Here is a 922746-nt window from a genome sequence, read left to right as displayed (position 1 = left end):
TGAACTGGCCGCTGAGGTCGAGGCCGTACGAATGTCGCTCGCCGGGCACGGGATCGGCGTCGGCGATCGGGTGGGCGTCCGGGTCTCGTCCGGTACGGCCGAGCTGTACCTGGCGATCCTCGGTGTGCTCGCGGCGGGCGCGGCCTACGTGCCGGTCGACGCGGACGATCCCGAGGAACGCGCCGAGCTCGTCTTCGCCGAGGCGGATGTCGCCGCGGTGCTCGGTGACGGGCTGACGGTGTCGCTCCGCCGTACCCCGGCGGGCCGGACGGGCCGGCCCGGCCCGGACGACGACGCATGGATCATCTTCACCTCCGGTTCGACGGGCACCCCGAAGGGTGTCGCGGTCAGCCACGGCGCGGCGGCGGCTTTCGTGGACGCCGAGGCGCAACTGTTTCTCGCCGGCGAGTCCAATGAGGCGATCGGCCCGCAGGACCGGGTCCTGGCCGGGTTGTCGGTGGCATTCGACGCGTCGTGCGAGGAGATGTGGCTGGCGTGGCGGCACGGCGCCTGTCTGGTGCCGGCCGCGCGGTCGCTCGTCCGCAGCGGCGTCGACCTCGGTCCGTGGCTGGCCGAGCAGCGCATCACCGTGGTGTCGACGGTGCCGACGCTCGCTGCGCTGTGGCCGGTCGAGGCGCTGGAGGAGGTCCGGCTCCTGATCTTCGGCGGGGAGGCCTGCCCGCCGGAGCTCGCGCAGCGCCTGGCCGTCGAGGGCCGCGAGGTCTGGAACACCTACGGGCCGACCGAGGCGACCGTGGTCGCCTGCGCCGCGCGGATGACCGGCGAGGGGCCGGTACGCATCGGGCTGCCGCTGGCCGGCTGGGAGCTCGCGGTGGTCGACGGGTCCGGCGCTCCGGTCGCCATGGGCGAGACCGGCGAACTGGTGATCGGCGGGGTGGGGCTCGCCCGCTACCTAGACCCGGGCAAGGACGCCGAGAAGTTCGCGATGCTGCCCGCTCTGGGCTGGCAGCGGGCGTACCGCAGCTGGGACATCGTCCGGGCGGAGCCCGAGGGACTTCTGTTCGTCGGCCGCGGCGACGAACAGGTCAAGCTGGGCGGGCGCCGGATCGAGCTGGGTGAGGTCGACGCCGCACTGCAGGCGCTGCCGGGAGTCGCCGGTGCTGCCGCCGCAGTGCGGCGGACCGCGGCGGGCAACCAACTGCTGGTGGGGTACGTGGTCCCGCACGACGGCGTCGCATTCGACGGCGCGACGGCGGCGCTGCGGATCCGTGAGCAACTGCCGGCCGCGCTCGTTCCGCTGCTGGCCGTGGTGGATGCGCTGCCGACCCGGACGTCCGGCAAGGTGGACCGGGCCGCGCTGCCCTGGCCGCTGGCCACCGAGGAGGACGCGGCGGGTGAGCTGACCGCGACCGAGGAGTGGCTCGCTGGCGGATGGGCGGAGGTTTTGGGCCTGCGCCCCACCGAGCCGGAAGCGGACTTCTTCAACCACGGCGGCAGCAGCCTGAACGCGGCGCAACTGGTGGCGTGGATCCGGCGCCGGCACCCGCAGGTGTCGGTGGCCGACCTCTACCTGCACCCGAGGCTGTCGCGGCTCGCGGCGGTACTCGACGCGCTCGAAACCACGGCGGCGACGCGCCGGGAGGTCCGGCCGACGCCGCGGCGTGCGGGGCTGGTCCAGGCGGTGCTGATGGTGCCGATGCTCGCGCTGGTCGGGCTTCGCTGGCTGACCGTCCTGGCCGCACTCGGCAACGTCCTCGCCTTGCTCGCTCCGGCGCCCTGGGCACCGGTCGCGTCGTGGTGGTGGGTGGCGCTGGGCTGGGCGCTGCTGTTCAGCCCGCTCGGCCGGATCGCCGTGGCCGCCGGAGGAGCGCGACTGCTGCTCCGCGGGGTGCGCCCGGGCAGCTACCCGCGCGGAGGCAGCGTGCACCTGCGGCTGTGGGCCGCCGAACGGCTCGCCGAGCTGACCGGCGCCACCAGCGTCGCCGGAGCATCCTGGATGATCACGTACGCGAGGGCGCTCGGCGCGCAGATCGGCCCCGACGTCGACCTGCACTCCGCGCCGCCGGTCACCGGCCTGCTGAAGCTCGGCCGAGGCGCGGCGATCGAGCCGGAGGTCGATCTGTCCGGCCACTGGGTCGACGGCGATGTCGTCCGCATCGGCAAGGTACGCGTCGGCGCGGGCGCCCGGGTCGGGTCCCGCACAACCCTGATGCCCGGCGCCCGGGTCGGCAAGGGCGCGCGCATCGCCGCCGGCTCGACCGTGGCCGGCGTCGTACCGGCGAACCAGCGCTGGGCCGGCTCACCGGCCGCTCCCGCTGGCAAGGATCCGGCCGACTGGCCCGGGCCGCGTCCCCGACGATCGCGGATCGGGTCACACCTCTGGGCGGTCGCGTATGGGATGACCGCCCAGTTGCTGGGGCTGGTGCCGGCCGTCGCCGCGCTGCCGGCGCTCGCCCTGCTCGGCTGGGCGCTCGCCGTCCGACCGGCACTCGGCTCTGTGCTGGCCGCCGTCGCGGTGGCGACCGTCGCCTATGTCGTGGGCTATGCGCTGCTGGTGCTCGGGGCCGTCCGGGCGCTCAGCATCGGCCTGCACGCCGGGTACCACCCCGTGCAGGGGCGGGTGGCGTGGCAGGTGTGGACGACCGAGCGGCTGATGGGGATGGCCCGCGTCGGGCTGTTCCCGCTCTACGCCAGCCTCTTCACGCCGGTGTGGCTGCGGCTGCTGGGTGCCCGGGTGGGGCGCGGGGTGGAGGCCTCCACGGTGCTCGCGGTGCCCGCGATGACCACGGTTGCCGACGGGGCCTTCCTGGCCGACGACACCATGGTCGCCACCTACGAGCTGAGCCACGGGTGGCTGCGTGTCGCCCCGGCCCGCGTGGGCAAACAGGCGTTCCTCGGCAACTCCGGGATGGCGGCACCCGGCCGTTCCGTGCCCAAGCGTGGGCTCGTCGGCGTGCTGTCGTCGGCGCCGCGCAAGGCGAAGAAGGGCTCGTCGTGGCTCGGCGCGCCGCCGATGCCCTTGCGCCGTACCGTGGAAGCGGTAGACACCAGCCGCACCTCCGACCCGCCGGTCCGGCTGAAGCTGGCCCGGGCGGCGATCGAGCTGTGCCGGATCGTCCCGGTGATGTTCGCCGCCGCCCTGGCGGTCGGCGTCCTGGCCGTGCTCGCGTTCGTGTGGCGGACGGCCGGGTGGTGGGCGGCCGCACTCGCCTCCGGGCCGGTGCTGCTGGGTGCGGCGATCGCCGCCGCCGCCATCGCGACGGCTGCGAAGTGGCTGCTGGTCGGGCGGTTCCGGGTCGCCGAGCGTGCGCTGTGGACCTCCTTCGTGTGGCGCAACGAGCTCGCCGACACGTTCGTCGAGGTCCTCGCCGCGCCGTGGCTGGTCCGCTTCGCGACCGGCACGCCGCTGCTCACGGCGTGGTTGCGCACGCTCGGTGCGAAGATCGGCCGGGGCGTCTGGCTGGAGACCTACTGGCTGCCCGAGTACGACCTGGTGCGGCTCGGCGACGGGGCCACGGTGAACCGCGGTTGTGTGGTGCAGACCCACCTGTTCCATGATCGTGTGATGCGGATGGATGAGGTGGCACTGGGCGCGGGAGCCGCGCTGGGCCCGCACGGCATCGTCCTGCCGGGCGCGAGCATCGGCGCGCGGACCACGGTCGGGCCCGGTTCGCTGGTGACCCGCGGCGATGCCGTGCCGTGCGACAGCCGGTGGCTGGGCAACCCGATCGCGACCTGGCCGCCGCCGGTCGCGCCGCCAGCATGACCGCCGACAACGGGCCGCACACGCCGGAGCACGCCTACGGCGCCTCGGGCGAGGGCCGGAAGGGGTCGCCTGAAGGTGGCCCGGCATGACTCCGAAGGCGTCGGCGTCGGGCGGTGCCACGCCCGGTGCGGACCGCTCGGGCGACTCGTACCTTCCCGAGCACGGCAACGGCGGCTACCGGGTGCTGCACTACGATCTCGACCTCGACTACCGGGTCGTGTCGAACCGGCTCGCCGGCCGGGCCGAGATCACCGCGGTGGCCGTCCAGCCGTTGTCGCGGTTCACTCTCGACCTCGGGCGGCTCCGCGTGCAGGACGTCCGGGTGGACGGGCGCCCGGCGAAGTACATCCACCGGACGGACAAGCTGCAGATCAAGCCTGAGCAACCGATCGGCGCCCAGGACACCTTTCGAGTGGACATCCGGTACGCGGGGAAGCCGGTGCCCATCTCCGGTCGTTGGGGCGACCTCGGGTGGGAGGAGCTCACCGACGGGGTGCTCGTGGCCAGCCAACCGAACGGTTCACCGTCGTGGTTCCCGTGCGACGACCAGCCCGGCGCCAAGGCCACCTTCCGGGTGGCGGTCACGGCCGCCTCTCCGTATGCGGTCCTGGTGACCGGTGATCCCGTTCTCCAACGGCGTGGCGCGGGCAGCACGACCTGGGTGTACGAACGTCACGAACCCACCTCGCCGTACCTGATGAGCGTCCAGATCGGACGCTACGAGGTGGTGGACCTGTCCGTCGGCGGAGTGGTGCAGCGCGCCGCGGTCCCGCCCGCGCTGCGCCGGGCCGTCGCCCACGACTTCGGCCGGCACGGCGAGATCATGTCGGCGCTGGAGCGGCTCTTCGGGCCGTACCCGTTCCGGGAGTACGTCGTCGTGGTCGCCGACGACGACCTCGACGACCCGGTCGAGGCGCAGGGCATGGCGGTCTTCGGGAGGAACCACGTCGACGGGCGGCGCACGCACGAGCGGCTCGTCGTGCACGAACTGGCCCACCAGTGGTTCGGCAACAGCCTCACGGTCGCGGACTGGCGGCACATCTGGCTCAACGAGGGCTTCGCCACGTACGCCGAGTGGTTGTGGTCCGGTGTCTGCGGCGATCTGCCGGCGAACGCGCTGGCGGCCCAGTGGTACGCGCGGATCGCGGCCAGCCCGCAGGGCGTCGTCGTCGCGGATCCCGGTGTCGACCGGATGTTCGACCCGCAGGTCTACAAGCGTGGCGCGCTCACCGTGCATGCCGTACGGAAGAAGATCGGCGAGGAGTCGTTCTTCGCGCTCCTACGGGCTTGGGTTGCCGAGCACCGGCACGCGACCGTGACGACCGAGCAGTTCCGGTCGTACGCCCAGCGCTTCGCCCGCGAACCCCTGGACGGCCTGTTCGCCGCCTGGCTCGACAGCCCGGAGCTGCCCCCGTTACCTCATTGACCACGCGGCGTGGGTCCGCCGATTCGATCCGCGCCGCTGCCCGCACGGCAACCGTGTCGTCGCCCACCCCGGCACGGGCGAGGGCGGTGAGGTCTCCATCGCCAGTTGATCAGGGCAGACGCGGTCAGGTACGCGCGGGCGACCACCCGTCGGCGACGAGTCGGGCGGCGTCCGCGCCACCCTCGCCGTGGAAGAGCAGCCCGTCCCGGTCCACCGCCATGATCCGGTCCACGTAGACCCCACGGCCCTGGCCCGAGCCGTCGGTGGTGCTGATGAAGCGCAGATGACCCGCCTGGTCGGGCAGCGCCAGCGAGACCTGCCACCAGTCTCGCCCGCCGTAGCCGGTCACCGCGCCGTCGGCGGTCCACCGTCGGTCTCCGTTGCGCAGCAGCATCCGTGCCGGGGCCCAGGTCTGTCCCCCGTCGGTGGAGACCTCGAACCGCGCGCTGTCGTAACGCGGTTCGGTGTCGTACCAGAGGAGGAAGGTGGCCGTGCCGCCCCGCGCCACCCGGCGCAGGGGGGCGGTGAGTGTCGCGGTCGCGCGGTCGCGTGGGTCCGCCCGCCATGCGCTGCCCGAGCGGGGCCGCACCGGCATCGCCTCGGCGAGATCGCGTGCGACCGCGCTCCGGGCGACGTTGTTGCTGCCCCAGCCGCGATCGGGGTGCACTCGATTGCTGAGCAGGATGACGAACGAGTGGGAGAGCGGATCGACGACGAGGGAGGTGCCGGTGAAGCCGGTGTGCCCGAACGTCACCGGGGAGGAGAGCCCCATCATGTACCAGTGCTTGTTGAGCTCGAAGCCAAGTCCCCGGTCGCTCTCGGGGTAGGCCGCTTCCAGCGGCGCGTTGTAGTTGACCAGCATCTCCCGCACCGTCTCGGCCCGCAGGATTCGTCGCCCGCGATACTCGCCGCCGTTGAGCAGTGACTGGCAGAGGCGGGCCAGGTCAGCGGCGGTGGAGAACACTCCGGCGTGGCCGGCCACTCCCCCGAGCGACCAGGCGTTCTCGTCGTGCACCTCGCCCCAGACCATGCCGCGCCCGGCATACGGCTGGTACTCGGTCGCGGCGATCCGGGACCGACGCTCCGGCCCCGGGTTGTAGCCGGTGTCGACCATGTTGAGCGGCGCCGTGACCCCGTCGCGGACCAGTTCGGCGAGCGGCCGGCCGGTCACCCGTTCCACCAGCACGCCCAGCGAGATGAGCCCGAGGTCGGAGTAGACGTACCGACTGCCGGGCGTCGCACCGGCCGCGAGCGGCGTGGCGAGTGCCGCGGCGAAGCGGGCTTCCGGCGTCGGGTAGCGGCTCCACAGCGGCGTGAAGGCGGGCAGACCCGAGGTGTGGGTGAGCAGCATCCGTACGGTGACCGACTCCTTGCCGCCGGCCGCGAACTCCGGCACGTACCGGGCGACCGGCGCGTCCAGGGCCACTCGCCCCCGCTCGACCTGCTGCAGGAGGACGATCGTGGTGAACAGCTTCGACACCGATGCCAGGTCGAAGATGGTGTCGGGCCGCATCGGCAGTTGCTGGTCGGCGGGGAGTTCCACGCCGACCAGCTCGGGCGGCGGCCCGACGGAGGCGTACCGCACCGCCGTGCCCACCGCGGTGTGCTGGACGATCACGCCGTCCTTGGCGGCCAGCGCCACCGCGCCGGCGTACGTGGGATGCCCGGGATGGTCCGGCGTCGGCTCGAGGTAGGCCGCCAGGTCGGCGGGGATGCGATCGACCTGCGCCGGGAGCAGTCCGACCTCGCGGGCATCGCCGGGACGCAGCGTGTCATGCCGGAAGCGGATGTCGGCGGGCGTGACGGCCGGTGGTCCGGACCCGGCCGGCGACGGCGCGGCGGCGGCCGGCCCGGCGGGCGCCGACGTGGCCAGGACCAGCACGGCCAGGCCGAGCGCGAACGGGCGGGGTGCGACGGAGCGGAGCAGGCGACGCGACGACGTGGTCAAGGCGCACTCCTCAGTGAGTTCCTGTGCGGCATTGGTCGCCGCCTACCAGGTCAGGCCGTGGCCGTAGGGGTAAAGCACGGAGCCCGCGCCCTCGGCCGTGGGAATCGTGACGGGCAGCCGTCCGGTCGGGGACAGCTCGCCGTGCAGTGCGCGGACGAGGGCGTCCATCGCCGCCCGGGTGTACGAGTAGGTCGCCAGGTAGGTGGTCACGCCCGGCAGGTAGGCGATGTCGTAGGGATCGCGGACCGCCACGACGATCACCGGCTTCCCGGTTGCGAGCAGCGCCGCGACGAGGCGCCGCTGCGTGCCGCGCGGGTCGGTGACGAGCGTGTCCCACGCCTTGTTCACCAGTACGACGGTGAGATCGTGCCCGGCGGCCTCGGTGGCGGTCGCGGCGATCACCGCATCGCTGGGTAGCGTCGCCGGCCGGGCCGTGGCGCGGGAGCCGCGGGCGGTGAACCCCTCGGCAATCGTCGCGACCGGGGCGAAGGCGGCGCTGTCCCAGCCGGTAACCAGCACCGAGCGGTCGGCACGGTGCAGCGGCAGGAGCCCGGCGTCGTTGCGCACGGCGGTGAGCGTCGGATCGGTGACCCGGGCGACGGCGGCGAGGTGCCCGGCCGCGCCGACGGTGCGTACCGCCTCGTCAACGTCGACCAGCGGTGAGCGGGCCAGCCCCTGGCGGTACTTCAGGCCGAGGATGCGCCGGACCGACTCGTCGATCCGCCGCTCGGGCAGCTCGCCGGTGGCGACGGCGCGCAGCACCGCGTCCCGCGCGAGTGCGAGGTCCGGCGGCATCAGGAGCTGGTCGGCGCCGGCCTTCAGCGCCAGCACCGGCACCCGCTCGTCGCCGTACTTCGCGCGGACACCGGCCATGTTCAGCGCGTCGGTGACGATGACGCCCCGGAAGCCGAGTTCGCCGCGCAGCACGCCGGTGAGGATCCGCGGCGACAGCGTCGCGGGATCGCCGGAGGTGTCGAGCGCGGGGACCACGATGTGCGCGGTCATGATCGATTCGACGCCGGCGCGGATCGCCTGCCGGAACGGCGGCGCGTCGATCCGGTTCCACTCCGCCCGGCTGTGGTCGATAACCGGCAGACCCGTGTGGCTGTCGGTGGCCGTGTCGCCGTGGCCGGGGAAGTGCTTCGCCACCGCGCTCGCGCCGGCACCCTCCTGGAAGCCGGTGACCTGCGCGGCGGTGAGGCGCGCCACCAGCGCGGGGTCGGCGCCGAAGGATCGTACGCCGATCACCGGGTTGCCGGCATCGACGTTGACGTCGGCGATGGGCGCGTACGGCTGGTGGATGCCGACGGCGCGCAGCTCGCGGCCGGTTATCGTCGCCGCCACGCGGGCGGCGTGGGGTGACCGCCCGGCGCCCAACGCCATCGCACCGGGGAACTGCGCGGCGGGGGCGGGCATCCGCAGCACCACGCCCTGCTCCTGGTCGGTGGAGATGAGCAGCGGCACCCGGCCCTTTGCGCCGTCGCCGAGAGCGGCGCGCTGAAGGCCGTTGGAGAGGGTGGCGATCTGGCGAGGATCGTCCAGGTTGTGCGACCAGGAGAAGTAGCAGACGGCCCCGAGGTGGAACCGGTCGACCACCTCGGCCGGCGTCTCGACGCCGAATGCCGCCCGATTCGCGGCGCGGTCGGCGGCCGTGGGCTCGGCGGCGTCACCGCCGTAGACGTAGGCGGCGAAGAGCTGGCCGACCTTCTGTTCCAGGCTCATGTGCCGCAGGGTCGACGTGACCCAGCCATGTTCGGCGGCCGGGCTCGCCGGCGCGGCGGAACCGCGGGCGGGAAGCGGCGCGAGGCTGGCCATCGACGTGGCTGCCAGCGCGGTCGCGGCAACGAGACGGGTACGCATAGACGGCCACCTCTCAGTCCGATGACCGAAACTTAGCTACACGTCTATGGATCGTCAAGAAGGTTAGCTACACACGTTCGCCGGCCCGGCGTGGGAAGAGGGTGGCGACGCGCCTGGCGGGTGGGCCGCCGAGTACGGTGTGGTGCCGGCCAGCACATGTCGGCCGCGGCAAGCTCACAGGTGGATATTCACCTGTTCCGGCTGCTTGGTCGATGGTGTCGCGGTTTGCGTGACTCCTTCCTGCCGCAGTTCCAGGAGGTAACGCTGGTCGTCGGTCTGCCGGAACCGGACTTCCAGATCGAGTCCTGGGTGTAGGTAGCGACCGTCCGGGTCCGCCAGGAGTACAACCGGTTGCTGGGCGGCGGCGGAGAAGCTCAGTTGGCCGTTGGTGACCGCGATGTCGATCGGGTAGTCGTCGTGGAGGACATAGCGGCCCGTCACGTCACCACGCGGCGCGGCGGTGATTCTGGTGGTGTGCCGACGGTCCGCGGCGGCGCGGATGCTGGCCAGCAGCTCCCAGCCATCCTCAGAGTTGGTCGTCGCAGCGACCGCGGTGCCGCTGTCGGGCCACACGTAGGAAAAGCAGGTATAGCCGACGTTCAACCCGGTGTGCCCGAAACGCCGACGCCCGGCGCGGTCGTCGACCTCAGTGCCGAGCCCGTAGCTCCCGCCAGGAATCTGCGGTGTCCACATCTCGGTGGCCAGGTCGCGGTCCAGCAGCTTCGATTCTCCCGAGGCCGCCCGGGCGATCTCGAGGTCGAGCCGGACCAGGTCGGCCGGGGTGCTCCACAGTCCAGCGGCGGCCGTCTCCGGTTGCGCTCGCCAGCCGCCGGAAATCGTGGTGCCACCAGCGTGATGGCCACGAGCAACCAGATGCGGTCGCTGGTGCGGAAACTGCTGATCGAAACTGCTGCCAGCCATGGCCACCGGTTCCAGCACCAGAGTTCGCATGAGATCCTCGAACGGGGTTCCGGTCGCGTCCACCATCAGCTGCTGGAGCACGGAGTAGTGGCTGCCCGAATACCGGAAACGGCTCCCCGGCAACAGGGTCGATCGAACCGGTGGAGTAGTCGTCGGGCCGCTGCCTTCCAGGACCTGGAACAGTGACGGGGCGCGATCTGCGGCATAGCCGCGGTACCAGGTGTCGGACAAACCCGCCGTGTGCGCCAGCAATTGTCGTAACGTAACTCCCGGTTGCTGACCCCCGCGGTCGAGTAGTTGCCACGAGGTGAGGTATTCGCCGATGTCGGTGTCCAGATCCAGGACACCGTCCTGGACCAGGAGCAATGCACCGAACGCGGCGACATGCTTGCTGATCGAACAGGCCGCGAAAGCGGTGCCCGGGGTCACCGGCGTCGACGTCTCGCCACCCGTGACGCCGTAACCCGCCTCCCACACCCGCCCGCTCACGTGCCCGACGGCGATGCTACCCCCGGCACCTGATAGGTGCTCATCAGATCGGGCAACCTCGCCGTGTCCGGCGAAAGCCGCCCGGAGGACACATGGCGGTCAAGTTGGCCCAGCAATGGAAGCCAGGCCTGAGAGAGATCCGCGTATTCCACGGCGTCGATTCTCGACCACCCGTACCCGGTGGATCAAATGCCCGGGACTTCCACCCGCCGCAAACCTTTGCACCAGGCGACGCTCGACGTCCTCGGCGCGGCCGGGCAGGTCGACTGGCCGAGGCGAGTATCGACAGCATGCACGTACGCGGGCGAATCGCGGTCAGAGGTCTTTGGCCATGTTGCGGCCGGTCTCGGTGAAGCCCAGCTGCTCGTAGAGGGCCCGGGCGCCGGCGTTGTGGGCGAAGACGTGCAGACCGATTCTGGAAAGCGCGTTGTCGTGGCACCAGCGCTCGGCGGCCAGCATGATTGCGCGGCCGTAGCCCTGGCGGCGTACGTCGGGTTCGACGGCGACGTTGTAGACGAACGCGCTGCCGTGGGCGACTTTGATCCAGAGGAAGCCGACGCGGCGATCGCCGTCGTAGGCGTACCAGAAATGGTGGTCAGGGGTGGCGGACTCGTCGGGAAGCAGCTGCGCGTAGGTGTCGGCGGCGTTGCGGGCCGCATCCTGCGCCGACTGGCCCGACGCGGCGACGCTCTGCGCGTAGTGCGCCTCGGCCTCGGCCCGCCACGGCTTGTACTGATCCTCGGTCATCGGCTCCAGCCGTACGTCCGTCATGACCGACAAGCTACCGAGTCAGAAGCACCTGCACGCACTCGCAGTTCGGACCGCCGGTCCACGGCGGGCCTAGCGTTGTGGAGTCGCCACCCTCGCAGATCCGGTGTCGAGATGATCGAGGTCGAACAGCTTTGCGTCGACCCTTTACCCCATGCCGAGGCGGTACCGGCTGGCCCGGGCGGGCTGTCGCCCGGGCCAGACTCGGTCGGGTCAGCCCGTCTCCTCCGGCCGATCGACGATCTCGACGTTGGTCACCACGAGTCGCTGGACGGTGCCGCTTTTCACTCGTACGGTGCCGTCGAGTCCGTGGGCGGTGTAGTCCTTGATCGCGACAGCCCGCTCGCCGATCAGCCGATGGGTGTCCGGGTCGAGCAAGACCTCCTCGCGCAGCCACCCGCCCTGAACCCGGCCGAGCGCGATGGCGGGTCGCCCATCGACGTTGACGGCGTCCGGCACCAGCGTCACGTTGGGAATCTTCGCCATCGCGCGGTAGATCGCGGCTTCCACGCCGGGCGGAAGCACGTTGTTGCGGAGGATGGCGTTCAGCTGCCCGAACGAAAAGCTGTTGCGGTCCTCTTCGGTGCTGTCGGTGAGCCCTCCCATCTCCTGGTGCAGCCACTGCAACAGGGCGTCCGGGTCGGTGGGCAGAGCGGCCAACGTCGGATAGTCCGATGGCGGCGTCGTGCGTGCCGGCTGGCCCTGGAACTGGAACTTGCCGTCTACGAACCAGGCGACCTGCCTGCCGTCCGCGCGCATCCAATGTTGCAGAACCCGGGTCCGGTATGGCCCGCCGGTGACCAGACCGCCGGGCCCTGCCCCGCTGGTCATCCGCTCCTCGACGTGGATCCACTGATCCGGACGCGGCGCGGTGAAGGACTGCGCCCCCGCAGCCGAGGCGGCACGCTCCAGAGCTTCCGCGGCGCTGGCCGGGCGCGCGGCCGGAAGGCCAGGGATCGCCGTCCCCGCGGGCCCCCGGTCCACCGGTCCGTTGACGCTCTCCACCACGGTCAGACCTCCGACCACCGCGGCGACCGCCGCCGTGATGACGCCCACCCGCCAGCCGAGCCGGGGCAGGCGCCAGGGGGTGGACGCGCGTGCCCGCGGGGACGGCGCCCGTTGCGGGGCCGGGTTGTCGACATGTGCGGCCCGGGCCAGCAGCGCCGCCCGTGCCTGCGCCCGGGTCGCCGGCGACGGGGGCGGCACGTCACTCCAGGCGTCGCGCAGCATCGTCATGTCATTCATCAGTCGTTGTCCTTTCCGATTACGGTCGGGTCCGCGCCGCCCAGGGCCGCCCGCACTTTCTTTCGTGCCCGGTGCAACCGGGAGCGTGCCGTGCCCGCCGGGATCCCCAGCGCCCCGGCCGCTTCCTCGCAGCTGAGCCCCGCCCAGGCGACGAGCAGCAGGACGTCCCGGTCACGCGCCGCGACCTTGGCCAATGCCGCCGCCAACTGCCCCCGGACGGCCTCGACGTCGATCCGTACGGCGACCCGGTCGGCGTGCCCTTCGGCAACGTCGAACCGGTCGACGCGGGCGAGTGCCCGGTACTGACGCACCTCCGTGCGCTGATGACGCGCGATGAGATTGGAGGCGATCCCGTACAGCCACGGTCGGGCGTCCGCGCGCGCCGTGTCGTACCGCTCCCGCAGGTCGAACGCGATCAGGAACGTCTCCGCGGCGATGTCGTCGGCCAGGCTGCCACCCAACCTCCGGGCCGCATATCCGTGGATCTGCAGGTAGTAGCGGTCGAACACGGTCGCGAACCGTTCAGGCTCTTGCCGGGCCTGTCTGATGACGACGGCGTCGGTGTCGTCCGTGGCGGCGTCCGCCGCCCGGGTCAACACAGCCATGTCCAGCTCCTTCACGTCAGGTCTGCCCACTGTCGCCTGGGCTCGCACGTTCTTCGTCGATGCGCCGGGAAGTGTTCGCGGGCACGCGTGCCAGCTGATCCCGCGCGGTCATCGCCAGTCGGTGTGTCGGCCCGCCGGACGGTTGCCGCGGGGAACGCCGCAACCGTCCGGCGATGTCGGTCGGGACTACCCGCCGATCTGGTAGGCGCGCAGCACGGTCTGCTCCACGGTGTTGCCGTCGGTGTCGGTGGCCTTCGCCCGTATCGAGGCATAGCCGGTGGCCGGGGAGGCGACGCCGACGGTCCAGTGGTTACCGGCCGGGGTGACGGTGGCCGGTTGCCAGCTGCCGCCGTCGTCGTACGACACGTCGACGGTGAGGGAGGTGAGCTTCACCCGGTCGTCGCCCTGCCGCTCGACGTACATCGGGAAGGTGAACGGTCCGGCTGGAGCTCGGTTCCGAAGGTCCACCGCGGGATCGAACCGGGTGGTCAACAGCGGCAGCGCCTTCGCCTCGTCTTCGGTCGACGAGCGGAAACTCCAGGTCGCTGACACCTTCGTCGACAGTGGCCACCACTCGGCCGCGCGGTTGGTCTCGGCAACCAGTCGGTAGGTCGCCGGCTCGTCCGGTATGTCGAATCGGGCCGTGTCGGGCGTCGGCTCGGTTCGCACGAGTGCCCCGTTCCGGTAGAGGCTGATCGAGCCGGTGTCGGTGCCGTCGTAGGGGAAGGGAACTCGTGGTCGTCCGGCGGCGTCGCCGTACATCGGCAGGATCACGTCGATCGCGCCGTCCTTGCGCCAGGCCCATGGTCTCTCGCCGTCCAGGGTCTGCGTCGTACCGGGGAATGTCGGCCCTGCCACGGCCTTGTTCCAGGCGATCCGGTTGCCGCGCCCGGCCTCGAAGTGTCGCTTGTCGTGCAGCATGTCTCCGCCCCGCCAGCCGAGGTGCAGCTCCCAGGAGCCGGGGGTGAAGTATTCGGTGCGTTCCGTCGGGACCCGTACCGGCAGCGTCCAACCAGCAGACAGGGACGTGCCGAAGAACGGAGTCGCTGCGCCGAAGTGGCGCATGGAATCGGCCCCGTTGTCGTGGTAGGTGGTCCGTACCGCGGCGAGGTCCTGGGTGCGCGGCCGGTGGACCTGGGCTGCGGTGATCTGGCGCTGCACACCATAGGTCAGTTCGTACCGTGACTCGGTCCACGGTCGGCTGACGTAGGACGCCGTGGTGTCACCCGCCTTGACCATGTCGGTGAATCGCTGCGCGGTCTGGCCGTAACCGAGCAGGGTGGGCAGGGCCGCCGCGGGATCGTCGGGCGCCTGCCCAGCGGCGCGGACCAGGCCTGAAGCATCGGCCGGAGCGTTGAGCATGGCCAGCATTCCACCCGCCTCTTTGATGGCGGCGGTCCGCTCGAGCACCTCCTCGTCGGTGGTGTCGCCGGGAACCTCGATGAGGACCAGTTTGCCCTCGGCATCGATTCGTGCCAGCTCAGCCGGCGTGCCGCCCCCGCCGTAGACGGCCGGCAGGGTGGCGCGCTGCGCCGATGCCGGCGCCCCGGACAGCCAGCCGACTGCGACCTCGAAGCGGTTCCTGCCTCCGGTGAACAGCTCCAGCTCGGGCTCGGTCGCCCGCCGTGCCTGCCCGAAGGCGAAGCTCGGCGAGCTGGTGCCGGGCACCGTTGCCGCGTACGCCTCCTGGAAACGGGGGTCCAGCAGGGACAGGACGGTGGAGGGACAGGCGCAGTCGGAGACCTTGGTGTGCGTCGTGATGGCGTAACCGCCGCCGCGGGCTTCGGGGTTGTCGGGGTTGACCGACACCCGCTTGCCGTCTCGGGCGTCGAGCGTCTGCACCCTGTCCCGATCGACCTTCAGCTCCGGGTGAGAGATGAAGCTGTACGTGGGCTCCTGTCCGGCCCGGGGGGTCTGGATCGTGGCGTGCACGGCATACCGACCGGCCGGTAGCCGCACGGTGCCCGGCGTCCCCCAGAAGAAGAAGTCGCTGTGGTCGAGATCGAAGATCGACACGCTGGGCAATTCACCCGACGGCGGGGAGGTTCCGGCCCGGTCGACCAGGTTGACCGTCAGGTCGTACATCTCGGCTTCCTGGCGCACCGTCAGCACGGTTCGGGTGGTGATCGTCCCGTCGGCGCTGCGGGCGGTGAGCACGCCACCGTACGTGCCGGCGGCGCCGTCCTGGCCGGTTACCGTCAACTCCACCGGCACGCTCCCACCCGCCGGGACGGTCACTGTCTCGGCGGACAACGCGAGCAGCCCGGCGGGTGCGGGCTGCCCGTCACCGCGGCTGAGCGCTGCTGAGAACGCCAGCGTACCGGAACGGACCCGTGGTTGTACCAGCTGACGGTGCGCTTCTGCGGCTGACCCACGTTGGGCCACTTGAGGAAGGTCGAGACGCTGCCGGTCGCGGTCACCGGCTGGCTGGTCGCTCGGGCGACGTCCACCCGACCGCTGCCCACCGCCGACGTTCCGGCGGAAGCCTCGACCGCTGTGCTCATCAACGCCGACTTCAGCCGGTCAGCCGTCCAGTCCGGGTGCTGTTGGACGAGTAGCGCCGCGGCCCCGGCGACGTGCGGGGCCGCCATCGAGGTGCCGTCCAACTGCTGGTACGCATCGCCCACCGGTGTGCCGAGCGGCGGCACGCCGCCCGGTCGGGCGGCCACAATGCCCCCGCCCGGCGCCGCGATTTCCGGCTTTGCCGCGCCGTCACCCAATCGCGGGCCGCGGCTGGAGAAGGGGCTCAGCTCGTCGCTCTTGTCCACACTGGCCACTGCTAGCGCCGCATCAGCGGCTGCCGGCGTGGACACCGCCTCATCGGCTCCCTCGTTGCCGGCGGCGACGACGAACAACGTCCCGTGCTCCCGGGTCAAAGTGTTGACGGCATCGGACAAGGGATCAGTGCCGTCCGTAATCGGGCCGCCGAGGCTCATGTTCACCACCCGGGCCTGGGCGTCGACCGCCGCCCACTGCATTCCCGCGATGATCGCGTCAAATGACCCGGAGCCGAAGTCGTCCAGCACCTTGCCGACCGCGAGCGTGGCGCTCTGGGCAACTCCCTGGTGCCTGCCCTCCGAGCCCGCGCCCGAGCCGGCGATAGTCGACGCCACATGGGTGCCATGCCCGTGGCCGTCCGCCACGCTGCCCTTGCCGGAGAAGTCCTTCGAGTGGACAACTCGTCCGGCCAGGTCTGGATGATTCGCGTCGATGCCGGTGTCCAGGACGGCCACCGTCGTGCCCGTGCCGGTCAGGCCCTTCGCCCAGGCAGCCGGAGCGCCAACCTGCGGCACGCTCTGCTCGAGACTGGCGCGGACCTTGCCGTTCAGCCACATCTTCTCGATGCTGTCGGCCAATCTGGTCGTGCGGGCGCCCGACGGCTGGCGGCCATCCGGCAGCAGTCCGCGCCAGAACTCTGCCGCGCTGGACTTCTTTTCGTCGATCGCCGTCATGCGCAGTCGCGGCAGTGCCCGGCGCACGGTCGCCCCCGCCGCGGGGGCCGACCGGGCCGCCAGTCCGGTGTCCGCGTACCGCACCAGCAGTGGAACGTTCGGTGTGCGTGCGTCGTCGTACCCCTGTCGCACGAGGCCGGTGACGTTGAACAGCTCCCGATCCAGCACGCCCGCCTGCACGAGCGCGGCAGCGTCCGCGGGCACTAGATACCGATCGCCGCGCCGCGTCAGCTCCTGGAAACTCACCGGCGCCGCCCGTCGCGCCGGATGCACTGCCAGGTCGGTGCGCCCGGCCACGGTTCGTACGAGCACCCGGTCACCGGTTACCAGGGTGACCCAACTCCCCTGACCCGGAGCCGCGGCCGAGGTATCCGATGGTGGCGACGCGGCTCCCGGGGCGGCCTGGACCGGTGTCACCGCCGCCGCGACGATGACCGCCAGTGCCAGCGCCGTTGTCAGACCGTTACGTCTGCTCATCTCACTCCTTGTGTCGCGGGTACCTGCCCTCCTTGTTGCCCGACCCCGTCCCGGCCGTTCTCGGCGGCGATCGGCTTGCCGCGATGTCGGGGATGAAGGGATGGCGAGTCCCCACTTGCACGTGGTGACGTGCGGCACGTCGTTCCGGTTCACCACCCACCTGGTCGCTGCCGGCATCTATCGGCGCCGTGGGCAACCGCCCTGACGGAGTCCACCATCGGGACCGCGGAGCTGAGCCTGGCCCGCGTACTGGGAAGGTCGGCGATTGATCGGTGCCCAGATCGTGCTCGATCAGCCGCCTGAGCCTCCGGTAGCCCGGCCCCCGCTTGGCTGTCACGCCGGGAGGGCTTCGCCGATCGGATCGCGCAGTGAGGTCGGGGAGATCAACGGCTGGAGTGGGCCGTCGTCGACGATCCCCGGCAGCCGCCGGGCCAGCCCGGCGAGCAGGTCGGCGACCTGGACGCGTGGATCATCCCGGGAGTCGACCATCACCAGCCCGGCCAGCGGCGACCCGGACGGCGAAAGTCCGGCGCCGTCGGCCAGTATCTGCTGGAGGCGCCGCAACCGGTCGGCCGTGAGGGCGCTCTGCTCGTCGTGGATCACCAGCACCCGCCGCCTCCGGCCGCTCCAGAACAGAACGGTCTCGGCCAGCGCCGGCAGCAACGGCTCCAGCGGTGGCGGGATCGCGCGGTCGTCGTCGTTCAGCCTGGCCAGGATGATGCGCACGCGGGTCCGGCTGAGGCCGTGGAGGATGGCCTCGGCCCGCACGCCCAGCCCGTGTCGTATCAGCGCATCCCGTGCCTGGAGGAACCGGTCCACGGTTCAGTGATCCGGCTGGTGTCGCCGGTTGATCCGGAGCATCTCGACGAAGGCCGCGAGGAACGTCCCCCAGTCTGAACCGGCTGAGTGTCTGGCCCGATACAAGGCGAGGGCGGCCGACCGGTGTTCCTGGGTCAGGCGGGTACCGGCCGCGTACGACGGCTCGGTCAGCAGCAGGTCGACGATGCGGGTGACGAGGAAGTACTGCTTGTCGATCAGATGGACGTGTGCCCGGCCGCGCAGCGCCGCCAGGAACCACCGCAGCATCTCAGCCGCTTCGGGTCGGCGGAGGAACTGCCGGGACTTGAACTCGTTCGGCGAAAAGCGGAATCCGGACCGCAGTGTCGTGATCAGCGCAGCCGCCTCCTCGGCGCGCAGGTCGGCACTCGCGTGCGTGATCACCGGCGTGGCTGGATCGAGCAGGTTGGTGCCGGAGAACCCTGATTCGTCGCAAGCGATCTCCACGACTGCGCCGGCCACCTCATCCACCGGCGGCAGCCCGCCCTGAGGGGGCAACCTCATGACAGGTCCCATGCCATGTCGACTATGGTCGCCGATCGTCGCCGCCGTCGGCCAACATCCTCCCGTCGGCATGCGAGAGCACCCGGCCTCCACGAGCAGGCACCGTCGGACCCGGCGAATGGGAGTCAGCGGGAGCGGACACGGAATTTGATCTGCCGTCGTCGGCGAGAGGTTGCCGGCCCGGGCGTCGCCAACGCCTGGTCAGGAGACCGTGCCGTGGGGCGAACAGCCAGGCGGCGAGGAAGACGGCGGTGGCGACCAAGACGATGGTGCCTCCGACCGGTGTGTCATAACTCCAGGAGAGGTACAGCCCGACCAGGGCTGACGTGCCACCGATCACCGGGGCGAGCAGCATCATGACGCCTAGCCGGTCGGTGAGCAGCCGGGCCGCCGCGGCGGGGGTGATCAGCAGTGCCAGGACGAGGATGTTGCCGATGGTCTGCAGGGAGATCACGACGGCCAGGGTCACGAGGACGTAGAGCACGATGTCGAGCCAGAAGACCGGCAGCCCCATCGCGCGGGACATCTCCCGGTCGAGGCAGACCGCCACGAACTCCTTGTGCAGGGCGAGCACCAGGCCGAGGATGACCAGGCCGGTGCCGGCGACCAGGTAGAGGTCGCGGTCGGGGATGCCGGTGATCGAGCCGAACAGGAACTGTTGCAGCGATCCGGCGTAGCCGGGAGCCTGCGAGATGACGACGATGCCGAGGGCGAACGCGGCGACCAGGAACACGCCGATGAGGGAGTCCTCCTTGACGCGTCGGTTCTGCGAGAAAATCGCGATCAGCAGTGCGGTGGCGACGCCGGCCACTGCACCGCCGAGCACGAGGCTGCCCTGGAGGACGAAGGCGACGGCGATTCCGGGAAAGACCGCGTGGGCTACGGCGTCTCCGATGAAGGCCATACCCCGGAGGACGACGTAGCAGCCCACGACGCCGCAGACGATGCTGGACATGACGGCGATCGCGAGTGCCTTGGGGAGAAACGCGAGGTCGGGGTTGAGCAGGTCGGTGACGAAATCAATGATCGACACTAGGCCACCTTCACCAGCTTCATGAGTGGAGACGTCGCGCTCACTCCGAAGGTTCTCGTCCACAACCGGGCGTCCTGCAGGTCGGCGGGGGGCCCGTCGGCGATGACCCGACCGTTGAGCAGGACCAGCCGGCTGCAGGCGTCGACCGCGGCGAGAAGGTCGTGGGTGGTCATCAACACGGCGTTGCCCTCCTGCGCGAGGCTGCTGAACAGGTTGCCCAGCAGCTCCTGGGTGGGCATGTCGAGCCCGGTGAACGGCTCGTCGAGGAGCAGGATGCTCGGTGCGAGCGCGAGGGCCCGTGCGACCAGAACCCGTTGCCGTTGTCCACCCGACAGCTCGCCGACCGGTCGGCGACGCAGGCCGCTGAGCTGTACGCGGTCGAGCGCGTCGCCGACGGCTCGCCAGTCGGCGACGGCGGGACGACGCAGCAGGCCGATCCGGCCGGTGCGGCCGCTCAGCACGGCCTGCTCGACGGAGATCGGGAAGTCCCAGGTGAATTCGTGGCGTTGTGGGACGTAGCCGATCCCGGACCGGCCGGGGCGGGCCGGCCTGCCCTCGACCAGCACTCGGCCATGGCGGGTGCGGATCAGTGCCAGGATGGCGCGCAGCAGGGTGGTCTTCCCGGCGCCGTTGGGGCCGAGCAAACCCACCAGTTCGCCCCGATCGAGGTGTAGCTGTACCTCTCGCAGTACCGGCCGGCCGCCCAGGTCCACGTCCAGCTTCTCGATGTCCAGAGCTCTCACGGTTGGTCTCCTGACGGCGACGGACGGCGTTCCTGCTCGGCCCGGCGTCTCGCGCCGTGTCCTCGGAGCAGGAGAAAGACCAGGCCGGCGGCGAGCAGGATGGCCGCGCCGCTGAGCACGACGAGCAGCTGGCTGTTGGCTCCGTCGGTCGACGCTCCGGGCTCGGTTCGGTCGCCGTCGGGTGGTGCCTGGCCATGGGCTGTGGGGAGGTCCGCCGTGGCGGCGAGAGCCTCGTCGGTGCTGGTCGCGTCCCCCACCGCGAAGCGCAGGGTGCCGGTCGCCGAGGCCTTCTCACCGCTGATCAGGTCGGCCGACACCTGCACCGCGATCAGGTAGACGCCGGGCTCGGTGAAGACCCAGTTGGCGTGGGTGTGGGTGTTGACCTCGGCCCAGAAGGGCTGAGCCGCAGGATCGGCGGATCGCCACAGCGGTTGGGGTGCGGCGAAGTTGCCGGACTGGAGGTACGTCGTCAGGGTTCCCGGTCCTTGTACGCCGAGCAGGGTCAGGGTGACGCCGCGGTCGATGGTCTGCATGACGCGGGGGTCCTGGGTGTTCCAGCCGAGCCAGACGACGTCCTGGTTCTGCGTCTGCGGCACCACGTACACCCGCTTCCCGGCGTCGACACCCAGGAACGCGTACGCCGGATCGTCCGGCACGGTCTGCAGCGCGGCGTCGGACACGCGGAGCAGGGTCTCGTCGGGGTCTCGCCACACGGGCTTCGCCTGCGTGCCGTCGTGGATCAGCAGGGCCCACCGGTCGTCGACGTAGCGGGGGCCGATGTCGACGTGCCCGGCGGCGAGCATCGCCCGGCCGGTGGCGAGCGGTTGGTCCGCCGCGATCGACTGGCTGAGGCCCGGTGTCGGCTCCTTGGCCGCCGCGGGGTTCGGTGCCACCGAGAACACGATCAGTGTCGCGAGCGCCCATCGCATGACAGTTGTGGTGGTGCGGGTGAGCCGTCGCGCCTGTCCTGCCGTCACTGTTTCTCCCTTACTTCGCCGTGGTCAGGCAGTCGCGCAGCGATTCGGCGTTGAGCCGCATCATGTCGAGGTAGTTGGTGACGTCACGGTCGAACGTGTCGCCGTAGATCGGGCACACCCGCAGCCCCTTCTCGCGCGCCACCTCGGTCAGGGTGGTGGCGCGGGCCGCCAAATTCGGTTCCAGGAACACGGCGGGGATGTGCAGGTTGCGGATCGTTTCGGTGAGCCGGCGACGGTCGGCGAGGCTCGGCTCGGTCGCGGGGTTCGGGGTGACGAAGCCGGAGATCTGGATGCCGTACGCCTGGCCCAGGTAGCCGAACGCGTCGTGGGTGGTGACCAGGTGGCGTCGTGACGGTGGGATCTGGGCGATCGTGTCGCGGACGTAGGTGTCGAGCGCTTCGAGTTGCCTGATGTAGGTCGAGGCGTTCGTGCGGTAGGTGGCGGCGCCTGGGGGGTCGACCCCGATCAGGGTGTCGCGGATCAGTTCGACGTAGGAGATGGCATTGCGGACGTTCTGCCACAGGTGTGGGTCGATCTCGCCGTGCACGTGCTTGCCCAGGACTGCCTGTGGCAGCTGGTAGACCTGCGTGCCGGGGCGGCCGAGGAACCGGAACGTCCGGTCGCCTGGCACTTCGAGCAGCGCCTTGTTCGGCACATCGATCACGGTGTGGGCGGGGTCGTACACCCGTTGGTTCGCCTCGCCACTGCCCTCCGGGTCGGCGAACAGGTAGAGCCTGCGTTCGTCGAGGTCGACGGTGAGATCGGCGTGTCCGGAGTTCAGCACCTCTGCGCCGGCCATCCCCGGCACCGAGTGTGGATCCACTCCGACGGCGAAGGTGAAGACCTGGTCGCCCATGGGGATGGGGGCCGCCCCCGAGTCGACGGCCAGCCGTGCGCGCATGGCCAGCCGGTAGACCCCGGGCTCGGTGAACGCCCAGCTCATGTGCGTGTGTGCGTCCGGCGGCAGTGTGGCGGTGTCGTCACGGTAGCCGCCGGCGGGGTCGAACCCGTCGGCGGTGTCGACGTAGAACGACGGGTTGCCGAAGGACTCGGTCAGGTACGCGATCATTCGGCCTGGGCCGTCCGCCGCGGTCGCGCTGAGCAGCACGTCGGAGGACCGGTTGGCTCCGTGCGCCGCGCCGGTGCCGCGCACTCGCATGCCCAGCCAGATGGTGTCCAGCGACACGTCCTCGACCAGCGGGATGATTTCCGCGGCGTACTTCACCGCCCCTTCGGCCAGCGAGATGTTCGGTACGCCGCCGCGGAGGTTGGCGTCCAGGGCCTTGATGACGGCCTGCTCCTCCAGGAGCAGGTAGTTGCTGAACGCGACGTCGGCGTAGACGACGTCGCGGATGTTCCGCAGCGATGGCTCGTAGCTGTGCGGATCGGCGCCGTCGGGCACCAACGAGGTGACGGCCACCCGGCCACCGCCCACGTGCGCCGCCAGGTCGCGCAGGATTCCGGTGGTGGTGACGATCTGGACGCGCTCGTCGTGCGCGCTCAACGACGGCTCTGCCCGGCAGCCGGTGGTCAGCAACGTGATCAGGAGCGGAAACAGCAGCAGCCGTGGGACGCGGTGTGCGGGCGTGCGCGTCCCGCCGGCACCGAAAATCCGCACCTTTCCCTCCGAAGTCTCGGCCCGCGCGCGCGGCTGGAGCCGCCGTCGAGCCGCGCGGGACAACAACATGAAAATGAGAACTGCTTTCTGACAGCTGTCAGCCTGGGACGACCTCGGCGACGAGGCCGCCCCCCGGTCCGCCGGGCCCACCCGGAGGGCCGATCAGGGCCGCGCGTCGGCGAGGCCCGCGCGGCGACGTCGGGTGACAAGCAGCAGCAGAGCGCCGATGGCCACGAGGACGAATCCAGTCGCTCCGGCCGTCAGCACCCAGCCCGCACCGGTACGCGGCAGGGGTCCGCCACCGCCCCGATCCGCGCCGCCGTCGCCACCACCGTCGGTGGGGCCGCCACCGCCGGGGCCGAAGCCGCTGTTCGGGTCCGTGCTGTCGCCGACGGCGATGGTGAGCGTCCTCGTATCGGTGACCGCCTTGCCGGCGGTGGTGGTGCCGCTCATCTGCACCGCGAGGCGGTACAGGCCGGGCTTGCCGAACGCCCAGTTGCCGTGAGCGTGGGTGTTCAGCGGGATGCTCATCTGCTGGGGGAAAGCCTTGGCGGAGTCGAACAACACGTCGGCCTTGCCGAATGAGCCGGTCAGGAACAGGGCGAACCGGCCGGGCCCGTTGACGCCCTTCAGCGCCCACGTGACGTTGCCCTTGACACCCGACACGACGGACTCGTGCTGGGTGTTCCAGCCGGGCCAGACGATGCCTGCCTGCTGCGACTGGGGCAGCAGCCACACGGTGTCGCCCTGTTTGCCGAGGAAGTCGGCGCCGGCGGGCACCGTGATCTTCGCGTTGTCCTTGACGTGGAGGACCACGTCAGCGGTCTCCCGCCAGACCGGAGGGCTGGTCCGGTCGTCCTTGATCCGGATCCTCCACTTGTCCCCGGTCAGCTGCGGGCCCATGTCGAGGTGCCCGTCGGCGATCACCTGGTGTGCGCTCGTCGGGGCCGCCGCCGCCTTCCCCACGGGTGGTGCCACGGCAGGTTTGCCGGCGGCGGGCGGCGGCGCGACGGCGGGCGCGGCGAGTGCCCGCGCCGCTGGCTGCCCGGCGGGCCGCGGCGCCTGCTTGGCCGGGGCCGGTGGCGGCGCCTGCTCGACCGGGCTGATCGTGGGCACGCGCACCCGGTACGTCGCGTCGGCGCTGACCTCCTGCCCGGAGCGCAGGGTGGCCGAGGCGGTCAGGGTGAGCCGGTAGTCGCCGGCCGCGTCGAAGGCCCAGACCGCGCCGCCGGTACGAGTCCCCGCCGGCAGCTGCACCGACCGCGCCGAGCCCGGACCGTTGCCGAAGAGCACGGTCGCCGTGCCGAGACCGGTCAGGGTGTAGGCGGTGAATGTTCCCGGCCCCTCGACCGAGCGCAGCGTGAGGGCCACCTCGTCCTCGGCCACGACGCCCGGACGTACGCCGGTGGCGTCCAGGGCTGGGAACCCGCTGTCGCCGGCGGACAGGGACCACACGGCATGTCCCGGCGCCCCGAGGAACGCGAAGCCCTCCCCGGGCGGCACCCGGCCGGCCAGGCCGCCGTCCGGGCCAAGCACCACCTCGGCCGGATCCTGTCCGGCCGCATCCCGGGCCGCCTGCGCGGCATCCCGGATACGCAGCGACATCGAGTCACCGTCCAGCGCGACGGAGACCAGGTCCGCGCCGGCCACGGTGACCGCGGCGGGTTCCGCTGCCGCCGGCGCACCCCCTGCGGTCAGCGCCAGTACGGCGACCGCGAGACCGGCCGCGCCGGCGCGCATGGTTCTCATCTTCATTGCTCGCTCCCCAGGCGGCTTCGTAGTGGTTCGTCGGCGTGGCACCGCCCCGCGGCGATGTGCCGGGTGGCGTCGGCACCACCCGACGCGATCGGGAGGGCCGGCGCGGCTCCTGCCGTACGGCGTAGCCGTGTCATTCCTCGTCCTTTCCGGTGCGGTCGATGTCCGGTTGTCGGTGGTTACGGCCCCGGTCGGGACGTCCGCGATCCGGCGCCGGGCGGTTGGCCGCGGTGTCGCCGTCGCTGGCGGCTCGGGACTCCGCACCGATTCCTGCGGCGACCGCCGCGGGCTGACCGTCAATGGTCCGTCCGGTCTCCTGGCTGGCCTGGGCGCGCCCCTCTTCTCTGGCGGCGGCCACCGCCAGAGCCATCCGTCGGGCGCGCCGCCGTTGGGCCGCGACCAGCGCCCAGCCGACGAGGGCCAGCAAGGCCAGCAGGACCAGCTGCGGCCAGGGCACCGCCCAGATGGCGGCTTGCGCCGTGTCGGCCGTCGGCGGCGGGTCGAGGACCAGGCCGTCCACTGCGGCCGGGGTGACGGTGGCGGTCGCGGCGAGCCGGAACAGCGGTGGCACACCCGTCATGCGTACGGTGGTCGTCAGCGCGGCGCCGGGCAGGATCTCCGGCAGCCCCGCCGCGTCCACGGAGCGCCGGCCGAGGCCGAACGGGCCGGTCGTACCGAGCGTGAGCCGCCCGGTGAGCCGCACATTGCCGGTGTTGCGGACGGTGAAGGTGGCGGTGAGCGTGCCACCGGCAAGGGGGTTGAGGGAACCGGTGTGCCGCACGCGTAGGTCCTCCACGGTCAGCGTCGGTTGCAGCTCACCGGTCACCCGCAGGTAGATCCGCGCGCCGACCCGGTGGTCGACCGAGACCTGGTTGCCCTGCGCGTCCGCCGTCGTGGCGGCGAGCGCGGCGACGATCCCCCCCGCGTGGTCCCCCGGCGTGGCGTTGCGGGGCACCGTGAGCGTGAAGGGGACGTCCAGGCGAGAGGCCGACGGAACGGTCAGGGTTCCGCGGGTGAAGCGGACCCAGGCGCCGACATCGGTGGGCTGTTGGCCGCCGGCCAGCAGGTCGAATCCGCCCTGTGTGGTGGTGGACGCGTCGCTGGCGTAGAGATTCAGGGTGAGCGGGCGCGTCGAATGGTTGGTGACCGCGACGTAGTCGGTCAAGGTGGCGCCAGGGTCGAGCTTGTAGGTGAACGCCGGGCGGCCGTTCGGGCCCTTCGCGCTCGATGGTGCCACCCCCCAGGTCAGGGCGGGTGGGGCCGCCAGTGCGGAGGACGGCGACCCTGACGACCCCGGTGCGGTCGCGGTGGTGGACGGGGTGGGTGCGGCCAGCGCCCGGACGGCCGTACCCGCGGCAATGGCGTTGTGGGGCCGCGCGGTCGGCGTGGCGGCCGCGGGTGGGGGCACGCTCGGCGCGGACGCGGTCGAGGCGGACGTCGCCGGAGTCGGGGCGGGCGGGGGCGGACCGAGCAGTGCGATACCGGTGGCGATGGCGGCGAGCAGGCGCATGGCGGGGACGGTGTCCGTTCCTGAGGGTGCGAGGAGTGCGGGGTGGGCGGGTCGCGGCAACGGCCCGCCCACCCCGCCACGTCCGGTGGCCGGATCAGATCCGGGCCGTCGGACGGGTTCGGGCGATCAGATCGCGGTGAGGGTCAGAGTGGCGGTGTAGGTTCCCGCGGCCGTCTCGGTGGGCAGGCTCAGTCGCAGGCCCGCACCCAGCTGTGCGGTGCCCCGTCCGGCGCCGCCCGGTGCCGAGCCCAGCACCGCGCTGTTGCCGATACCGCCGCCGGTCCCGACCGTGTACGGCGCGACCTCCGGGCCGGCGACCACGCCCTGAGCGGGCCCCTGGGCGATCACCCGAGGGCTCCAGCCGAGGTAGCCGGCGCTGAAGGTCGCACCGTCCGGGCCGGTGAAGTCCGCCGGGACCTGCCCGGAAGCACTCCAGCCTGGCCGACCGGCGCGAGTGTCCGTCACCGTGACAGGTCGGAGCTCGCCGGTGCTCTCCCACCGGTCACCGGCGGGGTTAAGCTGCGCGGGCGGCAGCACCACGGCCCGGTCGTCCGGGTTGACGCTGATCACGAGCGAGCCCTGCGACTCGTCAATCGACGCGGTGATCGTCTGTGCGGCGCCTGGCTGCTCCGGCGGGAACGCTACCCACAGGGTTGCCGGTTCGCTGGTCGCGGCCACGGCGTGGTCGTCGTCGTAGAGCTTGACCACGTACTCGCAGGCGTTGAGTTGTCTGGTCGCGGTGAAGGAGTAGCTCGCGCCCGCTTCACCCGGGATGATCGTCCAGTCGTCCGCCCCCGGGCACCTGCTGAACCAGTGGTAGTGGTCCAGCTCGGTCTGCGGCGTCTGTACCGCGTTGAGCGTCACCGTGTCGTTGGGTTGGTACTCGTCGGCCATGCCGCTGATCGACACGCCGACTTCCGGTCCACCGCCGGCCAGTTCACCGACGACGAAGGAGTAGTCGACCGGTCCGGTGCTGACCGTCGTGCCATCGGTCAGTGTCGCGTCGGCCTGGAACTTCAGGGTGTACGTGCCCAGCGCGCTGAACGCCCAGTTCGAGTGCGCGTGGGTGTGCACCGGAACATCGATCGCGTCCGGCAGGCCGTCGTCGCTTCGGAACTTGATGATCGGGCCGCCGAAGGAGTCCTGGGTGAACAGCGTGACGTTGCCCGGCCCCTGCACGTCGACCAGGCTCAGCCGCACCTTGTCACCGGCGAACACGCCCGAGTCGAGCGTGGTGGTGTTCCAGCCCGGCCAGAGCAGATCCGGGTCCTGCGTCATCGGCAGCAGCCAGACCTGGCTTCCCGCCGGCCCGAGAAACGCGAAGCGGGCATCGTCCGGAACGGCCATCGCCGCCTCGGGCAGGACCTGGAACGTCACGTCCGCCGGATCCCGCGTCACGGACGGACTGACGGTGTCGTCGTGCACCTTCAACGACAGCGCACCACCCTCGTAGTGCACGTCGACCGCGTCGGTGTGCCCCTTGGACAACACCACCCGATCGGCCGCCGACGCGGCGACGGGCGCCAGCACCGCGCCGGCGACCACCACCACCCCGGCCGTCAGGGCCGCGAAGCCGCGAGCCCTCAACGTCGCATTCATACCTCCCCTTTCACACCGCGCGCCCCTGCGCGCGGTGGTACATGTGGCCGTCCTTGCACGGGTCCTGTCCCGCGAGGCACGGTGATCGCCGAGGTCACCAGGAGGCCTTGCGGATCCCGGGTAGCTCGCCCCGCAGGGCCAGCTCCCGAAACCGCACCCTGGACAACCCGAACCGGGTCAACACGCCACGTGGGCGGCCGTCGATCTGGTCGCGGGAACGCAGTCGGACTGGGCTCGAGTCGCGCGGCAGCCGGCTGAGCCGGCGGACCGCCTCGGCGCGGACCTCGGGATCGGTATCGGGATGCCTGATCAGCCGCTTCAGCTCGGCTCTCGTCCCCGCGTGTCGGGCGACTAACTTTTCGCGACACGCCTGCCGGTTGCCGAGGCTCGTGCGCGCCATCAGCGCGCCTCGCGGAACTCGACGTGCCGGCGAACGATCGGGTCGTACTTGCGCAGGACAAGGCGGTCGGGATCGTTGCGCCGGTTCTTGCGGGTCACGTAGGTGTAGCCGGTTCCCGCAGTGCTGCGCAGCCGCACGATCGGGCGTACGTCGGTCTGGCGGGCCATCAGAGCTTCACTCCCCGTCCGCGTAGTTCGGCGACCACCTTCTCGATGCCCTTGCGGTCCACGGTCTTCAGTGCCTTTGCGGTCAGGGTGAGACTGACCCACCGCCGCTCGGACGGCAGCCAGTAGCGGTGGTTCTGCAGGTTCGGGTTCCACCGGCGCCGGGTGCGTCGGTGGGAATGGGACACGGCGTTGCCGAAACTCGGCTGCGCGCCGGTGACGTCACAACGTCTGGACACAGTGGCCGTTCCTCCTCACGGTCTAACGATAACGACAACGGTTTTCAGTTTTACATCACCCGTTTGGTCAGACCCACGCCGGGGTCGCGAACGATCTGCACGGAGCAGTCGGGGGCGAGGCGGTAGCCGGCACCGCGAATCGTCGCCATCACCGGAACATCCGCGCCGGCCTTGACGCGCAGATCGGCGGATACGGACGTCACGCTGCGCGGTCTGGTGTAGGGCGGCGCGACGACCGACCTGGTCTCGACCGGGGACCGCCGCTCGCTTCGACAGCTTCCATCTGCTTAGAATGACAATCGTTTTCAGTTACGTCGAGAGGAACACCATGTCGTCGTCACCACAGGCCCCGGCCCACACCGTGACAGCCGACGCCGATACCCGCCCGTCACTGACCGTGCTGTCCGGCTTCTGGCCTGCCGCGACCTTCGCCGTCGCCCGTACGCTGCTCGCCGCCGATCCGTCGTTGCTGCTGGTGCGCCACGACCTCACCGGAATCCGGGACGGTGTAATCCGCCGGGTGATCCGTACCGGCACTGGCATCGTCGAGGACGAACAGGTCGACCTGAGGCACGGCTGCATCTCCTGCACCTTGCGCGAGGATGTACTGCCCACCCTCGTCCGACTCGCCCGCAGCAACCCCGGCCAGGACCTCCTGCTCATGCTGCCGGAGGTGGTGGAACCGGAAGCGGTCGCCGCGGCCTGCGCCTACTGCCTCGTCGACGGCGCCCCGGTCACCGACCTGATCCGCGTCGACTCCTACGTCACCGTCCTCGACGCCGAGCACCTGCTCGACGCCCTCGCCAGCACCGACGACCTGCACACGCTCGGCATCCTCGCAGCCGAGGAAGACCACCGGGCGTTGGCAGACGTGGTGGTGCGCCAGATCGAGTACGCGGACACCCTGGTCCTCTGGGGGCAATCCCGCGAGGGGGCGTTCGACACCAGCAGGTTGACGGTGCTGCTGGAGCGCATGGCCCCGTGGGCGGCACACTTCCGCGTCGACGACGACCTCGTCGATGCCGCCGCACTCACCCGCCAACTGCGCCACACCCACCGGCATCGACCGGAGACCCCCGGGGTCCTCGCCCGAGGCCTGCAGGGCTACGCCCTGGGCGCGCACGAGCCGGAGGCCGACTGTGGGGTGGTCTCCACCGTCTTCCGCGCCCGCCGTCCCTTCCACCCCCGGCGGCTGCACAACGTCCTGGAGGACCTCAACGCCGAGATGATCCGTTCGCGCGGCCATCTCTGGCTCGCCAGCCAGCCGGACACCGTGGTCGCGTGGGAGTTCGCCGGTGGTGGCCTGGCGATGGGCTCCCTCGGGCACTGGCTGGTCAGCCTTCCCCAGGACCGGTGGGAGCACGTCTGTGACCAGCGCCGGCTCGCCGCAGCCCTGGAGTGGGACCCCTACTACGGCGACCGGCACCAGCACCTGGTCTTCATCGGCCTCGACGTCGACCCCGTCGCGCTGCACCGCACGCTCACCGACTGCCTGCTCACCGACGCCGAGCTCGCCGACGGCGAGGAGACCTGGCGCGCCTACCCCGACCCGTTCGCCGGCTGCTTTCCCCTCGGGACCGAGGAACTGGCGAACACCGACGACACCGACACCGACACCGACACCGACACCGACACCGAAGGAGCCCAGCCCGTATGAAGCCCGGGATCCACCCCGAGTACCGGCCCGTCGTCTACCGCGACAAGGGCGCCGACTTCGCCTTCCTCACCCGCTCCACCGCCGCGAGCGACCAAACGATCGAGTGGACCGACGGCAACACCTACCCCGTCATCGATGTCCAGATCTCCTCTGCCAGTCACCCGTTCTGGACGGGCAAGCAGCGCCTGCTCGACACCGCCGGCCGGGTCGAGAAGTTCCGCAACAAGTACTCCCGCCGCGCACCCAGGAGCAACGGGTGAGCCCAGGAGTTACCGTCGTCCGAACCCGGCGGGCGGCGCAGCCGCACGACACCGCCGGCGCGAGTGGGCCTGGTACCTGACGGTCGACCGTGGGCTGGTCGGCTCGGCCGCCCGGCCCACGGTCGGGGCCGGGCGCCGCGCCGCCGCGGGTGTGCCGCCAAGAGCGTGGTCCCGGCGGCGCGGTGGCCCCTTCCGACTGCCCGGACGGCCGCCGGGATGGTGGCCTCGACGCCTGGGTCGCTCGGTCAACGCCCGTCGGCAGCGCCACCCGCAGGAGACGGGCCGACGACACGGCGCTCGTGCTCGTGCGCGTCACCGAGATCCCAGTCGGGGAACGGATCCGGCAGCTGCCGCCAGACATGGTGGCCGGCGGCGAGTTCCGCGTCGGTGAGCAGGCACCGGTGCAGCACCGCACGGAGCCCGTCGGCGGCGAGATCGACCCCGATGAGAACGAGCTCCTGCTGCCGGTCGCCGAAGTCCGGATGCCAACGGGCGCGAAGCTCGTCGCGATCCTGCGGGTCGTCCGGCCACTCGCCGGACGCCGCCACCGGAACGCCCACCGGGTCGCACCGGCCCGACGGGCCGGCCTGCGACCACAGCGCCTGGACGTCCGGGCGGCTCGCGAGCCAGAGGAAGCCCTTGGAGCGGACGACGCCGAACTCCTCCAGCCGACCGGTGAGCAGATCCCACAGTCGTTGGGGATGGAACGGCCGGTGGTCGCGGAAGACGATGCTGGAGATGCCGTACTCGACCGTTTCCGGAACGTGTTCGCCGTTGAGTTCCGCGACCCAGCCCGGCGCGGTTTCCGCACGGTGGAGGTCGAAGCGGCCGGTGTGCATGATGTCCGCGGGCGACACCTGGCCGTATGTTGCCCGTATCTGACGGGCGCCCGGGTTCAGCCGACTGATCAGCGCCTCGACCCTCTGCAGGTCCTCGGCGTCGACCAGGTCGGTCTTGTTGACCACGATGACGTCGGCGAACTCAATCTGGTCGATCACCAGGTCGGCGATGGTGCGATCGTCGCCGTCGTAGGCCGACAGTCCCCGGTCTTCGAGGGACTGCCCTGCCTTGATCTGCGCCAGTGCACCGGCGGCGTCCACGACGGTGACGGTGGTGTCGAGTCGGGCGAGGTCGTCGAGCACCTGCCCGTCGTCCAAGCCGAAGGCGAAGGTGGCGGCCACCGGCATCGGCTCGGAGATGCCGCTGGACTCGATCAGCAGGTAGTCGAAGCGACCCAGACGGGCCAGCCTGATGACTTCGTCGAGCAGGTCGTCGCGCAGGGTGCAGCAAATGCAGCCGTTGGTCAGCTCGACCAGCCGTTCCTCCGTTCGTGACAGCGCGCCGCCGTCGCGGACCAGCGAGCCGTCGATGTTGACCTCGCTCATGTCGTTGACGATCACCGCGACGCGCAGCCCGTCGCGGTTGGCGAGGACGTGGTTGAGCAGGCTGGTCTTGCCGGCGCCGAGGAAACCGGAGAGCACCGTGACCGGCAGGCGGTCGGTCACGGTGCGGCCACCACCTGTCGGCCGTTGTACAGGCCGCAGTGGGCGCAGACGCGGTGCGGAACCACCCGTTCCTTGCGGGGGCAGGGGCAGGGGACGGTAGGTGGGACGGTCGCCTTCCACTGGGCCCGACGGTGGCGGGTGTTGGATCGGGACGTTCGGCGCTTGGGTACGGCCATGAGGAGTCTCCTTATCCGAGATTATCCAAATGATAATGGTTCTCGTTTTCATACTCGGCCAGGGGCCCCGATGGCGAACCGGGCAGCTCAACGGAGCCGCGAGCGGAGGCGCGCGGTCGAGCACGCCACGCGGCGGATCGGGGACAACCGCCCACCGGGCGCGACAACCCCAGCACGACCCCTCGCCATCCCTGTCGTACGTTATCCGAAACGGGTATCGTTTTCATAAGGCGTCGATCCACTGGGGATCGTTGCGAGAGAGGAGCCCCTTCGTGCGTAGAACCCTGCGCCACCTGCTGGCATCGGGCGCTCTGGGCGTGGCACTGGCCGCAACCGCCCTGCCCGCGCAAGCCGCCACCACGTCCCCCGTGGTGTTCCGCTCCGGCCACCTCGACGTCGTCGACGTGGCCTACGAGGCCGGCATGCTGGAGATCGGCGTCCACGACGAGGACGACGACGTCGAGTACGGCAGTGACGAAGTGAAGCTGGTCGTCACCCGTCAGGCCAAGGTCTCCGTCCCCGCGGACCCTGCCTTCGCGTTCCTCGGCACCCCAGGCGTCTCCAAGGTGTGGATCCTGCCGGAGATTCAGAACCCCAATCTGATCTGGCCGGGCATCGCCGCCGAGGAGATCGAATCCGGCGTCTTCGCCGGCGACTCGCTGACGCTGTCCGTCCGCTCAGTCGCCGGCCCCGGCCAACTCGCCATCTACACCGAGAACGCGGTCGGCCAACCGAGCGTCCTGGCCGACAGCGGTGACGGCCTGCCCGACTCCGTCAGCCTGACGGCCGGTGACCACACACATGCCAACTGGGCGTTCGACGAGGCCGGAAAGTACCGGGTGACCGTCCGGGCCACCGGCGTTCTGGCGGCCACGGGCCAGCAGGTCACCTCCGCGCCGGCCACCCTCCACTTCACGGTGAAGGCATGAGCATGGTGCGTGCCCGCAACCAGCTTCTCGCCGGCGTCGCCCTGACCGCCGCGCTGCTCCTCGGCACCACGGCGCCCGTCACCGCCGCTCCGGTGGTGCTCTCCAGCGGCCACGTCGACGTCATCGATGTCGACCATGGCGCTGGTGCGCTCACCGTCAATGTCCTCGACGGCACCGGCGGCACCGACGTCGAACGCAATCCAGCCGACGTGATCTTCCGGGTACCCGCCATCGCAAAGACCACCGTGCCGTCCGGAGCTGCCTGGTCGTTCCTCGGCACCGGGGGCCAGGCCTGGGTTCTGCCGCAGTCCAGCAGCGCCGGCCTGCTCTGGGCCGGCTGGAACACCACCGAGGTGCCCATCGGGGTCTTCCAGAACAATCGGGTCACGTTCAAGCTCACCAGCGTGTCCGGCCCGGCCGGCTTCAGCATCTACACCGTCTCCGGCGGCACTCCGAGCGTGCTGTTCGACAGCGGAAACGGCCTGCCTGACACCCTCACCGTCAATCGCAACACCCACGCCCATGTCAATTGGGGCTTCGACGCCGCCGGCACCTACGCCATCACCTTCGAAGTCACCGGCAAACTCGCCGCTGACGGCACCACTGTCAGCTCCGGCGCCAAGACCTTCACCTTCGACGTCCTTGACTGATCCGCCCCGGCGCACCCTGAGCACCTGCCTCCCGGCCACTGCTGCGAGGACGGTGCCTACGGTGCGATGAATCCGGTCGGCGCGGCGGCCCATACCCCTGCGCCGCGCCGACCGGCCCCGCACGTCCGTCACCGCTCCGGCGACCGCCGACGGCGAACCCCGCATCGCGACTCGCCATGAAACTGGTTATCATTACCTACTTCCGCCGATGAACATGGCCCTCTGGCTGGCGGACCGGGAGGCGTGGTGGCCGCCACGCCTCCGGAAAGGGCCCACGTGTGCCCGAGGGGCGTGGCGATGACGGAGATGCCACCCGGTGCCGGCCGCAACACCCGGCAGCGAGCCGAGGTGAGGGCGCTGCTGGAGGAGTCCGACGAGTTCCGCAGTGCCCAGCGCCTGCACGCAGACCTCCGCTCCCGCAGCGTGCCGATCGGCCTGACCACTGTCTACCGAACGCTGCAGGCACTGGTCGAAGCCGGTGAGATCGACAGCATGCGACTGCCCAACGGTGAACAGCTGTTCCGCCGGTGCAGCCGCACCCGCCATCACCACCTGATCTGCCGCCTCTGTGCGCGCACTGTGGAGGTCACCGGCCCGACGGTCGAGGTTTGGGCGGACCGGACGGCCGCCCGACATGGCTTCACGGACATCAACCACACCCTGGAGATCTTCGGCATCTGCGCAGTCTGCGCCGGCAGCAATCGTTGACTGCTGCCGCCGGCGCAGAACCTGAGCCGTCCCGACGTGCTGCAGGGCTCGGCTGCCCCCTGTCGGCCAGGCCCACCGCCGCGTCGCCGGCTCGCTGGCGGTTACCCGCCTGCCCCTTCGGCCTCACCGTCCGGCGACATGTGTCCGGGTCCCCCACCGTTGTCGAGATGCACGTGTTGGTGGCCCTGTCCGGCGTCGATGTTGATCTGGTCGAGCTGGGTTGCCGCCACCGACCACGTCGTCGTGGCGAGAGCCGCCTGCCGGGCCGCCAGCGCCAAGTGGTCCTTTCGGCTGGTGGCGGGGCTGACTGCGGCCAGCGCGACGGAGTCGACCGCAATGGCCGCCTGTTCGACGGCACTCCGGAGGCCACCCCGCGCGACGTTGGTCGCAGTCATCCCGGACGGCGGGTTTGCGTACTGCTCGGTCAACTGGCTCATCGTCTGCTGCCAGTCACGAACCCGGGAGGCCTCGGGGGCGCGTCCCGCTTCCGACTCCTGCGTGATGGCCAGCAGAATCGGCGCGAGCTGGTCTCCCGTCCGCCGCGCGGCCTCGGTCAGTTCGATGATCTGCTGAACGTCGCGCTTGGCCTCGGACTCGCGCATGTCGGCGACGCTCGCCTCGACGGGTGTCGGCTGTCCCGCCGAAAAGCCGATCAGACCGCCGATCACGCCCGACATGATCACCGCGGTGGCGGCGCCGATCAGGAGTCGGATCCGATGGCGTTGCTGTCGCCCCGGTCGGTCGAGCAGGTAGGAGGGCTTACCGGTGCGACGTGACATGACCTGCTCTCCCGTCGATGGCGCTGGCTCGGAGAGTAACCCTTTCTGTCATCTCCGTCGATAGTTCCGATCGAGGCGCCCAAACTTTCGTTCCCCGCGACCAAAGCTGCCCACAGGGGGCAGCGGCCGGCCCTCGAGTGACCGGACACCGCCGCGGCGACCCCGCGGGGCGCTATTGACGGGCTCTGCGTGACGTGATGTGCTCGGTCAGTAACGGGAACGACAATCGTGATCGTTAATGTGCGTGAGGAGGAGCATGTCTCTCACCGTGCCGCCAGCCCTGCTCGAGGCCGCCGAAGCCGGTCCCATCGACGACGAGGCTTTCGTCGCCTGCGTGCGCGACTCGCTGCCGTACGCCTGGCAGACCATCAGCCGCGTCGCCGCCGACCTGAAGTCGTCCGACGCCGACTTCGCCGACAACGTGATCCCGCCGCCGACCGAGGCGGAGCGGGGCCAGTTGCTGCGCGCGCTGGCCAGCGACGCGATCCGGTCCAGCCTGGAGCGCCACTTCGGCGTGAAGTTGGCCTTCCAGAACTGTCACCGCGTCGCGGCGTTTCGGCTCGCCGCCGTCGACAGCGACACCTACCGGCGATTCGTCTCGACCCGGGGGCAACTGCTCAACCAGTCCCCCGAGCTGCGTGACTGCTGAGCCCTCTGCGGCCCGGCGAGCGGAGCAGGGCGCGTCGACGCATCTGTTCCTGCTCGCCGGGCAACGCCCCGGCTCCACACACGCCGAGGCTCTCGCCGACGCGCACCACTACGGCCGGACGGCGGAAGAGGCCGGCTATGCCGGGGTGTGGATCGCCGAACACCACTTCATCTCCTACGGCGTGTGCCCCTCCGCCGTGGCCTTCGCCGCACATCTGCTCGGGGCCACCCGCCGAATCACCGTCGGGACCGCGGCCTGCATCCTCTCCAACCGCAACCCGGTCGCCTTGGCCGAGGAGTCGGTCCTGCTCGACGAACTCTCCGGCGGCCGGTTCCGTCTCGGCGTCGGCCGGGGCGGCCCGTGGGTGGACCTGGAGGTCTTCGGGACCGGCCTGGAGCGCTTCGAGGCCGGACTCGGCGAATCGCTGGAGGTCATGGCGAGGTGGTTGTCGGGGGCCGCGGCGGTGGCCGGAAACGGTCGTTTTCCCTTCCGGACGGTAGCGGTAGTGCCGCGGCCTCGGCGCCGGATCCCGATCTGGATCGCTGCCACCTCGCCGACCACTGTCGAGCTCGCCGCCCGCGCCGGCATGCCGCTCCTGCTCGGTCTGCACGCGGGGCCCGACGAGAAGGCGGACCTGCTCCACCGGTACGCCCAGGTGGCTATGCTGCACGACCACGATCCCGGATTGATCCCGCACGCCAGCGCGCACGTGGCGCAGGTCGAGGACAGCGACGAGGAGGCCGCCCGCGTCGTGCACGCCGGCCTGCCCCCGCTCCTCGCGGGTACCCGCGAGTACGTCCGCCTGGACGGCACCCGGGTCGGTTCCCGCGACCTCGACGCGTACGTGGGGCGGCTGGTCGGCATCCATCCGATCGGGTCACCTGACCGCTGCCGGCGGGCACTCGCCCGGGCCGCGGCGCTGCCGGGCGTGCGGCACCTGCTGTTGATGGTGGAAGCGGCCGGCGGCCGCAACGCCACGGTGCGGACGATCCGCCGGCTCGCCTCGGAGGTGCTCGACTTCCCCGTGGACCAGCCGCTTGCAGCCACCACCCCGCAGTGACCGGTTACGGAACCGTTCGGACGACACGTACCGCTTTCCCGCGGGACCGGCCGGAACGCCCGCTACAGTATCGCTCATGAAAACGGTTGCCGTTAACATGGTTCCGGAGGATGAGCGGTGAAGGTCGCGTTCGTCGGCAAGGGTGGTAGCGGGAAGACCACTCTCGCGGCCCTGTTCGCCCGCCACCTCGCCGAGGTCGGCCGGCCTGTGCTCGCCATCGACGCCGACATCAACCAGCACCTCGCGGTCGCCCTCGGTGGGTCCGCCTCGAGCGCGGCGGAGATGACGCCGCTGGGCGAGCATCTGCCCGCGATCAAGGAGTACCTGCGCGGCAGCAATCCGCGCATCGCCTCCGCCGCGGAGATGGTGAAGACCACGCCGCCAGGGGCTGGTTCGCGACTGCTGCGTGTCATTGACGAAAACCCCATCTACACGGCCTGCGTTCGCGCGGTCGGGTCGGTGCGAATCGCCGTCACCGGCGAGTTCGCCCCCGAGGACCTCGGTGTTGCCTGCTACCACTCGAAGGTCGGGGCGGTGGAGCTCATGCTCAACCACATGCTCGACGGGCCGGGTGAGTACGTGGTGGTGGACATGACCGCGGGCGCGGACTCGTTCGCGTCCGGACTGTTCACCCGGTTCGACCGCACCTTCCTCGTGTGCGAGCCCACGCTGCGCAGCGTCGGCGTCTACCGGCAGTACGCGGGCTACGCCCGCGACTACGGGGTGGCCCTGTCCGTGGTCGGGAACAAGGTCGAGGACGCCACCGACGTCGAGTTCCTCCGCGAGCACGTGGGGGCGGACCTGCTGACCTGGGTGTCCCGGTCGGGCTACGTACGCCGCGCCGAGCGGGGCGGGGTCGGCCCACTCCACGAGCTGGAGCCGGCCAACCGTGCGGTGCTGAGCCAGTTGGTCGACAGCGTCGACGCTACCCCGCAGGACTGGGACCGATTCGCGCGCTGGGCACACGAGTTCCACCGCCGCAACGCAGTCACCTGGGGCAACGACCGCGCGGGGGTGGACCTGACCACGCAGATCGACCCCGACTTCCGCGTCAGCGCACCGGTGCTCACGCCGGCCTCCGTCACCGCCTGACCGACCCGGGGGACCCTGAATGAGGAGCCCCCAAAGGCGAGGTTGGCCGCAAGGGCGTGCCCGCGGCCCACGAGGCGCTGCGCGGCGGACCGGTTCCGCGATGGTCCCATCGTGGCGGCCTCGACACCGAGGCCGCCACGATGTCCCGAATTCGCCCACCGGAGGTACCACGCTCCACGGCGAATCTCCGCAACGATAACCGGTTTCATATCCGTCATCAACGTCGCCGGGACGTCCGAAGCTGGCTCGATGCGTGACAGGCAGCGTCGCGACGCGCCGCCACCACCCGCCTGCCGGAACAGTGAACGATCGGTCAGCGCACCGGCGGCGTGAGTGGGCGGGTCAACGCGAGCACTGAGCGCAGATACCGAAGATCTCCAACGTGTGGCCGACGTCGGTGAAACCGTGCTCGGCGGCCACACGATCCGCCCACCGCTCCACCGCCGGCCCGGCGACCTCGACGGTGCGTCCGCAGTTGCGGCAGACGAGGTGATGGTGGTGCTTGCTCTGGCTGCAGCGGCGATACAGCTGCTCGCCTCCAGGCAGCCGGGTGGAGTCGATGCCCCCGGCTTCCACCAGCAACTGCAGCGTCCGGTAGACGGTGGTCAGGCCGACCCGCGCGTTGCGGGCGAGCAGCATCTGGTGCAGTTGCTGCGCCGTGTGGAAGCCCTCGACCTCTCGCAGCAGCGCCAACACCTCGCCGCGCTGCCGGGTGTTTCGGGTCACATTCGGCATCGCCTGATTCACCGTCGCGCCACCCTCCCGTGATCTCTGCCGCCGTCGTCCGAACTGCGTGCAACGCCGGCACCGTGCCGGTCGGACCATTATGCGTCGTCGGTCGCGACGTTGGTCGCACCATCGACGCCGCTTCGCTCCCCCACGGTCGAGCAGGGTCGCCGAGCACCCGCGACCCGGACACGAGCGTTCACTGCCGGTCCGGCTCGGGCTGCGAGGTTGAGGACACGGAGCATCGACAGACGCCAATAGGCGCCGAGCGCGACCGGCTCTCCTCGTGACAGTGGCGACGGCGTCGCCGGTCGGGCGCCGGAGCTGGCGACGCGGTTCGCCGACCGTGACGTCACGGAGAGATTACAACGTCGAGACATGTATCGACATCGACTACCAACACCATCAAGGATTTCGCTCACGCGTCCCTGCATCGACAGGGCCCTGTTCTCTGGAGGAAAGAGAACGTGAGTGAACCCCGCAGCCTGAGCAGGCGTACATTCGCCGCGCTCTTCGGATCGGTCCTGGCCGCCGGCGCCCTGACCGTGACGGGCGGCGCCGCGACCGCGACCGCCGCCCCCTCTGCACCCGATTCTCCGCAGGTGACCCCCGCCGAGGCGTTGGGCCCGCACGACGCCAGGCTCCTCGCCGAGGCCACCGCCAAGCACGAACCGACGGTGACGCTGATCGTGGCCGCCGACAAGGGCGACGCCGACGTCGTCGCCAACGGGGTGAAGGCCCTTGGTGGGACGGTCAACCGGCGCTTCGACCAGATCGGTTACGTCCTGGCCACGGTCCCCACCGCCAAGGTCCTCAAGGCCGCCGCGCTGCCCGGCGTCGCCGCCGTCGACCTGGACGAGACCATCCCGCTGCCAGACCCGACCCCCGACGTCGCGCCGCACGGCGCGAAGGCGGCGAAGCAGGGGACGACGCTCGGCGGACCGGGCAAGGGCACCGGCGCGGTGAACCCGTACATGCCGACCAACGAGACGGGCGCGGAGGCGTTCAAGGCCGCCCACCCGAAGTGGGACGGCCGCGGGGTCACCATCGGCATCATGGACTCCGGTGTCGACCTGGACCAGCCGGCGCTGCAGAAGACCACCACCGGCGAGCGGAAGATCGTCGACTGGGTCACCGCGACAGACCCGGTCACCGAGAACGACGGTACATGGCGGCGGATGAACACCGAGGTGAGCGGACCCTCGTTCACCGCCGCCGGCGCCACCTGGACGGCCCCCGCCGGCACCTACCGCTTCAACGTCTTCCGCGAGTCCATCACCGGCGCGAGCGATCCGGCGGGTGACGTCAACCGCGACGGTGACACCACCGACGTGTGGGGCGTCCTGTACGACCCGCAGACCCACGACATCTGGGTCGACGTCGACCAGGACAACAGCTTCACCGACGAAACGCTGATGCGCCCGTACCGGGAGCGGTTCGACGTCGGGCACTTCGGCACCGACAACCCGGCCACCGCCGTACGCGACCAGATGCCCTTCGTGGTCGAGTACCGCGAGGACGTCGACACCAGTCCACTCGGCGTTCCGGGCACCTCCGACTACGTCAACATCGGCATCATCGAGTCGACCCACGGCACGCACGTCGCGGGCATCACCGCCGCCAACGACATGCTCGGCAACGCCGCGTTCGACGGTGCCGCGCCCGGCGCGAAGATCGTCTCCGCCCGTGCGTGCTCCTGGGGTGGTGGCTGCACCGCCGCGGCGCTGACGACCGGCATGGCGGATCTCGTCATCAACCGCCACGTGGACGTGGTCAACATGTCCATCGGCGGCCTGCCGACGCTCAACGACGGCTCCAACGCCCGCGCCCAGCTGTACAACGACCTGATCAGCACCTACGGGGTGCAGATGTTCATCTCCGCCGGCAACTCCGGCCCCGGCGTCAACACCGTCGGCGACCCGTCCGTCGCCGACAACGTGGTCAGCGTCGCGGCGAACATCAGCAAGGACACCTGGCTGGCCAACTACGGCTCGGTGGTCCGCAAGAACAACGCTTTGTTCAACTTCTCCTCCCGCGGTCCCCGCGAGGACGGCGGCTTCAAGCCGAACATCGCCGCCCCCGGATCGGCGATCTCCACCGCGCCGACCTGGCAGCCGGGCAACCCGGTCCCGGAGGCCGGCTACCCGCTACCGCCGGGCTACCAGATGCTCAACGGCACCTCGATGGCCTCCCCCCAGGCCACCGGCGCCGCGGCGCTACTGCTCTCGGCCGCCAAGGCCACCGACAAGGGGGTCACCCCGGCCGCGCTGCGCCGGGCCATCTACACCTCCGCGAAGCCGATCGCGGACGTGGCGACCTACGCGCAGGGCTACGGCATGTTCAACGTGCCGGGCGCGTGGAAGCTGCTCGCCAAGAACGTCGAGACCCGGTCGTACACCTCCGACGCCCCGGTGTGCTCCGAACTGTCGGAGAACCTCACCCGCTACGACCGCGAACTCAACCGGTTCGTCCCGAACCCCCACCGCGGCGCCGGCGTTTACAACCGCTGCGCATCCGGTGAGGGCGGGCAGAAGGTCGGCCAGAGCCGGACCTACCAGGTCAAGGTCACCCGAACCAGTGGTCCGTCCGGTTCCGTCAACCACACGCTGGCCCTGCGCGGCAACGACGGGACCTTCTCCGCGCCGAGGTCCGTCGCCCTGCCGCTGAACAAGACCGTCACGATCAGCATCACCGCCAAGCCGAAGTCCACCGGCGCGCACGGCACGATCGTGACCATCGACGACCCGAAGACGTCCGTGATCGACTTCGAGGTCTCCGCCGTCGTCGTCGCGTCCAACGACGTCTCCAAGCCGAGCTTCTCGTCCTCCGCGGAAGGCTCGGTGCAGCGCAACAGCTTCACCTCGTACTTCGTCACCGTCCCGGCGGGGGCGGGTGCGCTGCAGGTGAACCTGTCCGGCATCGCCACCGGGTCGCAGACCCGCTTCATCGCCATCAACCCGTACGGCGTTCCGGTGGATCCCACGGCGAGCACCGCCTGCTACACCAACTTCTCCGACGCCGCCGCCTGCAAGCCGCAGGAGCGGGACTACCAGAACCCGATTGCCGGGGTCTGGGAGATCGAGGTGGAGTCGCGGCGGACCTCGCCGGCGCTGAACAACCCGTTCCAGCTGCAGATGCGGGTGCAGGGGGTCACGGTCGAGCCGTCCGTGATCGAGTTGCCGACCGTTGTCGCAGGTCAACCGACCTCGGCGAACTGGACGTTGACCAACGCCTACGGTCCGGTCGCGGTGACCGGTCAGGGCGGCGCCCTGTCCAGCGTGCACGCCGAACGGCCGACCATCGCCGAGGGCGCGCAGCAGGAGTACCTGGTTGACGTGCCGGCGGGCGCCACGACCTTCACCGCGCGCATCGGCAACACGGCCAACCTCGGCGCCGACCTGGACCTGACGGTGTTCCGCGGCGACACGCAGGTCGGCCAGGCGGCCGACGGAGACTCGGAGGAGGCCGTCACGATCGCCAACCCGCCGGCGGGCACCTACCGGGTGGTCGTCGACGGGTACGCCGTCGACGGTCCGGGCACCAGCACCGCCTACGACTACCGGGACTCGTTCTCGGCTCCGTCGCTCGGTGCGCTCACCGCCCCGGTCACCGCGCTCGCCCTGCCCCACGGCGCCACCGCCACCCTCACCGGGACGGTGACCGCCGAGTCCACTCCGGGTGCCGGCCGCGAGCTGTTCGGTGAGCTCGCCGTCGTCACTGCCGACGGCGCAGTCGTCGGCCGCGGCGCGGTCCACATCGGCACCGTCAACTAACCGCGTCCAGCCGATGGTGGAGCCCGTTCCCGATCAGGGAACGGGCTCCAGCGTCTTCACCTGGCAGCTCCGGCCCCTCGCGAGCTGCAGTCTCCACTCTGGCCAACCGCGCCTGTTCGAAGCCGCCCGAACCTACATAAATAGGCATCGAGCGGCCGATACAATTGGCCGGCGCGCAGCCGGCTCTTCCCCGGCGAGGCACCTTCGCATCGACCGGCGGGCGGCCGCCCTCGGCCTGCCCCGCGCCGAGGTCGAGAAGTTGGCCTGCCAGGAACGATGAGGGACAGGAACGGAGTCAGCGTGACCGCACCCGAGCGAATGGCCTCAGCCGGTGACGGCCGATCAGGGCCGTCCCCGGCGATCGGCGAGCGGCGTGGTCCCGCGGGGGACGATCCGCGCAACGAAACCGCGTCACCGGCCTACCGGATCGGCTCGGTCGAGGTTCTCGCCGCGCTGCTGATCCTCCTGCTCGTCATGAGCAGCCAACTGACCGATCTGCTCTCCGCGCCAGCCCTCGCGACCTGGACGACGGTCTTCGTCTCCGTGATGGTGCAGGCCGTCCCGTTCCTCGTCTTCGGCGTCCTGCTCTCCGCGGTCATCGCGGTCTTCGTGCCCCGGTCCTTCTGGGCCCGCGCCCTCCCCCGGCACCCTGCCCTCGCCGTTCCCGTGGCCAGCGCCGCCGGCGTCGTCCTGCCCGGCTGCGAATGCGGCGCCGTTCCGATTGCCGGATCCCTCATCCGACGCGGCGTGACCCCCGCCGCCGCACTGGCCTTCCTGCTCGCCGCCCCGGCGATCAACCCCATCGTGCTCGCCGCCACCGCGGTCGCGTTCCCCAACAACCCCGAGATGGTGGTCGGCCGCGCCGTCGCCAGTCTCATCGTCGCCATGGCGATGGGCTGGCTCTGGCTGCGCCTGGGCCGTGCCGACTGGATTCGGCTACCCCACCGGCCCGACCTCGACAGCCTCCCCCGCGGCCAGGCGTTCTGGTCAGCCGTACGTCACGACGTCGTCCACGCCGGCGGGTTCCTCGTAATCGGCGCGGCCGCCGCAGCGAGCATCAACGTCCTGGTGCCCGAGCGATGGCTGCAGATCCTCGCCGACCAGCCGGTTCTCTCGGTCCTCGCCCTGGCGGCACTCGCCGTGCTGCTGTCCATCTGCTCCGAAGCCGACGCCTTCGTCGCCGCGTCGCTGTCCCAGTTCTCGCTCACCTCCCGGCTCGCCTTCCTGGTGGTCGGTCCCATGGTCGACCTCAAACTGATCGCCATGCAGGCCGGCATCTTCGGCCGACGCTTCACCGCCCGCTTCGCACCCGCGACCTTCGCCGTCGCGGTCGGCGTGGCCGCCCTCACCGGGATGGTGCTGTTGTGAACCGCCAAGCCCAGGCCTGCGTCATGATCCTCTTCGGCGGTGCCGTCCTGCGCGCCACCATGACCGACCTGTACCTGCGCTACGTCAAGGAAGGACTGCGCCCCTTCCTCATCGCCGCGAGCCTCGTGCTCATCGCCGCCGCCGTGATGACCCTCTGGTACGAACTCCGACCCGTCTTCGCCCCCACAGAGGCGGACGAAGCCACCGCCGAGCCGGCGGACCGACCAGACACTGGCCACGCGCACTCTCACCACGAACCACGAGTGGCCTGGCTTCTACTGCTGCCCGTCGTCGGGCTCCTCATGGTCGTCCCGCCCGCCCTCGGCTCGTACGCCGCTGGTCAGGCCGGCACCGCACTGACCGCTACCGAGGACTACGAGTACCCGCCGCTGCCCGCCGGCGACCCGGCGAAGACCAGCCTCTTCGACTACGCCGCCCGCGCCATGTTCGACAACGGCCAGTCGATCGGCGACCGCCGCATCCAACTCACCGGCTTCATCACACCCGGCCCCGACAAGCAACCGATTCTCGCCCGGATCATCCTCTCCTGCTGCGCCGCTGACGGCCGCCCCGTCAAACTCGGCATGACCGGAGACACCCCTACCAGCCTCGCCAACGACACCTGGATCCAGGTCGTCGGCCGCTACACGGACCGACGCGGACGTGACCCCATCAACGACGAGGAAATCCCCTACATCCAGGTCGAGTCTTGGCAGGTGGTCACCGCACCCGCTGACCCGTACGAATAGCGGACTCTACGGCCAATGGCCGACCCCTTCGGGGGCGCCGGGACAGGCGCGTGATCCGCAATTGGCGGCTTGCTGATGGTTGACGCCCGCCCGGACGGGTGTGGCGGTAGCGTCTCGCGCATCGAGCGGCTGGTCCGTGAGCAGACCCGCCGCATCGTGGTCACCGGCGACCTGAACGACCTACCAGACCCGCACCCAGATCAGCGGCGACGGCTCCGACCACGACCCCGCCTACCTCGACCTCGACCTCGACCTCGACCTCGACCTCGACCTCGACCTCGACTGACAGTGGCGGGACTGCCCCGCGTGCTCGGCAGCGCAGCCGCCACCACGGACTTCTTCCTCGATGACACGTCGTCGGGACATCAGCCCCGCCTGGCGGCCTGGCGGAGCATCGCGTCCTGTTCGGGGTCGGGCAGGAGCTCCCGGACCTCTTGCGCGCAGCGGCACGAGGCGGCGATCCTTGCAGCCCACGCCAGCGCCTCCTCGCGTGTGGCCACGTCGACGACCGAGAACCCGCCAATGACCTCCTTGGTCTCTGGGTAGGGGCCGTCGGTGACCACCCCGTCCGTGGCTACGACGCTCGCCCGCTGGCGTTCGAGCCCGCCGCCGTACACCCACACGCCGGCGTTCACGGCCTCCTGGACCACCGCGTGCGAGGCCTTGGCCACGTCGGCTATCTCCTCGGCGGGGATGTGGTCCATCGCGCCGTCATTGAACGAGATCAAGTACCGCGGCATCCCATGACTCCCTCGGTCCGGCGGCCTCCTCCGGCCGCCTCTCACCTGTTCTACGAACGACTCGTCCCAGATCCGACGCTAGGCCAGAAGAATTCTGTCGGGATCTCCGCCTTCCGGCGCTCGGCATGTCCCCTGTTCGCGGAGACATCGCTGCCGCCACCGGTCACCGCTCGTGGACCTTGCGCGGGCTGTCCCGCAAAGGCGGGCGGGGAGGGGGCCTCCGGTGGGCGGCTGGCGGCGCGTCGAGCGTCCGCGACGGCGAGCAGCACGACAGAAGGATTATCTGGTGGGTTCCCCAAGGTCCGCCGGTCCACGGCTGCGGGGACGAAGGTCACCTCCCCAGCGTGCGCACCGCAGTCGAAGAGACCGCGGCCAGTTCGGGCTGCGCAGGCAAAAATACCGTGGGGACGCCCAGCGACTGATTCATCGCGGCGAGCTGGTATTCGGCACGGAGGTCGGTGGTGTTACGCACGCCGCGGACGATCACTCCTACTTCATGGCGACGGCAGTAGGTGGAGGTCAACCCACGCCAGGCCGCAACGGTGACGGAGGTCCACTCGATCGGCAGAATGGCCCGAACAGCGGCCGCTCGCTCCTCTTCGTCGGTGCCCGGATGCTTGATGCTGTTGACCGCGACGAGCACGACCACGTCGTCGAAGAGGTCGCGGGCCCGCTTCAAGACATTCAGATGCCCGGCCGTGAAGGGATCAAAGCTGCCGGGGTAGACGGCTCGCACCCGTACGCGACCGGGGATACGTGGTATCGAACGTGGCCCTGCCACTGGTTCGCGCGTCACGGCCGCAAGACCCGCTGCGCATCGTGGATGACCTGCTCAGAGGCCAGTGGAGCCCAAGAGGCGAACAGTTCCCGGAGGTAGGCGCCGTGCCGGTCCGCCACCGCAGGATCGTGCTCGATGACGTCCAGTTCGTTGACGATGCTCAGGTCCGTGAGCGACCGAAGTTGAGCCGCAGTCGGTGTTCTCACCTGACGTACGAAGCGGTCGAACACCTGGCCGGTCTCTGCCAGCTCCCGCCAGCTGCGCCTACGGTCGCAGGCGCCATACAGATAGACAAGCTCCTCGGCGTCGGCACCGACGAGATCCCGGAGCACAGCACGATCGGCCCGATCAAGCAGGGCGAGGTCGAACCCGTCGGTGCCGTAGACGGCGTGGGTAAGGCCCGCGGCTCGCACTTCACTGCCGCAGCCAAGCACGGCGAGTCGTTCGCTGACTCGACATAGGTGGGCGTACAGGTTGCCCCCGGGATGCGCGATCCGCTCAGCTCCGTGCCGGCGGAGCCAGACCCGCACACCTTGGTCGGCGCTCATGGCCCGACTGTAGGTATCGGCTGTCGGATTCGGTGGCCCTGGGTGTGGGCAATATGTCACAGCGCCGTGGATACGTCTGGCACCCGCTGGCTGAGGGTCGGCATACCCCAGGCGAGGCGCTGATCGGCCGCGGGCTCCACCTACCCGAGGCGACCCGGCACGAACGCCCGGACCGCCGCCGGCGTCCCCGACCAGGTCGAGTTCGCCACGAAACCGGCCCGGGCCCGCCAGATGATCGCGGCCGCACTCGACGCCGCAGTCCCGTCGGTTGGTTGGGTGTCCGGCGACAAGGTCTACGGCGCCGGCCCCGGCCTCACGGCACCTCGGTGTCGAACGTCGGGAGCAGAGGGGTCTCCGGTAGATCCACACTCCCAGCTACGACGGCCGATCGGCTCGCTGTCGGCTCACATCATCGTGGTGTTCGATGGTTTCCCGCGTTGGCTCGCAGGTCCCGGAACACTCGGCACGCGTGCGATGTCGAGAATGGGGCGCTGGCTGCGTCCCCGGAACACAGCGGCCATGACCTGCCATGTGACAAGGAAGGAGTACGACCATGATCGTGCGGATGGACAACGTCCTCATCGTTGTCGACGACGTTGCGGCTGCTATCGCGTTCTTCGTCGAACTCGGCATGGAACTGGAGGGCGAGACGACAGTCGAGGGTGAATCGGTGGACCGGCTCGTCGGGCTGGACGGCGTCCGAGCGGACATCGCCGTCGTGCGGACCCCGGACGGCCACGGCCGGGTCGAGCTGACGAAGTTCCACACGCCGAAGGCGATCAGCGCCGAGCCGAAGAACGCACCGGCCAACACGCTGGGCATGGGTCGCATCATGTTCGCCGTCGACGACATCGAGGACGTCGTCGCCCGCCTGCGCACCCACGGCGCCGAACTCGTCGGCGAGCTGGTCCAGTACGGCGACAGCCATCGGCTCTGTTACGTCCGTGGCCCGGAGGGCATCATCGTCGGCCTGGCCGAGCAGGTCAGCTGACGGGTCCGTCCGGACAACACACGACAGGAGGGATGACCGTGCAACCGAACGAGATCACCGAGGTTCTGACCCGACCGATCAGTCAGGAACTGTTGGCCCGCGACGTGACCCGCTTGGCCTACGTCGCCAAGGACGGCACACCGCGGAACGTCCCGATCGGCTTCACCTGGACCGGTTCGGAGATCGTCATGTGCACTACGACGAACGCTCCGAAGCTTCGGGCCTTGGGCGAGAACCCGATGGTCGCCCTGACGATCGACACCGAGGTGCACCCGCCCAAGATCTTGCTCATCCGGGGTCGAGCCGAGCTGGACTTCGTCGATGGCATCCCGGACGAGTATCTGAAGACGAACAGCACCTACGAGATGACGCCCGAGCAGCGGGTCGAGTGGGAGGCAGAGGTGCGTTCGCTCTACCACGGCGGCATGGTCCGGATCGTCGTGACCCCGACGTGGGCGAAGCTGATCGACTTCGAGACGACCCTGCCCAGTGCAGTCGAGGAACTCGTCCGGCAGCGCGACGAGCGTCAACGCGCCTGAGCGCAGCCCGGCCGTCCGCACCGGGTGAATCGCCCACACCTCAACCCCACCGCGCTGCCACATACCGTCTTCGGCGACGTGACAGCCCGCCCGGCGGCAGCTGAATTGGACGGCGTCAGGTCATCCGCCACGCCGACCTGAACTTCGCCACCCTCACGTGGACGGGACACCAACAAGGCTGTGTTCTGCCGTCAGGCGAACTGGAGGCGATGGCCGTCTGCGAGACGTTACGTGGCTGCGCGGTCGACATCGGCATGCTGGCCGAGGCGTACGCCGAGATGCAGTGTTTTCTGGATCTTCGACGCGCTACTTGGTGCTACCGCATAGCGGTACTCGGTGCTACTGTATAGCAGTACCCGGTGGTACGAGGTACCAGGGGGATCGAAGAGGAGCCGCGATGGACGACCTGACGGAGATGCTGAAGGGCACGCTCGAGGGCTGCGTGCTCGACATCATCGGCCGCGAGGAGACCTACGGGTACGCCATCACGCGCCGGCTGAACGAGTTCGGCTTCGCCGACGTCGTCGAGGGGACGGTGTACACCATCTTGCTGCGACTGGAGAGGAACGGACTCGTCCAGGTGACGAAACGACCGTCCGAGGTGGGTCCGCCGCGCAAGTTCTACGCGCTCAACGACGCCGGGCGCAAGGAACTCGCGACGTTCTGGGCGAAATGGCAGTACGTCTCATCACGCATCGACAGTCTCAAGGAGGGCGGCAGATGAGCTTCTGGGAGACCATCACCGGCAGCGATCTCACCAGGGAATGGAAGGTGTTCGAGGCCCGGGCGGAGGCATTGCCGGCCGAATACCAGGCGGCGTGGGAACAGATCAACGGCCACCTCTTCCCCTACGCGGGCTTCACCGGTCGCAACCTGATGCCGATCCTCGACGCCGCCCTGGGGCTGCTCGAAGAGGCATCGGCGGACGGACAGAGCATCCACGAGGTGCTCGGCGACGACATCCCCGGCTTCTGTACGGCGCTGGCCGGCGGAGAGGGCGCCCGCACCTATCGCGACCGGTGGCGCGAGCAGTTGAACAGGAACGTCGCACGAAAATTGGGCCGGCTAGGAGACTGACGTGGGCATCCAGGACATCATCGAGGGCAAGAAGCAGTGGCGGGCGCACGTGGCTCGGGTCAAGGCGCTCCCGCCGGACTACCAGATCGTCTACAAGGAGATGCAGAGGTACCTGTTCAAGGTCGGACCGATCGACCTGCCTGATGGGCCCCTGCTCCCCGGGATCGTCGACTTCTTCGAGGAGGGCGCCGCGGCCGGCAAGGGGGTTTTGGAACTCGTCGGCAACGACGTCGCCGCCTTCTGCGACGACCTGGTCAAGGACTCGCGCACCTACGCCGACGTCTATCAGGAGTCAATCAGCGGGAACTCCGGCACGGACGAGAAGTAACACCCGTCGTCGTCGCGCCAGAGAGGCGTAAGCCCGCACGACGCGCTTGGTGAGCCGGGTAGCTCGCCAGCGCGTCGACGGAGCGCGAGGAGTTGATCTACTTGCCGACGCGAGCGCAGCCGGCAAGGCGTGCCGTGAAGCCCTTGAGCGGGGAACCTCCTTCGGCATCTGGGATGGCTCGGTTGGATTGGCCCGCAAGCAACCTCGCGTCCACGTACCGGGACGCGGGAGGTGGTACCAGGGATCGGGGCATCCCGACTCTCGGTTTCGGGCAGCTGCAAGGCGACCGTGGTTTTCCAGGATGCTGGCGAGTGTGGCGTCGTCGACAACTTGCCCTTCCTTGATGTCAACGGTCTTGCGTTCGCCGGCCGGCGCGGATTCGTCGGTGCTGGCCGCTGTGCACGGCCGCGCGGGTCACGCCTCGGGGTCGCGATTGCCGGATGAAGCCCGCCCGATCGGCGAGGCGGAAACGTCCTGCGGCCGTCGCCGGCTCCGCAGCGCGTCGAGCAGCGCGACCAGGGCCAGCACTCCGGCCACCACGCTCAGCCCGACCATCGGCGCCCAGCGGGCCAACGCCGGGGTGAACAGCAGCAGCGCCACCGAGCCGATCATCTGGGATGGCGAGACCCGGCCGAAGATCAGGTACTCCAACCGCATGCGGGCGATGAGGAAGAGCACTGGACCGAATACCACGAACAGAAGCCAACTGGGCCGCGGTGGCCCGTACGGATCATCGATCACCAGCTCGTAGCCGACCGACGTGACGAGCACGCTGAGCACGATCAGCAGATGCGTCCGTTCCGACGCCGTGCCCAGCCGGCCGGGCATACCCGCCCGCCCCAGCGCCTCGGTCAGCAGCAGACCGGCGCGGTGGAAGTAGATCCGCCAGAGCAGCGCGCTGGTGGCGAAGGCGACCCCGAAGGCGGCTGCCCGCTCCGCGGAGTAATCGGTGCCGCTGAACACTATTCCGATGACCAGAATCGACTCACCGAGTGCGATGAGAAACATCTGCTGGTAACGGTCGGCAAGATGCGTCCCAGCGATCCGCCAGCGGTTCACGGCTGAGGCCCCGAGCCGCGGCAGCGGCCATCCCAGGGCCCAGGCGAGGTAGTCGACTGCGAGGGCGGCGGCCCACAGCGGCAGGCGAAGTCGGTCCGGGCCCAGCGCGCCGGCCAGCCAGAGCGGCGCGCTCGCGGCAGCCCATGCGGCAAGCCGGAACGGCACCAGCCGTCGCGGATGGCCACGCAGCGCGGCGGCGACCACCAGCGGCCGTACCACCATCACCATCAGGTATGCCGCCGCGAACGGCAGCGCTCGCTCTTCCATGGCGCGTGGCAGCGTCACCGCCATCACCAGGCCGGCGAACATGGTGCCGACCACGACGCCCTGGATGATCGATCGCTCTGGTTCGTAGCGACTGGTGATCCAGGTGGTGTGCGACCAGATCAGCCAAAGCGCCAAGAAGAGCAGCAGGGTACGACCGAACCCTGTGACAAGCGCCCAGCCAGTGTCATTGCTCAAGTCGGCGAATCGTTGCGAGACCCGGGTGAGGGCCACAACGAAGGCCAGATCGAAGAAGAGTTCCAGGAACGTGGCGCGGCCCGAACTCGCGGGAGGGCGCAGCAGTTCGGCACCGCGTCCCCCCGCCATCGTTCGCCTCCGCCCGCTCCTTGTCACACCAACGAGTCGGCCGCCGAGCGGGTTGTGTGGGCCCCTCCCGGCGTGCCCCTCGCCTCCATCCGCCCGCGGGCTTCGGGGACGCGACCGTAGCGGCCGACGCCCTCCTACGATAGCCAGGCGGTGGTCCGCTCCGCGCGCCGCCGAACGGTCACCACCAGGGACGCGCGGACCGGACGGCAGGCCTCGTCTCGGCGCGAGCCACGACGGACGAGCGCGCTCGGTTCACCGTCAGCGGCCGTATGTTTCCAGCAGCCGCAGCCAAACCTCGTTGACGGTCGGATATGCGGGGATCGCGTGCCACAGTCGGTCCAGCGGGACCTCGCCGACGATGGCGATCGTCGCAGCGTGGATAAGTTCCGCGACGTCCGGGCCGGCGATGGTGAAGCCGACGATCACCTTCCGCTCCTCGTCGACGACCATGCGGGCGTGGCCCCTGTAGCCGTCGGCGTGCAGGGAAGATCCGGCAACGGCGCCCAGGTCGTAGTCCACGACCCGGATCCGCAGTCCGGCCGCCGCGGCCGCGGCCGCGGTCAGCCCCACCGACGCGATCTCCGGGTCGGTGAAGACCACCTGCGGTACCGCACGCTCATCCGCCGTGGCCGCGTGCCGGCCCCACTCGCCGTCCTCGACCTTCTCTCCCTTGGCCCGGGCCACAATCACGTCGCCGATCGCGCGCGCCTGATACTTGCCCTGATGAGTCAGCAGCACCCGCCGGTTCACGTCACCGGCGGCGTACAGCCACTCCCCGCCGCCGACGACGCGCAAGGTGTCGTCGACCGCCAGCCAGGCACCCGGCGCCAGCCCGATGCGGTCGAGGCCGATGTCCTGAGTGTTCGGCGTACGGCCGATCGCCACCAGCACCTCGTCGGCCTCGATCCGCTCGCCGTCGGCGGTCTCGAGGTGGACGTTTCCGCTGTCGTCGCGGTTGACCGAAACAGCCTCCGCGCCGAGCTGTACCGACACACCGGTTTTCCGCAACGACTCCGTGACCAGTTCGGCGGCGAACGGCTCCGCCAGCGGCAGCACACCGTCGCGGGCGAGCACCGTCACCGCGGACCCCAGGGCGGAGTACGCGGTTGCCATCTCGGTCGCCACCACTCCACCACCGAGGATGGCGAGCCGGCGCGGAACGGACCCGGCCGAGGCGGCCTCGCGGCTGGTCCACGGCGCCGCCTCACGCAGACCCGGGATATCCGGCAGCAGTGCGCTGCTCCCTGTCGCGACGACCACCGCGTGCCGCGCGGTCAACCTCGTCATGACACCGTCGTCACCGGTCACCTCGACGACCTGGGCGGAACCGATCCGCCCCTGACCCCGGTACAAGGCGATCCCGGCCGACTCGAGCCACGACACCTGCCCGTCGTCCTTCCAATGCGACGCGAAGGAGTCCCGGCGACCCAGCACCGCCGCCACGTCCAGGTCACCTGCCACCGCCTCGCGGGCACCCGGCACCTGTCGCGCCGCCCGCAACGCGGACGCACTACGCAGCAACGCCTTGGTCGGCATACACGCCCAATACGAGCACTCCCCGCCGACCAACTCCCGCTCGACGATCGCGGCCGTCAGACCGCCCCGCACCACTCGGTCGGCGACGTTCTCCCCGACCGGGCCCGCGCCGATCACGACGACGTCGTACTCGGTGACGGTCATGTCAGTTGCCCTTCGCGCTGCGGCCGAGGCGGAAGGCGGCGACGAGGAAGAAGATGGCGCCGGGAATGGCGTAGCCGGCCGCGTTGGTCAGCGACGGGTGGTCCGCGGAAGCAGCGGCGATGAAGGACCCGCCGGCCAGCACCGAGATGCCTCCGCTGATGATCATCGGCCACTGCCCGCCCATCTTGCGACGAGTGACGCCCACGATCAGCTGAACCAGCCCGGCCACGATCGCCCAGGCGCCCCACACCCGCAGCACCGCCGGAATGCCGGACGCGCAGGCGACACCGACGCCGACGGCGGTGATCAGGCTGACCGCGATGTTCACGTACAGCAGGCCCGGCGAGCCGGTGGCGCGCGACGAGCGAAGGTCGTAGACGGCGGCGCCCGCGTCGAACAGCGGGTAGAGCACGAAGAGCACCACCGCGAGTGGGCTGATCTCCTTGGCGGTCGCGATCGTCACGATTGCCCACACGATGGCGAACGCGAAGCGGGTGAAGTACAGCCGCCGCAGTGCGGAAGCAGTCTGGGAGATGCCGGGCGAAGCAGCAATGGTGGTCACGGTGACCCTTCCAGTGGAGGCGTAGGGGAGATCGAACGCTTCGTCCCGTTTGGCCTGGGATTGCCAGCTCCAGGCAACGAGACCGAACGTTCTATCTCTCCCAACCCTCTCAGCCTCTCACCGCGATGTCAAGACGGAACGTTCTACCTCTGGGTGGGAAGGTCCTCGCGCCTGCCTGCTCAGCCGCAGTCCGTGAACCTCACGGTGGCCGGCGACAAGGACGGCCGGTCGACGAGCCCGCCGAGACCAGCACGACACTCCGCCGCATCGAAACGGACCTCGGCGACCGCCACCACCCTTTCTGCGGCGGACATCCACCGCAGGGAAAGGTGGGGCTGCTGAACTGAGGCCGCTCGAGCGTCAGACCGAACGTTCTATCCGCTAGGATGGGTGTATGGCGCGCACCGAACCGGGCACCCGGCCCTCTGAGGCACGACTCCGGCTTCTCCGCACGGCAACCAGGATCTTCTACGCCGAGGGCATCCACTCCGTCGGCGTTGACCGGATCATCTCCGAGGCGAAAGTGACCCGGGCGACCTTCTACCGGCAGTTCCCCAGCAAGGAAGACCTCATACTCGCCTACCTGCGGGAAGTCCATCAGATGGAGCGCGGCACCGTCGATGCGGCCATCGCCACCAGCCCATCACCGGTCGACCGCCTCCTGGCCATTGCCGACTCCATCGCTCAGGGCATCCAGTCCCCTGGATTCCGCGGATGCGCCTTTCTCAACGCCGCGGCGGAGTATCCCGACACCGACCATCCCGTGCACCAGGAGATCATCGCCCACCGGCAATGGTTCCTGGACACGCTCACCATGCTGATGACGCAGGTCCACCAGGAAACGGCGGATCGCGCCGCGCGCCACTTCGTCCTGCTCCGCGACGGCGCCATGGCAGCCGGATGCCTCTTCGACCCCGCGTTGGTGTCCGAGACCTTCCTCCACGGGATCGAAGGACTCCTCCGGATCAATGCCGAGCGCCAGTCGACCGAATCCGCCCGCTAAATCGGTGGCCCGCTCCCTGACCGGGGTGCCACGCGGTGCAAGTCGATGCGACACGGGTCGCCCTGATACGACGAAGCGCCCCGTCCGGCGCGGAAGGGGCGCTTCGTCGTGCCCGTCGAATTATGGGCCGGGAACCGGTCGGCTTGCGCCGGCCGATGAGGCCGGGCTGGTGGCGACCTCGATTCGGGGTGACCGGTCCGGCGGCAGGTGGGCGAGGTCGGCGATCACGACCACGTCCACCTCCCCGTCGACCATCGCCTGCTCGACGGTCTCCCACGGTGCCCGGATGATTCCCTTCAACCGGTAGGCATGTCGGCGAAGGTGCACAAGACACACCGCAACGGCGGGCTCCGACGGCTCGATGTCGGCGGGGATCCAGATAACGGCTATCTCCATGACTTCTCCTGATCAACGTCGGGGACGCGGGTGGGTGATCAGGAGTTGTCGTGGCGGTGGAGGGCCCCGCTCCACGGGCCGGCCGGCAGCACTCTTGTCGACGGCATCGACTGTGAACCCTCGGCACGGCGGCGAGATGGACGGTGGACCTTCAGCTGCGGACGTCGGTGCGTCGACTCCGCCGGTACCGGTGCCGACAGGCCCGGACGCGAGTGCCAGCGCGAGCGTCGGTAGTCCCGAGGTGGGACGGGCGGGAGGGCCGGACGTCGGCGTTGTGACAGCAGCAATGGTCGTCTGCGCTCGGTCCGCTGCCTTACCCTCGGCAGTGCCGTGTGGGCCACCACGGGACACTGCCGCTGTCACGAAGGTCGACGGTGACCGCGGTGGCGGCGAGGTGGCGCGTGCGGTCGGGGAAGCGGACGCCAATGGTGCGGTGAGCGGCGATGACGACGGCCGTGTGCGGGGCGACCGAGTTGGTACGGCGATGGAGGGCTTGGCCGACGGCGGGGGCACAGGAATCGCCGACGGCAGAGGCGGGGCGATGGCAAGCGGCGCCTCGACCACGTCAGGCAACGAAGGCTCTTCGACTTTCGTCGACGTAGTGGCCTCCGCCGGCCGGAGGCTGGTCGGCAACGGCAACGGGGGATCGGCGAAGGCGGGGTGAGCGTCCAGGACTGCGCCGAGCGCCACCGCCCCGAGCGCCACCGCGAGCAGGCGATATCCCAGCCGCATCACGCGCAGCCAGCCGACACTGGTGCCACCAGCCGCGCCCCGTCCGACCCGCCGGCTCGATACCGCCGGCCGAGCAGTCCGTCCCCGCCCGCTGCCGTTTCCTCCATGTGCGGATTCTTGCCCCCGGCAAACCCTGGCTACACCCTCATCGATATCTCCTCGGGCGCCGAACGTCTCCGGCGACGTTCCCCCACGTGCGGACATCGGGTGCGGGTGCCTGGTGGAGGTGTGCTGCGCGGTGCTCGGTCTCATACCGGGCTGCGAGATCCGGGCGAGCTGCTGCGTCACCGACCTGCTGGGTGGGCTGGAGCTGCCACAGGATCATCCAGTTGTGACCTTCAGTGCGGCGGGCCTAGCGGCAGATCCGCGCACCCCGCCCTTGGCTGACCGGTGCCGCGTAACGCCCGACCAGGGTCTGCGCATGCGCAATGGCATCGTCTTCTGACTGAACCGCCCAGGTGGGGAACCGCCTTGCGTCGGCGCCGCGTTGTGGGCCATAGTCGTTCCATGATCTCGTACCGGAAGGGCGGCGACGCCCTGGCGCTGTGAGCGCCCCCGCGCGGCGCAACGACGCCGCGAAACCTCCACAGGCCGTTCGCAGCGGCAGCCCTCACGACCTGTGGCAGCAGGCCATCCGAATCCGCCAGGAATGGCTCGACCACGCCCTGTCCACACAGCCGGCTGACAAGTCGACCGCCGAGCGGTGCCTGACCGCGATCTACGCCAGGGCATCCCGGCCCCGGCCTCGGCTCGAATGGGTCGACTCGCCGGACAAGGCACGCCCGCTGATCACCGGCTGGCCCACCCTCGACCAACTCTACGAGCGCATCCGGGACCCTCGGCCCCGTGGGACACCACCACTGGCAGGCAGCATCGCCATGATCGCCTCCCAGTTGCGCGGCGCGCTGAGTGCGGGCGTCACTCACACCGACCCCGAACTGTCACCCGTGCGCATGAGCAAGACCAAGGAACCCTGGCCCGAACTGGCACCGCTGCACGCGCTCGACAGCGGAGTTCCGCTCGCTGTCGTGCTACACCAAGGCGTACGCACGGCATTGCACCGGAGCCTCGCGCACGGGTACTACCTACCCGTGCGTGCGGCCCTCGCGGGCGACGCTCCGGTACCCGTGTGCTGGTACGGGCAGCAGGACGCGTCATGGATCGCCTACTACGACGTGCTGCATCGACTCGGCCTTGCCAGCTACGGGCCAGACGAAGCCGAACACCTCGACGCCTGGGCCGGCCTGGCCCGCTCCTGCGGCTGGTGGTGGCCCGGCGAGGACGTCTGCGTCGTGGTGGAACGGCCCCAAGCGGTACGAACCGAGCCGGTCTCGGGAACAGCGCACGACCAGATCCGGCTCCAGCCTCGCGGCCTGCGCTACCGCGACGGCTGGCAACCACTCCTGACCAGGTGACCTGAATCGATAGCCGGCCGGGACGGGCACTCTCCAGTTCCGGCCGGCCCGTCCCACACCCGGCAAACTCGGAACAAGCTCTTCAACACGCCAGCCATACCCCGGTGGCCGGCAGCCGCCGGTCCGTCACGGGACATTGCTGTGACAACCAAAGCCGCAAAGTCGGTAGTCGCGGTCAGAGCCTCCACGGCAATCCCTTTTCCGAGGAGGCTCTGACCACTGCTGGCGGACCCGTTCGGCTATCTCATAGGCGCGGGTCCTCCTGGACCCTCAGGGCATTGAGGATCGGGGCGTCCTCGCCCTTCTCACGGAGAAGCTCGATCTTCAGATCGACACCGGCGTGCTCGACGGTGACCGTGTTCATGTCCGCGGTCAGCGCGCCCACCGTCGCCTGCACGTCGTGGTCGTGGAGCACGGGCTTGCCGTCGACCAGAACATCGAAGGCACGCTTGCCGGCCTTGACCTTCTCGATCTCCGCGAAGTCGAGGCCGATCCGGTACGTCCCGGCGGGGGCGTTCCTGGACACGTAGCTGAACGTGTCGCCGGTCCGCTGGGTGCGGAACAGCGCGTCTTCCTTGGTGCCGGCGATGTCGGCCTTGGTGGCACGCGCCTTGCCGCCGACGTAGCCCCACGGCCGCCTGCCGAGCTCCTGGTCGGGCGACCAGACGAAGCCGTCGGCACCGACGTGCCCGGATCCGCCCACGTCGACGCCCTTCCAGTAGGCCGAGGTCGCCAGGCGGACCGGCTTGAGCTGGGTCTCGCCCTTGCCGGCGTTCGACGCCACGAGTACGTCCCCGACGAGCACACCGGGCTCGACGCCGGCGTTGTCGGCCGTCGCCGTGACCGTGGTGGACTTGCCGGCCGCGAGCGTGACCGTGCCGGTTGCGGCCGCGCCCGTGAGGGTCAGCCACGGAAGGTCGGCGGTCTCGTGCCCGCCGTCGCTGGTGCGCTTCTGCTCGCTGATCCGCACCTCGAGCGGGGCGGAGCCGGTGTTGGTGACGGTCACGTCGGCCGTCGCCTTCTGGCCCTAGTCGAGGAGCCAGGCGGAGCCACCTCCGGTGACAGTGGCGACGCCCATGGTCAACGCCGTGTCGACCACCTCGGCCTGATCCTTCTTGCCGATGGTCACGGAGTGGTTGGCGGTGACGTAGTTCGGCGCCCCGACCTGCACGGTGTTCTCGCCGACCAGCGCCTGGGCCTTCCACCGGCCCTTCGCGTCGGTCGTGATGACCCGCTCACCGCTCGGCCCCGTGAGCGTGACGATCGCGCCCTCGATCGGCTTGCCGTCGTTCTTGTCGGTGACCGTGCCCTCGATCGTGCCCGCGGCCGGAAGGGTGAACTCCAGGCCCAGGCCGGCCTTCAGGATGGGCTGGTCGAAGGAGTACTGGCTCGCGGGGTTGCGCGTCAGGCTCTCCACGCCGACCGTTGCCGACGACCCGCGGGTGAGGGGGTTGTCGCCGCCGACGCCGTCGCCGTACCCGATCTGGATGCGGCCGTCCGCGATCAGGGTGACCGAGAAGCTCACCCGGGCCGCGTTGTCGCTGTAGAAGGTGGCGTTGCGCCACTCGATGACCTCAGCGGCCAGGCCGTCCACCTCGGTGGTGCCGAAGTAGATGTCCGCCTGGTCGTCGACGACGAGGTCGTCCCAGAGCGGATAGATCGCGTCGAACGTGTATGGCGAGGGCAGCTCCGTGTTGTTCCCCACGGCGCTGGCCTGGTCGAAGATCAGCTGGCCGTTCGTCGTCACACACACGCCGTCCCAGGCCGTGTCGTAGAACGGGAACAGGAAGCTGGAATCGAACCACAGCACGCCGCAGACGTCATCGCCGTGCCACCCGGACTCTTCCGTGCCCTGGCGGTAGAGCCCGTCGGTCACCTTCATCGAGTACGAGCGACCGGCGGGGGCCACCGGCACGGGGCCCGGCTCCGGTTGCTCGGGCTCGGGCTCCGGCTCCGCCGCGTCTGCGCGCGGGTCGAGCGTCACACGCAGCGCGGCAATGGTCGGGGCCTTCAGGCCCTTCGAACCCCGCAGCTCCACCGTCAGCGGACCGCCCTCGTGCTTCACGACGGCGGTGCGCCAGTCGGCGGTGTTCGGCCCCACGGCCGCGGCCGGGTCGTACGCGTACTCCGTCAGCGTTCCGTCCACGAGAACGTCGAACACCCGCTTGCCCTTGGCCACCTTCTCGATCTCGGCGAACCCGAGATCGATCGCGTAGGTGCCCTTGGGCGCGTCGGGGAAGCGGTAGAACAACTGCTTGTCGTGCGTGGTGCGCTGCGACTGGAACAGGGTGTCGTCCGTCGTACCGTCGATCCGAGCCTTCGTGGAGGTGACCTTCGTCTTCCCCTCATAGCCCCACGCCCCGTTGCGGGACGCCTGGTCGCCGGACCAGGTGTAGCCGTAACCGTCGGTGAACGATGGGCCGCCGGCGTTGCCGCCGACCTGGTACTTCGTGGTCGTGAGCGTCACCGGGACGTAGGTCTTGGACTGGCGTCCGGAGTCGGACCTGACCACGATGTTCGCGCCGAGGACTCCGGGCTTGACGCCCTTCGAGGAGATCGACACCTTGACGGTCGTCGACTGACCCGGGGCGAGGGTGCCGCCGGTCGAGGAGAGCGACAGCCACGGCAGGTCGGTGAGCAGGTCGTCCTCGACGTCGACCAGCACGATGTCGTCGGCGACCTGGTCCGCCGCCCACAGCGCCCCGGTCGAGTCGGTCTCGAGGCCGCCGCCCTGGCCCGCCTTCTGGCCCGGGAACCACCACGCGTTCACCAGCGAGCAGTCGTCGGGGTCGACCTGCAGCAGGCGGGTGGGCCTGTTCGAGGTGAGGTCGGTGTACCAGATGGTGTCGGACGCCTGGTTGTAGGCCAGGCCCATCACCTCGGGCAGCGGCGGGGCGCAGAAGGACAGCAGCGCACCCAGGTTGTCGTGCGACGTCCCGGCCACGGTTCCGATCATGCCGTTCGCCCGGCCGCCGACGTAGAACACGTCCTCCGCCGGGTCGTAGGCGAGTCCGGTCAGCTGCAGCGTGGACCAGTCGCCCTTGATCTGCCGGGTCTCCTTCCCGGTCTCCCGGTCGAAGCAGTGGATGTAGCTGGCCGGGCTGTCCTCCATCTGGCACATGTCACCGGTCTTGGTGTCGAGCGCCATGTCGAACGCCCGGTACGCGGGGTTCCACGACGCGTCGAAGACCTTCCCGGTCGGCTTGCCCGTCACCGTGTAGGCGGTGTTGGTCCGCGCGTTGTAGTCGTGGACCCAGACGTCGCCGTCGTACCCGATGCCGGTGGGCTCCTTCTTGTCGATCTGACCCGGGATGGCGATCCGGGCGATGACGACTCCGCCGGAGGTCGTGCCGACCTTGCCAGCCGCCTGTGCTTCCGCGGCCTTCGCCGTCGCAGCCTTGCCGTCGACGCTCGACGGCTTCATGCCGCTCGCGCCGGTCTTCCAGGCGGTGAGGTCGATCGTGCTGGCCGCACCCGTCCCGGTGCGCCCGGTGGCGCCGGCGGCGTCAAGCTCGGGGTGGCGTGCGGCCTCGCCCAGGTCGTAGGTGAGGGGGGCGGAACCGTTGTTGGTCAGCGTCAGCGAGCCCACACCGTTCTGGTCGGTGCCCAACAGCGCGTCGAGGCCGTCGGCCTTCAGGCCGGCGACACCCGTGGTCAGACGCGCGTCGATCTTGGCCTCGGCGTAGAGCTTGTCGAGGGAGAAGGGGTATGCCGCGGTCGTGTAGTCCGGCGCGTCGACGGTCATGGTGTAGTCGCCGACCGGAAGCTGGCGATGCACGATGCCGGTGCCGTTGGTCGTGACGGCCTCGACGAGCCCAGACTTGTTCGTGAAGGAGACCTTGGCCCCGGCCACCGGTAGCCCGTCGTTCTTGTCGACGACGGTCGCGTCGAGGTACCCGAAGTCAGGCATGTCGTAGGTGACGACCATCCCGTCGCGCAACAGCGGGGCGCTGTCGGAGAACCGGATGCCGTCGACGCCGGCCCAGCCCTGGATGCCGGTGACGGCGTGGGCGCCGGCGGTCACCGGGTCGTCGGTCCCGGTGCCGTCGCCGTACCCGAGGATCACGGTGCCGGAGCGGGTGAGTGTGGCCGAATAGCTGACCGGCTCCGTGTACTCCGACCGGGTCGGATAGGCCCAGAGCTTGGCGTTGCGGAACTCGACGACGAACGCGTCCTCACCGCTGACCTTGGTGGCTGCCGTGAAGACTCCCCCGCCGGGGGCGAACTCGACGGGGGTCTGGACGTAGAACGGGAACACGCCCGCACCGCCGCTGCCGGGTCCGGTCGTGGTGTCCGGGGAGATCACGCCACGCAGGCTGATACCGAGGGTGTCGTGGCTGCCGTTGTAGAGCGCGACCGGGAACGGCAGCTTCACCGTCGCCCACACGCCGCTGGTGAACGCGACCGGGTCGGTGCCGCGCAGGTACTCGCCTTCGGAGACGGCGCAGCTGTAGCCGCCCTTGCCGACGACGAGCCCGACGGGGATCTCGGGCGACTCGTTCTGCGCGCCGACGGTCAGCGGGACGGTCGCGGGCGAGAAGCAGGCGTTGGGCTTGATGGTCAGTGTGTACCCGCCCTCGGGGACACCGCTGATCGTGAACGCGCCGTTGGCATCGGTGCGTACCGGCTTCAGCGGCGTGTCCTTGACGGACACGTCGGCGTTCTGGACGGGCTGTTTCTTGTCGTCGACGACCCGGCCGCTGATGTCGTGCTTCGCGGCGGCCGTGAGCGGCAGCTTGACGGAGGTGTCCTGGCCGAAGGAGATCGTGACGTTGGCGGTCGCGGTCAGGTAGCCGAAGACCTTGGTGCTGAGCTGGTAGTCGCCGACCGGGAGGATCGTCGTGAACCGGCCGTCCTTGTCGGTTCCGATCGACCGGCTGAACGGCCCACTGATCGTCACCTCGGCGGCGGGGACCGGGGCGCCGTTGGCGGTGACGACACCGGTGAGGGTGCCGCCCTGCCGAGGCGCGAGCTCGAGCAGGCGGACGAGGTCGAGTCGGCCTTCGCCGTACTTGTTGTTGGCCTCGGCGGTGCCGCCGCACTCGGTGTCGTCGACGTCGACGGCCGACTCGGCGAGCAGGCGGCGGGTCTGCTCGACCTGCCCGATGAGGGTCGGGTCATAGCTCCACAGGTCGGCGACGGCGCCGGCGACGTGGGGTGCCGCCATCGAGGTGCCGGACATCTCGGTGTAACTGTTGTTCGGGTAGGAGGACCGGACGGTCACGCCGGGAGCGGAGATCTCGGGCTTGATCCGGCCACCTTCACCCTCGCCCTTGCGGGAGAACGACGCGAGCGTGCCGTCCGCCGCGTAGGCGCCGACGGAGTAGGCGCTCTCGGCGGAGCCGGGCGAGGAGACGGTGTCGCAGGCGGCGTACGGCGTGGTGTTGCCCGATGACCAGACGCTGAAGATGCCCGCGGCGCTCCAGGCTCGTCGATGGCCTGGAAGAAGTCGTCGAAGCTGTGCTCGACGGTTTGGCCCCACGAGTTGTTGATGACGTGGGGGCGCTTGGACGGGTCGGGGTTGCTCCCGTGGACGTCGGTCGGGGCGAGCAGCCACCAGCCCGACCGGAGCAGCGACTCGACGCCGGTGCTGTCGCAGCAGCCGTTTGTCGCGATCCACTGCGCGTCCGGGGCGACGCCGACGTGGTTGGTGCCGTCGTCGCCGACCATGGTGCCCATGGTGTGCGTGCCGTGTCCGTTGTCGTCGCACGGCGCGCCCGTGCACGTGCCCCGGGTGGCCATCCAGTTGTAGTTGTGGTTGACGGTGCCGTCGGGCTTCGTGCCGCGGTACTGGTGCATCAGGGCGGGGTGGTCGAATTGGACGCCCGAAGTCGAGGTTGGACACGGTGATGCCCGCGCCGGTAGCGCCCATGGCCCAGGCCTGGGGAGCGTGGATGGCGTCCAGACCCCACGTGGCGGCGGCGGCCTCGGCGGCGGCCTTCGGGGCGGTGGGGCGGGCCGCGTGGTCAGCGGGGATCTTCTCGTCCACGGGCTCGACCAGCGCGACCTGCGGCGTCGCGTGGATCTCGGCGACCTGCACCCTCGAGGCCACGTTGAGGGCAAGCTTCTCGGTGCCCCCCTTGACGAGCACGGTGTTGGCGATCGGGTAGGAGGTGTACTTGACGCCTGCCCGGTCGAGCTCGGTGGAGACGGATGCCAGGGAGTCCTTTGCCGCCGCGGTCAGCGCGTCGTAGACGAACTGACCACGAGCGGTCCAGTCGGCGATTCTCTTCGCCGGCCCGAGGTCGGCTGTGGTGCCGAACGTGATCCAGAAGTCGGACGCCGGCTGCGTGCGGAAGCGGTCCTTCAGGTTGGACGCGATCTTGTTGGCGGCCGCGCCGGGATCCGGCTCAGCGGCGGACGCCGGTGATGGCTGGATCATGCTCAGGCCGACCGCTACGGCCAGCGAAGCCGCGAGGGCTTTGAGTCTCATGTGGGGTCCTTCGGCCTACAGGGGCTGGTAGGGGTCGTGGCTCTCGTGGTCGTCGACACCGTCGGCACCGTCGGCGTCGCGGGCGTCGCGGGCGCCGCGGGCGTCGGAGGCGTCGGAGGCGTCGGAGGCGCTGAAGCGTGGCTCGCGCGACAGCTCGAGTGCTGGCTGGTCCTCGGTGACGGAGTCGTCACGCGCGACAGGTCGCTCAGGCATGCATCGCCCTGGGGCTATGAATCATGGAGTCATGCTCTGGGCGACGAGTGACCTTAGCTGTCCAGCGGATACGTCATTTTCATGACGAGACATCGAGGGAGTCCTCTTCTGCGAACACTCCGGCCTCCACTGCCTTGCCGCGAGCGCGGTCCGGGAGGACACCTTCAGCTTGCGCATCGCCGCACGCAGCTGTTGATCCACCGTGGTCGGCGACTTGGCCAGGATCCGGCTGATCTCGCGGTTCGTCTTGCCGGCGACGACCAGCTGGACCACGTCGAGCTCGCGAGGTGAGAGCTGGTCGCCGTACCCTCGTCGGCCGCCGCGCCACAATCGCGGGACCTCGGCGCCGTGTTCGCGAAGCCGCTGTGCGACACGGTCCGCATCGCCGCGGGCGCCGAGCCGGAACAGGTGCTCGTACTGCGCGGCCAGCAGCTCTCGGCCTTGTTCGATCTGGCCCTGATGAGCGCCTCGGCTTGACGCTCGCGGGCGAGCATGGCGTCGTAGGGGCGCGGCAGCGCGCTCCAGGCGCGCGCCGCCCGCTCGTATGCCGTCGCCGCGCGCGCGTGGTCTCCGGCTTTGGCGAGCAGCAGGGCGCGGCATACGGTGAGGGCGGCGCGAGGCGCAGGCGCCGTGCGGCCACGCAGTCCTCTGGCGAACTGGTCGCCCAGGCGTGTCGCCGCGGCGCATAGCCACGGCGAGGTGTTCCTCCGCGTCGGCGTACCGACCCCAGATCAGTGCGCCGGTCCCGACATTCGCGTGGATGCGGGCCACGTCGAGACGCTCCGCCGAGGTCGCGCCGTCGATGGGCAGGCCGGCGACGACGTCCCAGGCCTCCTCTTCGCCGAGCATGAGCAACGCCGCGGCTCGGTTGCCGGCCAGGTTCAACCGCTCAGCGGGAGAATCGAACTCGGCGGTCAGCTCGCCGGCGCGATCCAGCCAACGCCGATGAGTCGACGCCGGCCACGGTCCCGCATAGGCCCATCCCAGATAGGTCATGGCCCGAGCCGCCTCGACCGGGTCATGGTCGAGGTTGGCCACCGCCTGCTCCAGCTCGCTGAGTGCGGCCTGCGCCTCACCCCCGGTGATGAGGAGCCGACCCAGGGGGTTGCGGATCTCGGCCTGCTGGCGGGCGGAGAGACCGGGGGTCTCCAGCACCGAGCGCAAGGTACGGATCACGCGGTGGTAGACCTCGTCGACCGGTTCACGACGGCCCAGTGCGGCTACTCCGGCGATGCGCGCGACTCGGGCCCGATCCGCCGGCGGCAACACAGCCCACGACAACAGATCGACCAGCAAATCGACCGCCTTGGTGTGGTCACCCGAGGCCATGGCCAGCTCGGCACCCTGCTCGGCGTACCGCGCCCAGGACTGCGTCTCGCCCGCCTCACGGAAGTGGCGGGCGAGGCGTGCGACAGGCGGCGGATGGATGTCCTCCAGCGCCCGGCCGGCCAGCAGGTGCAAGTGCCTGCGCTAGGTCAACGGGATCGCTTCGTAGACAGCCGTGGCGGCCAGCACATGCCGGAACCGCCACCGGTCGCGGTCGTCTCCGTCCAGGACGCCGGCATCGGCCGCCTCCGCGACAGCGCCTCGACACGCAGCTGGTGACAGACCGGCGGTCATCGCGATCGTGGCCGCCGATGACCGCTCAGCCAACGTGGCCGCGGCTCGCAACCCCTGCTGCGACAGACGGCCCACCCGCTCCCGGGTGGAGTCGCGCACCGTCGGCGGCACCTGCAGCTCGCGCAACTTCAGCCGGACCCACTGCCCGTCGCGGAAGACGAGGTCGGCGCGGTCGCACATGAGGCGAACCGACTCCTCCAACGCCAGCGGAACGCCGCCGGTCCGCTCGTGCATGAACGCCGTGAACTCCTGCGAAATCGGGTTGCCGTCCAGCATCGAGGACACCAGCGCTGCCGTGTCGCTGGGCCGCATCGGCGCCAGGGCGATCCTCAGCTGGGTCACGCCAGCGGGCAACCGGGACGTCAGCCGCAGCAACAGCGACCCGACGTCCACCTCCTCCGGCCGATAGGAGATCACGAGGCTTGGCCCGTCCGATTGCTGCCGGGAGGTGACGAACAGCAGGAACTCCAAGGTCACCTCGTCGGCCCAGTGAGCGTCCTCGAGCACGAGAACGTCGACACGCAGAGCCCGGAGCAGCTCGTCCAGCGCGCGGAACAGGCGATGCCGCGCCGCCTTCGCATCGTCCAAAGGCGGCAATGCGGGCGGCAGGTCCGAGGACCACTCAGGGAACAGGGGCCCGTAACGCACCGGCGAGCTCGGTGAGCCGCAAGCGCGACACCGGCCGATCGATCCCACGGAACGCGTCGACGATCGGCCCCAACGTCAGCGACTCGCGAAGCGGTGGGCACACCGAGACCAAGGCGGTGCGCTGGTCCGGCGCGGCCAACCACTCTCGCAGCAGTCGGCTCTTGCCGATCCCTGCCTCACCCTCCACCAGCACGATCGCCGGTGGCCGGGCCAAGGCGCCCCGGAGCGCCGCCATCTCCCGATCACGACCCACGAAATGCGGCGTAGAAACCGTCGGTGAAGTCCGGTCGTCCTCGGCGAGGGGTCGAGCATGCGTGATGATCTCGCTTTTCGCTGCTCGGGCGCAAGTACATCGCGGCGACTCGCGTTGCGGGATCATCGAGGCGCCGTGCCAAGAGGTGACCGTCTTCAAGCTCAATCATCCCGCCGCTGCCCTCCCCTGTTAGGCGGACGGGGACGGGGCCTCCGGTGGCTGGCCGGCGGCGCGTCGAGCGTCCGCAACGGCGACCCCGAGCAGCACGACCGCAGCGACAATGGCCGCGAGTAGCGGTGGGCCGAACAACAGCGGCGGCGCCAGCAGGACCAGAACGCCGATACCGACGAGCCGGCGCACGGCGAGCCGGTTGAAGACGACCCGTTCCAGCCGACTACGACCGAACAGGAAGAGCGCCGGCCCGCCGAGGATGACCACGAGCCAGGCCGGTTTGGAGGGCCCGGACGGATGCGCCAACACGATCTCTGAGCCAGCCGCGGCCACGGTGATGCCAAGCACCATGAGCAGATGGGCCACGCCGACGATCCCGCCGGCAGCCGCCCGGTTCGACGACAGCTCGACCGCCTCGGCCAGCACCTGGCCCGCGCGATAGAAGTAGATCCGCCACATCAGCACGGACGTCATGAATGTGACCACCAGGGCCGCCTTCGCGGCGAGCGTGGCGGGGTTGTTGGCGTAGGCGAGGCCGATGGACAGCACCGTCTCGCCGAGCGCGATCAACAAAAGTTGCTGGTAGCGCTCGGGGAGGTATCGGCTGCTCGCCATCGCCCACGCGCTGGTCGGTGGTCGGCCCATGCCGGGTACCGGCCATCTGATCCGCGCCACGACCATGTCCACGGTGATGGCGATCGACCAAAGGGCCAACCGGTGGTTTCCGCCCATCGCCGCCCCGGCCAGCCAGATGACGCCCGAGATGCTGGCCCAGATGGCCAGGCGGGTGTAGAGCGCCCGTACCTTCTCGTGCTCCCGTAACAACGGCCGCAGCACCAAGGGACGTCCGATGTGCAGCACCACGTACACCACGGCGAAGTCGGCGCCGCGTTGCTCGAACTGGTACAGGGACGTCGCCATGATCAGCAGGCCGAACGCGCTGACCAGGACCAGCAGCTGAATCCAGCGGTTGCGGTAGTCGAACCGGCTGGTGACGTACGCCGTGGTCGTCCACAGCCACAGCAACGGCAGGGCCAGAACGACCGTGTACAGCAGCGACAGCCAGCGCGCGCCCACGTTGTCGGAGAGAAGGTCCGGAACCATCCGGCTGACGACCCCGACCAGGGCGAAGACCAACACCAGGTCGAAGAACAGCTCCAGGAAGCTGGCCTGCTGGGCGTCCTCCTCGCCGCGCATGATCCCCCCGGTCTGCGCCGGCTCCGATGCACGCCCCATCCGCCCATGGTCGCCGGAGGATTGTCGCGCGCGCACCGATTTCGCCCGTTTCATCGACCGGCGGCGACGGGTCAGTGGTGGCGCGAGCCAGGCACGGATGGCACCTGCGCCGATCCGCCGACATTTGTCGGCGCCCAGACGAGTAGCGAGCGGATCTCCTCGTCGGGCAGTCGGCAGGCCGTCCAGCCTTCCGGGACGGGGACCCGGGGCGGCGGCCGGGGTCTGGTGGTGACGGGCGACGACCAGGCGGTTGCCGAGGTCCGGTGCAGGGCCGTGACCGTCCCGACGATCCGCAAGCCAGCCGTCAGCACGGCAGCGGCTCACGCACATCCCATGTCGTTGGCTGTCGGCTTGACGACATCACGCTGGACGCCCGTGCCCGCCAGGCGCACGTTGCTCAGTGCACGATCCGTACACGCGGGCGCGCTCCCTGCGGTCGAGGGGCATCGAGATGTCCGACGTTGAGGTGAAATCCTACCGCTACCTGCGAACGACGATGGTCGCTCTGCTGCTGGGTCTAGGAGCAGCGGTCGTGTACCACAGCCTGCAAGCGGGCGCTTTCCTCGCGTCCGTTAGCGCCTACTACTACACCCCTGCGCAGGCAATGTTCGTCGGCGCCCTCATCGCCCTCGGCGCCTGCATGATCGCTCTGAAGGGTACGAACGAGGTAGAAGACGTATTCCTCAACCTCGGGGGCATGCTTGCGGCCGTCGTCGCGATCGTCCCCACGTCACGCGGCGCGGACCATAGGACGGCGGTTCGTGCCTGCGAGCAGGCAGACAGTCCGGTGCTCGACAAGCTGGACTGCCCCACGGTCCGGGCGTTGGCCGAGGCGACCAGGGCAAACGTCGAGAACAGCACGGTGGCTCTGCTGTTCGTGGGCGCGCTAGCTCTCCTCGCCGCCGTACTCTTCTACTCGTTCAAGGACCGGCGGACGCCTGGGGCGAAGTTCCCTCGGTGGGCATTCGTCGCGACGGTGGTCGTGTACGGGGGCTGGGCCGGTGCTTTCGCGGCGTCTAAGGCCTGGTTCATTGATAACGCCCACTTCATTGCCGCCGTCGGTCTGCTGGCGTGCATCATCGTCGTGGCAGTGGCCAACGCACTTCGGCGCGACCCGGGACGGCAGGAAACTCTCAACGCCGTTCCCGGCGCGCTAGCCCGATCCAGGGACTTCTACGCATGGTTCGCGCGGGTCCTGCTAGGGGCTGCCGGCGTAGGCATTCTGCTTTGGCTTGTCGACTGGATCAGCCTGTTCCTGCTCGAGATCGTCGTCGCCGCGTTCTTTGCCGTGTTCTGGATGGTGCAGACCATCGAACGGTGGCGCGACGAGCCCGGGCCCGATGGCGGTGCTCCTCGAGAGCTGCCGCCCAGTAACGCGCAACGGTCCGGCCCAGGGCAGCCGCGATCTGACCACGACCAAACTGACCGGACAGTTGGCCGCGCTTAGCCTCGATCATTCACGGTTGACGCCGGTACCGTCCGCCCGGCAGATCTGACCGCTGCTGATATGCGGCGCTGGTGCTGGCATCGTGGAGGTGTAGCGCGGCGGTCATGAAGCGATGCGGTTCAGCTCGGTCAGCGCCTCTGGGGCAGGGCCAGGGCACCGGCGGAGAAGTCTTCGCGCTTGTGCGTAACGGATGAGGCACCGGGGAGGTGCAGGATGTTCGGGGAGCGCTGGAGCAGCCACGCCAGCGCGACGGCCATCCGTGTGGTGTCGACGCGGGTGGCGAAGGCGTTCAGTTCCCGGGCTGCAGCGGGGAGAACCACCGCAACCGCGTGATCGACGGTGGCTGCCTTCGTTCTCGCGGCGCATCACCCTGCAGTTCAGCACGGTCAACGTCCCCGGCCGGCGTATTGGAGGCCGTGCGACACCTGGTATCACCGGTGCTGCCCGGCGCCGGACGGTCAGCGTTTTGGACGCAGCGAATCGACCCGGTCGACGGACTGGTCGATGCGAGCCTCGGTGAGCTGGCCTCGACGGATCAGTGAAACCACCGTGTCCAACGTCTTGTCGACGACGTTCGGGTCATACACCTGCTGGTTGGCGAAGACGAGGAGGTCGACACCCGCTTGCAGCGCCAGGTGGACCGCCTCTGCGGAGCCGAAGCGGCGGGTGATGGCTACGGCCTGCATGTCGTCGGTGACCACTGGCCCCTGCCAGCCAAGATCACCGCGGAGCAGGTTCGTCACCACCGCCTGCGACAGAGACGCCGGCCGGTCCGGGTCCAGCTGCTTGTTCAGCACGTGCGCGGCCATCACCGAGTCCGCGAGGCCAGTCTCGATCAGTCGTCGAAACGGCTCCAGCTCGATCGGCCGCCACGTGTCGCCGACATCGACGACCTCGAAGTCGGTGTTGCCGGCGGCGCTGCCGGAACCCGGAAAGTGCTTCAGCACGGTCTTCACCCCGGCAGCCCGATGGACCCGGATCTCCTCGGTGGCGTTGCTGACCACCACGTCGGGATTGGCCGAGAAGCTACGGTCCAGTTTCCCGATCGCCCGGCTCTCGGGGTTGACGTTCAGGTCCACAACTGGCGTGTAGTTGAGGTTGACACCGATCCGGGTGAGGCTCGCGACAAGCCCTCGCGCCCAATCACGTGTCGCCGTAAGAGAGTTCTCCGCGCCGATCTCGGCCTGCGACTTCGTTGCCGGGAAGCCGTTGCTGGGGTTGAGCCGGGTCGTTCGGCCCCCTTCCTGATCGATCGACACGATGAGCCGGCCCGGCGAGGCGCCCTTGAGGTCATTGATCAGAGCGGTGACCTGTTGCGGAGAGCGGATGTTGCGCTCGGACTTGGTCTCCAGGTCGCGGTCGAACAGAATTACCCCACCGAGACCCGCTCGGATGGCCCTGACAATCCAGTCGTTGTGATTCACGCGGTCTCCGCGGAAGCCCACGACCAACAGGCTGGCGATCTTCCGCCGGAGCGCCGTCTCATCCGCCCGCCCGGCGGGGGGCCGAACGGCGCCGCTGGTCGGCGCCGACGTGGGCACGGCCGCTTGGCCGGTGCAGGCAGTGAGCGCGGCCACAGCGGCCGAACCAGCTCCGGTGAGCAGCAGCCGGCGAGGCAGGCGCACCCTGTTCACACCCCGCACGCTATGGGCCAGCACTCGTCGGGGAGATGCGAACGCGTAGGCCTCACTCGTTCGATGCCGCGGGGCGCCATCGCACTCAGTCGGTTCGCGCGACAGGAAGTCGCACATTGGAATTCAGGTTTACGAGTAGGCCTCCAGCTCGTAGATGCGGGCCGCGGGATCGCTGGTCTGCGTCGGCGTCGTGACGTTGAGCCGGACGTAGCGGCCGACCGCGGTCACATCGTGGGTAGTAACGTTCGCCGTGTTCGCGGCCACGGTCACGGCCCTTGTCCACGTAGTGCCGTCACCGCTCACCTCGATGGTGAACGCGCGCGTGTTGAACCTCGTGGACTCGCCACCGGCGCCAGCATGACGCACCACGAACCGACTGATGTTCGCCGTGGACCCGAGATCAACGCGCAGCCACTTACCGGCGCCCGTGGAACACCACTTGTCCGACAAGCCGCCGGTCCAGCCACCGTTGACAGCCTTCCCCGGCCCCTCGGCCGGCGCGCACTGGCTGTCCCCGGACGCGGGCTTGTTCAACGCCAGATTGACGTCCGGCTGCGGCGACCCGACCCCGCCGTACGCCTCCAGCTCGTAGATGCGGGCCGCGGGATCGCTGGTCTGCGTCGGCGTCGTGACGTTGAGCCGGACGTAGCGGCCGACCGCGGTCACATCGTGGGTAGTAACGTTCGCCGTGTTCGCGGCCACGGTCACGGCCCTTGTCCACGTAGTGCCGTCACCGCTCACCTCGATGGTGAACGCGCGCGTGTTGAACCTCGTGGACTCGCCACCGGCGCCAGCATGACGCACCACGAACCGACTGATGTTCGCCGTGGACCCGAGATCAACGCGCAGCCACTTACCGGCGCCCGTGGAACACCACTTGTCCGACAAGCCGCCGGTCCAGCCACCGTTGACAGCCTTCCCCGGCCCCTCGGCCGGCGCGCACTGGCTGTCCCCGGACGCGGGCTTGTTCAACGCCAGATTGACGTCCGGCTGCGGCGACCCGACCCCGCCGTACGCCTCCAGCTCGTAGATGCGGGCCGCGGGATCGCTGGTCTGCGTCGGCGTCGTGACGTTGAGCCGGACGTAGCGGCCGACCGCGGTCACATCGTGGGTAGTAACGTTCGCCGTGTTCGCGGCCACGGTCACGGCCCTTGTCCACGTAGTGCCGTCACCGCTCACCTCGATGGTGAACGCGCGCGTGTTGAACCTCGTGGACTCGCCACCGGCGCCAGCATGACGCACCACGAACCGACTGATGTTCGCCGTGGACCCGAGATCAACGCGCAGCCACTTACCGGCGCCCGTGGAACACCACTTGTCCGACAAGCCGCCGGTCCAGCCACCGTTGACAGCCTTCCCCGGCCCCTCGGCCGGCGCGCACTGGCTGTCCCCGGACGCGGGCTTGTTCAACGCCAGATTGACGTCCGGCTGCGGCGACCCGACCCCGCCGTACGCCTCCAGCTCGTAGATGCGGGCCGCGGGATCGCTGGTCTGCGTCGGCGTCGTGACGTTGAGCCGGACGTAGCGGCCGACCGCGGTCACATCGTGGGTAGTAACGTTCGCCGTGTTCGCGGCCACGGTCACGGCCCTTGTCCACGTAGTGCCGTCACCGCTCACCTCGATGGTGAACGCGCGCGTGTTGAACCTCGTGGACTCGCCACCGGCGCCAGCATGACGCACCACGAACCGACTGATGTTCGCCGTGGACCCGAGATCAACGCGCAGCCACTTACCGGCGCCCGTGGAACACCACTTGTCCGACAAGCCGCCGGTCCAGCCACCGTTGACAGCCTTCCCCGGCCCCTCGGCCGGCGCGCACTGGCTGTCCCCGGACGCGGGCTTGTTCAACGCCAGATTGGCGTCTGGCTGCCCGGTGTAGGTCGCCGTGTAGGTGGTCGCCGACGTGGGCGCGGTAATAACCTGCGACGGGTCTCCACCGTCGTCCCATCTGGCGAACGTGTACGTGCTACCACCTAGGCGCTGTGGCGACGGCGCCGACACGCTGTTCGTCGAACCCTCGATGACCGTGCGCGCGAACGGCGTCGCCTGCGACGACGACCCGACGGTCAGCTGCAGTCCGAGCGGGCGGCTCGTGAAGGTGAGCTGCACCGTTCGCGGATCGAGCCGGCGGACGACGCTGTGCGTCACGTTGTCCGCGTCCGTCGCGACGAGCTCGAGTTCCAGGTAGGACGGGTACTCGTGGTCCGGTGCGACGAAAGATCCGCTCGCGACGCCCGTCCAGTCCTGTAGGAAGTGGGCATGGCAGTTGCCCGGCGCGGAGCAGTGCTGCATGCGCAGGTGCCACGTCAGGGCCGACGTCGGCAGCGTGCCCTGCTGCGCGTCGGTGGCGTGCCCGGAGAAATTGATCGTCTGGCCGACCCGCCAGGTCGTCCCCATGGTCGGAGTATCGATAACCGCCATCGGCGCGTCGTTGCCCGGGGTTATGGTGACCGTGGCCGTATCGATGGCTCCGAGCGTGTCGGTGACGGTCAGCCTGGCCGTGTGTGTTCCGGCGGCAGTGTAGGTGAACGTCGGGCTCGGCGCGGTTGAGTCGGTCGTTCCGTCGTTGGTGAAGTCCCATTGGTAGGTCAGGTGCCCGTCGTCGGCCGGGTCAGGGTCGGTCGAGCCGGTCGCGTGGAAGGCGACCGTCAACGGTGCCGGACCACGGGTAGGCGCCGCGTTGATCACGGCGGTCGGGGGCTGGTTGCCCGGGAAGTACCGGATCCGCCGGATCGTCCCGCCGGGGTCAATGTAGTAGAGCTCGCCGCCCGGTCCGACCTCAAGGTCGACGGGGCTGGCGACGCCCGATCCGAACGTGATGATGTTGGACGGGCTCGGCAGGCCGCCCGGCGTCGACGGCAGCATCGCCCAGATACATTTTCGCGAGTAGTCGGCGAAGAAAGCCGCACCACGGTACGCGGCGGGGTAGGGCCCACCGCCGGTCGGGTAGAACGCGACCCCGGTCGAGGATGAGACGCCGGTGGGGCAGGCCTCTCCCGGCACCAGTTGGCTGCTGTGATTCCACGCGACGTAGGGGGCGGCGACCGCCCCGGCGCCTGCGGCGTACAGGTCCTCGCACACGGCGAGATTCGCGCTGTCGTACCCGGGCTGCCGCGGCGTGCCCTCATAACAGGGCCAGCCGAAGTTGGTCACCCCCGCGGTGGGGTTGACCAGGCGGTTGATCTCCTCCCACGCGGTCCAGCCGGTCTCCGAGATCCACACCTCGTTGGTGCCCGGGCGCATCGTCAGCCGGAACGGGTTGCGTAGACCGTGCGCGACGATCCGGCGTGCGTTGGGGTCCGCCGAGCCGATCAGCGGGTTGTCGGCAGCAGCGGCGCCGGTTGTCGGGTCCAGCCGCAGCACCGCGCCGTCGAGCGTAGTCGGGTCGGACGTGGTGCGCAGGTCCTGCGTACGCAACGCGCCGCCCTGCGCATTCGGCGGGCTCATCGCACCGCCGGGCGGATCGTTGCACGGGTTGAGCGACCCGACCTGCTGCCCGTAGTCGACCGCGCCGAAGCTGGCCCCGTCTCCCCCCGTGACGTAGAGCATGCCGTCCGCGCCGAACCCGACGTCGCCAACGGAGTGGCTGGGAAACTGTTGGCACCAGTCGTGGATGAGCACCTGCTCGCTGCCGGTCATCACGTTGCCCGCGGCCTGCAGCTTGGACAGGCGCCCGGTGACGACGCAGCGTCCGCCGTTGGCGCCACCGCTGACCCCTGAGCAGTCGTCGCGGTAGACCGGTGCGGTCTGCCCCGGCGGCGCGTCGTAGGTGTAGAGGACGTACACCCACGGGCTGGTGGGAAAGTTCGGCGGCAGCGCGAGCCCGAGCAGGCCGCGATCCCACATGTTGTGCACGTTGGTCGACAGATCGGCGAACACGGCCGGTGTGGTGTCGGCGAGGTCGTCGAAGACCTTGATTCGGCCACCCTTTTCGGCGACGAAAACCCGGCCGTCGGGAGAGAACTCCAGGTCGGTCGGCTCGGAGAGCCCGCTGAACACGATCTGCTCCTGGAACCCCGACGGCAGCGCGGCTGCGGCGGCCGGAGCCTCGGTCACCGGTCCGAGCGCACCGGTGACCATCGCACCAATGAGAACGGACCTCGTGATCCACCGTCGCGACATGGAGCCTCCTCAAGCCGCACGGAAACCGCCGCAGAAAAGGTATCTATGAATCAAGTTCGGTGTCGAGGCTCTGTTGTACGCCTGGGTGGGCACTTCGCTACGTTGACAACTTTGCCGGCCTGCGCCCACTCCGCTCCCAATGCAAGGCTCAACACCACACCGGTTCTTATCGCCCTGAGCTGCTCAGACTCCCCCACCAGGCGATATAGGAAGCGGTCGACGTCGGTTCAGAGTCATCGAGCACTGCTTGGGAACAGGACGCCGCGCCCTCTCCAATCCAGGCAGACGTGGAGCTGCAGCGCGGGGTGCAGACGCATACGCCCGATGTGGATGAACCCCGGGCAACCGCGCTGCGATGGTCCTGCTTCGGCATTGCCGCTCCGGCGAGTATCCGCCTGCGCAGGCCTCGCCGCCGCCAGCACGCAGTTCGTTCGCCAACGGGCGGAATGCGGAGGTCGAGGAAACCATCGGTCGCCGTGCCGGCGATCAGTACACCGGCGGCGATCCGCACACTGATCACATACTTACTGTTCGTCGGCGACCTGAATGATCGTCTTGCCGGGCATGCGGCGGCGGCGGGCGAACGCGGAGACCGTTTCGGAAAGCGGCCGTACGGCGCCGACGATGGGGTTGAGCCGTCCGGCCCGCACGCGCTCGGCGAGGTCGGTCAGCCGGGCGCGATCAGGTTCGACGACGAAGAAGATGGCTCGTCCGTCCTTGGGCTGCACGGTAGGTGGCACGGCGATGGTGACGACGGTGCCGCCCGGGCGTACCAGTTCGGTCGATCGCGCGAGGATGTCGCCGCCGATGACGTCGAACACCACGTCCACCTCGCCGACGTTCTGCAGACCGTCGGCGTCCAGGTCGAGGAACGCGTGCGCGCCGAGGCCGAGCGCGACATCACGGTCGTCAGCTCGGCCGGTGCCGATCACGCGGGCGCCCACCTCCCGCGCGAGTTGAACGGCGATCGAGCCGACGCCGCCCGCGGCGCCGTGAATGAGGACGGTCTGGCCGGTCCTGAGGTGGGCGTGGTCGAACAGCCCCTGCCATGCGGTCAGTCCGGAAATGGGCAGCGCGGCGGCCACGGTGTGGTCGATGTCGGCCGCGAGGGGGGCGAGGTTACGAGCCTCCACCGCGGTGTACTCGGCCAGGGACCCGTTGCGCGCCCAGTCGGTCAGCCCGAACACGCGCTGGCCCACGGTGAGACCGGTGGTTCCATAGCCGAGCTCAACGACGGTGCCGGACAGCTCGTGCCCGGGGATGGTCGGTGTACGGTCGCGGCCGGCGCGATCGGTCCAGGTAGCCGGCCAGTCGAGCTCGCCGGGTGTGAAGCCCGCGGCGTGGACACGCACGATGACGTCGTTTTCCGCGGCGTGGGGGTAGGGCATGTCGGTCAGGGTGAGGCCGTCGACACCTGCGTCACGGTCCTGGGCGGTGATCGCTCGCATGCTCTGATCCTTTCAAGATTTTTCGTCGGTATGGGGTGGTTGTGGGCCACCGCGTAGGGTCCGCCGCGCTCATGGTGCCGGCTTCCGGCCGGGCATGTTCCGGCATCACCGTCGGCGCGCTGTCAGCTTGTGGGCGTCCGGCCCGCCGCGGCGCGCTCGCGCCAGCGGCAAACCAACAAGACACATCAACGGGCAGCCAAAGTGGCAGGCGCTAGCCCTCTACGCCCACGGACGCAGCTTCTCCGGGTTGCGGACCGCCCAGATCCGGGTGACGCGCCCGCCGGAGACGTCGAACGAGGCTACGGTCATGACGACGCCGGCACGCTGGGCCACCAGGCCCGGCACGCCGTTGACCGACCGCTCCAGGAGTTCGAGCCCCGGGGCCTTCTCGGCAATGGCGACCATGTACCGGGCGATGCGCGCGCCGCCCTCGACCGGGCGCAGGACGGCACCGACCATGCCCCCGCCGTCGGCGGTCATCACGGCGTCCGGGTTGAGAAGACCGACGAGGGCGGTGATGTCCTTGGTCTCCCATGCCTCTTTGACGCGCCTCACCACGTCGGCCTGTCCGGTCGCGGTCACCGAAGCGCGCGCGACGCGCACCCGCCGCCGGGCGGACGCCGCCAGCTGCTTGCAGGCCGCAGGGGTCCGACCGAGAATGTCGGCGATCTCGGCGAACGGGTACCGAAAAACGTCGTGCAGGACGAACGCCACCCGCTCGGCGGGCGTCATCGACTCCAGAACGACAAGGAAGGCCATGCCCACCGACTCGTCCAGGACGATCTGGTCGGCGGGGTCCGCAAGGCCGGTGGGGTCGGCGCCGCCCGCGTGGTCCCAGTCGGTGCGGTCGGGCAGCGGCTCGGGCAGCCACGCGCCGACATAGCGTTCACGGCGGACCCGCGCCGAGCCGAGCAGGTCCAGGCAGATGCGGCTGGTCACCGTCGTCAACCATGCGCCCGGGGACAGAATCTCGTCCTGCCGGCTTCGTGGCAGCCCATACCAGCGTGCGTAGGCATCCTGCACGGCGTCCTCGGCCTCGGTCAGCGAACCGAGCAACCGGTAAGCGACGTTGATCAGTTGGCGTCGCTCGCCGGCGATCTCGTCTGCGCTGGTCCCGACAGTTCCCATGCTTCCGGCCGCCCCTCGCCTTACCTTTCTCGGGCCCACGTCGTCGGGCTGGTGAGACCTTAACGATCTACTGCCCGAGGGCGGAAAAGGGGACTGTGACATGGCCACTCAGGTGACGGCGGCGGTGAACGCGCAACGCGGCTCCTCGTTCCTGCAGATCGCGATCGTCCTGCAGACCCTGACCATCTTCCTACAGGCGGTCTCCGCCGGACTGCTGCTGACCTCGTCCTACGGCGAGACGCTGCACAGCGTCGGAGCCCGCGTGATGTACGGGGCGTCGATGCTGTACCTGCTCGTGGCGGTGCTGGCGTGGAAGCCGGGCGGCGGCTCGGCCCGGCCTGTCTGGCACGCGTCAGGTTTCCTCGTACTCGCCTCCATCCAGGTCGTGCTCGGCATCGCGCATGTCCCGTCGGTCCATCTTCCCCTGGGTGTCCTGATGTTCGGTCTGAGTGTGTTGGCGCTGGCCCGGCGCTGAGGTCCGATACGGGCCCGCCGGTACCAACCACCGGTCCTCAACGCCTTTGGTTCCCGCCGCGGCGGCCGGCAGATCTCCTGTTGCCCCGCCGGCGGCCACCACGTGTACGGAGCAGTGGGCGATCGCCAATGGCACCGTCGCCTGCGAACGCAGGTGAGGAAGGCGTGCGCACACCTGCCGCTGTCGTCGACTGTGTGTGCTACGAGCCGGGGTGCCGCCCGCCACCGGCACCCACCGGTTCGATCACCTGCCAGAACTCCTTTGGAAGCTGAGCAGCCGCGTTGTCGAACTCGTCACGAGTGACAGCCTCACGTAGCGTGCTCAGCACCGCGCCGACCCCGGCACCGGCGATCGCACGGTCGACGTTCGGGCGGTCCGCGACCCGCCGCACGAACTCTTCGAGCCCGAACGACGTAGCCTGTTCCCGTCCAGGCGGCCTGCGCAGGTGATCGGCCAACACGTCCGGAAGCTGGTAGGCAAGGTCCTCTGCCTGGCCGACGCTGATCCGATGTGCCAACGTCTCCAGCGTCGTGGCGGTGAGTGTCGCCGCCTGATCGGTCGACACCTTTGCCCGCGTCGCCACCGCGTTGATGAAATCCTGGTATTCCACCTGATTCTCCTCCTCCGGCCGGATCGCCCTCGAATCGCCAGTCACGAGCCCCTGACCGCGATGCGCGGCGGTTGGGTGCCGTTGCGCCGTGTCTACGCGTACGACGACACCCCGCCGGAAAGGCTCGCGTCGAAGCTGTTCGGGTCGACGTGCTCGGCAGCGTCACGAGGTGTCGGAACTGGTCGGCCCGCACAGGAGAGGCACCTGCACACCTCACCTCTCGGCCGCCGAGCGAACTGGTACCTTGACAGCCTCCTGGGACTGGGGGTGACCCTGCCTCATCCCCATCGTGCGAATACGAAGCGACCCGGGAAAGACCAAACGCTCAACCTGCATGAACGCGTGAGCTAGCTGCCGCATCGACGCACCGCCGACGGACCGACGATCTGGCTGCCGAAGCAGACGCTCCCGGCGAGACACAACCCGCGCCGCTCCCCTACTGCTCGCGCGGGCCGGAGGGTTCGAGTCCATGAGCCGCCGGTCGGCGGCCACCAGGTCGTAGGTGGGCCGGTCGATCTAGGGCTTCTCGTCGACGGCCAGTAGGTCGCTGTAGAGCGGGTAGAGGTCGTGCTCGCTCGTCTTCCGCAGGCCGCCGACGGTGACCGCCCGCATACCTCCCTGCTGCGCTGGGTGTGCGGGTGAGCGACACGCACCCAGAGGGAGAGCGGCGGGAAGGTGTCCCCCCGGGGTGGCCCGGGTGGGATAGCGTGTCGCCGATCTATGGGGAGATCCCCAAAATCCTTCGGGGGAAAGAAGCTGTCACGTGTCACTTTGGAAGAAGGCCGCGGTTGTCGCGGTCTCCGCGCTCACGGCACTCGCGGTGACCGCCTGCGGCGCGAAGCCCGGCTCGAACACGCCGGAGCAACCCAGCGTGCTGGAGCTGCTCGCGAGTGATCTCAAGGGTTCGTTGCAGAAGACGATCGACGCCACCGACAAGAGCGACTCGGTGACCGTGACGATGCAGGGCACGGCGGGCGGCCAGAAGATCTCGGTGCAGGGCGTCATCGACCTGGGCGACCCGGTCAAGGCCGAGATGACGACGGCGGGCCCGGACGGCGCCCCGACCACCGTCCGGATGATCGGCGCCGTGATCTACGTCGAGATCCCGGCGGAGGAGCGCGCGAGCACGGGCGGGAAGCGCTGGATGAAGATGGACCTGACCGCCATGGCCGGTCAGTCGGGGATGGACTTCACCAAGCAGTTCGAGGATGTCGACCCGACCAAGCAGGTCAAGACGCTGCTCGCCACGGAGGGTGTGACGGTCGTCGGCGAGGAGACGGTGAACGGGGCGCGCACGGTCCATTACACCGTCACCGCACCCGTCGCGACCTACCTCGGACAGGTCGACGCCGCACTGCGGGCGGGCATCGAGCAGCAGTACGCCAAGCAGGGCGTCAAGGAGATCAAGATCGACCTCTGGGTCGACGAGCAGTACCGGCCGCGCCGGGCGGCCATGGTCATGGGCACGATGGGCGACATGACGGTCGACTACACCGACTACGGCAAGGCGGTGACCATCGAGACGCCGCCGCCGGCGGAGACGGCCGACTTCGCCGAGATGCTGCAGGGCCTGAAGGACCTGGGCACCGACAGCTGACCTGAGCCGCAATGCTGCCCGGCCGGCGAGGAGACCCGCCGGCCGGGCAGTGCCGATTTGAGCCCCCGCTGGCGCAGCTGCGCGCCGATGCGACGGGCGCTCGGCGACTCGAACACGCTGACGTCCGGTGACCTGTCGCCAGCGAGGGGGTCGCGGCTCATCCGCGTCTCCCCCGCCGACGCCCCCATGATCACCCCCGGAACCGGCTGATCTTCGGCGCCAGCCGAGCCGATCAGCGCTACCCACTTCGGTGACACGCAGATCGCGCACCTGGCCGTCGAGATGGGCGTGACCGCGCCGGTCTGCGCCTGCGTCGGCGCCGCGCCGAAGGCGTCGTGGGCGCCGCCGTCCTTCGAGGCGACCTCTCCGGCCCGATCCGCCCGCAGGTCAGCATGCCCTGGCGCGAGAAGCCGATGACCAGCCGACGGCTGGCGCGAGCGGACGGTGGCGCGAGCGCGCGTCGATGCAAGCCGTCGATCGGGGCGGCACGCGCCGCAAAATGGTTGGACGGTGTGACGGGTGGGCTGGTAGCTTCCGTCGCGCCGTGACACTGCCTGAGGAGGTGAGACCCGTGAACGTTTGTATCGATGTGGGTGCTCCCCTCGTCGTCACGGACCGGCCACTGACGTAGGTGCCGCCGGGAGCGCCCTCAACAATGGCGATCCCGAAAGGCACCAACTTATGAATCCTGTGGAGTTCAGCCACGCCGTGCTGATTTCGCGCGTCGGAGCCGGCCAGTGGCATGCGCTGGAGGACGACCTCGTGGTCGGCCGCGGCGAGGCATCGCACCGGCCCGACGGGCGGATGTTCGTCAGCATCGACGCCTGGCACGACTTGGCCTTCGACCGGCTGGCCGAGGCCATGCTGACGGCCCTGCGGAGGCCGCTGCACACAGTGGTCGACGAGGCCGACCTCGACCTGACCGCCCTGTGGCAGCGAACCGGCTTCACGACACGGCGCCGCGAGTGGGAGTACTCGGTGCCCACTGACCCACGCGCCACGGGCCTCGACTCGGCCCTGCCGCCGCCCGGTGTGACGATCAGGGCCTTCGGCAGTGCGGAGGAGGCTCCGCTACACGCACTGGACCGCACGATCCGCGACGAGGTCGAGGCCGGCCCTGGATGGCAGGACATGCCGGCCGAAGTATTGGCCCGCCCCGCGCTCGACCCTTCGAAATACGCCGTGGCGGCACAGTCCGGCCAGTACGTGGGTCTGCTGCGGGTCGCGACGGTGACCCGGCTGCCGCGCATCGGGCTGGTCGCCGTCCGGGCCGACCGTCAACGCCGCGGAATCGCCCGGGCGCTGCTGGCCCACACGCTGGGCGCGCTGCACCGCGTCGGCAAGGAAACGGCATCGGCCGAGGTGACCGAATCCAACATTGCCGCGACGGCGCTGTTCGAGGGCATCGGTGCCTGGCGCGCCGGCAGCACCCTCGAACTGGTCCTCCGCTGACTGCGAACGACAGGAGGCACTGACTATGGCAAGAACATCAAACGGCATCGAACTTGAGGGCACCGTCCTCGAATGCCTGCGCAACGCCACCTTCAAGGTGGAACTCCAGAACGGCCACAAGGTGCTGGCCCACATCAGCGGAAAAATCCGCAAGAACTACATCAAGATCCTTCCGTACGACCGGGTGCTCGTAGAGCTGAGCCCCTACGACCTGACCCGCGGCCGAATCGTCTTCCGCTACCGCAGCTAGCGCCGTTCCCGGCGGTGCGGGCAACCTGCCTCGGGGCCGGTCGCCCGCACCGCTGGATCCGCGCCAAGCTGGTCGGCGTTGGTCGCCCGGCCGGATATCGCCTTCAGGCGTCGCCGAGAGAGCTGAACTGTATGCCGGCCAGCCGCCAGCCCTCGGGCAGCTCAACCCAGGTTTGGCTGACCCGGACGGTCAACGTCATCTCCTGCCCACGCCAGGTCGAGTGGCTCCGCTGGACGCACCGCACGATGGCCGCGTGACGGTAGCAGCACACCTCGACGTCACTGCTCTCCAAGCTGGTGTACGAAAACTCGGCGAACTTGCCGACCCACCGTGCTTTGTCAAGCACGTAACCCTGCTCGCCGATGGACCTGAAGTCTTCGGTCAGCAACGCGTTCAACGCGTCGGTGTCGCCGCGTAGCTCGGCCTCGTCGAAGGCACGCTGGAGCCGGTGAACGTCGGAGATCATGAGCAGATCCTGCTCGACCGTGCGTCCGGCCGGAAGCCGGCCCCGAAGAAAGCGCGGCTCGCACGATCCATCCAGGCTTGGAGCATCCGCACATCGGCAGGACTGTGCACCGAGCGGCGACACCGCAAGCGGTCCTGCGGCATGGGGACGTCCGCGCACTACTCGTTGACGAGCTGCTCCCGAAGAATGTCTGCGTGCCCACAGTGCTGGGCAAGCTCGCGCAGCACGTGGAGATACACCCACCGCAGCGGAAGCGGACCCCGCCGGTGCCCGTGAAGGATGTCGTCCAGCCCCAGGGACGACGTCGCACGGCGTGATGCTTCGCAGGCTTCGCGGTGTGCGTGCTGAACGGTGGCGATCGTGTCGTCGTCATCGAGGATGAACGACTCCTCCGACGTGGCAGGGATGCCGATCTCAGCGCGCGACCGGCACGTGACGGCTTCGTCGAACCAGACCTTCTCGACGAAGGTCGCGTGCTTCACAAGACCCAGCAACGTGGTCCGGGAAGCCACCAACGATCGGCGCACCTGTTCCTCGGTCAGCCCGTCCAAGCAGCCATTGAGCGCGCCGCGGTGCTCGTCGAGGAACGCCTCGAACTGGGCACGGGCTGGCAGCGCGACCACCTGGTCGGCGAAGGTAGGCGGGTAGGAAGGCATGGGCGAAGCATTCCAGACCGTCGCCGGGAGCAACCAGCGGACATCGGCACGAGCGGTCGGCTGACTCGTCGGTCTCGTAGGTGCGGACCCTGACGCCCGCTCCTCGCTCGGCACCAGCGGGCTCGCCGATCCTGCTCGAGGACCAGGACCGGCGGCGGTGGGACATCGCAGCGATCCGCCGTGGGCTGGCCGCGCTGGCCAGGGCATCGACTCGCGGCCTCGGCCCCTGCGGCCTGCAGGCCGCGTGGACGAGCTGATCGCCTCGGACCGGCTCCCCGGTTCGCGTCTGGTCCCGACCGTACGCGGTGAGCTGCTGGCCCGGCTCGGACGGCGACCGGAAGCGCGCGCCGAGCTGGAGCTGGCGGCCCGGCTGTGCGCAACCAACGCGAACGCTCAGTGCTGCTGCGCAAAACGGCCGCGCTGAGCTGACTCGACGATGCCGATCACGGCGAGCTGGGAGGCTTGGCCTTCTGCGGGTAGATCGTCTCGTGACGGGCCAGCATGGCAACGAACTCGCCGATCTTCCGCTCGCGGGTCTGCGCCCGTTTTACGGCATTGACGCGGTAGATGAGAGCGAACCGGTTGGTCTTGGTGAGTACGTCGAACATGGCCTGGGCGGCGGGGTCGGCGGCGATGGCGGCGAGTAGGTCGGCCGGCACCTCGGCTTCCGAGGGCGGAGCGTAGGCGGCCGCCCACCGCCCGTCCGCCTTCGCGGCTTCTACCGCGACGCGGCCCGGGGGCAGCATTCGTCCCTGCGCGTCCAGCCGGGCCACGTTGGCAACGTTGCGTTGCGACCAGGAACTGCGGGGTGTGCGAGGGGTGAACCGGATCCAGGAGGTTTCCTGGTCCCGTTTACGGGCCTGCCCGTCGATCCAGCCGAAGCACAGGGCCTCGTCGACCGCCTGCTGCCAGGTCAGCGTCGTGACTGTGCCGCCCTTCCTGGTCAGGGCGAGCCAGACGCCGGGCGACGTGGCGTGGTTGGCCGACAACCACGCGCGCAGGGCGTCGGCGTCCGCGACGATCAACTCGTCCAGTTCGGCGCTCGCCATGACGGCAGGCTATCGCGGCTCTGATGCCGCAGCCCCGTCGCCGTCCACGGGACGCCGTGCGGGCCGGCGACGCCCGGCGATCCGGCCGCGCACCTCAACCGCTCGGTCTGCGGCATGCGCGGATGCGTCGGGCCGTCCAGTAGCGTCAGGGTTGTGGCAGCCACAGCGGCCGGAGCGTTTCGTCGGACGGCGATCGAGCGATCAAACCAGCGCGTCGCCTGGGAACGGACGGACCAGGCCTTCTTCGCGGCCGGGGCGTGTCACATCCTGGCCTGGATCTGCCAGGAGTCCTACCCAGACCGATCGATCGAAGTCGCGGCGGTGCGCCTCGCCGGCGAGCGGCAGGTCTTCCACACGTACGCGCTCTGGGACGGCTGGGCGTTTGATCACTCGGGCTGGCATCCCGAGCCGCAACTGCTGATGGTGAACAGGGATTTCGAAGGCCACCCGCTAGAGCGCATCAGGATCACGGTCGGTCTCGCCGAGTTCTGCGAGGAGCACCATCACCGGATGCCGCACCAGTATTGGCATGACCCGCTCCCCCGGGCTCGCGACTACGTGGGCCGATACACGCCACCGTGGCCGAGCGCCGCCGGCGCACCATCGTCGACCGGAGCACAGGCGTTCACTCACTGACTGCTGGGGACGCACCATTACGCACGTCAGCGGCCTGCGCGGACGTCTCGTTCGATGGTGCCGCTACCTGTCGAGCTCGCACCCAGCTTCTATCAGGGACACTGCTCGGCAATGGGCCGCCGCGCCGATCACTGTTGGCCGCGGCTACGAGGGGAACAGCTTCCAGTGCCCCTCGGAGACGACCTCGACGGTGCCGTCGGTCACCTTGATGGCCGTCTGGTCGTCGATTGCGTACGCCGGACCCGCGATCTCGGCCGCCCATCTCTCGGCACCACCCATGGTGTTGTCCGGCTCGAGACCTAGGTGCGGGAAGATCGAGAAGTCGACGACCCCCAGTGTGCGGTCGTCGGGCGCGGACTGCCACTCGACGAAGTCCGCACCGACCCGGGGGGTCAGCACCATGCTCCCCGCACTCAACCCCACCCAGACGGTGTCCCGCAGCGACGGCAGGAGGTCCGCCAGCCCGGACTGCCGCATCCAGAGGCACAGGTACGTCGCATCGCCGCCGGCCACGAGCATGACGTCAGCCTCCCGGACCCAGGGGACCCACCGCTCCTCGCCGATGCTGGGCAGCGCTGTCAGCTCGAGGACGCCCAGCGACTTCCAGCCCAGGTCGCACATGGGTAGCGACGTCTGACCGGTGATGAAGCGCCAGGCCGAGGCTGGCTCGCACATGGGGTGGCCGTACTGGGCCGTAGGGATGCAGAGGGCACTGGATTCGGCGATCGGCTTGCCCAGCAGGTCGACCAGCGCATCGCGGATGCTCGGGTTGCTGACGCCCGCGGACGTGAGAAGAAGCTTCACGCTTGCCTCCTGTACGTAGCGGTCATGACGCTCTCCCCGAGAGTCGGGAGATCGGGTGCCTGGGAATACAGACTGGACACCATAACGAAACTCATCGCCGTCGCGACCCGTCAACCCTCCGCACGCACACCGGCCATGTCAGTGCGCCCGCAGGCACTCAGATGTCACCGAGTGACCGTCGGCCGCCTCTCTCCGGGCTCGGCTGTCACAGTGCGTAACTGGCGGACCGCCTGTCGCTGGGCGTGCCATCCTCGATGCCGGTCAAGACGCCCGGTCAGCGGCCATGAGAGTGCCCGGTGCCGGCCCCTCGGCGAAGCGAAGCGAAGCACCCGGATGCCGGGCGAGGTCGCGCGAGGGAGAAAGGACTCAGCGGGCGGGCATCGACTCGGACGACGGCCGCCACTCTCGCCTGATCAGCCCGTAGACCCACGAGTCGGAGACCTCGCCGTTCACGACGCAGTCTTCCCGCAACGTCCCTTCACGCACGAAGCCGAGCTTCTCCAGCACGCGGGCAGATGCCACGTTGCGCGTATCGGTCTCAGCCTGGACGCGATTCAGGTCCAGCGTGTCGAATGCCCACCGCAGCAAAGCGCGCGCCGCCTCCGTCGCGTAGCCGTGGCCCCACGCTGCATCGTCGAAGCAGTAGCCCAGCGACGCGCTGCGGTAGTCCGGGTTCCACCGGGTCAGGCTGCACCAGCCGATGAAGGCCCCGTCGGAGACACGATCCACGGCCAGCCGTGCCCCGGCGCCTCCCTCTGCCATCTGCCGGCAAGCCGCGATGAACCGCTCGGCGCGCCCGCGTTCGCTCCACGGCGGCGCGTCCCAGTAGCGCAGCACGAAGGCGTTGCTGTGCAGCGCGAAGAGGTCGTTCGCATCCGCGTCGTCGAAGGGACGCAGTCGAAGGCGAGTGGTGTGCAGCGTGGGGGTGGGCAGCAACACGCGCGTCATGTTCTCTCCCGTCATCGGTGGCCGACCAACCAGACGTCCGATGCCGGTCACTTGCAATGGGTTTCTCGGTGGGGCGGGCGGAACGACGAGCCCGCTCATCGGCTACTTGTTTCATTGACCTGCGACGTGACCCGGCCAGGCTTCGGTCGAGGCGCTCGGGCTGTCGCTCTCATCTCGGCGGGCGCTGCCAGCGACTATTTCGAGGTCGGCGCCGTGTGTCGCCTACGAGTCCATTCCTCGAAGTCGTCAGGGGTGCGCACGCCGTCGTCAAGCACGGCGGCGTAGATGTCCCAGCTGGATACGCCTATTCCGTACTCCGGTCGCCCAGCCCAGGCATCCTTCACCAGCAGAATCGCTGCACGAGTCTCCTCGGTCAGCCTCGTGGGAAGGTCCCTTACATGGGCAAGATCGGGTTGGCGGTCGGGCTCGTCTACGAACCAGATGTCGATCTTCCATCGTTGGCCGGTGCGGCTACGGACCCGCAAACCCAGGTACAGACCGTCGGGATACCGGGGATCGGCGTTCCAGTCGCCGGTGTCGTTCCTGAAGCACACCTCACGCATCTGTCCATGGACAGCCAGTAGAGCACCCGTTTGGGCGACCCCTCGCGTGTCCAGGGTTGGGCAGACCACCGTCAGGTCCAAGTCACGCCACACCATCAGGCCCAGCGCGGCGCTACCGACTCCCGTGACGCGGCCATGCCGAGCCAGGACGCCATCGAGTGCGAGGTCCGCCCGCAGGTCGGCTGCCTCGGACTGGAGCTCGTGCTGCCGGCGGACGAGGTCATCGATCTTCACGGATGGATTGTTGCAGACCTCGGCGGCGAAACGACGCTGGTCTCGCGACCACAGCAACACATCACGCTCATCGGCTTCTTATCTACTGGTGCTACGACCGCAGCCCGGCCAGGCTGGGTCGAGGTGACCGGCGGGTCGCTCTCTCATCGGCTGCCCACCGTGGTTCTGGTGTGGCTCTCATTTGGCGTGCGTCCGCCGGTCACCGTGGCGGGGAGAGGCTCAAGAGGGGTCTGCCCAGCTCTAAGAAGCGTTGCCCTCCTCGCTGACATCGACTCGGTCTGGTGCAGGGGAGGACGGCGTGGGAGCAGTCATCATCGGGATGGATCCGCACAAGCGCTCGGCGACCATCGAGGTCATCGACCAGGCGGAGAACGTGCTGGCGCAGGGCCGGTTCGGGACCGACACCGAGGGCTACCGCACGATGCTGGCGTTGGGCCGGCGGTTCGGACAGCGGGTCTGGGCGGTGGAGGGCAGCAATGGCATCGGCCGGCACATCGCTCAACGGCTGGTCGCCGACGGTGAAACGGTGCTGGACGTGCCAGCGAAACTGTCCGCCCGGGCGAGAGTGTTCGCCACCGGCCAGGGCCGCAAGAGCGATCCCGTCGACGCGCACAGCGTCGCCGTGGCCGCCCTGCGGACCACGGGACTGCGGCAGGTGTCCGCCGACGACGCCACGGTGGCGCTGCGGCTGCTGGCCGACCGCCGGGACACGTTGGGTCGGGCCCGCACCGAGACGGTCAGCCGCCTGCACACCCTGCTGCTGGAACTGGTACCCGGCGGAGCGAAGAAGCACCTGTCCGCCCCGCAGGCCCGCGCCCTGCTCAACACGGTCCGCCCCCGCGACATCGTCGGACGCACCCGACGTCAGCTGGCCTCCGAACTGATCACCGAACTCGCGGTCATCGACAAGAAGATCAAAGACGCCGACCGGCAGCTGAGCGACCTGGTCAAGGCCACCGGCAGCAGCCTGCAACAGCTGCACGGCATCGGCCCCTCCGGCGCCGCCCGGCTCATCGGCGACATCACCGACATCGCCCGCTTCGCCAGCCGCGGGCACTTCGCCTCGTGGAATGGCACCGCCCCGCTGGACGCCTCATCCGGCGACCACACCCGCCACCGGCTCTCCCGCGCCGGCAACCGGCGCATCAACCGGGTCCTGCACATCATGGCCGTGGTGCAGCTGCGCCACGACACCGAGGGACGGCGCTACTACCGGCGCAAGCTGGCCGCCGGCAAGAGCTCGATGGAAGCCATGCGCTGCCTGAAACGACGGCTGTCCGACCTGGTCTACCGACAGATGGTCAACGACGCCACGCGGGGCGGGACGGGTCCGGGAGGACAACGGGGAGCGTCTATGCAATCCAGCGCGGCTGACCCAATCCCCACGGTCAACTCTTCGGAGAAGTCACTTCCCGGACCCGCCAGAACCCAGCGTAGGACACGCGCCGGCGTCCCCTCTTGACATAGAGGGGAGCCCGATGCGTACACGTGACCGTGGTCGACGCCGGGATGTCGACCAACCAGGGCGAACCCGATCTGCCGCGACAGTGGATCATCTTTCGGACTGCCTCTGGCGGGGATCCGCCGGCCCTCCGTGGCCGGAGGTGCCGTTTCAGTACTTGTCTGTGGAGGCTGGGACATGCACGCCCGCGACGAGATGGCGGACGACTTCGGGATCGCCGATGATGACGGCGCCGGCCGCTACTTGCCCGGCCAGGTCGTCGCTGCCGAATGCGCCGAGGAGGGCATCCGTCGTGGTGACCAGGACGGCGTCCGGCTCGTCGGGCGGCTCGTGGGTGACCTCGGCGCCGGCCGACGTGAGGCGCACGCCGAACACCCCGCCGGGACCGTGGTCGCGTAGTTCGATCCGGAGCGTCGCCTCGGGCTGCTCCGGCGTCGGCACGAAGAAGGTACGGATGCTCAGCATGGCGCTGTCCGCGCTCACGAAGAGCTGTTCCGCGGTCGGCGGGGCGGCGAGCGCCCAGGTGCCAAGCGCGACCACGATCGGCTCGAGGCCGCGACCCCAGGCGGTCAGCTCGTAGACCCGCACGTTGCCTGGCGGAGGCAGCTGCCGACGGCGCAGGACGCCCGCGTCGGCCAGCTCGCGCAGCCGGTCGGACAGTGCGTTCGGGCTGGCGGTCGGGAGAGCCTGCTGGAGGTCGGTGAACCGTTTCGGCCCGAGCAGCAACTCGCGCACCACGAGCAGCGACCACCGCTCCCCCACGATGTCGAGGCCGCGCGCGACACCGCAGGCCTGCCGATAGCCCCGCTGGGCTGGCATGGGACACCCCCTTCCGCTTGCTCGATCATACCAGCTGCTATTAGCCTCATAGTTGCCGAGCCGAGGAGGAACGCATGACCACGCCAGCAACACCCCCTCTCACCGACCGCGAGACCTGGCAGAAGCAGCTCGACGAGCTCCGGCTCCGCGAGAAGGCGCACACCTGTGAGGGCGACGCCATCGCCGCAGCCCGCCGGCGGCTGCCGATGGTCGAGGTCGACCCGACCACCCATCTGATCGGTGCCGACGGCCCGGTGCCCCTGCTTGACGTCTTCGAGGGGAGGACCCAGCTGTTCGCGTCGTACCACATGTGGCACACCGGCAGGCCAGCCGCCGACCAGTGCGAGGGCTGCACGTTCTTCACCGGCCAGGTGCTCGAGCTGTCGTACCTGCACTCGCGCGACGTCACGTTCGCGGTCTTCTGCCAGGGGCCGTTCGAGGAGACGTCGCGCTACCGCGACTTCATGGGCTGGCAGGCGCCCTGGTACTCGGTGCCCGCGGAGTCGCTCGTCTCCCTCGTCGCCGGGCGCGCGTTCGGGATGAAGGCGTGCTACCTGCGCCAGGGCGACCGGGTGTTCGAGACCTACTGGACCACCGGGCGGGGCGTCGAGACGATGGCGCCGTCGTACGGCCTGCTCGACATGACCGTCTACGGCCGGCAGGAGCAGTGGGAGGACTCGCCGGAAGGCTGGCCGCGGCGCTTCCGGACCGACGGCGACCAGTTCCGGCTCGACGGCCGACCCACATCACAGTGGTCGCGTCTCGCCACCGGCCGCGACGACGACCTGGGCGCCACCGGGCCCGCCGGCGGCGAGCACCAGTGCTGCCACTGAGGCTCGGCGCCCGCCAACGGATGAGCTAGGCCGCCAAGGACATGGACCGTCCGAGTTGACGGCCCACGCACCGGCGCCGCATCGCTATTGGCCTCTGCCGGTCCGTAAGGGCGCGCGGATGCTCCGCCGCTTATCGTGCGGGCATGCTGGCCCCCGCCTATTCGCGGGAGGTCCCCAACGCTGGGGAGTCAAGCCGGCGGGAGCAGACCACGTTTGGCCATAAAGGCTTGCAACGTCTCGGTGTCCTCGGCGGACATCAAGCGGCGTGGGATCACGGTCGCCGGCATCCGGCCGACGTACACGATCCAGAACTCCGGGGTGTCTTTAACCTGGGCTACCCCGTCCCAGGCGATGCCGCCGGATTCCGAGCCGCTGCGCATCATGATGTTGTCGTCGGTGATGTCGTAGGCGCCCGCGACGGCGTAGCGGCTGGAGCGGCGCCGGGCGCGCCACCGCACCCAGGGCGAGTACAGCATCGACAGCAGGCCCGCCACGACCAGCGCCAGGTACAGCGGCGAGATCTGGTCGCCCCACCCGAACCCCCACGAGACGGCGAGACCGATCGCCCCGACCGCCGCGAGCACCGCGCCGATGTAGCCGTACTTGCGCAGTCGAACACTGCTGAGCGCCGCCGCCACGCGGCCTGGATAGGCGGGGTCGGCTGGGACGTCGAAACGGATGTGCACGCCAGAACGATAGTGCCCCCACCCGCCCCGGGGCGGCGCCTGACTCGCGCCGGGCTGGCCGGATCGTCGGGGGCCGCCCGTTGTCAGCGGCACGAGCGCGCGTGTCGGGGGCGGTGATCCAGTGCGGCAGATGACGAAACGATCACTATGCCGCGGCAGATCCGGGCAATTCCGCACTGCGGAGCCGGCGACTCGAACGCCTCGTCGGGGCGCGATCCGATCAGGATTCGAGAAGCGCCAGGGTGTCGTCGGGCCTAGCCTTCTCCCAGGTGATCGGCATATGCCGAGCCTGGAACGGCGACAGGGAGCCCGAGAATGTCCGCGAAGAACTCCAAGACCGGGTCCGACGGCTTCAGCCCCGAGGAGCGTGCCGCGATGAAGGAGCGCGCCGCCGAGCTGCGCGCCGAGGGCAAGAAGGGCACCAAGAAGGCCGACGATCTGCAGGCGGTCCTCGACAGGATCGCGCAGATGGCGCCCGACGATCGGGCGCTCGCCGAGCGCATTCATGCGACGGTGACGGCTACCGCCCCACAGCTGTCGCCGAAGACCTGGTATGGGATGCCCGCCTACACGAACGCGGACGGCAAGGTTGTCATCTTCTTCCAGGACGCGGGCAAGTTCAACTACCGGTACTCGACGCTGGGTTTCCAGGACACGGCCAACCTGGACGAGGGAGACCTGTGGCCGGTGTCGTACGCGCTCCAGAAATGGAGCCCCGCGGTCGAGAAGAAGCTCGTCGAGCTGGTGAAGGCCGCGGTCTCCTGACCGTTGGCACTACCGGCGCAGAGCACGAGCGGCTCCCGGGTACCGGTTCGGGCGGCCGCCTCAGCACTCGCCGTCACCACCCACCCGTCCACCTCTCCAGGCGCCTTCGCGCCGGGGTGAACGACAACACCGACCGGATCCGGATACCCGCCGCGACACGGTTCATCTTCGGGCTGCCTCTGGCGGCGATCCGCCGGCCCTCCTCGGACGGTCCGGCCCGCCTGATCGGAGCCAGGCGGGCCGGAGCTGTCAGTTGGTGGTCAGTTGTCAGCAGCGGATCGGGGACAGTGCGAAGTTCTCCACGGTGGGCGTGCGGGTGTTGATTTTCGTCCGACGGGTCTGCGGCTTCCAGCCGTCCTTGGCGACGATCATCGTCATCGGGTTGTTCCGGCGGTCCATCCAGTAGGCGTACTTGCCCTCGGCGTCGGTGGCGTAGGTCCACGAGTTCGCCCACGAGTCGACCTGGACGACCGCACCAGGGATCGGTGCGCTCGCGCCCTGGCAGCTCGTGCCGGTGACCGTACCCATCAGCTTGCCCCAGGTCGTCGGCGGCTGCGCGTTCATCGTCACCGTGACCGGCTGCACCTTGTACGGCGTGTTCTCCTTGATGGTGACCAAACCGGAGTAGGTGCCCGGCTGGTCGACGTTCGCCGTCATCTCGACGGTGACCGTGACCTTCTGACCCGGCGCCAGCGTGGCCGACGTCTTGTTGATCGTCATCCAGCTGGCGTCCTCGGCGCACTCCTCGAACCCGGGTAGCGCCTCGCTGTCCGGCATGGCGTTGAAGTTGCCGGACGAGCCGCCGACCTTGTAGAAGCCGCAGGCCGCGCCCCCGCGGTACCGCGCGGTGTTGGCGTTCGGCAGGTCGGACCACCTGCTGGTGGCGGGGTCGTAGGCGAAGCCGGCGTTCGTGACGGCGCCACCCTGCACGCCGCCGACCACCAATAGCTTGCCGTTCGCCACGGCGAACGAGCTGGCCCAGCTGTCGGCCGGTGCGTCGGCGATGGCGGTCCAGGTGTTGGCGCCCGGGTCGAAGGCGTAGCTGGTCTTGTGCGCGGTGGACCCGTCGTGACCACCGGTGCAGTAGACGGCCCCGTCGATCCCGCCGCAGGAGGCGAAGGCCGCCGACTTCGGGTAGTCCGCCAGGGTCTCCCAGGTGTCACTGCCCGGGTCGTACCGGAGGACATCGTTCGACATCGGGGTGCAGGACGAGGTCGTGCAGCCGCCGACGGCGTACAGCTTGCCGTCGACGACCGCTTGCCCGGCCGCGGCGCGCGGCACGGGGTTGTCGGCCTTCTCCGTCCAGGAGTTGGCCGCCGGGTCGTACGACCAGGTGGTGCCCTCGGGGCCGGACGTTCCCCAGCCGCCGGTCGCGATGATCTCCCCGTCCACGACGCCCGCCGTCATGGCGACGCGCGCGGCGGGAAGATCGGCGATCGGTGCCCAGTTCTGCGCGATCGGGTCGTAGACGAAGTTCTTCGTCGTGGGTGCCGATCCGTTGGTGCCGGCGATCGAGTAGACCTTGCCGTCCAGGTTCACCACCCGGTTGTCCATCACGTTGGCTGGGAAGTCGGCGATGTCGGTCCAGGGCTCGGCCTGCGGGCCGACCGCGGCGGAGGCCGCCGTCGCCGACTTGCCGGGCGCCGGCGCGGCGAACGACGTCGGGACGGTGAGCCGCTGCTCGGGTGCGCCGGTGGAGCCGAGTACCTGCTGCTTGGTCATCCGGGATCCGTCGGCCCGGAGAAGCTCGAACCCGTCGTTGCGCTCACCGAACTTGACCTCGACGGGCGCCCCGCCGGTGTTGGTCACGGTAAAGGTCCTGTTGACCGTGCCGGTGGGCATCCGGACCGTGCCGGTCACGCCGGCGGGCTGCACGGCCAGCCGGCCGGCCGCGAGCTGGAAGCTCGCCGCCGTCGCCCGGTCGGCCCGGACGTCGACCTGCTTGCTCTGGCTGACGTAGTTGCCCGCCTTCGCGGTGAACGTGTGCGTGTCCGTCAGCGAGGAGAACAGCCAGTAGAAGCCGTCCGGCAGGTTGGTGTCGTCGGGCGTCGCCGCGGTGGTGGCCTTCTCCGCCGGCCGGTCGTCGCTGGTGACCGTGGCGCCGTTGACGTAGCCGTTGTCGTTCTTGTCACGGACGTGGCCGAGTACCAGGCCCCCGTCGATCGGCTGGCAGGTGACCTGGCTGCCGATCAGCACGTTGTCGACTTGCCACCACCATGCGAAGTGGGCGTCGTAGTAGTGGAATCGGACCCGGACCTCCGCCTTGCCCGCGGCCTGCGGGATCGGGACCTCGGTGACCCGCGGCCCGCTGGCGTCGGTCACCTGCCGGAGCACGTTGGTCCAGGTGGTGCCGCCGTCGAGGCTCAGGTCGACATCGGCCCGGTCGGAGGTCGCCCAGTTGAAGTCCTGATTGAACCGGATCACCGGTGCCGTCACGGTGGTCAGGTTGACCACGGGGCTGACGAGTGAGGTGTCCTGTTGCCCACCGGCTCCGTAGTGGTCGCTGTCGACCACGGCGAAGTTGCCGGTGCCGCCGGTCAGGTTGCCCCAGTTGCCGTCGTCGGTGAACTTCCAGACGTCCCCGTCGCCCAGGTGGTCCACCACGGACCAGTCGGCCGGCACGGTGGTGCCGTCGAAGGGCTCGTACTCACCGTCCGAGACGTACCGATATCCGGGTGCCGCCGTACAGGCGTTGACCTGCACCGGCACGGCGACGTTGGCGGTGACGTTGCCCGAGCCGACCACGACCTGCTTGGTCACGGTCTCGTAGCCCGGGTACTGCGGATCAACCTTCAGGCTGTACGTCGCCCCGGCCGGCAGCTGAAAGCTGTAGCGGCCGTTGGCGGGGGTGGTGTAGTCGGACACGCCCGAGGGGCCCTCGACGCTGACCTTCGCGTAGAGCGGCCAGCCGTGCCCGGAGCCGTCGGTGACCGATCCGCTGACGGTAACGGTCGGCAGCGCCGTCAGCGCGACGTTGATCGTCGTCGTCGCGCCCTTGGTGACCGTCGCCGTCACCGTCTTGTTCTCGAAGCCGTACGCCGCCGCGGCGACCTGGTAGTCGCCGACCCGCAGCAGCGCCGAGTACGTCCCGTTGGTGCCGGTCGTGAGCTGGCGGCTCAGCGGGCCGGTCAGGGTGACCGTGGCGCCGGGGACGGGGGTGCCGGTGGCGCCGTCCGTGACCGTGCCGGCCAGGGTGCCGGTGTCGCCGATCGGGGCGGAGTTGAGCAACGCCAGCGCGTCCAGCCGGCCTTCGCCGTACACGTTGTTGTCGTCCGCGGTGCCACCGCACTGGAGGTCTTCCTTGTCGACCGCCGAGTTTTCCAGCAGCGCTCGGGTCGCGTTGACGTCACCGACCAGCGCCGGTGCCGCCGACCACAGCAGCGCGACCGCGCCCGCGAGGTGCGGGGCCGCCATCGAGGTGCCGTTGAAGCTGGCGTAGCCACTGCCCGGAACACTCGACCGCACGTTCACACCGGGAGCCGACAGGTTGGGCTTGATCTCGCCGTCCTGACCGGCGCCCCGGGAGGAGAAGCTGGCGATGTTGTTGTTGATGTCGTAGGCGCCGGTCGAGTAGTTGCTGGTCCGGCTGCCCGGGGAGCCGCTGGTCTCGCAGGCTGGGCCGTTGTTGCCGTTGGACCAGGCGCCGAAGATGCCCGACGCGGCCCAGGCCAGGGTGATGTCCTCCATGAGCGGGTCGTTGGAGGGGCCCGTGGTTCCCCACGAGTTGTTGATGATGTTGGGCCGCCTGCTGGCGTCCGGGTTCTGGCCGTTGACGTCCGTCGGCTCGAGCATCCATTGGCCGGAGGAGATCAGCGCGGCCTCGCTGGGGCAGCAGCCGTTCGCCGCGATCCACTTGACGTCCGGTGCGACGCCGATCTGGTTCGCCCCGTCGGCGCCGGCCATGGTGCCCATCGTGTGCGTGCCGTGGCCGTCGCTGTCGCACGGCATCGCGGCGCAGAGGCCCGCGGCGTCGAACCAGTTGTAGTTGTGGTCGAAGGTGCCGTCGCCGTTGTTGCCACGGTACGAGTTCACCAGCGCCGGGTGGTCGAACTGAACGCCGGTGTCGATGTTCGCCACCGTGATGCCTGCGCCCTTGACGCCGTACTGGGACCAGACGTCGTCGGCGTTGATGTTGGCGATGCCCCACTCGAGGGCGTTCACCGTCTTCTCATTGGTGCCCTCGGTCACCTCGGGCGCCTTGTACTCCATCGGGGCGTACAGGCCCTCGACCTCGGCGTGGGCGGCGAACTTCTGGGCCATTGCCAGGGAGCCGCTGCTGACCTTGATGGCGTTGGTCGCCCAGTAGGTCTGGTACCTCGTGCCCGTGCCATCGAGCTCGGCTCGGATCTTGGCCTGGCTCGCGGCGGCGGTCTTCTTCAACGCGTCCGCGACCGCGGTGCCCCGCTTGGCCCAGTCCTTGATCTCACTGGCCGCGCGCAGGTCCGCCCTGTCCTTGAAGTGGATCCAGAAGTCGCCCTCGCTCTTCGCCTGGAACCGCTTCGCCAGATCCGGGCGGATCTTGTCCGCCGGGGACGCAACACCCGCTCCTGCCCCGGCCGCCGCCTGTGCGCCGGAGCCGGTGGTGGCCAATCCTGTCGCGACGATCGCTATCGCCGTGCCGGCGCTGACCAGACATCTGGCCAGCCGCCGCGTATACGCACGCCTTAACATCGGTGCTGCCTCCCTCAAGACGACCCGCCGTTGACCGAGCTGGACGAAGGGGCAGGAGGCTCATCTCCCGTGTGGATCACACCGGAACGAACGGTCCGCCGTGCCCCTTCAACGTGCCGCGCGGGTCACGCCAGCGGCCCGTTGGCCGCTCTCCAGAGATCGACCGGTCGAAGTCTGTGACGGGGCTCACGGAAAGATCACTAGCTGCGGCCTGCCGCATCGGCGACATGTCGCCAGGTGGACAACGGGCGACGGTGCCTGCTGACGGCAGCGAGCGCGGCTGGCATCTGCCCGCCCCAGGCGCGCCGGACCGAGCGCGACCGCGCCCAGCCGTGGATCCGCTTCTGACGCCGGCCTGACGCGGCGACGTCGGCCGCTGGCCGGTCGTGTCAGGCCATGACAGGTGGGTGGCCAGTTCGATCGGCCTGACAGCAGAGTTCTGGGCGGTGCATGTCATCCACGGCATGCCCGCCCGGCGGGGACCGTCATTCCGGCGGCGCCGGCGGTCCGGCATGGTCGGCGCAGCGTACTGGCGCTGCGAACCCTTCGTGACAGTGCTCAACCGCGGATGCCGCCCGACGGGCCGAGCTCAAACGCCGGTGACCTCGAGGCCGAGCCACGCGGCGAGTTCGTCGATCTCGGCACGGACCGCGGCGGTCATGGCCTCGGTGAAGTGGACGTCCTCGTGGATGGCGTTGATCACGAGCGTGCCGGCCTTGCGGTCGGCGGTCGCGTCGAGCTTGCCGACGAGTCGATCGCCGTGGAGGACGGGGAGGGCGAAGTAGCCCCAGCGGCGCTTGTCCTTGGGCTTGTACATCTCGAGGAGGTACTCGAAGTCGAAAAGCTGCGCGGCGCGGACGCGATCGTGGATGAGCCGGTCGAATGGCGAGAGTAGCGCCGTGCGCCCCTCGAACGGCAGACCGACGTACGCCGGGTGGACGCGCCAGGAGCCCGGAATGCCCGTGACGTACGCCTCCTCACCGGCGTCGCCCACATACGGCGGCTCGCCCGGCATCTGGGGACCGCTGGAGCGGGCGATGCCGAGCGCCGCGAGCCGGCGTTCGTTGCGGTGTTGCACGGCGGCGTCGAGGTCGAGGATGGGCAGGCCGGCGGGGTATACACGCTCGGGGAGGTCCCAGTAGCGCTGACGGCCCTTGCGTCCTGAGATCGCGACGTGCCCGCGAAGGGCGAGGGACTCGAGCATCTTCGTGACGTTGCGGTTGTTGGTCCAGCCCGACGACGGCCACGGCGCGACGCTCGTGTCGGGGATGTCGCGCGAGAGCAGCGGACCCTCCTTGCCGAGCAGGGCGAGGATGTCGCGGCGGAAGGGCTCGTTCGTCTCGAGCCACGATGCGGTGAAGGCGTACGTCGACGCGTCGCGGACCTCGGCGATCACGGCCGGTACGTCTCGCGGGGACCGGATGTAGGCGACGGTCTCGACGAGGGTACGGTCGCACTCGATGGCTTTGGTCAGGTCGGCGGGGTCGTAGGTCGAGCCGAGCCGGCTCCACAGGACGAGGTCGGCGCTCGGTGCGATGATCGCGGTGGGGTCGATCTGCAGGAGCGTGAGGCGGTCGACGATGTCGACGAGGTCGGTCGGGCGCGGCGCGTCGAGCAGCTGCGCGTGGACCGCGATCCGGCGGGCCTCGTCCTTGGTGAGACGGTGGACGACCATGCCGCCGACCTTAGCGCCGAGGTTGACCGGTGGCGGGGGCACATGACGTCCGGGCAGTGTCCGAGCCCAGGCTCTGTCTCACGTACCCGGACAGTCCCCTCCGACCTCGGTCGGCAACACCCGGGTGGGCGCGGGGGCGCCGGCGCGGTCGCCGTCCGGTCAGCAACGGGAGCCTGCACCATCCGCGGACGGGTGCTCCGTGGCGCGACCTGCCCGACCTTGTATGGGCCGTGGAAGATCCGCCACGAACGCCCGCGCCGACGGACGGCGGACAGGACGTGTCACTCACGTTGACAAGGAGGACGCCCGGCCCGCGTGCCAGCTCGGCGGCTTGGGCGGCTGCCCGGTTGAGGGTGTGCCGGGCCGGACGCGCGCCGCCGCGACCGGCCCGGTGGTCACCGGCGGTAGATCGTCAGCTCGGACATGTTGGTGTAGCTGAGCGCTGCGAAGTCCAGCGACTGGGCAGGGTTGGTGGTGCCGCCCGGGGCGTTGTCCTGTTCCCAGTTGGCGTGGCGGAAGTCCGCGTCGCCGATGGTCTGGAAGAACTGCTGGAAGTTGATGTCGCCCTCGCCGAAGGGCACCATCTCGTGGCCGTTGGTCAGGGCGCTGTTGCGGTTGCCGTCCTTGGCGTGGAAGAGCGGGAACCGCTTGCTCTGCGAGACGACGGTGAGAATCGGATCGAAGAGGTCGGTGCGCTCGCGGCCGTGCTGGTCGACGTACCTCTGGTGCTTGAACCGGGCCACGTACGCCCAGTAGATGTCCAGTTCGAAGAAGACGTAGCGCGGGTCGGTCTTCCGGAAGAAGTACTCCAGTCGGCGGGTGCCGGACGAGCGGGTGGGGCGGCCGTTGGCGTCCAGCGGACCCGAGTCCAGGAGGAAGGAGTAGGCGGCGTCGTGGTTGTGGGTGTACAGCCGCAGTCCACGCTTGCGTGCCTGACGGCCGAGGTCGTTCCAGACGTCGGCGGCGGCGTCCCAGTCGGAGGTGTAGCTGGAGTTGGTGGGGTCACTGCCGGTGCCGATGTTCTTCATGCCGAGCGTTTCGGCGATGTCCATCTGCTCCTCGAACGTGGCCGGGTTGATCCCGACGTGACAGCCGTTGGCGACCAGTCCGTTGTCGTCGAGGATCTTGCGGATCTCGGCGGGGGTGATCTGCCGGCCGAGGATGGAGGTGTGCTGGCTGTAACCGGCGAACTCGACCTCCTTGTAGCCGAGCTCGGCGACGCGGGCGAGGACCCGCTCGAAGCCGTACGGGACGCCGCTGTCGTCCGGGGCGGCGGTGATGCGGTCGCGGACGCTGTAGAGGATGATGCCGCGGTTGCGGGCCGGGATCAGGGGTTCGGCCCGCAGTTGGCCGTGGGCGATCGCGGGCTGGTCGGTCTGGAGCACGTTCATGCCGACGGCGCCGAGTGCAGCCGCTGCGCCTGCCGAGGCGGCGAGGATGCCACGACGGGTGAGTTGCCGGCGCAGCGCGGGATCCTTCGGTGTGACCGGTTCGGTGGTGGACATGTTCGTCCTCTCCAGCGGCGGGAGCCGCTCGGTTGTATCGTTTCAATTCCATCCGGTGGGCCGACCGTCCGGTTCGGAGCCCGGTCTGGGTGTTGTCTGGATCGGCCGGTTTGCCCAGTGGACACGGGACGCCGTGGCGGGGGCCTCGGCGTCGGCTGCGCGCGCAGCGCACGAGCTGGGGCGCGCAGTGCGTGACCCGCGGTCGCCGGTCCGCGGCTCGATTCACGTTAACCGCTGATCCAGCGGAAAGAAATAGACTCCGATGCCTAACTTCTGTCACGCCGCGCAAAACTTGACGTCGACAGATGAAAAGTCAGCGGTTGATGTCTCCACACCTCGTCGCCGCCGCCGTGGGATCGACCCCTTAGCCGACGTATGCCTGCAAGAGGTCGAGGTGGGTGCGGTCGAACGCCCAGAGCGTCTGCCCACCGCAGCACTGGGCTCTCAGCCACGAGGACAGGCGGAAGAACGGATCGACTGGACCAACCCAACACGAGCCCTGAGATCCTTCTGGGGACCAGGACGCCGAATACGCGCACCACGTGCACGTGAGCCGACGGGGCCATGAGGGCACCCGGCTGTCGCTCGTTGGCCGCGGAGCATTGACCGCCAGATGCCCGCAGCGCGGACAGACGACGTAGATGTCCTCGGCCGCGAGCTCATACAAACTGACCAACGGATCGCGGAACCGATCCTGCCCGTCGCGCGCATGCTCGCGCCCGCGCTCACCCAGCACGGCGGCTCACTGGCCAGCCTCGGCGTTCCAACTCGTCCAACACCCTGCCAGCGCGGACCGCCCAGAAGATCACAGCCTCATCCTGACCATCTCGAACGAACTTGACGCCGTCGGCCAGCACAGGGATACGGCCGAACCGAGAGATCCGCACGCCGTTCGTCCGAGTCACGCGGAACTCGCCGAACAGCGACGAGACCGTGACATGGATCGCGCCCACGCGAAGCCGCGCGAAGGGCCACGTGACGCTCCGGTGAACCTTGAAACCCGACCCCCACGACCGCACTCCAGCATCGACGTAGGCGACGCCCCCGCGAGCGATGAACTCCATGTCAACCACCCGCTGATCATCCCCGAGCCCGGCAACAGGTGAGGGACTGCCGGCTCGTCACCATCGCCCGGCGCAAGTTCTTCGGTACGACGTGATGGATGACGGCAGACCTCTTGCTGACACAGTGACCGAGGGGTCTGGCCACGACCGGCTTAGGCAATGCTGCTGCCAGACGCTGGCACCCCGGTGGGGAACCAGTTGCCCGGCAGATCACCGTGGCACAACACAGGCTTGTCGCGTGGTTTTCACCCAACGACCGCCAAGAAATCCGAGTAGAACAGGCCCAGGCCGACCGCCACGCAGACGCCGGCCACGATCCAGAACCGGACCACGATATTGACCTCGCTCCAGCCGGCCAACTCGAAGTGGTGGTGCAACGGCACCATCCGGAAGACACGTCTACCGGTGGTCCGGAACGAGACGATCTGGATCACCCAGGTCGTCGTGATGATGACGAAGAGCCCGCCGATCATGACCGAAAGCAGCGTCGTGTGGGTTGCTACCGCGAGCCCGCCGATCAGGGCGCCGAGCCCGAGCGAGCCCACGTCACCCATGAAGATCCGCGCCGGGGACGTGTTCCACCACAGGAAGCCCACGCAGGCGGCGGCCGCCGCCGCCGCGATCATGGCGATCTCCAGGGGATCCCGGACCTGGTAGCAGTAGTCGTTCACGCGGGCGTACGCGTCGTCGGCGCACCAATGCCGGTACTGCCAGAAGCCGATCAGCGCGTACGCGCCGAGCACCAGGATCGACGCGCCGGTGGCCAGGCCGTCGAGGCCGTCGGTGAGGTTCACGCCGTTCGACATCGCCATGATCACGAAGACGATCACGATCACCGCGCCGACCTTGCCGACGTTCAGCCAACTGATGTCGCGGATGAGCGAGATGTGCTCGCTGGCCACGGTCTGGCCGTTGGTGCTCGGCCCGTAGAGCGCGGCGACGCCGAACCCGCCGCCGACGATCGCCTGGCCGAGCAGCTTGCCCTTGGCGGACAGTCCGTCGGAGTTGCGCCGGCGCACCTTGAGGAAGTCGTCGAAGAAGCCGACCGCGCCGCAGAAGACGAACAGCCCGAGCAGCACCAGGGCCGTCATGGTCGGCCCCTCCTGCGCGATCTGCCGCTCGGGCAGGGTGGTCAGGGCGATATGCCCGGCGACGTAGGCGAAGACGGTCGCCACGATGAAGACGACGCCGCCCATCGTGGGCGTGCCCTTCTTGCCCTGGTTGCTGGCGAGCCCGATGGATCGGATCGGCTGGCCGGCCTTGAGCGCGGTGAAGACGCGAATCGCCACCGGCGTGCCGAACAGGGAGATGATGAACGCGACCGCGGCCGCGACGATGACCGCCCTCACGAGCGAACCTTCACGAGATCCGGATTTCTCACGGCGTCCCCACCGAGCGTCCAGATCAGCACCTGACGTATCGACCTGAGCCCGCCGCGCGGATAGTCCTTAGCGAAACCATCGATCACGAGACACGAGCTTGCCATCCGACGGCGAGCGGAGCAGCCCTGGACCTCACAGCGCCGTGGTTCGTAACTCGCCGACACGAATCCGACGACGATCTTGCAGCGCCAGGCCCGAGGTCCAACTCGGGTCCGAAGCGGGCCTCCTGTGGTTAGGCACAGTACGGGAAAGCTCGACCGTCGAGGGCATACGCGCAGGTAGGGCTACCAGCGCCGACTCGCTGAGGCACACCGGCTGCCGCTGAAGGAGACCACCCTCGAGTTGGTAGCCGAAGATCGCCAAGCGATTCGCGTCGTGACCAGTCCGGGCTTAGGCTGGCCGGTCCCGGACGCTCCCGAACTGCCCCCGGGGTCGGATGACCGCCGCCTCACGCAGCGGGCCCTGGGGTCATAGGACGCGGGTCAGTTCGTGCATCGTGGCGAACTGCGTGTGCGGGTGTGGTGGCGGCAGCCGCAGGAGGTCTTCGGCGTCCCGGTTGCGTCGTTGGCTGCCCAGCCAGATTCCGGCGCGTTCGAGTGTCGGATGATCAACGAAGGCGACGATCGCGTCGACTGGCAGATGCGACCCTGCTCCGGTTTCGGCGAAGTCCGAGGCGTCAGCCACCGGTGCCGTCCAAGTGACCCAGCGGCTGCTGCTGTCGGCTCCCGGACAGCGGCTCCGTAACCGGTCATCGGTGGTTGGGTCTGTCGGTGCTCCGCCAGACGCAGCGACGTGTTGCGCTCGTGCCCACGACCCAGCAGCAAGGGACGACGGCGGGCCGCGCCAACAGCCGGCGCTAACTTCACCACGACCGTCCGCACCTGCGTGATCCGGCCGCTGTTCTCCCGGCCGGATCCGCACCGGCGGGCCCGCACCCGGGAAGGAGCGGACGCGCGCTACGGTCGGGCTGCGTCGTGGATGCTGGTCAGGGTCGGTACGCGCGACAGGGCCACCCACAGCGTGGCGAGTGAGACGCCGACCGCGCCGAACGCCATCGCGGCGAATGCGCCGGCCTGCGTGGCGATGATGCCGCCGAGGGCGGCACCTACCGGTACGGCGCCCCAGGAGATCAGCCGGTAGGCGGCGTTGACGCGACCCCGCTGGTCTTCGGGTGTGGCGGCTTGCCGCAGGCTGACCGCGTGGACGTTGGCCATGCCGATGCCGATGCCCATGACGATGAAGACCGCGCAGAGCAGCGGCAGCAGTCCGGGGCCGGCCTGGTTGGCGAGCAGGACGCCGAGCGGTGCGCTGTTGCCGAGGACGAGCGTGACGAGCAGGACGCGGCCGTAGCCGAAGCGGGCGGTGAACCGGGCGCCGAACCAGGCGCCGGCGAACGAGCCGATGCCGCCGGCGGTGAAGACGGCGCCGATCGCCAGCGGGTTCAGGTGTGCGTCGCGGACCGTGTAGAGCAGGAGGCCGAGGATGAACGCCTCGTTGAAGAGGTTGAACGTGGCCGCTTCGCCGAGCAGCGGTCGCACGTACCGGTGGCGGACCGTGACGCCGATGCCGTGTACCGCGTCGCGCCACGTCGGGTCGTGGGCGACCGGCTGCCCGTTGGCCGGTTGTTCGGCGGCCGGCTGGCTGTCGGAGTCGGTCAGGCGGATCCGGCTCAGTGAGATCGCTGACACGAGGTAGCCGACCGCGTTGAGTAGTAGCGCGACTGGCGCGGAGAGCGCTTGGACCAGCACGCCGCCGACGCCACGGCCACCGATTTCGGCCGCGGATTGTGTGGCGGAGAGTTTGCCGTTGGCGTCGACGAGTTGGTCTTCGGCGAGGATCGTCGGCAGGACGGCGAAGTCGGCTACTTGGAAGACGACGGTCAGCACCGCGGCGGCGAACACGATGACGTAGACGCCGGGCATGCTGGCCGTTCCCGTCCAGGCGGCGATGGGGATGAGTGCGATGAGGAGCGCGCGGCCCAGGTCGGCGCCGATCATCAGGCGTAGCCGGCCGCGCCGGAACCGGTCCACCAGCAGTCCGACCGGCAGGGTGGCCAGGAGGAACGGCAGGAACTGGGCCACCCGGAGGGTGCTTGCCTGCGCCGCGGTGGCGGAGAGCGTGACCAGGGCGAACAGCGGCAGCGCGAGTTCGGCGATCTCGGTTCCGAGGGTGGAGGCGGCGGACCCGCGCCAGAGCCGGCGGAAGTTCGGGTTGGACCAGGCAGGCGTCGGCTGGCTGGCGCCGGGGAGTTGGTTCGGCGCGCCCGGCGTAACCGGTGTCATGGTTACGGAGGTTACGGATAACCGGTTAATCCCGCAAGCCGGTTATGATGGCTGCATGTCTACCGGGACCTCGATGGCAGCACCGGACCGACTCGAGCCGGTCCGGCGATTCGTCAACACCCTCGACATCGAGGCGGGCACTGACGCGATCGAGAATGTCGCCGGGCTGCGGACGTGGCTGACCGAAGCCGGCTTGTGGCGCGGCGACGGGCAGGTCGGTGACGCCGAACTCCGTCGGGCGCGCGGTCTGCGCGAGGCGTTGCGTACGGCGGCCGCCGCGAACCACGACAAGGTCGCGCTGTCCCCGGCCGTGCTGGCAGTCCTGGACGACGCCGCCGAGCGCGCCGGCATCCTGGTGTCCTTCACGCCGGAGCGAAATTGGCGCCAGGTGGCCGGCGCGTCCGGCGCCGACGGCGCGATGGGCGACCTCCTCCTGCGCGTGACCGAGTCGATGACCACCGGCACCTGGCCCAGGCTCAAGGTCTGCGCGAGCGACGCCTGCCGCTGGGCGTTCTACGACAACTCCCGCGCCGGCACCGGCAAATGGTGCTCAATGCGCCTGTGCGGCAACCGCGCCAAGCAGGAAGCCTGGCGCGACCGCCGCCGCACGAGCGGGTGATCGCGGACGCGCTAGCGACCGCGACTGCTCACAAGCCTGCACCGACAGTACGTCGAGGCGTGGAACGCGCTCGAGGCCACGTCGACAAGGCCAAGGGTTACGACCGAGGCGGGACGGAGGTGGATCTGGTTGGTAGCTCCTGGCGGCGCAGGAGCAGGATGACCAGCGCGATCGCTGCGAAGACGAGGGCGCAGAACGGGCTGGTGTGAAGCACCGCGAGGTTGGTGACGGTAGCGCCGAGGAGCAATGCCAGCAGGCAGAGCGCGGCCAGGGCACGCACACGTGGGATGAGCAGGCCCACCCCGCCCGCGATCTCCAAGGCGCCGACCACGAGGCGTAGCCACTGGCCGGCGGCGACGTCGGCGAACAGAGTGACCATCGCGGGGTCGCCGGTGAGCTTGAGCAATCCGCTGCCCGCGATGGCGAAGCCGAGCAGGATCTGCAGTGTCCAAGCCGTGATCATGGCGGCTCGGTGAGCTCTCGGAGATGCTTCATGCCTTGGCATGGTCGTCCTCTCTCCAGGCGGTAGTGCCTGTCACGAGAGACGTCGCCGCCGCCGCGGCGATCCGGACATCTGCCCGCGATCAGTTTGCGATGGATGATCGCGAAGGCGGCGACCCGTTCGTGGCAAGCCTTTAGGGCCCAACGAAGTACCGCAGCACCACCGCGGTGGCCATCGGCGCTGATGACGACGCCTTGGGAGGTGTCCCTGCGGCTAAATCGACCCATCCGTGGTGCTCGTCCTGGCCGACATTCGCACGTGGTCGAGTGCTGCCCGCGAGCAGTGCCACCGTCGACCGTCAGATCGAATAAGGACCGAACTGTCAATAAGCGAATCAAGATTGAGGGAGGCCACAAGCGACCCGGATCTGCAAGGCATTGAGATTCCCATCTCGGCAGGCGGAGTTCCTGGCCGACGAGGAGAAACCGACTCTATGCTTGCCGCCGGCATACGCTGCGGCTCGTTTGGGCCGAGGGACCCCAGTGCAAGGATTTGCGAATGCGCCGGAATTCTGCTCTGAACAACGGCACTGCTGGCATCAGCCAAGTAACACCAAACGGCGAACCGCCGCCCGCTACCGCAGAGGGCGTCGCACGCCGATCCGCGGTTGCCGTGGAACAGGAGTTTCTCGACTTGGCCACGGCCCGGCGCGACCGGCTGGCCGACCAGCTACAGGCCGAGCTTTCGTCAGACGCCCTGGACCCGTTGGAGCGGGCCCGGCAGCGCATGCTCCGCCAGCAGTACGAGGAGCTACGGCGAGCACGGGAAGGGCTGGTCTTCGGCCGCCTCGACGGCCTTGATGGCAGCGTGCGACACGTGGGCCGTGTCGGTCTCCGCAACGACGGGGAGGAGAGTGAGCCACTGCTGGTGGACTGGCGCGCTCCCGCAGCTCGGCCGTTCTACACGGCAACGGCTGTCGACCCACAAGGTCAGGCACGGCGCCGTCACATACGCACCAGGGGATCGGCTGTCGTCGGCGTGGACGACGAACCACTGGACGGGACCATAACGGCAGGACTCGTCGGTGAAGGCGCTCTACTGGCCGCCCTCGATCAGCGGCGCACCGGCCGCATGTCGACGGCGATCTCCACGCTGCAACGCGAACAGGACGACATCATCCGGGCCGAGGCGACCGGCCCGCTGATCGTTCAGGGCGGTCCCGGCACCGGCAAGACCGTGGTTGCTCTGCACCGCGTCGCCTACCTGCTGTTCGCCCACCCAAAGATGGCCGACCAAGCGGTCCTGGTCCTCGGCCCCTCGCCGCGGTTCCTCCAGTACATCGCCCAGGTGCTGCCCGCGCTCGGTGAGACCGCCGTCGTCTCGGCGACCTGCGACACTCTGCTGCCCGAGATCCGCGTGGGCCGCGACGAGAGCCGGCTTCTCGCCGAAATCAAGGGCCGCGCCCTCTGGCAACCCGCGCTCGAAAACTACGTCACGTCGCTGCTCCCCCGGCCCCGCGAGCTGAAGCTGCGCTGGGAGGGCGAGTTCTACGTCATCACAGCCGCAACAGTGGCGCAGGCACTCGCCTCGGCGGTGCAGGGACGCCCGTACCACCGCGCCCGCGCGGTGTTCGCCGAGCAGCTGCACCACCTCCTTGCCGAAGCCGTCGTCGAGCAGCGCGAGGCGCTGATGAACGAGATGGAGGAGGGGTTCGAGGACATCCTCGCCCGCGTCGACAGGGAAATGCGGCAAGACCACCACCCTGGCAGGGCGCCCACTGGCGTCGACATCGACGGATTACTATCCGACGAGGAGATCGAACATCTCCGTGATCGTATCGCCGAGAACGCCACCGTCGCCCGGTTCGTCGAGACATGGTGGCCCACCCTCGACGCCGAAACCCTGCTGGGTGATTTCCTGACCGATCGCACCCTGCTGACCCGGTTCGCCCCACAGTTGTCCCCGCAGGAGATCACCGCTGTCTCGGCTGAGCCCGCCCAGTGGGCATCGAGCGACATACCCCTACTCGACGCCCTCGCCGACCTACTCGGTGAGGTCGACGCCCCGCAACCACAGGGCGAGTTCATCGCCGACCGCGCTCGCCGGCAGCGCGACTGGGTGTACGGCCACGTCGTCATCGACGAAGCGCAAGAGCTGTCCGAGATGCAGTGGCGAATGGTCCTACGTCGCTGTCCCAGTCGCTCCATCACCGCCGTCGGCGACATCGACCAGGCGGAGGCAGCACACCGGCACATCAGCTGGGCACAGGCGGTGCAGGCTGCTTTCGGAGACCGCTGGACCGCCGCGGAACTCACCATCTGCTACCGGACCCCGCGTGAGGTTATGGACCTCACCGAACCGGTCTTGAAAAAAGCTGGCAGCCGCAACGCACCGCCACGGGCGGTACGCTCCTCCAGCGTCGCCCCCTGGGAACTCAGGATCACACCCGCCGAGCTTGCCGATGCCGCCGCCCAAACTGTGCGACAGCTGCAGCAACGGTGGCATGGCGGTACGGTCGGCGTCATCGCCCCCGCCGACCGCGTCACCGAACTCCTAGCCGTGCTGGACGATGTGTCGGTGCTCAGCGCGACCCAGTCCAAGGGATTGGAATGGGACGCGACGCTACTCATCGACCCTCAGGGCATCGCCGCTGAACCGCGCGGCTGGAATGGTCTCTACGTCGCGCTCACCCGCTGCACCCAGGAACTCGGACAGCTGGTGCTCAGGTAGCAATCGCCGCACCCAGGGACAGAATCCCCGGATGTTGGGCGTGCCCTCGGGGCGTGAGAATATTTACTCGGGTCGTCTGCGCCGGATTAGCGCCACGCGGAGTACGGGCGCCACCACCGCGGACGTCACGAAACGGGCTCATCTCGCCGCACGGCCGATCACTGTAGTTGGTCGTCCATGAAGGACGGACCCACACGTCCGCCTAGATCATTTTGTTGGGAGTCCTCAGGGCACGCCCCTGATTTGCACAACCACGTGTGCCCGGCCGGCGCAGACGAATGCGGCGCGCCGGCCGGCGACAGCGCGACACCGGCGCTGGGCACCCAGGGCAAGCAGGTTCGGCAGCCGGTTTGGATCACGCGACGGCGGGAAACTCGCGGCAGCGGACGGTTCGGGTAAGCGGGTCGTGCACGCCGAAGCGGTCAGATGGCGCATCGGAGGTGCAGTCCGGGGCGCGGCAGGCGGGTCGGGGCACCTTACGGATGACGTCGTGGGTGGCCGTGGCCGCGAGACCTGACCGTCTGATCTAACCGTTGGGGGAAGGCTCATGCGCTGGTACCGCGCGGTCCGCGGCACCTCCACGAGAGACGCAACCAGATCCAGCAACCCGATCGGCGCGGAACGGGACCCGAAGCGGGTTGTCACCTTCAGCGACGCGGTCATTGCGATCGCCGTCACCCTGCTCGTCCTGGAGATCCGGCCGCCGGAGGACACCCACCACCTGCTCCGCGGCCTTCTTGAACTGTGGCCCTCATACGTGGCCTACGGCATCACCTTCCTGCTGATCGGACAGATGTGGGTGAATCACCACGTCATGTTCGACCACATCCGGTCCGCCGACCGCATGGTGCTCCTGCTCAACACCCTGCTGCTGCTGGTAATCGCGTTCCTACCGTTCGCCTCATCCGTCCTGGCCGAAGCATTCGAATCCGGTCACGGCAAGCGAACCGCGCTCATCTTCTACGGAGTCACCTACGAGCTGGCAGCCGTACTCTTCAACGTGATCTGGGAATACGCCAGACGTGGTCGCCGCCTGCTGACATCCACCACCGACGACGACACCGCAGGAGCGATCAGCAGACGTTTTCATCCCGCACCCGTCTGGATCGCCGCCGGGACCGCACTGGGCGCCCTGCATCCGGTCGTGGGCCTCATAGTGGTCGCCGCCTTCATCCCCTTCTACTGGCTGCCCATCAAAGGCGAGATTGCCAGCCTGCAGCGCACCCGCGAGCAGAGTCGCGGCGATACCTAGCCTAGATCTCTATGTGGGAGCCCATGATCACGGTGCGGTCGCGTGGCAGGCAGAAGTGCTCGGCGGCGTCGGCGGTGATGTGCGAGGTAGCGATGAACAGACGCTTGCGCCACGGCGCCATGGTCGGCTGGTCTCCCGCCCGAAGCTCGATCTTCGACAGGAAGTACGACGCCTGATCCAGGTGCCGCAGGCCCTCCGTCGCGGCCGGGTCGAGCATCCGCAGCAACTCCGGCACGTTCGGGCTCTCCACGTAGCCGAAGCGGGCGGTGACATGGGTGATTCCGTCGTCGGCGTAACCGAGGTCGTCGATAGTGATCCGCTGGCCGGCGGGCACGCGGGGCACCGGCGCGGTCTCGATCGACAGGATCAGGACGTGTTCGTGGCGCACATGGTTGTGCTCGGCATTGGCCCGCATCGCCAGCGGCGCGGTTTCCTTGCCGCGGTTGAGGAAGACGGCGCTGCCGGGGACGCACACCGTCTTCGACCCGTCGTTGCGAAGCTCGTCGACGAACTGGCGTAGGGGGCCCTCGCGCCGTTGCCGCTGCGCGGTGACGATCTCGCGGCCCCGCTCCCAGGTGGTCATGATGGTGAACGCGGTGAGGCCGATAAGCAGCGGCAGCCACGCGCCGTGGGCCAGCTTGGTCACGTTGGCGCCGACGAACAGCAGGTCGACCACCAGCAGCGGGACCGCGCCGAGGGCGAGCAGCCACAGAGGTACGTTCCAGCGCCAGCGACCGACGTAGAAGAAGATCAGCGTGGTGATGGTGATGGTGCCGGTCACCGCCATGCCGAAGGCGAACGCCAACGCGGTCGAACTGCGGAAGGCGAACACCAGGGTGAGGACGGAGACCATCAGCAACCAGTTGATCCACGGGACGTAGATCTGGCCGAAGGTGGACTCCGAGGTGTGCGTGATCCGCAGCCGGGGCAGGTAGCCGAGTTCGGCCGCCTGTGACGCGACGGAGTAGGCGCCGGTGATCACCGCTTGAGAGGCGATCACCGTCGCCGCCGTGGCCAGTAGGACCAGCGGGAGGCGCCCCCATCCGGGCACGAGCAGGAAGAACGGGCTGCTGATGTTGGCCGGATCCTTCAGGATCAGCGCCCCTTGACCCAGGTAGCTCAGCACGCAGGCGGGGAACACCAGGATGAGCCAGGCTCGCGTGATCGCTCGTCGACCGAAGTGGCCCATGTCGGCGTACAACGCCTCGGCGCCGGTGACCGCGAGCACGATCGCGGCCAGGGCGAAGAACGCGACGTCGAAACGGCCGGCCAGGAAGCCCACCGCGTACGTCGGCGACAGCGCCTCCAGGATCGCCGGGTGGTGGGCGATGCCGGCCACGCCGCACGCGCCGATGGTCACGAACCAGACGATCATGATTGGTCCGAACAGCCGGCCGACAGCTGCGGTACCGCGGCGCTGCACCAGGAAGAGCACGATGATGATCACCGCGGTGACCGGCACGACGAGTTCCTGCAGCGAGGGCTGGACCACCCGGATGCCCTCGACCGCGGACAGCACGGAGATCGCCGGGGTGATCATGCTGTCGCCGAAGAACAGCGCGGCGCCGAAGATGCCCAGCGCGGCCAGCCCGGTGGCGGCTCGCTGACCACGCTCGGCGGTCATTCGCCGCAGCAGCGTGATGAGCGCCATGACGCCGCCTTCGCCCTGGTTGTCCGCGCGCATGGCGAGCAGCACGTACGTGACGGTGACGATGACCATCACCGACCAGAACACCAGGGACACCACCCCGAACACATTCTCGGCGCTGACCGGCACGGGGTGCGGGTCGCCCGGGTTGAACACGGTCTGGAGGGTGTAAATCGGACTGGTGCCGATGTCACCGAAGACCACCCCGAACGCGGCGACGACCACCGCGAGTCTCACCGTCTCGGCGGGAAGTGGACGACGGGGCCGCAACGAGCGTGAAGCCGCTCGCGATCCCGGCGTACCCGGCTGCTGTGGTTCGCCCACGGCCCTTCCCCTCTGCGTGACCCGCCACCGCGCCCTGTTCAAAGGTGCACTTCCGGCTGATGTCCGGACATTACCGATGATGTCGATTCACCCGTGGCCGCTCGCCGCGATCCGAGGAATCGCCGGCAACCTCCCGCGCCGCCGCACCGGTCTAGGACGGGTGACAGTGGCAGCCAACGAGGGGTGTTGCCCATGAAGCCTGACATCGAAGCCGACCTGCACAGGTTCGTCGAGTCCCGGTATCTGCACCTGCGTCGCACCGCGTACCTGCTGTGCGGTGACTGGCATCGGGCCGAGGACCTGGTCCAAACGGCCCTCGCTCGGATGGTCGTGGCGGCGCGTCGTCGGCGGATCGACAGCCTGGATGCCTACTCCCGCCGTGTGCTGCTGCGGGTGTATCTCGACGACAACCAACGGGGTTCGCGACGACGCGAACGGTTGGGGTCTGACCTGGCGGACCTGCCTGCTCCGGCAGGCGACCGCGTGGAGGCGCTCACCGTGCTCGCCGCGCTCCGAACCCTGCCACCCCGCCAACGCGCCGCAGTCGTCCTGCGGTACTGGGAGGACCGCAGCGTAGAGGAGACCGCCGAAGCGCTCGGCGTGAGTGAGGGCACCGTGAAGAGCCAGTGCGCCAAGGCTCTTGCCGCTCTGCGTCCCGTGCTGGCAGAAGTCCCGCAAGAACTGATGCTCAGCGAGGAGGTTTTGAGTGATGCAGCTCAATGACATGCGCGAGGCGCTCCGCTCCGCGATCGAGACGGACGAACCGCCGGTCGCTAACGGCCCAGCCAGGGTGTTCGCCACGGCAAAGCGCATCCGGACCCGGCAGCGGTTCGTGATGTTCGCCGCCGGGGTTGCCACGCTCGGACTGCTCGCCGGCGCCGTGAACGGCGTCAGCCTGGCGCGGGCCGGCGGCGACCAGTCCGGCGTACCGACGCCGCGAGTGGCAATCCCGTCGGCCAGCCCGACGCCCCGCGCATCGGCGGGGACCAGTTGCCCGGACTGCCCCGACCCCGCGGCGGACAAGGTCCTCGCGGCGCTGAAGGAACTGCTGCCTCCCGGTTCGGCCATCTCCGCGCCGTACGCGCAAGCGGGGTACGCCGAGGTGGTGATCACCGACCGCTCGGGCAAGACAAAGGTGATGGTGAACGTCCAGCCGCACTTCGCCGACAGGGCGAAGCCCGGGGCTGAGAACAGCGCCCCGCTCGACATCTTCAACTGCCAGAGTCGCAGCAGCCCGAGGGGCAGCACGTGCACCGCGAAGACCTTGCCGGACGGGACCCGCCTCGTGACCACCGTCGGACCCGAACGAACGGGTCACGACCGGATCATCCAACGGACCGTCGACATCTTCCGGCCGGACGGAGTGAGGATCGCCATCACCGCGTGGAACGCGGTGGAGCCGAAGACCAACACGGCCACCCGTGACGAGCCGCTGCTGACTCTCACGCAACTGCAGGGGATGGCCACCAGCCCCGCCTGGCCGACTTGACCACGACGTAGAAAGTCCGGCTCGGCAGGAGATCTCCCGGCTGGCGGCACACCGACACGACCGATGCCACGTGGACCGGCCCGGACGGCGGGCAGGTCCGTGTGCGCCGGCACAGCCTCATCGACGAACCGCCGCTCGGCGACATGGGCGGGAAGTGACTACTCCGAAGCGCCGGCATTCGGGTGCGAGCTGGTCACGCCACTACGCGTCACGGGACGAGCAACTCTGTACGGTAATCCGCGGCGAGCATCGCCGCACGCTTCTGGCGTTCGGTTCGCTCCTGGTCGGTGAGGGCCGGTGGAGACGCCGTAGGACCGTCGACCGCGTCCCCGACGCGCCCGAAGTACTCGTCCTGTCCGGCTGGGGTGCACATGCACAGCATGCGCGCGGGCTGGTCAGACGAGTTGCGGAAGAAGTGCGGCGCGTTCGCCGGGATGTTGATCGTCTCGCCGGCCCGCACCGTGGTGCTCTCTCCCCGAAACGTGAACTCCACCGCCCCGTCGAGCAGGGTGAACATCTCCTCGAAGTCGTGCCGATGAGGAGGCGGGCCACCACCCGGCGGTACCCGCATGTCGATCAGGCAGTACCGTCCTGCCGTCTGCTCGCCGGTAACCAGGATGGTGTAGATGCCGCCAGCTATGGCAATGTGCTTCAGCTTGTGATCGTCAGGGCGGACGTGGACGAGAGTACGAGTCCGGTCGTCGGGTGGGATCGCACCATTGGCCACCGTGTTCTCCTCGGTCATCGGGGCTGCGACTCGATGGTCGATGCCCCTCTCATTGCCGGCTGGGCAGCGGCTAAACCGCTGCGCTCTCGGCCACCGCGCACCACCTGGATCTGCGCGGTTGTCGGCGCTCGTTGGCTGGGCGCTCTGCCTGGTAGTCGGCGCGAGCGACCGCACGCCTACTGTTTCACCAGGTCTCGCATCTTCTTGGCGATCAGGGGGATCGCCCGTGCGGGCATGAGGCGAGACATGCGGTCGAGCATCCGAGCGTCCTTGCCGATCGTGACTCGGGGCGCCCCCGTAACGACGGCGTCGACGATCTGCCGCGCGGCCTCCTCGGGAGACGTGAGCTTGGCCGCCGCTTCCGCTTGATCGGCACCGACACCCCTCGCGTCGACCCCGGAGTTGCCCAGGATGTTGGTCGCGATGCCACCCGGGAAGACGACAGTCACCGTGAGCGGGCCGCTCTGGTGCTCGGCGATGAGTCCCTCGGTGAAGAGCTTCACCGCCGCCTTGCTCGCGCCGTAGGCGCCCTGCCCCGGGAACGGCACGAGCGAACCCATCGAGGCGACGTTGACCAGCGACGACGCCGGCCGCGCCTCGAGCAGCGGCAGGAAGGCCTTCGTGGTGTTGACGATGCCCCAGAAGTTGACCGCCATGACGCGCTCGATGTCCTCGAAACCGAGGTCGGCGATCGGCTTGAAGGCGTGCACGATGCCGGCGAGGTTGATCAGGCCGTCGACCTGTCCCTGGGCGGCGACGACCGTCGAGGGCAGCGCCAGCACCGCCGCACGGTCGGTGAGGTCGACGGGGATGATGGTCAGGCGATCACCGGCGCGGGCACGATCGGCTGTCTCCGTGAGGCCGGCTTCGCTCAGGTCCACCGCGGCGACCCGGGCACCACGGGCGAGCAACGTCAGGGTGACCTCCCGGCCGATCCCGTTTCCCGCGCCGGCGACGACGAAGACGCGGCCCCTGATCTGCACGGTGGTCCCCTTACTTCCCGTGCGCCATGTGGCGGGCGGCGCGGAGCCCGAACACCACGGCCGGGCCGATCGTCGAGCCGGGGCCGGGGTAGGTCCGGCCCATCACCGAGGCCGAGTTGTTGCCGGCCGAGTAGAGTCCCTCGATCACCGATCCGTCCTCGCGCAATGCCCGGCCGTCGGCGTCGGTGACCACGCCGCCCTTGGTGCCGAGGTCGCCGATGACGACCTTGACCGCGGTGAACGGTCCGCGCTCCAACGGGCCCAGATTGGGGTTCGGCTGGACCAGCGGGTCACTGTAGTAGCGGTCGTACGCCGAGTTGCCGCGGCCGAAGTCGCCGTCGACGCCGGCGCGGGCGAAGCCGTTGAAGCGTTCGACGGTGGCGGTCAGGCGAGCCGGGTCGACGTCGATCAGCTTCGCCAACTCCTCCACCGTGTTGGCCTTGAACAGCACCCCTTCGCGCCGCATCGCCCGCTTCGCCCTCGGATCCAGCAGGTAGTTGCGTAGGTAACGACGACCGTGCCGGCGATCGGCGATCATCCAGTAGGGACCGGCCTTGTCGTGCTCGAGCATGTGGTGACCGAGGTCGACGTACGACTCCGACTCGTTGGCGAACCGGTCACCGCGCGCGTCGACGATGATCGAGAACGGGAACGACCGTTCACCGACCATGAACGACGGCTCGGACACGCTTGTCGCCGCGACGGACGCTCCCCACCACGCGTCGTCGAGGAGTTCGGTGGCCGCACCGTGGGACATCGCGATGTCGATCGGCTTGCCGAGATTGCCCGGTGCGCCAGACGGGGAGCCGTCGATGCCGTGGTATTTCCGCCGCCACTCGCGGTTGAAGTCGAATCCGCCGGCCGCGAGCATCACGCCACGGCGCGCGCCGATCGTGAGCTGTCTGCCCTCTAGGGTGACGCGTACGCCGACGACCCGGTCGTCCGCGACGACAAGGTCCTCCAGCGGCGACTCCAGCCACAGCTCGGCTTTGTGCTTGACCACCACGATATGGAGGAACGATGCCGTCAGGCCGGCGCCGATGCCCCCGAGCTTCGCGCCGCGCAGCAGGCCGCCGGCCGTGCGGGCGGCGAGCTGCGCACCACGCAGGAAGCCGCTGGGCGTCGACCAGGCCCGGCCGAGCAGCCACACGTCGTCGGTGAGGATCGGCAGCGCCGCGGGCGCCTGCGACGCCTGCCACCACTTGCCGATCTTGCGTAGGTTGAACGGCTTGTGCTCGATCGAGCGGCCGATCTTGCCGCCCGGCCGCTCCGGGTAGTAGTCGGCGTACTCGGCGGCGCGGACGAACTCCATGCCGTACTTCTGCGCGGTATCGACGAAGTCGGCGACGCCGTCGACGAACGCCTCCTTGCGCTCCCGGCTGGTCGCGCGCCCCTCCTCGCCCACGGTGGCCTCGAGATAGGTCAGCGCCTCGGCGCGCGAGTCGCCCACACCGTCACGTCGCATGAGCGGGTTGTCGGGGAGCCACATGCCGCCGCCGGACTTCGCGCTGTTGCCGCCCCACTTCGCCGTGCTCTCCACCATCAGCACCGAGAGGCCCTCGTCGATCGCGCCCAGGGCGGTGGCGAAGCCGGCCGCGCCGGAGCCCACAACGACCACGTCGTAGGTCTTGTCGAAGGTCATCGGAAGCCTCCCCAACCGGACAATGTTGTCCGGTTACACTGCCAGTGTGCTCGGAAACCCTCGGAAGGTCAACCGCGGCCCGGCCGCTTCCGCTGACAATCGCCAGGCGATCCTGGCGGCCGCACGCGCGGTCTTCGCCCAGCGCGGGTACCACGCACCGCTCTCGGCCGTGGCGAAGGCGGCGGGTGTCAGCCAGGGGGTCTTCTACCGGCACTTCCCGACGCGGCTCGAACTCGCCTTCGCGGTCTTCGACCAACATTGGGCGGACTATGAAGCGATCTCCGCCGACCCGGATCCCCAGGCCTTCGCCCGCCTCTGGTCACTCATCATGGACAAGACCATCGACGAGGCGGCATTCGTGGAGATGGTCGTCGACGCGCGGCGCCAGGCCGTCGGCTACGACGGAGCGGACCGGATGCGGGCGCTGCTCGGCCCGCCGCTGGCCCGGGCGCAGGACGCCGGCCTGGTGGATCCCCGGCTCACCGTGGACGACGTGATGCTCGCCCAGCGCATGGTGTTCGGCATCGTCGTCACCGCGATCGATCCGACCGACGTGCGCAACCAGGTGTCGCGCGCCCTCTCCGCGCTGGAACTGCTGCCCCCAGCCTGAGACCGCGCCGGGGTTGACGGGACGACCGCCGTCGGTGGCGGCGCTCGCCGGTCCTGGACCTTGATCATCCCCGGTGCGGGACGGCCGGTGGGTGAGCCGCGGCATGGTCACCGACCAGCAAGGCCGATGATCAGACCGGACGGCACCGGCACGCCGTGACGTCCCGATGCCACCCCACGACAGGGTGGCGACCGTCACCGGCGGCACGAAACGTGCCGGCAACACGGCCTCGACAGCATGGCGGCATGCTCCTGACCATCGAGCGTGCGAACTTCGCCGATCCCGAACTCGGTGTGTTCCTTCGCGCGCACCTCGACGACCTCGCACCCACCGCTCCCCCGGAGAGCCGGCACGCGCTGGATCTCGGCGAACTGCAGCGACCAGGCGTCCGCGTGTGGGTCGCCTCCGTCGGTGAGACGATCGTCGGGACCGGCGCCCTCGCGGCGCTGGAGCCGGGGCACGAGGAACTCAAGAGCATGCGGACAGATCCCGAGCGACGAGGTCAGGGTATCGCCTCCCGGATCCTCGATCATCTCTTGCGTGATGCCCGGGGACGCCGCATCCGCCGGATCTCCCTGGAGACCGGCAGGATGGAGTTCTTCGCGCCGGCGAGAGCGCTGTACGCCAAGGCGGGATTCGTTCTCTGCGCCCCGTTCGGTTCGTACCTCGAAGATCCCCACAGCGTCTTCATGACGAAGGCCCTGTGAGAGGGACCGGCATCAGCGGCGCGTCGCAACGACCACGCCGGTGAGGCAGAGCGCGCCGCCCAGCAGGGCGAGGGGCGCCGGCGTCTCGCCCAGCAGCGTCCAGGACAGCAGGACGGTCACCGGTGGAGCCAGGTAGGTCGTGGCGGTGGTGCGACCCGCAGTCCAGCGGGACAGCACGTAGCCCCAGGTGAGGAAGCCGATCGCGGTCGGGAACACGCCCAGGTACAGCATGCCCAGTGTGGCCGGTGGTGGGGCAGCAGCGAGCTCCTCGACGAGGGTGGGGGCGAACGGCAGCAGGGCCAGGGTGCCGGCCAGCGCGCCGAGCCAGGTCATCGTCACGGCGCCCACGCGTGCCAGCAGGCGTTTCTGGAGGAGTACGCCGAAGGCGTACAGCACGGCGGAGAGCACCGCCAGCGCGACGCCGATCCCGTCGGCCTGCCCGGTGAAACCACCGGCGGCGATCAGGGCCACACCCCCGAAGGCCACCGCCACCCCGACACCGAGTCGGCCGGTGAGCCGCTCACCCAGGACGAGGACCGCGGCCACCGCGACCAGGATGGGCGCGACCGACACCAGCAATGCCGCCGTCCCGGCGTCGACCAGACGCTCCGCGGCGTTGAGCGCCACGTTGTACCCGCCGAACCAGGCCACGCCCCACAGCGCGACGAGCCCCAGCGTCCGGCCGCGGGGCTGGCCGGACCGGCGGGACGCGGCCGGCTCCGGCGCGGTGTCCCGCGGTCGCCTGCTGCGGCGGGCACCGCTGGTGAGTGCCACGAACGCGCTCAGCGCGACGGACGCCGTCGCCATCCGACCCAGCGCCATGGCGCCGGGCGAGTAGTCGTGCCCGGCGAATCTGATGCCGACGAAGGCCGACGCCCACAGCAGCACGGTTGTCCCGGCGGCAGCGACGATCGGCCCGGACCGGAGCCGCCCGCCGGGCCGGGCGGGCGCCCGCGTGAGGGTGCGGGTGTCCTCGGCGGTGACCCTGGTCGGGATGGTTGTCTCCGGACGCGTCATGCGGTGATTCTCATCCGCTCGACTGTTCAGTACCAGCGACTATTTCTTTACTACGATTCAGTCGGGCTTTACAGTTGCCACGTGCTCGACGTCCACCGTCTCCGGGTCTTCCGTTCCGTCGTGGCGTCCGGATCCGTCCAGGCCGCCGCCGCCAACCTGGGCTACACCCCGTCCGCCGTCAGCCAGCACCTCACCGCACTACAGCGCGAAACGGGCCTCACCCTGCTCGCCCGAGCCGGGCGAGGCCTGCGGCCCACCGCCGCCGGGCATGCCCTCGCCGCCGAGGCGGACCGGGTGCTCGCCCGCGTCGGCGAGGCCGAGTCGCTGATCGCGGACCTGCGATCAGGTCGCACCGGCGCACTGTCCGTCGCGTACTTCGCATCGGTCGGCGCGGCGTGGATGCCGCTTGTGGTGCGACGCGTCACCACCGACCTCCCCGGCGTTCGGCTCGATCTGGAACTGCGCGAACATATCCCGGACAGCCGAGAGGAACGCGCGGACGTCCAGGTGGTGGTGGGGCCCACCGGCTTCGACCCCGGTTCGGGCTTCACCGCCCACCACCTCCTCGACGACCCCTACGTCGCCGCGCTGCCCGCCGGGCACCGTCTCGCCGGCCAGGACGAGGTGGACCTGGCCGACCTCGCCGACGAGCGCTGGATCGACAACGACTTCGCCCGCGGCTGGTGTCGCGCCAACCTCATCGAGGCCTGCAGCGCCGCGGGCTTCAGCCCGACCTTCCGGGTCGAGGCGCACGACTACCCGACGGCGCTCGCCTTCGTCGGAGCCGGCATCGGCCTCACCGTGCTCCCCGCCCTCGGCGCGGCGAAGCTGCCCGACGGTGTGACCCGCGTCCGGCTGGTCCGCCCCACGCCGATCCGGTCGATCTACGTGGTGGTGCACGACGCGGTCGCGCACACACCGGCGGTGCGGACCGCGGTCACCGCGCTCCAGGAGGCCGCCGGCACGCGGTAGAACAGCAGGCACGATCCACGTCACTGCGGGCGGGCGCCGCTCCTGGGCGGGAGACCTACGACGACGGTGCGGGGTTCAGCAGGCGATCGAAGACCAGCCCCACGGCCTGAGCCTGGACGTCCGAGACTCGTCGCCTCGGTCTGGGTACGGAAGGCCATGGAGTTCCCGTCCAAGACCAGGACGGTTGTCGCCGTCGCGACCAGTCAGGGCTCGGCCAGCCGCACATATCCGGTGGAGCCCACTGCCTCGATGTCCCAGTGCCGACCGAACGCCCGCGCCCCGCTGATCATGATGCGGCGGATCTCCTCGGGGACCTGCGGGTCGACCACCAACTTGCCGCCTACCGCGCCGAGGCCAAGCATGCTCCGGAGGAAGTTCAGCGGCGCGCCCGCCGCCCAGGCCTGCGGGCTGCACGCGGTGGGGTACTGCACCGGCCAGGTCGAGCGCCCCCGTTGATAGCCGGCGATCGCCTCCGGCAGTCGGAAACTGAATGCCTTCGCCGCCTCCAACAGCGCCAGGGAGACCCGGTTCGCCTCCTCGCGGTAGCCGTAGCGTGCCATTCCGAGTACCGCGATGGAGTTGTCGTGCGGCCACACCGTGCCGAGGTGGTATCCGATGGGGTTGTACGCCGCCTCGTCCATCGAGAGGGTGCGGATTCCCCAGCCGGAGAACATGGCGTCCGCCATCAACTGTTGCACCACCTGCCCGGCGCGCTCCTCCGGCACGATCCCACTCCACAGCAGGTGTCCCATGTTGGAGGTGATGGAGTCGATCCGGTTCTTGTCACCGTCGATCCCGACGGCGTAGTAACCACCCCGCTCCTCGATCCAGAAATCCCGGTTGAACGCGGCCCGGAGCCGCTCGGCGTCCGCCCGCAGGCGTCGCGCCAGGTCAGGATCGTCGAAGGGTCCGTCGGCCAGCTCAGCCAGGCGCAGTTTCGCATCGTACGTGTAGCCCTGGATCTCGCATGTGGCGATCGGTAGGACCGGCAACCGGCCGTCGGAGAACCGTACCCCGTCCCACGAGTCACGCCAGCACTGGTTGCCCAGCCCCTCCGGGGATCGTGTCAGGTACTCGACGTAGCCGTCGCCGTCGCGGTCGCCGTACCGGTCGATCCACTCGAGCGCGGCCAGGGCATTGGGGCGGAGCGACCGGACAAGTTCGTCGTCGCGGGTGAACCGCCAGTACTCGGAGAGCAGGATGAGCCAGAGCTGGGTCGCGTCCGCGGTGCCGTAGTACGGGCTGTAGGGCCTCTGGCCGGTCCGGGTCAACTCGCCGTTGCGTACCTCGTGCAGGATCTTGCCCGGCTCCTCGTCGGTGAAGTCGTCGACTTTGCGGCCCTGCAACCCGGCGAGTGCCAGCAGGGCCCCCTTGGCCAGGCGCGGGCCGCCGATGAGCGTCTGGTAGGCCGTGATCAGCGTGTCCCGTCCGAAGAAGGTGAGAAACCACGGCAGTCCGGCTGCCGGCAGGGCGACCCGTTGTCCGTTCATTTCGGCTTCCAGGCGCAGCGCGACCAGGTCCGTGAGGGTCTGCTCGATGACCTGCTCGAACAGGTCGCTGTCGCTGCTGAACCGCGCGACTACCGAGCGCCACTGGGCGGCAGGGTCGATGGCGCTGTGCCGGAAGACGTCCTCGAAGTCCCCCCGCACCGGCTCCACCACCCCCATGCCCGGCGGGAGGGAGACCTTCAGATCGACTCCCCAGTCAGCACCGGGCGGGAGGTCGAGCACCCAGACGAAGTCGTCACCGTCCACCCGGTCCGGTATCGGCGACGCGTGCACCTCGGTCTGGGCGACGAAGTCGCCGTTCTCGTAGTGGAACAGCAGTCGACCGCTGTCCGCTCGGTGCCGTCGGGCGATGGCCTCGGCGCGTTCCCGCACGCCCGATTTGATCTCCAAGAGGTCCGCGAAGTCGCTGCCAACCCCGAGCCGCAGCTCGACGCGGACGGGTTCGGTGGCTGAGTAGTGCAGTTCGATCCGTTCATGCAGGCCCTCCCCGAGGTAGCGGCGTCGGCGGACGGTGAGCGCGTCCGCCGGCAGGTCCGGCAGTTCCGGGTTGGCCAGGTAGAACTCCGCCGAGTAGTGGTCGACCGTTCCAGAGCGGAGAACCAGCAGCGGTGCTCCGTTCACGGTGAGCATCCATCGGTTCAGCAGCCGGGTGTCGAGATGTACGAGTCCACCGATCGAGCCCACCGGGATGTCACCAATGGAGTCGGAGTACATGAAGGTGGCGCCGCTAAGCACGGCGATCGAACCCGGGTCGAGTTCGGGCGGAAGATCCCGCTGCCGCGCGCCGTTCCGCTTCGCCGCAGCGAGGTGCGGCGTCGGATGGGCAGGCGTCGGACGCTGGTCGGCCATGTGGTGACCGTAGGAACACCAGTCGTGGCCGGTCATCACCCGCTCCGGGTGATTTCCAGCCGACCCCGCAGGGGTCTACCGACAATTCGGACTACGGCTGACCTGCCACCGCGACAAACAGAAGTCCGCGCCCAGGCACAGCCTGTCGCGGACTTCCATAGGGAAACTGATCGTGTCCGAGGGGGGACTTGAACCCCCACGCCCTATACGGGCACTAGCACCTCAAGCTAGCGCGTCTGCCATTCCGCCACCCGGACCTGGGTGTGCCCAGCCTACCCCGCCGGCCCCGGTGATCTCGACACCCCGCAGGCCGGCCCGGCGGGCCGCACGGGGAGTTACTGTACACGTCCCGGGTGGATCATGCACATCGCGTTCCCCGCCGCCGGAGGCCGCCGGGACCTCCCTGGTCAGACCGGACGTACCGCCCATGCGGGTGGGTCCGGGTAGCGTTCGCCGCGGTCTACCGGCAGCATGGCCACGTGTCCCATCCCTCCCCCCTGGCCGCGACGGCGCACCGGGCCCTCGCCCTGCGCGCGGCGGGCGATCTGAGTGCTGCCCGTCAGCTGCTGGCCGAGGCCGTCGGATCCGCCCGTCCGACGTATGGCGAGGATCATCCGGACGTTCTCAACACCGCGCACCTGCTCGCGCGGCTGCACCGGGAGGCCGACGACCCACTCGCGGCACGGCGGGTGCTGGAGGAGGCGTACGCGGCCGGTGAGCGCAGCTGGGACCAGTCCGACCCGCTGATGCTGGCGCTCTCCTACGACCTGGCCGGGGTCTCCGAGGAACTCGGCAACCGGCACGAGGCCCGCCGCAACTACGCCCGCGTCGCCAGCGCCGGTCCCGCCGCGCTCGGGGCGGACCATCCGGCGGTACGGACCGCACGCCGCTACCTGGGTCAGCCGGACGCCGGCGCGGTGCCGGCCGCGCCCGGCTCCGGCTTGACCGCACCGGACCAGGGCGCGATGGCCGCACTGTCCGGGCCGACGATGGCGTTCGCGACGCTGCCGCCGGTGCGGCGACCGCCCCAGCCCGCGCCGGCCAGCCCCGCCGCGCGGCAGCCCGCCGCACCGCGGGTGACGCCGCCAACGCAGCCGCCCGCTCCCCCGGTTCCGCCGGCGCCCGGCGGGAACGTCCCGGCACCGCCCAGCCCGTCCGCTCCTTCGACGTCGTGGGCCCCGCCGCCCGGCACAGCTCCCGTGCCGCCCCCGCCGTCAGTGGCCTGGGCCCCGCCGCCCCCCGCACCCCGGCCGGCCGCGTCGCCGGCTCCCAGCCCGCCGGCGCGCCCGCCCGCTCCCCCGGCGTCGCGGACGCCCTCCGCACCCCCGCTCGCCCCTTCCGCACCCCCGCCCGCTCCCTCGGCGCCACCCGCATCCGCATCGGAGCCGGCAGTGGGCACCGGCGATCCGGCGCCGACGCCGGGTGACCGGGCCCCGGGCTGGGACAAGCCGACCATCCAGGTGCAGCAGATCGGGCCGTTGTGGGAGGAGGAACTCGCACGGGCCCGGGCCGATCAACAGGACCGGGCGGGCGCGGAGGCCGGGGCACGACCGGAGCAGGTCGGCCCACCGCCCGGCCCGGCCCCGGTGAGCGCGCCGTCCGGACACTCCGCGCCGGCGTCGGCGCCGCCGCACGAGGTCCAGCCGGCCAGCGGACCACCCGGCTACACCACGCCCGTGTCGGCGCCGCCGCACGAGGTCCACCCGGCCAGCGGACCACCCGGCCACGCCGCGCCCGTGTCGACGCCGCCGCACGACGTCCACCAGGTCAGCGCGCCGCCCGGCTATCCCGCACCCGTGTCGGCGCCGCCCGGTCAGCCGGGCCATGGCCCCGGTCACCCCCAGCCCGTCTCGGCGCCACCGATCAGCGCGCCGCCCGGGTACTACCCACCGGTCAGCGGACCACCGGGGCATCCGGTAAGCAGCCCGCCCGGGTATCCGGTCAGTGGTCCACCCGGGTATCCCCAGCCGGTGAGCGCGCCGCCGGTGAGCGCCCCGCCGTGGGGAATGACCGCCCCGGCGTGGGCGGCGACCGCGCCGCCGCAGGCGCTGCCCACCTCGGAGGAGGCCGAACCCGAGACGGCGACGGAGGACACCGCCGCCGACCCGCTCGACCCGGCCCCCGGGGAACATGGGCTCGACGTCTGGCCGGAGATTCCCCCGGTGACCGCGCCGGACCCGCACCCGACTCCCCCGGCACCGCCGCGGGTGTCTCCGGCGGTCGAGCCGGTCGCCGCCACGACCCCGCCGTACTGGCCGCCGACGGTCGCGCCGGTCGCCGCCACGACACCGCCATACGCGCCCCCGGCGGTGGAACCGGTCGCCACCTCGGCGCCGCCGGCCGCGCCCACCCCGCCGGCGGTGACGCCGGCGCCGGACGCCTATCCGGTGCCGCCGCCCTGGCCGGCGCCCGCGCCCGCGTACCCCGCGCCGGCGCAGGTGATCGCGCCGCCGCTGGCGTACCCGATGGTCGAGGAGCCGGAGTCGCGCGGCCGGAGCCGGACGGCGGTGGCCCTGGCGGTGACCGCGGTCGGCGTCGCGGTCGCGGCGGTGGCCGGGGTGGGTGTGCTGGTGCTGGGCCGGGACTCCCCGCCGCCGTCAGGCCCGGGATCGGCGGCGTCGGCCGGGCCGACGGCGAGCGGGCCGCCCCCGGGCGACCTGCGGCTGCGCGACGACTCGACCACGATCACGCTGACCTGGACGGACCCGTCCGGCGGGGCGGTGCCGTTCATGGTGGCCGGTGGCCGGGCGGGTCAGGCGCTGGGTGTGATGGCCACCGTGGACCCGGGCCGCACCACTTACACGGTCAACGGGCTGAACTCCCGGGTGGACTACTGCTTCACCGTGCTCGCGGTCTGGTCCACGGATACGTTCGCCACCTCCGGTCAGGTGTGCACGGACCGCGAGCGCCGGACACCGTCGGGCTGACCTGCGAGTCCATCGCGGACACGCTCGGTGTCCACAGGCGGACGGTACGGGTTCCCCCGGCCCCGACCGGGCCCCTATGATGGCACCCGGCTCAGGGGAGGGGTCGCCGGTAGGGCGCGCCACCTGGCACGACGACACGGGAGGCAGCCGGTTGTGGCCACCATCGACGAGGCCGTGAGCACCGGGCCCGACACCTCCCGTCCCCGGTCACGGCGGCTGCGGGGCGGGCTGGTCACGATCGGAACCGTGGCCGCGCTGCTGGCCGCGATGGGGTTGACCGTCCTCGGGCTGGGCGCCGCCGACAACGCCGTCGCCAACTACGACGCGAGTTCGTGGCTGTGGAGCGCGGCGCGTAGCGAGCTGGCCCGGGTCAACGGGGTCACCGCGCGGGTCGACACCCGCACCGAGGTGCCGGGCGCGCGGCGGCACCCGATGCAGGTGATCCAGACCGACCGGCTGCTGATCCTGCGGGACCTCAACACCGGCCAGGTCAGCTCGCTCGACCTGGCCACCCTGCAGATCACCGCCACCACGCGGACCACCCCGGGGCTGGGCGTCAACGTGGCGCTGCACGAGGACGCCGCGTTCGTGGTGGACGCCGTGCAGGGCGTCGTCCGGCAGCTCGACCCGCGCTCGCTGTCGCCGGTCGGTGAACCGGTCCGCTATCCGCCGGGCATCACCGGCGGGTCGTTCGACGGCCAGGGTCGACTCTGGATCGCGGTGCCGAGCGAGGGCACCGTCTCGGCGATCACCGCGGCGGCGCTGCCGGCCACCCCGGCGTCGGCCCCCGCCGGGAGCGGGCTGAGCCCGAAGCAGGTGGAGACGTACGACGTGGCCGAGCCGAGCCACGAGCTGGTGGTCTCCACCCTGGACGACGGCGTTGCCGTGCTCGACCGCACCGCGAGCGCCCTGGTCACGGTGCAGCGCGGCACGGTCCGGCCGACGAAGCTGACGTTGGCCTCGCCGGGCGCGTTGCCGGCGCGTACCACCGGGCCGAAGGTGCCGGTCACGGTGCCCGGCGAGCGTCGGGTGCTGGTGGTCGCCGAGGGCGGCGGCGAGGAGCGCGCGTTCACCGTGCCGGGCACCGGCGAGCGGCTCACCCCGGCGGTCGCCTGGGCGAACCGGTTCTACTGCGCCGACGAGGCGACCGGCACGGTCTACTCCTTCGACGCCGAGGGCAAGCTCGTCGACACCATCCGCGGCAAGGCCACCGGGCCGCTGGAGCTGGAGGTGCGCGAGAACCACCTGTTCATCAACGCGCCCGACTCGGCCACCGCACGGGTGGTGGACGACAAGCACCAGGTGCGCGTTGTCGACAAGTACGCCAACGACGTGCTCGGTGGTGACCCGCCGCCGGTTCCCCCGCCGCCGCCCCCGCCGAAGAAGCCGAAGGTGGGCAAGCCGAGCGCGCCGCGCAGCGTCACCGCCGCCGCCGGCAACGCGCAGGCCCGGGTGAGCTGGCGGCCGGCCGCCGCGAACGGCGCGGAGATCATCCGGTACGTGGTGGAGGGCGCCGGCCAGAAGCACGAGGTGGGCGCCAACCAGCGGGCCGTGGAGATCAAGGGCCTGACCAACGGCGAGACGTACCGCTTCTCGGTGCACGCGGTCAACGCCAAGGGCGCCGGGCCGTCGCGCAGCAGCAACCCGGTGACGCCGACCGCGGCCGTGCCGGACCCGCCGGCTAGCGTCACCGCGCAGGAGCGGCCGGACGGCACGGTGCTGGTCCGCTGGCCGGCGGCGAACGGGCAGGGCAACACCATCGCGAAGTACGCGGTCACCGCCACCTCGGCCGGCGCCAACGCCCCGGTGGGTGAGTCGGCGAAGACCGAGCTGGTGGTGCCGGCGGGTGAGCTGGAGTACGGCACGCAGTACGCGTTCACGGTGGTGTCCGTCAACGACAAGGGCGCCGGCTCCGCGGCCTCGCCGGTGAGCAACACGGTGGTGCCGTACGCGGCGCCGGGGCGGCCGGCCGAGCTGCGGGCGAGCACGGTGCCGAATCAGCCGGGCACGGTGGCGGTGCAGTGGGTGCCGGCCGAGCCGAACGGGCGGCCCGTGACGAAGTACCTGGTCGACGTGGGCGGACGCACCAGCGAGGTGACCGACACCCGGACGACGGTCACCGGCCTGGGCAACGGGCAGAACGTCACGGTGAAGGTGAAGGCGGTCAACGAGGCCGGGCCGGGCCCGGAGGCCACCGCCACCGCCCGCACGGTGGCCGAGCCGCGGGTGACCGTGACCGGATCGTCGGCGACCGCCACCGGGGCGACGGTGACGTTCACCGTGGACGCCGGCGGTGGGCAGGCGACCTGCTCGTTGAGCACGCCGGGCGAGCCGGCGAAGGCCGGCGCGTGCTCCAGCATCACGATGAGCGGCCTGACCCCGGGCACGGCGTACACGTTCACGGTCACCGCGAAGAACGCGGCCGGCGACGGCACCGCGACCCGCGCCCAGACCACCGACGCGCTCTACGGCATCGCGACCTGCCGCAACGGGGCCTCGGGAGAAACCGCCAACTACTGCACCCGGGAGATCCCGGACGAGCGGAACGGCAACGAGATCTTCAAGGTTACCCAGCAGGACAACGACCGGCAGGCCGGCTGGGTGCCCAACGGCGAGCGGATGAAGACGTACTGCAAGAAGTCGGGTGAAGAGGTCTACGCCTACATCTACAACAACCACAAGCGCAGCACCTGGTGGGTGCAGGTCGACTACAAGGGGAAGAACTACATCCCCTGGGCGTGGCTGAACCTGGAGGGCGGCGACAACATCAACGTCCTGCCCACCTGCTGATCCGCACCAGGCAAGGAGCACCACCACGTGAACACCCAGGAGCCGCTGACCCGGCCGGAGGTGCAGGGCTTCGCCGCCCTCGCCGCCCGGCTGGCCGAGAACGTCAACTCGGTCGTGCTGGGCAAGCCGGAGGTGGTCCGGCTGGCGCTGACGGCGCTGTTCGCCCAGGGTCATGTGCTCCTGGAGGACGTGCCGGGCGTCGGCAAGACCACGCTCGCGCGGGCGATCGCCGCGACGGTCAAGGGGCAGTGGCGGCGGATCCAGTTCACGCCGGACCTGCTGCCCTCGGACGTCTCCGGGGTGACCATCTTCAACCAGGCCACCCGGGGATTCGAGTTCCACCCGGGCCCGGTCTTCGCCAACATCGTCATCGCCGACGAGATCAACCGGGCCTCGCCGAAGACCCAGTCGGCGCTGCTGGAGGTGATGGAGGAGCGCACCGTCACCGTGGACGGGGTCCGGCACCCGGTGCCGCAGCCGTTCCTCGTGGTGGCCACGCAGAACCCGGTGGAGATGGACGGCACCTACCGGCTGCCGGAAGCCCAGCTCGACCGGTTCCTGGTGAAGCTCTCGGTCGGCTATCCGGACGAGGCGGTCGAGGTGGAGGTGCTGCGCGGCGCGACGGTCCGCTCCCCCGAGGCGCTGACCGCGGTCACCGACACCGCCACCGTCGGGGAGATGGTGAAGATGGCCCGCCGGGTGCACATCGCCGAGCCGCTCTACGCGTACGCGGTGCGGCTGGCCGCGGCCACCCGGACCCATCCGCAGGTCCGGGTCGGGGTCAGTCCCCGCGGGGTGATCGCGCTGACCAGGGCGGCGTGCGCGTACGCGCTCATCGACGGGCGGGGCTGGATCATGCCGGAGGACCTCAAGGCGCTGGCCGACCCGGTCTTCGCGCACCGGCTGCTGCTCACACCGGACGCGCAGGTACGCGGGGTGACCGCCGCCGAGGTGCTCCGCCAGGCCATCGCGTCGGTGCCGGTGCCGCTCCCCTCGGGCCAGCCGGCTCCGGTGCAGGCCTGACCGGCAGCATCGGCATGGGAATCACCATCCGCGGTGTCGGGCTGCTGGTCGCCGCCGTGGTGCTGCTCGGCACCGGCTTCCGCTTCGCGTACCCGGAACTCACGCTGCTCGGCGCGGCGGCCGGCAGCGCGGTCTGCTACGCCGCGCTGGTCGCGGCCTGGCGTCCCCGGCTGGCCGTCGACCGGCACGCCGACCCGGACCGGGTGGGCCGCGGCGAACCGGCCAGCATGACGTTGACCGTGCGCAACACCGCCCGGCTGCGGGCGGCGAATCTGCTCGCCGAGGACCGCTGCGGCGACCAGGCGGTGCCCGTCCCGCTGCTGCGGCTGCGGCCGGGCACCGACACCACCGTCCGCTACGACGTGCCGACCCGCCGCCGCGGCGTGGTGCGGGTCGGGCCGCTGCGGGTGACCCGCCGCGACCCGCTGGGCCTGGTGGCCCTGTCCCGCCCGTACGGCGCGACGGTGCCGGTCTGGGTGCACCCGCGGATCCACCCGCTGAGCGCGGTGCCGACGGGGGCCGGGCGCAGCCTCGACGGCCGGGTCGACGCGGTGGCGCACGGGTCGATCACCTTCGACTCGCTGCGCGAGTACGTGGTCGGCGACGAGCTGCGCCGGGTCCACTGGCGCACCAGCGCCCGGGTCGGCGAGCTGATGGTGCGCGAGAACGTCGACACCAGCCTGCCCCGGATCGTGGTGCTGCTGGACAACCGCGCGGCCGCGCATCCGGACCAGCGCGACGGCGTCGCCGGGTCGTTCGAGTCGAGCTGCGAGGCCGCGGCTTCGATCGTGACCGCGGCGCACCGCGCGGACCTGCCGGCGACCCTGCTGCTGGTCGTCCCGGCGGCCGCCGAACCGGCCACCCGGCCGGGCGACGGCGCCGCGCGGGCGGGTCGCAGCGCCGTGACGCGAGCGTGGGCGGCCGTGCGTGGCCGGTGGCGGGCCGGCGCGGGCGACGCGGGCGACGCGGGCGTCGGCTCCGCCGGCGGGCCCCTGGACCGGCTGGCCGCGGTGGCGCTGGTCGAGGAGGACGACGCGCTGCGGGCGACCGCGGCCCGGCTGCGGCGCGACCCGCTCGGCGACACGCTGGTCTACCTCACCGGGCCGGGCGGCCGCGGGGACCTCGGGCACGTGGGCGCGCTGCGCGGCGCGTACCCGTCGGTGGTGGTCGGCGTCTTCGGGGCGGCGGAGCCGGCACCGCCCGGTGCGGCCGGCCTGGTCGTCATCGATGCGGCCGACGGTGCGGAGTTCGCCGCCGAGTGGGACGGGGTCCGCCGGTGGTGACCGTGCGCGAGGGACGGCCACCGGCCGCCGACACCGCCGGCGCGGGCCGGGATAGCGGCGGCGGCCGCCGACGGGTCGCGGCCCTGCTGCGGGCGGTGCCCGTGCCACTAGCGCTGATCACGATGACCGCGCTGGCCGGCGTGGTGCTCGGCCGGGTGTACGCGGGACCGCTGCTGCCGCGGTTGGTGGCCGGCGCGGCGGTGGGCTCGGTGGTGGTCAGCCTGGCCGCGCGGCGGCTGCCGTCGTGGCTGGTCGCGCCGGTGTCGGTGCTGGCGATGGCCGGCTGGACGCTGTGGTCGCTGCGGCTGGCCGCGACGCACGCCGACCTGCCGGGCAGCCTGGCCGAGGTGACCGCGGACGCGGCGCGCAACGGCATCCCCCGGCTGCTCACCGCGATGATCCCGGTGGAACCGACCCCGGACACGGTACTGGTGCCGCTGGTGGCCACCTGGCTGGCCGGGCTGGCCGGCGCGGAGGTGGCGGTGCGGTCCGGTCGGGTGCTGGCCGGCTACCTGCCGGCCGCGCTGCTGTACGCGGGCGCGCTCTACGTGGTCGGTCCGAACGCCGGGCCGGCGGTCTGGCCGACGGTGGTGTTCGTGGCGGTCGCGGCGCTGGGGCTGGCGGCCTCGGCCCGGCCCGGCCCGGACTCCGGTGACCCTGTCGCCGGGCTGGCCCCCGGGGTACGGGCCGCCGTGCGGCTGCGGCTCGCCGGCGGCGCGGCCGTCGGGGTCGCGGTGGTGGTCGGGCTGGTCGCGCTGCTCGGCCCGGCGATCGTGGGACGCGTCGACGGCCGGCCGGTGGACCCGCGGCGCTACGTCGAGCCGCCGCAGGTGGAGACGCTGGACGAGAACCCGCTCATTCGGATCTCCGGCTGGGCGTTGCACCCGGAGCAGAAGCTGCTGGACGTGCGCACCCAACGGCCGGACGGCGGCGCCCCGGCGCCATCCGCGCTCAGCGGCGGCGACCCGTCGGCGGCACCGTCCGGTGACCCGGGGAACGATCCGGCGGACGCCGGGCCGGCCGACGGCAGCCCGCCGGACGGCGGATCCGGCGCGCCGTCCGGGGGCCCGGTCCGGATCCGGCTGGCGGTGCTCAGCGACTACGACGGGGTCACCTGGCGGGTCGGCGCGACGTACCGCAACGCGGGGCGGATCCTGCCGGCCGCCGCGCCGGCGCCGGACAGCACCGTGGAGACGGTTCGGCAGGACCTCACCGTCGCCGAGTTGACCGGGCGGCTGCTGCCCGCGATGGCCACGCCGCGCGAGGTCAGCGGCGCCCGGGTGGCGTACGACCCGGCCACCGGGACGCTGATCCGGCCCGAAGGGCTCACGCCGGGGCTGCGGTACACCGTCACCTCGGCGCGGGAGAAGCCGGACTCGAACCTGCTCGCCACCGCGAACGTGCCGGCCGGCGAGTCGGTGGCCCGGGTGCTACGGGTCGCCGACGGGGTGCCCGAGCCGCTGAGCCGCCTCGCCAGTCAGCTTGCCGAGGAGAACGGCGCGCCATACGCACGTGCGGCGGCGATCGAGCAGTTCCTCGCCGAGCACTACCGGGTGGTGGCCGACGCGCCGAGCGGCCACGCGTACCCGAACCTGAACTTCTTCCTGTTCGGCCCGCGCAACGGCGGCGGGCAGCGCGGCACCTCCGAGCAGTTCGCGGCGGCGTTCGCGGTGCTCGGGCGGCTGACCGGGCTGCCGACCCGGGTGGTGGTCGGCTTCGAGTCCACCGGGGACGGACCGGTCCGGGCCGGTGACGCGTACGCCTGGCCGGAGGTGCTCTTCGACGGACTGGGCTGGGTGCCGTTCGACCCGCTGCCCCGCCCCGACCAGGAGCCCCGGCCGGTGGAGGAGGATTACCGTCCGACGCCGGAGGACCCGCCGCCGTCGGAGGCGCCGGAGCCGACGCTGGAGCCGACCGCGTCACCGGAGCCGGCGGCCGCGCCGGGCGGGCCGGCCGACTCCGGCGGCGTGCCGACGCCGGTGCTGGTCGGCGGCGGGACGGGCGGCCTGCTGCTGCTCGTCGGGGCGTTGCTGCTCACCCTGGTGGCGATGCGCCGGTCACTGACCCGGGCCCGGCTCGGGCGGGGCGACCCCGGCCAGCGCATCGCCGGCGCCTGGCGGGAGGTCACCGACGCGCTGCGCCTGGCCGGTCGGCCGGTCGGCGAGGACCTGGCCGCCACGGAGGTGGCACGGCACGCCCGCCGCGCCGTCGAGCCGCCCGGCGCGGCCGAGGCGGACCGCGCGGCGTCAGCCCCGGCGACGGGAGCGGGGGCCGGGGTGGACGAGCTGGCCGACCTGCTCAACCAGGTCGCGTTCGCGCCCCGCTCCGCGACCCCCGACCAGGCCGCGCGCGCCGCCGCCCTCACCGGGACCTACGTGGCCGCCCTGCGGGCCACCCGCCCCCGCTGGCGCCGCCTGCTCTGGTCGATCCATCCCGGCCCGCTGCGCTGGCGACGCTGACCGACCGGCCCGCCCCGCTGACGACGCCGACCGACCGGCGACAGCCCCGGCCGCGAGGTGTGGGCCGCACCCCACCGGGTAGTCGCCGCAGTCGGTGAGGCGAGGGGAGGTCTCGTGGACAGGTACCCCGCGGTCGAGGGTCACGGCCTGATCGGCGACCTGCAGACCGCGGCGTTGATCAGCAAGGACGGCACGCTGGACTGGTTCTGCGCCCCCCGCTTCGACTCGCCGAGCATCTTCGGCGGTCTGCTCGACCGTCGCATCGGCGGACACTTCCAGGTCTGCCCCGAGGACGTGGACTACGTCAGCAAGCAGTTGTACGTGCCGGGCACCCCGATCCTGATCACCCGGTTCCTCAGCAAGGACGGTGTCGGCGAGGTCACCGACTTCATGCCCGTCGCCGGCGAGCAGGCCAGCGATCGCCACCGCCTGATCCGCCTGATCCGCGTCGTTCGCGGCACGATGCGGTTCCGCGTCGACTGCCAGCCCCGCTTCGACTACGGGCGCGGTCCGCAGGACCTCGACGCACATGCCGACGGCAACGTCTTCCGCGGCCCCACCCTCAACCTCACGCTGAACCCCATCGGCCGCATCGAGCGGGTACGCGGCACATACCGCGAGCGCACCGCGGAGAGCGTCTGCGTGGTCGGCACCTTCCAGGAGGGCGACGAGGGCGGCGTCCTGTTGGACACCGCGTCCCCCGACCCACCACGCGTGGTCGGTCTCGAGGAGGCGCGGGAGCTGCTCGAGCAGACCCGTGACTTCTGGCGGCGCTGGCTCGACCGGTCGCGCTACACCGGGCGGTGGCGGGAGATGGTCGAGCGCTCCGCGATGACCCTGAAGCTGATGACGTACGCCCCGACCGGCGCGCTGATCGCCGCCCCCACCGCCGGGCTGCCGGAGCGGATCGGCGGTGAACGCAACTGGGACTACCGCTACACCTGGATCCGGGACGCGTCGTTCTCGGTGCACGCGCTGCTCGGGCTGGGCTTCGTCGACGAAGCCCGGCAGTACCTGCGCTGGCTCAGCGATCGCGTGCGGGATGCCCACGACGGCGGGGTGCCGCTGCAGGTCATGTACCGCGTCGACGGCTCGCCCGACCTCACCGAGGAAGTGCTGGGCCACCTGGAGGGGTACCGCGGGTCAGGGCCGGTCCGGGTGGGCAACGCCGCGGCCGGGCAGCTGCAACTCGACATCTTCGGCGAGACGCTGAACTCGATCCACCTCGCCGATGCACACGGCCTGCAGAGCTCGTACCACGATTGGCTGCGCCTGACCCGACTGGTGGACTGGGTCTGCGCGCACTGGGATCAGCCGGAGGACGGCATCTGGGAGACCCGCGCCGGCCGGCAGGATTTCACCTACGGGCGCCTGATGAGCTGGGTGGCGCTGGATCGCGCCATCCGCCTCGCCCAACGCCGGGGGCGGCCCGCCGACACCGCCCGGTGGACGCGCACGCGCGACGCCATCTACGAGCAGATCATGATGCGCGGCTTCCATGCCGGCCGCCGAGCGTTCGTGCGGCACTACGGGGGCAACGTCCTCGACGCGGCACTGCTCACCATGCCCACGGTCGGTTTCATCTCGCCGACCGACCCGATGTGGCAGTCCACCCTGCGCGCCATCGACGCCGAACTCGTCTCCGACAGCCTCGTCTACCGGTACGACCCGGTCGCCTCGCCCGACGGTCTGCCCGGCGACGAGGGCACCTTCAGCATGTGCACGTTCTGGTACGTCCAGGCCCTCGCGGAGTCCGGCCGGCTCGACGACGCGCGCCTGACCTTCGAGAAGATGCTCACGTACAGCAGCGACGTCGGCCTCTACGCCGAGGAGATCGCACCGACCGGCGAGCAGATCGGCAACTTCCCGCAGGCGTTCAGCCACCTCTCACTGATCAGCACCGCCGTCAACCTCGACCGGCTCCTCGACAGCCGCTGACCGGGTCAGGTCGTCAAGCGGCGGACCAGCTTGCGCAGGCCGGCCTGCCAGCCGTCCGGATCCTCGGCGCGGCGGCGGGCGTACCCGGCGACCTCGGGATGCGGCAGGATGAGGAAGCGCTCCTCGGCCAACCCCGCCACCGTCGCGTCGGCGACCTGGTCCGGCGTCAGCACCGCGCCGGAGGCCGCGATCACCTTCGCGCCCAGGTGGCCGGCGGTCAGCCCGTCGGCGAGCATCGGAGTGTCCACGCCCTGCGGGCAGAGCGCGCTCACCCGGATCCCCCGGTCCCGGTAGGTGATCGACAGCCACTCGGCGAAACCCACCGCGGCGTGCTTCGTCGCTGTGTACGGGGCGTCGCCGACCGCGGTCAGCACACCCGCCGCCGAGCAGGTGTGCAGCAGGTGGCCACCGCCCCGGGCCAGCATCCCCGGCAGCACCGCCCGGGCGGAGTAGACGTGGGCCAGCACGTTCACCCGCCAGGCGCGGTCCCAGCCCGCGTCGTCGACGTCGAGGCCGCCGCCGGTCGCCACGCCCGCGTTCGCGCAGAACAGGTCGATCCGGCCGTACCGCCGCTCGGCGTCGTCGACCAGGGCCCGGACCTGCTCCTCGTCGGTGACGTCCACGGTGGTCGGGTGGACGACCGGGCCGATGCCCTCGGCGACCACGCGGGCCGCCCCGCCGTCCAGGTCGGCCAGCACGATGGCGGCGGCGCCCTCCGCGGCGAACCGGCGGGCGAGCGCCGCGCCGATGCCGCCGGCGCCTCCGGTGACGACCACCACCCGGTCGGTGACGTTCACGTCAGCGCTCCTCGCTCGCCGGGCCCAGCCGGGCGATCAGGGCCGCGAGGGTCTCCGGCCCGCCGGCGGTCAGTTCGGGGGTGGGCAGCAGCGCCAGCACGGGCACCTCGACGCCGGCGTCGGCGTAGCGGCGGACCTGCGCCCGGCACTGCTCGGGCGAGCCGTGCAGGATCAACTGGTCGACGACCTCGTCCGGCACGGCGGCGAGGGCGCTCCGCCGGTCGCCGGCCGCCCACGCCTTCCACATCGGCCCCAACACCTCGTCACGGCCGAGCCAGCGGTGGAACGCGGCGTACGCCGGGACGGTGAGATAGCTGGTGATCATCCGACGGCCCAGCGTCCGCGCGTAGCCGGCGTCCTCGGTCGGGCAGACGAAGATCCGCGCGGTCACCTCGAAGCCGGGGCGGCGCTCGCTCACCTCGGCGAGGGCGCGCGGCACGTCGGTGGCGGCCAGCCAGTTGAGGAGGACCCCGTCGGCCTCCGCCCCGGCCAGCCGCAGCATGCCGGGGCGCAGCGCGGCGAGTTGGATCGGCGGCGGCACGGCGGGCGGACGCTCCAGGGTGAACCGACGGACCGTGAACGTGTCGTACGCCTGATCCACCGTCTCCCCGGCCAGCGCGGCGCGCAGGAAGCGCAGCACGTCGCGGGTGCGCTGGAACGGGTCGGTGAACGGCACGGCGTTCCAGTCGCCCACCACGACCGGCGAGGAGGCGCCGATGCCGAGGGCGAATCGGCCCGGTGCGGTCTCGGCCAGCGCCGCCGCGCTCATCGCCAGCAGGCCGGGCCCTCGGGTGAAGACCGGCGCCACCGCGGTGCCGAGCCGCAGCTCGGGCTGCCACGCGGCGGCGAGGGCCAACGGGGTGAACGCGTCGGTCCCGGCGACCTCGGAGGACCAGACATCGGTGAAGCCGGCCCGGTGAAGAGCCGCGTAGACCGCGGCGTGGCCGGCGAGCGGGATGCCGCCGAGCGGCACCGTCATACCCCATCGCGTCGTCACCCGTCGATACTGCCCGGTAACGTCGCCCCGGAGCAAGATCCTCCCACCACAAGCGGAGCGGTCGTCGGCGGCTGCACACCACGAGCTCTGCCCGTCCCTGACGTCGATCGCGTGCCCCGCCACCGGGCGGTTTCCGCTTTGGCCGCCACGCGCAGCCCTCGCGGTGTTACGAATGCCAGGTGAGCTGGCCAGACGGCGGAGCGAGCTGACGTGGCCGGCGGGCGCAAGATCCGCCTCGAGCCGGCCAAAGGCGACCCAGGTCGGGCAACGTTCCTCGAACTCTTCTTCGACCTGGTCTACGTCTTCGCCCTGACCCGGATCTCGGCCCGCGCCTTCGAGGACCTCGTCGAGGAGGGCGCCGGAGCGAAATGGCTGCCCGCCCTGACCGGCGGCGGCAAGACCCTCCTGCTGCTCCTCGCGCTGTGGGCGGTCTGGCAGGGCACCGCCTGGACCACCAGCCGGTACGACCCGCGGCACAGCTGGCTGCAGGGCATCGTGATCACCGCGCTGGTGGCGAGCATGGTGATGGGCGTCGCGATCCCTCGGGCGTTCAGCACCACCGGGCTGACGTTCGCCCTGGCGTACGTGGTCGCGCAGGTGTCCCGGCCGCTGGTGCTGATGATCGCCCTCGGCCCGCACAAGTACCGTCGGCTCAAGCTGCGGATGACCCTCACCTTCGCCGCCACCGGGGTGCTCTGGATCGCCGGCGCGCTGCTGCCCACCAACCCGCGGGTGGTGCTCTGGACGGCCGCGCTGTTCGCCGAGTACCTCGCCGGCCGCTTCGGCTGGCCGGTGCCCGGGCTCGGCCGGTCCACCCTCTCCCGCTGGGACATCGCCGGCGAGCACCTGGCGGACCGCTACCAGCAGTTCTTCCTCGTCGCGCTCGGCGAGACGATCCTGGTCGCCGGCTTCGCGTACAGCAAGGGCCCGTACGGCGGCGGGCACCTGACCGCGTTCGCGCTGGCGCTGGCCACCTCGATCGTGCTGTGGCGGATCTACGTCCAACGCGCCGGCCAGATCCTCGCCCAGGCCGTGGTCAAGGCCCGCCATCCGGCCACCATCGGCCGGTCCGCCGCCGACACCCATCTGGTGATGGTGATCGGCCTCACCGCCGTGGCGATCGGCTACGAACTGGTCATCGACCACCCGATGGAGCCACCACCCGGGCTCTGGCTGGCCATGGTCCTCGGCGGGCCGATGCTCTTCCTGGCCGGCCGGGCCCGACTCGAGTACGAGGTCTTCGCGCGGGTCTCGCCCTCCCGCTGGATCGCCATCCTGGTGCTGCTGGCACTGTGGCCGCTGCTGCTGCGCACTCCGGCGCTGGTCGCCGCCGGCGCCGCCGTCGTGGTGCTGGCCGCGGTCGCGGTGGCCGACGCGCGCCGGGCCGCCGGCCGGCCGCCCGAGGCGGCCGCCCCGCCGTTCTGACCGCCGTCCGGGGTACGGCGATCGCACCCACCGACGGCTACGCTCTGCCGGTGACCTTCTCGATCGTCGCCCGCTCCGACGACGGCCGCCTGCACGGCGTCGCCGTGGCCAGCAAGTTCCTCGCCGCCGGCGCGCTGGTCCCGGCCGCCGAGGCCGAGGTCGGCGCGCTCGCCACACAGGCCAACGCCAACCTCGCCTACCGCCCGCAGGGGCTCACCATGCTGCGCACCGGGGTGGCCGCCGCCGACGTCGTGGCCGGCCTGGTCGCCGCGGACGGCGAACGGGACCACCGCCAGCTCGGCGTGGTCGCCACCACCGGCCGGGGCGCGACCTACACCGGCGCGAAGTGCCACGACTGGGCCGGCGGGCAGGCCGGGGACGGCTGGGCGGCCCAGGGCAACATCCTCGCCGGCCCGCAGGTGATCGACGCGCTGCGGGACGCGTGGCTGGCCGGTACGGCGCTGCCGTTCGCCGAGCGGCTGCTCGCCGCGCTGCGCGCGGGCGACGAGGCCGGCGGTGACCGGCGCGGCCGGCAGAGCGCCGGCCTGCTGGTGGTGGAGCACGGCGGCGGATACGGCGGCAACGGCGACGTCGTGGTCGACCTGCGGGTCGACGACCACCCCGACCCGGTCACCGAGCTCGGTCGGCTGCTCGCCGTACACACGATGCTGTTCAGCCGCCCCGACCCGGCCACCCTGCTCGACCTCACCGGCGCGGTGGCCGCCGAGGTGGGCGCGCTGCTGGCCGCCCTCGGCCACCCGAGCGACCCGGGCGGACCCGAGGAGGCGCTGGTCTCCTGGGCCGGGATGGAGAACCTGGAGGAGCGGCTGGTGCCGGGCCGGATCGACCCGGTCGTGCTGGAGCACCTGCGCCGGGCCGCTCCGCACGTCCCCGCCCCCCGCACCGCGAGCTGACCCACCCTCCCCGCGATCTTGCACTTTGCGCCCCTGGTACGCGGCTTTCGCACCCTTCTCCCGGGCAGAAAGTGCAAGATCGCGGGCGAGCCGGTCAGGCGAACGCGAGCCAGCGGAACGCGGCCGCGTCGACCACGGCACGTTCCTGGGTGGTCAGCGGCGCGCGTCCGGTGGTCTTGCGGATCAGCGTCAACCGGTCCCAGCCCAGCTCGGCCGGGACCGGTCGCCCGCCGGTGAGCAGGTCGGCGACGACCCGCGCGGCGGTCGGCGTGAGCCAGGGGTCCCGGCCCAGCGCCGCGGCCAGGTCCAGGCCGTGCACGCCGACCTCCACCACCCGGGTACGCAGGAACTCGGTGACGGTCATCGCGTCGCCGTGCCGGGTGCGCACCACCCGGTCCGGCGGCGCGGCGGCGACCGCGGCGTCGGTGGCCCGCCAGGCCCGGTCGAAGTCGGCGACCAGCGCGGGGCCGTCGACCTCGCGCGCCTCCCGCCGGCCGCTGTCGATCCGGGCCGCGTCGACCTGCGGGGTGAACTTCGGCGCGCCGAAGTAGCCGGCCGCGTCCAGCTCCGCCGCCGCCGGGGCCGGCGCGGCGAGCATGTCGGCGAGCCGGCCCGCGCCGCTACGGACGTGGGCGAGCAGCTCACGCACGGTCCAGGGCGGGCAGTCGGTGGGCCCGTCCAGCTCCATCTCGCCGAGGCCCCGCAGCTCCTCGCCCAGTCGTGCGCACTCGTCCCGGAACGCCGCCCGTACCGTATCCACCGTTTCTCCCTTGTCCGGCTGCCGTCGGCACCCTCTCACGACGCCGCGCCCGGGCGACCCGGGCGGTCCCGGCCGTTTCGGCGCCGACCCCGCGGGTACGCGCGTCCGGGTTCGAGTGAGGGGGTGCCACCGATGGCCGGGATCATGATGCGCAGCGTGGCGTTCAACGACCACGACCTGCTGCCGGATCGCTTCGCCCGCGACGGCGGCAACATCTCGCCGCCGCTGGAGTGGGGTGAGGTGCCCGACGGGGCCAGAGAACTGCTCCTGCTGGTAGAGGATCCGGACGCCGGTCGCACACCCTTCCTGCACTGGCTGGTCACCGGAATCCAGCCGGTCTCCGGCGGGATGCCGGAGGGCGCCGTGCCGCCAGGCGGCCGGGAGTGGCCCAACGGCTTCGGCGAGCTGGGCTGGGGCGGCCCGCAGCCGCCGCGCGGGGACGACCCGCACCGCTACTTCTTCCGGCTCTACGCCATCAACCGGCCGCTGGAGCTGCCGGACGCGCCGCAGGCGACCGACGTGCACGAGGCGATCACGGCGCACGAGTTCGCCAGCGGCAACATGGTCGGCAGGTACGCCCGCTGAGGCCGGATCAGCCCTGGTGCCGGGGCACCAGCCGGTGCACCACGGCGAGGACCAGCGCCATCACGACGGCCATCGTCCCGGCGATGCCGGCGGCGCTGCCCGCGTAACCGGCGAACAGCGCCCGCCGGCTCAGGTCGTCCGGATCGACGCCGCGCAGGTCCACCAACCAGGCCAGGGCGAGGCCACTGGCGGCCACGGCGAGCAGACCGCCCACGCCGAGCATCGCCGCCGCCACGCGGTGCGCGTCGGCGGTGGAGAACTTGGCCCGCTCCCGCTGGGTGAACAGCAGCACCAGCCCGGCCAGCGCCGCCCAGACACCCACCACCAGGAAGGCGGCCACCGCGTCGCTCGGCCGGTGCCAGCCGGCGGACAGCGTCGCCACCCCGGCGATCGCCGCGTAGCCGGCGCCGACGAAGGCGCCGAGCACCCGGACCCGGGCCGGCAGGACGAGCACCAGCGCGACCGCCACCGACGCCGCCACCGCGGTGTGCCCGCTGGGCAGGCTGTTACCGGCGTACAGGCGCTCCTGGTCGATGCCGAAGTCGGGCCGGGACAGGCCGTACTTGAGCAGTTGGGTGGTGACGTTGGCGCCGGCGATCAACAGGGTGGCGGTGATCGCCAACGCGATCCGCCCGCGCATCAGGGCGATGAAACCGATCACCGCGGTCGCCGCCAGCAGGGAGACGACCGACATGGCATTGAGGATCCGGTCGACCGGGCCGTCGATGCGATCCTGGCCGATCCGGTTGCCGGTCAGCGCGACGGTGTCGACCCACTGCCCGACCTCGGTGTGCACGGCGACCCGCCAGACGGCCAGGAAGGCGGCCGCCTGCACGAGCGCGAACACGACCAACCAGACCGCCGTCCAACCCCTCGCCGTCTCGCGCACGCGGACACCGTAGCGAGCGGGCCGGCCCGGTCGGCGAGTGGCCCGCCGATGCCCGCCGGTTAGGTTGGGAGCCGACGTGAGGAGGTGGCGGTGACCGGCACACCGGAGCACGAGGTCCACACCCCGGTGCCCGCCGCCGGCGTTCCCGACCCGGACCGGACCCGGCCGCCGTCGGACTCCGGACAGCCCCGCGCGGACGCGCAACGCCCGCAGCCGGACGCGGGACGACCGGAGTCGCTCGCCGACCTGCTCGGGGGGCGGCGGGGCGCGATCGACGCGACCCTGCCCCCGGTCGCCTTCGCCGCCGGCTGGCTGATCGGCGGCGAGTCCCTCTGGGCCGGAGTCGGCGCCGCGCTGGTCACCGGGGCGGCCGTGGCCGGCTGGCGGCTGCGCCGCGGCGACCGGCCACGATCGGTACTGATCGGGCTGCTGGCGGTCTGTGTGGCCGCCCTGATCACGCTGCGGACCGGCCGGGCCGCCGACTTCTTCCTGCTCCAATTGCTCTCCAACGCGGCGAGCGCCCTGGCCTGGGCGGTGAGCATCGTGCTGCGCTGGCCGCTGCTCGGTGTGGTGGTCGGCGCCGCGCTCGGGCAACGCAGCCGGTGGCGGCGGGACCCGGCGCTGCTGCGCGCGTACGGGCGGGGCAGCTGGGTCTGGACCGCCACGTACGTGCTGCGGGTGGCGGTGTTCGTGCCGCTCTACCTCAGCGGCCAGGTGGTCGCGCTGGTCGTGGCCCGGGTCGCGCTGACCTGGCCGCTGGTGGCCGCGGCGCTGGCGGTGAGCTGGGTCGTGGTGCGCCGGTCGCTGCCGCCCGGCCATCCCGGGCTGCGGCACCCGGTCGACCCGGCCGGCGCCGCCGACGGGGCCGACGATCCGCACCGGTCGCGGGAATGAAAAGGGAGAGGCCGCCACGGGGGGAGCGGCCTCTCCGGTGACGTACGTTACTCCGTCGCGGTCCGCCGCGTGATCCCGGGACGGCCTCTTTTCCGGGCTTTTTTGCACCAGCCTCCTGACCGGACAGTGGGGTGGGCCGGCCGACCCGCTTAGCCGGTCGGAAGAGAGGCCGACGGGACAGGCGCGCGGCGCCGCCCGACCGGCCGCACGCGCTGTCCGCTCGCCGCGACCACGCACCGGACGACCACCCCGGGCAGCCCTGGGTCCCACCCGCGACCCCGACGGCCGGCGACGAGCCGCCGACCGGATGACCGGCCAGCGGGGCCTACCCCTATGCTGGGAGCGCTCCCGGCCACCGGGCGGTGGCGCCGTATCCACGAGGAGAACAGATGTCGATGCTCACCTTCCCGCCCGGCTTCGGATGGGGCGCCGCCACCTCGGCGTACCAGATCGAGGGGGCGGCCAAGGAGGACGGCCGGGGCGAGTCCGTGTGGGACGTCTTCAGCCGCACGCCGGGGCGCACCCGCAACGGGGACACCGGCGACGTGGCCGCCGACCACTACCACCGGTACCCCGAGGACCTCGACCTGATGCGCGACCTCGGGCTGCGCAGCTACCGGTTCTCCATCTCGTGGCCCCGCATCCAGCCCGACGGCACCGGCGCTCCCAACCAGCGTGGCCTGGACTTCTATCGCCGGCTCGTCGACGGCCTGCACGAGCGGGGCATCGCCCCGATGGCCACGCTGTTCCACTGGGACCTGCCCCAGGCACTCCAGGACACCGGCGGTTGGGAGGCGCGGGACACCGCGTACCGCTTCGCCGACTACGCCGACGCCGTCTTCCGCGCGCTCGGCGACCGGCTCCCCACCTGGCTGACGATCAACGAGCCGAAGACGGTCGTCCAGAACGGCTACCTGTCCGGGCACCACGCCCCGGGCCGGCAGGACCCGGACGCGGCCTACCTGGTCGCCCACCACCTCCAGCTCGCCCACGGGCTGGCGGTACGCGCGCTGCGGGCCACCGGCGGCAACGGCCGGATCGGGCCCGCGCTGAACCTGCACCCCTGCTACCCGGCCGACGACTCCCCCGAGGCGGCCACGGCGACCCGGCTCCACGACGGCTACGAGAACCGGCTCTACCTCGACCCCGTCTTCACCGGCCGCTACCCGCAGGACGTGCTGGCCGACCTCGGGCCGGGCAGCCGGATGGTGCGCGGCATCGCCGACGGTGACCTGGCGATCATCGCCGCCCCGGTCGACCTGCTCGCCGTGCAGTACTACACCCCGATCTACGTGACCGCCGAGGGCGGCACCGTAGGCCGCTGGCCGACCTCGGAGGCCGAGTGGCAGCAGATCCACCCCGACGGTATGTACGACATCCTCACCCGGGTCACCCGCGACTACGGGCCGGTCCCGCTCACGGTGACCGAGAACGGGCTGCCCACCCCGGACACCCTCGGCGCGGACGGCACGGTCGACGACGCCGGACGGATCAGCTTCCTCCGCGACCACCTGGCCGCCGCGCACCGGGCCCTGACCGAGGGCGTGCCGCTGGAGAGCTTCCACGTCTGGTCGCTGCTGGACAACTTCGAGTGGGCCGAGGGGTACGACCAGCGCTGGGGCCTGGTGTACGTGGACTACCCGGCCCAGCGGCGGATCCCCAAGCGCAGCGCGCACTGGTACCGCGCGGTGATCGCCGACAACGGCTTCTGACCCGCCGTCCGGTCGTGGGCCGCGCTCCCACCCGACGGCGCCCCGGGCCCCGGGTCGGACGACCCGGGGCCGGTGGCGGGCGACGCGGTCAGCGCGGCAGCGCCTGCTGCAACTCCGCGCGCAACGCCGGGGTGAGCATCTCCCCCGCCTGCTTGGCCAGCCGGGCCATCTCGTAACCCACCACGCCGATGTCGGCGTCCGCCGCGGCGAGGGTGGCCAGGATCGAGCCGTCGCGCACCTGCATGACCAGGAAGTAGCCCCGGCCCATCTCGACCACCGTCTGCTTGACCACGTCCCCGTCGAACATCTGCGCGGCGCCCGAGGTGATGCTCATCAGCCCGGAGGTCACCGCGGCCAGCTTGTCCGCGTTGTCCCGGGGCAGGTGGTCGGAGATCGCCACCAGCAGCCCGTCCGAGGAGACCACCACCGCGTGCGCCACCCCTGGCACCCGCTCGGCGAAGGCGCTGACCAACCAGCTCAGGTCCCGCGCCTCCTGACTCAACGTCGTCAATCTCGTCGTCCTCCTTCGATGTGCCCGCCGGACGGCGGCACGGGTATCTCGGTAGTGTCCTCGGCCTCGGCGCGCCGCACCCCGCCGTAGAGACGGGAGAGCATGCCGCCGACCGCCTCCGGGTCCGGCTCGTGCCGCGGCGGCACCGGCTCCGGCCGGGCCGACCGGGTCACCGCGGCGAGCTGGGCCATCGGCACCCGCACCGGAAGCCCCCGCGGGTTGGTGCCGCCGGTGACCGGTGTCGCCGGCGGTGTGGCCGGTCCGGGCTGCGCCGGGGCGGCGGGCCCGCGCCGGGACCACCAGCCGCTGGCCGTGGACCCGGCGCCGGCCGGGGCGAGGACGTCCTCGGCGCGTACCGGCGCCGGCCGGGTCTGACGGGGCACGGTCACCGGTGGCCGCCCGGGCGCCGGCAGCTCGACGGGGCTCGCCGCGGCGGGCGTCCCGACGGTCACCATCCGCGCCGGCGCCGCCTGCTCCGGCGGGCCGGGCGGGGCCGGCGCCAGCAGCTCCGCCGGCAGCCGGAGCACGGCGACCAGGCCGTCCGGCCCGCCGTCCAACCGCACCCGCACGCCGAGCCGCGCCGCCAGGTGACTGACCACGAACAGGCCCATCCGCTCGACCGCCGCGACGTCGGCCGCCGGCGGGGTGGCCAGGACCGCGTTGGCCGCGGTCAGCGCGGCGGGGCTCATGCCCAGACCCTGGTCGACGATCTCGATCACCGCGCCCGACGGCTCGGAGCGGGCGGTCACCGACACCGTCGTGTCCGGGCGGGAGAAGGAGGTCGCGTTCTCCAGCAGCTCGGCGAGCATGTGCACCAACTCACCCACGGCGTGCCCGACGACGTGCAGGTCGGCCACCGACACGTGCCGGACCCGCTGGTACTGCTCGATCTCCGCGGCGGCGGCCAGCAGCATCGTGGCGAGGCCGACCGGCCGCTGCCAGCGACGGGTCGACTCGCTGCCGGCCAGCACCAGAAGGCTCTCGTCGTTGCGGCGCATGCGCGCGGCCAGGTGGTCCAGCTTGAACAGGTTGTTCAGCTGGTCCGGGTTGTTCTCCTCGCGTTCGAGGTCGTCCAGCAGCTCGAGCTGCCGCTCCACGAGGACCTGGCTGCGCCGGGCCAGGTTCACGAACATGGCGTTGACGTTGCGCCGCATCATCGCCTGGTCGACGGCGACGCTGACCGCGCTGCGGTGCACGGCGACGAACGCCTCGGCCAGCTCGCCGAGCTCGTCGAGCGAGCGGACCACCGCCGGCGCGACGTCGATGTCCGGCACCCCGCCGGTGACGGTCCGCAGCCGGTCCAGGGCGTCCGGCAGCTCGACCTGCGCGATCCGCAGCGCCTGGCTGCGCAGCAGGCGCATCGACCGGGCGACCGACCGGCCGATGAGGACGGAGATGAGCACGGCGACGAGCAGCACCGCGAGGATCCCGCCGACCACCAGCAGGGTGGCGCGCAGCTGCCCCGCACTGGCCTCGTCGGCCTGCCGGACGGCGTCGTCGAGCACCCCCGCCTCGGCCCCCCGGAGCAGCTCCTGCCGCTCCTCGCTGGCCGCCCACCACTGCGGCGCAGGCAACACCGCCGGCGCCGCGTCACCGACCGGCAGGCTCTGCTCCTCGAGACGGGCGGCGCCGACGAACGCGGGGTCCACCGAGGTCTGGTCGTAGCGGCGGACCTGGTCGCTGGTGGCGGCGACCCGGAACGCGCCGAGCGCGGTGAGCTGCTGGGCACGCAGGTCGGACAGGACGACCTGGTCCTCCGGACCGTACCCGCCGCCCCGGGCGGCCGCGTAGAGCTCGGCGCGGATCCGGGAGGAGAGCTCCTTGACCCGGGCCAGCTGCACGTACCGCAGCACCGCGTCGCTGAGCGCCGGGTGGTCAGGCCCGGGCGTCGCCTCGGCGAGCAGGTTGAGCAGCGAGTCGACCGCCCGGTGGTAGTTGCTCAGGATGGTGTCGCTGCTCAGCACCGCGGGCGGCACCGTCGCCCGGATGTAGACGATCTGGTCGTACGCCTCGAGCACCTCGGAGTACGCGACCCGCCAGGACGCGTCCGCGTCGGCCAGCGGCTCGGCCGCCCGGCGCAGGTCCAGGATGGTCTGATCGGTGGCGTCCTGCAGCGGCTTCAACGCGGCGATCGCGGCGTCCCGGTCGGGGGCCCCGGCCGTCTTGCGCAGCTCGGCCAGCTCGCCGGCCGACCGGTCCCGTTCCTGCTGGATCCGGTGCACCGCCGCCGTAATCTGGCGACCGATGCCGACCTGTTCGGCGAAGTCGCTGAGCGCCGTGGTCTGCCCGACCAGCGCGCGGGTCTGCACCCCGGCCAGCACCAGGAACGCCACGGTGGGGATGACCAGCACGGTGGCGAGCTTCGTGCGCATCCGCCAGTCGCGCAGCCGGAACGGTGAGCGGCGTCGGTGGGGCACGACCCGGACGTCGAAGCGGCGGCGGCGATGGCTGGACACCGCGCCGTGCGCCGCGTCCGCACCTACGCCCACACCTGCCTCCTCCGTCCCCTCGCGTCCACCGCGCCTGGGGAGCGGAGTCCATCCAACCAGGCCCGGAAGCCGTGTCAACGGCCCGAGCGAGGCAGGCGTTCAGGAAGGATACTGCGGGCGGGAGCCTCCTGTCGTGGTCGGCGAGGCGACCTCATCCGTCCGGCCGATGTCGGCCAACTCGACGGCCTGTCCGAACCGGCCGAGTGCCACCAACGCCGCGCCGGTCGCGCCGATCTCCGGGTTCCGTTGATGTGACACCGCACGGGGGGCCAGCGCCGACGCGAACGCCTGACGCCACCAGACCGAAGCGGTCACCGCGCCGCCGCCCAGCACCACGGCGACCTGTCGGTCGATCGTGGACTCCAGGACCACGAGATCGTCCGCCACCATCTCGCACAGCCCCTGCATGAGCCCGGCCAGGATGTCCACCGCGGTGGTGCCGAAGCTCAGGCCGCGCAGCTCGCCGGTGCCGGCCGGGGCCAGGCCGGGCGCGCGGTCACCGCCGAACCGGGGATCGGCCGGCAGGCCACCGCCGGCCGGCACCAGCGCCAGCGCGGCGTCCAGCTCGGCGCCCGTCGGCAGCCGCAGCTCGCGGTTCGCCCAGGCGAACAGGTTGCCGCCGCAGGAGTACGCGGCGCCGGTCACCACATGGTCGTGGTCGACCCGGTAGCGCCACAGCCGCTCGGGCAGTCGGGGCAGCTCCTGACCGGCCGGCACCCGCTGCATGAGCCGCACCGCCGCCGAGGTGCCCACGGTCACCGCCGCCCGGCTCGGGTCGACGCACCCCGAGCCGACGTTCGACGCGCCGCCGTCGCCCACCGGCGCGGACCACCGCGCGCCGGCCAGCGCGGGCCAGCGCCGCGCGTGCTCCGGTCGCAGCCGGCCGTGCCAGTCGAGCGGGGCCAGCGCCGGCAGCTCGCCCGTGCCGGCCCCGGCCAGCGACAGCGCCTCGTCGTCCCAGTCGAGGGTGCGCAGGTCGAGCAGGCCGGTCCCGGAGGCCTGCGAGATGGACATCGGCGCGGCCTCGAGCAGCTGACCCAGGACGTACTCGACCAGACCGGCGAAGCGCGCGATCCGGCTGCCGGCGCGCTCGCGGACCCAGGGCAGCCGGATCGACCAGTACGAGCGGTGCCACCAGGTGCCGGTGCGCTGGTGGTAGTCGTCGGGATCGGTCGGGCCGCTGGCCGACGGCAGCGGCGCCGGGCGGGTGTCGAGCCAGGTCAGCACCGGCCCGAGCGGCTCGCCGGCGGCGTCCAGCGGGACCACCGAGTGCCACTGCCCGGAGACCGCGACCAGGGCGACGTCGCGCAGGTGCCCGGCGTCGGCCAGCTCGTCCAGGCACTCGGCCAGGCACGCGACGTAGGCCGGACCGTTCAGGGTGCCCGTGCCGTCGTCGCCGATGGCCAGGTCCACCTTCCGCCGGGCCAGGGCCCCCGGCAGCGGCTGGGTGTCCGCGTCCAGCACCAGTCCGCGTACCGAGGAGGTGCCCAGGTCCAGCGCGAGAATGTTCATCGCCGGTCAAGTTACCCGCTGCGCGCCTGGGGCAAGCGCTGGTCGGCTCGGGCGTACCCCGGATCGGCTTCCCCGCCGACCGCCCGCCGCGTAGGGTGGTCGCATGCTCGCGCATCCGACCTGCTGGTGGCCCGCCGACCCGGCGGCCACCCTCCGCGCGTAGCTTCCCACGCGGCCGCCTGTCGAGGCGGTCGCCGGATCTCCCGGCCCCGGGGCCGCCCCGCCGGCGGCTCCCGGCCTCCAGGAGAATCCGATGACCCACCTGCACGACCTGCTCGCCGCGGTGTCCGGCGGCGTCGACCCGGGCCCGTTCGCTCTGGTCCGACGCGCCGACGCGGACCAGCTGGAGCTGTTCACCGGCCCGGTGCGCACCGTCGACCGGCTGGGCGACATCCCGCTGCCGGACGACCGGCCCGGCCCCCGGACGCTGGCCCTGGTGCCGTACCGGCAGATCACCGAACGGGGCTTCGCCTGCGTCGACGACGGCGTGCCACTGGAGTGCCTGCTGGTGACGCGGCACGAGCGGATCGGTCTGGCCGAGGCGCTGGCCGCGCTGCCGGACCGGCCGGTACGCACGGCCGACGCGGCGTTCGACGTCACCGACGACGACTACGCGGCCACCGTGGGCCGGGTGCTGGCCGAGGAGATCGGCCGGGGCGAGGGCGCCAACTTCGTCATCCACCGCACGTTGACCGCCACGGTGCAGGATCCGCCGCTGGTGGCCGCGCTCGCCGCGCTGCGCCGGCTGCTGCTGCGCGAGCGCGGCGCGTACTGGACCTTCGTGGTCCACACAGGGGCGCGGGTGCTGGTCGGGGCCAGCCCGGAGCGGCACGTCAGCGTCGACGACGGCCTGATCATGATGAGCCCGATCAGCGGCACCTTCCGGCACGCCGGCGCGACGGCGGACCGCGCCGCGCTGCTGCGCTTCCTCGCCGACCCGAAGGAGGTCGAGGAGCTGTACATGGTGCTCGACGAGGAGCTGAAGATGATGGCCACGGTCGCCGAGCACGGCGGCCAGGTGGTCGGCCCGTACCTGAAGGAGATGTCCCACCTGGCGCACACCGAGTACCTGCTCGCCGGGCGGGGCTCGCGGGACGTCCGGGACGTGCTGCGGGAGACGATGTTCGCGCCCACCGTCACCGGCAGCCCGATGGAGAACGCCTGCCGGGTGATCGCCCGGCACGAGCGCACCGGGCGGCGCTACTACGCCGGGGTGCTCGCCCTGCTCGGGCACGACGACGCCGGCCGGCAGACCCTGGACGCGCCGATCCTGATCCGCACCGCGGAGATCTCCCCCACCGGCGCGCTCCGGGTGCCGGTGGGCGCCACGCTGGTGCGGCACTCGACCGCCGCCGGGGAGGTCGCGGAGACGCATGCCAAGGCCGCCGGGGTGCTGGCCGCGCTCGGGTTGGGCCCGGAGGCGCCCGGCGGCGGCCGAGGGCCGGCGGCCCGGCTGGCCGACGATCCGGACGTACGCGCCGCGCTCGCCGCTCGCAACGCGCCACTCGCCCGGTTCTGGCTGGACCAGCGGGCACCGGGCGCGGCCGTCCTGCCGCAGCTGGCCGGCCGCAGCGCGCTGATCGTGGACGGCGAGGACACCTTCACCGGCATGCTGGCCCACCAGCTGCGGGCGCTCGGCCTGGTTGTGACGCTGATGCCGTGGCACGCGCCCGGCCCCTGCGACGGGTACGACCTGGTCGTGGTCGGCCCCGGCCCGGGCGATCCGGGCAGCGCGACCGAGCCGAAGATGACGGCGCTGCGCGGACTGCTCACCGACCTGCTGGCGGGCGGCCGCCCGACCCTGGCGGTCTGCCTCGGGCACCAGTTGCTCGCCGGGCTGCTCGGCCTGCCGCCGCACCGCCGCAACGCGCCCTACCAGGGCCTGCAACGCGAGGTGACGCTCTTCGGCACGCCCCGCCGGGTGGGCTTCTACGCCACGTTCACCGCCCGCGCCGACACCGACCGGTTGGACACCGCGTACGGGCAGGTGGAGTTGGCCCGCGACGCGGCCGACGGCGCGGTGCACGCGTTACGCGGCCGTGGCTTCGCCGGGGTGCAGTTCCACCCGGAGTCGGTGCTCAGCCCGGACGGGATGGCCGTGCTGGCCGACCTGCTGACCCGGTTGCTTCCGCCCGACCGCGGCGACCCGGCGCCGTCGGGCGCGGCCGTTCCCCAGCCGTCGACGGCGGGGCGGGCATAGGTCGCCCGTACCGCGGGTAGAGCGGACACCACCGGTGGCCGGTCGGGCCGAGAGCCCCCGGCCGGTCACCGGGTCACCCGCTCAGCCGGCCAGACCCTTCTTCACGGCCTGACCGATCTGCACGGCCCGTCGGGCGGTCAGCGCGGTGGCGGTCAGCGCGATGTCGTCCGGCGCGACCTCCCCGTTGTTGCTGGTGTGCGACGCGCCGTACGGGTTACCGGCGATGAACTGGCTCGTGTCGGTGTAGCCGGGGGTGACCACGATCCCGCCCCAGTGGTAGAAGATGTTGAACATCGACAGCAGGGTCGCCTCCTGGCCGCCGTGCCGGGTGGCCGTCGAGCAGAACCCGGAATAGATCTTGTTCGCCAGGGCGCCCTGCGCCCACAGCGGCCCGCTGGTGTCGATGAACTGCTTGAGCTGGGCGGCCATCACCCCGTACCGGGTGGGCGTCCCGAAGATCACCACATCGGCCCAGGAGAGGTCGTCCAGCTGCGCCTCGGGCACGTCCTGCGTCTCCAGGTGGTGCGCCTGCCAGCCGGAATTGGAGCGGATCGCCTCGTCCGGCGCCAGCTCGCGCACCTTGCGCAGACGTACGTCCGCGCCCGCGTCACCGGCGGCCTCGCAGGCCGCCTGCGCCATCTGGTACGTGATGCCGGTGGCGCTGTAGTAGATCACCGCTACCTTGATCTGGGCCATCAGATGGGTCCCCTTCCCGACTCGAATCGGCTCCCGCGACTACCCGTTGCCCACGCCGGAAAACGCCCACGGCCCGCGTACGCGACCCCTCGCGGCCGAAGTCGGCCCCGGGCGAAAGTGCCCGTCGACCGCGCGTGCCGCACCGCCGGTTCGACTCGCGTGAAACTTTTCGCCGGATTGCTTGCCGCAACTCAAGATTTCCGCAAGTTCCGATGTCTGCCGTCCCGCTGAAGTCGGCGGACGAGGATCCTGGTCGCACCGGCACCGGCGGGAGACCGCCGCCCCGCGCCGGTGAACCTGAACGGGGGATCGCGCTCCGCCGGCAACGGGGCTGGCGCAGCGCGATCAGGGGCCGCCGGGGCCGTGGCGCCGGGCCGGTTCCGGCCCCGCGCCCCGCCCCACGCCGCCTCAGCTCACCCGCGACCGCAGATCGTCGACCTGCTGCTGGAGCCGGTCCACCGCCCCCTCGTTGTTGAGGAACGTGGTGACGCCGGCGATGAAGACCAGCCCGAGTATCAGCGCGATGATGCTGAGCGTGAGGCCGCCGATGGTCACTCCCCGACCGGTGACGCCCGGCCGGGCGGCCATCCGAAGCCCGAAGATGCCGACGATGATCCCGATGATGCCGAGGATGATCCCGGCCCACGCCAGGATCGCGGTCAGCACGCAGATCAGGGCGGACACGCCGAACACCAGTGCGAAGGTCGCGGCGGCGCTGGTCTTGGCCGGGGTGCGATCGGCCCGGGACCGGGCCTGCGCCCCGCCCCGCATCGGCTCGCTGGACGCAGTCATGACTCTCCCTCCCGCACGCGCGGCGCGCGCACTTGCCCCGTCGCATCCCCCCTGAACTGGCCCTTATGCCTGAGCAGCGGCGCGGATCAAACGCCGGCGGACGGGCGCGCGGGGGGCGGGGATGTCAGTGCGCTCGCCTAGGCTGGCGCCACGACTGGCGAAAGGCGGCCGATGCCCGTGCGGCTGACGGCGAGCGAAGCGCTCGCCCTGCGGATGACCAGCCTGCTGCTGCGCCCACACCCCGACGCCCGGCCGGGCACCGTGGCCGAGGTGGTCGAGTGGTTCGGTGCCATGCAGGCGCAGGACCTGGCGAGCGGGCTCTGGTCGCTCGGCGCCCGCCTGCCCACTCTCACCCAGGTCGACGTGCAGGCCGCGCTGGAACGGCGGGAGGCGCTGCGCACCTGGCCGATGCGGGGCACGATCCACCTCGTCCCGCCGCGTGACGCGCGCTGGATGCTGGAGCTCACCGGCGTACGCTCGCTGGCCGGCGCGGCGACCCGCCGGGCGGCGCTCGGTCTCGCGGCGACCGACGCGGACCGGGCGGTCGAGACGCTCGGCGGCGCGCTGGCCGGTGGCGGGCGGCTGACCCGTGCGGAGTGCCTGGCCCTGCTGGAGAAGGCCGGCATCGGCACCGGCGGCCAGCGCGGTTACCACCTGCTCTGGTATGCGAGCGTGCGCGGGGTGACCTGCCTCGCGCCGACCATCGGCACCGAGCAGACCTTCGCGCTGCTCGACGAGTGGGCGCCCGCGCCGCACCGGCCCGACCGCAACGAGGCGCTGGCCCTGCTCGCGCGCCGCTACGCGCGGTCCCACGGCCCGATCACCGCCCGCGAGTTCGCCGGCTGGACCGGGTTGACGCTCACCGACGCCCGCCGTGGCCTGGTCGCGGCCGGCGACGCCCTCGCCACCGTCCTGGTCGACGGGGCGGAGATGCTCGTCGACGCCGCCCTGCTCGACGCGCCCCGGGCCCCCGTCGACGACCTCCTGGTGCTGCCCGGCTTCGACGAATACCTGCTCGGCTACAAGGACCGCGCGTTGATGCTCGACGCGGCGCACAAGGCCGCGATCGTGCCGGGCGGCAACGGCGTCTTCCAGGCCACCGTCGTGCACGGCGGGCGGGTGGTGGGCGTGTGGAAACGGGCCGTCGGCAAGACCCGGGTGACGGTCACCGTGTCTCCGCTGGCGCCCCTCGACCAGCGGACCCGGGCGGGCGTCGAGCGTGCCCTGGACCGGTACGCCGACTTCCTGGGCCGCCCGTCGCGGGTCGACTGGAACGGCTGAGCGCCGAGCCGGGCCGACAGGGCCAGCGCCGACCGGACGGTGCCGGCAGCCGCTTTCCTCAGGTCAGGCGGGTCCGGGCCAGCACCGCGTCGATTCCGGCGTCGACGGATTCCTGCGGAGCCGGCACGCGCAACCGCTCACGCAGCCCGACCGGGGCGTTCAGCCGGGCGTCGGACAGGTAGCCGTACTCGTCGATGACCTCCCCGCCGCCGCACTCGGCCAGCGCGATCGTCGCGGCGATCGCCAGCACCTGCGACGCCGGTGTGCGTGCGGCGGCCACCGACGCGAACAGACCGGTCTCCGGATCCTCCGACCGTGGGTCGACCTGGCCGACACTCACCAGCGCCGCGGCCTTCCAGTCGAGGACCTCGACGAACGCGTCGGCGACGACCGTGAGGTACGCGCCGGGTGGCGGCGGTTCCACCCGTTCGGGGTCGATGCGCAGCCGGAGAACCGACTCCGGAACCGGGCCGCTGGTCCCGCCCCGGCGCCGAGCGGCGCTCGCCTCGCGCGCCTCGACCCGCCCGCGGGCGTCCGGCCGGCCGACCAACTCGGCCAACCGGACGCCCGTCAGGTCGAGCGCGTCACGCAGGAGGAAAGCCCGGTTCACCCTGCTGGTCCACTCGATCGCCACGGCCCCGACCCTAGCCACCTTGGGTGGACACGTCAGGACGTGAAGGGGAAACGCAGCTCGAGGATGGTGGCGTCGCCGCGCGACTGCCCGATGCCCACGGGCTGCCACTCGCCCGGGTCGACCTGCTCGACCTCGACGACCGTCGGATCGTCCGCGACCTCGACCTTCGCCGCGACCGTGTTGGTGCTGTCTCCGCGGACGAAGTAGACCATCGGGATCTCCATCGTCAGGTAGCCCGACGTCCCCTTCGGACGAAAGCAGAAGTTGCTGCCCGCCGGGAGGCTGAGGTCGTTGCTCTGGACCAGGATCAGATCCGCCGGGGGGTTGTTCGGATTGGCGCCGCAGTCGGCGAGCACGATGTGGCCGTCACCCTTGACGAGCGTGATGCCCTTGTCGGCCAGCACCTTCGCGGCACCCGGGTAGCTGTAGTCCTCCTCGATGCCGGGCGGCGTGTCCTCGGCGGCCGAGGGGAGTTGACCCACCACCGCCGCCGCCGCGCTGGCGAGCAGAAGCGCTCCGCCGCCGGCGACAGCAGCCCTCCACGAAGGAATCTTCACTGACGTTGCACCCCGTTCTACGTCGTCCTGACCCGGATCCGCCGCGGCTGGCAGCGACGGAGAGGCGGCGCCGCCACACGTGGCGTCACCGCATGCATCGGCGGTCATCGTGTCATAGACGTCCGTCGCTTGGGGGGCACCGAGACGGCGGGGCCGGCCGGGCACCCGCCCCGCCGGCCCCGTGTGCCGTGCGTCCTCAGTCGACCAGCGCCCCCGCGGCGCGGCCCTCGTGCAGCGTCAGGTTGCGGCCGTTCGACGGGTCGAACAGGTGGATCTTCTCCAGGTTGAACCAGACTCGCCGGCTCTGCCCCTCGGCCACGGGCGACTCCGCCGACAGCCGGGTGACCAGGCTGGCCCCGGCTCCGGTGAAGTCGGCCGCGCCCGCGTCGGCGGCCAACTCCTCCAGCTCGGCGGCGCTGGCCCGCTCGCCCTCGACGGTGAAGTAGACGTACTTGTCCGAGCCCATCGACTCGACGATCTCGACCGGGGCCTCGAACTCCATGCCCCGCCGGCGGGTCTCCTCGTCGACCAGCTCGGCGTCCTCGAAGTGCTCGGGCCGGACGCCGAGGATCAGTTCCCGGGGCGCGTCCGCGCCCTCCAGCTGCCGCCGGAGCCGGTCGCCGACCGGCACGTCACCGAGAGCCGTCCGCAGCCTGCCCTCCTCCACGGCGGCGTGCAGGAAGTTCATCGACGGCGAGCCGATGAAACCGGCCACGAACAGGTTGCGCGGGTGGTCGTACAGCTCCTGCGGCGGGCCGACCTGCTGCACCGCCCCGCCGCGCATGATGACCACCCGGTCGCCGAGAGTCATCGCCTCGGTCTGGTCGTGGGTGACGTAGACGGTGGTGGTGCTGAGCTGCTTCTGCAGGCGGGACACCACCGTACGCATCTGCACCCGCAGCTTGGCGTCCAGATTGGACAGCGGCTCGTCCATCAGGAAGGCCTTGGGCTGCCGGACGATCGCCCGGCCCATCGCGACCCGCTGCCGCTGGCCACCGGAGAGGTTGGCCGGCCTGCGGTCCAGCAGCGGGGTCAGCTCCAGGACCTTCGCCGCCTCCGCCACCTTGTCGTTGATCGTCTCCTTGTCCAGCTTCGCCAGCCGCAGCGGGAAGGCCATGTTCTCCCGGACGGTCATGTTCGGGTAGAGGGCGTAGGACTGGAAGACCATGGCGATGTCCCGCTCCCGCGGCGCCCGGTCGTTGACCCGCTCGCCACCGATCCGCAGCTCGCCGGAGCTGATGTCCTCCAACCCGGCGATCATGTTGAGTGTGGTGGACTTCCCGCAGCCGGAGGGTCCGACCAGGATCACGAACTCGCCGTCGGCGATCTCCAGGTCGACGTCCTGCACCGCCACGGTCCCGTCCGGGAACCTCTTGCTCACTTTGTCGAGCACGATGTCAGCCACGACTACCACCTATCCCTTGACTGCGCCGGAGGTCAGGCCGGAGACGATGCGGCGCTGGAAGAAGAGCACGAACAGGATGATCGGAACGGTGATCACCACGGCCGCGGCGCAGATAGCCCCGGTGGGGTCCTCGAACTGCGACGCTCCGGTGAAGAACGACAGCGCCGCCGGCACCGTGCGCGAACGCTCGGTGGAGGTCAGCGAGATGGCGAACAGGAAGTCGTTCCAACAGAAGATGAAGACCAGGATCGCCGTGGTGAACAGCCCGGGCGCGGCCAGTGGCGCGATCACCCGCCGGAACGCCTGGCCCTGGGTGGCGCCGTCCATCTTCGCCGCCTTCTCCAGGTCCCACGGGATCTGCTTGAAGAACGCCGACAGCGTGTAGATAGCCAGCGGCAGGGCGAAGGTGATGTACGGCAGGATCAACCCCGGCCAGGTGTCGAAGAGGCCGAGCTGCCGTTCGATCTCGAACAGCGGGGACACCAGCGACACCTGAGGGAACATCGCGATCAGCAGCGAGACGCCGACCAGCAGCTTCTTGCCGGGGAAGTCCAACCGGGAGATCGCGTACGCGGCCATCGCGCCGAGCACCACCGCGACCAGGGTGGCGATCAGCGCGATGCCGATCGAGTTGATCAGGGCTCGGACGAACTGGTCGGTGTCGAAGATCGTCCGGTAGTTGTCCAGCGTCCACTCCCGGGGGATGAACTTCCCGTCGGTGAGCGTGGCCGGGGTCTTGAACGACAGCGACGCGATCCAGAGCACCGGGATCAGCGCGAAGACGACGACGATGACGTCCAGCAGTCCCCACCGCAGTCTGGCTCGCGTGGTTTCGGTAGCCATCTCAACGCCTCTCGTCGTCCGAGCTGCCCGGGGCAGCGGTGCCGAAGAGCTTCACGAAGACGAACGCGATGATCGCCACGGTGATGAAGATCAAGACCGACATCGTCGACCCGATGCCGAGGTTCAGACCCCGGATCAGGTTGTTGTAGGCGAGCATCGACACCGACGACGTCTCGTTGCCGCCCGCGGTCAGCACGAAGATGTTGTCGAAGACCCGGAACGCGTCCAGCGTGCGGAACAGCAGCGCGACCAGGATCGCCGGCTTCATCACCGGCAGCATCACCTTGGTGAACCGCTGCCAGGCGGTCGCCCCGTCGGTCGAGGCCGCCTTCAGCAGGTCCTCCGGCACCAGCGCCAGCCCGGCCATCAGCAGCAGCGCCATGAACGGGGTGGTCTTCCAGATCTCGGCCAGCATGATGATCGCCAGCGAGCTGGCCCGCTCGGTGAGCGGCGCGCCGTCGCTGAACAGGTCGGCCAGGTACCCGGTGCCGGGCGTCCAGGCGTACCGCCAGGAGAACGCGGCGACCACCGTGACGATCCCGTACGGGATCAGGGCCGCGGTCCGGACGATGCCCCGGCCGACCAGCGTCCGGTGCATGATCAGCGCCAACCCCATGCCGAGGACTAGCTCGATCGCGACGGTGACCACGGTGATCAGCGCCGTCACCCCGAACGCGGTCCACCAGAACTCGTTGCTCAGCACGGTGACGTAGTTCTCCAGCCCGATGAACTCGCGCTGGTCAGGGAAGCGCAGGTCGAAGCGCTGCAGCGACAACCAGACCGAGTAGATGATCGGGTACGCCGTCACCGCGAGCATGACCAGCGCGGCGGGCGCGCAGAGCAGCCAGCCGAGCCGCCGCTCGGCCTTCTTGTTCTCGCTCAGCGGCGGGCGGCCCCGGCGGGACCGCTGGGCGGGCACCGTGGCGTGCCGGCCGGTGCGGGTGGCGGTCTCGTCGGCGCTCGCCTGCGCACTCACGGCAGCACCCCCTTCGACTCGAGCGCGTCGGCGATGGCCGCGCGCAGTTCGTCCGCGGTCTGCTGCGGGCGGATCGCCGACGGCGGGGAGAGCACCGCCGACATCACGGTGGAGATGCTCTGGTACGCCGGCGTCAGCGGACGCACCGCCGGCTCCTTCAGCTCCTCGAGGATCGTCTCCTTCATCGGGTACGCCTCGGTCATCTCCGGGTCGTCGTAGACCTTCTCGATCGTCGGCGGCACGCCGTCATTGATCGCGGAGAACTTCTGGTTCTGCTCGTTACGGAGGCACTTGGCGACCTCGAACGACAGCTCCGGGTGCTTCGAGTAGGCGCTGACCGCCATGTTGACCCCGCCGATGGTGACCTTGCTCGGCGTGTTCTCGTCGATGCCGGGGATCCGGGCCCAGGCGACCTGCTCGGCCAGCTCCGGGTTGGCCTCCTGCATCGCCGGGTAGACGAACGGCCAGTTCACCTGGAACGCGCCGGCGCCGGACTGGAACTCCAGCCGGACCGGGTCCTCGGTGGCGTTGGTGAACGACGGTGAGGTCACGCCGGACGCGGCGAACTTCTGCAACTGCTCCAGCGCCCGCACGGTGCCCTGGTCCATCACCGCCTTGCGGCCGTCCTCGCTGAGGATCCGGCCGCCCGCGCTCTCCGCGAGGGTGTTGTAGAGGACCACCAGTCCCTCGTACTGCGCGCCCATGGTGAGCACCTGGTAAGGCTTGCCCTGCTGCTTCAGGTCCTGCGCGACCGAGATCATCTGATCCCAGGTCTTCGGCGGCTCCGGCACCAGGTCCTTGCGGTACCAGAGCAACTGGACGTTGGTGTTCTTCGGCGCCGCGTAGAGCTTGTCCTGGTAACGCGCGGTCTCCAGCGGGCCGGCGAGGGTGCCCTGCTCCACCTCGGCCCGGTCCGGTCCGGTCCACTCCCGGATCCAGTTCGCGCTGGCGAACTCCTGCGTCCAGGTCACGTCGAGGCCGAGCACGTCCATGCCGCTGTCCTCGGCGGCGAGCCGGCGGACCATCTGCACCCGCTGGTCGTCGGCCTGCCGCGGCAGCACCCGGTAGACGATCTCGTAGCGACCGCCGGCCTGCGCGTTGCAGGTGTCCACGACCTTCTGAAGGTTCTGCTCCGGCGGGTAGTACAGGTTGATCGTGGGTGTGCCGCCGTCCCCACCGGAACCGCAGCCCGCCAAGGGCGCCGCCAGCGCCACCGCGGCGGCCGCCGCCACCACGCGCGCCCGTGGTCGGCGTCGACGTCCGGCCTCGTCAGGGTCGCTCATCACCCCTCCCCTCTGATCGGCCAACAGCCGGGGAGGGTCACCGTGCCCCGGCGCACGGCGAGACGGTCGGGACGGTGACCAGCCACTGACCGATCCCGGACGTTTCGTGGCCCCAACACTGCCCGACCTGCCAACTCGCGAAACATGGCGGCGCCGCGACGCGGACCACCGCGCGCCGCTGTGGCCGGGGTCACCCCGCCGTGCCGGCGCCGCGCAGAATGGGCAGATGCGCGCACGCTTCAAGGACCTCTGTCTGGACGCCGCAGACCCCCAGGTGTCTGGGACCTTCTGGGCCCGGGTGCTCGGCGGCGATTTGGTGGACCTCGGTGACGGCGACACCCGGGTCGACGATCCGGGCGGCCCCGGCCCCGCGTCGATCTGGGTCAACCGGGTGCCCGAGCCGCGCACCGTCAAGACCCGCGTCCACCTGGAGCTGCGCATGGCCGGCGCCGATCCCGCGGAGCTGGTCGCCGCGGGCGCCCGCGTCGTCCGAGCGCCGGACCGGGAGATCGAGTGGTGGGTGTTGGCCGACCCGGACGGCAACGAGTTCTGCGTCTTCGCCGCCGGCCCGGACACCTCACCCGGGCCGATGGAACTGGTCGTCGACGCCGCGCAGCCGGAGCGGTTGGCTCGCTGGTGGGCCGGCGTGCTCGGCGGAGACGTGGAGATCACCGGCTGGGACGCCGCGTCGCTGATCGGCGCCGCCGGCTTCCCGTTCGACGAGTGGATCTTCAATCCGGTGCCCGAGGGCAAGACCGTCAAGAACCGGATGCACTGGGACGTCGACCTCGACGAGCCGGAGCCGTCCGCGCTGGTCCGGGCCGGCGCGACGCTGCTGCGCGAGCCGGACGACGCGGTGCGCTGGTGGGTGCTGGCCGACCCCGAGGGCAACGAGTTCTGCGTCTTCACGCCCGGTCCCACCCAGTGAGCGGCGAGGCTACCCAGGGTGCGCACGGTGCATTAGCTTTTTCCTAGCTCCGCTGCCAGCGCGTACGCCGCCGACGTCGATACGCCTCCGGCCGACCCCGACCTGGTCCGATCGGTTGGTTCTCACCGGAACTCCCTCCGCCACCCGACCGGTTGGGCAGGATCGTCCGCAACGAGGAGGTGCCGTCGTGCAGGACACCCGCGCTCTCGCCCTGACGTTCGAGGTGAGCGGCCTGCCACCGGTCAAGACCGAGGCGCTGTCCATCTTCGCCGCCGGCCATCGGCAGGCGACGAGGGTGCGCGCCCTGCTCGAGGCGGCCTGCGCGGCGGCACAGCGCACCGGCTGGACGCCGCTGTCCGGGCCCGTCGAGGTGGACGTGGTCCTCCGCTGCCCGCCGGGGCACCGCACCTCCGACGCGAGCACCCTGCTCGGCGGGGTGTGCGCGGTGCTCCAGGACAAGAAGCGGGTGACGAACATCGGCCTGGCCCACCTCGGGGTCCTCGTGGACGTCGCCCTCTACGACGACGACCGGCAGATCCGCCGGCTGTCGTACGTCGAGGAGCCGGCCGAGGACTTCTCGTACCAGGTGCGGGTGGCCGCCGTACCGAAGGTGGTTTGACCGACGACCGCGGTGGGGTACCGCGGACGCCGACGAAGGGAGCGCCGATGTCCGAGCCACATGTCACGCTCGACCCGCGCGGGCTCGATGCGGTGCAGCAGAAGCTGCGTGGCCCGCTGGAGGATCAGCTGACCTCGGCGCTGCAGGCGGCCACCGACCGGGTCCGCGCCGGCTACGCGGGCGAGCCGGTCGAGCAGGTCTGCCAGCGGTTGCTCGACGAGACCCGGGCGGGGCTGCATCCCGACATCGCGGCCGGCTTCAACCCTGACATGGACGAGTTCTGCCGGGTCGCCGTCGCGATCGTCCGCGGTAGGTGACCTGAGACGCCCGTCGTTACCGATGGGCGACCGCGCGGTGCGCGGTGGCCGGACCTGGACCGCGGACACCCTCGGCTGACAGGGGAAAATGGGTCAGGACCGGGTCCGCAACTCCCCGGTCCTGACCCCAGCCGTCCGGCGTGGTAGCGGACATCGCCTTGTCGAACGCGCGGGCGGGGCACGCCGCCCACGCCGGGCTCGACACGACGAGCCGGCCCGCCCGCACTCAGCTCCACGGTGCCCACGACCGGACGTCGGCGCGCCCCCGTCCCACCCCGAAAGGGGCGCGGGCGCCGGCTCAATCTAGGTGCGTCCGCGCAGGCCGGACAAGCAGCGCCGGAGCCGGAGGACGGTGATTGATCTCAAGGTCGAAAAGCGGCATGTCGGCGTAACGACACCGATGTCACCAGCGCTGTTCGTGGTCGAGGTGGTGGCGCTGCCGCAGGGTGGGCCGGGTCAGAAGTGCCGGAGCAGGTCGGGGAAGGCGGCCAGGCGCAGCACGCCCCGATCGGTCGGGTCCAGCTCCTCGTCCTCCAGCACCCAGGTGTTCTCGTTCGGGATGAAGACGGCGTTCAGGCCGGCCGCCCGCGCCGGGAGGATGTCGGAGCGCGGGGAGTTGCCGACCATCCAGGCGCCGGCCGGGTCGATGCCGTGTTCACGGACCAGCCACCGGTAGGTTTCCGCGTCCTTCTCCCGGACGATGTGCGCGGCCCGGAAGTGGTGCAGCAGCCCGGACGTGTCCAGCTTGCGCTGCTGTTCCTCGTGCTCGCCCTTGGTCAGCAGCAGCAGCTCGTGCCGGCCGGCCAGCTCGTCCAGCGCCTCGGCCACCCCCGGCATCAGCTCGATCCGGTGCTCGACCAGCGCCACGGCCAGCCGGTCGATCTCATGCCGCTCGGTGTCGGTCGCCGGCCGCTCGCGCAGCCGTTCCAGGCACTCTCCCAGGCTGCGCAGGAACACCTTGCTGCCGTAGCCGTGCGCCACCGCGTTGGCCCGCTCGATGTCGTCGAGGATCGCGCGGATCTCGCCCCGGTCGAGGGTCGGGTGGTCGAGCCACGCCAGGAAGTCGTCGATCACCCGCTCGAACACGACGTTGTTCTCCCAGAGCGTGTCGTCCGCGTCGAAGACCAGCACCTGTCCGCGGCGGCGGCCCTCCCCGTCGAGCGTCATCCCGTCCCGTCCCTTCACCCGACTGGCTGTCCCGGGCCGGCACTCTATGGCACGCCGGCCGGCCGGCCCACCGACTTTGGCCGCACACCGTCCCGACTCGCCCCGATGCCGTCACGACCGGTCGAACAGGGATTCGGCGATCATCGCCTCCCGCTCCTCCTGCCCCGCCGGCCGCAGCCGCCCGCCGCGGGTCAGCATGACCACGCCGTGCAGCACGCTCCAGCCGACCTCGGCGAGGACGTCCACGTCCCGCCCGCCGGCCAGCGGCGCGAGGGTCGCCCGCAGCTCGGCGAACGCGGCCTGCGGCGCGGCCGGCACCGGGACGGCGCCGAGGGTCAGGTCCGGCGTGTGGGCGAGCATCGCGTCGTACACCTCGGGATTGGCGTACGCGAAGTCGAGGTAGGCGGTCACCACGCCCGGCCAGGCACCACGCGCCCGGTCGGCGCCCGGCGTGCGGGCGGCGGCGATCGTCGCGGCGAGTTCGGCGAAGCCGCGCACCGCGACCGCCGCCGCGATCGCCTCCCGGTCGGCGAAGTGCCGGTAGACCTCGGCGACGGTCAGGTCGGCGCGCTCGGCCAGCCGGCGCGGGCTGACCGCCGCCCACCCCTCGGCCTCGGCGAGGCGGCGGGCGACCGCGACGATGAGGTCGCGCTCGGCCCCCGCGTCGGCAGGTTCGGACACCTGCCCGATCGTAGTGTCGGTGACCACCCATGGCCGGGTCGTGACGGGCTGTCGACTGTTCGGCCCGCGTGCGTGGCGGTCAGCGGCGCAGGGTGAGGATCAGGTCGGCGACCAGCGCGGTCCACCCGGTCTGGTGCCAGGCGCCCAGCCCCGCCCCGTTGTCGCCGTGGAAATACTCGGGGAAGGCGATCAGGTCCCGCCAGTCCGGGTGGGTCTGGAAGATCTGGCAGGCGCCGTAGATCGGCCGCCGGCCCCAGCCGTCCCGGGTGAACAGCGCGATCAGCCGGGCGGAGAGGTCGTCGGCGATCTCGTTCAACGTCCGCTTCACCCCGGAGCGGGTCGGGTACTCGACCTGGAGATCGTCGCCGTAGAACGCCGCGTAGTCGCGCAGCGCGCTGATCAGCAGGAAGTTGGTGGGCATCCAGATCGGGCCACGCCAGTTCGAGTTGCCGCCGAACAGACCACTGGTGGACTCGGCCGGTTCATAGCCGACGGCGAACTCCTGCCCGCCGAGGGTGACCGCGAACGGCTTGTCCAGATGCGCCCGCGACAGCGTGCGCAGCCCGTACTCGGAGAGGAACTCGTCGGCGTCGAGCATCCGGGCCAGCAGCCGGACCATCTGCTCCGGGCCGACCATCGACAGCAACCGCTGCTGCCGGCCGTCCGGGCCGAGCCGTCGGGTGCCGACCACCTCGGCGTACTCCGGCCGGTTGGTGAGGAACCAGCGCAGCCGGGCGCCCAGCTCGGGCAGGTGGTGCAGGGTCCGGGCGGTGACCCGGGTGACGGCGGCCAACGGCAGCAGGCCGACCACCGAGCGCACCTTCAGCGGCACCTTCGTGCCGTCGGCCAGCCGCAGCACGTCGTAGAAGAACGCGTCCTCGTCGTCCCACAACCCCTGCGAGTACGCGGCGGCGGCGATGTACGTGAAGTGTTCGAAGAACTTCGTGGCGGTGTCGACCCAGGTGTGGTCGTGCTCGGCCAGCACTATGGCGATGTCGAGCATGTTGAGCGCGTACATGGCCATCCAGCCGGTGCCGTCGGACTGCTCCAGCACACCGGCCACCGGCAGCGCCGCGGACCGGTCGAACGGCCCGACGTTGTCCAGCCCGAGAAAGCCACCCTCGAACACGTTGTTGCCGCCGGTGTCCTTGCGGTTGACCCACCAGGTGAAGTTGAGCAGCAGCTTGTGCATCACCCGGGCCAGGAACTCGTGGTCCCGGCCGCCGTCGATCTCGAACACCTTCAGCGCCGCCCAGGCGTGCACCGGCGGGTTCACGTCGCCGAACGCCCACTCGTACGCGGGGATCTGCCCGTTGGGGTGCAGATACCACTCGCGGAGCAGGAGCAGCAGCTGCGCCTTGGCGAACGCCGGGTCGACCCGGGCGATGCTCACGCAGTGGAAGGCGAGGTCCCAGGCCGCGTACCACGGGTACTCCCACGGGTCCGGCATGGAGATGACGTCGAAGCTGGTCATGTGCCACCAGTGGCTGTTGCGACCGTGCCGGCGCCCGGCCGGCGGCGGCGACGAGCCCGGATCTCCCTCCAGCCACCGCTTGACGTCGAAGTGGTAGAACTGCTTGCCCCACATCAGCCCGGCGATGGCCTGCCGCGCCACCAGCGCCTCGTCCGCCGTCGCCGTGGCCGGGACGACCCCGGCGAAGAACCGGTTCGCCTCGGCCCGTCGGGCCCAGACCACCGCGTCGAAACCGTCGCCCAGATCGGCGGCCGGCACCGGGCCGTCGGCGGGCGGTGTCGCGGTACGGGTCAGCCGCAGCCGGATCTGCCGCTGCCCGCCGGCCGGCACGTCCAGCACGTAGTGCAGGGCGCCCTTGGTGCCCTCCCGGTCCGGGTTGACCGTGGCCGCCCCGTTGACGACGTGGTCGTTGATGCCGTCCTTCGGGTAGGGCGACCGGCCGGGCAGCCCCCAGAGCCGCTCGGCGTTGGTGTCGTTGTCACAGAGCAGCGGCGTCGGCGTCCCGTCCCCCTCCAGCAGCACCTGGCCGAGCACCCAGTGCTCCCCGACCAGCCGCGAGCCCTCACCCACCAGCCGGGGCAGCCGGTCGGCGCCGGGCAGCCCCCAGGCCCAGGTGTTGCGGAACCACAGGGTGGGCAGCACGTGCAGGGTGGCCGCCCGGTCACCCCGGTTGGCCACGGTGACCACGATGCACAGGTCCGTCGGCGACGCCTTCGCGTAGTCGACGCTCACCGCCCAGTACCGGTCGTCGTCGAAGATCCCGGTGTCCACCAGCTCGTACTCGGTGTCGTCCCGGCCGCGCAGCGCGTTCACCGCGACCAGCTCGTCGTACGGGAAGGCGGCCTGGGGGTAGTGGTAGCGCCAGCGCATCCACGAGTGCGTCGGGGTGGAGTCCTCGTACCACCAGTACTCCTTGACGTCCTCCCCATGGTTGCCTCCGTCGCCGCCGAGGCCGAACATCCGTTCCTTGAGGATCGGGTCGGTGCCGTTCCAGAGCGCGAGCGCGAAGCAGAACGTCTGCCGGTCGTCGCAGACGCCGGCCATGCCGTCCTCGTTCCATCGGTACGCTCGGGACCGCGCGTGGTCGTGCGGGAAGTAGTCCCAGGCCGTACCGTGCTCGCTGTAGTCCTCCCGTACCGTTCCCCACGCCCGTTCGGACAGATAGGGACCCCATGCGCGCCAGTCCTGCTCCCCGGAGTCGGCCTGGGCCAGCCGGATCCGCTCGGCGTCGGGCGCCGGCGCGTCGGAGGACGAACGATCAGTGATCATCTGCACATCTTCGACGCCCGTCGGGTACTTGACCACAGCAGCCATTCTCGTCGTGGCGTGCGGCACGCCGCCGGTGGTGGAGGAAAGTTGATCAATATTCGCTTCGGCCCCCAGGTCTGCACGCGGCTCAGCGGCGGCGCGACCCGGGAGTGGCTGGTCACCGACGGCCTCGGCGGCTACGCCATGGGCACGGTCAGCGGCCTGCGGACCCGGCGCTACCACGGCCTGCTGGTGGTCGCCGGTGACACGCCCGCGTCCCGATGGGTGGGACTGGTCAGCCTCGACCCGGCCGTGCGGCTCCCCTCCGGCGCGCAGGTGCGCCTCGGCGCGCACGAGTGGTCCTCCGGTGACGTCGACCCGCGCGGATTCGAGCTGCTGGAGCAGTTCGCGCTCGTCGACGGGGTGCCCCGGTGGCGGTGGCGGATCGGTGACGTGGTGATCGAGCGGGAAGTGGCCATGCTCCACGGCCGGTCCTGCGTGGCGGTGGTGCACCGACTGGTCTCCGGCGGCCCGGTGCGGCTCGACCTCTCGGCGGCCTGCACCTGGCGGGACGCGCACGGCGAGCGCCGGGCCGACGGCCCGACCCCCCGGGTGGAGCCGGTCGACGGCGGCGCCGTCGTGGAGGGCGCGTTCCGGCTCGCCGGCCCGGACTGGACCCCGACCGGCCAGTGGTGGCTCGGCGTGCACCACCGCGAGGAGGCGGCCCGCGGGCTGCACCCGAACGAGGACCTCTGGTACGCGGGCCGGTTCTCCGGCGCGCTGGAGCGGCCCGGCGACACCCTCTCGGTGCTGGCCTGGAAGCACGACCCGGCACCGGAGCCGCCGCCGGCAACCGAGATCGTGGCCCTGGCCCGGCGGCGCAACCGGGAGGTCGTGGCCGCGGCGAAGCCCGCCGACGACGTAGAGGCGACCCTCGCCCTGGCCGCCGACGCGTTCGTGGTCCGCACCGACGACGCGCCCGCCGAGGTGGTCGCCGGCTACCCGTGGTTCGGCGCCTGGTCGCGGGACACGATGACCTCGTACGAGGGGCTCTTCCTCTGCACCAACCGCGCCGAGCTGGGGCGGGCGCTGCTGCGCTCGTACGCGGCGACGCTGTCGCAGGGGATGCTCGCGAACACCGCCGACACCGGCCGGGTGGAGTACAACACCGTCGACGGCACCCTGTGGTTCCTGCACGCGGTGAGCCGGCACGTCACCGTCACCGGGGACACCGACCTCGGCGACGAGCTGCTGCCGGCGCTGCGCGCGGTGGTCGACGCGCACGTGGCCGGCACCCGGTACGGCATCGGGGTCGACCCGGCCGACGGGCTGCTCACCCAGGGCGCGCCGGAGACCGCGCTGACCTGGATGGACGCCCGGGTGTACGGGGTGCCGGTCACCCCGCGCACCGGCAAGCCGGTGGAGGTCAACGCGCTCTGGGTCAACGGGCTGGCCGCCGTGGCCGAGCTGACCGAGCTGACCGGACAGGACGCCGCCGGGCTGTGGCGGCGGCACGAACAGGCCAGCGCCTCGTTCCGGCAGCGCTTTCCCGCCCCGGTCGGCTGGCTGCACGACGTGGTGGACGCGCCGGCGCCCGCGTACCCGCTGGGCGGGTCCGCCCACCACGACGACGACTCGCTGCGGCCGAACCAGCTGCTCGCCTGGTCCCTGCCGTACGCACCGCTGGAGCCGGACGAGCCGACCCTGCGCCGGATCTCCGCGGCGCTGCTCACCCCGCTCGGCCCGCGCAGCCTCGCCCCGGACGCCCCGGAGTTCGTCGGCCGCCACCGGGGCGGTCCGGCCGAGCGGGACGGCGGGTACCACCAGGGCACCGTCTGGCCGTGGCTGTTCGGGCCGTACGTGGACGCCTGCCGGCGCGCCAAGGTCCCGGTCGACGAGGCGTTCGTCGGCCTCGAGGCCCATCTGGCCGAGTACGGGTTGGGTTCGGTCAGCGAGACGGCCGACGGCCTGCCGCCGCACGGTGCGACCGGCTGCCCGTTCCAGGCGTGGTCGGTCGCCGAGGTGCTGCGGGCGCACCGGGCCCGCCGGTAGCGCTTTACACGACCGCAACGGCGGTGTCTCCGCTGGTTATCCAGGTCGCGGCAGGATAGGCCCCGTTCCAGCCGCGACGACGGACACCAGCGAGGGTGTCGGTCGACGCGCGCCCGGAGACAACTCCAAGGGGGCCGCATGTCACCTGACGCCGACGTGATCGACATCCTCCCCGCCCGGCATCAGCGGGTGCTCATCCTCTCGTGGGAGTACCCGCCGGTGCTCGTCGGCGGCCTCGGGCGCCACGTCCACGCCCTGTCGGTCGCCCTGGCAACCGCCGGCCACGAGGTCACCGTGGTCACCCGCCACGCCGACGGCGCACCCCTCGAGGAGTACGCCGACGGCGTCCGCATCATCCGCGCCGCCGAAGACCCCGTCACCTTCCCCCTGGCCACCAACAGCCTCCTGGCCTGGACCATGGCCTTCAACCACACCCTCACCCGCGCCGCCCTCCGCGCCACCGAAACCGCCGACTACGACGTCATCCACGCCCACGACTGGCTCGTCGCCCACACCGCGGTCACCCTGCGCGAGCACCTCGACCTGCCCCTGGTCACCACCATCCACGCCACCGAAGCCGGCCGACACCAGGGCTGGCTGCCCGAGGAGATGAACCGCACCATCCACGGCGTCGAACACTGGCTCAGCAACTCCTCGGCCCGGGTCATCACCTGCTCCGGGTACATGCGCGAGCAGGTCACCACGCTCTTCGACCTGCCGGCCGGGCTGGTCGACGTGGTGCCGAACGGGGTCGACGACCGGGCGTGGCGAGCCCGCCCGCGCGCGGTCGCCGCCGCCCGCGCCCGGTTCGCCGGGGACGGCCCGCTGGTCGGGTACGCCGGCCGGCTCGTCTACGAGAAGGGCGTCCAGCACCTCGTGCACGCCGTGCCGTACCTGCGGCAGCGGCACCCGCGGCTGCGCGTGGTGATCGCCGGGGACGGCCCGTACCGGGGCGAGTTGGAGGAGGAGGCCCGCCGGCTCGCCCTCGAATCGACCGTACGGTTCACCGGATTCCTGGACACCACCCACCTGCCCGCGATGCTCGGCGCCACCGACGCGACCGTGGTGCCCAGCCTCTACGAGCCGTTCGGCATGGTCGCGCTGGAGGCGGCGGCCGCCGGCGCGCCGCTGGCGGTGGCTCGCACCGGCGGCCTGGCCGAGATCGTCGAGCCCGGCGTGACCGGCGTGACCTTCCCGCACAGCGACCCCGGAGCCCTCGGCGAGGCGGTCGACCACCTCCTGGGCGACGAGGTCTTCGCCCGGCGGGTCGCCCGCCGCGCGCGGACCATGGTCGGCCAGCGGTACGGCTGGGCCACCATCGCGGCCCGCACCGCCGCGTGCTACGCCGCCGCCCGCCGCGAGCACGGGCCGCTGCAGGCCCGCCGCGCCGCCGACCGGATGGCCGGTGGCCGTTCGGCCATCACCATTCCGGAGGGAAACCTGCTCGCCACTGGCGGTGCGGCCTGCTGAGCGAGGCGTACGACCGATAGGTCGCTCCCGATCCGCTGGCCTAAGGTGTATGTCGGACAGAGGCCGAGGAGGGTGCGGCAGGTGCTGATCGCCAGCCGTTACCGGCTGCTCGACCTGGTGGGCCGCGGGGGCATGGGCCGGGTGTGGCGAGCCCGCGACGAGATGCTGCACCGCGAGGTCGCCGTCAAGCAGATCGTGCCGCCCACCTGGCTGGCCGACGACGAGCGGGCCGAGCTGCGCTCGCGCACCCTGCGGGAGGCGCGCACCGCCGCCCGGCTCAACCACCCCAACGTGGTCCGGCTCTACGACGTGGTCCAGGTCGACGACGAGCCGTGGATCGTCATGGAGTACGTCCCGTCCCACACGTTGCAGGACGTGCTGGACCGCGAGGGGCCGCTCGCGCCGCGCCGGGCGGCCCGGGTCGGGCTGGCCCTGCTCGCCGCGCTGCGCGCCGCGCACGCCGCGGGGGTGCTGCACCGCGACGTCAAGCCGCAGAACGTGCTCGTGGCGCACGACGGGCGGGTGATGCTCACCGACTTCGGGCTGGCCGTCTTCGACGGCGGCGACGGGGCGATGACCCGGCCCGGCATGGTGCTCGGCTCCCCGCAGTACGTCGCCCCGGAACGCGCCGCGGAGGGCGTGTCCAGTGTCGAGGCCGACCTCTGGTCGCTCGGCGCCACCCTGCACGCCGCGGTCGAGGGCCGCTCCCCGTACGCCCGCAGCACCGCGATGGCCACGCTCACCGCGCTGGCCACCGCTCCACCAGATCCGGCCCCGCACGCCGGGCCGCTGGCGCCGGTGCTGGTCGGGCTGCTGCGCCGCGACCCGGGCGACCGGATCGACCACGAGGAGGCCGGACGCCGGTTGACCGCCGCCGCGGCCCACGACCCGGGCGACGGCCCGGCGCCGGTCCGTCCCGACCACGACGCGCCGACCACGGACGCGGCCGGTTCCGTGTCCGGCAGCGGCGCCGTCGACGGCGACCCGACCGATCCTCTCGACACCTCCGGCCCCCGGGCGGCGACCGGGTCGACCGGAGACCCGGCGGCCACCCCCGACGCGCTCGGCCCAGCGGCGGCCGGCGTCACGGCGCGGGTGGGGAACCCCGCGTCGGGCCGGCGTCGTCCCGGCGAGCCGGCGGGCCCTCCCGAGACGCCCGGACGGCCGGCGGCGCCCGGACCGGCCGAGAACGCGGCGCCGGGTCCGGTCGACGAGCCGGCACCCCCGCCGGCCGGCGGTCTCCGACCGGTGTCCCGCCGGCCGCGCGACCGCCGGGTGCTGCGTCGCGCGGCGCTGGTCGCCACCGCGTTGCTGGTCGCCGCCGCGGCCGGGGTGGGCACCGCGCTGGCGGTGACCGACGACGGCCGGAAGGGACCGGACACGGCGGGACGGAGCACGGACCGACCTCCCGACGACCGGACCTGGGGGCATCCGCCCAACGGACCCGGCGGACCCGGTGGCCCCGGACCGGACGGGCCGCCGCCACCCGGCGGTCACGGCGTCCCCCCACCGCCGTTCCCGTGCGTCCGCCCGGACGCCGTGGGCCAGCCGGTGCCGTCCGGCACCCCGGCGCCCGGGGAGCGGTTCCGCCCGCCCGGCGGCTGGGCCTGGCACACCGACGCCGGCGGATTCCGGCTGGCCCTGCCGGCGGGGTGGCGCTACTCCCGGGAGGGCGGCGTCGCCTGTTTCCAGGACCCGGCGACCGGCCGGGCGCTCAGCGTCGCCGGGCCCGACTCCGGCGACCCGCTCGGCCGGCTGCGGGGGGTGTACGACCGGGCGGCCGACGCGGCCGCGCTGCCGGGCTACCACGAGGTCCGGCTCGGGCCGGCCGACGGCGACACCGTGTGGGAACTCCAGTGGGACGCCCCGTACGGCGCCCGGATCCGCGCCGAACTCCGCGTGCCGGGCTCACCGTCCGGCGCCGGCCGGTGGACGCTCGGATGGATCACCACCGATCCGGACTGGACGGCCGCCGCGGCGGACTGGTCGACGGTGCGCGCCAGCTTCCGCCCACACTGACCGTCCACGGCGGATGAGAAAACCGAGCGTGGTGGCTATCGTGTAACCGGGGGTGACCGAGGGGGAACGCGTTTGTGCGGCAGCTGCTGATCGCAGGCCGGTACCGGCTGCTCGACCTGGTCGGCACCGGCGGCATGGGCCGGGTGTGGCTGGCCCGCGACGAGATGCTCCACCGCGACGTCGCGGTCAAGGAGGTCGTGCTTCCCGGCTGGCTCGCCGAGGCCGAGCGCGACGACCTGCGGCTGCGCACCCTGCGCGAGGCGCGGACGGCCGCTCGGCTCAACCACCCGAACGTGGTCCGCATCTACGACGTCGTGCACGACCGGGACAGCCCATGGATCGTGATGGAGTACGTCGAGTCCCGCTCGGTGCAGCAGATCCTGGCCACCGAGGGCCCGCTGAGTCCATGCCGGACCGCCCGGATCGGGCTGGCCGTGCTCGCCGCACTGCGCGCCGCGCACACCGCCGGTGTGCTGCACCGCGACGTCAAACCGCACAACGTGCTGATCTCCCCCGACGGGCGGGTGGTGCTGACCGACTTCGGGCTGGCCACCTTCGCCGGCGGGGACGGCGCGATGACCGGGCCGGGAATGGTGCTCGGGTCACCGCAGTTCGTCGCGCCGGAGCGCGCCCGCGACGGCGTCTCCGACGTGCGTACCGACCTCTGGTCGCTCGGCGCCACCCTCTACGCGGCGGTGGAGGGGCAGGCCCCGTACGCCCGGTCCAACGCGATGGCGACGCTGACCGCGCTGGCCACCGAACTACCGGACCCGATGCGCCGGGCCGGCGCGCTCCGCCCGGTGCTCACCGGCCTGCTGCAGCGCGACCCGTGGCGGCGGCTCACCGCCGCCGAGGCCGAGCCGCTGCTGAGCGCCGCGACCGGCCCCCCAACATCCGACCCGCCGCGCCACGCCGGGGCTCCGCACCCCGCACCCGCGGCGCAGCCCGCACGGGCTCCGGAGCCCGGCACGGCACACGGCGCGGGCACACCACCCGAGCCGGCGCGCACCGCGGACGCCGCGCGGTCGGTGGACACCCCGGGGACCGCCGTGGCCGGCGGAGCGGACGATCCGGCGACCGGCCCGGTCCGGCCCCGGCACTCGGCCGGCCCGCGACGCCACGGGCGGCGCCAACGGCTCGCGATCGCCGGCATGGCGCTCGCGGTGACGCTGCTCGCCGCCGCGGGCACGGTCGCGGCGGTAGCCGCCCGGAGCCGGGCGGAGTCGCCGCAGGCGGGCTCGGGTGGCGCGGACACCTCCACCCGGCCGGCGGCCTTCGCCTGCGCGACTCCGCCGCCACCCGCGGCGAGCCCGGTGGCGTCGGTGCCGCCCCCGCCCGGCGCCCGGTTCCGCCTGGTGTCCGGCTGGACCTGGTACACCCATCCCACCGGCTTCCGCATCGCCGCGCCGGTCGCCTGGCTGCACTGGACGGAGGACGCGGTCACCTGCTTCCGCGAGCCCGGCGGCGCCCGGGTGCTGAGCGTCGAGGCGACCGGCCGCCGCAACGACCCGCTGGCCTGGTGGCGGGCGGAGGAACGGCGGCTCACCAACGACGGGGCCCTGCCCGGCTACCACAAGGTGGACATCTCCCCGATGGACATCTTCGACGGCGGCGCCGTGTGGGAGTGCGGGTGGGTCAACGCCGCCGGCGAACGTGTGCACACCGCACGGCTGCTGGCGAACACCTCCGCCGACCGCGCGTACACCGTCTCATGGTTGACAAAGGAGTTCGACTGGCAGGTCAACGCGACATACTTCGCAATGATCCGGCAGAGCTTCACACCCGAATCCTGAGACGCTCCCCAGTGGACCGTCCGGCTGATTGCCCCACCGGCCCCGGCTCTGACTAAAGTGATCTCGCTCTGGCGCTCAAGATCCTGGGGAAGGTGAGCCGAACATGATGGGACCCTCGCACGCGCTGTCCGGCGCGGCGGTGTGGTTGGCCGGATCCTGGGCGCTGGACCAGTTCGCGGACTACCACCAGTCACCGCTCGCGCTCGCGGTCGGCACCGCCGTCTGCGCGGGCGGCGCGCTCTTTCCGGACCTCGACCTCTCCGGCAAGGTGACCCGCAACCAGGGTGGCGCCACGGTCGCCCGCACGTTCGGCGTGTTCAGCCTGTTCATCGCCGAGGTGATGGAGAAGATCTCGCTCGGCGTCTACTACACCACCAAGCTCAGCAAGGATCCGCGTCGCAACAACGGCCACCGGACGCTGACCCACACCATCCCCTTCACCGTGCTCGTCGGCTGGGGCACGACCGCACTGTGCACGGCGTACGGCAAGTGGGCCGTCATCGGCATCCTGTTCTTCATGATCGGTCTGGCCCTGCGCGGCCTCTTCGACGAGTGGGCCGAGCGGGCCGGCTGGGTGGTCGTCACGCTGCTCTCGGCCGGGGCCGCCTGGTTCACGTTCGCGAATCTCCCTGGCGGCCGGGGCTATCCGATGATCGGGCTCGCCGTGGGCGTGGGCTGCTTCGTGCACATCCTCGGCGACATGATCACCCGAGCCGGGGTGCCGATCCTCTGGCCGATCCCGATCAAGCGCCGCATGTGGTTGATGATCGGGTTGCCGAACAGCATCGCGCTGCGCACCGGCAGCAAGACCGAGGTGGTCGTGCTGCGGGCCGCGCTGACGATCGTAGCGCTGCTCGCCGCGGCCGGCCTGGTGGCCCGCCCGGTGCTGCAGAAGTTCGACATCGAGATTTGACACCCGGTCCCGGTTCCGACCCCGCGGCGGTCACGTCCGACCCGGACGTGACCGCCGGGGCGGCCTTCCCCGGCCCGGACAGGCTCACCGACGGCGACGCCGGTGTTCGCGCCTTCTGGCGCGGGTTGGGGTTGCCCGGCCTGGCCGACGTCCACGTGCACTTCCTGCCCCCGCGGCTGCTGCGCCGGGTCTGGGCGTACTTCGACGCGGCCGGGCCGCTGGTCGGCACCGAGTGGCCGATCCGGTACCGGTGGGGCGACGCCGAGCGGGTCGCGTACCTGGGGCGGCTCGGGGTGCGGGCGTTCAGTGCGCTGGCGTATCCGCACCGGCCGGGGATGGCCGCCGCACTGAACCGGTGGACGCTCGACCTCGCTCACCGCACGCCGGGCTGCCTGCCCTCGGCCACGTTCTTTCCCGAGCCGGAGGCCGCCGGGTACGTCGCCGAGGCGCTGGCGGCCGGCGCACGGGTGTTCAAGGTCCACGTCCAGGTCGGCGGGTTCCCGCCCACGGATCCGACCCTGGACGCCGTCTGGGGGCTGCTCGCCGACGCCGGGGTGCCGGCGGTGGTGCACGCCGGGCACGCGCCGGTGGGCACCGCGCACACCGGGCCGGAGCCGTTCGCCGCCCTGCTCGCCCGGCATCCGGCGCTGCGTGCGGTGGTGGCCCACCTCGGCGCTCCGGACTACCGGGCGTTCCTCGACCTCGCCGAGGCGTACGACGGGGTGCGGCTGGACACCACGATGGCGTTCACTCCATTCTTCGACCGGTTCGTCCCGTTTCCGGCCGACCAGCGGCCCCGACTGCGGGATCTCGGGCTGGCCGGCAAGGTGCTGCTCGGCAGCGACTTCCCGAACATCCCCTACCCGTACGCGGACCAGCTGACCGGGCTGGCGCGGCTCGACCTGGGCGACGACTGGCTGCGCGCGGTCTGCTGGCACAACGCCGCCGGCCTGTTCAACCTGGGCTGACCGCGCGACTTCTTCCTGACATCGGCTATTGACGGCCTCGTAACACGTGGCCTACGGTTCGTCGAAACGGTTAGTCGAAACGCTTCGACGGCCGCCCTGGGAGCGTGACCACAGGAGGTGCGCGATGGCCACGATGCATGACGTCGCCCGCCTCGCCCGGGTCTCGGTCAGCACCGTGTCGTACGTGCTCACCGGCACCCGGCCCATCTCGCAGGCGACCCGGGACAAGGTGCTCGCCGCGATGTCCGAGCTCGACTACCAGCCGAACGCGATGGCCCGCGGGCTGGCCAGCCGGCGCAGCCGGATCGTCGGCCTGGTCATGCCGATGGACGAGCGCGGCCTGGGCGCCACCGAGACCGCGTTCGTCACCGGGGCGGCCGCCGCGGCCGGCGCCGCCGGCTACCACCTGGTGCTCTCCCCCGTCGGCGTCGGCGACCTCGACGACCTCCGCCGGCTGGCGAGCCAGCGGATGCTCGACGGGGCCGTGCTGATGGAAGTGCAGGTGGAGGACGGCCGGGTGGCCGCCCTCCAGGAGGCCGGCGTACCCCTCGTGCTGATCGGCCGCACCGGCGACACCACCGGCCTCTCGTACGTGGACATCGACTTCGAACAGACCGTCCGGGAGGCCGTCGACCACCTCGTCGGCCTCGGCCACCGCCGGATCGTGTACGTGAACCACTCGGCCGCCACCATCGCGGCCGGCTACGGCCCGGCCGTGCGGACCCGCGACGCCTTCGTCGCGGCGATGTCCGGCCACAGCCTGGCCCCCCTGATGATCCCCGCCGAGGACAGCGCGGCCGGTGGGCGGGCCGCCCTGACCACCGCCCTCGGCCAGGCGCCGGACCTGACCGCCGTGCTGGCGATGAACGAGAACGCGATCTTCGGGATCCTCGGCGAACTCGCGACCCGGGGTCTGCGGGTGCCCGACGACGTCTCGGTGGTCTCGATGGTCACCTCGCCGCAGGTGGCCGAGCTGGCCACCCCCGCCCTGACCGCGATGACCTCGCCCGGCTCGGCGCTGGGCCGGATGGCGGTCGAGGCGCTGCTGCGCCACCTGGAGGGGGTCGGCGGCGACAACGACCACCAGCAACTGCTGCCGTGCGCGCTGGAGATCCGGGGCTCGACCGGCCCGGCCAGTCGCCCGACCACCCGGACCGCCACCGCTGCGCGCGGCGGCGACGACACCGCCGCCGTTACCGGCGGCGACCACGACGACCCGACCGGCTCCGGCCCGCCGGGCAGATGAGACGCAACGGCCCGCCGCCGCGCTGCCACGCGACGACGGGCCAGGTAAGTACCGGCTCGATACTCACCAGGAGGATAGCAATGAGGCGATTCCGCAAGCTGGTAGCCGCGGTCGCGCTCGCCGTGACCGCGACCGCGACGGTCGCCGCGTGCGGCGGCGACGAAGGCGGCGACGGCAGCGACGCCAAGACCCTCAAACTCTGGCACTACGAGAGCGCGAACAGCGCGATGGGCGTCGCCTGGGACCGGGCGATCCAGATCTTCAAGGACGAGCACCCGGGCGTCGAGGTGCAGTTCGAGCGCAAGGCGTTCGAGCAGATCCAGCAGAACGCCGGCATGATCATCAACTCGTCCGAGGGCCCGGACGTGATGGAGTACAACAAGGGCAACGCGACCGCCGGCCTGCTCTCCTCCCAGGGGCTGCTGACCGACCTGAGCGACGAGGCCGGCAAGCGCGGCTGGGACAAGGCGCTCAGCCCCAGCCTCCAGACCACCGCCCGCTACAGCGACAAGGGCGTGATGGGCTCGGGCAACTGGTACGGGGTGCCGAACTACGGCGAATACGTGATGGTCTACTTCAACAAGGACCTCTTCGACAAGTACGGCGTGACCGTGCCGACGACGCTGGCCGAGATGACCACCGCGATGGACACCTTCGTCAGCAAGGGCGTCACCCCGCTGGCGGAGGCGGGCGCCGAGTACCCGGCCGGCCAGCTCTACTACCAGCTCGCGCTGGCCAAGGCCGACCGGAAGTTCGTCGACGACTACCAGCTCTACAAGAACCCGGTCGACTTCACGGCCGACCCGCTGAAGTACGGCGCGGAGACCTTCGCCGACTGGGTGCGCAAGGGTTACGTCGCCAAGGACTCGGCGAGCCTGAAGGCCGAGGACATGGGCACCGCCTTCATCTCGGGCAAGGCGCCGATGATCGTCTCCGGCAGCTGGTGGTACGGCCGGTTCAAGAGCGAGATCAAGTTCAACTGGGACACCTTCCTGTTCCCCGGAAACAAGCTCCAGGCCGGCTCCTCGGGCAACCTCTGGGTCGTCCCCGCCACCAGCAAGGCCAAGGGCCTCGCGTACGACTTCATCGACATCACGCTGCGCCCGGAGATCCAGGCGCTGATCGGCAACAACGGCGGCGTGCCCGTCGCGGCCGACCCGTCGAAGATCAGCGACCCGAAGGACCGGAAGCTGATCGAGAACTTCAACACCATCAGCCAGCAGGACGGCCTGGCCTTCTACCCGGACTGGCCGGTGCCCGGCTACTACGACGTGCTGGTCTCCGGGTTCCAGGGGCTGATCAACGGGTCCAAGTCGCCCGACCAGGTGCTCGACGCGATCGCCAAGCCGTACGCGGACGGCGTCAAGGAGATCACCGGCAAGTGACACGGCGAGGGGTGGGCGTGTCCGGCCACGGCCGGCGCGCCCGCCCCGCCGGGAAGGATCTCCCATGGCACTCACCGAGACCGTGGCCGCCCCGGAACGGGCCGCCACGCCACCCGAGCCCACGGCCGCCCGCCGCAAGCGGCGCACCGGCGGCGCCGGATACTGGCTCTACCTGCTGCCCGGCGCGGTGCTCTTCCTCCTCGTCATCGGCGCGCCGCTGGTCGGCACCGTCTACTTCTCGCTGACCAAGTGGTCCGGCATCGGCGACCCGACGTTCGTCGGCCTGGACAACTACCGCAACCTCCTGCAGGACGAGGTGTTCTGGACCTCGTTCCGCAACACCCTCGCGATGATCGTCGCGATGGTGGTGGTGCCGACCCTGGTCGGGCTGGTGCTCGCCGCCGTGCTCTTCGACGTCATCGGGCGCCGGTTCCGGCCGCGGACCGCCGCCGCGCTGCGCGCCGCCTTCTACCTGCCGCAGGTGCTGCCGGTCGTGGTGGCGGGCATCGTCTGGGGCTGGATCCTGCGCCCCGACGGCGCGTTCAACAGCCTGCTCGACGCGATCGGTCTCGGCGCGCTGCGCCACGACTGGCTCGGCGACCCGGACACCGCCCTGCCCAGCGTGATGGCGGTGATGATCTGGGTGCAGATCGGCTACCCGGTGGTCGTCTTCATGGCGGCGCTGCAACGCGTCGACCCCGAGTTGTACGAGGCCGCCGAGGTCGACGGCGCCAACTGGTTCCACCGGTTCCGGGCCATCACCCTGGCGCAGATCCGGCCGGAGACCTTCGTGGTCGCCCTGACCTGCACCATCGCCGCATTGAAGGTGTTCGGCCCGGTGTTCGCGCTGACCCGCGGCGGGCCGGAGAACGCCACCAACGTGCCGTCGTACTTCGCCTACTACACGTTCTTCAAGAAGCTGCAGGTCGGCTACGGCTCCGCGATCTCCACCGTACTCACCCTGATCATCGTCCTGGTGGCCGTGGCGTTCATCTGGGTGCAGTACCGCAGCGAGCGCCAGGACCGGGGGAACTGACATGGCCGTCACGCTCACGCCGGTGGAGGGCGCGGTGACTCCGCGCCGACCGCGGCCCGTCCGCGACCGGCACCACCGGGGCGTCAGCCGCTGGGTCGTCCTCACCCTGGTCACCCTCGGCGCGCTGGTCATGCTCGTGCCGTTCGCGTTCATGCTGCTCAACGCGTTCAAGTCGCCCGGCGACTACTCGTCCGGCGGCCCGCTGAGCTGGCCGTCCGAGTTCTACACCAAGGGCCTGCGGACGTACTGGACTGAGGTCGACTTCCCGCTGAAGCTCTGGAACTCGGCGCTCATCGCCGGCTCGGTCGCGGTGCTCGGCGTCGTCGTGTCGCTGCTCAACGCGTACGCCCTGGGCATCGGGCGGGTCCGCGGCCGGCTCTGGATCGTCGGGCTGTTCCTGCTGGCCAACATGCTGCCGCAGGAGTCGCTGATCTACCCGCTCTACTACATGGCGAAGCAGATCGGCCTCTACAACACCCGCCTCTCGGTGATCATCATCTTCACCGTCATCCAGAGCGCGTTCGGCACCTACCTGCTCGCCTCGGTGCTCAGCACCTTCCCCCGCTCGCTGCTGGAGGCGGCGGCGCTGGACGGCGCCGGCAGGTGGACGATCCTCTGGCGGGTGGTCTTCCCCAACCTGCGGCCGACCCTCGCGGTGCTGCTCATCTTCTTCTTCATCTGGACCTGGAACGAGTTCCTCATCCCGCTGGTCATGCTGATCGACAACTCCACGCAGACCATCCCGGTCGCGCTCGCGTCGCTGCAGGGCGACCGGCTGATGGACGCGCCGACGACCAACGCGGGCGCGCTGATCAGCCTGGTCCCGGCCATCCTCTTCTTCCTCATCTTTCAGCGCACCCTGGCGCGCGGCATCACGGCAGGAGCCGAGAAGTGAAGTTCACCGACGGGTACTGGCAACTGCGACCCGGGGTCAGCGTGCTGCGCCCCGGCGTGGTCGAGTCGGTGGAGCCGGACGAGCGCGGATTCACCGTCTTCGCCCCCACCGGCCGGATCACCGGCCGCGGAGACACCCTCAACCGGCCGGTCGTCACCGCCCGGTTCTTCTCCCCCGCCGACGGCGTCATCGGCGTCACCATCGCCCACCACCTCGGCGGGACGCCGAAGCAGCCCGCGTTCGCGCTGGCCGCCGGCGACGACCACCCGGTCGACGTCGACCTCACCGGGCTCAGCGCGACGCTGACCAGCGGCGAGCTGACCGCCCGGGTGGCGCTGGTCGACGGCTGGCGGGTCGACTTCCGGCACGGGGACCGGCTGCTCACCTCGTCCACCGAGCGCAGCGTCGGCGTCGTCACCGACGCCGAGGGCCGCCAGCACGTGCACGAGCGGCTGGGCCTCGACGTCGGCGAGACGGTCTACGGGCTGGGTGAGCGGTTCGGCGCGTACGTCAAGAACGGCCAGACCGTCGACATCTGGAACGCCGACGGCGGCACCGCCAGCGAGCAGGCGTACAAGAACGTGCCGTTCTACCTCAGCAGCGCCGGCTACGGCGTCTTCGTCGACCATCCCGAACACGTGTCGTTCGAGGTCGGCTCCGAGGTGGTGTCGCAGACCCAGTTCAGCGTCGAGGGGCAGACCCTCACCTACTACGTCATCGACGGGCCCACCCCCAAGGACGTGCTGCGCCGCTACACCGCGCTGACCGGCCGGCCGGCCCGCGTGCCGGCCTGGTCGTACGGGCTGTGGCTGTCGACGTCGTTCACCACCTCGTACGACGAGAAGACCGTCACCGAGTTCATCGACGGGATGGCCGAGCGTGACCTGCCGCTGTCGGTGTTCCACTTCGACTGCTTCTGGATGCGGCAGTTCCACTGGGTCGACTTCGTCTGGGACCCGGCGACCTTCCCCGACCCGGAGGGCATGCTGCGCCGGCTGCACGAACGCGGCCTGAAGGTGTGCGTCTGGATCAACCCGTACATCGCCCAGCGCTCGCAGCTGTTCGAGGAGGGGCGTCGCGCCGGCTACCTGGTCCGCCGCGCGGACGGATCGGTCTGGCAGTGGGACAAGTGGCAGGCCGGCATGGCGCTGGTCGACTTCACCAACCCGGACGCGGTCGCCTGGTTCACCGGGAAGCTCAAGGCGCTGCTGGACACGGGCGTGGACTGCTTCAAGACCGACTTCGGCGAGCGCATCCCGACCGACGTGGTCTGGCACGACGGCTCGGACCCGCAGCGGATGCACAACTACTACACCCACCTCTACAACCAGGCGGTCTTCGAGCTGCTGGAGGCCGAGCGCGGAGAGGGCGAGGCCGTCCTGTTCGCCCGCTCGGCCACCGCCGGCGGCCAGCAGTTCCCGGTGCACTGGGGCGGCGACTGCGAGTCGACCTTCGTGGCGATGGCCGAGTCGCTGCGCGGCGGGTTGTCGCTGGCCGCGTCCGGCTTCGGCTACTGGAGCCACGACATCGGCGGCTTCGAGGGCACCCCGGACCCGGCGGTGTTCAAGCGGTGGATCGCGTTCGGTCTGCTCTCGTCGCACTCCCGGCTGCACGGCTCCGGCTCCTACCGGGTGCCGTGGGCGTTCGACGACGAGGCGGTCGACGTCCTGCGGCACTTCACCCGGCTCAAGATGAGCCTCATGCCGTATCTGGCGACGGTCGCCGAGGAGGCGCACCGCGACGGCGTGCCGGTGATGCGCCCGATGCTGCTGGAGTTCCCGGACGACCCGGCGGCGGCGTACCTGGACCGGCAGTACATGCTCGGCCCCGACGTGCTGGTGGCCCCGGTGATGAGCGCCGACGGCCAGGTCACCTTCTACGTGCCGGCGGGCACCTGGACGCACCTGGTGACCGGCGCGCAGCTCAACGGGCCCGCGTGGGTCACCGAGAAGCACGAGTTCGACAGCCTGCCGGTACTGGCCCGTCCCGGCGCGGTGATACCGTTCGGCGCCCGCACCGACCGGCCCGACTACGAGTGGGCCGACGGTGTGACGCTGCGGCTCTTCGCTCCGGCGGAGGGGCAGCGGACCCGGGTGCGGGTGCCGTCGCCCGGTGACGGGTCCGGCGCCGAGTTCGAGGTGCGGTACCGCGGGGGCACGGCCGGCGTCGAGCTGGTCGGCGGCGCCTCGACGGGCTACGACTGTGAGGTACAGGGGGTGCGACGATGACGGGACACGTCTTTCCGGAGGGCTTCGTCTGGGGCTCGGCCACGGCCGCGTACCAGATCGAGGGCGCGGCCACCGAGGGCGGCCGGGGACCGTCCATCTGGGACACCTACAGCCACACCCCGGGGCGGACGCTGAACGGCGACACCGGTGACGTGGCCGCCGACCACTACCACCGCTGGACCGAGGACCTCGGGCACATCGCCGACCTCGGCCTCGGCGCGTACCGGTTCTCGATCTCCTGGCCCCGGGTGCAGCCGGGCGGCTCCGGCGCCTTCAACCAGGCCGGGCTCGACTTCTACTCCCGGCTCGTGGACGGGCTGCTGGAGCGCGGCGTACGCCCGGTGGCCACCATGTACCACTGGGACCTTCCCCAGGAGCTGGAGGACGCCGGCGGTTGGCCGGCCCGGGACACCGCGCTGCGGTTCCAGGAGTACGCGGCCGGCATCGTCGAGGCGCTGGGCGACCGGGTGCACACCTGGACCACGCTCAACGAGCCGTGGTGCTCGGCGTACCTGGGATACGCCTCCGGGGTGCACGCCCCGGGCCGTACCGAACCGGCGGCGGCGCTGGCCGCCGTGCACCACCTCAACCTCGCCCACGGCCTGGCCGGGCGCGTGGTGCGGGAGCTGGCGCCGGCGGCCGAGTTGTCGGTGACGCTGAACCTGCACGTCATCCGGGCCGCGTCCGACTCGGCGGCGGACCGGGACGCGGTCCGGCGCATCGACGCGCTCGCCAACCGGGCGTTCCTCGGCCCGATGCTGGACGGGGCGTACCCGGCCGACCTGCTGGCCGACACCGCCACCGTCACCGACTGGTCGTTCGTGCACGACGGCGACGAGAAGCAGATCGCGGTGCCGCTGGACGTGCTCGGGGTCAACTACTACTCCAGCACCCTCGTCCGGGCCTGGGACGGGGTGTCCGCCCGGTCGAACGCGGACGGGCACGGCAAGTCCACCGCCTCGCCCTGGGTGGCCGCCGACACCGTCGACTTCCTGCCGCAGCCCGGCCCGTACACCGCGATGGGTTGGAACATCGACCCGGGGGCGTTCACCGAACTGCTGCTGCGGCTGCGCGAGGAGTACCCTGGCCAGCCGCTGATGATCACCGAGAACGGCGCCGCCTTCGACGACGTCGTGTCGCCCGACGGCACGATCCAGGACGACCGGCGCATCGACTACCTGCACCGGCACCTCGCCGCGGTGGCCGAGGCGCGGGCGCAGGGCGCGGACGTCCGCGGCTACTTCGTCTGGTCGCTGCTGGACAACTTCGAGTGGGGCTACGGCTACGACCGCCGCTTCGGGATCATCCGCGTCGACTACGACACCCAGGTCCGCACCTGGAAGCAGAGCGCGCACTGGTACCGGCGGCTCGCTGCCACCGGCCGCCTGGAGCAGCCGGAGGACTGATCACCCGCGCCCGACGCGACCGGTTGCCGGCCGGACCTACCTTGTGAACTCTCGGGGCTCGAGACGCCAGGTAGGCAGACATGCAGATCATCGAGCACAGCATCATCGGCACCCGGTCCGCGGTCGTGCGCCTCCGGCGCCCTGGCAGCGAGTTGCAGTTCCTCCTCTTCCCCATGCTGCACGTCGCGAGCCCGCGGTTCTACACGGCGGTGGCCGAACGGCTCCGGCGGTGTGACGTGCTCGTCGTCGAGGGCGTCAGCGGGCGCTCGGTGCTCGCGTGGGCCATCACGCTCACCTACCGGGTCATGCCCGCCAACAGGCGATCCGGGCTGGTGGTGGACAACATCGCGTACCGGTCGCTCGGCGTGGACCTGATCAACCCGGACGTGACGGCGGCGGAGTTAGCCCGGGGCTGGCGGGCGATGCCGCTGCGGCACCGGGCGCTGATGTGGTGCGTCATCCCGTTCGTGGCCGTGGCGCAGTTCTTCGGTGGCACGAGGCGCCTGCTCTCGCCGGAGGTCGAGGTGAACGACCTACCCAGCGCGACCGACGAGCTGTACGCGGACAGCGAGCTCAGCGAGCATTTCGAGCGCACGTTCGGCGGCGATCGGGACGAGCGGTTGCTCGCCGCACTGTCCGAGCTGATCCGCACGCGCGCGTCGGAGCAGATCGACGTGGCGATCGTCTACGGCGCCGGTCACGCGCCGGCGATCGTGCGTGGGCTCATGGACCGGCACGGTTACCGCCCCAGAACAGCCGAGTGGATCACCGTGCTGGAGGCATGAGTGCCGCCAGTCGGCACCTCGGCGGGCATCCCGGCGGGCATCATCGACCCCTACCGCCGCCCGGCGGACAAGCGGAGCCCCTCGAACCCGGGCCACCACAGCGCCCGCCCCTGACCGACCGCGCTGGCTTGTGCTACGAACTACGCTAAAGCCAGTTATAACGGCAGAAACGGGCGAGAAGATGACCAGTGGGGCGGCCGGGCTCCTACGACGACCCGAGGAACCCCGAGCGACGTACCTGGAACTCTTCTTCGACCTGGTGTTCGTCTTCGTGCTCGCCCGGCTCTCGCAGGAGCTGCTCGAGCATCTGGACTGGAGCGGCGCCTTCCAGACGCTGGTGTTGCTGCTCGCGCTGTGGGCGATCTGGACCAACACGGCGAGGTTGACGGACAGGTTCAACCCGCGGCAGCCGCTGATCCAGCTGCTGGTGATCGCGACCATGCTGAGCACGCTGCTGATGGCCGCCGCGGCACCGGAGGCATTCGGTGCGGACGGCTTGGTCTTCGCTGTCCTGTACGTGGCCACCCAGATCGGTCGCAACGCCGGCGCCGTGCTCCTGCTGCGGGGCCACAAGTGGCGGCGCCCCTTCGCGCGGCAACTCTTCTGGTTCGGCGTGTCGGCAGTGCCGTGGATCGCGGGTGCCTTCGCGCACGACACGGCCCGGGCGGTCCTGTGGGCGCTGGCGGTGGCCGTGGAGTACGGGTCATTCTCTATCGGCTTGCCCACGCCACGCCTGGGTCGCGTGTCCCCACCTCGATCCGAGTTCGCGGCCTACAGCATGCACGAAGCCGAACGTTTCCGGCAGTTCTTCATCATCGCGCTCGGCGAACTCATCCTGGTCACCGGGCTGACGTTCAGCCGCGGCGGCTTCGAGCCCGACCGGATCGTCGCGGTCGTGGTCGCGTTCGCCACCACGGCGCTGCTGTGGCGCGTCTACATGCACCGCGCCGGGAACCTGCTGGAGGAGACCATCGCGGCCACCGCCGACCCACTCCGTGCGACCATCGCCGCGCTGTACGCCCACCTGCTCATGGTCGCCGGCATCGTCGCCATCGCGGTCGGCGACGAACTCGTCATCGAGCACCCGCTCGGACACACACCGCCGGCCTGGATCACCGTCATCCTCGGCGGACCCGCACTGTTCCTCGCCGGACGGGCCATCCTCGAGTACGAGACGTTCGGTCGGGTCTCCCGCTCCCGGCCGATCGGGGTCCTCGTACTCGCCGCCACATCGCCGGCGGCGTTCCTCCTCCCGCCGATGCTGGTCGCCTTGGCACCTGCCCTCGTCCTCACCGGAATCGCCGTTTCCGACGCGGCCCGCACCCGGGGACGCCCACCCGAGCCGCCCTCACCGCCCGGCTAGCCGCTATCGCAGTCCCTCGCGACGGCGGGGTGCGGCGCTCGACCGGAGGCCTCGCGAGGTCTCAGGCCGACGCCGCGGTTGCGGCCGGCGGGACGGCGAGGCCGGCGCCGAAGACGTTCCCGCCGTCGTAGGTCGCCTTGATCCGGCGCAACGCCGACCAGTTCCGGGCGGTGAAGGCCGACGCGGTCCGGGACGGGTCGTACAGGAAGTTGAGGAAGCTGCTGCCGCGCCCGCAGCGGGACAGCGCCTCCGTGGTCCGCGGCGACGGGATCGTGTCGAGGATGATCGAGAGCGGCGCGTCGCGGTGGGCGGCGGCCCCGTCGTCGCGGGCGATGCGACCGCCCCAGTGGCGGATCTCGACGGTGGCGTCCGGCTCGGCCAACAACGCGGCCACGAGGTCGTCGTCGAGCGTGCGCACCTGGTCGAACGTCCGGGCGTACGTGCCACCCATCGCGGCCTGCGCGTAGTCCACGACGCCCATGGTGTCCGCGACGGCCGGCCCCGCGACCGTCCACAGCGGCGCCAGCAGAGCCCGTCCCCGGTCGGGGTCACCGGCGTACATGGCCTTGATCACCAGCGAGCCGTCGCGGGTGAGGAGCAACGCGGTGCTGAGCGCGTCCGGCACCCGTTCGATCCACTGCCGGTAGAAGGCGATCGTCTCGGCCGCCCGCTCCCGCCCGAAGGTGACCGCGCCGGCGTACACCCGCGTGACCGGGTAGAGGCGGAACTCCAGGGCGGTGACCACACCGAACGATCCGCCGCCGCCGCGCAGCGCCCAGAACAGGTCGGGGTTCCGGTCGGCGCTGGCCGTCGTCAGCTCGCCGTCGGCGGTGACGACCTGCGCGCGCAGCACGCTCTCGGCGGCGAGGCCGTGGCTGCGGGCCAGCCAGCCCAGGCCGCCGCCCAGCGTGTAGCCGACCACACCCACGTCCGGTGAGGAGCCGGACAGGGCCGCGAGCCCGAACGGTGCGGCCGCCGCCAGCACGTCGCCCCACCGGGCGCCGGGGCCCACGCGGGCGACGCGGCGGTCCGGGTCGACCAGGACCGACGCCATCGCGCCGGTGCGGAGCAGCAGCGCGCCGTCGTGCGCGACGTGGGTGCCGTGACCGGTGGCCTGGACGGCGAAGGGCAGCGCGTGCCGACGGGCGGCCAGCACCGCCCGGCGTACGTCGGCGGTGCCGGCGGCCCGGACCACGACGGCGGGCCGAGGGTCGAGCGCGGGGTTGAGGGGCTTGCGGTGATCGTCGTAGCCCTCGTCTCCGGGCAGGAGGACCGGGCCGTCGGTACGCAGCGTCTGTCGGATCGTCATGTCCGTTCAGACCCGGGGGCCGCCCGCAACTCATCGGTCCGGGGCGCGATGAGTTTTCCGGGTGCGGCCGGTCCTACCCAGATGGCGGCCCCCGCGATCTCCTTCGCTGTCGGCGCGGTGACCCGCGCGGACATCCCCGATCTGTGCGCCGACCTCGCCGAGCTGCTGCGCGGCCGTGGCCCCGGCGTCGTCACCTGCGACGTCACCGGGGTCACCTGGCCCGACGTGGTGACGGTCGAGGCGCTGGCCCGGCTGGGCCTGACCGCGCGGCGACACGGCTGGCGCCTGGTCGTCAGCGGCGCCGGCGCGGAGCTGCGACGGCTCGTCGGCCTGCTCGGGCTGACCGGCGCGCTAGCCGAGCCGGGCCGGCAGCCCGAACACCGGGAACAGGCGGGCGGTGTCGAGGAAGTTGGTGACCGCCGCGATCCGCCCGGCTGACAGTTCCAGCACGATCAGCGCCCACGGGTCGTGTCCCGAGCCGGTGAGACTCGGTCGGTACTGGCCGAACGCCGGCATGCCGTTGGCCACCACCGGCACCAGCCGCGACCCACGGCACCCGCTGCCTGTGCCGGACATCCAGGCGACGATGTCGTCGTGGCCGCGCAGCCACAGCGGCAGCGGCGGCATCGACAGGGTCACGTCCTCGTGCAGCAGCGTCGTCAGCGCCTGCAGGTCGTACGCCTCGAAGGCCTTCACGTAGCGCGCGAGCAGCGCCTTCTGCTCGTCGTCCATCGGCTTGTAGACGTCGCCGGTGGTGTCGGCGGCCGCGAGGGTGGCCCGGGCCCGCTGCAGGGCGCTGTTGACGCTCGGCACCGAGGTGTCCAGCAGGTCGGCGACCTCCTGGGCCGACCAGGCCAGCACCTCGCGCAGGATCAGCACGGCCCGCTGCCGCGGCGGCAGGTGCTGCAGCGCCGCGACGAACGCCAGCCGGACCGACTCGCGCTCGGCGACCAGGTCGGCCGGGTCGCTGCGCTCCGGCAGCAGCCGGCTGTCCGGCGCGGGGCCCACCCAGAACTCGTCCGGGCGCGGCTCGCCCGGCCCGGTGGCGCGGCCGGAGCCGGCCGGGCCGAGGTCCATCGGCGTCACCCGCCGCTGCGCGCTGGAGAGCATGGTGAGGCACACGTTCGTCGCGATCCGGTACAGCCAGGATCGCAGCGCCGATCGCCCCTCGAACTGATCGAAGCCGCGCCAGGCCCGCACGAAGGTGTCCTGCACGGCGTCCTCGGCTTCGAACACCGAGCCCAGCATCCGGTAGCAGTAGCCGGTCAGCTCCGACCGGTAGGCCTCAAGCTGCGACTCGATGGGTGCGTCTGTCGCCAGGTCGCTCACCCGGACCAAGGTAGCCGAGCCGACCCGCCGAGGCGACGGTGACATGGCGGGCGCGGCCCTTCCGTTCAGGGCATCGCGAGCACCGCGGAGGAATTTCCGCCGCCGGTGCGATGAGTTTCCCGGGCCCGGCCGGTCAGTACCGGTGCCAGTTCGACGGAGAGCAGAAGGAGCAGGCCATGACCACCACCGGGATCTTCGGCAAGGGACGGTACGCGGACGTCAACGGCATCAACCTGTACTACGAGACGCACGGCACGGGCCGTCCGATGGTCCTGCTGCACGGCGGTCTCGGCTCGGGTGAGATGTTCGCGCCGATCCTCCCCACGCTGGCCGCGCGCCACCAGGTCATCCTGGTCGACCTGCAGGGCCACGGCCGGACGGCCGACATCGACCGGCCGCTCGACGTGACCCTGATGGCCGACGACGTCGCCGCGCTGATCGAGTACCTCGGGCTGCGCAAGCCCGACGTGGTCGGGTTCTCCCTCGGCGGCGGGGTCGCGCTGCAGGTGGCGATCCGGCACCCGCACCTGGTGGGCCGCGTCGTCTCGGCGTCGGCGCACATCCGCCGCGACGCCGTCTACCCGGAGATGCTCCAGCAGCAGGGCCAGGTCAGCGGGGCCGCCGCGGAGTTCATGAAGGACACCCCGATGTACGAGCTCTACCAGCGGGTGGCGCCGCGTCCCGAGGACTTCCCCCGGCTGCTGGACAAGATCGGGGCGGCGATGGCGAAGGACTTCGACTACACCGAGGAGGTCCGCGGTCTGCAGGTGCCGACGCTGATCGTCGCGGCCGACGCCGACATGGCGCCGCCGAGCCACTTCATCGAGGTCTTCAAGCTGCTCGACGGTGGGCTGCGCGACGGCGGCTGGGCGGGCGAGAGCCGGCCGAAGGGCGGGCACGCGCTGGCGATCCTGCCCGGGCTCACGCACTACGACCTCGCGGATTCCCCGCTGTTCGCCGCCGTCACGCTCGCCTTCCTCGACAAGCAGGGCTGACTCGGTGACCCCGGTGTGCCACCCGCTACACCCGGCGGCCCTCCGGGCCGCCGGGTGGCTGGTGCCGCCACCGAGGACCGCGCCGGCTCAGACCCCCACCCGCTGCGGCGGGACGGTCAGCCCGTAGAGCGCCATCAGCTCCGGCGAATCGATCCGGCTGCCGTCGGCCACCCGGTCGCAGGCGATGTCGACGATCTGGTCCTTGTGCGCCAGCAGGTAGGGCCGCGCGCCGACGTCGGCGCTGGCCAGCGTGGCGATGCCGGACCAGTGCCGGCGGCCGAAGAGCATCGGGTATCCGCGCAGCCCGTCGTACGTGGCGCAGACCAGCACGTCCGGGTACGGCAGTGCGGCGACGCGGCGCACGGCGGTGGCGGTCAGTCCGGGCATGTCCACCGGGACCACCACCACCGCCTCGATCCCCTCGTCGTCGAGGGCGGCCAGGCCGGCCCGGATGGACGAGCCGACCCCGGTCCCCCACGCCCGGTTGACCACCACCGTGGCCTTGGTCAGGTCGGCCGTCTCCCGTACCTGGTCGGCGGCGGCGCCCAGCACGAGCACGATCCGCGCGCAGCCCGCCTCGGTCATCGTGTCGATCATCTGGCTGACCAGGGGCTTCTCCCCCTGGTGCAGCAGCGCCTCCGGACCACCGATCCGACGGCCGCCGCCAGCGGCGATGATCATTCCTGCGATCCGGTTCAGCTGTGCCCCCTCCACCGTGGCACGGCCCGGTTGGGTCCGTACCGACCTACGGACACTGCAACGAGCACGCCCAACGGGGGGTAGCGGGGCGAAAAGGAGAAATAGCACAACCGTTATGCATCGGGCGGAGCTGCCGTCGACTGTGCCGGCGATCAGGGACGGAGCCCCCGCCGGCGGAGGTCAGCCGGCCGGGGTGGGACCGGAGTCGGCCCGCCACCGCCAGTTCTGCCGGACGTACCGGACCGACAGGCCGGCGCGCTCCAGGTTGACCAGAGACTGGTTCGTCGCGCCCTCCGCCGGCTGCCCCGTCTCCGCGACCAGCCACCGGCAGCCGGCGGCCCGCGCCGCCTCGGCACGGGCCGCGATCAGCGCCGACTGGGCCCCGAGGTTGCGGTGGCTCGGCAGCGTCGCACCGGCGTTGAGCGCGCCGACCGGCCCCCGCACGAAGAGGTTGGCACCGGCGACCAGATCCGCGCCGTCCCAGACCCCGTACGGATGGAACTGGGGGTGGTCGACGCTCGTCGCCAGCATCTCGGCGAGCCCGTCGGTCGGCATGCCGAAGCCACGCAGGACCACCGCCGCCCACTCCGCGGCGTCGCTCCCGCCGACCGGGCCGACCCGCAGCCGGGTGCCGGCGCCGGGCCGGACCTGCGCGATCGGGGCCGCCACCTTCACCCAGGACGTCGTGGGCTCGATCCCGTGCGCGGCGCGGATGTCGTCCCACTCCGGGGGCAGGACCGACGGCGCGATCTGGATCACCGCCTCCGGGGTGCCCTGGGCCCGGTAGAACGCGACGACCCGGTCCACCAGCTCGCGGGTGACCGGCTCGGTGAAGCCGAACCCGAGCGCCTTGCTCCAGTAGGAGACCGGGTCGTCGCGCATCGACAGCACCACGCCGCCACCGATCCGCTCGGCGGCGATCCCCAGCCGCTCCCGGGCGGCCGGCGGCGCACCCGCCTCGTACGCGTGCATGAAGTCCGCCTCGGCCGCCTCGGCCATCGCGGTGGTCAACTCCGCATTCGTCATGTTCACTCCGACAGGATGCCGTGCTCGATCGGAGAGTTCGGCGACTGCGATGTGGCCTCGGTCACACCGCATCCGCATAGCAGTCGACAATGGACAGATCCAGAGGAAACCGCACCGGGGTGTCACCGAAGAGCAGGGAAGCAGCCCGCTCGCCGGAGCGGGTGACGGCCGCGGCGACGGCCTCGGCCTGCGCGGCGGGCGCGTGCACGATCACCTCGTCGTGCTGGAAGAAGACCAGCTCGGCGGCAGTGCCGGCCAGCTCGCCGCGCAGCGTCGCCAGCAGGGTGGAGGCCCACTCGGCGGCGGTGGCCTGGATGACGAAGTTGCGAGTGAAGCGGCCACGGGAGCGGGCGGCGCGGGCTCGCGGGCCCTGCGGGTCGGCCGGGCCGTCGAGCTCGGACGTCCCGTCGCCCGGATCGCCGAAACCGACCGTGCCCGGCGGGCACGTCCGCCCGAGCCAGGAGCGGACCAGGCCGCCGGCCTCCCCGGTGCGCGCCGCCGCCTCGACGTAGCCGAACGCGGTCGGGTAGCTGCGCTTCAGCACCGCCAGCGCGGGCACCGCCGCCCCACCGGTCTGCCCGTACATCGCGCCGAGCAGGGCCACCTTGGCCCGCGCCCGGTCGCCGCCGAACGCGTCCTGGGCCAGCGCGGCGTAGAGGTCACCGGCCCCCCCGGCCGCGGCGAGCCGGGCGTCGCCCGACACCGCGGCGAGCACCCGGGGCTCCAGCTGGCCGGCGTCGGCGACCACCAGCCGCCAGCCCGGGTCGGCCACCACCGCCCGCCGGATCACCTTGGGGATCTGCAACGCCCCGCCGCCGCGAGTGGCCCACCGGCCGGAGACCACCCCGCCCGGCACGTACTCCGGCTGGAAGCGGCCGTCGCGGACCCACTGCTCGCGCCAGGCCCAGCCGTGCGCCGTCCAGATCCGGTAGAGCTCTTTGTATTCCAGCACCAGCGGCACCGCCGGATGATCCACCCCGCGCAGCACCCAGGCCCGGGTGTTGGGCACCTCCACCCCGGCCCGGGCGAACGCGCGCAGCAGCTCCGCCGGGGAGTCGGCGTGCAGCTGCCGCACCCCGAACGCGTCGGCGATCCGGGCGGCCAGCTCGGCCAGCCGACGTGGCGGCCCGCCCACCGGGGACGCCTCGCCGAGCAGCTCGGCGAGGAGGGCGTCGTGTACGTCGGCCCGCCAGGGCAGGCCGGCAGCGCCCATCTCGACCGCGATGAGCGCGCCGGCCGACTCGGCGGCCACCAGCAGCCGGAACCGGCCGGGGTGGGCGGTGGCGGAGATCCGGGCGAGCTGGTCGGCGTACACCCGGACCAGGGCTTCGATACCCGGGCCCGCCGGGCCGGACGGGGCCTCGAAGAGCGCGCCCTGGCCGACGCCGGGCGGCGCGGGCTGGCGCGGCGGCGGATCAGGGGGCACCGGAGCGCCGGTCAGCCGGGCCCAGGCGGCGGCCAGCGAGCGCGGCTCGCCCCAGCGGCCGACGTGGCCGAGCAGCAGCGCCTCGGTCAGCTCCACGTCGTGGCAGCGGTCGACGCGGACCCCCGCCCGCAGCAGGCCCGGGTAGGTGGTGGCCCCGGACGCCCAGACCCAGCGCGGCCGCTCGGCGCGCTCGCGTGCGGCGATCGCGGCGGCCAGGTCGTCCACCGGCTCCGGCGGTCCGACGGGGTGGCCGGCGGCGTCGAGCGGTTGCAGCACGCCACCGCCGCCGCCCTCGCTCGCCACCACTGCCACCAGCACGGATGCGATTCTGCCTCGCCCCTGCGACACCGCCCCAGCCAGCCGCGCGGCCCCGGCGGCACCCGGGGGCGGCCCACCCCCCGCCGCGGGGCCGCCCGCCACGCGGCCGGCCGCCACGCGCCGCCCGGGCACGGGGCGACCCACCGCCCGACCAGGGCGCTCGTTCACGGAAAGAGTGGCCATCCCCCGTGGAATGGCCACTCTTTCCGTGAACGAGTCCGCACCTCGGCCGCACCCGGGTGCGGCCTCGTTACTTCACGGCGCCGGACGTCAGGCCGGACTGGATCTGCCGCTGGAAGATCGCGTACACGATGATCATCGGCAGGATGGAGAGCGTCAGCGCCGCGAACAGCGCGGCCCAGTCCGCCTCGTAGCCGGCGGAGGTGGAGATGCTGGCGATGCCCTGGGTCAGCACCCACTTGGCGTCGGCGCCCTCGCCCTGCATGAGGGCCACCGGCAGCAGGTACTGGTTCCACTGGCCGATGATGTTGAAGATCGCGATGCTCACGAGGCCCGGACGGGCCATCGGCATCATGATCCGGAAAAACAGCCGGGTGTGCGACGCGCCGTCGATCATCGCCGCCTCGGCCACCGAGTGCGGCAGCGTCTTGAAGAAGGCGGCCAGGAAGAAGACGGTGAACGGCAGCGAGTACGCGATGTAGACCAGGATCAGCCCGGTGTACGTGTTGAGCAGCCCCAGGTTGTTGACCACCAGGAAGAGCGGCACCAGGGCGAGGAACACCGGGAACGCGAGCCCCGAGACGAACAGGTAGTAGATCGCCCGGTTGCCCGGGAACGGGTAGCGGGCCAGCACGTACGCGGCCATCGAACCGAACAGCATGGTGCCGGCGGTGCTCAGCGACACCACGAAGACGCTGTTGAGGAAGTACCGCCCGACGTGCGCCTCGCTCCACGCCCGGGCGTAGCTGCTGAAGCTGAACGAGTCCGGCATTGCGAACGGGTTGCCGAGGAAGATCTCGGTGTTCGTCTTGAACGAGGCCAGGATGGTCCAGAGCAGCGGGGCGATCACGAGCACCGCCCAGACCAGCAGGGCGATGTGCCCGAGACCGCTGAGCAGCCCGACCTCACGGCGCCGGTCGAGAGCCGACTTGGCTTTCCTGCCGCCGGCCGGGGCGGTGCCGGCCGGGGCCGCCGGTGCGCTCGGTGCGATTTCTGTCGACATGGGTGACCCCGCCTTACAGCTCGATCGTGTCACGCCGGCTGACGCGCAGGGTGAGCGCCGCGAACGTGATCGTCAGGAAGAACAGCGCCACACCCATCGCCGAGGCGTAGCCGAACTGGGAGTAGCTGAACGCGTTGCGGTAGATCTCCATGCCGAGCACGGTGGTGGCGCCGTCCGGGCCGCCCTGGTCGACCGAGAGCACCTGCACGATGGCGAACGCGTCGAAGGCCGCGATGCCGAGGTAGACCCAGGCCACCTGGAGGGTGTCCCAGAGCAGCGGCAGGGTCACCCGGAAGAACATCGCGGCCCGGCCGGCCCCGTCGATGGTGGCCGCCTCGTAGATGTCCTTCGGCACCGACGCCATGCCGGCGGAGAAGAGCACCACGTAGAAGCCGACCGCCTGCCAGACCAGCACCCCGACGATCGACCAGAGCGCGATGTTGGGGTTGGCCATGAAGAGCACGGGATCGAGCCCGACCAGCCCCAGCGCGCCGTTGAGCAGGCCGCTGTCGTCCGGGGCGTACACCCGGCTGAAGATCACGCCGACGATGACGACGGCCAGGACCTGGGGGAAGAAGAACACCACCCGGTAGAACTTCGACCCCCAGACCCCGGACATCACCCCACCGCGGCTCCCTCCGCCCACATTCAGCATGAAGGCGAAGAAGAGCGCGATGATGATGGTGAGCAGCGGCATGGCAAGCAGCAGGACACCGTGGTGCCGGACCGCCTTCCAGAAGACGTCGTCGTTCAGCAGCCGCTCGAAGTTCTCCAGGCCGATGAACTTCGGGTTGGCGCTCACCCCCCGCCAGTTGGTCATGGCGAGATAGAACGCCTGGGCGTACGGCCCGATGACGAAGGTCACGTAGATCGCGACCGGCACCGTCAGGAAGCCGATGATGAACGGGTACCTGCCATGCCGCATGCTTGCCGCCTCCGCTCGATTCCTACCGGCGACTCAGCGCGTGAACTTCTCGATGGACGAGTCGCTCTTGACCGCGTCGGCCACCTTCTGCATCCGCTGGCAGAACTTGTCCGCCGTGCCACCGTTGAACATCAGCTCGTTGGTGGCGGCGCGGGCCTCGTCGTCGAGCTTCTTGTACCAGGTGTCGAAGCGGTACGAGAAGTAGTCGCTGCCGGCCGCGCTCAGCATCGCGTTGCCGCTGGTGAGGCCGGGCGAGATCTCCAGGCCGTCGACCGCGCCCTTGACCACGGTGAGCACCTTGGTCAGCTCGGTGAAGCCCTTGGCGCCCTCCTTGGACAGCATGTGCCGCAGGTACTCCATGCCGCCGCGCGGGTTCTTGCCCTTCGAGGCGACGAAGTACATCTCGCCGGCCGCCGCGAAGATGGCGGTCTGCGGCAGCTTGTCCGAGGTGGACACGCTGGGCACCGGCATGACGGCGTACTTGAACGTGGGCGGGGTGTCCTTGGCCTGCTCGTTCTCCAGCCAGGAACCGCTGGGGTAGAAGGCCACCTTGCCCTGGTTCTGCTGGAGCTGGACCTCGGTGTGCTTGAGGCCCAGGTGCGCCTTGTTGCCGTACTTCGCGCCGATCTCGGCCCAGGCCGCGGCGGCCTGCTTGACCGGCTCGGCCGTCCAGGCGCCGGGCTCCAGGTTGTCGATGTTCTTCAGCACGTCCGGCCCGCCGATCTTGGCGGCGCTGGTCAGGATGACCAGGTACTGGTAGTACGCGGCGTTCGCCCCGGCGTACGAGTAGGGCGTGATGCCGGCCGCCTTGATCTTGTCGCAGAGCGCGGTGAACTCGGCCCAGGTCTTCGGGGCCGCCCAGCCGTTCTTCTGGAACAGCGCGCTGTCGTACCAGAGGCCGAAGACGGTGAAGGCGTAGTTGAGCACGTACGGCTTGCCGTTGAACGTGCCCTGCTCGACGGTGCCGGGGATGAGCGTGTCCCGGACCTTCGTGCCCGCGTTGTCCAGCGACGCGGCGTCGAACAGCTCGGTCAGGTCCTGGACCTGCCCGGCCTGCACCAGCGCGCCCTGGTCCATCAGCTTCGAGCCGGCGTTGTTGACCATGTCCGGCGGGGTGTTGCTGGTGAACCGGGGCTGCAGGACGGTGGCGACCTCCTCCGTCTGGGAGAACTTCACCTCCGCCTTCGGGAACTTCTTCTTGTACGACGGGATGTGCACGTCGGTGGCGTACTTGGTGCCCAGGCCACCGTTGAAGATGACCACCTCCAGCGGCGCGTCCTCCTTGACGCCCAGCGGGTTCTCCGCGGTCTTCTCACCGGCGGCCTGCTCGGTCGGCTCCTCGTCGCCACCGGCGACGCAGCCGCTGAGCAGACCCGCGGCCGGGGTGGCCAGCAGACCCGCGGCGGCGGCCCGACGCAGAACGGTCCGACGGCTCAGCTCGACCGGGTTCTCGGGGGTAACGGACATCGTCGTCTCTCCTTGTGAGATTCGGGTCAGGCGGTCCGCCGGAGGCGCCCGGCGTACCGCGACTCGAGGGCGAGGTTGTGCTCGTCCCCGCCGGGGACGTTGGCGGAGAGGTAGATAGGGGGTACCTCTCCGGCCTGGTGGAACCGTCGTACGACCTCCGCGGTCAACAGCTGCGCCAGCAGCGCGGTGGTGACCGAGGAGACCGCACAGACCGCGCCGCCGCCCTCGAGCGGCAGCAGTGCGTCACCGTACGGCGCGCCGTTGTCCAGCACGACGTCGGCGAGGTCGGCGAGCCGCCGCCCGGACGGATGCCGGGGGGCGACCCGCGCGGTGTGCTCGACCGAGGTGACCGCGATCAACGGGTGACCGCGCCCGGTGACCAGCGTCGCCAGCTCGACGACCGAGCCGTTGATGCCGGACTGGGACGCCACCACGAACACGTCCTGCGGCTGCGGGGCCGCGAGCTCGTAGATCTGGTGGGCGATGGTGGGGTCGCGTTCCAGCTTCGGGTCGGCGAGCACGTCGCGCGGGGCATCGCCGTGCAGCACCAGGTCGTGCACCGACAGCCGGTTGGTGGGGACCAGTCCACCGGCCCGGGCGACCAGCTCGGCGGCGAACGCCTCGGAGTGACCGGCGCCGAAGGCCTGGAGCACCCCGCCGGCGCGCAGGCTGGACGCGATCAGGTCGGCGGCCCGGGTGATCCCGTCCGTCTGGGTGTCGACCACCCGGTCGAGCACTGGGCGGACCGCGTCGGCGTACCCCTGGGCGCTGATCATGAAAGGGCCCCCTTCGCGGCCTTGTGCCCGTCGACGGCCTGCGCGGTGCGCCGGAAGGCCGCGTGGGCACGGTCGTGGGTGCGCTGCGCGACGGCGATGTAGAGCAGGTCGAGAACGACCAGCTGCGGGTGGCGGGCGCTGAGCGCATCCGGTCGGAAGGTGGTCGCCTGACTGGCGGTGACCAGCACGATGTCGGCCAGTTCGGCGAGCGGCGAACGGGGGAACCCGGTCAGCGCCACCGTCGTGGCGCCCCGGCTGCCCGCCTCGGCGAGCATCTCGATGGTCTCCCGGGTCTGGCCGGTGTGCGAGATGCCGAGAGCCACGTCCCCGGCGCGCAGCAGCGCCGCGCTGGCCAGCCCCTCGTGCACGTCGTTCCAGGCCCACGCGGCGACGCCGATGCGGTGCAGGCTGAACTGCATCTCCTCGCCGACCAGCGCGCTCCCGCTGGCGCCGAAGATGTTCACCCGGTCCGCCCCGGCGATGGCGACCGCGGCCCGCTCCACCTCGGCGAGATCGAGCAGCGCGGCGGTGTCGTGCATGGCCCGCGTGTCGGCGGCCATGATCTGGTCGAGCACCCGGCCGAGCGGGTCACCGGGCTGGATCTCCCGGCCGATGTCCACCGTCCAGCCGGCGGAACGGGCCCGGCCGGTCTCGGCGGCGATGGCCAGTCGGAGATCGGCGTACCCCTCGAACCCCATGGCGCGGCAGAAACGGGTTACGGTGGCCGGCGAGGTCCCGCTCCGCTCGGCCAGCTCCACGATGGTGGAACGGGAAGCGGCCTCCGGGTCGGTCAGCACATGCTCGGCCACCCGGCGCAATGCCCCGGTCAGCTCGTCCAGCCCGGTGCGCACCCGGGCGAGCACGCCCTCGGAGGGGGCGCCGAGCGCGCCCCGACGGTCGAACGCGTCGGCGTCGACCACCGCGGTCCCCGCGGAGGTGTCCACCTCGTGATCAACCATGGGACGCCTTTCGGAAAAGACTGTTAACTGTTAGTGGTAAAAGTTCTTACTGCGGGGCCCTCCCTGTCAAGACTGTGGGCGAAGTTTTCAAACTGTTACCTGGCGCACAGCCGTCCCGACCGCGCCGACCTTGCCTGCCGGCGGCCGGCCGACCAGCATGAACGCACCGTCGCACACGCAGCGCAGGGAGGCCCGAGCGGATGTCCGGCACCGTCGTGGTTGGTCTCGACGTCGGGGGTACGTCCACCAGGGCCACGGCCCTCACCCTCGACGGGGAACGGCTCGGCACCGGCCGCGCCGGCGGCGGAAACCCCACCAGCCACGGCGCCGAACGGGCCGCCGCGGAACTGCTGACCGCGCTGCGCGAGGCGCTCGCCGGCGTCGACCCGGCCCGCGTACGGGCCGGCACGATCGGACTCGCCGGGGCGGCCCGCCTGCTCGCCGACCCGGCCGGGCGGGACGCCTTCGACCGGGCCTGGCACGACGCCGGACTCCGCTGCCCGTACGCGGTGCACGGTGACGCCCTCGTCGCGTACGCCTCCGGCACCGCCTCCCCCGACGGCACGGTGCTCATCGCGGGCACCGGGGCGATCGCCGCCGCCGTACGCGACCTGCGGCTCGACCGGGTCGCCGACGGACACGGCTGGCTGCTCGGCGACGCCGGATCAGGCTTCTGGCTCGGCCGGGAGGCGGTCCGCCGACTGCTGGCCGACCTGGACGCCGGCCACCCGCCCACGACACTCGGCCGGCAGGTGCTCGACGACCTGCTCGGCACCACCGAGGTGGCGGCCCGACCGCGGGAAACCGTCGACGCGCTCGTCCAGGCGGTCACCCGCCGCCCGCCGGTGGAGTTGGCGCGGCTGGCGCCACTCGTGGTCGCCGCGGCGGCGGTCGGCGAGCCGGTGGCCACCGGGCTGATCGCCGAGGCCGCCGGTCACCTGGCCGAGAGCGTGAGCCGGATCCGACCGCCCGCCACGACCACGCCGCTGGTGCTCGGCGGCGGCCTGCTGACCGGCGACACCCCGCTCGCCGCCGCCGTCCGGGCCGAGGCCGGCCGCCGCTGGCCGGAGGCGCCGCTGCGCTCCGCCGGCGACGGCGCCGCCGCCGCGGCCTGGCTCGCCGCCCGGGAACTGCCCGAGGTGCGTGACCCAGCCGCCCTGCACGCCCTCCTGGTCCCCACCACCCCCTGACGCACCCGCCCCACCCCGCCCCGCCGCGCCCCCCGCCCCGCCGCGCCAAGATCACGCAACTACATGCAGGTAGTGCCCTCACCGACCCACCGAGGCCACTACAACCACGTTCGAGCGCGATCTTGCCCCGTTATGGCACTCCACCGCGGTGATCAAGAGGTTTGCGTCAGGCCCAGGCCGGATTCTGACGCAAACCTCTTGATCAACCGGCGGAGGCCTGGGCGGGGCCGGGGCGGGGCGGGCGGGTCAGGGGGTGGTGGTCAGGATCTGGTCGAGGCGGCTCAGGACGTGGGAGCGCCAGCCTCCGCCGAGCAGGTCCCGCGTACGCCGCTGCAGCGGGTCGTCGGGGTCGAAGCCGGCGTGTTCCAGGAAGAGCCGCGTGCCCCGCCCCTCGGCGGCGAGCGTCCAGGTCACCACGGTGTCCAGCCGGCCGCCCCGCCACGCCCAGCTCAGCCGGCGCGGCGGGTCGAGGTCGAGCACCTCGCAGTGCACGATCCCGTCGAAGTCCTGGGCCGGGCGGGGATCCGTGCGGAAGGTGAACCGGTGCCCGACCGCCGGCACGAAGTCGTTCGGCATGAGCCAGCGGGCAAGCAGATCAGAATCGGTCAACGCTCGCCAGACCTTGGCCGGTGGGTGCGGCAGGAACTGGTCCACCGCGACGGTGCTCGGGTCACTCATCCGGCAGCTCCGCCAGCACGTCGCGCAGCGCGGTCAGGCGGCCGCGCCAGAACCGTTCGTACGGCCCGAGCCAGTCGGCGACCTCGCGCAGCGGCTCCGGTCGCAGCGAGTAGAGCCGTTGCCGCCCGGCGGGCTGCTCGACCACCAGGCCGGCGTCCTTGAGCACCCGCAGGTGCTCGGACAGGCTGGGCCGGCGCATGTCGAAGTGGTCGGCCAGCCGCTGCACCGGCTGCTCGCCCTGGTCCAGCAGCAGCCGGAGCAGCTCACGCCGGGTCGGGTTGGCCAGCGCCGCGAAGACGTCCGGCTCAGCCACGGGCGGTGGCCTGGAGCACGATGCCGTTGCCGTCCGGGTCGTCGAAGGTGGCGTACCGACCCCAGGGCGCGTCCTGGATGCCGCCGTCGGCGAAGACGACGCCCCGGGCGCCGAGCGCCGCCACGTCGGCCTCCAGGTCGTCGGTCTCCAGCACGAGACCCTTGAGCGAGCCCGGCAGCATCGTCGGGAACCAGGTCACCAGGGTGAGCGCGGTGGCCGCCCCCTTCGGGCCGACCTGCACCCAGCGCTGGTCGGGGCCCATCGGGTTGTCCGCCTGAAGATCGAAGCCGAGCACGTCGACGTAGAAGTCGCGGGCCCGGTCCTGGTCACGCACCGGAACGGAGATCAGTTGCAGATGGGTCACGGTCATGCCGACCACAATAGGTAGGAGATTTCCTACCGGTCAACGGGCGCACCTCACTTGAGCTGGCCCGCCGTGAGCCCGGACTGCACCTGACGCTGGAAGGCGACGTAGACCGCCAGCACCGGCAGGACCGCGATGGTGAGCCCGGCGAAGAGCCGAGCGTAGTCGCCCGCGTAGCCCTGGCTGACCGACAGCGCGAACAGCCCCTGGGCCAGCACCCACTTGGACTCGTCGCCCTGCATGAGCACCTGGGGCAGCAGGAACTGGTTCCAGTGGCTGAGGAAGTTGAAGATCCCGACACTGATCAGTCCCGGACGCGCCATCGGCAGCATCACCCGGAAGAAGAGCCGGAAGTGACCGCAGCCGTCGACCAGTGCGGCCTCCGCCACCGAGGTCGGCAGGGTGCGGAAGAACGCGGTCAGGAAGAAGACGGTGAACGGCAGCGAGTACGCCGAGTACACCAGGATGAGCCCGGCCCACGTGTTGAACAGCCCGGCGTTGCGCACCACGAAGAACAGCGGCACCAGCGCGAGGAAGACGGGGAACATCAGCCCGCCGACGAACAGGTAGTAGACGAACTGCTTGCCGCGGAACTCGTACCGGGCGAAGACGTACGCGGCGGTCGCGCCCATCAGCATGGTGAGGCTGACCGAGCCGGCGACCACCACGATGCTGTTCAGGAAGTACCGGCCGATGTGCGCCTCGGTCCAGGCCCGGGCCCAGTTGTCGAAGCGCAGCGCCGACGGCAGGCCCCACGGGTCGCCGAGGATCTCGCCGTTGGTCTTGAACGAGCTGACGAACATCCACAACAGCGGCAGCACGGTCAGCGCGCCCCAGAGCAGCAGGAAGCCGTGCGAGAACACGTTCGCCACGCCGAGCTCGCGGCGTACCGGCCGATCCTTGGCCGCCGTCTGCCCTGCGACCGTGGCCGGAGCGGGCTTGTCCAGTGTGGTCACGAGAGTTCGATCCGATCACGCCGGCTGGCGCGCAGCGCCAGCACCGCCACCGACAGGGTCAGGAAGAACATCACCACGCCGATCGCGGAGGCGTAGCCGAACTTGGTCTCGCTGCCGAACGCGGTGTCGTACATCCGTACCCCGATCACGTCGGTGGAGAAGTTCGGCCCCCCGTTGGTCATCAGCTGCACCAGGATGAAACCGTCGAGGGCGAAGATGGCCAGGTAGACCCAGGCCACCTGGACGGTGTCCCAGAGCAGCGGCAGGGTGACCCGGCGCAGCGTGGTGAACCGGCTGGCGCCGTCGAGCATGACCGCCTCGTAGATCTCCTTGGGCACGGCGGCCATCGCCGCGCCGAAGAGCACCACGTAGAAGCCGACGTTGCTCCAGACCATCACCGCGAGCACGCACCAGAAGGCGGTCCGCGGGTCGCCGAGCCAGGTCGGCGAGGAGAGGCCGAGCGCGTGCAGCGCGCTGGTGAGCAGGCCCTTGTTCGGGTGGTAGACCTCCTTCCACAGCAGCGCGATGATCACCACGGAGAGCACCTGCGGGAAGAAGTAGACTGTGCGGTAGATCGAGGTGCCGCGTACCCCCGTCACCCCGGCGCGGCCCTTGCGCCCGCCCATGTTGAGCATGGTGGCGAAGAACAGCCCGAGCACGATGGTCAGCACCGGTACGAGCGCGAGCAGGATCGCGTTGTTCTTCAACGCGTTCCAGACGTAGTCGTCGCGCCAGAGCGTCTTGAAGTTCGCCAGCCCCACCGAGTTGGCGTCGGCCGAGTAGCCGAGCCAGTCGGTGGTGGAGATCTGGAACGCCTGCAGGTACGGCGACACGACGAAGACGATGTAGAGCAGGACCGGCGGCACCAGGAAGGTGACGATCAGCGGGTACTTGCCATGTCTCACGGTGAGGTCCTCTTCCGGTGCGACGTCCGGTGCGGGCGCGGACCGCGCCCGCACCGGACGGGTGTCACGCGGCCCGCTTGTACTTCTTGATCGAGGTGTCCTGGGCGATCGAGTCGGCGCCCTTCTGACACTGGTCGAGGAAGTCCGCCGGGCCGATCCGACCACTGAAGAACTCGCCGCACGCCGCGTCGACGAGGTTGCGCTCCAGCTTGCGGTAGTAGTTGTTGTACACCCAGTTGAAGCCGTTGGCGCCGGATGCGTCCAGCGCCTTGACCACGGTGGAGAGCCCGAACGGCAGGTCCACGCCCTCGGTGGAGCCGGCGACCACGGTCAGGCTGGCCACCTTGCGGGTGAAGTCCTGGGCGCCGGCCTTGGAGAGCATCACCCGGAAGTACTCCAGGCCGCCCGCGAGGTTCTTGGCCTTGGCCGGCACCATGAACGGCTCGCCGGCGGTGCCCCGGATCGCCTCGAACGGCAGCTTGTCGCCGCTGCCCAGGCTCGGGGTCGGCGCCACGGTCATGTTGAACCCGGCCGGGGTGACGTCCTTCTGCTCGCTCTCCAACCAGGAGCCGCAGGAGATGAAGGCGGCCTTGCCCTGGCACCAGGCGGTCTGCGACTGCTTGTGGTCCAGACCCGGCGAACCCTCCAGGATGTACTTGTCCTTGACGATCTGGTGCCAGGCGTCGGCCGCCGTCTTCATGGCGTCGGACTTCCAGGCGTTCGGCTCCAGGTTGTCGATCGCCAGCGCCACCGACGGCCCGCCGAGCTTGATCGCCGTGGAGATCACCGGCCAGCTCATGTAGCGCGGGTGCAGGCCGGCGTACGTCCAGGGGGCGATGCCGGCGGCCTTGATCTGCTTGCAGAGCGCGATGTGCTCGTCCCAGGTCTTCGCGTACTGCCAGCCGCGGTCGGCGAAGAGCTTGGTGGAGTGCCAGATGCCGTAGGCGGTGTAGGTGTAGTTGAGCACCAGGAACTTGCCGTCGTACGAGCCGACGTCGACCGCGCCGGGCAGCAGGGTGTCCTTGACCGTCTTGCCGGGGATGTCGAGGCTCGGGGCGGCGAGCAGCTCGCCGAGGTCGGCCAGGGCGTTCTGGGAGACCAGGCCGTTGAAGTCGATCTGGCCGGCGCCGGAGTTGTTCACCACGTCCGGCGGGGTGCCGTCGACGAAGCGCGGCTGCAGGGTCTTGCTGATCTCCTGCGTCGCCGAGTGGTTGATCTTCGCCTTCGGGTACTTCTGGGTGTACATGGCCTCGTGGGACTTGGCGTACTCCTCGCCGAACCCGCCGTTGAAGATCACCACCTCGAGCGGGGCGTCCTCCTTGACCCCCAGCGGGTTCTGTTCGCTCTTGGTGCCCTTGTAGACGCCGGCGTCGCCGTCGTCGTCACCGCCGCCGGTGGCGCAGCCGGCCAGCAGGCCGGCGGCGGGAGTGGCCAGCAGGCCGGCGGCGGCGCTCCGCCGCAGGATGTCACGCCTGTTCATGCTCTCTCCTCGGTTCGGGCCGGGCAGCCGCCGTGGATGGGGGTGACGACCGCCGTACGAGGCGCTGGGGGATCTGTTGCTTGTCTTCAATTCGCAGATTGTTGCTGAAGAATTTCTACGGCAGCTGCGCCGGGACTTCAACCCCCGTGAACCGAACCGTTATTCAGGCCGGCCCGGCCGGGCTGGCATACCCTCGGCCCATGCGCCGTCTGGCCCAGCTCGCCGCGGCGACGCCGGCCGGCCGGGAGCGCTACGTCGACCTGCTCCGCGCGCTCGCCATCGTCCTGGTCGTGCTCGGCCACTGGGCGGTCGCCGCCGTCGGCGAGGACCCCGCCGGCCGGCCCACCGCCCGCTCGGCGCTGCCCGACCTGCCCTGGGCGTATCCGGTGACCTGGGCGTTCCAGGTGATGCCGGTCTTCTTCCTGGTCGGGGGGTACGCCAACGCCGCCTCGCTGGCCGCGCACCGGTCCCGCGGCGGGGACGCCGGCGGCTGGCTGCTGGCACGCAGCGCCCGGCTGCTGCGTCCCACCACCACGCTGGTGCTGGTGCTCACCGGGGCGGCCCTGGTGGCCTGGGCGGCCGGCGTGTCGGACACCCGCATCCGCACCGTGGTCTGGTTCGCGACGATCCCGCTGTGGTTCCTCGCCGCGTACCTGCTGGTGGTGCCGCTGACCCCGGTGATGGTGGCGCTGCACCGGCGCTTCGGCCTCGTCGTGCCGCCGGTGCTGGCGGCGCTGGTCGTCGCGGGCGACCTGGGCCGGGCGCTCGGCCCCGCCCAGCTGGCGCTCGGCAACTACCTCTTCGGCTGGCTGGCGGTGCATCAGCTGGGCATCGCCTGGCGGGAGGCCGGCAGGCCAGGGCGGGAGGCCGGCAGGCCAGGGCGGGAGGCCGGCAGGCCAGGGCGGGAGGCCGGCAGGCCAGGGCGGGAGGCCGGCAGGCCAGGGCGGGAGGCCGGCAGGCCAGGGCGGGAGGCCGGCAGGCCAGGGCGGGAGGCCGGCAGGCCAGGGCGGGAGGGCGGTAGCCCCGGGCGGGAGGGCGCCGGCCGCCGGCTGCCGACGTCGCGGCGGGCCGGCTCGGCGGCGCTGCTCGGCGGCCTGGCCGCCACCGTGCTGCTCACGGCCGGCCCGTACCCGGTCAGCATGCTCAACGTGCCCGGCGAGCGGCTGGACAACGCCGCGCCGCCGAGCCTCGCGCTGCTGACGCTGACCACGGCCCAGCTCGGGCTGATCCTGCTGCTCCGCGGTCCCGCCGACCGCTGGCTGCACCGGGACCGGCCGTGGCGACTGGTGATCGCGGTCAACGCCGTCGTCCTGACCGTCTTCCTGTGGCACCTGACCGCCGCGATCCTGCTGGTCGGCGCCCTGGACGCGGCGCACCTGCTGCCCACCCCGCCGGTCGGCTCGGCCGCCTGGCTGGCCTGGCGGCTGCCCTGGGTGTTGCTGCTGGCCGTGGTGCTGGCCGGCCTGGTCGCCGTCTTCGGCCCGGTCGAGGCGCGCAGCGGCCGCCGCCGGCGACCGGTTGGCGCCGGCCGGCCGCACGGCGACCCGCCGCCCGGCCACCGTGCGCCGGCCACAACGTCGGCGGCCAGCCGCGCCGAACGGAAGCCGGCGGCCAGCCGCGCCGGACGGGGGCCCGCGGCGGGCGGGCGCCGCAGGACCGTCCGAGCCGCGCTCACCGTGGGCGGCTACCTCGCCGTCGTGTGCGGTCTGGTGATCAACAGTCAGACGCCGAAGGAGGCCGCCGAGCCGCTGGGCGTGCCGGTCCCGGCCCTGGTGGCGTACGTGGCCGGGGCCGGCGCGCTGCGGCTGCTCAGGTCTGGGTCGGGAAGCCGAGGTTGACCCCGCCGTGCCGGGGGTCCAGCCAGCGGCTGGTGACGACCTTGCCGCGGGTGAAGATCCGCACGCCGTCCTCGCCGTGCGCGTGCAGGTCGCCGAAGAGCGAGGACTTCCAGCCGCCGAACGAGTGGTACGCCATCGGCACCGGGATCGGCACGTTGATCCCGACCATGCCGACCTCCACCTCGTGCTGGTAACGGCGGGCCGCGCCGCCGTCGTTGGTGAAGATCGCCGTGCCGTTGCCGTACGGGCTGGCGTTGACCAGGTCCAACGCCTCGTCGTACGAGCCGACGCGGAGCACGCTCAGCACCGGGCCGAAGATCTCGTCGGTGTAGATCGACATGTTCGGGGTGACATGGTCGAAGAGGGTCGGCCCCAGCCAGAACCCGTTCGGGTCACCGTCCGGCTCGACGGTCCGGCCGTCCACCACCGGCACCGCGCCGGCCGCCACTCCCGACTCGACGTACGAGCGCACCCGGGCCGCGTGCGCGGCGGTGACCAGCGGACCCATGTCGCAGCCGCGCCGGCCGTCCCCGGTCCGCAGCCCGGCCATCCGCTCGGCGATCTTCGCGACCAGCGCGTCGGCCACCGGGCCGACCGCGACCAGCGCGGAGATGGCCATGCACCGCTCCCCCGCCGAGCCGAACCCGGCGTTGACCGCGGCGTCGGCGGCCAGGTCGAGGTCGGCGTCCGGGAGCACCACCATGTGGTTCTTCGCTCCGCCCAGCGCCTGCACCCGCTTGCCGGCGGCGGTGCCGCGCTGGTAGACGTAGCGGGCGATCGGGGTGGAGCCGACGAACGACACCGCCTGAACGTCCGGGTGGTCCAGCAGCGCGTCCACCGCCTCCTTGTCGCCGTTGACGACGTTGAGCACGCCCTCCGGTAGCCCGGCCTCGACGAACCACTCGGCGAGCAGCAGCGCCGCGCTCGGGTCCTTCTCGCTCGGCTTGAGGACCACGGCGTTGCCGCAGGCCACCGCGACGGGGACGAACCACAGCGGCACCATCACCGGGAAGTTGAACGGCGAGATCACCGCGACCACCCCGAGCGGCTGGCGCAGCGTGTACGAGTCCACCTCGGTGGAGACGTTCTCGCTGAACGCGCCGCGCAGCGCGGACGGGATGCCGCAGGCGTACTCGATCACCTCGAGCCCGCGCTGCACCTCGCCGGCCGCGTCGGCGAGCACCTTGCCGTGCTCGGCGGTGATCACCTCGGCCAGCCGGTCCCGCCGGGCGTGCACCATTTCGCGGAACGCGAAGAGCACCGACGTGCGCTTCGCCAGCGAGGCGTCGCGCCAGGCCCGGGCCGCGCGGGCGGCGGCCTCCACGGCCACCGCGACGTCCGCGGCCGAGGCCAGCGCCACCTCACCGGTACGCCGGCCGGTAGCCGGGTCGAACACGTCCCCGCGCCGCTCGGAGGCCCCGGCGAACCGCTTGCCCTCGACGAAGTGGGTGATGACGGCGCTCATGCCGGCACCCCCGCCGCGGCGGCGGTGCGGATCGCGTCGACCAGGATGGCCAGCCCTTTTCGGGCCTCCTCCTCGGTGAGCGTCAGCGGCGGTCCCATCCGCAGCACGTTGCCGTGCAGGCCGCCCTTGCCGACCAGGAGCCCGCCGGCCCGGCACGCCTCGAACGCGCGCACGGCGCACGCCGGATCCGGTTCGGTGGTGCCCGGGTGGACGAATTCGACGGCGAGCATCAGCCCCTTGCCGCGTACCTCGGCGACGCAGTCGAGGTCGGCCACAGCGGCGCGCAGGCCGTCGGCGAGGATCGCGCCGGTGCGGGCCGCGTTGGCCTGGAGGTCGTGGTCGAGCAGGTAGTCGAGGACCGCGTTGCCGGCGGCCGTGGAGACCGGGTTGCCGCCGAAGGTGGAGAAGCTGATCGCCGGCACCGACTCGAGCACCTCGGCGCGGCCGACCACGCCGGCGAGGGCGAAGCCGTTGCCGATGCCCTTGGCGAAGGTGAGCAGGTCGGGCGTGACGTCGTGCGCCTGGTAGCCCCAGAAGTGCTCGCCGGTACGCCCCCAGCCGGTCTGCACCTCGTCGGCGATGAACAGGATCCCGGTCTCGTCGAGCACCTTCTTCCAGGCGGCGAAGAGGCCGTCCGGCGGGTGGACGAAGCCGCCGACGCCCTGGATCGGCTCGGCGATCAGTGCGGCCACGTCACCGGCGGTCTGGGTGGCGAGCACCTCGCGCAGGTCCTCCACCGCCGCGTCCACCTGCTCGTCGGCGTCCAGCCGGGAGAGCAGCCCGCGCAGCCGCTCGCCGGAGTGCAGCCAGGCCACCTGCAGCGGGTTGAGCGGGCTCGCCGACCAGCCGCGGTTGCCGGTGACGCCCATCGCCGCGTACGACCGGCCGTGGTAGCTGTTGCGGACGGCGAGGATCTGGTGCGAGCGGCGGTGGTTGGTGGCGACCAGCAGCGCCGCCTCGTTCGCCTCGGTGCCGGAGTTGGTGAAGAACACCCGGGCGTCCGGGATGCCGGAGAGCCGCGCGATCTTCTCGGCGAGCTCGACCTGCTGGCGGATCAAGTAGAGCGTCGAGGTGTGCACCACCCCGGTGCGCAGCTGCCGCTCGACGGCCTCGCGGACCTCGGGGATGTCGTAGCCGAGCATCGTCGTCAGCACGCCGCCGAAGAAGTCCAGGTAGGTGCGGCCCTGGGCGTCGGTCACCCGGCGGCCCGAGCCGGAGACCAGCTCGATCGGTTCGTCGTAGTACAGCGGCATCCAGGTCGGGAGCACGGCCCGGTGCCGGGCCAACAGATCGTCGGTGGTCATCGTCGCACCCTTCGCTTCGCGGTTACCGCACGCTTTCACCACCCCGAGGGCGCGACAAGAGTCAGCGTGTAGCGCGAGCCTCCGCCGGGCCTGACAGACCGTCAACGGACTGGCCCACGTTTTCCGTTGTGACAGCTCGTTCAGGGCGCGCTTCCGGTGGCTGCACCGGCGTTCGACCGTCGTTTTCCGCGCCGGCACGGCGGCCGGCGCGCCGCCGCCGCGACCGGCCCGAACCCGGCCCAGCCGACGGCCGGCCCGGCTGAGCGGCCGGTACGATCCGGACGTGCCCGAGCGTCCCGCCCCACCCACGCCGGGTGCCACCGATTCCGCGCCAATCACCGGCGTACCCGTGCCGGTGCCGCTGGCCGGCGCCCTGCTGGTCGGGGACGGCGAGCCGATCATCGACGGGATCGCCAGGTGGATCGGCGCCCCGCCGCTGCGCGGTCTGGTCGCCCGCTTCGGCGGGCGGTGGCCGGCCGGCGACCTCGCCACGCTGCTGGCCGGCCTGGACGACTTCACCGGACGGCACTGGGACTTCCGGGGCGGTCGGGAGCGGCCCGAGGCGCGGGAACCGGCCCTCGACGCGGCCACCGCCGGGCAGGTCCACGACGCCGCCACCGCGCTCGGCCTGGTCCGCCCGGAGCCGCCGGCCCGCCCCGGGTACACCCACCTGGTGGTGCTCGGCGGGCTGGCGCACGCCTGCCTTCGCCGGGTCGCGTACGCGGCGCACCTGCTGCGGCGGGGCCTGCCGGTGGCCGGCGAGGTGGCGGTGCTGGGCAGCTTCCGTCCGCTGTCCGAGATGGAGCTGCGGGCCCTGGCCGGCGCCGGCGTGACCGGCTGCGCGACCGAGGTCGACGCGCTCGACGTGGCCGTGCGGCTCGCGTTCGGCGTGACCGCGCCGGCCGAGCAGGACGGCCTGGACGCCGGCCATCCGCACCACTCCTGGTCGTCACGCACCTACCGACCCGCCGGCACGCCGCCGGTGCGGGTGCTCGCCGCGCCGTCCAGCGAGCCCGAGCGGCGCCGCGCGCACACCGCCGACACCCAGCGGTTCTGGGCCGAGCACGCCCGGCTCGCCGGCGGCGACCCGGTCCTGCTGGTCACCGCCCCGATCTACGTGCCGTTCCAGCACTGCGACGCGCTGCGCACCCTCGCCGTGCTCTACGGGTGCGGGATCGACACGGTCGGCGTCGACCCGGCCCTGCCCGACCTGGCCCGGCTGCCCGAGCAGACGCTGACCCCCGGCCGCTACCTCCAGGAGATCCGCTCCGCGATCCGCTCGATGCGCGCCCTGCACGCCGCTCTGGCCGCCCGCGAGGGATGAGCCGGGAGGCTCCTGCCACCGCCCGACCGGTTCGTCGCGGGTGCGGCTCAGGCGAAGACCAGCAGCGGATCGGTCTCCGCGCGAACGCCGACGAAGCAGGCGGCCGAGGTGCGACACCCCTCACGCACCTCGCGGACGCCGTGCATCCGTCCTGCCTCGAACATCACCAGGTCGCCCTTGCCCGGCAGCACCGTGTCCAGCGGTGGGCCGACCCGCTCCGGCTCGATCCCGTAGTCGAACGGGTCGGTCTTGAGCGCCACGAACTCCTCTTCGGACAGGTGGCCCCAGAAGTCGATCTCACCGCCCGCGCCGGGCTCCGGCACCTCCAGGTAGATGTTCACCCCCAGCCGGCGGTGCAGCCGGTAGGTGTCGAGCAGCGGGATCTGCCGGCGGTCGATGTGTGGGCGGCCCCGACCGCCCGGCGTCATCCGGCGCAGCACCCCCGGCAGCATCATCCGGCCGTCGTGCCGCCCGACCGTTGCCCCGTACGGCCACATCTCGTCCAGGTCGAGCCGGATCAGGTCGGTCGGTGACTGCTGCCCGGCGAACACGTCGTGGCGGATCAGCCGGGTGGTGTCGGCGGAGGTGTCCAGGTAGCGCTGGACGCTGTCGCCGCCGTTCGCCACCTCGCCCATCGACGTGCCGACGCTGGTGAACTCCTTGGTGAGCAGGAAGTTGGCCTCGTCGACGGCGCGGACCACCCGGGGCAGTGCGGCGTCGCACTGCTCCGGCGGGTAGTACTCACGGTGCCAGATCACGTCGATCTCACCAGTCGCCAACTCCCGCAGCGACTCGGTGGTCAGTCGGTCCCGGCGGCGTAGTTGATCACTCACATAAGCTCCTCGTCAGGCTGGCTGCGGATCCGGAGCGGAACCCCGACGTCCCGTCCCTCATTCGCCACGTAGCTTCCGGAGGTCGGCCTCGGCCCGGACCGTGTCGGCGTGGTCGTCGCCGAGGATCCGCCGCCGGTCCTCGACCACCCCCACCAGCACCTTCTCCGCCTCGCCGGTAGCACCGGTGGCGACCAGACATTCCGCCAGGGTGTGCCGAGCGGCGATCATGGCCACATGCTGGACCTGCCGCTTGGCGGCGTCCGTCGCGAGGATCTCGCGAAGGTCCGCGAGCGCCTCCTCGATCTCGCCCTCGCGCAGCCGGCACATGTCCAGCGTGTGCCGCACCGTCAGGGTCTCGAAGTGGTCCGGCGCCCAGTGCCGCAGCCGGATCTCCAGGATCTCGGCCAGTTCGGCGCGCGCGTCGGCGTACCGGCCCTGGTAGACGATCGCGCGGGCCAGACTGTGCCGTGCGGTCATGGTGTCCCGGTCCTCGGGGCCGCGCACCCGGTACTCGGCCCGGACGATGTCACGCAACTCGTCCTCGGCGTCCCGCCACCGGCCCTGTTCCAGGATGGTCCGGGCCAGCTTGTGCCGGCTCGCGAGGGTGTTGCGGTGCTCGCGACCGAGCAGCGCCTCCCGGGCCGGGATGATCGTGCGAAGCTCGTTCTCGGCCCAGCTGAGGTGCCCCTGCTCCAGCGCCGCCCGGGAACGCTCGTGGCGGAGGCTGAGCGCGGGCCGGTCGTTCAGGTCGACGCCTATCCGGCGGCATCCGGCCAGGCAGCGTTCCAGGAAGATCTCCGCCTGGCCGGGCAGGCCGACGGCCAGGATGTAGCGGGCGATCAGCCGGGCCAGGTCGAGCGCGACGTCCAGCAGGTCGGGCCGGAGCCGCGGCAGGTCTCCGCCGTCGAGGAAATCCAGCACCGCGCCCATCGTGGGTGGCGCCAGCACGTGCCAGCTCGCCCACTTGTCCGGCTCGTCGGGGTCGAACTCCTCCTCGCGGGGGCGGTCCGGGTCGCGCAGCCGCAGGGCGTCCAACAGATGGAGCACCAGCTCGTGGTAGGCCGCCCGATCGGACACCACGTCGGGCAGGTCGCGGATCAGCTCACGGACCAGTGGGTGCAGGGTGACGACGTGAGCGACCGGGGACTGGGCGGGCAGCGACTCGATCACCCCGAGGTCGACCAGCGCGAAGTCCGCCAACGAGCGCAGCACCTCGCGCAGCCGGTCCTCGCCGATCTCGCCGACGAGCGGGGAAGCCGACAGCCGGACCGGGTCGAGCAGGACGGCGTAGGGAATCGGCGCGTCGCCGAGACAGGCCAGCAGGCGCAGCACCGGCCGCGCCTGGTCGAGCCCACGCCCGGCGAGCAGGTCCAGCGACATTTCCCAGGACTGCACCACAGGACGGACCGCTCTCTTGAAGCCGCTGGAGCCGTTCGGCCGGGTGGTGGTGCCGGCCCGGTGGTCCAACGCCGCCCGGTAGTCGTCATAGGTGCGGATGGAGGACCGCGCGGTGCCGACGGGGATGCGGTTGGCCTCCGCCAGATAGGTGCCGGCGCCGCGCAGCGCCAACGGGTGCCCCTTGAGTCGGGCGGCGAGCCGGGCGGCCTGGGCCAGCGTGCCGGGCGCCGCGCCGGCGAGGTCGACGAGCACCTGCGCGCCGTCGGCCGGCGACAGCTCGTTCACCAGGTGCATGGTGGACCACTCACCCCAGGTGTCCCGCCGCCCGTCGCGGGTGGTGACCAGGACCAGCCCGTTGGCCGTACGCGGCTGGCGGAGCCAGCCCGTGCCGTCGGCGACCCGCCCGTCGGCCGGAGCCAGCAGGGTCGGCTCGTCGGCGTTGTCGAAGATCAGCAACCAGGGGCGGGGTGAGTTGTTCAACAGGTCCCACACCAGCTCGACCGGGCTGCGGGCCTTGCCGGCCCAGGCAAGGTCGAGCTGGTTCTCCGGCGCCTGGAGCTGCCCCGCGACCTCGCGCATCCCGGCGCTGACCCGAGCCGAGTCCTTCGCCGAGATCCACCAGACCAGCCGGCCACGTTCCTCGAGCTGACGGGCCAGCTCCTGCGCGGTGAGGCTCTTGCCGCAGCCGCCCAGCCCCCAGAGGATCTGCGTGGCCTCCTCCGGATCACGCGTGGTGCCGGCGGGCGGCTCGGCGGCCCGCAGGATCGTCTCGACCAGTTCGTCCCGACCCCGCAGCGGCAGCCGGTTGCGGCGGGGCGGGATGATCGAGAAGCCGGTGTCCTGTGCCGGGGCGGTCATCGGCCGGTCTCCCCGCGGCCCGTCTCCTGGCCGGCCGGGCCGGTGCGGGCCGTGGCCCCGCGGCCCGGCACCGTCTCCCTGCGGCCCGTCTCCCGGCAGCGCTCCCGACGACCCGCGGGCAGTCGCGCGGGGCTGAGTAGGTGAGGGGTGGGTTGACCGTGACTCAACGTGCCTCCCGGAGGGGCGAGACGGCAGGCTCCACGATGGTCGGTCCGCGGTGGCGGGTGACGGCCGATCGCGTGATCCGTGACCAACACTACCGGCTCGGGCCTGTGCTACGACTCCGCGCAGCCGCATGAACATGAACGGCAGAGTCCCGCGGGCGGGACGGCCGATGGAGCGCGCTGAACGGTGGACCCGAGGGCGGACTGGCGTACCGCGGCTACCGTGGCCACATGTCGATTGTGGAGGCTCTGACCGTCGTACCGACCGGTTGGAGAGTCGACTGGGGATCGGTTCCCGACTGGTTCGGCGGGCTCGGCACCGTCGGCACGCTGCTCTTCGGCGTGCTCAGCCTGCGCCGTGAACTGCGGGCCCGGCGCCGTGAGGACCGGGCCGCGCTGGCCCGGCAGGCACGGCTCGTCTCCACCACCACCCGCACGGAGGGTGGTGGGGTGCTGCGCGTCCGGGTCGCCAACGACAGCGACGGGCCGATCTTCGACCTGGCCGCCACGCCCGTGGCGCACGCCGGCGAACCGGGTCCGGGCGGCCGGCCGGTGCCGGTGACCACGGTGACCGGCCCGGTCGACCGGCTCGAGGGCGGGACCGCCGCTGATCTGTTCGTCGCCGTCGACCGCAGCGTCGACCTCACCCGGTACGCGTCGACCACCGCGCGACTGTGCTTCACCGACCAGCAGGGCAACCGGTGGCGACGGGAGGGGGCCGGCCAACCCGAGCCCGACCTCGGAGAGGAGAGCGCGCCGGCCCGCCGCTCCTGGCTCCGCCGGCGCATGTCGGGATCCCGCTGAGCCTGGTCCCCGTCCAGCCCGCGCGCGGCCGGCGCCTTCCCGGCTTCGGTGCCGCCCACCGCGGCGAGGGCGTTCGCCCGGCCGCTCCACCCTTCAGCGGGCGGTGTCGCGTACCGCCTCGGCGAAGACCTCGGAGCGGTGCTCGAAGTTGCGGAACCGGCCGTAGCTCGGCGCGGCCGGCGACAGCAGCACCACCCCGCCGGCGGGGGTGAGCTTGCGGGACAGCCCCACCGCGGCGACCAGATCCTCGGCGATCTCGGTACGCACCGCCGGCAGCCCGGCGAGCGACTCGACGATCCGGGGGCCGCTGTCCGGGATGCCGATGACGGTGATCTCCCGCTCGGCCAGGTGCTCCCGCAGCGGGGTGTAGTCCAGTCCCCGGTCGTTGCCGCCGACGATCACCGTGAGCGGCCGTCCCTCGTACGCGTCGATGGCGTGCATGGCCGCGTACGGGCTGGTGGCGAGGGTGTCGTCGACGAAGGTCAGCCCGGACGGGTCGGCGATCTCGGTGAGCCGGTGGGCCAGCCCCTGGAACTCTGCGACCGCCACGGCCAGGGTGTCCCGGCGGGCCACCACGTCCACGCCGAGCGCGTCGAGCACGGCGAGCGCGACGCAGAGGTTGCCCTCGTTGTGCCGGCCGACCAGCGGCAGCACCGCCCGCGGGAAGAGCGGCTGGTCGCGCAGGTGGAACCACGGGGCGCCGTCCGGACCGGAGGCGACGTGGGTGGTGTCCGGCGAGCCGGCGCGCACCGCGGCCCGGTCGCCCAGCTCGGCGGCGAGCCGCGGGTCGGCGCCGTTGACGACCACGGTCGCCGGGTCGTGCGCCAGCAGGTTGAGCTTGTCGCGGTAGTACTCGCGCTCGCCGCCGTGCGCGTCCAGGTGCTCGGGGAAGAGAGCGGTGACGACCGCCACCCGGGGCGAGTCGGTCAGGTCGCTGCACTGGTAGCTGGACAGCTCCAGCACGTACAGGTCCGCCTCCGGCAGGTCCAGCGTCGGCACGCCGATGTTGCCACCGAAGACGTTGGGCCGGTCCACCGCGGTGAGCAGGTGGCTGATCAGGCTGGAGGTGGTGCTCTTGCCCTTGCTGCCGGTCACCCCGACGGTCCGGGCGGCGTGGTCGGCCATCCAGAGCGCGGTGCCCTGGGTGATCGGCACGCCGCGGCGGCGCAGCTCCACCAGCCACGGGTGGGTCTGCGGTACCCCCGGCGAGCGGACCACGACGTCGGCGGCGGCCAGCCGCTCGAACCCCGCCTCGCCGGTGACCAGCGGCGCCGCCTCGGCCAACGGGCCGTCCCACGGCAGCGAGAGGAAGTTGGCGCTGTCGTCGACGGCGACCAGGGCGGCCGGGCCGTGCGCGGCGATCGCGGTCACCGCCGCCCGGCCCTCCCGGCCGGTCCCCCAGACGGCAACAGAACGTCCGCGCATGTCAGACAGGCGCACAGGTGATCTCCTCCGAGGCGGGACGGCGGCCGGCGGGCCGCCGCGGGGGCGGGTCCGACACAGCCGGGCACGGCAGGACGAACCAGGGCCTAGTATGGCGTGTGCGCTACGAGCAGCTGCGGCGGATGGACGCCTTCACCTTCCCGTCCTACTCGATCGACCTCTCCACCGGCGAGGCCCTGTTCGACTACGCCCTGACCGGCCCCGCCGGCGAGCAACGGTTCACCGAGGTGATCACACTGCCGCTGCCGGAGGGGCCACCGTCCGACGAGGCGGTCGCCGCTCTCGGGCGGGTCCTGGAACTGCTGCACGTCGTCGCCGGGGTCAGCTACTACAAGGCGGCTGCGCCCGGCCGGCTGGTGCTGCCCGCGCCGCTCGGCCCGGCCGCCACCGCGCTGGTCACCGCGATCTACCGCAAGGGCCTCGCGGAGTACGCGTACCGCAACCAGCTGCCGTCGGTGCTGAGGCTGACGCCGGAGGTCCCGGACGGTTCGGTGAAGCCGCCGACGCCGGTGGACAACTCCGACCGCCGTCCGCTGTCGGCCGTCGGCGGCGGCAAGGACTCGATCGTCACCCTGGAGGCGCTGCGCCGGGCCGGCTCCGACCCGGTGCCGTTCTCGGTCAACCCGAACCACGTGATCGTCTCGGTGAACGAGGCGTCCGGGCTCACCCCGCTCGCCGCCCGCCGGCGGATCGACCCGGTGCTGTTCGAGCTGAACGCCGCCGGCGCCCGCAACGGGCACATTCCGGTCACCGCGATCAACTCGCTGATCGCCGTCGCCACCTCGGTGCTGCACGGACTGGGCCCGGTGGTGATGTCGAACGAGCGCTCCGCGTCCGACCCGAACCTGATCTGGAACGGTCACGAGATCAACCACCAGTGGTCCAAGGGGGTCGAGGCGGAGGGCCTGCTGCGGGCGGCGCTGACCGAGCACGCAGGGCTCACCGAGCCGTACTTCTCGCTGCTGCGCCCCCTGTCGGAGCTGCACATCGCCCGGCTGTTCGCCGAGATCGACCGCTACGACGACGTGGTGACCAGCTGCAACGCCGCCTTCAAGCTGCGTGACGCGAGCGAGCGCTGGTGCCGCGACTGCCCGAAGTGCCGGTTCGTCTTCCTGGCCCTGGCACCGTTCATGTCCCGGGAGCGGATCACCCACATCTTCGGCGGCGACCTGCTCGCCGACCCCGCCCAGATCCCCGGCTACCGGGAGCTGCTCGGCGTCGACGGGCACAAGCCCTTCGAGTGCGTGGGCGAGGTGGAGGAGTCGGTGGTGGCGCTCAGCCTGCTCGCCGAGCAGGAGCAGTGGCGCGACGCTCCGGTGGTCCGTGCCCTGGTCGACGCCGTCCCGGACACGGCGTGGTCGGCGATCGCCACCTCCGACGTGTTCACCCCCGGCGGCGGCCCGAACCACATCCCGCCCACCTACGCCAAGATCCTGACCGCCCTGACCTGACCAGGCCTCCCCCGGGTCAGGGGGTGCGGATGGCGTCCAGGGCCAGCAGGGCCACGTGCAGGGAGAGGCAGGCGTCCACCGAGTCGAGATCGACGTCGAGGACCCGGCCGATCCGGGCGAGCCGCTCGTAGAAGGCCGGCCGGGACAGGTGCGCCGCGGCGGCCGCCGCCGACTTGTTCCGGCCCTGCTCGAGGTACGCCCGCAGCGTGCCGAGCAACTGCTCCCGGGGGTGCTGCGCGTCGTACGCCAGCAGCGCGCCGAGTTCCCGCTCGACGAACGTCTGCATCCGCGGCTCCTCGCGGAGCAGGTGCAGCAGCCCGGCCAGCCCGACGTGCGGCAACCGGAAGATGGGCAGGTCGCGGCGGTCACGGCGGGCTGCGTCGGCGATCTGCCGCGCCTCGATCAGCGACCGGCGGGCCTCGCGCGGGCTGCCCACCCCCGAACCCGCGGCGACGATCACGTCACTCGGGCGGCCGGGGCCGGCCCGCCCGTCCAGGCGCCGTGCGGCGTCCTGCCGGGGCACCAGATCGTGCCGGGCGGCGCCCTCGCCGCGGGACCCGGCATCGGGGCGGGTCGCCGGGGCGTCCAGGCGGGCCCGGCGCAGCGCCGTGGCGAACGCGGCGAGCGCCCGCTCCTCGGCGGCCGCGTCGGGCAGGGCCAGCAGCGCGCCGACCACATGGTCGTCGACCGCGCTGATCAACGCGGTCAGCTTCGCGTCGTGCAGCGCCTGCCCGACCGCCTCGGCGAGGTCCCGCAGCCGGGCCGGGCCGGTCGCCGGGCCGGACTCGCCGAGGTCACCGGTCGGGCCGCTCTCCCCCGCCGGGTCGTCGGCGCGCAGCCGCACCATCACGCCGACCAGGTGCCGCCGCTCCAGCACCACGCCGAGCGCCTTGGCCCGCAGCGCCACCTCGTCGACCGGCCGGGAATGGTCGAGCAGCGCGGTGAGCAGGGTGCGGTGGATCTGCCGCTCCAGCCCCTCCGCGTCCCGACGGATCAGCCGGCCCAGGGCGAGCGTCGAGGCGGCCCGCTCGATCAGGATCGTCAGCCGGGTCGGCGGGGCGGCGCCGGGCCGCGCGGCCGGCTCCCCGTCCACGGCCAGTTCGGGCTCGGCGACGGGACGGCGGGGCGGGGTGGTGGCCAGGTCGCCTCCGGCCGGCCAGCGCAGCAGCAGCCGCCCCCAGTCCTGCCCGCGCGCGCCGACGGCGGTGACCAGCCACCCGTTGTCCACGTCGTACGCCGTCCGGCCGGCCGGCCGGATCCGCCGTGAGTGCTGCTCCCAGGCGTCCAGCAGCAGCTCCGCGCTCTCCCCCGCCGGGTCGTACGCGAGCACCTGACGCGAGAGGTTCTCCAGCACCACCGGACACCCGGACAACTCGGCGGCCTGCCGCACCACCTCGCCCGGCCCGGCCCCCTCGACCGACAGCTCGGTGAACCGCTGGTGGATCTCCTCGGTGGCCCGCAGCTCGGTGAGCTGGGCGTCCACGATCAGCGCGTGCACCGCCTCGGTGATCCGGACGAACGGGGTCGCCCGCCGCAGCTCGACCAGGGGCAGTCCCCGTCGCTCGGCCGCCGCCGTCATCACCCGCGGCACCCCGCTGACGTACCGGCGGCCCAGCTCCACCACCAGACCGGAGACGCCCACGTCGGCCAGGTCGCCGATGAACGCACGCAACCCCGCGTCGTCGCCCGGCAGGCCGATCCCCGTGGTGAGGACCAGCTCGCCGCCGTTGAGCAGGGTCGCGATGTCCGGCACCTCGGCCACGTGCACCCAGCGCACCGGCCGGTCCAGGCCAGCGTCCCCGGCGACCAGGCGCGGGGCGCCGTGGCGGACCGGGTCCAGGGCGAGGACCTCACGCACGGTAGGGAACACGGGCGACACGCTACCCTGCGTGACCCCTGGAACTCGACCGTCACGCCCGGCCGCGTGGCGACCGAACCCCCAGGCCGGCGGCCCGTCGACGGCCCGGAGGCCCGACGGCCGGCCGCCCCACGGACCGTAGCGGACCCCACCGAACCGATGATCTGCAGTAGCGTGCCCGTGTTCGTGATGAAATCGGAAGGACGGGCATGGACAGGACGACTGTCAGCCGCCGGACGTTCGGCAAGTTGGTGGGTGCCGCGGGCGCCGGGGCGCTGGTCGCCGGCGCGGGCACGGCTGTTCCCGCCGCCGCGGCGGGCACCTGGACGGCGACCGGCACCGCGGTCACCGCGCTGCGCTCATTCGACGACACGATGAAGAGCTACATGCAGGCGCGGGGGATCTGCGGCGGGCAGCTCGCGGTCACCTACCAGGGCCGGCTCGTACTGGCCCGCGGCTACGGCAACGGCTCGCCGGAGACGATCCAGCCGACGTCGCTGTTCCGGGTGGCCAGCCTGTCGAAGTCGCTGACGGCGGCGGCGCTCGTCCGGCTGGCGCAGGACGGCAAGCTGAACCTGGGCGACCCGGTCACGAAGTTCCTCGACCTCACGCCGCCCGCCGGGCAGGCAGTCGACCCGCGGCTGGCCAAGGTCAGCCTCTGGCGCCTGCTCCAGCACACCGGTGGCTGGGACCGGGACCAGACCGCGTTCGACCCGCTGTTCAAGGACCGGGTCATCGCGCAGGCGCTCGGCGTGCCGATGGAGCTGCACCACGCCGACGTCATCCGGTTCATGTCCGGGCAGCCGTTGATGCACGACCCCGGGTCGACGGTCTCCTACAGCAACTACGGCTACCTGCTGGCCGGCCGGGTCGTCGAGGCGGTCAGCGGCCTGCCCTACGAGACGTACGTGAAGCAGAAGCTCCTCGCCCCGCTGAAGATCACCCGGATGGCGAGCGGGTGGACCATCGCCCGGCACAGCGGCGAGGTGGGCTACCGCTCCCAGTACAGCGGCACGACCGTGCTGGACAACTCGGGCGCGGTCGTGCCGGCGCCGTACGGCACCTTCAGCATGCGCCTGCACGACGCCAACGGCGGCTGGATCGCCTCCGCGGTCGACATGGTCCGGTGGGCCTCGGCCTTCGACACCGGCAGCACCCTGCTGAACGCCACCTCGCTCGGCCGGGTGTTCGCGGTGCCCAACCCGACCGGCGTCAACGCGAACGGCTGGTACTACGGCCTGGGCTGGCAGGTCCGCCCGGTCACCGGCGGCACGGGCCGCAACACCTGGCACACCGGCAGCCTGCCCGGCAACTACAGCCTGCTGGTCCGCACCTACCACGGGATGAGCTGGGCCGCCCTGTTCAACCAGCGCGACGACGCGTCCGGGCTCAGCTACGGCGACATCGACGCGGCGCTCTGGACCGCCTCCCGGGCGGCGCCCAGCTGGCCGACCCACAACCTCTGGTCGACGTACTTCGCCTGACCGGCTTCGTGCCGAGGGCGCCCGCCGCCCTCGGAACGGGCCGCAGGCTATCCGTCGCCGTACGGCGGGTCGTCGCGCCCGAGTTCCCAGAACGCGACCGCCGCGGCGGCGGCGACGTTCAGCGAGTCGACTCCGCGCCGCATCGGAATGGCCACCCGCACGTCGCTGGCGCTCTGCGCCGCCGCGGTCAGCCCGGCGCCCTCGGCGCCGAAGAGCAGTGCCGCGCGGGCCCGCTGCGCCGGGTCGAGCCGCTGGATCGGCAGCGCGTCGGCCGCCGGGGTCAGCGCCAGCACCGTGAAGCCGGCCGCCCGGACCTGGGCCAGGCCGCCCGGCCAGGGCTCCAGCTTGGCGTACGGGATGGCGAAGACCTCACCCATGCTGACCCGGACGCTGCGCCGGTAGAGCGGGTCGGCGCAGGTCGGCGAGAGCAGCACGGCGTCGACGCCGAGCGCGGCCGCGCCCCGGAAGATCGCGCCGAGGTTGGTGTGGTTGTTGACGTCCTCCAAAATCACCACGCGACTGGCCGCGGCGAGCACCTCGGCGGCCGTGGGCAGCGGCCGGCGGTGGAACGACGCCAGGACGCCCCGGTGGACGTGGAAACCGGTGGCCTGTTGCAGCACCTCCGGCGACGCCGCGTAGACGGGCGTGTCGCCGGTGTCCAGGTCGGCGAGCTGGTCGACCCGCTTGGCGTCCACCAGGTACGACCGCGCCGGGTAGCCGGCCCGCAGCGCGCGGCGCAGCACCAGCTCCCCCTCGGCGATGAACAGCCCGTGCGGCGGCTCCCAGCGGGTCCGCAGCTCGACGTCGGTCAGCGCCCGGTAGTCGGCGATCCGCTCGTCGTCCGGGTCGGTGATCTGGTGGACGGGCACCCGACGATTCTGCCGGACGCCCGCCGGGGTGACGGACGGCCCCGGAACCCGCGTGGCAGGCGGCACGTCCGTCGCACCGGCGCTCCGCGCCGGTGATACGCCGACGGCGTGGCCGGCCCGCCCTGCGACGAGCCGAGCCGGGCGCCGGCGGGGTCAGCCGCGGCGGTCGAGCCAGCGGTCGAGCAGCGAGCGCGGGTCGTCGGAGGAGTCCCGCCGCTCGTCCCGCGGCGTCGCCGGCGGTCGCTCCACCGGTCGGCGCGGGTCGCCCGCCAGCTCACGGCTGGGCGCGGTGAACGCCTTCTCCGGCTGACCCTTGACCGCGGTCGCGATCACCCGGGCCACCGCGTCGATCACCTTGGCCTGCACGGCGGAGCCCACCGAGTCGGTCGGGTCGTCCGGGTTGGCGGCGATCCCGGCGACTGCGACCTGCGGGGTGAAGCCGACGAACGTCTCGGTGGCGTTCTCCTCGGAGCTACCGGTCTTGCCGGCGACCGGGCGGCCGTCCAGGATCCGGTCCACCGACGTCGCCGTCCCGCCGTTGCACTGCCCGTACGGCGACTGCTGGCCGACCGGGCAGCGCGCCGCGTCCGTGGCGGCCCGGGCGACGTCGGCGTCGAGCACCCGCTTGCAGGACGGGTCGCCGACCGGCACCCGCTCGCCCTTGGCCGTCTTCACCGAGACGACCGGCAGCGGCGAGCAGTACGTCCCCTCGGCCGCCACCGTGGCGTAGGCGTTGGCCAGGTCGAGCGGGGTGGTGGCGGCCACGCCGAGGGTGAAGGACCCCCAGTCGGCCGCGTCGTTCTTGGCGAAGGCGGCGTCGGCGTCGGCCCGGAAGGTGATGCCCAGCCGCTGCGCCATCTCGACCACCTTGTCCTGGCCGACCTGCTCGGCGAGCCAGACGAAGTAGGTGTTGACCGACCGGCCGAAGCCGTCCCACATCATCCGGTAGCCGTCCATCCACTCCGGGTTGGCGTTGGCCGGGCACCAGTGGCCGTCACAGGTCCCCTCGCCCTCGGCGGGGTACCGGGTGGGCAGCTTGCTGGGCGCGTCGAAGCCGGTGGAGAGGGTCCGGCCGGACTCCAGGGCGGCGAGCATGGTGAAGAGCTTGAAGGTCGACCCCGCCTGGTAGCCGTCGACGCTGTTCCCGCCGGAGATCAGCGGGTTCACGGTGTTGGGGTGGTTCTCCTGCCCGGCCGGGTTCGCGGCGAGGCTGTAGTGCCGGTTGACCGCCATCGCGAGCACCCGGCCGGTGCCCGGCTCGACCGCGGCGATCGGCAGCGCGCGCTTGTTGTCGTACCCGTACACGCCGGTGGCCTGCTGCTGGGCGGTGGCCTGGACCTGCGGATCCAGCGAGGTGACCACGGTGTAGCCGCCGCGGCGCAGCGCCTGCTCCCGCTCCTCGGCGGTGGCGCCGAACGCGGGCTGGGTCAGCCACCAGCGGCGCAGGTAGTCGCAGAAGTAACCCCAGTCGTCGTGCCCCTGGGCGACCGCGGTGCAGCCGTTCGGCTGCGCGGTGGGGTGCAGGGTCAGCTTCTCGGCCTTCGCCTGCGCCGCCTGCTCGGCGGTGATCGCCTTGGTCGCGACCATCGCGTCCAGCACGTACGTCCGGCGCTCCAGCGCCGCGTCCCGGTCGCCGTCGATCGGGTTGTACGCCTCCGGCGACTGCACCAGGCCGGCGAGCAGGGCCGCCTCCGCCATGGTCAGCTGGGCCGGCGACTTGGCGAAGTAGCGCTGGCTGGCCGCCGCGACGCCGTACGCGCCAGAGCCGAAGTAGGCGATGTTCAGGTACCGGTTGAGGATCTCGTCCTTGCCGAGGCTCTGTTCCAGCGCGGAGGCGTACCGGATCTCCTGGATCTTGCGCCCCACGGTCTGGTCGGTGGCGGCCTGCCGCTCCTCGGCGGTGCGGCTCGGGTCGGTCTTCAGCACGTTCCGGACGTACTGCATGGTCAGCGTCGAGCCGCCCTGCTCGGTGCCGCCGCCCTTGACGTTCGCGACCAGCGCGCGGAACAGCCCGCGCACGTCGGCGCCGCCGTGCGAGTAGAACCGCCGGTCCTCGGCCGCCACGATCGCCTGCCGCATCACCGGGGCGATCTCCGACAGCGGGACGTCCGTCCGGTTCACGTCGTAGAACGTGGTGATCAGCGTCTTGCCGTCATTGGCGTAGAGGTAGGAGCGCTGCGGGGTGGCCGGGGTGCGCAGCGCGTCCGGGAGCGCGGCGTACGCCCCGAGGGCCGACCTGGTGGCGAACCCGAGCAGCAGGTTGCCGGGCAGCGCGGCCACCGCGAGGGCGAGGCCGGCGAGCACGCCGGCGAGCAGCACGGTGAACAGCCGCGTCAGCGGCGAGCGGGGTCGGGCCATGGTCCCCAGGATTGCCACGAAAGCCGCCAACCGACCACCCTGCGCCCCGGTTTGTCAGCAACTTCACCGCCGCCCACCAGCACCCTCCCAGCCCGGCCCCCCACCCCGTCCCCGCCCTCGACTCGATGATCATGAGCTGTGCGGCACTTCTGGAGATCGACTCCGCCGCCAACCTCATGATCAACCGGCCGACGCAGGGCCCCGGGGAGAGCGGCAGCGCAGGGTCAGACATCCCAGGAGCTTGGATGTCAAGCGGCGATGGGTTGGGCTCGGTGTGACCAGGCTGTTGTCGGGTCGTAGAGGGTGGCCGTCTTGAGGCAGCCGTGGAGGATGCCGACGAGGCGGTTACCGACCTGTCGGAGCGCGGCGTTGTGGCCGATCTCGCGGGCGCGGAGTTCGTCGTAGTAGGCGCGGACGGCGGGATCGTGCAGGATCGCGGCGCCGGCTTGTGTGTGCAGGGCGTCGACGAGTCGGTCGTTGTGCACGATGCGGGCGTGGACGGTTCTGGATTTTCCGGACTGGCGGGTGATGGGTGCTGTGCCGGCGTAGTTCTTGCGGGCTTTGGCGTCGGCGTAGCGGGCGGGTGCGTCGCCGAACTCTGCGAGCACCCGGGCGCCGAGGATCACGCCGATGCCGGGTTGGCTGAGGTAGACCTCAGCGTCCGGCTGCTGGCCAAAATGCGCCTCGACCTGGTTTTCCATGGTCCGGATCTGGGCGTTGAGGGTTTGCAGGATCGCGACCGTGGCGGCGATGGTGGCCGCGTAGGCGGCGGTGACGACCTCGGCCTGGCGCAGGTGCGCGGTGCGCAGTGCCCGCTGAATCGTGGCGACCTTTCGGCGATCGCGCGGCGGCGGGCGCGTTTGAGAGCCGCGCTGATCTGGGCGAGGGTGAGCTTGGCCGCCTGGTCCGGGGTGGGTGCCTTGGCCAGCAGTTCGAGGGTGTCGGTGCCGGTCAGTGTCAGCGGCTGGTAGGCATCCAGCGCTGCCGGGAAGTACTCCCGCAGCGCCGTGCGTAGCCGCAGCATGTGCCGGGTGCGTTCCCAGATCAGCGTCTGGTGCGCCCGAGCCACCACCTTGACCGCCTCGGCGAGGTCGGAATCGGCGGCCACCGGACGCAGCTGATGACGGCGGGTCCGGACCATGTCAGCCAAGGCGTGCGCATCGCCCTTGTCACTTTTGGCCCCCGACAGCGACACCAACTCCCGATGCCGCGCGGCCTGCTTCGGATTCACCCCGAACACCTGGTAGCCGGCCGCGACCAGCGCCCGCACCCACGGCCCACGATCAGTCTCGATGCACACCAGCACCTGACCAGGGTCGGCGTCATCAGCCAGGAACCCGGCGACCAGCTCATGGAAGCGGGCCATCCCGTCCACGCCCTCGGGCAGCCGCGTGATGCGCATCACCCGCCCGTGCTGGTCCTGCACCTCCACATCGTGATGATCTTCCGCCCAGTCGTCACCGACGAACAGCACACCCGCCTCCGTTTCCACCGCACCTCCGTCAGCAGCCCGCGGGAGAACCCAGCGCCCTAATGGACCAGTACTCACGCCGACCCCGGCAGGCACGACATCCCATCAGCCGTCCATCTCCCGACCACGGACAAGGGCACGGTCTGACCCTAGGACTCACCGGTCCAAGGGGTGGGAGTGCTCACTCGTCCGCGGCTACCGGACATCGAGTCTGCCTCCCGGCTGACTCGACGCCTCCCATTAGGGGGTGGCTAGGGGGCCTTCTGGGGTGGCTGGGGGTGGGGTGGCGGTCGCGACGCTCGCGGAGGCCGCGTCGCGGGCGATGTCGTGCGGCACCAGGCGCCCGGAGCGGTAGCCGATGCCGATGCCGGCGATCAGCACGAAGATCGCCCCGAACGTCTGCAACGAGCCGACCAGCGCACCCCCGAGGCCGAGCAGCGGCGCGGCGATCACCAGCATCACCCCGTCGCCCATGCTGAACATGCCGGACCGGGCCACCGACCAGCCGGTGAGGAACCAGCCGATGCTGTAGCAGGTGGCGCCGACCAGCACCAGCGTGCGGGCGGTGGTGCCGAAGACCGGGGTCTGCTCCTCCAGACCGGCGAAGGGCAGCATGAGCACCGTCCCGGCGATGCTGACCAGCAGTCCGGTCGCGGCCACCCGGCGGCTGCGGGTCGCGGCGAGCAGCCCGGTGAGGGCCAGCAGGGCGAGCAGCCCGAGCCAGACCGCGGCCACCCAGCCGAGCAGGTAGAGCGGCCGACCGTCGGCCGGGTAGGGGTCGTTGCCCACTCCGCCGTCGCTGGCCATCGCCACCACGCCGTAGAGGACGGCATACGCGGGAAGCAGCCACACCGCGGCCCGGGCGAACCGGCGCACCGACCAAGCCCAACTGGCGTTGGTGGCCGGTCCGGCGGGCCCGGGCTCACCGACGAACGGCAGCACTCCGAACCCTCCGCCGGTACGCCGGGTGCCGAGCGGGCCGGTCGGGTCGTGCGCGCCGGGGACCGGGGCGGAGGACCAGATCCGATTCACCGGATCCTTCATGCGTCACCTCGCTCTTCTCGGGGAGCGGTGCGGGACGCGCCGGGGCGCCCCGATACCTGGTCACCGCCCGTCCTAGGACCGATGGTGGCAGGCACCGGAGCGCCCCATGAGTCTTTCTCGCATTTGCCCTCGGGTAGGCCGGAGGTCCGCCCTACCCCGGGAAATCAGCCGCGCTCGCGCTGGTCGGCCGGGTCCTCCACCAGGCTCGCCGGGGAGACCGGCTCCGGCGCGGGCAACCCCTGCTGCTGCCCGCCGGTCACCTGCGCCTCGGCGACGCGTACCTCGTCGTGGATCTGCTGGGCCGCGGCGGCCGCGGCCTGCGCGGCCTCGGCCGCCTCACGCTCGACGGCGCTCGCCCCGTCGGAGGCCTCCGGGCTCGGCGCGTCGCCGACCATCTGGCTGAGCCCGCCGAGCGCGCCGCCCATGCCCTCCAGGGCCTTGGTCAGCTCGGCCGGCACGATCCAGACCTTGTTGGCGGTGCCGTTGGCGATCTGCGGCAGGGCCTGGAGGTACTGGTAGGCGAGCACCTTCTGGCTCGGGTTGGCCTGGTGGATCGCGTCGAAGACGGTCCGGATCGCCTTCGCCTGGCCCTCCGCCTGGAGGATCCGGGCCTGCCGGTCACCGTCGGCGCGGAGCACCGCCGCCTGCTTCTCACCCTCGGCGGTGAGGATCTGCGACTGCTTGTGCCCCTCGGCGTTGAGGATCGCGGCCCGGCGGTCGCGCTCGGCGCGCATCTGCTTCTCCATCGAGTCGCGGATGCTCGGCGGCGGCTCGATCGCCTTGATCTCCACCCGGGTCACCTTGATGCCCCACCGGCCGGTGGTCTCGTCCAGCACCCCGGAGAGGTGCCGGTTGATCTCCTCACGGCTGGTGAGGGCCCGCTCCAGGTCCAGCGAGCCGATGACGTTGCGCAGCGTCGTGACGGTCAGCTGCTCGATGGCCTGGAGGAAGTTCGAGATCTCGTACGTGGCCCGGACCGAGTCGACGACCTTGAAGTAGAGGACGGTGTCGATCGACACCACCAGGTTGTCCGAGGTGATGACCGGCTGCGGCGGGAAGCTGACCACCTGCTCCCGCATGTCGACCTTGGTGCGTACCGCGTCGATGAACGGCACCAGCAGGTTCAGGCCCGGGTTGAGGGTCCGCTTGTACTTACCCAGCCGCTCGACCACGTCCTGGCGCTGCTGCGGCACGATCCGCACGGCCTTCGCCAGCGTCACCACGGCGATCAACGCCACGGCGATCACCAGCACCGTTATCGCTGTCATCCCGTTCACCCTCTCGCTTCCGGCAAACCGCCGGCGGAAGAAACGTCGTCCTGCCAGACCAGGGCGGTCGCGCCCCGGACCTTTATCACCCGCACCCGTACACCCGGGTCGAACGACTGCGTCGAGTCGTACGGCCGCGCGGTCCACAGCTCACCATCGATCTTGACCAGGCCGTGCTCGGCGTCGACCCGCTCGAGCACCAACGCGGTGGCGCCCTCGAGCGCCTCCACCCCGAACGGCTGCTCCCCGGCCTCCAGCGCCGAGCGACGGTGCCGCTGGATGACCGGCCGCACCACCAACACGGTCAGCGCGGAGACCGCCGCGAAGACCAGCGCCTGCACCTCCGTCGGCGCGCCGAGCGCCGCCGCACCGGCAGCGGCGAAGGCGCCCGTCGCGAACATGATCAGGAACAGCGTCGTCGTGAAGATCTCGGCGACCGCCAGCACCACACCCAACACGATCCACACCACGGCGTCCACCCCACGATCGTGACACGGGAATGCACGCGCGGCCGCCCCGCGATGATCGATAAGCTCGGCGGCACCCGCGCTCTCCGGACACCGCCCGGGACCGCGCCGACCCGATCGAGGAGAGCCCGTGTCCCTGCTGCCCGACACCGCCCGTCAGGTCGACGTCCTGGTCGCGCAGGCGCAGTCCGCCGGACGGACGCCGTCGCTGGTGATGGGCGTGGTCCGGGACGGCGAGCTGGCCCACCTCGCCACGGCCGGCGAGCACCCCCGCCCCGACGCCGGCCTCCAGTACCGCATCGGGTCGATCAGCAAGACGATGACCGCGACGCTGGTGATGCAGCAGCGCGACGAGGGTCGGCTGACCCTGGACGACCCGCTGGAGCGGCACCTGCCCGGCACCGGCGTCGGCACGCTCACCCTGCGCCAACTGCTCGGGCACGCCAGCGGCCTGCAACGCGAGCCGGAGGGCGAGTGGTGGGAGCGGGCCGAGGGCGCCGACCTGGCCACCCTGCTGGTCGGGGTGAGCGCGGCGAAGATCGCGTACCCGGCGCACCGGACGTACCACTACTCGAACCTGGCGTACGGGCTGCTCGGCGGGGTGCTGGAGCGGATCACCGGAACGCCCTGGGCGGAGCTGCTGCGGGAGCGGGTGCTCGAGCCGCTGGGCATGCACGCCACCACGTACGCGGCCACCGAGCCGTTCGCCCGCGGGTACGTGGTGCACCCGTGGCACGGCACGCTGCGCGAGGAGCCGCGCACCGACACCGGCGCGATGGCGCCCGCCGGCCAGCTCTGGTCGACCGTCGAGGATCTGGCCCGGTGGGCCGCGTTCCTCGCCGACCCGACGCCGCGGGTGCTCGACGCCGGGACGCTGGCCGAGATGTGCGCGCCCGTGGTCGTCAGCGACCTCGACTCGTGGACCGGCGGGCACGGCCTCGGCCTGGAGCTCTACCGCAGCGGCGAGCGGGTGTACGTCGGGCACGGCGGCTCGATGCCCGGCTACGTGGCCGCCCTGGCGGTGCACCGCCCCTCCCACACCGCCGTGGTCGGCTTCGCCAACTCGTACGGCTTCGCCATCGGGCGGCTCGGCCAGCGGATCCTCACCACCGTGCTCGACGCCGAGCCGGCGCGCCCGGCGCCGTGGCGCCCGGCCACCGCCGCCCCGGACGCCGGGGCCATCGAGGTCTCCGGCCGCTGGTGGTGGATGGGCGTACCGCTCGACGTGACCTGGGACGCGGCCACGGGCGAGCTGATCGCCCTGCTGCGCGGCGAGCGGGAGAGCCGGTTCACCCCCGAGGGCCCGGACCGCTGGCGCGGCCGCTCCGGCCCGGAGAACGGCGAGATCCTCTCGGTGCTGCGCGACGAGACCGGACAGGCGGTGACGCTGGACATCGCCACCTTCGTCTTCACCCGCAGCCCCGACGAAGCCCCCTGACCCGCCGTCCCGTACCGCCGCACCGATCTTGCACTTCCGGCCCCAAGGATGTCCCAGTTCACGGTATTTGCCGGGGCAGAAAGCGCAAGATCGCGGGTGAGGCCGGGTCAGGCTGGTTCGGTGACGAAGTCGATCAGGCGTTCCATCGCGTTGATCAGCGGGGTCTCGACGTCGGCGAAGCTGTCCACCCGGGACAGGATGTGCCGCCACATGTCGGCGGGCTCGGCCACCCCGAGCGCCGCGCAGACCCCCTCCTTCCACGGCCGCCCCGGCGGCACCACCGGCCACGCCGCGATGCCGAGCGCCGCCGGCTTGACCGCCTGCCACACGTCCACGTAGGGATGCCCGGTCACCAGCACGTGCGGGGAGGTCACCCCGGCCACGATCCGGCTCTCCTTGCTGCCCGGCACCAGGTGGTCGACCAGCACGCCCAGCCGTCGCCCGGGGCCCGGCGCGAACGCGCGCACCTCGTCCGCCAGCGCGTCGATGCCGTCCAGCGGTTCCACCACGACGCCCTCGATCCGCAGGTCGTCGCCCCAGATCCGCTCGACCAGCGCGGCGTCGTGCACGCCCTCGACCCAGATCCGGCTGGCCTTGGCGACCTGGGCGCGTACCCCGTCCACGGCGATCGAACCGGAGGCGGTGCGCCGGCGCGGCGCCGGCGCCGGGGTGCGGACCGGGCGGCGCAGGGTCACCGGCTGCCCGTCCAGCAGGAACGCCGCCGGCAGCAGCGGAAAGTTGCGCCGCCGGCCGCGCCGGTCCTCCAGCACCACGGCGCCGGACTCGAAGCCCACCACCGCGCCGCAGAAGCCGGAGTCCGCGTCCTCGACGACCAGGTCCGGCTCGGCGTCGACCTCCGGTACGGCCTTGCGCCGCCGCCAGTCCCCCGCCAACACGTCGCTCTCGTACCGCCGCGCCATGTCGATCACGCTAACCGCCGGCCCGCCGCCCGACACGCCGACGCGCCGCCCGCCCTGGCGAGTCGGGGCACGGGACGGCCGGGGACGGGTCGAAGCGGGCATTGGGGGCAGGCGTCGCCGCCGGGGCGGCAGTCGAGACACAGCCGGTGATGACCACGTACCCTTTCGGCATGTCCACCCCCACAGCGGGCGCGGCGACGCTGGCGCCCCGCCGGTCGAGCCGGTTCGTTGCCTGGGTACGCGCGTGGCGCGCCGGGTTGGTGCCCTTCGACGAGGTCGCCGACGCGATCGCCGGTGACGAGGAGCACCTGGTCGCCGACGCCCCCGGCACGTGGACCGACGTGCCGCTGGGCCAGGCGCTGCCCACGCTGGCCAAGCTCTCGCCCGACGAGATCCGGCTGGTGCTGCCCGCACCGGGTGACCCGCGCGGGCTGCCCGGCCCGGGCGACTTCGCCGGCGCGGCGCTGCTCGCCGGCGAGGCGGTGGTGGCCGGCGGGCTGGGCCTGATCCCGCAGGTCCGCTCGCACACCTCCGGGTCCGGGGACATGTTCGAGACGGTGCTCTGGCGGGTCTATCCGCTGCCCCCGGACGCGCCGTCGGCCTCGCTCGTCCTGCCCGGCGCCGCCGAGGCGGAGGCGGAACTGGCCGCCGCGCTCGCCGAGACCACCGCCGCGCTGACCCGCCTCGACGTCGCCCAGTGGCGGCCCGAGCTGGCCGGCGCGCTGGAAGCGCTGCGCCGCCCCGACGGCGCCACCGACCTGCCGCCCGGTTTCGACCCGCGGGCCCGCCGGCTCTTCGCCCGGGCCGCCGTGCTGGACCGGGTGCTCGCGCTGGCCGGCCACGCCGCGCCAGGCGGCGCGATCAACAACTACGAGGCCCAGCAGCGTGACGCGGCGCTGCGCCCGCTCACCACGGCGTGCCGGCAGGCGCTCGTCGCGGCCTGCAACGCCCCGCTGCGCCCCTGAGGCTCCGCGAGGCGACCACTCCCGCCCGGGTGTTGTCTCGCACCGGCCCTTGGTGTGCTGGCGACCCGCTCGTCCCGGCCACCCGATCAGGGCCCCGTATCGGTCCCCGCCGCCCGGAAGAGGCAGCTCAGGTCACCCGACCGGGTTCCGCGACAAGATCTCACAACCCGGACAAAACACCCCGTATTACCTTCGGTTAGCGCGCCAGTTCGGACCGCAACGGTCCTCTTTGGTCGAACCCTGGCCTAACCGATCGAGAGGATACGGACCATGCGCGACCTTTCTCGCCGCGACCTGCTCAAGGCGACCGCAGCCGTTGGCGCCGGGGCGGTCGTCGTCCCGGGCATTATGGCCGGCACCCCGGGCCTTGCGGCCGACAGCTCTGGTTCGTCGTCCGGCGCGAAGTGTCCACCGGCGGAGCTGACCGGCCGTATCGTCCGCCCCCAAGACCCCGGGTACGCGAACGCGAGCCTCGGCTGGGACGAGCTGTTCGTCCGCTATCCGCTGGTCATCGTCTTCGCCTAGGAGACGCAGGACGTGGTCAACGCCCTGACGTGGGCGCGGCAGAACGACGTCGCGCTGCGGGTGCGCAGCGGCCGCCACAGCCTTGAGGGCTGATCGAACGTGGACAACGGCATCGTGATCGACGTCAGCGAGCTGAAGTCGGCCCACGTCGACGCCGACGCTCGCACCGCGACCGTCGGCGCCGGGCTCAATCAGTTGGAGGCGGTGACCACGCTCGGGAAGCAGGACCTCGCGGTGACGACCGGAACGGAGGGAAGCGTGGGCCTGTCGGGCGCGACGCTCGGCGGCGGCTTCGGCTTCCTCACCCGGTACCTCGGCATGGCCTGCGACAACCTGATCGGAGCGGAGATCGTCGTCGCGTCGGGCGCCGACGGCGCGAAGGCGATCGAGGTGGACCTGCACCACCATTCGGACCTGCTCTGGGCGCTCCGCGGCGCGGGAAACGGCAACTTCGGGATCGTCACCTCACTGACCTACCGGGTGACTCCACTGAAGACGGTCGCCTACGTCCAAGCGACCTGGGCCGGCCTCGGCGACCTGCACGAGGTGTTCGACACCTGGCAGCGCATCGCACCGTTCACCGACCGCCGCCTCGGCACCCAGCTAGAGATCCACAAATCCCAGATCCTGCTGTTCGGGGTCCTCGCGGACGGCGGGGAGGCAGCGGCGAAGGAACTGCTGGAACCGATCCTCTCGATCGGCGACCCCGAGGTCACGGTGCAGACCGGGGGCTGGCGCGAGATCTACGCCGGGTTCCAGATCCCGACGGAGGACGAGCCCGCGAACTGGAAGTTCTTCTCGCAGTTCGCCACCGAGCCGTTCCCGAAGAAGGCGATCAGCCTGATCCGCGCGTTCATGGAAGACGCTCCCTCGGAGGACAGCAACTTCTTCACCCAGGCCTTCGGCCGGGGAGCCCAGACGAAGGAACCCCGCGGCGGCGCGGCGTTCCCGCACCGCGACGCGCTCTTCTACTCCGAGCCCGGCGCCGGCTGGAGCACTCGTGGAGAGCCGAACAGCGGTGACGCCGTCACCCCGATCGCCCAGGCCTGGATCGCCGAGTTCAGCCAGGCGTTGCGGCCCTACGTCAACGGCGCCTACGTCAACGTGCCGAACATCGGGATGGCCGAATGGGAGAGCGCCTACTGGGGACCCCACTTCGACCGGCTGCGCCGGATCAAGGCGAAGTACGACCCGCACAACGTCTTCCAGTACGAGCAGAGCATCCCACCGGCATCCTGCTGACCGGCAGCTCGCCGCCGCTGACGCGGCGGGTCAGAGCTCGTCGTGGGCACCGAGGAGGCGAGTGAGTCAGAGCTCGTCGATCAGGTCCGCCACCGAGTCGACGATGCGGGACGGGCGGTACGGGTAGCGCTCCGCCTCGGTCCGGGTGCTGATCCCGGTGAGCACCAGGATGGTCTCCAGGCCGGCCTCCAGGCCACAGAGGATGTCGGTGTCCATCCGGTCACCGATCATCGCGGTGCTCTCCGAGTGCGCGTTGATCGTGTTCAGGGCGGAACGCATCATCATCGGATTGGGCTTGCCGACAAAGTACGGCTCGACCCCGGTCGCCTTGGAGATCATGGCCGCGACCGAGCCGGCCGCGGGCAGCGCGCCCTCGACCGACGGCCCGGTCACGTCCGGGTTGGTGCAGATGAACCGGGCGCCGTCGTTGATCAGCCGGATCGCCTTGGTGATCGCCTCGAAGCTGTAGGTGCGGGTCTCGCCCAGCACCACGTAGTCGGGCGCGAAGTCGGTCAGCACGTAGCCGACCGCGTGCAGCGCCGTGGTGAGCCCCGCCTCGCCGATGACGTACGCGGTGCCGCCCGGCCGCTGGTCGCCGAGGAACTGCGCGGTGGCCAGCGCCGACGACCAGATCGCCTCCTCCGGCACGTCCAGCCCCATGCGGCTCAGCCGCGCCTGGAGGTCGCGGGGGGTGTAGATCGAGTTGTTGGTGAGCACCAGGAACGGCTTGCCGGAGGCGCGCAGCCGCTTGACGAACTCCGGTGCGCCGGGCACGGGTTGTCCCTCGTGCACGAGCACGCCGTCCATGTCGGTGAGCCAGCTCTCGACGGGCTTGCGGTCATTCATCGGTGGTCCCAAGGGGGTGTCGGGGTCGGGTCGGTGTCACGGGCGGCGCGCCGGTACGCAGCACACCGCCGGGCAGGTGTCCCAGAGCGGCAGCTCGCCGAGTCGCCGGCGCAACCGTGTCCCGTCCGGGTCGGTCCGCTCGGTCACCAACTCGCGGACCATCGCCACGAATCGCGGGTCGGTGCCGGGGGTCGCCGCACGGGCGAAGTCCAGACCGAGCTGCTTGGCCGTCTCCAGCGCCTCGGTGTCCAGGTCCCAGACCACCTCGAGGTGGTCGGAGACGAACCCGATGGGGCTCACCACCACGCCGGTGGTGCCCTGCTCGGCGAGCGCGGCGAGGTGGTCGTTGACGTCCGGCTCCAGCCACGGCACCTGGGGCGGGCCCGAGCGACTCTGCCACACCAGGTCGTACGGCAGGTCGGGGGCGGCCGCGGCCGCCACCAGCCGGGCCGTCTCCCGCAGCTGCGCCTCGTACCGGCCGCCGTGCGGGCCGGCGCTGGCGGCCATCGACGCGGGCACCGAGTGGGCGGTGAACACCAGGCGTGTCGTGTCCCGCCGGGCCGGGTCGAGCTGCCCGAGCGCCGCCCGCACCGCGTCGACGTGCGGTTCGACGAAGCCCGGGTGGTCCCAGAACTGGCGGAGCTTCTCGATCATCGGGGCGTCCGGGCCGACGGCGGCCCGGGCCGCGGTGATGTCCTCCTGGTACTGCCGGCACGAGGAGTAGCCCCCGTAGGCGCTGGTGACGAACGCGAGCGCGTTCGTCACCCCGTCGTCGCGCATCTGCGCCACCGTGTCGGCGAGCATCGGGTGCCAGTTCCGGTTGCCCCAGTAGACCGGCAGGTCGAGGCCGTGCGCGGCGAAGTCGGCGCGGATCGCGGCCAGCAGCTCCCGGCTCTGCTGGTTGATCGGGGAGACGCCACCGAAGTGCTGGTAGTGCTCGGCGACCTCGGCCAGCCGCTCGGGCGGCACGCCGCGGCCCCGGGTGACGTTCTGCAGGAACGGCATCACGTCCTCGGGCCGCTCCGGACCACCGAAGCTGACCAGCACCACCGCGTCGTACGCCATGGCCCCATTCTTCCCCGATGCCCGGGACGGTCCGGCGACCACCCCGGGCCGGCGGCGTTTCGGGCCCGGCTCAGGCCCCGAGCGCGTGGTAGCCCCCGTCGACGTGCACGATCTCGCCCGTGGTGGCCGGGAACCAGTCGGAGAGCAGGGCCAGGCAGGCCCGGGCGGCCGGCTCCTGGTCGGTGAGGCTCCAGCCCAGCGGGGCACGCTCGGTCCAGGCCTCCTCGAACTGCTCGAAGCCGGGAATCGACTTCGCGGCCATGGTGCGCAGCGGGCCGGCGGAGACCAGGTTGCTGCGGATGCCCTGCTTGCCCAGGTGCAGCGCCAGGTAGCGGGAGGCCGACTCCAGCCCGGCCTTGGCCACGCCCATCCAGTCGTAGACCGGCCACGCCTTGGTGGCGTCGAAGGTGAGCCCGACCACCGCGCCGCCGGCGGACATCAGCGGCAGCGCCGCGACCGCGAGGGACTTGTACGAGTAGGTCGAGACGTGCAGGGCGGTGGCCACGTCCTCCCACGGGGCGTCGAGGAAACCGCCGCCGAGGCAGCTCTGCGGCGCGAAGCCGATCGAGTGGACCACCCCGTCCAGCCCGTCCACGTGCTCGCGGACCTTGTCGGCCAGCCCGGCCAGGTGCTCCGGGTTGGTGACGTCGAGCTCGATCACCGGGGCGGGCTCGGGCAGCCGCTTGGCGATGCGCTCCACCAGGGAGAGCCGCCCGAAACCGGTCAGGACGACCTGCGCGCCGTTCTCCTGGGCGAGCTTCGCCACCGAGAAGGCGATCGAGGCGTCGGTGATGACGCCGGTGACCAGCAGCCGCTTACCGGCCAGGAGTCCGGACATGCAGGGGTTCCTCCGTCTGAGTCGTGGTGATCTGCGTCAGTGGCCCATGCCGAGGCCGCCGTCGACCGGGATGACGGCGCCGGAGATGTAGCCCGCGGTGTCGCCGGCCAGCCAGGTGACCACGCCGGCGACCTCGTCCGGGGTCGCCATCCGGCCCGCCGGGATCGACTTGCGGATCTCCGCCTTGCGCTCGTCGGTCAGCACCGCGGTCATGTCCGTGTCGATGAAGCCCGGCGCGACGACGTTGGCGGTGATGTTGCGGCTGCCCAGCTCCCGGGTGATCGAGCGGGCCACACCGACCAGGCCGGCCTTGCTGGCCGCGTAGTTGACCTGACCGGCGCCGCCGGACAGGGCGACCACCGAGGAGACGAAGATCATGCGGCCCCACCGGGCCCGGAGCATCTTGGCCGAGGCGCGCTTGGCGCAGCGGAACGCGCCGGTCAGGTTGGTGTCCAGCACCCGGGTGAACTGCTCCTCCGACATCCGCAGCAGCAGCGTGTCGTCGGTGACACCGGCGTTGGAGACGAGGACCTCGACCGGCCCCAGCTCGCCCTCGATCGCGGTGAAGGCCGCGTCCAGCGACTCGGCGTCGGTCACGTCACACCGGACGCCGAAGAAGCCCTCGGGCGCCTCGCCGCTGCGGTACGTCACCGCCACCCGGTCGCCCTGCTTGGCGAATGCCTGCGCGATGGCCAGGCCGATCCCGCGGTTACCTCCGGTAACCAGGACTGTACGAGCCACGGTGGTTCCTCTCCAAAGATCGCTGCGGCTTGGAGACTAGGCGTTACCGCAGGGTAATCACTAACCGCCCCGACCTCATACCGTGGTACGCCCCGGTAGATCACCCTGCGGGGGCACGACCCGACCGCCCCGCCGAACTACCCTGCGGAGGGTGGACCGCCGTCACCTGCTTGGCGCCCTGGCCGCCCTGCGCCGCACCGTCGCCGGGCCGGACTACCCGGCGGTCCGGCTATCGCTGCGGCGCTGGACCCGGGCGGCCGCGGTCGCCCGGACGGTCGGGCTGCTCGCGCTGGTCGCGCTGACCCTGATCACCGCGCAGTTCCTGCTCGACTCGCGGAAGCTGCCCGTCGCCACCGCATGGCTGCTCGCGGTCCTCACCGTCGCACCGCTGCCGCTCCTGCTGGCCCGGCCGCTGTGGGCCTGGCGGATCATGTTCCTCGGGCAGTTGTTCGGCACGTTCAACCGGCGCCCGACGGACGACTGGCCATGGAGCCCCACCCAGATCCTGATCATTTTCGTGGTGCTGACCGTCGTGGCCGCGCGGGTCGACCGGGCCGTGCTGGCCTGGGTCGGGCTGTTCAGCCTCGTCCCGGTCTGGATCTTCGTCTCGCCGAACATCCAGGTCGGCATCTGCCTGCTGTTCCTGGTGCTCCTCCTCCTCGGTGACCTGGTGGGGCGCACCGTCAGCACCCGTCGCGCCCTGGCCGAGCAGGCCGAGCTGAGCGAGCTGGAGAAGGCCCGCCGGGCGGTGCTGGAGGAGCGCACCCGGATCGCCCGGGAGTTGCACGACGTGGTCGCCCACCACATGTCGATGCTCGCGGTACGGGCGGAGACCGCGCCGTACCGGCTGGACGCGGTGCCCGAGCCGGCGCGCGCCGAGTTCAGCGCCATCGCCGACTCCGCCCGCGCGGCGCTGACCGACATGCGCCGGCTGCTCGGCGTGCTGCGCAGCGAGTCGGAGGACGCGCGGACCGCACCGCAGCCCGGCCTCGCGGAGCTGCCCGCGCTGGTCGAGTCCGCCGAACGGGCGGGCATGGCGGTGACCCTGGACAGCGACGTTCCCACCGAGCCGCCGGCGCCGGTGGGCCTGGCCGCCTACCGGATCGTCCAGGAGGGGCTGGCCAACGCGGCCCGCCACGCCGCCGGCGCCGCGGTGCGCGTCACGCTACGCGCCCGCGACGGCGAGCTGGCCGTACGCGTGGTCAACGGCGGCGGCACGCCGGGACCGGCCGGGCGGGGCGGCGGGCACGGGCTGACCGGCATGCGGGAGCGGGCCGTCTCCCTCGGCGGTACGTTCACCGCCGGACCGACCGACGACGGCGGCTACGCGGTGGACGCGCTGCTGCCCTGGGACCGGAAGGACGGGGAGCGATGATCCGGGTGCTGATCGCCGACGACCAGGCGATGGTGCGGGAGGGCTTCGGCGCGCTGCTGGCCGCCCAGCCGGACCTGGTGGTGGTGGGCGACGCCGCGGACGGCGCGCAGGCGGTCGCCGCGGCCCGCCGGCTCGACCCGGACGTGGTGCTGATGGACGTGCGGATGCCGGTCCTGGACGGGCTTGCCGCCACCCGGCAGCTCCTCGGCGACCGGCCGGCGGACCGGCCACGGGTGCTCATCCTCACCACCTTCGACCTGGACGACTACGTCTACGAGGCGCTGCGCGCCGGCGCCAGCGGGTTCCTGCTCAAGGACGCGCCGGCAGCCGAGCTGGTGCACGCGGTCCGGGTGGTCGCCTCCGGCGACGCGCTGCTCGCCCCGGCGGTGACGCGCCGGCTGATCGCGGAGTTCGCGGCGCGGCCGGAGCGGCGTCGGGCCCGCCCGACCGAGCTGGCCGGGCTGACCCCACGGGAGACCGAGGTGCTGCGGCTGATCGCCCGGGGTCGCTCCAACCAGGAGATCGCCGCCGACCTGGTCGTCGCCGAGCAGACCGTGAAGACCCACGTCGGGCGGATCCTCGCCAAGCTGCACCTGCGCGACCGGGCCCAGGCGGTGGTGCTCGCCTACGAGACGGGTCTGGTCGCCGCCGGCGGGTAGCCCCGCGGTAGCGGGTCCGGAACCGCTCCCCGGGGTGACGCCGCCGGCCCGGCTCCCACCGCACTCTCCTTCCCGGATCATCCGGAAGGGAGCACGCGATGCACTGGAGAGCCCCCGCGCGGGCCACACTCGCCGCCCTGCTCGGCGTCGGGCTGGTCCTGCCCGCCCGGCCGGAGCCGGTCACGGCGGCCGGCTTCGTCGAGGCATACCCGGCCACCGCGGCGGCGATGCGGGCGGCCGGCCCGCCGTACGCCGACTGGGCCGCCGACGGCCGGCGGTTCCTGCTGTTCGACCCGCACGGCGACGGCCGGGCCGTGGAGGTCCGGGGCGACCTCGCCACCGCGGACCGAATCGTGGTGCTGGTGCCCGGCGTGGGCAGCACGTTGCGCGACTTCGACCGGGGGCTCGGCGGGGTCGCCCGACGCGCCCCGGCGGTGCAGGCCGGCGAGCTGTACCGCGCGCTGCGGGCGGCCGCCCCGCACGCGCGGGTGGCGGTGCTGGCCTGGCTCGGCTACGACCCGCCGGACGGGGTGCTCGCGGCGGCCGGGCCGGCGGACGCGCGCTGCGGCGCCGTCGCGCTGCGCGCACTGCTGCGCGGGTTGGCCGCGCACCGCCCGGCCGCCAGCGTGACGCTGGCCGGGCACAGCTACGGTGCGCTGGTGGTGGGGCTCGCCGCGGCCGGCGCGCCGGCGCAGGTCACCGACGTGGTGACGCTCGGCGGAGTGGGCGTCGGGGTGGACCGGGCGGCGGCCCTCGGCGGGCGGCGGGTCTGGGCGGCGGAGGCGCCGGACGACTGGATCCGCCGGGTACCACCGGTGCGCCTGCCCGGCCTGGGACACGGCCGGCGGCCCGCCGACCCGGCCTTCGGCGCCCGCACCCTGCCGGTGGACGGCGTCCACGGACACGACGGCTACCTCGTCCCGGGCAGCGCGACCCTGACCGCGCTCGCGTCGGTGGTGCTCATCGGCACGACCGACGGGACACGCACCGGCGCGGTCGACGCGGGGGTGACCCGGTGAGGCGGGACCGGGCGGTCGACGCGCTGCGCGGGTACGCCATCGGCGGGGTGGTGCTCGGGCACTGGCTGGTGACGGGCCTGGTGCTCGCCCCCGACGGGTCACTGCACCAGGCCAGCCCGCTCGCCGCGATGCCCGCCCTGGCACCGGCGACCTGGCTCCTGCAGACCCTCGGTCTGTTCTACTTCACCGCCGGGTACGCCTCGGCCCGCTCCGCCGCCCGGCACCGGGCCGGCGCGGGTCGCTGGCTCACCCACCGGCTGCGCCGGCTGGTGCTGCCCACCGTCGCGCTGCTCGGCACCGGCGCCGCGGTGCTGCTGGTCGCCACCGTCGCCGGCACGCCGGACGACACCCTCGCGGTCGCTCTGACGCTGGCGGTGAGCCCGCTGTGGTTCCTGCTGCCGCTCTGCGCCCTGATGGCGCTGACCGGCCCGCTGCGCGCCGCCGTACGCCGGTGGGGTCCGTGGTGGTGCGCCGCGCCGGCGGTCGCGGCGGTGGCCGGGACGGACCTGGCGGCCCGGCTGCTGCCGCCGGCGGGCGGCCTGCTGCCGGTCAGCCTGCTGGCCGCGTGGGGGGTGCCCTACCTGCTCGGATTGGCGCACGCCGACGGCCGGCTGACCGGGCGGCGGGCGGCGGCCGGACTCGCGCTGGGCGGGGCGGCCGGGCTCGCCGCCCTGATCGCCGCCGGCTACCCGGCCAGCGCCGTCGGGGTGCCCGGCGCGGCGATGTCCAACCTGAACCCGCCCACGCTCGTCGCGGTGGCCCTGGCCGTCGCCCAGGTCGGGCTGGGGATGCTCGCCCGCCCGGCCCTGCTCCGGCTGACCGCCCGCCCGGGCCCGGCCAGGGCGGTGGAGGCGGTCAACCGGCACGCCATGCGGATCTACCTGTGGCACCAGCCGGTGCTGGTCGGGGTCACCGCGCTCGCCGCCCGCACCGGCGCGACGCTGCCCGGGCTGCACACCGCGCCGGACGGCCCGGGCTGGCTGGTCGCGCGCCTCTGCTGGCTGCCGATCCTCGCGCTCGTGCTGGCGGGGCTGGTCGCCCGGCGACGGCCCGGACGGCTCCCTGACGGGGCACGCCGGCCGGGCGTTCCCGGCCGCCCGGATCGGGTCGGGTCCACCCCCCGGGAGGGGGTGCGGTGACCGGTCGGCCGAGTGCGCGGTTGCCCTCCTCCGGGTGTACGATGATCGACGTTCCGGCCCCGCCCGACCGCAGGAGGTGATCGCTGTGCGAGATAGCGATCCTCCCAGTCGTGGCCGGGCCGATCGTCAGCCCCGCTGAGCCACGGCTGCAGCAGGTGAGCTGACCCAGCTCCGCTCCCGCACGTCCCCGTCTCCGGTCGTCCGCCGGGGGTCGCGGCGTGCGCCGTCCGATGCCCGGGCGGCCCCGGGAGCCGCCCGGTCACGACTTCGTGTGCGCGTCCTGATCCACCCCCAGTCGCCACTCGGAGCCGTCCATGAGCCGCTACATCGCCCCGTTGGGCTTCACCCTCGCCGCCGTCTGGGTGGCCGTCATCTTCGTGCTCGCTGGCCACTGACCCCGGTCACCGACCACCCCGTCACCGACCCGCCGCGCTCGCGGCCGGCCGACCATCCGCCGGCCGGCCGCGAGGGCGGCCGGCCGTCACAGCATCCGGGACGACCAGAGCAGGCTGAGCGCCCCGGCGAAGAGCGCGAGCAGCAGCGCCACCCCGGCGTACCACTGGGTCACCTCACGCGGCTCGGTGCGGAACCCGATCGAGCTGCCCATGTCCTGGTAGACCTGCTTCAGCTCGCTCACCGAGGCCGCCTCGTAGAAGTAGCCCTCGGTCGTCTCGGCCAGCTCCGCCAGGGCCAGCCGGTCGACCGGCACCCGTTGCAACTGGCCGCCGATGTCCACCTGACCGCCGTCGGTGCCGAACGCGATCGTGGAGACCGGCACGTTCGCCGCCTGTGCGGCGGCCGCCGCCTCCTCCACCGATCGGCCCGAGGTCCGGTAGCCGTCGGAGAGCAGCACGATCCGCGCCGGCGGCATCCCGGCGGCGCCGTCGGCGGGCACCGACCGGATCGCCTCCAGGCAGGTGAAGACGGCCTCACCGGTCGCGGTCGCCTCGGCCAGCACCAGCCCGTCGATCGCGCTGGTCACCGCCTCCCGGTCCTTGCTCGGCGGCACCAGCACGTTCGCCGACTTGGCGAACGAGACCAGCCCCAGGTTGTACGTCTCCGGCAGCTCGGCGACGAACTGCTTGGCCGCCTCCTGCGCGGCCTCCAGCCGGTTCGGCGCCACGTCGTCGGCCTGCATCGACAGGGACACGTCGATGGCGAGCATGACGGTGGCCCGTTCCAGTGGTTCCCTGGTGTCCATCGCCGGACGGGCCAGGGCGGTGGACAGCACCAGCAGGCAGAGCAGGAACGCGGTCGCCGGGACGTGTCGCCGCCAGCCCAGCCCCTTCGGCGCCAGGGTGCGCAGCAGGTCCACGTTGGTGAAGCGCACCGCGTACGCCCGACGGTGCAGCTGCCGCCAGACGTAGAGCGCGGCGAGGGCGAGCACCGGCAGCACGGCCAGCAGCCACCACGGTTGCAGAAAACGGATCATCGTGTCGTCCCCCGGGTGCGGGCGTGCCGCTGCGCGGCCACGAAGCGCACCATGTCCAGCAGCCAGTCTCGGTCGGTACGCAGGCGCAGGTGGGCGGTGCCGGCGGCGCGCAGCGCGGCGGAGATCTCCGCGCGCTGGGCGGCGGCCGCCTCGGCGTAGCGGCGCCGCAGCCCAGGATCGGCGGTCTGCACCTCGTGCAGCTCACCCGTCTCCGGGTCGACGACCGGCAGCACCCCGACGTCGGGCAGTTCCAGCTCGCGCGGGTCGACCACCTCGACGGCCAGCACGTCGTGGCGTACCCGCAGCTTGCGCAGCGGCCGGGCCCACTGGGTGGGCGGGGCGAGGAAGTCGGAGACGACCACCGCCACGCCGCGTCGCCGGGGCGGACGGTTGAGCATGTCGACCAGGGCGCCGAGGTCGCTGCGGCCGGGCCGCACCTCGGTGCCGGCGATCGCCCGGAGCAGGCCCTGCGCCTCCTTGCGGCCGGAACGGGCGGGCAGCCGAGTCAGCACCCCCGGCCCGGCGACCGGCGGCATCCGGCGGCGCCCGGCCGGTGGCGTCGAGCCGCCGCCGGTGCCGACGACCGCGCCGATCCGGTTCCCGCCGCGGACGGTCAGGTGGGTGATCGCGGCCGCCGCGGCCACGACCACGTCCCGCTTGAGCCACTGGCCGGTGCCGAAGTCCAGGCTCGCGGAGAGGTCCACCGCCAGCCACGTCTCCAACTCCCGGTCGGCGATGGTCCGCCGGACGTGCGGCATGGTGGTGCGCGCGGTGACCGGCCAGTCCATCCGGCGCACGTCGTCCCCGGGCCGGTACTCGCGCGACTCCCCCGCTTCGCTGCCCGGGCCGGGCAGCAGGCCGGCGTAGTCCCCTTGGAGCAGGCCGTCGAGCTTGCGGGTGACCAGCAGCTGCAGCCGGGACAGCACTGCCTCCGAGCGGTCGCCGGTGGCCGGGCGAGGGGTGGCTGAGGTCACGGGCGCGGCCCGGGCCACCCGGCGCCCGGCGGCGGAGCGGTCGGCGTCGGCGAGGCCTGCTGCCGGGGCGCGACCGAGGGCAGCGGGATCGTGGCCATCACCCGGTGCACGATGTGGTCGGCGGGCACGTCGTCGGCGAGCGCGTCGTAGCTGAGCACCAGACGGTGGCGCAGGATGTCCGGGGCGATGTCCTGGACGTCCTGCGGCAGCGCGTAGTCCCGGCCGCGCAGCAGCGCGAGCGCCCGGGTGGCCCGCACCAGCCCGAGCGAGGCCCGCGGGCTGGCGCCGTACTGGATCAGCTGCGCGACGTCCGGCATGCCGTGCTCGGCCGGGGCGCGGGTCGCGAGCACCAGCCGGACCGCGTAGTCCACCAGCGCGTTGTGCACGAAGACCTGGTCCGCCTTGCGTTGTAGCGCGAGCAGGTCGGCGCTGGTGAACACCGCGGCGGGCTCCGGCGCGGCCACTCCCATCCGGTAGACGATCTCGCGTTCCTCGGCATCGGTCGGATAGCCCACGACGATCTTCATGAGGAAGCGGTCCCGCTGCGCCTCCGGCAGCGGGTAGACGCCCTCCTGCTCGATCGGGTTCTGGGTGGCCATCACCAGGAACGGATCCGGCACCTTGTGGCTCTCCCCGCCGATGGACACCTGTTTCTCGCTCATCACCTCCAGCAGGGCCGACTGCACCTTGGCCGGGGCCCGGTTGATCTCGTCGGCGAGCAGGAAGTTGACGAACACCGGACCGAGTTCGACGTCGAACTTCTCGCTCGACTGCCGGTAGATGCGGGTGCCCATGATGTCGGCCGGCACCAGGTCCGGAGTGAACTGCACCCGGGCGAACGAGCCGCCGACGACCTTGGCGAGGGTCTCCACCGCGAGGGTCTTGGCCACCCCGGGCACCCCCTCCAGCAGGCAGTGGCCGCGGGCGAGCAACGCGACGACCATCCGCTCGACCATCCGGTCCTGACCGACGATCACCTTCTTGATCTCGAACAGCGCCCGCTCCAGCAGGGTCGCGTCCTCGGCGGGTGTGGTCGCCGGCGCGGGCGTCTGCGGGGCCGCCCCGTTCGGGGTCGGAGCGTCGGGCGTGGTCGGCTGGGCCACCGGTCCTCCACAGCATCATCGGTTGTCGCGGCGTGGTGCCTAACAAGACTCGCATGCCCGGCTGAGTACGGAGGTGGGGAGAACCCGATTTTCGCCACGCCGTCCTGCTCGGCCGAATCGCCACAGACGGGGTGGACAGGGACCGGTCCGCCGCGTGTACGATTCACCCCGTCGCCGGGCGGCTCCCCCCGTGGCCGCCCGGCGCTCAACCTCTGCGTCCCGCCGCCCTAGACTGGCCGGGATGAGCAGTCCCTCTTCCGCTGACGAGCCGCTGATCTGCTCGGCCAAGGGATGCCGCGCGCCGGCGCTCTGGGCGCTGCGGTGGAACAATCCACGCCTGCACGACGCCGATCGCCGCAAGACCTGGCTGGCGTGCGACGCGCACCGTGAGTCGCTCGGCGACTTTCTCGACACCCGGGGCTTCCTTCGTGCGGTCGCGCCGCTGTCCGGATCGCCTACGCTCGAAGCGTGAGCGCGCAGATCGGGTCCCCGCGGTGAGCGGAGCGGAATTCACCGGGCCACCGCCGGCCGCCGCCGGGCCGCTGGAGCCGTGGCCGGAGACCGTACGCTGGCAGCCGATCTCCCGGGACCTGATCTGGGTGGAGCTGGTCCGGCTGGCCGTGCTGGTGGCCGTCGTCGTGGTCGCGGTGACGATCGGTTGGGCGCTCAGCGGGCACTGGCTGTTCGGGCTGGGTCTCGCTGTCATCCTGCTGCTGACCGCCGCCCGGGCCGTCTCCATCGTCCGGGCGGTCCGCGCCTGGGGCTACGCCGAGCGGGAGAACGACCTGCTGGTCCGGCACGGGCTGCTGGTCCGGCGGCTCTCCATCGTCCCGTACGCCCGGATGCAGTTCGTCGACGTCAGCGCCGGGCCGCTGGAACGCGCCTTCGACCTGGCGACCGTCCAGTTGCACACCGCCGCGGCGGCCAGCGACGCCCGGGTGCCCGGGCTGCGGCCCGCCGAGGCGTCCCGGCTGCGCGACCGGCTGACCGCCCTCGGCGAGGACCGGGCGGAGGGCCTGTGACCGGCCGCTCCGACTCGTCGCCGGCGCCGGCGGGACGGCCCCGATGAGCGAGGGCCCCGCCGAGCCGGGCACCCGACCGCCCGCGCCGGATCCCGGCCCACCACCCGCCGGTGCGCCGCCGCACTCCGGCCCGGTGCCCCACCCCGGACCGCCGCCGCACCCCGGCCCGCCGCCGCACCCCGGCCCGGTGCCCCACCCCGGACCGCCGCCGCACCCCGGCCCGGTGCCCTACCCCGGACCGCCGCCGAACGGCGGGTGGCCGGCGTACCCGGGTCCGTACCCCGGCGCGTCGCCGGCGCCCCACCCACCGGGAGGGGCACCGCCGTATCCGGGCGGCGCGCCGCCCGGCCCGCCGTGGGGCGAGCAGGGGGAACCCCGCCAGCGACTGCACCCGCTCAGCCCGGCGCTGCACGGCGCCAAGTCGCTGGTCGTGGTGATCGCCGGGCTCTCCTGGTCGACGCTGTCCCGCGTGGGTTTCGGTTGGTTCGCCGCGATGGTCGTCGTGCTGGCGCTGGGCGCGACCGTGCTGTCGGTGATCAGTTGGTACAACACCGGCTACCACGTGGTCGGCCGCGAGCTGCGGGTGTACGAGGGGCTGCTCTGGCGACGGACCCGGGCCATCCCGCTGGAGCGGCTGCAGGCCGTCGAGGTGGTCCGGCCGCTGCTCGCCCAGCTCACCGGCCTCGCCGAGCTGCGCCTCGAGGTGGTGGGCGGCGGCAAGACCGAGGCGCCGTTGGCGTATCTCAGCGTGGCTGACGCGACCGCGTTGCGAGCGCGGCTGCTGGTCCTGGCCGGCCGGGCCGGGCAGCCGGTCGCCGCGCCCGAACCCGCCGGACCGGCCGGTCCCACGACCACGCCGGCGGGCCCGCCGCCCGCGCCGGCCGACGTGCCACCCGGCCGGCCGCTGCACACCGTACGCAACCAGGACCTGCTGATCAGCCAGTTGCTCACGCCGCAGGCGTTCCTGCTGCCGTTCGGCGTGGCCTTCGTGGTGGTCCAGTTTCTCTCCGAGGGCTCGTGGTCGTTCGTCGCGGTGGCCAGCACCCTCACCGCCATGGCCGGCGTGGTGTTGCAGCCGGTGCGCCGGGTCCTCGACGACTGGAACTTCCGGCTGGCCCGCGACGACGGGACGCTGCGGGTCCGCAACGGCCTGCTGGAGACGCGGGCGCAGACGGTGCCGCTGGACCGGGTGCAGACCGTCCGCGCCACCTGGCCGCTGCTGTGGCGGGCGAAGGGCTGGCTCCGGCTGCGGCTGGAGGTGGCCGGCTACTCGGTCGGCGAGGCGGACGAACGCAACCGCCCGGACCGGCTGCTGCCGGTCGGCGACCAGCCGACCGCCGAACGGATCGTCAGCGAGGTGCTGCCCGGGGTGGGGCTGACCGGGTTGCCGCTGCACCCGCCGCCGCCACGGGCCCGCTGGCTGCACCCGCTGGGGCGCGGCGCGCTCGGCGCGGGGCTGCACGAGCGGGTCTTCGCGGTCCGGTCCGGGCTGCTGACCCGGCAGCTCACGCTCGTACCGTACGCCCGGATCCAGAGCGTCCGGGTGGTGCAGGGGCCGCTGCAGCGGCGTCTCGGCCTGGCCACCGTGCACGCGGACACCGCGGGCGGGGCGGGCGCGGTGGCCGAGGAGCGCGACCTCGCCGAGGCCTGGGCGCTGGCCGCCGAGCTGGTCACGCGCACGCATGCCGCCCGCCGGGCCGGCTGAGCGGGGCCGGCTGAGCGGGCCGGTTGGCTTCCCCGGAGACCCGCGGGGGTCAGCGGGTGGCGGGCAGCGCGGACGGGTCGGCGGTGGGGGCCTGGTCCGTCGCCGTGTCCCCGACTTCGCCGCCGGTGGTCGGCGCCGCCTCGTCGGGCGGCCCGCGGCGGGCCTTGCGGGCGGCCCACCAGCGCTCGGCCAGGCCGACCACCAGGAAGGTCATCCCGACGTACGCCCAGCCGACCAGCACGTCGATCACGTAGTGCTCGCCCGCGTAGACCAGGGTGAAGGTCATCGCCAGGGGGTACGCGAGCAGCAGCGGCCACCAGCGCCGGCGGGTCGCGTTGAGGAAGAACAGCACCACGAAGAGCGCCCAGGCGGTGTGCAGCGAGGGCATCGCGGCCACCGGGTTCGACGCGATCTGGCCGGCGTTGAGCAGGTTGCCGGCCCCGTGCATGCCGAACTCCTTCCAGCCCCGGGTGGAGATCCGGGCGACGTCCTCGATCAGGCCGTTCTGCGCGGCCCACCACGGCGGCGCGGCCGGGTAGAGGAAGTAGGTGACCAGGCCGGCGGCGCAGAGGAAGGCCCACCGCCGCATGTACGCGCCCCAGCGCGCCCGGTTGCGCAGCCAGAGCACGGCGGCGGCGGCGAGCGCGACCACGAAGTGCGAGAAGTAGACCCAGCTCACCAGCACGTCCCACCACTGCACCTGCGGCCGGTAGAGGTGCTGCTGCAACCACACCGTCGGCACCTGGCCGCCGGTCGCCCAGCCGAACATGAAGCGGTCGGCGACGACCAGCTCGTAGGCGTGCGGGACGGCGCCGTTGTCGGCGAACCCCCGGGAGAGGTTGTACACGGCGAAGAGCACCACCACCGGCACCCAGTCCCGGGCGAAGCGCAGGTGGCTGCGCCACGGCCGGGACGAGTTCCAGGCGATGGTGGCGGCCCAGATCCAGAGGAACGCGTACGTCGGGTCGGTGGGCAGCCCGATACCGAGCCAGCCGACGACGAAGGCGGCACCCCAGATCGCCATGGCGACCAGGCGGCGACGCCCGCCGTCGGGCGACGCGGGCGGGTCGGTCCGGGCGGGGGGCTGGGGGTCAGTCACGACGGCCATCGCGGTCAAGGTTAACGGCGGTCGACCCATCGACCGACGCCGACCACCAGGGCGGCGAGGGTCGTCGGGCCGGTCGCGGCGTGTCCGCGGGCCCCGCGCGCGTGGCCGGCGGGTCGGGCAGCACCTAGGCTGTGGGCCATGCAGGAGCAGTCGGAGCCCGCGTTCGTCCCGGGGCTGAGCGCCCGGGTGGAGTTGACTGTGACCGACGCCGACACCGCGCAGGCGGTCGGCTCCGGCGACGTGCCGGTGCTGGGCACGCCCCGGGTCCTGGCGCTCGCCGAGGCCGCGACGGTCGCCGCGACCGCCGCCCGGATGCCGGCCGGGATGACCACGGTCGGGCTGCGGGTCGAGCTGGACCACCGGGCGCCGACCCCGATCGGGCGGACGGTCCGGGCACAGGCCCGGCTGGCCAAGGTCGACGGGCGGCGGCTGCTGTTCGAGGTGATCGTCACCGACGGGGACGACACGGTGGCCGACGGGCGGGTGGAGCGGGTGCTCGTCGACCGCCAGCGTTTCGTGGAGCGCGCGTCGCGGCCCGCATGACCCTCCGGTTCGTCGAGGTCGCCGACCGGGTGCACGTGCTGCGCGAGCCGCTGCTCGACGTGAACGTCACGCTGGTGGTCGGCGACGGCGCCGCGCTGCTGGTGGACACTCTCTCGACCGCCGGGCAGGCCGCCGAGCTGGCCGCCGCCGCCCGGGTGGTCACCGCCGCGCCCTGGTCGGTGGTGAACACGCACCACCACTTCGACCACTGCTTCGGCAACGCGACGCTCGCCGCCGATCCGCCCCGCCCGGTGTACGCGCACGAACGCGTCGCGGCCGCTCTGCGGGACCACCCGGACCGGCTGCGCCGCGAGGCGTACGCAGAGGTGAGCGCGGAGTGGCCGGTCCTCGCCCCCGGGGTGGCCGGCACCGAGTTGCTCGCGCCGACGCACCCGGTGCGCGGCGAGACCGTGCTCGACGTGGGCGGGCGGCCGGTGCTGCTGCGCCACCCCGGTCTCGGGCACACCGACGGCGATCTGGTGGTGCACGTGCCGGACGCGGACGTGCTCGTCGCCGGCGACCTGGTCGAGCAGGGCGCGCCGCCCGCCTTCGAGGACTCGTACCCGCTGCGGTGGCCGGACGCCGTCGCGGACCTGCTCCGGCTGACCACGCCCGCCACGGTGGTGGTGCCGGGACACGGCACGCCGGTGGACGCGGAGTTCGTCCGCGCCCAGCACCGGCAGCTGGTCGACCTGGCCGCGCTGATCCGGGCCGGCCACCGCGACGGCACACCCCCGGAGGACGTAGCCGCCCACGCCCCGTTCGCGGCCCCGACGGCCCGCACGGCCGCCCGCCGCGGCTACCGCGAACTCACCCCCTGACCCCGCCCTCATCCCCCGCGATCTTGCGGTTTCCGCCCCGGCGAAAAACGCGAATCGGGACAGATTAGGGGCCGAAAGTGCAAGATCGCGGAAGCTGGGTCAGCGGGTGAAGCGCTGGAGGACGTCGGCGCGGGTGGGCATGGAGGTGGCGCCGCCGGGCGACTCGCAGACCAGCCCGGCGACGCGCAGCGCGAACGCCACCCGCTCGACCCAGCCCGCCGGGTCGGTCGGCTCGCCGTCGGCGAGCAGGTCGGCGACGAGCGCCGCCATCACCGAGTCCCCCGCGCCGGTGGCGTCCACCGGGTTGACCTTGGGTGCCGGCACCCGGACCGGGTCGGCGTCGGCGGCGGCGAGCACCGCGCCGTCCGCGCCGAGGGTCACCACCACCGTCGCGGCGCCCAGTTCGCGCAGGTACGCCGCGACCCCCTCGACCGGCTCCCGGGGGTAGAGCAGCTCCGCGTCCGCGCTGCTGAGCTTGACCAGGTGCGCCCCGGCGGCGAACTCGGCCACCACCTCGCGCAGGCCGGCCAGCGCGGCCGGGCCGTCCAGCAGCCGGGGCCGCACGTTCGGGTCGAACACGCGCAGGCCACCGGCGGCGAGCGACCAGGCCCGCCGCGCGGCGGCGAGCACCGTTGGCCGCAGCAGCACGATCGACCCGCAGTAGAGCACGTCGGCCCCCTCGACGAGCGCGATGTCCACGTCGTCGGCGCCGAGCAGGCCGTACGAGGGCGGCTCGCCGTAGAAGCGGAAGTCGGGTTCCGCCCCGGCGTGGCTGACCACCGCGAGCGCGGTCGGCACCGGCGCGGTGATCGCGCCGTCCAGCCCGACACCGACGGTGGTGAGGAAGTCGCGGATCCGGCCGGCGAGCGCGTCGTCGCCGAACGAACCGACGAACTGCGCCGCGCCGCCGAGCCGGGACACCCCGACGGCGACGTTCAGCGGCCCGCCGCCGATCGCCTGCCGGTAGACCGGCTCCCCGCCGCGCTCGGTCTCGAGCAGGTCCATCAGTGCCTCGCCGAGCACCACCGCGTATCCCATTCCGGTCCTTCCGTCGTCGCCGGCCGCCACGCCGCCCGGCCGGAGCGGGCCACCCCACCCGCCGTCGTGCCTGGGGAGATCTCGTCGCACCAGGCTGGCACAGCGCGCGTCGTGACGAGCGCCGAAGATACGGTATTGGCCCGCCGGGATGCGTGCGGGGCACGGGACACGCCACGGGTCGGCACGGTGCTCGTCGACGACCTGGTCCACCACCTGCCGCGGACCCCGGGAGCGGATCCGGGGCCGGGCCCAGCCCGAACGATGGATCGGCGCCGGACCGCCTGGCCCAGGTGATGGATGGGCCTGCGCCTGGCCCGGGTGATGGATCGGCCCGGCGCCTGGCCCGGGTGACAAATCGGCCTTGCGCCTGGCCCGGGTGGCGGATCGGCCCGGCGCCTAGCCCGGGTGGTGGATCGGCCCGGCCAGGTCGGCCAGCGGTCGGCCGGTGCCGCCCCAGCGGCCGGCGACGATCTGCGCGGCGACGCTCACCGCGGTCTCCTCCGGCGTGCGCCCGCCCAGGTCCAGCCCGATCGGCGAGGCGAGCCGGGCGAGTTGCTCCTCGCCGACCCCCGCCTCGCGCAGGCGCTTACGCCGCTCGTCGTGGGTACGCCGGGACCCCATCGCCCCGACGTACGCCAGCGGGTGGCGCAGCGCCAGCGCGAGCACCGGCACGTCGAACTTCGGGTCGTGGGTCAGCACGCAGACCACGGTCCGCGGGTCGACCCGGCCGGCGTCCAGCTCCGTCCGCAGGTAGCGGTGCGGCCAGTCGGCGACCACCTCCTGCGCCTCCGGGAATCGCCGGGCGGTGGCGAACACCGGGCGGGCGTCGCAGACGGTCACCCGGTAGCCGAGGAAGGCGCCGATCCGGGCCACCGCGGCGGCGAAGTCGATGGCGCCGAAGACGAGCATCCGGGGCCGCGTGGCGTACGCCGCGACGAAGAGGCTCACGCCACTGCCCCGGCGCTGTCCGTGGTAGCCGTACCGGAGCACTCCGCTGCGTCCGGCCGCGAGCAGCCCGAGCGCGTCGGCGGCCGCCGCGGCGTCCAGCCGGTCGCCGCCGAGCGACCCGACCACCCGGTCGCCGGCCAGCACCAGCCGCCGGCCGAGCCGCCGGTCCGGGTCGGCCGGCACCGCGGTCCCGGGCGGGTCGCCGACGTCGGCGGCGACGCAGGTGACCACCGCGGCCGGGCGGCCGGCCTCGCGGGCGGCGGCGACCGCGTCGAGTTCGGGGAAGCCGGCGGGCGTCACCCGCTCCACGTACACGTCGAGCACCCCGCCGCAGGTCAGCCCGACCGCGTACGCGTCGTCGTCGCTGACGCCGTAGCGGACCAGTTCCGGGCTGCCGGTGTCGAGCACGGCACGCGCCCGTTCGTACAGGTCGGCCTCGACACAGCCGCCGGAGACGCTGCCGGTGACCGTGCCGTCGGCCGTGACCAGCATCGCGGCGCCGGGCGGCTGCGGCGCCGAGCGCCAGGTAGCCACGACGGTCGCCAGCGCGACCGGCTCACCGGCCCGCCAGTGGCGGTGCACCTCGTCGAACACGTCCCGCACGCGCCCGCCTCCCGTCCCGGTGCGTCGACCACCCCACCGCGGGGGCAAGTCGGACGATCTCTCGCAATAGATGCCGATCCGGAATATATGGTCAGACAGAACACAAGGGGGTGCGAGTTGGTGAAGTCGTACCAGACGACCAGGACGGCGCCGACCCCGGACAGCGCGGTGGTCCGGGGTCCGGGTGAGGTCGAGGTCCGCCTGCGGGTCAACGGCGAGAGTCGGACGATCATGGTGGAGCCACGGGTGAGCCTGCTCGACGCGCTCCGGGACCGTCTCGATCTGACCGGGACGAAGAAGGGCTGCAACCAGGGCGCCTGCGGGGCGTGCACGGTCTGGGTCGACCGAAGGCGGGTGCTGGGCTGCCTGACCCTCGCGATCACCTGCGAGAACCGCGAGGTGACCACGATCGAGGGGCTGGCCGACGGCGACACGCTGCACCCGATGCAGCAGGCGTTCCTGGACGCCGACGCCTTCCAGTGCGGCTACTGCACTCCCGGGCAGATCATGTCGGCGGTGGCGCTGCTCGACGAGGGACACGCCGGCGACGACGCCGAGATCCGGGACTGGATGAGCGGCAACATCTGCCGCTGCGCCGCCTATCCGCACATCCGTGCCGCGATCCGCCGGGTGCGGGACGAGCAGGGGGGCAGCCGTGCGGCCGATTAGCTACTCCCGGGTCTCCGACGTCGGCACCGCGATCGGCACGGTCGCCGCCGACCCGGAGAGCGCCTTCCTGGCCGGTGGGACCACCCAGGTCGACCTGCTCCGCATCTACGTCGAGCAGCCCCGCCGCCTGGTCGACATCAACGACCTGCCGTTGAACCAGGTCGAGGAACTGCCGGACGGCGGGCTGCGGCTCGGCGGGCTCGCCCGCATGAGCGACGTGGCCGAGCAGCCGGCGGTGGCCCGGCGCTACCCGACGGTGGCCGAGGCGCTGGTGCTCGGCGCCTCGCCCCAGCTGCGGCACATGGCCACCATCGGCGGCAACCTCCTGCAACGGGTGCGCTGCAGTTACTTCCGGGACACCGAGGTCCCCTGCAACAAGCGCGCCCCAGGCACGGGGTGCAGCGCGCTGGACGGGGTCAACCGCGGGCACGCGGTGCTCGGCACCAGCGACTGCTGCATCGCCACCCACCCGTCCGACCTGGCCGTCGCGCTGGTGGCGTTGGACGCGGTGGTGCGGACCGAGGGCCCGGCCGGTTCCCGCAGCATCCCGATCGACGACTTCTACCTGCTGCCCGGGCAGACCCCGGAGCGTGAGCACCCGCTGAGCCACGGCGAGCTGATCACCGGCGTCGACCTCCCGCCGCTCCCGGTCGCGGCCACCTCCCGCTACATCAAGATCCGCGACCGCGAGTCGTACGAGTTCGCGCTCGCCTCCGTCGCGGTGGCCATGGCGGTGGCCGGCGGCCGGATCGCGGAGATCCGGCTGGCGCTGGGCGGGGTGGCCACCAAGCCGTGGCGTGCCCGCGCGGCCGAGCGGGTGCTCGACGGCGCCCCGGCGACCGTCGACTCCTTCACCCGCGCCGCCGAGGCGGAGATGGCGGCTGCGGTGCCGCACGGGATGAACGCCTTCAAGATCGAACTTGGCCGGCGGACCATCGTCCGGGCCCTCATGGAGATGGCGAAACGGGAGGCAACGGCATGAGCCCCGCGATCGGCGCCACCCTGAACCGGGTGGACGGCCGCTTCAAGGTACGCGGCGAGTCGCGCTACTCGGCCGAGGTGGCGTTGACCGGGCTGACCCACGCGGTGCTGCTGAACGCGACGGTGGCCAGCGGCCGGATCACGGCGATCAACACCGACGAGGCCGAGCGGGCCGAGGGGGTGCTGGCCGTGCTCACCCATCGCAACCTGGACCGGGTCGCCACCGTGCCGCCGCTCCTGCCCGCCCTGGCCGGGCTGGCCGCACACGGGCAGACGTTCTTCCCGCTGCAGGACGAGACCATCCACTACGGCGGCCAGCCGGTCGCGATCGTGGTCGCCGACACCATCGAACGCGCCGAGCACGCCGCCACGCTGATCCGGGTCGAGTACGACACCACCCCCGCCACCACCCTGCTCGACCAGGCGCGCGACCGGGCGTACGTGCCGGACCGGATCTTCGGCGGCCTGCTGCCGGGGCATTCGTCCCGCGGCGACGTGGCCAAGGCTCTGGCCGAGGCGGAGGTGCGGGTCGAGGCGACCTACCGGTTCGCGCCCAACCACCACAACCCCATCGAGCCCTCGGCCAGCACGGCCGTCTGGGACGACGTCGACCGGCTCACCATCTACGACGCGACCCAGGGGCCGAGCGCCACCCAGTTCACCGTCGCCGCGCTGCTCGGCCTCCCGCCGATCTCGATCCGGGTGGTCAGCCACGCCGTGGGCGGCAGCTTCGGGTCCAAGGCGATGATCTGGCACCACCCCGCGCTCGCCGCGATGGCCGCCCGGCAGGTGCGGCGGCCGGTCCGGCTGGCGCTCACCCGGGAGCAGATGTTCACCTCCTGCGGGCACCGGGAGGAGCAGGAGCAGCAGATCAGCATCGGCGCCGACGCCGACGGGCGGATCAGCGCGCTCCGCCACCACAAGACCTCCCTCACCTCGCCGTTCGACGACTGGGCGGAGCCGTCGCTGCAGAGCGCGGCGGTGGCGTACACCAGCCCGAACTACGAGGGCGTCTACCACCTGGTCCGGGGCAACACCATCACTCCCACCTTCATGCGCGCCCCCGGCGAGGCCAGCGGGATGTTCGCCCTGGAGTGCGCGATGGACGAGCTGGCCGAGCGGGTCGGCGTCGACCCGCTGGAGCTGCGGCTACGCAACTACGCGGACACCGACCCGGAGAACGGGCACCCGTGGTCCAGCAACGGGCTCCGGGAGTGCTACCAGCGAGCGGCCGAGCTGTTCGGCTGGCACGACCGGGATCCGCGGCCCGGGTCCCGGCGAGAGGGGCGGTGGCTGATCGGCACCGGCATGGCTGGTGCGCTGTACCCGATCGCCCAGCCGGTGAACCCGCAGCGCGCCAAGGCCCGGCTCTACAGCGACGGCACGGCCGTGGTCGAGGCGGGCGTCTCGGAGTTCGGCACCGGCGTCTACACCGCGATGACCCAGGTCGCCGCGGACGCACTGGGCCTGCCGGTGGACCGGGTCCGGTTCGTCGGCGGCAGCAGCGACCTGCCGAACATCACCGCCGCGGTGGGCTCGACCGGCACCAGCGCGGTCGGTTCGGCCGTGCACATCGCGGCGACACAGCTGCGCGACCAGCTCATCCAGCGCGCGGTGGCCGACGGGCGATCGCCCCTGCACGGGGCCGACCCGGCCGGCGTGGAGGTCCGCGACGGACGGATGGTGCGGCGCGACCGGCCCGACGTCGGCGAGACGTACGCCGACCTGCTGCAACGGACCATGGCCCCGGACATGGAGGTGCTCGGCATCTGGAACCCGCCGCCGCAGGACGCCGGGTACGGCCTGCACACCTTCGGCACGCAGATGGCCGAGGTGGCGGTGGACGCCGACCTCGGTGTGGTCCGGGTACGCCGGATGGTCGGCGTCTTCGCCCCGGGTCGGGTGCTCAACCGCAAGACGGCGCACAGCCAACTCATGGGCGGGATGCTCTGGGGACTGGGCCAGGCGCTGCTGGAGGCCACCCGGATGGACCCGCGGATCGGCCGCTGGGCCAACGCCAGCCTCGCCGACTACCTGGTGCCGGTCAACGCGGACGTCCCGGACGTGGTGGTGGACACCATCGAGGTGCGCGACGACGTGGTGAACCCGATCGGGATCAAGGGGGTCGGCGAGATCGGCGTGGTGGGGGCGGCGGCGGCGATCGCCAACGCAGTCCACCACGCGACCGGCCGGCGCCAGTACGAGCTGCCGATCACGCTGGAGAAGCTCCTCTGAGGGCCACCTGATGATCAAGAGGTTGCGTCACCGGAACGTCTCCGGATGACGCAAACCTCTTGATCAACAGGGTCGGCCCGGCGTGGGGCCGCGCCGGTCAGCGGACCATGGAGCCGACCACCGGCTTGGTGAGCAGGGCGGACTGGTTGCGCTGGATGCCCGGGTCGATGGTCTTCGCCACGAAGATGGCGTGCCACACGCAGAAGATCAGCACGGTCCACACCTTGCGCGAGTGGTCCGCCTCCTCCCGCTTGTGCTCCTCGAGCAGCCGCAGCGCGTACGACAGGTCAAGCAGGTCGCCGGCGCCGGAGGTGGCCAGGACGTGCCGGGCCCACTCGTACATCTCGCCGCGCAGCCAGACCCGGGTCGGGGTCGGGAAGCCCAGCTTCTTCCGGTTGACGATGGCCGGCGGCACCACGCCCTGCAACGCCTGGCGCATCGCGTACTTGGTGGCGTCGGAGCGCGGGGGCAGCTTCAGGTCCACCGGGATCTTCGCCGCGACGTCGAAGACCTCGCGGTCGAGGAACGGCACCCGCACCTCGAGCGAGTGGGCCATCGAGATCCGGTCGGCCTTGACGAGGATGTCACCCCGGAGCCAGGTGTAGAGGTCGACGTACTGCATCTTGGTGACGTCGTCCAGCTCGGTGGCCTCGGCGTAGATCGGCGCGGTGACGTCGGTGTAGCGCACCGACGGGTCGTACCGGCGGAGCAGGTGCTGCTTCTCCTCCTCGGTGAACATCCGGGCGTTGCCGTAGTAGCGCTCCTCGATCGGGGTCGTGCCCCGCTCCAGGAAGCTCTTGCCCTTGACGCCCTGCGGGATGGCCTTGGAGACCGCCCGCAGCCCCTTCTGCACACCGCCGGGCAGGCCGTTGACCGAGCTGAGCGAGAGCGGCTCGCGGTAGATGGTGTAGCCGCCGAAGAACTCGTCCGCGCCCTCGCCTGAGAGCACAACGGTGACGTGCTCGGCCGCCTTCTTCGCCACGAAGTAGAGCGGCACCAGGGCCGGGTCGGCGACCGGGTCGTCCAGGTGCCAGACGATCTTCGGCAGCGCCTCGATCATGTCCTGCGGCCCGATCTTCGTCGGGATCGTGGTCACGTCGAGGTGGCGGGCCGAGTCCTGGGCGACGTCGATCTCCGAGTAGCCGGGCACGTCGTAGCCGACCGTGAAGGTGAGGATGTTCGGGTTGAACTCCCGCGCCAGCGCCACCACCGCGGTCGAGTCGATGCCGCTGGAGAGGAACGAACCGACCGGCACGTCCGAACGCATGTGCATCCGGACGCTCTCCCGCAGCGTCTCCCGGATCTCGTGGTAGAGCTTCTGCTCGTCGTCGACGGGGGCGGGCCGGAACACCGGCCGGTACCAGCGGCGTACGTCGATCCGGCCGCCCGGGGTCCAGGTCAGGTACTCGCCCGACCCGATCCGGTTGATCCCCTTGTGCAGCGTGCCGGGCTCCGGGACGTACTGCAGGGTCAGGTAGTGGCTCAGGTTGGCGTTGTCGATGCCGGCGTCACCCTGGTAGTTGGCGTGCGCGAACGGCAGCAGCGCCTTCTTCTCCGAGGCGAGGTAGAGCCCGTCCGCAGTCTCCAGGTAGTGCAGCGGCTTGATGCCGAAGTAGTCGCGGGCGCCGAACGCCCGGCGCTCCTGGCGGTCCCAGATGACGAAGGCGAACATCCCCCGCAGCCGGGTGAGCACCTGCTCGCCCCAGTAGTGGTAGCCGGCGACGATCACCTCGCCGTCACCGGCGGTGGCGAACCGGGCGCCGAAGTCACGGACCAGCTCGTCGCGCAGCTCGATGTAGTTGTAGATCTCGCCGTTGAAGGTCAGCAGGTAGCGGCCGTCGGCGTAGGGCAGCGGCTCGTGGCTGGAGGCCACGTCGATGATCGCCAGGCGCTTGTGGGCGAAGACCCCGTCCGCGTACCGGCCGGAGGCGTCCCCCACCAGCTCGACCCCTGTCTCGTCGGGGCCGCGGTGGTGCAGGCATTCCAGGGCGCCGGCGATGTGGTCGCGGTGCGCGCCGGCGTCGCCGCGCGCGCTGAAGAAGGCCAGGAGTCCGCACATGGTGGTCATCTTCCCACGGGCGCCGGACGGCGGTCGCGGCCGTCCGGCGATCCGGGTCGTGCTCCCCCACCGGCTCCACCGCTTCCGGCCCGGAGGGTACCGTCGGGGCCAGCATCGACGCGGAGGGAGCGGAGCATGACCGAGGAGCGCACCGACGCTACGCCGGCAGACGGCACCGAATCGCACGATCCGGACTTCCCGGAGGCGTTCCTGTCGTTCATGCGGCAGGGCTGGCGGGACACCGAACTGCCGGTCGGCCCTCGGCCGGAGGTGCCCAACTACGCCAAGCGCCGGGCGGCCCTCTCGGCGGCCTTCCCCGGCGAGACGCTGGTGATCCCCACCGGCAACGAGAAGGTACGCGCCAACGACACCGCCTACCCGTTCCGGCCGGGCAGCGACTTCGCCTACCTGACGGGCGATCACGATCCGGACAGCGTGCTCGTGCTGCGGCCGAACGGCTCGGGGCACGACGCGACGCTGTACATGCGCCCCCGCTCGTCGCGGGAGACCGACGAGTTCTTCCGCAGCCGGCACGGCGAGCTCTGGGTCGGCCGCCGGCACACGCTGACCGAGAAGTCCGCCGAGCTGGGCCTGCCGACCGCGGACCTCAGCGGGCTGGACGCGGCGCTGGCCGACCTGGCGCCGGGGCGTACCCGGGTGCTGCGCGGCTTCGACCCGGTGGTGGACGCGGCCGTGCGCCCGTACGACGGCGCCCGCGCCGAGAGCCAGCCGCCCCGGGACCGGGAGCTGGCCATCGCCATCTCGGAGCTGAAGCTGGTCAAGGACGAGTGGGAGATTGCCCAGCTCCAGGACGCCATCGACGCGACCGTCCGCGGCTTCGAGGACGTGGCCCGGGCGATCCCCGCCGACCGGGGCGTCTCCGAGCGGCTGCTGGAGGGGATCTTCGGGCTGCGCGCCCGGCACGAGGGCAACGACGTCGGCTACAGCTCGATCGTCGGCGCGGGCGAGCACGCCACGATCCTGCACTGGGTGCACAACCATGGCACCACCCGTCCCGGCCAGTTGCTGCTGATGGACATGGGCGTGGAGAACCGCAACCTCTACACCGCCGACGTGACGCGGGTGCTGCCGGTCAACGGCCGGTTCACCCCGCTCCAGCGCCAGGTCTACGACATCGTGCACGCCTCGCAGCAGGCCGGCATCGACGTGATCAAGCCCGGGGTGAAGTTCCGCGACGTCCACCTGACCTGCATGCGGGTGCTGGCCGAGGGCCTGGCCGACCTGGGCCTGCTGCCGGTGAGCGTGGACGAGGCGATGGACGAGAAGTCGACCGTCTACCGGCGCTGGACGCTGCACGGCTTCGGGCACATGCTCGGCATCGACGTGCACGACTGCGCCAATGCGCGCAAGGAGAAGTACCGCGACGGCACCCTCGGCGAGGGCTACGTGCTCACCGTCGAGCCCGGGCTCTACTTCCAGCCGGAGGACGAGCTGGTCCCCGAGGAGCTGCGCGGCATCGGCATCCGGATCGAGGACGACGTGCTGGTCACCGCGACCGGCGCGGTGAACCTCTCGGCCGGGCTGCCGCGCGCCGCCGACGAGGTGGAGACCTGGCTGGCCGCGCAGCGCGAGGCGGGCCCGCGCCTGCCGGGCTGACCCGCGCACGACCGACAACGGCGGGCCCCACCGCCGGCTTCTGCGACATTTCTCGTCGTCAGGACGCCATTGGTGGGGCCCGCCGCCGTTTGCGCTGCTCTCACCCCTGCCGGCCCCATCTGCCCCGACCACGGCGGCTCGCCCCAGACTCGTCCGGAATATGGGGTTTTTTCAGATAACCGCGCTCTCGTGAGGATCCTTCTCATACGGTGTGGATCAGAGGCTGCAACCGATTTGTAGCTGGTCGCGCCGCCTCAGCTGGTGTGACCCAGTCTGATAGCAGGGAAGGACGGAAGCTCGGATGTACAAGGACGTAACCACTTCCGACGGCGGGCCTCCCGTGAGCCCGCAGACGAACAGACGGCGGGCCCTCTGGGTCGTCACCGGCGTGGCCGGGCTGACCGGTGTCGTCGGTCTGGCGGCGCTGGGTGGCATCGCCGCCCGTGACGACAAGTCCGACGACGCGCAGCGCGCTTCGGAGAACCGCGCGGCGGCTCCGCTGAACGCCAGCGATCAGGGCCGGGAGCAGGACCACGACGACAAGGGCCGGGACGACAAGGACCGGGACGACAAGGACGACAAGGTGCGGGAGGTGGACTGCGACGACGATGAGTTGATCGAGGCCCTCGACCTCGCCAACCGGGACGACGGTGGCACGCTGAAGCTGGCCCGGGACTGCACCTACGAACTCGACGAGTTCGACAAGAAGGACGAGGCGGGTCTGCCCACGATCAAGCAGGAGATCAAGATCGAGGGCAACGGCGCGACGATCAAGCGTGAGTCGAAGGACGGCTTCCGGATCTTCCGGGTCGCTGACGGTGGTGACCTGACCCTGAAGGACGTGGAGGTCAAGAACGGCGCGGCCTCCGACGACGACAAGCGCAAGGACCACGGGAACGACAAGGGCCACGAGAACGACAAGGGCCACGAGAACGGCAAGTACGAGCCGAACGGCAACCAGTCCGGGCACGGCGGTGGCGCTCCGGCTCCGGCGCCCGTCCCGGCGAAGCCGGCCGCGGCTCCGGCGCCCGTCCCGGCCCAGCCGGCGGCTGCCGCGAAGCCGGCGACCGCCGCGAAGGTGGCCCAGCCGGCGACCGCCGCGAAGCCGGCGGCTGCCGCGAAGGTGGCCCAGCCCGCGACCGCCGCGCAGGTCGCTGCCGCGCTGGCGGCGGCGATGCCCGTGCTCGCCCCAGCCGAGAACGGCTCGCACGGCGAGGAGTCCAAGGACTGGAACGGCAAGGACGGCAAGGACTGGGACGACAAGGACGACAAGGAGCACGAGGGCGACGGCGGTGGTCTGCTGGTCGAGCGGGGCGGCGAGGCCCACCTCGTGAACACCAAGTTCTTCCTCAACAGCGCCGAGAACAACGGCGGCGCGGTCGCCAACTTCGGCCGGCTCGACGTCGAGAGCAGCACCTTCGACAACAACCACGCCGACGAAGACGGCGGTGCCATCTTCAACGCCGGTGTCCTCAAGGTGTCCGGCTCCCACGACGGCAAGGGCGGCGAGTCCCGCATCACCAACAACACCGCCGGCAAGAACGGCGGCGGCGTGGCCAACGGCCACAGCGACAAGGACAAGAAGAAGAAGTACGAGTCGAGCTACAACGGCCACGACCGCAAGGACGACGACCGCAAGGACGACGACCGCAAGGACGACGACAAGGCCGGCACCGTCGAGATCGAGAAGACCCTCATCGAGGGCAACACCGCCAAGAAGAACGGCGGCGGCCTGTCCAGCACCGACGGCTTCGTCGAGGTCAGCTGGAGCTTCGTCAAGAACAACGTCGCCGGCGAGAACGGCGGCGGCATCTACGCCGTCGACACCGTCCTGACGGTCAAGAACAGCACCGTCGAGAAGAACAAGGCCCACAAGGACGGCGGTGGTATCTACAACGTCAACAGCGACGACAAGAACCACTCCTACAAGGGCAAGGACGAGGAGAAGCGCGGCACGGCCACCATCACCGACAGCGAAATCCTCGAGAACAGCGCCAACCGCTTCGGTGGCGGCATCTTCAACGGCGAACCCATCGAAGAGCACAACGGCTCGCCCGCCTCGAGCAACTGGTCCAAGGACAACAAGGACCGCGACGACTTCGAGGCCTCCCTGGTCCTGCGCGACAGCAAGGTCAAGGAGAACTTCGCCGGCAAGAACGGCGGCGGCATCTACAACAACAAGGGCAAGGTCACCCTGACCGACACCAAGGTCACGAAGAACAAGGCCGACAACGGCGACAAGCACAACAAGATCGCCGGTGGCGTCTTCAACAACGATGGCAAGGTCAAGCTCGACGACGACTCCACCATCACCGACAACGACCCCACCAACTGCGCCAAGACCGTCGACGACTGCTTCAACTGAGCACCACCACATAACGCCGGAGGTCTCTCCCCGCCACACCTGGGGTGAGACCTCCGGCCATTCCGCGGAGCGCCGCGGGTGGAGCGTGCCCGACCATCACCCTTGACCCGCGGCGGCCACGCTCGCGAGCTTCCCGCCATCGGCCACGTCCTCGGCTCCGCCCGCGAGCTTTCCCCCGCCGGCCACGTCCTGGCGGCTGCCGTCGGCTTTCCGCCACCGGCCACGCTCCCGTGCCGGTCATGCCGAGCCCGCCCGGGCCGTCCGGCCTCCCGCTCTCCACACCCCCTCACACCGAATGTGGAGTTTCTTCGGATACACCCGCATAGTGAGGATCCTTCTCATACGGTGTTGTTCAGCAGCTACAACCGATTTGTAGCGAAGGCCGCCTCGCCACGGCGAAGCGACCTTGTCGGTACAAGGAGAGGGCAGAGAACTCCGATGTCCAAAAACCTTCGCAAGAACGATGACCTGGCCCGCGACAAGAACTCCCCGTTCCGCCGTCGCCGGCTCTGGCTCGTCACCGGCGCCGCCAGCCTCGCGGGGGCGGTCAGCCTGGCGGGCGTCGCGTACGCCACCACGGGCGTGACCGGCGCGCACCGGGTCACCGACGTCAAGTGGTCGACCTCCCAGCTGGTCAGCGACGACGGCAAGGACAAGGCCAACGACGACAAGGCCAAGGACGACAAGAACCACGACGACAAGAACCGGGACGACAAGGGCCGGGACGACAAGGGCCGGGACGACAAGGACCGGGACGACAAGGACGACAAGGTGCGGGAGGTGGACTGCGACGACGATGAGTTGATCGAGGCCCTCGACCTCGCCAACCGGGACGACGGTGGCACGCTGAAGCTGGCCCGGGACTGCACCTACGAACTCGACGAGTTCGACAAGAAGGACGAGGCGGGTCTGCCCACGATCAAGCAGGAGATCAAGATCGAGGGCAACGGCGCGACGATCAAGCGTGAGTCGAAGGACGGCTTCCGGATCTTCCGGGTCGCTGACGGTGGTGACCTGACCCTGAAGGACGTGGAGGTCAAGAACGGCGCGGCCTCCGACGACGACAAGCGCAAGGACCACGGGAACGACAAGGGCCACGAGAACGACAAGGGCCACGAGAACGGCAAGTACGAGCCGAACGGCAACCAGTCCGGGCACGGCGGTGGCGCTCCGGCTCCGGCGCCCGTCCCGGCGAAGCCGGCCGCGGCTCCGGCGCCCGTCCCGGCCCAGCCGGCGGCTGCCGCGAAGCCGGCGACCGCCGCGAAGGTGGCCCAGCCGGCGACCGCCGCGAAGCCGGCGGCTGCCGCGAAGGTGGCCCAGCCCGCGACCGCCGCGCAGGTCGCTGCCGCGCTGGCGGCGGCGATGCCCGTGCTCGCCCCAGCCGAGAACGGCTCGCACGGCGAGGAGTCCAAGGACTGGAACGGCAAGGACGGCAAGGACTGGGACGACAAGGACGACAAGGAGCACGAGGGCGACGGCGGTGGTCTGCTGGTCGAGCGGGGCGGCGAGGCCCACCTCGTGAACACCAAGTTCTTCCTCAACAGCGCCGAGAACAACGGCGGCGCGGTCGCCAACTTCGGCCGGCTCGACGTCGAGAGCAGCACCTTCGACAACAACCACGCCGACGAAGACGGCGGTGCCATCTTCAACGCCGGTGTCCTCAAGGTGTCCGGCTCCCACGACGGCAAGGGCGGCGAGTCCCGCATCACCAACAACACCGCCGGCAAGAACGGCGGCGGCGTGGCCAACGGCCACAGCGACAAGGACAAGAAGAAGAAGTACGAGTCGAGCTACAACGGCCACGACCGCAAGGACGACGACCGCAAGGACGACGACCGCAAGGACGACGACAAGGCCGGCACCGTCGAGATCGAGAAGACCCTCATCGAGGGCAACACCGCCAAGAAGAACGGCGGCGGCCTGTCCAGCACCGACGGCTTCGTCGAGGTCAGCTGGAGCTTCGTCAAGAACAACGTCGCCGGCGAGAACGGCGGCGGCATCTACGCCGTCGACACCGTCCTGACGGTCAAGAACAGCACCGTCGAGAAGAACAAGGCCCACAAGGACGGCGGTGGTATCTACAACGTCAACAGCGACGACAAGAACCACTCCTACAAGGGCAAGGACGAGGAGAAGCGCGGCACGGCCACCATCACCGACAGCGAAATCCTCGAGAACAGCGCCAACCGCTTCGGTGGCGGCATCTTCAACGGCGAACCCATCGAAGAGCACAACGGCTCGCCCGCCTCGAGCAACTGGTCCAAGGACAACAAGGACCGCGACGACTTCGAGGCCTCCCTGGTCCTGCGCGACAGCAAGGTCAAGGAGAACTTCGCCGGCAAGAACGGCGGCGGCATCTACAACAACAAGGGCAAGGTCACCCTGACCGACACCAAGGTCACGAAGAACAAGGCCGACAACGGCGACAAGCACAACAAGATCGCCGGTGGCGTCTTCAACAACGATGGCAAGGTCAAGCTCGACGACGACTCCACCATCACCGACAACGACCCCACCAACTGCGCCAAGACCGTCGACGACTGCTTCAACTGAGCACCACAAACGCTCAGGGGTACAGCCAGACGGAAGGTCGGCCCCCTGCCACCGGAGGTGGCAGGGGGCCGCACCCTGTGAACTAACTCTGGACGAAGACCGCCACGCTGCGAGGGGGCACGGTGAACGTGCCGCTCGCCCGGTCGAACGAGGCGGTCCGCAGCACCGGGTCGGCGGAGGTCTTCAGCACCGGGTGCGGTGACACGTCCGCGCCCCGCAGGCCGGGCAGCCGCTGGGTCGCGGAATCCGGGGTGCCGTTGAAGACCACCGTGACGGACTTCCACCGCCGGTCCAGGCCGCGACCGTCCAGCGTCATGGTGAGCACGCCTGGCGTCTCCGCCTCCCAGGACAGCGGGAACGCCACCCGCCGCTGCACCTGGTCGGCCGTGGTCAGCCCGAAGACCGGCGACGAGGCCCGGATCCTCAGCAGCTCGGCGTACCGCGCGTCGGTCGTGTCGATCGCCGCGCAGTCCGGCACCAGCGCCGGATCGGCGAGCAGCGGCCGCGCGTACGACCACTTGTCCTCGTTGTCCGCCGCCGGCGGCAGGCCGGCCCCGAACCCGTTGCCCTGCGCGCAGTCCCAGCGGATCTGGTTGAACCAGTCCCCCGAGTTGTACGAGTTGCGGTCCAGGGACTTCGAGCGCAGCCGCTCGGTGCCGGCGGTCACGAACCCGGTGCCCTGCCCCAGCACCACCGTGCTCAGGGCGAGCACCTGCATCCGGGACCGGTCCGCCGCCGAGGTGTCCTGCGGCAGCTTGTACGCCAGCGCGTCGTACAGGATCTCGTTGTCGTGCGCGTCGACGTAGGTGACCGCCTCCCCGGGCGCCGCCGTGTAGCCGGCCGGCGAGCCGTTGTAGTCCACCTGCGCCCCGGTGACCTCGTCACCGGCCGAGTTGGTGAACCGGTAGTCCCGCAGGTTGCCGGTCAGGCCCACCTTCACCAGATCGTGCTGGTGCAGCAGTCGGGCGCGCTGCGCGGCGGCGCTGCCGTTGACCGGGTCGCCGTTCGGGTCGGTAAAGAGCCCGGACGCGAAGCCCTGGCTCCGCGGGTTGGCGTCGAACGGACCACCGCCGCGCACCGCGTCCCGGAGCCGGTCGTTGAAGGTGCCGATTCCGGTGCCGGCCATGTTCGCCTGGGTGGCCTGGACGAACCGGGCGCCGTCGGCGACCTCGCCGAAGTTCCAGCCCTCGCCGTAGAGCAGGATCGACCTGCCGTCCACGCCGTCGCGGGCGACGGTCAGCTCGTCGAGGGCCTTGCGGACGGCCAGGACGTTGGCCTTCGGGTGGTGGCCCATCAGGTCGAACCGAAAGCCGTCGACCTTGTACGCCTTCGCCCAGGTGACCAGCGAGTCGACCACCAGCTTGCCCATCATCGCGTGTTCCGGCGCGGTGTTGGCGCAGCAGGTGGAGTTCGCCACCGCGCCGTCGTCCAGGAGGCGGTGGTAGTAGCCGGGCACGATCTGGTCGAGGACCGACTTCGGGTCGGTGCCGGCGGCCGAGGTGTGGTTGTAGACCACGTCCATGACGACCCGCAGGCCGGCGCCGTTGACCCCGGCGACCATCCGGCGGAACTCGGTGGTCCGCTTCGCGCCGGCCGGGTCGACGGCGTAGCCGCCCTCCGGCACCGTGTAGTGCAGCGGGTCGTACCCCCAGTTGTAGCCGTCGGTCTCGTCCACCGCCGCGACGCACCTCTGCTGCTCCTCCGAGTCCGGTGGCAGCGCCGCCAGGTCGCAGGCGGGCTGCCGCTGGTCGGCCCGGCGTTCGGGGATGGTGGCGAAGTCGAAGGCGGGTAGCAGGTGCAGGTGGGTCACCCCGGCGTCGCCGAGTGCCTTGAGGTGCGTCATCCCCGCTGTGGACGGGTCGGTGAAGGCGAGGTAGGTCCCGCGCCGCTCGGCCGGCACGGACACGTCGGCGATCGAGAAGTCCCGCACCGACAGCTCGGAGATCTGCGCCCGGCTCGACGGCACGGCCGCCGGCTTGCGCAGCGCCGACCACCCCGGCGGGGCGAGCGCCGGGTCGGTGAGGTCGACGAGCTGGCTGTGGGTGGAGTCCGGGGCGAGCGCCACCGAGTAGGGGTCGGTCACCGACGCGGTGACCACCTTCTGGGCCGCCGGCTGCCAGGCCTGGACCTGGTAACGGTAGAACCGGCCGGTCCAGTCCCGGCTGCCCCGCACCGACCAGACGCCGGTGCGGTCGTCCCGGCGCATCGCCACCGTCCGGGGCTCGGCCGTGGGCGAGTCGAAGAGCTGGAGCGAGACGGCCCGCGCGGTGGGCGCCCAGACCGACAGCGTGGGCACCCGGCCGGCGAAGGTCGGCCCGAGGCGCGCCTCGGTGGCCCGGGCGTAGACGTCGTCGAGCACCCCGGGGATCTGCACGCCGGTGGCGGCGAGCAGCCCGCCCTCGGCGTCCCGCTCGGTCACCAGCAGTTGCCCGCGCAGCGCGGCCGGCACCTTGGCGAGGTCACCCTGGTCGAGGGTGAAGGAGCGGTGCGCCCACAGGTGCGGGAAGGCCGCGCGCTGGGCCTCGGTCAGCCCGTTGCGCTGCGCGCTGAGCGGCAGCGTGGTGTACGTGCCGGACAGTTCGCCGTCGATCACGGTCACGCCGCCGGCCGGGGCGGCCACCAGGGCGTACCGCCGGCCGTCGGTGGGCCCGGTCTGCCAGGCGACGGTGGACCGGTCGAGCCAGTGCGCCTTCTGCTTGGCGATGTCCAGGTCCTTGCCGGTGCCGGTGGCGGTCGGCGGGAGCAGCCGGCCCGGGGTGGCCGCGAGCAGCCAGACCTCACGCCCGGCGGCGGCGAAGTCGAGGCGCTGGTCCGTCGGCAGGTCCTTCTCATCCCCCCGGTGGACGATGTAGCTCAGCCCAGTCGCGCCGGCCGCCAGCGGCACCCGGAAGACCGCGCCGAACGCGTCGATGCTGGCCGGCGCCAGCGGGTCGGACCACTGGGTCGGGTTGGCCGCGCCGTCCCACAGGTGCAGGCCCCATCCGTCGTAGTTGCCGTCGGCCCGCCGGTAGTGGATGACGGCCGTGCCCTCCTCCACCGGCGGGTCGGGCTCACCCGTGGCGGCCTGCCGGGTCGGGTAGATCGCCGGATCGCCCTGCTTGACCCAGATCTCGCCGGTCTGGGTCACGTCGATGGTCCGGTCCTGGCCGACGTCCTTGTTCCCGTCCTTGTCGACCACGAGGAAACCCACCGACTTCGCACCTGGCTTGAGCTTCACCCAGGCGAACCGCCCGTAGGAGTCGACACCGGCGAACGGCTGAGCGTTCGGCCACTCGGTGACGTACGCCGGATCGATGTCGCCCCACGCGAACAGGCGCCAGTCGTCGTACCCGCCGGACGGGCGCTGGTAGTGCACCACCGCCCAGTCCCGCGACCCACCCTGGGCCGGGGTGCCCACCGTGGCGGTCGACCGGGCGGTGGCGGTCCGCCCGCGGCCGTCGCGGACCACCGCCTTGTACTCGATTCTCGTGCCGCCGGCCAGCCCGGTCAGGTCGTGGTGCACCGTGTACGGCGCGTGGTGCGCGCTGCCGAGCAGCGTCCACGCCCCGCCGCCGACCCGGGCGGCGACCGTGACGGTGGCCAGCGGGTCGCCGGTGACCTGGGCGGTGACCGCGGCCCGGGTGACCACCGGGGCGTCCGGCGCCGGCGCGGTGAGGCGGATCGACGGGGCGGCGTTCGGCTTCGGGATCGACGTGCCGGCGCGGTGCACCACCGCGGCGAGCGGCGGCACGGTCAGGGTCAGCTTGCCGTCGGCCCCGGCCGCCGCCGTGCCCGTGGCGCCGTAGATGCCGGTGAAGGTGGCGCCGGCCGACCACGTGTCCACGGTGACAGTCTGCGGGGTGTCGGCGTTGTTCACCGCGACCACGTACTCGGTCCGCTCGCTCGGGGCGACCCGGGAGAAGGCGAACACGCCCGGGCCCTCGGCGGCGTGCCGGGTGACCTGCACGCCGTCGCGCAGCGCCGGGTGCGCCTGACGCAGCGCGCCCAGCTCGGCGATGGCGCGGTAGAGGGGGTGCGCACGGTCGAACTGGTCCGCGGCGTGGGTCCGGTCGGTGCCGAGCAGGTCGTCGTCGAGGTAGTCGGGCACCCGCGAGGCGAACATGTCCTGCCGGGCGTCCTTGTCCCCGCCCGCGCCGGTGAAGCCCTGCTCGTCGCCGGAGTAGACGACCGGCTGGCCGCGGGTGAGGAACATCAGCTGGTGTGCGAGCTGGTCGCGGCGGAGGTGGCTGGCCGGGTCGGTGCCGCCACCGGCGATGAAGGAGCCGATCCGGCCCATGTCGTGGTTGCCGAGGAAGGTGGTGAGCCGGTTCGCGTCGGTGTCCCGGGCCGCGTAGAGGTCGTCGCGGGCGTACACGTCGGCCAGCGCCTTCGCGGAGCCGGCGCCAGCCGTGTAGCCGCGCGCCGCCTCCTGGAAGGCGAAGTCGATGGTGGCCGGAAGCCCGCCCTGCCGCACGTACGTGGAGGTGATCTCCGGGTCGGCGCTGTAGACCTCGCCGAACATGAAGAAGTCCTTCTTGCCGGAGCGCCCGGCGGCCCGCTCGATGCCCTGGCTGAACTGCGGCCAGAAGTCGAGGTTGGCGTGCTTCACGGTGTCCAGCCGGAAGCCGTCGACGCCGGTGGACTCCACCCAGTCGGCGTAGATCTTCGTCATGCCGCGTACGACCTCCGGACGCTCCGTCCAGAGGTCGTCGAGGCGGGAGAAGTCGCCGTACTCGCTGTTCTCGCCGGCGAAGGTCGAGTCGCCGCGGTTGTGGTACATGGTGGGATCGTTCAGCCACGAGGGGACCTTGACGGTGGCGTCCGCCGGGTTCGCGAAGGTCGGCGTGTACGGGAAGGACTTCGTGTTCACCGCGGGAAACCCCCGGGTGCCGTCGGCGTAGTTGCGGTCCTCGAAGGGTCGTCCCTGCGCGTCCCGGTACGGCGACGTCGCCTTGTCCACGTAGGAGTACCGGTCCTCGGCGTACGTGATCACGTCGGCGGTGTGGTTGACGATGACGTCGAGGTAGACCTTGATGCCCCGCTTGTGGGCGAGCCCGACCAGCTTCTTCAGGTCGTCGTTCGTGCCGAAGTGCGGGTCGACCTGTGTGAAGTCGGTGATCCAGTAGCCGTGGTAGCCGGCGGAGACGTCGTCGCCCTGACCCTGCACGGGGCGGTTCTTGAACACCGGGGCGAGCCAGATGGCCGTGGTGCCCAGCCCCTGGACGTAGTCGAGCCGGTCCATCAGGCCCTTGAGGTCGCCGCCGTGGTAGAAGCCCTTGTCCTTCGGGTCGAGCCCGGTGCGCAGCCGGTCACCGGAGAGCCCGCCGCGGTCGTTGCGCGGGTCGCCGTTCGCGAACCGGTCCGGCAGGACGAAGTAGAACTGCTCCGCCCGGCCCTCGTCGTCGCCGGCGGCGAGGAGGGCCTCGGTGGAGGGCTCGGTCCGCCACTGCGCGGCTCCGGCGGCGGTGACCGTGGCGCCGGTCGAGCCCTCGGTGTCTCCCGCGCCGAGTTGGCGGACGGCGACCGGGGTGCCGACGAGGGCGACGGCGAGCAGGCAGACGAGGGCGAGCAGGAGCTTGCGCGGCATCGGCGGGGGATTCATCGACGGCCTTCCTCTGGTCGCTGATTGGCCCGCACGCTAGCTGTTGCCGAAACATTCTGCAATACCTTGCAAACACCGCCGCAACACGGCAGCGCGCTTGCGTAAGAAGCGCCCTTCGGCGGGCACGTCGGACCGTGGACCGTGCCGGTTACCGACGTGGAAGCCCCCGGACGGAGGACCGTGCCCAGCGACGGCCCGCCGGAGTGCGCAGCCAGGACGGTGGATCAGAGCCCGGTGCAGCCGGTGCCGTTGACGGTGCAGTCGACCGGGCTGGTGCTCGCCCGCTCCACATGGAACTGCAACCGCACCGACGCGCCGGCCGCCAGGTCCGCGCCGCTGGTGTAGGTGTAGCCGCCGTCGTCGGTCTCGCGCAGCGTCCCCTGCGGCCCCAGCACCCACGCGGTGACCAGCCGCCCACCGGAGAAGGCCAGCCGCACCGTCCAGCCCTGCCTGGTCTTGGCGGTGTTGGTGATCTTCACCTCGCCGATGAAGCCGCCGGAGAACTTCTGCTCCACGTCGTACCGCCCGGTCATCCCCGACTGCCCCGGCGGCGGGGCCGACACCAGCAGGCTCGGGGTCGCCGGTGCGACGCCGGTCGGCGACGGAGTCGAGGCCCGGTTGCTGGCGGGCGCTCCGGCCGAACGCGTCGGGCGGCCCGGGGTGGTCGGCCGGGCCGTCGGGGTCGGGCTCGTGGCGGCCGCGCCGGTCGGGGTCGCGGTCGCCGACGGCGGGAGAAGCGGCAGGAGCGGCTGCGGGCCGGTCTGCACGTCCGCCGCCGGGGTACGGCCCCGGTACGTGCTCAGCGCGACGACCATCAGGACGACCATCACGAGCGCGCCGGCGAACACGACGATCCAGGGTGACGACGTGATGGCCCGACTGTGCGGCGGTCGCTCCGTGCTACCCGTCCCGGACATGTGCCCCCTCCTCGCGCGGCGCCCGGTGGAGCGTAACGGGTCAGTCGACGATGCAGTCGTTGCCGTTCACCGCGCACCGCGCGAGGGTGTCGTCACGGTCGTGGCGGCTGAAGTACAGGCCCAGCTCCACACTCGCGCCCGAGGCGAGCGGACTCGTGCCGGCCAGCACGTACCGGCCGTCGCCGCGGCTGGTCAGCGAGACTCCGCTACCGCCGCTGACCACCTTGACGCGTCGGACTCCGCCGCTGAACTCCAGCGTCACCGTCCACTCCTCGGCGCGGCCGGTGTCGTTCTCGACCAGCAACTCTGCCTCGACGTCGTCGCGGTCCGCGTCCCGCACCCGGTAGGTGACGCTGACCGCACCACCGTCGAGCAATGCCGCCTGCGGCGACGACCGCTGTGTCGCCGGAGCGCGGGACGAGGCCCGGGCGCTGGGCGAGGTCCGCGTCGCTGTCCGGGACGGACGCGCCTCGGCGGCCGGCCGGCTCGTCGACGGGCTGGACGACGGGGACGCGGCCGGCGGGGTGGGCAGGACGAGCGGCGGCACCGAGGCGGCGACGGGCTCCGGCTCGCGGCCCCGGAAGGACAGCGACGCGACGAGCAGGATGGTCACCAGTGTCACCACGCCGAGCAGGACGAGGATCCACGGCACCGACGCCAACACCCTCGGCGCGGTCGCCCGTTCCGGTGGCCCGGCAGGCCGCACAGACATGAAATCCCTCTCGTCCGAGCCGATCCGAAAGCCTAGTCAGCGCCGGCCAGCACAGGAACGGTGGCGACCCGGAACGGACCGACCGACCGGTGCCGCACGGAAAACGGCTGGCCGCGGACCGGCGCTCCGGTCAGCCGGTGCGGACGACGGTGCAGATGACCGGACCGCTGTCGCCGGTCCGCAGCAGGTAGCGGTAGCGCTCACCCGGCACCCGCTGGCCCTGGCTGTCCAGGAACTCCCACTCCACCGCGACCATCGTGAGCAGCGCGGAGACCGGCTGCACGTCCTCGATCAGCGCGTGCGCGGCAACCAGTTCGCGGTCCTGGTAGTCGGGCGCGGCGCCGACGAAGGAGAGCGCCACCGCGGTGACCGAGGTGAACGAGAAGCTGTAGGTGTCGGCGACCACCAGCCCGGGCAGGGCGTAGCAGCCGGTGAGGACGGGCAGGTCGCCGCACGTCAGCGCCGCACCGTACCGGTCGAAGAAGTCGGTCAGCGTGTCGAGATCGGCGGAGGCTCTCACGGCGGAGGACATTGCCGGTCGGTGAGCTGGCCAAACCTCAACGCGACGGAATGCGCACCTCGATCTCGGCGCCGAGCCGGGCGCCGGTGGCCAGGCCCAGGTCGTCCCCGCTCCAGAACCGGCCCGGGTCGTACCAGTTCGGACGCCGGCCGGCCGGGAGCAGCCCCATCGCCTCGTACGTCACGGCGACGACCTCGGCGCAGTACGCCGTCTCCAGGCCCGGGTCGGGCGTCGCCGTCTCGGGCCGGCCCGCGCGGGGCAGCCGCGGCGTGCGTCCGCGCAGCCAGCGCCAGGCGAGCTGGGCGGTGGACGGGAACGGCGTGCCGTCCAGCCGGGCGACGGTGCGCAGCACGGCCTTCTCCATCTCGGCGTCCGCCGGCGGATCGAGCTGTCGCAGCCAGGCCCGTTGTCCGTAGCGGTTGGCCCAGACGCAGACCGCGTCGCGCAGGTTGTGCAGCTGTACGCCGCGCTGGTGGGTGCCGGTCCACAGGTCGGGCAGGGACCGGCCCAGCTCGGCGTGCCACATCAGCGGCGGCATGTCGTCGAGCACCAGGGCCATGCCGACGTGGTTGACCGGGCTGTTGGTGGTGAGCTGGATGGCGCGGTCCGGCACGCTGCGCCCGCGGAACACCCAGAGGTCCCCGGTACGGGTCAGCTCGACGGCCTCGTCCAGGCTGATGCTCATAGACGTCCACCATAGATCGACCGGACGTCGCGCGACATGTCGGACGCTCGTGGCGCACCGGAGCACGCCCGGCGAGTGTCGCGCCCGGCTCCCGGTGACCGGCCATCTACGCTGGGCCGATGCGGCGACCGATTCGGTGGTGGAAGGTGCTCGGGCTGGCGGGCCTGGCCGGCGTGGCGGCGACCGGGGTGGTGATCGCCCGCGCCGAACGGCGGCGTCGGGCGTACACGCCGGAGGAGATCCGCGCGCGGCTGCGGACGCGGCACGCGGAGGCGACGACGCACGCCGACGACGCCGGCTGAGCGGCGCGCCCGCCGCCGGCGTCAGTCCTCGTCGTGGTGGTTGCGGTCCCACCGCCCGCCGACCAACGGGGTGTCCAGCCGGACCGGTCCCGCGGCGTTGCCGGCGAAGTCGTTGTCCTGGATCCGGCAGGCCACGCAGCTGCCCTGCGGGGTGATCCACAGCCCGTAGGTCTGGGTCTGCTCGTCGCGGTGGTCCCAGATCCGGTTGCCGCGCACGCTGGCCGAGTCGAACGCGGCGTTGATCGTGATGCCGGCGCGGATCGGCGGCGGCTCCGGCAGCTGGTACGGCGTACCAGGGGCGGGAGTGTCCTCGTTCCACGCGATGTAGGAGTCCGGCCGGATCGCGGCGAGGTCCAGTTCGGTGTCGGTGTTGCTGGCGACCACCGCCGTCCGCGACCCGACCCGCACGACCTTGCCGCGGTGCCCGTCGACTGGCCAGTGGGCCGCCCGGTCCGTCAGCGCCCGGGGGCCGTACCGCACGGAGTCGCCGCGGCCGGTCCCCGCCGGTGCGCATCGCCCCCCGTTGTTCCGGATGCGGTTGTTCACCACGGTGGCGTCGGCCATCGGCCGGTCGATCCGGATCCCGTCGAGCCCGTTGCCCCAGAGCTCGTTGCTGTCGATGACCACATCCGAGGTGACGCCCCGAAATCCCCTGCCGAGGTCGTGCTCGTGGTAGCCGTGCCCGCCGTTGCCGCTGATCCGGTTGCCCCGGACGGTGTAGGGGCCGGGTGTGTTGCCGACGCTGACCCCGTCGCCGACGTTGCGGTCGATGACGCAGTCGGTCAGCAGGCCACCCCGGCCGGCGATGCCGGCGGTGCCGTTCGCGGAGACGTCGAAGCCGGCCTCCAGGTTGCCGGTGAGGGTGCAGGCCGACACGATCAGCCCGTCGGCACCCCAGTCCGAGATGCCGAACCGGTTGGCCTGGCTGTGACAGCCGATGATGCGGTAGCCGCGCGGCGGCGTCCAGTAGTCCTTCTGCAGCTCCAGGAAGATCCCGTTGGTGCCGTTGCCGACCGTGGTGCAGTTGGCGATGGTGAGCCGCTCCACGTCGCCCCAGCCGCCGATGCCGATGCCGATGCCGGCGCCGCCGATCTCCTGGCCGTTGTCCAGTCGGCCGCAGCCGACCACCACGCACCCGTCGATCAGGCTGTCCTGCAGGAAGTCGCAGCCCAGTCCGGTCGCACCCGTGTGGTGGATGTAGAGGTTGCGGAACACGCCCCGCACGACGTATTGGAGGCCGAGTCCCTTGGCGAGGTAGCTGTACTCGGCCATCGCCACGCCTGATCCGTCGATCTCGAAGTCGGCGAAGGTGCAGTCGGCGATGTGCCGGTCCCGGTTCGCGCCGTGCTGCACCGTCGTCCAGAACGCCAGCGGGGTCGGGTCCGCCCGGTTGCCCTCGTTGCTCAGCAGGAACCGGGTAGCCCGCGAGCCCGCTCCGACCAACGACACGCCGCTGCGCCAGATCGTGCCCGCGTCGCGGATCGAGTAGATGCCCGGTGGGCAGTAGATGACCCGGGCCCGTCCGTCCGCCGCGTACCCCTCACCGAGGCGGTCCACCAACGCCGACAGCGCCGGCTGGTCGTTGGTCACCCCGTCGCCTTGAAGCCCGAACTCGCGGGCGTCGCAGTACAACGGCGCGCCGGTGACCGGCGTGGGTCGCTGCGCCACGGTCGGCAGGCCGTACTGCGACACCCGGCACCCCTCTCGCGGTCGCGTAACCAGGTCGCCGAGCGCATTCCCCCTCCCCCTGCCGGGAAACGCCGGCCGCCGCCGGCCCCGCCTCAGCGGTCGCGCTCGGCCGCCGACCGGTCGACCGCCGCGCGCAGCGCCTCCGGGGTCCGGCCGACCAGCGCGCCGCCGTCGTCCAGCAGCAGGATCGGACGCTGGATCAGCTCGGGATGGGCGACCATCGCCTCGACCCAGCGGGGCTCGCTCGCCTCGTCCCGGGGCCAGGCGGCCAGGCCCAGGTCACGCGCGACCGGCTCCTGCGTCCGGCAGATGTCCCACGGTCGCGCGCCCAGCCGGCGCAGCACCTCGGTGAACTCCGCGGCGCTGGGGCTCTCCTCCAGGTACGCCCGCAGCCGGTACGGCACCCGGGCCTCGTCGAGGGTGGCCCGGGCGGTGGCACATTTCGAACAGGCCGGGTTGTTCCAGATCTCCATGCCCGCCATGGTGGCAGGATCCGCCAGCCGGCGCGTGCGTCGACAATCGGCCCCGGCGGCCAACGGGGTAAGCCCGAGTGATCGACCCCGTATCGCCGACCTGGCAGCTGGCCTGGATGCCCCTTCACCCCCGGAGTCGACCATCCGGGCCGGCGAACCCTCTCTGGTTGATCAAGAGGTTTGCGTCAGCAGGCGCGGCTCGGGCGACGCAAACCTCTTGATCACCGGCGAGGTGCTGGCGTGGCCGATAGTGCGCTGTCCACGGAAATGTCGGGTTTGGGGGCCTCATGGAGTCGATCATGTGTCGAACCCCGAACTGACAGCAGATCTTGGAGACTTACGGCCCCTCCAGGGGCCCTCACGTTCCACGATCCGGGTGGTCCATCCGCGCCGTCCACGGAGGCTGGGCGGTTTGTCCGGTCCGGGTGGGTGCGGTGTCCGGGTTTGGGGTCGGGTGTGGCGTGGCCGGGGCCACCCCGGTGGCGGAATCATGCCCGGGCCCGGGACGTTGAACATGACATGCCGCGCGGCCCCCCGGCCGCCGGCCCCCGGGAGAAGCACCCCGGCCGGAATGATCGGCCCGCCCCGGGTCGTTGACATCCCCCGGCGCCGCAGCCCCGAGGCACCACCCCCAAGGCCGCGACCGCCACCGGCCACCGCGCCGGAATGACCGGGCCGCCCCGGTCGTTGACCTCCCCCGGAGACGCCCGAGCAGGCCCCGCCGCCAGGCGCACCTCCACCCCCCAATCTTTGGCACACACCCGCCCCCCGGCGGTATGTGCCGGGCACCCCCGAACAGAGAGGCACACATCATGCGTACCGATCTGATCCGCAAGACCGCCCTGACCGCCGTCGGGTTCGCCGCCGCCACCGGCGGCATCGCCGGCCCCGCCATCGCCGCCCACGCCGCCGACGCCAAGCCCGCCGCGGCCCAGGTCCAGACCGACCGCAAGAACCACAACGGCGAGCGTGAACTCAACGTCCGCTACGAGGCCCAGCCGAACTTCTACTACTGCGGCCCCGCCGCCACCCGCAACGCCCTGTCCGTCCAGGGCAAGAACATCGACGTCGACGCCATGGCCAAGGAAATGGGCACCACCGAAGCCGGCACCAACAGCATCAACGACATCACCCCGGTCCTGAACAAGGAAACCGGTAACAACGCCTACCACAGCGTCGAGATCAGCAGCACCAAGGCCGACGACAAGCAGACCGACAAGCTGCGCGACGACATCGTCCGCACCGTCGACGACGGCCGCGCCGTGGTCGCCAACATCGCCGGCACCACCACCGACACCGACGGCAACACCCACTCCTTCGAGGGCGGCCACTACATCAGCGTCATCGGCTACCGCGACGGCGGCAACACCGTCACCATCGCCGACAGCGCCGACCCGAACATGGCCTCCTACCGCATCAGCGTCGACCACCTCGCCGACTGGATCGCCACCCGCGGCTACTCCACCAGCTGACCGGAGCAGCCACACGGACCGAAGGGCCGGCCCCCACAAGGGGCCGGCCCTTCAGCGTCCATCCACACACCACCAAGGGCCGACCCCACCCAGGGCCGGCCCTTCAGCGTCTCAGGGGGTCCTGGCGGGCGTCGGCTCGTCGCGCGCGGGCTCCGCGTGCGCCCGGTGGGCTCGTCGACGCAGCCACCAGGTGCTGGCGATGCCGGCGAGCACCGCCAGGGCGAGACCGGCCCAGGAGAGGTCCTTGAGCCAGTGTTCGGCCACCCGGCCGAGGTGGAAGAGCAGGTAGGTGGTGGCGAAGGCCCAGACGAGCCCGCCGGCCGCGTTGGCGACCAGGAACCGGCGGTACGGCACGTGCAGGGCCCCGGCCAGCGGCCCGGCGAGGATGCGCAGCAGCGCGACGAACCGGCCGAAGAAGACCGCCCAGACTCCGTGCCGGGCGAAGCTCAGCTCGGCCCGGGCGAGCTGCGCCGGCCCCAGGTGCTTGGGGAAGCGCCGGCCGAGCCGTACGAGCAGCGGCCGACCGCCCCGGCGGCCGATGGCGTAGCCCACCGAGTCGCCGACGATGGCGCCGAACGCGGCGCCGGCGGCGACCCACTCCGGCTCGACGACCCCCGTCGCGGCCAGCAGAGCCGCGCTCACGAGGGTGATCTCGCCGGGCAGCGGGACGCCCATGCTCTCCACCCCGATCACCCCGGCGACGATCAGGTAGACGGCCAGCGGTGGCAGCGCCACGAGCCAGTGTTGTACGTCGAGCACGCCCACCCTCCCCGGTCCGGCCTCGGGAACCCTACCCGCGGCGGACCGGTCCGGCGGGGCGCGTGCCGTGGCCAGCACACGGGACGCGAGGCGCACGGCCGGCCGGCTCAGGCGATGGGGGCGAGGAACTCCAGGCGGTTGCCGTGCGCGTCCTCGGTGTGGAATCGGCGCATGCCGGGCAGCTCGTCGTCACCCCAGGTGACCGGCACGCCGGCGGCGGCGAGTCGGGCGGCGAGTTCGTCGAGGTCGGGGCGGAACAGCGCGGGGTGGGCCTTGCGGGCGGGCCGGAAGTCGTCCTCGACGCCGAGGTGCAGCTCGGCGCCGTACCCGGTGAACCAGCAACCGCCGCGGGCCGCGAGGACCGGCGGCTTGGCCTTCTCGGTCATGCCGAGCAGGCCGACGTAGAAGGCCCGGGACGCGGGTTCGGAGCCGCGGGGGCAGGCGAGCTGGACGTGGTGGATCATGATGGCACCTCCTCGTACCGGACGATGGCACGAGGTTGCGCGAATAGCAAGACGGACGTACGGTTTTGTTGAGCGCGGGACGCGGGTAAGTGTTGCCTAACCTCGGCAGCACCCGGACCGGTGCGACAGACTGCTCAGGACTACTCACGGTCGCTGGTGTGAAGGAGTACGACGTGGCGAGCCTCGACACCTTCGGTGCGAAGACCCAGCTGCGCGTCGGAGACGCGAGCTACGAGATTTTCAAGATCGACAAGGTGGACGGCCACGACCGGCTGCCGTACAGCTTGAAGATCCTGCTGGAGAACCTGCTGCGGACCGAGGACGGCGCGAACATCACCGCCGACCACATCCAGCAGCTCGGCGCGTGGGACCCCACCGCCGACCCGAGCGTGGAGATCCAGTTCACCCCGGCGCGGGTGCTCATGCAGGACTTCACGGGCGTGCCGTGCGTGGTCGACCTGGCCACCATGCGTGAGGCCGTGCGGGACCTGGGCGGCGACGCCACCAAGGTGAACCCGCTCGCCCCGGCCGAGCTGGTCATCGACCACTCGGTGATCGCCGACCTGTTCGGCCGCGAGGACGCGTTCCAGCGCAACGTCGAGCTGGAGTACGAGCGCAACAAGGAGCGCTACCAGTTCCTGCGCTGGGGCCAGACCGCGTTCAACGAGTTCAAGGTGGTCCCGCCGGGCACCGGCATCGTGCACCAGGTCAACATCGAGTACCTGGCCCGCACGATCATGGAGCGCAACGGCCAGGCGTACCCGGACACCGTGGTCGGCACCGACTCGCACACCACGATGGTCAACGGCCTCGGTGTGCTGGGCTGGGGCGTCGGCGGCATCGAGGCCGAGGCCGCGATGCTCGGCCAGCCGGTCAGCATGCTGATCCCGCGGGTCGTCGGCTTCAAGCTCTCCGGCGAGATGCCGGCCGGCACCACCGCCACCGACCTGGTGCTCACCATCACCGAGATGCTGCGCAAGCACGGCGTGGTCGGCAAGTTCGTCGAGTTCTACGGGCCGGGCGTGAGCGCCGTGCCGCTGGCCAACCGGGCCACCATCGGCAACATGTCGCCGGAGTACGGCTCCACCGTCGCGATCTTCCCGATCGACGCCGAGACCGTCCGCTACCTGGAGCTGACCGGCCGCGACCCGCAGCAGGTCGCGCTCGTCGAGGCGTACGCCAAGGAGCAGGGCCTCTGGCACGACCCGGACGCGGAGCCGCAGTACTCGGAGCGCCTGGAGCTCGACCTGAGCACCATCGAGCCGTCCCTGGCCGGGCCGAAGCGCCCGCAGGACCGGGTGCCGCTGGGCAGCGCCAAGACGCTGTTCCGCTCGGCGCTGAAGGACTACGTGGCCGACGACCAGACCGGCACCGACGCGGACGCGCGCGGCGGCGTCCGCACCAACCCGCCGTACGGGGTGCTCGGTCCGGCCGACGAGGCCAGCGCCGAGTCGTTCCCGGCCAGCGACTCGCCGGCCAACGACCACAGCGACCCGGCCGACGAGCCGCGCGACCTGGAGACGGCCGCGGTCGGCGCCGGCGGGCGGGCCACCAACCCGATCCGGGTCACCGGTGCCGACGGCACCGAGTTCGAGCTGGACCACGGCGCCGTGGTGATCGCCGCGATCACCTCCTGCACCAACACCTCCAACCCGCAGGTGATGATCGGCGCGGCCCTGCTGGCCCGCAACGCGGTGGAGCGGGGCCTGTCCCGCAAGCCGTGGGTGAAGACCACGCTCGCCCCCGGGTCCAAGGTCGTCATGGACTACTACGAGCGCGCCGGCCTGACCCCGTACCTGGAGAAGCTCGGCTTCCACCTGGTCGGTTACGGCTGCACCACGTGCATCGGCAACTCCGGCCCGCTGCCCGAGGAGATCTCCGCCGGCGTGAACGAGGCCGACCTCGCGGTCGTCTCGGTGCTCTCCGGCAACCGGAACTTCGAGGGCCGGATCAACCCGGACGTCAAGATGAACTACCTGGCGTCCCCGCCGCTCGTGGTCGCGTACGCGCTCGCCGGCACGATGGACATCGACCTGGCCAACGAGCCGATCGGCGAGGACAGCTCCGGCCAGCCGGTCTTCCTGCGCGACCTCTGGCCGAGCACCGCCGAGATCCAGGATGTCATCGCCTCGGCGATCGGCGCCACCGGGTTCAGCTCCGCGTACGCCGACGTCTTCGCCGGTGACGAGCGCTGGCAGTCGCTGCCGACACCGACCGGCGACACCTTCGCCTGGGCCGGCGACTCGACCTACGTGCGCAAGCCCCCGTACTTCGAGGGCATGCAGCGGGAGCCGAAGGCCGTCGACGACATCACCGGCGCGCGCGTCCTGGCCAAGCTGGGCGACTCGGTGACCACCGACCACATCTCCCCGGCCGGCTCGATCAAGGCCGACTCCCCCGCCGGCAAGTACCTGGCCGAGCACGGCGTGGCGCGGCACGAGTTCAACTCGTACGGCTCCCGCCGCGGCAACCACGAGGTGATGATCCGGGGCACCTTCGCCAACATCCGGCTGCGCAACCAGCTGGTCCCGGGTGTGGAGGGCGGCTTCACGGTCAACCACCTGACCGGCGAGCAGACCTCGATCTACGACGCCTCCGTGGCCTACCAGGAGGCGGGCCTGCCGCTGGTGGTGCTGGCCGGCAAGGAGTACGGCTCCGGCTCGTCGCGGGACTGGGCGGCCAAGGGCACCATGCTGCTCGGTGTCCGGGCGGTCATCGCCGAGTCGTACGAGCGGATCCACCGCTCGAACCTGATCGGCATGGGCGTCCTGCCGCTGCAGTTCCCCGTCGACACGAACGCCGAGTCGCTGGGGCTCACCGGCACGGAGACCTTCTCCATCACCGGGGTGACCGCGCTGAACGACGGCGACACCCCGCGCACGGTGAAGGTCACCACCGACACCGGCGTCGAGTTCGACGCGGTGGTCCGGATCGACACTCCCGGTGAGGCGGACTACTACCGGCACGGCGGCATCCTGCAGTACGTGCTGCGCCGGATGATCGCCAGCTGACGTACCGACGAGAAGGCCCCTCCCGGGAAACCGGGAGGGGCCTTCTCGTGTCTGGCGCGGGGACCGGGCCGGCCGCTGGTCGCGCCGACCCGGACGGTGTGGTCACTCGCCGCGGCGGCGGGCGTCCCGGGTCTTCATCGCGTGCTCCATCAGGGTGATGAGCACCTCCTTGCTCGACTCCCGCTGGCGGGCGTCGCAGAGCAGCACCGGCACGCCGGGGTCCAGGTTCAGGGCAGCCTGCACCTCGTCCAGTCGGTACTGCCGTGCCCCCTCGAAGCAGTTCACCGCCACCACGAAGGGCGTCCCCCGCCCCTCGAAGTAGTCGATGGAGGGGAAGCAGTCGGCCAGCCGCCGCGTGTCCGCGAGCACCACCGCACCGATCGCCCCGAGCGACAGCTCGTCCCAGACGAACCAGAACCGGTCCTGGCCGGGCGTACCGAAGAGGTAGAGCACCAGGTCGTCGCTGATGGTGATCCGGCCGAAGTCCATCGCGACCGTGGTGGTGGTCTTGCTCTCCACCCCGGAGAGGTCGTCGATGCCGACGCCGGATTCGGTCAGCACCTCCTCCGTGCGCAACGGGCGTGTCTCGCTGACCGCGCCGACCATGGTCGTCTTGCCCACGCCGAAGCCGCCAGCGACCAGAATCTTGATCGCGGTGGGCAGTGGGGTCGCTCCCGCCGGCCGCTCAGAGTGCCCGTAGTCCATTGATAACCGCCTCGAAAACACTGTTGTCGGGAAGGCCGGCCGAGGTGCGCGGCTCGCGGACCTGGACCAGGTTGCGAGCCGCCAGATCACCCAGCAGGACCCGGATGGTGCCCACCGGCAGGTCCAGGTGGGCGGCGATCTCGGCGACGGACTGCATGCGCTGGCACAGCCCGACGATCGCCACGTGCTCCGGCCCGAGGCCGATTTCCGCGCCCACGTCTGCACGGGTCGCCGTGACCAGCGAGATCAGATCGAACGTGCCGGTGACCGGGCGGGCCCGGCCGCGCGTGACCGCGTACGGACGCACCACCGGCCCGGCATGGTCGTCCACCCACTGATGCTCCGCGGACTCCCCCTGCACCGTCATCGCGGCTACTTCTCGCCGGTCGGCTGCTCGGCGGTGCGGGTCGGCGACGCGACGTGCTTGCCGACCCGGGTGACCAGCATCGCCATCTCGTAGGCGATCAGCCCGACGTCGGCGTCCTCACTGGCCAGTACCGCGAGGCAGGCGTTGCGCCCGGCCGCTGTGACGAAGAGGAACGAGGACTGCATCTCGATGATGGTCTGCTGCACCTGGCCACCACCGAACCGCTTGCCCGCTCCCCGGGCCAGGCTCTGGATCCCGGCCGCCATCGCGGCCAGGTGCTCGCCGTCGTCCCGGCTGAGCCCCTGCGAGGAGGCCATCAACAGGCCGTCCGTCGACAGCGCGACCGCGTGCTCGGCCTGCTTCACCCGGCCGACCAGATCGTCCAGCAACCACGTCAGGTCGGCACTCGATGCCGTCTTCTGGGCCACTCGTCGTCCTCTTCTCCCCCGGCGGATGTCGCCGATTTCGTGTGGGGCTGACCGTTCCGTCGCGAGCGGGTGTCCCGCACCGCCGGCACAGGTCAGGTCGCCTGCTGCTCGTCGGGCTCCGCGCCGGGGCCGGGTTCCGGCCCCGCATCGGCGCCGCCCAGCAGCCGGGCGGCGTCCGTCCGACCCCGCCGTGTCCCGGTCTGGTACGAGCTCATCATTCGCCGGACCTGCTCCGGCGGCCGGACGGTGTCCTCGTCGTCATCAGCGACCGTCGCGGCGGGATCATCACGCAGTTCGGGCACAATGTTCGCCTGCCGGACCCGGACCGGCAGGCCCGAGTCGGTCTGGGCCGAATCGGTCCGCGCCGGAAGCGGGCGGCGCTCGGCCCCCGCGTCCGGTGTGCCGTCCGCGCCGGGACGGGGCAGGGCCGTCGGCAGGCCGGTCGGGAACGTCGGCCCGTCGAGCGCCGCCTGCTGCTCCGGCAGGCGCCGGGCTCGGGTCGGCAGGCCCTGCTCGCCGTCCGGTCCGGACCGGGCGCGGGTGGGCAGGGCGTCTCCGACGGCGCTCTCGTCGGCCTGCGCGACCGGTGACTCCGGCCCGCGCAGGGCGGGCGGCTCGGCCAGCGCGACCGGCGCCGCCGGGAGCGCCGGCGGCTGCTCCACGGACGGAACGGGGGTCGCCGGCGCGGCCGGGGTGCCCGCCGCCGGGGTCCCGGCGCCCTGGGTGGCCGGGGCACCGGCCGCCGGGCTCGCCGGCGTGCCGGCGGCGAACCCGCCGGAGACCTCCGGGTCGTCCCCGGCGTCGGTGACCAGCTCGATCGGGATCAGCACGACCGCGGTGGTGCCGCCGTACGCGGACTCCTTCAGCTGCACCTTGACGCCGTGCCGCTCGGTCAGCCGGCTCACCACGTAGAGGCCGAGCCGGGAGGCGTTGGCGAGGTTCAGCTCGGACTGGTCGACGATGCGGTGGTTGGCGGCGGCCAGGTCGTCGGCGGTCATGCCGAGACCCCGGTCCTCGATCTCGATGGCGAAGCCGTTGGCCACCATCTGGCCGCGCACCTCGACCGTGGTGTTCGGCGGGGAGAACGACAGACCGTTCTCGATCAGCTCGGCGAGCAGGTGGATGATGTCACCGACGGCGCGGCCGGCCAGCGACACCCGGCCCAGCGGCAGCACGTTGACCCGGGTGTAGTCCTCGACCTCGGCGACCGCGCCCCGGATCACGTCGACCATCGGCACGTTGCGCCGCCAGGCCCGGCCGGGCGTCGAGCCGGAGAGCACGATCAGGTTCTCGGCGTTACGCCGCATGCGGGTGGCGAGGTGGTCGACCCGGAACAGGTCCTCCAGCTCCTCGGCGTCCTGCTCGCGCCGCTCCATCGCGTCCAGCAGGGTGAGCTGGCGGTGGACCAGCGCCTGGGTGCGCCGGGCCAGGCTGAGGAAGACCTCGCGGACGTTGCGGCGCAGGTCGGCCTGCTCGACGGCGGTGCGGATGGCGGTCTCCTGGACCGCGTTGAACGCCTTACCCACCTGGCCGATCTCGTCGGTGCCGAACTCCAGCGGTGGGGCCTCCTTGGCGACGTCGACCTCCTCGCCGTGGCCGAGGCGCTCGACGACGCTGGGCAGCCGCTCGTTGGCCAGCCGGAACGCGGCCTGACGCAGCCGCTCCAGCTGCTGGACCAGCGCCCGGGCGGTGGTGATCGACACGATGATGGAGGCGATGACGGCGATCAGGCCGAGACCGGCGGCGAGCACCAGCCGGACGATGACGCCCACGGCCACCGGGGCGGCCCGGTCGACGACGTCGTCACCGCCGGCGAGCACCGTGTCGGCGATCTGGGTGAGCGCGGGACCGCTGACCTCGTCCCAGGCCTCCGCGTTGATCGGCGGGCGGGTGCCGTCGCTCTGCATGACCCGGGTCTCCAGGTCGGTGAGCTGACGGAAGGTCGGGCCGCCGGACATCTCGGCGTACCGCTGCTGGTCGGCGACGGGTAGCCGGACCAGCGCCTGGTCGGCGGTGAACTGCCGCGCACCCACGATCCGGGTGAACTGCGCCTGCTCGGCGGGCGTCAGCCGGCCGGCCGCGAGCACACCCGCGAGCAGTGCGTCCTCCTGGGACAGCAGCTCGCGGGCCCGGTTGAGGCCGATCAGCGCGGACGTGTCCTCGGCGACCTGGTCGTCGTCGAGGTTGCCGAGCGCGTCGTAGACCCGGTAGATCGACTCGATCAGCGCGGTGAACGCCGCGCCGGCCTCGGCCCGGTCGATGGTCTTGGCGTCGACGGCCGCACGGGTCTCCGCGAGCCGGTCCAGACCGCCGATCAGGTCGGAGATCCGCCGGTCGAGGGTGCCGCTGCCCAGCGCGTCCACCTGCCAGCTGTCCACGGACTCCTTGAAGTCCACGGCCAGCTCGTCGGTGCGCGGCCGGATCTCGGCCAGCGCGGCACGCTGCTCGTCATCGGGGCGACCGAGCAGGGCCAGCGACGTCCGGCGTTCCAACTGCAACTGCAGGAGCAGCGGCTCGGTGGGGTTGAAGACCTTGGTGTCCAAGGCCTGAACGCCGAGCAGGTTCACTCCGTCCCGGATGGTGACCCAGGCGGTGAACCCCCAGAGCGCCACCAGGGACACGAGCAGGGCAACGACCTTGGTACGCAGATTCGAGCTGCGGGAACCCATTACACCGTCCCTGGCATGGCCTGTGTGATCCGTCAGTCAGTACGCCGTGCGGAAGCGCACGTATTGACCCCGGCGCACGCTAGCAGCGTCCGCAGCATCACTCAAGCGCTCCTGATCATGGGCCCGTCGGTCGCCGCCGCCGATGCGTCCTCGCCCACCGCCGCGGCCAGGTCGGACCTCGTGACCGCCAGCTGCCACACGGCGATGACGGCCGCCCGCACGATCAGCACCGGCGTGTAGAGATCCTTGTCGTGCCACAGTGGTGGGTGCACCGACCGCCCGTCCGCGGCCGCCAGGTGCGCCAATCCCCGGGCCACCGCGTCACGCACACCGGGACGCGGCCGGCGGGCGGCGCCGAGCAGCACGTGCAGGGCGTACGCGGTCTCCTCGACGGTGCCCGTCCACCGTCCCCACGACCCGTCCGGGCGCTGGGAGGCGACGATCCAGTCGACGGCCCGGTCCACCGCGGACGTGGCCGTCCCGGCCGGCGCGTGACCGTCCAGCGCCAGCACGGCGCAGGAGGTGGCGTAGAAGGGCGAGGCGTGCCAGCGGTCGGTCCAGCTGCCGTCGGGCTGCTGCTGCTCGCGCAGCCAGTCCGCCAGGGCGGCGACCCGCTCGCCGTACCGGGCCGCACCTCCCGGGGCGTGGTGGGCGTGCCAGCCCAACGCCTCCAGCACGTGCGCGTTGGTGGTGACCGAACGCCCGTCCTCGCCCTGCCAGGTGCAGAAATGACTGCCGACGTCGTAGCGGAGCAGGCTGGCCGGGTCGACCGGATGGCCGAGCAGCGCGAGCCCGTACAGCGCGGCGGAGGTGGTGTCGGCGTCGGCCGGCAGCCCGGGCCCGGTCGCGGCGCCCTCCGGTCCGAGCGCGTCGACGAGCTCGGCGACCAGCCGGGGTGCCGGCCGAACCGGCACGCCGGCCCGGGCCAGGCTGCTCAACGTCCAGCCGCGCTCGAAGACGGTGACGGGGGTGCAGCAGGGCACCGCCCCGTCGTGCTGCCGTACCGCCGCCTCCAGATAGGACAGCACGGCCGGGTCGGCTTCGGCGGGGTCGGTGGTCCAGGCGGCGGTCGCCGCCGGTGAGGCACCGACCGCGCCGGCCACCGGCGTCACGTCCCGCCGACCGCGTGCGGCCGGCCCCAGCACCTCGAAGGCGTGCAGCAGCTTCTGGGGCACCGGCCGGCCGCTCTCCAGCAGGGCGCCCAGCGCGGCGAACCGCCGACGATCCACCGCGGTCGGCAGGGCGCCGGCGAGACGACCGCCGGCCGGCTCGCCACCGAGGCGCTCGAGATGGGCGTTGATCCGGTCGGTCAGCGCCGGCACGATCAGGTCGGCGGCCGGGGTGTCCGGAAGCTCCGGCAGCCCGTCGACCAGCCAGCCCCGCAGGGCGGTGAGCCCGCGCATGGCCGCGGTCAGCAGCTCGACGCGCGACGGCACGGCGTCCCGCTCGTCGCCGCCGGGATCCAACGCGCTGGCGAGCAGCGCCTCCACGGCGCTCAGGGTGGGCACGAAGGCGTATCCGTCGGCCGCTCCCCAGCCGCCGTCGGTCCGCTGGGTGCCGAGCAGGTACGACAGCCGCCGCCCGTGCCCGGTCAGCCAGGGTGCGTCGCTGACCACCCGCCCGGTCTCGTACACCGACGGCGTGACCCGGCCGGAAGGATCGAGTGCCATGGCGGCGAACAGCTCGCGGGCAGCACCGGCCACCTCGGGCTGTCCCCAACCGCCCGGGACGGGTTCGGTCACAATGCTCCCCAGAAGTCGGTCGACTTGTAGAAGCCGCTGCTGAAGCCGATCTGCCGGGCCAGGTAGTCCGCCTGCACGGGGCAGGTCTCGCGCAGCGGCGCGAGCAGCTCCCGCGCCTGCGCGACCAGCTCCGCGATCCGCCGCGGCACCTCGTCCCGGTCGGGGACGAGCAGCAGGGCGTTGAGGTCTCCCCAGCGGAGGTCCCGTTCGTAGGTGCCCAGGTCGTTGACCAACCGCAGGATCCGCTGGACCACCCCGCTCGCCTCGATCAGCCGGTCCAGGTGGGCGAGGGTCGCCGGGTCGCCGGCGTGGATCCAGTGCACGACGTTGACGACCGTGCACGCCAGGTTGTCCGCGTTGTCGAGGTACGTGTCGAGGTCGGGCAGCGCTCCGGTCGCGCCGTCGGCCGCCTGCTTCCAGCCCCACTCCCGCGCCATGGCGTCGAGGACCTTGCCCAGCTCGCCGCGCCAGACCGCCCGGTGCGCCGCGAAGGCCGGCGCGGTGGCCAGCTCGTCGCGCAGCTCGGCCAGGAAGCGGCCGAGGGAGTCGTCCGGCTCGGGGACGCCGCCGTCCGCGACCGCGAGACAGCGTGCGGCGAGACGGTCGATCTCGTCCGAGGACTTCGCCACGTAATCGACCTGCCAGTCGACCGCGAAGCCCCACAGCACCGCCCGGTTCGTGACGCGCAGCTGATCCTCGTCGCACCAGGGCGCGCCGAAGGCGATGGCCATCGCCACGTTGCCGAACAGCGCCGGGTCGAACGGGCGGGCCGGGAAGAGGTCGGGGTACGCCGCCGCGCACTGCTGCAGATCCCGCTGGCCCTTGGCGGCCAGGGCGCAGATGCGGCCCTGTTCCGCGGCGGCCAGCAGCTGCTCCTCGACCGGGTCCGGCGCGGAGCGCTGGCCCGGGGTCATGCCGCGACGCTCCGCACCGGCCGGAGGGTCAGCTCCACGCGTTCCCGGGGCCGGAGCGCCGCCGCCACCTTGATGCCGGGCACCGAGGGCCGCTGGAGGCGGAACCGGAACCGGCTGAGCACGGTGGCCACGATCAGCATCGCCTCCAGGTAGAACAGGTGCATGCCGAGGCACTGGTGCGGGCCCCCGCCGAAGGGGAAGTGGGCGTAACGGTGGCGGCCTCGGGCCCGCTCCGGGGCGAACCGGTCCGGGTCGAACTCGTCGGGCCGGTCCCAGAACACCGACATCCGGTGCGTGATGAGAGGGCTGACCACGAGGGTCGCGCCGGCCTCGATCCGCACCCCACCGACGACGTCCTCCTCCACCGCCAGGCGCGGGAAGAGCCAGCCGATCGGATAGAGCCGCAGCAGCTCGTCGAGGACCTGACGGGTGTAGCGCAGCTCCTTCAGGTGCTCCCGGCGCACGGGCGCGTCGCCGACCACTCGGTCGATCTCCGCGTAGAGCCGCTCGGCGACCTTCGGGTCGCGTTCGATGTGCGGCCAGAGCCAGGTCAGCACGCTGATCGTGGTCTCGGTGGTGGTCGCGACCATGGCGACCGTGTCGTTGCGGACCTGGGTCTCGTCCAGCTTTCCGCCGTCCTCGGTACGACCGCGCCACAGCGTGGCGATGATGTCGTCGCCGTCGGTCTCCGCGGTCTCCCGCGACCGGCGGACGATCGGCAGCAGCAGGTCGTCGATGAGCTGCACCGCGTTGCGGAAAGCCCGGTCGCCCGGCATCGGCACGGCGAGCGGCGCCCATGGCACGGCGATGCGCGGCATCACCGACGAGGCGATGGCATCCTGCGCCTCCATGATGCGCATCGCGTCCGGCACGGAGATCTTGTCCGCGAAGAAGACCCGCATGATCGCGGAGCAGACGATCCTGGCCTGCTCGGTGCCCATGTCCACCGGCTGACCGGCCCGGGCCGGCCCGTCCAACTCGTCGACCGCGTCCTCGATCGCCTCGGCCAGCCGGTCGACCAGCCCGTCGATCCGGCGGGCCGTGAACAGCGGCTGGAGGATGTGCCGGCTGTTCGACCAGTGCTCGCCGTCGCTGAGGATGCCCTCGCCGAAGAGCCGCTTCAGCGGCCGCCACTGCAGTCCGTCGCCCGCCCGGACGAAGTTGCTGGCCCGCTCGCGCAGGACGCGTTGCAGGTGCTCGGGGTGGGTGATGAGGTAGGGGCGGAAGGAGCCGAGGTTCAGCTTCACCACCTCGCCGCCCGAGCGCTCGCCGAACTCGACCAGAGCACGGGACGGTTCACGGAGAAGGCCGGGCACCACGTGGCGCAGGGGTATCGCGCCTGCTTGTCGAGTGGGGACCGGCGTGGTGTCTGACGCTGCCACCTGCGGGGGTTTCCTTTCGGCAACGGAACGTGTCTGAACGGCTGTCCGGAGTGACCGTTCCGCCGAGCATGCCATTGCCGCGTCAACTTTCTCTAGACGTGCAACGAGAAATTCTCACACCGCACATCTCACACTCTCCACAAGGGATCCCCCTGGACCCGCGCGCCAATGGAAATCCCGCAGGTGGCACCGCGAGCGGCCGGTGACCAGCCATCGGTAAGGCCCGCTGCGGCCAAAGCACCGGACAGCGTCCCGTCAACGGGACTGGTGGCCGATCTCCGTCACAACCACCCGGGGGGATTGCCGGCGTGCCGGAGGTCCCTGTGCCAGGCTCTGGGTCATGGACGACAAGACAATCCTGAACCGCATCTCGGACCTGGTCGACGAGGAGCACCGGCTGCGCGCCGCCGCGCAGGCCAACGAGCAGGGCACCGACGAGGAAGCCCAGGGCCGGCTGCGCGAGCTGGAGGATTCCCTCGACCAGTGCTGGGACCTGCTGCGCCGGCGGCGGGCCGCCCGGTCGACCCACGGTGACCCCGACGCCCAGGGCGTACGCCCCAAGCCGGAGGTCGAGCGCTACCTCCAGTGACCGGCCCGGCGGGCCGGGCGGTCGGCCTGGCCGTTCCGCCCGCCGCCCGCCCAGCCCGCCCGGCTCACCGGAGGCCCGCCTCGCGCAGCAGCTCCTCGGTCAGCGGCGCCGGGTCCACCACCGTCGCGGGCAGCCCACGCGCGGCGAACCAAGCACTGACCACCCGGACGTCCCGGGCCAGGAACTCCGGGCCCTGCGGGTTGGCCACCACGTCGACCACCTGCGGCAGGTCGATCATGACCAGCCGGTCCCGGTGCACCAGCAGGTTGTACGGCGACAGGTCGCCGTGCGCGTACCCGGCCCGGGCCAGCACGACCAGCGCGTCGACCAGCTGGGTCCAGAGGTCCCGCAGGCCGGCCGCGTCGGGCCGCACCTGCGCCAGCCGGGGCGCGGCCAGCCCCTCCTCGGGATCGCCGAGGAACTCCAGCATCAGCTCGGTGCCCCGCAGCTGCGCCGGGTACGGAACCGCGATGGTGCCGTGCTCCGCGCCGATCTCCCAGAGCCGGGCCAGCGCGGCGAACTCGGCCGCCGCCCACTGCCCCGCGATCATCTGCCGGCCGAAGGCGGTCCGGCCGGCCATCGCCCGGTTCTCCCGGGACCGGCGGACCCGCCGCCCCTCCAGGTAGCCGGCGTCGCGGTGGAAGAGCCGGTGGCTGGCGTCCCGGTACCGCTTGGCCGCGAGCAGGCAGGAGCGGTCGGTGCCCGGCACCGCCCGGCGGACCAGGTGGACGTCCGCCTCCTTGCCGGTCTTGAGCACGCCGAGGTCGGTGTCCTTGGCGGCCAGTTCGGTGACGAGCCAGGCCGGATACGGCTGCGGCCCGTGGACGGCGTCGTCCCAGGACGACCAGCGATCGCCGGTGTCCGGGTCCGGATCGTCGTCCGCGTCGGTGGCGACCGGCTCGGAATGCCGGCCGCGCCTCAGGAACTGCGGTTCGTCGTCGTCGAAGCGGCCCTTGCCGCGCGTCCGGCGCCCAGGCGCCGGGAAGTCGTGTTCGCGCACTGCGGTGGTGATCCCTTGATCGAGGCTGATGGAGGCAGGTGGAAGCGACCTGCGAAGACGGCCATGACCGACCCCCTCTCCTCGACCGGGCCCACGCCCGGGTGCACGATGCGCGGACCATGCTCACCGCCGCCGCGCCGCCGGTCAACCGAATTAACCCGGCTCAGGCCATGCCGGAGCGCCCGGGTCAACCGGCGAGGACGGTGGCCACCGCGGCGATCAGCCCGTCCGCGACCCGCGTCGGCGAGAACCGGCTGTCCGACCAGGCCCGCCCCCGGTGCAGCCAGACGCTGGGCAGCCCGACCGCCGCCGCGCCGCCGATGTCGGCCTCCGGGCCGTCGCCGACCACCCACGCGCCGCGCAGCGGCATCCGGACCCGCTGGGCGGCGAGCGCGAAGATCCGGGGGTTGGGCTTGCTGACGCCCGCCTCCTCGGAGATCACCCAGTCGGCCACGTACCGGTCCAGGCCGGTCCGCCGGATCTTGGTCTCCTGCTGCCGGACCACTCCGTTGGTGACGATCACCGGGACCCAGCCGGCGCTGTCGGCGATCCGCAACGCACAGGCGATCAGCGGATCGAGCCGGGTGTACTCCACCACCCCGTCGTGCAGCTCCTCCACCAGGTCGATCGACGGTACGCGCAGGTCGTACCGCTCCCGGATGGCGTCGGCCACGTCCCACCGGTCGGTCAGCCCGTCCGCGTCGATGGAGAGCAGCCAGTCGATGTCCGCGGCAGGCGCGCCGATCCCCTCGAGGAAGCGCTGCCCCCAGGCGCGGAACGGCCCCGCCCGGTCGAGCAGGGTGTTTTCCAGATCCAGCAGGAGCAGTGGCACTCGGGCACCCTACGGGACGTCGGGGCCGCCCGACAGGGCTGCAACGTTAACTCTCATCCGACCCACGAGAGCCGGGTCGGGCCCTGGTCCGGCAGCCGATCCACGAGCATCGAGTGCGCCGCCCGGGTTGCCGCCAGCACGGCCGGGTCCAGCGTCGCGACCAGCACCGCCTCGCCGGTGTCCGCACCGCGGGCGAGCGTCCGCCCCTCCGGGTCGTGCACGGCCGCGCCGCCGTTAAACCGCCACGGGTCCGCCCCGCCGACCGAGTTGGCGAAGACCACGTACATGGTGTTGTCCAGCGCCCGGGCCCGGTAGTAGAGGTCCCGGCGGTGTTCCGAGCCGGCGAGGTAGCCGCTCGGGCAGAGGTAGCCGTGCGCGCCGTCGGCCGCGGCGGCCCGGCCGTGCTCCGGGAAACAGCCGTCGTAGCAGATCCCGAGCCCGAGCCGCCAGCCGTCGACGAGCAGGGTCGCCCCCCGCGTGCCCGGGTCGAACAGCTCCCGCTCGTCACCCCAGAGCTGCTGCTTGTCGTAGCCCACCCGGACCTCGCCGACCCGGTCGACGACCAGCGACGAGATCGTCCGCTGCCCGCCCGGGTGACGTACGGCCGCGCCGACCACCACCGTGATGCCGCCGGCGACCGCCGCGGCGCGCAGCGGCGCCAGGCGCGGGTCGGCGACCGTCCGGTCCGCGGCGGCCACGACGTCGGTGCCGGCCGGGTCGGCGGCCAGCGTCGGCGGGTGGTACGCGGGCAGGAACAGCTCCGGCAGGACGGCCACCCGGGCGCCCCGCTCGGCGGCCCCGGTGACCAGGCGAGCGGCGGTCGCCGTGTTGACCGCGACGTCGCCGGGCACCGGGTCGGACTGGACTGCGGCGACGGTCAGCGGAGCCTGCGGGAGCGCGGGGGGTGGGGTCACCGGGCGATGGTAGACCGGACCCGGCCGGCGGCAGAGTCCCCGATACGCCGCCAACTCCCAAGCCGTACGTACGGTTTGCGTGACGCGGGGTGACCTGGAACGATCGACGCGTGCCCAGAGTAAGCCAGGACCAGCTCGACGCGCGGCGCCAGGAGATCCTCGCCGCCTCGCGGGCGTGTTTCGCCCGGCACGGCTACGAGGGCGCCACCGTGCGCCGGCTCGAGGAGGCCACCGGGCTGTCCCGGGGCGCCATCTTCCACCACTTCCGCGACAAGGACTCGCTCTTCCTCGCCGTCGCCGAGGACGACGCCGCGGCCATGGTGGAGACCGTGGCCCGCAACGGGCTGGTCCAGGTGATGCGCGACCTGCTGGCCCGGGCTGTCTCCCCGGACACCACCGGCTGGCTCGGCACCCAGTTGGAGGTCTCCCGCCGGCTGCGCACCGACCCGGCGTTCGCGAAGCGGTGGGCCGAACGGTCCGCCGCGATCGCCGAGGCGACCCGCGACCGGCTGGCCCGGCAGCGGGAGGCCGGCGTGCTGCGCGAGGACGTCCCGATCGACGTGCTGGCGCAGTTCCTCGAACTCGCCTACGACGGCCTGGTGCTGCACCTGGCGATGGGCCGGCCCGCCGGTGACCTCGGCCCGGTGCTCGACCTGGTCGAGGAGGCGGTCCGCCGCCGCTGAGCGCGCCCCGGCCGCCTGCGGTCTCCGGCCCCGGGCGGGCCCCCGCGGCGATGGCGCGTCTGCCCCACAATGGGGCCGCCGTTCCCTCCGGCGACAGGAGCATCCGATGAGCGTTCTCGCCGCCCCGGACGACACCTGGGGCATCCCCGGTCCGACCTTCCTGCGGATCTACCTCGCCGTGGCCGTCGTGGTGGTGGTCGCCGCCCTGGTCCACCGGTTCCGACTCTTCGCCGGGCCGCCGGACGCCGGCCGGGATCCGCTCGGCCCGCAGCAGGCCGCCTACCTCAACGGCGGCGCGCCGCTCGCGGTGCATGCCTCGGTCGGTGGGCTCCGTGGCAACGGCGCCATCGGCGTCGGGCCGGACCACCGGCTGACCGCCACCGGGCCCCTGCCGGCCGGGGTGACCCCGCTGGACCAGGCGGTCCACCACGCGGCCGGGCAGCGGGCCCGGGTCCGCGAGCTGCGCGAGGACCAGTGGGTGGCCGCCGCCCTGCACCAACTCGGCGAGGGTCTCGAGCAACGCGGGCTGATCCTGCCGGCGCAGCAGCGGGCCGCCGCCCGGCTCGGCGCGGCTGCCGTGATCGCGCTGTTGATCCTCGGCGGGCTCCGGGCCTTCGTCGGGCTCTCCAACGGCCGGCCGGTCGGCTACCTGTTCCTCAGCCTGGTGGCGCTCTTCGTGGCGTTGCTGTTCCTGGGCCGGGTGCCCCGGGTGACCCGCGCCGGCCGGCGGGCGATGCGCGACCTGCGCCGCCAGCACACCCACCTCGCGCCCGCCTCCAGTCCGGCGTACGCGACGTACGGAGCGGCCGGCGCCGCGATGGGGGTCGCGCTCTTCGGGACCGCGTCGCTCTGGGCCCTCGACCCGGCCTTCGCCGCGGAGGCCGAGATCCAGCGGCAGAACCTCTCCGGCGGCGGGGGCGGCGGCTCGGACGGCGGGGGCAGCTCCTGCGGCGGGGGTGGCGGTGGCGGTGGCTGTGGCGGAGGCGGGTGCGGCGGATGACCGGTCCGGCGGGCGTCGGCATCGGGTGGCGTCCGGAGATCGCCGGGTTCGTCGCCGACCTGCCCGGCCTGCGCTTCGTCGAGGTGGTGGCGGAGTCGCTGGCCACCTCCGGCCCGCTGCCGCCCGGCCTCGCCGAGCTGCGCCGCCGGGACGTGACCGTCGTACCGCACGGGGTGCGGCTCTCCCTCGGCGGCGCGGAACCGGTCGACCCGGACCGGGTCGCGCACCTGGCCGCGGTGGCCGAACTGGTGGCCGCTCCGCTGGTCAGCGAACACATCGCGTTCGTGCGGGCCGGCGGGCTGGAGGCCGGGCACCTGCTGCCGCTGCCACGCAGCCGAGCGGCGGTCGACGCGGTCTGCGCCAACGTCGCCCGGGTCCAGGCCGAGCTGCCGGTGCCGATGGCGCTGGAACCGATCGCCACGCTCTTCGACTGGCCCGACGACGAGTTGGACGAGGCGGCTTTCCTGACCGAGATCCTCGACCGCACCGGGGCGCTGCTCCTGTTCGACGTCGCCAACGTCTACGCCAACGCGCGCAACCGGGGCGCGGACCCGCTCGCCCTGCTGGACCGGCTGCCGCTGGACCGGGTCGCGTACGCGCACGTCGCCGGCGGCGCCGAGCACGGCGGCTTCTACCACGACACGCACACCGACCCCGTGCCGGCCGCGGTCCTGGACCTGGTCGGCGAGCTGTGCGCCCGGCGGCGACCCCCGGCGCTGTTGCTGGAGCGGGACGGGGACTACCCACCGGCCCCGACGCTCCGCGCCGAACTGGACGCGCTCGCCGCGACGTCGGGCTTCCCGGTGGTCACGTGACCGGCGCCGGCCGGCGCGCCGGGGATCCCGCCGCGGCGTCCGGCGTCCCCGATGGGCACACGACCGGGACCGACCCGCGCGGGGGCGAGCACGCCGGACCGGACCGCGGCGGGCTGGCGGCCCGGCAGGCGGAGCTGGTCGCCGCCCTCGTCGCCGGCGGGCCGGTCCCGCCCGGGTTCGCGCCCGCACCGCTCGCCGCCGCGCGGACCGCGCTGCTGCGCAAGCGCGCCGGCGTCGTCGCCCGGCACTGGCCGCTCCTCGCCGCCGGCCTCGGCGCCGGCTGGCCGGCGACCTTCGCGACCTGGGCGGCCGGCCGGCCGACGGCTGGCTCGCTGCGAGACGGCTGGGACCTGGCCCGCGCACTACGCGACCGGGGTGAGCTGCCGCCGCTCGGCGCCGAGGAGCTGGCCATTCGCGAGGCGGGCGCCCGGTACGACGGCCGGCGGTCGCCACGCCCGCGCCGGTTGCCGGCGATCGGGCGGGCCGGCGGCGCCGTCGCCGTCCAGGTCGGCGGCCGGGTACGCCTGCTACGACCGGCCCGCCGTCCGGACGGCGGATCCGCCGCTGGCACCGCCTGAGCGGGTACGGCAGGATCGGCGGCATGGATCTCGGACTGACCGATCGGGTGTACGTGCTGACCGGCGCCTCCCGTGGCCTCGGCTACGCGACCGCGGAGTGCCTGGTGGCCGACGGAGCACGGGTGGTGATCTCGGCCCGCGACGCCGACGCCGTCGCCGCCGCCGCGAAGAGCCTCGGCGGCCCGGAGCGGGCAGTCGGGGTGACCGCCGACCTGGCCGACCCGGCGACACCGGACCTGCTCCTCACCATCGCGCGGGAGCACTTCGGACGCCTCGACGGCGCGCTGGTCTCGGTCGGCGGCCCGCCGCAGGGCAGCGCCGCGACGATCAGCGACGAGCAGTGGCGGCTCTCCTTCGAGACGGTCTTCCTCGGCACCGTCCGGACGGTGCGCACCGTCGCCGCCGCCCTGCCCGACGGGGGCGCGGTCGGGCTGGTCCTCTCCACCTCCGCCCGAGGGCCGGTGCCCGGGCTCGGCATCTCCAACGGGCTGCGGCCCGGTCTGGTCGGGGTGGCCAAGGACATCGCCGACGAGTACGGCCCGCGCGGCGTACGGGTCGTCGGCCTGCTGCCGGGGCGGATCCTCACCGACCGCAACCGGCAACTCTTCGCGGCGACCGGTGACCCGGACCGGGCCCGCGCCGAGGCCGAGGCGGCCATCCCGCTGCGCCGCGTCGGCGACCCCGCCGAGTTCGGCCGGGTGGCCGCGTTCGTCCTCTCCCCCGCCGCGAGCTACCTCACCGGGCTCACCGTCCCGGTCGACGGCGGCGCGCTGCGCGGCCTGTGACCGCCGATCCACCCGGCGGCCGTCGGTCCGGCCGCGGACGGCCCGGGCCGCCGACCTCGCCCGGCGTCCGGCGCCCCGGCGCCCCGCCACCCGGTGACCGCCGCCCCGGCGCCGCCCCACCTCCCGGTGACCGCGAACCGGGTCCGGCTGCCCTGCTCGGCGAACGCCGACCGGGCGGGGCGGGGCGGTCGGTGCGGCCGACCCGGGAGGAGCTCGCCGCGGCGGCGGACCGCCTCCTGCCCGACGTCATCGCGCCGGGCCTGGACGTGCTGTTCGTCGGGATCAATCCCGGCCTCTGGTCGGCCGCCACCGGCTGGCACTTCGCGCGGCCGGGCAACCGGTTCTGGCCGGCGCTGCACCGGGGCGGCTTCACGCCCCGACTGATGCACCCCAGCGAGCAGGACGAGCTGCCCGGCTACGGAATCGGCATCACCAACATCGTGGACCGGGCCAGCGCCCGGGCCGACGAGTTGAGCGCGGCGGAGCTGGTCGCCGGGGCGGAGCTGCTGCGGCAGAAGGTCGCGCGGTACCGGCCCCGCTGGGTGGCGGTGGTCGGGGTGACGGCGTACCGGATCGGGTTCGCCCGGCCGAAGGCCACCTTCGGCGAGCAGCCGGAGCCGCTGGCCGGGGCGCGGCTCTGGGTGCTGCCCAACCCGAGTGGGTTGAACGCGCACTTCACGCCGGAGAGCCTCGGCGCCGCGTTCGCGGAGCTGCGCCGGGCGTCGACCACACGCTGACCGCCGGGCGTCGGCGGGTCAGTCCGCCCCCGCCGGGCGCCGCGCGGCTCAGTTCGCCGCGGCGGGCGGCATCGCCTCGTCGGCCACGTAGCTGCCGAGCGGCATGACCACCGGCTCGGGCCCGGTCGCGTCGACGTACGGAGTCGGCGAGTCGGCCACCGCGAACTGGGTGCGGTACAGCTCGGCGTAGAGCCCGCCGACCGCGACGAGCTCCTCGTGCCGCCCTCGTTCGACGATCCGCCCACCGTCGAGCACCAGGATCTGGTCGGCGTCGCGGACCGTGGACAGCCGGTGCGCGATCACCAGCGCCGTACGCCCGGCCAGAGCCACCGAGAGCGCCCGCTGCACCGCGGCCTCGCTCTCGGAGTCGAGGTGGGCGGTCGCCTCGTCGAGGATGACGATGGACGGGGCCTTGAGCAGCAGCCGGGCGATGGCGATTCGCTGCTTCTCGCCACCGGAGAAGCGGTAGCCGCGCTCGCCGACGGTGGTGTCCAGCCCGTCGGGCAGGGAGCGGACCAGGTCCGCCACCTGGGCACCGGCCAGCGCCACCCAGATCTCGTCGTCGGTGGCGTCCGGCTTGGCGTAGCGCAGGTTCTCCCGGATCGACTCGTGGAACAGGTGCGAATCCTGGGTGACCACGCCGATCTCGTCGCGCAGTGAGGCGAGGGTGGCGTCACGGACGTCGACGCCGCCGACCAGCACCTGGCCGCCGGTGACGTCGTAGATCCGGGAGATCAGCATGGACAGCGTGGACTTCCCGGCGCCGGAGGGGCCGACCAGCGCGACCATCTGCCCCGGCTCGACGCGGAACGAGACACCGCGCAGCACGGGTTCGTTGACCGTTCGGTCGAGCGTGGTGACCTCTTCCAGCGAGGCCAACGAGATCTCGGCGGCGCTCGGGTAGCGGAACCGCACGTCGCGGAACTCGACCCGGCCACTGCCCCGGGGCACCTGCACCGCGCCGCGCTTCTCCTCGATGCCGGGCCGCAGGTCGAGCACCTCGAAGACCCGGTCGAACGAGACCAGTGCGCTCATCACGTCCACCCGGACGTTGGAGAGCGCGGTCAGCGGCCCGTAGAGGCGGGTGAGCAGCAGCGCGAGCGTCACGACCGTGCCGGCGCTGACGTTGCCGCTCACCGCCAGCCAGCCGCCGAGGCCGTAGGTGAGCGCCTGGGCCAGCGAGGCGACCAGCAGCATCGCCACGAAGAACGTCCGCGAGTACATGGCGGACTGGATGCCGATGTCACGGACCCGCTCGGCTCGCCCGGCGAACCGGCGGGCCTCGGCGTCGGGCTGGCCGAAGAGCTTCACCAGCAGCGCGCCGGCGACGCCGAACCGTTCGGTCATCGTGGCGTTCATCTTGGCGTCGAGGTTGTACGCCTCGCGGGTGATCTCGGCGAGCCGCCGGCCGACCCGGCGGGCCGGGATGATGAAGATCGGCAGCAGCACCAACGAGAGCGCGGTGATCTGCCAGGAGAGGGTGAACATCACGGCGGCGGTGAGCACCAGCTGGATGACGTTGCTGACCACGCCGGAGAGCGTCGAGGTGAACGCCCGCTGGGCGCCGAGCACGTCGTTGTTGAGGCGGCTCACCAGGGCGCCGGTCTGGGTCCGGGTGAAGAACTGCAGGGGCATCCGCTGCACGTGGTCGTAGACCCGGGTGCGCAGGTCGAGGATGATGCCCTCGCCGATCCGCGCGGAGTACCAGCGTTGGGCGAGCGAGAGCAGCGCGTCGGCGACCGCCAGGGCGGCGATCACCAGCGCCAGGCGGACCACCAGCCCGCCGGCCTCGGAGCCGCCCCGGTTGATCGCGTTGATCACGTCGCCGGCCAGCACCGGGGTGGCCACCCCGATGATCGCGGCCAGCACCACGGTGACCAGGAAGACGACGATGTCGCGCCGATAGGGCCGGGCGAACGCCACGATGCGCTGGGCGACGCCGCGCTGGAGCCGGTGGGTGGAGATCTCGTCCCGGTTGCGCATCGACCGGAGCATGCTCCACCCGGCCATCCCACCGCCGGACATCGGGTTGGACAACGCTCACCTCCGGGTCGTCGGGCTGACCGCCTCGTCAGGTCAATTCTCCCGACGACTGTGACAACCTCGGTCGTAACCCGGATCTTCCCGAACGGTCCTTACCTATTCTCCTCGCCCGGCGAGGTCGCGCAGCCGGCGGGTCTGCGCCTCCCGCTCGGCCCGCTGCTGCTCGGCGGGCGAGCGACCGGTGGCACCGGCGATCAGCGCCTTGATCTCGACGACCGCGTCGCGGTTGTTGGCCAACAGCCCCGCGGTCAGGTCGCGCACCGCCCCGTCCAGCTCGGTCGGGGGCACGACCAGGGTGGCCAGCCCGATCCGGTCCGCCTCGGCGGCGTCCATCCGGCGGCCGGTCGCGCAGATCTCCAGGGCCCGGGCGTAGCCGACCATGTCGACCAGCCGCTTCGTGCCGGCGAGGTCGGGGACCAGGCCGAGGGTCACCTCGGCCATGGAGAGCCTGGCGTCCTCGGCGAGCACGCGCAGGTCGCACGCGAGGGCGAGCTGGAAACCGGCCCCGATGGCGTGCCCCTGCACGGCCGCGACGGAGATGAGGTCCGGGCGGTGCAGCCAGGTGAACCCGGCCTGGAACTCCGCGATCCGGTCGGCGCACTCCTGCTCGGGCAGGGTGGCCAGCTCGGCGAACGATCCCGGCCCGCTGGCGCCGGCGACCGACAGGTCGAGACCGGCCGAGAACGCGCGCCCCTCCCCGCGGACGACCACCACGCGCACGTCACCGGGAAGGTCCCGGGAGAAGTCGCTCATCGCGCGCCACATCGCCGGGGTCTGGGCGTTGAGCACGTCGGGCCGGCACAACGTGACCGTCGCGACCGGCCCGTCGCATTCCAGCCGTACCCCGGTCGCCTCGGCGGTCACCGGGCGGCCCGGGGGCCGGCGCTGATGGACGACGTTGCGGGGCGGATCACGCCTTCTTGCGGCGCCGGGCACCGCCGCGCTGGCGCAGCTGCACCCCGGACTCGGTGAGCACCCGGTGGATGAACCCGTAGGAACGGCCGGTCGAGGCTGCGAGCGCGCGAATGCTCTCCCCCGAGGTGTACCGCTTGACCAGGTCCTTGGCGAGCGTCTGACGCTCGGCTCCGACGATCCGGCGACCCTTCTCAGTGCTGGTGGCTGTGCCGGTGGCTGCCATGCTGTGTCCTCACGTCCCAGACTGTGCGGTTCGGATACGGTCCCACCTATTAGACCGTCTCGAACGATCATGCGCCAGATATCAACTCTTCGCCAACCGACACGCTATGCAATGTCAGCTAACCGATAGGGTGACGTCGGTGAGCCGTTCCGGCCGGCCGGTCGCGCGCGGGGCCCGCACCGTCCGTGCGGGCGGAGGATGCGGCCCGTGGCCTGCCCGGGTGATCGACCTGTTCGGCGCCGCCGCCGGGTCCGCGGCCACCGACATCGACGGCATCGTCGTCCTGACCCGGTCGAGCCGGCGGCAACCCCGGCGCACCCGGGGTCAGGCCAGCTCGACCAGCTCGAGCAGGTCGTCGCTCCACGCGTCCTCGTCGCCGTCGGGGAGCAGGATGGCCCGGTCAGGCTTCAACGCGGTGACCGCCCCCGGGTCGTGGGTGACCAGGACGATCGCGCCGGGGTAGCGGGCGATCGCGTCGAGCACCTGCTCCCGGCTGACCGGGTCGAGGTTGTTGGTCGGCTCGTCCAGCAGCAGCACGTTGGCCCCGGAGCAGACCAGGGTGGCCAGGGCCAGCCGGGTCTTCTCGCCGCCGGAGAGCACCCCGGCCGGCTTCTCCACGTCCTCACCGGAGAAGAGGAACGCGCCGAGGATCTTGCGCAGGTCCGTGTCGGTCTGCTCGAGGGCGGCGGCCCGCATGTTCTCCAGCACGGTCCGCTCGACGTCGAGCGTCTCGTGCTCCTGGGCGTAGTAGCCCAACCGCAGCCCGTGACCCGCCCGCACCTCGCCGGTGTCCGGTTCCAGCAGGCCGCCGAGCATCCGCAGCAGGGTGGTCTTGCCGGCGCCGTTGAGGCCGAGGATCGCCACCCGTGAGCCCCGGTCCACCGCCACGTCGACGTCGGTGAAGATCTCCAGCGAGCCGTACGACTTGGAGAGCCCGCTCGCGGTAAGCGGGGTCTTGCCGCACGGCGCCGGGGTGGGGAAGCGCACCTTGGCCACCTTGTCGGCGACCCGCACCTCCTCCAGCCCGGACATCAGCTTCTCGGCCCGGCGGGCCATGTTCTGCGCGGCCACCGTCTTGGTGGCCTTGGCCCGCATCTTGTCCGCCTGCGCCATCAGCGCGCCGGCCTTCTTCTCGGCGTTGGCCCGCTCCCGGCGGCGGCGCCGCTCGTCGGTCTCCCGCGCCTCCAGGTACGCCTTCCAGCCCAGGTTGTAGGCGTCGACCTCGGAGCGGGTGGCGTCCAGGAACCAGACCTTGTTGACCACGGCCTCCAGCAGCGAGGCGTCGTGGCTGATCACGATCAGCCCGCCCTTGTGGTTGGCGAGGAAGCCGCGGAGCCAGGTGATCGAGTCCGCGTCGAGGTGGTTGGTCGGCTCGTCGAGCAGCAGGATGCCGCCGCCGTTCTCGCCGGCGTCGCGGAACAGGATCCGGGCCAGTTCGACGCGGCGGCGCTGACCGCCGGAGAGGGTGCCGATGGTCTGGGCGAGCGCCCGGTCCGGCAGGCCGAGGTTGGCGCAGATCCGGGCCGCCTCCGCCTCGGCGGCGTACCCGCCGAGCGAGGCGAACTGGTCCTCCAGCGCGCCGTAGCGGCGGACCAGCTTCTCGTCGGCGCCGTCGGCGAGCTTCGCCTCGATCTCCTTCATCTGCGCCATCAGCACGTCCAGCCCGCGGGCGGACAGCACCCGGTCCCGGCCGGTGACCCCCAGGTCGCCGGTGCGCGGGTCCTGCGGCAGGTAGCCGATGGCGCTGCGCCGGTCGATCTGCCCGGCGTACGGCTGCCCCTCCCCCGCGAGCACCTTCAGCGTGGTGGTCTTGCCGGCGCCGTTGCGCCCGACCAGGCCGATCCGGTCACCGGGCTGCACGCGCAGCGTGGTGTCGGACAGCAGGATCCGGGCGCCGGCGCGCAGCTCCAGGCCGGTGGCAGTGATCATCTCGTGGGACTCGCTCTCGGGGTCTGGAAGGCTGACTCAGGGCACGCCAAAGCGCCAACGGGCGTCAGGGCCCGTCGGCGCGGGGCGGTTCAGCCTTCGCAGCGCGGCACGCGACAAGTGTACCGGCAGCCGCTGGGACCCCCTCCGGATTACCGCGCAAGATCATCGGGTACCGAATCTGCCGTCCGGACCCGGTCCGGTACCGCAACCACCCAACACGGACTAATCGGTGATCGGGGACAACATGGAGCTGAACGAGAACGCGCAGATCGACACCAGCCAGGTGGACGACCGACGTGGGTCCGGCGGCGGCGGTGTGGGCGGGATACCGATCCCGATCGGCGGCGGTCGTGGCGGCATCGTCGGCCTCGTCATCGCCGTGCTCGTCGCGCTGGTCGGCGGCGGCTTCGGCCTCAACGCGGCCGTCAACGGCGGCGGGGACTCCGCGGGCGACAACACCTCGCTGGAGCAGAAGTGCTCGGCCGACGACGCGCTGCAGCAGCTCGACTGCCGCAACACCCTCTACGTGAACTCCATCCAGGCGTACTGGCGCACGGCGCTGCCGGAGCGGTTCGGCGAACAGTACGCGCCGTCGAAGACGGTCTTCTTCAGCCAGGGCGTCTCCACCGCGTGCGGCCAGGCGGACTCCGGCGTCGGTCCGTTCTACTGCCCCGCCGACGACCTCGTCTACATCGACCTCACCTTCTACCGGGTGCTCGCCGACCAGCTCGGCGCGGAGGGCGAGTTCGCTCAGCCGTACGTGCTGGCCCACGAGTACGGCCACCACGTACAGGACCTGCTCGGCACCGAGGCGCAGATGCGCCGCCAGCAGCAGCGGGACCCGGAGAACGCCAACGCGCTGTCGGTCAAGCTGGAACTCCAGGCCGACTGCTACGCCGGCGCGTGGGCGAAGAACGCCACCGGCACGGCCGACGAGAGCGGTCAGAAGATCTTCACCAGCATCAGCGAGCAGGACATCCAGCAGGCGATCGACACCGCCGAGAAGATCGGCGACGATGCGATCTCCGAGCGGGCGAACCGCCCGGTGAACCCGGACGAGTTCACCCACGGCTCGTCGGCCCAGCGCAAGGAGTGGTTCACCAAGGGCTACTCCAGCGGCGACCCGAAGTCCTGCGACACCTTCGGTAACGGCTGACTCCCCGCCGCATCGATTCCCACGGGCTCCCGGTCACCCGGCCGGGGGCCCGCTGCCGTCCGCGGCGCCGGCAGGAGTGGGCTCGCCCGCCTGTCACGTCTGCGGGTCGCGGACCAGGATGCGTACCGCGCGGGCCGCGTCGACCGCGGCCACCAGCACCGCGTGCCGGGGCTCGGGGACGTCGAGCAGGCGGTCGGCGCGCAGCGCGGCGAGCGGGGCGAGCCGCCGGTCGGCCAGCACCGTGTCCACCGCGCGCCGGTCACCGCCACCGACCAGTGCGCTGAGCGTCCCGGCCTCGGGCAGCAGCAGCCGCACGGCCAGCTCCACCGCGTCGCCCAGCGCGGCCTTCGCCTGGTTGTCCCGCCGGCGGGCGAACCGCTGCTGGGACCAGCCGCCGGCGGCGGTCCGCCCCTGCACGTACCGGGTGTCCACCTTGGAGACCAGCAGCTCCGCTCCCGCCGCGACGCCCACCGCGACGGCGCCCTTGCGGGCCAGCAACAGGCCGATCCGACGCGGCGCGCTGGCCGCGACCACGAACCCGGGCAGATCCCCGGCGGGCCGCGCCCCCGGCGGGCGGTGCAGCTCGGCCGTCGCGCCGTCCGGGGCGGCCAGCAGCAGGCCGTACGCCTGGGTGGTGATGGCCGGCGTGCCGTGCCGCTCGGTGAAACCGTCCACCCAGCGGCCGATCCGGTCCGGGGCCACCTCGACCCACCGCCCACCACCGGCTGCGGGTCGACTGGACATGGCCCCGACCGTACCCCGCCCGCCGCCCGCCCGTGTTGATCATGAGGTTTGCGGCGCCCGGGACGGCGTGTCGCTGCCGCAACTTCATGATCAACAGAGTTCGGCGGCGGCCCGGACCGGTCAGGTTTTCAGCAATGTGGTGATGGCCAGGGCGGCGATGATCGCGCTGGAGGTGAGCGCGGTGACCAGCCGGCCGCGCGGACCGGCGAGCGCCCGCCCGACCAGTGTGCCGCCCCCGGCGATCAGCAGTTGCCAGCTCGCCGACGCGAGGAACGCGCCGAGCACGAAGGACGCGCCGGTCGCCGGGTCCGGATCCGCGGCGTCGCCGCGGCCCAGCACCAGCGCGGCGAAGTAGACCACGGTCGCCGGATTCAGCAGCGTCAGCGCCAGCACGCCGGTGAACGCCCGGAGCGGACTGTCCAGGCCACGACCGGCAGGGGCCGGACCCGCCGAAGGCCGGGGCCGCAGCGCCCGCCACGCGGTATACCCGGCGAGGGCGAGCAGCACCACCGCGGCGACGGCCCGCAGCGGCGCGGCGACCGGGGCGATCAGGGCGGCCAGCGCCGCCCCGCCGAGCGTGGCGACCGCCGCGTAGAGACCGTCGGCGGTGGCCACCCCGAGGGCCGCGCACGCGCCGACCCGGAACGAGGTGCGCGCGCTGAGCCCGAGGATCAGCACGGCGATCGCGCCGACCGGGATGGCGACGCCGTAGCCGGCGACCAGCCCGGCCAGGAACGCCGCGGTCACGAGGACGGGAGGCGGATCTCGGCGCGGCCGGGAGCCGACCGCTGTCGCCCGGCGGCGGCGGCCGCGGCGACAGGGGCGGGCTTCATCCGGTACGTCTCGATCACGCGGCCATCCTGCGCCGACGCGCCCGGGCCGCGCCACTCATATTCGGGTCCGCGCCGCACCGTGCCACACCGCGCCGCCCGCACCCTCGCGCGCCCTCGCCTCGCGTCGCGCACCCCGCACACGCCCTCCCGCACCCGCACCCGCACCCGCACCCGCACCCGCACCGACCGTGTACGGCGCACCGGCCGCGGCTCGGGGCCGGCTCGGCAGCAGGGGATCGTGCTCGATCCCGTAAGTAGTGGCATCCGCCACCTGGCCAGGCCACTACATCACCGATCGAGCACGATCATGGAAGGGGCATGCCCTGCCTACGCGCGGTCCAGTTCGGCGTTGCTCCCAGCCATGATCATCTCGACGGCTGGTGCGCCGGAGCCTGCTGTCGCCCACGGCACAGACGCGTCGAGCGCGACACCCGGGCGGGTGTCGCGCTCGACGGACGAGCCGGCGAGGACCGGCTCAGACGTTGAAGCCGAGCGAGCGGAGCTGGTCGCGGCCCTCGTCAGTGATCTTGTCCGGCCCCCACGGCGGCAGCCAGACCCAGTTGATCCGGATGTCGTTGACCAACCCGCCACCCGGGCCGGTGGTCAGTGCCTGCCGCGCCTGGTCCTCGATGACGTCGGTCAGCGGGCAGGCCGCCGAGGTGAGCGTCATGTCCAGGGTGACCACGTTCTCGTCGTCGACGTGCACGCCGTACACCAGGCCGAGGTCGACCACGTTGATGCCCAGCTCCGGGTCGACGACGTCCTTCATCGCCTCTTCGATGTCGGCGACGGCGGCCTTCCCGCCGGTCGCCGGCGTCGCCGCCGTGGCGGTCTCTTCGCTGCTCATGCCGTCACCTCGCTTCGCTCGGCGCCGGCATGAGGCACCTGCGCACTGTCCTGACGATTCGCTCGCTGACGCTCGCTCATGCCTTCACCTCCGGGCTCACGCCCACCCCGGCGCGTGCCGCGGCGTCCTTGAACGCCATCCACGGCAACAGCGCGCACTTGACCCGGGCGGGGTAGCGGGCCACGCCCGCGAACGCCACCCCGTCACCGAGCACGTCCTCGTCCGGCGTGACCTGGCCACGGCCGGACATCAACTCCACGAACGCCTCGTGCGCCTCGAACGCGTCCCCCGCGCCCCGACCGCGCAGCAGCTCGTGCAGCACGCTCGCCGAGGCCTGGCTGATCGAGCAGCCCATGCCCTCGTACGAGATGTCGGTGAGCACCGCGCCGTCGGTGGCGACCCGCACGGTGACCTCGTCCCCGCAGGTCGGGTTCACGTGGTGCGCCTCGGCGGTGCGGTCCGACGGGTCGTCGGCGTCGCGCAGCCCGCGCCCGTGCGGGTGCTTGTAGTGGTCCAGGATGATCTCCTGGTAGAGCTGGTCGAGTTGCATCAGCTGAACACCTTCCGCACCTGCTCCAGACCCGCCACCAGAGCGTCGATCTCCTCGGTGGTGGTGTAGAGGTAGAACGAGGCCCGCGTCGTGGCCGGCACACCGAACCGGGTGCAGACCGGGCGGGCGCAGTGGTGGCCGACCCGCACCTGCACGCCCAGCGAGTCGAGCACCTGACCCACGTCGTGCGGGTGCACGTCGCCGAGGGCGAACGAGATCGTGCCGCCCCGGCCGACCGGCACGGTCGGACCGAAGATCCGCAGGCCGGGCACCGTCGCGAGAGCGTCCAGCGCGTACGCCGTCAGCTCCTTCTCGTGCCACTGGATGGCCTTCATGCCGATGCCGGACAGGTAGTCCACCGCGGCGCCGAGCGCCACCGCCTCGGCGATCGGCGGGGTGCCCGCCTCGAACCGGGCCGGCGGCGGAGCGTAGGTGGAGCCGGCCATCTGCACCGTCTCGATCATCGAGCCGCCGCCGAACACCGGCGGCATGGCCGCCAGCAGCTCGGCCCGGCCCCAGAGGACCCCGATGCCGGTCGGGCCGCACATCTTGTGGCCGGTGAAGACGATGAAGTCCGCGTCGTAGTCGACCACGTCCATCGGCAGGTGCGGCACCGACTGCGAGCAGTCCAGCAGCAGCAGCGCCCCCACCTCGCGGACCCGCGCGGTGATCCGGGCCGTGGCGTTGACCGTGCCCAGGATGTTCGACATGTGCACCAGCGAGACGATCTTCGTCCGCTCGGTGATCAGGTCGTCCAGGCCGGACTCGTCCAGCCGCCCCGAGTCGGTGACCGGGAACCAGCGGAGGGTCGCGCCGGTGCGCTCGCACAGCAGCTGCCACGGGACGATGTTCGAGTGGTGCTCCATCTCGGAGATCACCACCTCGTCGCCGGGGCCGAGCCGGAACCGGGGATCGGCGTCCGGTCGCAGCGAGGCGTTGGAGAACGCGTACGCCACGATGTTGATCGCCTCGGTGGAGTTCTTGGTGAACACCACCTCGTCCGGGCTCGGCGCGTTGATGAACGCGGCCACCTTGGCCCGCGCGCCCTCGTACGCCTCGGTCGCCTCGGTGCCCAGCGTGTGCACCGAGCGGGACACGTTCGCGTTGTGCCGCGCGTAGTGCTCGGCGAGCACGTCGAGCACCTGCCGCGGTTTGTGCGACGTGTTGGCGCTGTCGAGATAGACCAGCCGGTGCCCGTTGATCTCCCGGTCCAGGATCGGGAAGTCGGCGCGCACCTTCGCCACGTCGTATCGCGGCACGTCGTCGTACTGCGGCATCCCCGGCGGGATCGCGATGGTGGTCATCTCAACAGGTCCTTTGCGTGTGTCAGGCCCGTGCCGAACCGGCCCCGGCGACGTACCGCTCGTAGCCCTCGTCCTCGAGCTTGTCGGCCAGCTCCGGCCCGCCCTGCTCGACGATCCGGCCGGCGACGAAGACGTGCACGAAGTCCGGCTTGATGTAGCGCAGGATCCGGGTGTAGTGGGTGATCAGCAGCAGGCCGGTGTCGCCGGTGTCGCGGACCCGGTTGACCCCCTCGCTGACGACGCGGAGCGCGTCGACGTCGAGGCCGGAGTCGGTCTCGTCGAGGATGGCCATCTTCGGCTTCAGCAGCTCCAGCTGCACGATCTCATGCCGCTTCTTCTCGCCGCCGGAGAAGCCCTCGTTGACGTTGCGCTGGGCGAACGCCGGGTCCATCTGGAGTCGCTCCATGGCGCCGCGCAGCTCGCCGCCCCACGTGCGCAGCTTCGGCGCCTCGCCGTCGATGGCGGTCTTGGCGGTACGCAGGAAGTTGGCCACCGACACGCCGGGCACCTCGACCGGGTACTGCATCGCCAGGAACAGGCCGGCGCGGGCCCGCTCGTCGACGGACATGGCCAGCACGTCCTCGCCGTCGAGGGTCACCGAGCCACCGGTGATCTCGTACTTGGGGTGACCGGCGATCGAGTACGCCAGGGTCGACTTGCCGGAACCGTTGGGGCCCATGATCGCGTGGGTCTCACCGGAGCGGACGGTCAGGTCGACACCGGCCAGGATCGGCTTGAGCTCACCCTCGGGCAGCTTGACCGACACCTTCAGGTCGCGGATCTCCAGGGTGCTCATTATCGGGTCACTCCATTGCTCGGCGTCAGGCTGACGTAGATGTCGCCGTCGCGGACTTCGACGGGGTAGACGGGTACGGGTTCGGTGGCGGGCAGCCCGGTCGGCTCGCCGGTACGCAGGTCGAAACGGGAGCCGTGCAGCCAGCACTCCAGCGTGCAGCCGTCGACCTCGCCCTCGGAGAGGGCGACCGCGGCGTGCGAACACTCGTCGTACACGGCGTAGAACCCGTCGTCCTCGCCGTGTACGACGGCGATCTGCGTGCCGTCGACATCCGCGCTGATCGCGGTGCCCTTCGGGACGTCCTCGGTGGAGCAGATCTTGATCATCAGGCGCCAGCCTTGGCCAGCCGGTCCTCGATCGCCGCGCCGAGCCGCTCGCGCAGGTCCTCCACCGGGATCTTGTTGATCAGCTCGGCGAAGAAGCCGCGGACCACCAGCCGACGGGCCTCGCCCTCCGGGATGCCCCGGGCCATCAGGTAGAACAGCTGCTCGTCGTCGAAGCGGCCGGTCGCGCTCGCGTGGCCGGCGCCGGCGATCTCGCCGGTCTCGATCTCGAGGTTCGGCACGGAGTCGGCCCGGGCGCCGTCGCTGAGCAGCAGGTTCCGGTTGATCTCGTACGTGTCGGTGCCGGTCGCCTCGGCCCGGATCAGCACGTCGCCCACCCAGACGGTGTGCGCGCTCTCGCCCTGCAGGGCACCCCGGTAGCCGACGTAGCTGCGGCAGTCCGGCACCGAGTGGTCGACCAGCTGCCGGTGCTCCAGATGCTGGCCCGAGTCGGCGAAGTAGACGCCGTACAGCTCGGCCTCGCCACCCCGGTCGGTGTACTCCACCGAGGTGTACTGCCGGACCAGGTCGCCGCCGAGGCTCACCTGGATGTGTACCACCTTGGCGTCCCGGCCCAGCTTCACCTTGAGGTGCTGCGCCTGCACCGCGTCCTCGGCCCAGTCGGCGACCGTGACCAGCGTGAGCTTCGCCCCGTCGGCGACCGCCACCTCGACGTTGTCGGCCAGCGTGCCGGTGCCGACCTGCTGAAGCACGAGCACCGACTCGGAGAGCGCCCCCACCTCGACGAACGTGTGGGCGAAGGCCACCACGTCCGACGGGCCGCCGTGCACGGTGACGACCACGGGCTCGGTGACGACCGCCTCGCGGGCGATCTCCACCAGCATGCCGAGGTCCGACTCGCCGTAGGCACGTGCGCTGATCCGGTCGACCGGGGTCAGCACGCTACCTCGGCGCGGGTCGTCCTTCGCCAGGCTGCCGATCCGCACGCCCTCGGGCAGCGGCCCGAACTCGTGGGCGGGCCAGTGGGCCGACGCGTCCGACACGGCGCCGTCGAGCAGGCCGCGCAAGCGCTTGAGCGGCGTGAAACGCCACTCCTCCTCCAGGCCCGTGAGGGCCGGGAAGTCGGCGACATCGTACGAGCGGAGCGCCTGCGACTTGGTGCTGGGCGGCGCGGAAGCCTGGGTAGTCATCTCTTCCTTGGTCTGTTCAGCGACTAATCGGAGGGTCGGTCGGGGTTCGCGAACCCCGGCCCGACGGGTCGGGGTTCGCGGGAGCGCCGGGCGGCGTCAGCCGACCGCGCCCTCCATCTGGAGCTCGATCAGGCGGTTGAGCTCCAGGGCGTACTCCATCGGGAGTTCCTTGGCGATCGGCTCGATGAAGCCGCGCACGATCATCGCCATCGCCTCGTCCTCGCTCAGGCCCCGGCTCATCAGGTAGAAGAGCTGGTCCTCGCTGACCTTGGAGACGGTCGCCTCGTGCCCCATCGCCACGTCGTCCTCGCGGATGTCGACGTACGGGTAGGTGTCCGAGCGGGAGATGGTGTCGACCAGCAGCGCGTCGCACTTGACCGTGCTCTTGCTGTGGTGCGAACCCTCCAGCACCTGCACCAGGCCGCGGTACGAGGTGCGGCCGCCGCCCCGGGCGATCGACTTGGAGACGATGGTGCTGCTGGTGTGCGGCGCGCCGTGCACCATCTTGGCGCCGGCGTCCTGGTGCTGACCCTCGCCGGCCATGGCCACCGAGAGCACCTCACCCTTGGCGTGCTCACCGAGCATGTAGACCGCCGGGTACTTCATGGTGACCTTGGAGCCGATGTTGCCGTCGACCCACTCCATGGTCGCGCCCTCCTGGCAGACGGCGCGCTTGGTCACCAGGTTGTAGACGTTGTTCGACCAGTTCTGGATGGTCGTGTAACGGCACCGGGCGTTCTTCTTGACGATGATCTCGACGACCGCGCTGTGCAGCGAGTCGGACGAGTAGAGCGGCGCGGTGCAGCCCTCGACGTAGTGCACGTACGCGCCCTCGTCGACGATGATCAGCGTCCGCTCGAACTGGCCCATGTTCTCCGTGTTGATCCGGAAGTAGGCCTGCAGCGGGATTTCCACGTGCACGCCCTTCGGCACGTAGATGAACGAGCCACCGGACCACACGGAGGTGTTCAGCGCGGCGAACTTGTTGTCGCCGACCGGGATCACCGTGCCGAAGTACTCCTTGAAGATGTCCTCGTGCTCGCGCAGCGCCGTGTCGGTGTCCAGGAAGATGACACCCTGCTCCTCGAGGTCCTCACGGATCTTGTGGTAGACGACCTCGGACTCGTACTGCGCCGCGACACCGGCGACCAGGCGCTGCTTCTCCGCCTCGGGGATGCCCAGCCGGTCGTAGGTGTTCTTGATGTCCTCGGGCAGGTCCTCCCAGCTGGCGGCCTGCTTCTCCGTCGACCGGACGAAGTACTTGATGTTGTCGAAGTCGATCCCGGTGAGGTCGGCGCCCCAGGCCGGCATCGGCTTGCGGTCGAAGAGCCGCAGGCCCTTCAGGCGCAGGTCGAGCATCCAGGCCGGCTCATTCTTCTTCGCCGAGATGTCCCGCACCACCGCCTCGTTGAGGCCGCGCTGGGCGGCGGCCCCGGCGACGTCCGGGTCGGCCCAGCCGTACTCGTAGCGGCCCAGGGCGGCGAGCTGCTCCTCCTGGGTCAGGGGCTGGACGATCTGCTCGGTCATCTATCTGTCCTCACAGTGGTGACGGTCTTTCCGGACTGGGCACGCCCCGGCTGGGTCGGGATGTGCGTGGTGCACACCCCGTCGCCGTGCGCGATGGTGGCCAGGCGCTGCACGTGGGTGCCGACCAGACGGGAGATCACCGCGGTCTCGGCCTCGCACAGCTGAGGAAACTCGGCGGCGACGTGCGCCACCGGGCAGTGGTGTTGGCAGAGCTGGCCGCCGGTGGCGATCGTGGACGCGTTGGCAGCGTAGCCCTCGGCGGTCAGCGCCCCGGCGAGTGCCTCGGCCCGCGCGAGCGGGTCGTCGCCGGCGTCCTCCATGGCGGCCCGGCAGCGGGTCTCCAGCGCGGAGACCTGCTCGGCGGCGAACACCTCCACCGCCTCGGGCCCCCCGGTGCGGGCGATCCAGCGCAGGGCGGCGGTGGCCATGTTGTCGTAGTGGTGGTCGCCGCAGCGGCCCCGGCCGGCGTCGGTCAACACGAACACCTTGGCCGGGCGGCCCCGGCCGCGGTGGCCGCGGACCGCCTGCTCTCGCGCCACCACGTCACCGTCGGCGAGCATCGCGTCGAGGTGCCGACGGATCGCGGCCGGGCTGAGCCCGAGCGCCGAGCCGAGCTGCGCCGCGGTGGTCGCGCCCCGCTCGAGCAGCAACTGGGTGACCCGGCCCCGGGTCGACACGTCGGCGGCGGCGGACGCCGGCAGACCGGCGGCCGCACCGGCCGTCGGTCCGTGCCCGGAGAGCCCCGCCGCCTTTTTCACAACGCCAACGTTACGTAAATCCCGGAAGGCCCGCAAACCCACCCCCCGGTGATCCCCGACACCGGGGGCGGAGTCACCCGTTAGGGGATCCACTACGGTGCGTAGGATTCGCTCCGTGAAGCCTTCCGTCCGGTTCCCGGCTCTCGCCGGGTCGCAGCGCCTGCTCGCCCGGTTCCCGGTCTCCGTCAGGCTGCTGCGCGGGTTGGCGCTCGCCTCGATCATCGCGAACGTCGGCATCGTGGTCACCGGCGGGGCCGTCCGGCTGACGGCCTCCGGCCTCGGCTGCCCGACCTGGCCCCGGTGCACCGACGCGTCGTACGTGGCGACGTCGGAGATGGGCGTGCACGGGGCGATCGAGTTCGGCAACCGGCTGCTCACGTTCGCGGTCGGCATCATCGCGTTCGCCACCGTGCTGGCGGTGCTGGCGCACCGGCCCCGTCGGCGGGGGCTGCTGCCCCTGGCGGTCGCGGTCTTCTTCGGCATCCCGGCCCAGGCGGTGGTCGGCGGCATCACCGTGCTCACCAACCTCAACCCGTGGGTGGTCGGGCTGCACTTCCTGGCCTCGATGGCGGTGATCGCCGCCGCGTACGCCCTCTGGCGCCGGACGACGGACCCGGACGGGCCGGCGGTGCCCGTGGTGCCGGCGCCGCTGCGCGCCCTCACCCAGCTCACGACGGCGGTCGGCGTCGCGGTGCTGGTGGTCGGCACCTGGGTCACCGGCAGCGGCCCACACGCCGGCGACGCGGGCGCGGCCCGCAACGGCCTCGACCCGGAGGCGATCTCCCAGGTGCACGCCGACGGCGTCTTCCTGCTGATCGGCCTCTCGGTGGCGCTGGTGTTCGCGTTCCGCGCGGTCGGCGCGACGCGGGCCGCCCGGGCGGCCGTGCTGCTGCTCGCGGTCGAGCTCGGCCAGGGCGTGGTGGGCTTCGTGCAGTACTTCACGCACCTGCCCGCCGTGCTGGTCGGGGCGCACATGTTCGGCTCCTGCCTGGTCCTGCTGGCCACCCTGCACGTGCAGTGGGCCACCCGGGAGCGCCAGCCGGTCGCACCCGCTCCGCTCGCCACCCCGGCCCCCGAGGCCGTCCCCGCCCCCGCCTGACCCACCCGCCCCGCGCCCGCGCTCGCGCCCGCCAAGATCACACAACAACACGGATGTAGTGGCCTCACCGACACACCGACGCCACTACATCCGGGATCGAGCGCGATCAAGGCCACCGCCCCGGCGTCCCGGGGACCGCACGGGCAGGGGTCAGGCGGGGCGGGGCAGGTGGCTGGTGATCGCGTCGGCCAGGCGCTCGGGGGCGCCGGCGGCGTGGGCCAGGAAGAGCGAGGGCTCGGTGAGCTCCAGCTCGACGAGGACCGGGCTGCCGTCCGGGCCGGGGATCAGGTCGACGCGGGCGTAGAGCAGCCGCTCCGACCCGCCCGGGACGGCCGCGAGGGTCTTCTCGGCAACCGCCAGCTGCGCCTCCGTGGCCAGTCGGGCGGTGATCTCCTCGGGCCGGTAGAGGCCCTCGACGCCGAAGTCCGGACCGGTCAGCATGGGACCCTTGCGGATGGCGTGACTGAACGCCAGGCCGTCCGGGCCGGCGAGGAAGAGCAGCGCCGTCTCGCCCGCGGTGTCCACCGCGGTCAGGTAGGGCTGGATCATGGTGACCCGCCCGGCGTCGGACAGCCGCCGGACATGCGCCACCGCGAGCTTCCGGTGCTCCGGGTCGGCCAGGTCGTACCGGCCGGTGTCCTGGCTGCCGGCGCTGACCGCGGGCTTGATGACGTACTCGCCGGACTCCGCGGGTGGCTGCCAGGACTCGCCGGGCACGACCCACGAGGTCGGTACAGTCGGCACCCCGGCGGCGGACAGCTCGCCCACGTAGCGCTTGTCGGTGTTCCAGCGCACCACGTCGGCCGGGTTGGCCAGGGTGGGCACGCGCTCCGCCCAGGCGACGAACTCGTCGCGGCGCAGCATGTAGTCCCACGGCGAGCGCAGCACCACGAGGTCGTACGCGGTCCAGTCGCTGGCCGGGTCGTCCCAGACGGCGGGCTCGGCGGTGATGCCGCGCGCCGCGAGCGGGGCGAGCACGAGCCGGTCGTCCGGGTCCAGGTCGGCGAGTTCGGTGCAGGTCACAAGGGCGACCCGGGGTTCCCCCCGGGTCGCCTGGTGGTGGTGGTTGGTCAACTTTCCCAGCTATCTCAACGGGCCATCGTGCGTCGGGCCATCGACCGCCAGAGGTCGTTGCTCGGCCGCATCTGGTCCATCAGTTCCCGCTCCCAGGCGTTCTCCACGGAGACCCCCGCCTTGGCGCAGGCCTCCCGCGCGACGACGGTGTCGTCCGCGAACTGGTCACCCCACGCACCGTCCTCGCCGACGAGGACGATGCGCGCACCGCGCTTGCCGACGTACTCGATGACCGCCTTGGCACCGCCGTGTCCGGCGGCGAACGACTTGATGCCCGCGACCAGGCCCATGGGGGTCTGCTCGGTGTGCTCAGCCGTCAGCGTCGTATCGGAACCATCTGCCATGACGCGAAGCCTAAGCAGACTCCCACCCAGGCGGGCGAGAACCGTGAAGCTTTTGTGATGCCTGTTACCCGAGGGTTTAAGGAAGACCACAGGTAAAACGTCCGTAATTATCCGGACTTAAGGGTGCAAAGTTTCGGGCGGTTCCGGTGCAGGGTTGAGCCGGTCCGACTCATGCTGACAGGTGCGATGATGTGACGTGAAACTCGGACAACTCATCCATGATGATGATTTGTCGGAGGAACACCCCGTACCCCGGCGGCCAGGCCGGCCGTCGCTCCCCCGGACCAGGGTCGCCGGGCGCCCCCTGGTCGACGTCAGATCAGGGCGTCGAGCGCGACCGCGGCGAAGACGATGGTCAGGTACGTCGTCGACCAGTGGAACAGCCGCATGGGCTTGACCGCCTCGCCGCGGGCGGCACGGCCGCAGAGCCGGTGCGCCTCGACCAGGAAGATGCTCCCCACGACCAGCGTCGGGACGCCGTAGACGGCGCTCATCCCCAGCGGCCAGATCGCCAGCGAGGTCAGCACGGTCAGCCACGCGAAGATCAGGATCTCGGCGTTGACCCGGCGGGTGGACGCCACCACCGGCAGCATCGGGATCCCGGCCCGGGCGTAGTCGTCCTTGTACTTCATGGCGAGCGGGTAGAAGTGCGGCATCTGCCAGAAGAAGACCACCGCGAACAGCCCCCACGCGGCCGGCGCGAGCGAGCCGGTGACCGCGGCCCAGCCGATCAGCACCGGCGCGGCGCCGCAGGCGCCGCCCCAGAACGTGTTCGCCGGCGTGGTCCGCTTCAACCAGAGCGTGTAGACCAGGTCGTAGTAGGCGATCGCGGCCAGCGTGAGCCCCGCCGCCAGCAGGTTGGTGAACGCGGCCATCAGGGCGACCGAGATCACCGCCAGCACCAGCCCGAAGATCAGGGCGCTGCGCGGCGACACGGTGTGCGCGGGCAGCGGCCGGCGCTTGGTGCGCCGCATCAACTGGTCGATGTCCCGGTCGATGTAGCAGTTGAGCACGCTGGCCGCCCCGGCGGCGAGCGATCCGCCGACCAGCACCACGGCTACCAGCCACAGCGACGGGAGCCCGCCGGCGGCGAGCATCATCGCCGGCACCGTGGTGACCAGCAACAGCTCGACGATCCGCGGCTTGGTCAACGCCACGTACGCCGACACGATCGCCCGCACGTCCCGCCGCGGCGTGACCGAGCCGTCCGCCACCGTCCGCACGGGCTGCGGCCCGGCGGAGTCGCTGACGGGGCGCTCGGTGATCATGCTCACGGATTGCCACCTTCCGGCGTCGGCGCGGGAGATCGAGGAGGGCGGGACCCAGGTCGGGCCACACACCGCCCCACACACTACGCGCTGTCGTTTTGGCTGCCCGGCCGACCCGGCAACGGTGCCTGCCGTCACACCCTCGGCGCTTTCGCCGGATCCCGGCGTAGGAGTACAGAGGACCATGCAGTGATCCCCGGGCGGACGTTTAGGACGGCTCGATAGGGTCACCAGTGAGGGTTCCGCCCATCTGCCGAGGAGCACAACCAACGTGGCTGCCAACCGACCCGAGTCCGCACTCAACTGGTCCGACCTCGACCGCCGGGCCGTCGACACCGTCCGCGTGCTGGCCATGGACGCCGTGGAGAAATCCGGCAACGGCCACCCGGGCACCGCGATGAGCCTCGCGCCCGCGGCGTACCTGCTCTTCAACAAGGTGATGCGGCACAACCCGGCCGACCCGAACTGGCCCGGCCGGGACCGCTTCGTGCTCTCCGCCGGGCACTCCAGCCTCACGCTCTACATCCAGCTCTTCCTCTCCGGCTACCCGCTGAGCCTCGAGGACCTGAAGTCGCTGCGGCAGTGGGGCTCCCTCACCCCGGGCCACCCCGAGCACGGGCACACCCCGGGCGTGGAGACCACCACCGGCCCGCTCGGCCAGGGCCTCGGCAACGCGGTCGGCATGGCGATGGCGGCCCGCCGCGAGCGCGGCCTGTTCGACCCGGAGACCGAGCCGGGCGCCTCCGTCTTCGACCACGACATCTGGTGCATCGCCTCCGACGGCGACATCGAGGAGGGCATCAGCCACGAGGCGAGCGCGCTCGCCGGCCACCAGCAGCTCGGCAACCTCACGGTGATCTACGACGACAACGAGATCTCGATCGAGGACGACACCCGGATCGCCAAGAGCGAGGACGTGGCGGCCCGCTACGAGGCGTACGGCTGGCACGTGCAGACCGTCGACTGGCGCCGCGGCGACGCCGACCAGGGCGACTACCACGAGGACGTGGAGGCGCTGTACCGGGCGCTGGTGGCGGCCCGGGCGGAGGCCGGTCGCCCGTCCTTCATCGCGCTGCGCACCATCATCGGCTGGCCCGCGCCCAACAAGCAGAACACCGGCAAGATCCACGGCTCGGCGCTCGGCGCCGACGAGGTGGCGGCCACCAAGCAGATCCTCGGCCTCGACCCGGCGCAGACCTTCCAGGTCGACGAGGATGTGCTGACGCGCGCCCGCGAGGTGCTCGCCCGGGGTGAGCAGGCGCAGCAGGAGTGGACCGGGGCGTTCGAGAGCTGGGCGCAGGCCAACCCGGAGCGCAAGGCGCTGTACGACCGCCTGGCCGGCCGCATCCTGCCGAACGGCTGGACGGACGCGCTGCCCGAGTTCCCGGCGGACGCCAAGGGCATCGCCACCCGGGCCGCCTCGGGCAAGGTGCTGGAGGCGCTGGCGCCGGTGCTCCCCGAGCTGTGGGGCGGCTCGGCCGACCTCGCGGAGAGCAACAACACCACGATGAAGGGCGAGCCGTCGTTCATCCCGGCCACCCACGCCACCAAGGACTTCCCGGGCCACGAGTACGGCCGCACGCTGCACTTCGGCATCCGGGAGCACGCCATGGGCGCGATCCTCAACGGCATCGCCCTGCACGGCGGCACCCGCCCGTACGGCGGCACCTTCCTGGTGTTCAGCGACTACATGCGCCCCTCGGTGCGGCTCGCCGCGCTGATGAAGCTGCCGGTGGTCTACGTCTGGACGCACGACTCGATCGGTCTCGGCGAGGACGGCCCGACCCACCAGCCGGTGGAGCACTTGACCGCCCTGCGGGCCATCCCGGGCCTGGACGTGGTCCGCCCGGCCGACGCCAACGAGACCGCCTGGGCGTGGCGGGTCGCCCTGGAGCACACCGACCGGCCGACCGCGATGGCGCTCAGCCGCCAGCCGCTGCCCACCGTCGACCGGAGCGCCCTCGCCGGCGCCGAGGGCGTGGCCCGCGGGGGGTACGTGCTGGCCGAGGCGTCCACCGGCAAGCCGCAGGTCATCCTCGTCGGCACCGGCTCCGAGGTGCAGCTCTGCCTGACCGCCCGGGAGCGGCTGGAGGCGGACGGCACCCCCACCCGCGTCGTCTCGATGCCCTGCCAGGAGTGGTTCGCCGAGCAGGACGAGGCCTATCGGGAGTCGGTGCTCCCGCGCGGGGTAAAGGCACGGGTGAGCGTGGAGGCGGGCATCGCCATGTCCTGGCGCGCCGTCGTCGGCGACTGCGGCGAGAGCGTCAGCCTGGAGCACTACGGGGCGAGCGCGCCGCATTCCGTGCTGTTCGAGCAGTTCGGGTTCACCCCCGACCGGATCGTGGCCGCCGCGCACGCGGCGCTGACCCGGGTGGGCGACATCACCGGTTCTACGACCGGCAACTGAGGGGAGCGTGGACGGCATGACGGATCGGCTGGGTGAGCTGAGCGCCGCGGGTGTGGCGATCTGGCTCGACGATCTTTCCCGGGTACGACTGAGCTCCGGCGGGCTGGACCAGCTCCGCCGGGAGAAGCACCTGGTCGGGGTGACCTCGAACCCGACCATCTTCGCGAAGGCGCTGAGCGACGCGAACGAGTACAACTGGCAGCTGCGTGACCTGGCCGTCCGCGGGGTGGACGTCGAGGAGTCCGTCCGCATGCTCACCACGTACGACGTGCGGTGGGCGTGTGACGTGATGCGCCCGGCGTACGACGCGAGCGCCGGCATCGACGGCCGGGTCTCCATCGAGGTGGACCCGCGGCTGGCCCACGAGACGGAGAAGACCGTCGCCGAGGCCGGCGCGCTGTGGTGGCTGATCGACCGACCGAACCTCTTCATCAAGATCCCCGCCACCGAGGCGGGCCTGCCGGCGATCACCGCCACCCTGGCCCAGGGCATCAGCGTCAACGTGACGCTGATCTTCGGCCTGGACCGCTACTCCCAGGTGATGGACGCCTTCCTCGACGGCATGGAGCAGGCGAAGGCGAACGGGCACGACCTGTCCAAGATCGGATCGGTTGCCTCCTTCTTCGTCTCCCGGGTCGACACCGAGGTCGACAAGAGGCTGGAGAAGGTCGGCTCGGACGAGGCGAAGGCGCTGCGCGGCAAGGCCGCGGTGGCCAACGCCCGGCTCGCGTACGAGCGCTACGGCAAGGTCTTCTCCTCCGACCGGTGGCAGGCGCTCGCCGACGCCGGCGCGCACCCGCAGCGGCCGCTGTGGGCCTCCACCTCGACCAAGAACCCGGACTACCGGGACGTCATCTACGTCGAGGAGCTGATCGCCCCCGGCACCGTCAACACCATGCCGGAGTCGGTCATCAACGCCTTCGCCGACCACGGCGAGACCCGCCCGGACACCATCACCGGCTCGTACGACGACGCCCGCAAGGTCTTCACCGACCTCACGGCGGCCGGTGTCGACATGGACGACGTGGTGCTCGTGCTGGAGCGCGAGGGCGTGGAGAAGTTCGAGGCCAGCTGGCTGGAGCTGCTCGACGGCGTACGCAAGTCGCTGGAGTCGGCCGCGCAGGGCGCGGGAACCCCCGGCAAGGCCGCGCGCGGCAACGCCAAGGCGGCCCAGCAGGCGGGAGGGAACGCGTGAGCGAGCGGAGCGAGCGAACCATCAAGCACAGCAGCGTGGCGCCTCGCGCCACCACGCAGCGGAGCGGAGTGGTGGCGTGAGTGACCTTTTCAGCGGGCCGGCCGAGTCGGCCGCCGGGCTGACCGTGTACGGGGCGGACGCCGTCGACAAGTCCGCCCCGGCCTCGACCCGGGACGCGCTGGTCACCGCCGGCGTCCCGGGCAAGCTGGCCGCGAAGGACCCGGGCCTCTGGGGCCCGGACGCCGAGGCCGAGGCGAAGATCCGCCTCGGCTGGGTGGACACCCACGAGCGCAGCCGGGAACTGCTCCCCCAGCTCGCCGAGTTGAAGGCGGAGCTGGGCGACCTCGACCACGTGGTGCTCGCCGGCATGGGCGGCTCCTCGCTGGCCCCCGAGGTGATCACCCGGACCCTGGGCCGGCCGCTGACCGTGCTCGACACCACCGATCCCGGCCAGGTCCGGGCGGCGCTGGGTGACCGGCTCGAGCGCACCGTCGTGGTGGTGGCGAGCAAGTCCGGTTCGACGGTGGAGACCGACAGCCACCGCCGGGCCTACTGGCAGGCGTTCCTGGACGCCGGGATGACCGAGGCGGAGGCCGGCCGGCACTTCGTCATCGTCACCGACCCGGGTTCGCCGCTGGAGCAGACCGCCGCCGAGATGGGGGCGTTCACGGTGCTCGCCGACCCGAACGTGGGCGGCCGCTACTCGGCGCTGACCGCGTTCGGGCTGGTCCCGTCGGCCCTGGCCGGCGTCGAGGTGGCGGAGCTGCTGGACCAGGCCGACGCGTTCGCCGCGTCGCTCGGCGCCGACCGGGACAACCCGGCCCTGGCGCTGGGCGCCGCGCTCGGCGCCGCCGCCACCCTCGCCCGGGACAAGGTCGCCCTGGTCTCCGACGGCACCGGGATCGACGGCCTCGGCGACTGGGCCGAGCAGCTGATCGCGGAGTCCACCGGCAAGGCCGGGGTGGGCATCCTGCCGGTGGTCGTGGAGTCGCCGCAGAGTCCCGGCGCAAAGGGCCCGGACGTGCTGACGGTGAGCTACGGCGGCGCGCTGAACGCGGGCGACGTGCCCGGTGGCGGCACCGACCCGGACGTGGCCGTCAACGGCCCCCTCGGCGCGCAGTTCCTGGCCTGGGAGTACGCCACCGCGGTGGCCGGCGTGGTGCTCGGCATCGATCCGTTCAACCAGCCGAACGTCACCGAGTCCAAGGAGAACACCAACAAGATCCTGGCCTCGGGCCTGCCGGCGGAGACCCCGTCGTTCACCGAGGGCGCGATCGAGGTGTACGCCCCCGCGGGCGCGCCCGGTGACCTGGCCGGTGTGCTGCGCTGGCTGCTCGACGGGCTCGGCGACGACGGCTACCTCGCGGTGATGGCGTACCTGGACCGGTTCGCCGACGCGGACGCGGCCCGGCTGCGGCCGGTGCTGGCCGCCGCCGGCCGCCCGGTGACCTTCGGTTGGGGGCCCCGCTTCCTGCACTCCACCGGCCAGTACCACAAGGGCGGCCCCCAGGTCGGCAGCTACCTGCAGATCACCGGAGCGGTCGCCGATGATCTGCAGGTGCCCGGAAAGCCGTACTCCTTCGGGGAACTCCAGGCGGCGCAGGCCGCCGGCGACCGGCAGGCGCTCGCCGGGCGGGACCGCCCGGTGCTGCGGCTGCACCTGACCGACCGGTCCGCAGGCGTGGCCCAGCTGCTCGATGCGGCCGGTGAGCTGCGGGCGTGAGGATGGACGACGTGGAACAGGCGGAGCCAAGAACCGGCGCTAACCCACTGCGCGACCCGCAGGACCGGCGGCTGCCGCGGATTCCCGAGCCGTGCGCTCTGGTGATCTTCGGGGTCACCGGTGACCTGGCCCGGAAGAAGCTGCTGCCGGCGGTCTACGACCTGGCCAACCGGGGGCTGCTGCCTCCGGGCTTCGTGGTGCTCGGCTTCGCCCGCCGCGACTGGGGCGACGGTGACTTCGAGACCCTCGCCTGCGAGGCGGCCCGCAAGCACGCCCGTACGCCCTGGCGGGACGAGGTCTGGGCACGGCTGGCCGGCAACATCAAGTTCGTCGGCGGATCGTTCGACGACGACGCCGCCTTCGACCACCTGGCCGAGACGCTCGAGGAGCTGCGCCAGACCCACGGGATCGCGAGCAACGCCGCCTTCTACTTCTCCATCCCCCCGGCGGCGTTCCCGGTGGTGCTCAAGCAGCTCGCGCGCACCGGCATGGCGGACAACGCGAAGTCCGGCGGCTGGCGCCGCGTGGTGGTGGAGAAGCCGTTCGGGCACGACCTCCCGTCGGCGAAGGCGCTCAACGACCTGGTCGACGACGTCTTCACCCGGCAGGACGTGTTCCGGATCGACCACTACCTGGGCAAGGAGACGGTCCAGAACATCCTCGCGCTGCGGTTCGCCAACAACCTGTTCGAGCCGCTGTGGAACTCCAAGTACGTCGACTCGGTGCAGATCACCATGGCCGAGGACGTCGGCATCGGCACGCGGGCCGCGTTCTACGACTCGGTCGGCACCGCCCGGGACGTGCTCCAGAACCACCTGCTCCAGCTCCTCGCCCTCGTGGCCATGGAGGAGCCGACGAGCTTCGACGCCGACGAGATCCGGACCGAGAAGCTGAAGGTGCTCAAGGCCATCACGGTGCCGGGAGACGTCGACCGGGACACCGTCCGGGGCCAGTACCTGCCCGGCTGGGTCGGGGGCGAGCGCGCCCGGGGCTACCTCGAGGAGGACGGCGTCCCGGCGGACTCCACCACCGAGACGTACGTGGCGGTCAAGCTGGGCATCCAGAACCGGCGGTGGGCCGGCGTGCCGTTCTACATCCGGGCCGGCAAGCGGCTGCCCCGGCGGGTCACCGAGGTGGCCATCATGTTCAAGAAGGCGCCGCACCTGCCGTTCAACTCGGCGGACGTCGAGTCGCTCGGCAACAACCAGCTGGTCATCCGCGTGCAGCCGGACGAGGGCGTGGTCCTCAAGTTCGGCTCCAAGGTGCCGGGCACCGCCATGGAGGTGCGCGACATCGCGATGGACTTCCAGTACGGCGAGGCGTTCACCGAGTCCAGCCCGGAGGCGTACGAGCGTCTGGTGCTGGATGTGCTGATCGGGGACCGGACGCTGTTCCCGGACGCGGCCGAGGTCGAGCAGAGCTGGCAGGTGGTGGACCCGCTGGAGCGGGCCTGGGCGGGCACCAAGCCGGAGCCGTACCGGGCCGGCGAGTGGGGCCCCCGGGCCGCCGACGAGATGCTGGTCCGCGAGGACCGGGCTTGGAGACGAGCATGATCGGCCTGTGGGACACCACCGGCAACGAGGTGGTCAAGGCGCTCGCCGCCGAGCGGCGCAGCGCGGGCGGGGTGGCCAGCGGGATGGCGCTCACCCTGATCGTGGTCGTGGACGAGAAGCGGGTACGCGAGGCGGAGGCGGCGGCGACCATCGCCGCCGCCGCCCACCCGTGCCGGCTGGTGGTGGTGGTCCGCTCGGACATCGAGCGGGAGCGCAACCGGCTGGACGCCGAGATCGTGGTGGGCGGCCGCCTCGGGCCCTGCGAGGCGGTGGTTACCCGGATGTACGGGCGGCTGGCGCTGCACGCCGAGTCGGTGGTGATGCCGCTGCTGGTGCCGGACGTGCCGGTGGTCACCTGGTGGCACGGCGAGCCGCCCGCGGAGATCGCCACCGACTTCCTCGGTGTGGTGGCCGACCGCCGGATCACCGACGCCGCGCAGGCCGCGGACCCGATCGAGGCGCTGCGGCAGCGGGCCCGCGACTACGCGCCGGGCGACACCGACCTGGCGTGGACCCGGATCACCCCGTGGCGCACGCTGGTCGCCGGGGCGTTCGACACCACCGAGGCGAAGGTCACCGAGGCCACCGTGGTGGCGCCGCGCACCGACCCGACCGCCGCCCTGATGGCCGGCTGGCTGAGCAGCCGGCTCGGCATCGAGCCGCGCCGGGAACACACCGACGAGTTCCCGCGGATGCGGGAGGTGCAGCTGCTCTGCGCCAACGGGGACGCGCTGACGCTGACCCGCGAGGACAGCGTGGCCACGTTCCGTCGGAGCGGCCAGGAGGACCGCAACCTGCCGCTGGTCCGTCGGCCGCTCGGCGACGAGCTGGCCGAGGAGCTGCGCCGGCTGGACGCCGACCAGGTATACGCGGAGGCGCTGGGCGCCGCCGCCGGCCTGTCCGGCCTGGACCAGCACCCGGCGACCCGGGTGCACGTCTGGAAGGACCCGGCCACCGCGCGACGCGCCGAGGCGGGCGTCACCGCCCACACCGGCACCAGTGGCGAGGGCTGAGGGGCGCGGCACCCCGCGCACAGATCAACGACAACCGGCCCGCCCGAGCGGTCCGCGACGAACGAAAAAGGCACGAGATGAGTGAGGCGAGTGTCGCCGTCCACGCCGACGCCCACCTGCTGGCGCAGGCGGTGGCGGCCCGGTTGGTGGTGAAGCTGCTCGACGCCCAGGCCGACCGCGGCCAGGCGTCGGTGGTGCTGACCGGCGGGCGGATCGCCGCAGCCGTGTACCGGGCGGTGGCGGAGCTGCCGGCCCGGGACGCGGTCGACTGGTCCCGGGTGGACTTCTGGTGGGGCGACGAGCGGTTCCTGCCCGCCGGTGACCCGGAACGCAACGAGACCCAGGCCCGGGCGGCGCTGCTGGACTCGCTGCCGCTGGACCCGGCCCGGGTGCACGCGATGCCCGCCTCCGACGGGCCGGCCGGGGCCGACCCGGAGGAGGCGGCCGCCCGGTACGGCGCCGAGCTGGCCGCGGCGGCCCGGCCGGGCACCGCTTCGCTGCCTCACTTCGACGTGCTGATGCTCGGCGTCGGCGAGGACGGGCATGTCGCCTCGGTCTTCCCGGAGCACCCGGTGCACTACGAGAGTCGACCGGTCAGCGCGGTCCGGGGCAGCCCGAAGCCGCCGCCGATGCGCGTCACGCTCACCCTCCCGGCGATCAACACCGCCGAGGAGGTCTGGCTGGTGGCCAGCGGCGCGGACAAGTCCCGGGCGGTGGGCATGGCGCTGGCCGGGGCGGGGCCGGTGCAGCTGCCCGCGGCCGGGGTGCACGGCGTCAGCCGTACCCTCTGGCTGCTGGACCGGGCCGCGGCGGCCGACGTGCCGGCCCGGCTGCGCAGCCTGCGCTGAGCCCGCCGGCGGGCAACGCGCTCAGGAAGGAGCGGTCATGCCTTCGGGAGCGGCCGCTCTTTTCCGTGAACGCGCGAGGGGCGGCGGCGCGCTCAGCGCCCGCGGCGGCGGCGCAGGTCGGCGAGGGCCTCCGCGAGGATCGCGGCGCCCTCCTCGTCCGTGCGCCGCTCCTTCACGTACGCCAGGTGGCTCTTGTAGGGCTCGCTGCGGGACCGGCCCGGCGGGTTCTGCGCGTCCCGGCCCGCCGGGAAGCCGCAGCGCGGGCAGTCCCACAACGGCGGCGCGATGGCCTCCGCGGCGATGAGGATGTCGACCCGGTGGTCGTTGCGGCACCAGTAGGTGACCGTCTGGCGCGGGGCGGGCTCGTAACGCTCGGGCGGGCGCTCGGGGGCGGACCCGACCCGGGAGCCCCGGATCACGTTGCCGTTCGGCACAGCTGCTCGCTCCTGTCGTCGGAGGGGGTACCGCCGCAGGGGGGTGGGCGGCGGGCGACGCGGTGAAGCGGTAAAAGACCTGCGCGCGGCCCGTCGGGTGACGGACCGCGCGCAGATTGTACGACTCGAACGGCTGCTCAGGCGCCGCCGCTGACCTGGAGGCGGAGCCAGAGGCCGAGCCCGACGATGCAGGCGAACCAGACGATGCCCACCAGAACGGTGTATCGGTCCAGGTTCTTCTCCGCCACGGACGAGCCGGCGAGGCTGGAGCTGACCCCGCCGCCGAACATGCTCGACAGCCCGCCGCCCTTACCTCGGTGCAGCAGGATGAGCATGGTGAGCAGGACGCTCGTGATGATCAGCAACACGATCAACGTGTATGCGAACCAGATCGGCAGCATGGCTGGGGTCAGTCCTCTCGTAGCGATCCTCGCCCGGACAGGTCGGGCACGGTGGCACCGACCGGCGGACGGGCGGAGTCAAGGATAGCGAGCGATCAGCGGGCGATGTGCTCCGGGAACCGGCAGATCTGAGCGAACTCCTCGGCGTCCAGGCTCGCCCCGCCGACCAGTCCCCCGTCCACGTCAAGCTGGGCCATGATCGAGGCGATGTTCGACGCCTTGACCGAGCCGCCGTAGAGGACTCGGACCTGGTCCGCGGTGTCCTGGTCGAAGCGTTGCGCGAGCCGCTGGCGGACCGCCCCGCAGACCTCCTGGGCGTCCTCGGGCGTCGCGGTCTTGCCGGTGCCGATCGCCCAGATCGGCTCGTACGCGATCACCACCTGCCGCACCTGCTCGGCGCTGAGCCCGGCGAGGCCCCCGTCGAGTTGGTCGGAACAGTGCGCCACGTGGGTGCCCTGCTCGCGGACGTCCAGCCCCTCCCCCACGCAGAGGATCGGCGTCAGACCGTGCGTCAGCGCCGCCTTGACCTTGGCGTTGATCAGGGCGTCGTCCTCGTGGTGGTAGGCCCGCCGCTCGGAGTGCCCGACCACCACGTACGTGCAGCCCAGCTTGGCCAGCATCGGACCGCCGATGTCGCCGGTGTAGGCGCCGGAGGCGTGCGGGGAGAGGTCCTGCGCGCCGTAGCCGATCAGCAGCTTGTCGCCGTCCACCGCGGTCTGCACGGTACGCAGGTCGGTGAAGGGCGGCAGCACCACCGTCTCGACGTCGGTGAGCTGCTTCTCGGTGAGGCTCGCCGCCAGCTTCTGCACCAGCAGGTTCGCCTCGAGGTGGTTGAGGTTCATCTTCCAGTTGCCGGCCATCAGCGGCCGGCGGGTGACGCTCGCCATCACTTCTCCAGAGCAGCGATGCCGGGGAGGGTCTTGCCCTCCAGGTACTCCAGCGACGCGCCGCCGCCGGTGGAGATGTGGCTGAACGAAGACTCGTCCAGGCCCAGCGCCCGCACCGCGGCCGCCGAGTCACCGCCGCCGACGACGGTGAACGCGTCGGACGCGGCGATCGCCTCGGCCACACCCCGGGTGCCGTTGGCGAAGGCCGCCATCTCGAACACGCCCATCGGCCCGTTCCAGAAGATCGTCCGCGCGCCGCCCGGCTCGCCCGACGGGGAGGTCTTCAGCGCGGCCGTGAACCCGGCGACCGTCTCCGGCCCGATGTCGAGCCCGACCCGCTTGTTCGGCATGCCGTCGGCCCGGACCACGTCGTGCGGGGAGTCGGGGGCGAACGCGTCCGCGACCACCACGTCGACCGGAAGCATGATCTTGCCCTCGGACCGTTCGAGGAGGTTGCGGCAGGTCTCCACCATCTCCTCCTCCAGCAGCGAGCTGCCCACCTCGTAGCCCTGGGCCTTGAGGAAGGTGAAGCACATGCCGCCGCCGATGAGCAACCGGTCGACCTTCGGCAGCAGGGCCTCGATCACCGCCAGCTTGTCGGAGACCTTGGAGCCGCCGAGCACCACCACGTAGGGCCGCGCCGGCTCGCCGGCGAGCGTGGAGAGCACCTCCACCTCGCGCAGCACCAGCCGGCCGGCGAAGTGCGGCAGCCGGGCCGGCACGTCGTAGACGCTGGCATGCTTGCGGTGCACGGCGCCAAACGCGTCGTCCACGTACGCGGCACCGAACGCGGCCAACTGGTCGGCGAAGGCGCCCCGCTCGGCCTCCTCCTTGCTGGTCTCCCCCGCGTTGAAGCGCAGGTTCTCCAGCAGCGCGACCTCGCCGTCGGCGAGCCCGTCCACCGTGGTGCGGGCCGAGTCGCCGACGGTGTCGGTGGCGAAGTGCACGGTGGCGCCGAGCAGCTCACCCAGCCGGTCGCCGACCGGCCGGAGGCTGAACTGCGGGTCCGGCATGCCCTTCGGACGGCCCAGGTGCGAGCAGACGACCACCTGCGCGCCGGCGCCGGTGAGGGCGCTCAGGGTCGGCAGGACGGCTCGGATCCGCCCGTCGTCGGTGATGGCGCCGGTCTGCTTGTCCAGGGGGACGTTCAGGTCGGCGCGCACCAGCACGCGCCGACCCGACACCCCCTCGGCGAGCAGGTCGTCGAGGGTCCGGATGCTCACAGAGCAACCCCTTCGTTCGAGACAGTGGGCCTCGCACTCACAGCGAGGAACCCACCAGCTTGACCAGGTCGACGAGGCGGTTGGAGTAGCCCCACTCGTTGTCGTACCAGCCGACGACCTTGACCTGCTTGCCGACCACCTTCGTCAGCGGGGCGTCGAAGATGCAGGACGCCGGGTCGGTCACGATGTCGGTGGAGACGATCGGGTCCTCGTTGTAGACCAGGATGCCCTTGAGCGGGCCGTCGGCGGCGGCCTTCATCGCGGCGTTGACCTCGTCGATCGTGGCTTCCCGCTTGAGGTCGACCGTCAGGTCGGTGGCCGAGCCGGTCGGGATCGGCACCCGCAGCGCGTACCCGTCGAGCTTGCCCTTCAGCTCCGGCAGCACCAGGCCGATGGCCTTCGCGGCGCCGGTGGAGGTCGGGACGATGTTCAGCGCGGCGGCCCGGGCCCGGCGGAGGTCCTTGTGCGGGGCGTCCTGGAGGTTCTGGTCCTGGGTGTACGCGTGGATGGTCGTCATCAGGCCGTGCTCGATGCCGAACGTGTCCTGCAGGACCTTCGCCATCGGGGCGAGGCAGTTGGTGGTGCAGGAGGCGTTCGAGATGATGGTGTGCTTGGCCGGGTCGTACTGGTCCTGGTTGACGCCCATGACGAGCGTGACGTCCTCGTTCTTCGCCGGAGCGGAGATGATGACCTTCTTGGCCCCGCCGTCGATGTGCGCCTTGGCCTTGGTGGCGTCGGTGAAGAAGCCGGTCGACTCGATGACGACGTCCGCGCCGACCTCGCCCCACGGCAGCGCCGCCGGGTCCTTCTCGGCGTACGCCTTGATGGTCTTGCCGCCGACGGTGATCTCGTCGGCGGTGGCCTTGACCTCGTGCGGGAGGCGACCCAGGATGCTGTCGTACTTGACAAGGTGGGCGAGCGTCCCGTTGTCGGTCAGGTCGTTGACAGCCACGACCTCGATGTCAGCACCGGACGCCAGCACAGCCCGGAAGAAGTTACGGCCGATCCGGCCGAAGCCGTTGATGCCAACCCGGATGGTCACAGGTCCCATCTCCTCGCGTTCTGGTCCGCCGGTCGCAGACCGTGGCGCCGGCGGAGTGATGTGCGCCGACCGTTGGAGCCGGCCGTTGACAGTTCATCTCGGCCACCCCGCCGCGGTCCGGAAGGACCTGACCGCCCGAGGCGGTGAGTACGGCGAGGCGTGCCTGTGCCGGCCCCCTTGCCGTACGCAGCGACCCTATCCGAGCGCCGGGCGACGCGCTGCGGCGGGTGGCGACCTGCGCAGCCGGCCGGGGCGCCGTGCTCCCCGCGCACGCGAAGCGGGACGGCGTCGTGCCTGCTGGCTCGCACGCCGTCGCTGACCGTCACCGTCCTATCAGACCACGAGCATGTCGGGCGTGACGGCCGCTTCGGTATCCGGGATGCCCAGGTCCCGGGCCCGCTTGTCGGCCAGCGCCAGCAGCCGACGGATCCGCCCGGCGATGGCGTCCTTGGTCAGCGGCGGGTCGGCGAGCGCGCCCAGCTCCTCCAACGAGGCCTGGCGGTGCTCCAGCCGGAGCTGACCGGCGGAGGTGAGGTGGTTCGGGGCGTCCTCGGAGAGGATCTCCAGCGCCCGGGTCACCCGGGCCGCGGCGGCCACCGCCGCGCGCGCCGAACGCCGCAGGTTGGCGTCGTCGAAGTTCGCCAGCCGGTTGGCGGTCGCCCGCACCTCGCGGCGCACCCGACGCTCCTCCCAGGCCAGCACGCTGGAGTGCGCGCCGATCCGGGTGAGCAGGGCGGCGATCGCGTCGCCGTCCTTGACCACCACCCGGTCCACCCCGCGCACCTCGCGGTTCTTGGCGGTGATCCCGATCCGGCGGGCGGCGCCGACCAGCGCCAGCGCCGACTCCGGACCGGGACAGGTGATCTCCAGCGCGCTCGAGCGACCCGGCTCGGTCAGCGAGCCGTGCGCCATGAACGCCCCCCGCCACGCGGAGACGGCGCAGCAGACGTTCGCGGCCACCACGTGCGGCGGCAGCCCACGCACCGGCCGGCCCCGGACGTCCAGCAGGCCGGTCTGCCGGGCCAGCGCCTCCCCGTCCTTGACCACCCGGACGATGAAGTGGCTGCCCTTGCGCAGCCCGCCCGAGGCGAGCACGTGGATCTCGCTGGGGTAGCCGTAGACCTCGGCGATCTCCCGCCGCAGCCGGCGGGCCACCGCCCCGGTGTCCAGCTCCGCCTCTACGACCACGCGGCCGGAGACGATGTGCAGCCCGCCGGCGAAGCGCAGCAGAGCCGCCATCTCCGCCCGCCGGCAGCAGGGCTTGGGCACGTCGACCCGACTCAGCTCGTCCTTGACCGCAGCCGTCATCGCCATTGTGCGTCCCCTCACGGACCGGTTCCGGCGTGTCGCCGGAGATTACGTACGTGTCTAACGATCGGCGCCCAGGACAGGCACCAGTGCGGCGCCCAGGGCGGCCGGATCATGGCGAGGAGTGCCGTCGGAGACGGCGAGGGGGGCGAGGACCAGCCGGGCACCCAGCGATTCTGCCGCACGTTCGACCGGTTCGGGGTCACCCACGGCCTTGGCGTCGGCCAGGACGTGATCCACCTTCAGCTCCGGCAGGTACCAGCGCAGGGCGGCCAGGTGGTCGGCGACGGAGAGGCCGAGGGTCTCCTTCTCCGCGGCGAGGTTGAGCGTGACCAGCCGGCGGGCCGGGCTGGACACGATCGCGTCGGCCAGCCGCGGCACCAGCAGGTGCGGCAGCACGCTGGTGTACCAACTGCCCGGGCCGAAGATCAGCCAGTCGGCCTCGCCGATCGCCTCGACCGCCTGGGGGCAGGCCTCCGGGGCGTCGGGGGTCAGCCGCAGCGACTCCACCCGGCCGGTGGTCACCGCGACCTGGTGCTGGCCGGTGACCGTGCGCACCTCTTCGGGGCGGTCCGGGTCGGCGCCGCGTACCCGGGCCTCGATCCCCACCGGCTGGCAGGACATCGGCAGGACGCGGCCCACCGCGCCGAGCATCGCCCCGGCGTGGTCGAGCGCGGCAACCGGGTCGCCGAGCAACTCCATCAGCCCGCAGAGCACCAGGTTGCCGACCGCGTGCCCGGCCAGCCCGTCACCCCGGCCGTTCAGGTCGGACGGCCGCGCGCCCCGGCCGTTGAGGTCGGACGGGCGGCCGCCCCGGCCGTTCAGGCTGGTCGGCCGGTCGCCCCGGTCGGTCGTCCCGGCGCCGTCGAGGTCGCCGCCGTCGATGAGCCGGACGGGCACCCCGGCCCCGGGCATCCCGGCCCCGGACGCCGCGGTCGACCCGGAGGCCGGCGCGTCGGTGCCGGACGCCACGGCCGGAACCGGGACGGGCGCCTCGGCGAAGCGGTGCTGGAACAGCCCGGCGCTGCGCCGGGTGGCCGGGTGGTCGCCGGCCAGCGCGACCAGGGCCTGCCGCAGGTCGCCCGGGGGAAGCCCGCCCCGCTCGGCCCGCAGCCGGCCGCTGGAGCCGCCGTCGTCACCGACGGTGACCACCGCGGTGATGTCCAGGTTGAGTTCGGGCGCGCACCGGCGCAGCGCCCGCAACGAGGCGGAGAGGCCGTGGCCGCCGCCGAACGCCACCACCCTCGTCGCCGTCATTCCCGCCCCAGGTCGCGGTGCTGGGCGTTGGCGGAGATCCCGGACTGGCGCAGCCGAGTGGCCAACTCCTCGGCGATCGCCACGCTGCGGTGCTTGCCACCGGTGCAGCCGACCGCCACGGTCAGGTAGCGCTTGCCCTCCCGCTCGAAGCCGGCGGTGGTGGCGTTGACCAGGTCGGCGTACGAGGCGACGAACGTGTCCGCGCCCTCCTGGCCGAGCACGTACGCGCTGACCGCCTCCTCCCGCCCGGTGTGCTCCCGCAGCTCCGGCACCCAGTACGGGTTGGGCAGGAAACGGGCGTCCAGCACGAAGTCCGCGTCCGGCGGCAGGCCGTACTTGAACCCGAAGGAGAGCACGGTGACCCGCAGCCGGCGGGCGTCCTCACCGCCGAAGAGCTCCTCGATCCGCCGCCGCAGCTGGTTGACGTTGAGGTGGCTGGTGTCGATGATCACGTCGGCCTGGTCGCGGGCCTCCTCCAGCAGGCCGCGCTCGACCGCGATGCCGTCGGCCAGCCGGCCGTCACCCTGCAACGGGTGGGAGCGTCGCACGCTCTCGAACCGGCGGATCAGCACCTCGTCGTCGGCGTCCACGAAGACCACCCGGGGCGAGAAGCCGCGCTCCTTGAGCTCGCGGATCGCGCCGGCCAGGTCCGTGGAGAAGGCGCGCGAGCGGACGTCCAGCACCATCGCCGTACGCCGGGCCGCGCCGCCGGCCTTGACCGCCAGCTCCGCCATGTCCAGCATCAGCGCCTGGGGGAGGTTGTCCACCACGTAGTAGCCGACGTTCTCCAACGCCCGGGCGACCGTGCTGCGTCCGCCGCCGGACAGGCCGGTGACCACCACGAGCGTGGTGTCCGACTCCGCCGACGCCGGCTGCCCGGCGATGCTCTCCACCGAGGTGTCGTGCCGCCCCTCGGCCGTGCGCGCCTCGCTCACCAACTACCCCCAAGCCGTGGCGCCGCGGCCGTCCCCTCGGCCGCGAACGGTCAAACAGCGACTCTATCCCGCACGGACCGCCCACCGCCCCCACGCCCCACCCGCCCGGGGCGCGCGCCGCCGCACCGAACGAGCACCTCGATCATGCAGAAGTGGTGGCCCGACAAAGGCACGAACGCGGACCCGATGCCCACCGCGACTGCGCGATTGGATTGATCAGAGCGCGCGGGAGAGCAGATCGAACACGCCGCGCGCGATCCCCAGGAGGAAGGCGAGCAGCACCAGCCCGGCGAACACCCTGGCGACGGTGCGCTGGCGGTCCGTCTGAACCCTGATCGACACCAGGTCGGCGACATGGCGGTATCCGGCCGGCCGGGACACCGCCATATCGGCGACACGGAGTCGATCAACCTGGGGGACGCGGCGCGGCGCGGCGGCCCACGGTCGCGGCGCGGCGGCCCACGGTCGCGGCGCGGCGGCCCACGGTCGCGGCGCGGCGGCCCACGGTCGCGGCGCGGCGGCCCACGGTCGCGGCGCGGCGGCCCACGGTCGCCGCTCGCGTCGGGGGCGGCTCGTACACTTCGCGGATGGCCTCCCCCACCGACCTGCGCACCTCCGAGGCGCTCCAGGTGCTGAGCCGGGTGTTCGGCTACGACGCCTTCCGGGGCTTCCAGCAGGACGTGATCGACCACGTCGTGGCCGGTGGCGACGCGCTGGTGCTGATGCCCACCGGCGGCGGCAAGTCCCTCTGCTACCAGATCCCGGCGCTGGTCCGCCCCGGGGTGGCGGTGGTGGTCTCCCCGCTGATCGCGCTGATGCAGGACCAGGTCGACGCGCTGACCGCGGTGGGTGTCCGGGCCGGTTTCCTCAACTCGACCCTGGACCTCGATGCCCGCCGCCGGGTCGAGGCGGCCTTCCTCGCCGGCGAGCTGGACCTGCTCTATCTCGCTCCGGAGGCGCTGGGCGGCCGGTCCACCGTCCAGCTGCTCGAGCGGGGCAAGATCGCCCTGTTCGCGATCGACGAGGCGCACTGCGTCTCCCAGTGGGGGCACGACTTCCGGCCCGACTACCTGGCCCTGTCGATGTTGCACGAGCGCTGGCCGGACGTCCCGCGGATCGCGCTGACCGCCACCGCGACCAGCGCGACCCGCGCCGAGATCGCCACCCGCCTCGACCTGACCGGCGCCCGGCACTTCGTGGCCAGCTTCGACCGGCCCAACATCCAGTACCGCATCGTGCCGAAGCACGAGCCGCGCAAGCAGCTGCTGAGCCTGCTGCGCGACGAGCACCCGGGCGACGCGGGCATCGTCTACTGCCTGTCGCGCGCCTCGGTGGAGAAGACCGCCGAGTTCCTGACCGCCAACGGGATCGCCGCGCTGCCGTACCACGCGGGCCTGGACGCGGCGACCCGCGCGAGGCACCAGCAGCGGTTCCTCCGCGAGGACGGCCTCGTGATGGTCGCGACGATCGCGTTCGGGATGGGGATCGACAAGCCGGACGTCCGCTTCGTCGCCCACCTCGACCTGCCGAAGTCGGTCGAGGGCTACTACCAGGAGACCGGTCGCGCCGGGCGGGACGGCCTGCCGTCGACGGCCTGGTTGGCGTACGGGCTCCAGGACGTCGTCCAGCAGCGAAAGATGATCGAGACGTCCGAGGGCGACCTGGCCCACCGGCGCGGGCTGGCCCGGCATCTGGACGCGATGCTCGCGCTCTGCGAGACGGTCCGGTGCCGCCGGGCACAGCTGCTGGAGTATTTCGGCGAGCCGGCGGCAGGCCTGTGCGGCAACTGCGACACCTGCCTCAACCCGCCGGAGTCCTGGGACGGCACCATCGCCGCGCAGAAGCTGCTGTCCACCGTGTTCCGGCTCGACCGGGAACGCAACCAGCGCTTCGGCGCCGGGCACTGCATCGACATCCTGTTGGGTCGGAGCACCGAGAAGGTGACCCAGTTCGGCCACGACTCGCTCACCGTCTTCGGCATCGGCGAGGAGTTGCGCGAGGCCGAGTGGCGTGGGGTGATCCGGCAACTGCTCGCCGAGGGGCTGCTCGCGGTCGAGGGTGACTACGGCACGCTGGTGCTCACCGAGGCCAGCGCCGAGGTGCTGGGCCGCCGACGCACGGTGATGATGCGCCGTGAGCCGGAGCGGCCGGCCTCCGCCCGCGCCGGCCGGTCTCGCGCCGCCGCCGCGGAGCTGCCGGCGGGCGCCGCGCCCGTCTTCGAGCGACTCCGCGCCTGGCGGGCGGCGGCGGCGAAGGAGCAGGGCGTCCCGGCGTACGTGATCTTCCACGACGCCACCCTGCGGCAGATCGCCACCGACGCACCTGCCTCGCTGGCCGAGCTGTCCCGGGTCAGCGGCGTCGGCGAGAACAAGCTCGCGAAGTACGGCGACCAGATCCTGACCGTGCTGACCGAGGGCGACAGCGTCGGATAGCCCGCCGGTCAGTCGGTCGTGGCGGCGGATGTGCCGTCGGTGGGAACGGCCGTCGGTTCGTCGGTCGCGGCGGCCCTCTCGCCAGTGCCCAGGGCGGCCAGCACCGCCTCGGCCGTCCGCCGGCCGACGCCCGGCACCTCGGTGATCTCCTCGACGGTGGCGGCGGAGAGCCGCTTGAGCGAGCCGAAGTGCCGCAGCAGCGCCTTGCGCCGCACCTCGCCCAGCCCGGGAACCGTGTCCAGGGCGGAGGTCGTCATCCGCTTCGACCGCCGCTGCCGGTGGAAGGTGATGGCGAACCGGTGCGCCTCGTCGCGGACCCGCTGCAACAGGTAGAGGCCCTCGGAGGTGCGGGGCAGGATGACCGGGAACTCGTCGTCGGGCAGCCACACCTCCTCCAGCCGCTTGGCCAGCCCGCAGAGCGCCACATCGTCGATACCCAGCTCGGAGAGGGCCTGCGCCGCCGCCGCGACCTGCGGTGCGCCGCCGTCGACCACCACCAGCTGCGGCGGGTACGCGAACTTGCGGGGCCGACCGGTGGTCGGATCCACCAGGGCGCCGACCCGCGGCTCGTCGGCGTCGACCTGCCCGGCCGGGGCTTCGGGATCGTCGGCCGACTCCACACCCACCTCGCCGGTCTCGGCGCGGGCGTCGAGATAGCGGGCGAACCGGCGGCGCAGCACCTCGGACATGGCGGAGAGGTCGTCGGTGGCGCCTCGGATGATGAACCGCCGGTACTCGCTCTTGCGCGGCAGCCCGTCCTCGAAGACGACCATGCTGGCCACCACGTCGGTGCCCTGGATCTGGGAGATGTCGAAGCACTCGATGCGCAGCGGCGACGTGCGCATGCCGAGCGCGTCGCTGATCTCGTCGAGCGCCTTGCCCCGGGTAGTCAGGTCACCGGCGCGCTTGAGCTTGTGCCGGGCGAGCGCGTCCTTGGCGTTGCGTTCCACCGTCTCCATCAGGGCCCGCTTGTCGCCGCGCTGGGGCACCCGCAGCGTGACCCGGCTGCCCCGGTGGCTGGACAGCCAGTCGGCCAGCGCGTCGGCGTCGGCCGGCAGGGCGGGGACCAGCAGCTCCCGGGGGACGTCGGCCTCGCCGTGCTCGCCGCCGTAGACCTGGGTGCAGAAGTGGTGCACCAGGTCGCCGGTGGTCAGGTCCTCGGTCTTCTCCACCACCCAGCCGCGCTGGCCCCGGACCCGGCCGTCGCGGACGTGGAAGACCTGCACCGCCGCCTCGAGCGGGTCGTCGGCGAACGCGACCACGTCGGCGTCGGTGCCGTCGCCGAGCACCACGGTCTGCTTCTCCATGGCCCGGCGCAGCGCGGCCAGGTCGTCACGCAGCCGGGCGGCCCGCTCGAACTCCAGCTGCTCGCTCGCCTCGGTCATCTCGCGTTCGAGACGGCGCACCATGGTGTCGGTGCGGCCGGCCATGAAGTCGCAGAACGCGTCGACGATCTCCCGGTGCTGGTCGGCGGAGACGCTGCCGACGCACGGCGCCGAGCACTTGCCGATGTAGCCGAGCAGGCAGGGGCGGCCGACCTGGCCGGCCCGCTTGAAGACCCCGCCGGAGCAGGTGCGGGCCGGGAAGACGCGCAGCAGCAGGTCGAGCGTCTCGCGGATGGCCCAGGCGTGCGAGTAGGGCCCGAAGTAACGCACCCCCTTGCGCTTGGCGCCGCGCATCACCTGCAGCCGCGGGTATTCCTCGTCGAGGGTCACGGCCAGGTAGGGGTAGGACTTGTCGTCCCGGTAGCGGACGTTGAACCTCGGGTCGTACTGCTTGATCCAGGTGAACTCCTGTTGGAGCGCCTCGACCTCGGTGCCCACGGTGATCCAGTCGACCGACTCGGCGGTGGTCACCATCTGCCGGGTGCGCTCGTGCAGGTTCCAGACGTCACCGAAGTAGGAGTTGAGCCGGCTGCGCAGGTTCTTCGCCTTGCCGACGTAGATCACCCGGCCGGTGCCGTCACGGAAGCGGTAGACCCCGGGCGACTCCGGAATGGTGCCGGGCGCGGGACGGTAGGTCGAGGGGTCAGCCACGGCTGCAAGCCTAGTCCGCGCCACCGACAGCTCCCTGCTGCGGCGCTGCCGCCGCCAGGGTGGCGCGGTGAGCCGACCGCGACCTCCGCACGACGTGGCCGGGGCCCGGGGCGCGGTGGGCACCCCTCCGGGAGCACGGGGGACGCGGATCACCGCCCGGCCGGGCGGGTGTGACCTCACGGGCATCCCGGGGCGCGGTCGGCCCCGGGATGCCACGTGGAGACGGGCGGGCGTCACGGGATCGTGCCGGCGCAACGCCCGCCGCGCGGATCGATCAGGCGAACGAGATCTGGTCGCCGACGACCTTGACGTTCTTGGCGGGCAGCGGCCGGGTGGCCGGGCCGGCCTTGACCGAGCCGTCCTCGATCGAGAACTTGCTGCCGTGGCAGGTGCAGTTGATGGTGCCGCCGTCGACGTTCGACACCGGGCAGCGCTGGTGGGTGCAGATCGCGTCGAAGCCCTTGAACTCGCCGGGGCTGGGCTGGGTGATCACGACACCCGCGGTGTTGAGGACCTTGCCGCCGCCGACCGGGATGTCGGTGGTGGTCGCCAGCGACTGCGACCCCTGACGGTCACCGCCACCGGCGTCACCGGTGCTGGGCACCGCCGGGCCGCCGCTGGTGGCGGGCGCGCCGCCGTCGCCCGCGTCGTCCCCGCCGCAGGCGGCCAGCACGACGGCCGCACCGACCGCGCCGGCGCCGGCGAGCAGGGCGCGCCGCGTCTGCGTACCCGGACCGGTCAGCACCTGATCGTCACTCATACCTCGCCCTTCTGTCGGCTGCCCCGGCCGGACCTGACCGTGGCCATACTTCTGCACACGAGTCACTGTGCCGGACGGTTCACGCGTACCACGAGGCGGCACCCGACGGAGGCGGACGCACTGCCCGCCCTCCGTCGGGGGCGGTCAGCGCGCCCCGGCGGGCACCTTGCGAGCGCCGCGGGATTTGACCCCGTTCGCCTTGGCCGCCCGGGAGGTGGCCGCGGCGGCGCCCTTGGCCTCGCCGTCGAGCTTCAGCACGTGGCGCAGGAACTGCCCGGTGTGGCTCTCGGCGACCTCGGCGACCTCCTCCGGCGTGCCGGTGGCCAGCACCGTGCCGCCCCGGTGCCCGCCCTCCGGGCCCATGTCGATCAGCCAGTCGGCCGTCTTGATCACGTCGAGGTTGTGCTCGATGGTGATCACCGTGTTGCCCTTGTCGACGAGGCCCTCGAGCACCATCAGCAGCTTGCGGATGTCCTCGAAGTGCAGACCGGTGGTCGGCTCGTCGAGCACGTAGACCGTGCGGCCGGTGGAGCGCTTCTGCAACTCGGAGGCCAGCTTCACCCGCTGCGCCTCGCCGCCGGACAGGGTCGGCGCCGGCTGGCCGAGCCGGACGTAGCCCAGCCCGACGTCGACCAGCGTCTTGAGGTGCCGGTGGATGGCCGGGATGGCGGAGAAGAACTCGGCCGCCTCCTCGATCGGCATCTCCAGGACGTCGGAGACGGTCTTGCCCTTGTAGTGGACCTCCAGGGTCTCCCGGTTGTAGCGGGCGCCCTTGCAGACCTCGCAGGGGACGTAGACGTCGGGCAGGAAGTTCATCTCGATCTTGATCGTGCCGTCACCGGAGCACGCCTCGCAGCGCCCGCCCTTGACGTTGAAGGAGAACCGGCCGGGGCCGTAGCCGCGCACCTTGGCCTCGGTGGTCTCGGCGAAGAGCTTGCGGATGTGGTCCCAGACGCCGGTGTAGGTGGCCGGGTTCGACCGGGGCGTACGCCCGATCGGCGACTGGTCGACGCCGACCACCTTGTCCACGTGCTCGAGCCCGGTGACCCGGGTGTGCCGGCCGGGCACCAGCCGGGCGCCGTTGATCTGGTTGGCCAGCACGGCGTGCAGGATGTCGTTGACCAGGGTCGACTTGCCCGAGCCGCTGACCCCGGTGACCGCGATGAGCTGGCCGAGCGGGAACGACACGGTCAGGTTGCGCAGGTTGTGCTCGCGCGCCCCCTGCACCACCAGCTCGCGGCCGGGCGTCTGCGGACGGCGCTGGTGCGGCGTCGGGATCGACTTGCGCCCCGACAGGTACGCCCCGGTCATCGACTCCGGGTTCTCCAGCAGGGCCGGGACCGAGCCGCTGTGCACGATCTTGCCGCCGTGCTCACCGGCGCCCGGGCCGATGTCGACGATCCAGTCGGCGGTGCGGATGGTGTCCTCGTCGTGCTCGACCACGATCAGCGTGTTGCCCAGCCCGCGCAGCCGCACCAGGGTCTCGATCAGGCGGTGGTTGTCGCGCTGGTGCAGCCCGATCGACGGCTCGTCGAGCACGTAGAGGACGCCGACCAGGCCCGACCCGATCTGGGTGGCCAGCCGGATGCGCTGCGCCTCGCCGCCGGAGAGGGTGCCGGCCGGCCGGTCCAGGGAGAGGTAGTCCAGGCCGACGTCGAGCAGGAACCGCAGCCGGGCGTTGATCTCCTTGAGCACCCGCTCGGCGATCATCTTCTGCCGGTCGGTGAGCTCGATGCCGCCGAGCAGCTCGGCGCACTCCCCCACGGACAGGTTGCAGACCTCGGCGATGCTCTTGCCGGCCAGGGTGACCGCGAGCACCTCCGGCTTCAGCCGGGCGCCGCCGCAGGCCGCGCAGGGCACATCGCGCATGTAGCCCTCGTACTTCTCGCGCGACCACTCCGACTCGGTGTCGGTGTGGCGACGTTCGATCCACTGCACCACGCCCTCGAAGCCGGTGTAGTAGGAACGCTCGCGGCCGTACTTGTTGCGGTAGCGGACGTGCACCTGGTCGCCGGAGCCGTGCAGGATCGTCTTCTGCGCGCGGGACGGCAGCGCCCGCCACGGCGTGTCCAGGTCGAAGTGCTCGGCCTCGCCGAGGGCCTCCAGCAGCCGCAGGAAGTATTCCAGGGTGTGCCCGCCGGCCCAGGGCTGGATGGCGCCCTCGCGCAGGGTGCGCTCGGGGTCGGGGACGACCAGCTCGGGGTCGACCTCCTTCTTGGTGCCGAGGCCGGTGCACTCCGGGCACGCGCCGTAGGGCGCGTTGAACGAGAAGACCCGGGGTTCCAGGTCCTCGATGGCGAGCGGGTGGTCGTTGGGGCAGGCCAGGTGCTCGGAGTAGCGGCGCTCCCGCTCGGGGTCGTCCTCGGCCAGGTCGACGAAGTCGAGCAGGACCAGCCCGCCGGAGAGGCCGAGCGCGGCCTCGACGGAGTCGGTCAGCCGCTGCTTGGCGCTGGCCTTGACGGTGAGCCGGTCGATCACCACCTCGATGGTGTGCTTCTCCTGCTTCTTGAGCTTGGGCGGCTCGGTCAGCGGGTGCACCACGCCGTCGATCCGGGCCCGGGCGTAGCCCTTGGCCTGCAGCTCGGCGAAGAGGTCGACGTATTCGCCCTTGCGGCCCCGCACCACGGGCGCGAGCACCATGAAGCGGGTGCCCTCGGTCATGGTCAGGACGCGGTCGACGATCTGCTGCGGGCTCTGCTTGGAGATCCGCTCGCCGCAGACCGGGCAGTGCGGCTCGCCGACGCGGGCGAAGAGCAGGCGGAGGTAGTCGTAGACCTCGGTGATCGTGCCGACCGTCGACCGCGGGTTGCGGGAGGTCGACTTCTGGTCGATCGAGACGGCCGGGCTGAGGCCCTCGATGAAGTCGACGTCGGGCTTGTCCATCTGGCCGAGGAACTGCCGGGCGTACGAGGAGAGCGACTCCACGTAGCGCCGCTGCCCCTCGGCGAAGATCGTGTCGAAGGCCAGGCTCGACTTGCCCGACCCGGAGAGCCCGGTGAACACGATCAGGGCGTCCCGGGGCAGGTCGAGACTGACGTCACGCAGGTTGTGCTCGCGCGCGCCACGGATGATCAGTCGGTCGGCCACGGTGCGTGTGCTCCCGGAAGAAGATGAGGCGGATCTGTCCGCTCGGAGGCGGGTCTGAGCGGTTGTGCGGGCGCAGGAATGACGCCTCGGTAACTCTAGCCCCGAGGTACGACAGTTTTCCGCGCCCGCACATTCCCCCAGCTCAGACCGGTTGGCCGTGGATCAGAACCCGCCTGGCGACGGTGGCCGGGCCGGGCGGGCCGACCGCCGGCGCGCGCCGCGCCAGCCGCCGCGCCGCTCCGCGGCCAGCCGGGTCTCCCGACGCCGCGACTCGAAGGCCAGTTCCCGCTGCAACCGGCGCCAGCTCTCCCAGCGCCGGGCGGTCAGCTCGCCGCTCTCCAGCGCCTCGCGCACCGCGCAGGCCGGCTCGCCGTCGTGCGCGCAGTCGGCGTACCGGCAGCCGGTGGCCAGCTCGGCGATGTCGGCGAAGGCCCGGTCCAGCCCGGTCGAGCCGTCCAGGAGGCCGACCGCCCGCACGCCGGGCGTGTCGACCACCGCCCCGCCGCCGGGCACCGACACCAGCGCCCGCCAGGTGGTGGTGTGCCGGCCCTTGCCGTCCACCCGCCGGATCGCCTGCGTCGGCATCACCACCGCTCCGGCCAGCGCGTTGACCAGGCTCGACTTGCCGGCGCCGGACGGCCCGAGCAGGCCGAGCGTCCGTCCGGGCAGCACCTGCGCCCGCAGCGGGTCGAGCCCGGCGTCGCGCTCGGCGCTGACCGGAAGCACCGGCACGCCCGGCGCGACCGCGGCGAGCTGGCGGGCGACCGCGTCCGGGTCGGCGGCCAGGTCCGCCTTGGTGAGCACGACCAGCGGCCGGGCGCCGGACTCGTGGACGAGGGAGAGCAGCCGCTCGATCCGGGCGACGTCGGGTTCGGGGTGCACCGGCTCGACGACCGCGGCGGCGTCCAGGTTGGCGGCGAGCACCTGGCCGCTGGCGTCCTTGCCGGCGGTCCGGCGCACCAGCGCGGTGCGCCGGGGCAGCACCGTCTCGACGGTGGTCCGCCGGTCCGGCCAGGTGGCGACCAGCACCCAGTCGCCCGCGCAGGGCAGCCGGGTCAGGTCGGTGGCGGCGGCGGCGAGCACCGTGCCGCCGAGGCTGGCGCGGACCGGGCCGTCCGCGCAGAGGACGGTGCAGACGCCCCGGTCGACCCGGGCCACCCGGCCCGGTCGGTGGTCGGTGCGTCGGTTCACGTGGGCCGCCCACCCGGCGTCCCAGCCGAGGGCGGTCAGATCGATGGTCATGGCATCCTCATCGGAGTCGGAGCTGACGGTGGTGGAACACGCGTGCTGCGACCGGCATGGACCCCACCTCCTCCCGACGTCCCGGTGCCGCGTATCGAGCCGACGGTAGGGCGCGCGGCGACGCGCCGAAAGCGATTTCCCCGGCGACGCCGGGACGCCGGACCGTTAGGGTCGGAGCGTGACCACGGATCCGCTGCTGCTGATCGGCGAGGTGGACGACGCGACGTCGCGGCTGCTGCGTACCGCGGCCGCGTTCGACGAGGCGGACCTGGCCGCCGCGTCGCTGCTGCCCGGCTGGAGCCGCGGCCACGTCCTGGCCCATCTGGCCCGCAACGCGGACGGCTTCGTGAACCTGCTCACCGCCGCCCGCACCGGCGAGGCCCGACCGATGTACGCCTCACCGGCCGCCCGGTCCGCCGACATCGAGACCGGCGCGGCCCGGCCGCCCGACGCGCACCTGGACGACCTGCGCCGCTCGGCCGACCGGTTCGCCGACGCGGTCGGCGAGATGCCCGCCGAGGCGTGGACCGCGACCGTCGAGACGCCGCGGGGTCCGAAGGTCGCGGCGCTGCTGATGTGGGGGCGGCTGCGCGAGGTGGAGGTGCACCACCTCGACCTGGCCACCGGCTACGGGCCGGCGGACTGGCCGGAGGCGTTCGCCCACCGGCTGCTGCACGAGGCGGCGACCGACCTGGCCGGCCGACCCGACGTGCCGCCGATGGTGCTGCGCTTCGACGGCAGCCGGCACGAGCTGGTGATCGGCGGGCGCGACGGCGCGCCGGTCATCGCCGGCACCGCCCCCGACCTGGCCGCCTGGCTGATCGGCCGTGCCGGCGGCGACCCGCTCACCGTCACCCCCACCGGCGCCCTGCCGAACCCACCCGAATGGATGTAGACGACCACCATGACCTACAGCGGAGACGTCACCCCCGGCGGCGCGCCGGCGGTACGCGAGCTCGACGGGCTCACCATCAGCAAGCTGTCGGTGGGCCCGATGGACAACAACGCCTACCTGTTGACCTGCCGCGCCACCGGTGACCAGGTGCTGATCGACGCGGCGAACGAGGCGCCTCGGCTGCTGGAGCTGGTCGGCGACGGCGGCCTGCGCGCCGTGGTCACCACCCACCAGCACATGGACCACTGGGTGGCGCTGGAGGAGGTGGTGGCCAAGACCGGCGCGCGGGCCCTGGTGCACGCCGACGACGCGGAGGGCCTGCCGATCGAGGCGGAGACGCTCACCGACGGCGGCACGGTGGCGGTGGGCGACTGCGCGCTGGAGGTCATCCACCTGCGCGGGCACACCCCGGGTTCGATCGCGCTGCTCTACCGCGACCCGGCCGGGACGCCGCACCTGTTCACCGGCGACAGCCTCTTCCCGGGCGGTGTGGGAAACACGGACAAGGACCCGGAGCGGTTCGCCGTGCTGATCGACGACGTCGAACGGAAGCTGTTCGACCGGCTGCCCGACGAGACCTGGTTCTACCCGGGTCACGGAAAGGACAGCACGCTCGGCGCGGAGCGGCCGGCGCTGCCGCAGTGGCGGGCCCGGGGCTGGTGAGCCTCGACGCCGAGGGCGAGCGCGACCGCGGAAGCCTGGTCCTCAGGCGGCCGGGTCGACCCCGGCGAGGGCGCGCAGCCGGCGCCGGGTGCCCAGCAGCACCACGCCGGCCAGCAGCAGGCCGACCGCCATGGTGACCAGCATCGGGCTGCTGGACCCGCCCGGCAGCAGGCCGGCCAGCGACCGGGACGCGGTGCCGAGGATCAGGTAGAGCCCGGCCCAGGCGGCCGCGCCGAGCGCCGCGCAGCCGAGGAACCGCCGGTAGGACATCCGCAGCCCGCCGGCGGCCAGCGGCAGCAGCGCGTTGAACACCGGCAGGAAGGGCGCGACCAGCACCATCCGGCCGCCGCCCCGGCGCAGGATGCCCTCGGCGGCCGCCCACCGGGACTCGCCGATCCAGCCGCCGATCCGGCTGTGCCGCAGCCGATCGCCGTACCGGCGGCCGACGGCGAAGCTCAGCGACCAGCCGGCCAGGCAGCCGCCGACCACGGAGGCGAAGGTGGCCAGCCCGGTCGCGGGCCGGCCCACCCCCACCGCGGCGAGGATGGCCACGTCGCCGGGGACCAGCACCCCGAGCAGCGGTACGGCGTCGAAGAGCATGACCACCCCGAGCACCCCCATCAGCAGGGTGATGGGTAGCTCTCCGACCTGGGCCAGCCAATCCGCCATGTCCCGTACGCTATTGCCGCCGCGCCACCGTCCACATCAGGCCGGATCCCCCAGCCGCCCCTGATGTCGGCTCGGGGTGGTCCCTGAGCCGGGCTCTCAGGCGGGGCGCAGCACCTGCACGCGCCGGACCTGGGAGTCGACCGACGGTTCGGTGGTGGGGACGGGGTAGCTGGCGACCGAGGCCAGCCATCCCGGCGGCAGGTGTCCTCGGTCGGGGTCACCGACCAGCACCTGCGCGCCGCCTTCGGCCGCGCGGGTGAGGAAGGGCAGCACGCGGTCGACCATCGTCCGGTCGTAGAGCACGTCCCCGGCGACCAGCAGGTCGGTGCCCACCTCGGTCGAGTCGAGCAGATCGTCGCCGGTGGCCGTGACGGTCACCTGGTTGGCCCGGGCGTTGACCGTCACGGCGGCGACCGCGTACGGGTCGATGTCGTTGGCGGTCACCTGTGCGGCCCCGGCGAGCGCGGCGGCGATCGCGACCACGCCGGAGCCGGCGGCCAGATCCAGCACGCGGCGTCCGGCGGCCAGCTCGGGGTGGTCGAGCAGGTGGCGGGCCAGCGCCTGCCCGCCCGCCCAGACGGACGCCCAGTACGGCGGTGGAAGGGCGCGGCCCGCGGACGCCTCCATCCGGGCCCACCACACGATCGCGTCCTCGGCCAGGTGCAGCCGCACCTCGGGCACGAAGGGGGTGCGCACCAGCCGCAGCCGGTCCAGGCCGCCGCCCGGAGCGCCGATCTCGCGCTCCAGCTCGCTCAGCGCGGCTGCCGTGGCATCGTCCACCGGGGCAAGCATGCCGTAGCGGGGCCACCACCGCGCGGCTTTCCCGGTGCCGAACGGAGAGTTCACCCGGTCGCCTGCGGCACTTCGCCCGGCAGATGAAGGTTTGGCCGGTTACTGTCGGGGAGGTACAGGGCGATCATCGGTCGACGGCCGCTGGTCACCCGCATTGAACAGGGAGAGACGCATGGCAACCGGCACGGTTAAGTGGTTCAACTCGGAAAAGGGCTTCGGCTTCATCGAGCAGGACGGCGGCGGCCCGGACGTGTTCGTCCACTACTCGGCCATCCAGAGCGGTGGATACCGGGAGCTGAACGAGGGTCAGAAGGTCGAGTTCGAGGTGACCCAGGGTCAGAAGGGCCCGCAGGCGGACAACGTCCGCCCGATGTAGATCCGCGCCGGTGGTGGCGGCCGGCAACCGGCCGCCACTGCACCGCGCCTCACCACCGGGCGGCTTCCGGGCCGGGCGGCGGGCCTCCTCGTTGACCGCGGCGGCCATCGGATCCCGCCCGCTGTCCGGTCCGGACCGTCTGGTCGGTGATCTCGCCGTGCGACGTGACGGTTCAGGCCGGCGGCGCAGCGGCCGGTGGCGCAGTGGGCAGGTCGCGCCGGCGCCGCAGCGGCCCGATCAGCAGGATCAGCGGCGTCGCCGCCAGCCAACCGGTCATCGCCAGCACCGCCGTCCGGTCGCTGTACGCCGCGGCCAGCGCGCCGGCCAGCAGCGCGGCCAGCGGGATGGTGCCGTAGTTGAGCAGCTGCATGCTCACCGTGACCCGGCCCAGCAGGTGGTGCGGCGGGTACGTCTGCCGGAAGCTGCCCTTGAGCACGTTGCCGACGGCCACCCCGAGGCTGATCAGCACGCCGCCGAGGGCCGGCCAGAACAGGGCCGCGCCGGGCCCGGCGAGCGGGATCAGCAGGGCGGGGGGCCCGGTGAACACCGCGGCCAGCAGCATCGCGCGGGCGGTGCCCAGCCGCCGGCCGACGGTGGTGGCGAGCAGCGCGCCCGCGACGCCACCGAGGCTCATGGCCGCGACCAGCAGGCCGACGATTCCGGGCGCGAGCCCGACCTCGCGGACCAGGAAGACCACCAGCACCGCCTGGTAGCCGACGAGACCGATGTTGCTCGCGGCTCCGAAGACCGTCATCACCCGCAGGTACGGGTCGCGGGCGACGAACCGTACGCCGTCGGCGATCTCCCGGCGCAGCGACCGCGCCCGCTCGGCGCGCGCCGGCGGGGGCTCGACGGTGCGGATCCGGGCCAGGCAGGCGGCGGAGACCAGGAACGTCAGCGCGTCCAGCACCAGCGCGGTCACCGCCCCGACGGCCTGCGCGATGAGCCCGGCGAGGCCTGGGCCGAGGACGTAGCTGGCGGTCTGGGTGGCCTGGAGCTTCGCGTTGCCCTCGGGCACCTCGGCCGGGCGGAGCAGGACGGGCAGGTAGACCTGGTCGGCGGTCTCGAAGAAGACCCGGGACAGGCCGGCGCAGAGCGCCACGACCAGCAACTGGCCGACGGTGAGCACCCCGGCCGCGGCGGCGGCCGGCACGCTGAGGAACAGCAGGGCCGACACCAGGTCACAGATGATCATGACGGGTCGGCGGGGCAGCCGGTCCACCCAGGCGCCGACGGGCAGGCCGAGCAGCAGCCAGGGCAGCCACGCGGCGGCGGTGAGGACGGCCACCTGGAAGGTGCTCGCGTCGAGCACGGCCACCGCCACCAGCGGCAGGGCCAGCGCGGTGACGTTGCTGCCGATGCTGCTGACCGTCTGGCCGGCCCAGAGCAGCCGGAAGTCGCGGTGCCGTAGCAGCCCACCGCCGCGTCGGGCCGCGCCGGCCGGGGCGAGCGCGGTCACGGCTGCGCCGGGACGCCGTACGCGAACAGGAAGACCGGCCGCCGTTCCCGCCCGTCGTCGGGGACCTCCCGGTCGGCCCAGCGGGCCAGCAGGTCGACCACCTCGCGTCCCAGCTCGGCGAGCTCGTCGGGGGTCAGGTGCAGCCAGCGGTCGGTGGAGAACGGCCCGTCGCGCCACGCGGCCTGCGTCTCCTCGTCGGTGGCATGCCAGGCCCGGGCGAGCGCGACGTGCCGGTCCAGGTTGAGCGAGGTGGCGGCATCGGCCACCGCGCGGGCGGCGGGATCGCCGTCGAAGTCCGAGTTGGACCAGCGCAGCCCACGGCTGACCAGCCGCCACCACCGCTCGCGGCGGTCCCGGGCCAGCTCCGCCGCTTCGGTCACCAGTTCGGCGCCGGCGAGCACCTTGAGGTGGTGGCTGACGTTGGCCGGCGCCTGGCCGGTGCGCTCGGCGAGCAGGCCGACGGTCGACGGGCCGTGCACCTTGAGCACGTCCATCAGGCGGCGGCGCAGGGGGTGGGCCATCGCGGCCAGCACGCGCGAGTCGGTGATCTCACGGACGTCGTGGTTCTCCATGCCGACCAGCCTGCCATCCGCAACGACAGTTGCGCAACAGTCATTGCGTAACCGTCGTTGCGGATAGGGTGGGCGGGTCGCCCCCGGGCCGGGGCGGCCCGCCCACGAATCAGGCGGCCAGGCGGCGGGCGAGTTCCTCGGCGACCTGTTTGGCCAGCGTCGGCGGGATGGCCGCGGCGATCTTCTCGGGCGTGAGCCCGGCCAGCACGGCCTGGATGATCGCCGGCTCGTCGGTGAAGTCCCTGCCCGCGAGGGCGGTCAGCGCCTGCTGCAGGGCGGTGATCTGTGCGGCGAGACTGGTCAGGGTCGGGTGGCTGACCGGCTTCGAGCCGACCACGTCATCCTTGCCGACCGCCAGACGCAGGTACGCCTGCCCGATCGGCTCCCGCCCGTCGAGGCGGGTCAGGTACTTCTCGATGCGGTTGACCTGATCTTTCTCAGCGGCGGTCCACGCCATGTCGTCCTCCAGGAGACCGATGGTGGTCAGGTAGCGGCGGAACAGCGGGGTCTGGTCCCGGCCCGCCTTGATCGAGTCACGGAAGAAGCTGAAGTGCGTGTGCCACAGGTGCGAGTCGTCGCCGCTGCTGCGCCGGGCGAGCCGGTCCCACCGTCGGACCGTCCGGCCGTCCGGGCTGTAGATGATCTCCCGAATGTCCCGGGTGTCCGCGGCGTTCGCGGCGCACTGGCCCACGCACCAGGTGGAGAAGCTGCGTAGGGTGTGGGTACCGCCGCCGGCGCGCACCGAGAACTGGCCGACGTCGAGGGCGGCCGCGTCCAGGGTCAGGCCGGCCCGGTCCCGGGGCGACTCCACGACCGAGTAGTCGTTGGTCACCACCCGGTCCGATCCGCAGTGGTAACCGCCGCGGTGGGCGGAGTCGCCGACGATGCCGACCTCGGCGGGCTCCAGGTCGGAGTCGCGGACGGTGTTCTTGTCGACGTTGAGATGGGTGAGCAGCAGGCTTCGCGCGGCCAGAAGGTTCGCCGGGGCCCGGGTCATGACTCCCCCTTTCCGATGGGATGGGGGCCGGGCGCACGTCGTTACACCCCGTATCGGGGACGAGGCTCGCGAGCAGGCCCAGCCAGGTAATGCACGGCGCCGGGCGTTGAGCCAACCATAGCCCGCTTCCAGGCAAACGCCCAGGTCAGCGGGTTTCATGTTCACGTTAGACGGACGCTGTGACCACCGTGGAGGATCGGCAGCAGCAGCGCCGAGGGATGCTCCGGATCGTGCAGGATCTCCCGCCGACCGGCACGCAGCGTGATCGCGGTGCCGAGCGGCTCCCCGGTGCCGGGGTTGCGCGCGTACCGGGGGTGGGCGCCGCCGGAGACCTGGACCCGCAGCCGGTGACCGGGCGCGAAGCGGTGGGCGGTCGGCCAGAGCGTCACCGGTACGCGCACCACGCCGTCGGGTCCGGTCGGAAACCGCCCGGGCGCCACCCGGACCAGCCCGTCGCAGACGTTCCACGACCGGCCCCGGCGATCCACGTCGCACAGTCGCACGAACACGTCCAGGTACGACAGTTCGCTGCGCACGTGGATCTCGGCCGACACCGGCCCGACCACCTCGACCGGCCCGGCGAGCGGGGCGCTGGAGAAGGTCAGCACGTCCGGGCGGGCCTCTATCCGCCGGTTGTCGACCGGGCCCGCCCGCTGGGCGACCAGCAACGGCCCGCCGAGGGAGGGCGTCGGATCCGCCGGGTCGTACCAGATGGCGTCCGGCGGGGACGGCACCGGCGGTCGGGGCGTCAGCCCGCCCCCCGGATGCAGGTGCCAGGCGGTGGCGACCGCCGGGGGCGGCCAGTCCGGCAGGTCGCGCCAGCCGCCTCCGGCGCCGCCGACGTGCACGCGCACCGCCGCCGGGTCCGACGCGGTCGCCGGGCCAGCGGTCGCCGGGCCAGCGGTCGCCGGGCTAGCGGTCGCCGCGCCCGCGCGGAACGCGGGCGTCGCGGCGGGCGCGGCCGGCGGGTGTCCGGCCAGGTGTCGGTCCAGCCAGGACAGCCCCTCCCGGAGCGCCGCCACGAAGAGACCCGGGCTGCCGTGCGTCCACGGGCCGATGACTAGGCGCGGGATCCCACCGGCCGCGCGCAGTGCGGCGTAGTCGGCGAGTTGCGCGGGCAGGAAGATGTCGTGCCATCCGCTGACCATGGCCACCGGCGCCCGAACCCGGGCGACCCCGTCGTCGAAGATCCGGGCCCGCCAGTAGTCGGCCTGTGGCGTGTGGTGGGTCAGCCACTCCTGGAAGAACGGCACCGTCACCCCGGTCGCGATCCGGTCAGCCTCGGCGAGGGGCAGGTGGGCCAGCGCCGCGGCGAGCCGGGGCTGGCCGCGTTTGAGCTCCCACTGCCGGGCCAGCCACGGCACGGTCTGCGCCTGGAGCAGCTCGGCCCAGGTGAGCACGGTGTCCAGGGCGAACGACTCCCCCGCGTACGTCGAGTCGCGGGTGGTCGAGGCGGTCACCACCGCGACCATCGCGCGCAGTTCGTCGCCGGCGTCGGCGGCCACCGCCCACTGCACGAACCCCTGATAGCTGGCGCCGAAGCTGCCGAAGCCGCCGGAGTACCAGGGCTGGCGGCAGAGCCAGTCCAGGGTGTCCAGGCCGTCGTCGCGCTCGTGCACCAGCGGGGCGAAGGTGCCGCCGGAGCCGTACGTGCCACGGCAGGACTGGACCACCACGTGGTAGCCGCGCTCGGCGAGCAGGCGGCCGAGCAGCCGCATAGGCCCACCCCGCCCGTACGGGGTGCGGATCAGCACGGTCGGCGCGTCGGGCAGGTCGGGGGCGTAGTGGTCGGTGCGCAGCGGGATCCCGTCGCGGACCCGCACCGGGATGCCCCGGCGGACCGCCACCCGGCGGGTGCGCGGGCCGGGCAACCGAAGCACGGCGGCGGCGAGCCGGGTGGCCAGCGGGTCCAGCACGGCGGTCAGTCGCCCGGGCGCCGGGTCGACTCGGGCCGGGCGGTGCGCATCTCGTCGCGGTGCTCACGCATCGACTCGACCATGGCCCGCAGGAACCGGTGCACGACCCGTAGTTCGTCCTCGTCGAACGCCGACATTACCTCGTCGGTACGCCGCCCGAGCGGCCGGAAGAACTCCATGGCGAGCGCGGCGCCCGGGTCGGCGTAGCGCAGGAACACCTTGCGCCGGTCGGCGGTGTCCCGGTCCCGGCGGATGTGGCCGGACCGTTCCAGCCGGTCGATCAGCGCGGTCACCGAGCCGGACGACAGGTTCAGGTGCGCACCGAGGCGGCCTGGGGTGATCGGTTCGCCGACGAGCTCGGCCTCCATCACCGCGATCAACGCCTGCAGGTCGGTGGCGTTGAGCCCGTGCAGGCCGGCGAACGCGTGCCCGATGTGCTGAGCGTCGACCGAGTAGCGCCGGAGGTCGGTGGTGATGTCGGCGACCAGCCGCTCGCGCAGGGTGTCGCGCCGCCGGTACATGTCGCGCGCGGTCACCTGCCGTCACCCCCGTCCCCTCGTCGGTTGCAGCATAGATCAGTCACCGATAATCTCGATTGTCAAGATACTTGGCAGACGGGAGATTTCGATGACGGTGCTGCGCGCGGTGGGCCGGTGGATCGCCGGCACGGTCAGCGGCAGGTGGAGCGCCTGGCTGGTGCTGCTGGTGGCCGCGGCGCTGTCCGGCACGCTGGTGGCGCTCGCCGGGCCGGCCCGAACCAGCGACGATCCGACCGGCGCCCTGCCGGACAGCGCCGAGTCCGTCCAGGTCGCCGCCCTGCAACGCCAACTGCCCGGCGGGCAGCTCAACCCCGCCCTGGTGGTCTACTCCCGCGACGGCGCCGCGCTCGGCGCACCGGACGAGGCCGCGATGGCCGCCGACGCCGCCGCGTTCGCCACGGTCGCCACCGGCCCGGTCTCCCCGCCGGTGTTCTCCCCCGACCGCCGCGCGGCGCTGCTCGCCGTGCCCCTGCCCGCCGACGCCGGCGCCGAGGCCACCGGCGAGGTGGTGGACCGGCTGCGCGCGACCGCCGCGGAGGGCCTGCCGGCCGGGCTGACCGCGCAGGTCACCGGGGGCGCCGGCTTCCGCGCCGACGTCGCGTCCGCGTTCGACGGCGCGAACCTCACGCTGCTGCTGGTCACCGTGGCGGTGGTCGCGGGGCTGTTGATCGTCACCTACCGCAGCCCGTGGCTGTGGCTGGTGCCGCTGGCCGTGGTGGGCACCGCGGACGTCGTCGCCAACGCGCTGATCGCCGTCGTGAGCCGGGCCGTCGACCTGCCCATCGACCCCTCCACCACCGGCATCGTCGACGTCCTCGTCTTCGGGGCCGGCACCAACTACGCGCTGCTGCTCATCGCCCGCTACCGGGAGGAACTGCGCCGCCGCCCCGACCGGCGCGACGCGCTGCGCCGGGCGCTCACCTCGGCCGGCCCGGCCGTCGCGGCGAGCGCCACGACCGTGGTGCTGAGCCTGCTCACCCTGACCACCGCGGTGCTGCGCAACGACCGCGCGATCGGGGTCGCCGGTGCGGTCGGCATCACCACCGCCGCGCTCTTCGGCCTGATCGTGCTGCCCGCCGCGCTGGCGGTCTGCGGGCGCGGGCTGTTCTGGCCGTTCGTCCCCCGGCCCGGTCAGCCCGACCCGACCCGCACCGGCGGCTGGGCCCGGGTCGGCGCCGTGGTCGCACGCCGGCCCCGGGCGGTGCTCGCCGGCGCGCTGGTCCTGCTGCTGCTGTTCGCCGCCGGTCTCTCCGGCGCCCGGCTCGGCCTGTCCAAGACCGAACAGTTCCGGGTGCGCGCCGAGTCGATCGACGGGCTCGCCACGCTCAGCCGGCACTTCCCCGCCGGCGCCGCCGACCCGACCGTGGTCGTCGCCCGGGCCGGCGCCGAGGCGCCACTGCTCACCGCGATCACCGACACGCCCGGGGTGGCCAGCGCCCGGCCCACCGGGCGCACCGCCGACCTGGTCGCCGTGGACGTGGTGCTCACCGCCGAGCCGGACAGCACCGCCAGCTACGACACCATCCGGGCCGTACGCGACCGGGTGGACGCGGTGCCCGACGCGCAGGCCAGGGTCGGCGGCCCGGTGGCAGCCAACCTGGACACCCGGGACGCCGCCGTACGGGACCTGACCGTGGTCGTCCCGCTCATCCTCGCCGTGGTGCTGCTCGTGCTGCTCGTGCTGCTGCGCTCGCTGGTGGCGCCGCTGGTGCTGGTCGCCACCGTGGTCGGCACCTTCTTCGCCGCGCTCGGCGCGAGCACCTTCCTGTTCACCCAGGTGCTGGGCTACGCGGCGCTGGACACCAGCGTGCCGCTGCTGTCGTTCCTGTTCCTGGTGGCGCTCGGGGTGGACTACAACATCTTCCTGGCCACCCGCGCGCGGGAGGAGGCCGCCACGGAGGGCACCCGGCGGGGGGTGCTCACCGCGCTCGCGGTCACCGGTGGGGTGATCACCAGCGCGGGGATCCTGCTGGCCGCGGTCTTCGCGGTGCTCGGGGTGCTGCCGCTGGTCACGCTCACCGAGATCGGCGACATCGTCGGCCTCGGCGTCCTGCTGGACACCCTGCTGGTCCGCACGCTGCTGGTGCCGTCGATCGTGCTGCTACTCGGTCGGCGCTTCTGGTGGCCGGGCCGACTGTCCCGGTCGGACCCGCCCGGTGACCCCTCCCTGGGAACACTGCCGACGCCGGCGCCGGCGGTGGCCCGCGACTGACCCGGGACAGGCAGACGACGGGGGGCAGCGGCGCCGCCGCTGCCCCCCGTCCCGTCAGGATCCGGACGTCAGTAGTCCAGGCAGACGCACTCGGTCATCAGGGCCCGCACGTTGCGCACGTACTGCGGGTTGGGGATGGCCAGCGGCTCGCCCTCCTGAGCGACCGCGCCGTGCCCGTAGTTGTACGCGGATATCACGGCGTTGAGCAGGCAGGAGTTCAGCTCGCTGGTGCACAGCGAGGCGTCCAGCCGGTAGTCGGCGTCGAAGTACATGTCGCCGATGTACTTGGTGAGCCACGCCAGGTAGGTGCCGCCCAGGTAGGCGTTGTCCTGGTAGGCATCGATGTCGTAGCTCTGCCCGAACCGCTGGTTCATCCACTGCGCGGTCGCCGGCATCACCTGCATCAGCCCGACACCGCCGTCGCAGGCGATGATGTGGGACTGCCACCCGCTCTCCTGCCAGGCCGTCGCCTTCATCAGGTTGAGCGGGATCTTGATGTCGGGGGCGGAGGTCGGCCAGTACGTCCGCCCGGCCGCGCTGGTCAGCGCCGTCTTGACCTGCGCGCGGCTGGCCTGGGTGCCCCGATAGGTGGGCTTGCAGCCGGTGGGGGCCTGCGGCGGCGGGGGCGGCGGGACCTTCGTCTCGGTGGGCGGCTTGGGCACCGGCCGCGGGCCCGCGGTGCGGGTCGTCTTGGTCTTCGGGGTCGGCTTCGCCGACGGCGACGCGCTCCATTTCGGCGCGCCGCCCAATCCCTGCACCGCGGAGGGGGTCGGCGCCGCGATCTCGGCCGGGTCGGCGCTGGCCTCGACCGCCAGCTCGGTGGCGACCGGGGCCGGTGCGGCCAGGTCCTGCGGACGGGCCCCCTCCCCGGCGCAGCCGGCGGCGGCGACCACCAGCATCCCGGCGAGCACCGCGGCACCCACTCCCGCGATCCGTCGGCGCATCCCTCGTCCCCTCCCCGTCGACGTCGCCGCACCCTAACAGGGTTCGACGGGCCGTCGTTGCCCCTCGGGCCGCGGCGGCACCGGGTCGGTGGGCTGCTCCGGCCCGCCGAGCGCCCGGTGCCGGGTGGCCCAGGCGACCATGAACACCGCCGTCCAGAGCACCCCCAGCAGGACCGCGGCGACCGTCCCGCTGCCCGAGCTGAGTCCCAGGTAGAGACGGGCGGCGGCCAGGTAGACCACCCCGGCCGCGGCGGTCGTCCACGCGGCCACCGCCAGCGGCCAGCGGGCCCCCCGGGACAGCAGCCAGGCCAGGGTGCAGAGGCTGGCCGTCACCACCGCGTTCTGCGTCGGGAACAGCGCGTCGTCCGGGCCGGGCCCGGCCGAGCCGGCGAGGTAGGCGACCACGGCCAGCACCAGCAACGGGACGAACGCCCCCACGGTGCCCACCAGGCCGAGCAGGTCGGCCCGCCAGGTCCGGTTCCGCCAGGCCAGAGCGGCCGCCACCACCGCCACCACGGCGATCAGCCCCGACCCGCGCAGCGCCGACACGGTGGCCTGCACGGCGTCGACCGCGTCCGGGGTACGCCGGTCGGCGAACCAGCCGGCGATCGCGCCGTCGACGGCGGCCAGGCCGCTGTGACGTACGACAACCTCCAGCAGCGCGGCGAACGCCAACCCGGCGACGAACAGCAGCAGCAGCCCGGCGACGAGGTTGAGCAGCAGCGTCCAGCCGGGCCCGATGCGCATGGCGACCAGGAAGAACAGCACCCCGTAGCGGCCGGCCAGCCAGCGCACCGGCGGCAGCGCGGCGGCCCGGGACAGCAGCGCCCGGACCGGGTCGGGGTTGCGCCCCAGCCAGCGGCCGGCGAGCACCACGGCGACCAGCGCGGCCAGCAGCACCAGCAGCGCGCCGGTGGCCCGCCCCAGCAGCCGGGAGACCGTCTCGTACGACTCACCCGCCAGGTAGCCGAGCAGCACCGAACCGCCCACCCAGGTGACCACGCCGGCCAGGTTCCACGGCGCGAACCGCCGGTACGGCATCCCGGCGGCGCCGGCCAGCCGGGGCACCAGCGTCCGGGCGAAGGCCACCCACCGGGCGGTGAACACCCCCCGGCCGCCGAGCCGGTTCAGCAGCGCGTCCGCCCGCTGCCAGCGGTGCGGCCCGACCCGCGTGCCGAGCCCGCTTCCGCGCAGTTTGGGCCCATACCGGCGGCCCGCCCGGAACGCCAGTGTGTCTCCGATCACGGCCGCGACCATCATCACGAGCAGCGTCGGGGCGAGCCGTAGCGTCCCCGCGTACGCTAGAAAACCGACCAGCAGCAGGGTCGCCTCGCCCGGCACCACCAGCCCGAAGATCACGGCGGTTTCACCCGCGACGATCAGCGCGGCGACCAGGTAGATCAGCAGGGGCGGCAGACCCTGCAACAAGGTCAGCAGATCATGCATCCGGCCCCCACCAGCACGAGGGCCAGCATGCCAGCCGCCGGCGCGGCTGGGACAGGAGTTTCACCAGAGATCCGGGCCATCTCCGGGGATGACCCCGAGTCGGGACCGGCAACCGCGGACAGGAGAGTATGGAGGGTATGCAGCTACGCACCGACCTCCGCAACGTCGCCATCATCGCCCACGTCGACCACGGCAAGACGACCCTGGTCGACGCCATGTTGCGGCAGGCCGGCGCGTTCAGCGCCCGGGCCGAGGTGGCCGATCGGGTCATGGACTCCATGGACCTGGAGCGGGAAAAGGGCATCACCATCCTGGCCAAGAACACCGGCGTGCACTACCTGCCGGCCGACGGCTCGGACCCGGTGACGATCAACATCATCGACACCCCCGGCCACGCCGACTTCGGCGGCGAGGTGGAGCGCGGCCTCACCATGGTCGACGGCGTCGTCCTGCTCGTGGACGCCAGCGAGGGTCCGCTGCCGCAGACCCGCTTCGTGCTGCGCAAGGCGCTCAAGGCCCGCCTGCCGATCATCCTGGTGATCAACAAGGTGGACCGGCCGGACGCCCGGATCAAGGAGGTCGTGGACGACACCTACGAGCTCTTCCTCGACCTGGACGCCGACGAGGAGCAGATCGACTTCCCGATCGTCTACGCCTGCGCCCGCGACGGCATCGCCTCGCTGACCCAGCCCGCCGACGGGGCCGTGCCGGACGACAGCCACAACCTCGAGCCGCTCTTCCGCACCCTCCTGGACACCATCCCGGCGCCCGCCTTCGAGGAGGACGCCCCGCTCCAGGCGCACGTCACCAACCTCGACGCGTCGCCGTTCCTCGGCCGACTGGCGCTGTGCCGGGTCCGGCAGGGCACCATCAGCAAGGGCCAGACCGTGGCCTGGTGCCGCACCGACGGCAGCACCCAGCGGGTCCGCATCTCCGAGCTGCTCATGACCGAGGGCCTGGAGCGCAAGCCGGCCGAGTCGGCCGGCCCGGGCGACATCATCGCCGTCGCCGGCATCCCGGAGATCATGATCGGCGAGACCCTCGCGGACGCCGAGAACCCGGTCCCGCTGCCGCTGATCACCGTCGACGAGCCGGCCATCTCGATGACCATCGGCACCAACACCTCGCCGCTGGTCGGCCGGGTCAAGGGCGCCAAGGTCACCGCCCGCATGGTCAAGGACCGGCTCGACAAGGAGCTGATCGGCAACGTGTCGCTGCGGGTGCTGCCCACCGAGCGCCCCGACGCCTGGGAGGTGCAGGGCCGCGGTGAGCTGGCGCTGGCCATCCTGGTCGAGCAGATGCGCCGCGAGTCGTACGAGCTGACCGTCGGCAAGCCGCAGGTCGTCACCCGGGAGATCGACGGGAAGACCTGCGAGCCGGTGGAGCGGCTGACCATCGACGCCCCCGAGGAGTACCTGGGCGCGATCACCCAGCTGCTGGCCAGCCGCAAGGGTCGGATGGAGCAGCTGGTCAACCACGGCACCGGCTGGATCCGGATGGAGTGGCTGGTCCCGGCCCGCGGCCTGATCGGCTTCCGCACCGAGTTCCTCACCGAGACCCGGGGCACGGGCATCCTGCACCACGTCTTCGAGTCGTACGAGCCGTGGTTCGGCGAGCTGCGGACCCGCAACAACGGCTCGCTGGTCGCCGACCGCTCCGGCGTGGTCACCGCCTTCGCGATGACCAACCTCCAGGAGCGCGGCCAGCTCTTCGTCGAGCCCACCACCGAGGTGTACGAGGGCATGATCGTCGGGGAGAACTCCCGCTCCGACGACATGGACGTCAACATCACCAAGGAGAAGAAGCTCACGAACATGCGCTCGTCCACCGCGGACGAGACCGAGAAGCTGATCCCGCCGCGCAAGCTCTCGCTGGAGCAGGCGCTGGAGTTCTGCCGCGAGGACGAGTGCGTCGAGGTGACCCCGGCCGCGGTGCGGATCCGCAAGGTGGTGCTCGACCAGACGCAGCGGGGCCGGATGGCCGCCCGCCGCAAGCACGCCGGCTGACCCACCCAGCCCCACCCGGAGCCCGGCCCGCCGACCCACGGCGGCCGGGCTCCGCCCGTTGCGCACCCGCTGGGGCCACTTCCCCTCGTTGACCATGAAGTTGTTGTGCGCCAGGTCGGCGTGTCGTGGCAACAACGCCATGATCAACCGGCGTGTGGCCGCCGGGGATGCGCAGTGAGCTAGGCGGGTTTGGTGGCCTGGAGGGCGAGGAGATCGGGGATGGGGGTGGATCCGGACTCCTGAACGCGGGTCAGGGTCAGGCCGGCGTCGGTCACTGCGTTGAGCAGGTCGGCGAGCGCGACGTGCCAGGCGCCGACCCGGGCCCGCACCCCGTCCGCCGACCAGGCGCGAAAGCTGCGCTCGCATTCGGCGTACCCGCCGTCGATGACGATCCGCGCCCGATCCGAACGGTCCGCGAACGGCCCGACGAAACACGGGTGCACGCCGACGTGGACGAACCGGCCACCGGGAGCCAGGACCCGCGCGACCTCCGCGATCACCGCCGGATAGTCGGGCAGGTCGGTGTGTCCGAGTACGCAGGTGACGGCGGGCATGCCGGCGTCGGCGACCGGCAGGCGCGCCGCGTCGGCCCGCGCCACCGACAGTCGTGGGCGGGCGTGCCGCAGCTGCCCGGCCGACAGGTCCACGCCCAGCGGGTCCCAACCCAGCCGGCGCAGCTCGGCGGCGTGCACGCCGGTGCCGCAGCAGAGGTCAAGGCAACGGCCCGGTCCGGGGCCGAGCAGGTCGGCGAGCTGACCGCGGACCCGGTCCATGTAGCCGGCCGAGGTGTCGGAGGCGAACTGTTCGTACCAGTCGGCGATGGCGTCGTACGCGGCGGTCGTCATCTCCGCACGCTAGACCCGACGCCGGCGGTGCCGCAGCCCGCCGACAGCCATCCGCTACGGTCACCGGCATGACCTGGGAGGATCTCGACGCGCGCCTCGACGAGGTGCCCGGCACCGTCTCCGCGTACGTGGGGCGGCCGGGCGCCGGGCCCACCTGGACCCGCCGAGCGGACGCCACCCACTACGCGGCCAGCACCATGAAGGCGGCGGTGCTCGCCGCGCTGCACCGGGCCGCCGAGGCCGGCGCCCTGGCCCTGGACGCCCCGGTCCCGGTGGTCAACGCGTTCGACTCGGCGCTGCCCGGAGCACCCCGGTTCGCCTGCGCCCGCGACTACGACAACGACGACGTGGTCTGGGACCGGGTGGGCGGCAGCGCGTCGCTGCGCTGGCTCGCCCACCGCATGATCGTGCGCTCCAGCAACCTCGCCACCAACCTGGTCCTCGGCCACGTCGGCCTTCCCGCCGTCGCCGAGGTCTGGGCACTCGCCGGCGCCCGGCACAGCGTCACCGGCCGCGGCATCGAGGACTTCGCCGCCCGCGACGCCGGCATCACCAACCTGGTCACCGCCGCCGACCTGGCCGCGCTGCTCGGCCTGCTGGCCACCGGGGCCACCCACCCCGGCCCGCTCGCCTCGCCGGCCGGCTGCGCCGACATGCTGGACGTGCTCGTCGCCCAGGAGCACCGCGAGGACCTCGCCGCCGGCCTGCCGGCGGGCACCCGGATCGCGCACAAGAACGGTTGGGTACGTGGCGTCCGGCACGGCGCCGGCGTGGTCTTCCCCGACGACGCGCCCCCGTACACGGTGGTCGTCTGCACCACCACCGACCTCGCCCACGGCGGACCGAGCGGTGAGGCCGACGACGACGCGTGCCGGTTGATCGCCGACATCTCCGCCCGGGTCTGGGCCGCACGACACGACCTGTGACCCGCCGGGCGCGACCGGGCGACGACGCTTCCGCACCGTCGCCAGCGCCAGCTCCCGCGGCGGTACTCGCCATGCCCGGCGGGCGCCCCGCGACCCGCGCGGCGGCCCGAGCAGCGCCGCGCACCGCCCGTTCGGCGCGGCTCAGGCCCGCCCGGCGCGGCTCAGACCCGTCCGGCGCGGCTCAGGCCCGCCCGGCGCGGCTCAGGCCCGCCCGGCGCGGCTCAGGCCCGCCCGGCGAGCGCCGCGCGGAACCAGTCGACGGTCGCCGACACCGCGTCCGCGAGGGGCGTCGGTCGCACCCCGAACCGCGTCTCGAACGCCGTGGAGTCCATCACCTGCGGCTCCTCGTACTGGTAGAACAGCTCCGCGTACTCGCGCATGAAGGAATCGTCGAACGGTCCCCAGGGGCGCGGCGCGTCGAGCGCCTCCACGGTGAACGGACCTCCGACCGCCCGCTCGATGAGCCGGTGCACCTCCCGGGTGCTGCGGGCGGGGGCGGTGGGCAGGTGCCAGACCCGGCCGGCCGCCTCCGGTGCGGCGCCGAGGCGGGCCAGGCCGGCGGCGACATCGGGCAGGTAGCTGTAGCTGTGCGGCAGGTCGATGTCGCCCAGGGCGAGAACCGGCCCGCCGGCGAACGCGGCGGGGAAGACGGTGCCGCCGAGGCTGGAGTTGAACACCCGCGGGCCGAAGAAGTCCGCCGAGCGGCCCAGCACCACCGACAGCGCCCCGTCCCGGTGCGCGGCCAGGTACGCCTCGTCCAGCTCGGCACGCATCCGCCCCTTGCGGCTGACCGCCCGCCACGGCGTCTGCTCGGTCATCACCGCTCCCCCGGTCGGCCCGTAGGGGTAGAGCGTGTCCAGCACGACCAGCCGCGCGCCCGTCGCGGCGACACCGGCCAGCACCGCGGTCTGCATCCGCGGCATCACCTCGACCTGGAGCTCGTACGCGACGTTGGCGCAGTGGTAGACCACCGCCGCACCCGCCACCGCCGCCGCGGCCTGGCCCGCGTCGGTGAGGTCGGCGGCGACCGCCTCCGCGCCCGGCACGGCCGGCACGCCGCCCCGGCTCACGGTCCGGACCCGGTGACCGAGGCCGAGCAGGTGCTCGGCCAGTGTGGTGCCGGCCGGGCCGGCGCCGAGGACCACGTGCAGTTCCTGGTTCATGACGACCTCCACGGTTATTGGCTCATTCTTCGGTTATAGACTCTAACCAGAGTTAGGCTGTGCGTCCAGGTGCCGCACGTCACGCGGCCCGATCCAGGAGGTGAACGGTGGCGAGCAGGTCGGGCGGTCCACGCGAGCGGTACCGCGCCCAGGTGCGGGCCGAGATCAAGCAGGCGGCGCTCGACCAGGTGGCCACCGGCGGCGCCGGGGCGGTGGCGCTGACCGGCATCGCCAAACGCCTCGGCGTCTCCGGCCCGGCGCTCTACAAGTACTTCGCCAGCCGCGACGACCTGCTGACCGAGCTGATCCTCGACGCGTACGCCGACGTCGCCGCCGCGGTGAGCGCGGCCGCCGAGGCCTCCGCCAGCGCCCCGGCGCGGGCCCGGCTGCACGCCCTCGCCGCCGCCTACCGCGACTGGGCCCTCGCCCACCCGCACAGCTACCTGCTGCTCACCGGCCCGCCCAGCCCCACCTACCAGGCGCCCCCGGAGACCGTCGACCGTGCCCGCGCGGTCCTCGGCCCGTTCCTGACCGTCCTCGCCGAAGGACGGCCCGGTCCCGCCGCCACGACCCTGCGGGGCCAACTGGACCGGTGGGCCGAGGCGACGCCGGCGGTCACCGCCTGGGTACGCGCCTTCGCCCCGGACGCCGACCCCGGCGACGCCCTCGCCGGCGCGGTGACCGCCTGGGCCCGCCTGCACGGCGTCGTCGGGCTGGCCACGGTCGGCCTCTTCAACGGCATGGGCTTCGACCCGGCCGCGCTGCTCGACACCGAGATCGACACCCTCGCCGACGGCTACGGCCTGCCCTGACCGGCACCCACCGGCCGGCCGTCGGGACCTGCCGGTTCGGACGGCCCGCACGAACGCGGTCGCGGCTACGCTGCCCGTACCCCCGCACCCCCGGAGCCGCCGATGCCCCGCAGCCGCCTCCTGCTGGCCGCCTTCGTCGCGGTGACCGCCGCGAACCTGGCCGCCAACGCCGCCGACCACACCCTCGCCGAGGTGGTCACCAAGCCGCTGCTCATGCCGCTGCTCGCCGGCTACCTGTGGCAGGCCGCCACCGAACACGGCCGCCGCCCGCACCGGCTGATCCTCGCCGCGCTGGCCTGCTCCACGGGCGGCGACGTGGCCCTGCTGGGCACCGGCACCGCCTGGTTCCTCACCGGGATGGCGCTCTTCCTCGGCGCGCACCTCTGCTACATCGCGGCGTTCACCCGGCACCACGCCGCCGCCGCGCTGCGCCGGCCGCCGCTGCTCGCGGTCCCGCTCGGGTACGCCGTACTCACCGCCGCCGCACTGGCCTGGATGTGGCCGGGCCTGACCGACGCCGGGCTCGCCGTCCCGGTGGCCGGCTACGCGGCCGCGCTCGCCACCATGGCCACCACCGCCGCCACCCACGGCTGGCGGGTCGGCCTCGGCGGCGCGCTCTTCCTCGCCTCCGACCTGCTCATCGCCACCGGAGTGGCCGGTGTCCTCGATCCACCCGGCGCGGCGGTGCTGGTGATGGCGACCTACACCGCCGGGCAGGCGCTGATCGTCACCGGCTGGGCCGCGCGACCCGCCATCCCGCCGACGGCGCCCATCACTCCAGCAGCTGCGCCCGCAGCGCCCCGATGACCTCGTCGGTCAACCCGAGCCCCGCACGCAGGTACGCCTCGAACGTGCCGTGCACCCGACGCACCTCGTCGTAGGCGGCGTCGAGATACTCCGGACGCACCTCCAGCACCGGCAGCACCACCTCGGCGTCCAGCTCCGGCTGCCGCCGCCGCATCGCCTCGACGATCACGGCGCGCAGGCTCTCCGTCAGCGGGTTGTTGCGCAGGTACTCGGCCCGGATCGCCGCCTCGTCTACCCCGAGCGCGGTCAACAGGATCACGGTCAACCAACCGGTGCGGTCCTTGCCCGCCGAGCAGTGGTACACCAACGGCAGGTTCTCCGCCCGGGCCGCCAGCCGCACCGCCTCGGCGAAACCCGCCCGGGCCGACTCCCCGGTGACGAACCAGCGGTAGATCGACTCCATCGCCGCCGGCGTGCCCTGCCGCGCCAACGGCGCGTACGCGCTCAGGTCGTGGCCGAGCAGCACCGCCGAGACGTACGTGAAGACCGGATGCTCCGGGTCGTGCACCGGCAGGTGCACCAGTCGAGGGTCGCCGACCAGCCGGTCCGCCGGGGCGACCCCGATCTCCGAGTGGTCCCGCAGGTCGACCACGCAGGCCAGCCCGAGCTTCCCGAGCACCGGCAGGTCCTCGTCGGTCAACCGGCCCAGCGCCGGCGTCCGGATCAGCCGCCCGTACCGCACCCGGCGACCGTCCACCCCGACCAGTCCGCCCAGGTCACGCGCGTTCGGCGCACCCACCAGCTCCCAGTCCCACTCGCTCATGCCGCCGCCTCCCTCCGGTCGGCGACGGCACGAGGCTCCACCGCACCGCGCCCGCTCATCCGGCCATCCCTTCGCCCGCCCGCCTGCGTATAGGGTGCCGCACATGACGATCGCCGCGGTACGCGCCCACCGGCTCACCGCCCCCCTGCACACCCCGTTCGTCACCGCGCTGCGCCGCACGACGACCGTGGACACGCTGGTCGTCGAGGTGGTCGACGCCGACGGTCGGTCCGGGTTCGGCGAAGCGCCGCAGGTGTGGCAGGTCACCGGGGCGTCGATCGGCGGGTCCGAGGCGTGCGTCCGGGACCTGCTCGGGCCGATGCTCACCGGCCGGGACCCGGACGAGCTGGTGGCCCGCTGCGCCGAGGTGCAGCGGGCGGTGGTCGGCAACGAGGCCGCCAAGGCCGCGGTCGACGTCGCGCTGCACGACCTCGCCGCCCGCCGGCTCGGCGTACCGCTGGTGCGACTGCTCGGCGGCACCGCGCTCGCCGTGCCCACCGATGTGACGCTGGCCGCCGGCGAGGCCGCCGACCTCGCCGACGTCGCCGGCAAGCGCCACGCCGAGGGCTTCGGCGTGCTCAAGCTCAAGGTCGGCACCGACGCCGCCGGCGACCTCGACCGGGTCCGGGCGGTGCGCGCCGCGGTCGGCCCGGGCGTGCGGATCCGCCTCGACGCCAACCAGGGCTGGACGCCCCGCGAGGCGGTCCGGGTGATCCGCGGCATCGAGGACGCCGGGCTCGACGTCGAGCTGGTCGAACAGCCGGTCGCCCGGTGGGACCTCGACGGCCTGACCTGGGTCAGCGACCGGGTGGACGTGCCGATCCTCGCCGACGAGGCGGTGTTCGGCGTCCGCGACCTGGTCGAGGTGATCCGCCGCCGCGCGGCCGACATGGTCAACGTCAAACTCGCCAAGTGCGGCGGCCTGCAGCCCGCCCGCACCCTGCTCGAGCTGGCCGCCGCGCACGGCCTCGGCACCGTGGTCGGCTCGATGATGGAGAGCGAGATCGGCATCGGAGCCGCGGCCAGCCTGGTCGCCGCGTACGGCACCACGGCCGTGTCGGACCTGGACGCCGCGTGGTGGCTGGCCTCGTCGCCGGTGCGCGGCGGGATCCGGTACGACAACGCGAGGGTGCTGCTGCCGGACGCTCCGGGGCTGGGCATCACCTCGATCGGCTGAAGCAAAGATTCAGCCCACCGGTTGAGGACCGTTGGTTTCTTTCATAGGGTCGCGGGAGCACAGGGCACCAGGTGGGGGTGAACGTGGAACTGCAAGCGGGCCGCGAGGCCGTCGTCCGCGTCGCGGTCGCGACGCTCTGGACCTCCCCCGAGGCGGTACGGGCGGTCGACCGCCCCGCCCTCGCCGCGCACACCGACATCCCGGCCTGGATCTCCGGCATGGACACCGACCAGCAGGTCGGCGACTGCGTGCTGAGCCAACTGCTGCTCGGCGAGCGGGTCCTCGTCACCGACCTGCGCCCGGACGGCTGGGCGCACGTGGTCGCCGTCGAGCAGCCCGCCGCGAAGCTCGACCCGCGCGGCTACCCCGGCTGGCTGCCCGCCGACCAGCTCGTCCCGGCCGAGACCGTCACTCCCTCCACGGGCGCGGCTCCCCTGGTCGTGGACGCCACGGTGAGCGCGCTGCGGGCCGCGCCCGACGGGCCGGTGGTGCTTCCCGGGGTGATCCTCGGCACCCGGCTGGCCACCGCCGGCCCGGCGCGCGACGGCTGGCAGCCGGTGTGCGTGCCCGGGCATCCCGATCCGCTCTGGCTGCCCGCCGAGCACCTGTCGGAGCTGCCGACGGCGCCCCCGTCGGCCGAGCAGGTGCTCGCGGTGGCTCAGCGGCTGCTGCACGTGGTCTACATCTGGGGCGGGGTGTCCGCGTACGGGATCGACTGCTCCGGGCTGGTCCACCTGGCCTGGCGGCGGTTCGGCGTGCAGCTGCCCCGCGACGCCGACGACCAGGCGGCCGCGACCACGCCGGTGCCGCTGGGCGCCGAGCGCCCCGGCGACCTGTACTTCTTCGCCCGGCCCGGCCGGAAGATCCACCACATCGGCATCGTCACCGCCGAGGCCTGCGACAGCGGTGACCGGCGGATGCTGCACGCCTGCTACCGGCAGCGCCGTGTGCTGGAGGAGCCGCTGCCCGCCGAGCGGACGGCCACCCTGGTCGGCGCCCACCGGGTCTGACCCCGTACGCGTCGAGGGGCGCTCCCGGCTACCCGAAAGCGCCCCTCGCCCACGCGTACGCTCAGCCGCGCGCCTCGGCCAGTTCCCGGCGCCGGTCCCGGGCGGACTTCACCAGGCTTGCCGCGGTCGCCACCAGCAGCGTCCCGAGGATCACCAGCAGGGACAGCCAGATCGGGATGTGCGGGGCCCAGGCCACGTGCTCGCCGCCGTTGACGAACGGCAGGTTGTTGTCGGCGAGCGCCTCCAGCACCAGCTTGACCCCGATGAAGCCGAGCACCACGGCCAGGCCGTAGCTGAGGTAGATCAGCCGGTCCAGCAGACCGCCGAGCAGGAAGTAGAGCTGCCGCAGACCCATCAGGGCGAACACGTTCGCGGTGAAGACCAGGTACGGCTCCTGGGTGATCCCGAAGATCGCCGGGATCGAGTCCAGCGCGAAGATCAGGTCGGTGGTGCCGATCGAGATCATCACGATGAGCAGCGGGGTGAAGAGCCGTCGAGCGCCCTCGTGCGTGACCAGCTTCGCGCCGTCGTACGACTTCGAGATCGGCAGCGCCTTGCGGCTCCACCGGATCAGCACGTTCTCGGAGAACTCGTCCTCGTCCGGCTCACCCTGCCGCGCCAGGTTGATCGCGGTGTAGATGAGGAACGCGCCGAAGATGTAGAAGACCCAGGAGAACTGGGAGATCAGCGCCGCACCGGCCGCGATGAAGGCACCGCGCATCACCAGCGCCAGCACGATGCCGACGAGCAGCACCTTCTGCTGGTACTGCCGGGGCACCGCGAACCGGGCCATGATGATCACGAAGACGAAGAGGTTGTCCACCGAGAGGCTGTACTCGGTCAACCACCCGGTGTAGAACTGGCCGGCCGCGCTCGCGCCGGACGTCAGCCACACTCCCGCCCCGAAGAGCAGGGCCAGGCCGACGTAGAAGCCGACCCAGAGGCTCGACTCGCGCACGCTCGGCTCATGCGGTCGTCGACCGATGATGAGCAGATCGACGGCCAGGACCGCGATCAGCACGACGAGCGTTACCGCCCACACCAGTGCGGACACGTCCAACGTTCATTCCTCCGGCAGACACGCGGCGACGGGCACACCGTACGCCCCTGTGCGGGCCGGTGTGCCGCTGTCGCTCACTCTGGTGACTGTCGGAGGTCTCTTCCGTCGCCGCGAGAGCGACGACCGACGGGGCCGGGTCGCGCCACCGGGTGTGGTCGACCGTGCTGACGACTCCGTCGCGGGGGAATACTCCCCTCCTCGATCACCATTGTCGCGCACCGCCTCCCGTGATCGCACGCCGGGCACCGGTGGCGCCAGCCACGTCCCGGGGCGGGAATACCGCGCCGTCCTCAGCGCCGGTCCCCGACAGTCTGCGGGCCCGCGGGCGGCCGCACATCCGCTACGGCATCCTAGGAGGCTGGGTTGTCGACCGGCGGCAGCAGGGGGTCGGCCAGCCCCCAGCCGGCGGCGAGCAGCGCGTCGCAGGCCGCCACCGCACGGTTCAAGCGCTCGTCGTACGACCCGGTCAGCTCCACCACCGGCACACCGCAGCCGGCCAGTTCGGCCCGGAACCGCTCGGTCATCCAGGCCCGCAGGTGCGCGCCGTCGCGCAGGCCGTCGTCGGTGAACGGCACGTCCCGATGGTCGGTGAGCAGATACAGCGCGGGCCACCGGGCGGCCGCCCGGACCGCCGCGGAGGCGGAGCCGAGGTAGCGCTCCTCCCAGACGGCGGTGGCCCGGGCGTCGGTGTCGCAGATCAACAGTGGGCCGGAGGACCGGGCCGCGGCGTCCTCGGCCGCCTGCTGCTCGCGGACCACCTCCCGGAAGTCGTCCCGGTCCCAGGTGACGTCGAACACGGTCGCCGTCGGCCGCTCCTCGCGCAGGCGGGCGAGCTTGCGGGCGGTCAGCTCCCGGCCGTACTCCGGCACCCACGTCGTGCGGTAGTGGGCGGCGAGCGCGGCGGCCATGGTCGTGGTTCCGGTGGACTCCGCGCCGACCACCACCACCCGCCTCACGAACCAGGCCCGCACCGGCGGGGCCAACCACCGCCAGTGCGCCACCGGGTCCGCGCGGACCGCGGTGCCGGAGACCGGCACGGTCCGCCGGTCCGGATCCACCGCCACGGGTACGGCGTGGAAGCGCCGGGCCAACTCCTCGCCGTACGCCTCGGAGGTGAACACGGCGTCCACCGGGCGGTCGCCGACGGCCTCGCGGAACACCGCGCAGTGCGCGTCCCAGACTGCCGGGGCGGCGTAGTCCACCGGGTGGTCGTCGTAGCGGCCGACGAACCGGACCCAGGGCGTGCCGGCGTGCGCCTCCCGCAGCCAGCCGAGCCGGGTGTCGAGCGGGATGGACTCCCGCCGCGACGGCGCCACCACCACCGTGACGGCCGCGCAGCGGGCGGCCGCGGCCGCGATCAACGCGTGGTGCCCGGCGTGCGGCGGGTAGAACTTGCCCACCACCATGCCGTGCCGGAACTCGGGCGGTGCCGGAGTGCCGCCGGCCGGCAGTTGGCCGGCTCCCCGGTCATCGGCCCGATCCCGCGGTGCCGGAGCCGGGCCGGTCACGCGGTCACCGGGGCCGGCCCGGGCGGTACGGCGGTCGGCAGAGCGCGGCGGCGCATCGGCCCGCCATGCGCGCAGCCCGGCCACGCAGAGGGCGAGGAAGACGAGGTAGAGGGCGGCGGTCAGGTGCAGTCCCTTGTACGCGTAGAGCGGGATGTAGACCAGGTCGGCCGCGATCCACAGCCACCAGCTCTCCACCCGCTTGCGGGTCTGCCCGTACGTGGCGAGCAGGGAGAGCGCCGTGGTCAGCGCGTCCGGCAGCGGGACCGTGGAGTCGGTCGCCCGGTCCAGCAGCGCCCACAGCCCGCCGGTGAGCAGCACGCCGGCGACGACCAACCCGACCCACTCCCGCCGGCCGGTCCGGCTCACCGTGAGCCGGGTCCTCCGCTCGCCGCCGAAGAGCCAGTGCCACCAGCCGTACAGGCCGAGTCCGACGTAGACGACCTGGAGCCCGGCGTCGGCGTACAGGCCGGCGGTCCAGAACAGCAGCATGAGCAGCAGCACGTTGGCGATGCCGACCGGCCAGTTCGCGATCCGCTGCCGGGCCACCAGCCAGACGTTGACCACGCCGGTGGCGAAGCCGAGCAGCTCCGCCCAGGTGGTGCCGATGCCGGCCACGGTGAACGCCGTTCCGGTGAGCCAGTCGATCATCCCCACTCCCTCCGCGCGCCCACCCTAGGGCCGACGGGGGCAGGGCGATAGACCCCACCCGACCGCCGCGCACGGGCGGCGTGGGAGGCTTCCGGCATGGTGCTCGAGGTCGCGCTGATCGACGTACTGCCCGGACACGAGGACGCGTTCGCCGCCGCGTACGCCGAGGGGCATCCGGTGCTGGCCGGCACACCCGGCTGCCGGTCGGTGCGGATGACCCGTGGCATCGAGTCGCCCAGCCGGTTCGTGCTGCTGGTCGAGTGGGACTCGGTCGAGGCGCACACCGCCAACTTCCGGGCCACCGAGCGGTTCGACCGGTGGCGGGCGCTGATCGGGCCGCACTTCGCCAACCCGCCGGTGGTCGAACACTTCCTGGACGTACCGGCCTGACCGGACGCTGTCGTACCCGTCCCCTATGGTCCGGAAGCACGCGCGGACCACCGGTCCCGGCGGGCTCGGGGGCGCCGGGCCTGGTGGCCGCGCGGGCGGCGTCAGTCGCCGATGCGGCCGGCCAGCGCCGTCACCGTCTCCTCCGCCGACAGCGCGGCGCTGAGCAGGGCCTCGGTGACGCGCTCATACCGCTCCACGTCGAGCACGGTGGCCAGCCGCACGTCGGTGGTGAGCGCCTCCAACATCACCGTGCGCGGGTCCGCCGGGTCGGGAAAGGCGTAGCAGGAGTACGGGGTGAGCGGCTGAAGGCCGCCGTGCGCCCCCGCCCCGGGCAGCAGTCGCAGGGTCACGTTCCGGAGCCCGGTCATCGTGATCAGGTGCCGCACCTGCTCCCGCCAGACCTCGGCCGGGGTCTCCCCCGGGTCGCAGGCGGTCGCGGTCAGCAGCGCCGTGTACCGGGGCGGGTCGGCCCGCCGCAACACCTCCTGCCGCACGGTCCGGGCACGCACCTCGGCGTCCACGTCGATCTCCGGATCGAACAGCGCGGCGGCGGTGACCCGCAGCCGGGCGTACGCCGGGGTCTGCAACAACCCCGGCACCAGGAACGGTTGGTACTCGACGATGCGCGCCGCGCCGGCCTCCAACTCGGCGTAGGTGCGTTGCCGCTCCCCCATCTCGCCCAGCGCCTTCCACCAGCCCCGACTGGTGGCGGCGTCGCGGGCGATGACGATGAGCGCGTCCCGCGTCGGCCCCGGCACCTGGTAGACGTCCAGCAGGTCGAGCACGTCGGCCAGGTCCGGACGGCTCTGGCCCAGCTCGATACGGGACAGCTTGGACGTGGAGGCCCACCCCAGCCGGTCGCAGACCTGCTCCAGGGTCAACCCCTCGCGTCGGCGCAGCTGGCGCAGCTCGGCGCCGAGCCGCACGCGGCGAATGACAGGACTCGTTGGCAACGGCATTCCCGGCCTCCCCATCGAGGGAGCGTACGCAGGACCGTCACGCACGGCAATACCTCGCTCGCTCAACGCAACCGAGACGGCTTGTCGCGTTGCCGACCGAACCCGGCCGTCGCGGTCGGACGCGCAGGTCGCGGGGCGCTCGTGCCGGGAGTGCGGCGCGACGCCCGTGAGTGCGGCGCGGCGCCCGTGAGTGCGGCGCGACGCCGGGAGCGCGGCGCGACGCCGGGAGCGCGGCGCGACGCCGGGAGCGCGGCGCGACGCCGGGAGCGTGGCGTAGGCCGACAGCGCGGCGCCCGGAAGTGCGGTGCTACGCCGGGAGCGCGGCGCGGCGTGGCGGAGGTCCGGCCGATCGCCGACGTGGAGGTCCTGCGGTCAGGGCCGGTAGGTGCCGAAGGTCCACACGTTTCCGGCCAGGTCACGGGCGGCGTAGTCGCGGGAGCCGTAGTCGGTGTCGAACGGCTCCCGGGTGACCTCGGCGCCGGCGGCCCGGGCCCGGGCGCAGTGCGCGTCGACGTCGTCGACCGTGACGTAGACCGCCCAGTCGTCCTCGGCGGGCCTCGGTTTCGGGTCCGACCGCCCGCCGAGCATGATCATGCCGGTCTCCAGGACGAGCTCGGCGTGGGCCACGGCGCCGTCCGGCGTTTCGTGGAGGGCGTGGACCCGGAAGCCGAAGGCGTCGCAGAGCCAGTCGACGGCGGCGCGCGGGTCGGGATAACGGAAGACGGGATACACGGTTCGCATGCGCCGAGTATCCCGCCGGGCCGGCTGCTCGGGATTGGACGAATGTGACCTCAGCCCGGCGCGACGGCCGGTGACCTCGCGGCGAGCAGGGCGGCCGGGGTGTCGCCGGCGAACTCCCGGAAGTCCCGGATCAGGTGCGACTGGTCGTAGTAGCCGCAGCGCGCCGCCACCTCCGCCCAGCCGCCGGCCGGCGCGAGGAGGCCGCCCTGCCGCTCCGCGGGGCCAGCGGGCGCGGTCAGGCCGCCCTCCCCTTCCGCGGGGCCGGCCGGCGCGGGGAGGCCGACCTCCCGCTCGGCGATGTGGGCCGGCGCCCCGCCGGTCGGGCGGGTCAGCGCCGCGCAGGCGCGCTGGAAGCGCAGCAGCCGCGCGGCGGTCTTCGGGGTCAGCCCGACCTCGTGCCGGAACCGGGCCGCCAGGTGCCGCCGGCTCCACCCCAGCTCGCCGGCGAGCAGCCCGATCCCGGCCCGGCCCCCGGTCTCCACCAGCCGCCGCCACGCCCACCCGATCCGCGGGTCCACCGGCGCCGAGCCGGCCAGCCGGGCGGCGAGCGCCGCGTCCAGCAGGGCGAACCGCTCCGGCCAGCCCGACGCCTCGGCGAGCCGCCGCCGCAGCCGGTCGAGCCATCCGCCGGGCAGCGACGCCACGTCCACCGCCCGGTTGGTCAGTTCACCCATCGGCAGGCCGAGGACCCGGCGGGCGGCCAGCGGCGCCAGCAGCAGCTCGACCCCCTCGCCGACCCCGACCGTCCGGGTGCGGCACCACCGGTCGAAGGTGCCGGCCACGAAGGAGTCCACCCGGTACGCGCTCCGCTCCGCGCTGCGAGGGTCGACCACGTCGAGCGGAGCGCCCCAGCCGAGGATGAGCACCACGAAGGCGCCGGCCGCCTCGCGGCGCACCCAGGGGTATGTCGGCGCGCTCGCGGTAGCCGATGTACCGGTCGACGTACGGACGCAACCCGGCCGAGGGCAGCCCGAGGATTACCCCGTCGACCGGCCCGTCCGCCGTCGCGGTCACTTCACGCCGGCCGCGTCCATGCCGCGCAGCTCCTTCTTGAGATCGGCGACCTCGTCCCGGATCCGGGCGGCCAGCTCGAACTGCAGCTCCCGCGCGGCCGCCAGCATCTGCTCGTTGAGCTCCTGGATGAGCTGCGCCAGGTCGGCGCGGGCCATCCCCTCGCGGGAGGTGCCGCCGGTGGCGGCCCGCCCCCGGCTGCGGGTCTCCTTGACCGGCGCCTTGCCCCGGGACAGCTGGCGCACCGCGCCACCGACCCGGGTGTCGGTGTCCTCCGCCTCCCGGTAGATGTCGTCCAGGATGTCGTGGATCTTCTTCCGCAGCGGCTCGGGGCTGATCCCGTGCGCCTCGTTGTGCGCGATCTGCTTGGCCCGCCGCCGGTTGGTCTCCTCGATCGCGTCCGCCATCGACGGCGTGATCTTGTCGGCGTACATGTGCACCTGGCCGGAGACGTTCCGGGCGGCCCGACCGATGGTCTGGATCAGCGAGCGGCCGCTGCGGAGGAAGCCCTCCTTGTCGGCGTCGAGGATCGCCACCAGCGACACCTCGGGCAGGTCGAGGCCCTCCCGCAGCAGGTTGATGCCGACCAGCACGTCGTACTCGCCCTTGCGCAGCTCGCGCAGCAGCTCGACCCGGCGCAGCGTGTCGACCTCGGAGTGCAGGTAGCGCACCCGGATGCCGTTCTCGAGCAGGTAGTCCGACAGGTCCTCGGCCATCTTCTTGGTCAGCGTGGTGACCAGCACCCGCTCGTCCCGCTCGGTGCGAAGCTTGATCTCGTGCATCAGGTCGTCGATCTGGCCCTTGGTCGGCTTGACGATGACCTCGGGATCGATCAGGCCCGTCGGGCGGATTACCTGCTCGACGAACTCGCCCTGCGCCTGCTCCTGCTCCCACGGGCCGGGGGTGGCGGACAGGAAGACCATCTGGCCGACTCGCTCGAGGAACTCGTCGAACCGCAGCGGCCGGTTGTCGGCTGCGCTGGGCAGCCGGAACCCGTGGTCGATGAGCATCCGCTTGCGCGACGCGTCGCCCTCGTACATGCCGCCGATCTGCGGGATGGTCACGTGCGACTCGTCGACCACCGTGAGGAAGTCGTCGGGGAAGTAGTCCAGCAGGCAGTGCGGCGGGCTGCCGGGCAGCCGCCCGTCGATGTGCATCGAGTAGTTCTCGATGCCGGAGCAGAAGCCCACCTGGCGCATCATCTCGATGTCGTAGGTGGTGCGCATCCGCAGCCGCTGCGCCTCCAGCAGCTTGCCCTGCTGCTCCAGCTCGGCCAGCCGCTCGCCCAGCTCGGTCTCGATGTCGCGGATCGCCCGCTCCATCCGCTGCGGGCCGGCCGCGTAGTGCGTGGCCGGGAAGATCAGCAAGTGGTCCACCTCGCGGACCACATCACCGGTGAGCGGGTTGAGGTAGTAGAGCTTCTCCACCTCGTCGCCGAACAGCTCGATCCGGACCGCGAGCTCCTCGTACGCCGGGATGATCTCCAGCGTGTCGCCGCGGACCCGGAACGTCCCGCGGTTGAACGCCATGTCGTTACGGGTGTACTGGATGTCGACCAGCCGGCGCAGCAGCTGGTCGCGGTCGACCTCCTGCCCGACGGCGACCCGGACCGCGCGGTCGAGGTATTCCTCCGGGGTGCCCAGCCCGTAGATGGCCGACACGGTGGCCACCACGATCACGTCGCGCCGGGTGAGCAGCGACATGGTCGCCGAGTGCCGCAACCGCTCCACCTCCTCGTTGATCGAGGAGTCCTTCTCGATGTAGGTGTCGGTCTGCGGGATGTAGGCCTCGGGCTGGTAGTAGTCGTAGTAGGAGACGAAGTATTCGACGGCGTTGTGCGGCAGCAGCTCGCTGAACTCCTTCGCCAGCTGCGCGCAGAGCGTCTTGTTGGGTGCCAGCACCAGCGTCGGCCGCTGCAACCGCTCGATGAGCCACGCCGTGGTGGCGCTCTTGCCGGTGCCGGTCGCGCCGAGCAGCACGGTGTTGCGGTCGCCGCGCCGGACCCGCCGCTCCAGGTCGTCGATGGCCGCCGGCTGGTCACCGGCGGGCTGGAACTCACTGACGACCTCAAAGCGGCCGTCGAGCCGGGGAATGTCGAGCGCCATGACCTCAACGGTACGCCGGAGGTCCGACACGATCGGCCGTCACGGCAGGTACGTGACCGGCTTCGATATTTTCATTGTGTGGCACATGTCACCGGACTACGCTCTCCGTGTAGGCCGCTCGCGGCGGCCGACCGGGCCGGTGGCCAGGCCGTCATCACGGCCGGCCCGCCCCCGGCACCAGTGGTCGCAGCACCCGGCGTGCCCGGCGTGCGCACCGAGGTGGTCGCGCCCACGGCGCAGACCGGCCGCCGCGAGCGCCCCTACTCGTCACCCCGGCGCTTCCCGCCCGTTCAACAACTCGTGGACACCTCCTCCGCCCGGGCCGCCCGCCCGGGTCCCGCGGCCACATCCCCGACCACCCGCACCGGCGACGCCGCCCCGCCGCCCAGCGGCGACACGGCACCGCCCACCGGCGCCAACCCGCCCGGCACCGCCGGCCCGGACGACACCGGTCTCCTGCCGAAGGTCGTGTCCCGCCGCCGGCGGGGCCTCCTGGCGCTGCTCGGCCTGGTCGCGGCCCTCGCCGCCGGCGGGCTGGTGCTCGGGCTGCTCAGCTGGTCGCCCGACCCGCCCGACCGACCGCGCCCGCTGACAGTGGCGGAGAGCGAACGGCTGGCCGCGATGCGGGTCACCAACTACCGCGACCTCCGCGCCGGGCTGCACGTGACGGTCGGCACCGACGGGGCCCGCACCGAGTTGGTGGGCTGGGTCGACTGGTCACGTCCGCTGCTCTACCTCGACGTCGGCGGCCCCGGCGCGGGCGCCGAGCGCGGTCTGCTTCAGGCCACCCCCACGGTGCTGCTGATCCGCCCCGACCCGACGGCGGTGCCCACCGCCGCGCCGCCTCCGCTCGTGCCCCCGGCAGACCGTTGGCGGCTGCACGACCTGCCCGCCGGCAGCACCCTCCGGCCCGTTCTCGACCTGCTCTTCCGCCTCGCCGCCGACCGCCCGGAACCCGCCGCGGCGCTGCGCGAAGGTGCCCGCTGGGTGGCCCGGGAGACCGTGACCGCCGGTCCGGTGGACGTCCTGGCGGCTCCCCTGCCCACGTCGACCATCGCCGGCGCGCCGACGACCGGCGGCCCGGACGAGCAGCCGCGGTACTGGGTCGACCAGGACGCCCGGCTGCACCGGCTGACCGCCCGGCTGCCCGGCGCGGGGCCGGTGACCGTGACGCTGAACCGGACCGACCGGCCGACCCTGCGCCCGGTCGACGCCCTGGGCGGCCGGCAGCCGCTGCCCCGCGGGCTGACCGCGGCCGAGCGGGCCCGGCTGGACGGCCTCCGCGCGCGGCTCGTCGCCCGCGGCGGGGCCACGGTGACCCTCACCGCGCCGGCCGGCCGGGAGACGAACCTGCGCGGCGCGGGCTGGTTGAGCTGGACCGGCCGCAGCGCGTACCTGGCGGTGGCGGACCTCGGCGTACCGGAGCGCCGGACGCTGCTGCGCCGGGACGCCGGCGGGTGGTCCCGGGCGGAGGTCGCGGCCACCGGTGACCCGGAGAAGCCGGAGCGGCCACCGTTGCCGCCACCGGCGGGCGCCGCCTGGCGCGCCGGCCGGGCCGGGCCGGGCGAGCTGACCGCGCTGGTCGACGCGGCGCTCACCGCCGCCCGCACGGCGCCGACCGGCGCCGTGCAACGGCTGCGGGAGGACACGCTGGGCGGCCGTACGGTGGACGTCGTCGAGCTGCGCTCCGCCGGGAACCGCGTGCGCTACTGGGTGGACCGCGCCGGCCTGCTCCGCCGGGTCGAGCTGCAGACCCGGGCCGGCGCCTGGGCCCAGCTGGAGGTCAGCCCCGGCCCGACGCCCCGGCTGCCCGCGCCGAAGCGGCCCGCCACCGCGCCGGCCCGCTAGACCGGCGGCAGCGCGGCCGGACGGGCGTTCACGCAGCGCGGCCGGACGGGCGTTCACGCACCCGCGGCCGGCCGGGCGCTCGCGGGCCGGTGGCGCCGGGCGGGCGCTCGCGGGCGGACGACCCGGCGGCGGGGCGGACGACCCGGTGGGCGGCCGGTGGCCGGGCGGGCGGGCGAGCGGGTCGTCAGGGCCGCCAGCCGGTCTGCGCCGCCCACTCCTCGGCCCGCAAGTGCTCCTCGTCGAACCACGGGTCCCTGGCGGTGGAGTAGGTGGCGCTGTCCGGCGCCGCCGCCGCCAACTCCCGCTTGAGCAGCAGGTACGCGGCCCGCTGGTCAGGGTCGGCGCGCAGGTGGTCGCGCATCAGCAGGGCGTACCGCCAACCCGGCGAGTCCGCCGCGCGGACGTGCAGGTGGACCGGGCGGCCCGGGTCCGCGCTGCCGTGCAGCCGCTTCTCCCAACGCCCGCCGCGGGCCGGCCGAGGGCTGTCCCACCACTCCCCCGGCACCCGTGGAAAGCCCGCGCCGGCCAGCCGCTCGGCGAGCGGTCCGTCCGCCTCGGCGAGTGTCGGCACCGTGAGCTGGATGTCGATGACGTCCTTGCCGGCCAGACCGGGAACCGCGGTGGAGCCGATGTGGTCGATCCGTGGGTCCGCCGGGGCGAGCGCGTGCCGGATCCGTGCGGCCAGCCGCACGTACTGCTGCGGCCAGCTCGCGTCCGGATCGGCGAGCACCACACGCTGCGGCCGGGCCACCCGCCGTTCGCGCACGTTTCGTTCATAGGGCAGCAGCCGGTCGTGCCAGAGCGCGTCGACCGCCGCGTGCAACTCCGGCAGACTGCCGTCGTTGGTCAGCAGCACGTCGGCCGCCGCGCGTCGGCGCGCGTCGTCGGCCTGCGCCGCGATCCGCCGCTCGGCCTCCGCCCGGTCCATCCCGCGGGCCCGGGCCAGCCGCTCCAGGCGGATCGGCACGGCCGTCTGCACCACGACCACCAGGTGGTACGTGGACGCGAGTCCCACCTCGACCAGGAGCGGCACGTCGTTGACCACGACCGCGTCGGGCGCCGCCGCGGCGGCCAACTCGGCGGCTCGGGCTCGGACCCGGGGGTGGGTGATCGCCTCCAGCCGGCGCCGGGCCGCCTCGTCGCCGAAGACGATCGCGCCGAGCGCCGCCCGGTCGAGGCTGCCGTCGGCGGCCAGCACCCGCGGTGAGAACGCCTCGACGATCTCGGCGAGGCCGGGTGTGCCCGGCGCGACGACCTCGCGGGCGGCCTGGTCTGAGTCGATCAGCACCGCGCCACGTTCGACGAGCCGGGCCGCCACCGCGCTCTTGCCCGACCCGATCCCGCCGGTCAGTCCCACCATCAGCACGGCACCAGTCAACCGGATCGCGGGCGGCGTGCCCACACCCGCCCCCTGCCCGTCTCGGACGCCGACAGGCCGCCGCCGAAGGCGGCCGCCGTGAGCACGCACCCCGCACGGCAAGATCCCCGCCAGCGCCCGGCCCGCAACCACCCACCTCCGCAACCACCCCACTCCGGAGCCGGCGCACACCGCGCGGCCGTCCACGCGAAGATCACGCATTCCCCGAGATCGCGCTACATCGCGGAAGTAGTCGCCTCCGACGCGCGCGGAGGCCACTAGATCAAGGATCGAGCACGATCGTGTCCGTCGAGCGGCAACCGCGCGGCAGCGCGGGTGGAGACGCAGACGTGCGGGCGCGCAGGGGCGCGGGGGCCCGGCGGCGCGGGGGCCCGGCGGCGCGGGGGCCCGGTGGCGCGGGGGGCTCGGGGACACGGGCGGGCGGGCGCGGGCGTGCCGGCGCGGGCGTGCCGGCGCGGGCGTGCGGGCGGCGGGTCACCGGTGGCATCAGTGGTGACCGCGGGATGCGCGGCGGAAGGGTGGATCGAAGCCGGTGCGGTCCGGTCGCCGACAACGGCGAAGGCCCCGCCCCCGGCGATCCTGGGATCGCGGGGACGGGGCCCGTCGTCGTCAGCGACGGCTCCAGGTCCCGGCGCGGCGTCAGACGCGCCGGGTTGGAGCTACCGTGCGGGTCACTTACCGCCGGCGAGCTTCTCCCGCAGAGCGGCGAGCGCCTCGTCGGTGGCCAGCGTGCCGGCCGGCTCCTCGGCCTGCCGGCTCGGGGCCGGGGTGGTCGAGGTGGTGCCGCCAGCAGCGGCTGCGGCCGGAGCCGGGTTGGCAGCGGCCTCGGCGTCGGCGGCCCGGGAGTTCTGCACCTGCTTGGTGTGGGCCTCCCAGCGCTGACGCGCCTCGGCGTACTGGTTCTCCCAGGTCTCGCGCTGCTTGTCGTAGCCCTCGAGCCACTCGCCCGTCTCCGGGTCGAAGCCCTCGGGGTAGATGTAGTTGCCCTCGGCGTCGTAGGTCGCGGCCATGCCGTAGAGGGTCGGGTCGAAGTGCTCCTCGCCCTCGACGAAGCCCTCGTTGGCCTGCTTGAGCGACAGCGAGATCCGGCGGCGCTCCAGGTCGATGTCGATGACCTTGACCATGACCTCGGAGCCGACCTGGACGACCTGCTCCGGGATCTCCACGTGACGCTCGGCCAGCTCGGAGATGTGGACCAGGCCCTCGATGCCGTCGTCGACCCGGACGAACGCACCGAACGGCACCAGCTTGGTGACCTTACCCGGCACGATCTGCTGGATCGCGTGGGTGCGGGCGAACTGACGCCACGGGTCCTCCTGGGTCGCCTTCAGCGACAGCGAGACCCGCTCGCGGTCCAGGTCGACGTCCAGGACCTCGACCTCGACCTCCTGGCCCACCTCGACGACCTCGGACGGGTGGTCGATGTGCTTCCAGGACAGCTCGGAGACGTGCACCAGACCGTCCACGCCGCCGAGGTCGACGAACGCGCCGAAGTTGACGATCGAGGACACGACGCCCTTGCGGACCTGGCCCTTCTGGAGCTTGTTGAGGAACTCGGTGCGCACCTCGGACTGAGTCTGCTCGAGCCAGGCCCGGCGGGACAGAACCACGTTGTTGCGGTTCTTGTCCAGCTCGATGATCTTGGCCTCGAGCTCCCGCCCGACGTACGGCTGGAGGTCCCGCACACGCCGCATCTCGACCAGGGAGGCGGGCAGGAAGCCGCGCAGACCGATGTCGAGGATGAGGCCGCCCTTGACAACCTCGATGACCGAACCGCGGACGACGCCGTCCTCGTCCTTGATCTTCTCGATCGTGCCCCAGGCCCGCTCGTACTGCGCGCGCTTCTTCGAGAGGATCAGACGCCCCTCCTTGTCCTCCTTCTGGAGGACAAGGGCCTCGATGTGGTCGCCAACCGAGACAACCTCGGCCGGGTCCACGTCGTGCTTGATCGACAGCTCCCGAGAGGGGATGACACCCTCGGTCTTGTAGCCGATGTCGAGCAGGACCTCGTCCCGGTCGACCTTGACGACGGTGCCTTCGACAATGTCGCCGTCGTTGAAGTACTTGATGGTCTCGTCGATCGCGGCGAGGAAAGCTTCCTCGGAGCCGAGGTCGTCGACGGTGACCTTGGTGGCGCTCGAGGGGGCCTCGATGCTGCTCGTCATGTGGGCGGTTGCTCCGGTCGGATGGGTTGTCACAGCAGGCTGGTGTGTCGCGGTGACCCGGTCGCGCCAGCGGATCCGTCGCCGGGCACACCGAACGATTGCCAAGTGAGATGATGTGGCGCCGTCAGGTGGCTTCGTCGACCGCGCACCTGCTCCCTGCCGAGGCACACGATCCGCGAGCGCATCGTCAAGCCTACCTTGCGCATTACCACAGCGTGCAAGCCCTCCCATCTAGCTCATCGGCTCGTGACCTGCGAAAGCCGAGAAATCACCCCGAAACCGTCCCGCCTGTCTCGTGGGTCACACCCGTCACAAGCGCAACACGGCCGTCCGGCGGTGGCCCCAGGCGTGTGGCCGCCGGCGAGGGGCCCTAGCGTGAGCGGGTGGACGACGACAGCCGGGTGACCCGGCGCCGGGTCAGCGACGCGGAGGCCCGCCAGGCCAACCGCGGATGGTGGGACACCGACGCCGACGACTACCAGGCCGAACACGGGACGTTCCTCGGCGACGTGGACTTCGTCTGGTGCCCGGAGGGCGTGCGCGAGGCCGACGCGCGGCTGCTCGGCGAGGTGGCCGGTCGCCGGATCCTGGAGGTCGGCTGCGGCGCCGCGTCCGCCGCCCGGTGGCTCGCCACCCAGGGCGCCCGGCCGGTCGCCATGGACCTGTCCGCCGGCATGCTGCGGCACGCCGCGCTCGCCGCCGACCGCACCGGCGTACGCGTGCCGCTGGCGCAGGCCGACGCGCTCGCCCTGCCGTTCGCCGACGCGGCGTTCGACACGGCCTGCACGGCGTTCGGGGCGATCCCGTTCGTGGCCGACTCCGCGGCGCTGATGCGCGAGGTGTTCCGGGTGCTGCGCCCGGGTGCCCGCTGGGTCTTCTCGGTCACCCATCCGATGCGGTGGATCTTCCTCGACGACCCCGGTGAGGGCGGCCTGCGGGCGGTGCACTCGTACTTCGACCGCTCCCCCTACGTCGAGCAGGACGACGCCGGCGTCGCCACCTACGTCGAGCAGCACCGGACCCTGGGCGACCGGGTCCGGGAACTGGTCGCCGCCGGGTTCCGCCTCGTGGACCTGGTGGAGCCGGAGTGGCCGGCGGGGCACGAGGGGATCTGGGGGCAGTGGAGCCCGCTGCGCGGCCGGCTCTTCCCCGGCACCGCCATCTTCGTCGCCGAGAAGCCGGCCACCTGACCGAGCGCCGACCCGCCGGACGCGGCCGCCCGGCCCGGCCCGCCTGGCCCGGGCGCCCCGGCGTTGACGCCTGGGCGTGGCGTCCGGCGTGGGCGCCCGTTTCGTCCGGGCGGGCCCGGGTAGCCAGAGCGCATGGCCGAGAAGAGGGAATTCCGCGAGGGCGACCACGTCTCCTGGGCCAGCCACAGCGGCCGGGCGCACGGCGTGGTCAAGGAGAAGCTGGTCGACCGGACGCATGTGCGCGGGCACGCCGTGAACGCGTCGGACGACGAACCGCAGTACCGGATCCGCAACGACGATTCGGGCCGCGACGTCGCCCACCGGCCGGAGGTGCTGCGGCATGAGCCCGAGTGACGACGGCCGGGACACCTATCGGGAGTTCACCGAGGCGGTGAACATGAGGCCCGGTGAGCTGTCGAAGTGGCTGGAGAGCGACGAGTCCAAACACGTCGGCTGGCGCCGGAAGGGCAGCCGGAGCGGCGAGTCGGTAGGCCACGAGTCCGGTCGGAAGATCATCGACCTGCTGCGCCGCAAGCGCGGCGACCTGTCCGAGGCGGACTTCCGGCACATGCGCAAGGTCGTCGGCTACGTCCGGCGGCACATGGCGCAGCGGCCGAGCGGCGACGTCCGCGAGACCCGGTGGCGGTACTCCCTGATGAACTGGGGTCACGACCCGCTCAAGGCACCGCTGCCGCCGCCCGGCGGGCCGTCCCGTCGGGCGTTGGAGAGGCGCGGCGCCCCGCCGAAGGCGCGCCGGGGCCCCGGACGCTAGATCCTCGACTCAGTGGTCGGCGCTGTTCCAGTCCCGCCCCTCGCCGACCGAGACCTCCAGCGGAACCGAGAGCGGATAGGCCGCGCCCATCTCCTGGCGGACCAGTTCCTCCAGCGCCCGCCGCTCACCCGGCGCCACCTCGAAGACCAGCTCGTCGTGCACCTGGAGCAGCATCCGGGAGCGCAGCCCGGCCTCGCGCAGCCCGCCGTCGACCCGCAGCATGGCGACCTTGATGATGTCGGCGGCGGAGCCCTGGATCGGGGCGTTGAGCGCCATTCGCTCGGCGATCTCCCGCCGCTGCCGGTTGTCGCTGACCAGGTCGGGCAGGTAGCGGCGGCGACCCAGGATGGTCGAGGTGTAGCCGTCGCGCCGGGCCCGGGCGACGACCTCCTGCAGGTAGTCGCGCACCCCGCCGAACCCGGCGAAGTAGTTCTCCATCAGCCCGCGCGCCTCCTCGGCGCTGATCCCGAGCTGCTGGGAGAGCCCGAACGCGCTCAGCCCGTACGCCAGGCCGTAGTTCATCGCCTTGATCTTGCGCCGCTGGTCCGGCGTGACCTCGGTGAGCGGCACGCCGAACACCGACGACGCGGTCGCGGCGTGGAAGTCGGCGCCGGAGTTGAAGGCGTCGATCAGCGCGTCGTCCGACGACAGGTGCGCCATGATCCGCATCTCGATCTGGCTGTAGTCGGCGGTGAGCAGGCAGTCGTAGCCCTCACCCACCACGAAGGAGCGGCGGATCCGCCGCCCCTCCTCGGTGCGGATGGGGATGTTCTGCAGGTTGGGCTCGGTCGAGGAGAGTCGCCCGGTGGCCGCCACGGTCTGGTTGAACGTGGTGTGGATCCGGCCGTCGTCGGAGACCGACTTGAGCAGCCCGTCCACGGTGGACTTCAGCTTGGCCACGTCGCGGTGGCGCAGCAGGAACTCCAGCACCGGGTGCGGGTTCTGCGCGTAGAGCCACTGGAGGGCGTCGGCGTCCGTGGTGTAGCCGGTCTTGATCTTCTTGGTCTTCGGCAGGCCCAACTCGGTGAAGAGGATCTCCTGCAACTGCTTGGGCGAGCCCAGGTTGAACTCGCGTCCGACCGCCTCGTAGGCGCCCTGGGCGGCGGCCTTCACCTCGGCGGCGAAGTGCGCCTCCAACTCGGACAGGTAGTGCGTGTCGGCGGCGATGCCGGTGCGCTCCATGTCGGCGAGCACCCGCATCAGCGGCAGCTCGACGCCGGCCATCAGCCGGGCCGACTGCTCGCCGTCGCGGGACAACTCGGCGTCGATCGCGTCGGCGAGATCGAGGGTCGCCCGGGCCTGGAGCATCAGGTTCTGCTCGGCCTCGCTGTCGTCGCCCAACCCCTCCAGGGTCAGCTGGCCGGTCTCCGGCGCGTCGACCCGCAGCTCCCGGTGCAGGTAGCGCAGGGCGAGGTCGGTCAGGTCGTAGGAGCGCTGGTCGGGGCGGGCCAGGTAGGCGGCGATCTGCGTGTCGCGGGCGATCCCCTCCAGGGACCAGCCGTGCGCGGCGAACGCGAGCACGGCGGGCTTGCTGTCGTGCAACACCTTGGGGCGCTCGGCGTCGGCCACCCAACCGGCCAGGGCCGCCTCGTCGGCCGGGTCGAGCCGGCTCGGGTCGCACCAGGCCGCGGCCCCGCCAGCGGTGGCCAGGGCCAGCCCGAGGACCGACGCGGTGTGCCGCCGGTTGGGGCCGGTGTCGAGCTTGACCGCCACGCCGACCGGTGTGCCGGCCGGCGCGTGCGTGCCGAGCCACCGGGTCAGCGCGCCGGGCTCCGTGAGGACCTCGCCGGCCAGGTCGAACCCGGACTCGGCCTCGGGCTCCACGGCCTCGAGGTACTGGTAGAGCCGGTCGCGCAGGATGCGGAACTCGAGGGTGTCGAAGACCTGGTGGACCGCTTCCCGGTCCCAGCCGGCCCAGCGGGCGTCCGCCGGCCGCAGCGGCAGCGCCAGGTCGGAGACCAGACAGTTGATCTCGTAGTTGCGGATCACGTCGGCGAGCCGCTCGCGCAGGCTGTCGCCGGCCTTGCCCTTGATCTCGTCGGCCCGGGCCACGACCCCGTCGACCCCGCCGTAGGTGGTGATCCACTTCGCCGCGGTTTTCGGGCCGACGCCGGGCACGCCCGGCAGGTTGTCACTGGTCTCACCGACCAGCGCCGCCAGATCGCGGTAGCGCTCGGGCGGCACCCCGTATTTCGCCTCGACCGCCGCCGGGTCCATCCGGGCCAGGTCGGACACGCCCTTGCGTGGGTAGAGCACGGTGACCTGGTCGCCGACGAGCTGGAAGGCGTCGCGGTCGCCGGTGGTGATCAGCACCGACATGCCCTCATCGCGGGCCTGGCAGGCGAGGGTGGCGATGACGTCGTCGGCCTCGTAGCCCTCCATCTCGACCACCGGGATGCGCAGCGCGGCGAGGACCTCCTTGACCAGGCTGACCTGGCCCTTGAAGTCGGTCGGGGTCTCGCTGCGGCCGGCCTTGTACTCCGCGTACTTCTCGGTGCGGAAGGAGCGGCGGGACACGTCGAAGGCGACGACGATGTGCGTCGGCTGCTCGTCGCGGAGCACGTTGATCAGCATCGAGGTGAAGCCGTAGACCGCGTTGGTCGGCTGCCCCGTGGTGGTCGAGAAGTTTTCCACCGGCAGGGCGAAGAACGCCCGGTATGCCAGGGAGTGTCCGTCGACGAGGAGCAGGCGCGGCGTCGTAGCTGTCACGTGGCGACTCTAGCCCGTACCACCGACATCGACGCTGACCGGCACCACGGGCGAAAACACCGGACGGCCGCCACCGGAGCAGAACCCCGGGGACGGCCGTCCGGTGCGCGACGTCAGGCGACGCCGAGGTACGCCTCCTTGACCGCCGGGTCGTGCAGCAGGTCCTGGCCGGACCCCTCCTTCACGATCCGACCGGTCTCCAGCACGTATCCCCGGTGGGCCCGGGACAGCGCCTGCTGGGCGTTCTGCTCCACCAGCAGGATGGTGGTGCCCTGCTGGTTGATCTCCGTGATGATGTCGAAGATCTGCCGGATCACCAGCGGGGCCAGACCCATCGACGGCTCGTCGAGCAGCAGCAGCTTCGGCCGGCTCATCAGCGCCCGACCGACCGCGAGCATCTGCTGCTCACCGCCGGAGAGCGTGCCACCGGCCTGCTTGCGCCGCTCGGCCAGCCGCGGGAAGAGGGTCAGCACTCGGTCCAGGTCGGCGGCGATGCCGGCGGAGTCCCGCCGGGTGTACGCCCCCATGTCCAGGTTCTCCATCACCGTCATGCCGGGGAAGATCTGCCGACCCTCCGGCGACTGGCACAGCCCCCGGACGACCCGCAGGTCGGCCCGGAGCCGGCTGATGTCCTCGCCGTTGAAGGTGATCTTCCCGGCGGAGAGCCCCCGGGTGCCGGAGATGGCCCGCATGGTGGTGGTCTTGCCGGCGCCGTTCGCGCCGATCAGCGCCACCACCTCACCCTCGTTCACGGTGAGGCTGATGCCGTGCAACGCCTCGATCCGGCCATAGGCGACGGCGACGTTCTCGAGCTCAAGCAGCGTCATCGGCGGACTCTCCCAGGTACGCGGCGATCACCTTCGGATCGCGGCTGACCTCCGCGGGCGCACCCTCGGCGATCTTACGGCCGAACTCCAGCACCACGATCCGGTCGGTGACCCCCATGACCAGCCGCATGTCGTGCTCGATGAGCAGGACGGTCAGGCCCATGTCACGGATCTTGCGGATCAGGGTGAGCAGCTCCTCCTTCTCCGCCGGGTTGAAGCCGGCGGCCGGCTCGTCCAGGCAGATCAGCTTCGGCTCCGTGGCCAACGCCCGCGCGATCTCCAGGCGACGCTGATAGCCGTACGGCAGGTTGCGCGCCTCGTCGTTGGCCCGGTCGGCGATCCCGACGAAGCGCAGCAGCTCCAGCGCCTTGGCCTCGGCGGCCCGCTCCTCGAGGATGTGCCGGGACAGACCGAAGATCTTCGCCGCCGACAGGCGCACCTGCTGCCAGGTCCGGACGATCCCGGACTCGGCGGTGACCTGCGGCAGCTCCTCCGGCTTCGGCCGCACGCGGTAGAGGCGGAACAGCGCACCCGGCACGCTGGTCTTGTGCCGGGAGTCCGTGCCGACCATGACGTTCTCCAGCGCGGTCATCTCCGGGAAGAGACGGATGTTCTGGAACGTCCGGGAAATGCCCAGCTGACTGATCTGGTGCGGCTTACGACCGGTCACCTTCTGGCCCCGGAACCGGACCGCGCCGGACGTCGGCTTGTAGACGCCCGTCATCACGTTGAAGCAGGTCGTCTTCCCGGCCCCGTTCGGCCCGATCAGTCCGAGGATCTCACCCTCGTGGATCTGGAAGTTGACCCCGTCGAGGGCAACCACACCGCCGAAGCGGAGCGTGACGTCGTCGATCTCGAGCAGCAGCGGCCGCGGTCCCGGCTGGGCCGGGATCTTCGGCGCCGGCGTGCTGGTGGTCTCGTCAGACATGAGCGGGCGCCTCCTCTGCCTCCGCCGCGCGGTCCTTCAACTCCCGGGCCCGCCGCCGGCTGGGGATCAGACCCTGCGGACGGAGGATCATCACCAGCACCATGGCCAGACCGAAGACCAGCCAACGGTAGTCGGCGAAGTCACGGAACCGCTCCGGCAGGTACGCCAGCAGCACCGCGCCGAGCGAGACGCCGAGCATGTTGCCGGATCCGCCGACCACGACCATGGCGACGAAGAGAATCGAGAGGTTCGCGTTGAACTGGGTCGGGTCGATGAACGCGTTCCGGCTACCGAACAGGAAGCCCGACAGGCCACCGAGCGCCGCACCGATGGCGAACGCCCAGAGCTTGAACTTGAACGGGTACACGCCCATCACCGCGGCGGCGTCCTCGTCCTCGCGGACCGCCAGCCAGGCCCGGCCGACCCGGCTCTGCTCCAGCCGACGGACCAGGAACACCATGATCAGCACGAAGGTGATCGCCAACCAGTACCAGGGCTTCGCGTCGATCAGGCCGAAGACCTTGTTGTCCGCCGACGGCGCACCCTCCGGACCCGGGATGGCCGAGATGCCCACCGGCCCGTTGGTCAGTCCGGTGGCGTTGCGGGCCACGATTCGGATGATCTCACCGAAGCCGAGCGTCACGATGGCCAGGTAGTCACCGCGCAGCCGCAGCGTCGGCCAGCCCAGCAGCACCCCGGAGATCATCGTCAGCACGATCGCGATGAACAAGCAGATCGCCCAGGTCACCGCCCAGGTCGGCGGCAGATCGAACTCCTGCTGGATCCACTTCACCACCGGCGAGTTCACCGAACCGAACAGCGCCACGCTGTACGCCCCGATGGCGAAGAAGCCGATGTAGCCCAGGTCGAGCAGGCCGGCGAGGCCGACCACCACGTTCAGGCCGATCGCGACCAGCACGTAGATGGCGCAGACGAAGAGCACGCCCGCCCAGTTGTTACCGCCCTCGATCGAGTCGGTGCGCAGCCAGGTCAGGCCCGGAATGCCGAGCAGCGGCAGGTAGTAGAGGATCGCCACGAAGGCAGCCAGCCCGATGGCCTGCTGCCACTTCGGCAGCGCCCGCCAGCGGTCGCCGACCGTGGTCAGCAGGCTCACCCGGCGGCGATCAGCGGTGCGAATCTTGTCGATCATGCGCGGGCCCTCCCGAGCGACTCGCCCAACAGACCGGTCGGCCGGAACATCAGCACCACGATCAACACCACGAAGGCGATGACGTCCTCCCAGTTGGAGGCGAACAGCGTGGCGCCGTAGACCTCGACGATGCCGAGGAAGAGGCCACCCAGCAGCGCGCCGCGCAGGTTACCGATGCCGCCCAGGACCGCGGCGGTGAACGCCTTGAGGCCGAGCACGAAGCCGATGCTGTTCTGGGTGAAGCCGAACCGCATGCTCCACAGCAGCGCGGCGGCGCCGGCCATGATGCCACCGAGCACGAAGATCAGCATGATCACGCGCTCCTGGTTGACGCCCATCAGCGCGGCGGTCTCCGGGTTCTGGGCCACCGCCCGCACGCCCCGCCCGTAGCGGGTGCGGTTGATGAACCAGTCCAGCAGCGCCATCATCGCCACGGCGGCGACGAGCACGATCACCTGGATGTTCGTGATCGCCGTGTTGCCGATGGTGAACAGGGTCTCCTGCTGGATGATCGTCGGCATACCGACGATCTGCCGGGGCCGGCCGAACGCCGCCGGCAGGACGCCACCGAGCAGCTTGGGCAGCACCTGCCCGAAGAGTTCCACGAAGACCAGCGACAGACCGATCGCGGTGATCAGGAAGATCAGCGGCGGCGCGTTCTTACGCCGCAGCGGCCGGTAGGCGATCCGTTCGAGCGCCAAGGCCGTGCCGCCCGAGGCGGCCGCCGCGACGAGCAGACCGAGCACCAGGAACAGGATCGCCTGGCCGATCGGAGGGTTATTTTCCACCCCGAGCTGGTTCCAGAGGATCAGCACCGCGAAGGTACCGACCATGAACACCTCGGAGTGCGCAAAGTTGATCAGGCGAAGAACGCCGTAGACGAGGGTGTAGCCGAGAGCGATCAGGGCGTAGATCGCGCCCTTCGACAGCCCGTCGACGGTGTGCTGGCCGAGATGGCCGATCAATTCATCGAAATGCACCGGGGGTCTCCTTGAATCGAGTGCGGCCGGGGTGGAACACCCCGGCCGCACTCCATCGCGTAGGCGTCAGCTGAGCTTGAGCTCCTGCAGCGGCTCGATCGCCGTGCCCTTGATCTGGTAGGCCCAGATGACGACCTTCGTCGGGTCGACGTCACCCTTCGAGTCGAACTTGATGTACTTCGACACGCCCTGCTTGTCGTACGCCTTCACGTACGCCAGGATGTCCGCCCGGCTCTTCTTGCCGTCCTTGAAGGCGTCCAGGTAGATCTTCGCGGCGTCGAAGCCCTCGGCACCGTAGGAGCCCGGCGCGATGCCGAACTCCTTCTGGTAGTCGGCGGAGAAGGTACCGCCGGCCTTGTCGGCCGGGAGGCACGGGCAGGTGATGATCGAACCCTCGGCGCCGCCGGAGGCACCCTCCGGGAACGCCGGGTCGTAGAGACCGTCCGGGCCGACGAACTTGGCCTGCACACCGGCGGCACGCATCTGCTTCACCAGCGGAGCGGCCTCACGGGTGTAACCGCCGTAGAACACGTAGTCGGCCTGCGCCGCCTTGATCTTGGAGATGGTGGCGTCGAACTGCGCCTGCCGCTCCTGGATCTTGTCCTTGTTCACCACCAGCGGGCCGAGCTGCTTGCCCAGCTCGTCGGTGATACCCGCGCCGTACGCGCTGGCGTCATCGATCATGAAGACCTTCTGCGCGTTCTGCGACTTCAGGTACGTCGCCACGGCGCCGGCCTGGGTGCCGTCGTTGCCGACCACCCGGAAGAAGGAGGTGTTCCCCTTCTGGGTCAGGTCGGTACGGGTCGCCGACGGGGCCACCATCGCCAGGCCCGCGGCCTGGTAGATCGGCATCGTCGCGTCCGACTCACCGGAGAAGTGACCACCGATGACACCGAGGAACGAGTTGTCCCCCGCGATCTGGTTCGCGAACGGGGTCGCCACCGCGGGGTCACCCTGAGTGTCGAACTCCTGCATGGTGACCTTGCAGTCCGGGTTTGCCTCATTGAACTGCTTGACGGCGAGCTTCGCGCCGTTCAGGGACGGGATGACGAGACCGGCATTGTCACCGGTGAACGCGCCGAAGATCGCGATCTTCCCACCGCAGTCACCCGACGCGGTGCCACCGTCGCCACCGCCGGAGTCCTGACAACCAGCCGCGACCACCAGGGTCGCAGCGAGCGCGGCGGTGCTCAGCGCCCGTACATAGCTTCGCCTCACGGCTTCCTGACCTCCTCCAGATGCGGGCACGACTGACCCGACAACACGGGGACAGCAGCAACCCGCAGTTCCACCCACCCCGCAGGGACGCCCCCTGCGTTACGGCTCGTGATGGCGGAGCGTACCGACACGACACACCGTCCCGAAAGGCCTTGAAGCGGGGTCTGCGAAACCGTTACGAAGACGCGCGCGAACCACCCGATGGTTGTCACAGGTCAATCCGACTTACGGTCCTTAAGCGCGCGCGATGCGGGTCGCCACCCACTGCCGACCAGGCCGGCAGCCCGACGACCGGCACCGACGCCCGATCCCCGAGCCGTCACCATGCCCGCTACGCAGAGTCATCAGACGACCACAGAATCACGAGCCCGCCGGCACCGACGCCCACCAGAGCCCCCCACGCTCCCCGTCGTCCGCCGCCAGCCACCACCGGTCACCCACCGCCACCGACGCCACATCCCGGTCCGCCCCCGCCGCCACCGCCACCGGGAGCACCACCGGACGCCACGAACCACCCCGGTCCGCCGACTCCCAGACCGCGTACCGCTCCCCGTCCGTCACCGCGGCGACCAACCGACCGCCCGCCGCCACCAGCGCGGTCACCGCCGGCACCCCGCTCGCGGCCCGCCGCCCGAAGTCGCCCGCCGCCACCCAGCCGGACGACTCCCGCCGCCACGCGCCGAAGACACCGCCGCGCAACCCGACCGCCACCGGCACCCCGTTGACGACCGCGACCCGCTGCAACTCCTCGTACTCCCGGCTGCCGGGCACCACCGTCCGCCGCCAGGAACGCCCGTCCGACGACGCCCACACCGCCGCATCCCGGTCGATCCGCCCCGGCGGCAGCACACCACCGACCGCCAGCCAGCCCTCCGGCCCGGCCACCGCGTCGAACGCCCAGCTCACTCCGGCCCCGTCGCTGGCCAACTCCGGCGCGCCCTCGATCAGCGTGAACTCGGCGGCGTCGGACGACACCCAGGCCGCCGCCCCGCTCGACCGGTTGCCCACGATCAACCAGCCCGCCGAGCCGCCGGCCAACCGGGACACGTTGACCGCCTTCGGCCCGCCGTACGTCTCGAACGGCGCCTGCACCTCGACCAGCCCGCCATCCGGCAACGGGCCCCAGGTGCTCACCCGCGGATAACCGTGCGCACCGCCCACCTTCGCGCCGATCACCGCCGCCACACCGTCCCGACAACCCACCGAAAAGAGCACGTTCTGCCGGCCGTAGAACGAATCCGCCCGGATCGGCACACCCCGCCAGGACAGGCCGTCCGCGCTGGTCCAGGCCGCCGGCCGGGTGTCACCGGCGGCATCTTCGACACCACCCACCACGTACCACCGGCCGCCGCAGGCGACCGCGTCCCGCACCAGCAACCGACCCGGAGCGCCCGGCGGCGCCGGCAGGGTGAGCGACTGCCAGGCCGGGCCGAGCGGCTGCGGATCGTCGCCGTCGTGCACCGTCGCCCGCTCACAACCGGACAGCAGCACGGCGACCAGGCCGAGCACCGCGATCACACGCCGAACAGACACGGATCCGATGCTATCGATCAGGAGCCGCCGCGCGCGCCCCCGAAATCCGCCGTCAGGACGCGGGGCGGGTGACCTCTCCGCCGGCGGTCTCGGCGATGATCCGCTCGGCGACCTCCTTCATGGTCATCCGGTGGTCCATCGCAGTGCGCTGGATCCACTTGAACGCCTGCGGCTCGGTCATCCCGTACGTCGTCATCAGCGCGCCCTTCGCGCGCTCCACCGTCTTGCGGATCTCCAGCCGGTCGGTCAGGCCGGCGACCTCCGACTCCAGGGCGGCGATCTCCGAGTAGCGGGAGAGCGCGATCTCCACCGCCGGCACCAGGTCGCTCTTCTGGAAGGGCTTCACCAGGTACGCCATCGCGCCGGCCGCCCGCGCCCGCTCGACCAGGTCACGCTGGCTGAACGCGGTCAGAATGATCACCGGCGCGATCCGGGCGCCGGCGATCCGCTCGGCGGCGGCCAGCCCGTCCATGATCGGCATCTTGATGTCGAGAATGACCAGGTCAGGCTTCAGCTCCTCGGCGAGCCGGACGGCCGTCTCGCCGTCACCGGCCTCCCCGACCACCTCGTAGCCCTCTTCGACCAGCATCTCGGCGAGGTCCAGCCGGATGAGCGCCTCGTCCTCGGCGATCAGTACCCGCCTGCGCTCGGCATCCGTCTGCGTCTCGGCCACGAGCCCTACCCCCACCAGTCAGAACCCGACACCCGCCGTGCCGGGTGTCGCCGCCCTTAGCGTAGTGGGTAACCTGTGCAGGCCGAGAAACTGAAGGCCCCTGTAGTCCAATGGCAGAGACGATGGATTCAAAATCCATAAAGTGTGGGTTCGAATCCCACCGGGGGCACCAACTGTGTCGTACGTCCGTTCGACGATGACGTCGTGCATCCCCCTGAAATCCGCGCCCACGCACGCCGGCTCTACCTGTCTGGAGCCAACGTGGCGAGCGTCGCCCGAAGTGTCCGGCTCCCCTACCGCACCGTGTGGCACTGGTGCCGCGACCGACCAGAGCCAGTGGCCCAAGGGACGGCGCTACGCTGCTTCCGCTGCCGTGACGACAATCCGACAGACCCGTCGGCCTATGCCTACCTGCTCGGCCTCTACCTGGGCGACGGTCATCTGGTCACCGCCGCACGCGTGCCGGTGCTGAGGATCAGCTGCAGCAACAGTTGGCCGGGGTTGATAGAGGCATGCGACGCCGCGATGCGGGCTGTGCTCGCCGCGCGTGTGCAACGTGTGCAGCACCAGGGCTGCGTCAATGTGCAGAGCTATGGCAAGCACTGGCCCTGCCTGTTGCCCCAGCACGGACCGGGCAAGAAGCATGAGCGACCGATCGTCCTCGCCGATTGGCAACGCGAGATCGTGACCGCCCACCCCGGGGACTTCCTGCGGGGACTGTTCCATTCCGACGGTGCCCGGTTCGCCAATCGGGTGCGGGTGCGCGGCAAGGAGTACGTCTATCCGCGCTACATGTTCGTCAACGAGTCGGCCGACATCATGGGTTTGTGCCAGTGGGCGTTGGACCTGCTCGGCGTCGCCTGGCGGATGAACCGGCGCAACTCGCTCTCGGTCGCCCGCCGGGACGCGGTGGCAACACTCGACCAACACGTCGGCCCGAAGTCCTGACGGGCGGGCGTGCGCCCCCGACCCGGGCGCCCGTCACCCCCGCCGCCCCCCGCACCCGCACCCGCACCCGCACCCGCACCCGCACCCGCACCCGCAGGATCGCGCCCGCAGGATCGCGCCCCGACCACGCCACGCCTGGCAAGATCGCGCTGCATCGGGGATGTAGTGGCATCCGTGACGCTGCGAGGCCACTACATTCGTGTTCGAGCACGATCTTGTGGGAGCCGACTTCCGGAAGCCGGCGGCCGACGGCGCCTAGCGGGCGGCGAGCGGCAGGGGCGAGCGGGGGTAGCTCACTCCGGTGAGCCGCTCGGACTCCCGCCACAGCCGTTCGCCGACGGCCGTGTCCCGCGCGCGGCGCGACTTGCGCGCGACGGCCGGGTGGCCAGTGAGGCCGAACACGTTGTCCGGGCCGTAGTACTCGCCGCCCGTCGCGTCGGGGCTGGTGGCGGCGTAGAGGGTGGGCAGCGCACCCTGGTCGACGTCCTGCCAGAACCCGGGGATGCGCATGGTGAGGCGGATTGAGAAGGGGGTCTCGGTGCGCCCGCGGCCGAGGCTGGGGCCGGCGGACTGCAGGTTGGTGCGGGCGGCGCCGGGGTGGGCGGAGTTGCTGAGCAGCCCCCAGCCGTGCCGGTCGCTGCGCCGCTGGAGCTCGTCGGCGAACAGCAGGGTGGCGAGCTTCGACTGGGCGTACGCGCGTTGGGCGCGGTAGCGCCGCTCGCTCTGCAGGTCGTCGAAGTCGATGCGGCCGAAGTGGTGGGTGCCGCTGCTGAGCGTGACCACCCGGGGGTGGTCGCCGGCCGCCAGCAACGGCAGCAGGTGGCCGGTGAGCGCGAAGTGACCCAGGTGGTTGGTGCCGAACTGGAGCTCGAAGCCGTCGGCGGTGGTGTGGCGGGTCGGCACGGCCATCACGCCCGCGTTGTTGACCAACAGGTCCAGCGGTCGGCCGGCGGTGGTGAGCCGGCGGGCGAAGTCGGCCACCGAGGCGAGCCGGGAGAGGTCGAGTTCCTCGACCCGGAGGCGGGCGGTGGGGACGGTGGCGCGGATGTCGGCCGCCGCCGTGTCGCCCTTGCCGGTGTTGCGGACGGCGAGGATCAGCTCGGCGCCGGCCGCGGCGAGCCGGCGGGCGGTCTCCAGCCCGATGCCGCTGTTCGCTCCGGTCACCACCGCGAGCCGTCCGGACTGGTCGGGGACCGGGTATCCGCTCATCGTCACTCCCTGGATAGCAACTGACTGGTTGGTTGGCTCTGCCAGTGAAGCACGGCGTGGCACCGCGATGCAACTGACTGGTTAGTGGGCTACGCTCTCCGCATGGCACGGGACGCGGAGGACACCCGGCGCCGGCTGCTGGCCGCCGCCGCCGCCGAGTTCGCCGAACGGGGCATCGCCGGAGCACGAGTGGACCGGATCGCCGCGGCGGCGGGCGCGAACAAGGCGATGATCTACGCCTACTTCGGCAACAAGGACCAGCTCTTCGACGCGGTCTTCGACGCGCTGGTGGTGAGCACCGTCGCGGAGGTGCCGATCGACACGGACGACCTGCCGGGGTACGCCGGGCGGCTCTTCGACCGTAACCAGACCCATCCGCAGGCGCTGCGGCTGATGCTCTGGCACTCGCTCGAGCGCGGCGGGGTGGCGGCACTGCCGCCGGCGGTGGCGTCGTCGAACGCGGACAAGGCGTCGGCGATCGCGGCGGCGCAGCGCGCCGGCCGCCTGCCCGACCGCTATCCGGCGGAGGAGTTGCTGCTGCTGGTGGTCGGCCTGTCGCTGCTCGGTTCGGCCGAGCTGGCACCGACTGACGGTGCGGAAGGGCTGCGCCGGCGGCGTCACACGGTGACCGACGCGGTCGCCCGGCTCGTCGAGGCGGACGCCAGGGCGACCGGGCGTCAGTAGAAGGGGGCAGCCCGGTGAGGGTGGTGGTCTTCGGCGCGACCGGCATGGTCGGGCAGGGTGTGCTCCGCGAGTGCCTGCTCGCCGAGGACGTGACGGAGGTGCTGGTGGTCGGGCGGACGCCGACCGGCCGGAAGCACCCGAAGTTGCGCGAGATCACGCTGCCCGACGTCGGTGACCTGGGCGGGGTGCGCGAGGAGGTGACCGGGGTGGACGCGTGCTTCTACTGCCTCGGCGTCTCGTCGTGGGGGCTGGACGAGGCCGCGTACACCCGGATCAGCTACGACTATCCACTCGCGGCGGCCCGGCTGCTGGCCGAGGTGAGCCCGGCGGCGACGTTCGTCTACGTGTCCGGTGTCGGCACCGACTCCTCCGGTGCGGGCCGGGTGATGTGGGCGCGGGTCAAGGGGCGTGCCGAGAACGCCGTGCTGGAGCTGCTGCCCAACGGCTACGCGGCCCGGCCCGGGTTCATCCAGCCGACGTACGGGGTGGTGTCGAAGACGCGCTGGTACCGGCTGGGGTACGCGGTGACCCGCCCGCTGTTTCCGTTGCTGCGTCGGCTCTTCCCGAACCAGGTGACCACGACCGATCGGCTCGGTCGGGCGATGCTGCGGGTGGCGCGGGAGGGCTCGCCCCGGCGGGTGCTGGCGAACCGCGACCTGAGCTGACGCCGGGCCACGGACGACGCCGGGCGACGAGCCGCGGGGCGGCGGTCAGCCGATCCGGTCAAGCGCCTGGGCCAGGTCGGCGCGCAGGTCCTCCGGGTCCTCCAGGCCGACCGAGATGCGCAGCAGGCCGCCGACCGGCTTCGCGTCGCCCTCGACGGGGCGGTGGGTGAGCGAGGCAGGGTGCTGGATGAGGGTGTCCACGCCGCCGAGCGACACGGCGTGGGTGATGAGGCGGCAGGCGCCGGCCACGGTGGCGGCGGCCGGCGCGCCGCCGCGTACCTCGATGGCGAGCAGGCTGCCGGTGCCGGACATCTGGCGGCCGACCAGGCCGGCGGGGTCGTGCCGGGAGGGGTGGTGGACCCGGGCGACGGCGTGGTGGTCGGCGAGCCAGGCGGCGAGCTTCTCCGCGCCGGCCTGCTGCGCGCGGACCCGGACCGGCAGGGTCTGGAGGCCGCGGTGCAGGAGGTACGCGCCGAGCGGGTGCAGGATCGCGCCGGTGACCGCGCGGACCTGGCGGAGCCGGGTGGCCCAGTCGGCGTCGCAGGCGACGGCGCCGGCGAGGACGTCGCCGTGGCCGCCGATGCTCTTGGTGGCGCTGTGCAGGACGAGCGTGGCGCCGTGTTGGGCCGGTTGCTGGAGGACCGGGGTGGCGACGGTGTTGTCGACCAACAGGGGCACCTCGCCGGCGGCGCGGGCGATGGCGGCGATGTCGACGAGGTCGAGGGTGGGGTTGGCCGGGGTCTCGACGATGACCAGGGCGGTGTCGGGGCGGACGGCGGCGGCGACCTCGTCGGGGTGGGCCCAGGTGACGGTGGTGCAGAGCAGCCCGGTGGCGAGCACGTGGTCGGTGCCGCCGTAGAGGGGGCGGACGGCGACGACGTGGCGGCGGCCGTCGCGGGTGGCGGCGAGGAGGGTGGCGGTGAGGGCGGCCATGCCGCTGGCGAAGGCGACGGCCGCGGCGGTGCCTTCGAGGTCGGCGAGCGCGGTTTCGAAGCGCGCCACGGTGGGGTTCCAGAGCCGTTGGTAGACCGCGCTGTCGCCGGGAGTGAGCGTGCCGCCGGTGGCGAGGTTCTCGTAGGCGTCGCCGCCGTCGGACACCGACGGCAGGGGGTTGGTGGTGGAGAGGTCGATGGGCGGCACGTGGACCCCGAGGGCATTCAGGTCGTCGCGGCCGGCGTGTACGGCTCGGGTGTCCACGGTCGTCGTCATGGCCGGAAGCGTCGAACAACCGGCTGCCATTGCGCAATACATCCGAACATCATTCTGTGAATCCCGCTGGATCAGCGGGCGGATTCGGTGAAGGATGTCCGCATGCCCCCTGTGTCGAATGATGTGCGGCCGTTGCCGGCGCTCGACGATGTCGACCGCGCGATCCTCACCGAGTTGGCCGCGGACGGCCGGCTGCCGAACAACGCCCTCGCCGAGCGGGTCGGGGTGGCGCCGTCGACCTGTCTGGCCCGCACCCGGGTGCTGCGGGAGTGCGGGGCGATTCGGGGCTTCCACGCCGACGTCGACCCGGGTGCGCTGGGGTTGCCGTTGCAGGCGCTGGTCTCGGTGCGGTTGCGGGAGCACGAGCGGCCGGCGGTGGACGCGTTCCGGGCCCGCTCGGTGCGGCTGCCCGGGGTGGTGTCGGTGTTCCACGTGGCGGGCGCGGAGGACTACGTGCTGCACGTGCGGGCGGCGTCGGCGGACGCGCTGCGCGACTTCGTGCTCGACCATCTGGCGGTGGATCCGGCGGTGCAGCACACCCAGACCAGCCTGATCTTCGAGCAGGCTCGCGGCGTGGGGTGAATCGCGTGCGGGAAGAAATCCGGCGCGGGCGGTGTTGGCGTGGCGTGTGATCGACGTACCGCTCTCTGTTCTTGATCTTGCTCCGGTCGCCACCGGCGCCACCGCCGGCGAGGCGCTGCGGCACACCACCGAGCTGGCCCGGCGCACCGAGGAGCTGGGCTACCACCGGTTCTGGGTCGCCGAGCACCACAACATGCCGGGCATCGCCAGCTCCGCCCCGGCGGTGCTGATCGCGCACCTCGCGGCGGCGACCTCGACGATCCGGCTCGGGTCGGGTGGCGTGATGCTGCCGAACCACGCGCCGCTGGTGGTGGCCGAGCAGTTCGGCACCCTGGAGGCGCTGCATCCGGGCCGCATCGACCTGGGCATCGGGCGCGCGCCCGGCACCGACCAGGTGACGGCGCTGGCGCTGCGCCGGACGATGGAGGGGTTGTCGGCTGAGGGCTTCCCGCGCGAGCTGACCGACCTGATGAACTACTTCAGCGGCGAGGAGCCCGGCCCGATCACGGCCACCCCCGGGCTCGGCCAGCAGCCGGCGGTCTGGCTGCTCGGCTCCAGCGGCTTCAGCGCCCAGTTGGCCGGCCTGCTCGGCCTGCCGTTCTCCTTCGCGCACCACTTCAGCGCGCAGAACACGCTGCCCGCCCTCACCCTCTACCGGCAGAGCTTCCGGCCGTCGCGCTGGCTGGACAAGCCGTACGCGATGGTGGCGGTCAACGCCGTCTGCGCGGACACCGACGAGCGGGCGGAGTGGCTGGCCGGGCCGGCCGGGCTCTCCTTCCTCAAGCTGCGGTCGGGGCGGCCGGGGCCCCTCGCCACACCCGAGGAGGCGGCGGCCTACCCGTACACGGAGGTCGAGCGGGAGTTCGTGGCGCAGCGCCGGGAGGGCCAGGCGATGGGCTCCCCGGACACGGTACGGCGGCAGCTCACCGACCTGCTGGCGCGCACCGGCGCGGACGAGCTGATGGTCACCACCCTGGTCTACGACGTGGCGGACCGGGTGCGGTCGTACCAGCTGATCGCCGAGCAGGTCGCGGGTGGCCTGCGCCGCAGCGCCTGAAACACGATCTTCACGCGGGCGTCACCCCCGCGACCCGGACGCTGCCTACCGTTGATTCCGGTGGTGGTACGGCATTCCCGGTCGGGACGGGTCGGGAATGCCGCGGTGTGGCGCACCGGGCCGGAGCTGAGCGGATTCCGCGGCTGCGGCCCGGTGCCTGCCGCCGGCCCCGGCACGAGCGCTCCCCTTGCCACCCGGCCGGTTTGTTGATCGACTCCACGGGTGGCTGAGCACATGGATCCCGAGGAGTTCCGGCGGGCCGGGTACGCCGTGGTGGACTGGATCGCCGACTACTGGTCGACGCTCGGGCAGCGGCCCGTGGTGTCGTCCGACCCGCCCGCCGCGCTGGCCGCGGCCCTGCCGGCCGGCCCCACCGCAGCCGGTGAGCCGGTCGAGGCGGTCCTCGCCGACCTGGACGCGCTGGTCGCGCCGCGGCTGACCCACTGGCAGCACCCCGGCTTCTTCGGCTACTTCCCGGCCAACACCTCGGGCCCGAGCGTGCTGGGCGACCTGGTCAGTTCCGGGCTGGGGGTGCAGGGCATGCTGTGGGCGACCGGCCCGGCGTGCACCGAGCTGGAGACGGCGATGCTGGACTGGCTCGCCGGGCTGCTCGACCTGCCGCAGCGGTTCCGGTCGGACACCCGCGGTGGCGGGGTCATCCAGGACTCGGCCTCCTCGGCGACCCTGGTCGCCACCCTCGCCGCGTTGCACCGGGCCAGCGGCGGCCGGTGGCGCGAGGCCGGCGTCGACCGGCGTTACCGGGCGTACACCTCCACGCACGGGCACTCCTCGATCGAGAAGGCGGCCCGGATCGCCGGGCTGGGCACCGACGGGGTCCGAGCCGTCGAGGTCGACCCGCACGCCCAGGCGATGCGTCCGGACGCGCTGCGCGCGGCCATCGAGGCGGACCGTGCGGCCGGCGACGTGCCGGCGATCGTGGTCGCCACCATCGGCACCACCTCCACCACCGCCGTCGACCCGCTGCCGGAGATCGGGGCGATCTGCGCCGAGTTCGGGATCTGGCTGCACGTGGACGCCGCGTACGCCGGCGCGGCGGCGGTCTGCCCGGAGCTGCGCTGGTCGCACGTGGGGCTGGAGTTCGCCGACTCGTACTGCTTCGACCCGCACAAGTGGCTGCTCACCGGCTTCGACTGCGACGCGTTCTGGGTCGCCGACCGGGGCGAGTTGATCGAGGCGCTGACCGTGATGCCGGAGTTCCTGCGCAACGCGGCGACCGAGTCCGGCGCGGTGATCGACTACCGGGACTGGCAGGTGCCGCTCGGACGCCGGTTCCGGGCGCTGAAGCTGTGGTTCGTGCTGCGTTGGTACGGCGTCGAGGGGCTGCGGGCGCACGTCCGGCGGGGCGTGGCTCTGGCCGCCCGGTTCGCCGACCGGGTCCGCGCCGACGAGCGGTTCGAGCTGGCCGCGCCGCACCCGTTCTCCCTGGTCTGCTTCCGGCTGCGCGCCGGTGACGAGGTCAACGCCGAGCTGTTGGCGCGGGTCAACGGCACCGGTCGGGTGCACCTGACGCACACCCGGGTGGGTGGCCGGCACACGCTGCGGCTGGCGGTCGGCTCACCGCACACCGGCGAGGCACACGTGGACGAGGCCTGGGAGCTGCTCCGCGCCGCCGCCGACGATCTCCTCGCGGCCGGCTGACCACCGCACGCGGTTTCGCAGCCCGCCCGATCGGCGCCGGGCACCGCCCGGTTGGCGGTATCCCGGCGACGCCGGTCGGTTGGTCCACTCGGGTTCCTTGAGGTCGGGGTGTCCCAGCCGAAGCGATACCGCGATTTCAAGGGAACCGAGCGGATCTTTTGCCGCCGCCGTGTCAGGCGTCCACCGCGAGCGGCAGCCGGCGTGGCCGCGCCGCGGCGTCGGCGGCGAGCGCCGCCTCGGTGGCCCGGGCCCGGCGGGTACGGCGCAGCGTCCGCACCGCGAGCGCCAGGGCGAGCAGCCACCCGGCGGCGAGCAGCCCGTAGACGACGCCGCGGCCCGCCCCGCCGACCTCACCGGCGCGCAGCAGGGTCCGGGCGTTGGTCAACACGATCACTCCGCCGACGGCGGCGCCGAGCAGTTGAGCCGGGACGATCCGCACCAGCCAGGCGGCCACCGGGGCGGCGATCAGCCCACCGGCGAGCAGCGCGGCGACGGTGGGCAGCAGGAACCCCTCGGTGCCGAGGCCGATCAGGAAGCCCACGCTGGCGGCGGCGGCCACCACGAACTCGGCGGTGTCCACCGAGCCGACCACCCGACGCGGCTCCATCCGGCCGGAGACCAGCAGGGCCGGGGTGGCGACCGGTCCCCAGCCCCCGCCGCCGGTGGCGTCCACGAACCCGGCGACCAGCCCGAGCGGGCCGAGGAACCGGCCGCGCAGGCGACCCGCGCCGGCGGCGGCCCGCAGCGGCCGGGAGAAGCGGACCAGCAGGTAGGCGCCGAGGGCGAAGAGGATTCCGGCCATCCACGGTGCGGCGGAATCGGTCGAGATGGAGCTGAGGAACGTGGCGCCGGCGAACGCGCCGAGCGCGCCGGGGACGGCGATCCGGGCGACCACCCGCCAGTCGACATTGCCGAATCGCCAGTGCGCCACTCCGGCGGCGAGCGTGGTGCCGATCTCGGCGAGGTGCACCGAGGCCGACGCGGCGGCCGGGGCGATCCCGGCGACGAGCAGCAGGCTGGACGACGTCAACCCGTACGCCATGCCGAGGGAGCCGTCGACCAGCTGCGCGGCGAGTCCGACCAGGGCGAGGACCAGCAGCTTCCGCACGAGCACCCCCGACTTTTCGGCATCTCCTATCGACTTGGTCGACAATGCGATACGCGGAGGCTCCGGTCAAGTGCCCGATCGATGGGTGGGACGGTTCCGGGTGCGGGCGCGCGGTTCAACTCCGCGGCGGCGCTGGCCTCAGATCCAGGCGCGTGCGGCTCAGACCCGGGCGCGTGCGGCTCAGGTCCAGGCGCGCGGGTCGGCGGCCAGCTCGGTGACCCGACGGGGCAGGGTGCCGGCGGCCACGTCGGCCACGGTCACCAGTTCCAGGACCTCCCGCTCGCTGGCCCGCAACGCGATCCAGACCTCCTGCAGGGCGCGGGCCGCCCCGTGGTAGCCGAGGTCCTCCGGCCGCTGCCCCCGCACGTGCGCCAGCGGCCCGTCGATCACGCGGATCACCTCCGCGAGGGAGATCTCCTCGGCCGGGCGGGCCAACCAGTAGCCGCCCTCCGGGCCGCGCTGGGCGTGCACGACGCCGCCGCGGCGCAGCTGCAGCAGGATGCTCTCGAGGAACTTCGGCGGGATCTCCTGAGCCCGGGCGATCTGGTCGGCGGTGACCGGCCGGCCCCGCCCCGGGCCGCTGGCGGTCGCGGCCAGCTCGGCGACGGCGCGGAGGGCGTAGTCGACCCGCGCGGAGAGACGCATGCCGGCAAGGTTATCCGGCTGGTCGGGGGCTCGACCCGCCGCCCCTCGCCCGATCGATCACGCCCCCGCCCCGGCCGGGCGGCGCGGGGGCGGTCGGGCTCAGGCGCCGACGCGGCGCAGCAGACCCTCCTGAACGGCGCTGGCGATCTGCCGGCCGTCGGTGGTGAACATCCGGCCGGTGGCCAGCCCCCGGGCGTCGGACGCGGACGGGCTCCAGCAGTCGTAGAGGAACCACTCGTCGGCGCGGAACGGGCGGTGGAACCACAGGGCGTGGTCGAGGCTGGCGCCGACGACGCCGCCCGGCCCCCACACCTCGCCGTGCACCGAGAGCACCGAGTCGAGCAGGGTCAGGTCGGAGGCGTACGTCAGCGCGCAGGCGTGCAGCAGCGGGTCGTCCGGCAGCTTGCCGTCGATGCGCATCCACACCCGCTGGTGGGGGTCGGCGGGCCGGTCGCCGGGGCGTACCCAGCCGGGCTCCCCGACGTAGCGGACGTCGATCGGTCGAGGGATCTGGCCCCAGATGCCCAGCCGCTCCGGGTAGCGGGCGAGCCGCTCGGACATGGTCGGCACGTCCTCCGGCCCCGGGACGTCCGGCGGCGCCGGCGCCTGGTGGTCCAGCCCTTCCTCGGCCCGGTGGAACGAGGCCGACATGAAGAAGATCGGCTTGTCGTGCTGGAGGGCCACCGACCGGCGGACCGAGAAGGACCGGCCGTCGCGGACGTTCTCCACCTGGTAGTCGATCGGCTCGGCCGGGTCGCCGGGGCGGACGAAGTAGCCGTGCAGCGAGTGCACGAACCGGTCCGGGTCGACGGTGCGGCCGGCGGCGACCAGCGCCTGGCCGGCGACCTGGCCGCCGTAGACCCGCTGCGGGCCGACCGGGGGGCTCACCCCCCGGAAGGCCATCTCGCCGGTCGACGAGAGGTCGAGCACCTCGAGCAGCTGGTCGACCGCGGCCTGGCCGACGACGACCTTCGGGGTGTCGCTCACTGCAGCGCTCGCGCCGACGCCGCGTCGACCAGGGAACCTAGCTGGTGCACCCGCAGCGTGTTGGTCGAGCCGGGAGTGCCGGGCGGGCTGCCGGCGACGATCACCACGTAGTCGCCGGGGTTGGCCCGGTTCAGGCCGAGTAGCGCCTGGTCGACCTGGCGGAACATGTCGTCGGTGTGCTCGACGAACGGCATCAGGAACGTCTCCACGCCCCAGCAGAGGGCGAGCTGGTTGCGCACCTCCGGGACCGGGGTGAAGGCGAGCAGCGGCAGGTCGCAGTGCAGCCGGCTGAGCCGCTTCACGGTGTCGCCGGTCTGCGAGAACGCGACCAGCGCCTTGGCCCCGATGGCGCGGGCGATCGAGGAGGCGGCGACGGTGAGCGCGCCGCCGTGCGTACGCGGGTCGTGCTGGAGCCGTGGCACCGCGATCGAGCCGGCCTCGGTCGTCGTGACGATCTTGGCCATGGTGCTGACGGTGAGCACCGGGTACTTGCCCACGCTGGTCTCGCCGGAGAGCATCACCGCGTCCGCGCCGTCGAGCACGGCGTTCGCCACGTCCGAGGCCTCGGCGCGGGTCGGGCGGGAATTCTCGATCATGGAGTCGAGCATCTGGGTGGCCACGATGACCGGCTTGGCGTTCTCCCGGCACAGCTGCACGGCCCGCTTCTGCACGAGCGGAACCTGGTCCAGCGGCAGCTCGACGCCCAGGTCGCCGCGGGCGACCATGACGCCGTCGAAGGCCAGCACGATGGCCTCCAGGTGGTCCACCGCCTCCGGCTTCTCGACCTTGGCCAGCACCGGGCGGTGCACCCCGACCTCGCTCATGACGTTGTGCACGAGCTTGATGTCGTCGGCGGAGCGGACGAACGACAGCGCGATCATGTCGACACCGAGCCCCAGGGCGAAGCGCAGGTCCTCGGCGTCCTTCTCCGACATCGCGGGGACGCTCACCGCGACGTTGGGCAGCGACACGCCCTTGTTGTTGGAGACGGGGCCGCCCTCGGTGACCAGGCAGCGGATGTCGTTGCCCTGTACGTCGGTGACCTCGACGGCGACCCGGCCGTCGTCGATCAGCAGCCGGTCGCCGGGCTTCACCTCCTGCGGCAGCTTCCGGTAGGTGCAGGAGACCCGGTCCTTGGTGCCGAGGACGTCGTCGCCGGTGATCACCACGGAGTCGCCGGTGCGCCACTCGTGCGGGCCGTCGGCGAACTTGCCCAGCCGGATCTTGGGCCCCTGCAGGTCGGCGAGGACCGCCACCGGTCGGCCGGCCGCGTCGGCCGCCTCGCGGACCAGCCGGTAGACCGCCTCGTGGTCGGCGTGGCTGCCGTGGCTGAAGTTGAGTCTCGCCACGTTCATCCCGGCCTCGACGAGCCCTCGGATGCGCTCCGGGGACGAGGTGGCGGGACCAAGAGTGCAGACGATCTTCGCGCGGCGTGTCACGCCCATCAGGCTAGTCTCTCTTCCGGGTCGGACTGCGGGCCGACCCCTTGCGGGCTGCGGAACAATTGTCCAACGTCGCGCGGCGCCCGCGCGGCTCGGCGGGGGGAACCGCACCGAGGAACGTTGTGGCTGGCGGGCAACGGCGACCGCGCGCCGGGAATCGTACGCCTCCTGCGGCGCAGGCCGGCCGGGTGCTCCCGGTGGCCGGCCCCGGTCGCGCTCCCCGCCACCGCGCCGGCGGGCCGACGCGAGGCCGGGCCGCGGGCGCCCCGGCGGCGGGCTCCGCTGCCGCGACGCCAACGCCGCCCGGCGCCCGGCGCCCGGCGCCGTCGCCCTGACGACGACGATCGATGCCTCCGGCGGCCTCAGCTCTGGGTCTTGGCCAGCGGGAACTCCAGCGACCCGGCGGGGCAGAGGAACGTCATCACGTCCACCCGGTAGAGCCCGGCCTGCACCGCCGGGTCGGCCTCCATCACGCTGCGCACGTCGTCCACCGAGCCGGTCCGGGCCAGCCCGAACCCGATCGGCGGCTCCGGGTTGCGCGCCGGGCCGTCCACCGAGCCGGCGACGAGGATGATGCCGCGTCGCTGCAACGCCTGCATGTGCTCGGTGTGCTCGGCCTGCAGCCGCTGGACCGTCTCCGCGGGCAGGGCCCGCCCGGACGCGCCGGGATAGAGCACGATGCACTCGTACGTGTCGAGCGCGAAGTCGAGCTGCGGCACTCCCGTCATTGGCTGCCCCCTCCCGCCGTGGCGCCGGACGGGGTGACCACCCACCGCCGGCACGCGCCCAGCGTCGCACGGGCCGCGACGACGCACCGGATGCTCGGCCAATCCCGTCGCGGCGGCCCGCCCGGTTGCCCCCGGCCTGGGCGGTTCCGGCCCCGCTGCCGGGTTGACCGGCCCGCCCCCACGCCGCCGGTGGGCGGCCCGCCTCACGCCGCCGGTGGACGGCCCGCCCCGACGCGCGCCGCGCCGGCCCGTCCCGGCGCCGGGTGACCGGAGGGCGGCCGGCGACTACCGTGGACGGTCCGTACCGGCCGGGATCGGGGGGCGCAGGGGTGCAGGATCGCGAGCCGACGGCGGGTGCGGGCCCGCTGCCGTACGCCGAGGTGACCGACGACGGGTACGCCGCCCGGGCGGCGCAGACCTTCACCGTGCGGGAGTTCGGGCCCGCGGTGCTGCTCAGCGGGGACTGTCCGCGCTGCCGGCACCCGATCACCTGCCCGATCGTCGACGAGGTCTACAAGCACGACGGGCCTCCGGCGCCCGCCGGCGGCGACTACCGGACCGTGTTATGCACCTGCGACGCCGCGCATCCGGGCCAGCCGGCGGCGTTGAGCGGCTGCGGCGCGTACTGGACGCTGCTGCTGGAGGTGGAGCGGTGATCCGGCTGCGTCCCGGGCCGCCGGCGACCGTCGCCGACCTGCGCCGGGCCCAGCAGCTGGCCGGGCTGCTCCGCGACGAGCTGGCCCGGGTCCGCGCCGCCGCGCTGGCCTGGCGCAACGGGCTCGGCGGCCTGCTGGTCGCGCTGGTCGGGTTCAGCCTGATCCGGGGCCGCTCCGACGTCGGCACGCTCGCCCGGGGCTGGGGCGCCCTGGTCGGTGTGCTGCTGCTGGCCGCCGTCGCGGCCGGGGTCGCCGGGGCGTTGGCGCTGCTGCGGGCGGCGCACGGGCCGCTGTCGGTGACGGCGGTGGCCGCGCTGCCCCCGGCGCCGCTCGGCGACCATCGGGAGGCCCTCGCCGCGGCCCGGTCGCTGCGTGCCGGAGTGCGGCTGGTGCTGCTCTGCACCGCCCTGCTGGTCGCGGCCGTCGGAGTGACCTGGTACGCGCCGGGTCGCCCCGGCCCGGCCGCCCACGGCGCGGTCACCCCGGCGGGCGCCACCGGTGCCCCGGCGGGCGGGGCGAGCGTCCCGGCCGCTCACCGCGCGGTCGGCCCGACCTGCGTGTCGGGTGTCCCGGCCGCCGCGACGTGCGGGCCGGTGCTGCTGGCCGGCAGAGCATGAGCGCCTCGTCGAGCCGGTTGCCGCGCCCGGGCGCCGGTCACGTCGACCTGCCGGCCGGCGACGGTCACGGGCCGATGTGGACGTAGCCGGCCCAGAGGTCCGGTAGCCCGGGCAGCGCGGCGCGCAGCTGACGTACCGCGCGGTGCAGGGCCGGCGCGGCGCGCTCCGGGTCGATGCCGCCGGGCACGGCCAGCCCGGCGTAGAACTCCGCGCAGAGCTGCACGGTCAGTGCGTCCGAGATGGACCAGAGAGCGCCGATCACGTGCCGGAAGCCGGCGAGCTGGAACGCGGTGCCCAGGGTGAGCGCCTCGTCCCGCAGGGTCGCGCCGCCCCGTACCGTGTCGCAGGCGGAGAGGACGGCGAGCGCGGCCGACGCGCCGGCCGGGCGCCACAGGTCCCGGACGTGCAGCGGCCCGCCGGCCAGCGTCAGTCGGCCCCGGGCCGGCGCCGCGAGGTCCTGGGTGCCGTGGCAGGACAGGTGGGCCACCGGCCGCTCGGGCAGCGCGGCGAGCACCGCCGCGGGGGTCGCCGCCGGGCCGGTCAGCGCCGTCACGTGCGCGACGTGCCGGCGCACGATCGCCTCCTCGCGCGCCACCCCGGGCAGATCGGCCAGCCCGGGCGTCTGGGGCATCCCGACGACCAGCGCGGAGGTGACCGGCGTCGGGTCGGCCGGGATCCCGCGCCGGGCGCGGCGCAGCGCGCGCAGCGACGCGGTGTACGAGGGCACGACCCGGTCGAGAACCCCGTCCCCGCCGTCGAGCGGGGCGGCGGCGTGCAGCGGCAGCAGGGTGAGCACGCCGGTCGGGCACCACCACCACCGGGGCTGGCCGGTCCCACCGGCAGCGGATGGCGTGGCGGCCGGTCCGCGCGCGTCGAGCACCGGGGCGGCGACCACCCGCCACAGCCAGTCCAGCGTCTCGGCGATCCGGCGGCGGGCCGCCGCGCGACGCCGCTCGGTGTCCGCCGGACCGACCGGCGCGTTCTCGCCGGCCGCCGCACCGCCGCCGGCCGCCGCGCCGCCCGCCGGCCCGCCGGTCAGCTCGGCCAGGGCCGTCAGGCAGGTGACGGCGCGGGCGACCAGCTCCGGGTCGGTCAGGTCCGGCAGCGGCACCGTCTCGACCCGCCCGGGGCTGACCACCAGCGCGTCGCAGCGCCGGGCGGCCACGTTGACCAGCACGACCGGGCCGGCGACGGCCGCGTCGGCCAGCTCGGCGAAGCGCGGCGGACGCAGGAAGCCGGCGAAGCCCGGCAGTTCGCGGATCTCGGCGAGCACCTCGCGCCGGCGGGTGGCCAGGTCGTGGCGGCGCTCCGAGCCCTCCACCGCCCCGGCGAACACACCGGGCGCACCACCGGGAGCCGCCGGCACGCCGGCCGGGCCGAAGCCGTCCAGCTCGGCCTGGAGACCGGCGAGCCGGTCGGCCAGCCGGGGCGCCCGCTCGCGCAGGGCCGCCAGGTCGGCGCCGGCGTCGTGGGCGCGGGTCAGCAGCACCCCGCGGCCGTACTCGAGCAGCTCCACGGCCCGCTCCGGCCGGTCGAGCGCGATCGCGACCGCCGCGGCGTCGCTGGCCATGCCGGGGAACCGCCCGAGCAGGCGACCCTGGTCGTCGGGGTCCATGCCGTGCCAGGCGACCAGGTCGATCAGCCCGATCGCGGTGTCGTAGCCGTCGAGGGCCCCCGCCAGGTCACCGGCCTCCTCGGCGCGCGACGCGTACGCCGCCGCGGCGGTCGCCCGCAGCAGTGACGGTGCGGCCTCGACCGCGGCCGCCTCCCGCAGCGCGGCGATCGCCTCGGCGCGGTCCACCCCGGGGACGGCGGCGGTGTCGGTCGGGCGAGCCGGCTCCGGGGCGTCGTCGGGTGGGCGGGCGACCGTCTCGATCGCGTGCGCGAGGTTGATCAGGCACATCGTCCGGTCCGGGTGGTCGGCGGGCAGGACCGCGACCGCCGCGCGGTGCGCGGCCAGCAGGTCCACCGCGTCCCGACCGGACCGGGTCGCCCGGAAACGCAGCGCCAGCGCGTTGCCCAGGTTGGTGAGCAGGCGGTACCGGTCCGCCACCGACCCTGGCAGCGCCTCCATGGACCGCGCGACGGTGATCGCCTCGTCGAGCGCGGCGGCATCGCCGGTGAGCTGGTGCCGGAGCAGGTGGGCGACGGTCAGCGTGCCGACCACGGTCAGGTGCTCCTCGGGTGTCGCCTCCCGCCGCGCCAGCTCGGCCGCCTCGCGCAGCATGGTGACCGCGGTCCGCGCGTCCCGCTCGGCGTCGGCGGCGACCCGTACGGCGTCGGGTCCGCCCCGACCCGCGTCCGGCAGCGCGCCGTCGACGGCCAACTCGACCCGCCGGTTCAGGACGGAGCCGTAGTTGGTCAGCGCGGCCAGCCGGTCCGGGTGCCCGGGTGGGGTCGACTCCACCGCCCGGCGCAGCACCGCGACCGCCTCGGCGAGCGTCGCCAGGTCCTGGGTGCGGGCGAACAGCGCCTGCAACGCCCGCCCCAGGTTGGCCAGGTACCGGGGCAGCATCGGCGCGTCCGCCGGGCTGCCGGCGACGGCGGAGCGGTGCGCCGCCACGGCCGGTTCCAGCAGCTCGGGCTCGCCCGCCCGGTCGGCCAGCTCGTACAGCTGATGGCCCAGGTTGTTCCACAGGCCCGGGCGCTTCGGATGCCCGGGCGGGAGCAGGCGTTCCGCCTCGACCAACGCGGCCCGGGCCTCCCGCATCGTGGGCAGCCCCTCCAGGTCGGCGTGCCAGCGGCCGAGGGTGTAGCCGAGGTCGCCGAGACGCACCGCCCGCTCGACCGGGTCGCCGGCGGCGGCCGCCACCCCCTCCCGGAGCAGCCGGAGCGCCTCGGCGAGGTCGGCGGCGCGCCGGCGCAGCGCGTAGCGCGACTCCAGCAGCTTACCGACGACGTGCCGCAGCTCGGCCGCGTCCGGCCCGGCGAGCCGGGGCGCGTCGGCCGCCGCCGCCCGGTACGCCTCGATCGCCGCGTCCAGGTCGGCCGGGTCGCCGCGCCGGTCATGCCGCTCCCCCAACAGCGACGCCAGGCTGGCCCGGGCGACGGCGGCCAGCTCGCCGGCGAGATCCCCGTCGGCCAGCGCGGCCCGGTTGGCCGCGATCGCCGCGTCTAGGTCGCTGTCCTCGCCGCTCTGCAGGAACCGCTCCGCGGCCACCGCGCCGTAGACCGCGGCGACCCGCGGGTCCACCCCGGACCGCGCCGCGAGCGCGAGTGCCTCCGCCGCCCGGTCGAGGTCGGCCCGGTCGCCCCGCCGCCGCCACCGCTCCCGCAGTCGCTGCCCCAGGTTGACCCGGGCCATCGCGACGATCGGCGAACCCGCCGGCGCCAGCCGGACGGCATCGCCGAGCAGCTGGATCGCCTCGTCCAGCGCGGCCGCATCGCCCGCCAGCTCGTACCGGTCGCCCAACACGTTGCCGAGGTGGAACAGCCGGGTCGGCCGCTCCGGGTCACCGGCCGGGGTCGACTCCAGACTCTCCCGGTGCGCGTCGATCGCCGCCTCGAGGGACCGGCGCCGGTTGTGGTGGAGGAACTGGTCGCGGTGCACCCGGCCGAGCGCGGAGAGGAAGTGCAGGCGCTCGGGCGTACCGGCCGGGGTGACGGCCAGCGCCCGCCGCAGCAGCCCTTCGGCGCGGTCGGCCGCCCGGTAGTCGCCGGACCGCTCGGCGCCGCCCATCAGCGCGACGGCCTCCAGGAACAGTTCCGCCGCCTCGCCGGCGCCGGCACGCCCGTCGGCGCCCACGCGCGCGGTGGAGGTCCGCCCCGCGCCGTCGCCGGCGCGCGGGGTCGGGATCCGCGTGCCGGTGGCCGGCAGCTGGTGCGCGTGCAGCATGGCCAGCAGCGACGGTGGCACCCGCTCCGGCGCGAACCGCAGCAGGACCTCGGTGAACCGGACGGCGTGCCGGAGGTCGTCGGCGTCCTCACCCGACGGCAGGATCTGGTACCGGTACCAGAACAGGCAGGCGAGGAGGAAGATCCCCTCGGCGACGTGCTCCGGCATCGGCTGCTCGGGGGGCGTACGGGTCACCAGGTCGATGACCGCCTCCGCGTCCTGGATCGCGTCGGCGTCGAGGACCCGCCGGGCGTCCATCGTGGCGCCGAAGCCGTCCAACCGCTCGCGGAGCCGCCGCACCGGGTCCGACCGGAACCGTCGCCACATCCCGCCTCCCCCGTCGAACGCATCGACCTCGATCAGAGGTAGCAGAACGGGCGGGCCGGGCGCTAGCGCGTAGCCGACCCGGACCGGCGGTGCGGTGCCCGAGCTGCCGGTCGCCTCCGCCGGGCCGGGGCCCGTCGTCCCGGCCGTTCGCCGGCACGCCGCGCCGACGGTGACTAGATTTGGCCGCTGAGGACGACGTTTGGGGGATTCACCGATGGCAGACACCACCAGCACCCAGCCCGCGAAGGCGTCCGGCACCTACCGGATCGGGGGCGACGTCCAGGTCGACCGGCTCGGCTACGGGGCGATGCAGATCACCGGCCCGGGCGTGTGGGGTGACCCGAAGGACCCGGCCGAGGCGGTGCGGGTGCTGCGCCGGGCGGTGGAGCTGGGGGTGACGTTCATCGACACCGCCGACTCGTACGGGCCCTTCGTCTCCGAACTGCTGATCCGCGAGGCGCTGCACCCGTACGCCGACGACCTGGTCATCGCGACCAAGGCCGGCTTCACCCGGGCCGGGCCCGGTGACTGGCGCCCGCTGGCCCGCCCGGAGTACCTGCGCCAGCAGTGCGAGCTGAGCCTGCGCCACCTCGGTCTGGACTGCATCCCGCTCTACCAGCTGCACCGGATCGACCCGACGGTGCCGCTCGCCGACCAGCTCGGCGAGCTGGCGCTGCTCAAGCAGGAGGGCAAGATCCGGCACATCGGCCTGTCCGAGGTGACCGTCGACCAGGTCGACGCGGCCCGGCAGATCACGCCCATCGTCTCGGTGCAGAACCTTTACAACCTGGCGGACCGCAGCGCCGAGCCGGTGCTGGAGCACTGCGAGCGCAACGACCTGGCGTTCATCCCGTGGTTCCCGATCGCCACCGGCAACCTGGCCCGTCCCGGCGGGCCGCTGGACGCCATCGCCGCCGAACACCGCGCGAGCGCCGCGCAGCTCGCGCTCGCCTGGCTGTTGCGCCGGTCGCCGGTGATGCTCCCGATTCCCGGTACGTCCTCGGTGGGGCACCTGGAGGAGAACGTCGCGGCGGCCGAGGTGCGGCTCACCGACGAGGAGTTCGAGGCGCTGGCGAAGGCGGCCTGACCGGTCACGACGCCGGCGTCCGCCGCCGACAGCCGTGACCCGACCCCCGGCGTGCCGTGGCCGGGAGTCGGATCAGCCCCCGGTGCCCGCCTCGCGGGCGGCGCGCAGCGCCTCGGTCGCCTGCGCCAACAGGCGGGCCGAGTCGGTCCGCCCGTTGACCTGCAACTCGACCTCGGTGTCGCCGCTTTGGATCCGGATGCTCGCCTCGGTGCGCTGCTGGTCGACCCAGCTCTGCACGAGGTTGAACAGCCCGGGCAGCAGCCCCTGCGCGAGCACCGCGATGATCACGGCGTCGCTGAAGCCGGGCCGGCCGCCGCCACCGCCGGAGCGGCGCACGACGGGCCGGTACTCGGCCCGGCGGTGGATCCAGTCCAGCAGGGCGACCTGGGGCGGCCGGGGGTGCCGGGGGTTGATGGTCAGCCGCACCGGCTCCCGGGCGGCACCGGTCACGTCGGTCACGTCGTACCTCCGGTTTCAGTCGTCGAGGCCGGCGGGCCGGAAGGTGAGGGTGTCGCCCTCGGCGGTGATCACGCCCGCCACGGTGATCTCCTGCTCGTCGGTGAACGGCGCGCTGCTGCCGAAGTAGGAGGTGCTGCTGCCGGTGGCGCGTACCTTTCCGCGGGACTCGTACGGGGTGCTGACCTGCGCGGTGGCGGGACCGGTCAGCTCGACGGCGACGCGCGGGTACTCGAGGATCGTCCAGGTGATCTTCTGGATCGTGCCACCGGTGTAGTAGCGGAACGGGCAGCCCGGCGGCGCGGCGACCGTCTGCTTCGCGCACTCGTCGAGGTGCGCGCGGACGCGCTCCTCCGCCGCCGTGCCCGCGGTCGGCTTCATGACCGGAGCCAGGCCGAGCGTGCTTCCCGTGCTCTCGCCCGGCGCCACCTGCACCGTCTCCGGCGGCACCTCGCCGAGCGCACTGCCCTCCCCGGTGGCGGTGTACGTGCCGGGCAGCAGGGCGAGCCTCGCGCCGCTCTCGGTGGTGGGCGGAATCGCCACCCCGTTGAGGGCCAGCCCGGCGCGCCCCGGCGGGACGTCCAGCGGGAAGAGGCCCTCGACCACGTGCCAGCCGTGGAAGAGCCCGGCGGTCGCCGCGTCGTCCCGGCGCAGCGCCAGCTCGGCCGTCTGCTCGGCACCGCCCAACCGGTAGGAGACCGTGGCCGTGGCCTCGTCGCCGTCGCGCTCGATGGCGGTCACGTCGACGTCGGTCGGCGGCTGGTAGCCCTCGGCCCGCAGCATGGCGGCGAGTTGTTCGCGGTTGGCCACCGCCGCGCGCGCCTCGGGTGTCAGCCGGTCGAGGGCGGCGTCGCTGTCGCGGTCGGCCAGTGCCGAGAAGAACCCTTCGACCGCCGACTGCGGCCGGAAGAAGGCCCACTGCACCGCGCCGAGCCCGCTGGCGCCCACGCAGAGGGCGAGCACCACGAGGCCGACCACGAGCCAGCTCCGCGGGGTGCCGATCGCCCCGGGCCGGCCGAAGAGCGCTTCCGCGGTGACCGGGGCGGGCACCGGCCCGGCGACGGCCGGCGCGGAGGCACGGTCGAGCCGGTCCAGCCGCAGCTCGTGCGGCGGGTGGGTGGCGCAGACCGCCTCGTCCCAGCCGCTGCGGCCGGTCTCGAACGACCTGCGCCGCTCCAGGACGCTGCGCATGCCCTCGACGTGGCCGGCGAGCACCGCGCCGAGGTCGGCCCGGTACTCGGCCGCCCGCACGTCCCTCGCGTGCAGCGGCAACACGACGTAGCGCATGGTCAGCAGCACCGGCCAGAACAGCAGGAAGACCACGAAGTTGGTGGCGGGGTGCGGGAACGTGCGCGTCAGCCACGCCGGTACGGCGTGCACGAGGGTCAGCGGCAGCGCGACCCCCCGGACGAACGCGCTGGTGACCTCGTCCCCGGTGCGCCAGTGGACCAGCTCGTGGCTGAGCAGCGCGGCGATCTCCTCGTCCGGCTCGGTGAGCACCGCGGTGGTCACCACGATGTGCCGGGCGTAGGTCCGGGCGTTGGTGAGCACCGGGTCGTCCTCCATGAGCAGCCGCGGCAGGGAGGGCAGGCCGAGCCGGCGGGCACAGTCCGCCAGGAGGGGCCGGAGCCGGTCCTCCTCCCGCCGGCTGAGCTCCCGCGCGCCGGAGACGACCAGCAGCCGGGGTTCCAGTAGCACCCGGTAGAGCGTGTAGAGCACCCCGATCAGGGCGGCCGCGACCACCATGCCCAGGAGGCCGGTGAGGAGGGCGAGGGGTTCGTCGAGGGTGGACCGCCAGGGCAGCAGCAGCACGCCGAGGAACCCGGCGAGGAAGCCGACCGCGAAGCCGACGAAGCCGCCGAGCACGCCGCCCGAGCGGCTGAGGAACGCCTCGAGCAGGCTGCCGACCAGCGGGGTGTCGCGGACCACCGCGGGCAGTTGGTCGTCGGCGCCGAGGCCACCGGTGAACAGGCCCACTGCCGCGAGGGTGAGACCGGATGACACCGCGGCCAGCAGCGCGAGGGGCAGGTAGAACCAGGTGGCGACGAAGGCGCCGAGCACGCCGCGCCAGTCGCGCAGGATCCCGGCGCGCAGCCAGACCAGCGCGCTCGGGTAGCCAGGTGGGCGGTTCGAGATGCCACCGCCGGCCGGGTTCCCGTCAGCCGGCGGTTCGACGGCCGGCGCCGCCGCGGGAGATTCGCTCATGTCGGGGCTCCTCGGCGGGTCCGCGCGTACCCGCGCAGTCGAGAATGGACAGCCGGAGCAGATTATCGAGCGCGTCCGATGTCTGTCAGACCCGATCCCGTGCGGAGTCGGCCACCCGACGGTCGGCCGTGCTCCCGTGGGCCGGCGGACGCGGGCCGGGCGGGAGTCCCCGCCCCGCCCGCGGGCCGGTCAGAGCGCGAAGCAGTTGGGGTTGACGCCGGCGTCGGCCAGCGCGCCACGGATGACGGTGTACGTGGTGCCGTCGAGCACCAGCCCGAGGTGCCCCACCAACCGCAGCGGGCAGTACGCCTGGATCAGCACGTTGGTGGCGCCGTCGGCGAGCGTGGCGTTCTGCGTCGGCCGGACGAGTTCGTCCTGCACGGTTCGGACGGTGGTGTAGCGCACCGCGCCGGGGGTGTCGTCGCCGGCGTTCAGGTCGGCGAGGAAGGCGGACCCGATCGTCATCTGCTGGCAGGCGACGACGCCGGCGCAGCTGCCCAGGCCGAGGAACTGCAGGATGTTCGCCACGTACGTGCCGTACTGCGGGGTGCCCAGGCTGACGTAGCGTCCGACGGCGGCGGCGCCGCCGAGACGCTTGAGGTAGTAGCGGGAGACCAGACCGCCCTCGGAGTGGGCGACCAGGTCGACGGTGGTCGCGCCGGTGGCGGCCCGGACCTGGGCGACGTAGCCGGCGAAGGAGCGGGCGGAGGTCGGGATGTCGCCGAGCCCGAGCCCCGGCAACTGGTAGACGAAGACCCGGAGACCGTCGCCACGCAGCCGCGCGGCGAGCGGCTCGTACGCGGCGGCGATGCCGCTGAGTCCACCGACCACGATGACCGGGCTGGCGGCCGCGGCGGTGGCCACGACGGGCGGCGGGGCGGTGGCGTCGTGCGGCGCGGCGGAGGCGGTGGCGTCGTGCGGCGCGGCGGAGGCGGTGGCGTCGCGCGGCGCGGCGGCGGCGGTGGCGGCCGGCGCGAGCAGGACGGCGGCGGTGGTCAGGGCGAGGGTCAGGGCGGTCTTTCGGAGCAGCATGGCTGCACCTCCGACGGGAGGCACCCGGCGAACCGGGGGGACGGGTGGGGTGTCCGATCGACCGTGAGACGATGATGCGGTTAACAATTTAGAAACGTCAATGACAAGTTACGCAGCAGTAACCTGATGTCCCGGCGGACGCACGATCCGGCATATCGGGCCGGACCCGCGCCGAGGGTTGGCCCGCTGTTCACCCGTCGACCCGCGCCGTGGCAACCGCCGTTCCCCCGATGTCACTTGCCTTTGCTCCGCGGCACCCGATCACCGCGAACAGGAAGGCGACATCGTGACCACCTCTCCCCTCTCGCGCCGCGGACTGTTGCGCGGCGGCGCGCCCGGCGGCCTCGGCATCGCGGTGGCCGGCAGCCTGGAGGCGATCGCGGGACCGACTGCGGTCCGGGCAGCGGCCCGCCCGGCGGTCGGCTACGGCGAGCTGGTGCCGGACCCCGCCGGCCTGCTGGCGCTGCCGCCCGGCTTCTCGTACACGATCGTGGCCCAGGCCGGCGTGACCAGGCTGGAGTCCGGGCAGCCGACCCCGAGCGACGCCGACGGCACCGGCTGTTTCCTCGGCCGGAAAGGCTCGGTGCTGGTCAACAACCACAAGATCGGCGGTAGCGAGCCGTTCCCGGTGCCGGCGCTGGCCGGGCTCACCTACGACCCGGGCGCGCGCGGCGGCACCACCACCATCGAGGTGGACGCGAAGGGCCGCCGGGTGCGGGAGTACGTCAGCGTGGCCGGCACGCACCACAACCGCGCCGGCGGCAGCACGCCGTGGGGCACCTGGTTCACCTGCGAGGAGACCGACCAGCGCGCCGGCGGCATGTACCTCAAGGACCACGGCTACGTGTTCGAGGTGGACCCGCACGACCCGTCCCACAACCTGGACCCGATCCCACTGAGGTTCCTCGGCCGCTACGCGCACGAGGCGGTGGCCGTCGACCCGTACACCCACTCGATCTACCTGACCGAGGACGCGGGCGGGCCGAGCGGGCTCTACTACCGGTGGACCCCGCCGGCCGGATTCCGGGGCGGCAAGGGGGCGCTGCGTGCCCTCGCCCAGCGCCCGGACGGTGACACCGTCGGCAGCCTCGAGGCGATGAGCTGCTGGCACGGCGGCCGGCACGTCGCCGACCTGGCCGAGGCCACCGAGCCGGGCACCCGGTACGCGGTGACCTGGGCGGACGTGCCGGACCGGGACGCGACGACCGTCTCGGTGCGCGAGCAGTTCACCGCCGAGCAGGTGACCCGCAGCCACCAGGTCGAGGGCGCCTGGTGGGCCGACGGCGGCACGTACCTCGTGGCCGGCTACGCCCGCCACGACGACGGCGGCGTCCGCGAGCACGACGGCCAGGTCTGGTTCTACGACCCGAGGAGCGAGACCGTCACCCTGACGACGGTCTTCGGCGGGATCGTCGACCCGGGCGCCGACGGGCACCACGGTCCGGACCGCGTCACCGTCTCGCCCCACGGCGGGGTGATCCTGGCCGAGGACGGCCAGCGTGTCTCCCAGCTGGTCGGTGTGACCACGCAGGGCACGGCGTACCCGCTGGCGCGCAACGAGCTGAACCACAGCGGCTTCACCGGCCCGACGTTCAGCGCGGACGGCACGATCCTGTTCGCCAACATCCAGTCGCCCGGCTACGTCTTCGCCATCACCGGTCCGTGGGGCCGGCCGGGCAACGCCCACATCGCCGAGGCCTGACCGCGACCCGGCGGCCGCCGGCACGACGCCAGCGCGGTCCGGGTCGTGGGCGCGGCCGCGTCAGCGCGATCCGGCCTGCGCCAGCGCGGCCCGGGTCCTCAGCGCGACCCGGTCCCGTACCGCAGCCCGTCGAGGGCCATCGCCAGCACCCGGTCCCGCTGGGCCGGCTCCATGAACTGGTACGCCGTGATGCCGCTGATCAGCCGCACGACGTCCTCGAAGCTGGCGTCCGGCCGGGCCGCGCCGGCCTCCTGGGCCCGCCGCAACAGCGGCTCACCCGCGGCGTAGATCTCGATCCGGCAGCTGCGGAACACCTCGGAGTCGTGCACCAGCTCCTCGGCGAGCGCCCGCTTGGTGGCGACGTACGCGACGAAGCGGTGCAACCAGGCGACGAGCGCGTCCCACGGGGGCAGGTCGGCCAGGTCGGCGGCGGAGCGGCTGAGCGCCTGGACCTCCTCGACGTAGACCGCCTCGAACAGGTCCCGCCGGCTGGGGAAGTTCCGGTAGAGGGTGCCGATGCCGACCCCGGCCCGCCGGGCGACCTCCTCCAGCGACGCGCCCGACCCGGATTCGGCGAACACCTCCCGGGCCGCGGCGATCAGGGAGTCGTAGTTCCGCCGGGCATCGGCCCGCTTGGGACGCCGCAGGAAGACCTCACCCAGCTGCTCGGCGCCGGTCATGACGCGCGTCACCTCGCTTCGGTTGCAACCGGAGGCACCCCTCCGCTAGCTTAGTGGAGGCACTCCTCCGAAACTGACCGGAGCCGTGCCTCCGGATAGCTTACGCCGGGATTCGCGCGCCGGCCCACCCAGACGGACCGGCGAAACGGACACACCGACCAAGGAGGCCGCCATGCCCGAAAACTGGCTCGACACCGGCAGCTCCCGCCGCCACCGCCGCCAGGTCCCCCCGGCCGCGCCCCCACGGGCCGCCGCCGGACCCGCGCGAGCGGCCATGCCCGCCTTCCCCACCCCGGGCCGGCCGGGTGCCTGAGGCACTCGCGACCGCCGTCCCACCCGTACCCATTGGAGTTCCCTCCGTGACAGAGACCACCCGACGCGGCTCGCGTCGGCTGACCTTCCTCGTGCTCGCGGCCGGCGCCGGCTTCTTCGCGATGCTCCAGTCGCTGATCACCCCGGTGCTGCCCACGATCCAGCACGACCTGCACACCTCCCAGAACACCGTGACCTGGGTGCTGACCGCGTACCTGCTCTCCGCGTCGATCTTCACGCCGATCCTCGGCCGGGTCGGCGACATGGTCGGCAAGGAACGGATGCTGGTCGTCTCCCTCGCCGCGCTCGCGCTCGGCTGCCTGTTGGCGGCGATCGCGCCCAACATCGGCGTGCTGATCATCGCCCGGGTCATCCAGGGCATCGGCGGCGCCGTCTTCCCGCTGTCGTTCGGCATCATCCGCGACGAGTTCCCCGTCGCGCGGGTCAGCTCGGCCGTCGCGGCGATCTCGGCGATCGTCGCCGCCGGCGGCGGCCTGGGCGTCGTGCTCGCCGGCCCGATCGTCACCGTCCTCGGCTACCGCTGGCTGTTCTGGATCCCGATGGCCGTCGTCGGGCTGACCGCCCTCGCGGCGCACCTGTTCGTGCCCGAGTCGCCGGTGCGTACGCCCGGCCGGATCAACTGGCTGGCCACCCTGCTGCTCTCCGGCTGGCTGGTCGCGCTGCTGCTGCCGATCAGCAAGGGTGCGGCCTGGGGCTGGACCTCCGGCCGGGTGCTCGGACTGCTGGCTCTCGCGGTGGTGCTGCTGATCGGCTGGCTGGTCGCGGAGATCCGCTCCGCGAACCCGCTCATCGACATGCGGATGATGCGCCTGCCCGGCGTCTGGACGACCAACCTGGTCGCCCTGCTCTACGGCGCGTCGATGTTCTCGGTGTACGCCTTCCTGCCGCAGTTCGTGCAGACGCCGACCGCCGCCGGCTACGGCTTCGGCGCGAGCATCAGCCAGGCCGGTCTGCTGATGCTGCCCATGCTGGTGGCCATGTTCGTCGCCGGCCTCGTCGCCGGCCGGCTGGAGTCCCGGTTCAGCGCCAAGGCGCAGCTCGCCACCGGCGCGGTGTTCAACGTGCTCGCCGCGGCGATGCTCACCGTCGCCCACGACACCCGTCTGGAGATCGCCATCGCCGGTGGTCTGGTCGGCCTCGGCATCGGGCTGGCCTTCGCGTCGATGGCCAACCTGATCGTGGCGAACGTGCCGCCCTCCCAGACCGGCGTGGCGACCGGCATGAACGCCAACATCCGCACCATCGGCGGCGCGATCGGCGCCGCGGTGGTCAGTGGGGTGATCACCGCCCACCCGCAGGCGAGCGGGCTGCCCCGCGAGGCCGGCTTCACCATGGGCTTCCTGCTGCTCACCGCGATCTCCATCGCCGCAGCGGTGGCGGCCCTCGCGGTCCCCTCCGGCCGCCGGGCACGGCGCCGGAACACGACGCCCGCAACGGTCACCGCGACCGCGGACGACCTGGTCCCGGTTCCGTCGAACTGACCAGCGTTCTCGCCTGACCGGCCACCGGACGCCCCGGACCCGCATCGCGGCCCGGGGCGTCCGGCGTTCCGTCCTACCAGCTGAAGATCCGCACAACTTGAGGGATGTCGCCGCCTTCCGGCGGCCGGAGGCAGCAAACCCCTGAGGTTGTGCGCGATCAGCGCAGCGCACGGAAGATCAGCAGGTAGCCGCAGTAGGCGACCGGGACCAGCAGGAAGCAGATCAGGAATCCGAGCGGCAGGTAGCGCGGCGGGGCGCCGGCGACCATGGCGGGCCGCCCCCACCGGCCGAGCACCAGGTAGCCGGCGAAGAACGCCAGCGCGGGAAGCCCGGCGCAGATCCACGCGCCGAGGGTGAATCCGTCGACCAGACCGACCCCGGAGGCGAGCACCAGGGCCAGCATGAGCACGCCGGCGGCCGCCCCGCAGCCGGCGTAGACGGCGACCGCGCGGGCCAGCGGCGACCAGGTGGGCAGCAGCACCGGCCGCTGGGCCAACACCTCGGCCTGCTGCCCGTGCCGGTCCGCCTCGTCGGCCAGTCGCCGGGCCCGCTCCAGCTCCACCGCCGGATCGACCGCCGCCGCGCGCGGCGCCGGCACCGTGGGGCCCGCCGGGCTCGCCGCCGTCGGCAGCGCCAGCCGCGCCGCCCCCACCGGCAGCTCGGAGTACGCCCCGACTCCCGGCCGCCCCGGCACGGCGGCTGCGCCGCCGGCATCCACCGTCCCCGGTCCGGCCACCGTCGACGACCCGCCGGCCGACGGCGAGAGGCCGGCGGCGGAGGTCGGACCAGGAGGCGGGGCCGGCGACCCGGGCGCCACGGTCGAGGGCGGGCCGGCGGCCGGTCCCGGGGGTGGTGGCGGCACACCGATCGCCCGACCGAGCTGGTCGAGGCGCTGCCACTGGGCGGTGAGCCGCTGGTGCAGGTAGTCGGCGCCCGCGTGCAGGTTGCGCCGGCGCTCGGTCTCCGCCGCGGCGTCCCGCTCGCCGACCCGGCGGTGCTCGGCGAGCTGGCGGGCCAGCGCCGCGTACTCCTCGAAGGTCACGCCTCAGCCCTCCCCGGCCAGCTCGTGGGCGTCCCGGGCGAAGGGCACGATCAGCCGGGTGCGCTGGTCGTGGCGGTCCACCAGCAGCGCCCGGTCCGGCCGGGGCGTGTAGGCGAGGTCGTGCACGCCGAGGTGCAACCCCAGCTCGCCGCCGGGCACGTTCAGCGCGACCAGGCAGGCGATGTCGTCGCGGTTCTGCGTGCCGCCGAGGTCGTCGGCGAGCCGGCGCAGCCCGCGCCACCAGCCGAGCAGATGCACCCCGTGGCCGGGCCCCTGCCGGAGCAGGGCACGCAGGTCGTCCAGGCCGGAGCGGAAGGTCTGCGGGTCGGGCGTGCCGAGCACGGCCGACGCGGCGTCCATTCCGAACCCGACGAGGAACGTGCGGCCGGCCGGCGCCGGCCCGGTGGCGCCCTGGCCGACCCGGTCGGCCAGCTCGGCGACCCGACCGCGCAGGCCTGTCGCGTCCAGCCGTTCGACGACGTGACCGGCGGCGGTGAGCGCCTCCACCGTCTCGTCGGCCACCACGTCGGCGGCGGCGACCAGCGGGGCGAGCAGGAACCGGCACTCCCCGGGGGCGTGCTGCCGGGCCAGGCTCAGCGTCGCGGCGCGGAGCACGTCCGCGCCGGCCGGCGAGGTTCCCACCACGGCCAGGTGCCGGCCGGGCGTGGTGTCCATGATGAACAGGGCGGTGCTGCCGTGCACGTCGACCGTCCGGCCGACCAGCGCCAGTGGCCGCCGGCCGCCGGGGCGCAGTCCGGTGAAGGTGGGATCGTCCTCGAGCCGCGCCGTCTCGTACCCCTTGAAGACCGCGGGCGGGCGCGCGCCCGCCGGGCGGGCCTGCCACAGCCGGTGCCGCAGGCGACCGAGCTCATCGGCGGCGGCGTGCGCGTCGGGGAAGCGGACGACGGTGTCGGCGCCCGCCGCGCCGGCGGCGGTGTTGACCACGGCCGAGCCGACCGGCAGCGCCGCGGCCACGTCGCCCCGCTGGCCGAGCACCCCACCGCCACCGGGCAACGCGACCCGCAGGGCGAACTGCCCGAAGACCGCCTCGGCGCGGCCGTAGAGGGCCTCGATGCCCGTCATGCTCTGGCTGGCCAGCACCAGGTGTACGCCGTACGAGCGGCCCTTGCGGGCCAGCTCCTCCAGCAGGTCGACCGACTCGCGGGCCGGCGCGTCGTTGCCGGCGAGCAGCACGTGGAACTCGTCGATCACCGCGACGACGCGCGGCACCGGGGTGTCCCGGGGCAGGTCGGCGAGCTTGGTGACGCCGTGCCGCTTGAGCAGGGTGGCGCGCCGGTGCAACTCGCGGCGCAGCTCGCGGAGGACCGCGACGCCGTACTCGCGGTCGGACTCGATGCCGACCGCCCGGGCGTGCGGCAGCCACGACGGGTCGCGGCCGGTCGGCACGAACTCGGTGAAGCTGACCCCCTCCTTGAAGTCGAGCAGGTAGAGCTGGAGCTCGGCCGGGGAGTAGCGGGCGGCCAACCCGTAGAGCACGTCGAGCAGGAATACGGTCTTGCCGGCGCCGGTGCGCCCGCCGACCAGCCAGTGTGGCGTGGCGTCGTCGAAGGCGACCGTCACCGGCGCGCGGCCGGCCCGGCCGACCACGGTGCGCAGGCCGTTGCCCGCCGACTCGGCCCACCGCCGCTCGGGCAGCAGCTCGGCGAAGCCCACCGCGTCACCGTGCCGCACGGCCGCGCCGAGGTGCTCGGCGAGGGCCCGGACCGAGGCGGCCGGCGGATCGCCGTCGAGCAACACCGGGGCGGCGAGCCCGCTGCCGTCGTCGCTGAACGGGACGCCGGGCGGGTCGCCGACGTACGCGTACCGCTCGGTCAGCCGCACGGCGGTGGTGGCGCCCAGCGGCGGCGGGGCGTCGCCGGGCCGCCGGGACGGGTGGCCGGCGACCAGGACGCAGACCGCGGCGGCCGGGCCGGCGTGGGTGAGCGCGGCGAGCCGGGCCAGCTCCCGCGGCGGCGGAGCGGCCGCGGCGACCACCAGCAGCAGCGGCGTGTCGCCGGGAGCCCCGTGCTGGGCCTCCCGGGCATGCCGCTCGGCGGCGTCGAGCAGCGCGGCCACCTCGGCTTCGGTGGTCGCCGGCGGATCGACCACGCCGGCGTCGAGCAGCGGGCGCAGCGGCCCGAAGGTGGCGCCGAGGGCGACCGTGTCGATGCCGGCGACCCGGACCTCGCCGGCCGGGGCGGTGGCGGTCAGCCGGAGCACCAGCGCCCGCAGCAACCCCGCGACCCGGGGGTCGCGGGCGTCGGTGTCCACGGCCAGGTGGTGGCCGCCGCCGAGCGGCACGAGCACCGGGAACCCACCCTCCGAGGTGGACGCCTCCCCGATCCGCACCGGGACGGCCGCGGCAGCGGCCGGAGTGACGCCGGGCGTGGGGGTGGCGAGCGCGTCGCCGACCTCGGCGAGCCGCGCGACCAGCTCGTCGGCGCCGAGCGGGGCGGCCGGCGCGGGCGCCGCGCCGAGCGCGTCGCGGGCGGCGTCGAGGTGCGCCCGGGCGGCCCGGTGCGCCGCGACGGCCTGCCGGTACGCCGACGCGAGCCTGCCCACTGTCCGCCTCCCCCGCCGCGAGCGTCCGGTCCGCGGAAACCCTAACGGACTCCGGCGACCCCGGGACAGCATCGGGTGCCCGGCGCGGCGGCTCACGGCCGACGGTCCACCGGGGACCCGCCGGTCGGGCCCGCGCGCCGGGGCGGACACGCTCACCGATGTCGATTAAGTTGACGAGGCGAACACCCCGATGGAGGGAGTCCACCTCGTGCGACGAGTTCTCCGGGCGGCGATCGCCGTCCTGACCCTCACCGGCGCCGGCACCGTGGCCACCGGCGCTCCCGGCCACGCCGCCCCACCCAGCGGTTGGGGCCGGCCCACCGCCACCACCGCCGCACCGCAACCCGGCGGCCCGGGACTGGGCGACACCTACTTCCCCGACTACGGCAACGGCGGCTACGACGTCGAGCACTACGACGTCCGGCTGCGCTACGACCCGGCCAGCGACCGGCTCACCGGCACCACCACCATCCTGGCCCGCGCCACCGAGGACCTCTCCCGGTTCAACCTGGACTTCCTGCTCGACGTCGAGTCGGTCCGGATCAACGGCTGGGCCGCCACCGCCACGACCGAGGGCGTCCACGAGTTGGTGGTCACGCCCTCCCGCCCCATCACCCGCGGCCAGCAGCTCACCATCGTCGTGCGCTACGCGGGCGTGCCGTCGGAGACCCTGGTCGGTGACTACACCGGCTGGACGCGCACCGACGACGGGGCGATGGCGGTCAACGAGCCGGAGTCGGCGTGGTGGTGGTTCCCCAGCAACGACCACCCGCTGGACAAGGCGACCTTCGACATCTCCGTGTCCGTGCCGACGGGCGTCGAGGTGATCAGCAACGGGGTGCAGCCCCGGCCGCCGCTGGCCGAGGCGGGCAACCGCACCCGGTGGATCTGGCGGACCACCTCCCCCACCGCCACCTACCTGGCCTTCCTGGCGATCGGCGAGTACGACATCGTCACCGACACCGCGCCGAACGGCCAGCCGGTGGTGAACGCGTACAGCACCACGCTGGGCGAGTTGGGGCCGGCCGCCCGGGCCAGCATCGAGCGGACCGCCGAGATCGTCGAGTGGGGCAGCGGGATCTTCGGCCCGTACCCGTTCGAGGCGCAGGGCGGCGTCGCCGGACCGGTCGACGGCATCGGCTTCGCGCTCGAGACGCAGACCCGTCCGGTGTACGGCCCGGGCTTCTGGCGCCGTGGCTCCAACACCTCGGTGGTCGTGCACGAGCTGGCCCACCAGTGGTTCGGCGACTCCGTCTCGGTGGCTCGCTGGCAGGACATCTGGCTCAACGAGGGCTTCGCCTCGTACGCGGAGTGGCTCTGGTCGGAGGAGCAGGGCGAGGGCACCGCGCAGGAGCTGTTCGACTTCACCTACGCCAGCTACCCGGAGGACTCCGAGTTCTGGCAGGTGCCGCCGGGTGACCCGGGTCCGGGTCGGATCTTCGACGACGCCGTCTACGACCGGGGCGCGATGGCCGTACATCAGCTCCGGCTGGCCGTCGGCGACGACGCGTTCTTCGAGATCCTGCCCGCCTGGACCGCCGAGCACCGCTACGGCAACGGCACGATCGCGCAGTTCCAGGCCCTCGCCGAGCGGATCTCCGGGCTGGACCTGACGGACCTGTTCACCACCTGGCTGTTCACCGCCGGCCGGCCGGAGGTGCCCGGCTTGGCGGCCCGCAAGGCCGCGCCGCCGGTGGAGCCGAAGTCCTGGGCCAAGATCCGCGACGCCCACCGCCTCCTCACCCGCTGAGCACCGGGTGCCCGCCGCCGCGCGGCGGCGGGCACCCCGCCAGTCCGCCGACGCTCAGCGCCCGCTCGGCCGCCGCCACCGCGGTCTCGGCCGGCCCGTCCGACCTCCAGGCCACGAGCGCCTCCTCGCGCTCCCGGCGCGGCCCCCGCGGGGCTCGTCGGCACCCGGGCAGTCGCCCACAGCCGGGCTGTTCCGCCCGAGCCCGGCCCGGGTGCACAACGCCCCCCTTGCCCTCGGACTCCGGGCTCGCCGAAGGCCACGGACGGCCATCCGAATTTGCCGGCAGCCGGGCGATCAGGAGCCGAGGAGGGCAGCCCACCATCACGAGAAGCGCTGCCCCGGGGTGCTCGCGCCCTCGTCGGCGCGGGCGAGCGGCACCAGCCAGAGGGCCCGGTGCCACGACTATGACGGAGAGGCACAAATATGCCTCTCCGTCATAACGCTCATCACTTCCGACGCCGCCGGGCGCCTCCGCCGCCGGCCTCGTCGGCTCCGGTCTGAATGATCGACTCCATGTCGCCCACAACGCGGCATCCGGATCGGCGGGACACCGCCATGTCGGCGACATGGCGTCGATAAAGGACGACGGTGTCCCGGCCTCCGCTCAGCTGGCGTCGGCGGCGGCCTCGGCGATTGGCCGGCCGGCGCGCCAGCCTCCCCCGGCCGCCTCGATCCGGCGGATGTGCCGGTAGGCGAACCAGAGTGGCGGGAAGGCGCCGACGGCGAAGGACAGGTCGACCAGCGTCCAGAACCAGGGAATGTCCCGGATCGGCCCGCAGATCAGCGCCAGCGGCACGATGCCGGCACACGCGATGAGCCCGAGCTGGACCACCCACACGTTGCGCACCGGGTCGCGCAGTGGTCCCCAGAAGGCGACGGCGAGCACCAGGTGCGCGAAGGCCAGCCAGTCGGTGCCGTAGAGCATGAACGGCTGACGGTCGCCGGTTTCGACCAGTCCGGTGTGGACCCGCTCGATCCAGGCGACCAGGGCGGGCATCTGGTCGGCGAACGGCTCGACCGCTCGGAGCAGCCAGCGGACCTCGATCTCCAGCGGGAACGCGGTCACGCCACTGAGAAAGAGCCCGACCACCACGACCCACAGCCACCGACGGACCCGCCGGAGGCGCTCCTCGATCTCCATGGCCGCAGCGTAACGATGATCTTCGTCCGGTCCGGTCCCGAACGTGCCCTCGGCCCCGACCAAGACCATGGCCTCGCTCACACGGCCAACGACGGGACCATGCCCCGGCCGCGCGCAGGGCCCGGGGCGCTGCCGCCGCGGGCTCTGGCCCGCGGGCGCCGCCGGTGCGTGCCGAACCGCCGCGTCCGCAGGTGGCGCGCTGGTCGGGCGCCGGGCGCGCGAGTCGAAGCTGGCGCCGGCACCCCGGCGGCCGATTGCGCGGGCGGCGCGCTGGTCAGGCGCCGGGCGCTTGAGTCGAGGCCGGCGCCGGCACGCCGGTGCCCGATTCGGACGAGGCCGGCCGGTGGGCGAGACGGACGGGCGGCGGCACGGGCCGACCGGCAGCCGGCCGGGGCGGCCCCGGGCGGGCCGCGGGGATGGGCGTCCGGGTCGGCCGGACGCCCGGTGCGGCGGCGACTGTTGCGCGCCGCGCCGGGACGGTGGCGGGTCCGACGACGCGGGCGGCGGTGGTGGCGACCCGGCGTACCGGGCGGCGGACCACCGGCACGGCCTTGGCCACCCGCTGCCGCACTCGGCAGCCGTGCAGCCGGTCCAGGGCCACGCCCGCCGCCGCGGTGGCGACGGCCGCGATCGCCCCGGCGAGCACCAGGGTCTGCCGGGGGCCGGCGTGCTCGGAGAGCCAGCCGAGCAGCGGCGCGCCGACCGCGGCGGAGACCGAGCCGGTGACCGCCAGCGCGGCCAGCACCCGGCCGCGCATCAGGTAGTCGGTGTCGAGCTGGGCCCGGGCTCCGACGGTGGTGTCGATGACCACGGCCGCGGCGGCGATCGGCAGGATCACCGCGGCGAAGCTCATCGTGCCCGGCGCCAGGCCGGCGACGATCTGCAGTGCGCTGGCCACCAGCCCCGCGCCGACCAGGACGCCGTAGCCGAGGTCCCGTCGCCGCGCGGCGAGGAGCGCGCCGAGCACGGTACCCAGGGCGAAGACGGTGGAGAGGAGTCCGTAGCCGGAGGCGCCGCCGCGCAGCGGCCCGTCGCTCATCGCCGCCATGGTCACCTGGTAGTTGCGGCCGAGGCTGCCGAGCACGAACGAGAGGGCCAACGCGACGAGCACCACCGGTTGGCGCCGCAGGTAGCGGAACCCGGCCCGGATGCTGCTGTCCGCCGGCGTGGGTGCGGCCACGGGCTCCCCGATGTGCCGCTCCCGCTCGCGGACCAGGAACAGGGCGGCGACCACCGCGACGAAGCTGGCCGAGTTGATGACGAAGAGCAGCGCGGGGCCGACGACGGCGACCACGACGGCGCCGGCGCTCATGCCGAGGATGCGGCCGGCGGAGTTGGTGAGCGAGCCTAGCGCCAGGGCGTTGCCGAGGGTCTCCCGGTCCACGAGGGTGGAGGCCCACCGGCCCATCACCGGGCCTTCGATCGCCGAGACCGCGCCGGTCGCGAGAGAGATCGCGTAGATGGCGGGCAGGCCGCCCGCTCCGGTGACGGCGACCACCGCCAGACCCGCCGCCAGCGCCGCGTGGGCCGCCTGCGCGGCGATCAGCAGCGGACGGGCCCTCAGCCGGTCGGCCAGCGCGCCGCCCCAGACGCTGAGCAGCAGCGTCGGGAGGGCCTGCAGGAGCACGGCGAAGCCCATCGAGGTCGCCGAGCCCGTCCGGGAGAGGACGTACCAGTTGACGCCGAGCACCTGCATCCAGGTGCCGACGACGGACACGAACCCGGCGATGGCCCAGATCCGGTAGTTCCGGTGGCGCAACGCGGCGAACGTGGCACCTGCGGCCACGGCACAACCTCCCCGACCCGACGGTCATGACGACAGGGCCGGTCCCACGTCGGTTCGGCCGCCGACAAGTGTGGCGGCAGTTGCCCCGATTTGCCCGTCTTCGTGAGGCGGCTCACGCGACGCCACCCTGCCCCCGTGCGGGCCACACGACGCCCTGCCCCCGGTGCGGGCCACACGCCGCCCGCCCCCGTCAGGCCGCACGACGCCGGCCCGGCCCGTCAGGGCCCCACGCGACACCGCCCCGGCCGGTGGCGGGCCGGGGCGACATCCGGGTCGGGAGGGGACGAGCCGGCGGATCAGCGGGCGGCGAGCGGCTCGGTGCCCGGCTCGACCGGTGCCGGCAGCCGCGTGCCACCGCCGAGGTACGCGTGGATGGCGGCGGCCGCCGCACGCCCCTCGGCGATCGCCCAGACGATCAGGGAGGCTCCCCGGTGCATGTCACCGGCGACGAAGACCCCGTCGACGTCGGTCTGCCAGTCCGGGCGGGCGTCCACGGCGCCGCGGGCGTTGCGGGTCACCCCGAACTGGGCCAGCAGCGGCTGCTCCTCGGTGCCCTCGAAGCCGATCGCCAGCAGCACCAGGTCGGCCGGCAGCTCCCGCTCCGTGCCCGGGACCACGGTGACGACTCGGCGGCCGTCCCGCTTCTCCACGGTCACCTCGGCGATCCGCACCGCCCGCACCTGTCCGGTGCCGTCGTCGACGAACTCCTGCACCGCGACCGCGAAGACCCGTTCGCCGCCCTCCTCGTGCGCGGGGTAGCTGCGCAGGATCCACGGCCAGGTCGGCCAGGGGTCGCGGGTCTCCTCGCGGGCCCGCGGAGGCTGCGGGTAGAGGTCGAGCTGGTGCACGCCGGCCGCGCCCTGCCGGTGCGCGACCCCGAGGCAGTCCGCCGCTGTGTCGCCGCCACCGATGATCACCACGTGCCGGCCGGCGGCGTCGATCGGCGTACCATCGGCCAGCACCGCCGGCGCCGGCCGCCGGCCGTCCGCCGCCGCGACCACGCGGTTCGCCGCGACCAGGTGCGCCATCGCCTGGTGTACGCCGCGCAGCCGGCGGCCCGGGGTCTCCGGGGTGTCCCGGCCGGCGAGCGCGCCGCACGCCAGCAGTACGGCGTCGTGCCGCGCCCGCAACTGCTCGGCGGTGACGTCGACACCGACGTTCACACCCGTGCGGAACTCGACGCCCTCGGCCGAGAGCTGCGCGAGCCGCCGGTCGATGTGCTGCTTCTCCAGCTTGAAGTCGGGAATGCCGTAGCGGAGCAGGCCGCCGATCGCGTCGTCCCGCTCGTACACCGTCACCGCGTGCCCGGCGCGGGCCAGTTGCTGGGCGGCGGCGAGACCGGCGGGCCCGGAGCCGACCACGGCGACCGAGCGACCGGTCGGCGCCGGCACCGGCTGCGGCCGCAGCCCACCCCGGGCGACCGCCGCGTCCGCGATCTCCACCTCGACCTGCTTGATGGTCACCGGCTCGCCGCCGGCGATGCCGAGCACACAGGCCGCCTCACACGGCGCCGGGCAGAGCCGGCCGGTGAACTCGGGGAAGTTGTTGGTGGCGTGCAGCGACGCCACCGCCGCGTCCCAGTTGCCGGTGCGGACCAGGTCGTTCCAGTCCGGGATGCGGTTGCCCAGCGGGCACCCGTCATGGCAGAACGGGATGCCGCAGTCCATGCACCTTGTGGCCTGCTCACGGATCAGCTCCTCGCCGGCCGGCGGGTAGACCTCCCGCCAGTCGCTGATCCGCACCGGGACCGGCCGGCGGGCCGGCATCCGCCGTGGATAGCGCAGGAAACCGTTCGGGTCAGGCACGAGCCACCTCCTGGGTGGCCGCCCGCGGAGCGGGCGGCACCGACGCGGGCGCGGCGAGCGCGCTCATCACCGCGTCGTCGACGTCACGGCCGGCGGCTTCGGCGGCCCGCATGATCTCCAGCACCCGGCGATAGTCCCGGGGCACCACGGCGGTGAACTCCTCCACCGCCTCCGGCCAGCGCTTGAGCAGCTCCTCGGCGACCGCCGAGTCGGTCTCGGCGAAGTGCCGCTGCACCAGCTCGTGCAGGACGGCCCGCTCCTCCTCGCGCAGCGGCGCCAGGTCGACCAGCTCGGCGTTGACCCGGCCCCGGTCGAGCCGGTGGACGAACGCGGTGCCGCCGGACATGCCGGCGGCGAAGTTGCGCCCGGTCGACCCGAGCACGACCACCGTCCCGCCCGTCATGTACTCGCAGCCGTGGTCGCCGACCCCCTCGACGACGGCCGCCGCGCCGGAGTTGCGCACCGCGAACCGCTCCCCCACCCGGCCGCGCAGGAACACCTCACCGGCGGTTGCGCCGTACAGGATGGTGTTGCCGGCGACGATCTGGTCCTCGGCGCGCTCGCCGGGCGCGGCGTCCGGGTCGACGAAGGGCGCGGCCGGGTCCGGCCGGACGATGATCCGGCCGCCGGAGAGCCCCTTGCCGACGTAGTCGTTGGCGTCGCCGTGCAGGCGCAGGGTGACCCCGCGCGGCAGGAACGCGCCGAAGGACTGCCCGGCGGTGCCGCGCAGCGCGAACTCGACGGTGTCGGCGGGCAGCCCCGCCCCGCCGTAGCGGCGGGTCACCTCGCCGCCGAGCATCGCGCCGACACTGCGGTGCTCGTTGCGGATCGCCAGCTCGGCCCGGACCGGCGTGACCGGTGCGGAGGTGGCCGGCGCCGAGGCGGGGGACCCGGCAGGGCGCAGCGCCGGCTCGGCGAGCGCGATCAGCTCGTTGTCCAGCGCCCGGTCCAGCCCGTGGTCCTGCGCCCGTACGCCGCGGCGGGCCGCGTCCGGCGGCAGCTCCGGCAGGTGCAGCACCGGCGCCAGGTCGAGCCCGTGCGCCTTCCAGTGCGCGACGGCGGGGGCGACGTCGAGCAGCTCGCTGTGGCCGATGGCCTCCTCGATCGACCGGAAGCCCAGCTCGGCCAGGTAGCCGCGGACCTCCTCGGCGAGGAAGAGGAAGAAGTTCTCCACGAACTCGGGCGTGCCGGTGAACCGTTCCCGCAGCACCGGGTTCTGCGTGGCGATGCCGACCGGGCAGGTGTCCAGGTGGCAGACCCGCATCATCACGCAGCCGGCGACGATCAGCGGCGCCGTGGCGAACCCGAACTCCTCGGCGCCCAGCAGGGCCGCGACGAGCACGTCCCGGCCCGTCTTGAGCTGGCCGTCGACTTGCACGGTGACCCGGTCGCGGAGCTTGTTGAGCAGCAGCGTCTGCTGCGCCTCGGCCAGCCCCAGCTCCCACGGGGTGCCGGCGTGCTTGAGCGAGTTAAGCGGGGACGCGCCGGTGCCGCCGTCGTGGCCGGAGATCAGGATGACGTCCGCCTTGAGCTTCGCGACTCCCGCCGCGACGGTGCCCACACCGACCTCGCTGACCAGCTTGACGTGCACCCGGGCGGCGGGGTTGACGCACTTCAGGTCGTGCACCAGCTGGGCGAGGTCCTCGATCGAGTAGATGTCGTGGTGCGGCGGCGGGGAGATCAGGCCGACGCCGGGGGTGGCGTGCCGGGTCCGGGCGATCCACGGCCAGACCTTGTTGCCCGGCAGTTGGCCGCCCTCGCCGGGCTTCGCGCCCTGCGCCATCTTGATCTGGAGGTCGTCGGCGTTGACCAGGTACTCGCTGGTGACGCCGAACCGCCCGCTGGCGATCTGCTTGACCGCCGAGCGGCGGGCCGGGTCGTGCAGCCGTTCGACGTCCTCGCCGCCCTCGCCGGTGTTGGACTTGCCGCCGAGCCGGTTCATGGCGATCGCCAGGGTCTCGTGCGCCTCCGCCGAGATCGACCCGTACGACATGGCGCCGGTGGCGAACCGCTTGACGATCTCGGTGGCCGGCTCGACCTCGTCCAGGGGCACCGGCGGACGGACGCCGTCGCGCAGGGTGAACAGGCCGCGCAGCGACCCGGTCTCGGCGGCGAGCGCGTCCACCGTGGCGGTGTACCGCTTGAAGATGTCGTACTCGCGGCTGCGGGTGGCGTGCTGGAGCAGGAAGACCGTCTCCGGGTTGAACAGGTGCACCTCGCCCTCGCGGCGCCACTGGTATTCGCCGCCGACCTCCAGCCGGTCGGAGGCCGGGGTGCCGGCGGGCGGCCAGGCCAGGGCGTGCCGGGCGGCGACCTCGGCGTGGATGCCGGCCAGGCCGATGCCGCCGATCTTGCTCGGGGTGCCCCGGAAGTAGCGCTCGACCAGGCGGGCGTCCAGCCCGACCGCCTCGAAGACCTGTGCGCCGCAGTACGACGACACGGTCGAGATGCCCATCTTGGACATGATCTTCAGGACGCCCTTGCCGAGCGCCTTGACGTAGTTGCGCACCGCCCTGGCCGGATCCGCGCCGACCAGCGCCCCGGTGGAGATCATGTCCTCCACCGACTCGAAGGCCAGGTACGGGTTGACGGCCGCGGCGCCGTAGCCGATCAGCACCGCCGCGTGGTGCACCTCGCGGCAGTCACCGGACTCGACGATCAGCGCCACCTGGGTCCGGGTCTGCTCGCGGACCAGGTGCTGGTGCACCGCCGCGGTGAGCAGCAGCGACGGGATCGGGGCCAGGTCGGCGTTGGAGTCGCGGTCGGAGAGGACGAGGATGCGCACGCCGTCCTCGATCGCCTCGGAGACGTGCCGGCAGATCTCGGTGAGCCGGGCCTTGATGCCGGCCGCGCCCTCGCGGATCCGGTAGAGCCCGGAGACCCGGACCGCCTTGAAGCCGGGCAGGTCGCCGTCCTCGTCGATGGAGAGGATCTTGGCGAGCTCGTCGTTGTCGATCACCGGGTACGGCAGCACGATCTGCCGGCAGCTCGCCGGTCCCGGGTCGAGCAGGTTGCCCTCGGGGCCGATCGTGGAGCTGAGGCTGGTCACCAGCTCCTCCCGGATGGCGTCCAGCGGCGGGTTGGTGACCTGCGCGAACAGCTGGTGGAAGTAGTCGTAGAGCAGCCGCGGCCGGGTGGAGAGCGGGGCGATCGGGGTGTCCGTGCCCATCGAACCGATCGGCTCGGCGCCGGCGCGGGCCATCGGCGCGAGCAGGATCTTCAGCTCCTCCTCGGTGTAGCCGAAGGTCTGCTGGCGGCGGCGCACCGAGTCGTGGGTGTAGACGATGTGCTCGCGGGCGGGCAGGTCGGTCAGCTCGATCAGCCCGGCGTGCAGCCACTCCCCGTACGGCTGCGCGGCGGCCAACTCGGCCTTGATCTCGTCGTCCTGCACGATCCGGCCGGCCACCGTGTCGACCAGGAACATCCGCCCCGGCTGGAGCCGCCCCTTGGCGACCACCCGGGCCGGGTCGAGGTCGAGCACACCCGCCTCGCTGCCGAGCACGACGAGCCCGTCCTCGGTGCGCCACCAGCGCCCGGGGCGCAGCCCGTTGCGGTCCAGCACCGCACCGACGATCTCGCCGTCGGTGAAGGCGACCGAGGCCGGGCCGTCCCACGGCTCCATGAGGCTCGCGTGGAAGCGGTAGAAGGCCCGCTTGTCCGGGCGCATCCCCGGGTCGTTCTCCCACGCCTCGGGGATCATCATGAGCACCGCGTGCGGCAGGCTCCGCCCGGCCAGGTGCAGCAGCTCCAGGACCTCGTCGAAGTTGGCCGAGTCGGAGGCGCCCGGGGTGCAGACCGGGAAGATCCGCCGGATGTTGCCGGGTAGGTCCGGCGTCCGCAGCAACGCCTCACGCGCCTGCATCCAGTTCCGGTTGCCGCGGATCGTGTTGATCTCGCCGTTGTGCGCGATGAACCGGTACGGGTGGGCCAGCGGCCAGGACGGGAAGGTGTTGGTGGAGAACCGGGAGTGCACCAGCGCGATCGCGCTCTCCACCCGCTCGTCGGTCAGCTCCGGGTAGAACTCCGGCAGCTGGTCGGGGGTCAGCATGCCCTTCCACACCATGGTCCGCGCCGACAGCGACGGGAAGTACGCGGGCGCGCCCCGCTCGGCGCTCTCCCGCTCGGCCTGCTTGCGCACGCAGAACGCGACCCGGTCCAGCTCGATGCCGCGCAGCGCCGAGCCGGCCGGCCCGGCCGGCGACCCGGTCAGCCGGCGTGCGGCGAGGAACAGCTGCCGGATCCGCGGCATGGCGGCCACGGCCGTCTCACCGAGCCCGCTCGGGTCGACCGGCACGTCCCGCCAGCCGAGCACCTCGGCCCCCTCGACCAGCGCGTACTTCTCGACCACCCGGCGGGCGAGGGCCTCCGCGGCGTCGCCGTCCGGGAGGAAGACCAGGCCGGTGGCGTACTCGCCGGCGGGCGGCAGCTGGAAGTCCACCACCGTGCGCAGGAAGGCGTCCGGCACCTGGATCATGATGCCGGCGCCGTCACCGGTGTTCGGCTCCGCGCCCCGGGCGCCCCGATGGTCCAGCCGGCAGAGCGCGCCGAGACCGTTCTCGACGACCGCGTGCGAGCGGCGGCCGTGCAGGTCGGCCACGAAGGCCACGCCGCAGGCGTCGTGCTCCTGGGCGGGGTCGTAGAGCCCGGCCGCGGGCGCTCCCGGGCCGAGCGTGGGGGCCGGCTGCGGCTGGTGCGGGTACGGAAAGGCCACCGGGCCTCCTGTCGTCACTCAGGGTTGGATCATGATGGGGACGACGTCGGCCCGCGTGGGTCTATTGAGTCTACGTTAGGGCGGGGGCCGCAAGGCCAGTCCAGATTGATCACACCGTCCAGAGTCTGGGACGTGTAGTCTCGCGCGGTGGATCCCCTGCACAAAGACCTGTTTGACCGGTTGGAACGCTTCTACGACGCGGTGCCCCGGGACGGGGCTGGGGCGGAGGAGTACGGCGGCCTGGTGCTGTTTGTCCGGGACGGCGCCGGTTTCCCGTTCTACGCCCGGCCCCGGCGGGACGCGACCGAGCCGCCCTCGCTGGCCGACGTCAACGCGGCCCGGGAGCGCCAGCGGGAGCTGGGGCTGCCCGAGGCCTTCGAGTGGGTGCACGAGACGACCCCCGCGCTGCTGCCGGTCGCCCGCTCGGCCGGCCTCTCGGTGCTGGAGGCGCCGCTGATGGTGCTCGACCCGGCGGCGCTGCCCGACCCGGCGACGCTCAGCGACGTACCGGTGCGGGTGCTCGACCCGGAGTCGCCGGACTTCGCCGCCGAGGTGGCCGCCCGGCGGGCCGTCGCGGCCGTGGCGTTCGCCGCGGCCGGCACCGCCCGGGGCGACGCGGGTCCGGCCGAACGGGACGCCGCGATCATGGAACTGGACGTCGCCGCGCTGGACGAGGAGCGGGTGCGGATCGCCGACGGCCGGCGGATCTCCGTGCTGGCGGCCACGCCGGCGGACGGGGCGCTGGCCAGCGGGATGGCGATGCGGGTCGGCGACGTGGCCGAGATCGCCGGGGTGGCCGCGCTGCCCGCCGCCCGTCGCCGGGGGCTGGGCGCGGCGGTCACCGCGACGCTGGCCCAGGAGCTGCGCGCCGCCGGGACCGAGCTGATCTTCCTGTCCGCCGGCAGCGAGGAGATCGCCCGCGTCTACCTGCGGGTCGGCTTCCGCCGGATCGGCACCGCCTGCATCGCCGAACCCGCCGCCGTCATCGCCTGACCTCGTGCCCGGCCCGAGCCTCGCCGATCAGGCGGTGCCCGGGCCGAGGGGCGCCCTTCGCCCCCACCGCAAGCGCAGGATCGACGCTCAGGCCGGGGGACGCCACTGGGCGGCCGAGGTCGCCGCGGTGTTCAGCAGGCGTGGGGTCAGCGTGCCGAGCGCCGCGTCACGGGCGCGCAGCGCCAGCCGGCCACGGGTCTGCAGCACGGCCGACATCCGGCGGGTCTGCCGCACGACGGTGGCCGCGCGGGGACGACGCACCCGGTCGTACGCCTGCACGGCGTCGGGCAGGCGGGATTCGCGCAGCAGCGCGGCGAGGGTGGCCGCGTCCTCGAAGGCGAGGCAGGCGCCCTGGCCGAGGTGCGGCGGCATGGCGTGCGCCGCGTCGCCGAGCAGCACCACCCCGCCCGGGCCGGCCGGGAAGCCGTACGCGCGGGGCAGCGGCCGCAGCTCACGAACCTCCTGCTGGACCAGGTCGGCCGGGTCGGTGGCGTCGAGCAGCTCGCCGATCGGGCTCGGCCAGCCGGCGTACCAGCGGCGGAGCAGGGCGAGCTGGGTCTCCGGGGGCTCGGGGCGGGGCGCGCCGGCCGCCGTGGCCACCCAGTAGATGCCGCCCCGGCTGGAACCGCCCGACGACCCGCGCTCGCCCAGCGACGCCGAGACGAAGCGGTAGCCGGCGCCGAGCACCTCGCCGCCGACCGGCCGGTCGGCGGGCAGCCGCGGTGCCCGGTACCAGGGGATCACCGCCCGCCAGGCGGCGCAGCCGGAGCTGACCACGGCGGATTCCGGGGCGAGTCGCCGCCGGATCTCGCTGTCGGTGCCGTCCGCGGCGACGAGCAGGTCGGCCTCGATCATGTGCCGGCCGTCGCCGACCGCGGGTCGCTCACCCGGGTCGGCGCGCACGGTGCGGACCGTCACGCCGGTCCGCAGCTCGACCCGGTCGCCGAGACCGGCGATCAGCGCGTCGTGCAGGTCCTCCCGATGCACCACCACCGGCATCCGGTCGGCCGGGGTGGGGCGGGGCTGCACCAGCCAGTGCCCGTCGGGGCGGCGGACCCCGCCGTCGGGCAGCGGGGTGGCGATCGCCTCCAGGCCCGCCCCCAGGCCGAGCGCGCGCAACGCGCGCACCCCATTGGGCCAGAGCACCACCGCGGTCGGGTCGGGGCGGACCCGGTCGGCCCGTTCGAGGAGGGTGACCTGCCAGCCGGAGCGGGCCAGCGCGCCGGCGACCGACAGGCCGCCGATCCCGGCGCCGACCACCACCGCGCTACGCATGGTGCCGCTCCCCCGTCAGCTGTCGCGGTCGGCCGGGCCCGAGCCGGTCGCGCCGGCCCGGTCGTCCCGCGCCGGTCCGTCGCCGGCGGCCGGCCGGTCGTCGTCGCCCTCGGACGCCCGCTCCGGGTCACCGTCGGTGCGGCCGGCGGGGATCGACGTCTCCGCGCCCCGCTCGGCCTCGGTCGACTCGGATGCCTCGGCAGCCGGGTCGGCGGGGACCACACCCGTCTCCCGGTACGCCCGGAACTGCTCCTCGTCGACCACCCGGTAGCCCTCGGGGGCGGCCGCACGCGAACCGGCCTCGCGGGCGGAGAGGTCGACCTGGGACACGTCGGACTCGGCCGGCGCGGCGGGCGTCGCCACCGCGCCGAGCGGGACCAGGTACTCCCGCGGGCCACGGACCCGTACGAAGTAGATCAGCGCGCCGAGGAAGACCAGGCCGGCGGTCCACACGTTGAGCCGGACGCCGAGGATGGTGTTCGCCTCGTCGGTGCGCATCAGCTCGATCCAGAACCGGCCGGCGGTGTAGCCCATGACGTAGAGCGCGAACGCCCGGCCGCGCCCCAGCCGCAGCTTGCGGTCGAGCACGAAGACCAGTGCCGCGACGCCGACGTTCCAGAGCGCCTCGTAGGCGAAGGTCGGGTGGTAGAGACCGGGTTCGAGGATGGGTTGGCCGGCGTCGTCGCGCAGCGCGTGACCCGGATTGTCCGGGTCCATCCGGTGGATCTCCAGGCCCCAGGGCAGGGTGGTCCGGCCACCGAAGAGTTCGTTGTTGAACCAGTTGCCCAGCCGGCCGATCGCCTGGGCGAGCGGAAGGCCCGGGGCCAGCGCGTCGGCCACCACCGCGAACGGGATGCCCAACTGCCGTGCGGCGAGCCAGGCGCCGACCGCGCCGCCGGCGACCGCACCCCAGATGCCGAGACCACCCTCCCAGATGGCGAACGCCTTCATGGGGTCGCCGCCGGTCCCGAAGTACTTCTCCGGCGAGGTGATCACGTGGTAGATCCGGGCGCCGATGATGCCGGCCGGCACGGCCCAGACCGCGATGTCCAGCACCGCGCCGGGCGCGACGCCACGCTGGCGCAACCGGTACTCGGTGACCAGGCAGGCCACCACGATGCCGACGATGATGCACAGCGCGTAGGCCCGGATCGGCAGCGGTCCGAGCTGCCAGACGGCGGTGCTGGGGCTGGGCAGGGCCGCCTGGGGGGACAGCGAGGCGAAGGTCACGGATGCACACGCTACCGCTGCGGAGCCGTTCGGTGGCACCCCGGTCCACCGGTCGGGCCGTCACGGTGACTTCTGGTTTGCACCGCCGTAGGCTCTTTGTCCATGAGCACGCTCACCTGGGCGGTCGCCGCGGTCGTCACCGACGAGGCCGGCCGGGTGCTGCTCTGCCGGCACGGCCCGGGCGAGCGGCGCTACGCGCTGCCCGGCGGGCGGCTGCGCCGTCCGGAGAGTCCGGTCGACGCGGCGCTGCGCGACATCCGCGCCGAGACCGGGTACGAGATCGAGGTGGTCGACCTGGTGGGGCTCTACCACCTGGCCGACGGGATGCCCTGCGCGGCGCCGTCGCCGCCCGGTCGCGCCGCCCCACTGCCGGACGTCCTGGTGCACGTGTTCCGGGCGAAGGCCCACGGCGACCGTCCGGTCGCCGATCCGCCCGGCGACTGCCGGCTCTCCTGGCACGACCCGTCCGACCTGCCGGCGGCGGTCACCCCGACCACCCGTGCGGCCATCGTCGACGCCACCGCCGGCCGCTCCGGCGTGCTCCGCGACTGCCCCACGGCGCCCCCCTCGGCCGCCCCGAGCCAGCGCGCCCAGAACACCCCCGCCCGCCCCTGAGCCCGCCGCCACCCGCGATCATGCAGTTGGCGCCCCGGCAAAAGCCACATCCACCGCATTCCACGGGCGGAAAGTGCAAGATCGGTGGGAAGGACGGGGCGGGTCAGCGCTGGGGGTGCCGGACGCCCTCGGCCAGTTCGGCGCTCAGGGCGCGCAGGGCGGTCAGGCCGGCGGCCTCGTCCGGCGCGTCGAGCAGGCACCGGATCAGGGCGCTGCCCACGATCACACCGTCGGCGTACCCGCCGACCGCGCCGGCCTGCGCCCCGGTGCCGACGCCCAGCCCGACACCCACCGGTAGGTCGGTGACCTCCCGGACGCGGGAGACCAGGATCGGCGCCGCCGTGGAGGTCTGCGCGCGGGCGCCGGTGACCCCCATGATCGCGGTGGCGTAGACGAAGCCCCGGCAGTGCCCGACGGTCATCGCCAGCCGGGCGTCGGTGGAGGACGGCGCGACCAGGAAGGTCCGGTCCAGCCCGTACGCGTCCGAGGCGGCGAGCCACTCGTCGGCCTCGTCGGGGATGAGGTCCGGGGTGATCAGGCCGGTGCCGCCGGCGGAGTCGAGGTCCCGGGCGAACGCGTCGACGCCGTACCGCTCGATCGGGTTCCAGTAGGTCATGATGACCACCGGCGCGCCGGTGGCCGCGACCGCCTCGACGATGCGCAGCGTGTCCGCGGTCCGGACGCCGCCCGCGAGCGCGATGTCGCTGGCCTTCTGGATCACCGGGCCGTCCATCACGGGGTCGGAGTACGGGATCTCCACCTCGATCACGTCGACCCCGGCCTCGACCATCGCGGTCATCGCCGCGATGCTGCCCTCGACGCTCGGGAAGCCGGCCGGCATGCAGCCGACCAGTAGCGCCCGCCCGTCCGCGCGGGCCTTGTCGAACGCGACCCCGATCCGGCTCGTGCCGGCAGCTCCGTCCGGTCGACCCGCGACGCTCATCGCACTCACTCCCTGTCGAGGATGCCGAAGTAGTTGCCGGCGGTGTGGACGTCCTTGTCGCCGCGGCCGGACAGGTTGACCACGATCGTCGGCTCCCGGCCCAGCTCGGCGGCGAGCTTCGGGGCGATCGCGACGGTGCCGGCCAGCGCGTGGGCGCTCTCGATGGCCGGGATGATGCCCTCGGTGCGGCAGAGCAACTCGAAGGCGGCCATCGCCTCGTCGTCCGTGACCGGCAGGTACGTCGCCCGGCCGGCGTCGTGCAGCCAGGCGTGCTCCGGCCCGACCCCCGGGTAGTCCAGACCGGCGGAGATCGAGTGCGACTCCATCGTCTGGCCGTCGGCGTCCTGGAGCACGTACGTCCGGGTGCCGTGCAGCACGCCGGTGGAGCCGCCGGTGATGCTGGACGCGTGCCGGCCGGTCGTCACCCCGTCGCCGCCCGCCTCGAAGCCGTACAGCCGCGGGCCCGGGTCATCGACGAAGGCGTGGAAGATGCCGAGCGCGTTCGAGCCGCCGCCGACGCAGGCGGTCACCGCGTCGGGCAGCGCGCCGGTCAGGTCGAGGCACTGCTGGCGGGCCTCGTCACCGATGCCGCGGACGAAGTCGCGGACCATGGCCGGGAACGGGTGCGGCCCCGCGGCGGTGCCGATCAGGTAGTGGGTGTCGTCGACGTTGGCGACCCAGTCCCGCATCGCCTCGTTCATGGCGTCCTTGAGCGTCCGGGAGCCGGTGGTCACCGGGACGACGGTGGCGCCGAGCATCCGCATCCGCGCCACGTTCAGCGCCTGCCGCTCGGTGTCGACCTCGCCCATGTAGACCACGCACTCGAGGTCGAACAGCGCGGCGGCGGTCGCGGCGGCCACCCCGTGCTGCCCGGCGCCGGTCTCCGCGATCACCCGCGTCTTGCCCATCCGCCTGGTGAGCAGCGCCTGGCCCAGCACGTTGCGCACCTTGTGCGCACCGGTGTGGTTGAGGTCCTCCCGCTTGAGCAGCACCCGGGCGCCGACCTTGGCGGAGAACCGCCGGGCGGCGTACAGCATCGACGGGGTGCCGGCGTAGTCGCGCAGCAGGGCGCCGAACTCCGCCTGGAACGCCTCGTCACCCATCGCCGTACGCCACGCCCCGTCGAGCTCGTCCAGGGCGGCGACCAGCGCCTCCGGGACGAATCGCCCGCCGAACCGGCCGTAGTGGCCGGCGGCGTCGGGGAACGGACCGGCCGGGGCGGCCAGGGCGTCGGCGCTCATCGGGATCCTCTCGCTACGGGTGGTGCCGGCGCGGGATCAGCGCACCGGACGTGGTGTGGCCGGATGGTTTCCGGCGTTGACCAGCTCGGCCACCGCCTCGCGGGGGCTCTTCTGGGTGACCAGGCCCTCACCGACCAGGACCGCGTCGGCGCCCGCCGAGGCGTACCGGATGAGGTCGTGCGGGCCGCGCACGCCGGACTCGGCGATCTTCACGACGCTGCTGGGCAGGCCGGGCGCGATCCGCTCGAACACCGAGCGGTCGACCTCCAGGGTACGCAAGTCGCGTGCGTTGACCCCGATGACCTGGGCGCCGGCCTCCAGCGCCCGGTCGGCCTCCTCCTCGTCGTGCACCTCGACCAGCGCGGTCATGCCGAGGGACTCGATGCGCTCCAGCAGACCCATCAGCACGTTCTGCTCCAGCGCGGCGACGATCAGCAGCACCAGGTCGGCGCCGTGGGCACGGGCCTCGTGCACCTGATAGCTGGAGACCACGAAGTCCTTGCGCAGGACCGGGATCTGCACGGCGGCGCGGACCGCGGCCAGGTCGTCCAGCGAGCCGCCGAACCAGCGCCCCTCGGTCAGCACGCTGATCGCCCGGGCCCCGCCGGCGGCGTAGTCGCCGGCCAGGTCGGCCGGGTCGGCGATCTCCGCCAGCTGGCCCTTCGACGGCGACGAGCGCTTCACCTCGGCGATCACCGCGACGCCGGGCTTCCGCAGGGCCGCGTACGCGTCCAGCGGCGGCGGGGCGGCGGCGGCCAACTCCCGGATCCGCTCCAGCGGAACCTGCTCCTGGCGCCGGGCCACGTCCTCGCGCACGCCGGCCAGGATCTCGTCGAGCACGCTTACGGACGCCGCCGGACCGGCCTCGTCCCCCTCCGCGTGCGCATGCTCAGCAGTCACCAACGGACTCCCCTCTCCGGGTGTCATGGGCCGATGCTAGGGGGCGCCAGCTGGCGCCAGGTGGTGGGGGTATGGCGCTCCTCACCAATGGGCCTGGGGCATAATGGCCGACCTGCCGTGAAGAGGGTGTCACTCAGCGCCACCTCCGCCATCGACCGGCGCCACTGAGGGCGACCCGGGCCGCGCATCGACATCGACCCATCGATCATGCCACCGCCGCGGCCCCCCGCGCCCAGCCGTCGACATCCGTCGATGCTGTGACGAAGCTCAAGGACGAACGGCTTCGTACCTGGTACCGGCCCTGCACGGACAGTTGACGTGTCGGTCACCACGGCGAAACGTGAGCCGGCCAGTCTGTCCCTCGGGCAGACTCGATGGGGCGTCTGCCTGACCGTCCCCAACCATCCTGCAACGGGGTGACCATGAGCACTGCCGACCCGACCCCGGCCGTCGGACTGACCACCATCTCGCGGACCGTCGCCTCCCTCGCCGTCGGCGTGGTACACACGCTGGAACGCGCGGTGGTCGGCGAGGGGCGGATGCGGACCGCGCGGGGCAACGCATGGGAGGCGGTCTGCGCCGACCGGGCCCGCGCCGACCGGCGCGCCGAGCTGGACCGGCTGGTCGCCGAACTCGCCGCCGCCCGGGCCGCCGCCCGCCGGCAGCGCGAGGAGCAGCCGGTCAGCTGACCGTCGGGTCCTCGCCCCGGTCCAGCGCGTCCCACGCCTCGGTGGTGCGCCGCCCGGCCACCGGTCCGGGCGCGGCACCGCCGGCCACGTCCCCGCCGGTCGCTGCCCCGCCACCCGCGGCTCCGCCACCGACGGCCCCGGCCGCCGGCGCGACCCGGGCCGGCCGCTCGTAGCGGGCGCCCATCCCCGGCCAGCCCCGCCCGCGCAGCGCGGTCAGCAGCCCGCCCCCGGCGGCCACCAGCCCGCCGACGAGGCAGAGGGCCGGCCACTGCCGGCTCACCGCCCCGGCGAAGTCGGCCATCAGGCCGTACAGGCCCCCGGCGGCCACCGCCACCCCGAGGAGCGCGAGCAGGCCACCCACCAGCTGACGCAGCCACCCCCGGGTGGCGAGCACCGCGCCCGCGCCGGCCAGCCCGACCACGGCCAGCGCGGGCAACCACGGCAGCAGGCCGCCCCCGGTGTGGTCCGCCCGTTCCGGCGCCAGCGGCGTCGGGCGCACAGTCAGCTCGACCGACCAGGTGCGGGTCGCCGCCCAGAACGCGAGGCCCGCGCCGGCCAGGGAGAGCAGCACGGCGTACGTCAGCTCACGCCGACCCGTGCCGGCCCGCGCGCTCACCGGGCTTGCCTTTCGTCCGCGACCGCGGGGCTCCGCTGCGCTGCACTCCTCGCGCTCACCGGGCCCGCCTTTCGTCCGCGACCGCGGGGCTCCGCTGCGCTGCACTCCTCGTGCTCACCGGGCCGCCCTCAGCGTCTCCGCCGCGGCGATGGCCGCCAGCACCGCGGCGGCCTTGTTCCGGGTCTCCTGACCCTCGGCGGCCGGGTCGGAGTCGGCCACCACGCCGGCGCCGGCCTGCACGTACGCCCGGCCCTCGCGCATCAGCGCTGTGCGGATGGCGATGGCCATGTCCAGGTCGCCACCGAAGCCGAAGTAACCGACGGTGCCGCCGTAGACGCCGCGCCGGACCGGCTCCAGCTCCTCGATGATCTCCATGGCCCGCACCTTCGGCGCGCCGGAGAGGGTGCCGGCCGGGAAGGTCGCGGCCAGCGCGTCGAACGCGGTGCGGTCCTCACGCAGCGTGCCGACCACCGTGGAGACGATGTGCATGACGTGGCTGTACCGCTCGATGGTGGCGAACTCGGGCACCTCGACCGTGCCCGGCCGGCAGACCCGGCCGAGGTCGTTGCGGCCCAGGTCGACCAGCATGACGTGCTCGGCCCGCTCCTTCGGGTCGCCGAGCAGCTCGGCGGCGAGCCGGGCGTCGGCGGCCGGGGTGCCGCCGCGCGGCCGGGTGCCGGCGATCGGGTGCAGCAGCGCCCGCCGCTGCCCGTCGGCGTCGGTGGTCACCTTGAGGTGCGCCTCCGGCGAGGAGCCGACGATGTCGTAGCCGTCGAAGCGCAGCAGGTACATGTACGGGCTCGGGTTGGTGGTGCGCAGCACCCGGTACACGTCCAGCGGGTCGGCGTGGGTGGCCCGCTCGAACCGCTGGGACAACACGATCTGGAAGCACTCGCCGGCCCGGATCGCCTCCTTGGCCGCCTCCACCGCCTTGGGGTAGCCGCCGTCCGGCGTCCGGCTGACCACGTCGCCGGCCGGCGGCCGGTCGACCGTCGAGATCATCGGCGGGATCGGCCGGGACAACGCGCTCGTCATCGCGTCCAGCCGGCCTACCGCGTGGTGGTACGCCGCCGCGACCCGCGCGTCCCGGTCCGGCTCGTCCAGCGGCGGCAGGACGGCGTTGGCGACCAGGATCGCCGAGCCGTCGTAGTGGTCGAGCACCACCAGGTCGGTGGCGAGCATCATGCCCAGCTCGGGCACGCCCAGGTCGTCCTCGGTCAGCTCCGGCAGCCGCTCGAAGCGGCGGACCAGGTCGTAGCCGAGGTAGCCGACCATGCCGCCGGTCAGCGGCGGCGTGCCGCCGGCCGGATCACCCGCCGGCCCGGCGAGCGCCGCCACGGTCTCCCGCAGCACCTGGACCGGGTCGCCTCCGGTGGGCAGCCCGGCCGGCGGCTGGCCGAGCCAGGCGACCGCGCCGTCCCGCTCGACCAGGGTCGCGCTACTGCGTACGCCGATGAACGAGTATCGGGACCAGGCCATGCCGGCGGAGCCGACGCCCTGCTCGGCGGACTCCAGCAGGAAGGTGCCCGGGCCGCCGGCCAGCTTGCGGTAGACCCCGACCGGGGTCTCCGCGTCGGCGAGCAGCCGCCGGGTCACCGGCACCACCCGCCAGCGGGCGGCGAGCCCGCTGAAGGTCGCCTCGTCGGGGCTCACCACGCCGTCGGTCATGACCGCCTCTCCTCCGCCGCACGCCCGGTGTCGACGCCCGCGCTCACGGCGCGTCCGCCCCGGTGACCGGCAGCTCCTCGAAGAAGCATGTCCGGTGCCCGGTGTGGCAGGCCGCCCCGACCTGGTCCACGCTCACCAGCACCGCGTCGCCGTCGCAGTCCAGCGCGACCGAGCGGACGTGCTGGTGGTGGCCCGAGGTGGCGCCCTTGACCCAGTACTCGCGGCGGCTGCGCGACCAGTAGGTGGCCCGGCCCGTGGTGAGGGTCCGGTGCAGCGCCTCGTCGTCCATCCAGGCGACCATCAGCACCTCGCCGGAGTCGTGCTGGCGGACCACGGCGGCGACCAGGCCGTCGGCGGTGCGGCGCAGCCGGGCGGCGACGGCCGGGTCGAGCCGGGACGGGCGGGCGGGACCGCCGGGCGCCGGCGGCTCGCTCGGGTCGGTGGGAACGCCGGTCACCGGCGCGTCAGGTACGGGCACAGTCACCCATTCTCCCGCACGCGGCGAGGGCACCGGCGACGCCTCCCGCCGGGACCGGGTGGCACGATCCGCCGGGCCGGCGAGCTGGGCGACGTAGCGGTCCAGCCGGCCGTCGAGCAGGGCGTCCGCGAGGTCCGACCCGGCCGACTCGGCGATCTGGCCCGCATACGGGCGGATCAGCGGCAGCGAGCCGGCGACCAGCCGGACCGCCGCCGCCCAGAGGTGGCCGGGGGCGCCGGGGCGCAGGCCGAGGCAGAGCAGCATGTCCTCCCGGTATCCCGCCGGGGCCACCGGGAGGTTCAGCGCGGCGGCGAACGCGGCCCGGCGGGAGGCCACCCGCACCGAGGGGTTGGCCAGCCGCAGCACCGACGGGCAGAGCCGGGCGAGGTCGGCGACGGCGAGCCGGACGCCGAGGTGGTCCCCGGCCGCCCGCGCCCCGGCGGCCTTACCGAGAGTGGCGATCAGCTCCTCGAGCTGCGGCTCCCCGGCCGGCTGGCACAGCACCGGCAGGTCGATCCGGCGTCGCCAGTGCGCGTCCGCCCAGAGCAGCCGGGCCGGCGCGAAGACCGGCAGGCCGAAGGCCCACTCGGCCGGCTCGCCGAGCCGGGCCACCCAGGACCGCACGTCCCGCGCCGCCACCGAGACGTGGGTCAGCCGGCCGGGGGTCTCCGCGAGGTACGCCCGTTGCGCGGCGTACGGGGCGCCACCGAGCAGGACGTCGAGGTCGACGTCGCTGTGCGCGGTGGCGGCCCGCCGGGCGTGGCTGCCGCGCAGCATGATGCCGACGACGGGTCGCTCGGCGAACTGCCGCAGCCGGGCGGCCCAGTCGTCGAGGAAACCGGCATCCGGTAACGGAGCGTGACCCACGGCGCCATCGTGCCGTACGCCCGATCGAGGCGCAATGTCCGATGCCGGACCTACTGTCCGGTCCGGCGGCTAGTGCCCGACGAATCGCATTGCTGCCTCGGGGTACCTTTCGCCGGCGGCGGCCCCGGGCGGCATCGCCGCGCTCAGCCGGGCGAGCTGCGCGGGGGCGAGCCGGACGTCGGCCGCCGCGACGTTCTCCGTCAACCAGCGCACCCGCTTGGTGCCGGGGATCGGCAGCACGTCCTCACCCTGCGCGAGCAGCCAGGCGAGCGCCGTCTGGGCCGCGGTGGCCCCGACCTCCGCGGCCACCGCGCGGACCTCGTCGACCAGCCTCAGGTTGGCCTCCAGGTTGCCCTCGGCGAAGCGTGGCGCGCCGGCCCGCCAGTCGTCGCCGGCGAGCTGGTCCCGGCTGGTGATCGCCCCGGTCAGCAGCCCCCGGCCGACGGGCGAGTACGCCACCAGGGCCACCCCCAGCTCCCGGCAGGTGGCCAGCATCTCGCTCTCGACGTCGCGGCTGAACAGCGAGTACTCCAGCTGCACCGCCGCGATCGGATGCACCGCGTACGCCGCCCGCAGCGTCGCCGGGCTGACCTCGGAGAGGCCGATCAGCCGGACCTTGCCGGCCGCGACCAGCTCGGCCATCGCCCCGACGGTCTCCTCGATGGGGGTGGCCGGGTCCCGCCGGTGCAGGTAGTACAGGTCGATCCTGTCGACACCGAGCCGCGCCAGCGAGGCGTCGCACGCCTCCCGGGCCCACGCGGCGCTGCTGTCCACGTACGCGCCGGGGGTGCCGGTGCCGCCGAAGCCCCCGCCGCCGGCGCGGTTGCCGAACTTGGTGGCCAGGAACACCTCGTCGCGGCGCGCCCGGACGACCGGGCCGAGCAGCCGCTCGTTGGCGCCGGCACCGTAGATGTCGGCGGTGTCCAGGTGGTTGACGCCGAGGTCCAGCGCGCGGTGCAGGGTCCGGACCGACTCGGCGTCGTCCCGGCCCGCGTAGGCGAAGCTCATGCCCATGCAGCCCAGGCCGATCGCGGAGACCTCCGGGCCGCCGGCGCCCATCCGACGGGGCGTCATCGGCCCTCCTCCTCCGCCCGGCGGTAAGCGTCGATCTTGTAGTCGAGCACCTTCAGGTCCTCCTCGAGCTCGGCCATCCGGCGCAGCACCCGGTCGCGGTGCGCCTCGAAGAGGGCTCGCCGGGCGCCGAGGGTGCGGTCGCCCAGCCGGGCCAGTTCGGCGTAGCGGCGCATGTCCCGGACCGGCATGCCGGTCCGGCGCAGCCGGGTGAGCAGGAAGAGCCAGTCGACGTCGCCGGGGGTGTAGCGGCGCCGCCCGGCGGAGTCCCGCCCGACCGGCGCGACCAGTCCCTCCTGCTCGTACCAACGCAGCGTGTAGGTGGTGAGGCCGACCCGCTCGGCCGCCTCGCCGACGGTGAGGGTGATCTCCCGGGTGCTGGTGTCCACGGCATCCAGGCTTCCAGTTCGAGTGCACACGAAGTCAACTGTTGCGCATCCACCGATATCTCATCTAGCGTTGAGTTCAACAGATGATGAGTTTCTCGGGAGGCGGGCGATGGACGAGGCGATCGTGGTCCGTGACCTGGTCGTCAACCGGGGCCGGCGACGGGTGCTGGACAGCATCAGTTGCGTGGTCCCGCGCGGCGCGGTCACCGGGCTGCTCGGGCCCAGCGGCAGTGGCAAGACCACGCTCATGCGCGCGGTGGTCGGGGTGCAGGTGGTCGCCGGCGGCACGGTCACCGTGCTGGGCCAGCCCGCCGGGGCCGCCGCGCTGCGGCGGCGGGTCGGCTATCTCACCCAGGCGCCCAGCGTCTACGCCGACCTGACCGTACGCGAGAACACGCGCTACTTCGCCACCCTCTACGGGCGTGGGCAGGCCGACGCCGACCGGGCGATCAGCGACGTCGGGCTCGGCTCGGCCGCCGGCCAGCTGGTCGGCAACCTCTCCGGCGGCCAGCGCAGCCGCGCCTCGCTGGCGTGCGTGCTGGTCGGCCGGCCGGAGCTGGTCATCCTGGACGAGCCGACCGTCGGCCAGGATCCGGTGCTGCGGGCCGACCTGTGGGCGCAGTTCCACGCGATGGCGGCGACCGGCACCACCCTGCTGGTGTCCAGCCACGTGATGGACGAGGCCGCCCGCTGCGACCGGCTGCTGCTGATCCGCGAGGGGCGCCTGGTCGCCGACGACACCCCGGCCGCGGTCCGCGCCGCCGCCGGCGTCGACGACCTCGACGAGGCGTTCCTGCGGCTGATCAAGGCGGCCGAGACGGGCGCCGGTCGCGCGACCGGCACCACCGTCCTGACCGGCGAGAGCGGAGGGGAGACGTCGTGAACCCGCGGATCCTGGCGGCCACCACCGGCCGCATCCTGCGTCAGCTGCGCCACGACCGGCGCACCGTGGCCCTGCTGGTGGTGGTGCCCGCCGTGCTGCTCACCCTCGTCTACTACATGTACGCCGACCAGCCCACCCCGCCCGGCCGACCGAGCACCTTCGACCGGATCGCGCTGGTGATGCTCGGCTTCTTCCCGTTCATCATCATGTTCCTGGTGACCAGCATCGCCATGCTCCGCGAGCGCACGACCGGCACGCTGGAACGGCTGCTCACCACGCCGCTGGCCAAGGCCGACCTGCTCTTCGGCTACGGCATCGCCTTCGGGCTGGCCGGCGCGGTCCAGGCCACCGTCGCCTCCGCCGTGGCGTACTGGGTCTTCGGCCTGGACACCGCGGGCAGCATCGGGCTGGTCATCATGGTCGCCGCGCTGAACGCGGTGCTCGCGGTGGCGCTCGGGCTGTTCTGCAGTGCCTTCGCCCGCACCGAGTTCCAGGCCGTACAGTTCATGCCGGTCGTGGTCGCTCCCCAGCTGCTGCTCTGCGGGCTCTTCGTGCCCCGCGGCGAGATGGCGGGCTGGCTGCAGGCGATCAGCGACGCGCTGCCGCTGTCGTACGCCGTCGAGGCGCTCCAGGAGGTCGGCGCGCACGCCGAGCCCACCGGCACCATGTGGCGGGACGTGGCGATCGTCGCCGGCGCCACGGTGCTGGCGCTGGTGCTGGCCTCGGCCACCCTGCGGCGGCGCAGCGGCTGACCCGGTCCGGGCCCGTCGCGGCGCGGCGGCGGGCCCGGGGTGCCGACCCGGGACGCCGGGCAGCCCGGACTCCCGGGCCGACCGGGACCGGCGCCGCGCGGGCAGCGGGACGGCCCGTCGTCGGACGGCGGCGGGTGGACGAGCGAAGGGCGGCGATGACGCGGCGGACCGGCCGGCGACCCGGCAATCCCGACACCCGGGAGGCGATCCTCGGCGCGGCCCGCGCCGCGTTCGCCGAGCGCGGCTTCGACGCCGCGTCGATCCGGGCGATCGCGGCCGCGGCCGGAGTGGACCCGGCCCTGGTGCACCACTACTTCGGGAGCAAGGACCAGCTCTTCCTGGCCGCGATGCGGGCCCCGGTCGACCCCCGGGAGCTCCTGCCGACGGTTCTCGCGGGTGACCGCGACGGCCTCGGCGAGCGGCTGGTCCGGATGTTCCTCGGGGTGTGGGACTCCCCCGCCGGCTCGGCCGGGGTGGCCCTGCTGCGGTCGGCGGTCAGCAACGAGTGGACCGCCCGGCTGCTGCGGGAGTTCCTGACCACCCAGGTCCTGCGCCGGGTGCTCGACCACCTCGACGTCGACCCGGCCGAGCTGCCGCTGCGCGGGTCGCTGGTGGCCTCGCAGCTGATCGGGCTCGCCATGATGCGGCACGTGATCCGGCTGGAGCCGGTCGCCTCCGCGGCCCCGGAGACGCTGGTCGCCACCGTCGGCCCGACCGTCCAGCGCTACCTCACCGGCGAGCTGCCCGGCTGAGCGCACCGCGCCACCAGACCGGGTCGCCGGCAACGCATCCGGAGGCGGGCGTCCTACCCGGCGGCGGCGCGGGGACAGACCATCGGGTGCAGCAGATGGGCCAGCTCGTCGTGGTCGGCGACCGGGTGCGGGAACTCCAGCCGGACCCGCCGCCGGGCGCCCGGCCGGCCGAGGGCGACCACCAGGCCGTACCGGTCGATCCGGACCACCCGGGGCGGCCCGTCCCCGCCGTCGTCGGTCAGCCCGAGCTGCCGGCGGAGGTAGCCGGTCACCTCGGCGCTGTGGTGGTCGGCGAGGTCGGCCAGCAACTCCGCCTCGAGGTGGTGCAGCGGATCCGGCTGGGCCGCGGCGTACGCCTCAGGGTCGATCCGATGGCCGGCGCCGGCGCGCTCCCAGCGGGCCTCGACCACCTCGAACCGGAACAGCCGGAACCGGGTGCCCAAATCGAGCAGGTCGCCGGTCGGCTCGACGGCGGCGAAGTCGACCGCCGCGGCGCGCGCCTCCTCCCCCCGCAGCTCGGTCGCCCAGCCGGAGACCCAGGCGCGGCCGAGCGTCGGCGCGCCGGCCGCGGGCGGCAGGTCGAGCACGTCGAGGACGAGCGCGACGTCGTCCTCGCCCTCGGCGGGCCGCAGCGCGGCGGCCAGGTCGCTGACCACCGGGACCAGCAGCAGCACCTGCCCGTCCGGGTCGGTGACGTGCCGAACGTGGTGCGGGCCCGGCCGGTGCGCCAGGTGGACGAGGCCGGGCAGCCGGCCCGCGACGAGGGTGCGGACGATCTCCGCGGGGCTGGGCCGCATGGCACTCACTCCTTCATAGGTTAGCCTTACCTAACTAGCACCCTAGAGCACCCGATCGGAGAGGTCCACCGTGAACCAGTCCCGGCCCAAGGTCCGGCTCTCCCGCGCCCTCGGAATCCCGTTGACCACGAAGTGCGTCAAGTACTTCGAGCGCCGCCCCTTCCCCCCGGGCGTGCACGGCCGGCAGCGCCGCAAGACGTCCGACTACCAGGTGCGGCTGCTGGAGAAGCAGCGCCTGCGCCACCAGTACAACGTCAGCGAGACGCAGCTCCGCCGCACCTTCGACGAGGCGGTCCGCGGCGCCGGCAAGACCGGTGAGAGCCTGGTGGCGCTCCTGGAGCGGCGGCTCGACGCGGTGGTGCACCGCGCCGGCCTCGCCCGCAGCATCTACCAGGCGCGTCAGCTGGTCGCCCACGGCCACATCACCGTCGACCGACGCAAGGTCGACCGGCCCTCGTACCGGCTGCGCCCCGGGCAGGTGGTCGGCGTCCGTGAGCGCAGCCGCGAGTCGCTGCCGTTCCAGCTCGCCGCCACCGGCGCCAACCGCGGCGACGGGCCGGGCCAGCCCTACCTCTCCGTGGACCTGACCGCGCTGCGGGCCACACTGCTGCGGGAGCCGGCCCGGCACGAGGTGCCGGTGATCTGCGACGAGCAGCTGGTGGTGGAGTTCTACTCCCGCTGACCCGGCACGGCGGGCCGCCGCCGCGGCGCGGCCCGCCGCCGGGCACCGGGACGGCTCAGCGGGTCTGCTCCAGCCAGGAGGCGTACAGCAGGCCGTAGGTCGACTCGGGGTCGCGGACCAACTCGTCGTGCGGGCCGCGCTGCACGATCCGACCCCGGTCCACCACGATCACCTCGTCGGCGGCCTGGGCGGTGGAGAGCCGATGCGCGATGGCGAGCGTGGTCCGCCCCCGGGTGACCGCGTCCAGAGTGCGCTGGAGACGCACCTCGGTGGCCGGGTCGACCGCGCTGGTCGCCTCGTCCAGCACCAGCAGGTCCGGGTCGGCCACGTACGCGCGGGCCAGCGCGACCAGCTGCCGCTCCCCCACGCTCAGCGCCTCGCCGCGCTCACCGACCGGGGTGTCCAGCCCGGCGGGCAGCCCGTCCAGCCAGTCGGCCAGGCCCAGCTCGCCGAACGCCGTGGTGAGCTGGTCGTCGGTCAGGTCCGACCTCGCGAAGCGGACGTTCTCGCCGACCGTGGCGTCGAAGAGGAAGCCGTCCTGGGGCACCATCACCACCCGCGAACGCAGCGAGGCGAACCGCACCCGGTCCAGCGGCACCCCGGAGAGGAGCACCGCGCCCTCGGTCGGGTCCATCAGCCGGGTGAGCAGCTTCGCGAACGTCGTCTTTCCGCTGCCCGTCTCGCCGACCACCGCCACCCGGCTCTTCGCCGGGATCTCCACGTCGATCTCGTGCAGCACGGGCGGCCCGCCCGGATAGGCGAAGCCCACCTCGGCGAAGCGGATGTCCAGCGGCCCGGACGGCAGGTCCCGCCCCTGCTCGCCCGGGTCGGCCACGTCCGGCTTCACGTCCAGCACGTCCAGCACCCGGCGCCAGCCGGCGATCGCGTTCTGCGCCTCGTTGAGCACCTCGGTGGCGATCTGCACCGGCTGGATGAAGAGCGTGACCAGGAAGAGGAACGCGGTCAACTGACCGATCGAGAGCGTGCCGTCCACGCCGAGCGTGACCCCCAGCACCACCACGCCGGCCAGCGCCAGCCCGGCCGCCAGCTCACCGACGGAACTGCCGAGGATGCTGATCCGGATGGCACGCTGCTGTGCCCGGCGCTGCCCGTCGATCGCCTCGTCCAACCGCCGGGCGGTACGGCCGGCGATGCCGTACGCCCGGATCACCGGCGCGCCCACCACGCTCTCCCCGATCGCGCCGAGCAACGTGCCGGTGCGTTGCCGGACCGTCCCGTACGCCACGCCGAGCCGGCGCTGGAGCTGCCGGATCACGAGCACCGCGGGCAGGAACGCGGCGAACACCACCAGGGTCAGCTGCCAGGAGTAGGCGAGCATCACGATCGTGGTGACCACCAGCTGACCGAGGTTGACCAGCAGGATCACGCCGCCCCACTGGAGGAACTGGGTGATCTGGTCGACGTCGCTGGTGACCCGGGAGACCAGGGAGCCGCGCCGCTCGGACTGCTGGTGCAGCATCGACAGGTCGTGCACGTGCCGGAACGCGCGGGTCCGCACGCCGGCCAGCGCGGTCTCGCTCACCGTGAACAGCCGGCGCATCATCAGGTAGCCGCAGAGCGTGGTCACCACCAGGATGGCCGCCGTCACGGCCACGACGGCCCAGACCACGTCGAGGTCCAGCCCGCCGACGATGCCGTGGTCGATGCCCTGCTGCACGGCGACCGGCACGGCCACCCGGCCGATCATGTAGACCAGGGCCAGCGCGAGGGTGCCGATCAGCCCGGTCCGCAGCTCCGGGGAGAGCGCGAGGCCCCGGCGCAGCGTCCGCCAGGTCGACTCGACCTCCTCCGGCCGTTCCGTCCCGTCGCTCACCGGGTCCGCCTTTCGTTCGCGACTGCGGGGCTCCGCTGCGCTGCACTCCTCGCGCTCACCGGTCCACCTCCATCTCGAGGCCGGACGTCAGTGGGGCGACCTCCTCGTCGTACGGCTGTTCCTGGGCCGACCGCTCCACCTCGGCCTGTTCGTACGCGGTGACCAGGTCGGTGTACCCGGGCACGGTGGCGAGCAGCGCGGTGTGCGTGCCGCGCGCCACCACCCGGCCCTGCTCGATGTAGATGACCTCGTCGGCCAGCGCGATGGTGGCCCGCCGGTACGCCACCACCAGGATCGACGTGGCGGTCGCTCCGGACCGGTCGGCCGCGCGCAGCCCGGCCAGGATGGCCGCCTCGACCCTCGGGTCGACGGCGCTGGTCGCGTCGTCGAGCACCAGCAGCCGCGGCCGGCCGGCGAGGGCCCGGGCCAGGGTGAGCCGCTGCCGCTGCCCACCGGAGAGCGACGTGCCGCGTTCGCCGACCATCGTGTCCAGCCCGTCGGGGAGGGCGGCGACGAAGCCGTCCGCCTCGGCCAGCCGCAGCGCCGCCCAGACGTCCTCGTCGTCGATGCCGGGCCGGTCCAGGGTGATGTTGGCGCGGACGGTGTCGTCGAAGACGAACGGCACCTGGGCGACGAGCGCCGCGGTGCGGGCCAGCGACCCCGCGGTGAGCTGCCGGACGTCCACCCCGTCGAGGGTGACGGTGCCCGACCGCGGGTCGACCAGGCGCACGGCCAGCGACGCGATGGTGGACTTGCCGGCTCCGGTCGGCCCGACCAGCGCGACCGTGCGGCCGGCCGGCACGGTGAAGGAGACCTCGCCGAGCACCTCGGCGCCGGGCAGGTGCGCCTCGGCCGGCTCGTAGGCGAAGCTCACGTCGGCGAAGCCGAGGGTGGCCCCGCCCGGAGTGGCGGGGTCGAGTTCGCGGTCGCCGTACGGCATCTCCCCGGTGGCGTCGAGGACCCGGCGTACGCGGTCCCAGCCGGCGACGCTGCGCGGCAGCTCGGCCAGCACCCACCCGATCGCCCGCACCGGGAACGCCAGCACGGTGAACAGGAACGCCACGCTGACCAGCTCGGCAACGCTGATGGCGCCCTGCCGCAGCCGGAACGCGCCGACCACCAGCACGGCGAGGGTGCCGAGGCTGGGCAGGGTCTCGAGCATCGGGTCGAAGACGCCCCGCAGCCGGCCGACCGAGATCAGCGCGTCCCGCAGCTCGCCGGCCCGGCCGGCGAACCGGGCGGTCTCCTGCGCCTCCCGTCCCATGGTCTTGACGACCAGCGCGCCGTCGAAGCTCTCGTGGGCGATCCCGCTGACCTCGGCGCGGAGCCGCTGGGCCCGCGCCTGCCGGGGCGCCATCCGGCGGGAGTAGACCACGTTGAGCGCGAACAGCGCCGGGAAGACCGCCAGCCCGACCAGGGCCAACGCCCAGTCGGTGACGAACAGCGAGACGACCGCGCCGACGAGCATGACCAGGGTGCCGACCGCGAAGGGCAGCGGCGCGATCGGGTACCAGGTCGCCTCCACGTCCGAGTTGGCGTTGGAGAGCAGCGTGCCGGTGGCGTTGCGGTGGTGCCAGGAGAGGGGCAGGTCCAGGTAGCGCCGGGTGACCCGCCGCCGGTACGCGGCCTGGAGGCGGTACTGCATGTAGCCGGCCCCGAGCCGGCGACCGAAGATGCCGACCACCCGCAACACGCTGATGCCGAACAGCGCCGTGGCGGCCAGCACGAGCGCGGCCACCCCGACCGAGCCGCGGGCGATCGCGGGGACCACCACGTCCCCGACCACCGCGCCCACGACGTACGCGCTGACGACGACCAGGCCCCCGAAGAGCACGCTGCCGGTGACCGCGACCGTGAAGATCCGTGGCTGTTCCCGGATCGCCCGCCCGAGGACCGCGAACCCCCGACCGAGCACGTCCCGACTTGTCCCGCTCGCCACGCTCTCCCCCGCCGTAAGCCGCAATTATCTCCCCCATCCTTACCGGTCGGGGCCCGGCCCCGCCGTCCGAGCGGATATGTCGGCGGTCACGTACACCGGGCGGCGGGTCTCCGGCGCCGCGCCGGCGAGCCGCCGGCGGCGTCCGGGCCTACCATCGGGGCCATGCCGCGGTACGCCCGAGCCGAGCGCGAGGCGCTGGCCGATCTCCTGCTGACCGTTGGACCGGACGCGCCGACCGTGGCCGAGGGGTGGTTGACCCGCGACCTCGCCGCGCACCTGGTCCTCCGGGAGCGCCGCCCGGACGCCGCGGGCGGCATCGTGCTCCCGCCGCTGCGCGGGTACGCCGAGCGCGTCCGCCGGCGGTTCGCCGCCCGGCCGTTCGCCGAGTTGGTGGCCCAGGTGCGTCGGCCGCCGCTCTGGAGCCCGGTGAGCAACCCGCTCGTCGACGAGCTGACCAACACGATGGAGTTCTTCATCCATCACGAGGACGTGCGCCGGGCCCGGCCCGGCTGGCTCCCCCGCGACCTGCCCGCCGGCCTGCAGTCCGCGCTCTGGCGGCGGGCCGCGCCGCTGGCCCGGCTGGCGCTGCGCCGGTTCCCCGCCGACCTCTACGTGCAGGCGCCCGGACACGGCGACCTCTCCGTCGGTCGGGGTGGCGAGCCGCTGCGTGTGGTCGGGGCGCCCGCCGAACTCACGCTGTTCCTCTCCGGCCGGCAGCGGGTGGCCCGGGTCCAGTTGGACGGACCGGCGGCGTCCGCACATCGGTTGCGCACCGCCAGCCTGGGAATGTAACCGACTGTACGTAAACGGTCACTAACCGTTCGTCATGCATTTTGCACCCAGCGACCCGCACCGATCCGTACTCCCGTACGCTTTCCCGCGCGGTATCACTCCGGGACGGCGCGACTGGGGGAACATGCGGACCTTCGCGGTCTCGGCGCTGCGGGAACCCCCCTTCCCCGCACGGCGCCACGAGGGCAGCGACGTGGTGGCCGGGGAGACCACCGCGTGGGCGGAGAGTTTTGGGCTGATCGGTTCCGGACATCGGCTGAGCCGGCTGCGCCGCGCCGATGCCGCCGGCCTGGCCGGGCGGGCCTACCCGGACGGACCGCTCGACCGGCTCCGTCTCCTGACCGACCTGATCTCCTGGCTGTTCGTGATGGACGACGCCTGCGACGAGGACGGCCTCGGTGACGCGCCGACCCGGTTGGCACCGGTCGTGGCGGCGCTGCTCGACGTGCTGGACCGGCACGGCGAGGCGACGGCCGCGCCGGCCGACGCCGGTCCGCTCGGCGCCGCCCTGCACGACCTCTGCCGACGGGTCCGGGCCCGCGGGCACTCGCCCCTCCTGCTGCGATTCGTCGCCCGGCTGCGGGACTATCTGCTGGCGCTGCTGTGGGAGGCGGCCAACCGGGAGCACCGGCGGGCGCCGGGCGTGGCGGAGTACGTCCAGATGCGGCGGCACACCGGCGGCGTCCATCCCAGCTTCGCCCTGACCGACCTCGCCCTGGACGGGCTGCCCGGCGCCGCGCTGCGCAGCGACCCGGCGCTGCTCGCCGTCGACACCCTCGCCGCCGACCTGGTCTGCTGGTGCAACGACGTCTTCTCCTACGGCAAGGAGCGGGCCGCCCCGGACGGGCACAACCTGGTCACGGTCATCGCCCGGGAGTCCGGCCGGGACGAGGCCGGGGCGCTGCGGGCGGCGGCGGACCGGTTCAACGACGCGCTGGCGGCGTACCTGGTGGCGGAGACCGACCTGCTGGCGACCGGGGAGGCGGCGCTGCGCCCGGTGCTCGCCGCCCGGCGCAACTGGATCCGGGCCACCTACGACTGGTCACTGGTCGCCGCCCGGTACGCGTGACCGTTCCGCCCGCTGGGACGGAACCCTTGGACGATCACCCGGGCTAGCCGTGACGGGGCGTGACGCAATACCCTTCGGTAACCACCATGACGTGACGACCGTCACGCCACACCCCCGAAGGCGGCACAGCGATGGCTCTCGATGTACCGTACCGTTCCATCCCCGACATGTTCCTCAAGCGCGTGGCGGCGACCCCCGACCGCCACGCTTTTGCCCACCCGGCGGCCGACGACTCCGGGCCGGTCTGGCTGACGTGGGAGCAGGTCGGACACCGGGCCAAGGCGATCGCCGCCGGGCTGCACGGCCTGGGCGTGGGCCTGGAGGACCCGGTCGCGATCCTGGCCAACACCCGGTTGGAGTGGGTGCTCGCGGATTTCGGCATCATGTGTGCCGGCGGAGCGACCACCACCGTCTACCCGACCACCGAGCCGGAGGACGCGACCTACATCATCGCCGACTCGGCCTCCCGGGTGCTCTTCGCGGAGAACCCGGCCCAGGCGGCCAAGGTCTCCGGCGCCGACCTGCCCGCGTTGACGCACGTGGTGCTCTTCGACGGCACCCCCGACCCGGCCGCCGCCGTCCCCCAGCTCACCCTCGCCGAGCTTGAGGAGCGGGGCGAGCGGGCGCTCACCGCCGAGCCGGATCTGATCGACATGATCGTCGCCGGGATCGGCCCCGACCACCTCGCCACACTGATCTACACCTCGGGCACGACCGGCCGGCCCAAGGGCGTCGAGCTGCTGCACGGCGGCTGGTGCTGGGAGGGCGTGGCGCAGGCCGAGCTGGGGTTGCTCCGCGAGGACGACCTGCAGTACCTCTGGCTCCCGCTGTCCCACTCCTTCGGCAAGACCCTGCTCTGCGGTGCGACCCACGTCGGCCTGCCCACGTACGTCGACGGCCGGGTCGACCGGCTCGTCGACCTGCTCGGCGTCGTCAAGCCGACGCTGATGTGCGGTGCGCCGCGCGTGTTCGAGAAGGTCTACAACAAGTCCGTCACCACGGCGCAAGACGCCGGCGGCGCCAAGGCGAAGATCTTCGCCTGGGCGGTGCGGGTCGGCAAGGAGAAGGTCGGCCTGGAGCAGGCGGGCAAGCCGGTGCCGGCCGGGCTGGGCCTGCGCTACCGGCTGGCCGAGAAGCTGGTGTTCAGCAAGCTCCAGGCCCGACTCGGCGGCCGGATCCGGGTGCTCGTCTCCGGCGCGGCGCCGCTCAGCCCGGAGATCGCCACGTTCTTCGCCGCCGCCAACCTGCCGATCTCCGAGGGCTACGGGCTGACCGAGACCAGCGCCGGTAACTTCGTCAACCCGCCGGAGGGGCTGCGGATCGGCACCGTCGGCACCGCGATGGGCGACCTGGAGTGCCGCATCGACACCGACGGCGAGATCCTGGTCCGCGGCCGGCCGGTGATGCGGGGCTACCACAACCTGCCGGAGGAGACCGCCGCCGCGTTCACCGAGGACGGCTTCTTCCGCACCGGTGACATCGGCAGCCTCGACGAGCAGGGCTACCTGCGGATCACCGACCGGAAGAAGGACCTGGTCAAGACGTCCGGCGGCAAGTACATCGCGCCGTCGCACATCGAGGGCATGTTCAAGGCCATCTGCCCGTACACCTCGCAGGCGATCGTGATCGGTCAGGCCCGCAACTTCTGCACCATGCTGGTCACCCTCGACCCGGACGCGATCAAGGGTTGGGCCGCCGGCACCCCGCTGGAGGGGCGCGACTACGCCGCGATCGTGGCCTCGCCCGAGGCGCAGGCCATGGTCGACGGGTACGTCGCCCAGCTCAACGCGAAACTCAACCGCTGGGAGACGATCAAGAAGGTCACCATCCTGCCGCGCGACCTGACGATCGAGCACGGCGAGATCACCCCGTCGCTGAAGATCAAGCGGCGCGGTGTGGAGAGCAACTTCGCCGCCGAGATCGACAAGATGTACGAGGGCACGCTCGCCGAGCTGTGACCCACCCGCGGCCCGTCCGGCCCCGTCCCGCCCGGGACGGGGCCGGTCACGTCGGTCCGTCGGGGCAGCTGGCCACCGCGTCCGGCCGGGCCCTCGCCCGGCCGGCGCGAGCACAGCGCCCTCAGGCGATGACCGCGGGCTCCCGCCACTGGGGCCGGGCGGCCCGGTCCAGGTCGTAGCGGACCGCGGCGATCCGGCCCACCGCCTCGACGAGGTCGGCCGCCGGCAGCGTGAACGGCAGCCGCAGGAACCGTTCCAGCGTGCCGTCGAGCCCGAACCGGGGACCGGGGGCCAGGCGTACGCCGACCTCCTCGGCGGCTCGGGCCAGCGCGCTGGAGATCGGCCCGTCCAGCTCCGCCCAGAGCGTCACCCCGCCGTACGGCACGGTGACCCGCCAGTCCGGCAGCCGCGCGGCGAGCGCGTCGAGCAGGGCGTCCCGCTGGGCGGCGAGCTGCGCCCGCCGGGCCGCCACGATGACCGGCGCGTCGGCCAGCAGGTGCACCGCGACCAACTGGTCCAGCACCGGACTGGCCATGTCCACCCCGACCCGGGCCGCGGCCAGGCGCTGCACCTGCGGCGCGGAGGCGCGTACCCAGCCGATCCGCAGGCCGCCCCAGTAGGGCTTGCTCATCCCGCCGATGGAGATCACCCGGGAGTGCCGGTCGAAGGTCGCGACCGGCGGGGGTAGCTCGGCGCCGTCCAGCGGCAGGTCCACGAAGGACTCGTCGACCACCAGGTCCGTCCCGGCGGCGTGGGCCGCGGCGACCACCCGCTCGCGCAGGTCGGTGGGCATCAGGTGGCCGGTGGGGTTGTGGAACTCCGGGATCAGGTACGCCAGCTTCGGCCGGGACTGCCGGATGCTGCCGAGCAGCAGGTCCGCGTCCCAACCGGCGCCGTCCGCGGCCAGGCCGTGGGTGGTGATCCGGGCGCGGCGGGCCGCCAGCGCGGCGAGCGCGTTCGGGTAGGTCGGCGACTCCACCAGCACGCTGGCCCCGGGTGCCAGCGCCAGCCGCAGCACCAGGTCGAGCGCGTGCTGGGTCCCGTTGGTCACCATGATCTGGTCGGCCGAGGTGGGCAAGCCCCGCCGGGTGTACCCGCAGGCCACCGCCTCGCGCAGCTCGACGATCCCGGTCGGGTGGTAGCCGGCGCCCCCGAGGTAGCGGGGCAGGTCCTCGGCGGCTGCCCGGGCGGCCGGCACCAGCTGCGGCGGCGCGGACAGCGCGGCGCAGCCGAGGTCGATCATGTCGAGGTCGTCCTGCGGGGTCCACAGCCCGGAACTCGCCACCCGGTGGTTGCCGGGCAGCATCGTCCAGCTGCCCGCCCCCCGGCGGCTGGCCAGGTGGCCGGTCTCCCGCAGCTGCCGGTACGCGGCCGTGACCGTGGTCCGGCTGATCCGCAGCGCCTCGGCCAGCTCCCGCTCGGCGGGCAGCCGTACGCCCAGTGGCAGGCGGCCGTCGGCGAGCAGCCCGCGGACGGCGCCGGCGAGCGCGGCGTAGTCGGGGCTGCGCCGACGGCCGGGGAGGGCGTGCCACTGCCCGAGCAGCCGGGCCAATTGGACACCCCGCACCTGACTCGTCATGGCCACTCCTCGGAGATTGGCTCTATGCTCGGCGGATTGGCCCCTAGGGTGGCATGCATGGCAGCGATTGGCAATCTGCGGCACCGGCCGGCGCGGCGGTTGACCCAGCTCTATCTCGGGCTGGCCCTCTACGGGGTCTCCATGGCCCTGATGATCCGGTCCGGCCTCGGCCTCGACCCGTGGGACGTGTTCCACCAGGGACTGTCCCGGATCACCGGGCTGTCCTTCGGCACGGTGACCATCGCGGTCGGCGCGGTCGTCCTGCTGCTCTGGATCCCGCTGCGGCAGCGCCCCGGCCTCGGCACGGTCAGCAACGTGGTGGTGATCGGGCTGGTGGTGGACGCGACGCTGGCCCTGCTGCCGACGGGTGGGCCGCTCTGGGCCCGGATCGGGCTGCTGGTCGTCGGGATCGTGGCCAACGGCGCGGCCACCGGGCTGTACCTGGGCGCCCGGCTCGGCCCCGGCCCCCGGGACGGGCTGATGACCGGCTACGTCGCCCGCCGACCCGGCCGTTCGATCCGGCTGGTGCGGACCGTGATCGAGGTCACCGTGCTCGCGCTGGGTTGGCTGCTCGGCGGCACGGTCGGCCTCGGCACCGTCGCGTACGCGCTGAGCATCGGCCCGCTGGCCCAGCTGTTCATCCCCCTGTGCGCCGTGGCGGACCCGGACGTCGACCCGTCCGGACGGGTCGCGGCGCAGCCGGCCGGCTGACCGTCACGCACCGTCCGGCGCACACCACCGCGTGGTGGCGACGCCGGGACGGGTGTTCCCTTCCGCGATCCGTGGCGGCATCATCACTGCATGGGGGAGAGCGGATGGCGCCGGAGCGACGCCTGGATCTTCGTGTCGTTGGTCATCGCGAGCGGTGCCGGCCGGCACCGCCGGGCCGCGTCCAGCCGCCGGCCCGAGGGCGTACGCCTGGCCGACGTGCTCTCCACCGCCGACCACCTCAACCAGTCCATTCCGGAGCGGCACGAGGTCGAGGCGGCGGTACGCCGGCTGGTCGGCGCCGGGCTGGTCAGCGTCGCCGACGGCTGGTTCCGGATCACCGCCGAGGGTGAGCAGCTCTGGCGCAGCCGGCCGAGCGCCGGGCTGGCGACCACGGTGGACACCGTGCAGGGGGTGCTGAGCCGGCGGCACGCGCCGGTCAGCGCCGACTGGACGCTCGACGAGGCCGACCACGCGGCGGCGGTGCAGGAATACGTGGTCCGCTCGATCCCCACCCCGCGGCGCTCGCCGGAGGGGTGATCCGACCGCTTCAGCGGACGGGGTGACCGTCTCGGCGCAGCGCGTCCTTTACGTCGGCGACGGTCAGCTCGCCGAAGTGGAAGACGCTGGCGGCGAGCACCGCGTCCGCGCCGGCGCTGATCGCCGGTGGGAAGTGCGCCACCTCGCCCGCGCCGCCGCTGGCCACCACCGGCACGTCGACCACCCGGCGGACCGCGCCGATGAGCTCCAGGTCGAAGCCGGCCTTGGTGCCGTCGGCGTCCATCGAGTTGAGCAGCAGCTCGCCGGCGCCCAGTTCGGCGCCGCGCCGGGCCCACTCGACGGCGTCCAGCCCGGTCCCCCGCCGGCCGCCGTGCGTGGTCACCTCGAAACCGCTCGGCGTGGTGCCGGCGGGCGCGCGGCGTACGTCCAGCGAGAGCACCAGCACCTGGCGGCCGAACCGGTCGGCGATCTCGGCGATCAGCTCCGGCCGGGCGATGGCGGCGGTGTTCACCCCGACCTTGTCCGCCCCGGCGCGCAGCAGGGTGTCGACGTCGGCGACCCGGCGCACCCCGCCGCCCACGGTCAGCGGGATGAAGACCGACTCCGCGGTGCGCCGCACCACGTCGAGCATGGTGCCGCGGTCGCTGCTGGAGGCGGTGACGTCGAGGAAGGTCAGCTCGTCCGCGCCGGCCCGGTCGTACGCCGCGGCCAGCTCCACCGGGTCGCCGGCGTCGCGCAGGTCGAGGAAGTTGACGCCCTTGACCACCCGCCCGGCGTCCACGTCCAGGCAGGGGATAACCCGTACCGCCACCGTCATGTCGCCGAGCCTATCCCGCCCGCCGGTGGCCAACCCGGAGCCGGTGACCGCGCCCACCGGCCGGGACGGCCCGGGGCTCCGCGGTCGGCAACCGCGGGCCCCGGGCGCGTGGGGTCAGAGGCGGACCAGCATCTTGCCCAGGTTCTCGCCGCGGAGCAGGCCGAGGAAGGCCGCCGGGGCGTTCTCGATGCCGTCGACGATCGTCTCGTCGTACGAGACGCGGCCCTCGCGGAGCCAGCCGGACATCTCCCGGACGAACTCGTCGCGCAGGTGGCCGTGGTCGCCGACCAGGAACCCGCGCAGGGTGAGCCGCTTGCCGATGAGCAGCGCCAGGTTGCGTGGCGCGGCCGGCGGCTCGGCGGCGTTGTAGTGGGCGATCATGCCGCAGATCGCCACCCGGCCGTGCGGGCGCAGCGCCGAGATCGCCGCCTCCAGATGGTCGCCGCCCACATTGTCGAAGTAGACGTCGATGCCGTCCGGCGCGGCGGCCTTCAACGCGTGGCGGACGGGGCCGTCGTGGTAGTCGAACGCCGCGTCGAAGCCGAGCGCGGTCAGCCGCTCGACCTTCGCCGCCGAGCCCGCGCTGCCGACCACCCGCGCGGCTCCCTTGAGCGTGGCGATCTGCCCCACGAGGCTGCCCACCGCACCGGCCGCGGCGGAGACGAAGACGGTCTCCCCCGGCCGCATCCCGGCCACCTCCAGCAGCCCGGCGTACGCGGTCAGCCCGGTCATGCCGAGCACGCTCAGGTACGCGGTGACCGGCGCCAGCCCCGGGTCGACGATGCGGGCGGACCCGGCGTCGACCAGCGCGTACTCCCGCCAGCCCAGCCCGTGCAGCACCACGTCGCCGGGGGCGAACCCGTCGGCCTCGCTGGCCACCACCTCGCCGACCACGCCACCGTCCAGCGGCGCGTCTAGCCGGAAGGGCGGCACGTAGGACTTGACGTCGTTCATCCGCCCGCGCATGTACGGGTCGACCGACATGTACTGGTTACGGACCAGCAGCTGGCCCGGCCCCGGCTTGGGCATCTCGGTCTCGACCAGCCGGAAGTTCTCCCCGGTCGGCCAGCCGTCGGGGCGGGACGCGAGGTGGATCTCCCGGTTCACGCCGGTCACGCCGTCCGCCGCACGGTAAGCGCGACCTCGATGTTGCCGCGGGTGGCGTTGGAGTAGGGGCAGACCTGGTGCGCCTGAGCTACCACCTGCTCGGCGGCGGCCCGCTCGACGGCGGGCAGGTCGACCACGAGCGTGACGGTCAGCCCGAAGCCGCCGCCGCCGTTCGGGCCGATGCCCACCTCCGCCTCGACGACCGAGTCGGTCACGTCGGCCTTCGCCCGGCGGCCGGCCAGCCGCAGCGCGGAGTGGAAGCAGGCCGCGTAGCCGGCCGCGAAGAGCTGCTCGGGGTTGGCGGCTCCGCCGGCCCCGCCCATCTCCTTCGGCACGGCGAGGTCGAGGTCGAGGGTGCCGTCCGAGGTGGTGACGTGGCCGTCGCGGCCGTCGCCGGTGGCTCGGGCGGACGCGGTGTAGAGGACCTGCATGGCGGTCACTGCTCCTTCTGTTGGTGGATGGTCTCGGTGACCCGGGTGAGGGTGTCGCGGAGGGCGACCAGCTCCGCCGCGGTGAGCCCGGTGGCCCGCGCGATGCGTGCCGGGACGTCGTCCACCCGCTGCCGCAGGGCCCGGCCGGCGTCGGTCAGCGCCACCTCGACCCGCCGCTCGTCGTCGGCCGCGCGCCGACGGACGACGAGCCCCGCCCCCTCCAGCCGCTTGAGCAGCGGGGAGAGCGTGCCGGAGTCGAGCCGGAGTTCGGCGCCGAGCGCGGAGACGGTGGTGGCGTCGTCGTCGCGTTCCCAGAGCACCAGCAGCACCAGGTACTGCGGGTAGGTCAGCCCGACGGCGTCGAGGACGGTCCGGTAGACGTCGGTCAGGGCACGCGACGCCGCGTAGAGCGCGAAGCACACCTGCCGGCGCAGCACCAGGTCATCGATCACCCCGGAACGGTAGCGCGCAATTAGGTTGTGCACAACTCAGCTCTGGGCGCGGAACGGATCCGGCGGATGGCCGGAACGCCGACGGGCGGCGTACGCCGACGTGGTGTCGGGGTACGCCGCCCTCGGGCAGGACGAGTCGCGGGAGGCGGCCCGTGCTGTCGTGGCGGTTACTTCGGGTCGCGGTTGAACGTCGAGGTCGACCAGACGTAGCCGAGCACCGCGAGACCCACGCACCAGGCGACCGCGAGCCACCCGTTGTGGCCGATCTCGCTGCCGAGCAGCAGGCCCCGGAGGGTCTCGATGGCCGGCGTGAACGGCTGGTACTCGGCGATCGGCTGAAACCAGCCGGGCATGGCGTCGACCGGGACGAAGGCGCTGGAGAGCAGCGGCAGCAGGATCAGCGGCATCGCGTTGTTGCTGGCGGCCTCGGCGTTCGGGCTGACCATGCCCATGCCGACCGCGATCCAGGTGAGCGCCAGGGCGAAGAGCACGAGCAGCCCGAACGCCGCCAGCCACTCCACGACGCTGGCGTCCGTGGACCGGAAGCCGATGGCGACGGCGACGGCGCCCACGAGGACCACGCTCATGACCGACTGCAACACGCTGCCGACGACGTGCCCGACGAGCACCGAACCGCGGTGGATCGCCATCGTGCGGAAGCGGGCGATGATGCCCTCGGTCATGTCGTTGGAGACGGACACCGCGGTCCCGATCACGGTGCTGCCGATGGTCATCAGCAGGAGGCCCGGGACGAGGTACGCGAGGTACTCGGAGCGGTCCGATCCACCGCCGCCGATGCCCGCGCCCAGCGCGTCGCCGAAGATGTAGACGAAGAGCAGCAGCAGCATGATCGGGGTGAGCAGCAGGTTCAGGGTGAGGGACGGATAGCGCCGGGCGTGCAGGAGGTTGCGGCGCAGCATCGTGGACGAGTCGCGCGCGGCGAGGGAGAGGGAACTCATCGGACGGTCTCCTTGGGCTGGTGGGGAACGCGGGCTCCGCCGGTGAGCGCGAAGAACACGTCGTCGAGGTCGGGGGTGTGCACGGTCAACTCGTCGGCCTCGATGGCGGCCGAGTCCAGCGAGTCGAGGATGGAGCGAAGCGCGCGCTGGCTGCCGTCGCTGGGGATCTGCAGCGCGAGGGACTCGTCGTCGCGGGTGGCGTCACGAAGCGCCAGGGCCGCGGACCGGTACGAGGCCGGGTCGGTGAAGCGGAGCCGGACATGCCCGCCGGGGATGAGCCGCTTCAGCTCCTCGGCGGTGCCCTCGGCGGCGATCTTCCCGTCGTTGAGCACGGCGATGCGGTCGGCGAGTTCGTCGGCCTCCTCGAGGTACTGGGTGGTGAGGAAGACGGTGGCGCCGTCGGCGACGAGCTCGCGGATGATCTGCCACATGTTGTGGCGGCTGCGCGGGTCGAGGCCGGTCGTGGGCTCGTCGAGGAAGATGATCCGCGGGTTGCCGACCAGGGTCATGGCGAGGTCGAGGCGGCGCTTCATACCGCCGGAGTAGGTGGAGGCGGGCTTCTTCGCGGCGTCGGTGAGGTCGAAGCGCTCCAGCAGCTCGGCGGCGGCGCGGTGGCCCTCACGCTTGGACAGGTGGTGCAGGTCGGCCATGAGGAGCATGTTCTCCTCGCCGGTGATCAGGCCGTCGACGGCCGAGAACTGGCCGGTGACGCCGATCGCGGCGCGGATCGCCTGCGGGGCGGCGGCGAGGTCGTGGCCACCGACGCGGACGGCGCCGGAGGCGGGGTCGGGGGAGATGAGGGTGGAGAGGATCTTGACGGCGGTGGTCTTGCCGGCGCCGTTCGGGCCGAGCAGGGAGAAGATCGTTCCTTCGGGGACGGCCAGGTCGACGCCGTCGAGCACGACCTTGTCGCCGTAGGACTTGCGCAGCCCGTTCGCCGCGATGGCCAGGTTGTTCATGATGGGTGCTCCTCGATGCCGTGGGTCAGAGGCTGCGGGCGTCGATGTCGCCGTAGGCGGTGGTCGCGTGGATGTTCAGGTCGGCGGCGCCGTCGGTGTTCCTGAGCGCGTTGTGGATCCGCCCGTAGCCGGTGCCGGCGTCCAGGGCGGCGGAAACCCCGTGGGCGGCGCCGACCGTCACGTCGCCGGCCTGGGTGCGCAGCACGACCATGCCGCGCACGGCCTCGGCGACCCGGATGTCGCCCTTCGTGGTGCTGATCTCCGCGGGACCGGCCAGGCGGCCGACCGAGACGTCGCCGGCGAGGGCGGTGAGGCGGACGCTCGCGGCCTCGTCGAGCTTGATCTCGCCGTGGGCGCCCTCGAAGACCACGTCGCCGAACCGCCCGACGGCCCGGAATTCCGCGGCCGCCGCCTTCACGGTGACCTGGGAACCGGCGGGCAGCTGGATGGTCACCTCGATGGCTCCGGAGGGGCCGAGGTACTGGTTCTTCGCGAGGGCCTCGATCCGCAGGACGCCCTCGTCGTACTCGACCGTGGTCTGCTCCGCCACCTTCACGTCGCGGCCCTTCGAGGCGTTCGCGGGCCGGACCTCGACCGTGGTGTCGGCCCGGTCGGCAGCGATGAACTGGATGCGCCCGGCGGGGATGTCGAGGACGGCGGAGATCGGGGCGGGGGTGTCGAACTTCTGCATCATGCTCTCCTGCGCTCGTTGTTTCTGATGCCGGAAACGCTACGTTGCGTTTGCAAGCCAGGCAACGGATTCGTTGCGCGCTAGAGGCATTTCCACAGGTAGAAGCTCTGATTTTGTTGCAACGATTCTGAATCTAATGCAACGCCTCCGATCCTCGCCCGTTGCATTGGAAGGAGAATGAACGCTATGCTCGGGGCGTCCGGGAAGAGCGTGGAGGGAGATCGCGATGCCGGGAGGCAGGCTCACCCAGCAGGAACGCCAGCAGATCGCGCTGGGGCTGGCCGACGGGCTCGCCTACGCGGAGATCGCCCGGCGCCTCGACCGCCCCACCTCGACGATCACGCGCGAGGTGACGCGCAACGGCGGCTTCACCGCCTACCGCGCCGACCTCGCCCACCGCGCCACCGAACGTCGTGCCCACCGACGCAGGCAGGCCGCTCCCCGAGCGCGGCAGGCGCCCGCGCCGGCCCAGGGACCCGACGCCGAGGGCGTGCGCGACTACGAGGAGAGCTTCACGACCCTCCTCATGCAACAGGGCCTGCCCAAGATGATGTCCCGGGTGCTGACCTGCCTCTACACCACAGACGCGGGCAGCCTCACCGCGTCGGAGCTCGTCCAGCGCCTCCAGGTCAGCCCGGCGTCCATCTCCAAGGCGACCACGTTCCTCGAGCGCCAGGGCCTCATCCGCCGGGAGCGCGACGAACGCCGCCGCGAGCGCTACCTCGTCGACAACGACGTCTGGTACCAGGGGATGATCGCCGCCGCCCGATCCAACACCCAGCTCGCCGAGACCGCACGGGAGGGCGTCAGGATCCTCGGCCCCGACACCCCCGCCGCCGCCCGCCTCGAGAACATCGCCCGCTTCGTCGACTTCGTCACCGAGAGCCTCACCCGCGCCGCGGAGCAGGCCCGCGACATCCTCTACACGAATCCCGAAGCGACCTCGGGCGGCACCGCAACGCCAAGCTCCGACCGCGGCTAGACCGGAGTCCGGGCCCGACCCGGGAGGGGCGAGCGGCGTCCCTATCCGTCGGCGTCCGCGCCGCGAGCCATCGCGGCGCCCAGTTCGGCGCGGCTGGTCACGCCGAGCTTGCGGTAGACCCGGGCCAGGTTCGCCTCGACGGTCTTCGGGCTGATGAAGAGCGCGTCGGCGATCACCCGGTTGGTCCGCCCGGCGGCGGCGAGCCGGGCCACCTCCAGCTCGGTGCCGGTCAGTTGGCGGGACGCGGCGGGGCGCCCGCCGGTGCGTTCCGCCTCGGCGCGGGCCCGAGCCGCCAACGCCGCCGCGCCGAGCGCGTCGAACTCGGCGGCGGCCGCGGTCAGCGCGTCACGGGCCTCGCGCCGCCGGCGGACCCGACGGTGGGCGACGCCGGCCACCAGCAGGCAGCGGGCCCGGTCCAGGGGCAGCACGTCGGGCGAGACGGCCGCCCGGGCGGCGGCCAACTCGGCCAGCGCGTCGGACGGATCCCGGCCGAGGGCCCCGGCGAGCAGCACCCGGCTGCGGGCCAGACCCAGCATGGTCCACGGGCGCGGCCACCGACGGTGCCGCACGGCGAGCCGGTCCAGCACGACCTCCGCGGTGGCCAGGTCCCCCGCACCGACGCACGCCTCCAGCCAGTCCGGCTCGAAGCGCTGCCCGAGTGGCTCGACCAGGCCCATCTCGTCCACGACGGCCGCCACGTCGCCGTAGTGCCGGGCTGCCTCCGGCGGCCGCCCCGCGGTCAGCGCGACGTACCCGGCCAGTTGGGCGTTGGTCCGCCGCCGCCAGGGATCGTCCAGCTCCGCCGCCCGGCGCAGACCGTCCTCGGCGATCCGGGTCGCCTCCTCCAACCGCCCCCGGTGCGCCAACAACAGCCCCTCCAGCCACACGACGCCGGCCGAGTCGGCGCCGTACTGCTCGCCCAGCTCGCGGGCCTCGGCGAGGTGCGCGGCGGCGTCGGTCAGGCGTCCGGCGAGCAGCTCCGTCTCCCCCAGATGGCACAGCAACTCGTGCTGTGACGGCTCGTCGCCCCGGGCGGCCGCCCGCTCCAGCAGCCCGCGCAGCCGCTCCCGGGCCCGTCCGTGCTCGTCGAGCGCCTTCCACCAGATCGCGGGGACGTTCCCGGCCAGCCAGGACGGCTCCTCCCCCTCCTCGGCCAGCGCCCGGTCCAGCAGCTCGGTCCGGGCCGGCAGCCCCGCGCGCACCTCGTTGAGGAGCAGCAGCAGCAACGCGGCGGCGTGCACCGGGCGGTCGTCCGGGCTCTCCCCCAGCAGCGCCGCCGCCCGCTCCGCGTGCCGCCGCGCCGGGTCCGGGGCGTCGCAGAAGACCCCCAGGTGGGCGTGGACCCGCCCGGCCAACGTGGACCCCGGCGGCGCGACGCTCAGCGCCCGCTCGGCCGCCGCCACCGCGGTCTCGGCCGGCTCGTCCGAACTCCAGGCCACGACCGCCCGCAACAGCAGGGCATCGGCACGTGCCGCACCGGTCAGCTCCTCGGCCGCCCGCTCGGCGGCCGCCCTCGCGGCCGGGAAGTCCCCGCTGTCGAACCGGCACTGCGCGGCGGCCAGCCGCCACCGCGCGTGCTCGTCGGCCGCCTCCGGCGGCGTGAGCCGCGCCGCGCTGTCGTACAGCCCCGCGGCCGTCTCCGGCGCTCCCCGGGCCCGCTGCCGGGCGGCGGCCGTCGCGATCTCGGTCGCCGCCGCGGGGTCGGGCGCGGTGGCGCAGCGGGCCAGCTGCCGGGCCCGCTCGTCCGGGTCGAGGGCGGTCTCGGCGAGCAGCCGGTGCAGGCGGTGCCGCACCCCCGGCGGCACCTCGGCGCGGACCGCGGCGGCGTAGACCGGGTGGGCGAAGCAGACGACCGCCCCGTCCACCGCGACCAGGCCGGCCTCCTCCGCCGCGTCCAGGTCGGCGGCCGCCACCCCGGCCCGAGCCAGCCCGGCCAGGGTGGGCAGCCCGGAGAGCGCGGCGAGGCGGATCACGTGCCGGGTCGCCGGCGGCAGCGTGGTCAGCCGGTCGGCGACCAACTGGCGCAGCGACGGCGCGGCCGGCAGGTCGGCGCCCGGCGCGGGCAGGTGCGGCAACCGCAGCACCGCCCGGGCCAGTTCGACGGCGAGCAGGGGATTGCCCCCGGACTCCTCGGCGATCCGGACCAGCAACGGTCGGGGCAGCGCCGCGCCGGTCTCCGTACGCAGCACGTGGTGCAGCGCGCCCACGCCGAGCGGGCCGAGCGCAATCCGCTCCAGGCCACCGCCGGTGGCTCCCGGGTCCAGCCCGAGCGGCGCGGGCGCGGCACCGGGGTGGTCGGCGCGCACGGTCACCAGCACGACGACCCGCGGCACCACCCGGCGCAGCGCGAACCGCAGCGCGCGTTCGCTCGGCGGATCCAGCCACGGCGCGTCGTCCACCGTCACCAGCACCCGCGGCCTGGTGGGGTCGGCGGTGGCCGCGTCGAGCAGCGCCCGGGTGGCCACCCCGACGGCCCGTTCGTCGACCGGGCCGTTCACCTCACCGCTGAGCAGCACCCCGGCGAGCGCCGCGCGTTGCGGGGGCGACAGCTCCGGCACCCGGTCGGCGAGGGGTGCCAGCACGTCGGCGAGCCCCGCGAACGGCAGCGCCCGCTCGGTCTCCGTGGGGGCGCAGCCCAGGGTGAGCCAGCCGTCCCGGCCGTTGGCGTCGACCAGCGACCGGAGCACGACCGTCTTGCCGATCCCCGCCGGGCCCTCCAGGAGCACCGACCGACCCTCGGCCAGGGACCGTCGGGCGCGTTCGACCACGCCGTCCCGACCGACGGCCGTCCCGTTCACCGGACCAGTCTCGCAGCATCCGACCGGCGGGTCGAGGACCGTACGGCGGGTCGGGCGCGCCCGTCCGGCCACGCCGCGACCGCCCGCCGGGCGGTCGACGCCCGGCCCGCCGGCGCGGCTCCGCGGTGCTCAGCGGTCGCCGGAGCCGAGACCGGTGGCCGTCACACGGCAGCCAGCGCGTCGAGCGCCTGCCGCACGGTGAAGGCGCCCGCGTACAGTGCCTTGCCGGTGATCACACCCTCCACCCCGATCGGCTCCAGGGTGGCCAGCGCGCGCAGGTCGTCCAGGGTGGAGACCCCGCCGGACGCGATCACCGGCGCGTCGGTGCGGGCGCAGACCTCGCGCAGCAGGTCCAGGTTCGGCCCACGCATGGTGCCGTCCTTGGTGATGTCGGTGACGACATAACGGGCGGCACCCGCCTTGTCCAGCCGCTCCAGCACCTCGAACAGGTCGCCGCCGTCGCGGGTCCAGCCGCGGGCGGAGAGGGTACGACCCCGCACGTCCAGCCCGATCGCCACCCGGTCGGCGTACTCGCCGACCACCCGGTCGCACCAGACCGGGTCCTCCAGGGCGGCGGTGCCGATGTTCACCCGGGCCGCGCCGGTGCCGAGGGCCGCGGCCAGCGACTCGTCGTCCCGGATCCCGCCGGAGAGCTCCACCTTGACGTCGAGCTGCCGTACCACCTCCGCGAGCAGGTGGGCGTTGGTGCCCCGGCCGAACGCGGCGTCCAGGTCGACCAGGTGGATCCACTCCGCACCGTCGCGCTGGAAGGCCAGCGCCGCCTCGATCGGGTCGCCGTAGGTGGTTTCGCTGCCGGCGGCGCCCTGCACGAGCCGGACGGCCTGGCCGTCGGCGACGTCCACGGCGGGCAACAGGATGAGGCTCACGTCTTCTCCTAGGTACGACGGTCCAGGGCGATCACGACGATCGCCGGCAACACGAGCAGCAGCAGCACGACCAGCGCGACCCGCAGCGCCAGATCGTCCACGAACGACCAGATCAGGAACAGCGCCGCCACCGTCAGCAGCACGATCGCGGCCCGCTCGGTGCGGCTATGCCGGGCCAGCCGGCCGGCGCTGCGCCGGCGCCAGCGGGGCGTGAGCCGGCGGACCAGCGCCCGCCGGCGCTCGCGCCGGGCCACCCGCCGCCGGCGGACGGCGCGTTCCCGGGTCAGCTCGGCCTCGCGCGCCTCCCGGCGCCGGGCCCGTTCCTTGCTCACGGCGCACCCCGCCCGGCCGCGGGGACGGACGTCTCAGCCACCGGCGGTCACAGTGTGGCCAGCCAGTTGCGCAGCAGTGCGGCACCGGTGTCGGCCGACTTCTCCGGGTGGAACTGCGCGGCGGAGAGCGGGCCCCGCTCGACCGCGGCCACGAAGTCGGTCCCGTGGTGGGCGGTGGTGACCGTGGCGCCCGCCGCGGCCAGCGCGCCGGGGTCGCCCACCGCGTACGAGTGGACGAAGTAGAACCGGCTGCCGTCGGCCAGGCCGGCGAAGAGCACCGAGGACTCCGGCGCGCGCACCGTGTTCCAGCCCATGTGCGGCAGCCGGCTCGCGGCCAGCTTCGTGACGCCACCGGGCAGCAGGCCGAGCCCCTTCGTCACCACGCCGTGCTCCTCCCCGTGCTCGAAGAGCACCTGCATGCCGACGCAGATGCCGAGCACCGGCCGGCCGGCGGCCACCCGGTCCGCGATCACCGGGCCGGCGCCGAGGGCCTCGATCCCGGCCATGCACGCCGCGTACGCGCCGACGCCCGGCACCACCAGGCCGTCGGCGGCGGCCGCCGCCGACAGGTCGTCGGTCACCCGCACGGTGGCGCCGGCCGCGGCCAGCGCACGCTCGGCCGACCGCAGGTTGCCCGACCCGTAGTCGAGCACCACCACGTCGCTCACTGGCCCTCCCCCGGCAGCAGCCAGAGCACCCCGCCGACGGTGGCCAGCACGGCGAGCAGCGCGGTGAGCAGCACCGCGCTCTTCGGCGCCCCCTGCCGGTACAGCGACCACACGCCGCCCACCAGCACCCCGGCCAGCACCAGCAGCAGGATCGGCAACGCCCCGCTCATCGGAGCTCCCCGTCGTTCGCGACCGCGGTCATCAGAGCGCTCCCTTCGTGCTGGGCACCGCGCCGGCCGCCCGCGGGTCGATGGCGGTGGCCTCGCGCAGCGCCCGGGCGACCGCCTTGAACTGTGCCTCGACCACGTGGTGGGCGTCCGGGTGACCGCCCGGCCGGGCCGCCCGCAGCACGTCCACGTGCAGCGTGATCCGGGCCGCCTGGCCGAACGACTCGAAGATGTGCCGGGTCATGCTGGTCGGGTAGACCGGCCCGATGTACGGGGGCAGCGCCGGCTCGTCGTGCAGCACGTACGCCCGACCGGAGAGGTCGACCGCGGCCCGGACCAGCACCTCGTCCATGGGGACCGTGGCCGAGCCGTACCGCCGGATGCCGGCCTTGTCCCCCAGCGCCTGGTCGAACGCGGCGCCGAGGGCGAGTGCCGTGTCCTCCATGGTGTGGTGCGCGTCGACCTCCAGGTCACCGACGGTGCGCACGGTCAGGTCGAACCCGCCGTGCCGGGCGATCTGGTGCAGCATGTGGTCGTAGAAGCCGACGCCCGTGCCGATCTCAGCGGCGCCGGTGCCGTCGAGGTCCAGCTCCACGAGGACCTTGGTCTCCTTGGTGACCCGCTCCACCCGGGCGGTACGACTCATTGCCTGCCTCTCGATCGTGACTGCGGGGCTCGCGACCGCGCTCCCCGCGCTCCCATCAAAGCTTGTCCACCGCCGACAGGAAGGCGTCGGTCTCGGTGGGGGTGCCGGCGGTGACCCGCAGCCAGCCCGGCAGGCCGACGTCGCGGACCAGCACGCCCTCGTCCAACAGGGCACGCCAGGCGACGGCCTGGTCACCACCGACCTCGAACAGCACGAAGTTGGCGTCGCTGTCGGCGACCCGCAGGCCGCGATCGCGCAGCTCGTCGACGATCCGGTCGCGCTGCGCCATGATCGCCGCGACCGTGCCGAGCAGGGCGTCGCGGTGGGCCAGCGCCGCCCGGGCGGCCGCCTGGGTGAGCGCCGACAGGTGGTACGGCAGCCGGACCAGCCGCGCCGCCTGCACGACCGCGGGGTCGGCGGCGAGGTAGCCCAACCGCCCGCCGGCGAACCCGAACGCCTTGCTCATCGTCCGCGTCACCACCAGCCGGGGATGCCCGGGCAGCACGGCGAGGGCGCTCACCGTGCCGGGCCGGGCGAATTCGGCGTACGCCTCGTCCACCACGACCATGCCGGGCGCGGCGTCGAGCACCGCGGCCACCACGGCCGGGTCCAGCGCGGTGCCGGTCGGATTGTTCGGCGAGCACAGGAAGACCACGTCCGGCCGGTGCTCGCGCACCTGGCCCACCGCCTCCTCGGCGGTCAGTCCGAAGTCGACGCCGCGCCGGGCGGGCACCCACCGGGTGCCGGTGCCGAGCGCCAGCAGCGGGTGCATGGAGTACGCCGGGGTGAAGCCGAGCGCGCTGCGGCCGGGCCCGCCGAACGCCTGGAGCAGCTGCTGCTGGATCTCGTTGGAGCCGTTCGCCGCCCAGACCTGGTCGACGGTGAGCCCGTGGCCGAGGTAGCCGGCCAGGTCGGCGCGGAGCGCGACGGCGTCCCGGTCCGGGTAGCGGTTGAGGTCGCGCAGCTCGGCCGCGAGCGCCTTGCCGATCGCCTCGACCACCGGCTCCGGTACCGGGTAGGAGTTCTCGTTGGTGTTCAGCCGCACCGGCACGTCCAGCTGCGGCGCCCCGTACGGCGTCCGGCCGCGCAGGTCGTCGCGGAGCGGCAGGTCGTCGAGGGTGGTCACGATCCCACCCCCAGGAACCGGGCCCGGACGGCCTGGCCGTGCGCGGGCAGGTCCTCGACGTTCGCCAGGGTCACCAGGTGCGGGGCCACCTCGCGCAGCGCCTCCGCGGAGTACTCGACCAGGTGGATGCCGCGCAGGAAGGACTGCACCGACAGGCCGGAGGAGTGCCGCGCGCAGCCGCCGGTGGGCAGCACGTGGTTGGAGCCGGCGCAGTAGTCGCCGAGCGACACCGGCGACCAGGCGCCGACGAAGATCGCGCCGGCGTTGCGCACCCGCAGCGCCCACTCCCGGGCGTCCCGGGTCTGGATCTCCAGGTGCTCGGCGGCGTACGCGTCGACCACCCGCAGCCCGGCGTCGAGGTCGTCGACCAGCACCACGCCGCTCTGCTCGCCGGTCAGCGCGGTGCTCACCCGCTCGGCGTGCTTGGTCGCCGGCACCTGCCGCGCCAGCTCCCGCTCCACCGCCTCGACCAGCTCGACCGAGGGGGTGACCAGGACGCTGGCGGCGAGGGGGTCGTGCTCGGCCTGGCTGATCAGGTCGGCCGCCACGTGCGTCGGGTCGGCGGTGTCGTCGGCGAGGATGGCGATCTCGGTCGGGCCGGCCTCGGCGTCGATGCCGACCACGCCCCGCAGCAGCCGCTTGGCCGCGGTGACCCAGATATTGCCCGGGCCGGTGATCATGTCGACCGGGTCACAGTGGGCGCTGCCCTCGGCGTCGACCGCCGCCCCGTACGCGAGCATCGCCACCGCCTGGGCGCCACCGACGGCGTAGACCTCGTCCACCCCGAGCAGCGCGCACGCGGCGAGCACCCGCGCATCGGGCAGACCGCCGTTGTCCTTCTGCGGCGGGCTCACCACCACGAGCGAGCGGACCCCGGCCGCCTGCGCCGGAACGACGTTCATCACCACGGTCGACGGGTACATCGCGAGGCCGCCGGGGACGTAGAGCCCGACGCGGTCGACCGGCACCCAACGCTCGGTCACCGTGCCGCCCGGCACCACCTGGGTGGTGTGGTCGGTACGCCGCTGGTCGGCGTGCACCCGCCGGGCCCGGCTGATCGACTCCAGCAGCGCGGCCCGGACGTCCGGGTCGAGAGTCCCCTCCGCCGCCGCGATCGTCTCGGCGGGCACCCGCAGCACCTCCGGGGAGACCCCGTCGAACCGCTCGCTCGCCGCCCGGATCGCCGGGTAGCCATGCTCCCGCACCGCCTCCACCACAGGCCGGATCCGCTCGACGGCCACGGAGACGTCGAGCTGGGCACGGGGCAGCAGGCGGCGCGGGTCACGGAGGCCACCGCGCAGGTCGATCCGGTTCAACACCCCTGCGAGTCTAGGCGGCCGGTCCGGAGCCGGCCGGGACCGCCCGCAGGCCGGGACGGTGAGCCGAGCCACGCCCACCGGATCGGCGGAGCCGCCCGGCCCGCTCGGACCACCGGACCGCACCAGCGCCGGGCGGGCGGGCGGGTGAGCCGGGACACGTCGCCGGATCCGGATCGGGCTAGGCTCGACGGCGTGACTGCGCGGCTGCCGGTGTTCCCGCTCGGAACGGTGCTCTTCCCCGGTCTGGTGCTGCCGCTGCACATATTCGAGGAGCGCTACCGGGCCCTGATCCGCCACCTGGTCGACCTGCCGGCGGGCGCCCCGCGCGAGTTCGGCGTGGTCGCCATCCAGGCGGGCTGGGAGGTGGCCCCGACCGCTCCCGGTGGCCGGCCGACGGCGCCCGGCGGCGAGGTGACCCTGCACGACGTGGGCTGCACCGCCGAGCTGCGGCAGGTGACGGAGCTGGCCGACGGCGGCTTCGACATCGTGACCGTGGGCCGGCGACGGTTCCGCATCGCCGACGTCGACGAGCGGTCCGCCCCGTACCTGACCGCCGAGGTGGAGTGGCTGCCCGAGCCGGGCGGCCCGGACGAGGTCGCCGACCTGCTGGCCGCCCGCGTGATCGCGGTGTTCCGGCAGTACCTGGGGCTGATCCGGGCGGATCCGGAGGAGATCTCCGAGCAGCTGCCGGAGGATCCCACCGTGCTGTCCCACCTCGTCGCCGCGACCGCGGCGCTGACCGTCGACGACCGACAGCGGCTGCTCGCGATCGACGACACCGCGGCCCGGCTCCGCGCCGAGCTGCGGCTGCTCAATCGCGAGGCGGCTCTGCTGCGCCAGGTGCGGGCGGTTCCGGTGCCGCTGACGGAGCTGGCGTCGCCGCCGACGCCCAACTGACCCCGGCGACGTCGGGCAGGGGCTCGGGGCGCAGCGACGGCCAGCGGGACCACCCAGCCAGCAGGGTGTACATCACGGCCGCGCCGAACGCGGGCAGCAGCAGTTGCGGCACCGGCACGACGTGGAGGAACCCGTCCAGCTCGCCGGTCCGCAGGTCGGCCGGCTTCGTGAAGGGCTGCCCGTCCGGGGCGGTCGCCAGCAGCCGGTCGAAGGTGGACAGCCCGATCCGCCGGCCCACCTGCCAGGCCACGGCGGCGGCGGCGAGGGCGCCGAACACGGCGGTGACGAGCCCGACCGGTCCCCGGCGGCGGCGCAGCACGAACCAGAGCGCGAGCGCGACGAGCACGCCGAAGGCGAGCCCGAGCAGGCTGAACCAGCCGTCCGCCGCGACCGGCTGCTCCGGCTGCGGCTGGGCGTAGAGCGCGCCGTCGGGGGCCTTGATCACCGGAGTGTCCGGGGCGACGGCCGCCCAGAGCAGGCCGAGCGGCACACCGAGGAGGGCCACGGCCAGCCCGGCAGCGAGCGCGGCCACCGCGGCGCGCGACCGCGACCCAGGCACCGGTACGGCGCCCATCCGCGTCGCGTCCACCCCGGCCGCCGGCGGTGCCCCCCACGGGCCCAGCCGCGGGTCCGCCAGCCCGCCCTCCGGCACCGCCGGCCCCGGTCCCGGCACCGCCGGCCCCGGTCCCGGCACCGTCGGCTCGGTCTCGGGTGACGCGGGGGTGGGCTGCGACGCCGGCAGCGCGCCGGCCGGAGGCGCGGGCTCCCCGGCCCCGGACGCGGGCGCGCCGCCTTCCGTGGCGGACGTGCCGGTCTCCGGCCGAGGACCGGCCGGCGTGGCCTCGGGCCGGGTCGGGGCGGAGCGGTCGGGCTCGCCGGGCTGGGCGGCGGGCCGTTCGGGATCGGGGGTGTCCGGGCTCACCCGATGATCCTCTCAGGCCGTCGGACGGGCCGGGGCGCCGGTGGCGGCACACCCCCTCACCGGGCGAACGGCTCCAGCATCACGGCGGCGGCGCGCAGCCAGGCCTGCCGCGTCTCCGGCTGAAGCTGGTGGTACTCGATCGACGACCCGGTCTCCAGCGCCGGGTCGTACGGCACCACGGCCACCGCGCGGGTGCGGGTGGCGAAGTGCCGCTCCAGGTCGTCCTGCAGCGTCGACCGGCCGGGGGTGGGGCACGAGATCAGTGTGACGGCGTTGTCGGCCAACTCCCCCATGCCCACCTCGTGCAGCAGGTCGAGCATCCAGTCGGCGCTGAACGCCGCGTCCTCGCGCGGCACGGTGGTGACCACCAGTTGGTCGGCGGCCTGCATCACCGTGCGCCAGTTGGCGCTCTCCACGTTGTTGCCGGTGTCGACGCAGACCACCTCGTGGGTGCGCCGGAGCAGCTCCAGCACCCGCTTGACGGTGAACTGGTCGAGCCGCTGGGCGAACCGGGGGCTCTCCTCCCCGGCCAGCACGTCGTACGAGTTGTCGGAGGCGTGCCGCAGGTAGTCGTCCAGGTGGTCGGTCAGCGTGGCGCCTTCGAGGATCTCGATCTGGGCCAGGTCGGTGATCAGGTGCCGGATCGTCCGGGCGTGCCGGGCGCTGCCGGCGCGCAGCCCGAGGGTGCCGCGCAGCTCGTTGTCGTCCCAGGCCAGCACGCCCCGCCCGCGGACGCTGCCGACGGAAGCCGCGGCGAGCACCGTGGCGGTGGTCTTGTGCACCCCGCCCTTGGGGTTGGCGAACGCGAGCACCCGCGGGCTGCCGAATTCGCGACGCAGCACCGCGGTGGCCCGTTCCAGCTCGGGGTCGGGCGCCTGGGGGCGCCACTCGACGCGGGCCGCGTAGCCGCCCCGGTCGGGGACGGGTGGGGCCGCCGGCGGGAGGGCCGGTGGGCCAGCAGGCGGCGGCGCGGGAGCGGGATAGCCGGTCTCCGGGCGGTAGCCGTTCTCCAGCAGCGCGTAGCGGGATTCGACGGGCGGCGGGTCGGGGCGGTAGCCGTTCTCCAGCAGGGCGTAGCGCGACTCGACCGGCTCCGGCCGGCGCGGCTCCGGCACCCGGTAGGCCGGCTCGGCCGAATAGCCCGGATCGGGACGGTAGCCCGGATCAGGACGGTAACCCGGATCGGGACGGTAGCCCGGCTCGGCCGGATAGCCCGCATCCGGCCGGTAGCCCGGCTCGGGACGGTAGGTCGGCTCCGCCCGGTAGGCCGGGTCGACCCGGTAGGTCGCCTCGGCCCGGTAGCCGGGGTCCGCGCCGTACGGCGGCTCGGCCGGCTGGCTGACGGCCGGTGCCCGCCCGGCGTAGCCGTCGCGCCCGGAGCGCCGGGGCAACGGCTCGGGCGGGGGCAGCGGGTCCTCGACGCGCCGGTCGGGTTCGGGCTGCTCGGCGCCCCGGCCGGCATGCCGCGCCCGGTCGAGCAGCGCCCGCCACCGCGGTGCTGGTTCGGCCGGCCGGCCCCAGCCGGTCTCGCTGCCCTCCACGGCTCGCCCTCCCCAGCGCGATCGATCTCCTGACAGGCTACGAAGGAAACCCTATTCGGACCACACCGCCCCGCCCACATCCTCGGACGGGATCACGACGTGGTCGGCGCCACCCGATTCTCGCCACTCGCGTCGGGCGAGGTCACGGCCGGCGACGGCGGCGGCGCGGAGGGTGTCGGAGGCTCCGGGGCGGGTGCCGGATCCGTCACGACCGGTGCGGGTTCCGACGATTCGCCCACCGTCGGGGTGGGCGACGGCGTCGCCGGGGTCCCGCCGGGCCGGCTCGCGGTCGGCTCGGGCAGCGCGGTGTCGGCCGGCGGCCGGACCACGTCCCGCTGCTCGGGCAGCGGCGGGGTGAACACCGTCCGGTCCAGCCGACGCACCTCGGGCGCCGGATCCACGGCCCGGACGGCCCGACGCGCGGCCACCGCGCGCAGCGTGGCCGGCTCGGCGCGCACCACCGCGGCGTATACGCAGGCGCACCCGGAGCGGTAGGCGGCCGCCTCCGCGGCGGCGACCTCGGCGCCGCTGGCGTACACCTGGCGCAGGTCGGCGTCGCCGGTCGACGCGGCGGCGCGTGCCCGGTAGTCGGCGGCCTCCCGGTCCTTGCGAGCGGCCAGCTCCGCCATCCCGGCCACCACGTCGTCGGGGACGCGCAGCGCCGGAATCCGGACGATCTCGGTCTGCCGGCCGGGCAGGGGCACCCGCCCGAAGACCGCCGAGACCGACACGTCGCCGAGCACCGCCGCCAGCCGCTGCGGGGCCAGGTAGGTGTCGAGCGACACCAGCGCGTACGTGCCGTCGGCGCCGGTCGGCGCGGCCGACGGCAGCGCGGCGAGGTCGTCGGCCGCCGCCCGCAGGTAGCCCGGGACGGAGTCCCCGTCGACCACGCCGACGCGGGTCACCTCACCGACCGTCGGGTCCCCCACCGGGCGGCCGCCGGTGGCCCAGACGGCGGTGAGCAGGACCGCCGCCGCCGACAGCAGCGCCGTGGAGGTGAGCACCCGGGGCCGGGCCGAGGTGACGGCGAGGCGCGCCACCGCCCGGGTCAGGGGCGGCAGCAGCCGCTGGTCCAACTGGCGCAGCAGGTCGCCGGCGCGCACGGGCGGGATCCCCTCGTCTGTCGGTGTCGGACGGGCCGCCGCTCAGTCGCGGAGGATCCGGAGCGCGCGTTCCAGGTCGTCAGGGTAGTCGCTGACGAAGCGGACCTCGTCCCCCGTTCGGGGGTGTGTGAAGCTCAACTCGCGGGCGTGCAGCCACTGTCGGTCCAGCTTGAGCCGGGCCGACAGGGTGGGGTCCGCGCCGTACGTGAGGTCGCCCACGCACGGGTGGCGCAACGTGGAGAAGTGCACCCGGATCTGGTGGGTCCGACCGGTCTCCAGCCGGACGTCGACCAGGCTGGCGGCCGGAAACGCCTCCAGGGTGTCGTAGTGGGTGATGCTCGGCTTGCCGCCGGAGACCACGGCCCAGCGGTAGTCGTGGGTGGGGTGCCGGTCGATCGGGGCGTCGATGGTGCCGCTCAGCGGGTCCAGGTGACCCTGCACCACAGCGTGGTAGCGCTTCTCCACCTCGCGGTACTTGAACGCCCGCTTCAGCGCGCTGTACGCCTGCTCGCTCTTGGCCACCACCATGATCCCCGTGGTGCCGACGTCGAGCCGGTGCACCACGCCCTGCCGCTCCGCGGCGCCGCTGGTCGAGATCCGGTGACCGATCGCGGCCAGCGCGCCGATCACGGTCGGGCCGGTCCAGCCGGGACTGGGATGGGCGGCGACGCCCACCGGCTTGTCCACCACCACGATGTCGTCGTCGGCGTGGACCACCCGCAGGCCGGGCACCGCCTGCGGCACCACGACCGGGGCCGCGGCCGGTGCCGGCAGGGTCACCTCGAGCCAGGAACCCGCCTTGACCTTGTGCGAGTTGGCCCGGACAGTGCCGTCGACCAGGGCGTCACCGGCGTCCACCAGCGCCGCGGCGGCGGTGCGGGACAGCCCGAAGAGCCGGGCGACGGCCTGGTCGAGCCGCATGCCGTCGAGGCCGTCCGGCACCGGCAGCGACCGCTGGTCGCCCCCCGCGGCGAACGCCGACGTCACGCCCGCTCCCGCTGCTCGGCCTCGGCCCCGGCCGACGGGTCGTCGACCGGCCGGCCGTCACGGCCGACCCGACCGCCGTCGCGCTGACGGCCGGTGAGCTCCAGCAGCAGGGCGAGCACCACACCGCAGACCAGCGAGCTGTCGGCCAGGTTGAACACCGGGAAGTACTCGCCGTACGGCCCGAAGACGCTGATCATGTCGACCACGTGGCCGTGGAACGGCGCGGGCGCCCGGAAGATCCGGTCCATCAGGTTGCCGAGCGCCCCGCCCAGCACCAGGCCCAGCGAGACCGCCCAGGGCACCGACCGCAGCCGCAGCGCCATCCAGATGATCCAGCCGACCACGCCGATGGTGATCAGCGGGAAGACCCAGGTGTAGTCGGAGCCGATGCTCCAGGCCGCACCGCTGTTGCGGACGAGGCTGAGGTAGACGGCCCCGCCGAGCAGCCGCACCGGCTCGCGGCCGGTGAGCGCGTCCAGAGCGAGGTGCTTGGTGAGCGCGTCGGCCGCGAGGGCCACCAGCGCGGCGACGACGAGGATCGCGACGGCCCGGGGCCGGGGTCGACGGTCGCCCTGCTCGGTGCGGCCGGATCCGGCGGACGGTGCTGCGGTCATCTGCTCCCCATCGACACTCGCGGTGATCGCTCACCGTCTCTCTCGCCGCCGGGGAGCGGACCTCAGCGCCGCTCCTCCAGCTGCTTGCAGGTCACGCAGAGGGTGGCCGACGGGAAGGCGGCGAGTCGCTCCACGGGGATCGGGTTCCCGCACCGCTCGCACCAGCCGTAGCCACCCTCGTCGAGCCGCTCCAGCGCGCGCTCGACCTGCGTGATCCGTTCCAGGATGCTGTTGGCGAGGGAGATCTCCTGCTCCCGCTCGAACGTCTTGGTCCCGGTGTCGGCCTGGTCGTCCCCGGCCGAGTCGGTCAGCCGATCGCGCTGCAGCTCGGTGATCTCGCTCAGCGTCTGATCGTACTCGGCGCGCAGCTCGTCACGTCGTGCCGCCAGGGCTGCCCGGATCTTCTCGGTCTCCGCCGCGCTGCGGGTGGCCTTGGCCACCGGCTTGCGGCCGGCGGTCCTGGTCTCGGCTGGCTTCGCCATCGTCGCTCCCTCGGCCGCGGAACCGCGGCGGGCCGCGGCGCCTGGACAGGGGACACCGAAACGGGCATCCCCCACGTACGAAAAGGGGCGCGCGGCGACATCGGCCGCGCACTCCGGAGGTTGGCAAGAATACGGAACGTACAGGCGTCCGACAACGTGCCGCACCGACGTACCGCTATTCAGCCTCGAGTCCCACCTAACTGGGACAAAAGGAACGCTAGCAGATCAAGCGTCCCGATCATCGCCGTACTCGCCAAACCACCGGGCCAGCCGACCCCGCCGGCTCACCGCCCGCAACCGGCGCTCCGCCTCGTCCCGAACCCCGCCGGTTGCCACGATCAACAGGCTGTCGCCGGTCTTCAACCGGGTGTCCGGGCTCGGCACGAAGCCGACGCCGTCGCGCAGGACCAGGGTCACCGAGGCGCCCAACGGCAGCCGCAGTTCGTCGACGTGCACCCCGGCCAGCCGAGAACCCGGCGGCACCTCGAGCTGGAGCAGGTCGGCTCGCATCCGCTCCAGCGGCGCCGTCTCGACGTGGATCTCCGTGGCCTCGGCCGGCGCGGTGACCCCGAGCCGGCGGGCGACCGGCGCCAGGGTGCCGGCCTGCAGCAGCGTGAAGATCACGACCAGGACGAAGACGACGTCGAAGAGCCGTTCCGCGCCGGGCACCCGCTCGGACAGCGGGATGGTGGCCAGCACGATCGGCACCGCGCCCCGCAGTCCGGCCCAGGACAGGAACGCCTGGTCACGCAGGCCGATCCGGAACGGCAGCGCGGAGGCCGCCACCGACAGCGGCCGGGCGGCCAGCACCAGGGCGAGCCCGGCGACCACCGCCGGGAGGACCGCCGCGTCCAGCCGGCCCGGCGAGACGAGCAGCCCGAGCAGCACGAAGAGACCGATCTGGGCGAGCCAGGCCAGCCCGTCGGCGAACCCGAGGATCGCCTGGCGGTGCGGCAGGCGGGCGTTGCCGAGCAGCACCCCGGCCACGTAGACGGCGAGGAAGCCCGAGGCGTGCAGCACCGCGCCGGCGGCGTACGCCAGCACGGTCAGGCCCACCGCCGCGATCGGGTAGAGCCCCGACGAGGGCAGCGCCGCCCGGCGCAGCGCCCACCGACCGGCGACTCCCGCGCCCACCCCGACCGCGGCGCCCACCCCCAGCTCGTACGCGACCAGGCCGGTCTCGTACCACCAGGGGTGCCCGGCGCCCTCCCGGGAGAGCAGCACCACGAGCAGCACCACCGGGGCGTCGTTCATCCCCGACTCGGCTTCGAGGGTGGCCACCAGCCGGGGCGGCAGGCGGAGCCGGCGCAGCGTGGCGAAGACGGCGGCCGCGTCGGTCGAGGAGAGCACCGCGCCATAGAGCAGCGCCAGCCGCCAGTCCAGCCCCAGCAACAGGTGGACGGCGACCCCGACCACCAGGATGCTCACCACCACGCCGACGGTGGACAGGGCCGCGGAGAGCCCGAGGACCGGGCGCAGCAGGCTCCACCGGGCCGTCAGCCCGCCCTCGGCGATGATCACGATCAGCGCGCAGAAGCCGAGCGCGCGGGTCAACTCGACGTCGTCGAAGCGGATGCCGAGCCCGGCCTCGCCGATCGCCACGCCGAGGGCCAGGTAGACCAGGAGGCTGGGCAGCCCCAGCCGGGTGGAGAGCCGGACCGCGCCGACCGCCACCAGCAGCACGGCCGCGCCGAGCAGCAGTGCGAGGTCGAGCTCGGGCGTCACGGTCGCCTGGCCAGGGCGTTCCTCACTCGCCGGATCCGTCGCGCAGCCGGCGCAGCAACCCGGACAGCTCCGGGCCGGGTCGCTCCACGAGGAAGAGCTTGTCCCGACTGGCCGCACCGGCGCGCAGCGCCACCGCGGCCGGCCGGACGCCGAGCGCGCCCGCCAGGGCCCGGCGGGCGGCCTCGGTGGCGCGACCGTCGACGGCCGGCGCGTTCACCGCGATGATCAGGGCCGGGCCGTGCGGCCCGTCAAAGCAGCCGCCGACCCGCGCCCGAGCCACGCCGGGCTTCACCCGCACCGCCACGGTGAGCGCGTCGTCCGCGGGCACGATGACGCCCGCTCAGCTCGGCCGGGCGTCGGCGAGCAGGACGGTGGCCGGCGCGCAGTGCGCGCACGGCGTGAAGCCGAGCTCGGCCGCCTCGGCCACCGGCAGCGCCTCATGCGCCCGCCCGACCAGGTGGGCGCAGTCGGCGAGGTGGTAGCGGGGCCGCCCGTCGACCACCCGAACCTCGGCCGGCAGCTGGGCGACCAGCGCCGCCTCGGCGGGTGTGATCGGCTGCGCGTCCGGCTCGTCGTCGTACGCCGCGCCGGTCTCGGCCGCGGGCGAGGACTCGTCGTCGGCCGGAGCTTCGGGCGGTTGCCGCCACCCGGAGCCACCGGTACCGACCGTCGGGGGAACGTGCTGGACCGGGATCTCCGGCTCGACCAGCGGTGGACCGTACGCGACACCGGGCTCGGCGAAGCCGGCCGGCCGGGTCGCACCCGGTTCCCGCTGCCCGGGCCGCGCCGCGCCCGCCGTCGCCCGGCTGGCGGCCGCCTGGCGGGCGCCCACCACCAACGCGACGGCGGCCAGCAGACTGGCCGCGATCGAGATGATCAACATGAGGCTGGAGCCACCGGCCAGGCCGAGCACCAGCAGCACCACCGCGACGAGGATGAGCAGGAGACTCGCGACTATCACGATTCACCCCCGCCGCGTCGAACCATCCAGACGCGGTCGGCGACCGTCATCACTGGCGACGGCTGCCGACCGGAGATCAGCGACCGGCCTCGAGAGCGCCGGAGCGACCGCCACCGTACGAGCCGGCGAGACCGGCGGTGGCCAGCCCGTTGCCGCCGGCGACCCGGCCGCTCTCGGAGCGGGTCATCTCGGCCTCCAGGCCCTGCCCGCGACCGTCCAGGTCACGCAGCTGGCTCTCCAGGTAGGCCTTGAGCCGGGTGCGGTACTCCCGCTCAAACTGCTTGAGCTCCTCGATGTGCTTCTGCAGCGCGGTGCGCTTGGCGTCCAGGCCGCCCATGGCCTCCTGGTGCCGCTGGCGGGCGTCCCGCTCCAGCGCGTCGGCCTTGGCCCGCGCCTCGCGGGTGACCTCCTCGGCCTTCGACCGGGCCTCGGACAGCAGCTGGTCGGCCTCGCGGCGGGCGTCGGAGACGTGGTCGTCCGCCGTCCGCTGGGCCATCATCAGCACCCGCAGCGCCTGCTGCTCGCCGTCGGCGCCGGCGGCGACGGCGCCACCGGCGGCACGGACCTGCTCCAGCTCGGCCTGCATCGCGCGGGCGGCCTGCTCGGCCGCGGCCTTGTCGCGCTGCACCCGGTCGAGCTGGGCCTTGACGTCGTTGAGCTCCGCCGCCAGGCGGGCGTCGCCGCCGGGGCCGGCGGGGGCGCCACCACGGCCGCCGCGCTCCACCTGGGCGCGCAGCTCGTTGTTCTCCTCGATCAGACGGGCGAGCTCGCGCTCGACCTCGTCCAGGAAGGCGTCGACCTCCTCCTCGTCATACCCCCGCTTACCGATCGGCGGCTTTTTGAAGGCGACGTTGTGGACGTCGGCCGGGGTCAGCGGCATCGAAACTCCTCGGGTCAGTTGCGGCCGCGATAGCGCGTCCGTCATCAGGCGGTCCTGATGATCGACGGCTCTAACACGAACTCCATCAGCACGAACAGGATAACCAGGAGCACAAGGGAGGCCAGGTCGATGCTCACGGTACCAATTCGCAGCGGAGGGATCACACGCCTCAACGCGCTGAGAGGGGGATCAGTGACGCTCCACACGGATTCCAGTCCCGCCGATGCCCCGCGCCCCGGTTGCCAGCGCCGGCCGTACTGCAGCACCGCGCTCAGGACAAATCGGGACAGAAGAAGGAGCAGGAAGACATAGAGAATGAGGTACAGGACTTGCAGCAGGATCGACAACACGGCAGGCGACGTCCCTCGGGTCGGGCGGGGTCAACTCAGACTGAAAAAGCCGCCCTCAGCGATCTTGGCCTTGTCCTCCGCGGTGACCTGGACGTTGGCCGGTGAGAGCAGGAACACCCGATTGGTCACGCGCTCGATCGTACCGCGCAGCCCGAACGCCAGCCCGGCGGCGAAATCCACCAGACGGCGGGCGTCCGCCTCGTCCATCTCGGTGAGGTTGATGATCACCGGCACACCGTCTCGGAAGTGCTCGCCGATGGTGCGCGCCTCCCGGTAGGTGGTCGGGTGCAGCGTGGTGATCTGGTAGCGCTGCTCCTCGTCGGCGACCACCGCCCGCTCACGGGGCGACGCCTGCGGCGCCAGGGCCAGGTTGTCCCGGGTGTGGTAGGTCAGCGCACCGGAGGTCTCGCCCGTCGAGCGCGTGATCGACCGGACGCTGGACCGCTCGACCCGCTCCGGACGCTCCGCCTCGGCCCGGTCGGCCTCGGCCGCCCGGACGCTCGACCGCTCGGTCAGCCGGCCACGCTCACCCGCCCGGGGACGCGGCGGCGGCGGCTCCTCGGCGTCGTCCTCCTCGTCGTCGGCGAACTCCTCGGCGTACCGGCTCTGCCGGTAGCGCGAATCGCGGTAGCCACCCTTGTCGTAGCCACCGTCGTCGTAGGCCCGCTCGTCGTCCTCCTCGACGAGACCGAGCCAGACCCCCGCCTTGCGCAGTGCACCCATCCCGCGCCCTTCCGTCCGCCGTGCGGCACACGCCCCCGTGCCATGTCGCCTGTCGCGAGTGGACCTTCTCTGCCCACCGGACCGGAACGCCAATCCCCTGGCGCGCGATTCGCGTCCCGCGCCACGACCCCCGACAACGGGACGTCGTTCCTGAAACAACACCGATGTAATTTGCTTCTTTCGCGGTCAGGCTACCGCAGCGTGGGGCGCATTCCGAGTAACGCGCTACCGACGCGGACATGTGTCGCGCCATACCTGATCGCGATTTCCAGGTCGCCGCTCATACCGGCCGAGAGCGTGGTCGCTCCGGGATGGACCGTGCGAAACCCCTCGGCCACCTCGGCCAGCCGGGCGAAGGCCCGCTCCGGCTCCCAGCCCAGCGGCGCGACCGCCATCAGCCCGGCCAGCCGCAACGCCGGCGCCGCCGCCACCGCCTCGGCCACCGCGCCCAACCCGGAGTCCGGATCGGACGAGTCGGGCACGGCCCCGCCCCGGACCGGGTCGCCGTCGATGCTCACCTGGACCAGCGCCGTGAGCGGCCGGTCCCGGCCGGCCGCCGCGGTGTCCAGCGCCCGGGCCAGCCGGACGCTGTCCACCGACTGGACCACGTCGGCGTACCGGACCACCGACCGGGCCTTGTTGCGCTGCAACCGCCCGATGAAGTGCCAGCGCGGCGTCGCCCCGGCCGCCGCCACCTCGGCGGCCTTGCCGGCCGCCTCCTGGTCCCGGTTCTCCCCCACGTCGGTCACCCCGAGATCGGCCAGCGCCAGCACGTCCCCGGCCGGGTACGTCTTGGTCACCGCGATCATGGTGACCTCGGCACGGTCCCGGCCGGCGGCGACGCAGGCGTCCGCGATGCGGGACCGGACCCGCGCCAGGCCGGCCGCGAGTTCGGCCCGACGGTCCGGCCGCACCGTGGTTGAGCTGTCGGTCATCGGCGGTGCTCAGGACCCGTTCTTGAGGAAGTCGGGCACGTCGACGTCGTCGAAGAGCACCCGCCGGGGCGACTGCTGCGGCGCCGGCATGGCGGCCGGCGGCGCGACCGGGGGGGTCTGCGGCGCCGGCTGGTTCTGGTTCGTCTTCCGCCCCGGCTCGGCCGCCTTGTACGCCGGCGCGCCACCGTCGAAGCCCGCCGCGATCACGGTGACCCGCACCTCGTCGCCGAGCGCGTCGTCGATGACCGCGCCGAAGATGATGTTCGCGTCCGGGTGGGCCGCGTCGGTGACCAGCTGCGCCGCGTCGTTGATCTCGAACAGGCCGAGGTCGGAGCCACCGGCGATGGAGAGCAGCACGCCGCGCGCGCCGTCCATGCTCTGCTCGAGCAGCGGGCTGGAGATGGCCGCCTCGGCCGCCTCCACCGCGCGGTTCTCGCCGCGGGCGCTGCCGATCCCCATCAGGGCGCTGCCGGCGCCGCTCATCACGCTCTTCACGTCGGCGAAGTCCAGGTTGATCAGACCCGGCGTGGTGATCAGGTCGGTGATGCCCTGCACACCCGAGAGGAGCACCTGGTCGGCGGTGCGGAACGCGTCCATCATGCTGATGTTCCGGTCGCCCAGCGCCAGCAGCCGGTCGTTGGGGATGACGATCAGCGTGTCGCACTGGTTGCGCAGCTCGTCGATCCCGGACTCGGCCTGCACCTGGCGGCGCTTGCCCTCGAACGAGAACGGCCGGGTCACCACACCGATGGTCAGCGCGCCCAGCTTGCGGGCGATGTTCGCCACCACGGGCGCGCCGCCGGTGCCGGTGCCGCCGCCCTCGCCACAGGTCACGAAGACCATGTCGGCGCCCTTGAGCACCTCTTCGATCTCGTCCCGGTGATCCTCGGCGGCGTTCTTGCCGACGTCCGGGTTGGCGCCCGCGCCGAGCCCACGGGTCAGCTCCCGGCCGACGTCGAGCTTGACGTCGGCGTCACTCATCAGCAGTGCCTGCGCATCGGTGTTGATCGCGATGAACTCGACGCCCTTGAGCCCAACCTCGATCATTCGGTTGACGGCGTTCACGCCGCCGCCACCGATGCCGACGACCTTGATGACCGCCAGGTAGTTGTGCGGAGGTGTCATCTGAAGGTCCCTTCCCCCTCGAGATTGGCATGGGCCGGCCCCACACGGCTTGCCAGGTCAGCAGTCGGCGCCGGCAGTCCTCACGAGAATCAGGGACGAACCCTCACCCTCTACTAGAGGCTTACAGTTATGTCAACCACTGACCTCTTCGGGGCAACGTAAGCGCCCCCGACCGATGAGCCAAGGACCCGACCGGCGTGTCGCCGCCGGAGCGGGCCGGCTCACGTCCCGACGGCCCCGTCGACGACCGGGATCACCGGAAGGTCACCACGTCCGGCGCGCTGACGTCGATCGTCTCCGCCCGCTGGTCCAGCAGCGCGGTGGCGACCCGAGCCTTGTCCGGCCCCCGGGAGGCGTCCCCCCAGACCACCGTCCGGTCGCCACCCAGCCGCAGCTTGATCCGAGCCAGTCCCTCGACGGTCACGTCGACCAGCACGGCCCGTAGCTCCGGGGTGAGCGCGGCGAGCACGTCCACCGCCGCCCGGGTGCCGGCGTCGTCCGCCCCCGGCCGGGCCACCCGCACCACCGGCAGGCCGTCCGGGCGCTCGTCCAGCGTGCGGAAGACCGTGCCGGTGCGGTCGATCACCGCGAACCGCTCGCCCTGCGGGACCACCGCCACCGGGCTGCGCTCCACCACCCGCACCACCAGGGTGTCCGGCCAGTCCCGGGTCACCGTCGCCCGCTCCACGGGGGCCAGCGCAGCGACCCGCTCGGCGGTGGCCGCGAGGTCCACCCGGGCCAGCGGAACTCCGTCCGGCACCCCGACGGCGTCTCGCACCTGCACCGGCGTGACCAGCCCGGCATCCTCGACCCGCACCTCCCGCACCCCGAACAGTCCGGTGCCCAGGACGGTCCAGGCGGCCAGCCCGGCCAGCGCGAGGACCCCCGCCGCGACCGCCCAGGGCAGCGCCGCGCGCATCCGGCGCTGCCGGGCCCGACGCATGAACCGCCGGGTCGAGGCCGGCACCGCGTCGCTGCCGGCCCGGACCAGCTGCCAGCGGCGGACCGGGCCACGCCGGCCGGCCGCCTCGGCGCCCGAGGTCCGCCCGCGCGCCGGCCCCGGACTCATCCGGCCGCGGGCGACGCGCCGTCCGGGGCCACGGCGCCACCGACGGCCGACGACCCGGCGCCGCCGGCCGGGGCACCCGGAACGGTGCCGCCGATGGCCGCACTGCCGCCGGAGACCCCGCCCGGGCTGGTCGTCTCGCCGGTGGGCGTCCCGTCGGTGCGGGCCAGCAACGCGTCGAGCAGCTGGTCGCCCATCAGCGAGATCGGCGGGGCGCCCATCGTCACCACCACGTCGCCGGGGCGGGCCCGACGGGCCACCTCCGCCGGCGCCGCCTCCCACGAGTCGACGAAGACCTTGTGCTCGGCGGGCAGCGCCACCGCCTCGATCAGCGCCGCCGACCCCTCGCCGGGCTGGCGCAGCTCGCCGGGGCCGAACACCTCCAGCAGCACCAGCTCGTCGGCGATGGCCAGCGCCTCGGCGATCTCACTCTGGAGGTCGCGCGTGCGGTAGAGCCGGTAGGGCTGGAAGACCACGATCAGGCGGCCGTCACCGGCCACCTCGCGCAGCGTCCGCAGGGCCAGCGTCATCGAGGTGGGGTGGTAGGCGTACTCGTCGTAGACCAGCACGTCGTCGACGACGCCCTTGCGTTCGAAGCGCCGGCGCACGCCGGGGAACGCGGCGAGCGCGGCCTCCGCCGCCTCCAGCGGCAACCCCAGCAGGTACGTGGTGAGCACGGCCGACGCGCTGTTGAGCCCCATGTGCCGGCCGGGCACCGGCAGCCGGAACTCGCCCAGCGACCGGCCGTCGATCGCGGCCAGGTAACGCACGCCCTGTGCCGACGAGACCATCTCGGTCAGCCGGAGGTCGGCGTCGGCCGCCTCGCCGTACGTGTACACCCGGCGGCCCTCGGCGCGCAGCGTCTCGGCCAGCCGCCGCCCGCCGGCGTCGTCGGCGCAGGTGATGATGAACCCGTCCGGGTCGGTGAGCCGGGCGAACTCGGCGAAGGTCGCCTCGAGGTTGGCCAGGTCGCCGTAGGTGTTCAGGTGGTCGGCCTCGATGTTGGTGATGATCGAGACGTACGGGCGGTAGATGAGGAAGGACCGGTCGCTCTCGTCCGCCTCCACCACGAAGTACTCGCCGGTGCCGTGGTGCGCGCCGGAGCCGACCTCGGAGATCTCCCCGCCGATCACGAAGGACGGGTCCGTCCCGGCCTGCTGGAGCACCATCGTGACCATCGAGGTGGTGGTGGTCTTGCCGTGGGTGCCGGCCACCGCCACCGTCCGGCGCCCGGTCATCGCGGCGGCGAGCGCCTCGGAGCGGTGCAGCACCCGCAGCCCGCGCCGGCGCGCCTCCACCATCTCCAGGTGGTCCTGCGGGATGGCCGAGGAGTAGACCACCGTGTCCACCCCGTCGAGGTTGGTCGCCTCGTGGCTCATGTGGATCGTGCCGCCGAGGGCGCGCAGCCCGGCCAGCGAGGGCCACTCGCGCAGCTCGCTGCCGGAGACCGGGATGCCCCGGGTGAGGAAGAGCCGGGCCAGCCCGCTCATGCCCACCCCACCGACCCCGATCAGGTGGATGGTGCCGAGGTCCTCGGCGGTGAGCGTGCCGGCCGGGGTGAACTGCGCGGTCATCGGGCCACCGCCTCGTAGACGTAGTTCAGCAGCGCCACGTCGCCGTCGCGCCGCCCGTACGCCGCCGCGGCCGCGCCCATCGCGCCGAGCCGATGCGGGTCGCGGATCAGCGGGATCACCGTCCGCTCCAGCCAGTCGGGGGTCAGCTCGGCGTCGTCGACCAGAAGCCCGCCACCCGCCTCGACCACGGGCAGGGCGTTGCGCTTCTGCTCCTGGTTGCTGTGCGGGTACGGCACGTAGATGGTGGGCAGCCCGATCGCCGCGACCTCCGCGCAGGTCATCGCCCCGCCCCGGCCAAGCATGAGATCCGCGGCGGCGTAGCCCAGCTCCATCTCGGACAGGTACGGCAGGGTCACGTACGGGACCGGCAGGTCGGTGGGGACCGGCACCGGCTCGTTGCGGGCGCCCATCACGTGCAGCACCTGCACCCCGTTGCGGGCCAGCTCCTTGGCCGCGCCGGAGACGGCGAGGTTGATGGAGCGGGCGCCCTGGGAGCCACCGGCGACGAAGAGCACCGGCAGGTCGGGACGGAGTCCGAAGTGGGCCCGGGCGGCGGCGCGCAGCCCGGCCCGGTCCAGCCCGGCGATGTTGCGCCGCAGCGGCACGCCGACCACCCGGGCGTCGCGCAGCGACTCGGCCTGCGCCGGCTGGTGCGGGAAACCGACGGCGACGTTCTTGGTGAACTTCATGCCGAGCCGGTTCGCCACGCCCGGCGGCACGTTCACCTCGTGGATCACGATGGGCAGCTCACGGCGCCAGGCGGCGAGGTAGGCCGGCACCGAGACGTACCCGCCGAAGCCGACCACCACGTCGGCCTGGACCTCGTCGATCACCTTGCCCGCCGCGCGGGCCGCCGTCCACATCCGGCCCGGGGTACGCACCAGGTTCATGTTGATCGAGCGGGGCAGCTGGTACGCGGGAATCGTCCGCAGGTCGTAGCCCTGCGGCGGGATCAGCTCGTTCTCCAGACCCCTCGGTGTGCCCAGGCAGGTGATCCGGACGCCCGGGTCGTGTCGGCGCAGGCAGTCGGCGAAGGCGAGCAACGGGTAGATGTGCCCCCCGGTGCCACCTCCCGCGAGCACCACCGAACGCAGCGGACCCATCAGCGTCTCCTCTCGTTCGCCGTCCCACCTCGGGCCCGGGTCTGCCGGACGCCGCGGGGTACGGCCTGCTCGTCCTTCCGCCGCTCCCGCGACCGGGGCAGGGGCCCTCGGGGCGCCGGCGGCGACGCCGGTCGGCGACGTCGCCCGGGAAGCGGCGGCAACGGGGCCCAGAGTAGTCGGACCCACCGGGCCGGCGGACGGGCATGCAGGGCTCTGGCCGCATCAGGTTCGGCCCGGGCGAAGGAGGCGAGCATCCCGACCGCCGCCAGCGTGACGACCAGGGCGGATCCGCCGTCGGAGATGAACGGCAGCGGCAGGCCGGTGATCGGCAGCAGCCCGACCACGCCGCCGATGTTGATCACGGCCTGGCTCACCAGCCAGGTGGTCACCGCGGCGGCGGCGAGCCGGCGGAACGGGTCCTCGACCCGCCGGGCGATCCGCAGCCCCGTGTAGGCGAGCACCGCGAAGAGGGTGAGCACCACCGCGCAGCCGACCACGCCCAACTCCTCGGCGATGATCGCGAAGATGAAGTCGTTGTGCGCCTCGGGCAGCCAGTCCCACTTCAGGCTGCTCTTGCCCAGGCCGACGCCGAACCAGCCGCCGTGCTCGATCGCCAGCCGCCCCTGGAAGAGCTGGTAGCAGCCCTCCAACTTGCAGTCCTCCGGCGCGGGCGGGTTGAAGAAGGAGACCAGCCGCGCGAGGCGGTAGTTCTCCTCGCCCTGCTCGCCCGAGCCGGCGCCGAGCGAGGCGACCGCGATCAGCAGGCCGATCCCGACCAGCCCGGCCACCGAGAGCGCGCCGAACACCCGCATCCGCACCCCGGCCGCGAAGAGGAGCCCCACCACCAGCGCCAGCAGGCAGATCATCGTGCCGAGGTCGTTGTAGCCGACCAGCACGAAGAGCAGGCCGACCACCGGGAAGAGCGGCGTGGCAAGCTCCCGCCACCAGCCCAGCGCGGCGCCCTTGCGGGCCACCACGTGCGCGCCCCAGAGCACCAGCGCGAACTTGGCCAGCTCGGAGGGCTGCACCTGGATGCCGCCGATGAACAGCCAGAGCAGCCTCGCCTCGATCGGACCGATCCGGGCGGACTCCTGGTTCGTCAGCCGGGCGTAGGCGAGCAGCAGGTTGAGCAGCAGCAGCAGCCCGATCGCGGTGAGCAGCAGCGGCCGGCCCAGCGACCGGTAGGTGGTCGCCGGCAGCCGCTGGCACGCCCAGAACGCGACCAGGCCGATCACCGCGAAGATCGCCTGCTTGACCACCGAGGCGGTCGCGTTCCCACCCGCGGCGTAGTCCCGCACGCTGGTCGCGGAGAAGACCATGGTGAGGCCGATCAGCAGCAGCAGGCCGGCACTGGAGATCAGCAGGTAGTACGAGGCCAGCGGGCGGTCCAGCAGGCCACGCAGCGCGGCCAGCCCGCCCGCCGGGTCCAGCCCGCGCAGCGCCGTGATCGCCGGGCCGCCCGGATCGTCCGGGCCGCGTGGCGGTGCGGTGGCCTCGGCCGTACGCCCGCCGCCCGTTGTGCGCCGCGGCCGGTCCTGGGTCGTGCCGTCAGTTCCGGTTCCCTCCCCCACCCGGACATCATCGCCGCTGGGCCCGCCGCCCACCCCCGCAACGGCTCCCTCGGCGTGTCGAGCCCCGATCCCCAGCGATCGTGCACTTTCCGCCCCGACGAAGGCCACGATAGGGGTGTCTCGGGGGCCGAAAGTGCACGATCGCGGGACGGGGCCGGGCGGGGTGGATCAGGTCACGTTCGCGAGGAACTCGCTGTAGAAGAGGCCGAGCGCGATCGCCACCCCGATGCCGGCGATGATCCAGAACCGCACCACGATGTTGACCTCGCTCCATCCGGCGAGCTCGAAGTGGTGCTGCAACGGCGACATGCGGAAGACCCGCTTGCCGGTGGTCCGGAACGAGATGATCTGGATCACCACGGACATCGTGATGATCACGAACAGGCCGCCGATGATCGGCAGGAGCAGGATGGTCCGGGTGGACATCGCCATGCCGGCGATCAGGCCGCCGAGCCCGAGCGCACCGGTGTCGCCCATGAAGATCCGCGCCGGCGAGGTGTTCCACCAGAGGAAGCCGACGCAGGCGCCGGCGCCCGCCCCGGCGATCAGGGCGATCTCCAACGGATCCCGGACGGTGTAGCAGTACGCCTGGGTGTAGTCCGGGTCGGCGCACCAGTGCCGATACTGCCAGAACGCGATCAGCGCGTACGCGGCGAGGACCATCACCGAGGCGCCGGTGGCCAGGCCGTCCAGGCCGTCGGTGAGGTTCACGCCGTTGGTCGCGGCCATCACCACGAAGATGAAGATGATCACCGCGCCGATCTTGCTGACGTCCAGCGCCGGGATGTCCCGGATGAAGCTCAGCGTGGTGCTGCCCACCGTCTCGGTATTGGTCACCGCGCCCGCGGCGTCGGTCATGGTGCTCGGGAAGTAGAGCGCGACCACGCCGAAGACCGCGCCGACCAGGATCTGGCCGATCAGCTTGCCGCGCTTGTTGAGCCCGGCGCTGTTGCGCTTGCGCACCTTGAGGAAGTCGTCGAGGAAGCCGACCGCGCCGGAGAACACCATCAGCCCCAGCAGCACGAGCGCCGTGATGGTCGGCTCGACCTGCGCGATCTGCTGGTCCGGCAGGGTGGTCAGGGCCAGGTGGCCGGCGACGTACGCGATGACCGTGGCGAGGATGAACACCACGCCGCCCATCGTCGGCGTGCCCTTCTTGCCCTGGTGCATCGCCGGGCCCTCGGCCCGGATCGGCTGGCCCGCCTTGAGCCGGGTGAACACCTTGATCGCGATCGGGGTGCAGAACAGGGAGATCAGGAACGCCACCCCGACGGCGACGATGACCGCCCTCATGCGGCGCCACCCTCGGTCGCGGCCGCGGGGCTCGCGAGTTCGCTCCCGGCGGCCGGGCGCAGGGCGTCGGCCACCTCCCAGGTGCGGTACCGGGAGCCCTTGACCAGGACGACGTCGCCCGGCCGTAGTTCGCCCCGCAGCACCTCGACGGCCGCCGCCTGATCGGTGAGCAGCACCGACTCTCCTCCCCAGTTTCCTACCGCTGTCGCGCCTTCGTGGATCGGCGCGGCCGGCTCGCCCACCACGAGCAGCCGGTCGACGCCCAGCTCGGCCGCCAGTCGGCCGACCTCGGCGTGCCCGTCGCGCTCGAACGGACCCAGCTCGGCCATGTAGCCGAGCACGGCGACGGTACGCCGGCCCCGACCGAGGCTGGCCAGCGCCTTCAGCGCGACCGCCATCGAGGCCGGGTTGGCGTTGTACGAGTCGTCGACCACGGTCACCCCGTCGGGACGCTCGAAGACGTCCATCCGGCGGGTGGAGACCAGCCCCAGCTCGCCCAGCGCGGTCGCCAGGTCGGCCAGCGGCATGCCCAGCTCCCGGGCCACCGCCGCGGCGGCGAGCGTGTTGGAGACCTGGTGCCGCCCGGTCAGCCCGAGCCGCACCGGCACCCGCCCCTCCGGCACGACCAGCGTGTACGACGCGCAGCCCCGGTCGTCCAGGGTGACGTCCTCGGCCCGCACCTCCGCGTCGGCGGCCTCGCCGTAGAAGACCACCCGGGCGTCGGTGCGGGACGCCATCGCGGCCACGAGCGGGTCGTCGGCGTTGAGCACCGCGAGGCCCTCGGCCGGCAGCGCCTCGACCAGTTCCCCCTTGGCCAGGGCGATGTTCTCCCGCGAGCCGAACTCGCCGATGTGCGAGGTCCCCACGTTGAGCACCACGGAGATCCGGGGCGGCACCAGCTCGCAGAGGTAGCGGACGTGCCCGATCCCGCGGGCGCCCTTCTCCATCACCAGGTAGCGGGTGTCCGGGCCGGCCTTCAACGCCGTGTACGGGTGCCCCAGCTCGTTGTTGAACGACCCGGGCGGTGCCACCGTGGCGCCGAGCCGCGCGGTGAGCTGGGCGATCAGGTCCTTGGTGGTGGTCTTGCCGGAGGAGCCGGTCAGCCCGATCACGGTCAGCTCGGGCAGCCGGTCGACCACCGACCGGGCCAGCCGGCCCATCGCGGCCCGCGCGTCGTCGACCAGCACCATCGGCACCCCGGGGACCTCCCGGGTGCCGAGCACGGCCACCGCGCCGGCCTCGACGGTCCCCGCCGCGTAGTCGTGCCCGTCGACCTTCTCGCCCGGAAAGGCGACGAACAGCCCTCCGGCGGTCACCTTGCGCGAGTCGAACTCGACCGAGCCGGTGACCCGGGCGTCCGGGTCGGCGCCGGCCAGACGGCCGTCGACGGCGGTGGCCACCTCGGCCAGCGTCAGCGGGATCACCGGTGACCCGCCAGGTCGCCGAAGCGGGCGCGCAGCGCGTCCGCCAGCTCGGTGTGGTCGTCGAACGGCAGCACCTCGCCCGCCACCTCCTGCCCGCGCTCGTGGCCCTTGCCGAGCAGCGCGATCACGTCACCCGGCTCGGCCAGCCGCACCGCCTCGTCGATGGCGGCCCGACGGCCGGCCACCTCCACGACCCGGGCCGTCGTGCCGGCCCGCTGCGCCCCGGCCAGCACCTCGGCGCGGATCGCCGCCGGGTCCTCGGTACGCGGGTTGTCGTCGGTCACCAGCACCACGTCGGCCCCCTCCGCGGCGGCGGCGCCCATCACCGGCCGCTTGCCCCGGTCCCGGTCGCCGCCGGCGCCGATCACGCAGATCAGGCGGCCGGCGCTCAGCTCGCGCAACGCGGTCAGCGCGGCCACGATCGCGTCCGGCTTGTGCGCGTAGTCGACCACGCCGCGCACCGGTGCGTCCGCGGGCGTGACCAGCTCCAGCCGGCCGGGGACGCCGCCGCAGTCGGCCACCCCGGCGACCGCGGTGGCCGGGTCCACCCCGACCGCCACCAGCGCGGCGATGGCCAGCAGCGCGTTGGCCACGTTGTGCCGGCCGGGCAGCGCCACGCCGGCCGGCAGGGTGAGGCCGTCCGGGCCGTGCGCGGTGAACCGCTGGGCGTAGCCCTCCCCGCCGACCCCGTCCGCCCACCAGGTGGCGGTCGGGTCGCCGGCCGCGGAGTAGCTGACCGTGGCCGGCTTGAACAGCGGGCGCAGCGCCGGGTCGTCCTGGTTGAGCACCTCCACGGCGCAGCGCCCGTCGAAGAGCTGTGCCTTCGCCGCGAAGTAGTCCGCCGAGTCGGCGTGGAAGTCCAGGTGGTCGGAGCCGAAGTTGGTGTAGCCGCCGACGGTGAACCGCACTCCGCCGACCCGGCCCATCGCCAGCGCGTGGCTGGACACCTCCATCACCACCGCGGTGACCCCGCGCTCGCGGGCGGCGGCGAGCATGGCGTGCAGGTCGGTCGCCTCGGGCGTGGTGCGGACGCTGTCGATCACCAGGTCGCCCAGCCGGGTCTCCACCGTGCCGATCAGCCCGGTGGTGTGTCCGGCGGCGCGCAGCCCGGATTCGATCAGGTAGGCCGTCGAGGTCTTGCCGGCGGTGCCGGTCACCCCGATGACGGTCAGCGCGGCGGTCGGGTCGCCGTAGACCGCCGAGGCCAGCGTGCCGAGCACCGCGCGCGGGTCGTCCACCACGATCGCGGGAAGGCCGGCGGCGGCCACCGCGGGCGCCCCGGCCGGGTCGGTCAGCGCGGCCACCGCGCCCGCGTCGGCGGCGCCAGCGGCGAACTCCGCGCCGTGCCGGCGGGCGCCGGGCAGGGCCGCGTACAGGTCGCCGGGGCGGACCTCCTGGCTGGCGTGCGTGACGCCGGTCACCAGCACCTCGGCGGCGTCGGCCGGGGGCTCGACGGCGAGCCGGGCGGCGAGATCGCCGAGCCGGGTGCCGATCTCGGTACGGGGGCGAGGATTGCCGGGCACGGCGTCAGACCCTACCCGGTCGTCCGGCGACAGCCGCACAGCCGCCCCGGTGGTTCGTCCGCACTCACCGATGATGTCCCGCCGTGGCTGCTCAGCGTGGATAGACCACGAACTTGGGCGGTTTGGCCGTGGTCGACGGCGGCACCTTGTAGTGACGGAGAGTGAACTGCATCATCTCCTTGAACCCCTCCGTCGCGATGGCCGCGCCACCGCCACCCGGCGCGTACGCGAAGACCGCGATCACGTAGCGGGGCTTCTCGGCGGGGGCCATCCCGATGAACGAGGAGACCTCGCCGGGCTGCTTCTGCCCGTCCACCAGCCGCCAGCCGGTGCCGGTCTTTCCGGCGACCCGGAAGCCCGGGACCGCCGCGGGCACGCCGGTGGCCCCGTCGACGGTGGTGACCGCCTCCAGCATGGTCCGCAGCGCGGCCGCGTTCTGCGGGCTGAGCACCGAGCGGGTGACCGGAGCCTTGCCCGGCTTCCGCGTGCCGTCCGGCCCGATCACCTCCTTGATCAGGTGTGGCTGGACATAGGTGCCGTTGTTGGCGATGGCGGCGTACGCGGCGGCCATCTGCAACGGGGTGGCGTCGACGCTGTGCCCGATCGGCACCGACCCGTACGACGACCCGCTCCACTCGTCCGCGGGCAGCAGCCGGCCGCTCGCCTCGCCCGGCATCCCCTCGCCGGTCGGCTGGCCGAGGCCGAACCGCCGCTGGTAGTCGATCAGGCGGTCCCGGCCGAGCTCGTCGGCGATGGTGATCGTGCCGACGTTCGAGGAGTACGCGAGCATTCCGGGCAGGCTCATCCGCCGGCCGTTCGCCGGGTGCGTGTCGGAGAACCAGGTGTCGCCCATCTTGATGCTGTTCGGGATCGGCAGGGTGGTGTCCGGGGTGATCACCCCCTCCTGGAGCGCCGCGCCGAAGGTGATCGCCTTGTGCACCGAGCCGGGGTCGACCACGAAGCTGGTCGCCGCGTCCTCGCGGGCCGCCGGCTGGCTGCCCTCGGGCTGGGCGGCGTTGTAGGTGGGGTGGCTGGCCTGCGCCAGCACCTCGCCGGTGGCGACGTCGAGCACCACCGCGGCGCCCACGCCGTTGCGGGCCTGCGCCATGTGCCGGCTGAGGATCACCTGCGTCATGTACTGCAGGTCCCGGTCGACGGTGAGCGTCAGCGAGCTGCCCGGCTTGGGCGGGGTGGTCCGGCTGTAGCCGCCCGGGATCGGCGCCGCGAGGTCGCCCAGGCCGGCCTCGTAGACCCGCTTGCCGTCCTGCCCGCGGAGCAGGTCGTCGTAGCGGGCCTCCAGCCCCTCGAGGCCGTTCATGTCCTGGCTCGTGAAGCCGATCAGGTTGGCGGCCAGGTCGTCGCCGGGCACCTCGCGGCGCTCGTCCCGGTGCACGCCGATGCCCTGCAGCTCCAGCGCCAGCACCTGCTTGGCGGTCGCGATCTCCACCCCCCGCGCCAGGTACTGGAACCGGGACGGATTGCCGTTCTCCAGCTTCCGTGGGCGCATCAGCTCGGTCAGCTTCGAGACCGAGATGCCCAGCAGCGGCGAGAGCGCCCGGGCCGTCGCCGGGATGTCCTCGATCAGCGTCGGGTCGGCGAAGACGTACCGGGCCTCCACGCTGTGCGCCAGTTGCGCGCCGAAGCGGTCGTAGATCGCCCCGCGCGGCGCCGGCAGGTCGACCGTCCGGGTCCGGTCGGCCACCCCGCCTCCGGCGTACGCCGGGGTGTCCACCGCCTGCAGGAAGACCAGCCGGATGCCGATGGTGGCGAAGATCGCCAGGGTGAGCGCGGTGCCCAGGCGCAACCGCAGCCGCGGGTCGGCCAGCTTGGGCGGCCGGGGCGGCTTGCGCGCCGGCCGCCGGCCGGCCGGGCGCTCCGGCCGGCGCGGAGTGGTCCGACGCCGCGGCGCGGGCGGCTCGTCCGACGGGGTACGCGGAGTGCGCGGCTGCACGGTGCGCACCACGCCGGACCGGCCGGCGGCCGGCGCGGACCGCCGGGCAGCCCGGGCGGCGCCGGCGCGACCGCCGTCGAGCACCTGCAGGGCGGGGCGGAACGGGTCACCGGACCGGGTGCTGCGCGGGCTGCGCCGCTGCTCGGCGCCCCCGGCGGCGCCGCCGGTCCGGGGCAGCCCGCCGTGCTCCTCACGGATGGTGCGCCCGCGCGGGGTGTACGCCCGGGCGCCGGAGATCCCGCCGACGCCCGGCTCACCGGTACGCGGGTCGGCGCCGCGGCCCCCGCCGTCCCGGGAGGACGAACCGCGCCGGGAGCCTGTGGCGTCCCGGCGCGGATCCTCCGACCTCGGCGGCACGGATCAGCCTCCCGTGCCCTGCTGGCTGGCCACCGACGGCTGGCCGGTGGCCGGCTGCGGCACGCCGATCGAGCGGCCGTCCGGCAGCCGGACGTACCCCGGCTCGCCCGACTCGACCAGCCCGAGCTTGCGGGCCGCGGCGGCCAGGTTGCCCGGCGCCTCGAAGTCGGCGATCTGCTTGTTCAGCGCCTCCTCCTCCAGGTCGAGCTTGGCCTGCTGCTGCTGGAGCTTCTCCAGCCGGATCGCGTTCTCGTTGATCTTGGTGTTGACCAGCAGGACGCCGAGCACCCCACCGACCACCAGCACCACGATCAGCGCCGCGAACGGCGCCCGCGGCACGGAGACCGGCGGCGGCGGCGCCACCCGCAGCCGCGGCGCACGGGTGCCGGTGCCGGCGGTCCGCTCGGCCGGGCGCAGCGCCGCGTTGCCCTGCGTCGGGAACTCGCGCGCCCCCCGCGCGCGGGTCTCCCCCTGCCGATTACCGCCATCCATGCGTGCCGTACCGTTCCCGACGCGGGTGGCTCGCTCCGCCGCGGTCCGGCCCCCCGACCGCGGTGCGCGCTGCCCGACGCCGGTGATGTCCCGGCGCTCGCGCCTGTCAACGCTCATGTCCCCTCCCCCTCTTCGTCCGTCCCTCTGCCGTCCCCCGGCGTCCGCCGATCCCCCACGGATCGCGCGGACCCCGTCCCCGGTTGGTGCATCGCCTTGACTCGCCGGCGGTACCGTTCGCGGTCGGTCCGCCCCTGCTGCTCGGCATCCGGGTCGATACGCTCCGCGGCCCGCAACCGCACCGAGGCGGCGCGCGGGTTCGCGGCGACCTCCCGTTCCCCGGGCAGCTCCGCGCCCCGGCTGAGCAGCCGGAACGTCGGACCGGTACCGGGTAGCTCGACCGGGAGGTCGACCGGGCCCTTACTGCGAACCCGATCGGCGAGCGCCGCCTTGGTGAGCCGGTCCTCCAGCGAGTGGTAGGACAGGACCACCATGCGACCGCCCACGTGGAGCGCGTCGAGCGCGGCCGGCAGCGCCGTCTCCAGCGCGGCCAGCTCTCTGTTTACCTCGATCCTCAACGCCTGAAACGTTCTCTTTGCCGGGTGTCCACCGGTTCGTCGGGCTGGTGCCGGAATGGCCTCCCTGACCAGCTCGGCCAACCGTGCGGACGAGGTGATCCGGGCGCGTTCCCGTTCCCGGATGATCGCCGAGGCGATCCGCCCGGCGAACTTCTCCTCGCCGTAGACCCGCAGCACCCGGGCCAGCTCCGGGTGGCCGTAGGCGTTGACCACCTCCTCGGCGGTCACCCCCCGGGTCTGGTCCATCCGCATGTCCAGCGGGGCGTCCTGCGCGTAGGCGAACCCGCGGTCGGGCGCGTCCAGTTGCAGCGACGAGACCCCCAGGTCGAACAGGATCCCGTCGACCTCCGGGTAGCCCAGCCGGCCGAGCACGTCGGGCAACTCGTCGTAGACGGCGTGCTCCAGATGGATCCGGTCGGCGAACCGGGCCAGCCGGACGCGCGCGTGGGCGAGCGCCTCGGTGTCCCGGTCGAGCCCGACCAGCACCGTCTCCGGGTGCGCCTCGAGCACCGCCTCGGCGTGGCCGCCCAAGCCCAGCGTCGCGTCGACGTGGATCGTCCGGCCGCCCCGGCCCAGCGCGGGGGCGAGCAGCTCGAGACACCGCTCGAGCAGCACCGGCACGTGCGTGCCGCGTAGCTCCCCCATGTCGACCCCCACCGCTGGTTACCGTTCTTCCGTCTCGCGCCCCGGCGTCGGTCGGCGCCGGTCGCCGTACCGCCAGATCCCCATCCGCTCCCGCCCGTCGCGAGGCCGTGGCCCCCCGAGAGATCGTGCGCCTGGCACCGGGGAAGGGGTGCCAGGAACTCGAAAGCGGCTGGAGATCTCGCAGTACGCCGGGCGCCGTTCCGCCCTACAGACCGCCGGGCAGCACCCCCTCCTCGATGTCGGCGAACTCGTCTTCGCTCTCGGCGAGGTAGGTCTCCCAGGCGACCTTGTCCCAGATCTCCACCCGCGTGCTCGCGCCGATGACCACCAGTTCACGGTCGAGGGCGGCGTATTCCCGCAGGTGCGCCGGGATGGTCACCCGGCCCTGCCTGTCCGGCACCTCGTCGTGCGCGCTGGCGAAGAAGACCCGGCTGTAGGCCCGGGCCGCCTTGCTCGTCATCGGTTGGGCACGCAGTTGCTCCGCGATCCGCTGGAACTCGGGCATCGGGAAGGCGTAGAGGCAGCGCTCCTGCCCTTTGGTGATCACGACACCCCCCGCCAACTCGTCCCGGAACTTCGCCGGAAGGATCAACCGGCCCTTGTCGTCCAGGCGCGGAGTGTGGGTGCCGAGAAACACGGCCCTACCCCCTCGCCCTTGAGCGGCGTTCGCGGCGCCGCTGACCCCCCGGGCCGGTGGGGCCCTCCCGGCCTCACCATTGGGCCCCACTCTACTCCACTTCCCTCCACCTGCAACCAGAATCGCCCGCGTGGCGCGCCCGGCCTCCGACCAAAACCGCACGTCACAGGGGGTGGAGCGGAGTGGAGGGTGAGAGCGCGCCCGGCGGGGCGTCCGCTTTCCGACATCGACCGACTCTGTCCGGCCGAGCCGTTATCGGCCGCCCGCGCGCGCTCCCCGGCCGAACGGTTCGCCGTCGGCGGCGATCTGGTGGGGCCGGTGGTCCGGTAACCTCGCTCGCGTGACGGACGCGAAGATGCCCCTGCGGGCGAAGGTGGCCAGCTCCGTGTCCCGGACCGCCGCGGCCCTGTCACGGGCCGCCGGCCGGGGCGACGGCTCGGTGATCGGCGGGTGGATCGGCCTCAAGATCGACCCAGACCTGCTCGCGCACCTCTCCTCCGGGCGCGCCATCGCGCTCGTCTCGGGCACCAACGGCAAGACCACCACCACCCGGCTCGCCGCGGCGGCGGTCGGCGTGCTGGGCCGGGTGGCCACGAACTCCTTCGGCGCCAACATGCCCACCGGCCACACCTCGGCTCTGGCCAAGGCCGGCAGCACCCCGTACGCGGTGCTCGAGGTGGACGAGCACTACCTCGCCCAGGTGCTGGAGGCCACCGAGCCGCACGTCGTGGCGCTGCTCAACCTGTCCCGCGACCAGCTCGACCGCGCCAAGGAGGTCGCCATGATGGCGCAGCTCTGGCGCGCGGCGCTGGTCCGGCACCCGGACGTGCGGGTGGTGGCCAACGCCGACGACCCCATGGTCGTCTGGGCCGCCTCGCCCCCGGCCAACCACGACCACCGGGTCACCCCGCCACACGTCACCTGGTTCAGCGCGGGCCAGCGGTGGCACGACGACTCCTGGGTCTGCCCCGAGTGCGGCTCGACCATCCAGCGCTCCGGTGAACAGTGGTGGTGCACCGGCTGCCCGCTGCGCCGACCGGAGCCGCAGTGGACGGTGGAGGACGAGGGTGTGCTGGACCCGACGGGCGCCTGGCACAAGGTCGCGCTCCAACTGCCCGGCAAGGTCAACCTCGGCAACGCGGCGACCGCGCTCGCGGTGGCCGCCGAGTTCGGCGTACGGCCGGTCGACGCCGTGTCCCGGCTGGCCAGCGTCACCTCGGTCGCCGGGCGCTACGCCCAGGTGGAGCGCGACGGGCGCAACATCCGGCTGCTGCTGGCCAAGAACCCGGCCAGCTGGCTCGAGGCGTTCGACATGGCCGACCTGGCGCCGACGCTACTGTCGATCAACGCGCGGGACCCCGACGGGCTGGACACCTCGTGGCTGTTCGACGTGGACTTCGCCCCGCTGCGCGGCCGGCAGGTGCTGATCACCGGCGATCGGGCGTACGACCTGGCGGTCCGCCTGGACGTCAACGACGTGCCGTTCCAGCACGTACGGTCGTTCACCGAGGCGATCCACGCGGTGCCCGCCGGGCGCCTGGAGGTCATCGCCAACTACACCGCGTTCCAGGACATCCGAGCGGAGTTGGACCGTGTCAACTGAGAGCTTGCGCATCGTCTGGATCTATCCCGACCTGCTCTCCACCTACGGCGACCGGGGCAACGCCCTGATCCTGGAGCGGCGGGCGCGCCAGCGCGGCATGCCGGTGGAGGTGCTGGAGGTCCGCTCGGACCAGCGGCTGCCCGCCACCGCGGACATCTACCTGCTCGGCGGCGGCGAGGACGGCCCGCAGGCGCTGGGCGCGCAGCGGCTGATCGCCGACGGCGGCCTGCACCGGGCGGTGGCCCAGGGCTCGGTGGTGTTCGGCGTGTGCGCCGGTTACCAGCTGCTCGGCACCTCCTTCTTCGCCAAGGGCACCAAGTGCGCCGGCCTGGAGCTGCTCGACCTCAGCTCCGACCGGGCGGACACCCGGGCCGTCGGCGAGCTGGCCGGCGACATCGACCCGCGGCTGGGCATCCCGCCGCTGAGCGGCTTCGAGAACCACGGCGGCCGCACCCACCTCGGCCCGGGCGTCTCGCCGCTGGCCCGGGTGACCACCGGGATCGGCAACGACGGCGCCACCGAGGGGGCCTGGCGGGGCAAGCTGCTCGGCACGTACTCGCACGGGCCGGCGCTGGCCCGCAACCCGGCCCTGGCCGACCTGCTGCTGCGCTGGGCCACCGGCGTGCACCAGCTTCCGCCGGTGGACGACACCTGGTCCGACCGGCTCCGGTCCGAGCGCCGCGCCGCGGTGTCCGCCGCCGCCCGACCGTGACCTCAGCCGTCCGGCGGGTGCTCGGGCAACCGTCGGTCGTGCGGTTCGCGGTGCTGCTGCTCGTGATCGCCGCCTGCGGCCTCCTCCTGCTCGTGGCGCCCCGGCCGGATCCGTCCGACCTGCCGGGGCTGGCCGACCGGCTCGGCGGCCTCGCCCCGGTCGTGGCGGTCGTCGGCGGCGCGCTGCTGCTGGTCGCCCTGATCCCCCGGACCTTCCTCACGCTCGCGTCCGGCGCCATCTTCGGCCCGCTCGAGGGCGCCGCGTACGCCCTGCTCGCGGCGCTGCTGGCGGCGGCGATCGGCTTCGTGGTCGGCCGCCTGCTGGGCCGGGCGTTCGTCGCCGAGCGGGTCCGCGGGCGGCTGGCCCGCCTGGACGGCTGGTTCACCCGGCAGAACGTGCTCGGCGTGGTCACCGTGCGGCTGCTGCCGGTCGGCGGCTTCGGGCTGGTCAGCTACGGCTACGGCACCACCGGGGCGCGGATGCTGCCGTTCCTCGCCGGCACCGTGATCGCCTCCACCCCGAGCGCGTTCGGTTACGCCGCGGTCGGCGCGGCGGTCACCTCGCCGGGAGATTTCCACTGGTACGCCGCGGCGCCGGCCGGGCTCGGCCTGATCGCCAGCGTGGTGCTGCTCCGCGGCTGGTGGCGGGCCGAGCGTGCCCGGCGACTGGCGGCGGTACCGGCACGATGACGGGCCGGCCCGGCCCGGACGGCCGGCCGCCGGCGCCGGCGGTCGCGGCCGGCGAGGAGCGGGTGTCGCCTCCGGTCACGGCCGCGACGGAGCAGCCGGTGGCGGTCCCGGCCGACACGGAACAACGGTTGCGCGGCGGCTTCATCGCCGAGGTGGTCCGGATCGGGGACACCGTGCGGCGCACCCCACCGGCCAACGCCGACTTCGTGGCGGCGCTGCTCGGGCACCTCGCGCGGGTCGGCGCGGACCTCGCGCCCCGCCACCTCGGCACGGACGAGCAGGGCCGGCAGGTGCTCAGCCACGTCGCCGGCGAGGTGCCCTGGCGGGACGAGGAGGATCCGGCGTACGCCGCCGATCCGGCGCTGATCCGGCTGGCCGGACTGATCCGGCGGCTGCACGACGCGTGTGCCGGCACCCCGCTGGCCGGCGACGCCGAGACCGTCTGCCACCGCGATCTGTCGCCGAAGAACACGGTCTACCGAGACTTCCCGGAGGGCCCCCTTCCGGTGGCGTTCCTGGACTGGGACCTCGCGTCCCCGGGTCGCCGAATCGAGGACGTGGCATTCGCCTGCTGGCACTGGGCAAGCCTGGGTCCGGGAGCGGACCCAGGCGAGCTGGCCCGCCGCGCCCGGCTCATCCGCGATTGGTACAGCGGGGACGACGGCCCGCCGCTCTCCCCTGTCGAGCTGGTGGACACGATGCTCGACCAGATCGGCGGCACCTGGCGCGGCATCGCCGTCGGCGCCGAACGGAACGAGCCCGGCATGCGCCGGCTCCGGGCGGCGGGCGTGGTCGAGCTGGTACGCGGCTGGCACGACTGGCTGCTGGCCAACCGCGACGCCGTCACCGCCGCCCTGCGCGACTGACCCGCGCTCCAGGCGGGGGCCACGTTCGACCGACGACGCGGATGGGGTGGTCAGGTTCGCAAGCCGTGGGGCGTTTTCCGGAAGGGTCCCGTCCGCCCGGCGCTGCCGGCCTGCCGGACCGGTCCGGGTCACCGCGGCGGCGAGACCAGCCCCGCCTCGTAGGCCGCGATCACGAGGTGCACCCGGTCCCGGGCGCCGAGCTTGGTGAAGAGCCGGGCCACGTGCGCCTTGGCGGTGGCCACGCTGATCATCAGGTGGGCGGCGATCTCCGCGTTCGACATGCCACGGCCGACCAGGGTCAGCACCTCGCGCTCCCGGTCGGTGACACCCTCGAGGGAGCGCCGGCCGGCGACGGGTCCGGGCCGGCGGACGAACTCGGCGATGAGGCGGCGGGTGACGCCGGGCGCGATCAGCGCATCACCCGCGGCGACCACCCGGATCGCGCCGAGGATGTCGTCCAGCGCCATGTCCTTGACGAGGAAGCCGCTCGCGCCGGCACGCAGCGCCCCGTGCACGTGCTCGTCGTCGTCGAACGTGGTGAGCACCAGCACCCGGGTCGGCCCACCGTGCGCGGTGATCGCCCGGGTCGCCTGGATGCCGTCCGTGCCGGGCATCCGGAGGTCCATCAACACCACGTCCGGCGCCAGGTCACGGGCCAGCCGGATCGCCTCGGCGCCACTGCCGGCCTCGCCGACGACGTCCAGGTCGGGCGCGTCGGTGATGAGCACCCGCAGGCCGGCGCGGACCAGCGGCTGGTCGTCGGCGAGCAGCACCCGCACGTTCACCGGCCCCCCTCCTCCGCGAGCGGCAGCCGGGCGGCCACCCGGAAGCCGCCGTCCGGCCGGGGCCCGGCGTGGAACCGGCCGTCCAGCAGGGCGACGCGCTCCCGCATGCCGACGATGCCGTGCCCCTCGCCCCCGACCGGGCCGCCCCGGCCGTCGTCGACGACCTCCACGGTCAGCTCGTCGGGTCGCTGCTCCACGGTGATCCGGCAGCCGGGCACACCGGCGTGCCGGATCACGTTGGTGAGCGCCTCCTGGACGATTCGGTACGCGGCGAGGTCCACCTCGGACGGCAGGGGCCCCGACTCACCCCGCCGGCGCACTGTCACGGTCAGGCCGGCATCCGCGGCGGCCGCGACCAGCCGGTCGAGGTCGGCGAGGCCGGGCGTCGGGTCCAGCGACGCCGACTCCGCCTGCGGGCGACGCAGCGCGCCGAGCGTACGGCGGAGCCCGGCGAGCGTCTCCCGGCTCGTCGCCTCGATGGTGGCCAGCGCGGACCGTGCCTCCGCCGGCTGGCTGTCGATGACCCGGGCGCCCACGCCCGCCTGGATGGCGATCACGCCGATGCTGTGCGCCACCATGTCGTGCAGCTCCCGCGCGATCCGCAGCCGTTCGGCGGTGACCGCCTCGGCGGCCGCGTGTGCGCGCAGGGCTTCGGCGTACCCGCGCCGGGCGCGGACCGAGTTGCCGACCGTCCACGCGGTGACGACGGCCAGGAGGGAGAGGACGGCCCGGTTGAGCGGGTCCGCGCTGACGTTCACGAAGGCCGCGGCAACCTGCACGACGAGCACGCCGGCGGCGACGGGCAGCGAGACGCGGCGCCGGCGCTGTGCCGCGACCAGCCCCACGACGAGGTCGATGGTCAGGAACTGCGCGTACCAGATGTCGCGGAGATAGCCGTCCTCCCCGGCGTTGACCGAGACGGTGACCAGGCAGGCCGCGGCGAGCATCAGCCCGAGCGCCACCACCGGGCGACGCCGCAGCAGCCCGGCGGCCGGCGCCAGGGCCAGCACCGGCACCAGGTAACGCTCCGGGATCCACCACTCGCCGAACCCGTAGGCGTCGGGGCTGTCCGCGAGCACCGAGGCGAGCACGAGGGCGGGCGGCAGCAGGGCGACGCCGGTCCAGGCCAGCACCGCGCGCACCGCTCGCGGGACGCGCTGCGGCGGAAGGGCGAGGGCGGCCATGCGCTTACGGTAGCCAGCCGGGGTGCGCACCGGCATCGGCCCACGGGCGTACGCCCCGGGGCGCATCGACGGACGGCGGTTGTGGCCCGCGGCGCGATGCCCGGCCGGGTCGCCGCCCGGCACCGTACAGGCATGATCGAACTACACGCGCTAACCAAACGGTACGGCCGTACGACGGCCGTCGACGAGCTGACCCTCGGCGTGCCGCCCGGCCAGGTCACCGGGTTCCTCGGCCCCAACGGCGCGGGCAAGTCCACGACGCTGCGGATGATCCTGGGCCTCACCCGGCCGACCAGCGGAACGGTCACGGTCGCCGGGGTCCGGTTCGCCGACCACCCCCGGGGGCTGCGCCACGCCGGCGCGCTGCTCGACGCCGGGGACGTACACGGTGGACGCACCGGGGTGGCGCACCTGTCCGCGCTGGCCCGCAGCAACGGCATCCCCCGTCGGCGGGTGGACGAGGTGCTCGCCGAGGTCGGGCTGGCCGCGGCCGCCCGGCGGCGGATCGTCGGCTACTCGCTGGGCATGCGGCAGCGGCTCGGGATCGCCGCCGCGTTGCTGGGTGACCCCCCGGTGCTGCTGTTCGACGAGCCGTTCAACGGCCTGGACCCGGAGGGCGTGCGCTGGGTACGGGACTTGTTCCGGCGGCTGGCGGCCGAGGGGCGGACCGTCTTCGTCTCCAGCCACCTCATGAGCGAGATGGAGAACTGCGCCGACCGGCTCGTGGTCATCGGCCGGGGGCGGCTGGTGGCCGAGCAGAGCCTGGCCGAGCTCTCCGCCCGGAGCACCCGGACCAGCGTCCTGGTGCGTACGCCCGACCCGGCGGCGCTGACCGTCGCGCTGACCGCCGAGGGTGCGACCGCTCGCCCGGACGGCGCCGGGGTGCTCACCGTGACCGGCCTGACCGCCACCCGCGTCGGCGAGCTCGCGTTCGCCCACCGGATCCCGCTGCACGAGCTGACCACCCGTACCGCCTCGCTGGAGGAGGCCTTCATGGAACTCACCGCCGACAGCGTCGAATACTCCGCCGGGGAGGCCCGATGAGCACCGCCACCACCACCGAGCGGCCCACCCGTACGGCCGCGACCCACCCCCCGGCCCGGTTCGCCGACCTGCTGGCCGCGGAGTGGATCAAACTGTGGTCACTGCGCTCGACCCGGTGGACGCTGCCGCTGGTCTTCCTGTTCGTCATCGCCGTCAGCGTCAACGCCAGCCTGGCCGACTACCGGAACTGGCCGACATACCCGGACGGGCGGCGGGAGATGTTCCACCTCTACGGACCGGTGCGGGACGCCTTTCCGGAGGCCGGCTACCTGCTGCTGATGCTCGCCGCGACCACCGTCGGCGCGCTGACCGTCGTCGGCGAGTGCCAGAGCGGGCTCATCCGCACCACGTTCGCCGCCGTCCCCGCCCGTCGGTCGGTGGTGGCGGCGAAGGCCGCCGTGCTGACCGCGGTCATGCTCGTGTTCGGCCTGGTCACCTCGGCGGGTTCCTTCGGGGTGTCCCAGGCGATCCTCGCCGGACGCGACGCCGAGTGGTCGATCGGCGAGCCGGGGGTGGCGCGCGCCGTGCTCGCCAGCGCGCTGCTCGTGCCGGTGTGCGCACTGCTCGGGACGGGGCTCGGCGCGGTGATCCGGCACGCCGCCGGGGCTGTCGTCGCGGCCACGTCGGTGCTCGTGCTGCTACCGCTGGTCGTCGACAGCGAGAAGCACCGGTGGATCGCCGAACTCCGCCACGTGCTCCCCGTCGCGGCCTGGCAGCGGCTGATCGAGGTGCATCCCGACATCCTGCACCCGGATCCGTTCCCGGCCAGCGTCGCGGGCTCCTGGCTGGCCTTCGCCGGCTGGTCGCTGGCGTCCGTCGTGGCCGCCGGCGTCGTCGTCCACCGCCGCGACCCGTAACCGCCCCACCTCGCCGATCATGGAGTCGTGGCGGGGGATCGATCCCCGGGTCCCCGGGTCAACCGGGCACCACAACTCCATGATCGACGCGTGGGTCAGGCGACGATGCTGACCATCCGGCCCTTCACGACGATGACCTTGCGGGGTTCCTTGCCGCCCAGGCTCGCCGCGACGGCCTCCAGGGCGGCCGCGCGGACGGTCTCCTCCGCCGCGTCGGCCGGCACCTCGACCCGGCCCCGGACCTTGCCGTTGACCTGCACCGGGTAGGTCACCGACTCGGCGACCAGCAGCGCGGGGTCGGCCACCGGGAAGTCCGCGTACGTCAGCGAGGCGTCGTGCCCCATCCGCCGCCACAGCTCCTCGGCCACGTGCGGGGCGAACGGCGCCAGCATCAGCACCAGCGGCTCGGCCACCTCACGGGGCGTGGTCGACAGTCGGGTCAGCCCGTTGGTCAGCTCGATCAGCTTGGCGATCGCGGTGTTGAACCGGATCCCGTCCATGTCGGCGCGGACCCCGTCGATCACCCGGTGCAGCAGCCGCCGGGTCGCCTCGTCGGCCGGGTACTCGGTGATCCGCAGCTCGCCGGTCTGCTCGTCCACGACGGCGCGCCAGACCCGCTGCAGGAACCGGTAGGAGCCCACGACCGCCCGGGTCTCCCACGGGCGGGACACCTCCAGCGGGCCCATCGACATCTCGTAGACCCGGAACGTGTCCGCCCCGTACGCGGCACACATCTCGTCCGGCGTGACCACGTTCCTCAGGGACTTGCCCATCTTGCCGTACTCGCGGTTGACCTCGACGTCGCCCAGGTAGTAGCCGCCCTCGCGCTCGACCACCTCCTCGGCCTGCACGTAGCTGCCCCGGGCGTCGGTGTACGCGTACGCCTGGATCATGCCCTGGTTGAACAGCCGCCGGAACGGCTCGAAGCTCGACACGTGGCCCAGGTCGTACAGCACCTTGTGCCAGAACCGGGCGTACAGCAGGTGCAGCACGGCGTGCTCGGCGCCACCGACGTACAGGTCGGTGCCACCGCAGTCGCCCTCGCCGCGCGGACCCATCCAGTACCGCTCGTTCTCGGCGTCCACGAACCGGTCGGCGTTGGTCGGGTCCAGGTAGCGCAGCTCGTACCAGCAGGAGCCGGCCCACTGCGGCATCACGTTGGTCTCCCGGGTGTACCGCTTCGGGCCGTCACCCAGGTCCAGCTCGACCTCGACCCAGTCCCGGCGCCGGGACAGCGGCGTCTCCGGGTTGGAGTCGGCGTCCTCCGGGTCGAACGTCTTCGGCGAGAAGTCGTCCACCTCGGGCAGCTCGACCGGCAGCATCTCCTCGGGCAGCGCGATCGCCGCGCCGGTCTCGTCGTACACGATCGGGAACGGCTCGCCCCAGTAGCGCTGCCGGCTGAACAGCCAGTCGCGCAGCCGGTAGGTGACCGCGCCGCGGCCGTGCCCGTCGGCCTCCAGCCACTCGATGATCCGCGCCTTGGCGTCGGCGACCCCCAGGCCGTTCAGGTCCAGGCCGCGGTCGGGCGCCGCGCTGTTGATCGCCGGGCCGTCACCGGTGTACGCCTTGCCGTCGAAGCCCGCGGCCGGCTGCACCGTGCGCACGATCGGCAGGTCGAAGACCTCGGCGAACGCCCAGTCCCGCTCGTCTTGGGCGGGCACCGCCATGATCGCGCCGGTGCCGTAGCCGGCCAGCACGTAGTCCGCGATGAAGATCGGGATCTGCGCGCCGGTGACCGGGTTGGTCGCGTACGCGCCGACGAAGACGCCGGTCTTCTCCTTCGTGTCGGCCTGCCGCTCGACGTCGGTCTTGGCCGCCGCCGCCTTGCGGTACGCCTCCACGGCCGCCCGGGGGCTGGCGTGCCCGCCGGTCCAGGCGTCCCTGGTCCCGTCCGGCCAGGCCGCCGGCACCAGCGCGTCGACCAGCTCGTGCTCCGGCGCCAGCACCATGTAGGTGGCCCCGAAGACGGTGTCCGGCCGGGTCGTGAACACCCGGATCGGCTCCAGGCCGGTCGGGAAGTCGATGTGCGCGCCGGTGGACCGACCGATCCAGTTGCGCTGCATCAGCTTGATGGCCTCGGGCCAGTCCAGCGTGTCCAGGTCGTCCAGCAGCCGGTCGCCGTACGCGGTGATCCGCATCATCCACTGCTTCAGGTTCCGCTTGAAGACCGGGAAGTTGCCCCGCTCCGAGCGGCCGTCGGCGGTGACCTCCTCGTTGGCCAGCACGGTGCCCAGCCCCGGGCACCAGTTCACCGGCGCCTCCGAGACGTAGGCCAGCCGGTGGTCGTCGACGATCCGCCGGCGCTCGGCCACCGACAGCTCGGCCCACGGGCGGCCGTCCGGGGTCGGCCGGTTACCGCCCTCGAACTGCGCGATCAGCTCGGCGATCGGCCGGGCCTTCCTCGCGTCCCGGTCGTACCAGGAGTTGAAGATCTGCAGGAAGATCCACTGGGTCCAGCGGTAGAAGTCGACGTCGATGGTGGCGACCGACCGGCGCTCGTCGTGGGCCAGGCCCAGCCGGCGCAGCTGGGCCTTGTACCGCTCGATGTTCTGCTCGGTGGTGGTCCTGGGGTGGGTCCCGGTCTGCACGGCGTACTGCTCGGCGGGCAGGCCGAACGCGTCGAAGCCCATCGCGTGCAGCACGTTGCGGCCGGCCATCCGCTGGTAGCGGGCGAAGCAGTCGGTGCCGATGTAGCCCAGCGGGTGCCCGACGTGCAGGCCGGCGCCGGACGGGTAGGGGAACATGTCCAGCACGTAGAGCTTCTCCGCGCCGGCCCGCGGGTGGCCGGGGTCGGCCAGCGGCCCGCTCGGGTTGGGGGCGTGGAAGGTGCCCTCCCGCTCCCAGATGTCCTGCCAACGGTTCTCGATCTCGTCGGCCAGGGCCGCGGTGTACCGGAACGGGGGGATGTCGCCCGCCGGTGCGGCTGCCTCACTCATCGCTTCTCCTCGCGTCGCTCGGCGCGGTCGTCTCGTGCTGTCTGCTGATGCTCACCGCCCGTGGCCGGCCGGCTGGCGACGGGCACAAAAAAGCCCCTCACGCAGGAGGGGCCGCCGTGCTGTCGCGCGCTCAGCGCATCAGCACGGCTCGGTAAGAAGCAGGAAGACTCCGGCCATGACGGCAGTGTACCCCCCGGGCAGGCGGCGACGTCGGCCCGCTACCACGGGTCGGGACGGCGTGGCCGGCCAAAACCGGTGGGGTACCCGTCGCGGGTCGGGTCATGGTCCCCCGACCTGACGAATATTCGGGGCGTAACCGACGGTCTGCCTGCGGGGGTCGGCGATCACGAGAAACATGGTTAGCCTGAGAGACCAGTGAGATTTCTGCGGCAGACGAGGCTCGGCGTCGCGAACCCAACGGCGGGTCCAGGTGCTCTTATTCAGAGCTGCCGTATCCGGCGACGAGGAGGAGGCCCGTGACACAACAGACCTGGGACGAGGTGGGCGGCCTGCTGCCCCACGACGAGTTCCGCGCCGCCAGCGAGGCCATCGTGGCCAACATCGAGCAGGTCATCGAGGGCAAGACGGCCACGGTGCGGCTCGCCCTGGCCGTCCTTCTCGCCGAGGGTCACCTCCTCATCGAGGACGTCCCCGGGGTCGGCAAGACGAAGCTCGCCAAGGCCCTGGCCCGTTCCATCGACTGTTCCGTGCGCCGGATCCAGTTCACCCCCGACCTGCTGCCCAGCGACGTGACCGGCGTCAGCGTCTACAACCAGGAGACGCACGACTTCGAGTTCCGGCCGGGCGCCGTCTTCGCCAACCTGGTGGTCGGCGACGAGATCAACCGGGCCTCGCCGAAGACGCAGTCGGCGCTGCTGGAGTGCATGGAGGAGCGGCAGGTCACCGTCGACGGCGTGACCTACCAGCTCCAGACCCCGTTCATGGTGATCGCCACCCAGAACCCGATCGAGATGGAGGGCACCTACCCGCTGCCCGAGGCGCAGCGCGACCGGTTCACCGCCCGGATCGCGATGGGCTACCCGGACGCCGGCGCGGAGCTGGCCATGCTGGACGGGCACGGCGGCACGGACCCCCTCAACGAGCTGCGCCCGGTCTCCGACGCGGCCATCGTTCGCCAGCTGATCGCCACGGTCCGCCAGGTGCACGTGGCGGACGCGGTCAAGCAGTACGCGGTCGACCTGGTCACCGCCACCCGTGAGGCTCCCGACCTGCGCCTCGGCGCGTCCCCCCGGGCCACCCTCCAGCTGCTGCGCACCGCCCGCGCGGTGGCCGCCCTCGAGGGGCGCGACTACGTCCTCCCCGACGACCTGCAGGCCCTCGCGGTGCCGGTGCTGGCGCACCGCATCATCCCGACCGCCGACGCGCAGCTCGCCCGGCGCACCACCGACGCGATCGTCGCCGAGCTGGTGCACCGGCTGCCGTTGCCGCACGACCGCAAGCGCTCCCCCTACGACACCCGGCCGACGCCGAACAACGGCCGCGGCCCGTACGAGCCGCGGAGGCCGTGACGTGCGCGAAGGGCTCCGCGGACTGACCACCCGTGGCCGCTCGTTCCTGGCGGCGGCGGTGGCCGCGGCCATCTCCGCCGGGATCCTCGGCGAGAAGGACCTGCTCCGGGTGGCCGTGCTGCTCGCCGTCCTGCCGCTGCTCGCGGCCGCCTACGTCGGTCGCAGCCGCTACAAGCTGGCCTGCAACCGGTCGCTGGACCCGCACCGGGTCCCGGTCGGGGCCAGCTCCCGGGTGGTGCTGCGGCTGCAGAACATGTCCCGCCTGCCCACCGGCACCCTGCTGCTGGAGGACCGGCTGCCCTACGCGCTGGGCAGCCGGCCCCGGGTGGTGCTGGAGCGGCTCGGCGCGCACCAGGCCAGCTCGGTGGCGTACACCGTCCGGGCCGACGTCCGCGGCCGCTACGAGGTGGGCCCGCTGGTGGTCCGGCTGACCGACCCGTTCGGTCTCTGCGAGCTCAGCCGCTCCTTCCCCAGCACCGACCACCTCACGGTGATCCCGCAGGTCACCCCGCTGCCCTCGGTCCGGCTGCCCGGGGAGTACGCGGGCAGTGGCGACAGCCGGGCCCGGTCCGTCGCCGTGCACGGCGAGGACGACGCGGCGACCCGCGAGTACCGGATGGGCGACGACCTGCGCCGGGTGCACTGGAAGTCCACCGCGCGCACCGGTGAGCTGATGGTGCGCCGGGAGGAGCAGCCCTGGGAGAGCCGGGCGACCGTGGTGCTGGACACCCGCGCGTACGGCCACCGGGGCGACGGCCCGACGGCCAGCTTCGAGTGGGCGGTCTCGGCCGCCGCGAGCGTGGCGGTGCACCTGCGTCAGGCCGGTTACAAGCTGCGCCTGGTCACCGGCGCCGGGGCGGACGTGGACGCGTCCGAGGCGGGCGGTGACGGCCTGCTCCTCGACCAGCTCGCCGAGGTCCGCCTCGACCAGCGCGTCGAGATCACCGAGCTGGTGCAGCGGGTCCGGCAGCGCTCCGACGGCGGCCTGATCATCGGTGTCTTCGGCACGCTCAGCACCGCCGAGGCCGAGCTGCTGGCCGGCCTGCGGGCCAACGGCGCGACCTGCGTCGGCTTCCTGATGGACAGCTCCAGCTGGCTCAACCTGCCGGAGAAGGCGCGTGCCGAGGCCGAGCACGCGCACGCCGCGGCGGCGCTGACGCTGCTGCAGAGCGGCTGGCGGGTGATCGGCGTCGACCACGGCAGCCGGCTGCCGGTCATGTGGCCACAGGCGGGGCGGGGCTCGCAGGGCTTCGCCCTGCGCGCCGCGCTGGCCGAGACGGTGGCCGGGGGCGTGCGATGAGCGAGCGGACCGGCGGGCTCGGCACGCCGGTGCCCCGGGCCGCCGCGGAGCGTGGCGGAGCAGTGGCGTGAGCGGAGGGATGCCGTCATGATCGGCCAACGGAACCTCGGCCTGGTGGCCGCCGCCGCGACGCTGCTCGCCGCCGCGCCGCTGTCGGCCATCTTCGAGCGCTGGACGTGGCTGATCCAGTCGGCCGTCGCGGTCGCGGTGGTGGCCGGGGTGGCCGCGCTGACCCGGGTGCTCCGGGCCCCGCTGTGGGGCCAGGTGCTGGGCATGCTGGCCGGCCTGGCCCTGGCGCTGACCTGGCTCTTCCCGGGCGGCACCGAGCTGCTCGCCTTCCTGCCCACGCCGAGCACCGTCACGCACTTCGGCGACCTGCTCAGCGGCTCCGTACGGGACATGCGCTCCTACGGCGTCGAGGTGCCCGACACCGACCCGCTGCTGTTCATCACGGTGCTCGGCGTCGGCGGGGTGGCCGTCGTGGTCGACGTGCTGGCGGTCGGCCTGCGTCGCCCGGCGCTGGCCGGTCTACCGATGCTCGCCATCTACTCGGTGCCGGTCGCGGTCTACGTGGACAGCGTCCCCCCGGCGCCGTTCGTGGTGGGCGCCGCCGGCTACCTGTGGCTGCTGGTGGCCGACAACGTCGACCGGGTACGCCGGTTCGGCCGACGGTTCACCGGCGACGGGCGTGACGTGGACGTCTGGGAGGCGTCCCCGCTGGCCGCCGCCGGCCGGCGGCTGGCCGTGCTCGGCGTCGCGGTGGCGGTGCTGCTGCCGCTGCTGCCGGTGCCGGGGATGACCAGCGGGCTACTCGACAACCTCGGCAACTCCTCCGGCAACGGCACCGGCATCGGCCGTCCGGGTCAGGGCGGCTCGCCGGGGCGGATCGACCTGTTCGCCGCGCTCAGCGGTCAGCTCAACCAGTCCGAGGTGGCCGACCTGGTCAAGGTCACGACCGACGAGCCCGACCCGTTCTACCTGCGTTTCGGGGTGGCCGACGACCTCCGGCCGGACGGCTTCCGGGTGCGCAACCCCACGGGCCGGCCGGTCAACCGGGACCTGCCCGACCCGTCCGAACGGGCCGCCCGGGGCGTCCAGCAGCAGCGCCACCAGGCGACCGTCGAGGTGACCCGGAACCTGACCATGCCGCTGCTGCCGGTCTACGCCGAGCCGACGCGGGTCGAGGACCTGAACGGCAACTGGCTCTACGACTCCAGCCTCCAGGTCGTCTTCTCCAACCGGGAGAACTCCCGCAGCAAGCGCTACTCCTTCGAGTACGTCCGCTCGACGTACACCCCGGCGGCGCTGCGGTCCGCGCAGCCGCTGCCGGCCGACCACCCGGTGCGGCGGCAGCAGACCGCCACACCGGCGGTGCCCGAGGTGGAGGAGCTGGTGAAGCGGCTCATCCAGGGCAAGGGCACCGACTACGACAAGGTCCGGGCGATCTACGACTACTTCTCCTCGGACAACGGCTTCAGCTACCGGCTGAGCACCGAGGGCGGCACCAGCGGCCAGGACATCGTCGACTTCCTCACCAACAAGGTCGGCTTCTGCCAGCAGTACGCGGCGGCGATGGCCTGGCTGGTGCGGGCGGCCGGCATCCCGGCCCGGGTGGCGTTCGGCTTCACCAACGGCAGCAACCGCTCCGGTGACACGTACACGCTGACCAACCGCAACCTGCACGCCTGGACCGAGGTCTACTTCGACGGGATGGGCTGGGTACCGTTCGACGCCACCCCGGCGTACGGCGTCACCGGCTCCACCCGGTCGGCCTGGGCGCCGGACACCGACGCCCCCGAACCGACCGCCCCGGACGCCGGCACGCCGAACACCCCCGAGGACACCGGGGCGTCGGCTGGGCCGGCGGGCCCCGACGCGGCCGACCGGGACGCCGACTCGGGGCTCGCGCTGGACTCGCAGACGCCGGCCGAGCAGGCGCCGGTCTGGCCGTGGTGGGCGGCCGGCGCGCTGGCCGTGCTGCTGCTGCTGGCGGTGCCCGCGCTGCGCCGGATGGCGCTGCGCCGACGTCGGGGACGCACGGCACCGGCGGTCGCCGCGACCGCCGCCCCGGAAGTCGGGGTGGGCCCGTCCGGCGGGTCGCGGATGGTCGTGGTGAGTGCGGACGCGGACCGGGCCCGTGCCGACGCGCACGCCGCCTGGGACGAACTGCTCGACACGCTGGTGGACTACCGGGTCCTGGTCGACCGGACGGAGACCCCCCGGGCGACCGCCGAGCGGCTGGTTCGCGACACGCTCACCGACCACGCCGACGCCTCCGACGGCGCCCGGCTGCTCGGCCGGGCGGAGGAACGAGCCCGGTACGCCCGCGACCCGCTCACCGGTGAGCCGCTGACGACGGCGCTGCGCTCGGTACGCGGCGCGCTCGCCGCGTCCGCCGACCGGCGCACCCGGCTGCTCGCGGCGATCCTGCCGCCGTCGGTGCTGCTGCGCTGGCGGACCGCCGTAGCGGACGCCTCGGCCCGCATGGTGACGCTGGCCGGGCGGGTCCGGTACCGACTGTTCCGCTGGAACCCGCGCCGCCTGCTCGCCGACCGGGCGGCCCGCTGACCGGTCCCGTCCGGCCGGGCAGTGCCCCGGCCGGACGGTGACCCGGCCCGGCACCCGGTGCGAAATCGCCAGGTAGATCCACTCCGGATCCGCGACATGGCGGTATCCGGCTCGATCGGATACCGCCATGGCGCGGACAAGTCGTCGATCATGTGCCGCCGGTCCGCCGTCCCGGCGACGTGGTGCGCGGCCGGACCGGGCGGCGGCGCGTCGCGGGCGGGCCGACAGGCGCGGGCCCGGTGAACGCCCGACGCGCGGGGACGCCGCGGCACCCGAGAGGGGTTCGGGGCACGGTGAGTGGGGAGGCAGACGCCCGAGGCGTGGGCGTGGCGCGTGGTCAACCTGGCGGGCGACGTGGGCTGGGGGCGACGCGTCGAAACGCGGGTCGGGCGATGGTGCCTGCGCGCCGGCGGTTGCGGGGCGGATCGAGGCGCGCGGGAACGACGAAGGTCGCCGGCGATCCGGCGACCCGCTCGTCGCGGCGGTGGCGCCCGCCTCAGCGGCGGGCCGGACTCAGCGGTGCCCCTCCGGGCGCTGCCGCCACCGGTCCTCCATCCGGTCCAGGAACGAGGGCCGTCGGCCGGACCGACCACGGGGGCGGCGACGGCTGGTCGTGCCGCCCACCACGTGCAGGTCGGGTGACTGCGCCCGACGGTGCGACTGCACCGCGTACGCGGCCGAGGCCAACATGACGACGAAACCCGCCACGGCCAGCGGCGGAGTCTTGATCACCGCGCCATAGACCAGCAGGGCCAGGCCAGCGATGATGACGCCGGCAGCGACGAGCAGGCGACGCCGCGCGTGGAAACGCGGATCGCTGGCGCGCACGGCCGAGGCGAATTTGGGGTCCTCGGCAAGCGACCGCTCGATCTGCTCGAACAGCCGCTGCTCGTGCTCCGAGAGCGGCACGGCACTCCTCCCCGGTCTCACGTTGGTCGGCCCGTTCGGACCGACAGACCGTGGCAGCCAACCGGCTGCTTACCCGCAAGTCTACGAGGGGGGTCGCGCGTCGGAAAGCGGGACGACCTATGGCCGGGGTGGATTTTCATTTCGGCGGGGATCACGGTTGTGGAGCAGACTGGCCGGACCTATGACGGACCGCCCGAATCGGGCAGCGGCGGCGTCGGCGGCGGCTTCCGCCTCGCGCCAACCATGCTCGGGCGCGCCCAGTGCGAGCTGGCGTGGTGTCTCGTCCGCCGCCGCCAACCCCTCCACGCGCACGCCCACCAGCCGGATCCGCTCACCCGGGTCGAGCACCGTGTAGAGCGCCCAGACCGTGTCGAACATCTCCCGGGCGGTGTCGGTGGGCACGGCGAGGGTGCGCGACCGGTTGACGGTGCGGAAGTCGGCCAGCCGCACCTTCAGCGACACCGTCCGGCCCACCTGCCCCGCCCGGCGAAGCCGCGCGCCGACCTTCTCGGCCAGGGCGAGCAGGGCCCGGCGGATCTCCAGCGGGTCGGCCACGTCGGCGTCGAAGGTCACCTCGGCGCCGATCGACTTCTCCACATGCTCCGGGCTCACGCCGCGTGGGTCGCGCCCCCAGGCCAGCTCGTGCAGGTGGCCGGCGGACGCCTCGCCGAGGGCCTTGCGCAGCATGCCGTAGGGCGCCTCGGCGAGGTCGCCGATGGTGGCCAGGCCGAGCCGGTGCAGGGTCTGTGCGGACCGCTCCCCCACCCCCCACAGCGCGTCGACCGGCAGCGGATGGAGGAAGTCGAGCACCCGGGTCGCCGGCACGACGAGCAGCCCGTCCGGCTTGGCCCGCGTCGAGCCGAGCTTGGCCACGAACTTGCTCGGCGCCACCCCGACCGAGCAGGTCAGCCCCTGTTCGTCGGCCACCCGGGCGCGGATCCGGCGGGCGATCGCGGCCGGCGCGCCGAACAGCCGCCGGGCGCCGGCCACGTCGAGGAACGCCTCGTCGAGGGAGAGCGGCTCGACCAGCGGGGTCACGTCCCGGAAGATCTGCATCACCGCCCGCGAGGCGGCGGTGTAGGCGGCGAAGTCGGGCGGGAGGTAGACCGCCAGCGGGCAGAGCGCCCGCGCGCGCATCATCGGCATGGCGCTGCGGACGCCGTAGCGCCGGGCCTCATAGCTCGCGGAACTGACCACGCCGCGGGGCCCGAGGCCGCCGACCACCACCGGCCGGCCCCGCAGCTCGGGTCGGCCGCGCACCTCGACCGAGGCGAAGAACGCGTCCATGTCGACGTGCAGGATCGGGCTGCCGGAGTCGTCGGCGTCCGGCCCGAAGCGCGGATCACCGCCCCGGGGCAACGACTGGCTGCGGCCCATTCCGGCAGGCTAGCCCGGCAGTACGACGGAACGGCGCGGGCCGTCCAGCGGTGCCGCCCCGCGCCCGGGCCGGTCAGTCCCGGACGACGAGCAGCGGGATGGTCATCTCGGCCGCGGTGTCCGATCCGTGGTATGCCACCAGCCGCGAGGCGAGCGGACTCTCCGACCGGGTGGCCAGGACCGCGTACGTGTCGTTGCAGGTCACCACGACGTCGCCGATGCGGGCGAGGTGCTCCTCGGGCACCGGCCCGAACCACCCGGAGGCGACCGCCTCGTCGCGCGTACGGACGCGGGCCGTGTCGCCCAGCACGGCCGACCACGCGGCCACCACGTCGTCGACCGCTCCCGGCGCGACGTGCAGGTACCGCACCCGCGGTTCGCCGGCGACGACCCGGATCCCGGCCCGCAGCCGCGGGTCGGTGTCCAGGTCGAACCGGTGCCCTGCCGGCACGTCGAGCTGGCCGTGGTCGGCGGTGACCAGCAGCGCGGCGTCGGACGGCAGGCCGTCGACCAGGCGGGCGAGCAGCGTGTCCACCTCCCCGGCGGCGACCCGCCAGGGCGGCGAGTCGACCCCGGTGAGGTGGCCGTGCCGGTCCAGGTCGGGGTGGTACCCGGAGACCAGCGTGGGCCCCGTCCCGGCGGTCAACGCGGCCAGCATGGTCGCGGCGAGCGCGTCGACACCGGCGGCGCCCCGGTAGTCCCCGCCCCGGTTGGCGGCGACCGTCAGCCCGCTGCCGCCGAACTCGGGGCGGCTCACGACGGTCACCGCGACCCCGGCCGCGCGGGCCCGTTCCAGCTGGGTCGGGACCGGCTGCCACCGCTGGGGATCCGGATCGGCGGCCCACTCGATGTGGCTGAGCACGCGGTCGGTGTCCGGGACCCGGACGGTGAAACCGAGCACCCCGTGCGCCCCGGGCGCGGCGCCGGTGCCGAGGGTCACCAGGCTGGTCGGGGTGGTGGACGGGAAGCCGGAGGTGAGCGGCCGGCCCACCGACGCGGCCAGGCCGGCCAGCGTCGGGGCGTAGGGCGCGGCGGTGGGGATCTGGTACCAGCCGAGCCCGTCGACCAGCAGCACCGCGACCCGGCGCACGCCGGCCAGCCGTGCGGTCAGCCCGAGCCGGTCGGTGGCGCCGGGCACGCCGAGCACGGCGAGCGCGCTGGGCAGCACGTCGGCGAGGCTTCCGTCGCCGTACCGGGGCGCGACGATCGCCAGCGGGGCCGGGCCGGGCGCCGGTGGGCCGGTCATGCCGGGCGGCGGGCGAACAGGTGCAGCTGGGCGGCGATGTCCCGGTACGGCGACCGGCCGGCGAGCGCCCGCTCCAGCTCGACCAGTGCGCCCGGCTGACCGTCGGCGACCGCGGCCGGCAGCAGGTCCGCGAGGACGCGTACGCCGTGGATCTCCTCCACCAGGAGCCCGGCGGCGCCGAGCAGCGCGGCGGCCCCGTCGGCGTCGTAGCGCCGGCGCAGAGTGTCGCGGGAGCCGGCGGTGCCTGCCGGATCGGTGGCCAGGGTTGCCGCGACGTCGAGGTGGCCGTTCATCGCCCGGCCGAACACCGCGGCGGCCCGACCGGCGACCAGGACGCTCGCCGCGCCGCCCGGGCGCAGTGCGGTGGCCAGCGCGGACACCACCGGCGCCGGGTCGTCGACCACCTCCAGCACGGCGTGGCAGAGCACCAGGTCGGCGGCGGCCGGCTCGACCAGCCCGGCGAGGGCGTCGCCGTCGCCCTGCACCGCCCGCACCCGGTCGGCCACTCCGGCTTCGGCGGCCCGCCGGGTGAGCGCGGCGAGCGCGTCGGGGCTGGCGTCGACCACAGTGACCCGGTGCCCGGCCTGGGCGAGCGGGACGGCGAAGCCGCCGGTGCCGCCGCCGACGTCGAGCACGGCCAACTCGGCCGCACCCCGCCGGTTCAGCTCGTCGCGCAGCACCGACCAGATCACGGCGGTACGGGGGGTCAGCGGCGGCCCGGCGAACCGGCCTGGGGTCTGCTCCACCCGGTCGAGCCTAGTCACCCGGTCCAGGCCCGCTCAGGACCCGTCCGACCGCGTCAGGAGTCTGCGGCGGCCCCGCCGTCCTCCGGGGCGCGGGACCGCAGAACGTTCGCCACCGGACCGTCGGTGACCTCGTACTCGCGCGGTTCGGTGTGATGGGTCGGAGTCCATCCGGCGCTCAGCCGGGTGCGCCGGGAGTTGGCCACTCCGCCGCTGTGCACGTCATTGCCTGTCATCGGTACGCCCCTCGTGCCGCGCGGGCCACACTGCCCGCACGACCACAAGTGTCCCGCTGCGCCGGGCGGAAAACCGTAATGTGGATCACTGCGGTCAGCGGAAGTCACGGGAGGCCGGGCTGACCGGCGGCTCGACCGCGTCCAGCCGGTCGGCGACCAGGTTGACCACCCCCTCGTTCCGCTCCAACCGGCCGCGGACCACCAGCCCGGTGCTGGTCCGGGCCACCCGCCGGTAGCGCTGCCACAGCCCCGGCGAGCAGGTCACGTTGAGCATGCCGGTCTCGTCCTCGAGATTGAGGAAGGTGACCCCGCCAGCGGTCGCCGGCCGCTGCCGGTGAGTCACGATGCCGCCGACCCGGATCCGCTGGCCGGGCTCCACCCGGCCGAGTCGAGCGATCGGCAACGCCCCCACCAGGTCGAGCTGGGGGCGGATGAACCGGGCCGGGTGGCTCTCCGGCGACAGCCCGGTGGCCCACACGTCGGCGACCAGCCGGTCGACGGCCTCCATGCCGGGCAGGGTCGGTGGGGCCGCGCCGGTCACCGTGCCGGGCAGCCGGCCCGGCCGGTCCTGGGCCGCCGCGCCGGCCGCCCAGAGCGCCTGCCGCCGGGTCAGCCCGAAACACGCGAAGGCGTCCGCGGTGGCCAGCGCCTCCAGCTGCGCGGCGGTGAGGCCGACGCGCCGGGCCAGGTCCGGCATGTCACGGTACGGCCCGTGCGCGTCGCGCTCGGCCTCGATCCGCTCGGCCAGGTCGTCGCCGAGCGTACGCACGCTGGACAGCCCGAGCCGGACCGCGGGCCCACCCAGCCCCCAGGCGTGCGGCGGCTCGCCCGGGGCGCTGCCCCACCGGGTGTCCGGGGTGGACTCCAGCACCGCCTTCGCCCCGCTGGCGTTGATGTCCGGCCGGCGCACCTCCACCCCGTGCCGGCGGGCGTCGTCGACCAGGGTCTGCGGTGAGTAGAAGCCCATCGGTTGGGCGTTGAGCAGCGCGGCCAGGAACGGCGCCGGGTGGTAGCGCTTGAGCCAGGAGCTGGCGTAGACCAGGTAGGCGAAGCTCATCGCGTGGCTCTCCGGGAAGCCGTAGCTGGCGAACGCGGTGAGCTTGCGGTAGACGTCGTCGGCCAGCTCGCCGGTGATGCCCCGCTCGGCCATGCCGGCGTAGAGCCGGTCGGCGATCTGGGCCATCCGCTCGACCGACCGCTTGGCGCCCATCGCCCGGCGCAGCTGGTCGGCCCCGGCCGCGTCGAACCCGGCCAGGTCGATGGCGAGCTGCATCAGCTGCTCCTGGAACAGCGGCACGCCGAGGGTCTTCTCCAGTGCGTTACGCATCAGCGGGTGCGCGAAGGTCACCGGCTCCTGGCCGTTCTTGCGCCGGATGTACGGGTGCACCGAGCCGCCCTGGATCGGGCCGGGCCGGATCAGCGCCACCTCGACCACCAGGTCGTAGAACTCGCGGGGCTTGAGCCGGGGCAGGGTGGCCATCTGCGCGCGACTCTCCACCTGGAACACCCCGACCGAGTCGGCCCGGCAGAGCATGTCGTAGACCTCCGGGTCGTCCAGCGTCATGTCGCCGAGGTCCAGGCTCATCCCGATCATGTCGTACCCGTAGTGCAGCGCGGACAGCATGCCAAGGCCGAGCAGGTCGAACTTGACCAGGCCGACGGCGGCGCAGTCGTCCTTGTCCCACTGGAGCACGCTGCGGCCGGGCATCCGCCCCCACTCCACCGGGCAGACCTCGATCACCGGACGGTCGCAGATCACCATCCCGCCGGAATGGATGCCCAGGTGCCGGGGGAACGTCTGCAGCTCGTTGGCGTACTCGACGACCTGCTCGGGGATGTCCGCCACGTCGACCGTGGCCACCGAGCCCCACCGGTCGATCTGCTTGCTCCAGGCGTCCTGCTGCCCCGGCGAGAAGCCGAACGCCTTGGCCACGTCCCGCACCGCCGAGCGCGGCCGGTAGGAGATGACGTTGGCCACCTGCGCGGTGTGCTCCCGGCCGTAGCGGGTGTAGACGTGCTGGATCACCTCCTCCCGGCGGTCGGACTCGATGTCCACGTCGATGTCCGGCGGGCCGTCCCGCTCCGGGGCGAGGAAGCGCTCGAAGAGCAGCCGGTGCCGGACCGCGTCGACGTTGGTGATCCGCAGCGCGTAGCAGACCGCCGAGTTCGCCGCCGAGCCGCGGCCCTGGCAGTAGATGTCCTGCTCCCGGCAGAACGCGACGATGTCGTAGACCACCAGGAAGTAGCCGGGGAAGCCCAGCTCCTCGATCATGTCCAGCTCGTGGTCGAGCTGCGCGTACGCCGTCGGGTGCGCCTCCCGGGGGCCGTAGCGCTCCCGCGCGCCCTGCGCGGTCAGGTGGCGCAGCCAGCTCATCTCGGTGTGTCCCGGCGGCACCGGGTACGCCGGCAGCTCCGGCGCGACCAGTTGCAGGTCGAAGGCGAGCTCGGCGCCGAACTCGGCGGCCCGGGCCACCGCCCCCGGGTACGCGGCGAACCGGGCCGCCATCTCGGCGCCGCTGCGCAGGTGGGCGGTGGCGGCCGCGGGCAGCCAGCCGTCGATCTCGTCCAGGCTGCGCCGGGCCCGGACGGCGGCGACCGTGCTGGCCAGGCGGCGCCGACCCGGGCTCGCGTAGTGCACGTTGTTGGTGGCCACCGTGGGCAGCCCGGCGGCGGCGGCCAGCTCGGCGAGCGCGTCGTTGCGGTCCGCGTCGATCGGGTGCCCGTGGTCGGTGAGCTCCACCGCGACCGTCTCCGCGCCGAAGAGCGCGGTCAGCCGGTCCAGCTCGCGGGCCGCCGCGTCGACGCCCTCGGTGAGCAGCGCCCCCGGCACGTGCCCCTTGCGGCAGCCGGTGAGCACCAGCACGTGGTCGCGCAGCTCGGCGGCGACCTCCTCCAGCTCGCCGTAGACCGGGCGGCCCTTCTCGCCGCCGCGCAGTTGGGCCCGGGCGATGGTGCTGGCCAGCCGGGCGTACCCCTCGTGACCATGGGCGAGCACCAGCAGGTGCGCGCCGAGCGGGTCCGGTGCGCCGTTCTGCGGACCGGGCAGCCCGAGGGAGAGTTCGGCGCCGAAGATGGTCGGCAGCTGCAACGCCCGGGCCGCCTCGGCGAAGCGCACCACGCCGTAGAAGCCGTCGTGGTCGGTGACGGCGAGCGCGGTGAGCCCCAGCCGGGCCGCCTCCTCGGCCAACTCCTCCGGGTGGCTGGCCCCGTCGAGGAAGCTGAAGTTGGTGTGCGCGTGCAGCTCCGCGTACGGGACCGCGCCCTCGGGGCGAGCCACCTCGGGCGGTTGGTACTGCTCGCGCCTGCGGCTCCAGGCAGGACTGTCCCCGCCGTCGGCGTCCACCGCGAGCGGATCGACCACGTGCAGGTGCCGCTCCGCGGGGGACCGACCCCGGCCGGACGCGCCGTCGCCGGGGCGGCCGGAGAGCACCCGCTCCAGCTCCGACCACGGCATCTTCGGGTTGTGGAAGCTCATCCCGCCACTCCCGCCACTCCCGCCACTCCCGCCGCTCCCGCCGCTCGGGTGGCGCGCGGCGGCGGTGACCAGGCGGTGACGGCCGCCGAGTGGGGCACGACGAGCCGCGCCAGCGGCGAGCGACCCAGCGAGCAGCCCAACGAGGGACCCGGAGAGCGGTATGACTCAGAGGCATATTTATGCCTCTGAGTCATACCGCTCTCCGGGTGGTGTCTTCCCGCCGCGTCCATCGCCGCGAGCGGCACCGGACCGATCGGGCCAGCGGCCCCGGCGCGCCGACCGCCGCGACAGCACCGGGCGGACCCCAGCGCGTCCACCGCCGCGAGCGGCACCGGACCGACCGAGCCGGCCGCGACGTGGCGTCGGCCTGACCGGGCGACGCGGACCGGCTCAGTCATAGATCGCCTCCACCAGCCACTGGCCGGCCTCGACGCCGAGCAGCAGCGCCGCGCCGTCGGCGAGGCTGACCTGGAACCGGGCCCGCCGTCGCGCCTCGGCCGGCGCCCACCAGCGCTCGTCCACCGGCCACGGGCCGGCCCAGCCGACGATCTCGACCGGCCGGGCCGTGCCCACGGTGAGCCGGGCCGGCGCGGCGCTCACCGCCAGACGTGCGCTGACCACGACCGGCTCGCCGGCGGCGTCGTGCACGGTGGCGGCCAGCGGACTGGGCAGCACCACGGCCGGCGCGGGCGGCGGAAGCCGACCGGGCCAGGGCGGGACGCCACCGCCGTCGGCGCCGGCGGCCCGGGCGTGTGAGGCACCAGCGCCACCACCACCACGGGCGGCACCCCGAGCGGCACCAGCCGGCCCACCAGCACTTCGACCCGCCCCAGCCGGCCCACCAGCACTCCGATCCGCCCCAGCCGACCCACCAACACTCCGACCGGCGCCAGCCGACGTGCCGGCTCCACCGGCCGCCTGGCCCGCGCCAGCCGAGGCACCGACGCCACCCGCGGCCCGGCCGGCACCGGACACGCCACCGGCGGCCCGGCCGGCACCAGGCACGGCACCAGCGGCCCGGCCGGCACCAGGCACCGCGCCGGCGGCTGGCTCGCCCGGCAGCGGCGGCGGGCCGGGACGGGCGGGAAGCCGTTCGTCGCCCCACGGCACCAGGTGTACCTGGTCTCCCGGGGACCGGCCGCCGCCGAGCACCGCCGTGAGCACCGCCTCCGGGCCGAGGATGCCCTGCACCCGGCTCAACGCCCGGTGCGCCCGCTCCCGCTCCTCCCCGGTCTCCCCCCACAGGCCGGCCTGCAGGCCGGCCTGGGCGATCACCCCGTCGGGGACCAGCCGCAACCGGATGATGCCGGCCGTCGGCCGGGCCGGGCCGGCCCCGCCGCGCCGGCTGCTCCCGGTGAGCCAGCCGTCGAGCTGCCACCGGACCCGGTCGGCGATGGCCGCGGCGGTGAGCAGGCCGTCGTGCCGCCAGACCCGGTGCAGCTCCTGGCCGTGCGCGGTGACCGCCTCGATGCCGAGCCGGGTGCAGGCCAGCCCGTGCCCGGTGAGCCGGTCGTGCAGCTGCTCGGCCAGCGCCCGGGCGGCGAACGCCGCCGCGTCGACGCGGTCGATCGGCTCGTCGTGCTCGGCGGTCACCGTCAGGTCGGTCGGGGGCTGGCGGACGGCGAGCGGGCGGTGGTCCCGCCCGGCGGCCAGCCGGTGGGCCAGCGCGCCGTCGAACCCGAAGCGGGCCAGCACGTCGCCGGCGGGCAACGCGGCGAAGTCACCGAGGGTGCGCACCCCGAGGCGGCGCAGCAGGTCGGCCAGGGCCGGCCGGTTGAGTGCCTCGACCGGCAGCCCGGCGAGGAACGTCGGAGTCTCGCCGGGCGGGACGATCCGACCGGTGCGGGCGGCCAGCCCGGCGGCGAAGACCCCGTCGGCGATCCCGACCTGGCTCTCCACCGCGCAGGTCTGGGCGACGTGCTCGATGATCCGCTCGGCCGCCGCCTCCTCACCGCCGAGGTAGCGGCTCGGCCCCCGGGCGGTCAGCGCGCACGCGCCGGGGCGGATCACCTCCACGCCGGCGACCAGGTCCTCCACGGCGGCGACCACCGGCTCGAACGCCCGGGCGTCCCGCCCGGGGTCGTAGTCGACGACGGTCAGCTGGGGGCAGCGGCCCTGCGCCTCCCGTTTGCGCAGGCCCCGCCGCACCCCCTCGGCCCGGGCCCGCTCGGAGCAGGCCACCACCCGGTTGGCGTGCAGCACGGCGACCGGGCCGGTGGCGGGCAACCCGTCGACGATCTCGGCAGCGAGCACCGGCCAGTCCGGACACCAGAGCAGCAGGGTGCGTACCGGCGCGTCGGTCATGCCGAGCCGACCACGGTGAACGCGCCCCGGCGGGAGGCGCCGGCGAGGGTGCGGCCGGACGAGGCCACCGGGTGGAGCCGACCGGCGGAGGGACGCCCGCCGACGGGCACCACGGTGCGGGGGATGACCCGGGTCAGCTCGTCGCCGGGCAGCCAGACCTTGATCTCCTTGGGCCGGGCGGCCGCTCCCCGCCCGCGCGCCGAGACGGTGACCTCCCGGCGGCGCAGCCGGCCCCGGCCCGGCCCGAGCCCTTCCCAGACCCCCCGGACCACCTGCAACGTCACGTCCGCGCCGTCCCACCGGCCGTACGGGACGAGCACGCTGCCGCGCTGCCGGGCCCGGGCGGCCAGCCGGTTGGCGACCGAGGCGGAGACCGCGGCCGGCACGGCGGCGACCACGACGTCCACCCCGTCGATCAGCGCGGCGACCACGGTGGCCCACTCGGGTCCGGGATTCGGCACCAGGGCGAGCCGGTCCAGGGCGATCCCGAGCTCGGCGGCCGCGCCGGCGCCGAACGTCGGCACTCCCACCACGGCGCACCACGAGCCGGCCCGGGACGCCTCGGCGAGCAGCGCCAGCACCAGCGAGGTGCCGCCACTGCGCCGTGGTTGCCCGGTGGCGACCGCGATCGTGCTGCCGCGCCGCAGCCCCCGGTTGGGCAGCAGCCCGGTCAGCTCGGGGGCCACCGGCAGCACCCGGTGGCCGCCCGCCGGATCCGGCGCGCTCGCCGGACGGACCAGACCCGCCAGCGCGGCGGAACCGACCACCATCCGGCCCGCCATCGGACCAACCCCCCGTCGTGTTGCTGCTGGATCAGGTGTTGCCGCCGGATCACCGGGTCGGCAGGCATCGGTCACGAGGTGGGCCGTGGATCGGTCTCCACGACCCGCGTCACCCTCATGACCGGCGCTGGCCCCGGCTCCCGGCCGGCCGCTCGTGCCGGGTCAGGCGGCGAGACCGTCGAGTGCCGGCTGGTGGACCACACCGAGTGCGGCCTCCACCACCGAGACGAACTGTTCGGCCGCGCGGAGCAGGTCGTCGGCCTCCCGGGCGCTGACCACCCGGGGTATGCCGGCCTCGGCGGCGGCCCGTTTGCCGGCCCCGGCGGCGAAGAAGCGCGCCCACTCGTCGAGCTCGGGGGCGACGGCGGAGAGCAGGACCCAGACGCTGGTGATCCGGTTGCGGCTGGTGGGCGCGGGGCGGGCCCGGGCGGCGAGCAGGGCCGCGGCCGCACGGAGCGCGGCCAGGTGGGCGGCCGCGTAGCGGAGGCCGTCGGGGCGGGTCTGGCCGGCCTCGGTCAGCCCCTGCCGGGCCACCGCGAGCAACTGGGCGGGGGTGCGGTGCGGCAGCACGTGCGCCGGCACCGTCGGTGGCTGAGCCGGGTTGGTCGGCATGGGACTGTCTCCTCCACGTGGCCGAGACGGCCGGCGGCGGACGGATCCGCCGACGGACGCCGGGGTCGGGTGGTGCGGAGGAAGACGCACCGGTGTGGGGGCCGGCCGGGTGTGGATGCTTCCCCACACCACACCCGGCCGGCGTACCGGCGGGTTCGTCGCCCGCCGCCCGGGGGTCGTGGGCGGCGGACGACGCTCCTGCCTGACGGGCCCGGGCTCGCGACTGCCCGGAACCCAGGTGCGGCCCGCGGTGCCGCACCTGCCCGGAGCCGCGCCGCGAAACACCGCTCCTGGGCTGGGTTGGAACGAACGTTCGAGGCAATCGAACACTCGTTCTAACTACTGCTGACAGTACACCTCCCCTCCGACGAAAATGCAACGTGTGACGCGCTGCCCCATCACGAGCGCCCCGGGTGGGCGTACCGGCGTGGCCGGGCCGACCCGTCGGGGGCGGACCGGGGACAATGGCGGGATGCAGCCACACCCGAACGTACGGGCGGTGCAGGACGCGCTGGCGGGCGCCGGCGCGCGGGACGGCTCCGGCGCGCCCTGCGCCGTCCGCCTGCTGCCCGACGCGGTCCACACCGCCGCCGCGGCCGCCGAGGCGCTCGGCGTCCAGGTCGGTCAGATCGCCAACTCGCTCGTCTTCGAGGCCGACGGCACCCCGCTGCTCGTGCTCACCTCCGGCGCGCACCGGGTCGACGTCGCCGAGCTGGCCGCCTCGATCGGGGTCACCCGGTTGCGCCGCGCCACCCCGGAGTTCGTCCGGGAGCACACCGGGCAGCCCATCGGCGGTGTCGCCCCGCTCGGGCACCCACGGCCGCTGCGCACCCTGGTGGACACCACGCTGGCCGCGTACCACGAGATCTGGGCCGCCGGCGGCGTTCCCCGCGCGGTCTTCCCCACCACCTACACCGAGCTGCTCCGGGTCACCGCCGGCACCCCGGCCGAGGTGGCGTGACCGAGGTCCCCGAGCTGGTCACGCTGCACGTCTGGCGAACCGCGCCGGCCGCGCTGCCCCGGGCGCTGACCCGGATGGCGCTCGACCCGCGCCGGCTTCGGGCCACCCCGGGCGTCCGGTTCGGCAAGCTGCTCGGCACCGGGACCGGGACCGGCTTCGGGCCGGGCGACGCCGACCCGACCCGGTGGGCCGCCCTGACCGTCTGGGACTCCCCCGCCGCGGCGGCCGGCTTCGACGACGCGCCGGTGGGCCGGGCCTGGGCCCGGATCGCCCGCGCCTCCGCCCGGGTCGACCTGCGTCCGCTGACCAGCCGGGGCGAGTGGTCGCGCCGCCGCCCGTTCGGCACGCCGTCGGGCGGCCGGGTCGCCGGTCCGGTGCTCGCACTGACCCGGGCCCGGCTGCGGGCCCGGCGGGCGGCCACCTTCTGGCGGGCGGTCCCGCCGGTGGCCGCCGCCCTGCGCACCGCGCCCGGGCTGCTGGCCCGGTTCGGCGTCGGCGAGGCGCCGCTGGGCTGGCAGGGCACGGTGAGCGTGTGGCGGGACCCGACGGACCTGGTGGCGTTCGCGTACCGTCACCCGGAGCATCGCGCGGCGATCACCAGGACCCCCACCGAGGGCTGGTACGCCGAGGAGCTCTTCGCGCGGTTCGAGGTGCGCGACGTGGTCGGTGACCGCACGGTGCTGGGCTGGGTCGACGAGAACGACAGAGGTTGGTGGGCATGAGGTTGGTGCGGTGGACCCCGGAGGATCTCGTCCGACGGCTGGACGACGTGGTGGCCGTCTACGGCGAGGCGATGGGCTACCGGACCGACCTTCTGGAGGCCCGGCGCGGCTACATCGCCACCCACGTACGCCGGTCCGGGTTCCGCGCCGTCGCCAGCCTGAGCAGCGAGGGTCACCTGGCCGGGTTCGGGTACGGCTACCTCGGCGCGGCCGGGCAGTGGTGGCACGACCAGGTGCTGCGGGCGCTGGACCCGGCCGCCCGGCAGCGTTGGCTGACCGACTGCTTCGAGGTGGTCGAGCTGCACGTCCGGCCGGCCGCGCAGGGGCACGGCCTGGGCACCGGGCAGCTGCGGGCGCTGCTCACCCTGGCCGAGGGGACCACCACCCTGCTCTCCACCCCGGAGGCCGACGAGCAGACGTCGCGGGCCTGGCGGCTGTACCGCCGGTTCGGCTTCACCGACGTGCTGCGCGACTTCCACTTCCCCGGCGACGAGCGGCCGTTCGGCGTGCTCGGCCGGGACCTGCCGCTCGACCATCCCGCCACATGACCCGGCGGCTGCCCTGGGCGCTGCTGGCCGTCCTGGTGGCCGCGCAGATCTGCTACCCGCTGACCGCCGGGACGACCAGGGCGCGGCTGACCGTGGCCACGGTCGTCCTCGGCTACCTGCTCTCGGTCGGCCACGCCCTGCTCAGCCGGGGCCCACGGGCCGCGGCGGCGCTGGTCGCGGTGGCCACCGGCGGCGGGTTCGCCGTCGAGGCGGTCGGGGTGGGCACCGGTGTGCCGTTCGGCACCTACGACTACTCGGGCGAGCTGGGCCCGAAGCTGGCCGGCGTACCGCTGATCATCCCGCTGGCCTGGACCTGGATGGCCTGGCCGGCCTGGCTGGCGGCGGTGCGGCTCACCGCGCCGGCCCCGGCCGCCGGGCGGGCGGCCCCGTCCGCCGGATCACCGGCCGCCGGCCTGCTCCGGGTCCGGCGGGTCGCGCTGGCCGCGACGGGCCTGGCCACCTGGGACCTCTTCCTCGACCCGCAGATGGTGGCCGAGGGCTACTGGCGCTGGCGGGACGCCGTCCCCGCCCTGCCCGGGCTGCCCGGCGTCCCGGTCAGCAACTACCTGGGCTGGCTGCTCTTCGCGGTGCTGCTGATGAGCGCGTTGCGGCCGCTGGCCGGGCCGGCCGTGGCGGCCACCGACGGCCGGGACGCGCCGATGGTCGCGCTCTACCTCTGGACGTACGCCTCCAGCGTGCTGGCCCACGCGGTCTTCCTCGGCCTGCCCGCCTCGGCGCTCTGGGGCGCGGCCGGCATGGGGGCGACGGCGGTCCCGCTGGCGGTGGCCCTGCTGCGTGCCCGGCGTCGCCACGACGACCGGCGGGAGCCGCCGGTGGCCTCGCGGCCCGGCGTCGACGCGACCGCATGAGCGCCCTGCTCGCGCTGCTGCTCGGCGTCGCCGCGCTGACCGGGCACACCCTGGTCAACGCCACCCGCTGGCTGCGCCGGCCGGCCGGACCGCCGGCCGAGGTGACCGAGCCGGTGGCGGTGCTGTTGCCGCTGCGGGACGAGGCCGCCCGGATTGGCCCGTGCCTGCGGGCGCTGCTCGACCAGCGGGGCGTGCCCGGGCTGCGGATCGTGGTGCTCGACGACGGCTCCACCGACGGCACCGCCGACGCGGTGCGCGCGATCGCCGGCGACGACCCGCGGGTCACCCTGCTCACCGGAGTCGCCCCGCCGCCGGGCTGGCTGGGCAAGCCGTACGCCTGCTGGCAGCTCGCCACCCGGGCCGATCCGGCGGCGACCGCGCTGGTCTTCGTGGACGCCGACGTGGTGCTCGCCCCGCACGCCGTGGCGGCGGCGGTCGCCGAACTGCGCGCGGCGGACGTGACGCTGCTGTCGCCGTACCCCCGGATCGTGGTGGCGACGGCGGCCGACCGGCTGGTCCAGCCGCTGCTGCAGTGGCTGTGGCTGACGTTCCTGCCGCTGCGGGCGATGGAGCGCTCACGCCGGCCGGCGCTGGCCGCGGCCGGCGGGCAGTTCCTGGTGCTGGACCGGGCCGGCTACCTGCGGGCGGGCGGGCACGCCGCGGTCGCCGACCGGATCCTGGAGGACATCGAGCTGGCCCGCGCGGTGAAGCGTTCCGGCGGCCGGATCGCCCTCGCCGACGGCTCCCGGCTGGCCGCCTGCCGGATGTACGAGGACTGGCCGCAGCTGCGCGACGGCTACTCGAAGTCGCTCTGGGCGACGTTCGGGCATCCGGCCGCGGCGGCCGCCGTGGTGGCGCTGCTGCTCCTGCTCTACACCGCGCCGCCGCTGCTGGCGGTGGGTGCGCTCGCGGCCGGTGCGCCGGCGGCGGCGCTGGTGGCCGCCGGCGCCTACCTGCTCGGGGTGGCCGGGCGGGTCACCACCGCGCGGGCCACCGGCGGCCGGTGGTGGCCCGACGCGCTGACACACCCCGTGTCGGTCGTGGTCCTCGGTTGGCTGACCCTGCGGTCGTACCATCTGCGCAAGCGGCGGCGGCTGTCCTGGCGGGGCCGCCCGGTCGGCTAGGAGGCGCGGGATGGCACGGATCGTGGTCGTCGGCGCCGGGGTGGGCGGGCTGGCCACCGCCGCCCGACTGGCCGCCACGGGGCACGAGGTGACCGTCTTCGAACGGGCCGAGACGGTCGGCGGCAAGCTGGGCCGGCACGTGCACGACACGCCGGCCGGCGCGTTCCACTTCGACACCGGGCCGAGCCTGCTCACCATCCCCGATGTCTTCACCGACCTGTTCGAGGCGACCGGGGCGAAACTCGACGAGTATCTGGACCTGGCGCCACTGGACCCGATCGTCCGGCACGTCTTCCCGGACGGGTCGACCCTGGACTCCTGCGCCGACCCGGCCGAATTCACCGCCCGGATCGGCGCCGCCCTCGGCGACCGGGCGGCGACGGAGTGGCAGCGGTTGTGGCGCCGCGCCGCCCGGGTGTGGGCGGCCTCGTCGCGGGACGTGCTGCGCCGCCCGGTCGACTCCCCCCGCGACCTCGCCGCCCTGGCCTGGCGGCTGGGTGACCTGGCCGCCATCGGGCCGGGCCGGTCACTGCGCGACCTGGGCCGTCGGCACCTCGCCGACCCGCGGCTGCGGATGCTGCTGGACCGGTACGCCACCTACACCGGCGCCGATCCGCGCCGGGCGCCGGCCGCACTCGTCGCCGTCCCGTACGCCGAGCTCTCGTTCGGCGGCTGGTACCTGCGCGGCGGGCTGGGCACGCTCGCCGACGCGCTGCTGTCACGGTGCCTGGACCTCGGGGTGGTCGTGCAGACCGGCACCGCGGTGACCCGGATCGACGCCGCGGGCGGTCGGGTGCACGGCGTACGCCTCGACGGCGTCGCCGCGCCGGTCCCCGCCGACGTGGTGGTGGCGAACTGCGACGCGCTCACCCTCTACCGCAACCTGCTGCCCCACCCGCGCCGGCTGGCCGGGCTCACCGACCGCAGCCTGGCCGGGTTCGTGCTGCTGCTCGGCGTGACCGGCACCTCCGGGCTGGCCCACCACACCGCCTTCTTCCCGGCCGACTACGACGCCGAGTTCGACGCGGTCTTCGGCGACCCCGGCCGGGGCGTCCGGGCCCGCCCGGCGGCCGACCCGACGGTCTTCGTCACCGTCGCCGACGACCCGCTGGTCCGGCCGGAGGGGCACGAGGCGTGGTTCGTGCTGGTCAACGCCGCCCGGCACGGCAGCGCGGCGGGCGCGGTCGACTGGCGCCGGCCCGGGCTCGCCGAGGCGTACGCCGACCGGATCCTGGACGTGCTCGCCGCGCGCGGCGTGGACGTGCGCGACCGGCTGCTGTTCCGCGAGATCCGCACCCCGGCGGACCTGGACGCCTCGACCGGGGCGCCGGGCGGGACGATCTACGGCACCGCGGGCGGCCTGCTCCGGCCGGCCAACCGTGGCCCGGTGCACGGGCTGTGGCTGGTCGGCGGCTCCGGGCACCCGGGCGGCGGCCTGCCGATGGTCACCCTCTCCGCCCAGATAGTCGCCACCGACATCGGCCCCGCCTGACCCACGCCCCCACCCCACCCCGCGCCCCCGCCCCGCGCGCCCCCGCCCCGCCCCGCCCCGCCCCGCGATCTTGCACTTTCGGCCCGCGGATCGCGGCATTTGTCCGTGATGCCGGGGCGCAAGGTACAAGATCGCGGTGGGGCCGGGTCCGGGCGGCGCGGGCCCGTTCAGCCGGCTTCGAGCAGGGCACGGCGGACGGCGGCCAGGAGCTGGCCCAGGCCGAAGCCGGCGAGCAGCACCCAGACCGCGGTCGCCATGGTGATGGTGCCGGCCGCGAGGTCGGGCTCGATCAGCCCGGCCAACCCGGCCACCAGCAGCCCGCCCAGGGCCACCGAGACCCGGGTCGGCCGCTCCCCCACGGTCACCGCGCCGATCTCCCGCATGCCCGCGGAGACCGCCCGGGCCCGCACGTACTCGTGCAGCCAGGAGAGCGCACCGGCGGCGGCCACCAGCGCGCCCGGCGCGCCCACCAGCCAGAACGCGACGAGCCACGCGGCCTCACCGAGCCGGTCGGCCACCGAGTCGTAGACGTAGCCGAGCCGGGTGGTGCGAGCGGTGACCACCGCCACCGCCCCGTCGACGCTGTCCGCCACACCCGCCAGCAGCACGAACAGCGCCCCGAGGAACGGCCCGTCCCCCGGCTGCACGGCGAACACCGGCACGCAGACGCAGAGCAGCACACCGACCACCGTCACCGGATTCGGGCCGACCCGCAGCCGGCCCAGGACGTACCCGATGTGGTAGGCGAACCGCAGCCAGGCGCGGACGACCGGGGCGGCGGCCCGGGGATCGAAGCCCCCGTGCAGCCGTGCCCACGCCGTGGCGTACTCGTCCCACTTCAGCTGTGTGCCCACCACTGATCAACCGTCGCGGCGCGGATCAGGTGTCGCCTCGCGCGCGTTCACGCCCGCGCGTCCACCCGCAGGTTCTGCCAGACCTCGCGGGTGGCGGTGGAGCGGTTGAGGGTGATGAAGTGGATCCCGGGTACGCCCTCGTCGAGCAGCCGGCCGCACATCTCGCTGGCCTGCTCGATGCCGAGCCGGCGTACCGCGTCCGGGTCGTCGGCGACCTTTGCGAACCGCTCGGCGAGCGCGGCCGGGAAGGGCGCCCCGGAGAGCTGGACCGACCGCTCGATGGTGCCCAGCTGGGTCACTGGCATCACGCCGGCGAGGATCGGCGTGTCGCAGCCGGCCGCCGCCACCCGGTCCCGCAGCCGCAGGTAGTCGTCGGCGTCGAAGAACATCTGGGTGATCGCGAACTCCGCGCCGGCCCGGCACTTGCGGACGAAGTACTCGGTGTCGCTGGCCACGTCCGGCGAGCGGGGGTGCTTGTACGGGAAGGCGGCCACGCCGACGCTGAAGTCGCCGGCGTCGCGCACCAGCCGGACCAGCTCCTCGGCGTAGAGCACGCCCTCGGGGTGCCGGACCCACTCGCCACCGGGGTTGCCCGGCGGGTCGCCGCGCACGACCAGCACGTTGCGCACCCCGACCCCGGCCAGCCGGCCGATCACGTGCCGCAGCTCGGCGACGGAGTGGTCGACCGCGGTGAGGTGCGCCATCGGCAGCAGCGTCGTCTCGGTGGCGATCCGCTCGGTCACCGCGACGGTGGTGTCCCGGGTCGACCCGCCGGCCCCGTACGTGATCGACACGAAGGACGGCCGCAGCGACTCCAGCTCCCGGATCGCCTGCCAGAGCAGCCGCTCGCCCTGCGGTGTCTTCGGCGGGAAGAACTCGAAGGAGAAGGTCGGCTGCCGCTCACGGATCAGCTCCCCGATGGCCGGTTGCGGGTTGGGGAGGACCGAGGGGAGACCGAGCGCCACGTCCCGACTCTAGCGGGCGACGCCCGCCGGACCCACGACCTTTCCACCTGTCGGCGGCTCGGGCGGACGGCCCCGAAAGCCGGCAGGCTCGGCTCGGCCCGCGCGGGAAAGCGTCGTACCCCCGGGATAGACAGGTGGCAGCGCGGGTGGAGCCGGCCGGGGACCGGTCTCCCGGGGGGCGTGCGCGGGGGTCGCCGACCAGCGGTGGCATGGTCGGTCCGGTGGGCGGGCCGTCGCCGCCGTGCCGCATCCGTCGGGAGGGACCGATGACGCCGACCCCGCCACCCGGCCCACCGCTGCTCGGGCCACTGCTCACCCAACTCCGGCTGGCCCGCGGGTGGAGCCAGCAACGCAGCGCCGCCGAGCTCTGCGCCGCCGCCGGCGTCCCGACCCTGAGCCGGCACGAGATCTCCCGGTGGGAGCGCCAGGTGCGGGTCCCCGGCGACTTCTGGCTGCGCTGGCTCGCGGTCGTCCTCGCCGCGCCGGCCGAGCTGCTGGCCGGCGCCGCGGCGCGCACCCGGGTCCCCGCGCCGACGCCGGTGCGGCCCGCCGGGGGCACGCGGTCCCGGGCGGCGCTGCTCGCGTTGGCGCAGCGCTGGCTGGCCGACCCGCGAGCCGGCCTGCTGGTCGCCGCGCCGGGCCGGTGCGCCCCGCCGGCACCGCCGACTGCCGGGCCCGATCCCGACCCGCGCGCGAGGCCATCGCCGGGCTCCGGATCGCCGCTGTCCGGCGGTACGCCCCCGGCTTCCCGCCGACCCGGCCCGGTGGACGCCGTGGACCTGGCCGAGCTGCGCCGGCTGGACGACCTGGCCGGCGGGGTCGACCTCGCCCCGCTCGGCGCGGACCGGCTCCGCCGGCTGGTCCGGGCCCTGCCCCGGTCCGGCCCGGCCGGCCGGCGTCGGTTGCTGCCGGTGCTCGCCGAGTCGGCCCAGATCGCCGGCTGGCTCGCCGCGGACGCCGGTGACCTGTCCGGCGGTCTGGACGCCTACCGGCTCGGGCTGCGCGCGGCGGCCTCCGCCGGCGACCCGGCGCTCGCCGGGCACGTGCTCGGCTCGGCCAGCCACATGCTCGCCGGCGTCGGCGACGCGCCGGGCGCCCTCCTGCTCGCCCGCACCGCGTACGCGGGCAGCCGGCGGTGGGCCGGCCCGGGGCTGCGCGCCCTGCTGCTGCACCGGGTGGCGCTGGCCGCCGCGCTCGGTGGGCAGCCGGGCGCCGCCGCCGAGGCCCTCGGTGCGGCCGAGCGGGCCGCCGAGAAGATCGATCCGGATCACGAGCCGCCCTGGCTCTACTGGCTCGACGGGCCGGAGCTGGCGGCGATGGCCGGGCGGGCCCTGGTCGCTCTCGGGCGGCCCCGCCGGGCGGAGGCGCTGCTGGGCGCGGCCCGGGAGCCGGGACGGCCCCGCCGCGCGGCGGTCTACGGCGGCTGGTTGGCCCGGGGCTACCTCCAGCTCGGCGAGGTGGAGTTGGCCTGCGACGTGGCCGGCGGTGCCCTGCTCGACGCGGTACGTGCCGGTTCTCCCCGGGCGGTGACGCAGCTGGCCGAGGTGCGCCGCCGACTGGCCGATCATCGGCGGGCACCGGCGGTCCGCCGCCACGCGGCGCTGGTCGCGGCGGCCCGCCCGTACCTGCCCCGGCCGCTGCCCGCGCCAGGAGCGGGGCGGAGCCCGCCGGTGCGGGTCGCGCAAGCCGATACCGGCGGGTACCGAAGGCACGACCCGACCGGCTAGCGTTCTGGCGTGACCGACGCTGCTCCCGTCTCCCCCGTCGACCGTGCCGGCCTCCGCCAGCGGATCGACAAGGCTCTCACCGAGTTCCTCGCCAACCAGCGGATGTGGATGGCCGGTGTCGACGACGCGCTGACACCGGTGGCGGAAGCCATCGAGGCGTTCGTGCTGGGCGGCGGCAAGCGGCTGCGCCCGGCCTTCGCCTACTGGGGCTACCGCGGCGCCGGCGGGGTGGACAGCGACCCGGTGCTGGCCGCCCTGGCCGCGCTGGAGTTCGTACAGGCCAGCGCGCTGATCCACGACGACCTGATGGACCGCTCCGACACCCGGCGGGGCGAACCGGCGGTGCACCGGCGGTTCGCCGCCCGGCACCGCCGGTCCGGCTGGGGTGGTGACCCGGACGGGTTCGGCGACGCCGCGGCGATCCTGCTCGGCGATCTCTGCCTGGTCTGGTCCGACGAGCTGCTGCACTCCGCCGGGCTGGACCCTCGCACGGTGGCCCGGGCCCGCCCGGTCTTCGACGAGATGCGCACCGAGGTCACCGTCGGCCAGTACCTCGACGTCCTCACCCAGGTGACCCGGGACACCTCGGTCGAGCGGGCCGGCAAGGTCGCCCGCTACAAGTCGGCGAAGTACACGGTCGAGCGGCCGCTGCTGCTCGGCGCCGCGCTGGCCGACGCGCCGACGGAGGTCCGGGCGGCCTACTCGGCGTACGGGCTGCCGCTGGGCGAGGCGTTCCAGCTCCGCGACGACGTCCTGGGCGTCTTCGGCGACCCGACGCAGACCGGTAAGCCCGCCGGTGACGACCTGCGTGAGGGCAAGCGGACCTACCTGGTGGCGGCGGCCCTGGAGGTGGCCGACGACACCGGCCGCGAGCTGCTGCTGGCCGGGCTCGGCGATCCCGAGCTGGACGAGCAGGGAGTCGCCCGGTTGCGGGAGCTGATCACCACGACCGGCGCGCTGTCCCGCACCGAGCAGCGGATCGTCACGCTCACCGAGGGCGCGCTGGCCGCGCTGACCACCGTCGACCTCGACACCGAGGCCCGCCAGGCCCTGGTCGACCTCGCGATCGCCGCCACCCGCCGCACCGACTGACCCTCCACCCGGCCACCCCGCCGGCCGGCGGCCGCCCATCGCCACCCGCCGACCCCGCCCGCACTGTATTGATCATGAAGTTATCGCGCCGACACGCCGGTGCCGTGGGCAATAACTTCATGATCAACCGGCTGGGCCTCGGCTGGGCCTCGGATGGGGCGGGGTGGGGCGGTCGGGGGTCAGAAGCCGAGGGCTTGGGCGCGGCGCTTGACCTCGCGGGCCTGGTCGCCGCCGAGGGCGGTCGCCGGGGTGCCGGGCAGGGTGTCGTCCGGCTCGTACAGCCAACGCAGCGCGGCTTCGTCGTCGTAGCCGGCGTCGGTCAGCAGGTTGAGCACGCCGGGCAGGTGCTTGAGCACCGTACGGTTGGCCACCAGATCGGCCGGCACCCGGCGGACGCCGTCCCGGCGGACCGCCAACAGCTCGCGGTCGCGGATCATCTGGTGCACCTTGCTGATCGACACGTCGAGACGCTCGGCGACGTCCGGCAGGGTGAGCCAGCCGGCGGCGTCGGCGGGTCCGGCGAGGTCGGGGCCGGTGTCGGCCCGGTCGGCGGGTACGGATTCGGTCACTCGGACACCCTGCCACGCCGCGGCCGGACCGGGCCAACGGCACCCCGAGGAGGATCCGGATACCGATCCTGCCCCGTCCCGACGCGGGCCAGCCACCCGATCCCCGCCCCGCGTTCCGGACCGCAGTCACCAGGCGTGGCCGCCCGCTCACCCCACCCACGGTGGGGTCGGGCGGCGGACGGCTCCCGGAGCCGGCGGAGACCGGGGCGTCAGCGCAGCTCACGGACGGTGCGGGCGGCCGGCGAGCGCGGCGGGACGCGGTCCGTCGCACTCCGGCTGTAGCATCCAGTTCTACCTTCACCCTCCCGACACATAGACTCCCTGCCGATGGACACACAGGTCGCCGACACGTTGCTGGGCTCGCTGATCGACGGGCGCTACCGCATACGCGGTCGCGTGGCCCGTGGCGGCATGGCGACCGTGTACACCGCCACCGACGAGCGCCTCGAGCGCACCGTCGCGGTCAAGATCATTCATCCGACCCAGGCGTCCGAGGCGCGCACCCGGATCGCCGGGTTCGTGGAGCGGTTCACCGACGAGGCGAAGACGATCGCCCGGCTGACCCACCCCAACGTGGTCGCCGTCTATGACCAGGGCACCCATGGGGGTCTGCCCTACCTGGTGATGGAGTACGTCCGCGGCCGGACCCTGCGCGAGGTGCTCGCCGAGCGTCGACGGCTCAACCCGGACGAGGCGCTGGCCATCTTCGAGCAGATGCTCGCGGCGATCGCCGCCGCGCACCGGTCCGGGGTGGTGCACCGCGACGTCAAGCCGGAGAACGTGCTGGTCGCCGAGGCGCCCACCGGCGGCGTGGCCAACCTGGTCGACGGCGTGGTCAAGGTCGCCGACTTCGGGCTGGCCCGGGCGGTCGAGGCCAGCGCCGAGGAGAGCGGCAACCAGCTGATGGCCACGGTGGCGTACGTCGCCCCCGAGCTGGTCACCGAGGGCCGCGCCGACCCACGCACCGACGTCTACTCGGCCGGCATCGTGCTGTTCGAGATGCTCACCGGCCGGGTGCCCTACGACGGCGACCGCCCGGTCGACATCGCCTGGCAGCACGTCGACCGGGACGTGCCGGCCCCGTCCACCCTGGTGCCCGGCCTGCCCCCGGTCCTCGACGAGCTCGTGGCCCGGGCCACCCGGCGCGACCCGGCCGCCCGGCCGGCCGACGCCGGCGCGCTCCTCTCCGAGGTGCAGGTGGCCCGGGACGACCTCGGCAACCCGAACAGCCGCACCGCCGTGCTGCGCCGGGTGGCCGACGAGCCGCCGCTGGCCCAGCCCACCATGGTGGTCGCGGCGGTCCGCCCCGCCCAGCGGCCGGCCTGGGCCCGGCTGCCCGAGGGCGGCCAGCGGACCGGCCGGCGCCGGGCCACGGCGCCCGAGGGCGACGACCTCTGGTCGCGGCTCGGCCAGCTTCGCACCCGCGTGATGGGCGATCGGCGCGGCCGGCTCGCGGTGGCCGCGGTCGTGGTCGTGCTCGGCCTGGTCGCCGCCATCGGCGGTTGGTGGTTCGGTGCGGGCCGCTACACGTCCGCCCCGCAGCTGGTCAGCCTGAGCAAGGCCGACGCGGAGGCGCAGGCCACCCGCGCCGGCCTGACCCTGAAGTACGCCGAGCCGCGCTACGACGAGAAGGCACCGAAGGACAGCGTGCTGCTCCAGGATCCGGCCTCGGCCGCCCGGGTCGTCAAGGGCAGCACGATCACCCTGACCCTCTCCCTCGGCCCGGAGCGCTTCCCGGTGCCCGACGTGGTGGGCAAGGAGTTCGAGCTGGCCGAGGCGGACCTGGTCGGGGCGAAGCTGGTGGTGGCCAAGGGCGCGGCCCGCTACGACGACAACCTGCCGGCCGGCGTGGTGGTGGACACCAACCCGAAGGTGGGCGCCGAGGTCAAGCCCGGCGCCAAGGTGACCGTCATCCTGAGCAAGGGCCGGGCCCCGGTGAGCGTGCCGAACCTGGTCGGCAAGACCCTCGCGGAGGCCCGGGACACGCTCGCCAAGCTCGGCCTGACTCCGGTGGAGACCTACAAGGACTCGGACAAGCCGAAGGACGAGGTCCTCGGGCAGAGCCCGGCCGACGGCACCGGCGTGGAGAAGGGCACCCAGGTCAAGCTGGACGTCAGCAAGGGCCCCCCGCTGGTGGTCGTACCCCGGGTGGTGGACCTGCCGTGCCCGCAGGCCAAGCAGTTGCTGGAGAGCCAGGGTTTCCCGGTGGCGATCCAGTTCAACCCGAACGGGATCGTCCGGTTCCAGAACCCGGGCGAGAACTCGCAGGTGCCGCCGGCCACCCCGGTGACGCTCGGGTGCCTCTGAGATGGCGGTGACCACGACCCGTCCGGTCGGCGCCCACACGCCGACCTCGGGTGGCCTGGCCAAGGCGGCCCTGCCCTACCTCGACGCGACCGGCGCCGAGGTGGTCCAGGTCTACGTCTCCAACTCGCGCGGCTGGGCGCTGCCGCCCGGCGACCCGGGGCAGGACGCGCTGTTCCGCGCCGGCTGCGCCGAGCGGGGCGTACCGGTCTTCATCCACGCGTCGCTGCTGGTGAACCTCGGCTCGCCCACCCCCGCCACCGTCGAGCGGTCGGTCCAGACGTTGGCCCACGCGCTCGCCCGGGGCGCCGCGATCGGGGCGCGGGGCGTGGTGTTCCACGCCGGCAGCGCGGTCGATTCCGGGCACGCGGAGGCGGCGATGCGGCAGGTCCGCGAGGCGCTGCTGCCGCTGCTGGACTCGGCCGCCGCGACCGACGGGCCGATGCTGCTGGTCGAGCCGAGCGCCGGCGGCGGCCGGTCGCTCGCCTCCCGGGTGGAGCAGCTCGGGCCCTACCTGGACGCCGTCGACCGGCACCCGCGGCTCGGCGTCTGCTTCGACACCTGCCACGCCTGGGCCGCCGGGCACGACCTGGCCGCCGAGGGCGGCATGACCGCGACGCTGGACACCCTGGTGGCCACCGTGGGGGCCGACCGGCTCCGGCTGGTGCACGCGAACGACTCGAAGGACCTGTGCGGCTCCACCCGGGACCGGCACGAGAACATCGGCAAGGGCATGATCGGCGAGCCGGCGTTCGCGGAGCTGATGGCGCACCCGGCCACCGCCGGCGTTCCGGTGGTGGTGGAGACCCCCAGCGAGAAGCAGGTCGGCCACGCCGCCGACATCGCCACCCTCAAGCGCCTCCACCCCTGACCAACCCAACCCAACCCGCCCCGCACCAACCCGGCCCACCCCGCCCGAGGCCCGGCGCGGTGATCACGAGGTTCGCGTCAGGAACCGGCCCGCGGATGACGCGAACCTCGTGATCACCGGGAGACCGGCGGTGGGCGGTCGGGGGGTGGGGCGGGGGTCAGGCGCGGAGGATCTGCGTGAGGACGTCTACCGCGCGGTCGATGCCGGCGTCGTCGACGTCCATGTGGGTGACCAGGCGGGCGGTCCGCGGGCCGAGCACCGAGATCAGCACCCCCTCGGCTCGCGCGGCGGCGGCCAGCGCGTGCGCGTCGAGGGCGGACTTGGTCAGGTCCAGCGGCACCAGGTTGGTCCGCGCCGCGGTGGCCAGCACACCGAACGGGGCGACCGCCTCGGCCAGCCGGGCGGCCTTGGCGTGGTCCTCGGCCAGCCGGCCGACGTGGTGGGCCAAAGCGTACCGGCCGGCCGCGGCCAGGACTCCGGCCTGCCGCATCCCGCCGCCCATCCGCTTGCGGATGAGCCGGGCCCGCTCGATCTTCTCGGCGCTGCCCACCACCAGCGAGCCGACCGGCGCGCCGAGCCCCTTGGAGAGGCAGACCGACAGGGTGTCGAAGAGCCGGCCGTACTCGGCCAGCGGCACCCCGTCGGCGATATGGGCGTGCCAGATCCGGGCGCCGTCGCAGTGCAGCGCGAGCCGGGCGTCGTCGGCGATCCGGCGCAGTTCGCGCAGCGTCGCCAGCGGGATCACCCCGCCGCCACCCCGGTTGTGGGTCTGCTCCACGGCGATCGCGCGGGTCGGGACCGCGAAGTAGCCATCCGGACGGATCATGGCGGCGACCACGTCCGGGTCGATGTCCGCGCCGACCGCCGGCCAGGTCCGCGACGAGATCCCGCCGTACGCGGCCGCGGCACCGATCTCGTACGTGACCACGTGCGCGTCGGCGTCGCAGAGCAGTTCCTCGCCGGGCGGCACCACCAGTTGCAGGGCGATCTGGTTGGCCATCGACCCGCTCGGGGCGAACAGCGCCGCCTCGTGCCCGAAGAGCGCGGCGACCTCGGCTTCGAGGGCGTTGACGGTCGGGTCCTCGCCGTACACGTCGTCGCCGACGTCGGCGGTCGCCATCGCGTCCCGCATGCCGGCGGTGGGCCGGGTCACGGTGTCGGAGCGAAGGTCGATCAGGTTCTCAGCCACGGTGATCCTCTCGGCTGTCGACTGCGGGGCTCGCAAGCTCACTCCTCGCGTCAGCCACGCAGCATCTCCGCTACCAGGAAGGCCAGCTCCAACGACTGCTGGGTGTTCAGCCGCGGGTCACAGGCGGTTTCGTACCGGTCGGGCAGGTCGAGGTCCTCGATGCCCTGGGCGCCGCCGAGGCACTCGGTGACGTCCTCGCCGGTCAGCTCCACGTGCAGGCCACCGGGGTGGGTCTCCAGGCCCCGGTGCACCTCGAAGTAGCCCAGCACCTCGTCCACGATCCGGTCGAAGTGCCGGGTCTTGTAGCCGTTGGACGACTCGTGCGTGTTGCCGTGCATCGGGTCGCACTGCCAGACCACCTTGGCGCCGGCGGCGGTGACCTTCGCCACGATCGGCGGCAGCGCGTCCCGGACCCGGTGGTTGCCCATCCGGCTGATCAGCGTGAGCCGGCCGGGGACGTTGTCCGGGTTGAGCTTCTCGCAGAGCTCGATCGCCTCGTCCGGGGTGGTGGTCGGGCCGAGCTTGACGCCGATCGGGTTGGCGATGCGGGAGATGAAGTCGATGTGCGCCCCGTCGATCTGCCGGGTACGCTCCCCGATCCACAGGAAGTGCCCGGACAGCCCGTACGCGCGGTTGCCGGAGACCCGGGTCAGCGCCCGGTCGTACTCCAGCGCCAGCGCCTCGTGCGAGCAGTGGAGGGTGACCGTACGCAGCGCCTCGTCGTCGGTCATCCCGCACGCCCGGATGAAGGCCAGCGCCCGGTCGATCTCGCGGGCGATCGCCTCGTAGCGCTCCCCGGCCGGGGAGTTCTTCACGAACCCCTTGTTCCAGTCGTGCACCGCGTGCAGGTCGGCCAGCCCGCCGGCCAGGTACGCCCGGAGCATGTTCATGGCGGCGGCCGAGTTCGCGTACGCCCGGATCATGCGCTGCGGGTCGGCGACCCGCGCCTCCGGCGTCGCCTCCAGCGAGTTGATCATGTCGCCGCGGTACGCGGGCAGGCCGCGCGCGTCGGTCGGCAGCGACCGGGGCTTGGTGTACTGCCCGGCGACCCGGGCCACCTTGACCACCGGCAGGGAGGCGCCGTAGGTCAGCACGATCGCCATCTGCAGCAGGGTCCGGGCGTTCGCCAGCAGGTGGCTCTCGGTGTTGTCGGCGAAGGTCTCCGCGCAGTCGCCGCCCTGGAGCAGGAACGCCTTGCCCTCGCAGACCAGCGCCAGCCGCTGCCGGAGCTGGTCGACCTCGTAGGGCGCGACCACCGAGGGCACGGTGTCCAGCACCTTGCACACCTCGGCCACCTTCGCCTGGTCCGGCCAGGGCGGAACCTGCTCACGGGGCAGGTCCCGCCAGCGGTCCAGGCCGAGGGCGGCGTCCTCGGCGGAGTCGGCTGTCGGACGACTGGTCTGGAGCCCCGGGCTGCCCACCGCGGGATGGCTCAGCTGGTGCCACTCATGGCGCATGACAGAAAGCGTACGGCGACGGCCGGGGCGGGCGACCGCCGAGGGGGACCGTTCCGCCACCTGGGAGATCGCCGGGCGCCGAGGCGCATCGGCGCAGGTCAGGTCGCGGGCGTCGCCGTCGGGGCGGCCGTGGCGCCGGCGGTGGCGGCCGCCTCGCCGGCGATGCACCAGTCGGCGCCGTCCCGCGTGACGGTGAACACCAACGGGCGGGTGGCCTTCCGCGATCCGACGGCGACCGAGACCGAGACGCTCACCTCCTGCCCGCGGGGGCCGGACCGGATGTCGGTGATCGCCGCCTGCGGCACCTCGAAGTGGTCGGCGAAGTCGCCGTTCGGCCCCGTGGCCGCCGCGTCGAAGCTGTCGTGCAGCGCCGCGCAGAGCTGGCTGCGCCCGGCCGCCGCGTCCTTGGCGGTCATCGCGTCGAGGTAGGCCTGCACCCGCTCACGGGACTTCGTGGCGGCCTCTTCCGCGGGCGCGCGGTCGGGCTTCGCCGCCGGCTCGTCCTTCGTGCCGAAGGCGCACCCGGCCAGGGCGAGCGGCAGGGTCGCGAGGACGCCGGCGAACCCCGCCAGCCTCCGGTGCGTCACGCCCATCAACCCCTCCCCTCGGCCAGCGGAGACAGATGTACCGAGCGGCGAGTCTGTCACATCGGGCTGAGCGGTGCGGAGGGTCCCCCGGCGCGTCGCGGTGTCGGCGGGTCCGGGGCAGGCCGCCCGTACCGGCCGGGCGGGCCGGGGCAGGCCGTGCGCCCCCCGCCGGGCGGGCAGAGGCGCACGGGGCATACGGGACGCACGGGACGCACGCGGGCGGGGAGGGACGGTGCGTGTCCCTCCCCGCCGTGTGGGTGATGCGTCGGCCTACGGCTCAGCCGAGACCGCCCTTGATGGCGCCGATCAGCTCGCCGTTGGAGGTGTCACCGGAGAGCTCCCAGAAGAAGGCGCCACCGAGGCCCTGGGTGTTCGCGTACGTCATCTTGCCGTTGATGGTGGACGGGGTGTCGTAGCTCCACCAGTTGCTGCCGCACTTGGCGTACGCCGTGCCGCCGACCGTGCCCGTCGCCGGGCAGGTGTTCTTGAGGACCTTGTAGTCCTCGATGCCCGCCTCGTAGGTGCCCGGGGCGGCGCCGGTCGCGCTGCCACCCGGGGCGCTCTGGGTGACGCCGGTCCAGCCCCGGCCGTAGAAGCCGATGCCGAGCAGCAGCTTGTTGGCCGGAATGCCCTTGCTCTTGAGTTTCTGGATCGCCGCGTCCGACCAGAAGCCCTGCTGCGGGATACCGGTGTACGAGTACAGCGGCGAGTGCGGGGCGGTCGGGCCCTGCGCGGCGAAGGCGCCGAAGTAGTCGTACGTCATCGGCATGATCCAGTTGAGGCTGTTCGCGGCCCCGGCGTAGTCGGTGGCGTCGATCTTGCCGCCGTTGCTGCCGTCCGCGGTGATCGCGGCGGTGACCAGGGCGTTGGAGCCGAACTTGGTCCGCAGCGCGGCGGCCACGTTCTTGAACGCGTTCGGGCCGCTGGAGTCGCAGCTCAGGCCGCAGGCGTTGGGATACTCCCAGTCGATGTCGATGCCGTCGAAGACGTCGGCCCAGCGCGGGTCCTCGACGAGGTTGTAGCAGCTGTCGGCGAACGCGGCCGGGTTCTGCGCGGCCTGCGTGAACCCGCCGGACCAGGTCCAGCCGCCGAAGGACCAGATCACCTTGAGGTGCGGGTACATCTGCTTGAGCTTGCGCAGCTGGTTGAAGCTGCCACGCAGGGGCTGGTCCCAGGTGTCGGCGACGCCGTCGACGCTGTCCGCGGCCGTGTAGGCCTTCTCGTAGTCGGCGTAGCTGTCGCCGATCGAGCAGCGGCCGCCGGTGGTGTTGCCGAAGGCGTAGAGGATGTGGGTCAGCTTCGCCGCCGAGCCGCTGGTGTGGATGTTCTTGACGTGGTAGTTGCGGGCGTACACGCCCCACTCGGCGAAGTAGCCGACGATCTTCTTCCCGCCCGGCGGTGGCGTGGTCGGGGGCGGGGTGGTCGGGGGCGGCGTGGTGGGCGGCGTCGTGGTGGGTGGGGTGGTGGTCGGCGGCGTCGTGGTCGGCGGGGCGCCGCCGCCGCAGGACGCGCCGTTGATGGTGCAGTTCAGCGGCGCCTTGTACGCGCCGGTGCCGTTGTAGCCCCAGCTGAACGAGGCGCCCGGCGCGATGCCGCCGGCCCAGCTCTTCTTGACCGCGACGTAGTGGTCGCCGGTGCGCGTCACGTCGGCGTCCCAGGAGCTGCCGATGCTGGTGCCCGAGGGCAGGTCGAACTCGATGCGCCAGGTGCTGACCGTGGCGTCCGAGCCGTTGGTGATCGTCACCCTGGTCTCGTGACCGGTCCCCCAGTCCTGCACCTTCGTGAACGTGGTCGTCACGCTTCCGGCGCCGAACGCGGTGGCGACCGGCGCCATCGCCGCGGTCACCACGACCACGGCGCCGGCCCAGAGGGCCCGGCGGAGCGATCTCTTCATGCGGCGTCTCCTCAAACAGTTAGGAAACTTTCCAGAATGATTGCTGAGACGCTACTCACGGCGTCATCACTTAGTCAAGATGTGCATGTTTCGATTTCTCGCACCCGGCGAAACAGCCGCCCACCACCCCACCCGGCCCGCCCCACCCCCGCCCCCACCAGGTCGATCATGAGTTTGCGGCGACTTCGATCTCCCCCGGCGCCGCAAACCTCATGATCAACCGGGTCGAGGGGTGGACGGCGGCGGGTCGTGGGCGCGGGGCGGGTCGTGGGGGTGGCGGTAGCCTCGCCGGATGACCGTCTTCGACATCCCGATCGGCGCCCTGAACGGCGGGCCCGCCGACCTCGCCCAGTACCGCGGTCGCGCGTTGCTCGTGGTCAACGTCGCCTCCCGCTGTGGCCTCACCCCGCAGTACGCCGGCCTTCAGGCCCTCGCCGACGAGTACGCCGACCGCGGCCTCGTGGTGCTCGGCGTGCCGTGCAACCAGTTCGCCGGCCAGGAGCCGGGCACCGCCGCCGAGATCAGCGACTTCTGCCAGGTGAACTACGGCGTGACCTTCCCGCTCACCGAGAAGGTCGAGGTCAACGGGCCCGACCGGCACCCGCTCTACGCGTCGCTCGTGGACACCCCGGACGCCGACGGGCACACCGGCGACGTCCGGTGGAACTTCGAGAAGTTCCTGGTCGCGCCGGACGGCACGGTGGCCGCCCGGTTCGCCCCGCCGGTGGAGCCCGGCGCCACCGAGCTGCGCGCCGCCGTCGAGAAGGTGCTTCCCGCGGCCTGAGCCGCGCTCCCTCGACCAGGCCTCTGCCGCCACCCGGACCGCTCCAGGCGGTTCCGGCCGTCGGGGCACGTGTCGCCGCTCGGGCAGAGTGCGCGCCGCGACGAGTCCGCCGACGGGCGAACGGGCCGGCAGCTCCGGCCGGTCCGCGTCCACCACCACGCGGGACCGGTCCGCCGGGAGGGTGGCAGGCGACCGAGACGCCACCTCCCAGCCGGTGCCGGCAGTACGGTGACCGGGTCGGAGCGCCCGGGCGGCACCGGCCGGACCTCGGTGTCACCGGATCGGCGGTGCGGTCGGCGCGCGGTGCTCCCGGCCCGGCCGGGCGGCGGGCGCGAGCCGGGTCACCCACCACGCCGGTAGGGAACAGCCCCCACGCTGGACGGAGTTGGCACGGGACATGACGACGCTGGGACTGATCGGCAGCGGCAACATCGGCGGCACCCTGGCCCGGCTGGCGGTGGCCGCCGGCTACGACGTGGTGCTCAGCAACTCGCGCGGCCCGGAGACGCTCCGCGACCTGGTCGAGGAGCTGGGCCCCCGGGCCCGCGCCGGGACCGTCCGGGAGGCGGCCGAGGCGGGTGACCTGGTGGTCGTGAGCGTGCCGCTCAAGGCGTACCGGGACCTGCCCGCGGAGCCCCTGGCCGGCAAGGTCGTGCTGGACACCAACAACTACTACCCGCAGCGCGACGGGACCATCGCCGAGCTGGACTCGGGCGCCGCCACCAGCAGCGAACTGCTCCAGCGGCACCTCTCGGCGGCGCGGGTGGTGAAGGTCTTCAACAACATCAACTTCCGGCACCTGGCGACCCTTCCCCGACCGGTCGGCGAGGCCGACCGGAGCGCCCTGCCGATCGCCGGCGACGACCCGGACGCCAGGGCGACCGCCGAGGACTTCCTGGACCGGATCGGCTTCGACGCGGTGGACGCCGGCCGGCTCGCCGAGGGCTGGCGGTACCAGCCCGGCACACCGGCGTACGGGGTCATCTACCGGGCCGTTCCGGACGACTGGGAGCGGGCGGCGCCCGCGGGCAGCGACCGGGTGCGGGCGGCGCTCGACGCCGCCGGCTCGCCGACCTGACCGGCGGCGGACCCGCGGGGCGCACCGGGACCGGGAACGCCCCGCGGGACGTCGGTCAGCCGGCCGCGTTGCGGAACACCGGGTAGTAGCCACCGGACTGGCCGGCGGCGGTGTGGAAAGATCCTTCATGGAAATCCGGGTGGCCGACAATCGCCGCCGGAGCGACGGACGCTCCCCCTCTCGACACGGACCGTGGCACGGTGAGTCCTCGGCGTGTCAGGTCGGTGACAGTTGCATCCGAGTCCTGTTCACGGGACGCTCTGCCGTGGACGGACCCCGAAGACCGGATCCCGGAGGCGACATGCACCTGTTCCGCACCGCGCCGCGCCGTCTGCTCGCCGGAGCCGCCGCGCTCCTGCTCGGCGCCGGGCTGGTGACCACCACGGCCGCGCCGGCCGCCGCGGCGACCGTCGGCTACGTCCGGCTCGCCCACCTCTCCCCCGACACGCCGAGCGTCGACGTCTACCTGGCCGCCCCCGACGCGGCCGAGCCGCAGGTCTTCCCGGGCGTCGGCTACGGGGTGGTCTCCGACTACCTTCCGCTGCCCCCCGGCCGCTACGCGGTGGCGATGCGCGAGGCGGGCGCCGCGGCCAGCGGCCCGCCGGTGCTCACCACCGAGGTCGCGGTGACCAGCGGCGAGGCGTACACGGTGGCCGGGGTGGGGCGGTACGCCGACCTGGGGCTGCGGGTGCTCCGCGACGATCTGAGCACTCCCCGGGGCGGACAGGCCAAGGTCCGCGTCGTGCAGGCGTCGGTGCGCGCGCCGGTGCTCGACGTGGCCGCCGCCGACGGGCCGACCATCGCCAACGGCGTCCACTTCGCCACCACCACCGACTACCAGCTCGTCGAGCCCGGCCAGTGGCGGCTACGGCTGTCCGGCAGCGGCGGCCCGACCACCCAGACCGAGGTGCGGCTGACCGGCGGAGCCGTCTACTCGCTGCTCGTGCTGGACGCGAAGCAGGGTGGCCTCACCACCGAGCTGCGGCGGGACGCCGAGGGCGGCACGGTGGTGCCGGCCGGCGGCGTGGACACCGGCGCCGGTGGCAGCGCCGGGAGCGGGCGCGGCGCGTACCCGCTGATCGCCGGCGGGCTGGCCGTGCTCGCCCTGGCCTCCGGGCTGGCGCTGCTGCTGCGCCGGCGGCGTACCGCCTGGTGACCCCGCCGCGCGGCCCGGCGATCCGGCGGCACCGGAACCGCCGGCCGCCGGCCGCCGCGCTGGTCGCGTTCGGCGCGGCGCTCTGCCTGACGGCCGGGACCGGGGTCGGGCTGGCCACCACGGCCCCGGCCCCGCCGGCCGCCACCTGGCGGCCCGGGTGCGCCGACGGCTGCCCGTCGACCACGGCGTCGCCACCGGCACGCTCCGCACCGCGGGGAGCGCCCACCCGGGTACGCGTCCCGCGGATCGACGTCGACACCCGGCTGACCGTCCTCGGGCTGGATCGCGACGGCGCCCTGGTGCCGCCGGCCGACTTCGGCGTCGTCGGCTGGTACGGCGGCGGTCCGGCCCCCGGCGACACCGGTCCGGCCGTGCTCGCCGGGCACCTCGACTCCCGGCGCGGGCCGGCCGTCTTCGCCCGGCTCGGCGAGCTGCGTCCGGGCGACGCGGTCGAGGTGTGGCGTGGCGGTCAGCGGGTGCCGTTCCGGGTGACCGGCTCCCTGCGCACCCGCAAGGACGCGTTCCCGACCGCCGCCGTGTACGGCCCGACGCCCGGCCCGGAGCTGCGCCTCGTCACCTGCGGCGGTGACTTCGACCGACGTCGCGGGCACTACACGGACAACGTGGTGGTCTTCGCCGTCGCCGATCCCGCCGGTTGACGCCCGGTCGTCAACCGCCCTGGTCGGCCCCGCGCCCGGCCGTCGGGCGCGGCGGGCCCGGCTGTCCGTGCCGGCGCCCGGCGTACGCGGCGTGCGCGGCGACCAGCAGGCCCGGCAGCACGCCGAGCAGCCAGCCCACCGGGCGGGGCGCCTCCACCAGCCGGCCGACCAGCCCCTCGACCCGGGGCGGGCCGGCCACCAGGTACTCCCCCTGCTCGCCGACGCAGGTGACCGTCCACCGGCCCGGCGCGGGCAGCCGGAGGTTGCCGATCCACCGGTAGCTGACGCCGTCGCCGTAGCGCACGGTGCCGAGCACCGGGGAGAGGCCCACCCGCGTGCCGTCCGCCGACCGGGCGTGGCAGTCGCGGACCTCGACCAGCCCGACGGCGAAGACGGCCAGCCGACCGGGCAGCGCCACCGGCACCTCCGCCGGCGACCCGATCGGGGCGCCGCTCCCGATCCCCGTGGCGACGTCGCTGGTCGCGTGCCGCGCGCCGGTCCCGACCAGCGTCGGGGTCAGCACGAAGCCGGCCACGACGAGCGCGGCCGCGAGGGCGTACCGGGTCCGACCCGGCGCGGCCCGCGGCCTCGGCCCCTCCGGCCGACGGGTGTCGGCGAGGGGGCCGATGTCGTCCGCCGGCGCGCGGCTGGCCAGCACCGTGGCCACCAGCACCGCCACGAGCGCCGTGCCGACCAGGGCGAGGCCCGACGGCCAGTGCCGGTAGGTCCACGTCACGCACTCCGACGGGAACGGGCTCACGCAGCCGGGCACGTCGTGCGGCTGTCCCACGCCGAGGAGCCAGAACCGGACGGCCGACAGCGGCCCGATGCCGGACGGCACCGCCAGCTCCACCCCGACCAGCAGCACACCCAGCGTCACCAGGGCCACCGGGCGCCGCCACAGCGCGCCGACGGCGACCCCGACCGCCGCGGCCAGCACCGCCAGCACCAGGCCCCGCACCGGCAGGCCGCGCAGCGGACTCTCGACCTCCACCGGCACGACCAGCCGGAACAGCAGCTGTGCCGCGGCCAGGTAGGCGGCAGCGAGCAGCGCGGCGCCGACCAGCGCCACCGCGAGCCGGACCGGAAAGCGCGGCGGCGCGGCCGCCGGACGGGCGGCGTAGCGGGCCGCGAGCAGGAGCGCGCCGACCGACGCGACCACCACCGACGCGAGGGTCATCGTCCGCAGGTCCGCCCGCCAGCCCTCGTACCGGTTCGCGTCCAGGGCCGGCAGGGTGAGCAGCAGCGCGGCGCCCGCGACGCCGAGGACCCGACCGGGGTACGGCAGCAGGTCCCGGGTCAGGGCGCGGAGCCGCCGGCTCGTCACACCGGCCGGCGGCCGGCGAAGCCGCAGTCCACCCGGTGGTACCACCGCACGTCCGAGTCCCCCTCCAGCCAGCACCAGAGCACCGGCCGGCCGTCCCGGTCGCCGGGGAAGTCGAGCAGCACCGGGGCGACGCCCTTGATCTGGATGTCGTGCTGATGCAGCTCGTCGACGACGGCGTGCAGCCGAGCCTCCAGCCCCTTGACCTCGGCCCGGCCGCCGAGCGGGCTCGCGCCGTGCTCGGCCAGGTCGGCGCGCAGCTCGGCGAGGTCGGCGCGCAGTCGGATCAGCTCGTCGACGCGCGGGCGCAGCGTGACCACCAGGTGCCGGGCCTGGGCGAGTGTGAACACCGGGCCAGTATGGCCGTCCCGCCGCCCGGCGGGGTACCCCGACCGATGTAGCTAACCTTCCTTGACCGAACATCGAGCTGTAGCTAAGTTTCAGGTCAACCGAAGCGACGGGAGGTCGACCGTGGAGCGCAGACGATTCCTGGCCGGTGCGGGTGCGGTGACGGCGGGCACGCTCGCGGCCGCGGCACCCGGAACGCCCGGCGCGGCGCAGCCCGGGATCCGCCGGGTGGAGACCGGCCTCGACGTGCTCGTGCGCTCCGGGTTCGCGGAGCTCGCCGGGCAGCGGGTCGGGGTCATCTCCAATCCCACCGGCGTGGATCCGGCGTACCGGCACCTGGTCGACCTCATGCACGCCTCCGGCGCGGTGCGGCTCGTCGCGGCGTTCGGCCCCGAGCACGGTTTCCGCGGCTCCGCCCAGGCCGGCGGCAGCGAGGGCACCGGCGTGGACGCGCGAACCGGGATCACCGTCTACGACGCGTACGGCGCCTCGCAGGCCAAGTGGGAGAGCATGTTCGCCCAGGCGGGCGTGGACACGGTGGTCTTCGACATCCAGGACGTGGGCGCCCGGTTCTACACCTACATCTGGACCATGTACACCTCGATGGCCGCCGCCGCCCGGACCGGCAAGCGGTACGTCGTGCTGGACCGGCCGAACCCGATCGGCGGGCGGGCCCGCGGGCCGATGATGACCGCCGCCTACACCTCCGGCGTGGGGCTCAAGGAGATCGTCCAGCAGCACGGCATGACCGTGGGTGAGCTGGCCCGGTACTTCAACGCCGAGTTCCTCCCCGCCGAGGTCGGCGGCCCGGTCGACCTGCACGTCGTGAAGTGTCGACACTGGAGGCGCGACCTGCTGGCCGCCGACACCGACCTGCCCTGGGTGATGCCCAGCCCGAACATGCCCACGCCGGACACCGCGCTGGTCTATCCCGGCACCGGCCTGTTCGAAGGTGTCGCCTCGATGACCGAGGGCCGGGGCACGTGCCGGCCGTTCGAGCTGATCGGCGGCCTGGCCGAGGACTTCGACTACCACTGGTCCGACCGGCTCAACGCCCGTGACCTGCCGGGCGTCGAGTTCCGGGAGGCGTACTTCACGCCCACCTCCGCCGGGCAGAAACCGGCGCTGCTCAACAAGCTCTGCGCCGGGGTCGAGGTGAAGGTGGTGGACCGGGCGGCGTACGACCCGATCCGCACGGCGGTCGCGATGCTGGTCGAGGCGCACCGCTACCCGGCCTTCGCGTGGCGCCAGGACTCCTGGGACGCCGTTCGACCGTACTGGGTGGACAAGCTGACCGGCTCGACCCGGCTGCGCACGATGATCGACGCGGGCGCCGAGGTGGACGACGTGGTCGGCGCCTGGGCCGGGGAGTTGGCGGCGTTCGAGCGGCGCCGCCGGCCGCACCTGCTCTACTAGGGACGGACGTTCGGCTGAGTCGCCACTCAGCCGACGGGTGGCGGGTCGCCGCTGTCCGGCCGGTTGCCCGGAAAACGGCTCGCGTCCCGGCCGGCGTCGATACCCTCGGCTGCGGGACCTGCGATAGGAGCCGCCATGCCCGGGAAGTCACGATCTCCTGTCCTGCACCTCGTCGTCTGCGGCACCGAACCGGCCGCCGAGCTCACACCCTTCATCGCGGCCTGCCAGGAGTTGAGCTGGGAGGTCCACGTCGTCACCACCCCGGACGCGGTCGAGGTGATCGACCGGGACGCCCTGACCGCCCTCACCGACCATCCGATCCGCGAGGACGAGCAGGCCGAAACGCTGCACCCGCTGCCGCCGGCCGAGGCCTACGCCGTCGCGCCGGCGAGCTTCGACCTGGTCAACAAGTGGGCGTACGGGCTCAACGACAACCTGGCCCTGCGGCTGCTCAACGAGGCGACCGCCGTCGGCCTGCCGGTGGTCGCCGTGCCGGCGCCGGACCCGACGCTCGCCCGGCACCCCGCCTTCCTGGAGAACCTGGAGCGGCTGCGGCACTGGGGCGTGACGGTCACCCGACCCACCGACCCGGCCGTCGACGACCCGGCGCCGTGGCACGCCGCCGCGCAGGTCATCTCCGCCTGGACGCGGTTCGCCCGGGTGCCCGCGCAACCGACCGTCGATCGCCCTCCGCTCGCCGAGCCCCTGCGGCGCCGGGTCGACGACCTGGCGATGCAGCCGGGCTGACCGACGTCAGCCGCTCTGGGCGGCCAACTCCCGAGCCCGGTCCCGGGCCGCCTCGAGCGCGGCGAGCAGCGCCGCCCGTACGCCGTGCTTCTCCAGCTCGCGGACGGCGGAGATGGTGGTGCCGGCGGGCGAGGTGACCGCCTCGCGCAGCTTCACCGGGTGCTCGCCGGAGTCGCGCAGCATCACCGCCGAGCCGATCGCGGTCTGCACGATCAGCTCGTGCGCCACCTGCCGGGGCAGCCCGAGCAGGATGCCGGCGTCGATCATCGCCTCGACCAGGAGATAGAAGTACGCCGGCCCGGAGCCGGAGAGCGCGGTCACCGCGTCCTGCTGCGACTCGGGCACCCGAATGGTCACCCCGAGCGGCTTGAACATCTCCTCCGCGAGGGCCAGGTGCGCCCCGGTGGCGTGGGCGCCGGCCGAGATGGCGGTCATCGCCTCGTCGACCAGCGCCGGGGTGTTGGTCATCACCCGGACCACCGGGGTGCCCTCGGGCAGCCGGCGGTTGAAGAAGCTGGTGGGCAGGCCGGCGCAGAGCGAGATCACCAGCTTGTCGGCGGGCACCTTGGGGCCGATCTCGTCGAGCAGCACGGCCGCGTCCTGCGGCTTCACCGCGACGGCCAGCACCTCGGCCTCGTCGACCGCGGCCAGGTTGTCCACCACCCGGACGCCGTAGCGGGTGGCCAGCTCCTCGGCCCGGGCCTGCCGGCGGGCGGTGGCCAGCAGCCGGTCCGCCGGCCAGCCGGAGCGCAGCAGGCCGGAGAGCATCAGCTCACCGATCTTGCCGGCGCCGATCACCGCGACGGTGTGCACCCCGGACGACATCCCCGCCGTACCCCCTCCTCGCCGTGCCCGGCGTCGCGGCGGGCTCTGCGGCCGGCCGCGACGCCGTGGCGGTCGATCAGCTACCGAAGAAGACCTCGGCCTCGGCGTACCGCTCCAGCGGCACGGTCTTCAGCTCGCGGGTGGCCTCGGCCAGCGGCACCCGGACGATGTCCGTGCTCTGCATCGCGACCATCTTGCCCCAGTCGCCCTCGTGCGCCGCGTCGATCGCGTGCAGGCCGAGCCGCGTGGCGAGCACCCGGTCGAACGCGGTCGGGGTGCCGCCGCGCTGGATGTGGCCGAGCACGACCGTGCGGGCCTCCTTGCCGGTCTTGGCCTCCAGCTGCTCGGCCAGCCACTGGCCGATGCCGCCCAGCCGGACGTGACCGAACGCGTCCAGCTCCTGGTTCTGCAGGACCATCTGGCCCGCCAGCGGCTGCGCGCCCTCGGCGACGACCACGATCGGGGCGTACTGGTGCTGGAAGCGCTTCTCGACGTAACCGGCGACCTGCTCGACGTCGAACGCCCGCTCGGGCAGCAGGATCACGTTGGCGCCACCGGCGAGGCCGGCGTGCAGGGCGATCCAGCCGGCGTGCCGGCCCATGACCTCGACGACCAGGGTGCGGTGGTGGCTCTCCGCGGTGGTGTGCAGCCGGTCGATCGCCTCCATGGCGATGTTGACGGCGGTGTCGAAGCCGAAGGTGTAGTCGGTGGCGCCGAGGTCGTTGTCGATTGTCTTCGGCACGCCGATGACGTGGACGCCCAGCTCGTAGAGCTTGGTGGCGACGCCGAGGGTGTCCTCGCCGCCGATCGCGATCAACGCGTCCACGCCCTGCTCGCCGAGGTTGTCCTTGATCCGCTCGACGCCATTCTCGATCTTGAACGGGTTGGTCCGGGACGAGCCGAGGATGGTGCCGCCGCGCGGCAGGATGCCGCGGACCTCGGCGATGCCCAGCGGCTTGGACAGGCCCTCCAGCGGGCCCTTCCAGCCGTCCCGGAAGCCCACGAACTCGTGACCGTAAGTGGCGACGCCCTTGCGGACGACCGCCCGGATGACCGCGTTGAGACCTGGGCAGTCGCCGCCGCCGGTGAGCACGCCGATACGCATGATCTGCTCATCCTCCTGGAGCATCAGGGTGAAGCCCGATATGCCCCAGGATATGTGTCGGATCAGACCATCGGCGCCGTTGCCGGCCCGGGGCGGGCCGTCACTGCGCACTGTAGTCGCCCCGCCTGGGCAGCGACAGCGCGCCCCGGTGCCGTTCACCCGGCGGACACCCTCAGTACGGGACCTCGCGGTTCTCGCCCGGCTCCGGCGGCCGGCCGCTGGCCGCCGCCCGGGCGAAGCCGAGCAGGTTCACCATCGTGCCGCCGGGCGAGTCCCAGTACTCGGCCGAGCTGGCGTGCACCTTGATCAGGGTCAGCCCCCGGGTGTCGGGCCCGTCCGGGAACCAGGTCCGCAGCAGGGGGCGCCACAGCCGCTCGGCCCGCGCCCGGTCGTACGCCTCGGTGGCGGTGCCGGAGACCGAGACCCAGGCGTGGCGACGCTGGTCGGAGAATGCGACGTTGATGTCCGGATTGACCCGGATCTGGCGGACCTTCGCCGAGTCGGCGTACGCGAAGAACCACAGATCACCGTCGAACTCCGCCTCCTGGAGGCCCATCGGCCGGCTCACCTGGCGGCCGTCCAGGGCGATGGTGGTCAGCATGCAGATCCCCGCCTCCCGGATCAGCTCGGTGACCCGGCGGCGGGCCTCGGCGACGCTGGACGGCTCATGGCTCACGGCGGTCTCCCTCGCTCGGCTCCGCGCGGCTCGTCGGAGGCGGTGCCCGGGACAGAACCGGTCAAACCTACGGGACGACGTCTTTCCCGACGTCGCCCGTCGCGCCGGGAACCGCGCCTTGGCCGGCGCCGCTCAGCGGGCGGTCATCGCCCGCCAGCGGGCCAGGTTGTGCCGCGCGTCGACCAGCGCGTCGTGCCGTGCCGCCTCGGCGTCGGGCAGCGGCGGGCGGCCCCGGTCGTCCCAGAGCTGACGCAGCTCCTTGGTGAACCGCGGGATCTCCCGGGGCAGCGCCGGCATCGCCCCCCACAGCTGCGCCAACACCACGTGGTCGTACGCGGCGTACCACGCCCAGAGCTCGATCTGCTCGCCCGGGCGGTCCCGGACCGGCTCGACCAGGAAGTCGTACAGCTCGTCCCGGATGCGCGCGCGGGAGCGCCAGGCCCGGTCGGCCGGCGAGGGGAGCCGGTCCAGCACGTTGCGGCGTACCCAGGGGATCGCGCGGGAGTCGTCGAACTCGGTGGAGACCGCGTAGAACTCGCGGCCGTTCTCGTCGACCACGCCGATCGAGACGAGGTCGACGATCTGGCCGTCCTCGATGAACTCGCAGTCGTAGAAGTAGCGGTAGACCATCACCCGCCATCCTCGCCCACCGCCGGGCCGCCCCGGTCGCCGGGGCCCCGGGCGGCGCCCCGCGACCGGGTGCAGGCGGTGGTCCTGGCCTGCGCGAGCGGGCTGGTCGTTCCCGCCCCGGCCCCGCGGGTGGCGCCTTTCACAGGTGGCCCCCGCCGGCCGGCCCCCCGCCGTGGCCGGCCGGCGACACGGGATGGTCCGATCCCGCCCCGGGCCGGCCACGGCCGGACCCACCCGTCCCGTCCCCAGGCCCCTTCGGATGGATCCGCACCTCACGGTGCCGTTCCCCGCGGCTCGGGAGTGTCACGGAAGTGATTTGAGGGGTGTACAGCAAGCGACAAGCCCGTCATGATCTGATGTGTACCGCTACCGGACGCCTAACCGGTGTCAATTCACCCAGTCAGGGGCCGTCAGGTTCACCCGGTGTGCGAGTTGTGGTCCTTGACCGGGGAGGGGTTGGGCCGTGGAGGTTCGCCTGCCGGAGCCGGGTGACGCGCTCACGGGCGTGGAGATGTTCGCCGGGCTCGAGCCGGAGGTGCGGCAGCGCGTGATCGCCGCCGCCGTGCCGCGCACGTACCGCAAGGGCCAACTGCTGTTCGTGGAGAACGACCCGGGCGAGTCGTTGATCGTGCTGCGCCGGGGCGCGGTCGCGGTCTTCCGCACCGCCCCGACCGGCGAGCGGGCCGTGCTCTCGGTGATCCGCCCGCCCGACGTGCTGGGCGAGGTCTCCCTGCTGGACGCCTCCACCCGGTCCGCGTCCGCCGAGGCAATCGAGGACTGCACCGCCCTGGCGCTGTCCCGGGGCGCCTTCATGGAGCTGGTGCACTCCAACCCGCGCATCCTCGACGCGGTGATGCGCTCGCTCGGCGGGCTGATCCGCCGGCTCACCGAGCAGAACGCCGACCACGTCTTCCTCGACCTGCCCGGCCGGGTGGCCAAGACCCTGGTCCGGCTGGCCGGCGAAAGCCAGGCGCCGATGATCACCATCGAGCTGAACCAGAGCCAGCTGGCGGAGATGGCCGGCGGCTCCCGGCAGAGCGTCAACCAGGCGATCGGCTCGTTCGCCAGCCGCGGCTGGCTGCGCACCGAGGGGCGCCGGATCGTGGTGACCGACGTGGCCGCGCTGCGCCGCCGCGCCGGGATGAACGACCGCTGACCCCGGCCCACGGGCTCGGCACATGCGAACGGCCGGGGCCTCGTGCCGGCCCCGGCCGCCTCGTCACGGCGTCACCGCCGGCGGGTCACCTGCCCGCGCTGCCCGGCCCGGCCCACTTCTCCGGGCTGCCCGGCCCGGCCCACTTGTCGGGGCCGTCCGCGCCACCGACCACCGGCTCGCTGACGATCCCGTCGGCCTGGAGGGCGGCGAGCGTGGCCGCGTCGACGTCGACCGACTCCCCCGCGGAGTGGCTGACCCCGTTGCCGTCGGTCCAGTCGCTCTCCAGCTTGACGTACACCATTGACCTGACCCCCTTCGGTCCCTGATCGACATTCGGCTGCCTGACTGTAGCCCCGCGGGCCGCTCGGACGACTGTCCACAAGCCAACAGCCCGGTACCTGACAGGCGCACCGGCGGCGATACTCGCTTCCGACGGCGTCGCCCCGGCGCCGGCGGCCGGCCGAGCAGTGGAGGGTGTCATCGCCGCGCAGTGTGACCGCTGTGGACGCACCGCCTCCGGCGGCGACCGCTTCTGCGGTGGCTGCGGGGCCGAGCTCGGTGCGGTCTGCCCGCACTGCCTGCGCCCGCTCGCCGCCGACGTGGCCTTCTGCACCTCGTGCGGCGCGCCCCGCCCGGGCACCGACCGTCCGCGGGTCACCCCCCAGGAGGACCGGCGGCGGGTCAGTGTGCTCTTCGTCGACCTCATCGACTTCACCCCGTACGTCGAACGGGCCGACCCGGAGCTGGTCCGCGGAATGCAGACGGGCTTCTTCTCGGCCGCCCGCCGGGTCGTCGGCCAGTACGGCGGGGTGGTCGAGAAGTACATCGGCGACGCGGTGATGGCGCTGTTCGGAGCGCCGGTGGCCACCGAGACCGACGCGCTGCGGTGCGTACGGGCCGGGCTGGAGCTGCAACGGGTGCTCACCCGCTACACCCCCACCGGCGCGACCGAGCTGCGTTTCCGGGTCGGAGTGGCGACCGGCGAGGCGCTCGTCGACGTGGCCGCCGCCCGTGACGGCGGGCAGGCGATCGTGGCTGGCGACGTGGTCAACACCGCCTCCCGGATGCAGTCGGTGGCGCCGCCGGGCGGCGTGCTGGTCTGCGGCACCACCCACACGCTGACCCGGGACGCCATCCGCTACCAGGAGCAGCCGGCGGTCACCCTGCGGGGGCGCTCCACGCCGACCGAGGTCTGGCTCGCCCTGTCCCCGCTGCGCCGGCAGCCCACCGACCGCGAACCGGACACCACCCCGCTGATCGACCGCGAACACGAGCTGGGCCTGCTGGTCAACGCGCTGCACCGCTCGCTGCGCGACCGGCGGCCGCAGGTGGTGACCGTCTTCGGCCGGGCCGGCATCGGCAAGAGCCGGCTGGTCCGCGAGCTCTACCGGCACGCCGGGCGGCTGGTCGACGAGCCGCTGACCTGGCGTACCGGGCGCTGCCCGCCGTTCGGCGAGAACGTCACGTTCGCCGCGCTCGCCGACATCGTCAAGGCCGAGGCCGGCATCCTGGACACCGATCCGGCGTCCGGCGCGGCGCAGCGCCTCACCGGGGCGGTGGCCGAGCTGGTGGGCCCCGGCGAGCGGGACCGGGTGGTGGACGCGCTGCGCCCGCTGGTGGGCCTGCCCGGCACGCCGATGCCGGCCGAGGAGGCGGAGTCGGCCTGGCGGCGCTTCCTGCTGGCGCTGGCCGCGCGCCGGCCCACCGTGCTGGTCTTCGAGGACCTGCACTGGGCCGACGACGAGATGCTGCGCTTCGTGGAGCTGCTCGGCGCCTCGGCCCGGGACGTGCCGCTGCTGCTGCTCTGCACCGCCCGCCCGGAACTGGTCGACCGCGACCCGAGCTGGGCCGGCACCATCACCGGTTCGGTCACCATCACCCTGCCGCCGCTGCGGGACACCGGCATCGCCTCGCTCTACGCCCACATGTTCGGCCAGGCGGCGTTCTCCGCCGACCTGCTCAACCCCCTCATCGAGGTGGCCGGCGGCAATCCGCTCTACGCCCACGAGTACGTGCGGATGCTCATCGAGCAGGGCGCGCTGCGCCAGTCCGGCCGGGGCTGGTCCCTGGAACGGCACCTGGACCTGCCGATGCCGGAGAGCGTCCACGCGGTCATCGCCAACCGGGTCGACCTGCTCGACGCCCCGGACCGGGCGGTGCTGCTGGCCGCCTCGGTGGTCGGCGTGCAGTTCTGGCCCGGCGCGGTGGCCGCCGCGCTCGGGCAGCCCGTCGAGGCGGTGGAGCGCTCGCTGCGCCGGCTGGAGCAGCGCGACTTCGTCCACGAGCAGGCCGCCTCGACCATGGCCGGGCAGCCGGAGTTCCGGTTCCGTCACGTCCTGGTCCGCGACGTCTGCTACCAGCGGCTGCCGCGTACCGAGCGGGTGGCCCGGCACGAGCGGACGGCGGACTGGCTGGACGCGCTGTCCCGCAGCCGGGACACCGACCTGGCCGAGGTGCTGGCCCACCACCGGTGGGCGGCGCACGAGATCGCCCGCACCCTGGGGCTGGAGACCCGCCGCTACGCGGCCGCCGCCCGGCACGCGCTGCACCGGGCCGCCCGCCGGGCGTACGCCCTGCACGGGCTGGACGCGGCGGCCAGCCACGCCGGCCGCGCCCTCGGCCTGGCCGACGACTCCGACCCCGTGGACCGGCTCCAGCTGGAGCTGTTGAGCACGGAGATCTCGTTCTACCGGGACGGCAACGCCTTCCTCTCCAGCGGTGGCCCGGAGCAGGTGCAGGCGCTGGCCGACCGGCTGGCCGCGCTCGGCGACGACGCCTGCGCGGCCCGGGCCTGGACGCTGCTCGGCCAGGCCGCCTGGCTGCGCGCCGATCGGGGCGCGGCGCTGGTCTGCCTCGACCGCGCGGTGGGGCTGTTCGAGCCGCTGCCGGACAGCGCCCAGAAGGCCGACGCCTACGCCGAGCTGGGCCGGCTGCACATGCTCAACTACGAGCGGGACCCGGCGATCTCCGCGGCGGACACCGCCGCGGAGATCGGCGAACGGCTGGGACTGACCGAGACCCGCACCAACGCCCGGATCACCGCGGCCACCGCCCGCTACCAGGCCGGCGACCGGGCGGGGCTGGACGAGCTGCACGCGATCGTCGAGTTCAGCCGGGCCGGTCAACTGCTCGCCCTGCCCCGGGCGACGCAGAACCTCGCCTTCGCGATCCGCGAGGAGGGCGACTGGCTCCGCTCGGACGCCCTGCTCTCCGCGGCACCGGCCCGTACGGCCAGCGGGCAGACACTGACCACCAGTTACTCCGCCGAGGCGATGCGGGCCTGGTTCGAGGGGGACTTCGACCGGCTGCTCACCGCCGCCGAGGCGTTCGTGGACACGCCGACCGGCAGCTGGGACATGCAGGTCCGCGGCCTGCGCTCGTGCCTGCTGGTGCTGCGCGGCCACCCGGTGCCGGCGGTCGGCGAGCCGGCCCGGCCGTCGGTCGGATCCGGCGGGCCGCTCCGCGACGCCGCCGCCGGCCCGGTGCTGCCGCACGAGACCGCCGGGCCGCGGGACGACGTCTCCGCCGCGCTGGACACGGCGCGCGGCAGCGGGTTCCACCGGCTGCACTGGACGATGCTCGGCATGGCCGCGCTCTGCCGGGCCTTGCAGGGCCGCGGGGCCGAGGCTGCCGAGCTGATCGGCGAGCTGGACCTGTCCTGGTCGGCGGTGCCGGCACTGGCCAGCGGGGAGTGGATCGCGGCGGCGGCGCACGCGGCCAGCCTCGCCGGCCGGGAGCCGGCGGTGCGTGTGCGCGCCATGCTCGACCGGGTCAGTCACCGTACGCCCTGGTCGGAGGCGGCGCTGCGGACGGTGACGGCGGCGATCGCCGCCGCGGACGGCGACCATCGGCGGGCCGCGGCCCTGCACCTGGCCGGTGGCGAGGTCTACGGCCGGATCCCGGACGTCTCCGACCGGGTCCTGGCGCTCGCGTTCGCCGCGGCCGAGTTCGAGCGGGCCGGCGACCGGATCGCGGCGCAGGCCTCGCGGACCGAGGTCCAGGAGTTCGCCGCCCGCAACGAGGCGCCCGGCCTGCTCGTCCTCGCCGGCCTACCCACCGCCCCCGCCGACCCAGCCCTGGCCTCCTGACCCTTCCCTCCCCCACGCTCGCGTGCCCCGCGATCTTGCACTTTCTGCCCCGGCAAAAGCCGTGAATGCCGCACAACAGGGGCCGAAACTGCAAGATCGCGGATCTGGGGCGGGGGGTGCCCGGGGGGGTGGGTCAGGCGGGGATGGGGGTCGGGGTGGCGGGTTGGTTCTTGAGCTTCTGGGCGTAGACGTCGACGTACTCGCGACCGGAGAGCTCCATCAGCTCGTACATGATCTCGTCGGTGACCGCACGCTCGACGAACCGGTCGCCGGCCAGGCCGCGGTAGCGGGCGAAGTCCAGCGGCGCCCCGAACCGGATCCGGAACCGGGCGATCTTCGGGATCAGCTTGCCGGGAGGCTGGATCTCGTCGGCGTTGAGCATCACCACCGGGACCACCGGCGCGCCGCTCTCCAGGGCCAGCCGGGCCACGCCGGTCTTGCCGCGGTAGAGCCGGCCGTCCGGGGAGCGCGTGCCCTCCGGATAGATGCCGGCGATGCCGCCGGCCCGCAGCACCTGCAACTGGGTGTCCAGCGCGGCGCGGGCGGCCCTGCCGCCGGACCGGTCCACCGGGATGGTGCCGCTGCCGACGAAGAACATCTTGGTCAGCCAGCCCTTGATCCCCTTGCCGGTGAAGTACTCGGCCTTCGCGACGAAGGTGACCCTCCGCCGGACCATCAACGGCGTGAAGATCGAGTCGGAGAAGGACAGGTGGTTGCTGGCCAGGATGACCGGACCGGACTCCGGTACATGGTGCAGCCCCTCGACCTGCGGTCGGAAGATCAGCCTCAGCAGCGGGCCGAGCAGGACGTACTTCATCAGCCAGTAGAACACCGGCGTCCTTTCCCAGTGGCGGTCGCGACAGCACCAGTCGACCCGCGCCGCGAACGGCGCCGTCGTCGCGGACGAGCCTACGAATTGGGAGGCGCCCGCCACAACGGACGGCCGGCTCCACCACGGATCATCCGCTCGACCCGGCGCCCGCGCTCCGTCCCGTACGCCGGGCAGTCAGCGCGCCTGCCTCCACAGCGCCGCGCGGTCGTACCGTGCCGACCGGTCGCCCGGCGAAGCCGGCGTGGATCAGCTCGGGCAGCACCCCCACCTGCCGAGATGTGTCAGTTACCGGTCGCCTGACGCTCTCCGCACAAACGGACATACGACACCCGCCGCGACCAGCGGCACGGCCGCTGACTTTGGAAGACGCGACACAACGCACTCCCGGAACCAGGCCCTGACGTGTCACGATTCAGAGCACGGCGTGCGTGTCACGCCACGGGGGACGGGGTGGCCGCGCCACAGGCGCGTGGAGGAGGGTGTCCGGTGTCAGCGGGTGGGGCCCGCCGGGGGCGGCGGGACAACGGGCTCGACGCGAGCGAGTACGCCGTCGCCGGCGACGTGGATCCGCGCGTCGGCGAACACCTGCTCGACGTGCTGGCCGCCGGGGGCATCGCCGCGTACCTCCAGCCGTCGGCCGATCTGAACCCGGTCACCCGCACCACCACCGTGCCGGCCCGACCGGTCGACCGGCTCTACGTCGACCGCTCCCACCTGACCACCGCCCGCGACTACCTCACGCAGCTCGCCGACGAGGGCGCCCCGGAGCAGTCGCGCGCCGACGAGCCGGACATCGAGGCCGAGTGGGCCAAGATCGTGGCCGGCTTCCACGCCACCCCGACCGCGGGCGACAACCCCTGGCCCGCGGCGGAGGACGTCGACGACCCGGCCGAGCCGACCGGCGGCCCGCTGGCCCGGGCCGGCACCGACGACGCCGCGCCGACCGCCACCGACGTGCGCCGCCTCCCCTACGCGGCCGATCTCTCCGGCATCTCCGTGGGGCGCACGGACCGGCCCGACGAGCCGTCGCTGCTCGACGGGCTGGACACCTTCGGCGCCGAGCTGCCCGACGACGAGGACGACGACGAGCGCTACACCCCGCCCCCGCCGCCACCGCTGCCCCGGGTGTCCAAGTACGCGGCGGTGGGCGTGCTCGCCGTGGTGGTCGGCTTCGTGCTCTTCCTCTTCCCGTCGCTGCTGCCGGTGGACCGCTCGGTGGTCACCCTGCTCGGCTTCACCGGCATCCTCGCCGGCTTCGTCACGCTGATCTGGCGGCTGCGCCCCGGCGACGAGGACGACCGCGACCCGGACGACGGCGCCGTCGTCTGAGCCCGTCGCGCCCCGCCACCGGTGGGTCACCGACCGCATACCGGGACGGCGGACGGCACGCCGCGGACGTGACAGTGGTGTAACTTACGGTCAGTAGGAATACCGCCGTACGTCACTTCCCCCGCTGACTGACCGGTTGTTCCTGGCTCGTGGCGGTCAGTCTCTGCTGATCGGAATGCCCGAGATGCGACAGAGTTCTCTCGTGGTGGTCGCCAACCGCCTCCCCATCGACGACAGCGTGGCGCTGGACGGCGCCTGCGAATGGCGGCGCAGCCCCGGCGGCCTGGTGAGCGCCCTGCACCCGCTGCTGCGGCACACCCCGGCGACCTGGGTCGGCTGGGCCGGCGGCACCGGCCGAGCCCCCGCCCTGCCCGACGTGGACGGCGTCCGCATGCGCGCCGTGCCGCTCAGCCAGGACGACCTGCGCGACCACTACGAGGGGTTCGCCAACGCGACCCTCTGGCCGCTCTACCACGACGCGGTCGAGCAACCGCAGCACCACCGGCGCTGGTGGGAGGGGTACCAGCGGGTCAACCAGCGGTTCGCCGAGGCGACGGCGGAGGTCGCCGAGCCCAGCGCGGTCGTCTGGGTGCAGGACTACCACCTGCACCTCGTGCCGGGCATGCTCCGCGCGCTCCGTCCGGACCTGCGGATCGGCTTCTTCCTGCACGTGCCGTTCCCGCCGCCGGAGCTGTTCATGCAGCTGCCCCGCCGGGCCGAGCTGCTGCGCGGCATGCTCGGCGCCGACCTGGTCGGGTTCCAGCGCGCGCAGGCCGCGCACAACTTCGCGCAGCTGGTGACGAAGGTGCTGAACCTGCCGGCGACCGACCGGCGGATCGGCATCGACGACCGGGTCGTGCGCATCGGCGCGTTCCCGGTCTCCATCGACACCGCCGAGATGGCCGCGCTGGCCGCCCGGCCCGACGTGGCCGCCCGCGCCCGCCGGCTGCGGCAGGACCTCGGAAGTCCCGAGCACGTCCTGCTCAGCGTCGACCGGATGGACTACACCAAGGGCATCGAGCAGCGGCTCAAGGCGTACAGCGAGCTGCTGGTCAGCGGGCACGTCAAGGTACGCGACACGGTGCTGGTGCAGGTCGCCGTGCCGAGCCGCGAACGGGTGGGCCAGTACCAGATCCTGCGGGAGCGGGTGGAGCGTGAGGTGGGCCGGATCAACGGCGAGTTCGGCCGGGTCGGCGAGCCGGCCATCCACTACCTGACCCAGCCGTTCGACCGGGCCGAGCTGGCCGCCCTCTACCGGGTCGCCGACGTGATGGCGGTGACCCCGCTGCGAGACGGGATGAACCTGGTGGCCAAGGAGTACGTGGCCGCCCGGGTCGACGACGCCGGCGCGTTGCTCCTCAGCGAGTTCGCCGGCGCGGCCGCCGAGCTGTCCGACGCGTACCTGGTGAACCCGCACGACCTGGAGGGGTTGAAGCAGGGCCTGCTGGCCGCGTTGCACGCCGCCCCGGCCGACGTCACCGCGCGGATGCGGGCCATGCGGGCACACCTGCACCAGCACGACATCCGGGCCTGGGCCCGCTCGTACCTCAGCGCGCTCGACGAGAGCGGCGCGCTGGTCGACCGCCTGACCAGCGCCGGCGACGGCGGGCCCGCCCTGCCCTCCCAGCCGGGCCGCGCCGGCGCGCCGGCCGACCGCACCCGGAACCCCTGACCGGCGCTCAGCGCGGGGTCGACTCTTTCTCCAGCCAGTCGAGCAGGGCGTCGATCGGCTCCCGCCAGCGCGCGTCGAGCATCAGGTCGTGCCCCATCCCCGGAAAGAGCAGCGGCGCCGAGCCGTACCGGCGGGCCACCCGGTTCAAGGCACCGGCCGGCACCACCCGGTCGTCCGGGCTGCCCAGCACCAGGACCGGCGGCTGGCCGACCGCCGGCTCCGGGTCGGTCCGGGTCATCAGCTGCCACTGGGCCCGCCGGGCCGCCCGCCCCAGCCGGGCGGCGTGCCGCCGGGCGTCGGCGTCGGGCAGCTCACGGCTGAACAGCTGGCCGCGGCTGAGCCGCAGCCGCCCGCCGACCAGCGCCGGCAGGGTGCCGGCCGGATTGCGGCGCAGCGCCGCGCCCAGCGTCCCCCAGCCGCCGAAGACGGGCGCGACCAGCGCCGCCGCCCGGGCCGGGTAGCGGGCCAGCGCGTGCGCCACCACCAGGGCCCCGGCGCCGTGCCCCACCAGCACCGCCTGGCGCGGCAGACCCGCGGCCACCTGCACCACGTCATGGACGTACGCCCGTAGCGACGCCTCCGGCGCCGGCTCGCTGCCGCCGTGCCCACGCAGGCTCACCGCGTGCGCCGCGAACCCCCGGGACGCGGCGTGCCCGAGCCAGTGCTCGGCGAAAGCCCACGCGCCGTGACCGAAGCCCGGCACGAAGAGCAGCGGCGGGCGCCCCTCCTCAAGCTCCGGCGTGGCGCTGAGCACCTCACGCCGGACCGGCCGGACCGGCCGCGCCCACTCCTGCCCCCGCATGATCCGCACGTTGCTCACCTGACTCGTCCTTCGTTCGCGACTGCGGGGCTCGCAAGCTCACTCCTCGCGCTCACTTGCCCTCCAGGGAGTCGAGGGCGCGCTGGACGGCGCGCAGGTAGTCGGCGTGGCCCACCTCGAACCAGTGCCGGCTGCTGTCCTTCACCTGACCCGAGTAGCGCTCCCCCGCCCGGGCCTGCGTCGCCGCGGCGAACGCGGCCGCCCGCTCCGGCCGGGTCCGGCGCGCCTGGAGCAGTCGGGCGAAGAGCACCGACTGCCAGTGCGACAGGGTGAACACGCCGGAGTCCGGCTGGAGGAGGCCGACCACGGCCAGCGTCGGGTGGCCCGCCGCGAACGCGTTGAGCCAGAGCGTCGGTCGGCCGGTGCCGCCGTCGTCGCCGAGCACCTTCGGGTCGAGGAACTCGAACCGCGGCAGGTAGCCGGTGGCGAAGACGACCAGCTCCGGCTCGATCTGCCGGCCGTCGGTCAGCTCCACCCCGTACGGGCCGAAGCGGGCGACGTCCGGCACCGGGGTGATCGCCCCGTGCCCGACGTGGTAGACGAGCTGGCTGTTCGCGATCGGGTGCGTCTCGTAGACCCGGTGGTCCGGCTTCGGCAGCCCGAACCGGGTCAGGTCGCCGACGGTGAGCCGCAACGTCCAGTGGTAGAGCCACTGCCGCACCCGTAGCGGTACGCGCAGGTCGAGCAGGGCGTCGTTGACCTGGTCGGCCGGACGGCCGAGGACGTACTTCGGGGCGTACCAGTAGCCGCGCCGGGTGGAGTGCCAGCAGTGCGACGCCTGCTGGGCGGCCTCCACCGCGATGTCGCAGCCGGTGTTGCCCGCACCCACCACCAGCACCCGCTTGCCGCGCAGCTGGGCCGGGTCCTTGTAGGACGAGGCGTGCATGATCTCGCCGCGGTACTCCGCCAGCCCCTCGTAACGAGGCAGCTTCGGCGACCAGTTGTGCCCGTTGGCGACGACCACCGCCGCGTAGCGCGAGGTGCGCTCCGGCCCGTAGCCGCCGGTGCTGCGGGTGGTGACGTCCCAGCGGTCTCCCTCGACCGGCTCGACCCGGATGACCTCGGTGCCGAACCAGATGTGCGAGCGCAGGTCGAAGTGTTCGGCGTACCGCTCGAAGTAGGCCAGCAGCTGGCTGTGGTGCGGGTAGTCGGGCCAGGAGTCGGGCATCGGGAAGTCGGGGAACTGGGTGAACGGCCGCGACGAGATCAGGTGCGTGCTGGCGTAGACCGGGCTGCGGTCGTGCCGCCAGTTCCACGCACCGCCCACGCCGGTCTCCCGCTCGTAGCAGTCGACGCCGAAGCCGTGCTCCTTGAGATTCTTCACGGCGCTCAGGCCACTGGCCCCGGCGCCGATGACGCAGACCGTGTCGCCCCGGTCGGAGACCGGGCGGCCGTCGCCGCTCCGGGCCATCGTGGCCGCCTGGGGGTCGGGCCGGTCGGTGGAGGTGGACACCGGGATATCTCCTTTTGTGCGGCACGGATGCCGGGTCGCCGCGAAATCCTCTCCACATCAGAGCCGGTTGTCCAGCCCTCCGGGTCCGCGGCGTGGGGGTCAGTCGGTGACCGGCAGCAGCAGGTCGACCAGGACCGGAAAGTGGTCGCTGGCCCGGCGGGTCTGCGGCGTGTCGACCACGTCGTAGTCGACGACCGTGACCCGCGGGTCGACGAAGAGCGTGTCGATCCGGCGCCGGGGGTCGGCGCACGAGTAGGTGAGCCGGTCGGCCCGGTCCGCCGCGACCGCCGTGTCGGTCAGCCCCCGGGCCACGGTTGCCCAGGCCGGGCCGTCCGGCCCCTCGTTGAGGTCGGCCCCGGCCACCACCGGGGTGGTGACGGCGTCCAGCTCCCGCTTGAACAGGGCGGCTTGCGCGGGGCGCTCGACGGGGTCGGTGGACAGGTGCGACCCGGCGACCGTGAACCGGGCGCCGCCGGCGACCGCGCACTCGGCGTACGCGGCGCCCCGCAGGTGCCGGCCGGGGGTGAGCGGGAAGCGCTGGCACCGGGTGCCCAGCACCCGGACCCGCAGGCTGGTGAGCAGCAGGTTGCCCAGCGCGGGCAACCCCCCGGCGGCCACCACCAGCCCGAACGACTCGGCCAGCGCGGCTGACTTCTGCCGCCAGCGCCACCGGCGCGGCCCCTCCTGCACGATCACCACGTCCGGTGCCGCGCCCCGGACCACCGCGGCGAGCGCCGCCGTGTCGTCCCGCTGGCTGTGGATGTTGTACGAGACCACGCGCAGCGGTACGCCCGAACTCCGCGTCACGGGCGCCGGCCTCAGATCCGGCGGGCCAGGTCGGCGGCGCCGATCACGCCGGCACGGTTGCCCAGCTCGGCCGGGCGGATCTCGGCGACCGGGAGCCGGCTGCGCTGGGCGAGCGACTCGGTGAACGACCGGCGGGCCGGGCCCATGAGCAGGTCGCCGGCGTCGATCACGCCGCCGCCGACGACCAGCACCTGCGGGTCGAGGATCTGCGCCATGTCCGCGAGGCTGGTGCCGAGCCACCGCCCGACCTGGGCGAACGCCTCGGCGGAGACCAGGTCGCCGCCCTTGGCCGCGGCGGTCACCATCGGGCCGGTGATCGCCTCGGCCTCCCCGCCGGCGAGCTCCAGCAGGGCGGCGGCCCGCCGCGGTTCCTGGCGGGCCGCGGCGCGGGCGAACCGGACCAGCGCGCTGCCGCTGGCGTACTGCTCGATGCAGCCCAGCCGGCCGCAGCCGCACTGGTGGCCGTCCGGGACGGTCAGCATGTGGCCCAGCTCGGCGGCGATGCCGTGCGCGCCGCGGACCAGCTGGCCGCCGAGCACGATGCCACCGCCGACCCCCGTGCCGATGGTGAACATGATCATCGAATCGTCGGCGTGCCGGGCGGCCCCGTAGCGGAACTCGGCCCAGGCGGCGACGTTGCCGTCGTTCTCCACGATCACCGGCAGGCCGACGGCCTTGCTGACGTAATCCCGCAGCGGCTCGTCGCGCCAGGCGAGGTTGGGGGCGAAGAGCACGGTGGAGCGGCTCGCGTCGATCCAGCCGGCCGCGCCGATGCCGACCGCCTCGATCGCCCGTCCGGCGGCCAGTTCGACGACCAGGTCGGTGATGACGTCCCGGGTCTTGGCGACGTCGTCGGCGGGAGTGTCCCGTCGGGCCTGCACGAGCACCGTGCCGGTGTCGTCGACGACACCGGCGGCCACCTTCGTGCCTCCGACGTCCACTCCGATGGTCAGCGTCACCGCCGCCGCTCCCCTCTGCTGTACTGCCCGGCACGCACCGCCGGGTGGCGGATGCTGCGGGATGTCACTGGTCAGGCCCCGTCGCCTGGTGCGCCCGCGCCCGCGTCGCCGGGCACCCGCGAGGCGGGCACCACGGGTCGGTCGGCGGTCGCCCGGGCGGTCGCCGGCGCGGCCGTCCCGGCCTCCTCGACGGGCGCTCCGGCGGCGGCCGGGGCGCTGGTCTCCTCCGCCCGGGTCGCGGCGGACCAGACGTCCCGCTCCGGCGCCAGCTGAGAATCATGCCCGCTGCGGGTGGCATCGCGCCACACGTGATCGTCGCCGGGGCCGGCGGCAGGGCCGCCCGGGCCCTCCGGAACGTCCTCGGCGGGCGGCGCGGGAGGGTTCGCGGACGCGAACGCGCGCAGCAGACTGGCCACCCCGGCGGCCAGATCCCCGGCTCCGGTGGCGAGTCGCTCGGCGAACTCCGGACTCGGGTCGCGCAACGCGGCGATTCCCCGGCACACCGGGCAGACGCAGCATTCCGGGGTACCGGTGGCGAAAGCGCCACCTCCTCGGGGGGCTGACCCGCCGGAGCCGGCACTGTGACCGAGGACACTGGACGCGATCCCACCGATCGGGCCCCACGGCCCCGCCGCCCGACCGGCGCTCGCCATCCGCGCCGTCGCCAGCAGCGTCGCGACCAGCCGCTCCGCCTCTTCCCGGGCCGAGCCCGGATCCGTTGCCACCATGGTCGACTCCTCTACCGTGGCGGCCGGGCCGCCGGACGCGTCACTGCGTCGCACCGGGTGCTTCTACCCGGCGCTTGAGCTGCTTCAACGCGGTATCCATGATCATTTTCTCGGCCTTGCGGCGGAACATGCCGAGCATCCCCACGGAGAGCTCCACCTCGAGGGTGTAGGTCACCGTGGTCGTGCCGTCCGGGTTGCCGACCAGGTCGTACGACCCGCGCTGCGCCTTCTGCATCTTCGACGGCGCCACCAGGTCCCACTCGATCCGGGACAGGTCCTCCGCGTACGCGTAGGCGAGCACGTACTCGTCGGCCATCACAGCGGCGTCGATGGTGAACCGGACCTGGCTGGCGTACCCGTCCTCGTACTCCTCGACCACCTCGACCCGCCGCATCGCGTCGGTCCACTCCGGGTAGCTCGCGAAATCGCAGATGACCGCCGCCACCCGCTCCGGTGGGGCGCCGATGGTGATCGACTGGGTGGAGGTGTCCGCCATGGGGGGAGGCTACCCGGCGCGCCGCCCGCCGGGCCCGTCCCGCCCCCCGCCACGCCCCGCCGGGCAACCTGCCTACCCGCCCCCGACGGCCGGCCGGGTAGGTTTCGACAGAGCCGACCCGTGGTGGCGGCCGGCCCGGCCAGTGCGAGCACGAGGGAGTGCAGGTGCGCGAGTTCTCCGTCCCGCCGATCGTCACCGTCGGCGACGCGGCCAACCTCACCGATCCGGTCTGGGACAATGCCGAGGTCGCCCCGGAGGCGGTGCAGTTCGTCCGGCCCACCGGGGCCGCCGACGGCCCGGCCTGGGCTGACGTCACCTGCCGGCAGTTCCGCGACGAGGTCGTCGCGGTGGCCCGCGGCCTGGTGGCGGCCGGCGTGCAGCCGGGCGACCGGATCGCGCTGATGAGCCGCACCCGCTACGAGTGGACCCTGGTCGACTACGCCATCTGGGCTGCCGGCGGGATCACCGTGCCGATCTACGAGACCTCAAGCGCCGAGCAGGCCGCCTGGATCCTCGCCGACTCCGGGGCCGTCGCCTGCATGGTGGAGACCAACGCGCACGCCACCCTGCTGGCCGGCGTCCGGGACCGGCTGCCCGAGCTGGGGCAGGTCTGGCAGATCGACCTCGGCGGCGTGGACGACCTGGTCGCGGCGGGTGCGTCGGTCGACCCGACGGAGATCGAGCGGCGCCGGGCGGCACTGCGGTCCGCCGACGTGGCCACGATCATCTACACCAGCGGCACCACCGGCCGGCCCAAGGGCTGCGTGGTCACCCACCGGAACATGTACGCCGACATCGCCAACGCGGTGCCGGTGCTGCCGAACCTGTTCAACCCGGGCGCCTCCACCCTGCTCTTCCTCCCGTTGGCGCACGCCTTCGCCCGGCTCATCCAGATCGGCGTGGTGCACGCGCGGGCGACCATGCGGCACTGCTCGGACACCAAGAACCTGGTCGCCGAGCTGCAGGAGTTCCGCCCCACCTTCGTGCTCTCGGTGCCGCGGGTCTTCGAGAAGGTCTACAACGCGGCCAAGCAGAAGGCCGAAGCCGACGGCAAGGCGGGCATCTTCGCCCGGGCCGAGCAGGTGGCGATCGCGTACAGCGAGGCGCTGGAGACCCCGCGCGGGCCGGGCCTGGCGTTGCGGGCCCAGCACGCGGTCTTCGACAAGCTGGTCTACGGCAAGCTGCGCGCGGCGCTCGGTGGCCGGTGCCGGGACGCGATCTCCGGCGGCGCCCCGCTCGGCGCCCGGCTCGGGCACTTCTTCCGCGGCATCGGAGTGACCGTTCTGGAGGGGTACGGGCTGACCGAGACGGCGCCGGCCGCCGCGGCGAACCTGCCCAGCGGCACCCGGATCGGCACCGTCGGCCGGCCGCTGCCCGGCGTGACCATCCGGATCGACGACGACGGCGAGATCCTCATCGCCGGCGACCTGGTCTTCCAGGGCTACTGGCGCAACGAGGCGGCCACCGCCGAGGTGATCACCGGGGACGGCTGGTTCCGCACCGGCGACCTCGGGCAGCTCGACGACGACGGCTTCCTCAGCATCACCGGCCGGAAGAAGGAGATCATCGTGACGGCCGGCGGCAAGAACGTCGCCCCCGCCGTGCTCGAGGACCAGGTCCGGGCGCATCCGCTGATCAGCCAGTGCGTGGTGGTCGGCGACCGGCAGCCGTTCGTCGCCGCGCTGGTCACGCTCGACGAGGAGGCGCTGCCGCGGTGGCTGGAGTCGGCCGGGCTGCCCGCCGGCAGCCGCGTCGAGGAGCTGCGCGGGCACGAGGGGCTGCGTGCCGAGATCCAGAAGGCCGTCGACCTGGCCAACCAGGCCGTCTCGAAGGCCGAGGCGATCAAGGTGTTCCGGATCCTGCCCCGCGACTTCACCGAGGCGACCGGTGAGCTGACCCCGTCGCTCAAGGTCAAGAGGCAGGTCGTGCACAAGACGTACGCGGCGGAGATCGCCGAGATCTACCGAGGCTGACTACGATCCGTCACGTGCCCGCCTCGACACCCGCCCGACCTCAACCGCATCCCCTCGCCACGGCCGCGCGAGTGGTGATGCTGGCGCTGGTCGCCGTGCTCACCCTGTTCGCGACCCGTGACGCGGCCCAGCTCTGGTGGATCGCGTTGCTGGCGATCGCCGGGCTGCCCGCCCTGCTGGCGACGCAGCACCGGCTGATCGGCCCGCTCAGCCGGGTCGCCGAGGTGGTCGTGCTGGGGCTGGCCGCGAGCCAGGTCGCGGCCGTGTCGCTGGTCGGCGGCTCGATCGACGGCCTCGGCGCGTCGGCGGTGCTGCCGTACCTGGCGGTGCCGGTGACGGTCACGGCACTGCGCCGGCGGTTCCGGGAGGGCGCCGCCCTGCTCGGGGTCGCCGCGGCCACCCTGCTGCTCAGCGGCGCGCTGACCGAGGTCGACGGCGGGCGGCAGCTCGCCCAGCCGGGCTACCTGGCGGTCTGCGCGCAGTGGCTGATCCTGGCCGCCCTCGGCCTGTACGCGGCGCGCACCCTGCACCGGGTGATGGCGGCGCGGGGGGAGGGCAAGCCCCAGCCGTACGCCGAGGCGACGCGGCTGCTGACCCAGCTGCGCACGGTCGCCCGGCAGCTGCCCGGGGCGACCCTGGACCCGGGCGGCATCTCCGAGCATCTGCTAGAGGAGCTGCGTACCGTCGCACCGAGCGGCCGGGCCGCCGTGCTCTCGGCCAGCGGCGGGGGCCGGCTCGTCGTGCTCGCCCAGGTCGGGGTCGACCGGGTGGACTGGGAGACCACGCTCGACGCGGACTCGGCGATCGCCGACGCGTGGGCCAGCCAGCAGCCGCAGACCGCCGCCCGCTCGCAGGCCCGCTCGCACCGCGGCGGCGACGTGTCCGCGCTGATCGTGCCGCTGGTCGCCGGGGTCCGTACGGTCGGCCTCGTGGTGCTGGAGGCCGACGCGGCGCACGCCTACCCGCCGCCGGTGGTGTCCCGGGTGACCGCGCTGACCGGCCCGGCCACGCTGCGGCTGGAGGCCGCGCTCCTGTTCGACGAGGTGCGCTCGCTGGCGACCAACGAGGAGCGGCAGCGGCTGGCCCGGGAGATCCACGACGGGGTGGCCCAGGAGCTGGTGATGGTGGGCTACGGCATCGACAACGCCATGGCCACCGTCTTCGACGACGCCGAGGAGACCGCGGAGGCGCTGCGCACCCTGCGCGGCGAGGTGACCCGGGTGATCACCGAGCTGCGGCTGAGCCTGTTCGAGCTGCGCAGCGAGGTCGACCGGCACGGCGGCCTGGCCGCCGCGATCGCCGAGTACGCCCGCACCGTCGGCGCGTCCGGCGGGCTGCGGGTGCACCTGTCGCTGGACGAGTCCACCGCCCGGCTCCCCGCGGCCACCGAGGCCGAGTTGCTGCGCATCGCCCAGGAGGCGGTGACGAACGCGCGCAAGCACGCCGGGGCGTCCAATCTGTGGGTCACGTGTGAGGTCGACCCGCCGTACGCGCAAATAGAAGTGTCGGATGACGGTCAGGGGATCGCTGACCAGCGCCCCGATGGGCGGTACGGTCTTGCGATCATGGCCGAGAGGGCGGAACGTATCCGGGGCCGGTTGGAGATCCGACCCCGGCAACCGAGCGGCACGACCGTGGCGGTGGTTCTCGGCACCTCGCCCCGGCGCGATAACGTGCGCGGTAGCGCAGCAGCAGAAGGGGAGTAACCCGAGGATGACCACAAGTCCGACACCGGCCACCCGTACCAAGGTCCTCCTTGTCGACGATCACGACCTGATCCGGAAGGGCCTGCGGCACGCGTTCGAGCGCGACCGGCAGTTCGAGGTCGTCGGTGAGGCCGCCACGGCCGCGGAGGGGGTACGCCAGGCGGGTGCGCTGCAGCCGGACGTGGTGATCATGGATCTGCGGCTCCCCGACGGCAGCGGCCTCGAGGCCACTCGCGCGCTGCGCAAGTCCAGCGCGTCGATGGGCATCGTGGTGCTCACCATGTACGCCGGCGACGATCAGCTCTTCGGCGCTCTGGAGGCCGGGGCCAGTGCCTTCGTGCCGAAGACCGCGCCGGCCGACGAGGTGGTCGCCGCCGCCCGGCACGCCGCCTCCTCCCCCAGCGCGTTCACGGCGGCCGACCTGGCCGAGGCGATGAAGCGGCGGCTGGCCCCGTCCGGCCCGCAGCTCTCCCCGCGCGAGGGTCAGGTGCTGCGGCTGCTCGCCGACGGCATGAGCGTTGCCGGGATCGCCAAGCAGCTCTTCGTCAGCGAGTCCACCGCCAAGACCCACATCTCGAAGCTCTACGAGAAGCTGGGTGCGGCCAACCGGGCCCAGGCGCTGATGACCGCGCTGCGGCTCGGCCTGCTCGAGGCCCCGGACGCCCCGAAGTTCTGATCCGTCCCGTCCCGGGACGAGACCCATGACGCGAGATCCGCGCCGGCCGGCGGCCGGCGCGGATCTCGCGCATCGACCGACGTTCGCGCCGTCACGCTGACGCGCTATGGTCACCCGGGCCCTCGGAGGGGCAGAATACCGCGGTGGTCCGTGGGCGACGGCGCCCGCGCGTCGGCACGAGGGGTGAGGCATGCAGCGGCCGGACTGGGCACCCGAGACCATCGACATCGAACGCCCGAGCGTCGCCCGCATGTACGACTACTACCTCGGCGGCTCGCACAACTTCGCCGCCGACCGGGCCGCCGCCCAGGCGATGGTCGCCGCGGTGCCGGAGGCGCCGCTGATGGCCCAGGCCAACCGGGCGTTCCTCCGCCGGGCCGTGCAGTTCCTCGTCGAGGCGGGCGTCCGCCAGTTCCTCGACATCGGCTCGGGCATCCCGACCGTCGGCAACGTGCACGAGATCGCCCAGCTCGCCGCCCCGGAGTCGCGGGTGGTCTACGTGGACGTCGACCCGGTGGCGGTGGAGCACAGCCGGGAGATCCTGGCCGGCACCGACCGGGCCGCCGTGGTGCAGGAGGACCTGCGCAACCCGGAGCGGATCCTCGCCCACCCGGACGTACGCCGGCTGCTCGACTTCGACCAGCCGGTCGCGGTGATGGTCGTGGCGGTGCTGCACTTCGTCTCCGACGACGACCGGCCGGCCGAGATCCTGCGTACCCTGCGCGAGGCGTTGGCGCCCGGGAGCTTCCTGGTGCTGTCCCAGGCCAGCGACGACGGCCGCAGCGAGGACGAGCGCGCCGAGGCGGAGCGGGTGTACCGGCGCACGGACAATCCACTGTGGGTGCGCGGCCGCGCCGAGCTGACCGCCCTCTTCGACGGGTTCGAGCTGGTGGAGCCGGGCGTCGTCTGGGTGCCGCAGTGGCGCCCGGAGTCGCCGGACAGCGCGGAGGACGCCGAGCGGGCCGTCTTCATGGGCGGCGTCGGGCGGCTCGGTGGATGAGTCGCCCGCGGCGACGCGGGTGGCGTCCCCGCCCGGGACGTTCGCCCGCGCCTGGGCCAAGGCGGTCTCCGGCACGAGCTACCTGCCGATGCCCCAGGCCCAGTTGGAGGCGCTGCTGCAACGGCTCACCGAGCAGCTGGCCGGCGCGCTGCTGACCGAGCCGTTCGACCTGCGGCCCGGTTACCGGGTCGGCGCCGAGCTGGTCGCCAACCACATCGCCTCGGCCGAGGGGCTCGGCCGCACCGTCGAGGTCGTCCAGCTCCGGCTGGTTCGGGACCTGGGCCTCGTCGCCGACGACGTCGAGGACCGGATGGCCCGGCTGCTGGCCGCGGTGGCCACCGGGTACGCCCGGGCGCTGCGCGACCGCACCCTCGACGAGCAGGAGTCGATCCGCCGGGCCGCGATGACGGCCCGCACCCAGGCGGAGCGCGCGTTGCGGGCCAGCGAGGCGCGCTTCCGCCACCAGGCCACCCACGACCCGCTCACCGACCTGCCCAATCGGACCCTCTTCACCGAGCGGCTCGCCGCCGCGCTCAACGAGCCGGGCCGGGGAGCGGAGCGGATCGGGCTCTGCTTTCTCGACCTGGACCGGTTCAAGGTGGTCAACGACTCGCTCGGGCACCAGGTCGGCGACCGGCTGCTCACCATGGTGGCCAGCCGGCTCCGCCACGCCCTCGACGGGCATCTGGTGGCCCGGCTCGGCGGCGACGAGTTCGTCGTCCTGGTCGAGCGGACGGGTGGCACCGACGACATGGTCGCGGTGGCCGACACTGCCCTGGCGGCGGTCCGCGAACCGGCCGTCGTGGACGGTCACGAGCTGAGCGTCACGGCGAGCATCGGGATCGTGGACCGGACGGTCGCCGGCACCACCCCGGGGGACCTGATGCGGGCCGCCGACAGCACCCTGCACTGGGCGAAGGCCGCCGGCGGGGCGCGCTGGGAGGTCTACGACGCCGACCGCAACCGGCGGGAGCTGGCCCGGTACGCGCTCTCCGCGGCCATCCCGGCCGCCCTGGAGCGGGGCGAGTTCTACCTGGAGTACCAACCACTGACCTCGCTGCGCGACGGCGCCCTGCTCGGCGTGGAGGCGCTGGTCCGGTGGCGCCACCCGGAGCTGGGGGTGCTGCGGCCGGACAGCTTCATCGGGCTGGCCGAGGAGACCGGGCTGATCGTGCCGCTGGGTGGGTGGGTGCTGGCCGAGGCGTGCCGGGAGGCGGAGCGCTGGTCGGCGGGGGTCGTGCCGGCGCCCTTCGTCAGCGTCAACCTGGCCGTGCGCCAGGTGCACCGGCCCGGCCTGGTGCAGGAGGTGCGCGGCCTGTTGCAGCGCACCGGGCTCCCGCCGGACCGGCTCCAGCTGGAGATCACCGAGAGCACCATGATGAGCACCACCGAGGAGCCGGCGCGGGCCCTGCGGGTCCTCGCCGACCTGGGCGTACGGATCGCCATCGACGACTTCGGCACCGGCTACAGCAACCTCGCCTACCTGCGGGACCTCCCGGTCACCGAGCTGAAGGTGGCCGGTGAGTTCGTGGCCGGGTTGCGCGCCCCGGCGGCGGAGCCGGCCAGCCGCACCGACGAGCGGATCCTCGCGTCGCTGGTGTCCCTCGCGCACGCGCTGGACCTCACGGTGACCGCCGAGGGGGTGGAGACCGCCGGGCAGGCCGAACGGCTGCGGGCGATCGGCTGCGACGCCGGCCAGGGCTGGCACTTCGGTCGGCCGGCCTCCGCGGAGCGGATCCTGGAGCGCATCGGCTGAGCCGTAGACAGTGTCTACGAATTCCTGGTAGACAGTGTCTATGAGCGAGCGCGAGGCGGACGTCCGGTCGCGGCTGGTCGCCGCCGGGGTGGACCTGGTGCTCCACGAAGGACTGTCCGCGGTCTCCCTGCGGGAGATCGCCCGCCGCGCCGGCGTCTCCCACGGCGCGCCGCGCCGGTACTTCCCCACCCACCTCGACCTGCTCTCCGCGATCGCCCGCCAGGGCTACGCCGATCTCGCCGCCCGGGTCGCCGACACGGTGCGCGACGCCGCGCCGGACCCGCGCGCCCAACTCGTCGCGCTCGGCCGCGCCTACCTCGACTACGCCGCCGCGCACCGCGGCATGTTCGAGCTGATGTTCCGGCACGACCTGCTCAACAGCGGCCGGCTCGGGCTGCGGGACAGCAGCCTGCCCCTGTTCACCCTGCTGGTCGACCTGGTCGCGCGGGTACGCCGGCCGGCCGACGCCGCCGCCCCGGTGCTCGCCGGCGCGCTCTGGGCCAACCTGCACGGCATCGCCCAGCTGTGGGCCTGGGGCAGCCTCCAACTGGCGACCGGCGCCGACGACGAGGCGCTGCTGCGGGCCGCGCTGGAAGCCCACCTCGGCCCATCCCCGTCCCCCTGGGAGGAACCGTGCCCCTGCTGTACGACCTCAGCAAGCTGACCGTCGGCACCGCCCTGCGGCTGGGCTGGCGCCCCCGCGTGGAAGGGCTGGAGCACGTGCCCCGGCACGGCGGCGCGATCCTCGCCGGCAACCACCTCTCGGTGGCCGACGAGCTGTTCCTTGCCACCGCCACCCCCCGGCACGTCGCCTTCTGGGCCAAGTCCGAGTACTTCTCCGGCCGGGGCCCGCGCGGCTGGCTCAGCCGGCGCATCGTCAGCGGCATGGGCGCCATCCGGGTGGAGCGCGCCGGCGGCCGGGCCGTGCTCGCCGCGTTCGACGCCGCGGTGCCGGTGCTGCGCGCCGGCGGCCTGGTCGCCGTCTACCCGGAGGGCACCCGCTCGCCCGACGGGCGGCTGCACCGGGGCCGCACCGGGGTGGTCCGGCTGGCCCGGGACGCGGAGGTCCCGATCATCCCGGTCGGCGTGCTCGGCACCGCCGAGGTGCTCCCCATCGACGCCCGCCTGCCCCGCCGGCACCCGGTGACGCTGCGGTTCGGCCCGCCGATCCTGGTCGCCGGTCGCGTTCAGGGACCGCGGGACATCCGGGAGATCACCGACGAGGTGATGGCGGCGATCCAGCGGCTGACCGGCCAGGAGTACGTCCCCCGGTACGCCCCGCAGCGCGCGACCCTGGCCGCCTGACCCGGGCCGCGCTCCGGTCGGCCCGTCGCGCCGGGGGCACGGCGCCGCCGCAGGGCCGGCGGCGGGCGGATGCTCAGCCGGCGAGCAGGGCCGCCATCCGCTGCGCCTGGGTCTCCCAGCGCCACTCCCGCTCCACCCAGGCCCGCCCGGTGGCACCGAACTGGCGGGCGAGGTCCCGGTCGGCGAGCAGCCGGGACACCCGGTCGGCGAGCTGGGCGACGTCCCGGCCGCGGACCACGTAGCCGGTCTCCCCCTCGCGGACCGCGTCGGGAGCGCCCCCGGAGTCTCCGGCGACCACCGGCAGGCCGGTCGCGGACGCCTCCAGGTAGACGATGCCGAGCCCTTCCACGTCGAGGCCCCGGTTGCGGGTGCGGCACGGCATCGCATAGACGTCACCCGCCGCGTAGTGCGCGGGCAGCTCGGCCGACGGCACCGACCCGGTGAAGACCACGTCCCGTTCCACGCCGGTCTGCCGGGCCAGCTTCTCCAGCGCCGTCCGGTACGGCCCGCCGCCGACGACGAGCAGCGCGGCGTCGGGCACCCGGCGGCGGATCTCCGGCATCGCCCGGATCAGCATGTCCTGACCCTTGCGCGGCACCAGTCGGGACACGCAGACCACGACCGGCCGGTCGGCCAGCCCGAGCCGCACCCGCACCGGCTCGCCGTCGACGGACGGGTGGTAGGTGTCCACGTCGACCCCGGGCGCCAGCCGGTGCAGCTCGGTCAGCCCGTGCAGCGCCCGGTCCAGCCGGGTCCGCGTGTACTCGCCCAGGTAGGTGGTCACGTCGACGCCGCGACCGATCCGGCGCAGCGCGGCCCGGGCACCCGGCAGCGCCGCCCAGCCGATCTCGTGCCCGTGCGTCTGCGCCACCACCCGCCGGATCCCGGCCCGACGACGCAGCCCGGCGGCGAGCAACCCGAGCGGGGCGGCCGCGCCGAACCAGACGGTGTCGCAGTCGTACGCCCGGGCCAGCCGGGCGGCCCGCCGGGCCACCAGCGGGGTGGGCAGGAGGATCCGGGTGCGCTCCCGGACCACCTCGAACGGCTGGTCGGCGTCGAACTTGTCCGCGCCTCGCCAGCTCGACGCGTAGACCACCATGGAGCCGGAGGGCTGGCGCGCCGCGAGGTTGTGCACGAAGGACTGGATCCCGCCCGGACGAGGCGGAAAGTCGTTCGTGATCAGTAGCGTCCGGCTCATCTGCCGGCCTCCCTGGCGTAGGCGCGGGCGGCGGCCATCCGCTCGACCGTGGACGGGTGGCTGGCGGAGTAGAGGTACTCCCAGCGGGGTGGGTCGGGGTCGGAGAGGTTGACCGAGGACAGCCGTCGCTGCATCGACTCGAACGCGGCCGGGTCGCCGGTCAGGGTCAGCGCGTGCGCGTCGGCGCGCGCCTCCACCCGGCGGGAGATCAGGGCCTGGACCGGCGCGGCGACCAGCCCGACCACCGTGACCAGCGCGACGAGCAGCGGGAACGCGCGCGGTTGGGCCACCGAGTCGACGCCGGCCAGCCGCAGCAGCGGGGCCCACGAGCCGATCAGGTAGAGCGCGACCACCGCCGCGGCGGCGCCCAGCGCGCCGGTCAGCGTGCCGACCGTGACGTCCCGGTCCCGGGCGTGCCCCAACTCGTGCGCCACCACCGCGGTCACCTCGGCCGGGGGCGCCTGACGCAGCAGCGTGTCGTAGACCACCACCCGCCGGGTCGGCCCGATCCCCGAGACGTACGCGTTGACCGCCCGGGTGCGCCGGGACGCGTCGGCGACCAGCACGTCCCGCACCGGCACGCCGTCGCGGGCCGCCATCGCCATCAGCTCGGTGCGCAGCGGCCCGGGCTCCATCGGGGTGAACCGGTTGAACACCGGCTCCACCAGCACCGGCAGGATGAAGGAGAGCAGCACCACCAGCCCGGCCGCCCCGGCCGCGCCGAACGCCCACCACCAGCGGGGCGCGAGCCGGATGACGGCGTAGAAGCCGAACAACGCCACCGCGCCGATCACCGCGCTCACCGCGTACGACTTGAGCAGGTCGACGGCCCAGCCGGTCCAGCCGTTGGTGCTCAGCCCGTAGCGGGTGAGCACGGCGTGGCGCCAGGCGGCGAACGGGAGGGTGACCAGGTCGGCGACGAGCACCACGGCCAGCCCGCCGAGCACCGCCTGGGCGGCCCAGTGCCCGCCGAACGGCCGGCCGGCCAGCTCGACCAGCCGGCTGCCGAGCGGCGTCAGCCCCAGCACCAGGGCGACCAGCAGGCCGACGGCGAGCGCGGCGTAGCCGCCCGGGCGCAGCGCGGCGCGGAACTCCCGGCCCCGGGCCACCTGGTCGGCGGGGAGGTCGCGCAGCGCGGCGAGCTGGTCGGCGCGAGGCGCCGGCGGACGGTGCCAGGGAATCAACAGCGCCGCGGTGACGACCAGCGCGACGGCCAACCCGGCCAGGGTCACCAGCGCCCAGCCGCGCGGGGTCATCCGGACACCCCGTCGCGCGGGCGCCCGCTCCCGCGCCGCCGTACCCGCGTCATGCCGCCGCTCCTCCCGCTGTGAGCGCCCATCCTATGGCCCGCCGCCCCGACCGCGGCGGCGGTGCCCGACGCCCGCGCCGGGCGGTACGCGTGGCGCGGTGGGCGCGCCGCGCCCGTCGCTCGGCGTTGATCGCCGTGAGCGGCGGCGGAACCGGTCACCGGGCGGGGATGCTCAGGCCACTCGCGGGCGGCGGGCCGGTCGGGGCCGGTCTGCGGGTCGCCGGGGCGTGGACAGCACCTCCACCTCGAAGCCCGCCCGGGCGAACACCTCGATCGCCCGGTGCTCGGCGGCGCCGAGGTCGGCGGCCGGGGACCGGTCGTCGAGCAGCGCGGTCACCAGGCAGCCGGAACAGCCGGCACCCCGGTTGCCGCACCGGTCGCAGTCGATGAGCATGTCGCCTCCCGGGAAGCGTGGGCGGCGACCGGGGCGCGACCAGAGTCGCGCCCCGACCACCGTCGGTCATCCCGACGCTAGCCCCGACGTACGACAAAACGGCCCACGGGTGACCAACAGCGGTCTTGGGGCGAAGACGTCCTCGGAGGGATCATTTCCCACCAGGAGCCGCCCGGCGGACGGCCCCGGGACGGGAGATCAGGAGCGCGCCAGCCGGCGCAGCAGCGAGTCGGCACCGAGCGGGTACGCGCCGTGCCGGCGTACCCCGTCGGCGACCTCCCGGTCGGAGGAGACCACCACCACCGGCCGGCCCGGCGGCTCGGCGCGGACCAGGCGACGGATCAGCTCGTCGGCGGTCTCGCCCTTGCGGGAGAAGAGCACCCGCACGCCGCGCGGCGCGGGCGGCAGCCCGTGGATCCGCTCCGCCCCGTCGAAGACCACGGTGACCTCGTCGCCGGTCTGCGCGGCGATCCCGCCCAGCCCGGTGATCAGGCGCTTGCGCTGCTGCTCCAGCGACATCTCGCCGAAGCCCCGCTTGGTGACGTTGTAGCCGTCCACCACCAGGTGCGCGCGGGGCAGCGCGAGCAGCTGGTCCAGCCGGGCCGGGTCGTCGGTGTCCCGGGCCTGGGTGGCGGCGCCGGCACCGGTGGCCACGGACTGGTCGGTGAACGCGTCGGCCACGAAGTCGGCCGGCAGCTTCTCCACCGGGTCGAGGGCCAACTCCCGGCGCAGCCCGACGGCGGCCTGGCCGATCGTCTCCAGCAGCAGCCACAGCCGGGCGTCGTCGACCGAGCGCGCCTCCTTGGCGCTGGCCCGGGCCACGCCCGCCGCCGCCTCCGCCTCGGCCAGTCGGGCCCGGGCCCGCCGCAGCTCGGCGTCGGTGTCGGCGGCCGACCGGGCCGCCCGGCCGCGCTCGGTGGCGAGCAGCTCGTTGGCCCGGCGCTCCCGGGCCTGGGTCTCCCGCAGCGACCGGGCCAGCTGCCGGGACTCCTCGCGCAGCTGGCCGAGCTCCTCACGGACCCGGGCCAGCTCGTCGCGGAGCTTCTCCGCCTCGACCCGGGCCACCGCCCGGTCGTGCTCGGCCCGGGTGGCGCGCTGCTCGGCCTCGCGGACCAGCTCGGCGACGACCGCGCTGTCCGCCTCGGCGCGGACCGCGGCGCCGCTCGCCTCGATCAGCTCCCGCCAGCCGCGCGGCCGGGCCAGGTAGGCCAGCGCGGCCACCTCGACCGGGTCGGCGACGGCCGGCGCCGTGCCCTCCACCACGGCCGCGCCGAGGTCGCCGGCGTCGGCCAGCACCCGGGCGGTGACCCGCTGCCGGAAGAGCGGATCGGCGGTGAGCTGCGCGGCGATCGCCGGGGCGCCCAGCCGGGCGCGGCGGTTGGGGGCGAACTTGGCCACCCGGCGCAGCGGCACCGGGACCTCGTCGGCGGGGAGGCCGGGCAGCACCGTGGCGGTGAGCGCCACGATCCGCTGCCGCACCGGCTCGGGCAGGACGGGCTCCGCCTCGGCCGCGGTGCCATCGTCCGGGTCACGGGCCACGTCGTCCGCGTCGGGACCGACGGCGGGGGCGGCGGCCGGGACCCTGGACTCCGGATCACCCACGGCGGCCCCGCCGAGCTCACCGGCGTCGCGCGCGGCGGCGACCTGGTCCTCCGACGGGAGGTGGTCGTCGTACGGCTCGGTGAGGGGCATGTGGCAAGTCTCCCACCGCGACCGGGCTCACCGCCCGGTGAGTGAGCCGATCTCTCATCCTAGCCCCGTGACAACCAGTGGGGCGGCTGGGACGGGAGTGTCGGACCGGGACGCTAGCGTGCCGCGGATGGCACAGGCGGAGTACGTCCAGCAGGCGCTGGCCGGTCTCGACCCCACCGTGGGCGGCGGGATCGACCCGGCCCTGCCGCTCTACGCGACCACGTTCGTCGTCGTCGACCTGGAGACCACCGGCGGCGCTCCGGACGGTGGCGGGATCACCGAGATCGGCGCGGTCAAGGTGCGCGGCGGCGAGCAGCTGGGCGTGCTCGCCACCCTGGTCAACCCGGGGCAGCCGATCCCGCCGTTCATCACCGTGCTGACCGGCATCACCCAGGCCATGCTGGTCCCGGCGCCACCGATCGAGCAGGTGCTGCCGAGCTTCCTGGAGTTCATCGCCGACGCCGTGCTGGTGGCGCACAACGCGCCCTACGACGTGGGTTTCCTCAAGGCGGCCTGCGCCCGGCACGGCTACCGCTGGCCCAACCCGCGGGTGCTGGACACGGCCGCGCTGGCCCGCCGGGTGCTGACCCGCGACGAGGTGCCCAACCGCAAGCTCGGCACCCTGGCGGCCTACTTCCGCACCGCCACCCAGCCGACCCACCGCGCGCTGGACGACGCCAAGGCCACCGTGGACGTGCTGCACGGGCTGATCGCCCGCCTCGGCGGGCACCGGGTGGAGAGCATCGGCGACGCCATCGAGTTCGCCCGGGCGGTGACGCCCACCCAGCGCCGCAAGCGGCACCTGGCCGAGGGGCTGCCGAAGTCCCCGGGGGTCTACATCTTCCGGGCCGCCGACGACCGTCCGCTCTACGTGGGCACCTCCGGCGACATCGCCACCCGGGTGCGCAGCTACTTCACCGCGGCCGAGAAGCGCGCCAGGATCTCCGAGATGCTCGCCGCGGCCGAGCGGGTCGAGGCGGTGGAGTGCGCGCACTCGTTGGAGGCCGAGGTCCGCGAGCTGCGCCTGATCGCGGCGCACGCCCCGCCGTACAACCGGCGGTCGAAGTACCCGGAGCGGATGGTCTGGCTCAAGCTCACCGACGAGCACTACCCCCGGCTGTCCGTGGTCCGCGGCATCTCCCCCGCCGACCGGTCCTACCTCGGCCCGTTCACATCCCGCCGGGCGGCCGAGCTGGCCGCGGCGGGCTTCCACGACGCGGTGCCGCTGCGACAGTGCACCCACCGGCTCTCCCTGCGCACCGTCACGCCGGCCTGCGCGCTGGCCGAGCTGGGTCGCTGCGCGGCACCCTGCGAGCACCGGATCACCCCCGAGGAGTACGACGACCGCGCGAGCGCGCCGTTCCGCACCGCGACCTCGCACGACCCGCAGGTGGTGGTGGACGCGCTGTTGGCCCGGATCGAGGTGCTCTCCCGTGACCAGCGCTACGAGGAGGCGGCGGTGGTCCGCTCCCGGCTGGCCGCGGTGCTGCGGGCCTCGGTGCGGATGCAGCGGCTGGCCGCGCTCGCCGGGATCGCCGAGCTGGCCGCGGCCCGGCCCGCCGCCCGGGGCGGCTGGGAGCTGGCGCTGGTCCGGCACGGCCGGCTGGCCGGCGCCGGGGTGTCCCCGCCCGGTGTCCATCCGCGACCGACGCTGGCCGCCATCCGGGCGACCGCCGAGACGGTCCCACCCGGGCACGGCCCGGTCCCCCGCGCCTCGGCAGAGGAATCCGAACGGATCCTGTCCTGGTTGGAGCGACCCGAGACCCGGCTGGTCGAGATGTCCTCCGGATGGTCGTCCCCGGTGCGTGGCGCGGCCCGCTTCCGCGACCTCCTGGCCAAGGCCGACGGCGCCGCGTCCCACCAACTCTCGACCGAACGCTCATGACCAACTGACCGATCGGACTACGTCGACTCCCTTAGGCTGTTAGAGAAGTGCAGTCCTGCCCGATTCGTGGGCCTGCTCCCGGTTGCCGGGCCACCGGCGCCGCGGGGCCGGGGTGAGGAGGTGTCCCTCGTGGACGTCGACGCCGGACACGGCGCCGCCCTGGGGGGCGCCCTTCCGAGCCAGCCGGGCGAGCTGCCCCTGACCCGCCGGCTACGGTCGCTGCTCACCTGGCCCACCACCGAGAGCGAGCCGGTCAGCCAGCTGATCCGGGTCCACCGCGGCATCCACTCCGGCGCCGACCCGGCGGTGTTGCGCCGGGCGTACACCATCGCGGAGAACATGCACCGCGGCCAGTTCCGCAAGAGCGGCGAGCCGTACATCACCCACCCGCTGGCGGTCGCCCAGATCTGCGCCAACCTGGGCATGGACACCATGACCCTGGTCGCGGCGCTGCTGCACGACACGGTGGAGGACACCCGCTACACGCTCCAGGCCCTGGCGGAGGACTTCGGGCGCGAGGTGGCCCACCTGGTCGACGGGGTCACCAAGTTCGACAAGGCGTTCTACGGCAAGGCGGCCGAGGCCGAGACGATCCGGAAGATGATCGTGGCGGCCGGCAAGGACGTCCGGGTCCTGATCATCAAGCTGGCCGACCGGCTGCACAACATGCGCACCCTGGGCGTCCGGTCGGCCGCGTCCCGGGAACGGATCGCCCGCAAGACCCAGGAGGTGCTGGTCCCGCTCTGCGACCGGTTGGGCATCCAGACGCTCAAGCGCGAGCTGGACGACGTGGTGCTGCTGCACCTGGAGCCGGAGGAGCACGCCCGGATCGCCCGGCACGTGCACGACCGGCCCGGCTGGGACGCCTACCTGGAGGACGTGGTCGCCCGGGCCAAGGTGGCGCTGCGGCGCAGCCGGGTCGACGCCGAGGTGACCCCGCGCCCCCGGCACCTCTACTCGATTTGGAAGGACACGGTGTCCGGCGGTCACGCGGCCCCGTACGACCTGCCGCGCATCGCCGTGGTGGTCGACGGTCCGGCCACCGACTGTTACGCCGCGCTCGGCGCGATCCACGGCATCTGGCGCCCGGTGCCGGGCCGGTTCAAGGACTACATCGCCTCGCCGAAGAACAACCTCTACCGGTCCCTGCACACCAGCGTCCTCGGTCCGAAGGACCGCACGGTGGAGGTGCTGATCCGCACGGAGGAGATGCACCGCTCGGCCGAGTACGGCATCGCCGCCGACTACCGCTTTCCGCGGACCGGCGGCGGAGCGGCGGCCCACGCCGAGCAGCTGGCCTGGCTGCACCGGGTGCTCGACTGGGAGCAGGACGCCGCCGACCCGGCCGAGTTCCTCCAGTCGCTGCGCTGCGACCTGTCCGAGACGCAGGTCCAGGTCTTCGCCGACGGGCGGCAGGTCGTGCTCCCGGCCGGCGCGACCCCCGTCGATCTCGCCTACGAGCTGGACACCGACCGCGGCGACCACTGCCTCGCGGCGCGCATCAACGGCCGGCTGGCGCCGCTCTCCTCCGAACTGGAGGAGGGCGACGTGGTGGAGATCTTCACCGAGAACGACGTCGACAACGGCCTCGAGGCCGAGGCGGCGGCGCGCGGCCCGCGCCGGGAGTGGCTGGGCTTCGTGAAGTCGCCGCACGCGCAGATGCAGATCAATCGTTGGTTCGCCGAGCACACCGAGCCGGGCATCACGATCAGTGACAAGGTCCGCCTCGGCCGGGCCACGATCGGGCTCGCGCTGCGACAGCACAACCGCGGGCTCGCCAGCGATCTCCCCTTGCTGCGGCTCGCCGAGGAGCTGGGCTACCCCGACCTGGAGACCCTGCTGGTCGCGGTCTTCGACCGGGTCGTCGAACCGGACGACGTGGTCCGGCAGCTCATCGACCTCGTCGACCACCGACAGTGACGGCCGGCCCCCGGCGGGCGCGAGCGGCACTCGGGACCACTAGCCTGGACTCATGATCCCCCGCTCCCGCGCCACCGGTCGGGCCGTCGCGTACCAGGTCTTCTACCGGCTGCCGCTGCCGGTACGACGCCGGCTGGTCCGGCTGGCCGTGCCGAAGTACATCGTCGGTGCGGTGACCCTGGTCCGAGACACGGAAGCGGAGGGTGCGGGCCGGCTGCTGCTGCTCCGGCAGCCGCCCGGGCACAGCTGGACGCTCCCCGCCGGCCTGCTGCAACGGGGGGAGGCGCCGGTGGTGGGCGCGGCCCGCGAACTGCACGAGGAGTCGGGCATCCGGCTCGCCCCCGCCCGGCTGCGGCCGGCCGTGCCGAACGCGATCGTGCACGCCAAGGGCTGGGTGGACATGGTCTTCGAGACCGAGGTGCCGGCGTCCACCACGGAGCTGACGGTCGACGGCGCGGAGGTGTTCGAGGCCGCCTGGCATCCGCTGGACGACCTGCCCCGGCTCAGTTGGCCGACGGCGCGGCTGCTCGCGTACTACGGAATCGGCCCGTTGGTCGGGCAGTTCCCGCCGCCGGTGCTCGGCGCGGAGGAGTGACCGTGGCCGCGGCCGGCACGGACGGCGTCTGCGCCGTGGTGCTCGCCGCCGGCGAGGGCACCCGCCTGCGGCCGCTCACCGAGCGGCTGCCCAAGGCGCTCTGCCCGGTCGGCAACCTGCCGTTGCTCGACCGCGCGCTCGCCCGGCTGGCCGGGCTCGGCCTGGCCGGGCCCGACCGGGTCGCCGTGAACGCCTGCTACCTCGCCGACCAGGTGGTCGCCCACGTCGGAGGGCGCGCGCACCTGTCGGTCGAGCCGGGTGACCCGCTCGGCACCGCCGGAGGCGTGGCCAACCTGCGGGACTGGATCGACGGCCGGCCCGTGCTTGTCGGCAACGCGGACGCGTATCTGGCGGACCCGGCCGCCCCACCGGGCCCGGACATCGCCGCGCTGCTCGACGGCTGGGACGGCCAGGAGGTACGCCTGCTGGGCCAGCCGGCCCCCGACCCGGCGGCGCCCGGGACGTTCGACGGGCACGTCTTCACCGGCTTCTCGCTGCTGCCCTGGCGGCTGGTCCGCGACCTGCCGGCGGGCTTCGGCGACCTGGTGCGCGCGGTGTGGCGGCCGGCCGAGGCGGCGGACGCGCTGACCGTGGTGCCGTACCGGGGGACGTTCTACGACACCGGCACCCCGGCCGACTACCTGGCGGCCAACCTGCATGCCGCCGGCGACGGCCTGGTCGACCCGGCCGCCACGGTCACCGGCACGTGCCGTGAGTCGGTGGTCGGCGCCGGCGCGGCGGTGCACGGGGAGGTCGACCGGTCGGTGGTGTGGCCCGGCGCGGTCGTCCGGGTCGGCGAGCGGCTGCGCGAGGTGATCCGGGCCGGCGACGACCTGACCGTGCCGGCCGCCCGCCCCACCGCGAGGACTTAGCATGGGCGACGACGCCGACGAACGGAGAAACGTCCCGTGATCACCGCGATCGTGCTGATCGACTGCGCCACCGACTCGATCCCCGAGGTGGCCGAGACCCTGGCCAACCTGCCCGGCGTCAGCGAGGTCTACTCGGTGGCCGGGCACGTCGACCTGATCGCCGTGGTCCGGGTACGGGAGTTCGAGCAGATCGCCCAGGTGATCGCGGGCAGCATCTCGAAGGTCCCGGGCGTGCTCAACACCGAGTCGCACATCGCCTTCCGGGCGTACTCGCAGCACGACCTGGAGGAGGCGTTCGCGATCGGCCTGGCGAACGCCGACTGACGACCGGCGGTTTCGCGCCGGCACCGACCAGGGGCGGGCCGTTCCCGCCCCGTACGCACGGAGGCCGGCCCACCCCGAGGGTGGACCGGCCGCCGATGCCGTCCGACGTCAGCTCACGCCCGGAGCCGGCGTCTCGGTGGTGCCGCCACCCGGGGCCGGCGACTCGGTGCCGCCACCCGGAGCCTCGGTGCCCGGCGACTCGGTGCCCGGCGATTCGGTGCCCGGCGATTCGGTGCCCGGGGACTCGGTGGTGGCGCCGGGGCTCGGCGTACCGCTGGCGCTGGCCTGCGGAACCGGGATGCCCAGCTGCTGGGCCAGCTGGACCAGCTCGTCATAGTGCGCCTGGAGGACCGGCAGCGAGGTCTGCGCCAACTGGACCACCGACTGCTCGGAGCCCTGCGAGATCTCGGTCTGGGTGGCCTGGATGGCCTGGACGTGGCCGGCCAGCTGCGCGGTCACCCACTGCCGGTCGAACTCGGCACCGCTCGCGTTGTTCAGCTGGTCGATCACGGCCTGCTGATCCGCGGTGGGCGCGTTGGGCAGCTGCACGTTGAGCTGGGAGGCGGTCTGCTGCACCGTCTGGTCCAGCTGGGTGTGGTCGGTCACGAACATCTTGCCCAGGTCCTTGACCCGCTGGTTCTGACCCTTCTGCTGGGCCAGCTCACCCGTGGTGATCTCGAACAGGTTGACCTGGTGGATCGCCTGCAGGTACTGGGTGTCCTGCGACGACGGCTGTGCCGCGGCCTGCGCGGCCGCGGCGGGCGCGACGCCGACCACCACCAGCGCGGCCAGCAGGCCGAAGCGTTTGATACCCAACATGCTTCCTCCCCTTGAGACGTTGGACCGCACGGATACCCGGCTCACCGGGGTTATTCCTGCGATCGCCCGACGCGAGGGACGGTGGGAGTCGGGCGGGCCGTCCGGCTCCGGACCGGACCGCCGCCGCTCGGGGGTACGGCCCGGTCCCTACGGGGGTGTCCGGATCGGCAACTCGCGGCGGGCACGGCCGGGCCGTCCCGGGGCGGAAACGGACGTGGCGCCCGCCGGAGGATCCGGCGGGCGCCACGTCGAGGTGGGTCAGGGTCAGCGACGGCTCTCGCCGCTGCCGATCTCCGCGTGCTCCGGTCGGGGCTCGACCGGCGGGTGTCCCGGCGAGACCGGCGCCTCGGCCGGCTTCTCGATGGGGTAGAAGAAGCCCCGGATCGCCGGGCCGAGGGCACCGAGCCGGTTCATCTTCTTCGGCACGACCCAGCCGGCGTACTCCAGGGCGCCGTGGCCGTCGGCGTGCCCGTCCGCCGCGCTGAGCGGCTGGTGCACCTCGACGAACCGGCCGTCCGGCAGCCGCCGGATGATGCCGGTCTCGACACCGTGCGCCAGCACCTCCCGGTCGTGCTGCTGGAGGCCCAGGCACAGCCGGTAGGTGAAGTAGTAGGCCAACGGCGGCACCACCAGCAGGCCGATCCGGCCCGCCCAGGTCATCGCGTTCAGGCTGATCTGGAACTTGTCCGCGATGACGTCGTTCGCCCCGGAGAGGGTCAGCACGACGTAGAAGGAGACGGCCATCGCGCCCACCGCGGTCCGGGCCGGAACGTCCCGGGGCCGCTGGAGCAGGTTGTGGCTCTTGCGGTCCTTGAGGTGCCGCGCCTCCAGGAACGGGTACATCGTGGAGAGGCCCACCAGGATGCCGGGCAGCACGACCGTCGGCCAGAACAGCGGCGGAATGACGTACCCGTCGCCGATCGGAATGTTGATCTGCCAGGCCGGCATCAGTCGGGTCGAGCCGTCCAGGAACATGACGTACCAGTCGGGCTGGCTGGCGGCGGAGACGACCCACGCCTCGTACGGGCCGAAGAGCCAGATCGGGTTGATCTGGAACAGACCGCCCATCAGCGCGATCACGCCGAAGACGACCATGAAGAAGCCGCCCTGCTTGATCGCGTACCGCGGGAAGAAGCGCTCGCCGACCACGTTCTGGTTGGTCCGGCCGGGGCCGGGCCACTGGGTGTGCTTCTGCTTGAAGACCAGGCCCAGGTGGACCGTGATCAGCGCCAGCAGCAGGCCCGGGATGAGCAGCACGTGGGCGATGAAGAACCGGCTGATGATGATGGTGCCGGGGAACTCCCCGCCGAAGACCGACGAGGTGACCCAGGAGCCGATCACCGGGATGGACAGCATGATCGCCGAGGCGATCCGCAGGCCGGTGCCGGAGAGCCCGTCGTCCGGCAGCGAGTAGCCGGTGAAGCCGGCCAGGAAGCCGACCCAGAACAGCAGCGAACCGATGATCCAGTTCGTCTCGCGCGGCTTGCGGAACGCGCCGGTGAAGAAGACGCGCAGCATGTGCACGACGATCGCGGCCATGAACAGCAGCGCCGCCCAGTGGTGCATCTGCCGCATGATCAGACCGCCCCGGACCTCGAAGGACAGGTCCAGGCTGGAGGCGTACGCGGCGGACATCGGCGTGCCACGCAGCGGGGCGTAGCTGCCGTTGTAGACGACCTCGGTCATCGACGGCTCGAAGAAGAAGGTCAGGAAGACCCCGGTGAGCAGCAGGACGATGAACGAGAACAGGGCGATCTCGCCGAGCAGGAAGGACCAGTGGTCCGGGAAGACCTTGTTCAACAGCCGGCGCAGCGGGGTCGCCACCTGGAAGCGGTCGTCGACCGCCGCCGCGGCCTTGCCCGGCTCCGCCGCCAGAGTTAACTTACGACGCTTCATGGCCGCTCCCAGAAGTCTGGCCCGACGGTCTCGGTGAAGTCGGACTTCGCCACGAAGAAGCCCTCGGCATCCACCTCGATCGGCAGCTGCGGCAGCCGCCGGCTGGCGGGGCCGAAGACCGGCCGGGCGTTGTCGGTGATCAGGAACTGCGACTGGTGGCACGGGCAGAGCAGCCGGTTGGTCTGCTGCTCGTAGAGGCTGGCCGGGCAGCCCGCGTGCGTGCAGATCTTGGAGAACGCCGCGTAGTTGCCCCACATGTAGTCGCCGTGGCCGACCCGCTCGTTCGCCTGGCGCGACTCGCGCGCGTCGGAGTCCCGCAGGTGGATCAGCAGGGTCGGCGAGTCCGCGTGCCGGTTGCTGACGCCGTGGTCGACACCGGGGAAGACGGTGAGCTGCCCGCCCGCGCTGATGTCCGCCGGGCGGATCGGGCGGCCGTCCTCGCGGACCAGGCGGATCCGCTGGCCGCCCTCGGCCGGGGCGAACCCGGTGGTGAACATCTGGTTGTTCTTGTGCGGGTCGGAGATCAGACCGCCGACCAGCGGCGCGGCGACGACCGCGCCGACCGGCGCGAGGCCGGCCAGCAGCGAGATGCCGAGCAGCGGCCGCCGCTTCAGGCCCATCTCGTCGGCCACGTAGAGCATGGTCTGGCCGGTGATGGTGCGGCCTTCTTCGTCGACCGTGCCCTCGTGCCGATCCTGGATCGACACCTCCTTTGGCATCAGCTTCTTGCCCCAGGTCAGGATGCCGAAGCCGATACCGAGCAGGGCGAGGCCCAGGGTGACGCCGAGCAGCGGGGTGAAGAGCTTGTCACCGCCGCGGCCGGGAGCGTACTCCCACGGCCACCAGATGTAGACGACGAGGAAGATGGTCGCCACCAGGCCGGTCAGCAGGAACATCCCGGCGACCAGACGGACCAGTCGGCGCTCGGCCTTCGAACCGGAGACGACCTGCGGCTCGTAGTGGACGATCTCGATGTCGTCCCGCCGGGCGCCCTCGCGGACGATGTCGAAGCGGGTCAGCCCGGGGGCGTTCACGTCGAGCGGTTCCCGGCCCTGCTGGGCCTGGTGCTCGGTGTGCGTGCTCATGCCGTCACCTCGTTACCGGCGGTGCCGAGCCGCGGCACCGCAGCACTGAATCGAAAGATCCGCTCGGTCACGACTTGCCCGCAATCCACAGGCTAGCGAAGACCAGCGCGACGATGCCAACCAGGAAGATGGCCAGACCCTCGGTCGAGGGACCGTAGCGGCCGAGGTTGAAGCCGCCCGGGTCCTGGTCGTGCTTCAGGGTCTCCTGGATGTAGGCGATGATGTCGGCCTTCTGCTCCGGGGTGATCTGGTTGTCACCGAAGACCGGCATGTTCTGCGGGCCGCTCAGCATGGCGGCGTAGATCTGCCGGTCGCTCGCCGGGTGCAGGCTCGGGGCGAACTTGCCCGAGGAGAGCGCGCCACCGCCACCGCCGAAGGCGTGGCACTGCGAGCAGTTGATCCGGAACAGCTCGCCGCCGGCCGCCACGTCGCCTTCCGAGCGCAGGTCGTCGCCGTTCGGCACGACCGGGCCGCCGCCGAGCTCCTGGATGTACTCGCCCAGCTGGCGGGTCTGCTCGTCGGTGAAGAGCGGGGGCTTGCGGTGCGCCTGGGCCTCCTGCCGGGCCAGCGGCATCCGGCCGCTGCTGACCTGGAACTCGACCGAGGCCGCGCCGACGCCGATCAGGCTCGGCCCGCGGCCCTCGACACCCTGCGCGTTGCGACCGTGACAGGTCACACAGCTCACGTCGAACAGCGCCTTGCCCTCGGCGGCGGCGCCGGTCAGCGTGGGGTCGTCCTGCGCCTGCGCGCCGGGGGCGAAGACGGTGTATGCGCCGCCGGCCAGCATCAGCGCGGCGAGCAGCCGGACCGCGGCACCCAGCCGGCGGCGGCCCCTGCTGCGCGCTGCGGGCCGCTCGCGCAACCGCGCGAGCAGACCGCGTCGGCGGTCGTTGTCAGAAGTCATGACCTGTGTCCTTAACCGGTTGGACCTTGTCTCAGGGGACGGAGCAGCGGCGCTGTTCGTGACGCGCCAAGATCACTGAAGCCAGTAGATCATGGCGTAGAGCCCGATCCACACGACGTCGACGAAGTGCCAGTAGTACGACACGACGATCGCCGAGGTGGCCTGCGCCGGGGTGAACCGGCCCATGGTGGTGCGGATCATGAAGATGATGAAGGCGATCAGACCGCCGGTCACGTGCAGACCGTGGAAGCCCGTGGTCAGGTAGAACATCGACCCGTAGCCGTCGTGGTTGATCTTGACGCCCTCGTGCACCAGCGTGCGGTACTCGTTCAGCTGGCCGAGCACGAAGATCAGGCCCATCACGAAGGTGATCGTGAACCAGCGCCGCAGCGCATGCACGTCGCCCCGCTCCGCGGCGAAGACACCGAGCTGGCAGGTCACCGAGGACAACACCAGGATCACCGTGAAGGTGGTCGCGTACGGGATGTTGAGGACCTCGGTGTGCTCCGCCCACTGCTCCGGCGCCGCCGCGCGGATGGAGAAGTACATCGCGAACAGCGCCGCGAAGAACATGAGTTCGCTGGAGAGCCACACGATCGTCCCGACGCTGACCATGTTGGGTCGGGTCAGGGAGTGGATCCGGCTCTTGTCAATGGCTGGGGCCGCAGTCACGCGGTCATTATTGCCCCTGACCGGCGGTCACGATCAGCGGGGGGCCAAACCGGTGGTCAGGGTGGCCCGATAGTGGAGGTCCGGTTCGCCTGGCCTAGCCTGAAAAGCGTGCAGCACGTCGATTCGATCTTCGCCGCGACCTCGGCGGTCTCACCGGCCGCGAGCAGCGCCAACCTGCCGCCGTTCTCCGTCACCTCGGTGTTCACCGAGACGCGGCTGAACAGCTGGCTCACCCTGCTGCTGGTGGTCGCCGCCGGGCTTTACCTCTACGGGGTGCACCGACTGCGGATCCGCGGCGACCGGTGGCCGATCGCCCGGACGGTCTTCTTCCTCGGCCCCGGCCTCGGCGGCATCGCGCTGGTCACCGCCACCGGCCTGGAGGCGTACGACACGGCGCTGCTGAGTGTGCACATGGTCCAGCACATGGTGCTGTCGATGATGTCGCCGATCTTCCTGGCGCTGGGCGCGCCGATGACGCTGGCCCTGCGTACGCTGCCGCAGCGCCCCCGCAAGCGACTGCTCGCGATCGTGCACAGCCGGGTCGCCCGGGTCTACAGCTTCCCGCTTGTGGCGTTCACCATCTTCGTGGTCAACCCGTTCGCGCTCTACTTCACCGACCTGTACCGGTACACGCTGGAGCACGCCTGGGCGCACGAGCTGGTGCACGCGCACTTCATCATGACCGGCTGCGTGTTCTTCTGGCCGCTGCTCGGCCTCGACCCGCTGCCCGGCCGGTGGCCGTACCCGGCCCGGGCGCTGCTGATGCTGCTCTCCGTGCCGTTCCACACGGTGCTCGGGCTGACCATCATGCAGAGCAGCACCCTCTTCGGCGGCGACTGGTATCCCTCGCTGAACCTGTCCTGGTCGAACCCGTGGGACGACCAGGTGCTCGCCGGCGGCATCCTGTGGGCCGGCGGCGAGTTCGTCAGCGTGACGATGCTCGGGGTGCTGGTCGTGCAGTGGGTCAAGCAGTCCGAGCGCGAGGCCCGGCGGGTCGACCGCGAGCTGGACCGGCAGGAGGCCCGCGAGCGCGCGGCGGAATCCGCCGCCTGAGCAGCGGCGACGGTACGCCCCGGGCGGGACGTCACGTACGTCACGTCGACCGGTACGATCAGCGGGCAGCTACGAGGTGGGAGCCGGTCGAGCCATGAGCGAACGAATCTTCAGGCTCGGCGCGGTGGCGCCTCCGGACGGTACGGAGCGAAGCGGAGTGTCGGCATGAGTGATCGTCAGTGCACCGTCCTGCTCTACAGCGACGACCCGGACGTCCGTGACCGGATGCGGCTCGCCGTCGGCACCCGGCCCGCGCCCGGCCTCGAGATCGAGTTCGTCGAGTCGTCGACGTACGCGGAGGTCGTCCGCCTGGTCGACGACTACGAGATCGACCTGCTGCTGCTCGACGGCGAGGCGACCCCCGGCGGCGGTCTCGGCATCGCCCGCCAGATCAAGGACGACCGCGAGGACGCGCCGCCGACCTGCGTGGTGATCGCCCGCGCCGCCGACCGATGGCTCGCGGCCTACGCCGAGGTCGACGCCACCCTGGTCCACCCGCTCGACCCGGTGACCACCGGAACGACGGTGGCCGAGCTGCTGCGGACGCACGCACCCGCCTGACGTCCCCGCTCCGGCACCGCCAACGGCGCCGGACCGACCGGCGCCGGTTCATCCCACCCGCATTCGCACGCTCGGGAGGCCCGCGATGGGCGATCGGACCTGGCCGCACCTGCTCAACGCGCTGCTGCGCGGCGAGGAGCTCTCCACCGCCGACACCGCCTGGGCGATGGGCGAGATCATGGCCGGCTCGGCCACCGCCGCGCAGGTCGCCGGGTTCGCAGTCGGGCTGCGGGCCAAGGGCGAGACGTCCGCCGAGCTGGCCGGCCTGGTCGAGGCGATGCTCGGCCGGGCGGTCCCGGTCACCCTCTCCGAGGAGCTGCGTTCCACCGCCCTGGACGTGGTGGGCACCGGCGGTGACCTCGCCCACACGGTCAACATCTCCACCATGGCCGCGCTGGTGGTCGCCGGCGCCGGCGTACGCGTCGTCAAGCACGGCAACCGCGCCGCCTCCTCCTCCTGCGGCACCGCCGACCTGCTGGAGTTCCTCGGCGTACCGCTGGATCTCGATCCGGACGGGGTCGCCCGCTGCGTCACCGAGGCCGGCATCGGGTTCTGCTTCGCGGCCCGGTTCCACCCGGGCATGCGACACACCGGCCCGGTCCGGCGCGAGCTGGGCGTGCCCACGGTGTTCAACTTCCTCGGCCCGCTGACCAACCCGGCCCGACCCCGGGCCGGCGCGGTCGGCTGCTTCGACCCGCGGATGGCCCCGGTGATGGCCGGCGTGTTCGCCGCCCGGGGCGACTCGGTGCTGGTGATGCGCGGCGAGGACGGGCTCGACGAGTTCACGACCGCCGCACCGACCCGCGTCTGGGTGGCGCAGGGCGGCACCGTCCGGGAGGCGGTGCTCGACGCGACCGACCTCGGGGTGGCCCGGTCCACCCTCGCCGACCTGCGCGGCGGCGACGCGGCCTTCAACGCCGGCGTGGCGCGCCGGTTCCTGGCCGGCGAGCCCGGCCCGGTCCGGGACGCGGTGCTGGTCAACGCCGCCGCGGCGCTGGCTACCCAGGGCCCGCTGGACGGCGACCTGACCGACGCGCTGCGCGCCGGCCTGGCCCGCGCCGCCGAGGCGGTCGACTCCGGCGCGGCGGCGGCCGCGCTCGACCGCTGGATCGAGGTCGCCCGCACCTCCTGACCGCTCCCCCACCAACGCACGTTCCCCACGGACGGCCCGACGGCCGGCCCTGGTCGCGCCGACCCGAGCGCGTAGGCCGGTCGGCGGTCGGCCCGGTGCCCCCGGACACGCGGGCCTGCGGCCGGCCCCGAGCCCGGAGGCCGGGGCCGGGGGCCGGGGCCGGGGGCCGGGGCCGGGGGCCGGGGCCGGGGGCCGGGGCCGGGGGCCGGGGCCGGGGGCCGGGGCCGGGGGCCGGGGCCGGGGGCCGGGGCCGGGAGGCCGGGGGCCGGGGCCGGGGGGCCGGGGGCCGGGGCCGGGGGGCCGGGGGCCGGGGTGATCGACTCGACATCAAGAAGGTCGGGGTGTCCCACCGGGCACGACACCTCGGTTTCCTGGAACCCGAGTGGATCGCCGGCTCCGGTCACCGACTCTCGACACGCCAGGCTCCGGTTTCCGCAGGTGGGCGGCCGCAGAGGCGGGCAGGGCCGCCCGGCGGCCCGGTCCTGTCGGACCAGCATGCGAAACTACATCGGAGTGATTCACCTCCGTCGTGTGCGGCACCTGCCGGCGGACCGGAGCGAGAGGAGACGCCCGTGTCGGACCGCGAATTCCACTGTGACACCTGCGAGGGCGTTCAGCCGTTCGAGGCGCCACCGTGCGCCGACGGGCACGGCGCCGACTGCCCCGAGCTGGTCTGCACCGGCTGCGGCGCTGCCGTGCTGATCGCGACGTTCACCTTCCGCACACCGCGGCTCGACGCCCGCCGTCGCCGGCCTCCGGCCCACCGCCACGCCGCCTGAGGGCCCCGCTAACGCCCGACCGCCGCACCGCCCGGCCCCTCCCACTCCCGCAGCTCACCAGGCGCTCGCCGCCCGCGGAATCCCTCGCGATTCGTAGCCCCGTGTGGTGCGGCTCTGCATGCTGCGGCTCGGCATGGTGCGCGGTCCCTCGCCGCCGCCAGATCGCCGAAATGGCGGTGTCCGTCACGCCGGAACACCGCCATATCGCCGACAAGGAGTCGATCAACGCCGCGCATTGGGCGCGCGACGCGAGGGGCGCGCCATGCGAGGGCCGCGCCACGCAAGGGCGCGCCACCCAAGGATCGCGCCACCCACGGACCGCGCCACGCAAGGGCGCCCACGCCAGGACCGCGCCACCCGAGGACCGCGCCACCCACGGACCGCGCCACGCAAGGGCGCCCACGCCAGGACCGCGCCACCCGAGGACCGCGCCACCCACGGACCGCGCCACGCAAGGGCGCCCACGCCAGGACCGCGCCACCCGAGGACCGCGCAACCCGAGGGTGCGCGTGTGCGGGGCCGGCCGGCCCGGCGAGGGACGTGCGAAGGCCCGCCTCCCGGGGGAGGCGGGCCTTCGTCGTGATCGGGTGGTGCCGCCGGGCTCAGTGCTCGGCGGTGCGCCGGGTGCCGGTGTAGTACTCGAAGAGCAGCCCGCAGGCGGCGAAGATGACCGCCACCAGGCCGGCGCCGAGCAGCCAGAACTGCCAGAACACCAGGCCGAGACCCGCGATGGCGGCGGCGAGCGCCAGGCCGAACGGCCAGTAGCTGCCCGGGCTGAAGAAGCCGATCTCACCGGCGCCGTCGGCGATCTCCGCGTCCGGACGGTCCTCGGGGCGGAGGTCGATCCGGCGGGAGACGAACCAGAAGAAGCCCCCGCACATCGAGCACAGCAGGAAGGACAGCAGCAGGGCCACCGTGCCGACCCATTCGACGTTGCCGGACTCGCCGTGCGTCCACGCGCCGTAGAGGACGGTCGCGCCGGCGAGGAACCCGGCGATGATCAGGAAGATACGCCACTCGGTCTTCATGCCCGCTCCCTCAGCTTCCGGCCGGCAGGTCGTCCGGGTTGAAGTTGTTCTTCGTACGCCGGGTGTCGAACGGACTGGTCGTCTGCGCGTACGGGTCCTCGCCGATCGCGCTCAGCGCTTCCTGCGTGGTCCGGCCGGCCTGCTTGGCCGCGAGGAACTGGTCGTACTGCTCGGGCGAGACGACGCGCAGCTCGAAGTTCATGAACGCGTGGTAGGTGCCGCACAGCTCGGCGCAGCGGCCGACGTAGGCGCCCTCGGTGTCCAGGCGCTCGACCTCGAACACGTTGCGGATCTTGCCGGGCATGACGTCCCGCTTGAACAGCATCTCCGGCACCCAGAACGAGTGGATGACATCCCGGCTGGTCTCCTCGAACCGGATGGACCGGTCGGTCGGCAGGACCAGGATCGGGATGACCTCGCTGGTGCCGAGCGTCGAGGCGACGGTGTTGGCGTCCACGCCCTGGCCGTCGCGGTAGTTGAACTGCCAGTTCCACTTGAACGCGACGATCTCGACGGTGACGTCGGGGTTCCGCGACGTCTTGTTGACGTCGGTCTGCACGATCGCCGTGTAGTAGAAGAGCACGGAGACGATCAGGATCGGCGCGATGGTGTAGAGGAACTCCATCGGCATGTTGTAGCGGGTCTGCACCGGCAGGTCGTTGCCCCGCTTCCGGTAGCGCACGACGCACCAGAAGATCAGGCCCCAGACGAACACGCCGACCGCGAGCGCCGCGATGCAGGACGCGATCCACAGGTCGTACATCCGGTGCGACTCCGGGGAGATGCCGCCCTGCGGCCAGCCGAAGCCGTCGAACGTCGCGCCGACGTCACAGCCCGTGAGCAGGACCAGCAGCGCCACACCGCCGAGACCGAGCCCGGCGAGACGACCGGCACCACGCCCCCGGCGCCCACCGGCTCCTGGGGAAGCGCTGTGCCGTACGGCCGACGGCCGTACCTCCGAACTCCTTGCGACCACCTGGTCCTGCCTCCCTAGCGCGCCGCGGTGTCTCTTCTGTTCTGTCGACCTCCGACGGGCGGAGCGACAACACCGGCGGCAAAGGCGTCACCGACGGTCGCAGATTACTCGACCATGACCGGCTGGACCGTGTTGGGGTCACTGTCCGGCCCCCATCGGGGGATCTTGACCTGTTCGGCGCGATAACGTAGGGAGTCGTGAGCGCTTCCCCGGTCTACCTGGACGCGGCCACCGCCGCGCCGCTGCATCCGGTCGCCCGGCAGGCGCTGCTGGCCGCCCTCGACGACGGCTGGGCCGACCCGGGCAAGCTCTACACGCAGGCCCGCCGGGCCCGCCAACTCCTCGACGCGGCGCGAGGCGCGACCGCGGAGACCCTGGGCGTACGCCCCGACGAGCTCTCCTTCACCGCCAGCGGCACGGCCGCCGCGCACGCGGCGGTGCTCGGTGGCCTGGCCGGGCGCCGCCGGGTGGGGCGGACCTTCGTGCACTCGACGATCGAACATTCGGCCGTGCTGCACGCCGCCGAACGGCACGTGGCGGGCGGGGGCACCGCGACCTCGGTGCCGGTCGACCGGCTCGGCGGACTGGACGTGGACGGGTGGGCGGCCGCGGTCCGCGCGCCGGGGGTGGCGCTCGCCGCGCTGATCGCCGCGAGTCACGAGGTGGGCACGCTCCAGCCGGTGGCCGAGGCCGCCGCCGCGTGCGCCGACGTCGATGTGCCGCTGTACGTGGACGGCGCCCAGGCGGTGGGTCGGGTGCCGGTGCCGGCGGGCTGGTCCGTGCTGACCGCCAGCGCGCACAAGTGGGGTGGTCCGGCCGGTGTGGGTCTGCTCGTGGTGCGCAAGGGCACCCGCTGGGAGTCGCCGTATCCGGCCGACGACCGGGAGGCCGGCCGTACGCCCGGGGCGTTGAACCTGCCGGCGGTGGTCGCGGCGGCGGCGAGCCTGCGCGCGGTGGCGGCCGACGCCGTGGCCGAGGCGGCCCGGTTGGCGCCGCTGGTGGACCTGATCCGCGCCCGGGTGGCGGCGGAGGTCCCGGACGTGGAGGTGGTCGGCGACCCGCAGCGCCGCCTGCCGCACCTGGTCACGTTCTCCTGTCTGTACGTCGACGGCGAGGCGCTGCTGCACGCGCTGGACCGACGCGGCTTCGCGGTCTCCTCCGGCTCGTCCTGCACCTCCTCGACGCTGCGACCGTCGCACGTGCTGGAGGCGATGGGCGTGCTCTCGCACGGCAACGTGCGGGTGTCGCTGCACCGGGAGACGTCGGCGGCGGATGTCGAGCGGTTCCTCGCCGAGCTGCCCGGGATCGTCGCCGACCTGCGGGCCGAGGCGGGGGTGGTGGGGCTGTGACGGTGCCGGACGAGGTGCTCGACTGCCGCGGGCAGCGCTGCCCGCTGCCGGTGATCGCGGTGGCCCGGCGGCTGCCGGAGCTGCCGGTCGGCACGGTGGTCCGGGTGCTGGCCGACGATCCGGCGGCGGCGGTGGACATCCCCGCCTGGTGCCGGATGCGCGGCCAGGAGTTCGTCGGCCGGGTCGCCGGCCCGGACGGCCCCGCCTACGACGTCCGCCGCCAGCACTGACCCGCGCGACCCGCCTCCCCGGCGCAGGGCGCGCCGGGGACCCGCGATCTTGCACTTCGTGCCCGGTCGAACCGGGACGACTGCCGCGAACCAGGGGCAGGAACCGCAAGATCGCGGGGAACTGACGGCGGGGGTCAGGGCAGCAGGTGCGGGCGGACCTCGTCGGCGGCCACGTCGCCGTACGACTCGGCGAGCCGCTTGACGAACAGGTCGCGGCGCACCTGGTACTCCTGCGTGCCGACCGTCTCGAGCACCAGCGTGGCGAGCAGGGAACCCACCTGGGCGGCCCGCTCCAGACCGAGGCCCCAGGAGAGGGCGGTGAAGAAGCCGGCGCGGAAGCCGTCACCGACGCCGGTCGGGTCGACCGCCCGGATCTCCCGCGCGATCGGCACGTGGATCGGGTCGAAGTCGCGGCCGGCGATCTCCACGCCGTGCTTGCCGAGCGTCGTGACCCGGATCTTGACCCGGTCCAGCAGCTGCTCGTCGCTGAGGCCCGCCTTGCTCTGCAGCAGGGACTTCTCGTAGTCGTTGGTCATCAGGTAGTCAGCGCCGTCGATCAGCGCGACCACGTCCTCGCCGGGCATCCGGGCCAGCTGCTGGGAGGGGTCCGCCGCGAAGGGGTAGCCGCGCTCCCGGCACTCGGCCGAGTGCCGCAGCATCGCCTCGGGGTCGTTCGCGCCCACCAGGACCAGGTCGAGCCCGTCGAGCCGCTGGGCCACCGGGGCGAGCTCGATGTTGCGCGCCTCGCTCATGGCGCCGGCGTAGAACGAGGCGATCTGGCACATGTCGGTGTCGGTGGTGCAGACGAAGCGGGCGGTGTGCGCCACCTCGCTGACGTGCACCGACGCGCAGTCCACGCCGTGCCGTTCGAGCCAGGAGCGGTAGTCGGCGAAGTCGGCGCCGACCGCGCCGACCAGGACCGGGCGCAGGCCGAGCTGCCCCATGCCGAACGCGATGTTCGCCGCCACGCCGCCGCGCCGCAGCACCAGGTCGTCCACCAGGAAGGAGAGCGACACGTTGTGCAGCTGATCGGCGATGAGCTGGTCGGCGAAGCGGCCGGGGAAGCTCATCAAATGATCGGTGGCGATGGAACCGGTCACCGCGATCTTCATGTCAACCCTCGGGGTCGGGAGCAGGGCGCGGTCAGCCTACCGGTCCGTCAATCCACCCGTGTCCGGTCGGTCGGACAACGGCCATCTGCGCGACACCGGGGCGCAGACGACGACGGGGCCGCCCCCGAAGGGACGGCCCCGCCGTGCTGACGCGGAGGTCGACTCAGCTGAACGAGTCACCACAGGCGCAGGAGCTGCCCGCGTTGGGGTTGTCGATGGTGAAGCCCTGGGCGTCGATCCGGTCGGCGAAGTCGATCGTGGCACCGGCCAGGTAGGGGTTGCTCATCCGGTCGACGACGACCTCGACACCGTCGTAGTCGGTGACGATGTCACCGTCGAGCGAACGCTCGTCGAAGAAGAGCTGGTACCGCAGGCCGGAGCAGCCGCCGGGCTGCACCGCGACGCGGAGCCGCAGGTCGTCGCGGCCTTCCTGCTCGATCAGGGCCTTGACCTTCTGCGCCGCGACGTCGGTGAGGACGACGGACGTGGCGGCCTTGGCCTCGGTCGACTCGGTCTGCGCTGGCGTGGTCACGTGGAATTCTCCCTGCGCGCGTTGGTTGTGGTCGTCCCGACCAACGTCACCCGCCGGCCAGCGATTCCCACTGTGGTCCAGTTTTTGATTGTAGGCCGCTTCCGGGCCGGTGACCCGGCGACGTGACCTCGGGGCTTCCCCGCGCGGCGTGGGTCACACCTCCCGCGCGCGGCTCCACTGCCGGGCCAGCCGCGAGCCCACCTCGCGCAGGCCCTCGGCGGGCCGGTCGAGCGCGGCCGCGAGGCCGCCGCGCTCCTCGCCCCCGAAGTGCTCCACCAGGCTGTACGCGTCGGTCACGCCCGCCGCGGCGGCCTCGCGCCGCCCGGTGCTCACCTGGCCGGCGACGACCACGCACGGCACCCCCCGGTCCCGGGCGGCCCCGGCCACCCCGGCCACCACCTTGCCGCGCAGCGACTGGTGGTCGAAGGAACCCTCTCCGGTGATCACGAGGTCGACGTCGTCCAGCGCGGCGTCGAGGTCGATGGCGCGGGTGACCAGGCCGATGCCGGACTCGCAGCGGCCCCCGAGGGCGAGGATCGCCGCGCCGAGGCCGCCGGCCGCCCCGCCGCCGGGCAGCGCGCCGAGGCCGGCCGGGCAGCCGGGCAGATCCCGCTCCAGCACCGCCGCGAAGCGTTCCAGCGCGGCGTCGAGCAGCAGCACGTCGGCCCGGTCCGCGCCCTTCTGCGGGCCGAACACGTTGCTCGCGCCGTGCAGGCCGAGCAGCGGGTTGTCCACGTCGGTGGCGGCGACCAGCGTGGTGTCACGCAGCCGGGGCGCGCCGTCGATCCTGGCGACCGCGGCCAGCGCGGCGCCGCCGTACGGCAGGGCGAGGCCGGCCTCGTCGAGCGGGGTGACGCCGAGCGCGGTGAGCATGCCCGCGCCGCCGTCGTTGGTGCCCGAGCCGCCCAGCCCGATCACCACGGTCCGGGCGCCGTGTTCCACCGCGGCGGCGACCAGCAGCCCCAGCCCGTACGAGGTGGTCGCCTTCGGGTCCCGCTCGTCGGGCCCGAGCAGGTGCAGGCCGCAGGCCTGAGCGCTCTCCAGGTACGCGGTGCCGTCGACGGTGAGCAGGATCTCACCGCCCGCCGGCCGCCCGAGCGGGTCGACGGTGCGTACCGGCACCCGGCTGGCCTCCAGCGCGTCGGCGAGGACGTCGAGGAAGCCCGGGCCGCCGTCGGCGAGCGGCCGGATCAGCAGGTCGTCACCGGCGGCGACGGCCCGCCAGCCGTCGGCCACCGCGGCGGCCACCTCCGGGGCGGGCAGGGTGCCGGCGAACTTGTCCGGACAGAGCAGCACGCGCATGCCGAGCAGTGTGGCAGCACACATCGCGGGAAGCTGCGCCGCGCCCGCGCTGTGGGACCATGGAGGACGTGACTTCGACCTGGGTAGAGCCCTCAAACACCGCCACGGCACTGCTGTTGCTCGGCCGGGGCGGCGACCCGTCCACCGAGCGCGGCGTGGAGTGTCCGGGCGACCTGCCGGCGCCGAGCGACCCGGATCTGGTGGCCCGGGCGGCGGCGGCGAAGGCGGCGTTGGGCACCAAGGTGTTCGTGCTGGGCCACCACTACCAGCGCGACGAGGTGATCCAGTTCGCCGACGTCACCGGCGACTCGTTCAAGCTGGCCCGGGAGGCGGCGGCCCGGCCGGACGCGGAGTACATCGTCTTCTGCGGCGTGCACTTCATGGCCGAGAGCGCCGACATCCTCACCTCCGACGCCCAGAAGGTGATCCTGCCCGACCTAGCCGCCGGCTGCTCGATGGCGGACATGGCGGTGCTGGGGCAGGTCGAGGCGGCCTGGGACGCGCTGGCCGAGCTGGGGATCGCGGAGCAGACCGTCCCGGTCACCTACATGAACTCCTCGGCGGACATCAAGGGCTTCGTGGGGCGCCACGGCGGGCTGGTCTGCACCTCGTCCAACGCGAAGCGGGCCCTGGACTGGGCGTTCGAGCAGGGGTCGAAGGTGCTCTTCCTGCCCGACCAGCACCTGGGCCGCAACACGGCCGTGCTGGAGATGGGCTACTCGCTGGACGACTGCGTGCTCTACGACCCGCACAAGCCGAACGGTGGGCTGACCCCGCAGCAGCTGCGCGACGCGAAGATGATCCTCTGGCGCGGGCACTGCTCGGTGCACGGCCGGTTCACCCTCGACAGCGTCGACGACGTCCGCGAGCGGGTGCCCGGGGTGAACGTGCTGGTCCACCCGGAGTGCCGGCACGAGGTGGTCACCGCGGCGGATCACGTTGGCTCCACCGAGTACATCATCAAGACCATCGAGGCGGCGCCGGCCGGCTCGGCCTGGGCGGTGGGCACGGAGCTCAACCTGGTGCGCCGGCTCGCGCTGGCCCACCCGGACAAGCAGATCATGTTCCTCGACCGGGCGGTCTGCTACTGCTCGACGATGAACCGGATCGACCTGCCGCACCTGGTCTGGGCGCTCGAGGAGCTGGTGGCCGGCCGCGTGGTGAACCAGATCACCGTCGACCCGGACACCGCCCACCACGCCCGGGTGGCACTGGACCAGATGCTCGCGCTGCCCGGCGCCGACACTCCGCCGCCGACCGCCAGCTGATCACTCTGCGTAGCGCCCTTGGTACGCATTAGTGCGGGATGGCCCGATTAACACGCTGCGGGCGGTGTGACCGGTTCCATGTTCGCGTCCGAGGACTATGCTGCCGGAGCGACGACGCAGGCGGACGTGTTTCACCACAGCCGCATCCGGGGTAGCGGTGACCATCGTGGGCCCCACCATCAACACAGCAGCACCGACGCGCTGGAGGTTGCGTTGACCGACGACGTCCTGGTCGTGCACGGAGGCACTCCGCTGGAAGGGCGGATCCGCGTGCGCGGCGCGAAGAACCTGGTCTCCAAGGCGATGGTCGCCGCGCTGCTCGGCGACAGCCCGAGCCGGCTGTTCGACGTGCCGAACATCCGCGACGTCGAGGTGGTCCGAGGCCTGCTCGGGCTGCACGGCGTCAAGGTGACCGACGGCGACGAGGACGGCGAGCTCGTCTTCGACCCGGCGAACGTCGAGAGCGCCAGCACCGACCAGATCAACGTGCACGCGGGATCCAGCCGGATCCCGATCCTGTTCTGCGGGCCGCTGCTGCACCGGCTGGGGCACGCCTTCATCCCCGACCTCGGCGGCTGCCACATCGGGCCCCGGCCGATCGACTTCCACCTCCAGGCGCTGCGCGAGTTCGGCGCCACCGTCGACAAGCGCCCCGAGGGCCTGCACCTGTCGGCGCCGAACGGGCTGCACGGCACCAAGTTCGCGCTGCCGTACCCGAGCGTCGGGGCGACCGAGCAGGTGCTGCTCACCGCGGTGATGGCCGAGGGCGTCACCGAGCTGCGCAACGCCGCGGTGGAGCCGGAGATCATCGACCTGATCTGCGTGCTGCAGAAGATGGGCGCGATCATCAAGGTGCACACCGACCGGGTGATCGAGATCCAGGGTGTGCCCAAGCTGCACGGCTACACGCACCGGCCGATCCCGGACCGGATCGAGGCGGCGAGTTGGGCCGCGGCCGCGCTGGCCACCCGCGGCCACGTCGAGGTGCTCGGCGCGCAGCAGGCGGACATGATGACCTTCCTGAACATCTTCCGCTCGGTCGGCGGCGAGTACGAGGTCACCGACACCCGGCCGCCGAAGCTGGGCGACCCGGGCCAGGAGGGCGGCATCCGGTTCTGGCACCCGGGCGGCGAGCTGAAGTCCGTCGCGCTCGAGACCGACGTGCACCCCGGTTTCATGACCGACTGGCAGCAGCCCCTCGTCGTGGCGCTCACCCAGGCCCGGGGCCTGTCGATCGTCCACGAGACGGTCTACGAGCAGCGGCTGGGCTACACCGAGGCGCTGAACTCGATGGGCGCCAACATCCAGGTCTACCGGGACTGCCTGGGCGGCACCCCGTGCCGCTTCGGCCGGCGCAACTTCAAGCACTCGGCGGTGATCGCCGGCCCGAGCAAGCTGCACGCGGCCGACCTGGTCATCCCGGACCTGCGGGCCGGGTTCAGCCACCTGATCGCGGCGCTGGCCGCCGAGGGCACCTCCCGGGTGTACGGCGTCGACCTGATCAACCGGGGCTACGAGGACTTCGAGGCGAAGCTCGCCGACCTGGGCGCGCACGCCGAACGTCCGTAATCTCACTCACTCCGTTCGCGCCCGGTGCACCGCGATGTGCACCGGGCGCCAACGTTTGGCTACCCTTTCCGCGTGCCGTCGTTGTTTCGCCGCAAGTCCGCCGACCTCGTCGACGAGGCCGTCACCTCCGTGACGCCCGACGAGGCGTCCGAGTCCGCCCGTTCGCGCGGCTACACACCGGCCAAGGGGCGCGAGACCCCCAAGCGGCCGACGGTGGGCCGGCGTCCCGGCGGCACGTCCAGCAAGCCGCTGAGCAAGGAGGAGGCGCGGGAGCGCCGCCGGGAGCTGCGGGCCGAGGCGGCCGCCGAGTTCCGCCGCGAGGGTGGCCCACGCGACCGCGGCCCTGAGCGCCTGCTGGCCCGCAACGTGGTCGACTCCCGGCGCACGATCGGCACCTGGTTCTTCGGCGGTGCGCTGATCGTGCTGATCGGGTCGAACGCGGCGATGCCCCCGGTGGTCCGGCTGGTCTCCAACGTGCTCTGGGGCGCGCTCGCCCTGGGCGTGGTGGTCGACTCGATCCTGATCTCCCGCAAGATCGGCAAGCTGGTCCGCGAGCGGTTCCCCAAGACCGAGCAGCGGATGGGCTCGCTCTACCTCTACGCGATCATGCGCTCGATCACCTTCCGCCGGATGCGGGCCCCGGGCCCCCGCGTCAAGATCGGCGACCCGGTCTGACCCCGTTCGGCCCGGCGCCACAGCCCGCGGCCGACGCCCCCACCGACCCGAGCGGCGGCCTGACGCCCGTCCGAACCGCCCGAAGGCCTGACCGCAGGGTCCGACGCCGTCCGGTGGCCGGACGCAGGATCCGACCGCCCGGCGGCCCGACGCCGGGTCGACCCCGCCCGGTGGCCCGCGTCGGTCAGGGCAGGCCGGCCAGGCGCAACAGCGCCGTGGTGGCCGCCGCCGCGACCACGACCAGCACGAACGGCGCCCGCCGCCAGGCCAGCAGCACGCCGACCAGCACCCCGGCCGGCCGCGCCCAGCCGGCGAACGAGCCGGCCTCGGTGAGCGCGGCGGTGGCGGCCAGCGCGGCCAGCAGCGCGGCGGCGCCGACCGGCAGCAGATGGCGGGCCCATTCCGGCAGGTCGAGCCGGTCCCGCAGCAGCACCCCGGCGACCCGGAAGCCGTAGGTGCCGGCGGCCAGCGCGAGGATCACCGCGATCAGCACGCCGCCTCCCCCGCCCGCAGGTCCGGCACGGCGGTGGTCGGCAGACCGGCCGCCCCGGCGAGCGCACGGCGGGCACGCCCGGCCACGTCGCCGCGCCTTCCCCGGCCGGGCCGCCTGGGTCTCCCGCAGCGCCCGGCCCGGCCGGCTCGTCGGCCGTCGGCCCACCACCCTCGTGACGGCCTGGTCCGGACGGCCGGCGGCGCAACGCGAGCACGGCCGGGCCGTCCAGGGCGAGCAGCACCGGCAGCCCGGCCGGCAGCAGCGGGGTGGCGAGCACCGCGAGCACCGCGCCGGCCACCGCGGCCCGCCGGGTGTCCCGGTCCCGCATGCTCGGCAGCAGCAGCGCGATCAGCCCGGCCGGAAACGCGGCGTCCAGGCCCAGCGCGGCCGGGTCGCCGACCACTCCGCCCGCCAGCACGCCGAGCAGGGTGCCCAGGTTCCAGGCCAGGAAGAGCAGCGTCCCGGCCCACCAGAAGGCCTGCCGTCGGGCCGGACCGGGCGGGTGGGCCAGCGCGAACGCGGTGGTCTCGTCGGTCATCAGGTGGCTGCCCAGCAGCCGGTGCCGCAGCCGCGGCCCGATGCTGTCGCCGAGGGTCAGCCCGAACGGCAGGTGCCGCGCGTTGAGCAGCAGGCCGGCGAGCACCGCGGCGAGCGGGCTGCCGGCCGCCACCAGCCCGACCGCCATGAACTGCGCGCCGCCCGCGTACAGCAGCACGGACATCGTGACCGTGGCCCAGACGGGCAGCCCGGCGGCGACCGCCACCGCGCCGAACGAGGCGCCCACCGCGACCATCGCCGCACCGATCGCGGCGATGTCGCGGAGCATCCGCCGCGGATCCGTTCGTTGTACCGTACGCATGGTCCGTCATGATGAACACGACTGGACCGGTTCGTCAAACCGAACAAACAGACCGATGGAGTGAACAATGCCCGCCGAACCGGCTCCCCCGCTGGCCACCATCGCCGCCGCGCTGCGCCGCGAACGGGACCGGGTCGGCATCTCGCTCACCGAACTGGCCCGCCGGGCCGGCATCGCGAAGTCCACCCTCTCCCAGCTCGAGGCCGGCACCGGCAACCCCAGCGTCGAGACGCTCTGGGCGCTCGGTGTCGCGCTCGGCGTGCCGTTCAGCCGGCTGGTCGAGCCGCCGCAGGCATCCGTACGGGTGATCCGGGCCGGCGACGGCCCCCGGGTCCGCTCCGAACACGCCGACTTCACCGGCACCCTCCTCAGCGCCGGCTCGGCCCACGCCCGCCGGGACGTCTACCTCATCGACCTGGAGCCCGGCGCGGTACGCACCGCGGAGGCGCACACCCCGCGCAGCGTCGAGCACGTCGTGGTCGCCGCCGGCCGGCTCCGGGTCGGCCCCGAGGAGGACCTGGTCGAGCTGGGACCGGGCGACTACGCCACATTCCCCGGGGACGCGCCGCACCGGTACGAGGCCCTCCTGCCCGGCACCTTCGCAGTGCTGGTGATGGAACACCCCTGACCGGCGCTCACCCGTTCGCCGCGGCCGGATCCGGTCCAGCCGGCGGGCCACCGGTGGAGCCACCGGCCACCGGCACCGGGTCGGCCGGCGACACCGCGGCAGCCGCGTCGACGTCACCGGCCGGCGACCGGTAGAGGCGGGCCACCACCTCCTCGATGTCCGGCTCGACGACCGCGATGTCCCGCAGGCTGCCGAGCCCGGCCAACGCGGAGACCACCTCAGGCACCCCGGCGGACTCCAGCGCGTACACCAGCCGGCGGCCGTCCGCCGCCACGCGGTGCAGCGGCGCCCCGGGCAGCACCGGCGGCTCCGGCAGCGGGGCGTCCAGGTCGGCGACGACCAGCCGGCGCGAGCCGTACCGGCGGTGCAGCTGCGCGATCGAGCCGTCGTGCACGACCCGCCCGTGGTCGACCACCACCAGCCGCCGGCAGAGCCGCTCGATGTCGGCGAGGTCGTGGGTCGTCAGCACCAGAGTCGTGTCGCCCGCCCGGCCCAGCTCGTCGAGGAAGCCCCGAACCGCCTGCCGGCTGACCACGTCCAGACCGATGGTCGGCTCGTCGAGGAAGAGCACCTCCGGGCCGTGCAGCAGCGCGGCGGTCAGCTCGCCGCGCATCCGCTGCCCCAGCGAGAGTTGCCGGACCGGGACGTCCAGGAAGCCGTCCAGGTCGAGCAGGGCGCGGCAGCGGCGCAGCCGGGCCGCATGGTCGGCGGCCGGCACCCGGTAGATGTGCCGGAGCAGGTCGAAGGACTCCCCGAGCGGCAGGTCCCACCACAGCTGCGACCGCTGCCCGAAGACCACGCCGATGCGTCTCGCGAGGCGGGTGCGCTGGGCCACCGGACGCAGCCCGCAGACGCGTACCTCGCCGGCGGTCGGCATCAGCACCCCGGTGAGCATCTTCAGGGTGGTGGACTTGCCGGCGCCGTTCGGGCCGATGTAGCCGAGCGTCTCGCCCCGCTCCACCACGAGGTCGATCCCGTCGACCGCGGCGCGGACCCGCTTCTCCCGGCGCAGCCGGCCGGTCTTCACCCGTACCGTGAACTCCCTGCGCAGCCCGCGCGCGTGGATGACAGCTGTCATGACCCCGTACTCCGGTAGTGGCGGATTCCCACGCGCCAGGCCGCGGCGGCGGTCGCGGCGGCGACCACCGCGACGCCGGGCGCGGCCCAGCCCACCCAGGCCGGCAGGCCGACCGGGTCGGCACGGCCGAGCAGGGCCAGCGCCGGGTGGTAGCTGACGAAGGCGAACCCCAGGCCGTACGCGAAGAGCGAGCGGAACCAGCCGCCGTAGACGGTGACCGGGTACGACGTGAAGTCACGCCCGCCGTACGTCACGGAGTTGGCCAGCTCGCCCGACTCGACCCAGAAGAACGACACGGTCGCGGTGGCCACGAAGATTGAACCGAAAAAGACCACCCCGGCGACCGGGGCGAGCACCACCAGCACGGCCCGGCCGAGGGTCCAGTCGATGCCGGCCGAGGCGACCGCGCCGACCCAGACGGCGAGCCCGAACAGCGCCCGCGAGACCTTGCGCAGCGGCAGGTCCATGAGCAGCAGCTGGGGCAGGGCCCCGAGCGGTCGGAGCAGCACCGCGTCCAGAAGGCCGGTGCGTACATACCGGGGAATGCGCTCGATATTGCCGACCAGGAGGTCGGCGGTGGCGAACGCGCAGGCGGAGAGGCCCACCATGACGAGCGTCTCGCGCAATGTGAACCCGCCCAGCTCCCGGGTCACCCCGAAGAGGACCAGCACGGTCACCACGTCGAAGACGGTGGCCCCGACGTTGCCCACGAGATCGACCGCGAACGAGGCGCGGTAGGCGGTCTGCGACCGGGCCTGCGCGCCGAGCAACGCCCGGTACGCGGTCAGCGTTCCGCCCGGCCGCTCAGCCACCCTGCACCACCAGTCGACGCTCGGCGCGGCGCTGCACCAGCCGGCAGGCGGCCAGCAGCAGCGCGGCCCAGCCGACCTGGAGGGCGACCAGCCCCACCTGCACACCGGCGGAGTCCCGTTCGACCAGCACGTCGAGCGGGGTCTGGAGGAGGCTCGGGAACGGCGTGGCGATCCACAGTGGCAGGTGCAGCCACTCCGGCAGGAAGCGCAGCGGGAAGTAGAGGCCGGCCAGCACGCCAGAGCCGAGCGTCCACAGCATCAGGGGGCCCCTCACGTCCTCCAGCCAGTACGCGGTGGCGTTGACCAGGAACCGGCAGGCGAAGCAGAGCACCACCGCGACGGCGGCCGAGACCACGAAGAGCGGTGCCGTCGACCAGCGGGTCGGCAGGCGCAGGTCGAAGAAGAGCGGACCGACCAGCACCGGCGGCAGCAGTCGCGCCAGCGCGGCGTACCCGGCGCGACCCAGGTCGGCGGCGAGGTAGGCGGTCACCGGGTGGACCGGCCGGAGCAGGTCCGCGGTGACGTCGCCGGTACGGATCCGTTCGGCCAGCTCCGTCCAGCCCCAGAGCAGCACCACGGCGAGCAGGCCCTGTCCGACCCAGACGAAGGTGGCCAGCTGCTCCCGGTCGTACCCGGCCGCGGAACCGGCAGCGCCGGCCACGGCGAGCAGCACGTAGCAGCGGAGAAAGCCGAACACCACGTTCGTGACGACGCCGGCCACCGCGGCCTGCCGGTAGGTGGAGTATCGTCGAAAGCCGGATACGGCTATAGCCACAAATGTCCGAAACGATCGGATAACGTTTGTCAGGGTGGCCGGTGCCACAGTGGCGGTGACCGAGCCCACGCCGCTACCCTCCATCCGCAGCCACGCCCTGCCGGAACGGGCGACTCTACCGGCAGGTCGGGTGCCCAGCGCGACAATTGGCAACGAGGTGACAACGCCGTGAGCGAGCGGACGCGAGCCGGCCACCGGACCGCGGTCCGCGGCGACCGGAGGGCCGGCGGTCACCGGTACGCGGCCGAGTTCCGACGGCGTCGCAGGGAAACCGCCACCGGCCCGGCGCGCGGCGACAGGCACACCGGATGAGCAGTCGGTACCCCGACCGGTGGGGCCCGGCCGAACCGTCCTGGGTGGTCGAACCGACCGACGAGTGGCATCCCCAGTTCCCCGGCCAGCGCTACCCCGGCGACATCGGCGTCCAGCACGCGCCGCCGCCCCGCGGCCGGGCGAGCGTCGTCGGCCGCGCCGACGTCCCGCCGCTCGCCCCGACCCGACCCGACGGGACGTACGTGGGCCGGTCCTGGGACGACGAGCCGTCGCCCGACGAGGACTGGGACGGGCGCTACGACAGCCGCGCCGGGCGGCGGGACGACGAGCTGTACCGCCGCCCGCACGCCGAGCCGACCCGCCCCGAGGAGCGGCCGCCGGCCCGACGGTCCGCCCCGGACGGCCGCACCCAGTGGGCCGACCGCCGCTCCCGCGGCGAGGAGCGGGTCACCCGGGAGGACGACTGGCACCGCGAGCCGCCGGCCCACGACCGCCACGAGCCCCGCCCCGCCCGGTCCGAGCCGGTCGGCCGGAGCCGGCCGCCCTCTCCCGGGCCCCGCCCGGACTCGGGCTGGATGCCGGAGCCCGACGAGGAGACACCACCCCGCCGGCGGGACAGCGTGGAGCGGCCGGCCGCCGGCTACGACCGGGGCACCGACCGGACCCGCTATCCGTGGGGCCACGCCGGCGAGCGGAGCCGCCACCCGGACGACGTCCGGCACTCCGACGACCTCCACGACGGCGGTCGCGACCGGTCCGGGCCGCGCCCCGGCGGCGGCCAGCCACGGTACGACGACCGGCCCCACCGCCCCGACCACGACCCCGCCGGCCGGCCTCGCTACGGGGAGGACCGGGCACCCCGGCCAGAGCCGGACCGCGCCGGTCACGTCTGGTACGACGACGACCGGCCTCGCCACCCGGACCACAACGGACACCCACGGCACGAGCCCGACCCGCGCTACCGCCCGGAGGGGCACGGCGCCGACCCGCGCCGGCAGCCACGCGAGGCGACCGGCCGGGCCGAGCCGTACGCCGACCGCCGCCCGCACGCCGAGCCGCCGGAGGGGTACCGCGAACCGCAGCCGCATCGGGACTCCGACGGGGTACTGCCCTGGCCGCCACCCGGCCCGGTGCGTCCGGACCGTGGCCGCGACGCGGCGCGTCCCGTCGAGCCGCGCCCGGAGCGCCGCCCGGTCGAACCCGGCGTGCCGCCGCGCGGCGCCCGACCCGAGCCACCGACCCGGTACGACGAGCCGCAGCGCGGCGCCCGACCCGAGCGACCGACGCGGTACGACGAACCCCAGCGCACGCCGGCCCGCCCCGCCGGTCCCGGCGTGCCGCCCGGCCCGCCGGCCCGCGACGTTCCCGTCTCCGGCCCGCCGGTGTCCCCGGCCGCCGGCCACGCTCCCGTCTCCGGCCCGCCAGTCTCCCCGGCCGCCGGCCGGGCCCGTCCGGCGGATCCGGCCCCGCGGGTGTCGGACGGCCGGCCGCAGCACCCGGGACACCCGTCCCGGCCGGGGCCGGGCGAACCGCCCCACGGCCGCCCGGTCTCCTCCGCCCCGGTCTCCCCGGCATCGGCTACCCCGGTCTCGCCAGGTGCCCGGCCGGTCTCCCCGCCGCCGGTCCCCCCGCCTTCCCGGCCGGTCTCCCCACCATCGGCCTCCCCGGTCTCCCCGCCGCCGGCGTCCCCGACCTCGCCGGCTCCGGCGTCCCCGGTCTCCCCGGCCGCGGCCGCCCCGACGTCGGCGGCGCCGGTGTCCCCGACGGCCGGCGCGCCCGTGCCTGGTACGGCCGGGCCGGCGCACCGGCCGCCCACACCACCCGACGACCTGGCCCCCGGCTCCGGCCCGCCAGCCGCCCGGCTCCGCATGGAGTTCCTGCCGGCCCCGGCCGAACCCCCGATCGGGGCGTCCCCGAGCGCGCCGGTACGCCCCGAACCGGCCCCGCCGCCCCGGCCGGAGGGCCCGCCACCGCGCTACCCCGGAGCGGCGGCCGCCGACGCGCCGCCACCGGCAGGGCGGTACCGGCCCGGCCCGCAGGCCGACGACCCCGCGCCCGTCTCGCCGAGCGGTCGCCGCCCGACCCCGCCGGAGGACTTCCGTCGCGCGCCGGCCCCGCCCGACCACCGCCGGCCCACATCCGACCCGGCGGGCCAGCGCCCGACGCCGACCCCGGACGGCCAGCGCCGCGCGTCGGGAGCGCCCGGCGACCCGGCCGTGCCCGCGTCGGCCGGTCACCCGGCCTCCGCGCCGCCGGTCGACCGCCCGACGTCGGCCCCGCCGAGCTACCGGCCCCCGGTCGCCGCGCCGCCGGCGGGCCAGCCCGAGGTCGTCGCCGACCCCACCGGAGAGGCACCGCCGATCGCGCCCGGCCGGCCACGGGTCTATGTACCGCCGCCGCCGTCGGATCCGCCCGCACCGCCGTTCCCTTCCGAGGCGGACCGGCCGAGCCGCGGCGGTCCGGACGCCTGGTTCGGCGCCAAGGGCCCGGACGAGGCGGAGTCCGGCCGGGCCGGCACGGCCACCACCCCGCCGGAGCAGGCCGACCCGGCACCCGTGTCGGCGCCGCCGACCGCCTGGACCGGTGGCCCGGTCGGCGCCGCCGAGGACACCACGGCGGGTGGCCGGGCGGCCTCCGCGCCGCAGGCCGACGCGGCCGGCGTGCCGTCCGCCCGACCGACCTCCGCGCCACCGGCCGAGCCGTCCGCCCGCCCGGTCTCGGCACTGCCGCCCGAGCCGACGGCGCCGCCCCGCCCGGTCTCGGCACCTCCCACGGACGCGACGGCGGCCACCCGTCCCGACCCGGCGCTGACCGTCGACGAGGACCCGACCGCCCTCGACCGCCCGGTATCCGCGCCGCCGGCCCCGCGAGACTCCGCACCGTCGGACGCGGCGGGGGCCACGGCGCCCGCCTATCCGGTCTCGGCGCCGCCGGCCTACCCGGTCTCCGCACCGCCGGCCCACCCGGTCTCGGGACCGCCCGACCACCCGGTCTCGGGACCCCCGGCCTACCCGGTCTCGGGACCCCCGGCCTCCGCACCGCCCGCCTACCCGGTCTCCACACCGCCGGCCCACCCGGTCTCCGCACCGCCGGCCCACCCGGTCTCGGGACCGCCCGCCCACCCGGCCTCCGCACCGCCCGCCCACCCGGTCTCGGGACCGCCGGCCTACCCCGTCTCCGCACCGCCCGACGGGGCGAGCGCGTCCGCCCACACCGCGCCGCCGGCCTCCCCGGTCTCCGCGCCGCCCGTCGCGCCGCCGCCGGCCGCCGGTGCCGTCCGGTCCGGCGACGAGGCCGATCCGGTCGGCCGCCCGGTGTCGGCGTCGCCGCCGGGGCCGTTCTCCACGCACGCCGAGGCCGGGTCCACCGCACCGCCCCCGGCGGACCGCGTTCCTCCGGCCACGGACGCCGCCGCGGCTCCGGCACGGCCCATGTCGGCGCCGCCGGCCGCGCCCGTGTCCGGCATTCCGTCCGGTCCGGTCTCCGCGCCACCCGCCGGCCCGGAATCGGTGCCACCGGTCCGATCCGTGTTCGCAGAGCCCGACGCCGGCCGGCCAGCACCCTCGTCCGGCTCAGGCTCGGTGACGGACGCATCCGGTGCGGATTCGCCGCGGACGCCCGTCACCGGAGCACCCGGCCCGGTGCCCGGACCGGACGGAGCGGTTCCGCGCACGGACTCCCACGCGGAGGCGGCAACGCCCAACGGGGCGGCACTGTCCGACGTGGACCAGCTGTCGGAGACCGGGCCGGCCGAGTCGGGGCCGATCTTCGCCCCGCCGGCGGCAGCCGCGTCCGGGCCACCCGCGCCGGCGTCGGCGCCCGTCTCCGGACCACCCGCCCGGCCCGTCTCCGGGGCACCGATCTCGGCCGTGCCCGCGTCCGGGTCGGTGCACCCGACGCCCGATTCCGGGTCGGAGCACCCGGCGCCCGATCCCGGGTCGGAGTCCGTGGCGCCCGTCTCGGCAGCACCCGTGTCCGGTCCCGGCGAGCAGTCGCCCACGTCCGCGCCGGCGAGCGAGGCGCCGGTGTCGGCTCCGCCCGCCGGACCGGTGTCGGCGCCGCCGGCGACCACCCCGGCGGACGAGCGTCCGGACGAACGCGGCGCCGCCGCGCAGGGTGATCCCGAGCAGGTGCTGGCGAGCTACCGCTGGCGGCTGGACCCCGGGACGCTCCGCGAGGTGCCGGACGACCCGGACGAGCTGCGGACGGTCCGGCGACGACTGACCGAGAAGCTCGGCACCGCCATGGACAACCGGGCTCGGGCCCGGCTGCTGAGCCTGCGTGCGGTGGTTTCCCGGATCGTCGGCGACCTGGACGACGCGCTCGCGGACGGCCGGCTGGCCCTGACGTACGCGGAGGCGACCGGGGAGCTGCGCCGGGTCGCGCTGGCCCAGGCACGGCTCGCTCAGGTGCTGCGCTGGCGCGGCGACTTCACGGAGGCCGACCAGCTCTTCGCGCGGGCCACCTCCGCCGAACTGCCCGACCGGCTGCGCGCGGCGCTGCACGAGCACGCCGGCCGCTCCTGCTACGACCAGGGCCGGTTCATGGAGGCCTGCCAGCACTTCGAGCAGGCGCTGGACCTGCGTGGCGAGGGGGACCCCGAGCTGCTGGCGCGGGTCCGGATCAGCCTGGACGCGGTCGCCGAGCGGGTGGCGGAGCGGGGCTTCGGGCCGTACTCCCGGAGCCGGGACGAGGTGCTGGAGCCGGTCCGGCCCCCGGTGCCGGCACACGACGGCGCCCTCTGGGGTTACGCCGACCCGGACGGCGACCTGGTGATCCCGGCCCGGTACGCCGAGGCCCAGCCGTTCCGCGAAGGGCTGGCCTGGGTGCGCCGGCCGGACACCGACCGGTGGTCGCTGATCGCCCTGACCGGCACCACCGTCATCGCACCGTCGTACCTGGCGGTCCGGGCCTTCTCCGACGGCCTGGCCTGGGTCGTCCAGGACGGCGCCGCGGGCTGGCAGGCCATCGACCCCACCGGCGACGTGGCGGTCCCGCCCGGCTTCGCCGACGTACGCCCGTTCCGCCGGGGCGTGGCCGCGGTACGCCGGGAAGGCTGGGGCGCCGTCGACCGCACCGGCCGGATCGTGGTGCCGACCCGCTACCACTCGCTCCGCACCGAGCTGGCCGACGGCCGGCACGTCGACGGCTTCACCGACGAGGGCCTGGCGGTCGTCGAGGCCGGCGGTCGCCGTGGCGTGGTGGACCGCTCCGGCGCGCTGATCGTGCCGCCGGCGCACCCCGCGCTGGTCATCCACCCGGTCGCGTTCCTGGTCGGCACCGGCAACGGACGCTGGGGCGCGCTCGACCGGCGGGGCGCGCCCCTGATCGACCCGGTGCACCGCTCCCGCGACGAGCTGATCGGGGAGATCGACCTCCTGCTGACCGACGCCACACCGGTGCTCTAGGCGGACGATCACACCGGCGGCCGGCCCGACGGGGCCGCCGAGGCGTCGGGGATAGGGTCGGGTCATGGAATTCCGTCACCTGGGCCGTTCCGGCCTGATGGTCAGCGAGATCTCGTACGGCAACTGGATCACCCACGGCTCGCAGGTCGAGGAGGAGGCCGCGTTCGACTGCGTGCGGGCCGCCCTCGACGCCGGCATCACCACCTTCGACACGGCCGACGTCTACGCCGGCACCCGCGCCGAGGACGTGCTCGGCCGCGCGCTCCAGAGCGAGCGGCGCGAGGGGCTGGAGATCTTCACCAAGGTGTACTGGCCCACCGGGCCCGGCCGCAACGACCGGGGCCTGTCCCGCAAGCACATCATGGAGTCGATCAACGGCTCACTGCGTCGGCTGCGCACCGACTACGTGGACCTCTACCAGGCCCACCGGTACGACTACAGCACCCCGCTGGAGGAGACGATGGAGGCGTTCGCCGACGTCGTGCACTCCGGCAAGGCGCACTACATCGGCGTCTCGGAGTGGAAGGCGTCGCAGATCCGCGAGGCCCACCAGCTGGCCCGCGAGCTGCGCATCCCGCTGGTCTCCAACCAGCCGCAGTACTCGATGCTCTGGCGGGTCATCGAGTCCGAGGTCGTCCCCACCAGCGAGGAGCTGGGCGTCGGGCAGATCGTCTGGTCACCGATGGCCCAGGGCGTGCTGTCCGGCAAGTACCTGCCGGGCCAGCCGCCGCCGGCCGGCTCCCGCGCCACGGACGAGAAGTCCGGGGCGGGCTTCATCGCCAGGTTCCTGGGCGACGAGGTGCTGACCCGGGTGCAGCGGCTCCGGCCGCTGGCCGAGCAGGCCGGGCTGAACATGGCCCAGCTGGCCATCGCCTGGGTGCTGCAGAACCCGAACGTCTCCTCGGCGATCATCGGCGCGTCCCGCCCCGAGCAGGTGCAGGACAACGTCAAGGCGGCCGGGGTGAGGCTCGACGCCGACCTGCTCAAGGCGATCGACGAGATCGTCGACCCGATCACCGAGCGCAACCCGGCCAAGACCGAGAGCCCGGCGCAGCGCCCGTGACACCCGTCCGGTCCGGCCGGCGCGCCACCGCGCCCGGCCGGACCGGCCCGGTCGACGCCGCCGGCCGGACCGGCCCCGGCCGTCAGCCGCGCCAGAAGCGGATCAGGTCGAACCCGGCGGCGTAGAGCCACGACGGGAGGCCCAGCGCGTCGCCCACGGCGAAGACCACACCGAAGAACCAGCCGCTGATCCGCGGGTTCCACAGCAGCGCGAAGAGCAGGATGAAGCCGTACGGGGCGAACAGGTCGTACATCCTGCGCCACTGCTGGTTCAGCCACGGCTGGATCATGTTGCCGCCGTCCAGTCCCGGCACCGGCAGCAGGTTGAGCGCGCTCGCGGTGAGCTGGAGGAACGCCAGCAACGCCACCCCGGCCCAGAACTCGATCGACCCGCCGGTCCCGGTGCCGGCCCGCAGGGCCAGCACGAGCAGCAGGGTGAAGAGCACGTTGGTGGCCGGGCCGGCGAGGCTGACCAGGGTGTGCCGCAGCCGCCCCGGGATGGCGTGCCGGTCCACCCAGACCGCGCCGCCGGGCAGGCCGATGCCGCCGAGCAGCACCACCAGCACCGGCAGCGCGATGGACAGCAGCGGATGGCTGTATTTCAGCGGGTTGAGCGTCAGGTAGCCGCGGTGCGCGACGCTGCGGTCGCCGGCGCGGAACGCCACCACCGCGTGCGCGTACTCGTGCAGGCAGAGCGACACCAGCCAGCCGGAGACCACGAATCCGAAGACGTCCAGCCGGACGTTGCCGACCTGGTTCCAGGCCAGCACCCCGGTCGTCACGAACAGCGCGACCAGGGCCAGGAAGACGGGGCTGGGCCGGAACGCCGCCCGCGGCACACCGAGCACGAGCGGTTCCCCGCCCGGACGGTCGTACGCCATCACTCGGCCGTGGGCAGCAGGCTCATCCGGTACTCGACGCGGTCGTCCTCCAGAAGCGCGACCGAGGTGACGCCGGACGCCGCGAGCTCGCGCCAGGTCTGACCGATCCAGGATTCGGCATCGGCCTGGCTGCCGAACGACTCCGTCGGCCCCTGCACCGACTGGCCGTCCGTGCCCTCGTACCGCCAGCTCCACGCCATGCCGCGTCTCCCCTCGCCGCCGTAGTCCCGTGGGACGAACCCCCGCAAGCGTAGTCGGCCCGGCGCGCGACGGCCGCTCGCTCGCCTCCTGTGGACGCGAGGAGTGACCTTGCGAGTCCCGCGGCCCGACGAGGCGCACGGCGGACCCGGGTGCCCCGGGGTGCATCGACGCGTCGGCATCGACCGGTACGGTGGCCCGGTGCTGACTCGGGGAGTGGTCCTCAGCGACCGGTACCGGCTGGGCGAGCGTGTGGCGACGGGCGGGATGGGTGCGGTGTGGCGATGCACGGACATCCTGCTCGAACGCGAGGTGGCGGTGAAGGTGCTGCTGCCGTCGCTGGTCGCCGACCCCGAGTTCACCGCCCGGTTCCGGGCCGAGGCGCGGATGCTGGCCGCCCTGCGGCACCCCGGCGTCGTCGCGGTGCACGACGTCGGCCAGGCCGCCCTCCCCGACGGCAGCCGGGTCGACTACCTGGTGATGGAGTACGTCGAGGGTGAGCCGCTGGTCGGCTGGGTCGGCCGGGCCGGCCGGCTGGACGCCGCGTCCACCATGTCCGTGGTGGCGCAGGCCGCCGAGGCCCTGCACACCGCGCACCTCGCCGGCATCGTGCACCGGGACGTGAAGCCGGGCAACCTGCTGGTCAAGCCCGACGGCCGGGTGGTGCTGGTCGACTTCGGCATCGCCCGCTCCAGCACCCTGGCCGGCATCACCGCGGCCAACATGGTCCTCGGCACCGCCTCGTACATGTCCCCCGAGCAGGCCGCCGGCCAGCCGGTCTCGGGCGCCACCGACGTCTACGCGCTCGGCGCCGTCGCCTACTACTGCCTGGCCGGGCAGCCCCCGTTCGTCGGGGAGAACCCCCTCGAGGTGGCGCTGCGGCACCTCCAGGACGAACCGGCGCCCCTGCCGCCGGGCACCCCGCCGGCGGTCGTCGATCTGGTCGCCCGCGCGCTGGCGAAGCGCCCGGCGGACCGGTTCGGCAGCGCCGCCGACCTGGCCCGGGCCGCCGCCGAGACACGCGACGCGACGCTGGCCACCATCCCGCTCTCCGCCCGCCCGCCGTGGGCGCTGGCCGGCCCGACCCCGGCCGGCCCGGCGGCCGCCGCCGGCCCGTCCGCCCCGGCCACCGGGCTGCCGCCGGTCCAGGCCCCGCCGACCCCGACCCCGCCGGCCGCGATTCCGCCGGCCGTTCCCGGGGGTACGCACCCCGCCCCGCCCGGTGACCCGGTCCCCTCGTCCTTCCCGACCACACCTCCACCCGGCACCCCGGCCCACCTGGCCGCTACGCCGCTGGCCGGCACCCCGGCTCTCCCGGCCACGCCGCCCACCGGCAGCCCGGCCCACCCGGCCCTTCCGACCACGCCGCCGACCGGCGCTCCGGCTCTCCCGACCACGCCGCCCACCGGCGCCCCGGCCCATCCGACCACGCCGCCGCCCGGCGTCCGGCCCGGCCACGGCCCCGGGCAGCCGACCTACTCCGCCGGGATCGCGCCGGTCTCCGCCGCGGGTGCGGGCGGCACCGGAGCGCCGGCCGCACCGCCGGCCGCGACGGGCTCTGCCGGCCCGGCCGGACACCCGGTCGGGGCGGCGCCGTGGCCACCCGCGGGGGCGGTGGACACCCGGGAGGACCCCCGCCCGGCAGGGTCGGGCGGCCGCCGTCGGGCCCTGCTGGTCGGGGCCGCCGCGGTCGTGCTGGTGGCGGTCGCCGCCACGGTGGCCGTGATCACGTTGCGGCCCGGCGGCGGGCCCGAGGGCGGCGGGCGGCCGCCCGCGTTGGCCGGCGAGTCGGGGCAGGCACCGCAGTCGCCGGCGCCGCAGCCGGCCGCGACCACGCCCGGGCGGGCGGCCACCAGCACGCCGAGCGGCACCCGGCCGGCGACCCCCACGCCGGGTGGCGCACCGGGCCGGCCGAGCGAACCGGCCGGCGGCGCGCCGAGCACCGGGCCGACCGGAGGCACCAGCGCCCGGCCCACGCCCACGACCAGCAGCCCGAAACCGAGCAGACCCAACCCGTATACGGCGACCCAGGTGTGCGGCAGCGGCTATCAGGTGATCGACTCCGCGACGCTGACCGGCGGCGACGGCACGCGCAAGGGCCGCGTCTACCTGCTCTACCACCCGGGCACCGGCGCCAACTGCACGGTCACGTTGAAGGACACCGCGGTCGGCACGCGAACGGCGGTGTCGGCGTACCTGGAGGTGAAGGGGAAGGCCCGGAGCACCGACAGCGGCTCGTTCGACTACTACGCCGGCCCGGTGCGGGCGGGCGCGGCCGGGGCGTGCGTCAAGTGGGGCGGGTCGACCGGTGGGGTCAGCTACGCGAGCGGGTTCGAGCACTGCGGCTGACCGCCCGGGCCGGCAGGCAGCCCCACCCCCGGCGGCTTTAAGGTACGGGCATGTCGGTTGACGGGTGGAACACGGTCCTGGTGCTCGGCGGCATCCGGTCCGGCAAGTCCGAGTTCGCCGAGTCCCTGGTCAGCGACGCGCCGGTGGTCCGTTACGTGGCCACCGCGCCCGAGGGGGACCCGGACGACACCGAGTGGGCCGCCCGGCTGGCGGCGCACCGGGAACGGCGGCCGGGCAGCTGGACCACGGAGGAGACCGCCGGCGACCCGCGCCGGCTGGCCGACGTGATCGCCGCCGCCGAACCGAACGAGACCCTGCTCGTCGACGACCTCGGCGGTTGGGTGACCGTGCTGCTGGACCCGGCGCACCAGCCGGCGGACGACACGGCGACGATCGCCGAGCTGGCCGCCTCCGTCCGCGGCTGCCCGGCCCGGCTGGTGCTGGTCAGCCCGGAGGTGGGCCTCTCCCTGGTACCGACCACCCCGCTCGGCCGGGCCTTCACCGACGCGCTGGGCGCGGCCAACCGGGCGGTCGCCGACGCCTGCGACGCGGTGGTCCTGGTGGTCGCCGGCCAGCCCGCCTGGCTCAAGCCGGGCACGACCGCCGCGCCGGGTGCCCCGGCCGCCGTGGCGCCGGCCGCCGCCGAACCCGCCCTGGCCGCCCCGCCGGCCGCCGCCGTGAACGGCGCCGCCCTGGAGCCGATGCCGGAGCTGGTCGCCCTGCCGGACGTGCGGACCCCCGCCCCGCCGGCCGCCCCCACCGGAGGCGTCACCCCCTGGGCCGCGCCGACCATGGCGTTGCCGATGGTCGCCACCGGGCTCGTCATCCAGCCGGGCATGGAGTTGCCGATGCCCGACGAGTACGCCGGTCCGCAGGCGATCGAGCGGCTCGCCACCCTCGACGTGCCCGGCGCCGGGCTGGGCGTGCTGGACCGGGTGGTCGGCTTCGCCGCCGCCACCCAGGGCACCCCGACCCCGGCCGCCTGGGCGTCGGCACGCGTGCTGCTGGTGCACGGCGACCACGCCGGCGGGGCCGCCGCCGGCACCGTGCCCGGGGAGTCGATGCGCCGGGCCGAGCAGGCCCGCGCCGGGCGGGGCGCGCTCGCCCGGCTGGCCGCCGAGTGCGGCGCGAGCCTCCAGGTGGTCACCGCGCCGACGGCGGGCCCGATCGAGGCCGAGCCGGCGCTCACCGGCGACCAGGTCGAGTCCGCCCTGCGCTACGGCTGGCGGCTGGCCGAGGAGGCCGCCGAGGCGGGCGTACAGCTGCTGGTGCTGGCGGCCTGCGGAGCCGGCACCGAGGCCGCGGCCGCGGCGGTGCTCGCCGCGACCGCGGGCGCGGAACCGCCGGCGGTGCTCGGCCGGGTGGTCACCGACTCCGGCGAGATCGACGACGCGGCCTGGATGCGCCGCTGCGCCACCGTCCGCGACGCGCTGCACCGCACCCGCCGCTCGCCCCGCGGGGCGAAGGACGTGCTGGCCGAGCTGGGCGGCGGGGACATCGCGATCGCCACCGGCGTGCTGCTCGGCGCGACGGCCCGCCGGATCCCGGTGATGGTGGACGGGCCGGTCGGGCTGGCCGCCGGCATGGTCAGCCGCGACCTGGCCGGGCAGGCCCGGCACTGGTGCCTGATCGCCGACCACGGCGGGCACCCCGCGGCGCGGCTGGCCGCCGACGTGCTCGGCCTGACCCCGGTGCTCGACCTCAAACTGGATCTCGGCGAGGGCGCGAACGCGCTGGTCGCGTTGCCGATGCTGAACTCGGTGCTGGCGCTGGCCGCCGCGCTGCCGACCCACCCGTCGCTGGGGGGCGGCGAGCCGGGCCACGACGGGACCGGCGCCGACACGGCGGCCGAGGAGCCGGAGTACGCCGAGCCGGAGCCGGCCGGGCCGGGCCCGACCAGCACCGAGCCGGAGTTCGCCGAGCCGGAGCCCGCCGGGCCGGGCCCGACCAGCACCGAGCCGGTGGATCCGTCGGGCTGGCGTGCCGACTGAGCCCCGGCTCGTCGCGGGGGCGCGGCTGGCGCTCACCACGTTCACCACGCTGCCGGTGCGTGCCGGCCGGATCGACCGGGCGGTGGCGGGCACCGCGATGACGCTCGCCCCGGCGGTCGGGGCGCTGCTCGGGGTGGTGCTGGCCGGGGTGCTGCTGCTCCTGGCCGCGTTCGCGCCCCCGCTGGTCGCCGCGGGGGTGACGGTCGGCGCCGCCGCGCTGCTCACCCGGGGCCTGCACCTCGACGGGCTGGCCGACACCGTGGACGCGCTGGGCTCGTACCGGCGGGGGTCGGCCGCGCTGGAGATCATGAAGAAGCCGGACGTCGGCCCGTTCGGGGTGGCCGCGCTGGTGGTCGTCCTCCTGGTGCAGGCCGCGGCGCTCGCGGAGCTCGCGGGGCGGTCCCGGCCGGCGGCCCTCGCGGCGGTGGTCGTCGCCACGGCGGCCGGCCGGCTCGGCGTCACGCTGGCCTGCCGGCGGGGCGTGCCGGCGGCCCGGCCCGAAGGGCTCGGCGCGCTGGTCGCGGGCACCGTGGGTCGGCTCGCGCCGGTGATCGGCGCGGCGGCCGTCGCGCTGGTGGCCGTCGCCGCGGTGCCGGGCCGGCCGTGGCAGGGGCCGCTCGTCGTCGGTGCCGCGCTCGCCGTCGCGATGCCGCTGCTGGCACACGTGGTACGCCGGTTCGGCGGGATCACCGGGGACGTGCTCGGCGCGACCGTCGAGGTGGTCACCACGCTGGTCTACCTGGGACTGGTGCTGTCCGCCTGAAGGTGGCCACGCCTGCCGGGTAGCGTTCGGCTCGACAGCACCAGCAAGGCCAACCGGGGGACGAGAATGCTCATCACGGACGACTTCCTGCCCGTACCGGTCCCGGAGTCGCTCAACGCGACCTACCTGGTGCCCGTCGCGGGTCTGCCGCGGATCAGCACGAAGAACGCGGTGGCGGCGCTCGCCGGGCGGCTCGCCGAGCCGGTCTACGGGCTCGCCCGGCAGATGCTGGACAGTCCGCTGATGAGCGTGGACACCCGGCCGATCGGCGAGTTCCCCGAGCTGCCGCCGGACCTGCTCACCGCGTTCGGCGCCACCGAGGCGCAGCTGGACCGGCTCGCCGCGGCCAGTCACCTGGTGGTGGTGCAGGCCGAGTACCGGCCCGGCTGGCCGCCGGCGCACGAGTGGGCGGCGCGGGCGGTGGCGGCGGCGGTCGCCGAGTCGGTCGGCGGCGACGTGGTCGACGTGTTCGGCTTGCAGTTCCTGGACCCGGCGACGGCGCTGCGCTCGCTCCCCGACGAGCATGGTCGGATCCGGCTGGTCGACTGGGTGCTGGTGCCCTACTCGTCGGACGCGGACGGGCTGTGGTTCACCACGAAGGGGCTGCGCCGGTTCGGTCTGCTGGAGCTGCAGACCCAGGGCGTGCCCGACCACCTGACCCGGGCCTGGGGCGCGGTGATGACCGGCGCCGCACGGCGGCTGCTGCGGGACTGGACCGACGGGCTGGCCGGCGAGGAGGTGCCCGCGTTCGTGCAGCTGCCGGTGCTGGCCACGGTCACCGGGCACGACATCGCGGTGGCGTACGGCAACCCGGAGCAGCACGGCGCGACCGCCCCGGTGCTGCTCCGGCTGGAGTTGGACCCGGCGACCGACCCGGACGCCGACTCGTTCCTGAGCCTGCGGCCGCCCGAGGGCCACCCCGGCCCGGACGGCCGGTACTACGCGGCCGCCTGCGCCACCCTCTTCGCCGGGATCCAGCCCGACGTGCGCTACGCCCGGTCCGGTGACGCGATGAGCAAGGCGATCGCCACCGCCCGGGCGGGACTCGACGACGTGCGGACCCGGTTCGTCGGCGGCCGGCTGCCACGCGAGTCGCAGCTGGTGGTCAAGTACGGCCTACCCGGCGAGGACGGTCCCGAGTACGTCTGGGCCGGGGTCACGACGTGGGACGACGCGGAGCGGATCGTCGGGGTCAGCGCCAGCGACGCCAACTCCGACCCGACCGTACGGATCGGCTCCCCGGTCGTGGTCGAGGCCGCCGACGTCGTCGACTGGGCGCTGCTGGACGGCACCGGCGTCGTCGAGGGCGGCTGGACCCAGGCCGTCCTCGACGCCGGCGAACGCCCGCACGCCGACAACTGACCCCGTCCGGGGTTACTTCACCGAGGGCTGGACGAACGGGGGGCGGGTGACGCGCATCTGGGCGCGGCGGCCGCGGATGTCGACCTCGACCAGGTCGCCGTCGACGAGGTTCGCGGCGGTGTCCAGCAGGGCGAGCGCGATGCCCTGCTTGCGGGTCGGCGAGAAGGTGCCGCTGGTGATCGTGCCCACCCTGGCGTCGCCGACGTGCACGGTCATGCCGGGGCGCGGAATGGCACGGTCGACGGCCTCCAGGCCGCGCAGCGTACGCCGGGGGCCGGCCGCCTTCTCCGCCCGCAGCGCGTCCCGGCCCCAGAAGGCCGGCTTGTCCCAGCCGACCGCCCAGCCGGAGCGGGCCTGCACCGGGGTGATCTCCAGCGACAGGTCCTGCCCGTGCAGCGGGTAGCCCATCTCGGTGCGCAGCGTGTCCCGGGCGGCGAGCCCGCACGGCCGCAGCCCGTACGCCTCGTCGGCGGAGAAGAGCGCGTCCCAGACCGCCACGGCGTGCTCCGCCGACACCACCAGCTCGTAGCCGTGCTCGCCCGTGTAGCCGGTGCGGCAGACGGTCAGCTCCACCGGGCCGGTGGGGCCGTCCAGGGTGGCGGCGGAGAAGCTCATGTACTCGTGCGCGGTCGGCAGGCCCAGCGAGGCGAGCAGCTCGGCCGAGCGCGGGCCCTGCACGGCGAGGACCGCGTACGCCTCGTGCTCGTCGGTGACCGTGACCGACGGCGGCGCGGCGGCGCGCAGCCGGCGGACGACCTCGGCGGTGTTCGCGGCGTTCGGGATCAGGAAGATGTGGTCGTCGGCGTGCAGGTAGGCGATGATGTCGTCCACCACCCCGCCGGTGGCGTCGTCGCAGCAGAGCGTGTACTGCGCCCGGCCGGGGCCGATCCGGCCCAGGTCGTTGCTGAGGCAGGCGTTGACGAACTCCGCCGCGCCCGGCCCGGTCACCCGCGCCTTGCCCAGGTGCGACACGTCGAACACACCCACCCCGGTCCGCACCGCCGTGTGCTCGCGGAGCACGCCGCCACCGGCGTACTCGAGCGGCATCTCCCAACCCCCGAAGGGGGCGAACTTGGCGCCGGCGGCGGTGTGCCGCTCGTGCAGCGCGGAACGGCGCAGCCGGGTCGCGGCGGCGTCGGTGGTCACGTCGGTCATGGGTGGCAACTTACCGGGGGCGGGGCTGCTGGTTAGCATCGGCGGGACCCGCCGGAGCCATCGGCGGGACAGCCCTGACGTCCGGCGGGTAGGTTGCCGCCGAGACCTTCACCGCCGGCACGCGTCCCCGCGGCCGGCCCGGCCCGCCCGGAGTAGCTTCAGTGACATCGCCCCGCACCACCCTCAGCCTGGTCGACACCGACCCCGCCGAGCTCGCCGTCGACGCCATCGTGATCGGCGTGCACAGCCAGACCGGAGAGCAGGACGCCACAAGCGGCCTCGCCGGCACCCTGCTGCTGTCCACCGGCGCCGAGAGCATCGCGGCCGCCTTCGACGGCAAGCTCACCGAGACGCTGGCGCTGCTCGGTGCGACCGGCGGGCCGGGTGAGGTGATCAAGCTGGCCACGCTGGGCACCGTCACCGCTCCGGTGGTCGCGGCCGTCGGCCTCGGCCCCGAGCCGTCCGGCGCCGCGCCGACCCCGGAGACGCTGCGCCGGGCCGCCGGCGCGGTCGTCCGGGCGCTCGCCGGCGCGGGGCGGGTGGCGCTGGCCCTGCCGCTGCCGGACGACGCCGACGCCCCGGCGGCGCTGCGCGCGGTGGCCGAGGGCGCTCTGCTCGGCGGGTACCGCTTCGCCGGCTACAAGACCCGGCCGCAGCCGACCCGGCGCGAGCCGGTGGCCGAGGTGCTGATCGCCGTGCCGGACGCGAGCGACCGCACCGCGCAGGCCGAGGTCGCCCGCGCCCAGGCGGTGGTGGCGGCGGTCCGGGCCAGCCGCGACTGGGTGAACACCGCGCCGAACGAGCTGCGCCCGCCGGCCTTCGCGGAGGCCGTGTCGGCCGCGGCACGGGAGGCCGGGCTCGGCGTCGAGGTGCTGGACGAGGCCGCGCTCGCCGCCGGCGGGTACGGCGGAATCATCGCGGTCGGGCAGGGCTCGGAGGCCCCGCCGCGGTTGGTGAAGCTGACCTACACCCCGGAGGGTGGCGGCACCGGCAAGCGGGTGGCGCTGGTGGGCAAGGGCATCACCTTCGACACCGGCGGCATCTCGATCAAGCCGGCTCAGGGCATGTGGGAGATGAAGTCCGACATGGCCGGCGCCGCCGCGGTGGGTGCCGCGATGCTGGCCGTGGCCGCGCTCAAGCCGTCCGTCGCGGTGACCGGCTACCTGCCGATGGCGGAGAACATGCCGTCGGGCACCTCGTACCGGCCGGGTGACGTGATCAGCATGTACAGCGGCAAGAAGGTGGAGGTGCTCAACACCGACGCCGAGGGCCGGATGATCCTGGCCGACGCGATCGCCCGCGCCTGCGAGGACGGCTGCGACTACCTCTTCGAGACCTCCACGCTGACCGGTGGGCAGGTGATCGCGCTGGGCAAGCGGATCGCCGGCGTGATGGGCACCCCGGAGCTGTGCGAGCGGGTGAAGGCCGCCGGCGACGCGACCGGCGAGCCGGCCTGGCCGATGCCGCTGCCGGACGACGTGCGCAAGGGCATGGACTCCGACGTCGCCGACATCTCGCAGGTCAACGCCGGGATGGACCGGGCCGGGCACATGCTGCAGGGCGGCGTGTTCCTGCGTGAGTTCGTCACCGAGGACGTGGCCTGGGCGCACATCGACATCGCCGGCCCGGGCTACCACTCCGGCGAGCCGACCGGCTACTGGGCCAAGGGCGGCACCGGCGTCCCGGTCCGCACCCTGCTGCACCTGATCGACGACGTGGCCGCCAACGGCTGACTGCCGCGCGGATCAGCGCACGTTCGCGAAAAGAGTGGCCGACCCGCGCGGGTCGGCCACTCTTTTCGCGAGTACGCCCTTCCGGGCGCGCGGCACGGCACGGGCGCCGCGGCAGGGTCAGTAGAGGTCGGGGCGACGCTTGCGGCGCTCGTTGAAGTCACGCATCCGCTTCGGGTAGCCCATCAGGCGCACGTCGTAGACCGGGATCGCCATCCGGTGCGCGAACCGTCGCGCGCCGTCCGGCCCGTCGATCCGCCGGCGGGTCCACTCGCCGTCGTCGGCGATGAGCATCACGGTCGTCTCGGTGACGGTGGTCCGGGGCTCGATGTAGACCTCCACCCCGCGCCGGGTCCGGACGAAGTTCTCAAGATGCTCCAGATCGGCACGGTCAGCCGCCCGGTCGTGGCTCACCACCCGCGCCTGTTTGCGCCGCCGGAACAACCCCACGGACCTCTCCCCCACAATCCGTCATCGACAACGGTGCCAAGAGTACGTGTCGCGGACGTGTCGTTGGGCACCTCGGTACGCGCCCTGCGTCCGGTGGTGACAAGATGACCGAGGTGGGGAGTGCCCCGTTTCCCCGCTGGGCCCCCGATGCAGCGACGCGACCTGGGAGTTGGACGTGAGCGAGCCGAACGACACAACCTTCGACATCGTGATCCTCGGAGGTGGGAGCGGCGGCTACGCGACCGCGCTGCGCGCCGCCCAACTGGACCTCTCCGTCGCCCTCGTCGAGAAGGGCAAGCTCGGCGGCACCTGCCTGCACAACGGGTGCATCCCGACCAAGGCCCTGCTGCACGCGGCGGAGATCGCCGATCAGACCCGCGAGTCGGAGCAGTTCGGCATCAAGGCCGAGCTGGTCGGCATCGACATGGCCGGCGTCAACTCGTACAAGGACGGCGTGATCGCCCGGCTCTACAAGGGCCTCCAGGGGATGCTCAAGAGCAACAAGGCGATCACCATCATCGAGGGGCACGGCAAGCTGGTCGCCCCGAACACCGTCGAGGTGGACGGCCGGCGCTACACCGGCCGCAACGTCGTGCTGGCCTCCGGCTCGTACGCGAAGAGCCTGCCCGGCCTGGAGATCGACGGCGAGCGGATCGTCACCAGCGACCACGCGCTGGTGATGGACCGCGTCCCGTCCTCGGCGATCGTGCTGGGCGGCGGTGTGATCGGCGTCGAGTTCGCCAGCGTGTGGAAGTCCTTCGGCGTGGACGTGACGATCATCGAGGCGCTGCCCCGGCTGGTCGCCGCCGAGGACGAGGAGTCCTCGAAGGCGCTGGAGCGGGCGTTCCGGAAGCGGAAGATCAACTTCAAGGTCGGCAAGCCGTTCGAGAAGGTCGAGAAGACCGACAGCGGCGTGAAGGTGACCATCGCCGGCGGCGAGACCGTCGAGGCCGAACTGCTCCTGGTGGCGGTCGGCCGGGGCCCGACCACGGCCAACCTCGGCTACGAGGAGCAGGGCGTGAAGATGGACCGTGGCTACGTCCTGACCGACGAGCGGCTGCGCACCAACGTGCCGAACGTGTTCGCGGTCGGCGACATCGTGCCGGGCCTCCAGCTCGCGCACCGCGGTTTCCAGCAGGGCATCTTCGTCGCCGAGGAGATCGCCGGCCTGAACCCGGCCGTGATCGACGAGGCGGGCATCCCGCGGGTCACCTACTGCGACCCGGAGCTGGCGTCGGTCGGCCTGACCGAGGCGAAGGCCAAGGAGCAGTACGGCGCGGACAAGGTCAAGACCTACAACTACAACCTGGGCGGCAACGGCAAGAGCCAGATCCTCAAGACGGCCGGCTTCGTGAAGCTGGTCCGGGTGGAGGACGGCCCGGTGGTCGGCGTGCACATGGTCGGCGCCCGGGTCGGTGAGCTGATCGGTGAGGCGCAGCTCATCTACAACTGGGAGGCCTACCCGGCCGAGGTGGCGCAGCTCGTGCACGCCCACCCGACGCAGAACGAGGCCCTGGGTGAGGCGCACCTGGCCCTCGCCGGCAAGCCGCTGCACGCGCACGCCTGATCGAGAACTGATTCCGCGGCGTCCGGCGGCAGACGGGCGAGATCGCACCAGGGGAATGAAGGAGTCTTAGAAGATGCCGGTATCGGTCACCATGCCCCGGCTCGGCGAGAGCGTCACCGAGGGCACCGTCACGCGCTGGCTCAAGCAGGAGGGCGAGACCGTCGAGGTCGACGAGCCCCTGCTCGAGGTGTCGACCGACAAGGTCGACACCGAGATCCCGTCGCCCGCGGCGGGCGTGCTGACCCGGATCGTGGTGGGCGAGGACGAGACCGCGGAGGTCGGCAGCGAGCTGGCCGTGATCTCCGGTGAGGGCGAGCAGGCCGGCGGCGCCGCGCCGCAGCAGCAGGCCCCGGCCGAGCAGCCGGTCGCCGCCCCGGCGCCGCAGCCGACGGCTGCCGCCGAGGGCACCGGTCCCGAGCCGGAGCAGGAGCGGCCGGCCGCTCCTGCTCCGGCGGCCCAGGCCGCGCCGGCGCCGTCCGGCGCGGGCACCCCGGTCACCATGCCGGCGCTGGGCGAGAGCGTCACCGAGGGCACGGTCACCCGGTGGCTGAAGCAGGTCGGCGACACCATCGAGGTGGACGAGCCGCTGCTCGAGGTGTCCACCGACAAGGTCGACACCGAGATCCCGTCGCCGGTCGCCGGCACCGTCCTGGAGATCAAGGTCGCCGAGGACGAGACCGCCGAGGTCGGCGCCGAACTGGCCGTGATCGGCGCCGCCGGCGCGGCCCCGGCCGAGGTGAAGCCGGCTCCCGCGCCGCAGCCCGAGGCGAAGCCGGCCCCCGCGCCGCAGCCCGAGGCGAAGCCGGCCCCCGCGCCGCAGCCCGAGGCGAAGCCGGCCCCGGTGGCCGAGCCCACCCCGGGCGCCTCCTACAACGAGCCGGCCCCCGAGGCGGAGACCTCGGCGCAGCCGGTGCAGGCGGAGCAGCGGGCGGTGCCGCCGGCGCCGGCCCCGACCCCGCAGCGCCCGTCGGCTCCCGTGCAGGGTGGCGGGGAGGAGGCGGCCGGCTACGTGACCCCGCTGGTCCGCAAGCTGGCCAGCGAGCACGGCGTCGACCTCTCCTCGGTCAACGGCACCGGCGTGGGTGGTCGGATCCGCAAGCAGGACGTGCTGGAGGCGGCGGAGAAGGCGAAGGCGGCCAAGGCCGCCCCGGCCCCGGCGGCGCAGCCCGCCGCCGCCGCGCCGAGCAAGCCGGCCGCCGCCAAGCCGCAGCCGAGCGCGAAGCGGGGCAGCACCGAGAAGCTGACCCGGATCCGCGCGGCCATCGCCAAGCGGATGCAGGAGTCGCTGCACGAGATGGCGCAGCTCACCACGGTGATCGAGGTGGACGTCACCAAGGTCGCCAAGCTGCGGGCGCAGGCGAAGGACGCCTTCCAGCAGCGGCACGGCGTGAAGCTCTCGTTCCTGCCGTTCTTCGCCCTCGCGGCGATCGAGGCGCTCCAGACCTACCCGATCGTCAACGCGCGGATGGACCTGGCCGCCGGGACGATCACCTACCCGGACGCGGAGCACCTGGGCATCGCCGTCGACACCGAGCGCGGGCTGCTGGTGCCGGTGATCCACAACGCGGGTGACCTGAACCTGGGCGGCATCGCCAAGCGGATCGCCGACCTGGCCGAGCGCACCCGGACCAACAAGATCAGCCCGGACGAGATCGCCGGGGCGACCTTCACGCTGACCAACACCGGCAGCCGGGGGGCCCTCTTCGACACCCCGATCGTGCCGTCGCCGCAGTCGGCGATGCTCGGCACGGGTGCCGTGGTGAAGCGCCCGGTCGTGGTCAACGACCCGGAGCTGGGCGAGGTGGTCGCCGTCCGGTCGATGGTGTACCTGGCGCTCTCCTACGACCACCGGCTGATCGACGGCGCCGACGCGGCCCGCTTCCTGGTCGCGGTCAAGGAGCGGCTGGAGGCCGGCAACTTCGAGGCGGAGCTGGGCCTGGCCTGATCCGACAAGCAACGACGAAGGGGCGCCCCGGTCACCCGGGGCGCCCCTTCGTCGTGTCTCCCGCCCCCGTTCGCCGGTCCGGCGGTCAGGCCCGGAGCATGTCCTCGGAGACCCGCCAGAGCCGCTCGGCAGCCTCCGGGTCCAGCGCGTACGGCGCGTAGCCGGTGCGGGTGCCCGGCTGGTTGGGCCCGGCCTCCTGGCAGTCCTCGAAGTAGCGCCCGCCGACGCCCTCCAGCAGTGGCGACGCGGCGAGCAGCACCGAGGTCGCGGCGCCCTGCTCGGTGGTCTTCCAGTAACCGGCCCCGCCGCCGCTCTGCGACCGCATCCGGTCCAGCTCCTCCTCGCTGATGTAGCGCTGGAGGTTGGTCCGGATCGCGCCCGGCATCAGCGAGTTGGTGAGGATGCCGTCGTCGGCCCAGCGCCGGGTCGCCTCCACGGCGAAGAGCACGTTGGCGGTCTTCGACTGCCCGTACGCCGACCACGGCTCGTACTCCCGCTCGGCGAAGTGGATGTCGTCGAAGACCACGGGCGAGCGCAGGTGCGCGGCCGAGCTGACCGAGACGACCCGGGCGCCACCGGCCGCAGCCAGGGCCCGGTGCAGCCCGGTGGTCAGCGCGAAGTGGCCCAGGTGGTTGGTGGCGAACTGCATCTCCCAGCCCTGCGGGGTGCGCATCTCGGGCGAGGCCATGATGCCGGCGTTGTTGACCAGGATGTGCAGCGGGCCGTCCCAGTTCGCCACGAACGTGCCCACGGAGGCCTGGTCGGCCAGGTCCAGCGCGGCGACCAGGATCCGGTCGTTGCCGGTGGTGGCGGTGATGTCGGCCGCGGCCTCCTGGCCCGCGTCCGGGTTGCGGACGGCGAGGGTGACGTCGGCGCCGGCCTCGGCGAGCGCCCGGGCGGTCTCCACGCCGATGCCGGAGGCGCCGCCGGTGACGACCGCCCGGCGGCCGGCGAGGTCGACGCCGCGTACCACCTCCCGGGCCGTGGTGTCGCGGGAGAAGGGTGTGTTCACGCGTGTGCTCGTCATGATCCATCCTTGTCGGTGGCGACGGGCAGGGGCGCCCGGCCGCTACGATGAGAAGCGGAGGATCCTCCGTTACGGTCGAGCCTAACCGGAGGTTCCTCCGTTTGCCAACCGGCCACTGGCCGACCCTGCCGGGAAGAGGAGGCGACGTGCCGGACACCGGCCCCCGCCCACTGCGCGCGGACGCCCAGCGCAACCGCCAGCGGCTGCTGGACGCCGCGGTACGCGCGTTTTCCCAGCGCGGGCCGGACGTAACGCTGGAGTCCGTGGCCCGGGACGCCGGGGTCGGCATCGGCACCCTCTACCGCCACTTCCCCACCCGGGAGGCGCTGGTCGAGGCGGCCTACCGCAACGAGTTGGCCAAGCTCTGCGACGCGGCGCCCGACCTGCTCGAGGAGCTGCCGCCGGACGAGGCGATCCGGACCTGGATGGACCGGTTCGTCGACTACCTCGCCACCAAGCGCGGCATGGCCGACGCGCTGCGCCTCGTCATCGCCGCCGGTAGCAACCCGTACGCGCAGAGCCGGGACCTGCTGCTCGGCGCGCTCGGTCTGCTGCTCGAGGCGGCCGCCCAGGCGGGAACCGTCCGCGGCGACGTGGCGGCCGCCGACGTGCTGGCCAGCCTGAGCGGGGTTTCGCTCGCGGCCGGCGAGCCGGCCCAGCGGGACCAGGCCGGCCGGCTGCTCGACCTGTTGATGGACGGCCTGCGCTTCCGCGCCGGAGGCTGACCCGACTCCCCGTCCGGGCTCGCCCCGCGTCGCAGGACGAGACCAGAAGGCGTCCAGGTCGACGCCCGGCCAGCGCAACAGCGCGTCGTAGCCGGGCGACGTCCAGGCCCCGACCGCCTGGCCGGGCGCCTGACCGGGCTTCCGAACCGGCGACACCTGCGTCGGCCGGGTCCCGCCCCGCCGCACCTGAGCTGGGCGGATTCCGGCCCGGCGCCCCCCGACCCGCTGACAGACTCGATCAATGGGGAGTCACCGGTGGCGCGACCGGCTGGGACCGGCCGTGGCGATCGCGCCGGGGGCCCGGGTCGACAAGTTCGAGGTCTTCTTCGACCTGGTCTTCGTCTTCTCGTTCTTCATCATCACCCGCGCGACCGCGATGAACATCACCGGCGCCAGCCTGCTGCACGCCCTGCTCGTGCTCGCCGTGCTCTGGTGGTGCTGGGTGGTGCACAGCGTGGTCGCCGCCCGCGTCCGGCTCGGCGAGGGCTTCGTCCCGGTGCTGATGGTGATCGGGATGGCGGCGCTGTTCTGCTTCGCGCTCTCGCTGCCCCAGGCGTTCGCCGATCCCCGTCAGAACGCCGCCGGGCCGATGGTGGTGGCGGTCAGCTACCTGGTGATCCGCGGCGTGCACCTGCTGCTCTACTGGCACGTCGCGCAGGAGAAGCCGGGCGAGCGCCGCCTGCTGTTGAGGTACTCCCCCGAGGTCGTCCTCAGCACCGCCCTGCTGCTCGCCGCCGCGCTGGTCCCGCCCCAGATCGAGGACCTGGGCCGGGCGATGCTGGTGCGCGACCTGCTCTGGCTGAGCGTCGTGGTGCTCCAGTACGGCAGCGGCCTGGTCGCCGGCGCCTGGGGCTGGACGATCACGTCGGCCGAGCACTGGACGGAGCGGTACGACCTGATCCTCATCATCGCGCTCGGCGAATCGATCATCTCGGTCGGTGTCGGTGGCAACCTGCTCGGCCAGCCGGTCACCTGGCCGGCGGTCGCCGCGGCGGTGTGCGGGATCGTCTTCACGGCGGCGCTCTGGTGGGCGCACTACGACGTGGTCGGCCCGGCCGCCCGTATCGCGCAGCACGCGGCGCTGGGCCGCCCCCGGGTGGCCATGGCCCGAGACGCCTACGCCTATGTCTACCTGGTCATGATCGCCGGGATCATCGTCTTCGCCCTCGGCGCCGAGGAGATGGTCCGCCAGATCGCCGACCCGCACGTCAGCCTGCTCGAACCCACCCACGGCCCCGGCGTGCCACTGCTGTTCGGCGGGGTGATCTGCTACTTCTGCGGCACCATGCTGTTCCAGCTGCGCACCCTGCGGACGCTGTCGTGGAGCCGGGTGGGCGTCGTGGCGGTGCTCGGCGCGGCCATCCCGGCGGGCGTCCTGCTGCCCGCTCTCGCCGCCCTCGGCCTGCTGACCCTCATCTGCGTCGGCCTGGTGGCCGTCGAGGTGGTGGTGATGGCCGACTCGCGGGGGGCCCTGCGCACCGCGGTCTTCCAGGAGAAGACGACTCACGAGGCACACGAGGTGGCCTTCCGCGCCGCCTGGCACGAGCCCGAGGAGAAGGACGGTCCCGGGCACGGCGGCGGCACCCCGCCCGCCTGAACGCCGCCGCCGCACCGCCACCGACTCCCGCCGCGGCCGACTCGCGCCGCCACCGCCGCTCCGCCACCGCGGACTCGCGGCGCTGCCGCCCCACCACCGCGCTGCCACCGCCGACTCGCGGCGCTGCCGCCCGGTCTGCCGGTAGCAGAATCGGCCCAGACCTGGTGGCCGCGTGCGCCGAAGCCCGGCAGGCTGGGCCGCATGGTCACCTTCAGCCTCCAGGCCAGCCCGGCCGACGCCGCCGGCTGGGCCGCGCTGGCCCGCCGTGCCGAGTCCGTCGGCTTCGACGCCCTGTTCACCGCCGACCACCCCGGGGTGGTCACCAGCCCGTTCGTGGCCCTGGCCGCCGCCGCGGCGGTGACCAGCACCATCGGCCTCGGCTCGTACGTCTCGAACGCCGGCGTCCGGGAGCCGATGCTGCTCGCCGCCGACGTGGCCACCCTCGACCTGGTCTCGAACGGGCGGGCCCGGCTCGGCATCGGCGCCGGCCACACCCCGGCCGAGTGGCGGGCCGTCGGTCGGGAACGGCCGGACGTGGCGGGCCGGGTACGCCGCTGCATCGCCGTCGCCCAGGCGACCCGGGCGCTGCTCGACGGCGAGGAGGTCACCGTCGACACCTCGGACCTGGTCGTCCACGGCGCCCGGCTGGAGAAGCCCCGTCCGGTGCAGCGGCGGATCCCGCTCACCGTCGGCACCGCGAACTCGCGGCTGCTGCGCTGGGCCGGGGCGTACGCGGACGTCGTCGGACTGGCCGGCCTGGGCCGTACCCTGCCCGACGGTTACGCCCACGAGGTGCGCTGGCGGGCGGCGGACATCGAGGCGCAGCTCGCCGAGGTCGCGGCCGGCGCCGAGGGCCGCGACGCACCGCCGGAGCTGGAGGCGCTGGTGCAGAAGGTCGTGGTGACCGACGACGCCGAGGCCGCGGCCGCGGAGACGGCCGAGGACACCGGCCTGACCGTCGCGGAACTGCTCGCCACCCCGTTCGTGCTGATCGGCACGGAGGACGAGATCGTCGCGGCGGTCGCCGCGCACCGCCGCCGCTGGGGCGTCACCCGCTACGTCGTCCGGAGGGACGCCCTCGATTCCCTGGGCACGTTCCTGCCCCGCCTGACGGCCGCGGCGTGACGGCCCACCGGCCGGCCAGGCACGTCGCGGGGTCTCCGCGGCCGCGACCGCGTGCCTGTCGACGGGCCTCGACAGGCACGCGCACAACGGTCAGGCGACCGCGGTCGACCTGCTGATCTCTTCCCACCGGGCGACCTCGGCCAGCAGCGCCGCGTGGTGCTCGCGCAGCCCGTCCACCGCGTCACCGCCGAGCAGGAGCCGCAGCGGCGGTCGGTCGCTGTCCAGCACCTTCAGGATGGCCGCCGCGCCCTTCACCGGGTCGTTCGGCTCCGCGCCCAGCAACTCGTCGGTGTACCTCCGGGTCGCCCCGGCCGTGTCCCGGTAGGCCGCCATCGCCCCGGTGACGTACTTGTTGGAGTTGAACTCGGTCCGGAACGCGCCCGGTTCCACGATCAACACCCGTACCCCCAGCGGAGCCAACTCGGAGGCCAGCGTCTCGGACAGCCCCTCGAACGCCCACTTCGCGGCGTGGTACGCCCCGAATCCGGGGTACGTCTTCTGCCCGCCCAGTGAACTCATCTGCACGATGGTCCCGCTGCCCTGCTCGCGCATCAGCGGTACGACCGCCTTGGTAACCTCGGCCGCACCGAAGAAGACCACCTCCATCTGCTGGCGCAGCTCCGCCATGCTGACCTCCTCAATCGCACCGAGGACCAGCGAACCGGCGTTGTTGACCAGGACGTCGATCCGGCCGTGCAGCGCCAGCGTGGCCTGCACCGCGGCGTCGATCGAAGCCCGGTCGGTGACGTCCAGCGCCACCGTGGCCACCCGGCCCCGGCCCTGCTCCGCCAGGTCCGCCAGGGTCTCCGGCCGACGGGCGGTGGCCATCACCCGATCGCCGGCGGCCACCGCCGCCAGCGCGAGTTCCCGGCCGAAGCCGGAGGAACAACCGGTGATCAACCAGACCCGGCCCTGCGTGTTGTCCTGCATCTTCTCGCTCCTGCCACGTGTGGTCGTGAACAGCAACGATGCTGCTGCGGACGGTTGGGCACGACCAACACTGGCTGCCTGGCACGGCGGTAGGCTCGGCCTGTGACCCCTGATCTTCGGCAGCTCAGGTACTTCGTCGCCGTCGCCGAGGAGTCCAGCTTCACCCGGGCCGCCACCCGGTTGATGATCGCGCAGCAGTCACTCTCGCAGCAGATCAACGCGCTGGAACGGATCCTCGGCGCGAAACTGTTCGACCGGGACAGCCGGGGCACCAGACTGACCGACACCGGGGCGCTGTTCCTGCCCGAGGCGCGGGCGGTGCTCGACCGCGCCGACGAAGCCGTCGCCGTGGTCCGCCGGGCCGTACGCGGCGAGATCGGCCGGCTCCGCCTCGCCTTCCTGTCCACCACCGCGAACCATCTGCTGCCGCCGGTGGTCCGGGTGGTCCGGGAACAGCTTCCCGGCCTGGAGCTGGCCACCGAGGAGACGGCCATCGGGCCGCTGGTCGAGGGCCTGTTCAACGGCCGTTACGATCTCGCGTTCACCCGCCCACCACAGGTCCCCGGCCTGGCCGCCCGGACGCTCGCCACCGAACAGGTGTGCATCGTCCTGCCCGAGGAACACCCACTCGCCGGGCGCGACGAACTGACCCTGCCCGAGCTCGCCGACGAACGTTGGGTGATGACGCCGCGCAGCTCCTGGGAACCCTGGCACCGGGTGTTCGACGAGAAGTTCCACGCCGCCGGATTCATCCCCGAGATCGTCGCCCGGGACACCAGCGTGCAGGGGCTGCTCGGCCTCGTCGCGGCCGGCGTCGGGATCACCCGACTCGGCTGGTCGGCACACAACCTCCGCCGTACCGGTGTGGTGTTCGTCCCGCTGACCGGGGAGTTCACCGCGACCGAGATGGTCTGGCTGCCCGACAACAGCTCGCCCACGCTGCGCCGGGTCCTGGACGCGGTGACCGAGTTGGCCGCCACCACGGATCTCACCACCACCGGTTGAGGCCCGGTGCGGCAGGGCGATCGCCGGCTCTTCGCCGAGTGCCAGCCCAGCACCGCTCGGGTTGATCGCCGGCCCTCGACGCCCGGAGGCAGCACCGCGCCCCCGACGGCGGCAGCACTCCTCAGCCGCGAGCCTCCGCGGCAACCGCTAACGCATTCCCGACACAGCCGATCGGTTCCTTGACGCCACCGCACGCCACGCCCACATTGGAGGTGTCGTGGAAAGGTGACGCACCGTGAACATCGAGATCGCCGACCGAGCCGATCTCGATCGGGCTGAGGCGCTGGTCTCGTGGCTGCAGCGCCCCCATCTCGACCGGGTCACCGTCATGATGCCCGGGCTCGATGACACCGAGCGTGACCGCGCGGCCAGGGCGATCCGGCGGCTGTTCAACGACTGCGGCTGCACCTGGGCGGCGGTGGCGTTCGTCGCCGCCGGGGCCGCCGCCGTCCTGATCGGTCCGAGTGGCAGCCGGGCCGTCGCCGTGGCGGCGGCCGGCTGCCTCCTCACGGCGGTAACCGCCAAGCTCCTCGGCCTGGCCTGGAGCCGATGGCGCCTGCTCGCGCGACTGCGCTCCCTGCATCCAGCCTCCTGACTCGAAGGGGGGATCTCTCATGGCACTCGTCTGCACCGAAATCACCGAATGGATCGAGGAGGAGGTCTCCAAGCCTGTCGAGGAGTGGGAGGAACGGCAGGAGAAGAAGTGCAAGGACTACCCCTGGTACGACCCGCGCGGCTGGGTCTGCTGGTTCGTCACGTACTTCGTGAAGGTCATCCGGTGGGTGGTCGTCATCGTCGGCAAGTGGGTGACCCGCACGGTCTGCAAGCTGGTCGGGGTCGTCGTCGAGGCGATCGTCGACATCGTGGCCGGACTCTGGGACGTCGTCGTCGGCATCGTCACGCTGGACTGGCGGCGGATCCTCGACGGCCTGCTCCGGATCGGGATCGGCGCCGTCCTCGGGGCCATCCGGCTGGGCCGCATCGTGCTCCTGGGCGACACGATCGACTACATCATCGAGGAAATCAACAAGGAGCGGCTGCGCCGCTACGTGCGCGGCCTGCTGGAGGCGAAGTACTCCGGCGACGCGCTGGCCCAGATCAAGGAGGCGATCCGGCTGGACCACGGCGCGTTCGGGCTGCGCCTGCACGGGACGGCGTACCGGACGGTGCTCGACTCGGAGACGCCGTCGCCGCGCGAGCCGGGCGTACCCCACCTGGTCGTGCTGCACGAACAGGGCGCGATCAACCTGCGGGCGCTCTGCGGTTTCGAGTTCGACGAGGGTTTCTGGAACCGCAAGCGCTACAAGACGGTGAAGAAGGGGCCGGTGCTGGGCGGCGGTGGCGGCGGCGGCGAGTTCGACAACCCGATCTCCGCCGAGGAGCTGGACACCTACCTCACCTCCCGGGGCGCCGAGGGCCCGCCGTTCATCGTGCTGCCGATGCGCGACGGCGCGCTGGACACGAAGCTCTCCATCGCCAGCGAGAAGGGCCGCGAGCTGGCGCTGATGCTGGACTTCGACCAGGATCGGCGCGAGGTCACCGCGGCGGGCCACATCGTGCACACCGGATCCAGCGCCGCCCAGACCCGGTTCCTGATCGACGTGTTCGGCCGGCGTGACAAGACCGTCGACTCGGCGGGTGCCACCGCCGACCTCTGCCACCCGGTCGTCGTCGGGGTGTTCCGCTACACGAACACGCTTCGCGGGCTGGCGAGCAACCTGCACGGCACCCGGTGCGGGCTGAGCGCCGACAACGCCTCCGGCGCCACCTTCGTCGACAACCTTCCCGACGACATCTGGAAGTACGTGCCGATCCACGAGCTGGGCCACTACTTCGGGCTCTGCCACACCGACGGCGTGGACCGCATCATGTACTCCCCGAAAACCAACAGCTGGTGGCGCGGCTGGTCGATCCCTCGCGGGGTGCTGAACATCTACCTGCAGGGCGAGCCGACGTTCACTTACGGCGAGGCGAAGGCGACCTGGGACTACATCGTCGCGCACTTCGCCCCGGAGTGCCTGGGCGCGAAGCCGATCGTCATCACGGTCCGGCCGACCGCCGCCGACTCGGCGGACGCCGGGCACGCGGCGGACGCCGTCGCCTGATCGGCGGACTGAGCGACGCCGGCTCAGCCGCTCAGTCCTGGTCGGACAGCCCCTCGTAGTAGCGGATCTTCCCGCGCAGGTGGTCGTACTGGCGTTGGAGCAGGCGCATCTGCTCCTCCACCTGTGCGGCGTGCCGCTCCAGCAACGCCTTTCGCTCGCTGACGGTGTGCTCACCTTCTCGGGCCAGCTCGGCGTAGCGGCACATCTGCGCGATCGGCATGCCGGTGTCGCGCAGGCAGCGGAACAGCACCAGCCAGCCCAGGTCGTCGTCGGTGAAGACGCGCCGGCCGCCGGACGTGCGGCCCACGTCGCTGAGCAGGCCGATCTTCTCGTAGTACCGGAGGGTGTCGAGGCTGAAGCCGCTGCGGCGGGCCGCCTCCGAGGGCGCGTACATGTCCGCATCATAGGGCTTGACCTGGAGCGCGCTCCAGGTTGAAGGCTGTACGCATGACGACAACACGGAAACTGGGCCGCAGCGGCATCGAGGTCAGCGCGATCGGCATGGGTTGCTGGGCCATTGGCGGGCCACTGTGGGGTGACGGCGGGCAGCCGTTCGGCTGGGGCGAGGTCGACGACGACGAGTCGGTCCGCACCATCCACGCCGCCCTCGACGCCGGCGTGACCCTCTTCGACACGGCCAGCAACTACGGCGCCGGGCACAGCGAGCGGGTCCTCGGCCGGGCGCTCGCCGGCCGCCGCGACCGCGCGGTGATCGCCACCAAGTTCGGCAACCGCGCCGACGAGGCCACCCGACGGTGGACCGGCACCGACGCCACCCCGGCGTACGCGGTGCGGAGCCTGGAGGAGTCGCTGCGCCGGCTCGGCACCGACCACGTCGACCTCTACCAGCTGCACATCAACGACCTGCCGGTGCCCGAGGCGCTCGACCTGGTCGGCACACTGGAGGATCTGGTCGCCCAGGGCAGGATCCGGGCGTACGGCTGGAGCACCGACCACCCCGACTCGGCGGAGGCGTTCGCGGCGTCCGGCGCGCACTGCACCTCGATCCAGCACGACCAGTCCGTGCTGCTGGACAACGCCGCGATGCTGGCGGTCTGCGACACGTACGACCTGGCCAGCCTCAACCGTGGTCCGCTCGCGATGGGCCTGCTCACCGGCGCGAAGCGGGCGGTCGGCCGCGACGACGTACGCGGGATGGCGCCGGACTGGCTGGTCTGGTTCACCGACGGCCGGCCGACACCGCAGTGGTCGGCCCGGGTCGAGCAGATCCGCGCGGCGCTCACGGCCGACGGCCGTACCCTCGCGCAGGGCGCGCTGGGCTGGCTGCTGGCCCGCAGCCCGCGGACCGTGCCGATCCCCGGCGCCCGGACGGTGGCGCAGGCGCGGGAGAACTTCGCCACCCTCGCGCGCGGGCCGCTCACGGCCGACGCGTTCGCCGAAGTCGAGCGCCTGCTGGCCGACCTGCGGCCGACGCCGGCGAGGTGAGAGAAGGACAACCGGCTTCAACGCGGCCGGGTCGGCGTTCGTACCCGAAGATATGAGCATGCGGATCCTGATGGCCGGCGCGTCCGGCTTCCTCGGCACCCGGCTGGTGGAGCGGTTCATGGCCGACGGGCACGAGGTCACCCGGCTGGTGCGGCGCACGCCGCGCAGCGCCGACGAGCGACAGTGGAACCCGGCCGCCGCGCAGCTCGACCCGGCGGTGGTGGCGCAGGCCGACGCGGTGGTCAACCTGGCCGGTGCGGGCGTGGGCGACCGGCGGTGGACCGACGAGTACCGGAAGCTCCTCCGGTCGAGCCGGGTGGACAGCACCACCACGCTGGCCATCACGATCGCCGGCCTGCCGGCGGCGGACCGGCCGGCGGTGCTGATCAACTCGTCGGCCGTCGGCTGGTACGGCGACACCGGCGACCGGGCGGTCGAGGAGGACGCGCCGGCCGGGGAGGGTTTCCTGGCCGACGTGTGTCGGGTGTGGGAGGCGGCCACCCGGCCGGCCGAGGACGCCGACGTGCGGGTGGTGCGGCTGCGCACCGGCCTGCCGCTGCACCGCGACGGGGGAATGCTCAAGCCGCAGCTGCTGCCGATGCGGCTGGGCATCTCGGGAAAGCTGGGCGGCGGTCGGCAGTGGTGGCCGTGGATGTCGATGGCCGACTTCCTGGCCGCGACGGCGTTCCTGCTGGAGTGGGACGACGTGGCCGGCCCGGTCAACATGGTCGGGCCGGCCCCGGCGACCAACGCCGAGTTCACCCGGGAGTTGGCCCGGCAGCTGCACCGGCCCGCGTTCATGCCGATCCCGGCGCTGGCGCTGAAGATCGTGCTGGGCGGCTTCTCCCACGAGGCGCTGTCCAGTTCCCGGGTCCTACCCGGCGTCCTGACCCGCGCCGGCTACCAGTACCACCACCCGGACCTCCCCAGCGCCCTGAACGCCGCCCTGACGGACTGACCGCCTCCCCCTCCCCTCTCCCCGACTCCTCCCCGGTTGATCATGAAGTTATTGCCGCCGGCACCGGCGTGTCGGGGGCAACAACTTCATGATCAACGCGGTCGGGGCGCGGAGCCGGTGGGTCAGCGGGGGTCGGCGGGGCTCGGCGGGGGTCAGCAGCCGATGACCCAGTAGTTGGGGCCGGTCTGCTTCAGGGCGGTGGTGTAGAAGGTGTTGTAGAGGCCCATCCGCTGGTTCGAGCCGTTCGCGTAGGCGTAGCCGCCGGACTGGTACGCCCGGCCCGCGCTGACGTGGGCGTAGTTGCTGGCGGTCACGCAGGTCGGCGGCACCGTCGGCGTCGGGGTCGGGGTGGGGGTGGCCGTCGGGGTCGGGGTCGGGTTGGTGCCGCCGCCGCCCAGTCCGAAGAAGACCGCGTCGCGGTACGTCGAGCAGATGGTGTCCAGGAAGTACGCGCCGGCGGTGCCGCACTGCTCGGCGCCGCTGCCCGGGTCGACCGGGGTGCCGTGCCCCATCCCGGAGACGCGGTACACCCGCACGTCGTCGTTGCCGTAGACCTCCAGGCTGGTGCCGCCGGGCAGCGACGACGTGCTGGTCGGGGTCTGGGAGACGCCACGGACGTTGGTCCACTGGTCCCGCGACTCGGTGGCGTTGAGCGGCGCGACGGTGTAGTCCGAGGTGCCGTGCCAGATGGCCACCCGCGGCCGCCGCCCGGTGTAGCCGGAGTACGCGCCGCGGACCAGGTCGCCCCAGGCGGCCGGGGTCTTGTCGGTGCCGGGGCTCATGCAGCTGAACGCGTTGACCATGCTGGTGGCGCAGCGGTACGGGATGCCCGCGATGATCGACCCGGCGGCGAAGACGTCCGGGTAGGTGGCGAGCATGACGGAACTCATCGCCGCCCCGGCGGAGAGCCCGCTGACGAAGACGCGGTTGCCGTCCACGCCGAAGTTCGCCTTGGCGTGGTCGACCATCTGCTTGATCGACAGCGCCTCGCCCTGGCCCCGCGCGGTGTCGCCGGTCTCGAACCAGTTGAAGCAGGCGTTGGCGTTGTTGCCGGACTTCTGCTCCGCCACGATGAGCGCGAACTTCCACTGGTCGGCGTACTTCTGCCAGCCGGAGTTGGCGAAGTAGCCGGAGGCGTTCTGGGTGCAGCCGTGCAGCAGCACCACGGCCGGCGAGTTGGCCGGCAGGTTGTCCGGCCGGTAGGCGTACATGGCGAGGTTGCCCGGGTTGGAGCCGAAGCTGCTGACCTGGGTCAGGCTGGCGGCCTGGGCGGGCGCGGCGAGGGTGAGCGCGCCGGCGGCGGCGAGGAGCATTCCGGCGACCACACCGGTCAGCCGGGTGAGCAGGGACGAGGAGCGGCGCACGGCGGCCTCCCGGGGACGAATTGTGAACTGGGTCACCTGCGAATTGCCGCGACGTTACGTCGGCGTGTCGACGATGTGACATGGGCCACGGTCACACATTCACGGACGCCGCTATGTTCGTCGCGGGAGCGGCGGCGACCCGAGGCTCGGGCTCGGCGTCCGTCGACAAGACTGGCCCCCTCCTCGCATGTATGACCGGCACGTCCAGATCCGGTTGGTAACGTCCGCTGCGTGCCGACCTCCCCGTCCCTGGCCACCGGGCCCGCGCCCGCCTCGCCGCCGCGCGCCGTCCGGGACCGCCGCGCCGACCTGATCGTGGTGCTGGCCGCGCTCGCGTTGGCCCTCTGGGTCACCAGCGGGCTGTGGCGGGACCCGAACGTCCGGACGGTCACGGTCAACTCCAGCGACCAGGCGCTCTTCGAGTGGCTGCTGGCCTTCGGCGGGAACGCGCTCACGCACGGGGAGAACCCGTTCTTCACCCACCTCATCAACGTCCCGGACGGGGTGAACCTCGCGGTCAACACCTCGATCACCGTGTACGCGGTGGTGTTCGCGCCACTGACGTACCTGGTCGGGCCGCCGGTGACGTTCCTGGTGATCCTCACCCTCAACCTGGCCGCCACCGCGGTCGCCTGGTACTGGCTGTTCTCCCGGCAACTGGTGCGCAGCCGGCTCGCCGCCGCGGTTGGCGGCCTGTTCATCGCGTACTCACCCGGCATGGTGTCGCACGCCAACGCCCACCTGAACTGGACCGCCGGCTGGCTGGTGCCGCTGCTGGTCTGGCGGCTGTTCGCCCTGCGCCGGCCGGGGCACTGGCTGCGCGACGGCATCGTGCTCGGCGTGCTCGTCGCGGTCGCGTTCTCCATCGCCGCCGAAGGGCTCTTCTTCACCGCGCTCGCGCTCGGCGTCTTCGTCGCCGTGTGGGCGCTGCACCCGGCCCGGCGAGCCGAGGCGCGGGCCGCCCTGCCCAATTTCCTGCGCGGGCTCGGCGTGACCGCGGTGGTCGCCGGAGCGCTGCTGTCGTACCCGCTGTGGCTGCACTTCGCCGGCCCGCAACGGTTCCACGGCACCGGGTTCGACCCGGTGATCCACTCGGAGGACATCGTCGCGTTCGGGGCGTACCCGCGTCGCTCGCTGGCGGGCGAGGCCGGCCTGGGCACCTCGCTGGCCCCCAACCCGACCGAGGAGAACTCGTTCTTCGGGCTGCCGCTGCTGATCTTCACCGTGGTCTGCTTCGTGGCGCTGTGGCGGCGTGCCGACCCCGGACGGCGCGCCACGCTCTGGGCGCTGGGCGTCGTCGCGGTCGTCTTCACCGTGCTCTCCTGGGGCCCGGTGGCCAAGGTCGACGGCGACCGCACCGACGTGCCCATGCCGTTCGACCTGCTCGGTCACCTGCCGGTGGTGAACGCCGCGCTGCCCGCCCGGCTGGCCCTGGTGGTCGCGCCGGTGATCGGGCTGCTGCTGGCGTACGCCATCGACCAGCTCCGGGCCGCCCCGCCCCGGCACCGCTCGACCGAGCTGGCCTGGTCGCTCGGCTTCGCGGTCGCCCTGCTGCCGCTGCTGCCCGCCCCGCTGCTCACGAACGAACGGGAGCCGATCCCGCGGTTCATCACCGCCGGCACCTGGCGGGAGTACGTCTCTTCGAACGGGGTGCTCACCCCCGTGCCGGTGACCGTGGACGTCTACCCGGACGGCCAGCGCTGGCAGGCGCACGCCCTCGCGCACCGGCAGGGCGAGTTCCGCATCCCGGCCGGGTTCTTCCTCGGACCCGGCGGCCCGGACGGGCGGGGCCGGATCGGCCCGGTGCCGCGCACCTTCAGCGCGTTGATGGATCAGGCTGGCAAGACCGGCCTGGTACCGATCATCACCGACGGGACGATCCGCGAGATCCGCGCCGACCTCGCCTACTGGCGGGTCGAGGCGGTGGTGCTCCCCGACCGGGTGCACGGGGCGAAGTTCGACGTCGCCGAGGAGGCGGTCCGGCGCACGGCGACGGCCCTGCTGGGCGAGCCGCAGCGGGTGGACGACGTCTGGCTCTGGCGGGTGCCGCCGGCCTGACCGGAAACCCCTCCGGCCGCGCCCTCGCCGCCACCCGGCCGCGCCGCGCCCTCGCCGCCACCCGGCCGCGCCGCGCCCTCGCCGCCACCCGGCCGCGCCGCGCCCTCGCCGCCACCCGGCCGCGCCGCGCCGTCGCCGCCCCCCACCCGGCCGCGGCATGCCGTCTAATGAGGCGATGCCGACGAGCCGGGGCCGCGTCACCAGGGCCATGGGCGCCATCGCCGTGGTCGCCGCCGTCGCCGCACCGGGGGCGCTCGCCGCACCGGCCGTCGCCGGGCCCGCCGACCAGGTGCCGACCGAGGTGTACGACCCGTGGCTCTGGCAGGCCACCGTCGAGCAGCGGCCGACCGGGCCGGCCACGATGCTCTTCTTCACCGCGCGCACCCGCTACCTGGAGTCGACCGGGGTGCTGGTCGGCCGGGACGGTGGCTACCGGCTGCTGCCCCTGCACATCGGCGAGGACCCGGGCCGGCTCTCCCCCGACGGCCGGCACTACCTCCACGCAGGCACCGGCGTGCTGCTGGACGTGACCAGCGGCGACGTGCGCCGCGACGTGCGGCCGGGCGTCCGACCGTTGGCGTGGTCGCCCGGCGGCCTGCTCGGCACCCGTAACAACGACGACGCGGTGATCACGTACGGCCCGGACAACCAGCCGCTCAACGACCCGTCGAAGCCGGACGACCTGCTCGTCGTCGACCCGTACACGGGCGCGGAACGCATCGTCCCGGCCGGCACCTTCGCCTCGTACACCGCAGCGGCCTGGTCTGCCGACGGCACGCTGATCGCGGCGGCCGGCCCACCGACGCCGGCCGACCAGTTGGCCCAGCGGGAGCGGCTGGTGGTCACAGATTCGGCCGGCGCACCGCGCTGGCAGGTCGACCTGGGTGACCGTCGGGTGCTGGCCGGGCGCGCCGCGTGGAGCCCGGACGGCCGCCGGATCGCCCTGCTCGGCCATGACGGCTGCGCCGCCGACTGCCGGGACGACGCGCAGCTGGCCGCCCGCTCGTGGCGGATCGAGTATCTGGACGCCGCCACCGGTCGCCCGACCGGCGCCCCCGTCCCGCTCGACGGCTGGCCGGCGGAGGTGGTCGGCTGGCGCGGCGCCGATCCGGTGCTGTCGTGGCAGCACGCCGCAAACGGGTCCGGCGAAGCCCGCCGGGACGTGCTGGCCGTCGTCTCGCCCGACGGCGGTCGGCAGGTGCTGCTGACCGCGCCGCAGGGGACCAGCGGCGTCGAGCTACCGCACGACCTCCTGGCGCGGGCGGCGTTCGGCGGCCCGGCCCCGCACCCGTCCCCGTTCGCCGCGCCGCTCTGGATCTACGCGCTGCTCGCGCTTCCGCCGCTGCTGCTCGCCGCCCTGCTCCGGCGACGACGGCGCCGGTCCCGGGCAGCCGCTCCACCGGCGTCGACGCCGCCCGCCTGAGCGCACCCGCGCCGCCGCGAGGTGCCGGCGCCGCGCACCACGCAGCCCCACCCCGGTGAGGCGGCTCACCAGCGCCGCCGCCCCCGTCCGGGATTACGCTGGACGGTGTGAGCACGATGATCTCCGGCCTCACGGCCGTCCGCGCCGGTCTCCTCGACTACCAGGCCGCCTGGGACGAGCAGCGCCGGCTGCACGAGTCGGTGGTGGCCGGCGAGCAGGGCGACACCGTCCTGCTGCTGGAGCACCCGAGCGTCTACACGGCCGGCAAGCGCACCGAACCGTGGGACCGGCCGACGGACGGCACGCCGGTCGTCGACGTGGACCGCGGCGGCAAGATCACCTGGCACGGCCCGGGGCAGCTGGTCGGCTACCCGATCGTGCGGCTGCCCGACCCGGTGGACGTGGTCGCGTACGTGCGGCGCACCGAGCAGATGCTGATCGACGTGTGCGCCGAGTTCGGGCTGGCCGCCGGGCGGATCGACGGCCGCAGCGGCGTCTGGGTGCCGGAGGACGACCGCGGCCCGGCCCGTAAGGTCGCCGCGATCGGCATCCGGGTGGCCCGTGGGGTGACCCTGCACGGCTTCTCCATCAACTGCGACTGCGACCTGGGCTACTTCGACCGGATCGTGCCGTGCGGCATCCGCGACGCCGGGGTGACCTCCCTCACCGCCGAGCTGGGCCGCCCGGTCACCGTGGCCGACGTGCTGCCGGTGGTGGAGCGCCACCTGGCCACCCTCGTCACCGTCGCCGAGTGACCGGGGTGCGGATCGACCTCGTCACCGTCGTGGTCGCCGACTACGACCCGGCGATCGCCTTCTTCACCGAGGTGCTCGGCTTCGACCTGGTCGAGGACAAGCCGTCGCTGACCACCGACGGCCGGCCGAAGCGCTGGGTGGTGGTCCGCCCGCCGGGCGCGCAGACCGGGTTGCTGCTCGCCCGCGCGGACGGCGACGACCAGGCCGCCGCGATCGGCAACCAGGTCGCCGGCCGGGTCGGCTTCTTCCTTCAGGTGGACGACTTCGAGGCGACCTACCGCCGGATGCGGGACGCGGACGTCGAGTTCGTCCGGCCGCCTCGCACCGAGCCGTACGGCCAGGTGGCGGTCTTCCGCGACATCGCCGGCAACCGCTGGGACCTGCTCGGCCCCGCCTGACCCCGCCCCGCCCCGCGCCCTCGGCGCCGGGCCGCCGGTCGCTCCACCACCCCCGCCCCCTCACCGCCGCGGCGGCCTCCTCACGACGGCGCCAGCTCGGGGCGGCGCCAGCTCGCCGTCACGCCGTCGCCGCACCCCATCGGGCACGCTGTCGAGCTGCCTCAGATCTGGGGCAGGTCGCAGGATCCGCCGCCGCCCGCTGGCCCGACAGGCCCCACCACCGCCCCCCCCGCCGGCCCGACAGACCCCGCCGTCGCAGCCGGCGGCTCTCCACCGCCCCCGGTCTTGAGCGATCGCTCAAACAGCGCTATCGTCGTTTTGAGCGATCGCTCAAGAACGGGGGCGCCGGATGCGGACGATCTATGTCGAGACGCTGATCGACGCGCCGGTGGATCGGGTGTGGCGGGCGACGCAGGATCCGGGGGCACACCCCCGCTGGGACGCCCGCTTCACCCGCATCGACCCGGTGCCGGACACCGAGCCGGCACGCTTCCGCTACTCGACCACGCTGCTGCCCGGCGTCCGGATCGACGGGTACGGCGTGCACGCCGGTGAGCGGACGCGCCCGGACGGCACCCGCACGTCGGCCCTGCGCTTCGGTTCGGCCGACCCGCGCTCGCTGATCGCGTCCGGCTCGGGCTACTGGCGCTACGTGCCCGGGCCGCGGGGGGTGCGCTTCCTGACCGGCTACACGTACGTCACCCGGTGGGGGCAGCTGGGTCGCCTCGCCGATCTCGCCTTCCGCCCGCTCTTCGGCTGGGCGACCGCCTGGTCCTTCGACCGGCTGCGGCTGTGGCTGGAGCACGGCGTACCCCCCGAACGGGCCCGCGGCAACGCCGGGTGGGAGGTCGCGCTGCGCGTGCTCGCGGTGACCGCCGTCGGCGTGCTGACCCCACCCGCCGTCGGGCCCGCGGGCCGGGCCGTCGCGGTGCTCGCCGCGACGGTGCTCGCCCTGGCGGTGCCGCCCCGTCCGCACACCCCGGCCGCCCGCCGCTGCCGCCGCCGACCGCCGGACCGGCTCGCCGCCCGTCCCCCGTCCCTGCTGGAGAAGCTGTGACCTCCGTGTTCCAGCGCGCCCTGGGCGCCGACTTCGACCGACTGCACCCGCAGCTCCAGCGCCGCTTCGGCGTCGACGGCGGCGCCGACGTGGGGTGCGTGGGCCACGGCGTGATGGAACGGGTGTGGCGGGGGTGCGCCGTCACCGCGCCGATGTTGCGGCTGGGCACCCTGCGGCACGTCCTGTTCCCGGAGACCGGCGTCGACGTGCCCTTCACCATCGAGAACTACGCCTATACCGACTCGTACCGCCGGCCCACCCTGACCTTCGTGCGGACCTTCCAGGTCACGACGCACCGGCGGCGGCGCTTCGACGCCACGATGGTCTGGAGCGAGCGGCGGGGGACGCTCGTGGACTATTTGGGCACGCACCAGCACCTAGCGGTCGACCTGCACCTCGGCGTCGACCGGACCGGCGCGCTGACGATCCGCAGCGGCGGCCAGCGGTTCCGCGGCGGGGTGCCGTGCCCGGCCGCGCTGACCGGCCACGCGCGCCTGCGCGAGTGGTACGACGACCGCCGCGACCGGTTCGGCATCGAGGTGGAGGTCAGCAACCCGCTCGTCGGCCCGGTGTTCGGCTACACCGGCAGCTTCACCGTCAGCTACCTGCGGCCCGACCGGGCACCGGTGCCCGCCGCGGTGCGGCCACTGCGGGAGAATCCCCGGGACTGACGGAAGGGAACCCGATGGCCGGCACCCGCGAGAAGCTGATCGACGGCGCGCTCGTGGCGATCCGCACCCACGGCATCGCCGGCACCTCGGCGCGCTCCATCGCGGCCGCCGCCGGGGTGAACCAGGCCCTCGTCTTCTACCACTTCGGCAGCGTCGACGACCTGCTCGCCGAGGCCTGCCGCAGCGCGACCACGGCCCGCGTCGCCGTCTACCGCGAACGCTTCGCGCGGGTCGGGTCGCTGCGCGAGCTGCTCGACCTGGGCCGCGCCCTGCACGACCAGGAGCGGGCCGAGGGCAACGTGGCGGTCCTGGCCCAACTGCTCGCCGGCGCGCAGACGGACCAGCGGCTCGCCGAGGCGACGGCGGGCGCGCTGCGGCTGTGGACCGCCGAGATCGAGGCGGTGCTCCACCGGCTGTTGCGCGACTCGCCGGTCGCCCCGGTCGCCGACCCGGCCGGGCTCGCCCGCGCGATCTCGGCCGCCTTCGTCGGCCTGGAACTCTTCGAGGGGGTTGACGCGGCCGGCGCAGGCGACGCCTTCGCCGCCCTGGAACGCCTGGCGGTGCTGGTCGAGGTGGTCGACGACCTCGGGCCCATCGCCCGGCGCGCGCTGCGCGCCCGCCTCCGCACCCGCGGCTGACCCCCTACCCCCGCCCCCTACCCCTTCCCCTTCCCCTTCCCCTCGTGATCATGAGGTGTGCGGCAGGAACGATCTCCATCGGTGCCGCAAACCTCATGATCAACGCGAGAAGGGCCCGGGGTCGGGGTTACGGGGTCAGGCGGTGGAGGTCGCGGGGGAAGGCCGTCACCTCGCGGACGTTCGCCGCTCCGGTCAGGCGGGCGACGAAGCGTTCCAGACCGATGGCGAAGCCGCCGTGCGGCGGCATCCCGTGCCGGAACGCGTCCAGGTAACCGGCGTACGGCTCGACCGGTTCACCCCGCTGCGCCAGCGCCGCCAGGTAGTCGGCGTGCCGGTGCAGCCGCTGGCCGCCGGTGACCAGCTCCAGACCGCGGAAGAGCAGGTCGAAGCCGTTGCTGTGGTCCGGCCGGGCCGGGTCCGGGTGCGTGTAGAACGGCCGCTTCGCCATCGGGTACCCGCTGACGAAGAGGAAGTCCGATCCGTGCTCCCGGCGCGCCCACTCACCCAGCGCGCGCTCGTGGGCGGGGGCGAGGTCGGGCTCGTCGGCCGGCGCTCCGGCGATCTTCAGCGCCTCGGTGAAGTGCACCGCCGGGATCTCCGCCGGTACGGCCGGCAGGTCGATCCCGAGCGTGGCCACCGCGGCCCCGGCCCGGTCCGCCACGGTGGCGAGCATCCCGGCCAGGACGTCACGCAGGACGGCCATCACGTCCCGGTGGTCGGCCACGAAGCCCAACTCGACGTCGAGCGAGGTGTACTGCGCGAGATGCCGGGCGGTGTCGTGCGGCTCGGCCCGGAAGACCGGGCCCACCTCGTACACCCGCTCGAAGACGCCGACCATGAGCTGCTTGTAGAACTGCGGCGACTGCGCCAGATACGCGGGCCGGCCGAACCAGTCCAGCGCGAACACGCTCGCCCCGGACTCGGTGGACGAGCTGACCACCTTCGGCGTGTGGATCTCGACGAAGCCCCGGGCGTCCAGCGCGGCCCGGAAGCCCGCCACGCCCGCCGCCGAGATGCGCAGCGCCGACGACCGCGACGGGTGCCGCAGCGCGACGGGCGCGTGGTCGAGCTGGGTGGGCAGGCTCGCGGCGAGCGCCGGCCGGTAGAGGTCGAACGGCGGCGGCTCGGCGGGCGGGCCGAGCGGACGTACCGTCGGGGCGGTCAGCTCGACCCCGGCGGGCGCCGTCGCGTTCGCGACCACCGTGCCGGTGACCTCGACGGCGGTCTCCTCGGTCAGCGCCTCGACCTCGGCGCGCACCGCCGGGTCGGTGACCACCACCTGGGCCAGGCCGGCGGCGTCCCGGACGATCAGGAAGGCCACCGACTTGAGCAGCCGGCGGCGGTGCACCCAGCCGGCGATCCGCACGGTCTCGCCGACACGGGGGGTGAGCTGGGTGGAAAGGACGCGTTGCATGGCGGACACCTCCTTGATCAGTCGCAACGCCTTCGCCGCCTCGACGGCGAAGCATCACTCCAGCCCCAAAGAGGTGTGGGCGAGCGGGAACCTCGCGGTGCCACCACACCTTCACCCCCGCCGGAGCGGGGGCCTCGTTCGTCGCCCGTGACGAGGGCCAGCCGGCGGGCTCTACTGGGCGCGGACGCCGTTCTTCCCGCAGCTCGGGAGGGTCTTCGCGAGCCCGGCGCCAGACCGCCTCGCACCAACCGGCGGCTCTCTGCACTGGCGGGTCGGGCCGCTACTCGGCTCCGTCGTCGCTGTTGGCCGGAACAGTAGCACCGGCGTCGGTCCCGTGTGACGCGCATTTTCCGCCGCACGGTGTGCGGCGTCACAAGCCCTCGGGGCGTGACGCCGGTCGCCCGACCTACATCGACGGCCACCGTGCGGCGTAGGCTCGTTTCGTGACGATCGAGCACTCCGCGCCGACGACCGGCCAGGCCGCGCGTACCGCGACGCCCGCCCCCGAGGGGCGGCGCATGCTGCGGATCGAGGCCCGCAACGCCGAGACGCCGATCGAGCGCAAGCCGCCATGGATCAAGGTCAAGGCCACGATGGGGCCGGAGTACACCCAGCTGCGCGGGCTCGTCTCGCGGGAGGGGCTGCACACCGTCTGCCAGGAGGCCGGCTGCCCCAACATCTACGAATGTTGGGAGGACCGGGAGGCGACCTTCCTCATCGGCGGTGACCAGTGCACCCGCCGGTGCGACTTCTGCCAGATCGACACCGGCAAGCCGGCCGAGTTCGACGCCGACGAACCGCGCCGGGTGGCCGAGTCCGTCGTGACGATGGGCCTGCGCTACGCCACCGTCACCGGCGTCGCCCGCGACGACCTGCCCGACGGTGGCGCCTGGCTCTACGCCGAGACGGTCCGGCAGATCCACGCGCTCCAGCCCGGCTGCGGCGTCGAGCTGCTGATCCCGGACTTCAACGCCGTCCCCGAGCAGCTCGCCGAGGTGTTCGGCGCCCGCCCGGAGGTGCTGGCGCACAACGTCGAGACGGTGCCCCGGATCTTCAAGCGGATCCGTCCGGGCTTCCGCTACGAGCGGTCGCTGGACGTGATCCGGCAGGCCCGCGCCGACGGTCTGGTCACCAAGAGCAACCTGATCCTGGGCATGGGCGAGGAACGGGCCGAGATCTCGCAGGCGCTGCGCGACCTGCACGAGGCCGGCTGCGAGCTGATCACCATCACGCAGTACCTGCGCCCCAGCGCCCGGCACCACCCCGTCGAGCGGTGGGTCAAGCCGGAGGAGTTCGTCGAGCTGCGCGAGGAGGCCGAGGAGATCGGCTTCGCCGGAGTGATGAGCGGGCCGCTGGTGCGCTCGTCGTACCGCGCCGGCCGGCTCTACCAGCAGGCCCTCGCCGCCCGCGACGGTAGCCCGGTCGCCGCCGGCTGACCCGCCGCGCACCGCTGCGCCCCCCGGCGCCGGCCGGGTGCCATGATCAGGCCATGACCGCCGGCGTACGCCAGGAGCCCCGCGACGCGCCCCGCGCGCTGCCCGGCTCCGGGCGCGCCCGGCTGGCCGGCGTGCTCACGCTGCTCGCGCTGCTGGCCGGGATCGGCTACCGGCTCGTCCTGCTCGTCTGGGACACGCCACGGACGAACAGCGACGAGGCCACGATGGGGCTGGCCGCGCTGCACATCGCCCGGGGGCAGGAGTTCCCGGTCTGGTTCTACGGCCAGGCCTACATGGGGGCGCTGGAGGCGTACCTGGCCGCGCCGGTGCTCGCGCTGACCGGGCCGTCATTGCTCGGGCTGCGCCTGCCCACGCTGGCGCTATACGCGCTGTTCGTGCTGCTCGCCTGGCGGCTGACCCTGCGGCTGACCGGCGACCGCTGGTTCGCCCTGCTCGTGGTGGCGCTGCTCGCGCTCGGCTCGGACCGGATCGTGAAGAACCAGCTGATCGCCGGCGGCGGGTACCCCGAGATGAATCCGGTCGGCGTCGCCCTCGCCCTGCTCGCGTACGACCTCTGCGCCGGCCGGCCCGGCCGCCGGCTGCCCCGGTGGGCGGCGTGGGGCCTCCTCGCCGGGCTGATGCTCTGGGTGGACCCGCTGGTGCTGCCGTACGTGGTGGGCACCGGCGTGGTGTTGCTCGCGTTCCGGTGGCGGGAGCTGCGCGGCCGAACCGGCGCGGCGCTCGGGCTGGCGGCGCTGGTCGGTGCCGCGCCGCTGCTCGGGCACAGCGTGGCCGCCGGGCGCAACCCGCTCGCCGCCGTGCTGGCCGCCGGGGGCGCCGACGTCCCGGCCGGCTGGGCGGACCGGCTGCACGGCGGCCTGCTGCTCGGCCCGCCGCTGGGCATGGGCTTCTGCGCGCCGAGCCACTGCGCGACCTGGCAGCTCTGGTGGGCGTACGCCCTGCCGGTGCTGCTCGTGGCCGGCGCGGTGACCGCCTGGCGCACGCTGCGCGCCCCGACCGACCGCGCGCCGGACAGGTCGGCGGGTGACGGCGCCCCGCGCCCGCCGCGCGGCGCCCCGGTCGACGCGTCGGCGGCCGGCCCGCGGCCGGACGCGGCACCGCTCTCGGGCGCCGACGGCGGCTCGGCCGCTCGGGTCGGGGCGGCGGTCCGGCTCGCCCTGGTGGCGGCCGCGGCGGCCACCCTCGCCGTGTACGTGGCCAGCAGCGCCTCGGGGCGCACGCCGGTGGAAAGTTCCCGCTACCTGTCCTGCCTGCTCATCTCGCTGCCCGCGCTGCTCTGGCCCCTGTGGAGCGCCGCGCGCCGCCGGTCGGGCGGGGCACGGCCGGTTCGCCGGGCCGGCCGAGTCACCGCGGTCGGGGCGTCCGCCGTGTTGGTCGCGACCGTCCTCACCACCGGGTACGCGACGTACCGGGCGGCGGGCACCGCACCGACGGCCCGCGCCGCCGAGACGCGGCACGCCGAACTGGTCACCACGCTGCGCGACCTCGGCGTCCGGCACGTCTACGCCGGCTACTGGACCTGTAACCGGCTCACCTTCGCCAGCGGCGAGGACGTGGTCTGCGCGGTGGTCGACGACGACCTGCGCCCCGGCTTCGACCGGTACGCCCCGTACCGGCGGGCGGTGGCGGCCTCGGCGGCGCCGGCCTGGGTCGCGCCCACCGGCTCGCCGCTGGCGTCCCGGCTGGACGACCGGATGCGCGCCACCCCCGGCAGCCTCGACCTCGTCACCGTCGACGGCTACTGCATCTACCTCCCCCACGCCTGACCGCCGTCGCCTGGCGGCGACGTCGGCACGGCCGGTGGTCGGCGGTCAGCGTGGGGTGGGATCGGCGAGCAGGTTGAGCCGGTGCGCCAGGGCCGCCGCCTCGACGCGGTTGGTCACGTCCAGCTTCGCGATGATCCGGGAGACGTGCACGCTGGCCGTCTTGGGCGAGATGAACAACTGCTCGGCGATCCGGCTGTTGCTGTGCCCCTCCGCGACCAGACGCAGCACCTCCCGCTCCCGCTCGGTCAGCAGGTCGGCGCCCGGCCGACCGCGGGCCGCGCCGCGGAGGCCGACTCGGCGGGCCAAGGTGGCGGCCTGCTCCGCCAGCGGCGCCGCGCCCAGCCCACGGGCGAGCGCGGCCGCCTCCTGCACCGCCGCCGCCACCTCGTCGCGCTCCCCCGCCGCGGCCGCCGCCTCGGCCAGGGACAGCAGCGCCCGGGCGAGCGGGTACGGCTGGCCGTCGACGCGCCAGGCCGCGACGGCGGCGCGCCAGGCACCCAGCGGGTCGGGTCCGACCTCGACCGTGGCGGCGATCTGGGCGGCGATCTGGGCGGCGTACGCCCGCTCCGCGTCGAACCGGACCGGCACCGTGTCCGCCAGCACGGCGACCCGGGCGGCGAGCCCGGCGTCGTCGAGCCGCCGGGCGGCCCGGGCCGCGGCGCCGAGCAGCGGCCACGCGTACCGGGGATAGGTCGGGAGGGTGTCGTCGGCCAGGGCCACCTCCACCGCGCGCCGCAGCTCGGCGCGGTCGTCGGCCGCCAGGGCCGCCTCCACCCGCAGCTCGTCCACCGGCAGCCGCAGGTGCGGGTGCAGGTAGGGCCGGGTGAGGAAGCTCAGCGCCCGGCCCACCGCCTCGTCCGCACCGGGATCGCCCTGGGCCAGCCGCAGCCCGGCCCGCAGCTGAAGCCAGTGCAGCCCCGCGACGCCGGGCGGGTCGAGGCGGGCCGCGTCGGCGCAGACCCCGGCGGCCTCCGCCCACCGGCCCAACGCCAGCAGCGCCTCCGCGCGGTTGGAGAGCAGGTACGCGCCGGTGGAGCGGCTGATGCCGACCCGGCGCGCCTCGGCCACCCCGTCGGCGGCGGCCTGGGCGGACTCCTCGTAGCGGCCCAGCTCGTAGAGCACGTCGGAGATGTGGACCAACGCGCTGACCAGCGTCGGGACGTCGTCGGCGGCGCGGGCCGCCGCCTCGGCACGGCGTATGTCGGCCAGCCCGAGGTCGACGGAGTCCTTCCGATTGCACAGCACGGCCAGCTGGACCGGCAGCAGCGTGGCGTCCAGCCCGGCCGCCTCCGCCGCGGCCAGCACGTCGGTGGCGATCTGGACGCCGTCCACCGGGTCGATCCGGGCCAGCTGGGAGGCGACCGCGGCGAGCATCTCCAACCGCTGCGGCCCGTCCGGCCCCTCCGACGCCAGCCGGTACGCCTCCCGCAGCTCGGCGGCGCCGTCGCCCTTGCCGAGCATGGCCAGCATCCGGCCCCGCCGGTCGAGCAGCCGGGCCGCCCGCAGCGGCTCGGCCGCCCTGTCGACCTCGGCGAGCGCGGCCCGGGTGAGCGTGAACGCCCGCTGGTAGTCGCCGGCGGTGAGGGCGGCGTCGAGGGTCTCCTCCAGCACCGCGAGGTGGTCCATGTCGAGCCGGTCGGCGGCGTCCGGCACCAGCTCCCACAGCTCCAGCACCCGTTCCAGCAGCCGGCGCTGCTCCGCGTAGGCGTAACGGTCGGCGGCCGCGCAGGCGGCGGCGCGGGCGGTGACCAGGGCGCGCGGGTGGTCGTGCGCGGCGTACCAGTGGTGGGCGATCTCGGCCGGGGCGCGGCCGGCGGCGACCAGACGAGGCTGGGCCTCGATGGCGGCCGCGAACCGGGCGTGCAACCGCGCGTGCTCGCCGGGGAGCAGCTCGTCGTGGACGGCCTCCCGGACCAGGGCGTGGCGGAACTCGTAGTCGCCGTCCGGGTCGGCCACCACGAGCTGGGCGGCGACGGTGGCGCGCAGCGCGTCCTCCAGCTCCGACTCGGGCAGCCCGGCCACCTCGGCGATCAGCTGGTGGGCAAAGCGGGTGCCGCCGGCGGCGGCGATCCGCAGCACCCGCTGGGCCGGGTCGGGCAGCCGGTCGACCCGGGCGAGCAGCAGGTCGCGCAGGGTGTCCGGCAGGGTGGCGCAGCCGATCGGGTCGCCGGCCGCGGCCAGCTCCTCGATGAAGAACGGATTGCCCTGGGTGCGGTCGTGGATGTCGTCGACGGCGCGGGACGCCGGCTCGGCGCCGAGCAGGTCGGTGAGGATCGCGCCGGTGCCGTCCCGGTCGAGCCGGCCCAGGTCGATCCGCTCGACGCCGCGGGCGCGGTCCAGCTCCGCGAGGAAGGGGCGCAGCGGGTGGCCGCGCTGCAGCTCGTCGGTGCGGTAGGTGCAGACCAGCAACAGCCGGCCCGGGCGGGCGGCCCGGACCAGGAAGCCGATCAGGTCGCGGGTGGAGCGGTCGGCCCAGTGCAGGTCCTCGATCACCAGCAGCAGCGGTCGCGCGTCGGCGAGCCGTTGGAACAGGTCGGCCACCAGGTCGAAGAGGTAGCCGCGTGGGGCGTCGGAGAGCGGTACGGCGGCCGGCGCGCCGGCACCGGCCGGTATCCGGGCCAGCTCGGGCAGCAGCCGGGCGAAGTCCCCCTCGTACCCGGCGAACGCCTCGGCGCCGTCGGAGCGCAGCACCTCCCGCAGCGCGGCGGCGAACGGGGCGAACGGCAGCCCGGCCTCACCGAGCTCGAGGCACTGGCCGACCAGCGGCCGGACGCCGGCGTCGGCGGTCAGCCGGCAGAACTCCTCCAGCAGCCGGGTCTTGCCCACCCCGGCCTCGCCCCCGACCAGGACGGTGGTGGGTTCGCCGGCGCGGGCCCGGCCGAGCGCGTCGCGCAGGGCGGCGAGCTCGCGCTGCCGGCCGACGAGGACGGTACTGGCGGCGCGTGCGGTCACGGCATCGAGCATCCCACGGCGGACCTCCACCCGGCTTCCCACGTCCGTCCGGTCGTCGTCCACGTCGCCCGGCGACCGGCCGCGCCCGGCCGGGTCGACGCGGGCGGTCGCCGTGGACGGCCGGCCACCGGCCCCGGCCGAGCCGGGAGCGGCCGGCCCGGCCGGACTCGGAACGACCGACCCGGCCGGACTCGGAACGACCGACCCGGCCGGACTCGGAACGACCGACCCGGCCGGACTTGGACCGGCCGGACCGGAAGCGGTCGGTCCGGCCGGGTCGCCGGCGGTCGGTCCGGCCGGATCGGCGTGCTCCGGCGCGGCGGCCGTCGCGGGTGTCGTCCCGGCGACCACCGGGGCGGGGGCGGTCATCGGCGGACGTCGTCGGTGCGGGCGACCTGGTGGCGCCGACCGAGCCAGCCGCGCACGCTCCGGCGGGGCAGCGACCGGGCGAGCCGGTCGGCGGCCGCCTCGGCGCGCAGCTCGGCGGAGTGCGTGTGGTGCAGGGAGAGGAGGAAATCTGCGTCGTTGCCGAACATCTCGGGCTCCTTCGTGCGGTGGTCAACTGCTGAGGTTGACTCTTCGCGCGAAGGTGGCACCGGGGCATTGGTGCGCCGACTCATCTTCGACCGCCGCACCCTCCTTACCGGCGCCTCAGCCGCCGCTCGGCCGGCGTAAGGTACTCAGCCGGCCACTACCCCGGCCGCGGATCAACGGGACGGGCGCCGCCCACTAGACTCGTGGGTATGGCAAAGCCCCAGGAGAAGGTCTCGTTCGGCCAGCGGCTGAAGCAGATCGGGATGGTGTTCCAGTTCACCGCCAAGCAGGACAGGTGGTTCGCGCCCCTGGCGGCCGCCGCGGTGCTGATCCCGCTCGCGCTCACCGTCGTCGCGGTGATCCTCTGGGGCTGGATCTGGCTGCCGATCGGCATCCTGTTCATCCTGCTCGCCGTGCTGATCGTGCTCAACCTGCGGTCCAACAAGGCGATGATGAACGCCGCCGAGGGTCAGCCCGGCGCCGCCGCCCAGATCATGGAGAGCATGCGGGGCGACTGGCGGGTGACCCCCGCCGTCAGCTCCACCACCCAGATGGACATGGTCCACCTGGTCATCGGCCGGCCGGGCGTGATCCTGCTGGCCGAGGGCAACCCGCAGCGGGTGCGCGGCCTGCTCGGCCAGGAGAAGCGCCGGCTGGCCAAGGTGATCGGCACGGCGCCCCTCTACGACTACGTGATCGGCCAGTCCGAGGACGAGCTGCCGATCCGCAAGCTGCGGATGACGCTGATGCGGCTGCCGCGCAACCTCAGCGGCAAGGACGTCAACGCGCTGGACAAGCGCCTCAAGGCGCTCAGCGCCCGCCCGCAGATGCCCAAGGGCGCGATCCCCAAGAACATGCGGCCGGCGCGGGGCGCCTTCCGCCAGACCCGGGGCCGCTGACCCCCCTGCCATACGTGAAGAGCCGGGCCGCACTGGCCCGGCTCCTCACGTCTCTGCCCCTCGCCTCGCCCATCTCTCCTCCCCTCTCCGCTTCTGCCCTGCCCCTGCCCCTGCCCCTGCCCCTGCCCCTGCCCCTGCCCCTGCCCCTGCCCCTGCCCCTGCCCCTGCGATCTTGCACTTTCGGCCCCCGATCTGGGGGTTTTAGCACCATATGCCGGGGCAGAAACTGCAAGATCGCCGGCAGGGCGCGCGGAGCGCAGGGCAGGGCAGGGCGCGCGCGGGGGGCCCGCACGGGAGGGCAGGGCGCGCGGAGGGCAGGGCGCGCGGAGGGCAGGGCGCGCGGAGCGCAGGGGCGCGCGGAGGGCAGAGCGCGGGTGCGTCGGGTGGGGTTAGGCCGGGGTCATGGCGGAGCCGGCGGCGCGGTCGTGCAGGCCGCGGCGGTGCTGGTCCATGATCAGGGCGGGGACGACCAGGGCGAGCAGGAGGCCGCGCAGCAGCGCGCGGGGCACCCCGATCCGGCCGCCGTGGTGCCAGGACACGCAGCGGATCCGGGTGAGGTACATGCCCGGGGTCTGGGCGAAGAGGCCGAGGAAGAAGCCGTACACCAGGATCAGCACCAGCACCGGGGCCCACCCGTCGCGGACCGGGTCGGCGAAGAAGTTCGACACCAGGAGGCAGAGCACCCAGTCGATGACCAGCGCCCCGAACCGGCGGCCCAGGTCGGCCGGGGTGAAGGCGGGGTCGGCGGCGGGCGGCACCGGATGCTGGTCACGCGGGTTGGTCACAGCGGTCAAGGGTATCCAGGGCGTTCACGAGCGCCCGTTCGGGCCACGGCGGCGCGGTGCCGGGCCGCCCCGTGGCCTGCCGGCTGGGCCGACGGCGGCCTGCCGCGACCACAGCCCGGACCCGCTGTTCGCCCGGATGGTCGCCCGGCGCTGGTTCATGTCGGTGCGCAAATTCGGACCAATAGCAATATTCATCATTAGAATGGCACAGGCTGCGGGCCGGCGACAGGGGTCCGGGGCCCCCGAGCGGCGGGGATGACGCTCCGCGAGGGACGTAACACGGCAGAAACAAAGGAGACACGGCCGGGCAACCGCCTGGCCATAGCGTCGTCAGAAGCCTAGCCACCTACTGGACGTGCCAGGAGGACGTGTGTTCGCCAACCCCGAGGAACTGCTGCGATACCTCAAGAACGAGGACGTGAAGTTCGTCGACGTACGTTTCTGTGACCTCCCCGGCGTGATGCAGCACTTCAACCTGCCGGTGGAGTCCGTCAGCGACGACCTCTTCACCGACGGCCTCGCCTTCGACGGTTCGTCGATCCGCGGTTTCCAGGCGATCCACGAGTCGGACATGCTCCTGCTCCCGGATGTCGCCACCGCCTTCATCGACCCGTTCCGGGCGCAGAAGACGCTCGCACTCAACTTCTTCATCCACGACCCGTTCACCCGCGAGGCCTACAGCCGCGACCCGCGTAACGTCGCGAAGAAGGCCGAGGCCTACCTGGCGGCCAGCGGCATCGCCGACACCGCCTACTTCGGCCCCGAGGCCGAGTTCTACATCTTCGACTCGGTCCGCCACGAGACCTCCGCGCACCAGGCGTTCTACTACATCGACTCGATCGAGGGCGCGTGGAACACCGGCCGCGAGGAGGAGGGCGGCAACCGGGGTTATAAGACCCCGTACAAGGGCGGCTACTTCCCGGTGCCCCCGGTCGACCACTACGCCGACCTGCGCGACAGCATCGTGCGCCGGCTGATCGACACCGGCTTCACCGTGGAGCGCTCGCACCACGAGGTGGGCACCGCCGGCCAGGCCGAGATCAACTACAAGTTCTCCACCCTGCTGCACGCCGGCGACCAGCTCCAGCTCTTCAAGTACATCGTGAAGAACGAGGCCTGGGCGAGCGGCAAGACCGCCACCTTCATGCCGAAGCCGCTCTTCGGCGACAACGGCTCCGGCATGCACACCCACCAGAGCCTCTGGCTCAACGGCGAGCCGCTGTTCTACGACGAGACCGGCTACGCCGGCCTGTCGGACACCGCCCGCTGGTACATCGGCGGCCTGCTGCACCACGCCCCGTCGCTGCTGGCCTTCACCAACCCGACGGTCAACTCGTACCGTCGCCTGGTGCCGGGCTTCGAGGCGCCGGTCAACCTGGTCTACTCGCAGCGCAACCGCTCCGCCTGCACCCGCATCCCGGTGACCGGCAGCAACCCGAAGGCCAAGCGGGTCGAGTTCCGGGTTCCCGACCCGTCGGCCAACGTCTACCTCGCCTTCTCGGCGATGCTGATGGCCGGTCTGGACGGCATCAAGAACAAGATCGAGCCGCCGGCGCCGATCGACAAGGACCTGTACGACCTGCCCCCGGAGGAGTGGGGCGACGTCAAGCAGGTGCCGGGCTCGCTGCCCGCGGTGCTCGACTCGCTCGAGGCCGACCACGACTACCTGCTCGACGGCGGCGTGTTCACGCCGGACCTGATCTCCACCTGGGTCGAGTGGAAGCGGTCCAACGAGGTCGACCCGGTGCGCCTGCGCCCGACCCCGCACGAGTTCGCCATGTACTTCGACTGCTGAGCGTTCACGTCATCCCGGCCCGGGCCGGCTCCGCACCACGCGGAGCCGGCCCGGCCACTTTTCCCGCGGATCCCGTTTGTAACGCCTTCCGATATACCTTCGCGTCCGTTATATTGCCGGACATGGACACGCCCCTCCGGGAACCCACCTTCCTGATCCTCACCGCGCTCGCCGGCGAACCGATGCACGGCTACGGTCTGATCGGTAAGGTCGCCACCCTCTCCGACGGCCGCGTTTCGCTGCGCCCGGGCACCCTCTACGGAGCGCTCGACCGGCTGGTCGACGCCGGACTCGTCGAGGTCGACCGGGAGGAGGTGGTGGACGGCCGGTTGCGCCGGTACTACCGCCTCTCCCCCGCCGGCGACGCCACCCTCAGCGCCGAGACCGAGCGGCTGCGCCGCAACGTCGAGGCGGCCACCAGCCGCCTTCGGGCGCGTGCCCGGGCCACCCGGCCGCTCGCCCCACGTACCGCCGGAGGGCTGGCATGAGCGACCTGGAGCGCCGCTACCTGCGCCTGCTGTCCGCGTACCCCGCGCACTACCGCCGCTCGCGCGGTGCCGAGATCGTCGGCACCTACCTCGACCTGGCCCGGCCGGACCAGCGCTGGCCGTCGGCCGCGGACGCCGCCGACCTCGTGCGCGGCGGCCTCCGCCAGCGGCTGCGGGCCGCCGGCGCGGCCGACCTGCTCCCCGGCGTACGCCTCGCCGCCATCCTCGCGTTCCTCACCGCCACCGTGCTCGCCGCGGTCTGGTCGGTGCTGGAGCTGCGCCCCGCGCCGACCAGCCTGTCCGTGCCAACCGCCGGACCGTTCGTCTCGCTCGGCATCGGCGCGTGGATCGCCTGGCTGCTCGCCGCGGTGGTGCACGCCCTGGCCCCCGGCCGGTGGTTCCGCCGTGCCGTCGCGCTCGCCCTGCTCGTCACCCTCGCCCTCGTCCCCGCCGCCCCGCTCGTCGGCCTGCCACGCCCGCCGCTGTTCGTCCTGCTGCCACAGGTGGCGTTGGGCCTCGTCGCGCTCGGCGCGCCGGAGGCGCTGCCGGCGCCGCTGCGGGTGGTGCCGCTGATCGGAGTCGGCACCGTCGCCCTCGCGGGGGGCAACGTCCACCTGCTGTCCCCGGACAACTTCGGCGGCACCTACTACCTCGCGTCGTGGGTGCTGCCGCAGGCCACCGTCGCGCTGCTCACGGTGGCGCTGCTGCTCGCGGCCGGGCTCGCCCTGCGCGCCGACCACCGAGGCGTCTGGGCGGCGCTGCTCCTGCTCACCCCCGTCGGCCTGCTCGCGCTGCAGCCGCTGGCCGGAGCGTTGGACGGGGTCGGCGAGACCATCGCGGTCTGGTCCGAGCTCGCCGCGACGGCCGCCATGATCGGGGTGGTCGGCCCCGCGCTGCTGGCGCTGGCGCTCGCCCTCCGTCGCCACCCAACCCGCCCACATCGCCCCGCCCCGTGCCCCACCTGCGGCACCCCCCGCTAACCCCCTCGCCCCCCCACTCCCACCCCCACCCGCACCCCACTCCCACCCGCCCCCGCCGACCACGCGTTGATCATGAGGTGTGCGGCGGATTCCGAGATCTCCGACGCCGCACACCTCATGATCGACTGGAGGGGGGTTCGGGGGTGGGGGTGGGAGTGGGGGTGGGAGTGGGGGCGCGGGATGCGCGTAGACGGCGGGTGACGGTCACGGTCAGCAGGACGAGGAGCAGGGCGGTCATCGCGAGCGCGCCGGGGGCCTTGGTGAAGCGGGCCAGGTTGGTGCCGTCCGGCAGGGTGAGGCAGCTGGCCACCGCGCAGGGCAGCACGAACCAGGTGGTCCGCGTCGCCACCGCCACGGCGAGCAGCGCCAGCGGCCAGGTGGCGTACCAGGGGTGGAACACCGGCGCGAGCACCACGGTGGCGGCCAGCGCCAGCCCGGCGAGGCGCAGTGTGACCTGGGAACGGGCCGCCGCCAGCCGGGCCACCCGCTGCCGGGCGTCGTTGAGGCGGCGCAGCGCCGCCCAGGCCCGCCACCAGAGCGCCACCAGCAGGCCGGCGAGCACCACCAGCGCCACCGCCCGGATCACCGGCACCGCGTCGGGCTCCCGGCCGAACAGGGCCCCGGCGTAGTCGACGACGAAGCCGACCGCCGTCGGCGGCGAGGTCCACTGCACCGACTCCCCGCTGCGGCTCAGCCCGCCGACCCAGCCCAGGCCCAGGCCGGACAGCAGCGACGTGGCCAGCAGCGCGGCGACCACCCCGCCGGCCAGCCAGCCGGCGTCCCGCAGCAACGCCCGTACGGTGTAGCGGCCGAGCAGCGCGGCCAGCGCGGCGAACGGGAGCACCACCAGCGCGCTCGCCTTCACCGCGACCGCCAGCCCGAGCAGCACCCCCGCGATCACCAGCGGACGAGGCCGGCCCGGGTAGCGGACCAGCACCAGCAGGCCGAGCAGGAGCAGCCCGAGCATCATCGCGTCGTTGTGCGCGCCGGCCACCAGGTGCACGCCGACCAGCGGGCACGCGAGCAGCAGCCAGGCGGCTCGTCGGGTCGGCACCCCGGCGGCCCGGGCCAGTCCCGGCAGGCAGAGCGCGGCCAGCAGCACCCCGACCACGGCGATCAGCCGCAGCAGCACGATCGTGCCGGTCAGCCCGCCGCCGAGGAGCACCGCCAGCGCGGCGAGCAGCACGAAGAGCGGGCCGTACGGGGCCGGGGTGTCCCGCCAGATCGGGGCCACCGTGTCCAGCCACGGGCACCCCGCCGCGGCGACCCCCGTCGCGTACGGGTCGAGGCCGTGCGCGTACGTCCAGCCTTGGCACGCGTACGAGTAGACGTCCCGGCTGCCCATCGGCGGGGTGACCAGCAGCGGTACCGCCCAGAGCCCGGCCGTGCGGTACGCCCACCCGGTCGACGGCGCGCCCTGGCGCAGCGACCACCAGGCGCCGACCAGCAGCACCGTGCCGATCAGCCAGGCGCCGAGGACGATCGGCCCGTGCGGGCCCTGCCAGATGCTCACCGGCGTGACCCGCAGCGGCGCGGCCGGCAACGCCCCACCGAGGTAGCCGGCCACCGCGAGCAGCGCCGCGCCGGTCAGGCCGGCGTACCGCGCCCAGCGGGCCCGGCCGTCGACGGCCTCGCCCGGCGGCCCGGGACGGCCGGCCGGGAACGGACGTGCGCCGGTCACCGACGCGCCTCCCTCACTCCACGGCGACCGGCCGGCGGGCCGCCCGAGCCGACCGTACCAAGCGGACCACCACCACGATCACCAACAGCGTCATCAGCGGCGCACCGACGGTCTTGGAGTACCTCGCCAGGCCGGTGCCGTCCGCCAGCACCAGGAACGACGACACCAGCGCGACGAGCGCCGCCCACCGGGCGTGCAGCGTGGTCGCCGCGAGCACGGTCAGCGGCCAGGTCCAGTACCAGGGGTGGAAGAGCGGCGCGAGGGCGACCGTGGCGGCCAGCGCCAGGCCGGCGTGCGGCAGCGGATCCCGGCTGCGGGCCCGCCACCAGAGCCACACCAGCAGCACGGCGAGCACGGCCATGCCGATGGCCCGGGTCACCGGCAGCGCGTCGCCGTGCCAGCCGAACGGGAGGCCCAGGTAGCCGATCGTCTGCCCGACCGCGGTGGACGGCGAGGTCCAGGCGATCACCAGGTTGCCCTGTTCGAGGCCGCTGATCCAGCCGAAGTCGAGCCCGGCGGCGACGGTCACCGCCACGACCACACCGACCGCGCCGGCGACCACCCAGCCGCCGTGGCGGATCAGCGCCCGGATCGAGTACCCGCCGACGATCGCGGCCAGCGCCGCGAACGGCACCACGACCAGGGCGGTGACCTTGATCGCGGCGGCCAGCCCGAGCAGCGCGCCGCCGGCGAGCAGCGGGCCGGGGCGGCCCGGCCGCGACGCCACCACGGCCAGGCCGGCCACCAGCAGGCCGACCATGATCGCATCGTTGTGCGCCCCGGAGACCAGGTGCACCGCCACCAGCGGACTGGCCAGCGCCAGCCAGAGCGCCCGGCCGGCCGGCACGCCGCAGCGTCGGGCCAGCACCGGCAGGCACGCCGCGGTCAGCGCCAGCCCGGCCACCGCGAGCAGCCGGAACAGCGCGATGCTGGCGATCAGCGAGCCGGTCGCCGACACCACCGCGCCGGAGAGCACGACGAAGAGCGGGCCGTACGGGGCCGGGGTGTCCCGCCAGATGTACGACATGGTGTCCAGCCAGGGGCAGGGCAGGGCGGAGACGCCCTGTTCGTACGGGTTGATCCCGCCCGAGTAGCTGGCGCCCTGGCAGGCGTACGCGTACACGTCCCGGCTGCCCAGCGGCGGCGCGAACAGCAGCGGCAGCAGCCACAGCCCGGCGGTGACCAGGACCCACCGGGCCGACAGCTCCGCGTCCCGCAGCGACCACCAGGCGTGCGCCAGCAGGCCGGTGCCGATCAGCCAGGCAAAGATGATCAACGGACCGTTGGGGCCCTGCCAGATGCTGAGCGGGGTGGACCGCAGGTCTCCGTGGGGCAGCACTCCGCCGAGCACGGCGGCGACGGCGAGCAGCGCCGATCCCGCCAGCCCGGTCCAGCGCGCGAGGTGGTGAGGCACGCCGGACATGCTGCCAGTACGGTTGTCGCGGTACGGAGGTGGGCATGCGGAGCAGTCGGGTGGTGGCGGTGTCCGCCGGCTCCGCCGCCGTGCTCGGCGCCTTCTACCTGGCCCTGCCGCGGCTCGGCTCGGACCTCGCCGCTCAGGTGGCCCGGGCCGACTTCTTCGCCGCGCACGGCGCCGCCCCGGTCGACCTGCGCTGGTACGGCGGGGTCCAGCAGTTCGGCTACAGCCTGGTCTCCCAGCCGGTGATGGCGCTGCTCGGCGTCCGGGTCACCGGCGCGCTCGCCCTGGTCGCGGCGGCCACCGCGCTCGCCGCGCTGCTGGTCCGCAACGGGGTGCCCCGGCCCCTGCTCGGCAGCCTGGTCGGGGTGGTCACCGTCGCCGGCAACCTGGTCTCCGGCCGGGTCACCTACGGGCTCGGCGTCGCGTTCGGGCTCGGCGCGCTGCTCGCCCTCACCGTTCCCGCCGGCCGCCCGGGCGACGGACGTCGCCCCTGGACGCGGCTCGCCCTCGCCGCGGCCGGCGCGCTGCTCGCCTCCGCGACCAGCCCGGTGGCCGGCCTCTTCGTCGGCCTGGCCGGTGCCGCGCTGCTGCTCACCCGCCGGTACGCCGACGGCCTCACCCTCGGCGTGGCGGCGGCCCTGCCGCTCGGGGCGACCGGGCTGCTGTTCGCCGACGGCGGCTGGATGAACATCAGCCGCACCGACGCGCTCCGGGCGACGGTGACCAGCCTGCTGGTGGCGGCGCTGGTGGCGTACCGACCGGTCCGGGCGGGAGCGCTGCTCTCGGCGGCCGGGGTGCTGGCCGCCGCCCTGGCGCACACCCCGGTCGGCCTCAACGCGACCCGGCTGGTGATCATGTTCGCGCTGCCCGTCCTGGCCGCCGCCGCGCGCCCGCCGGCCCGGCTCGCCGGGTGGCTGTCCCGACGCCGGTCCCGGCCGAGCGCTTCGGCCGGCCCGCCGGAGGCCCGGGCCCCGCGTCGGCGGGTCGCCGCCGGGGTCGGCCTGGCGGCGCTGCTGGCGGCGGTCTGCGTCTGGCAGCCACCGGTGGTCCCCGCCGACCTGCGCAGCGCCGGCGACCCGACGAGCCGGCCGGGGTACTTCGCCCCGCTGCGCTCCTGGCTGGCCGGGCAGCCGCTCACCGGCCGGGTGGAGGTGCCGCCCACCCGCAACTATTGGGAGGCCGCCAGCCTCGGCGAGGTGCCGCTGGCCCGGGGTTGGCTGCGCCAGGCCGACATCGACCGCAACCCGCTCTTCTTCACGACCGTGCCCGGCGCGCCCGGCACCGGCGTCCCGCTGACCGCCGCCACCTACCGGGACTGGCTCAGCGCCAACGCCGTGCAGTACGTCGCGCTGCCGGACGCCCCGCTGTCCTGGGTCGGCCGGGCCGAGGCGGAACTCGTCACCGGCGGGCTGCCGTACCTCACCCCGGTCTGGTCCGGCCCGCACTGGCGGGTGTGGGCGGTCACCGACCCGACGCCGATCGTCGGCGCGCCCGGCGAACTGGTCCGCCAGGACGCCGCCACGGTGACGCTGCGCGCGACGGCCGCCGGGACGGTTCCGGTGCGGATCCGGCACAGCCGCTGGCTGACCGTCTCGGGCGGCGCCAGCGTCCGCCCCGACGGCGACTGGACCCGCGTCGAGGTTCCCGGCCCCGGCGAGTACACGCTCGGCAGCTGACCTCGCCGACCGGCGGGTCCTACGCCTCCATCACCCGTTCCATCGCGGAACGGGAGCGGCGGCCGGTGCGCAGGTACTCGTCGAGGAACTCGCCCGGGTCGTCCCGGCCGAGCAGCCGCACCACCCCGGCCAACTCCACCCCGTGCCGCGGCAACTGGTCGCCGGCCCGCCCACGCACCAGCATCAGCGCGTTGCGGACCTGCGCCGCGAGGGTCCAGCCGGCCGCCATCGCCCCGGCGTCCGCCTCGTCGACCAGGCCGGCGTCGCGGGCCGCCGCGAGCGCGTCGAGCGTACGCGTGCCGCGCAGCGCCGGAAGCGTGCCCGCGTGCCGGAGCTGGAGCAACTGCACCGCCCACTCGACATCGGCGAGCCCGCCCCGGCCCAGCTTGGTGTGGGTGGCCGGGTCGGCCCCCCGGGGCAGCCGCTCGTTCTCCACCCGCGCCTTGATCCGGCGGATCTCCACCACCTGCTCGCGGCTCAGCCCGTCCGCGGGGTAGCGGACCGGGTCGACCAGCGCCTCGAACTCGGCGCCCAGGTCGGCGTCGCCGCAGACGAAGCGGGCCCGCAGCAGCGCCTGCGCCTCCCACACCCGGGACCAGCGGGCGTAGTACTGGGCGTACGCGGCGAGGCTGCGTACCAGCGGCCCCTGCCGGCCCTCCGGGCGCAGGTCGGCGTCCACGCCGAGCGGCGGGTCGGGCGCGGGCATGCCGAGCAGGCGGCGCAGCTCCTCGGCGATGCCGTGCGCGGCGTCACCGGCCGCGCGCTCGTCCACCCCGGCCGGCGGGTCGTAGACGAAGAGCACGTCGGCGTCGGAGAGGTAGTTCGACTCGAAACCGCCGAGCCGGCCCATGCCGATCACCGCGAACCGCAGCCCGGGCACCGCCGGCTGCGCGGCCCGGGCGGTCCGCAGCGCGGCGGCCAGCGTGGCGTCAGTGACGTCGGCGAGCGCGTTGCCCACCGCGGTGATGTCGGCCAGTCCCGGGACGGCGTGGCCGGGGTCTTCGGAGCGGCCGCCGTCGTCGGAGCGGGCCGGGGGCGGGGTCGGCGCCAGCGAGCCGGCCCGGCACAGCACGTCGGCGCAGGCGATCCGGACCAGTTCCCGGCGGCGCAGCGCGCGGACCGCGCGGGTCGCCTCGACGCGGTCGGCGTGCCGGCCCGCCGCCGCGGTGAAGCCGTCGACCAGCACCTCCCGCGGACGCGGCACCAGCTCGTTCTCCTCGGCCAGCAGCCGCAGCGCCTCGGGCTCCCGGGCCAGCAGGTCGGCGGCGTAGCGGGAGGAGGAGAGCACGCGGGCCAGCCGGCGGGCCACCGGACCGGAGTCCCGCAACAGCCGCAGATACCAGGGGGTGCTGCCGAGCTTGTCGGAGACCTGCCGGTAGTTGAGCAGCCCCCGGTCCGGCTCCGGCGCGTCGGCGAACTCGCTGAGCAGCACCGGCAGCAGGGTGCGCTGGATCGCGGCCGTGCGGCTCAGGCCACCGGTGAGCGCCTGGAGGTGGCGCAGCGCTCCGCCCGGATCGGCGAAGCCGAGGATCTCCAGCCGGTGCCGGGCTCCCTCCTGGGTGAGCCGCAGCCCGTCGGCCGGCACCCGGGCCACCGCCTCCAGCAGGGGCCGGTAGAGCAGCTTCGCGTGCAGCCGGCGTACCTCGGCGGCGTGGGTGACCCACTCGGCGCGGAACTCCTCGACCGCGCTGCGCCCCGGCGTGGCCGTGAAGTCCAGCGCGGCGGCCAGCCAGCGCAGCGCGGCCGGCTCGGTCGGCACGGTGTGCGTACGCCGCAGGCCCTGCAGCTGAAGGCGGTGCTCGACGGCGCGCAGGAAGCGGTAGCTGCGCAGCAGCGCCTCACCGTCGGCCCGGCCGACGTAGCCGCCGGCGACCAGGGCCCGCAGCGCCGGGATCGTGCCCGGCGCGCGCAGCGACTCGTCGCCCCGCCCGTGCACCAGTTGCAGCAGCTGGACGGCGAACTCGATGTCGCGCAGACCGCCCGGACCGCGCTTGATCTCGCGTTCCAGCTCCTTCGGCGGGATGTTGTCGATGATCTTCCGGCGCATGGCCCGGACGTCCTCGACCGCCTCCGGCCGCTCGGCGGCCCGCCACACCAGCGGGGCGAGCTGGTCGATCCACTCCTGGCCCAGCGTCAGGTCGCCGGCGGCCGGCCGGGCCTTGAGCAGCGCCTGGAATTCCCAGGTGCGGGCCCAGCGGCGGTAGTAGGCGACGTGGCTGGCGAGGGTGCGCACCAGCGGCCCGCGGTTGCCCTCCGGGCGCAGCGCCGCGTCCACCGGCCAGGCGACCAGCCCGCAGATGTGGATCAGCCGGGTGGCGACCGTGGTGGCGGCGGCCAGGTCGTCGTCCTCGGCGGCGACGAAGATGACGTCCACGTCGGAGACGTAGTTCAGCTCGTCGCCACCGCACTTGCCCATCGCCACCACCGCGAGCCGCGGCTCCGGCGTGCCCTCCGGCAGCTCGTCCACGGCGACCCCGTACGCCGTGGAGAGGGTGGCGTCGGCCAGCGCCGAGAGCGCGGCCATGGTCTGCTCCAGCCCGCGACCGCCGGTCAGGTCCGCCGCCGCGATCCGCAGCAGCGCCAGCCGGTACGCCTGGCGCAGCGCGGCGATCGGGTTGCCGTCGCCGATCGGCTCCAGCCGCCCGTCGGCGGCGGGCGCGCAGCCGTCGGCCGTCGTGCGCAGGACGGTCCAGTGGTCCGGGTTGGCGACGAGGTGGTCGCCGAGCGCCGAGGAGGCGCCGAGCACGGCGATCACCCGCCGGCGCAGTCCGGCGTCGTCGTGCAGCGCGTCCAGCAGCGCCGAGCCACCGTCGGCCGGTACCCCGCGCCGTTCCGCCTCGACGATCCGGTGCAGCTGGCGCAGGGCCAGGTCCGGGTCCGCCGCCCGGGACAGCGCGGAGAGCAGCTCGGCCGCCCGCTCGTCCGCCGGCTCCTGCGCGTCGAGCCGCCAGAGGCCGAGCCCGTCCGGGCCGAGCAGGTCGGCAGCCCGGGCACCGCCGTCGCCCTGCGTGGCGCCGAAGCCGTACCGGGCCAGCCGGCCGGGTGCGCTGGTCGGCCGGCTCATCAGTGCCCGAGCAGTGGCAGGCTGCGCCGGGCCGCGCCGTCGTCCAGCTCGCCGAGGGCCAGCGCCGCGAACCGCGCGGCGAACGGCTGCCACACCTCCTCGACGTCGACCATCACCGCGGCGCAGGCGGCCACCACCAGCTCCGGGTCGTAGTCGAGCTCGGCGAGGAGGGTGGAGTCGGTGGCCCAGTCGGCGATCATGGCGGTGTCGCACTCGATGTGGAACTGGAGCCCCCACGCCCGGTCGCCCAGCCGGAACGCCTGGTGCGGATAGCGGGTGGACGCGGCCAGCAGGGTGGCCCCGTGGGGCAGTTCGGTGATCTCGTCGGAGTGCCACTGGAGCACGTCCGGGATCAACGGCACGTACCGGAAGAGCGGGTCGGTCTCGGCGGCGTCCCGCCGGCCCACCACGGCCGGCCCGATCTCCGGCCCGGACGGGCTGCGCTCGACCGTGCCCGCGTGCGCGGTGGCCAGCAGCTGCGCGCCCAGGCAGATGGCCAGCGTCGGCACCCGGTGCCGGACCGCCTTGCGCAGCAGCCCCTCGACTGCGGGAAACCAGGGCGCGCCGGGCGAGCCGTCCGGCAGCGGGTACGCCTGCTGCTCCCCACCGAGCACCACCAGCGCCGCGTAGCCCTCGAGATCGGCGGGAAGCTCGTCACCGGCGTGCGGGCGTACCACCCAGAGCTCCAGGCCGGCCTCGGTCAGCCATTCACCCAGCCGGCGCAGGTCGTCGGTCGGGTCGTTCTCGATCACCAACGCGGTTGCCACGCTGTCGAGGCTAGCCGGTGGCGCGCCCGGTCTCCGAACGGCTCCACCGGGCGCGCCGCCGCCGGATCACCCGACCCACCACCGCCGGTTCGCCCGACCCGCCCACCGCCGGATCACCCGCCGGCGGTCCGGTGCCGCCGCCGGGGGCCCGCCGCCCCGACTAGGCTCAGCCGCTGTGCCTGACCACACCGCACCCGATCAGTCCGCCGTCGTCCGCCCGCCCGCGCTGCGCCCCGGCGACACGGTGATGCTGGTGTCGCCCTCCGGGCCGACCCGGCCGGAGCGGGTGGCGCGCGGCGTGGAGTTGCTGACGGGCTGGGGGCTGCGCCCGGTGCTGGCACCGAACGCGTACGCCCGGCAGGGCTACCTGGCCGGCGCGGACGCGCTGCGGGCGGCGGACCTGAACACCGCCTTCGCCGACCCGGAGGTGCGCGGAGTGATCTGCACCCGCGGCGGCTACGGCGCGCAGCGGGTGGTGGACGCCATCGACATGGCCACCGTCCGGCGCGACCCGAAGGTGGTGGCCGGGTTCTCCGACATCACGGCGCTCCAGTTCGCGCTCTGGCGCGGTGCCCGCCTGGCCGGCGTCCACGGGCCGGGCGCGGCGTGGCTGGACGACCGGACTCCGCTCCGCTCGGCCGAGTCCCTGCACGCCGCGCTGATGACCACCGAGCCGGTGACCGTGACGGCGGCGGCCGAGGAGGAGACCTTCCCCGTACGCGTCCCGGGTCGCGCCACCGGCCCGCTGCTCGGTGGCAACCTCTGCCTGATCGCCGCCTCGCTCGGCACCCCGGACATGCCGGACCTGACCGGCGCGGTGCTGCTGATCGAGGACGTGCAGGAGCCCCCGTACAAGGTGGACCGGATGCTCACCCAGCTGCGTCGGGCCGGCGCGCTGGACGGCCTGGCCGGGGTGGCGGTCGGGCAGTTCACCGACTGCAGGGACGGCTGGTCGGTGACCGTGGCCGACGTGCTCGGCGAACGCCTCGGCGACCTCGGCGTGCCGGTGCTCGGCGGCCTTCCGATCGGACACGGGGTCGGCCAGCTCACCGTCCCGGTCGGGACCGAAGCCACCCTCGACACCGAAGCCGGCACCCTGACGGCCACCCCCGCCGTCCGCTGACCCCGCGCCGGCCCCGGCTCAGGGGGCGAGGTGGGCCAGGTGGCCGATCTCCAGGGCGGCCCACACCGTGCCGTCGGGGCCGAGGGTGAGGCCGTGGGGTTCGGACCCGGGCGTCGGCAGGTCGTACGTCTCGATCCGGCCGGCGGGGTCGACGTGCCCGATCCGGTTGCCGCCCCACTCGGTGAACCAGGCGCCGCCGACCGGGTCGGCGACGATCGCGTGCGGCCGGGCGGAGCGGTCCGGCAACGGGTACTCCCGGATCCGGCCGCCCGGCTCGATCCGGCCGAGCTGACCGGCGGCGATCTCCACGAACCAGATCGCGCCGTCGACGCCCGCGGCGATCCCGACGGGACCCGCGTCGGGGGTCGGTAGCGGGTACCGGGTGACCGCGCCGTCCAGGCCGACCCGGGCGATCCCGTTCGCCTGGTTGAGCGTGCACCAGACCGCCTCGTCCGGCCCGGCGGCGACCATCGAGGCGAACGCCCCGGTCACCGGCAACGGGAACGCGGTCACCGTGCCGTCGGCAGCGACCCGCCCGACGGTGTCGGAGGTCATTCCCGCGTACCAGAGCGCGCCGTCCGGCCCGGTGATGACGCCGCACGGCCCGGTGCCGGGCGGCAGCGCCACGGAACTGAGGTCGCCACCGGTGGTGATCCGGCCGATCCGGTCGTCGCCGGAGCGGGTGAACCACAGCGCGTCGTCCGGGCCCGGCGTGATGATCAGCGGCCGGCTTCCCGGCGCGCCCAGCGACCAGGTCCGGACGTCGCCCTCCGCGCTCACCCGGGCGATGCCGCCGGCGTGGACCAGCGTCAGCCAGAGCGCGCCGTCGGGGCCCATCGTGACTGCGTACGGGCCGGCGCCCGGCTCGGTCACCCGGATCTCCCGGATCGCGGTGTCGGTCACGCTGCCTGCCTCTCTCCGTCGACGGTCACCGGGTGTGCAGCCGGCGGTGGCGGCCGTGCCCGGTCCACCGGGCCGCCGGCCAACCCTGCCGGGCCCCCCGCGCCGATGCAACCGGTTCGTCCGGTCCGGGCGTCGGATTTCCAGCTGGCTGACAGGCTCACCACGGGCCCCGCCCAGCCGGCCTCGTCACTGTCGGTGAGGTCATCGCACCACCAACCGACGAGCTGGAGGACAGCATGTCCCGCACGATCAGGAAGAAGCACCTGCTGGCCGGGCTGGCCACCGCGGGCGTACTCGGCGTGGGGATCGCGGCGCCGACCATGGCGTTCGCCGCCGACGGGAACACCCCGACGCCGAGCGCCAGCACCACCGACAGCGGCGACCGGCAGCAGCAGCGGGCCGACCGGCAGGCGGAGTTCGCCGAGGCGCTCGCCAAGGAGCTGGGCGTCTCCACCGACAAGGTGACCGCCGCGCTCGAGAAGGTGCGCGAGCAGCACCAGGCCGACCGGCCGGAGCGCCCGTCCGCCGAGGACCGGCAGGCCAAGCTCAAGGAGCGGCTGGACCAGGCGGTCAAGGAGGGCAAGCTCACCCAGGAGCAGGCCGACGCGATCACCAAGGCGGTCGAGGCCGGCGTCCTCCCCGGTGGATCCGGCGGCGGCCGTCCCGGCGGCTGGGGCGGTCACGGCGGCCCCGAGGGTCCGACCGGCAAGTGACCGCCGGCGGCCCCGCCCACCCGTCGGGCGGGGCCGCCCCCCGCGGCGCCGGCCGCGGGCCGAGTCACGGCCCCCGCCGCAGGCGGCGGGGGCACGGCCGGCGCGGGCAGCGGCGTCGGTCCACGCCGCTCGGGGCGCCGCCCGGCGTCGGCCGCTTCGTGATCGACTCCGCTGCGGCGACCTGGCGGGATCGGCGTGTCCCGGACACCGCCGGGTCGCCGTCCTGGAGTCGATCAGGAGCCGGCCGGGGGCGTGAAGACGCCGACGTGGTTGCCGGCCGGGTCAAGCAGGTGCGCGAAGCTCAGCCCGTTGTCGTTCGTCTTCGCCGGCACGAGCACCTTGCCGCCGGCCGCCTCGGCCCGCCGGCAGGTCTCCGCCACGTCGGCCACCTGCACGTAGAAGATCGCGTAGTTCGGCCCGGTCCCGCCGGTGCCGCGGATCGCCCCGCCGATGCCCGCACCGGCGCCGCCCTCGGTCGTCCGGTACGCCTCCCCGGCGCCCTCCTCGCTGAAGGTCCAGCCGAACAGGTCCCCGTAGAACCGTTGGGCCTCGTCCGGCCGCTCCGTACCGATCTCGAACCAGGTGACGGCGTTGCTGATGGTCATTCGTGGCCTCCCGTTGTCACGCGCCGGCCGCTCGGCCGGCGCCGTCAGGAGTCAGCCTCGGCCCCGCCGGCGACACCGTGCTGTCGGCGTTTCCCGGAAGGTTCAGGTGGATTCCGGAGCCCGCCGTGCCCAGACCTCAGACCAGGCTCAGCGGGCGCACCCGCTCGTGGGGGATGTCGAGGTCGTCGGGGCGCAGCTCCCGGGTGACCGTCTCGGTCAGCGAGTGGACCGAGAGGATGCGATCGGCGCGGAAGGCGCGGACGCCGCCGCGCAGCCGGCACCACGCCAGCAGGTACCAGTGTCGGGAGTTGCCGAGGTAGGCAAGTGGCTCCACGTCGCGCGACGAGTCGGCGCCGCCGCGGTCCGCGTAGCGGATGCGCAGCACCCGGCGCGCGGCGACCGCGTCGGCGACGGGGGCCGGGACGGGCGTCACCGGCCCGTCGCCGATCAGGTGCACCCGGCCGGCGAGCCGGTGCGCCTCCGCGACGTCGGCCGCCGGCATCACGGCGACCAGCTTGCGCAGCGCGCTGCCGGCCGCCGCGGCGAACGGCGTGCCGCGCAGCCGGTGCAACGCCAGTGCCATCGCCACCGCCTCGCCCGCGGTCAGGTTGACCGGCGGCAGGGTGCGGGCACGGTCGAGCACGTAACCGCCGGTGCGGCCCGGCTCGGCCCAGATCGGCACCCCGGTCTGCTGGAGCGCGCCGATGTCGCGCTCGATGGTGCGGCTGCTCACCTCGAAGCGGGCGGCCAGCCAGCGGGCGCTGCGCGGGCGCGGCGACACCGCCCGCAGCTCCTCCACCAGGGCGTAGAGGCGGTCGGTCCGGTTCACGCCGTCAAACTAGGCCGGGGGTACGACGTGAACCGCCGACTCGAGGTAGGCAGCCGCCGGCGGGACACCGGCGGCTGGCGGGCTGGCGGGCTGCCGGGCTGCCGGGCTGCCGGGCTGCCGGGCTGCCGGGCTGGCTGGCTGGCGGGCGGCGCTAGGCGATGCAGGCGCAGACGATCAGCGCGGCGCCGAAGTGGGTGGCGGCGCTCACCCGGGCCGCCGGGTGCGGCTCGTCGGCGCAGATGATCTCACCCAGCTTGCCGGGGGTGAGCAGATCCAGCACGAAGAAGGCGAGCGCCATGATGGCCAGCCCGAGCAGGCCGAAGAGCACCGTGGACGCCAGCCCCTTGGCGAAGTCGCTGTAGCTGGTCAGGATCGCGGTGAAGACGATCGCGGCGATGCCGAGCTGGTTGGCGGTGAGCAGCAGGGCGGCGTTCCCGTTGCGCCGCACCCAGATCAGGTCCCGCAGTTTGCCGGGTGTCAGCAGGTCCACCAGGAGGAAGCCGGCCGCCAACAGGCCGACCCCGACGACCCCGAACACGACGCTCTGCCAGGCCCCGCTGAGCAGATCCTCCAGCACCGACTGCCTCCCGATCTCCTGCGCCCGGCGGGGTGCCGGCGCGGTGATCGAGACGATAGCGGCCCCGCGCCACCCCGGCAGCCCCGCGCGTGACCGCTCCGCACCGGGAGGTGGTGTCCCGCCCCGGTGGGGAGGGATACGCCCGGGGTGCGGGCGGCAGTGCGGGCGGCGCCGGGCTCAGAGGGACAGGTAGCGCTGCCGCTCGTACGGGGTGACCTCGCGGCGGTACTGCTCCCACTCGGCCCGCTTGTTGCGCAGGAAGAAGTCGAAGACGTGCTCGCCCAGCACCTCGGCGACCAGTTCGGACCCGGCCATCACGTCGATCGCCTCGGCGAGGTTCTCCGGCAGCGCCTCGTACCCCATCGCCCGGCGCTCGGCGCTGGTCAGCGACCAGACGTCGTCCTCGGCCCCCGGCGGCAGCTCGTAGCCCTCCTCGATGCCCTTGAGGCCGGCGCCGAGCAGCACCGCGAAGGCCAGGTACGGGTTGGCCGCCGAGTCCGGCGAGCGGACCTCGACCCGGGCCGAGTTCGGCTTGCCGTACGCGGGCACCCGGACCAGCGCGGACCGGTTGAGGTGACCCCAGCAGACGTACGCCGGGCTCTCGGTGATCCGGTCCGGCAGCGCCAGGGGGAAGAGCCGCTTGTAGGAGTTGACCCACTGGTTGGTGACCGCGGTGTACTCCCGGGCGTGCACCAGCAGGCCGGCGATGAAGGACTTCGCCACCTTGGAGAGCTTCATCGGGTCGCCGCCGTCGTGGAAGGCGTTGCGCTCCCCCTCGAACAGCGACAGGTGGGTGTGCATGCCACTGCCCGGCTGGTCGGTGAACGGCTTCGGCATGAAGCTGGCCTGCACCCCGGTGGAGAGCGCGACCTCCTTGACCACGTGCCGGAAGGTCATGATGTTGTCCGCGGTGGTGAGCGCGTCGGCGTACCGCAGGTCGATCTCCTGCTGCCCGGGCGCCACCTCGTGGTGGCTGAACTCGACCGAGATGCCGATCCGCTCCAGCGACAGCACCGCCTGACGGCGGAAGTCCCGCGCGACCGCGTGGGTGGTGTGCTCGAAGTAGCCGCCGGTGTCGACCGGGGCCGGCACCGAGCCGTCCATCGGGCCGTCCTCCAGCAGGAAGAACTCGATCTCCGGGTGGGTGTAGAAGGTGAATCCCTTGTCGGCGGCGCGGGAGAGCGCCCGGCGCAGCACGTGCCGCGGGTCGGCCCAGGACGGGCTGCCGTCGGGGAGCAGGATGTCGCAGAACATCCGGGCGCTCTCGCCGCTGACCCCGCCCTCGAACGGGAAGACCTGGAAGGTGGTGGGGTCGGGCATGGCCACCATGTCGGACTCGAACACCCGGGCGAAGCCCTCGATGGCCGAGCCGTCGAAGCCGATGCCCTCCTCGAACGCCGCCTCCAGCTCGGCGGGCGCCACCGAGACGCTCTTGAGCGTGCCGAGCACGTCCGTGAACCACAGCCGGACGAACCGGATGTCCCGCTCTTCCAGCGTACGGAGGACGAACTCCTGCTGACGGTCCACTTCCACCCCTCGTGACACTCTGTCCGGCACCCGGCCGGGCCGGTGCGGCCTGACCGACCAGTCTCCACGGGTCTGGTTACGCCGACGTTACGCGACCATCCGGGGCCCGTCCCCCGCTGTCCCGCCTCCGTGGGCCGCACCCCGGCGACCGGGTGTCCGGGGTCTCTCCCGCCGAAGATGTCGCCCCCCCGGCGCTGGGGCAAGATGAGGGCATGCCCACCCTGCGTCTCGCCCTCTCCCAGGTCAACCCGACCGTCGGCGACATCGCCGGCAACGCGCAGCTGATCCGCGACTGGACCCGCCGGGCCGCGGACGCCGGCGCCCAGCTCGTCCTGTTCCCCGAGATGGCGCTGACCGGGTATCCCGTGGAGGACCTGGTCTTCCGCCGGTCCTTCGTGGCGGCGTCCCGGGCGGCGCTGGACCGGCTCGCCGCGGACCTGGCCGCGGACGGGTTGGGCGACCTGCCGGTCGTCGTCGGCTACCTCGACGCGGACGGCCCGCCGCAGGTCAGCGCGGACGCGGAACCGGGGCGCGGTGCCCGCAACGCCGCCGCCCTGCTGCACGGCGGCGCGGTGGCGGCCACCTACTTCAAGCACCACCTGCCCAACTACGGCGTCTTCGACGAGGACCGCTACTTCGTGCCGGGCGACATGCTCACCGTCGTCCGCATCGGCGGGGTGGACGTGGCCCTGACCATCTGCGAGGACCTGTGGCAGGCGGGCGGCCCGTTCGCCGCCGCCCGGCAGGCCGGCGTCGGGCTCGTCGTCAACATCAACGGCTCGCCGTACGAGCTGAACAAGGACGACATCCGGCTGCCGCTGGTCCGCCGGCGGGCCGCGGAGGCGGGCGCCGCCATCGCGTACGTCAACATGATCGGCGGCCAGGACGAGCTGGTCTTCGAGGGCGACTCCATGATCGTCGCGGCCGACGGCACGCTGCTCACCCGGGCCCCCCAGTTCGTGGAGCACCTGCTCGTCCACGACCTGGACCTGCCCGCCGCCGGGGAGCCCGTCGGCGACGACGCCCAGATCGCCGACGGCCTGCGAGTGGACCGCGGCACCATCAGCGAGAGCCTTCCGGCGCCGGCCGGCCCGGCGGCGGTCGGCGGGCTGATCGAGCCCGTGGCCGACGAGGCCGAGGTCTGGCAGGCGCTCGTGCTGGGCCTGCGCGACTACGTCAGCAAGAACCGCTTCCCGTCGGTCGTGCTCGGCCTCTCCGGCGGCATCGACTCCGCCGTGGTGGCCGCGCTGGCCGTCGACGCGCTCGGGCCCGACCGGGTGGTCGGGGTGTCGCTGCCCAGCCAGCACTCGTCCGAGCACTCCCGGGAGGACGCGGCGGACCTGGCCAAGCGGACCGGACTGGACTACCGGGTCGAGCCGATCCAGCCGATGGTGGACACCTTCCTGGCCAACATGACGCTCTCCGGTGTGACGGTGGAGAACCTCCAGGCGCGCGTCCGCGGGGTGATCCTGATGGCGCTGTCGAACCAGGAGGGCCATCTGGTCCTGACCACCGGCAACAAGAGCGAGCTGGCGGTGGGCTACTCGACGCTCTACGGCGACTCGGTCGGCGGATTCAACCCGGTCAAGGACGTCTGGAAGACGCTGATCTGGCGGCTGGCCAAGTGGCGCAACGCGGACGCCGCCCGGCGGGGCGAGACCGCCCCGATCCCGGAGAGCTCGATCGGCAAGCCGCCGAGCGCGGAGCTGAGCCCGGGCCAGCTCGACAGTGACACGCTGCCCGACTACGACGTGCTCGACCCGATCCTGATCGGCTACGTCGACGGGGACCTCGGCCGCGACGGCCTGGTCGAGGCCGGCCACGACCCGGCGGTGGTCGACAAGGTGCTGCGGATGGTGGATACCGCCGAGTACAAGCGCCGGCAGTCGGCGCCGGGCACGAAGATCTCGATGAAGGCGTTCGGCCGGGACCGGCGGCTGCCGATCACCAACCGCTGGCGCGAGAAGGTCTGACCGGCGGCTTCTCTCCCGGCGGTCGGTGGCCTCCCCGGGCTGGCCCGGGGTTGGCCCCGACGGCGGGCGGGTCGGCGGGTCTTCTCGGGCCGGTCCCGATCGCCGGCGGGTCGGGAGGCTCCCCGGGCTGGTCCCGATCGCCGGTGGGTCGGTGGTCTCCCCGGGCTGGTCCCGATCGCTGGCGGGTCGGGGGGCTCCCCGGGCTGATCCCGGTCGCCGGGCGAGCCGGTCCGGTCGCCGGGTGAGCTGGTCCCGGTCGCCGGGCGAGCCGGTCCGGTCGCCGGCGCGCCGGGGTCGGGGAGTGAAATCCTCCACTTCGCCCTGCCGCCGCCCGGTCGTCCGGTGCGACGATCGCGGCGGAACCCGGGGACCGCGCACGCGGCCTCGAGGAAGGAGAGAGTCATGGCGGAGTCCACCCCGACCGAGGTGACCGCCCTCTACGGGGGGCCGGCGACCCGGCGGGTCCGCACCCGCGACCTGATCGCCGCCAAGGAGCGCGGCGAGCGGTGGCCGATGCTCACCTCGTACGATCAGTACACGGCGTCGATCTTCGACCAGGCCGGGATCCCCGTGCTGCTGGTCGGCGACTCGGCGGCGAACAACGTCTTCGGCTACGAGACGACCGTCCCGGTGACCGCCGAGGAGTTGCTTCCGCTGGTACGCGCCGTGGTCCGGGCGACCCGACAGGCGCTGATCGTCGGCGACCTGCCGTTCGGGTCGTACGAGGAGGGGCCAACGCAGGCACTGCGTACCGCGGTGCGGTTCATGAAGGAGGGCGGCTGCCACGCGGTGAAGCTGGAAGGTGGGCGGCGCTGCGCCGCGCAGATCGCCGCGATCACCGGCGCCGGTATCCCGGTGATGGCGCACATCGGCTTCACTCCGCAGAGCGAGCACGCCATCGGCGGCTACCGGGTGCAGGGGCGGGGCGACGCGGCCGACGAGGTGATCGCCGACGCCCGGGCCGTGGCCGAGGCGGGCGCCTTCGCGGTGGTGCTGGAGATGGTGCCCGGTGAGGTTGCCAAGCGGATCACCCACGAGCTGCGCATCCCGACCGTGGGCATCGGCGCCGGCCCGGACACCGACGCCCAGGTCCTGGTCTGGCAGGACATGGCCGGCCTGCGGAGCGGCAAGACGCCGCGCTTCGTGAAACGCTACGCCGACCTGGCCGGCACCCTGACCGACGCGACCCGCCGGTTCGCCGACGAGGTCCGCGGCGGCGACTTCCCCGCCGCCGAACACACCTTCTAGGGCACGTGTCGAGATCCTGGCCGAGGCGAGCCGGGGTCCAGGCGGCGATCCGGTAAGGCGCGGATTTGCCCGCATGCCGGCGCTGTATCCGGCGAATCCGCAACGCCGCCGGTCGCCGCCGGGGCCCGGCGCAGCGCGGCTGGGAGCATCGACGCACGCCCCGAACGACGGGTCCCGGGCCCCGGCCCGGGACCCCAGCAGCCCGTTCGCCAACGCCGCGCCGGCCTGCCGCAGACAGGCGGGCCGCAACGGGCTACCGCGACGGGGGGTCGCAGCCGACCTACCGCGGCGGCAGGCCGCACCCGGCTACCGCGACCGCGGGCCCCACCGACCACAGGCCCCACCCCGCCACCGCAACCACAGGCCCGACCGGAGCAGCCCGAGGGAGCAGGCTCCACCGGCCGCGGCAGCGGCCACCACCATGCGGCAGCAGCGGCCACCACCGGGCTGCCGCAGCAGGAGGCACCACCGGGCTGTCGCAGCACGGGGCACCACCGTGCTGTCGCAGTCGCGGACCAAACGCGGCCGCCGCAACCACAGGCCCCACAGTTAAGCAGCCCGAAGGAGCAGGCTCCGCCGGCCGCGGCAGCGGCCACCACCGGGCTGCCGCAGCAGGAAGCAGCACCGGGCTGTCGCAGCACGGGGCGTCAACTGGGCTGTCGCAGTCGCGGACCAATCCGCCGCCGCAAGCACAGGCCCCATCGGAGCAGCCGAAGGAGCAGGCTCCACCGGCTGCCGCAGCGGCCACCACCGGGCTGTCGCAGCACGGGGCACCAACTGGGCTGTCGCAGTCGCGGACCAACCCGGCCGCCGCAACCGCAGGCCGCGACCCCGCCAACGTAGCCGTAGGCCGGACCCGGCTACCGCGAGCGCGGGATCTACCTGGCGACCGCAGCCGCCGGCCGAACCCGGTCCGCCGCGACCGCAGGACCCACCCGCTACCGCAACGGCAGGCCGCAACCGAAGGCCGCACCAGGCCGCAGCGGCGGCGGGACGCACCGGGCTGTCGCAGGGGCGGCCGATGCCGGGCCGGGAGCACATCACCCTTCCTCACTCGACGCCGATGGCGGAGGCCGCACGGGGCCGAGAACGTCGTACACCTGTTCCATTCTGTCTGGGTGATCGACGAGTTGGCGCGGGCCGAGACGGCCATCTGGCCGTGCCGCGACGCGGCGGCCGGGGCCATGCCCGAGCAGCAGCTCGTCGAAGCGCTCGAGACCGCGCACCGGCTGGAGCAACGGCTGGCGGCGATCAAGCTGGCCCTGATCCGGGAGTTCGACGGGCGGGGCCTCGCGGTCGCCCAAGGCGCGACGTCGACCGCGGTCTGGCTGCGCGACCGGCTACGGCTCACGGTGCCGGCCGCACGCCGACTGGTCGACCTCGCCGCCGCGCTCGACGACGGGCCACCGGCCGTTCGCGATGCCCTCGCCGAGGGCCGCGTCGACGCGGAGCAGGCCCGCGTGATCGCCGAAACCACCGCGACCGTGCGGGCGGAAGCCGGCCCGACCGCCGCCGACAAGGCGGTGGACCTGCTCGTGGAGTGGGCGGGCGAGTTCGAACCCGGCCTGCTCCGCAAGCTGGGCAGCAGGGTCCTCGACCACGTCGCCCCGGAGGTCGCCGAGGCCGCCGCCGGTCGGGCCCTGGAGGCCGAGGCCACGCGCGCGGCCCGCGACCGCCACCTCACCCTCTCCGATCTGCGGGACGGGCGCCTTCGGCTCACCGGCAGCCTGGACGCCGAGACGGCGGCACTGCTGCGCGCCGCCATCGAGCCGTTGACCGCGCCGTCCGGGCCGGACGATCCCCGCTCACCCGGCCAGCGCCGGCACGACGCGCTCGGCGACGTCTGCCGGCTGGCCCTGCGCACCGGCGAGTTGCCCGATCACGGTGGTGAACCGGCACAGCTCGTCGTCACGACGTCCTACGACAGCCTCACCCGGCAACTCGGCTCGGGCACCCTGGACACCGGCCTGGCGCTGACGGCCGAGGCCGTCCGTCGACTGGCCTGCGACGCGGGGCTGCTGCCCGCCGTGCTCGGCGGTGCCGGTCAGGTGCTCGACGTGGGGCGGCAACGCCGGCTCGTCTCCGGGGCGCTGCGGCGCGCGCTTGTCGTACGCGACGGCGGCTGCGCCTTTCCGGGCTGTGACCGCCCGCCCCGCTGGTGCGAGGGCCACCACCTGCGTCACTGGTCCGACGGGGGCGACACCAGCCTGGCCAACGCGGTGCTGCTCTGCCGTCACCACCACCGGCAGGTGCACCACCACGGTTGGCAGGTCCGGCTCGCCGGCGACGGCCATCCCGAGTTCGTCCCGCCGGTCTGGCTCGACCCGCGGCAACGACCGCGCCGCAACCACCTGCGGCGACTGACCCCCGGCGCGCCGGAACGCGTCCGAACCAATCCTGGGCACCGCGCACGGCACGGCGGCACGAGGCCGATTCCCCGGCCGATGCCGCCCAGCCTGACGACCGCCACCATGATGCGGACTCCCGCGCGGCCGGCCGGCAGACCGTCGGCCCGCCCACGCCCACCGTGACGCCGACCGCGCCGGCACAACGTCCGCGCTGGAGCCTGCACCAGCGACGCGCGATGCCGTCGCAGGCCGAGCGCGCCCTCAAGAGCGGGACAAGCGGCCCGCGCGCACATCGCCGCCGTCAGCGGACGATGACGCGGGACAGGCCGCCCATCCCCACGTCGTCACCGTCAGCGGTCCGCGCCCCGCACCCACAACCCGACTTGTGCACCAGATCGACCCCGATGACGGCGGGCACGCCAGCGGTCGGTGACGCGAGACAGGCCACCCATCCCCACGTCGTCACCGTCAGCGGTCCGCGCCCCGCACCCACAACCCGGCTTGCGCACCAGATCGACCCCGATGACGGCGGACGCGCCAGCGGTCGGTGACGCGGGACAGGCGATCCGCCCCTAGATCGCCGCCGTCAGAGGTCGGTGACGCGGATGCCGGCGTGGGCCTTGTAGCGCTTGTTGATGGCGATGAGATTGGCGGTGAACGCCTCGATCTGGTGGGCGTTGCGCAGCCGGCCGGCGTAGATGCCGCGCATGCCGGGGATCTGCGCGGCGAGCGCGCCGACCACACTCACCAGTTCCCGGTCCTCGGTGCAGATCAGCACGTCCAGGTCGATCCGGTCGATCTCCGGGTCGGCCAGCAACGGGGCGCTGACGTGGTTGAACGCCGCGCAGACCCGGGAGTCGGGGAGCAGGGCGGCGGCCTGCTGCACGGCGCTGCCCTCCGGGACATCCAGCGCGTACGGCCCCTGCTTGTCGAACCCGAGCGGGTTGACGCAATCGATGACGATCTTGCCAGCGAGCGGTTCGGCGAGCGCGGCGACGATGTCGGCGTGCCCATCCCACGGCACCGCGATGATGACGACGTCGCTGGCCCGGGCAACCTCGTCGTTGTCCGCACCGGCGACGGTCGTGCCGGCGGGCACGCCGGGCAGTGCGGCGATCTCCTCGGCAGACCGGGCGGCCCGCTCGGCCGAGCGGGAGCCGATCAGCACGGTCTGGCCGGCCCGGGCGAACCGGTAGGCGAGGCCCCGTCCCTGGTCACCGGTGCCGCCGATGATGCCGACGGTCAGCCCGGACACGTCGGGCAGCGTGCTCGCGTCGTATGCCATGGGCTCATCCTCGCAAATCCGGCGGGCCGGAAGCAGTGCCGGCCGATGTGACATCGCCCGCTGCCCCGCTCGGCCCCCGACCAGTACCCACCGGGCGGGAACCTCCGGCCCGGCCGTATCAGGCGCGTTCGGGCGGGAACCTCCGGCCCGGCCGTGTCAGGCGCGTTCGAAGAGCACGGTCCGCGCGGTCGGGTCGGCGGTGACCAGCCGCGCCCGGATCCGTTCGCCGAGCGGCAGTTCACCGAGGCAGCGGGCACGGACCGGCGGGGCGTCCACGGCTACCGTGCCGCCCGGCGGGCGCGGACGGGACCGGCCGTTCGGCGGCGCGTCGACGTCCAGCACCGCCGCGTCGAAGGTCTCCCCCACCCGGTCTGCGAGGAGCACCGCCTCGGTGAGCTCCACGGCCCCGCGAGTGGCTGCCGACGCCGTCCGGTCCGTCGTGGCCATCACCTCCGGCAGCCGGGCCAGCGCGTCCCTCGCCCAGTCGGGCACCGGTCGGCCCTCGTGCAGGGCCAGGCAGACCTCGGTCGCGTACCTGTCGGCGAGCCGGCGCAGCGGCGCCGTGACATGGGCGTACGCGGCGGCGACCCCGCCGTGCCGCGCCTGCTCGGGGAGTGCGCCGTCGAAGGCGGTGTACGCGGCGCCGCGCATCAGCTCGGCCGCCTGATCGATGAAGGCCGCCGCCCGGGGCTGCGCGGGATCGAGCGCGGCGATCACCTCACCCGGGCCGGCGCCGTCCGGCCAGTGCACGCCCAGCGGCGCGGCGGCGGCGCGCAACCGCTGTACGGCCTCCGGCTTCGGCGGCGGCATCGTCCGCAGCAAGCCGATCCGCCCGGCGAGCATGATGTCGGCGGCGGCCATCCCGGTGAGCAACGAGATCTGCGCGTTGTGCTCCTCCAGCGGCACAGGCCCGCGCAGCACCAGCCGCCAGCCGTCGCCGTCGGCCTCCACGTCCTGCTCGGGCAACGGCAGGTTGATCGCACCCCGGCTCAGGCCCCGGGCGGTGAGCCGGCCGCCGATCTCGGGCAGCAACGCGATCGGGTCGGGCAGTCGGCCGGCGTCGGCGTCGGCCTGGACCCCGGCGTAGTCCAGCTTGGCCCGGCTGCGGACCAGGGCACGTTCCAGGGTGACGGCGACGGTGGCGGCGTCGGCGTCCAGGTCGATCGTCCAGACCACCGCGGCGCGGTCGACGTCGGGCAGCAGGCTCGCCGCGCCTTCGCTGAGGGTCTCCGGGTGCAGCGGCACGTTGCCGTCCGGCAGGTAGATCGTCTGCCCACGCCGCCAGGTCTCCTGCTCCAGCGCGCCGCCGGGGCGGACGTGCGAGGCCACGTCGGCGATCGCGTACCGCAGGCGGTAGCCGCCGGCGGGGCGGCGGCTGAGGTGCATCGCCTGGTCCAGGTCGCGGGAGCCGGCCGGGTCCACGGTGACGAACGGGACGTCGGTGCGGTCGACGGTCGGGCGCGGCGGGTTCGCGGCCGCGGCGTCCGCCTCGTGCCGCGCCGAGACCGGGAACTCGTCGGGCAACCGCAGCTCGCGGCGGAGCGCGGCGAAGTCGATGCGGGGCGCGAGGACGCGTCGGATGACCACGCGTCCATCCTGACAGCGTGGCTGATGATCCGCCTCCCCCGGCCGCGTCGGCCTGCGAGTCAGCGTGGTCCGGGGAACCGGGGCGTCGGCGGCGGACGCCCCGCCCCGTTCGGCCACCACGGACGATCGAGGGAGGCAGGGTCCGCCGAGTGGCGGGGCCCCCCCGGCGGCCGGCCGGCCTCCGGGCGGCGACCACCGGATAACGGACAGGCTGCCAGCGGCCGGCCTCTGGGCGGCCGGCCTCTGGGCGACGATCACCGGATGACGGGCCATGGGACGGCAGGCCCCCGGCGGCCGGCCTCCGGGCGGCGACCACCGGATGACGGGCCACGGGACGGCAGGCCCCCGGCGGCCGGCCTCCGGGCGGCAACCCGTCGAATGACGGGCCACCAGATGACGGACCACGGACGGCGCGCCACCGGACGACAAGCCACCGGCAGCGGGCCACCGGATGGCGAGCCGCGGGCGGCGGGCCGTCGGGATCCTGGTCCTGCGCCGGTCCGGGCTCCTACCGGCTGGTGGTCCGGCTGGTGCGCGCGGTGGTGGTCCGCGCGGCGGTCTTGCGGGCCGGCGCCTTCGTGGCCGCCGTCTTCCGCGCGGTGGTGACGGCCGTCTTGCGGGCCGGCGCCTTCTTCGCCGCGGTCGTACGGGCCGCGGCGGTCGTACGGGCCGCGCCGGTCGGGCGGGTGGCGGCGGTCGTCCTCTTGGCCGGGGCCTTCTTCGCCGTGGTCTTCTTGGCGGGAGCCTTCTTCGCCGTGGTCTTCTTCGCGGGAGCCTTCTTCGCCGCCGCCTTCTTCGCGGCGCCCGTCGTCTTCTTCGCGGCGGTCGTGGCGGTCTTCCTCGCGGTCCCGGTGGTCTTCCGCGCCGCCGCCGTGGTCTTCTTCGCCGCCGACGTGGTGGTGCGCTTCGCGGCCGTCGTGGTCTTCTTCGCGGCCGCGGTCGTCTTCCGGGCGCCTGTGCCGGCCTTCTTCGCCGCGGCCGCGGACTTGGCCGGCGCCTTCTTCGCGGTCGTGGTGGTCTTCTTGGCGGCGGTCGAGGCCCGGGTCGCCGCCTTCTTGGCGGGGGCCTTGGCGGCCGTGGTCTTCTTCGCCGGAGCGCGCCCCGCCCCGCCGGCCGCCTTCTTGGCCGGCGCCTTCGCGGCCGTGCCGGTGGCCCGCCGCGCGGGGGTGGTCCGGCTCGCTGCCGTGTTCCGCTCCGCCGCGGCGGTCTTCTTCGCGGTGGTACGTCTGGCGGCCGGGCGCGTGGTGGCCTTCTGTGTCTCGGCCATCTCGGTTCCCTCCTTGGGGACGTGCTCTCGCGTGTCTCCTCGCGGAGCACGGAGTACCTCGACGCGGGCCGTCCCGCGCCGTTCTACCTGTCCTCCCCGGCCCAACGGGCGTCCTCGGCGTCCCACGCTTCGTTGCGCTCCTGCACCCGCTGCAGTGCGTTCTCCGCGTCGGCGGCTGAGGCGTACGGGCCGAGCACGTGCTTCGCCGGGCACACGTCGGCGTCGGTCTCGACCCGGTGGTGTCGGGTGCACCAGTAGTAGTGCGCACCACGTCCGCTGTCGCTCATGAGATCACTGTGCACCGCGAACCACCCGGCCGCCACCGGAACACCGCAAGTCGCCGTGCTCTCCACAGTAGATCCGCTACGGACGGCCCGCGCCGAAATCCGGCAAAAACGGCAGGGATACCGGCCGTCGGCGGCCGGGACGGCGGCCGGGACGGCGGCCGGCCGGCCTCGGCCGAACGGATGGTTCCGGTGTAGGACGGCGATGGGCAGGATCCCTCTTCGTGATCACCACGACGGCGGACCCCGCCGCCTGCCCCAACTGCTGCGCGGCCACGGTCTCGGTGCTCGAAGCTCACCCCTGGTGCGCCCACTGCGAGTGGAACCTCGACGCGTTCGACCGGCATCGGCGCGCCCCGGAGTTCGGCTGGACCTGGGTGGACCGGTGGACCCACCGGCTGGCGTACCGACTCACCCGACGGCAGTTCGCCCTTCTCGCCGGACGTCCGCTCGGCGCCGGCGGATGGAGCGGCGCCGCGGTGTTCACCGCGCTCGCGTCGGTGGCGCTGACCGTCGGCGTGCTGGCGCTGGCCGTCACCGGCGTCTGGCTGACCGTGGCGTTCGGGTTCCCCAGCCTCGCCGTCGTGCCGGGTGTCGCGTTGCTGGGGCTGGCCGTCGCGCTGCGTCCCCGGTTCGGCCGGCTCGATCCGGACCTGGAGGTGCTCACCCGGGACCGGGCGCCGGAACTGTTCGGGCTGGTCGACGAGGTGGCCGCGGCGATCGGGACGCCCACCCCGCACGTCATCGGCGTCGACGGCGACCTCAACGCGTACGCCGGGACGGTGGGCCTCCGCCGCCGGCGCGTGCTCTGCCTCGGGCTGCCGTGGTGGGGGGCGCTCGACGCGCGGGAACGGGTCGCCCTGCTCGGCCACGAGCTGGGCCACTTCGGCAACGGTGACCCACGCCGGATGCTGCTCACCCAGCCGGCGTTCACCATGCTCAGCTCGGCCGCCGATCTGGTCCGACCGGTGGACACCGTCGCCGGCGGCGGCCTCGTGGAGATGGTCGGTGCGGCGATCGCCAAGGCGTTCCAGTGGACGCTGTCGCGCCTGCTCTTCGGCGTACACCTGGTGCTGCTCGCGGTGGCGCTGCGGGACGCGCAGCGCGCCGAGTACCGGGCCGACGAGATGGCGGCCCGGGCAGCCGGCACCGACGCCGCGACCGGCCTGCTGGACACCGCGCTCCGCCACGAGTCGGTGGCGCTCGCCGTACGCCGGGAGACGCGGGCGGGGCACGGCCCGCAGCGGTGGCGGACGGCGGTGGCCGAGGCCCGGGACGCGGCGGCCGAGCAGCTGCCGTTGCTGCGCCAACTGTCGGTCCGGGACGAATCCTCGCTCTTCGCCTCGCACCCACCGGCCGGCCTGCGCCGTCGGATGCTCACCGACGGGCCCCGACACGACCCGGCGGTGGTGCTCACCGAGGAGCGGATGTCGCGGATCGACGCCGAGCTGTCCCGGGAGTACGAACGGTTCCGCCGGGATCTCAGCTGGTCGGGCTGAGTCCGGCCCGCCCGGCGGCATCCCCGCGGGTTAGGGTCGCCGCGTGGGCGTACCGGACTACATCCTTTGCATGCGCAAGCACATCGGCCACGACCTGCTCTGGCTGCCGAGCGTCAGCGCGGTGGTCCGCAACGACGCCGGTGAGCTGCTGCTCGGCAAGCGGTCCGACGACGGACGCTGGTCGGTGATCAGCGGCTTCGTCGAGCCGGGCGAGCAGCCCGCGACCGCCGTGGTCCGCGAGGTGCAGGAGGAGACCGGCCTGGACGTGGAGCCGGTCCGCCTCGCGAGCGTCGTCTCGCACCCGCACACCTACCCCAACGGCGACCGCTGCGAGTACCTGAATCTCGGCTTCCAGTGCCGGCTGCTCGGCGGCACCGCGCGGGTCAACGACGACGAGTCGGAGGCGGTGGAGTGGTTCCCGCCGGACCGCCTGCCGGAACTCGACGCGCACGCCCGGCTGGTCCTCGCGCACGCGCTCGGCGGTGCGGACGAGGTCTGGTACCTGCCGGCCGGCGCGGTGTGGGACGGCGGGGACGGGCCGCGGTAGGCCCTGCCCCGCCGTCACCTTTCCGGTAACCGCCCGGCCCGGCTCTCGATGAGGGCAGCCGGCCCGCTCAGGCGGGAATCCGCTCCACCGGAATCCACAGTTCGGCGTCCGCCTCGGTCCCGTCCGCGGAGAGCCGGGTCCGGGAGATCTCCGGCCCGGGCCGACTGCGGTACGGGTTGGACGGGAACCACTGGGTGAAGACGTCCCGCCACAGGTACTGCACCGCCTGGGGGAACGCGCCGGAGGTCTGGAAGACCGCCCAGCTCCCGGCCGGCACGTCGAGCGCGTCCAGGTCCGCCGGCGCCTCGGCGCCGGTGACCACGCCGTGCCAGTAGTCCAGCTCGGTGCCCTCGGCGCGATCGCCGGCGAGGTTGTCGCTGACGTTGACGATGCCCGCCGGCTCCTGGTCGGAGAGCGCCTCCATCCGGCCGACCGTCTCGCGGTCGATGCCCTTGACGAACGCGACGATGGCGGGGTTCATCCCCTCGTGCACGAGCGGCACCCGGGCCTTGCGGCCCACCAGCCGGAACCCGTCCTTCTGCACGATCCGGTACCGCATGCTGCTGCTCCCTTCGACGGTGAGGCGGAAGGACATCCGGGGCTGGGCGCGCAAGGTGGCCCCGGTCCGCCGGGCCTCGCCCGGGCCGACGCCGTGCACGGCCTGGAACGCCCGGGCGAACGCCTCGGCGGAGCCGTAGCCGTAGCGCACCGCGATGTCGAGCAGCGTCTCCTCGCCGGCGAGCACCGCGGCCGCCGCGACGGTGAGCCGCCGCCGCCGGACGTACTCCGACAGCGGCAGGCCCGCCAGCGCGGAGAAGAGCCGCCGGAAGTGGTACTCCGACGTCATCGCGATCCGCGCCAGCTCGGCCACCTCGACGGGCTGGTCGAGCCGCTCCTCGAGGTACGCCATGGCCTGGTTGAGCCGCTCCAGCACCCCGGTCTCCTTCCCTTGTCCACCGCGACGCTAGGCGCGTCCGGGCAGGCCGGGCCCGACAATCGGTGCCCGCTGCGATCGGGTGCCGGTCCGTCGTGCCGCCGACCCGGCCGGTCCGTGCCGCCGCGGCGCGGTGGGCCGTCAGGGCCAGGTCTTCGCCTGCGCGTCGAAGACCTCCGGCGCGGTCTCCACCGGCAGCACACAGAGCAGGTGGCCGCCCGGTGCGCGCAGAATCCGGCACTCCTGCCAGCGCGACACCTCGGTGGCGCCGAGCGCGACCAGCCGTGCCGTCTCCGCCTCCACGTCGTCGGTCTCGATGTCCAGGTGGTACCGGGGCGCGTCGTCGACCGCCTGTACCGCGGTGACCAGTCCGGGCAGCGCGCCGTGCAGGTCGGTGAACTGCGGCTCCGGCGCGTACGGCTCGGCGGGGACGCCGAACGCGGCCGACCAGAAGGCCACCGCGCGGTCGGCGTCGGCTCGGGGAGCGTCGATCAGGAGGGCGTAGACGCGGCTTCGATGCATGCGCGGCAGGATATCGATCCACGCCCGCACCGGCAGGTCGAGCGGCCGGGGACCGGGCGGCCGGCCCACCGCCCGGGTTGATTCGGTGTGCACAGTGGAACCGGGCGCCGTTCCGCGCCCGTCCGACCGCGGAGGAGGAGCGATGCGCCGAGGAATCCGAATGCTCGCGGTGTCGTTGCTCGGCCTCGGGGTCGGCATCTGGCTCGGCCCGAGCCTCGGCTCGGCGGCGGGGCCGTCGGCTGTCGTCGCCTGCCTGGTCGGCCTGGGACTCTCGTTCTTCGGCGCCGGGGAGACCGACCTCGTCGGCGACTCTCCGCGTCCGGCGGACAAGCGGCCCACGCTGAGTGGCCTGGGCACGAGGGTGGAGCAGATCCTCAGCCTGGCCGAGGAGCAGGCCCGGGACCATCGCGAGGAAGCACGACGCGAGGCGGAGGCTCTGGTGGTTGCCGCTCGATCGGAGGCCGCCGCCATCGTCGCCGCGGCGCGGACCGAGGCCACCGGGCTCGGGGCGGCGCCCGAGCCCGAGCCGGGCAGCCACCGGGCCGAGGGTGGCGCCGGCCGACCCGAGGATGGCCTCGGCCGGGCCTGACCGGGCCCGGCGGCCACCGCCGGGTGGTCACTCGGCGACCTTCCGCAGGAAGGCCGCGAGGTGGACCGTCGTGCGCTCGATCTTCTCGGCCAGCGTGATGGTCTCGTCGAGGCGCCGTCCGGCGTCCTTCTTCCCCCGCAGGTAGAGCGAGCAGGCCAGATCGGCGCAGATGTAGAGGCCTACCGAGTCGCCCTGCCGTCCGGTCGGCCCGGCCTTGCGGGCGGTCATCAGCGAGACGCCGTCCCCGGTGTGCGTGGTCATGCATAGCGAGCACATGCTGCGCCGAACCCGCCCGGTCCGGGACGCCACCCGCAGCGCCACCCCGACGAGGCCCGTGCCGGATTCGGCGACCAGGTAGGCCCGCTCGCCCCCGGAGAGGTCCTGCCACCCGAAGAAGTCGAGGTCGCCCCAGGGCCGCACGTCCAGGTCCCGGGGCACGGCCAGGCGCTTCGCCTCGCCCTTGGTGCAGTTGACGAAGGAGGCGCGGATGGCGGGCTCGGTAACGGGCATCATAGGCACTAGCCTAGTACCATTAGGCAAGCGTTTAAAAACTCTAGGTGCGGAGTGTGACCGATGGCGCGTGCGGGAGTGACCGCCGAACGCCTGACCCAGGCGGCGGCGGAGATGGCCGACGACGTCGGCTTCGACAGCGTGACCATCTCGGCGCTGGCGCGCCGCTTCGGTGTCAAGGACGCCAGCCTGTACTTCCACATCAGGAACGCCCAGGACCTGCGGATCAGGGTGGCGGCTCTCGCCCTGACGGAGCTCGCCGACCGGGTCGCCGACGCGCTCGCGGGCCGGGCGGGCAAGGACGCGCTGGTGGCCTTCGCCAACGCCTACCGCGACTACGCGACACGACATCCGGGCCGGTACGCCGCGATGCAGATGGACATCGACCCGGAGACGGCGGCCGCGAGCGCCGCCCGCCGGCACGCCGAGATGACGCGGGCGATCCTGCGCGGCTACCACCTGCCCGAGCCCGACCAGACCGACGCGGTGCGCATGCTGCACAGCACGTTCCACGGGTACGTCAGCCTGGAGCGGTCCGGCGGGTTCCGCCACACCCCACGCACCACGGACGCCTCGTGGGCGCGGGCGCTGGACGCCCTCGACACCCTCCTGCGGAACTGGCCCCCGGAGTGACCAGCCGGCCCGACGACCCGCGATCTCCGAAGCGACGGCAGGTCAGCCACCGCGTCTGGGCAACTGACCTGCCGGGCGGCGGGCGACAGGCGACAGGCAGCGGGCGACAGGCGGCGGGCGGCGGGCGGCGGGCAAGTCGACCTGACCGTGGTGGCCGTACGGGCTCAGGATCTCCGCAGCGGCCGGAACGCGGCCCGTACCTCGGTCGTGAACAGGTCGGGCTCTTCCCAGGCGGCGAAGTGGCCGCCGCGGTCGGCCTCGTTGAAGTACGCGAGGCCGGGGTAGACCGCCTCGGCCCAGCTGCGCGGGGCAGCCCAGAGCTCGCCGGGGAACGTCGTGAAGCCGACCGGAACCCGGACCGGCGGAGGAGCCTGGCCGGCCGCTTGCGCCGCGGCCACGAACCGCCCAAATTCCCAGTACCACCGGGCGGCCGAGGCGCCGGTGCCGGTCAGCCAGTACAGCGTGATGTTGTCGACGATGCTCTCCCGAGTGAGGCTGCCCACGGGTTTGCCCTCGACGACCGCGCGGGACATCTTGTAGTAGCTGTCCGTGTCGTGGTCGAGCATCCAGGCCGCCAGCCCGACGGGTGAATCCAGCAGGGAGTAGCCGATCGTCTGCGGCCGGGTGGACTGCTCCAGGAAGTAGCCGAAGCCGTCCGTCATGAACGTGTTGAGCGCGTCGAGCGCCGCGCGTTCCTGCTCGGACTCCGCCGGCAGTTTGTCCTTGATGGCGATCGCCCCGGAGAGCAGGTTGAGGTGGATGCCGAGCAGCCCCTCCGGTGCCTGGCGGCCCATCGCGTCCGTGACGTTGGCGCCGACGTCGCCGCCCTGGGCGACGTACCTCGCGTAGCCGAGGCGGTCCATCAGCTGCGCCCACGCACGTGCCATGCGGTTGGAATCCCAGCCGAGCTCGGTCGGCTCGCCCGAGAAGCCGTAGCCAGGCAGGCACGGCAGCACCAGGTGGAAGGCGTCCTCCGCCTGTCCGCCGTGCGCGGTCGGGTCGGTGAGCGGGCCGACGACCCCGAGCAGCTCGACGACCGAGCCCGGCCAGCCGTGCGTCATGATCAGCGGCAGGGCGTACTCGTGCGGCGACCGCACGTGGATGAAGTGGATTCCGACGCCGTCGATGTCCGGCGTGTACTGCGGCAGCACGTTCAGCCTCGCCTCGAGCGCGCGCCAGTCGTGCTCGGTCGTCCAGTAGCGGGCCAACTCCTGGACCGTCGCCAGCTGCACGCCCTGGGAGCGATCGGTGACCAGCTCCCGGCTGGGCCAGCGCGTGGCCGCGATCCGGCGGTGCAGGTCGGCGATCGCTTCGTCCGGCATGTCGAGCCGGAAGGGACGAACTTCCGCACCGTTGGACATGTCCATCACCTGCCGCGTCGCGTCGGGTCGGCCGGCGCCGGGCGCCGGCGGGGCTGGCACGGGCCCAGTCTCGCACCGGCGCGTCGACCGGCGGACTGGAACGCGATTCCGCGCGTGGGTCCGGCCCGGACCGGCTGATTGTCTTCTGCCGCCCTCTGTGTCAAGAGGCGGCGAGGAGCGGTGTTCTAGGCTGGGGTTCGGCGGGTCCGGGAAGTGACTGTTCCGAAGTGTTGACCATGGGGATCGGGTCGGCCGCGCTGGATTGAAGAGTCGCCCCCACGTGTCCTCCCGGGCCCGTCCTCACCGCAGCGGCGTCTTTGACCATCTGCTTGTAGACGACGTCGGACAGCCGTCGTTTCAGAGCGCGCATGGCTTCGCGAAGAGTGCGCCGGTCAGTGGCGCCCGCACGGACAACGCGGCCGCAGCCGTGATCGAGGCTGCGGCCTGGTGGGCGACGGACGAGTCGACCTGTACGCCGGATTCTGTGCGCGGCGCGGACCCGAAGGTCCGCGCCGGCGGCGGCCATCCATCTCGGCCTGCCGTCGCCGGCAGGCTCCAGCGGCCTACCCGCAGACATCGGACGGGCCGTCCTCGAGCGTCTGCGCGGGTCGTCGTCCCTTGCGGGCGACAGCCCTCTCTTGGCCTTGCTCCGGGTGGGGTTTACCGAGCCACCCCGGTCACCCGGGGTGCTGGTGGGCTCTTACCCCACCGTTTCACCCTTACCGTCCCCGATGGGGCCGGCGGTCTGTTTTCTGTGGCACTGTCCCGCGGGTCACCCCGGGTTGCCGTTAGCAACCACCCTGCCCTGTGGAGTCCGGACGTTCCTCGGCGGCGGGCCGAAGCCCGCCGACGCGGCCGCCCGGTCGACTCGTCCGTCGCGCTCTTCATCCTAACGACGGTGGCCGGCCCGGTATTGCCGGCCCGGTATTGCCGGCCCGCCCGGCCAAGATCGCCCTATTCCCGCCTGATCCACTCCACGTGGCCGACCCGGCGGTGCTGGACCCATCCCCTCACGGAGGCATCCCATGAGGTGGGTATCCACGGCACCTGATCACCGCCACATCAGCGACATCGAGTCGATCATGCCGAATCCGGAGGGTGCCGTTCGCCGGCGGCCGGCCGAGCGGTGGCCTCCGCCGGGTACTAGCCTGCGGGGATCATGGATCTCTCGCACGCCGCGCTGTTGCTCGCCGCCGGCCTCGCCGCGGGCACGGTCAACGCGGTGGCCGGCGGCGGGTCCCTCATCACCTTCCCGGCGATGATCGCGATCGGGCTGCCGCCGGTGCCGGCCAACGTCAGCAACTCGGTCGCCGTGTTCCCCGGGTACGTGGCGAGCGTGGCGGGCAGCCGGATGGACCTGCCCCATCCGCGCAGGCTGGCCGCGCTGGTGCCGATCACCGCGCTCGGCACCATCGCCGGGGCGCTGCTGCTGCTCGCCACCCCGGCGCGCGCCTTCGAGGTGGCCGTACCGTTCCTGGTGCTCGGCGCGACGGCGGTGCTGGCCTTCCAGGTCCCGCTGCGCCGACTGGTCGGTCACCCGCGGGACCTGTCGCCACGCCGCCGTACCGTCGCGGTGCAGGCCATGGTCGCGCTCGGCGCGGTGTACGGCGGCTACTTCGGCGCGGCGCTCGGGGTGATGCTGGTCGCCGGCCTGGCCCTGGTGCTGGACGCGACGTTGGCCCGGGTGAGCGCGATCAAGAACCTGCTGTCCGCCGTGGTGGGGCTGACCACGCTGGTGGTGTTCGCCCTTTTCGGGCCGGTGAACTGGGCCGCGGTCGCGGTGGTGGCGCCGGCGACGCTGCTCGGCGGGTACGTCGGGGCCCGGCTGGTCCGCCGCCTGCCCCCGGTGGTGCTGAGGACCGTGATCGTGGTCTTCGGCACGGTGATCGGTTTCTTCCTGCTGTGGCGCGCCCTGGGCTGAGCGCCGCCGAGCCCGACCGCGCAAGCCGAGCCCCCGACCACGCCAGCCGACCAGCAGCCCGGCGCGGCCCGCTGGCGGGCCGGCGACCGCGCTGGGACGGGCTCCGGACGCCGTACCGCCCCGCCGCGGGCGTGCGGCGGGGCGGTACGGGCGGGGGACGGTGGACTCAGTACGCCTCGCCGACCGGCTCCTCCGGCGCGCCCTCGGCGCCCGCGGCGGCCCGGTTCCAGCGGGACCAGAGCACCCGCTCGCCGTAGCCGGCGGCCATCACGTGCGCGGACGCGAGGTAGACCAGCACGCCGGCCGCGAGCACCGCGAAGCCGACCCAGAAGGGCAGCGCCAGGGAGTGCTCGGCGAGCTTGCCGGAGATGATCGGCGCCGGGGCGGCGGCACCCCAGCGGACCAGGTTGAACGCGCCGGTGGCCACCCGGCGGTCGCTGGAGCCGAGGCCGAGCGCCAGGTCGGTGAGGTTGGCGTTGGCCAGGCCCATGCAGAGCCCGGCGAGCACCAGCACGACCAGCGCCTCGGCGGTGGAGGTCGAGGTGGCGAAGAGCACCATGCAGACCAGCAGGCCGGCAATGGCGACGCCGACGGTCTGGACCGCGCCGATCCGGTGGGCGAGCCGGTGCCCGATCAGCAGGATGCCGGCGGCCAGGCCGAGACCCCAGCCGGTGAACGCCAACCCGAGCGGGATGACGTCGAGGTGCAGGAACAGCGGCGTGTAGCCGAGGACCACGAAGAAGACGAAGTTGTACGCCGCGGTCACCAGGCAGAGCGCGATGAACGCGGGCCGGCGGTAGGTGGCGAAGATCTGCCCGACCCGGACGGGGGCCTGCCGGTTGGCCGGCTCCCGGAGCTTGCGGGCCGCCACGCCCAGGGCGAGGACCATGAACACACCGCAGACGAAGAACGGCAGCCGCCAGCTCACCTCGCCGAGCAGGCCACCGAGCAGCGGGCCGACCGCGAAGCCCAGGCCGAGCGCGGTCTCGAAGAGGCCGACCACCCACTCCCGGTCGACGGCCAGGTTGACCAGCACCACCATGGCGGTGGCGAAGAACATCGCGTTGCCCAGGCCCCATACGCCGCGCAGCACGCTGAGCTGGACGATGTTGTCGCTGAACGAGGCGAGGATGGCCGCCAGCCCGACGACGGACACGCCGGTGACCAGCACCGGCTTGAACCCGAAGCGGCCGCTGGCGAGGGTCGCCGGGATCATGCCGAGCGCCATCACCGCGATGTACGCGGTGAACAGCAGCTCGACCTGCCAGGCGGTGACGCCGATCGCCTCGCCGATGGCGGGCAGGATCGGGTCCACGACGGCGATGCCGGCGATGGCGAGGAAGGCCACCAGGGTGGTGGCGTAGATGGCACTGCGGTTCGGTTCGGAACGCCGATCCACTCCGACTCCCAATTAGCTGTATCTTACAGGTATTTACCTTGTATCATACAGCTATGAACGACGACACCTCCGCGGGAGCCGGCGACGAGACGGCCCTCGGCCGGATCGAAACCGAGGTGGCCATGCTGATGCGGCTCGGCGAGGCCACCCGGCGCGGCACCGGCACTGCCGAGCACCGGGTGCTCGACCGCGCGGCGTACGTCATCCTGCGCCACCTGGCCGAAGCCGGCCCGCAGAACGTCTCGGCGCTCGCCGCGCGGCTCAACCTGGACGGCTCGACGGTGACCCGGCAGGTCTCCGCGATGCAGCGGGACGGGCTGATCACGAGGGAGCCGGACCCGCGCGACGGGCGGGGCATGGTCATCTCCCCCACCCCGAGCGGCCTGCAGCGGATGGCGGCCGTGCAGGCGGCCCGCACGCGGCTCTACGGCGACATCCTGGCCGGGTGGAGCGCGGAGGACCGGGAAACCCTCGCGGAGATGCTGCAACGGCTCAACCAGAGCATCAAGCGTCGGCCCCGTCCTCGCTGACCCACCCGTCCGACGGTCGGGGCGGGGACGGCACGGCGACTGCACCACGACGGGCGAAGGCCCCCGGGCAGGTCGCCCGGGGGGCCTTCGGCGCGGATCGCTCAGGCGACCGGTTCGGGGGCCGCGTCGGCGTCCCGGCGTTCGCCGGGCGTGACCCGCGGGTCACCCTCGTCGGCGAAGTAGTCGTCCGGCTCGGTGCCGTCGACACCGTCGTGCACCTTGCCGGCCCGCAGCACCAGCGTCACCAGCGCCGCGACCACCAGGTTCACCAGCACGGCCACGATCCCGACGTAGATCGTCTTCGGGGTGTCGAAGCCGAACTTCTCCAGCGGGAACGCCGAGCCGCCGAAGTGCTTCCGGGTCGGGCTCGAGACCTGGTAGAGCATCCACATGCCGAGCCCCATGCCGGCCACCCAGCCCGCGATGAGCGCGCCACGGTGGAACCAGCGGGTGTAGAGGCCCAGCGCCACCGCCGGCAGCGTCTGAAGGATGATCACGCCGCCGATCAGCTGGAGGTCGATGGAGAACTGCGGGTCGAGGAAGACGATGCAGGCCACCGCGCCGACCTTGACCACCAGCGAGGTGATCTTGGAGACGTTCGCCTCCTGCGCCGGGGTCGCGTCCCGCCGCAGGTACTCCTTGTAGATGTTGCGGGTGAACAGGTTCGCCGCCGCGATCGACATGATCGCCGCCGGGACCAGCGCGCCGATGCCGATGGCCGCGTACGCGACGCCGGCGAACCAGTCCGGGAACTGCTGGTCGAACAGGACCGGCACCACCGTGTTGCTGTCGACCGTGCCCTCCTTCGACCCGGGCAGCGGCGCCACCCCGGCGGCGATGGCCATGAAACCGAGCAGCGCGATCAGGCCGAGCAGCAGGCTGTACGCCGGCAGCGCGGACATGTTCCGCTTGATCACGTCCCGGTTCTTGCTGGCCAGAACACCGGTGAGGCTGTGCGGGTAGAGGAAGAGCGCCAGGGCCGAGCCGAACGCCAGCGTGACGTACTGGAGCTGGTTGTTCGCGTTGAGCAGGACGCCGTCGTTCGGATTGGGTGTCCCGTCGAACTTGGCGTCCGCCGCGGCGAAGATGTCCCCCCAGCCACCCAGCTTGTACGGCAGGTAGAAGACCGCCACCAGGATCACGATGTAGATCAGCGAGTCCTTGACGAAGGCGATCAGCGCCGGCGCGCGCAGCCCGGACTGGTAGGTGTAGGCGGCCAGGATGGCGAACGCGATGATGATCGGCAGGTGCCGGGCGAGCGTGCTCTCGCCGGTCACCCCCATGGTCTTGAGGACCGCCTCGATGCCGACCAGCTGCAGGGCGATGTACGGCATGGTGGCCACGATGCCGGTGATCGCGATCAGCAATGCCAGCACCGGCGAGTCGAACCGCTTCCGGACGAAGTCGGCCGGGGTGACGAAGCCGTGCCGGTGCGAGACCGACCAGAGCCGGACCAGCACCAGGAACACCAGCGGGTAGATCACGATGGTGTACGGCACGGCGAAGAAGCCGGCCGCGCCCGCGCCGAACATCAGCGCCGGCACCGCCACGAAGGTGTACGCGGTGTAGAGGTCACCGCCGACGAGGAACCAGGTGATCCAGCCGCCGAAGCTCCGTCCGCCCAGGCCCCACTCGTCCAGGTGCGCCATGTCCTGCGGCGCCCGCCACCGAGCGGCCACGAAGCCCATCGCGCTGACCAGCAGGAAGAGCAGCGAGAAGACGATGATCTCGGTGAGGTGGTCGCGCCACATCAGCGGTCACCCCGCTTCTTCGTCAGCTGGTACACCACGGTGGTGGTGGTCACGCCGAGGATGATGAAGGCCAACTGGAGCCAGTAGAAGCGCGGAAAGCCGAACAGACGGGGCGAGTCCGCGTTGAAGAACGCCGGGACCAGCGGCACCACGATCGGGATGAAGAGCAACCAGTTCCACGGACTGTGATCCTTCGCCCTGGACGACGCCTTGGGTGGCGCCTCCGGTTCGGGTGCAGCCATGAGACAGACCTCCGGGAAGTCGTAACTCGCGTTGTGACGGCCGGAGGCTACGACCCTGTGACCGCCGTCACGCCAGGTGGTCGGAGGGTGCTGCGCCGAACGGCCGGAGAGCTGCGCCGAACGGCGGGCGGGCATCGCCCTTCGGCGGCCGCGCGATGGCGACCGCTGGTTCCTGGGGGGGCCGGCGGAGCGTCGGGGCGGCGCCGAGGAGCACCGTCCACCGTGGCGGGAGTTACCCTTACCGACGCGTCGACGTCAGGCGATGCCGTCGAGGTGGGCCGTCTCGTTGACCGAGCGGACCGCCACCCCGCCGTCCGGCCACAGGTCCACCACGGAGATGCCGGCGGCGTCGAGGTAGAGCCGGTGCAGGAAGGCGTCGTCCGCCGCGAGGGCGTCGCGCAGCAGCAGCTTGATCGGCGAGACGTGCGAGACCACCACGACGGTCTCCCGGGGGTACGCCTCGCAGAGCGCGGCGACCGCCCGGCCGGCACGCTCGGCGACCCCGGCGAACGACTCCCCCTGCGGCGGCGCGACCCGGGTCGAGGCGAGCCAGGCGTCCAGCTCCCCCGGCCACCCCTCGCGCACCTCGGCGAAGGTCCGCCCCTCCCAGAGGCCGAAGTCGCACTCGACGAGGTCGTCGTCGCGGCGCAACGGCAGGTCGCCCAGGGCCGCGGCGATCGCCTCGGCGGTCGCCACGCACCGGGACAGCGGGGAGCTGACCACAGCCACGGCGCCGGGCGCCAGCGCGGCCACCCGCGCGGCGGTGGCCCGGACCTGCTTCCGCCCCCGCACCGACAGGGGGATGTCCCCCCGGCCGGAGTAGCGGCGCTGCTCGGTGTACTCGGTCTCGCCGTGCCGGACCAGGACCAGTCGGGTCGCGGTGAGGCTGGGCCGCGGCTCCCACGAGGCCGGCGCGGTCGTCGGGTCGCTGCCGGTCGTCCGCGCCGTGGCGGCCCGGTCGGCGACCTTCCGGGCGCGGGCCCGGTCCGCCTCGTCGGGCCCGGACACCGCGCGCGGCGGCTCGACGATCCGGGGCTCGTCGACCACCGGCCGGGCCGGAGCGCCGGCTGCCGCGTCCATCGCGGCATTGGCGAGCGCGTCGGCGTGCCGGTTCTGTTCCCGGGGGATCCAGCTGAACCGGACCGCGGCGAACCGCCCCACCAGTGCGGCGGCCTGGGCGGCGAGCGGGCGCAGACCCGCGTTCTTGATCTGCCAGCGGCCACTCATCTGCTCGACCACGAGCTTAGAGTCCATCCGGGCGTCGACCTCGGTGGCGCCCAGCTCGGCGGCGGCCTCCAGGCCGGCGATCAGACCCTGGTACTCGGCCACGTTGTTGGTGGTCACCCCGATCGACTCGGACCGCTCGGCGAGCACCTCGCCGGTGTCCGGGTCGCGGACCACCGCGCCGTAGCCGGCCGGGCCGGGATTGCCCCGCGACCCGCCGTCGGCCTCGATCAGCACCACGCGGGGCGCCATCGCGACTACAGGCCCGACTCGTTGGTCCGGACCATGATTCGCCGGCACTCCTCGCAGCGGACCACGTCGTCCGGGTCCGCCTTGCGGATCCGGGCCAGGTCGGCGCCGGAGAGCTCCAGCCGGCAGCCGCCGCAGCGGCCCGCGGTGAGCAGCGCCGCGCCCAGGCCGGTGTCCTCGCGGATCCGGTCGTAGAGCGTCACCAGCTCGGCCGGGAGGTCACCGGCGAGCGGCTGCCGGGCGGAGCGCTTGAACTCCTCCTCCTTGGCGATCTCGGCGAGGCTCTCGTCCCGGCGCTGCTCGGTGGCCGCCCGCTTGTCCCGGGCCTCGGCCAGCCGCTGCTCCACGCCGTCGAGCACGCCCTGCGCGGTCTCCCGCTGCTCCATCAGCTCCAGCTCGGCGTCCTCCAGGTCGCCCTGACGCCGGTTGAGCGAGACCAGCTCGTGCTGAAGCGCCTCCAGCTCCCGGGCCGGGCCGGTGCCGGCGGCCAGCCGGGCCTGGTCCTTCTCCTTGCGGGCCCGGACCTGGTCGACGTCCTTCTCCAGCCGCGCGATGTCCCGGTCCAGGTCGTCGACCGCCACCTGGGCGCGTACCCGCTCGTCCTCCAACCCGGACAGCTCCCGGGCCAGCGACTCCAACTCGGCCCGCTCGGGCAGCGCGCGACGGCGGTGGGCGAGCTGGGCGAGGGCGGTGTCGATCGCCTGAAGGTCGAGCAGGCGGCGCTGGACCTGGGGGTCAGCCTTCACGGTCGGGGCTCCTTGTCGTCCACCGCGGGTGTGGCGGCGTGTACGGTCCACGGGTCGGTGTCCAGGTCGGACACCAGGGTCTCGACGCCCGGCGTCTCCCGCAGGAGCGCGGCCAGGTCGTCCAACCAGGGTCGCTCGGTCGCCCAGTGGGCGGCGTCGAGCAGGGCGGGACCCTCGGCGGCGAGGTTTTCGCCGGCCGGGTGGTGCCGCAGGTCTGCGGTGAGGAACGCGTCCACCCCGGCGGCGGCCGCGTCGGCCAGGAAGGCGTCCCCCGAGCCGCCGCTGACCGCGAGCGTACGCACCGTACGCCCCGGGTCGCCAGCGGCGCGGACGCCCCAGGACGTGGCGGGGAGCACCGCGGCGGCGTGCCGGGTCAGTTCGGCGAGCGTCATCGACCGGGGCAGCTCGCCGATCCGGCCGATCCCGCGCCCGGGACCGTACGCGGGCGAGCCGGGGGCGGCCGGGTGCAGCGGGCGCAGCCCGGTCAGCCCGAACCGGGCCGCGAGCGCGTCGGAGACGCCCGGGGCGGCCACGTCGGCGTTGGTGTGGGCCACGTAGAGCGCCACTCCGGCACGGATCAGCTGGTGGACGATCCGCCCCTTGTACGTGGTCGGGGCGACCGAGGAGACGCCACGCAGCAGCAGCGGGTGGTGGGCGACGATCATGTCCACGCCGGCGGCGAGCGCCTCGGCGACCGTCTCGGGCACCACGTCCACCACACAGAGCACGCGACGTACCGGGGCGGACGGCTCACCGAGCACCAGACCGACCCGGTCCCAGTCCTCGGCCCAGACCGGCGGGTAGCGCCGCTCCAGCTCGGCCACCACGTCGGTCACCGTCGGCCCGGATCCGGTTGTGCTCACGGCGGGCCAGCTTACCGGCGCGGGCTGTGCCGGGCGGCGTCCCCCGCCGGACCCGGTGGGAACGGCACCGGTACCACTCGCGCCGGTGCCAGTCGCGCCGGCGGCGTCGGGCCGGGGCCGGGCGGCGCCCGCCCGCTCGCGCCGGCGGCGTCGGACCGGAACCGAACGGCGCCCGCCCGCTCGCGCCGGAGGCGCCGGACCGGGACCGAACGGCGCCGGCCCCACGCGGACCAGCGGCGGCGGGCCGCGACCGGGCGGTGTTCGGGTCAGACCACGGGGCAGAGGCGGGCGCGCAGCGCGGTGAGCCCGACTCCCCAGGGGAAGGCGTGCAGGTGGCGCTCGCCGGTGCCCGGTGGGTGCAGCGGAAAGACGTGGTCGCCGAAGAGCACCGTCACGCCCCATTCGTCCAGGCGGGCCAGGCCGGCCTGGAACGCCGGGTGGGCGGCCATCGCGGCGTTGGTGAACGGCACCGCCACGATCGGCACGCCCAAGCCCTGTGCCTCCACCAACAGCCCCAGGGCGAGTGTGTCGGTGATCCCGGCCGCCCACTTGTTGACCGTGTTGACGGTGGCCGGGCAGACGATCATGGCGTCGGCCGGCGGCAGCAGGTCCGGATCGCCCGGCTGCTTGTAGTGCATTCGCACCGGGTGGCCGGTCTGCCGGAGCAGGGCCGCCTGGTCGACGAACTTCGCGCCGTCCGGCGTGGTGATCACGCAAACGTCCCAGCCGTCCTGCTGGGCCAGGTCGACCAGCCGGCCGACGTACCGGGCCAGCGGCGAGCCGCAGGCGATGACGTAGAGCACCTCGCGGCGCCCGTTGCTGGACTGCGGGCCGGACATCACACCGGCTCCGCGCTCATACCCCTACTCCCATGTGCTCAGCCAACTCCGCAATCGGAGAAGGCGGCGCACCACGTGTGCGACGGAGGACGTCGGACATCACCTCGTGGGAGATGGGCCGGCACCGGATCTCGGACGGCGCGAGGCGGTCGCCACGCAGCAGCATCTCGCCGGCGTTGGCCACGTCGCCCATCTGGGCGTAGCCGCGCGCGATGTCGAGCAGGTGGTGCGCGCGCCGCTCGGGCAGCAGCGCGTTGAACGCCGGCTCCTGGATCTTCAGCTGGTGCACCTCCACGGCCCGTCCGCCGTCGCCGAGTTCGACGGCCGCCGCGGCGCGATGCAGCTCGAGGTTGGTGGGCCCGAACGAGGTCCAGTAGTGGTTCTGGTCGCCGCCCAGCAGGACGGCCGCCTCCTGCGCGCCGCTGATCAGGTCGTCGACGGTGGCCGAGTCGCCGATCCGGGCGGCGGCCATCGCGCCCTGCAGCAGCAGCATGCCGTAGACGGAGAGCCGTGCCGGGGAGGCGTCGTTGGCGCCGCCCGGCGCGAGCCGGTTCGCGATGGTGACGTTCAGCTCCAGCGCCGGACGGGCCCGGCCCATGGCGACCAGCGCGTTGCAGACCCGGGTCGTGGCGACGCCGGCCAGCAGCGGGTCGTCGGCCCGCTGGGCGACCGCCATCGACCGGTCGGCGGCCAGCCACGCCAGGTCGCACTCGCCAAGTTTGCGCAGCACCGAGGAGGCGATCTGGTAGACCTGCCCGAGCAGGTGGGCGGCCTCGCGGGCGTCGTCGCCCCCGTAGCCGGCGTCGGCCGCCTGGGCGTCGCGCAGCAGCTTCGGCAGGGCCCGGGTGAGCATCCCGTACCGGCCGTACTGGTAGGTGAGCCACGCGTGGTTGACGGCCTTGCGCATGTCGGCCAGCGGCGGCGGGTACGGCGCGGCGTCGAAGTACGCGCTCATCGAGTCGTACCGCTCCAGGGCCGCGCGGATCTCCTCGACCTCGACCTGGTCGATGCAGTTCAGCGCGTCGGTCCGCCGCTCGGGGTCCTTGCCGAGCAGCAGCTGCACGTCGACCTGGAGGATGTCCGCGATCTCGTAGAGGACCGAGAACTTGTCCAGCCGGCGCACGCCGCGCTCGACCTTGTCGACCCAGCTCTTGGACTTGCCCAGCCGGTCCGCGAAGACCTGCTGCGACATCTTGCGGCGGCCCCGCCAGTAGGCCACCCGTCGGCCTATGGGCAGCTCGTCCATCTCCCCATCCCTCCCCCTGTCCGAGATCCAGCCGAGAACCGGATGACTTCCTCGCGATCGTGGGGCGCGCGGTACGTCTCAGGTTTTCGCTGGTCGCACAGCTTGTGCGTCAGCCGTACAGCCAGTCCTCATAGTTTTCGTGCAAGTTGCATCAGCCGTTCGTCAACTCAACGATCGCGGGTTACGGCAGTGACGGCGCTCAACGTAAGACGCGACGCACAGCGGGCCCGACGAGGGGAGATGGCACCATGTGGGGGAATGTCGGCCCGCGGGTCGCGCAACTGTCGCCACTGGAACGGGTCCGGCTGCGCCGGATCGCGGTGCGCTACGCGGCGCACGGCTGGGCGGTGACGCCGGGCGCCTGCCTGGCCCGCAGTCGCTTCGTCTGCGGGCGCGCCGGCTGCCCGACGGTCGGCTGCCACCCGGCCCTGGAGAACTGGGAGCACGCGGCCAGCGTCGACCCCGCCCGGGTCGCAACCTGGTGGCGTACCAGGCCACACGGGGTGCTGCTGCCCACCGGGCGGGCGTTCGACGTGCTGGAGGTGCCCGCCCACCTCGGCCGGCGGGTGCTGGACGCGGTGCAGGTCCACCCGGCCGGCGCCGGCGTACGGGGACCGGTGCTGGTGACCCCGACCGGGCGGTGGATGTTCCTGGTCCGCCCCGGCGACCCGCTGCGGCCGGAGTTGGAGCACTGCTTCCACGTGGTACGGCACGGACCCGGCTCGTGGATCCCGGCGCCACCCACCCGGTTGCCCGAGGGCGCGGTCCGCTGGGCCGTCGCGCCCGAGCAGGCCCGCTGGCAACTGCCCGACTCCTACCTGGTGCAGAACACCCTGATCGACGCCCTGCGGGCGACCGGGGTCACGCTCACCTCCGACCTGCTCCCCGGGCACCTCCCGCTCCCCCGCCGGGGCATGTGACCCGCTGCGGACCGGACGCGCGGCGGCAGCGTCGCCGGGGCGCCCCTCCTCGTTGAGCACGGCGACGGGGCGAACGCGCCCCGGGGAGCGGGGAAATGATGTCCACCGACGACACCGCACCGCAGACCGGCGGCACGGAGCCGCCGTACCGCAGCCGCCCACGGCACCGCTGGGCCGGCACCCGTCCCGCGGGCTCCCGCCCCGGCCGCCCGAGACCGACCGGCACCCGCCCGGCCGGCACCCACCGCCCCACCCGCTGACACCGCCCCACCCGTCTCCCGCGATCTTGCAGTTCGCGCCCCGGCACAGGCGGGCATACCGGGTGAACCGGGGGCCGAAAGTGCAAGATCGCGGGAGCGAGGCGGGCGGGGTGCGAGCGCCGGGTCAGGCGGCCAGCGGGAGGGCTGTCGAGTGCAGGAGGCGGGCGTCGTCGGTCACGATCGCGTGGGTGTGGCCGGGAAGCCGGTCCAGCCACCCGATACCGGCCACGCCCATCGCCACCGCCGCGGTGGCGTACGCGTCGGCCACCCCGAGATCCGGTCCGACCACGGTGACCGCCCGCAGGCCGCTGGCCGGGGCGCCCCGCCGCGGGTCCAGCACGTGGTGGCCGCGCTCGTAGACCCCGGAGGTGGCCACCGCCAGGTCGGTGCCGGTGAGCACCAGGCAGGTCGCCGTGGCGTCCCAGGGATGCCGCACGCCGACCCGCCACGGCCGGCCCGTCGCCGCGTGGCCCCGGACCCGGACGTCGCCCCCCGCGTTGACGCAGTGGTTGGCCGCCCCTGCCGCGAGCAGCCGGTCGGACGCGACCTGGGCGGCCCAGCCCTTCACGTAGCCGGACGGGTCGAGCCCGCCGGTGGCGTACGCGTCGAAGAACCCGTCGGTGGCCGCCCACAGGTCGGCGCAGGTCGCCAGCACCGCCCGCAGGTCCGCGGAGGCCTCGGAGAGCAGCAGTTCGCCCCGGTCGAAGCGGCGCACCTCGCTGCACGCCCGGTACGTGCTGAACCGCGCGTCCACCTCGCGCATCCAGTCGAAGACCTGGTCGGCCAGCTCGTGCAGGGTCGGGGCGGGCAGGTCGTCGGCGAGATCCAGACTGATCGCCGTACCCATGATCTGCTCGACCCGGTGCAGGCCGGGCCGGGTCAGCGGCGCGGTCATGTCAGCGGGCCTGGTCGATAGCGGCCTGCAACGACTGCTGGTAGGCGGAGCTGGTGGCGGTGGCCCCGGAGACCGTGTCGAGGTCGGCGCCCTGGCGCTGCACGACCTGCCCCGAGGTGCCGCTGTAGGCGGCGTCGACCCGGTCGCTGCGTTGGGTGGACTGGCCGCCGTCGGGCAGCTCCAGGGCGACAGCCTTCGTGATCCGGGTGCCGGAGACGGTGATCTGCACCTGGACGTTGCCGTACTCGTTCGACACCACCGGACCGCTCACCGTGCGGGTGGTGCTCGTGGTCCGCGGCGCCGCCGTGGTGCGCCTCGGCGCGGCGGTGGTCGGTTTCGTGCTGGCGCCGCCGCCGCGCGTGCCCGGCGTCCGGCCCGGCGTCGCGCTCGTGCCCGGGCGGGCTGACGCCGGGGCGGCCGAGGTGGCCGGCGCCGGGGCGGCCCCGGACGGCTCCGCCACCGGCTCCGCGGGCAGGCCGGACGCCTGACCCACCGGGACGTCCCGGGCGGTCTGGCTGGCGTCCGGCGAACCCTTCAGCACGACCAGGGCGGTGGTGCTGGCGGCCAGGCCGGTGATCGCGAGGAACGCGCGACGCATGGGTGCCTCTACTCTCCGACGGCTACAGCTCGAACGTGGCCAGGTGGATCTGGCGGCGGGACACGCCGGCCTCGCGCAGCGCCCGCACCGACTCCTCGACCAGACCGGGCGGGCCGCACAGGTAGACGTCCCGGCGGTTCAGGTCGGGGACCAGTTGGCGGAGCCCGTCCGGGCTCATGACCTGGCGCGGCCCGGGGTCGTCGCGGCGGCCGATGACGTACCAGATCGAGGTGTGCCGGGCCTGGGCCAGCCAGTCCAGCTCCTGGTGGAGCAGCACGTCGGCCGGTGTACGGGCGCGGTAGATCAACGCCGCGCCCGGCGGCAACTCCTCGAGCATCGCCCGCAGCGGGGCGATGCCGCTCCCTCCGGCGATCAGCAGCGCCCGCTCGCGGGTGCGGTGCGCGGCGGTGAACGTGCCCGACGGGCCCTCCGCCCAGACCAGCGTGCCGGGGTCGAGGCCGCGCAGGTCGGCGGTGTGCGATCCGACCACCTTGACGGTCAGGCGCAGCCACCGGCCGTTGCCGGCGGCGGACAGCGAGAACGGGTGCGACTGCCACCAGCAGCCGCGGGTGAGGAACCGCCAGCGGAAGTACTGCCCGCCGAGCAGGTCCGCCTGGTTCAACCGGCGGCCGGTCAGGTAGATCGAGATGGTGTCCGGCGTCTCCGCGACCACGTCGGCCACCCGCAGCCGGTGCCGCAGGTTGAACCGCAGCGGCGCGACGAGCCGCCCCCAGACGAGCGCGGCGAGCACCAGCAGGTACGCCGCGATCCAGCCGGTGCGGACCGGGCCGGGCTCGAAGAGCTGTGCGCCGTTGCTGAACTGGTGGGCGAAGCCGAGCAACAGCGCACCGTAGCTCGTCAGGTGCAGGTGGTACCAGAGCTCGTACGGCAGCACGGTGCGGATCGCCCGGATCCCGGTGAACCCGACCAGCACCAGGATGCCGGCGGCCGCGAACGCGCTGACCATGTCCTCGTAGTCGCGCAGCAGCACGCCGACCTCGCCGACGACGGAGTTGCCCTCCACGTCGGCGTAGGCGACCACGATCAGCGCCATGTGGGCGAGCACCGCGACGAGCAGCGTGGCGCCGAGGTCCCGGTGCACACGGGAGATCCGCTCGCCGCCGATCCACCGCTCGAGCACGCCGAGCCGGCTCATCATCAGCACCTGCACCAGCAGCAGGTAGCCGGCCACCAGCCCGGTGATCCGACCCGCCGCGGTCAGGAGGTCGGCGGTGGTGGCCAGCGAACCGGCCGGGGTGTCCAGCCACCAGGGCAGCACGCCGGCCACCAGTCCCACCCAGAACAGGGCGGACAGCGTCCGGCGACCGCCGGGGCCGCGCCGCGGCGCCGCCGGCGGTGGCGGTGGAGGGAACGGCCGGCCGCCGTACCGGGGGTAGGTCCCGGTGTGGCGGCCGGCCGCGTACGTGTCCTGGTGCGTCACGCGTACAGCTTCATCGGGGCGTACTTCTGCCGCGGGAAGATCTTGTCCACCTCCGCGTTGGTGAGCCCGAAGCGGCCCTGCGCGACGGCCCCGTAGACGTTGAACATGTTGTTGTACTCAGGTACGTCGCCGGAGTCCAGGTCGTTCAATCCATTCCAGGTGCCGAGCAGCGAGCCGGCCAGCTTACGCCCGGAGAGCAGGGTGATCACGCCGCCGTGGCCGTGGTCGGTGCCCCCGCTGTTGGAGGCGACGCGCCGGCCGAACTCGCTGGAGACCATGACGGTCACGTCGGCGGCCTGCGGCCCGAGGTCGGTGAAGAACGCGGCCAGCGCGCCGGCCAGCTCGCCGAGTCGCCGGTGGAGCTGGCCGCCGGAGCGGGTGCCCTGGTTCTCGTGGGTGTCGTAACCGCCCATGCCGACGGTGGCGACCCGCACGTTGGCCCCGCCCTTGATCAGTTGGGCGAGCTGTTGGAAGGCGTAGCCGACGCCCTCGTACTTCACGCCCTCGGCCGGCTGGTAGGGCTTGGCGGCGAGCTTCTGCGCGGTGGCCAGCGCGCCGAGCCCGGACTGCACGGCCTCCTCGACGGGGTGGTTGATGCCGGTGAAGAGCCCGCGGATCGCCTTCTCGGTGGCGGCCCGGTAGCGGTCGTCGCCGTTGAGCCGCAGCGACCCGACGCTGTTCAGGGAGAGCGCGCCGTTGTTGCCGACGAGCGACCGCGGCAGGGTGCTGCCGATCCCGACGCTGCGGAACGCCGTGCCCTTGCCCAGCGCGTCGACCAGGCTGTCCAGCCAGCCGCGCCCCCCGGTCTCGTTGGGCAGGCCGCCCAGGTTGCAGGCGTCCGCGGCCTGGAAGTGGCTGCGGGACAGCCGCTCGTCGGAGACGGCCGGGATGAAGCCGAGCTGGCCGGCCTTGAGCCACTGCTCCAGCGGCTTGAACGCGCTGGTCAGCTTGAAACCGCGGCCCAGGGCCAGGGAGTCCTCGCCGAGCAGCAGGTCCGGCCGGGCCTTCGCGAGCACCGGGTCGTTGGCCGGCGCGACCAGGCTCAGCCCGTCCAGACCGCCGTAGAGGAAGACGTGGATCAGGGTGCCGGTCTTGGTGGCGGCGAAGGACGCCGAGGTGGTGACGAACTGGGCGGTGGCCAGCGCGGTGGCGGTGGCGGCCGCGCCGGCGACGAAGGTTCGCCGGGTGACGCCCCGCCCGTCCTGCTGGGCCTCCTCCAGCTCCTCCAGCCGGCGGTAGCGGTCGGCCTCGGCGGCGTTCTCGGCGGCCACGACGTCGGCCTCGGCCCGCAGCAGTGCCTCGGCCGGGTTGTCGGCCAACCGCCGCAGGTCCGGGCAGTCGGGGTGCAGGGGGTAGGTGTACACAGTCTTCTCCATCGGGTGCCTCACCGGAGGTGGTGCTGGGGGGATGCGAGGATCGCCCGCGCGACGGCGGTGATGGCCCCGTTGAACATCGCGTCGACCTTGGCGCCCGCGGGCACGCCGGCCACGCCGAGGATCAGCGTCTTCTCCCGGGCGCCCAGCTTCTGCCCCACGAGGCGCTGGGCGAGCGCGTCCACGTACGCCCCGGCGGTCGCCGGCGGCCTGGCGACCAGCTTCTCCGGCTTCACGTACGTGAACTGCGTGCGGTAGCCGGCGACCAGCTCGCCCGCCTCGTTCCACCCGTTGACCATGCTGCCGGCCGAGGTCCAGGCGACGTAGACGTCCGGGTAGCCGTCCGGGGTGGGCTGGCCCATCGGGTACTGCCCCAGCTCGCGCAGCTTGTCGTGGATCTGCCGCAGGCCCCGGGCGAACGGGGTGCGCTTGTTGTCGCCGTTGTCGTGCTTCGGCGACGCCTCCGGCGAGACCCCGAGGGTGCGGTACGTGGCCACCAGGTACTCCATCGGCCGGCGGACCTTCTGCCCCACCGCGGCCCAGAACTCCGACGAGCTGAACATCGTCATGAGCACCGGCTTGATCATGCCCTTGTTGGCGGTGTACGTCTTGGCCAGCCGGTCCACCAGGGACTTCGGCGGGGTGTCCGAGACGAAGCGGGTGGCGAGGCTCTGCGCGACGTACCGGGCGGTCGACGGGTGCAGCGCGATGTAGGTGATGTACGCGTCGATCGCCGCGTCGGCCTTCTTCGGGTCCTTCGAGTTGTTCTCGTGGGTGAACCCGAGGATCTTCACCTTGCCGACGTAGTGCCGGTCGGCGCGGAAGACGTACTTGCCGTCGTCGACGCCGCGGCCGGTCTGCAGCAGGGCCGCCTGCCGGACGTCCTTCTCGGTGTAGCCGCCGTCGACGCCCACCGAATAGAGCTCCAGGTTCTCCCGGGCGAGGTTCTCGTTGACCGCGTCGGCGCGGGAGTCGTTCTGGTTGAGGTAGACCAGCAGGGCGGGGTGCCTGTTCGCGGCGACCAGCATCTCCGGGTAGCTGCCCATCGCGTGCGCCCGGATGACGTCCCGGTCGAACGAATTCCGGTAGACCTCGCCGCCGTCGAAGTCCGCGGCGACGTGCAGGAAGTCGTTCCAGAAGTCGACCATCACCTCGAACAGTTGGCGCTTGGACCAGATCTGCCGGGCGAGGGTGGCGTCCACCATCTCCCGCTCCGGCTGCGCGCCCCGCTCGTTGAGCTGGTCCCGCTGGTCGCGCAACTGCTGCACGGAGAGTTTGAGGGTGGGCAGTTCGGCGAGCTTCAGCTCGGCTCGGCTCGGCGCGATCTGGTCCGAGGCGAACTGCGCCCGGATCCAGGCGTCGATGCCGAGGCGCTTGATGTCGGCGACCACCTCGGGGGTCGGGCCGAACGTGGCGCGCCGGGCCAGGTGCAGCACCGGGTCCTTGGCGAGCACGGTCTTCACGGTCACCTTGGTCGCGGCGGCCGCGGCGGCCGGCCCGGAGAACGAGCGACCACCGGACGGGGCGTTCTTCTTCAGCGCCTCGCCGGCCCGGGAGCCCATGTAGCTCTCGTTCTGCTCGGTGTAGGTGCGCACCGTGCTCGGCTGCTGCCCGCTCGGGCGGGCGGCGGTGCCGTCGGTCACCGTGGTGCCGGTGGCGTCGGCCGCCGCGTCGTCGCCGAAGAGGTCCCGCAGCTGCGGGGTCATCGCCAGCGCGGCGCCGCCCGCGACCACGGCGGCGGTGCCACCGAGGGCGGCGAGGGCCCGGCGTCGGCCGACGCCGCGGCCCGGCTCGCCGTCATCATCCAGCTGGGGCAGTCCGCCGCCGACGGTGCGGGCGGGGGCCGGCCGGCCGAGGCCCTCGGGGCCCACCCACTGTGGTCCCTGCGGTGCCGGACCGGGATGGCCCACCGGGGTGTACGAGGTACGCGGGTCGTCCTGCGTCGGGTATCCGCCCTGGTGCGGGTCGGGTGCGTCGTACCCGTACCGGGCGGACGCGGTCAGGTCGTGGTACCCGCCGGGGGTGGGGTGCTGACGTCCGTCCCAGCCGCGGTCGTCCCGCGGTCGACGTGGTGGCACGTTCTGGTCGGCCATGTACCAATCCCGATTTCTGCTGAGCGCCGACACGCTGCGACCGGGCAGTGGTGGCAGCGACGGCGACTGATGCCTGAGGGGGTTGCCACGGGAAGGTAACCAAGGGGTCCGGTGCGGACAAGGCGCACCGAAAGGCCTCGTGAGGGCACTTAAGACAGCCCTCAGCACGTGGTGGGCGGTCCAGCCGGACGGCCGTCCGGTTACCACCGCCCCGAGCAGGGCGTACCCGCGCCGGGAAGCCGTCGGTGTGACATTTTCGCCGCCCGCGGCGCTTCTGGGCCCGTTCACCGGCACAGCCAAACTTAAGGCTCGGATAAGCCGGTGCTGAGGCGTCCCCGGGGGTCCCCCGGGGAGCCCCACGGGGGTCCGCGTGGGGTGGGCCGGAAATCCCCTACGCCCGGCGGGCGTCGGCGCTGGCGGAGCGGGAAAAGTACCGGCGGCGGACGGCGTGAGCCGCCGTCGCAGCGGGTATGCCGCCGAACCGCTGAACGCGTGAGGGGAAGGCACCGCCATGCTCAGCAAAGAGGATCAGCGCAGGTTCGAACAGATCACCCGCAACCTCCGGGAGACCGACCCGGCGTTCTTCGCCCGGTTGGACAACCGGGCGAAGGGGCGCCGCGGCCGGTATCTGATGCTGTTGACCATCCTGCTGTGGGCCTCGCTGCCGGCGATGACCGTGCTCGCCGGACGGCTGGCCGGCGCGATCTGCGCCGTGGTGCTGGTGGCCAACGCGGTACTCATGTGGCGCTTCCGCCGCCGCTGGCTATGAACGCCGTGACCGCGGCCGCCGGTCACGGCGCGACGACGAGCCCGACCGCCCGCCGGTCGCGGCGCGACCGACCTGACCACGGGCCGGTCGCGCCGCGACCGACGAGCGCGACGGCGTGAGCGCACGACCGGTCCGGGCGGACGACCTCAGCGGCCGAACGCCCGGTACGCCCGGCGCAGCCGCTCCACCAGGCCGGGCCCGCCGATGGCGGGAGCCGGCGGGCCGAGCTGTCGCAACAGCAGATCCGGGCCGGTGGCGAGGCTTGGCGGCCGGTCCGGCAGCGGCACCGGTGGCAGCCAGAACCGGTCCGCCACGTCGGCGATCGGCGCCGGTGGCAGACCGGCCAGGGCCCGCGCCGCACCGACGGCGGGTGCCGCGGCCGCGGTGACCTCTCCGGTCGCACCGTCCTCGTGGGACGGTCCCGGAGACGGGGCGCCGGTGGCCTCGGCGCGCAGGGCACGGAGCCGGTCGAGCAGCTCGGCCCGGCCGCGTCCGCGCCAGTGCAGCAGCTCGAACGGGTCGGCGTCGAACGCCTCGGCGAGCAGGTAGAACGTGGCCGCGAGGTGCTTGCACGGCACCGCGAAGTCCGGGCAGCTGCACCGCTGGGTCAGCTCGTCGATCCCGGCCGGGAAGAGCGGCGCGTCCGCCTCGGCGAACACCTCCTCCAGCTCGGCCGGCAGGTCGCCGGCGAGCAGTCGGGCGCTGAAGAACGCCTGGGCGGCCAGGTGCGCCTCGATCCGCTCCCAGAGCGCCGCCGGGAACGCGGGCAGTCCGATGTGGACGTCGTACGGCTTCGGCCGGGAGCCCTGCACGACCGCGGTCACCGCGCCGGGGGCGATGTCGAGGCGGACCACCTGGCCGGCCCGTGCGTACGACCGGCCGCGGGTGAGCCGCGTGCCGAGCGCGAAGGACTCCAGCACCTCCAGGAAGCGTCGCGACCACCACGACCGGCCGATGGCGCCCCGGGTGCTGCGCGCCCTCAGCCCGCCGTCGACCCGGCGGGGCCGCCCGTAGTCGGCGAACCGCCCGCTCGGTGACTCGCTCACTCGACCACCGCCCCGGACTCCAGCGCGAACAGCTCGCGCAGCTGCGCGGTGGACAGCTCGGTGACCCACTGCTCGCCGGTGCCCACCACCTGGGCCGCGAGGTTGCGCTTGTCCGCGATCAGGGCTGCCACCTTCTCCTCCACCGTGCCCGCGCAGACGAACTTGCGGACCTGCACCCGGCGGCGCTGGCCGATCCGGAACGCCCGGTCGGTGGCCTGGTCCTCCACCGCCGGGTTCCACCACCGGTCGACGTGCACGACGTGGTTGGCCGCGGTCAGGGTGAGCCCGGTGCCGCCGGCCTTCAGCGAGAGCACGAAGATCGCCGGCCCGTCCGGGGACTGGAACCGGGTCACCATGGCGTCCCGGTCGGCCTTGCCGAGCCCGCCGTGCAGGAACAGCACCTCGCGGCCGAACCGGGCGGAGAGGTGCCCGCGCAGCATGCCGCCGAACTCGGCGTACTGGGTGAAGAGCAGGGCCTTCTCCCCCGCCGCGAGGACCTCGTCGAGGATCTCCTCCAGCCGGGCCAGCTTGCCGGAGCGACCGTCCAGCGCCGAGCCGTCGCGCAGCAGCTGGGCCGGGTGGTTGCAGACCTGCTTGAGCCGCGTCATCGTGGCCAGCACCAGCCCTCGCCGCTCGATGCCCTCGCTGGACTCGATCTTCGCCAGCATGTCGTCGACCACCGCCCGGTAGAGCGACGCCTGCTCCGCGGTGAGGTTGCAGACCACCTCCATCTCCAGCTTCTCCGGCAGATCGGAGATGATCGACGAGTCGGTCTTGAGCCGGCGCAGGACGAACGGACCGCTGATGCGGCGCAGCCGCTCGGCCACCTCGGCGTCGCCGTGCCGCTCGATCGGCTCGGCGAACCGCTTCTTGAACGTCGCCGCTGGTCCGAGCAGCCCGGGGTTGGCGAACTGCATGATCGACCAGAGGTCGGCGAGCCGGTTCTCCACCGGCGTGCCGGTGACGGCGACCCGCTGCCGGGCCGGTAGCGCCCGGACCGCCTCGGCCTGGCGGGTGGAGGCGTTCTTGATCGCCTGCGCCTCGTCGACCACCACCCGGTGCCAGTCGATGCCGGCCAGCGCGACCGCGTCGCGGGCCGCCACCGAGTAGGTGGTGAGGACCAGGTCCGCGCCGTGCACGGCCGCGGTGAACGCCTCTCCCCGCGCCCGCTCGGCCCCGTGGTGCACGTGTACGCGCAGCTCCGGCGTGAACCGCGCCGCTTCCCGCTGCCAGTTCCCGACCAGCGACATCGGACAGACCAGCAGGGTCGGCCCGGCCTCCGGCGGGTCCCCGGCGAGCAGCGCGAGCAGCTGCACCGTCTTGCCCAGTCCCATGTCGTCGGCCAGCACCCCGCCGAGGCCGAGCGACTGGAGGAAGGCCAGCCAGGCCAGCCCTCGTCGCTGGTACGGGCGCAGCGTGCCGTGGAACGCCGGGGGCGGGTCCAGCGGGGTGAGGCGCCGCTCCACCGCGCCGGCGAGCAGGTCGCCGAGCGCCCCGTCGGCGGCCACCTCCAGCACCGGCAACGCCGCCTCGTCGTCGCCGGCGGTGAGCCCGAGCCGGAGCAGGTCGGCGACGGTCAGCTCGCCGGCCGAGCGGAGCAGCCGCAGCCCGGCGGCGAGCCGCCTGGGATCCAGCTCCACCCAGCGACCGCGCAGCCGGACCAGCGGGGTCTTCAGGGCGGCCAGCGACGCCAGCTCGTCGGCGGAAAGCGGCTGGTCGCCGAGCGCCACCTCCCAGCGGTAGTCGACCAGCGCGTCCAGGCCTACCCCGCCGCCGGCGGCGGCCACGGTGCCGGGCGCGGTCCGGCTCCGGGCCTTCAGTCGGGCGCCGAGCCGGGACGACGGGCGCTGCCACCAAGACGGCAGCAGCACCCCGAACCCGGCGGCGTGCAGCACCGGCGCGCCCTCCCGGAGGAACCGGTGCGCGCCCTCGACGTCCAGGTCCAGGGCCTCGGGTACCGCGGTGCGCAGCGCCGAATCGAGGTCGGGCCAGAGTCGGCTGGCCCGACCCAGCTCGGCGAGGAGCGTCTCCTGCGGACTGGCCGCCCGCCCGGCGAGCGCGGACACCGCGGCGGGGTCCCGCCACACCTGCCCGGCGTCGACGTGCAGGCTCGGCTCGTCGGCGGCCTGGAGCCCGAACTCCAGCCGCCAGCGGCCGCCGTCGGTCGACGGAACCGGCGCGGCGCCCGCACCGCCTCGGACGGCTCCCCGGGAGGCCCGCTCACCGCTGCCGTCGAGCGGCACGCCCGGTCCGCCGGCGAGGTGGTCCACCGTCGGGCGGGTGCCGGTCACCCGGGCGGGCGGGGCGGGAACGGTGACGACGACCGGTTCGGTGACCTCGTCGACGGGTGGTTCGACCAGCCGGAAGCTGGCCCGCACCGCGCCGCCGGCCGCGTCCCGCTGCCAGGCGTCCAGCTCGGTGCGGAGGGTGGCGAGCGCGGCCGGGTCGGCGGTGAAGTCCGGGCGTGGCCCGGCGAGCGCCGCCAGCCAGGCCGGCACCACACCGCCGGGCCGCACACCGCGCGCCAGCGCGGTCTGCGCGAGCGCCGCTCGGGCCGCGGCGTCCGTCAACGCGTCCAGCGCGTCGGCGACCAGGGCCCCGGCGGCGGCCTCCGGGTCGGCGGCCCGGGCGGCCGGCGGCAGGGCGAGGGCGACGGACCGGGCCCAGCCGGCGTCCGTGCCGGTGAGCAGCGGCCGCCATACCGCGCGGGCCGGGGCGTCGGCGGCGTCGGCGACCGGGGAGGCCCATCCGGCTACCGGGGCGGTGTCGGGGTCGGTGGCGGGCGGCTCGATGACACCGGGCAGGACCCGACCCCGGGCGACCAGATCGGCCGCGAAGTCGGCGACCTCGGCGAGGTGGCGCAGGGTCGCCCCGGGCACCGCCGGCAGCTCGTCCAGGGCGCGGAGCAACGGCAGGGCGGCGTCCGCGGCGTACCGCAGGACGGGGACCCGCCACCCGGCGAGGGTCATTCGTCCGCGGGCCGGGGCCGCGACGTCGGTCCGGATCAGCTCCGGCGAGTCGGCCGGCGCGCCGGCCCGGGTCGGCAGGGTGAGCCGCAGCGAGCCGAGCCCGGTCGGCTCGGCGGCCTCGGCGAGCGCCGCGGCCAGGGCGGGCTGGTCGGCGGCGAACGGGTGCGGACGCTCGCGGGGCGCCCGGCCCGGGCGCCGCGGGGGGTCCGCCGGCAGCCCGCTGTCCTCGGCCCAGACGGCGAGTTCCGCGGCACCGGGCAGCCACAACCCGTGGACGACCAGCACGCGCTCCCCCTCCCGACGCCCGGGCCCAGGATAGGCGGGCCGGACCGGCTACCGTCGGCGCCGTGTTCGACCTCCTCGTGATCGGTGGGTTGGGGGTGGACGTACGGGTCCGGGTGCCCGTGCTGCCGCTGCCGGTCGCCGACTCCCTCACCGTCGACCCGGTCGAGTTGCGGATCGGCAACACCGGGGCCGGGGTGGCGCTCGCCGCACACGCCCTGGGGCTGCGGGTGGCCGTGGTCGACGTGCTCGGCGCCGACCCGGCCGGGGACGTGGTGCGGGCGGCGCTGGCCCGGACCGGGGTGCGGCCGGTGCTGCTGGCGGACCCGGTCGGCACCCGCCGTTCGGTGAACCTGGTCGACCCGGCCGGGCGGCGGATGTCCCTCTACGACCCGCGCCCCTGGCAGGGCCCGCCGCCGCTGACCGCGGCCGAGCTGGCCGTGCTGGTCCGGGACGCGGCGCACGTCCACCTGTCGATCATGGATTGGACGATCGGCCTGCTCCCCACCCTGCGGGACGGTCTCGCCGACGGAGCCGGCCTGAGCACCGACCTGCACGACTGGGACGGCGAGAACACCTACCACCGGCCGTTCGCCGCGGCGGCCGACCTGGTCTTCCTGAGCGGGGTCCGGCTCGGCGACCGGGCGGCGGCGGTCGCGGCCGGGTTGGCGCCGCGTGCCGTCGTGGTGACGAGAGGCGCGGACGGCGCCGAGCTGCACCTCGGGGCGGGCGCGCCGACGCCCGTGCCCGCCGCGGTACCGCCGGGGCCGGTGGTGGACACCAACGGCGCCGGGGACGCGTTCGCGGCGGGCCTCATCGCGGCGACGCTGGGCGGTGCGGCGCTGGCCGACGCCGCGGCGTACGCCGCCCGGGTGGCCGCTGCCGCCTGCACGCACGACGGGATGGAGTATCCGCCGGGACTGCTCCCCACCGGGTAGAGCGGGCCGGTGGTCAGATCGCGCCCGTCTGCCCGTCGGTCAGTTCGCGGAGGATGTCCGCGTGGCCGGCGTGCCGGGCGGTCTCCTCGACCATGTGCACCAGGATCCAGCGCACCGACACCTCGCCGAGCTGCGGGTGGGGCACGACGTGGTCGAGGTCGAAGCCGGCGGCGACCGCGCGCGAACGCTCGCAGGCCCGCTCGTACGCGGTGGCGATCCGGTCGACGGTGTCCTCCGCGGTGACGGCGAAGCTGGCGACCGCGTCCTCCTCGGAGGTCAGGTAGACGTCGCCGGGGCCGGGGGCGAGCAGGCAGGGGAACCAGTTGCGCTCCACCAGCGTGAGGTGCTTGACCAGGCCGAGGAGGGTGGTCGCCGACGGCACCAGCCGGCGGGCCGCGTCGGCGTCGGAGAGCCCGCGCAGCTTGCGCAGCACCACGGCGCGGTGGAAGTCGAGGAAGGATTCGAGGACGGCGCGCTCGTCGCCGGTGCGCGCGAGCACGGGCCCGAGCGTGGGGTCGATCGTCGTCTCCGCCATGACCGGACGTTAGCCGGCCGTCGCGCTGCGCGCGGCCCCGCGATCCGCCGCGCTGCCCGCGCTGTCGACCCGCGCTGCCCCCGCTATCCGCTGCGAGGTCCCGCCCGGGAGGGCAGGATGGGCGCATGGCCTCAACGGTAGAGATCCCTCTGGTGGGCGGCGTGGCCGACGGGCAGACCGTCACCGTCGAGCTGGACAGCAACGGCCGGCCGCCGCTGACCCACCACCACCTCGGCGCGCAGGGGCTGGCCGAGGCGCAGATCTACGAGTTGGAGTCCGCCGTGGACGAGCCCTCGGACTGGCGCTACTGCTGGCGCGGCCCGGCCGTCTGAGGGGGCGGGGCCGGCCCGGCAGCGCGGCCGGTCAGGCGCGGCTGAGGCTGCGGGACCGGATGCTCTCCAGCACCGCCCGGGTGACCTGGGAGGTGCCTCGGGCCTGGTCGCACACCTCGGCGACCCGGCGGGCGGTGGCCTCGGCCCGCTCCTCGCGCTCGTCCCAGAGCCGGTCGACCTCGGCGAGCAGCGGGCCCTCCACCTCCCGCTCCACTCCGCGCAGCGCCGGTACGCCGAGTCGCTGGGCCAGGTCGAAGACCTTCCCCGCGTACGGCAGCGGGAGGAACGGCGTGCCCACCATCGCGGCGAAGATCAGGAAGTGCAGCCGCATGCCGACGGCCAGGTCGAAGTGGTTCATCAGGCCCAGCACCTGCTGGGGCGAGTACGTGCCGTGCAGGATGCGACCCCGCTCGGCGGCGATCATGTGGGAGAGCACGCCGTGCGAGTGCCGGATGTCGTCGCGTTCCATCGGGACGAAGAGCACGTACGCGTCGATCCGGTGCACGAGGAAGTCGCCGATCTGCGCCAGCAGCCGGTGGTAGCCGTCCACGTCCAGCCGTTCGGCGGCCCGGCCCGGCTCCCGTACGCTCATCCCGACCAGCCGCTTGCCAGCCGGCACCCCTTCCTCACGCAGCAGGTCGGCGGGGAACTCCGCGGGTTCCAGCAGGAACGCCGGGTCGGCGGTGACCGTGATCGGGTTGATCAGCCCGGCCTCCTCGAGCACCATCCGGGACTCTTGGTCCCGGACGGTCACCTGGGCGGCGCCGGCCAGGGTCTCCCGGACCATGCCGGTGTCCACCCCGTCGCTGAGCGGCCCGACCCCGACCGCGTAGGTGATCAGCGGCAGGCCGCGCTCCTGGGCGACCCGGACCACCCGCAGGTAGCGGCGGGCCTCCCGGTCGTAGAGGATGCCGCCGCCGCCGAGGATCAGCAGGTCGAGCTGGGCCAGGACCAGCGCCGAGTCGGTGCGGCTGACCCCCTCCCAGGGCACCGCCTCCACGTCCGGGTGGGCGACCCGGGTGTGTGCGGGGTCGCGGGAGAAGACGATGATCCGGGCGTTCGGCTCCTGCTGGCGCAGATCGGTCAGGAGCCCGGTGAGGATCGCCTCGTCGCCGAGGTTCCGACCGCCGTACGAGCCCAGCACACCGATGGTCAGTCCGGCGCCATGCGTCATCCGTCGCTCCTCCCGGGTGCGTCGGGGCGCGCTTTCCCGCTGGACTGGCGAACAGTCCTTCGCAGGTCAGCACCGGGTTACGGCCCAGGTGGAGCGATCGGCTTGGCCATCTGCTGGGCGGTGACCCGGAAGCCGAGGCTCTGGTAGAGCCCGATGGCGACGGTGTTCGAGCCGAACACGTTCAGGCCGATCTCGGCCACGCCGAGCCGGGCGAGTTCGGCCTCGATGAGCTGGATCATGCGCCGCGCGTGGCCGCGCCCCCGGTGCGCCGGATGCACCTCGATGTTGTGGATCCAGGCCCGGTTGGAGCCGACCGGGGCGTCGGTCGGGCCGGCCGCGCCGGGCAGGGTGACCCAGATCCAGCCGACCTCGACGTCGCCGGCCCGCGCCACCCGCAGCAGTACCCGCTCGGTGGCCGCGCCGTCCGGCAGCAGCGCGGCGGTCTGGGCCGCCGTCCGGTCCCGGGCGGCCTCCGGTGCCAGGCCGCGGTGGCGGGTCAACTCCTCGGCGTACGACCGTTCCAGCGGCCCGCGCAGCCGCGCCAGTTCGTCCGCCGTCATCGGGGTCAGCGTCACGTCCATCCGGTACCACCCTCTCCTGCGCCTCCGGCTCCGTCGACCCGTTCGTCCGCGGCGTCCCGGGCGGACGAGCCGCCGGTCCCGGCGCCGGGTGCGCCGGCGACCAGGCGGGACACGAACGCGGACACCACCTCGTCGGCGTCGAACCCGACGTCGATGGAGGTGGACAGCAGGTCGAACAGGAGCCCGTCCATCGCGTAGTGCAGCAGGGCCACCTCGAACGCGCCACCCGGTAATCCGGCGGCGACGTGGAAGGCGACGTCGTCGCGGTAGCCCCGGCGCAGCGTGTCGCCGAGGATCCGGGCGAGGTCGGGGCGGCGGACCGCCTCCAGCCGCAGCTCGAACAGCGCCCGGGTCAGCTCGGGGTGCCGGGTGGTCCGCTCGACGATGTACCGGACGTAGTCGGTGAGCAGCTCCAGCGACGGCTCCCGGGCGCCGAGGCTGGCGAGCACCTCCTCGTCCGGCGCGAACCGCTCGAAGACGCGCTCGCCCAGCGCGCCGAGCAGCGCGTCCCGGGAGCGGAAGTAGTTCGAGGCGGTGCCGACCGGCACCCCCGCCTCCGCGTCCACCGCGCGGTGGGTCAGCCCCCGCGCCCCGGTCGCGGCCAGCACCCGCAGCCCCGCGTCCGCCAGGGCCGCCCGCCGTTCCACGTTCCGTGCCACGACGAAGACCCTAGCAAGAACCACAACACCTGTTGTAGGTTGAACCACGACAGCAGTAGTGATTAAGGGAGTTCCCGCTTGCGCAAGCTCGTGTACTACGTGGCCAGCACCCTCGACGGCTTCATCGCCGCCCCGGACGGGTCGTACGACTTCCTCCCGCTGGAGCCCGACGTGGCGGCCCACCTGTCGGCCACCTACCCCCAGACGTTCCCGACCTTCGCCCACGCCCACTACGACATCGACCGGGCGACGGGCCGGTTCGACGCCGTGGTGATGGGCCGCGGCACCTACGACCCCGCGTTGACGGCCGGCATCACCAGCCCCTACGCCCACCTCCAGCAGTACGTCTTCTCCCGCTCGCTGCCCCCGGCCGCCGAGCCGGAGGTGGAGATCGTCTCCACCGACCCGGTCGAGTTCGTCCGAGGGCTCAAGCGGCGCGACGGCGGGGACATCTGGCTCGCCGGCGGCGGGCAGCTCGCCGGCCAGCTCCTCCCCGAGGTCGACGAGCTGATCATCAAGCTGAACCCGATCGTCGTCGGCAGCGGCATCCCCCTCGCCACCCGGAGCTTCGACCCGCGGTGCTTCACCCTGGTCGAGACCCGGCCGTTCGACAGTGGACTGGTCATCCTGCGGTACGCCCGATCGGGGGGCGGCCCGACGAGCGACGGGTGACGAGAATGGCGCGGTGAGGATCGTGCACGTCAGCGACAGCCACCTCGCCAACATCGAGGGGGTGGCCACCTCGGTGGGCACCACGGTGGCGCTGCTGCGCGCCGCCGGCCACCAGGTCACCCTGCACTGTCCCGGCCCGCTGTCCCGGCGGCGGCGCCGGCCGGGCGAGCTGCCGTCGGTGCCGGTGCCGACCCGGCCGTGGCGGCTGACACCTCCTCGGCCGCCGGGCGCGCCGGCGGACGTGCTGCACGTGCACACCACCGGCCCGCTCGGGGTGGCGGCGCTGCGGCACGCCGCCGCGCACGGCGTACCGGTCGTGTTCACCTGGCACACCGACCTGGTGGCGTACGCGGCCTACTACCCGGAGGTGCCGATCGGCGCCGCGTACGCCGGGCTGCGGCTGGGGCTGCGCTGGCGGCTGCCGGCCCTGTGGGCGCTGGCCCGCCGCGGGCCGGCCCGGCAGACCCGGCTCGCGGAACTCGGCCGGTGCCTGCTCGCGCACATGACCGTGCTGCTCGCCCCGTCGGCGAAGACCGCGGCGGCGATGGCGCCGATGGCCGGCCGGACCCGGATCGCGGTGCTGCCCACCCCGGTCGCGCCGCCGACTCCGGACGCCGACGACCGGCGGCGGCTGCGGGCCCGGCTGGGCATCTCGCCCGACGCGCCGGTGCTGCTCGCCGTGGGCCGGGTGTCGCCGGAGAAGGGCCCGGAGCTGCTGCTCGCCGCGTTCGCGCGGGTGCGGCGCGAGCTGCCGGCCGCCCGGCTCGTGCTGCTCGGCGCGCGGCGCAACCGGCGCGCGGTACGCCGGGCGGCCCGCCGGCTCGATGTCGCCGACGCGCTGCACCTGCTCCGCCCGGTGCCGCGCGGCCGGGTCGGCGCGCACTACCGGGCCGCCGACGTGCTGGCCTTCGCCTCGACCACCGACACGCAGGGGCTGGTGCTCGGCGAGGCCGAGGCGTACGGGCTGCCGGTGGCCATGGTGGACGACGGGCTCGCGACGCGCCCCGGCACCGGCACCCGCCGGCCGGTCGCGGCCGCCACGCCGGAGGCACTCGGCGCGCTGCTCGTCCGACTGCTCACCGACGGCGAGCTGCGCGAGCGGGTGATCGCCGAGGGGCGGGCCGGGTTCACCGCGTGGACGGGCCGGCGCTACCTGGCGGAGTTGACGGCCATCTACTCGGCGGTGTCCCCACCGCCGGGGCCGACGGCGGCCGGGGCGACGGGAGTGGGGGCGACGAGGACCGGGGCGTCGGGGGCCGGGGCGTCGGGGGCCGGGGCGACGAGGTCGGGGCCGGCCGGGTCGACAGCCGACCCACCTGGGCCAGGACCAGCGGAAGGTCACGTTCCCGGGGCGCGGCGAGATAGCGGGGAGACCAGACCGGATCGAACTTCGCCTTGAACTGGCGCAGCCCCCGGAACCCGTACCAGCGCTCCCCGTACGCGTACACCGCGCGCCCCAGGCGGCACAGCGGGTCGGTGCCGGTCAGCCCGGCCAGCGGGGCGAGGCCCAGCTCGACGCTCCGCAGCCCGCGGTCCCGGGCCGCGAGCACCACCTCGACGAGCAGGTGCTCCATGACGCTGCGCGGCGCGTCCGGCCGGTACCGCATCAGGTCCACGCCCCAGCGGTCCGGGGTGGCCAGCAGCGCGGCGAACGCGACCACCCGGTCCCCCCGGCGCACCACGGCGACCGGCAGCTCCGCCAGATAGCCGGGGACGAAGCCACCCAACGAGAAGCCCATGTCGGGGCGCCCGGCCAGCCAGGCGTCGGAGACCGGGCGCAGATCGCCGACCAGGTCGGCGCCCGGCGCGACCCGGAACGTGAGGTCCTCGCGGCGGGCCAGCCGGTGCCAGTTGCGGCGCAGCTTCCCGCGGGCCGGGCCGGCCAGGGAGAAGCCGGCCAGTGGCAGGCTCGCCGCCTCACCCACGGCGTGCGCCGTGAGGCCGAGCCGGCGCAGGTCCGGCAGGAGCGAGTCGCCGACGTGGTACACCGCCGGCCGCCGACCGGCCCGGCGCGCCGCCGCGCAGAAGTCCCGCAGCAGCGCGAACCGTTCGGCGGGCGGCCCGACCGGCGGGCCGAAGGCGATCCACGAGCGGCCGCTCACCCCGTACATCAGGAAGCCGGTCCCGGAGGTCGAGAAATGGAACCGCTTGTCACCGAGGAGGGCGAGCGTGGCGTTCGGCTCCCGCGCGGCGTCGGCGGCCAGGATGGCCCGCACCCGCCGCAGCTCGTCGTCGTGGCGTCCCTCGATGCGCCGATGGTAGCGTCCGCCGCGTGTCCGGCCGGGTCCTGCGGGTGAGCACCGTGCTGGTGCTCGCCGTCGGCCTGGCGCTCTCCTTCGTCGCCGCCCGCGACGAGCCGCTCGAGCTGCTCTGCTACTTCACCGTCCAGGTGGACCTCGCGTACCTCGCGGTGCTGCTGCTCGGCGGCGGTGACCGGCTGCGTACCGCGCTCACCGTCTACCTGGTGGTCACCGGCCTCGTCTTCCTCCTGGTGCTGGCCAACCCGTTCAGCGGATACGCCATGGTGGCTACCGAGGCCGCCCGGGGCCCGGTCTCCGACGCCGGCAACCTGCTGCTGCACGCGGTGGCGCCGCCGCTGGCCGCCGCCGACTGGCTCCGCCGCCGTCCTCGGCCGGCGCTCCCTCCGGCGTACGCGGTCAGCCTGCTCGGGTACCCGCTGGTCTGGCTCGCGGCGATCCTGGTCCGCGGCGCCGCCTTCAGCCGAGCCGACGACCGCTACCTCTACCCGTTCCTCGACGTGCCGCGGCTCGGTTACCCCACGGTCGCGGTCAACGCGCTGGTCTTCGCCGCGGCCGTGCTGCTGCTCGGCCTCGCCGCGGCGCGGCTGTCCCGCCCGGACCGACCGACGGCGGACGCCCCGGCCACCGGGTGACGGGGGTCGCCGCGCCGGCGGCCGTCGCACCCGGTCCGGGTAGCCCGCGACGACGCCGCAGCCGCCGGGTAATCGGGTTGCCGGCCGGCCCGGGCGTCGCGCACCGTGAGCGGATGACGGCGTTGACCAAGAGCCGGGTCGGCTGGGCCGAACTGCCCGACCACGTCCGGGCGGCGGTGCAGGAGATCCTCGGCGACCGGGTGGTCGAGGCGGTCTCCCAGCCCGGCGGCTACTCCCCCGGCTCCGCCGACCGGGTCCGCACGGCGAGCGGGCGGCGCGCGTTCGTCAAGGCGGTCAGCCCGGCCCAGAACCCGGACAGTCCGCGGATGCACCGGGCGGAGGCGCGCGTCGCGGCCGCGCTGCCGGCGTCCGCGCCGACGCCCCGGCTGCTCGGGTGCCACGACGACGGCGACTGGGTCGCGCTGGTCTTCACCGACGCGGACGGCCGGCATCCGGCCACCCCGTGGCGCGCCGACGAGCTGGCCACCGTGCTGTCCACGCTGGAGGCGATGGCGGTGGCGCTCACCCCGAACCCGGTGTCGCACGCGCCGACCGCCGCCGAGCAGCTCGCGTACGACTTCGCCGGCTGGCACCGTATCGCCGCCGACCCGCCCGCGCGGCTCGACCCGTGGGCCCGCACCCACCTGGACGAGCTGCGCGCCGCCGCCGACAGCGGACTCGCCGCACTCGCCGGCGACACGCTCTGCCACGTGGACCTCCGGGCCGACAACCTGCTCGTCGACCCGGCCGGCGCGGTGACCGTGGTCGACTGGCCGTGGGCCTGCCGGGGACCGGCCTGGCTGGACACCGCGCTGCTGCTGGTCAACGTGCGGCTGCACGGCGGGCACGACACCGAGGCGCTGCTGCGCCGACTGCCGCTCACCGCCGACGTCGACCCGGACGCGCTGACCGGCACGTACGCCGGCCTGGCCGGCTACTTCACCGACGCGGCGCGGCGGCCCGCCCCGGCCAACATCCCGACCGTCCGCGCGTTCCAGCAGGCCCAGGCGGACGCCCTCCTCCCGTGGCTGGCGACCCGCCTCCGCTGACCCCGCTGGCGGAGATCGGACCTGGCGGTCGGTGGGGAACGAGGGGTCCGATCACCGCCAGACCGGGGACCCGCCCCGCTTCCATGATCGTTGCATGACGACACTCGAAGGAAAGGTCGCCCTGGTCACCGGTGGTGCGCGGGGCATCGGGGCGGGCATCGCGCTGCGCCTCGCGCAGGACGGCGCCGACGTGGCGCTGACCTACCGGCGAAGCGGGGACCAGGCAGCGACGGTGGTGCGCCGGATCGAGACGCTGGGCCGGCGAGCCCTCGCGGTCCAGGCGGACAGCGCCGACCCCACGGCGGTGCGGGACGCAGTCGACCGGACCGCCGCCGAGCTGGGCCGGCTGGACATCCTGGTGAACAACGCCGGAGTGTTCCTGGTCGGCGCCGTCGACGCGCTGGGCACGGACGAGTTGGAGCGGACGCTCGCGGTGAACGTCCGGGCCCCGTACGTCGCCGCGCAGGCGGCCGCCCGACACCTGGGAGACGGCGGCCGGATCATCAGCATCGGCAGCAACGTCGGCGAGCGGGCCGTCTTCCCCGGGCTCGCGCTGTACTCGATGAGCAAGACCGCGCTGACCGGGCTCACCCGCGGTCTGGCCCGGGAGCTGGGACCGCGCGGCATCACGGTCAACCTGGTGAACCCGGGTCCGACCGACACCGACACCAACCCGGCCGACGGCCCGAACGCGGCGACCATCGCCGGGTTCACCGCCCTGGGCCGCTACGCGCGTCCCGCCGACATCGCGGCTACCGTCGCCCACCTGGCGGCGCCGGAGGCCGCGTACGTGACCGGTGCGGTGGTCAACGTGGACGGTGGCTTCACCAGCTGACCGGGGCGCCGGGCGCGGCGGGATCCCGCCGCGCCCGGTCCGCCGCCGCCGCAGGTCATTGGCCCGGTGGTGCGGCCCGGCCCCGGGCCGGGCGGCGGCGGCGACCGGCGGGTCAGGCGGGGGCGACGGCGGGATGGTGGAGGAACGGCAGCACCGCCGCGGGCAGGGCCGGCGAGCTGACGATGTCGTGGTGGGTGAGCCCGGGCAGCACGGCCAGCCGGGCGGACGGCCGGTCGGCGCCGTCCCGGCCCGCGTCGCGGTGACCACCGCCGAGCAGCCCGAAGAACTCGGCCGCGTGGGCGGTCGGGATCGAGTCGGCGTCGGCGAAGACCAGCAGGGTGGGCAGGGCCAGCGCGGCCACCTCGGCGGACCAGTCGTAGTCGCGGCGCAGCAGCTCCCCCGACTTGGCCCAGAGCCGCGGCCAGTCCTGCGGCCGCGGCGCCACCCGGACGTAGCGCTCGTGCGGCGGGGTGCCGCGCATCCGCTCGCCGAACTCCTCGTCGTGGCTGGCCATGGCGGCCAGCACCTCCGGGTACCAACCGGACCGGCGGCACGGCGCGGAGACCATCACCAGACGGCGCACCAGCCCCGGGTACTGGATCGCCACGCGCAGCGCCACGCCGCCGCCCAGCGAGTAGCCGACGAGGTCGGCCTCGGGCAACTCCAGGTGGCGCAGGAGCGCGGCGACGTCGTCGGCCATCGACTCGTAGCGCAGCGGCCGGTCGACGTCGGCGGTGTGGCCGTGCCCCTGGAGGTCGACTCCGATCACCCGGTGCCGCCCGGCCAGCGCCGGCATGATCGGGCCGAACATCTCCGCGCTGCCGAACCCGCCGTGCAGCAGCACCAGCGCCCGCCCCGCGCCGTGCGACTCGTGCCAGAGCCGCAACCCGTTGACCTCGGCGTAGCTCAACCGGCACCTCCCGTCCGCCCCGATCCAACACCCGCGGTACGACCCGGGGGCGCGATCCGGGCGACGGAAAACGTCCACGTCTGATCGGGGCCGTGCGGGGTAAGCGCGGCGGCAGCACCCGGCCCGCGCAGTCACAGGAGGCAACGTGACGCTCACCGCCCCCACCGCAACCATCGGCCTCGACACCGCGGCCGACGTGGCCGCGCAGCTCCGCGTCGACTCGGTCCGTTCCAGCACGAGTGCCGGGTCCGGGCACCCCACGTCCGGCATGTCGGCGGCCGACCTGTTCGCCGTGCTCGTCACCCGGCACCTGCGCTACGACTGGGACGATCCCCGGTCACCGGCCAACGACCACCTGGTCCTGTCCAAGGGTCACGCCTCCCCGCTGCTCTACTCCCTGTTCAAGGCGGTCGGGGTGATCTCCGAGGACGAGCTGATGAACGGCTACCGCCGGTTCGGGCAGCGCCTCCAGGGCCATCCCACCCCGGCCCTGCCCTGGGTGGACGTCGCCACCGGCTCGCTCGGTCAGGGGCTGCCCGACGGCGTCGGCATCGCCCTCGCCGGGAAGTACCTGGACAAGCAGCCGTACCGCGTCTGGGTGCTGTGTGGGGACAGTGAGATGGCCGAGGGCTCCATCTGGGAGGCGCTGGACAAGGCGTCCTACTACCGGCTGTCCAACCTGATCGCGATGGTGGACGTCAACCGGCTCGGCCAGCGCGGCCCGACCGACCTCGGCTGGGACGTCGACGCGTACGCCCGGCGGGCCGAGGCGTTCGGCGCCCGCGTCCTGGTCGTCGACGGTCACGACCTGACCGCCGTCGACGCCGCCATGAGCGCGGCCGAGGACACCGCCGGGGAACAGCCGACGGTGATCCTGGCGCGGACCGTCAAGGGGCGCGGCTTCTCCGAGGTGGAGGACAGCAACGACTGGCACGGCAAGCCGTTCCCGCCGGACATGGCCGAGCGGGCGATCCGGGAACTCGGCGGCGTCCGCAACCTGACCGTGCGCGGCCCGCGTCCCGTCACCACCGACGGCGACGGCGCCAGCCCCACCGGAGACGCGGCGGCCCGGCCGGTCACCACCGAACCGACCCGACGGAGCACCCCCGCCCGCTACGACGTGGGCGAGCCGGTGCCGACCCGCAAGGCGTACGGCGACGCCCTCGTCGCCCTCGGCGCCCGGGATCCCCGCGTCGTCGCGCTGGACGGTGAGGTCAGCAACTCGACGTACGCGTTCGAGTTCGCGCGCGCCCACCCCGGGCGGTACTTCGAGATGTTCATCGCCGAGCAGCAGATGGTCGCGGCCGCGACCGGCCTCGCGGTGCGCGGGTACCACCCGTTCGCGTCCACCTTCGCGGCGTTCCTCACCCGGGCGTACGACTTCATCCGGATGGGCGCCGTCTCCGGCGTCGACGTGTCGCTGGTCGGCTCGCACGCCGGCATCGAGATCGGCCCCGACGGCCCGTCGCAGATGGGCCTCGAGGACCTCGCGATGATGCGCGCGGTGCAGGGCTCGACAGTGCTCTACCCGAGCGACGCCACCAGCACCGTCGCCCTCACCGACGCGATGGCCGGCCTGCGCGGCATCAGCTACCTGCGCACCACCCGCGGCAAGTACCCGGTGTTGTACCCGGACGGCGAGACCTTCCCGGTCGGCGGGTCGAAGGTCCTGCGCTCCTCCGACCTGGACGCGGTGACCCTCGTCGGCGCGGGCGTCACCCTGCACGCGTGCCTCGCGGCGGCCGACGTCCTGGCGGGCGAGGGGATCCGCGCCCGGGTCATCGACTGCTACTCGATCAAGCCGATCGACGACGAGACGCTCGCCACCGCCGCCGTCGCCACCGGGGGCCGGATCGTGGTGGCCGAGGACCACCACCCGGAGGGCGGACTCGGCTCGGCGGTGAAGGACAGTCTCGTCGCCGACGGCCGGGTGAACCCCTCGATGGTCCACCTCGCCGTACGCGGCATGCCGGGCTCCGGGTCACCCAAGGAACTCCTGGCCTGGGCGGGCATCGACGCCGACCACATCGCCTCGGCGGCGCGGTACCTGGCGACCGGCTGACCGTCGCCGTACGGCCGCCGCCGAGGTGGCTCGGCACGGGACCGAGCGGACGGTGATCGACGGCTATGGTGGCCGGATGCCCCGATACGCGGTCGGACTGCCCAACGTCGGGCCCTTCGCCGACGCCCGGACCCTGGTCGACCTGGCTGTCGCGGCCGAGGAGCACGGCTGGGACGGGGTCTTCCTCTGGGACCACCTGCTCTACCACGACCCCGACTGGCCGCTGGTGAACACCGTCGTCGTCGCGTCGGCGATCGCGGCCCGGACGTCCCGGATCCGACTCGGGGTGCTGGTGACGGCACTGCCACGCCGGCGGGTGCAGACCGTCGCCCGCGAGACGGCCACCCTGGACACACTCTCCGGCGGCCGGCTCGTCGTCGGCGCCGGCATCGGCTCGATGGACGCCGAGTACGCCGCCTTCGGCGAGGACCCCGACCTGCGCGCCCGGGGCCGGCGCCTCGACGAGTCCCTCGCGCAGCTCACCGCGCTCTGGTCGGGGCGGGACGTGGCGATGCCGTCCGGTCACGCGGTGCGGATGCTGCCGACACCCGTGCAGCAGCCCCGCATCCCGGTCTGATGCGCCGGGCGGTGGCCCAACCGTCCGGGCTTCCGGCGGTCCGCCCGCTGGGACGGGTTCGTGGCGACGTTCACGGACGGGGGCCGCGGCGTTCCCGTGCCGATCGAGGACTTCACCGACGTGGTGCGCTTCGTCGCGGCCGAGCGCGGCTCACTGGACGACTTCGACGTCGTGCTCGAGGGCTGGACGACGCCGGAGAACGCGTCGGAGGTCGTCGCGCCGTACGCGGCCGCCGGCCTGACCTGGTGGATCGAGGCCATGGGCTGGTGGCGCGGCGACGTGGACGCTGCCCGGGACCGGATCCTGGCCGGCCCGCCCCGCTGACCCGGTCACTCCCCCGGGCAGGCGCCGCCGTCGGTCGGCTCCTGGGCGACGGGATCGAACGGCGCCTGCCCGCTAGGCGGGCGACCGGACGGCGGCCGACAACGCGGCCAACAGACCCTCCGGGTCGTGCACGATGCGGTGTCCGTCGCCGACGACGCGGCGGGTGCCCGGGTCGACCGGCTCGGCGGCCGCCCAGCTCACCGGGACGACGCCCATCTCCACCTCGAACCCGGACGGGCGCCGCACCCGGACCTCCCGGAGCGGCCCCCACTCCGCGAGCCGGACGACCTCACCGCCGAGAAGGTCCGCCCAGACTCCCGCCTCCGCATGACGCGGATTGTCGGTGAGGACCACGAGGTCGACGTCGGAATCCATCCGCGCGGCTCCTCGTGCCCAGGAGCCCACGACCAGCACTCCACCGACGTCCGTCTGAGCGGTCGCCCACCGGGCCACCGTCTCGATCACCGATCGGACCTCCAGTGACCGCTGCTCCGTCACCACGTGGCCGTCGCGTCCTTGCCGTCCGGGTCGACGCGGCCGATGTACGTGTGCGGGCCGGTCCGCCCCACGGAGGTGATCGCCGAGGTGAGCTTCTTCAGGCTGTCCGCCCGACATCGCTTGTCCTTCCTGGCTCGGTAACACCCGCGGTTCCCCGTACGAAGAGAGGGTGTAACGGCTATCAGAGAGGACAGCCTGTGCATGACCCCAGCCCAGCGGAGGATGACATCTCCGACATCGGAGTCGATCCGGCGGCCCTCGAGGTCTTCTACCGGCGGCACGTGGAGGCGGTGGGCCGGTTCGTGGCGCGGCGGGTCGACGACCCACACCTCGCCGCCGATCTGACCGCCGACGTGTTCCTGGCGGTGATCGAATCGGCGGCCGGTTACCGGCCAGACCGGGGTAGCCAGATTGGCTGGCTGTTCGGGGTGGCCCGCAACGTCATCGCCGACGAGCGACGTCGGGCGGCCCAACGGCTGCGGGTGACCGGTCGAATGGCCGGACGACGGGACCTGGACGCCGACGACATCGCCCGCATCGAGGAGCGGATCGATGCCGAGTCGGCGGCCCGGCGTACCTACCGGGCGCTGCGCGAACTGCCCGAGGACACCCGGGCGCTGGTCGAGCTCGTCGCCGTGGACGGCCTCGCCGTCGCCGAGGCAGCGACCGCGCTCGGGATGTCCCCGGTCGCCGCCCGGGTGCGCCTGCATCGTGCCCGTCGCACCGTCCGTGCCGTGCTCGCCCGCCCGGCCACCATCCTCGCATGATGAAACGGAGATGACGCTATGACCAAGATCGAGCAGTCGCCGCACGGTTTCGAGGAGCAGCTCCTCACGGATCTGAAGGCACACGTCGTCCGGCGCGCCGAGACGGTTTCGGCGGCCCGTCCGGTCGGACACCGGACCCGGTTCTTGCGAGGTTGGCGTCTCGCCGGGGCTTTCGGGCTGGCGGTCGCACTAACCGCCGGTGGCTTGGCGGTCCAGACGATGGGGGTGGGCAACGAGCCGCCGCCCACGGCCAGCGCGTCGGAGATCCTCCGACTGGCGGCCGATGCCGCCCGGCAGCAGCCCGAACTCACCGCCCGACCGGACCAGTACGTCTTCACGGAGAATCTGGCGACGTCGCGGGAGATGCCGGGCAGCGGCCCCTACGTCACGGTACGGACGCAGAGGTGGGCGTCGGCGGGCGGAGTCGCGCACACGCAGGCACGTTACCGACCGGAGACCGAACCGAACGGGTGGAGCGAACTGAAGGTACTCCGCCCGGGCGATCCCGCGCATCCTGGCAAGGAACTCGATGAACTCCCGTCGCCCGTATACCACGGCGACCTGCCGACCGATCCGGACGCGCTGCTTCGATACCTCCGGGAACACCCGGTCGACCTGCATCTCCCCGAGGCAGCCGACGAGGAGGCCGTGTACGGGGACGAGAGCATGCCGTACACCACCGCGCGGTCGATGCTCGACGGCTACGTGCCGCCCCGGGCGCTGGCGGCGCTGTTCGAACTACTGGCGCGGGAGCCCGGAGCAGTCGTCATATCGGGCGACGTCGTGGACGCCGCCGGCCGGCACGGGGTGGCGATTCGGATGCCCGGCGTGATCGGCGGCAACGTCGACTTCATCTTCGACCGGGATACCCACGTCTACCTCGGCATCCGCATGTCCGTGGTGCGCGACGGCAAGGAGTCGATGGACTCGGCCGCCGCGCTGCTCCGGATCGCGATCGTCGACCGGCCGGGCCAACTGCCCTGACCAGTGGCGGCCTCGCCCCCGGCCCGATCGGATCCCGCGCTGCTGCAACGAGACGGAGGGCCTGGCCTTGTGATCGGCTCCCCTGCTGTCAATCGTGGTGGGCGCGGCCGGGCGTCCACCCGGGTCGTCACTCGGCTAGTCACCCAGGCACGGCGGTGTGGTCCTGGCCACGGCAGCGTTGACCGCGCAGGAACCCGAAGGGAGTGGGACTACCAGCTGCTGCAAGACGGGCGGTCCCTTGCTTTCGGGGAGGAAGGCCAGCTCAACCAGTCATCGGTGATCGGCGTGCCCGCGTTCCGGCTCGTCGTGGCCGCGCCTAGCGCTGGCTTCCCCGACCCGCGACCTGTCGACCCGTGTGCAACAGATCAGTCCGACATCCGCGGCCACTGGGCACAGCATCGTTGTCGATGCTGACGGTCCGCTCGACCAAGTCGCCGGGGAGGCCCTGTACCTGTGGACGCCGACCGTGATCCGCGTATCGACCGCGCCTACGGAAGCGCCTTCGGCCACGGTATGGTGACGCAGTCGAACGTCACAGGCCCTCTGCCGGCGTCGTTTTCGCTCGCCAGTTCTTCCAGCCCTGGGGCACTAGTTCTCGTTCAAGCGGCCTAACTTGCATTTGGTGACCCGGAACGACCGAATGCCGCGGCTGCGCCATCGGATGGACGGCCGGGAGGGATACAGCCGCCGGTACGGTGGCCTGCCGCCGACGGCGCAGCCAAGCCACTGCCGAGAGCACCAGAACGAGAGCGACGACGGTCCGTAGGGTCGTGACGAAGACCTGCGGGCCCGACCCGTACAGCAGAGCGCAATGGGCGAGACCGATCGCGAACATCACCCGGGCTGTTGTCAACGAGGCGAGCGCCAGCACCTCCGCGGCAGCCATCGCCGCACCGAACAGCAGAGCGAAGAGAATCAGCCCGACGGGCCCGTAGTAGGCGACCGCAGTCCCGAGGATCGTTGGCAGCCAGTCAACATGCTGGCTCAGCCCGAACGCGGCGTCGATGTACGCCTCCTCGTTGCGTTGTTCCAGGCTGCGGCTCGCCACTTTGTCGGGGTTGAGGACGCTGGGCATCAGCATGGCGATGTTGTTCCCGACCGTCTCCATTCCGACTGGTTCGCCTGATCCTCGAAGACTGTCGAAGATCATCGCGCCGAAGGTGTTGCCGTCAAACCGGTACACGAGGTCGTTCAGGATCGCTTCACGGCTGCGTTCGGTGTGGATTTGCGCGGCCCCGTCAAGCAGCGCATCAATCCGCTCGCCGCTGCCCTGGCCGGCCTCGAAAACCTCCCGGCCCGCCACTGCCCGCGTGGAGGAGATGAGCGCGGTGAACCCGGACACGACCACCAGAATCAGAGCGATCTGCCGGCGGGACGGCCGAACCCCGTGCAGGGCGGCACCGACCAAGGTGAGCAGCGCCGCGAACACGATCATCGCGCGAGTGCCTGCCACAGCTAGGACCGCGCCCTGCGCCGCCAGAACCGGAACGAGCCAGCGCATCCCCCACCTAACCAGCACCACCGCACCGAGCACCGCGACCAGCGGCACCAGGAACTCGCTGGCGAGCGCTACCAGAGCTCCGTCACGCTCCGGTACTACTTCGCCAGTCTCCGCTTGCGCTGGCGCCACGGCCTGCAACGCACCCCGACCCGCGAACGTCGCCGCCACGAGCGGCACGACAAGGACCAACAACCATGGCAACCGCAGCCTCGCCAAGCCGTCCTCTGAAGCGGCGTGGGCAGGCTTGCGGATACGGCGGACGACGATCATCGCGTAGCTGATCGCATAGGCGCAGATCGCCGTCGACACGAGCAACATCCAGTCGTCGATGTCGTCCTGGTCTAGGAAAACGCGGAAAATGTTCCGCTCCGGCCAAAGCCACTGCATGACCTCCGTGCCGCCGTGGAAGCCCACGGCCGCCAACAGGAGCAGCGCCCCGGGTCTGCGCATCCAGTCACCGCGGATCGCTACATGGACACCGACGACTGCCGCCGCTTGCAACGTCAATCCGATAAGCACCGACACCGTCAGCATCGTTGGCCCCCAGCCCTCCCGGACCTGCCTGCCGAATCGGCGGCGGCTGGGCCGGCCCGGTATTCCCGGCCACCGAGTGTCCCAACGCTCGGACCTGCACGTACGTCACTCCCGCGCGGCGCGGCGGTAGCACGAGGAGATTTCACGGTGGTCCGCCTGCTCGACTCGACGCTGTTCACGATGGACGACCTGCTGATCCAGTTCATCGGCACCGCCCGGGCGGAGCACTCCATCCACTACACGGTGTCGTCGCCGGGCAGCGCACACGAAGGCCGCTTTACGAACGCGATGTGCTCCTCGAACGGGGCGTACCGCAAGGTCTTCGACGTCGCCTGCACCTCGGGCGCTCCGGTGATCTTCTCCGCGCAGGCAGCGTTCGCCACGGGCGACATCAGCGGGGTCGTCATGATGAGCCTGCCCGGTGGGCCTTCCTCGCAGGCGTCACCGCTGTCAGCATCCTGTCGTCGACCCTCGCGGCGGACATCACCACCACGTCCGCGACGACGGTGACGCCGATACCGCGCCGCTGTCGGACGCCCCCGGCTTCGGGCTTCACGATCAAGGTCGGCACGGAACACGTGTACGTGACGGCCGGCGGCGACACCACCGCCGTGACCGTCACCCGTGGTCGCGGCCCCGACCTCATCCGCGCCATTCCGCGCGACGACGGGGACCTGGCCAGAGTCGCCGCGCTCGACGCCCCGCGCCGACGCCGACCCAGCTCGGCTGATCGCTGCGCACGACGCCGCTGGCGGCGGGAGCGGCAACAGCGTCGACCTGATGTCCGCCTACTCGTTCCACCGCCCGTCCCGTGGGGCGACAGCCTCCCTTAGCGGCGCATCACCCTGGCCGAGCCCCGGAAAGCGAGCACCATGGCCGACTACAACGCCGAGCTGCCCACCAACGCGGGCACCGCTCTCACGACCGGGACCGGCAAACCAGCGGCGACATCGTTCCCGCCGGATGCGTTTCATTCGCCCGCAACGCCGGAGCGGGCGCCTACACCGTCACCCTGACCGTCGGTGCACTGTACGACGGTCTGCCGTCGCCTCCCGCGTCGTCACCGTCGCTGCTGGTGCGGTCTCCGCGATCCGGGTGCACAGCGACGCAAGCGGGCGCGTGCCGATCGCCGTCAACGGCACCGCCAACGAAGTCACCTACCAGATCGTCGGGATGTGATCATGCGACCCGTCCGCCAAGTACATCGCCAAGCAGACCATCCTGGTCAACGGTGTCCGCGCCTACAACGCGGGCGACGACGTGTTCGCCTCCATTTCCTCCTCCTCGGCGTACCACTTGAAGCAGGCTTGCTGGGCCCGGCCGATGATGTTGCGGTAGCCGCGGGCGTACTCGATCTCCTGCACGGGGACGAAGAACAGGCGCAGCTCGTCGCGTGTCACGCTCCCTGACGTTCAGCATTCGGTGTCGCGCAGCAGCCGGCGAACCAGGAGGCTGCGTCGGTGTAAATCTCCATGGTGCGCTCGGATCGCTCGGCGACTTGGAGGGACAGCCGGAACGGGTCGATCCACGGCGCGAAGGGGCCGAGGTCCGTGGGTAGGTCACCGCGTCGACTGGCCATGCCGTCCACCTCCACACAGCACCCGCGCGCAATCCGTACGGTCCCGGCTACGGCCCGTTGAGGGCTCGGTGGACGCCGGTGCGGACCGCCGGGGGTGGTCCGGACTCCGGCGGGGGTGGATTCGCCCGTCTACGGGCTTCTGGCGGGCCGACGTTTCGGCCGAGCCGGTCAATTCCGCAGCGCGTAGGCGAGTGCTCTGTGAGCGGCTAAGCGTACGGATCGTGCTGTGCGCCACTAGCGTTTTCGCAGGTGGGAGGGGGTTTGTGGGCGCGGCAGGTTTCGAACCTGCGACCCCTCGCTTGTAAGGCGAGTGCTCTCCCACTGAGCTACGCGCCCGGAACGCCCGTACGGCGGGCCGGTGGCTGGCAAGCTTACCCTGCTCGCCGCCGGCCCGGACGCACGGCGTGGCCGGTGGGGATCAGGCGACGGCCTCGGCCAGCGCCTTGCGCCAGCCCTGCTGGTCGCGGGCCTCGCCCGGCATGTTCATCTCGGCGAACCGGACCACGCCTGCCTTGTCGATGACGAAGGTGCCCCGGTTGGCGAAGCCGGTGGTCTCGTTGAAGACGCCGTACGCCTGGGCGACCGCGCCGTGCGGCCAGAAGTCGGCGAGCATCGGGAACTGGTAGCCCTCCCGGTCCGCCCACACCTTGTGGGCGTAGACCGAGTCGACGCTGACGGTCAGCACCTGGACGTCGTCGTTGACGTACTCGTCGAGGTTGTCCCGTACCTCGCACAGCTCGCCCTGGCAGATGCCGGTGAAGGCCAGCGGGTAGAAGATCAGCAGGACCGTGCGCTTGCCGCGGAAGCCGGCGAGCCGCACCTCCTGGTTGTTCTGGTCCTTGAGCACGAAGTCCGGCGCCTCGGCGCCAACCTCGATGGGCATGCGAGAACTCCTCAGCTGGGTGGGATGGCAACAGCCTGCTACACCCGGCGGCGTTCCCGCCGGGTGACCGAACGGCTGCCGCGCCCCAGAGGCGACGGGCGGCCGGAGTCTACTTCTTGCCCTTGGCCCCGCGGCGCAGGACCAGGCGGGCACCGCTCCAGTCCCGGCCGGCGTTGACCGTCGAGGTCTGCTGGAGCCCAGCCGTGGGGGCGGACTCGGCGATCTCGCTCGGCTCGACGTGCCCCTCCCGCCCCGCCTTGGGCGTGAGCAGCCACACGACCCCGTTGTCGGCCAGCGGGCCGAGGGCGTCGACCAGGATCTCGAAGAGGTCACCATCGCCGTCGCGGTACCAGACGAGCACCGCGTCGACGACCTCGTCGGTGTCCTCGTCGACGAGATCTCCACAGCGGTCGGTCAGGGCGTCTCGGAGATCCTGGTCGACGTCGTCGTCGTACCCCATCTCCATGACGACCATCCCCGGCTCGACACCGAACCGGTCCGCCAGGCTGCGTACCCCGTCGGCGGCCTGACCAGCGGTCGCGCTCACTGTCGCGTGCCTCCTCTTCTCATCCTGCTCGCGGCGCCTGGTCGGCGCCGTCAGGCAAAGTCCACACAGTTGTGGCCCCCCGCGCAAGTGGCGCACCGGGTGGAACGGAATTTACCGTGCCAGGAGCGTGCGGGCACCCTGGGTAATGGCTTCCTCCGAGACCAGAACCTGACGTGCGGCCGGCCCTAATGGTACAAACGAGTCAACTCCGGCTACCCGCCGCGCCGCACCGACATATCCGGCATCGACCAGTGCGGCGATCACCCCCTCGCCGACGCCGCCGGACCGGCGGGTCTCGTCCACCACCAGCACCCGGCCGGTCGCGGAGGCCTCCCGGATGATGTCGGCCACCGGCAGCGGCGCGAGCCAGCGCAGGTCCACCACCCGGGTGCCGACCCCCTCGGCGGCGAGCGTGGCCGCCGCCCGCAGCGACAGCCGTACGCCGTTACCGAAGGTGATGATGGTCAGGTCCTCGGCCGAGCCGACCCCGTACACCCGGGCCCGGCCGATCGGCACGTGGCCGCTCACCCACGCGCCCGGCTCCGGATAGCCGGCCAACCACTCGCCGTCCCCGTCGGCGTAGAGGTCCCGGGTGTGGTACAGCGCGATCGGCTCCAGGAACACGCAGACGCTGCCGTCCACCGCCGCGCTGGCCAGGCAGGTCCGCAGCATCGGCGCGGCGTCGTCCGGCCGCGCCGGCACCGCGATCACCAGGCCCGGCACGTCCCGGAGTACGGCCACCGAGTTGTCGTTGTGGAAGTGGCCGCCGAAGCCCTCCTGGTAGGCCAACCCGGCCACCCGCACCACCATCGGGTTGCGGAAGGCCCCCTGGGAGAAGAACTGCATGGTGGCCGCCTCGCCGCGAAGCTGGTCCTCGGCGTTGTGCAGGTACGCCAGGTACTGGATCTCGGGCACCGGGAGCATCCCGGCCAGTCCGGCGCCCAGCCCCAGCCCGAGCACCGACGTCTCGTCGAGCAGCGTGTCGAACACCCGTGCCGGCCCGAAACGGTCGCGCAGCCCCTTGGTCACCCCGTACACCCCGCCCTTGGCGGCCACATCCTCGCCGAAGACCGCCATCTGCGGGTGGTCGAGCATCCCGTCGGCGAGGGCGGCGTTGATGCTCTGCGCCAGCGTCAGCGGGCCGGTCAGCTCCGGCGGCTTGCCGCCGAACGCCTCGGCACGCGCCGCGGCGCCGGGGCCGCTGGCCCGCGCCGCGACGTCGGCCACCGCGCGGGACACCCGCACCGGGCGGCGGGGCGCGAGCGGGGCCACCACCTCGGCCGCGCCGGCCAGCTTCGGCTCGCCGATGACCTCCTCCGCCACCCGGCGCACCTGCCAGCCGATGTCGTCGTACCGGGCCAGCAACTCCTCGCCGGTGGCCACCCCCGCCTCGACCAGCAGCCGGGCGGTGGCGGCCAGCGGGTCCCGGTCCAGGTCCGCCGCGATCTCGGCCGGGCTGCGGTACGCCGTCTCGGCGTCCGCGCCGGCGTGCCCCATCAGCCGTACGGTGCGCAGGTGCAGCACGGCCGGCCGCCGGTGCCGCCGCACCCAGGCCGCCGCCTCGCCGGCCACCGCGTACGCCTGCACCGGGTCGCTGCCGTCGGCGGCGAAGTAGCGGATCCCCGGCTTGGACCGCAGCGTCGTCTCCACCCAGCCCTGCGGTGACCGGACGCTGATGCCCAGCCCGTTGTCCTCGCAGACGAAGAGCACGGGGATCCGCAGGCCGGTGTGGTCGTACCAGCCGGCGGTGTTGAACGCGGCGGTGGCGCTGGCATGGTTGACCGAGGCGTCGCCGAACGAGCACACCACGATCGCGTCGGGTGGCCAGGTCGAGTGCTCCGCGCCACCGCCGCTGCCGATCCGGACGCCGCCGCCGGGCCGCCGGGCCTCCCGCCGGCGCAGCCGCTCGACGGCGAGCCCCATCCCGACGGCCCGAGGCAGGTGCGAGGCGATGGTGGAGGTGGTCGGCACCACGGCCAGGTCGGGGTGGCCGAAGACCTTGTGCCGTCCGCCGGCGACGGGCTCCCGGGTCGAGGCGACCATTCCGCGCAGCACGTCCCGGGCCGCTGCCCCGTACGCCCAGGGCCGTTCCGTCCCCACGTCCGGTGAGCCGGCCGGTCGGGCGTCGCCCGCCTCGGCCTCGTCGGCGGCCGTGGGCGGGGCCGCGGCCGGTGTCCCGCCGCCGGCCGCCGCGCCGCGCGTCCCGCCCACCACGCCGGTCGCTTGCGGGCCGGAGTCGTCCCGACCGCCAGCGGCCGGGACAACGCTCGCGCCGTGAGCGGTGTCCCCGCCGTCGGCAGGACCGCCGGCGGTGGGCGCCCGGTCCGCGGGGACTATCGCGGTCGCCCCGTCTGCCGCGAGCGCCCCCCGGTTAGCAGTGCCGCCGGCGGCGGAGGCCCGGTCCGCGGCGAGCGCCGCGGGGTCGGCAGCGGCGCCGGTCGCCCCGCTCGCGGCGAGCGCCGCCCGGCCGGCAGCGGCGGCGGAGGCCCGGTCCACGGCGAGCGCCGCGGGGTCGGCGAGCGCCGCCCGCTCGGCAGCGCCGCCGGTGGCGGAGGCCCGCTCTACGGTGCGCGCCGCCGCGACGTCGCCGGGGTCGCCGGCGAAACCGCCGGACGGGCCGGCGGCGGCGTCAGCGGCGGCCTGGGCGGCCCGGACGCAGTAGAACGCGCCGGATCGGTAGTGGAGCAGAGCCGGGTCGGTGGGTCGCAGCGCGGCGGCGACCGCCGCGTTGCCCTCGTGCCCGGCGGAGCCGATCGTGTAGAAGCCCTCACCGAAGCTGCGTAGCCAGCGCCCGGCCAGGTCCAGCTGCCGGCTGGTGACCTGCGCGTCGAAGAGGTCGAGGGCCTGCGCGCCGGTCAGCGTCGCGCCGTCGGAGATCGGCTCGGCCGGGTCAGACCGCCGTGCCGGGGCGGCCAACGCCGCCAGGGTCTCCCGGAACCGGTCGTCGAGATCGTGCGGGGTGGTCACGTCGGACAGCATTACCGACGCGAGCCAGGTGCGCCCACCCGGACACACGCCGGCGGGACTGGTCCGGCCGCGCCGGGCACGCCGACTGGCACGTGTTCGACAACGGTCGCTGGGTGGAGTGGGGCCGGCTCAAGGCGATCGGAGGATCAGGGCTACGAACCGTCGGGGCAGCCGCCGTCCGAGACCTTCCGCACCAGTTCGCGCAGCGCCGCCAACTCCTCGGTGCTGAGCCCGGCGAACAGTCGCGAGTCCGACAACACCTGGTGGACCCGCTGGCGCATGTGCCGCCCCGCCTCGGTCACCACCAGCGTCTTCTGCCGCCGGTCGGCCGGGTCGACGCGCCGCCGCACCAGGCCGGCCTGCTCCAGCCTGTCGACCAGGGCGGTCACGTTGGACCGATCGCAGCGCAGTTGGTCGGCGAGGTCGCGCGCCGGCATCGGCCGGTCCGGGTCGAGTTGGTGGAGCGCGCGGGCGACCGCCGGGGTGAGACCCAGTTCGGCGAACTCGGCGTCCTGGTCGTGCCAGATGGCCGAAGCGACGTGCAGGATCCGGCGCACGGTCTCGCCGGCCAGCCGGGCCCGGTCGCCCGCTCCATCGCCGCCGCCCGCTCCATCGCCGCCGCCCGCTCCATCGCCGCCGCCCGCTCCATCGCCGCCGCCCGCTCCAGCGCCGCCGCCCGCTCCAGCGCCGCCGCCCGCTCCAGCGCCGCCGCCCGCTCCAGCGCCGCCGGCTGGTCCCGCGCCGCCGGCTGGTCCCGCGCCGCCGGCCGGCGCCGCGTGCTGCCTCATGCCGGCCAGTCTACGTGCGGAAACGCGCTAGTTGATCACCTCGGACGGCGCCCGGCCCGGCCGCTCGGCCGGTCGCCTCCGCCGAACGTCTCACGAACGCGAGATCTTAATAGGAAAAGGCCCCTCTGGGCGCACTTTCCTACCAAGATCTGCCCCGAACGCCCGGCGGGAGCCGGACGCGGTCAGCCGGGGAGGAAGGAGAAGCGGACCTGACGGGTCGCGTTGTCGCCGTTGGTGTCGACCAGGCAGAGCGACTGCCAGGTGCCCAGTGCCAGGCGCCCGCTGAGCACCGGCAGAGTGGCGTACGGCGGGAGGAACGCGGGCAGCACGTGGTCCCGACCGTGACCGGCCGAGCCGTGCCGGTGCCGCCAGCGGTCGTCGGCGGGTAGCAGGCCGTCCAGCGCGGTGAGCAGGTCGTCGTCGGAGCCGGACCCGGTCTCGATGATCGCCAGCCCGGCGGTGGCGTGCGGCACGAAGATGTGCAGCAGACCGTCGCCGTGGCCGGAGACGAATCCCTGGGCCTCGGCGGTGATATCGCGGACGGCCGGCCGGGGCCCGGTCTGGACGGTGATCACGTCACTACGCATACGTCGCATTCTGCCCCAGGCGGACGTCAGTAGCCGCCGCCACCGCCACCCGAGTCGCCACCGCCCGACCAGCCACCGCCGGAGTCCGACCCGGACCACCCGCCGGAGTCGGAGCCGGCCCGACCGCCGGAGTCCGACCCGGACCACCCGCCGGAGTCGGAGCCGGCCCGACCGCCGTAATCCGATCGGCCGCCGGAGTCCGAGCCGGACCACCCGCTGTGATCGGAGCCGGACCCGCCTCCGCCGCCGGGGTCCGCGCCGGACTGGTCGCGGCAGTCCCGACCGCCGCGATGGTCGCCGTGGGCCCCGCCGGCGTCGCCGCTCGGGACGCCCAGCAGATAGCCGCCACCTCCGTCGTCACGCCGGCTCACCGCCGGCCGTGGACGCCGCAGGTCGCGAAGCAGGCCGACGCCGAGCAGGGCCAGGGTCGCGCCCAGCGCCGCGATCAACAGCGCCGCCGGCGACCCGAACCAGGCCGTCACCGCGCCGGCCGCCGCGCCGAGAACGCCCACGATCGTCATCGCCGCACCGAGCACCCTCGATGGCCATCTCATGACGGCAGGGTATGGACGTCGGACAAGCCGGCCGGGCAGGGCCGATAGTCGCACAAAGTTACCGACGGGTACCTGTGTTGAGCGTCGCGTCGGGGGGACCTAGACGTGACGCCGGGTGCCACGAGGGGGCAGGATGGCGCTAGAGACCTATCCCACACACAACCGAGGGACCGCCTGTGGCTACGGAACGCAAGCGCCCGGTGATCACCGCCGGCCTGCCGAGCCAGCTTCCGGACATCGACCCTGAAGAAACCAGCGAATGGGTCGAGTCGCTCGACGGGGTCATCGACGAGCGCGGAACCAAGCGCGCCCGCTACGTGATGCTGCGCCTGCTCGAGCGGGCCCGCGAGCGCCAGGTCGGGGTGCCGTCCCTGACCACCACGGACTACATCAACTCCATCCCCCCGGAGCGGGAGCCGTGGTTCCCGGGTGACGAGCACGTCGAGCGGCGGATCCGGGCGTACATCCGGTGGAACGCCGCGATGCTCGTGCACCGGGCGCAGCGCCCGGAGATCGGCGTCGGCGGCCACATCTCCACCTTCGCCAGCTCCGCGTCGCTCTACGAGGTGGGCTTCAACCACTTCTTCCGCGGCAAGAACCACCCGGGCGGCGGCGACCACATCTTCTACCAGGGGCACGCGTCCCCCGGCATGTACGCGCGGGCGTTCATGGAGGGCCGGCTCAGCGAGGACCAGCTCGACGGGTTCCGCCAGGAGCTGTCGCACCTGGGCGGCGCTCTGCCGTCGTACCCGCACCCGCGGCTGATGCCCGACTTCTGGGAGTTCCCCACCGTCTCGATGGGGCTCGGCGGCCTGAACGCGATCTACCAGGCCCGGTTCAACCGCTACCTGCAGCACCGCGGCATCAAGGACACCTCCGACCAGCACGTCTGGGCGTTCCTCGGCGACGGCGAGATGGACGAGCCGGAGACCCTCGGCGCGATCGGCGTGGCCGCCCGCGAGGAGCTGGACAACCTCACCTTCGTGATCAACTGCAACCTGCAGCGGCTGGACGGCCCGGTGCGGGGCAACGGCAAGGTCATGCAGGAGCTGGAGGCCTTCTTCCGGGGCGCCGGCTGGAACGTCATCAAGGTGGTCTGGGGCCGCGAGTGGGACCCGCTGCTGGCCGCGGACACCGACGGCGCGCTGGTGAACCTCATGAACACCACGCCGGACGGCGACTACCAGACCTACAAGGCGGAGTCCGGGGCGTACGTCCGGGAGCACTTCTTCGGGCGCGACCCGCGCACCCGCAAGATGGTCGAGCACCTCAGTGACGACGAGATCTGGAACCTCAAGCGCGGCGGGCACGACTACCGAAAGCTCTACGCGGCCTACAAGGCGGCGATGGAGCACACCGGGCAGCCGACGGTGATCCTGGCCAAGACGATCAAGGGCTGGACGCTCGGCTCGCACTTCGAGGCCCGCAACGCCACGCACCAGATGAAGAAGCTGACGCTGGAGGACCTGAAGACCTTCCGCGACCGGCTCTACCTGGACATCCCGGACTCGGCGCTCGAGGAGAACCCCTACCTGCCGCCGTACTACCGCCCGGATGACAAGTCCGACGAGATGCAGTACCTGAGGGAGCGGCGCGAGCAGCTGGGCGGTTACCTGCCGTCCCGGCGGACCACCTCCAAGAAGCTGGTCATCCCGGGGCCGGAGCGGTTCGCCGACGTCAAGCGCGGCTCGGGCAAGCAGAAGGTGGCCACCACGATGGCCTTCGTCCGCCTGCTCAAGGACATCATGAAGGACAAGGAGTTCGGCAAGCGCTGGGTGCCGATCATCCCGGACGAGGCGCGCACCTTCGGCCTGGACTCGATCTTCCCGACCGCGAAGATCTACTCGCCGCACGGCCAGCGGTACACCTCGGTGGACCGGGAGCTGTTCCTGTCGTACAAGGAGTCGACCGCCGGGCAGATCCTGCACGAGGGCATCAACGAGGCCGGCTCGGTCGCCTCGTTCACCGCCGCCGGCACGTCGTACGCCACGCACGACGAGCCGATGATCCCGATGTACATCTTCTACTCGATGTTCGGGTTCCAGCGCACCGCGGACGGGCTCTGGGCGGCCGCCGACCAGATGGCCCGGGGCTTCCTTCTCGGCGCCACCGCTGGGCGGACCACGCTCAACGGTGAGGGTCTCCAGCACGAGGACGGCCACTCGCACCTGATCGCCGCCACCAACCCGGCGGTGGTCGCGTACGACCCGGCGTTCTCGTTCGAGATCGCGCACATCGTGGAGAACGGCCTGCACCGGATGTACGGGGAGGCGCAGGAGAACGTCTTCTACTACCTCACCGTCTACAACGAGCCGATCTTCCAGCCGGCCGAGCCGGAGGGTGTGGACGTCGAGGGGCTGCTCAAGGGCATCTACCGCTACTCCCCCGCCCCGCAGGTCGACGGGGACGCGCCGAAGGCGAACGTCCTCGCCTCCGGCACCGGCATGCAGTGGGCGCTCAAGGCGCAGCAGCTGCTCGCCCAGGACTGGGGCGTGGCCGCCGACGTCTGGTCGGTGACCTCCTGGACCGAGCTGCGCCGCGACGCGGTCGAGGCCGAGGAGCACAACCTGCTCAACCCGGGCGCCGAGCCGCGGGTGCCGTACATCCAGCGGAAGCTGGCCGACGCGGACGGGCCGAAGGTCGCGGTCAGCGACTTCATGCGGGCGGTGCCGGACCTGATCGCCCGCTGGGTGCCCGGCGACTACACCTCGCTCGGCACCGACGGCTTCGGCATGTCGGACACCCGGCACGCGCTGCGCCGGCACTTCCACGTCGACGCCGAGTCGATCGTGGTCGCGACGCTGCGCCAGCTCGCGCTGCGCGGCGCGGTGCCGGCCACCGTGCCGGCCGAGGCGGCCAAGAAGTACGCGATCGACGACGTCAACGCGGCGCCGGTCGGTGAGACCGGCGGCGACAGCTAGACCGAGTCACCACGAAGGGCCCGCGCGGTGCGCGGGCCCTTCGTGTTCGCCGGGCCCCGCGCACGCCGGGCGGGCGGCACGGGTAGTGGGCGGTGACCCGGGGTCCCTGGCGGGGACGCCGGGTCACCGCCGTCGCGGGCGCGACGCCGGGGACGTGTCCGGTCAGCCGACGGCGGCCAGGTCGGTCAGCCGGGCCAACGAGTCCTCCAGGTCGGCGCCGACCCGGCGCAGACCGAGCCGGAGCAGGGCGGCCTTGACCGGACCAGCCGGCCAGCGTACGACGATGAGCCGCACGACGGTGCCACCCTCCTCCTCGTCGGGAGTGAGTTGAACGTAGATCTCGGTGCGCGCCTCCGCCCGGGCGCCGGCACCCTTGGCGCGCTCGCGCCACCCGATCAGGGTCGGCTCCTGGTAGGCGATCACCTCGGCCTCATGCGCCGCGCCACGCCCGGCCTGGACCCGTTGCCGCCGACCGAAGCCCTCTCCCGAGAGCACCTCGGCCGCGCGGACCCCCGCCAGCCAGGCCGGCAGCTGCTCGGCCCGCTGCACCACGTCCCAGACCGCTTCCACCGGCGCCGCCACGTGCGCACTGCGTTCCACGAGGATCATTTCCGTCTTCCTCCGGTGAGGACATCCCACGATATCGGCACTCTATGCGCAAATTTGGACGTACCTGGACGGGTTTGGAAAAAGACACGCCGAAAAGCATTGCGCATGAAGTCATCCCGGCCTATGGCGTAATCGCGGAACGCGCCCTAAAGTCCCGAACACGTTTCACGTTGACCGGGAGGGCGCATGCCGACCGCACCGATGCCGCAGTTCCCCACCGGATTCCGCTGGGGCGTCTCCACGTCGGCGTACCAGATCGAGGGCGCGGTCGGCGCGGGCGGACGCGGACCCTCCATCTGGGACACCTTCGCCCACTCCCCGGGCCGGATCAGCGACGGCAGCACCGGCGACGTCGCCTGCGACCACTACCACCGGCACCGGGAGGACGTCGCGCTGCTCGCGGCGCTCGGCGTCTCGGCGTACCGCTTCTCCGTCGCCTGGCCGCGGATCCAGCCGACCGGCGCCGGACCGGCTCACCCCGACGGCCTGGACTTCTACGACCTGCTGGTCGACGACCTGCTCGCCCACGGCGTCGACCCGGTGGCCACCCTGTACCACTGGGACCTGCCGCAGCCCGTCGAGGACGCGGGCGGTTGGCTGAACCGGGACACGGCGGCCCGATTCGCCGAGTACGCCGACCTGGTCGCGGCCCGGCTGGGCGACCGGGTCCGGCTCTGGATCACGCTGAACGAGCCGTTCATCCACATGAGCCTCGGCTACGGGATGGGCGTGCACGCCCCCGGCCGGATGCTGCTCTTCGACGCCTTCCCGGTGGCCCACCACCAACTGCTCGGCCACGGCCTGGCGGTCGCCGCCCTGCGCGCCCGCACCACCAGCCCGGTCGCCATCGCCAACAACTACTCGCCCGTGCGGGTGCTCGGCGACACCGACGCCGACCGGGCCGCGGGCGCGGCGTACGAGGCGCTGCACAACCGGGTCTTCACCGACCCGCTGTTCGGCCGGGGCTACCCGGCGGGCGCCGCCGCCGACCCGGCGCTGGTCCACGAGGACGACCTGGCGACCATCGCCGCCCCGATCGACGTGCTCGGCGTCAACTACTACAACCCGACCGGCGTACGCGCCCCGGCGGAGGGGTCGCCGCTGCCGTTCGAGTTGGTGCCGCTGGACGGCTATCCGCGTACCGCGTTCGACTGGCCGGTGGCCCCGGACGGCCTGCACGAGCTGCTCGGCTGGCTGCACCGCACGTACGGCGACGCGCTGCCGCCGATCGAGATCACCGAGAGCGGCTGCGCGTACGACGACGCGCCCGGGCCGGACGGGCGGGTACACGATCCGGACCGGATCGCGTACCTCGACGGGCACCTGCGGGCGGTCCGGGCGGCCCTCGACGACGGCGTCGACGTGCGCGGGTACTTCGTCTGGTCGCTGCTGGACAACTGGGAGTGGGCGGAGGGTTTCACCAAGCGCTTCGGCCTGGTGCATGTGGACTACGCCAGCCAGGTCCGCACTCCGAAGTCCTCGTACGCCTGGCTCCGGGACGTCATCGCGGCCGCGCGCCGGGAGCCGACGCGGTGACCACGGTCGACCCGACGCCCACGTCGCTGCCGGCGGCGCTGGCCGAGCCGACCGCGCCGGTCCGGCGGAGTTGGATCGCGCTGGTCTTCGCGGCCAACCTCGGGGTGTGGATGGCCTTCTTCACCCCGATCCAGGTGCTGCTGCCGCAGCAGATCGAGCGGATCGCCCAGGGTGACAAGGAGGCGATGCTGGCGGTGGTCACCGGGCTGGGGGCGCTCGCCGCGGTGATCGCCAACCCGCTCGCGGGCGCGCTGTCCGACCGGACCTGCCTGCGGGTGGCCGGGCGGGAGTTCGGCCGCCGGCACGCCTGGACCGCCGGCGGCGCGCTGATCGGGGCGCTGGCCCTGGCGCTGCTCGCGCAGCAGCGGACCGTGCTCGGGGTGACGCTGGCCTGGGTCGCCGCCCAGGTCTGCTTCAACGCGATGTTGGCCAGCCTCACCGCGGCCATCCCGGACCGGGTGCCGGTCGCCCAGCGGGGCGGCGTCTCCGGCTGGGTGGGCATCCCGCAGGCGCTCGGGCTGGTGGTGGGCGCGGTGCTGGTCACGGCCGTGGTCACCGGCAACGCCGCGGGTTATTACGCGATCGCGCTCGCCGTGCTGGTGCTGGCGCTGCCGTTCGCGCTGCTCACCTCGGACGACCCGCTGCCCCGGGCGCACCGGCCGGTGCTGCGGCTGCGCGCCCTGCTCGCCTCCATGTGGGTCAGCCCACGCCGGCACCCCGACTTCGCCTGGGCCTGGTTCACCCGGTTCCTGGTCCAGACCGGCAACGCGCTGGGCACCCTCTACCTGCTGTACTTCCTCACCGACGGGGTGCGGGTGCCCGACCCGGAGGGCGCCCTGCTGGTGCTGATCCTGCTCTACACGCTGGGCATGATGCTCACCGCCGTGGTCTCCGGGCGGCTCTCCGACCGCTCCGGACGGCGCAAGATCTTCGTGATCACCTCGGGTCTGATCATGGCGGTGGCGGCGGTGCTGCTCGCGGTCGCCCCGGTCTGGCCGATGGCGGTGGTCGCCGCGTTGCTGCTCGGCGCCGGCTACGGGGTCTACCTCTCGGTGGACGCGGCGTTGATCACCCAGGTGCTGCCCCGGGCCACCGACCGGGCCAAGGACCTCGGCGTGATCAACATCGCGAACTCGGCGCCGCAGGTGCTCGGGCCGGCGCTCTCCGCGCCGATCGTGGTGCATCTGGGCGGATACCCGACGCTCTACGCGGTGACGGCCGCGGTGACCCTGCTCGGCAGCGCCCTCGTGGTGAGGATCCGCTCGGTGCCCTGAGCGGCACCCCTGGCCGAATACGGTCGCGCAGCGCCGTAGGCTGGTGGCGTGACGGTACGTGTACGCTTCGCCCCCTCCCCGACCGGAATGTTCCACGTCGGCGGCGCCCGCTCGGCCCTGCAGAACTGGATCTACGCCAAGCAGCAGGGCGGGGTGTTCGTGCTCCGCATCGAGGACACCGACGCGGCCCGCAACAAGCCCGAGTGGACCGAGGGCATCCTCTCCGCGCTGGACTGGATCGGCATCGAGCGCACCAGCTACGAGGGTCCGCACTTCCAGTCGGAGAACGCCCACGAGCACCGGGCCGCCGCGCAGCGGCTCTACGAGTCGGGTCGGGCGTACTACTGCGACTGCACGCGGGAGGACGTCCAGGCCCGCACCGGCTCGCAGTACTCCGGGTACGACGGCTACCACCGGGACCGTGGGCTCGGCCCGGGCGAGGGGCGCGCGCTGCGATTCCGTACGCCGGACGAGGGCGAGACCGTCGTGGTCGACCTGATCCGCGGCGAGCCGACCTTCGAGAACAAGCTGATCGAGGACTTCGTGATCGCGCGCGGCGACGGCTCGCCGGTCTTCCTGCTGGCCAACGTCGTGGACGACATGATCATGGGGATCACCCACGTGATCCGGGCCGAGGAGCACCTGCCGAACACCCCGAAGCAGCAGCTCCTCTGGGACGCCCTCGGGGTCAAGCCGCCGATCTGGGCGCACGTGCCGGTGGTGGTCAACGAGAAGCGGCAGAAGCTCTCCAAGCGTCGCGACAAGGTCGCCCTCGAGGCGTACCGGGACGAGGGCTACCTGGCCGACGCGATGCGCAACTACCTGATGCTGCTCGGCTGGGCGCCCTCCGGCGACCGGGAGATCGTCCCCTGGTCGGTGATCGAGGAGGAGTTCCGGCTGGAGGAGGTCAACCCCTCGCCGGCGTTCTTCGACGAGAAGAAGCTGCGCGCGTTCAACGGGGAGTACATCCGGGCGCTGTCGGTGGACGAGTTCGTCGCCGCCTGTCAGCCGTGGCTGACCGGGACCGACACCATCGCGCCGCCGCCGTGGCGGCCGGAGGAGTTCGACGCGGCGGCGTTCGCGGCCGTCGCGCCGCTGGCCCAGACCCGGATCGCGGTGCTCAGCGAGATCGTGCCGAACGTCGACTTCCTCTTCCTGGCCACGCCGCTGATCGAGGAGGCGGCCTGGGCGAAGGCGATGAAGGAGGGCTCGGCGGAGCTGCTGGACGCCGCGACGGCGGCCTTCGAGGCGCTGGAGTCCTGGGACGCGGAGTCCACCAAGGCCGCGCTGGAGGCGGTCGGCGCCGAGCGGGGCCTCAAGCTGGGCAAGGCGCAGGCCCCGGTCCGGGTGGCGGTCACCGGCCGGACCGTGGGGCTTCCGCTGTTCGAGTCGCTGGAGGTGCTGGGCCGGGAGCGCACCCTCACGCGGTTGCGCGCCGCCCGGGTCCGCCTGGTCTGACGGCAGGACTCACACGGTCGGCGCCGGTTTCCGGACCGGCGCCGACCGCTCCGCTCCGCCCCTCACCCACCGTGATTCCGGCCCGCTCGGCGGCGGAGCAGAAGGCCGGTCACCAGGGCGGCGAGCAGCACCAGGCCGGCGAGCGCCCAGAGCCAGCCGGTGCGGTCGTCCCGCTCGTCCGCCGCGGGCACGACCGCCGCTGTCGGGCTGGCGCCGTCCGGCCCGGTCGTCGCCGCCGTGGGGGTGACCGGCGGGCTCGCGGCCGACGCCGTGAGCGAGGCGGCGCCGGTGGGCGACGGGGAGGCGGAGGGGTCGGCCGCGGTGCCGGTGGTGAGGGTGAACCGCACCTCCCCGGTGACCGGATGCCCGTCGCCGGACGCCACCTGGTAGCCCACGATGTAGAGTCCCGCCCGGCCCGGCTTGAACGGCACGCGCACCCGGCTGCCGGAGAAGGTCGGCGCCCCGCCCGCGGCGGCCACATTGTCCGGTCCGGTCACTGTGATCTTCGTCGTACGCGGGTCCAGTCGGGACAGGAACCGCAGCTCGATCCGGGCCGGCGCGGTCGCCACCCGAGCGCCGTCGCGCGGGTCACTGCCGGTCAGCGAGTTGTGCGCCAAGGCCGGCGTCGGCGGCAGCAACAACGACACACCGAGCGCCACGCCGAACACCCCTGGCACGAGGCGCGCCACACGTGCGACCCTGCCCCCCATAGCCCCCTCCTGAAAGGTACGATCCGCCCGCTGATCAACGGCTGCTCATTAGTCGAGCCGAGATCGCACATAGTTCCAATTACTGTTCCACGTGCTGCAACCTATCGACATTCTGCGGAGTCTTGAAGGTGGGCAGACGTCCGGCCGGCGGGCCGGTCGTCCGCGGCAGGACCGGGACGTCAGGCGCAGTGAAGCCACCCATCGAACGGGGCGAGGAGGCGGCTATGGTCCGACAGGTGGGGCGGCTGGCCGCCGTGCTGGCCGGCGTGCTCACGGCGGCTCTGGTCGGCCTCGCCGGCCCGGCGCAGGCCGCACCGAAGCCGCCACCCGGCGTGGACATCACCGGTGCGGGGCTGGCCGAGCCGCTGCGGCTGCGCTCGGACGCGCAGCCCGCGCACGTGAACGCCCTGATCGACCAGGTCAGCTTCCTCGGCCGCACCGGCTCGCCCAGCGGGCCGAAGGCCGCCGACCTCGGTCCGAAGTACACGATCGTGGTGCTGGCCGGAGACACGCCGAAGCAGACGTACGACCTCTACCCGAAGGCTGCCGGTGGCCCGCGGGTCTACCGGCCGGCCAAACAGCCGGACTCGCGGAAGACCAGCGCCGGCTGGTTCCTCGGCCGGCTCTCCATGTCCGAGACCCTGCGCACCGCGGGGGTGCCGCTCGAGCGGCAGTACGACACGGTCAGCGGCGGCGTCGGCGGCGGCGAGCGGGTGATCCCGGAGGACTCGCTCAACCCGGGCCGGGACATCGACCAGGCGCTCGGCGAGCTTCAGCGCCTGCTGCTGCTCAACGTCGCGGTCATGCTGGTCATCACCACGGGGCTCGCCGGGATCGCGCTGCTCATCCGCCGTCGCACCCGCTGACCCCGCGCGCGGCTTCGCGCTGCCCGGCCGGGCCGAGGTGACCGTCGACCCGGACGTCGATCAGCACCAACGGCGCGGTGGGCGCTCCCGCCGACCGCCCCGCTGGCGGGGGCGGACCGGCCCGTGCCGGTGGGCGCCGGCCCAGCCGGGCAGGTCGCTGCGGCAGCCCCAGGTCACCGGAACGGGCTCGGGCTCGACCGGTGGGGTCGGCTCTCCGGCCCGCTGACGGGGCACCGGGGCGTCCTCGTCGGCCCGTTCGGCCGGCCAGCCGCCGACCGCTTCGGCCGACCAGCCGCCGACCGCTTCGCCCGGCCAGCCGGCGACCGGATCCGCCGGGAGCGACGGTAACCCGCCGGCCAGCTGGCGGTGCTTGGCGACCGGCTGCTCGTGGTGGCCCGGTCGGCAGGGCTCCCCCTGGGCGCAGCCGTGCTCGGCCTCCCCCTGCGCCATCCCGGTCTCCTCACGCTCGCCCTCGCCCGCCGGCCGGCAGCGCCGACGTGCCCTGTCACCGTACTGGCCGGGTCGGACGGGCCGCGCAGGGCCCGACCGGGACGCCCATCACCCGGACCGACCGCGTGGCGCGGACCGGCGACGGCGGAGGCGGCCCGACGGCCCCACGCGGGGCCGGACCGGGCAGTCGGCCGTCAGGCCGGGTGCCCGGCGTGGAGACGCAGCTCAGGGCATGTCAGGCTGGAGTGGTGGGGAACGAGCCGGCCGACGCGGAGCTGAGCGCCACGCTGCGCCGTATCGAACGGGCAGCGGGGGCGTTGGCGACTGCCAGCGTGGCGCGGATGGACGAGACGCTGCCCTGGTTCCGGGCCCTCCCGGCCGATCAGCGCTCCTGGGTCATGCTGGTGGCCCAGGCCGGCGTCCGGTCGCTGGTGCAGTGGCTGCGCTCGGGGGGCGGCACCACCGACAGCACCCAGGAGGTCTCCGACGAGGTCTTCGCCACGGCCCCACAGGCGCTGGCCCGCTCGATCACCCTCCAGCAGACGGTGGCACTGATCAAGGTCACCATCGACGTGGTGGAGGAGCAGGTCCCCCACGTGGCCGCCGAGGGCGAGGAGCAGCAGCTGCGCGACGCGGTGCTGCGCTTCTCGCGCGAGATCGCGTTCGCCGCCGCCCGCGTGTACGCCCGCGCCGCCGAGTCCCGGGGCGCCTGGGACGCCCGGCTGCAGGCGCTGCTGGTCGACGCGCTGCTGCGCGGGGACTCACCGGACGTGCTGGCGAGCCGCGCGGCGGCGCTGGGCTGGGCGGACGCGCCGCCCGTGGCGGTGGCGGTGGGCCGCTCCCCCGGCGGGGAGGTGTCGGCCGTGCTGCACACCGTCTACCGGCAGGCCCGCCGGATCGGGGCCGACGTGATCGGTGGCGTGCACGGCGACCGTCTGGTCGTCGTGCTCGGCGGTGCCGCGGACCCGGTGGCCGCCACCGGAAAGCTGCTGTCCGCGTTCGGCGACGGCCCGGTGGTGGTCGGGCCGGCGGTGCCGAGTCTGGACGAGGCGACCGAGTCCGCCCGAGCCGCGCTGGCCGGGTTCCGCGCGGCGCCGGCCTGGCCGACCGCGCCCCGCCCGGTGCCCGCCGCCGACCTGCTGCCCGAGCGGGCTCTGGCCGGCGACGCGGAGGCGCGTCGGCGGCTGCGGCACGACGTGTACGCCGTGCTGGTCCGCGCGGGTGGTGAGCTGCTGGAGACGCTGGACGCCTTCTTCGCCGCCAGCGGCACGCTGGAGAGCGCCGCGCGGGCGTTGTTCGTGCATCCGAACACCGTCCGCTACCGGCTGCGCCGGATCGCCGAGATGACCGGCTTCTCGCCGCTCGCCCCGCGGGACGCGTTCGCGCTCCAGGTGGCCCTCACCGTCGGGCGGCTGGACCCAGTGGTCCCGGCGGTCCCGACCCAGACATTGGGGCCAGCCGCGAGTAAATCGTCACAGACAGGTGATGATCACCGCCGATCTTTGTAGGATCCCTCCAAAGGTCCTAGTGCGGTTTGGTCGAGGGCGGCACAGCGCTACCCACGCGTATCCGGGAGAGTCATAGACGTGCTGGCCGTACTTTCCCCCGGGCAGGGTTCCCAGAAGCCCGGATTCCTGACCCCCTGGCTCGACCTCGAGGGCGCCGAGGCGCGACTGCGCTGGTGGTCCGCCCTGGCCGGGGTCGATCTCGTGCACCTCGGCACCGCCGCGGACGCCGACGAGATCAAGGACACCGCCCGCACCCAGCCGCTGCTGGTCGCCGCCGCGCTGCTCGCGGCCGAGCACCTGCCGATGCACGACGTGGCGGTCACCGCCGGGCACAGCGTCGGCGAGCTGGGGGCCGCCGCGCTGGCCGGGGTGCTCTCCGCCGAGGCCGCTGTCACCCTCGCCGGCGTACGCGGTCGGGAGATGGCCGCCGCCTGCGCGCTGGAGCCGACCGGGATGGCCGCCGTGCTGGGCGGGGACCCGGCCGAGGTGCTCGCCGCGATCGAGGCGCACGGGCTGCACCCGGCCAACCGCAACGGGGCCGGCCAGGTCGTCGCCGCCGGGTCGCTGGACGGCCTCGACAAGCTCGCCGCCGAGCCCCCGGCGAAGGCGCGGATCATCCGGCTCCAGGTGGCCGGCGCGTTCCACACGCCGTACATGGCGCCGGCGGAGGCCGCGCTGGCCGCGGTGGCCGCCGGGATCACCCCCGCCGACCCGACCCGGATCCTGCTGTCCAACCGTGACGGCTCCGCGGTCAACCACGGGCGGGACATGGTGCAGCGGCTGGTCCGCCAGGTCACCGCCCCGGTCCGCTGGGACCTCTGCATGCGCACGCTGGCCGACCTCGGCGTCACCGGCGTGATCGAGCTTCCCCCGGCCGGCACCCTGGCCGGCCTGGTGAAGCGGGAACTGAAGGGCGGCAACGCCCCGGAGATCGTCACCCTGAACACCCCGGACGACCTGCCGGCCGCGCGCGACCTCATCGCGCGGCACGGCGCGGCGCCGAGCCACGAGCCGGCCATCCAGTTCCGGGTCGTCGTCGCCCCGTCCGCCGGCACCTTCACGCCGGCCGGGGGCCTGGCCGAGGGCGAGACCGTCCGTGCCGGCCAGGTGATCGGCCACGTCGCCACCCGACAGGGTCCGGTCGACGTGGCCGCGCACGACAGCGGCGTGCTCACGGAATGGCTCGCCCACCACGACGACCCGGTCGCGCCGGGCCAACCGCTCGCCCGCATCGGAGGACAGAACTCATGACCGGAAGCCGGATCGTCGCCCTGGGGCACTACCAGCCCTCCCGGGTGGTCACCAACGACGACCTCGCCCGCATGGTCGACACCAACGACGAGTGGATCCGGGACCGGGTCGGCATCGTCACCCGGCGGATCGCCGACGGTGAGACGGTGGCCGACATGGCCGCGGCCGCCGCCGGCAAGGCGCTGGCCAACTCCGGCCTCACCGCCGCCGACATCGACCTGGTCGTGGTCGCCACCTGCACCTCGGTCGACCGCAGCCCCAACGTGGCCTGCCGGGTCGCCGCCAAGCTCGGCATCAGCGCGCCCGGGGCGTACGACATCAACACGGCCTGCTCGGGCTTCGCATACGCGCTGGGCACCGTCGACCACGCGATCCGCGCCGGCGCGTCGCGCAACGCGATCGTGATCGGCGCCGAGAAGCTCTCCGACTTCACCGACTGGACCGACCGCTCGACGTGCATCATCTTCGGCGACGGGGCGGGGGCCGCGGTGATCACCGCCGCCGCCGAGGACGAGCCGGCCGGGGTCGGCCCGGTGGTCTGGGGCTCGGTGCCGGAGAAGAGCGAGGCGGTGCGGATCGAGGGCTGGCGCCCGTACATCCAGCAGGAGGGCCAGGCGGTGTTCCGCTGGGCCACCACCGAGCTGGCCCCGCTGGCCCTCCAGGCGTGCGAGCGCGCCGGGGTGGACCCGTCCGAGCTGGCGGCGTTCGTGCCGCACCAGGCCAACGCGCGGATCATCGACGGCATCGCCAAGCGGCTCAACATCCCCGACGCGATCATCGCGAAGGACATCGTAGAGTCCGGCAACACCTCCGCGGCGAGCGTGCCGCTGGCCCTGTCCAAGCTGGTCGAGCGGCGGGAGGTGCCCTCCGGGGCGCCGGTGCTGCTCTTCGGCTTCGGCGGCGGCCTGACCTACGCCGGACAGGTCGTCCGGTGCCCCTGAGTCCCGCCTCGGCACGTGCGTGCCGACGGAACGTCGGCGGCGAGGCCGCCGACGCGATCAACCCGATGAGAGGAACCCACCGCAATGACCCGTGACGAGATCACCGCCGGCCTCGCCGAGATCCTCGAGGAGGTTGCCGGGGTGAACCCGGACGACGTGGCCGAGGGGAAGTCCTTCACCGACGACCTGGACGTCGACTCGCTCTCCATGGTGGAGGTCGTGGTGGCGGCCGAGGAGAAGTTCGGCGTCAAGATCCCGGACAACGAGGTGCAGAACCTGAAGACCGTCGGAGACGCGGTCTCCTACATCGAGGCGCAGTCCTGATCATGACTCGCCCCGACGTCGTCGTCACCGGGCTCGGCGCGACGACCCCGCTCGGCGGGGACGTCGCGTCGACCTGGGACGCCATGGTCGCCGGCCGCTCCGGGGTGAGTGCGCTCACCCAGGAGTGGGCGGCACAACTGCCGGTACGGATCGCCGCGCAGCTGGCCGTCGAGCCGTCCGAGGTGCTGGACCGGGTCAAGCTGCGCCGGCTGGACCGGTCCCAGGCGATCGCGGTCATCGCGGCGCGGCAGGCCTGGGCGGACGCCGGGCTGGCCGACGCCGGGCTGGACCAGGAGCGGCTCGCCGTCAGCGTCGGCTCCGGCATCGGCGGCGCGACCACCCTGCTCGCCCAGGACGACATCCTGGAGGCCTCCGGGCCGCGCCGGGTCTCCCCGCACACCGTGCCGATGCTGATGCCGAACGGCCCGGCCGCCTTCGTCGGGCTCGAGCTCGGCGCGAAGGCCGGCGTGCACTCGGTGGCCAGCGCCTGCGCGACCGGTGCGGAGGCGATCGCGCTCGGCCTGGACATCATCCGGGCCGGCCGCGCCGACGTGGTGGTGGCCGGCGGCACCGAGGCGGTCATCCACCCGCTGCCGATCGCCGGTTTCGCCTCGATGCGGGCCATGTCCACCCGCAACGACGATCCGGAGCGCGCCTCCCGGCCGTGGGACAAGGGCCGGGACGGGTTCGTCCTCGGCGAGGGCGCGGGGATCGTCGTTCTGGAGCGGGCCGAGCACGCCGCCGCCCGGGGGGCCCGGGTGTACGCCCGCCTCGCCGGCGCCGGCATCACCTCCGACGCGTACGACATCGTGCAGCCGCACGCGGAGGGTGAGGGCGCGATCCGGGCGATCTCCCGGGCCATCGCCGACGCGGACATCGCCAAGCGCGACATCGTCCACGTCAACGCGCACGCCACGTCGACCCCGGTCGGCGACATGCTGGAGATCGGCGCGCTGCACAAGGCGCTCGGCGACCACCCCGTGCTGTCCGCGACCAAGTCGATGACCGGGCACCTGCTCGGCGCGGCCGGTGCGCTGGAGTCGATCGCCACCATCCTGGCCATCCGCAACGGTGTCGTCCCCCCGACGATCAACCTCGATGACCCGGACGAAGCCCTCACGATGGATGTGGCCGCCCACAAGGCGCGCCACATGGAGGTCCCCGCCGCGCTGAACAACGCGTTCGGATTCGGCGGCCACAACGTGGCTCTCGTCTTCGCGCGGGCCTGAGACCACAGCCACTGGAGGCTCACGTGACCACCACCGCCCTCGACGAGGACACCGCGACAGCGGACTACCGGGATCCAGAGGTCCGCCTCCGGGCCCTGTTCGACGCGGGTTCGCTGCGCCTGCTGGCCCCCCGGGACACGTCCGGGGTGCTGTGGGCGCGCGGTGAGATCGAGGGCACGCCCACCATCGCGTACGCCACCGACGCGACGAGGATGGGTGGCGCGATGGGCAGCGAGGGGTGCCGGCACATCGTCGACGCGATCGACACCGCGGTGCGGGAGCGGGTGCCGGTGCTCGGTCTCTGGCACTCCGGTGGCGCCCGGCTGGCGGAGGGCGTGGTCGCGCTCGACGCCGTCGGGCAGGTCTTCGCGGCGATGGTCCGGGCGTCCGGCCGGGTGCCGCAGATCTCTGTGGTGCTCGGCCCGGCGGCCGGCGGCGCGGCGTACGGGCCGGCGCTGACCGACATCGTGGTGATGAGCGGGGCCGGCCGGATCTTCGTGACCGGCCCCGAGGTGGTCCGCAGCGTGACCGGTGAACAGGTCGACATGGAGCGCCTCGGCGGCCCCGAGCCGCACGGCCGCCGCTCCGGCGTGGTCCACGTGACCTGCGCCGACGACGGGGAGGCGCTGGCCGAGTCGCGCAAGCTCGCCGCGCTGCTCGGTCACCAGGGCCGGCTCTGCCCGGACGACGTGGCGGCCGGCGGCGAGGACGGGCACGACCTGGCCGCCCGGATGCCGACCGAGACCAACCGGGCGTACGACGTGAAGCCGGTGGTCAAGGCGCTGCTCGACGCGCCGGGCGTGGAGCTGCACGCCAAGTGGGCGCCGAACATCGTCACCACGCTCGGCCGGTTCGCCGGCCGGACGGTCGGCGTCATCGCCAACAACCCGCTGCGGCTGGGCGGTTGCCTCGACGCGGCCAGCGCGGAGAAGGCAGCCCGGTTCGTGCGGATGTGCGACTCCCTCGGCGTGCCGCTCATCGTGCTGGTCGACGTGCCGGGCTACCTGCCCGGCCTCGGTCAGGAGTGGGACGGCGTGGTGCGGCGCGGGGCGAAGCTGCTGCACGCCTTCGCCGAGGCCGTGGTGCCCCGGGTGACCCTGGTGACCCGGAAGGCGTACGGCGGCGCGTACATCGCGATGAACTCGCACTCGCTCGGCGCCACCGCGGTCTTCGCCTGGCCGAACGCGGAGGTCGCGGTGATGGGCGCGAGCGCGGCGGTGAACATCCTGCACCGCAAGCGGCTCGCCGCCGCTCCGGTGGAGGAGCGGGAGGCGCTGCGGGCCCAGCTGATCGAGGAGCAGGTCCGGGTCGCCGGCGGGGTCAACCGGGCGTTGGAGATCGGGGTGATCGACGACGTGATCAAGCCGGCGGAGACGCGGCGCCGGATCGCCGAGGCGCTCGCCGCGGCCCCGGCCGCCCGGGGCGCACACGGCAACATCCCGCTGTAGCTCTGACGACGAAGGGCCCGCGCTCGGTGAGCGCGGGCCCTTCGCGGTGGTCACCCCTGGTTGCGCGGGTGCCGCTTCGCGGTCCGCTCGTTGCCCCGGCGGTAGTTGCCGGTCCACCGCGCCATCACCAGCTGCGGTTCGTCGTCGACCTCGGCGAGGAACTGTGCCGCCCGGCCACCGCGCAGCGTGCCCGCGACGCGACCGTGGTGCATGATCACCACGGCGCCGTCGGCCCGTTCGACGTACCGGAATCCCTGTGCCTCTCCCATCCGTCGAGGCTGTCAGGTCGGCCGCGGGCCGCGCGACCGGATTCCGGCCGATCGGGTTGACTCTCCAGCGACTGGAGACGGGAGGGTGACCGACGTGAACGACCGCACCGACCTGTTCAGCATCGGCCAGCTCGCCCGGCGGACCGGGCTGTCGGTCCGGACCATCCGGTTCTGGTCCGACCTGGACCTGCTGCCCCCGACCGCCCGCTCGGCCGGCGGCTACCGGCTCTACGACGCGGCCGCGGTGGCCCGACTGGAGCTGCTGCGCAGCCTTCGCGAGCTGGGGATCGGCCTGGACGACGTACGCCGGATCCTGAACCGGCAGACCAGCGTCCGGGAGGTGGCGCAGGCACACGTCCGGGCGCTGGACGCGGAGATCCAGACCCTGCGGCTGCGCCGGGCGGTGTTGCGGTCGGTCACTCGACGCGGCAGCACGACCGAGGAGTTGAGACTCATGAACGACCTGGCCCGCCTCTCCGCCCGGGAGCGGCAGCAGATCATCGACGACTTCGTCGCCGAGGTGTTCGCCGGCCTCGACGGCCGCCCCGGTGCCGGTCTGGCCGAGGCGATGCGCACGATGCCCGCGGAGCTGCCCGACGAGCCGACCGACGCGGAGGTGGACGCCTGGCTGGAGCTGGCCGAACTGGTCGCCGACCCGGACTTCCGCCGCCGCGTACGCGACATGGCGGTGGCCGGGTCGGACGATACCGCCCCGCCGCCGCAACCCCTGATGTCCATCGACTCGGCACGGGAGGCGCTGGCCGCCGGCGTCGCCCCCGACTCCGACGAGGCGCGGGCGGTGCTGGCCGGGATGGTCGACCCGGCGCTCTCCCCGGAGCAGCGGCGGAAGCTGGCCGACGACATGGCCGCCTTCACCGACCACCGGGTGGAGCGGTACTGGCAGCTCATCGGCGTGCTCAACCGGCGGCCGCCGTTCCCGCCCGCGGTACCGGCGGTGGAGTGGCTGATCGCCGCCCTGCGCGCCGACCGCTGAACGGCCGACGGGCCCCGCCGCGGGCCCGTCGGCGCGTCACTTTCCGTTTCCGTCCGGGTTGGACCGGGCGGCTACGATGCGGCCGTGTCCGACCACACCAGCCCGGCCGACCCACCCGGCCAGCGGTTCGTGGTCTGCGGCGACGGCACCCTCGCCCGCCGCCTAGTCGCCGAGCTGGTCGACCGCTACGGCGTCGCGGTCACGGTGGTGCTGCCGTCGCTGACCGAGAACCACGCTCCGGACATCGCGGAGTTCGGGCCGGAGACCGGAGAGTCGGCGCTGCGGCCGGAGATCCTGGTGGCCCGCCGGCTGACCGCGGAGGTGCTGGAGCGCGCCGGGGCACGGCACGCGGCGGCGGTGGCGCTGGTCGGCCAGGACGACGTGACCAACGTGGACGCCGCGATGATGGTTCGCGAGCTGGACCCGGACGTGCGGCTCGTGGTCCGCCTGTTCAATCCGGTGCTCGGCGAGGGTGTGGCCACCATGCTCGGTGACTGCGCGGTGCTGTCCGGTTCGGAGATCGCCGCCCCGGCGTTCGTGGCCGCCACCCTCGGCGACGAGGCCCCGACCTACCTGCGGCTCGGCGACGACGAGCGGCTCCGTACGGCCAGCCGGCGAACGCTCGACGCGACCGCCGACGTCGTCTGCGCTCTCGCGGACACCGACGGCCCCGAGCCGGACACGCTGCCCGCCGACGAGGCGAGCGCCGACCTGGTCCTCGTCCGGGCGTACGGTCAGCGGCGCACCGAGCCGCCCCGCCGGCGACCACGGCTGCTGCGCACCACCGGCCTGCTCTTCGGCCGGAATCTGCGCCTGGCGCTGGGCGGGACGGCCGTGCTGTTCGCCGTCGCCGCCGCGGTGCTGGCGTACGCCCGCGGCGTGCCACCCACCGATGCGGCCTACCTCGTCCTGCTCACGGCGTTGGGCGGCGCGGACGCCGACCCGGCCGCCTCGACCGTCGAGAAGGTGACCGCGGTGGTGCTGGCGATCGCCGGCGTCGCCCTGGTGCCGACGGTCACCGCGTTGGTCGTCGACGCGCTGGTGCACGCCCGGCTGAAGGTCGCCGCCGGCGGGCTCCCCGACCCGGTCGCCGGCCACGTGATCGTGGTCGGCCTGGGCAACATCGGCACCCGCGTCCTCCACGAGCTGCACGCCTTCGGCATGACCGTGGTCGGCGTCGACCGGGGAGAGTCCGCGCGGGGTGTGGCGGTCGCCCGGGAGCTCAGGCTGCCCGTGGTCATCGGCGACGCCACGAGTGCGGAGACGCTGCGCGCCGCGTCGGTGCAGACCAGCCGGGCGCTGGTGGTGCTCACCTCGGACGACGTGACGAATCTGGAGACCGCCCTGCTGGGGCGCTCCGCGCACCAGGAGGCCGGCCGGACGGACGGGAAGCTGCGGGTCGTGCTGCGGCTCTTCGACGACGGCTTCGCCCAACGGGTGCAGCGGACCTTCGGCCTCACCCGCTCGCGCAGCGTGTCGTACCTCGCCGCGCCGGCGTTCGCCGCCGCCATGATGGGCCGCGAGGTGATCGACACCATCTCGGTCGGCCGCCGGGTGCTGCTCGTCGCCGAACTCCCGGTCGGCGCCGGCTCGGACATCGAGGGGCGGTACTGCCCCGACGTTTCCGTACCCGGCGAGGTGCGGGTGATCGCGATGCGCACCGGTCGGGCCGGTCAGACCATCTGGTCCCTGCCGGAGCGTCGCCCGCTGGTCCGGACCGACACGCTGATCGTGGTGGCGACCCGGGCCGGGCTCGCCGCGCTGCTGCCCCGGACCGTGCCCAGCCCGGACCCACCACCCATGCCGGAGGAGACGCCGTTGCGGCTGCTCACCACGCCCGCGCGCCGCCGGCCCGACGAGCCGGCGCCGGAGCCCTCGGCCTGACCCGGCGCCCGTGCCGGGGGTCAGCTGCCGCAGGTGGTGGCCGGCAGTTCCGGGACCACCACGGGCGACCGGCCGCCCGGGCGGGACTTCCCGGCCAGCACCGCGGCCAGCGCCGTCATCGACGCCCCGCTCGACGAGTAGGTGGCGAGCAGCGTCGGCGACTTCGCGCTCCCCAGCACGTACGGGGTGTCCAGGGCGACCGTCACGGCGGCGTCCGCGCGCAGGTCACCGGCGCCGTCGCCGTAGCCGACGAGATGCACCACCGTCCCGCCGCTGGGCGCCACCGGCACCCCGGCGGCCTTCAGCGCCTCGGTCAGCAGGGCCCGGGTCCGGTCCCGCCCTCCGGAGGAGGTGACGGTCACCGGGCCGCGGACGGGGGCGCCGCAGGAGCCGCGCAGCACGGTCACCGCCGCCCCGGCGAGCGCCTGGGCCGCCGCGCGGTGCGCCGGGTCGTCGAGCGTCGACATCGCCGGCGCCGGCTGCCCGGCCAGCCGGAACTTCATGGTCAGCACCCGGGTCACCGCGTCCACCAGCCGGGCCCGCGGCAGCGAACCGTCGCGCAGCGCGGCGAGCAGGCCGTCGTACGCCTGCCCGACGTTCGGGGTCATCAGGATCAGGTCGTTGCCGGCGTTCAGCGCCCGCACGGCGGCCTCCCCCGGCGACCAGCGCTTCGCCGGCGCCATGTTCATCCCGTCGGTGATCACCACGCCCTGGAAGCCGAGCTGGTTGCGGAGCACGTCGGTGAGCAGCTTGTGGGAGAAGGTCGCCGGGGTGCCCGGATCGATCGCGCGCACGTCCAGGTGGGCGGACATCACGGCCATGGTCCCCGTGTCGATCCCGGCCTTGAAGGACGGCCAGGCGCCCGCCTCCAGCGCCGCCCGGGACTGGGTGATCACCGGCAGCTCCTGGTGCGAGTCGGCGGCGCTGTGCCCGTGCCCGGGGAAGTGCTTCAGCGTGGCGGCGACCCCGGCGGCCTGGAGTCCGCGGACCGCGCCGCCGACCTGCGCGGAGACCCGCTTCGGGTCGCCGCCGAACGACCGGGAGCCGATCACGGTGCTGCGGGTGGCGAGCACGTCGGCGACCGGTGCGAAGTCGAGGTTGATCCCCATCGCGGCCAGCTCGGCGCCGGCGGCCCGCCAGGCGGCCTCGGTCAGCGCCGGGTCACCGGCCGCTCCGGCGGCCAGCGAGCTGGGCAGCACGGTCACGCCGTCGGAGATCCGGGTCACCACGCCGTACTCCTGGTCGGTGCCGATCAGGAACGGGGCGGCACCGGTCGACAGCCGCCCGGCCGCCTCGCGCAGTCCGGTGGTCAGCTCGCGGACCTGTTTCGGGTTGTCGACGTTGGTGGTCTCCTGGTTGCCCTTGGTCGGGTCGTCGGCGCTGAAGCCGACCAGGATCAGCCCGCCGAGCCGGTACTTGGCGATCATCTCGGCGGGGGTGTTCACCCCGGCGAGCGCCTGGTTGCCGGCCGCGGAGCCGGGTGAGACCTTCGTCGCCGCGCTGCCGTACGCGTACGGCATCAGCACCTGGCCGACCAGGTCCTCGTCGCCCAACGTGCCGACCAGAGCGGCGGCACGGGCCGCGGGATCGGCCCCGGGTGTCGTGGTGGGTGTCGCCACCGGCGCCGAGGTCGGGGCGGACGGGGCCGGCCCGGCGCGGCCCGGGCCGGTGGAGCAGCCGGACACGAGCAGGGCGGTCAGGGCGGCGACGGCGACGCCGGCGCGGCGCGGGCGAATCGGCACGCCGCCCATACCACCAGATCACCTCGTATCGGGGCAACTTGACCTTCCGGTGGCCGGCCCTCGTGGGAGGGCCCACCACGGCGGTCAGCCGACCCGAGTGAGCAGAGTCACCGGAGCGCCGTCCCCGGCGTACCGGTAGGGCTCGAGTTCGGCGTCCCAGGCGGTGCCGAGCGCCTTGTCCAGCGCGTGGGCGATCGCCTCGGGGGCGCGGGCGGTCGCGAGGATGCTGCGCAACCGGTCCTCGCCGAGCTGGATGTCGCCGGCCGCGCCGACCGTGGCACGGAACAGGCCGCGCCCCGGGACGTGCATGAAGCGCTCGCCGTCCGCGCCGGGGCTCGGCTCCTCGGTGACCTCGAAACGGATCATGGGCCACTGCCGGAGGGCAGCAGCCAGCTCGGCGCCCGTCCCCGGACGACCGGTCCACCCGCATTCCGCCCGGCGGGCGCCGGGGTCGACGGGCTGTGCGGTCCACTGCAGGTTGACCGGCGCGGCGAGGACGCGCGCGATCGCCCACTCGACGTGCGAGCACACGGCGAGCGGGGTCGAGTGGACGTATACGACGCCACGCGTTGGCACGGTGACCTCCCGGAGAGCGAGGTACGTCTTCCCCTACGACCTCACACCCGAGTGGTTCCTGGAACACATGATGACTCGTGTGACGGATGGTGCGCCAGAGAATCGGAAAATTCGCCGGGTCGAGGTCACCGGAATAGCCGACCGGGTGAGCGCCGTTGGCTCTGGGGACGGCGCGATGACCAGCCAGGGATCGTGTTCGTGTACAGTTCCATCGGCGGCCTCTGCCGCGCACGACTTCTGCGGGCACCTCCATCCGGAGCCGCCCGCAACAGCCCCCGGACGTTCAGTCCTCCCGTACGTCTTGCAAGGAGTACCTCCGTGGCGAGCAACACCTCTAAGACCGCGCGCGCGTCCGTCCGGGCCGGCCAGGCTGGCCAGGGTGGCGCCCTCAGCGTGCTGGGCGAGTTCAAGTACCTCATCCCGCTCAACGGCGGCAAGCACGCCTACGTGCGGAACCTGACCAACGGCAAGACCGCGCACCTGCGCACCGACTCCGAGGCCTTCGTCGAGGAGATCCGGGTGCTGGCCGCGGCCGGCCACGCCGCAAAGATCCGCGCCGAGCTCAGCACGCTCGCCGCGGCGCACCCCGGCGACGGCTGGGACGCGACCGAGAAGCGCCTGGTCGCGGCCGGTGTCTTCGAGGCCTGAGGCCTCACCCCGGTACAACCTGCAACCGCCCGTCGGGACGTCGTCCCGGCGGGCGGTTTCGCGTCTCCGGCCGTCACCCCCGATCTGGTCCCGCACGTTCAGGTGAGTAGGGCGACCTCGCCGGAGGCGAGGTCGTAGAGGCCGCCGACCACGTCCACCCGGCCCTCCGCGACCGGGCCGGCGAGCAGGTCCTCGGCGCGCAGCGCGGCCACGGTCCGCAGGGCGTGCCGCCGGACGGCGAGCGGCTCGACCCGCGGGTTGGCGGCGCCCACCTCGGTCACCGCCGGGGTGATCTGCTCGACCAGGTGGGCCAGCGCGCCGCCCGGCCGCTGCCCGGTCCGTACCGCCTCGACCGCGGCGGCCACCGCCCCGCACCGCTCGTGCCCGAGCACCATGATCAGGGGCACCCCCAGCGCGTACACGACGTACTCGATCGAGCCGAGCACGGCCCGGTCGAGCACGTGTCCGCCGGTGCGGATCACGCAGATCGAGCCGAACGTCTGGTCGAAGATCGCCTCCAGCGGCACCCGCGAGTCGATGCAGCCGAGCAGCACGGCGTACGGCTGCTGGTCGCCGGAGGCGCTCGCCGCGGCGGCGGTGACGTCGTGACCGTGCACCGGCTGGCCGCTCACGAACCGGCGGTTGCCGGCGAGCAGCTCGGCCAGCGCCGCGCGGGGCGTACCACCGGCGAAGCGCGGCGGACGGTCGCCGGACGACGCCCGGCCCGGTGCGGGCGGCGGTGCCTGCGGCGACCCCATGCCCTCAGCTTGGCCGGCCCAGCCCCACCACGGGCCGGGTCGGGAATCTTCTCACCGGCACGGTTGGCGTGGTGTCATGGCGGGTAGCCGGTGTTACCGCCGGGTACGCCGGTGGATCGATCCGGGCGGCCCGGGAGGTGGCGATGCCGGAGCAGTCGGAGGTCCGCCTCCCCGACGGCGTACGCCTGCACGTCGAGGCGACCGGGCCGGCGGACGCCGAGGTGACCGCCATCCTGCTGCACGGCTGGACGCTGGACGCGCGCAGCTGGCACCGGCAGCTCTCCGCGCTGCGTGAGGCGGTCGGCGCGGGCGTACGCCTGGTGGCCTACGACGCCCGCGGCCACGGCCGGTCGAGCTGCATGCCGCTGCGGACGGCGACCCTGGCCCAGCTGGGCGACGACCTCGCCGCGGTGGTGGACGCGCTCGCCCCGAACGGCCGGGTGGTCCTGGTCGGCCACTCCATGGGCGGCATGACGATCATGGAGTACGCCCACCGGCACCCCGACCACTTCGCCGCCCGGACGGCCGGCCTGGCGTTCGTCTCGACCACCGCCGAGGGGCACACCCACACCGTCTACGGGCTCTCGCCACGGATCGCCCGGCTGATCCGGCTCGCCGAGACCACCGGCGCCGGCGTGCTGGCCCGCTGTGGCGCGTGGCGGCCGCCGCTGGCCTTGCTGCGCGCGCTGCGCCCGAGCATCCGGTGGCTGCTCTTCGGCGACCACTGCGATCCCACCGACATCCGCCTGGTGACCTCGGCGGTCGCCCACGCCTCGCTCCGCTCCATCGGCGGTTTCCGCGCCTCGATCGGCGCGCAGCACCGGCTGGAGACCCTGGCGGCGCTGGCCCACCTGCCGGCCGCCGCACTGGTCGGCGACCGGGACCGGCTCACCCCACCGCCGTGCGCGCAGTCGATCGCCGCGGCGCTGCCCGCGACCGAGCTCACCGTCTGTCCCGGCGCCGGGCACATGCTCATGATGGAGCGGCCCGACGAGGTGAACGCCGCCCTGCTCGGGGTGCTCCGGCAGGTGCTGGGCCGCCGTCCCGCACCAGCGGTCGGCCGGCCGGCGGCGCGGGTGGACCGGCCCGGCCCGGTCGCGCCGCCGTCCGCGCCGGTGGCCGGGGCCTGAGCAGGGCTCCCGTCGTACCTCCGACACGGTGGAGCCGGCCGGGGCCGTACCCTCGTCCGGTTGGCCCGGCGCACGGCCCGCGGTGTCCGCGGTGCCCGCGCCGACGGGGATCAGGAGCGTGCGTTGACCGACCAGACCACCCTGGAGCAGGAGATCGCCGTCGAGCAGCGGCATCTCGACCGGGTGTACGCCCGACTCGCCGAGCTGCGGCAGTCGGCGGTCCGCGCGGAGCGGGACGGTTACCGGCTGGCGCGCGTCGGCAACTTCGGTGCCCTGGTCGAGCGGGACGCGATGGTCTTCCACGCCGCGCAGCGGCGACACGTCCTAGACGCCGAGCACGAGGGGCTGGTCTTCGGCCGGCTCGACCTGCACGACCGCCAGATGCTGCACGTCGGGCGGCTCGGCATCCGGGACGAGAACGCGGCCAGCCTGGTGGTCGACTGGCGGGCGCCGGCCGCCGCCGCCTTCTACCAGGCCACCCCGGCGCAGCCGCTCGGCGTGGTGCGCCGCCGGATGATCCAGTCCAGCGGGGAACGGGTCACCCGGATCGAGGACGACCTGCTCGACCCGGCCGCCGCCCCGGCCGAGATGGCCGTGGTGGGCGACGGCGCGCTGCTCGCCACGCTCTCCAAGGCCACCGGGCGGGGCATGCGCGACATCGTCGCCACCATCCAGCGGGAGCAGGACGAGGCGATCCGCTCCCCCGGCTCGGGGGTGACGATCGTGTCCGGCGGCCCGGGCACCGGCAAGACGGCGGTCGCCCTGCACCGGGCGGCGTACCTGCTCTACTCCGACCGCAGCCGGTACGCGGGCGGCGGCATCCTGGTGGTCGGCCCGTCCACGGTCTTCGTCGAGTACATCGCCTCGGTGCTCCCCTCGCTCGGCGAGGACACCGCCACCCTGCACTCGCTCGGCACGCTCTTCCCGGGGATGTCCGCCACCCGCACCGACCCGCCCGAGGTGGCCGCGGTGAAGGGCTCGCTGCGGATGCGCCGGGTGCTGGAGCGGGCGGTCCGTGACGCGGTGCCGGACGGCCCGGCCGAGCTTCGGCTGCTCTACCGGGGCCAACTGCTCCGGCTGGACCGCCGGGAGTTGGACGGGATCCGCGACCGGGCGCTGACCCGGGGCGCCCGGCGCAACGAGGTGCGGCGGGCCGGCTTCGACGGAGTCTTCGCGGCGCTCTGGGCGCAGGCCCGGCGCCTGGGCATCGACCGGCTGCCGGAGCAGCGCGCCTTCGAGGACGAGATCGTCGATCGGCCGGAGTTCCGGGAGTTCCTCAAGGCCTGGTGGCCCCGTCTGCACCCGCGACACGTGCTGGGCTGGCTGGCGCGCCCGGGACGGCTGCGCCGGTACGCCGGCGGTGTCCTGACCGGGCGGGAGGTGCGGCTGCTGGAGGCGGCGTACCGGACGCTGGACACCGAGGGGCTGACCGTCGCGGACGTGGCGCTCCTCGACGAACTGGACGCGCTGCTCGGCAAGCCGGTCCAGCCGCCCCGGCCGAAGCGCGACCCGTTCCAGCTCGCCGGCGGCGTACGCGAGCTGAGCACGTTCGGCGATCGGCAGCGGGCCGCGCGGGCGGCGGCGCGGCAGCGCCCGGAGGACTACCGGGAGTACGCGCACGTGGTGGTGGACGAGGCGCAGGACGTGTCGCCGATGCAGTGGCGGATGATCGGCCGGCGCGGACGGCTGGCGTCCTGGACGGTGGTGGGTGACCCGGCTCAGACCGCGTGGACGGGTGACCCGGCGGAGCTGACCCGCGCCCGGGACCAGGCCCTGGGACGCCGTCGCCGGCACCAGTTCACCCTCACCACGAACTACCGCAACTCCGCAGAGATCTTCGCGGTGGCGGCGGCCGAGATCCGCCGGCTCGACCCGGACCTCAGCCTGCCCACGGCGGTCCGCTCCACCGGGGTCGACCCGGTCGAGCTCGTCGTGCCGGCCGCGCAGCTCGAGACCAGCACGGTGGCGGCCGTGACGGGGGTGCTCGGCGAGGTGGAGGGGACGGTCGGGGTGATCACGCCGGTGCCGCGCCGCGATGAGGTGGCCGGCTGGCTCGGCGCGCTCGGCGTACCCCGCCTCCAGGTGGTGACCAGCCTGGAGGCGAAGGGTATGGAGTACGACGGGGTGGTGCTGGTCGCGCCGAGCGAGATCCGGGCCGACCCGGGATCGGGCGTCCGGACGCTGTACGTGGCGCTCTCCCGGGCGACCCAGCGGCTCACCACGATCGACCCGACCCGCTGACGGGCGAGGCCGCCACGTCCGGGTCGGTTACGACCAGTCACTTGCATACATAGCGATGTGAGCATATATTTGACCGGTCGGGACCGTCGGCGGAGGGTGGGCTGGTGGGCGCAGGTCATGACCACCACGGGTCGGTGGCGAACGCCGCACAGCACCACCGTGGCCGGCTCTGGGCAGCATTCGCCCTGTTGAGCAGCCTGATGGCGGTCGAGGCGGTGGCCGCGTTCCGCACCGGGTCGCTGGCCCTGCTCTCCGACGCCGGGCACATGTTCACCGACGTGCTCGGCATCGGCATGGCCCTCGCCGCGATCACCGCCACCCGGCACGCCAACCGGGACCCGCAGCGCACCTTCGGCCTCTACCGGCTCGAGGTGCTGGCCGCGCTGGCCAACGCCGTCCTGCTCTCCGGCGTCGCGGTCTACGTGGTGGTCGAGGCGGTCGGCCGGTTCGGCGACCCGCCGGAGGTGCTCGCCGGTCCGATGCTGGCGGTCGCCGTGCTGGGCCTGCTGGCCAACCTGGTCGCGTTCGCGCTGCTGCGCCCGGGAGCCGGGGAGAGCATCAACCTGCAGGGGGCCTACCTCGAGGTGCTCGGCGACCTGCTCGGCTCGCTCGGCGTGATCGGCGCGGCGGCGCTCATCGCGGTGACCGACTGGTGGTGGGCCGACCCGCTGGTCGCGGTGGCCATCGGCGTGTTCATCCTGCCCCGCACCTGGCGGCTCGGGCGCGCCGCGGTCCGCATCCTGGTCCAGGCGGCCCCGAAGCACCTCCAGGTGACCGCGGTACACGACCGGCTGGCCGCCGTACCGGGCGTGGCCGGCGTCCACGACCTGCACGTCTGGACGCTCACCTCGGGCATGGACGTGGCCTCCGCGCACCTCACCATGGCGCCCGAGGCCGACGTCGGCGCGGTGCTCACCGCCGCGCGGGCCGCGCTGCACGAGGACTTCCACATCGACCACGCCACGCTGCAGATCGAGCCCGGAGCGACGCCTGGGGCCTGCGGGCCGGTTGAGTGGTAATGAGCACAACCTTAATTCTGTGTGTGTATTGTCCACTTATGCCGGAATTATCGGTAACCACGGCAGCACCGAGAGTCACATCTGCTGCGCAGGCCCCTCTGGCACCGGTAGTCTCGGTCCCGGCCTCCGGCAGGCGGCGCCCATCGGCGCCGGCGGTGGCCGTCGCCTAATCGCCCGACGCGGCGAGCCGGGGAACCATGTTCGTGGGGTGCATCCGCATCAGCGGTAGGGATCTTCCGTCCCGAACCCGTCAGCTAACCCGGTCGGCGGCTGACGGAAGGACATGTGCATGCCAGTAGTGGCACCCGTACGACGACGCGCCGCCCGGATGGCGGCCCTGATCGCCGCGACGCTCGCCCTCGGCGTCGCGATCGCCCCCGGCACCGCCGCCGCGGCCGCTCCCCCGACCGGCCGGCTCGCCGCCGCGCCGGGCCAGGACGACGAGGGCGGCAGCCCCGCCCTGCGCGCCCAACTCGAGGCGGCCAGCAAGGGCTACCTGGACGCGAAGGCCGCCCTCGACCGGTCGGTCAAGCGGCAGGAGCAGCTCACCGGCCAGTTGAAGACCACCGAGGCCCAGTTGGGCGTCCGCAGCGAGAAGGTCGGCGAGATCGCCGGGGTGGCCTATCGCACCGGTCGGCTCGGCACGGTGTCGGCGCTGCTCAACAGCAACACGCCGGACGGCTTCATGGACCGGGCGGCCGCCCTGGACGCGGTCGCCGCCAACGAGGACCGGGTGCTGCGCGACCTGCTGGAGACCCGCGACGAGGTGACCCGCACCCGGACCGCGCTCGACGGCGAGATCCGCGAGCAGCGCAAGCAGGTCGCGGTGATGGCCAAGCGGAAGGAGCAGGCCGAACGGGCGCTGACCGTCGCGAACAACCGCGCGGCCACCACCACCGACAGCTCCAACCGGGGCACCTCCACCGCGACGGCCACGCCGGCGCCGCGCAACTCCGACGGCTCCTGGCCCTCGGAGTCGTGCAGCGTCAACGACCCGACCCCGGCGAACGGCTGCATCACCCCGCGCCTGCTGCACGCGCTCAACCAGGCCAAGGCCGCCGGGTTCACCCGGTACGTCTCCTGCTACCGCAGCGGCGGCTCGGGTGAGCACCCGAAGGGCCGGGCCTGCGACTTCGCCGCCCAGAAGAGCGGCTTCGGCGGCGACGCCACCGGCGGCGACAAGACGTACGGCAACAACCTCGCGGCGTACTTCATCCGCAACTCCGATCGACTCGCCGTGCTCTACGTGATCTGGTACCGGCAGATCTGGCTGCCCAGCAGCGGGTGGAAGTCGTACAGCGGGGCCGGCGGCGACCCGTCCAGCGACCACACCAACCACGTGCACCTCTCGGTGTACTGACCCAGGCCCGCGGGTGGTCCGCCGCGCGTGGCGGACCACCCGCGTACGCACGTCGCCGCCTCGGCTACGTCCCGGGGCGTAGCCGCGGTGTCGCCGGTCGCCGGACGAGGCGGCGCGCCGGAGCGGGCAGCATCACGGCATGACCCGGATCCCGCCCGGCACCCGCAAGGCGCTGCTCACCGCGCACCTGGTCACCTCACTGGGGTGGCTCGGCATCGACCTGGTCCTGCTCACCCTCGGCGTCGCCGTGCTGCGCGGCGCCGATCCGACCGTGGTCTACCCGGTCACCGCGCTGCTCGGCACGGCGCTGTTCGCACCGCTCAGTGTGATCGTCTGGCTGGTCGGCGTGGTCAGCGCGCTGCTCACCCCGTGGGGGCTGCTGCGGCACCGCTGGGTGCTGGTCAAGCTGCTGATCACCACGGTGATGGTCGTGCTGGTCCTGGCGCTGCTCACGCCGAACCTGCGCGCCGCCGGCGAACTCGGCGCGGCCCTGCCGGCCCGCGACCGGGCCGACCTGGTGATCGCGCCCGCCGTGTCGACGACCCTGATGGTCGTCGCGACCGTCCTGTCCACGTACAAGCCGTGGGGCCGGCTGCGCCGGGCCGTCCCGGTCGCGACCCGCCGGCGCCCGGCGGTGGCCGGACGCCGGTCGGCCTGACGGTGGGCGGTCAGCCGGCGGGCGTCGGGCCGCCGTCCCGGTCGAGCACCGCGCCGAGCCGGGTCGCCAGCGCCAGGTGGGCGGCGCGGGCCTGCCGGAAGGCGTACCCGAACAGGGGCGCCGGCGCGGAGAGGGTGATCTCGACCTCGATCCGGAGCAGCCCACCCGGCTCGGCACGCAGCCGCGTGTGGTTGCGCACCGTCGTGGCGGGCCACTGCCGCGCCACCGTGACGACCTCGTCGTCGGTGCTGATCAGCACATCCGCCCGGTAGGTCACCGGGAATCGGACCGGGCCGGCGGCCAGCCGGTCGGTGATGGCGTAGCTGGCTCGCGCGCCCGGCCGGGGCGGAAGCTCACGCACTCCGACGATGAGCGGGTGCAGCTCGCCCTGCCGGCTCAGGTCGCCCAGCAGCGCGGCGGCCTCCGCCGCGCGGCACCGGGCCTGGACGGTGTAGCTGAACGAATCGCGCCTGAGCACACCGTCTCCCCACCGCCGTCGATCGCCCGATCGTCGCGTACGCCGCCCCGGCTGGCAACGCCCGGACGGCCGCCGACCGGATACCGCGCGTTCGGGTCCCGTTCGCATGACGGTCAACCGGCGGGGAATCAGGCGCGGAGACGGGCCGAGGAGAGGTGGCGGGACCCATGGACGGATACGAAGCATGAGCGGGCACGTGATGGTCTTCGCCCCCACGCCCCTGCTCACGGTGACGGTGGACCAGCCGAGCGGCCAACCGGAGATCCACCTGCACCCGGGCGGGCAGGGCGTCTGGCAGGCCCGGATGATCGTTTCGCTCGGTGGCGAGGTCGTGCTCTGCACGGCGCTCGGCGGCGAGATCGGCCAGGTGCTGGAGCCGCTGCTGGTCAGCGAGGGAGTGGACCTCAAGGTGGTGGTCCGCGAGTCCGGCTGCGGCGGCTACGTCCACGATCGACGCGAGGGCTCCCGGCAGGAGATCGTGGCGGTGCCGGGACAGCCGCTGGGCCGGCACGAGCTGGACGAGCTTTACAACCTGGCGCTCGGCGAGGGGTTGCGCGCGCCGGTCAGCGTGCTCAGCGGGCCGAACGACCCCATGCTCGTCCCGGCGGACCTGTACCGGCGGTTCGCCGCGGATCTCGGCGCCAACGGCGGCCGGGTGGTGGTCGACCTCTCCGGCGACCACCTCGCGGCGGTGCTGGCCAGCGGGGTCTTCTTCCTCAAGGTCAGCCACGAGGAGCTGATCCGCGACGGTCGCGCCGCCGACGAGGACGAGGAGCAGCTGACCCGGGCGCTCTACGACCTGCACGCCGCCGGCGCCGAGAACGTGGTCGTGAGCCGGGCCGACCAGCCGGCGCTCGCCCTGGTCGACGGCGAGGTGTTCGAGGTGGAGATGCCCCGCCTCGAGGCGGCCGACCCGCGGGGAGCGGGTGACTCGATGACCGCCGGCGTGGCGACCGTGCTGGCCGCCGGCGGCGACATCCGCACGGCGATCCGGACCGGCGCGGCGGCCGGAGCGTTGAACGTCACCCGGCACGGCCTCGGCACCGGGCGGCTCGACTCGATCGCCGGCCTGGTGGACCGGGTCCGGCTGGTGCCCGCCGGAGGCCGGCCGCAGGAACGCACCACGCCGGACGAGCTGGCCGACCGGGCGGCGGGACGATGACGCATCGGGTGCTGGTGACCAACGACGACGGGATCGCCGCCCCCGGCATCCAGGCGCTGGCGCGCGCGGCCGTCGAGCGCGGCCTGGACGTGGTGGTCGCCGCCCCGCTGGAGGAGGCGAGCGGCACCAGCGCGGCGATGACGGCGGTCGAGCAGGAGGGGCAGGTGGTGGTCCGCGACCATCCGCTGCCGGGGCTGTCCGGCGTGCCGGCCTTCGGGGTGGGCGGCTCCCCCGGCTTCATCGCGCTGATCGCGGTGCACGGCGCGTTCGGGCCACCGCCGACGGTGGTGCTCTCCGGCATCAACCGGGGCGCCAACGCGGGGCGCGCGGTGCTGCACTCCGGCACCGTCGGCGCCGCGTTCACCGCCGCCGCGAACGGCTGCCGGGCGATGGCGGTCTCGCTGGACGTCCTCACCGTCGGGGAGGCCACCGCGGCCAGCGGCGGCGCGGCGGTGGCCGCCGCCGCCCGCGTTCGCGACGCCGAGCGGCACTGGTCCACGGCCGCCCGGGTCGCCCTGGACCTGCTTCCCCGACTGATCGCCGGGCCGGTGGAGAGCATCCTCAACGTCAACGCACCGGACGTGCCGCACGAGAGGCTGCGCGGGGTGCGCCGGGGCACGCTGGCCACCTTCGGTCAGGTGCAGATGACCGTCGCCGAGTCCGGGCACGGCTTCGTCCGCACCTCGCTGGAGGAGCCCGGTCAGGCGGTGCAGCCGGGCACCGACCTGGCCCTGCTGGCCGACGGGTACGCCTCGGTCACGGCGATCCGGGCGGTCACCGAGGTCGCCGACGTGGACCTGTCCGGCCTCGGCGAACCGTGATCCCTCGGAAGCGGCTCGGGCGCGGGTGGGGCGTCAGGCGCCCGGGAGCACCTCGGGCGCGGCGGCGCCGGCGTAGTAGGGCTCCGGCGCGCCGAACAGACCGAGCAGGCCGGTCACCCAGAGCTGGCGGTGCACGAAGCGGCTCGGCTCGGTGACGACGAGCTTCACCCCGCTCACCTCGGCGGTCTGGAAACCGGCGACCATCGCGCTGATGCCGACGGAGTCGATGAAGGTGACGAGCCGCATGTTGAGCTCGATCCGGGTCGGGCGCCCCTTGGCGAGCACCTCGGCGATCGCCTCGCGCACCTCGTAGGCGGTGTCGACGTCGATCTCACCACGCGGGGCGATCTCCACCACACCACCGGACAGAACCGACTTCACGATCGACAGGCTCACGCGAGCACCTCCACCCGCCCGTCCCCGGGCGCCTCATCAGTACGCGGGCCGCGACCGAGAGTATTCCTCCAACGGCCTCGGTCGCCACCCCTCGGGATGAGCAATTCGCGGATCAGGGCACACCTTGTCACCCTTGTCCGGACTTTTCTCTTCGTCTGTTCGTCCAACGATTCGCCACACCGACGCGTCGCCGACCCAGGGTAGCCGGTGCCGGCCACTCGGGCCGAAACGGCACGTCCCGGGCGTGGCCGCCCCGCCCGCGGCCCGGCCGCGCGGTTGCCGCCACTGCCTAGCATCGGCCGGGAGCCCACCATGACGGAGAGGACCATCAATGATCAAGAGACTCGCCGGGGTGGCCGGCGTCGGCCTCCTGCTCGCCCTCGTACTGGCCTGCGGCTTCGGCGGCGGTGACGACGACGATGATGACGACGACGACTTCGCCCGCGGGGCCGCCGTGGTCGTGCTGCACTGAAGCCGCCGCCCGTCGGTCGGGTTTGCCGTGACGGCGGACGGGGCACTGGCCGGTGAGCGAACCGTGACGCGCTGGACAGATGCCGAGGTCCGATGTGGCCGCGGACCTCGGCCGCCCGAGGAGGTAGTGACGATGTTCGGAACCAACCTGCTGGACCGCCGCAGCAGACCCGAGCGGATCGCCGATCAGGCGTGGCAGCACCTGGTCTCCGCCGTCGGCTCCGCGGGGGACACCGTGCGGGACACCGCCCGCACCGCCCGCCGCGGGGGTCATCGGCTCGGTGACGAGGCCGGCGACCTGGTCGGGTCCACCGCTGACGAGGCCCGTCGGCGCGCGGTCCTGGCGTTCGACGCGCTCGCCGGTCGCCGGCCGGCGCTGCCGTGGGCGCTGCTGATCAGCGCGGCGCTCGTCGGCGCCGCGATCGGCTGGGCCGCCGGCACCGCCGCGCGGGCCGCCGGCAGCAGGGAGGACCCGGCGGTGGACGACATCGAGTTCGTCGACGTCGACCGCCCGAACTCCCCCGCCAGCCGGGACCTCTGACCGCCCGCAACCCCGACGCACCACCCGGGCCCCGACCGGCACCGCCGGTCGGGGCCCGCCCACGTCCGCCCACCCCACCCCCGCGCCCCGCCCACTTCCTGTTGATCATGAAGTTGTTGTCGCGACACGCCGGCACGGGTGACAACAACTTCATGATCAACGGGGCGGCCGGGGTGGGGGCCGGCGGGCCTTTGGGCAACGGGCTCCGGTGGCCCGGGCGCCGCCGACCACGCCCGGGCCCGGAGTTCAGCGGGCGGCGCGGATCACCACGGCGCCGTCACGCGCTCACCCTAATCGACGGTCAGCGGCGATGGAATCGCTCCCAGCGCGACTCACCCCGGCCGGGCGAGGGGACGTCACCCGGCCCGGCGACAGGATCGGTGGACGCGGGCGTGCGTGCTGGCGCCGCCCGGGGAGACCGGAGGAGGGACAGATGGCCACCGAGACGATCACCCGCACCGACCAGGACATCCAGTCCGACGTCCTCGACGAGCTGACGTGGGAACCGCGGGTACGACCGCACGAGATCGGCGTGACCGTCTCCGAGGGCGTCGTCACGCTGACCGGCCGGGTGGACAGCTACGCCAAGAAGTGGGCCGCCGAGCGGGCCGCGCACCGGGTGACCCGGGTCCGCGCGGTCGCCAACGATCTGGCCGTGCAGCTGCCCGGCGGGGCGGAGCGCGCCGACCCGGACATCGCCGCGGCGGTCGGGCACGCCCTGGAGTGGGACGCGTTCGTCCCGGTCGAGCAGATGCAGGTGACCGTCTCCGCCGGCTGGGTGACCCTGCACGGCGAGGCGGAGTGGGAGTACCAGCGACGGGCGGCCGAGCGGGTGGTCAGCCGGCTCGCCGGCGTCCGGGGCGTCAGCAACGGGATCACCGTCCGCCCGGCCATCCGCCCGGACGGGCACGAACTGGCCCAACGGATCGTCGACGCGCTGGCCCGCAGCCGGGCCACCGAGGCCGAGCGGGTCACCGTGCGGGTCCACGGCGACACCGTGCTGCTGTCCGGGCTGGTGCACTCGATGCCGGAACGGGCCGAGGTGGAGCGGGTGGCCTGGTCGGCGCCGGGCATCCGGGAGGTGCAGAACCACCTCGCGGTCGCCCCCGTGCTCCGCTGAACCACCCGGCCCGGGTGAGCCGGCCTCACCCGACCGGGAGCGAGCGTGGGAGTCATGACTGATCCGAACGGGCTGATCGGACCGGGCCGGCCGGGGCCCGACTTCACCCTGCCGGCCACCCCGGACGGGCGGCGCACCGGCCCCGGCGAGTACCGCGGCCGGCCGGTGGTGCTCGCCTTCTACCCGGCCGACTGGACCCCGGTCTGCGGCGACCAGATGGCGCTCTACCAGGCCGCCATGCCCGAGTTCGACCGCTACCGCGCCGCGGTGCTCGGCATCTCGGTGGACAGCATCTGGTCGCACCGGGCGTTCGCGCAGAGCCAGGGCATCGAGTTCCCGCTGCTCGCCGACTTCGAGCCCAAGGGCGAGGTGGCCCGCGCGTACGGCGCCTACACCCCGCAGGGCGAGGCCGCGCGGGCGCTGGTGGTGCTCGGCCCGGACGGCACGGTGGCCTGGAGTCACCTCTCCCCGCCCGACGTCAACCCGGGGGCGGACGGCATCCTCGACGCGCTGGAGCGGCTGGCCGCCGATCGGCAGGTGGTGGCCGGATGATCACGCCCTTGCAGGTCACCGCCCGTCTGCGGACGCCGGTGACCGAGAGCGACCATGTCCGGGGCGCGCCGGACGCGCCGGTGACCGTCGTCGAGTACGGCGACTTCCAGTGCCGGTTCTGCGGCGCCGCGTACCCGAACCTGCACGAGATGCTCCGGCAGCGGGACGGGACGGTCCGCCTGGTCTACCGCCACTTCCCGATCGCCAACGTGCACCCGTACGCGGAGAGCGCCGCCGAGGCGGCCGAGGCGGCCGGGACGCGGGGGCGGTTCTGGGAGATGCACGACTGGCTGTTCGAGCACCAGGACCAGCTCGACCCGGTGCACCTGTCGCTCGGCGTCGAGCAACTCGGCCTGCCGCCGGACGAGATCGGCGCCGAGGTGGAACGGCAGGCGCACGCCGACCGGGTGCGGCGGGACTTCGTCGGCGGCATCCGCAGCGGGGTGAACGGCACCCCGACCCTGTTCATCAACGACGTCCGCCACGACGGCGGGTACGCCCTGCCCGACCTGCTCGCCGCAGTGGACGCCGCGTCCGACACCTGAGGCGCGGACCGGCCGACCCGGCACGGCCCGGCCGACCCGGGCACAGACCGGCCGACCCGGCGCTGCGCGGCCGACCCGGCTCAGATCAGCCGTAGCTCACGCGCCCGCCGTACCGCCTCGCGGCGGCGGGTCGCGTCGAGCTTGCGGTAGATGTTGCGGACGTGGGTCTTCACCGTGTTGACCGACAGGGACAGCTCGCTGGCGATCTCGACGTTGGACAGGATGCTCTGCAGGTAACGCAGGATGGTGAGTTCCCGCTCGGTCAGCGGCTCGTCCAGCGCCGGCGCCGGCTCGGCCGCCCCCCGGTCCGCCGGCTCGTCCGCGCCCCGGACCAGGTCGCTCACCATCGGCCAGTGCGCGGTGCCGGTGTCGAGGTGGGCGGCGAGCAGATCCCGTACGGCCGGCTCGGCCCGGGTGAAGACCCGCCGGAAGCCCTCCGGGCCGGCCAGGTCGAGCATCTGCTCGAGAACCCGGCCGGCGCGGCGCTCGTCTCCGGCATGGCGGGCCAGGACCGCGTCGAGCAGGCCCGCCTCGAGGCGCAGCGCCAACGGCCAGTCGGACGCCTCCGCCGCCTGCCAGTCCGGCAGCGCCCGGCCGGCGGCCCGCGGATCGCCCGCCCGTAGTTCGACCCGGGCCAGTGCCACCGCCAGCGGCGCCACCGGCCCGGCCTGTTCCCGCACCGGCCGGGTGAGCAGCTCCCGCGCCGTGTCCAGGTCTCCTCGGGCGCCACGAAGGTCGGCCTCGGCGGCCAGCAGCAGGTACGCCAGGTCGGCACCGGTGGGCCGGTCGGCCAGCCGGTCCCGGGCCTCGACCAGCAGCCGCTGTCCAGCCGCCGGCTCGCCCCGATCATGCAGCAGCCGCGCGCGACAGAGTGCGGCCACGGCGGCGGCGACGGTCTCGGCGGCCGGCACGTCGGCCCCCGGGGGCCGGTCGTCCGGCTCCGCCCCGCCGGTCGCCGGCGCGGCCAGGGCCAGGTTCGCCGCGCTCTCCTCGGGCTGGTCCCGGTGCAGCGCCACGACGGCGAGCGCCAGGTAGGCGTACCCGCAGTCGAGCCGGCAGGCCCAGCCGTGACAGGGCGGCATGGCCAGCGCCTCCTGGGCGGCGGTCTCGGCGGCCCGCAGCTCTCCCCGGACCGCGTGCAGCAGCGCCGACCGGCTCGCGCAGACCAGCTCGGTGCGGGGCCGACCGGCCTCCCCGGCCGCCGCCAGCGCACGGGCGAAGCGCGCCCCGGGCAGCTGCCCCTCGGCAAGCTCGACCAGCCCGAGCGCCGTACCGGCGAAGGCGCGCAGGTCGGCGTCCTCGGTGGCGCCGCCGCGCGGGCCGGCGCCCGCCGCGCTCGGCGGCGGTTCGCCGGCCCCGGTCATCCGGCCGCGAACCAGCCGGGCGGCCGCGGCGCGCACCTCGGCGTGGTCGCCGGCCAGGCGGGCGAGGGTGAGCTCCAGCGCGGTGGCGAGCCGCAGGAAGCGGTCCCGCCGGGGCGTGGGTAGCGTCCCCGCGTGGTCGGCGGCGCTGCGCAGGTATCCGGCTGCGGCCGCGGCGTCGCCGGCGTGGGCCCGCTCGGCGGCGCAGGCGAGCGCGAGTTCCGGGTCCCGGCGCACCGCCTCCGGCGGCGGAGACGCCGGAGGCGGGCCGTCCGCGCCGGCCCGGTCGTACGGCGCCAGCTCCGGCCACTGCGCGACGAAGAGTTCGGTCGCCCGGTCCCACCGGCCGGCGGTCAGCGCGTGCCGTAGCCCCTCGGCCGGGCGGCCGTTGTCGGCGTACCAGCCGGCGGCCCGCAGGTGCAGGTCGCGCAGCTCGTCGGCGGGCAGCCGGGCCAGGTCGGCCCGGAGCAGGTCGGTCAGCAGCGGGTGGCAGCGGTACCAGGGCGGCCGGCTGTCGTCGCGGCTCAGCAGGCCACGGTCGCCGGACAGGTCGGCGAGCATGCGCTCGCCGTCCGCGCGGCCGGTGAGCGCGTCCGCAAGGTCGGCGCAGACCGTCTCGGCGAGCGCGGTTCGCCGCAGCAGCTCGCGCGCCTCCGGCGCGACCGCCGCCAGCACTTCCTCGTGCAGGTAGCCAGCGATCTCCGGCTGGTCCCCGCCGAACCGACCGACCCAGCGCGCCGGGTCAGGTTGACGGTCCAGCGCCAGCGCGGCGAACCGGAGCGCCGCCGGCCAGCCAGCGGTCCGCTCCCGCAGCCGGCGCAGCGCCGCGCCGGGCAGCCGCACGCCGTGCGCGCTGAGCAGATCGGCCACCTCGTCGTCGGTGAAGGCGAGCTCGTCCGGGCCTATCTCGGTCAGCTCGCCGGCCAGCCGGAGCCGGTGCACGGCCAGCGGCAGCCCGGCGCGCGCACCGACCACCAGGCGCAACCGCTGCTCGGCATGGCGGAGGAGGAACTCCAGGCCGGTCAGCGCCGCCGGGTCGGTGACCCGGTGCAGGTCGTCCAGGACCAGCAGCACCGGCCGCTCCCGGGCGGCCAGCGCGGCGGCCAGCAGTTCCAGCTGGTCGGGACGGGGCGGCCGGTCCGGCACCGGCGCCGCCGGGTCCAGCACCGGATCCGTCGTGGCGCGCAGCGCCGCCGCCAGGTACAACCAGAGCCGGTCGCCGTCGTCGCCACTCTCCACGGACACCCAGGCCGGGGTCGGCCGGCGCGGGTCGGCGACGCTGCCGTCCGGGCGCACGTCGGCGCCCTCCCCGGCGCTGCCGTCGACGAGGCGGGTCCAGGAGACGAGCAGGGTGGTCTTGCCCCACCCGGCCGGCGCCCGGACCAGGGTGACCGGCCCGGCGCTGCCGGCGTCGAGCCGGCGCAGCAGCCGGGGCCGGGCCACCACCGGTTCGGGCAGCGCGGGCGGGGTCAGCCGGGACGCGAGCAGCGGCGGCCCGGCCGCATCCGGCGTCGCCGTCTCCACCCGTGCCCCGCTCTGCTGCTCCGGCATCCGGCCCCACCCCCACGGACGCGTTCCACCCCCCGGTCGGCGGGCGGTTACCCGGCGGTGGCCGGTTCACCCCTTCGGGGCGAGCCGCGTTCACCCGCACCGCGCCCACCATCGGGGGTACACCGGGGCCGAGCGGAACGAGGCGGAAGGGACGAGGTGGGACGTTTCGGACGGCTGGCCGCGTCGGCGCTCACCCCCGCCGGCTCGGCGGCCGCCGGAGCGGTGGCCCGGGCGCTGGCCGTACCCCGGCGCCCGGGCCGCGCCGCGGGAGCGAGGGTGTGCCGCCACGCGGACGGGATGGCAGACTCCGGGGATGGTTGGGGAGCGGACGCACCACCTCGTGCTGTTCGGCGCGACCGGTTTCACCGGCGGGCTGACCGCCGAATACCTGGCCAGACACGCCCCCGCCGGGCTGCGGTGGGCGCTCGCGGGGCGCGACCCCGGGAAGGTGGCGACGGTACGTGAGCGGCTCGCCGGGATCGACCCGGCGCTGGCCGGGCTGCCGCTGCTGACCGCAGACGTGGCCGACGCCGACTCGTTGCGCGCGCTGGCGGAGAGCACCCGGGTGGTCGCCAGCACCGTCGGCCCGTTCATCCACCACGGGGAGCCGCTGGTCGCCGCGTGCGCCCGGGCCGGCACCGACTATCTGGACATCACCGGCGAGCCGGAGTTCGTCGACCTGATGTACCTGCGCCACCACGCCGAGGCCGTCCGCACCGGGGCGCGGCTGGTGCACGCCTGCGGCTTCGACTCGATCCCGCACGACCTGGGCGCCTGGTTCACCGTCCGGCACCTGCCCGCCGACGCGGCGATCACGGTCGACGGCTTCGTCCGGGCCGGCGGACGATTCTCGGCCGGCACGTACCATTCGGCGCTCACCGCCTTCTCCCGCGCCGCCCACGCGAGCCGGGCCGCGCGCGAGCGCCGCGCGGTCGAGCCGCGGCCGGCGGACCGGCGGGTCCGGGCGGTGGCGGGTCGCCTCGCCCGCTCGGCGGAGCTGGGCATGTGGACGGTGCCGCTGCCCACGATCGATCCGCACGTCGTCCGCCGCTCCGCGGCCGCGTGCCCGGAGTACGGGCCGGACTTCCGCTACCGGCACTTCGCCGCGGTGCGGCGGCTGCCCACCGTGCTGGCCGCCGCGGCCGGGCTCGGCGCCCTGGCCGGCCTGGTCAGGGTGCCACCCGCCCGACGCTGGCTGCTCGGCCGGCTCGCCTCCGGCCAGGGGCCGACGCCGCAGCAGCGGTCGCGGTCGTGGTTCCGGGTCCGGTTCGTCGGGGCGGGCGGCGGGCGGCGGGTGCACACCGAGGTGTCCGGCGGCGACCCCGGCTACGACGAGACGGCGAAGATGCTCGCCGAGTCGGCGCTCTGCCTGGCCCTGGACGACCTGCCGCCGACCGCCGGGCAGGTCACCCCGGTGACCGCGATGGGCGAGGCGCTGCTCGGCCGGCTCACCCGGGCCGGCATCACGTTCCGGGTGCTGGACGGCCCGGCGGGGCGGGCTTGACCCTCGACCAGGTCGAGACGACAGGGTCTCCGGTCGTGGAGAGCGAGCTGCGCAGCATCGGCGAGCTGGCCCGGGCCAGCGGCCTGACGGTCAGCGCCCTGCGGTTCTACGACTCGGCCGGGGTGCTGGTGCCCGCCCACGTGGACCCGGTGACCGGCTACCGCTGGTACACCGACGACCAGGTGGCGCCGGCCCGGCTGGTCGCCGGCCTGCGACGGGTCGGCATGCCGGTCGCCGAGATCGCCGCCGCGGTGCGGGCCGAGCCGGCCGCCGTGCACCGGCTGCTGGACGCGCACCTGCGCCGGCTGGAGGACGGCCTCGCCGACGCCCGCCGCGAGCTCTCCCGGATCCGTACCCTGCTCGGCCCCGAGGAGCCCGCGATGACCACCCGCCTCGTGCTGTCCCGCGTCGACCTGGCCCGCGCCATCGACGCCGTCCGCTTCGCCGTCGGCACCGACCCGGACCTGCCGGTGCTCACCGGCGTGCTGTTCGACGTCGAGCCGGACGGCGTCCGGGTGGTCGCCACCGACCGGCACCGCCTCGCGCTGGCCCGGGTCGGCGCCGCCCAGGTGGACGGGCCGCCGACCCGGGCTCTCGCCCCGGCCGGTTTCGTCGACGACGTCCGCGCCCTGCTGGACACCGGCGCCGGGATCGCCCCGGAGGCCCACCTGACCGTCGAGGGCACCCGGATCGCGGTCTCGGTCGCCGGCCGGGTGGTCAGCGCCGACGCGCTGCCGTACGACTTCCCCGACTACCAGCGGCTGCTGCCGCGCACCGGCGGTGAGCCGCCGGCCCACCGGTTCCCGATCGACGCCGACGCGCTGCGGACCGCGCTGCGCGCGCCCGACGCCCCCACGCTGCATCGGGAGCACGACGGGCGCAGCTACGTGGTGACGGTGCTCGGCGCCGACGACCGGGGGCTGCGGGTGATCGGCCCGGACGACGCGACGGCCGGGGTACGCGTCGGAGTGGACGCCCGCTACCTGCTCGATGCGCTCGACGCCGCCGGCGACGGGCAGTTGGTGCTGGAACTGGACGGCCCCATCGCCCCGCTGGCGATCCGCGGCTCGGCCGACGGGGACGCCTACTCCATCCTCATGCCGATCCGGCTCTGACCCTGGGTGTCCCGCGAATCGTGGGAGGAGGTCGAGCCGTCTCCTTCCACGTTCGCGGGGCGCCGGACGGCAGGCGACGGTGCGTCGGTGGGGCGGAAGGGCGCGACGGTAGCATCTGGGGGTCCACCAGACTCCCGGACGGAGGCGTACGGAGCAGCATGCTCGACATGGAGTTGATCCGGAAGGATCGCGAGGCGGTGGCGACCGCGCTGGCGAAGCGACTGGATCCCGCCGAGGTCAACCGGGCCCTGGACGAGATCCAGCGGCTCGACCAGGAGCGTCGCGCCCTGATTACGGAGATCGACGCCGAGCGGCAGCGCCGCAAGGCGGAGGCGCGGGCGTACGCGGAGGCGAAGCGGGCCGGCGTAGAGCCGCAGGTCACCGCGCCAGAGGCCGAGCGCAAGCAGCTCGCCGAACTGGAGTCCGAGCTGGACGGGGTGCAGGCCCGGCTGCGCAGCACCATGAGCGAGCTGCCCAACCTGCCCGCCGCCGACGTCGTCGCCGGTGGCAAGGAGGCGAACCGGGTCGTCCGGACCTTCGGCGAGCCGCCGGCCATCGAGAAGATCCGCGACCACGTGGAGCTGAGCCGCGCGCTCGGCCTGGTCGACCACGAGCGGGGCGTCAAGCTCGGCGGCTCCGGCTTCTGGATGTACACCGGCCTGGGCGCCCGGCTCGAGTGGGCGCTGGTCAACTGGCTCATCGAGCAGAACATCACGGCCGGCTACGAGTTCCTGCTCCCGCCGCACCTGCTGCTGGACAGCGCCGGTTTCGCGGCCGGGCAGTTCCCGAAGTTCTACGACGACGTCTACCACCTGGACAGGCAGTCGGCCCCGCGCGGCCAGTTCCTGCTGCCCACCGCGGAGACGGCGATCCTCGGCGCGTTCCAGGACGAGATCCTGGAGACCGCGCGGCTGCCGCTGAAGGCGTTCGCGTACACGCCGTGCTACCGGCGCGAGGCCGCCGGCTCGCACTCCGACGAGCGCGGCACGGTGCGCGGGCACCAGTTCAACAAGGTGGAGATCTTCCAGTTCACCCTGCCCGAGCAGGCGGACGCCGCGCTGGAGTCGATGGTCGGCCACGTGGAGGGCCTGGTCGGGAAGTTGGGCCTGCACTTCCAGACCAGCCTGCTCGCAGCCGGCGACTCCAGCGCCGCGATGCGGAAGACCTTCGACGTCGAGGTCTGGATGCCGAGCACCGGCAAGTACAAGGAGGTGTCGTCGGTCTCCTGGGGCGGCGACTACCAGGCCCGCCGGGCGGCCATCCGCTACCGGGAGCCGGGCGGCAAGCAGACCCGGTTCGTGCACACGCTCAACGGTTCGGCGCTGGCCACCAGCCGGCTCTTCCCGGCCATCCTGGAGCAGTTCCAGCAGCCCGACGGCACCGTGCTGGTGCCGGAGGTGCTCCGCGACAAGCTGGGCACCGACCGCCTCACCCCGCTGGGCTGACCCCACTCCCCTGCTCGTCGATCATGCAGTTGTGGTGCCTGGAAGGTGGACTCACCCCCTTTGTTCACCACCACGACTGCATGATCGTCGCGTCGAGTGGCGGTTACGGCGGGACAGGGCGGCGGCGAGGAGCAGTGCGGCCAGCACCGCCGTGACGGGCGCCGGGCCGAGCGCGTCCAGGGTCGCGGCCAGGGCTCGCTGGCCTCGGGTCGCGGCGAGCACCACCGGGTCGCTCAGGGCGTCGCGGCGGCCGGCGGCGAGCCGCGCCTCGTACCAGCCGTACCAGGCCACGTAGCCGCCGGCGGCCACCAGCACCACCCCGCTGAGCCGGGGCACCAGCGCGCCGGCGCCGCGCAGCCGGGTCACCAGCCCGTCGCGCACCAGCGCCACGCCGAGTGCGGCCACCGCGACCACCAGACCCATCCCCAGCGCGTACGCCCCGAACAGCGCGAGCCCCCGCAGGGCCGACCCGGCCTGGAGGCTCGTCACCACGATCGCCAGGAACGGGGCGATGGCGCAGCCCAGCGAGGCGACCGCGTACGCCGCGCCGAAGAGCACCATGGACGCCCACGAGCGGGTGAGCCGGGGCGCCCGGGCGAACCGGCCCGGTGCGGGCAGCCGCCGACCGGCGAGCAGCCAGCCCCCGGCGACCACGAGCACCAGCCCCAGCACGACGGTGAACCACGGCAGTCGGGGCCGCAGCCATCCGGCGAGCGGGGCGAGCGCCAGGCCGAAGGCGCCGAAGACCAGCACGTACCCCAGCGTCAGCCCGGTGGCCGCGGTGAGCGCGCGGCCCACCGCGCCCCGGGTGTGCGGCGCCCCGGCCACCAGCAGCGACAGGTACGCCGGCAGCATCGCGAAGCCGCACGGGTTGACCGCGCCGAGCATTCCGGCGGTCAGCGCGAGCAGCAGCCCGGTCGTCATCAGCCGGCCAGCGCGGCGAGCCGCGCGGTGAGCGCCTCGCCGTCGAGGAAGCCCCGGTGGACCACCCTCCCGTCCCGGTCGATGATCACGAAGGTGCTCTGCTCGACCACCTCGAAGCGTCTCCAGACCTTCCCGGCCCGGTCGTCGAGCTGCGGCACCCCGGCCAGCTCGAACTCGGTGACGAAGTCGCGCATCGCCCGCTGCTCGCCGAGTCCGGCGACGCCCACGACCGGCACGCGGTCCCGGTACGCCGGCGCGACCTCGGCGACCGTCCACGCCTGGCTCGCGCAGGTGGCGCACCACGGGGCCCAGAACCAGAGGACGACCGGCCGGCCCGTGAGGCCGGCGCCGGAGAAGGGCGCGCCGTCGAGCGTGGTGGCGGTGAAGTCGAGGGTGTCCGGCACCCGGACCGCCGCCGGCGTCCCGGACGCGGCCCCGGATGCGGGCGCGGGCGCGGGCCCGGACGCCGGCGCGACCGGCGGTGCGGCGATCGCCCCGGGCTCACCGCCGCCGGCACAGGACGTCATGGCCGCCAGCAGCGCGAGCAGGGCGATCCCCGCGGCGACGCCCCGCACCCGGGCCGCGGCGCGACCCGACGCCGGGACGCGCGCGATGCCCCGCACCCCGGCCGACGTGCGACCTGATGCCGGGACGCGCGGCAGCCGGGCCGCGTCGCCGGCCGACGCCCGGGCCGGCTCCCCGCTGTCCACCGACCACATCGGCGGCTCCCTTCGTCGCGGCCGTCACTCGGCCTTGGCCAGCCGCAGGGCCAGCTCGGGACAGACCTTGACCGCCTTCATCGCGCCCTGGCGCAGCCACGTCGGCACCGGGGTCGGCGGGAAGGCCGGGTAGCCGTTGGCGTCCAGCCGGATGAAGTCCGGCACCACGTGCGCGCAGAGCCCGTGCCCGTCACAGCGGGACCAGTCGAGGGTGAGCTTCTGCGGGTCCGGGTCGGGCGCGCCGGGCAGTCCCAGCACGCCCTTGACCCGCCGGCCGCAGCCCTCGCCGGTCGAGTGCAGGCGCAGGTCCTCCACGAAGACCTCGATCGCGGAGAGCGCGAACCGGGCCGTACCGTCGGGGTGGCTGCACGCCCCGCGGCCCTTCACCTCGCCGGCGGCGGCCCGCACGACGTCGGCGGGCCGGCTGCCGGCGACCGCGAGGTCCACGGCTCGGGCCAGATCCGGCAGGCCCATCCTGCACGGCCCGCACTGGCCGGCGGACTCGCCGGCGAGGTAGCGCACCACCTGGGCGGCCTCGCCGAGCGGGCAGGTGTCGGCGCCGAGCGGGATCATGATGCCGGCCCCCAGCGTGCCGCCGACCGCGGCCAGCCCCTTGCGGGAGATCTCCGCCCGGTCCGCCGCCTCCGCGGTGATCCACTTTCCGTGGTAGCCGCCGGTCAGGATGCCGGGGCCGTCGGGCACCTCGCAGAGGTCGAGGATGTCGCGCAGCGGCGTGCCGCCCGCGCACTCGACGACCGCCGGCCGGCCGGCCGCGCCGGTGACGGTGAGCAGCACGGTGCCCGGCTCGTCGTCGGTGCCGACGGCGGCGTACTCGTACGGGCCGAGCCGGGCGGCCACGGCCAGTTGGGCGAACGTCTCCGCGTTCGACAGGAGAGTGGGCAGCCCGCCGACGCCGGAGTCGCTGGAGCGCTTCTTGGTGCCGGGCGGGATGTGCGGCAGCCCGTTGATCCCGTTGACCAGTGCGCCGCCCTCGCCGGAGATGAACCGGTGCGGGACGGTGACGATGGTGGCCGGCACCGGCATCCGGCGCTCCGCGAGCGCCTCCGTCAGCGACTCGCGCCCCACGACGTCGTCGGTCACGCCGATCACGATCTCTTCGGCGTCCAGCGCGTACGCGGCCAGTGCCGCGCCGTCCAGGATCAGGTGCGGGGCCCGGGTCAGCAGCACCTTGTCCTTCCAGCTGCCCGGCTCCCCCTCGGTGGCGTTGACCACCACCACCGCGCTCAGGTCCTGCCGCTCGCAGGACTCCAGTACCGCGCGCAGCTTCCGGGCGAACGGGAAGCCCGCCCCGCCCTTGCCCTTGAGCTGTATCCCCTCGGCGAGCCGGAGCAGGCTGGCCGGCTCCATCGGGCCCACCGGCCCGTGCACCTGCTCGTGCGCGGCCAGGTCCAGCCGACCGAACTCGGCGAAGCCGGCGGTCAGCCGGGGCTCACCGACGCAGGCGACCGGCGGGACCGTCGTCCGCATCACTTCGCCTCACCCCGCAGCCCGGCCCAGTACGCCCCGTCCACCGCGTCCGCGTTGGCGTTGGCCCGCTTGCGGCGGCCGGACCGGCCCTCCCCGGAGGCCTTTCGCGCCCGGCGGGAGGCCAGGTCGACCAGGGTCGGGGTGTCGTCGACCGGCACCGGCGGCTCCTCCGGCGCGTACCGGGCCGGCGGACGCCAGTAGTCCGGCTCCTCCGGCACGTCCTCCTCGACGCTGTGCCGGCCACCGCCGCTGCGCGGCTCCGCCGAGATCGGCGTACCGGAGATCGGCGTGCCGGAGACCGGGCCGGCGGAGACGGGTCCGGCCGAGATCGGCTCGGCGGCCTCCCAGCGGCGCGGGCTGGTCCACGGCTCCTCCGGCTGGTCGACCCGCCGGCGCGGGGCCGGGTACCGGGCGCCGGCGTCGACCTCGTCCTCCGCGCGGCGACGCCGCCGGCTCGACCCGGGGGACCGGCTCCCGGTCCGCTCGTCGGCGGCCGGCTGCGTCTCCTCCACCCGGCCGCGCCGGGATCGACCCGACGCCGGTTCCTCGGCGCGGCGACGCCGCGATCGCGTCGTCTCCACCTCCGGCTCCTCGTCCCGGTACCGGGCGGACCGGGACGCCGCCGGTGCGGCCTCCGCCGTCCGGCTCCGGCTGGTACGCCGGGCGGCCCGCTCCTCGTCCCGCTCGCGGCGGCCGGGCCGCACCGGTTCGCGGAGGGTGCCCGGCTCCGGCACCACCGGCACGGTGAACCGCTCCGGATCGCGCCGCCGCCCGCCCGCCGGCACGGAGAGCTCCGCGGTGGTCCGCGCCCACTCGGCCTCGCGGCGCTCCCGGGCGGCCTGAGCGGCACGCTTGGCGTCGCCGCGGCGCACCAGCCCGGCCAGCAGCGACCGTCCCTGGCCCTCCTCGGCCGGTCGGGCGAGGAGGGCCTGGTTCATCGCGGCGGCCTGGTGCTGCTCCCGGCTGCGCCGGCCCACGGTCACCGAGAGGCGGACCAGCAGCGCCAACACCACCAGCAGCAGGCAGGCCAGGTAGCTCAGCATGACCCAGGACTTCGCCGGGCGGCCGGCGTACAGGCCGTGCACCAGGGCGAAGGGCCAGGCGAGGTACGCCAGGGAGTGCAGCGCCCGCCAGAGCCACTTCGGACCGACGCCGGCGAACCGGGCCCGGATGATGCCGGTCCAGAGCACGCTGACCATCAGCAGGGCGGCCACCGTGCCGAGCCCGACGTAGAGCCCTCGGCCGCCGACGAAGGGCACCACGGCGTCCGTGCTCGCCGCCCGGCCCGTGGCCACCTTGGTGAGCACGTGGAACAGGAGGCCGACGACGCCGAGGACACCGGTCGCCCGGTGCGCGGACTGGAGCAGCACCCGGTGCCGGATCAGCAGGACCAGCCGGTCGGTGGCGAGCAGGCCCAGCATGACGGTGAGGCTCAGCGCGACCAGGGTGACCACGCCGGCGAAGAACTCGGTGAAGAAGAAGCCGTACGCGTACGCCCGCTGGCCGGCGCCGGTGAGCATCACGGCGGCCCATGCCGCGGCGAGCGCGGAGAAGATCAGTGCGGCCATCGCAGGCCGGGACCGGCCGCGTACCCCCCGGCTGCTCTCGCTGGTCCGGACGGTCGTCGCCCTCTGGTTCTGCTTAGCCCGGGCCATCTGCTCCTCGATCGTCTAGCGGCGGCGTACCGCCGGCCGACCCGCTCCCCCATCGAGTACGGAGCGGCGCCGCGGGCGGATCACCGGAGGCGCAGAAATTTCGCCGCCGGATCGAACCGCCGGACGCCGCCGCGCGTGTGGGCCGCCGCCCCGCCGAACGCCCCGCCGGCCGCCTGCCGGCCGCCCGCCGACTGGCCGGGAGGCCGGCCGCGGGACGACCCGTCGGTGGCCGCCGACGCCAGACAGCGATGCATGTCCATGCGTTGACAGTCACTGCAACGCGCTTGTAACCTTTCCGAAAATTTCAGCCCGCTGCTGCAAGATTCCGGCAGTCGAGGCGCCCGCCCCCGCTGCGCCACCGTCGTCCCCCCGCCCCCGTCAGGAGCCCCGATGCATCGACGCCGATGCCGCGCGGCGATCCTCGCCGCCGGCCTGCTCGCCAGCCTGATCGTCCCGACCGCCGCCACGGCACCCCCGGCCGCGGCGGCCCCCAGCGGCACCAAGAAGGTCATCGTCCAGCTCTTCGAGTGGAACTGGCCGTCGGTCGCCGCCGAGTGCCAGAGCACCCTCGGCCCGAAGGGCTACGGCTACGTCCAGGTCTCCCCGCCCCAGGAGCACGTCCGCGGCGCCCAGTGGTGGGTGGCGTACCAGCCGGTCAGCTACCGGATCGAGTCACGCAAGGGCACCCGCGCCCAGTTCCAGTCCATGGTGAACACCTGCCACGCCGCCGGCGTGAAGGTGATCGTCGACGCGGTGGTCAACCACATGTCCGGGCAGGACGCCGGCGGCACCGGATGGGCGGGCTCGACCTACGGGCACTACGACTACCCGGGCAGCTACCAGTCCCAGGACTTCCACCACTGCGGCCGGAACGGCAACGACGACATCGTCAACTACCACGACCGGTACGAGGTGCAGAACTGCGAACTGGTCAATCTCGCCGACCTGCGGACGGAGTCCGACTACGTGCGGGGTCGGCTCGCCGCGTACCTCAACGACCTGCTCGCGCTCGGTGTCGACGGGTTCCGGATGGACGCGAGCAAGCACATGCCGGCCGCCGACATCGCGGCCATCCGGGCGCGGCTCTCCCGCCCGGCGTACCTCGTGCAGGAGGTCATCCACGGCGCGGGCGAGCCGATCCAGCCGACCGAGTACACCGGCAACGGGGACGTGCACGAGTTCCGCTACGGCAAGGACCTGGCCCGGGTGTTCCGTTCCGAGCGGCTGGCGTACCTGCGCAACTTCGGTGAGGGCTGGGGTCACCTGCCGAGCGGCCCGGCGGCGGTCTTCGTGGACAACCACGACACCCAGCGCGACGGTGGCGTGCTGACCTACCGCGACCGGGGGATCTACGCGCTGGCCAACGCCTTCATGCTGGCCTGGCCGTACGGCTCCCCCACCGTGATGTCGAGCTACACCTTCGGCAACCGCGACCAGGGCCCGCCCTCGGACGGCGGCAACAAGACGCTGAACACCACCTGCTACTCCGGCTGGGAATGCGAACACCGCTGGCCGGTGATCGCCAACATGGTCGGGTTCCGCAACGCCACCGAGGGCGCCGGCGTCGCCAACTGGTACGACAACGGCAACAACCACATCGCGTTCAGCCGGGCCGGGAAGGGCTACCTCACCGTCAACGACGAGGACCAGGCGATCACCGGGCGGTCGTACTACACCGGCCTGCCCGCCGGCCGCTACTGCGACGTCATCCACGGCACCTTCGGAAACGGCTCGTGCAGCGGGCCAGTGATCACGGTGGACGGCAACGGCTGGTTCACGGCGAACGTCCCGGCGCACGACGCGGTCGCCATCCACGTCGGCGCCCGCCTCTGACCGGTTGATCAAGAGGTTTGCGTCAGGAACCGGGCGGAGACTGACGCAAACCTCCGGAAGTGGCGGCGTGGGTGTTTTGTGAACCGGGGGATGTGGGGCGTCTGACACCTCTAGAGTGAATTCGTGCCGTTTGACCGAAAGATTGCTCCGGGTCGGGGCCGGTGGCTCGCCGCCGGTCTCGGCGTACCGGCGCTGTTGGTGGCCGCGTTCCTCACCGGCCAGACCCTGACCCCGAGCCCGGGACCGGCGGCCCGGCAGGCGGCGCCGCCCACCCCGTCGCAGCCGGCACCCACGGACGCCGAGCAGGCGACGGACGAGACCGTCCCGCCGGCCGCGCCGGCTCCGCCGGGCCTGCCGGTGGTCACGTACGACCCCGCACCCCGCGGCTTCCCGGCCGATCCGGCCACCATGGACACCACCCCGCTGACCGAGGGGCTGCACCCGACGCGGCGGATCGCCGCCTACAACGCCCCTGGCGGGAAACCGTTGGCCTTCCTCGCCCCGACCATCAGCGGCGTGGAGCTGACCATGCCGATCGCCGAGCGGCGAGCGGGCTGGACGGCGGTGCTGCTGCCGTCGGCCAACCGCCGGCTCGCCTGGGTCCCGCCCGGCGGGTACGACACGGTCGACCTGCGGGACCAGATCGTGGTGGAGCGCCGCCTGCACCGGCTGACCTGGTACCGGGACGGCGCCGCGGTCCGCTCCTGGGCGATCAGCCTGGGCCAGCGTGGGCAGGAGACGCCGCTCGGCCGCACGTTCATCCTCGGCCGCACCCCACCACCGCAGGACGTCTACGGCGGCGTGGACATCTTCGCGCTCGGCTCGGTGCCGGACGACCCGAACTCGGTGCCGACCGGGCTGCGCGGGGCGCACATCGGCCTGCACAGCTGGTACCACGACGGAGAGCTGGGCAAGAACACGACCAACGGCTGCATCCGGCTGACCCGCACCGGCCAACGGGAACTGCTGGCCGAGGTGCGGACCGGCAGCAGCGTGGTGGTCGTCGAGCAGCTGCCGGAGCCGCCGCCCACCGCCTGAGTCCTCAGTCGCCGAGCAGCCAGCCGTTCTGCTCGGCGATCCGGACGGCCTCCGCGCGGTTGCGGGCGCCCGTCTTGCCGATGACCGCGGAGAGGTGGTTACGCACCGTCCCCTCGGACAGGTGGAGGACGCCCGCCAGGTCGGCGACGGTCCCGCCGGCCCGGGCCGCCCGCAACACCTCGGTCTCCCGCTCGGTCAGCGGGCTCGCCCCGGTGGCGAGCGTCTCCGCGGCGAGCGTCGGGTCGACCACCCGCAGGCCGGCATGCACCCGCCGGACCGCCTCGGCGAGCTGCCGGGCCGGGGTGTCCTTCACCACGAAGCCGTTCGCGCCGGCCTCCATCGCCCGACGCAGGTAGCCGGGCCGGCCGAAGGTGGTGACCACCAGCACCCGGCAGGCGGGCTGCGCCGCCCGCAGTGCGGTGGTCGCGGCGATGCCGTCCAGGCCGGGCATCTCCACGTCGAGCAACGCGACGTCCGGGTTGGTGCGCCGGGCCTCGGGCACCACCTCGTCGCCCCGGCCGACCTCGGCCACCACGGTGAGGTCCGGCTCCAGCGAGAGCAGCGCGGCCAGCGCGCCCCGCACCAGCGCCTGGTCGTCGGCGAGCAGCAGTCGGATCGGCGGGCCCGCGCTCACCGCGGACCCGCCGGCAGGCCCACGCGGAGCAGGAAACCGGGGCCGTCCGGGCGGCGGCCGACGGTCACCGTCGCTTCCAGCCGCTCCGCCCGCTCCCGCAGGCCGACGAGCCCGTGCCCGGCCGCCGACGGGTCCGGCGCCGGCCCCCGGCCGTCGTCGCTGATCTCCACCGCGTCCGCACCGACCCGGATCGTGCAGCGCCGCGCCCCGCTGTGCCGGACCACGTTGGTCACCCCTTCCCGTACCGCCCACCCGAAGAGCTGGTCCCGTTCCGCCGGCAGTTCCGGCAGGTCGTCGGGCAGCAGAGCGGTGATCCCCGCCGCGGCCAGCGCCGAGCGGGCGCCGGCCAACTCCTCGGCCAGGCGCACCCCCCGGTACGCCCCGACGGTCTGCCGCACATCGGCCAGCGCCGTCCGGGCCAGCCGCTCGACCTCGGCGATCTCGGTCGCCGCCCGGGTCGGGTCGACCTCCATCAGCCGGCCGGCCAGCTCGGCCTTGATCGCCACCACGGTGAGCGAGTGGCCGAGGATGTCGTGCAGGTCTCGCGCGGCCCGGGCCCGTTCCTCCGCGACCGCCAGCCGGTGGATCTCCCGCTGGGCCGCCTGGAGCTCGCTGTTGCGCTGCGCCAGCCGGGCGAACCCGAACATCGCGAACGAGGCGAGCAGGACGGCGAACGTGACGGTGCTCTCCGCCTCCCAGGCCGGCACCAGCAGGGCCCCGACCAGCGGGGTGATCGCGGCGAGCACCACGACCGCCAGCGCCCACCCGCCCGGCAGCAGCAGCACCGCCGCCGCGGCGACGAAGACCAGCGTCGTCAGCCAGTCCCCGCCGGTGCCGGGGATGCCGGCCAGGCCGAGCGCCAGCAACAGCAGCAACGCGCCGACCGCCCGACCGCCCGGAATCGGGCGACCGGCCTGGCGCAGCGCCCGCACCCACTGGAAGACCACCACGTACGTCACGCCGAAGGCGGCCACCGTGCCGACCCCGACTGCCCGGCGCCAGGGCTCGGGCTGGTGCAGCGCGGTGGCCACCGGAATGTTGAGGAAGAAGAGCCAGACCGCGGCGAGCAGCCAGCCGGTGACCCGCCATCGGCGACTCACCGGCTGGGGCTGACCCGCCGTGGCGACGTCCATCGGGTCCACGCTAGCCGTCGGCCCGATCAGACCCGCGCGGTGTCCCGGCGGAACAGCCGGGTCGCGGCGACCGCGAAGAGGACCGTCCAGCCCACCAGGTTGGCGAGCGCCCCCATGCTCACGCCGTCGCCGGTCAGCGGGGCGCGGGCCAGTTCGCCGATGCCGTACACCGGGGTGAAGCGGGCGATGTCGGCGATGACGTCGGGCAGCACCTCGACCGGGACGAAGAGCCCGCCGAACATGGCCAGCACGGCCAGGATCGGCCCGATGAACTGCATGACGTTCTCGGCCGGCACGAGGTAGCCGATGAAGAGGCCGAAGGCGGCGAAGACCAGCGAGCCGAGCCAGGCGGCGACCCCGCTCAGCAGCCACACGTCGGCGGAGAGCCGGACGCCGGCGGCGGCGCCGACGGCGAACTCGACGCAGACCGCGACCAGGCCGAGGGTCATCGCCGTGGCGACCTTGGTGGCGACGTACGCGGTCGGGCGCAGCGGGGTGAGCCGCAGCTGGCGGCTCCAGCCCAGCGCCCGCTCGGTGGCGACCGCCGCGCCCGCGCTGGTGGTGGCCACCATCGCCGCGTAGACGGCCAGGCTGACCATGACGTACGCGATCACCGGTCGACCGTTGTCCAGCTGCTGCCCGCGCTCTGGCAGGCCGAAGATGAGGAAGAAGACGGCCGGCATGATCAGCGTGAACGCGAGCGTACGGCGGTTGCGCAGCACCCGACGCAGCTCGATGCCGAGCACGGCCGCGGCGAAGCCGCCCAGCGCGGGCGGACGGCGGTCGGCGATCGCGGGGTCGGCGGCTGCCGGCAGGGTGGTGGTCATCGTCAGGCTCCGGTCCGGTCGGTGGTGAGGGCGAGGAAGGCGTCCTCGAGATTGCGGGAGGTGATCTCGATGTCCCGGGCCGCAGTCCGGGTGAGCAGGTGCCGGGCGACCTCGTCCGAGTCGGCGGTGCGCACCAGCACGCTGTCGCCGCGGACCTCGACCGCGTCGACGCCGGGCAGCGCGGCGAGCGCGGCCTGGTCGGCGTCGGGCAGGGTCGCCCGGACCAGCCGGCCGGCGGCCAGGTTCTTGATCTCGGCGGTGGTGCCGTCGGCGACGATCCGACCCTGCCGGACCAGCACGATCCGGTCGGCGTACGCGTCGGCCTCGTCGAGGTAGTGGGTGGCGAAGATGACCGTGCGTCCGGCCCGGGCGTCGCGCCGCAGCGCCTGCCAGAACTCGCGGCGGCCCTCGACGTCCATGCCGGTGGTCGGCTCGTCGAGCACCATCAGGTCCGGGTCGGGCAGCAGGGCCAGCGCGAACCGGAGCCGCTGCTGCTGGCCGCCGGAGCAGCGGCCGACCACCCGGTCGGCGAGGTCGGCGATCCCGGCCCGCTCCAGCACCTCCTCGGCGGGGCGGCTGTGCCGGTAGAAGTTGGCGGTCAGCCGCACCGTCTCGCCGACGGTCAGGTCCTTGAGCAGCCCGCCGGTCTGGAGCACCGCGGCCACCCGCCCACGGGCGATCGCGTCCGTCGGGCTGCCACCGAGGATCCGCACCGAGCCGGCGTCCGGGCGGGCCAGGCCGAGGAGCATGTCGATGGTGGTGGTCTTGCCGGCGCCGTTCGGGCCGAGGAAGGCGACCACCTCGCCGGGCGCCACCCGCAGGCTCAGCCCGTCGACCGCGGTGACCGCGCCGAAGGTCTTGGTGAGGCCGCTCAGCTCCACGGCCGGATGCGTACTGGTCATGACAGGAATGCTCCGGCGTAGCCGGGTCGGCTACCCGGAGCGCCCGTCACGTTCCGGCCGTGACATTTGTCAGGGGCGGGGGCGGCGCGCCGCCTCCGGCAGGATTCCCCTCCCGCCAGCCGGGTAACCGCCGGTTCCGCACGCCGCGACACCGGGGAGGAACGGCTGATGAGCAGCGCACCGCAGGCAGACGTCGACACGGTCGTCCTGATCCACGGGCTGTGGATGACCACGCACAGCTGGGAACGGTGGGTCGACCGGTACTCCGCGCGCGGCCTGCGGGTGCTCACCCCCGCCTGGCCGGGGATGGACGCCAGCGTCCAGCAGCTCCGCGACGATCCCACCCCCATCGCGAACCAGCGCGTCGCCGACATCGTCGACCACTACGAGGGCATCATCCGCGGGCTGCCCCGACCACCGATCATCATGGGCCACTCCTTCGGCGGGCTCTTCACCCAGCTCCTGGTCGACCGCGGGCTCGGCGCGGCGGCGGTGGGCATCCACCCGGCGCAGATCAAGGGCGTGCTCAAGCTGCCGCTCAGCACCCTGCGCTCCTCGTTCTCCATCCTGCGCAGCCCGGCCAACCGGCACAAGGCGGTGCCGTTCACGCAGGACGACTTCCACTACGCGTTCGGCAACACGATGAGCCGGGCCGACTCCGACCGGGCCTGGCAGCGCTACGCCGTGCCTGGCGCCGGGCACCTGCTCTTCGAGGCCGCCTTCGCCAACCTCGATCCCCGCGCGTCCACGGAGGTCGACACCCGCCGCGACGACCGGGCCCCGCTGCTGTTGATCGCCGGTGGCGCCGACCACGTGGTACCGCCCGGGGTGGTCCGCAGCAACGCCGCGCTCTACACGAAGTCGCGGGCGCTGACCGCGTACCACGAGTTCCCCGGCCGGTCCCACTTCACAGTCGGGCAGGACGGCTGGGAGGAGGTCGCCGACTACGCGCTGAACTGGGCGCTGGAGGCCGCCGCGATTCCCCGCAAGGAGACCATCGCGAGCGAGAACCCCCGCCGCTGACCCGCGCCGGACCACCGGGCCCGAGGGGGCCGAACCGTGACGTTCGACCCTGGCATGGCGGGACGCTCAGGGGGTACCACGGAGCTATGAGGGCGAGTTTCCGGCTCGGCCGGATCGCGGGCGTACCCGTCGGGGTCAACTGGAGCGTCCTGGTCATCTTCGCGTTGATCGCGTGGGGGCTGGCGGCCAACCAGTTCCCCCGCTCCTACCCCGACCGCCCGGTCATCCTGTACGTCCTGTCCGGGCTGGTCGCCGCCGTGGTCTTCTTCCTCGGCCTGCTGGCCCACGAGGTCTCGCACGCGATCGTCGCCAAGCGCAACGGGCTGGAGGTCGGCGGCATCACGCTGTGGCTCTTCGGCGGGGTGGCCGAACTGCGCGGCGAGGCGAAGGACCCGGGCGCGGAGCTGCGCATCGCCGGCATCGGCCCGCTGGTGAGCGCCTGCATCGGGCTGGTCTTCGGCGCGTTCGCGATCATCCTCGCCCAGGTCGACTACCGCGGGTTGCTGCTCGGCGTCCTGGCCTGGCTGGCCGGCATCAACATCCTGCTGGCCGTCTTCAACGTGCTGCCCGCCGCGCCGCTCGACGGCGGGCGGCTGCTGCGCGCGGGGGTCTGGCGGTGGACCGGGGACCGGACGAAGGCGACCGTGGTGGCGTCCCGGGCCGGCTGGGTGCTCGGTGCGCTGCTGATCGGCCTGGGCCTCTGGCAGTTCCTGGCCGGCGTCGGGGTCGGCGGGCTGTGGCTGGCCCTGATCGGGTGGTTCCTGATCGGCGCGGCCGGGATGGAGGAGCGGCAGGCCCGGATGGGCAGCGCGCTGCGCGGCGTCCGGGTGGCCGACGTGATGACCCCGCAGCCGCAGACCGCGTCGGCGGAGATGACCGTCGCCGACTTCGTCGACCACTACCTGTTCGCGTACCGGCACTCGGCCCTGCCGCTGACCGAGGACGGGCACCCGATCGGCCTGGTCACCCTGGACCGGGTGCGCGGCATCCCGGCGGACCGCCGGGGCGAGACCCGGCTCGCCGAGGTGGCCTGCCGGGCCGAAGACCTCGTGCTCGCGGCCCCCGACGAGCAGCTGAACGATCTGCTTCCCCGGCTCAGCCAGTGCGCCGACGGGCGCGCGCTGGTGGTGACCGACGGCCGCCTGGTCGGCATCGTCTCACCGAGCGACATCAGCCGCGCCGTCCAACGCGGCAGCCTCCGCGACCAGTTGACCCCCAGCCACCCCTAGCGGGCGCGAGCGCGGGTCAGCGGGGGAAGGCGCGGTCCAGCAGGTCGGTGCGGAACTTTCCGGCGGGGTCCAGCTCGGCGAGGAGGGCGCGGAAGTCAGCGTACCGGGGCCAGACCGCGGCTATCGCCTCCGCATCCAGGCCGAACACCTTGCCCCAGTGCGGGCGCGGCGCGAACGGGGCGAGCCTCCGCTCCACCTCGGCCACCACGGGGGCCACCGCGGCCTCGTCGCCGATCCAGGTGAAGTGGACGGCCAGGGTGTCCCGCCGGTGGTTCGGGCTCAGCCACAGCCCGTCGGCGGCCACCGCGCGCAGCTCACAGACCTGCAGCACGGCCGCGATCCGGTCGGCCATCGGGTCCAGCGCGGCCAGAGCGTCGACGGCCGACTCGCGCGGCAGGTGGTACTCCGACTGGAGTTCGTCGCCGCTGCTCGGCGTGAAGCCCAGGCGGAAGTGCGGCAGCCGCTCGTGCCACGGCCCGGGTTCGCCGAACTGGGGTGTGCAGTTCTCCGCCGGCATGCCCGGCACCGGATGCTGCGGGGCGTCGGCCGCCGTCGTACCCAGCCAGCCGGGCGGCGGCGCGGGCTCGTCGGCCCGCTGCTTGCGCCACACCTGGCCGATCCGGGGCGAGCGCCAGTCGGTGAAGAGGCTGACGCTGTACGCCGAGCCGAACGCGGCGTCCAACTCCTCGCGCGGCAGGCCGAGCTGGACGTACTGCCGGACGTCGAACGCCGGCACCAGGTCGAGGGTGACCCGGGTGACCACGCCAAGAGCGCCGAGGGCGACCACCATGCCGGCGAAGGTGTCCCCGTCGGCGTCCCGGTCCACCCGCAGCAGGTCGCCGTCGGCGGTCACCAGCTCCAGCGCGGCGACCGCGGTGGCCAGGTTGCCGTTGGCCTCGCCCGAGCCGTGGGTGCCGGTGGCGATGGCGCCGGCCACCGAGATGTGCGGCAGCGACGCGAGGTTGGCCAGGGCGCACCCCTGGGTGTGCAGGCGGGTGGCGACGTCCCCGTACCGGAGGGCGGCGGCGACGGTGACGGTCCGCCGCTCCCGGTCGACGGTGACCTCCGGCGGCAACCCGGCCAGGGTGACCAGGTCACCCGTCGTGTCGCCGAGCCGGTTGAAGGAGTGCCCGGTGCCCACGGCGCGGATCCGCTCACTGCCCGCGACCAGCCGCCGCAGCTCGTCGACGCTGGCCGGCCGGTGGAACCGCTGGGCGGAGTACCGCACGTTCCCGGCCCAGTTCCGCCGTGGCACCCCGACGTCGCCGCCGGGGACGGCGGTCTCCGGCGCGACCGGTGCGCTGTCGTGGGCGGTGGGTCCGGCGTTGCCCGGGGGCGTGTGGTCGTCGGTGGTGGTCACGTGGTCGGCTCCCGGTCGGTCGAGGGGTTGTCGGCCAGCGCGTCGCTCAGCGCGCCCAGCGCCTCGTCGACCTCGAGCTGGGCGTAGCCACGCTGGGCGACGGTCAGTCCGGCCGCCCGGGCCTGCTCGATCTTGTCCCGGGCCGCCTGCCGCTCGGGCACACCGCCCCACGCCAGCGCCTCCTGACCGCGGCGGACGAGCCGGTCGACCTGGTCCATCCGGTAGCCGCGCAGTCCGACGGTGAAATCCTCCACCGCGAAGGCGGCCCGGCGCTTCCCGACGGCGTCGAGGAACCGCTCGCCGGCGAACCGGGTGAGCGCGGCCGCCACCTCCTCCGGCCTCTCCCGCACCTGGCCGAGGTCGAGCAGGTCCACCGCCGGCCGGCGGTCCACCGGGAGCCGCGCGGTCGTCGGCAGGCCGACGGTGACACCCCGCGCGGGCACCAGGAGCAGGCGGGGCGGGAAGGGTCGACCGTCGACCGGCGGTGACTGGTCGAGCACGAGCGCGTCGACCTCCGCCCACGAGATCTGCCGGCGCAACCCGGGCCGTCGTACGGTCAGGCCGTCCGGGCCGATGCCGAACGTGAACGGGCGCAGCGCCCGGACCAGCACGACGCCGCCCAACACGATGACGCCCACCGCGACGACGGTGCGCAGCACCGAACCCTCGCTGGGCAGCGCCAGCAGCAGGACCCCCGCCAGTACGCACACCAGGGGCAGCACGAGTGATCCTCGGCTCCGGCGAAGCTCCACGTCCTGACCCCCGTCTCTGTCCGTGATCGTCGGTGCCAGCATCCTCCGACAGACCTCGCGCCGGCCGGCACCGGACGATCGGACACGGTTGCCCGCGGCGTCGGGGGGAACCCTACGCCCATGAGCACCTACCGAGATCCCGCCCCACGAGGCGACGTCTTCCCGTCCGAGGAGGAGATCGACCCGACCGGCACCGGCGTGGAGCCGGCGAGCGGGCCGGCCGGGCCGTACGCCTCCTCGCCCGGTCCCCGACCAACTCCGGCGCCCCCGCCGGCCCCGACCCCGGTGCCCACCCCGGGCCCGCCGCCCCGCGCCGTCGGCGGCCGGTCGATCGTCACCCGGCACCTGGACGGGTCGGTGGAGGTGGTCACCGACCTCGACGGCGACGGTGTGGCCGACGTCGTGCAGGTCGACCTGGACGGCGACGGGGTGCCCGACCTCACCTACCTCGACCGGGACCGCGACGGACGGCTGGACACCGTGCTGCGCGACCCCGGCCCGGTCCGCTGAACCCACCGGCGCCGGTCCGCGATGGCGGTCGGCCGGCGGGAGCCGGGCCGCCGGCGCCGACCCGCGCCGGCGGTCCGACCGGAGCACGGCCGGCGCCGGCCGGCCGTGCGACGGGCTCAGAGCTTCGGCATCACCTCGGCCGCGACCAGCTCAAGGTGATCCAGGTCGGCGAGGTCGAGCACCTGAAGGTAGAGCCGCTCGCTGCCGATCGCCGCGTACCGCCCGATCTTGTCGACAATCTCGGCCGGGGTGCCGGTCAGGCCGTTGGCCCGCAGTTCGTCCGGTTCCCGGCCGATCGCGGCGGCCCGCCGGTCCACCTCGGCGTCGCCGCGGCCACAGCAGAGCACCAGCGCGTTCGACCACCGGAGCCCGGACGGGTCGCGCCCGATCTCGGCGCACGCCTCCCGCACCCGGTCGAACTGCGTGGCGGAGTCCTCCACCGAGGCGAAGGGAAGATTGAACTCGTCGGCGTACCGGGCGGCGAGGCGCGGGGTGCGCTTCGGGCCCGTCCCGCCGAGCAGGATCGGCGGGCGCGGGTCCTGCACCGGCTTCGGCAGCGCGGGCGAGTCGGTCACCGGGTAGTACCGGCCGGCGAAGTGGAAGGTCTCCCCCCGCGGCGTCGCCCACAGCCCGGTGATGACCGCGAGCTGCTCCTCCAGCCGGTCGAACCGCTCCGCCAGCGAGGGGAACGGGATCCCGTACGCGGTGTGCTCCTCGGCGAACCAGCCGGCGCCGATGCCCAGCTCGACCCGGCCCCCGCTCATCTGGTCGACCTGGGCCACGGTGATCGCCAGGGGACCGGGCAGCCGGAAGGTCGCGGCGGTCATCAACGTGCCGAGCCGGATCCGGCTGGTGTCCCGGGCCAGGCCGGCCAGGGTGGTCCACGCGTCGGTGGGGCCGGGCTCGCCGCTCACCCCGCCCATCTTGAGGTAGTGGTCGGAGCGGAAGAACGCGCCGTAGCCGGCGTCCTCGGCGCAGCGGGCCACGCCGAGCAGCTCGTCGTAGCTGGCGCCCTGCTGGGGTTCGGTGAAGATCCGCAGTTCCATGCCCCGAGCATATGGAGCCCTCGCGGGCACATCGGGGGGACAGGGCCGCTTCCCCACCAGCGCACGTGACCTGGGGCGCATGCCTTGACAAGCATATGAACCGACCGGCATATTGGGCAGGTGGCCGCCGTCGACGCCTTCACCGTCCTCGCCGAGCCGACCCGCCGCCGGATCCTCGACCGGCTCCGGCACGGCGAGAGCAGCGTGAACGAACTGGTCGACACCCTGGGGGTCAGTCAGCCGGCGGTCTCCAAACACCTGCGGGTGCTCCGCGAGGCCGGCTTCGTCAGCTGCCGCACGGCCGCCCAGCAGCGCATCTACCGCATCGAGCTACGCCCGTTGCAGGCCGTGGACAGGTGGCTCGACCCGTACCGGCGGCTCTGGACCCGCCACCTGGACGCCCTGGAACGGCACCTCGACAGTCAGGAGCAGTGATGGACCGCGACAAGTTCCGCCCGAGCCCGCCCTCTCAGGTGAGCTGCGAGACCACCGACCAGGGCGCCGCCCTGGTGCTGGTCCGCGTCCTGAGGCATCCGCCGGCCACCGTCTGGGCCGCGCTGACCGACCCGGCGAGGCTCGCCGAGTGGGCGCCGTTCCTCACCGACCGGGATCTCGGCTCGCCCGGCCCCGCCGTGCTCACCCTGGTCGACGGCGAGACCCGCGAGGAGCACCCGGCGACGGTACGCCGGGCCGAGCCGCCGCACCTGCTGGAGTACACCTGGGGCGACGACCTGCTGCGATGGGAGCTGGACCCCACCGTCGGCGGGACCCGGCTCACGCTGCGGCACACCACGGCCGACCCGGGCGTCGTGCCGAGCGTCGCGGCCGGCTGGCACCTCTGCTTCGACGTGGCCGACCACCTGCTCGACGGCGACCCGGTCGGCCCGATCCGCGGCGCGGAGGCGAAGGAGTTCGGCTGGCCGGAGCTGCGCCACGCGTACGCCCAACGCCTCGGCCTGGACTGAGCCGGCCGGTGGCGGGCCGCGGCGACCCGCCACCGGCGGCCGTCAGACGTACGGCCGGGTGGCGTACGCCTTGCGCAGCGCGGCGAGCCCGGTCGCCTTGGGCGTCAGCGTGCCCCAGCCCGAGTTGAAGTAGTTGGTCCGCACGATCCGCGGCCCCCGCTCGGCGTTGAGCTGGGCGATCACGGCCGGGACGGTGGCGATCCACCCGGCCTGGTCCGGCACCTCGGCCACCCGGACACCCCACTCCGCGACGAGCACCGGGCGGGAGAGCCCGACCGGGCCGAGATCGGCGACCGCCCAGTCCTTCGTCCGGCGGAACCGGGACAGCGCCGTGTGGCTCGCGCTGGTCGCGTAGACGTTCCACTGGAGGAAGTCGAGGCGCGACATCAGCGACTCCGGGTGGGTGCGCTGAAAGCAGGCCCGGTCGAACCCGCCCACCCCGACCGAGAAGGTCGTCCCGGCCGGCAGCGCCCGCGCCTTGAACCAGTTCACGATGTAGGTCATCGCCTGCACCGCCCGGGCGTCCGACTCCGCCCAGGTGTACGCCTTCCCCGCCTCGCTCGTGCCGAACTCGTGGTCGGTGTCCAGCTCCGAGGCGAGCTGGATGTTCACCCCGAAGCCCATCGTGCGGTACTGGGACAGGGCGCGGGCGAACAGGCCGTCGCACCGCCCGGCGAGGACCTGGCCGTAGCCGTACGCCTTGGGCCAGGTCGTCCCCGGTCGCTGCTGGATGGTCATCGCGGGCTCCGGGACCGTGTACGACGTGCCGTCCACGGTGAAGGTCTGCGGCCCGGCGTTGGGCGCGCCGTAGTGCTTCAGCTCCAACACCATGTTCACCTGCACGCCGGCCCTGCCCAGCGTGATCAGCCACGGTCGCTGGTATCCGGGAAAGACGTAGCCGTCGGCGAAGCTGCGGTATTGGGTGAGCGAGCGAAAGTTCCCGCCCGCCATGTCCGCGGTCGGGTCGGCACCACCGGAGAGGTAGTAGCCCCCGAGCACGGGCTGGGCGATGGCGTAGTCGGCGGTGCCGGTGGCGGTGCGCCCGCCGGTGTCGCGCACCGTGACGGTCACCCGGGGCATCACGCCACCGCCCGGTAGACGGCCACGGCCCCGTTGTCCGACATCCGGCTCCAGGCGCGACCGGAGTCGTCGGTGACGGTGACGGTGAGCGGGTCGATGACGGCGGCGACACGCACCGGAGCACTGCTGTTGCCCTGCGCGTCGGTCACCACGATCGTGACGGTCAACGGCCTCGTGTCGGCGTCGGCGTAGGAAACCGTGAGGGTCATCTGGTCCCCCGGCGAATACGTCGACGCGTTCAGGGATGCGGTCAAGGTCGGAGTGGCCATGGCGGCCCCTCCTCTCTGGCTCGGTCGCCGGCGACGCACGGCACACGGCCGACGCCGGTCCGGTCGGGTGTCCGGATGCGGGAGGCCGGGGCCGCCGGGGCGCACGGGGCGCGGCCGGCCGGCGGGGACACCGGCCACCAGAGTTGGGGTGACGTCCTTGTCCGGGTGGGAACGGCACCGCTCCGGGCGCCCGGTGCGGGCCGCGACCGCGGCCGGCCGGCTACGCGGTCGGACCGGCGCTGGTACGCCGTGCCCGCCGCGGCGGCTTGGCCGGGCCTTGCGGATGGCGGCGTCGGCGGCGACCGTGCTGTCCCCGCCGGGCCGGAGGAATGGGATGTGGCCCGCCATCCGTCAGCCTCTTCACCTGCTACAACAGTGCGACGCCGGACCCCCCGCCGTCCTGTCCGCTATCAGACAGTCGACTCGCGTCGATACCATCCGGGCTGCCCATCGGGTCGACCGGAGAGGTGCCGAGTGCTCAGGACGACTAGGCGAGTCAACACGACGATGAGCATCTGGCGGCAGGGCCTGTGGCGATACCGGCTGACCACCGCCGGTGCCGCGCTGGCGGCGTTGAGCATCGCCACGGCCGTGCGGACGCCACCGGTCGCGCTGAGCGTGGCCGCCGCGGCGGCCGGCGCCGTGGTCTCCACGCTGGAGATCCTCAACAACCGGCGCCGCGCCCGGCAGTACCGCTTCCAGCACCGCGCCGCCGACGACTACCGGGACATCGCCGAGCAGGTCGCCGGCGCCGGCCGGCTGCTCGAGAACGCGCACAGCCTCGGCGTCGTGCTCGCCGACGAGAGCGCGCGGCTGCGCGGGCACCGCATCGACGTCCGGATCGAACCAACCGACTACGTGCTCGGCCGCGACCTGAAGCGCTGGTCGTTCGACTTCCTCGCCCGGCACGCCCGGACCGCCGCCCTGCACAACGACCCCGTTCTGGGCCTCTCCAGCGACCTGCCGACCGGCTCCGACGACGCGGTGGTCACCCTGCGCCGGGCGCACTACTTCGACTTCTTCTGCAGCAACCTGCTCGCCCCGTACGACGTGCAGGAGGCCGGCCGCCGGACGCCGGTGCTGCGCGGGCGGGACCTGCTCCTCGACCACCGGGGTCGGCTGCGCGGCTTCCGGGACAGCCGGCTGGCGAACGTCGTCGGCGTCTCCACGCTGGCGTTCACCATCGACGGCCAACTGCTCCTCGTCGCACAGAGCCGGGACAACGTGGGCAGCCCAGGGCTCGTCGCGCCGTCCGGCTCCGGATCACTGGAACCGCGGGACGCGCCCGCCGGCGAGCTGACGTTCCAGCAGGTCATCCTCAACGGCGCGCTGCGGGAGATGCGGGAGGAGTGCCACGTCGAGCCGAACGAGATCGCCGGAAGCGCGGTGCTCGGCTCCGGCCGCTGGCTCAGCCGCGGAGGGGTCCCGGAGTTCGCCGCCGTGGCCATGCTCAAGGTGACCGCCGACGAGGTGCTCGCCCGGAGCGTCCGGTGGCGCGAGCGGCCATACGTGGGCGAGGTGACCGCCGTGCGGGTGAGCCCGACGGCCGAGTGGGACGCGGCGGAGCCACTCGCCCTGCTGCCCGTGACAGACCGGCACGCCGCGTCCTGGCCGTTGGCCTTCAGTCTCGCCTGCCTGACCGCGTGCCTGGCGGACGAGGCGTGGCCGCTGTGCGACGAGCTGGCGGCGGTCGTCGACCAGTGACCGCCAGGTGCCCGCCGCCCGGTGCACGCCCGATCGCGCCCTGCCCCGCCGGGACCCTGCCTGGCATCATGGGATCGACCCCGACGGCCGGCGGTGGTAGGTCCCGAGTGGACGGTGTGGAGGTCCGATGCCCCCGACGGTGGCGATAGTCGGCAGTGCCGAGCCGGGTCGCGGCTACGATCCGCCGCTGCGTGACACGGCGTCGGCCGCCGCGGCGGCCGAGGAACTCGGCCGCGAGCTGGCCGCACAGCAGTGCCGGATCGTGGTCTACTCCGGCGACGACGAGTTCATCGAGTCGGCCGTGGTACACGGCTACGTCGCCGCCGGCCGGGCCGAGCCCGGCTCCGTCCAGGTCCGTGGCCCCTACGACGCCACCACCGCCGGGTTCGCCGAGGTGCCGCGACGGCCGGAGCTGTTCCACGTCCTGCCCGACGCGTCGAGCGACTGGGAGGTGAGCTTCTACCGGTCCCTGCTCGCGGTGGACGCCGTCCTGCTCGTCGGCGGCGGACGGTCGACCTTCATCGCCGGCCTCATCGCGCTGTCCCGCCGGGTGCCGCTGGCTCCGGTCGCCGCCTTCGGCGGCGGGGCGGAGAAGGCATGGCAGCGGCTGCGGAGCGAGCCGGGCCAGGCCACCGAGGACGACCTCGCGGCCACCGCCGGGGAGTGGCGACCCGGCTCGGCGCGGGCGATCGTCACCTCCCTGGTCGAGCAGCACCGGCGGCACGAGCAGGAGCGGGAACGGCTGCGGCGGGAGTCCGCCCTGGAGGCCCGCCGGGGGACCCGCAGTCTGCTCGTCGGCCTGGGGCTGCTGCTGGTGGCGCTCGCCGCCGTGCCGCTGTCGTACGCCTGGGAGCCGGCGAGTTGGCGGGCACTGGCCGTCCTCGCGGCCGCCCCGGTGCTCGCGGCCATGTGCGGCGCGATCATGCGCAGCGCCTCCGACGGCTCCGGCAACCGGCTGCGCGCCGCGGTGCTCGGCGCCTGCGCCGGCGCGGTCGCCTTCCTGCTCTTCGTCGCCGCGCAGCTGTCGACCAATCCGGAGGTGCTGTCCGGCGGCGGCGCGAAACGCCTCGTCTTCTTCGTCCTGGCCATCGGCTTCATCGCCGGGTTCGGCTTCGACGCCGTCTACGCCAAGCTGCGCGGCACCGACGTGACCACCACCTCCGCCGTCGAGGTGGCCACCGGCCCTGTTGCGGGTCGATAGTCCGCTGCCGCCGCCGGGCGGTTGCTCGCGGTCCGGCGGTGACTCCCGTCGGCGGTGACCTGACGTCAGCCGGAGGCGGTGCCGCGGACCGCCCAGGCGCGGGCGGTGAGCCGGATCGCGTCGTCCGGCGCGGTGGGCGGCGGGGCGGCGAGCAGGTCACGCAGCCGGTCGCGCTGCGACTCGGGTCGGGCCACGAGGTAGCCGGGGCCGGGCCCTGACCGCCCTGGAACGGAATCCAGAAGTCGGCGAAGTCGCCGAACACCGTCGGTGAGGACCTTCGTCAGCCAGGCCTCGGGGACCTCGATGCGGTCGACGTCGGCCGCCTGCCAGCGCAGGAACGCCTCCTGGACGGCATCCTCGACCTCCGCGGCGGAGCCGAGGAGGCGGTAGGCGATGGCCTCCAGTCGCGGCCTGGCGGCCTCGAACCGGTCGACGACCTTGGCGGTCAAGGGCATGACCCGACCCTGGCCCGGACCGCGTGGACCGGTCGACGTCGAGGGCGCGTAGGACAGTGCGTGGCGTTGGATCCGTCGGGTTGACCTCAAGCACGGTTGATGGTTGAAGCTCACTCCATGGTCGACATCAACAGGGCAGCATCCAGGATCGCGGTCATTGGCACGGGGGCCATCGGTCGTGCGGTGGTACATCGATTGTTGGGAGCCGGGCGTGACGTCGCGGTGTGGAACCGTACCGAGAGTCGCGCGGCCGACCTGGTGACCGCGGGGGCGCGGCGAGCGCGCTCCGTCCGGGAGGCTGTGTCGTCCAGCACCCTCATTCTCCTGACCCTCACGGACTACCCAGCGGTGGAGCAGTGCCTTGCCCAGCTCGACACGGACCTGTCCGGGCGGACGATCGTCGGGATGTACACGGGCACCGCCGGCGAGGCGCGGCTGGCCGCCCGTCGGGTCACCAGCCTGGGCGCGCAGTACCTCGACGCGGGGATTCAAGCCTCGCCCGAGACGATCGGCACCGACGCCGCAACGATCTTGTACAGCGGCTCCCGGCACGCGTTCGAGCAGCACACGGCGACCCTCGAGCTGTTGAGCAGGCCACGCTTCGTCGGAGAATCGCCGGAGGCGGCCGCGGTCTGGGACCTCGCCCTCTTCGGGGTGTGGTACGACGCCCAACTCGGCCTGCTACGAGCCCTGGACGCCGCGCGTGCGGCCGGTATCGACGTGACAGAGTTCGCCCGCACGGCAGGCAGCCAGCTGGGCCACGTGGTCACGGCGGTGTCCGCCACCGTCTCGGAGCTGCACCAGGCCGCCTATCCCCCGGGCCCCGCGAACCTCACCGAGCACCTGACGGTCGTCCGCCACCTCATCGACCTGCGAGCCGGCCGACCTCTCGGCGACGGCGGACTACCGGAGGTGGCGGCGAGACTCGACGCGCTCATCGCAGCCGGCCGCGGAGGCGAAGGCCTGACTGCGACGGTCGGGTAGCGTCCGCCGCGCGAGTGGCTGACCAGGGGATCTCCGGTGGGGTGGGCGGACTCTCACCACAACCCCGCCGTCCGTGGACCTCTTGTCGACCTAATGCCTACCGTCTCCGCTAGGCAGACGGGGACGGGGCCTCCGGTGGGCGTCCGGCGGCGCGGCGCGCGTCCGCGAGGGCGACGCCGAACAGCACGACGGTAGCGACGGCGGCGGCGAGCAGCGGCGGGGCGAAGAACAGCGGCGGCGCCAGCAGGGCCAGAACGGCGATGCCGACGAGCCGGCGCAGGGCGAGCCGGTTGAAGACGGCTCGTTCCAGCCGACTGCGGCCGAACAGGAAGAGCGCCGGCCCGCCGAGGATGGCCACGAGCCAGACCAGCTTGGCTTTCCCGGAAGGATGCGCCAGCACGACTTCCGAGCCAGCCGCGGCCAAGGTGATGCCGAGCACCATGAGCAGATGGGCCACTCCGATGATCCCGCCGGCGGCCGCCCGATTCGACGACATCTCGACGGCCTCGGCGAGCACCTGGCCAGCGCGATAGAAGTAGATCCGCCACATCACCACGGACGACAGGAATGTGATCACCAGGGCCACCGTTGCGGCGAGCGTGGCGGGGTGATTGGCGTAGGTGAGGCCTATCGACACCACCGTCTCGCCGAGCGCGATCAGCAACAGTTGCTGGTAGCGCTCGGGGAGGTGACTGCTGCTGGCCATCCCCCATCCGCTGATCGGTGGTCGGCGCACGCCGGGTATCGGCCATCTGAGCCGCGCCACGACCAGGTCCACGGTGAGGGCGATCAACCACAGAATGAGCCGATGGTGTCCGCGCATCGCCGCCCCGGCGAGCCAGATGATGCCGGAGACACTGGCCCAGATGGCCAGCCGGGCGTAGAGCGCCCGTACCTCCTCGTGCCCCCGCAACAACCGCCGGAGCAGCAAGGGGCGGCCGACGTGCAGCACCACGTACACGACGGCGAAGGCGGCGCCGCGTGCCTCGTACTCGTAGGGCACGGACGTCGCCATGATCAGCAGGCCGAACGCGCTGACCAGGACCAGCAACTGGATCCAGCGATTGCGGCAGTCGAACCGGCTCGTGATGTACGCGGTGGTCGTCCACACCCAGAGCAGCGGCAGAGCCAGGACGATCAGGTCCAGCGGCGCCATCCACTGCAGGCGCAGGTTGTCGGAGAGAAGGTCCGGCACCATCCGGCTGACGACCCCGAGCAGGGCGAAGACCAACACCAGGTCGAAGAACAACTCCAGGAAGCTGACCTGCCGGGCGTCCTCCTCGCCGCGCAGGATGCTCTCGACCTGCGCCGGCTGCGACGGTCGCCCCATCCGACCATGGTCGCGGGCGGGTCGCCTTGCGTGCACCGGTTTCGCCCGTCATCAGACCCGGGCGGTGACGGCGGAACTCGTTTTCACGAAACCCCGAACGGCAGTGTCGCGTTTCCGGCACCGGGATGCTGCCGGCAAGGAGCACGCTCGGCACTTCGACCGCAAGATCGGTCCCGCCGGCCGCCGGGTCGTCGTCGGCATGGCTGAGCAGGGTGTTTCCGTGGTGGGGCGGGCGGGACTCGAACCCGCGACCGAGGGATTATGAGATCAAGATGGCCGACCCGTTGGCCTGGGCACCTGCGGGTCTAGCAGACGAAACGCCTCTCGACATCTCACACCGCTCCCCCGTCGTCCGTCGACCTCTTGCGGACTAGATGCGGACCGCTCGTCTTGGCGGGGTCTCAGCTGGTAGGCGGTCTTGTCGAAGCCCGAGGGTCGTCCGCCGTGAAGCCCGAAACCGTTGATCATCCCGCACCGACCGGTTGTAGCCTTGGCCCTCATGAGTTGGCTGCCTGAGGACTTCGTCCACCCCGTCTACGTACCCGTGCCCAACACCGCGCTTCACCTGCGGCCGATCCGGGAGGCGGACACCGCGATCGACTACCCCGCCGTGATGGGCTCCCGAGAGCGTTTGTGGGAGATCTTCGGCCCGGCCTGGGGCTGGCCGAAGGAGACAATGACCTTTGAAGAGGACCGCATCGACTTGCTGCGGCACGAGAAGGAGATAGCCGCGCACCAGTCGTTCAACTACGCGCTGCTGGACGAGGAGGAGACGGCAATCTTCGGCTGCGTCTACATCGACCCGCCCGAGCGCACCGGCTCCGACGGAGAGGTCTCCTGGTGGGTGGTGGACGACCTCCTAGGCGGCGAGGTGGAACGCGCACTCGACGCGCTGGTGCCGCAATGGATCGCCGCCGACTGGCCTTTCCAGCAGCCCCGTCATCTGGGCCGTGACATTACCTGGCAGGACTGGCTCGCGCTGCCGCGCGCCTCGTGACACGTCCGAGGCGGCGCACGACGCAGAGGCGTTCGGGGCGGATCTCCTGGTTGGGTAATCGACAGATCACCCAACCTCCCGGCGATAGGTGGCCGCCAGTCCGCCCCCATCCCCGGATAGGTGCCAAGGACTGCGGCGCCCGGCCGGGGTCAAGGGTGGCCGTAGGCCATCGGCGTGCCGACGCGCAGCGCCCTTGACGCCGGGCGGGTGGCGTAGAGGATCGGGCACCCGGGGAAGGGTCACGGCCTGGTCCTCGTCGTCATCGAACCGCGGGCGGTACCCACGAGAGTCCGGGGGCAAGCAGCTCTGCTGCGGGGCAGCGATCGCCCCGCCCTGAGTGGACAAGAGCAACCCCGACGGCGATCGTTCCGGCCCAGCCCTTCATCTCTCTGGTCCTCCGCAACGTGGCCGGCCGGCCCGGCCGAGGCCGGAGGTCGCCAGCAGGCCGGGGCCGGGCCGGTGCGGCCCGCTTGCGGGCCGCCTTGATTCTGTAGAGGGCAATTCGGCAACCACATCACCCCGCTGCTGTCCTCCGTCGACTGATGCGCGGCGTTCGTCCGCCACCTGATCTGCGGCACAGCCGGCGCGCGGGACGCGGATTGTGCGGATGCCGCTCGAACGGTGTCGCTACCTGTTGAGCTCGCGGTTAGCGTCTGCCAGGGACACGGTTCGGCGGGGCCAGCGGACCAGCTGCTGCACGACGACGCCATGCCCGTAGGCATCATCGTCCTCTGCTGGAATCCCAAGTTCCTGCAGGTAGCGGGTCAACAAGGCCCGATCCAGGCGGTCCCGGATGCGGCGGGCGGTATACCGGGACAGATCCTCGAACGGCAAAGGGCAACCGGACTCGTACCACTTCCACCGGCCATCGGCAGCGACCGCCGACAGAGTCCGTTCATATATGAGCGGCGGTTCGCCCTGGGGCCCCATGACCCACAGTTGCGTCCCCTCATGCCCTGGCCCATGACGAGGTGAGTGCTCTGCCACGACGCACCTGACGTCCAGATCCCTGGCAATGGCCGGCCCGATGCCTGTCAAGTCACCGCCGTTCACGAAGTTGTTTAGGTACGCGGTCCAATTGCCGCACCGCATCACGAGCTCCCGTGCCCAGGGCGCCTCGAAGGGAACCAAATTTTCCAGCACTTCCGGATAGGGGCGTGGCGGCGAGACACGTAGCTCGACCTCGGTGTGCACCTTGCGAACAGCGTCGAGCACAGAATCCGGCGATGCGTGGATGTACTGGACGGACCAACCGATCGGACTCGCCGAGCCCCCCAAAAGCCGAGACATGACGCGACCCTAGCGACAAGGCCTCCATCAGCACCGGCAGGATCCTGGTACACACCCTCACCGGCATGGCGGGGCGTTGATCGCCGGAAATCTGGGCCTAGACGGCTCGACCTGTCGCACATCAGCCGGCGGAGGTCTGTCGCAGATCAGTTTGTTCGAGGACGACCTGGACCAGGTGGCGGACCGCTTGGACCGGCGGCGGGTCGTGCTGCTGCGGACTCAGTGCGGACTGAGGGTGTCGGCCCAGACCTCGATGCGGTTCGCCCGGGTCGTCGGCAGCAGGGCTGACCAGGGGTTTTGCTTGGTGGGGCGGGCGGGACTCGAACCCGCGACCGAGGGATTATGAGTCCCCTGCTCTAACCGGCTGAGCTACCGCCCCGGCACCGCGCCGGATCTTATCCCGCTCGGTCGATCACCGGCCAGCACCGGCACCGATGCGCCTTATCGGCGCCGCCGTTGCCGCAGCAGCACGATGGGCAACGCGAGGATAGCAGTGAGCAACCAGCTCACCACGACGATGCCCCACAGCCAGCCGTCGCGCTCCTCCGCCGGCGTGGCGAACGTGCCGACCGTGAAGATGAGGGCGAGCCCGCCGACGCCCAGCACGGCCAGCCAGCAGAGCACCAGCACCGGGATCTCCCACCAGGACCGCCCACCCGGCCGGCCCGCCGCCGACTCGGCCGGCCGGGGCCGCGGGATATGTTCCGGATCCCGGGCCGGCATGACCACCTGCCGGTCGGCCGGCACCTGGGCGTCGATGGTCGGGACGGTCGCGGGATGAAGCTCGAACAGGGTCGGCTCGATCCGCAGCGAGATGCCGTCCTCGCCGATCAGCTGCCGGCCGCCGTCCGGCCAGGCGAGCAGCACCGCGCACTCGGCGTACCGGATGGTGGCCGGGCCGTGGGAGGCGAGGTAGCTGACCCCGTCCGTGCCGACCCGTAGCTCCGCGGTGCCCCGCTTCTCCCGGTAGGTCGTGCCCGCCACGGCGTCGGCGGAGCAGGTGGGCGCCGCGACGAAGCCGGCCCAGTCCGCCCGGTGCCCGTCCGGCACCATGAGCAGCGCGGAGGACGTCGCCTCCCGCGCCACGTCGTGCAGGTCGCCGATCGTCACCGCCTTCAGCTCGGCCCGCTGCTCGTCCAGGCTGAGGTTGGGCTCGCCGGTGAGCAGGTTCAGGGCGCGCGACGGCAGCCGGGCGGCGTCCACCTCGGCGGTGGCGAGGAGGTCCTCCCGCTTGGCCACGGTGGCGTCCAGGTCGGCCTGGTCGAACCGACCGACCCGCAGCTTGGCGAGGACGTCGACGAAGCCGCCGAGCACGGCGTCCTGCTTCTCGGGCAGCGCGTCGGCGAGCGCGCGGAGGGTCACGTGCCCGTCCCCGCGAGGCTCGTAGCCGGTCTGGATGGCGTAGGAGAGCCCGCCCTCCTGCCGCAGCGCGCGGTACAGCTCGCGCTCCAGCACGCCGGTGAAGACGTTCGCGGCGGTCCGGCGCCGCACCACCGCGTCGAGCACCACCGCCCGCGACCCGTTGACGAAGTACGCCGGGGTCTGCGGCAGCGCCGACGACACCGGCGGGACCGGCTGGCGGACCCCCTCCGGCAGCGGCAGCCGCAGCCCGGCGGGCACCCGGTCACCGGCGATCCAGAGCACCCCGTTCTCCCGGGTGAACCAACGGGCGACCCACTGCCGGAGGTCGTCGGCGGTCAGCGCGGGCAGACCGAACTCGGGGTAGCTGCTCAGGCCGTGGTCGCGGGCGCCGTGCCGCCACAGCGCCAGGTCGCCGATGGCCGCGGTGCCGCGGCTGCTCCACTCGGTCCGGAGGATCTCCTTCTCCACCTCCATCCGGGCGAGCGGGAGGTCCAGCAGGCTTCCGCAGACGGCGGTGAGGAAGTCCGCGATGTCCTGCTCGGACCCCTGCATGTGGAAGCTGGTGAAGATGGGCGCGGTGACGCCGTTGAAGTGGTAGTCGGCCAGCCCGAGCGGGGCGAGCGCGAGGTGTTCCACCAGGTGGGTGATGCCGCTGCGGGCCAGCGTCTCGTCGGCGGTGCCGACCCGGAAGGTCAGCCCGGCATGCATCGGGCCGGCGGTCGGCGCGAGCAGGGTGGTCACCCCGTCGACGTCCAGGTGCTGGATCACGCGACTCCACCCTTCCGGTACGCCTCGGCACGGAACCGCTGGAACTGCTTGCTGTGGTCGCCGTCGATGTAGCCGAACATCGCCTCGTCGCCGAGTGGCCCCAGGGCCTGGAACTGCTCGGCGGCCGCGGCGTACTCCTCGATGAGCACGAACGCCATGGCGAAGAGACTGCGGACCCAGACCCAGCCGTGGACGTGCCGGAAGTCGGGATGCCGGACGGAACGGTGTGCCGCGTCGTTGATCTCCTGGCGGACCTGCGGGCTGCGCAGGTAGGTCCGGGCCGCTTCGAGGCCGTCGCCGTCCAGGGCCTGTTCCAGGTGGGCCTCCGCGACCAGCACCGCGTTGGGCGCCCCGGGCGGCGCCCCCTCGGCGCACTCCCGGGCGAAGCCGTGCGCCCGCTCCCAGGTGCCGCTCCACTTCGGGCAGAACTGTTGCAGCAGCGAGGCCTGCGCCGGCAGGTGGTGCGGGTGGTGCTGGGCCAGCCGGTCGTACCGCCGTCGCGCCTCGGCCTGGCCGAGTTCCAGCCCCCGGCAGTTGGTGATCCGCTGGGTCCAGGCGGTGGCGTCGTCGGGGTGCCGGGCGGTGACGTCGATCAGCACCTGCTCGGCCCGGCGCAGGTGGTCGTGGAACTGGGCGAACTGCTCCCGGCTGACGTACTGGGCGCGGTAGGACGAGCGGATCCGCCAGCCGGCCCGGATCAGGTGCGCGCCGAGCATGGTCCCGGCGAGCGCGTCGTCCGGGTCCTCGGTGACCACCGTGCGCAGGAACGGCTCGACGCCCTCGGCCTCCGCCGCGACGCCGACCAGGAACGTCCGGGCGTTGCTGTCGTGCTGCGCGAGGAGCGCGCGCAGGGCCGGCCAGTCGCCGGCGGCGAGCGCGTCGCGGACCGGCGTGACCTCGGGGTACGCCGCGGACGGCTCGAAGTTCGGTGGCGCGAGGGGTGCGGGCACGGCGGAGAGCCTAGGTGATCATCAGTCGACGCGGCTCCCCCATTCAGCCGAGGCGGAGCTGGGCGAGGACCGCGCCGGCGGCCCGCCAGCCGCTGGCGAGCGCGCCCTGGATCGACGGGCTGGCGCGGTGGTCCCCAGCGACGAAGAGCCCGTCGCCGAGCGCGACCGGCTTGCGCAGCCGGCCCTGCGGGGGCGGCGCGGCGGGCAGGGCGGCCGGCACCCGCACGGTCGTCAGGTGGGTCCAGTCCGCGGTGGACCGGCCGTAGAGGCGGGCCAACTCCGCGCGTACGGTCGGCTCGGGCGGGGGCGTCGGGCCGACCACCGAGGTGGCCACCAGGTGCCGGCCGTCCGGCGCGTACGTCGGTGCGGCGTGGCTGACCACGACGGTGTTCGCGACGAGTTCCCGCCGGTCACCGTCGACCAGCAGGATCGGCTCGTCCAGCGGCGCGGTCCCGGTGCTGTGGTAGTAGGTCGTGTAGCTGTGCATGCGTACCGTCGGCAGGCCCGGCAGCAGCGTGGTCGCCGCCGGTGGATCCACGGCGACCACGACGGCCCGGCAGCGGAGGTCGCCGGCCTGGGTGCGGACCCGACCGGGCGCGACCTCGGCGACCGGCGTGTCCAGGTCGATCAGGTCGGCGGGCAGCGGGGCGGCGATCGCCCGGGGCAGCGCGGCCATCCCCTCGGCCGGCAGGCCGATCCGGCCGCGGGCGAACGAGCGGAGCACCATGGCCAGCACCCGGCTGGACGTCTCCAGCTCCCGGTCGATGAAGACGCCGGAGAGGAACGGGCGGATCAGCTCCTCGATGATCGCGTCGGAGAGGCCGGCCCGCCGCAACGCGACCTCGCTGGTGGTCTCGGGGGCGGCGAGCAGCCGTCCGGCGGGCAGGGTGGCGCAGCCGGCGGCCAGCCCGGCCAGACGCAGCCGGTCGCGCAGGGAGCCGACGCCGGCGAGCGCGGTGCGCGGCCCGCCGGTCGGCTCGCGCAGCGGGTTGACCAGCCGCACCAGCCGGTCGTCCCGGCGCACCAGCACCCCCGAGGTGAAGGTGCCGAGCTCCAGCCGGTCCACGTCGAGCAGGGTGCCGAGCCGGGGGTAGGCGGTGTTGAGCACCTGGAAGCCCCGGTCCAGGAGGTAGCCGTCGACCGCGTCGGTGGCGACCCGGCCGCCGAGGCGGCCGCCGGCCTCCAACAGCCGCCAGGGCGTGCCGGCCCGGTGCAGCCGGCGGGCGGCGGCGAGCCCGGCCAGGCCGCCGCCGATGATGACCACGTCCGTCTCAGCCGGCATCGCGCCGCCCCTCCTCGTGGTTCGTGCGGGCCAGCCGGCCCGGCCACCAGACCTTCGGCCCGATGTCGTACGCGAGCGCGGGCACCAGCAGCGAGCGGACGATGATGGTGTCGATCAGGACGCCCACCGCGACCGCCGTACCCAGTTCGACCAGCACCACCAGCGGGAGGACGGCGAGCGCGGAGAACGTCGCGGCGAGCACGATCCCGGCGGAGGTGATCACCCCGCCGGTGACCGCGAGGCCGACCAGCACGCCGGCCCGCGTGCCGCGCCGAAGCGACTCCTCCCGCACCCGGCTCATCAGGAAGATGTTGTAGTCGATGCCGAGGGCGACCAGGAAGACGAAGGCGAACAGCGGGAAGGCCGCGTCCACGCCGGGGAAGTCGAAGACGTACCGGAACAGCAGCCCGCAGAGCCCGAGGGTGGCCGCGAAGGAGAGCAGCACCGTCGCGATCAGCAGGATCGGGGCGAGGAGCGCGCGCAGCAGCAGGGCCAGGATGACCGCGATGACGGCGAGCACCACCGGGATGATCACATTCTGGTCCCGCTCGGCGGCCTCGGTGGTGTCCACGTTGATCGCGGTGAAGCCGCCCACCACCGCGTCCGCGTCGGGCACGCGGTGCACGGCCGCGCGCAGGTCGCGGACCGCCCGCTCGGCGCCGTCGCTGTCCGGCGGGTCGGCGAGGGTGGCCTCCAGCTGGATCCGGCCGTCGACCACCAGCGGCGGTGCGGCCGGCCCTCCGGCGGCCCGGTCGGCGGTGACCGGCCGGACGCCGGCCACCTCGCGGACGCCCTGGGCGGCCTCGGTGACCTGTCGGGCGGTCCGCTGGTTGGTGACGATGGTCGCCGGGCTGCCGGTGCCGGCCGGGTAGTGCCGGGCGATCACCTCCTGGCCGGCCACCGAGTCGGTGCGCTCGGTGAACAGGTCGGACTGGCCGAGCGTGGTGACGCCGAGCTGGGTGAGGCCGAGGGCGAGCAGGCCCAGCAGCACGGCGGTGACCAGCCAGACCGGGCGGGCCCGGCGGGCCACGAAGCCCGCGATCCGGGCCCAGACGCCGTGCTCCGCCCGCGGGTCGGCCCGGTCGTTGCGGGGCCAGCGTGGCCAGAACGCCCACCGGCCGCCGAGCACCAGCAGGGCCGGCAGGAAGGTGAGCATGACCAGCAGGGTGGCGGCGATGCCGGTCGCGGCGACCGGGCCGAGCGCCCGGTTGGAGTTGAGGCTGGACAGCAGCAGGCAGAGCAGGCCGAGGATGACCGTGCCGCCGGACGCGATGATCGCCGGCGCGGCCCCCTTCCAGGCGGTCCGCATCGCGGCCCAGGGCCGCTCGTGCCGGTGCAGCTCCTCGCGGTAGCGGGCGATCAGCAGCAGCGCGTAGTCGGTGCCGGCGCCGAAGACCAGGACGGTGAGGATGCCCTGGGCCTGCCCGTTGAGGGTGACCAGGTCCGCGTCGGCCAGCAGGTAGACGACGAGCGACGCCAGGGCGTACGACATCCCGGCGGCGAGCAGCGGAAAGAGCCAGAGCACCGGGCTGCGGTAGACGATCAGCAGGATCACCAGCACCACGCCGAGGGTGACGAGCAGCAGCGCGCCGTCGATCGCGGAGAAGACCTCGATCAGGTCGGCGAGGAGGCCGGCGGGCCCGGCGACGTCCACGGTCAGCCCGTCGGCGCCGCCGCCGGTGATGTCCCGTATCTGGTCGACCACCGTGCCGATCCGCTCTCCCTCGGCGTCGTCGATCGGCACCACCACCTGGAGCGCCTGACCGTCGGCGCTGGGAATCGGTGGGGGCAGCGGCCCGACCACGCCGGGCAGCTTCGCGATCCGGCCGGCGTCCGCGGCCACCCGCTGCTTGTCGGCGTCGGTGAGGCCGCTGCGGCGTTCGTACACCACGAGGGCGGGGGTGGTCTGCCGGTCGACGAAGCCGCGGCTCAGCTCCTGCGCCCGGGTGGCCTCGGCGTCGGCGGGCAGGAAGGCGGCGTTGTCGTTGGTCGCCACGTCGCCGAGCCGTCCCGAGTAGGGGCCGGCCACCGCGCCGACGACCAGCCACGCAAGGACCACCGCCACCGCGATCAGGGTGGCCCGGCCGCGGCCCAACGGTCCGGACATCCGCCCCCACCCGTGAATCGACGCACCGATCGACGCCGGAGAAGCCTGGGCCGACCCTCACATCCTGCCGGCCGACCGCTCCCGATGTGCCGAAATGCCCTGCTCACCCCGATTCGTGCCCCGTCGCGCCAGCGCATCACGCGCGCCGCTCCGGCCGCACCCCGGGTCATTCGTTGATCTTGCAGTTCGCGCCCGTCAATTGCCCGGTCGTGCGCCATTCGCCGGACGGAAATTGCAAGATCGCCGGCGGGAGAGGGCCGGGAACGCAGAACGCCCGGCGGCCAGGGGCCGACGGGCGTCGAGGAGAGGTGGCTCCCCCGATTGGACTCGAACCAATAACCTGCCGGTTAACAGCCGGCTGCTCTGCCAATTGAGCTACAGGGGATCGCACCGCCCGGCGAGCGGATCTCTCCGACGCCGTGCGACGGGGACAAGAGTACAGGATTCCCGGGGGTCTTGGTCCAGGGGGTTACCGGGCCCACCCGGGCGGCTCGGTGGCCGGGCGGCGGCCACGCGACAACCGACACAGCAATTGGGACAAATCGTCATCACGGCACAAGCAGGTATGAGCCCGGAGCAGGATGGGTAGTTAGCTGCGGACGACAGGACGCAGGCGCGAGTTGGTCGCACCCGGCGGGACACCCGACGGAGCGACGGCGCGTCAGGTACGGAAGGAGCCGCCATGCGCGGAAAGATCATGTTTCTTGGCGGGCTGGCTGCGGGCTTCGTCCTGGGCGCCCGTGCCGGCCGGGAGAAGTACGAGGAGCTGGTGGTCCGGGGCCGCAAGGTGCTTGACCACCCGACCGTCCAGGAGGCGGCCGGCGTGGCGCAGGCCCAGGCCAACCGGCTCTACAGCGAGGGCAAGGACAGGCTCGGCCACACCAAGCTGGGCGAGAAGCTGAGCAGCAACGGCAACAAGCAGGAGCTGACCGCGGCCGACGACGCGTTCGCCGGCACCCCGGCGACCGTCGGCGCGAAGTCCGGCTCGTCCGGGGGCGGTTCGACCTCCGGGTCGACGCCGTCGGCCAGCACCACGCCGCGCAGCAAGCCGTCCGGCTCGGGCACCAACAGCAGCACCCTCTAGTCGCACCCCGGTACGGGCCCGACCGCCAAGCGGCGGTCGGGCCCGTACCGCGTCCGAGGGTCCGGGACGACCGCACCGTCCGGGCCCTCGGTGCGGCTGTCACCGGATGCGGCCCCTGCTCGCCACAAGGCGGTAACACCGCCGTGGAAGACTCCGGCCGGAGGTGGTGGTGATGGTGCTCGTCCGGCCGGAGAACACACAGCAGGCACGGCTGGTCCGGTTGCTCCGCGACGACGGTCCCCGGTCCCGCGTGGAGCTGGGCAACGCGCTCGGCCTGTCCCGGTCGACGCTGACCACGGAGGTGGAGCGGCTCGTCGCGCGCGGGCTGGTCGAGAACGCCGGGCTCGCGGCCTCCCGCGGTGGGCGCCGCTCCTCCCTGCTGCGCCTCGCCGGCGGGGTGCGCTTCGCCAGCGTGGTCGTGGCGCCCGACCGGGTCTCCGTGGCCGTGACCGACGGTGAGCTGAACATCCTGGCCGAGGCCGGCGACGCGGTGGACGTGCACAGCGGGCCGGAGTCGGTGATCGGCCGCGCCGCCGAACTCGTCGAGAAGCTCCGCGCCGAGCTGGGCGTGTCGGAGCTCACCGGGGTGGGCGTCGGCCTGCCCGGGCCGGTCGGCGTCGAGGGCGGCACCTCCGCCGCGCCCGCGGTCCTGCCCGGCTGGCAGCGGTTCCCGCTCCGGGACGCGATCGCCGCCGAGCTGGGCTGCCCGGCTGTGGTCGACAACGACGCCAACGTCCTCGCCCTCGGCGAGCAGCACGCCGGGATCGGCCGGACCTTCGACGACTTCCTCTACCTCAAGCTCGGCACGGCCATCGGCTGCGGCCTGGTGCTCGGCGGGACGCTCTACCGGGGTGCCACCAGCAGCGCGGGCGACATCGCGCACCTGCCGCTCGGCGAGGACGGGCCGCCCTGCGCCTGCGGGGAGACCGGCTGCCTGGAGGCGTACTGCGGTGACGCCGCGGTCGTCGGGGCAGCGCTGACCGCCGCCGGGACGGGCCGGTCCCCCGCGCTGGCCGCCCGGCTGGCCACGGCCGGCGCGCTGACCGTCCGCGACGTCGCCGTCGCGGCGACCGCCGGTGACCCGGCCGCGCAGACGCTGGTCCGGGACGCCGCCCGCCGCGTCGGTCGAGTGCTGGTCGGCCTGGTCAGCTTCTTCAACCCCGGCATCGTCGTGATCGGCGGCGCGACGGACGGCCTCGGGCACATCCTGCTCGCCGAGATCCGCTCCGTGGTTTACCGCCGGTCGGCGCCGCTGGCCACCGGCACCATGCCGGTCGTCCTCTCCGACCTGGCCGGCCGTGCCGGTCTGGTGGGCGCGGCGCGGCTGGTCAGCGAGCAGGTCTTCGCCACCGGCTGACCGGGGGCCGAAGGGTGGTCGGCCCCCGGTCGCCGGTCGTCTCAGTCCTTGCTGCTGAACGCCGCGTCGAAGGCGGCGGTCGGGGCGTCGAAGGCGAGCCGGCGGACGAACTGGAGGGCCTCCGGAGCGCCGACCAGCCGGTCCATCCCGGCGTCCTCCCACTCGATCGAGATCGGCCCGTCGTAGCCGATCGCGTTCAACGCCCGGAAGCAGTCCTCCCACGGCACGTCGCCGTGGCCGGTGGAGACGAAGTCCCAGCCGCGGCGCAGGTCCGCCCAGGGCAGGTGCGAGGAGAGCCGGCCGCGCCGGCCGTCACCGGTGCGCACCTTGGCGTCCTTGCAGTCCACGTGGTAGATCCGGTCGGCGAAGTCGAAGATGAAGTTGACCGGGTCCAGCTCCTGCCAGACGAAGTGCGACGGGTCCCAGTTCAGCCCGAACGCGGGCCGGTGGTCGATCGCCTCCAGCGTCCGCTTGGTGGTCCAGTAGTCGTATGCGATCTCGCTCGGGTGCACCTCGTGCGCGAAGCGCACCCCGACCTCGTCGAAGACGTCGAGGATCGGATTCCACCGGTCGGCGAAGTCCTGGTAGCCGCGCTCGATCATCGACGGCGGCACCGGCGGGAACATCGCCAGGGTGTGCCAGATCGACGAGCCGGTGAAGCCGACGACGGTCTTCACGCCGAGCTTCGCGGCCGCCCGGGCGGTGTCCTTGATCTCCTCGGCGGCCCGCCGGCGTACGCCCTCCGGCTCGCCGTCGCCCCAGATCCGCGCGGGCAGGATGTCCTGGTGCCGCTCGTCGATGGGGTGGTCGCAGACGGCCTGCCCGACCAGGTGGTTGGAGATCGTGTAGACCTTCAGGTTGTGCTTGGCCAGGGTTTCCCGCTTGCGGTCGACGTACGAGTCGTCGGCCAGCGCCTTGTCGACCTCGAAGTGGTCGCCCCAGCAGGCGATCTCCAGACCGTCGTAGCCCCACTCGGAGGCGAGCCGACAGACCTCGTCGAACGGAAGGTCGGCCCACTGGCCGGTGAAGAGCGTGATGGGTCGCGCCATTGTCCTTCTCTCCCCTGTTGTGATGGGGATTCCGTACGGGCGGACCGGGGCGAGGGTGACCGGTCGAGCCGGTGCACGGCGACGGCGCGGCGGGACGCCGGTGGGTGCGGGACGCACCTGGGCCCGTCGGGTTGCGCCTCCCGCCGGGTCACCGGCCACCTCCACGGTCGCCGCCCCCAACTCTAGGTCCGCCGGGACGGGCGCGGAAGGCCCCGCCTCCCCGCGAGATCCCGGCGCGGCCACCCCCGCACGGACCCGGCGCGGAGGCCATGCACGCCCCGGCGCGACGGCCTGGCGTGTGGGCCCACGCGGACGAATGTGGCGGGCCCCGACCGAGCTGACTCCTCGGTGAGCGTTATGACTCAGAGGCATAAATATGGCTCTTGTGACGTGTTTGTGGGTGGTTGGGCGCGTCCTTGATGGCGCACGCCGTTGTCCTGCCTAGGTTCTGGCTTGTCGAGGTCAGAACTGGATGGGCGGGAGAACGGCGTGCGTTCTGCCAGGGTATGGGCTGGGCTGCTCGGGGTCGAGCAGGCGGTGGTGGAGGGTGTGGAGTTCGATCCGGACGAGTCGGTGGTGGTGGCTCGGGTGCGGGTGCGTAAGGGCGCGTCGCGGCGGTGTCCGTATTGCCGGCGGCGGTGTGCCCGTTATGACGCTGGGGTGCGTCGTCGGTGGCGGGCGTTGGATCTCGGGACGGTGCGGGCGGTGATCGAGGCGGACGCGCCTCGGGTGTCCTGTCGGGTGCATGGGGTGGTCGTGGCGGCGGTGCCGTGGGCGCGTCACGGGGCGGGGCACACACGGGCGTTCGACGCGACGGTGGCGTGGTTGGCGGTGCACACGGCGAAGTCGGCGGTGTCGCAGCTGATGCGGGTCGGTTGGCGCACGGTGGGGTCGATCGTGGCCCGGGTATGGGCCGATACCGGTGGCCTTGAGGACCGGTATGACGGGTTGCGTCGTATCGGGATCGACGAGGTCAGCTACAAGAAGGGGCACCGGTATCTGACCGTGGTCGTGGACCATGACAGCGGCCGGTTGGTGTGGGCGGCGCCGGGTAGAAGCGCCACCACGTTACAGGCGTTCTTCGACCTGCTCGGTCCCGAGCGGGCCGCGAAGATCACGCACGTGTCGGCCGACGGCGCGGACTGGATCACGACGGTCGTGCGGCGCAGGTGCCCGAACGCGGTCCGCTGCGCCGACCCGTTCCACGTGGTGGCCTGGGCCACCGACGCCGTTGACCGGGTTCGCCGTCAGGCATGGAACGAGGCCACCGGGCGAGGAGCCGGCCGCCGCGGTGTCGCCACCGGCGAGGCCCGAGAGCTGAAGAACACCCGCTGGGCGTTGTGGAAGAACCCCGACAACCTCACCGACGCCCAGCAGGCCAAACTCGCCTGGATCGCCAAGACCCATCCCCGCCTGCACCGGGCCTGGGCGTTGAAAGAGGGCCTACGGCTGGTGTTCACCCTGGCCAGGACCAGCCCGACCACGGCGGTCGAAGCCCTCGACCGGTGGATCGGATGGGCCCGACGCAGCCGCATCGACGTCTTCGTCGACCTGCAACGACGCGTCACGCGACACCGCGACCAGATCATCGCCGCCATCGAACACGGCCTGTCCAACGGCCGGATCGAGTCGGTCAACACCAAGATCCGCCTGATCACCCGGATGGCCTTCGGCTTCCACTCAGCCGAAGCCCTCATCGCCCTGGCCATGCTCAGCCTCGGCGGCCACCGACCCGAACTACCCCGACCATGACCCCGACCCACACATCAATCACAAGAGCCATAAATATGCCTCTGAGTCATAACGGTCGCGGGCATGTGCCGGCCTCGGACCGCTTCGCGGGTGGGCCGATAGCGCTGCCGGTGACCGCGCGGAGGGGCGGGGCCTAACCCCCGGGGCCGTCGGCGATGGTCAGGACGAGGGCCCCGCGCCGGTGGGAACGTCGGCGCGGGGCCCTCGCGATCAGGGGCGGCGAGCCAGGGTCAGGGCAGCGTCCACTTCTGGTTGGCCGCGTTGGCGATGCACGTCCAGAGGTGCACCACCGTGCCGTCGGCCGAGTTGTTGCCCGAGACGTCCAGGCACTTGCCCGACTGCGGGTTCCGCAGGATTCCGTCGGTCTGCGCCGACCAGTTCTGGGCACCGGTGCCGTTGCACGTCCACAACTGGATCTTCGTGCCGTCCGCCGAACCGCCACCCGAGATGTCGAGGCATTTGCCCAACGCCCGGATCGTCGAGTTCGGCGTCACCGTCCAGGTCTGCGCCGTACTGCCGTTGCAGGTGTAGATCTGGATCTGCGTACCGTCGGCCGTGCCGCTGTTGCGGACGTCCAGGCACTTGCCGCCCAGGCCCCGGACCGGGCCGGTGCCGGTGCCGCCACTCCCCTTCACCAGGGTGAAGTCGTCCACGTCGAAGAGCCCACCGCCCGACCCGGCGAAGGTCAGGTAGAGGTTCTGGGCTCCGGACGGGACGCCGGAGAGGGTGGTGGTGACGTCGGCGAAGGTGTTCCAGCCGCCGGTGTTGGGCACCGCCACCCAGCCGAGGACGGGGCCGGTGGCCGAGCCGGTGCGCACCTGCAGGGTGCCGCCCGGCCCGCCGGACACGACCCGCGCCCGGAACGACGTCGTCCCGGTCAGGTTGAGGCCGTTGTACGCCGCCCAGTCGCCCGGGTCGATGTAGCCGATCGTCTGCCCGCCGTTGGCTCCGGTCTTGCCGACCGCGCTGATCCCGTTGGCCGAGCTGAACGCCTCGGCCTGGACGGTGACGTTCCCGGTCGGCGGCGGGGTGGTGCCGAGTTCCTTGATCCGGATGTTGCGGAACGACGCGTCGTCGCCGGTGCCGTGGTTCTGGATTCCGATGTGCCCGGCGAGCGAGCGGACCGGGTCGGTGTTGGTGAAGTCGTTGATCTTCACCCCGTTCAGGAAGACCTGGAGCCGCTCACCCTCGACCAGCAGCTCGTAGGTGTTCCACTCCCCGGCCGGGTTCAACGCGGCGTCCCGGGCGGCGATGTCGGCCGACTTGAAGGTGTAGACCGCGCCCGTGGTCCGGTCGACCGCGTCGGTGGGATCGATCTGGATCTCGTAGCCGTTGTTCACCGCCGACCAGGGGTCGCTCGACGGCGGGAAGCCGATGAAGACGCCGGAGTTGTCGTCGCCGGCGAGCCGCCAGTCCAGCTTGAGCGAGTAGTTGGTGAACTGCTTCGCGCTGTACCAGTACAGGCCCATCCCGCCGACGGAGGTGAGGGTGGCGTCGGCGTTGGTGAAGCTGCCCGGCCCGGCCTGCGACCAGCCGCTGGTGGAGCCGTTGTAGAGGGTGGTGTAGCCGGTCTCGGGGCGGCAGTCGGCCTTGGTCCGGCCGGCCGCGTACCGGATGCCACCGAGCAGGTGGGCCCGGAAGGCCGGCTCGGCGTACGAGGCCTGCGTGTGCCCGCCACCGGTGTAGAAGGCCCGGCCGCCGTTGTAGGTCTTGCACCAGGAGTGCGGGTGGTCGGCGCCCATCCCGCCGCCCGAGTAGGACGACTCGTCGAGGGTGGCCAGCACCCGGGCGGTGGAACGGGGGTTGGTCTGGTAGTTGTACCACTCGTCGGTGCGGGTCCAGGTCTGCGGCAGGTGGCCGCTCGCCGCGTGCGCCCGGTTCTCCACCTTGATGTTGGCCTGCTGGATTGCCGGGTGCGAGGCGAAGTACGCGCCGACCAGGTTGCCGTAGAAGGACCAGCCGTACTCGGTGTCCGCGGCGGCGTGCACGCCGACGTAGCCGCCGCCCGCGCCGATGTACGACTCGAACGCGGTCTGCTGGCTGGCGTTGAGCACGTCGCCGGTGGTGTTGAGGAAGACGACGGCCTCGTACTGGGCGAGGTTGCCCGTGGTGAACGCGGCGGCGTCCTCGGTCGCGGTGACCGTGAAGCTGTTCGCCGCGCCGAGGTCGCGGATGGCCTGCGTGCCGACCGCGATCGAGTCGTGCCGGAAGCCGGCGGTCTTGGAGAAGACCAGCACGTCGTACGGGGCGTCGGCGGCGCTGGCCGGGGCGGCCGGGGTCGTGCAGGCGATGACGGCGAGGACGGCGGTGGCCGCGCCGAGGACGGGTCGCAGGAGTCTGCGCATGTCGCTTCTCCTAGGGTCGGTCGGGAGGGGCCACCCGCCTCGACGGTACGCCGGAACCGGCGGCCCCTCCGCTCAACTCAGGGCAGGGTCCACTTCTGGTTGGCCGCGTTGGCGACGCACGTCCACAGGTGCACCGGCGTGCTGTCGGCCGAGTTGTTGCCGGACACGTCCAGGCACTTGCCGGACTGCGGGTTGCGGATCGTGCCGTCGGCCTGCGCCGACCAGTTCTGCGCACCCGTGCCGTTGCACGTCCACAGCTGGATCTTCGTGCCGTCCGCCGAGCCGCCGCCGGAGACGTCCAGGCACTTGCCCAACGCCCGGATCGTCGAGTTCGGCGTCACGGTCCAACTCTGCGAGGCACTGCCGTTGCAGGTGTAGAGCTGGATCTGCGTACCGTCGGCGGTGCCGCCGTTGCGGACGTCCAGGCACTTGTTGGCCAGACCCCGGATCGGGCCGGCGCCGCCGCTGGAGGTGCCGGTGTTCAGGGTGAACGTGTCCACGTCGTAGAGCGCCCCGGTGCCCGACCCGGCGAAGGTCAGGTAGAGCGTCGTCGTGCCGGCGGGCGGACTGGTGACCGTCCCGGTCACCGTCGTGAACGTGTCCCAGCCACCGGTGACCGGAACGGTGGCCGACCCGATCACGGCGCCGGTGGCGGAGCCGGCCCGCAGTTGGAGCGTGCCGCCGGCGCCGGCCGAGGAGACCCGGGCGGTGAACGACGTGACGTTGCCGACCTGGTACGGCTGGAAGGCGATCCAGTCCCCGTTGTTGATGTCGCCGACGGTCTTGCCGCCCTCGGCGGCCGCCTTGTCGAACGTGTTGATGCCCGACGAGGTCTTGAAATGCTCGGCCTGCCGGTGGCGGGGCTGGAGGGTGTGCTGGGTGTGCGTGGTGAGCCCGCCGGCGTCGGTGTACTCGGCGTCGAAGATGGCGAAGATGTTCGCCGCGTAGTCGTGCTCGCCGTCGACCGGGATGGTGATCGAGCCGGAGCAGCCGGTCTGCGAGGTGATCTGGTGGCCGTGCTGGTCGTGCCCGAGCACGTAGGTCATCTTGACCTTGCCGCAGTCGATCGCGCCGTCCTCGGGATCGGTCACCGTGATGTTGAACGGCACCGTGTCGCCGAAGGAGAACAGCTTGCCGTTGCCGGGCGCGTTGATCGTCACCGTGGGCGCGGTGTTGCCCACGCTGATCAACACGTTGGCGCTGCCGGTGGCGCCCTGCGGGTCGCGGACGGTCAGCGTGGCGGTGTAGTTCCCGTTGGTGGTGTAGGTCTTCGTCGGGTTGGCCGCCGTGGAGCTGGTGCCGTCGCCGAAGGTCCAGGCGTACGTCAGGGCCCCGCCCTCCGGGTCGGACGAGCCGGCCGAGGAGAACGTCACGCTCAGCGGCGCGGCGCCCGAGGTCCGGTTGGCGCTGGCCACGGCCGTCGGCGCGCGGTTGCCCCCGCCGATGTACTCGAACCGGTAAAGCGCCGAGTTGGCGTCGCCGTTGAAGTATCCGGTGCCGTAATCGAGCACGTAGTACGCCCCGTCCGGGCCGAAGGCCGAGTCCATCACCTGCTTGCCCGTCCAGGGGAAGCTGTCGATGGTGCCCGGCGAGCCGTCGGCGTTGACGTGGATCGGCTTGATCCAGCCCCGGCCGAACTCGGTGGCGAAGAACAACCCGTCGAAGGACTGCGGGAACTTCACCGTCGACGGCGAGGAGGCGTTGTACCGGTACACCGGGCCGCCCATCGGGGACTCGGAGCCGCCACCGAACGCGGGCGGGGTGCCGGCGTCGCCGCCGTACCGGATCCAGGACGCCTTCGCGGCCGGCAGGGTGGACAGGCCGGTGTTGCGGAACGAGTTGTTCGTCGGCCCGCCGGTGCAGTTGAACTTCGGGCCGGTGGCGTTGGTGGCGAAGTTCCACTCGTTGTACGTCTCGGAGCTGGTGTTCGTCCCGGTGCAGTACGGCCAGCCGTAGTTGCCGGGCCCGGTGACCCGGTTGAACTCGACCTGGCCGGATGGCCCACGGGTGGCGCTGGTGGAGCCGGCGTCCGGCCCGTAGTCACCGACGTAGACGATGCCGGTGGCCTTGTCCACGCTCATCCGGAACGGGTTGCGGAAGCCCATCGCGTAGATCTCCGGCCGGGTCCCGGCCGTGCCGGCGGCGAAGAGGTTGCCGGCCGGGACGGAGTACGTCCCGTTCGCGTTGACCTTGATCCGGAGGATCTTGCCACGCAGGTCGTTGGTGTTGCCGGCGCTGCGCTGCGCGTCGTAGCCGGGGTTGCGGTTGGTCCGCTCGTCGATCGGCGCGTAGCCCGCGGAGTCGAACGGGTTGGTGTCGTCGCCGGTGGAGAGGTAGAGGTTGCCCGCGGCGTCGAAGTCGATGTCACCGCCGACGTGGCAGCAGAGGCCCCGGTCGGCGGGCACGTCCAGCACGTCGACCTTGCTGGCCTGGTTGAGGGTGAAGTCGGCGTTGAGGGTGAACCGGGACAGCCGGTTGACGCCCCGCCAGGCGGAGAAGTCGCTGCCGGTGGCCGGCGCGTCCCCGGCGGGGGTGGACAGCGGCGGGGCGTAGTAGAGGAAGACGTGCCGGTTGGTGGCGAAGTTCGGGTCCACCCCGACGCCCTGCAGGCCCTCCTCGTCGTGGGTGTAGACCGGGAGTGTTCCGATCACCGAGGTGGTGCCGTTCGCGTCGGTGCGGCGGAGGGTGCCGTTGCGCGCGGTGTGCAGCACCGAACGGTCGGGCAGCACGGCCAGCGACATAGGCTCGCCCATCTCGGCGACGCCGCGGGCGAGTTCGACCTGCTGGAAGTCGGTGGCGTTGATCGGGTGCGCCTGGGCCGGGGTGGGGCCGCCGAGCGCGGCCGGGCCGGCGCCGAGCGAGACCGTGCCGGCCGCCGCGACGAGCAGCAGCGCCGAGCCGGCGGTGAACCATCGTCGGGGGCGGTGGTGGAATTTGTCCACTGTGGACATATGGAGCTGTCCCTTCCTGACGAGTGACTGCCAGGGCGGGGCGCGCGCCGACGCGCCGGATGCCGTAGCGGGGTTGCGGAAGGCCCGCCGGGGTGCCGATCCGGCCGGCCGTGACCACCGGTCGGTGGAGCCACGTGCTCGGAGGTCACCAGTCGATGGGTTCCCGCGCCGCCGGTTCACCTCGACGAAACAGTGTGGTATTGGCCACGACATTAAATTGCGGATGTCGATGTGTCTATACCTTCTGCCGATCCAGCCCCGACTTTCGCTGGATCGGTCAAAAGTCCCACGCGGGAGCCGGTCAGGAGCGCCGGTCGATCGCCTGCCCGGCGAGACCGACCAGCGCCGCACGGGTCGCGTCGTCCACCGGCGCGCTCTCCAGCGCGGCCAACGCCCCCTCGGTCCGGACCCGGATCATCTGCTCGATCCGCTCCCGCGCGCCGGTGCCCTCGATGATCGCGCGCAACTCGGCGGCGCCGTCGGCGTCCAGGTCGGGGTTGCCGAAGAGCTCCCGCAGCCGGGCGGTCTGCGTCCGGTCGGCGGAGCTGCGGGCCAGCGCCATCATCACCGTGGGCTTGCCCTCCCGCAGGTCGTCCAGGACCGACTTCCCGGTGACCGCCGGGTCGCCGAAGACACCGAGCACGTCGTCGCGCAGCTGGAACGCGTCGCCGAGCGGGTCGCCGAACTCCGCCAGCGTCTCGATCAGCTCCGGCGACCCGCCGGCCAGCGCCGCGCCGATCTGCAGCGGCCGGGTGACGGTGTAGCGGGCCGCCTTCATCCGGATTACGGTCAACGCGCTGGCCACCGAACCATCCCCGACGCCGGAGACCAGGTCCAGGTACTCCCCGGCGATCACCTCGGTGCGCATCAGGGCGAACATCGCGTACCCCCGGTGCACCTGCTCGGTGGTGAGCCCGCACTCGTGGAACATCTGGTCCGACCAGGCGGCGCAGAGGTCACCGCAGAGCAGCGCCGTGTTGCGGCCGTACGCCTCGGGATCGCCCCGCCAGGACGAGCGGGCGTGCAGGTCGGCGAAGAGGCGGTGCACGGACGGCTCGCCCCGGCGGCGGTCGCTGCCGTCGAGGATGTCGTCGTGGATCAGGGCGAACGCGTGGAACAGCTCGAGCGCGGCCGCGGCCACCACGATCGGGGAGCCGTCGTCACCACCGGCACCCCGCCAGCCCCAGTAGCAGAACAGCGGCCGCAGTCGCTTGCCACCGGCCAGCACGAACCGCTGCAACGCGGTGAAGACCCCGCGCGGCGCGCCGTCCGGCCACTCCGGCCCCTGCCGGTCGAGGAACGCGGCCAGCTCGGCGTCGAAGCGGGCCCGCAGCCCGCTCGCGTCGGTGGGCGCCACGGTGACCGTCACGACGCCTCCCCCGCACCGGACGCCACCGGGCCGGTCGTCGCGCCGGACGACGCCGGACCGGCCGACGCACCGGACGACGCCGGACCGGGCGACGCGCCGGCCGACGCCAGCCCGGCCAGTTCCAGCAGGAGCGCCTTGACCTCGGTCGCGGCGATGCGGTCGCGGGCCGCGGCCGGGTCCGAGCAGAGCAGCACCGGGGCGTCCGCCGGGTCGGCCGGCAGTCGGCCGTGCGAGCCGCGTACCGCCCGCGCGCCGGCGTCCAGCCCGACCGCGCTCATCAGATATCGCAGGCCGAGCTTCTTGCGGGCCAGGGCCGTCGCGGCGCGGCGCTTCGCCGCGAGCGGGGCGGCCGGGTCGAAGAAGAGTTCGGCCGGGTCGTACCCGGGCTTGCGGTGGATCTCGACCAGGCGGGCGAAGTCCGGCGCCCGGCCGTCGTCGAGCCAGTAGTAGTAGGTGAACCAGGCGTCCGGCTCGGCCACCAGCACCAGTTCGCCGGCGCGCGGATGGTCCAGCCCGTGCGCGGCCTTGCCGTCGGCGTCCAGCACCTCGGCCACGCCGGGCAGGCCGGCGCAGAGCTTCGCCACCGCCGGTACGTCCGCCGGGTCCCGCACGTAGACGTGCGCCACCTGGTGGTCGGCCACGGCGAAGGCCCGCGAGGTCCACGGGTCGAGGTACTCCATCCCGGCCTGGGTGTGCACCCGCAGCAGACCCTCGGCGCGCAGCAGGCGGTTGACGTCGACCGGCCGGGAGACGTCGGTGATGCCGTACTCCGACAGCGCCACCACGGTCGCCTCCCGGGCCCGGGCCGCGTCCAGCAGCGGGCCGAGCACCTTGTCGAGCGCGGCCGCCGCGGCGGCGGCCTGCGGCGAGGACGAACCGTACCGTTGCAGGTCGTAGTCGAGGTGGGGGACGTAGACCAGGGTAAGGTCGGGCGAGTGGTCGGCGAGGATCTGCTCGGCGGCCTTGCAGATCCAGGCCGAGGACGGCAGCCCGGCGGTCGGCCCCCAGTAGGTGAAGAGCGGGAAGGTGCCCAGCCGCCCGGTGAGCGCGTCGTGCAGCTCCGGCGGATCGGTGTAGCAGTCGGGTTCCTTGCGCCCGTCCGCGTAGTAGACCGGGCGCGGCGTGACCGTCCAGTCGACGTCCGCGCCCATCGCGTACCACCAGCAGACGTTGGCCACCGTGTAGCCGGGCTCGGCCCGGCGTGCCGCCTGCCACAGCTTCTCCCCGCCGACCAGCGCGTTGTGCTGCCGCCAGAGCAGCACCTCGCCGAGGTCCCGGAAGTACCAGCCGTTGCCGACGATCCCGTGGCCGGCCGGCAACTCCCCGGTCAGGAACGTCGACTGCACCGAACAGGTCACCGCGGGCAGCACCGTGCCCAACTCCGCCCGGAAGCCGGTGTCGGCGACCGCGCGCAGCCGTGGCATGTGCGCCAGCAGCCGCGGAGTCAGCCCGACCACGTCCAGCACCACCAACCGCTTGCTCATGCCGGCACCTCGCTTCCCAGTGGCGTGAGGCCGAGCGCGGCCAGCTCGTGGCGGGCGAAGGCCAGCTCCGCCGCGATCCCGGCGGCCAGCTCCGCGTCGGTGCGCGGCCGGCGCGCCTCCGGGAGCACCCCCCAGGTGTACGTCTCTACGTCCAGGTGGTCGCAGCCGGCGTCCGGGCCGGCGTAGAGCGCGGCCAGCGCGGCGCGCAGCACCGGCAACGTCGAGTCCAGCGGCGGCTCGGGCGGGGCGTGCAGCGGCACGTGGTAGTGCACCCGCCACGGCCCGGGCAGCGCCGCGTCGAGGGCGGCGTCCAGGTCGTCGGCCGCGTACGCCGGGTCGGCCGGGTCGGTGGTGCCCGCGCAGCCGGCGCCCCGGGTCTGGTGCAGGAACCGGGGCTCGACCCAGCGTCGCAGCGCCTCGGCGGAGGCGGCCGGGTCGGCCGCCTCCAGCGCGGCCGAGACCTGCACCTTCACCACCGGCAGGCCGGCCGCGTGCAGCCGCGCGAGGGCCTCCGCCGGGTCCTCCCAGGCGCAGGCGAGGTGCGCGAGGTCCACACAGACGCCGAGTCGATCATTGTCCACGCCGGACAGTATCGCGGCGGATTGTTTCGTGCTCTCCACCAGGCATCCGGGTTCCGGCTCGAAGCCGACCCGGATCCGCCGGCCGGTGTCCCGCTCCACCGCGGCGAGACCGGCCGAGAGTTGGTCGAGCCGGCGTCGGCACGCCTCGGCACGGGCGCCGTCCCAGGGCGACCGCCAGGCCAGCGGCAGGGTGGAGATCGAGCCGCGGGCCGCGTCGTCGGGCAGCAGGTCGGCAAGCACGCGGGCCAGGTCGAGGGTGTACGCCAGCCGGTCCGGGGTGGTCCAGTCGGGGTGATACACGTCACCCTTGACCACCGGGGCCTGGAAGGCCGCGTAGGGGAAGCCGTTGAGGGTGACCACCTCCAACCCCCGGGCGTCCAGTTCCGACCGCAGGCCGAGGCGCGTTGCCGGGTCGCCGGCCAGCTCCGCGGCGACCGGGGCGGCCAACCACAGCCCCAGGCCGAGCAGGTCGGCCCCGATCGCCTCCCGGACGGGGACCGCGTACGTGTCCAGTTGGGCGAGGATGCCGGCGAGGTCCTCGGCCGGGTGCACGTTGGTGCAGTAGCCGAGATGGACGGTCTCGCCTCCCGGATGTCGCAGCCGCATCAGCTGCCTCCGCGCAGGATCGAGTTGCCGGCGAAGGTGCCGGCCGGCGGGGCGGCGTCGGCGAGGTCGCTGAGGTCGAGCCGGCCGGACTGGCCGTAGAACTCCACCGGGTTGCGCCAGAGCACCCGGTCGACGTCGTCGTCGTTGAACCCGGCCAGCAGCATCGCCTCCGCGGTGGCCCGGGTGAGCAGCGGGTCCGACCGGCCCCAGTCAGCCGCCGAGTTGACCAGCATCCGCTCGGTCCCGTACGCCCGCAGCAGCTCGACCATCCGCGGCGGCGACATCTTGGTGTCCGGGTAGATCGAGAAGCCGAGCCAGCAGCCGGTGTCCCGGACCAGCTTCACGGTCACCTCGTTGAGGTGGTCGACCACCACCCGGCCGGGTTCGATGCCGGCCTCGCGGACCACCGCGAGGCTGCGCTCCACACCGCGGGCCTTGTCCCGGTGCGGGGTGTGCACCAGCGCCGGCAGATCGTGCGCCACGGCCAGGGCGAGCTGGGCGGCGAAGGCCTCGTCCTCCTCCGGCGTCATCGAGTCGTAGCCGATCTCTCCGACCGCCACCACACCGTCCTTGTCGAGGTAGCGGGGCAGCAGGTCGAGCACCTTCCGGCAGCGCGGGTCGTTGGCCTCCTTCGGGTTCAGCGCGATCGTCGCGTGGTGCCGGACGCCGAACTGCCCGGCGCGGAACGGCTCCCAGCCGATGAGCGAGTCGAAGTAGTCGGTGAACGAGGCGGCGCTGGTGCGCGGCTGCCCCAGCCAGAACGCCGGCTCCACGATCGCGCGGACGCCGGCCGCCGCCATCCGCTCGTAGTCGTCGGTCGTCCGCGAGGTCATGTGGATGTGCGGGTCGAAGATGCGCATCACGCCTCCTGTGCGCTGAGCCGGTCGGATCGCGCGTCGGCGCGGTCGGATCCGCCGGCGGGACCGGCGATGGTCGCCCGGCCGGCGGTGAGCCGGTCGAGCAGGTCGATGGCGTCGTCGGGCATGGTGCGGCCGGCGGCCTGTCGTTCGGCGGCCAGGCCGGCCAGCATGACGGCCAGCTCGCCGTCGGCACGGGCGTCGACGTCGGCGACCCCGGCCAGCGGCACCGCCATGAACACGCACTTCAGCACCGCCTGCCGCCAGGCGGCCGGGTCGAGGTGCCGGGCGTACGGGCCGAGGGCCGCGGCGACCAGCCGGGTGTCGTTGGTGCGGATGGCGTCGTGCAGCAGGGGCACCCCGGCCGTGCCGACCGGCAGCAGCGGCAGCGCCTTGAGCACCGCCCGCCGCTCCGCCGCGTCGCCCTGTTGGTACAGGACGTCGGCGTACCGGGCGTGGTCGGTCGGCAGCGCGGTGAGCAGCAGCGCGCGGGCGGCCTCGTCGGCGGTCCAACCGGGCAGGGCGGGCAGGTCGTGGCGGCCGCAGCGCCGGCCGGCGGCCGGGAAGAACCGGGTGATGGTCGCCGGTTCCGTCGCCACCGCGCGCAGCGCCGTGTCCAGCCAGTCGGGATCGGGTACGCCCCGCAGGGCCGCCCGGAGCTGATCCGGTGTCATGGTGCCTCCCCTCGGCGCCGGCTCCGGACCGGAGCCGGCACGATCTCGCATGGCCGCCGGGTCTGCCCGGCCCGCCGCTGCGCCGGTGCCACGGCGGCGGCGCGGGACGTCCCGGACCCCCTGCTCCGCACCTACATACGCACCGCGGCCTCTCCGGCCGGTGACGCGTCGACGGGTGCGGAGCTGAGGGGCGGTGCGACGGCCGCCGCCGCGGCGCGCAGGAAGTCCAGCGACCGGGCCGCCACGGCGGGCGCGGCGTGCGAGTGCCGGGGCAACTCCACGGCGACCAGGCCGCGGTAGCCGGCGTCGTCCAGCGCGCGCAGCACGGGCGGGAAGTCGATCTCGCCTTCGCCGAACTCGAGGTGTTCGTGCACACCCCGGCGCATGTCGTCGATCTGGACGTTGACCAGGTGCTCCGCCACCTCGTGCACGCACCGGGGCGCGGACCACGGCTCCAGGCAGCGACAGTGTCCGATGTCGAGGGTGATGCCGAAGCAGCCCGGGTCGTCGAGCCCGGTACGCAACCGGCGCCAGCCGGCGATGTCCTCGACCAGCATGCCTGGCTCCGGCTCGAAGCCCAGCGGCACGCCGACCCGGTCGGCCGCGTCGACCACCGTGGCGCACCCGGCGACCAGCCGGTCCCAGGCGGTCCGCGGCGGGACGGCCTCGGGGCGTACGCCGGCCCAGAACGACACGGCCTCCGCACCCAGGTCGGCGCCGATCCGCACGGCCCGGCGCAGGAACTCGATCCGCCGGGTGGGGTCGTCGTGCAGCAGGGTCGGCGCGTGCTTGTGCCACGGGTCGAGCAGGTAACGGGCGCCCGTCTCGACGACCACCGCGAGGCCGAGGGCCTCCAGCCGGCGGCGGACGGCGGACACCCGCCGCACCAGGGCCGGCGCGAACGGATCGAGGTGGTCGTGGTCCAGGGTGAGCGCCACCCCGACGTAGCCGAGGTCGGCGAGCACGGCGAGCGCGTCGTCCAGCCGGTGGTTGGCGAACCCGTTGGTGCCGTAGCCGAGGCGGGGCGCGGTCATGTCGGCGACACCTTCCGGGCGAGCCGGCGACCCAGCGGCGCCGCCGCGGCGACCGCGAGCCCCAGCAGCCCGGCGCCGCCGCGCGCGGTCAGCGCGCCCTGCAGAGCGGGCAACCCGGTGATCCCGGCGCCGACCGCGGCCCGCACCCGGCCCGCGGTCGGCTCGGCGACCACCCGGGCCTGCGCGGCGCCGTAGCCGGCCGCGTACCAGGCGGCCAGCGCCGCGGGCAGCGCGGCGGCGAGGGCTCCGCGGCGGGACCGGGACGGGGCCGCCGCGCCGGCGTCCCAGGCGGAGATCCGCCGTGGCGTGCCGCGGCCCGGATCCCGACGGGCCGCGGCACGGTCCTGGGCGGGGTGGGCGCCGGCATCGTCCGGGCCCCGGTGCGGAATCGCCCGACGCGGGTGCCGGCGGGGTACGGCGGCGGCGCTCGCGGCGACCAGCGCGGTGCCGGCGAGGGTGCCCAGCGGCAGCGTGGCGTCGGTGCCGCTGACCTCCCGACGGGAGAGCGCGGTGACCGTCCAGGTGTGCGCGGCCACGGTCAACGCCGCCGGCAGGGCGCGGGCCAGCCGCCCGCCGGTGGCGCCGAGCAGCACGTCCAGCCCTCGGCAGGCGGCCATCACGGCCGGGCCGGCGGCGGTGTTCTTCGCCCTCAGGTCGTAGCCCCAGACGGCCGCGGCCAGCGGCACCGCGACCGCCGCCGCCCGCCGGCCGCCCGCGGCGGCGGCCAGCCCGAGCCCGGCGGCGGTGAGGCCGGCGGCGAGACCGACCGCGGCGGCGGGCTGGACCCGGCCGCTGGGGATCGGCCGCTCCGGCCGCTCGACGGCGTCCAGGCGCCGGTCGGCCCAGTCGTTGGCGGCCATGCCGGCCCAGTAGAGCAGCACCGAGGCGCCGGCCAGGGCGGGCGTACGCCGGTCGAGCGCCCCGGCCGCGGCGGCCCCGGCGACCACGTCACCGGGCACCGAGAGCGCCGCCGGCGCCCGGACCAGCTCGGCCAGGTCAGCCAGCGTGGCCATCGGCGCTCTCCCGCCCGGCGTGCAGCTGGCGGGTGAACTCCGTCAGCCGGGTCCACTGCTCGGCGAGCGAGTGGGTGGGCGCGCCGAGCGGGTCCTTGAAGAAGAACGCCAGCTCGGCCAGCGGGCCGACCCGGCCGGCGGCGTGCGCGGCGGCCGTGAGCCGGGCCAGGTCGAGCACCAGCGGCGCGGCGAGCGCCGAGTCGCAACCGTGCCAGGTGAACTCCATCCGCATCCCGGTGCCGAGGAAGCCGGAGAACGTGATGAGGTCCCAGGCGGTCTTGAAGTCGCCCAGCTCCTCGACGAAGTCGATCCGGGTGTCGCCCTGCGGCACGTAGCCGAGCGTCTCGCCGAGCACGCGCTGCTTGCTCTCCACCTTGGCCGCGTTGGCGGCCGGATCGGCCAGGTTGGCGCCGTCGCCGCCGCCGAGCAGGTTGACCCCGGACCAGGAGCGCACGGTCAGGTGCCGCATCGCGAACATCGGGGCGAGCACCGACTTCACCAGGGTCTCCCCGGTCTTGCCGTCGTGCCCGGCGTAAGGCAGCCCGCGCTCGACCGCGAGCGTGTGCAGCGCCGGCAGCCGGGCCCCGGTGGACGGGGTGAAGTCGACGTACGGGCAGCCGGCCGTCAGCGCCGCGAACGCGTAGAGCGAACTGGCCGGCAGCACCTCGTCCGGGCCGGCCAGGGCATCGCGCAGGGCGGCCGGATCGGCGTGCCCGGGGTGCGGTCGGGCGGCGGGCTCGGTGGCCGAGACGTTGACCACGACCACCCGGTCGAGCCGGTGTCGCTCGCGGAAGTCGGTGAGGTCCCGGACGGTGGCGGCCGCCCGGTCGGCCTGGCTCGCCCCGGTCGGCGCGGGACGCAGCTCGTCCTCGACCGCGGCGAGCTCGTCGGGGAGGGCGGCGACCAGCCGGCCGGGCAGCACCCCGCTGGCGGCGAGCGCCTCGGCCCGCTTGCAGAGCGGGGTGGTGACCACGTCGTGGCCGCCGAAGACCAGGTCGGCGAAGGCCGGCAGGGCGGGGCCGCGCAGCTGGGGCAGTTCGGTGACGCAGCCGGTCGGCCCGGCGAGGCCGGCTCGCAGCGCGAGCCCTCCGACGATGCTGGTGGTCGCGACCGAACCACGCGCCCCCACCAGCCAGACACCCGTACGCATGGCGCCCCTTCCCCGGTCAGGAGGACCGTTGTGCATCGAATTATCTTGATATCAGAATTTGATTCCGAAAGATATAGATGGTCCCGAAAACATGGATGTGTTCGGATGGGCCCCGTCCGCCCGTCCCGTGCCGAGGACGGTCCGGCGTCGAAGTCGGCGGCGACGGCGCCGGACCGGCTCCCGACGCGGTCCGAGCGGACGAGGCTGGCAGGCAGGGTCGGTCGGCGTCTCGACCCTGCCTCCCCCGCATCCGGTACGCCGGAGCGTGGCACGCCCCGGCCGGACGTCTCAGCAGTCGCGGTCCGCCGCGGGTCGGCGGATCTGGTCGGTGACGGTCGCGCGAGAGGCGGGCGGTGCCATCTGCTCCTCCGGATCGTCGAGGTGGTGGCGGCCCTCCGGTGCGGCCGGGGAATCCCGGTCCGGCCGCACCGGACGGCCGTCCTGCTCGTGCGCCACCGGGCCGCGGGCCCGGCTGCACGCCCTCCGGGCCCGACCTCGTCCCGGCCGCGGGGCGCAACCGCGGCCGGTCCCTCGCCGGTCGGTCCGGAAAGCTTCTCGGGGCGGTGTCGGCGGGGATCTCCGTCACCGCGAACGGGTCAGGGCTGGGGGCCCGGCCGGACATCCGCCCGGCCGGGCCGACGGTCAGACGGCCACCGCGGTCAGCGCCGGCTCCACCTCGGTCCACGAGGAACCGAGCTCCGCCGAACGGGTCACCGCGTCCAGCACCAGCTGGACCTGCAACGCGTCGGCGAAGGACGGCGCCGGGTCGGCGCCGGTGGCGATCGCCTCGATGAGGTCCCGCATCTGGTGGGTGAAGGAGTGCTCGTACCCGATGATGTGGCCCGGCGGCCACCACGCCGACATGTACGGGTGGTCGCCCTCGGTCACCAGGATGCGGCTGAAGCCCTGCTCGGCGGTGGGTAGCGTCGCGTCGTAGAACTCCAGCTCGTTGAGGCGTTCCAGGTCGAACACCAGGCTGCCCAGCGAGCCGTTGATCTCCACACGCAGGGCGTTCTTGCGACCGGTGGCGAACCGGCTCGCCTCGTACGTGGCCAGCGCACCACCGTCGAGCCGCGCCACGAAGATCGCGGCGTCGTCCACGGTGACCGGACCGGTGGCCGGGCCGTGGCCGTCGACGGCGGCCGAGACGTCGCCCGCACCGTTGCCGTCGGCCGTGGCCGCCAGCCCGCTGGACTCGGCCGACAGCGGCCGTTCCCGGACGAACGTCTCGGTCACCGCGCTGACCCCGGTGATCCGCTGGTCGGTCACGTACTGGGTGAGGTCGATGATGTGCGCGCCGATGTCACCGAGCGCACCCGAGCCCGCCCTGTCCTTCTGCAGCCGCCAGACCAGCGGGAACTGCGGATCCACGATCCAGTCCTGCAGATACGTCGCGCGGACGTGTCGGATCACCCCGAGCCGTCCCTCGGCGATGAGCTGACGCATCATCGTGACCGCGGGCACCCGGCGGTAGTTGAACCCGCACATCGACCGCACCCCGGCGGCCTGGGCCGTGGCCGCCGCGGCGGCCATCGCCCTCGCCTCCTGCACCGTGTTGGCCAACGGCTTCTCGCACAGCACATGCTTCCCGGCGGCCAGCGCGGCGAGCGCGATCTCGGCGTGGCTGTCGCCGGGCGTGCAGACGTCGACCACGTCGATGTCGTCCCGGCTGATCAGGTCACGCCAATCGGTGGTGTACGCCTCCCAGCCGAGCCGGTCGGCGGCGTCGGCCACCTTCCCGGCGTCCCGGCCGCAGATCAGCGACATCCGGGCCCGCGCCGGCAGGTCGTACACCCGGTTCACGGTGCGCCACGCCTGCGAGTGCGCGGCGCCCATGAACGCGTAGCCGACCATGCCGACCCGCAGGTCTCTGTCTCTCGTGGACAAGGTGGGTCTCCCCCCGTGTGTCAGAACCCGAGCTTCTCGTAGTTGCTCGCGTTCTCCTTGGTGATCGTCTCGGAGGCGAGGGTCACTTCCTTGGGCACCTGCAGCTCCGTGAGGTCGCCCATGCCCCGGCCCTGCGCGATGAGCCGGGCGAGGGAGATCGCCGACGAGGCCATCGACGGGTTGTAGGTGACGGTCGCCTTGAGCACCGAGTTGTCGGCCTTGATCGCTTCGATCGCGAGCTTCGAGCCGGCGCCACCGACCATGAAGAACTCGGAGCGGTTGGCCTGCTTGATGGCGGCGAGCACACCGATGCCCTGGTCGTCGTCGTGGTTCCAGATGGCGTCGATCTTGGGGAGCGCCTGGAGCAGCTGGGCCGCCTCGCGCTGGCCGCTGTCGGAGGTGAACTCGGCCGAGCGGCGGTTGTTCACCTTGAACCCGTAGGTGGCCAGGGCCGCCGCGAAGCCGGCGCTGCGCTCGACGGTCAGCGGGATCTCCAGACCGGCGATCTCACCGATCACCGGGTTGGTGACGCCCTTGTCCTTCAGCTGCTTACCGATGAAGTGCCCGGCCGAGACGCCCATACCGTAGTTGTCACCCTTGATGACCAGCCGCGAGGCCAGTGCGTCGGGGAACACCCGGTCGAGGTTCACGATCGGGATGCCCGCCTGCATCGCCTGGAGGGCAACGGCGTTGACCTCCTTGCCGTCGTGCGGCAGCACGACGATGATGTCCGGCTTCTGGGCGATCAGCGTGCCGAGCGTGGAGCGCTGGGCCTCCGAGGTCGTGCCACCGTCGACCTCCTTCAGCTCCACGTCGGAGTAGGCGGCGGCCTGCGCCTTGGCGTTGGCGTGGATCGCGCCCATCCAGCCGTGGTCGGCGGCGGGGGCGGAGAAGCCGATGACCACCTTCTTGCCGGGAGCGTTGTTGCCGGCGCCGTCTCCGGCGGCCTTGGTCTGGGTGCTGGCCGCCGGCGTCTCGTTGCTGGTGCAGGCGGTGAGCAGGGTGGCGGCACCGACGGCGGCACCGCCGAACAGCAACCGACGGCGCGACAGGTCGCGACTGTGCTGGGTCATGACGACCTCCTGGGAGCGGGTTTCAGTTGGTGAGGGTGTGCGAGGTCCGGCCACTGTCGAAGATCTCGACGTCGCCAGGGACAACGTGCGGTGCGTCAGGTTGTGGTGGTGAGCCTGTTCCGCGCGAGGAGCCGAGTGACGGACTTGAACTGGAACTGCTGGACCAGGACGGCGGCGACGATAATGCCGCCCTTGACCATGTTCTGCGCCTCGATGGAGAGGCCGTTGATGGCGAAGAGGTTGGTGATCGTGGCGAAGATGATCACGCCGAGCAGTGAGCCGACGATCGTGCCGCGGCCGCCGCTGAGCAGGGTTCCGCCGATGATCGCGGCGGCGATCGCGTCCAACTCGTAGAGGTTGGCCATCGCCGCCTGGGCCGAGGTGGCCTGGGAGGTGAGCATGATGGCGGCGATGCCGCAGCAGAGGCCGGACAGCGCGTAGAGCAGCATGGTGTGCCGGCGGACGTTGATGCCGGCCAGCCGCGCGGCCTCCGGGTTACCGCCGACGGCGATGGTCCGCCGGCCGAAGGTCGTCCGGTTGAGCAGGACCCACCCCGCCACCACGACGGCGCCGAGGATGTAGACGAGGATCGGGATCCCGAGCACCTTGCGCGCCGCGATGTCGTTGATGAAGGTGCTGCTCGAGACCTGGGTCTGCTTGTTGGAGATCGAGGCCGCGAGCCCGCGGGCGGCCACCAGCATCGCGAGCGTCGCGATGAACGGCACCAGTCGCCCGTACGAGATCAGCACGCCGTTGACCAGCCCCACGCAGATGCCGACCACGATGGCCGTGAAGATCATGCCGCCGGCGCCGTAGCTCTGGGTGGCCACCGTGGTGCACCAGACCCCGGCCAGCGCCACGATCGCGCCGACCGAGAGGTCGATGCCGCCGCCGATGATGACAAAGGTCATGCCAACCGTGACCACGCCGACGACGGAGGCGAGCTGCAGGATCGCCAGGATGTTGTTCCAGACCCAGGTCGGATCGTCGTAGAGGTCGGGCTTGGTGATCGCCCCTACCGCGATGAGCGCGACCAGCACCCCGATCAGACCGAGGTTGCGCTTGGCGCCGTCGCCACCGTCACCCCGCCACCAGGAGAGCCGATTGCCGGTCGGGGTCGCCTTCTCGCTGGCCGCCGCCGTCACCGCCGGATCCACCGGCGGCGACTGCGCCGGCAGTGGGGCTGCCCGGTCCGGCGTCGCGGTGGGAGTCACGTCACTCATGCCGGTGCGCCTTCCATCAGGGACCCCGCCATGACGAGGTCGAGCACGGTGTTCTCGTCGAGTTCGCCGGCCGGGGCCTCGCGGACCACCCGCCCCTCCCGCATCACCAGCACCCGGTCCGCCAGGCCGAGCACCTCGGGCACCTCGCTGGAGACCAGCAGGACCCCGACGCCCTGGGCGGCCAGCGCCCGGATGACCTGGTACAGCTCGGCCCGGGCACCGATGTCCACGCCCCGGGTCGGCTCGTCGAGCAGGAGGAGCTTGGTGTCGCCGAGCAACCAGCGCCCGACCACCACCTTCTGCTGGTTGCCGCCGGAGAGGGTGCGCACCTGCCGGCGGACGTCGCGGGGGCGCAGCTCCAGGCGCTCGGCGATCCGGTCCGCCTCGGCGCGCTCCTTCGCGGTGTCGGTGAAGCCGGCGCGGGCGTACCGGGCGAAGGTGGACAGGGTGACGTTGCGGTAGATCGGCTCGCCGAGCAGCAGCGCCTGGCTCTTGCGCTCCTCGGGAGCCATCCCCATGCCGGCGCGGACCGCCGCGCCGACGTTGCCGGGCCGCAGCACCTGGCCGGCCATCCGCACCGTGCCGACCTCCGGCCGGCGCGCGCCGTAGATGGTCTCGAGCAGCTCGGACCGGCCCGAGCCGACCAGCCCGGCGATGCCGACGATCTCCCCGGGTCGGACCCGCAGCGACACGTCGGCGAACTCGCCGGCGCGGCTCAGGCCGTCGACCGCCAGCAACTCGGCGTCGGACCGCTCCTCGGTGCCCGGCCGCTCGGGGAAGACGTACTCGATGGTCCGGCCGGTCATCCGGCTGACCAGGTCGCGGGTCGGGGTGTCGCGGGCCGGCAGGTTCGCCGCGGTCGTCCGGCCGTCCTTGAGGACGGTCACCCGGTCGCCGATCTCGCGGATCTCCTCCAGCCGGTGGGAGATGTAGATGACGGCGATGCCCTGCGCGGTCAGCTCCCGGATGATCCGGAACAGGTTGCCGACCTCGTCGTGGGCCAGCACCGCGCTCGGCTCGTCCATGATGATCAGTCGCGCCTCGTGGGAGAGGGCGCGTGCCATGCTCACGATCTGCTTGCCGGCGGCGGGAAGCTTCCGGACCGTCCGGCCCGGCGGGATCTCGGCGTGGCCGAGCCGGCCGAGGATCTGCCGGGTACGCCGGGCCATCTGGCCGCGGCGGACGAAGCCGAACCGGCGCGGCTCGTGGCCGAGGAAGGCGTTCTCCCCGACGGAGAGGTCCTCGACCAGGTCCAGCTCCTGGTAGATGGTGGCGATGCCGGCGCGCATCGCGGCCTGCGGGTTGGCGAAGGTGACCGGCTCGCCGCGCCACTCCACCTGGCCGGAATCCGGCCGGTGCACCCCCGAGAGCACCTTGATCAGGGTCGACTTGCCGGCGCCGTTCTGGCCCAGCAGGCAGTGCACCTCGCCCGCGCGAACCTCCAGCTGCACCCCGTCCAGCGCGCGGACGCCCGGGAAGGTCTTGACCACGTCGCTGAGGCGCAGCACCACCTCGCCAGCGACGGTGTCGGCTGGAGCCTCGACCAGCGGCGCGTCCGGCGTCACGCCGTCCACACCCCCGACCGGCTCACCTGGTTCGCGCTCGGTCACCACGCCCTCCTCCCCCTCTCGTTTGACGCCTCCCCGAGGAACACGGTCACGACGCCTCCCCGAAGGCCACGTCGCTGGCCAGCACGGCCGCTCCGGCGACCCCGGCCCGCGGGCCGAGTTCGGAGAGGACGACAGGCAGATTGCCGGTGGCCAACGGCAGCGACCGGCGGTAGACCACGCTGCGGATCTCGGCGAGCAGGATGTGCCCGAGCTGGGCCAGCCCGCCGCCGATCACGATCATCGACGGGTTGGTGAAGCTCACCAGCCCGGCCAGCACCCCACCGACCCGGCGTCCACCGTCGCGGATCAGCTGGATGCAGGTCACGTCCCCCTCGACGGCGCCCTCGGCGACGTCCAGCGCGGTCACCACACCGTTCGCGGCCAGCCGCTCGGCGAGCGCGGGCGAGAGGCCGCTGCGCGCCGCGGCGGTCGCGTCCTTGGCCAGCGCGGCCCCGCTGAACAGCGCCTCCAGGCAGCCGACGTTGCCGCAGGAGCACATCGGACCGTGCGAGTCGACCTGAATGTGGCCGATGTCGCCGGCGCACCCGTCGGTGCCCCGGTAGACCTCGCCGCTCAGATAGATCCCGCAGCCGATGCCGGTGCCGATCTTCACGAAGAGGAAGTCGTCCACCGAGTGGGCGACCCCACCGTGCCGCTCGCCGATCGCCATGATGTTGACGTCGTTGTCGACCACCGCCGGGCAGCCGTGCTCGCGGGTGAGCAGCTCGCGTACGGGGAACCGGTCCCACCCCGGCATGATCGGCGGCGAGACCGGCACGCCGTCACGGAAGCTCACCGGGCCGGGAACGCCGATGCCGACCGCGTCGAGCCGCTCGTACGCGCCGTCCACCTTGGCTTTGTGCAGCAGCTCGTTGACCCGCTGGAGGGTGAGCTTCGGCCCGGAGCGGATGTCGGCCGGCTCCGCGTACGCCGCGACCGGCTCCAGTCGGCCGTTGACCACCTCGACGTCGATCGAGCTGGCGCCCAGGTCGACGGCGGCAAAGCGCAGGTGCGGGCTGAGTTCCACCAGAGTGGACCGACGGCCGCCCCGGGAGGCGGCCAACCCGGCCTCCGCCACGTAACCCAGCCCCACCAGCCGTTCCAACTCGGCCAGCAGCCGGGGGCGCGGCATCTGCAGCCGGTCGCCCAGCTCAGCCCGGGACACCGCACCCTCGTCGCGCAGCAACCGCAAGAGGCGTACGTGCAGCGGGTCCTCCGTCCGCACCGGGACTCACCTCCGCATCGCGGTCCTGTCACATCGACGCAATGGCGATGTGTTGTGTCCGACACAGTAGGAGTCTTCCGCGCCGCATGTCCAGGGCTTCAGCTGATCCGTCGCTAACTTTTGCTCAATCAGACAGAAGTTTTGGTAACGGGGGTGTCGTGGCGGCGCGTGCCCGCGTTTGGATCACCTGTTGCGCCGACGGCGTCGCGGACAGCGAGGCCGAAGCCACCGGCCGCGCGGCCGCCCCCCTCCACCCGACGCGCGATCACGGGCACACCGCGATCGACGCCCGGGGGCACCGGGCGGGCCGCCGCCCAGGCCCCCGACGCCGACGGGAGGGCCAGGGTCGGCCGATCAGGCGCGCGCGAGCCGCTCGCCCGAGCCGGCCGCGGCCCTCGGCGGCACCTTGAGTGGCATCCGATCCTCGGTCCGGCCAGCGGGATTAACGGCGGAGACCAGCCACGTCATTAGTTGTTTGATTGACAACCTTCAACGCCCCCGATAGCGTCCCGAACGACGACAGCTACGGGGGCGAGTCGCACACCGCAATTGTTCCATTGCGGCGACCTTCCGTTCTGGCGGGTCACGACACCCGAGACGAAGGGAACCCAATGAATCGGACGACGCGCTTTCTCGCGGCCGCATCCGCGGTAGCGGTCCTCGCGGTCCTCGCACCGTCCACGGCCCAGGCGGCGGCACCCTCCGCGGGCTCCAGCGCTCCTGTTGCGGTCGCGCCATCCGCGCCGCAAGCTGCGCCGGAGGCCGTCGACGGCGACATCGCCCCGCTCGGGAACTGCACGGCGGGCATCTTCTGCGGCGAGGTGAAGAACCGGCTCGGCCGCTCCCTGAAGATCTCCGGCAACTGGCCGTCCAACACCAAGACGATGTGGCTCCCGGCGGGCGCCGGGCCCGGTTCGGATTCCAGCTACTACTACGAGTTCCGGGACACCGACGGATTCCAGGTCCCCGCTGGCTACTACTACAGCGACACCGTCGGAAACAGGTACTACCCGGGTTGGCACAAGGTCAACGACCTTCAGGAAATCACCCTCAACAGCTGGTGCGATCTCGATTACTGCAGCTGAGGCAAGTCGCACTAAATGGAGATGCACTGCCCGCCGCCTGTTGTGAAATGGGCGGCAGGCAGTGCACCCGAAATCGGTTCGGCAATTCACCTGTCCGTTCGGCGACGCTTGGCCTTGCGGAGCTTGCGGTCGTCGCGCAACTCCACGTACGGCTCCTCGTCGGCGGCGTGGCCGGCCGCGATGGCCCGGCTGCGCTCCAACTCGGCGTCGAACTCCGCCCCGAGCAGGATCGCGATGTTCGTCAACCACAGCCAGATCAGGAACACGATCACGCCGGCGAGCGTCCCGTACGTCTTGTTGTACGAGCCGAAGTTGCTCACATAGAGCGCGAAGAGGCCGGACACCACCAGCCAGACCACGACGGCGAGCACCCCGCCCGGGCTGACCCACCGGAAGCCGCCGTGCCGGGCGTTCGGCGAGGCCCAGTAGAGGATGGCGAACATCAGGCTGACCAGGACCAGCAGCACCGGCCACTTCGCGATGTTCCAGACCGTCACCGCGGTGGAGCCGAGGCCGATCGCCTCACCGGCCGCCTCGGCCAGGCGGCCGGTGAAGACGACGATCACCGCGCTGATCAGCAGCATCACCCCGATCACGGCGGTCACCCCGACCCGGATCGGCAGCGTCTTCCAGATCGGCCGCCCCTCGGGCACGTCGTAGATGGCGTTGGAGGCGCGCATGAAGGCCGCGATGTAGCCGGAGGCGGACCAGAAGGCGGCGAGCAGACCCAGCACCGCGGCGAGGCTGGCCAGCCCGCCGGACTGCTTAGCCTGATCGATCGCCTGTTCGAGGATGCGCTGGATGTTGCCCTCCGGGATCGCCTGGCTCACGGTGTCCCGGACGCTCTCGGTCGCACCCGAGCCGAGCAGGCCGAGGATCGAGATCAGCACCAGCAGGCCGGGGAAGATGGAGAGCACCCCGTAGTAGGTCAGGGCCGCCGCCCAGTCGGTCAGGTTGTCCTCCTGGAACTCCCGCACCGTCCGGCGCAGCGCCGCCTTCCATCCGGTGCCGGGCAGCGCGGTCGGGCTCTGCGGACCCTCGTCCGGCCCGACCGGCCCGCGGTCACGGCGCTGGTCGCGGTCGGCGTGGGTGCCCTCGGCCGCCGGTCCGGCGCTGTCGTCCCGGTCGCCCGCACGCCGGGCGGAAGACTCGTCCGCGGCCATTCGACCCTCCTCATCGTCGGTGGTGTCCCCTCGACATGCCCCGACGACGACGACGGATAACCACCTACCTGTAGAGCAACCGGCCCATCCGGCGCGAAGCCACCAGGAGACCCAGCGCCATCACCGCGACCAGGTAGAGCACGTCGAGCAGCCAGGCCCACCCGGCGGTGCCCAGCGAGACCCCCCGGATCAGGTGCACCGACCGATAGAGCGGGGTCACCTCGACCACCCACCGCAGCACGACCGGGTAGGCCTCCGCGGGGACGAACGTGCCGGAGAAGAGGAAGAGGGTGAACTGGGCCGAGCCCATGAGGTCGAAATCCTGCCAGCTGCGCATGAACGTGGACAGCGCCATGCCGAGCGCACCGAAGGCGAAGCCCACCAGCACGGCGGCGGGGAAGGCGGTCACCGCCCGCCCGACCGTGGTCAGGTCCATCGCCGCCATCACCACCAGGAAGGCCGCCGAGTAGGCGCTGCCCCGGAGCATCGCCCAGCCCAGCTCGCCGAGGGCGATCTCGAACGGCTGCACGGGGGTGGCGATCACCCCGTCGTACAGCTTCATGTACTTCATCTTTCCGAAGAAGTTGAAGGTGGTCTCGGCGAGCGCCCCGGTCATCGCCGACGAGGCGAGCATCGCCGGTGCGACGAACGCCGCGTAGGTGACCACCTCACCACCGGGCAGCGTGAGGTCGCCGACCAGCGCGCCGACGCCCACACCGATCGAGAGCAGGTAGAGCAGCGGCTCGACGAAGCCGGACACGAGCAGCAGCCAGTAGACCGACTTCAGCGCCGCGACGTTGCGCTCGGCCACCGAGACCGACCGGCGCGACGCGGCCGACACGTCGACCAGCCGGGGCAGCACCAGACTGACCACGGAACCCCTCCCTAGACGACGAGCCGGCGGCCGAAGGCCCGGCGGGCGAGCAGCCACCCGCCCGACGCCCAGGCCGCGAGGTAGAGCAGGTGGCCGGCGACCGACCACTGCGGAGCGACGCCGAGCGTGGCGGCCCGGCAGAGGTCGACCGCGTGCCAGAGCGGTGTGGCGTACGCCAGCCAGCGCAGCGCCGCGGGCAGGCTCTCGACCGGGAAGAACACCCCGGCGAAGAGCGTCATCGGGATGACCGCGAAGCGGAACAGCATCGCCAGCCAGCTGTCGCTGGACACCGTCGCGCTGTAGGCGAAGGTCGGCGCGGCGACGGCCAGGCCGAGCAGCGCCGCCACCGGCAGCGCGGCCACCGCCCAGGGTGAGCGGAGCGCGCCGAACACCCCGGTGACCACCAGGAACGCCGCGATGGTGGTGAGCACCCGGACCAGCACGAAGAGCAGGTTGCCGGCCAGGATGTCGCCGACCCGCAGCGGGGCGGCGCTCTGCGCGAAGTAGGTCTTGATCCACTGGAAGTTGCTGAACACCGGCCAGGTCGCCTCGCCGATCGCCACCTGGAGCGCGGTCGAGGCGATCAGCCCGGGCACCAGCCAGTCGAGGTAGCGCACCCCGCCGACGCCCTGGTCGATGTAGGCGCCGACACCGAGGCCGAACCCGAGCACGGTCAGGACCGGCAGCAGGAACGAGGAGAAGACCCCCGCCCGCCACGTGCGCCGGTAGCCGACCAGGAAGAAGTTCAGCACGGCCAGCGCCGGCACCCGCGGCAGCGACGGCCGCGCCCGCTCCCGCACCGATGGCACCACGCCCGCCACGACCACCACCCCCGACTCGCCGTCCGCCCGCCCCGGCCTTTCCTACCCCGGGGGTACGACAGGCCGGAGCCACCCTATGGCCGGCCGGCGTACGTGTCGCGGCAGTTTCCGCCCCGGTTTGATCCACTCCGTTTCGCGGACCTGGCGGCGTCCCGGTCACTCGGACACCGCCAGGTCACCGACCCGGTGGTGGATCACGTCGTCCGGGGGTGACGGGTCAGATCCGGTGGACAGTCTTAATCTACATAGGTAGGATCAGTCCCGTGGAACCACTCGGACGCATCGGCGCCGCCACTGTCGACGTGCTCCAGGTGCTGCTCGACAGCGACCGGCCCCGCTGGGGCCTGGAGGTCATCAAGACCACCGGGCGGCCGTCGGGCAGCGTCTACCCCCTGCTGGAGCGCCTCGAACAGCACGGCTGGGTGGTCTCCTCCTGGGAGGTGGAGACCGAGCGGCGCGGTCCCCGGAGACGGCTGTACGAACTCACCGTCGAGGGTGCTCAGGAGGCCCGCCGGGTCTGCGCTCGCGCGACCGCGCGAGGCGTCACGCCGCGCCCCTTCCGACCTCGGGAGGCCGGATGAACCGGCTGGCCCTGGCCCTGGTCCGCTGCGCGACGGCGCTGCTGCCCGACACGGCGCTGCGGCGCCGCTATCTCGAACAGTGGCGGGCCGACGTCTGCGGCGCCGCCGAACTCGGCCTGTCGCCGATGCGGGTCGCGGCGGGAATCGCCCTCGCCGCCACCCGGATCGCGCTCACCACCCGGAAGGAGCCCGCCATGCTTCCCATCGGCCCACTCGCTCTCGCCGTGCGTCTCGTCGGCGGCCGGAACGCCCGTCGGCGAGCGGCCGCCCTCGCCGCGCTGTCCACCATGGCGCTGCTCGCCGGTGTCGGGGCGCTGCTCGCCCAGTGAGCCGGCCCCGCGGAACACGCCCCCCTGACCGACCGTTTCCGCGCCGACCACCTCATGAAGACGACGCCGATCGTTGACGGCTCAGGGACTTCGACACGCCGCGGAAGGTGCGTCCTGTCCGTCAACGATCGACTTCCCGCTCCGGCCGCGGCCAGGCTGACCGGCCCAGCGCGACTCAGTCGACCAGGGTGCGGCCGGTGAGGTGCAGGAACACGTCCTCGAGGCTGGTGCGCCGGACCAGCACGTTGGCCGGGACGAGGCCCAGGGCGTGCACCTCGGCCAGCGCCGCGTCGCCGTCGGCGACGTAGAGCAGGATCCGGTCGGGCAGCACCTCGACCCGCTCCCCCAGCCCGTCGAGCTTGCCGGCGAACGCCTCCTGCGACTCGGCGGCGAACCGCAGCTCCACCACCTCGCGGGTGGAGTGCCGCTCGATCAGCGCACGGGGCGAGCCCTCGGCGACGATCCGGCCGTTGTCCATCACCACCAGGCGGTCGCAGAGCTGCTCGGCCTCGTCCATGTAATGGGTGGTCAGCACCAGCGTGACGCCCTGCTGCTTGAGCCGGAACAGCCGCTCCCAGACCAGGTGCCGGGCCTGCGGGTCGAGGCCGGTCGTCGGCTCGTCGAGAAGCACGATGTCGGGTTCGTTGACCAGCGCCCGGGCGATGGTGAGTCGCCGTTTCATGCCACCGGAGAGCGGCTCCACCTTGCTGTCGGCCCGCTCGGCCAGCTGGACGAAGTCGAGCAGCTCGGTGGCCCGGTCCCGGGCGATCCGGCGCGGGATGCCGAAGTAGCGCGCGTAGGTGGTCAGGTTCTCCCGGACGGTGAGCTCGGGGTCCAGGTTGTCCAGCTGCGGGCACACTCCCAGCCGGGCCCGGATCGCCGGCCCGTCACGGACCGGATCCATGCCGAGGATGCGCAGCTCGCCGCCGGTGGGCGGGGAGATGCAGCCGATCATCCGCATGGTGGAGGACTTGCCCGCGCCGTTCGGCCCGAGAAAGCCGAACGCCTCGCCGGGAAGCACCTCGACGTCGATGCCGTCGACGGCCGTGAAGTCGCCGAACCGCTTCACCAGCCCCCGGGCCTGGATGAGTGGTTGAGCCGTAGTCACCGCCTGACCCTAGCCACCGGGTCCGACAGCTCCACCTCATTTACGCGCCTCGCGCCGCCCCCGCCGGCAGTCCATCGACGTGTATCGTCCCTCTGTGTCGACCATCCGCTCCTCCGACGGTTCGCCGCCGACGCCGCGCCCGGCCGGTTCGACCGGCACCGGAGCCGAGCCGGACGGGGTTGCCCCAGCGCCGCGACCGGCGGGCGGCGCGAACGCCTCGACCGACGAGCCCATCGACACCGCCGGGCCACCGGCCGATCCGCGCGGGGGCGACGAGCCGGCGGGCTCGGCCGAGGCGCCGGACCCGGCCCCGACGCGGGCGGGCGCACCGGCACCGGGCCGCGACGACGGCGAGCGGGCGGCGCGGCCCGGCGCGCCCGGCGGGGTGCCGGAGCTGGCCACCCAGTTCGAGGACGAGAAGCCGGGCCGGGTGCTGACCGGGCCGGCCGGCCTGCTCGTCGCCGGCGTGGCGCTGGCGGTCGGCCTGCTCGCCCTCTGGCAGGTGTTCCGGCCGCTGCCGCAGGGCAGCAAGTACTACCTGATCATCTTCCTCGCGGGCATCCTGCCGCTGGTGTTCCTCGCCTACCCGGCCGACCTGCGGTTGCGGGAGCGGCTGCGTCGCACCCGCCGGTCCGCTGCTGGCGGGTCGACGGTCCAGGAGGGACAGCGGCCCGGCGACAAGGGCCGGCAGGCGGCAGCGGCGGCGCGCAGCCGGCCGTCCGTCACCGACTGGGCGCTGGCCCTGCTGGCGCTGGCCGCCTGCCTCTACCCGGTGCTGCCGCTCCCGCTCGGCTCGGGCGGCGGCGGGTACGACGCCTTCCTCGACCGGCAGGGCCTGCTCGTGCCGCTGGACCTGGCCATGGGCACCGTCCTGCTCCTGCTTCTGCTCGAGGCGTGCCGGCGGACCACCGGGTGGATCCTGCCCGCGGTCTGTCTGCTCTTCCTCGGCTACGGCTACTACGGCGGGCTGCTGCCGCAGTCCTGGCCGGTGGCCCACGCGGGACTGGACTTCAGCCAGCTGGTCGACGCGTTCTACAACTCCGACAGCGGCTTCTACGGCCCCCCGCTCGACGTCGCCGCCTCGTACATCGTGCTGTTCACCATCTACGGAGCGGTGCTCGACCTCTCCGGCGCCGGGCGATTCTTCGTGGAGCTGTCCACCGCGGCGTTCCGGCGCTCGCGCACGGCCGCCGGACGGACCGCCGTCGCCTCCGGATTCCTGCTCGGCACGGTTTCCGGTTCCGGAGCGGCCACCACCGTGAGCATCGGCGCGGTCACCTGGCCGATCCTTCGGCGGGCCGGCTACCCGGCGGAGCGGGCCGGCGGCATGCTGGCCGCGGCCGGGGTCGGCGCGATCCTCTCGCCCCCGACCCTCGGCGCGGCGGCGTTCATCATCGCCGAGTACCTCGGCGTCTCCTACCTCCAGGTCCTCGGCTGGGCGACCGTGCCGACCGTCCTCTACTACCTCGGCATCCTGCTCTCCGTGGAGATCGACGCACGGCGCTCCGGCGTGCGCCCGGTGGCGATCGACGCCACCTCGCCGTGGCGGCTGCTGGCCCGGTTCGGCTACCACTTCGCCTCGCTGCTCGTCATCATCGTGCTGCTCGCCGTGGGGATGTCGGCGACCCGGGCGGTGGTCCTCGCCACCGCGCTGGCGGCCGTGCTGTCCTTCCTGGACCGCGCCAACCGGCTCACCCCGGCCCGACTGCTGACCGCCCTGGTCACCGGCGTACGCGGGGTGCTCGCGGTGGCCGCGGTGTGCGCCGCCGCCGGGATCATCACCGCGACCACCACCAAGACCGGCCTCGGTCCGCAGGCGGCGGCGCTGCTGCTCGACGGCGCCCGGGCGGTCACCTCGGACCCGACCCTGGTGCTGGCGCTCACCGCGGTGCTCGCCGCCGTCGCGCTCAGCCTGCTGGGTCTCGCCGTGCCGGTCACCGCCTCGTTCGTGATCGGTTGGGTGATCATCGGTCCGGCGCTGATCGACCTGGGGGTCGCGACCCCGGCCGCCGCGATGTTCGTCTTCTACTTCGCGGCGCTCTCCGAGGTGTCCCCGCCGACCGCGCTCGCCGCCGTCGCCGCCGCCGCGGTCACCGGCGGCCGGCTGGTGCCCACGATGTGGCAGACCCTGCGCTACGCGCTGCCGGCGTACCTGACCCCGATCGCCTTCGTGATCACACCCGCCGGGCTGGGCCTGCTCGGCATCGGGGGCCCGCGACAGGTCGCGGTCGCCGCCGTGGTGGTCGCGCTCAGCGTCGCCGTGCTGGCCGTCGCGGCGGGCGGCTGGCTGCCCGGCGTGGGCCCCGCCGGCGGGCCGGAACGGCTGCTCGCCGCGCTCGCCGGCGTGACCCTGCTCTGGCTCGACCCCGTGCCGGTGGCGATCGGCGTCGGGCTGGCCGCCCTGGCGGTGGCGGGGGTGTTCGTACGACGCGGATCGGCCGGTCGAGCCGGCGGGCCGCGGGCCGGATCACCGGTGGACCTCAGGGAGGTAGGACAGTGAGCGGGAAGAAGATGCGGCTGGTCGCGGGCGTCGGCGTGCTCGCCCTCGTCGCGGCGGGCACGGTGGGCTGCGGCGGCAAGCAGGGCGGCGCGGCCCGGGACGACACCGCGAGCGAGGTGACCTGCGAGGTGACCCGGGACACCCGGGTGGGCATCGCGACCGGCAACGCCACCGGCGTCTACTACGTGGTCGGCAACGCCCTCGCCGGTCAGCTCTCCGGCGCCACCGGCGGCAAGCTGAGCGGCACGGCCGCCGAGACCGGCGCCTCGGTGCAGAACGTCGAGCAACTGGTCGCCGGCCAGTACGACGTGGCCTTCTCGCTCTTCGACACCGCGGTCAACGCGGTGCAGGGCAAGGGCAGCTTCACCTCGGCGCAGCCGGTGCAGGCGCTGGCCCGGATCTACGACAACTACACCCAGGTGGTGGTGCGGGCCGACGCCGGCATCGCCTCGGTGGCCGACATGAAGGGCAAGAGGATCTCCACCGGTTCCCCCAAGTCGGGCACCGAGGTCATCGCCAACCGGCTGCTCGAGGCGGCCGGCCTCGACCCGGCCAAGGACGTCCAGGCGCAGCGGCTCGACCTCACCAAGACGGTCGAGGGCGTCAAGGACGGCAGCATCGACGGCTTCTTCTGGTCCGGCGGCCTGCCCACCGGCGGGGTGACCGACCTGTTCACCACGGCCGGCGACCAGGTGAAGTTCCTCGACATCACGCCGCTGCTGCCGAAGATGGCCGAGCTGAACCCCGCCTACCAGGCAGGCACGATCGGCAAGGACGCGTACCGCACGGCGGCCGACACCCCGACCATCGTGGTGCCGAACGTGCTGCTGGTGCGCGAGGACCTGGACGCCAACGTCGCCTGCGCCATCACCCGCACGCTGTTCGAGAAGAAGGACGCGCTGGCCCAGGCGAACCCGGCCGCGAAGGGCATCACCCTCGACAACGCCCGCAACACCGACCCGGTGCCGCTGCACCGCGGCGCGGAGAAGGCGTTGCAGGACCTCGGGGCACGCTGACCCACGGGTCGTCGGCCGCTCCCGCCTCAGACGTCGGCGGGAGCGGTCGCCGCCCGGGCGGCGGCGACCAGCCGGCCGGTCTCGGCGACCACCTCGGGGTCGTCCACCGGAGTGCCCGGGTCGTAGCGGACCGTCCAGCTCAGACCGTCCACACCGGGCACCCGGCGGGCGGCGATCCGGCCGGAGCCGCCGGGCACCGGGTGCTCCTGGGTGTACGCCACGGAGCGGGTGACGCGGGCCCGCACCTGGTGCGGCAGGTCGCCCGGATCGAGCAGCAGGTAGGTCTCCGCGGGGCCGTCGGCGACCACCCGGTAGGCGTCCCGCTCGGCGAGCTCCTCCGCCGGGGTGACGGTCAGCTCGCGCCCGGACCAGACCGCCTTGAGCAGGTCGTGCCAGCCGAGCCGGTGCGCCCGGCCGGGCAGCCAGAGCCCGAGGTTGCTGGCCACCAGCACGCCGTCGCCCTCGCCGTTGCCGGAGGCCGCCCAGGCCAGCACCCGCTCGTCGGGCGCCAGTGGCGGCCGGTCGGCCGGCGGCAGCTTCGGCCTGCGGTTGAACAGTCCCATCTCAGAGGCCTCCCGCCGCCTGCTCCCGCAACGCCCGGGCGTGCTGCTCCAACGACAGCAGCTCGCCGAAGAGCGCGAAGTACTCGTCCTTGTTGCTCACCGGGTTGATCCGCTGGATCCGGGACTTGAGGTCCCTGATCCGGCCGGTCACCGACCCCCACTGCAGGCGGGCCATGGTCACCGACACGTACCGCGGATCCGGGTCGCCGTCGATCCGCAACGGCTCGACGGCCAGCTCGGCGACGAGGGCCTGGGCAGCGAGGTCCTGGGCGGCGTCCCGGACCGACTCGATCCACACCGCGCCGCCGGTGGCCGCCGAGGCCCCGCCGGCCGCCGCGACCGCTTCGCGGAGCGCGACGTGGACGGGGTGCCGGTACTCCGCGGCCTCCACCGCGTCGAACATCGGCCCGGCCAGCACCGGCTGCTGGAGAGCGAGCTTCAGCGCCTCCCGCTCGACCATCGACTGAGGGCTGTCCACGCTCGGCTCGGCGGCCGGCCGGGGCGCCGGCGCGGAGGCCTCCCGGCCGGCGGGGGCCGACGCCGCGGCCAGCACCGCCCGCTGCACGGGCTCGATCTCCATGCCCAGGTCGCCGGCGAGCTTGCGGACGTACTCCGGACGCTTCTCGCGATCCTTGAGTTTGGCGACCAGCGGCGCGGCCCGGCGCATGGCCTCCACCCGGCCGTCGACGGTGTCCAGGTCGTAGCGGCTGATCACGTGCCGCAGCGCGAAGTCGACCAGGGGCTCGCGGCGGGCGACCAGGTCGCGGACCGCCAGGTCGCCCTTGGCCAGCCGCAGCTCGCACGGGTCCATGTTGTCGGGGCTGACCGCGATGAAGGTACGCCCGACGAACCGCTGGTCGTCCTCGAAGGCGCGGAGCGCGGCCTTCTGCCCGGCGGCGTCCCCGTCGAAGGTGAAGATGATCTCCCCGGCTCGTTCGTCGCTGTCGAAGAGCACCCGTCGGAGCACGGCGATGTGGTCCGCGCCGAACGCCGTGCCGCAGGTCGCCACCGCCGTCGGCACGTCCGCCATGTGGCAGGCCATCACGTCGGTGTAGCCCTCGACCACGACCACCTTGCCCTGCTTGGCGATCTCCCGCTTGGCCTGGTCGATGCCATAGAGGACGTGCGACTTCTTGTAGATCGGCGTCTCGGGGGTGTTGAGGTACTTCGGGCCGTCGTCGTCGTCGAAGAGCTTGCGGGCGCCGAAGCCGATCACGTCGCCGGTGATGTCCCGGATCGGCCACATCAGCCGCCGCCGGAACCGGTCGATCAGGCTGCCGGAGCGGGACGGGCGGGACAGCCCGGCGGTGGTCAGCTCGTCGGCGGTGAAGCCCTGCTGGCGCAGGTGTTTGGTGAGCAGGTCCCAGGCGTCCGGGGCGAAGCCGCAGCCGTAGCGGTCGGCGGCCGCCCGGTCGAAGCCGCGCTGGGCGAGGAACTCCCGGGCGGGCCGGGCGCCGGCGGTGGTGAGCTGGGCCCGGTAGAACTCGACGGCGGCCGCGTGCGCGGCGACCAGCCGCTGCCGTTGCCCCTGCTGCGGGCGGCTCCGGGGGGTGGCGTTGTCGGCCTCGACGTAGCGCAGCTGGAGCCCGGCGCGCGCGGCGAGCCGCTCGACCGCCTCGACGAAGCTGAGGTGATCGGCGTCCATCAGGAACTTGATGGCGTCGCCACCGGCGCCGCAACCGAAGCAGTACCAGACGTTGCGGGCCGGCGAGACGTTGAACGACGGGCTCTTCTCGTCGTGGAACGGGCAGAGCCCCTTGAGGTTGCCGCCGCCCGCCGCCTTGAGGGTCACCGTGTCGGAGATGACCTCCGCGATCGAGGTGCGCTCGCGGACCAGCGCGATGTCCTCGTCCCGGATCCGGCCAGCCATGGATGCACCCCCTCGGCGTACATCCTGCCCTGCCGGACCGACGACGTACGGGCGGGGGCGCGGGGTGTGGCGCGGACCGCGTACATCTTGCCCGGTTTCGCCCCAGGTTCCGATCCGCAGCGGTGAGCATGGGCAGATGCGGAGGCGACGGGGCGACGGAGCCCGCTGGAATCGACTGGCCGGCCGGCTCGTCGCCCGTCGACCGACGGCCACCCGTCGACGAGGCCGGCCACCGGCACGCCACCTGGTTCGAACTCTTCGCCGCACCCCGGGACGGGCCGGTCAGGCGGCGACGGACTCCTCGGCCTCCGCCTGCCGGGTCCACTCGGGCTTGCTGGCCCGCCAGCCCTCGTCGTCCATGCCGCGACGCCAGTAGCCGGAGATGGAGAGCATGTCCCGGGGCACGCCCCGCTCGACGCGGAGCAGCCGGCGCAGCTCCTTGACGAAGGTCGCCTCGCCGTGCACGAACGCGTGCACCGCCCCGGCCGGGAAGTCCAGGCCTCGCACGGCCGCCACCAGCGCCTGGCCGACCGGCCGGTCACCCCGGTGCAACCAGGTCAGCTCGACCGCGCCCGGGCTGGGCAGCGACTGCTCCTCGGCCGGGCCACTGGTCTCGACCAGCACCCGGGCCGGGGCGCCGAACGGCAGCCGCTCCAACGCCGCGGCGATCGCCGGCAGCGCGCTCTCGTCGCCCACCAGCAGGTGCCAGTCGGCCTCCGGGCTCGGGGCGTACGCGCCGCCGGGGCCGACGAAGTGCACGGGGTCGCCGGGGCGCAGGGCCGCCGCCCACGGGCCGGCCAGCCCCTCGTCGCCGTGGTGGACCACGTCGACGGTCAGCTCCCCCGCGCGCGCGTCCCACGCCCGTACGGTGTACGCGCGCAGCCGCGGCCACTGCTCACGCGGCAGGTCGCGGCGGATCGCGGCGAGGTCGGGCGCGGTCGGGTAGGTGACGCCGGGCGGCGGGAAGACCAGCTTGATGTAGTGGTCGGTGAACTCGCCCACCGGCAGGCCGGCCAGGTCCTCGCCACCGAGGACCAACCGGATCAGGTGCGGGGTGGGCCGCTCGGTGCGCAGGACCCGAACCGACGTCACCTTCGTACGGCGCTCCGTCATGCTGGTTAGGCTACCCTAACCAGCCGAGCTGCCCACCGGCGGTGTGCCGTGTCGGACCAGCCGGGTGTGCCAGGCCACCGCGGCCGGGTCGGTCAGCGAGGCGACCTGGTCGATCACCACCCGCAGCCGGGCGTCGTCGTCCGGCGCGGTCGCCCACAGCGGGGCGAACACCGGGTCCAGACCGTCCGGTGCCCGCTCGACCAGGGCGGCCACCAGCTCGGCGAGGATCTGGCGCTGCCGTTCGTACCGCTCCCCGGCGCCCGCGCGTCGCATCACATAGCGCAGCGCGATGCCCTTCAGCAGCGCGCAGCGCGCCCGCACCGGCCTGGGCACCACCAGGTCCGCGCCGTACCGGCGGTGCGGGCCGGGGCCGAACCGCTCCTGCGTGGCGGCCACCGCGGCGGAGACGAAGCGGCCGGTCAGCACGCTGGTGGTGGCCTTGAGCGCCGCCTGCGCCCGGTGGCTGCCGTCGTAACCGGCCAGCGGGGCGAGCACCGGGTCGGCGAGCAGGTCGACCAGCACCGCACCGAGGTCGGCCGGGGACTCGCCGGAGTAGGTGGCCGCCACGTCGGCGCAGAGCGCGGCCCGTTCGTCGGCGTCGTCGAGCAGCGGGCGGAGCCGCACGTACCCGCCGTGGATGCCGTCCTCGACGTCGTGCACCGAGTACGCCACGTCGTCGGCCCAGTCCATCACCTGCGCCTCCAGGCAGCGCCGGTCGCCCGGGGGCGCGCCCGCCCGGATCCAGCCGAACACCTCGGCGTCGTCCGCGTACACCCCGAACTTGCGCTGCCCGGGACGGCGCCGCCACGGGTACTTGCCGACCGCGTCGAGCGAGGCGCGGGTGAGGTTCAGCCCGGCGGAGGAGCCGTCCGGGGCGACCACCTTCGCCTCCAGCCGGGCCAGCACCCGCAGCGTCTGGGCGTTGCCCTCGAAGCCGCCGCACGGGCTGGCGAGCAGGTCGAGAGCGGCCTCGCCGTTGTGCCCGAACGGCGGGTGGCCGAGGTCGTGGGCCAGCCCGGCGACGTCCACCACGTCCGGGTCGCAGCCCAGCCGCGCGCCCATCTCCCGGGCGATCTGGGCGACCTCCAGCGAGTGGGTCAGCCGGGTCCGCAGGAAGTCGTCGGTGCCGGCGGTGTGCACCTGTGTCTTCGCGGCAAGCCGGCGGAACGCCGCGGAGTGCAGCACCCGGGCGCGGTCCCGCTCGTACGGGGAACGGCCGTACCCGGTGTCCTTCGGCGGCTCCGCGACCCGCCGTTCCACGTCCGGCGCGACACCGGACGGCTGACCGCTCAACCGGTCACCGACCCAGGGTCTGTGTCGTCCGGGCCCGCCGCGGGCCGGCCAGGGACGTGGACACCGGCCCTAACTCCGTTGCCGGAGCACGCAGAATTCGTTGCCCTCCGGGTCGGCGAGCACCGTCCAACCGACGTCGCCCTGGCCGATGTCGACGTGCCGGGCGCCCATGTCGACCAGCCGCTCGACCTCGGCCTCCTGGTCACTGGGGCGCAGGTCGATGTGCAGCCGGTTCTTGGTCTCCTTGGGCTCGGTGACCGGCACGAAGACGATGCCGGGGAGCCGGTCCGCCGACTGACGGATCTCCACCTCGTTCGGCCGCTCGTTGACCACCTGGTAGCCGAGGGCCTCGGCCCACCAGCGGGCCAGCCGGGCCGGATCGTGGGCGTCGACGGTCAGGTTCTCCCAGACGCTGGTCATGCAGCCACCCTTCCGCATCGACGGGTTACGAGCCAGCCAAGGTTACGCCGGTACGCGCGGCGCGGCGCGCCGGGCGAGAACAGCCGCCACCCGGCGCGGCGCGCGGAGCGAGGGCAGCCCACACCCGGCGCGGCGGGCGGGGCGCGACGCCCGCGGACGCGGCGGGGCCGCCAGGCCTGCCCCGCCACGTCCGGATCGCTCAGCGGCTGTCCGAGCCGGCCGTCTCCACCGCCGCCCGACCCGCCTCCAGCCGGGCCACCGGCACCCGGAACGGCGAGCAGGACACGTAGTCCAGCCCGACGGAGTGGAAGAAGTGCACGGAGTCCGGGTCGCCGCCGTGCTCGCCGCAGACGCCGAGCTTCAGCCCGGGCCGGGCCGCCCGGCCCTCCTCGGCGGCGATCCGGACCAGCCGGCCGACACCCTCCCGGTCGATCGACTCGAACGGCGAGATGCCGAAGATCCCCAGCTCCAGGTAGCGCCAGAAGAACGCGCCCTCCACGTCGTCCCGGGAGAAGCCCCAGCCCATCTGGGTGAGGTCGTTGGTGCCGAAGGAGAAGAACTCGGCCGCCTCGGCGATCTGCCCGGCGGTCAGCGCCGCCCGCGGCACCTCGATCATCGTGCCGATCAGCACCTCGACCCCGCTGTCACCGACCACCTCGGCGATGATCTTCTCGGCCTCGGCGCGGACGGTCTCCAGCTCCTGCACGGCCCCGACCAGCGGCACCATGATCTCCGGCTTGGCCGCCACGCCGGCGCGGGCGCACTCGACGGCCGCCTCCGCGATCGCCCGGACCTGCATCGCGAACAGGCCGGGGATGACCAGGCCGAGGCGGACGCCGCGCAGCCCGAGCATCGGGTTCTGCTCGTGCATCCGGCGCACCGCGGCGAGCAGCGCCTCCTCCTTGGCCACGTCCTCGCCGCGCTCCTGGGCGACCGCCACGTTGACCGCGAGCTGTTCCAACGGAGGCAGGAACTCGTGCAGCGGCGGGTCGATCAGCCGGACGGTCACCGGGAGACCGTCCATCGCCCGGAAGATCTCCACGAAGTCGGCTCGCTGCATCGGCAGCAGCGCCCCGAGCGCCGCCTCCCGCTCGGCGTCCGTGCGGGCCAGGATCAGGTGTTCGACCAGCTCCCGCCGGTCGCCGAGGAACATGTGCTCGGTGCGGCACAGGCCGATGCCACCGGCGCCGAAGCGCCGGGCCCGGGCCGCGTCGTCCGCCGTGTCGGCGTTCGTCCGGACCGCCAGCCGCCGCCGCTGGTCGGCGTGCGTCATGATCCGGTGTACGGCCCGGACGAGCGCGTCGTCGGTCCGCTCCGCGTCGAGGGTGCCCTCGAAGTACTGCACCACCTCGGACGGCATGACCGGCACCTCGCCGAGGTAGACCTTGCCGGTGGTGCCGTCGATGGAGACGACGTCGCCTTCGGTGACGGTCCGCCCGGCGACGGTGAACTTCCGCTGCGGCACGTTGACGTCCAGCTCGTCCGCGCCGGAGACGCAGGTCTTGCCCATTCCCCGGGCCACCACCGCGGCGTGGCTGGTCTTGCCGCCCCGGGAGGTGAGGATGCCCTTGGCCGCGATCATGCCGTTCAGGTCGTCGGGGTTGGTCTCCCGGCGCACCAGGATCACCGACTCCCCCTCGGCGGCCAGCTCGACCGCCCGGTCGGAGCTGAAGACCACCTTGCCCGACGCCGCGCCCGGCGAGGCGCCGATGCCCTTGGCCACCGGCTCGAACTCGTGGTCGAGCCGGAACCGCGGGAACATCAGCTGGGCGAGCTGCGCGCCGTTCACCCGGTGAAGCGCCTCGTCGAGGTCGATCAGGCCCTCGTCGACGAGCTGGCCGGCGATGACGAAGGCCGCCGCCGCGGTGCGCTTCCCGACCCGGGTCTGGAGCATCCAGAGCTTGCCCCGCTCGATGGTGAACTCGATGTCGCAGAGGTCCTTGTAGTGCTCCTCCAGCCGGGCCATGTAGCTGAGCAGCTCGTCGTACGACGTCTTGTCGATCCGCTCCAGCTCCTGCAGCGGCACGGTGTTGCGGATGCCGGCGACCACGTCCTCGCCCTGCGCGTTGGCCAGGTAGTCGCCGTAGATGCCCTGCGAGCCGCTGGCCGGGTCCCGGGTGAAGGCGACGCCGGTGCCGGAGTCCGGGCCGAGGTTGCCGAAGACCATCGCCACCACGTTGACCGCCGTGCCGAGTTCGGCCGGGATCCGCTCCTGGCGACGGTAGACCACGGCCCGCTCGGCGTTCCACGACTCGAAGACCGCCCGGATCGCCAGGTCGAGCTGTTCCCGCGGGTCCTGCGGGAAGTCCCGCCCGGTGTGCTTGAGGAAGATCCTCTTGTACGCGTCGACCAGCCCGCGCAGGTCGTCGGCGTCGAGATCCAGGTCGTTGGTGGTGCCCTTGGCGCGCTTGGCGTCGTCCAGCGCGTGCTCGAACTCCTCGCCCGGGACCTCGCAGACGGTCTTGCCGAACATCTGGATCAGCCGCCGGTAGGAGTCCCAGGCGAAGCGGTCCGCGCCGTCGGAGCCGGCCCGGTCGGCCGAGGCGCCCGCCTGTCGCGCGAGTCCGACGACGCTGCGGTCGTTCAGCCCCACGTTCAGGACGGTCTCCATCATGCCGGGCATGGAGAACTTGGCGCCGGACCGGACGGACACCAGCAGGGGGTCGTCCGGGTCGCCGAGCGGCCGGCCCATCTCCCGTTCCAGCGACCGCAGGTGAGCGGCGATCTGGTCGGCGAGCCCGGCGGGCTCCTCACCGGTGGCGAGATACGCCTTGCAGGCCTCGGTGGTGATGGTGAAGCCGGGGGGAACCGGAAGGCCGAGGTTGGTCATCTCGGCCAGGTTGGCCCCTTTGCCGCCGAGCAGGTCCTTCAGGTCCTTGTTGCCCTCGGCGAAGTCGTAGACGTACTTGTGTTCCGCCGTCTCTTGCGCTGCCACCAGAGCCTCCCACGCGCGCCGGTCCGACACTTAACGAAGGTTCAGTTGCTCACATACCCCCGGGTGGACCGCCGGTAATCCACGATCCACGCCGATCGGTGGGCGAAGGTTAAGCGAACATCGAGTGACCTGGGACCGTTCGGTGACAATAGGCACAGCTATCACGACTATCCGCGTTCGTACCGGTTTTTGGGAACGCTTCCACGCGCACGATCACGCAATCCGGCGTTCCGCCGTACCCTTGACGGCACGCGTTTCGGTGAACTTCACCTTTGCCATAACCGCCGCAAATACACCCCCCGGAGCCGCCGCCGTGTCGACCCTCCCCTCCGCCGCCGACCCGCGCCCGCCGGCCGCCGCCGAGCCGGACCGACTGCCGCTGCGCGAGCCGGCCGCCGGCGAGCTGGCGTGCGCCGCCGAAGGCGACGCCGCCGAGCTGACGGGCGCCGCCGAACGTCCCGTCGGCGAACTGGCGCGGACCGCCGAAAGCGACGCCGCCGAGTTGGCGCGTACCGCCGAGCGTGCCGCCGGCGACCTGCTCGCCCCGGCCGCCCCGGTCCGCCTCGGCGACGTCGTGCCGGCGCCCGAGCAGGTCCGACCCGACCCCGACGCCGACCACGTGCTGACCCCCGACACGGTGATTCGCGTCAGCGGCGACCCCGCGGCGCTGGCCGTCGCCGAACAGTTGGCCGCGCTGCTGCGCCCGGCCACCGGGTATCCACTGCCGGTCACCGACACCGCGCGCCCGGAGGCGGCCGGCGGCATCGCGCTGGCGCTGCTCGACGACGACACGCTCGGGCCGGAGGGCTACCGCCTCGACGTGACCCGGAGCGGGGTGCGGATCGCCGCGGCCGGGCCGGCCGGGCTGCTGCACGGCGTGCAGACCCTGCGCCAACTGCTCCCGGCGGCGATCGAGAGCCGCGCCCCGGTCGCCGCGCGCTGGGTGCTGCCCGGCGGGTCGATCGTCGACCGGCCCCGGTTCCCGTACCGGGGCGCGATGCTCGACGTGGCCCGGCACTTCTTCACCGTCCCCGACGTGCTCCGGGTGATCGATCACCTGTCCCGGTACAAGCTCAACCACCTGCATCTGCACCTCACCGACGACCAGGGCTGGCGGATCGCGGTCGACTCGTGGCCGCGGCTGGCCACGGTGGGCGGGACGACCGAGGTCGGCGGCGGCCCGGGCGGCCACTACACCGCGGCCGACTACCGACGGATCGTCCGCTACGCGGCCGCCCGGCACATCACGGTCGTCCCCGAGATCGACCTGCCCGGGCACACGAACGCCGCGCTCGTGGCGTACCCGGAGCTGGCACCGGACGGCGTCGCACCGCCGCCCTACACCGGCACCGAGGTCGGCTTCAGCTACGTCGACCCGGCCAGCGAGCGGACGTACGACTTCATCGCCGACGTGCTCGGCGAGGTGGCCGCGCACACTCCCGGCCCGTGGCTGCACATCGGCGGCGACGAGGCGTTCAAGGTGAAGGGCGAGGCGTACACCGGCTTCGTCGAACGGGTGCAGCGGATCGTCGCGGCCACCGGCAAGACGGTCGTCGGATGGCATCAGATCGCCCCGGCCGAGCATCGGGACGGACGGGTGCTCCAGTGGTGGGGCACCAACGGCGACGACCCGGCCACCGCCGACGCCGTACGCCGCGGCGCCCGGCTCATTCTCTCCCCCGGCAACCACGCCTACCTGGACATGAAGTACGCCCCGGACACCCCGATCGGGCACGACTGGGCCGGCCTGATCGACGTGCGGCGCGCGTACGAGTGGGATCCGGGCAGCCACGTGACGGACGTACCGGCCGAGGCCGTCCTGGGCGTGGAGGCGCCGCTCTGGACCGAGTCGGTGACGACGCTGCCGGACATCGAGTTCCTGCTCCTCCCCCGGCTGCCCGCCGTCGCCGAGTTGGGCTGGTCGCCCCGGTCGACGCACGACTGGGCGGGCTTCCGCGACCGGCTCGCCGGTCACGGCCCCCGCTGGACCACCGCCGGCATCACCTTCCATCCGGCACCGGAGGTGCCCTGGGCCCACCCGGCACCGGAGGCGCCCTGGCCCACCCAGCCGGCCAGCGACCCGACCACACCGGCCGCGGAGCCGGCCACCGGGGTCGCCGCGGCCAGCGCTCCCACGATCCCCACCCAGCCGACGCCGGACAACGCACCCGATCCCGCCTGACCAGCCCGATGCCCGCCGCGCGCGCCGGCGGCCGTCGCTGTCGCGGTGTCCCAGTTGTCCGACACCGCGACATCCACGGCTGTCGCAGCCGCCCATCCGGAACGAGACCGCCAGGGGCGGTGGCCGGTTCCGGGGCCGTGCGCAGGGCAGGACCGTCGTGCCCCCGAGCCTTTAGAGCTGATGTCGTCAACGAATCAGGCGGCAGAGGCTCAGGCCTGAACGGCTCAGGCCCGGACCGATCAGGCCCGGACCGACCAGGCCCGGACGTCAGGGCCCGAACCGACCAGGCCCGGACGTCAGGGCCCGAACCGACCAGGCCCGGACGTCAGGGCCCGAACCGACCAGGCCCGGACGTCAGGGCCCGAACCGATCATGCCCGGACGAGTCAGGCCCGGACGTCAGGCCCGGACGAGTCAGGCCGGGATGGACCAGGCCCCGATGTAGTAAACGACCCAGCTCTAAAGGACGCGCGCTCCTCCCCGCGGGCACGGGCACCGGACGCACGCAGGACACCCGGCATGCAGCGAGCACTGAGGTGTCGCAGCCACGCCACGCCTCACCGCAGCGCGGAGCGGGGCGGGGTGGGGTGGGGTGGGGTGGGGTGATCGACTCCGTGTCGCCGATATGGCGGCATCCAGATGGCGGGGATGCCGCGTTTGGGGCCCCACGGAGTCGATCATCCCGCACGCGCCAGTCGAACCCTTCTCCCGGAGCCGGAGCGCCGCTCCCGAGGAGCCGGAGCGGGGTACGGCCGACGGGTCGACGGGCCGGCGTGGGGCGGGTTGGCTGGTGTGTTGATCAAGAGGTTCGCGTCAGCAAGCCCGGCTCGGGCGACGCAAATCTCTTGATCACCGGCCGGGGCGGGTGGGCGCGGATGGGCGGGCGGGCGCGGATGGGCGGGCTGTCCGGTTCTCGGGGTGGCCGGGTGGGTGCGGTGTCCGGGTTTGGGGTCGGGTGTGGCGTGGCCGGGGCCACTCCGGTGGCGGAATCATGCCCGGGCCCCGGTCGTTGAACATGACATGCCGCGCGGCCCCCCGGCCGCCGGCCCCGGAAAGAACGACCCCCTTCCAGGGCCCGGGAATCACCGACCCACCCCGGTCGTTGACTCCCTGCGACACCACGGCCCCGGGCCACCCCGCCCGACCGGCCGGAATGATCGGCCGCCCCGGGTCGTTGACATCCCCCGGCGCCGCAGCCCCGAGGCACCACCCCCAAGGCCGCGACCGCCACCGGCCACCGCGCCGGAATGACCGGGCCGCCCCGGTCGTTGACCTCCCCCGGAGACGCCCGAGCAGGCCCCGCCGCCAGGCGCACCTCCACCCCCCTCACTCTTTGGCACACACCCGCCCCCCGGCGGTATGTGCCGGGCACCCCCGAACAGAGAGGCACACATCATGCGTACCGATCTGATCCGCAAGACCGCCCTGACCGCCGTCGGGTTCGCCGCCGCCACCGGCGGCATCGCCGGCCCCGCCATCGCCGCCCACGCCGCCGACGCCAAGCCCGCCGCGGCCCAGGTCCAGACCGACCGCAAGAACCACAACGGCGAGCGTGAACTCAACGTCCGCTACGAGGCCCAGCCGAACTTCTACTACTGCGGCCCCGCCGCCACCCGCAACGCCCTGTCCGTCCAGGGCAAGAACATCGACGTCGACGCCATGGCCAAGGAAATGGGCACCACCGAAGCCGGCACCAACAGCATCAACGACATCACCCCGGTCCTGAACAAGGAAACCGGTAACAACGCCTACCACAGCGTCGAGATCAGCAGCACCAAGGCCGACGACAAGCAGACCGACAAGCTGCGCGACGACATCGTCCGCACCGTCGACGACGGCCGCGCCGTGGTCGCCAACATCGCCGGCACCACCACCGACACCGACGGCAACACCCACTCCTTCGAGGGCGGCCACTACATCAGCGTCATCGGCTACCGCGACGGCGGCAACACCGTCACCATCGCCGACAGCGCCGACCCGAACATGGCCTCCTACCGCATCAGCGTCGACCACCTGGCCGACTGGATCGCCACCCGCGGCTACTCCACCAGCTGACCGGAGCAGCCACACGGACCGAAGGGCCGGCCCCCACAAGGGGCCGGCCCTTCAGCGTCCATCCACACACCACCAAGGGCCGACCCCACCCAGGGCCGGCCCTTCGTCGTCCATCCACACACGAAAGGGCCGCCCCCAGCCAGGGGCGGCCCCTCTTCGTCTCGCGGTCAGCCGCCGGAGTCCGCGAGCTCCGCGCCCTCGGGGACGGAGTCGTCGTCCCGGCTCGCCAGCCAACCGTCGGGCAGGAAGACCTTGCCCGGGGAGTTGGTGCGGCCGCGCGGCTGGCCCAGGGTGGCCACCGGGAAGGGCTCGGTCGGGTCGAGCTTGCCGAGCAGGTCGTCCAGCTGGGCCAGGCTCTCGATCATCGCCAGCTCCCGGCGCAGCTCCCCGCCGATCGGGAAGCCCTTGAGGTACCAGGCCACATGCTTGCGGAAGTCGGTGCAGCCGTCCCGCTCGCCCCGCGCGGGCGTGCTCGACCCCGCGCTGAACTGCTCGACCAGCAGCTCGGCATGCCGGCGCATGGTGCTGGCGACCTCGCCGAGGCTGGGCAGCCGCCGTTCCGGTCGGCCGTTGAACGCGGCCTCCAGGTCGGCGAAGAGCCACGGCCGGCCGAGGCAGCCCCGACCGACCACCACCCCGTCCGCGCCGGTGTGCGCCACCATCCGCAGCGCGTCGTCGGCCTCCCAGATGTCGCCGTTGCCCAGCACCGGCACGTCGAGCGCCTGCTTCAGGGTGGCGATCGAGTCCCAGTCGGCGGTGCCCGAGTAGCGCTGTGCGGCCGTACGCCCGTGCAGGGCCACCGCGGCCACCCCGGCGTCCTGGGCGGCGAGGCCCGCCTCGACGTACGTCAGGTGGTCGTCGTCGATGCCCTTGCGCAACTTGACCGTGACCGGCACCCCGGCGGGTGACGCGGCGTCCACCGCGGCCCTGACCAGTCGGGCGAAGAGCCGGCGCCGCCACGGCAGCGCCGCGCCGCCGCCCTTGCGGGTCACCTTGGGCACCGGGCAGCCGAAGTTCAGGTCGATGTGGTCGGCCAGGTCCCGCTCGACCACGATCCGGACGGCGGCGGCGGTGGTCTCCGGGTCGGTGCCGTAGAGCTGGAGGCTGCGCGGCTGCTCGTTCTCGCCGAAGGCGATCATCCGCAGCGTCTTCGGGTTCCGTTCCACCAGCGCGACGGTGGTGATCATCTCGCAGACGTAGATGCCGCCACCCTGCTCCCGGCAGAGCTGCCGGAAACCGACATTGGTGATGCCGGCCATCGGGGCGAGAACCACCGGCGGCCACACCTCGTGCCGCCCGAGCGTGAGCGGGCGCAGGCGGGGAAGGGTCGGGGCGGTCACCCGCCAAGTGTACGGGGCCCCGGCCGACGCTCTTCCGCGCCGGCCGGGGCCCCGTGCAGCTCAGCAGCCCGGCAGGCGCTCGATGAGGTAGCGCTCGACCTGGTCCAGGGAGATCCGCTCCTGGGCCATGGTGTCCCGGTTGCGTACGGTCACCGCGTTGTCGTCCAGGGTGTCGAAGTCGACCGTCACGCAGAACGGCGTGCCGATCTCGTCCTGCCGGCGGTAGCGGCGGCCGATCGCCTGCGAGTCGTCGAACTCCACCACCCAGCGCTTACGCAGCGTGGCCGCCAGCTCCTTGGCCTTCGGCGAGAGCGCCTCGTTGCGGGACAGCGGCAGCACCGCGACCTTCACCGGCGCCAGGCGCGGGTCGAACCGCATGACGGTGCGCTTGTCCACGCCGCCCTTGGTGTTCGGCGCCTCGTCCTCGTCGTACGCCTCCAGCAGGAAGGCGAGCACCGCGCGGGTCAGACCGGCGGCCGGCTCGATGACGTACGGCATCCAGCGCTCCTGCTTGGTCTGGTCGAAGTACGACAGGTCGACGCCGGAGTGCTTGCTGTGCGTGGAGAGGTCGAAGTCGGTCCGGTTCGCGATGCCCTCCAGCTCGGCGAACTCGGTGCCGCCGAACTGGAAGCGGTACTCGATGTCCACGGTCCGCTTCGAGTAGTGCGACAGCTTCTCCTTGGGGTGCTCGAAGAAGCGCAGGTTGTCCGGCGACAGGCCCAGGTCGAGGTACCAGTTCCAGCGCTCCTGGAGCCAGTACTCGTGCCACTGCTCGTCGGTGCCCGGCTCGACGAAGAACTCCATCTCCATCTGCTCGAACTCGCGGGTCCGGAAGATGAAGTTGCCCGGAGTGATCTCGTTGCGGAACGACTTGCCGGTCTGCGCGATGCCGAACGGTGGCTTCTTGCGGGCGACCGTCTCGACGTTCTTGTAGTTGACGAAGATGCCCTGGGCGGTCTCCGGGCGCAGGTAGTGCAGCCCCTCGTCGCTCTCCACCGGGCCGAGGTAGGTCTTCATCAGGCCGTTGAACATCTTCGGCTCGGTGAAGGTGCCCTTGTTGCCGCAGTTCGGGCAGCTCAGCTCGGACAGCGAGGTCGGCGGCCGGCCGTGCTTGGCCTCGTACGCCTCCTCGAGGTGGTCGGCGCGGAACCGCTTGTGGCAGAACTGGCACTCGGTGAGCGGATCGACGAACTCGGCGATGTGGCCGGAGGCCTCCCAGACCTGGCGGGCCAGGATGACCGCCGAGTCCAGGCCGACGACGTCGTCGCGCTGCTGGACCATGGTCTTCCACCACTGCCGGCGGACGTTCTCCTTGAGCTCCACGCCGAGCGGACCGTAGTCCCACGCCGACCGGGTGCCCCCGTAGATCTCGCTGGAGGGGAAGACGAAGCCTCGGCGCTTGGCGAGGCTGACGACGGCGTCGATACGGTCGGCTGGCATGTTTCCTCCTACGCCGGCTGGCGGTCGGCGGGGGCGATAGGGACGGGACGAGCAGTTCGGGACAACGGTACGACTCGCTGGACCCCGGGCCCAGCAGAATACCGGGGCCGGGTCAGCTGACCCCGCAGACCTCCATGCCGCCGGTCTGCTGGTCCTGGCCGAGGATGACCTGCTGCCGCTCCCGCTGGCCGCCCTCCAGGGTGACGTCCACCGGCACGGTGAGGTTGTTGGTGTCCACCTCGCCGACCCGGAACGCGGACACCTGCGGCTCCGCGGCCGCCCGCTGCTCGAAGTCCGCCCGCGACTCGCGGCGCTTCGCGTCGTCGCAGAGCTGGTCGTACGCGTCGCCGTAGTTCCGGTCGACGAGCGCCTGGTAGTAGTCGGCGGAGACCGTCCGGCCCTGCTCGCGGACCGCCTGCACGCCGCTCACCGCGAGCCCGATCACGGCGGCGCCGCCACCGCCGCAGCAGAGCACCACGGCGAGCGCGCCGACCCCGAGCCCCAGCCAGAGCCGGGCGCGCCGCCCCTCGCTGGGCGGCGCGGCGAACGGCGGCGAGACCCCGGGGCCCGGCGGTGGGGTGGGCGGACCCGGCGGCTGGCCGCCGTCCTGCCCGGGCGGCGCGGGATGCGGCGGTGGGGCGGCCGGGCCGGGAGCGGTCATAGGAGCAGGGTAGTGCCCGTGGGCTCAGCGGTAAGGACCAGCGGCCCGATCACTTGCGGTCACCACGACCGCGCCGCCCGGCGCGACGCTGGCCAGCGCCTCGTACGCGGACGGCTCGTCGACCGACTGGGCGAGCAGCGGGACGCCGGTCACCTTGACCTCGAAGCCGCCCAGCGCCCGCCGGTAGGCGCCGACCGACTCCCACTCGGTGACCAGGCACCAGTGCCGCGGGTCGTCGAGGGCCCGGACCAACTGGCCGCGCAGGTAGCCGGGGCGGGCGGCGAGCGCGGTGAGGGCGGCGTGGGCCCGCTCGGTGAAGTCGTCCGCGACATCGACCTCGACCACGAACCGGTTGGTCACCAGCACCGGGTTCCTCCTCGTAGAGTCTGTGGGATGCAGCGTACGCAGAGCCCCCTGCTGGCCCGGCTGGCCCGGGCGAATCCGACGGCGGTGTTCCTGGCCACCCTGGCACTGGTGCTGGTGGCGCTGTTCACACCCGGCCCGGTCGGCGGCGTGCTGCTGCTGGCACTGGCCGCGGCCCTGGTCGCGCTCCTGGCCACCACCTGGCCGGTACAGGCGCCGCAGACTCGGCTCATCCGGCTGCTGATGCTGACGCTGCTGGTGGCGGTGGCCCTGGTGAAGCTGCTCTGACATGCAATCATGCGTTTTTGACAATCATTATCGTTACGGCGGACAGTTGACGCCATGAACAACCGCTCCACTCCGCGCGTCCTGGCCGCCGTCACCACCGCCCTGCTCACCCTGGGCGGGGCCGCCGCCTGTTCCACCGACGGCGCGGCCGGTGCCGACCCGCAGCGGGTCGACGTGGTGGCCGCCTTCTACCCCCTCCAGTTCATCGCCGAGCGGGTCGGCGGGGACGCCGTCCGGGTGACCAACCTGGTCAAGCCGGGCGCCGAGCCGCACGACCTGGAACTCAACCCGGGCCAGGTCGGCGACATCAGCCAGGCCGAGCTGATCGTCTACCTCAAGGGCTTCCAGCCCGCGGTGGACGAGGCGGTCGCGCAGAACGCGAACGACCGGGCCTTCGACGTCACGACGGTCCAGCCGCTGCGGGACGCCGCCGCCGGTGGCCACGAGCACGAGGGCGAGGCCGAGCCGGCCGACCACGAGGAGTCCACCGGGGGCAAGGACCCGCACCTCTGGCTCGACCCGACCCGGCTCGCCACCGTCGCCGACCAACTCGCCGACCGGTTGGGCAAGGCCGACCCCGACCGGGCGGCCGACTACACCGCGCGCGCCAAGGCGCTGCACGCCGACCTGGCGACGCTGGACACCGAGTTCGCCGACGGCCTCAAGGCCTGCGAGCGCCGGGAGATCGTGACCAGCCACACCGCCTTCGGCTACCTGGCCGAGCGCTACGGGCTGGAGCAGGTCGGGATCACCGGGCTGACCCCGGAGACCGAGCCCTCGCCGCAGCGGCTGGCCGAGGTGGCCGGGGAGGCGCGGGAGCACAAGGCCACGACGATCTTCTTCGAGACGCTGGTCAGCCCGAAGGTCGCCGAGACCATCGCCGGCGAGGTCGGCGCGAAGACCGCGGTGCTGGATCCGATCGAGGGACTGTCCGCTGACAACGGCGGGGACTACCTTTCGGTGATGCGTACCAACCTGCAGACGCTGCGAACGGCGCTGAGCTGCTCGTGAACCCACCGGTGATCACCGTCGAGCACGGGGCGGTCGGCTACGACAGCCGTCCCGTGCTCCGTGACGTATCCCTCACCGTGACCGCCGGCGAGGTGGTCGCGGTGCTCGGCGCGAACGGCTCCGGCAAGTCCACCCTGATCCGGGCGGTGCTCGGCCTGGTGCCGCTGACCGCGGGGTCGGTCAGTCTCTTCGGCCGCCCGCTGCGCCGGTTCCGGCAGTGGGAGCGGGTGGGGTACGTCCCGCAGCGGCTGGGCGCCGGCGGCGGCGTGCCGGCCACCGTCCGGGAGGTGGTGGCCTCCGGCCGGCTCGCCCGGCGGGGGATCCTCCGCCCGCCCGGCGCCGCCGACCGGGCCGCGGTCGACACGGCGCTGCGCGCGGTCGGGCTCGCCGACCGCGCCGCCGACCCGGTCGCCACCCTCTCCGGCGGTCAGCAGCAGCGCACCCTGATCGCCCGGGCCCTGGCCGGCCAGCCGGAGCTGCTGGTGCTGGACGAGCCGACCGCCGGGGTGGACGCCGTCAGCCAGGACGCGTTCGCCGGCGCGCTGCGCGAGTTCGTCACGGGCGGCGGGACGGTGCTGCTCGTCGCGCACGAGCTGGGCCCGCTGCGCCCGTTGATCGACCGCGCGATCGTCGTCCACGCCGGCGGGATCTGTCACGACGGCCCGGTGCCGGACCCGGCCGGCCACCACGCCGAGCCCGACCACGACCACGTGCATCCGCACTGTCCCGACGAGCCCGTCGGTCTCTGGAGCAACTGAGCATGGAACTCTTCCAGTACCCGTACATGCAGCGTGCCCTGATCGCGGCGCTGGTCATCGGGCTCGCCGCCCCGGCGCTCGGCATCTACCTGGTGCAGCGTCGGCTGGCACTGATCGGCGACGGGATCGGGCACGTGGCGCTGACCGGCGTCGGCGCCGGCCTGCTGCTCAACCGCTCCCCCGTGCTCGTCGCGGTGATCGTGGCGAGCCTCGGGGCGATCGCCATCGAGCTGGTCCGCTCCCGCGGGCGGACCTCCGGGGACCTGGCGCTGGCGCTGCTCTTCTACGGCGGCATCGCCGGCGGCGTGATGCTGGTCGGGCTCTCCGACAGCACCCCGGCCAACCTCGTGGCGTACCTGTTCGGGTCGCTCATCACCATCTCGCCGCCCGATCTGATCACGATCGTGGTGCTCGGCGTGGCGATCCTGGTGCTGATGCTCGCGCTGCGGCCGGCGCTCTTCGCGGTCTCCCACGACGAGGAGTACGCCCGGGTGTCCGGCCTGCCGGTGCGCACGCTGAACATGCTGATCGCGGTCACCACCGCGGTCACCGTGACCATCGCCATGCGGGCGGTCGGCGTGCTGCTGATCAGCGCGCTGATGGTGGTGCCGGTGGCCGCCGCCCAGCAGGTCGCCCGCGGCTTCCTGGGCACGATGACGGCGGCGATGGCGCTCGGGCTCTTCGCCGCCGGATCGGGCGTGTGGGTGGCGGCCAACGCCGACACCGCCCCGGGCGCCTCGGTGGTGCTGATGGCGATCGCGTCGTTCCTGGTGGTCGCGCTGGCCGCCGGGGCGTGGCGGATGCTGCGCCGGCGTGCGGCGACGCCGGCCTCGGCACCGGACCCAGAACCGCACGAGGTGGTGCTCCACTGATGCTGATCACCGCGGGGCCGGCGGTATTGGTTACCGTTACAGGGTGAGCGACGGATCCGGCTACGACGTCTTCGAGGGTGCCGGCGAGCTGTTGCGTGCCCTGTCGGCGCCGATCCGGCTGGCGATCGTCAGCGAGTTGGCCGGCGGAGAACGGTGCGTGCACGAGCTGGTCGAGAAGCTCGGCGCGGCGCAGCCGCTGGTGTCGCAGCACCTGCGGGTGCTGCGCGGCGCCGGTGTGGTACGCGGCTCCCGCCGGGGGCGGGAGATCGCCTACACCCTGGTCGACGAGCACGTCGCGCACATCGTGGCGGACGCGGTCAGTCACGCCGGGGAGGGGTCATGAGGCAGCGACCGGTCGGAGGGGGCACGTCGTGAGCGAGAGCGGCACCGCCGTCCGCAACACCCGTCAGCGCAGCGCGGTCAGCGCCCTGCTCGGCGAGGTCGAGGGTTTCCACAGCGCGCAGGACCTGCACGCGATGCTCCGCGCCCGTGGCGAGCGGGTCGGCCTGACCACGGTCTACCGCACGCTGCAGGGCCTGGCCGACGCCGGCGAGATCGACGTGATGCGCCCGCCCGGCGGTGAGCACCTCTACCGCCGGTGCAGCGAGGGACACCACCACCACCTGGTCTGCCGAGCCTGCGGGCGGACCGTGGAGGTGGCCGGGCCCGCCGTGGAGAGCTGGGCCGAGCGGGTCGCCGCGCAGCACGGCTACGCCGACGTCAGCCACACCCTGGAGATCTTCGGCACCTGCCGGGCCTGCGTCCACTGACACCCGCCGCGCCGCCGGCCCGGTGACGTACGCCGGCCGGGCGGGCGGGTGCCTGCGAGCGCCATCCGTGGGACGCTGTCCGGCGTGAAGATCTACGCCGATCGTTTCCCGACCGCCGCCCGTCAGTTCCTCACCGACCTGCTCGTCGTCGCCTGGGTCTACGGGGCGATCCGCTTCGCGATGTGGCTGCACGACCTGGTCCAGAAGCTCGCCGTCCCCGGGCAGAAGCTGGAGGGAGCCGGTGGCGGACTCGCCGACAACCTGGCCGAGGCCGGCGGCAAGGTCGGCCGGGTGCCGCTGGTCGGCGACGAACTCACCGCGCCGTTCGAGCGCGCGGCCGGCGCCGCCCGGGCGCTGGCCGAGGCCGGCCGCGACCAGCAGCAGCTGGTCGACCAACTTGCCCTCGCCCTCACCGTCGCGGTGCTGATCTTCCCGCTCGGCCTGGTGCTCGTCGGTTGGCTGCCGCTGCGGCTGCGCTGGATGCGCCGCGCCGGCTCGGCCGCGAAGCTGGCCGCCGCGCCCGCCGGCCGTGACCTGCTCGCCCTGCGGGCGCTCGCCACCCAGCCGCTGGGCCGGCTGACCCGGATCGCGCCGGACGTGGCCGAGGCGTGGCGGCGCGGCGACGACGCCACCGTCGACGCCCTCGCCACGCTGGAGCTGCGCCGACTCGGTCTGCGCGACGGCCGCTAAGGTCGTCGGGTGTTCTACTTCCTGCTCGTCATCGCCGTGCTGCTGCTCGGCTACGCCGCCGTCCTGGTCAGCTTCGTCCGCAAGGACCGCAAGATCCCGCCCGCGGCGTACCTGGGCCTGGCGGCACTCAACGGGCTGATCCTCGCGGCGATCCTGGCCTGGGCGATCGCCCGCTGACCGGCCCGCGACTGCCGCCGGTGCGGGCGGCGGGCGGCGATGACGCCGATTCACCAACCCCACGCACCGGCGCTGTCCGCCCCGCCCGGCCCCCCGCCGGGCGACTGCTCACCGCGGCGGCGGGATGCGGCGACGGACGTCGGACGCGGTGGACGGGCCGGGCGACCAGGGCGCCACCCAGGGGGCGTCCGCCGGCGGGGTGATCACACCGTCCTCCAGGGCCGCGTACCGGCCGGCGAGGATGCGCTTGGCGGCCGCGACATCGACCGGGTCGGTGTTGTCCCACAGCGCGGTGAAGAGCGCGTCGACCCGGACCCGGGCCTGCCGGCAGAACAGGTCGGCCAGCTCGACGTTCTCCGGACGGCTGTCCCGCTCGGCGTGCGCCCGGACGCAGACCGCGGCCATCGCGAACAGTTCCGCCCCGATGTCCACCACCCGGCCCAGGAACGCCTGCTTGCGCTCCATCTTTCCCTGCCAGCGGGACATCGCGTAGAAGGTCGACCGGGCCAGCTTGCGCGAGGCGCGCTCCACCTGCCGCAGGTGACCGGCGAGCCGCCCGAACTCGCCGTACGCCCCGGGGGCCTGGCCCCGCCCCACGGCGAGCGTGGGCAGCCACTTCGCGTAGAAGACGCCGGCCCGGGCTCCCGCCTTCGCCTTACGGCCGAGGCCGGCGTCGGGGTCGATGATGTCGCCCGCGACCGAGAGGTGCGCGTCGACCGCCTCCCGGGCGATCAGCAGGTGCATGATCTCCGTCGAGCCTTCGAAGATCCGGTTGATCCGCAGGTCGCGCAGCAACTGCTCGACGGCGGCGGGCCGCTCACCCCGCGCGGTCAGCGACTCCGCCGTCTCGTAGCCGCGGCCGCCCCGGATCTGGATCAGGTCGTCGGCGATCCGCCAGGCCATCTCGCTGGCGTAGAGCTTGACCAGGGCCGCCTCGATCCGGATGTCGTTGCGGTCGTCGTCGGCGAGCAGGCAGCACAGGTCCAGCATGGTCTCCATGCCGTACGTGGTCGCGGCGATGAACGACAGCTTCTGCGCGACCGCCTCGTGCTCGCCGACCGGCCGGCCCCACTGCACACGGTCGGCCGCCCACTCCCGGGCCACGTTGAGCGACCACTTGCCCGCGCCGACACACATCGCCGGCAACGACAGCCGGCCGGTGTTCAGCGTGGTCAGCGCGATCTTCAGACCCTTGCCCTCGCCGCCGATGACGTTCTCCCTGGGAACGACGACGTCGTGGAACCGGGTGACGCTGTTCTCCAGGCCACGCAGGCCGAGGAAGCCGTTGCGCCGCTCGACGGTGATGCCGTCGGCATCGCCCTCGACGACGAAGGCGGTGATTCCCCCGCGGCGCCCCTCGGCGGCCGGCACCCGCGCCATCACCACGAGCAGTGTCGCGACCGTCCCGTTGGTCGCCCAGAGCTTCACCCCGTTGAGCCGGTAGCCGGTGCCGTCCTCGGTCGGCTCGGCGGTGGTGGCGAGCCGGGCCGGGTCGGAGCCGACGTCCGGCTCGGTGAGCAGGAACGCGGAGACCTCGCCCGCGGCCAGCCGCGGCAGGAAGCGTTGCTTCTGCTCGGCGGTGCCGAACATCTTGAGCGGCTGCGGCACGCCGATCGACTGGTGCGCCGAGAGCAGCGCGCCGATCGCCGGACTGATCGAGCCGGCCAGCATCAGCGCCCGGCAGTACTGGAGGTTGCTGAGCCCGAGCCCGCCGTACGAGCGGTCGATCTTCATACCGAACGCGCCGAGGCGGGCCAGCCCCTGGAACACCTCGTCAGGAATATGCGCGTCGCGCTCGATCGCCGCGCCGTCGACCTCTGCGATGAGGAAGGCCCGCAGCCGGTCGAGGAACTCCTCCGCCCGGGCGTCCTCGGCCGGGTCGGACCGGGGCCAGGGGTCGATCAGGTCGAGCCGGAACCGGCCGAGGAAGAGTTCCTTGCCGAAGCTGGGACGGTCCCAGGCGGACTCCCGGGCCGCCTCGGCGACCTGGCGGGCCTCCTTCTCGGACACCTGCCCCGCCTCGCCGGGCAGTGGGGCGGCCATGCCGCCGCTCGTGTCGGGCCGCTCCGGGACGGCGCCGGACTCCTCCGGCACGGGTCGGCTGTTCTGCGTCGTGGTCACGGCTGCCCCCTCGAACCTCGGTCCGCTGCGTCAACGTGCTCGACACAAGCAACGCTACCCCCGGGTGTTACCCAGGGGTAGCGTTGCGTGAAGATCGAGTTTCGGCGATCGCCGGGGTCAGTCGCCGGCGAGCGTACGAGGATTGTCGTCCTCGTCGTCGATGTCGTCGTCCCCCCAGCCGCGGCGGGCGAACGGCAGCACCATCCAGAAGGTGAGGAACCAGACCGCGGTCAGCGCGCTGAGCACGAACGCGATCGGGCGGTCGAGCACGAAGTCCGTGATCAGCAGCACCGCGCTGACCATGGAGATCAGCATGAAGGCGAGCCCGCCGCTGGCCATCCGGTGCGCGAACCGCACCAGCTCCGGCTTGCGTCCCTGGCGGAACAGCGCCCGGTGGAACGCCACCGGCGAAATGATCAACGCGGTGGCGGCCGCCGCGGCGAGCAGCGAGACGATGTAGACGTCCTTCTGGAACGGACTGGTCCTGGTGAAGCCGTTGCTGAACGGGAGGGTCAGCAGGAACGCGAAGAGGATCTGCACGCCGGTCTGCGCCACCCGCAACTCCTGGAGCAGGTCCGCGAAGTTGCGCTGCCAGCGTTGCTTCTCGGTTTCCTTCGACACGCGTTACCTCCGCTCAGACGCTACTGCCGGCGGCCCCGGCCGCCGGCAGCAACGCCAATGCCCGATCACGCGGCGCGTGAAACCGACTCACGAAGGGGCGGGGCTTCGCCCGACCGTGCTCAGGAACCGCGGCGGATCCGGCCGGCGTACCGGGCCTCCAGGGCGTTGTTGTGCTCGTCGCCGCCGGCGATGTTCGCCGACAGGTAGACCGGCGGCTGCTCCCCCGCGGCGAGCAGCCGCGCCACCACCTCCACGGTGATCTGCTGCGCGAGCAGCGCCGCCGTGATCGAGGAGACCGCGCCGACCGCCCCGCCGCCGGGCAGCGGCAGCGTCGCGTCGCCGTACGGCGCGCCGTTGTCGAGCACCACGTCGGCGACGTCGGCCAGCTTCCGGCCCGACGGATGCCGGGACGTCATCCGGCCGGAGTGCTGCGCCGAGGTGATCGCCACGAGTCCGTGACCGCGCTCCTTGACCAGGGTGGCGAACTCCACGATCGCGCCGTTCACACCGGAGTTCGAGGCCACCACGAAGACGTCCTGCGGCCGGACCGGCGCCAGCTCGTACAGGCGGTGCGCGACCGTGGGGTCCCGCTCCAGGGTCGGCCCGAGCAGGTCGACCGGGGCACCGCCGAGCAGCACCAGGTCCCGCAGCGCGATCTTGTTGGTGGGCACCAGCCCGCCGGCCCGGCCGGCGATCTCCATCGACAACGCCTCGGAGTGCCCGGTGCCGAACGCGTGCACCACCCCGTCGGCGCGGATCGCGTCGGCGAGCAGGTCCGCGGCCCGGCCGACCGCCTCCCGCTGGCTCGCGGCCACCCGGTTCATCGTCTCGGTCACCGTCGCCAGGTAGCTCTCGGCGCTCAGCGTCATCTCTCCTCCATCTCCTGCGTACCTCCGACCGAGGGCGACCCGCACCGGCCGCCCGTCGATCCGCTCGTACCGCCTGCCGGTCGACCCGGCCTGGCGACCCGCACCGGCCGCCGGTCGGCTCAGGCCCCGGCCCGGACCTGGGCCAGGATCGCCTCGGCCAGCGCCGCCGGCGCCTCGTCCGGGATCCAGTGGCTCACCCCGGGCAGCTCGACGAAGCGGTAGTCCCCGGTCACGTGGGCGGCGCAGGCCTCCGCGGCGGTCCGGCCGATCGCGACGTCCCGGTCGCTCCAGACGTACGTGGTGGGCACGGTCACCGGGCCGACGGCCTTCATGTCGGCTCCCGACATCGCCCGGTACCAGTTGAGCGCGCCGGTCAGCGCGCCCGGCTCCCGCATCGGGCCGGCGTACCGGGCCACCCGGGCGGCGTCGCCCACGCCGGAGAGCAGCCGCCGGAGAGCGGCGGCGTTCAGCGCCAGCAGCACCGTCTCCGCCTTGCCGCCCGACTGGCGGAACAGCGCGATGTACGACGAGCGGGCCTTCTGCCGCACGTCGTGCGCCAGGGCGTAGCCGAAGGCGGCCGGGTGCGACACGGAGACCGCGGTGAGCGTGCGGACCCGCGCCGGGTGGTGCGCGGCGAGGCCCCAGGCGACCACGGCGCCCCAGTCGTGGCCGACCACGTGCGCGGCGTCGACGCCGAGCGCGTCGAGCACCGCCGCCGCGTCGGCCACCAGCTCGGGCAGCCGGTAGGCCGCCACCTCGGTGGGCCGGGCATCCGGGGCGTAGCCACGCTGGTCGAGCGCGTAGGTGCGCAGGCCGGCGGCGTGCAGCGCGGGCACCACGTCGTCCCACTCCCCGCCGTGCTGCGGGAAGCCGTGCAGCAGCAGCACGGGCGGGCCGTCCCCCGGACCGCCGGCGCGGACGTCGAACGTGAATCCCCGGGCGTCGATCCGCATGATCCGCAGCCTACCCAGGTCGGCCGGCGTCGCCGCGCCCCTGCCCGCGGTGCTAGCGTCTCCGGAACAACTTCACATCCGACAGGGGAGCGCACAGCGCTGAGAGTGCGGGCACGCCCGCAGACCCTCGAACCTGATCTGGGTAATGCCAGCGCAGGGAGTTCGGTCGACCTCCAGCCGCGCCGCCGTCCGGTCCCACCGGGCGCGGCGTGCGTCTTCTCCTGGTTCCTCCACAGGACTGGGAGCATGCACATGAACCACACCGACACGAACCGGTGGCGCACGATCGACATCGTCGTCGCCTCGGTCATCGCGGTCGCCTTCGGCGTCATCTTCTGGGCCTGGGGCCTGGTCTGGAGCGCCACCGAGGCGGCGTTCGCCTTCTTCCCGCCGGCGCAGACGCTGATCTACGGCGTCTGGCTGGTGCCGGCCGTGCTGGGTGGCCTGGTCATCCGCAAGCCGGGTGCCGCCCTCTACTGCGAGACGATCGCCGCGATCCTCTCCGCGCTGCTGGGTAGTCAGTGGGCGAGCATCGTGATCCTCCAGGGGCTCATGCAGGGCATCGGCGCCGAGTTGGCCTTCGCGGCGTTCCGCTACCGCTCGTTCCGGCTGCCGACCGCGCTGCTGGCCGGGGCGCTCACCGGTGTCAGCGCCGCGATCTTCGACTTCGTCTACTGGAACAAGGCGTACGACCTGGTCGACTACCGCATCCCGTACGCGCTGCTCACCATCGTCAGCGCGACCGTGGTGGCCGGCGCCGGCGCCTGGGCGCTGACCCGCGCGCTGGCCGACACCGGGGTCCTGGACCGCTTCCCCGCCGGCCGCGAACGCGCCGCCATCTAACCGCCCCACCCAGCCACACACTGACCAGGTTGATCATGAGGTTTGCGGCGAGAACGATCACCAGGAGCGCCGCAAACCTCATGATCAACAGGTGGGGTCGGTACGGCGCAGAGAGGGAAGGGGGTGCGGTGCGGTGGCGGCGGTGACGCTGCGCGGGTTCGGGTGGCGGCACGCCGGGCGGAAACGCTGGGCGGTCCGCGGCGTGGACCTGCGCGTCGAGAGCGGCGAACGGGTGCTGCTGCTCGGCCCCTCCGGGGCCGGCAAGAGCACCCTGCTGGCCGCGCTCGCCGGGCTGCTGCCGGAGGACTCCGGCGAGCAGGAGGGCACCGTCGAGATCGACGGGCTGGACCCGCGCAAGGGCCGGGAACGCGTCGGCGTCGTCTTCCAGGACCCGGAGACCCAGCTCGTGATGGCCCGCAGCGGCGACGACGTCGCGTTCGGGCTGGAGAACCGGGGCGTGCCGACCGGGGAGATCTGGCCCCGCGTCGACGAGGCGCTGCGCCGGGTCGGCTTCCCGTACCACCGGGACCGGCCCACCGCGGCGCTCTCCGGTGGCGAACAGCAACGGCTCGCCCTGGCCGGGGTGCTCGCCCTGCGACCCGGGTTGCTGCTGCTCGACGAGCCGACCGCCAACCTCGACCCGGCCGGCGGCGCGCTGGTCCGCTCCGCCGTCGCCGGGGCGCTCGACGCCGACACCACGCTGATCCTGGTCGAGCACCGGGTGGCCGAGGCCCTGCCACTGGTCGAGCGGGTGGTGGTGCTCGAAGCGGGCGGCGGCGTACGCGCGGACGGCACTCCGGAGGCGGTCTTCGGCGCCCACGGCGACGCGCTCGCCGCGGACGGGGTGTGGGTGCCCGGCCGTATCGTGCCGCCCCGCCGCGCCACGGCGGCCCCGGGCGACCTGCTGCTCGCCGCCGAGCGGCTCGGCCTGCCGGCCCGGCTGGCCCCGACCGACCTGACCGTACGCGCCGGCGAGGCCCTCGCCGTGCTCGGCCCGAACGGCGCCGGCAAGTCCACGCTGGCGCTGCTGCTCGGCGGGCTGCTGCGTCCGGGCGGTGGCGCGGTGACCGCGAGCGTCGAGCTGGCCGGCCGGGACGCGGGCACTCCCCCGCACCGCTGGCGCGCCCCGGCGCTGGCCGGCCGGATCGGCTCGGTCTTCCAGGACCCGGAGCACCAGTTCGTCACGAGCTCCGTCTTCGACGAGCTGGCCCTCGGCCCGCGCCGCGCCGGCCGCCCCGAGCCAGCGGTCCGGTCCACGGTGGCCGACCTGCTGGAGCGGCTGCGGCTGACCGCGCTCGCCGGCGCCAACCCGTACACCCTCTCCGGCGGCGAGGCGCGGCGGCTCAGCGTGGCGACGGCCCTGGCCACCGCTCCCCGGCTGCTGGTCTGCGACGAGCCCACGTTCGGTCAGGACCGGCGGACCTGGCTGGAGCTGGTAGACCTGTTCGCCGAGCTGCGCGACGCCGGGCACGGGCTGGTCACGGTGACCCACGACCCGGAGTTCGTCGCCGCGCTGGCCGACCGCCAGCTCACCCTGGAGCGACCGTGATCAGCATCGAGCCGGTCGCCGCACCGCGCGCGCCGCTGGCCCGGCGCAACCCGGTGGCCAAGCTGGCCGCGGCGATGGTCTTCTCGTTCATCCTGGTCGCCACGCTGGATCCGGTGGCGCCGGCGATCGCCCTCGTGGTCGAGTTGGCACTGCTGCCCCTGTTCGGCGTGCGCTACCGGGTGCTGGCCCGGCGGGCGTGGCCGTTGCTCGTCAGCGCGGTCGGCATCGTGGTCACCCTGGTGCTCTTCGCCGCGGAGCGATCCGGCCGGGTGCTGGTCGAGGCCGGCCCGGCCGTGGTCACCTCGGGGGTGCTGCTCACCGCGCTCGGCCTCGTGCTGCGGATGTTCGCGGTGGCGCTGCCCGGGGTGATCGTGTTCGCCACCACCGACCCGACCGACCTCGCCGACGCGCTGATCCAGAACGCGAAGGCACCGGCCCGGTTCGCCATCGGTGCGCTGGCGGCGTTCCGGCTGGTGCCGCTGCTGGGCCAGGAGTGGCAGATGATCACCATGGCCCGCCGGGCCCGCGGGGTGGAGGCGGGACGCAACCCGCTGGCGAAGCTGCGGCTCTTCGTCTCGACCTCGTTCACACTGCTGGTCGGGGCGATCCGGCGGGGAACGCGGCTGGCGGTGGCGATGGACGCCCGGGGCTTCGACGGCGGCACCCCGCGTACGGTGGCCCGCCGGCAGCGGTTCACCACCGCGGACGCGCTCCTGGTGGCCGGCGCCGCGGCCCTGGCCGGCGCCGCCCTCGCCACCAGCATCGTCCTCGGCACCTTCCGCCCGCTGCTCGGCTGAACGGCCCGTGCCCCGGGCCCGCGCCGGCCTGCGCGCGGGGCCCGCGCGCGTTTCGGCACGCGCCGGAGAGCCACGTCCGTCCAATATGTCCGGCGCCCGTGGCGCCCGCGTCCGCCCGCGGTGTGCCCTGAGCAGGGGCGCAGCCGACGCGGAAAGCATGGCCGGAGTCGCATGTTCGCATGGCCGCCGCGCACGGGACACATGCCGTTCCCTTGACCCGACGAGATTGGCGCGCGGACAACTCCTCTGATCCGACTGGAGCAGCACATGGGCCACGGCCACGCGCACCATCACGATCACGACCTCGTTGCCGGCGGTGACCTGCCCCCGGCGCTCGACCAATCCGTCCCGGACGCGGAGCTGGCGCCCGCGGACCTCAGCCGGCGCGGCTTCCTGCGCAACGCCGGCCTGCTCGGCGCCGGTGCCGCCACCACGGTGCTGGCCTCCGGCACTCCCGCCATCGCGGGCGACCACGACCACGGCCCGGGCGGCGACCACGGCCGCACCGGCGAGTTCCAGTGGCTGGCCGGCGACCACCACATCCACACCCAGTACAGCTCGGACGCCCAGTACCGGGTCATCGACCAGGCCCGCCACGCCCAGGCGTACGGCCTGGACTGGATGGTCGTCACCGACCACGGCAGCGTCGCGCACGCCAAGATCGGCGTGGACAAGGTGAACCCGGACATCGTCGCCGCACGCGCCCAGCTCAAGGACCTGCTGATCTACCAGGGCCTGGAGTGGAACATCCCGGCCGCCGAGCACGCCACCGTCTTCGTCCACCCGGGACGCAACGAGGTCGCCGTTCTCAAGGAGTTCGAGAACGCCTTCGACGGCAGCGTCAAGAACGCCGGCGACAACACCCCGGCCAACGAGGCGCTCGCCATCGCCGGCATCAAGTTCCTCGGTGAGGCGGTCCGCAAGCGCCGCGTCGAGGGTGCGCTCTTCCTGGCGAACCACCCGGCCCGCCGGGGCATCGACTCCCCGCACGAGATCCGCGCCTGGCGCGACGCCGACCCGAGCGTGGCGATCGGCATGGAGGGCGCTCCCGGCCACCAGGCCGCCGGCCTGCCGGGCGGCGGCCGCAACCGCGGCTACTACGACAACAACCCGTCCGCCGCGTCGTTCCCCGGCTACCCGCTGGAGAGCTACCGCACCTGGGGCGGGTTCGACTGGATGACCGCCACCGTCGGCGGGCTCTGGGACAGCCTCCTCGCCGAGGGCCGGGCCTGGTGGATCAGCGCCAACTCCGACTCGCACGTCAACTACCTGGACACCTCGCAGCGCGGGCCGGACGGCAACTTCGACCTCAACGGCAAGCACAACGACCCGGTGTACGGCCCCCTGCTCAGCACGGCCGGCGACTACTGGCCCGGCCAGTACAGCCGTACCCACGTCGGGGCGAGCTCCTTCAGCTACCGATCGGTGATGGACGGTCTCCGCGCCGGCCGGGTCTGGGTGGACCACGGCGGTCTGATCAAGGCCCTCGACGTCCGCGCCCGGGTCGCCGGCGACCGGCGCCGGGAATCGGGTACGCCGCTCGGTGGCGTGCTGCGCGTCAAGCGCGGTACGGGCGTCGAGGTGACGATCGACATCGACCTGGCGGACATCCCGAACTGGTCGCAGTTCGTGCCCGTGCTCGCCCGGGTCGACGTGATCGCCGGCCGGGTGACCGGCCCGGTGGCCGACAAGGACGCCTTCACCGCCCCCAACACCAAGGTGGTGAAGTCCTTCGAGGTCGCGAAGGGCACCGGCAAGGTCTCCTTCACGTACTCCTTCGGTCGCGTGGACCAGCCGTTCTACCTGCGTGTCCGGGGCACGGACGGCAAGCGCAGCCAGCCCGGCCTGATGGGCGCGGCGGTCGACCCGTTCGGCCCGGCGCTGGACGTCACCGGCGCCGCGGACCCGTGGGAGGACCTGTGGTTCTACGCCAACCCCATCTGGGTCCTGCCGCAGTGATCCTGGGCCTCAGCCTGGGTCACCGGACCGTCCGGGAGGCCGAGCACTGGCTGGCCACGCACGTCACGCCGCTCGGCCTGCCGGACCTGGTCGCCTGCACACACCTGGTCGCCACGCCGTACCCGCACGTGGCGCTCAGCGTGGCCGTGCCGGCGGCGGCGGACCGGCTGGCCGAGTTGCCCGCCACCCCGCCGGAACTGCACGAGGCGGCCGAGCGGGCGGCGGCGGAACACGCCGCCGGCCGGTCCGGCCGGGCCGTGCGCTACCCCGGCGTGGACCGGATGGTGGGCACACTCACCGTCGGTGAGGTGCTCGCGGGGAGCGCGATCGAGCGGGTCGTGGTGCTCGGCTCGGCGGCGGCCGGACCGGACCTGCCACTGGACACCCGCGACTTAGTCCGGCCCGAGTGGCGCGACGGTGAACTGGTGCTGGTGGCCATGCCGCACTACACCGGGGGCCTTGCCCCGTTCGAGGTGCCCGACCCGACGCCCTGCTGCGCCGACCACTGAGGCGGGGAGTGCGGTCCGTCGCCGTCGGCGGCGGACCGCACCCGTGCCGGGCGCTGAAGACGACGCCGTGGGCGCCGCGACGACCGCCCGGTCCGCCGGTCAGCTGCGCCGGAAGGCGTACCGGCGGGGCTGACCGGCCCGCTGGCTGCCACGCCCGGCGGTGGACCGGTCGTGGCCCACCGGCGGGCCGGCCTTGGGTGGCGCCGGACGGACCGCCGGCTCGGCGACCTCGATCGGCGGCGACGGCACCGCGGGCACGACCACCTGCGTGAGATCGGCCGGCGTCAGCTCGTCGACGCTCGGCGTGGTTTCCGGGGTACGGGACTTCTTCGGGTTGCGCCTCGCGGGCATCCGGGCCTCCTTCTCGGCGTCCCGGCCGGCCGGGACGCGGCGACCGGGAGGGTCGCGCGCCCGGGTGACCGGCGCGGTCGCGGCTTCGTGGGGACCGGGCTGGCCAGAGCCCGGTCACGTCGGATGGGATTCGTCCCGGGGATCGACCACGACCGGCACCGCCGCGCCAACGGCGGCTGGGAATGCGGACGCCCGGGAGCGCACGGACCGCGCACACGGGCGGCGGGCCGGCTCGGAAGGGGCGTCACTTACGCATGCCCACACACTAAGCCCGACCCGGGCGCGCGCGCAGCCGAATTACTGGCACGATCGGTTCATGCTGATCGCGTTCTCGATCACCCCGCTCGGCGTCGGCGACTCGGTGGGTGACCTCGTCGCCGAGGCGGTCCGGGTGGTCCGCGAGTCGGGCCTGCCGAATCAGACCGACGCCATGTTCACCACGGTCGAGGGCGAGTGGGACGAGGTGATGGCCGTGGTGAAGCGCGCGGTCGACGCGGTCGCCGCCCAGGCCCCGCGGGTGAGCGTGGTGCTCAAGGCGGACGTCCGGCCCGGTGTGACCGACGCGCTCACCGGCAAGGTCGCCCGGGTGGAGGCCCGACTCGCCGAGGGGTGACCGCCCCGTGACGGGCTGTCGATGGCCGGCGCGCGCCGCCGGACACCGCGATAGGTTCGAGACCGCGGACAGCGACAGCGAGAGGTGGCGGCACGCATGGCGGAGCAGTCGACGGCGCAGATCGGTGTGACCGGGCTGGCGGTGATGGGCCGCAACCTGGCCCGCAACCTGGCACGCAACGGGTTCACGGTGGCGGTGCACAACCGATCGCCGGAGCGCATGCGCAGCCTGGTCGCCGAGCACGGCGACGAGGGCCGGTTCGTGCCGGCCGAGTCCATGGCGGACTTCGTCGCCGCGCTGGAGCGCCCCCGCGCGGTGATCGTGATGGTCAAGGCCGGCGCGCCGACCGACGCCGTCATCGACGAGCTCGTCCCGCTGCTGGAGCCGGGCGACATCGTGGTGGACTGCGGCAACGCGCACTTCGCCGACACCCGGCGCCGCGAGGAGGCGCTGCGCGAGCACGGGCTGCACTTCGTCGGCACCGGCGTCTCCGGCGGCGAGGAGGGCGCGCTGCGTGGGCCGAGCATCATGCCGGGCGGGTCCGACGAGTCGTACCGGAAGCTGGGGCCGATCTTCGAGAGGATCGCCGCCCAGGTGGAGGGCGTGCCGTGCTGCCGGCACATCGGCCCGGACGGCGCCGGCCACTTCGTGAAGATGGTGCACAACGGCATCGAGTACGCGGACATGCAGCTCATCGCCGAGGCGTACGACCTGCTCCGGGCCGGGCTGGGCGCGGAGCCGGCGGAGATCGCGGAGATCTTCCGGGGGTGGAACGACGGCGAACTGGAGTCGTTCCTCATCGAGATCACCGCGGACGTGCTGGCCCACACCGACGCGGCCACCGGCCGCGCGTTCGTCGACGTCGTGCTCGACCGGGCGGAGCAGAAGGGCACCGGCCGGTGGACCGTCCAGAGCGCCCTCGACCTGGGCATCCCGATCACCGGCATCGCCGAGGCTACCTTCGCCCGCTCGCTCTCCGGGCACGCCGACCAGCGCGACGCGGCCCGCCGGGCCTTCCCGGACGCCGGGTCGAAATGGCAGGTGGAGGACCGCGACGCGTTCGTCGAGGATGTCCGCCGCGCGCTGCTGGCGTCGAAGATCGTCGCGTACGCGCAGGGCTTCGACCACATCCGCGCCGGCAGCGCCGAGTACGACTGGACCATCGACCTGGGCGGCACCGCGACCATCTGGCGGGGCGGCTGCATCATCCGAGCCCGCTTTCTGGACCGCATCCGGCAGGCGTACGACGAGCAGCCCGACCTGCCCACGCTGCTGGTGGCGCCGTGGTTCGCCGAGACGGTCGGCGCGGGTGTGCCGGGCTGGCGGCGGGTCGTGGCCGACGCGGCCCGGGCCGGCGTGCCGACGCCCGCGTTCGCCTCGTCGCTGTCCTACTTCGACGCGCTGCGGGCGGAGCGGCTGCCGGCCGCGCTGATCCAGGGGCTGCGGGACAACTTCGGCGCGCACACCTACCACCGGGTCGACCGGGACGGAAGCTTCCACACGCTCTGGGCCGGGGACCGCTCCGAAGTGGAGGCCTGACCGCGGCCTGACCACGGCTGTGGCGGTGTGACCCCGACGTGGCGGCGTGACCGCGGCGTGGCCGCGGCCGCCCGTCAGGCGATGGTGGCGTGCATCTCCCAGACCAGGATCTCGGCCGGTTCGGTGGCGGTGACCCGCTGACCGCCGGTGGCGGTGAGCCGCGCCGCGTCCCCGGTGCCGAGCAGACCGGTGCCCTCCAGCGTGACCGCGCCGGCGGGCACGTAGAGGTGCAGGAACGGGGCGTCCGGAAGGGTGACCGCGTCGCCCGGACCGAGGCGGGCGGCGTGCAGGGTCGCGTAGCGGTTGCGGATCCGGATGGCCGAGCCGCCGTCGTACCGCTCCATGCCGGACGCGACCGGCACCAGGTCGCCGCGGAGCAGCTGGTCGTCGATCTCCAGCTGCTCGTAGCCCGGGTCGACGCCCTCGGTGTCGGGCAGCACCCACATCTGCACGAAATGCACCGGGTCGGTGTGCGGGTCCCGGCCGTCGAGCCGCCAGGAGTCGTTCTTCTCCGAGTGCAGGATGCCCGTGCCGGCACTCATCCGCTGCGCCAGACCGGGGTAGATCACCCCGGAGTGCCCGGTCGAGTCCTGGTGCACCAGCGACCCGCGCAGCACCCAGGTGACGATCTCCATGTCCTGGTGCGGGTGGGTCTCGAAGCCGGCGCCCGGCCGGACCACGTCGTCGTTGTTGACCAGCAGCAGGCCGTGGTGGGTGTTCGCCGGGTCGTAGTGCCGGGAGAAGGAGAACGAGTGCTTCGAGTCCAGCCAGGAGATCCGGGTGCTGAAGCGGTCGTCGGCCCGGCGGACGTCGACCGCCGGCGGGGGCGCGCTCACCAGGCCCTCTGCCGGCTGTCGGCCTCGACCGGCGCCCAGGTCAGGGCCGGTTCGCCGGTGGCCAGCTCGCCGATCTCACCGGCGCGCGACTGCGGCGCGTGACCGAGTTCGGCGCAGTGCTGCTCGGCGATCTCGGCGCAGATCTCGGCCACCTGTTCGCAGATCGGGTCACCCAGGTCGGCGGCGTTCAACGCCATGATCATCTTGAACCGGAGATCCCGCATTCCCACCCCCGAGCCGGGCACGCACGCACGACACGCCCACCCGCGATCCTATTCGCGCGGCACCCACCCGCCCCGCCAAACGCCACACCCCGCCCGTCGGTCATGCGCTTGGCGCCGGTACGCGCCCTTCGCGAGGCGCCACAACCGCATGATCGGCGCGATGGGGGGCGGAACGTGCGTCGGCGCCGCCCTCGGCGTGAGGGCGGCGCCGACGTGAGCGGTCACCAGAACCGGCGGCGCTTGGCCTTCTGCGGGCGCAGCAGGTCGGCGCCCCTGCTGAGCAGTCGGGACACCCCGGAGGGACCGCGACGGTCCTCCAGCTTGTGGCTCAGCCGGCGCGCGCCGGCCGCGGCCAGCGGCACGGCGACCGCCATCAGCGCCCACTGGGCGATGCGCTTCTGGATCATGTGGGTTCACCTCCGTCAGTGGCTCCTGAGGAGAGTGATACCCAGCGTGACGCCGGGGTACGCCTGCCCGGGCCGGCGGGCCGGACGGCTCAGGCCGGCGGCGGGACCGGGTTGGGCAGCGCTCCGCCGAACCGCCGGTCCCGCTGCGCGTACAGCTCGCAGGCGTACCACAGGTGTCGGCGGTCGAAGTCCGGCCAGAGCGTGTCGAGGAAGACCAGCTCGGCGTACGCGGTCTGCCAGAGCAGGAAGTTGGAGGTCCGCTGCTCGCCCGAGGGTCGCAGGAAGAGATCCACCTCGGGGACCTCGGGGTGGTAGAGGTACTTCGCCACGGTCTTCTCGGTGACCTTGCCGGGGTCGAGTCGCCCGGCCGCCACGTCCCGGGCGATCGCCGCCGCCGCGTCGGCGATCTCCGCCTGCCCGCCGTAGTTGACACAGAACTGGAGGGTCAGCGTCGAGTTGTCGCGCGACATCTCCTCGGCGGTCTGCAGCTCCGAGATGACGCTCTTCCAGAGCCGGCCGGCCCGACCGGACCAGACCACCCGCACGCCCAGGTCGACCAGCTGGTTGCGGCGCCGGCGGATCACGTCGCGGTTGAAGCCCATCAGGAAGCGGACCTCGTCCGGCGAGCGCCGCCAGTTCTCGGTGGAGAAGGCGTACGCCGACAGGTACGGGATGCCCAGCTCGATGGCGCCCTCGATGGTGTCGAAGAGGGAGAACTCCCCCGCCTCGTGCCCCTTGGTGCGGGGCAGGCCGCGGTCCTTCGCCCACCGGCCGTTGCCGTCCATCACCACCGCGACGTGCCGCGGCACCGCCTCGGGGGGCAGCGCCGGCGGTCGGGCACCCGACGGGTGCGGTGTCGGTGGCATCGGCTCGCGCCGGAGGGCCCTCGTCGATCGGATCACTCGATTCTCTCCCTGTTCGCACCGTCCGCGCCGGAGGTCGGAGCACCCCGGTCGACCAGCGGCAGCGAGCGTAGCGCGCGTTCCAGGTGCCACTGCAGGTGCGCCGCCACCAGTCCACTGCACTCCCGGCGCACACCGGGCTCGCTGGCGTCGGCGACCCGCCAGTCACCGCTGTTGAGGGCGGACATCAGGTCGATGGTGGCGGGTGCCGGGTGAGCCGCGCCGGGGGGCCGGCAGTCCGGGCAGACCGCGCCCCCGGCCGGGATGGAGAAGGCCCGGTGCCGACCGGGTGTGCCGCAGACCGCGCAGGCGGTCAGCGCCGGCGCCCACCCGGCCAGCGTCATTCCCCGCAGCAGGTACGCGTCGAGCACGAGGGTGGTGGCGTGGCCGCCCTCGGCGAGCGCGCGCAGCGCGCCCAGGGTGAGCTGGAACAGCCGCAGCGACGGCTCCCGCTCGACCGGGGTGAGCCGCTCCGCGGTCTCGGCGATCGCGCTGGCCGCCGTGTAGCGCGGGTAGTCGCCGAGGAACCGCTTGCCGTAGAGGTCGATGCCCTCGACCTGGCTCACGGTGTGCAGCGAGCTGCCCTGGTTGCCCTTGGGGTCGCCGGCGAGTTGGAGGTCCACGTGCCCGAACGGCTCCAGCCGGGCGCCGAACTTGCTGGTGGTGCGCCGGATGCCTCGCGCGACCGCGCGCAGACGGCCGTGCCGGCGGGTGAGCAGGGTGATGATCCGATCGGACTCACCGAGCTTCTGCACACGCAGCACCACCGCGTCGTCGCGGTAGAGCTGTCGGCGGTACCCGGCCATCGGGCCATTCTCCCTCGGGGTGCGAAATCAGGGTCGGCTCGGGGTGGCGGGCCGGACGAACCCCGATGCGCCGGGTGCCGGACCGGCCGTAGCGTGCTCGCCATGGCCCTGTACCGCACCAGCACCGACGGCGTCCGCCCGAACGTCCTCGATCCCGACGTGGCCCGGCGCCGCGCCGCGCGTCGCCGGGTCGCCCCGATCGCACTCGGCGCGGCCACCGTGCTGATCGTCCTCACCGGGTGTGACAACCTCTCGTACCGGCGACTGGACTACGACAACACCGAGGCAGCACGGATCACCACGATCCGGGTGCTGCCCGGAGCCGGTGACGTCGTCGTCCGCGCCAGCGGGACCGCGTCGGAGGTCCGGATCAAGCGGGTGGTGCGCTACCAGGGTGGCGTCCAGCCGGACGCGAAGTACCAGATCAACGGCAGCGAGCTGGTGCTGGACGCCGACTGCGGGTCACGGTGCAGCGTCTCGTACGAGGTGACCGCCCCCGAGGGGGTGGGCGTGACGGGCGAGACCGGCTCCGGCGACGTCGAGCTGAGCCGCGTCGGCACGGTGCAGTTGCGGCTCGGGTCGGGCAACGTGCAGCTCACCGGCGCCAGCGGCGCGGTCCGCGTGGAGACCGGGTCCGGCGACATCGAGGTGTCCGAGGTCGCCGGGCCGCTGAACCTCCGCGCCTCCTCCGGCAACATCACCGCGCGCCGACTGACCGGCCAGGTGGACGCCGAGGCCAACTCGGGCGACGTCGAGGTCGAGCTGGACCAGCCGGTCTCCGCGCGGGCGCACGCGTCCAGCGGCAACGTCAACCTGGTCGTCCCCGCCGGCCGGTACCGGGTCCGGTCGAGCACCGGCTCCGGTGACGCCAATCTCGGCGTCGCCGACGATCCGACCGCGTCCCTGGTGCTCGACGTCTCCGCGGGCAGCGGCGACGTGTCGATCAGCCAGCGCTGATCCGGGCCGACCCGCGGGCGCCGTCCCGCTGCCGCGGCACCGACGGGCGGCCGCCGGCCCACCCGTACCCTCGCGCGTCCGGGGTGAGCGGATCGTCCGGGCGCACGTGCCCCACGGCGACGCCGGCGGGCACCGGTCGGGCGGCCGCGCCGGCCGGCGGTGGACTGGCGGGCGGCACGCCGTCCGGCACGGGCGCCGGGCGGCGGGCGCCGCGCCGGCCCCCGGGGACGAGTTCGGGCGGCCGGCGGGCGGCCACGTCCTCCACCCACCCCACCGCCAGGGTCACCACGCCCACCAGCGCGAAGACCAGCAGCACGCGGATCGCCAGCCCGAGCGGATCCTGGTGCGACCAGCCCACGACGTCGACCAAAGGAGTGAGCGCGACCACGAACGGCATGTGCCAGAGGTAGACGGTGAGCGCGCGGCGGTTCAGCACGGTCACCGCGCGGTCGAACAGGGCGCTGCGCGCGATCCAGGCCGCGCCGGCCGGGCCCCTGCCCAGCACGACCAGGACGAACGCCGCCGACCAGAGCGCGTTGCCGAGGTGGATGTCGTTGAGGTCGTACCCGCGGGGGCCGGGGTGGCTGGCGATCCAGGCGCCGCCGGCACCGGCGAGCACGAGCGCGGCGGGCACCAACACCCGGTTGGCGAGCCGGCGCAGCATCCCGGCGTGGTGGGCGAAGCCGAGCAGCCACGCCCCGAAGTACAGACCGAACTCCCGGGCCACCCCGGGCGGCGACGCCCAGATTCCCGACTCGATCGCCGCCAGCAGGGCGTACGGGGCGAGCAGCGTGGGCAGCGGGGCGCGACGGAACAGCCAGAACGCGACCGGCGAGGCGAGCACGAACCACAGGTAGTCGCGCAGGTACCAGATCACGCTGAGCGCCAGCGCGCCCCAGTGGTTGGCGGGCGGGTCGGAGACGGGGAGGAGCCAGAGCAGCACCCGGGGCGTCAACGGCAGCCCGGTGAGCAGCATCGCCGGCACGAAGACGGCCGCCAGCACCCACAGGGACGGCAGCAGGCGACGCAGCCGGCGGACCACCGCCGCCGGGCCGGACCGCTCCAGCGAGGCGGCCATCAGCGAGCCGGCCAACGCGAACATGATGGACATGGCCGGGAAGACGAGGGTCAGCGCGGCCCAACCGGTGACGTGGTAGACGACGACTCGAACGATGGCCAGGAACCTGAGCAGGTCTAGGTATCGGTTTCGCATCAGCCTGCATCTGTGTGGGGGGCACGGGCGCGAATGTCTTCTACCCTCCGCCGCCCCGCGACGAAACGGCCGGCGCCCCAACGAGAAGTGAACCTTCTCATACGTTCGTCCGAGGCCGACCATGCCGATCAGCCGACCGGGTGTCCCGGAACCGGCACCGGCGCATGCCGATCAGCCGGCGGATATCGCCGGCTGAACCGCTACGAAACGGTCAGAAACCGAGCTTGCGCAGCTGCTTCGGGTCGCGCTGCCAGTCCTTGGCCACTCGGACGTGCAGGTCGAGGTAGACCCGGGTGCCGAGCAGCTCCTCGATCTGCTGACGGGCGGCGGTGCCGACCGCCTTGAGCCGGCTACCCCGGTGACCGATCACGATCGCCTTCTGGCTGGGCCGCTCGACGTACACGTCGGCGAAGATTCGCATGAGCTGCCCCTCGGGGATCATCTCCTCCACCACCACGGCGATGGAGTGCGGCAACTCGTCCCGGACCCCCTCCAGGGCCGCCTCCCGGATCAGCTCGGCGACCAGCACCTGCTCCGGGTCGTCGGTGAGCATGTCGTCCGGGTAGAGCTGCGGGGACTCCGGCAGGTACCCGGTCATCACGTCGACGAGCGTGTCCACCTGGTGCCCGGAGACGGCGCTCACCGGAACCACGTCGGCGAACTCGCCCAGCTCGCTGACCGCGAGCAGCTGCTCGGCGAGCCGCCTCCGGTCGACCAGGTCGGTCTTGGTGACCACGGCGAGCACGGTGGCCTTCAGGCTGGCCAGCTCGCCGGTGATGAACCGGTCGCCCCGGCCGACCGGCTCGTTGGCCGGGATGCAGAGGCCGATCACGTCGACCTCGCTCCACGTCTCCCGGACCAGGTCGTTCAGCCGCTCACCGAGCAGCGTACGGGGCCGGTGCAGGCCCGGCGTGTCGACGAGCACGAGCTGCGACTCGGGCCGGTGCAGCACGGCCCGGATGACGTGCCGGGTGGTCTGCGGCTTGTTCGAGGTGATGGCGATCTTCTGACCGACGATCGCGTTGGTGAGTGTCGACTTGCCGGCGTTGGGCCGCCCCACGAAGCAGGCGAAGCCCGCCCGGTACGGACGCTGATCCGGATCCGGCACGGGCCCGCTCACTCGACCACCGTGCCGAGGACGGTGCCGTCCGGCGCGGCCACGTGGATCGGCGCGTCGGCCGCGAGGTCGCGGACCGCGGCGTGCCCGGCGCCGTCCAGCGTCGAGGCCTCGGTCACCACCACGGCGGCTTCCAGCCGGGTCGCGCCGGCGGCCACCGCCGAGGCGACCGCCAGTTGGAGCGCGGTGAGCGTCAGCGACGGCAACGTGACGCTCGCCGCCGCGTACGTCCGGCCGTCCTGGTCACGGACGGCCGCGCCCTCCACGGCACCCACCCGGCCCCGGGCGCCCCGGGCCAGGACGACCAGCTTGCCGTCCTCCGCGCTCAGCTCGACCGGCGCGGACGGGGTGGGCCGGGCCGCGGGCACGGCGGGCGACTCAGGCATCGGCGGGTTGCCTCTCCTCGACTCTGGTCTGGCTGTTGCGGGACCCGGCGTGCTCGCCGCGCCCCGCGCTGTCCTGCTCGTCGGTCGGCTCGACCCGGCTCACGAGCACCGTGTCGATCCGGTTGCGCCGGCCGGTGGTGCCCTCGGCGATCAGCCGGAGGCCGGCCATCTCGACCCGCGCGCCCGGGATCGGCACCCGGCCCAACGTCTGGGCCAGCAGGCCACCGACCGTCTCCACCTCGTCGGTGGGGAGTTCGGTGTCGAACAGCTCGCCCAGGTCCTCGACCGGGAGCCGGGCGGTGACGCGCACCGAACCGTCCGCCAGCCGTTCGACCGGCGGGCGCTCGACATCGTACTCGTCGGTGATCTCGCCGACGATCTCCTCCAGGATGTCCTCGATCGTGACCAGGCCGCCGGTCCCGCCGTACTCGTCGACGACGATGACCAGGTGGTTGCGGGCCGCCTGCATCTCGGAGAGCAGGTCGTCGACCGGCTTGGACTCCGGCACGAAGGTCGCCGGCCGCATCAGCTCGGCCACCGGCAGCAGCTCGGCCGCCCCGTCGTCGCCACGCACCCGCCGGATCAGGTCCTTCAGGTAGAGCACGCCCAGCACGTCGTCGACGCTCGCGCCGATCACCGGGATCCGGGAGAAGCCGGAGCGCAGGAAGAGCGCCAACGCCTGGGACAGCGTCTTGTTCTCCTCTATCCACACCATCTCGGTGCGCGGCACCATCACCTCGCGGGCGATGGTGTCGCCGAGAGCGAAGACCGAGTGGATCATCTGCCGCTCGCCGTGCTCCACGACACCACGCTGCTCGGCCAGGTCGACCAGCTCACGCAGCTCCACCTGGGTGGCGAACGGGCCCTCCCGGAAACCGCGCCCCGGCGTGACCGCGTTGCCGATCAGGATCAGCAGCGAGGCGAGCGGGTTGAGCGCCCGCCCCAACCAGCGGACGAGCGGGGCCACCGCCCGGCCCACCGGGTAGGCGTGCTGCCGGCCCAGGGTACGCGGAGCGACCCCGACCACCACGAAGCTGACCACGGTCATCGCGCCGGCGGTGACCAGCGCCGCGCGCCAGCCGGCGCCGAAGGTGTCCACCGCGACGAGAGCCACCAGGGTGGTGGCGGTCAGCTCGGCGAGCAACCGCAGCAACAGGAGCAGGTTGAGGTGGCGGACCACGTCGCCGGCGAGGGCCTGGAGCGCACGGGCGCCGCGGGCGCCGTCGCGGGCCAGTTCGGCGGCCCGGGCCGGCGAGACCGCGGCGAGCGCCGCCTCGGTCATCGCGATCAGCCCGGCGAGCACCACCAGCCCGGCGGCGAAGACGAGCAGCTGCAGATCGGGTAGGCCGGCGGTGGCGGCGGCGGACGCCTGGACGGACATCACTGGGACCGGCTCGACCGCCAGTTGGACAGCAGTCGGGCCTGGAGGGCGAACATCTCACGCTCCTCCTCCGGCTCGGCGTGGTCGTAGCCGAGCAGGTGCAGCACCCCGTGCACGGTGAGCAGGTGCAGCTCGTCGGCGGCGGAGTGGCCGGCGGTCGCCGCCTGCTTGGCCGCCACCTCGGGGCAGAGCACGATGTCACCGAGCAGGGCGGGCTCCCCGCCGGCCGGGGCGGTCTCGCCCGGCCCGTGATCCACGCTGCCCTCGTCCATGGGGAAGGCGAGCACGTCGGTCGGCCCGTCACCACCCATCCAGCGGTGGTTGAGCTCGGTCATGTAGTCGATGTCGACCAGCAGCACGGAGAGCTCGGCGAGTGGGTTGACCCCCATCTCGTCGAGAGCGTGCCGGGCGACGGCGAGCACGGCGTCGGTGTCGACCTCGACACCGGACTCGTTGGCGATCTCGATGGACAACTGGATTCCCCTGATCTAGCGGCGCCGGCCGGAACGGCCGCCCTGGGCGGCCCGCCCCGGTACGGCGTGCACGCTCTGCGCCTGCTGGTTCTCCCGCTCGGCATCCCAGCGGGCGTACGCGTCGACGATCTCCCCGACCAGCCGGTGGCGGACCACGTCGGAGCTGGACAGCTGGGCGAAGTGCACGTCCTGCACACCGGCCAGGATCTCCCGGACCACGCGCAGACCGCTCGTCGTCCCGCCGGGCAGGTCGACCTGGGTGATGTCACCCGTGACCACGATCTTGGAATTGAACCCGAGCCGGGTGAGGAACATCTTCATCTGCTCGGGCGTCGTGTTCTGCGCCTCGTCCAGGATGATGAAGGCGTCGTTCAGCGTCCGGCCCCGCATGTACGCCAGCGGCGCGACCTCGATCGTCCCCGCCGCCATCAGCTTCGGGATCGAGTCCGGGTCGAGCATGTCGTGCAGCGCGTCGTAGAGCGGACGCAGGTACGGGTCGATCTTCTCGTTGAGCGTGCCGGGCAGGAAGCCCAGCCGCTCCCCCGCCTCGACCGCCGGCCGGGTGAGGATGATGCGGTTGACCTGCTTGGCCTGGAGAGCCTGCACGGCCTTCGCCATCGCCAGGTAGGTCTTGCCGGTGCCGGCCGGGCCGATGCCGAAGACGATCGTGTGCGCATCGATCGCGTCGACGTAGCGCTTCTGGCCGAGCGTCTTGGGGCGGATGGTGCGGCCGCGCCGGGAGAGGATGTTGAGCGTCAGGACCTCGGCGGGCCGCTCGGCGCTGCCCTGCTCGAGCATGCCGACGGTACGCCGGACGGCGTCAGTGGTCAGGGTCTCGCCTTTCTCGATGAGTTCGAGCAGCTCACTGAAGAGCCGCTCGGCGAGGGCGTTGTCCGCGGGCGCGCCGGTGATGGTGATCTCGTTGCCACGGACGTGCACGTCACTGTTGACCGAGCGTTCGACGAGCCGCAGGATCTCGTCACCCGCGCCGAGCAGGTTCACCATGATCTTCGGATCGGGGACGGTGATCCGGGTCTGCACCTGGGGCGGGCCGGGAGGTGGGGTGCCGGTCATAGGTCGGGCCGAGGGGCCCTGTGCCACCTGCTCTCGATCTCGGCGCCGGCCCTGGTGGCGCGGCGTACGGACGTTCCACCCATCGTATCGGTTCAACACCGCCGGCACCGTGCGCATTTCCCCGCCCCGGACCCGGCCGACGACCGGCCCCGATACGGGATGAACCGGCCGAATCCACCCGCCGGGGCCGGGGTCGTCCGGGGTGCGGGCCGGAGTCGTCCCCCGACCCGCGCACGCCGAGGTCAGTCGCGCGGGTCAGCCGCCCGCGCGGAAGTCGTACCGGTCGAAGGTCTCCTGGTGGCGGGTGAACCGGTAGGTGGCCCAGTGCATCCGGACCACGGTGCCGTCGGAGTCCCGGGTCAACCGCAGCAGCTCGCCCACCTCCCGGCCGGAGACCACGCGGAACACGTCCGGCCGGTCGGGCACCGGCGCGAACACCGCCGGCGGCTTGCCGGCCGGGTCGTCCGCGCCGCGAGCCCGCAGCGCCCCGTCGTGCCAGGAGAAGGCGTACTCGTACCCCTCTCCCCACCAGCGGCCCAGCAGGCCGCGCAGCGACTCCGGGGCGGGCGGGCCCGGCCGCCACGGCTCGATCTCCGCCGGATCGTGCTCGACCGCGGCGGCGAGCAGCCGGTGCGGCAGGTCGAGGGCCTCGGACGCGGTGCCGGAGGAGACGAGCACCGCGCACCCCATCGCGGCCGGTGTGCCCTCCCCGCCGCGCCGGCCGTACACCCCGGCCAGGAAGCCCGGCATGGCGCCGTCGTGCCCCACGTGCATCACCCGGCCGCCCTGCGGGACCAGGATCAGGCCGAGCCCGAAGCCGCCGCCCCAGAGCGTCTCGTCGGTCACCGTCACCGGCCAGCGCATCTCGTCGAGGGTGGCCGGCGCGAGCACCGCGCCGGTCGCGTCGAGGGCCGCCGGGTCCGCCAGGAAGGCCGCCCAGCGGGCCATGTCCCCGGCGGTGCTCCAGAGCTGGGCGGCCGGGCCGACCGCGCCGAAGTCGGTCGGCGGCTCCGGGTGCGCCTCGTCGGAGTACGCGTCGACCAGGAACCCGGTGGCGGCCCGCGGGCCGGGGGTGACCGTGGTGGTGGTCAGCCCCAACGGGATGAGCACCCGATCGGTGAGCACCTCAGCCCAGGTGCCGCCGCGCAGCTCCGCGACGAGCCGGCCGAGCAGCGCCATGCCCAGGTTGGAGTAGTGGTAGCGACGGCCCGGCGGCAGCACCCGCTCCGCCCGGGCCAGGTCGGCCAGGAGCTGCTCGGCGTCCGGCGCGCGCAGCGTGTCCCACACGTCGCCGTACGGCTCGCGTTGCAGGCCGGCGGTGTGCGAGAGCAGCCGGCGCACGGTCAACTCGCCGTGCGCCGGCAGGTCCAGGTGCCGGCCGACCGGGTCGTCGAGGTCGAGCAGGCCGTCGTCGCGGCACTGCAGGGTCAGCACCGCGGTGAAGGTCTTGGTGACCGAGCCGATCCGGAACCGCGTCTGCGGGTCGAGCGCGGTGTCGTTGCCGGTCCAGCCGACCGCGCAGGTCCACAGCGGCCGGTCGGCCCGGTGCAGCGCCGCCGAGACGGCCGGAACCCGGGCCTGCGCCTGGACGCGGCGCACCATCCGGCCGAGCCGGTCCGTCACCTGGGTCACGCGAGGTCCCGGGCCAGCATCGGGCCGAGCGGCGCGCCGCCGAGCAGGTGGGCGTGCGCGTGGAACACCTCCTGGCCGCCGTACGCACCGGTGTTGAACATCAGCCGGAAGCCGTCGCCGAGCAGCCCCTCGTCCTCGGCCACCGCGGCGGCCGTGGCCAGCACCTCGCCGGCCAGGACCGGGTCGCCCTGGGCGAGCGTGGCGACGTCCGCGTAGTGCTCCTTGGGGATGACCAGCACGTGCACCGGCGCCTTCGGGCCGATGTCCCGGAAGGCGAGGGTGGTCGGGGTCTCCCGGACGACGGTGGCCGGGATCTCCCCGGCGACGATTCGACAGAACAGGCAGTCGGTTCCCATCGGGGCATGCTAAGCCGCAGCCGGGGGCCGGTGGGCGAGACCGGGCGGCTCCGGCATGATGGCGCGCGTGATTTCACGGGCGGTACTGGTGACGGGGGGCTCGCGCGGCATCGGGCGGGCGGTGGTCAAGGCCTTCGCGGCCGGCGGGGACCGGGTGGCCATCCACCACCGGGACTCGGCGGCGCTGGCCGAGGAGCTGCGGGCGCAGCTGCCCGGCGACGGGCACGTGGTGGTCCGGGCCGACCTCGCCGACCCGGACGCGGTCCAGGCGATGGTGGACGAGGCCGCCGAGCGGCTGGGCGGGCTCGACGTGCTGGTGAACAACGCGGGCGTGTTCGGGCCGGCCGACCCGCCGCACCCGGTCTTCGGGAGCTCCTACGCGCAGTGGCGGCAGCGCTGGCGGGAGGTGCTGGACACCAACCTGTTCGGCGCGGCCAACGCCACGTGGTGCGCCGCCCAGCACATGCGTGACCGGGGCGGGCGGATCGTCAACGTCTCCTCGCGCGGCGCGTTCCGGGGCGAGCCGGCCAACCCGGCGTACGGGGCGAGCAAGGCGGGCCTGAACGCGCTCGGGCAGTCGCTGGCGGTGGCGCTGGCCCCGTACGGCATCGCGGTGGCCACCGTGGCGCCCGGGTTCGTCGAGACCGACATGACCAACGAGCACCTGAAGGCCGAACGCGGCGCGGCCGTGCGGGCGCAGAGCCCGTTCAACCGGGTCGCCCGCCCCGAGGAGATCGCGGCGGCGGTGCACTGGCTCGCCTCACCGGAGGCGGAATGGGCCTCCGGCACCATCGTCGACCTCAACGGCGCCTCCTACCTCCGCAGCTGACCCCCGCCCGACCCCCGCTCCTGTCGATCATGCACTTGTGGTGCCCAAGAACTCGCGTTACGCCCCTTTTGTGCGGCACCACAACTGCATGATCGACCCGGGCGGGGACGGGGCGGGCGGGGGCGGCGGGTTACCAGCGGTGTAGGCGGGTGGCCAGGACCGTCAGGGCGGCGACGCCGGCGGTGGAGGTGCGGAGGACGGACGGGCCCAGGCGGACCGGTCGGGCGCCGGCCTCGGCGAAGGCGTCCAGCTCCGCCGGGGCGATGCCGCCCTCCGGTCCGACGACCAGCACGATCTCGCCGCCCTCGGGCAGGTCCTCCGTGGTCAGCCGGGCCTCGGCCTCCTCGTGCAGCACGAACGCGGCGGCGGCCCCGGCGATCCGGCGGGCCACCCGTGCGGTCGACTCGTCCGGGGCGCCGGCCACCACCGGCAGCCAGGGGCGGCGGGCCTGCTTCGCCGCCTCCCGGGCGGTCCCGACCCACTTCTCCCGGGCCCGTACGCCCCGGTCGCCCCGCCACTGCGCCACCGAGCGGGACGCCGCCCACGGCACGATCTCGTCCACCCCGACCTCGGTCATCGCCTGCACCGCCAGCTCGCCCCGGTCGCCCTTGGCGATGCCCTGCACCACCACCAGGCGCGGGACGGGCGCGTCCGCGTACCCCCGGGAGGTGACGTCGAGTTCCAGGCTGCCCCGGCCGACGGCGGTGACCACGGCGGTGGCGGTGCCGCCCCGGCCGTCGGCGAGCAGCAACTCCTCGCCCACCCGCAACCGCTGCACGGTCGCCGCGTGGTGCCCCTCGGGCCCGCCGAGGGTCAGCGAGTCGGTGGCGGGCAGCGACTCGACCAGGAAGAGCGGGGCGGACACGATCAACAGGCTAGCCGCCCCGGCACCGGCCGGGGCGGCGAGGCCGGATCAGGAGCCAGCCGGGACGACGAGGCCGCATCAGGCGTGAGGCCCGATCAGGCGCACGGCCGGATCAGGCGTGGCCGTTGAAGGCGTCGCGCATCCGGGAGAAGAAGCCGCCCTGCTTGGTCAGCTCGGCGACCTCCTCGCCCCGGGTCTTGGCGAACTCGCGCAGCATCCGCTCCTGGTCGGCGTCGAGCTTGGTGGGGGTGCGCACGTCGAGGTGCACGTAGAGGTCGCCCCGGCCGGTGCCGCGCAGATGCGGCACACCGCGGGCGCGCAGCCGCAGGGTGCTGCCCGGCTGGGTGCCGGACTTGACGTCGACCGTCTCCTCGCTGTCCAGCGTCTTGATGGTCAGCCGGGTGCCGAGCGCCGCCGCCGTCATCGGCACGGTGACCCGGCAGTGCAGGTCGTCACCCTTGCGCGAGTAGACGTCGTGGGGCCGCTCGTGGATCTCCACGTAGAGGTCGCCGGCGGTACCGCCACCCGGGCCGACCTCGCCCTGCTGGGCCAGCCGGATCCGCATGCCGTCCTCGACGCCGGCCGGGATCTTCACGGTCAGCGAGCGGCGGGTGCGCACCCGGCCGTCACCGGCGCAGGTGGGGCAGGGGTGCGGGATGGTGGTGCCGTAGCCCTGGCAGACGGTGCAGGGCCGGGCGGAGACCACCTGGCCGAGGAAGGTGCGCTGCACCGACTGCACCTCGCCGCGGCCGCCACACGCCTCACAGGTGGCCAGGTGGGTGCCGGCCGCGGTGCCGGCGCCGGCGCAGGTGGTGCAGAGCACGGCCGTGTCGACGGTGATCGGCGCCTCGACGCCGAACGCTGTCTCGTGCAGGTCCAGCTCGAGGCGCAGGATCGCGTCGGCGCCCGGCCGGGTACGCGGCCGGGGCCCGCGCGCGCCGCCCGCCGCGCCGCCGAAGAACGCGTCCATGATGTCCTGGAAACCGACGAACGGGCCGGCGCCGCCGGGGCCACCCGGGCCGCCGGCGCCACCGCCGCCCGGCGCGAGCGGGTCGCCACCCAGGTCGACGATCTGCCGTTTCCGGTCGTCCGAGAGGACCTCGTACGCGGCGTTGATGTCCTTGAACTTCTCCTGAGCCTCCGGATCCGGATTGACGTCCGGGTGGAACTGGCGCGCAAGCTTGCGGTAGGCGCGCTTGATCTCGTCGTCGGAGGCTTCCCGGCTCACGCCGAGGATGCCGTAGTAGTCCCTGGCCACTGCGTTCCGTGTCCTCATGTTTCGTGTCGCGTTGCGCCGGTCGTCGGCCTTGGCTGCGGTCAGTTCTGGGCCAGCAGGTCGCCCACGTAGCGTGCCACGGCCCGCACCGTGGCGATGGTGCCGGGGTAGTCCATCCGGGTCGGCCCCAGCACACCCAGGCCGCCGACGATGGTGGCCCCCGGGCCGTAGCCGGTGCTCACCACCGAGGCGGCGCGCAGGTTGTCGACCTCGTTCTCGTCGCCGATCAACACCCGGGTGGTGCTCGGCTCGGTCTCGCCGATGAGCTTGAGCAGCACGACCTCCTCCTCGAGCGCCTCGAGGATCGGGCGCAGCGAGCCCTGGAAGTCGAGCAGGCCGCCCCGGGTCAGGTTGGCCGTGCCGGCCAGCGCGATCCGCTCCTCGTGCCGCTCGACCAGCGTCTCCAGGAGGACCGTGGAGAGGGTCGCCATGGCCGGGCGCAGGTCGGGGGCGGCCTCGTCGACCAGCGCCTGCACCAGCGGCGGCGTGTCGGAGAGCCGGCTGCCGGCCAGCTTCTCGTTGACCACCCGGCGCAGGTCGGTGACGTCGTCGGCGAGGATCGGCGCCGGCATCTCGACCAGCCGCTGCTCGACCCGCCCGGTGTCGGCGATCATCACCAGCATCAGCCGGGTGGTCGAGATCGGCACCAGCTCCAGGTGCCGGACCGTCGAGCGGGCCAGGCTCGGGTACTGCACGACGGCGACCTGCCGGGTCAGCTGGGCCAGCAGGCGGACGGTGCGGTGCACCACGTCGTCCAGGTCGACCGCGCCGACCAGGAAGCGCTCGATCGCCCGGCGCTCGGCCGGGCTGAGCGGCTTGACCCGGGACAGCCGGTCGACGAAGAGCCGGTAGCCGCGATCGGTGGGCACCCGGCCGGCACTGGTGTGCGGCTGCCGGATGTAGCCCTCCTCCTCGAGCACGGCCATGTCGTTGCGGACGGTCGCCGGCGAGACCCCGAGCTGGTGCCGCTCGACCAGCGCACGGCTGCCGACCGGCTCCTGAGTGGCGACGTAGTCCTCGACGATCGCGCGGAGCACGGCGAGCTTGCGGTCGTCCAGACCCATCCTCCCCACCTCCTACGCGCATCGTCCGCCGCCCCTCGGGACGGCGGGCGACAATCCTGGCACTCGTCCGTAGCGAGTGCCAGTCTACGTCGGCGGGCCCGCCGACGCGATGATCAACGACGGACGGCGGGTGCGGCCCCGACCACGCCACTCCGCCGGTACCCGGACGATCCGGGCCGAACGGGCCGCCGACCCGGGCGGTGTCGCTCTGGTGCGGCGTTGCCGGTGGCCCCTACCGTGACGTTCATGACTGAACCACCTCGCCCTCCCGGCACGGGTGAACCCGGCGGCAACCCGCCGGAGCCGCACCCGCCGTCGGCAGTTCCCGGCCCGTCCGCCGCGGACGAGCCGCCCACCGCACCACTGTCCGGGGCCTCGGGCCCGGGCGGCTATCCCCCGCCCGGTGGCTATCCGCCACCCGGTGGTGACCGACCGCCGTCGGGCGGCTACCCGCCCCCAGGTGGCGGCACCCCACCGGGCGGCTACCCCCCGCCCGGCGTCGGCTATCCGACCGGCGGCGCCTACGGCGCCCCCGGCGGCGGGTTCGCCAACAACGAGGACAAGACCTGGGCGCTCGTCGCGCACTTCGGTGGCGCGGCTGGGATGTTCCTCAGCGCCGGCGTGCTCGGCTGGATCGCCCCGCTGGTGGCGATGCTGGCCCGGGGCAACCAGTCCCCGACCGTCCGGGCGCACGCCGTCGCGGCGCTCAACTTCCAGTTGATCTGGTCGATCGTCGGCCTGGCCGGCTGGGTGCTCGCCTGCATCCTGATCGGCTTCGTCGGGGTCGCGGCGGCGGTCATCCTCGGCACGGTCTTCGGCATCCTCGCCGGGATCAAGGCCAACGAGGGCCAGCTCTACCGCTACCCGATGTCCGCGAGCCTCGTCAAGTGATCCCGGCCGGCCGCTCCCCCGGCCGGTCGGGCACCCTCACGGCAGCAGGTCACGGACGACGGCGTCAGCGAGCAGCCGGCCGCGCAGGGTGAGCACGGCGCGGCCGGCCTCGTACTCGCCGGGGGCCAACAGCCCGTCGGACAGCGCCCGCGCGGCGCCGGCCCGCCCGGCCTCGTCCAGCACGTCCAGCGACAGCCCGGAGGCGAGCCGCAGCCGCAGCATGACGTCCTCCATGTGCGCCTCGTCCCGGGTGAGCACCTCGCGGGCCAGGCCGGGCGACGCCCCGGCCGCGAGCCGCTGGGCGTACGCGGTGGGGTGCTTCACGTTCCACCAGCGCACCCCGCCGACGTGGCTGTGCGCCCCCGGCCCGAGACCCCACCAGTCGGCGCCGGTCCAGTAGAGCAGGTTGTGCCGGCACCGGGCGGCCGGCGTACGGGCCCAGTTGGAGACCTCGTACCAGGAGAAGCCGGCCGCGCCGAGCGCGGTCTCCGCGGCCAGGTAGCGGTCCGCCGCCACATCGTCGCTGGGGTACGGCAGCTCGCCGCGGCGCATCCGGGCGGCCATCCGGGTGCCGTCCTCCACGATCAGGGCGTACGCGCTGACATGGTCGACGCCCGCGGCCACCACCTGGTCCAGCGAGGCGGCGAAGTCTTCGGCGCTCTCCCCCGGCGTGCCGTAGATCAGGTCGAGGTTCACGTGGTCGAACCCCGCGTCGCGCGCCTCCAGCGCGGCGGCCGTCGCCCGCCCGGCGCTGTGGGTGCGGTCCAGGATCGCCAGCACGCCCGGCGAGGCGGACTGCATGCCCAGCGAGATCCGGGTGTAGCCGGCCGCCCGCAGCGCCTTGAGCGACGCGGGCGTGACCGACTCCGGGTTGGCCTCGGTGGTCACCTCGGCGTCGGGCGCCAGGCCCCAGGTCCGGTCGATCTCGTCGAGGATCCGGGCCAGGTCGTCGGCGGGGAGCAGGGTGGGAGTGCCGCCGCCCACGAAGACGGTGTCGACCCGCTTGGGCGGGGTGTCGCCGAGCACCCGGGCGGCGAGCCGCAGCTCGGCCAGCACGGTGTCGGCGAACTCCTCCCGGCTCGCCCCGCCACCCAGCTCCGCGGCGGTGTAGGTGTTGAAGTCGCAGTAGCCGCAGCGGCTGGCGCAGAACGGCACGTGGAGGTACACGCCGAAGCCCCGCGCGCCGACCGCCGAGGTCGCCGCGGGGGGCAGCGATCCGTCGACGGGGACCGTCTCGCCATCTGGAAGCACGCCGGGCATGGCCACTAGTGTGCCCGGCATGACCTCTCCCGACGCGCTGGTGCGGGTCGCCACGGCCCGTGGGGTGACCACCCTCACCCTGGACAGCCCGCACAACCGCAACGCGCTCTCCACCCCGCTGATGACGCGGCTGCTCGACGGCCTGGCCGCCGCGGTCGCCGACGACGCCGTCCGGGTGATCGTGCTCGACCACACCGGTCCGGTCTTCTGCTCCGGCGCGGACCTCAAGGAGACGGCCGCCGCGTACGCGAGCGGGACGGTGCCGGCCGGCATGCTCGGCGACGTGCTGGCCGCGGTCTGGGAGTGCCCCAAGCCGGTGCTCGCCCGGGTCGCCGGGCCGGCCCGGGCCGGCGGCCTGGGCCTGATCGCCGCGGCGGACCTGGCGGTCTGCGCCGAGGAGGCCACGTTCGCGTTCACCGAGGTGCGGATCGGGGTGATCCCGGCGGTGATCTCGGCGACCGTGCTGCCCCGGTTGCACCCGCGCGCCGCGGCCGAGCTCTACCTCACCGGGGACACCTTCGACGGCCGGCGGGCCGCCGAGATCGGGCTGGTCACCGCGGCGGTCCCGGCCGACGCGCTGGACGACGCCGTGGCCCGGTACTGCGCCTCGCTCGTGCGGGGCGCGCCGGGCGCGCTCGCCGGGGCCAAGCAGCTGCTGCGCCGCCCCGCCGCCACCGACCTGCGAGCCGAGATCGCCGACCTGGCCGCGCTGTCCACCGGCTACTTCCTCTCCGAGGAAGGGCGCGAAGGCGTCCTCGCGTTCCGCGAGAAACGATTGGCTCGATGGGTGGCCGCTCTGGACGGTGGTTCCGCCGATCATTCCGGCTAGCGCGGGAACGCTGGTCATGCGGACCAGCACGGCTACGTTCGCTCCGGTCCGGCCGGCGCCACGCCGGTCGGGGCGCCGCCGGCGCGACTGACCTGCGCGTTCATGCGCCCGGCCGGACGGCGGCCGGGGCGCTCACCGAGCGGCGGCGTCCCGGCGTCCGGTGCCGCCACCAGGCGGTCGCGCCGCCGTCGACCGGGTAGTTGGCGCCGGTGATGTACGCCGCCCGGTCGGAGGCGAGGAAGACCACCAGCTCGACGACCTCCTCGGGACGGGCGAAGCGCTTCACGAGCTTCTTGCTGGTGATCGCGTCCCGGGCCGCCTGGTCGACGCCGAGGTCGCGCTCGCTCGCGGGGGTCAGGATGGGCCCGGGGCTGATCGCCACCGCCCGGATCCCGTGGGGCGCTCCCTCGAGGGCGAGCTGTCGCATCATGCCGATGAGCCGGACGGGAAGCGGTGCGGGCAGGTGAGACCGTGCCCGGAGCGGGAAACGTCCGGTCGGTACGGGCGCGACCCGGCCGGTCCAAACCGGTCGGACGACTCGGAAAGGCCGGCCGGGGACGTACTCTTGTCGGACTCGTCGAGCAGGGGGTGTGGGTGCGAACTCGGGCGGTCGTGGCGGGTGGCGTGGTTCTCGTCCTCTTCGCCGTGGTGGGTGTCCTGCTCGTCGTGCGGCGGCTCGGCAGCGAGCTGCGGCTGCCGACGGTCACCCGGAACTGCACGGTGCAGGCCGACGGCCGGGTGACGCTGGACCCCGAGCAGATGGCCAACGCGGCGACCATCGCGGCGATCGGCGCCCAGCTGGAGATGCCGGAGCGGGCCGTGGTGGTGGCGCTGGCCACCGCCTACCAGGAATCCGGCCTGCGCAACCTGGCCGGCGGCGACCGGGACTCGGTCGGCCTGTTCCAGCAGCGACCCAGCCAGGGCTGGGGCACGCCCGAGCGGATCCGCGACCCGCGGTACGCGGCCACCCGGTTCTACACGGCGTTGAAGAAGGTGCGCGGCTGGGAGCGGATGCGGGTCACCGACGCCGCCCAGCGCGTGCAGCGCTCCGCGTTCCCCGAGGCGTACCAGAAGTGGGCTGACGAGTCGACGGTGCTCACCCGGGCGCTGCTCGGAGACGTGACCGGGGCGGTGGCCTGCACGGTGGGGCGCACCCCGGCGATGCGCGGCGGAGCGGCGGCCGCCGCCCTGACCCGCAACCTGACGCTGGACTGGGGGCTGGCCAGCACCGCCGCGCCGGCGGACCTGACCGGGCTCACGCTGGCCACGAGCGACCAGCGCAACGGCTGGCGGTACGCGCACTGGCTGGTGTCGCACGCCCAGGACCACGGGGTGAAGCGGGTGCGCTTCGGCGACCTGGAGTGGACCGCCCAGGACGGCAGCTGGGCCGAGGTCTCCGCCGACCCGCAGGCGACCAACCGAGTGGTCGCCGAGGTCTTCGCCGAGGACTGATCGACCAGGATTTCCTTACCCCCAGTCACCGCACAATCCGTCAAATTTCCCAAAACCGGATCTTTGGCGCGTCTGCCTTCACCCAGCGCGATCGTCCCGCTGCCGAAGGTCCCGGCCTGGGTCCGACCCCCGATTGCGCCCTCCCCGACTCCCTGCTCCGCGAGTTACCATCGGCGGCCTGTGCCAGAAATGGGTTCCTCATGGGGAGGGGTACGACGTGGGTTTCGACTACGGCGGCCGGACCGGTTACGAACCGATCAGCGACACTGACCGCAAGGAGTTCCACGAGCAGGGCTTCCTGCTGCTGCGCAATGTCCTGACGGAGGACCACCGGGCGGCGCTGGAGGCCGCGGTCGACCGCGTCTACGCGGAGGAGAAGGCGAAGGGCAACACCACCAAGGACGGCACCCTGCACCTGCTGGGCTTCCTTGAGCGGGACGAGCTCTTCGGCGAGCTGCTCACCCACCCGATCGCCTTCCCGTATATGTGGGGTCTGGCCGGCTGGAACATCTACACGCACCACAACCACCTGGACGTGACCCCGCCGGCGCTCGAGCCGGAGAAGCCGTACTGGGGCTGGCACCAGGACGGGTACCGGCAGAACTCCGACCCGGAGACGATGGACCCGAACCTGCCGCGGCCGATGTTCTCGCTGAAGGTCGCCTACGTGCTCTCCGACCTCTCGGAGAAGGGCCGTGGCGCCACCAAGGTCATCCCCGGCAGCCACCTGTGGAACTCGCTCCCCCGGCCGAGGGACCTGAGCGTGCACAACCCGGACCCGGAGGGCACGGTGGAGATCACCGCCAACCCCGGCGACGCGTTCATCTTCGACCGCCGCCAGTGGCACTCCCGGTCGACGAACCTGTCGAGCATCACCCGCAAGATGCTCTTCGTGGGCTACACCTACCGGTGGATCCGCCCGCTCGACGAGCTGCACCCCGACAAGGACGGCGAGTGGTACCGCAACCGCACGCCGGTGCAGCGCCAGCTTCTCGGTGAGGGCACGCACACCGCGAACTACTGGGGCATCAACTGGGACGGCTACATCGACGACGAGATCCCGCTGCGCAAGGAGCTCAAGCAGCGCGATCTGCTGGACCGCAGCATCCCCTGGCTCCGCTGAACGGGTAGGAAGGGCTCCCGCTGTCGCCTCGCGCGACGCGGGAGCCCTTTCTCGTCCCCGCACCCTGGCCGGTTCGACGACCGGTGCCCGACCCGGCGAACCGTGCGCCCTGGCCCCGCGACGGCACGCCCGGCCCGGGGGCGGGGTGGCTGCGCCGCCCGCCGAACGGTTCGCTAGCGGCCGGCGAGCCGGCGGCGTGCCTTCTCCCGGATCGACTCGGGCAGGTCGGGGGCCTCCAGCAGGCGGGGCAGCAGGTCCGGCTCCAGGCTCGTCGCCCGGAACACCTCCCCGATGGTCACCCCGTGCGCGGGCCGCTCGACGATCTCGACCGGGTCGCCCGGGCCGACCTCGCCCTCCCGCAGCACCCGCAGGTACGCTCCGGGCAGCGCCCGGGCGGTGAACCGCTTGATCAGGTCGGGCATGCCCCAGAAACCGGCGAAGGTCGTGCACGGCGTACGCGGCTTGGTCACCTGGAGCAGGGCGGACCCGACCAGCCACTGCTCGCCGATCACCGCGCCGGTCACGTCCACCGCGTACGTCGTGAGGTTCTCGCCAAAGCCGCCGGGCGGCACGGGGCGGCCCAGCTCGCCGGACCACCAGCCGGCGTCCTCCTCGGCGTAGGCGTAGACCGCCTGGTCCGGGGTGCCGTGGTGGGCCCGTTCACCGATGAAGTCACCGGCCACGCCGTCGAAGCGGATGAGCACCGGCCCGTCCACCGGCCGCTTGTCGATGCCCGTCCGGCCGCTCGCGTCGCCGGCCCACTCCGCCTCGGTGACCACGCCGAGGTTCACCGCTGCCACTCTGCCCGTCATGGCCGCCAGCCTAGTTCGCGGGTCATCCCGCCGTCGATCGGGAAAGTACTTGCCTGCATGGAAAGTGAGGTGTTTACTTTCCATGCAGGCAAGTACTCTCCCACTCCTCAAGGAGGAAGCCATGTCGGAGCCGGCTCTCACCCCTGCCGCGGCCGCCGACGCGCTGGCCGAGATCCACGCCCGGCGCGACCAGGCGATCAGCGCGACTCTCGTCCCGGCGTGGTACTGGCCCGCGCTGGGCGTGCTGATCGTCGCCTTCACCGCCGCCGTCGAGACGGAGCGGCCGTGGCTCGTCGCGGCCGGTTCGGTCGGGTACGCCATCGGCCTCAGCGCCCTGGTCGCCTGGGTCGCGCTGCGGCACCGGGCGCAGGTGCGCACCTCGCTGCTCGGGATCCGGGGAGCGGCCGTCATCCTGGTCTACGTGCTCGGCCTGGTCGCCCTCGGTCTGGTCACCGGGTTCGCCGCCGAGTCGGCGGGGCTGGGTTGGCCGGCGACCCTCGGCACGGCCGCGACCGCCGGGGCGATGACCGCCACCGGGCAACCCCTGATGCGCTACCTCCGCCGCGTGATGATCTCCCGGCCGATCGGCGGCGGCCGGTGAGCGCGCCCCGTTTCGACGAGCTGATCCACGCGCCCACCCGGCTCTCTCTCGTGAGCCTGCTCGCCGCCACCGACTGGGCCGAGTTCCGCTACCTGCGCGAGCAGCTCGGCCTCTCGGACTCGGCGCTGTCCAAGCAGCTCGCCACCCTGGAACAGGCCGGCTATGTCGAGGTGCGCAAGAGTTTCGTGGGCAAGCGGCCACGGACCTCGGTCAAGCTGAGCCGGCGCGGGCGCGCCGCGTTCGACGGGCACGTCGCGGCGTTGCAGCAGATCGTGGCGCAGGCCGGTGCCAGCGTGCTGCCGGGGCCCTGACTCAGCCCTTGACCGCGCCGGCGACCAGCCCGGACACCATTCGCCTCTGCACCAGCAGGAAGAAGATGATCACCGGCAACGTGAACAGCGTGGACGCCGCCATCACCGGTCCCCAGGCGGTGTCGTCCCGGCCGAAGAAGAACGTCATCGCCACCGGCAGGGTGTAGCGCTCCTGATCGTTGATGAAGGTGAGCGCGAAGATCAGCTCGTTCCAGGCGGTGATGAAGGAGAAGATGCTGGTCGCGACCAGGCCGGGCGCGACCAGCGGGAAGAGGATCCGCCGGAAGGTCTGGGTCCGGCTCGCCCCGTCGATGGCCGCCGCCTCCTCCAACTCCTTCGGCACCGCGGCGACGAAGCCGCGCAGCATCCAGACCGCGAACGGCAGTGAGAAGCCCAGGTACGTGAGGATCAGGCTGGGCAGGGTGTTGTAGAGCCCGAGCCGCTGGATCATCAGGAACAGCGGGATGACCAGGGCCTCCAGCGGGATCATCTGCACCACCAGCAGCATGATCAGGAAAGTGGTCCGCAGCCGGAACCGGAACCGCGCCACCGCGGTGGCGGCCAGCAGCGCGACGAGGCCGCTGAGCAGCACCGTCGAGACCGCGACCAGCGCGCTGTTGAGGAAGAAGTCGGCGAAGGTCACGCCCGGAATCAGGTTGCCGGTCAGGATGTCCCGGTAGTGCTCCAGCGTGGGGTGGGTGGGCACCGGCTGCGGCGTGGCCGAGAAGATCTCCCGGCTGGGCTTGAGCGACGTGGCGATCATCCAGTAGACCGGGAAGGCCGCGAAGAGCGCCACCAGCAGCCCGGCGCCGTTGAGCGCGACCTTCTTCACGACTCGTCCTCCTGCTTGAGCACCATCCGCACGTAGAAGCCGGTCACCACGAGCAGGATCAGCGTGAGGATCACCGCGATGGCCGCGCCGAGGCCGTACTTCGGCGGCGGTGAGAACGCCTCCGCGTACGAGTAGATGGACAGCATGAACGTCGGCCGGTCCTGGGTGCCCCCGGCAAGCACGAACTGCTGGGTGAAGACCTTGAAGTCCCAGATCGTGGAGAGCACGATCAGGATCCCGAAGACCGGGCGCAGCAGCGGGAAGGTGATCCGCCAGAACACCCGCCACGGCCCGGCGCCGTCCACGCGGGCCGCCTCGTGCAGCTCGCTCGGCACGCTCTTCAACCCCGCCAGCACGCTCACCGCGATGAACGGGAACGAGTGCCAGACCACGACCAGGGTCAGGATCGAGAAGAAGAGCAGCGGCGAGTTGAACCAGCCGTAGCCGGTCCAGTCGCTGCGCCCGAACAGGCCCTGCGACAGCCCGTCGGGAAGCGCGTTGAAGAGCCAGGTGACCAGGCCGCTGGTGTCGTCGAAGATCCACTTCCAGACGATCGTCCCGGTGAGCGCCGGCGTCGCCCAGGCGAGCATCACGCAGCTGGCCACGAACGTGGCCATCTTCCGGCCGAGCCGGTTCAGCAGCAGGCCGACCAGAGTGCCAAGGATCATGGTGAGCACCACGTTGGCCACCGCGAAGAGCACGGTGTTGCGCAGCACGGTGAGGAAGAACGGGTCACCCAGGATCTGGGTGTAGTTCTTCAGCCCCACCCACGGCCACTCCCGGTCGCCGCGCAGCTGCCGGACGTTGTTGAGCCGGTAGAACGACATCGCCACCACCTGGCCGAGCGGCCAGAGCAGCAGCACGCCGATGATCACCAGGCAGGGCAGGAGCAGCAGGTACGGGAGGCGGTCCACCCGACGACGCCGCCGCGCGGGGGTCTCCCGCGCGGCCGACGTCTCCGGAGCCTCGGTCAGCGTGGTCACTTGGCGTTGAGGATGCTTTCCATCTCCGCGGCCGCGTCGGCGGTGGCCTTCTCGACCGTCTTCTGACCCTTCATGACCGAGCTGTTCATCGCCTGGGTCACCGTCTTGGTGCGGCTGACCTCCACCCACTTCGGGGTGAGCGGCGTGAGCTTGGTGTTCTGCATCGTGGTCGCGAACGCCGCCATGATCTTGTCATTCGCGTACGTGCCGCCGCCGACCAGGTCCTGGTAGACCGGGAAGAAGCCGAGGCTGTCGGCGAAGGTCTGGGCGTTCTTCTTGTTCAGCAGCACGGTCAGGTAGTCCCAGGCGAGGTCCTGCCGCTCGCTGTCCTTCCAGACCGCGAGGTCCGAGCCACCGGCGAACGCGGGCGCGGCCTTGCCGTCCGGGCCGGGGATCGGGAACGTGCCCCACACCTTCTCGATCTCCGGGTTGTCCTTCTTGATCGCGCCCTGCTGCCAACTGCCGGCGAACGCCATCGCCGCCTTGCCGGTGGCGAACTGCGTCCGGGCGTCGATCTCGTTCCAGTTGGCGGCGGCCGGCGGAGCCACCTTGTGCACGGTCACCAGGTCGGTCCAGAACTTGACCGCCTTCTGCGCCTCGGGCGTGGTGTAGCCGGACTTCCAGGTGCCGCCCTGCTCCGTGGCGATCTCGCCGCCGGCGCCCCAGAGGAAGGAGTAGAAGGGCAGCTCGGAGTTGCCGGGCAGCGCGATGCCGTAGGTGTTCGGCTTCTTGGCCTGCACCGTCTTGGCGACGTTGACCAACTCGTCCCAGGTGGTCGGTGGCTTCACGCCGGCCTCGGCGAACCAGTCGGTGCGGTAGTACATCGCCCGGACGCCGGCGTACCAGGGCACGCCGTACTGCTTGCCGTCGAGCTGCGCGTTGCGCACCAGGTCCGGCAGGATGTCCTTGCCGTCGGCCCAGCCACCCATCCGGCCGCTCAGGTCCGCGAGCGCCTCCTGCGCCGCCCAGCCCTGGGTCTCCGTGTTGCCCAGCTCGGTGACGTCCGGCCCCTCACCGCCGGCGAGGGCGGCCTGGAACTTCTTCGGCGCCTCGAGCCACGGGATGTACTGCACCACCACGTCGGTGTCGGGGTGCTTCTGCCGGAACTCGGTCTCGACCCCGTCGAGGAACTTGGTCTGGGCCTCGCTGCCCTCGCCCATCATCCAGACCGTCAGCTTGCTGGTGTCGGCCGCCTCGTCGTCGCCCGAGCCGCCGCAACCGGCCAGCACCATCGCGGCCGAAGCCACCACGGCGGTGACCGGGGCCAGCCGCTTCCACCTGTTCACGCCACATCTCCCCTCGCGCCGCCTGGCACTAACCTTCTCCGCCGCACCTTAGTAGGAAAAAATCCTTTACGACAGTGGGCGGTCGACGGGAAGCGACGCGACCGTACCGCAGGTCGGGCCTTCAGGGGCAGGGTGACACCGGGGCGAATCCGGCCGTACCCAGACGAAGGGGCGCCGACCGGTTGGTCGGGCGCCCCTTCGTGAGTCGATGTGCGAATTACCGATGGGTGACGCTACGGCGTCGGCCCACGCCGGCCACCAGGGCCACCGCGATCGCCGCCAGCACGACCTGCACCAGCAGCTCGCCCCAGTCCACCCCGGCGGTCTCGGTCGCGATGCCCACGGCCCGCGCCAGCACCGTGCCGAGCAGCGCGGCACCGACACCGATCAGCATGTGCAGCCACATCGGCATGTCCTGCCGGCCCGGGACGACCAGACGGCCCAGCGCCCCGACGATCAGACCAACGATGAGCGCGGTGATGATGCCCCAAACGGTCAGCTCCATGGTCGCCCTCCTTCAGAAACGTGTCACACGATGTGTGTGCCTCCTGTCGTGGGCGCTAAGTTCCCGATCGGTCGAAACGCCAAACCGACTTTCCGGGGCAGTGACGACCGGACAGCCCGTACAGACACGTTGTTCGCGTGGAGAACGTGGGCGGGCGCCCGACCATGATGGTCGGGCGCCCGTCGAAGAGTCCGCGTCGCACCGGTCGCCGGCCCTCGCGCCGACGTCACCGGGGTCATGTCACGCGGTTACCGGGTGACATGACGGCGTCGGCCCACGCCGGCCACCAGGGCCACCGCGATCGCCGCCAGCACGACCTGCACCAGCAGCTCGCCCCAGTCCACCCCGGCGGTCTCGGTCGCGATGCCCACGGCCCGCGCCAGCACCGTGCCGAGCAGCGCGGCACCGACACCGATCAGCATGTGCAGCCACATCGGCATGTCCTGCCGGCCCGGGACGACCAGACGGCCCAGCGCCCCGACGATCAGACCAACGATGAGCGCGGTGATGATGCCCCAAACGGTCAGCTCCACGGTCGCCCTCCTTCAAGAATGTGTCCCACGATGTGTGGTTCCCTGTCGTGGGCGCTAAGTGCCCGAGTTGCGGAAACGCCAAACCGGTCCGGGCCGCCGGCGGTCGGCGCACGTCGATGCCCGAGGGTCGGCGCGGGCTCCGCACGACACCGTCCACCCAGGTGGGAGGCCGCGCCGGGAGACCCGAACCGCGATGCCGGACCGCGGAAATTTCTTCCGGCGGGCGGGGTCGAAAGCGGCCGGCGCCGCGCCCGCGCGGGAACCCGTGGGTCCCGGCCCGGGCGCGGCGCCGGCCGTCGTACGTCGTCGGGTCGGCCCCCGCGCCGGTCTACTTCTTCCCGGCGGGCTTGCCCTCCGCGGAGTCGGAGGAGAGCGCGGCGATGAAGGCCTCCTGCGGGACCTCCACCCGGCCCACCATCTTCATCCGCTTCTTGCCTTCCTTCTGCTTCTCCAGCAGCTTCCGCTTCCGGCTGATGTCACCGCCGTAGCACTTGGCCAGCACGTCCTTGCGAATCGCCCGGATGGTCTCCCGCGCGATCACCCGGCTGCCGATCGCCGCCTGGATCGGCACCTCGAACTGCTGCCGCGGGATGAGGTTGCGCAGCTTCGCCGCGATGGTGACGCCGTAGTTGTAGGCCTTGTCCTTGTGCACGATGGCGCTGAACGCGTCCACCGCCTCGCCATGCAGCAGGATGTCCACCTTGACCAGATCGGACGACTGCTCGCCGGAGGGCTCGTAGTCCAGTGAGGCGTAGCCCTTGGTCCGGCTTTTGAGCTGGTCGAAGAAGTCGAAGATGATCTCGGCCAGCGGCAGCGTGTAGCGCAGCTCCACCCGGTCCGCCGAGAGGTAGTCCATGCCGAGCAGGTTGCCCCGCCGCCCCTGGCAGAGCTCCATCACCGCGCCGACG

805 protein-coding genes, 5 tRNA genes, 1 other RNA gene, 13 pseudogenes and 2 riboswitches (2 of these 826 only partly in view) are annotated in these 922746 nt (G+C 73.2%); of the genes and pseudogenes, 339 read left to right on the top strand and 485 right to left on the bottom strand.

Annotation, left to right across the window (positions count from 1 at the left end):
* Together O7603_RS32080 and O7603_RS32075 are read left to right on the top strand one after the other, a co-directional pair.
* Window positions 1-3727 carry the 3' portion of a Pls/PosA family non-ribosomal peptide synthetase gene (locus O7603_RS32080; RefSeq protein ID WP_281576900.1) on the top strand. The gene continues 182 nt to the left of window position 1, outside the view, so only the last 3727 of its 3909 coding nucleotides appear in the window; its start codon lies beyond the left edge, outside the window; the stop codon is at window positions 3725-3727.
* An 85-nt stretch (window positions 3728-3812) separates the two neighbouring features.
* The gene (locus O7603_RS32075; RefSeq protein WP_281573447.1) at window positions 3813-5153 is read left to right on the top strand and encodes a M1 family metallopeptidase; all 1341 of its coding nucleotides are present in this window, start codon (window positions 3813-3815) and stop codon (window positions 5151-5153) included.
* A gap of 124 nt (window positions 5154-5277) precedes the next feature.
* On the opposite strand, the gene O7603_RS32070 is transcribed toward O7603_RS32075, so the two are convergent.
* From O7603_RS32070 to O7603_RS31970, 21 genes and pseudogenes are all read right to left on the bottom strand, one after another.
* Entirely contained in the window at window positions 5278-7101 is a 1824-nt protein-coding gene (locus O7603_RS32070; RefSeq protein WP_281573446.1) for a serine hydrolase, read from the bottom strand.
* Window positions 7102-7143: 42 nt separating this feature from the next.
* Entirely contained in the window at window positions 7144-8961 is a 1818-nt protein-coding gene (locus O7603_RS32065; protein WP_281573445.1) for a glycoside hydrolase family 3 protein, read from the bottom strand.
* A 174-nt stretch (window positions 8962-9135) separates the two neighbouring features.
* A complete protein-coding gene (locus O7603_RS32060) occupies window positions 9136-10386 on the bottom strand; it encodes a serine hydrolase domain-containing protein (protein ID WP_281576899.1) in 1251 nt (416 codons plus the stop codon).
* 300 nt (window positions 10387-10686) lie between these two features.
* Entirely contained in the window at window positions 10687-11142 is a 456-nt protein-coding gene (locus O7603_RS32055) for a GNAT family N-acetyltransferase (RefSeq protein WP_281573444.1), read from the bottom strand.
* Between the two features lie 210 nt (window positions 11143-11352).
* Window positions 11353-12369 (bottom strand): CU044_5270 family protein, encoded by a 1017-nt coding sequence (locus O7603_RS32050; protein ID WP_281576898.1) that lies wholly within the window; start codon window positions 12367-12369, stop codon window positions 11353-11355.
* Window positions 12370-12383: 14 nt separating this feature from the next.
* Window positions 12384-12989 (bottom strand): RNA polymerase sigma factor, encoded by a 606-nt coding sequence (locus O7603_RS32045; protein WP_281573443.1) that lies wholly within the window; start codon window positions 12987-12989, stop codon window positions 12384-12386.
* Window positions 12990-13175: 186 nt separating this feature from the next.
* A complete protein-coding gene (locus O7603_RS32040) occupies window positions 13176-15197 on the bottom strand; it encodes a hypothetical protein (RefSeq protein ID WP_281573442.1) in 2022 nt (673 codons plus the stop codon).
* Between the two features lie 26 nt (window positions 15198-15223).
* Entirely contained in the window at window positions 15224-16918 is a 1695-nt protein-coding gene (locus O7603_RS32035; protein WP_281573441.1) for a S8 family serine peptidase, read from the bottom strand.
* 333 nt (window positions 16919-17251) lie between these two features.
* On the bottom strand, window positions 17252-17737 hold the full coding sequence (locus tag O7603_RS32030) for a hypothetical protein (protein ID WP_281573440.1): 486 nt from the start codon (window positions 17735-17737) through the stop codon (window positions 17252-17254).
* A gap of 3 nt (window positions 17738-17740) precedes the next feature.
* Window positions 17741-18259, bottom strand: a complete 519-nt coding sequence (locus O7603_RS32025; protein ID WP_281573439.1) for a hypothetical protein — start codon at window positions 18257-18259, stop codon at window positions 17741-17743.
* A 184-nt stretch (window positions 18260-18443) separates the two neighbouring features.
* A pseudogene (locus O7603_RS32020) lies at window positions 18444-19292 on the bottom strand (anchored repeat-type ABC transporter permease subunit); the annotation flags it as partial.
* Window positions 19292-20035 (bottom strand): anchored repeat-type ABC transporter ATP-binding subunit, encoded by a 744-nt coding sequence (locus O7603_RS32015; RefSeq protein ID WP_281573438.1) that lies wholly within the window; start codon window positions 20033-20035, stop codon window positions 19292-19294. The gene O7603_RS32015 and the pseudogene O7603_RS32020, both read right to left, overlap by 1 nt.
* Complete coding sequence (locus O7603_RS32010) at window positions 20032-20964, bottom strand: choice-of-anchor M domain-containing protein (RefSeq protein ID WP_281576897.1); 933 nt, start codon at window positions 20962-20964, stop codon at window positions 20032-20034. The genes O7603_RS32015 and O7603_RS32010 overlap by 4 nt, the downstream gene beginning before the upstream one ends.
* A gap of 58 nt (window positions 20965-21022) precedes the next feature.
* Complete coding sequence (locus tag O7603_RS32005) at window positions 21023-22576, bottom strand: anchored repeat ABC transporter, substrate-binding protein (protein ID WP_281576896.1); 1554 nt, start codon at window positions 22574-22576, stop codon at window positions 21023-21025.
* Between the two features lie 216 nt (window positions 22577-22792).
* Window positions 22793-24385, bottom strand: a complete 1593-nt coding sequence (locus O7603_RS32000; RefSeq protein ID WP_281573437.1) for a TIGR03773 family transporter-associated surface protein — start codon at window positions 24383-24385, stop codon at window positions 22793-22795.
* A 133-nt stretch (window positions 24386-24518) separates the two neighbouring features.
* Complete coding sequence (locus tag O7603_RS31995; RefSeq protein ID WP_281573436.1) at window positions 24519-25895, bottom strand: DUF916 domain-containing protein; 1377 nt, start codon at window positions 25893-25895, stop codon at window positions 24519-24521.
* A gap of 126 nt (window positions 25896-26021) precedes the next feature.
* Entirely contained in the window at window positions 26022-27494 is a 1473-nt protein-coding gene (locus O7603_RS31990) for a choice-of-anchor M domain-containing protein (protein WP_281573435.1), read from the bottom strand.
* Window positions 27495-27588: 94 nt separating this feature from the next.
* Window positions 27589-27894, bottom strand: coding sequence for a 30S ribosomal protein S14 (gene rpsN / locus O7603_RS31985; protein ID WP_281573434.1), 306 nt, complete (start codon window positions 27892-27894; stop codon window positions 27589-27591).
* Window positions 27894-28061, bottom strand: coding sequence for a 50S ribosomal protein L33 (gene rpmG / locus O7603_RS31980; RefSeq protein WP_095565727.1), 168 nt, complete (start codon window positions 28059-28061; stop codon window positions 27894-27896). Before rpmG ends, rpsN begins: the two co-directional genes overlap by 1 nt.
* Entirely contained in the window at window positions 28061-28297 is a 237-nt protein-coding gene (rpmB, locus tag O7603_RS31975) for a 50S ribosomal protein L28 (RefSeq protein WP_281573433.1), read from the bottom strand. The genes rpmG and rpmB overlap by 1 nt, the downstream gene beginning before the upstream one ends.
* Window positions 28298-28347: 50 nt before the next feature.
* The gene (locus O7603_RS31970; protein ID WP_281573432.1) at window positions 28348-28500 is read right to left on the bottom strand and encodes a hypothetical protein; all 153 of its coding nucleotides are present in this window, start codon (window positions 28498-28500) and stop codon (window positions 28348-28350) included.
* Between the two features lie 125 nt (window positions 28501-28625).
* Here O7603_RS31970 and O7603_RS31965 point away from each other — a divergent pair, with 125 nt between their 5' ends.
* Both O7603_RS31965 and O7603_RS31960 read left to right on the top strand, forming a co-directional pair.
* The gene (locus O7603_RS31965) at window positions 28626-29954 is read left to right on the top strand and encodes a GTP-binding protein (RefSeq protein ID WP_281573431.1); all 1329 of its coding nucleotides are present in this window, start codon (window positions 28626-28628) and stop codon (window positions 29952-29954) included.
* Window positions 29951-30214 (top strand): type B 50S ribosomal protein L31, encoded by a 264-nt coding sequence (locus tag O7603_RS31960; RefSeq protein ID WP_281573430.1) that lies wholly within the window; start codon window positions 29951-29953, stop codon window positions 30212-30214. Before O7603_RS31965 ends, O7603_RS31960 begins: the two co-directional genes overlap by 4 nt.
* A gap of 245 nt (window positions 30215-30459) precedes the next feature.
* Here the strand turns inward: O7603_RS31960 and O7603_RS31955 are convergent, their stop codons facing one another.
* Both O7603_RS31955 and rpmF read right to left on the bottom strand, forming a co-directional pair.
* Window positions 30460-31719 carry a GTP-binding protein gene (locus tag O7603_RS31955; RefSeq protein WP_281573429.1) on the bottom strand — a complete coding sequence of 420 codons (1260 nt, stop codon included), beginning with the start codon at window positions 31717-31719 and terminating at the stop codon, window positions 30460-30462.
* Entirely contained in the window at window positions 31716-31895 is a 180-nt protein-coding gene (gene rpmF, locus O7603_RS31950; protein WP_281573428.1) for a 50S ribosomal protein L32, read from the bottom strand. The genes O7603_RS31955 and rpmF overlap by 4 nt, the downstream gene beginning before the upstream one ends.
* A 272-nt stretch (window positions 31896-32167) precedes the next feature.
* Between rpmF and O7603_RS31945 the strand changes: the two genes are divergently transcribed.
* The 3 genes from O7603_RS31945 to O7603_RS31935 all read left to right on the top strand — a co-directional run bounded on the left by O7603_RS31945 (window position 32168) and on the right by O7603_RS31935 (window position 34182).
* Window positions 32168-32824, top strand: coding sequence for a choice-of-anchor M domain-containing protein (locus O7603_RS31945; protein WP_281573427.1), 657 nt, complete (start codon window positions 32168-32170; stop codon window positions 32822-32824).
* Window positions 32821-33474, top strand: coding sequence for a choice-of-anchor M domain-containing protein (locus O7603_RS31940; protein ID WP_281573426.1), 654 nt, complete (start codon window positions 32821-32823; stop codon window positions 33472-33474). Before O7603_RS31945 ends, O7603_RS31940 begins: the two co-directional genes overlap by 4 nt.
* A gap of 297 nt (window positions 33475-33771) precedes the next feature.
* Window positions 33772-34182 (top strand): transcriptional repressor, encoded by a 411-nt coding sequence (locus O7603_RS31935; RefSeq protein WP_281573425.1) that lies wholly within the window; start codon window positions 33772-33774, stop codon window positions 34180-34182.
* A 101-nt stretch (window positions 34183-34283) separates the two neighbouring features.
* On the opposite strand, the gene O7603_RS31930 is transcribed toward O7603_RS31935, so the two are convergent.
* The gene (locus O7603_RS31930; protein WP_281573424.1) at window positions 34284-34961 is read right to left on the bottom strand and encodes a hypothetical protein; all 678 of its coding nucleotides are present in this window, start codon (window positions 34959-34961) and stop codon (window positions 34284-34286) included.
* Window positions 34962-35217: 256 nt separating this feature from the next.
* Between O7603_RS31930 and O7603_RS31925 the strand changes: the two genes are divergently transcribed.
* From O7603_RS31925 to O7603_RS31915, 3 genes are all read left to right on the top strand, one after another.
* The gene (locus O7603_RS31925; RefSeq protein ID WP_281573423.1) at window positions 35218-35610 is read left to right on the top strand and encodes an SCO5389 family protein; all 393 of its coding nucleotides are present in this window, start codon (window positions 35218-35220) and stop codon (window positions 35608-35610) included.
* Window positions 35600-36670 carry an LLM class flavin-dependent oxidoreductase gene (locus O7603_RS31920; RefSeq protein ID WP_281573422.1) on the top strand — a complete coding sequence of 357 codons (1071 nt, stop codon included), beginning with the start codon at window positions 35600-35602 and terminating at the stop codon, window positions 36668-36670. Before O7603_RS31925 ends, O7603_RS31920 begins: the two co-directional genes overlap by 11 nt.
* A gap of 117 nt (window positions 36671-36787) precedes the next feature.
* Window positions 36788-37762: an AAA family ATPase gene (locus O7603_RS31915; RefSeq protein WP_281573421.1), complete on the top strand. Its 975-nt coding sequence runs from the start codon at window positions 36788-36790 to the stop codon at window positions 37760-37762.
* 342 nt (window positions 37763-38104) lie between these two features.
* Here O7603_RS31915 and O7603_RS31910 read toward each other — a convergent pair whose 3' ends face one another.
* Window positions 38105-38497: a transcriptional repressor gene (locus tag O7603_RS31910; RefSeq protein ID WP_281576895.1), complete on the bottom strand. Its 393-nt coding sequence runs from the start codon at window positions 38495-38497 to the stop codon at window positions 38105-38107.
* Window positions 38498-38955: 458 nt separating this feature from the next.
* On the opposite strand from O7603_RS31910, the gene O7603_RS31905 reads away from it, so the two are divergent.
* The 3 genes from O7603_RS31905 to O7603_RS31895 all read left to right on the top strand — a co-directional run bounded on the left by O7603_RS31905 (window position 38956) and on the right by O7603_RS31895 (window position 44378).
* On the top strand, window positions 38956-42261 hold the full coding sequence (locus tag O7603_RS31905) for a S8 family serine peptidase (RefSeq protein ID WP_281573420.1): 3306 nt from the start codon (window positions 38956-38958) through the stop codon (window positions 42259-42261).
* Between the two features lie 300 nt (window positions 42262-42561).
* Window positions 42562-43629 carry a permease gene (locus O7603_RS31900; protein ID WP_281573419.1) on the top strand — a complete coding sequence of 356 codons (1068 nt, stop codon included), beginning with the start codon at window positions 42562-42564 and terminating at the stop codon, window positions 43627-43629.
* Complete coding sequence (locus tag O7603_RS31895) at window positions 43626-44378, top strand: TIGR03943 family protein (protein ID WP_281573418.1); 753 nt, start codon at window positions 43626-43628, stop codon at window positions 44376-44378. The genes O7603_RS31900 and O7603_RS31895 overlap by 4 nt, the downstream gene beginning before the upstream one ends.
* 365 nt (window positions 44379-44743) lie before the next feature.
* Here the strand turns inward: O7603_RS31895 and O7603_RS31890 are convergent, their stop codons facing one another.
* The 3 genes from O7603_RS31890 to O7603_RS31880 all read right to left on the bottom strand — a co-directional run bounded on the left by O7603_RS31890 (window position 44744) and on the right by O7603_RS31880 (window position 46444).
* The gene (locus O7603_RS31890; protein WP_281573417.1) at window positions 44744-45118 is read right to left on the bottom strand and encodes a YciI family protein; all 375 of its coding nucleotides are present in this window, start codon (window positions 45116-45118) and stop codon (window positions 44744-44746) included.
* A gap of 331 nt (window positions 45119-45449) precedes the next feature.
* Window positions 45450-45854, bottom strand: a complete 405-nt coding sequence (gene coaD / locus O7603_RS31885; RefSeq protein WP_281573416.1) for a pantetheine-phosphate adenylyltransferase — start codon at window positions 45852-45854, stop codon at window positions 45450-45452.
* A 56-nt stretch (window positions 45855-45910) separates the two neighbouring features.
* Window positions 45911-46444 carry a DUF6817 domain-containing protein gene (locus O7603_RS31880; protein WP_281573415.1) on the bottom strand — a complete coding sequence of 178 codons (534 nt, stop codon included), beginning with the start codon at window positions 46442-46444 and terminating at the stop codon, window positions 45911-45913.
* A 553-nt stretch (window positions 46445-46997) separates the two neighbouring features.
* Between O7603_RS31880 and O7603_RS31875 the strand changes: the two genes are divergently transcribed.
* The 5 genes from O7603_RS31875 (at window position 46998) to O7603_RS31855 (ending at window position 49379) form a co-directional block, all read left to right on the top strand.
* On the top strand, window positions 46998-47435 hold the full coding sequence (locus O7603_RS31875) for a VOC family protein (protein ID WP_281573414.1): 438 nt from the start codon (window positions 46998-47000) through the stop codon (window positions 47433-47435).
* A 32-nt stretch (window positions 47436-47467) separates the two neighbouring features.
* Window positions 47468-47974 (top strand): pyridoxamine 5'-phosphate oxidase family protein, encoded by a 507-nt coding sequence (locus O7603_RS31870; RefSeq protein WP_281573413.1) that lies wholly within the window; start codon window positions 47468-47470, stop codon window positions 47972-47974.
* A gap of 397 nt (window positions 47975-48371) precedes the next feature.
* Entirely contained in the window at window positions 48372-48698 is a 327-nt protein-coding gene (locus tag O7603_RS31865; RefSeq protein WP_281573412.1) for a PadR family transcriptional regulator, read from the top strand.
* Window positions 48695-49051, top strand: coding sequence for a DUF1048 domain-containing protein (locus O7603_RS31860; protein ID WP_281573411.1), 357 nt, complete (start codon window positions 48695-48697; stop codon window positions 49049-49051). The genes O7603_RS31865 and O7603_RS31860 overlap by 4 nt, the downstream gene beginning before the upstream one ends.
* Window position 49052: 1 nt before the next feature.
* Complete coding sequence (locus O7603_RS31855) at window positions 49053-49379, top strand: DUF1048 domain-containing protein (RefSeq protein WP_281573410.1); 327 nt, start codon at window positions 49053-49055, stop codon at window positions 49377-49379.
* A gap of 414 nt (window positions 49380-49793) precedes the next feature.
* Here O7603_RS31855 and O7603_RS31850 read toward each other — a convergent pair whose 3' ends face one another.
* The 3 genes from O7603_RS31850 to O7603_RS31840 form a co-directional block, all read right to left on the bottom strand.
* Entirely contained in the window at window positions 49794-51029 is a 1236-nt protein-coding gene (locus O7603_RS31850; RefSeq protein ID WP_281573409.1) for a low temperature requirement protein A, read from the bottom strand.
* 258 nt (window positions 51030-51287) lie between these two features.
* Complete coding sequence (locus O7603_RS31845; protein ID WP_281573408.1) at window positions 51288-52709, bottom strand: NAD(P)/FAD-dependent oxidoreductase; 1422 nt, start codon at window positions 52707-52709, stop codon at window positions 51288-51290.
* A gap of 1 nt (window position 52710) precedes the next feature.
* Window positions 52711-53271, bottom strand: coding sequence for a hypothetical protein (locus O7603_RS31840; RefSeq protein WP_281573407.1), 561 nt, complete (start codon window positions 53269-53271; stop codon window positions 52711-52713).
* A gap of 394 nt (window positions 53272-53665) precedes the next feature.
* On the opposite strand from O7603_RS31840, the gene O7603_RS31835 reads away from it, so the two are divergent.
* On the top strand, window positions 53666-54274 hold the full coding sequence (locus O7603_RS31835; protein WP_281573406.1) for a TetR/AcrR family transcriptional regulator: 609 nt from the start codon (window positions 53666-53668) through the stop codon (window positions 54272-54274).
* Window positions 54275-54394: 120 nt separating this feature from the next.
* Here O7603_RS31835 and O7603_RS31830 read toward each other — a convergent pair whose 3' ends face one another.
* Window positions 54395-54670: a hypothetical protein gene (locus O7603_RS31830; RefSeq protein ID WP_281573405.1), complete on the bottom strand. Its 276-nt coding sequence runs from the start codon at window positions 54668-54670 to the stop codon at window positions 54395-54397.
* 1277 nt (window positions 54671-55947) lie between these two features.
* Here O7603_RS31830 and O7603_RS31825 point away from each other — a divergent pair.
* On the top strand, window positions 55948-56817 hold the full coding sequence (locus O7603_RS31825; protein WP_281573404.1) for a DUF6745 domain-containing protein: 870 nt from the start codon (window positions 55948-55950) through the stop codon (window positions 56815-56817).
* A gap of 244 nt (window positions 56818-57061) precedes the next feature.
* On the opposite strand, the gene O7603_RS31820 is transcribed toward O7603_RS31825, so the two are convergent.
* The 8 genes and pseudogenes from O7603_RS31820 to O7603_RS31785 form a co-directional block, all read right to left on the bottom strand.
* Window positions 57062-57823, bottom strand: a complete 762-nt coding sequence (locus tag O7603_RS31820) for a malectin domain-containing carbohydrate-binding protein (RefSeq protein ID WP_281573403.1) — start codon at window positions 57821-57823, stop codon at window positions 57062-57064.
* A 21-nt stretch (window positions 57824-57844) separates the two neighbouring features.
* The gene (locus O7603_RS31815) at window positions 57845-62299 is read right to left on the bottom strand and encodes a carboxypeptidase regulatory-like domain-containing protein (RefSeq protein WP_281573402.1); all 4455 of its coding nucleotides are present in this window, start codon (window positions 62297-62299) and stop codon (window positions 57845-57847) included.
* Window positions 62300-62325: 26 nt separating this feature from the next.
* A pseudogene (locus O7603_RS31810) lies at window positions 62326-62616 on the bottom strand (S8 family serine peptidase); the annotation flags it as partial.
* Between the two features lie 649 nt (window positions 62617-63265).
* The gene (locus O7603_RS31805; RefSeq protein ID WP_281573401.1) at window positions 63266-63463 is read right to left on the bottom strand and encodes a hypothetical protein; all 198 of its coding nucleotides are present in this window, start codon (window positions 63461-63463) and stop codon (window positions 63266-63268) included.
* A 21-nt stretch (window positions 63464-63484) separates the two neighbouring features.
* Complete coding sequence (locus O7603_RS31800; protein ID WP_281573400.1) at window positions 63485-64924, bottom strand: LuxR family transcriptional regulator; 1440 nt, start codon at window positions 64922-64924, stop codon at window positions 63485-63487.
* 9 nt (window positions 64925-64933) lie between these two features.
* Window positions 64934-65671, bottom strand: a complete 738-nt coding sequence (locus tag O7603_RS31795; protein WP_281573399.1) for a hypothetical protein — start codon at window positions 65669-65671, stop codon at window positions 64934-64936.
* A gap of 34 nt (window positions 65672-65705) precedes the next feature.
* The gene (locus tag O7603_RS31790; RefSeq protein ID WP_281573398.1) at window positions 65706-66143 is read right to left on the bottom strand and encodes an AAA family ATPase; all 438 of its coding nucleotides are present in this window, start codon (window positions 66141-66143) and stop codon (window positions 65706-65708) included.
* A gap of 30 nt (window positions 66144-66173) precedes the next feature.
* Window positions 66174-67391 (bottom strand): low temperature requirement protein A, encoded by a 1218-nt coding sequence (locus O7603_RS31785; protein WP_281573397.1) that lies wholly within the window; start codon window positions 67389-67391, stop codon window positions 66174-66176.
* A 451-nt stretch (window positions 67392-67842) separates the two neighbouring features.
* On the opposite strand from O7603_RS31785, the gene O7603_RS31780 reads away from it, so the two are divergent.
* Window positions 67843-68838, top strand: a complete 996-nt coding sequence (locus O7603_RS31780; protein ID WP_281573396.1) for a hypothetical protein — start codon at window positions 67843-67845, stop codon at window positions 68836-68838.
* Window positions 68839-68966: 128 nt separating this feature from the next.
* On the opposite strand, the gene O7603_RS31775 is transcribed toward O7603_RS31780, so the two are convergent.
* The 5 genes and pseudogenes from O7603_RS31775 to sigJ all read right to left on the bottom strand — a co-directional run bounded on the left by O7603_RS31775 (window position 68967) and on the right by sigJ (window position 77170).
* Window positions 68967-69158 carry a hypothetical protein gene (locus O7603_RS31775; protein WP_281573395.1) on the bottom strand — a complete coding sequence of 64 codons (192 nt, stop codon included), beginning with the start codon at window positions 69156-69158 and terminating at the stop codon, window positions 68967-68969.
* Between the two features lie 138 nt (window positions 69159-69296).
* Window positions 69297-70472, bottom strand: coding sequence for a glycoside hydrolase family 3 N-terminal domain-containing protein (locus tag O7603_RS31770; protein WP_281573394.1), 1176 nt, complete (start codon window positions 70470-70472; stop codon window positions 69297-69299).
* Between the two features lie 129 nt (window positions 70473-70601).
* Window positions 70602-74507 (bottom strand): annotated as a pseudogene (locus tag O7603_RS31765) (discoidin domain-containing protein); the annotation flags it as partial.
* A 611-nt stretch (window positions 74508-75118) separates the two neighbouring features.
* On the bottom strand, window positions 75119-76042 hold the full coding sequence (locus O7603_RS31760; protein WP_281573392.1) for an NADP-dependent oxidoreductase: 924 nt from the start codon (window positions 76040-76042) through the stop codon (window positions 75119-75121).
* Between the two features lie 219 nt (window positions 76043-76261).
* Window positions 76262-77170: an RNA polymerase sigma factor SigJ gene (gene sigJ / locus O7603_RS31755; RefSeq protein WP_281576894.1), complete on the bottom strand. Its 909-nt coding sequence runs from the start codon at window positions 77168-77170 to the stop codon at window positions 76262-76264.
* Between the two features lie 100 nt (window positions 77171-77270).
* Here sigJ and O7603_RS31750 point away from each other — a divergent pair, with 100 nt between their 5' ends.
* Window positions 77271-77645, top strand: coding sequence for a hypothetical protein (locus O7603_RS31750; protein WP_281573391.1), 375 nt, complete (start codon window positions 77271-77273; stop codon window positions 77643-77645).
* A gap of 199 nt (window positions 77646-77844) precedes the next feature.
* On the opposite strand, the gene O7603_RS31745 is transcribed toward O7603_RS31750, so the two are convergent.
* Window positions 77845-78255 carry a DUF2267 domain-containing protein gene (locus O7603_RS31745; RefSeq protein ID WP_281573390.1) on the bottom strand — a complete coding sequence of 137 codons (411 nt, stop codon included), beginning with the start codon at window positions 78253-78255 and terminating at the stop codon, window positions 77845-77847.
* 763 nt (window positions 78256-79018) lie between these two features.
* Between O7603_RS31745 and O7603_RS31740 the strand changes: the two genes are divergently transcribed.
* The 3 genes from O7603_RS31740 (at window position 79019) to infA (ending at window position 81554) form a co-directional block, all read left to right on the top strand.
* A complete protein-coding gene (locus O7603_RS31740; protein ID WP_281573389.1) occupies window positions 79019-79852 on the top strand; it encodes an LppX_LprAFG lipoprotein in 834 nt (277 codons plus the stop codon).
* A gap of 681 nt (window positions 79853-80533) precedes the next feature.
* Window positions 80534-81304: a GNAT family N-acetyltransferase gene (locus O7603_RS31735; protein WP_281573388.1), complete on the top strand. Its 771-nt coding sequence runs from the start codon at window positions 80534-80536 to the stop codon at window positions 81302-81304.
* Window positions 81305-81329: 25 nt separating this feature from the next.
* The gene (gene infA / locus O7603_RS31730) at window positions 81330-81554 is read left to right on the top strand and encodes a translation initiation factor IF-1 (RefSeq protein WP_281573387.1); all 225 of its coding nucleotides are present in this window, start codon (window positions 81330-81332) and stop codon (window positions 81552-81554) included.
* 103 nt (window positions 81555-81657) lie between these two features.
* Here the strand turns inward: infA and O7603_RS31725 are convergent, their stop codons facing one another.
* Complete coding sequence (locus O7603_RS31725) at window positions 81658-82020, bottom strand: nuclear transport factor 2 family protein (RefSeq protein ID WP_281573386.1); 363 nt, start codon at window positions 82018-82020, stop codon at window positions 81658-81660.
* Between the two features lie 158 nt (window positions 82021-82178).
* On the bottom strand, window positions 82179-82676 hold the full coding sequence (locus O7603_RS31720) for a DinB family protein (protein WP_281573385.1): 498 nt from the start codon (window positions 82674-82676) through the stop codon (window positions 82179-82181).
* A gap of 80 nt (window positions 82677-82756) precedes the next feature.
* Between O7603_RS31720 and O7603_RS33115 the strand changes: the two genes are divergently transcribed.
* On the top strand, window positions 82757-82933 hold the full coding sequence (locus tag O7603_RS33115) for a DUF6596 domain-containing protein (protein ID WP_348651045.1): 177 nt from the start codon (window positions 82757-82759) through the stop codon (window positions 82931-82933).
* Window positions 82921-83100, top strand: a complete 180-nt coding sequence (locus O7603_RS33110; RefSeq protein WP_348651044.1) for a hypothetical protein — start codon at window positions 82921-82923, stop codon at window positions 83098-83100. Before O7603_RS33115 ends, O7603_RS33110 begins: the two co-directional genes overlap by 13 nt.
* Before the next feature lie 19 nt (window positions 83101-83119).
* Here O7603_RS33110 and O7603_RS31710 read toward each other — a convergent pair whose 3' ends face one another.
* Window positions 83120-83725 (bottom strand): YdeI/OmpD-associated family protein, encoded by a 606-nt coding sequence (locus O7603_RS31710; RefSeq protein ID WP_281573384.1) that lies wholly within the window; start codon window positions 83723-83725, stop codon window positions 83120-83122.
* 153 nt (window positions 83726-83878) lie between these two features.
* Between O7603_RS31710 and O7603_RS31705 the strand changes: the two genes are divergently transcribed.
* Window positions 83879-84361, top strand: a complete 483-nt coding sequence (locus O7603_RS31705) for a hypothetical protein (RefSeq protein WP_281573383.1) — start codon at window positions 83879-83881, stop codon at window positions 84359-84361.
* A gap of 144 nt (window positions 84362-84505) precedes the next feature.
* Here the strand turns inward: O7603_RS31705 and O7603_RS31700 are convergent, their stop codons facing one another.
* The 3 genes from O7603_RS31700 to O7603_RS31690 form a co-directional block, all read right to left on the bottom strand.
* Entirely contained in the window at window positions 84506-85165 is a 660-nt protein-coding gene (locus tag O7603_RS31700; protein ID WP_281573382.1) for a Type 1 glutamine amidotransferase-like domain-containing protein, read from the bottom strand.
* A gap of 366 nt (window positions 85166-85531) precedes the next feature.
* Window positions 85532-86113 (bottom strand): GNAT family N-acetyltransferase, encoded by a 582-nt coding sequence (locus O7603_RS31695; protein ID WP_281573381.1) that lies wholly within the window; start codon window positions 86111-86113, stop codon window positions 85532-85534.
* A gap of 194 nt (window positions 86114-86307) precedes the next feature.
* Entirely contained in the window at window positions 86308-86910 is a 603-nt protein-coding gene (locus O7603_RS31690; RefSeq protein ID WP_281573380.1) for a hypothetical protein, read from the bottom strand.
* Between the two features lie 298 nt (window positions 86911-87208).
* Between O7603_RS31690 and O7603_RS31685 the strand changes: the two genes are divergently transcribed.
* Window positions 87209-88372 (top strand): IS110 family transposase, encoded by a 1164-nt coding sequence (locus tag O7603_RS31685; RefSeq protein ID WP_281573379.1) that lies wholly within the window; start codon window positions 87209-87211, stop codon window positions 88370-88372.
* Between the two features lie 150 nt (window positions 88373-88522).
* Here the strand turns inward: O7603_RS31685 and O7603_RS31680 are convergent, their stop codons facing one another.
* Window positions 88523-89191, bottom strand: coding sequence for a helix-turn-helix domain-containing protein (locus O7603_RS31680; protein WP_281573378.1), 669 nt, complete (start codon window positions 89189-89191; stop codon window positions 88523-88525).
* 74 nt (window positions 89192-89265) lie between these two features.
* Here O7603_RS31680 and O7603_RS31675 point away from each other — a divergent pair, with 74 nt between their 5' ends.
* Complete coding sequence (locus O7603_RS31675; protein WP_281573377.1) at window positions 89266-90024, top strand: DUF899 family protein; 759 nt, start codon at window positions 89266-89268, stop codon at window positions 90022-90024.
* 188 nt (window positions 90025-90212) lie between these two features.
* Here the strand turns inward: O7603_RS31675 and O7603_RS31670 are convergent, their stop codons facing one another.
* Window positions 90213-90710, bottom strand: coding sequence for a YcxB family protein (locus O7603_RS31670; protein WP_281573376.1), 498 nt, complete (start codon window positions 90708-90710; stop codon window positions 90213-90215).
* A gap of 315 nt (window positions 90711-91025) precedes the next feature.
* Between O7603_RS31670 and O7603_RS31665 the strand changes: the two genes are divergently transcribed.
* A complete protein-coding gene (locus O7603_RS31665) occupies window positions 91026-91475 on the top strand; it encodes a hypothetical protein (protein ID WP_281573375.1) in 450 nt (149 codons plus the stop codon).
* 267 nt (window positions 91476-91742) lie between these two features.
* Here the strand turns inward: O7603_RS31665 and O7603_RS31660 are convergent, their stop codons facing one another.
* Window positions 91743-96065, bottom strand: a complete 4323-nt coding sequence (locus O7603_RS31660) for a S8 family serine peptidase (protein ID WP_281573374.1) — start codon at window positions 96063-96065, stop codon at window positions 91743-91745.
* A gap of 670 nt (window positions 96066-96735) precedes the next feature.
* Complete coding sequence (locus O7603_RS31655; protein WP_281573373.1) at window positions 96736-97821, bottom strand: crosslink repair DNA glycosylase YcaQ family protein; 1086 nt, start codon at window positions 97819-97821, stop codon at window positions 96736-96738.
* Between the two features lie 119 nt (window positions 97822-97940).
* Here O7603_RS31655 and O7603_RS31650 point away from each other — a divergent pair.
* Window positions 97941-98100, top strand: a pseudogene (locus tag O7603_RS31650) (transposase); the annotation flags it as partial.
* Window positions 98101-98216: 116 nt separating this feature from the next.
* On the opposite strand, the gene O7603_RS31645 reads toward O7603_RS31650, so the two are convergent.
* From O7603_RS31645 to O7603_RS31625, 5 genes are all read right to left on the bottom strand, one after another.
* Window positions 98217-99326: a sugar phosphate isomerase/epimerase gene (locus O7603_RS31645; protein WP_281573372.1), complete on the bottom strand. Its 1110-nt coding sequence runs from the start codon at window positions 99324-99326 to the stop codon at window positions 98217-98219.
* Between the two features lie 725 nt (window positions 99327-100051).
* Window positions 100052-100399 (bottom strand): hypothetical protein, encoded by a 348-nt coding sequence (locus O7603_RS31640; RefSeq protein WP_281573371.1) that lies wholly within the window; start codon window positions 100397-100399, stop codon window positions 100052-100054.
* A 236-nt stretch (window positions 100400-100635) separates the two neighbouring features.
* The gene (mraY, locus tag O7603_RS31635) at window positions 100636-101739 is read right to left on the bottom strand and encodes a phospho-N-acetylmuramoyl-pentapeptide-transferase (RefSeq protein ID WP_281573370.1); all 1104 of its coding nucleotides are present in this window, start codon (window positions 101737-101739) and stop codon (window positions 100636-100638) included.
* A 501-nt stretch (window positions 101740-102240) separates the two neighbouring features.
* Entirely contained in the window at window positions 102241-102456 is a 216-nt protein-coding gene (locus O7603_RS31630; protein WP_281573369.1) for a hypothetical protein, read from the bottom strand.
* Window positions 102457-102728: 272 nt separating this feature from the next.
* Entirely contained in the window at window positions 102729-104054 is a 1326-nt protein-coding gene (locus tag O7603_RS31625) for an MFS transporter (protein ID WP_281573368.1), read from the bottom strand.
* A 55-nt stretch (window positions 104055-104109) separates the two neighbouring features.
* On the opposite strand from O7603_RS31625, the gene O7603_RS31620 reads away from it, so the two are divergent.
* Complete coding sequence (locus O7603_RS31620) at window positions 104110-104673, top strand: CGNR zinc finger domain-containing protein (protein ID WP_281573367.1); 564 nt, start codon at window positions 104110-104112, stop codon at window positions 104671-104673.
* A 97-nt stretch (window positions 104674-104770) separates the two neighbouring features.
* Here O7603_RS31620 and O7603_RS31615 read toward each other — a convergent pair whose 3' ends face one another.
* A complete protein-coding gene (locus O7603_RS31615) occupies window positions 104771-105136 on the bottom strand; it encodes a DoxX family protein (RefSeq protein WP_281573366.1) in 366 nt (121 codons plus the stop codon).
* A gap of 651 nt (window positions 105137-105787) precedes the next feature.
* On the opposite strand from O7603_RS31615, the gene O7603_RS31610 reads away from it, so the two are divergent.
* Together O7603_RS31610 and O7603_RS31605 are read left to right on the top strand one after the other, a co-directional pair.
* The gene (locus tag O7603_RS31610) at window positions 105788-107845 is read left to right on the top strand and encodes a UvrD-helicase domain-containing protein (protein WP_281573365.1); all 2058 of its coding nucleotides are present in this window, start codon (window positions 105788-105790) and stop codon (window positions 107843-107845) included.
* 547 nt (window positions 107846-108392) lie between these two features.
* Window positions 108393-109097, top strand: coding sequence for a TMEM175 family protein (locus O7603_RS31605; protein ID WP_281573364.1), 705 nt, complete (start codon window positions 108393-108395; stop codon window positions 109095-109097).
* A gap of 1 nt (window position 109098) precedes the next feature.
* Here the strand turns inward: O7603_RS31605 and O7603_RS31600 are convergent, their stop codons facing one another.
* Window positions 109099-110982 carry a KUP/HAK/KT family potassium transporter gene (locus O7603_RS31600; protein ID WP_281573363.1) on the bottom strand — a complete coding sequence of 628 codons (1884 nt, stop codon included), beginning with the start codon at window positions 110980-110982 and terminating at the stop codon, window positions 109099-109101.
* A 279-nt stretch (window positions 110983-111261) separates the two neighbouring features.
* On the opposite strand from O7603_RS31600, the gene O7603_RS31595 reads away from it, so the two are divergent.
* Entirely contained in the window at window positions 111262-111792 is a 531-nt protein-coding gene (locus O7603_RS31595) for a SigE family RNA polymerase sigma factor (protein ID WP_281573362.1), read from the top strand.
* 1 nt (window position 111793) lies between these two features.
* Complete coding sequence (locus O7603_RS31590; RefSeq protein ID WP_281573361.1) at window positions 111794-112558, top strand: hypothetical protein; 765 nt, start codon at window positions 111794-111796, stop codon at window positions 112556-112558.
* Window positions 112559-112766: 208 nt separating this feature from the next.
* Here O7603_RS31590 and O7603_RS31585 read toward each other — a convergent pair whose 3' ends face one another.
* The 3 genes from O7603_RS31585 to O7603_RS31575 all read right to left on the bottom strand — a co-directional run bounded on the left by O7603_RS31585 (window position 112767) and on the right by O7603_RS31575 (window position 115910).
* Window positions 112767-113303 (bottom strand): cupin domain-containing protein, encoded by a 537-nt coding sequence (locus O7603_RS31585; protein ID WP_281573360.1) that lies wholly within the window; start codon window positions 113301-113303, stop codon window positions 112767-112769.
* 158 nt (window positions 113304-113461) lie between these two features.
* On the bottom strand, window positions 113462-114268 hold the full coding sequence (locus O7603_RS31580; protein WP_281573359.1) for an SDR family oxidoreductase: 807 nt from the start codon (window positions 114266-114268) through the stop codon (window positions 113462-113464).
* A 10-nt stretch (window positions 114269-114278) separates the two neighbouring features.
* Window positions 114279-115910: an FAD-binding protein gene (locus O7603_RS31575; RefSeq protein ID WP_281573358.1), complete on the bottom strand. Its 1632-nt coding sequence runs from the start codon at window positions 115908-115910 to the stop codon at window positions 114279-114281.
* A 46-nt stretch (window positions 115911-115956) separates the two neighbouring features.
* On the opposite strand from O7603_RS31575, the gene O7603_RS31570 reads away from it, so the two are divergent.
* Window positions 115957-116520, top strand: a complete 564-nt coding sequence (locus O7603_RS31570; protein ID WP_281573357.1) for a TetR/AcrR family transcriptional regulator — start codon at window positions 115957-115959, stop codon at window positions 116518-116520.
* A gap of 245 nt (window positions 116521-116765) precedes the next feature.
* Entirely contained in the window at window positions 116766-117227 is a 462-nt protein-coding gene (locus O7603_RS31565; protein WP_281573356.1) for a GNAT family N-acetyltransferase, read from the top strand.
* A 12-nt stretch (window positions 117228-117239) separates the two neighbouring features.
* On the opposite strand, the gene O7603_RS31560 is transcribed toward O7603_RS31565, so the two are convergent.
* The gene (locus tag O7603_RS31560) at window positions 117240-118244 is read right to left on the bottom strand and encodes a DMT family transporter (RefSeq protein ID WP_281573355.1); all 1005 of its coding nucleotides are present in this window, start codon (window positions 118242-118244) and stop codon (window positions 117240-117242) included.
* A gap of 81 nt (window positions 118245-118325) precedes the next feature.
* Here O7603_RS31560 and O7603_RS31555 point away from each other — a divergent pair, with 81 nt between their 5' ends.
* Entirely contained in the window at window positions 118326-119216 is an 891-nt protein-coding gene (locus tag O7603_RS31555) for a LysR family transcriptional regulator (protein WP_281573354.1), read from the top strand.
* A gap of 203 nt (window positions 119217-119419) precedes the next feature.
* Here the strand turns inward: O7603_RS31555 and O7603_RS31550 are convergent, their stop codons facing one another.
* Window positions 119420-121573 carry a glycogen debranching N-terminal domain-containing protein gene (locus O7603_RS31550; RefSeq protein ID WP_281573353.1) on the bottom strand — a complete coding sequence of 718 codons (2154 nt, stop codon included), beginning with the start codon at window positions 121571-121573 and terminating at the stop codon, window positions 119420-119422.
* A 173-nt stretch (window positions 121574-121746) separates the two neighbouring features.
* Window positions 121747-121830: transfer RNA gene (locus O7603_RS31545), tRNA-Leu, on the bottom strand.
* Between the two features lie 222 nt (window positions 121831-122052).
* Here O7603_RS31545 and O7603_RS31540 point away from each other — a divergent pair.
* The 6 genes from O7603_RS31540 to O7603_RS31515 all read left to right on the top strand — a co-directional run bounded on the left by O7603_RS31540 (window position 122053) and on the right by O7603_RS31515 (window position 133993).
* On the top strand, window positions 122053-124500 hold the full coding sequence (locus tag O7603_RS31540; protein ID WP_281573352.1) for a tetratricopeptide repeat protein: 2448 nt from the start codon (window positions 122053-122055) through the stop codon (window positions 124498-124500).
* Between the two features lie 153 nt (window positions 124501-124653).
* Window positions 124654-127290 carry a fibronectin type III domain-containing protein gene (locus O7603_RS31535; protein WP_281573351.1) on the top strand — a complete coding sequence of 879 codons (2637 nt, stop codon included), beginning with the start codon at window positions 124654-124656 and terminating at the stop codon, window positions 127288-127290.
* Between the two features lie 27 nt (window positions 127291-127317).
* Window positions 127318-128313, top strand: a complete 996-nt coding sequence (locus O7603_RS31530) for a MoxR family ATPase (protein ID WP_281573350.1) — start codon at window positions 127318-127320, stop codon at window positions 128311-128313.
* A 14-nt stretch (window positions 128314-128327) separates the two neighbouring features.
* On the top strand, window positions 128328-129596 hold the full coding sequence (locus tag O7603_RS31525; RefSeq protein ID WP_281573349.1) for a DUF58 domain-containing protein: 1269 nt from the start codon (window positions 128328-128330) through the stop codon (window positions 129594-129596).
* Window positions 129597-129691: 95 nt separating this feature from the next.
* Window positions 129692-132055, top strand: coding sequence for a transglutaminaseTgpA domain-containing protein (locus O7603_RS31520; protein ID WP_281573348.1), 2364 nt, complete (start codon window positions 129692-129694; stop codon window positions 132053-132055).
* A gap of 114 nt (window positions 132056-132169) precedes the next feature.
* Window positions 132170-133993, top strand: coding sequence for a glycoside hydrolase family 15 protein (locus O7603_RS31515; RefSeq protein ID WP_281573347.1), 1824 nt, complete (start codon window positions 132170-132172; stop codon window positions 133991-133993).
* A gap of 5 nt (window positions 133994-133998) precedes the next feature.
* Here the strand turns inward: O7603_RS31515 and O7603_RS31510 are convergent, their stop codons facing one another.
* The gene (locus tag O7603_RS31510; RefSeq protein ID WP_281573346.1) at window positions 133999-134790 is read right to left on the bottom strand and encodes an SDR family oxidoreductase; all 792 of its coding nucleotides are present in this window, start codon (window positions 134788-134790) and stop codon (window positions 133999-134001) included.
* 1 nt (window position 134791) lies between these two features.
* Window positions 134792-135769: an LLM class F420-dependent oxidoreductase gene (locus O7603_RS31505; RefSeq protein ID WP_281576893.1), complete on the bottom strand. Its 978-nt coding sequence runs from the start codon at window positions 135767-135769 to the stop codon at window positions 134792-134794.
* 228 nt (window positions 135770-135997) lie between these two features.
* On the opposite strand from O7603_RS31505, the gene O7603_RS31500 reads away from it, so the two are divergent.
* Window positions 135998-137212, top strand: coding sequence for a low temperature requirement protein A (locus tag O7603_RS31500; protein ID WP_281573345.1), 1215 nt, complete (start codon window positions 135998-136000; stop codon window positions 137210-137212).
* A gap of 50 nt (window positions 137213-137262) precedes the next feature.
* Window positions 137263-138126: a DUF1028 domain-containing protein gene (locus O7603_RS31495; RefSeq protein WP_281573344.1), complete on the top strand. Its 864-nt coding sequence runs from the start codon at window positions 137263-137265 to the stop codon at window positions 138124-138126.
* 94 nt (window positions 138127-138220) lie between these two features.
* On the opposite strand, the gene O7603_RS31490 is transcribed toward O7603_RS31495, so the two are convergent.
* Window positions 138221-138925, bottom strand: coding sequence for a maleylpyruvate isomerase N-terminal domain-containing protein (locus tag O7603_RS31490; protein WP_281573343.1), 705 nt, complete (start codon window positions 138923-138925; stop codon window positions 138221-138223).
* 93 nt (window positions 138926-139018) lie between these two features.
* Here O7603_RS31490 and O7603_RS31485 point away from each other — a divergent pair, with 93 nt between their 5' ends.
* The gene (locus tag O7603_RS31485) at window positions 139019-139471 is read left to right on the top strand and encodes a YbhB/YbcL family Raf kinase inhibitor-like protein (RefSeq protein WP_281573342.1); all 453 of its coding nucleotides are present in this window, start codon (window positions 139019-139021) and stop codon (window positions 139469-139471) included.
* Between the two features lie 7 nt (window positions 139472-139478).
* Here the strand turns inward: O7603_RS31485 and O7603_RS31480 are convergent, their stop codons facing one another.
* Window positions 139479-140360: a phosphatase PAP2 family protein gene (locus O7603_RS31480; protein ID WP_281573341.1), complete on the bottom strand. Its 882-nt coding sequence runs from the start codon at window positions 140358-140360 to the stop codon at window positions 139479-139481.
* A 246-nt stretch (window positions 140361-140606) separates the two neighbouring features.
* On the opposite strand from O7603_RS31480, the gene O7603_RS31475 reads away from it, so the two are divergent.
* Window positions 140607-141254: a DUF3159 domain-containing protein gene (locus O7603_RS31475; RefSeq protein ID WP_281576892.1), complete on the top strand. Its 648-nt coding sequence runs from the start codon at window positions 140607-140609 to the stop codon at window positions 141252-141254.
* Between the two features lie 389 nt (window positions 141255-141643).
* Window positions 141644-142966 carry a GH1 family beta-glucosidase gene (locus tag O7603_RS31470; RefSeq protein ID WP_281573340.1) on the top strand — a complete coding sequence of 441 codons (1323 nt, stop codon included), beginning with the start codon at window positions 141644-141646 and terminating at the stop codon, window positions 142964-142966.
* A gap of 88 nt (window positions 142967-143054) precedes the next feature.
* Here O7603_RS31470 and O7603_RS31465 read toward each other — a convergent pair whose 3' ends face one another.
* The 3 genes from O7603_RS31465 to O7603_RS31455 all read right to left on the bottom strand — a co-directional run bounded on the left by O7603_RS31465 (window position 143055) and on the right by O7603_RS31455 (window position 147478).
* Window positions 143055-143468, bottom strand: a complete 414-nt coding sequence (locus O7603_RS31465) for a roadblock/LC7 domain-containing protein (RefSeq protein ID WP_348651098.1) — start codon at window positions 143466-143468, stop codon at window positions 143055-143057.
* A 5-nt stretch (window positions 143469-143473) separates the two neighbouring features.
* Window positions 143474-145966, bottom strand: a complete 2493-nt coding sequence (locus O7603_RS31460; RefSeq protein ID WP_281573338.1) for a nitrate- and nitrite sensing domain-containing protein — start codon at window positions 145964-145966, stop codon at window positions 143474-143476.
* Between the two features lie 99 nt (window positions 145967-146065).
* Window positions 146066-147478 (bottom strand): FGGY family carbohydrate kinase, encoded by a 1413-nt coding sequence (locus tag O7603_RS31455; protein ID WP_281573337.1) that lies wholly within the window; start codon window positions 147476-147478, stop codon window positions 146066-146068.
* A 253-nt stretch (window positions 147479-147731) separates the two neighbouring features.
* Between O7603_RS31455 and O7603_RS31450 the strand changes: the two genes are divergently transcribed.
* Complete coding sequence (locus O7603_RS31450; protein WP_281573336.1) at window positions 147732-149678, top strand: chorismate-binding protein; 1947 nt, start codon at window positions 147732-147734, stop codon at window positions 149676-149678.
* Window positions 149679-149759: 81 nt separating this feature from the next.
* Here O7603_RS31450 and wrbA read toward each other — a convergent pair whose 3' ends face one another.
* Window positions 149760-150377 carry an NAD(P)H:quinone oxidoreductase gene (wrbA, locus tag O7603_RS31445; RefSeq protein ID WP_281576891.1) on the bottom strand — a complete coding sequence of 206 codons (618 nt, stop codon included), beginning with the start codon at window positions 150375-150377 and terminating at the stop codon, window positions 149760-149762.
* A 405-nt stretch (window positions 150378-150782) separates the two neighbouring features.
* Entirely contained in the window at window positions 150783-151166 is a 384-nt protein-coding gene (locus O7603_RS31440; protein WP_281573335.1) for a hypothetical protein, read from the bottom strand.
* Between the two features lie 171 nt (window positions 151167-151337).
* Here O7603_RS31440 and O7603_RS31435 point away from each other — a divergent pair, with 171 nt between their 5' ends.
* The gene (locus O7603_RS31435; RefSeq protein WP_281573334.1) at window positions 151338-152447 is read left to right on the top strand and encodes a winged helix DNA-binding domain-containing protein; all 1110 of its coding nucleotides are present in this window, start codon (window positions 151338-151340) and stop codon (window positions 152445-152447) included.
* A 58-nt stretch (window positions 152448-152505) separates the two neighbouring features.
* On the opposite strand, the gene O7603_RS31430 is transcribed toward O7603_RS31435, so the two are convergent.
* The 6 genes from O7603_RS31430 to O7603_RS31405 form a co-directional block, all read right to left on the bottom strand.
* A complete protein-coding gene (locus O7603_RS31430) occupies window positions 152506-153081 on the bottom strand; it encodes a hypothetical protein (RefSeq protein ID WP_281573333.1) in 576 nt (191 codons plus the stop codon).
* 32 nt (window positions 153082-153113) lie between these two features.
* The gene (locus O7603_RS31425; RefSeq protein WP_281573332.1) at window positions 153114-153638 is read right to left on the bottom strand and encodes a hypothetical protein; all 525 of its coding nucleotides are present in this window, start codon (window positions 153636-153638) and stop codon (window positions 153114-153116) included.
* Window positions 153639-153834: 196 nt separating this feature from the next.
* Window positions 153835-155043 (bottom strand): sn-glycerol-3-phosphate ABC transporter ATP-binding protein UgpC, encoded by a 1209-nt coding sequence (gene ugpC / locus O7603_RS31420; protein ID WP_281573331.1) that lies wholly within the window; start codon window positions 155041-155043, stop codon window positions 153835-153837.
* Window positions 155044-155052: 9 nt separating this feature from the next.
* Window positions 155053-155886: a carbohydrate ABC transporter permease gene (locus O7603_RS31415; protein ID WP_281573330.1), complete on the bottom strand. Its 834-nt coding sequence runs from the start codon at window positions 155884-155886 to the stop codon at window positions 155053-155055.
* A 1-nt stretch (window position 155887) separates the two neighbouring features.
* A complete protein-coding gene (locus O7603_RS31410) occupies window positions 155888-156805 on the bottom strand; it encodes a sugar ABC transporter permease (RefSeq protein WP_348651097.1) in 918 nt (305 codons plus the stop codon).
* Between the two features lie 53 nt (window positions 156806-156858).
* Window positions 156859-158145: an ABC transporter substrate-binding protein gene (locus tag O7603_RS31405; RefSeq protein ID WP_281573328.1), complete on the bottom strand. Its 1287-nt coding sequence runs from the start codon at window positions 158143-158145 to the stop codon at window positions 156859-156861.
* A gap of 226 nt (window positions 158146-158371) precedes the next feature.
* Between O7603_RS31405 and O7603_RS31400 the strand changes: the two genes are divergently transcribed.
* From O7603_RS31400 to O7603_RS31390, 3 genes are all read left to right on the top strand, one after another.
* Window positions 158372-159073, top strand: coding sequence for a VOC family protein (locus O7603_RS31400; RefSeq protein ID WP_281573327.1), 702 nt, complete (start codon window positions 158372-158374; stop codon window positions 159071-159073).
* A 187-nt stretch (window positions 159074-159260) separates the two neighbouring features.
* The gene (locus O7603_RS31395) at window positions 159261-159692 is read left to right on the top strand and encodes a hypothetical protein (RefSeq protein ID WP_281573326.1); all 432 of its coding nucleotides are present in this window, start codon (window positions 159261-159263) and stop codon (window positions 159690-159692) included.
* 47 nt (window positions 159693-159739) lie between these two features.
* Complete coding sequence (locus tag O7603_RS31390) at window positions 159740-160009, top strand: hypothetical protein (RefSeq protein WP_281573325.1); 270 nt, start codon at window positions 159740-159742, stop codon at window positions 160007-160009.
* Between the two features lie 456 nt (window positions 160010-160465).
* On the opposite strand, the gene O7603_RS31385 is transcribed toward O7603_RS31390, so the two are convergent.
* The 3 genes from O7603_RS31385 to O7603_RS31375 form a co-directional block, all read right to left on the bottom strand.
* Window positions 160466-161176, bottom strand: a complete 711-nt coding sequence (locus O7603_RS31385) for an HAD family hydrolase (protein WP_281573324.1) — start codon at window positions 161174-161176, stop codon at window positions 160466-160468.
* 111 nt (window positions 161177-161287) lie between these two features.
* The gene (locus O7603_RS31380; protein WP_281573323.1) at window positions 161288-161857 is read right to left on the bottom strand and encodes a TetR/AcrR family transcriptional regulator; all 570 of its coding nucleotides are present in this window, start codon (window positions 161855-161857) and stop codon (window positions 161288-161290) included.
* A gap of 79 nt (window positions 161858-161936) precedes the next feature.
* Window positions 161937-164600 (bottom strand): glucosidase, encoded by a 2664-nt coding sequence (locus tag O7603_RS31375; protein WP_281573322.1) that lies wholly within the window; start codon window positions 164598-164600, stop codon window positions 161937-161939.
* A gap of 87 nt (window positions 164601-164687) precedes the next feature.
* Between O7603_RS31375 and O7603_RS31370 the strand changes: the two genes are divergently transcribed.
* From O7603_RS31370 to O7603_RS31305, 14 genes are all read left to right on the top strand, one after another.
* Complete coding sequence (locus tag O7603_RS31370) at window positions 164688-166631, top strand: amylo-alpha-1,6-glucosidase (protein WP_281573321.1); 1944 nt, start codon at window positions 164688-164690, stop codon at window positions 166629-166631.
* Window positions 166632-166769: 138 nt separating this feature from the next.
* Window positions 166770-168101 carry a glycosyltransferase family 4 protein gene (locus tag O7603_RS31365; protein WP_281573320.1) on the top strand — a complete coding sequence of 444 codons (1332 nt, stop codon included), beginning with the start codon at window positions 166770-166772 and terminating at the stop codon, window positions 168099-168101.
* Between the two features lie 81 nt (window positions 168102-168182).
* Window positions 168183-170120 carry a protein kinase gene (locus tag O7603_RS31360; protein ID WP_348651043.1) on the top strand — a complete coding sequence of 646 codons (1938 nt, stop codon included), beginning with the start codon at window positions 168183-168185 and terminating at the stop codon, window positions 170118-170120.
* 74 nt (window positions 170121-170194) lie between these two features.
* Window positions 170195-171913 (top strand): serine/threonine-protein kinase, encoded by a 1719-nt coding sequence (locus tag O7603_RS31355; protein WP_281573318.1) that lies wholly within the window; start codon window positions 170195-170197, stop codon window positions 171911-171913.
* Between the two features lie 103 nt (window positions 171914-172016).
* Entirely contained in the window at window positions 172017-172826 is an 810-nt protein-coding gene (locus tag O7603_RS31350; protein ID WP_281573317.1) for a metal-dependent hydrolase, read from the top strand.
* 47 nt (window positions 172827-172873) lie between these two features.
* The gene (locus O7603_RS31345; RefSeq protein WP_281573316.1) at window positions 172874-173794 is read left to right on the top strand and encodes an amidohydrolase family protein; all 921 of its coding nucleotides are present in this window, start codon (window positions 172874-172876) and stop codon (window positions 173792-173794) included.
* 124 nt (window positions 173795-173918) lie between these two features.
* A complete protein-coding gene (locus O7603_RS31340) occupies window positions 173919-175040 on the top strand; it encodes a LacI family DNA-binding transcriptional regulator (RefSeq protein ID WP_281573315.1) in 1122 nt (373 codons plus the stop codon).
* An 80-nt stretch (window positions 175041-175120) separates the two neighbouring features.
* Entirely contained in the window at window positions 175121-176425 is a 1305-nt protein-coding gene (locus O7603_RS31335; protein ID WP_281573314.1) for an extracellular solute-binding protein, read from the top strand.
* Between the two features lie 64 nt (window positions 176426-176489).
* Complete coding sequence (locus tag O7603_RS31330; RefSeq protein ID WP_281573313.1) at window positions 176490-177461, top strand: sugar ABC transporter permease; 972 nt, start codon at window positions 176490-176492, stop codon at window positions 177459-177461.
* Between the two features lies 1 nt (window position 177462).
* Window positions 177463-178356, top strand: a complete 894-nt coding sequence (locus O7603_RS31325; RefSeq protein ID WP_281573312.1) for a carbohydrate ABC transporter permease — start codon at window positions 177463-177465, stop codon at window positions 178354-178356.
* Window positions 178353-180584: an alpha-xylosidase gene (gene yicI / locus O7603_RS31320; RefSeq protein WP_281573311.1), complete on the top strand. Its 2232-nt coding sequence runs from the start codon at window positions 178353-178355 to the stop codon at window positions 180582-180584. Before O7603_RS31325 ends, yicI begins: the two co-directional genes overlap by 4 nt.
* Window positions 180581-181990 (top strand): GH1 family beta-glucosidase, encoded by a 1410-nt coding sequence (locus O7603_RS31315; protein WP_281573310.1) that lies wholly within the window; start codon window positions 180581-180583, stop codon window positions 181988-181990. Before yicI ends, O7603_RS31315 begins: the two co-directional genes overlap by 4 nt.
* 80 nt (window positions 181991-182070) lie before the next feature.
* A complete protein-coding gene (locus O7603_RS31310; protein ID WP_281573309.1) occupies window positions 182071-182775 on the top strand; it encodes a hypothetical protein in 705 nt (234 codons plus the stop codon).
* A 181-nt stretch (window positions 182776-182956) separates the two neighbouring features.
* Window positions 182957-184138 (top strand): low temperature requirement protein A, encoded by a 1182-nt coding sequence (locus O7603_RS31305; RefSeq protein WP_281573308.1) that lies wholly within the window; start codon window positions 182957-182959, stop codon window positions 184136-184138.
* Between the two features lie 61 nt (window positions 184139-184199).
* Here the strand turns inward: O7603_RS31305 and O7603_RS31300 are convergent, their stop codons facing one another.
* A complete protein-coding gene (locus O7603_RS31300; RefSeq protein WP_281573307.1) occupies window positions 184200-185447 on the bottom strand; it encodes an FAD-binding oxidoreductase in 1248 nt (415 codons plus the stop codon).
* Window positions 185448-185528: 81 nt separating this feature from the next.
* Here O7603_RS31300 and O7603_RS31295 point away from each other — a divergent pair, with 81 nt between their 5' ends.
* Complete coding sequence (locus tag O7603_RS31295) at window positions 185529-185885, top strand: STAS domain-containing protein (protein ID WP_281573306.1); 357 nt, start codon at window positions 185529-185531, stop codon at window positions 185883-185885.
* On the opposite strand, the gene O7603_RS31290 is transcribed toward O7603_RS31295, so the two are convergent.
* Window positions 185799-186776, bottom strand: a complete 978-nt coding sequence (locus O7603_RS31290; protein ID WP_281573305.1) for a sigma-70 family RNA polymerase sigma factor — start codon at window positions 186774-186776, stop codon at window positions 185799-185801. The two genes, O7603_RS31295 and O7603_RS31290, sit on opposite strands and share 87 nt — an antisense overlap.
* Window positions 186777-186952: 176 nt before the next feature.
* Here O7603_RS31290 and O7603_RS31285 point away from each other — a divergent pair, with 176 nt between their 5' ends.
* Entirely contained in the window at window positions 186953-187771 is an 819-nt protein-coding gene (locus O7603_RS31285) for an alpha/beta hydrolase (RefSeq protein WP_281573304.1), read from the top strand.
* A gap of 87 nt (window positions 187772-187858) precedes the next feature.
* Here the strand turns inward: O7603_RS31285 and O7603_RS31280 are convergent, their stop codons facing one another.
* The 8 genes from O7603_RS31280 to O7603_RS31245 all read right to left on the bottom strand — a co-directional run bounded on the left by O7603_RS31280 (window position 187859) and on the right by O7603_RS31245 (window position 196550).
* The gene (locus O7603_RS31280; protein ID WP_281573303.1) at window positions 187859-188452 is read right to left on the bottom strand and encodes an NTP transferase domain-containing protein; all 594 of its coding nucleotides are present in this window, start codon (window positions 188450-188452) and stop codon (window positions 187859-187861) included.
* Between the two features lie 198 nt (window positions 188453-188650).
* Window positions 188651-189496, bottom strand: a complete 846-nt coding sequence (locus O7603_RS31275) for a GNAT family N-acetyltransferase (protein WP_348651096.1) — start codon at window positions 189494-189496, stop codon at window positions 188651-188653.
* Window positions 189497-189557: 61 nt separating this feature from the next.
* Window positions 189558-191270 (bottom strand): bifunctional 3'-5' exonuclease/DNA polymerase, encoded by a 1713-nt coding sequence (locus O7603_RS31270; protein ID WP_281573301.1) that lies wholly within the window; start codon window positions 191268-191270, stop codon window positions 189558-189560.
* Between the two features lie 220 nt (window positions 191271-191490).
* Window positions 191491-192423, bottom strand: coding sequence for a carbohydrate ABC transporter permease (locus tag O7603_RS31265; RefSeq protein WP_281573300.1), 933 nt, complete (start codon window positions 192421-192423; stop codon window positions 191491-191493).
* 13 nt (window positions 192424-192436) lie between these two features.
* Window positions 192437-193348, bottom strand: a complete 912-nt coding sequence (locus O7603_RS31260; protein WP_281573299.1) for a sugar ABC transporter permease — start codon at window positions 193346-193348, stop codon at window positions 192437-192439.
* Between the two features lie 33 nt (window positions 193349-193381).
* A complete protein-coding gene (gene ngcE / locus O7603_RS31255; protein WP_281573298.1) occupies window positions 193382-194815 on the bottom strand; it encodes an N-acetylglucosamine/diacetylchitobiose ABC transporter substrate-binding protein in 1434 nt (477 codons plus the stop codon).
* Window positions 194816-194841: 26 nt separating this feature from the next.
* Entirely contained in the window at window positions 194842-195591 is a 750-nt protein-coding gene (locus tag O7603_RS31250) for an SIS domain-containing protein (protein WP_281573297.1), read from the bottom strand.
* Entirely contained in the window at window positions 195588-196550 is a 963-nt protein-coding gene (locus O7603_RS31245; RefSeq protein ID WP_281573296.1) for a MurR/RpiR family transcriptional regulator, read from the bottom strand. Before O7603_RS31245 ends, O7603_RS31250 begins: the two co-directional genes overlap by 4 nt.
* A 200-nt stretch (window positions 196551-196750) precedes the next feature.
* On the opposite strand from O7603_RS31245, the gene O7603_RS31240 reads away from it, so the two are divergent.
* Window positions 196751-197740 (top strand): BadF/BadG/BcrA/BcrD ATPase family protein, encoded by a 990-nt coding sequence (locus O7603_RS31240; RefSeq protein ID WP_281573295.1) that lies wholly within the window; start codon window positions 196751-196753, stop codon window positions 197738-197740.
* 246 nt (window positions 197741-197986) lie between these two features.
* On the opposite strand, the gene O7603_RS31235 is transcribed toward O7603_RS31240, so the two are convergent.
* The 6 genes from O7603_RS31235 to ngcE (O7603_RS31210) all read right to left on the bottom strand — a co-directional run bounded on the left by O7603_RS31235 (window position 197987) and on the right by ngcE (O7603_RS31210) (window position 202436).
* Window positions 197987-198418, bottom strand: a complete 432-nt coding sequence (locus tag O7603_RS31235; RefSeq protein ID WP_281573294.1) for an SRPBCC domain-containing protein — start codon at window positions 198416-198418, stop codon at window positions 197987-197989.
* Window positions 198411-198731 carry a metalloregulator ArsR/SmtB family transcription factor gene (locus O7603_RS31230; RefSeq protein ID WP_281573293.1) on the bottom strand — a complete coding sequence of 107 codons (321 nt, stop codon included), beginning with the start codon at window positions 198729-198731 and terminating at the stop codon, window positions 198411-198413. The genes O7603_RS31235 and O7603_RS31230 overlap by 8 nt, the downstream gene beginning before the upstream one ends.
* Window positions 198724-199101, bottom strand: a complete 378-nt coding sequence (locus O7603_RS31225; RefSeq protein WP_281573292.1) for a VOC family protein — start codon at window positions 199099-199101, stop codon at window positions 198724-198726. The genes O7603_RS31230 and O7603_RS31225 overlap by 8 nt, the downstream gene beginning before the upstream one ends.
* A 47-nt stretch (window positions 199102-199148) precedes the next feature.
* A complete protein-coding gene (locus tag O7603_RS31220) occupies window positions 199149-200051 on the bottom strand; it encodes a carbohydrate ABC transporter permease (RefSeq protein WP_281573291.1) in 903 nt (300 codons plus the stop codon).
* Window positions 200048-200956, bottom strand: coding sequence for a sugar ABC transporter permease (locus O7603_RS31215; RefSeq protein WP_281573290.1), 909 nt, complete (start codon window positions 200954-200956; stop codon window positions 200048-200050). The genes O7603_RS31220 and O7603_RS31215 overlap by 4 nt, the downstream gene beginning before the upstream one ends.
* Window positions 200957-201020: 64 nt before the next feature.
* Window positions 201021-202436: an N-acetylglucosamine/diacetylchitobiose ABC transporter substrate-binding protein gene (ngcE, locus tag O7603_RS31210; RefSeq protein WP_281573289.1), complete on the bottom strand. Its 1416-nt coding sequence runs from the start codon at window positions 202434-202436 to the stop codon at window positions 201021-201023.
* 200 nt (window positions 202437-202636) lie between these two features.
* Between ngcE (O7603_RS31210) and O7603_RS31205 the strand changes: the two genes are divergently transcribed.
* Complete coding sequence (locus O7603_RS31205) at window positions 202637-204274, top strand: acyltransferase family protein (protein WP_281573288.1); 1638 nt, start codon at window positions 202637-202639, stop codon at window positions 204272-204274.
* Here O7603_RS31205 and O7603_RS31200 read toward each other — a convergent pair.
* Together O7603_RS31200 and O7603_RS31195 are read right to left on the bottom strand one after the other, a co-directional pair.
* Window positions 204246-205739, bottom strand: coding sequence for a CoA-acylating methylmalonate-semialdehyde dehydrogenase (locus O7603_RS31200; protein WP_281573287.1), 1494 nt, complete (start codon window positions 205737-205739; stop codon window positions 204246-204248). The two genes, O7603_RS31205 and O7603_RS31200, sit on opposite strands and share 29 nt — an antisense overlap.
* Window positions 205736-207043: an aspartate aminotransferase family protein gene (locus tag O7603_RS31195; protein ID WP_281573286.1), complete on the bottom strand. Its 1308-nt coding sequence runs from the start codon at window positions 207041-207043 to the stop codon at window positions 205736-205738. Before O7603_RS31195 ends, O7603_RS31200 begins: the two co-directional genes overlap by 4 nt.
* 283 nt (window positions 207044-207326) lie before the next feature.
* Between O7603_RS31195 and O7603_RS31190 the strand changes: the two genes are divergently transcribed.
* On the top strand, window positions 207327-208367 hold the full coding sequence (locus O7603_RS31190; protein WP_281573285.1) for a hypothetical protein: 1041 nt from the start codon (window positions 207327-207329) through the stop codon (window positions 208365-208367).
* A gap of 47 nt (window positions 208368-208414) precedes the next feature.
* Here O7603_RS31190 and O7603_RS31185 read toward each other — a convergent pair whose 3' ends face one another.
* The gene (locus O7603_RS31185; protein ID WP_281573284.1) at window positions 208415-209200 is read right to left on the bottom strand and encodes a 2OG-Fe(II) oxygenase; all 786 of its coding nucleotides are present in this window, start codon (window positions 209198-209200) and stop codon (window positions 208415-208417) included.
* A gap of 57 nt (window positions 209201-209257) precedes the next feature.
* Entirely contained in the window at window positions 209258-211456 is a 2199-nt protein-coding gene (locus O7603_RS31180) for a tetratricopeptide repeat protein (RefSeq protein WP_281573283.1), read from the bottom strand.
* Window positions 211457-211851: 395 nt separating this feature from the next.
* Here O7603_RS31180 and O7603_RS31175 point away from each other — a divergent pair, with 395 nt between their 5' ends.
* On the top strand, window positions 211852-212424 hold the full coding sequence (locus O7603_RS31175; RefSeq protein WP_281573282.1) for a hypothetical protein: 573 nt from the start codon (window positions 211852-211854) through the stop codon (window positions 212422-212424).
* A gap of 93 nt (window positions 212425-212517) precedes the next feature.
* On the opposite strand, the gene murD is transcribed toward O7603_RS31175, so the two are convergent.
* Window positions 212518-213864 (bottom strand): UDP-N-acetylmuramoyl-L-alanine--D-glutamate ligase, encoded by a 1347-nt coding sequence (murD, locus tag O7603_RS31170; RefSeq protein ID WP_281573281.1) that lies wholly within the window; start codon window positions 213862-213864, stop codon window positions 212518-212520.
* 101 nt (window positions 213865-213965) lie between these two features.
* On the opposite strand from murD, the gene O7603_RS31165 reads away from it, so the two are divergent.
* Window positions 213966-215318, top strand: a complete 1353-nt coding sequence (locus O7603_RS31165) for a hypothetical protein (RefSeq protein WP_281573280.1) — start codon at window positions 213966-213968, stop codon at window positions 215316-215318.
* 16 nt (window positions 215319-215334) lie between these two features.
* Here the strand turns inward: O7603_RS31165 and O7603_RS31160 are convergent, their stop codons facing one another.
* Window positions 215335-217197 (bottom strand): PucR family transcriptional regulator, encoded by a 1863-nt coding sequence (locus O7603_RS31160; protein WP_281573279.1) that lies wholly within the window; start codon window positions 217195-217197, stop codon window positions 215335-215337.
* Window positions 217198-217385: 188 nt separating this feature from the next.
* On the opposite strand from O7603_RS31160, the gene O7603_RS31155 reads away from it, so the two are divergent.
* On the top strand, window positions 217386-218660 hold the full coding sequence (locus tag O7603_RS31155) for a serine hydrolase domain-containing protein (protein WP_281573278.1): 1275 nt from the start codon (window positions 217386-217388) through the stop codon (window positions 218658-218660).
* Between the two features lie 47 nt (window positions 218661-218707).
* Here the strand turns inward: O7603_RS31155 and O7603_RS31150 are convergent, their stop codons facing one another.
* From O7603_RS31150 to O7603_RS31125, 6 genes and pseudogenes are all read right to left on the bottom strand, one after another.
* Window positions 218708-219595 (bottom strand): RNA methyltransferase, encoded by an 888-nt coding sequence (locus tag O7603_RS31150; RefSeq protein ID WP_281573277.1) that lies wholly within the window; start codon window positions 219593-219595, stop codon window positions 218708-218710.
* Window positions 219596-219682: 87 nt separating this feature from the next.
* The gene (locus tag O7603_RS31145) at window positions 219683-221887 is read right to left on the bottom strand and encodes a transglycosylase domain-containing protein (RefSeq protein WP_281573276.1); all 2205 of its coding nucleotides are present in this window, start codon (window positions 221885-221887) and stop codon (window positions 219683-219685) included.
* A gap of 248 nt (window positions 221888-222135) precedes the next feature.
* A pseudogene (locus O7603_RS31140) lies at window positions 222136-223361 on the bottom strand (IS110 family transposase).
* A 237-nt stretch (window positions 223362-223598) separates the two neighbouring features.
* Complete coding sequence (locus O7603_RS31135) at window positions 223599-224402, bottom strand: hypothetical protein (RefSeq protein WP_281573275.1); 804 nt, start codon at window positions 224400-224402, stop codon at window positions 223599-223601.
* Between the two features lie 164 nt (window positions 224403-224566).
* Window positions 224567-225670 carry an SPFH domain-containing protein gene (locus O7603_RS31130; protein WP_281573274.1) on the bottom strand — a complete coding sequence of 368 codons (1104 nt, stop codon included), beginning with the start codon at window positions 225668-225670 and terminating at the stop codon, window positions 224567-224569.
* Window positions 225671-225675: 5 nt separating this feature from the next.
* Window positions 225676-226149: an NfeD family protein gene (locus tag O7603_RS31125; RefSeq protein WP_281573273.1), complete on the bottom strand. Its 474-nt coding sequence runs from the start codon at window positions 226147-226149 to the stop codon at window positions 225676-225678.
* Window positions 226150-226267: 118 nt separating this feature from the next.
* On the opposite strand from O7603_RS31125, the gene O7603_RS31120 reads away from it, so the two are divergent.
* Window positions 226268-227575 carry a serine hydrolase domain-containing protein gene (locus O7603_RS31120; RefSeq protein ID WP_281573272.1) on the top strand — a complete coding sequence of 436 codons (1308 nt, stop codon included), beginning with the start codon at window positions 226268-226270 and terminating at the stop codon, window positions 227573-227575.
* A 107-nt stretch (window positions 227576-227682) separates the two neighbouring features.
* Here the strand turns inward: O7603_RS31120 and O7603_RS31115 are convergent, their stop codons facing one another.
* On the bottom strand, window positions 227683-228495 hold the full coding sequence (locus O7603_RS31115) for a DUF3097 domain-containing protein (protein WP_281573271.1): 813 nt from the start codon (window positions 228493-228495) through the stop codon (window positions 227683-227685).
* A gap of 170 nt (window positions 228496-228665) precedes the next feature.
* Between O7603_RS31115 and O7603_RS31110 the strand changes: the two genes are divergently transcribed.
* From O7603_RS31110 to O7603_RS31100, 3 genes are all read left to right on the top strand, one after another.
* Window positions 228666-229460 carry a hypothetical protein gene (locus O7603_RS31110; protein WP_281573270.1) on the top strand — a complete coding sequence of 265 codons (795 nt, stop codon included), beginning with the start codon at window positions 228666-228668 and terminating at the stop codon, window positions 229458-229460.
* A gap of 270 nt (window positions 229461-229730) precedes the next feature.
* On the top strand, window positions 229731-229985 hold the full coding sequence (locus tag O7603_RS31105) for a twin-arginine translocation signal domain-containing protein (protein ID WP_281573269.1): 255 nt from the start codon (window positions 229731-229733) through the stop codon (window positions 229983-229985).
* 99 nt (window positions 229986-230084) lie between these two features.
* The gene (locus O7603_RS31100; RefSeq protein WP_281573268.1) at window positions 230085-231227 is read left to right on the top strand and encodes an FAD-binding oxidoreductase; all 1143 of its coding nucleotides are present in this window, start codon (window positions 230085-230087) and stop codon (window positions 231225-231227) included.
* Window positions 231228-231293: 66 nt separating this feature from the next.
* Here O7603_RS31100 and O7603_RS31095 read toward each other — a convergent pair whose 3' ends face one another.
* From O7603_RS31095 to fabG, 4 genes are all read right to left on the bottom strand, one after another.
* Entirely contained in the window at window positions 231294-232073 is a 780-nt protein-coding gene (locus O7603_RS31095) for an HAD-IIA family hydrolase (RefSeq protein ID WP_281573267.1), read from the bottom strand.
* Window positions 232074-232109: 36 nt separating this feature from the next.
* Window positions 232110-233138: a ferrochelatase gene (locus O7603_RS31090; RefSeq protein ID WP_281573266.1), complete on the bottom strand. Its 1029-nt coding sequence runs from the start codon at window positions 233136-233138 to the stop codon at window positions 232110-232112.
* A 70-nt stretch (window positions 233139-233208) separates the two neighbouring features.
* Window positions 233209-233976, bottom strand: a complete 768-nt coding sequence (gene fabI / locus O7603_RS31085) for an enoyl-ACP reductase FabI (protein WP_281573265.1) — start codon at window positions 233974-233976, stop codon at window positions 233209-233211.
* 36 nt (window positions 233977-234012) lie between these two features.
* Window positions 234013-234717, bottom strand: coding sequence for a 3-oxoacyl-ACP reductase FabG (fabG, locus tag O7603_RS31080; RefSeq protein WP_281573264.1), 705 nt, complete (start codon window positions 234715-234717; stop codon window positions 234013-234015).
* Between the two features lie 151 nt (window positions 234718-234868).
* Between fabG and O7603_RS31075 the strand changes: the two genes are divergently transcribed.
* The 4 genes from O7603_RS31075 to O7603_RS31060 all read left to right on the top strand — a co-directional run bounded on the left by O7603_RS31075 (window position 234869) and on the right by O7603_RS31060 (window position 238909).
* Window positions 234869-236092, top strand: a complete 1224-nt coding sequence (locus O7603_RS31075; protein ID WP_281573263.1) for a histidine kinase — start codon at window positions 234869-234871, stop codon at window positions 236090-236092.
* The gene (locus O7603_RS31070; protein ID WP_281573262.1) at window positions 236089-236751 is read left to right on the top strand and encodes a response regulator transcription factor; all 663 of its coding nucleotides are present in this window, start codon (window positions 236089-236091) and stop codon (window positions 236749-236751) included. Before O7603_RS31075 ends, O7603_RS31070 begins: the two co-directional genes overlap by 4 nt.
* A 98-nt stretch (window positions 236752-236849) precedes the next feature.
* Window positions 236850-237770: an alpha/beta hydrolase gene (locus tag O7603_RS31065; RefSeq protein ID WP_281573261.1), complete on the top strand. Its 921-nt coding sequence runs from the start codon at window positions 236850-236852 to the stop codon at window positions 237768-237770.
* Window positions 237767-238909, top strand: coding sequence for an acyltransferase (locus O7603_RS31060; RefSeq protein WP_281573260.1), 1143 nt, complete (start codon window positions 237767-237769; stop codon window positions 238907-238909). The genes O7603_RS31065 and O7603_RS31060 overlap by 4 nt, the downstream gene beginning before the upstream one ends.
* Before the next feature lie 481 nt (window positions 238910-239390).
* On the opposite strand, the gene O7603_RS31055 is transcribed toward O7603_RS31060, so the two are convergent.
* The 3 genes from O7603_RS31055 to O7603_RS31045 are packed head-to-tail and all read right to left on the bottom strand — an operon-like array spanning window position 239391 to window position 242418.
* Window positions 239391-240341 (bottom strand): VWA domain-containing protein, encoded by a 951-nt coding sequence (locus tag O7603_RS31055; RefSeq protein ID WP_281573259.1) that lies wholly within the window; start codon window positions 240339-240341, stop codon window positions 239391-239393.
* Window positions 240338-241333: a DUF58 domain-containing protein gene (locus O7603_RS31050; protein ID WP_281573258.1), complete on the bottom strand. Its 996-nt coding sequence runs from the start codon at window positions 241331-241333 to the stop codon at window positions 240338-240340. The genes O7603_RS31055 and O7603_RS31050 overlap by 4 nt, the downstream gene beginning before the upstream one ends.
* Complete coding sequence (locus tag O7603_RS31045) at window positions 241312-242418, bottom strand: MoxR family ATPase (protein ID WP_281573257.1); 1107 nt, start codon at window positions 242416-242418, stop codon at window positions 241312-241314. Before O7603_RS31045 ends, O7603_RS31050 begins: the two co-directional genes overlap by 22 nt.
* 241 nt (window positions 242419-242659) lie before the next feature.
* On the opposite strand from O7603_RS31045, the gene O7603_RS31040 reads away from it, so the two are divergent.
* The 3 genes from O7603_RS31040 to O7603_RS31030 are packed head-to-tail and all read left to right on the top strand — an operon-like array spanning window position 242660 to window position 245145.
* The gene (locus tag O7603_RS31040) at window positions 242660-242890 is read left to right on the top strand and encodes a hypothetical protein (RefSeq protein ID WP_281573256.1); all 231 of its coding nucleotides are present in this window, start codon (window positions 242660-242662) and stop codon (window positions 242888-242890) included.
* A 22-nt stretch (window positions 242891-242912) separates the two neighbouring features.
* On the top strand, window positions 242913-243440 hold the full coding sequence (locus O7603_RS31035; RefSeq protein WP_281573255.1) for a PH domain-containing protein: 528 nt from the start codon (window positions 242913-242915) through the stop codon (window positions 243438-243440).
* A 43-nt stretch (window positions 243441-243483) separates the two neighbouring features.
* Window positions 243484-245145: a PH domain-containing protein gene (locus O7603_RS31030; RefSeq protein ID WP_281573254.1), complete on the top strand. Its 1662-nt coding sequence runs from the start codon at window positions 243484-243486 to the stop codon at window positions 245143-245145.
* A 49-nt stretch (window positions 245146-245194) separates the two neighbouring features.
* Here the strand turns inward: O7603_RS31030 and O7603_RS31025 are convergent, their stop codons facing one another.
* Window positions 245195-246253, bottom strand: a complete 1059-nt coding sequence (locus O7603_RS31025; protein WP_281573253.1) for a phosphatase PAP2 family protein — start codon at window positions 246251-246253, stop codon at window positions 245195-245197.
* 138 nt (window positions 246254-246391) lie between these two features.
* Here O7603_RS31025 and O7603_RS31020 point away from each other — a divergent pair, with 138 nt between their 5' ends.
* A complete protein-coding gene (locus O7603_RS31020; protein WP_281573252.1) occupies window positions 246392-246796 on the top strand; it encodes a hotdog domain-containing protein in 405 nt (134 codons plus the stop codon).
* Window positions 246793-247617, top strand: coding sequence for an MBL fold metallo-hydrolase (locus O7603_RS31015; RefSeq protein WP_281573251.1), 825 nt, complete (start codon window positions 246793-246795; stop codon window positions 247615-247617). Before O7603_RS31020 ends, O7603_RS31015 begins: the two co-directional genes overlap by 4 nt.
* Window positions 247618-247716: 99 nt before the next feature.
* Here the strand turns inward: O7603_RS31015 and O7603_RS31010 are convergent, their stop codons facing one another.
* Together O7603_RS31010 and O7603_RS31005 are read right to left on the bottom strand one after the other, a co-directional pair.
* The gene (locus O7603_RS31010; RefSeq protein ID WP_281573250.1) at window positions 247717-248655 is read right to left on the bottom strand and encodes a carbohydrate kinase; all 939 of its coding nucleotides are present in this window, start codon (window positions 248653-248655) and stop codon (window positions 247717-247719) included.
* A gap of 396 nt (window positions 248656-249051) precedes the next feature.
* Complete coding sequence (locus O7603_RS31005; protein WP_281573249.1) at window positions 249052-250206, bottom strand: XdhC family protein; 1155 nt, start codon at window positions 250204-250206, stop codon at window positions 249052-249054.
* Window positions 250207-250374: 168 nt separating this feature from the next.
* Here O7603_RS31005 and O7603_RS31000 point away from each other — a divergent pair, with 168 nt between their 5' ends.
* The 3 genes from O7603_RS31000 to O7603_RS30990 are packed head-to-tail and all read left to right on the top strand — an operon-like array spanning window position 250375 to window position 254091.
* A complete protein-coding gene (locus tag O7603_RS31000; RefSeq protein ID WP_281576890.1) occupies window positions 250375-250875 on the top strand; it encodes a (2Fe-2S)-binding protein in 501 nt (166 codons plus the stop codon).
* Window positions 250862-251857: a xanthine dehydrogenase family protein subunit M gene (locus O7603_RS30995; RefSeq protein WP_281573248.1), complete on the top strand. Its 996-nt coding sequence runs from the start codon at window positions 250862-250864 to the stop codon at window positions 251855-251857. Before O7603_RS31000 ends, O7603_RS30995 begins: the two co-directional genes overlap by 14 nt.
* A complete protein-coding gene (locus O7603_RS30990; RefSeq protein WP_281573247.1) occupies window positions 251854-254091 on the top strand; it encodes a xanthine dehydrogenase family protein molybdopterin-binding subunit in 2238 nt (745 codons plus the stop codon). The genes O7603_RS30995 and O7603_RS30990 overlap by 4 nt, the downstream gene beginning before the upstream one ends.
* A 97-nt stretch (window positions 254092-254188) precedes the next feature.
* On the opposite strand, the gene asnB is transcribed toward O7603_RS30990, so the two are convergent.
* A complete protein-coding gene (gene asnB, locus O7603_RS30985) occupies window positions 254189-256150 on the bottom strand; it encodes an asparagine synthase (glutamine-hydrolyzing) (protein ID WP_281573246.1) in 1962 nt (653 codons plus the stop codon).
* Between the two features lie 135 nt (window positions 256151-256285).
* Here asnB and O7603_RS30980 point away from each other — a divergent pair, with 135 nt between their 5' ends.
* From O7603_RS30980 to O7603_RS30970, 3 genes are all read left to right on the top strand, one after another.
* Window positions 256286-257767: an aminopeptidase P family protein gene (locus O7603_RS30980; protein WP_281573245.1), complete on the top strand. Its 1482-nt coding sequence runs from the start codon at window positions 256286-256288 to the stop codon at window positions 257765-257767.
* Window positions 257768-258107: 340 nt separating this feature from the next.
* Entirely contained in the window at window positions 258108-260132 is a 2025-nt protein-coding gene (locus tag O7603_RS30975; protein WP_281573244.1) for a hypothetical protein, read from the top strand.
* Between the two features lie 438 nt (window positions 260133-260570).
* A complete protein-coding gene (locus O7603_RS30970; RefSeq protein WP_281573243.1) occupies window positions 260571-262685 on the top strand; it encodes a hypothetical protein in 2115 nt (704 codons plus the stop codon).
* An 82-nt stretch (window positions 262686-262767) separates the two neighbouring features.
* On the opposite strand, the gene pulA is transcribed toward O7603_RS30970, so the two are convergent.
* From pulA to O7603_RS30945, 5 genes are all read right to left on the bottom strand, one after another.
* Window positions 262768-268266, bottom strand: a complete 5499-nt coding sequence (gene pulA, locus O7603_RS30965; protein ID WP_281573242.1) for a pullulanase-type alpha-1,6-glucosidase — start codon at window positions 268264-268266, stop codon at window positions 262768-262770.
* A 224-nt stretch (window positions 268267-268490) separates the two neighbouring features.
* Entirely contained in the window at window positions 268491-269183 is a 693-nt protein-coding gene (locus O7603_RS30960; protein WP_281573241.1) for a cellulose binding domain-containing protein, read from the bottom strand.
* A 40-nt stretch (window positions 269184-269223) separates the two neighbouring features.
* Window positions 269224-269895, bottom strand: a complete 672-nt coding sequence (locus O7603_RS30955) for a hypothetical protein (RefSeq protein WP_281573240.1) — start codon at window positions 269893-269895, stop codon at window positions 269224-269226.
* Window positions 269896-270025: 130 nt separating this feature from the next.
* Complete coding sequence (locus tag O7603_RS30950; RefSeq protein WP_281573239.1) at window positions 270026-270415, bottom strand: hypothetical protein; 390 nt, start codon at window positions 270413-270415, stop codon at window positions 270026-270028.
* 37 nt (window positions 270416-270452) lie between these two features.
* Entirely contained in the window at window positions 270453-271100 is a 648-nt protein-coding gene (locus tag O7603_RS30945) for a hypothetical protein (protein WP_281573238.1), read from the bottom strand.
* Window positions 271101-271219: 119 nt separating this feature from the next.
* On the opposite strand from O7603_RS30945, the gene O7603_RS30940 reads away from it, so the two are divergent.
* Window positions 271220-271402, top strand: coding sequence for a hypothetical protein (locus tag O7603_RS30940; protein WP_281573237.1), 183 nt, complete (start codon window positions 271220-271222; stop codon window positions 271400-271402).
* A 21-nt stretch (window positions 271403-271423) separates the two neighbouring features.
* On the opposite strand, the gene O7603_RS30935 is transcribed toward O7603_RS30940, so the two are convergent.
* Together O7603_RS30935 and O7603_RS30930 are read right to left on the bottom strand one after the other, a co-directional pair.
* Window positions 271424-273094, bottom strand: a complete 1671-nt coding sequence (locus O7603_RS30935) for a right-handed parallel beta-helix repeat-containing protein (RefSeq protein ID WP_281573236.1) — start codon at window positions 273092-273094, stop codon at window positions 271424-271426.
* A gap of 89 nt (window positions 273095-273183) precedes the next feature.
* The gene (locus O7603_RS30930; protein WP_281573235.1) at window positions 273184-273564 is read right to left on the bottom strand and encodes an ArsC/Spx/MgsR family protein; all 381 of its coding nucleotides are present in this window, start codon (window positions 273562-273564) and stop codon (window positions 273184-273186) included.
* A gap of 812 nt (window positions 273565-274376) precedes the next feature.
* Between O7603_RS30930 and O7603_RS30925 the strand changes: the two genes are divergently transcribed.
* The gene (locus O7603_RS30925; protein ID WP_281572769.1) at window positions 274377-275036 is read left to right on the top strand and encodes a C39 family peptidase; all 660 of its coding nucleotides are present in this window, start codon (window positions 274377-274379) and stop codon (window positions 275034-275036) included.
* Window positions 275037-275147: 111 nt separating this feature from the next.
* On the opposite strand, the gene O7603_RS30920 is transcribed toward O7603_RS30925, so the two are convergent.
* Complete coding sequence (locus tag O7603_RS30920; protein WP_281573234.1) at window positions 275148-275795, bottom strand: DedA family protein; 648 nt, start codon at window positions 275793-275795, stop codon at window positions 275148-275150.
* A gap of 107 nt (window positions 275796-275902) precedes the next feature.
* Window positions 275903-276259 (bottom strand): VOC family protein, encoded by a 357-nt coding sequence (locus O7603_RS30915; protein ID WP_281573233.1) that lies wholly within the window; start codon window positions 276257-276259, stop codon window positions 275903-275905.
* 158 nt (window positions 276260-276417) lie between these two features.
* On the opposite strand from O7603_RS30915, the gene O7603_RS30910 reads away from it, so the two are divergent.
* The gene (locus O7603_RS30910; RefSeq protein WP_281573232.1) at window positions 276418-279270 is read left to right on the top strand and encodes an aconitate hydratase; all 2853 of its coding nucleotides are present in this window, start codon (window positions 276418-276420) and stop codon (window positions 279268-279270) included.
* A 102-nt stretch (window positions 279271-279372) separates the two neighbouring features.
* Here O7603_RS30910 and O7603_RS30905 read toward each other — a convergent pair whose 3' ends face one another.
* From O7603_RS30905 to O7603_RS30875, 7 genes are all read right to left on the bottom strand, one after another.
* Entirely contained in the window at window positions 279373-279975 is a 603-nt protein-coding gene (locus O7603_RS30905; RefSeq protein WP_281573231.1) for an ATP/GTP-binding protein, read from the bottom strand.
* Window positions 279956-280342, bottom strand: coding sequence for a DUF742 domain-containing protein (locus O7603_RS30900; protein WP_281573230.1), 387 nt, complete (start codon window positions 280340-280342; stop codon window positions 279956-279958). Before O7603_RS30900 ends, O7603_RS30905 begins: the two co-directional genes overlap by 20 nt.
* 5 nt (window positions 280343-280347) lie before the next feature.
* Complete coding sequence (locus O7603_RS30895) at window positions 280348-280770, bottom strand: roadblock/LC7 domain-containing protein (protein WP_281573229.1); 423 nt, start codon at window positions 280768-280770, stop codon at window positions 280348-280350.
* A 92-nt stretch (window positions 280771-280862) separates the two neighbouring features.
* A complete protein-coding gene (locus O7603_RS30890; protein WP_281573228.1) occupies window positions 280863-283439 on the bottom strand; it encodes a nitrate- and nitrite sensing domain-containing protein in 2577 nt (858 codons plus the stop codon).
* Window positions 283440-283540: 101 nt separating this feature from the next.
* Window positions 283541-285181, bottom strand: a complete 1641-nt coding sequence (locus O7603_RS30885; protein WP_281573227.1) for a prenyltransferase/squalene oxidase repeat-containing protein — start codon at window positions 285179-285181, stop codon at window positions 283541-283543.
* Window positions 285178-286095 (bottom strand): terpene synthase family protein, encoded by a 918-nt coding sequence (locus O7603_RS30880; RefSeq protein ID WP_281573226.1) that lies wholly within the window; start codon window positions 286093-286095, stop codon window positions 285178-285180. Before O7603_RS30880 ends, O7603_RS30885 begins: the two co-directional genes overlap by 4 nt.
* On the bottom strand, window positions 286092-287429 hold the full coding sequence (locus tag O7603_RS30875; protein WP_281576889.1) for a cytochrome P450: 1338 nt from the start codon (window positions 287427-287429) through the stop codon (window positions 286092-286094). Before O7603_RS30875 ends, O7603_RS30880 begins: the two co-directional genes overlap by 4 nt.
* Window positions 287430-287817: 388 nt before the next feature.
* On the opposite strand from O7603_RS30875, the gene O7603_RS30870 reads away from it, so the two are divergent.
* Complete coding sequence (locus O7603_RS30870) at window positions 287818-288066, top strand: DUF2630 family protein (RefSeq protein WP_281573225.1); 249 nt, start codon at window positions 287818-287820, stop codon at window positions 288064-288066.
* Between the two features lie 64 nt (window positions 288067-288130).
* Here O7603_RS30870 and O7603_RS30865 read toward each other — a convergent pair whose 3' ends face one another.
* From O7603_RS30865 to O7603_RS30855, 3 genes are all read right to left on the bottom strand, one after another.
* Complete coding sequence (locus tag O7603_RS30865) at window positions 288131-289066, bottom strand: RIO1 family regulatory kinase/ATPase (protein ID WP_281573224.1); 936 nt, start codon at window positions 289064-289066, stop codon at window positions 288131-288133.
* Window positions 289067-289253: 187 nt separating this feature from the next.
* Window positions 289254-289898, bottom strand: coding sequence for an HAD family hydrolase (locus O7603_RS30860; protein ID WP_281573223.1), 645 nt, complete (start codon window positions 289896-289898; stop codon window positions 289254-289256).
* Window positions 289899-289951: 53 nt separating this feature from the next.
* Window positions 289952-290812 (bottom strand): carbon-nitrogen hydrolase family protein, encoded by an 861-nt coding sequence (locus tag O7603_RS30855; protein ID WP_281573222.1) that lies wholly within the window; start codon window positions 290810-290812, stop codon window positions 289952-289954.
* A gap of 110 nt (window positions 290813-290922) precedes the next feature.
* Between O7603_RS30855 and O7603_RS30850 the strand changes: the two genes are divergently transcribed.
* The 6 genes from O7603_RS30850 (at window position 290923) to mug (ending at window position 295410) form a co-directional block, all read left to right on the top strand.
* Window positions 290923-291495, top strand: a complete 573-nt coding sequence (locus O7603_RS30850; RefSeq protein WP_281573221.1) for a TetR/AcrR family transcriptional regulator — start codon at window positions 290923-290925, stop codon at window positions 291493-291495.
* 106 nt (window positions 291496-291601) lie between these two features.
* Window positions 291602-292495: a TIGR04222 domain-containing membrane protein gene (locus O7603_RS30845; protein ID WP_281573220.1), complete on the top strand. Its 894-nt coding sequence runs from the start codon at window positions 291602-291604 to the stop codon at window positions 292493-292495.
* Window positions 292492-293310, top strand: coding sequence for a DUF692 domain-containing protein (locus O7603_RS30840; protein ID WP_281573219.1), 819 nt, complete (start codon window positions 292492-292494; stop codon window positions 293308-293310). Before O7603_RS30845 ends, O7603_RS30840 begins: the two co-directional genes overlap by 4 nt.
* Window positions 293311-293423: 113 nt before the next feature.
* Window positions 293424-293888, top strand: coding sequence for a hypothetical protein (locus O7603_RS30835; RefSeq protein WP_281576888.1), 465 nt, complete (start codon window positions 293424-293426; stop codon window positions 293886-293888).
* Between the two features lie 23 nt (window positions 293889-293911).
* On the top strand, window positions 293912-294673 hold the full coding sequence (locus O7603_RS30830) for an SDR family oxidoreductase (RefSeq protein WP_281573218.1): 762 nt from the start codon (window positions 293912-293914) through the stop codon (window positions 294671-294673).
* A 191-nt stretch (window positions 294674-294864) separates the two neighbouring features.
* A complete protein-coding gene (mug, locus tag O7603_RS30825; RefSeq protein ID WP_281573217.1) occupies window positions 294865-295410 on the top strand; it encodes a G/U mismatch-specific DNA glycosylase in 546 nt (181 codons plus the stop codon).
* A 48-nt stretch (window positions 295411-295458) separates the two neighbouring features.
* On the opposite strand, the gene O7603_RS30820 is transcribed toward mug, so the two are convergent.
* From O7603_RS30820 to O7603_RS30805, 4 genes are all read right to left on the bottom strand, one after another.
* Complete coding sequence (locus tag O7603_RS30820; RefSeq protein ID WP_281576887.1) at window positions 295459-297435, bottom strand: ABC transporter ATP-binding protein; 1977 nt, start codon at window positions 297433-297435, stop codon at window positions 295459-295461.
* Between the two features lie 114 nt (window positions 297436-297549).
* Entirely contained in the window at window positions 297550-298317 is a 768-nt protein-coding gene (locus tag O7603_RS30815; protein ID WP_281573216.1) for an enoyl-CoA hydratase/isomerase family protein, read from the bottom strand.
* A 46-nt stretch (window positions 298318-298363) separates the two neighbouring features.
* Window positions 298364-298591, bottom strand: a complete 228-nt coding sequence (locus O7603_RS30810) for a helix-turn-helix domain-containing protein (RefSeq protein WP_007462679.1) — start codon at window positions 298589-298591, stop codon at window positions 298364-298366.
* Window positions 298592-298915: 324 nt separating this feature from the next.
* Window positions 298916-300520 carry an ABC-F family ATP-binding cassette domain-containing protein gene (locus O7603_RS30805; protein WP_281573215.1) on the bottom strand — a complete coding sequence of 535 codons (1605 nt, stop codon included), beginning with the start codon at window positions 300518-300520 and terminating at the stop codon, window positions 298916-298918.
* 244 nt (window positions 300521-300764) lie between these two features.
* Between O7603_RS30805 and O7603_RS30800 the strand changes: the two genes are divergently transcribed.
* Window positions 300765-301676, top strand: a complete 912-nt coding sequence (locus tag O7603_RS30800) for a neutral zinc metallopeptidase (RefSeq protein WP_281576886.1) — start codon at window positions 300765-300767, stop codon at window positions 301674-301676.
* Window positions 301677-301769: 93 nt separating this feature from the next.
* Here O7603_RS30800 and O7603_RS30795 read toward each other — a convergent pair whose 3' ends face one another.
* From O7603_RS30795 to O7603_RS30750, 10 genes are all read right to left on the bottom strand, one after another.
* Window positions 301770-302420: an acVLRF1 family peptidyl-tRNA hydrolase gene (locus O7603_RS30795; RefSeq protein ID WP_281573214.1), complete on the bottom strand. Its 651-nt coding sequence runs from the start codon at window positions 302418-302420 to the stop codon at window positions 301770-301772.
* Window positions 302421-302540: 120 nt separating this feature from the next.
* Window positions 302541-303167 carry a LysE family transporter gene (locus O7603_RS30790; protein ID WP_281573213.1) on the bottom strand — a complete coding sequence of 209 codons (627 nt, stop codon included), beginning with the start codon at window positions 303165-303167 and terminating at the stop codon, window positions 302541-302543.
* A 561-nt stretch (window positions 303168-303728) separates the two neighbouring features.
* A complete protein-coding gene (locus O7603_RS30785) occupies window positions 303729-304100 on the bottom strand; it encodes a metal-sulfur cluster assembly factor (RefSeq protein WP_348651042.1) in 372 nt (123 codons plus the stop codon).
* Window positions 304101-304176: 76 nt separating this feature from the next.
* A complete protein-coding gene (gene sufU, locus O7603_RS30780) occupies window positions 304177-304650 on the bottom strand; it encodes a Fe-S cluster assembly sulfur transfer protein SufU (RefSeq protein ID WP_281573212.1) in 474 nt (157 codons plus the stop codon).
* Entirely contained in the window at window positions 304650-305954 is a 1305-nt protein-coding gene (locus O7603_RS30775; RefSeq protein ID WP_281573211.1) for a cysteine desulfurase, read from the bottom strand. Before O7603_RS30775 ends, sufU begins: the two co-directional genes overlap by 1 nt.
* Before the next feature lie 22 nt (window positions 305955-305976).
* Entirely contained in the window at window positions 305977-306750 is a 774-nt protein-coding gene (gene sufC / locus O7603_RS30770; RefSeq protein ID WP_281573210.1) for a Fe-S cluster assembly ATPase SufC, read from the bottom strand.
* A complete protein-coding gene (locus O7603_RS30765) occupies window positions 306750-307076 on the bottom strand; it encodes a non-heme iron oxygenase ferredoxin subunit (protein WP_281573209.1) in 327 nt (108 codons plus the stop codon). Before O7603_RS30765 ends, sufC begins: the two co-directional genes overlap by 1 nt.
* Entirely contained in the window at window positions 307076-308224 is a 1149-nt protein-coding gene (gene sufD / locus O7603_RS30760; RefSeq protein WP_281573208.1) for a Fe-S cluster assembly protein SufD, read from the bottom strand. Before sufD ends, O7603_RS30765 begins: the two co-directional genes overlap by 1 nt.
* Window positions 308225-308320: 96 nt before the next feature.
* Complete coding sequence (gene sufB, locus O7603_RS30755; protein ID WP_281573207.1) at window positions 308321-309751, bottom strand: Fe-S cluster assembly protein SufB; 1431 nt, start codon at window positions 309749-309751, stop codon at window positions 308321-308323.
* Window positions 309748-310452 (bottom strand): HTH domain-containing protein, encoded by a 705-nt coding sequence (locus tag O7603_RS30750; protein ID WP_281576885.1) that lies wholly within the window; start codon window positions 310450-310452, stop codon window positions 309748-309750. The genes sufB and O7603_RS30750 overlap by 4 nt, the downstream gene beginning before the upstream one ends.
* Window positions 310453-310669: 217 nt before the next feature.
* Here O7603_RS30750 and O7603_RS30745 point away from each other — a divergent pair, with 217 nt between their 5' ends.
* Entirely contained in the window at window positions 310670-311608 is a 939-nt protein-coding gene (locus O7603_RS30745; RefSeq protein WP_281576884.1) for a COX15/CtaA family protein, read from the top strand.
* Window positions 311609-311758: 150 nt separating this feature from the next.
* Here O7603_RS30745 and O7603_RS30740 read toward each other — a convergent pair whose 3' ends face one another.
* From O7603_RS30740 to O7603_RS30730, 3 genes are all read right to left on the bottom strand, one after another.
* Window positions 311759-312682, bottom strand: a complete 924-nt coding sequence (locus O7603_RS30740; RefSeq protein ID WP_281573206.1) for a hypothetical protein — start codon at window positions 312680-312682, stop codon at window positions 311759-311761.
* 14 nt (window positions 312683-312696) lie between these two features.
* Window positions 312697-313026 (bottom strand): hypothetical protein, encoded by a 330-nt coding sequence (locus O7603_RS30735; RefSeq protein WP_281573205.1) that lies wholly within the window; start codon window positions 313024-313026, stop codon window positions 312697-312699.
* Window positions 313027-313340: 314 nt separating this feature from the next.
* Window positions 313341-314300: a heme o synthase gene (locus O7603_RS30730; RefSeq protein ID WP_281573204.1), complete on the bottom strand. Its 960-nt coding sequence runs from the start codon at window positions 314298-314300 to the stop codon at window positions 313341-313343.
* A 265-nt stretch (window positions 314301-314565) separates the two neighbouring features.
* On the opposite strand from O7603_RS30730, the gene tkt reads away from it, so the two are divergent.
* The 6 genes from tkt to pgl all read left to right on the top strand — a co-directional run bounded on the left by tkt (window position 314566) and on the right by pgl (window position 323033).
* On the top strand, window positions 314566-316701 hold the full coding sequence (tkt, locus tag O7603_RS30725) for a transketolase (protein ID WP_281573203.1): 2136 nt from the start codon (window positions 314566-314568) through the stop codon (window positions 316699-316701).
* 16 nt (window positions 316702-316717) lie between these two features.
* Entirely contained in the window at window positions 316718-317896 is a 1179-nt protein-coding gene (gene tal, locus O7603_RS30720) for a transaldolase (RefSeq protein ID WP_281573202.1), read from the top strand.
* Between the two features lie 76 nt (window positions 317897-317972).
* Window positions 317973-319619 (top strand): glucose-6-phosphate isomerase, encoded by a 1647-nt coding sequence (locus O7603_RS30715; protein ID WP_281573201.1) that lies wholly within the window; start codon window positions 317973-317975, stop codon window positions 319617-319619.
* A gap of 2 nt (window positions 319620-319621) precedes the next feature.
* Entirely contained in the window at window positions 319622-321172 is a 1551-nt protein-coding gene (gene zwf / locus O7603_RS30710) for a glucose-6-phosphate dehydrogenase (protein WP_281576883.1), read from the top strand.
* Complete coding sequence (locus O7603_RS30705) at window positions 321169-322185, top strand: glucose-6-phosphate dehydrogenase assembly protein OpcA (protein WP_281576882.1); 1017 nt, start codon at window positions 321169-321171, stop codon at window positions 322183-322185. The genes zwf and O7603_RS30705 overlap by 4 nt, the downstream gene beginning before the upstream one ends.
* Before the next feature lie 77 nt (window positions 322186-322262).
* Window positions 322263-323033 carry a 6-phosphogluconolactonase gene (gene pgl / locus O7603_RS30700; protein ID WP_281573200.1) on the top strand — a complete coding sequence of 257 codons (771 nt, stop codon included), beginning with the start codon at window positions 322263-322265 and terminating at the stop codon, window positions 323031-323033.
* A 92-nt stretch (window positions 323034-323125) separates the two neighbouring features.
* Here the strand turns inward: pgl and O7603_RS30695 are convergent, their stop codons facing one another.
* From O7603_RS30695 to O7603_RS30655, 9 genes are all read right to left on the bottom strand, one after another.
* On the bottom strand, window positions 323126-323467 hold the full coding sequence (locus O7603_RS30695) for an RNA polymerase-binding protein RbpA (RefSeq protein WP_281573199.1): 342 nt from the start codon (window positions 323465-323467) through the stop codon (window positions 323126-323128).
* Window positions 323468-323604: 137 nt separating this feature from the next.
* Entirely contained in the window at window positions 323605-323865 is a 261-nt protein-coding gene (secG, locus tag O7603_RS30690; RefSeq protein ID WP_281576881.1) for a preprotein translocase subunit SecG, read from the bottom strand.
* A gap of 98 nt (window positions 323866-323963) precedes the next feature.
* Window positions 323964-324755 (bottom strand): triose-phosphate isomerase, encoded by a 792-nt coding sequence (gene tpiA, locus O7603_RS30685; RefSeq protein WP_281573198.1) that lies wholly within the window; start codon window positions 324753-324755, stop codon window positions 323964-323966.
* Window positions 324755-325978, bottom strand: coding sequence for a phosphoglycerate kinase (locus tag O7603_RS30680; protein WP_281573197.1), 1224 nt, complete (start codon window positions 325976-325978; stop codon window positions 324755-324757). Before O7603_RS30680 ends, tpiA begins: the two co-directional genes overlap by 1 nt.
* Window positions 325979-326015: 37 nt before the next feature.
* Window positions 326016-327020, bottom strand: coding sequence for a type I glyceraldehyde-3-phosphate dehydrogenase (gene gap, locus O7603_RS30675; RefSeq protein ID WP_281573196.1), 1005 nt, complete (start codon window positions 327018-327020; stop codon window positions 326016-326018).
* Between the two features lie 333 nt (window positions 327021-327353).
* Window positions 327354-328334 carry a DNA-binding protein WhiA gene (whiA, locus tag O7603_RS30670; RefSeq protein WP_281573195.1) on the bottom strand — a complete coding sequence of 327 codons (981 nt, stop codon included), beginning with the start codon at window positions 328332-328334 and terminating at the stop codon, window positions 327354-327356.
* A gap of 54 nt (window positions 328335-328388) precedes the next feature.
* Window positions 328389-329585 (bottom strand): 2-phospho-L-lactate transferase CofD family protein, encoded by a 1197-nt coding sequence (locus O7603_RS30665; protein ID WP_281573194.1) that lies wholly within the window; start codon window positions 329583-329585, stop codon window positions 328389-328391.
* The gene (gene rapZ, locus O7603_RS30660; protein ID WP_281576880.1) at window positions 329582-330469 is read right to left on the bottom strand and encodes an RNase adapter RapZ; all 888 of its coding nucleotides are present in this window, start codon (window positions 330467-330469) and stop codon (window positions 329582-329584) included. Before rapZ ends, O7603_RS30665 begins: the two co-directional genes overlap by 4 nt.
* A 267-nt stretch (window positions 330470-330736) precedes the next feature.
* Complete coding sequence (locus tag O7603_RS30655) at window positions 330737-330901, bottom strand: hypothetical protein (RefSeq protein WP_281573193.1); 165 nt, start codon at window positions 330899-330901, stop codon at window positions 330737-330739.
* A 206-nt stretch (window positions 330902-331107) separates the two neighbouring features.
* Here O7603_RS30655 and recQ point away from each other — a divergent pair, with 206 nt between their 5' ends.
* Window positions 331108-332952: a DNA helicase RecQ gene (recQ, locus tag O7603_RS30650; RefSeq protein ID WP_281573192.1), complete on the top strand. Its 1845-nt coding sequence runs from the start codon at window positions 331108-331110 to the stop codon at window positions 332950-332952.
* 8 nt (window positions 332953-332960) lie between these two features.
* Here the strand turns inward: recQ and uvrC are convergent, their stop codons facing one another.
* From uvrC to rsgA, 4 genes are all read right to left on the bottom strand, one after another.
* Window positions 332961-334988 (bottom strand): excinuclease ABC subunit UvrC, encoded by a 2028-nt coding sequence (gene uvrC, locus O7603_RS30645; RefSeq protein ID WP_281573191.1) that lies wholly within the window; start codon window positions 334986-334988, stop codon window positions 332961-332963.
* 274 nt (window positions 334989-335262) lie between these two features.
* Window positions 335263-335748 carry a Rieske (2Fe-2S) protein gene (locus tag O7603_RS30640; RefSeq protein ID WP_281573190.1) on the bottom strand — a complete coding sequence of 162 codons (486 nt, stop codon included), beginning with the start codon at window positions 335746-335748 and terminating at the stop codon, window positions 335263-335265.
* Between the two features lie 144 nt (window positions 335749-335892).
* The gene (uvrA, locus tag O7603_RS30635; RefSeq protein ID WP_281573189.1) at window positions 335893-338835 is read right to left on the bottom strand and encodes an excinuclease ABC subunit UvrA; all 2943 of its coding nucleotides are present in this window, start codon (window positions 338833-338835) and stop codon (window positions 335893-335895) included.
* 162 nt (window positions 338836-338997) lie between these two features.
* Window positions 338998-340077 (bottom strand): ribosome small subunit-dependent GTPase A, encoded by a 1080-nt coding sequence (gene rsgA, locus O7603_RS30630; protein ID WP_281573188.1) that lies wholly within the window; start codon window positions 340075-340077, stop codon window positions 338998-339000.
* Between the two features lie 178 nt (window positions 340078-340255).
* Between rsgA and O7603_RS30625 the strand changes: the two genes are divergently transcribed.
* Window positions 340256-340972, top strand: coding sequence for a maleylpyruvate isomerase family mycothiol-dependent enzyme (locus O7603_RS30625; protein WP_281573187.1), 717 nt, complete (start codon window positions 340256-340258; stop codon window positions 340970-340972).
* Between the two features lie 9 nt (window positions 340973-340981).
* Entirely contained in the window at window positions 340982-341635 is a 654-nt protein-coding gene (locus O7603_RS30620; protein WP_281573186.1) for an MBL fold metallo-hydrolase, read from the top strand.
* Between the two features lie 42 nt (window positions 341636-341677).
* On the opposite strand, the gene O7603_RS30615 is transcribed toward O7603_RS30620, so the two are convergent.
* Window positions 341678-342304 carry a VTT domain-containing protein gene (locus O7603_RS30615; RefSeq protein ID WP_281573185.1) on the bottom strand — a complete coding sequence of 209 codons (627 nt, stop codon included), beginning with the start codon at window positions 342302-342304 and terminating at the stop codon, window positions 341678-341680.
* Window positions 342305-342400: 96 nt separating this feature from the next.
* A complete protein-coding gene (locus tag O7603_RS30610; RefSeq protein WP_281576879.1) occupies window positions 342401-343096 on the bottom strand; it encodes a 50S ribosomal protein L11 methyltransferase in 696 nt (231 codons plus the stop codon).
* A 172-nt stretch (window positions 343097-343268) separates the two neighbouring features.
* On the opposite strand from O7603_RS30610, the gene O7603_RS30605 reads away from it, so the two are divergent.
* Window positions 343269-343472 (top strand): cold-shock protein, encoded by a 204-nt coding sequence (locus O7603_RS30605; RefSeq protein WP_091059998.1) that lies wholly within the window; start codon window positions 343269-343271, stop codon window positions 343470-343472.
* A gap of 172 nt (window positions 343473-343644) precedes the next feature.
* On the opposite strand, the gene O7603_RS30600 is transcribed toward O7603_RS30605, so the two are convergent.
* The 5 genes from O7603_RS30600 to O7603_RS30580 form a co-directional block, all read right to left on the bottom strand.
* A complete protein-coding gene (locus O7603_RS30600; RefSeq protein WP_281573184.1) occupies window positions 343645-344931 on the bottom strand; it encodes an MFS transporter in 1287 nt (428 codons plus the stop codon).
* The gene (locus O7603_RS30595) at window positions 344928-345503 is read right to left on the bottom strand and encodes a metalloregulator ArsR/SmtB family transcription factor (RefSeq protein ID WP_281573183.1); all 576 of its coding nucleotides are present in this window, start codon (window positions 345501-345503) and stop codon (window positions 344928-344930) included. Before O7603_RS30595 ends, O7603_RS30600 begins: the two co-directional genes overlap by 4 nt.
* Before the next feature lie 109 nt (window positions 345504-345612).
* On the bottom strand, window positions 345613-346500 hold the full coding sequence (locus tag O7603_RS30590; protein WP_281573182.1) for a hypothetical protein: 888 nt from the start codon (window positions 346498-346500) through the stop codon (window positions 345613-345615).
* A 161-nt stretch (window positions 346501-346661) separates the two neighbouring features.
* Window positions 346662-348416 (bottom strand): CocE/NonD family hydrolase, encoded by a 1755-nt coding sequence (locus O7603_RS30585; protein ID WP_281573181.1) that lies wholly within the window; start codon window positions 348414-348416, stop codon window positions 346662-346664.
* A 5-nt stretch (window positions 348417-348421) separates the two neighbouring features.
* Window positions 348422-348937 (bottom strand): MarR family transcriptional regulator, encoded by a 516-nt coding sequence (locus tag O7603_RS30580; RefSeq protein WP_281576878.1) that lies wholly within the window; start codon window positions 348935-348937, stop codon window positions 348422-348424.
* A 106-nt stretch (window positions 348938-349043) separates the two neighbouring features.
* Between O7603_RS30580 and O7603_RS30575 the strand changes: the two genes are divergently transcribed.
* Complete coding sequence (locus O7603_RS30575) at window positions 349044-351167, top strand: MMPL family transporter (RefSeq protein ID WP_281573180.1); 2124 nt, start codon at window positions 349044-349046, stop codon at window positions 351165-351167.
* Window positions 351168-351235: 68 nt separating this feature from the next.
* On the opposite strand, the gene O7603_RS30570 is transcribed toward O7603_RS30575, so the two are convergent.
* The gene (locus tag O7603_RS30570; RefSeq protein ID WP_281573179.1) at window positions 351236-352111 is read right to left on the bottom strand and encodes a transglycosylase SLT domain-containing protein; all 876 of its coding nucleotides are present in this window, start codon (window positions 352109-352111) and stop codon (window positions 351236-351238) included.
* Window positions 352112-352144: 33 nt separating this feature from the next.
* A complete protein-coding gene (locus O7603_RS30565; protein WP_281573178.1) occupies window positions 352145-353557 on the bottom strand; it encodes a DedA family protein in 1413 nt (470 codons plus the stop codon).
* A 137-nt stretch (window positions 353558-353694) separates the two neighbouring features.
* Between O7603_RS30565 and typA the strand changes: the two genes are divergently transcribed.
* Window positions 353695-355563 carry a translational GTPase TypA gene (typA, locus tag O7603_RS30560; protein ID WP_281573177.1) on the top strand — a complete coding sequence of 623 codons (1869 nt, stop codon included), beginning with the start codon at window positions 353695-353697 and terminating at the stop codon, window positions 355561-355563.
* 179 nt (window positions 355564-355742) lie between these two features.
* Here the strand turns inward: typA and O7603_RS30555 are convergent, their stop codons facing one another.
* Window positions 355743-356408 carry a methyltransferase domain-containing protein gene (locus O7603_RS30555; RefSeq protein WP_281573176.1) on the bottom strand — a complete coding sequence of 222 codons (666 nt, stop codon included), beginning with the start codon at window positions 356406-356408 and terminating at the stop codon, window positions 355743-355745.
* Between the two features lie 68 nt (window positions 356409-356476).
* Between O7603_RS30555 and O7603_RS30550 the strand changes: the two genes are divergently transcribed.
* The gene (locus O7603_RS30550; protein WP_281573175.1) at window positions 356477-357334 is read left to right on the top strand and encodes a serine hydrolase; all 858 of its coding nucleotides are present in this window, start codon (window positions 356477-356479) and stop codon (window positions 357332-357334) included.
* Between the two features lie 221 nt (window positions 357335-357555).
* Here the strand turns inward: O7603_RS30550 and O7603_RS30545 are convergent, their stop codons facing one another.
* Complete coding sequence (locus tag O7603_RS30545) at window positions 357556-358497, bottom strand: NAD-dependent epimerase/dehydratase family protein (protein WP_281573174.1); 942 nt, start codon at window positions 358495-358497, stop codon at window positions 357556-357558.
* 107 nt (window positions 358498-358604) lie between these two features.
* Between O7603_RS30545 and O7603_RS30540 the strand changes: the two genes are divergently transcribed.
* Together O7603_RS30540 and O7603_RS30535 are read left to right on the top strand one after the other, a co-directional pair.
* The gene (locus O7603_RS30540) at window positions 358605-359309 is read left to right on the top strand and encodes a TetR/AcrR family transcriptional regulator (RefSeq protein WP_281573173.1); all 705 of its coding nucleotides are present in this window, start codon (window positions 358605-358607) and stop codon (window positions 359307-359309) included.
* Window positions 359310-359411: 102 nt separating this feature from the next.
* Window positions 359412-360116 (top strand): lysoplasmalogenase, encoded by a 705-nt coding sequence (locus tag O7603_RS30535; RefSeq protein WP_281573172.1) that lies wholly within the window; start codon window positions 359412-359414, stop codon window positions 360114-360116.
* On the opposite strand, the gene O7603_RS30530 is transcribed toward O7603_RS30535, so the two are convergent.
* A complete protein-coding gene (locus O7603_RS30530) occupies window positions 360082-360879 on the bottom strand; it encodes a tyrosine-protein phosphatase (protein ID WP_281573171.1) in 798 nt (265 codons plus the stop codon). The genes O7603_RS30535 and O7603_RS30530 overlap by 35 nt on opposite strands.
* Before the next feature lie 103 nt (window positions 360880-360982).
* Between O7603_RS30530 and O7603_RS30525 the strand changes: the two genes are divergently transcribed.
* Window positions 360983-362056 carry a dipeptide epimerase gene (locus O7603_RS30525; protein WP_281573170.1) on the top strand — a complete coding sequence of 358 codons (1074 nt, stop codon included), beginning with the start codon at window positions 360983-360985 and terminating at the stop codon, window positions 362054-362056.
* A gap of 83 nt (window positions 362057-362139) precedes the next feature.
* Window positions 362140-363066 (top strand): C40 family peptidase, encoded by a 927-nt coding sequence (locus O7603_RS30520; RefSeq protein ID WP_281573169.1) that lies wholly within the window; start codon window positions 362140-362142, stop codon window positions 363064-363066.
* Between the two features lie 61 nt (window positions 363067-363127).
* Here the strand turns inward: O7603_RS30520 and O7603_RS30515 are convergent, their stop codons facing one another.
* Entirely contained in the window at window positions 363128-364126 is a 999-nt protein-coding gene (locus tag O7603_RS30515; protein WP_281573168.1) for a TerC family protein, read from the bottom strand.
* Window positions 364127-364476: 350 nt separating this feature from the next.
* A complete protein-coding gene (gene pnuC / locus O7603_RS30510; RefSeq protein WP_281573167.1) occupies window positions 364477-366282 on the bottom strand; it encodes a nicotinamide riboside transporter PnuC in 1806 nt (601 codons plus the stop codon).
* Window positions 366283-366378: 96 nt separating this feature from the next.
* On the opposite strand from pnuC, the gene O7603_RS30505 reads away from it, so the two are divergent.
* Entirely contained in the window at window positions 366379-366672 is a 294-nt protein-coding gene (locus O7603_RS30505; RefSeq protein ID WP_281573166.1) for an antibiotic biosynthesis monooxygenase family protein, read from the top strand.
* 101 nt (window positions 366673-366773) lie between these two features.
* Here the strand turns inward: O7603_RS30505 and O7603_RS30500 are convergent, their stop codons facing one another.
* The 4 genes from O7603_RS30500 to uvrB all read right to left on the bottom strand — a co-directional run bounded on the left by O7603_RS30500 (window position 366774) and on the right by uvrB (window position 371488).
* Window positions 366774-367631, bottom strand: a complete 858-nt coding sequence (locus O7603_RS30500; protein ID WP_281573165.1) for a helix-turn-helix transcriptional regulator — start codon at window positions 367629-367631, stop codon at window positions 366774-366776.
* A 372-nt stretch (window positions 367632-368003) separates the two neighbouring features.
* Complete coding sequence (locus O7603_RS30495; protein WP_281573164.1) at window positions 368004-368372, bottom strand: VOC family protein; 369 nt, start codon at window positions 368370-368372, stop codon at window positions 368004-368006.
* A 50-nt stretch (window positions 368373-368422) separates the two neighbouring features.
* Complete coding sequence (locus tag O7603_RS30490) at window positions 368423-369268, bottom strand: helix-turn-helix domain-containing protein (protein WP_281573163.1); 846 nt, start codon at window positions 369266-369268, stop codon at window positions 368423-368425.
* A 114-nt stretch (window positions 369269-369382) separates the two neighbouring features.
* Window positions 369383-371488, bottom strand: coding sequence for an excinuclease ABC subunit UvrB (gene uvrB, locus O7603_RS30485; RefSeq protein ID WP_281573162.1), 2106 nt, complete (start codon window positions 371486-371488; stop codon window positions 369383-369385).
* Between the two features lie 207 nt (window positions 371489-371695).
* Between uvrB and O7603_RS30480 the strand changes: the two genes are divergently transcribed.
* The gene (locus O7603_RS30480; protein WP_281573161.1) at window positions 371696-373336 is read left to right on the top strand and encodes a hypothetical protein; all 1641 of its coding nucleotides are present in this window, start codon (window positions 371696-371698) and stop codon (window positions 373334-373336) included.
* Window positions 373337-373520: 184 nt separating this feature from the next.
* Here O7603_RS30480 and coaE read toward each other — a convergent pair whose 3' ends face one another.
* Complete coding sequence (gene coaE, locus O7603_RS30475; protein WP_281573160.1) at window positions 373521-374702, bottom strand: dephospho-CoA kinase; 1182 nt, start codon at window positions 374700-374702, stop codon at window positions 373521-373523.
* A 683-nt stretch (window positions 374703-375385) separates the two neighbouring features.
* The gene (gene rpsA, locus O7603_RS30470) at window positions 375386-376879 is read right to left on the bottom strand and encodes a 30S ribosomal protein S1 (RefSeq protein ID WP_281573159.1); all 1494 of its coding nucleotides are present in this window, start codon (window positions 376877-376879) and stop codon (window positions 375386-375388) included.
* A 383-nt stretch (window positions 376880-377262) separates the two neighbouring features.
* Between rpsA and O7603_RS30465 the strand changes: the two genes are divergently transcribed.
* From O7603_RS30465 to O7603_RS30455, 3 genes are all read left to right on the top strand, one after another.
* Entirely contained in the window at window positions 377263-378069 is an 807-nt protein-coding gene (locus O7603_RS30465; RefSeq protein WP_281573158.1) for a class I SAM-dependent methyltransferase, read from the top strand.
* 132 nt (window positions 378070-378201) lie between these two features.
* Entirely contained in the window at window positions 378202-378423 is a 222-nt protein-coding gene (locus tag O7603_RS30460; RefSeq protein ID WP_281573157.1) for a DUF2945 domain-containing protein, read from the top strand.
* Window positions 378410-378841: a DUF3140 domain-containing protein gene (locus O7603_RS30455; RefSeq protein ID WP_281573156.1), complete on the top strand. Its 432-nt coding sequence runs from the start codon at window positions 378410-378412 to the stop codon at window positions 378839-378841. Before O7603_RS30460 ends, O7603_RS30455 begins: the two co-directional genes overlap by 14 nt.
* 9 nt (window positions 378842-378850) lie before the next feature.
* Here O7603_RS30455 and polA read toward each other — a convergent pair whose 3' ends face one another.
* From polA to O7603_RS30415, 8 genes are all read right to left on the bottom strand, one after another.
* The gene (gene polA / locus O7603_RS30450; protein WP_281573155.1) at window positions 378851-381550 is read right to left on the bottom strand and encodes a DNA polymerase I; all 2700 of its coding nucleotides are present in this window, start codon (window positions 381548-381550) and stop codon (window positions 378851-378853) included.
* Window positions 381551-381663: 113 nt separating this feature from the next.
* Window positions 381664-382377, bottom strand: coding sequence for an ABC transporter ATP-binding protein (locus O7603_RS30445; protein WP_281573154.1), 714 nt, complete (start codon window positions 382375-382377; stop codon window positions 381664-381666).
* Window positions 382364-383305 carry an ABC transporter ATP-binding protein gene (locus O7603_RS30440; protein WP_281573153.1) on the bottom strand — a complete coding sequence of 314 codons (942 nt, stop codon included), beginning with the start codon at window positions 383303-383305 and terminating at the stop codon, window positions 382364-382366. Before O7603_RS30440 ends, O7603_RS30445 begins: the two co-directional genes overlap by 14 nt.
* Complete coding sequence (locus tag O7603_RS30435) at window positions 383298-384455, bottom strand: branched-chain amino acid ABC transporter permease (RefSeq protein WP_281573152.1); 1158 nt, start codon at window positions 384453-384455, stop codon at window positions 383298-383300. Before O7603_RS30435 ends, O7603_RS30440 begins: the two co-directional genes overlap by 8 nt.
* Window positions 384452-385435, bottom strand: a complete 984-nt coding sequence (locus O7603_RS30430; RefSeq protein ID WP_281573151.1) for a branched-chain amino acid ABC transporter permease — start codon at window positions 385433-385435, stop codon at window positions 384452-384454. Before O7603_RS30430 ends, O7603_RS30435 begins: the two co-directional genes overlap by 4 nt.
* A 66-nt stretch (window positions 385436-385501) precedes the next feature.
* The gene (locus O7603_RS30425) at window positions 385502-386653 is read right to left on the bottom strand and encodes a branched-chain amino acid ABC transporter substrate-binding protein (protein WP_281573150.1); all 1152 of its coding nucleotides are present in this window, start codon (window positions 386651-386653) and stop codon (window positions 385502-385504) included.
* 360 nt (window positions 386654-387013) lie between these two features.
* Complete coding sequence (locus O7603_RS30420) at window positions 387014-388186, bottom strand: hypothetical protein (protein ID WP_281573149.1); 1173 nt, start codon at window positions 388184-388186, stop codon at window positions 387014-387016.
* A 52-nt stretch (window positions 388187-388238) separates the two neighbouring features.
* On the bottom strand, window positions 388239-388859 hold the full coding sequence (locus O7603_RS30415; protein WP_281573148.1) for a response regulator: 621 nt from the start codon (window positions 388857-388859) through the stop codon (window positions 388239-388241).
* A 96-nt stretch (window positions 388860-388955) separates the two neighbouring features.
* Here O7603_RS30415 and O7603_RS30410 point away from each other — a divergent pair.
* Both O7603_RS30410 and O7603_RS30405 read left to right on the top strand, forming a co-directional pair.
* A tRNA-Leu gene (locus tag O7603_RS30410) sits at window positions 388956-389031 on the top strand.
* Between the two features lie 32 nt (window positions 389032-389063).
* The gene (locus tag O7603_RS30405; protein ID WP_281573147.1) at window positions 389064-389807 is read left to right on the top strand and encodes a transcriptional regulator; all 744 of its coding nucleotides are present in this window, start codon (window positions 389064-389066) and stop codon (window positions 389805-389807) included.
* A 255-nt stretch (window positions 389808-390062) separates the two neighbouring features.
* Here the strand turns inward: O7603_RS30405 and O7603_RS30400 are convergent, their stop codons facing one another.
* Window positions 390063-391016 carry an SDR family oxidoreductase gene (locus O7603_RS30400; protein WP_281573146.1) on the bottom strand — a complete coding sequence of 318 codons (954 nt, stop codon included), beginning with the start codon at window positions 391014-391016 and terminating at the stop codon, window positions 390063-390065.
* Window positions 391017-391118: 102 nt separating this feature from the next.
* Between O7603_RS30400 and O7603_RS30395 the strand changes: the two genes are divergently transcribed.
* On the top strand, window positions 391119-391700 hold the full coding sequence (locus tag O7603_RS30395) for a TetR family transcriptional regulator (protein WP_281573145.1): 582 nt from the start codon (window positions 391119-391121) through the stop codon (window positions 391698-391700).
* A 14-nt stretch (window positions 391701-391714) separates the two neighbouring features.
* Complete coding sequence (locus O7603_RS30390) at window positions 391715-392365, top strand: NAD-dependent epimerase/dehydratase family protein (RefSeq protein ID WP_281573144.1); 651 nt, start codon at window positions 391715-391717, stop codon at window positions 392363-392365.
* Window positions 392366-392410: 45 nt separating this feature from the next.
* On the opposite strand, the gene O7603_RS30385 is transcribed toward O7603_RS30390, so the two are convergent.
* Window positions 392411-393574 carry a PLP-dependent aspartate aminotransferase family protein gene (locus tag O7603_RS30385; RefSeq protein WP_281573143.1) on the bottom strand — a complete coding sequence of 388 codons (1164 nt, stop codon included), beginning with the start codon at window positions 393572-393574 and terminating at the stop codon, window positions 392411-392413.
* A gap of 102 nt (window positions 393575-393676) precedes the next feature.
* Here O7603_RS30385 and O7603_RS30380 point away from each other — a divergent pair, with 102 nt between their 5' ends.
* The 3 genes from O7603_RS30380 (at window position 393677) to O7603_RS30370 (ending at window position 396872) form a co-directional block, all read left to right on the top strand.
* Complete coding sequence (locus tag O7603_RS30380; protein ID WP_281573142.1) at window positions 393677-394156, top strand: Lrp/AsnC family transcriptional regulator; 480 nt, start codon at window positions 393677-393679, stop codon at window positions 394154-394156.
* Window positions 394157-394202: 46 nt separating this feature from the next.
* Window positions 394203-395213, top strand: coding sequence for an LLM class flavin-dependent oxidoreductase (locus O7603_RS30375; protein WP_281573141.1), 1011 nt, complete (start codon window positions 394203-394205; stop codon window positions 395211-395213).
* 222 nt (window positions 395214-395435) lie between these two features.
* The gene (locus O7603_RS30370) at window positions 395436-396872 is read left to right on the top strand and encodes a pyridoxal-dependent decarboxylase (RefSeq protein ID WP_281573140.1); all 1437 of its coding nucleotides are present in this window, start codon (window positions 395436-395438) and stop codon (window positions 396870-396872) included.
* Between the two features lie 172 nt (window positions 396873-397044).
* Here O7603_RS30370 and O7603_RS30365 read toward each other — a convergent pair whose 3' ends face one another.
* The 5 genes from O7603_RS30365 to O7603_RS30345 all read right to left on the bottom strand — a co-directional run bounded on the left by O7603_RS30365 (window position 397045) and on the right by O7603_RS30345 (window position 401782).
* Window positions 397045-397980, bottom strand: coding sequence for a sulfite exporter TauE/SafE family protein (locus O7603_RS30365; RefSeq protein ID WP_281576877.1), 936 nt, complete (start codon window positions 397978-397980; stop codon window positions 397045-397047).
* A gap of 180 nt (window positions 397981-398160) precedes the next feature.
* Entirely contained in the window at window positions 398161-398625 is a 465-nt protein-coding gene (locus O7603_RS30360; protein ID WP_281573139.1) for an Rrf2 family transcriptional regulator, read from the bottom strand.
* A 99-nt stretch (window positions 398626-398724) separates the two neighbouring features.
* On the bottom strand, window positions 398725-399612 hold the full coding sequence (locus O7603_RS30355) for an acyl-CoA thioesterase II (protein WP_281573138.1): 888 nt from the start codon (window positions 399610-399612) through the stop codon (window positions 398725-398727).
* Entirely contained in the window at window positions 399609-401057 is a 1449-nt protein-coding gene (pyk, locus tag O7603_RS30350; protein ID WP_281573137.1) for a pyruvate kinase, read from the bottom strand. The genes O7603_RS30355 and pyk overlap by 4 nt, the downstream gene beginning before the upstream one ends.
* Window positions 401058-401416: 359 nt before the next feature.
* Entirely contained in the window at window positions 401417-401782 is a 366-nt protein-coding gene (locus O7603_RS30345; RefSeq protein WP_281573136.1) for a YciI family protein, read from the bottom strand.
* A 329-nt stretch (window positions 401783-402111) separates the two neighbouring features.
* Here O7603_RS30345 and O7603_RS30340 point away from each other — a divergent pair, with 329 nt between their 5' ends.
* Window positions 402112-402438, top strand: coding sequence for a hypothetical protein (locus O7603_RS30340; RefSeq protein WP_281573135.1), 327 nt, complete (start codon window positions 402112-402114; stop codon window positions 402436-402438).
* Entirely contained in the window at window positions 402435-403055 is a 621-nt protein-coding gene (locus O7603_RS30335) for a hypothetical protein (RefSeq protein ID WP_281573134.1), read from the top strand. Before O7603_RS30340 ends, O7603_RS30335 begins: the two co-directional genes overlap by 4 nt.
* A 64-nt stretch (window positions 403056-403119) precedes the next feature.
* On the opposite strand, the gene O7603_RS30330 is transcribed toward O7603_RS30335, so the two are convergent.
* Complete coding sequence (locus O7603_RS30330; RefSeq protein WP_281573133.1) at window positions 403120-407217, bottom strand: CHAT domain-containing protein; 4098 nt, start codon at window positions 407215-407217, stop codon at window positions 403120-403122.
* Window positions 407218-407431: 214 nt separating this feature from the next.
* Here O7603_RS30330 and O7603_RS30325 point away from each other — a divergent pair, with 214 nt between their 5' ends.
* Window positions 407432-408304: an aldo/keto reductase gene (locus O7603_RS30325; RefSeq protein WP_281573132.1), complete on the top strand. Its 873-nt coding sequence runs from the start codon at window positions 407432-407434 to the stop codon at window positions 408302-408304.
* A 72-nt stretch (window positions 408305-408376) separates the two neighbouring features.
* Here O7603_RS30325 and O7603_RS30320 read toward each other — a convergent pair whose 3' ends face one another.
* From O7603_RS30320 to O7603_RS30310, 3 genes are all read right to left on the bottom strand, one after another.
* Window positions 408377-408763: a hypothetical protein gene (locus O7603_RS30320; RefSeq protein WP_281573131.1), complete on the bottom strand. Its 387-nt coding sequence runs from the start codon at window positions 408761-408763 to the stop codon at window positions 408377-408379.
* Window positions 408764-408778: 15 nt separating this feature from the next.
* Window positions 408779-410965, bottom strand: coding sequence for a M48 family metalloprotease (locus O7603_RS30315; RefSeq protein ID WP_281573130.1), 2187 nt, complete (start codon window positions 410963-410965; stop codon window positions 408779-408781).
* Window positions 410966-411154: 189 nt separating this feature from the next.
* A complete protein-coding gene (locus O7603_RS30310; protein ID WP_281573129.1) occupies window positions 411155-411997 on the bottom strand; it encodes an alpha/beta fold hydrolase in 843 nt (280 codons plus the stop codon).
* A 286-nt stretch (window positions 411998-412283) separates the two neighbouring features.
* On the opposite strand from O7603_RS30310, the gene O7603_RS30305 reads away from it, so the two are divergent.
* Window positions 412284-413699: an alkaline phosphatase PhoX gene (locus tag O7603_RS30305; protein WP_281573128.1), complete on the top strand. Its 1416-nt coding sequence runs from the start codon at window positions 412284-412286 to the stop codon at window positions 413697-413699.
* 98 nt (window positions 413700-413797) lie between these two features.
* Here O7603_RS30305 and O7603_RS30300 read toward each other — a convergent pair whose 3' ends face one another.
* Window positions 413798-414379, bottom strand: a complete 582-nt coding sequence (locus O7603_RS30300) for a TetR/AcrR family transcriptional regulator (protein WP_281573127.1) — start codon at window positions 414377-414379, stop codon at window positions 413798-413800.
* A 359-nt stretch (window positions 414380-414738) separates the two neighbouring features.
* Between O7603_RS30300 and O7603_RS30295 the strand changes: the two genes are divergently transcribed.
* Window positions 414739-416193, top strand: a complete 1455-nt coding sequence (locus O7603_RS30295) for an MFS transporter (RefSeq protein ID WP_281573126.1) — start codon at window positions 414739-414741, stop codon at window positions 416191-416193.
* Between the two features lie 157 nt (window positions 416194-416350).
* Here O7603_RS30295 and O7603_RS30290 read toward each other — a convergent pair whose 3' ends face one another.
* The gene (locus tag O7603_RS30290) at window positions 416351-417235 is read right to left on the bottom strand and encodes a hypothetical protein (protein ID WP_281573125.1); all 885 of its coding nucleotides are present in this window, start codon (window positions 417233-417235) and stop codon (window positions 416351-416353) included.
* 3 nt (window positions 417236-417238) lie between these two features.
* Window positions 417239-419797 carry an FtsK/SpoIIIE domain-containing protein gene (locus O7603_RS30285; RefSeq protein WP_281573124.1) on the bottom strand — a complete coding sequence of 853 codons (2559 nt, stop codon included), beginning with the start codon at window positions 419795-419797 and terminating at the stop codon, window positions 417239-417241.
* A gap of 208 nt (window positions 419798-420005) precedes the next feature.
* Here O7603_RS30285 and O7603_RS30280 point away from each other — a divergent pair, with 208 nt between their 5' ends.
* Window positions 420006-421547 (top strand): M1 family metallopeptidase, encoded by a 1542-nt coding sequence (locus O7603_RS30280; protein WP_281573123.1) that lies wholly within the window; start codon window positions 420006-420008, stop codon window positions 421545-421547.
* Here the strand turns inward: O7603_RS30280 and O7603_RS30275 are convergent.
* From O7603_RS30275 to gltB, 5 genes are all read right to left on the bottom strand, one after another.
* Window positions 421537-421662, bottom strand: a complete 126-nt coding sequence (locus O7603_RS30275) for a hypothetical protein (protein WP_281573122.1) — start codon at window positions 421660-421662, stop codon at window positions 421537-421539. The genes O7603_RS30280 and O7603_RS30275 overlap by 11 nt on opposite strands.
* A gap of 489 nt (window positions 421663-422151) precedes the next feature.
* Window positions 422152-422688 carry a hypothetical protein gene (locus O7603_RS30270; protein WP_281573121.1) on the bottom strand — a complete coding sequence of 179 codons (537 nt, stop codon included), beginning with the start codon at window positions 422686-422688 and terminating at the stop codon, window positions 422152-422154.
* A gap of 274 nt (window positions 422689-422962) precedes the next feature.
* On the bottom strand, window positions 422963-424474 hold the full coding sequence (locus tag O7603_RS30265; RefSeq protein WP_281573120.1) for an MFS transporter: 1512 nt from the start codon (window positions 424472-424474) through the stop codon (window positions 422963-422965).
* 296 nt (window positions 424475-424770) lie between these two features.
* Window positions 424771-426279, bottom strand: a complete 1509-nt coding sequence (locus O7603_RS30260) for a glutamate synthase subunit beta (RefSeq protein ID WP_281573119.1) — start codon at window positions 426277-426279, stop codon at window positions 424771-424773.
* Complete coding sequence (gene gltB / locus O7603_RS30255; RefSeq protein WP_281573118.1) at window positions 426272-430990, bottom strand: glutamate synthase large subunit; 4719 nt, start codon at window positions 430988-430990, stop codon at window positions 426272-426274. Before gltB ends, O7603_RS30260 begins: the two co-directional genes overlap by 8 nt.
* A gap of 156 nt (window positions 430991-431146) precedes the next feature.
* Between gltB and O7603_RS30250 the strand changes: the two genes are divergently transcribed.
* On the top strand, window positions 431147-431983 hold the full coding sequence (locus O7603_RS30250; RefSeq protein ID WP_281576876.1) for a GNAT family N-acetyltransferase: 837 nt from the start codon (window positions 431147-431149) through the stop codon (window positions 431981-431983).
* Window positions 431984-432070: 87 nt separating this feature from the next.
* On the opposite strand, the gene O7603_RS30245 is transcribed toward O7603_RS30250, so the two are convergent.
* Together O7603_RS30245 and lgt are read right to left on the bottom strand one after the other, a co-directional pair.
* Complete coding sequence (locus O7603_RS30245) at window positions 432071-433258, bottom strand: NAD(P)/FAD-dependent oxidoreductase (protein WP_281573117.1); 1188 nt, start codon at window positions 433256-433258, stop codon at window positions 432071-432073.
* A 15-nt stretch (window positions 433259-433273) separates the two neighbouring features.
* Window positions 433274-434488 (bottom strand): prolipoprotein diacylglyceryl transferase, encoded by a 1215-nt coding sequence (gene lgt / locus O7603_RS30240; RefSeq protein WP_281573116.1) that lies wholly within the window; start codon window positions 434486-434488, stop codon window positions 433274-433276.
* A gap of 102 nt (window positions 434489-434590) precedes the next feature.
* Between lgt and O7603_RS30235 the strand changes: the two genes are divergently transcribed.
* Window positions 434591-435103 carry an NUDIX hydrolase gene (locus O7603_RS30235; RefSeq protein WP_281573115.1) on the top strand — a complete coding sequence of 171 codons (513 nt, stop codon included), beginning with the start codon at window positions 434591-434593 and terminating at the stop codon, window positions 435101-435103.
* 103 nt (window positions 435104-435206) lie between these two features.
* Here O7603_RS30235 and trpA read toward each other — a convergent pair whose 3' ends face one another.
* From trpA to trpC, 3 genes are read right to left on the bottom strand one after another with little or no spacing between them, the layout of a single operon-like run.
* Entirely contained in the window at window positions 435207-436046 is an 840-nt protein-coding gene (trpA, locus tag O7603_RS30230) for a tryptophan synthase subunit alpha (protein ID WP_281573114.1), read from the bottom strand.
* Between the two features lie 5 nt (window positions 436047-436051).
* Window positions 436052-437287 carry a tryptophan synthase subunit beta gene (gene trpB, locus O7603_RS30225; protein ID WP_281573113.1) on the bottom strand — a complete coding sequence of 412 codons (1236 nt, stop codon included), beginning with the start codon at window positions 437285-437287 and terminating at the stop codon, window positions 436052-436054.
* Between the two features lie 36 nt (window positions 437288-437323).
* Complete coding sequence (gene trpC / locus O7603_RS30220; RefSeq protein WP_281576875.1) at window positions 437324-438127, bottom strand: indole-3-glycerol phosphate synthase TrpC; 804 nt, start codon at window positions 438125-438127, stop codon at window positions 437324-437326.
* Window positions 438128-438609: 482 nt separating this feature from the next.
* On the opposite strand from trpC, the gene O7603_RS30215 reads away from it, so the two are divergent.
* The gene (locus tag O7603_RS30215; protein ID WP_281576874.1) at window positions 438610-438876 is read left to right on the top strand and encodes a hypothetical protein; all 267 of its coding nucleotides are present in this window, start codon (window positions 438610-438612) and stop codon (window positions 438874-438876) included.
* Here O7603_RS30215 and O7603_RS30210 read toward each other — a convergent pair.
* The 6 genes and pseudogenes from O7603_RS30210 to O7603_RS30185 form a co-directional block, all read right to left on the bottom strand.
* Complete coding sequence (locus O7603_RS30210) at window positions 438869-439492, bottom strand: Trp biosynthesis-associated membrane protein (protein ID WP_281573112.1); 624 nt, start codon at window positions 439490-439492, stop codon at window positions 438869-438871. The two genes, O7603_RS30215 and O7603_RS30210, sit on opposite strands and share 8 nt — an antisense overlap.
* Before the next feature lie 114 nt (window positions 439493-439606).
* On the bottom strand, window positions 439607-441160 hold the full coding sequence (locus O7603_RS30205) for an anthranilate synthase component I (RefSeq protein WP_281573111.1): 1554 nt from the start codon (window positions 441158-441160) through the stop codon (window positions 439607-439609).
* Between the two features lie 43 nt (window positions 441161-441203).
* Complete coding sequence (gene hisI / locus O7603_RS30200) at window positions 441204-441638, bottom strand: phosphoribosyl-AMP cyclohydrolase (protein ID WP_281576873.1); 435 nt, start codon at window positions 441636-441638, stop codon at window positions 441204-441206.
* A gap of 180 nt (window positions 441639-441818) precedes the next feature.
* Window positions 441819-442415: pseudogene (locus O7603_RS30195) on the bottom strand (phosphoribosyl-AMP cyclohydrolase); the annotation flags it as partial.
* A 159-nt stretch (window positions 442416-442574) separates the two neighbouring features.
* Window positions 442575-443579: an aldo/keto reductase gene (locus O7603_RS30190; protein WP_281573110.1), complete on the bottom strand. Its 1005-nt coding sequence runs from the start codon at window positions 443577-443579 to the stop codon at window positions 442575-442577.
* Window positions 443576-443965 (bottom strand): MerR family transcriptional regulator, encoded by a 390-nt coding sequence (locus O7603_RS30185; protein ID WP_281573109.1) that lies wholly within the window; start codon window positions 443963-443965, stop codon window positions 443576-443578. The genes O7603_RS30190 and O7603_RS30185 overlap by 4 nt, the downstream gene beginning before the upstream one ends.
* A 109-nt stretch (window positions 443966-444074) precedes the next feature.
* Between O7603_RS30185 and O7603_RS30180 the strand changes: the two genes are divergently transcribed.
* From O7603_RS30180 to O7603_RS30170, 3 genes are all read left to right on the top strand, one after another.
* Complete coding sequence (locus O7603_RS30180; RefSeq protein ID WP_281573108.1) at window positions 444075-444848, top strand: ABC transporter ATP-binding protein; 774 nt, start codon at window positions 444075-444077, stop codon at window positions 444846-444848.
* The gene (locus tag O7603_RS30175; RefSeq protein ID WP_281573107.1) at window positions 444845-445600 is read left to right on the top strand and encodes an ABC transporter permease; all 756 of its coding nucleotides are present in this window, start codon (window positions 444845-444847) and stop codon (window positions 445598-445600) included. Before O7603_RS30180 ends, O7603_RS30175 begins: the two co-directional genes overlap by 4 nt.
* A gap of 155 nt (window positions 445601-445755) precedes the next feature.
* Window positions 445756-446352: a TetR family transcriptional regulator gene (locus O7603_RS30170; protein WP_281573106.1), complete on the top strand. Its 597-nt coding sequence runs from the start codon at window positions 445756-445758 to the stop codon at window positions 446350-446352.
* Window positions 446353-446405: 53 nt separating this feature from the next.
* Here the strand turns inward: O7603_RS30170 and O7603_RS30165 are convergent, their stop codons facing one another.
* Complete coding sequence (locus O7603_RS30165) at window positions 446406-447149, bottom strand: DUF2470 domain-containing protein (protein ID WP_281573105.1); 744 nt, start codon at window positions 447147-447149, stop codon at window positions 446406-446408.
* 70 nt (window positions 447150-447219) lie between these two features.
* Between O7603_RS30165 and rpsD the strand changes: the two genes are divergently transcribed.
* Entirely contained in the window at window positions 447220-447831 is a 612-nt protein-coding gene (gene rpsD, locus O7603_RS30160) for a 30S ribosomal protein S4 (protein ID WP_281573104.1), read from the top strand.
* Window positions 447832-447886: 55 nt separating this feature from the next.
* On the opposite strand, the gene O7603_RS30155 is transcribed toward rpsD, so the two are convergent.
* Together O7603_RS30155 and O7603_RS30150 are read right to left on the bottom strand one after the other, a co-directional pair.
* Window positions 447887-449665, bottom strand: coding sequence for an ABC transporter ATP-binding protein (locus tag O7603_RS30155; protein ID WP_281573103.1), 1779 nt, complete (start codon window positions 449663-449665; stop codon window positions 447887-447889).
* 55 nt (window positions 449666-449720) lie between these two features.
* Window positions 449721-451604 (bottom strand): ABC transporter ATP-binding protein, encoded by a 1884-nt coding sequence (locus tag O7603_RS30150; RefSeq protein ID WP_281573102.1) that lies wholly within the window; start codon window positions 451602-451604, stop codon window positions 449721-449723.
* Between the two features lie 162 nt (window positions 451605-451766).
* Here O7603_RS30150 and O7603_RS30145 point away from each other — a divergent pair, with 162 nt between their 5' ends.
* The 3 genes from O7603_RS30145 (at window position 451767) to O7603_RS30135 (ending at window position 455423) form a co-directional block, all read left to right on the top strand.
* Window positions 451767-452396 carry a TIGR03085 family metal-binding protein gene (locus O7603_RS30145; protein WP_281573101.1) on the top strand — a complete coding sequence of 210 codons (630 nt, stop codon included), beginning with the start codon at window positions 451767-451769 and terminating at the stop codon, window positions 452394-452396.
* Between the two features lie 124 nt (window positions 452397-452520).
* Entirely contained in the window at window positions 452521-453465 is a 945-nt protein-coding gene (locus O7603_RS30140) for a terpene synthase (protein WP_281573100.1), read from the top strand.
* 131 nt (window positions 453466-453596) lie between these two features.
* Entirely contained in the window at window positions 453597-455423 is a 1827-nt protein-coding gene (locus tag O7603_RS30135) for a long-chain fatty acid--CoA ligase (protein ID WP_281573099.1), read from the top strand.
* Window positions 455424-455544: 121 nt separating this feature from the next.
* On the opposite strand, the gene O7603_RS30130 is transcribed toward O7603_RS30135, so the two are convergent.
* Window positions 455545-457002: a PLP-dependent aminotransferase family protein gene (locus O7603_RS30130; RefSeq protein WP_281573098.1), complete on the bottom strand. Its 1458-nt coding sequence runs from the start codon at window positions 457000-457002 to the stop codon at window positions 455545-455547.
* A 57-nt stretch (window positions 457003-457059) separates the two neighbouring features.
* On the opposite strand from O7603_RS30130, the gene O7603_RS30125 reads away from it, so the two are divergent.
* Window positions 457060-457713, top strand: coding sequence for a hypothetical protein (locus O7603_RS30125; protein ID WP_281573097.1), 654 nt, complete (start codon window positions 457060-457062; stop codon window positions 457711-457713).
* Window positions 457714-457803: 90 nt separating this feature from the next.
* A complete protein-coding gene (locus O7603_RS30120) occupies window positions 457804-458250 on the top strand; it encodes a hypothetical protein (RefSeq protein ID WP_281573096.1) in 447 nt (148 codons plus the stop codon).
* Between the two features lie 10 nt (window positions 458251-458260).
* On the opposite strand, the gene hisF is transcribed toward O7603_RS30120, so the two are convergent.
* From hisF to O7603_RS30085, 7 genes are all read right to left on the bottom strand, one after another.
* Window positions 458261-459028 carry an imidazole glycerol phosphate synthase subunit HisF gene (gene hisF / locus O7603_RS30115; protein WP_281573095.1) on the bottom strand — a complete coding sequence of 256 codons (768 nt, stop codon included), beginning with the start codon at window positions 459026-459028 and terminating at the stop codon, window positions 458261-458263.
* Window positions 459029-459142: 114 nt separating this feature from the next.
* Window positions 459143-460144, bottom strand: a complete 1002-nt coding sequence (locus O7603_RS30110) for an NADP-dependent oxidoreductase (protein WP_281573094.1) — start codon at window positions 460142-460144, stop codon at window positions 459143-459145.
* Window positions 460141-460566: an organic hydroperoxide resistance protein gene (locus tag O7603_RS30105; protein WP_281576872.1), complete on the bottom strand. Its 426-nt coding sequence runs from the start codon at window positions 460564-460566 to the stop codon at window positions 460141-460143. Before O7603_RS30105 ends, O7603_RS30110 begins: the two co-directional genes overlap by 4 nt.
* A 5-nt stretch (window positions 460567-460571) precedes the next feature.
* The gene (locus tag O7603_RS30100) at window positions 460572-461018 is read right to left on the bottom strand and encodes a MarR family transcriptional regulator (RefSeq protein ID WP_281573093.1); all 447 of its coding nucleotides are present in this window, start codon (window positions 461016-461018) and stop codon (window positions 460572-460574) included.
* A 167-nt stretch (window positions 461019-461185) separates the two neighbouring features.
* Window positions 461186-461977, bottom strand: a complete 792-nt coding sequence (locus O7603_RS30095) for an ABC transporter permease (protein WP_281573092.1) — start codon at window positions 461975-461977, stop codon at window positions 461186-461188.
* Window positions 461974-462936, bottom strand: a complete 963-nt coding sequence (locus O7603_RS30090) for an ATP-binding cassette domain-containing protein (protein WP_281573091.1) — start codon at window positions 462934-462936, stop codon at window positions 461974-461976. Before O7603_RS30090 ends, O7603_RS30095 begins: the two co-directional genes overlap by 4 nt.
* A gap of 25 nt (window positions 462937-462961) precedes the next feature.
* Entirely contained in the window at window positions 462962-463627 is a 666-nt protein-coding gene (locus O7603_RS30085) for a DUF4097 family beta strand repeat-containing protein (RefSeq protein WP_281573090.1), read from the bottom strand.
* Between the two features lie 226 nt (window positions 463628-463853).
* On the opposite strand from O7603_RS30085, the gene O7603_RS30080 reads away from it, so the two are divergent.
* Entirely contained in the window at window positions 463854-464609 is a 756-nt protein-coding gene (locus O7603_RS30080; protein ID WP_281573089.1) for a helix-turn-helix domain-containing protein, read from the top strand.
* Window positions 464610-464650: 41 nt separating this feature from the next.
* Here O7603_RS30080 and O7603_RS30075 read toward each other — a convergent pair whose 3' ends face one another.
* The 8 genes from O7603_RS30075 to hisD all read right to left on the bottom strand — a co-directional run bounded on the left by O7603_RS30075 (window position 464651) and on the right by hisD (window position 472552).
* Window positions 464651-467407 carry a LuxR family transcriptional regulator gene (locus O7603_RS30075; RefSeq protein WP_281573088.1) on the bottom strand — a complete coding sequence of 919 codons (2757 nt, stop codon included), beginning with the start codon at window positions 467405-467407 and terminating at the stop codon, window positions 464651-464653.
* Window positions 467408-467568: 161 nt separating this feature from the next.
* Window positions 467569-468294 (bottom strand): bifunctional 1-(5-phosphoribosyl)-5-((5-phosphoribosylamino)methylideneamino)imidazole-4-carboxamide isomerase/phosphoribosylanthranilate isomerase PriA, encoded by a 726-nt coding sequence (gene priA / locus O7603_RS30070; RefSeq protein ID WP_281573087.1) that lies wholly within the window; start codon window positions 468292-468294, stop codon window positions 467569-467571.
* An 8-nt stretch (window positions 468295-468302) separates the two neighbouring features.
* Window positions 468303-468626 (bottom strand): hypothetical protein, encoded by a 324-nt coding sequence (locus O7603_RS30065; protein ID WP_281573086.1) that lies wholly within the window; start codon window positions 468624-468626, stop codon window positions 468303-468305.
* Between the two features lie 47 nt (window positions 468627-468673).
* Window positions 468674-469294, bottom strand: a complete 621-nt coding sequence (gene hisH / locus O7603_RS30060) for an imidazole glycerol phosphate synthase subunit HisH (RefSeq protein ID WP_281573085.1) — start codon at window positions 469292-469294, stop codon at window positions 468674-468676.
* Window positions 469291-469464: a hypothetical protein gene (locus O7603_RS30055; RefSeq protein ID WP_281573084.1), complete on the bottom strand. Its 174-nt coding sequence runs from the start codon at window positions 469462-469464 to the stop codon at window positions 469291-469293. Before O7603_RS30055 ends, hisH begins: the two co-directional genes overlap by 4 nt.
* Window positions 469465-469495: 31 nt before the next feature.
* Window positions 469496-470107: an imidazoleglycerol-phosphate dehydratase HisB gene (hisB, locus tag O7603_RS30050; protein WP_281573083.1), complete on the bottom strand. Its 612-nt coding sequence runs from the start codon at window positions 470105-470107 to the stop codon at window positions 469496-469498.
* Window positions 470108-470162: 55 nt separating this feature from the next.
* Window positions 470163-471233: a histidinol-phosphate transaminase gene (locus O7603_RS30045; RefSeq protein WP_281573082.1), complete on the bottom strand. Its 1071-nt coding sequence runs from the start codon at window positions 471231-471233 to the stop codon at window positions 470163-470165.
* Window positions 471230-472552 (bottom strand): histidinol dehydrogenase, encoded by a 1323-nt coding sequence (hisD, locus tag O7603_RS30040; RefSeq protein WP_281573081.1) that lies wholly within the window; start codon window positions 472550-472552, stop codon window positions 471230-471232. Before hisD ends, O7603_RS30045 begins: the two co-directional genes overlap by 4 nt.
* 192 nt (window positions 472553-472744) lie before the next feature.
* Here hisD and O7603_RS30035 point away from each other — a divergent pair, with 192 nt between their 5' ends.
* On the top strand, window positions 472745-473449 hold the full coding sequence (locus O7603_RS30035) for an LON peptidase substrate-binding domain-containing protein (RefSeq protein ID WP_281573080.1): 705 nt from the start codon (window positions 472745-472747) through the stop codon (window positions 473447-473449).
* Here the strand turns inward: O7603_RS30035 and O7603_RS30030 are convergent.
* From O7603_RS30030 to mraZ, 25 genes are all read right to left on the bottom strand, one after another.
* Complete coding sequence (locus O7603_RS30030; protein ID WP_281576871.1) at window positions 473364-474143, bottom strand: DUF2567 domain-containing protein; 780 nt, start codon at window positions 474141-474143, stop codon at window positions 473364-473366. The two genes, O7603_RS30035 and O7603_RS30030, sit on opposite strands and share 86 nt — an antisense overlap.
* A gap of 284 nt (window positions 474144-474427) precedes the next feature.
* Window positions 474428-475912 carry an AAA family ATPase gene (locus tag O7603_RS30025; RefSeq protein WP_281573079.1) on the bottom strand — a complete coding sequence of 495 codons (1485 nt, stop codon included), beginning with the start codon at window positions 475910-475912 and terminating at the stop codon, window positions 474428-474430.
* Between the two features lie 92 nt (window positions 475913-476004).
* Complete coding sequence (locus tag O7603_RS30020; protein ID WP_281573078.1) at window positions 476005-477015, bottom strand: hypothetical protein; 1011 nt, start codon at window positions 477013-477015, stop codon at window positions 476005-476007.
* Between the two features lie 42 nt (window positions 477016-477057).
* Window positions 477058-478002 (bottom strand): RluA family pseudouridine synthase, encoded by a 945-nt coding sequence (locus O7603_RS30015; protein WP_281573077.1) that lies wholly within the window; start codon window positions 478000-478002, stop codon window positions 477058-477060.
* Entirely contained in the window at window positions 477999-478616 is a 618-nt protein-coding gene (gene lspA / locus O7603_RS30010; RefSeq protein WP_281573076.1) for a signal peptidase II, read from the bottom strand. The genes O7603_RS30015 and lspA overlap by 4 nt, the downstream gene beginning before the upstream one ends.
* Before the next feature lie 62 nt (window positions 478617-478678).
* A complete protein-coding gene (locus tag O7603_RS30005; RefSeq protein WP_088992775.1) occupies window positions 478679-479098 on the bottom strand; it encodes a TraR/DksA C4-type zinc finger protein in 420 nt (139 codons plus the stop codon).
* Window positions 479099-479323: 225 nt separating this feature from the next.
* Window positions 479324-480823 (bottom strand): potassium/proton antiporter, encoded by a 1500-nt coding sequence (locus O7603_RS30000; protein ID WP_281573075.1) that lies wholly within the window; start codon window positions 480821-480823, stop codon window positions 479324-479326.
* A 22-nt stretch (window positions 480824-480845) separates the two neighbouring features.
* Window positions 480846-481151, bottom strand: coding sequence for a DUF167 domain-containing protein (locus O7603_RS29995; protein ID WP_281573074.1), 306 nt, complete (start codon window positions 481149-481151; stop codon window positions 480846-480848).
* 12 nt (window positions 481152-481163) lie between these two features.
* Entirely contained in the window at window positions 481164-481784 is a 621-nt protein-coding gene (locus tag O7603_RS29990; RefSeq protein WP_281573073.1) for a hypothetical protein, read from the bottom strand.
* Between the two features lie 76 nt (window positions 481785-481860).
* On the bottom strand, window positions 481861-482664 hold the full coding sequence (locus O7603_RS29985) for a DivIVA domain-containing protein (protein ID WP_281573072.1): 804 nt from the start codon (window positions 482662-482664) through the stop codon (window positions 481861-481863).
* 44 nt (window positions 482665-482708) lie between these two features.
* A complete protein-coding gene (locus O7603_RS29980; protein ID WP_281573071.1) occupies window positions 482709-483014 on the bottom strand; it encodes a YggT family protein in 306 nt (101 codons plus the stop codon).
* 30 nt (window positions 483015-483044) lie between these two features.
* The gene (sepF, locus tag O7603_RS29975) at window positions 483045-483737 is read right to left on the bottom strand and encodes a cell division protein SepF (protein ID WP_281573070.1); all 693 of its coding nucleotides are present in this window, start codon (window positions 483735-483737) and stop codon (window positions 483045-483047) included.
* Between the two features lie 191 nt (window positions 483738-483928).
* Window positions 483929-484672 carry a YggS family pyridoxal phosphate-dependent enzyme gene (locus O7603_RS29970; RefSeq protein ID WP_281573069.1) on the bottom strand — a complete coding sequence of 248 codons (744 nt, stop codon included), beginning with the start codon at window positions 484670-484672 and terminating at the stop codon, window positions 483929-483931.
* Window positions 484673-484681: 9 nt separating this feature from the next.
* A complete protein-coding gene (ftsZ, locus tag O7603_RS29965; protein WP_281573068.1) occupies window positions 484682-485797 on the bottom strand; it encodes a cell division protein FtsZ in 1116 nt (371 codons plus the stop codon).
* A 253-nt stretch (window positions 485798-486050) separates the two neighbouring features.
* Complete coding sequence (locus tag O7603_RS29960; RefSeq protein WP_281573067.1) at window positions 486051-486866, bottom strand: FtsQ-type POTRA domain-containing protein; 816 nt, start codon at window positions 486864-486866, stop codon at window positions 486051-486053.
* Window positions 486863-488437, bottom strand: a complete 1575-nt coding sequence (gene murC / locus O7603_RS29955) for a UDP-N-acetylmuramate--L-alanine ligase (protein WP_281573066.1) — start codon at window positions 488435-488437, stop codon at window positions 486863-486865. The genes O7603_RS29960 and murC overlap by 4 nt, the downstream gene beginning before the upstream one ends.
* The gene (gene murG / locus O7603_RS29950) at window positions 488434-489540 is read right to left on the bottom strand and encodes an undecaprenyldiphospho-muramoylpentapeptide beta-N-acetylglucosaminyltransferase (RefSeq protein WP_281573065.1); all 1107 of its coding nucleotides are present in this window, start codon (window positions 489538-489540) and stop codon (window positions 488434-488436) included. Before murG ends, murC begins: the two co-directional genes overlap by 4 nt.
* Window positions 489540-490952 (bottom strand): putative peptidoglycan glycosyltransferase FtsW, encoded by a 1413-nt coding sequence (locus O7603_RS29945; protein ID WP_281576870.1) that lies wholly within the window; start codon window positions 490950-490952, stop codon window positions 489540-489542. Before O7603_RS29945 ends, murG begins: the two co-directional genes overlap by 1 nt.
* A gap of 327 nt (window positions 490953-491279) precedes the next feature.
* Window positions 491280-492404, bottom strand: a complete 1125-nt coding sequence (gene mraY, locus O7603_RS29940; RefSeq protein WP_281573064.1) for a phospho-N-acetylmuramoyl-pentapeptide-transferase — start codon at window positions 492402-492404, stop codon at window positions 491280-491282.
* Window positions 492401-493828, bottom strand: a complete 1428-nt coding sequence (murF, locus tag O7603_RS29935) for a UDP-N-acetylmuramoyl-tripeptide--D-alanyl-D-alanine ligase (RefSeq protein ID WP_281573063.1) — start codon at window positions 493826-493828, stop codon at window positions 492401-492403. Before murF ends, mraY (O7603_RS29940) begins: the two co-directional genes overlap by 4 nt.
* Window positions 493825-495390, bottom strand: coding sequence for a UDP-N-acetylmuramoyl-L-alanyl-D-glutamate--2,6-diaminopimelate ligase (locus O7603_RS29930; RefSeq protein WP_281573062.1), 1566 nt, complete (start codon window positions 495388-495390; stop codon window positions 493825-493827). The genes murF and O7603_RS29930 overlap by 4 nt, the downstream gene beginning before the upstream one ends.
* A gap of 52 nt (window positions 495391-495442) precedes the next feature.
* Window positions 495443-497659 (bottom strand): penicillin-binding protein 2, encoded by a 2217-nt coding sequence (locus tag O7603_RS29925; protein ID WP_281573061.1) that lies wholly within the window; start codon window positions 497657-497659, stop codon window positions 495443-495445.
* 3 nt (window positions 497660-497662) lie between these two features.
* Window positions 497663-498268 (bottom strand): hypothetical protein, encoded by a 606-nt coding sequence (locus O7603_RS29920; RefSeq protein ID WP_281573060.1) that lies wholly within the window; start codon window positions 498266-498268, stop codon window positions 497663-497665.
* A complete protein-coding gene (rsmH, locus tag O7603_RS29915; RefSeq protein ID WP_348651041.1) occupies window positions 498265-499383 on the bottom strand; it encodes a 16S rRNA (cytosine(1402)-N(4))-methyltransferase RsmH in 1119 nt (372 codons plus the stop codon). The genes O7603_RS29920 and rsmH overlap by 4 nt, the downstream gene beginning before the upstream one ends.
* Before the next feature lie 193 nt (window positions 499384-499576).
* Complete coding sequence (gene mraZ / locus O7603_RS29910) at window positions 499577-500008, bottom strand: division/cell wall cluster transcriptional repressor MraZ (protein WP_281573058.1); 432 nt, start codon at window positions 500006-500008, stop codon at window positions 499577-499579.
* Between the two features lie 355 nt (window positions 500009-500363).
* Between mraZ and O7603_RS29905 the strand changes: the two genes are divergently transcribed.
* From O7603_RS29905 to O7603_RS29890, 4 genes are read left to right on the top strand one after another with little or no spacing between them, the layout of a single operon-like run.
* Window positions 500364-501611 (top strand): MurT ligase domain-containing protein, encoded by a 1248-nt coding sequence (locus O7603_RS29905; RefSeq protein ID WP_281576869.1) that lies wholly within the window; start codon window positions 500364-500366, stop codon window positions 501609-501611.
* A complete protein-coding gene (locus tag O7603_RS29900; protein WP_281573057.1) occupies window positions 501601-502323 on the top strand; it encodes a glutamine amidotransferase in 723 nt (240 codons plus the stop codon). The genes O7603_RS29905 and O7603_RS29900 overlap by 11 nt, the downstream gene beginning before the upstream one ends.
* On the top strand, window positions 502320-503012 hold the full coding sequence (locus tag O7603_RS29895) for a VTT domain-containing protein (protein ID WP_281573056.1): 693 nt from the start codon (window positions 502320-502322) through the stop codon (window positions 503010-503012). Before O7603_RS29900 ends, O7603_RS29895 begins: the two co-directional genes overlap by 4 nt.
* Window positions 503009-503878, top strand: a complete 870-nt coding sequence (locus O7603_RS29890) for a phosphotransferase (RefSeq protein ID WP_281573055.1) — start codon at window positions 503009-503011, stop codon at window positions 503876-503878. The genes O7603_RS29895 and O7603_RS29890 overlap by 4 nt, the downstream gene beginning before the upstream one ends.
* A 128-nt stretch (window positions 503879-504006) precedes the next feature.
* Here the strand turns inward: O7603_RS29890 and O7603_RS29885 are convergent, their stop codons facing one another.
* Window positions 504007-504663, bottom strand: coding sequence for a response regulator transcription factor (locus tag O7603_RS29885; protein ID WP_281573054.1), 657 nt, complete (start codon window positions 504661-504663; stop codon window positions 504007-504009).
* Window positions 504660-505847, bottom strand: a complete 1188-nt coding sequence (locus tag O7603_RS29880) for a histidine kinase (protein WP_281573053.1) — start codon at window positions 505845-505847, stop codon at window positions 504660-504662. Before O7603_RS29880 ends, O7603_RS29885 begins: the two co-directional genes overlap by 4 nt.
* A 132-nt stretch (window positions 505848-505979) precedes the next feature.
* Here O7603_RS29880 and O7603_RS29875 point away from each other — a divergent pair, with 132 nt between their 5' ends.
* Both O7603_RS29875 and O7603_RS29870 read left to right on the top strand, forming a co-directional pair.
* On the top strand, window positions 505980-506891 hold the full coding sequence (locus tag O7603_RS29875) for an ABC transporter ATP-binding protein (protein ID WP_281573052.1): 912 nt from the start codon (window positions 505980-505982) through the stop codon (window positions 506889-506891).
* Window positions 506888-507748, top strand: a complete 861-nt coding sequence (locus O7603_RS29870; protein WP_281573051.1) for an ABC transporter permease subunit — start codon at window positions 506888-506890, stop codon at window positions 507746-507748. The genes O7603_RS29875 and O7603_RS29870 overlap by 4 nt, the downstream gene beginning before the upstream one ends.
* 95 nt (window positions 507749-507843) lie before the next feature.
* On the opposite strand, the gene leuS is transcribed toward O7603_RS29870, so the two are convergent.
* Entirely contained in the window at window positions 507844-510684 is a 2841-nt protein-coding gene (gene leuS, locus O7603_RS29865; protein ID WP_281573050.1) for a leucine--tRNA ligase, read from the bottom strand.
* 476 nt (window positions 510685-511160) lie between these two features.
* On the opposite strand from leuS, the gene O7603_RS29860 reads away from it, so the two are divergent.
* The 3 genes from O7603_RS29860 (at window position 511161) to O7603_RS29850 (ending at window position 516081) form a co-directional block, all read left to right on the top strand.
* A complete protein-coding gene (locus tag O7603_RS29860; RefSeq protein WP_281573049.1) occupies window positions 511161-512213 on the top strand; it encodes a MoxR family ATPase in 1053 nt (350 codons plus the stop codon).
* A gap of 1 nt (window position 512214) precedes the next feature.
* Window positions 512215-513513, top strand: a complete 1299-nt coding sequence (locus O7603_RS29855) for a DUF58 domain-containing protein (RefSeq protein WP_281573048.1) — start codon at window positions 512215-512217, stop codon at window positions 513511-513513.
* Window positions 513514-513600: 87 nt separating this feature from the next.
* A complete protein-coding gene (locus O7603_RS29850; protein ID WP_281573047.1) occupies window positions 513601-516081 on the top strand; it encodes a DUF3488 and transglutaminase-like domain-containing protein in 2481 nt (826 codons plus the stop codon).
* Window positions 516082-516594: 513 nt separating this feature from the next.
* Here the strand turns inward: O7603_RS29850 and O7603_RS29845 are convergent.
* From O7603_RS29845 to O7603_RS29805, 9 genes are all read right to left on the bottom strand, one after another.
* Complete coding sequence (locus tag O7603_RS29845) at window positions 516595-516990, bottom strand: DUF3040 domain-containing protein (protein WP_281573046.1); 396 nt, start codon at window positions 516988-516990, stop codon at window positions 516595-516597.
* A 117-nt stretch (window positions 516991-517107) separates the two neighbouring features.
* Entirely contained in the window at window positions 517108-518367 is a 1260-nt protein-coding gene (locus O7603_RS29840; protein WP_281573045.1) for a DNA polymerase IV, read from the bottom strand.
* Window positions 518368-518440: 73 nt separating this feature from the next.
* Window positions 518441-519613, bottom strand: coding sequence for a nucleotide pyrophosphatase/phosphodiesterase family protein (locus O7603_RS29835; protein WP_281573044.1), 1173 nt, complete (start codon window positions 519611-519613; stop codon window positions 518441-518443).
* Window positions 519610-520377, bottom strand: coding sequence for a methyltransferase domain-containing protein (locus O7603_RS29830; protein WP_281573043.1), 768 nt, complete (start codon window positions 520375-520377; stop codon window positions 519610-519612). Before O7603_RS29830 ends, O7603_RS29835 begins: the two co-directional genes overlap by 4 nt.
* 35 nt (window positions 520378-520412) lie before the next feature.
* Window positions 520413-520592, bottom strand: a complete 180-nt coding sequence (locus tag O7603_RS29825) for a hypothetical protein (protein ID WP_281573042.1) — start codon at window positions 520590-520592, stop codon at window positions 520413-520415.
* A 94-nt stretch (window positions 520593-520686) separates the two neighbouring features.
* Complete coding sequence (locus O7603_RS29820; protein ID WP_281573041.1) at window positions 520687-524067, bottom strand: error-prone DNA polymerase; 3381 nt, start codon at window positions 524065-524067, stop codon at window positions 520687-520689.
* Between the two features lie 390 nt (window positions 524068-524457).
* Window positions 524458-526371, bottom strand: a complete 1914-nt coding sequence (locus tag O7603_RS29815; RefSeq protein WP_281573040.1) for a DNA polymerase Y family protein — start codon at window positions 526369-526371, stop codon at window positions 524458-524460.
* Complete coding sequence (locus O7603_RS29810; RefSeq protein ID WP_281573039.1) at window positions 526368-527153, bottom strand: hypothetical protein; 786 nt, start codon at window positions 527151-527153, stop codon at window positions 526368-526370. Before O7603_RS29810 ends, O7603_RS29815 begins: the two co-directional genes overlap by 4 nt.
* 162 nt (window positions 527154-527315) lie before the next feature.
* On the bottom strand, window positions 527316-527765 hold the full coding sequence (locus O7603_RS29805) for an SAV_6107 family HEPN domain-containing protein (protein ID WP_281573038.1): 450 nt from the start codon (window positions 527763-527765) through the stop codon (window positions 527316-527318).
* Between the two features lie 472 nt (window positions 527766-528237).
* Here O7603_RS29805 and O7603_RS29800 point away from each other — a divergent pair, with 472 nt between their 5' ends.
* Genes O7603_RS29800 through crtI form a run of 6 tightly spaced genes read left to right on the top strand, consistent with a single transcriptional unit; the run spans window position 528238 to window position 533481 of the window.
* The gene (locus O7603_RS29800; protein WP_281573037.1) at window positions 528238-528726 is read left to right on the top strand and encodes a YbaK/EbsC family protein; all 489 of its coding nucleotides are present in this window, start codon (window positions 528238-528240) and stop codon (window positions 528724-528726) included.
* Complete coding sequence (locus O7603_RS29795) at window positions 528723-529448, top strand: monooxygenase (protein ID WP_281573036.1); 726 nt, start codon at window positions 528723-528725, stop codon at window positions 529446-529448. The genes O7603_RS29800 and O7603_RS29795 overlap by 4 nt, the downstream gene beginning before the upstream one ends.
* Window positions 529445-529996 carry a GNAT family N-acetyltransferase gene (locus tag O7603_RS29790; protein ID WP_281573035.1) on the top strand — a complete coding sequence of 184 codons (552 nt, stop codon included), beginning with the start codon at window positions 529445-529447 and terminating at the stop codon, window positions 529994-529996. Before O7603_RS29795 ends, O7603_RS29790 begins: the two co-directional genes overlap by 4 nt.
* The gene (locus O7603_RS29785; RefSeq protein WP_281573034.1) at window positions 529993-530865 is read left to right on the top strand and encodes a carotenoid biosynthesis protein; all 873 of its coding nucleotides are present in this window, start codon (window positions 529993-529995) and stop codon (window positions 530863-530865) included. Before O7603_RS29790 ends, O7603_RS29785 begins: the two co-directional genes overlap by 4 nt.
* On the top strand, window positions 530862-531989 hold the full coding sequence (locus O7603_RS29780; RefSeq protein ID WP_281573033.1) for a glycosyltransferase: 1128 nt from the start codon (window positions 530862-530864) through the stop codon (window positions 531987-531989). Before O7603_RS29785 ends, O7603_RS29780 begins: the two co-directional genes overlap by 4 nt.
* Before the next feature lie 10 nt (window positions 531990-531999).
* Complete coding sequence (gene crtI / locus O7603_RS29775) at window positions 532000-533481, top strand: phytoene desaturase family protein (RefSeq protein ID WP_281573032.1); 1482 nt, start codon at window positions 532000-532002, stop codon at window positions 533479-533481.
* 167 nt (window positions 533482-533648) lie between these two features.
* On the opposite strand, the gene O7603_RS29770 is transcribed toward crtI, so the two are convergent.
* Window positions 533649-534338, bottom strand: a complete 690-nt coding sequence (locus O7603_RS29770) for a CDP-alcohol phosphatidyltransferase family protein (RefSeq protein ID WP_281573031.1) — start codon at window positions 534336-534338, stop codon at window positions 533649-533651.
* Window positions 534339-534382: 44 nt separating this feature from the next.
* On the bottom strand, window positions 534383-535300 hold the full coding sequence (metF, locus tag O7603_RS29765; RefSeq protein ID WP_281573030.1) for a methylenetetrahydrofolate reductase [NAD(P)H]: 918 nt from the start codon (window positions 535298-535300) through the stop codon (window positions 534383-534385).
* A 266-nt stretch (window positions 535301-535566) separates the two neighbouring features.
* On the opposite strand from metF, the gene O7603_RS29760 reads away from it, so the two are divergent.
* Both O7603_RS29760 and O7603_RS29755 read left to right on the top strand, forming a co-directional pair.
* Window positions 535567-537027 carry a transcriptional regulator gene (locus O7603_RS29760; RefSeq protein ID WP_281573029.1) on the top strand — a complete coding sequence of 487 codons (1461 nt, stop codon included), beginning with the start codon at window positions 535567-535569 and terminating at the stop codon, window positions 537025-537027.
* A gap of 9 nt (window positions 537028-537036) precedes the next feature.
* Complete coding sequence (locus O7603_RS29755) at window positions 537037-538119, top strand: polyprenyl synthetase family protein (RefSeq protein WP_281573028.1); 1083 nt, start codon at window positions 537037-537039, stop codon at window positions 538117-538119.
* A gap of 179 nt (window positions 538120-538298) precedes the next feature.
* Here the strand turns inward: O7603_RS29755 and O7603_RS29750 are convergent, their stop codons facing one another.
* Complete coding sequence (locus O7603_RS29750; protein ID WP_281576868.1) at window positions 538299-538607, bottom strand: Rv2175c family DNA-binding protein; 309 nt, start codon at window positions 538605-538607, stop codon at window positions 538299-538301.
* A gap of 408 nt (window positions 538608-539015) precedes the next feature.
* On the opposite strand from O7603_RS29750, the gene pknB reads away from it, so the two are divergent.
* Both pknB and O7603_RS29740 read left to right on the top strand, forming a co-directional pair.
* Window positions 539016-540995 (top strand): Stk1 family PASTA domain-containing Ser/Thr kinase, encoded by a 1980-nt coding sequence (pknB, locus tag O7603_RS29745; protein WP_281573027.1) that lies wholly within the window; start codon window positions 539016-539018, stop codon window positions 540993-540995.
* Between the two features lie 7 nt (window positions 540996-541002).
* A complete protein-coding gene (locus tag O7603_RS29740; protein ID WP_281573026.1) occupies window positions 541003-541863 on the top strand; it encodes a deoxyribonuclease IV in 861 nt (286 codons plus the stop codon).
* Window positions 541864-542020: 157 nt separating this feature from the next.
* On the opposite strand, the gene O7603_RS29735 is transcribed toward O7603_RS29740, so the two are convergent.
* From O7603_RS29735 to O7603_RS29720, 4 genes are all read right to left on the bottom strand, one after another.
* Window positions 542021-543040 (bottom strand): GntG family PLP-dependent aldolase, encoded by a 1020-nt coding sequence (locus tag O7603_RS29735; RefSeq protein WP_281576867.1) that lies wholly within the window; start codon window positions 543038-543040, stop codon window positions 542021-542023.
* Window positions 543041-543102: 62 nt separating this feature from the next.
* Window positions 543103-544509 carry a 3-deoxy-7-phosphoheptulonate synthase class II gene (locus O7603_RS29730; RefSeq protein ID WP_281573025.1) on the bottom strand — a complete coding sequence of 469 codons (1407 nt, stop codon included), beginning with the start codon at window positions 544507-544509 and terminating at the stop codon, window positions 543103-543105.
* 98 nt (window positions 544510-544607) lie between these two features.
* Entirely contained in the window at window positions 544608-545102 is a 495-nt protein-coding gene (locus O7603_RS29725; protein ID WP_281573024.1) for a hypothetical protein, read from the bottom strand.
* A gap of 271 nt (window positions 545103-545373) precedes the next feature.
* Complete coding sequence (locus O7603_RS29720) at window positions 545374-546990, bottom strand: glycosyl hydrolase family 18 protein (RefSeq protein ID WP_281573023.1); 1617 nt, start codon at window positions 546988-546990, stop codon at window positions 545374-545376.
* 292 nt (window positions 546991-547282) lie between these two features.
* Here O7603_RS29720 and O7603_RS29715 point away from each other — a divergent pair, with 292 nt between their 5' ends.
* The 4 genes from O7603_RS29715 to O7603_RS29700 all read left to right on the top strand — a co-directional run bounded on the left by O7603_RS29715 (window position 547283) and on the right by O7603_RS29700 (window position 550667).
* The gene (locus O7603_RS29715; RefSeq protein WP_281573022.1) at window positions 547283-547774 is read left to right on the top strand and encodes a glutathione peroxidase; all 492 of its coding nucleotides are present in this window, start codon (window positions 547283-547285) and stop codon (window positions 547772-547774) included.
* Window positions 547775-548171: 397 nt separating this feature from the next.
* A complete protein-coding gene (locus tag O7603_RS29710) occupies window positions 548172-548852 on the top strand; it encodes an NADPH-dependent F420 reductase (RefSeq protein ID WP_281573021.1) in 681 nt (226 codons plus the stop codon).
* Window positions 548853-549153: 301 nt separating this feature from the next.
* On the top strand, window positions 549154-550008 hold the full coding sequence (locus O7603_RS29705; RefSeq protein WP_281573020.1) for a DUF4397 domain-containing protein: 855 nt from the start codon (window positions 549154-549156) through the stop codon (window positions 550006-550008).
* Window positions 550005-550667 (top strand): class F sortase, encoded by a 663-nt coding sequence (locus O7603_RS29700; protein WP_281573019.1) that lies wholly within the window; start codon window positions 550005-550007, stop codon window positions 550665-550667. Before O7603_RS29705 ends, O7603_RS29700 begins: the two co-directional genes overlap by 4 nt.
* A 10-nt stretch (window positions 550668-550677) precedes the next feature.
* Here O7603_RS29700 and O7603_RS29695 read toward each other — a convergent pair whose 3' ends face one another.
* Window positions 550678-551994, bottom strand: coding sequence for a hypothetical protein (locus O7603_RS29695; protein WP_281573018.1), 1317 nt, complete (start codon window positions 551992-551994; stop codon window positions 550678-550680).
* Window positions 551991-552341, bottom strand: a complete 351-nt coding sequence (locus O7603_RS29690) for a DUF2203 domain-containing protein (RefSeq protein ID WP_281573017.1) — start codon at window positions 552339-552341, stop codon at window positions 551991-551993. The genes O7603_RS29695 and O7603_RS29690 overlap by 4 nt, the downstream gene beginning before the upstream one ends.
* 121 nt (window positions 552342-552462) lie before the next feature.
* Between O7603_RS29690 and O7603_RS29685 the strand changes: the two genes are divergently transcribed.
* Window positions 552463-553755 carry a DUF1343 domain-containing protein gene (locus O7603_RS29685; RefSeq protein WP_281573016.1) on the top strand — a complete coding sequence of 431 codons (1293 nt, stop codon included), beginning with the start codon at window positions 552463-552465 and terminating at the stop codon, window positions 553753-553755.
* A gap of 135 nt (window positions 553756-553890) precedes the next feature.
* The gene (locus O7603_RS29680) at window positions 553891-554502 is read left to right on the top strand and encodes a flavoprotein (protein ID WP_281573015.1); all 612 of its coding nucleotides are present in this window, start codon (window positions 553891-553893) and stop codon (window positions 554500-554502) included.
* Window positions 554503-554508: 6 nt separating this feature from the next.
* Here O7603_RS29680 and proC read toward each other — a convergent pair whose 3' ends face one another.
* The 4 genes from proC to O7603_RS29660 all read right to left on the bottom strand — a co-directional run bounded on the left by proC (window position 554509) and on the right by O7603_RS29660 (window position 557738).
* Window positions 554509-555327: a pyrroline-5-carboxylate reductase gene (gene proC, locus O7603_RS29675; protein ID WP_281573014.1), complete on the bottom strand. Its 819-nt coding sequence runs from the start codon at window positions 555325-555327 to the stop codon at window positions 554509-554511.
* 76 nt (window positions 555328-555403) lie between these two features.
* Window positions 555404-556432: a 6-phosphofructokinase gene (locus O7603_RS29670; protein WP_281576866.1), complete on the bottom strand. Its 1029-nt coding sequence runs from the start codon at window positions 556430-556432 to the stop codon at window positions 555404-555406.
* A 172-nt stretch (window positions 556433-556604) separates the two neighbouring features.
* Complete coding sequence (locus O7603_RS29665) at window positions 556605-557108, bottom strand: pyridoxamine 5'-phosphate oxidase family protein (protein ID WP_281573013.1); 504 nt, start codon at window positions 557106-557108, stop codon at window positions 556605-556607.
* A 132-nt stretch (window positions 557109-557240) separates the two neighbouring features.
* The gene (locus O7603_RS29660) at window positions 557241-557738 is read right to left on the bottom strand and encodes a polyadenylate-specific 3'-exoribonuclease AS (RefSeq protein ID WP_281576865.1); all 498 of its coding nucleotides are present in this window, start codon (window positions 557736-557738) and stop codon (window positions 557241-557243) included.
* Window positions 557739-558201: 463 nt separating this feature from the next.
* On the opposite strand from O7603_RS29660, the gene O7603_RS29655 reads away from it, so the two are divergent.
* Window positions 558202-558894, top strand: coding sequence for a Crp/Fnr family transcriptional regulator (locus O7603_RS29655; RefSeq protein WP_281573012.1), 693 nt, complete (start codon window positions 558202-558204; stop codon window positions 558892-558894).
* 85 nt (window positions 558895-558979) lie between these two features.
* Here the strand turns inward: O7603_RS29655 and O7603_RS29650 are convergent, their stop codons facing one another.
* On the bottom strand, window positions 558980-559195 hold the full coding sequence (locus O7603_RS29650; RefSeq protein ID WP_281573011.1) for a hypothetical protein: 216 nt from the start codon (window positions 559193-559195) through the stop codon (window positions 558980-558982).
* A 166-nt stretch (window positions 559196-559361) separates the two neighbouring features.
* Between O7603_RS29650 and O7603_RS29645 the strand changes: the two genes are divergently transcribed.
* A complete protein-coding gene (locus O7603_RS29645) occupies window positions 559362-562982 on the top strand; it encodes an adenylate/guanylate cyclase domain-containing protein (protein WP_281573010.1) in 3621 nt (1206 codons plus the stop codon).
* Between the two features lie 133 nt (window positions 562983-563115).
* On the opposite strand, the gene O7603_RS29640 is transcribed toward O7603_RS29645, so the two are convergent.
* Window positions 563116-563814 carry a lysophospholipid acyltransferase family protein gene (locus O7603_RS29640; RefSeq protein WP_281573009.1) on the bottom strand — a complete coding sequence of 233 codons (699 nt, stop codon included), beginning with the start codon at window positions 563812-563814 and terminating at the stop codon, window positions 563116-563118.
* Between the two features lie 486 nt (window positions 563815-564300).
* On the opposite strand from O7603_RS29640, the gene O7603_RS29635 reads away from it, so the two are divergent.
* Both O7603_RS29635 and O7603_RS29630 read left to right on the top strand, forming a co-directional pair.
* A complete protein-coding gene (locus O7603_RS29635) occupies window positions 564301-565143 on the top strand; it encodes a DUF308 domain-containing protein (protein ID WP_281573008.1) in 843 nt (280 codons plus the stop codon).
* Between the two features lie 184 nt (window positions 565144-565327).
* A complete protein-coding gene (locus O7603_RS29630; RefSeq protein WP_281576864.1) occupies window positions 565328-566815 on the top strand; it encodes a trehalose-6-phosphate synthase in 1488 nt (495 codons plus the stop codon).
* A gap of 7 nt (window positions 566816-566822) precedes the next feature.
* Here O7603_RS29630 and O7603_RS29625 read toward each other — a convergent pair whose 3' ends face one another.
* The 6 genes from O7603_RS29625 to O7603_RS29600 all read right to left on the bottom strand — a co-directional run bounded on the left by O7603_RS29625 (window position 566823) and on the right by O7603_RS29600 (window position 572078).
* Entirely contained in the window at window positions 566823-567617 is a 795-nt protein-coding gene (locus O7603_RS29625; RefSeq protein WP_281576863.1) for an alpha/beta fold hydrolase, read from the bottom strand.
* Between the two features lie 70 nt (window positions 567618-567687).
* A complete protein-coding gene (locus O7603_RS29620; RefSeq protein ID WP_281573007.1) occupies window positions 567688-569088 on the bottom strand; it encodes an NAD(P)-binding domain-containing protein in 1401 nt (466 codons plus the stop codon).
* A 99-nt stretch (window positions 569089-569187) separates the two neighbouring features.
* Window positions 569188-569895 carry an endonuclease/exonuclease/phosphatase family protein gene (locus O7603_RS29615; RefSeq protein WP_281573006.1) on the bottom strand — a complete coding sequence of 236 codons (708 nt, stop codon included), beginning with the start codon at window positions 569893-569895 and terminating at the stop codon, window positions 569188-569190.
* 11 nt (window positions 569896-569906) lie between these two features.
* Window positions 569907-570854 carry an ROK family glucokinase gene (locus tag O7603_RS29610; RefSeq protein ID WP_281573005.1) on the bottom strand — a complete coding sequence of 316 codons (948 nt, stop codon included), beginning with the start codon at window positions 570852-570854 and terminating at the stop codon, window positions 569907-569909.
* Window positions 570855-570925: 71 nt separating this feature from the next.
* Window positions 570926-571582 (bottom strand): hypothetical protein, encoded by a 657-nt coding sequence (locus tag O7603_RS29605; RefSeq protein ID WP_281573004.1) that lies wholly within the window; start codon window positions 571580-571582, stop codon window positions 570926-570928.
* Window positions 571583-571622: 40 nt separating this feature from the next.
* On the bottom strand, window positions 571623-572078 hold the full coding sequence (locus O7603_RS29600) for an SRPBCC family protein (protein ID WP_281573003.1): 456 nt from the start codon (window positions 572076-572078) through the stop codon (window positions 571623-571625).
* Between the two features lie 164 nt (window positions 572079-572242).
* Here O7603_RS29600 and O7603_RS29595 point away from each other — a divergent pair, with 164 nt between their 5' ends.
* The 7 genes from O7603_RS29595 (at window position 572243) to O7603_RS29565 (ending at window position 580494) form a co-directional block, all read left to right on the top strand.
* Entirely contained in the window at window positions 572243-574051 is a 1809-nt protein-coding gene (locus O7603_RS29595) for an AMP-dependent synthetase/ligase (protein WP_281573002.1), read from the top strand.
* A gap of 14 nt (window positions 574052-574065) precedes the next feature.
* On the top strand, window positions 574066-575757 hold the full coding sequence (locus O7603_RS29590; RefSeq protein WP_281573001.1) for a GAF domain-containing sensor histidine kinase: 1692 nt from the start codon (window positions 574066-574068) through the stop codon (window positions 575755-575757).
* A 7-nt stretch (window positions 575758-575764) separates the two neighbouring features.
* Window positions 575765-576433, top strand: a complete 669-nt coding sequence (locus tag O7603_RS29585; RefSeq protein WP_007072219.1) for a response regulator transcription factor — start codon at window positions 575765-575767, stop codon at window positions 576431-576433.
* Between the two features lie 190 nt (window positions 576434-576623).
* Complete coding sequence (locus tag O7603_RS29580; RefSeq protein ID WP_281573000.1) at window positions 576624-577433, top strand: SAM-dependent methyltransferase; 810 nt, start codon at window positions 576624-576626, stop codon at window positions 577431-577433.
* 88 nt (window positions 577434-577521) lie between these two features.
* Complete coding sequence (locus tag O7603_RS29575) at window positions 577522-579189, top strand: bifunctional diguanylate cyclase/phosphodiesterase (RefSeq protein ID WP_281576862.1); 1668 nt, start codon at window positions 577522-577524, stop codon at window positions 579187-579189.
* Window positions 579190-579229: 40 nt separating this feature from the next.
* Entirely contained in the window at window positions 579230-579853 is a 624-nt protein-coding gene (locus tag O7603_RS29570; protein WP_281572999.1) for a TetR/AcrR family transcriptional regulator, read from the top strand.
* Window positions 579823-580494, top strand: a complete 672-nt coding sequence (locus O7603_RS29565) for a lysophospholipid acyltransferase family protein (protein ID WP_281572998.1) — start codon at window positions 579823-579825, stop codon at window positions 580492-580494. The genes O7603_RS29570 and O7603_RS29565 overlap by 31 nt, the downstream gene beginning before the upstream one ends.
* A gap of 73 nt (window positions 580495-580567) precedes the next feature.
* Here the strand turns inward: O7603_RS29565 and O7603_RS29560 are convergent, their stop codons facing one another.
* From O7603_RS29560 to O7603_RS29545, 4 genes are all read right to left on the bottom strand, one after another.
* Window positions 580568-581692, bottom strand: coding sequence for a glycosyltransferase family 4 protein (locus O7603_RS29560; protein WP_281572997.1), 1125 nt, complete (start codon window positions 581690-581692; stop codon window positions 580568-580570).
* On the bottom strand, window positions 581689-582948 hold the full coding sequence (locus tag O7603_RS29555; RefSeq protein WP_281572996.1) for a M48 family metallopeptidase: 1260 nt from the start codon (window positions 582946-582948) through the stop codon (window positions 581689-581691). Before O7603_RS29555 ends, O7603_RS29560 begins: the two co-directional genes overlap by 4 nt.
* A gap of 225 nt (window positions 582949-583173) precedes the next feature.
* On the bottom strand, window positions 583174-583395 hold the full coding sequence (locus O7603_RS29550; protein ID WP_281572995.1) for a hypothetical protein: 222 nt from the start codon (window positions 583393-583395) through the stop codon (window positions 583174-583176).
* Between the two features lie 198 nt (window positions 583396-583593).
* A complete protein-coding gene (locus O7603_RS29545; protein ID WP_281572994.1) occupies window positions 583594-585087 on the bottom strand; it encodes an NYN domain-containing protein in 1494 nt (497 codons plus the stop codon).
* Window positions 585088-585214: 127 nt separating this feature from the next.
* Here O7603_RS29545 and O7603_RS29540 point away from each other — a divergent pair, with 127 nt between their 5' ends.
* The 5 genes from O7603_RS29540 to O7603_RS29520 all read left to right on the top strand — a co-directional run bounded on the left by O7603_RS29540 (window position 585215) and on the right by O7603_RS29520 (window position 590683).
* Complete coding sequence (locus O7603_RS29540; protein WP_281572993.1) at window positions 585215-586972, top strand: DEDD exonuclease domain-containing protein; 1758 nt, start codon at window positions 585215-585217, stop codon at window positions 586970-586972.
* Between the two features lie 129 nt (window positions 586973-587101).
* Window positions 587102-588892, top strand: coding sequence for a RelA/SpoT family protein (locus O7603_RS29535; RefSeq protein ID WP_281576861.1), 1791 nt, complete (start codon window positions 587102-587104; stop codon window positions 588890-588892).
* A 52-nt stretch (window positions 588893-588944) separates the two neighbouring features.
* Window positions 588945-589487 (top strand): NUDIX domain-containing protein, encoded by a 543-nt coding sequence (locus O7603_RS29530; protein ID WP_281572992.1) that lies wholly within the window; start codon window positions 588945-588947, stop codon window positions 589485-589487.
* Complete coding sequence (locus tag O7603_RS29525) at window positions 589484-590359, top strand: sugar phosphate nucleotidyltransferase (RefSeq protein WP_281572991.1); 876 nt, start codon at window positions 589484-589486, stop codon at window positions 590357-590359. Before O7603_RS29530 ends, O7603_RS29525 begins: the two co-directional genes overlap by 4 nt.
* Window positions 590360-590395: 36 nt before the next feature.
* Window positions 590396-590683, top strand: coding sequence for an Lrp/AsnC ligand binding domain-containing protein (locus tag O7603_RS29520; protein WP_281572990.1), 288 nt, complete (start codon window positions 590396-590398; stop codon window positions 590681-590683).
* A gap of 108 nt (window positions 590684-590791) precedes the next feature.
* Here the strand turns inward: O7603_RS29520 and O7603_RS29515 are convergent, their stop codons facing one another.
* From O7603_RS29515 to O7603_RS29495, 5 genes are all read right to left on the bottom strand, one after another.
* Entirely contained in the window at window positions 590792-591502 is a 711-nt protein-coding gene (locus tag O7603_RS29515; RefSeq protein WP_281572989.1) for a DUF4142 domain-containing protein, read from the bottom strand.
* A gap of 264 nt (window positions 591503-591766) precedes the next feature.
* Entirely contained in the window at window positions 591767-593398 is a 1632-nt protein-coding gene (locus tag O7603_RS29510) for a cytochrome b N-terminal domain-containing protein (RefSeq protein ID WP_281572988.1), read from the bottom strand.
* Complete coding sequence (locus O7603_RS29505; protein ID WP_281572987.1) at window positions 593395-594483, bottom strand: Rieske 2Fe-2S domain-containing protein; 1089 nt, start codon at window positions 594481-594483, stop codon at window positions 593395-593397. The genes O7603_RS29510 and O7603_RS29505 overlap by 4 nt, the downstream gene beginning before the upstream one ends.
* A 67-nt stretch (window positions 594484-594550) precedes the next feature.
* Window positions 594551-595387, bottom strand: coding sequence for a cytochrome c (locus O7603_RS29500; RefSeq protein WP_281572986.1), 837 nt, complete (start codon window positions 595385-595387; stop codon window positions 594551-594553).
* A 72-nt stretch (window positions 595388-595459) separates the two neighbouring features.
* Window positions 595460-596059: a heme-copper oxidase subunit III gene (locus O7603_RS29495; RefSeq protein ID WP_281572985.1), complete on the bottom strand. Its 600-nt coding sequence runs from the start codon at window positions 596057-596059 to the stop codon at window positions 595460-595462.
* Between the two features lie 108 nt (window positions 596060-596167).
* Between O7603_RS29495 and O7603_RS29490 the strand changes: the two genes are divergently transcribed.
* The 4 genes from O7603_RS29490 to O7603_RS29475 all read left to right on the top strand — a co-directional run bounded on the left by O7603_RS29490 (window position 596168) and on the right by O7603_RS29475 (window position 599584).
* On the top strand, window positions 596168-597112 hold the full coding sequence (locus O7603_RS29490) for a cytochrome c oxidase assembly protein (protein ID WP_281572984.1): 945 nt from the start codon (window positions 596168-596170) through the stop codon (window positions 597110-597112).
* Window positions 597113-597277: 165 nt separating this feature from the next.
* On the top strand, window positions 597278-597673 hold the full coding sequence (locus tag O7603_RS29485; RefSeq protein WP_281572983.1) for a hypothetical protein: 396 nt from the start codon (window positions 597278-597280) through the stop codon (window positions 597671-597673).
* A gap of 85 nt (window positions 597674-597758) precedes the next feature.
* Window positions 597759-598805 carry an anthranilate phosphoribosyltransferase gene (gene trpD / locus O7603_RS29480; RefSeq protein ID WP_281572982.1) on the top strand — a complete coding sequence of 349 codons (1047 nt, stop codon included), beginning with the start codon at window positions 597759-597761 and terminating at the stop codon, window positions 598803-598805.
* A gap of 572 nt (window positions 598806-599377) precedes the next feature.
* A complete protein-coding gene (locus tag O7603_RS29475) occupies window positions 599378-599584 on the top strand; it encodes a hypothetical protein (RefSeq protein WP_281572981.1) in 207 nt (68 codons plus the stop codon).
* Between the two features lie 602 nt (window positions 599585-600186).
* On the opposite strand, the gene O7603_RS29470 is transcribed toward O7603_RS29475, so the two are convergent.
* Both O7603_RS29470 and coxB read right to left on the bottom strand, forming a co-directional pair.
* On the bottom strand, window positions 600187-600612 hold the full coding sequence (locus tag O7603_RS29470) for a cytochrome c oxidase subunit 4 (protein ID WP_281572980.1): 426 nt from the start codon (window positions 600610-600612) through the stop codon (window positions 600187-600189).
* A 10-nt stretch (window positions 600613-600622) separates the two neighbouring features.
* Window positions 600623-601588, bottom strand: a complete 966-nt coding sequence (gene coxB / locus O7603_RS29465; RefSeq protein WP_281572979.1) for a cytochrome c oxidase subunit II — start codon at window positions 601586-601588, stop codon at window positions 600623-600625.
* Window positions 601589-601785: 197 nt separating this feature from the next.
* Between coxB and O7603_RS29460 the strand changes: the two genes are divergently transcribed.
* The gene (locus tag O7603_RS29460; protein ID WP_281572978.1) at window positions 601786-602937 is read left to right on the top strand and encodes an aminotransferase class V-fold PLP-dependent enzyme; all 1152 of its coding nucleotides are present in this window, start codon (window positions 601786-601788) and stop codon (window positions 602935-602937) included.
* Window positions 602934-603167 carry a sulfurtransferase TusA family protein gene (locus O7603_RS29455; protein ID WP_281572977.1) on the top strand — a complete coding sequence of 78 codons (234 nt, stop codon included), beginning with the start codon at window positions 602934-602936 and terminating at the stop codon, window positions 603165-603167. The genes O7603_RS29460 and O7603_RS29455 overlap by 4 nt, the downstream gene beginning before the upstream one ends.
* A gap of 134 nt (window positions 603168-603301) precedes the next feature.
* On the opposite strand, the gene O7603_RS29450 is transcribed toward O7603_RS29455, so the two are convergent.
* The 3 genes from O7603_RS29450 to O7603_RS29440 all read right to left on the bottom strand — a co-directional run bounded on the left by O7603_RS29450 (window position 603302) and on the right by O7603_RS29440 (window position 606137).
* Window positions 603302-604279 carry a carbohydrate kinase family protein gene (locus O7603_RS29450; protein ID WP_281572976.1) on the bottom strand — a complete coding sequence of 326 codons (978 nt, stop codon included), beginning with the start codon at window positions 604277-604279 and terminating at the stop codon, window positions 603302-603304.
* A gap of 163 nt (window positions 604280-604442) precedes the next feature.
* On the bottom strand, window positions 604443-604811 hold the full coding sequence (gene erpA / locus O7603_RS29445) for an iron-sulfur cluster insertion protein ErpA (RefSeq protein ID WP_281572975.1): 369 nt from the start codon (window positions 604809-604811) through the stop codon (window positions 604443-604445).
* 153 nt (window positions 604812-604964) lie between these two features.
* Window positions 604965-606137 carry a glycerate kinase gene (locus tag O7603_RS29440; protein WP_281572974.1) on the bottom strand — a complete coding sequence of 391 codons (1173 nt, stop codon included), beginning with the start codon at window positions 606135-606137 and terminating at the stop codon, window positions 604965-604967.
* 44 nt (window positions 606138-606181) lie between these two features.
* On the opposite strand from O7603_RS29440, the gene nadA reads away from it, so the two are divergent.
* The 3 genes from nadA (at window position 606182) to O7603_RS29425 (ending at window position 609625) form a co-directional block, all read left to right on the top strand.
* Entirely contained in the window at window positions 606182-607381 is a 1200-nt protein-coding gene (nadA, locus tag O7603_RS29435; protein ID WP_281572973.1) for a quinolinate synthase NadA, read from the top strand.
* A 213-nt stretch (window positions 607382-607594) separates the two neighbouring features.
* Window positions 607595-608950, top strand: coding sequence for a UDP-N-acetylglucosamine 1-carboxyvinyltransferase (murA, locus tag O7603_RS29430; RefSeq protein WP_348651040.1), 1356 nt, complete (start codon window positions 607595-607597; stop codon window positions 608948-608950).
* Window positions 608951-609022: 72 nt separating this feature from the next.
* Window positions 609023-609625 carry a DUF3043 domain-containing protein gene (locus O7603_RS29425; RefSeq protein WP_281572972.1) on the top strand — a complete coding sequence of 201 codons (603 nt, stop codon included), beginning with the start codon at window positions 609023-609025 and terminating at the stop codon, window positions 609623-609625.
* A gap of 184 nt (window positions 609626-609809) precedes the next feature.
* On the opposite strand, the gene O7603_RS29420 is transcribed toward O7603_RS29425, so the two are convergent.
* Window positions 609810-610118 carry an AzlD domain-containing protein gene (locus O7603_RS29420; RefSeq protein ID WP_281572971.1) on the bottom strand — a complete coding sequence of 103 codons (309 nt, stop codon included), beginning with the start codon at window positions 610116-610118 and terminating at the stop codon, window positions 609810-609812.
* 457 nt (window positions 610119-610575) lie between these two features.
* Window positions 610576-610911: pseudogene (locus O7603_RS29415) on the bottom strand (AzlC family ABC transporter permease); the annotation flags it as partial.
* Window positions 610912-611044: 133 nt separating this feature from the next.
* Between O7603_RS29415 and O7603_RS29410 the strand changes: the two are divergent.
* Window positions 611045-611605 (top strand): XRE family transcriptional regulator, encoded by a 561-nt coding sequence (locus tag O7603_RS29410; protein ID WP_281572970.1) that lies wholly within the window; start codon window positions 611045-611047, stop codon window positions 611603-611605.
* Between the two features lie 7 nt (window positions 611606-611612).
* Here the strand turns inward: O7603_RS29410 and O7603_RS29405 are convergent, their stop codons facing one another.
* The 3 genes from O7603_RS29405 to O7603_RS29395 are packed head-to-tail and all read right to left on the bottom strand — an operon-like array spanning window position 611613 to window position 614339.
* The gene (locus tag O7603_RS29405; protein ID WP_281572969.1) at window positions 611613-612683 is read right to left on the bottom strand and encodes an ATP-binding cassette domain-containing protein; all 1071 of its coding nucleotides are present in this window, start codon (window positions 612681-612683) and stop codon (window positions 611613-611615) included.
* Complete coding sequence (locus O7603_RS29400) at window positions 612680-613495, bottom strand: ABC-2 family transporter protein (protein ID WP_281572968.1); 816 nt, start codon at window positions 613493-613495, stop codon at window positions 612680-612682. Before O7603_RS29400 ends, O7603_RS29405 begins: the two co-directional genes overlap by 4 nt.
* The gene (locus O7603_RS29395) at window positions 613488-614339 is read right to left on the bottom strand and encodes an ABC-2 family transporter protein (protein ID WP_281572967.1); all 852 of its coding nucleotides are present in this window, start codon (window positions 614337-614339) and stop codon (window positions 613488-613490) included. Before O7603_RS29395 ends, O7603_RS29400 begins: the two co-directional genes overlap by 8 nt.
* 239 nt (window positions 614340-614578) lie before the next feature.
* On the opposite strand from O7603_RS29395, the gene O7603_RS29390 reads away from it, so the two are divergent.
* Both O7603_RS29390 and O7603_RS29385 read left to right on the top strand, forming a co-directional pair.
* Window positions 614579-619951, top strand: coding sequence for a WG repeat-containing protein (locus O7603_RS29390; RefSeq protein WP_281572966.1), 5373 nt, complete (start codon window positions 614579-614581; stop codon window positions 619949-619951).
* A 64-nt stretch (window positions 619952-620015) separates the two neighbouring features.
* Window positions 620016-621014 carry an aldo/keto reductase family protein gene (locus O7603_RS29385; protein ID WP_281572965.1) on the top strand — a complete coding sequence of 333 codons (999 nt, stop codon included), beginning with the start codon at window positions 620016-620018 and terminating at the stop codon, window positions 621012-621014.
* A gap of 82 nt (window positions 621015-621096) precedes the next feature.
* Here O7603_RS29385 and O7603_RS29380 read toward each other — a convergent pair whose 3' ends face one another.
* Together O7603_RS29380 and O7603_RS29375 are read right to left on the bottom strand one after the other, a co-directional pair.
* Window positions 621097-621894 carry a site-2 protease family protein gene (locus O7603_RS29380; protein ID WP_281572964.1) on the bottom strand — a complete coding sequence of 266 codons (798 nt, stop codon included), beginning with the start codon at window positions 621892-621894 and terminating at the stop codon, window positions 621097-621099.
* Window positions 621894-622094 carry a hypothetical protein gene (locus tag O7603_RS29375; RefSeq protein ID WP_281572963.1) on the bottom strand — a complete coding sequence of 67 codons (201 nt, stop codon included), beginning with the start codon at window positions 622092-622094 and terminating at the stop codon, window positions 621894-621896. Before O7603_RS29375 ends, O7603_RS29380 begins: the two co-directional genes overlap by 1 nt.
* Window positions 622095-622293: 199 nt before the next feature.
* On the opposite strand from O7603_RS29375, the pseudogene O7603_RS29370 reads away from it, so the two are divergent.
* The 4 genes and pseudogenes from O7603_RS29370 to O7603_RS29355 all read left to right on the top strand — a co-directional run.
* A pseudogene (locus tag O7603_RS29370) lies at window positions 622294-623103 on the top strand (serine/threonine-protein kinase); the annotation flags it as partial.
* Between the two features lie 1388 nt (window positions 623104-624491).
* Window positions 624492-626432, top strand: coding sequence for a bifunctional adenosylcobinamide kinase/adenosylcobinamide-phosphate guanylyltransferase (locus O7603_RS29365; protein WP_281572962.1), 1941 nt, complete (start codon window positions 624492-624494; stop codon window positions 626430-626432).
* Window positions 626422-627195 carry an adenosylcobinamide-GDP ribazoletransferase gene (gene cobS, locus O7603_RS29360; protein WP_281572961.1) on the top strand — a complete coding sequence of 258 codons (774 nt, stop codon included), beginning with the start codon at window positions 626422-626424 and terminating at the stop codon, window positions 627193-627195. The genes O7603_RS29365 and cobS overlap by 11 nt, the downstream gene beginning before the upstream one ends.
* Window positions 627196-627261: 66 nt before the next feature.
* Entirely contained in the window at window positions 627262-628557 is a 1296-nt protein-coding gene (locus O7603_RS29355; protein ID WP_281572960.1) for a DUF2314 domain-containing protein, read from the top strand.
* Between the two features lie 12 nt (window positions 628558-628569).
* Here the strand turns inward: O7603_RS29355 and gcvT are convergent, their stop codons facing one another.
* On the bottom strand, window positions 628570-629712 hold the full coding sequence (gene gcvT, locus O7603_RS29350) for a glycine cleavage system aminomethyltransferase GcvT (protein ID WP_281572959.1): 1143 nt from the start codon (window positions 629710-629712) through the stop codon (window positions 628570-628572).
* A 161-nt stretch (window positions 629713-629873) separates the two neighbouring features.
* On the opposite strand from gcvT, the gene O7603_RS29345 reads away from it, so the two are divergent.
* Complete coding sequence (locus tag O7603_RS29345) at window positions 629874-631445, top strand: leucyl aminopeptidase (protein WP_281572958.1); 1572 nt, start codon at window positions 629874-629876, stop codon at window positions 631443-631445.
* A gap of 117 nt (window positions 631446-631562) precedes the next feature.
* Here O7603_RS29345 and O7603_RS29340 read toward each other — a convergent pair whose 3' ends face one another.
* Window positions 631563-631892, bottom strand: coding sequence for a hypothetical protein (locus O7603_RS29340; RefSeq protein WP_281572957.1), 330 nt, complete (start codon window positions 631890-631892; stop codon window positions 631563-631565).
* A gap of 136 nt (window positions 631893-632028) precedes the next feature.
* Between O7603_RS29340 and lpdA the strand changes: the two genes are divergently transcribed.
* Both lpdA and sucB read left to right on the top strand, forming a co-directional pair.
* Entirely contained in the window at window positions 632029-633459 is a 1431-nt protein-coding gene (gene lpdA, locus O7603_RS29335) for a dihydrolipoyl dehydrogenase (protein WP_281576859.1), read from the top strand.
* A 73-nt stretch (window positions 633460-633532) separates the two neighbouring features.
* Window positions 633533-635404 carry a 2-oxoglutarate dehydrogenase, E2 component, dihydrolipoamide succinyltransferase gene (gene sucB, locus O7603_RS29330; RefSeq protein WP_281572956.1) on the top strand — a complete coding sequence of 624 codons (1872 nt, stop codon included), beginning with the start codon at window positions 633533-633535 and terminating at the stop codon, window positions 635402-635404.
* 85 nt (window positions 635405-635489) lie between these two features.
* Here sucB and O7603_RS29325 read toward each other — a convergent pair whose 3' ends face one another.
* Window positions 635490-636434, bottom strand: a complete 945-nt coding sequence (locus O7603_RS29325) for an SDR family NAD(P)-dependent oxidoreductase (protein WP_281576858.1) — start codon at window positions 636432-636434, stop codon at window positions 635490-635492.
* A 143-nt stretch (window positions 636435-636577) separates the two neighbouring features.
* Here O7603_RS29325 and O7603_RS29320 point away from each other — a divergent pair, with 143 nt between their 5' ends.
* The 3 genes from O7603_RS29320 to O7603_RS29310 all read left to right on the top strand — a co-directional run bounded on the left by O7603_RS29320 (window position 636578) and on the right by O7603_RS29310 (window position 639878).
* A complete protein-coding gene (locus O7603_RS29320) occupies window positions 636578-637156 on the top strand; it encodes a TetR/AcrR family transcriptional regulator (protein ID WP_281572955.1) in 579 nt (192 codons plus the stop codon).
* Window positions 637157-637397: 241 nt separating this feature from the next.
* Window positions 637398-638753 (top strand): low temperature requirement protein A, encoded by a 1356-nt coding sequence (locus O7603_RS29315; RefSeq protein WP_281572954.1) that lies wholly within the window; start codon window positions 637398-637400, stop codon window positions 638751-638753.
* A gap of 201 nt (window positions 638754-638954) precedes the next feature.
* Entirely contained in the window at window positions 638955-639878 is a 924-nt protein-coding gene (locus O7603_RS29310) for an LLM class flavin-dependent oxidoreductase (protein ID WP_281572953.1), read from the top strand.
* Between the two features lie 90 nt (window positions 639879-639968).
* Here the strand turns inward: O7603_RS29310 and O7603_RS29305 are convergent, their stop codons facing one another.
* A complete protein-coding gene (locus O7603_RS29305; RefSeq protein ID WP_281572952.1) occupies window positions 639969-640808 on the bottom strand; it encodes an oxidoreductase in 840 nt (279 codons plus the stop codon).
* A 102-nt stretch (window positions 640809-640910) separates the two neighbouring features.
* Here O7603_RS29305 and O7603_RS29300 point away from each other — a divergent pair, with 102 nt between their 5' ends.
* The 3 genes from O7603_RS29300 (at window position 640911) to O7603_RS29290 (ending at window position 643918) form a co-directional block, all read left to right on the top strand.
* Complete coding sequence (locus O7603_RS29300) at window positions 640911-641813, top strand: LysR family transcriptional regulator (protein ID WP_281572951.1); 903 nt, start codon at window positions 640911-640913, stop codon at window positions 641811-641813.
* Window positions 641814-642048: 235 nt separating this feature from the next.
* Entirely contained in the window at window positions 642049-642408 is a 360-nt protein-coding gene (locus O7603_RS29295; protein WP_281572950.1) for a hypothetical protein, read from the top strand.
* A gap of 19 nt (window positions 642409-642427) precedes the next feature.
* Window positions 642428-643918: a hypothetical protein gene (locus O7603_RS29290; RefSeq protein ID WP_281572949.1), complete on the top strand. Its 1491-nt coding sequence runs from the start codon at window positions 642428-642430 to the stop codon at window positions 643916-643918.
* A 31-nt stretch (window positions 643919-643949) separates the two neighbouring features.
* On the opposite strand, the gene O7603_RS29285 is transcribed toward O7603_RS29290, so the two are convergent.
* On the bottom strand, window positions 643950-644312 hold the full coding sequence (locus O7603_RS29285; RefSeq protein ID WP_281572948.1) for a MerR family transcriptional regulator: 363 nt from the start codon (window positions 644310-644312) through the stop codon (window positions 643950-643952).
* A 53-nt stretch (window positions 644313-644365) separates the two neighbouring features.
* On the opposite strand from O7603_RS29285, the gene O7603_RS29280 reads away from it, so the two are divergent.
* A complete protein-coding gene (locus tag O7603_RS29280; RefSeq protein WP_281572947.1) occupies window positions 644366-645364 on the top strand; it encodes an aldo/keto reductase in 999 nt (332 codons plus the stop codon).
* Window positions 645365-645422: 58 nt separating this feature from the next.
* Window positions 645423-646322 carry a TIGR01777 family oxidoreductase gene (locus O7603_RS29275; RefSeq protein WP_281572946.1) on the top strand — a complete coding sequence of 300 codons (900 nt, stop codon included), beginning with the start codon at window positions 645423-645425 and terminating at the stop codon, window positions 646320-646322.
* A 152-nt stretch (window positions 646323-646474) separates the two neighbouring features.
* Here O7603_RS29275 and O7603_RS29270 read toward each other — a convergent pair whose 3' ends face one another.
* Window positions 646475-647686, bottom strand: a complete 1212-nt coding sequence (locus O7603_RS29270) for a PHB depolymerase family esterase (protein ID WP_281576857.1) — start codon at window positions 647684-647686, stop codon at window positions 646475-646477.
* A 231-nt stretch (window positions 647687-647917) separates the two neighbouring features.
* Here O7603_RS29270 and O7603_RS29265 point away from each other — a divergent pair, with 231 nt between their 5' ends.
* From O7603_RS29265 to O7603_RS29235, 7 genes are all read left to right on the top strand, one after another.
* Window positions 647918-649744, top strand: coding sequence for a DUF2079 domain-containing protein (locus O7603_RS29265; RefSeq protein WP_281572945.1), 1827 nt, complete (start codon window positions 647918-647920; stop codon window positions 649742-649744).
* A 175-nt stretch (window positions 649745-649919) separates the two neighbouring features.
* Window positions 649920-651167, top strand: coding sequence for a hypothetical protein (locus O7603_RS29260; protein WP_281572944.1), 1248 nt, complete (start codon window positions 649920-649922; stop codon window positions 651165-651167).
* A gap of 116 nt (window positions 651168-651283) precedes the next feature.
* A complete protein-coding gene (gene lipB / locus O7603_RS29255; protein WP_281576856.1) occupies window positions 651284-651922 on the top strand; it encodes a lipoyl(octanoyl) transferase LipB in 639 nt (212 codons plus the stop codon).
* Between the two features lie 5 nt (window positions 651923-651927).
* Entirely contained in the window at window positions 651928-652320 is a 393-nt protein-coding gene (locus O7603_RS29250; protein ID WP_281576855.1) for a VOC family protein, read from the top strand.
* Window positions 652321-652669: 349 nt separating this feature from the next.
* Entirely contained in the window at window positions 652670-653377 is a 708-nt protein-coding gene (locus O7603_RS29245; protein ID WP_281572943.1) for an SRPBCC family protein, read from the top strand.
* The gene (locus O7603_RS29240; RefSeq protein ID WP_281572942.1) at window positions 653374-654048 is read left to right on the top strand and encodes a DUF4166 domain-containing protein; all 675 of its coding nucleotides are present in this window, start codon (window positions 653374-653376) and stop codon (window positions 654046-654048) included. Before O7603_RS29245 ends, O7603_RS29240 begins: the two co-directional genes overlap by 4 nt.
* Before the next feature lie 14 nt (window positions 654049-654062).
* A complete protein-coding gene (locus O7603_RS29235; protein WP_281572941.1) occupies window positions 654063-654686 on the top strand; it encodes a TetR/AcrR family transcriptional regulator in 624 nt (207 codons plus the stop codon).
* Window positions 654687-654813: 127 nt separating this feature from the next.
* Here O7603_RS29235 and aspS read toward each other — a convergent pair whose 3' ends face one another.
* Window positions 654814-656100 (bottom strand): aspartate--tRNA(Asn) ligase, encoded by a 1287-nt coding sequence (gene aspS, locus O7603_RS29230; protein WP_281572940.1) that lies wholly within the window; start codon window positions 656098-656100, stop codon window positions 654814-654816.
* A 443-nt stretch (window positions 656101-656543) separates the two neighbouring features.
* Between aspS and lipA the strand changes: the two genes are divergently transcribed.
* Together lipA and O7603_RS29220 are read left to right on the top strand one after the other, a co-directional pair.
* Window positions 656544-657536 (top strand): lipoyl synthase, encoded by a 993-nt coding sequence (gene lipA, locus O7603_RS29225; protein WP_281572939.1) that lies wholly within the window; start codon window positions 656544-656546, stop codon window positions 657534-657536.
* A 53-nt stretch (window positions 657537-657589) separates the two neighbouring features.
* A complete protein-coding gene (locus tag O7603_RS29220) occupies window positions 657590-659323 on the top strand; it encodes a hypothetical protein (protein WP_281572938.1) in 1734 nt (577 codons plus the stop codon).
* A 45-nt stretch (window positions 659324-659368) separates the two neighbouring features.
* On the opposite strand, the gene O7603_RS29215 is transcribed toward O7603_RS29220, so the two are convergent.
* On the bottom strand, window positions 659369-662275 hold the full coding sequence (locus O7603_RS29215) for a helix-turn-helix transcriptional regulator (RefSeq protein WP_281572937.1): 2907 nt from the start codon (window positions 662273-662275) through the stop codon (window positions 659369-659371).
* Window positions 662276-662640: 365 nt separating this feature from the next.
* Window positions 662641-662811, bottom strand: a complete 171-nt coding sequence (locus tag O7603_RS29210; protein ID WP_281572936.1) for a hypothetical protein — start codon at window positions 662809-662811, stop codon at window positions 662641-662643.
* 207 nt (window positions 662812-663018) lie between these two features.
* Between O7603_RS29210 and O7603_RS29205 the strand changes: the two genes are divergently transcribed.
* Complete coding sequence (locus tag O7603_RS29205) at window positions 663019-663708, top strand: DUF4191 domain-containing protein (RefSeq protein WP_281572935.1); 690 nt, start codon at window positions 663019-663021, stop codon at window positions 663706-663708.
* A 389-nt stretch (window positions 663709-664097) separates the two neighbouring features.
* Here O7603_RS29205 and O7603_RS29200 read toward each other — a convergent pair whose 3' ends face one another.
* Window positions 664098-664466: an RDD family protein gene (locus O7603_RS29200; RefSeq protein WP_348651095.1), complete on the bottom strand. Its 369-nt coding sequence runs from the start codon at window positions 664464-664466 to the stop codon at window positions 664098-664100.
* Between the two features lie 397 nt (window positions 664467-664863).
* Between O7603_RS29200 and glnA (O7603_RS29195) the strand changes: the two genes are divergently transcribed.
* The 3 genes from glnA (O7603_RS29195) to O7603_RS29185 all read left to right on the top strand — a co-directional run bounded on the left by glnA (O7603_RS29195) (window position 664864) and on the right by O7603_RS29185 (window position 667756).
* Complete coding sequence (gene glnA / locus O7603_RS29195; protein ID WP_281572934.1) at window positions 664864-666288, top strand: type I glutamate--ammonia ligase; 1425 nt, start codon at window positions 664864-664866, stop codon at window positions 666286-666288.
* 122 nt (window positions 666289-666410) lie between these two features.
* The gene (locus tag O7603_RS29190; protein WP_281572933.1) at window positions 666411-666776 is read left to right on the top strand and encodes a helix-turn-helix transcriptional regulator; all 366 of its coding nucleotides are present in this window, start codon (window positions 666411-666413) and stop codon (window positions 666774-666776) included.
* Window positions 666773-667756 carry a hypothetical protein gene (locus O7603_RS29185; protein WP_281572932.1) on the top strand — a complete coding sequence of 328 codons (984 nt, stop codon included), beginning with the start codon at window positions 666773-666775 and terminating at the stop codon, window positions 667754-667756. Before O7603_RS29190 ends, O7603_RS29185 begins: the two co-directional genes overlap by 4 nt.
* A gap of 115 nt (window positions 667757-667871) precedes the next feature.
* Here the strand turns inward: O7603_RS29185 and mptB (O7603_RS29180) are convergent, their stop codons facing one another.
* Together mptB (O7603_RS29180) and mptB (O7603_RS29175) are read right to left on the bottom strand one after the other, a co-directional pair.
* On the bottom strand, window positions 667872-669437 hold the full coding sequence (gene mptB, locus O7603_RS29180) for a polyprenol phosphomannose-dependent alpha 1,6 mannosyltransferase MptB (RefSeq protein ID WP_281572931.1): 1566 nt from the start codon (window positions 669435-669437) through the stop codon (window positions 667872-667874).
* Between the two features lie 13 nt (window positions 669438-669450).
* Window positions 669451-670851 (bottom strand): polyprenol phosphomannose-dependent alpha 1,6 mannosyltransferase MptB, encoded by a 1401-nt coding sequence (gene mptB / locus O7603_RS29175; RefSeq protein ID WP_281572930.1) that lies wholly within the window; start codon window positions 670849-670851, stop codon window positions 669451-669453.
* A 44-nt stretch (window positions 670852-670895) separates the two neighbouring features.
* On the opposite strand from mptB (O7603_RS29175), the gene O7603_RS29170 reads away from it, so the two are divergent.
* Window positions 670896-672533 (top strand): hypothetical protein, encoded by a 1638-nt coding sequence (locus O7603_RS29170; protein WP_281572929.1) that lies wholly within the window; start codon window positions 670896-670898, stop codon window positions 672531-672533.
* A 19-nt stretch (window positions 672534-672552) separates the two neighbouring features.
* Here the strand turns inward: O7603_RS29170 and O7603_RS29165 are convergent, their stop codons facing one another.
* Together O7603_RS29165 and O7603_RS29160 are read right to left on the bottom strand one after the other, a co-directional pair.
* Window positions 672553-675597: a bifunctional [glutamine synthetase] adenylyltransferase/[glutamine synthetase]-adenylyl-L-tyrosine phosphorylase gene (locus O7603_RS29165; protein WP_281572928.1), complete on the bottom strand. Its 3045-nt coding sequence runs from the start codon at window positions 675595-675597 to the stop codon at window positions 672553-672555.
* Complete coding sequence (locus tag O7603_RS29160) at window positions 675597-676364, bottom strand: type 1 glutamine amidotransferase (RefSeq protein WP_281572927.1); 768 nt, start codon at window positions 676362-676364, stop codon at window positions 675597-675599. The genes O7603_RS29165 and O7603_RS29160 overlap by 1 nt, the downstream gene beginning before the upstream one ends.
* 247 nt (window positions 676365-676611) lie before the next feature.
* On the opposite strand from O7603_RS29160, the gene O7603_RS29155 reads away from it, so the two are divergent.
* A complete protein-coding gene (locus tag O7603_RS29155) occupies window positions 676612-677487 on the top strand; it encodes an LD-carboxypeptidase (protein WP_281576853.1) in 876 nt (291 codons plus the stop codon).
* An 18-nt stretch (window positions 677488-677505) separates the two neighbouring features.
* Here O7603_RS29155 and O7603_RS29150 read toward each other — a convergent pair whose 3' ends face one another.
* Window positions 677506-678390: a virginiamycin B lyase gene (locus O7603_RS29150; protein WP_281572926.1), complete on the bottom strand. Its 885-nt coding sequence runs from the start codon at window positions 678388-678390 to the stop codon at window positions 677506-677508.
* Between the two features lie 236 nt (window positions 678391-678626).
* Here O7603_RS29150 and O7603_RS29145 point away from each other — a divergent pair, with 236 nt between their 5' ends.
* A complete protein-coding gene (locus tag O7603_RS29145; protein WP_281572925.1) occupies window positions 678627-679103 on the top strand; it encodes a hypothetical protein in 477 nt (158 codons plus the stop codon).
* A gap of 233 nt (window positions 679104-679336) precedes the next feature.
* Here the strand turns inward: O7603_RS29145 and O7603_RS29140 are convergent, their stop codons facing one another.
* From O7603_RS29140 to glnA (O7603_RS29125), 4 genes are all read right to left on the bottom strand, one after another.
* Window positions 679337-679708, bottom strand: a complete 372-nt coding sequence (locus O7603_RS29140) for a VOC family protein (protein WP_281572924.1) — start codon at window positions 679706-679708, stop codon at window positions 679337-679339.
* 136 nt (window positions 679709-679844) lie between these two features.
* Window positions 679845-680537 (bottom strand): WYL domain-containing protein, encoded by a 693-nt coding sequence (locus tag O7603_RS29135; RefSeq protein ID WP_281572923.1) that lies wholly within the window; start codon window positions 680535-680537, stop codon window positions 679845-679847.
* 151 nt (window positions 680538-680688) lie between these two features.
* Complete coding sequence (locus O7603_RS29130) at window positions 680689-681114, bottom strand: DUF350 domain-containing protein (protein ID WP_281572922.1); 426 nt, start codon at window positions 681112-681114, stop codon at window positions 680689-680691.
* Between the two features lie 177 nt (window positions 681115-681291).
* Window positions 681292-682641, bottom strand: coding sequence for a type I glutamate--ammonia ligase (gene glnA, locus O7603_RS29125; protein WP_281572921.1), 1350 nt, complete (start codon window positions 682639-682641; stop codon window positions 681292-681294).
* A gap of 212 nt (window positions 682642-682853) precedes the next feature.
* Here glnA (O7603_RS29125) and O7603_RS29120 point away from each other — a divergent pair, with 212 nt between their 5' ends.
* From O7603_RS29120 to O7603_RS29110, 3 genes are all read left to right on the top strand, one after another.
* Window positions 682854-684614 carry an NAD+ synthase gene (locus O7603_RS29120; protein WP_281572920.1) on the top strand — a complete coding sequence of 587 codons (1761 nt, stop codon included), beginning with the start codon at window positions 682854-682856 and terminating at the stop codon, window positions 684612-684614.
* 402 nt (window positions 684615-685016) lie between these two features.
* Window positions 685017-685862 carry a 3-methyl-2-oxobutanoate hydroxymethyltransferase gene (panB, locus tag O7603_RS29115; protein ID WP_281572919.1) on the top strand — a complete coding sequence of 282 codons (846 nt, stop codon included), beginning with the start codon at window positions 685017-685019 and terminating at the stop codon, window positions 685860-685862.
* A gap of 1118 nt (window positions 685863-686980) precedes the next feature.
* Window positions 686981-688393 (top strand): HNH endonuclease signature motif containing protein, encoded by a 1413-nt coding sequence (locus O7603_RS29110; RefSeq protein WP_281572918.1) that lies wholly within the window; start codon window positions 686981-686983, stop codon window positions 688391-688393.
* Window positions 688394-688796: 403 nt separating this feature from the next.
* On the opposite strand, the gene npdG is transcribed toward O7603_RS29110, so the two are convergent.
* The 4 genes from npdG to O7603_RS29090 form a co-directional block, all read right to left on the bottom strand.
* Entirely contained in the window at window positions 688797-689495 is a 699-nt protein-coding gene (gene npdG / locus O7603_RS29105; RefSeq protein WP_281572917.1) for an NADPH-dependent F420 reductase, read from the bottom strand.
* A gap of 156 nt (window positions 689496-689651) precedes the next feature.
* Window positions 689652-691082 (bottom strand): RNB domain-containing ribonuclease, encoded by a 1431-nt coding sequence (locus O7603_RS29100; RefSeq protein WP_281572916.1) that lies wholly within the window; start codon window positions 691080-691082, stop codon window positions 689652-689654.
* A 508-nt stretch (window positions 691083-691590) separates the two neighbouring features.
* Entirely contained in the window at window positions 691591-692349 is a 759-nt protein-coding gene (locus O7603_RS29095) for a histone (protein ID WP_281572915.1), read from the bottom strand.
* An 83-nt stretch (window positions 692350-692432) separates the two neighbouring features.
* Complete coding sequence (locus O7603_RS29090) at window positions 692433-692636, bottom strand: hypothetical protein (RefSeq protein WP_281572914.1); 204 nt, start codon at window positions 692634-692636, stop codon at window positions 692433-692435.
* 221 nt (window positions 692637-692857) lie between these two features.
* On the opposite strand from O7603_RS29090, the gene O7603_RS29085 reads away from it, so the two are divergent.
* Both O7603_RS29085 and O7603_RS29080 read left to right on the top strand, forming a co-directional pair.
* Entirely contained in the window at window positions 692858-694132 is a 1275-nt protein-coding gene (locus O7603_RS29085) for a M48 family metallopeptidase (RefSeq protein ID WP_281572913.1), read from the top strand.
* A 43-nt stretch (window positions 694133-694175) separates the two neighbouring features.
* Window positions 694176-694679, top strand: a complete 504-nt coding sequence (locus tag O7603_RS29080) for an NUDIX domain-containing protein (RefSeq protein WP_281572912.1) — start codon at window positions 694176-694178, stop codon at window positions 694677-694679.
* Window positions 694680-694746: 67 nt separating this feature from the next.
* Here the strand turns inward: O7603_RS29080 and O7603_RS29075 are convergent, their stop codons facing one another.
* Complete coding sequence (locus O7603_RS29075; protein ID WP_281572911.1) at window positions 694747-695613, bottom strand: AraC family transcriptional regulator; 867 nt, start codon at window positions 695611-695613, stop codon at window positions 694747-694749.
* Window positions 695614-695754: 141 nt separating this feature from the next.
* A complete protein-coding gene (locus O7603_RS29070) occupies window positions 695755-696135 on the bottom strand; it encodes a VOC family protein (RefSeq protein ID WP_281572910.1) in 381 nt (126 codons plus the stop codon).
* A gap of 299 nt (window positions 696136-696434) precedes the next feature.
* Here O7603_RS29070 and O7603_RS29065 point away from each other — a divergent pair.
* Window positions 696435-696598, top strand: a pseudogene (locus O7603_RS29065) (cell division protein DivIVA); the annotation flags it as partial.
* Window positions 696599-696751: 153 nt separating this feature from the next.
* Here O7603_RS29065 and O7603_RS29060 read toward each other — a convergent pair.
* Window positions 696752-697237, bottom strand: coding sequence for an FBP domain-containing protein (locus O7603_RS29060; RefSeq protein WP_281572909.1), 486 nt, complete (start codon window positions 697235-697237; stop codon window positions 696752-696754).
* A gap of 60 nt (window positions 697238-697297) precedes the next feature.
* On the opposite strand from O7603_RS29060, the gene O7603_RS29055 reads away from it, so the two are divergent.
* Window positions 697298-697867 (top strand): TetR/AcrR family transcriptional regulator, encoded by a 570-nt coding sequence (locus tag O7603_RS29055; RefSeq protein WP_281572908.1) that lies wholly within the window; start codon window positions 697298-697300, stop codon window positions 697865-697867.
* A gap of 164 nt (window positions 697868-698031) precedes the next feature.
* On the opposite strand, the gene O7603_RS29050 is transcribed toward O7603_RS29055, so the two are convergent.
* Complete coding sequence (locus O7603_RS29050; protein WP_281572907.1) at window positions 698032-699228, bottom strand: epoxide hydrolase family protein; 1197 nt, start codon at window positions 699226-699228, stop codon at window positions 698032-698034.
* 455 nt (window positions 699229-699683) lie between these two features.
* An RNA gene (gene rnpB / locus O7603_RS29045) (RNase P RNA component class A) lies at window positions 699684-700099 on the bottom strand.
* Between the two features lie 288 nt (window positions 700100-700387).
* Between rnpB and O7603_RS29040 the strand changes: the two genes are divergently transcribed.
* On the top strand, window positions 700388-701149 hold the full coding sequence (locus tag O7603_RS29040; protein ID WP_281572906.1) for a sulfite exporter TauE/SafE family protein: 762 nt from the start codon (window positions 700388-700390) through the stop codon (window positions 701147-701149).
* Between the two features lie 166 nt (window positions 701150-701315).
* On the opposite strand, the gene O7603_RS29035 is transcribed toward O7603_RS29040, so the two are convergent.
* Window positions 701316-702548: an MFS transporter gene (locus O7603_RS29035; protein WP_281572905.1), complete on the bottom strand. Its 1233-nt coding sequence runs from the start codon at window positions 702546-702548 to the stop codon at window positions 701316-701318.
* Window positions 702549-702601: 53 nt separating this feature from the next.
* Here O7603_RS29035 and O7603_RS29030 point away from each other — a divergent pair, with 53 nt between their 5' ends.
* Window positions 702602-703078 carry a MarR family transcriptional regulator gene (locus tag O7603_RS29030; protein ID WP_281572904.1) on the top strand — a complete coding sequence of 159 codons (477 nt, stop codon included), beginning with the start codon at window positions 702602-702604 and terminating at the stop codon, window positions 703076-703078.
* 101 nt (window positions 703079-703179) lie between these two features.
* Here O7603_RS29030 and O7603_RS29025 read toward each other — a convergent pair whose 3' ends face one another.
* From O7603_RS29025 to O7603_RS28995, 7 genes are all read right to left on the bottom strand, one after another.
* Window positions 703180-704829, bottom strand: coding sequence for a sodium:solute symporter (locus tag O7603_RS29025; protein ID WP_281572903.1), 1650 nt, complete (start codon window positions 704827-704829; stop codon window positions 703180-703182).
* Window positions 704829-705071: a DUF3311 domain-containing protein gene (locus tag O7603_RS29020; protein WP_281572902.1), complete on the bottom strand. Its 243-nt coding sequence runs from the start codon at window positions 705069-705071 to the stop codon at window positions 704829-704831. The genes O7603_RS29025 and O7603_RS29020 overlap by 1 nt, the downstream gene beginning before the upstream one ends.
* A 255-nt stretch (window positions 705072-705326) precedes the next feature.
* The gene (locus O7603_RS29015) at window positions 705327-706547 is read right to left on the bottom strand and encodes a bifunctional RNase H/acid phosphatase (RefSeq protein ID WP_281572901.1); all 1221 of its coding nucleotides are present in this window, start codon (window positions 706545-706547) and stop codon (window positions 705327-705329) included.
* Between the two features lie 5 nt (window positions 706548-706552).
* Window positions 706553-707290, bottom strand: a complete 738-nt coding sequence (locus O7603_RS29010; protein WP_281572900.1) for a C4-type zinc ribbon domain-containing protein — start codon at window positions 707288-707290, stop codon at window positions 706553-706555.
* Window positions 707287-708117 carry a Nif3-like dinuclear metal center hexameric protein gene (locus O7603_RS29005; protein ID WP_281576852.1) on the bottom strand — a complete coding sequence of 277 codons (831 nt, stop codon included), beginning with the start codon at window positions 708115-708117 and terminating at the stop codon, window positions 707287-707289. The genes O7603_RS29010 and O7603_RS29005 overlap by 4 nt, the downstream gene beginning before the upstream one ends.
* Before the next feature lie 302 nt (window positions 708118-708419).
* Entirely contained in the window at window positions 708420-708992 is a 573-nt protein-coding gene (locus O7603_RS29000; RefSeq protein WP_281572899.1) for a flavoprotein, read from the bottom strand.
* Between the two features lie 16 nt (window positions 708993-709008).
* Window positions 709009-710238 carry a helix-turn-helix domain-containing protein gene (locus tag O7603_RS28995; RefSeq protein WP_281572898.1) on the bottom strand — a complete coding sequence of 410 codons (1230 nt, stop codon included), beginning with the start codon at window positions 710236-710238 and terminating at the stop codon, window positions 709009-709011.
* 248 nt (window positions 710239-710486) lie between these two features.
* Here O7603_RS28995 and O7603_RS28990 point away from each other — a divergent pair, with 248 nt between their 5' ends.
* The gene (locus O7603_RS28990) at window positions 710487-711158 is read left to right on the top strand and encodes a bifunctional DNA primase/polymerase (RefSeq protein WP_281572897.1); all 672 of its coding nucleotides are present in this window, start codon (window positions 710487-710489) and stop codon (window positions 711156-711158) included.
* Between the two features lie 384 nt (window positions 711159-711542).
* Here the strand turns inward: O7603_RS28990 and O7603_RS28985 are convergent, their stop codons facing one another.
* From O7603_RS28985 to O7603_RS28965, 5 genes are read right to left on the bottom strand one after another with little or no spacing between them, the layout of a single operon-like run.
* On the bottom strand, window positions 711543-712265 hold the full coding sequence (locus O7603_RS28985; protein ID WP_281576851.1) for an FAD:protein FMN transferase: 723 nt from the start codon (window positions 712263-712265) through the stop codon (window positions 711543-711545).
* A gap of 49 nt (window positions 712266-712314) precedes the next feature.
* Window positions 712315-712911: an FMN-binding protein gene (locus O7603_RS28980; RefSeq protein ID WP_281572896.1), complete on the bottom strand. Its 597-nt coding sequence runs from the start codon at window positions 712909-712911 to the stop codon at window positions 712315-712317.
* A gap of 22 nt (window positions 712912-712933) precedes the next feature.
* Entirely contained in the window at window positions 712934-714352 is a 1419-nt protein-coding gene (locus O7603_RS28975; protein ID WP_281572895.1) for a ferredoxin reductase family protein, read from the bottom strand.
* On the bottom strand, window positions 714349-715728 hold the full coding sequence (locus O7603_RS28970) for a DUF1501 domain-containing protein (RefSeq protein WP_281572894.1): 1380 nt from the start codon (window positions 715726-715728) through the stop codon (window positions 714349-714351). The genes O7603_RS28975 and O7603_RS28970 overlap by 4 nt, the downstream gene beginning before the upstream one ends.
* 8 nt (window positions 715729-715736) lie before the next feature.
* A complete protein-coding gene (locus tag O7603_RS28965; RefSeq protein WP_281572893.1) occupies window positions 715737-717818 on the bottom strand; it encodes a DUF1800 domain-containing protein in 2082 nt (693 codons plus the stop codon).
* A 511-nt stretch (window positions 717819-718329) separates the two neighbouring features.
* Here O7603_RS28965 and O7603_RS28960 point away from each other — a divergent pair.
* Window positions 718330-718587, top strand: a complete 258-nt coding sequence (locus O7603_RS28960; protein WP_281572892.1) for a DUF3040 domain-containing protein — start codon at window positions 718330-718332, stop codon at window positions 718585-718587.
* A gap of 146 nt (window positions 718588-718733) precedes the next feature.
* Here O7603_RS28960 and O7603_RS28955 read toward each other — a convergent pair whose 3' ends face one another.
* Together O7603_RS28955 and O7603_RS28950 are read right to left on the bottom strand one after the other, a co-directional pair.
* A complete protein-coding gene (locus O7603_RS28955) occupies window positions 718734-719633 on the bottom strand; it encodes an SWIM zinc finger family protein (RefSeq protein WP_281572891.1) in 900 nt (299 codons plus the stop codon).
* Window positions 719630-722887, bottom strand: coding sequence for a DEAD/DEAH box helicase (locus tag O7603_RS28950; RefSeq protein ID WP_281572890.1), 3258 nt, complete (start codon window positions 722885-722887; stop codon window positions 719630-719632). The genes O7603_RS28955 and O7603_RS28950 overlap by 4 nt, the downstream gene beginning before the upstream one ends.
* Window positions 722888-722949: 62 nt before the next feature.
* Between O7603_RS28950 and O7603_RS28945 the strand changes: the two genes are divergently transcribed.
* Window positions 722950-723822 (top strand): carbohydrate kinase family protein, encoded by an 873-nt coding sequence (locus tag O7603_RS28945; RefSeq protein ID WP_281572889.1) that lies wholly within the window; start codon window positions 722950-722952, stop codon window positions 723820-723822.
* Between the two features lie 13 nt (window positions 723823-723835).
* Here O7603_RS28945 and O7603_RS28940 read toward each other — a convergent pair whose 3' ends face one another.
* On the bottom strand, window positions 723836-724357 hold the full coding sequence (locus O7603_RS28940; RefSeq protein ID WP_281572888.1) for a DinB family protein: 522 nt from the start codon (window positions 724355-724357) through the stop codon (window positions 723836-723838).
* 125 nt (window positions 724358-724482) lie between these two features.
* Between O7603_RS28940 and O7603_RS28935 the strand changes: the two genes are divergently transcribed.
* Window positions 724483-724689 carry a hypothetical protein gene (locus tag O7603_RS28935; RefSeq protein WP_281572887.1) on the top strand — a complete coding sequence of 69 codons (207 nt, stop codon included), beginning with the start codon at window positions 724483-724485 and terminating at the stop codon, window positions 724687-724689.
* Between the two features lie 31 nt (window positions 724690-724720).
* Here O7603_RS28935 and O7603_RS28930 read toward each other — a convergent pair whose 3' ends face one another.
* The 3 genes from O7603_RS28930 to O7603_RS28920 all read right to left on the bottom strand — a co-directional run bounded on the left by O7603_RS28930 (window position 724721) and on the right by O7603_RS28920 (window position 727103).
* Entirely contained in the window at window positions 724721-725863 is a 1143-nt protein-coding gene (locus O7603_RS28930; protein ID WP_281572886.1) for a polysaccharide pyruvyl transferase family protein, read from the bottom strand.
* Between the two features lie 77 nt (window positions 725864-725940).
* On the bottom strand, window positions 725941-726444 hold the full coding sequence (locus tag O7603_RS28925) for a GNAT family N-acetyltransferase (RefSeq protein WP_281572885.1): 504 nt from the start codon (window positions 726442-726444) through the stop codon (window positions 725941-725943).
* The gene (locus tag O7603_RS28920; RefSeq protein ID WP_281572884.1) at window positions 726435-727103 is read right to left on the bottom strand and encodes a TetR/AcrR family transcriptional regulator; all 669 of its coding nucleotides are present in this window, start codon (window positions 727101-727103) and stop codon (window positions 726435-726437) included. Before O7603_RS28920 ends, O7603_RS28925 begins: the two co-directional genes overlap by 10 nt.
* Before the next feature lie 78 nt (window positions 727104-727181).
* Here O7603_RS28920 and O7603_RS28915 point away from each other — a divergent pair, with 78 nt between their 5' ends.
* Together O7603_RS28915 and O7603_RS28910 are read left to right on the top strand one after the other, a co-directional pair.
* Window positions 727182-727775, top strand: a complete 594-nt coding sequence (locus tag O7603_RS28915) for a dihydrofolate reductase family protein (protein ID WP_281572883.1) — start codon at window positions 727182-727184, stop codon at window positions 727773-727775.
* Window positions 727717-728883: pseudogene (locus O7603_RS28910) on the top strand (glycosyltransferase); the annotation flags it as partial. The gene O7603_RS28915 and the pseudogene O7603_RS28910, both read left to right, overlap by 59 nt.
* A gap of 19 nt (window positions 728884-728902) precedes the next feature.
* On the opposite strand, the gene O7603_RS28905 reads toward O7603_RS28910, so the two are convergent.
* The gene (locus O7603_RS28905) at window positions 728903-729991 is read right to left on the bottom strand and encodes a GNAT family N-acetyltransferase (RefSeq protein WP_348651039.1); all 1089 of its coding nucleotides are present in this window, start codon (window positions 729989-729991) and stop codon (window positions 728903-728905) included.
* A 56-nt stretch (window positions 729992-730047) separates the two neighbouring features.
* Between O7603_RS28905 and O7603_RS28900 the strand changes: the two genes are divergently transcribed.
* From O7603_RS28900 to O7603_RS28890, 3 genes are all read left to right on the top strand, one after another.
* On the top strand, window positions 730048-730668 hold the full coding sequence (locus tag O7603_RS28900; RefSeq protein WP_281572881.1) for a Pr6Pr family membrane protein: 621 nt from the start codon (window positions 730048-730050) through the stop codon (window positions 730666-730668).
* Window positions 730669-730781: 113 nt separating this feature from the next.
* Entirely contained in the window at window positions 730782-731717 is a 936-nt protein-coding gene (locus O7603_RS28895; RefSeq protein ID WP_281572880.1) for a phosphotransferase, read from the top strand.
* A gap of 94 nt (window positions 731718-731811) precedes the next feature.
* Complete coding sequence (locus O7603_RS28890) at window positions 731812-732552, top strand: SDR family oxidoreductase (RefSeq protein ID WP_281572879.1); 741 nt, start codon at window positions 731812-731814, stop codon at window positions 732550-732552.
* A gap of 112 nt (window positions 732553-732664) precedes the next feature.
* On the opposite strand, the gene O7603_RS28885 is transcribed toward O7603_RS28890, so the two are convergent.
* Window positions 732665-733462 carry an alpha/beta hydrolase gene (locus O7603_RS28885; protein WP_281572878.1) on the bottom strand — a complete coding sequence of 266 codons (798 nt, stop codon included), beginning with the start codon at window positions 733460-733462 and terminating at the stop codon, window positions 732665-732667.
* A gap of 145 nt (window positions 733463-733607) precedes the next feature.
* Between O7603_RS28885 and O7603_RS28880 the strand changes: the two genes are divergently transcribed.
* The 3 genes from O7603_RS28880 (at window position 733608) to O7603_RS28870 (ending at window position 736425) form a co-directional block, all read left to right on the top strand.
* Window positions 733608-735524, top strand: a complete 1917-nt coding sequence (locus O7603_RS28880; RefSeq protein ID WP_281572877.1) for a transketolase — start codon at window positions 733608-733610, stop codon at window positions 735522-735524.
* 76 nt (window positions 735525-735600) lie between these two features.
* Complete coding sequence (locus O7603_RS28875) at window positions 735601-736101, top strand: LLM class flavin-dependent oxidoreductase (RefSeq protein WP_281572876.1); 501 nt, start codon at window positions 735601-735603, stop codon at window positions 736099-736101.
* 60 nt (window positions 736102-736161) lie between these two features.
* Window positions 736162-736425 (top strand): hypothetical protein, encoded by a 264-nt coding sequence (locus O7603_RS28870; protein WP_281572875.1) that lies wholly within the window; start codon window positions 736162-736164, stop codon window positions 736423-736425.
* Window positions 736426-736497: 72 nt separating this feature from the next.
* Here the strand turns inward: O7603_RS28870 and O7603_RS28865 are convergent, their stop codons facing one another.
* A complete protein-coding gene (locus O7603_RS28865; protein ID WP_281572874.1) occupies window positions 736498-736926 on the bottom strand; it encodes a nucleotidyltransferase domain-containing protein in 429 nt (142 codons plus the stop codon).
* 194 nt (window positions 736927-737120) lie between these two features.
* On the opposite strand from O7603_RS28865, the gene O7603_RS28860 reads away from it, so the two are divergent.
* Both O7603_RS28860 and O7603_RS28855 read left to right on the top strand, forming a co-directional pair.
* Window positions 737121-737690 (top strand): sigma-70 family RNA polymerase sigma factor, encoded by a 570-nt coding sequence (locus tag O7603_RS28860; protein ID WP_281572873.1) that lies wholly within the window; start codon window positions 737121-737123, stop codon window positions 737688-737690.
* Between the two features lie 18 nt (window positions 737691-737708).
* Complete coding sequence (locus O7603_RS28855; protein WP_281572872.1) at window positions 737709-738674, top strand: CU044_5270 family protein; 966 nt, start codon at window positions 737709-737711, stop codon at window positions 738672-738674.
* Window positions 738675-739206: 532 nt separating this feature from the next.
* Here O7603_RS28855 and O7603_RS28850 read toward each other — a convergent pair.
* Window positions 739207-740709, bottom strand: coding sequence for a hypothetical protein (locus tag O7603_RS28850; RefSeq protein WP_281572871.1), 1503 nt, complete (start codon window positions 740707-740709; stop codon window positions 739207-739209).
* A 147-nt stretch (window positions 740710-740856) separates the two neighbouring features.
* Here O7603_RS28850 and O7603_RS28845 point away from each other — a divergent pair, with 147 nt between their 5' ends.
* On the top strand, window positions 740857-741219 hold the full coding sequence (locus tag O7603_RS28845) for a hypothetical protein (RefSeq protein WP_281572870.1): 363 nt from the start codon (window positions 740857-740859) through the stop codon (window positions 741217-741219).
* 731 nt (window positions 741220-741950) lie between these two features.
* On the opposite strand, the gene O7603_RS28840 is transcribed toward O7603_RS28845, so the two are convergent.
* The 10 genes and pseudogenes from O7603_RS28840 to O7603_RS28800 form a co-directional block, all read right to left on the bottom strand.
* On the bottom strand, window positions 741951-742109 hold the full coding sequence (locus O7603_RS28840) for a hypothetical protein (protein ID WP_281572869.1): 159 nt from the start codon (window positions 742107-742109) through the stop codon (window positions 741951-741953).
* A complete protein-coding gene (locus O7603_RS28835) occupies window positions 742106-742288 on the bottom strand; it encodes a hypothetical protein (protein WP_281572868.1) in 183 nt (60 codons plus the stop codon). Before O7603_RS28835 ends, O7603_RS28840 begins: the two co-directional genes overlap by 4 nt.
* 264 nt (window positions 742289-742552) lie before the next feature.
* A tRNA-Val gene (locus tag O7603_RS28830) sits at window positions 742553-742624 on the bottom strand.
* Between the two features lie 82 nt (window positions 742625-742706).
* Window positions 742707-743171: a peroxiredoxin gene (locus O7603_RS28825; RefSeq protein ID WP_281572867.1), complete on the bottom strand. Its 465-nt coding sequence runs from the start codon at window positions 743169-743171 to the stop codon at window positions 742707-742709.
* 109 nt (window positions 743172-743280) lie between these two features.
* A complete protein-coding gene (locus O7603_RS28820) occupies window positions 743281-743718 on the bottom strand; it encodes a DUF3052 domain-containing protein (protein WP_281572866.1) in 438 nt (145 codons plus the stop codon).
* A 111-nt stretch (window positions 743719-743829) separates the two neighbouring features.
* Window positions 743830-746214, bottom strand: a complete 2385-nt coding sequence (locus O7603_RS28815; RefSeq protein ID WP_348651093.1) for a thiamine pyrophosphate-dependent enzyme — start codon at window positions 746212-746214, stop codon at window positions 743830-743832.
* A 144-nt stretch (window positions 746215-746358) separates the two neighbouring features.
* A pseudogene (locus tag O7603_RS33105) lies at window positions 746359-746697 on the bottom strand (transketolase); the annotation flags it as partial.
* Window positions 746698-746837: 140 nt separating this feature from the next.
* Window positions 746838-747242 carry a MarR family transcriptional regulator gene (locus O7603_RS28810; protein WP_281572864.1) on the bottom strand — a complete coding sequence of 135 codons (405 nt, stop codon included), beginning with the start codon at window positions 747240-747242 and terminating at the stop codon, window positions 746838-746840.
* Window positions 747243-747655: 413 nt separating this feature from the next.
* Window positions 747656-748060, bottom strand: coding sequence for a YjbQ family protein (locus O7603_RS28805; RefSeq protein WP_281572863.1), 405 nt, complete (start codon window positions 748058-748060; stop codon window positions 747656-747658).
* A gap of 26 nt (window positions 748061-748086) precedes the next feature.
* The gene (locus O7603_RS28800) at window positions 748087-748614 is read right to left on the bottom strand and encodes a hypothetical protein (protein ID WP_281572862.1); all 528 of its coding nucleotides are present in this window, start codon (window positions 748612-748614) and stop codon (window positions 748087-748089) included.
* Window positions 748615-748790: 176 nt separating this feature from the next.
* On the opposite strand from O7603_RS28800, the gene aceE reads away from it, so the two are divergent.
* On the top strand, window positions 748791-751535 hold the full coding sequence (aceE, locus tag O7603_RS28795; RefSeq protein WP_348651038.1) for a pyruvate dehydrogenase (acetyl-transferring), homodimeric type: 2745 nt from the start codon (window positions 748791-748793) through the stop codon (window positions 751533-751535).
* Window positions 751536-751697: 162 nt separating this feature from the next.
* On the opposite strand, the gene O7603_RS28790 is transcribed toward aceE, so the two are convergent.
* Window positions 751698-752144 (bottom strand): SRPBCC family protein, encoded by a 447-nt coding sequence (locus tag O7603_RS28790; protein ID WP_091596218.1) that lies wholly within the window; start codon window positions 752142-752144, stop codon window positions 751698-751700.
* A gap of 186 nt (window positions 752145-752330) precedes the next feature.
* On the opposite strand from O7603_RS28790, the gene O7603_RS28785 reads away from it, so the two are divergent.
* The 3 genes from O7603_RS28785 to gltX are packed head-to-tail and all read left to right on the top strand — an operon-like array spanning window position 752331 to window position 756412.
* Complete coding sequence (locus O7603_RS28785; protein WP_281572861.1) at window positions 752331-753680, top strand: GH1 family beta-glucosidase; 1350 nt, start codon at window positions 752331-752333, stop codon at window positions 753678-753680.
* Window positions 753677-754954 (top strand): MFS transporter, encoded by a 1278-nt coding sequence (locus O7603_RS28780; RefSeq protein WP_281572860.1) that lies wholly within the window; start codon window positions 753677-753679, stop codon window positions 754952-754954. Before O7603_RS28785 ends, O7603_RS28780 begins: the two co-directional genes overlap by 4 nt.
* Window positions 754955-755002: 48 nt before the next feature.
* Window positions 755003-756412 (top strand): glutamate--tRNA ligase, encoded by a 1410-nt coding sequence (gene gltX / locus O7603_RS28775; protein ID WP_281572859.1) that lies wholly within the window; start codon window positions 755003-755005, stop codon window positions 756410-756412.
* Window positions 756413-756474: 62 nt separating this feature from the next.
* On the opposite strand, the gene O7603_RS28770 is transcribed toward gltX, so the two are convergent.
* On the bottom strand, window positions 756475-757101 hold the full coding sequence (locus O7603_RS28770) for a copper resistance CopC family protein (protein WP_281572858.1): 627 nt from the start codon (window positions 757099-757101) through the stop codon (window positions 756475-756477).
* Between the two features lie 245 nt (window positions 757102-757346).
* Between O7603_RS28770 and O7603_RS28765 the strand changes: the two genes are divergently transcribed.
* Window positions 757347-757988 carry a hypothetical protein gene (locus O7603_RS28765; RefSeq protein ID WP_281572857.1) on the top strand — a complete coding sequence of 214 codons (642 nt, stop codon included), beginning with the start codon at window positions 757347-757349 and terminating at the stop codon, window positions 757986-757988.
* 60 nt (window positions 757989-758048) lie between these two features.
* On the opposite strand, the gene O7603_RS28760 is transcribed toward O7603_RS28765, so the two are convergent.
* Entirely contained in the window at window positions 758049-758438 is a 390-nt protein-coding gene (locus O7603_RS28760) for a hypothetical protein (protein WP_281572856.1), read from the bottom strand.
* Between the two features lie 212 nt (window positions 758439-758650).
* Here O7603_RS28760 and O7603_RS28755 point away from each other — a divergent pair, with 212 nt between their 5' ends.
* The 6 genes from O7603_RS28755 (at window position 758651) to O7603_RS28730 (ending at window position 765139) form a co-directional block, all read left to right on the top strand.
* On the top strand, window positions 758651-759946 hold the full coding sequence (locus tag O7603_RS28755; RefSeq protein WP_281572855.1) for a helix-turn-helix domain-containing protein: 1296 nt from the start codon (window positions 758651-758653) through the stop codon (window positions 759944-759946).
* A 78-nt stretch (window positions 759947-760024) separates the two neighbouring features.
* Window positions 760025-761197 carry an acyltransferase domain-containing protein gene (locus O7603_RS28750; RefSeq protein ID WP_281572854.1) on the top strand — a complete coding sequence of 391 codons (1173 nt, stop codon included), beginning with the start codon at window positions 760025-760027 and terminating at the stop codon, window positions 761195-761197.
* A complete protein-coding gene (locus O7603_RS28745; protein ID WP_281572853.1) occupies window positions 761194-762138 on the top strand; it encodes a beta-ketoacyl-ACP synthase III in 945 nt (314 codons plus the stop codon). Before O7603_RS28750 ends, O7603_RS28745 begins: the two co-directional genes overlap by 4 nt.
* An 84-nt stretch (window positions 762139-762222) precedes the next feature.
* The gene (locus O7603_RS28740) at window positions 762223-762462 is read left to right on the top strand and encodes an acyl carrier protein (RefSeq protein WP_007072348.1); all 240 of its coding nucleotides are present in this window, start codon (window positions 762223-762225) and stop codon (window positions 762460-762462) included.
* A 2-nt stretch (window positions 762463-762464) separates the two neighbouring features.
* Complete coding sequence (fabF, locus tag O7603_RS28735; RefSeq protein WP_281572852.1) at window positions 762465-763691, top strand: beta-ketoacyl-ACP synthase II; 1227 nt, start codon at window positions 762465-762467, stop codon at window positions 763689-763691.
* Between the two features lie 23 nt (window positions 763692-763714).
* Window positions 763715-765139, top strand: coding sequence for a carboxyl transferase domain-containing protein (locus tag O7603_RS28730; protein WP_281572851.1), 1425 nt, complete (start codon window positions 763715-763717; stop codon window positions 765137-765139).
* Window positions 765140-765189: 50 nt separating this feature from the next.
* On the opposite strand, the gene O7603_RS28725 is transcribed toward O7603_RS28730, so the two are convergent.
* Complete coding sequence (locus tag O7603_RS28725) at window positions 765190-765408, bottom strand: hypothetical protein (RefSeq protein ID WP_281572850.1); 219 nt, start codon at window positions 765406-765408, stop codon at window positions 765190-765192.
* Window positions 765409-765502: 94 nt separating this feature from the next.
* Between O7603_RS28725 and O7603_RS28720 the strand changes: the two genes are divergently transcribed.
* On the top strand, window positions 765503-766402 hold the full coding sequence (locus O7603_RS28720) for a MerR family transcriptional regulator (protein WP_281572849.1): 900 nt from the start codon (window positions 765503-765505) through the stop codon (window positions 766400-766402).
* Between the two features lie 84 nt (window positions 766403-766486).
* Window positions 766487-768286, top strand: coding sequence for an NAD(P)-binding protein (locus tag O7603_RS28715; protein ID WP_281572848.1), 1800 nt, complete (start codon window positions 766487-766489; stop codon window positions 768284-768286).
* A gap of 20 nt (window positions 768287-768306) precedes the next feature.
* Here O7603_RS28715 and O7603_RS28710 read toward each other — a convergent pair whose 3' ends face one another.
* On the bottom strand, window positions 768307-770037 hold the full coding sequence (locus tag O7603_RS28710) for a glycoside hydrolase family 3 protein (protein ID WP_281572847.1): 1731 nt from the start codon (window positions 770035-770037) through the stop codon (window positions 768307-768309).
* A 75-nt stretch (window positions 770038-770112) separates the two neighbouring features.
* Entirely contained in the window at window positions 770113-770604 is a 492-nt protein-coding gene (locus O7603_RS28705) for a DUF3145 domain-containing protein (protein ID WP_281572846.1), read from the bottom strand.
* Window positions 770605-770922: 318 nt separating this feature from the next.
* On the opposite strand from O7603_RS28705, the gene O7603_RS28700 reads away from it, so the two are divergent.
* Complete coding sequence (locus O7603_RS28700; RefSeq protein ID WP_281572845.1) at window positions 770923-771252, top strand: hypothetical protein; 330 nt, start codon at window positions 770923-770925, stop codon at window positions 771250-771252.
* Between the two features lie 98 nt (window positions 771253-771350).
* Here the strand turns inward: O7603_RS28700 and O7603_RS28695 are convergent, their stop codons facing one another.
* Window positions 771351-772010: a carbonic anhydrase gene (locus tag O7603_RS28695; RefSeq protein ID WP_281572844.1), complete on the bottom strand. Its 660-nt coding sequence runs from the start codon at window positions 772008-772010 to the stop codon at window positions 771351-771353.
* Between the two features lie 143 nt (window positions 772011-772153).
* Between O7603_RS28695 and O7603_RS28690 the strand changes: the two genes are divergently transcribed.
* From O7603_RS28690 to O7603_RS28670, 5 genes are all read left to right on the top strand, one after another.
* On the top strand, window positions 772154-773140 hold the full coding sequence (locus O7603_RS28690; RefSeq protein ID WP_281576849.1) for an alpha/beta hydrolase: 987 nt from the start codon (window positions 772154-772156) through the stop codon (window positions 773138-773140).
* Window positions 773141-773263: 123 nt separating this feature from the next.
* Entirely contained in the window at window positions 773264-775381 is a 2118-nt protein-coding gene (locus O7603_RS28685) for an AAA family ATPase (protein ID WP_281572843.1), read from the top strand.
* Window positions 775382-775485: 104 nt separating this feature from the next.
* Complete coding sequence (locus O7603_RS28680) at window positions 775486-776400, top strand: cation diffusion facilitator family transporter (protein ID WP_281572842.1); 915 nt, start codon at window positions 775486-775488, stop codon at window positions 776398-776400.
* Between the two features lie 153 nt (window positions 776401-776553).
* Window positions 776554-776685: riboswitch (cyclic di-AMP (ydaO/yuaA leader) on the top strand.
* A gap of 4 nt (window positions 776686-776689) precedes the next feature.
* Window positions 776690-777760: a hypothetical protein gene (locus O7603_RS28675; RefSeq protein WP_281572841.1), complete on the top strand. Its 1071-nt coding sequence runs from the start codon at window positions 776690-776692 to the stop codon at window positions 777758-777760.
* A 139-nt stretch (window positions 777761-777899) separates the two neighbouring features.
* A complete protein-coding gene (locus tag O7603_RS28670; RefSeq protein WP_281572840.1) occupies window positions 777900-778418 on the top strand; it encodes a hypothetical protein in 519 nt (172 codons plus the stop codon).
* Window positions 778419-778428: 10 nt separating this feature from the next.
* Here the strand turns inward: O7603_RS28670 and O7603_RS28665 are convergent, their stop codons facing one another.
* Entirely contained in the window at window positions 778429-778896 is a 468-nt protein-coding gene (locus O7603_RS28665; protein ID WP_281572839.1) for an SRPBCC family protein, read from the bottom strand.
* A 184-nt stretch (window positions 778897-779080) separates the two neighbouring features.
* Between O7603_RS28665 and O7603_RS28660 the strand changes: the two genes are divergently transcribed.
* Both O7603_RS28660 and O7603_RS28655 read left to right on the top strand, forming a co-directional pair.
* Complete coding sequence (locus O7603_RS28660) at window positions 779081-780058, top strand: PfkB family carbohydrate kinase (RefSeq protein ID WP_281572838.1); 978 nt, start codon at window positions 779081-779083, stop codon at window positions 780056-780058.
* Window positions 780055-780879 carry a 5'/3'-nucleotidase SurE gene (locus O7603_RS28655; RefSeq protein ID WP_281572837.1) on the top strand — a complete coding sequence of 275 codons (825 nt, stop codon included), beginning with the start codon at window positions 780055-780057 and terminating at the stop codon, window positions 780877-780879. Before O7603_RS28660 ends, O7603_RS28655 begins: the two co-directional genes overlap by 4 nt.
* Before the next feature lie 33 nt (window positions 780880-780912).
* Here O7603_RS28655 and O7603_RS28650 read toward each other — a convergent pair whose 3' ends face one another.
* Window positions 780913-781275, bottom strand: a complete 363-nt coding sequence (locus O7603_RS28650; protein ID WP_281572836.1) for an STAS domain-containing protein — start codon at window positions 781273-781275, stop codon at window positions 780913-780915.
* Window positions 781276-781606: 331 nt separating this feature from the next.
* On the opposite strand from O7603_RS28650, the gene O7603_RS28645 reads away from it, so the two are divergent.
* The 5 genes from O7603_RS28645 (at window position 781607) to O7603_RS28625 (ending at window position 784504) form a co-directional block, all read left to right on the top strand.
* A complete protein-coding gene (locus O7603_RS28645) occupies window positions 781607-781747 on the top strand; it encodes a hypothetical protein (RefSeq protein WP_281572835.1) in 141 nt (46 codons plus the stop codon).
* 132 nt (window positions 781748-781879) lie between these two features.
* A complete protein-coding gene (locus tag O7603_RS28640; protein WP_281572834.1) occupies window positions 781880-782287 on the top strand; it encodes a hypothetical protein in 408 nt (135 codons plus the stop codon).
* A 433-nt stretch (window positions 782288-782720) separates the two neighbouring features.
* Entirely contained in the window at window positions 782721-783407 is a 687-nt protein-coding gene (locus O7603_RS28635) for a BON domain-containing protein (RefSeq protein WP_281572833.1), read from the top strand.
* 54 nt (window positions 783408-783461) lie between these two features.
* Window positions 783462-783959 (top strand): redoxin domain-containing protein, encoded by a 498-nt coding sequence (locus O7603_RS28630; protein WP_281572832.1) that lies wholly within the window; start codon window positions 783462-783464, stop codon window positions 783957-783959.
* Window positions 783956-784504: a DsbA family protein gene (locus tag O7603_RS28625; RefSeq protein WP_281572831.1), complete on the top strand. Its 549-nt coding sequence runs from the start codon at window positions 783956-783958 to the stop codon at window positions 784502-784504. The genes O7603_RS28630 and O7603_RS28625 overlap by 4 nt, the downstream gene beginning before the upstream one ends.
* An 80-nt stretch (window positions 784505-784584) precedes the next feature.
* Here the strand turns inward: O7603_RS28625 and O7603_RS28620 are convergent, their stop codons facing one another.
* The gene (locus O7603_RS28620; protein ID WP_281572830.1) at window positions 784585-787416 is read right to left on the bottom strand and encodes a LuxR C-terminal-related transcriptional regulator; all 2832 of its coding nucleotides are present in this window, start codon (window positions 787414-787416) and stop codon (window positions 784585-784587) included.
* 313 nt (window positions 787417-787729) lie between these two features.
* On the opposite strand from O7603_RS28620, the gene O7603_RS28615 reads away from it, so the two are divergent.
* The 3 genes from O7603_RS28615 to serS all read left to right on the top strand — a co-directional run bounded on the left by O7603_RS28615 (window position 787730) and on the right by serS (window position 791480).
* Window positions 787730-788920, top strand: a complete 1191-nt coding sequence (locus tag O7603_RS28615) for a saccharopine dehydrogenase NADP-binding domain-containing protein (protein WP_281572829.1) — start codon at window positions 787730-787732, stop codon at window positions 788918-788920.
* A gap of 47 nt (window positions 788921-788967) precedes the next feature.
* On the top strand, window positions 788968-790035 hold the full coding sequence (locus O7603_RS28610; protein WP_281576848.1) for a MerR family transcriptional regulator: 1068 nt from the start codon (window positions 788968-788970) through the stop codon (window positions 790033-790035).
* 158 nt (window positions 790036-790193) lie between these two features.
* The gene (gene serS / locus O7603_RS28605; protein ID WP_281572828.1) at window positions 790194-791480 is read left to right on the top strand and encodes a serine--tRNA ligase; all 1287 of its coding nucleotides are present in this window, start codon (window positions 790194-790196) and stop codon (window positions 791478-791480) included.
* Between the two features lie 51 nt (window positions 791481-791531).
* On the opposite strand, the gene O7603_RS28600 is transcribed toward serS, so the two are convergent.
* Genes O7603_RS28600 through O7603_RS28585 form a run of 4 tightly spaced genes read right to left on the bottom strand, consistent with a single transcriptional unit; the run spans window position 791532 to window position 796179 of the window.
* Window positions 791532-792404 carry a cytochrome c biogenesis protein CcdA gene (locus O7603_RS28600; protein ID WP_281572827.1) on the bottom strand — a complete coding sequence of 291 codons (873 nt, stop codon included), beginning with the start codon at window positions 792402-792404 and terminating at the stop codon, window positions 791532-791534.
* A complete protein-coding gene (locus tag O7603_RS28595) occupies window positions 792404-793123 on the bottom strand; it encodes a redoxin domain-containing protein (RefSeq protein WP_281572826.1) in 720 nt (239 codons plus the stop codon). The genes O7603_RS28600 and O7603_RS28595 overlap by 1 nt, the downstream gene beginning before the upstream one ends.
* 24 nt (window positions 793124-793147) lie before the next feature.
* A complete protein-coding gene (locus O7603_RS28590; protein WP_281572825.1) occupies window positions 793148-794611 on the bottom strand; it encodes an NADH-quinone oxidoreductase subunit NuoF family protein in 1464 nt (487 codons plus the stop codon).
* On the bottom strand, window positions 794611-796179 hold the full coding sequence (locus O7603_RS28585) for a hypothetical protein (protein WP_281572824.1): 1569 nt from the start codon (window positions 796177-796179) through the stop codon (window positions 794611-794613). The genes O7603_RS28590 and O7603_RS28585 overlap by 1 nt, the downstream gene beginning before the upstream one ends.
* 477 nt (window positions 796180-796656) lie before the next feature.
* Between O7603_RS28585 and O7603_RS28580 the strand changes: the two genes are divergently transcribed.
* Complete coding sequence (locus tag O7603_RS28580; protein ID WP_281572823.1) at window positions 796657-798099, top strand: alpha-amylase family protein; 1443 nt, start codon at window positions 796657-796659, stop codon at window positions 798097-798099.
* A gap of 123 nt (window positions 798100-798222) precedes the next feature.
* Entirely contained in the window at window positions 798223-799137 is a 915-nt protein-coding gene (locus O7603_RS28575; protein WP_281572822.1) for a L,D-transpeptidase, read from the top strand.
* 4 nt (window positions 799138-799141) lie between these two features.
* On the opposite strand, the gene O7603_RS28570 is transcribed toward O7603_RS28575, so the two are convergent.
* Genes O7603_RS28570 through O7603_RS28555 form a run of 4 tightly spaced genes read right to left on the bottom strand, consistent with a single transcriptional unit; the run spans window position 799142 to window position 802633 of the window.
* Window positions 799142-799771 (bottom strand): response regulator transcription factor, encoded by a 630-nt coding sequence (locus tag O7603_RS28570; RefSeq protein ID WP_281572821.1) that lies wholly within the window; start codon window positions 799769-799771, stop codon window positions 799142-799144.
* Window positions 799768-800904 (bottom strand): histidine kinase, encoded by a 1137-nt coding sequence (locus O7603_RS28565; protein ID WP_281572820.1) that lies wholly within the window; start codon window positions 800902-800904, stop codon window positions 799768-799770. The genes O7603_RS28570 and O7603_RS28565 overlap by 4 nt, the downstream gene beginning before the upstream one ends.
* Window positions 800905-800930: 26 nt before the next feature.
* On the bottom strand, window positions 800931-801731 hold the full coding sequence (locus O7603_RS28560; RefSeq protein WP_281572819.1) for an ABC transporter permease: 801 nt from the start codon (window positions 801729-801731) through the stop codon (window positions 800931-800933).
* 2 nt (window positions 801732-801733) lie between these two features.
* A complete protein-coding gene (locus tag O7603_RS28555) occupies window positions 801734-802633 on the bottom strand; it encodes an ABC transporter ATP-binding protein (protein ID WP_281572818.1) in 900 nt (299 codons plus the stop codon).
* 168 nt (window positions 802634-802801) lie between these two features.
* Between O7603_RS28555 and O7603_RS28550 the strand changes: the two genes are divergently transcribed.
* Window positions 802802-803656 carry an alpha/beta fold hydrolase gene (locus tag O7603_RS28550; RefSeq protein WP_281572817.1) on the top strand — a complete coding sequence of 285 codons (855 nt, stop codon included), beginning with the start codon at window positions 802802-802804 and terminating at the stop codon, window positions 803654-803656.
* 86 nt (window positions 803657-803742) lie between these two features.
* Window positions 803743-804885, top strand: a complete 1143-nt coding sequence (locus O7603_RS28545; RefSeq protein WP_281572816.1) for a site-2 protease family protein — start codon at window positions 803743-803745, stop codon at window positions 804883-804885.
* Between the two features lie 16 nt (window positions 804886-804901).
* Here O7603_RS28545 and O7603_RS28540 read toward each other — a convergent pair whose 3' ends face one another.
* Together O7603_RS28540 and O7603_RS28535 are read right to left on the bottom strand one after the other, a co-directional pair.
* The gene (locus tag O7603_RS28540) at window positions 804902-806140 is read right to left on the bottom strand and encodes a D-arabinono-1,4-lactone oxidase (protein WP_281576847.1); all 1239 of its coding nucleotides are present in this window, start codon (window positions 806138-806140) and stop codon (window positions 804902-804904) included.
* Window positions 806141-806241: 101 nt separating this feature from the next.
* Window positions 806242-806967, bottom strand: a complete 726-nt coding sequence (locus O7603_RS28535; RefSeq protein WP_281572815.1) for a hypothetical protein — start codon at window positions 806965-806967, stop codon at window positions 806242-806244.
* A 150-nt stretch (window positions 806968-807117) separates the two neighbouring features.
* On the opposite strand from O7603_RS28535, the gene O7603_RS28530 reads away from it, so the two are divergent.
* Window positions 807118-807507: a hypothetical protein gene (locus O7603_RS28530; protein ID WP_281572814.1), complete on the top strand. Its 390-nt coding sequence runs from the start codon at window positions 807118-807120 to the stop codon at window positions 807505-807507.
* Window positions 807508-807623: 116 nt separating this feature from the next.
* Here O7603_RS28530 and O7603_RS28525 read toward each other — a convergent pair whose 3' ends face one another.
* The gene (locus O7603_RS28525) at window positions 807624-808553 is read right to left on the bottom strand and encodes an LLM class F420-dependent oxidoreductase (RefSeq protein ID WP_281572813.1); all 930 of its coding nucleotides are present in this window, start codon (window positions 808551-808553) and stop codon (window positions 807624-807626) included.
* A 120-nt stretch (window positions 808554-808673) separates the two neighbouring features.
* Between O7603_RS28525 and O7603_RS28520 the strand changes: the two genes are divergently transcribed.
* A complete protein-coding gene (locus O7603_RS28520; RefSeq protein WP_281572812.1) occupies window positions 808674-808988 on the top strand; it encodes a metalloregulator ArsR/SmtB family transcription factor in 315 nt (104 codons plus the stop codon).
* Window positions 808988-809518, top strand: a complete 531-nt coding sequence (locus tag O7603_RS28515; protein ID WP_281572811.1) for an SRPBCC family protein — start codon at window positions 808988-808990, stop codon at window positions 809516-809518. The genes O7603_RS28520 and O7603_RS28515 overlap by 1 nt, the downstream gene beginning before the upstream one ends.
* A gap of 42 nt (window positions 809519-809560) precedes the next feature.
* On the opposite strand, the gene O7603_RS28510 is transcribed toward O7603_RS28515, so the two are convergent.
* Both O7603_RS28510 and O7603_RS28505 read right to left on the bottom strand, forming a co-directional pair.
* The gene (locus tag O7603_RS28510; protein WP_281572810.1) at window positions 809561-810598 is read right to left on the bottom strand and encodes a hypothetical protein; all 1038 of its coding nucleotides are present in this window, start codon (window positions 810596-810598) and stop codon (window positions 809561-809563) included.
* Window positions 810598-810867, bottom strand: a complete 270-nt coding sequence (locus O7603_RS28505) for a hypothetical protein (protein WP_281572809.1) — start codon at window positions 810865-810867, stop codon at window positions 810598-810600. The genes O7603_RS28510 and O7603_RS28505 overlap by 1 nt, the downstream gene beginning before the upstream one ends.
* Before the next feature lie 507 nt (window positions 810868-811374).
* Here O7603_RS28505 and O7603_RS28500 point away from each other — a divergent pair.
* Complete coding sequence (locus O7603_RS28500) at window positions 811375-812571, top strand: hypothetical protein (RefSeq protein WP_281572808.1); 1197 nt, start codon at window positions 811375-811377, stop codon at window positions 812569-812571.
* A 127-nt stretch (window positions 812572-812698) separates the two neighbouring features.
* A complete protein-coding gene (locus O7603_RS28495) occupies window positions 812699-813772 on the top strand; it encodes a hypothetical protein (RefSeq protein ID WP_281572807.1) in 1074 nt (357 codons plus the stop codon).
* Between the two features lie 263 nt (window positions 813773-814035).
* Here O7603_RS28495 and O7603_RS28490 read toward each other — a convergent pair.
* A pseudogene (locus O7603_RS28490) lies at window positions 814036-814227 on the bottom strand (sigma factor); the annotation flags it as partial.
* A 117-nt stretch (window positions 814228-814344) separates the two neighbouring features.
* Here O7603_RS28490 and O7603_RS28485 point away from each other — a divergent pair.
* Entirely contained in the window at window positions 814345-815211 is an 867-nt protein-coding gene (locus O7603_RS28485; protein ID WP_281572806.1) for an NAD(P)-binding domain-containing protein, read from the top strand.
* A 109-nt stretch (window positions 815212-815320) separates the two neighbouring features.
* Here the strand turns inward: O7603_RS28485 and O7603_RS28480 are convergent, their stop codons facing one another.
* Complete coding sequence (locus tag O7603_RS28480) at window positions 815321-816541, bottom strand: low temperature requirement protein A (protein ID WP_281572805.1); 1221 nt, start codon at window positions 816539-816541, stop codon at window positions 815321-815323.
* A 499-nt stretch (window positions 816542-817040) separates the two neighbouring features.
* Between O7603_RS28480 and O7603_RS28475 the strand changes: the two genes are divergently transcribed.
* Window positions 817041-817538, top strand: a complete 498-nt coding sequence (locus O7603_RS28475; RefSeq protein ID WP_281572804.1) for an N-acetyltransferase — start codon at window positions 817041-817043, stop codon at window positions 817536-817538.
* Between the two features lie 627 nt (window positions 817539-818165).
* Here O7603_RS28475 and O7603_RS28470 read toward each other — a convergent pair.
* The 7 genes from O7603_RS28470 to O7603_RS28440 all read right to left on the bottom strand — a co-directional run bounded on the left by O7603_RS28470 (window position 818166) and on the right by O7603_RS28440 (window position 825682).
* Window positions 818166-818828: a hypothetical protein gene (locus O7603_RS28470; RefSeq protein WP_281572803.1), complete on the bottom strand. Its 663-nt coding sequence runs from the start codon at window positions 818826-818828 to the stop codon at window positions 818166-818168.
* 302 nt (window positions 818829-819130) lie between these two features.
* A tRNA-Ile gene (locus tag O7603_RS28465) sits at window positions 819131-819207 on the bottom strand.
* Window positions 819208-819269: 62 nt separating this feature from the next.
* The gene (locus O7603_RS28460) at window positions 819270-820958 is read right to left on the bottom strand and encodes an insulinase family protein (RefSeq protein ID WP_281572802.1); all 1689 of its coding nucleotides are present in this window, start codon (window positions 820956-820958) and stop codon (window positions 819270-819272) included.
* Window positions 820955-821908 carry a hypothetical protein gene (locus tag O7603_RS28455; protein ID WP_281572801.1) on the bottom strand — a complete coding sequence of 318 codons (954 nt, stop codon included), beginning with the start codon at window positions 821906-821908 and terminating at the stop codon, window positions 820955-820957. The genes O7603_RS28460 and O7603_RS28455 overlap by 4 nt, the downstream gene beginning before the upstream one ends.
* Before the next feature lie 43 nt (window positions 821909-821951).
* The gene (locus tag O7603_RS28450; RefSeq protein WP_281572800.1) at window positions 821952-823190 is read right to left on the bottom strand and encodes an NAD(P)/FAD-dependent oxidoreductase; all 1239 of its coding nucleotides are present in this window, start codon (window positions 823188-823190) and stop codon (window positions 821952-821954) included.
* Window positions 823180-825297: an MMPL family transporter gene (locus tag O7603_RS28445; protein ID WP_281572799.1), complete on the bottom strand. Its 2118-nt coding sequence runs from the start codon at window positions 825295-825297 to the stop codon at window positions 823180-823182. Before O7603_RS28445 ends, O7603_RS28450 begins: the two co-directional genes overlap by 11 nt.
* 309 nt (window positions 825298-825606) lie before the next feature.
* A tRNA-Asn gene (locus tag O7603_RS28440) sits at window positions 825607-825682 on the bottom strand.
* 297 nt (window positions 825683-825979) lie between these two features.
* Between O7603_RS28440 and O7603_RS28435 the strand changes: the two genes are divergently transcribed.
* A complete protein-coding gene (locus O7603_RS28435) occupies window positions 825980-826381 on the top strand; it encodes a hypothetical protein (protein WP_281572798.1) in 402 nt (133 codons plus the stop codon).
* A 172-nt stretch (window positions 826382-826553) separates the two neighbouring features.
* On the top strand, window positions 826554-827738 hold the full coding sequence (locus tag O7603_RS28430) for an ROK family transcriptional regulator (protein WP_281572797.1): 1185 nt from the start codon (window positions 826554-826556) through the stop codon (window positions 827736-827738).
* Window positions 827739-827779: 41 nt separating this feature from the next.
* On the opposite strand, the gene O7603_RS28425 is transcribed toward O7603_RS28430, so the two are convergent.
* Window positions 827780-828787, bottom strand: a complete 1008-nt coding sequence (locus O7603_RS28425; RefSeq protein WP_281572796.1) for a sugar phosphate isomerase/epimerase family protein — start codon at window positions 828785-828787, stop codon at window positions 827780-827782.
* 489 nt (window positions 828788-829276) lie between these two features.
* On the opposite strand from O7603_RS28425, the gene O7603_RS28420 reads away from it, so the two are divergent.
* Complete coding sequence (locus tag O7603_RS28420; RefSeq protein WP_281571989.1) at window positions 829277-830539, top strand: ISL3 family transposase; 1263 nt, start codon at window positions 829277-829279, stop codon at window positions 830537-830539.
* A 230-nt stretch (window positions 830540-830769) separates the two neighbouring features.
* Here O7603_RS28420 and O7603_RS28415 read toward each other — a convergent pair whose 3' ends face one another.
* The 15 genes from O7603_RS28415 to O7603_RS28345 all read right to left on the bottom strand — a co-directional run bounded on the left by O7603_RS28415 (window position 830770) and on the right by O7603_RS28345 (window position 851621).
* Entirely contained in the window at window positions 830770-832884 is a 2115-nt protein-coding gene (locus O7603_RS28415; protein ID WP_281572795.1) for a ThuA domain-containing protein, read from the bottom strand.
* A 77-nt stretch (window positions 832885-832961) separates the two neighbouring features.
* Window positions 832962-835826 (bottom strand): ricin-type beta-trefoil lectin domain protein, encoded by a 2865-nt coding sequence (locus O7603_RS28410; RefSeq protein WP_281576846.1) that lies wholly within the window; start codon window positions 835824-835826, stop codon window positions 832962-832964.
* A gap of 310 nt (window positions 835827-836136) precedes the next feature.
* Window positions 836137-837204 carry a polyprenyl synthetase family protein gene (locus O7603_RS28405; RefSeq protein ID WP_281572794.1) on the bottom strand — a complete coding sequence of 356 codons (1068 nt, stop codon included), beginning with the start codon at window positions 837202-837204 and terminating at the stop codon, window positions 836137-836139.
* On the bottom strand, window positions 837201-838688 hold the full coding sequence (locus O7603_RS28400; RefSeq protein ID WP_281572793.1) for a nucleotide pyrophosphatase/phosphodiesterase family protein: 1488 nt from the start codon (window positions 838686-838688) through the stop codon (window positions 837201-837203). Before O7603_RS28400 ends, O7603_RS28405 begins: the two co-directional genes overlap by 4 nt.
* Window positions 838685-839875 carry a metabolite traffic protein EboE gene (eboE, locus tag O7603_RS28395; protein ID WP_281572792.1) on the bottom strand — a complete coding sequence of 397 codons (1191 nt, stop codon included), beginning with the start codon at window positions 839873-839875 and terminating at the stop codon, window positions 838685-838687. The genes O7603_RS28400 and eboE overlap by 4 nt, the downstream gene beginning before the upstream one ends.
* On the bottom strand, window positions 839875-840735 hold the full coding sequence (locus O7603_RS28390) for a TatD family hydrolase (protein WP_281572791.1): 861 nt from the start codon (window positions 840733-840735) through the stop codon (window positions 839875-839877). Before O7603_RS28390 ends, eboE begins: the two co-directional genes overlap by 1 nt.
* Window positions 840735-841406, bottom strand: coding sequence for an EboA domain-containing protein (locus O7603_RS28385; RefSeq protein WP_281572790.1), 672 nt, complete (start codon window positions 841404-841406; stop codon window positions 840735-840737). Before O7603_RS28385 ends, O7603_RS28390 begins: the two co-directional genes overlap by 1 nt.
* A 131-nt stretch (window positions 841407-841537) precedes the next feature.
* Window positions 841538-842440: a sugar phosphate isomerase/epimerase family protein gene (locus O7603_RS28380; protein WP_281572789.1), complete on the bottom strand. Its 903-nt coding sequence runs from the start codon at window positions 842438-842440 to the stop codon at window positions 841538-841540.
* On the bottom strand, window positions 842437-843453 hold the full coding sequence (locus tag O7603_RS28375; protein WP_281572788.1) for an SCO3242 family prenyltransferase: 1017 nt from the start codon (window positions 843451-843453) through the stop codon (window positions 842437-842439). The genes O7603_RS28380 and O7603_RS28375 overlap by 4 nt, the downstream gene beginning before the upstream one ends.
* A complete protein-coding gene (locus O7603_RS28370) occupies window positions 843437-844603 on the bottom strand; it encodes an inositol-3-phosphate synthase (RefSeq protein ID WP_281572787.1) in 1167 nt (388 codons plus the stop codon). Before O7603_RS28370 ends, O7603_RS28375 begins: the two co-directional genes overlap by 17 nt.
* A gap of 642 nt (window positions 844604-845245) precedes the next feature.
* Window positions 845246-846490, bottom strand: a complete 1245-nt coding sequence (locus O7603_RS28365; protein ID WP_281572786.1) for a Gfo/Idh/MocA family oxidoreductase — start codon at window positions 846488-846490, stop codon at window positions 845246-845248.
* A 20-nt stretch (window positions 846491-846510) separates the two neighbouring features.
* On the bottom strand, window positions 846511-847563 hold the full coding sequence (locus O7603_RS28360; protein ID WP_281572785.1) for a substrate-binding domain-containing protein: 1053 nt from the start codon (window positions 847561-847563) through the stop codon (window positions 846511-846513).
* A gap of 95 nt (window positions 847564-847658) precedes the next feature.
* Window positions 847659-848786 carry an ABC transporter permease gene (locus O7603_RS28355; protein WP_281572784.1) on the bottom strand — a complete coding sequence of 376 codons (1128 nt, stop codon included), beginning with the start codon at window positions 848784-848786 and terminating at the stop codon, window positions 847659-847661.
* On the bottom strand, window positions 848783-850297 hold the full coding sequence (locus O7603_RS28350) for a sugar ABC transporter ATP-binding protein (RefSeq protein ID WP_281576845.1): 1515 nt from the start codon (window positions 850295-850297) through the stop codon (window positions 848783-848785). Before O7603_RS28350 ends, O7603_RS28355 begins: the two co-directional genes overlap by 4 nt.
* 145 nt (window positions 850298-850442) lie before the next feature.
* A complete protein-coding gene (locus tag O7603_RS28345) occupies window positions 850443-851621 on the bottom strand; it encodes an ROK family protein (RefSeq protein WP_281572783.1) in 1179 nt (392 codons plus the stop codon).
* A 611-nt stretch (window positions 851622-852232) separates the two neighbouring features.
* On the opposite strand from O7603_RS28345, the gene O7603_RS28340 reads away from it, so the two are divergent.
* Complete coding sequence (locus tag O7603_RS28340) at window positions 852233-852706, top strand: hypothetical protein (RefSeq protein ID WP_281572782.1); 474 nt, start codon at window positions 852233-852235, stop codon at window positions 852704-852706.
* 86 nt (window positions 852707-852792) lie between these two features.
* Here O7603_RS28340 and O7603_RS28335 read toward each other — a convergent pair whose 3' ends face one another.
* The 3 genes from O7603_RS28335 to O7603_RS28325 form a co-directional block, all read right to left on the bottom strand.
* Window positions 852793-853869 carry a YihY/virulence factor BrkB family protein gene (locus O7603_RS28335; protein ID WP_281572781.1) on the bottom strand — a complete coding sequence of 359 codons (1077 nt, stop codon included), beginning with the start codon at window positions 853867-853869 and terminating at the stop codon, window positions 852793-852795.
* A 64-nt stretch (window positions 853870-853933) separates the two neighbouring features.
* Entirely contained in the window at window positions 853934-854743 is an 810-nt protein-coding gene (locus O7603_RS28330; RefSeq protein WP_281572780.1) for an ABC transporter permease, read from the bottom strand.
* An 11-nt stretch (window positions 854744-854754) separates the two neighbouring features.
* Window positions 854755-855555, bottom strand: coding sequence for an ABC transporter permease (locus O7603_RS28325; RefSeq protein ID WP_281576844.1), 801 nt, complete (start codon window positions 855553-855555; stop codon window positions 854755-854757).
* 272 nt (window positions 855556-855827) lie between these two features.
* Between O7603_RS28325 and O7603_RS28320 the strand changes: the two genes are divergently transcribed.
* Both O7603_RS28320 and O7603_RS28315 read left to right on the top strand, forming a co-directional pair.
* The gene (locus O7603_RS28320) at window positions 855828-856145 is read left to right on the top strand and encodes a helix-turn-helix transcriptional regulator (RefSeq protein ID WP_281572779.1); all 318 of its coding nucleotides are present in this window, start codon (window positions 855828-855830) and stop codon (window positions 856143-856145) included.
* Complete coding sequence (locus O7603_RS28315) at window positions 856142-856474, top strand: hypothetical protein (RefSeq protein ID WP_281572778.1); 333 nt, start codon at window positions 856142-856144, stop codon at window positions 856472-856474. The genes O7603_RS28320 and O7603_RS28315 overlap by 4 nt, the downstream gene beginning before the upstream one ends.
* Before the next feature lie 175 nt (window positions 856475-856649).
* On the opposite strand, the gene O7603_RS28310 is transcribed toward O7603_RS28315, so the two are convergent.
* Entirely contained in the window at window positions 856650-857582 is a 933-nt protein-coding gene (locus O7603_RS28310) for an ABC transporter ATP-binding protein (RefSeq protein ID WP_281572777.1), read from the bottom strand.
* A gap of 94 nt (window positions 857583-857676) precedes the next feature.
* On the opposite strand from O7603_RS28310, the gene O7603_RS28305 reads away from it, so the two are divergent.
* Window positions 857677-860082 carry a TRAP transporter fused permease subunit gene (locus O7603_RS28305; RefSeq protein WP_281572776.1) on the top strand — a complete coding sequence of 802 codons (2406 nt, stop codon included), beginning with the start codon at window positions 857677-857679 and terminating at the stop codon, window positions 860080-860082.
* An 11-nt stretch (window positions 860083-860093) separates the two neighbouring features.
* Window positions 860094-861098, top strand: coding sequence for a TAXI family TRAP transporter solute-binding subunit (locus O7603_RS28300; protein ID WP_348651092.1), 1005 nt, complete (start codon window positions 860094-860096; stop codon window positions 861096-861098).
* 26 nt (window positions 861099-861124) lie between these two features.
* On the opposite strand, the gene O7603_RS28295 is transcribed toward O7603_RS28300, so the two are convergent.
* The 6 genes from O7603_RS28295 to ppdK all read right to left on the bottom strand — a co-directional run bounded on the left by O7603_RS28295 (window position 861125) and on the right by ppdK (window position 869292).
* Window positions 861125-861661, bottom strand: coding sequence for a hypothetical protein (locus tag O7603_RS28295; protein ID WP_281572774.1), 537 nt, complete (start codon window positions 861659-861661; stop codon window positions 861125-861127).
* A gap of 1 nt (window position 861662) precedes the next feature.
* Entirely contained in the window at window positions 861663-863531 is a 1869-nt protein-coding gene (dnaG, locus tag O7603_RS28290) for a DNA primase (RefSeq protein WP_281572773.1), read from the bottom strand.
* A 282-nt stretch (window positions 863532-863813) separates the two neighbouring features.
* Window positions 863814-864644: a siderophore-interacting protein gene (locus O7603_RS28285; protein ID WP_281572772.1), complete on the bottom strand. Its 831-nt coding sequence runs from the start codon at window positions 864642-864644 to the stop codon at window positions 863814-863816.
* Between the two features lie 15 nt (window positions 864645-864659).
* Window positions 864660-865904 (bottom strand): deoxyguanosinetriphosphate triphosphohydrolase, encoded by a 1245-nt coding sequence (locus O7603_RS28280; RefSeq protein WP_281576843.1) that lies wholly within the window; start codon window positions 865902-865904, stop codon window positions 864660-864662.
* 102 nt (window positions 865905-866006) lie between these two features.
* Entirely contained in the window at window positions 866007-866357 is a 351-nt protein-coding gene (locus O7603_RS28275; protein WP_281572771.1) for a VOC family protein, read from the bottom strand.
* A gap of 199 nt (window positions 866358-866556) precedes the next feature.
* Window positions 866557-869292 carry a pyruvate, phosphate dikinase gene (gene ppdK, locus O7603_RS28270; protein WP_281572770.1) on the bottom strand — a complete coding sequence of 912 codons (2736 nt, stop codon included), beginning with the start codon at window positions 869290-869292 and terminating at the stop codon, window positions 866557-866559.
* A 436-nt stretch (window positions 869293-869728) separates the two neighbouring features.
* Here ppdK and O7603_RS28265 point away from each other — a divergent pair.
* Both O7603_RS28265 and O7603_RS28260 read left to right on the top strand, forming a co-directional pair.
* A pseudogene (locus O7603_RS28265) lies at window positions 869729-871324 on the top strand (beta-N-acetylhexosaminidase); the annotation flags it as partial.
* A gap of 1544 nt (window positions 871325-872868) precedes the next feature.
* A complete protein-coding gene (locus tag O7603_RS28260) occupies window positions 872869-873528 on the top strand; it encodes a C39 family peptidase (RefSeq protein ID WP_281572769.1) in 660 nt (219 codons plus the stop codon).
* A gap of 167 nt (window positions 873529-873695) precedes the next feature.
* On the opposite strand, the gene dusB is transcribed toward O7603_RS28260, so the two are convergent.
* The 4 genes from dusB to O7603_RS28240 form a co-directional block, all read right to left on the bottom strand.
* Window positions 873696-874868, bottom strand: coding sequence for a tRNA dihydrouridine synthase DusB (dusB, locus tag O7603_RS28255; protein WP_281572768.1), 1173 nt, complete (start codon window positions 874866-874868; stop codon window positions 873696-873698).
* 60 nt (window positions 874869-874928) lie between these two features.
* The gene (locus tag O7603_RS28250) at window positions 874929-876308 is read right to left on the bottom strand and encodes a glycine--tRNA ligase (RefSeq protein WP_281572767.1); all 1380 of its coding nucleotides are present in this window, start codon (window positions 876306-876308) and stop codon (window positions 874929-874931) included.
* Between the two features lie 112 nt (window positions 876309-876420).
* Window positions 876421-876969, bottom strand: a complete 549-nt coding sequence (locus tag O7603_RS28245) for a hypothetical protein (protein WP_281572766.1) — start codon at window positions 876967-876969, stop codon at window positions 876421-876423.
* Between the two features lie 24 nt (window positions 876970-876993).
* Window positions 876994-877335, bottom strand: a complete 342-nt coding sequence (locus O7603_RS28240) for an antibiotic biosynthesis monooxygenase family protein (protein ID WP_281572765.1) — start codon at window positions 877333-877335, stop codon at window positions 876994-876996.
* 27 nt (window positions 877336-877362) lie between these two features.
* Between O7603_RS28240 and O7603_RS28235 the strand changes: the two genes are divergently transcribed.
* From O7603_RS28235 to O7603_RS28200, 8 genes are all read left to right on the top strand, one after another.
* Complete coding sequence (locus O7603_RS28235) at window positions 877363-877620, top strand: DUF6703 family protein (RefSeq protein WP_281572764.1); 258 nt, start codon at window positions 877363-877365, stop codon at window positions 877618-877620.
* Window positions 877621-877674: 54 nt separating this feature from the next.
* Window positions 877675-878631, top strand: a complete 957-nt coding sequence (locus tag O7603_RS28230) for a metal ABC transporter substrate-binding protein (protein WP_281572763.1) — start codon at window positions 877675-877677, stop codon at window positions 878629-878631.
* On the top strand, window positions 878628-879389 hold the full coding sequence (locus O7603_RS28225) for a metal ABC transporter ATP-binding protein (protein ID WP_281572762.1): 762 nt from the start codon (window positions 878628-878630) through the stop codon (window positions 879387-879389). Before O7603_RS28230 ends, O7603_RS28225 begins: the two co-directional genes overlap by 4 nt.
* A gap of 2 nt (window positions 879390-879391) precedes the next feature.
* Window positions 879392-880261: a metal ABC transporter permease gene (locus tag O7603_RS28220; RefSeq protein WP_281572761.1), complete on the top strand. Its 870-nt coding sequence runs from the start codon at window positions 879392-879394 to the stop codon at window positions 880259-880261.
* A gap of 43 nt (window positions 880262-880304) precedes the next feature.
* Window positions 880305-880604, top strand: a complete 300-nt coding sequence (locus O7603_RS28215; protein WP_281572760.1) for a metalloregulator ArsR/SmtB family transcription factor — start codon at window positions 880305-880307, stop codon at window positions 880602-880604.
* A 28-nt stretch (window positions 880605-880632) separates the two neighbouring features.
* Complete coding sequence (locus tag O7603_RS28210; RefSeq protein WP_281572759.1) at window positions 880633-881031, top strand: transcriptional repressor; 399 nt, start codon at window positions 880633-880635, stop codon at window positions 881029-881031.
* Between the two features lie 84 nt (window positions 881032-881115).
* On the top strand, window positions 881116-881721 hold the full coding sequence (locus O7603_RS28205; protein ID WP_281572758.1) for a hypothetical protein: 606 nt from the start codon (window positions 881116-881118) through the stop codon (window positions 881719-881721).
* 9 nt (window positions 881722-881730) lie between these two features.
* Window positions 881731-881898, top strand: a complete 168-nt coding sequence (locus O7603_RS28200) for a hypothetical protein (protein ID WP_281572757.1) — start codon at window positions 881731-881733, stop codon at window positions 881896-881898.
* Between the two features lie 108 nt (window positions 881899-882006).
* Here the strand turns inward: O7603_RS28200 and O7603_RS28195 are convergent, their stop codons facing one another.
* From O7603_RS28195 to O7603_RS28180, 4 genes are all read right to left on the bottom strand, one after another.
* Complete coding sequence (locus O7603_RS28195) at window positions 882007-884019, bottom strand: acyl-CoA dehydrogenase family protein (RefSeq protein WP_281572756.1); 2013 nt, start codon at window positions 884017-884019, stop codon at window positions 882007-882009.
* 117 nt (window positions 884020-884136) lie between these two features.
* Window positions 884137-884640, bottom strand: a complete 504-nt coding sequence (locus tag O7603_RS28190) for a DUF6328 family protein (protein WP_281572755.1) — start codon at window positions 884638-884640, stop codon at window positions 884137-884139.
* A 119-nt stretch (window positions 884641-884759) separates the two neighbouring features.
* The gene (locus O7603_RS28185) at window positions 884760-885509 is read right to left on the bottom strand and encodes an SIS domain-containing protein (RefSeq protein ID WP_281572754.1); all 750 of its coding nucleotides are present in this window, start codon (window positions 885507-885509) and stop codon (window positions 884760-884762) included.
* 119 nt (window positions 885510-885628) lie between these two features.
* A complete protein-coding gene (locus O7603_RS28180; protein WP_281572753.1) occupies window positions 885629-886462 on the bottom strand; it encodes an alpha/beta hydrolase in 834 nt (277 codons plus the stop codon).
* A 73-nt stretch (window positions 886463-886535) separates the two neighbouring features.
* A riboswitch (TPP riboswitch) is annotated at window positions 886536-886640 on the top strand.
* A 74-nt stretch (window positions 886641-886714) separates the two neighbouring features.
* On the opposite strand from O7603_RS28180, the gene O7603_RS28175 reads away from it, so the two are divergent.
* The 5 genes from O7603_RS28175 to O7603_RS28155 all read left to right on the top strand — a co-directional run bounded on the left by O7603_RS28175 (window position 886715) and on the right by O7603_RS28155 (window position 892119).
* Window positions 886715-887305 (top strand): ECF transporter S component, encoded by a 591-nt coding sequence (locus tag O7603_RS28175; RefSeq protein WP_281572752.1) that lies wholly within the window; start codon window positions 886715-886717, stop codon window positions 887303-887305.
* Window positions 887306-887438: 133 nt separating this feature from the next.
* Window positions 887439-888854, top strand: a complete 1416-nt coding sequence (locus tag O7603_RS28170; RefSeq protein ID WP_281572751.1) for an ABC transporter ATP-binding protein — start codon at window positions 887439-887441, stop codon at window positions 888852-888854.
* On the top strand, window positions 888851-889651 hold the full coding sequence (locus O7603_RS28165) for an energy-coupling factor transporter transmembrane component T (RefSeq protein WP_281572750.1): 801 nt from the start codon (window positions 888851-888853) through the stop codon (window positions 889649-889651). The genes O7603_RS28170 and O7603_RS28165 overlap by 4 nt, the downstream gene beginning before the upstream one ends.
* Window positions 889652-889918: 267 nt before the next feature.
* Entirely contained in the window at window positions 889919-891610 is a 1692-nt protein-coding gene (locus O7603_RS28160; RefSeq protein ID WP_281572749.1) for a PHP domain-containing protein, read from the top strand.
* Entirely contained in the window at window positions 891607-892119 is a 513-nt protein-coding gene (locus O7603_RS28155; protein WP_281572748.1) for a hypothetical protein, read from the top strand. Before O7603_RS28160 ends, O7603_RS28155 begins: the two co-directional genes overlap by 4 nt.
* A gap of 99 nt (window positions 892120-892218) precedes the next feature.
* Here O7603_RS28155 and O7603_RS28150 read toward each other — a convergent pair whose 3' ends face one another.
* A complete protein-coding gene (locus O7603_RS28150; RefSeq protein ID WP_281572747.1) occupies window positions 892219-892470 on the bottom strand; it encodes a hypothetical protein in 252 nt (83 codons plus the stop codon).
* 316 nt (window positions 892471-892786) lie between these two features.
* Here O7603_RS28150 and O7603_RS28145 point away from each other — a divergent pair, with 316 nt between their 5' ends.
* Both O7603_RS28145 and gndA read left to right on the top strand, forming a co-directional pair.
* Entirely contained in the window at window positions 892787-893083 is a 297-nt protein-coding gene (locus O7603_RS28145) for an MTH1187 family thiamine-binding protein (protein ID WP_281572746.1), read from the top strand.
* A gap of 96 nt (window positions 893084-893179) precedes the next feature.
* On the top strand, window positions 893180-894622 hold the full coding sequence (gndA, locus tag O7603_RS28140; protein WP_281572745.1) for an NADP-dependent phosphogluconate dehydrogenase: 1443 nt from the start codon (window positions 893180-893182) through the stop codon (window positions 894620-894622).
* A 74-nt stretch (window positions 894623-894696) separates the two neighbouring features.
* Here gndA and O7603_RS28135 read toward each other — a convergent pair whose 3' ends face one another.
* From O7603_RS28135 to recO, 5 genes are all read right to left on the bottom strand, one after another.
* Window positions 894697-895458, bottom strand: coding sequence for a pirin-like bicupin family protein (locus O7603_RS28135; protein ID WP_281572744.1), 762 nt, complete (start codon window positions 895456-895458; stop codon window positions 894697-894699).
* Window positions 895455-895682, bottom strand: a complete 228-nt coding sequence (locus O7603_RS28130) for a thioredoxin reductase (RefSeq protein WP_281572743.1) — start codon at window positions 895680-895682, stop codon at window positions 895455-895457. Before O7603_RS28130 ends, O7603_RS28135 begins: the two co-directional genes overlap by 4 nt.
* A gap of 221 nt (window positions 895683-895903) precedes the next feature.
* Window positions 895904-896089 carry a hypothetical protein gene (locus tag O7603_RS28125; RefSeq protein WP_281572742.1) on the bottom strand — a complete coding sequence of 62 codons (186 nt, stop codon included), beginning with the start codon at window positions 896087-896089 and terminating at the stop codon, window positions 895904-895906.
* Window positions 896090-896178: 89 nt separating this feature from the next.
* Window positions 896179-896955, bottom strand: a complete 777-nt coding sequence (locus O7603_RS28120; protein ID WP_281572741.1) for an isoprenyl transferase — start codon at window positions 896953-896955, stop codon at window positions 896179-896181.
* 32 nt (window positions 896956-896987) lie between these two features.
* A complete protein-coding gene (gene recO, locus O7603_RS28115; RefSeq protein ID WP_281572740.1) occupies window positions 896988-897797 on the bottom strand; it encodes a DNA repair protein RecO in 810 nt (269 codons plus the stop codon).
* A gap of 102 nt (window positions 897798-897899) precedes the next feature.
* Here recO and O7603_RS28110 point away from each other — a divergent pair, with 102 nt between their 5' ends.
* Window positions 897900-898754, top strand: coding sequence for a DUF4097 family beta strand repeat-containing protein (locus tag O7603_RS28110; RefSeq protein WP_281572739.1), 855 nt, complete (start codon window positions 897900-897902; stop codon window positions 898752-898754).
* Here the strand turns inward: O7603_RS28110 and O7603_RS28105 are convergent.
* The 8 genes from O7603_RS28105 to O7603_RS28070 all read right to left on the bottom strand — a co-directional run bounded on the left by O7603_RS28105 (window position 898741) and on the right by O7603_RS28070 (window position 906386).
* Entirely contained in the window at window positions 898741-899967 is a 1227-nt protein-coding gene (locus O7603_RS28105; RefSeq protein WP_281572738.1) for an acyltransferase, read from the bottom strand. The two genes, O7603_RS28110 and O7603_RS28105, sit on opposite strands and share 14 nt — an antisense overlap.
* Window positions 899968-900178: 211 nt before the next feature.
* The gene (gene era / locus O7603_RS28100; protein WP_281576842.1) at window positions 900179-901075 is read right to left on the bottom strand and encodes a GTPase Era; all 897 of its coding nucleotides are present in this window, start codon (window positions 901073-901075) and stop codon (window positions 900179-900181) included.
* Between the two features lie 8 nt (window positions 901076-901083).
* Window positions 901084-901470, bottom strand: a complete 387-nt coding sequence (locus O7603_RS28095) for a cytidine deaminase (RefSeq protein WP_281572737.1) — start codon at window positions 901468-901470, stop codon at window positions 901084-901086.
* Window positions 901463-902875, bottom strand: a complete 1413-nt coding sequence (locus tag O7603_RS28090; RefSeq protein ID WP_281576841.1) for a hemolysin family protein — start codon at window positions 902873-902875, stop codon at window positions 901463-901465. The genes O7603_RS28095 and O7603_RS28090 overlap by 8 nt, the downstream gene beginning before the upstream one ends.
* A complete protein-coding gene (gene ybeY, locus O7603_RS28085; protein ID WP_281572736.1) occupies window positions 902851-903324 on the bottom strand; it encodes an rRNA maturation RNase YbeY in 474 nt (157 codons plus the stop codon). The genes O7603_RS28090 and ybeY overlap by 25 nt, the downstream gene beginning before the upstream one ends.
* Window positions 903325-903339: 15 nt before the next feature.
* Window positions 903340-904398, bottom strand: a complete 1059-nt coding sequence (locus tag O7603_RS28080; RefSeq protein ID WP_281572735.1) for a PhoH family protein — start codon at window positions 904396-904398, stop codon at window positions 903340-903342.
* 255 nt (window positions 904399-904653) lie between these two features.
* On the bottom strand, window positions 904654-906030 hold the full coding sequence (locus tag O7603_RS28075; RefSeq protein WP_281572734.1) for a serine hydrolase domain-containing protein: 1377 nt from the start codon (window positions 906028-906030) through the stop codon (window positions 904654-904656).
* Complete coding sequence (locus tag O7603_RS28070; protein ID WP_281572733.1) at window positions 906027-906386, bottom strand: histidine triad nucleotide-binding protein; 360 nt, start codon at window positions 906384-906386, stop codon at window positions 906027-906029. The genes O7603_RS28075 and O7603_RS28070 overlap by 4 nt, the downstream gene beginning before the upstream one ends.
* A gap of 67 nt (window positions 906387-906453) precedes the next feature.
* Here O7603_RS28070 and O7603_RS28065 point away from each other — a divergent pair, with 67 nt between their 5' ends.
* Window positions 906454-907215, top strand: coding sequence for an SDR family oxidoreductase (locus O7603_RS28065; RefSeq protein ID WP_348651037.1), 762 nt, complete (start codon window positions 906454-906456; stop codon window positions 907213-907215).
* Window positions 907216-907345: 130 nt separating this feature from the next.
* Here the strand turns inward: O7603_RS28065 and O7603_RS28060 are convergent, their stop codons facing one another.
* The 3 genes from O7603_RS28060 to hrcA form a co-directional block, all read right to left on the bottom strand.
* Window positions 907346-908080, bottom strand: a complete 735-nt coding sequence (locus O7603_RS28060; protein ID WP_281572732.1) for a 16S rRNA (uracil(1498)-N(3))-methyltransferase — start codon at window positions 908078-908080, stop codon at window positions 907346-907348.
* A 112-nt stretch (window positions 908081-908192) separates the two neighbouring features.
* The gene (dnaJ, locus tag O7603_RS28055) at window positions 908193-909338 is read right to left on the bottom strand and encodes a molecular chaperone DnaJ (RefSeq protein WP_281572731.1); all 1146 of its coding nucleotides are present in this window, start codon (window positions 909336-909338) and stop codon (window positions 908193-908195) included.
* Window positions 909339-909397: 59 nt separating this feature from the next.
* Window positions 909398-910420 carry a heat-inducible transcriptional repressor HrcA gene (hrcA, locus tag O7603_RS28050; RefSeq protein WP_281572730.1) on the bottom strand — a complete coding sequence of 341 codons (1023 nt, stop codon included), beginning with the start codon at window positions 910418-910420 and terminating at the stop codon, window positions 909398-909400.
* A 246-nt stretch (window positions 910421-910666) separates the two neighbouring features.
* On the opposite strand from hrcA, the gene O7603_RS28045 reads away from it, so the two are divergent.
* On the top strand, window positions 910667-911311 hold the full coding sequence (locus tag O7603_RS28045; RefSeq protein WP_281572729.1) for a DUF4870 domain-containing protein: 645 nt from the start codon (window positions 910667-910669) through the stop codon (window positions 911309-911311).
* Between the two features lie 36 nt (window positions 911312-911347).
* Here O7603_RS28045 and hemW read toward each other — a convergent pair whose 3' ends face one another.
* Complete coding sequence (gene hemW, locus O7603_RS28040) at window positions 911348-912571, bottom strand: radical SAM family heme chaperone HemW (RefSeq protein ID WP_281576839.1); 1224 nt, start codon at window positions 912569-912571, stop codon at window positions 911348-911350.
* Window positions 912572-912590: 19 nt separating this feature from the next.
* Here hemW and O7603_RS28035 point away from each other — a divergent pair, with 19 nt between their 5' ends.
* Window positions 912591-913400, top strand: a complete 810-nt coding sequence (locus tag O7603_RS28035) for an enoyl-CoA hydratase-related protein (protein WP_281572728.1) — start codon at window positions 912591-912593, stop codon at window positions 913398-913400.
* Window positions 913401-913500: 100 nt separating this feature from the next.
* On the opposite strand, the gene O7603_RS28030 is transcribed toward O7603_RS28035, so the two are convergent.
* Window positions 913501-913830, bottom strand: coding sequence for an SDR family oxidoreductase (locus tag O7603_RS28030; RefSeq protein WP_281572727.1), 330 nt, complete (start codon window positions 913828-913830; stop codon window positions 913501-913503).
* A 158-nt stretch (window positions 913831-913988) separates the two neighbouring features.
* Between O7603_RS28030 and O7603_RS28025 the strand changes: the two genes are divergently transcribed.
* Entirely contained in the window at window positions 913989-914852 is an 864-nt protein-coding gene (locus O7603_RS28025) for a hypothetical protein (RefSeq protein WP_281572726.1), read from the top strand.
* A 217-nt stretch (window positions 914853-915069) separates the two neighbouring features.
* Window positions 915070-915975, top strand: coding sequence for a phytanoyl-CoA dioxygenase family protein (locus O7603_RS28020; protein WP_281572725.1), 906 nt, complete (start codon window positions 915070-915072; stop codon window positions 915973-915975).
* A 173-nt stretch (window positions 915976-916148) separates the two neighbouring features.
* Here the strand turns inward: O7603_RS28020 and O7603_RS28015 are convergent, their stop codons facing one another.
* Entirely contained in the window at window positions 916149-916787 is a 639-nt protein-coding gene (locus tag O7603_RS28015; RefSeq protein WP_281572724.1) for an MOSC domain-containing protein, read from the bottom strand.
* Between the two features lie 121 nt (window positions 916788-916908).
* On the opposite strand from O7603_RS28015, the gene O7603_RS28010 reads away from it, so the two are divergent.
* Both O7603_RS28010 and O7603_RS28005 read left to right on the top strand, forming a co-directional pair.
* A complete protein-coding gene (locus O7603_RS28010; RefSeq protein ID WP_281572723.1) occupies window positions 916909-917388 on the top strand; it encodes a hypothetical protein in 480 nt (159 codons plus the stop codon).
* Complete coding sequence (locus O7603_RS28005) at window positions 917385-917699, top strand: transcriptional regulator (RefSeq protein ID WP_281572722.1); 315 nt, start codon at window positions 917385-917387, stop codon at window positions 917697-917699. The genes O7603_RS28010 and O7603_RS28005 overlap by 4 nt, the downstream gene beginning before the upstream one ends.
* Window position 917700: 1 nt before the next feature.
* Here O7603_RS28005 and O7603_RS28000 read toward each other — a convergent pair whose 3' ends face one another.
* The 6 genes from O7603_RS28000 to lepA form a co-directional block, all read right to left on the bottom strand.
* The gene (locus O7603_RS28000) at window positions 917701-918531 is read right to left on the bottom strand and encodes a carbohydrate ABC transporter permease (RefSeq protein ID WP_281572721.1); all 831 of its coding nucleotides are present in this window, start codon (window positions 918529-918531) and stop codon (window positions 917701-917703) included.
* On the bottom strand, window positions 918528-919514 hold the full coding sequence (locus O7603_RS27995; RefSeq protein ID WP_281572720.1) for a sugar ABC transporter permease: 987 nt from the start codon (window positions 919512-919514) through the stop codon (window positions 918528-918530). Before O7603_RS27995 ends, O7603_RS28000 begins: the two co-directional genes overlap by 4 nt.
* Complete coding sequence (locus O7603_RS27990) at window positions 919511-920800, bottom strand: sugar ABC transporter substrate-binding protein (protein WP_281572719.1); 1290 nt, start codon at window positions 920798-920800, stop codon at window positions 919511-919513. Before O7603_RS27990 ends, O7603_RS27995 begins: the two co-directional genes overlap by 4 nt.
* 217 nt (window positions 920801-921017) lie before the next feature.
* Window positions 921018-921305 carry a GlsB/YeaQ/YmgE family stress response membrane protein gene (locus tag O7603_RS27985; RefSeq protein ID WP_281572718.1) on the bottom strand — a complete coding sequence of 96 codons (288 nt, stop codon included), beginning with the start codon at window positions 921303-921305 and terminating at the stop codon, window positions 921018-921020.
* Window positions 921306-921553: 248 nt separating this feature from the next.
* Window positions 921554-921838, bottom strand: coding sequence for a GlsB/YeaQ/YmgE family stress response membrane protein (locus O7603_RS27980; RefSeq protein WP_281572717.1), 285 nt, complete (start codon window positions 921836-921838; stop codon window positions 921554-921556).
* A gap of 328 nt (window positions 921839-922166) precedes the next feature.
* On the bottom strand, window positions 922167-922746 hold the 3' portion of the coding sequence (gene lepA, locus O7603_RS27975; RefSeq protein WP_281572716.1) for a translation elongation factor 4. 1298 nt of this gene lie beyond the right edge of the window; the window shows 580 of its 1878 coding nt (coding positions 1299-1878); its start codon lies off the right edge, out of view — the gene reads right to left on this strand; it ends in the stop codon at window positions 922167-922169.

It is taken from the genome of Micromonospora sp. WMMD812 (genome assembly GCF_027497215.1).
In the GTDB taxonomy this organism is placed as follows: domain Bacteria; phylum Actinomycetota; class Actinomycetes; order Mycobacteriales; family Micromonosporaceae; genus Micromonospora.
Note: the sequence above shows the minus strand (reverse complement) of the source record. Positions and strands in the feature narration are given on the sequence as shown.

What these genes read in the sequence shown, in the direction of transcription:
- O7603_RS32075 (WP_281573447.1), top strand. Translation starts at nt 3,813, where the DNA reads ATGACTCCGAAGGCGTCGGCGTCGGGCGGTGCCACGCCCGGTGCGGAC.
- O7603_RS32065 (WP_281573445.1), bottom strand. Translation starts at nt 8,961, where the DNA reads ATGCGTACCCGTCTCGTTGCCGCGACCGCGCTGGCAGCCACGTCGATG.
- O7603_RS32055 (WP_281573444.1), bottom strand. Translation starts at nt 11,142, where the DNA reads ATGACGGACGTACGGCTGGAGCCGATGACCGAGGATCAGTACAAGCCG.
- O7603_RS32050 (WP_281576898.1), bottom strand. Translation starts at nt 12,369, where the DNA reads ATGCTGCGCGACGCCTGGAGTGACGTGCCGCCCCCGTCGCCGGCGACC.
- O7603_RS32045 (WP_281573443.1), bottom strand. Translation starts at nt 12,989, where the DNA reads ATGGCTGTGTTGACCCGGGCGGCGGACGCCGCCACGGACGACACCGAC.
- O7603_RS32035 (WP_281573441.1), bottom strand. Translation starts at nt 16,918, where the DNA reads ATGAGCAGACGTAACGGTCTGACAACGGCGCTGGCACTGGCGGTCATC.
- O7603_RS32025 (WP_281573439.1), bottom strand. Translation starts at nt 18,259, where the DNA reads ATGAGGTTGCCCCCTCAGGGCGGGCTGCCGCCGGTGGATGAGGTGGCC.
- O7603_RS32010 (WP_281576897.1), bottom strand. Translation starts at nt 20,964, where the DNA reads ATGCGATGGGCGCTCGCGACACTGATCGTGTTCTCGGTGGCACCGAAC.
- O7603_RS32000 (WP_281573437.1), bottom strand. Translation starts at nt 24,385, where the DNA reads ATGAAGATGAGAACCATGCGCGCCGGCGCGGCCGGTCTCGCGGTCGCC.
- O7603_RS31995 (WP_281573436.1), bottom strand. Translation starts at nt 25,895, where the DNA reads ATGCGCCTGCTCGCCGCCATCGCCACCGGTATCGCACTGCTCGGTCCG.
- O7603_RS31990 (WP_281573435.1), bottom strand. Translation starts at nt 27,494, where the DNA reads ATGAATGCGACGTTGAGGGCTCGCGGCTTCGCGGCCCTGACGGCCGGG.
- rpsN (WP_281573434.1), bottom strand. Translation starts at nt 27,894, where the DNA reads ATGGCGCGCACGAGCCTCGGCAACCGGCAGGCGTGTCGCGAAAAGTTA.
- rpmG (WP_095565727.1), bottom strand. Translation starts at nt 28,061, where the DNA reads ATGGCCCGCCAGACCGACGTACGCCCGATCGTGCGGCTGCGCAGCACT.
- O7603_RS31965 (WP_281573431.1), top strand. Translation starts at nt 28,626, where the DNA reads ATGTCGTCGTCACCACAGGCCCCGGCCCACACCGTGACAGCCGACGCC.
- O7603_RS31960 (WP_281573430.1), top strand. Translation starts at nt 29,951, where the DNA reads ATGAAGCCCGGGATCCACCCCGAGTACCGGCCCGTCGTCTACCGCGAC.
- rpmF (WP_281573428.1), bottom strand. Translation starts at nt 31,895, where the DNA reads ATGGCCGTACCCAAGCGCCGAACGTCCCGATCCAACACCCGCCACCGT.
- O7603_RS31940 (WP_281573426.1), top strand. Translation starts at nt 32,821, where the DNA reads ATGAGCATGGTGCGTGCCCGCAACCAGCTTCTCGCCGGCGTCGCCCTG.
- O7603_RS31935 (WP_281573425.1), top strand. Translation starts at nt 33,772, where the DNA reads ATGACGGAGATGCCACCCGGTGCCGGCCGCAACACCCGGCAGCGAGCC.
- O7603_RS31930 (WP_281573424.1), bottom strand. Translation starts at nt 34,961, where the DNA reads ATGTCACGTCGCACCGGTAAGCCCTCCTACCTGCTCGACCGACCGGGG.
- O7603_RS31925 (WP_281573423.1), top strand. Translation starts at nt 35,218, where the DNA reads ATGTCTCTCACCGTGCCGCCAGCCCTGCTCGAGGCCGCCGAAGCCGGT.
- O7603_RS31910 (WP_281576895.1), bottom strand. Translation starts at nt 38,497, where the DNA reads ATGCCGAATGTGACCCGAAACACCCGGCAGCGCGGCGAGGTGTTGGCG.
- O7603_RS31890 (WP_281573417.1), bottom strand. Translation starts at nt 45,118, where the DNA reads ATGCCGCGGTACTTGATCTCGTTCAATGACGGCGCGATGGACCACATC.
- O7603_RS31880 (WP_281573415.1), bottom strand. Translation starts at nt 46,444, where the DNA reads ATGAGCGCCGACCAAGGTGTGCGGGTCTGGCTCCGCCGGCACGGAGCT.
- O7603_RS31875 (WP_281573414.1), top strand. Translation starts at nt 46,998, where the DNA reads ATGATCGTGCGGATGGACAACGTCCTCATCGTTGTCGACGACGTTGCG.
- O7603_RS31870 (WP_281573413.1), top strand. Translation starts at nt 47,468, where the DNA reads ATGACCGTGCAACCGAACGAGATCACCGAGGTTCTGACCCGACCGATC.
- O7603_RS31865 (WP_281573412.1), top strand. Translation starts at nt 48,372, where the DNA reads ATGGACGACCTGACGGAGATGCTGAAGGGCACGCTCGAGGGCTGCGTG.
- O7603_RS31860 (WP_281573411.1), top strand. Translation starts at nt 48,695, where the DNA reads ATGAGCTTCTGGGAGACCATCACCGGCAGCGATCTCACCAGGGAATGG.
- O7603_RS31850 (WP_281573409.1), bottom strand. Translation starts at nt 51,029, where the DNA reads ATGGCGGGGGGACGCGGTGCCGAACTGCTGCGCCCTCCCGCGAGTTCG.
- O7603_RS31845 (WP_281573408.1), bottom strand. Translation starts at nt 52,709, where the DNA reads ATGACCGTCACCGAGTACGACGTCGTCGTGATCGGCGCGGGCCCGGTC.
- O7603_RS31835 (WP_281573406.1), top strand. Translation starts at nt 53,666, where the DNA reads ATGGCGCGCACCGAACCGGGCACCCGGCCCTCTGAGGCACGACTCCGG.
- O7603_RS31830 (WP_281573405.1), bottom strand. Translation starts at nt 54,670, where the DNA reads ATGGAGATAGCCGTTATCTGGATCCCCGCCGACATCGAGCCGTCGGAG.
- O7603_RS31805 (WP_281573401.1), bottom strand. Translation starts at nt 63,463, where the DNA reads ATGCCTGAGCGACCTGTCGCGCGTGACGACTCCGTCACCGAGGACCAG.
- O7603_RS31785 (WP_281573397.1), bottom strand. Translation starts at nt 67,391, where the DNA reads ATGGGGCGTGCATCGGAGCCGGCGCAGACCGGGGGGATCATGCGCGGC.
- O7603_RS31780 (WP_281573396.1), top strand. Translation starts at nt 67,843, where the DNA reads ATGTCCGACGTTGAGGTGAAATCCTACCGCTACCTGCGAACGACGATG.
- O7603_RS31760 (WP_281573392.1), bottom strand. Translation starts at nt 76,042, where the DNA reads ATGCGAGCGATCACCGCCCAGGACCGTGACGCAGGTGTCGACGGCCTC.
- sigJ (WP_281576894.1), bottom strand. Translation starts at nt 77,170, where the DNA reads ATGGGAACTGTCGGGACCAGCGCAGACGAGATCGCCGGCGAGCGACGC.
- O7603_RS31750 (WP_281573391.1), top strand. Translation starts at nt 77,271, where the DNA reads ATGGCCACTCAGGTGACGGCGGCGGTGAACGCGCAACGCGGCTCCTCG.
- O7603_RS31735 (WP_281573388.1), top strand. Translation starts at nt 80,534, where the DNA reads ATGAATCCTGTGGAGTTCAGCCACGCCGTGCTGATTTCGCGCGTCGGA.
- infA (WP_281573387.1), top strand. Translation starts at nt 81,330, where the DNA reads ATGGCAAGAACATCAAACGGCATCGAACTTGAGGGCACCGTCCTCGAA.
- O7603_RS31725 (WP_281573386.1), bottom strand. Translation starts at nt 82,020, where the DNA reads ATGATCTCCGACGTTCACCGGCTCCAGCGTGCCTTCGACGAGGCCGAG.
- O7603_RS31720 (WP_281573385.1), bottom strand. Translation starts at nt 82,676, where the DNA reads ATGCCTTCCTACCCGCCTACCTTCGCCGACCAGGTGGTCGCGCTGCCA.
- O7603_RS31710 (WP_281573384.1), bottom strand. Translation starts at nt 83,725, where the DNA reads ATGGCGAGCGCCGAACTGGACGAGTTGATCGTCGCGGACGCCGACGCC.
- O7603_RS31695 (WP_281573381.1), bottom strand. Translation starts at nt 86,113, where the DNA reads ATGACGCGCGTGTTGCTGCCCACCCCCACGCTGCACACCACTCGCCTT.
- O7603_RS31680 (WP_281573378.1), bottom strand. Translation starts at nt 89,191, where the DNA reads ATGCCAGCCCAGCGGGGCTATCGGCAGGCCTGCGGTGTCGCGCGCGGC.
- O7603_RS31675 (WP_281573377.1), top strand. Translation starts at nt 89,266, where the DNA reads ATGACCACGCCAGCAACACCCCCTCTCACCGACCGCGAGACCTGGCAG.
- O7603_RS31665 (WP_281573375.1), top strand. Translation starts at nt 91,026, where the DNA reads ATGTCCGCGAAGAACTCCAAGACCGGGTCCGACGGCTTCAGCCCCGAG.
- O7603_RS31655 (WP_281573373.1), bottom strand. Translation starts at nt 97,821, where the DNA reads ATGGTCGTCCACCGTCTCACCAAGGACGAGGCCCGCCGGATCGCGGTC.
- O7603_RS31645 (WP_281573372.1), bottom strand. Translation starts at nt 99,326, where the DNA reads ATGTCCACCACCGAACCGGTCACACCGAAGGATCCCGCGCTGCGCCGG.
- O7603_RS31625 (WP_281573368.1), bottom strand. Translation starts at nt 104,054, where the DNA reads ATGACACCGGTTACGCCGGGCGCGCCGAACCAACTCCCCGGCGCCAGC.
- O7603_RS31620 (WP_281573367.1), top strand. Translation starts at nt 104,110, where the DNA reads ATGTCTACCGGGACCTCGATGGCAGCACCGGACCGACTCGAGCCGGTC.
- O7603_RS31615 (WP_281573366.1), bottom strand. Translation starts at nt 105,136, where the DNA reads ATGATCACGGCTTGGACACTGCAGATCCTGCTCGGCTTCGCCATCGCG.
- O7603_RS31605 (WP_281573364.1), top strand. Translation starts at nt 108,393, where the DNA reads ATGCGCTGGTACCGCGCGGTCCGCGGCACCTCCACGAGAGACGCAACC.
- O7603_RS31595 (WP_281573362.1), top strand. Translation starts at nt 111,262, where the DNA reads ATGAAGCCTGACATCGAAGCCGACCTGCACAGGTTCGTCGAGTCCCGG.
- O7603_RS31590 (WP_281573361.1), top strand. Translation starts at nt 111,794, where the DNA reads ATGCGCGAGGCGCTCCGCTCCGCGATCGAGACGGACGAACCGCCGGTC.
- O7603_RS31585 (WP_281573360.1), bottom strand. Translation starts at nt 113,303, where the DNA reads ATGACCGAGGAGAACACGGTGGCCAATGGTGCGATCCCACCCGACGAC.
- O7603_RS31575 (WP_281573358.1), bottom strand. Translation starts at nt 115,910, where the DNA reads ATGACCTTCGACAAGACCTACGACGTGGTCGTTGTGGGCTCCGGCGCG.
- O7603_RS31565 (WP_281573356.1), top strand. Translation starts at nt 116,766, where the DNA reads ATGCTCCTGACCATCGAGCGTGCGAACTTCGCCGATCCCGAACTCGGT.
- O7603_RS31560 (WP_281573355.1), bottom strand. Translation starts at nt 118,244, where the DNA reads ATGACGCGTCCGGAGACAACCATCCCGACCAGGGTCACCGCCGAGGAC.
- O7603_RS31550 (WP_281573353.1), bottom strand. Translation starts at nt 121,573, where the DNA reads ATGGCCGACCAGCGTCCGACGCCTGCCCATCCGACGCCGCACCTCGCT.
- O7603_RS31525 (WP_281573349.1), top strand. Translation starts at nt 128,328, where the DNA reads ATGGGAATCACCATCCGCGGTGTCGGGCTGCTGGTCGCCGCCGTGGTG.
- O7603_RS31505 (WP_281576893.1), bottom strand. Translation starts at nt 135,769, where the DNA reads ATGACGGTGCCGCTCGGCGGCATCCCGCTCGCCGGCCACGCCGCGGTC.
- O7603_RS31485 (WP_281573342.1), top strand. Translation starts at nt 139,019, where the DNA reads ATGGCCGGGATCATGATGCGCAGCGTGGCGTTCAACGACCACGACCTG.
- O7603_RS31470 (WP_281573340.1), top strand. Translation starts at nt 141,644, where the DNA reads ATGTCGATGCTCACCTTCCCGCCCGGCTTCGGATGGGGCGCCGCCACC.
- O7603_RS31455 (WP_281573337.1), bottom strand. Translation starts at nt 147,478, where the DNA reads ATGAACATTCTCGCGCTGGACCTGGGCACCTCCTCGGTACGCGGACTG.
- O7603_RS31450 (WP_281573336.1), top strand. Translation starts at nt 147,732, where the DNA reads ATGACCCACCTGCACGACCTGCTCGCCGCGGTGTCCGGCGGCGTCGAC.
- O7603_RS31440 (WP_281573335.1), bottom strand. Translation starts at nt 151,166, where the DNA reads ATGACTGCGTCCAGCGAGCCGATGCGGGGCGGGGCGCAGGCCCGGTCC.
- O7603_RS31435 (WP_281573334.1), top strand. Translation starts at nt 151,338, where the DNA reads ATGCCCGTGCGGCTGACGGCGAGCGAAGCGCTCGCCCTGCGGATGACC.
- O7603_RS31415 (WP_281573330.1), bottom strand. Translation starts at nt 155,886, where the DNA reads ATGGCTACCGAAACCACGCGAGCCAGACTGCGGTGGGGACTGCTGGAC.
- O7603_RS31405 (WP_281573328.1), bottom strand. Translation starts at nt 158,145, where the DNA reads ATGAGCGACCCTGACGAGGCCGGACGTCGACGCCGACCACGGGCGCGC.
- O7603_RS31400 (WP_281573327.1), top strand. Translation starts at nt 158,372, where the DNA reads ATGCGCGCACGCTTCAAGGACCTCTGTCTGGACGCCGCAGACCCCCAG.
- O7603_RS31390 (WP_281573325.1), top strand. Translation starts at nt 159,740, where the DNA reads ATGTCCGAGCCACATGTCACGCTCGACCCGCGCGGGCTCGATGCGGTG.
- O7603_RS31385 (WP_281573324.1), bottom strand. Translation starts at nt 161,176, where the DNA reads ATGACGCTCGACGGGGAGGGCCGCCGCCGCGGACAGGTGCTGGTCTTC.
- O7603_RS31375 (WP_281573322.1), bottom strand. Translation starts at nt 164,600, where the DNA reads ATGATCACTGATCGTTCGTCCTCCGACGCGCCGGCGCCCGACGCCGAG.
- O7603_RS31365 (WP_281573320.1), top strand. Translation starts at nt 166,770, where the DNA reads ATGTCACCTGACGCCGACGTGATCGACATCCTCCCCGCCCGGCATCAG.
- O7603_RS31350 (WP_281573317.1), top strand. Translation starts at nt 172,017, where the DNA reads ATGATGGGACCCTCGCACGCGCTGTCCGGCGCGGCGGTGTGGTTGGCC.
- O7603_RS31340 (WP_281573315.1), top strand. Translation starts at nt 173,919, where the DNA reads ATGGCCACGATGCATGACGTCGCCCGCCTCGCCCGGGTCTCGGTCAGC.
- O7603_RS31335 (WP_281573314.1), top strand. Translation starts at nt 175,121, where the DNA reads ATGAGGCGATTCCGCAAGCTGGTAGCCGCGGTCGCGCTCGCCGTGACC.
- O7603_RS31330 (WP_281573313.1), top strand. Translation starts at nt 176,490, where the DNA reads ATGGCACTCACCGAGACCGTGGCCGCCCCGGAACGGGCCGCCACGCCA.
- O7603_RS31325 (WP_281573312.1), top strand. Translation starts at nt 177,463, where the DNA reads ATGGCCGTCACGCTCACGCCGGTGGAGGGCGCGGTGACTCCGCGCCGA.
- O7603_RS31315 (WP_281573310.1), top strand. Translation starts at nt 180,581, where the DNA reads ATGACGGGACACGTCTTTCCGGAGGGCTTCGTCTGGGGCTCGGCCACG.
- O7603_RS31310 (WP_281573309.1), top strand. Translation starts at nt 182,071, where the DNA reads ATGCAGATCATCGAGCACAGCATCATCGGCACCCGGTCCGCGGTCGTG.
- O7603_RS31305 (WP_281573308.1), top strand. Translation starts at nt 182,957, where the DNA reads ATGACCAGTGGGGCGGCCGGGCTCCTACGACGACCCGAGGAACCCCGA.
- O7603_RS31300 (WP_281573307.1), bottom strand. Translation starts at nt 185,447, where the DNA reads ATGACGATCCGACAGACGCTGCGTACCGACGGCCCGGTCCTCCTGCCC.
- O7603_RS31295 (WP_281573306.1), top strand. Translation starts at nt 185,529, where the DNA reads ATGGCGGCCCCCGCGATCTCCTTCGCTGTCGGCGCGGTGACCCGCGCG.
- O7603_RS31285 (WP_281573304.1), top strand. Translation starts at nt 186,953, where the DNA reads ATGACCACCACCGGGATCTTCGGCAAGGGACGGTACGCGGACGTCAAC.
- O7603_RS31280 (WP_281573303.1), bottom strand. Translation starts at nt 188,452, where the DNA reads ATGATCATCGCCGCTGGCGGCGGCCGTCGGATCGGTGGTCCGGAGGCG.
- O7603_RS31275 (WP_348651096.1), bottom strand. Translation starts at nt 189,496, where the DNA reads ATGACGAATGCGGAGTTGACCACCGCGATGGCCGAGGCGGCCGAGGCG.
- O7603_RS31265 (WP_281573300.1), bottom strand. Translation starts at nt 192,423, where the DNA reads ATGTCGACAGAAATCGCACCGAGCGCACCGGCGGCCCCGGCCGGCACC.
- O7603_RS31260 (WP_281573299.1), bottom strand. Translation starts at nt 193,348, where the DNA reads ATGCGGCATGGCAGGTACCCGTTCATCATCGGCTTCCTGACGGTGCCG.
- ngcE (WP_281573298.1), bottom strand. Translation starts at nt 194,815, where the DNA reads ATGTCCGTTACCCCCGAGAACCCGGTCGAGCTGAGCCGTCGGACCGTT.
- O7603_RS31250 (WP_281573297.1), bottom strand. Translation starts at nt 195,591, where the DNA reads ATGATCAGCGCCCAGGGGTACGCCGACGCGGTCCGCCCAGTGCTCGAC.
- O7603_RS31245 (WP_281573296.1), bottom strand. Translation starts at nt 196,550, where the DNA reads ATGGTTGATCACGAGGTGGACACCTCCGCGGGGACCGCGGTGGTCGAC.
- O7603_RS31240 (WP_281573295.1), top strand. Translation starts at nt 196,751, where the DNA reads ATGTCCGGCACCGTCGTGGTTGGTCTCGACGTCGGGGGTACGTCCACC.
- O7603_RS31235 (WP_281573294.1), bottom strand. Translation starts at nt 198,418, where the DNA reads ATGAGTGACCCGAGCACCGTCGCGGTGGACCAGTTCCTGCCGCACCCA.
- O7603_RS31225 (WP_281573292.1), bottom strand. Translation starts at nt 199,101, where the DNA reads ATGACCGTGACCCATCTGCAACTGATCTCCGTTCCGGTGCGTGACCAG.
- ngcE (WP_281573289.1), bottom strand. Translation starts at nt 202,436, where the DNA reads ATGAACAGGCGTGACATCCTGCGGCGGAGCGCCGCCGCCGGCCTGCTG.
- O7603_RS31205 (WP_281573288.1), top strand. Translation starts at nt 202,637, where the DNA reads ATGCGCCGTCTGGCCCAGCTCGCCGCGGCGACGCCGGCCGGCCGGGAG.
- O7603_RS31200 (WP_281573287.1), bottom strand. Translation starts at nt 205,739, where the DNA reads ATGAGCGCCGTCATCACCCACTTCGTCGAGGGCAAGCGGTTCGCCGGG.
- O7603_RS31195 (WP_281573286.1), bottom strand. Translation starts at nt 207,043, where the DNA reads ATGACCACCGACGATCTGTTGGCCCGGCACCGGGCCGTGCTCCCGACC.
- O7603_RS31180 (WP_281573283.1), bottom strand. Translation starts at nt 211,456, where the DNA reads ATGACCGCCCCGGCACAGGACACCGGCTTCTCGATCATCCCGCCCCGC.
- O7603_RS31175 (WP_281573282.1), top strand. Translation starts at nt 211,852, where the DNA reads ATGTCGATTGTGGAGGCTCTGACCGTCGTACCGACCGGTTGGAGAGTC.
- O7603_RS31155 (WP_281573278.1), top strand. Translation starts at nt 217,386, where the DNA reads ATGGACAGGACGACTGTCAGCCGCCGGACGTTCGGCAAGTTGGTGGGT.
- O7603_RS31145 (WP_281573276.1), bottom strand. Translation starts at nt 221,887, where the DNA reads ATGGCCCGACCCCGCTCGCCGCTGACGCGGCTGTTCACCGTGCTGCTC.
- O7603_RS31135 (WP_281573275.1), bottom strand. Translation starts at nt 224,402, where the DNA reads ATGAAGGATCCGGTGAATCGGATCTGGTCCTCCGCCCCGGTCCCCGGC.
- O7603_RS31130 (WP_281573274.1), bottom strand. Translation starts at nt 225,670, where the DNA reads ATGACAGCGATAACGGTGCTGGTGATCGCCGTGGCGTTGATCGCCGTG.
- O7603_RS31115 (WP_281573271.1), bottom strand. Translation starts at nt 228,495, where the DNA reads ATGGCGCGGCGGTACGAGAGCGACGTGTTGGCGGGGGACTGGCGGCGG.
- O7603_RS31110 (WP_281573270.1), top strand. Translation starts at nt 228,666, where the DNA reads ATGTCCACCCCCACAGCGGGCGCGGCGACGCTGGCGCCCCGCCGGTCG.
- O7603_RS31105 (WP_281573269.1), top strand. Translation starts at nt 229,731, where the DNA reads ATGCGCGACCTTTCTCGCCGCGACCTGCTCAAGGCGACCGCAGCCGTT.
- O7603_RS31095 (WP_281573267.1), bottom strand. Translation starts at nt 232,073, where the DNA reads ATGAATGACCGCAAGCCCGTCGAGAGCTGGCTCACCGACATGGACGGC.
- O7603_RS31090 (WP_281573266.1), bottom strand. Translation starts at nt 233,138, where the DNA reads ATGGCGTACGACGCGGTGGTGCTGGTCAGCTTCGGTGGTCCGGAGCGG.
- fabI (WP_281573265.1), bottom strand. Translation starts at nt 233,976, where the DNA reads ATGTCCGGACTCCTGGCCGGTAAGCGGCTGCTGGTCACCGGCGTCATC.
- O7603_RS31070 (WP_281573262.1), top strand. Translation starts at nt 236,089, where the DNA reads ATGATCCGGGTGCTGATCGCCGACGACCAGGCGATGGTGCGGGAGGGC.
- O7603_RS31065 (WP_281573261.1), top strand. Translation starts at nt 236,850, where the DNA reads ATGCACTGGAGAGCCCCCGCGCGGGCCACACTCGCCGCCCTGCTCGGC.
- O7603_RS31055 (WP_281573259.1), bottom strand. Translation starts at nt 240,341, where the DNA reads ATGATCCGTTTTCTGCAACCGTGGTGGCTGCTGGCCGTGCTGCCGGTG.
- O7603_RS31040 (WP_281573256.1), top strand. Translation starts at nt 242,660, where the DNA reads ATGAGCAGTCCCTCTTCCGCTGACGAGCCGCTGATCTGCTCGGCCAAG.
- O7603_RS31030 (WP_281573254.1), top strand. Translation starts at nt 243,484, where the DNA reads ATGAGCGAGGGCCCCGCCGAGCCGGGCACCCGACCGCCCGCGCCGGAT.
- O7603_RS31025 (WP_281573253.1), bottom strand. Translation starts at nt 246,253, where the DNA reads ATGGCCGTCGTGACTGACCCCCAGCCCCCCGCCCGGACCGACCCGCCC.
- O7603_RS31020 (WP_281573252.1), top strand. Translation starts at nt 246,392, where the DNA reads ATGCAGGAGCAGTCGGAGCCCGCGTTCGTCCCGGGGCTGAGCGCCCGG.
- O7603_RS31015 (WP_281573251.1), top strand. Translation starts at nt 246,793, where the DNA reads ATGACCCTCCGGTTCGTCGAGGTCGCCGACCGGGTGCACGTGCTGCGC.
- O7603_RS31010 (WP_281573250.1), bottom strand. Translation starts at nt 248,655, where the DNA reads ATGGGATACGCGGTGGTGCTCGGCGAGGCACTGATGGACCTGCTCGAG.
- O7603_RS30990 (WP_281573247.1), top strand. Translation starts at nt 251,854, where the DNA reads ATGAGCCCCGCGATCGGCGCCACCCTGAACCGGGTGGACGGCCGCTTC.
- asnB (WP_281573246.1), bottom strand. Translation starts at nt 256,150, where the DNA reads ATGTGCGGACTCCTGGCCTTCTTCAGCGCGCGCGGCGACGCCGGCGCG.
- O7603_RS30980 (WP_281573245.1), top strand. Translation starts at nt 256,286, where the DNA reads ATGACCGAGGAGCGCACCGACGCTACGCCGGCAGACGGCACCGAATCG.
- O7603_RS30970 (WP_281573243.1), top strand. Translation starts at nt 260,571, where the DNA reads ATGTCCAAAAACCTTCGCAAGAACGATGACCTGGCCCGCGACAAGAAC.
- pulA (WP_281573242.1), bottom strand. Translation starts at nt 268,266, where the DNA reads ATGAATCCCCCGCCGATGCCGCGCAAGCTCCTGCTCGCCCTCGTCTGC.
- O7603_RS30960 (WP_281573241.1), bottom strand. Translation starts at nt 269,183, where the DNA reads ATGTCCGGGACGGGTAGCACGGAGCGACCGCCGCACAGTCGGGCCATC.
- O7603_RS30955 (WP_281573240.1), bottom strand. Translation starts at nt 269,895, where the DNA reads ATGTCTGTGCGGCCTGCCGGGCCACCGGAACGGGCGACCGCGCCGAGG.
- O7603_RS30945 (WP_281573238.1), bottom strand. Translation starts at nt 271,100, where the DNA reads ATGAGCATCAGCCTGGACGAGGCCGTCGAGCTGACCCGTACCGGGGAC.
- O7603_RS30940 (WP_281573237.1), top strand. Translation starts at nt 271,220, where the DNA reads ATGCGGCGACCGATTCGGTGGTGGAAGGTGCTCGGGCTGGCGGGCCTG.
- O7603_RS30930 (WP_281573235.1), bottom strand. Translation starts at nt 273,564, where the DNA reads ATGGAGATCTGGAACAACCCGGCCTGTTCGAAATGTGCCACCGCCCGG.
- O7603_RS30925 (WP_281572769.1), top strand. Translation starts at nt 274,377, where the DNA reads ATGCGTACCGATCTGATCCGCAAGACCGCCCTGACCGCCGTCGGGTTC.
- O7603_RS30915 (WP_281573233.1), bottom strand. Translation starts at nt 276,259, where the DNA reads ATGATCCACCACGTCCAGCTCGCCTGCCCCCGCGGCTCCGAACCCGCG.
- O7603_RS30905 (WP_281573231.1), bottom strand. Translation starts at nt 279,975, where the DNA reads ATGGACTACGGGCACTCTGAGCGGCCGGCGGGAGCGACCCCACTGCCC.
- O7603_RS30900 (WP_281573230.1), bottom strand. Translation starts at nt 280,342, where the DNA reads ATGACGGTGCAGGGGGAGTCCGCGGAGCATCAGTGGGTGGACGACCAT.
- O7603_RS30890 (WP_281573228.1), bottom strand. Translation starts at nt 283,439, where the DNA reads ATGGGTTCCCGCAGCTCGAATCTGCGTACCAAGGTCGTTGCCCTGCTC.
- O7603_RS30880 (WP_281573226.1), bottom strand. Translation starts at nt 286,095, where the DNA reads ATGACCCCGGGCCAGCGCTCCGCGCCGGACCCGGTCGAGGAGCAGCTG.
- O7603_RS30870 (WP_281573225.1), top strand. Translation starts at nt 287,818, where the DNA reads ATGGACGACAAGACAATCCTGAACCGCATCTCGGACCTGGTCGACGAG.
- O7603_RS30845 (WP_281573220.1), top strand. Translation starts at nt 291,602, where the DNA reads ATGAGCGTTCTCGCCGCCCCGGACGACACCTGGGGCATCCCCGGTCCG.
- O7603_RS30840 (WP_281573219.1), top strand. Translation starts at nt 292,492, where the DNA reads ATGACCGGTCCGGCGGGCGTCGGCATCGGGTGGCGTCCGGAGATCGCC.
- O7603_RS30830 (WP_281573218.1), top strand. Translation starts at nt 293,912, where the DNA reads ATGGATCTCGGACTGACCGATCGGGTGTACGTGCTGACCGGCGCCTCC.
- O7603_RS30820 (WP_281576887.1), bottom strand. Translation starts at nt 297,435, where the DNA reads ATGTCCGGCGGTGGGATGGCCGGGTGGAGCATGCTCCGGTCGATGCGC.
- O7603_RS30810 (WP_007462679.1), bottom strand. Translation starts at nt 298,591, where the DNA reads ATGGCAGCCACCGGCACAGCCACCAGCACTGAGAAGGGTCGCCGGATC.
- O7603_RS30805 (WP_281573215.1), bottom strand. Translation starts at nt 300,520, where the DNA reads ATGATCACTGCCACCGGCCTGGAGCTGCGCGCCGGCGCCCGGATCCTG.
- O7603_RS30800 (WP_281576886.1), top strand. Translation starts at nt 300,765, where the DNA reads ATGGAGCTGAACGAGAACGCGCAGATCGACACCAGCCAGGTGGACGAC.
- O7603_RS30795 (WP_281573214.1), bottom strand. Translation starts at nt 302,420, where the DNA reads ATGTCCAGTCGACCCGCAGCCGGTGGTGGGCGGTGGGTCGAGGTGGCC.
- O7603_RS30785 (WP_348651042.1), bottom strand. Translation starts at nt 304,100, where the DNA reads ATGAGCAGCGAAGAGACCGCCACGGCGGCGACGCCGGCGACCGGCGGG.
- sufU (WP_281573212.1), bottom strand. Translation starts at nt 304,650, where the DNA reads ATGCAACTCGACCAGCTCTACCAGGAGATCATCCTGGACCACTACAAG.
- O7603_RS30775 (WP_281573211.1), bottom strand. Translation starts at nt 305,954, where the DNA reads ATGACCACCATCGCGATCCCGCCGGGGATGCCGCAGTACGACGACGTG.
- sufC (WP_281573210.1), bottom strand. Translation starts at nt 306,750, where the DNA reads ATGAGCACCCTGGAGATCCGCGACCTGAAGGTGTCGGTCAAGCTGCCC.
- O7603_RS30765 (WP_281573209.1), bottom strand. Translation starts at nt 307,076, where the DNA reads ATGATCAAGATCTGCTCCACCGAGGACGTCCCGAAGGGCACCGCGATC.
- sufD (WP_281573208.1), bottom strand. Translation starts at nt 308,224, where the DNA reads ATGACTACCCAGGCTTCCGCGCCGCCCAGCACCAAGTCGCAGGCGCTC.
- sufB (WP_281573207.1), bottom strand. Translation starts at nt 309,751, where the DNA reads ATGACCGAGCAGATCGTCCAGCCCCTGACCCAGGAGGAGCAGCTCGCC.
- O7603_RS30735 (WP_281573205.1), bottom strand. Translation starts at nt 313,026, where the DNA reads ATGGCAGATGGTTCCGATACGACGCTGACGGCTGAGCACACCGAGCAG.
- tal (WP_281573202.1), top strand. Translation starts at nt 316,718, where the DNA reads ATGACGGATCGGCTGGGTGAGCTGAGCGCCGCGGGTGTGGCGATCTGG.
- zwf (WP_281576883.1), top strand. Translation starts at nt 319,622, where the DNA reads ATGGACGACGTGGAACAGGCGGAGCCAAGAACCGGCGCTAACCCACTG.
- O7603_RS30705 (WP_281576882.1), top strand. Translation starts at nt 321,169, where the DNA reads ATGATCGGCCTGTGGGACACCACCGGCAACGAGGTGGTCAAGGCGCTC.
- pgl (WP_281573200.1), top strand. Translation starts at nt 322,263, where the DNA reads ATGAGTGAGGCGAGTGTCGCCGTCCACGCCGACGCCCACCTGCTGGCG.
- tpiA (WP_281573198.1), bottom strand. Translation starts at nt 324,755, where the DNA reads ATGGCGAGCGTCACCCGCCGGCCGCTGATGGCCGGCAACTGGAAGATG.
- whiA (WP_281573195.1), bottom strand. Translation starts at nt 328,334, where the DNA reads ATGGCGATGACGGCTGCGGTCAAGGACGAGCTGAGTCGGGTCGACGTG.
- O7603_RS30665 (WP_281573194.1), bottom strand. Translation starts at nt 329,585, where the DNA reads ATGACGGCGACGAGGGTGGTGGCGTTCGGCGGCGGCCACGGCCTCTCC.
- recQ (WP_281573192.1), top strand. Translation starts at nt 331,108, where the DNA reads ATGGCCTCCCCCACCGACCTGCGCACCTCCGAGGCGCTCCAGGTGCTG.
- O7603_RS30640 (WP_281573190.1), bottom strand. Translation starts at nt 335,748, where the DNA reads ATGAGTGACGATCAGGTGCTGACCGGTCCGGGTACGCAGACGCGGCGC.
- rsgA (WP_281573188.1), bottom strand. Translation starts at nt 340,077, where the DNA reads ATGACCATCGATCTGACCGCCCTCGGCTGGGACGCCGGGTGGGCGGCC.
- O7603_RS30620 (WP_281573186.1), top strand. Translation starts at nt 340,982, where the DNA reads ATGACCTACAGCGGAGACGTCACCCCCGGCGGCGCGCCGGCGGTACGC.
- O7603_RS30615 (WP_281573185.1), bottom strand. Translation starts at nt 342,304, where the DNA reads ATGGCGGATTGGCTGGCCCAGGTCGGAGAGCTACCCATCACCCTGCTG.
- O7603_RS30610 (WP_281576879.1), bottom strand. Translation starts at nt 343,096, where the DNA reads ATGCTTGCCCCGGTGGACGATGCCACGGCAGCCGCGCTGAGCGAGCTG.
- O7603_RS30605 (WP_091059998.1), top strand. Translation starts at nt 343,269, where the DNA reads ATGGCAACCGGCACGGTTAAGTGGTTCAACTCGGAAAAGGGCTTCGGC.
- O7603_RS30595 (WP_281573183.1), bottom strand. Translation starts at nt 345,503, where the DNA reads ATGGAGAACCACGACGTCCGTGAGATCACCGACTCGCGCGTGCTGGCC.
- O7603_RS30590 (WP_281573182.1), bottom strand. Translation starts at nt 346,500, where the DNA reads ATGACCCGGGCCCCGGCGAACCTTCTGGCCGCGCGAAGCCTGCTGCTC.
- O7603_RS30580 (WP_281576878.1), bottom strand. Translation starts at nt 348,937, where the DNA reads ATGTACCGGCGGCGCGACACCCTGCGCGAGCGGCTGGTCGCCGACATC.
- O7603_RS30575 (WP_281573180.1), top strand. Translation starts at nt 349,044, where the DNA reads ATGACGGTGCTGCGCGCGGTGGGCCGGTGGATCGCCGGCACGGTCAGC.
- O7603_RS30570 (WP_281573179.1), bottom strand. Translation starts at nt 352,111, where the DNA reads ATGCGCCGACGGATCGCGGGAGTGGGTGCCGCGGTGCTCGCCGGGATG.
- O7603_RS30565 (WP_281573178.1), bottom strand. Translation starts at nt 353,557, where the DNA reads ATGCATGATCTGCTGACCTTGTTGCAGGGTCTGCCGCCCCTGCTGATC.
- typA (WP_281573177.1), top strand. Translation starts at nt 353,695, where the DNA reads ATGCAGCTACGCACCGACCTCCGCAACGTCGCCATCATCGCCCACGTC.
- O7603_RS30555 (WP_281573176.1), bottom strand. Translation starts at nt 356,408, where the DNA reads ATGACGACCGCCGCGTACGACGCCATCGCCGACTGGTACGAACAGTTC.
- O7603_RS30550 (WP_281573175.1), top strand. Translation starts at nt 356,477, where the DNA reads ATGACCTGGGAGGATCTCGACGCGCGCCTCGACGAGGTGCCCGGCACC.
- O7603_RS30545 (WP_281573174.1), bottom strand. Translation starts at nt 358,497, where the DNA reads ATGAACCAGGAACTGCACGTGGTCCTCGGCGCCGGCCCGGCCGGCACC.
- O7603_RS30535 (WP_281573172.1), top strand. Translation starts at nt 359,412, where the DNA reads ATGCCCCGCAGCCGCCTCCTGCTGGCCGCCTTCGTCGCGGTGACCGCC.
- O7603_RS30530 (WP_281573171.1), bottom strand. Translation starts at nt 360,879, where the DNA reads ATGAGCGAGTGGGACTGGGAGCTGGTGGGTGCGCCGAACGCGCGTGAC.
- O7603_RS30525 (WP_281573170.1), top strand. Translation starts at nt 360,983, where the DNA reads ATGACGATCGCCGCGGTACGCGCCCACCGGCTCACCGCCCCCCTGCAC.
- pnuC (WP_281573167.1), bottom strand. Translation starts at nt 366,282, where the DNA reads ATGATCGACTGGCTCACCGGAACGGCGTTCACCGTGGCCGGCATCGGC.
- O7603_RS30505 (WP_281573166.1), top strand. Translation starts at nt 366,379, where the DNA reads ATGGTGCTCGAGGTCGCGCTGATCGACGTACTGCCCGGACACGAGGAC.
- O7603_RS30500 (WP_281573165.1), bottom strand. Translation starts at nt 367,631, where the DNA reads ATGCCGTTGCCAACGAGTCCTGTCATTCGCCGCGTGCGGCTCGGCGCC.
- O7603_RS30495 (WP_281573164.1), bottom strand. Translation starts at nt 368,372, where the DNA reads ATGCGAACCGTGTATCCCGTCTTCCGTTATCCCGACCCGCGCGCCGCC.
- uvrB (WP_281573162.1), bottom strand. Translation starts at nt 371,488, where the DNA reads ATGGCGCTCGACATTCCCCGGCTCGACGGCCGCTTTGAGGTCGTCAGT.
- rpsA (WP_281573159.1), bottom strand. Translation starts at nt 376,879, where the DNA reads ATGACGAGCAGCATCGAGGCCCCCTCGAGCGCCACCAAGGTCACCGTC.
- O7603_RS30460 (WP_281573157.1), top strand. Translation starts at nt 378,202, where the DNA reads ATGGCCGAGAAGAGGGAATTCCGCGAGGGCGACCACGTCTCCTGGGCC.
- O7603_RS30455 (WP_281573156.1), top strand. Translation starts at nt 378,410, where the DNA reads ATGAGCCCGAGTGACGACGGCCGGGACACCTATCGGGAGTTCACCGAG.
- O7603_RS30445 (WP_281573154.1), bottom strand. Translation starts at nt 382,377, where the DNA reads ATGACGCTGCTTGAGCTCGAGAACGTCGCCGTCGCCTATGGCCGGATC.
- O7603_RS30440 (WP_281573153.1), bottom strand. Translation starts at nt 383,305, where the DNA reads ATGTCTGACGAGACCACCAGCACGCCGGCGCCGAAGATCCCGGCCCAG.
- O7603_RS30435 (WP_281573152.1), bottom strand. Translation starts at nt 384,455, where the DNA reads ATGATCGACAAGATTCGCACCGCTGATCGCCGCCGGGTGAGCCTGCTG.
- O7603_RS30400 (WP_281573146.1), bottom strand. Translation starts at nt 391,016, where the DNA reads ATGAGCGGATACCCGGTCCCCGACCAGTCCGGACGGCTCGCGGTGGTG.
- O7603_RS30395 (WP_281573145.1), top strand. Translation starts at nt 391,119, where the DNA reads ATGGCACGGGACGCGGAGGACACCCGGCGCCGGCTGCTGGCCGCCGCC.
- O7603_RS30385 (WP_281573143.1), bottom strand. Translation starts at nt 393,574, where the DNA reads ATGACGACGACCGTGGACACCCGAGCCGTACACGCCGGCCGCGACGAC.
- O7603_RS30380 (WP_281573142.1), top strand. Translation starts at nt 393,677, where the DNA reads ATGCCCCCTGTGTCGAATGATGTGCGGCCGTTGCCGGCGCTCGACGAT.
- O7603_RS30360 (WP_281573139.1), bottom strand. Translation starts at nt 398,625, where the DNA reads ATGCGTCTCTCCGCGCGGGTCGACTACGCCCTCCGCGCCGTCGCCGAG.
- pyk (WP_281573137.1), bottom strand. Translation starts at nt 401,057, where the DNA reads ATGGGCGTGACACGCCGCGCGAAGATCGTCTGCACTCTTGGTCCCGCC.
- O7603_RS30345 (WP_281573136.1), bottom strand. Translation starts at nt 401,782, where the DNA reads ATGACGGGAGTGCCGCAGCTCGACTTCGCGCTCGACACGTACGAGTGC.
- O7603_RS30330 (WP_281573133.1), bottom strand. Translation starts at nt 407,217, where the DNA reads ATGTGGCGACGGTTCCGGTCGGACCCGGTGCGGCGGCTCCGCGAGCGG.
- O7603_RS30325 (WP_281573132.1), top strand. Translation starts at nt 407,432, where the DNA reads ATGGCAGACACCACCAGCACCCAGCCCGCGAAGGCGTCCGGCACCTAC.
- O7603_RS30315 (WP_281573130.1), bottom strand. Translation starts at nt 410,965, where the DNA reads ATGAGCGAATCTCCCGCGGCGGCGCCGGCCGTCGAACCGCCGGCTGAC.
- O7603_RS30310 (WP_281573129.1), bottom strand. Translation starts at nt 411,997, where the DNA reads ATGCTGCTCCGAAAGACCGCCCTGACCCTCGCCCTGACCACCGCCGCC.
- O7603_RS30300 (WP_281573127.1), bottom strand. Translation starts at nt 414,379, where the DNA reads ATGACCGGCGCCGAGCAGCTGGGTGAGGTCTTCCTGCGGCGTCCCAAG.
- O7603_RS30270 (WP_281573121.1), bottom strand. Translation starts at nt 422,688, where the DNA reads ATGGAGATCGAGGAGCGCCTCCGGCGGGTCCGTCGGTGGCTGTGGGTC.
- O7603_RS30245 (WP_281573117.1), bottom strand. Translation starts at nt 433,258, where the DNA reads ATGCGTAGCGCGGTGGTGGTCGGCGCCGGGATCGGCGGCCTGTCGGTC.
- O7603_RS30235 (WP_281573115.1), top strand. Translation starts at nt 434,591, where the DNA reads ATGAGCACGCTCACCTGGGCGGTCGCCGCGGTCGTCACCGACGAGGCC.
- trpA (WP_281573114.1), bottom strand. Translation starts at nt 436,046, where the DNA reads ATGAGCGTCGCGGGTCGACCGGACGGAGCTGCCGGCACGAGCCGGATC.
- trpB (WP_281573113.1), bottom strand. Translation starts at nt 437,287, where the DNA reads ATGAGCGCCGACGCCCTGGCCGCCCCGGCCGGTCCGTTCCCCGACGCC.
- O7603_RS30215 (WP_281576874.1), top strand. Translation starts at nt 438,610, where the DNA reads ATGAGCACTGCCGACCCGACCCCGGCCGTCGGACTGACCACCATCTCG.
- O7603_RS30205 (WP_281573111.1), bottom strand. Translation starts at nt 441,160, where the DNA reads ATGACCGACGGCGTGGTGAGCCCCGACGAGGCGACCTTCAGCGGGCTC.
- O7603_RS30190 (WP_281573110.1), bottom strand. Translation starts at nt 443,579, where the DNA reads ATGACGCCCCGTCGGATGGGCGCCGGCGGCCCGGAGGTCTCCGCGATC.
- O7603_RS30180 (WP_281573108.1), top strand. Translation starts at nt 444,075, where the DNA reads ATGGACGAGGCGATCGTGGTCCGTGACCTGGTCGTCAACCGGGGCCGG.
- O7603_RS30170 (WP_281573106.1), top strand. Translation starts at nt 445,756, where the DNA reads ATGACGCGGCGGACCGGCCGGCGACCCGGCAATCCCGACACCCGGGAG.
- O7603_RS30165 (WP_281573105.1), bottom strand. Translation starts at nt 447,149, where the DNA reads ATGCGGCCCAGCCCCGCGGAGATCGTCCGCACCCTCGTCGCGGGCCGG.
- O7603_RS30145 (WP_281573101.1), top strand. Translation starts at nt 451,767, where the DNA reads ATGCCGCGGTACGCCCGAGCCGAGCGCGAGGCGCTGGCCGATCTCCTG.
- O7603_RS30140 (WP_281573100.1), top strand. Translation starts at nt 452,521, where the DNA reads ATGCGGACCTTCGCGGTCTCGGCGCTGCGGGAACCCCCCTTCCCCGCA.
- O7603_RS30135 (WP_281573099.1), top strand. Translation starts at nt 453,597, where the DNA reads ATGGCTCTCGATGTACCGTACCGTTCCATCCCCGACATGTTCCTCAAG.
- O7603_RS30130 (WP_281573098.1), bottom strand. Translation starts at nt 457,002, where the DNA reads ATGACGAGTCAGGTGCGGGGTGTCCAATTGGCCCGGCTGCTCGGGCAG.
- O7603_RS30125 (WP_281573097.1), top strand. Translation starts at nt 457,060, where the DNA reads ATGGCAGCGATTGGCAATCTGCGGCACCGGCCGGCGCGGCGGTTGACC.
- O7603_RS30120 (WP_281573096.1), top strand. Translation starts at nt 457,804, where the DNA reads ATGGGGGAGAGCGGATGGCGCCGGAGCGACGCCTGGATCTTCGTGTCG.
- hisF (WP_281573095.1), bottom strand. Translation starts at nt 459,028, where the DNA reads ATGACGGTGGCGGTACGGGTTATCCCCTGCCTGGACGTGGACGCCGGG.
- O7603_RS30105 (WP_281576872.1), bottom strand. Translation starts at nt 460,566, where the DNA reads ATGCAGGTCCTCTACACCGCGTCCGCCCGAGCCACCGGCGACGGCCGC.
- O7603_RS30095 (WP_281573092.1), bottom strand. Translation starts at nt 461,977, where the DNA reads ATGAGTTCCCTCTCCCTCGCCGCGCGCGACTCGTCCACGATGCTGCGC.
- O7603_RS30090 (WP_281573091.1), bottom strand. Translation starts at nt 462,936, where the DNA reads ATGAACAACCTGGCCATCGCGGCGAACGGGCTGCGCAAGTCCTACGGC.
- O7603_RS30085 (WP_281573090.1), bottom strand. Translation starts at nt 463,627, where the DNA reads ATGCAGAAGTTCGACACCCCCGCCCCGATCTCCGCCGTCCTCGACATC.
- O7603_RS30080 (WP_281573089.1), top strand. Translation starts at nt 463,854, where the DNA reads ATGCCGGGAGGCAGGCTCACCCAGCAGGAACGCCAGCAGATCGCGCTG.
- O7603_RS30055 (WP_281573084.1), bottom strand. Translation starts at nt 469,464, where the DNA reads ATGAGCGGGGCGTTGCCGATCCTGCTGCTGGTGCTGGCCGGGGTGCTG.
- hisB (WP_281573083.1), bottom strand. Translation starts at nt 470,107, where the DNA reads ATGAGTCGTACCGCCCGGGTGGAGCGGGTCACCAAGGAGACCAAGGTC.
- lspA (WP_281573076.1), bottom strand. Translation starts at nt 478,616, where the DNA reads ATGACCGCAGCACCGTCCGCCGGATCCGGCCGCACCGAGCAGGGCGAC.
- O7603_RS30005 (WP_088992775.1), bottom strand. Translation starts at nt 479,098, where the DNA reads ATGGCGAAGCCAGCCGAGACCAGGACCGCCGGCCGCAAGCCGGTGGCC.
- O7603_RS29985 (WP_281573072.1), bottom strand. Translation starts at nt 482,664, where the DNA reads ATGCCGCTGACCCCGGCCGACGTCCACAACGTCGCCTTCAAAAAGCCG.
- sepF (WP_281573070.1), bottom strand. Translation starts at nt 483,737, where the DNA reads ATGGGTGCACTGCGCAAGGCGGGGGTCTGGCTCGGTCTCGTCGAGGAG.
- O7603_RS29970 (WP_281573069.1), bottom strand. Translation starts at nt 484,672, where the DNA reads ATGACCGACAGCTCAACCACGGTGCGGCCGGACCGTCGGGCCGAACTC.
- ftsZ (WP_281573068.1), bottom strand. Translation starts at nt 485,797, where the DNA reads ATGACACCTCCGCACAACTACCTGGCGGTCATCAAGGTCGTCGGCATC.
- O7603_RS29960 (WP_281573067.1), bottom strand. Translation starts at nt 486,866, where the DNA reads ATGAGTCCGGGGCCGGCGCGCGGGCGGACCTCGGGCGCCGAGGCGGCC.
- murC (WP_281573066.1), bottom strand. Translation starts at nt 488,437, where the DNA reads ATGACCGCGCAGTTCACCCCGGCCGGCACGCTCACCGCCGAGGACCTC.
- murG (WP_281573065.1), bottom strand. Translation starts at nt 489,540, where the DNA reads ATGGGTCCGCTGCGTTCGGTGGTGCTCGCGGGAGGTGGCACCGGGGGG.
- mraY (WP_281573064.1), bottom strand. Translation starts at nt 492,404, where the DNA reads ATGAGGGCGGTCATCGTCGCCGTCGGGGTGGCGTTCCTGATCTCCCTG.
- O7603_RS29920 (WP_281573060.1), bottom strand. Translation starts at nt 498,268, where the DNA reads ATGAGCGTTGACAGGCGCGAGCGCCGGGACATCACCGGCGTCGGGCAG.
- O7603_RS29905 (WP_281576869.1), top strand. Translation starts at nt 500,364, where the DNA reads ATGCCCCTGCGGGCGAAGGTGGCCAGCTCCGTGTCCCGGACCGCCGCG.
- O7603_RS29890 (WP_281573055.1), top strand. Translation starts at nt 503,009, where the DNA reads ATGACGGGCCGGCCCGGCCCGGACGGCCGGCCGCCGGCGCCGGCGGTC.
- O7603_RS29880 (WP_281573053.1), bottom strand. Translation starts at nt 505,847, where the DNA reads ATGGCCGCCCTCGCCCTTCCGCCGCAGCGCGTCCCGCGAGCGGTGCGC.
- O7603_RS29875 (WP_281573052.1), top strand. Translation starts at nt 505,980, where the DNA reads ATGATCGAACTACACGCGCTAACCAAACGGTACGGCCGTACGACGGCC.
- O7603_RS29870 (WP_281573051.1), top strand. Translation starts at nt 506,888, where the DNA reads ATGAGCACCGCCACCACCACCGAGCGGCCCACCCGTACGGCCGCGACC.
- leuS (WP_281573050.1), bottom strand. Translation starts at nt 510,684, where the DNA reads ATGAGTGAGGCAGCCGCACCGGCGGGCGACATCCCCCCGTTCCGGTAC.
- O7603_RS29850 (WP_281573047.1), top strand. Translation starts at nt 513,601, where the DNA reads ATGATCGGCCAACGGAACCTCGGCCTGGTGGCCGCCGCCGCGACGCTG.
- O7603_RS29840 (WP_281573045.1), bottom strand. Translation starts at nt 518,367, where the DNA reads ATGGGCCGCAGCCAGTCGTTGCCCCGGGGCGGTGATCCGCGCTTCGGG.
- O7603_RS29835 (WP_281573044.1), bottom strand. Translation starts at nt 519,613, where the DNA reads ATGACCGGCCCACCGGCGCCCGGCCCGGCCCCGCTGGCGATCGTCGCG.
- O7603_RS29825 (WP_281573042.1), bottom strand. Translation starts at nt 520,592, where the DNA reads ATGACAGGCAATGACGTGCACAGCGGCGGAGTGGCCAACTCCCGGCGC.
- O7603_RS29820 (WP_281573041.1), bottom strand. Translation starts at nt 524,067, where the DNA reads ATGAGCTTCCACAACCCGAAGATGCCGTGGTCGGAGCTGGAGCGGGTG.
- O7603_RS29815 (WP_281573040.1), bottom strand. Translation starts at nt 526,371, where the DNA reads ATGACCGACGCGCCGGTACGCACCCTGCTGCTCTGGTGTCCGGACTGG.
- O7603_RS29810 (WP_281573039.1), bottom strand. Translation starts at nt 527,153, where the DNA reads ATGGCGGGCCGGATGGTGGTCGGTTCCGCCGCGCTGGCGGGTCTGGTC.
- O7603_RS29805 (WP_281573038.1), bottom strand. Translation starts at nt 527,765, where the DNA reads ATGCCGACCAACCCGGCTCAGCCACCGACGGTGCCGGCGCACGTGCTG.
- O7603_RS29800 (WP_281573037.1), top strand. Translation starts at nt 528,238, where the DNA reads ATGCAGCCACACCCGAACGTACGGGCGGTGCAGGACGCGCTGGCGGGC.
- O7603_RS29790 (WP_281573035.1), top strand. Translation starts at nt 529,445, where the DNA reads ATGAGGTTGGTGCGGTGGACCCCGGAGGATCTCGTCCGACGGCTGGAC.
- O7603_RS29785 (WP_281573034.1), top strand. Translation starts at nt 529,993, where the DNA reads ATGACCCGGCGGCTGCCCTGGGCGCTGCTGGCCGTCCTGGTGGCCGCG.
- O7603_RS29780 (WP_281573033.1), top strand. Translation starts at nt 530,862, where the DNA reads ATGAGCGCCCTGCTCGCGCTGCTGCTCGGCGTCGCCGCGCTGACCGGG.
- crtI (WP_281573032.1), top strand. Translation starts at nt 532,000, where the DNA reads ATGGCACGGATCGTGGTCGTCGGCGCCGGGGTGGGCGGGCTGGCCACC.
- O7603_RS29760 (WP_281573029.1), top strand. Translation starts at nt 535,567, where the DNA reads ATGACGCCGACCCCGCCACCCGGCCCACCGCTGCTCGGGCCACTGCTC.
- pknB (WP_281573027.1), top strand. Translation starts at nt 539,016, where the DNA reads ATGGACACACAGGTCGCCGACACGTTGCTGGGCTCGCTGATCGACGGG.
- O7603_RS29730 (WP_281573025.1), bottom strand. Translation starts at nt 544,509, where the DNA reads ATGCGCCATGAGTGGCACCAGCTGAGCCATCCCGCGGTGGGCAGCCCG.
- O7603_RS29725 (WP_281573024.1), bottom strand. Translation starts at nt 545,102, where the DNA reads ATGGGCGTGACGCACCGGAGGCTGGCGGGGTTCGCCGGCGTCCTCGCG.
- O7603_RS29720 (WP_281573023.1), bottom strand. Translation starts at nt 546,990, where the DNA reads ATGAAGAGATCGCTCCGCCGGGCCCTCTGGGCCGGCGCCGTGGTCGTG.
- O7603_RS29715 (WP_281573022.1), top strand. Translation starts at nt 547,283, where the DNA reads ATGACCGTCTTCGACATCCCGATCGGCGCCCTGAACGGCGGGCCCGCC.
- O7603_RS29710 (WP_281573021.1), top strand. Translation starts at nt 548,172, where the DNA reads ATGACGACGCTGGGACTGATCGGCAGCGGCAACATCGGCGGCACCCTG.
- O7603_RS29705 (WP_281573020.1), top strand. Translation starts at nt 549,154, where the DNA reads ATGCACCTGTTCCGCACCGCGCCGCGCCGTCTGCTCGCCGGAGCCGCC.
- O7603_RS29680 (WP_281573015.1), top strand. Translation starts at nt 553,891, where the DNA reads ATGCCCGGGAAGTCACGATCTCCTGTCCTGCACCTCGTCGTCTGCGGC.
- proC (WP_281573014.1), bottom strand. Translation starts at nt 555,327, where the DNA reads ATGTCGTCCGGGGTGCACACCGTCGCGGTGATCGGCGCCGGCAAGATC.
- O7603_RS29670 (WP_281576866.1), bottom strand. Translation starts at nt 556,432, where the DNA reads ATGCGTATCGGCGTGCTCACCGGCGGCGGCGACTGCCCAGGTCTCAAC.
- O7603_RS29660 (WP_281576865.1), bottom strand. Translation starts at nt 557,738, where the DNA reads ATGGTCTACCGCTACTTCTACGACTGCGAGTTCATCGAGGACGGCCAG.
- O7603_RS29650 (WP_281573011.1), bottom strand. Translation starts at nt 559,195, where the DNA reads ATGGTGTACGTCAAGCTGGAGAGCGACTGGACCGACGGCAACGGGGTC.
- O7603_RS29630 (WP_281576864.1), top strand. Translation starts at nt 565,328, where the DNA reads ATGCGACAGAGTTCTCTCGTGGTGGTCGCCAACCGCCTCCCCATCGAC.
- O7603_RS29625 (WP_281576863.1), bottom strand. Translation starts at nt 567,617, where the DNA reads ATGCGGGGGCAGGAGTGGGCGCGGCCGGTCCGGCCGGTCCGGCGTGAG.
- O7603_RS29605 (WP_281573004.1), bottom strand. Translation starts at nt 571,582, where the DNA reads ATGGTGGCAACGGATCCGGGCTCGGCCCGGGAAGAGGCGGAGCGGCTG.
- O7603_RS29600 (WP_281573003.1), bottom strand. Translation starts at nt 572,078, where the DNA reads ATGGCGGACACCTCCACCCAGTCGATCACCATCGGCGCCCCACCGGAG.
- O7603_RS29585 (WP_007072219.1), top strand. Translation starts at nt 575,765, where the DNA reads ATGACCACAAGTCCGACACCGGCCACCCGTACCAAGGTCCTCCTTGTC.
- O7603_RS29580 (WP_281573000.1), top strand. Translation starts at nt 576,624, where the DNA reads ATGCAGCGGCCGGACTGGGCACCCGAGACCATCGACATCGAACGCCCG.
- O7603_RS29575 (WP_281576862.1), top strand. Translation starts at nt 577,522, where the DNA reads ATGCCCCAGGCCCAGTTGGAGGCGCTGCTGCAACGGCTCACCGAGCAG.
- O7603_RS29570 (WP_281572999.1), top strand. Translation starts at nt 579,230, where the DNA reads ATGAGCGAGCGCGAGGCGGACGTCCGGTCGCGGCTGGTCGCCGCCGGG.
- O7603_RS29560 (WP_281572997.1), bottom strand. Translation starts at nt 581,692, where the DNA reads ATGAGCCGGACGCTACTGATCACGAACGACTTTCCGCCTCGTCCGGGC.
- O7603_RS29555 (WP_281572996.1), bottom strand. Translation starts at nt 582,948, where the DNA reads ATGACCCCGCGCGGCTGGGCGCTGGTGACCCTGGCCGGGTTGGCCGTC.
- O7603_RS29550 (WP_281572995.1), bottom strand. Translation starts at nt 583,395, where the DNA reads ATGCTCATCGACTGCGACCGGTGCGGCAACCGGGGTGCCGGCTGTTCC.
- O7603_RS29545 (WP_281572994.1), bottom strand. Translation starts at nt 585,087, where the DNA reads ATGCCCCTCACCGAGCCGTACGACGACCACCTCCCGTCGGAGGACCAG.
- O7603_RS29540 (WP_281572993.1), top strand. Translation starts at nt 585,215, where the DNA reads ATGGCACAGGCGGAGTACGTCCAGCAGGCGCTGGCCGGTCTCGACCCC.
- O7603_RS29530 (WP_281572992.1), top strand. Translation starts at nt 588,945, where the DNA reads ATGATCCCCCGCTCCCGCGCCACCGGTCGGGCCGTCGCGTACCAGGTC.
- O7603_RS29515 (WP_281572989.1), bottom strand. Translation starts at nt 591,502, where the DNA reads ATGTTGGGTATCAAACGCTTCGGCCTGCTGGCCGCGCTGGTGGTGGTC.
- O7603_RS29510 (WP_281572988.1), bottom strand. Translation starts at nt 593,398, where the DNA reads ATGAAGCGTCGTAAGTTAACTCTGGCGGCGGAGCCGGGCAAGGCCGCG.
- O7603_RS29505 (WP_281572987.1), bottom strand. Translation starts at nt 594,483, where the DNA reads ATGAGCACGCACACCGAGCACCAGGCCCAGCAGGGCCGGGAACCGCTC.
- O7603_RS29500 (WP_281572986.1), bottom strand. Translation starts at nt 595,387, where the DNA reads ATGACTTCTGACAACGACCGCCGACGCGGTCTGCTCGCGCGGTTGCGC.
- O7603_RS29485 (WP_281572983.1), top strand. Translation starts at nt 597,278, where the DNA reads ATGAGTGATCGTCAGTGCACCGTCCTGCTCTACAGCGACGACCCGGAC.
- trpD (WP_281572982.1), top strand. Translation starts at nt 597,759, where the DNA reads ATGGGCGATCGGACCTGGCCGCACCTGCTCAACGCGCTGCTGCGCGGC.
- O7603_RS29470 (WP_281572980.1), bottom strand. Translation starts at nt 600,612, where the DNA reads ATGAAGACCGAGTGGCGTATCTTCCTGATCATCGCCGGGTTCCTCGCC.
- O7603_RS29450 (WP_281572976.1), bottom strand. Translation starts at nt 604,279, where the DNA reads ATGAAGATCGCGGTGACCGGTTCCATCGCCACCGATCATTTGATGAGC.
- O7603_RS29440 (WP_281572974.1), bottom strand. Translation starts at nt 606,137, where the DNA reads ATGTGTGCTGCCACACTGCTCGGCATGCGCGTGCTGCTCTGTCCGGAC.
- O7603_RS29410 (WP_281572970.1), top strand. Translation starts at nt 611,045, where the DNA reads ATGCCCGCCGAACCGGCTCCCCCGCTGGCCACCATCGCCGCCGCGCTG.
- O7603_RS29405 (WP_281572969.1), bottom strand. Translation starts at nt 612,683, where the DNA reads ATGACAGCTGTCATCCACGCGCGCGGGCTGCGCAGGGAGTTCACGGTA.
- O7603_RS29390 (WP_281572966.1), top strand. Translation starts at nt 614,579, where the DNA reads ATGAGCAGTCGGTACCCCGACCGGTGGGGCCCGGCCGAACCGTCCTGG.
- O7603_RS29385 (WP_281572965.1), top strand. Translation starts at nt 620,016, where the DNA reads ATGGAATTCCGTCACCTGGGCCGTTCCGGCCTGATGGTCAGCGAGATC.
- O7603_RS29380 (WP_281572964.1), bottom strand. Translation starts at nt 621,894, where the DNA reads ATGGCGTACGACCGTCCGGGCGGGGAACCGCTCGTGCTCGGTGTGCCG.
- O7603_RS29375 (WP_281572963.1), bottom strand. Translation starts at nt 622,094, where the DNA reads ATGGCGTGGAGCTGGCGGTACGAGGGCACGGACGGCCAGTCGGTGCAG.
- O7603_RS29365 (WP_281572962.1), top strand. Translation starts at nt 624,492, where the DNA reads ATGTCGGTTGACGGGTGGAACACGGTCCTGGTGCTCGGCGGCATCCGG.
- O7603_RS29355 (WP_281572960.1), top strand. Translation starts at nt 627,262, where the DNA reads ATGCTCATCACGGACGACTTCCTGCCCGTACCGGTCCCGGAGTCGCTC.
- gcvT (WP_281572959.1), bottom strand. Translation starts at nt 629,712, where the DNA reads ATGACCGACGTGACCACCGACGCCGCCGCGACCCGGCTGCGCCGTTCC.
- sucB (WP_281572956.1), top strand. Translation starts at nt 633,533, where the DNA reads ATGCCGGTATCGGTCACCATGCCCCGGCTCGGCGAGAGCGTCACCGAG.
- O7603_RS29315 (WP_281572954.1), top strand. Translation starts at nt 637,398, where the DNA reads ATGGGGAGTCACCGGTGGCGCGACCGGCTGGGACCGGCCGTGGCGATC.
- O7603_RS29310 (WP_281572953.1), top strand. Translation starts at nt 638,955, where the DNA reads ATGGTCACCTTCAGCCTCCAGGCCAGCCCGGCCGACGCCGCCGGCTGG.
- O7603_RS29305 (WP_281572952.1), bottom strand. Translation starts at nt 640,808, where the DNA reads ATGCAGGACAACACGCAGGGCCGGGTCTGGTTGATCACCGGTTGTTCC.
- O7603_RS29290 (WP_281572949.1), top strand. Translation starts at nt 642,428, where the DNA reads ATGGCACTCGTCTGCACCGAAATCACCGAATGGATCGAGGAGGAGGTC.
- O7603_RS29285 (WP_281572948.1), bottom strand. Translation starts at nt 644,312, where the DNA reads ATGTACGCGCCCTCGGAGGCGGCCCGCCGCAGCGGCTTCAGCCTCGAC.
- O7603_RS29280 (WP_281572947.1), top strand. Translation starts at nt 644,366, where the DNA reads ATGACGACAACACGGAAACTGGGCCGCAGCGGCATCGAGGTCAGCGCG.
- O7603_RS29275 (WP_281572946.1), top strand. Translation starts at nt 645,423, where the DNA reads ATGCGGATCCTGATGGCCGGCGCGTCCGGCTTCCTCGGCACCCGGCTG.
- O7603_RS29260 (WP_281572944.1), top strand. Translation starts at nt 649,920, where the DNA reads ATGCCGACGAGCCGGGGCCGCGTCACCAGGGCCATGGGCGCCATCGCC.
- lipB (WP_281576856.1), top strand. Translation starts at nt 651,284, where the DNA reads ATGATCTCCGGCCTCACGGCCGTCCGCGCCGGTCTCCTCGACTACCAG.
- O7603_RS29245 (WP_281572943.1), top strand. Translation starts at nt 652,670, where the DNA reads ATGCGGACGATCTATGTCGAGACGCTGATCGACGCGCCGGTGGATCGG.
- O7603_RS29235 (WP_281572941.1), top strand. Translation starts at nt 654,063, where the DNA reads ATGGCCGGCACCCGCGAGAAGCTGATCGACGGCGCGCTCGTGGCGATC.
- aspS (WP_281572940.1), bottom strand. Translation starts at nt 656,100, where the DNA reads ATGCAACGCGTCCTTTCCACCCAGCTCACCCCCCGTGTCGGCGAGACC.
- O7603_RS29220 (WP_281572938.1), top strand. Translation starts at nt 657,590, where the DNA reads ATGACCGCCGGCGTACGCCAGGAGCCCCGCGACGCGCCCCGCGCGCTG.
- O7603_RS29210 (WP_281572936.1), bottom strand. Translation starts at nt 662,811, where the DNA reads ATGTTCGGCAACGACGCAGATTTCCTCCTCTCCCTGCACCACACGCAC.
- O7603_RS29205 (WP_281572935.1), top strand. Translation starts at nt 663,019, where the DNA reads ATGGCAAAGCCCCAGGAGAAGGTCTCGTTCGGCCAGCGGCTGAAGCAG.
- O7603_RS29190 (WP_281572933.1), top strand. Translation starts at nt 666,411, where the DNA reads ATGGACACGCCCCTCCGGGAACCCACCTTCCTGATCCTCACCGCGCTC.
- O7603_RS29185 (WP_281572932.1), top strand. Translation starts at nt 666,773, where the DNA reads ATGAGCGACCTGGAGCGCCGCTACCTGCGCCTGCTGTCCGCGTACCCC.
- O7603_RS29170 (WP_281572929.1), top strand. Translation starts at nt 670,896, where the DNA reads ATGCGGAGCAGTCGGGTGGTGGCGGTGTCCGCCGGCTCCGCCGCCGTG.
- O7603_RS29165 (WP_281572928.1), bottom strand. Translation starts at nt 675,597, where the DNA reads ATGAGCCGGCCGACCAGCGCACCCGGCCGGCTGGCCCGGTACGGCTTC.
- O7603_RS29155 (WP_281576853.1), top strand. Translation starts at nt 676,612, where the DNA reads ATGCTGGTGTCGCCCTCCGGGCCGACCCGGCCGGAGCGGGTGGCGCGC.
- O7603_RS29145 (WP_281572925.1), top strand. Translation starts at nt 678,627, where the DNA reads ATGTCCCGCACGATCAGGAAGAAGCACCTGCTGGCCGGGCTGGCCACC.
- O7603_RS29140 (WP_281572924.1), bottom strand. Translation starts at nt 679,708, where the DNA reads ATGACCATCAGCAACGCCGTCACCTGGTTCGAGATCGGTACGGAGCGG.
- O7603_RS29120 (WP_281572920.1), top strand. Translation starts at nt 682,854, where the DNA reads ATGCCCACCCTGCGTCTCGCCCTCTCCCAGGTCAACCCGACCGTCGGC.
- panB (WP_281572919.1), top strand. Translation starts at nt 685,017, where the DNA reads ATGGCGGAGTCCACCCCGACCGAGGTGACCGCCCTCTACGGGGGGCCG.
- npdG (WP_281572917.1), bottom strand. Translation starts at nt 689,495, where the DNA reads ATGGCATACGACGCGAGCACGCTGCCCGACGTGTCCGGGCTGACCGTC.
- O7603_RS29095 (WP_281572915.1), bottom strand. Translation starts at nt 692,349, where the DNA reads ATGGCCGAGACACAGAAGGCCACCACGCGCCCGGCCGCCAGACGTACC.
- O7603_RS29090 (WP_281572914.1), bottom strand. Translation starts at nt 692,636, where the DNA reads ATGAGCGACAGCGGACGTGGTGCGCACTACTACTGGTGCACCCGACAC.
- O7603_RS29070 (WP_281572910.1), bottom strand. Translation starts at nt 696,135, where the DNA reads ATGCATCGAAGCCGCGTCTACGCCCTCCTGATCGACGCTCCCCGAGCC.
- O7603_RS29060 (WP_281572909.1), bottom strand. Translation starts at nt 697,237, where the DNA reads ATGATGCCCGTTACCGAGCCCGCCATCCGCGCCTCCTTCGTCAACTGC.
- O7603_RS29055 (WP_281572908.1), top strand. Translation starts at nt 697,298, where the DNA reads ATGGCGCGTGCGGGAGTGACCGCCGAACGCCTGACCCAGGCGGCGGCG.
- O7603_RS29050 (WP_281572907.1), bottom strand. Translation starts at nt 699,228, where the DNA reads ATGTCCAACGGTGCGGAAGTTCGTCCCTTCCGGCTCGACATGCCGGAC.
- O7603_RS29040 (WP_281572906.1), top strand. Translation starts at nt 700,388, where the DNA reads ATGGATCTCTCGCACGCCGCGCTGTTGCTCGCCGCCGGCCTCGCCGCG.
- O7603_RS29030 (WP_281572904.1), top strand. Translation starts at nt 702,602, where the DNA reads ATGAACGACGACACCTCCGCGGGAGCCGGCGACGAGACGGCCCTCGGC.
- O7603_RS29025 (WP_281572903.1), bottom strand. Translation starts at nt 704,829, where the DNA reads ATGTGGCGCGACCACCTCACCGAGATCATCGTCTTCTCGCTGCTCTTC.
- O7603_RS29020 (WP_281572902.1), bottom strand. Translation starts at nt 705,071, where the DNA reads ATGGCTGCACCCGAACCGGAGGCGCCACCCAAGGCGTCGTCCAGGGCG.
- O7603_RS29015 (WP_281572901.1), bottom strand. Translation starts at nt 706,547, where the DNA reads ATGGCGCCCCGCGTGGTGCTGATCGAGGCCGACGGCGGGTCGCGGGGC.
- O7603_RS29000 (WP_281572899.1), bottom strand. Translation starts at nt 708,992, where the DNA reads ATGTCCGGCCCGCAGTCCAGCAACGGGCGCCGCGAGGTGCTCTACGTC.
- O7603_RS28995 (WP_281572898.1), bottom strand. Translation starts at nt 710,238, where the DNA reads ATGGACGAGCTGCCCATAGGCCGACGGGTGGCCTACTGGCGGGGCCGC.
- O7603_RS28990 (WP_281572897.1), top strand. Translation starts at nt 710,487, where the DNA reads ATGTGGGGGAATGTCGGCCCGCGGGTCGCGCAACTGTCGCCACTGGAA.
- O7603_RS28985 (WP_281576851.1), bottom strand. Translation starts at nt 712,265, where the DNA reads ATGGGTACGGCGATCAGTCTGGATCTCGCCGACGACCTGCCCGCCCCG.
- O7603_RS28980 (WP_281572896.1), bottom strand. Translation starts at nt 712,911, where the DNA reads ATGCGTCGCGCGTTCCTCGCGATCACCGGCCTGGCCGCCAGCACCACC.
- O7603_RS28970 (WP_281572894.1), bottom strand. Translation starts at nt 715,728, where the DNA reads ATGGAGAAGACTGTGTACACCTACCCCCTGCACCCCGACTGCCCGGAC.
- O7603_RS28965 (WP_281572893.1), bottom strand. Translation starts at nt 717,818, where the DNA reads ATGGCCGACCAGAACGTGCCACCACGTCGACCGCGGGACGACCGCGGC.
- O7603_RS28960 (WP_281572892.1), top strand. Translation starts at nt 718,330, where the DNA reads ATGCTCAGCAAAGAGGATCAGCGCAGGTTCGAACAGATCACCCGCAAC.
- O7603_RS28940 (WP_281572888.1), bottom strand. Translation starts at nt 724,357, where the DNA reads ATGGCGGAGACGACGATCGACCCCACGCTCGGGCCCGTGCTCGCGCGC.
- O7603_RS28935 (WP_281572887.1), top strand. Translation starts at nt 724,483, where the DNA reads ATGGCCTCAACGGTAGAGATCCCTCTGGTGGGCGGCGTGGCCGACGGG.
- O7603_RS28930 (WP_281572886.1), bottom strand. Translation starts at nt 725,863, where the DNA reads ATGACGCATGGCGCCGGACTGACCATCGGTGTGCTGGGCTCGTACGGC.
- O7603_RS28925 (WP_281572885.1), bottom strand. Translation starts at nt 726,444, where the DNA reads ATGGACGTGACGCTGACCCCGATGACGGCGGACGAACTGGCGCGGCTG.
- O7603_RS28895 (WP_281572880.1), top strand. Translation starts at nt 730,782, where the DNA reads ATGACGGCGTTGACCAAGAGCCGGGTCGGCTGGGCCGAACTGCCCGAC.
- O7603_RS28890 (WP_281572879.1), top strand. Translation starts at nt 731,812, where the DNA reads ATGACGACACTCGAAGGAAAGGTCGCCCTGGTCACCGGTGGTGCGCGG.
- O7603_RS28875 (WP_281572876.1), top strand. Translation starts at nt 735,601, where the DNA reads ATGCCCCGATACGCGGTCGGACTGCCCAACGTCGGGCCCTTCGCCGAC.
- O7603_RS28855 (WP_281572872.1), top strand. Translation starts at nt 737,709, where the DNA reads ATGACCAAGATCGAGCAGTCGCCGCACGGTTTCGAGGAGCAGCTCCTC.
- O7603_RS28850 (WP_281572871.1), bottom strand. Translation starts at nt 740,709, where the DNA reads ATGCTGACGGTGTCGGTGCTTATCGGATTGACGTTGCAAGCGGCGGCA.
- O7603_RS28835 (WP_281572868.1), bottom strand. Translation starts at nt 742,288, where the DNA reads ATGGCCAGTCGACGCGGTGACCTACCCACGGACCTCGGCCCCTTCGCG.
- O7603_RS28825 (WP_281572867.1), bottom strand. Translation starts at nt 743,171, where the DNA reads ATGCCCATCGAGGTTGGCGCCGAGGCGCCGGACTTCGTGCTCAAGGAC.
- O7603_RS28805 (WP_281572863.1), bottom strand. Translation starts at nt 748,060, where the DNA reads ATGCGTAGTGACGTGATCACCGTCCAGACCGGGCCCCGGCCGGCCGTC.
- O7603_RS28800 (WP_281572862.1), bottom strand. Translation starts at nt 748,614, where the DNA reads ATGAGATGGCCATCGAGGGTGCTCGGTGCGGCGATGACGATCGTGGGC.
- O7603_RS28790 (WP_091596218.1), bottom strand. Translation starts at nt 752,144, where the DNA reads ATGATCCTCGTGGAACGCAGTGCGCACGTGGCGGCGCCGGTGGAAGCG.
- O7603_RS28785 (WP_281572861.1), top strand. Translation starts at nt 752,331, where the DNA reads ATGCCGACCGCACCGATGCCGCAGTTCCCCACCGGATTCCGCTGGGGC.
- O7603_RS28765 (WP_281572857.1), top strand. Translation starts at nt 757,347, where the DNA reads ATGGTCCGACAGGTGGGGCGGCTGGCCGCCGTGCTGGCCGGCGTGCTC.
- O7603_RS28760 (WP_281572856.1), bottom strand. Translation starts at nt 758,438, where the DNA reads ATGGCGCAGGGGGAGGCCGAGCACGGCTGCGCCCAGGGGGAGCCCTGC.
- O7603_RS28745 (WP_281572853.1), top strand. Translation starts at nt 761,194, where the DNA reads ATGACCGGAAGCCGGATCGTCGCCCTGGGGCACTACCAGCCCTCCCGG.
- O7603_RS28740 (WP_007072348.1), top strand. Translation starts at nt 762,223, where the DNA reads ATGACCCGTGACGAGATCACCGCCGGCCTCGCCGAGATCCTCGAGGAG.
- fabF (WP_281572852.1), top strand. Translation starts at nt 762,465, where the DNA reads ATGACTCGCCCCGACGTCGTCGTCACCGGGCTCGGCGCGACGACCCCG.
- O7603_RS28725 (WP_281572850.1), bottom strand. Translation starts at nt 765,408, where the DNA reads ATGGGAGAGGCACAGGGATTCCGGTACGTCGAACGGGCCGACGGCGCC.
- O7603_RS28710 (WP_281572847.1), bottom strand. Translation starts at nt 770,037, where the DNA reads ATGGGCGGCGTGCCGATTCGCCCGCGCCGCGCCGGCGTCGCCGTCGCC.
- O7603_RS28695 (WP_281572844.1), bottom strand. Translation starts at nt 772,010, where the DNA reads ATGGGGTCGCCGCAGGCACCGCCGCCCGCACCGGGCCGGGCGTCGTCC.
- O7603_RS28690 (WP_281576849.1), top strand. Translation starts at nt 772,154, where the DNA reads ATGCCGGAGCAGTCGGAGGTCCGCCTCCCCGACGGCGTACGCCTGCAC.
- O7603_RS28675 (WP_281572841.1), top strand. Translation starts at nt 776,690, where the DNA reads ATGCCAGTAGTGGCACCCGTACGACGACGCGCCGCCCGGATGGCGGCC.
- O7603_RS28670 (WP_281572840.1), top strand. Translation starts at nt 777,900, where the DNA reads ATGACCCGGATCCCGCCCGGCACCCGCAAGGCGCTGCTCACCGCGCAC.
- O7603_RS28660 (WP_281572838.1), top strand. Translation starts at nt 779,081, where the DNA reads ATGAGCGGGCACGTGATGGTCTTCGCCCCCACGCCCCTGCTCACGGTG.
- O7603_RS28655 (WP_281572837.1), top strand. Translation starts at nt 780,055, where the DNA reads ATGACGCATCGGGTGCTGGTGACCAACGACGACGGGATCGCCGCCCCC.
- O7603_RS28645 (WP_281572835.1), top strand. Translation starts at nt 781,607, where the DNA reads ATGATCAAGAGACTCGCCGGGGTGGCCGGCGTCGGCCTCCTGCTCGCC.
- O7603_RS28640 (WP_281572834.1), top strand. Translation starts at nt 781,880, where the DNA reads ATGTTCGGAACCAACCTGCTGGACCGCCGCAGCAGACCCGAGCGGATC.
- O7603_RS28635 (WP_281572833.1), top strand. Translation starts at nt 782,721, where the DNA reads ATGGCCACCGAGACGATCACCCGCACCGACCAGGACATCCAGTCCGAC.
- O7603_RS28630 (WP_281572832.1), top strand. Translation starts at nt 783,462, where the DNA reads ATGACTGATCCGAACGGGCTGATCGGACCGGGCCGGCCGGGGCCCGAC.
- O7603_RS28625 (WP_281572831.1), top strand. Translation starts at nt 783,956, where the DNA reads ATGATCACGCCCTTGCAGGTCACCGCCCGTCTGCGGACGCCGGTGACC.
- O7603_RS28620 (WP_281572830.1), bottom strand. Translation starts at nt 787,416, where the DNA reads ATGCCGGAGCAGCAGAGCGGGGCACGGGTGGAGACGGCGACGCCGGAT.
- O7603_RS28615 (WP_281572829.1), top strand. Translation starts at nt 787,730, where the DNA reads ATGGTTGGGGAGCGGACGCACCACCTCGTGCTGTTCGGCGCGACCGGT.
- serS (WP_281572828.1), top strand. Translation starts at nt 790,194, where the DNA reads ATGCTCGACATGGAGTTGATCCGGAAGGATCGCGAGGCGGTGGCGACC.
- O7603_RS28600 (WP_281572827.1), bottom strand. Translation starts at nt 792,404, where the DNA reads ATGACGACCGGGCTGCTGCTCGCGCTGACCGCCGGAATGCTCGGCGCG.
- O7603_RS28595 (WP_281572826.1), bottom strand. Translation starts at nt 793,123, where the DNA reads ATGTGGTCGGTGGACAGCGGGGAGCCGGCCCGGGCGTCGGCCGGCGAC.
- O7603_RS28590 (WP_281572825.1), bottom strand. Translation starts at nt 794,611, where the DNA reads ATGCGGACGACGGTCCCGCCGGTCGCCTGCGTCGGTGAGCCCCGGCTG.
- O7603_RS28585 (WP_281572824.1), bottom strand. Translation starts at nt 796,179, where the DNA reads ATGGCCGCACTGATCTTCTCCGCGCTCGCCGCGGCATGGGCCGCCGTG.
- O7603_RS28580 (WP_281572823.1), top strand. Translation starts at nt 796,657, where the DNA reads ATGCATCGACGCCGATGCCGCGCGGCGATCCTCGCCGCCGGCCTGCTC.
- O7603_RS28565 (WP_281572820.1), bottom strand. Translation starts at nt 800,904, where the DNA reads ATGGACGTCGCCACGGCGGGTCAGCCCCAGCCGGTGAGTCGCCGATGG.
- O7603_RS28560 (WP_281572819.1), bottom strand. Translation starts at nt 801,731, where the DNA reads ATGACCACCACCCTGCCGGCAGCCGCCGACCCCGCGATCGCCGACCGC.
- O7603_RS28555 (WP_281572818.1), bottom strand. Translation starts at nt 802,633, where the DNA reads ATGACCAGTACGCATCCGGCCGTGGAGCTGAGCGGCCTCACCAAGACC.
- O7603_RS28550 (WP_281572817.1), top strand. Translation starts at nt 802,802, where the DNA reads ATGAGCAGCGCACCGCAGGCAGACGTCGACACGGTCGTCCTGATCCAC.
- O7603_RS28545 (WP_281572816.1), top strand. Translation starts at nt 803,743, where the DNA reads ATGAGGGCGAGTTTCCGGCTCGGCCGGATCGCGGGCGTACCCGTCGGG.
- O7603_RS28530 (WP_281572814.1), top strand. Translation starts at nt 807,118, where the DNA reads ATGAGCACCTACCGAGATCCCGCCCCACGAGGCGACGTCTTCCCGTCC.
- O7603_RS28525 (WP_281572813.1), bottom strand. Translation starts at nt 808,553, where the DNA reads ATGGAACTGCGGATCTTCACCGAACCCCAGCAGGGCGCCAGCTACGAC.
- O7603_RS28515 (WP_281572811.1), top strand. Translation starts at nt 808,988, where the DNA reads ATGGACCGCGACAAGTTCCGCCCGAGCCCGCCCTCTCAGGTGAGCTGC.
- O7603_RS28510 (WP_281572810.1), bottom strand. Translation starts at nt 810,598, where the DNA reads ATGCCCCGGGTGACCGTCACGGTGCGCGACACCGGCGGGCGCACCGCC.
- O7603_RS28505 (WP_281572809.1), bottom strand. Translation starts at nt 810,867, where the DNA reads ATGGCCACTCCGACCTTGACCGCATCCCTGAACGCGTCGACGTATTCG.
- O7603_RS28500 (WP_281572808.1), top strand. Translation starts at nt 811,375, where the DNA reads ATGAGCATCTGGCGGCAGGGCCTGTGGCGATACCGGCTGACCACCGCC.
- O7603_RS28495 (WP_281572807.1), top strand. Translation starts at nt 812,699, where the DNA reads ATGCCCCCGACGGTGGCGATAGTCGGCAGTGCCGAGCCGGGTCGCGGC.
- O7603_RS28485 (WP_281572806.1), top strand. Translation starts at nt 814,345, where the DNA reads ATGGTCGACATCAACAGGGCAGCATCCAGGATCGCGGTCATTGGCACG.
- O7603_RS28480 (WP_281572805.1), bottom strand. Translation starts at nt 816,541, where the DNA reads ATGGGGCGACCGTCGCAGCCGGCGCAGGTCGAGAGCATCCTGCGCGGC.
- O7603_RS28475 (WP_281572804.1), top strand. Translation starts at nt 817,041, where the DNA reads ATGAGTTGGCTGCCTGAGGACTTCGTCCACCCCGTCTACGTACCCGTG.
- O7603_RS28470 (WP_281572803.1), bottom strand. Translation starts at nt 818,828, where the DNA reads ATGTCTCGGCTTTTGGGGGGCTCGGCGAGTCCGATCGGTTGGTCCGTC.
- O7603_RS28450 (WP_281572800.1), bottom strand. Translation starts at nt 823,190, where the DNA reads ATGCCGGCTGAGACGGACGTGGTCATCATCGGCGGCGGCCTGGCCGGG.
- O7603_RS28445 (WP_281572799.1), bottom strand. Translation starts at nt 825,297, where the DNA reads ATGTCCGGACCGTTGGGCCGCGGCCGGGCCACCCTGATCGCGGTGGCG.
- O7603_RS28435 (WP_281572798.1), top strand. Translation starts at nt 825,980, where the DNA reads ATGCGCGGAAAGATCATGTTTCTTGGCGGGCTGGCTGCGGGCTTCGTC.
- O7603_RS28430 (WP_281572797.1), top strand. Translation starts at nt 826,554, where the DNA reads ATGGTGCTCGTCCGGCCGGAGAACACACAGCAGGCACGGCTGGTCCGG.
- O7603_RS28425 (WP_281572796.1), bottom strand. Translation starts at nt 828,787, where the DNA reads ATGGCGCGACCCATCACGCTCTTCACCGGCCAGTGGGCCGACCTTCCG.
- O7603_RS28415 (WP_281572795.1), bottom strand. Translation starts at nt 832,884, where the DNA reads ATGCGCAGACTCCTGCGACCCGTCCTCGGCGCGGCCACCGCCGTCCTC.
- O7603_RS28400 (WP_281572793.1), bottom strand. Translation starts at nt 838,688, where the DNA reads ATGAGCAAGCGGTTGGTGGTGCTGGACGTGGTCGGGCTGACTCCGCGG.
- eboE (WP_281572792.1), bottom strand. Translation starts at nt 839,875, where the DNA reads ATGCGGCTGCGACATCCGGGAGGCGAGACCGTCCATCTCGGCTACTGC.
- O7603_RS28390 (WP_281572791.1), bottom strand. Translation starts at nt 840,735, where the DNA reads ATGCGCATCTTCGACCCGCACATCCACATGACCTCGCGGACGACCGAC.
- O7603_RS28385 (WP_281572790.1), bottom strand. Translation starts at nt 841,406, where the DNA reads ATGACACCGGATCAGCTCCGGGCGGCCCTGCGGGGCGTACCCGATCCC.
- O7603_RS28380 (WP_281572789.1), bottom strand. Translation starts at nt 842,440, where the DNA reads ATGACCGCGCCCCGCCTCGGCTACGGCACCAACGGGTTCGCCAACCAC.
- O7603_RS28375 (WP_281572788.1), bottom strand. Translation starts at nt 843,453, where the DNA reads ATGGCCACGCTGGCTGACCTGGCCGAGCTGGTCCGGGCGCCGGCGGCG.
- O7603_RS28370 (WP_281572787.1), bottom strand. Translation starts at nt 844,603, where the DNA reads ATGCGTACGGGTGTCTGGCTGGTGGGGGCGCGTGGTTCGGTCGCGACC.
- O7603_RS28360 (WP_281572785.1), bottom strand. Translation starts at nt 847,563, where the DNA reads ATGACCCAGCACAGTCGCGACCTGTCGCGCCGTCGGTTGCTGTTCGGC.
- O7603_RS28355 (WP_281572784.1), bottom strand. Translation starts at nt 848,786, where the DNA reads ATGAGTGACGTGACTCCCACCGCGACGCCGGACCGGGCAGCCCCACTG.
- O7603_RS28340 (WP_281572782.1), top strand. Translation starts at nt 852,233, where the DNA reads ATGAATCGGACGACGCGCTTTCTCGCGGCCGCATCCGCGGTAGCGGTC.
- O7603_RS28335 (WP_281572781.1), bottom strand. Translation starts at nt 853,869, where the DNA reads ATGGCCGCGGACGAGTCTTCCGCCCGGCGTGCGGGCGACCGGGACGAC.
- O7603_RS28315 (WP_281572778.1), top strand. Translation starts at nt 856,142, where the DNA reads ATGAACCGGCTGGCCCTGGCCCTGGTCCGCTGCGCGACGGCGCTGCTG.
- O7603_RS28300 (WP_348651092.1), top strand. Translation starts at nt 860,094, where the DNA reads ATGCGGCTGGTCGCGGGCGTCGGCGTGCTCGCCCTCGTCGCGGCGGGC.
- O7603_RS28295 (WP_281572774.1), bottom strand. Translation starts at nt 861,661, where the DNA reads ATGGGACTGTTCAACCGCAGGCCGAAGCTGCCGCCGGCCGACCGGCCG.
- dnaG (WP_281572773.1), bottom strand. Translation starts at nt 863,531, where the DNA reads ATGGCTGGCCGGATCCGGGACGAGGACATCGCGCTGGTCCGCGAGCGC.
- O7603_RS28285 (WP_281572772.1), bottom strand. Translation starts at nt 864,644, where the DNA reads ATGACGGAGCGCCGTACGAAGGTGACGTCGGTTCGGGTCCTGCGCACC.
- O7603_RS28275 (WP_281572771.1), bottom strand. Translation starts at nt 866,357, where the DNA reads ATGACCAGCGTCTGGGAGAACCTGACCGTCGACGCCCACGATCCGGCC.
- O7603_RS28260 (WP_281572769.1), top strand. Translation starts at nt 872,869, where the DNA reads ATGCGTACCGATCTGATCCGCAAGACCGCCCTGACCGCCGTCGGGTTC.
- O7603_RS28250 (WP_281572767.1), bottom strand. Translation starts at nt 876,308, where the DNA reads ATGCCAGCCGACCGTATCGACGCCGTCGTCAGCCTCGCCAAGCGCCGA.
- O7603_RS28245 (WP_281572766.1), bottom strand. Translation starts at nt 876,969, where the DNA reads ATGACCGCTCCCGGCCCGGCCGCCCCACCGCCGCATCCCGCGCCGCCC.
- O7603_RS28235 (WP_281572764.1), top strand. Translation starts at nt 877,363, where the DNA reads ATGCAGCGTACGCAGAGCCCCCTGCTGGCCCGGCTGGCCCGGGCGAAT.
- O7603_RS28230 (WP_281572763.1), top strand. Translation starts at nt 877,675, where the DNA reads ATGAACAACCGCTCCACTCCGCGCGTCCTGGCCGCCGTCACCACCGCC.
- O7603_RS28220 (WP_281572761.1), top strand. Translation starts at nt 879,392, where the DNA reads ATGGAACTCTTCCAGTACCCGTACATGCAGCGTGCCCTGATCGCGGCG.
- O7603_RS28185 (WP_281572754.1), bottom strand. Translation starts at nt 885,509, where the DNA reads ATGACGCTGAGCGCCGAGAGCTACCTGGCGACGGTGACCGAGACGATG.
- O7603_RS28180 (WP_281572753.1), bottom strand. Translation starts at nt 886,462, where the DNA reads ATGCGGATCGACGCCCGGGGATTCACGTTCGACGTCCGCGCCGGCGGT.
- O7603_RS28175 (WP_281572752.1), top strand. Translation starts at nt 886,715, where the DNA reads ATGAACCACACCGACACGAACCGGTGGCGCACGATCGACATCGTCGTC.
- O7603_RS28160 (WP_281572749.1), top strand. Translation starts at nt 889,919, where the DNA reads ATGGGCCACGGCCACGCGCACCATCACGATCACGACCTCGTTGCCGGC.
- O7603_RS28150 (WP_281572747.1), bottom strand. Translation starts at nt 892,470, where the DNA reads ATGCCCGCGAGGCGCAACCCGAAGAAGTCCCGTACCCCGGAAACCACG.
- O7603_RS28145 (WP_281572746.1), top strand. Translation starts at nt 892,787, where the DNA reads ATGCTGATCGCGTTCTCGATCACCCCGCTCGGCGTCGGCGACTCGGTG.
- gndA (WP_281572745.1), top strand. Translation starts at nt 893,180, where the DNA reads ATGGCGGAGCAGTCGACGGCGCAGATCGGTGTGACCGGGCTGGCGGTG.
- O7603_RS28130 (WP_281572743.1), bottom strand. Translation starts at nt 895,682, where the DNA reads ATGCGGGATCTCCGGTTCAAGATGATCATGGCGTTGAACGCCGCCGAC.
- O7603_RS28125 (WP_281572742.1), bottom strand. Translation starts at nt 896,089, where the DNA reads ATGATCCAGAAGCGCATCGCCCAGTGGGCGCTGATGGCGGTCGCCGTG.
- O7603_RS28120 (WP_281572741.1), bottom strand. Translation starts at nt 896,955, where the DNA reads ATGCCACCGACACCGCACCCGTCGGGTGCCCGACCGCCGGCGCTGCCC.
- recO (WP_281572740.1), bottom strand. Translation starts at nt 897,797, where the DNA reads ATGGCCGGGTACCGCCGACAGCTCTACCGCGACGACGCGGTGGTGCTG.
- O7603_RS28110 (WP_281572739.1), top strand. Translation starts at nt 897,900, where the DNA reads ATGGCCCTGTACCGCACCAGCACCGACGGCGTCCGCCCGAACGTCCTC.
- O7603_RS28105 (WP_281572738.1), bottom strand. Translation starts at nt 899,967, where the DNA reads ATGCGAAACCGATACCTAGACCTGCTCAGGTTCCTGGCCATCGTTCGA.
- O7603_RS28095 (WP_281572737.1), bottom strand. Translation starts at nt 901,470, where the DNA reads ATGCCTGAGTCGCCCGCCGTGCCCGCGGCCCGGCCCACCCCGTCCGCG.
- O7603_RS28080 (WP_281572735.1), bottom strand. Translation starts at nt 904,398, where the DNA reads ATGACCGGCACCCCACCTCCCGGCCCGCCCCAGGTGCAGACCCGGATC.
- O7603_RS28070 (WP_281572733.1), bottom strand. Translation starts at nt 906,386, where the DNA reads ATGGGAACCGACTGCCTGTTCTGTCGAATCGTCGCCGGGGAGATCCCG.
- hrcA (WP_281572730.1), bottom strand. Translation starts at nt 910,420, where the DNA reads ATGGGTCTGGACGACCGCAAGCTCGCCGTGCTCCGCGCGATCGTCGAG.
- O7603_RS28045 (WP_281572729.1), top strand. Translation starts at nt 910,667, where the DNA reads ATGACTGAACCACCTCGCCCTCCCGGCACGGGTGAACCCGGCGGCAAC.
- hemW (WP_281576839.1), bottom strand. Translation starts at nt 912,571, where the DNA reads ATGCCCGGCGTGCTTCCAGATGGCGAGACGGTCCCCGTCGACGGATCG.
- O7603_RS28035 (WP_281572728.1), top strand. Translation starts at nt 912,591, where the DNA reads ATGACCTCTCCCGACGCGCTGGTGCGGGTCGCCACGGCCCGTGGGGTG.
- O7603_RS28030 (WP_281572727.1), bottom strand. Translation starts at nt 913,830, where the DNA reads ATGATGCGACAGCTCGCCCTCGAGGGAGCGCCCCACGGGATCCGGGCG.
- O7603_RS28015 (WP_281572724.1), bottom strand. Translation starts at nt 916,787, where the DNA reads ATGACGGGCAGAGTGGCAGCGGTGAACCTCGGCGTGGTCACCGAGGCG.
- O7603_RS28010 (WP_281572723.1), top strand. Translation starts at nt 916,909, where the DNA reads ATGTCGGAGCCGGCTCTCACCCCTGCCGCGGCCGCCGACGCGCTGGCC.
- O7603_RS27985 (WP_281572718.1), bottom strand. Translation starts at nt 921,305, where the DNA reads ATGGAGCTGACCGTTTGGGGCATCATCACCGCGCTCATCGTTGGTCTG.